The sequence below is a fragment of the Treponema denticola genome (assembly GCF_024181645.1).
Lineage (GTDB): Bacteria > Spirochaetota > Spirochaetia > Treponematales > Treponemataceae > Treponema_B > Treponema_B denticola_A.
In genome coordinates this window covers 1209987-2132732 of record NZ_CP058624.1, presented here as the reverse complement: position 1 = coordinate 2132732, position 922746 = coordinate 1209987, and the positions used below count along the sequence as shown (strand labels likewise).

The following is a 922746-nucleotide window of genomic DNA, read 5'->3' as shown; positions in this document are numbered from 1 at the left end:
AGCGGTGCAGCCCGTCCTACCGAGGAACTCGGCGGTGTAAACCCCAAAGAAGTCGGCTTGGGTATGATGGTCGCAAGCATTGATACAATCTTTACACAGGGAGCCTTGCAGACAACAGGTGTCAACACCGATCTTGCAATTCAAGGAAACGGCTTTTTTATTCTTAAAGACGGAGAAAAAACTTTTTACACAAGGGCCGGTGCCTTCGGTATCGATAAAGAAGGAACCTTGGTAAATCCCGCAAATGGAATGAGAGTCCAGGGCTGGATGGCTGAAGAAGCTGACGGTTTCAGGATAATCAACACATCGGGTCAAACGGAAGATTTAAATATTCCTATAGGTCAAAAACTTGACGCAAAGGCAACCACAAGTGTAAACTATGCTTGTAACCTTGATAAGAGACTGCCTGAATTGCCCGAAGGAGCAAACCGGGCTCAAATTTTGGAATCTACTTGGTCTACGGAATTTAAGGTATATGACAGTTTCGGTGAAGCCCACGAGCTTCAAATCGATTTTGCCAGAGTCCCCGGGGAAGTAAATGCTTGGCAGGCAACAGTAAATGTTGATCCGACAAATGCGGAAGCCACAGCTACCCGTGTAGGAATTGGAACAACCGACGGCGTTCAAAACAGCTTTATAGTCCGTTTTGACAATAACGGACATCTTGCTTCCGTTACCGACACTGCAGGAAACTTAACGGCTCCCGCAGGACAAGTTTTGGTTCAAATTTCGTACAATGTAGTAGGTGCAAACCCTGATGAGGCCGGAGCTCCCACAAGACATACATTTGACGTAAACTTAGGCGAAATCGGAACTTCCAAAAACACCATTACTCAGTTCTCCGATAAGAGCACAACAAAGGCCTATGAACAGGACGGATATACTCTAGGTTATCTTGAAAACTTTAGAATCGACCAAAGCGGTATTATCACCGGCGTTTATTCCAACGGTGTAAGGCAGGAAATAGGTCAGATAGCTATGGCCGGTTTTGCCAATCAGGGCGGTCTTGAAAAAGCGGGACAAAACACCTATGTTCAGTCCAATAACTCAGGCATTGCTAATGTTTCTACGTCGGGAACCGTAGGTAAGGGCTACTTTATCGGCGGAACTCTCGAAATGAGTAACGTAGATTTAACCGACCAATTTGTAGACATGATCGTAACTCAAAAAGGCTTTCAGGCAGGAGCTAAAACAATACAAACTTCAGATACAATGCTTGAAACAGTCTTGAACTTGAAACGATAGTATGGTATAATATAGGGTATTATTTATGATACAGGTAACGCGGCTAAATGGAACAAAGTATTGGATTAATCCTCATCAAATTGAAACCATTGAGTGTAATCCCGATGTTACTTTGCAGATGCTTTCAGGAAAGTATTATGTAATTAAGGAAAGGCCTGAAGAAATTTTGGAGTCCATAGTCGCGTACCGCCGTAAAATCGGCGTATTTAAAAATGAGTTGTAGTAGAAGTAAAAAGGGGTAGATATGGATATAGCGTCGTTTATAGGAATATTCGGAGGTATAGCAGTTGTTGCATTCGGTGCCATCCTCGGCGGTTCGGCCGGAGGACTTATTCACCCGGCTTCAATGTTCATTACAATTGGCGGCTCTTACATGTGTCTTTTTTTAACCTATCCTTTATCCTATACGATAGGAATCTTCAAGGTCGTTGCGAGAGTTTTTAAGGTAACCGATTACGGTGAAAAAGCTCTGGTTCAGCGTTTTGTTGCCTTATCCGAAAAAAGCCGCCGTGCAGGTCTTCTTGCCTTGGAAGAAGAAATTGAAGACTTTGAAGATCCCTTTATGCGCTCCGGTTTAAGGAACGTAGTTGACGGTATTGACGGAGAGGCTATCCGCTCCCTCATGGAAAACGAGCTTAATCAAATGGAAGAGCGCCATAACACATGGATATCCTTAGTAAACGCTTGGGCAACCCTCGCCCCCGGTTTCGGTATGTTGGGAACGGTTATAGGTCTTATCGGTATGTTGTTAAACTTGGATGATAAAAGTGCTCTTGGTCCTAACATGGCTACGGCTCTTGTTACAACCTTTTACGGTTCTCTTATGCAGAACTGGCTCTTGGTTCCTATAGCAACAAAGCTTATGTACCAAAACAATATGGAAGTTAAATCTAAAGAAATGATTATAGAAGGTGTACTTGGAATTCAAGCCGGAGATAACCCTCGAATCTTGGCTCAAAGGCTTATTACATATTTGACGCCTTCCGATAGAAAATCAATTGAGGCGGAAGTATTAAAGGATTAAAATGGCAAGGAAAAAGAAACACGGTGCAAGTGCCGCCGGAAGCGGTTGGCTTACCACTTATGCAGATATGGTTACTCTCATGCTTTGCTTTTTCGTAATGCTTTTTGAGCCGTCTGAGGTCGATGTAACTCAGCTTATGGCTCTTTCCGCATCAATAAGCGGTGACCCGACCGGAGGCGGCCTTTCTGTTTCTGCAGGCAGGCTTTCAGACCTCGGAAACACAATAAGCTCCATGCCCTCAATGGAAAAAGGGAAGATGCTTGCAAGTGCCTTAAAAAAAGCTGTTTCACTTTTTGCTCCCGAAATCAAAACAAACAAAATCGCAGTTACAAGCGATGAGAGGGGGATAGTAATAAGCTTGGCATCGGACGTTTTCTTTTATCCCGGAAGTGCGGAGCTTAATATTGCCGAATCCAGAGATACGCTTTTAAACCTTGCTCAGTTTTTATCTTCACAAGATTTGGCTTCTCATAGATTTAGGGTTGAAGGGCATACCGATTCCGGTGTGACGGATCCGGATGTATGGAAAAGTAATTGGGAGCTTTCATCTGCAAGGGCAATAAATATTTTGCACAGCCTTACAGACTTCGGAGCTCAAGAATCCAGATTTTCCGTAGCAGGTTATGCAGACACTCGCCCTATCTTTTCAAATGATACGGCAGAAGGAAGAGCCTACAATAGGCGGGTTGATATAATTATTCTTGATGATGCACACTTTTAGTAAAAATAAAAATGTGCCGATTATAATAGTAAGGAGAAAATTATGGCTGATAATGACATGATAGATGATGATGATATTCAGGAAAATATGACTTCATCTGTAGATACCAAAAAACGAGGCGGCGGTCTTATACCCATGCTGATAAAATGGGTTGCTATTGTATTGGTTGCTATAATATTCGTTGTTACCGTTGTAGTTATTACAATGAACATAAGGGATAAAAAAGGTAAAAATCAGTCAATAACTCCCGTTTCTGAAGAATATCGTGAAACAAGGGATGTTTTGCAGTGGTATCAGGCAATCGGTATTTTGAAGGTACATACGGCAGATAGAATTCCTGCAACCTTGATAGTAGATGTCGCCTTAGGCTATACTAACAACGATAAGTCAACACCTCAAGAGCTTTCTGCAAGAAAGGTCGAAATAATAGACTTTTTACGCTCTTATTTTAAAGGCAAGACTACTGCTGAATTAAGACAGGAAGAAAAAATAAAGATTGAAATAAAACACGAAATAAACGATAATGTACTTACAAAAAATAAAATAAAGGATGTTAAATTTACGCAATACGATATTGTTGAACAATAAAGGATAGGAGAGCCATGACAGAAGTTCTTTCGCAGGATGAAATAGATCAGCTTCTCACCGCAATAAGCTCAGGAGATACGGAGACAGAAGATTTTCGTGCCGTTAATGATACCCGTAAAATAAAAATTTACGACTTTAAACGTCCCGACAAATTTTCTAAGGAGCAGATGAGAACGGTACAGATGATGCATGAAACCTTTGCCCGTCTTACAACCACTTCTCTTTCCGCTCAGCTGCGAAGCATGGCTCATGTTCACGTAGCAACTGTAGAACAGCTTACGTATGAAGAATTTATAAGATCAATACCTACGCCGACAACCTTGGCGATTATAAACATGGATCCCTTAAGAGCAAGTGCCCTTTTGGAGATAGACCCCTCGGTTACCTTTTCGATTATAGACCGCTTATTCGGCGGTAAAGGACAGGGTTCAAAAGTTCAGAGGGAGTTGACCGAAATAGAAAGCTCTGTTATGGAAGGCGTTATAGTCCGTATCCTTGCAAATATGCGGGAAGCTTGGACTACCGTAGTAGATTTACGTCCCCGTTTGGGAAACATAGATACTAACCCTCAGTTTGTTCAGATTGTAACTCCCTCTGAAATGGTTCTTTTGGTAACCTTGGAAACTAAAGTCGGTGAAGAAGAAGGAATGATGAATATCTGTCTTCCTTATATTACTCTTGAACCGATTATTTCAAAGTTATCGACACAGTTTTGGTTTTCTTCGGTTAGAAGGGCTTCGACAGGACAATATGCGGCAGCTATTAAGGATAAACTTTCTTCGGTTGAGGTTGATATGGTTGCCGAGGTAGGATCCTTGGATGTTTCAATCAAAGATGTTCTTAACTTGAGAGCCGGAGATGTTGTACGCTTACCCAATGTGAGGATTGGAGATCCTTTTAAGCTTACAGTAGGAAGCAGGCCTAAATTCTCCTGCCAACCCGGTGTAAAGGGTAAGAAGTTAGCAGTTCAGATTTTGGAAAAAATAGAAGATATTAGCGGTGATGAATTCGAAGAATTAACATCGGAAGGAGATGAGTTGTATGAGTGATGGTTCAATTTCTCAAGATGAAATAGATGCTTTGTTATCGGGAGTAGGAGGAGGCGGAATTGCATCGGCTCCTGCTGCAGGTGCAGGCGATGATTTGGCTGCTTTTAAAAAAACGGCCATGCTTCAATTTACAAAAGAAAATATCCCGGGACTGTCTTCTAATTTGGAGTCTATGACGGGTAAAACTGTCAGCATTTCGGAGCCGGTTATCGAGCTTTCCGATAGAGAGACATTTTTAAGAAAAGTATCCGAAATGGCTGTTGCTACCCTCATTGATTTTTCCGGGGCTATGAGCGGTGATCATGCCTTTATGATGAGTCCTGAGCTTGCAAAGAAAATAGTCAGCTTGGTAAATCATGAAGACAATGTAGAAATAGACGATATGGCCCTTTCGGTTATAAGTGAGACAATCGCTCAATATGTGGGTACGGAACTTAGTTACCTTGAGCGTGCCGGACTTACCGGTGTTGCATCTTCTCCGGCAGAATCTTCACATGTTCCTAAGGCTATGATGAGATTACCTCAGCGTAACTTTGTAAGCATAACTTATAATGTGAAGCTTGATGATTCTGCATATCAACTGTGGGAGATTCTTTCTGAGGATGTTGTCGATAAAATAACCTCTACGATTGCGGGTCCTGATCCTTCAATGCAAGGAATGGGAGGCGATACCGGAATGCAGGGTATGGCTGCAATGGGAGGTATGCAAAATATGGGTGCAATGCAAAACAATGGAATGATGGGCGGTATGCAGATGGGTTCTATGCAAACAGGCGGCCCTGCACAGCAAATGTTCGGTTCAGGTATGCCCCAAGGTTCGCCTCAGCAAGGAGGAAATATGCAGGCTATGAATAATATGGGCATGATGCCCCAAATGGGAATGGGCGCCAGTGTTCAGCCAGTTCAATTTCCGCCCCTTCAGGGTTTTGTAAGTCAGGAGGAGCAGGGTAATATCGGTCTTATCATGGACGTTTACATGGAAATGACCGTAGAACTAGGACGAACAAAGCGCATGATTAAGGAAATTCTTGGAATGGGTGAGGGGCATATTATTGAGCTTGATAAACTTGCCGGTGAACCTGTAGACGTTCTTGTAAACCACAAGCCTATAGCCAAGGGAGAGGTTGTAGTTATAGAAGAAAGTTTCGGTGTCCGTATAACCGAAATTCTATCTCCGGCTGAGCGTATTTCGGATATATAAACTTAAAAATCGGGTGGGGGCCTTTAATGAGCTTGGGGAAAAAGCTGTTATTTATTCTTTTCTTTTTGTTTTCGGTTTTCTTGTTTGCAGAAAATGACGGAACTTCTTCGGATGAGGATTCCCTGCCTTCAGAGTCGGGTATTCTATTGGACGCAGGTACAAAAGGAAATATTGAAAGGAATGATGGGAATACCGCACCTGCCGGAAATGAAAATGCTTTTGATTTGAATGTTGCAGAAAGAGCTCAATCTCCTATTTCCAGACTGTTACAAGTTCTTGTATCTTTAATTATAGTATGTATTTTGGCCTATGTTGTGCTGAAATTTTTAAAAAAATCTTCACTATCTTTTTCTTCGGATAGTCCTTACCTAAAAAGCGTTGCTTCAATTAACATTGCTCAAGGAAAAAGTATTCATGTTATTACCTTGGGCGAAAAGGCGTACATTGTAGGCGTTACCGATGCTTCAATAAATATGATAGGGGAAGTTGAAGATAAAACCCTTGTCGATACCATGAATTTGGATGCTGAAAGACGCAGCTCTTCTCCCAAACAAGACTTTGCTTCTATGCTGTCCTCAGTTTTTAAAGGCTCAAAGAATAATGATATTGATGTAGATTTTTTTGAAGCACAACGTGAAAGGTTAAACAAGGCTGCTAAAGCTCAAGTGCCGGAGGAAGAATGATGAAAAGAAATCTTTTAATTCTAGTTTTTTTCGGTATGATTCTTTTTATTCCGGTTCAAGTTTTTTCTCAGTCGAGCTTTCCCGACGGCACTACGGCCGGAAGAACTGATGCCGATCCTAATAGGCAGGCTGGGAGAATTCCTTTTATCGATTTTTCGATAAGGGAACCTTCGACAAATAAAGATGTCGCCTTTTCGGTTCAGCTTTTAATTTTTATTACGCTTATCTCGATAGCTCCAAGTCTTTTGTTATTGATGACGAGCTTTTTGCGTTTAAGTATTGTTCTGGATTTTGTTAAAAGGGCCTTATCTCTTCAGCAAGTGCCGCCGACTCAGGTTTTAAACGGAATAGCCTTTTTTCTGACTCTGTTTATTATGCAGCCGACCTTTACCCAAATATACAATAACGCTTATAAACCTATGAGTGAGGGACAAATCGGAATAGAGGAAGCCTATAGAGAGGCGGAAAAACCCATGCGGTATTTTATGTACAAGCAAATGCAAAAAAATCCGACCCATATTCGCACCTTTATGGCTATGTCTAAACTTCCAAAACCCGATACTCTTGCAGATGTACCGACCCATATTTTAATAGCTGCCTTTATATTACATGAGCTTACAATAGCTTTTCAAATCGGAATATTTTTATATTTGCCCTTTATTATAATAGATATGATTGTCGCCAGTATTCTTATGTCTATGGGTATGATAATGCTTCCGCCCGTCCAAATATCCATGCCGTTTAAATTGATTCTTTTTGTTATGGTTGACGGCTGGGGACTCCTCTTCGGTAAATTATTTGAATCGTTTTTATAAAAAATCACTATATTTTACCGATAAGGCAATGTTTATTTTGCTAGTTTAATATCGGTATATAAAGTATTTTCTGATATTTGGTCTTTTATTGTATAATAAAGGCATAAATAATACATTGCTTTATTTTTATACAGTTCTATTCTTTCAGCACAATATTCACCAATATACACTTCTCTCCCTATTTTATTAAAATCAACATTTTCAGCTATTAATTTAAAATCTTGTTTTAGCGTTTCTTCCCATTTTTTTTGATTTTGTCTTATTTCCTCTTCAAACTCTGGAATAATTGAGATCAATCTTTCCATTTCCAAATACATTTGCTTTTCCCAAATAGATACATATTTTCCAATAATGCTCTGCCATTCATAATTAGTAACCCAACTCTGCATATCTATTTCATATTGCTTATCAATTTCATTATTTTTTGGAAAATAATCTTTATTTATCACTTTCGAGAAACATGGAATACTTATAATTAAAACTAATAATATTAAAAATAATTTTTTCATTCTTATACCTTTCCATTTCTATGGGTTATTTATCTAAAATTCACTTAACCTGAAACAAGGCTTGTCCGCAATGTCGGCTTTGAAGCGAGTGTATGTTTTTTATTTTGCAAAAGAAACCTGTAAATGTTTCTTGTTTTTCACACAATCAAGCAAATAGTAATTGATAATATTTTGATATGGCATTCCTGTTTCTTCGGACATATTCTTAAAATATTCAATCACAGTATCATCAAGTTTAATTGTTATTTGTTGTTTTGATAGTTTTCCAATATATGGATTTTTTGTTGCATTTGAAAAATCATATTCTTCTCTCATTTTTATCTCCTCCATATTGCTTCTTTTCATTGGTTGTTGCTTTTCTTGCAGAAATTATTCTTATAACTTCATCATTCACTCGGTAGCAATGACATACAACTAGTATTTTTGATTTATTACTTACTCCTAAAATAATAAATCTGTCCTCTTCATCCGAATGTTCCGGATCTGATATTAAAATTGCATTGGGATCGTAAAAAACACTTTCAGCTTCTTCAAAAGAAACTTTATGTTTTTTTAAATTTATTTCCGCTTTTTCAAAATCCCATTCAAATCTTATTTTCATAATTATATTATAACTATAATTTTTGTATTTTGTCAATAAAAAAAGCGAGTTTAATGTCAGATGTATGGTAACGTTTGCCCTGCCGAACCGTTACTGCGTTTCGTAGTTGCAAGAGCCGTCAGCGTGGCAGTGCCTCGAATTGAATTAAAATTATTAGCCCATGTCTAATAGTTTTTTCCTCATACATATTTTACCCTATCAAAATAGTTCAATTCTTACGCGCCTCATAAGCGGCGAAGCCATCAAGCTAACATTCGCCTAACCTGTATTTGCGGTTTGTCCATAATGTCAGGTTGAGGTGCGGGGTTAGATTATATCCTTATAATTTCAAAAATTCTTCTGGAATTATAGTGAAAAATTTACATAAGTTTAAAATTAATGCTTTTCTTTCTTCTACTGTCTTATCTTTTCGTAAGATGAAAAATAAATCGACCAATGAATGAGATGAAATATACCCTCTATTTTCTCCTGTAATGCAAGAATTAATTATTCTTGAAGCATTTTCAGAATAAGGTTCCCTGTCTTGTACAAGGTCAAGAATTATGTTCGTATAAATGAGAATACGCATATTTTTCATCCAGTGCTTCAGAAAGTTCTTTTGCCGTGTCTATTTCACGTTTTACACTGCCTTTTATACTATCAAAAAAAGACAATCCGCTTTCAATTGATGAAGCAGTAGTCTTTTTTTTATAAAAAATTAATGTATTTATCCTTTTAGAAAGTATTTCTAAGTCCGGTAATTCAAGAGTGTCCAACTGATTAAAATAGGAATAAGCAATATCAGACATATCAGCCTCCTAATCGATTCCATTATATCATACTTTCAATAAAAAAACACCTATCTAACATTGTTTTAAATCGCAATGCGGCTCGTCCGCAATGTCAGGTTGAAGCGGGTGTTAGGTTTTATTGATTTTACCAAATAGTTTTTACATCATATAACGGAATATTTTCGTCCGTAGTTATGATTGTTAAATCATTTTCAAGTGCTTGCGAGATTAAAATTCTATCAAATGGGTCATTATGTCTTACATTATCTTGAAACGGCAGATTTCGAATTCTGTTGAAATCATCAAGTGTAATCGGAAGTTTTCTAAATCCTGCTCGTCTACACATCTCATCTATTTCATATATAGTATGAGCAAATTCCAATTTTTTCTTACTTTGTTTTATTGAAATCTCCCAAAATGAGGCATAACTGTAAAAACAAATATTAGATTCAATGATATCTTTAGCATTTTTTGACAATCGATCATTTCCGAATAAATACCAAAGAATTGTATGAGTGTCGAGCAAATACTTCATTACATATACTCTAAAAAATCTTCGAGAGGTTCATCAAAATCCGGAGACATATAAAAAGGTTCATTTTTCCAAACGCCAAAAAGAGATTTTTTTTCAGAAACAGCATCCTCCTCAGGAAATTTCAATTTTATCAAGCGGATAAAATCAACAACTTCACTTATTGCAGCATGAGGAAGCGTTGCAATTTCTTTTTCTAAAACTGTGTAAGGCATATATGACCTCCTATACGATTCTATTATATAATAAATTCATAAAATTTTCTACTTATAGTAGTTAATAATACTGTAAATTTAGAAAAATGCTTCATAAAGTCATTATACAATTTTATCTTTGTCGTTCAATGAATAACTTTTGAAAATATATGTTGGAGGGCACCTCTATTTTCTCCTGTAATGCAAGAATTAATTATTCTTGAAGCATTTTCAGAATAAGGTTCCCTGTCTTGTACAAGGTCAAGAATTATGTTCGTATAAATGAGAATACGCATATTTTTCATCCAGTGCTTCAGAAAGTTCTTTTGCTGTGTCTATTTCACGTTTTACACTGCCTTTTATACTATCAAAAAAAGACAATCCGCTTTCAATTGATGAAGCATTAGTCTTTTTTTTATAAAAAATTAATGTACTTATCCTTTTAGAAAGTATTTCTAAGTCCGGTAATTCAAGAGTGTCCAACTGATTAAAATAGGAATAAGCAATATCAGACATATCAGCCTCCTAATCGATTCCATTATATCATGCTTTCAATAAGAAAACACCTATCTAACAAAAATTGAATGCAATCTTAAGTGTTTGAGTCGTATATATTAAAACTTATACACTTTATAATTTTGGATTGGTTTTGTCATTCCATTTTTTATACTCTTAATCTACACTAAACCCAAATCAGGCATAAAGTGAAAATCCTTGATATTCGTAGTATACAATGGCAATCCCAAACCTAATCCTTTGTCTTGCTGCAGTTTTTGCTGAACTTCAGTTTTTCCACGAAGGTAGTCTATAAGAACGCAAGTATCGCAAAGATAAATCATTAAGAACGCCCCCAAGCCTTGCGTCTTATTTCCTCAATAGAAAGAGGCCTGTCTTTCCACAAGCCAAAAGCCGCATTAAAGTCTGAGAATTCTCTTTTATGAGTTTTTATAGGTGTATGTAAAGTCCGTACTATTTTATCAAGTAATTTGATTCTCTCAGCATAAGAAAGCATATCAACTTGTGCTGAAAGTTGTTTAAAAGCTAATTCCGACATAAGCACCCCCTATCTATTTCTCACAGTATACAATATTTTATAAAAAAAATCATCTCCCTATAATAAAATATAACTTTATTCGTGCGGAGGGTTTAATACCCCGACGCTTGCGTCGTAACGAAGGGTATTAAAGCCGACTGCAACCACCTTATGAGAACACATACCCCGATGCTCTGCGTCGGGGTTGTTGATTCAAAACACCTTCAAATATAATCAGTATAAATTCTTTTTCCATAACAAATGAGCTTCCTAAAACAAAGTACATACCCACGCTAGTGCGGTGCAAATCGGAATATATATAATGTAATGCATAACATGTGTTTTCCAATTATATCCAAATAAATGCGGTCCTACGATATCCTTAACTTCCGGATAAAAATGAGGAAAGAAATTTGAATGACAGAGAAGAACCCAATCGAAAAACACAATATCGAAAGTTTCCATTCCGTAAAGCATAATTAAAAATCTTATGAAAAATTCAATAAAATTAAAATTATTATGAATTCCGTCCCATGCTCCAAGTATAAATGCACCAAAAAGGATAAGAAAAGCAATTGCAATTATAATCCAACCGATTATATGTGCACCGTGAAATCTTTCTTTTCGGTCAGGAACAGCATCATAAACCTCTTTGGGGGCTGAAGAAAAAAACTTCTTGTTTTGAACAAAAGCCACTCCTCCATACAACAAAAGAAAATAAAACACCATCAGCATAAGAGTTGTTATCATTGTTATTGCCATTTGTTATACACCTTATTTTTTATTTTGGATTACTTTGAAGTTAAACATATCTTTAAAGTCTTCAAAACATTTTTCGCAAATCCAGAGATAACGGTCTTTTGTCGCATATCCTCTTTCAAGTCCACCGCTATAACCGAACTTTGTCCGACAAAATTCACAATGATCATGTTTACCGCTTTTTTGGGAGTACATAGCCATTACAAGTCTTGCATTAAATTTATTTTTCATTTTTTCCATTACCAAAGTGCACCAATTAGGGCATCTACATAACTACCATTTAACCTGCAACAAAGATTGTACGCAATGTCATGTTGAAGCGGGTGTTAGATTAATAATTACCTGTAGTAATTGCTTCCCGTAAAATACTATTTATTCTTGTTTGATAGCCTTTACCTAAAGACTGAAGCACAGCAAGAATATCTGCATCTATTTTTATAGAAATTGTTTTTTTAATGGGTGTTACATTCCAATATGCTTCATGAGCCGGTCTTAATCTTGCAATTTGTTTCTTTGTCAGTTTTGGACTATCCTCATCATACGATATAGGATAATTTTTTATTTCTTCCAATCTTTCAGCTGTTAATTTTTTTGAAGTAATCATAATATTCCTCCCTCAATTCTTTTTCTGCTTGCCGTGCAGATATCAACCGTATTCTGTTCTTCTTCTCAGTAAAAAAGACCAGAACTATCAATATCCCATTCAAATTTCCAATACCATAATATCTATCTTCTTTTTCGGAATGCTCAAAATCATATCCTATTAAAAATGCAGGATCGTCAAATACTTCCAATATTTCTTCAAAAGCTATCCCATGCTTTTCAATATTAGCACTATTTTTCTCTTCATCCCATTCAAAACGATTATCTTTACTTATAATTGTTTTCCCCATAAGCATAATATACATTTATAAGAATATATTGTCAAGTATATATAATAAAATCATTTCTATATCATAGGTTATTTTATAAATTCCTATAAAATTAATTCTGCACAAGCCTTTCCCGCAAGAGGTTAGCTTGTCAATCTAACATTCGCCTAACCTGTATTTGCGGCTCGTCTGCAATGTCAGGTTGAAGCGGGTGTTATGGCAAAAATATTTCTTATTTAGGAAGCAAGCTCGACTTGCTTCTTAAAATCTTCCTTAATAATCTTTGAAAGATTTCTCTACTTTTTTTATATGTTTTTCTAATACTGGAATTTGTTGATATAATTCAAATTCTGCATCTGAACATATACCATATTTTTCAAATTTTTCCTTTATATCTAATGAAATATTGTATATTTTTTTTATAAAGTCTAAATACTTTCCCTTATAAAATAATTTCTTTTTATCAGATCTATTTTTCATTTCTATAAAATTATCATTAATTTTATTTATAAAATACTTCCATTGATAATAAATATAAATATCTTTCTTTTTTTTAAGAAGAATTAATACATATTCTCCATCAAATATTCTTACTTCTGTTTCTTTATTGTCTTTTAATAAGCGAACTGCAAACATTAGGTTTCTAATTGTACTATTTGGTAATCCAATAAAATCTTTATTTGGTATTTGTTTAATTGAATTTGTAAAATAATAATTCGCAGTAATTCCGTGAATATCTTTATATACTTTTCCAATATAAATATTGAAATTATTTTTTCTAAAAACATTTATAATTTTTCTTAGCATAATTCTTTTCTTCCTAAAAAGCAGTCAGTTGTCCATCGCCATAACCTACATTAGATCTATCTAAATAATACACCGGTAAATTATTTTTTTCAAGGTATCTTAAAAAATGCTATTGCCTGCTGGAAGAATTATTTAAAATTTGTTATATTGTCAGCCGAGGTTTATATATGAAAGGTAGAAAATTCTTTTTGTCGGCAGCACTGGTGCTGCTTTTTTTTGCCTGCAACAGCAATAAGAAAATTGGCGAGCCTAAAACCGTTACGGCTTCATTGGGTGCGGAACCGAGTATTTTGGATGCTGCAAAGGCTTCAGACAGGTACTCTTTTATAATATTGGACTATATAAACGAAAATTTGACCGATATTTTAACTGAAGATAATGGGGAGATAAAAATTCTTCCGGCCCTAGCCGAATCTTGGACTCATAATGCCGATTATACGGAGTGGACTTTTAACTTACGCGAAGCCTATTGGTCTGACGGCGTAAAGATAAGGGCTGAAGACTTTGTTTACAGTATTCGCCGTATCATCAATGCCGAATCTGCTTCACCTATGGCAATGTATTACGACTATATTAAAAATGCTCAAGATATTTTAAAGGGTAAGCTGGACTATTCCGAAATAGGAATAAAGGCTCTTGATGAAAAAACTCTTCAAATCGTAACCGAAAATCCCATAAAAAATCTTCATGAATTTGCCGCAAAAATTCCTCCGCAAAGGGAAGATATTATAAAAGAATTCGGGCTATCCTACGGCAGTGAGGCCGAAAAAATAATTTGCAGCGGAGCTTTTAAAGTAAAGACTTGGGTGCATAACAGCAAGATTGAGCTTGTTAAAAACGAAAAATTTTGGAATGCTAAAAATGTAAAAATAGATGCTCTTACATTTAAAATAATAAATGAAGAAAATGCCGCCCTCGGTGAGCTTTTAAACGGCAGCATCGATATTGCAAATGCTTATTCCATAAGCTGGATAAATAAGCTGAAAAAAGAAAACCGCTTTGGCGAAATAAACGGAGTTGACAGCCGCGTTCAATATATCTTTATGAACCAAAAAGACAAGCTGTTTTCAAACAAAAAAATTCGACAAGCTCTTTCGGCAAGTCTTGACCGCAAAGAAATTTGTACAGACCTCTTTGACGATATTTATAAACCGGCCTACGGTTTTGTTTCGATCGCTACCGAGCTTGAAGGTAAAAATTACCGCAACCTTGCGGGCGAGCCGATTCAGGAATTGATAAAAAAAGTTTCTAATCCTAAGGCTCATTTTATTGAGGGTTTAAAAGAATTGGGACTTGGAGATGACCCTTCAAAGATAACAATTTCGATAATGTTCCCTTCAAATGAAAGCTCTAAATTTAATGAATATTTACAAAACAGGCTTTCAAATGTTCTGGGAGTAAATGTAGAGCTTGATAAAATCGAGGGAACGGTCTTTAAAAAACGGAATAAGAGCTTGGACTATCAAGTCGGTTTTAAATCATGGGGCGGCGGTATTGATACACCCGCCAGATATTTGGACATTTTTTTACCCGGAAATAAAATTGTTCCGATAGGCTGGGAAAATAATGAGTACACCGATTTGGTTCTGCGGGCAAAAAAAAGCTCCGATTTTAACGAAAAGCTGGAACTTTTTAAAAAAGCGGAAATGATTTTATTGGCAGAAGAATCTTGTATTGCTCCTTACGCAAACCAAACCTATAATATCTTTATGCAAACAAAATTAAAAGGAGTTAAACAGTTTTATCCGGGAACCTATAATCTAAAATACGCCTTTATTGAGGATTGACGTCTACTACTGCTAAAAACAAGGTTAAAAGCTTATTTTTAAAATTCGGCATTTTTCAGCATATTTCAGCATTTTTTGGTGGACAAAAGCTATAAAATGCGTTAGCATAGTAGTATATAATCAACACATGGAGGTTTATGTTGAAAACGAAGTATATTGATTTGCCTACAATGGCAAAGTATCTTAAATCTGTCGGTGCCGAAACGGTTATCAAACGGCTTGTTCCTTATTTGGAAGAAGATTATAAAAGATGGAATGACTTTGACAAGGTTCCAAGGATGGCTCATCACAGTCCTGTCGGGGTTATTGAGCTCATGCCGATAGGAGACTCCAAAACCTATTCTTTTAAATACGTAAACGGTCATCCCGAAAACCCAAAGCACAATTTTTTAACTGTTATGGCTATCGGAGTTTTAGCTGAAGTTTGCACGGGATTTCCTCTTCTTTTGAGTGAATTGACTTTGACAACGGCGGTTAGAACTGCCGCAACTTCGGTAATGGCTGCAAAGTATCTTGCAAAACCTAATCCCAAAAAAATGGCCTTAATAGGAAACGGCTGCCAAAGCGAATTCCAAGCTCTCGGTTTTCATCATATTTTGGGGGTAGAAGAAATTTATTGCTATGATGTTGATCCTGCTGCAACAGACAAACTCATGGATAATCTTAAAGATGTAAAGGGCTTAAAGCTTATCAAATGCAGCAGCACAAAAGAGGCTTGTAAAGGGGTCGATATTATCACGACAATTACGGCCGATAAGAAAAATGCCATTATTATTACCCCCGATATGGTTGAGCCCGGTATGCACATAAACGGCGTAGGTGGCGACTGCCCCGGAAAAACCGAGCTTGATTCAAAGGTTCTTTTTATGGGAGACGTTTATGTAGAATTTGAACCTCAGAGCCGAATCGAGGGCGAAATTCAGCACATGGATGATAAGTTTAAAGTTACCGAAATTTGGAATGTAATCAAAACAGGTAAACCCATAAACCGCAAGCCGGATGAAATTACTATTTTTGATTCTGTAGGTTTTGCCCTTGAAGATTTTTCAATTCTTCGCTTGATGTACGATATAGCAAAGGATGAAAATGTCGGCATTCCTCAAGAACTTGTTCCCGTTTTGGAAAACCCAAAAAACTTGTACGGTATGTTGAGATAAGCTTTATCTCAGCATAGTTTTTAACAAAAGGCTTAAGACTTTTATAAGTTTTAAGCCTTTTCCTATTTAATTTAGCCTAAAACCATATTTTTTTATGCCGATATTCTGGATATGGATATCATAACTTATTCGGATGCAGTGCATCATAACAATGGATTGTATCATAGCAATAGATATAGAAAGCCGAATACTGTGAATAAGAGCAAGCTTAGCTCTAGGGATGAATCTTTGATTGTTTTCGGGCTCTTAGCCATGCTCACTGCAGGATTCCTATTTTTTTATTTTCCGATTTTAAAGTTGAATTGGGGGCTTTCATCAATAAGAGCTATCTCATTTTGGGAAGAGCCTTCTTCGATAAATGCAATGCGTCAATATACCATGCCTTCTTCCGAGATTGCGAAGGAAAATGATCTTCCTCATTCAGAAGCTGCAGAAGGTACCTCTTTTTCCCCTGCGGATGTACCGGATTTTATTACTGCCGTCGATTTTGAAGAATATATGGTTTCAAAAGGGGATACGGTAAGCGGTATTATTCAAAAATTCGGTCTTAAAAATTTAGGAACCCTTCTTTCAGTAAACGGAATAAGCAGTGCAAAGAAGTTAAGGATTGGGCAAAAGCTGATTATTCCTTCGATTGACGGGCTTATTTATACGGCCGTAAAGGGCGATTCCCTGAGCTCTATTGCCGGTAAATTTAACCTTTCTATCAATGCAATCTTGGATGCAAATGACCTTGAAAATCAGACGGTAACTGTAGGACAAAAACTTTTTATTCCGGGAGCAGCGATGAGCTCCTTCGAGCTTAAAAAGGCCTTGGGCGAGCTTTTTATTTATCCTGTGATTGGACGGCTTACTTCGCCGTTTGGGTACAGGAGGGATCCTTTTACCGGAAGAAAAAGTTTTCACACAGGCATCGATATTGCATCCCCTACGGGAACACCTATTAAGCTGACTCTCGATGGTACGGTTTCTTATACAGGCTATTCTGCCGTTTACGGTAATTATGTCATAGTTACTCATTCGGGCGGTTATCAGTCAATGTACGGGCACATGCATACAATAAAAGTAAAGCGCGGTCAAATTCTAAATCAGGGCAGTATTATCGGAACTGTAGGAAGTACGGGAAGGTCTACAGGCCCTCATGTTCATTTTTCCGTATATAAAGACGGAAAACTTATTAATCCCTTAACCGTATTAAAGTAATAATTTACATAAAAAAAGCAGGGCGTGTATTTACACGTCCTGCGAGATTGTATTTAGGATCAACCTAAATACCAATCGGCTTAAGATACCTGACTTAGAGCAAGAAGGTTGGTCAGCGCTAAGACCATTTTGATAGGTCTGCTTCTTCAATGTCGAATATAAACTTTTCGCCGTCTCCAACCATCAAGCATGGGATGCCGATCTTCCCCTCCTTTTTGAGCTGAGCAAATTCAGCTCTTTCGTCCCGATATTTTAACAAAAACTTTAGATAGCCTAAGTCTTCAGTAATGTCAAAATAGCGGAACTTTACTCCTTTTCTTTCTAAATATTCCTTTGCAGGCCCGCAATCGGGGCATAATTTACTACCAAATAAAAATAATTGTTTTTTCATAATCTAGTACCCATCCGACATCTGGCGGTTTAAGTCTCTTTGACAAAGCTCTTGATATACCAAGGCTCTGTCTTTAAGTTTTGCCTTAATCGAATCAGAAAAGGGCATGTACCGCCAAAATACTTCTCTAACTTCCTTGTCTAATTTTTGGATGCCTTCGCTTTCTTTTATCATCCAAGTTATATAATCCTGAATAAAATATTCCTTTATATCGCCTTTTAGTTTTTGGTTTTGGAACCATTGATAATAATTGCCGGTCAAGCCTTCTTCCATCCAATAGTAGGAAGCTTTTTCTTTTGCAACCTGCCAGCGTAAATCTGCAGTAGCCATTAAGAGGGAAACTTTAAGACTTTTAGGATACATCGGGATTACTATTCTGCCTCTACTTGTAACCCTATTATAGCGGTCAAAAGGCTCCCAGCAAAAGCCTATATCGCCGTACGTCGGAACCAATATGACAAATGGAGGAAGCCGGTTTAATTGATTTTTATATTGTCTGCAATAGGCTTGCACATCTATATCCTCAAGCCATTTCATTTCACGCAAGATATTCTCTCTGGTTCCCATCTCCTTTGATGAGCACCTAAAATATTCTCTTGACAAAATAGGAAAATGATTACCTTTGCGTCCGCAGGTCATCTTAGCCATCTGCTTAACGGTATCGAATTCTCCTTCGGCCCCCGACATATTGGTCGTGATTCCTCCTGAAGCATCAGCTTTTTCTCTCAAGCTGCGTACATCTGCATCGGCTTCTTTATAATCGGAAATACAGCTTTGTAATTCTTTGTCGAAATTGAGCAGTTTTTTCAGTCTGTCATTTATTTGCGTGATTTGCTGTTTTTGTGATTCGGAATAAGGCGATTTTACATTGGAAAAATTGGCCAGCATATCATGAGAGAACATGCTGTCAATTTGCTGTTTTATTGAGTCTTCATAGCGGCTGATTTCTTCCGATTTTGCTCTCAGCAAATTATCTGCAGTTTGGAGTTTTCCCTTTGCCTTTTCTAAAAGCTGATTAAATCTTGAATTATCGTCTCTTTTTGAAATTTTAACTTCATCTGTTGCAGAAGGGTTGATTTTTCCTATTCCGATCTCCCTAAACCACTCATCTAAATAATAGACTGCCTCACAATATTTATTTTCATCTATTACTTTTGCAAACATATCTTTTTGTTCTGTGGTTAAAAGCGTAGGAAGTACAAGGCCGAATCTTACTGCATATTGTTTTTCTTTTGAAGCTTTTCCTGAGGCTATTTTCATGACCATATCGGAAACAAGATTCCAATAGGCCGATTCGACTTGTTGCCTGAATACGGTTCGGTCTTTAGGGTCAGTAGTCGTCAAAAATTTGGTAAGGGAAGTATGAAGACGCTGAGCATTTTCGCCTTCGCCTTTTAGAACAGCCTTGTAAAACTCTGCAGTATCAAATAATGTATGGGGGGTATCGGAAAAAAACTTTTCAACTTTTTCAAAATGCGTTAAGGTAAGATCAGGTTCGCTCGGATCCCGCTTTGCTTCTCCTCTTGCTTCAGGAGCCATGGAAAACATCGTATCTTTGCTTAACCCGCCTGTTTTAATATCCGGAAATGGAGCTCTTTGACCTACATCAAAGTCAAAACCGGAAGAAACCGGAGGAGGCTGCACTGACGTATCACCTGAAGGCATTACTACATCTTTGAGAAGTTCATCAAGATCTATTTCAGTTGTCGAATCCACCGATTAAACCACCTTAATTAAACCAATAAGTCGGAAAAGACTAATAACTTTAAACATTGGAGATAAGGGGAATTGAACCCCTGACCTCTTGCATGCCATGCAAGCGCTCTACCAATTGAGCTATATCCCCATCAATATGTGCTGATTATATCAATAAAATGAATAGTATGTCAAGGGTATTTTAAGAATATCTTGTTATTTATCAAAAATAATTATATCGGCTATTTTTTCCTTTAAACCTTCAAGACCCTCGCCCGTCTTAACCGAAATTTCTACGGCTTCGGGGTATCGCTCTTTTAAGCTCAGTATTTGGGTCTCATCAAAAACTTCATCCATTTTGTTTATAGCAATTATAGAGGGCTTACCACTGCAAGAAAGCTCGTCTAAGACTTTTTTTGTTACTTCAAGACATTCCGGCATTGCAGGATGGGCTGCATCGCATACTATGATTAAAAAATCTGCAAGGGCTGCTTCTTCCAAGGTCGAGCGGAAGGCATTAATCAACTGGTGAGGCAGATTACTTACAAAGCCTACGGTGTCGGTCAATAGAATTTGAATATTTTTGTCGCCCTTTTGTAAAAAAACTTTTCTGGTTTCGGCATCAAGGGTTGCAAAAAGCTTGTCTTCGGTAAATACTTCCGCTCCCGAAAGTTTTTTTAAAAGGGAGGATTTTCCGGCATTTGTGTAGCCTACGATAGCTCCTATTTTTTTATCTCCGTTTAAGCGGGTTTTACGCTGTTCACTCCGTTGAAGTCTTACCCGCTCTACCTGTTTTTTGAGCTTGGCAATTTCGGTTTTTAAGCGCCTTCTGTCAAGCTCAAGTTTTTTTTCGCCCGCACCTCTGGAAGCGCCTCTAGTTCCTTTTGCCCCACCTCTTTGCTGGGCAAGGCTTGTCCATCTTCTGGTAAGGCGGGGCATAGAATATTCTAAACGGGCGAGTTCAGCCTGCAATACGGCCTCCCTTGTTTGAGCCCTGTCCGCAAATATTTGGATAATAACCTCGGAGCGGTCTATAACGCAGGTGTTAAGGGCTGCTTCAAGGTTTCGCTGAATACGGGGACTTACAGCACTGTTAAAGACAACAAGGTCGGCTCCTTCTTCTTCGATCGCTTGAGCAATTTTTTCAAGTTGCCCCGAACCTACAAGAGTTGCAGGGTTTTCTTTTGCTATTCTAAAACGGAGGGAGGATATGGGTTTTAAAAAGATAGTTTCAACGAGGCTTTGCAGCTCCTTTTCTTCTATTTCTTTTAGAGCATCTGCACTTTTTTCCTGTAAGGAGGAGCGGCTTATATAAGAGCTTGAAGCCGGCCCTGAAAATATATCGGTAAAAATAAGTAGGGCCTTTTTTGTTTCGTTATCGGTTATATACATGCGGTGAAGCTCCTTTGTAAATTATCAATCTGTTAGACTATCAGACAGTTGCATTTTTATAATTTTTGGATCATTATCAAACATGGATTCCACTCATCCCAAAGTGTGGGAAAAACTTCTAATTTTTTAAATCCTTGTTTTTTATAAAAGGCTATTGTTTGGTCATATTCTTTATAGTGTCCTTCATCCACCGTTTTTACCTGTATATAATCATATTTAGTTGAAGCAAATTTTTTCAGCTCATTAAATAATAATGTGCCGATTCCCTTATTGTGATATATTTTTTTTACTCCCATACAATGCACATCAGCACAATCAGGGCTTGATTCGGTTAATGTTATAAACCCGATAATTTTATCATTTTCTTTTGCTGCCCATAAATCCAATTCTTTTGAATCATTGATATACTCTTTTGTGCTTTCAGGCAAGCCGAACCATTCCGGTAAATCAGTCAAAACTTCTTCGACAATTTTTGCTTTTTCGTCTTTGTTTTCTATTTTTAGAATTTTTATCATAAACGGCTCCTATCTTCTACCGGTATATTACCTTAAAGTGCAGTTTAAGTCTAGCAAAGGATGATGAAAAAGTAACAAGCTTTTGAAACATCCCCGAAACTAAAAGACGCTGCGGCAATTCAGCGGCAGCCTTTTAACCATTATAAGGTACTATTAAAATAACTAAAATAGTGTTATAATTGTTCCTATAGTTTTGGGATATGAGAACATTAGGATATATTTATGACGGAATACAAGAACAATCATAATTTCAGATATGACAACCTATTGCCTGAGCAAAAAGCGCGTGTTTATATAGATGCATATCTTGAAGATGCCGGCTGGACGGTAGTCAACCGGGATGAGTTTGTTCCCGAAGCGATAAATGCGCAAGCCGTCCGTGAAAATATCTTAAAAGGCAATAAAGAAGCCGATTACATTCTTTATCTTGACGGAAAGGCTATAGGGGTTCTTGAAGCAAAAAGAAAAGAAAATCATTTAGGCCTTGAAGTTGCAGAACAAGCGCAAAATTACGGAAATATTCTGCCCGATTGGATACGGGCATGGAAAACTCCGCTTCCGTTTATTTTTCTTTCAAACGGCGAGACTTTGCTCTTTAAGGATATGCACGACGAAAAACCGAGTTATAAAGTTCTTAAAAAAATGCTCACTCCGAAAGATATTGTTAAATTGGCAGGCGGCGACATTGATTCGGAATATGCAAAACTTCCTTCCGTCCCGTCTGTAGGGGCAAAAGGTTTAAGGGAATGTCAATTTGAAGCAATCACGAAGCTGGAACTTTCATTTAAGCAGGGATTCAAAAAGGCACTTATCGTTTTAGCTACGGGTGCCGGAAAAACATTTACCGCCTGTACCGCTGCGTATCGTCTTTTGAATTATACATCCGCAAAGCGGGTCCTTTTCCTTGTGGATCGTAACAATCTTGGGAAGCAAGCCGAAGGCGAGTTCGGCACCTATAAACTTACGGAAACAGGTAATCCTTTTTCCGATGAATATATTGTTCATCGTCTTAAAAGCGTTGAAAAAATAGGAAATGCAAGTGTCGTCATTTCAACGATTCAACGGCTTTTTGCAGTGCTCACGGGGCAAGAAATAAACGATGCCGACGATGACGAAGAAATGGATAATGATGAAAACGCACCGGGAAAACGAATTCAGTTTACCGGAAACATACTTTTACCGCCGGATTTCTTTGACGTAATTATAATTGATGAATGTCATCGTTCGATTTACGGAGATTGGCGGCAGGTTCTTACTTATTTCAATAATGCAAAAATCATCGGACTGACGGCAACTCCGACACCTGAAGCTGAAGCGTTTTTTAATAAAAACCGGGTAGTAAATTACACTTTGGAAAAATCCATTGCCGACGGTGTTAATGTTCCTCCGCGTGTGTATAGAATTAAAACCGAAATCTCGGAAAGTGGCGGCACCATTAAAGACGGTGAAAAAATCAAAAAAGTTTCCAACTGGAGCGGTAAAAGAAGAATACAAAAACAACATGAAGACCGGCAATTCACCAAAACGGACATAGATAGAAGTGTCGTGATTCCGGCACAAATTGAAACGGTTGTTCAAGCATATAAAGATTCTATCTATGAGTCTCTGTATCCGGACAGAAAAAAAGATTGGACTATGATTCCAAAAACGCTTTTCTTTGCAAAAACAGAAAGCCATGCAGAAGACATATTGAAAGCAATCAAAAAAGTTTTCAAAAACGAATTTCCTAACGGAGAAATCCCCGAACATTATGCCCGGTTGATTACGTGTAAATCCGGAAATTCAAATCAACTGATAAGCGATTTTAGGAATAATAAAGATTTTCGGATTGCAATTACCGTTACGCTTGTTGCAACAGGCACCGATATCAGGCCTTTGGAAATTCTTGTTTTTATGCGCGATATACATTCCGAAGTTCTCTACACTCAGATGAAAGGACGCGGATGCAGAACGCTTGCCGATGATAAACTAAGAAATGTAACCACAAATGCGGCCTCAAAAGACTTTTATTATCTTGTGGATGCCGTCGGCGTAACGGAACACGAAAAATCAATGCCGACTCCGGGCGGAAGCGGCGATATAAAAAAAGTCTTACCGCTCAAAGACCTTCTTGAACATCTTGCACACGGAGAATTATCCGATAATAATTTGGAACTTTTAGCAGGTTATCTTTCACGCGTAAATAAAAAAGCCGAATCGGAAGATATTATCGAACTTAATGACTTACTCGGCGCTATTACCGTAAAACAATTGGCTGTAAATATTTTTGAATCAATCATGCCCGGATCTTGCAGTTTACCCCCCTACAAAGATATTAACGAGCCGAACACGAAAAGAAAGATGTTGATTTCCCCGCTCATAAACAAGGTAAAAGCCCGCAAAAAACTTTTGGAAATCAATGCCGGATTTATTAAAATTGCCCTTGAAAAACAGGATACGTTATTGTATGCAGGATTTTCAAAAGAACAGGCAAAAGAATATATCGTTACATTTGAAACCTATCTTGATGACAATAAAGATGAAATTGAAGCATTAAGAATTCTTTATAATCAGGAAAAAATCGCCATCACGTATACGATGCTTAAAGATTTGGAAAAGAAACTGATTGCGTATAATAACCTGTTCAAGGCGGAATTCTTATGGATGTGCTATCAAACACTGGACGGAGAAAGCGGAAAAGTAAAACCTTTAAACAGAGAAACGGAACTGGGCGTTTTTACCAATCTTATTCAACTGGTAAGATACGGATATAAGTTGGATGATGAACTTGTGTCCCTTAAAAGACGATTCGGCAGTTATTTCAACCTTTATTGCGGACAGGCTTGGCGCAAATTTACGCCGGAACAAATTGAAATTGTGCGGCAGATTGCGGAATACATTGTACAAAATGGCTGTATCACGAATATTGAATTAAACAATTCAAAACATGATTTGTTTGTAAAAGCCGTTCCAATCTTCGGAGCCGACAAACTAAATGCGGAAATGCAGACAATCTCAAAATACTTATTCTACGGAAAGGCAGCATAAAAATGGCAAAAAAAGAAGCAACACAAGCAAAACCGGAACAGGCGCTTACGAAAAAAGTTTGGAACATGGCAGACGTTCTTGCGGCAGCCGGTATCGGATTTACTGATTATATTATTCAGCTGACATATCTCTTATTTCTAAAAATGGATTTTGAAAAAGAATCATACGGTTTAGGCAGTGCACTTCCGGACGGAAGTAAATGGAAAGATATCGTTCAACTGGATGGGCCAGATCAGCTTGCAAAATATGAAAAGATTCTGGAAATTTTACAGGCAACAGACGGACTTATCGGCGCAATTTTTACGGAAGCGCAAAATAAAATTGCAAAACCGGCTCTTCTTAAAAAACTGATTGGAATGATTGATGAAGAAAACTGGTTCAGTATGGACGGAGACCTAAAAGGCGCAATTTACGAAAGTATTCTTGAAAAAAACGGACAGGATAAAAAATCAGGAGCAGGGCAGTACTTTACGCCGCGCCCCTTGATTAATGCTATGGTTGATGTTGTTCAGCCGAAGATTATGGAGACCGTTGCCGACCCGGCATGCGGAACCGGAGGGTTCTTGCTCGCTGCCTATGATTATATGCGCAAACAAAGCGACGAACAGAGTAAAGTGGATTTCTTACAAACGAAGGCCCTTAGGGGAAATGACATTACGCCTCTTGTCGTAACGTTGGCTTCTATGAACCTTTATCTTCATGACATTGGAGCGGACACCACGCCGATTAAATGTGAAGATAGTTTGGAACACGAACCCGAACATCTTGTAGATGTAATTCTTGCAAATCCGCCTTTCGGCGCTCGGCCTGCAGGAAGCGTCGATATTTCGACCATGCGTTCCGATTTGATTGTAACAACAAGCAACAACCAGTTAAATTTTTTACAGCACATGATGGTCATGTTAAAGGACGGCGGAAGAGCCGGAATCGTTCTTCCCGATAATGTGCTTTTTGCAGACGGTGCCGGAGAAATTCTCCGCAAAAAACTGCTAAAAGATTTTAATCTTCATACGATTCTTCGTTTGCCGACCGGTATTTTCTACGCAAACGGCGTAAAAGCAAATGTACTGTTCTTTGAAAAAGGTAGCCCGACACAAGAGACATGGTATTACGATTACCGGACAGGGATTAAACACACACTTGCAACGAAACCGCTTAAACGTTCCGACCTTGAAGACTTTGTAAACTGCTACTGTGCAGGACATTTTGAAGACCGCAAAGAAACGTGGTCGCCCGAAAATCCGAACGGCAGATGGCGTAAATATCACGTCAATGAACTGCTTGCGCGGGATAAAACAGGTCTGGATATTTCTTGGATAAAAGATGGTTCCGATACAGTAGACTGTTCCCTTGCCGAGCTTATGCAAACTATTCAAGTCAAAAGTGCAAATATTGCCGCTGCCGTTACTGAACTTTCAAAACTGATTGAAGGAATTGAAGAATGATAAATCGGAACGAAGAACAAAACTTTAATAAACTCTCAGAAGTTATAACGGAATACAACAAGCTGCAAATTTCTCAGCAGCTTGATTATGATAAATTCTATTTATATTCGATTATCACGCATTCAACGGCAATAGAAGGCTCTACCGTAACGGAAATTGAAAATCAGCTTCTCTTTGACGAAGGGATAAGTGCAAGTAAACCGATTCACGAACAGCTTATGAATCTTGACCTAAAAGCTGCATACGAAAAAAGTTTTGAACTTGCAAAACAGCATACGCAACTCACACCGGAAATCCTTTGTGAACTTTCAGCTATCGTAATGAAAAACACCGGCACTGTATACAATACAATCGGCGGAACATTTTCTTCCTCAAAAGGAGAACTCAGACTGGTAAATGTCAGTGCAGGGCGAGGCGGAAAAAGCTATATGGCGTGGCAGAAGCTTCCGCAAAAACTGGAAGAATTTTGTAGTTGGCTCAATGCGGAACGAAAAAGCATTGCAGAAAAAGATATAGAAGCTCAATACGCTTTTAGCTTTCGCGCTCATTATAAACTTGTTCACATTCATCCTTGGGCCGACGGGAATGGACGAATGAGCCGGCTTTTAATGAATTTTATCCAATATGAGGCTGGAATAATTCCTTTGATTATAAAAAAGGAAAATAGGGCAGAATATATTCAAAGTCTTTCTTCTTCACAAGACAAAGATGATCCTGCGGAGTTCTTACATTTTATGTTTTCGCATCATATACGGAATTTGAGCGAGCAGATAGAAGAATATAAAACCTCGCTTGAAATGAGCGGCAGCTGATAATGGCTGTTACAGGGAGATTATAACGTGAACACAAATGCATTACGTCAAAAAATATTAGACCTCGCAATTCACGGAAAGCTGGTAAAGCAAGATCCGGCCGATGAGAGTGCAGCCATACTCCTTGAAAAAATCCGTGCAGAAAAAGAGAAAAAAATCGCTTCCGGTGAACTGAAACGCGGTAAAAATGATTCGTATATTTTTTTCGGTGATGATAACAGACACTATGAGAAGTTCGCAGACGGCCGGATAAAGGATATCGAAGACGAAATCCCGTTTGCCGTGCCGGAGGGCTGGGCGTGGTGTAGACTGCCCGAAGTATGCAGAAAACCAATTACTGATGGTACGCATAATTCACCATCGAATAGCGCTTCAGGGGACTTTCTTTATATCACAGCAAAGAATATAAAAAATCTAGACATTTGTTTAGATGATGCAACGTATATTTCTAAAGAAATACATGAGTCTATTTATAGTAGATGTTCACCTGAGTTGAATGATATCTTATTAACTAAAGACGGAACTATTGGAGAAGTTGCTGTTAATAAGTTAAATTACCCTTTTAGTATGTTATCGAGTGTTGCTCTTATCAAACCTTCAAATGAAATTTTTTCTTGGTTTCTAGCATATATTTTAATATCTGATTTATTACAAAACAAAATGAAAAAGGATGCAAAAGGTTCTGCGTTAAAACGTATTATTCTTGCTCAAATAAATGATTTTCTCATTCCTCTCCCCCCGCTTGCTGAGCAACAAAGAATTGTTACCAAAATTGAAGAGCTATTTGCTCAGTTTGATTTTATCACGACTGCGCTTTGACACATACACATAATACGGTTATAATACCAATACGATAAAGAGTGTTGCGGATAAAGAAACAGAACTTGTTTATAAGGATAATAGACAATACAAAATAAAAACTTGCACCGCAGTTTGAAGAAATAAAGACTTATTCTTATGCATAAGAATAGAATATATAGGAGGATAAGCAAATGACTGATATCTTAGATTTCCCTGACTTTCCATTTGAATTTGAACAAAATAATGAGCAAAAAGCTCAAGATATCGTTTATGATGCATGGGACTGTGATTCATCCGCACAAAGAAAACGATTAGCAGAAAAAGCACTTGAACTTGATCCAAACTGTGCAGATGCATATTGCATTCTGGCAGCAGAGTATACATCATATAAAAAGAAAAATGAGTATTACAAAAAAGGAATAGAAGTATTCAGAAAAAAATATGGGGAGAAGTTCTTTTCAGAAAATAGAGGAGATTTCTGGGAAATATTTGAAACAAGACCCTTTATGCGGCTTTCTGCAGGATACGGGCAATTATTATGGAATAATGAGAAAAAGGATGAAGCGATACAAATATATGAAGAGTTATTACAATTAAATCCGAATGATAATCAGGGCCTACGATACACTTTGATCAATTGGTTTATAGATCAAAATCAGTTGGACAAAGTAACGGAATTACTAAAAGAGTATCAAGAAGGAACTGCTTTTATGCTGTTTAGCGATCTATTACTTTCTATAAAAAAGCGAGAAAGCGACACAAAAATCTTAAAAAAATACATAAAAGCCAAAAATGCAAATCCGTATGTAGTGAAATATTTACTCAAGGAAAATGAATTGCCTGAATATTTACCGGACTATTATGGATTTGGCGATGAAAATGAAGCTGTAACATATTGTTTTGGTTCTATGGATGTATGGCTAAAAGATCAAGATACTATTAAAAAACTAAAAGAGATAAGCGATGAATAACATTCGCTTCAAGCTTACAACAGAGGCAAATTCAGTTGCAGTAAGGTGTTTGCTATAAGAATTATTACTTGGAATTGCCGATATGGTTTTTCAAAATATGGGCCGTTTAAAGTAAGAAGACTGTCCAAAAACTGAAGTTTCTGGACAGTTTCAATTTTTACCACGTTACAATGCTATCAACCAGCTCCCGTTGTTCGCTTGCGGTGCGGCGTAAGTAAATACGCGTTGTTTCGATACTTTCATGCCCCATTAAATCAGCAAGAAGAGAAATATCATTGAACTTTTCAAGAAAATTCTTTGCATAACGATGCCGGAATGAATGCGGATAGACAACTTTTTCATTTATTCCGTATTTTTTGGCATAATTCTTTAGCTGTTGCGCAATACCGCGAGTGGTGATATGCTTTTCAAAACGATTTAGGAACAGATAGCCGGATTCACGCCTGATTGATTCCAGCCATTGTAAGGCTTCTTCTTTCAAAATTTTTGGAATATAGAGCCGCCTGAGCTTTCCGCCCTTTGAATATAGATCAAAATATCCCAACTTAACATGCTCAACTTTTATCTGAATAAGCTCGCTGACTCGCGCCCCTGTAGCTGCGAGGAACCACACGACAAAATACCATTCTCGATTTCCGTCTCTTTTAAGGCTTGATTTCAAAAATTGATAGTCGGCGTTACTGATAACATTTTCAAGGAAGTTCTTCTGCTGAACTTTTACAAATTTTAACTGCAGCTGATCTTTATGTATAAACTGTAAATACTTGTTAATTCCCTGAATCCTTAAATTCACCGTTTTCGGTTTAAAGAACTCAATCAGATAGCCTTTGTATGCAAGCAGATTTTCCTTACTGACAGAATCATAATGTTCTGTGTAGTATTTAACTGTCCATAAATACGATGTAAGAGTATTCTGAGAAAGATTGCTTTTCTTCAAATACTCTTCAAAACTTGTGCCGTTTTCCATAACGACCTCCCAATAAACAAGATTAGCGATCTCTCGCTTACTTAAAGTATACTTGTAATGTGCTTTCTTGTTATTATGAGAAGTTTGGTGATGGAATCGAAAAAGTTGTAGAAATGTTATCTGCTATTCCTGAATCGTGGACATGGTGCCATTTTGGCGATGTTGCTGATGTAATAAACGGAAAAAATCAATCACAGGTAGAAGATGACACTGGTGAATATCCAATTTATGGAAGCGGCGGTATTATGGGATACGCTAATGACTATATTTGCCCGGAAAATTGCACAATAATCGGACGCAAAGGTTCAATAAACAATCCTATATTTGTAGAAGAAAAGCTCTGGAATGTCGACACTGCTTTTGGTCTTGCACCATCATCAATTGTTCTGCCTCGATATCTATTTTATTTCTGTAAATCATTTGACTTTACATCATTGGACAGCAGTACAACATTACCAAGTTTAACCAAAACACATATTCAGCGGATTTTATTTCCATTGCCGCCATTAGCTGCACAACAACGGATTTTAGATAAAGTCGATGACCTTTTTATTCAATTAGACAAGATTACTTTGAGTATCGTCTAAAGCATTAAATATTTCTTCAATTTTAGCAACGATTCTTTTTTGCTCTGAAATGGGAGGAATAGGGATGAATATTTTTTTTGCATCATCTCTTCCTAAGCGAGGCATCTTTACGCCGTAGACCAGCATATTTACCGTTGACAAAAAAAAGAATGACATCAGAAGTCTCTGTGCAAATTCATTTAATAGAACCCCGTTGAAGTTTAATGGCAGAATTTCAGAAGTACAAAAGCCGTCTTTTGGCGCAATTACAACTTTATTTAGATATGGTCGTAATTTACTGTATAAAAGGTCTCCTTTACGGAATATATGTTTTGTACTTTCTGATCTTCGTTCTGCAAAACTATGAAAAGTGATTATTTTTCCAGAATCTTTTTCAATATCTTCCAAATCGAGAATCCAATCATCTGGTTTCAGTTCAGAGACTTCAATATTTTCGCATTTACCATAATCACACACTTCCCCCAACCTGCACCATTGCCAGTTTGCCGGTAATTCAAAAGGAATTTCATTATCAATACAAAGATCTTTTTTTTCAAAGAACTTCTCATAATAACAATTATCAGTAGAATTTTTATAAATATATGACTCATTCTTACCGCGTTTTATCTCGCCGGCTGCGATTTTAACTTCTTTCTCAGCGCGGAGTTTTTCCAGCATAACCGATGCAGGCTCATCGACAGGGTCTTGCGGGACAAGTTTCCCGCGGATTGCAAGATCGAGGATTTTTGACTTTGCCTGTTTGACGGCTGTTTGTAGATCGGCTTTGTTTTGTTCCAATAGATCTATCTGTGCAAGGATTGCTTCGATTGCTGTAACGATGCGTTTTTGCTCGGCGAGAGGGGGGAGGGGGATAAAACAGCTAGATATAATTTCTAACGTTAAATTTGGAATAGAAGTTACTTTTGTTTGTTTTAAAAGTAACTCTTTAATTGTTGAAGATTCAATTATAATCCTTAAAAATTGGAGATTAAGAATATCAAAATGTTCTAATCTAACAAATGCTACGGCTTGGTTTGTATTAAGCGGCAAATCTTGTTTTCTAACAATTGCAGTTTTTCCTAATGTTCCAGCTATTGAAACAATAAAATCATTTTCTTGTAAAATTGAACGCTTCAAATATCCAAAATGTTCTTCTTCCGTTATATGAGAAATGTTCTTTAAATCAATTGTTCCATAATCATTAATATTTTCTATCCGAAGATAATTAACTCCAATTACCGTATATGCATTCTTTCCTCCTCTGGGAGTAGTTCCTTTTGAAATTAATTTTGAGAGTTCCCCCAGTCTACACCACGCCCATCCCTCCGGCACGGCAAACGGGATTTCGTCTTCGATATCCTTCACCCTGCCGTCTGCGAACTTCTCATAGTGTCTGTTATGTCATATTCTTTTCGGTACAGGGCTCGTCTTACAAAACCACTAATTTATCGATAGGAACGGTTTTGGATGCTTCGCCGCATTTAATGTCTTATCATCAAATGCGGCGAAAGGCTGGGGCTTCATTTGTACTGCTACAGTTTTGAATCGTCTATAGAATTAAGCCATTTTTCACATTCGGGGGTAACCGAAGCGATGCAGACTTCTTCAAAGGGATTTTTTAGGTTTGCAAGTTTTAAAAGCTCCAAGAAGGGAAGGCTTCCGCCGGCCTTGCAAAGGCGTAAATAATCTTCCCAAGCCGTTTTGCGGTCGGCATTGGCTTTTACCCAGAACTGTAGGGCACAAACTTGGGCCAAGGTATAGTCTATGTAATAGAAGGGAGAAGCAAAAATGTGCCCCTGCTTTACCCAAAAGCCGCCTCGGTTAAGGTAGGCATTATCGGCATAATCAATTGAAGGATTATACTTTAATTCGATTTTATGCCATTCGGCCTTTCTTTCGGCAGGACTTGCTTCGGGGTTTTCATAGACCCAGTGCTGGAACTCATCGACTGTCGCTCCATAGGGGAGGAATTCGAAAGCTCCGGAAAGATGGGTAAACTTAAATTTTTCGGTTTGGTGTTTAAAGAAGAGCTCCATCCATGGCCATGTAAAAAACTCCATACTCATCGAGTGAATTTCGCAAGCTTCAAGCGTCGGCCATCCGTATTCGAGAAGGCGTGCATTTCTGCTCTGATAAGCTTGGAAGGCATGGCCCGCTTCGTGGGTCATAACCTCGACATCGTGCTGGGTTTTGTTAAAGTTTGCAAAGATAAAGGGAACCTTGTACAAGGGGAAGCCCGTACAATAGCCGCCGCCTGCCTTTCCTTTGGTTGAAAGTAAGTCCATGAGTCCGTAATCGGTCATCATCTTAAAGAATTCGCTTGTTTCGGGCGAAAGCTCATTGTACATCTTCTTTGCCTGTTCAACAATCCAATCAGGCTCGCCTTGTGGAACTGCATTTCCCGTAAGGTATTTAAGCCCCGTGTCGTAATAATAAACCTTATCGAGCTTTAACCTCTTGCTTTGGCGTTTTTTTAAACTTTGGGCAATGGGAACAACAAGCTCGTAAATCTGCTTGCGGTATTTTGCAACCATTTCGGCATTGTACTCGGTTCTGCCAAGGCGGTCATAGGCAAGCTGAACAAAGTTTTTGTAGCCCAGCTTTTTTGCTATCTTTGTACGAACCTTTACAAGCTCATCATAGATAGAATCGAATTCGGCTTCATTTTCTTCAAAGAAACCGTAGAAGGCCTTTGCTGCCGCCTTTCTTACCTCCCTGTCCATGTCCTGCATAAAGGGACTTAATTGGGAAAGGGTGCGCTTTTCGCCTTGGAATTCGATTTGGGCAGAAGCTATGAGTTTACTGTATTTGCTGGTCAGTTTGTTTTCGGCCATGAGGTCGTCCATAATTTCGGGGCTGAATACCTTTAAGGATAGATCGGTTAAATCAAAGACCTGATGACCGAATTCTTTTTCGAGTTCGGCTCTGAATTTGGACTTTACGATTTCTGCGCCGAATTCGTTTGAAAGCTTACTAAAAAGAGGACCTGCTTCATCATAAAAGTCGTTCTCTTTATCGTAGAATTCATCCCTTGTGTCTATGGTATGCCTGACCGAGGCCAAAGAAGACATTGTGCTGTACTCACGGTTGATAGCCTGCACTATATCGATAGCTTCAATCTGTTCTTTTACCGAAGCGGCTGCCTTAAATTTAGATAGGGCATCGGCAAAGCCCTTTTCAATAGCCTTCATATCCGGTCTTGTATAAGGCATTTCCTTAAACGGAACCAAAGGAAGTGTTTTTACTGTAGATGTGTTTGACATAAGTTCTCCAAATTTTTTTCTTACATAAAGAAGTATATAAAATAAAACCGCTTATGTCAATTGAAAATAATTTTGAATTATAGCTTTATACTCCGCTATTGTTGAGGCTTGTACCAATTCTTGGCGGAGGCGGGAGCCGTCGGGTATGCCCTTGGTGTAGGAGGCAAAGCGTTTACGCATTTCGCGGCAGCCTTTTTCTTCTCCCTTTTCATCGCATAAAAAGACGAGCTCTTTAAAGCCGGTACGGATTTTTTGTTCCGTGCTTATTTCGCCGTATGTTCCATTTATCAAAAGCTCCCTTGTTTGGGTAAAAATAAAGGGATTCCCCATAGCACCGCGGGCAAACATTATGCCGGCACAGCCTGTTTCTTCAAGCATTTTTTTGGCATCCTCAGGTGAAAACAAATCTCCCGATCCGAAAATAGGAATTTGATAAGGCTTTGCGAATTGAACCAGCTCAGCAAGGATGTTCCAATCGGCTTTGCCTGAATACACCTGCGAGCGGGTACGGGGATGGAGGGTAAGCATTTTAACCCCGGCATCTATGGCGGCTGAGGCTGCTTCCTTCCAGTTAAGTTTGTCGGCGGTAAAGCCTGAGCGTATTTTAAGGGTTACGGGTATCTTATAAGGGGCCATAGCATCGTTTACGGCCTTTACAATCCTGTACAAAAGAGGAATGTCCGTCATCAAGGCTGATCCGGCGCCGTTTTTGGTAATCTTTGCCATGGGGCAGCCCGAATTTATGTCGATACATTCGGGAGAATATTTTTCGGCGATTATGACGGCTGTTTTTGCCATATATTCTGGGTTTGAGCCGAAAATCTGTACGGCATAAGCTTTTTCGTTAGGTGCCCTTCCTATTAGGCTTTCGGTTTTATCGGAATCCCTCACGAGGGCTTCGGAGGATACCATTTCGGTGTATGTAAAATCCGCACCGCAGTCCACGCAGATGGAGCGGAATGCCTTGTCGGAGTAGCCTGCAACAGGGGCTAAAAAGATGTTCCCCGATAAAAGAAGCCCGCCTATTGAGACGGGCTTGTAAAGCGATTCTTCCATGTTTTATTCGGGCAGCCGGAAGAGCTTACAGCTGTTTTTCCAAAGTTGATCGGCAAGTTCTTCAATATCCATCGAAAGCATCTCAGCCATAAACTTTACGGTTTCGATTGTGTTGGCCGGCATATTCCTTTGGCCTCGGTATACCGAAGGCGGCATAAAGGGGCTTTCGGATTCGACAACAATGCGGTCAAGAGGAAGGGCCAAGACAGTATCATGCAAATTTCTTGCATTGCGGTAAGTCAAATTTCCCGCAAAAGAGAAGTATAAAGGAAGGTTTAAAGCTTCTTTTGCATAAATATCGTCTTCGGAGTAGCAGTGTAAAACGCCTCCTTCTTTGGGAATCCTTTCCTTTAAGATATCAAGAAGATCCTTTCCTGCCTCTCTATTGTGAATAATTACCGGAAAACCGGCCTTTGAGGCAATGTCGAGTTGAGCGATAAAAAGCTCAATCTGAGAGCGTTTATCTCCGTATTTTTTGCAGTAATCAAGGCCTATTTCACCTACAGCCACTACATTGGGTAATTTTAAGCTTTCTTCTATTGTTTTTTGCCAGTCTTTTCCGGGAGATGTAACTTCGGACGGAGATACGCCTACGGCATGGTATACCGCCGGCGAAAACCTAAGAGTTTCATACACCTTGGAAAAGTCGTGGAGACTGTTACATATACTTACTATTCTCGTTACGGAGCCTTGGCGGGCTTCCTGTACAACGCGTAATTGCTCAATCGGATCGGAATATATCAAGCCGACATGAGCATGAGTATCAAAAATCTGCATATTATTCTTCCATGTAAACTAAATTCTTACCCATTAATTAAGGGTAACATTACTGTCTTGTACAGAATAGCATAGAAATGCTTAATCGTCAACTTAAATTTTAAAAATATCTTGCTTTTTTGATGATTTCGGTATATGATTATTATATAGGTATATTTTTGGAGGTATATATGTATAATGAATGTTTAGATCCTTTGTGTATCGCAGCTCTTGCCTTGTTTTTAGTTATTTCGATTATTCATTTAATCAAGTGCTTTCAACAAAGACAAAAATGGGCGGATATGACAAAATTTATGCTGATGCCGGTTCTTCTTTTATTCTTTTTGGCCTTCAGCTTTGTAAGTATTAAAACATTTTCGGTATTAAATGTTTTAATAATAATTGCTTTGATTTTCAGCTTTTTGGGAGATGCTGCTCTTCTCTTTGATTGGGAAAAACAGAACTTTGCTCTTGGAATCTTATTTTTTGCAATTACGCAAATATCTTATATAGTTTTTGCAATACTCAGTGCTAATGTTGAATATATCCCCCTTATCCCCGGAATTGTAACAGCGGCGATTTTTTTAATTTCAATTGTTTATGCCGTACTGAGAACAAAAAAATACTTAAAAGGGTTTAAACCTGTTGTAATAGTTTACGCCCTTATAATATCATCGATGAGCTGGCTTTTTATAGTTTTTGCCTTTGCAAACCAATCTTTAGGGTTTATATTGGCTGCTATAGGAAGTGTTTTCTTTCTCATATCGGATACCATGGTTGCAACCAAATACTTTTTGGGCGGCAAGGCCGGAATGCGATTTCTTATTATGAAAACCTATATTCTTGCCCAACTTTTAATCGTATTAGGAGCTATAGGAATTATAGGAGCTTAAGAGTTTAAAACTCTCAGCATGAGAAGCGGCAGCGGGTATTTATCCGTTGCCGCTTATTTTTTGCAGTTACAACAGTAGGACCTTTATTGAGCGAATTGGTATTGCTATTTGTAAGAATATGTGGCATAATTCTATTTTAGAAAAATGCGGAAAGACGCAAAAATCTAAAATGAGGTAAGATGCTTATGAAAATAGCCTTGATGTTTGAAAGAGTTGCTTTATGAATAAGTTTTTTTGATTTCTTCCCCTGTTTTTTTTACTATGCACTTTTCTTTTGCTGAAAATATGCTATAATGCTCTTAGGTGGTGTGCATGATTACTGATAAACAGAAGATAGAGGCTTTAAGCAAAACTCCTCTTTTTGCAGGATGGGATGAGGTTTACTTAAAAGACATAGCCGATAAGGCAGGGATAGACAGCTATCAAAAAGGCGATATTATCTTTCAGCAGGACACAAAAGGTGACCGCTTTTACATTCTTGTAGAAGGAAATGTTATAATTTTATCTCCTGAAGATAATTCCGTTCTAGCCGAATTTGTAAGCGGTGAAATGTTCGGTGAAACGGCTATGCTTACCCAAGATGAGCAAAAGGCCATAGCTTCTGCCAATGAAGACACTATCATCCTCTCTTTTCCTAAAGACGGCACACCTATGGAAGATGTTTTTAAGGATAATCCCGTAACTTACGCTCAACTGCTAAAATCTTTCTTGGTAATGGTTTCGAGGAGAACTCGAAAGGCCAACTCTTTAATAAAAGAAAATTCCCCCATTATGCAGGAACTGCAAAAGCAGGTTTATGGCGATAAGCTTACAGGACTTTTAAACAAGGCCTATCTTGAAGAAAATATTGCGGATTTTATGAAAAGCTCTTTTTCTCTTATTATGATGAAGCCCGATAATTTTAAGGCTATAAACGACACATACGGCCACGAAAAGGGCGATGCCTGTCTTACCTTTATAGGTAATCACCTGAGCCATTTTTTAGATACGGATTCGGTTTTAATCCGTTATCAGGGAAACGAATTTGCCGTTTTAACGCCTGAGTTAGAGCGGGATGGGGCCGCAAGTTTAGCCGAAAAGATAAAGGCAGAGCTTGAAAACTTAGATATTTCTCCGGTCTTAAACAGTCCTTTTAAGTTGAGCATGAGTTTAGGCATTTTATTATATCCGGATACAAAGATTGAAAAGACGGAATTTATCAAACAATGTGCCGAAATGCCTCTTATCGGACGAGCCCGCGGCGGTTCGCAGATTCTCTTTGAGGAGGATATAAATGAATAGCTCAAAACAAAAATGGCTTGAAATTTTACAGAAGGCACGGCTTTTTGCTCATCTTTCGATAAAAGAAATAGAAGTCTTGGCTGAAGCTATGTTTTATTCCGAATTTGAAGCGGGTCAAGCCTTAGTCTATGAAGGTGAATCGGGCAATGAGCTTTTTATCATCGTAGAAGGTACTATTTCCGTTTCGGTAAAATCCGAAGGGAAAGAAATTGAACTTGTCCGTCTTGGAGCGGGAGATTTTTTCGGTGAGATGGCTATGCTGGAACAAGAGCACCGCTCGGCAACCTGCAAGGCTGTAGAATCCACCTCCTGCCTTGTTTTAAAATCTCAAGATTTTTCTTCCCTTATCATAGACCAGCCGAAAATCGCTTCAACTGTTTTGTACAATATGCTTAAAATTACCGGCGGACGTTTAAGTAAGACGGACGGTCTTTTATCGCAGATAATCCGATGGGGTGATGATGCAAAAAAAAGAGCCATTACAGATGAGTTTACAGGGCTATACAATAGAAGATATTTAGATGAATCATTTGAAAGTCTCCTTAAACGCTGTGTCCGCCAGCATATCGGGGTAAGTTTTGCTATGGTGGATATTGATCACTTTGGTCAGCTTAACAGAGACTACGGAGCCGTCTTTTGCGACAAGGTTCTATTAGCCATTGTCGAAGTTTTTAAGAGCAATTTTGATACTGACGATATTTTAATCCGGTACGGCGGCGATGAGTTTTCTTTTATTATCAGAGGAATATTGGAAAGAGCCGAATATCAGTGCAAAAGAGTATGTACCGAAGTTAATGCTTTAACATTTCAAGAGCATCCCGAATTACGAGTTTCATGTTCTATAGGTCTTGCCGTATATGACGAAAAGATGACTACGCCTGAACTATTAAAATTTTCAGATACAGCCCTTTATTCCGCTAAAGAGGGCGGCAGAAACAGGGTCTCTGTTTATCAAAAATAGATATGGCTGAAGATTATTGTTAAAATAGCTGCATCTTCCCCTATTGTAATTTTCTTCAACAAGTGATAAAGTAAATCAAGTAACATTTTTTATATTCTTTTTGGAGGCAAAATGAATTATCTTGAATCGAATAACCTCGCAATTATTGCTTGTCCTGGAGGCGAAGAGTTTGCAAATTTAACGATTAAGAATTTGAAGCATATCTATGCCCGTAAGTTATACCAGCAAAGCGAAAAGTTAGCAAAAAGGTACAATACCTCCGCTGAGGATATGATTCAAAAATTTAACTTTTACAGCGATTTGTTTGCAGGCAGAATGTCAGTAAACAAGGACACAAATAAAATCCACGTACCCAAATTCAAGGTAGATGCCCGTTTTACATATTTTATGAATGGGGAATTTAAAACCGAGCTCCTCGAAACGGTCCGCGGAAAAGATGTCTATATTTTTCAGGATGTTGAAAACAAGCAGGAAATTACCATCAATGAGGGAAAAAACAAGGAGGTCTTTTCCGTAAATGATCATCTTATGTCCCTCATCGTAACCATAGATGCTGTCCGTCATGCAGGAGCAGGGAGAATATCCTTAGTTCTTCCGGTTTATCCTTACAGCCGCCAGCACAAAAAGAAGGGAAGAGAGGGATTGACTGCCAGCTTGCTTGGGCATATTTACGAAGACCTCGATGTAGAGCAAATTATAACCCTCGATATTCACTCCCGCGAAATTGAAAATTCCTTCCATTCTGCACGCTTACAAAACCTTCATGCAAGTTATCAGATTATACGTGAGCTTACAAGAATACTCGATTTAAGTGCCGATTCGGAAGAACAATTTGTAGTTGTTTCTCCCGACTCCGGGGCAGTAGACCGAAATAAATTCTATTCGTCGGGTTTGCAAAAACCCCTCGCCATGATTTATAAAGAAAGAGATTATTCCGTTGTTACCCAAAATGCAAAGCAGTCGAATATCATAAGCATTAAACTTTTGGGTGATGTAGAAGGAAAAAATACCTTCCTCGCAGACGATATGCTGGGAACCGGCGGTACTCTTTTAAAGGCTATGGAATTTTTGAAGAGCAAGGGTGCAAAAAAGGTTATAGCTGCCGTAAGTCTTCCTTTCTTTACGGGCGATGCCATTCAGCAATTTGACGAGGCTTATTCCAAGGGGCTTTTTTACCGCATTATAGGTACGAATGCCGTTTATCACACCGAACTAAAGCAAAAAGAGTGGTATATTGAAACCGATGTATCGGGACTCTTTGCTCAAGTTATCACGCGCCTTCACGAAAACCTCTCCCTTTCGAGCCTCCTCGATAACAGGGATATTATCGAAAAATTGCTAAAAAACGCTGCAACGCCTAAAAAATGATTTTTTGTGCTGCCGTCTTTGACATAGGTACGTCTTCCCTAAAGGGTGCTCTTATAGCCGAAGACGGAAAGGTTTATACACAAGGCCGTTTATTTTTTCCTCAAAACCTTGAAGCCGAAACATGGCTTGTTTCCTTTGAAAATCTTTTTAAGCTGTTTTCCGACTTTGCAGAACAAAAAAGCATTAAGATTTGCGGTATCTGCATTTCGGGAAACGGCCCCAGCTTGGTTGCCGTATCCGAAGCTTCTGCAGAAAGAGATTTTTTGCTTTTATGGAACAAGGCTTCTTCCGAAACCTTGAATGAAAGCTCTAGCGAGAACACGAATGAAAACTCCATGAAAAAAAATCCTTTTTACGGTAAATCCATCTTTTTGCCCCGCTTGGATTTTTTCCGAAATTCTTACCCCGAAATATTTCAATCTGCAAAATATATTTTATCGGGCCCCGAGTATTTAATTTATAAACTCACAAAAACGAAGGTAACGGTTTTGCCCGAAAAACGCTATGTGCCCGCTTATTGGACTGATGAAGAACTAAAAGCCTTATCCATACCTAAAAACAAACTTGCCCCCTTTGTTCCTCTGGGAGAACACTGCGGTCTTTACCGGAACATTCCCGTTTTTGCAGGGCCTCCAGATTTTATAGCTGCCCTCATCGGCACAAACACATTGAAGCCGGGAACTGCCTGCGATAGGGCCGGCTCAAGCGAGGGAATAAATATCTGTCTTGAAGCTCCTCCTGAAAGCTCCAAGTTGAAGAGCTTACGCCTTCTTCCGTCTCCGATTCCGAACCTTTGGAACATATCCTATCTAATAGAAAATTCGGGGAATGTTTTTTATGAGTATATAAAAAAGCACGGAGGCAATTTTATGGACTTTGATGCTTTTGTGCATAATATAAATACTCAATCCTCCCATAAACAAAATGAAGCGGAAGGAAGGGCTATAATGGAAGCCCTTGCTTTTAAGGTAAAAGAGGGTATGGATTTACTTGAAAAGGCCGCAGGCTTCCGTCCCATATATACAATCTCCGGAGGGCAGGCTAATAATAAGCTTTGGCAGGACCTAAAAGCCGAAATCACCGGCAGAGAATTTAAGGTGCTGCAGATAGCCGATGCCGAGCTTTTGGGCAATGCCGCAATAACTTTTACCTCTCTTAAAACCTATAGCTCGATAAGCGAGGCAGCTTCTGTAATTGTTTGGTAATATCATGGCAACCGCATCACAAAAGTTGAAGAACAGAGAATAGAAACTCATCGTTAATCATACAAAGGCCTAGCTTTTGTTTCATTGAGGCTTTTTTCTTTGTTGGCCGTTGACGTACCGGCTCAGGAGCAAGTTTAATTAAATTCATAGTTATTTTTCTATCCCCAATGTGCTCTTCAATCGCTTTACCTGCCTTTTGCACATCTTTAAGAGAATTAACAAAATACCTTTTAAATCCATAAGTTCAATTTACAATTACCCATTGCTAATTCCCCCTATACCATCCCCGCTTTTTCAAAATGCTTTTTTAATATCCGTATAGAAATCCACGCTCCTGCGAAACTTGTTATAACCGTCAATGCAATCATTGAACCGTACATCTGCCATGAACCCACAACCTGCAAATACTGTTGTAAAGCTTCATCCGTTAAATGTAAAATCTCCTTTCTTTGCACAAAGTATTCTCCATGCGAAAGATACATGGGCAGGGTGAACAAGGCTGTCTGCAACGTGGAGCCCAGCACATAGGACAGAATAATTGTTTTTTTATCCTTGTACTTCATCGTTGACGCAAGAGTCTCCGCAATAAACCAGCCGATGATTGAAAGGCCGACGCCTATTCCGTTTGCCGCCATAAATCCCGGTAAAACGATAATTATCCCCATAATAAAAAAGACGCCCGTTTTTCTTACCTTTGATGCCGCCAGCATAAATGCTATCGATACAAAAAACAGCGTAATCGGGATATTGGCTATCGTTCCAAAAAGCGTTAATGCAGCGAGCGCTCCCGTAATAAAGAAAATTAATAGTGCAACCGCAGCGAAGATTCCGATAAAAATAAAATCCCGCGCATTCAATTTGTTTGTCTTTGTTTCCATGACATTCTCCTTAAAAAATATTACTAAACTGTAAGTACGATACCGCACCCACAGCAATAGCCGTACATAATCCGTATACAAAATCCGTTTTTGTAAATTTGAGCGGATAGATATTTGTTCTGTTTTTATAATTTTCAATTCCTCTCAGCAAAACCGATGTGGAAAGTTCCTCAGCTATGCGAAGACTTCTAAATAAAATCGGAACAATTATAAGTTCCAAAGAACGAATGGGATGCATTAAAAAGCGTAAGCCCGAAATAGAAATTCCCCTTATTTTTAAACTGTCTTTTAAACAGCCGTAATCTTCTTTTAAGGACGGGAGATACCTAAATACAACGATTAAGGGAATTGCTATTATGTTTGGAAATTTCATCGTCTGCATAGCCGATATAATAGAGGACATGGAAGTTTTCTTTTTCAAGAATATAATCATCATAACCGCAATAACGAATTTTTGAATAAAATAACTTAAAGATACAATCATGAGAGCAATTGTCGAATTCGGAATATAATGAATATAAAACATCGACACGGCAATGATACTATACATTCCGCTATATAAAACGGATTCACGGTAAGCGCGTACATCCCATAAATAGAAATTACAAATAATAAGTAAAACATGTGAGGGGATGGGCTTATTGACAGCAAGACCAAACGAGATAAAAATAAATACAATGCCGAGTACCGTTCTCGGATCCGCTTTTCTTTTTGTATTCACTTCACATTTCCTCTTTTTTACTTAAAAGCTCCCAGAGCATTTTCTTGGTATCATTATTTAAATTGAAATCAACGTGAACCATTCCGCTTTTTAAATAAATAATTCTGTTACAGACAGACAGTAAAAATTCATAATCATGCGATATTACAAATATAAGTCTACCTGCATTTGCCGCAGTGAGAATACTTTCAGAAACCAAATCCATAGAATGTTTATCCAAGCCGCTTGTCGGTTCATCCAAAAAAAGTATCTTACAGTTATTGCAAAAAGCTACTGTAATGGTAAGCCGTTGCTTTTGACCTCTTGAGAGGGCAAGCGGATGCCGTTCTTTTAAATCAAGAATTTCAAAGTCCGATAAAACGGTTTCTTTTTCCGTATCGCTCAAACCGCCGCCTTTTTTTCCTATATTCAATTCATCCTCTACGGTATTACCGAAAAGTTGATAGTCGGAGTCCTGCATGACAAAATATATACTCCCCGCCCTTTTCTTATAGCTCCGCTTTTCTCCTTTAATCAAAACGCTTCCACTTTTTTCTTTTAATAAGCCTGTACACAATTTAGCGAGAGTTGTTTTACCCGCTCCGTTTTCACCGATAATGCCGATAACTTCTTTTTCATAAGCTCTTATCGATATGTCTTTAAGCACATCCGTTTTTTCCTGTTTTGAATGTGAATATGAAATGTTTTTTATTTCAAACAACGGGGTGGTTTTATCGACAATACTTTTAGAATGAACCGTATCAAGATTTTCCAAATATATGGGTCGAATATTTTTATTGTTTTTTTGCAGCTCAAAAAATTCGTCTTTTGAGTATTCGCCCGTAATTCTTCCCTTATCCATAACGAGCATACGGCTGCATAAGGCCGAAAGATAAAATAATCGATGCTCCAAGACGATAATGGTTTTCCCTTCTTCTTTTAAGCTCCGTAATATGTTTTTCAAATCAAAGATGGAATGAATATCCAGATTAGCCGTAGGTTCATCGAACAAAAAAATGTCAGGCGACATCGCATAACATGACGCGATAGCCAGTTTTTGTTTTTCACCGCTTGAAAGTTTAAAGATACTCTTCTCTTTTAGATGATTTATTCCAAGCAGCTTCAAACTGTTGTCTACCCTTTTCAGTATTTCTTCCCTGTTCAAAAGCATATTGCTGCAACCGAATGCCGCTTCACTAAAAGGATCGGTCATAAAAAACTGACTTCGCGGGTCTTGGAATACACAGCCTACCATGCAGCCTATTTGTGAAAGATCCATAGTGCGTATATCTTTTCCGTTTAGACAAGCTTCGCCCGTTAAAACTCCGTCATAGAAATGCGAGATAAGGCCGTTGATAACAGAGCCGAGTGTGCTCTTCCCGCTTCCGCTTTTTCCGGTAATGACAACAAATTCTCCTTTTTTTATTTCGAGGTTTATATTGTCGAGAATGAGAAGACCTGTCCTTGTTTTATACGAAATATCTTTTAGCGAGAGCACATTCCGCTCCCGTATTGTGCTTTCCAAAGCCGCGCATAGTAAGCGTCCTTTTCCAAAAGTTCATCGTGTTTTCCTTTTTCGATAAGATTGCCTTTTTGAAACACAAGGATTTGATCTGCCTTTTGAATAGTCCTTAAATGATGAGCGATCACTATGACCGTTCTGTTTTTTGCAAGTTCTGTAATGGCATCCTGTATTAAAGACTCATTTACGGGATCGACATTACTGGTCATCTCATCGAGAATTAAAATCGGAGCGTCTTTTAAAAAGGCTCGTGCAATCGAAATACGCTGTCTTTGTCCGCCGGATAAGAGACCTCCGTTTTCGCCTATATCCGTTTCATAGCCTTTCGGCAAGCTCATAATAAAATCATGAATCCTTGCCTTTTTTGCGGCCTCGATAATTTCTTCTTTGGAAGCGCCCTTTTTCCCGACGCGGATATTTTCTTCAATGGTGTTATCAAATAACTGAACATTTTGCATAACAATGCTGATGCGATCCAAAAGCTCATCGTAGGGAATATCCCGAATATCGGTACCGCCGAGCGTAATACTTCCACTTTGCACATCGTAAAAGCGCAACAGCAAATTCGTAACCGTCGTCTTACCGCTTCCCGATTCACCTACAAGTGCGGTCATCGTTTTTTCCGGAACGGAAAAATTTACTCCATTCATTTTGAACTCATCTTCTTCATAAGAAAATGCTACATCTTTAAAAACAATATCGTTTTGTGCAGGAGTAACTCCGTCCGTTTTATCGGCTATTACATCAGCATGAAGAATTTTGCCCAAGCGGTGATAGCTGTCTACGGCAGACACATAATACATATAGTGTGTTTCCATCGCTGCAAAAGGTTTATAAAATTCTTTTGAAATGACTGCGATAATCATAAAACTGAGCACATCAATGCTTCCGCGTAATGCGGCAAGACCGGAATAAATAAAAAGAACAAAATACCCTGCATCGATTAAAAACGAAAAGACCGAAAGCTGTCTTGCCTTAAAACGGGACGCAGCCTTACTTGTTTCTCCGAATTTTTTTGTCTTTTCAAAAAGTTCATTATCCAGACTTTTATTATGCGAAAAACTTTTGAGCACCGGAATACCGCGTACATATTCGACAAATAAACTCACCATATCGGCAAGGGCGGAATTATTGTTATGCTCCGTTTTTTGTGCTCCCTTAATTGTGTAAAAAAGGTAAGCAAGCGAAAGCGGAATCGACGCGGCCATAACAAGGGCTGCTTTAAGGTTGATAAAGCAAAGACCTATAAATACCGCAAGAGCAATGAGAAAATCACCGAACATCCGTGGCCACATATGACCGACTACCATGGACATATTGTCCACATCTTTATGAAGAATTGTATTTAATTCCCCCAGCCGTTCATTCGTATAAAATCCCAAACTAAACAGCTTTAATTTTACAATCATCCGCTCCCGTATTTGCTGCACCACATCAAAGCCGGCTCCGTGCTTTTTTAAGTCGGCAATCATATTGCAAAGCCCTTTAAAAACGACCAAGCCTATCAGTGTTGCAAAAGCCCCGTAGAGTCCCTGCACATCAGTCCCGGCTGCAATCTTAAACAACATCGAAAACACCGTAAGCAACATCCCCACGGAGCTCAATCCGTACAAGGTAAAAAACAGAGAAGAAATACATACATCGATTTTTCCCCTCTTACTCAAAAATGCAAATAATTCTTTATACATACATTCTCCTTTGGGGAGGAGAGACAACCCGACAGAACAGGTTTGCCTTGAAGCTGCGCTGGCTGTACCTTTCCTCCCCAAACCCCTCCTATCTTTTCCGTCTGCCAAAGGCTTCGCCAGCCTTTGGAAACCGGCATCATCAGCAAAGTGGTGGAATTACATTTTTACAAGCCGGTTATCCTATGCTTGTAGTTTGCATAATGCATACGCCGCTCCTACTTGTTTATCCGCCATAGTTTCTCCTCAATTCGGCAGTGAGTAAATTATCAAATTTAGGAACTGTCGAATTCTCGCGCTTTCGTAATGCAATGAGAAAGCGCATATAATACAGCGATGTTTCGATGAAAAATATACATCCGTGTACATTTTTCATCTTCGAGTATTTTTGCTTACGCAAAAACTCGATAGAGCTTTAATCATCGCCATCCGTGGCAGAAGTACGAAACTCGACGTTGAAACACCGAGCACCATTTCTGTGAGGTGTTTCAACATTTCTCCAATTCCTAATTATGAGTCTCAATACCGAATAGATATTCAGTATTATCAGTATAACTGTAATGCAGAGTTTGTGCAAGGTATTAGATGAAAATATCAGTGTTTAATTGTAACTATTCAGCACCTGTGCCGAAAAACGGCTATTTTCAGCTTTTTTAATAAAATCAACCACTATATGTAGCGTATATAGAATATTTAACGCTATATATAGCGGTTCTGAATAGTTATGTTTAATTTTTACTGAAAAGTACTATTGGCCTGATGAAAAAAAAATCATTATATGTTATAATGCCGTATTGATATCATGGATCACTTAACAGCTGAAAAACGTTCATGGAATATGGGTAGAATACGGTCTGAAAATACTAAACCGGAAATACTTTTCCGTAGGGCAATACATAAAAAAGGCTACCGGTATAGACTTTATGCTAAAAACTTACCGGGAAAACCTGATATTGTACTTAAAAAATACAAAACGGTTATTTTTATAAACGGTTGTTTCTGGCATAAACACGAAAATTGTAAGCGGGGAAATAAACCCAAAAGCCGTAATGAATATTGGGATGAAAAATTAGAGAAAAATGTTTTGCGTGATAAAAAAAATTATGCAGAATTGAAAGAGCAAGGTTGGAATGTTCTAGTTATTTGGGAATGTGAAATAAAGGATATAAGTAAGGCGGTTTTAAAATTTGAAATATTTTTAGAAGAATTGGAGAATTGAATGGTTAAAAATGATAAAACTGTAAATGTAATCTCTCTTTTTTCGGGCTGCGGAGGTCTAGATTACGGTTTCCATAAAGAGGGATATAAAACAGTTTGGGCAAATGACATTAATAAATGGGCAGCAGCGACTTTTAGAAAAAACTTCGGCAATGTAATTACAGAAAAAAATATAGAAGAAATAGACCCTGCACATGATAAATCCATTCCAGAATGCGATTTAATTTTAGGAGGGTTCCCTTGCCAGGATTTTTCGATTATATGGAAGCAGCCGGGATTAGATGGTGATAGAGGAAATTTATATAAGAACTATTTACGTTTTATAGCTGCAAAAAAACCTAAGGCTTTTGTTGCAGAAAATGTCAAAGGACTGCTTACAGCAAATAGAGGAAAAGCAATTAAACAAATAGTAGAAGATTTTAGCAATATCTCACCTGGATATATGATTAAAATTCAATTATATAATTTTGCTGAATATGGAGTACCTCAGTTCCGTGAACGGGTAATCATTGTAGGGATACGGCTGGATCAGGAATTTAATTTTATTCATCCTGGGCCTACTCACGGTCCCCGCGGCCAAAAACCGTATATTACAGCAGGACAAGCACTGGAAGGTGTTGAAAATGTTGAATACAATAATGAGCACATGAATATTGCTGAAAAGACTAGAAAATTACTTAATCTTATACCAGAGGGCGGAAATTTCACGGATGTTCCGGAAGATAATCCTTTATATGTAAAAGGCATGATAAGTCATGTATACCGGAGGATAAATAGAAATGAGCCGGCAAAAACGATTATAGCAGCCGGAGGAGGCGGTACTTGGGGGTATCACTATCCTGAGCCGCGCCCTCTTACAAATAGAGAACGGGCAAGATTACAGTCGTTTGATGACAGCTTTATTTTTGAAGGTTCTGTTACCGAAGTAAGAAGACAAATTGGAAATGCTGTCCCGCCTCAAGGAGTCCGGCTGCTTGCAAAAACGCTATATCCATTATTTACAGAAAATTACATTAGGACTGATATAAAAGAAGTAGGTCAAATTTTAAAAAGCCTAACAATTAAGGAGCAGCTTGAATTTGATGAAAATTGCCGTAATAGAGGAAAAGATAAAAAATGCTCGAACTTTTAAATTCAAACTATCAGCCGGTAAAAACACCATGCAAAAAATTTGAAGATACATTTTATACATTATTAGAAAAATCCAGCAGATTAAAAGCTGCAAGCGGATATATTTCTGAAGATGCTATAGCTGACTTATTGGCATTATATAAATCAGGTCTTAAATTAGAGCTTACTCTAATTGTAGGAATGCATCTATTTGAAGGTTTTTCATACGGGCAATATGAGGCTTTGTGCAGCCTTGCCGATATCCTTCAAGAAAAACAATTGGGAAATATTTATTTAGCAGCAGCTGTAAAATATCATGGAAAAGTATACTTATTTAAAAACTCTAAAGGAAAAGAAACTTCTATTCTGGGATCAAGTAATTTAACAAAAATATGTACTGCAGAGCATACTTATGATACTGATATAGTTACTGATGATGAAAATATAAATTTTCAAATTAATAGTTTTCTTGATATGCTTCAAGAAAAAAATTGTCAACCGATAGATAAAATTGATAAAAATCGAATTAAAATAATTCCTCCGTCTGACTTGTTTGAGAACTATTCATCTGTGGAAAATGTATCGTCTGAGGAATTAGCAAATATACAAAGCCGAAAAATAAATATATCTTTTCAAATTGAAATAAAACCAGAAGAAAAAAGTCACTTAAACTGTTACTTTGGGAAAGGAAGAAAAAATTTCTCTAATGGTTCTATTTTGCCCCGCCCTTGGTATGAAGCAGAAATTATTGTTTCAAGTAAAATTACTAAACTTAGCGGGTATCCTAAAAAAGGGCAAAGTTTTTATGTAATAACTGATGACGGTTATAAATTTAAATGCAGCACTATGGGGGACTATTCAAAAAATTTTAGGAGTGCAGATGATTTGTGTATTTTAGGCAGATGGCTTAAAGGACGTATGGAAAATAGTAAAGCATTGAATATCGGAGAGAAAGTGACGGAAAATACACTAAAAAAATACGGAAGAAATAATATAACCCTAACAAAAACAACAATCCCTAATTTATGGTATCTTGATTTTGGAGTACACTAATGAAATTTCTTGAAAATTATATTAATTCAATAAAATATGAAGAAACAAAACAAACAATCCTTAATGTAACTGGTGAAATATTTGAAAAACATTTAGCAGATTATAATTATCAAAGCAATGTCAACGGTTTATTATTAGGAGAAGTACAAAGCGGTAAAACAGGACAAATGTTTGGAGTTGTTGCAGCTGCTGCCGATAGAGATTTTGAAATTTTTATTGTGCTTACTACTGATAATAAAAGACTTCAAGAACAAACTTTTAAACGGGCCTTGGATGTATTTTCTGAATTTTGTATATGCGGTGAAAATGATGAACTACGTTTTAAAATGAATAAAATGCGTAAACCAGTTATTATTGTACTCAAAAAAAATACTTCGATTTTAAAAAAGTGGCGTAATATTATAATAAACAGTAAATTCCTTGATGGGCGCTCTTTATTCATCATTGATGATGAAGCAGATGCAGCAAGTTTAAATACAAAAATAAATAAAAATGAAGTCAGTACAATTAATAGAAATATTGCTGATATTAGAAATACAGCTGTATCATGCATTTATTTACAAGTTACAGCAACTCCGCAAGCAGTACTTCTTCAAACAGAAGGCTCAGAATTTAAGCCCGAATTTATAATTTATTTCCCTCCCGGAAAAGCATATTTAGGAGGAGATTTTTTCTTTTCAAAACCCGAATCATATTGTATCAGATATGTAAATGATGAAGAAATAAAAGATATAAAAAAAGTTGATACTGAAATATCAGAAGGCCTGGCATCTGCTGTATTAAATTTTCTTATAGTATGTGCTCATATTAAATTATCAGAAACCGGAGAAGTTTGTAATTTTTTAATTCATCCCAGTGTACGGGTACATGAACATAAAATTATAGCTGAAAAAATAGGCGAGTTTTTAAATGATTTGCTTCAAAATACTGATGATACCGAGCTTAAAAATAATTTTGAATATGAATGGAAAAATTTATATACAACGAAACCGGAAATAAAAAAATTCCCTGAAATATACGCCTGCATAAAAGATTTATTATTTAATACAGAAATAGATATTATAACGCTAAATTCAAAATCAGATGCAGAAAGAACATTTGATACAGGTTTTAATATCGTTGTAGGAGGAAATACTCTTGGAAGGGGTGTTACTTTTCCCAATTTACAAACAGTATATTATTCAAGAACGGCAAAAGTACCGCAAGCTGATACTTTTTGGCAGCATTGCCGTATGTTCGGTTATGACAGAGACCGAGCTTTAATACGCTTATTTATGCCTCCGTTTATTCATAAATTATTTCAAGAGCTGAATAACTCTCAAGCAGTGTTAATAAAACATCTTACAGAACATGGTTTAGAGAATAATCAGCTTATGTATATTGACGGAATACATCCTACGCGTAAGAATGTCATAAAGTCATCATGTCTATGTTTAATAACAGGCGGAGTAAATTATTTTTCTGCATTTCCTATTAATCCCGATTTGGAAAAATTAGATAATCTTCTATCTGCTTATACTGAGAAATCGGTTATAGATGTTCCGCTTCATTTTATTGAACAACTCTTAAGTAATATATCAAGTGAAGATAACAATGACTGGAATTCAATAAATTTTATTAATGCAATCCGTATGATTTCAAAATCAGAAAATAATAACGGACGAGGTAAGTTATTAGTAAGACGGGATCGCAATATTTCTAAAGGTACAGGTACTATGCTTTCTCCAGATGATAGGAACACTGTTTCAGATTACAGCAATGATGTATTTTTGGTTATGTATAGACTTACAGGAGAAGCTAGGCAAGGTTGGTCTGGAAAACCATTTTGGATGCCGAATATAAGGCTGCCTGACGGTTTTGTGTTTTATAAAATGGAGTAGAATTATATTACCATGTAACAAAGATGCCGGTACATCCGTCAAAGCTGAACCGGTATCTTTGTTATAACTGCTGTATAGTGACAGTTTTAGAATCTTTGTTCCGTATTATTGCTTTTGCTGTTGTTATCTCCAAAGAAATAATATAAAAGACAGCTAGTAAGTAAAAAACCTGCACTAATACATATACCTGTTTTTCCAAGTTTGTGCAGTTCTGCATTAGATTTACTTGCTAAAATGACCGGATTAAAAACTTCATTCATAATTTTCTCCTTTATGTCCCGCTGAATGGCAGCCTATAAAAATATGGGACATTATATTTTCATAGACTATTGACATTTCCATTTATAGAAGTTACAATGTAAATATATACCGAAAATGAAATTATGTCAATACCTAATTTGAATATTTTATCAAATCATATTTCCGTATTCGGTATTACAGGATATAATTTATGGATACAATTAATTATTTAGAAGTTTATCACCGTATTAGCATATTAGCAAAAGAGAAAGGTATAAACTTAAGTGATTTAAAGGGAATAGGCATAAATCCTCAAATATTTACCCGGATGAAAGCAGAACCGCCATCGATTCCGAGTGCTGATAAAATATACCAGATAGCACATTATTTTAACACTTCTGTAGAATATTTATTGACGGGAAAAGGATGTACCAATGAAGAACTAACACCTGAGGAGTATAGCCTACTTATTAATTATAGAAAATTATCATCATTAGATATTGAAACCGCAAAAGCTATACGGAAAACGGTACAGCAGCTTGCTGAAAATCCTAAAAAAGATGCTGCTAATTCAGCTGCGGGTATAGGGGCTGGTTTTGCGCTGGCTGGGATAGGGGCAGCTATAGGTATTATAGCCGCTTTGCTTGCTGCAAATAAAGATAAATAGTTTTTCCTTTTTAGGGGAGGAAAGACACTTTTTCGGATAAAAGATTTCTTCACCTCGAAACTTCGTTGGTTGTACCTCCCCTAGAACCCCTCCTATCTTCAAAAGAACCGCTTAGGGCTGCTGCCCTAAGAACCCGCTGACGGCAAAGCTTTGAGGTTATACTTTAATAAGCCGGTTATTCTATGCTTGTAGTTTGTAAAATGCATACGCCGCTCCTACTTGTTTATCTGCCATAATTTCTCCTCAATTCGGCAGTGAGTAAATTATCAAATTTAGGAACTGTCGAATTCTCACGCTTTCGTAATGCAATGAGAAAGCGCATATAATACAGCGATGTTTCGATGAAAAATATACATCCGTGTACATTTTTCATCTTCGAGTATTTTTGCTTACGCAAAAACTCGATAGAGCTTTAATCATCGCCATCCGTGGCAGAAGTACGAAACTCGACGTTGAAACACCGAGCACCATTTCTGTGAGGTGTTTCAACATTTCTCCTCAATCTAATTGTTAATTAGGAATTAATTCCCCGCGACTTCCCATCCGGCGGCTTTTTGTTGTTCTTGTATCATCTCAAAGTAGGTGCCGCGCTTTTGCATAAGTTCCGTATGAGTCCCTTTTTCTTCGATACGGCCGTTTTTCAACACGAGGATTTGATTCGCATTGCGAATAGTGTTCAGCCTATGAGCTATGACAAAGACAGTTTTACCCTGCATCAGCGTATCCAAGGCGGTGTTGATTTTCCATTCGTTGTCGGCATCGAGTGAGGCGGTAGATTCGTCTAAAAGCACGATGGGCGCATTTTTTAAAAGAGCACGGGCAATAGCAATGCGCTGTCTTTCGCCGCCTGAAAGAGCAGCCCCGCCTTCCGCAAGCAGGGTGTTATATCCGTCAGGCAGCTCGCTGATAAACTCATGACATTGAGCCGCCTGTGCTGCATCGATAACCTCCGATTCCGAAGCATCGGGCTTTCCGATTTTAATATTATTGTAAATGGTGTCCGATAGTAAAATGCTGTCTTGAAACACCGCGCTGACGGACTGCAAAAGCGTATCGGGTTCTGTTTCTTTTATATCCTTTCCGCCGATTTTAACCGTACCTTTTTGCGGATCCCAAAAGCGGGCTATTAAATTGGCAATCGTGGTTTTGCCTGAACCTGACGGGCCGATAAGAGCAGTTACCGTTCCCTGCTTTGCCTCAAAAGAAATAGAATGCAGTACCGCTGTTTGTTTTGCACCGTCTATTTCCCGTTCGGCATTAGCTTCACCGCTTTGGCTTTGAAACGTATGGAACGTTTCTCGATAAGAAAATGAAACATCGTCAAAAGAAACGTCAAAAGGCTGACTTTGTTCCTGCCTTGTTTCTCCCACCGTTGTGCCGGTATGTATCTTTGAAGTTCCGGCAGTTTGTGCGCACGGTAGGGGCTGAGCCGTATACGCTTTCTGCACATGTTCCGCCGCAGGCTTTAAACCTTTTAGTAAACCGTATGCGTGTTCAAATGAAATTAATACCCCCGAAAGCGCAAGGCTCATCAACATAAAAGCGGTGAGTTTTTCGGGGCTGACCGATCCGCTCTTCAGAATATATACGGAAGATAAAAGAGCAAGCGGCAGTAAAAAATGAGCTGCTATAAAATAGACGGCAGCAGGCAGCGAAAGCTTTATTTCCGCTTTGATATTGGTTTTTCTTACCGTTTCCAACGACTGCAGCATTCTGTCAAATTTTTCTCCGGTTAGATTATACGCCTTAAACACTTTTATTCCTTTAATGTATTCCAGCACAATGGAAATCATACGAGCGGTGAGTCGATGCTTTTCATTTCCGAAATGCTCCGCCAAGCTGTTTCCCCAGTGCAAAAACGGAACAAGCACAAGGAGCGTTATTGTTTGCGCTATTGCCAAGGGAACATCGATACAATACATACCGATTAAAATCAGCGCTGCCGTTATCGCGGTTTTTACCAGTGCGGGAAGCGTATGCGTAATGATCAGTTCAAAATTGGTAATATCTTTTACAAGGGTTTCCAAAAGAGCACCTGAACTGTGCCGGTTAAAATAGCCGAGGCTTAACGCGCGATAGTGATTTGCCAAATCGAGCCGCATTTGCGCACATACTTCCGCCCCGCGAGCAAAGCAGAGATAGTAACCCGTGCGGTAAATAATTAAACGGAATACCACCGCTCCTAAACAAATCAGCGAATAGGTAATGATAATTTCTCCGGTCAATGTATTACGTACTAATCCGACCACCGTAAAATAGAGCATAATGTATAAGAGCATACCGCCCACAGAATCAAGCGACATTAAAATAATCGGCAGCCCTAATGCTTTCCGTTTTTCTTTTAATATATGTGCAATTAGTTTTAACATATCAATTTCCCTCCTTTACATTTATACTACCGTGGTTGAGAGCGGATAGGTACGTGCGCTGCATCTGTGCATACAAACCGTTTTTATTCATCAGTTCAGTATGGCTACCTTGTTCAGCGATGCTGCCTTTTTCAAAGACAAAAATAGTATCCGCATTTTTTATCGTGTGCAGACGGTGCGCAATCATAATGACCGTTTTTCCTTTGAGCAAATTTTGCAATGCGACTTGAATCTTATGTTCATTTTGAATGTCCGAATATGAAGTTGCTTCATCAAAAATGAGGATAGGCGCATTTTTAACTAACGCACGCGCAATAGAAATCCGCTGCCGCTCTCCGCCTGAAACCTTTACACCCTCTGTGCCGATTTTCGTTTCATAACCGTCGGGTAAACTCATAATAAAATCGTCAATTTGAGCTGCCTGTGCTGCCTTGCGTACTTCCTCCAAAGAAGTGTCACTTCCCATGCGAATATTTTCGATCAGCGTATCTTCCAATAAAAACACATCTTGAAACACAAACGAGGTAAGCGCCATAAGGTTCTCCGTTTGCAGTTCCGTAACGGGAATACCGCCGATAGAAATAGTGCCTGCAGAGCTATCCCAATATCGCCCGATAAGCTGGGCGGCGGTGGTTTTGCCTGCACCGGAAGCTCCGACAAAGGCGTTGACGGTTCCCGCCTTTACACATAGCGAAACATCATTTAAAGCGTTCCGTCCGTCTTCTCCATACGAAAATGAAACACCGTCAAACCGGACATCATAACGGCCGTTTAGCGGAAGCGTTTTTGATCCGCTTTTCATCTGAGGCTCTTCCAAAATTTTTTTAACCGCTGCAAGTCCGCCGCCGAGTTCCATCGACTGCATAGCAATCGTAACCGAATTTAAAAACGATGTATAAAAGCACACCGTCAAAATAATAAAAATCAAAAAAGAAGAAACGGACAGCGAGCCTCTTACATAAAGGAACCCTCCTGTAGGCAGAGTGAATAAGATTGCCGAATCCAAGATAACCGATGCTGCCGAAAGCGGATTACACGAAGCGGTGCACATCTTTTTCCAGCAAACGGTATACGTCTGTAAAGCGGTTTTATACTGTTGAAATTTTTCGGCTGTTACGCGGTACATCTTCATCACCGGCATTGCAGAAATATATTCCGTAGCCGATGCATTCAAGGCTTCCATATCCTTTGCAAAATCGTTCGCCAATCCCGAAAAATTACTTGCCGCTATCATCATCATCGGAACGGCAATACCGAGCACCATAGGAACAAGCATAACCAATGCCATAAGCCAATGGAGATGCAGCATAAATACAAACATCGCAAGGGGAACAACCGCCGCCTGCGTGAGTTCCAAAGTGCTGTGCGCTAAAAAAGCTTCTACTCTATCGATGTCATCAAACAGGGTTGTCTTGATTTTACCCGCTGCATTTTTTTGAAAAAAGCCTGCATTCAGATACGAGATATGTTGCAAGACTTTTATCTTTACCGTATGCATCGTATTAAATGCCGCTGTGTGCGAACAAATTCCCGCAATCGACATCAACACTGCCTGTACCGCTGCTGCTGCAACACACATAACAGCCCAATGTAAAAGCGCTTCCGCACTCATCGACCGAGCAATAATCATTTCCAAAATCCGGTACACAGCAATGTACGGAACCAACGACAACACCGAGCCGATCGCTGCAAGTACCATACCCGCAGCCAATTTTCCCCGCTCCGCCTTAGCCAGCGTAAAAACATACGCCGTTCCTATTTGTTTATCCGCCATAATTTCTCCTCAATTCGGCAGTGAGTAAATTATCAAATTTAGGAACTGTCGAATTCTCGCTCTTTCGAACATTTCTGTTCTTATTTAATTGCTAATTGATACCGGCCTAATTACCCATTACAAATTACCCCACCCGCCAGTTGTCTACTTTGTTTTGGGCTTCGACCATTTCTTTATAAAAGGTGCATCGCAAAATCAATTCTTCATGTGTGCCGGAATCCAGTATGCGGCCTTTATCCATAACGATTATTTTGTCCGCGTTTTGTACAGTGTTCAGGTGATGCGCAATCGTGATAACCGTTTTGTTTTTTCTTAATTCTTCGATCGCCTCGTTTATGAGTTTTTCGTTTTCGCTGTCAACCGCCGCCATCGCTTCATCTAAAATAAGAATTGGGGCATTTTTAAGAATCATCCGGGCAATGGATATTCTTTGCTTTTCTCCTCCCGAAAGTTTTACCCCCATCTCTCCGACCCTTGTGTTGTAGCCGTGAGGCAGGGCGGAAATAAAATCATGACATCGTGCTTTTTGAGCGGCTTCTATCACTTCCGATTCGGAAGCATCCGCCTTGCCGATCGCGATATTTTCAAAGATGCTCATATTAAAAAGAATTATTTCCTGCTGAACACTTCCGATAAGAGCGGAAATGCTGTCCGTATCATAGCGTGAAATATCTTTACCCGAAATTGTGAGCACACCTGAATCAACATCCCAAAAACCCATGATAAGATTCGCAAGCGTGCTTTTACCGCAGCCGCTCGGCCCGACAAGCGCATTTAAAGTGTTTTCTTTACATTGTACAGTAATATTTTTTAACGCAAAGCTGTCTTTTTCATACTTAAAATGTACATTCTTACATTCTATATCTCCCGTTTTCAGTTTTTCGCTGATCTTTTCTTTTGCAAGAGGTGCACAGAGAATCACCGCTATGCTTTTGAGCTTTTCAGTAAACACGATGGAAAAATGATGGAGCGTTGCGGTTTTACTTATTGCCGACACAAATACCGAAGATAAGATAACGGACAGTATAAACTGAGCGGTAGAAATATTCTTATGTAAGAGCAGTATACTTCCTAACATCATAACCGATACCGCTCCGGCTTCCATAAAAATATCTATAAGCACCATCGGACCCGTAACGGCACCCATACTCTTTTTTACATCTTGCACATAAGAGCGTGCGGAATCCAAAGTTCTGCTGCTAAAACACTCTTCTTTTGCAAATGCCTTTATCACGGCAATGTTTTTTACATATTCCATCATGTCTTCCCTCATCTGCATTTCTCTTTCAAAATATATTTGAAATCTTTTTTGCATGGTCTTTGCAGATAATTGTTGTACAAGGAACATGAGCGGTACCCCTGTAATCATTATTAATGCGAGCCGGTAATCTATAAAAAGCATTGCAATAAAAACCAGAACAGGAAGAAGAGTTGCCGCCATAATTTCCGGAAGACCGTGCGCCAGATATATTTCAACCTGCTCTACATCGTGTTCAACGATGCTTGTAAGCTCACCGGTAGTATGCTTTTTAAAAAATCCTAAATTCAATTTTTTAAGGTGTTCAATTATGGTAAGCCGTAATTCCGTCAATGTACTAAAAGCCCTGTCATGAGCTGTCTTTACGGCAAGATAATTACAACACGCCTTCAGCATAAACGAGATGAAAATACCTACGGCAATCATTTTAAAATATTCTCTTTCCGCTTTTCCCGAAAATAAGCTGCTTATCACCAGTACCAATAAAACCTGCGGTAGTAAGTCAAACACTATTTTAAGCGCAAGCAGCACATTGGACAAAAAGGTTTTACCCGTTACCTGTTTTTTCAATTCCTTTTCAGTCATTATAATCTCCTTCACTGTGTATGCGTTTTGTTTACACCATCGATGTCACCCATGGTCAAAATATCGCTATTCCGTTGAACCATTGTCATATCTTCAAAACTAAATAATATTGAATATTTATTCAATATTGATAGATAAAATAAGGAGCGGTTGAACGCTCCTAAAATAAATTCTCTTCTATATTACTGTAATTACAGCCTACAATGATTCAACTCCATTAAAATAACACTTATTAAGAACAAAGAGCATATCTTCTGCCCATCTGTCATTTTTATAGTGCCGTGCAATTTCCATAAGTCCCTCAACATAATTATTTGCCAAAATATGAGCAAGCATTGGATCGTGCTTGGTTTTTGAATATCTTTTTAAACCGTCTTTTATATGCTGTTCCAACCGCTTGACCCACATATCTTTTGCATTCTCATGTTTCGTTCCCGAGCTCTTGTCTATCAAAACGATGAGTTTTATTCTACTCTTTAACAGTTTGGGAAGTTGAGACGCTCCGCCCCGATTAAATCTTTCATAGGGACTTCCGGCTTCCATCTTTTCCTCATCTTCCATCATCTTAATGATGTTATCTAACACACCTGCGACTACTTCATCAAATAATCCTTCTTTGTTTTTGAAGTAGGTATAAATAAGCGCAACAGGAATATCAGCCTGTTCTGCAATATCCGTCAGCTTTGCACTTCTGTAATCTTGTTCATAAAATACTTTTTCCGCAGCCGTCAGAATTCTATCCTTGACCTCTTCTTTTAATACCTGCATACCGCCCGCACGCTCAAAACGTTCTCCTTTCTATTCTACCAATACTGAATTAGAATTTAATAATAAATCTTTATTCAATATTTGTCAATAGGGGTAAACAAATTTATCAATGATAGATAATGATGTTGCTCATAACTATGCAGTATATATGATGAATAAAATTAGGGATAAAGAGCGTTACTGATCAAATTTTAATTAAAAAGTTTATAAAAAAACTATCTTAAAACATGTTATTGCATAACAAACGATTAACGATGAGTTCTTATTCTCTGTTCTCCAACTTTTGTGATGCGGTTGCCTTGAAACTCGCTTTCCCCTAACTTGAACTGCCCCCTCTAAAAGTGTATAATGTCAGGCTATGCAAGAATCTAAACCGCTTATAATTCAAGGAGACCGCTCCATTCTTTTGGATATTCATGACCCGGAAGCTAACGAGGCTCGTTTTGCCCTTATTCCTTTTGCGGAGCTTGAAAAGTCGCCTGAACATCTCCATACTTACAGGTTGACCCCCCTCTCGCTTTGGAATGCGGCAGGTGTCGGGCTTTCAGCCGATTCCATTATGAAAACCCTCACGGGCTTTTCCCGCTTTAAGGTTCCCGACTCTATCTTGGTTTGGATGAAAGAAACGATGGGCCGTTACGGTAAAATAAAGCTCCTCCCCCTTGAAGAGCCCCAAGAAGAGGCGGCTTCCGAAACCATTGAAAAAGCAGAATTTTTACGCCTTAAACCTGAAAACGCTCTTATCTTTAAGGAATTAAAAAGCAGCAAGATTCTTTTAAAATATTTAATAGAAGACCCCGATGAGGAAAACTCCTTTTTGATTTCCCTTTTAAACAGGGGAACCGTAAAGCAGGCTCTTTTAAAACAAGGCTGGCCCGTGCAGGATGAAGTCCCCCTCCGTGACGGCGAGCCCTTGGATATTTCCTTAAAAGAAAAAACTTCAAGCGGTACCGAATTTGAAATCAGGGATTATCAACGGGATGCGGCCTCTTCCTTTGTTGGCGATAAATCGGCAGGAACCGGCTTCGGTACGATTGTTCTGCCCTGCGGCTCGGGAAAAACCATAGTCGGAATGCTTACGATGAGCCTTCTTAAAACAAGCACCCTTATTCTAACCCCCAATGTAGCTGCCGTTTATCAGTGGCGGCGGGAGCTTTTGGATAAGACAAACATAAGAGATGAGGATATAGGTTTATATACGGGCGAGGTAAAGGAAATAAGGCCTGTTACGATAGCGACTTATCAGGTGCTCACTTGGAGGCCCAATACCGAGGCGGCCTTCCCTCATTTTAAGATTTTTAGAGAAAGAGCATGGGGGCTTATCATCTATGATGAGGTTCACCTATTACCGGCTCCGGTTTTTAGAATTACGGCAGAGCTTCAAGTTATAAGAAGGCTCGGGCTTACTGCGACCCTTGTGAGAGAGGACGGCTGTGAGGGCGATGTGTTCAGCCTTGTCGGCCCTAAGAGATTCGATGTGCCGTGGAAGGACCTTGAGCAAAAGGGCTGGATAGCAAAAGCTTATTGTACCGAAATCCGGGTAAACATTGCTCCTTCAAAAGAGATAGAGTACGCAGTGGGTACCACTCGCGAAAAGCACCGCATCGCAAGCGAAAACCCTGCAAAGCTCGAAATAGTAAAAAAACTTTTGACCAAGCACAAGGAAAATCAAATCCTTATAATCGGGCAGTACTTGTCCCAGCTCGAAACGATTGCAAAAGAAATAAATGCTCCTCTGATCACGGGAAAAAATACAAATTCCGAGCGGGAGCTTTTGTATGACTCATTTAGAAAGGGAGAGATAAATGTTTTGGTGGTTTCTAAGGTTGCAAACTTTGCGATTGATCTGCCTGATGCTTCCGTGGCTATTCAGGTCTCGGGCGTTTTCGGAAGCCGGCAAGAAGAGGCTCAGCGTTTGGGCCGAATCTTGAGGCCTAAAGAATGTGATTCCCATTTTTACAGCATTGTAACCCGCCAAACTATAGAAGAAGGCTTTGCCGAAAAGCGTCAAAAGTTTTTAGCCGAACAGGGTTATGACTACTCGATTCTTACCGAAGCCGAATTGGATAAATAAATGAATATTGTTTTGTTTTCAGATGACGATTGTGTAAATCCCGATTGCATAAATGATGATTGTGTTTTTTACAAAAATGATGAACGCATAAACGGCGGCTTTGTCTTTTATAAAAAAGATGAACGCTATCTTCACATAAAAAAGGTTTTGCACTTAAAAGAAGGCGATGTTTTTAAGGCCGGAATCATAAACGGAAAAATAGGTGCGGCTCTTATCTCTCACCTTTCAGAAGAAAAAATAGTTTTTTCTTTTTGCCCGAATACGCCCGATAAACTTGAGACGAGACCGCTGCCTCTTCCGCCCATAAAAATAATTCTGGGCTTTCCCCGCCCCATTCAGTTGAGGCGTATCCTGCGGAGCGCTGCGAGTTTGGGCTTTGCTGAAATTGTACTATGCGGTACGGAATTGGGGGAGCGTTCCTATTTAAAATCAAACCTTTCAAGCCCCGAAGAAATAAAAAAATATCTTTTAGACGGTATCTCGCAAGCCGGCCAGACCCTGCTGCCTGATTTTTCTTTTTGTAATTCGGTAAAAGAAGCCTTAAAAGATTTAAAGACCGCCTCGTTCAAAGGCTGTAAGGTGCTCCTCGACATAGGAGGTTTTCCTTCTCTTTCAACATTTAAGATGAAAAAAGGAGAAGAACTGACTATAGCAATCGGAAGCGAGAGGGGTTGGACTCAAAATGAAAGGGAAGCCTTTTTGGCTGAAGGCTTTATTTCTTATTCTATGGGAAAACGCATTTTACGCACCGAAACCGCCCTTACTTCCGCTCTGTCCGTTCTTCTTGCAAACAACGGCTTTTGGGAATAGATGGTAATCTTTATAGAGCTTCTACTTCTTTAATGCTTAAACCTGTGACTTTTGCGATATTTTCTATAGGGAAATTCATTGCAAGCAGGTTTTTTGCCGTTTCAAGTTTGGTTTGGTATGCACCATCAACAAAACCTTCTTGTCTGCCTTTTATCTCTCCTTGCAATATTCCCTGTCGATAACCCTCGCTTATACATGAAGCCCTATCATTCTCATATTTCATACGGGAATCGTAAAGCCATTTATCCCTAGGACTCATTTCCATTACAGAAACAGCGGCATTTGCTTTTTTCATCATAGGGGATTCTTGTTCCAGCATACTACGTACCTCCTCATCATCAATTAGGGGAGGAAAGACAACCCGACAGAACAGGTTTTCTTTCCTCCCCTATAACCCCTCCTATCTTTTCCGTCTGCCAAAGGGAGTCCCCTTTGGAAACCCCTTCTTAACTTTTGATATATTAAAGTTTACTATCATTATTATAATAACATTCGTCTAAAGATTTTACAATAGTCTTGACCTTGTTTTATGTTTTCGTTGTACATTTTAGACCAATAATACAGGGTTCTTTCAGGAAAATCAAAATGCCAGTTGTTTTGAATTTCTATATCTATAAAAGTTCCATCTTTTAGCTTTAGCTTGATGTCCAAAACACCGAGCTTTTCACTTAAAAGTTCCTTATGAAACTCCTTATCCAGAAGTTCTAAACCTGCGATATCCTCAGGCGGAATGTCTAAGATACATTCCAATAAATCTTGTAGTACATCTTTGTTTTCCTCAACTCCTAAAACACGCTTAAATGCGTAGTCGTTGCGGAGGGTGATTTTAAATAGTTGCTTCATTTTTCAACTCCTATAATTTTTTTAAAAGAGAAAAACTTTTCCCCTTTCATAATTATTATAGAAATTGTTTGCAATAAATAGTAAAATTTAGTAGATTCAACTTCACTTAAGGTCATCTTCCGCCCCTATATTTTTTCCTAAAAATATGATATACTCCCTAAAATATCGTTCGGAGGGTATCATATGGAATTGAAAGAAAACAAGTTTAAACAAATAAAATATTTATTATCCGAAAAACGGTATATTGAAGTGCAAAGGCTTTTGGCCGAGTTAAACGAGGTCGATATAGCCGAATTCCTTGAGACCGAATCTGCACAAAATGCCATTCTTATGTTCAGAATGCTGCCTAAAAGCATGGCGGCCGAAGTGTTTACTCTTTTACCCACAGAACAGCAAAGCCGTTTTATAGCCGCTGCTACCGATAAGGAGCTGGTTTCAATATTGGACGAAATCTTCTTGGACGATATGGTAGACATTGTTGAAGAAATGCCCGCAAACGTTGTTAAAAAAATCCTAAAAAATACCGGCAGTGAAGAGCGGATGCTAATCAATCAGTTCCTAAAATATCCCAAGGACTCGGCCGGAAGCCTTATGACTATCGAGTATGTAGACTTAAAAAAAGGGATGACCGTAAAACAAGCCCTTGACTATATCCGCAAGATAGGTTTGGAAAGTGAAACCATTTACACCTGTTATGTTACCGATAAAAATAGAGTCCTTGAAGGTTTTATTTCTCTTAAAGAATTGGTGCTTGCCGATGAAGATAAAAAGATTGAACAGATTTTTAATAGAGAGTATATATGTGTAAACACCCATGATGATCAGGAAAAGGTTGCCTTCACTTTTAAGAAATACGGTTTTTTGGCTCTCCCCGTTGTCGATAACGAAAACCGCCTCATCGGTATTATTACCGTCGACGACATAATGGATGTTATGGAGCAGGAGGCTACCGAAGACTTTCAGAGGATGGCCGCTATGCAGCCTAACGAAGAAACCTACCTTGAAACGGGAATCTTTAAACTTGCAAAGCACCGAATAGGCTGGCTTCTTTTGCTCATGGTATCCGAAACATTTACCGGAACTATAATCGAACGCTACACCCATTTGCTTGCCTCAATGACTATTTTGACTGCCTTTATTCCCATGTTGATGGACACAGGCGGTAATTCTGGCAGTCAATCTTCAACCTTGATTATCCGAGGTTTGGCTACCGGAGAAATCGACTTAAAGGATTGGAAAAAGGTTTTTTTTAAGGAGTTGGGCATTGCCGTGTTGGTGGGCTTTACCTTAGGCCTTTTCAGTTTTTTAAAATCGGTCTTCCTTGGGGGGAGAAATCCTATGATAGCCCTTACTGTGGGTGCAACCCTCGTTGCAACCGTAACTGTAGCAAAGATTACCGGCGGCCTTCTCCCCATTATGGCAAAAAAATTAAAACTCGATCCTGCGATTATGGCCGGTCCCCTGATTACAACCATTGTAGATACCGTAAGTTTGATTCTTTACTTTAAGATAGCTACGGTTTTGTGTGCAGGAATGTTTTAAGCCTATGAGTTTTTTAAGGAATCTGCGGTATAAAAAACTTTCTCAAAATGCAAGGGTAGAAGATTTGATAAAGGAAACCTTCCGTAAAACGATTCATCTTTGTGCTGCCCTTGTTCCACTCTTTGCAAGATACTTTTTTTATCCAACAGTTATAGCCTTGTCTGCCATAACCTTTTTTTATGTTATCTTTGAAATTTTACGATTAAAGGGCTATCAGATTTTTATGGTTTCAAGCATTACCGGCTTTGCTGCACGGGAACGGGATAAGGGAAAATTTGTGCTGGGCCCCGTAACTCTTTCTATAGGCGTTATAAGCACCCTTCTTATCTTTCCATTTGAAGATGCAAGTATAGGGATTATGGCTTTGGCTCTCGGAGACGGTCTTGCAAGCCTTGTCGGAAAATTTTGGGGAAGACAGCACCTAAATATTTCCAAGGATAAAACAATAGCAGGAAGTATAGCCTGTTTTACGGCAGTTTTTATTTCTACCATTGCGATAAGCAGGAGTTTTATAAAAAGCTTTTTTATTGCAGCCATTGCAGCAGGAACGGAAGCTCTTCCCTTAAAAGACTTTGACAATATACTGATACCGCTTGTCTGTGCAGGGGCTGCCTTAGTATTGGGTGTCTAAGGTAGAGGCTATATAAATGTTAGCTTAAGGCTATTTTTAAGATTTCTTCAGGGCTTGAAATTATTGCATCGGCTCCGGCTTGTTCCAATTCCGGGCGCTTTCTAAAACCCCATAAAACACCGATTGTAAAAAGGCCAGCATTTTTTCCGGTTTGAACATCCGTTGCCGTGTCTCCTATATAAAGGCAATCTTTTTTTTCGAGCTTGAGCATTTTTAAAATTTCATAGACACCTGCAGGGTCAGGTTTTAGAGCGACCGAATCCCGGGCTCCTAGGATACACGAAAAAGTATTTTCACCGAAGATTGTTTTAACAACCTTTTCTGTTGTGGAATGGGGCTTGTTTGAAAGCACATTTACGGAAATCCCGTTTTTGATTAAATCCGCTAAAAGCTCTTTAATTCCTTTATAGGCCTCGCATAGATATACGGGATCGGCATCATAGGCTGCATTATATTCTGTAAGAATTTTTTCTTCTAAGGCCTTATCGTTTTTTCCTGTGCGTTCAAGAACTCTTTGTACAAGTTTTCTTGCGCCGTTGCCTGTTAAAATTTTAAATTCTTCCGCATCTACAGGCGGTATACCGTATTTTGCCGTTTCAGCATTTAAAAAATGAGATATCGAATAAAGGGAGTTGGTTAGGGTCCCGTCCAAATCAAAAATACATGCTTTTTTCATAAGGCCTCTATTCTAACAAAAATAAAAAAACTATTCAAGCTAAAGTTGAGAGTCTACTTCCATAGACCCTGCTTTTTGTGTATGATAAGCCCATGGGTAAAAAATTTGAAAAAGAATTGCCGGTTTGCGGCTTTGAAAGCTGTCTTGCTTTGGCAAAATATCATCCCGAAAAAATCTCCCGTCTGTTTTTTTCGGAAAAAAGAGCAAAGCAGTTCGGCGAGGTTTGTAAGTATTTGGCTTCCAATAAAAGGTTATATAGAATAGTTTCCGATGATGAATTGGAAAAGCTTTCGGAATCGGTGCATCATCAGGGCGTAACAGCGATGATCTTTGAGCCTGAAATTCCTGTTTTAGAACATGAAGAAATAAACCTGTGGGCTCAAAATAAGGAGCATGTTTTAATGCTCGATGAAATAGGAAATGCAAACAATTTGGGAGCAATAATAAGAAGTGCCGCTTTTTTCGGTATAGAAAATATAGTTTTAACAAAGGAAGATAAACAGGCTTCGATTACGACCTCGGCTTACAGGGTCGCACAGGGCGGAATGGAATTTGTAAAAATCTTTAAGGTTTCATCAACGGCTTGGTTTTTAAGGCAGTGCCGAGGAAGGCTTACCTGTATAGGCACGGACTTAAGAGCCCACCACGAAATAGCTGACCTTGGAAGATTAGTCGAAAAAGATGAGGCTTGTGTTATTGTCTTAGGAAATGAAGAAAGGGGAATCAGCGAGGAGGCTAAAAAGCTTTGCGCCCACCTTGTAAAAATAAAGGGAAGCGGCAATGTGGAAAGCTTAAATGTCGCTCAAGCCGCAACCCTTTTTTGCCATAGTCTTAGTGCAACAAACCCTCAATCTTTTTAATTACATATTCTTTTAAGGGGAGACCCGCAATCTTAATATCTTTCGGATCTTCATAATTCGGAATAAGTTTAAAAAAGTTGATATAAATTTTATTACCCTTTATGTAGAATTCTTCTGCATGGGCAGGAATGAAGATGAGCTCAATCTCATCGAATTTTGTCGAGGCCTTGTACTTTTCCGTAAGCTCTGCAAGGTTTAGTGTTTTAATCGGAGCCATCATATTGTGCATGGTTTGTAAGTCTTCCAGAATCCACATATTGTTATTCCAAAAGCGGCTTTCGCTCAAGGTGCGGTTGTTCAGTTTTTCCCTATTGGAAATTGCAGACATAACCCTGCGGACAGAATCTTTCGAAAAGTCCTCATTGTAAACGACTTCCATCTGAGGCTTTTCGGCAATGCTCATAAAGTAATCGTCTCCCATCTTATCCTTTGAGGCTACGCTTTCCCAAAAGAAAATCATCATTTCCAAAACATCAAAATCAATCTTTATATTTTTCATAAAGAAACCTCCATATTTTTTAACCGCTTAGAGTTTACACCTATTGCCGTTTTTTTTCAATGAGTAACAGTTAAAAGCCGGCACAAAAGTTATGACCTATAATTTTCCGACTTCTTCTTTAGAAAGCCCTGTGATTGTAAAAATATCTTCAAGCGGATAATTCATGTTTTTCATGATTTTTGCCATTTCAAGGGCTTTTTGACGCGAGCCGGCTATTTTGCCTTCAGCCAAACCTTCTGCTAATCCTATACTTCTTCCTTTCTCCCGCCCTTCGGCTAAACCCTCTCTTCTAGCTGCACTGCGTTCATCTTCTACATACATCCGGTATTTTTCGTCAGAGAGTTCTATTGCCATTCGCCTCTCTTCATCCGTTACCCTAAAGAGTGTTGCTTCTGCCATTTTTATACCCTCCTCTAATTTACACAATTCTTCCAACATTCCGCTTTTTTTGTCTTCTTCATAGTTGGCCAAAAATCTTATCCAAAAATCTTTTAAGCTATACTCTTCCAAGCTCTTTTTCATAGTATAAACTATTAACTCGTTTAATTCAACATAAAGATATTGAATTATCGAGCTCTCAGACATTCTTACAAGCTCTGCGTTTTTAGGAACATCGCAGCCGAAAACGGAAAGACTTATAGCGTACAAAAAATCGTCTTCTTTGGGTTCCGTTTTTAAAAAGCGGGAAGCGAGACGCATAAGGTACATTTGACTTCTGCGAGGGTAATTTGTTTTCCAAAACTGCTGCATCTCAAGGTCTACGATAAGACCGTTGTCTGTTCTAATCAACAACCCCGACGCAAAGCATCGGGGTATGTTGTTCTCATAAGGTGGTTGCAGTCGGCTTTAATACCCTTTGTTACGACGCAGAGCGTCGGGGTATTAAACCCTCCGCACGAATCAAAAAATCGAGGCGGTAAGTTTCTCCCGAAGGCCTGTCCCGGATAAGCTCCGTGTTTATGATTTCGGCCTTTGTTATTTTACCGTAGGAATCTTCCAAAAAAGCGTTTAGAAAACTTATCAGAGCCTTATTTCCTTCTTCGCCTTTGGAAAACATCAGCTTAAAAACCCAATCTGTTTTGGGGTTTAAAATAGTTTTTTCATTTGACATAGCTTTTCTCCTTAATAATAATTTGCATACCAAATCAATGGTTAGGATAAAGCAAAAAATTCTTTTATGCCTTATCATTATTATTGTAGGATTTTATTTCATTTAAGAGTAAAATTTTGAAAAAAAATTATTTTTTAATTCCCGAAACCCACTTGGTGTTCAATATCAAGATAATTGCAACAAGGCCGGCAGTGAGGTTTGAAAAAAGGTTGCCCCAATATATCGAATAGTAGGAGAGATATCTTTCGGTTGTAAGAATGAAAATATAGCGTAAAAGCCAGATGCGCAAAATACCCAGCATTAACGGAATCTTCGTTTTGCCTAGGCCTATAAAGGCTCCTTGAATTGTCATACAGATGCCGAAGCCTATGACCGAGTAGGTATAAATATGCAGTGCTTTAACGGCAATATCGCCGATTTCGGGCATTTCCGGCTTAAACATCGATACGAGATAGGCGGAAGAAGGCACAATAACGGCAATCAGCACTGCTCCGCTTATAGCACTTGTAATACAGCCTAAAAGACAGGCTCTTTTTGCCTTTTTCGGATTTTCGGAGCCTATGTTCATGCTGACCATAGTTGTAACGGCAGCACTAAAACAGCCGGGAATATTAAAACAAATTGTAGAAATATTGCTTGCAATACTTTGTCCGTTTAAAATAACAGCTCCGTAAGGTTCCATTTCTCTGTTTATTAAAAAAAAGCCGAGATAAACAAAGGCGTAATTTATCATTGCAGGGAAACCTACATGTAAGAGCTCTTTGAGAGTAGGAGAAGAAAACTTAAAATTTTTTAAACTAAGTTTATCGGGGTTCTTTTTTAAAAAAAGATCATAGAACATCCATGCTGCTACTACCATATTGGCTAAAAGGGAAGCTAGGACGCAGCCGTCTATTTTCATTCTAAAAATATATAGAAATATAAAATTGCCTATTATTTTGATTATAAGCATTATAATCATTCTAAAAAAAGGAGCTTCAGGCTTGCCGTTTGCATTTTTTATACCATTGTAGATAGCTTCCATAAAGCTGAGAGGCATTACAAAACAATAAAGCGAAATGTATCTAAAAACCAAGGGGGCTATTTCGCTTTTGAGGGTATAACTTATTATTGTTCCTATTATAAATAAAAGAGGAATTGAGGCTATTCCCAATAAAAAAGAAAATATAAAAATTTGGGTTGCTACCTTTTTACTTTCATCAATATCGCCTCGTCCGTTAAGCTGTCCGATAATTGCCGTAGCTCCGACACTTAAGCCTTGACCGAGAGCCAAAACAATGAAGATTATAGGCTGGGAAAAACTGACTGCACTGGCTGTTACATGGTCAGTAAGCCTATTTATAAAAAGGCCATCCGTAAAAGGCATCATAGCCTGCAGCATGGCCATCATTAGAGCCGGTAAAGAAAGAATGATTAGGGTTTTGAGAGGAGAAGCCGTTAAAATAAGCTCGCGCCTTTGTGCTGTGGTTTGTCCTATAAATTTAAGCTTCATATTCTTTATATTCTACCCTATTATTAAAAAATAGGGAAGATGTATAATTATAAATATTAAAAAAAGTAAAAACTACTTGATATTATTGATATTTTGTATGTATATTGTATTGTAGATATATCCATTTTTATCATTTTTTTTATTTTGAGTTAGATATATTAAAGATTTAGACTTATTTAGCCGATAAATTATCGGTTAAATTCTTGAATTAGTTTAGGAGTATTTTATGAAGAAAATAACAATTTATTTGTTGATTATATTGAGCTCTTTGAGTCTGCTATACGCAAGAGGGTCAAAAGATATAGACAGTGTACAAATGACCAATAAAGAAAGCTGGCAGCAATCGATAGATATATCAGGAAAGAAGAAAGGAAAATACAATGTATTGATAAAGGCTGTAGATATAGCCGGCAATGAGGGCTATGTAGGACCTTTTAATATGTATATAGACCCTAATTCCGACTTACCGATAGTAAACATAAGTAATCCTAAAACTGAAGCCGTAGTATCAGGAAATATAAACATAATAGGAACCTGTGTAGATGATGATGCTGTAGACTATGTAGAGCTACGCATAGACGGCGGAGAAAGTATCTACCGAGCCAAAGGCAAAGAATTTTGGTCGTATTACATAAACACGGAAAATTTTGAAGAAGGAACACACACAATAGAAGCTTGGGGTGTAGACGTTAACGGGGTAAAAGGAAAACCCGTAAAAAACAGCTTTTACATAAACCGCTTATCGCCAATAACTACAATAGAAAATAAGAGTTTAGGAGAACTTGTTTCAGGTAAGATAACAATTGACGGAACAGTAGAAGACGGAAACGGTATAGAAAGGCTGCTATACTCATTGAACAATGGAGAAAACTTTGAAGAACTAAAACTATCCCATAATAAAAGGACAAAACAGTCAAAGTTTTCATTAAAACTAAACACAAAAACAATAGAAGACGGGCCTAAAGTAATCTGGTTTAAGGCAATAGATAAGCAAGGAAAGATAGGTATACACACATTTTTATTGTTTGTAGATAATACGTCCCCTTTAGTAGAGTTTATCTATCCGGAAGGAGAAAATCCGACTGAGCCTGTATTTTCTGTAGCAGGAAAGGCTATGGATTCGGTAGGTTTATCAAGTTTATCTTGGAAGTGTAACAACGAGAGCGGCGAATTTGAACTTACCCCCGGAAATAATTATTGGATAAAAGAATTCGATGTAAGCAAAAGCGGCGCTAAGACTGCAGTTGTCGAAATAACTGCAACGGACATCGCCGGAAACGTAGTAAAGATAAAAAAAAGCATCGCAATAGATCAAAATAAAGGAAAGCCTGTAATAGAAATGCTAAAACCTGTTATGGATACGGAGGTTTTTGAAGATCTTTATATAGCAGGTGTAGTGCATGACCTATATGGAGCTAGTGAAATACGATACAAAATAGATAAGGGTGAAGAAAAAATTATACCTGCATTTGCTGCCGGTTTTGGAGCCGTAGAAAAAGGAATAAGTGCAGGAAACCATACATTAACAATATATGCAGTGAACAAAAAAGGAATATCCGGTACTCCTGTAAGTATAAATTTCAAAGCAGAGGGTAAGGAACCTGTTATATCATTTGATAATGGTGAGACCGTAATACCTATATATAATGCCCAATCTAAGGCTTCTACGTCGGTACATGTAAAAGCTCCTTCAGGTTTAAAATATATAAGTGCAGGTTTTAACGGAGAAGAAGAAGCCTCATTGCCCGTAAAGACCGGACAGACGGAATATGTAATAAAAACAAATGTAAATACCAAATCCGAACCGGGATTGTATACTGTTTCCGTTACGGCAACCGACATAAATGACAGAATTACCAAACAAACCTTAGTTATTTGTGTTGTAAATATATCCGGATCAGGTGCGGAAGAAAATCTGGTCTGGGCTAAAACCAATTTGAATGAGAATAATCAGGTTGTTTTAACTGAAGGAAAATCCTTATTCGGTGTTTACCAGCCAAGAGAAGGAATGGTTATAGAATCTTTGGCCGTTATAGGCGGTAAAAACATTGAGGCTGAATATGAAGGCAGCTTGATAAAATTAACCGTAAACGGAGACGGCTTATATAAAGGTGTAGGTGTAAAAATTACCGACAGTGAAGGAACAGTATATACGAGTCCCCTTGTCGACATTCTTTCAGATATGGCTCCGCCTGCGATAAACCTTGATATAAGCGAAGCTGCAGCTTTTGTAAATAAGTCTATAAATTTAAAGGGTACGGCCTCGGACGGAGCCGGCATTAAAACCGTAGAATACAGTCTGGGCAGCGATTCTCCTTATGTAAAGTTGTCTGCCGCTTTTAATGAAACTATAAATATAAGCGGACAACCTGACGGCCCGATACTGCTTACCATAAAAGCCGTCGATTTAGCCGGAAAAGAGAGCTTTGAAAATAGAGTATTTTATAAGGACAGCGAAGCCCCTGAGGCCGTTATGGTATTACCTGAGACTGATGGAAAGGTAAACGGTTCAATATACGCGGCTTTTAAGATAACTGATAGATTTCCCGACGTAAAAGCAGAATATAAGGGTGCAAGTAAAGGTGCTGAATGGCAAAGTTTTGAAAATAGCTCCTTACCTAACCTTATAATAGGCAGTGCAAAAGAGCCTTTAAGTAAGAACATGCAGTTTAGGTTTACCGACCTTGCAGGGAATACGAGGAATTTCAATAGCTATAGTTTTGATATAGACAATAGTGAAGATGCCCCAAGGGTAGATTTACATTTGCCGGATGAAAATGAAATTATAACGAGCGACTTTGAGATATCAGGTATGGTTTATGATGACGATGAAGCTGCAAAGATCTATTACAAAATAGATAAGGGCTCTTATAAGTCGATGGATATAAAAAACAGCTTTTCGATACCCATATTGTTAAGCGAGCTTACTGATAATGAGCATGAAATAACCATGTATGCTGAAGATATTTACGGAGTAACAAGCCAACCTGTAACTAGAAAGATAAGAGTGTCTTTAGAAGTACCTCAGGTTGGGGTGTCTTATCCTCTTATAACGGACACAGTACAAGGGATAAGCGTAATATCGGGTAGTTCCTTGGATAAAAACGGAATCAAAAAGGTTGAAGTATCTTTTGATAACGGTTTGACATATAACCTTGCAGAAGGCGGGGAAAAATGGCAGTACCGTATAAATACCCATATAATAAATGACGGAACCCATGTAGTTTTTGTAAAGGCTACGGATAATTATGAGCAAGTATGTTTATATTCTACATTAATTAACATAGACAATACGCCTCCTTCATTACAACTGGAATATCCGCTGACGGGTTCCAAATTGGATAACAATCTTTTTGTGTCGGGACATGTATATGATAACATTTCTCTTGAAGGAGTAATGCTAAAAATAAAGAGCCTTGATGGAAAGGCTGTGCCTCAAAAATTATCCGAGATAAAACTTGAAACGGATATAATCCTTTCAAAAGATATAGATATAAGCTCATTGCCTGAAGGAAGGTATAATCTTGAAATAAGCGGTGTAGATAAGGCAAATAATACTAATGAGGTCTCTGTAAATTTTGATGTTTATAGAAGGAAGGATAGAAACAAATTAGAGCTGCTATATCCTTTAAACGGCGAGACGGTAAGGGGGGAGTTCAATATATATGGAAGGCTGATAGTAGATAATGCTGTAGAAGAAGCCGCTTTATATATAGACGGAAAAGAAGTTGAAAGGGCCTCTGTATCTAAAACAGGCTATGTTTGTTTTAAGATAAACAGTGAAAAGCTTGTAAATGGAGAACATAGTCTTGAGTTAAGGGCAAATCGTGCAGGTGTCGGACCGCTTAATTCTGAGGTACATAAGATAAATTATACGGCAGAAGGGCCTTGGATTACCATAGACAACTTTGCGATGGGAGACTTTGCGATAGAAAGACCTTACCTTAGAGGAAGAGCCGGCTATACGGTATCCGAAGAAGAAAAGACTCTGGTATCCTCAAAAGAGGCTACATCTGAGGATAAAAGAGCATTTAAGGCAAAGCGCATTAAGTATGTAGAAATCAGTTTTGATAACGGAAAAACCTTTGCTCCTGTTAAGTCGGCTGCTAATTGGAAGTATAGACTTGAGACAGATGATATGGCGGAGGGAAATCACTTTTTATTGTTAAGAGCCGTTATGGAAAATAAAGAAACAGCGGTTTGCAGGACAATAATAAAGATTGATAAGACGGCTCCGAAAGTAACATTGATATCGCCCGGAGAAGGAGGCAGGTACAACGGAGCGATAGAGTTTAGCGGCTTATCTTCTGATGACATAGAGCTATCGAGTGTAGAAGCTCTTTTGAGGAAGGGAGATAAGAACAGCTATGGAGTGCCTAAGTTTATTCAAGGCTTACATGTAGAAGGCGCTTTTTGGGGTGCTTCGTTGTGGAACATAGGCATCGGGTTGAGCTTTTTTGATGATAATGTAAAGCTGCAGCTTCATTACGGACAGTTTTTACAAAGTCAGTTTACAGTATTATATGGTAATCACCAAATTAGATACGGAGGGCATATAATATCGTTAAAACTTTTAGCTAACGTATATGAGCTGCCTTTCGGTTACTATTTTGGACCTGATTGGAAATGGTTATATTTGGATGTGGCCTTGGGTGCACAGTTTTCGCTTTTTACAAATACCCAAAGCGGCCGCCCTCAAATATTGTCGGCTTTGCTTACACAAATTGAATTTCCGCGTGTGAAATTCCATAAGCAAAAATATTTTAGTTCTTTCTCGTTATTTACGGAAGGACAGTTATGGTTTATTCCTACTGATGTAGATTCAAAGAGTAAAAAATCTGCAATCAAATCGGTTATTCCGCATATATCCGTAGGTATAAGGGTTGATATATTCTAATAAAACTTTTTAGAGGTATTTATGAAGAAGAACAGAATTTTTTTAAATTTTTTGATTTTAATTTTATTTACGGTATTTTTAAGTGTTACCTGTAAACAAAACATAGGTTTGGGCGGCACTATCGATATTGAACGCCCGGACGGACAAATTATTTATCCTGATGCAGGAGGTGCACCTATCAGGGGTAGTTTTGTGATGAAAGGAACGGCAAAGGACGATGAGGGTGTTAAAGATGTTTCTGTTGTATTTAAAAATACTGAAACAGGCTGGGTATCTAAACAATATTCGGCCGGCTTATCAGATGTTAATAATGGCTCTGTAATATGGACTCTGTCTGTTAATAATGAATTTACCGGAAGGACAAGAGATGGTCATCCCTTGGTAAAAGAGTATCCGATACCTGACGGTAAATACATTGCTACTGTTACTGTTACCGATATTACAGGTAGAACAACAAGTTTTAGCCGTGAGTACGATATTGACAATACTCCTCCTGTGTTTATTGTGTCCCGTCCGTCGACAATTATCATAAACGATGATAGTACCGCACAGGCCGACCCTTACGGTTCGGTTTTTACAGTTATAGGACAAGCGGAAGATCGAAGCAAAATAGAGGATCTTACTTTAACAGTTGACGGTACCGATATAAGCATATCGAAAAAATTTGTCGGAAAAAATATAAACGAAGAAATAGCTACTGCTGCGAAAAATGATACCGAGTTTACAGATCCTTTGTATAAATATAATGATATAAATGGAAGTCCTAAAATTAAAGCGCATGTATTTTTAACCGATAATGCGCGCTTTTTTAAAGGCGACGGAAATGAAGGTGAGGGAAACACTTCGGAATGGTATTATTTGCGGGATAGAGATATCCGATCGGTTTTGGAAAAAGGGTATACCGCCGATGTTATAAACGATTATTTTGCGGGGAAAAGAGGATCGGCTTCTTCATCGAATAAAACGCTGAAGCTTTTGGCAAAATTATATGACGACAGTGATCCTGAAGGACAGTCTGTAAAACAGATATTGGAAAATGCCCGCATCATGACCAATGGCGTTACCAATGAAAAATTTTCCTTTTTTACGCTGGATCCGAATAAATCGCCCGGTTTTAAAGTAACAAATGGAACCCATTTTCCTCAATCCTATCCCGCGACGACTCCCGATGCGGATTTGCCTCATCCCGGTGTAGAGTTTTTCAGCGGTTCGGTACGGCCTAAAGTTTCTCTTAAGCTTATTCCGAATAGAAACAGCACTCCGTTGGTTGACCCTTTCAATTACAACGGATACAGAGCGAGCGGTATTGTAATCAATATGTATAAATGCAACGATGATGTTTCGTATGTTGCTTCCGGCGATAAAAAAATATTGAATTTGGTGCAGTCCGCTACCCCTGCTTATTCTTTAAAATTTGCGGATTTATCGACACAAGACGAACTTAATCAGGTTGTTACCGGCACAAGTGAATTGACCGTACAATGGCAGCTGCCGAATCCTGCTACTTTTTCTGCCGGATATTATGTAATAGAAGTAGAAGGAAAAGATACCGAAAATAATGATTTTGTTGCTTATGATAGAAATAATTCGCCCGGAGGCTCTTTCGTTATCAAGTTTGAACCGGCAGGTAACCACCTCATGATACTTCCCGGTGCTCCTTCCGGGTTTGTAAAAGAAGCTTTTCATGTCATTGCAAATGTTTCTTCCGGGCAGCCGGTTACCGAGGTACGTTATAAACTGGATGGGGCGGCGGGGCCAAGCGATACGGAACTTCCGCACTCTTCCGGAACCGAATGGAAAACCGCTGCGCCTGTTTCACTTGCTTCATTATCGGAGGGAGAACACAAAGTTCATTTTTGGGCTAAGAGTGCAGGTCAGACTGCTAATGCCGAAATAACGTTTATTAAAGATACAACAGCTCCCGTGCCGGCTTTAGAATATCCTCCGGCCAATGCCGAGCAGGCGGGAATCGTAAGGATTATGGGAAGCGTTACCGATGGTCATGCCGGAGTAAATAAGGATGGTACAAAGTACATCATAGGAAAACAGGCTTCCATACCGACCCCCGCTACTATCGGTTGGCGGGTTATGGATAAAACCACTCCGGTTTCATGGGAGTTTACGTATGACTTGGATGATTTTTCGTCAAATCCCGCCTCTCACGGTGATTTGGTTAGCGCGGGTGTGTACGATATCCCCGTCTATATTTTGACCGAAGATACCATAGGAAACAAAGCTGTTAAAGACTTCACTATACGTTATGATTCGAACGGCGACAAACCGGTTGTTAAGGTACTTTCTCCGCAGCAAAATCAAACTTTGGGCGGTACCGTCCAAATATTCGGTACGGCTGCTGCCCGACTGGGGCTCCCGACAGACATCGGTGAAGTATATATTCAGTTTTCAAAAAACGGCGACTTTAACGATACTGCAAACGGGAATATGACCTTCGGAACATCCGGCGGCGGTTATGATGCCGATTGGCATAAGGGCGGCAACGGACAGCTTGTGCCGGGTACTGACAGTACTAATGGAGGATCGAATTGGCAAATTTCGATAAATGAAAACGGAGAATTTAATAACCCGAACGGGTCGAACTGGGCGGTTTATTTCAGAGTCCGTGCAAAAAATAAAACTACCGGTAACTGGGGGCCATGGTCAGAGCCTGTAAAAATCTTCATAGATGAAAATTATCCGACTATCGGCAGCCCGGATCCCTTAAAGCTGGTAAATAAATCGGACGGTTCAAACCCGATAAATTATACATCGGGTATGTGGATCGCTGACGGAAAAAAACTCATCGGTTCTTTATACGACGACTCCGGAATAAAAACCGTCGAGATTTCATCTTCGGAACTGTTGGGCAATCAAAAATATAATTTGTCACAAGCTTTGTCAAACCATTGGATTGCCGAAGACACTGCGCATGCGCCTGCTTCTCCCGGTGCAAAAAATTATACGCTTCAAATTCCGCTGGATTTAAGTACGCTCAGCGAAGCGTCGAAACGCAAAGGCGAGATATCGATAAAAATCAAAATAGTTGATGTGGGACAAAACTTGTCGAGAGAAGAAACAGTAAAGCTGAACTTCGATATTACAGATCCGGCAGGTGATGTAGGAGAATTTATCTACAGATACAGCGGAAACGTCAGAGTATCTTCTATAGAGGACTCCAATCTTGCACAAAAAGTAAAAGAGTATGCGCCCGGACCGACTCCCGATTACAGCAAGCTGCACCTTTTAATTAACGATAAGATCCGCACGGTAACAAACGTAAGCGGAACTACGGTGTCTTTTGCCCCCAATCTTGATAAAGCGGGAACTTATAATTGTCTTTTATATAAAGAGCCGTATATTATACGGAACGACGGCGGAAACTGGATTGTGCGCGGTGTTGCAAACGACGACGGCTCGGGTATAAAAAAGATCGAAGCGACGGTTACCGTTGACGGGGTGTCCGAATCAAGCGGTGAAATTACAGGAAATAAAATAACCAAACATCTCGGCGGGCAAGTCAGCTGGGAAGGAGAAATCAATTTAAGCACCCTAAAGGACGGTAAAGGAAAACTGAGCTGTAAGATTTACGATGAGCAGGATAACGTATATACAGTTCCCGATGTCAATGTTGTTGTAAAAAACAAGCCGATTGTTGTTTCTAAAGTTACGTTGAAAACCAAAATAGGTGCACTGGAAGTCGAAACCGATAAAGCCGGTGCTCCGGAAACCGATCCGAAAACAACAGTAACTAAAAAGACGGATGATAAATTGAATCAAACCATAACCGTTGAAAGCAGCAACTTTGCCTTTAAGAGCAAAACGGATTCAAAGATCAAAGTTGAATTTAGCGGCGGTCAGGGTACCGTAAAATACCGGCTGAAAAAGAGTGACGGAACGATAATAGGTGTTAATTTACGGGATGTCCCTGGTGATAAAGAAATTGTGTTAACTGCTGCAGATTTGACCGAAATCGCTAACTCAAACGGTACGCCTACAAAAATAACGCTTGAGTTCTGGGATGAGGCACTCGGTTTTACACAGGGAACGGACAGTTCTTGTGCTACGGTAGACATTACTACGCTCTTCGATGCGCTTGATACCGAAGCGCCGAAGGTTGTTATTCTTCCGTTCCATTGGAACAGCGAAAACGATAACTCGCTATACGAAAACAAACGAGCCAACGGGCATGTGGAAATCGATTCCTCTTCCGTTTCGGGTAAGGTAACAATCCGCGGTTTTGCCTATGATAATGTTAAAATCGATTCAATTAAGGCAGTAGTACCGTTCAGCTCGGACTTGACAGTTACAGCATCCGGAAACAATGATACGTGGACTTCCGGTCAGACGATGGCAGCAAATAGTGCGGAGCTGAAAGTTAGCCGTCTGGATGTGGATTATTCGGGCTTCTATGCTAAGTGGGAATTGAGTTTTGACAGCTCAAAAATTGCTATGGGAGCAGCTAAAAATATTAAAGTGATTGCAAATGACGGCGACCGAGACTCTGTAGAAAGTACAGGAACAGATTTACCTACAGCATTCACTGTGGACCGCGGCAGTGGAAATTCGGCTACGGTTTCCAATACCGATTTTGATTCGGCAAAGGTTGGTCAGTTTGTCGTATTCCAGACGGGAGAAAAGCAATACTTTACCCGTATTGTTAGAAAAAACAAGAACGGCTCTAAGACAACGATAACGCTTGCGGATTCCGTACCGACTGATATGAAACAAGCTGCTGTGTATAAAGATACAGCAAATAAGACAAAGGTATCTGTAAACAGCGTACCGTATATTACAGAGATAAAGACTACCCTAACCGGTTCTGCAGGTGTTGACTTTGACCGCTCCGCACTCGGTTTTTATCCGGTATGTGCGGGAGAAAAAATAACGCTTAAAGGTTTTAATATTACGTCATCACCGACTGTCAAGCTCGGTACCAAGGATTTGACTTCGAAAGTATCCGCATACAATCAGGCGGCCGGTACATTTGACGTCGAAATTATAGACGCAACGGACGTTAAAACCGGTGAACTTACGGTAACGGTCGGCAGTACAAATGCGATCAACAACAGCAATAAGAATCCTGTGATCGGTACGGACGGAACGGTGACAGAGGCTGTATACAATTCGTGGCAGAATAAGGCAAACAAACGGCTTGCTGACGATCTCAAGCTTTCGGTATGGAAAGTTGATGCTTTCCATTCGAGTATTCAAAAAGATATCACGAGTCCGATGCTTAAAATAGCTCCGGATAGTCAGTGGTATATGAGTTATGGAAAAGGTGTCCCTGAGATGGTTGTAAATAAGAACGGTACCGAAAAAGTTATCGATTACAGCTATAATAAGTTCCATAATACGGCTGTAGCCTTTGATTCTGCCGATAATGTGTATGCAGTAGGAACAAATACGGACCGTATAGGCGAATCTTCGGCAAAGTTTTCATTTTATTCGCGTGCTACGCCCTATGCTTTCTTCTCGAATTCGAGTCATGCATATCAGCATCAATGGACGGGAAAATCACGGCTTGAAACCGTATCCAATGGCACTGTTTATAATATAAACAGAGTACCTCGTCCGAAATTAATCACTACGGGAAATACGTCGTCGACAAAAGTGTACATTTCTTACTTCGATGCAAATCATCCCAAGAAGCCGGTAAAATTCCGTTACGGTACTATTGATGGTGCTAATACCTTTACCGACGGCATTATTGACGGTGCAACTAATCCGAACAGCAACTACGGTTCTGCACCAGGCTATCATACCATTGCGGACGATGACTCTGCCGAATATAAAGGCGGTCCGTATGTTGCACACGGCGTTACTTCTACCGGTGTTGCCGTTGTCGCGTGGTATGATGCGTCAAAGAAACGCTTGGTGTATTCGTACAATACAACACCGCAAACTCCTGTTACCGGCGGTGCATGGCAAACGAATGCAAAGGTCATCGACAGCGATTTTGCCGGCTGGTATGTAGACCTTGCAGTAGACGAAAAGAACGGTATCCATATTGCCTATTACACAAGCTCGAAAGGCGATCTTAAATATGCCTACCTTCCGTCATATAACGGTACGGCCACTGTTGTAACGGTTGACAGCTATTTGTCGGTCGGAACGCAGATATCGATTTCTACCCGGAACGAAGGCACGGCTACAAATCCAAAGATTGTGCCGTATATTTCGTACTTCCAGTCAGCATTTACGCAAACATCCAGTTCCGTGCGTACTGCATGGCTGCCTAATGGAGTTGACGGAGGCGTCAAAGACGGTGCAAAAGACGAGTTGTTTACCGGTGATTGGGAAGTAATGACTATTCCTATGTCCGGAATCGTCCCTAAAGATGAAACCATCTGTAACGGCGTTCCCACAAGCAATGCAACCGGTGCTCCGCAGTGGGCAGGTACCGTCGTTCTCGGCTTTATGAGCGATGACGGTTATAAAAAGGCGGTATTGAGAAAGTAAGCATTCCGCTTAATAATTAATCTTCCCCCATTCGGTTTTAGACGGATGGGGGATTTTTTATGTGATGGGGGAAACTGCGGAAAGACAGCTGGTTTGGTAAGAGATCCTGGTATGAAGTGTCGGATGGAACGGCCACTATGCGGAAAATAAAAAAGAAAAATCGAAATATAAAATTAGATATATTTGGAGGCTTTTCATGTATTTACTATATGCTGATGATTCAGGAGTAACTTCAGACCTAAATGTAAAATATAGTGTTTTGGCAGGTTTTGCAACTTTTGAAATTTTGAATATAATGATAATGCATATTATTCAATAATTAAAGATTGCTTTGATAAAGAAAAAAATATACAACATGGATTATATCTTTTGGAAAAAAATAACATATAACATCAGAAAGGAACGTCATTCAGTACACGATTTGTCAGCGTGTGCCTACGAGCGGTAATTATGCAAATAAGGTTATCGCCGCATACTTTACAACAAAAAATTACGAGATGGCGGTGCTGACGAAGTAACTGTTCCGCTTAGCGAGTTATCCCCCGTCGGTAATCCGATGGGGGAGTCTTTGTATCTCATTTTTACAAGTTCTCGATTTCTTCAAGGCTTAAGCCGGTAGCTTTTGCAATTGCTTCTACGGCAAAACCCATTTCAGTTAAGTTTTTAGCCGTTTCAATGGCTTTTTGGTAAGAGCCGTCGGCAAAACCTTGTTGGATACCTTCTTGTCTTCCTTTTATTTTGCCTTGCTCAATTCCCTGCCGATACCCCTCGCTTATACATGAAGCCCTGTCATGCTCGTATTTCATACGGGAATCATATAGCCATTTATCTCTAGGACTCATTTCCATTAATTCTATCGTTGTATTTGCCTTTCTCATCATCGTCGATTCTTGTGCCAGCATACTACGTATCTCCCTGTCATCAGTTTCGATAAATTTTAGCCAGTTTAATAAGCGTTTTGTTTTATTATCTTTGTGTTGAGCTTCCTTTAAGAGCCTCACTTTTTCAAGATTTAATATATGAATCTCAAGTTTTGAAACTAAGGGCTCTTTTGTATCTTGTTCAAGAACAAGATACTTGTTGTGCAAACGCTTATTTTTATTAAAGCCTTTTCCTACCAAGTTTATTGTAATACACTTTGGCAGTTTTGTATAATCTTGACCTTGTTTTATGTTTTCATTATACATCTTAGACCAATAATACAAGGTTCTTTCAGGAAAATCAAAATGCCAACTGTTTTGAATTTCAATATCGACAAAAGTTTGCACGGAGGCGTTGTACAATTTAAAAAAAAATAGTATAATTCTTAACTATAATTTTTTATTTTGGAGTTTTTTAATGTATAAACCCGTAGACCCTAAGGTCGATTTTGCAAAACAAGAAGAAGATGTCTTAAAATTTTGGGAAAAAAACGATGTATTTAAAAAGTCCGTTTTATCACGTGACGGATGGGATAATTATATTTTCTTTGACGGCCCGCCCTTTGCCACAGGCCTGCCTCATTTCGGCCACTTTGTTCCCGGAACAATTAAGGACATTATTCCGCGATATAAGACAATGAAGGGCTTTAGGGTTGAACGCCGCTTCGGATGGGACTGCCACGGGCTTCCCGTTGAAAATTTAATCGAAAAAGAACTTGGGCTTAATTCAAAAACCGATATAGAAAAATACGGTATAGATAAATTTAACGAAGCCTGCCGTGCAAGCGTTTTGCGTTATGTAAAAGAATGGAAACAAACGATTACCCGCTTAGGCCGCTGGGTTGACTTTGAAAACGATTATAAGACCATGGAACCCGCCTTTATGGAATCTATTTGGTGGGTAATGAAAAGTTTGTGGGAAAAAGGTCTCTTATATGAGGGCTACTATATTCTTCCATATTGTCCGAGGTGTTCTACGGTTCTTTCAAACCATGAGCTTAACTTAGGCGGCTACAAGGATGTTCACGACCCTGCAATAACCGTACGCTTTAAAGCTCTTTCGCCTGTAAAGACTTCTCCTGCAGGCAAGGCCTTTGAGGGAAAAAATGCTCTTCCTTCCGATACCTATCTTTTGGCATGGACAACCACTCCTTGGACTTTGCCGAGTAACCTCGGTCTTGCTGTGGGGGCGGATATCGACTATGCCTTAATAGAATATGACGGAGCTCACTATATAATGGCCGTGCCTCGGCTTGAAGCCTATTTTGCAAAAAGCGGAAAAGAAGAAGCAAAAGAGTATAAGCTGATTTGGACAAAGAAGGGTGCAGAGCTTGAAGGCTTGCGGTATGAGCCCCTCTTTCCTTATTTTAAAAACCTCGCCGCAGATGAGAATGGAAAAAACGCTGAAGCAGGGCAGGGTGCCTTTAGGGTTTTGATAGGCGACTTTGTTACAACCGAGGACGGAACGGGAATTGTTCACACGGCTCCCGGCTTCGGTGAAGACGATAACAGGATCTTTAAAGATACCGGAGTTCCGACTATTTGTCCGGTTGATGCCGAATGTAAATTCACTAATGAAGTTCCCGAGTACCAAGGCCTTTTTGTAAAGGATGCAGACAAGCAAATTATGGAAAGGTTAAAAGCCGAAGGTAAGCTCTTTAAGAGGGCTCAGATTTTACACTCCTATCCGCATTGCTGGAGATGCTCAAGCCCATTGATATACAGGGCAGTTGCAAGCTGGTTTGTTTCGGTTACAAAGATAAAGGATAAGCTCCTTAATGCTAACTCAAAAATAAATTGGCAGCCCGATCATATAAAAACAGGCCGCTTCGGAAAATGGCTTGAAGGAGCCCGAGACTGGGCTATCAGCCGAAACCGGTATTGGGGAAACCCTATTCCTATTTGGAAGTGCGAAGAATGCGGCGAAACACTCTGTGTAGGAAGCAGAGAGGAATTAAAAGAGCTTTCAGGCGTATTTCCTGAAGATATGCACAAGCACTTTGTCGATAAGATAAATATTCCGTGTAAAAAATGCGGCGGAACGATGAAGCGTGTTCCGGAAGTTTTGGACTGCTGGTTTGAGTCGGGTTCGATGCCCTATGCTCAGCAGCACTATCCTTTTGAAAACAAAGAACACTTTGAAAAAAACTTCCCTGCCGATTTTATTTCCGAAGGTTTGGATCAGACCCGCGGATGGTTTTACACCCTAACGATTTTAGCGGCAGCTCTTTTTGATGAGCCGGCCTTTAAAAACTGTATAGTAAACGGGCTTGTGCTTGCAGAGGACGGTAAGAAGATGTCAAAGTCCTTACGTAACTACACAGATCCCAACGAGGTCATAAAACAATTCGGTGCTGATGCCCTCCGGCTCTTTTTGATGAACTCGAATGTTGTAAAGGCTGACGACTTAAAATATTCGGATGAAGGAGTGCGGGATGTTCTTAAGGGAATTTTAATTCCTTTTTGGAACAGCTACAGTTTCTATATAACCTATGCCAATATCGACGGAGTAAAACCTCCTCATAATGCAAAGGTTGACGGAAAGGATGAGGGTGTAGAAGAATTTTTAGCTAAATTAAATAATCTATTAGACCTGTGGATCTTATCGGTAACCGAAAAACTTGTTGCCGATGTAACGGAAGCTCTCGACAAGTATGACCTTGCTCAAGCTATTCCGCCGATGGTTGAATATATTGACCTTTTAAACAACTGGTATATCCGCCGTTCCCGCCGCCGCTTTTGGAAAAGCGAAAATGACGGGGACAAGGCTCAAGCCTACGAGACCCTCTACCGTGCCTTAAAGAAATTTTCTCTTGTTGCAGCTCCGGTAGTGCCGTTTATTACGGAAAGCATTTGGCAGAATTTGCGGACCGAAAAAGATGCTCTTTCTATCCATCTTGCAGACTACCCCGAGTACAACGAAAAGATAAGAAACAGTGAACTTGAATTTAAGATGAAGACGGTTCAAAAAGCTGTTTCAATGGGAAGGTCCCTGCGTTATCAGTTTAACTTAAAGATAAGGCAGCCCTTAAAGGCCGTAGAGATAGTAACCCTCAATCCCGAAGAGAAAAGAGTTCTTCTGGAAATGGAAGAAAGTATAATCGAGGAGCTCAATGTTAAAGAGGTTATCTTCCACGAAAAAGAGGATGAGCTTGTAGAATATTCGGCTAAGGCTAATTTTAAAATTCTCGGAAAAGAATTGGGTCCACTTATGAAAAAGGCTGCTGCCATAATTGAACAGATGAATTCAAGTGAAATTCAAAATATAATGGAGGGTGCTACTTTAAGTATCGACATCGAAGGAAAATCGGTAGAAATAACCGCCGATAAAATTGTGATAAATAGAATCGAAAAGGCCTCCTTAAAAATAGTAAATGAAGGAACCCTAACCGTAGGTCTTAATACCGAGCTGACTGAAGAACTTTTAATGGAAGGTTATATCAGGGACTTGGTAAGAGGTATTCAAACCCTGCGTAAGGAATGCGGGCTTGATGTTACCGATAGAATTAAACTTTATCTTTCAGCCTCTCAAAAAAATGCCGATAATAAAGAGCTGGAAAAAGCTTTTGAGCTTTTTAAGGACTATGTTTGTGATGAAACCTTGACTGTGCAATCTTCTTGGCTTAAAACCGGAGAATTGACAAAGCTAGGTTCCATTAAAACAAGCCTTGTTGAAGCCGGCGATTATGAATGGGAGATTGGAATTGAAAAGAATAATTAGAAATACTTTTGCTGCACTCATTTTTATTTTGGTTTTTGCTTCATGTAAGACTGCACCGCCTCTTCCCGGAGTAGTAAGTCCCTTCGGTATGATAGGTGATGGTGCAGATATGTATATTTATATGCCTATCGAGAAAAATAAAAAAATAGCGGAGCCTATTTTGACTTCTGTCGGCGGAGACTCCATGAAGCAGGCTTTGAGCCGGACTACAGCCGTATATTCAGGGGTATTTGTAAAAGACAGGCTTACGGAAATTAGGATTTGTTCTACCGGTAAATATCCTTACGGAATGACTGACAGTATTTTTAAGAAGAAGAACGGATGGGAGCCTAAAAAAACAAAGGAAAAGTATAAGTATTATAAATCGTCCTATGTTGATGTTTCAATTCCATCTCCTCAAATAGCCTGTCTGGTTATGGGACCTAATGACAGACAAAATATGGAAGTTTTTTTAGGCAAATTGAGTAATCCTGAGGAAGCCGTGTTTTCTCAACGCTTTTATGACCTCGTTAATTCCGGTTCTCAGGATATAGGTATCTTTGTAAAAAACGGAGACTTTTTTTTAGGACAGATAATAGGAGTTCAGCTTGGGCTTCCTGTTGGTGTAATAGAAATGTACTTAAAAAAGAATTCGGAAGTTGAAAATGAATATCTATACGATTTAAGTATCGAAACACAAAACATGATGACGGCTTCCTTATTGAAATTATTTTTTAAAAAGCAGCTTAAGGCTGATGTAAGACTTGAAGAAAATAAGCTGATTATAGAAAACAGACCCGTTACTGAATCTAGAATTATCGAAATAATAAAGTCTTTATATAATTATTAAATGGGAGTTTAAAGATGCCAACGTATGAGTATGTCTGCGATTCTTGCGGTCATGATTTTGAGGTTTTTCAGAGAATGAGCGATGAACCCGTATCTGTATGTCCTGAGTGCGGTAAGCCTGTAAGAAGAGTTATTTCGGGAGGCTTAGGGATTAATTTTAGAGGATCCGGTTTTTATGTAAACGATTCTTCTTCCGCTTCAAAGGCTGCTTCAGGCGGTTGTTCAGGTTGTTCTTCATCTTCATGCTCAACATGTAAGCACTAGGATTTTATGGGCAAGGTACAAAAAGGGTATTCGCCTAAGTTTTTTTGTGAAAACTGCGGGCAAGAGGTAAAACGGAATACAAAAGTATGTCCCCATTGCGGGCGTTTTTTTGCTTCGGTAAGATGCCCTTCTTGTAATTATATGGGGCACACGGATGAATTTATAAACGGATGCCCCTCTTGCGGTTTTGCTGTAAGCTCCGACTCTAATAAAAACACAAAAAAATATCATAGGAATAAACTAAAAGAATACCGCGCAAAATACAAATCCAATAGGTACGATGATCCTCTTCCTTGGTGGGTTTACAGTCTTGTCATAGGTTCTTTGGGTTTATTGATTATCTATATATTTTATTTTAAGACTTAAAAACTACTCATCTGCAAGATGGGCTTTAATTGCTTGGATTCTGTCAAGCACTTCAAAAAAGGCTTTTGCTATTTCCGGATCGAATTTCTTTCCGCTCATTTTTTTTAATTCTTCAAGTATGTCTTCTTCGGTCCATGAGTCTTTGTAGGAGCGCTTTGAAGAAAGGGCATCGTAGACATCAGCCATTGCGACAATTCTCGCTCCTAGAGGTATTTCTTCTCCTTTAAGTCCTTGTGCACATCCTGTTTTTTTATCCGTTTTTAACGGGACTCCCGTTTCTATATCAATATGTCCCGGGTAGCCTGTTCCGTCCCAGTTTTCATGATGACGCAGAGCTATTTCCATTGAGAGCTTATCGAGAGGGGAGTCATTCCCAATGAACAAACGGGCTCCAAGCCATGTATGAGTTTTCATAACCGAGAATTCTTCATCAGTTAACTTTCCGGCTTTTTTTAAAATCAGATCCGAAATTGCAACTTTTCCAATGTCATGAAGCATTGATGCAATTTTTAGAGAGTCACGGTATTTTGTTTGCTCGGCCATAGGAATGCCGTTATTAAATGCCCACCTATCATAAATTTCAACGGAATAATTTGCAACTCTGTTTACATGCATTCCCGTTTCTCGCGGATCGCGTAGTTCAGCTGTTTTGATCATACGCATAACCATTGCCCTTGTTACAAAAGCATGCTCAAGAGCTATTCCCGCGTTTGAAGCAAAATGACTGAGATAAATTTCATCATCATGGGAAAAGGTTTCCGGTTTGCCGTATTTATCAATAGCATTTAAGACTTGAAGAACCCCCAAGAGCATTCCCGACATAGAAAGAATAGGGATAGTTAAATTTGAAACGGTCTTATAGCCTGTTTTTTCATCCGTAGCTTTGCCGAACTTAAAAGGTTTATCGTCATCAATATTGTAAACATCCGGAATATTTATAAGTGTTTTTGTATTTGCTGCGTATCCGGCTATTGTATGATTATCTATAGGAAAATCAAAAAAGATATAAGGAAGCTTTGTTCCTGCCGGAAGTTTTTTTTGCAGGGTGTTATTCTGTGCATATCTTATGGCAAGCCTGTCCCCTTCAGCTATATATATTGAACCGGCGTCGGCATTTACAACACTCCGTGCTTCGGTAAGTATTTGTTCTAAAAGAACATCAACGTCTTGAACACTGTGTATCAAAGATTCCGTTTCAAGTATTTTGACGAGAATTTGTTCCTTTGACAGCTCTTCATATTTATTTTTTCCTGTCATAACTTATATTATATTATATTCTAAAGAAAAAGTCTATATTTTTTGCAAAAAATAAAATTTACCGTCTAAATTTGTATCAAATTATAAAAATTTTCAATATTATATATAAAATGGATGTTTTGAAAAAGACCTAAACAGTTTTTATATATATAAGCATCTTTAAAACTCAAAGTTGAACAAGGTTTTTTAACTGTGAAAATAGGAGGAATTTCAGTTGATGCTTTTGATTTATGATATTCAGCCGCATTTAAGATTGTGCCTTTTTTTCCCAAAATGCAGTCCTGCATAAATTCAAGCTGTTTATATCCGAAATTTTGCAGGGTGCTTGTGCTTTCAACCGAACCTTGAAAAATTCCGCACATTTTAAAACCGTCCAGGTCTTTAAAAAGGTATGAAAGGGCTTCCCCTTCGGCTAAAATTTTTCCGCCGTCTTCGGCGAATTTTTTGATTGCAGTTTTTATTTTAATATTTTGAGAAAGAGCATCCTTGTATTTATTTATTTGGCCGCTTCCGAAATATAAAAAGTTACAGTCCGGCAGTTTCGTATCTTTAAGGGGCGAAAAATAATTTACCTCAGTGCTGTTTTCAAGTAAAAAGATATTTTCGGAATAATATAAATTAAAGGCCTCATCCATTGCGATTGCAGTGCGTGTATTCGTTTTTTTTATTTCTATCTTGTTCCCTGTTTTAAGAGGCTGAAATAAGTTTAAAAGTTTTTGAATGTCTATATTTTCTTTTACGATTTTATATAGAACATCTAAAAATTTTTTATCCTTTAGCCGTTCGTCTATGTCGAGGCCGAGGCCTGATTCTTCAATTTCGAATTCGGAGATTTTAGGAAAAAAGCCTAAGACTTGCAGTTCAAGATTATCCTCAATCATCTTCTTGTAAAGAGGAAAAAGTTTAGGGTTGAGTTTATTGAATATGATTCCCTTTATTCTGTTTTTTGAAAATTCGATCATGCCTTTAAGTTTTGGAATAAGTGTAAACATTTCACCCTGCGGTGCGTAAACCAAAACAATATCGCTTCCGATTTTTTCTGCCGTATCAAAAGAAGAATTTTTCGAGGTAGTCCCCATTCCGTCGAAGCAGCCCATCACTCCCTCAATAAGGGCATATTCCGAGTTTGAAATATTGAGAGAAAACTCCATTCCATTTTGACCCATCATAAAGGGGTCAAGATTTCCGGCTCTTTTGCCTGAGATGATTTCCAATATTTTACGGTCAACTTGATCGGGGCCTGTTTTAAAAGCGGAAATATCAAAGCCTTCTTTTTTTAAAGAATAAAGAAGGGCTGAAGATATGATAGTTTTTCCCGAATTGCTGTTCGGGGCGGAAATCATTATGCCTTTCATCTTCTAATTTCCTTTTTGTTTGCGGGCGATGATTAAGGATATATAATCTTCATCTTCTAAAATTTTTTCTTTTTTATCTTTGGGGAGGATTGATTCATGTTCCATTGTTGCTCTTTTTATATAAACATAGTCAAATCCGTTTTTTTCAAATTCTTTTAGTATAAAATTTTTTTGTTTAGATGTTTTTAAAAGAGCTATAGATGAAGATGAATTTAAAATTTCTTCATTTAAATGATCGGTAATTGTAAGCACCTCAGCTTTTTCGGCAAGAGGAATTTGTGCTCTTCCTGCAGCAGCCACTGCAGAAGGAATTCCTGAAATAATTTGCAAATTGATTTCCGGTATTTTAAAATAGGGCATCATGTAAATAAATGTGCTGTATATCATAGGATCGCCTATAGTTAAAATAACGGTATTCGAATTTTCTTTTGTTTTTTTAAGTATTTTTTCGGCTTGAATTTTATAATCTTCTTCAGATACAAAGCCCATAGGAAAATCAAGAAACAAAACTTCTTTGTTCTTTATAAAATCTTTTACCGTATCTAGGGCCATATTTTTTCCCTTATTGTTGGGAGCAAAAATAAGGTTTGCATTTTCAAGAGCTTTTACTGCCTGTAATGTAAGATACTCCGGAGAGCCTGGACCTGTTCCTACTGCGAAAATATTTTTCATTTTAACCTCTACGGCAATTGATTGTATTTTCTAGAGACTTGTAAAGTATTTCGCGGATCATAGGATATTCACCCAAGCCTTTTAGATTGGCATTAACCTCGTAACCCTCATTTTTTAAAATGGTGTACCAGCTGTCTTCTTCATCTCCTGCCATATCATTGTGGGCATGGTCGCCTGCAACCATCATAAAAGGATAAAGCTCAATTTTTTTTATTTTGCGTTCGGCAAGAATAGGTAAGATATCCTTTAGCTCTACGGAGCCTTCAACTGTTCCTATCAAGACATTTTCAAGGCCTTGCGAATTGAGTTTATTTTGCATGATCTCGTAAAATTTATCTGCCTCATGTGAAGAACCGTGTCCCATAAAAACTATTGCCGTATCATCTTCGGGCTTTTTTAATTCGAGAGCTTTTATAATTTCATCCAAGTCTGCATTTTCATGTAAGAGGGGTTGACCCAAAACTGTATTTTCAAATTGCAGCTTTTCATATTCTTCTCCCGGAATTATGTGGGTCGGCTGTATGTAAATTTCGGAGAAGCCTTTTTCTTTTAGTTCTTGGATAATTTCTTTGGGAGATGCAACATTGATAGAGTCTCTTTTTTTAAGAATGGCTCTAACCATGTTTGAAGTATAGGCTTTAAAAATTTCATAATCTTTAAACCTGCCGGCTGCTTCTTTTTCGATAGTATCAATAGTTTTTTCTCTTGTTTCGGCATAGCTTGTACCGAAACTTGCAATTACGATGGCTTTTTTCATTTTGTTTCCTTTAGGTGTTTTGAATAAATTATCTGATAAGTATAATGAGAATGGACTCAAAAATCAAGACCGATAAGAATTTTAACTCTTTAACCGGTCTTGATTTTCAATTTTGAATTAAGGTTTTTGGATTACCTTAAAGTTTTTATTTTTTTACATTACCGGTAAATTTCATAAACTTGGATTTATCCAGTTTTGACAAGGTAGCGGAATCCGCAACGACCATCCAGCTTACTTTTCCGTTTACTATATAATCATTTGTAACCCTTATAATATCTTCAGAAGTAATTGCATTTATCTTGTCTATCATTTTTAAATACTCATAAGGATTTCCGTAATAGGCTTGGCTGTACATAATTTGAGCTGCTGCATCCGAATTGGTAAGTTGGTTTCCGAAAAAGCCGTTGATAAATTTGGATTTATAGGCTTCAAGGTTTTCGGGAATGGGGGCATAAGTGTTTCCGCTTGATTTTGTTACGCTTCCTTCGCCGGATTTTATTCCCTGTCCTTTTAGGTTAATTGTTTGTCCTGAAGCTAATACTGCAATCGCTTCATCAAAGGCTGTCTTTGCTTTTGTGGGTTTATCCGATTTAAAGACAACAAGGGAGCCGTAGGTTGAATTAAATCCGTGAGCGTTTGTCCATACCGAATAACAAGCCGCATTTTGAGTTCTTACAATTTCAAAAAGAAGTTCGTTTAAGATTGTATAGGTAAATCTTAATGTTGTAAAATCTTTTGATTGTACGGGCGGAATGATATAGTCTCCTCTTATGTAAGCAATTCCCTTGGACTCTTCAAAGGCTTCCGTAAAAAGATTTTGTTTTATGTCAAGCTTTTTTACTTCAGGTATCTTATTTTGTTTTACAGGAATTTTACCGATGGTTTTGTTTAGTTGGGAAATGAGGCTTGAGGGGTTAAAGTTTCCGACTGCAACGATGAACATTCTATCGGCTGTAAGTTTTTCGGCATACCATTGTTTTAACTCTTCAATTTTCATAGCTGAAACTGAGCTTTCCGTTCCGTCTTTTTCGATAGAATAAGGATGCCCCTTAAAAATTTTTTCGTGAAGCTTTGTTACGGTAAAATCATAAGGATCGCTCATTCTTTTTTTGATGTCCATTAAAGCCGCTTTTTTTACAAGCTCCAATTCTTTTTCATCAAAGACAGGATTTATGATCGAATCGGTAAAAACATCGAGCATTTGATTCCAGTATTTGTCGATGGTAGTCAAATTGAGCCACGAAAGATCTATTCCGGTATTTGCACTCATAGCACTTGAGTTTTCTGAAGAGATTCTTTTTATGTCTTCATAGGAATATTTTTTTGAACCTCTCAGCATCATACTTAGGGTTAAAGATTCCAAACCGTCTTTTCTTTGGGGCATAAGGGCGAGACCGCCTGAATACACGACACTCATTGTGAAGATTCTATTGGTATCTTGTTTTTTTACAATTACCTTAATGCCGTTATCCAAGCTATATTCACTGATCAAGGGAACATTGGACTTCATAAAGCTGCTTGCATTTTCAAGCCCGTCAATTTTCGGGGCGGGCGGAGTTGTTTTACATGAAAACAACAGTGCAATTATACATAGTGTAATAAATATCTTTTTTTTCATTTTTTATCTCCCCACCAAAAACAATTTTCTCTGGTTATAAGATTAAAGTTTTCTTTTTTAAATGCTTCAATTTCATTTTTGTAGTCTTCGGCATTCATTCTTACAATGACAATCGGATAGTTTTCCAAAATATATTTTTGTAAAAATGAATCGATATCGGCCTTTGTTACTTTATTCATATTTTTAAGATAATTGAAAAAGTAATCGGCAGAAGCTGATGACCACCAAAAGGATAGAGTTTCAACAAAGTCGTCCGGTTTTTCTAAGCCTAAAATTTCAGCATCTTCTAATTGGCGTTTTACAACTTCAAATTCTTTTTTTTCAAAATATGAGCTGTTGTTTTTTGTTTTTTCTATTTCATTATAGATTGCTTTTTGAAAATCTTTAGCCCGTTTTCCCGTAGGATTTGAAGGGTCAACAAAGGCTACTGTGCCGAAGCTGATTTGGCCTCCATCCCTTTGGGTATAATAATTTGCCCAAGTCTGATCTTTTTCATAAAGATTGGGAACGGCTTCAAAGATATTTTTTTTAAATTGACCTGAGGGCAGATCGTAAAGCGAGCCCCAGATATCGGCTGAGTATGTAGGCTTGGGTTCCCTTACTACATCAGGGCCCCTCATGTACATATAAAAAACGGCCATACCTTTATAGAAACTGGGATCCGGATATACGAGATAAAGAGGTTCTTGTACGGCAGGGAAAGCTTGAGGATCCGGCATGGGGTTCCAAGGATCTTTTCCTTTTTCCCAGTCTCCGTAGTATTTTTTTACTTCATTGTAAACCTCTTTAGGATTTACATCACCTGCAACAAAGATTGCCGCATTATTGGGAATATAATAAGTCTTTTGCATTTCTTTAAGCATTTCAGGAGTCGCAGCTCTGATAACCTCATCATATCCTCCGACATCACGTCTCCACGGATATTTTGAAAACATCCTTTTTGTTACAGTTGCACTGATAGGAGCTCCGGGGTTAGCTCGGTTTCCGTTGATTTCGTTACATACTACATCTTTTTCGATTTCGAGTTCTTCTTTATCGAAAAGAGGATAGCGCATTGCATGAGACCAGAACTCCAAGCCCTTATCGGTTTTGTCGGAAGGCAAGGTTATGTAGTAGGTTACATATTCTGTGGAAGTTCCTCCATTCCAGCCTGCTACACCCAGCTCCGTCATCGCTGCAGCAAATTGTGTTTCGGTTTGATACTTTTTATTTCCTTTAAAGAGCATGTGCTCATATAAATGGAAAATTCCGCAAGTTTCCGGCGTTTGGGTAAGGGCTCCGCACCTAAATGTTACCTGAATGCGGGTAAGGGGTACTGCATGGTTTTCGAGTACAAAGAGCTCCAAACCGTTATCAAGCTTAAAAAAGCTCAATCCCGGAACAGGTGTGGATTCGGCAAACACAGGGCTGATCAGCATTAAAATGACAAGCATTGCCGAAAAAACTTTGATACGTTTCATTTAATTTCCTCCATAAAAATATTAGATCTAAACATTATCACTTAGATCATAAAATAATTGTAACACAGGTATTAAAATTTTTCCAGCTAAAAATTATTTTTTTCTTAAATATTGGAATTTCTTATTGATTGTCTATATAATCAGGCCGTCTTTTTTCGACGTGTTCCCCCTAAAACCCTGTTCCTTCATATTTTTTTATACTTTTTATAAATAATAGATATCCGATTATAAATATAATTATGGAATATATCGGCAAAAGAATAAATTTAATATTAAATGAATATTTAGATAAACTAAAAGCTGCAGGATAAAATGCTATCATTGAAACAGGAAAGATATATGTTAAAATAAACCTGATAAACGCACTATAAATAGATATGGGATATTGAGCAAAATCAAGCATATCCATTAAGGGCGAAAAAGCTTCTTCTATTTTAGGATATTTTATAGAAAAAGATGAAACTATCAAAAATATGCCGATAATGCCGAGAGTTCCTGCACTTAAAAATAAGAATAAAGATAAGATAGTTACTATACCTAAATTTAGGGTATAAGCCGAGTATATAAAGATTAATAAACCGGTAATAATTCCAAAGACTTCGGATAGAGCAAAATTATCAAAGGTAATATATAAAAAAGGATTAACCGGAAGTTTTAATACTAAACTTAATTTACCTTGCAGTATATAAGTATTTGAATACCAAAGTGTCCAAGCAAAGAAACAATAAAAAACACCGACTGAAATTGTGTACAAAGAGTAAATCAGCAAACATTCTTCTCTATTAAATCCTTTTATTTCAAGAGTTTTGTTAAAAATAAAAACAAGAACCAATATTCCCATTATGGAATTTAAGACTCTAACAATTAACCATAAAATAGAATCATTTTTAAAAGAAAGCTGTTCTTTTATTTTTAAAACCAAAAGCTTATAACAATAATTCATTTATCCGCCCATTATCTCTATTTTTTTTATTGCCGTTCTATGAAAAATATAGGTAAACACCAAAAGAAAGAATATCCAATATAATTGTTTTGATATTAAATTAAATGATTTTAAATTACTGTTATTTAAAACCTCAATAGGAATTTGATACAGCACTCGAAACGGTAAATAATTTAAGATTTTTTGTAAAACTTCAGGAAAAAAATCAAAAGGAATCAATGCACCTGAAAAAAATAAAAATAAAATATTTTTAATTTGAATAAAGCCTTCATTGTTACCGTAAAAGAAAACGCATAAACCGATAATATAAGCCGTAAACCAATTAAATAAATATGCACAAAAAATCGAAAAAATAAACAAACATAAGTTTATGATGCCGTGATAGATATTTATATCAAAAAATAAAATTAAAACTATAAGCAAGGGCAGGGATTTTAATATAAATCTTGTAAGAGCTGCCGCAAAATCTTGTAAAAAGATATTAAGGCCGAAATTAATCGGTCTTAATAAAAGAAAGGAAATAGAACCGGTTTGATAAATCGTTTGAAAATATCTATCCGTATTTACGCTGATAAAAGAACTGACTATAGTTATAATTGCAAAATAAGAAATATAGTCCGCATTTCCTATTTGAGACCAAACCGAAGATTTTATTAAAAATAAAAACAATAAGGAAAATATAGAAAAAACGGCCGATATTTTAAAATATAAGTGCTGTTTAATATTTAAAGAAATAATTCCCAGTAAATATTTCATTCCGTTTTTTTATCCTTATAATAATTTAATAAAATTTTAGAAAAATCTTCATTTTCAATTTTTATATCATAAATATTTTCTTTATCATCTAAAGAATTAAAAATTTCTTCCATTGTAATCTGTTTTTCAACTTCAAACGAAATACTGTTCTTTTGAAGATCTTTATCTATAATGTTAAAATTGTTTTGTAGTTTTTTGGTTAAATCAATATGCTTTTTATACAAAAGTGTAACAATTTTAGACTTATTGTAAGATTCTATAAATTCATGAGTTCTTATATCTTCTTGTAATTTTCCGTTGTTTAAAACCAATAATCTTTCCGATAAATTGATTATGTCATCGGAATTATGAGAAATTAAAATTAAAATAATATCATTAGATTGTTTATAAGTTTTTATCAGATTATAAAATTGCTCTTTTACTTCAAGATCCAAGCCTATTGTCGGCTCATCTAAAAGAAGGATTTTAGGATTATGAAATAAAACCAAAGCGATTTCACACTTCATTTTTTGTCCTAAAGACATTTCTCTAATAGGCTTTTTTAAAAGATTTTCAAGCTTAAATAAATCAATAAGAGTGTTAAGTCTTTTATTTGCTTCATCTTTTTCGATTTTATAAATAAGCCTAAAAGGCTCTAAGGATTCTCTAAAAATCATATTCTGATAGAGCTGACTTCTTTGACCGAAGATGACGCCGATATTCCGTTTGTATTCTTTTTGATTTTCATAGATGTTTTTGTGATTGAATAAGATTTCTCCGCTCGTAGGCCGTAAAATACCGGAAATAATTTTTATTAAAGTCGATTTCCCCGAACCGTTTTTTCCGACTATCGCAACATTTTCATTATTTTCAATCTTGAAGGAAATATCCGTTAAAGCCTTAACTTCAGAATAATCGGGTTTAAACATATCTTTTATGATACCTAAAAGGCCGAATCTTCTTTCCTGCGTTTTATATGTTTTGTTAATATTTTTAAGTTCTATCATACTTTAAGGTAGATTATGACAAACATTATTAAAAATGTCAAGATTTTTGTCTTTAAGTAACTTTAAATTTTTGTATTAAAATGTATCTTTTTTCAATTTTCCTCTTGACAAAGATTGTTATTCTGTATATATTTAATATATACAGAATAACAGGAGACGGAGTAAGAGTGAATATTTTTTTAAATAATTCTTCAGGGGTTCCTCTTTATGAGCAGCTTTCAGAACAGATAAAAAATCAAATTTTATCAGGCTCTTTAAAAAAAGAGGAGCCGATGCCTTCGATGAGGGCCTTGGCGGCATCTTTGCGTGTGAGCGTCATCACTACAAAGCGGTCTTATGAAGACTTGGCCCGCGAGGGCTTTTTGTATTCGGTTCCTGCGAAGGGGTATTTTGTTGCCGATGTAAATTTTAAAAAGATTGAAAAATCAATAAAAAAAAGCATTGAAGAAAAATTAAAAGAAGTTTGCGGTCAAGCAAAAAAAATTAATCTAAATGCTGAGGATTTATATGAAGTCCTTAGACGTATTTATTAGACTTATAGGGGGTGTTTATGATATCTGATGATGTATTAAAAATCGAAAAACTTAAATTCTCGATAGGACGAGGGAAAAAAGCTTTTTCGTTAAACGATATTTCTTTTTCGGTTCCGAGGGGCTGCGTTGCGGGTTTGATAGGAGAAAACGGTGCAGGGAAAACAACTCTTATCCGCCTCCTACTTGATATGTTCTTCCCTGAAAGCGGAAAAATCTTTCTCTTTGGTGAAGAGCTTAAAAGAGAGAATATAGAAATAAAGGAAAAGATAGGCTTTGTTATAAACGATAATTTTTTGCCTATATTGTATACACCTAAAAAACTTGGAAGATTTTTTTCGGGTGTTTATAAAAATTGGAATCAGGACCTTTACAAAAAATATCTAAATGATTTTAAAATTCCTACTACAAGACTTTTGACTGCCTTGTCTTCGGGAACTATGCAAAAACTTCAAATTGCTATAGCCCTCTCCCACGGGGCAGAGCTTTTGATTTTAGATGAGCCTCTTAATTTTTTAGATCCTGTTTCCAAAAAAGAATTTTTGGATCTTTTAAGAAACTTTATGCTCGATGAAAATCATTCGATTTTAATTTCGAGCCATCAAACAAATGAACTTGAAAAAATTTGCGATGAGATTGTTTTTATAAGCGAGGGTAAAAAAGTTTTTGATTCTTCTTTAGAAAATATAAATAAAAATTACGGGCTTTTAAAAATAGATGAAAAAACTTTTAAGTCATTGTATAGTAATGATTATATCGGTTATAGAAAAACCGATTATGCTTATGAAGTTTTGGTTTCTGATAAGGAAAATCAAAGATTTACCGGAATGGTTTGCGAAGATGCAAGTCTTGAAGATATTATGTATTTTTATACGAGGAGAAAAATTTAAAATGAAAAAAATAAGGGCTATAATATTTAATTCTATGCATAGTGTAAATTTTGTGTTGGGCGGAATTTTTTGTTTAATAGGTTTTATCGAAATGATTATCGGTATGCTGATTCCAATACCATTGGCAATGAAGATATTGTTTTTTCAAGGTTTAATATTTTTTTGTTATGGCCTTATTACAAATCAGTTTAGTCTATATGATCAAACTTTGGTTTTTATCTTAACGCCGGTAAGGGGAAAAGAATTTTTTAAAGCTAAACTTATTTATTCGATTTTTACTTCCTTTTTTGCGCTTATGTTTTTAGGTCTTATCTTATTTTTAATAAATATTTTTATTCCGATATGGGATCTTAAATTTATGATTTTTATAGGGCCTATTTTGTTTCCGTTTATAATTGCTTTTAGTATGATCTTATCAGCCTTGTCCATTAAAGGCGGCCTTCTCAGATTTATTATTATTATGATTGTAGGATACGGTTTATTTCCTTCATTATCTATGATGATGATTTCAGATTTGCCTAAATTGGAATTGATAAAATCTTTTTTTGAAAGAGTATCGTATCCTCTGTTTCTTCTTGCGGTTTATATTATTTCTTTGCTTATTATTTTAGTTTCTTATTTTATAGGTATAAGGAATTTTAACAAATTCAGGTTTAAAAGTTTTATGATTATGAATCAACGGAACAGGCAGGGGTAGGGAGAGGTATTTTTGAATAGAGATAAAATAATCGGATCAGGTGCTCATATTGAATAAAAATTTATTTTATTGTATAGTGATTTTATGAAATACTTAGAAACTTATTCAAATGATCCTGAATATAATTTGGCTTTTGAGGAATATTGTTTTAGGCATCTGCCGCTTGAAAACGATGAATACTTTTTTTTATGGCAGAATGGACCTGCCGTAATTATAGGTAAAAATCAAAATGCTTATCAGGAAGTAAATGATGACTATGTGAGCGAGCATAATCTTAAGGTTGTCCGCCGCATAACCGGAGGCGGGGCCGTATATCACGACCTCGGCAATCTAAATTTTTCTTTTGTTGCAAAAACAAAGGAAAATCAAATGATTGATTTTAAACGCTACTATATTCCAATTATAAATGCTTTGGAAAAAATCGGCGTTAAAGCAGAGCTTTCCGGCAGAAACGATGTTACTATCGACGGACAAAAATGTATCGGTGCTTCACAGTCTGTTTGGCAGGGCAGGGTTTTGAGTAACGGCTGTATTCTTTTTGATGTCCGCTTGGAAGAACTTTCAAAAGCTCTTAATGTGCGTAAAGAAAAGCTTGAATCAAAGGGGGTAAAAAGCGTTCGTGCCAGGGTTACAAATATAAAGCCACATTTAAAGCGGGATATTTCGGTTTTGGATTTTAAGGCCGAATTATTAAAAGCCATCTTTGAGCTTGAAGGTCAAGAACCTGTAGAATACAAACTTTCCGCCTCGGAGCTTGATGGTGTAAAAAAAATATATGCCGAAAGGTTTTCTCTTAAAGAATGGAACTATGGAGCTTCTCCCAAGGCCGAATACTCCCACTATGAAAGGTTCCCCATAGGAAGTATTGAGGTGTTTTTTAACATTAAAAATGCAAAGATTTCCGATTTAAAAATTCACGGAGACTTTTTCGGTACAAAGGATGTTGCCGAAATTGAAAAACTCTTGGAAGGTTGCGAATATGAAAAAAATGCCGTAAGCAAAAAACTCGCGGAAACCGATTTAAAAGCCTATTTCGGTGCAATCGAAAAAGACGAATTTATTGGAATGTTTTTTAGGTAAGGCTTATATCTCAATTATCTTGTCGGCGATTTTTTTTGCAAAGGGTGCATCGTGGGTTACGCAGACTGCGGTGCGCTTTTCTTTTTTGACAATCGATAAAAAAAGATCGGCAACCTTGTACTTATTTTTTTCGTCGAGGGAATCGAATGCTTCATCGAGAAGAAGAAGCGGAGCGGGATAGCTTAGCGCTCTGGCAAGCCCTGTTCTCCTTTGCATTCCTCCTGAAAGCTCGGCGGGTAAAAAGTTTTCAAAGCCGGAAAGGCCTAAAGCTTCTAAATAAAAAAAAGCCTTTTTTTTATTTTCAAGTTTTGAAGAATTTTTTGAATTCAAAACATATTCTATATTTTCTACGGCAGTTAGATGAGGAATAAGGCGCATGTCTTGATAGGCCATTGCATAGTTTCCGCGAGCCGGCCGGTTTTCTATTCTTCCCGATTTTAATTCAAGATTCCCTGAAATAATTTTTAAGAGGGTGCTTTTTCCGGCCCCCGATTCGCCTAAAATACAGGTAACTTTTTGTGCAGGGATTTCAATATTGAGGTTTTGAAAAACCTTATGCTTTGAGTAATAAAAAGTTCCCTCATGTATTTTAATCGGCCTTTCCATTTTTAATCCTTACTGAGCGGCTTGCGACTATATCTATTCCTGTGTTCAGCACATTTTCAATTATTACATCACCCATCTTTTTAGGAGCTTGAGTTTTGACTGTGTTTATTTCTTTCATTACATCGAAGATTAAGGCCTTAGGAATTGGACTTGAGGTTTTTACTGGAAGGGAGGAAAGAACTCCGCCCTCGATTATTACGGTAGAGCTGATGTTTCTTCTAGGGTCCTTAATTTCCTGCATCGCGTAAAGTTCGCCGCCCTTGCATAAATTTCCTGCAACGGTAATTTCTCCCGACTCTTCTTTAAATACCGAAAGTTTACAGCCCCGCGGACAGGACACACATGTAAATTTTTCTTTTATCAATTCTCTACTCATCTAAAATTACCTCCGCAGTTATGTCTTGGGTTAGGGTCTTTAAAGTAATAAAGTTTAGGGGAATGTTTATCATCTCGGACGGAACCATCTGACTTGTTTTCTTTTGTGCAAGAATTTGTTCACCAGATTTGATTATTAGGCGGGCATTTTTATAAACCGAGTCAACTCTCATAAAGAGGGAAGCTCCGTCGATGTTTCCCGTATTTATTTTATTCGGAACAATGTAACGGATTCCTTTTTTAGCCGTTGTTTTAATAAAAGCAGAACCGGAGGAGTTTGTGGCGAATTTATTTTCCGCGGCTTCACCCTTTTTATTTTTTTGGACAAAGAGGGCTGCGTTTTTTCCGGCAGTTCTGCTTTCTTTTGTAACAAAGTCTACAATGTCATGAACATGTAGAACATTTCCGCAGGCAAAGATTCCGCTTGTTTCGGTTTCCATTCCGTTATCGACAAATGCTCCGTTTGTTATCGGATTGATAGCTATGCCTGCCTTTTGGGTAAGCTCGTTTTCGGGGATTAGACCTACGGAAAGAAGCACCGTATCGCAGGAAAATTCTTTTTCGGTTCCGGGGATTTCCTTAAAGGAAGAATCTATTTGGGCTATTGTAACTCCCGTAACCCTGTCCTTTCCGTGGACGCAGGATATGCTGTGGCTTAAAAAAAGAGGAATACCGTAGTCTTCAAGGCATTGGGCTATGTTCCGGTTTAGGCCGCTTGAGTAGGGCATGATTTCGACAACCGCCTTTACCTTGGCTCCTTCTAATGTCATGCGGCGGGCCATAATTAAACCGATGTCCCCTGAGCCGTAGATTACTACTTCTTTTCCGACAGAAAGGCCTTCGATGTTCATAAGGCGTTGAGCCATGCCTGCATTAAAAACTCCGGATGGGCGGTAACCTTTTAGTGCGATAGCTCCTGCCGTGCGCTCTCGGCAGCCCATAGCAAGCACTACGGCTCCTGCTTTTATTTTTTTTAATCCTTGTGCACCGATGAGGGTAATTTCTCTTTCCTTTGTTAAGTCTATTACCATTGTATTGAGGAGGATATCTATGTCTTCTTTTTTTACCATGTTTATAAAGCGTTCTGCATATTCGGGGCCGGTTAATTCTTCTTTAAATTCGTGAAGGCCGAAGCCTGCATGAATACATTGATTTAAGATTCCGCCGAGTTCAAAATCCCTTTCTATTATGAGAACGGAAGATGCTCCGTTTTTTTTGGCTTCGAGGGCTGCCGCCAAACCTGCAGGGCCTCCGCCTATAACGGCGACCTCGTATTCGTTCTTGCAATTGCTGCAATCTTTTTTATCGTTTATGTTTATCATTCCGCACCGCCCTTTAGTTTTCCGTAAACAATCGGAGAATTTCTTCTGTCCTTTTGAATTTTTTCAATCGGAATTTTTAATTCTCTTGAAAGGATTTGGAGGACATGGGGCTCGCAAAAGCCTCCCTGACATCTTCCCGAACCGGGGCGTACCCGCCTTTTTATGCCGTCAACCGTGCGGGCTCCCGCAGGGCGGTGAATGGCCTCGACGATTTCTGCTTCGGTTACGGTTTCGCAGCGGCAGATAACATGTCCGTAGAGCGGATTTTCTTTTATAAGAGAATCCTGTTCTTCTGCACTAAGGCCGGCAAAATGTCCGATTGCTCTTCGATTTTCGTTAAAGTTTTTCTTTTTATTGAAGGGAATTTTTAAGTCATCGGCTTCTTTTTTTACGAGCTCTGCAACATATTCTCCGATGGCGGGAGCCGAGCTCAACCCCGGTGATTCGATTCCGCCTGCGTGTATAATTCCCTTGGAATTTTTTGAAGCATATATCATAAAGTCTCCCGTATCGGGCCTTGCTCTGATCCCTGCAAAAATACGGATGGTGTTTTTAAAATTGAGGGAGGGTACGGTTTTTAGAGCCTTCTCTTCTACCTGAGCCAAACCTTGGGCTGAAACGGAGGTGTCTTCGGCATCGTCGATATTTTCTGCTGAAGGACCGACTAAAAAATTCCCGTGATAGGAGGGAAGAACTAAGATGCCCTTTCCCATCTTTGAGGGGGCCTGAAAACAGATGTGATTTACAAGATTGGTATAGCTTTTATCAAAGAGGCGGTATTCCCCGCGACGGGGGAGAATTTTAAAATCTTCATCTCCTGCCATCTTTGCAATCTTATCGGAGTAAAGTCCCGCTGCATTTATCACCAGCTTGGTTTTAAAACTTTTTTCTTCCGTTTTGTTTGATTTGGTTTTAATTGTATAGGCTTCGTTTTCTTTTTCAATTGCGGTAACTTCGTTTTCAGGAAGAAAGTCAACTCCGTTTATTACGGCATTTTCCATAAAGGCAGCCGTCATATCGAAGGGACAGATTACCCCTGCTGTTCCGCAGTAGAGGGCTCCCAAGGCTTCTTTTGAAAGATTGGGTTCTTCCTTTAAAAGCCTTTCCCTGTTCCAGATTTCCAAGCCTTCAACTCCGTTTTTTAAACCCCTTTCGTAGAGGGTGGAAAGTTCTTTTTGATCTTCTTCGTTAAAGGCGATTACAAGAGAGCCTAATTGTTTAAAGCGCAGATCCAATTTTTCTTTTAAGCTGCGCACTAAAAAATTACCTCTTACATTTAGCTTTGCCTTTAAAGAGCCTTCTTTTGCATCATAGCCCCCGTGAATAATTCCGCTATTGGCTTTGCTTGTACCGCAGCCGAATTCCAATTCTTTTTCGAGGACGGCTATTTTTAATTCGTACTTGGAAAGTTCCCGTGCAATGCAGGCGCCTACGACTCCTGCCCCAATGATGATTATGTCGTACATATCCTTTGATAATATCACTATTTTGAGGCTTAGTCTATATGAAAAAAAACGATTTTTCTTCGGTATAGCATTGACTTTTTTTTTAGATTTTTATATAATCAAGACTCGTTTTACGGGCCATTAGCTCAGCTGGTAGAGCAACAGACTCTTAATCTGTGGGTCGCAGGTTCGAAGCCTGCATGGCTCAATTTTTGACTATTTTTTATCTACGATTTGCCAATAGCCGTTTTTGTCGGCACCGATGCGTTTGATTATACCTGCTTTTTTTAGCTCCGAAATTTTTCGGCTTATGGTTACCCTCGATTTTCCCATTTTTTCGGCAAGCTGTTCATATGATATTTCAGGATTTTCTTTTAAGTATTTTATTATCGGATTTACAGTCTCATTTACAGTCTCATTTACAGTCTCATTTACAGTACTTTTTTTGCGGCTGTTTTTCATTGTTTTGACTATTATTTCAAGCATAAAATCTATAAAAATACCTGAATCGTTTTCATCCGTGCTTTGTTCAAGTGCCTTATAATATGCCGCTTGATTTTTTAAAATCATATTTTCGATGGGGAGGTGAATAAATATAGGATTCCAATCTGCAAGAATTCTGGAGTGCCATAAGCGTCCCATTCTTCCGTTTCCGTCTTCAAACGGATGAATAAACTCAAACTCATAATGGAAAACGCAGCTTTTGATAAGGGGATGGTAATCGCTATTTTTAAGCCAATCGAATAAATCGCTCATTAAAAATGGAACTCGGTCAGCAGGGGGGGCTATGTGACTTATGCCGTTTTTTCCGGCTATACAGACTCCTCCTTTTCTAAAGTGTCCCGGATTATCGAGAAGACCCATAGTTAAAATTCCATGGGCTTTTAATAAGTCTTTTTCTTTATAAGGATTGAAGGACATACATTTTTCATAAACCTTAATTGCATTCTTTACTTCTTGAACTTCTCGCATGGGAGCTATAACATGTTTCCCCTCAATTAAGGCAGTAACCTGTTCTTCGGTTAATGTATTACCCTCAATTGCAAGAGACCCCTGTATCGTTTTCATTCGGTTTATTTTACGCAGCCTTACACCGTCTTCTTGTTCAAGTCTTATTTTGAAGCGTTCCATGTCTGCGGATATTTGAGAAATCAAATTTATAGCTTTTGACGTAATTTTAAATGGAGGTTCGTAACTCATACCCCTCTATTATAGAAGATTTTTAAGATATAGTTAAGGGGTTTTAAATTTTAGAGGTAATTCTCTGCCAAGGCTGTAAGATATTTTTCGGTGAGGGTAAAGGCTTCGCTATTAAGAGTTTCAATCTTGTCATCAGCGGTATGCATTAACTGCCATGTAAATGGAATTATTTTTTCGAAGGGGGAACCTTGGGGCGGTTTTTTATTTTTTATTACCATGTCCGTGAGCTCGCCCATGGCAGTTTTGTTTTGGCCGGTGAGTTTTTCTTTCGGGAGGCAGTGTAAAAGAGTCTCGGCTTCTTTTCTTGGAAGAACGGTTATGACTTGCGCAAAAAGGCCGGCGGCGATAAAGCCTGCATTGTCGCTATAAGCCGTCAGCATTGAAAGCCATTGATTGGGACAAGCTCTTTGAGCTAGAAGACCGGCCCTCTTATGCAGCTCGTCTAGCCTTTTTGTCTTTGCTTTATCCCGTCCGAAAATTCCCGAACGTGAAAGGATTAGAGTGTCGCCTCTTCCGCACATGTCGAATACAAAGATATCGTCCCCATCCATTTTAAGCTTTTTTAATCCTGTTCCGAGAGTGTAAGCTCCTTGTTCTTTAAGGCCTGCGGCTCCTGCTTCTTCCCCGTCCGTAAAGATGATTTTTATGTTGTGAGGTCTTGTGTAAGAGCATAGTTTTTTTGCAAAGTTCATGAGGATAAAACAAGAGGCTGAATTGTCGTTAGCTCCCTGGGTATCGGGAGCCCTGTCATAGTGGGCTGTAAGGGTCTTCATTTTAAAGTTCTTATCGTAAAATTGTGCAGGGTATTTTATGATGATATGTTTTTTTTGTGCAAGGCTTACTATGCTGTGCGGAACACTGTGAGCACTTAACCACTGCGATATAAAATCACAGCGGTTAAGGTCTTTTTTTAAAAAGGCTTTAAACAAATCGGAATTAGGCAGCTTATCTTCATTTTCCTTAATCATCTTTGTTAAAGCCCCTTGGGTTTTATTTTTTTAATTCTTCAAGAGCTTTTTCGAGTTCGTCTACAATCTTTGCAAAGTTATCGCATGCTGCCTGTACTGGAGCCGGGCTTGCCATATCGACACCTGCAAGTTTTAAGGATTCAATCGGATAGCGTGATCCTCCCGATTTTAAGAACTTAAAGTAGTCTTCTCTTTCTTTGTCGCTGCCTGAGCAAACTCTTTCGGCAAGAGCCATCGAGGCTGAAATACCTGTTGAATATTTGTAAACATAGAAGGCTCTGTAAAAGTGCGGAATCCTCATTCCTTCCAAATCGCTTACATCTTCAAATACCATTTCGGGACCGAAGTAGAGCTCCAAAAGTTTTCTATATTCGCTTCTTAAATTTTCGACCGTAAGAGGCGTGCCGCTTTCGACGAGGGCGTGAGTAATTTTTTCGTATTCTGCAAACATGGTTTGTCTGTAGAGGGTTGCAAGAATATCGGAAGCTCTAACGCTCAAAAGATAGGCTCTCATTTTTGGGTCGGTACTTGTTTTAAGCATGTGCCTGAATAAAAGCTCTTCGTTAAAGGTAGAGGCAACTTCGGCTTCAAAGATTGTGTAGTGATAGCAGGGGTAGGGGTTGTTTCTTACCGAATACCATGAATGCATGGAGTGGCCGCCTTCGTGCACAAGGGTGAATACATCACGGATAACATCTTCTTTATAGTTCATAAGAATGTAGGGATCGCTGTCATATCCGCCTGCCGAAAAGGCACCTGAGCGTTTGCCCTCATTTTCGTACTTATCTACCCAGCCGTTTAAAAGACCGTTTCGGATTGTTTTAACATATTCTTCTCCGAGAGGTTTGAGGGCCTCGGTGATGATGTCGACGGCTTCGTTATAGGGGGTAACTTTTTTTACCTCGCTGACTAAGGGCATGTAAACATCATAGTGGCGGAGTTCTTTTAGGCCTAAATGTTTTTTTAACATGCTGTAGAATTTATGTAAGGGTTTTAAATTCTTATGAATGGTATCTACGAGGTTATCATAAACGGCTGTAGGAACCTTATCTACATAGAGGGATTTTTCTCTGGCAGAAGCATAGCCCCGTATTTTTGCAAGGGCGACATTTTGCTGAACCTGTCCCGTGTACAGGCTTGCAATTGTATTTTTATGTGCGCCGTATACGCCGTAAAGCTGCTTATAGGCCTTTTCGCGCAAAGCTCTGTCGGGGTTTTGCATAAACTTTGAATAAGAAGATTGGGTTAGTTTTATATCCCCTTCTTTTGTGGTGATTGTACCGAAATCAAAGTCTACATTGGTTAAAACCGAAAAGGCTTGGCTAGGTGTGCCGTGAGGCTCGCTTAAAAGGCTTAAAATCTTTTCTTCCTTGTCGGAAAGGGTATGGGGTTTTAGGTACAAGGTCTTTTCTAAGGAAACCTTAAAATCTGCAAAGTCTTTTCCTGTGGGGCTTGAAGGGTCAATCCATGAGCGGATTTTTTCTTCAGGGATTTCCATGATGGCGGGCATGAGCCAGCTGGTGGCAGCCGAAAGCTCTGTAACGGTCATCATGTATTTACTTATTCGTTTGATGTTTTCGGGATCTCCCTCATTTGAAGATTTTTGTAAAAAGGCATAGTTTCCGACCTTTTCCGCAATTCTATCAACTCCCGTTGAAGCCTTTAGGCAGGCAAGCAGGGTTGCCGCATCGATTGTTTCAGGCTTGGAAAAAGCTTCTTTATATTTTAAGATTTCTTTTCCGCCTTCCGGAATAGAAGCAAGGGCTGCTTCCCATTCTTCTTCATTCTTAAAAAGTAATTCGATATTCCATTTGTCGCTTTTGGCGATCTCGGAACGTTTAGGTGTAGTTGAGTTTTTCATATCATTACTATACAACAATGCCGATAAATAGGCAAGAGTCTTAATTTTTTTTAATCTAAGCTATAAAATCTTATGGATATCTACTTATCGCTTTTAATAAAATTTTCTCCGTCCCATAAATATTGTGTAACGGTAATTTTCGGTTCTAAAGGTTTCTCATTTTCCCATTTTGTAACAGTTCTGATGAGCTTTACTCTATTTCCGTTAAATTCAAATTCTTCTTCGGTTTCTGACTCCATGTACTCAAACTCGTTGTCAAGTCCGGCAAAATACTCTAATGAACCATTCGAAAAATAATAATAACCCTTGCTGCTCCAGCCGATACCGCCATCGCTGAAACCGCTTTTCGTAATAAGAAAGCTTACTTTCGGTATCAAGTTTTCACACACTTTTATCGAATAGGAGGTATCTTGTGATACTTCATATTTAGAAAAATTCTCCAGAGGAATAGGTTTACTACTCGATTTTTTTATAAGTATATGATTTTTATCTACATTATAAAAACTCTCCTTATACTCGGAAACTCCCACACCCTTTTGTTCAGTAATACACAGACATGCAAAAATCTCATCTTCTCCGTCATTATCGATATCTCCTACAGCCTCTTTGCAGGAAATGTATCTTCCGCATATATAACCTCTTCCTTTTTCACAAACGATTCTGTACCATGGTGCATAATACCCTCCCTCTAAAATCCAGCCCCATTCCTCCCTACACCCAATAATCTCGACCGCATCACCCAAATTCAGTTGAAAAAGTTTTTCTCCGGAAAGGCTCGGCTCGGCTCGAACATTCACTTTGTTATCAATAACATAATGGACGGAATTGTCATCATCATCTGTGATTATGGCTATGTATTTTTGTGCACATAAACCTATCGTGCTTGCAAGAAACAGAAAATAAAAGATTAAGTTTTTCATTTTATACTACCTCAAATGTATCGTTTTTATAAGTGTAATATATTATACTTGTTATAAAAAATCAACCTTTGAAATAGATAGAACGATTTGCATATTCTATGCTATAATCACAAGCATGAAGCAAAACAATATTTCGCAGCAAACGCATTTTATCGGTGTCTTATTGCCGGAGGATATAAGTCTCAGCCTTGAAGATTGCCGGCGATATATGAACAGGGCTTACGGGTGTAAGTCAGGCCATGGTACACCAATCCATGTTACTCTTGTACCTCCGTTCAGATTGCAAAAAGACTATTCAACGGATGATTTAATAAGAGCGATTGAAAAAGGAGTCTTGCCTAAGGGCTTAGGTTTTACCGCTCATATAGATAATTTTGATGCGTTTGGAGATAGAACTCTTTTTGCAAAAATAGTTGCAGATGAAAATTGGACAAGGCTCCGTGATGAAACCGTAAAAGCAATTTTGAACGCCTGTCCGGGCTGTACCAAAAAAGACCGGAGGCCTTTTCAGCCTCATGCCACTGTTTCAAATCGGGATATTCCACCGGGGGTAACGGCAAAGGCCCTTCAGGTTATGAATGAACTGAATATTGTGGAAGACTTTCCGGTTGATAATATCACGATTTTTGAACGGAAAGCCAACAGGTGGGAAGCGGCGGTTAGTATGGAGATGTCCATGCATATCCAAATATAAAGTTATAGAATAACTTCCTCCAAGTACCTTGACAATAAAACGGATTAGTTGTATATTTACATGTGTTAGCTAACACTGTATACAAAAAGAGGAGACTTATGCCGAGGGACAAAACTGCAAATCATATAAAAATTATGGCCGCAGCAAAAGCCGAATTTATGGAGAAGGGCTTTGATAAGTCCTCCATGCGAAGTATCAGCAAACGCTGCGGTATGACGGCTGCGGGAATATATCGGCATTGTGTAGATAAAGAAGATCTCTTTGATCAAATTGTCGCTCCTGCAGTGGACCGCATAAATGCGTGGCTGGATGCACATGTTGCGCGATATGTGGGTGCGGTGAATCACAAGGAACACATTCAGTGGCGCGATTCCGAAATCGATATGATGCGCGAGATAATCTATCCGAATATGGAGGAATATCATCTATTACTGGCAAAATCACAGGGCAGCAAATACGAGCATTTCCTCCACGATCTTACAGAGGGGCAGCAAGCGCAGCTTTTACAATATCTGCCGATGTTGAAAGCGCAAGGATACGCCGTAAAAGACATAGATTCAAAGGAGCTGCATCTTCTGCTTTCGGCATATACGACCGCGCTCTTTGAACCGGTTATCCATAATTACAGTTTGGAAGAAGCATTACATTGTCTGAAAGCGGTGGAGGCATTCTTTGTTCCGGGTTGGAAACAGTTATTCGGGTTTTAAAGATTTTTAATAGATAGGACTTCTAAAAAAATAACCGCCAAGACGCAAAGAGCGCAAAGGGAAATTAAGGGGAAGCTGAACAGGTAATCCTTTAAAAACTTTGCGTCCTTTGCGCCTCTGCGGTGAGTAATTGAAAGTTACAGTTTTTTAGAAGTTCCCGTAAGGAGAATTGCTTATGAAGGAAAAAGAAAAAAGTCCTTCGCCTATCGCGTGGGCATTGGGACAAACAGGGGAACACAAAGGACAATATGTTCTAAGTGTTATCCTCGCAGTTATCGGCGTGGCCTTTTCCATCGCACCGTATTTTGTTGTTGCCGGCATCGTACATGGTTTGATGGGCGGAAACAAAGACCTTTCATATTATATGATACGCTGTCTGATTATTGCAGCGTTTTGGTTTTGCCGTGTACTGTTTCATGCGCTTAGCACATCGACAAGTCATAGGGCAACGTTTGCAGTGCTCGGGGAAATCCGAAAACGCTGCACGGAAAAACTGACAAGAATGCCGCTGGGTGCGGTGTTGGAGCAAAGTTCCGGGGCGCTCAAAAATATACTCATCGAACGTATCGACAGCATTGAAACGACACTGGCGCATATCGTTCCGGAGTTCACCGCAAATTTACTGATCCCCGTCATCATTTTGATCTATATTTTTACCATTGACTGGCGTATGGGGCTGGCTTCTCTTGCAACGATACCGGTTGGCTTTTTCTGTTACGGTCTTATGATGAAGGGCAGTCCTCAATTTTATCAACGCACGGTTACAGCCACAAAGGCGCTCAATGATACGGCGGTTGAATATATCGGCGGTATTCAAGTCATTAAGGTTTTCGGAAATACAAAAAGTTCCTACGACCGCTTTGTGCATGACGCGTATGAAGCCGCTCACAGCTATATCGATTGGATGCGCTCCTGCATTCTCACCTTTACATTTGCCACGGTAATCATGCCCGCCACAATGGTTTCCGTGCTCCCCATCGGCGGTCTTTTGGTAAAGGGAGGATATCTTTCTCCGCAGAATCTGGTAACAATCATTATTCTGTCCGTCGGCATCATCACACCGCTTATAACCTTGATGAGTTATTCGGACGACTTTCGAACCATGGGAACCATCTTCGGTGAAGTTCAAAGTATTCTGTACGCGCCGGAAATGGAGCGCCCTGTAGACGGAGCAGTTCCAAAGAGAAATACGCTGAAGCTGCAGGATGTTCGTTTTTCGTATAAGGAAAAGGAAGTGCTTCACGGCATTTCGATGGAAATCCCGGAGGGCAGTTTTATTGCGCTGGTCGGTCCTTCCGGCAGCGGAAAGAGTACCATTGCGCGCCTCATCGCTTCGCTCTGGGATGTGAGCAGCGGGAAAATTTTGCTGGAGGATACGGACATTTGTGAAATTCCGCAAGAAGCATATTCGGATAAGATTGCCTTTGTCTCGCAGGATAATTATCTATTCAACATGACGGTTAGGGAAAATATCCGCATCGGACGGGCGGACGCAACGGATGCGGAAGTGGAGGACGCGGCAAGACAAAGCGGTTGCCATGAATTTATTTTGGAACTGGAGCACGGTTACGATACCGTGGTAGGCACTTCCGGCGGGCATCTTTCCGGCGGCGAGCGGCAGCGTATTTCCATTGCCAGAGCAATGCTGAAAGCGGCGCCCATTATCATTTTGGATGAGGCAACCGCCTACACCGATCCTGAAAACGAGGCGGTTATTCAGCGCTCTATCTCTAAGCTTACGGAGGGGAAGACGCTCATCGTGATTGCGCACCGGCTTTCTACTATTACCGCTGCCGATTGTATCTATGTAATCAAAGACGGCGCCGTTGAAGACAGCGGAACCCATGATGAGCTTCTTTCTCGTCACGGGTTATATGAAACGATGTGGAATGCACATATTGAGGTAAAAGATCATGCTTAAAGTTATTAGAAAGTTTTTTGCGTTTTGCGGTGAAGAAAACCGCCGGAAATTCATCACTTCCATTAGGCTCAATGTTATTCAGGCTCTATTTGAGGCGCTAAAGATTCCGGCGATTGCGGTGATGATTCGGGCGCTGATGAACGGAATGGTAGAAACAAAGGATATCCTGCTCTCGTTAGGGATTATGCTGATCAGCATTGCCGGATCGGGATTGCTAAAATCAAAAGCCGTTATGTTGCAGACCGAAGGGGGCTATGACACCTGTGCGAAAAAACGGGTGGAGATTGCAGAGCACATGCGGTATCTTCCGATGGGATACTTTAATGCCAACAGCCTCGGGCAGATTACGTCTATCACAACCAATATAATGGAAAGCCTTGAAAATATTGCTACCCGTGTGGTAATGCTTGTCTGCGATGGCTTGCTTACAACCTCGCTTATTGTCGTCATGTTGTTTTTCTTCGACTGGAGAATCGCCTGTGTGCTGCTCTGCGGTTTTTCGTTGTTTCTTTTTGCAAACAGCCGTCTCCGGATTGCTTCCGAAAAGGTGTCGGGAAAAAAGATACGCGCAGATGAAAGGCTCGTAGAAAAGGTTCTGGAATACCTGCAAGGGATGACCGAGGTTAAGGCTTACCGGTTGACGGGAGTTAAGAGCAAGGAATTAAATGAGGCAATCTCGGAAAACAGTAAGATCAATATTGATATGGAAATGACACTGGTGCCGCGCATAGCATTGCAGAGTTTTATCGCCAAGCTTACCGGTGTGGCAATGGTAGCTTTTTCATGCGTATTTTATTGTGCCGGAAGCATGGACGCCTTGACTGCCGTTGTCATGGTAATCTCCGCATTTATCATCTATACCAGTCTGGAAACGGCAGGACAATATTCGTCACTACTGCGCGTGGTTGATATGAGCGTTGACCGGGCGCAGGAAATTCTGAACACTCCGCAGATGGATATATCCGGAGAAAGGATTGAACCGGCAGTGCGTGATATTACTGCGCAGGATATCGCATTTTCGTATGAGAAGCGAAAGATCATCGACGGCATTTCATTGCATATCCCTGAAAAGACCACGACGGCGATTGTCGGTCCTTCCGGCGGAGGAAAAACCACCTTGGTAAATCTGCTTGCACGGTTCTGGGATGTAGACGGGGGAACCGTTATGCTGGGCGGCCGGAATGTGAAGGATTACGATATGGATTCCTTGATGGCGAATTTCAGCTTTGTGTTCCAATCGGTTTATTTATTTCACGACACCATCGCCAACAATATCCGCTTTGGCCAGCCAGGCGCTCCGATGGAGGATGTGATCGCTGCGGCAAAAAAGGCCTGCTGCCATGACTTTATCTCAAGCCTTCCCCAAGGATACGACACTGTAGTCGGCGAAGGCGGCGCAAGTCTTTCCGGCGGCGAAAAGCAGCGCATCTCCATTGCCCGCGCTATGATGAAAAATGCGCCGGTCATCTTTTTGGATGAGGCAACCGCCAACGTCGATCCCGAAAATGAAAACGAACTGATGCACGCCATCCACGCGCTCACCGCCGAAAAGACCGTCATCATGATTGCTCATCGGCTGAAAACCGTAGAGAGAGCCGATCAGATTATTGTAGTAGACCGCGGTAAGATTGTGCAGCAGGGCACACATATCCAACTCTTGGAGCAGGACGGCATTTACCGAAACTTTATCGGCGAGAGGCGCGAAGCTGCAAGTTGGAAGGTACATAAATAATTATATGGAGGTTCCCCTCACTGCGTTCGGGGCGCTACGTCCGCTGTTCCGCTACCGCTCCATTCCTCCACTGCGTTCCGGAACGCCTACGGCGCAGCTACCATCGCTAACCTGGGTGGATCTGACAGTGGAGAAAAGCTTAAAAAATGGTATAATATTAGCAAATATGTAGAGAGAAAACTTTGAAGAAAAAGGTGGTGAGTTCGTTTGAAAGAGTATATTGCGAGTTTAGAAAAAGAATTTTCTTTGGTAGAGCCTGGTTTCAAAGAGGAAGAAAAAAGAGCCTTAACCGATTATAAATCTAATGATAATGAACATATCAAGAAGTTGGCATTTTTAGCCTATAAATCCGATACCTATCAAGTAAGAATGTACGGTGTATTTCTTTTTGGACATTTATCAGAACAAGATGATATTTTAGCATTTATGCGAGATGAAGTTTCTAAAGATGATAATTGGAGAGTTCAGGAAGTATTGGCAAAAGCCTTTGATGAATTTTGCAAGAAAAAAGGATATGAAAAAGCACTTCCAATCATTGATGATTGGTTAAGAAATAATAATCCTAATACAAGGAGAGCAGTTACAGAAGGATTAAGAATATGGACAAGTAGACCATATTTCAAAGATAATCCGAATGAAGCTATTAGACGAATTGCTTCCTTAAAAAAAGATACGAGTGAATATGTTAGGAAATCAGTAGGCAATGCTTTAAGAGATATTAGCAAAAAATTTCCAGAATTAATTGAAGCTGAACTCAATAATTGGAACTTAGAAAGCAAAGAAATCAACAACCCCGACGCGAGCGTCGGGGTATGTTGTTCTCATATGGAAATACAAACACTTTTTTAATTAAAGGAGATACCGGTAATCTACTTTTTGATACTGATTATGCGGGCACAATGCGGGCTTTTTATAAGGAAATAAAGAGGCATAAAATTAGTCTTAGTGATATCACGAATTACAGACTTTTTTAACTTCCTAGTTTATCTTGGACAGATGTGATATCAAATAAATGTTAGGGGTGGGCGTTTGAATAAACAGCCGAATACTAAATAAAGAAGTGAGAATATACAAAGAATGGGTTTATAAGCATTATTCTGAGATGACTGAAGATACTGATAATGGAGAATTTCTAGGTCCTTCTTTTGATAGAATGAGAGAATCTGCAATCTCATTTGTAAAGAATGTAGAAGTAAAAGATGTTACCGAAACTGATTTAGAATCTATACTTTATTGTGTAGCCAGGGACAATGAATGCGAATATTTGGCTGACTTTATTTCGTCATATAAAGAATGGTTTAAATATTTGATTGAAAGATGTATAGATTCAATTTATACAACTGCGAAGTGGCAGCTAGTAAAAAGATTGCCAGTTTATAAAGATGATAGTTCAGTTACTGATTGGGTATTCAAGTATATAAATGTAGATGATGAATATACACAGAGAATGTCTTTAAGTGCTTTAAGTGAGATAGATTATAAAAAAGCAGAACAGTATGCGATTGAATTTTGGGAAAGAGACAAATATAAGGGTGATACCTATGCTGAAGAGTATCAAAAAATAATGGCACTCAGTGTTCTTTATAAAATAAAATCAGATAAATTAAGCGAATATATTGAAGCGGCGAGACAATTAGACTTTGTTTATTTGAAAGAGAATGCAGATGAGATTGCAAATTCTGATTAATTTTCTAATTTTCTCACTAGGAGGTAGATTGAAAAGTAGCTAACTTAATGCAGCATTCAATCTGTGAACTTGTCGAGGCATAACAGGTGCATAAAGATTTTTCAAACGAATCTTTTAAACCAAGTATCCAAAAAATCCATTTGTTCTTCAGTATGAAACCAATGTTCTCCCTCATCAAAAATCGTTAAGTCTGCATGTATTTTATTCGCAAAATTCGTTATTGTTTCTAAAGAAGTCATATCATCTTTTTTACCGTAAAGAATACCGGTAGGAATGTTCCATGCTATAGGATTTTTTCTGACAAAAGAAAGATATTCCCACGATAAGGGTTCGCCGAACTGAATGTTGATGACTTTTTTTAGTCTAAGTTCTTCTTCGGATATCTTTGCCCGTTTCATCATGTGTAAAATGATATTTTCCATATCGACAATGGGGGAAACAAACAGAGCTTTTTTGATCGGTTTTTCCGATAAGGACAACATAGAAAAGTAAGCCCCTATACTGTTTGCAATTAATAAGATTTCATTATAATTTGGAATAATGGAATCAAAATAGTTTTGAAATTCTTCACATGCCTGCCAAGGTAATTCCGATTTATAATCAAACCCTAAAACCTCATAATCGTCATTAAAAAACTTTTTATAGTAAAGCGCTTCGTCGGCAGAACCGCCTTTTCCGTGTATATATACAACTGCATTTTTCATTCAAAGTACCTCTATAAATTCAAAAATCAATATACAAAATAATCCGAAGTCTTTCCGCTCAAACGGTAATTTCTATCTGATTTTGCTCGATCGCCAAAATACAGCTTTCATAATAGCCGTCGCCGGTTGTCCTCGGAACGCCGATAACTTCATAACCAGCCGCTTTCAGTTCGGCAGTCAGCGCGTCCACTTTTTCCTTGCTTCCTACGCTGAACGCAATATGCGCATAGCCGGTGCGGGCAAGCGCTTTCGGCACATCCGTCATTCCCGGCTTATTCATAAGCTCAAGCCGCGCACCGCCGTCGAACGAAAGAAAATACGAGCGAAAATCCGTCCGCGGGTTGTGATACCCGTCGTTTGATTTTGCGCCCAAATATTTCATGAAAAAGGTTCGGGCTCCCTCTAAATCATGTACATACAGCGCAACATGTTCGATTTTCATATACAACCCCCTCTATATTATAAATGAAATTATACATTACATCCGATAATTTTTTGCGGCTTATAGCAGCATAATCGGTTATCTCCGTCTTTCCTAAAAATACCCAGTGTTTCAATGTGGTGAGTTTGAGGATAAAAATCTAATAGAAAATGTTTTTCTAATTTGTAGCCGGATACAAGAAGACTTGCCGTGTCGCGGGCGAAGGTTACGGGGTCGCAGGAAATATAAAAAATCTGACGGGTCCCGCTTGTGCAAAGCCAAGACAGGGCTTCCTTATCTATGCCGCTCCTCGGAGGGTCTACAAATACCGTATCGAATTTCAATTTTGATTCTTTTGTTTTTGTCCAATTTTTTCCGTCCAAGGCATGATAAAAAATTTTAGGGAAACCGTTTTCTTTTTTTTCTTTGACAATTCCGTTTGATGAGCTATTCCAGTTTATCGAAAAATTTTCTTGAGCATAGGCGAGAGCGTGTTTATTATGTTCTACAAGGTGAATCTCTTTTGCCTGATCATAAGCAAAGAGAGAAAATGTTCCCACACCTGAATAAAAATCCAAAACAGAACTTGAAATTTCTGCGTATTCAAAAATCGTGTTTATCAGTTTTTCGGTCATTTCCAAATTAGATTGAAAAAAGCCCAAGGGATTAAATTTAATCCTTTTTCCTGTAAGCCTTACCTCGCACTCTTTTGCATTATCTTGAGTAAAATTTTTTTCTCCGTCCGAAAAAATGTGGATTCTCGAATTCGGAGTATATTCTTTTAAATTCGATCTTAAAAGATTTCTTATTGCGGGTACTGCAATAGGGCAATCCTTTATCTTTACCGAACCGGAACTTTTATTTTCTTTTAAAGAAAGAGAGCCGTCCTCGTCAATGTAAAACTGAAAGCGGGCTCTATAATCCCAGTCCGGGCCGCTTACAAAAATACTTTTTTCAAAAAAGCTCTTTTCAAGAGCTTGCTTTTCAAAAACAGCTTTTTCCTTATTTAAACTCAAGGCTCTATCAAGGGCTTCAAGGGCCATGCTTTTTCTTAAAAAATGCTGGTATTTGTCATCGGCTGTTTGAAGGTTACAGCCCCCGCAAACATAAAAGTAAGGGCACCTAGGTTCTACCCTGTGGGGAGAGGCTTCTAAGATTTTTTCGATTTTTCCCTCGGTATAATTTTTATGTTCTTTTACGATGGAAATTTCCAAAACCTCATCGGGAAGAGAATAGGGAACAAAAACGGTTTTGCCGTCTTTTAAGGAAGCTATACATGAAGCACCGAAAACCATCTTTTTTGTTTTTACGATTTCTTTTTGCATAATTTTTATCTTTTAATCAGCCTAACTATTTTGCAAAGGCGGAAGGTCGGGATGGAGGGCTCGTAAATTTTCGTAAAACCTGTCTTCAATCTTTATACCGTTTTTTGAAGTTTCTCCGAGTTTTCTGTCCTTTCGGATTGAACCGTGAAAATCGCTTCCGGCAGTTATGGGCATATCGAGGGATGCAGCCAGTTTTTCGAGCCTTTTACAATCATTGTATTTTGTCGAAGAATTCCAAGCTTCAAGCCCGACAAGACCCTGCCTTTTAAAATCGGCTATAATATCGGGAAGGGAAGACCAAGACAAATAAAGGGACATAGGATGAGCCAAAACGGGAATCCCTCCTGCGGATTTTACGGCAGAAATTGCGGCTGCAAGGTCTGCATTTTCTTTTTCTTCAAAAAAAGGTCTTCCCTTTGCAAAATACTTATCGAAGGCTTCCTGATTTTTTTTGACCATTTTATGGGCTGCCATGTAGGCTGCAAAATGAGGCCGCCCCAAGCCCTTATCGCCGCCCGCAAAATCTCTCACCTTTTCATAAGAAATATCAAAGCCGGCTTTTTTTAACTTTTCGGCCATCCTTTGATTTCTGTTTATCCTTTCATCTTGCAGATCCTGTAAGAGCGCGTTAAGCTCATGAGAATCTTTACGCAAATCAAGGCCCAATAAGTGGAGTTCTCCGGGGCTCCATTTAACGCTTATTTCAACCCCGCGTATAAAAATAATACCCTGCCTTTTAGCTTCTGCAGCAGCTTCGTCGAGTCCGCTTAAAATATCATGATCGGTTAAGGCAAAGGCTGAAATACCCGCCTTTTTAACGGCGGCGGCAAGTTCCGCAGGGGTAAAGGTGCCGTCCGATGCCGTTGAATGAGTGTGTAAGTCCACCATATAAAAAGATTATATCAAAAAAAACAAAGAAGGGCTAGGTTTTTCTTAAAAAATATGCTAGAATGATAGAACGCAAGTTTTGTATTGGGAGGCCGTAATGCCTAAGGCTATTAATTACAAGGCAAATTCAGTAGTTTATTTCTCCGGCGATTTTGATGAACGTGTTTTCCTTTTAAATACGGGCAGCATAGCTCTTACATCTATAGATATTGAAACAGGAGAACAGGTTACCGACTATATAAAGACCGGAGAATTTTTTGGAGTAAAATCGGCATTGGGCAATTATCCAAGAGAGGAAAGCGCAATGGTTTTAACCGATTCTATAGTTTATTCTTTTACAAGCAAGGAATTTGAAGCCTTTGCACAGACGAATACCCGCATTATTTTACAGATGATAAAGGTGTTTTCCCGCCAGCTTAGGAGTATCCATAAGCAGCTAGCCTCTCTTTTGGACAGTGAAGAAGAAACAAACCCTGAAGAGGGTCTTTTTAATGTTATGAATGCCTTTTATTCCTCCCAACACTATAAGGCTGCAGGACAGGTAGGGGCAAGATATAAGTCTATCTATCCTAACGGAAAATACAGCTCAGAAGTAGATCAGATAGTTAGAAGTACGGCGGAGGCTGCAGGCCGCTCTTTCGGAAACGCAGAAGGGCATAGTAATGAGGCAGCTTTTGTTCAGCCTGAAAAGCCGGCACCGGTTGCCGACGGAACTGTTCATCTTGCATATAATAAGGCTGACGATTTTTTTGAAAAGGGAGAATTTGAAGCTGCCTATGATCAATATCATACCGTAATAGAGGCAGGGGCTGGTGATGAAATTACCGACAAGGCATATATAGGTGCGGGAAAAGCTCTCCATGCCCAAAAAGAATATGTGCGCTGTTTACAGCTTTTAACAGGTTTTATTTCCCAGCATCCCAAGTCTTTAAAGATAGGAGATGCCCTTATGTATTTGGGTATGTGTTATATGGATATGGAAAGGCCTGATAAGGCGATTGCCTTTTTTGATAAGGCTGCTCTCTTGTCAGGTGCCGATATAATCGGAAAAATTAGGGAACTTCAAAAAGAATGCAGCACTAGGCTGCAAGGAGCATAAACTATGTCGGATCTTTTTTCTTCATTTTCAAGATTTGCAAAAAGCTTTCCTAAAGGCTCTCTTATATTTGCGGAATTTGAACCCGGTTCATCATTCTATTTGATACAGTCGGGCCGTGTTCAGCTTATAAAAATTATCAATGGATTTGAAAAAAACCTTGATATCTTACAGCCCGGGGAAATCTTCGGCGAGATGGCTATTTTGGATAATTCTCCCCGTTCAGCCTCGGCCATAGCCTATGACGATGTGATGGCCCTCGAATTCAATAAGGAAAACTTTGAAATTTTGATGAAGGGAAATCCGGCTATTGCTATGCGGCTTTTAAAGACCTTTGTAAGACGTATCTATGCCCAAAGACGCAGGTTTATGATTTTAACTATTGAAGACAGGCCGGCAAGAATAGCTGACGTTTTTTTGATGCTGGATGAAACCCAGCCCAATCTTGACCGCACTACGGAAATGCGCTCCTTTGATACGACAATTGAAGAGGTTGCACGCTGGGCGGGTCTTTCAAAAGAAGAAACCGAAGACAATATGCGGAAATTTATAGATCAGGGCAGAATTTCCGTTTATGATGATAGAATTATAGTACAAAACATGACCGACTTAACCCGTTATGTTAATACTCGCCGCTCAAAAGAGCAAAATCTATATGTATTATAAAGCAGGAACCTTATGAATAATAAAAAAGATTATTATCTTCCTTTTTTGCTTACTGCAATAGTTATTATTGTAGACCAAGTTACTAAAATTTTAGTTGTAAAATATATGTCCGTGAATGAGGTAATTCCGGTGATAGGAGACCTTGTAAATTTGAGGCTTGTATACAATACCGGGGCGGCCTTTAGTCTTGGAGCCGGTTTTGGAGAAATTGCAAGAAAGATAATGTTGGTTTTTTTACCGTTTTTACTCTTGATAGCTCTTACCGGAGCATATCTAAAGTCTGCTGAACTGACAAGGGCTCAAAGATGGTTTATATGCGGAATACTGGGCGGAGGCTTCGGAAACCTTATAGACCGTTTTTTTAGATCTGAAGGTGTTGTAGACTTTATAGATGTAAAATTTTTCGGTATTTTGGGGATGGATCGTTGGCCGACTTTTAATGCTGCCGATTCTTTTATCGTTTGTTGCGGAATAGGGCTTGGTATAAATTTAATTTTGAGCGGAACAAAACAAAAAAACGCGCAAGACAAATAAACCGGAGCCATTATGTTTAAAAAATATATCTTTCTCTTATTTTTAGCTTTTTACATGCTTTTAGCTGTTTCGTGCCGGCCGGCAATAAAAGAATATTCTAAAACATGGTTATCTCTTGGGACCGTTTGCAGGGTGCGTATCCTGACATCCGAGCCTAAAAAAAAGACGGAAGAGGTTTTGGAAAAGGTATATGCCGAGCTGACAAAACTTGATTCAATTTTTAATGCAAACACCGATAAGATTTCCGCAGAAAATAATAATCTAAAAGGGCTGACTACTACAAGGGAGTCTGAACTTGAGCGCTTAAACAAAGAGGCTGGGCTTTCTCCTTTGGAAGTTTCTCACGAATTGTACGAGCTTTTGCAAATTTCTCTTATGATGGCGGAGCTTACCGATGGAGCTTTTAATCCGGCTATCGGCCCCTTGGTAAAACTTTGGAATATAGGCTTTGAAAATGAGACTGTGCCGTCTCAAAAAGAAATCGATGAGATATTACCGCTTTTAGACTATAAAAATATAGAATTAAAAGCCGGTAATCAGGTCTTTTTGCAAAAAAAAGGTATGAGGCTGGATCTTGGTGGGATTGCAAAAGGCTATGCTGCCGATAAAATTGCAAAAATACTTTTAGAGCATGGTATAAAAGATTTTCTAATAGACCTTGGCGGAAATATCCTAGCCTCAGGTAAAAACCCGTCGGGAAAAACTTGGAAGACCGCCCTAAGGAATCCCATAATAGGAAAACAAAATCCTGTTATAAGTATGAATCTTCAAGATGCTTCACTTGTAACATCGGGCAACTATGAAAGATTTATAGAAAAAGACGGGATAATTTATCATCATATCTTCGATTCAAAGACGGGGAATCCTGTACACAACAACTTAAATGCTTCTTCCATCATAAGTGAAAGCTCTACCCTTGCCGATGCTCTTTCTACATCAAGCTATGTTTTAGGGGAAGAAAAGACAAGGGCTCTTTTACAAAAGTTAGTAACGGTGGATTTTCCCCTTATAGGTAAGCCTAAAATGCCTGCCTGTATTTTATTTTATAAAGATAATTCCATTTCTGTTTTTGGAAATGATGATATTTCTGTTGAAATTATCGATCAGGATTTTTTTATAAAAAAGTAGATTAAATTTTGCGCAAAAAAGAAAAGAACCCCCGAAAGGAGGATACGGGGGTTCTTTTGAAGTAGTATGTGTATCTTTTCTGTGTGTGCTCATAATTTATCAAATTAAATAAAAATTGTCAAGTGTTTTTAAGAAAAAAATGTATTTTTATTACTTTTATTACCATTTTGTGCGGTTTATTCTAAAATCTCTATTTATTGCTAAAATCTACCCTATATTCTATATATTTTATTTTCTTTTTTTCGATAGCATCTTTTAAAGCTTTTTCAACAGGACTCAAAGCTGATGAGCCTGTTTTTATTTCTATAAAGCTAATATCGGTAATAGTCCCTTGGGAAGAACCGTTAAAGGCAATGTAGTCTACAGGCTGACCTATAAAGCGTATTTCTGTGGGATTTGCGGGAAAATCGGGGAAAAAAGGAGCCAGTTGCTCTGAAAGCTGCCCATTTAATACTGCCCGGGATCGTTTTACGGCATCTTTTCTTGCTTCATTTAACTTTTTGAGATTTAAACTTCTTTCTTTGTATTTTCCGATAACCAAACCGAGTAAAAAGAATATTAGAATTATAAATATCCCTAAAGCAATCTTAATCAATCATTTCCTCCAAATATTCAGGTTCCTGCGGTTCTTCTATATTTTCTTCTTTTTCAAAATAATCCTCTTCCGTTGTGCCGCCGATACCGTAAAAAGATAATATATTACGGGAAAAGGATGAGGTAAATTTTATCAATTCTGCCATTTTAAGAATAGCGGCAAGCCGTTGTGGTATTTTTTTATCCGCTTGCCTTGTTTCAATTTGAGGCGTTTGATATAGACTTTGTGTATTCTGCGCTATAAATTCATTAAATTCCGCCTTTAGAACAAAATCTCGAATATATAGAAGTTCGGGGCGGTATTCAAAGTGCATATTATCCCAGAGCGTCCATTTACCGCCCCAGATAAAACCTTCACTTTCAAAGGCCTCGATTATGGTCTTAGGAGGTATCCATCTTCTGTAAGGCATTATTTTCATCCAAAAATCATTACGGGCAGCTTCCCAAAACCAATAGATTTTTTTATTCTTGTAGTTTGCCGGTAAAAGGTCGATAGCCGATCCCCAGCTGTGGTTGCTCAATTTACCGGAATCTGCTATAACTCTCCAATTAAAACTCCAACACTGGTTTAGTTCTTTTAAAAATTTTTTAACTTCTGTGTTTGTTTTTTGAGCTTGGTATATTTTTGTTTGAACACGCCTTAAAGGCTCTACAACGCGTTGATGTACCCAGACATCGTAACCCAAGAAACGGGAGCGGCGTATTTGCTTTATAATCTCGTTGCGGTTTCTTCCATTAAATAAAAGCATAAAAAAAGTGTAATTTGGTGGAGGGGAAGCTTTTCTGTTCTTGATTAGACTTTCAGGTTTTAATGCCGATATAAGTTCTTCAGAAAAGTCTTTAGGGTTTTGTACCTCATCGGAATAAAAGTAAGAAATTATAGGAGCCCATTTTTGCCGATTTTGAATATCTTTTTTTGGTAAAAGTCTTCCATCGGACCAATACAAATTTTGATTTCTTATCGTTATAAACCAATCGTTTAATTCCGAATCAAAGGAAATATTCTTTACAAGATCAGGATAGGCCGTCTGAATGGCTTTTAAACTAAGCCATGGATTATCAAGGTTAAAATTAAAGGCATCAAGTTTGTCTCTATTTTCGCATAGAACAACGTTTAAATTACCCATAAAAAATAAAATAAAAAGAAGTCGTTTAAAATTGTTTAAAATTGTTTGCATTTTGGTGCTATCTAAGGACTGAGTCAACAAGAGCCTTAAAATCTTTATTTTCAGGTTTTACAGGTTCTGTTTTACGGATAATAAAGACTCCGTCCTCGTTTACTATTGTTTGCTCTTCGTTTATATCAAGCAAAGGCACAGGATCACTTTCCCCTACTACATCCAGAGTACCCAAGATTGGGCTTTCATCATATTTTCCCCACATTGAACGTATCGGGCTATAATCTTCAGTAATGTATTCAACCTTTTTAGCTTCCGTTTTTTCAAGTTCTGAAATAGGAATATCCAGTCCGGAAAAATCCAAACCTGAAATAGTATATCCTAAATCATTAAAAAGAAGCATCGGATCATCAGTACTTTCCGTTGCGGTAATTTCTTCCTCTGTATCAAGAGGCGTTGTAGTTTCGGAGTGTTCTATTTTATCAAATACTTTAGATTCGGCGATTTCCTCTTCAGCAAGTTCCTCTACAGCTTCAGCTTCTTCTGCTTCACCGAGCTCCTCGACAGCCTCAGGTTCTTCTGCTTCACTGAGTTCTTCGACAGCCTCGGCTTCTTTTATTTCATCAAGTTCTTCAACAGCCTCAGGTTCTTCTGCTTCGCTGAGTTCTTCGACAGCATCGGCTTCTTTTATTTCATCAAGTTCTTCTACAGCCTCAGGTTCTTCTGCTTCAGCAAGTTCTTCGACGGCTTCAGCTTCTTCTGCTTCACCGAGCTCCTCGACGGCTTCAGCTTCTTCTATTTCGCCGAGTTCTTCGACAGCATCGGCTTCTTTTATTTCATCAAGTTCTTCTACAGCCTCAGGTTCTTCTGCTTCAGCAAGTTCTTCGACGGCTTCAGCTTCTTCTATTTCGCCGAGTTCTTCGACAGCCTCAGCTTCTTCTGCTTCACCAAGTTCTTCGACAGCATCGGCTTCTTTTATTTCATCAAGTTCTTCGACAGCATCGGTTTCTTCTGCTTCATCGAGTTCTTCAACAGCATCGGCTTCTTCTGCTTCGCCGAGTTCTTCAACAGCCTCAGCATCTTCTATCTTATCAAGTTCTTCGACCTCAGGGACCGGTTTTGGTTTATCGGAAACATCCTTTTGAGCCTTGACTGCCTCCATCAAAAGATTGATAAGGTTTTCAGATTTTACATTTTTTAGGTCTTGGGAGAGAGCTTTGTTTCTTGAGGACTTGTTTATAATGTCAAATATTTCCTGCCAACTATTTTGTAAGAGATCATCTATTTCTTTTCCCTTAGTTTCAAGAAGTTTTTTTCCTAATCCCTTTTTTATTTCTGCATTTACTTCATGCCGATGATATTCAAGTTCTTTTTGCAGTTCTGCCCAATTTTCGTTTTGAGATGTTTTTAAATAGTTTTTTAGAATTGACCAATGCAGCGCCTGAATTTTATTTTGAGCAATAAATAAGCGGTTTCTTTTTATATTCAATAATAGAAAGGACATTAAAAATATTGTCACAAAAACCGTAAATATCAAAAAATACTTAACGGTCATGGGGAACATAAAGACATCTTTTTCGGTTATCCGGCCTACATAACCGAAATCGGATTTTTTTGTAATAAGAACCCAGCTATTCTCCCCATCAAGGCCTATTATACGTACATTTTGAGGAACCCTTTCCCAGTCATTGAGGACGGCTTCCTTTAATTCCGGAGAAACAACATTATGGTTACCTGTCAAAAGACCGATTATGGTATGAGATTCGTCGGAGAGGAGGGCTAAACCGTCGCTGATTGAAAGGATATTTTGTGAAACCAAATGATATAAAAAGCTGTTCCCTGAGATATAAAAAACGGCCGTTCCCCTATATACATCATATGTATCGTAAAAAGGCAAAGAATATAGAATCACATCAAAAGCTGTTGAAGCCGTAATTTTTACTTCCGGCTTGTCTGCAGATGCTATATGTTGGTATGGAATTAAATTGCCTGCATCGTTGTACTTTTTATAGGAAAGCATTGAGTTTGTCTTACTTAGAATGTCTTCCGGAAAGGTACTAAAGTGAGTTTTTTGATATTGTGAATCGATTATCCGCAATCCTGCAAAGCCGGGGACTGTCGATATTATTTTTGAAATGGTATTATTTCGCGCTTCTATGTCGGATTGGTCTTGATCCTGCTTTACCGCTGACATTAATGCTTCTTCACGAAGGAAATTTTTAAATAACTCGGTGTTTTCTTCATTCCAAGCTATAAAAGTTTTTTCAATCTCTTTTAGGTTTTCATTGATATGCCGTAATATGGACGGCTTATATATTTTCGTTTCTGTAAAAGATTCATAATCTGAGGCCGTTAAATATAAAAGACCCGAAAATACGGCTAGAGAGATAACTAAACTTATAAAAACTTTTAAACTCGTACGCAACTTAAATCTCCAATACCTATTTTATCATATTTATAAAGGATTAGTAAACCCTCTGCAATATGCTAAATTTTAAGGCGGAATTAATTATACCTCATTACAGTATCGGCGTATTTTTATAAGTCTTTATACATTATGGAGGTTTTTATCGACAAGTTTTAAACGGCTACGGCTTCTAAATCAAAACCGTTTCGGGCTGCGATTCTTGCCTTTACAATGGATCCGGGAGCAATCGGATTCCCATCGATGTCTTTTTTGTTTAAATTAAAGTTTAAAACAACGGCTCCGTCAACTTCCGGCGCTTGAAACCAAGCCCGTCCAAGGGCTAAAAATGTTTTATCCTCTGCCTGAATAAGCTCTTCTACTAAGACCTCTATTTCTTTTCCTATAAAGGAATCCAGTTTTTTTTCTGTTATTGAGGTTTGAGTATTTTGTATTTCGGCGAGGCGGGCTTCTGCCGTTTTTTTGGGAACTCTGCCCTTAAAGGAATATGAAGGGGTATCCTCCTCTCTTGAATATGTAAAGCCTCCCGACCAAAGAGGCCTTAATTCCTTTAAGAACTTGATAGTTTCATTGAAATCTTCGTCCGTTTCGCCCGGAAAGCCTACCAAAAAAGTTGTCCGTATTTGCGGCTCTCCGTAAGGACTTTTTGCTTTTTCAAAAGCATCCCGTATATTCTTTACGATATCAAGGTAAACCTCGGCAGAGCCATTTCGGTTCATAGCCCTTATTATTTTTTGTGCCCCCGATTGAAATGGAATATCGAAATAAGGCAAAAATCTTTTATCTGCCGTCATTATAGACAGAATATCAAGTGGAAAGTGGTCGGGATGAATGTAAAGTAATCTGATTTTAAAATTACCTTTTATTTCCGAAATGCTCTTTAAAAGAAGGGCTAAGCCTGAGCTCTTTTCTTTATGCAGTTTATCTTCTTTTAAATCATTTTTTCCGGTTTGATAGGCGGCTAGATCCTGTCCTATCAGGTTAAATTCATAAAAGCCTTTTTTTAAAAAGATTTTTATCTCATCGCAGATGTCTTTAATAGGCCGGCTTCTTAAGCGTCCCCTGATAATGGGGATAGCACAAAAACTGCAAAAATTATCACAGCCTTCGGTTATTTTGATATAGGTAGAACGCGGAAAGTTAAGTATTTTAGGCCTTTCTCCCCCGCAGATGCCTATTTGCGGAGGAATAAGAGTTTTTTCAATGATTTTTTTGTCCAAAGTCTTTTTAGGAAACATGGAGTCTATTAATTGAGGTAATAAAGAAAGGTCTCCGTTTCCAAAAATACCGTCTGCTTCAGATAAATCGTTTTTGAGTATATCGGCATAACGTTCTGCCAAACAGCCGGCCAAGAGAATTTTAGCCTTAGGGTGGGCCGCCTTAGCCTGTAAAACGGCATTTATCGATTCTTCTTTTGCAGAATTAATAAAGCCGCATGAATTGACTATTATCAAATCCGCTTCATCGGGATCGGAAGTGTTTTTCCATGATAAATTTTCCATTATCCCGATTATAAGTTCGGCATCAACCTGATTTTTTGCACAACCGTGCAAATCAATAAAAAATTTCTTTTGAAGCATTTGTTTTAATCGACATCTACAACTATGAATTTAAAGCGCTTGGTTTCATCATCCCGTATCCATTTGAGGTCTTTTACGATAACTTCTCCCGGCCGGCTGACTTCCAAATCAACGGTTTTGCCTCCTGCAACTACTTGAAGTTTTACGGCATTTCCGTTGGATGCCCAAATTCTTAAACCGTTATTGGCTTGAACGGTAAGCTGTTCGGCTTTTTGATAGTATCTTTCTTCACGATTAGTTTTGTCTGCCTCATGTCTGAATAAGCAGTAGCCCCTAAATGTGGCATTTAAGGTTACGGGGTAGGCTGAACCGCTTTCAAACAGCACCTTGTAAGTTGCAGCGGCTTGAGAATCTTCTTCGGAAACGATTAAGTCTGTTTCTGTAGAAGGTTTTCCCTCTGAAATACTATTTCCGGTCAATACAGATACTAGAGCTCCGGACTCAGGGTTATTTTTATCTATGTCTTCTAAAGTAATTTCGACATCCGGTGTTAAATCGTTGTTAAGATCTATTTTAACGGTTTGTCCTAGGCTTATTATTTGATTTCCTGTTTCTGTCTTTAAATTTAATTTAGGACTTACTTTTTCTACTTCAATCTTGTATTCGTTATCTTCTATAGTTAATTTTAAGACATCGCCTTCAAATATTCTTTGCTCATATTTTTGTTGATTTATTTCATATGTTTTTGCTTCCCTTGTTTCCCGAACTTCGGTTCCTACACTTGCTTGACTGCGTTTTTGCTGTATGGCCGGTATCCAGCTTTTAAATGCAAAAAATACTACTGTAATTATGACGGCAATAATCGCCAATACACCAAAGCCTATAATAAGGGGCTTAGACAAAGCAAATCCTCTTTTTTCTAATAGGGCATCCGGCGGCAGGGAAGTTTCTTGTATTTTAATCTGTTTATAAAGATTGGTTATTTCTTCGGGATCAAGGTCTAAATATTCGCAATAATTTCTCAAAAAACCCACGATATACGGTTCTGCAGGGAAAACACTGTAATCATCGCTTTCCAATGCTTCCAAATACCTTTTGGCTATATTTGTTTCTCTTGCAACCTGATCAAGCTCAAGATCTTTTCCTATTCTTGTTTCGGTGAGTAATTTTCCGATTTCGTTCATTATTTATCTCCCATACCAAATTAATCGACAAAAAGAAAATCATTAAAGGTTTTTGCCGTAGAAGGAGCATCAAAAACAAAGTTTCTGCTGCCTACTCCTGCGTTTATCCTGTAATTATAAAAATCGAATGTAATTTTACCGCCCGAAACAGGAATTGCCTCAATTCGGCGTATTAGTTTACCGTCAGGATAAATCATAACCCGCAGAGTTTTAAAGGTCTCGGTTGCAGATTTTCTATTCATCAATAAGATTATAACATTTTCAGAGGAGCCTTCTTCCAAGGGCTGCGGAGCCGATGTTGTATCGTATTGAATTGTATACCCTCTTTTCATAAGGGAAAGGCCCTGAGGAGTTGCCAGCGAAGAACCTCCTGCATTGCTTTGTTCAACATCCTGAGTCAAAATGGTTCTGTATTGAGGCAAGTAAATTGAAAGAGTATTTCCGTTAAAAACAATACATTGTTCTGCGGGAGATTTAAAGTCTAAGCGAAGTTTATCCGGTCTTTTAAACATGGCTGCTGCCTGTTGTGTTGACGATCCGACGGTTATATTCATGTCGACAATGTAGTCCTGTATTTGAGCGTATCTATCCGATACTGAAGAAAAAAAGTCCCCTGCAGTAGTAATATTTTGAGAAAAACAAAAAGAACTTATAAAAATAAATAAGATAATAGTTATATTTTTTTTCATGAGGCATATAGTAAAGCAAAAAAAAGCTATAAAGTCAAGTAGAGGGCGTTTTGAGATTCCGGCTAAAGACTCCAGGCAGCTTTAACTGCCCGGAGTCTTTTGGTATCAGCCGTTTTATTTTTTATATTTTTGCTCGACCAGTTTTTTTACGAACTCGTCTTTAGCAACATAAGGAATAGTGATGTGGCCTTTTGAATAGTTTTTGTTGTATTCGATACTGGTGGTAATGGAGTTTTCGTTGCGGGCCCAGTTTCGGCGGGCTACGCCTCCCATTACGTCCCACATAATGGCCGATTTGATTATTTCGTCGACACGCTCGCTTCCGTCAAGCACGAGGCCGAAACCTCCGTTAATGGATTTTCCGATACCTACACCGCCGCCGTTGTGGAGAGCTACAAGGCTCATTCCTCTGGCTGCATTTCCGGCATAGCACTGTACGGCCATGTCTGCCATTACATTACTTCCGTCCTTGATATTGGAAGTTTCGCGGAAAGGCGAATCGGTGCCGCTTACGTCGTGGTGGTCTCGTCCCATCATAACGGGGCCGATTTCGCCCTTGCGAACCATTTCGTTAAACTTTAAGGCAATATCGCGTCTTCCTTCAGCATCCTGATAAAGAATTCTGGCCTGAGTTCCTACAACGAGCTTATTCTTTTTGGCATCGCGTACCCAGTAGTAGTTGTCCCTGTCCTGTCCGCGGCGGTCGGGGTTAATGCAGCTCATTGCGGCGGCATCCGTCTTGTCCAAGTCTTCAGGTTTTCCTGATAAGCATACCCAGCGGAAGGGGCCGTAACCGTAGTCAAAGAGTTCGGGTCCCATAAGGTCTTCTACATAAGAGGGGAAGATAAAGCCGTCTTTTTCATCGATTCCGTTTTTAGAAACATCCTTTGCGCCTGCATCAAATACGGCTTTGAGGAAGGAGTTTCCGTAGTCGAAAAAGTATGTTCCTCTCGAAGAAAGAATTTTGATAAGCTCAAAGTGGTGCTTTAATGTAGAATCTACCCTCTTGCAGAATTCTTCGCGGTTTTCATAGAGGAGCTTAGTTCTTTCTTCAAAGGTCATCTTTTCGGGACAATAGCCTCCCTCATAGGGTGCATGGCAGGAGGTTTGATCCGAAAGGAGGTCGATGTGAACATTTTTGTCTACACAATATTGAAGAAGGTCTACAATGTTGCCGTGATAAGCGATTGAGATAGGCTCCTTCTTTTTTAGGTACTCGTCTACCTTTTTAAAGATTTCATCCAAGTTATCTGACATTTCGTGAACCCAGCCTTGTTCAAGACGGGTATTGATTCTCGATTTATCGACTTCGGCAAAAACACCGACGGCATTTGCTATTTCGCAGGCCTTGGGTTGGGCTCCCGACATTCCGCCCAAGCCGGAAGAAATAAATAGCTTTCCCTTTAAGTCACCGTCGCTTGCGACTCCCAGTTCCTTACGGCCTGCTGTGAGGATTGTATTAAATGTTCCGTGAACGATACCCTGAGGGCCGATATACATCCAGCCGCCTGCCGTCATCTGACCGTAGTTGGCAACGCCCATTTCTTCTGCAACTTCCCAGTCCTTGTAATTGTCAAACATACCTATCATAAGGCCGTTTGTAATTATAACCCTCGGAGCTTCAGGCTTTGAAGGGAAGAGGCCTAACGGATGCCCCGATTCCATAACGAGGGTTTGATCTTCGGTTAATTCTTCCAAGTATTTTTTTATGAGGCGGTACTGGAGCCAGTCATGGCAGACAGAACCTGTTTCACCGTAGGTTACAAGCTCATAGGGGTAGAGGGCGACATCGAAGTCAAGGTTATTGTCTATCATAACCTGCATAGCCTTTGCTGCAAGGCACTTGCCCTTGTACTCATTTATGGGTTTTCCGTAGATGTTCCCTGCCGGACGATAGCGGTAAGCATAAATTCGGCCGTAGGTAAAAAGCTCATCCAAAAACTCAGGAGCGAGCTTTTCGTGAAGTTCTTCCGGCACATAGCGGAGGGCGTTTTTTAAGGCCGTTTCCGTTTGAGCCTTTGTCAAGTTAAAGCCCCTGCTCGGTGCCCGCCTGATTCCCTTTTCAAAAACAGGGTCGGGAGGAAGCGTTGCATCAAGTTTGATTGTCATCGCAGATGCGATTTCTTTGTTTGTAATCATAATAGTTTTCTCCTTTAAATATTAAAACTGATAAAAGTTAAATAATTGCCTTTTATAGAGCTTAAGTATAACATGAAGACTTAAAATATGCAAGATTTATTTTAATTTTATAATTCAAATTCAAGAAGCTGGCAGTTTTTGATTTCTATCTTTTCCAGTTCTTCTTTTGAATAAGATTTAAAATATGTGCAAATCATAGTGCTTATCATTCCATGACAAACAAAAAGCACGTTTTCATTTTTGTGTTTTGCTTTGACCTCTTCAATCATACCGTAGGCACGGTGTGCAATTTGCACCAAGGATTCTCCTTGCGGAAATCTAAAAAAAGGACTGTCGGTTATTTTTAAAAATTCAGGTTTTCTCCAATCATCACCTTCAAAAGTTCCAAAATTTATTTCTTTTAAGCGTTCATCTATTTTTGCTTTTATACCCAAAGCTTTTTCGATATAAGCTGCCGTTGCTATGGCTCTTTTAAGCGGGGACACATAGATAAAGCTGATCTTATTTTTATCCTGTTCGGCAGCAAGGCGTTCGGCGAGTTCTTTTGCTTGGGCTTTTCCTTTTTCGGTAAGAGAGGCTTCGGAAACACCGCAAGCCATCATCTTAGAATTCCAGTCAGTTTCACCGTGACGTACAACAAAAAGTTTCATGCAAAAATTATATGGTTTTTAAGCTTAAAGAACAAGTAGGAACCGTTCAATTTGCTATCCTTCTCACTGAAGAAAAATGACAAAAACAGCATTTTTCTTCAGTGAGATATGATGTCGGCACATCTTTCAGTTTTAGCACTTATTTTGCAATTATATATGTAAACAAATATACAAAGGGTGCCGTCAACAGAATCGAAAGGATAACCCTTTCAACCCAGATGATAAGATAGTCCTTCATCTTTAATGGAATCTCCGTGCTCATCATACAGGGGATAGATGCCGAGAAAAATAAGATTTCCGAAACGCAGGCTACAGCTACTACAAGCCTTGTACCTGCCGAAGCATTTGCAACTAATGGAGCAGGCAAAAACATTTCCGCAATGCTTGTGGCAAGAGCTTTTGCCGCAAGAACGGGCTCAGGCAGTTGTATCAGCCACGTAAATGGCACAAAGATATATCCGATTATGTCAAAGACAGGCGTATATTTTGCAATGATAAGCCCCAAACTTCCGATCGCCATTAAAGACGGAGCCAAACCTATTGCAAGTTTTATACCGTCAAGCAAATTTATTTTTACGTTTTGCGGCAGGGAAGGGGCTGCAGAACAAACCTTTACGGCTTCTCCCAAGGCAATTTTAAATTTATTCCCCTTTACATCGGTTTCAATATCGCCCTTTTGATTTTCATAATAGGAGTCGGCTTTTTTGGATAGAGGATATATTCTTGCAGTAATTGCCGTTACGATAAAGGTGACTATAACTGTTGTCCAAAAATAGAAGTTCCAGTGTTCCATAAAGCCGAGTGTTTTTGCAACTATTATCATAAATGTTGCGGACACGGTCGAAAAGCCCGTAGCGATAATTGCAGCTTCTTTATTTGTGTATTTTCCTTCTTTGTAAACACGGTTTGTAATGAGCAAGGCTATAGAATAGCTTCCTACAAAAGAAGCTACGGCATCAATAGCACTGCGGCCGGGCGTTTTCCAAACAGGTTTCATTATGGGTCGCATAAAGACTCCTACAAATTCCATGAGGCCGTAGCCGACGATAAAGGCCAAAAATACCGAGCCTATAGGAACGATGGTTGTGACCGGAACTACAATTTTACCGTAAATAAAAGGCAACATTCCTTTGGCTAAAAGAGCTTCAGGCCCTACATTGAATACCGTCATAATTGCAAAGGGGATTGCAAGAATGTTGATAATGGAAAACACCATTTTTACCTTGGTCTTTTTCCATGAACCTGTTATAAATGGAAAAACTACGCCCACGCAGCAAAGCAAAAGCCCCCAGTACTTTGCATAATATGGAATCTTTTGAATCAATCCCACAATATGATCCAATGGAATCGTCTTTTTTCCGCCGATTGCAATCGGAATAAAAAACATAAAAATACCGATCAAACTATAAACCACAAACCGGATTATAGTTTTCGGTTCCGTCTTTCCTTCGGAAACAGCTGTTCCGTTTCTTTTTTCGTCACTCATAAAAATTCTCCCATAAAAACTTTTTGCAAGGATTATCAAATCCTGAAAAAAGTTTTTTCACGCAGTTTGTTTACAAACTGCATACAATAATGCGACGTTTGCCGAAAGGCAAACTCGGCAGATAAACAGTGAGGCTGAATTCCTGCCGAACTGTTTATCATATCTCCTTATCATAATCATATTATGCCGGCAACATATTGATTACCTCACATTTTAAAGCTTTTCGATTTCTTCACGGCTTAAGCCTGTTCCTTCGGCTATTTTAACAATATCAACCCCAAGCCGTTTAAATGCTGCAGCCGTTTCAAGAGCTTTTTGGTATGAGCCTTGCTGTATTCCAATCATTAGGCTTTCCTCACGCTGCACCGCTATATCAGTATCATAGTCATATTCTGCCAGTAACATATTTATCACCTCCCGTGATTTTCTTTGTAGATATTCTTTTAAAATGCCGTTTTGGATGCATTCTTTTATAGCACTTTCAAAGCCTTTTTCTTTATCAAGCGCGGTATGGCGGCGTACGGCTTCTACAAACAGGCTGTATTCTTCCAATGGTTTACAGGTCATTAAAATCTTATTCGCTTTGTCTGTGTTAATATTAAGCACTTGAACCGTTAGTTCCAGCGGAACTTGTTCCGATTTTGCGATGTAGGCCTCTGAAAGTTTGAGCGTTTTCTGAGCCGGATATTTTGCCTTGCCGTTATAGAAGACGTAAAATTCAGGTATGGGAATTTTTTGCAAGGTTCTGTAATATTTTGCTTTCGGGTCTTGAATTTGTTCGTACAGACGTGCTACATATTGTAAGCAGCGCAAAGGCATATTTTCATTTATAGTCGATTGGTGTTCTGCCAGCACAATGATTTTATTATCAATCAGACACGATACATCATTGGACAATTTTGTATACATCGCCTGTTCAAGTTTAAGCGGCTTCAATTCCGCCGAAGAATCAAGGTGTGTGCCGTGCAGTGCATTGTAGAGCGATAAAAAGTTGGCTTTGGCGGTTTTATCTTCGCTGAATAAATCTACGAATACCGAGTCTTTGTACCGGCGATTGTGTTTTGCCATAAAGTATCCCCCTTATCTATTAGTATATCACAGTCTTTACACTTTTGTAAGGCATATTCCTTATATCTATTTTGTCAATATTAAAAACAAGCTTGATTTATCTATCTCTTTTATCTCATACCGAAAACCCGATTGAATGCCGAGTTTTTTAAGTTCTTCTTCGGTAAAGGTTACCGCCTTAAAACCGTCTTTGCAGATAATGATACCGTCCTTTGTTTTTTCTTCATCGATTTCGCCTAAAAGCTTTTTATCCGCCTGTTCCCGAAACCATTCAAGCCGATCTTTCCAGAATTTTCCGCTATAGGTGCTGAAAAAGGCTTTTCCGCCTTTCTTGAGACTTTGGACACATACGGTAATAAGGCGTTCTGCAGAACCTTTAATTGCGGAAAGTCCGTTTTGCAAACAGAGTACCATGTCAAATTCACCATTAAACGCAAGGTTATAAGCATCCGCCGCCTGCACTGTTGCGTTGGAACTATCTTTTAAAAATTCTTTTGCAAAAGCGACAGAATCTTCGGAAATGTCGATACCGATAAGACGCTTTGCATACGGAGATAATTCTTTTAATATTCTCCCATACCCGCAGCCGACTTCCAAAACCGATTCGGTTCCGGTTAAATTCCGTTTGATAAAATTTATTTCTTCATTGAGGTATTGCCGCACACGGGGAAGTGCCGTGTCGTATACTCGGAATAATTTTTGTGCATTTAAATTCTGTGCATAATAATTGTCTTCATTTTTCATATCGGCCTCCTAATTTTTATTATTTGTTATTAATTCTATAATATTATTCTACCCCCCCCCCCCCCCCGTTTTGTCAAGATTTTATTTAATTTTATTTAAAAAAAATTAAAATTTTGTTGATGAGCTAAGGCCGAGTACGAGAGGTTACGGTCTTTTATTCACTACAATTTCGCTAAAATGTTTTCCTCAGTGATATAATAGCATGCTGCGGGAGATAATGCAAGGATAGGGACCGTTCAATTTTAAAGGAATCTCCAAGCACAGGTTCCGGCAGTTGTATCAGCCACATAAATGGCACAAAGATATATCCGATTATGTCAAAGACAGGCGTATATTTTGACATTTAATAATCATCTTTTCCGATTGACTTTTTTTTAAATTATTGAGATATTTAAAGAATGAGTGATAAAAAAGAAATTGTTCCGATAGAAAGCTTGCTGCCTCAAAAGTTGAATATTGTCCCTTTGAGCGGCAGGCCGATTTTTCCCGGCATTTTTACGCCGCTTTTAATTAATGCCCCCGAAGACATAAAGTCAATTGAAGATGCCTATGCCGGCGACGGTTTTATAGGGCTTACCCTTCTTAAAAACAATATAGAAAACCCTCAAGCCAAGGACTTATACAAGGTAGGCTGTGCCGCAAAAATCGTGCGTAAGATAAATCTGCCAGACGGCGGACTCAACGTTTTTATAGCCACTCAAAAACGCTTTAAGATACGCAAAACCGTAAACGATACAAATCCGATAGTCGTAGCCGTTCAATATCTGGATGATGAAGAAGAAAAAAACCATGAGGTGGAAGCCCTTACCAGAGCTCTAATAAGCGAGATGAAGCAGCTTTCTGAAAACAATCCCTTATTTTCCGAAGAGATGAGGCTCAATATGATCAATATTGATCATCCCGGAAAAATAGCCGACTTTATCGCAAGTATCTTAAACATTCAAAAAGAAGATCAGCAAAAGATTCTTGAAACTCTAAACGTAAAAAAGAGAATGGAAGAGGTCTTTGTTCATATCAAAAAAGAACAAGAACTTTTACAGGTTCAGCGCAAGATACAGGATGACCTTAACATGCGCGTCGAAAAAAATCAGCGCGATTATTTTTTAAGGGAAGAACTTAAATCCATCAAAGAAGAATTGGGGCTGACCACAGATCCTAAGACCAATGAAGAAGAAAATTTTGCAAAGAGGATAGAAGAGTTTCAGTTTACCGGAGAGGTAAAAGAGGCTGTGGACTCCGAGTTTGAAAAATTTAAGATGCTCGACCCATATTCTTCCGAATACATAGTTACCCGCAATTATTTGGAAACCATTCTTTCCCTTCCGTGGAAAAATTCAGAGCCCGAAGAATACGATATTGCAAAAGCTCAAAAGATTTTAAACAAGGATCACTACGGACTTGAAGACGTAAAGACCCGAATAATAGAATATCTTTCAGTGCGTAAATTAAAGAAGGACACCAAGGGTTCGATTATTCTTTTGTTGGGCCCGCCCGGTGTAGGTAAAACGAGCGTCGGCATGTCCATAGCCAGAGCTATGTCCAAGCCCTTCTTTAGGTTTTCGGTCGGAGGCATGAGGGATGAGGCCGAAATAAAGGGGCACCGAAGAACCTACATAGGAGCCATGCCCGGTAAAATCCTCCAGGGCTTAAAGATAGTAAAAACCAATTCTCCCGTTTTTATGATAGACGAGGTCGATAAGATGGGACAAAGCTATCAGGGTGACCCTTCAAGTGCTCTCCTTGAAGTTTTGGATCCGGAGCAAAATATAAACTTTAGAGACCACTATTTGGATTTGCCCTTTGACCTTTCCAACATAGTTTTTATTCTCACGGCAAACACCCTCGATTCCATTCCCCGTCCTCTTTTGGACAGGGCCGAGGTAATAAAGCTTTCGGGCTACATCGATTCCGAAAAGGTGCAGATAGCAAAAAAACACCTTATTCCGAAAAGTCTTGAAAAGCACGGCCTTAAAAAGAATCAGGTAGTCTACAGTCAGGATATGCTCCTTTACATTGCCAACTCTTATGCAAGGGAAGCCGGAGTGCGCAACTTTGAAAAGAAGCTGGATAAAATTCACCGCAAGGTTGCAACCGAAATTGTAAACGGTAAAAGAAAAGAAGACGAAAAGCTGATCGTAACAAAGGCCGACATTGAAAAGATGCTGGGCAAGGTTATCTTCCGCGATGACGATATTAAAAAGGCCGATGTCCCCGGTACCTCGATAGGTCTTGCATGGACATCTATGGGCGGAGACACTCTTTTGATAGAAACTGCATCGATGGCTGGAAAGGGCGGCTTTAAGCTCACAGGTCAAGCCGGAAATGTTATGAAAGAATCCGCAGGCATAGCCCTTTCATGGACTCGAATGTTTGCCGTAAACCAAAAAATAAAAAAAACGGAATGGTTCGAAAAAAATATAATTCACCTTCACCTGCCCGAGGGAGCGACTCCCAAGGACGGCCCGTCCGCAGGTATCACTATGGCCACAGCTCTTTTATCTCTCTTTTCAGGGAAAACTATCAAGCCTAAACTTGCAATGACCGGAGAGCTTTCGCTTACAGGACAGGTTCTTGCCATAGGCGGCCTAAAAGAAAAAACAATCGCCGCCCGCCGCAACGGTATAAGGGAAGTCATCATTCCTCAGACTAACACAAGGGACTTGGACGAAATCCCCGAATACATTAAAAAGGGCATTAAGTTCTACCCCGTAAGCCATGTTGAAGAAGTTTTGGATATAGCCTTTAGGGGCGCGTTGACGAAGAAAAAAAGATAGGCGACCGGATTTTAAGTATAATCAAAAACTAAAATAGCTTCGGTTTAGGAAACATAGTTGATATTATTAGGTTAAGTACTTGAAGAGTAAATGATTATGGTTTAACATTAGGTTGAACACGCTTTCGTGAGGATTAATTAATGAAGATAATAATATGGAATTGTTGTGAGAATATTGCTAATAAATATAAATATATATCACAATTTGATTCAGATATTTTGGTTATTCCTGAGTCTGGTAAGAATCAAAAGCTTGAAGAGTATAAATACGATTATTGGGAAGGTTTATCAGATTCAAAAGAAATAGGTATTTATAGTAAGTATGAAATAAAAATAATTCCTGATAATAAAATAAATAAATATAATAATATTAGACTTGATGAATTTATTCCGTTTATATCGAATGATCAATTTTTTATTGCTGTGTGGACAAAAGGTGATCGTAATAGTGTTTTGGATTATATTGGACAACTTTATTTTTATCTCGAAATGAATAGGAGTTTTTTGGATAAAAACCCTATAATACTTGGAGATTTTAATAGTAATACTAAATGGGATGATAACAAATATGATGCATGGTGGAAACATTCAGATTTAGTAGAAATGCTTAATAAAAAAGGGATATGTAGCGTTTATCATCGTAAAAATAAAATCGAACATGGAAAAGAAACGGAATATACAAGCTATCATCTATATAATAAATTAAAACCAAACCATATCGACTATATTTTTGCTCCAATCGAATATATAGATAAAACAAAAACATTTACAATTATTCCTTGGAATATGATTAAAGATTTAAAAACAGATAAGTATATAAGTGATCATTGTCCAATATTTTGGGAATATAAAGATTACCTAACAACTGGTTCGAGCTGATAAAAACTACATTTTTGCAGGTTAAGCGTTAGGTATATGGACTCCCTCTCTTGGGCACATGTAGCAGGAAAAAATGTTAGAAAAAAAAGTAATTACAATAAATAAAAATAAAATAAATATTGATTTCTCTGAATTAGAAAAAGAAATTAATAATTCAAAAATATCGCCAAAAGAATTAGTTGAAGTTGTTAATGTGAAAACAGCAATGGAACTAGTAAGTAATGAATTAATAATTTTTAAAGATAATAAATGTATAGCAAATTATATAATTGAATCCCGAAATAAAAGTAATTTTTCAAGTCTGAAATTTCTTCATTTATGCATCCGGATCTTAAATAATTTTGGTCTGATGATCGATGGCGAAATTGATGATAGTCCATTTAAAACAGAAAAGAAAATCAATCAGATAAACGGAATAAGATTTCAGCCGGTTTTATTAAATGCATATAATAATGATAATCAGGAAAATAAGGGAATGGGATTATTCAGCAGAGGCTTACATTTTTCGGGATTTATAACTCCTTCAAATTTCAGATTATGCTGTATTTGCGACGAATGCAAAAAAAGTTTTAATATTCATAGTTACCATGCAGGAAATGGTTATTTCCAGTATTTTTATTCAGATGATGGCAGCGAAACTTTAATGGTACCCTATGATGCAATTGAAGATATGCCTGGTCAGTTATGTAAAAATATTTCAGAAGAATCGGTAAAAAGAATTGATTCTCAATTAGAAAAAAAAGGATATGGAAGATTTAAATTTTACAATCCTTTTAGATGTCCCTATTGTAAAGCTCCATATATTGATTTTCAAAAATATCCGGAACTAAGAGAATATGAATATTATGCAAATGTATTTTTGAATAAAGAAATGATAGAATATAAGGAGAAAAAATGAAATCAACTGAAGTATATAAAACTATAAATGTAACAATTAAGGAAGATTTTAAAGCATTAGGATATAAAAAGACTAAAGGCGGAATGCTTGGTTTTTATAAGCAAATAAACGAATTATATGTAATATTTTGGTTTCAATGTGCTCAAAGCGCTTTTAATTTTTATACAGGATCAAAATTTGTCATCGAATTTCAGTTAAGTGAAACAGATGGAATAGGCGCTAAGGCTATTGAGAGGAATAGAATAAGTCATTATTTAACACAAGAAGAATTAAAATACATTACAAAAAAAGAGAATGAAATAAGAAAAAAAATGAAAAAGCCGCCTTCAAATTATCCATTGCTAAATATGTCTGATGATATTAAAAAATGGTTTTTGAAAAATTACGAACCCGTAAAAGATGTATATAATAATGATATGGACATTTGGCTTAGATATATTGAAGAAAAAGATATAAAAGAATGGGCTGAATATTTTAAAAATATAATCAAAAGAATAGTAGGAATCTTGGAGCAAAAAGCAATGAGTCAGGAACATTCAACAACCGGTTTAAACTGACAAAAACTGTGTTTTTGAAGCTTAATTAAATGTATAACACTTGCATTGAGGCGTTGGAGTAATGAATATAAACGAAGTTTTTTCTAGTGGATTATATGACTGTAAGGAATTCTATAAATATTTTTCTAAAGATGAAATCCTCAATATACCGTTTGATTTATATAAGTTGATCGATATAGATCAAAAAACTGAAAATGACTTTATTTTTTCAAATATCATAGTATTTTTAATTGATTTATATGTTACTTTAAATGTCAATGACAAAGATTTTGAATATATAGATTCAAAATTGAAGGAAATTGATTTTTGTGAAAAATTTTCAGTATATTTATACTCTGATTTTCTATTTAAAAAGGAAGGTGCAATTTTAGCATTTGCAAAAATGCAAAACAAAAGTAATTGCAAATATTTAGAAAGAGCTTTTATTGATGAGTATTACAAAAAAAATCCTATATTAACTTCCAGATGTCTTAGAGAATTATTCTATTTAAAAAGTGAAAAAGCCGATGAATATAAAAAATTACTTTTTGAAAATATTGATTTAATAAATTTCATCTCCATACTTCTGCTTTATGATAAAGAACTTATTGAGAAAGCATTAGGATTATATAAAAACGGAAAATACTTAAAAAAAATAAAAACTGACGATATTAAAGATTTTGCCATGGGGTTTGAAATATTTATAACAAATGTGCAAGGTGCAAACAAAATAAAAGATTTTACAAGAGATGAATATATTAAAAGTTTTAATTATTTTGAAAAAATTTACGGTTCCTATAAGGTAGAAAATTTTAATATTTTTTATAAAAAAGTTTTACAGGAAATAATAACATAACAAAGGGTTGCAATCGGCAGGCAGTCAAGCTGTGTGCCTTTTATGTGTATTAATGTACGTATAGTGAGGCTTATTTTAAAATATAATATTTAGAAAATAGAGCGGATTTTACGCAATTAGTAGTTTTTTGCATAAAAATCATGTTAAATTTCGATTTTTTTTCATAAAAAATCAGAAGTTCTATTGACATTACAAGCGATTTGTTGTATATTATAGATGTAAGTTAATTAGAACAACGATTCGAATAACTTACACAGATACCTGGCATTTTTAATGAGGTTGTAATGGAAAGGAAACTAAGTATAAACGATATCGCAGCATATCTTGATGAAATAGGCTTACAGTATATGGCTACAATCGGGCTTGACGGAAAGCCGAAAGTACGTCCGGTTCAGTATATGATTTTGCGTGATGATAAATTATGGTTCTGTACAAACAGCGAAAAGGCGATGTATGCGGAATTACAAAAATCGCCGTTTATAGATTTGTGCGGAAGCCGTCTGCAGAAAGATGAAATTACAACAGCGTTGATTCGGTTCAGTGCAGAAGTTGTATTTCCGGTAGAAAGCGAAGAAATCCGCGGGATTAAAAAGGCAATAATGCAAAAAAGCAAGCTTGTTCGAGAACTTTACAATAACAATCAAGAACATCCGTTGTTCAAAGTTTTTTATTTGAAGAATATCTGCGGTTCAGTGAATAATCTTGGTCATGTAAAAGGTTTGGAAGAGCGAAATGATTTTTCAAGGCCGATAGAGTTTTCTTTTAAGGAATGTTTGTTTTAAGCGGTACAAATGGTGCCGCTTAAAACAAAACGAGTTTGCCTTTCGGCAAACATCGCTTTATTGTATGCCGTTTTTTTACTTCGTTACAAAACGGCAGAATTGAACAGCTTCCAAAATTGATATTTTGTTTAGCTGTTCAATTTTAAAGAAGGTGAATTATGACACAAACAGAGAGGCGGCGTTTTTTAATTGAATATCTTCTCGCAGAAAATTCACAATACAGAGGAGTGCAGATTCCTGAAAGTGAAACAGAGCAAAAACATCTTCTTCGTTCACTTGTAAATGTGCGTCATGCAGTTCCTGCGAGTGAAAAGTTTTTGCATATTGAAGATGAGTATTTGCAGGAAGAAATTAAATTGAGCGGAATTACCGACATAACGGATTTAGTTCCGGCTTGTGATGATCTTTACATTTGGCGAGGCGACATCACTACACTCAAAGTTGATGCAATCGTAAATGCAGCGAACAGCGGAATGACAGGCTGCTGGCAGCCCTGCCACTCCTGTATCGACAACTGCATACACACATTTGCAGGAATAAGGCTCCGTGCCGCCTGCGATTCGATTATAAAAAAGCAAGGGCATGAAGAGCCGACAGGACAAGCAAAAATCACTCCGGCATTTAATCTGCCGTGTAAGTTTGTGCTTCATACTGTCGGCCCGATTGTGGACGGACATCCTACTCAAACTGATTGCGATTTGCTTTCTTCATGCTATAAATCTTGTTGGAGCCGTTATATTATGATAAACCGCTATATGGATCCGCCGAAACCGGTCTATAAAGATCTGTTTGCGCTTGTGAAGGATAAGGACTATTTTGTGATTACGACAAATGTAGACCATTGCTTTCAAAAAGCGGGTTTTGACAAGAACCGGCTATTTTACACGCAGGGTGACTTCGGATTGTTTCAATGCAGCGAGCCGTGTCATGAGGAAACTTATGACAACGAAAAACAAATCCGAGCAATGTGGGAATTTCGCAATGAAATGAAAGTTCCGACAGAACTTATTCCCCACTGTCCTGTCTGCGGAAAACCGATGAGTATGAATCTTCGGGCAGACCACACTTTTGTAGCGGACAAAGGCTGGCACAAGGCATCAAAACAATATGAAAAGTTTTTGCAAACTCGGAATATAATAAAAAACGGTGAACAGGAAGGCGACGGAAAAGTCTTATTCCTTGAACTCGGCGTCGGCGGAAACACACCCAGAATCATAAAGTATCCGTTTTGGCAGATGACCGAAAAAAATCCGAATGCGGCTTATGCCTGTATCAATTTTGGAGAAGCTGTTGTACCTCTCAAAATAGAAAAGCAATCTATCTGTATCAATGATGATATTGGCGAAGTATTAAAGAAAATGGTATAATTGAAAACATGAAAATAAGTGTTCGGTTTACTGCAGCAGTACATACGCTTTTATGTATCATGTATTTTGAAAAGGACATGCGTGTTACTTCTGATTTTATTTCGGCAAGCACGGGTGTAAATGCCGTTATCATAAGAAAAATTTTGCTTCAGTTACAAAAAGCGGGGCTTGTAGAAACTGCTGCAGGTGTCGGCGGGTCGCACTTGGCTCAAGCCGCAGATAAAATAACGCTTCTCGATGTTTATAATGCAATCAATGAGGGTGAGGAAGAGAGGGATATTTTTAATTTTCATCCTAAGCCCAATCCTAAATGTCTTGTGGGAAGAAAAATTCATCTTGTGCTTGATGTTAAATTAGATGATGCCCAAAATGCAATGAAGGATTCGCTTAACAAAACAACTATTGCCGATTTAAGCAAAGATATTTAATATAAGCAAAACAATATTAAAATAATTCTCATCATTGACTAATTATAAGCATTTATGATAATATATCTAAAAATTTAATATATTGTGAGGTTTTTATGATAGAAGTAAATGCTATGGGACAGGCTTGTCCTATTCCCGTTATTATGGCAAAAAAGGCTGTCAGGGAAAATACGGGTAAAGAAAATATCTCGGTCAAGGTTGATAATGAGGTTGCAACTCAAAACCTTTCAAAGATGGCGGCTCAGCTCGGTATAGGGGTTGAAGTAAACAAGATTTCTGAAAAAGAGTTTACAGTTCTTTTAAAGGCAAAAGACGGCGTAAATTTAAATCCTGTTGCCGTTCCTCAAACTTCAAGCGGTGAATATGCCGTTGTGATAAACTCGGATCAGATGGGTTCGGGAGATGAAGGCTTCGGCAAAAAGCTTTTAGAAGGCTTTATCTATGCCCTCACGGAACAGGATGTACTTCCTAAGTTCGTTGTCTGCTATAATTCGGGTGTAAAGCTTACAACCGAAAACGAAAAAACCATAAACGACCTAAAAGCTCTTGCCTCTCAAGGCTGCGAAGTTCTGTCTTGCGGCTTGTGTCTGGACTTTTACGGGCTTAAAGAAAAGCTCAAGGTAGGAAGTCCTACAAATATGTACCGCATTACCGAAATAATGCGCACCCACTTTGTAGTGCGTCCATAGTTTACCAAAGTTAAACGGGCAAAGCGTAACGGAATAGAAATTTGAAAACCTACGGAGTTTTTTCGTTTTCGTCTTCTCATCATGCGATAGCGGCTGAAGCTGTAACTGCTGACGCAGTTACAGCTTCAGCTGAAGTTTCCAATGGTGCAGCATTGGAAACTTCGAGCGGGAGGCTGACTGAGGCGAGACTTATTCCTCTTCCGCCTGAAATTTCTGCGGGCTGCGGGCTTGTGTTACGGGTAAATGAAGAAGGCATAAAAATGGCTTCAAGCCTTTTAACCGAGGCCGAAATTCCTTATACGGGAACTTATCTTTTAAAAATAGAAACAAATAAGAGGTTTGTGGAAAAATATGATCTATCTTGACAATAGCGCAACCACCCTTCAAAAGCCTGAAAGCGTGGCCCAAGAGGTATTTAAGGGGATTGCTTCACATCAATTCGGGAATCCGGGGAGAGGAGCTCATAGTACGGCCCATGCAGCGCTCACAGAGCTTTTTAAAACAAGGCAAACTTTGGCAAAGCTTTTTAATATAAAAAATCTCTTAAATGTTGCTCTTTGTCAAAATGCTACATCTGCCTTAAACCTTGTTATAAAAAGCCTTTTTTCAGGCAAAGAAAATACTCACATCATAACCACCGTTCTTGAACATAACTCGGTCTTGCGCCCCCTTTATCAGCTCGAAAAAGAAGGAGCCGAACTTTCAATTATTCCTATCCAAGACGGCTTTTTGTGTTATGAGCTCATCGAAAAAGAGGTCAAATCAAACACCAAAGCCATTATTGTCAACCACTGCTCAAACGTGATAGGTTCAATCTGTGATTTGGACTATGTTCATTCCATATGCAAAAAACACGGTCTAATCTTAATTGTCGATGCTTCGCAAAGTGCGGGTACAATTCCTATAGACGTATCAAAATACGGACAAAGCATTTTTTGTTTTACCGGCCACAAGGGGCTCTACGGGCCTCAGGGTACGGGCGGTATTATTGTGAGCGGAAATTTCGAGTTTGCTCCCGTCTTTTCGGGAGGAAGCGGAGTTCACTCTTTTGATAAGACTCATCCCTCAGAGATGCCCGACATCTTTGAAGCAGGCACCATGAATGTTCCGTCCTTTATGGGCTTAAATGCCGGGGCTTCCTATATTTTAGAAACAGGAGTTGCCTCCATTCAAAAGAAATTGGCCGATTTAAAATTGTGTTTTATCGCGGAAATTAAAACTATTCCTAATCTTAAAATATACGGAAATCCTTGGAGCGAAAAAACAGGGGCGGTCGTAGGTATAAACATAGGAGACATTCCCTCGGGAGAAATAAGCCGCCTCCTCGATGAAGAGTTCGGCATCGCAAGCCGGCCGGGTGCCCACTGCGCTCCCTTGGTACACAAAGCCCTCGGAACCGAAGAACAGGGCATAGTCCGCTTTAGCTTTTCTTCTTTTAATACCTTTGAAGAAGTTAAACAAGCTGCCGAGGCCTTAAAACAAATAGCTCAAAATACATAAAAAAAGCAGCCGATTTTTAACCGGCCACTTGACTTAAAATCAACAACCCCGACGCAAGCGTCGGGGTATTAAACCCTCCACACGAATAAATTCTATACTGAGATTTATTCTATCTTGTTAGATAACCGCTCCTGAAAGTTCTCCGGGGGCTTTTTTGCCTCTGGTAATCATCTCTCCGGCTTTTTTACCCTTGGAGGTAAGAGCAATAAAATAAGATGCGATATAGATTGATGAATAGGTTCCGCTTATAAGACCTACAATTAAGGCTAATGCAAAATCCTTCATCGAATCGGTGGTAAACAAATACAGTGCTACAACCGCAACCATCGTTGTAAGGGTTGTAATAATTGTTCGGGTAAATACCTCAGACAGGGCTTTGTCTAAAATTTCCTTGCATTCCAGCTTAGGTTCAAGATGAATCTTTTCGCGGATACGGTCAAAGATAACGATTGTGTCGTTTATAGAATAACCTATAATCGTAAGAATGGCCGCTATTGTCGTAGAATTAAATTCCATCTGTGTCCATGAGATAAACATAATCATTACGATCGTATCGTGGAGCAAAGCAATAATTGCCGCAAGCGAAAAATTCCACTGAAAACGGAACATTGCATAAACAAAGATTAAAACCAAGGCGCCGCCTACCAGCAATATTGCCTGTTGTGCCAATGAAGAAGAAAAACGGGAACCTACAAAGTCCGTACTTATAACTGCAATGTTTTCCGGGCCGTAGGCTGCATTTAAGGCAGTGTTTATAATCGAGCGTAATTCTTTGTTTGCATCTTCATATTTTCCGTCATCGGCAAGTCTTATCTGAAAATACCTGTCTTCAGGCGTTCCCAGCTGTTGAACCGAAACTGAGGGTATTGAAGAAAGCGCATGGCGAACCTCATCGGTATTTATCGGTTTAAGACCTTTTTCCAAATGGTGAAGTCTAAACACATTAGCCGAAAGACGGGAAGAAGATTCCGAATTGGAAAACAAGTTTTTAAGAAGCACATTTCCCGAAGCGGTAACTTTTACCTTTAAACCATCAATAGAGGCAAGTCCGTCAGCGAAGTCTTTAAGAGTCGGATTATCGGCAAACTTAAAGACATAAGATTTGTTTTCTCCATCCAGAGAGGTGGTAGTAATCGAAATGTCGGATATACCTTGCGAAAAAGAAACCGTTAAAGGTCCTTCATAGGAAAGCTCTACTGCTGTGGGGGCGATTTTTACCTTTTCGATAAAACCGGCCTGAAAGTCAATACCGAAATTTATTCCTTTGGTAAAATACCCTATAATTCCGAAGGCTATAAGCCCTATACTGAAAATAATGCCCGGAACGAACAATTTCGAAAAACTGATTATTTTTTTCATTTTATAACTTCCTCCAGCTGATATGAATCTTCTCCAATTTTAATGTCTGAGTTCCAAAGTCAAAAATTAATCTTGAAACAAACAAAGCGGTAAATACTGAAGAAACAACACCTATGGCTAAGCTGTATGCAAAGCCCTTTATCGGTCCGGTTCCGAGAATTGACAAAAAGAAGGCCGCAATGAAGGTTGTAATGTTTGAGTCCATAATTGCAGAAAAGGCATGTTCAAAGCCTGCGTTTATGGAGGCTTCTCTTGTTTTACCAATCCTTAGTTCTTCTTTTATTCTTTCAAAAACCACAACGTTAGCATCGACTGCCATACCTATAGTTAAAATCATACCTGCAATACTGGGCAAGGTAAGAGTTAAATTGAAGGCTGAAAGAATACTGAACATGATATAAAGGTTTAAAATTTGAGCAATACAGGCATTGATTCCGGCTTCTTTATAGAATACAAGCATAAAAATCAAGACGGCAATTAAGCCCCACTGCAATGCCTTAATACCTTCATTAATCTTTTCGTCGCCTAAGCTGGCTCCTACAACCTGCTGAGTTTCAAGCTGGAGCGGAACATTTAGCCATGCAGTTCTTAAAACGGTTTTAAGGTTATTTGCCTCTGTTGCAGACATTCCGCTTATGCTTCCCGAACCTCCGGTGATAGGTTCCTTGAGGTTTGGGGCTGATTTTATCTTATTGTCCGAAACTATGGCAAGCCTTTTTCCGACATTGCTTGTAGTTAATTCTGCAAAGATTTTTGCTCCTTCAGCATCGAGAGAAAAGTTTACAAGTGGGTTATTGGATCTTTGATCTGTTGAAGTGTCGACACTTACGAGGTGTTTTCCTTCAAGACCTGCATGTTTTTTTACGACAAGGAAGGGTTCTCTATCGTCTCTTTCATCTATACCGTAGGCATCTTTGTGATATACACCAAGTACCATACAGTCTTCAGGAATAATTTCGGGGTTTAAAAGATTGTAATCGGCATCAAAGGTTTTTCCCGGATTGTTTCGGTAATATTCTCTAAATGCCTGAGTAGCTTCATCATCCACTATATGGAAGGCTAAAATACCTCGGCCCATGATAATGGAGTTTATCTTATCTGCATCGGCTGCTCCCGGCATTTCAATGTAGATTCTGTCTTCACCTTGACGGCGGATAACGGGATCCGTAAGACCGAATTTATCTATTCGGCTTCGGAGGGTGTCCATGGCCAAAGTCATGGCTGCCTTCTTTGAGTCGGCTATTGTATCGCTGCTTGCTCCATCTGCAGAAATTGCAGCATCCAAGTCGGCTTTGATAATAACCAACATACCGCCCGATAAGTCAAGTCCCAGTTTAACGGCATTTGTTTGATAGTTTTTTATGCCTAAAATAGAATCCCTATACGCAGTTTCTAAGATAGACTGGGCTATGGGTATAAACTTTTCTTTTGAGGAAAGCTTAAAGCTTGCAGCAACTTCTTGAGCCGTCCATTGAGAAGGAATCTCCATATCCAAGGCCTTTCTACGGGTCTTAGCTTCTTTAATAATAGGGGCATATTTTTCCGAAAGAGGCTCTGTTGAGTTTGAAGCAGCCATTTCTATAAGCTTATCAACATCAGCTCGTGCCATGTTTTCGGAATAATCTTTAATCTTTTCTCTTGATGCCAAGGCTAATGCCTTATCTTCTTGATTTGTCCAAAAATACCATTTAAGGGTAGGGTGTAAGAAAACAAAGCACAAGGCGATGACAAGAAGAACAACAATAAACCTAAATCTTTTGCTCATTATTTATCTCCCTTTGAGGTTTTAATAATAAAACCGCAAATTGTTTTATTTTGACTCGTTTTGTGAAACTGTGCCGCCGTTTTCGGAATCGTCGGATTTTTTTCCGAATAAAGGTTTCTTTTTTTCGCCTTCACCGCCGAAATCGGGCTTAGGAGGCTCATCTTTTAAAACGGCTCCTACTGCAGAACGGTTAATTTCAATTTTGCAGTTGTCATCAACTTTTATGATAATTGTCTTTTCTTTTGTTGAGCTCACAACACCATGAATACCGCCTATGGTGATGATCTTATCTCCCTTTTGAAGCTGAGAAATCATCTTTTCGGTTTTTTGCTGTTCCTTTTTCTGCGGTCGAATAAGCAAAAAATAAAAAATAACGAACACCAAGAGCATTGGTATTAAAAAACCGAAGGAGGCAAAGCCGCCCTGAGCGGTTCCTTCCAATAAAGGCATAAAATTCATAAAACCCATCCTTATTTAAAGTAATTTAAAATATAAATATAGGGAGATACAATATCATATTTTTACACATTCAGTCAATAAGAGGTCAGCTTTTAAAAAAACTTTTTTTTTTAAATTTTATAAACTTTTTTTTAAAAATTTTACTAAAAATTGCGTTTATAAGCCTATAATTAGATGAAGGCAAGGGAGCGGCGCCGCCCAATCTTTCGAAATATTATTGAACAAGTGTTCAAATTGAAGTTATTTTTGTGATTTTTGGAGGTATAAAATGAAATCATTAAATTCACTCATTATTGAAGGAAACATGGTTAGGGAACCTGTTTTAAAAACTACGGCAAACGGAACAGACATCTGTACTTTTTCTATTGCTTCAAATAGAAACTACAAAAAAGACGATGCTTTTGTGCAGGAAACTTCTTATTTTGATGTAGAATCGTGGGCAAGTCTTGCAAAATTATGCGAACAAAACGGAGCTAAGGGCAGGGGAGTCCGCGTTGTAGGCAGAATTAAGCAAGATAGGTGGGTAGGTACCGATGGTAAAAACTACAGCAAAGTAAAAGTTGTTGCAGAACATGTAGAGTTTAAGCCCATCTTTAAAAATGCAGGCGAAAAAACAAAGGCAAAGGAGGAGGTGCTTATTGAAGAAAAAGTAATGGCATTTTAAATAATTATGCTGTCAAGGTCTAAGATGATTTCTTTATCTAAACCTTTACAGGTGATTCACTCATCGGGCCTTGATAGCATCTTTATTCGGCATATAGTTTTTTTACGATAAAAAGAGCGATGCCGCGGGGTAAAATTCTATATAAAAGCAGCAAAAAGGAGTAAGTCCAATTGTAAGGATAAAAAAATCCGGCTTTCCGCTTTTCGGCGAGAGAGGCGACGAATTTTCCTAAGCTTTCAGGGCTCATTCCCTTTTGCTCGTCTTTTTCCATTTTGGAAACGCTTTTTGAAATTCTCCCATTATAAACATCATCCCCAAGATTTGACTTATTTCTTGCGGCCGTGAAGGGGGTGGCAACATCTCCGGGCATGATTAGGGCACAGTCAACACCGAAGGGCTGAAGTTCCGCTCTAAAAGCTTCTAAGAGCTTGCCAAGGGCAGCCTTTGATGCCGAATAAAAGCCCTGAAAGGGAATGGCGATTTCTCCGGCTATAGAACTGATCACAAATATCTTTCCAAAAGATTGGGGTCTCATATATGAAGCGGCAGTCTTTATAAATAAAAAAGCTCCAAAAAAGTTTACATCCATTTGTTTTTTTGCTTCTGCAAGGCTTGTAAATTCCACAGCGCCTGAAATACCGAACCCCGATGCACAGACGGCTAAGTCAATCCGCCCTTCTTTTTCCCAAATATCGGAAAAGGCTTTTGTAAGATTTTCTTCATCCGTAATATCAAGGCTGATATGCTTACTTTTTTCTTGAGGTAAACTTAAAAATTCTCTGCGGCTCATGGTGTAAACAAAATAATCTTTTAGAACCAAGGCCTTTGTAATTTCAAGACCTATACCGCTTGAGCCTCCCGCTACTACCGCTATTTTTTTCATAATTATACCCTGTTTCAGCTAAATTAAAGTCTTCATCATTATAGATAAAATTCTTTTTTTCTTCTATCGGAAAATTTAGAAATATATATGATACTTGAAAATTTATAAATCTTCATATATACTTGGCGATGTAAATTAACCTAAGGAGTTTAAAATGATTTCACGAAATGCAGCTTTTAGAGAATCTAATTTGTCTCTCCCTTCAAAACAAACCGGAAAGGTAAGGGATTGGTACTCGCCCGAAGAGGGGAAACGCTTGATTGTAACTACCGATAGAATTTCTGCCTTTGACAGAGTCCTTACAGCCCTTCCATACAAGGGACAGGTTTTAAACCAGCTTTCTCTTTGGTGGTTTGAAAATACCAAGGATATAATCAAAAATCACATAATATCTTGTCCGGATCCTAACTGCATTATCGTAACTGAAGTAAAACCTCTCCCGATAGAGGTTATTGTACGGGGCTATATTACAGGTGTAACATCTACAGCCCTTTGGTACAGATATTCTTTAGGTGAAAGAAATATATACGGATATGATTTTCCTGAAGGCTTGAAAAAAAATCAGGCACTTCCTACGCCGATTATAACCCCTACTACAAAGGGCGGCCCTACAGGCCATGATGAAAGACTTACCTGCGATGAGGTTGTTTCGCAAGGTTATCTGTCAAAAGAAGAATGGGACTTTGTTCAAAAAGCGGCCCTTGCTCTTTTTGAAAGGGGGCAAAAAAGTGCAAAAGAAGCAGGCTTGATTTTAGTAGATACAAAATACGAATTCGGTGTGGACAAAAATAATGATATTCTTTTAATAGATGAGGTTCATACCCCCGATTCTTCACGCTATTGGAAACTCGATACTTACGAACAAAGATTAAAGGAAGGGAAGGAGCCCGAAAACTTCGATAAAGAATTTGTAAGAATGGCCTATGCAGCAAAAGGGTACCGAGGCGACGGAGAAATCCCCGAACTCGATGAAAATATCTGGAATGAGGCTATTCAGCTTTATATCACGGCCTACGAAAAATTGACAAAATCAAAATTTGTTCCGGGCGAATATCCGGCTGAAGAACGCATAGTAAAAAACTTAAAAAAGGCAGGCTTAATGTGAAACCTCTTGTAATAATACTTATGGGTTCATCTTCGGATATGGGCCATGCAGAAAAAATAGCTTCGGAGTTAAAGAGCTTTGGAATCGAGTACGCTATAAGAATAGGCTCGGCTCATAAAACGGCGGAGCATGTTGTTTCTATGCTAAAAGAATATGAAGCCCTTGATAGGCCGAAACTTTATATTACTATTGCAGGAAGAAGTAATGCTCTTTCCGGCTTTGTGGATGGTTTTGTAAAGGGGGCTACAATAGCCTGTCCTCCTACATCCGATAGTTTTGCAGGAGCAGACATTTATTCTTCTCTTAGAATGCCCTCGGGAATTTCTCCGGCCTTGGTGTTGGAGCCTAAAAATGCAGCCCTCCTTGCCGCAAGAATCTTTTCTCTTTATGATAAGGAAATAGCGGCTTCAGTTAAATCTTATATGGAATCAAATGCCCAAAAAATAATTGAAGACGATTCCAAATTAAAAAATAAATTTATGGCGGAATAAAATGCACAAACGATTTTTTTTAACGGTCTTATTATGCTGTTTTTTTGTACTTGGTCTTTACGCACAAAACACTGATGAAAAATCTGAAGCTGAAAAGCAGATGGATGCTCCCGCTTATAAGATTGAAAGTGTTGAATACAGCATAAAAGGCCTTACTAAGGCCGGCCCTTTATCGGCTAAAGTACCTATAGATAAAAATAGAATATTTTCTTCACGTGAAGAATTCGACGCATATATTGCAGAGCTTAATACTGAATTCCATAACATGAGAACAATTGAGAGCTATGAAATTACTTTCGATTTTTTGGAGCCTCAAAATAATATTATTCCTGTAAAGCTTAAAATACATATTAAAGATACATGGAATATCATAGCACTTCCTTATCCCAGTTTTGATTCAAACAGCGGTCTTCAGTTTAAGCTTAAATTAAAAGATTTTAATTTTTTAGGAACTCTTGAACCGCTTACAATGGATTTAATATATAACAGAAATAATGCCGGCAAATCTTCTTTCGAGTTTGGTGCCGGATTTGCATTACCTTTCTATATTAATCCGGTTAAACTTCTTTGGAGTACTAATGCGGGAATTAGCATAGATCAAGATAAAAAATTCGGCTTTGATTTCGGCACAGGCTTAAGTGCTTCATATAAATTGGGTGTTGATTGGCTCACTTTAGCGGCGGGAATAACTCAAGATATAAAGGTCTCTGCTTCTCCGTCGGAAAAAGATTATTATCTTAAAAACGGATTTTATACATCGCTGACATTTGATATATATAAAAATCAAACATTGGGCACAATTACATGGACTCCTTCTTTTGGCATAAACGGTAATTGGAAGTTCACAAAAATTACCAAGGAAAATAAAAAAGGTTTAAACATTAATTGGGCTCATAGTTTTGGAATGGGAAAAGTAAACTGGATAAATAATTTTAGACAGGGCTTTACGGTAAGTTTTGATAATAGCTATGGATATAACACTTATAAAAAAGGTAATGTAGATGTTTCTTTTGGATTGGAAACGAAGGGCTTTTATTCTTTTTTAGACCGAGTAGGTTTATACGGCAGGTGCGATTTTTATTATAACTTGTTTAATAAAACTTCGGAAAAAAGCGGAAAAATTTTGCGGGGTATTTTAAATAATAGAATTGAAACAGATACGGCCTTTAGTTTTAATTTTGATGTACCTATAAAAATAGGCGTTTTTAAATGGGAAGAAATTACCGGAGTTGAATGGACCCGTTTTTTCGGCTTTGAGCTTCACATAACACCGTTTTTGGATGTGGCCTTGGTTCATGATACTGAATCAAATACTTATTACAACCTAAAACACGGCTGGTATTCAGGCGGCTTTGAAATAATAATGTATCCAATCAAAATGAGAAGTATTTATGCACGCATAAGTTACGGACATGATTTAAGAGAAATAAAAAATAAAGACGGTTATGCAAAGCGTGACGGCAAGCCTGTTTCCGAAATTTTTATCGGTATAGGTTTACATTATTAAAACGGAGGCAGGATGCGGTTTAGTTCCCATTACAAGATGGAAGGCGATGATATAATCGATTTCGTTTTTGAGCACAGTAATTTTTTTGATTCAAATGAAAATTTAGTTTGCGAAGAAATAGGGGACGGTAATATAAATTATGTTTACCGCATTTTTGACAAGAGCACAAAAAAATCCCTTATTTTAAAACAAGCTGATGTTCAAACGAGGGTGCGTCCCGACGGATATTTAAATCCGGATAGGAGCATCCGTGAAGCTGAAGTTTTAAAACTGTATAATAAATGTGCTCCCGATTTTTCTCCGAAAATAATTTATGCCGATCCGGTTATGGCTGCAATCATAATGGAAGATATCGGTTCTTATTCTAATTTAAGAATGGAATTAATGGCCGGAAAAATATTTTACGGAATTGAAAAACTTATTGCTAGGTTTATCGTGGACACAAGCCTGCCTTCCACAGATTTGGTTTTAGCTTATCAAAAAAAATTTAAAGCAGCATCCAAATTTTATAATCCTGATCTTTGTAAGATTACTGAAGACTTGGTTTTTACTCATCCTTATAAGGATGTAAGGCAAAGAAATATCTTGCTCCCCGAAAATGCAGACTGGCTTAAAAAAAAGTTTTATGAAGATTCAAACCTCATTGCAAGGGTTGCAGTCTTAAAAGAAAAATTCAATAACTATCCTCAAGGGCTTATTCACGGGGATTTTCATTCGGGTTCTATTTTTGTAAAAAATGAAAATGAAGAAACGAAGATAAAAATAATCGATCCCGAATTTGCCTTTTACGGCCCAATAGCCTATGACCTTGGAAATGTCCTTGCTCATTTTGTTTTTGCTCAAGGCTATGCAAAATATTCGCCTCTTTTTGTTGATGAAGAAAAGCAAAGGACGGACTTTTTATCTTGGCTTGAAGACGCAAAAAACAATCTATTTAAATTCTTCCATGTGTTTGCAAAAGATTTTCTTGTTAAGAATATAAAAGATCCGATTTATCAAAACGAAATTTTTATTGACAACTACATCGAAAAAATAAAAATTGATGCCGTTTCTTTTTGCGGTACCGAGTTAAACAGAAGGATAATAGGTTCTGCAAAAACAGCCGAAATTACAAACATAAAAAAAATCGAAAACCGTATTGCCCTTGAAAGGGATTTAGCCGAACTGGGATGTGCCATGATTTTAAACCCCGAAGAAATTTTAAGAGGATTTTAAGCTTGATGAAGGTGCTTGTGGGTTTGAGCGGAGGCGTCGATTCCGCTGTTGCGGCAAAACTATTGATAGATCAAGGCTATGATGTTACAGGCCTTACGATGCAGCTTTTACCGAAACTTTCAGGTATTTATAAAGAGCAGACCGATGATATTGAAGATGCAAAAAAAGTTGCAGCCAAGCTCGGTATAAAGCACATCGTATACGATATGAGGGAAACTTTTAAGGCTGAAATCATCGACTACTTTGTAGAAGAGTACAAACAAGGAAGAACGCCGAATCCCTGCTTTATATGTAACAGCAAAATAAAATTCGGTCTTTTTTTGGAACAAGCCTTAAAGGACGGCTTCGATAAAATTGCAACAGGCCATTATGCAAAAATAGAAAAAACCGAAATTGAAGGCGAGGAAAGATTTTTATTAAGACAGGCTGATGATGTTCAAAAAGACCAAAGCTATTTTTTAGCCCTTCTTACTCAAAAACAGCTTTCCCGTTCTATTTTTCCTTTAGGTGATTTTACCAAAGAAAAAGTGAGAAGCATAGCCGAAGATGCCGGTCTTATAAATGCTCATCGCCCCGACAGCCAAGACATCTGTTTTGTTCCCGATGACGATTACACGAGGGTAATAAATGCCCTTGCTGCGGATTCTTTTAAAGAGGGAAAATTTGTTGATACAATGGGAAATGAAATAGGCCGCCATAAAGGGCTTCAATATTATACCATAGGTCAAAGGCGGGGCCTTGCAATCGCGATGGGTTATCCCGTCTATGTTGTAAAAAAAGATGCAAAGGCGAACACGGTTACTGTAGGCAAGGACGAAGAACTCTTTGCCGAAAGTCTCATCGCCTCAAATGTAAATATAATCTCAAAAAAAACAATAGATAAAGAAATCGATATTGAGGTAAAAACACGATACCGCCAACAAAAGAAAAAGGCAAAATTGATTCCGCTTAAAAATGAGGAGTTTAAACCTACGGGAAAATTTAAGGTAGAATTTATAGAGCCTGAAAAAGCCGTAGCCGAAGGACAAGCCGCAGTTTTTTATTCCGATGATTATATCATCGGCGGCGGTATAATAGAATCGGTTGAGAGGGTGGAAATACCGTTTTGATACAAATAAAAAATATATCGATATTACTCTAATTAAAAAAAACTTTTTTTAATTTACTATTTTTTTCAAATAATTCCTATAAATATAATGAGGAGGGGAAATATTAAAAAATAATAGGAGAAAAAATGGTAAAAAAGTTTGAAGATTTAACATTTACGGACGATTTTATGTTCTGTAAAACTATGCAAAATCCGAAACTATGCAAAAAACTTATTGAGATGATATTGTCCGATACAATAGGCAAAATTGCATATATCTCGATACAGCATAATATTAACACTTACGAACAGGCAAAATCCGTACGATTTGATGTTTTGGTACAGGCAGAAAACGGTAAATTATACGATGTAGAAATGCAGGTGAGTAACGAACGCAATATCCCCAAACGGATGCGGTTTTACCAAGCTGCCATAGATATTTCTTTTTTAGACAAAGGCAATTCCTATAATAGCTTAAACGACAGTTTTATAATTTTTATCTGTACCTTTGATGCCATAGGCAAAAATAGGCCTGTTTATACCTTTGAAAATCTTTGTATAGAAGACAAAAACACCCCTTTACAAGACGGTACACGAAAGGTTATAATAAATGCAGAGGCCTTTAATAATACTGAGGACAAAGAATTAAAAGGATTTTTAGAATACCTTAAAACAGGAAAAGCAACAAATGAATTTACAAGGGAGATAGAAACTATGATACAAGCAGTAAAAAATAATGAACAAGCAAGGCAAGAATACAGGTTAATGTCTACTTTTGAAATGGATGCTATGGATAGAGGGTCTTATAAAACCAAGCGAGAAACAGCAAAAATCTTAAAACAGCTGGGGGACTCGTTGCAAAAAATTATGCAGGTTACAGGACTTTCTGAATCTGAAATAGAAAAGTTGTAATTCAATGGGATAATGTGTAATTTAGCTTGTGTACCGGATATTAGATAAGTTTCACGTGCCCAGCCTCAAGACAAACTTCAAAAAAAATGTTATAATCCCCCTCACTAGGAGATATGATAAACAGTTCGGCAGAAATTCAGCCTCACTGTTTATCTATCGAGTTTTGTGCATTGCACAAAACATCGTATTATTGTATGCGGTTTGTAAACAAACCGCTTGAAAAAACTTTTTTTGCAAATTGATATTTGCTGCAAAAAGTTTTTATAGGAGTTTACTATGATAAAACTTGCGACAATTGCCGGATCGGATGCATCCGGAGGAGCCGGCTTGGAAGCCGACTTAAAAACATTTCAGGAGTACGGTGTATACGGAATGGCTGCCGTTACGGTAATTGCAACGATGAATCCCGATAAAGAGTGGGGACATGAAGTTTTCCCTCTTGATGAGCAAACCATAAGAGCTCAGCTTGAAACAATTTTTAAGGGCATCGGCGTTAACGCTGCAAAAACGGGAATGCTTGCAACAAACTACGCAGTTGAACTTTCTGCCGAATACTTAAAAAAATATAATGTAGAAAATTATGTACTGGATCCTGTAATGGTTTGTAAGGGCGGAGACCTTGCTTTAAACCCCGAGCTCAATAATCTCATTATAAAAAAACTTTTGCCTTTGGCAAAGCTTATTACGCCGAACCTTTTTGAAGCTGGGCAGATTGCAAAAATGCCGACACCTTCTACAATCGAAGAAATAAAAGAAGCCTGCAAGATTATTAACGGAATGGGTGTTCCTTATGTCTTTATAAAGGGCGGAGCCAAGTTGAATGGGGAACAATCGGCTATAGATATTTTTTATGACGGCGAACAATTTTTAAAAGTGGAAGGCGGGCTTATCGATACAAGATGGACACATGGAGCAGGCTGCACAACAGCCGCAGCCATCGCCGCAGGCTTAGGCATAGGCCTTGAACCTTATGAAGCCGTAAGAAGAGCAAAAAAGTTTATCACTTTAAGCCTTCAAAACGGATTCCAACTTAATAAATGGGTCGGCCCCGGCAACCCTGCAGCATGGCGGAAGAGCTTTAATTAATTTGTAATTCCTGATGGGTAATGAGTAAGCCGCTTATTCGTGCGGAGGCTTTAATACCCCGACGCTTGCGTCGGGGGTGTTGATTACCCATTTTAATTTTTCCCCTTCTTTAAAAATTATAAAAAGTTTAAACTTTTCCTTATGACAAATGTCATATTTAAACTCACAAAAATATGACAATTTTCAGTTTTAAAATTCCAAAAAAAATGTATAATTATCTATAAAAGATTCGCTTATGGAGGTTTGATAAACAGTTCGGCAGAAATTCAGCCTCACTGTTTATCTACCGAGTTTTGTGCAAAGCACAAAACATCGCTTATTGTATGTAGTTTTGCAAAGCAAAACTACTTGAAAAACTTTTTTCGCAAATTGATATTTGCTGCAAAAAATTTTTATGGAGGAAGTTATGATTTTAACGGTAAAAAATCTTGTAAAACGGTACAATGAAAAAACGGCACTTGATCACTTTAATATGGAAGTTAAAGAAGGCGAGATTCTGGGTCTTTTGGGGCCGAACGGATGCGGAAAAACTACAGCCATAAACTGTATGCTTTCCCTTTTAAAACACGGTAAGGGCGAAATCATCATTTTCGGCGAAGAAATGAAGCCTAACGCCCTGCATATAAAAAAAAGGATAGGCTTTGTTCCTCAAGAGGTTTCGGTTTTCTATGATTTTACCGTAAGACAAAACATAGACTATTTTTGCGGCCTCTATGTAAACAATACTCAAGAAAGAAAAAAGCTGGTAGATGAAGCAATCGATTTTGTAGGTTTAAACAATTATGCTTCATTCCGTGCAAAAAAACTTTCGGGAGGTCTTCTCCGTCGACTCAATATTGCATGCGGCATAGCTCATAAACCTGAGCTGATTTTTTTGGATGAGCCCACAGTTGCCGTCGATGCCCAAAGCCGAAACTTTATTCTTTCAGGAATAAAGGAACTGGCAAAAAGAGGAAGCACCATCGTGTATACTACCCATTATCTTGAAGAAGTTGAAGAGCTTTGCGATAGAATCATTATCATGGATGAGGGAAGAGATATAGCAAACGGCACCTTAGAAGAATTACACAAACTGATCCGCACAAGCGAAAAAATGGTTGTTGAATTTGTCGAAACTAAGGATAACCTGCAAGAAGAATTAAAAAAAATTCCTCATGTTTTGGAAGTTATCAAAAACGGAAACGAGTTTTTAATCAGTTTTGAAAATTCGATTAACAACTTAAACGAACTTATTTTATTTATCAATAATAATAGTTTGGCTTATACCAAATTATATTCGGAGTTACCCAGCTTAAACGACATTTTCTTGGAGCTTACGGGAAAGGAGTTAAGAGACTGATGAAATTCTTTTTACGCGAAATAAAATATTATAGTATCGGCATGTTTTATTCTTTAGACGGAATGTTTTGGACTCTTTTATATCCCATTCTTATGGCTGGACTTTTCTTTACGATATTTTCGGCCGTAGGTAATTCCGATACCGGCAAAATAGAAATCGGAATTGAAAAAGACAATCCTGTTTATTATCCGCTTAAATTTACAGGGATGTTCAATACAAAAATAATAGATGAGGCATCGGCAAATGAGATGCTCCGTACAAAAAAAATAAAGGCCTTTGTTGAAGCCGATCAATCTTTGAGGCTCAGCGAAGACGGATTATCTCAGACAATAACAAAAACCGTGCTGGATCAAATAAAGCAAATTGAAGCCCTTAATATTCCAATGAGTTCTTTTGAATACGGTAAAAACTATGTCGAAAGTAAAAACGAAAAAATGAGTTTGAGCATTATATTGTTCTATTCTCTTTTGGCAATGGTTTCGATTTATACAATGTTCGGCTCAATAGATATAGCTGTAAAAATACAGGGTAATATTTCAAAAATCGGAGCAAGAATTTGTACAACTCCCATTAAACGCTTTTATTCTTATCTTGCAGGAATTATATTTTATATTATCTTTAATCTTACAGCCAATCTTATATATATTTCCTTTGTGCTCTTTGTTTTAAAGATACCCTTTATTGCGGATTTTAAAATTACTCTTTTGCTCTTGATCTATGCGAATTTTTTTGGAGCGGCTCTCGGCTTATTTATAGGCTCAACGCCTATTGGAGATGTCCGGTCAAAAACTCTGATATGTACTTTTACAAGTCTTTTTTTAGCCTTTCTATCCGGTATGATGGGACCTGAGGTAAAAATGTCTATTGAAAAAACAATACCGATTTTAGGAACAATAAATCCTATAGCTATTTTTACTACCAATCTTTACAACATAAATATTTTGGGAGAATATAATGCAGTACCGGTATTTTTTATTGTCTACACAATAGGTATCGTAATTCTTTTAACTCTTTCATTTATTAACTCAAGGAAGGTGCAATATGATAGTTTATAAAAATTTTTTAAGATTAATTTGGACAAAGATAATAAGCACTATTATTTATGTTGTTATTTTTTTGTTTATCAGTTTTATGACATTAAAGTCTGGAAATTCTCAGGTAGGCGAATTTGCAGAAACACCTTTAACCGTAAATATAATCGATAGGGACGGCTCCGAATTATCGAAGCATTTAATTTCTTATTTGAAGTCAAAACATGATGTTATTATCGTAGACGAAAAAGGCAAGACCGATGAAGAAATTTTACGCGAGTTAAAAAAAGATATTTCTCTGCAAAGAATACATGCTGGGATTATTATAAATAAAAATATGGAAGAAAATGTAATGAGCGGTAAAAAGGCCCTTATAACTTTTAAAGATGACAGAAAAAAGTCGGGCTTTTATATGGATTTACAGCTTAATACATATTTAACCTTTGCTTCAAGTGTAAAAAGGGCTCAAGGATATTTCGATTTTCAAAGAATAGAAAAAGCTCTTCAAGTAAATACAAAGGTTAATAAGATTAGTTTTCAGAAGAATACTTCGGTAAATATTTGGTTTAAAATATTTTTTAACTTTTTAGGCTGGGTAGTTTTTTCCGTTGTTCTTAATTCTGTAGGCTGGGCGATGTTCGAGTTAAATAACGAACGCTTAAAAATGCGGAATAATGTTTCTCCGGTATCGACCTTCCGCTTTGTTTGTGAAAACTTTTTGGCCCAATTAACGATAGTAGTTTTTATCCTTTCAATATTGATAGGCTTTGCTATTATTACAAATATAACGAGATTAGAAAACATCCCTCTTTTATTCTATACGTTTAATGCCTTAATGTACACGGCCGTTATTTTAAGCTTAACTTTTATGCTTAATTCTTTTTTAAAAAAAGGCTCTGTTATGGGTATAGTCGGCACTGTTCTTCCTCTTTCATTAGCCTTTATTTCGGGTATTTTTGTGGAACAAGAATTACTTCCGGATTTTATTGTAAATCTCTCCCGCCTTTTCCCGACCTATTATTACATAAGGGCAAACGAATTTACTCAAGTTAATTTATCGATTGATTGGAAAAATATCGGAATGCTCTTTTTATTCCTATTTCTTTACTTTACTGTGGGAACTTACTTTTCAAAATTAGGCAGGTCGCAAAGCAAGATAGAATTTGCTCAGCAATAAAAAAAGCCGGTAAGATTTTTATCTTATCGGCTTTCTTGTTTAAATCATCCCTTCAACCGTCAGCTTTTCAAACCATAAAAAGGTTCCGACTGTAATCGTTAAGGTTCCATTAACGGAGGGGGTTCCCTTTTTAACGTAAACGGTAATTCCGTTATTTTCGAATTTATTGAAGTGATCGATATTTCGCGGCATTCCGACATACACGGCCGGATCTAAAGTTGTCCCTCCTCACGAAGCACACATATTAAGCATACAGTGAACCGTATCCGCGTTTTTCGCTCTAATTTTGTCTCTAGCAGAATCTTCGACTATGATATTCATTTTTGGCCTCCAAAAAATAATTGTAATCTGCCTTTACCAATATCTTTATGAATTGTTTTAAGGCTCTTACAAACCTAAGATAAAAACTTTTTGAATGAAAGTCAAGAAGTTTAAGAAAAATTTACAGCCTTTTTTTTACTCTTTCTACTCTTAAGCCGAACAATCACAGTCATCTACAAAGAGCAAAAACCAATTATCGGCAATATCGAAAAAGTAAAAGGTCTTTTTGATAAAGCCTCCGTCTAAGACAACTATTTTTAAGATTGCCTTATAGTTTTTTGGTAAGTCTATTTTTAAGTTCTTTATTTCATCGCTTTCAAAACTTGCAGGATCGACGGCCTCGGGGATTTCTTTGACAATGGCACAATATACTCCGTCTTTATCTTTAGATTCTTCACAGAATCCTCCGTCGGGCATTCGATTATAAAAGGGGATGGAGCCTCCGAATTTATTGGCCGAGGGTTTGGTAGAAAAATCGGTGCTTTCATCAAAGCCGAAACTATCCTCTGCCGAAAAAAGAAGGGAAGCCGCACCGGGATTATAAAAACGCCTTATGCCGTAATCAGGATGTACAAAATCGGCTAACTTTGGGCTTGAATTTTTTAAAAGAAGATTAAAGTTGTTTTCCCAATACACATTCGATAAAAAAGAAAAAGCAAAGGAAATGAGCTTTCCTTCATCATAAGATTTTTCACCTTCACTTCCTTCTTGAGAAACAGATGCCGAAGTCAGTTCAAAAGAATCTACTATATGAGTTAAAATATCCCTATATGTATCATATTCTTTTTTGTTATATTCAAATCTGATTGTATAGAACTTTTCATTTGTAGCAAGTGCCTGACAAAAAAACATCTTGTCCTTTGAATAGCCTTTTAAAATAAAACCGTCACGGCCCATATTTTTATCGCTTACAGTAAATTTTTCCGCTTCTTTTTTTTCGTAAATGTCAGCGGTTTTAAAAATAAACTCGGGACCGGAATCTTTTAAATCCGAAACTGAAACCGATAAACTCACTTCTCCGTCATTGCTCGTAAATACTTTTTCTAAAGGAGAACTATCTATAGGTTTTAAAATTTCTGAAGGGTAATCAATTTCATAACCTTCTTCCGTATTTGTGTAGGTTAAATATTTTCCTGTAAATTCGGGATTTTGTTTTGAACAAGAAGATATAAAAATTAATGTAAAAATAATAAAACAAGCTTTTCTTAGGTTAAACATATTTTCCTTTTGGATAATCCATCTTTAAAGTACGATTTGTATGACTTATAATATAAATATAAGATAATTTACTTTTCATGTCAATAAACTATTTTATACTTTCTCACCGTTCATTTTACGTTGAAAGACAATAATAGCAAGAACGAAGATGACTATTGTATAGCTCATTACAACAGCCAAATGAGAAAGGACATGACCGAAATTACCGCTTAAGGTTGACCTTATTGCTTCCACACTATGATAAAATGGCAGAATATTTGTTATTTTTTTAAAAGCGCCGCCTATTAAATCAATCGGAATAAATACTCCGGATAACCACCCGGCGACATTTGTTAACAAGGCTCCGCAAACTCCTCCGACCGCTTTATCATTCATAAGACTGCCGAAGAGCAGTCCTGTCCCCACGAACATTAGAGAGGTTAAAGCTGTTACAATCACCGCAAAAAGTAAGTGGATAGTTATTTCAAGGCCAAAAGCTCTCGCCGCCAATAAGGTTATCGCCGCCTGCACTATTGTCATAGCTAGCATAGGCAAAGTGTAGCCCAAAATAAAATCTACGGAAGTCATAGGAGAAGTAAACAGGCGCATTAAAAAAGATGAAGTACGGTCTTTTGATAGCAGCATACCGGAAAACAATGCCATAAATACACTCCCAAACATAGCTAAGCCGGGAGCAAGATTCCTTATTTCAAACATAGGGTTTTCGGCTTCAGGCGGAATGGCATTATTAATAATGGATAGAAGAATCAACAATATGATAGGAAATCCCAAACCGAAAAAGAAATTTATGGGGTCTCGCAAAACTTCTTTTGTATTTCTTCTTGCAAATAAAAGTATCCTCATAACACACCTCCAGAAAGTGTAACAAAAGCGTCCTCCAGCTTGACAGTATCTGTTTGCGTAGTTAATTCCTGTACCGTACCCATTGCTTTTAACTTGCCTTTTGACATTATTCCGACACGGTCGGACAGCGTTTCAACTTCATCCATATAATGAGTTGTGAGTATAATTGTCACTTTTCCTTTTAATTCTTTAATGGATGCCCATAACTCACGGCGAGCCAATACATCAAGCCCCAGGGTCGGTTCATCGAGAAATAAAATCTGCGGATCTGAAATCAGTGCCATTGCAATAGAAAGGCGTCTCTGCATACCTCCCGATAAGTGTTTTGCTTTTTTGTTCAATTCATTTTCCAATTTGAATTTTTGAGCTATCTCGTAAGCATTTTTCTTTGCTGTTTTACTGTCTTGTCCGTAGATTCCCGCAATAAGTTCCAAGTTCTCTAAAACCGACAGATTAGCGGCTACCGCCGTTTCCTGAGGAGAAATATTGATACTTTTCTTTATTGCATGGGGAGCTGAAATAATACTGTTACCAAGTAACAAGGCATCACCGCTCGTGGGCTTTATTAGACAAGAAAGCATTTTAATTGTTGTTGTTTTTCCGGCTCCGTTTACACCGAGTAAGGCAAATAATTCTCCCTGCTCAACAGTTAAATTAAGATTATCTACAGCAGTTATACCGCCATATTTTTTTGTAAGCTGTGCAGTTACAATGGCACTCATTCTTCGTCCTCCTTTGGTACATTACCTCCGAAAATATTGTCGATAATACTTGCGAACATATTTTTAGGCGGAATGGCAATGCCTTGATTTATATCTCCCAAAACAATCAAGGTATCACCGGGATTAATATTGAAAACATCACGTGCTTCTTTAGGTATAACGAACTGCCCTTTCTCTCCAACCTTAACCGTCCAAGCATATTTTCCTTTTGGATAACCCATTTTCATGCCTCCAATCATAAAGTATGATTTGTATGATTTATGGTATAAATATAACATAATTTACTTTTCATGTCAAGAAACTATCGGCATAAATTTAATGAAGAACTTGACTATGAACTCCTAATGATGTATTCTCTTTTGATGATAAATATCAAACTTGATATTACTTCTAAGGATGGGGAAAGATGAGACTATGGCATGAAGACATGATCGGCAAACTGCCGCGGCAACAGCTTTTGGGGCAACATAGAGAGTGCTGTGCCTTGCGAGGAAACGGCTGGGGCAGGCGGCATGCGACAGTCGACTATGTTTTTCGCTGCTCGCCCTATATGCTATATCGGTATCATCGGCTTGTTATGGAAGAGATGCAGCAGCGAGGTTATAGAGTGAGCCTTGAATGGATGGACAAGAACTACCGCGGCAAGACCTGTCCGGGCTATGATAATTTGAAGGCTGTTAAAGTAGGGAAACCCATCTATGCCGAACACGATGATAACTATTACCTTGAGTGTGTCGAGAATTTAAAAGGCAAGGGAATTAAGCCGGAATAAAAAAATGCACTGCAAAAGTTTTGCAGTGCATAAAAATTATTTGATTATTTCTTCGGCCATGTCGATGGTCATTTTCTTTATGTCCGTAAAATCTGCGGACATAATTATCTTTGTTTTTTCATCTATAGAGCTTAAAGCATTTATCCATTCTTGAGAAACGGTGAGCTTTGCGGCTTCCATACCGCCCTGAATTTGGGTAGAAGCGGCAATTTTTTTAATACCGTCGGCAGTGGCTTCGGCAACGGCAACAATTTCGCGGGCCTGACCTTCAGCCTCATTTATCATTCTTTCTTTTTCACCTTCGCTTATGTTTACGGCCTCTTCATAAGCAGCTCTTGAAAGGTTGATAACCGTTTCCATCTCTCCGACCGAACGGGCTATTTCTGCACGCTTTTCTCTTTCGGCCTTCATCTGGTTTTCCATGGCATCCATGATAGAATCGGAAACTCTTATGTTTTGAATTTCATAGCGGGTAACTTTTACGCCCCAAGGATCTGAAGCTTCATCTACGGCTTTTACAACCTGAGCGTTTATCTGTTCCCGTGCTTCAAAGGTGTCATCCAAATCCAGCTGTCCTACTACAGAGCGCATGGTCGTCTGTGCAAGCAAAATAGTTGCATAGCGGTAATCGCGTATACCGTAGCTTGCCTTAATCGGATCAAAGACTTGAAGATAGAGGATTCCGTCAATGCGCACCTGAACGTTGTCCTTGGTAAAACAGTCTTGGGCGGGAACATCTATGGCTTGCTCTTTGAGATTCTGCTTGTACTTTACTCTATCCAAAAACGGAAATAGAATATGAAAACCTGCATCCAAGGTTGTGTGATACTTACCTAAGCGTTCTACAATCAGAGCAACCTTATGGGGAACGATTCGGATGCTTCTAAAAAGAGCAACAATAAAAACTATTGCTATGACTGCCGCAATGACAATCGGGATTATAAAATTAAGCATTTTGACCTCCCTGTATTACCTTCACTTCTTTTCCTGCATTTTTAATAATATCGGTAAAGGCTGCAAGGCCTGCAATGTTTTCGGGGTAAACCGAAACATTTGATTTTTTAATAATATGCTCGAACCTTTGAATATAGTTTTCAGCAAGACGGATGCCCATAGCCGTTCTTCCTCCCGGCTGAGAAAGCGCATCTGCAATTAGACGCAAACCTTCGGCTGTCGCATTACTCGTTATCTCGATAGCCTTTGAGCGGCCTTCGGCAAGATTGATTCTTCGCTGCTTTTCGCCCATAGCCTTGTTTATGGCTTCTTTCTTTTTACCCAAAGAAATATTTATTCGGGACTGCTGTTTTCCTTCACTCGAAAGAATATTAGCCCGCTTTTCGCGTTCGGCTCTCATCTGTCTTTCCATGGCTTCAAGGATTGTGCGGGTAGGTGTAATATCCCGTATTTCGTAGCGGGTAACCTTTATGCCCCAGTTGTCGGAAGCTTCATCGAGAGCCTTTACTATATTGTCGTTTAAGCCTTCTCTTCCGCAAAAAGTTTTATCAAGCTCCATCTTTCCTATTTCGCTTCGCATAGTTGTTTTTGCAAGCTGGGCAACGGCATAGCGGTAATTATCGATTCCATAACTTGCCTTAACCGGATCAAAGATTTTTAGATAAAGAATTCCGTCAACCTGTACCTGAACGTTATCGGCTGTGATACAAACTTGAGGATCTACGTCCAAGGCTTCTTCCTTTAGGTTTTGCTTATAAGCAATCCTGTCGATAAATGGGGTTAAGATATGGAAACCCGCAGTAAGAGTCCGCGAATATTTTCCAAGCCTTTCAATAACATAACTTTCCTGTTCCGGAACTACAACGGCTATCGAAAACAAAATAATAACCGTTATGACCAGAGCAATGTATAAAGCTATCATCAGAGCAACCTCCTAATTTGATTCTTGGATTATTAAAATTGATATTTTAATAACCTATAATTGATTGTAACTTGTTTTGTAAGATTTGTCTATAGTTTTAACATGATGAATTTACTTATATTGAGTTTTTTATCTTCTTGTAAATTTCTTATCTTTATAGTAGTATAAGTCTTCTTTAGTTTAAGGAAGCATTAAATCTATGAAAGAAGAGCAAGAAGAAAATAAGGACTTTCTTACCACACAGATAATTACATACCTCGGAAATAAAAGATCTTTGATAGATAAAATAGAAGATGAGGTAAAATCAGTTCAAAAAAACTTAAATAAAGAAAAACTTATCTGTGCGGATCTTTTTTCGGGTTCAGGCATAGTTGCACGCATGTTAAAAAAGTATGCTTCAAAAATAATCGTTAATGATTTGGAAAATTATTCTTATATAATAAACTCCTGTTATCTTACAAACAAAGAAGAATATCCTAAAAAACTTTGTAATGAATTAAGAGATGAAATTATATCTTCTTCTTTAAATAAAAAAATCCCCGGCATAATTACCGAAAACTATGCTCCTAAGGATGATAATAAAATCCAAAAAGGTGAAAGGGTTTTTTATACACATAAGAATGCTCTTTTAATCGACACATACAGAAATCTTATCGATAAAATTGTTAGAGCGGAAAATTTAAAAAAGTTTTTTCTAGCTCCATTAATTACCGAAGCTTCAATTCACGTAAATACGAGCGGTGTATTTAAAGGTTTTTATAAGGATAAGAACACGGGAATAGGCTGTTTCGGTGCCGGCGGAAAAAATGCCTTAACAAGAATATTAGGCGAGGTAGAATTAAAAGAGCCTGTCTTTAGTAATTTTAATTCAGAGCTTGAATTTTTTACAAAAGATGCAGTTCTTCTTTCAAAAGAAATAAAGAATGTTGATATGGTTTATATCGACCCTCCTTATAATCAACACCCCTACGGCTCAAATTATTTTATGCTTAATTTGATTCTTAAAAATAAGCTTGATGTTCCTATAAGCCCCATCAGCGGAATTACCCAAGGATGGAAGCGTTCAGCTTTTAATAAACCCTATCTTGCTCTAAAATCAATGGAAGAAATTATCTCTTCTCTTGATGCAAAGTATGCTGTCATCTCCTATAACTCGGAAGGTTTTATTTCTTTTGAAGAGATGACAAATATGTTACAAAAATACGGAGAATTAAAAACCGTCGAAATAAAATATAATACTTTTCGTGGGAGCCGAAATCTTAAAAATAGAAATATCCATGTTTCTGAATACTTGTTTGTTTTAAAAAAATAGATTAAAATAATGTTAATGGAAGAACAATTATCGAATTTTAGAATCAAACAGGGCCGCAGCGTTTTTAATGCATACAATGGAATTAATTCATTTTCGTTTGCACTTGTTACCGGAAATACAATTACTCTTTATGCTCTTGCCTTAAAAGCCAACAGCACCGTCATAGGCTTGCTTACAGCCTTTATGTACATGTGCTATTTTACCATCCCTTTAGGAAAGCTTATGGCACGGCGTTTTACTATTGTAAAGACATTTGCCTACACTTGGTTTTTGCGCAACGCTTCTCTTTTACCTATCTTGTTTATTCCATTCTTTTATTTTAGGGGCGAAAATGAAGCTGCTATCTTTATGCTTTTACTTGCGGTAGCTCTTTTTAATTTTTTTAGAGGAGCCGGCATAGTTGCAAACAATCCTGTCATAAGTCTTTTGGCCCCCGGCAAGGATCGGAATTCTTATATAGTTAAAATATCATTGACAAACAATACGGCCGCGCTCGCAGCCATAATATTTTTAACCGTCTTTTTATGGTTTTCTCCAAGGCTTGGAATCGGTATAGTTTCTACATACAACATAACTGCAGTCATAGGAATTATTACCGGTTTTGCAGCATCTGCTCTTTTGCTTAAACTTCCGGATCCCGATTTTGAAAGAAGAATGGAAGCAGTGAAAGAGGCTAGGGCAGAAGGAAAAAGCCGAAAGAAAATAAAGAAGCTAAAGAGTGGAAATCAAAATCTTCAAAAGGGTTCTTTTTTTTCGGCTTCAAAAGAAGCCTTTGGCGACAAAAATTTTAAGCTCTATATTTTTTCGTTTTTTATAATTCAATTCGGAATAAGTTTAGCCCGCCCCTTTATAATTGTTTACGGTAAGGCTGTTTATTCTATCCCCGATAATTTGGTGATAATCTTTTCTCTTGCTTCAACTATGGGCTCCCTTTTGGTTGGACTTTTAATGCGCCTCTTGATAGACAGGATGGGAGCAAAGCCGATGTATGTTATTTTTACGGCCCTTAGTGCGGCAGCCTTGATCCCTGCAATTATAGCACCTGCCAGAGAAATGTACTTGATTGCCTTTATCTTTTTGATTTTATTTTCGATGATAACAAATATGGGCTTTTCCGCGCAAATGGATGCATCGCAAGCTTATTTCTTCGGGATAGTGCCGTCAAAATCCTTGATGGATTTAAGTATGCTCAATTTTTTTGTGATGGGTATTACGGGAGCTTTGGGTTCAATCTTGGGAGGCCGTATTTTGGATATGCTGCAAAATTCAGGGCTTTCCAACTTAAGTATGTATCGTTTGTTTTTTTCGGGCGTTATAATCTGTATTCTCTTCGGAATGATTTTTCAGATTAGGCTTTTGAATCTTGGAGGCAGGCTTGTTAAAGATGCTCTTGCTGTTATCTTTTCTCCGCGTGATATGAAGGCCTTAAACCTTTTATATAAACTTGATTCAAGTGAAAGCCTTCAGACTGAAGAAAAAATTTTGCATGAGCTTACAGCGACGGCTTCTCAAGAATCGGCCGATAAGTTAAATCAGTATATGATGTCCCCGCGTTTTTCTATCAGGTGTTCTGCAATGGAGGCTTTGAATTCTTTAGAAAAACTTTCTGCAAAAAATAGGGAAACTCTTTTAGAAGAATTGAATAAAGGGGAATTTACTACGGCCGCTCTTGCTGCAAAAACTCTTGCTCATTTTAATGTGTATCAAGCTGTTGAACCTTTGCGGAAAGTTCTTGAAAGTAAAGATTATCTTTTGTCGGGGGAGGCGATGATTGCCCTTGCTCATCTTAAAGATGAGGCTTCGCAATTTAAAATTTCACAAATTTTATCCGAAACAAAAAATCCTAAAATATTGCTTTCGGGAATTAAGGCCATGGAAACTTATAGATCGGTAAATTCCATTCCGTTTATAATAGACTTACTCCGCAGGGAGGGGCTTCCTTCCTTGGTAGAAGATGAGGCTTATTTAAGTTTGGCTTCAATGATGAAGGTTGAAGGAGGTTTTTATTTTGCTTATGATAGATTTAAAAACGAGGCGAGGGACACAGGAGCGATTTTTACGGACATGCTTGATGAAGCATTTGCAAAAAGAAAAAAATCGGATCTTGAATTTAAAAAGATAATTTTAACCTTTATAAGTGAGGCTTCAAATGATACCGAATTTATAAAATGGTTTTTGGATTTAGCAGAAAAATTTTTAGGAGTAAACTCAGCTTTGCTTTTAAGTGTTATAATGGATGTCGATATGGTTACAAACAAGTCCTTTAGATTTTTCTTATGCTATTGGGCTGTGTCTATTTTTATGGAACCTAAGTTGGCTGCAATTTAAAAGATATTTTTATGAGATAAATTCTTATGGAGGTAGGATATGAATGAGGTTATTAAGAACATGCTCACGCGTGTGAGTGTCCGTAAGTTTACGGCGGAGAGGGTCGAAGACGAAAAGCTTAAAACAATTGTAGAATGTGCCAAGGCTTCTCCGACAGGAAAAAACAGACAGATGAGGAAATTTACCGTTGTGCATAATCGGGAAAAGATACAGGAACTTGCAAGGGCTGTTTCTTCCGTACTCGATATTCCGAATTATAGAATCTATGATTGCGATGCTTTGATACTCATCAGCTTTGAAGAAGATGACCGCTTCGGTTATTGTGATTCTTCGGTTGCAATCGAGAACATCTATCTTGCGGCTCATGCTCTGGGATTGGGATCCGTTTGGATAAATCAGTTGAGGGAAAAATGCAATTCGCCTGAGATAAGACGGGTTTTAGATTCTTTTAATATTCCTAAAAATCATGTGGTCTGCGGAATATCGGCTATCGGTTATCCTGCAGAACATCCCGAACCTAAAACCCGTACCGAGCCTGTGGAGTTTATAAATTAAGTTTTATAGGCGATGTTAAAAATTCCCCGCAGGTTTTACATAGGGAAGGTAATCGCCGTAACCTTCTTCTTCCATTTTATCGTAGGGGATAAAACGTAAGGCTGCACCGTTAATGCAATAGCGTAGACCGCCTGCATCTGCAGGGCCGTCATCAAAGACGTGACCTAGATGGGCTCCGCCTGTTTTTGATATGACTTCAGTTCTTGTCATACCGTGGCTTTTGTCCTCCAAATATTGAAGGGCCTGTGTTGTAATAGCCTTTGTAAATGATGGCCATCCGCAGCCTGCATCATATTTATTTAATGAAGAAAAAAGAGGCTTTCCTGTGGTGATATCAACATAAATTCCTTCAGCATCGAATTTATCATATTCGCTTGTAAAGGGCCGTTCCGTTGCCTTTTCTTGTGTAACCGAAAACTGTATCGGTTTTAAGGATTTTTTTAATTCTTCTTTTGACGGTACTTTAAATTTACTTTCATCATAAAGAGGTTTTAAAGCAAGGGTTAGGTCTATGTGGCAATATCCTCCCGGATTTTTTTGAAGATAGTCTTGATGATAGTCTTCTGCAAGAATAAAATGCTTAAGTTTTTCAACCTCAACAACAATGGGCCGCGAATATTTTTTTTGCATAAACTTTACAAAACTCTGTATTTCTTTAATCATAGAATCATCTACATAATAAATACCTGTTCTGTATTGGCGGCCTGCATCGTTTCCCTGTTTGTTTAAAGATGTAGGATCGATTATTCTAAAATAATGGGCCAACAATTCTTGTAAACTTACTTTGGAAGCGTCATAAACTACTTTTACGGTTTCGGCGTGATCGCTATGATGCAATCCCTTGTAGTTTGCAGAATCACCTTTTCCGTTTGCATAGCCCGTATCCGTTTCTTTTACGCCGGGAATCTGTCTAAAATATCCTTCAACGCCCCAAAAGCAGCCGCCTGCAAGATATATTTCTTTAATCATTCCGTTTCCTCCAATGGGTAATTTTTGTTCTGCCTGAGCCTTTGTACATGATAGAAATAAAACTGCCATCAGTAAAAAACTCAAGTATACTAAAATGCTTTTATTTTTCATATCTAATTCCTCTCGAAAAAAATGTACTTCTTTTTTTTATAAAAAACAAGGGATTTGATAAAATTTATTTATTTTTTTTCTTTTGCATCATACTCTCTAATTGCTTCCATGCACGCCTGCATAGGAACCTGTCCATCTTTGACATGAATGTCAGGTGCCGTACCAAATTCTGTATTTGACATTCCTTCCGTATTAAGCGCATAAGTGGAATCAAATAAAATTAAAGCACCGCTTTTTGGAAGCGGTATCGGTAGTGGACCAATTACAGACATTCCTGCGCCTGCGGTGTTTTCTCCTACCACCGTTGCAAAACCGGTTTGACGGCAAAAGCCTGCAAATTGATCTGCACCAGAATGAGATTTATTACTAATTAGCAGCCAGATTTTTCTGTCCTCCCGTGGTTTATAGGTTACATCCAATTTATAAATTGTTATTGTTAGTTTAGCAGCATTTTTATGTTTGCTGTTTGCATTTTCGATATTAGGAATAGTGCCTTTTTCTATTTTTTTTATTTTATAAGCTTCAAATATAATATCTATAAATTCTTTTGTATATTTATTTTCAGTATATAAGCCATATTTATGAAATTTTATATCTTTTCGCAAATGAATACCGACAATATATTCCCAAAATTTTGTATATCCGCCGCCGTTTCGCGTAATGTCAATAATTAAATGCTTATAATCTTTTGTTTTTTCTAAAAAAGCTGCAATCTCATCATAATACTTTTTTTCTTTATCCAGGTCCGTAATTAGAAATGAATCAATTCTAAGACAGGCTATTTTACCTTCCTCGATTATGTTTGTTATTATCCCATCAATAACTTGGACATCTTGCCAAATGTAAGGAACCCATGCTCCAGTTGGTCTTGCCATATAAAAATTTTTAATGAGTTCATTTTCCGTACCGTCTTTGTTCACACAGGGATAGTAAGTTTTGTACACTTTGTTATAGTATCGATAGTCAATGGGATGCAAATGCCCTACGGGTTTATTTTGAGTTATTTCGGCACAGAGTTCACCGTAAAATGTTAAGTATTGGGATTTAGTTTCTATGTCTTTTAATTTTGGATACCACTCTTCTTTTATTTTTTCTAAATCAACCCCATTGCGTTCCAAGACTTCAGTAAATGGAAAGCCTTCTTTTATAAAACCCCAAAAGAATTCGTAATCTTCATCTTTTTCTTTTTGGCTTAAATTTAATTTCTGAAGGTCATGAATGGTTTTAGGCTTTTCTTCTTTTTTGCAGGTCAAAAAAGTAAAAAGACAATACAAACATAATACACAAAAAACAATTCTTTTTCTCGTCATAAAAATACCTCAGTGTTGACTATAGCCTATTACATATTAGAGTTATTGTCAACCGTCGGGAAAATTATAGGGAATATAAAAATATTGTTTTTTAAAAGATACTCTTATTTTATCCTTTTTTACTGGTTGCCTTTTTTTTAAGGGCTCTGATAAGGCGGGTTACCGATGTAGAAATAATTAAGCCTACCGATATGGCTATTGCAATAAAGGCAGCTTGAACACCCTCACTTACCCCTTTTTCCAATTTGTCGGTAACAAAAAAAAGCATGGTCTTATAAACCTTAAATCCGGGAACTAAAGGAATCGTGCCTATAACGATAAAACATGTAACCGGTGTTTTTTGGAGTACCGCAAATAAATCTGCCAGGAGGCCTACGGCCAATGCTCCTGCCAAGGTCGCAAATATATAATTTATGCCGATGCTCTGAAAAAATATGAGGATTGTCCAAGAGACACTTCCGCATAGAGCACTTAAATAGGTATTTCTTTTCGGAACCGAAAACAAAAAACAAAAACAAAAACTTGCGATAAATGATGCGATCGTATGTATGTAAAGCGGCATTATATTCCTCCCAAAAGAGAATAACCGAAAAGAACAGAACCTATACCGAAGGCTATTGCAACGGCGATGAGTACGGCCTCACTGGTACGGGCAATTCCGGAAACCAAATCTCCCAAAATAAAATCCCGTATACCTGAAGTAAAGGCAACTCCCGGCACAAGGGATAGAACGGCTCCGACTATTATCATGTCAAGATTTTTTACAAAGCCTATATGATAAAAAAGAATTGTTATTATACCGACAAAAAAGCCCGCTATAAAATTTCCTAAAAATACCGTTTTGGAAAACTGCGTGATTCTATCATTTAAAAAAACGGCTGCAAAGGTGGCAATAAAAGTAACTATAAAATCATTTAATGTTCCGCCAAGCAAAACAGAAAAAAGTCCGCAGCCTATTCCGGAGGTGGTTAGTACAAGCCAATACGGATAACCTTTTTCTGCATCAATATTTTTTAAAATCTCAAGGGCTTCATTTTCAGAAATTTTACCTTGAGTAAAGTTTCTTGAAAATTCGTTGACCAATGAAATTTTGTGTATATTGCTGCCTCTGACTTTTATGTTTTTAATATAAGTTGAGCCTTCCTTCTTATCGTTTCCGATCAATATTACTGTCGGTGTTATAAAAACGGCAAGACCGGTAATACCGTGTGAAGAGCATATTCTTAAAATGGTTTCTTCCGTCCTATGCATCTCTGCTCCGTTTTTTATTAGAAGCTCTCCTGCCGTCAGGGCTATTCTAAAAATTACTGCTTCGTTCTTTTCTTCTTCCATTAATTTCCTCATTTAAGAATGATTTTAAATTCTAAAAAAGAATATAGCACAGGAGATTTAAAAAAACAAGTAATCCTTTTAATGGTTTTATTTTAGGGCAAAATGTAAATTAAAGGCGAGTACTTTATTCGTGCGGAGGATTTAATACCCCGACGCTCTGCGTCGTAACAAAGGGTATTAAAGCCGACTGCAACCACCTTATGAGAACATACAGTGCGAAACATTGAGCACTGTACCCCGACGCTTGCGTCTGGGTAAGTTGATTCAATGAAGGTTTTATGATATACTTGTTTAGATATGGATTATTATGTAGTTCAGGTAAGTACAGGCAAAGAAAAGAATTTTATTGAAGATGCGGAATTTAAAAATAAATTTGATGAGCTTTCTTATTCTATAGTTTTTCCTCAAAGGATTTTAAAGATAAGAAAGGCAGGTAAGGTAACGGAAAAACAGCTGCCTGTTTTTGCAGGATATTTGTTTATAGGTACCGATAAAATTTCTAAAGAGCTTTATCAACATCTTAAAAGATGTAAGGGCTTTTATAGATTTTTACCCAATAATCAAGAACCGAGATTTTTAGAAGGAAGGGATTTGGAAATCCTTAATCAATTTATTTCCTTCGGCGGTCTTGCAAAAATTTCGCAGGTTGTATTTGATGAAAATGATAGAATAAAAGTTATCGAAGGACCTTTAAGCGGTCTTGAAGGTTATATTGTAAGAGTAAACAAAAGGAAGGGAAGAGCTACCGTTTGTCTGGATATGTGTCAAACGGCTTTTTCTATCGACTTAGGATTTGAAATACTAAATAAGGAAGAGAAAAAATGAATCGTCCTATTAAACAAAAGGCTTCTATATATATAGTAGGTGCAGGTCTTGCCGGAACTATGATTGCTCATGAAATTTCGGCAAAAAAAATATTCGGTAAGGTTGCCGCTTTTTTAGACGATGATCCTAAAAAAATCGGAACTAAGATTGACGGAATTCCGGTATTCGGGCCTATAAGCGAAACCGTTCATCTGATAAGGATAGATGCAGGTGATGAGGCTCTGATTGCAATTCCAAGTATACGTTCCGAGCGCTTGCGTGAAATATATGAGCTTTTAAAATCGGCAGGTTTTTCAAAGATAAAACTTCTGCCCGCAATTTCGCAAATCATTGACGGTTCAGCCCATTTGGTACAAGCCCGCGAAATAGATCCGCAGGATTTGCTTACCCGCACCCCCGTTACAATTTCTTTAAAAAAGAGTTTGGCATATCTGCGAGGAAAGCGCGTTTTAATTACGGGCGCCGGAGGTTCTATCGGAAGCGAGCTTTGCCGGCAGCTTTTATCGGGCGGTGCTGAGCGCCTCTATCTTTTCGGACACGGAGAGAATTCAATTTATCAAATTTATAAGGAGCTTAAGATATTACAGGCAGGAGGTGTCGGCGACAAGGCGACAATTGTTCCGGTTATAGGTGAATTAAAAGACCGCGAGTACATGCGCTACATCATTAAGCAATTAAAATGTGATGCGGTTTTTCATACGGCGGCTTATAAACATGTTCCTTTGATGGAAGAAAATCCTGTTGCGGTTATCGAAAACAATGTTTTCGGAACAAAGAATCTTTTGGATGCCTGCATCGAATTCGGAGTAAAACGATTTGTTTTAATTTCGACGGATAAGGCTGTTGAGCCTGTTTCGGTTTACGGCGTTTCAAAACTATTAAGCGAAAAATTGGTATTGCAGGCTGCCGAAACCGTAAAAGAAAAAAAAGATTCAGCCTACATGTTTGTCCGCTTCGGAAATGTTTTGGGCTCGCGTGGTTCTATCTTTCCGCTTTTTGTAGAGCAGATACAAAACGGAGGGCCCGTAACCGTAACCGATAAAAAGATGATCCGCTTTTTTATGACAATTCCGGAAGCTTGTTCATTGGTATTGCAGACAGGCGGTGTCGGAAAATCGGGTGAGTCCTATCTTCTCGACATGGGAGAACCTGTAAATATTTATGAGACGGCAAAGCAGTTGATAAGTTACATGGGTTTTGAACCTGAGAAGGATATTAAGATAGAAATAATCGGCCCCAGAGAGGGGGAGCGTTTGGAAGAACCTCTTTGGTCATCAACCGAATATCTTGAAAAAACTGATTATGAAAAAATCATGCGTCTCTGCGATAAAAAAGAATTCGATTCTAAAAACTTAAATGAAATTTTAAATACCCTTTATCCGTTTTGTTTTTATAGTGAAGAACACAAAGACGATTTCCGCAACAAAGAAAAGATGCGCAATTTTTTGGAAGAAAATAAATTATTAATTTATAAAAAGGAGTAATAAAAATTGAATAATTTATTGTTCATCTATGAGATAATAAAAATAAAATTTCGTCGAATGATTAAAAAAATTAATATGAAAAAATTAATAATCAGCCTTATAATATTTATTTTTGTTTCCGTGTTTGTTGTAATAGCTCTTAATGTATCGAAAAAAAATGATATAATATCAGGTTTTATTTCTGCCGAAAAAATGAAGGCCGACTATGAATATTTTTGGGATTTTATTTATAAGGGCTATCCTTTTACCGAAGTATGTGAACGCAAGGGAGCGGATTTAGAACAAATAAAACAGTCAGGATATAGATATTTAACGGACCCTATGATGCAATACGGGCATTATTTTTTTTATAAAGACTTATGTCGAAAAATTACGGGAAATAGATATATAGGTCATCTTTATCCTTCCGATTATTTTGATTATTATTTTAATTATGAAAAGATATTTAAAAATGATTCCGCTGATACTTCATTAATTAAGAAGCGGGCTTTGATAGATAACTTTTATTTTCATATATATCAAGTAGAGGTTCTTAGTGATAAAAATATCGGCAGTTTTAGTAATAGAAATTCTTCATTAATAGGAACTCGTAAATATTCAAAGCCGTTTATACAGATTATTGAGACCGATCATATTGCATATATAGAAATCAAATCTTTTCTTACAACGAAAGCAGAAGAAAAACAAGAGTATCTAAAAGCCTTGGAAGATTTTTTTATTGAGACTGCAAATTATAAACACATAATAATAGATATACAAAATAACGGAGGCGGACATTCTGAAAATTACGAACAAATAATATCTCCCAATATAAATAAAGAGATAAATATAATTTCTTACGGACTTTATAACGAAAATAAATATACGAATACTTATTTGGATATGTTTTTTAAAAATTATAAATCAGAAAAAATAAATCGGCATGAAGTTCCTTATATAGAAAATTGCAGTACTGTAAAAAACGATAAGGCCTATAGATTGGAAGAAATAATTGCAGCCCGTTCTATTAACGGATACAAGCCTTGTGAAGATAAAAAATTTTGGCTTCTTGTAGATAGCGGCGTATATTCGGAAGCGGACCGGTTTGCTTATGTCTGTAAAAAGATCGGCTTTGCAACAGTTGTCGGCACTAATACGGGCGGTGCCGGAACAAACGGTAAATCGCCTATGTACATCGTTCTTCCCAACAGCGGCTTACTAATAAAGTTTGATTTTATGTACGGCTTAACCGAAGACGGTTATTGCACGGATGAAACAGGTACTGCTCCAGATATTTATAATCTCCCCGGCAAAAGCGCCCTTGGAACTTGCTTGGAAATTATAAGAAAATTAGGGGAAAAGACGAATTAGGGGAGAGGACAAACTTTTGATGGAGCAAAAGTTTTTCTTCTCCCCTATAACCCCTCATCTTTTCAAAACGCCATTTAAGAGGGGAACATTTTTTAGCCCCCCTCTTAAAAATCTCCCCTAATATAGCGGTATGGATTGTCATTAAGACAAACCTGCGGTTTTTCTTAATAATCTTTTCCCGTTGCGTTCGCTGCGGTTTATTCGTGCGGAGGGTTTAATACCCCGACGCTTTGCGTCGTAACAAAGGGTATTAAAGCCGATTGCAACCACCTTATAGAACATACAATGCGAAACATTGAGCATTGTACACCGATGCTCTGTGTCGGGGTTGTTGATTAAAAATAAAAAAAATAAATAAAAATATAAAAAATATTATAAATATTTGTAAAAAGTACTTGACAAATAAATAAAGTATACTATACTTAACATAATACTAAATGTAAGTTTAGGTGTAGGAGCCTAAACAAAGGAGTTTTTATGAATAATTTATTGAACAATGGGTTTCAACCTGTGTCTGAAACGTAGATGGTAATGGTTGATGGAGGACGTAACTGGGGCATAGATTTGTCTGATAACGTAAAAGAAGGATTTGGTTATAGACCTCCTCTTGGTTTTTCATACAAAAGAAAATCTGTAGAATGCTATGCTGATCTCGGTGTGTCTTTTGATTTTAATGAACGAGGTTCAAAAAAAGGCAGTATCTATACTCAAGATTTTGGTTTTGGTCGTGGTAATCTTGATAGAGTAACATTTGGAGTTAGAATAAAGCTCTAAATATTTGTACTCATTCCCCCATGGATAAGTAAATAGGTGTTTATTTTATCATGGGGGCTTGGATTAAGTAGTTTGAAATGAGATGATGAAATGTATAAGAAATATTTATTACTTATTTTTTTTATTTTTGTAAATATTTTAGGCTTTGCTTCGGAAATAACCGTAATTCCTTTTTACTATGATACTGAAAGACAGGCTATTTTTATTTATGCGGAACTTGGGAAGAAAAAAGGTTATTTTACTTTTGATACTGGTTCGGATATGTCGATGATCTTTGACAATGAGGTTAACTATAGTGGTTTTACAGTTTCTCAAAAAAATAGAAATATCTGGATAGGAAATATGGATTTGACTATGAATATGTATTCATCGTCAAATATAACGCTTGCAGGTAATTTATTGTCGGGTAGGTATAATTTTACTGTTACTAATAATCCGCTTATAATAGACAATTTTTCTGCGGGTATAGCAGGTATTTTGGGGATGGATATATTTCATGGAAAAATATTTGAAATTTCAATGACCGACTCAGTTATACGTATTTATGATAAAATACCTAATTATTATGAAAATAAGTTACCGATTCTATCTGAAACTTATGAAGATTTAAGACTGTATATTCCTGTAAAAATTAATGGAAATACATACAAAGCCTTGATCGATACAGGAGCTTCTTTTTCATTCGGTTTATCTCAAAATATTGTGTTGGATAAGGGAGAAAATTCTGTTAAGGTATATATCTCAAAAGCTTATTCGGCCCCTTACAATAGAGATTTTAAGCTAGTGCGTAAAAATAGTGTTGAGATTATGGGGATAGCTTTAAATGATAAGATATTTAAAACGCATACTCATGATGAAGTAAAAAATGAAGGTATTATTGGAACTCAATTTTTGGCACGATTTGATATGCTGATTGATTTACGAAATGAACATAAATTTATGCTATATTATAAGCAAAACTTGCCTAGTGAATATTTTAGTTTATTTATAAATGGAGATATGGAAGTAAATGGTATTATTAATGCAAATATTAATGGTGTAAATTTAGAAATACTTGAAATACTTGAAAATTCTCCTGCATGGATTGCAGGCCTTAGAGCAGGGACATTGATAACTCATCTAAATTCAAAACCCGTATTATCATATACGATAGATTCTATCAGAACTTTGCTGCTTGGGAAAAACTTATTGAAGGTTACTTTCATCGATTCCAATGGTAAAGAGAAGACGGTTAAAATAAAGCCTAGAAAGATGTTGTAAAATCTTAGGGGAGAGGACAAACTTTTGATGGAGCAAAAGTTTTTACCGTTTAATTTAACTGCGAAAATCCGTCTTATTGCATAATTCTTAAAATTTTAGTATGGTTTTGGAAAATACTTGTAAATAGGAAGTATGATAAACAGTTCGGCAGGAATTCAGCCTTAATGTTTATCTTCAAATTTTATTCTTGTGGAGAAACTATGAAAAAATATTTTTTATATCTAAAAAAAAGCTTAAAATGGTCGATACCAACTCTTGTTCTAATTCCGTTCATACATTATTTATTTGTAAATTCTTGGTATGACTGGATTTGGTTTGCTTTTGCAATTCCCATATTTATACTACTCGGCGGTCCGTTGTATGTAGTTGCAAGAGAAAGACTGTTTTAGTTTTTCTTCAAGTGGAACATCTACAGATATCACTTATAAAACTGGAAATACAACTTTATCTTAAAAACTTGATTTTAGAAATATTTTAAAAATTATAATTTTATGTAAAAAATTTATGTAAAAAATACTTGACATATTGCAAAAGTATGGTACACTTAAAGTAAGGTCTTTTTAAAAGATTTGAGGTAATTCGTATTCCAATCAGTAAGGTAATATGATTCAATGAAAGGACTGCACGGCCTTCTAGGCTGTGTAGTCTTTCTATAGGTATAATAAAATGAAAAAGAAAAAACTAATACTTAAAGCCTTTGGAGCTTTTCTTATATTATTATTTATTGTAATGTCTATTTTTATCTCAAAAAAACGTGATACAATATCAGGTTTTATTTCTGCCGAAGAAATGAAAGCTGATTATGAATATTTTTGGGATTTTATTTATAACGGGTACCCTTTTACTGAAGTATGTGAACGCAAAGGAATTGATTTAGAACAAATAAGACAGACAGGATATAGGTATTTATCGGATCCCATGATGCAGCATGGATATTATTCTTTCTATGGTGATTTATGCAGAAAAATTACAGGAAACAGATATATAGGCCATCTTTATCCTTCAGATTATTTTGATTATAAGAAAATATTTAAGCAGACTATAGCTCAGTTTCCATTGCGTGAACAAAAAACTTTGATAGATAATTTTTATGCTTCAATGCCTAAAACAGGTGCTTTTGCCGGTAAAAAAGATATGCTATATGCAGATGATTTTAAAAATATAAATCCTCCGTTGATGAGTGATCGTAAGTACTCAAAACCATACACAAAAATAATAGATACTGATTATATTGCATACATAAAAATCAATTCTTTTCTTATAACTGAGGTAGAGGATCGTCAAGAATATCTAAAAGTCTTGGAAGATTTTTTTATTGAAACGGCAAATTATAAACACATAATAATAGACATACAAAATAATGGAGGCGGGTATACCTGTAACTATGAAGCAATAATATCTCCTAATATAAAGAAAGATATGAATATAGTTTCTTACGGACTTTATAGCGAAAATAAATATACGAATCCTTATTTGGAAATGTTTTTTAAAGATTATAGGGATATAACAAAAATAGAAAAGCATGAAATTACGAATATAGAAAACTGCGGTACCGTAAAAAATGATAAGGCTTATAAATTGGAAGATGTAATTGAACCTCAGTCTATTAACGGATACAAGCCTTGTGAAGATAAAAAATTTTGGCTGCTTATAAGCAGTGATGTATATTCAGGAGCTGACCGTTTTGCTTATGTCTGTAAAAAAATCGGCTTTGCAACAGTTGTCGGGACTAATACGGGAGGTTCCGGAACAAACGGTAAATCGCCTATGTACATCGTTCTTCCCAACAGCGGCTTACTGATAAAGTTTGATTTTATGTACGGCCTAACCGAAGACGGATACTGTACTGATGAAACAGGTACTGCTCCTGATATTTATAATCTTCCCGGCAAAAGTGCCCTTGGAACCTGCTTGGAAATTATAAAAAATTTAGGGGAAAAGACAAATTAGGGGAGAGGACAAACTTTTGATGGAGCAAAAGTTTTTCTTCTCCCCTGATTTAGAGGTATGGATTGTCATTAAGACAAACCTACGGTTTTTCTTAATAATCTTTTCCCTTGGTGTTCCTTGCGGTTATTAAAAATAAATAAAATTGTAAATTTATGTAAAGAAAATACTATAAATTTTCCTTGACAAATAAGCAGGGCTGCTCTATACTTATAAGTGAAGCCGTAACAGTGTCATCACTTGTTAGGAGTACTATTTTATGCCATATAACAAAAAGAAGGTTTTAGCTGTTTTTTATTGGTTTATATCGATTATAATTGAAGCCTTTATTGCATTTTTTATTCTTGATCTTATATATGTATATGTTTTTATGTATAAAGAAGAATACTGGTATATAATTCTGGCTATTGGGTATACGGTACTGGGCATTGCAATCATAACATTTAAACGGTTTAAAGAAAACAAAAATCTTTTACAATTTAAACCTTTTAAGTTTTTTACGGTTATAAAGATATACTTTATTGATATCATTATAACTACACTTATAGCATGGATTTTTCGTGGTTTCGGTAATTTTAAAAATATGATAGAAAGTTCGGTTATTTATTTTTTAAACAGATTTACGGGAAAAGAAAGCTTTACCGTCCGTACCATATTTAATACTAATTTTATATACAAGCCATTAATTATTTATGAATTTGTAACGGCTCTTATCATAGCACCGATATATGAAGAACTTATATTTAGGGGAGTAATCTATGATGATACAAAAAAATTATTTAATGCAAAAATTGCCGCTCTTGTTTCTTCAATACTATTCGGCTTAATACATTTATATGGAGGCTATGCACAAGTGATTGGAACCATTGTAAGCGGTTTACTATCAGCTTATTGTTATGAAAAAACAAAATCGCTTTATGCATGTATCTTTCTCCATTCTTTACACAATTTTATAGCCGTTGTTATGCGTAGATTATTAAATTGGCAAACATATGTTATACTTATCCTTATTTTTACGCCTGCCTGTGTAATTATGCTTATTGCCGAAGGGATTAGGTATTTCGGCAGAAGAAAGGCACTCATTATAAAGGAATGATTTTATGCCATATAACAAAAAGAAGATTTTAACCGTTTTTTATTGGTTTATATCGATTATAATTGAAGCTTTTACCGCATATTTTATTATTGAGATTATATATGTAGATGTACTTATGTATAAGGAAGAATATTGGTATATACTCAAGACTCTTGTATATACGGTACTTGGTATTGCAATCATAACCTTTAAACGGTATAAAGAAAATAAAAATCTTTTACAATTTAAGCCTTTTAAGTTTTCTACGGTTATAAAAGTATACTTGATTGATATCATTATAACTACACTTATAGCATGGGTTTTATTCAGCGGTTTTAATTATTTTAAGAACACTATACAAAGCTCGGTTATTTATTTTTTAAATAGATTTACGGGAAAAGAGAGTTTTACCGTCCGTACTATATTTAATACCTATTTTATATACAAGCCATTTGTTATTCAGAGATTTATAATGACTCTTACCATAGTACCTATATATGAAGAACTTATATTTAGGAGAGTAATCTATTATGATACAAAAAAATTATTTAATGCAAAAATAGCCGCTCTTGTTTCTGCGGTATTATTCGGCTTGATACATTTACATGGAAGCTATATACAGATTACTGTAACAATGGTGGGAGGTTTACTATCAGCCTATTGTTATGAAAAGACACAATCTCTTTATGCATGTATCTTACTCCATTCTATACATAATTTGATGAGTGGTGTTATATATATATTATTAGACTGGCGCGCATATGTTATGCTTACTCTTATTTGTATGCTTGCCGGTGTAATTATGCTTATTGCCGAAGGGATTAGGTATTTCGGCAGAAGAAAGGCACTCATTATAAGGGAATGATTTTATGCCGTATAACAAAAATAGGAAAATAACGAAAGTTGTTCAATCTAAAAAAATTATCACAAAAAAAATATTAGCTATGAGTGTATTGATTTATATTTTTTGCTGTGCTGATTTGCTTTTTGCTTTCGATTTTGCTCCCTCGTGGGATTTTGGACACATCAACATTGCAGGAAGTTTTTCAAAAGATTCACAAATCCTATATGGTTCTGGAACTTTATTTGATATAAACCTATCAGATGCTGACACAGGGTTAGCATTTTTTTTCTCGCCTTTAGAAGTAGAATCAAATCAACAATTAGGGAAAACCAATCTGTTTTTTATAAATGCTGAATTTTCATATAACATATTTAATAATCTATATAAAATATTTCGCTTAGCACTGTTTGCTAGAATAAATTGGCTTACAGAATCTAATACTTATAAATTACGAAAAATCCGTCTTATTGCATAATTCTTAAAATTTTAGTATACTTTGTTGTTGATTTTATGCGGCAAAGGACTAAGATGTATGCAAGATGTTCAGGCTAAAAAAATAATTCCTTTTTTTACTCCTTCCTTTTCTGAAGAAGAAGAAAAAGCCTTGATGAGGGTGCTCCGCTCCGGATGGCTTACTACGGGGAAGGAAACCCTTGAGTTTGAAAAAGAATTTGCTTCCTTTACGGGAAGTAAGACAGCCCTTGCCGTCAACTCGGCTTCAAGCGGACTCATGCTTGCAATGGATGCCTGCGGTATAAAGAGTGGAACTAAAATCTTGACAAGTCCCTATACCTTTATTTCTACGGCAACTTCTGCCATGCACTTAGGCGGCGATGTGGTTTATGCCGATATCGAGAAAGATTCTTACAGTATAGACCCTGAAAAAATCGAAACTATATTAAAAAAAGATAAGAACGTAAAGGCCATTGTTCCGATTCATATTGCGGGAAATGTTTGTAATATGAAGGCGATAAATGACCTTGCAAAAAAATATTCCGTTGCCGTGATAGAAGATGCGGCTCATGCTTTTCCTTCAAAGACTAAAGAAGGTTATGCCGGAACTCTCGGCACCTGCGGCGTTTTTTCTTTTTATGCGACAAAGACGATTACGACAGGCGAGGGCGGAATGATTTGTACCAACGATGAGAAAATTGCAGAGCGTATAAAACTTATGCGTTCTCACGGTATAAACCGCACAATCTGGGACAGGTACACCGACACAAAGGCTTCATGGAAGTACGATGTTACGGCTGAGGGCTGGAAGTGTAACCTGCCCGATATTCTTTCTGCAATAGGAAGGGTGCAGCTTAAAAAGGCTCAAACTTTTTTTGAGCAGCGTAAAAAAATTGCAGAAAAATATAATACCGCATTTGCAGGTAACGATTCTTTTATTCTTCCTCCCGATGGAGAAGGAAATGCCTGGCATCTTTATATTTTACGGTTGAACCTTGAAGCTTTAAAAATAGGAAGAGATGAGTTCGGTCAAGCCTTACAAGAAAGAGGCTTGGGTATTTCGATGCACTTTATACCTCATTTTAAAATGTCTTATATAAAAGAAAGATACGGTTTAAATAGTTCCGATTTTCCGGAATCGAATAAAAAATATTTGCAAAGTTTAAGTTTGCCCTTCTATCCTTCAATGAGCGAAGGTGATGCCGATTATGTCATCGAAACGGTAATTAAACTTGCGAAATTGAATAGGCGTTAATTTATGGATAAAACTTTTGTTTCAGATTTGGAATTTGAAAATCAGGAATGGGCATGTCTTATACGTTCTTCTGATGCAGATGCTAAAATTATAGATATAGAAATTCCCGATTTGCCTGAAGGCTTTTCTTTTTTTTCTGCAAAGGATATTGTCGGGAAAAATTCAATCAGCTTTTTAAAAACAGAAATCCCTGTTTTTGCCGATGAAAAAATAGAATATGCAGGCCAAGCTGTAGGGATTTTGACAGGCCCCGATAAAAAAAAGCTTTTAGAGCTTTCAAATCTTTTTCAAATTAAAACCCAGTATCTTTCACGTCCTAAGGCTCAATTTACTTTTGAAGAAGAAGAAAAAAATTATTTTGACTATCCTATAGTTTCTAGGGAAAGTTTAAGTTCGGGAAATGCTGAAGAGGTTTTTGAAAAAAGTTCACAAGTAGTTTATTCTACTTTTTCTTTTAAGCAAAGATATCATTATCATGCGGAAACAGCTTGCGTTAAAACAAACTGGGTTGATGACAGGCTTGAAATTCATCTTGCAACTCAATGGCCTTATCAGGTTTTAACTTCCGTTTGTAATGTTTTAGATGTACCTAAAGAAAAGATAAATGTAGTTTCACATGCAGAAGCCGAATCTCTTGACGGAAGAATTTGGTTTCCTGCTTTACTTGCTGCACAAGTTTCTATAGCATCGTTTTTAACAAAAAAAAATATAGTAATTGAATTTTCACGGCAAGAAGATTTTTTATATACGGCAAAGGCTCCTATCGTTATAATTCAGCATAAAACTTCCGTTTCAGAATTGGGAAAAATTACGGCTATGGATGTTTCGATAATTGTGGATGCAGGTTCATTTAATCCTTTTATAACTCAAATGCTTAAACAAATGACCGTAACTGCTGCCGGTATTTATCATTTGCCCGTTTATATGATTAGTGCTGTTGCAATAAAGACTGAAAAAGGTTTGACGGGTTTATTTTCAGGTTGGGGGGATTCTTATGTAAGCTCTGCATTGGAAAAACATATCAGTGAAATAGTAGAACAGCTGGATTTATGTCCGATTCAATTTAGACTTCAAAATAATTTAAAAGTAGGTCAAAAAACAATTACTGGAATAAAAAAAGAAGAAGATTTTGTTTTTGAAAATATCTTAAAGGCTGTTTGTAACACCAGCGATTTTTATAGAAAATTTTATGCTTATAGATTGATGAATAAGAGCCGTAAAGACCGTTATGACGGAAATTGGAGGGGCATAGGAGTTGCCGTAGGCTGCCAATATAACGGTTTACATATTCTTGTAAAATCCGGTATGAATTATAGTGCAGAAATAACTTTAACAAAAGACGATAAGGTGTTGGTCAAGGCAGACCCCACCTCGGAGGGCTTAAAGCGTATTTTAAAAAAACAGATTGCAAAAGAATTGGAAGTTGAAGACAGCCAAATTGTTTTTTTAGGCGCTTCAACCGATGAGATGATCCCTACAGGAGCTGCAACAGCCTCTTGCGGTATCAGTATTTTGCCAGGCCTTATTGAAAAATGTTGTACGGGAATAAAAAACCAAAGGTTTAGAAAGCCTCTTCCAATTACAGTAAGTAAAACCTACAAACTGCCGCGTTCTAAAGATTGGGATAACGAAACTTTAACGGGTAATCCTTTTATTTCGGAAACTCCCGGGGCTTGTGTTATTGAGCTTGAACTTGATCCTAGTACCTATCAAATTATTGTAAGAGGTATTTGGTTTGCATGTGATCCCGGAAAAATATATTCAAAAAAAATGGTGCATAGAAATATTCATAAGACAATTGCAAATGCAGTTTCAAGTATTTCCGTAGAAGACATTAGAGAAAATAATTTGCTTCCTTCCAATTATAAAATAATTACAACAGGAGCGATTCCTCCTATAAGAGATTTTATTTTAGACAGCGAATTAAAAACTCGAGGCTTGGGAGAGTTAGCAGAAAGCCTTGTTCCTGCAGCGTATATTTCTGCACTTAACCAAATTATGATTAACCACAAGCGAATCGATTTTTTACCTGTTTTTACTGAAGATATTTTTAATGCCGTTACAAAAAGTGAGACTATAGATGAAGATTAGTTTTAATTTAAATAAAACCGCAGTTCAGATTGATGCTCCTGCAAATGAAAGACTTTTATCGGTGCTAAGAAGAGAGTTTAATCTTCTAAGCTTAAAAAGTTCATGCTTAAGCGGTCAGTGCGGAGCTTGTACCGTTTTAATGGACGATAAACCCGTGCCTGCATGTTTTATTCCAGTTTTTAATGTTGAAGGGAAAAACATAATAACCTTGGAATATTTTAAAACAACAGAAGAATATAAAATAATTGCGACAGGCTTTGATCAAGCCGGCGTTGAAATGTGCGGCTTTTGCGATGCAGGGAAAATATTTTTTACATATGCAATTTTAAATTCCAATATAGATATTGATGCTCCCGATGCTGAAGACAATATAAGAAAATATTATTCGAGTACAATGTGCCGGTGTACAAGCTTTGAAGATTTATTTTCGGCTATTGAAAAAATAAGTAAAAATCAACGGAGAAAATAGAACTTATGACTGAATTAACTAAAAATAGCATTGTCTATAGAGCCCGCCATATGCAGGAAATGCAGACTATCTTAAAAAATATTTCAAATATAAAACCTATTGCCGGTGCAACAGGTTTTTTAAACCATCAGACCGATGAAATGATCTATTTACCTGAACATATTTTGGATTTAAATTTTTTACCTGAATTAAAAGTTATTTCAAAAACCGAGCGCTATTTCGAATTCGGTGCTGCCGTTACATTAAATGAAATTTTGGATTTGGGTAAAAAAAATATTCCGCCTTCCTTATATTATGCTGTAGAAAAAATAGCGAACAATGCCATACGCTCTCTTGCAACGATAGGCGGCAACATAGCAACGGCAAATCCTCTTTCAGGAACCTTTTTGCCTATGCTAGCTCTTGATGCAAAATTGGAAATCAGAACAGCTGAAAATATTGAATGGGTACCATTTGCAAAATACATTGATAAAAGCTATGCCGAAAAGAGAGAAGAAAAATATATTATCAGCCGAATTAGAATTCCCAATGAAACATGGACAAAAAGTTTTTATACAAGGATTGGTACTCCGGGATATATAGGAAGTGATACGGCTTCATTTTTATTTTTAATTCTCATTCAAAAAAATATATTATCCGATATGAGGTTGTTTTTTGCATCGGATAAACTTATAAGAAATAAGGAATTCGATAACTTGCTTTTAGGAAGGTCTTTGCCTCTTTCTCAATCTGAAGTTCCTGTGATTATGCAAAAAGCAAAACAGATTTTTACTCCTGAACAATTTTCTTCGGAGTTTCACAATTCTTGTTTTTATAATTTACTTGAAGATAATTTATACAATCTGACTTAAAGCGTTTTAAATATTATCTGCGGTATATTTTTCTATTTTATTTCCGGACTTGCAAGCTATTTCATATAAGCACATATCCATAACTATGTTTTGAAGACTTGTGCCTAAAGACCGTAACTCTAAATCCGTTTCCGATAAAAGAGCGATTATTTTTACGCACTGGACCTCATTCCAAAGCTTTGCAGCTCTTTTGTATTGTGCTAATGCTGTTTTTCCCGAAAACCCGAAACGCTTCAAAGCAAAATCATCCAGGTATTCATTATCTCTATGTATTTTGTGCCAGTCTTGTAAGCGTCTAAAACAATAGCTTAATCCTGCAATAATTTGAACCGGTGAAGAATTTTTTGAAAGTATTATCTTTTGGCTTATGGACAAGGCTGTTTCAAGGCTTCCCATTGTTAAGGCATTAAAAAGGCTGAATGGAGTTTCTTCTTTATTGTGTGCAAAAAGTTTTTCGATATTCTCTTGATCGATATGTGAGCCTTTTTGAAAATAGAGCACCAAATGAGAGCAGGCCGTTTTTAAAGCATCGGTATTGTTTTCAACTAATTCCAAAAGCTCATCAACTGCTTCATCTTCAATCTCAATGCCCTCTCTAAAAAGAAATGAACGCACCCATTCTTGTTTTTTGTTTTCAAAAAGCTCCCAAAATATTTTTTGCTGAGTTTTAGGAACGGTATCGCTTATTTTTTTTGCAACGGATGTTTCATCGGAAATTAAAATTAAAAAAGAATCGCTTGTGTTTTCTTTCTTTGAAACCGATTGAATCCAGTCGGTAAGTAAATCAATGTCCTCTTTCTTTTTGATAAGCTCTGCGGATTTTAATATAATGAGTTTTGCAGAAGAAAAAAGAGATGCATTTTGTAAAAGAGAAATTACATCTCCCATGCCGGTATCTCCTGCATAGACAGTATGCGTTTCAATATCACCGTATTGTTTTGAAAGAGTTTTTGATACCGTATCAACAGCTGTATTTCTTTCTCCGATTTCAGGCCCCATAAAAAGCCAAACAGGATTTGCCAATTGTTTCTCCTTAAAAAAACATGTTTACAAATATCAGGGAACCTCTAAAAACTTCAGTTTTTAGAGATGCCCATCAGTATACAATAAATATAGAACTTTGTCAGCTGCTATATTATTCGTCGACGATTTTGCTAAAGGCTAAGGCTATTGCCTTTGCTATAGCAATTGAGGCCGATCTCTGTGCTTCTTTTTCGGTAAAACCGGCGCCCCTTTTGCTTATATTTTTTTTATAAAAAATTTCTTGTGTGTTCGGATTTTTTATTTCTATATCTGCATTAAGCCTTACCAAAAATCCGTCGGCAGCTTTTGAGACTTCATCGGTTTCTATCCTTGCATAAATAATAAAATCTGCGGACTGGTTTTCGTTTTTTGCGGATATGGTTTTAAAATTCATATCTTTTAAAATATCCAAAATTTTTTCTTCAGTGATTGCGTTTTTACTGTCAGTTTGTTCAATAAAAAGTGAAACTGTCCCTTTTTGTTCTTTTTCCTTTTTTATTTTATTTTCCGGCTTTTTAAATTCAAAATTTATTATTTGCTTAAAAACTGTTTGCTGAAGCTCCTTAAGGGCTTCTTGATATTCATCAAAATCTTTTGATCCGAGTATTTGCTTGATTTCGGAAATATCCAACTCTATTCTTATGCGGGCTTTGGGTTCAATTTTTTCATCATGCAAAATAAAATTTGCAGTTCCGTTTTGATCCGTTTCAATGCCTTCAATTATGATGGAGGTAGTATTTCTTATCTTTGTTTTATAGCTGACTAATAAGGGAACTCTCTCCTCAAAGGTTCCTATATTGATAGGAATTAAAAATTCGTTTGATGTATTTTCAAGGCTGTCTTTTTGCAAATTAAGCTTAATCTTTTTTAAACTTTCTTTTGCATTTGAAATATTTTGCCTAAATTTTATATCCCCGTTTTCTATGCCGGAGCTCAATGCGGCAGAGGCTGCCTTAGCGTAATAAAGGGCAGCAGAATAATATTTTTTACTTTCAAAAAAATCATTCGCCTTTTTTTGAGGCTCACTCACCGATAAAATTTTTTCTTCTGCAATTTTTAATAAGCGGTCTCTTTCTTTGCGGAGTTCATTTTTATCGTATTCGGCCAAAAGATAGACGGTAAGGCTGTCTTTGTTTTTTTTGGTATAGCGGTTTTTGATTTTTAATTTTTTTATATTAGCCGCAGAAGACTGAGAAATTTCCGATTTTAATATTTTTTCAAGGTTTTCGACGGAACCTAAGGCTGTCGTTGTCGTTTCGGTTTTTATTGAAACTCCTAAATACTGTATGATTTCGTTTATAAGATTATTTTTTGCGTCCGCCTCTGCAAGGGTAAAATTTTTATTTGTTCCTGAGGCTGTAAAGTATTCGTAATTTGCATCGCTTGCCGGCACCTTTTCTATCCAAGCAGGCACCTGTTCCTCAGGTTTGTTTTTATAACTTGCACATGAGAATAAAGCTAAAGTTAAAATCAGTAAAAGTAATTTTTTTAATGGTTGTTTTTTTTTCTGCATAGTCTTTGTGTTTATTATAGATGATTTTTAAGCGATAAACGGAAGAAAGAAATTTTATAGCTTTTAATAAAGGCCTTTCTTTCTTCCGTATTTTTAAAAGATTTACAGACCTTCTGAAAGAGCTTCTTTTACTCTTTGACGTACAGTTCTCTCTTCTTCGGTCTTAGGTTTATCTTCATCTGCTCCGTTGATTGCATTCTGGATGAGTTTATCCAAGGTTTTTTTGGAGATGCTGTATAAAACTAAATAGGTATAGTCATCTCCATCAGGATTTCCATCGGCATCAAAGTATCTCATCTGAACCCAATAATCGGTTTCTTTTTTAAAGCCGGAAAGTTTTGTCGAGGTAATCGTTTTGACTATATCTTCAAGATAACCTTCAATCTTATCCTTATCGCCTGCAGCAGCAGCGGCTGCCTTGCTTTCTACTCTTACCTTAACCATTCTGGCCATTTCGGAAGGGACCGAAAAATCTCTTGTCCACAGCTCGGCTCCCTCCAAGCTCTTTGATCTGGGCGACTCAAATTTAAAAAGATAAACATCCTTACCCTTATAGTCATCAGTTTTTTCGATGACATTGGGTTCTTCTGCAACCCAGCCGGGAACAGGCTTATCCCATTTAAGGTTTTTGTGGTCGAGCATTTCAGGCTTTTTAACCTTGCTCGAAACTGTTCCAAGCGGTTTTAATTTGTTTGCACAGCCTGCTAAGGCTATAACTGCAACTGCTGCAAGGAACATAATCTTAATTGCTTTTTTCATATCTTGCCTCCTAAAATAATGCAAATATATTTTTAAAATTAGGCGTAATGTACGTCCAATTTAAAAGCCCGATTTAAATGTTAAGGTCTTACCCCTTAGCATTACCAATTTTATATTTTCAAAACCCGCAACTGAATCTGCCGTATTGTAGATGACGGCTTCAAGGTCATCAATAGTTCCGAAAAATGAAACTGCATATTTTGTTTGTGCCGAGGATTGATATAAAGTTTTTATATCGTTTACATTTCCGCTTAAAGCTTTTCTAAAACGTGCCATGCTCTTACTGTCAGGTGTTTCGTTTATGATAATTTCATAGCGTATTCCGCGGGAATAGGCCTTGGCTAAAAGAATCTTTGCCTGATCGACAGCCATGGGCAGAGCCTTGTTTACTGCGGATTGAATTGCGTTAGACTGAGCATCATAGCTGCTTACTCGGCTAAAAGTTTTTTGGCTTGTGTACGGAACGGAACCGAGTAACTCTCCTGTAGACGGATTGAATATCTTTAAGGTTATCTTTGCTGAACCGTAATAGCCGCTTGTTTCATAACCGCCTTCTGTTACAGCATCAATTTCCATATATACATCGGCGTTTAACTTTTGGGCTATCAACTGAATAGCCGACATTCCTTCATCGGTGCTTTCTTGGTAAATGAGGGCATTATCTTTTTTTAGCTTTTCGACCTCTTTTGAGTCTATTGCTCTATATCCCTGTTTTAAAAGAAAGGCATTTCCCGTTTCTACTGCGGCTTTAAGTAAAAATCTATCGGCATCCGATTCTTCGGCATCAAAAACCATGTAGGTCATGTTTTCGATATAATTATTTAAAAATTGAAGATTTTTTTTGCCTTCGGCAGAAGCTTGGGCTTCTTTTAAAATAAGGTCTGCATCCTTAGGTTTTTGTGCGGCATTAAAACTTTCTTGAGTCTTGCCGTTTCCGAAAACTATATCATCCATTGAAGCTCCGTTTGAGGGACTACCGGAGCTTATACCTGCCGATAAAAGAGCTGCTGAAACCTCATTCATTTTTACGGGGATTTTAATTTTAATTATGTATACTTCTCCGTTTTTGGATTTTTGCAGTACGTCCATTTTTTCGTTTACTACATATTTATTCGGATATTCGGTATCATATATGATACTTTTAATTTTTTGGTAATTAGCCTGCTCAGTTTGAAGGCCTATAATGTCGATAACTCCTTGCCTTATTGCTCCCACTTTTGCATTATTTATAGCCCGTAAAAGGGAAGAATCCTCTCCCATTGAAGTATACTCTTTTGTTTCCTTATAAGTCGGTTTTTTTACGTCTAAGGCATCTTCAATACTTGCACATGAAAAAAAGAAAATAGGTGCAGTTAAAAACAAAAAAAGTAAAATCTTTTTCATCATAAATCTCCTAAAATTATAATTTAATTGTAAAGCCGATTCCGGCGGTAAATCTTAAGATTCCTCCTATCCCGTTATAAAAGGTTGCTCCCGTTTTTACGCCCACGTCGCCTCCTATCTTAAAATTCTTTGTTACAAGAAAACTTGTATGTACAAAGGCTTTAAGTCCGGCTCCTGCAGGAATCGGAAAACTTTTTTTAGAATCGGTTACAATCATTGTATAATAAAATTGAATTGTAGGCAAGATTTGTAAACGCCTAAGATATGTATTTCCTATTTCGGTACCGCCGAATATGGTTATAGGTGCTCCTATAGAAAGAATTTTAGGACTTTGAGAGTCAAATGTCATCTCGGCTCCGAAGCATGGTCTAAAGCGGTAAAAGCCTCTCGTTCCCGAAAGATTAATGCCGAAGGTCCCGCCTCCGTCATATAAACCTTTTTCGGTAAAGAAAAAGCCGAATTCTCCCAGAGCGTAAACCCTGTATTCAAAGGGGCCGTGAGGAACCTCTTTAATAGAATCCCCTAAATTTAAGGGCTTTTTTGAAAAAAGGATTAAGCCTTTAGAAAAGTCATTTTCGGTTTTTGTAACGACAATTAAGCCAATCTCTTTTTTGCCGTCCTCACTCAAAACAACATATTCGTCTCCAAGTTTGACACCCATTTTTTTTCCGAGTTCAAAGTGAACGCTTCCTTTTTCTGTCTTGATTATGCCTGTTTTTATGGTAAAGGCTTCTATCTTACGCAGCTCAAGATCCAATTTTTCCGATAGATTTTTAAGTGCCGTGCTGTATGCTTTCTCATAGGTTCTGTCTATGGAACTTACGTTTATATCAATTTTTTCTCTTAAATCTTCTTTTGAAGAATATATGTAGAATTCCAAAGCAATTTCTACCCTATATCCGTCCGTTTCTCCCAAAAACAAATCATCATATCGTTCCATCGAAATTGAATAATCTGTAATTATAGGCATCACCACATAATAAGAATTGACTGTTTTTTCCCAGTCTTCTTTTGTAAAGGCTTCTAAGCCCATTAAAACGGATTCGGGCAGTTCTGTGTTTTCTTCTCTTGAGCGGTTTATAAGCTCAATAAATATGTCTACGTCTGTTGAGGCAAGCCTATATTCCAAGCCTATTATATTAAAACGTTCAAGGTTAAAAAAAACATTCATAACCGCTTCATCAATCATTTCAATAAATTCGCTTGGAATATGCCGGCCGTAATAGGAAGTTGCAAAGACGGCAATATCCTTTTTTTCGCTGACTTTTTGAGCATAAAAAGAACTTGAGAAAAAAAATATGATTAAAATGGCAAAAAAAAGTTTTTTATTCATTTCTTTTAAGGGGATTTTTGCCTTTCTCCTTAGCTTATTATTAGTATCTTATTGCTAATATATACGATTTACCGACTCTTTTCAAGTGAAAGGAATTTGAAACTTATGGAAATCGCTCTTCCGCTTCCGTCCGCTTTGTTAGGGAAAGCGGTTATACCGAACAGCGCTATAAGCGCCAAAAGTGCGGCTCTTGCGTGCTCAGCCCCTTTTTTTTGTGTTTTATAAAAAAAGCCCCTCTTTTTAAGAGGGGCTGTCTTAAGTCTATACTGCACTTTCAGTTTGACTATGGTTATTTTCTTCTTCTGCGTAATTTTCTATATTTTCAAAGGTTTCGGAATCTTCAAAATTTTCATCCTCCGGTCTTCTTGAATGACTAACCGTTAAATTCTTTCCTCGGTAATAGCTGTTGTTAAGTTTTTCGATGATATTTTCAGCTTCATCCTGCATAACTTGAACAAAGCAGTAATTATCTAAAATTCTTATGTCGCCGATGTGTTCACGTGAAATACCGGCTCCCTGAATCAACAAAGTTATAATATCTTTTGGAAAAATTCCTCTTTTTCGGCCTACACCGATAAAAAGACTTGTTGACTCTTCTTCTGCCAATATGACTTTAGGTCTTGACGGTCTTGCAGAGTTTTGTTTAAAAGTACCTTTTCCTAAGCCGTTTCGGTTGTCTTTTTTATAAATGCGGCTGCCCCCGATTCCCGCTTGTTTAATAAGGTAGGCGGCAACATAAGACCGCATCGTGAGCGGGACTGCTTTTTTAAAGATTCGGCGATATAGGTTTAATTCTTCAGGATTTTCCTGTGTTTTGATCGCCTCGATAAGATCTTTTAAGGAAGAAATTAATTGTTCTTCATCTTCAATTCTAATTTTGTTTGACACGATATATCTCCTAAAGGGTTATATTGCCATATAATCGCTTTTTAGGCAAGCCCTTTTATCGAGTTTTTTATAAAATCAAAGATTACATACAGTGGTTTATTTTTCCAATTTGTAGTTGTATTTGCTTACGCCGTCTGCATCAAATATTTTCTTGAATCCGTGTTTTACTAAAATTTCGGCTGCTGTTCGGCTTCTTCTGCCGCTGCGGCATATGACAATTACATTTTTTTCTTTCCAATCGGAAATTTCTGAAATTCGGCTTTCTATTTCTTGTACGCTTATATTTATTGAGTAAGGCACATGGCCTGCCTTATATTCATAGTCTTCACGGACATCGATTATAAGATACTTTCCCCGTTCCGTTTCATCGTTCAAAATTGTTTCCAGCCGGGAACCGTCCATTCTGATAATATTTTCTGTAGATTTTGTGTTACATGAAGCGGAAAAAATTACCATAAGTAAAAAGATTAAAAATATACATGTTTTTTTCATCATCAAACTCCTTGATTTGTATAAATCTACATAAATTTTTATAATATGTCAAGATTTATTATTTTTGCATCATAAAAATATAATACAAAAATCTCCCTGCTTTTCTAAAATTCAAAAAAGGTATATACTAAAACGGTATAAAAACCGTAAATTACGGTAAAAATCAAAGAGGTGCGTTATGGATTTATCTTATAAGCAGAAATCTGCGTGGGAAAACTTGACAAAGGCTGAACTTTCCGAATTAGGAAAACTTTCAGATAGTTATTTGGATTTTTTGAACAATGGAAAAACCGAAAGAGAATGTACTGTAGAGATTATAAAGCAGGCTAAAAAGCACGGCTTTAAGTCTCTTGAAGAAGTTGTAAAAAGCGGTTCGGCAAAAAAAGGAACAAAGGTTTATCTAAACAATAAGGAAAAATCCGTTGTTTTGATGGTTTTGGGTGATGATATTACTCAGGGTATGAATATTATCGGAGCTCATATAGACAGCCCCCGCCTCGACTTAAAGCAAATGCCTCTTTTTGAAGAGTCAAATATGGCTTTTTTAAAGACTCACTATTACGGCGGTGTAAAAAAGTACCAGTGGACTACAATTCCTCTGGCTATTCACGGGGTTATCTTTACAAAAGAAGGAAAAAAAGTTGATATTTGCATAGGTGAAGACGAAAAAGACCCTGTTCTTTTTATAAATGACCTTTTGATACACCTGTCAAAAAAGCAGCTTCAGGAAACAATGTCTGAAGGAATAACCGGCGAGCAGCTTAATATCCTTGTAGGAAATCAAAAGCCTGCTTCAAAAGAAAAAAAAGACGATAAAAAAGAAGAGTCAAAGGATCCTATAAAGGAAAATATCTTAAAAATCCTTAATGAAAAATACGGCATAGTGGAAGAAGATTTTAGGGTTGCAGAGCTGGAAGTTGTTCCGGCAGGAAAGGCCCGAAATGTAGGTTTTGACAGCTCCCTCATTGCCGGTCACGGCCACGATGACAGGGTTTGTGCTTATACAACCTTAAAAGCTATTTTGGAAGTGGAATCTCCAAAAAGAACGGCAGCGGCTCTTTTTGCCGATAAGGAAGAAATCGGTTCCGTAGGAAATACGGGTATGCAGGCTCTCTATTTTGAAAATATGGTTGCAGAAATAGCTGCCTTAAACAAAAACTATAGGGATATTGATGTTAGAAGGGCATTTGCCAACTCATATATGCTTTCGGCCGATGTTTCTGCAGGTTTTGACCCTGCCTTCCCCTCCGTTTTTGAAAAGATGAATTCTGCCTATGTCGGCAACGGTATCTGTATCAATAAATATACGGGTTCGGGCGGCAAGGGCGGCTCAAACGATGCCAATGCAGAATTCTTACAAAAGGTAAGAAAAATCTTTGATGATAACAAGGTTGTCTGGCAAACGGCTGAACTCGGAAAAATAGATGCCGGCGGCGGCGGAACAATTGCCTATATTATCGCAAAATACGGCGCTGAAGTTGTAGACTGCGGTGTTCCCGTTCTTTCGATGCATGCTCCATTTGAAATTTTGAGTAAGGCCGACCTTTATATGGCCTATAAAGCTTATAGAGCCTTTTATAAATAATAATGCACATTTAACAATAGTATGTAACTTATGATTACCAGCTTTGTTGGATATGTGTAGTTTGATTCCGTAATCCTCCTTCGTACGGAATCGGGCTTGCCCGCGTAAGCGGGCTTTTTTTATAAACAGCCTTTTTATAGTTTATAAACCCAATATTCGCTTTAAAAAAGCCTTAAAAAAATAGCCTTAAAAAAAGGGCTTTACAAAGTTTTATTTTTATGATAGAATGAGCTTTCAATGAGCCGGCGTGGTGAAATGGTATACACGATAGACTCAAAATCTATTGGGGGTGACTCCGTAAGGGTTCAAGTCCCTTCGCCGGTATTTGGTTAACCGTTCATTATATAAATGAACGGTTTTTTATTGCCTTTTGAGAATTATGCCTATAGGTAAATGATCGGAATAGCCCTTTCCTGAATAAACGGAATATTTATCGGGTTTTCCGGAAGTATCGGTCAGCGGTTTTAAGTTAATTACGCAAAAGAAGTTTAGATCGAAGTTCTTTCCATCGCTTAAATTATCCGAATAGAAAAAATGATCGATTCCTTCCCAGCTTTCCTTGTAAAAATAGCTTCCTGTAGGTTGACTTCCTTCTTGAGCTGCGGCCTGATAGGCTTCAATATTCCAGCAGTTGTCAAATTCGGACAAAAGAGAAAATTCGTCCAGAGTCTGATTAAAGTCGCCGCATATGATAAAGGGCGTTTGAGGCTCTGATGCTTTTAATTCTTTTAGTCTTTTATAGGCCTGTTCTTCCTGTTGCCTCCGAATAGAGTCTGTATCGGAGTTTCCTACCTTGGATTTCCAATGAACATTTAAGAGCACCAGTTCGTTATCCCCCGTAGAATTGCCTATCTGAATTCTGGTTTCAATCAGGGGCCGCAATGACCTTTTGCCTGAATATACATTAAAAATCTTTGTTTCGGTTATAGGAAATTTTGAAAGCAGGGCAGTGCTGAAGGCTCCGCCGTTTTGGGGAGGAATAAATACTGCGTATTTGTATGAGTTATTCATCGGGAGAATTTTACAAAAATCATCTATAACGGCACGGCTTTCTATTTCTTGTAAAACGAGGATATCCGGTATGGCCTTTTCCCCCAAGCCGAGGGTAAGGCATGAAAGATTAACAGCCTCTTTTAGCCTGAAAAGCCTTTCGGTATACTTCTCCTTAGACCATTTTGTCTTTGAACCCTTGAATTCCTTAAATTCCCGGCCGTCCTCTACGGCATCAAAAAAGGTCTGTGCATTATAGCTTACAATCGAAATCTCATCTTTTCCGATGTTTTGTAAGCGGAATACATTTGTACATCCCGTGCAGGCGCACAAAATGAAACAAAAACATATAAAAATAGATAAAGTCAAAATTTTTCTTAAATTTTTCATAACTATCACCTCTACTATCATTGTATGTTTTTTTGTAAAAGAATATCAAAATATTAAAAGAAAATATATTTTTTTTCAAGTAAGATCTAATAGAAAATTGAACGGGTTGCCTAGTTTAATTTTGAATGAATTTATGCTATACTTCCGAATATGGAATATCAAGTAACAGCGACACGGAGGAGGCCTCAGCGTTTTGAAGATTTGCTGGGTCAGGAATTCGTAGCCGCAACATTGCAAAAATCAATTGAAGCAGGTAAGATAGCCCATGCCTATCTTTTTTCGGGGCCGAGAGGCTGCGGAAAGACAAGTTCGGCCAGAATTTTAGCCAAGGTGCTTAACTGTGCCGAGGGGCCTAGGTCTACTCCTTGCGGCCATTGTACTGCCTGCGAAGAAATTACGGCCGGCTCGTGTTTGGATGTAATCGAAATTGACGGCGCTTCAAATACGAGTGTAAATGATGTAAGACAGATAAAAGATGAGATTTTATTTCCTCCGAATTCGAACAGGTATAAAATTTATATAATTGACGAAGTTCACATGCTTTCGACAAGTGCCTTTAATGCCCTATTAAAAACGATAGAGGAGCCCCCCCCTTATGTTGTGTTTATTTTTGCGACTACCGAAATTCATAAGGTTCCGGCGACAATTAAAAGCCGCTGCCAGCAGTTTAATTTTAAGCTCGTATCGATAGAGATACTGAAGCAGGCCTTGGCAGATGCCGCTGCAGAGCTGGGGATAAGTGCCGATGATGAAGCTCTTTATTGGATTGCCCGCGAGGCAACCGGAAGTGTAAGAGATGCTTACACTCTTTTTGACCAAGTTGCGGCTTTTTCGGACGGGCATATAACCTTCGAAAAAATACACGAAAAGCTCGGTCTTACGGGTGTTGATTCAATCAATAAGCTTGTGTCGGCCTGTGCTGCAAAAAACGGTCAAGAAGCTCTGTCTGTCTTGGACGGAATTTTGCAGGGCGGAATCTCGGTTGAACAGGTAGTTTCGGATTGTGCGGATTATTTTAGAAGCCTTTTATTGGTAAAGCACGGTATTACAAAGGAAGCTCTTATCGGGCAAAGAGCAGACCGCTTTCCGCAGGATATTTTACAGGGATGGGAGGCTGTGCAAATAGAAAGAGCCCTAAGTATAATGCTTCAGCTTTTTAAGGACCTAAGGTTTTCTATTGATCAGCGTTATGAATTGGAGCTTGCAGTTTCGCGTCTTTCTTGGCTTAGCGATTATGTATCACCTGCCGATTTAAAAACGGCCTTTGACGCAGCCCAAAATCTCATTTCCGGCCGGGGGGCAAATATTGAAGCAGCAAGACCTCTTCCGCATCGCGAGGAAAGTCAGCCTAAGGAGTCCCCGCGCCCTTTTGACAATGCGGGCAGTTTGACCGAACAATTTAAGGCCGTTTTAAGACGGGACAATAAATTGGATGGGTTTACCGAAAAAAAAAATGAAGAGAAACAGCCGGTTTCAAATAATGTACCTTCAGATAATGTATCTTTTGAAAAAAAAGATGAAGCACAAGAAACCGTACTTCAGACTGTCCGCAGTGTAGAGAATGCTTTTAATACTGTAGAGGAGTTAAAAGAACCTTTAATTGAAGCCCTTTTAGAAAAGGGCGGTATCCTGTCTTCTGCTGTAGGCCAAAGTAAGGATTGGATTTTAAAAGAAGACAGCCTTACGCTTTTTGCCCGCAGCTCGTTTGATTATACGCTGATTCAAAAACAAAAGGATACGGTTATCGACTCTATTTTTGAAATTACAGGAAAAAAATTTAAACTAATTTTAAAAGAATATATTCCGCCTCAACCGGAAAATAAAATTGAGGAGACGGTTAAGGAACCGGAAAAAATACGTACCATAACTGATGTGTTTATGGGAAAAATAGTTGAATGTAAAAATTTGATATCGGAAACTGAAGAAGGGGAAGAAAATGAAGTTCAAAATGTGCAAAATCCTGCCTCAATGCAGGAGCAAAACTCTTAGAGATTTAAAAAATAAAGAAAAAAAGCCGATAAAATTTTTTGCGGCTCTATGCTTTTTTTTATCGATAGGCTTATCGGGTTTTTCTGAAGAAATAAAACGAGGTATTTTAGACTTACGAAATGCCGATTTTAGATCTTCACCGGTTTTAACATTAAGCGGTGAGACCGGCTTTTATAATAATAAGCTTGTTTTTTCAAAAGAGGATATCGAAAAAGCCGAGGTATTTATTCAATGTCCTATGGATTGGAACAAAGCTATTCTTTCAGACGGAACAAAGCTTTCAAATTTGGGAAGCGGAACCTATACATTTAAAATTTTATTGCCGCAAAAGGCTCCTAAGCTTACCTTAAAAACTACGTCTCCCGTTTCGGCCTGGGCATTTTTTGTTGACGGAGAGGAAGTTATGAGGGCCGGTAATCCTGCTTCTTCAAAAGAAAATTCAAAAGCCGGCACGGAAGATATTATCTATGAGATTCCTCAGGGCCGTACCGAAATTTATATCGCAATTCAAGTTTCAAACTTCGCCCATTCACGCGGAGGAATTTATCATCCGATTAGTATAGGCACTAAAGAAGCTATGCAGAAATTGATTTTAGACAAACGCTTTGTGGACATCTTTGTTTTCGGTTTCTGTATTGCAATAATCTTTTATCACTTGGCTCTTTTTATTTTTCATCCTAAAAATAAAAGTCTTTTATTTTTTATATTTTTTACTTTAGTTGTTGTCCTTAGAAATCTTGTGATGGGATATGTGTTCAAGTATATCTTTCCTTCAGCCTCGTGGGAACTCATCACAAAGTTGGACTATTTTACCTTTGCATCTGTAGGATTTTTTATATTCGCATATTTTAGATCTCTTTATAAAGAGGATGTAAACGGTATTATCTATAAAATCATATCGATAGAAGCTCTTGCCTATGTTCTGTTTATCTTAGTTACGCCTGCATACATTTATGGAAAATTGATTACATATCACCAAATAGTTATTCTTGCAGAGGTTTGTTATGCTTTTTATTTTGTGATAAGGCTTTTAATCAAGAAGAGGGTAGGAAGTGTTCCGATTTTTGTAGGTGTTATATTTTTAATCATTTCATCGATAAATGATGTTCTTTACAGTATGATGCTCTCTAATGTAGGAAACCTTTTACCTTTTGGATTTTCAGGATTTTTGTTCGCCCAAGCTTTTTGTCTTGCTTGGAGAAATTATCTTGAAACTAAAAAAGCTGAAGAAGTCAGCTCTATGCTTATTGCTTCGGATAAGCAAAAAGGTTTGTTATTTGATGAGATAAAGAATACAAGCGGAGAACTAAAACAGCATGAAATTACCTTAGCGCAAAATATGGACATAGCCGAAGATGCAATGAAAAAACTTTCCGGATATGCCGAGTCTGTAAGACAAGAAATTACAGTACAAGATGGAGAATTAAGAGGAACTCAAACCGCTACAGACAGTCTTAATTTATTTTTGGAGAATATTTCGCAAGGAATTGAAAATCAATCGATGGCTGTAGAAAATACGGTTTTACAAATAAAAGAGCTTAATAATTTAACGAATGACTTATCCGATAAATTTAAGACGATAAATGAAGGTTTTGCTTTGCTTTCAGATGCCAGCAAAACAGGCAAGGATAATTTGGCAAAAGTTACTGCAATTATAGGGAACATCTACCAAAGCTCCGAGGTTCTTCTTGAAGCTAACCAGCTCATTACCGCCTTGGCAGAACAAACCAACCTTTTAGCAATGAATGCCGCTATAGAAGCGGCTCATGCAGGCGATGCGGGTAAGGGCTTTGCGGTTGTTGCCGATGAGATAAGAAAACTTGCAGAAGGCTCCGCAACGGAGGCGGATTCTACCGGCAAGATATTAAGCCGAATAAATAATACAATCCGGCAGTCGGCAGAGGCTTCAAGTGTACTTCAAAAAAGTTTTGACGATATAAATCAAAAAGTTTTTGATTTTCAAAATATTCTGGCTAATATTTCAGGTTTTATTTCAGATGTAAGCTCTCAAACGGAAAAGATGGATTCGATTATGAACACTCTTTTAGAAGAGTTTACCAATGTACAAAAAGAAAGGGATAATATCAGCCTAACGCGTTCGGATATTTCAAACAGCTTTAAGAACCTTTTAAATGCAACGGAGCAAGTTAATTCTGAAATTTCAGAGATGCTTAACAGTATTAAAACCTTGGATCAGGCTATAAACAATACCAGAGAAGTTGAGTCTCAAACAGGTTCTTCAATATCCAAGTTAAATATTCTAATTACCGAAAATAAGTCAAAATAACAAAAGCCCCAAGAAAATTCTTGGGGCTTTAATTTTACGGCGTGTCATCCTTTAAAGGTTTTTATCCATTGTAAATGAAAGTTTTGAATACTTAAACGATTCCAACATCAAATCGGAAAGATATTCTTTTGTTCTTTTTAATATATGCTCTGCCGTTTTGCGGTTTTCTTCAGTTAAAAATTCGCTTAAAGATTTTGCAGGTATTTTAGCTGCTGCGTCAGTAATTTCTTTTACTCTGGCTCTTCCGTAACTTTGCATTTCGGTAAGATAGGCATTGTTATCATGCTTAAATGCGGAGTAATGAGCTTCAACAAAATGGCCGATTAGCTTAAATAACCAGTAAGCATTATCGGTAGAAACCATACGGGTCATTCTTTTATAGGCCGTCGGAGTATCCAAAACATTTGTAAAAAACGGAATATACGGAACAAATGCTGTTGTTCCGAGTGCCAGCCACTGTATTCCTTCAAGCCCTTTTGGAGATTTGGGTCTTAATTGTAAAATATGGGATTCGGCCGTACGTGAAAGCGAAATACCTCTAAAGCGTGTTTTATTAAACTCACTATTGCCTATGCCGATAGGATCAAATTCCGTTTCATTATAGTGAGAGCTTAGTATGTATTCGATATCTTCAACCGAGATAAGTCGGTTTGCTTTTTGAATAAAAGGAATATCGTTGGATACCGGAGATTGCTCTATTTCGGGATTGAGATATTTTTGAGCAAACCAAGCTCTGGGAGTGTTGTAAACTCTGTCTTTTTCGCTTGATGTTCCAAAAATGTGTCTAAAGTTAAAACCGTCCCTGTCAGGATTCAAGTTATGCTCATTTACAAATTCCTTGATACTCTTTGACCACATATAATAATCAGGCTTTTTAAAATCGATTTTTTCGATTGAAACCTGATTTGGAGCTACGGCATAGCAGTCATCGGGAATTCTTACGGCAACCCAATGATGGCCGCAGGGAATTTCCATATACCAAATCTCATCGAGGTCGGCAAACAAAATACCGTTACCCTCGGCAGAACCGTATTTTTCGATGAGTTTTCCCAAATAGCTTACACCCTCCTTTGCAGAGTTTATAAAGGGGAGAACGATGTCGTTTATTGCATCTTCTGCAATTCCGTTTTTTACCAGCGGGTCATATGCAAGCACCTTAGCGTTTCCGTAGACGCTTTCGGTAGAGCTCAAGGCTACGTTTTTTTCGTTGATTCCCGCTTCGCCGTAAACGCCTTGGTTTTCCTTATCGTTCGGATAAGCTTGCGGAACGGAGGTGTAACGGTATGCCTTTGTAGGGAGGGGAATCTCCACGCCTGTGTTTTTAGATTTATAAATGCGGTTTGCTTCGTTTACCGCCTTTTCTAAAACAAATATTTTTGGGCTTATCGCCAAGTGAAAATCCTCATTTCTTGCAATAAGAATTGAGCCGTCGATGCTGGCTTTTTTGCCTACCAGCACTGTTGTACAGTCGGTATGTGCCGAAAAAGATTTTACATTATTCATATTTTTCCTCATATGTTAAATTATATTTACAAATAAAACTATACCCTAAAAACGATATTTTTGCAAGATTTTTCTTAAAAACTATTGACATTTTTTTTTATTTTTGATAGAATGGCCAAATCTTATGGGGGCGTAGCGAAGCTGGTTATCGCGCTGGCCTGTCACGCCGGAGATCGCGGGTTCGAGCCCCGTCGCTCCCGAAAAAGCTCACCGCCTTAGTGGTGAGCTTTTTGTTTTTAAGGCTACCTATTTACGGGCAGTAGCGCAGGGGTAGCGCGCTTGGTTCGGGACCAAGAAGTCGGGGGTTCAAATCCCCCCTGCCCGATTTTAAAAAAATGGAGCGATTAGATCTGCGAGTAGGTTTACCAAGTTAAGATCTTCAATTCCAAATTCTTTTTTTCTGATTTCCACTACAAGATAAATTACGGCTTTTATCTTTCCTTTTAGGATAATAGGGAGAAGAATGACAGAATTCCAGTTGGGAATTCCTGTTATGTTGCTTTTTCCCGAAATATTTTCCCAGTCGATTTTGCACAGTTCTTTTTTTTCGGATATGACTTCCGCTATGAGATTTTTATTTACGGGAAATTCCGGTTTTGGAGTAGTCTTATATTTAAATACATTTTTGGATGTTTTTTCCTTAGTAGGGTAGACAAAAATTCCTGAGTCCGCACCGGCAGCATCGATTATCTTTTCAAGGCAAATTTCAAGCTTTTTTGTTTTTGGTATAGAATGCCGTATTAGAGAAACGGTATCTATAAAACTTAGAATGTTTTTTGTGTCGTTTAGAGTGTTCCCGGTTAATATTCCGGCCAGCTTGTCGGCCTTTTTTTTACCGGGTGCAAGGCCTTCTTTCCATAAAACAGTTTGGTTTCTGCCTCTGTTTTTTGCAGCATATAGGGCTTGGTCTACTTTTAACAATAGGTCTTTTTCCGTACTGCCGTGTTTTGGGAAGAGAGCTATACCTATACTGATGGTTATCCCAATAGCCGGATTATCAAAATGTAAAGCTTCTACTTGTTTTCTGATTTTTTCTGTGATTACCAATGCTTGTTCTTTTTCGGTATTGGGAAGTAGGACAATAAATTCCTCTCCGCCTACTCGTCCTAATATCTGTCCCTTTTTTAATATGTTCAATACGGTATTCGCTACAGCTCTTAAGACCGTATCGCCTGTTTGGTGTCCGAAAGTATCATTTATTTTTTTAAATTTATCCAGATCATACATTAGTAAAGCAAAACTGCTATTCTTTACTTTGGAAGCTGTTAAAAGATCGCTTAATGCATCTTCAGTGTATTTTTTGGTTAATGCCGATGTTAGTTTATCTGTAGCAGCTTCTTGTTGAGCTTTATAACTTTCTATCAAAAATGCAAATATATTCTCGATGCTAAGGCAAAAACTGACTCCAAAATTACCGAAGTTATTTATTTCTTTATTTGATACAAAAACCAAATAGCCTGTTACGGTATTTTCTGTTTGTTTATTACAATGATAATTTATTGGAATAACAAGGTGTGATGAAATTTCGTCATCGGTTTTGATATTTGCCATTTTGTATGTAGATGATTCTATCAATTGTGCAATTTTTTCTATGGCTTTATTTTTACCAAAATTAAATAAAGATTTTATTTTACCGTCATTTGTAGTTATAAATACATCAGCTGAATTTGCAAGAAGATTTAAAGTTGTAAAATTTAAAAGAATTTTTATGTTTTGTAGAAAATCATCTGTAAATTTTTCTATTATATTATCAATCGATTTATTTTTAAATATGCTGGATTGTTTTGTTTGTGCTATAATATTTAAGATAAATGCCGAATTGTTTTTTAGTTTTTCAATGTTATTTTTTGATAAAAGCCGTTTTGTTTGTTCATATGATAATGCATCAATAAATTTCTTATAATCGGGCTTCATATCTTTATTGATATAGTCACATATGATTAATGGAGGTAATCCATAATGGTGGGCATTAAAATAACTTTTTCTGAATTTTAGAGGTATCTTCTTTATAAAAATATCTATTAGTTTTTGGGCTTCAGCAAAGTTAATCATTGCCATGTTAATATTATTATTAAGATAGATTAATCCGAGTTTTATGTTTATATCTATACTTAGATCCAAGATATATTTGTTTTCAATTAAAGATGCTGCTTCTATAAGTTTTTTTTCCGCATTTTCAGGGTCCATATATGCTTCTAAAAATAATAGAGGTGCTTTTATTAATGGATAATCACTGTGACACTTTATCCCGAGTACCATGTTGATTATTTTTCTAAAATCAATGTCATATCGGAAGATGATAATTTTTCTTAAATAATAAATCAGCTCGTAAAACACGAGATATATATTATTCAATAATTCCGGATTGGAAATTATTTTGTTGAGGTTATCTTCCAGTTGTTTTGTTGAATTTATTTTACCTTGTGCAATTTTATTCAGGTTAATACATAATGATGAGAAAACGGATTCAACGCTTTTGTTTTCATCTTTATTGTTTGTATTTTTATCTTGAATTTTATTTGCAGTTTCGAAACTTCCTATTGCATAATAAAACATAGCTTTTGTTTGATTAAAAATATTTATTTCGTAAGAATTTTTTAATATATTTTTATTTTTTAGTGTTTTTTCTATTTGAATTTCAATTTCTGATGTTTTATCGTACATGCACATGGACAAGTAGATATAATGCATAAAGCTATAAGCAAAAAATATTTTATCGTTATAAGAATTTTGTATTATTTTTTTTATTGCCTGATTACAAATCCCATAGGCTGTTTCATAATCATAAAAATGTGAATAGGTAATACCTAGATTAAGTAGAGCTATTGTTTGTGAAAGTGAATTCCCCGATATACTATTATTTTTTAAAATTTTTGTATAATATGTTATTGCTGCATCAAAGTTTCTATATCTTTGTTCTTGGATGATAGCTAAGTTATTAAAGAGTATGTCTTCAATATTGATATCACCTATTTCTTTTGCAGTTTTAAGAGTTTCCAAATAAGCTTTTTCTGCCTCTTTATATTGGCCCAAATAAAACTGATTATTTGCCAGATCCAATAGTACTTTTGTTTTTATTAATTTAAATTCTTTTAAATTACCGCATTTTAATATAGTTTTTTTCGCTTCATCTATGGCTTCGGCATGTTTTTTTTTGTACTGTAAAAATACTATCCGTGCCTTATCAAAAAATAATTGTATATAAGTATTATTTGCTTCAGCGGTAGACTTTTCAGCTAGGGCTAACGATTTGGCAATTTTTTCGGGACTAGATCTGAATTGAATTTCTTGAATCGTTTTTATTATGTGGACTTTGGCTACAAATATTTTATTCGCATTCGATTTTGTTATTAATTTTTCGGCTGATTTTATTTTTCTTTTACATTCTATTAAATTATCATTTTCCAGATATGATTCGGCAAGGATAAGGAGTATATTCAGTTTTTTATTGTTGTCATCGTTTGGGATAAATGTATATATTTTTTCAAAAATATCTATATAGGCTATGTGAGTACATTGTTTCTTTATTTTATCTTTATATTGTATACAATAATTTACCGCCTCTTCAAATAGTTTTGCATTTTCTGCATGCCATAGAAATTCATAAATATCGAATTTTTTTAGTCCCTTCATTTTTTGTATTATTTTTTTATGTATTTCCATTCGATATTGATAATCGAGTTCATCATATAAAGTTTTTTGTAAAATTTTATTGACAATTCCATATTCATCTGTATACGGCTTTGTGGTTTTTTTTATGATGTTTTGATCTAAAAACTTCGGTATATATTTTTTAACGGCTGTGTCTGTTATATTTAAAATTTCCGGTAAAATTTGTATTTTAAAACTGAATTTGAAGATACATAAGCCTTTTAAAAAAAGTAATTCATGTTTATTAAGGTTCTTTATTTGTTTTTTTACGGCTTGCTGTATGTTTGCAGATATAGGTATAGGGGTGGAAGGACTAGATAAATTTGCAGAGAGCTTACATAGTTCGGTTTGCGTATCCTTTTTTAATTCACCGGATATCGTAAGCTCTTTTAAAGCTTCATTAGTAAGCAGGGGATTACCTGATGTATTTAAATATATTTTTTTTAATAATATTTCAGGGACGTTTTTTATATTTATCGTGTTTCGTATTAAACTTTCAGTTTCTATTTCAGATAGGTTTTGAAGATTTACTTTTTTTATAGATGCTTGATTCGATAATGTTTTAATAAGTTTTTTTGCGTGATGATTATTATTAACTAAACTTTCATTTAGAGATTGTATCAGTACTATGTTTCTTTTATCTGAATTTTCTATTGTTATGTATAATATCGTTTTTGTTATAAATTCGCTTATCAAGTGTATATCATCAATAATAAAAACTATCGGTTGCGATGATGCGTTTTCTATTATTAATTTTGTTATTAGGTTTATAAGTTTGTATTTAAGTACGCTTATTTTTGTTATATCTTCGTTGGCCTCTATTTCAGATTTTAAAACATCAAGAATTGAATTTAATTCTTTTTCATAATTTTTTTGAATTAATGCATTCTTTAAAAATAAGCTTTTCATGAGATGAAGAATAAATTTGATATCATCCATATCACCAAGACTTGGAATATAATAAACATCGTTTTTTTCAAGCAATAGCAAAAAATATAACTCATATAAGAAAACTGTTTTACCTACACCGAATGCGCCTGTTATCAATATATTTCTGTTTTCTAGCTTAGACGGCTTTATTTGTTTAAATATGGAAAATATTTCTTTTCTTTCCTTTTCACGATCGATAGAAAACTGATAATTTTTTTCAATACTTATCGGAGTCGAAACACTATAATTTGTATTGATATTGCAATTAATGTCCGATATTATTTCATAAAATGGATAAGCTTCTTTTTTTGCTTTTCGTGCATTAATTTCGTTATATATATTAAGAAAATATGAATAAAGCTGTTTTTCATTTTCATTGTCTAATTGATGTTTTTTTATCTGTTGCAGTTCCTGAAAATATCTTTCATGATTCTTTGTTATATTTTTTTTTAAAAGCAAAGATAGAATAATTGTTTTTAAAATATCATAATTATAGGTAAATGTACGAATTTCCGAATCCGTTAAAAAACTTATTTGATGTGAATATTGATTTTTTTCTGTAACAATATCTTTTGCTTTTAAAAAAACTCGGCCGTTGTTTCTTACCACATAAATATTACTTAGATCAAAATTATTATATACTATTCCGTATGTTATTAAATAGTTTAACTCCTTCAATATTGCAACAAATAGTTCAAAAATTTCTTCTGTTTTAGCATCAAGCAAGAAGTCCAACATAGGTTCTTTTTTTTCTATATATTCAATTGTATATAAGTATATGTCTCCATTTACTGTTTTATCATCTATGCTTATTAAACGTGTAAAATCATAATTTTTTATATGAACTGTTTCTTTTAACTGCTTTATCAGGATAAATTTTTCTTTGATAAATTGCATAAAATCTTCATCCATATTTGAAGCATATATTAGTCTTAGCTCAAACACTCCGCCTTTATCGGAAGTTAAATTTTTAACAATAAAACCGGTGTTGTTTTTTAATTCTAACGGGAGTTCTTTAATAATTCTATATCTGTTATTTAATATTTTCATTTAATTCTCCCCTATATATTTGCAGATATCATATCCGCTAAAAATTTTAAAAAATTGAATTTGCTTAAGTTGAATTTAGCATGTTTTTCGGGAGCCGCCAGGTAAATTACTCCTATGATTTTTTCGTTTTTTATCATGGGAACAACCATCACTGAATTCCATTCCGGCATATTGGTTATGCTGTTCCTTTTTACGATTGAGTCCCAATCCACTTGGAAAATATCCGATCCGTCTTCAGCGACTGTATGAACCAGTGATTCATTAATCGGATAAGATTCAAATCCTATTTTGGTATTAATCTTAAAGATAGATTTATCCGATTTCTTGTTTACAGATCTAAGAATAATTGCTCCGCTCTCAGCTTCAAAGAATTTAACTATTTTTGCCAGAAGCGCTTTTGTCAACTCTTGTTTAGGTATATTCAGCTTTAATATATCACACAGTTCTATTGTAGTGGTTACATTTTCACTAAAAGAAGCTTCATCTGCTATAACAACACCTGTTTGATTTATTTTATTTCCTTTCTTATTAATTATAGATGGATTCCATATGGTAGTTTTGTTCCTGCCGGTACTCTTGGAGTGATATAAGGCTTGATCTGCACTTGTAAGCAGCTCTGAGGCCGATTTTCCATGCTCAGGAAACGCCCCAATCCCAAGGCTTATTGTAATGGTTTTCTCAAACTCGGTAAAAATTAATTTTTCTATTTTTTTTCTAAAATGTTCGGCTATTTTAAAGGCTTTTTGTGAGTCGGCATCGGGTAAGATTACGGTAAATTCTTCACCGCCGTATCTCCCCAATATCTGTCCTTGATTTAAGGAATCCAAAATTGTTTGCGATACTCTTTTGAGGACTATATCGCCTACAAGATGTCCATAGGTGTCATTTATATTTTTAAATTTATCCAAGTCATATAAAATAAGAGAAAATTTTGAATTAGAGTTATATGCATTTTTGATAATATTTTTAAAAAAAATATCAAAGGCTTTTCTTGTATAAGCACCGGTTAGTACATCATAAGCAGAGGATTGCTGAAAGTTTTTGTTTTCGACAATCATTGTAAAAAGGTTAGAATGTTTTTTACAAAAAATTCTTCCCTCATGTGAAAAATTATTTATGACTTTTTCGGATATAAAGATCATAAGGCCTAAAACTTTATAATCATTAGCGCTAAAATTCTGTTTAGTGACAGGGATTACCATACACGGCTTGTGTAAAACTTTTTCTATTGTAGTTATATTTTGGTGTCCGAATTTTATTATAGCGTCAAATATCTTCTGAAAATCACCGCTGTCATCTTTATGATGTAAAACAAAATGCGGTTCATCAGATTTACTTATGTCTAAAAACTCGTAAGATGAGGCAATTACATTTAAAGCTAAAAATTTCATTACGCAAGCTATATTTTGCTCATAATTGTCAGTAAAATTATTAACAAGTTCAACTGATGTTGTATGTTCATAACCTTCATTTTTGAGATAGGTCTCTATCAATTCCTTTTTAAATTTTTTATCTTTTTTTATTATATTTATATGTTCCAGCTTTAATATTTCCTTTAGCTCGGATGTTTCTATATTTCTGTTATATTTTTTTTCTTTTACTATTGTTTTTCCTTTTATAAAATCGGAAACTATATCGAAAGAGCGGCTTAAGTTCCAATTATTAAATAGTTTTGTTTTATATTTTTCGGGTGTGTTTTTAATTATATCTGCTATTTTATTCTGAGTTTTTAAATAATGTACGATAGCTAAACTTTGCATTCCGGTTGCATAATAATAATCGGCTAATGCCTTATTAATAAATAAAGTTATATTTATAATATTTTTATGGTTTATAATATGAAGACTTTTTTGTAAAATCTGTTCAAATTCGGTTTTATTTAAATAAGTTTTTAAATAATTCATAGCCGAAATTTGAAAATCATATAATCCCGGCATATCGAATTTGATTATCTGTATTATTAAGGGCATAAAATCAATATCCGAACGCTTTATAATCATTGTAATAACGGTATCAAATAAATTTCTAGTCAATTTTCTTTTACTTGATTCTCTATTTTGTTTGGAGCGTATATATGAATTAAAAATTTTTATCAAATTATTAATATCGCTTTTATCTTTTTTAATGATTTTTAAGGCTTCAAGCATAAAATATACCATAAATACTTTTCCGCTAGGTTGGTATTTTTTTATTTTTATGCTTTTTTTTAAATATACTATTGCTTTACTATTACAACCGAACTCCTGATACATTCTTGCAATTAAGGTATAAAATATAAAGTTAGTCTCATACACAGATTTTATTTTGTTTTCTCGAGCTATTTTTATATACATTTTTTGATATTCACAAAAATCTTTATATCTGTTTAGATTTTGTGCAATTTCCATAAGTGTTATTATACATGGAAGTTTTAATATTGACATATTGTAAGTAAATATTTTACCTTCCGCATTTTTTGCATATTCATAAGCCTCATAATTATTTTGAATTTCAGCAAGGATTTTTGCATAGTTAATTGTTGCAATAACTTCGGTCGATAAAAAACCGTGTTTTTTTGCCAAATTTATAACATTTTTTATGTATGACATATTTTTTTCGATATCCGGATGTATCTCCCAATATATTAAGGAAATATTGTACATTGCAAGAATTCCTGTTTTGATGTTGCCGGATAAAAATGCAAGTTTTTTCGATTTTTGAAAGTATTTTATAGCCATCCTTCTATCCGACTTTCTTTGATAAATATAGCCTAAGAATATATAAGATTCAGCCTTATAAGCCGGATATTTGGGATTGTTTTTTGTGATCTCCAGTATTTTCTGTGTGGATTCTTTAAAGTCACTATTCTGTTGTGTTATGTGATAATACAAGCATTTTGCGTGCTGTAACCTGAGATTTATGATATCTTTGGGGGATTTTTCATAAATGGCTGTCAATTTTTTTATATATACAAGAATTTCACTATCATTTAAATAAGGATATTCATATCTTACCATTAGATTGTAATAATAAGATAAGAGATCCGTATTCTTTACTTTTGGCAAATTTTCATCAAGGCTTAATTTTATTTCAGCTTCTTTATCTTTTAATCCCATCTGATTATACAGTTCAAATATTTTTAAAAGTATCTTAAATCTATTTATAACATTTTGGCTGATTATAGCAGACGGAATTTTTTCATATATCTTTACTACAGCATCTATATTTTTGGTTTTCATTTTTTGTTTTATTACATCAAGGTAACAATCCAAAACAGCTTTGTTATTGCCGGATTCTTCCAAGTGCCAAATGAGTTCATTTATATCAGCGCCTGATTCTTTTTTTAAAATGTCGGCTATTTTTTTATGTTGCAGCATTTTATGTTTAGGATCTAAAAGTCCATATAAAATATCACGCATGATTTTATTTGTAATCGTGTAGCTTCTTATGTCTCCTGATTGGATAAGAGTAATCAAGCCTTTGTTTATAAGATTTTTTATAGTTTTATCTATTTGTTTTGGCGGCAGGGGTGAAAGTTTGTACAGATAGTTTATTTTGAATACATTTTGAAATAAGGATGTTTCAAAGTATAGTTTTTTTTCGGTCGATGAAAGAGCATTTAATTGATTTGTTAATGTTTCTTCAATTGATTTCGGAATTCTTTTTTGAAATTCATCAGTATATAGTTTTTTAGAAATAAGCCAAGAGCCTGTAAGTATATTCTTATATATCGTTCCCGAATTTACGAATTCCTTTATTATTTCTACTATAAAAGATGGGCATCCTGCAGTATATTTATATAAAACAGGGCCAAAGTATACGGGAGTATATTTTAAAACTAAAACATTTTTCAGCATCTCTATAGTTTCTTCTTCAGAAAAATAATTCAGCTCAAAAGTTTGACATTTTTCATTACTATTTAATATGTTTAAAAAGTTCTTAAACTTATGTGAAACAGGAGCAACAGTTTCGTCGTATGATAGAATTACGCCAAGACGTTCGGTTTCTGTAACTTCGGTTACTAAATATAGAATCATATCAAGCATAAAATCGTCTGCAAATTCCAAATCATCTAAGATAATAAAGGCAGGAAGCGGGCCGATGGTTTTAAAAAATACATTTTTGGCTTCATTGAAAACTTTAAACTTTATATTTTCATATTCTTTTTTTCCATTATCAATGGGCTGCTGATCTTTGATTTGCTTTATGTTTCTTATAAGCTTTTCTCTTTCTGCTATATCTTGAAGGGAATAGAAATCTAAAAAAATCTTTTCTAAAAAATCTTCCCAGAAATGATCCGGACCGGAATTCTTAAGATTATAATTAGAGTATATATTTGTTCCTTCTAATGCTAACCTGTATTCAGCTTCTTTTAAAAACCTTGTTTTCCCTGTTCCCTGATTACCCTTAATGAGAAAGCTCGTTTTTTTTGCCTTTCTTAAACTTATTTCGTTTTTTGCTTGGGATACCAGATTTATTTCCTTTTGCATTCCTACTAATTTAGGCTTGAAGGTTATACAATTAATAGGAGGAATAACATCTACAGGGTAGTTCCGGTCTAGTCCTTTATTTATATCTTGAATAATGGTGTGTATTTTAACTTTATCATTTTTATTTTTATGCTGAATTTGTTTTTTTGTTATTTCATACAATATATTAAAAATATCGGCATCATTTTTATTTAAATTTTTATTTTTATAAACAGTTTTTAGTTTTGTAAGAGCAAATGAAATACTCATTTTAATTTCTTGGCCTGCAAGCAGTGCCGCTATAAAAGAAATTAACGTATCTATATTTTCGCTGGTTCCCGTATAGTCTTCAGCTTGCTTAAAACATACTGATGAATTGTTTTCAAGTTTTGTTGACACAATATCTTTTATTCTTACTTGAAACCCATCTTTTCCTTTGACTATTATTACATTATCGTGAGTGAACTCCTCATACTCAAATCCAATGTTACTCGCATGAACAAGACTTTGGCAAACCGATATTATTATCTTAAGAATATCTTCCATTGAACACTGTTTTACGAATTCCAGAACAGGTATTCCGTTTTCAATATATTCGGTAGTAAAAATATATAAAATTTCATCAGGGCTTAAAGGCGGTAAAGAAGGATAAGCCAGATATAGACTGGAAAATCCGTAATTTTTAAGATGAAAATGGTTATCGATAGCGTTTATTGTAATGAAATTATCTTTAAAAAAATCAAGAACTTCTTTTTTTAGCTCTAGGGATGATATAATTTTTAAGTTAATTTTTGTGCTTTCCGACCATAAGTCTGAGGCCAGAAATTCCTGCACATAAGGAATCGAGTTGCTTATTTTGTTAATAATCTTGTATCGGCTATTGATTATCTCCATAGACTAAACCAAGGCCTGTGATTCAGCAAAAATGTAATCACAGAAACTTGATGATTATATCATATTTCATCAAAAAAGTCTAGCCCTTTTAATATTTTAAAACTTATGGTAAAATGGCTTATGCTGATTTCCGAAATACAGGGTCCTCTTACAAATATTGCCGGAGTAGGTGCTGCCGCAGTCTCACAGCTAAAAAGGCTTGGTGTAGAAAATGCCGGAGACCTTTTAAGGCTTTTCCCGCGGGATTGGGAAGACCGCTCGAAAATAAACGTCTTTTTGGATTGGAACAGGGTGCAAAAAATACACGTAGAAATTACAGTTGCAGGCCATGAATGGTTCGGCTTCGGAAAAATGAGAACCTTAAAGCTGATAGTTGCCGACAAAAACGGAATGACTGCCTCCCTTATATGTTTTAACCGTCCATTTTTAGAAAAAAGCTTCCCTGTAGGGGCTCGTGCCTTTGTATATGGCTCTTTTTATCGAAAATACGGCGAAATTCAGTCATCCGCATTCGATCTTGAAAGACCTGAAAATATGCAGGCAAAGATTCTTCCGGTTTATCCCCTGACTTCAGGGCTTGGACAGGCAAAACTGCGGAAAATAATTGCTTCCGCCCTAAAAATGTATGCCCACGGCATAGATTCCGAGCTTCCCGAGTCTATTTTACAAAAATACGGCCTTCCGCCTAAGCAGGAAGTGCTTTTTATGCTCCATACTCCAAAATCTATGGCTGAGGTAGAAAAAGGCCGCTATGCCCTCATCTTTGAAGAGTTTTTTTTGTTTCAATATGCCATAGGGATGCGCTCTATTGAAAGGCGAGGAAGGCTTCCCAATCTTGAAGATGAAAGAAATATAGATAAAACCGTCAAAAAAGAACCTGTTTTAAGGCCTCTTCAAAGTTCTCTTTTGGCAAGGCTCAACTTTAAGCTTACTCAAGACCAGCTTTCTGTCTGTGCCGAAATAAACGAAGATTTGGACGGCCCTAATCCCATGGCCCGCCTTATGCAGGGAGATGTCGGTTCGGGAAAGACCCTTGTTGCCTTTTTAGCCTGCTTAAAGGTAATAGAACAGGGAGAGCAAACGGCATTTTTAGCTCCTACGGAGCTTTTAGCCCGCCAACATGCCGAAAATGCGGCCCGTCTCTTGGAGCCCCTCGGCATCCGCCTTGCCTTTTTAACCGGAAATACCAAGGCCAAAGGAAGGAGCAGGCTTTTACAGGAATTGCAAAAGGGAAATATCGATTTGATAATCGGCACCCATTCTCTTTTTTCTCAAGGGGTGCAGTATAAAAATTTGCGGCTTGCCGTAATCGATGAGCAGCACCGTTTCGGCGTTCTCCAGCGCTCGGCCATAATCCAAAAGGGAGCTGAGAGCAATGAAGAAAAGAGGAGTCCCCACCTTCTTATGATGAGTGCGACCCCCATTCCCCGCACCCTCGCTCTTTCTATCTTCGGAGATTTGGATATTTCGACCATTAAAACCATGCCGCCCGGAAGAAAGCCGATTATCACCTATGTTGCAGGGGAGGATAAGGCTGAAAGGGTTTATAACTTTATCGGACAAGAGATTCTACAGGGCAGACAGGCTTATTTTGTATACCCTTTAATAGAAGAAAATGAAGACCTTTCCTTAAAATCGGCCGAAAGGATGTTTGAAGAATTAAAGACGGGCTTTCCCAATCATAGTTTGGCCCTGATTCACTCCAAGGTTGCGGAAGAAGAACAAAAAAGAATAATGGAAGAATTTAGGTCGGGAAAACTTAATATTTTGGTTGCAACCTCTGTTGTGGAAGTCGGTATGGATGTTCCCAATGCGACCTGTATGGTAATAGAACATGCCGACAGGTTCGGTCTTTCCGCTCTTCATCAGCTTCGCGGAAGGGTCGGGCGTGGAGACCTGCAAGCCTATTGTTTTTTAATTTACGGAAAAAAAATTACCGAGGACGGAAGGGCTCGGCTAACCGTAATGAAGGAAACAAATGACGGCTTTATAATTGCCGAAGAAGATTTAAGACTCCGCGGCCCGGGAGATATAGGAGGGGTTGAGCAGTCGGGCTATCACCTAGGCTTTACAATTGCCGATCCTGCCCGCGATTTTAAAATCTTGCAGGAAGCCCGCTCTGCTGCCTTTGAACTCCTCGAGCAGATTAAATTTTAGAAAGCTGGTTTATAAGGCTCGCCATATCTTTGGGATAGCTTGCACTTATTTCGATTTTTTCCTTGCTTATAGGATGAAAGAATTTTAAGGAATAGGCGTGGAGGGCAAGACGCGAGATTATAGGACGCTCCTCATATTTGTCGCCTCTCCAATTCTTTTTTAAGGCCGATATGTAGACGGGCTCTCCGTTTCCGTAAAGATTATCGCATAGGATAGGAAGCCCAAGGTGTTTTAGGTGAGCCCTTATTTGATGGGTTCTGCCCGTTATGGGACGGGCTTCTAAAAGGGAAAAGCGGCTGAATTTTTTAAGAAGGCTGAATTCGGTTAAAGACTCTTTTCCTTTTTTTTCGTCTATGACGGTGCGGTGCATCTTATCCCCGTCTATTCTAAGTTTTGCCTCAGTCTTAAAATTTTCTTCTTGAGGAATGCCGGCCGATACCGCATGATAGATTTTTTCGATTTTGCGGTTTTGAAAATCATCGCTTAAAATTTTATGGGCTTCCGCATTTAGGGCATAGATGATGAGGCCTGAAGTTTCCTTATCAAGCCTGTGCACAGGATAAATTTTCCTCTCGCCCTTATCCTTGTAAAGTTCTTCAAGTATCTTATCAAGGCGGGGAGCTTCGCTGTCCCAGCGGTCGGCCCCTACAAGGAGGCCGGCACTTTTATTTACAATGAGAATATCCTTATCTTCATATAAGATTTCATAAAGTTTTTTTTTCATTATAATTCCAAGTTTGTGATTTTTAGCCTTGATTACCGTTTAAAAAGCAGTCGGTACCTTTCCGTAAAAAAGGCTCAAGGCTCCATCGGCCGAGATTAAAACTTCTTCTTTTGTATCGCCGTTTGTATCATCGTCTGCCTCAAAAATAATCAAGTCCAATTTGTCAAGATTAAAATCTTTTTTTTCGTTGACTGTTTCGGCTCTAAGCAAGGCTTTGGTATTGTACAAAAAAATCCAGCCGATTTCTCCATTCAATACCGAAAACTTTAAAACCGAATTTTTGTTTAGAGCAAAGTTTTTTACTTCCGTTTCTACACCGTCTTTTACCATGAGGTTAAAATCCCTTACCCTTCCCATGCTGACCGTTTTTGCTCCGCCGTCAAAGGCATAGACTTCGTAGGGCTTAAGTTTGGTAAAGTTTTTTTCGTCATGGCTTATTTTTAAGTCCCCATTTAAGGGAGAAATAAAACGGAAAAATCCCGGAAGAGGGGTAAAGTCGGATCTATCCAAATCGACGGTAGCTGAGCTTAATCGGAATAAAAAATCCCTTTTTTTGTAATCGGCTTCACGCGGATAAATAAAAAGCTCCGTTGTAGTGCCTCCGCTCCAGTTTGAAGTTTTAAAATCTTTTTCTCTGTAATGTGTAATTTTCATAAGTTAAATCCTTTTTGCGATTAACGATAAAATATTATCCCGCCCCGTTTTTTTTGCAGCAGAGCTTACTATAATAAGCTCTTCGTCAAAGTTAAAAAAAGAGACCCAAGCATTTTTTGCCTTTATCTGATCATTTTTGCCTATCTTATCGGCCTTGGTTCCGACTATTACAACCTCAATATTTAAGCCGTGAAAAAAGCCGATACTTTCTTTTTCGATTTCGGTTGGCTCCCTCCTCATGTCCATTAAAAAAAAGATGGTTTTTAAGAGGGGTCGGTTTGTACAATATTCGTAGAGCATCTTGTCGATTTGCAAGGTCATTCCGCCTGAAAGTTTTGCATAGCCGTAGCCCGGAAGGTCTGTAAGCACAAACATGTCTTTTGGAGCCGGCCCTGAAAATTTTTTTGTCTTGGGGTTAAAATTTAAAGAAGCCGGACGGTTTACCAAGAAGAAATTTACTTCCCGCGTCATTCCGGGGCGGGAGCCTGTCTTGACCAAATTTTTTCTGTTGACAAGCATGTTTATAAGGCTCGACTTTCCTGCATTGGAGCGCCCGAAAAAAGCAAATTCTGAAACACCGATTTCCGGAAACTGTTCCGCCTTAACGGCACCCTTTATAAATTCCGCATTTATAATTTTCATAAAAGGAATTCCGAAAATGCTTTGAGAGCAGGGGGCATATCTTTTGAAAGCACCTTCTTTGCAAGGGTTTTTCCGAGCTGAACACCCTCTTGGTCAAAGCTGTTTAAGTTCCAGATAAAACCTTGGAACATCACCTTGTTTTCATAATGAGCAAGGAGGGCACCGAGGTTTTCGGGGTTTAGCTCTTCCCCATAGATTAAACTTGCGGGGCGGTTGCCTGCAAAGTCCTTGTTTTTGTTTGTATCGGTTTTTCCTGCTGCAAAGGCCATAATTTGGGCTGCCAAATTTGCATTCAGTTTTTGCATATTGGTTGAGCCCTCGCTTTCGATATCAAGACCGATTTGGCTTTTTTTAAAGCCTATAAACTGCAAGGGGATTATATCGCTTCCCTGATGAAGGAGCTGATAAAAAGAATGTTGTCCGTTTGTGCCGGGCTCTCCGAAAATTACAGGGCCCGTTTTATAAGAAACTTTTTCGCCGAATCGGTTTACCGTTTTTCCGTTTGATTCCATGTCCAACTGCTGGAGATGGGCAGGAAAGCGGGAAAGGGCCTGACTGTATGGAAGAATGGCCGTTGCCGAGCAGCCTAAAATGTTTCTTTCATAAACACCGAGAAGAGCGTCCAAGAGGCTTGCATTTTCTTTTATGTTTTTGTTTAGTGAAAGCTTATCTCCTTCGGCTGCTCCTTTTAAAAAGGCATCCACCGTTTCCATGCCGAAGGCGAGGGCGAGTACTGCCGCTCCGCAAACCGAAGTTGAAGAATATCTTCCGCCTATAAAATCGTCCATATAAAAGGAAGTAAGATAGTCGGGGTTATTTGCTAGGGGGCTTGTTTCGCTTGTAACTGCAAGCATTTGTTTTTTGCAGTCAAGGCCGTTTTTTTCGAGAACGGATTTTACAAATCTTTCGTTTGCCAGAGTTTCCTGGGTTGTGCCGCTTTTTGAAACGAGGATAAAAAGGGTGCTTGCAAGATTTATGGAGTTTAAAACTTCGGCCGCATCGTCGGGGTCTACATTGGAAATAAAATGAGCCCTCATCTTTTTCTTTGCCCGATTTTTTAAGGCTATGTACATGGCTCTGGGACCTAAGTCCGAGCCGCCTATTCCGATCTGAACCACATCGGTAAAGACTTTTCCTTGAGAGGTTTTAATCTTGCCGGAATGAACAGCCTCGGAAAATTCTTTTATTTTTTTTAGCTCGTTGAGGTAAAAGCTCCTCATGTTTACACCCTTATAAACTACATCATTTTTTAATTGCCCGCGGGTGAGCTGATGGAGTGCCATACGGTTTTCGCCCGTATTTATAAAATCTCCGTTGAGTAAGAGCTCATATTTTTCGATCAGCCTTTGCTCATCGGCGAGGGACTGCAAAACCTTAAGAATCTCATCATTTACAGGCTTGGCCGCATAATTATATTTGAGGTTTCCGCCCATTTTAACCGAATAATTTTTTACTCTTTTAACCGAATTTTCAGTATTGAAAATATCTGCGAGCTTTAAATTCTCCGCTTGTTCTTTATGAACTTTTTGTAATTGTGTAAAAGATGTACACTTATCTAAATTTTTCCATTCCATAAATTCTATTCTAACCCTTTTTGAGAAAAAAAACAACTTGTTTAGCAAAGCTTCTCAAAGCTTTAATTGGAGCAGTCTATAAGCCAGTCTTTAATCGTACGTTTTTCTTCATCAAAACTTGAACCGATTGCTATAATTTTTTTACCGCTTCCTGAGTACTTGTCTGCATAATTTTTCTCTTTGATTTGTTTTACGGCATTTTCCGCTGTTTCATTTGAGGTAAGCTTAAATTCAAAGATATAAACCTTATCGTTAAATTCAACAACACAATCAGCCCTGCCTGTTGCGCAATGAACTTCCGTATGCACAAACTGGTTCATCAATGCAAAGACAAGATAAACCGCTGTCTGATAATTTTGTTCACGCAAGGCCAAATCCTTTTCGGTTAAGGTATCGTATGGTATACCAGAAATTATCCCCTTCATCTTTTGCATAAAGCCGTCTACATCTCCGGCTTCAATTTGCTCGTAGAATTCCCAAATCGAAAGCCCCGTTTTATCGGTTCTTATTGAAGTGTAAGCCGGAAGCAAATTATCCAAAAAGCCGTAACGCACCTCATCATTCGGAAAACCCAAACGGTAAAGCCTCGAAAAATCGTTATAATCTTTAATCGTTAAATACCCCGATTGAAAAAGAATGGGCAAGGGATTTATTGTATCTGCTCGGTAGGCTTCCAGACCGGACTCATTCATCTTTACGTTTCCGTCAATGTCGGGAATATTATAATAAGCTTTTTTTAAGTATTCTACCAAAAATGTCGGCGTGCCGGTTGCGAACCAATAGTCACGCATCCTTCCATCGGCAAAAACATTTAACAAGCTAAATGGATTATACATATTTTTTCCGTCTTCGGAAAATTTATAGCCGTCATATCTTTGCTTTAATTTTGCAAGAGCTTCCTCATGAGTCAAGCTATTATTTTCGGCAAGGGCTGCAATCTCAGGCTTAAAATCGGCTTCAAGCTCTTCTTGCGAAATACCGCAGACAGCAGAGTAATCCGACAATAGGCTTAAATCCCGTAAGTTGTTTAAATCACTGAAGATACTCACCTTACTGAATTTTGTAACTCCGGTTAAAAATGCAAAGCGGAGGTATTGGTCTGCACTTTTAATAACTCCGAAAAAATCTTTGAGAATTGTGCGGTAGGTTTCGTTTAAGGCTTCATCCTTCCACATCGTTTGAAGAAGGGGTTTATCATATTCGTCAATGAGGACGACAGCCTGCCTGCCGGTTTTTTCATAGGCAGCCTTTATTAAACTTTGAAAACGGTCGGGCAGGTCAAGGCCTGTACTTCCATATATTTTTTCATATTCGCACAAAAAAGAAGTCAGCCTATTTAAAAGACCTTCCTTCGTATCATAAATACCCGTATTAAAATCCAAATAGAGTACCGGATATTCCTGCCAGATTTCACGTTTTCCTTTTTCGGCTTCTTCAAATTTCTCAATCGCTAAACCTTTGAAGAGTTCTTTTTGCCCTAGGAAGTAGGCTTTTAGAGTAGAAAGCAAAAGGCTTTTCCCGAAGCGGCGCGGACGGCTTAAAAAGTGGACCTTACTGCTGTCAACCAGTTTCCATATAAATTCCGTTTTATCAATATATAGGAATCCTTTTGACCGTAAATCTTCAAAACTTTGAATGCCTATGGGCATTTTTCTAATCGTACTCATGATTGTATTATATCAGAAAAATACGTGGTTTGCAATCGAAAAATAAAAACCTATTTCTGCTATTGACAAAAACGGATTAAAGCTACATCATATAAGGTATGAAGCTATCTAATATTTTTACATCATCGCGGCTGGTGCTGGCGCCCATCATCTATGTTTTGTATTTTTTACCGGATTGGGTTCCGTTTATAAATCCTAAAATTACCATTCTTATTATAATTCCGATTTTTATCTTTATGGAATTTACCGATTTTTTGGACGGCTATTATGCGAGGCTGCATAATCAGGTGGATGATTTCGGAAAAATATTTGATCCCTTTGCGGATGTAGTCGCAAACGTAACGGTTTTATTTTGTTTTTTGATGGACGGCTTTTTGTTTGCCCCTTTCTTTTTGATTATAGTTTATCGTGAATTCGGTATCATGTTTTTGAGGATGAAGGCACGCGGTGAAGGCATAACTATAGGGGCCAAGATGGGCGGAAAAACGAAAACCGTGCTTTATATTATAGCGGCAAGCGTTTCGATGTTTTTAAAACTTGAAAAGATTTACGCATTTTTACCGCCGGCCATTAGCCAATACATTCTTTATTTTAACTGGCTTCTTTATTTTGCGGCGGTCATTTTGTCACTTGCTTCATTTACCGATTATATTACTTCATATTTAAATACAAGGAGAACTGTTGATGAATAATCAGGACGAATTCAAATTTGAAATTACAAAAAGCTACGGAATTATCTCCGAGGGGAAGGGCGGTTGGAACACCGAACTTAACGAGGTATCATGGAACGGCCGAGATCCTAAATTCGATATAAGGCCTTGGTCTCCCGATCACCAAAAAATGGGAAAGGGAATTACCCTTACAAGGGATGAGCTTATAGCTTTAAAGAAGCTTTTGGACGAGGCCAGAATCTAGTTTGAGAGCTCAAATTACATCATTTTTTGGCAGGCTTCAACCGCAAGGCGATCGCAGGCCTCGTTTAAGGGATTGCCTGCGTGACCTTTTACCCAAATCCATTCAGGCTTAATCAAGGCTGAAAGGGCATCCAGCTCCTGCCAAAGGTCTTGGTTTTTTACTGGCTGTTTGGAGGCTGTCTTCCAATTATTTTTTTTCCAGTTAAAGATCCACGAGCTTATACCCTGTTGCACATATTGAGAATCGGTGTGTACCGAAATGCTTTTATAGTCCAAGGTTCCGCCGGACTTGCCGATTAAAAATGCAGGCCCCTCTTTTATCTTTTTTAAGGCCCTTATAACTGCCATGAGTTCCATGCGGTTATTGGTGGTAGATTTTTCGCCCCCATTTTCTCTGCATATTTCCTCTTTTGAATCTTTATTTACCATTATATAGGCCCAGCCTCCGGGGCCGGGGTTTTTGGAGCAGGCTCCGTCCGTGTATATTTCAATATTCATTTTTGCTTCCTCGCTTTGTATCTTTCATAGATTCTTAGTATTTCTTTTTGAGTTTCTTCCCAGCCGAGGCAGGGGTCGGTTATGGATTTACCGTATTCGCTGCCTTCTTTTGCTTTTTCTATCGAGGTGCTTCCCTCTTGGATAAAGCTTTCAATCATACAGCCCCTTATGTAGTCAAGAGGTTCATTTTTATCGAAGCGGAGCTTTAAGCTTTCTTCAAAGATGCTTATCTGTTTTTTCGGATCCTTTCCCGAATTTCCATGGGAGCAGTCTATTACTACGCTCGGTTCAAGCATTTTTTCTTTCATAAGAGAGGCCGCTTTTTTAACTTCTTCTCTATTATAATTGGGCTTTGAAATTCCGCCTCTTAAAACCAAGTGCGTGTCCGGATTTCCGGTTGTGTGGATTATTGCCGAAAGTCCGTTTCGGGCAATGCCTACAAAGGCATGGGGCAGGCGGGAAGCAATTACTCCGTTTATAGCGGCCGTTATGTCTCCGTAGGTTGTATTTTTAAAGCCCACCGGCATTGAAAGTCCTGAGGCGATTTCTCTGTGGATTTGACTTTCGGCAGAGCGTGCTCCTATCGAAGCCCAGCTGACAAGGTCGGCAATGTATTGGGGAATCATAGGGTCTACCGTTTCGGAGGCGGCAGGAATTCCTATTTCGGCAAGTTTAATCAAAAATTTTCTTGCCTTTTGAATGCCTCCTTCAATATTGATAAAGCCGTCAAGTTCCGGTTCTACGATAAGACCTCTCCAACCTAAAACGGTTCTGGGTTTTTCAAAGTAGGTGCGCATTACAATATAGAAAGAATCGGCACATTTCTTTTTTAGCTCTAATAGGCGCATAGCATAATCCTCGGCTGCCTCCGTGTCATGAATCGAACAGGGGCCGACTATGAGTAAAAAACGCTCATCCTTTCCGTTTATTATATCGCTGATAGTTTTGCGGGACTCGGCTATAAAAGAATAAAGAGAATCCGATGCGGGTATTTTTTCTACCATTTCGGCAGGAGAACTTATGCAATGAATCCTCTCGATTCTGAGGTCTACAAGGTTTTTTATCATCTTTAAAAACTCATCTTTTTTACTTCTCTTTGAGAGTATGCCTCTTCTAAAAGGGCGTCTATTTCCATTCTTTCGAAAATTTCGGCCGCATCTTTGAGGTTTGAGTGTAAAATAGGGTGCTTGGGTGAAAACATCACACAGCAATCTTCGTACGGCAAGATTGAGGTTTCGTAGGTGCCGATTGACTTGGCTTCTATCGTAATTTCTTCCTTATCAAGGCCGATTAGGGGCCTAAAAACAGGAAATTCCGCATAAGAATTGGTTACGGTCAAGTTTTCTACCGTTTGACTTGCAACCTGAGCAAGGCTTTCTCCCGTGATAAGGCATTTGGAATTTATACCCCTTGCCGTCATATTTGCTATTTTCATCATGCAGATTCTCATCATTAAAGTTAGATAGGCCTCGGGGCTTTTTTCTCTGATTTGCTGCTGCACCTTTGTAAAAGGAATTATATTGAGGTATCCGCCGAGGCCGTAAGCGGCTAAGATTTCAGCCAGTTTTTCAACCTTAGCTTGGGCTTCGGGTGAGGTATAAGGATGAGAGTGAAAATAAATATAGTCCAGCTTCATCCCGCGGGTAAGCATTTTAAAGCCCGCAACGGGGGAGTCGATTCCTCCCGATAGGAGCAAAAGCCCCCTTCCCGAACAGCCGCAGGGAAGACCCCTCCGTCCCTTGTGCTCAAGGCCGTAGATAAAGGCTTTTTCTCTTACTTCGATGGAGATTACAATGTCGGGATTATGAACGTCTACTTTTAAAATCCCTTCAGTATGGATTACCCCTCCTACTTCCCGTGAAATTTCGTAGGAGGTCAGGGGGAATGTTTTTTCGCCTCGGCGGGATTCTATTTTAAATGTCTTAGCCCCTGCATCTCGGGCTTTTATGGCTTCGGCTTTGGCAGTCTCGGTAATGGCTTCAATAGTTTTTTCGGCAGGAAGGGCTTCTGCCCAGCCTGTAATGCCTATGAGTTTATTTAGGGCTTCTTCGGTTTTTTCTTTAAATTCGGGCTTGACACTTACATACATTCTTCCGGCTCGAACGCGTATATTGGGTTTAGCCTCCGGTAAATAGCTGCGTAAATTCTGCGAAAGCCGCATTTCAAAGTCTTTTAAATTTCCTTTTTTTAGGTTAATTTCGCCTATTTTTGCAAGATAGAAAAGTTCTTCCATAAGTTCATATTCTAGCCAAAAAATGTAAAAAAGTCCATCAGGGGGAATTTATTGACATATAATAATTCCCATCTTGACCATTCGGCAAAAAAGCTGTATCATCTAAGGATTGAGGTATGTATGAAACAGATTAAAAAAATTATTTTTCTGGTTATGTTTGTGTTTGTAAGTTTTTCTGCCTTTGCTTTTGAAAAAGGCTTTACTCTGGGCCTTAGAGCTAATTTCTCCGGTTCTTACACTAATCCCTATATAAATGAGGCAGATAAAAAATATCTTGGTGCCGATTTTATGAGAGGGATGGTAGGTTTTATTATGAATGGCGAAGCCGAACTTACCTATATTTTTGATTCTGTCAGATATTTTAATTATACGAATAATAATATGTTCGGAGGGCTTGGTCTCGCTTTTAATCTAGGTATAGGGCAGGGTTTTTCGGGACAGATTTCAGGAACAAAGAATATGAGTTTTAATATTCCTGGTGTAGGCAGCTATACAAAAGATATTGAAGTTTATTGCCGTGTCTATATGACACCCGTTATAACCTTCGGAACAAGTCTTAAAACGATGCTTTTAAAAAACAGGCTCGTTTTAGGCTTCGGGATAGGAGGAAAGATGCTGGCAGATCCGCAGCCTACTTATGAGCTTTATACAAATTTAAATGAAGAAGAACTAAAGGAATTAAAAAAAGAAAATATAGATTTTTATCCTGAGACAGGTACATTACTTATACCCGAACCGATGATGAAAAAAATGAACCCTTTAGGCCTTCTTTTAAAGTTATCGATTGATTACAATCAACCAATAATTTCTACAATGGGCCTTACATTGGGAGGTTATGTGTCTTATTCCATTTATAAGCCCGGTTATGTAGCTCTTCCTAAAAAGATAGAGGATGCTGCAATTATTAATGGCGAAAAAAATGGTGTTGGTGTAAATTTTGCACGGGATCCTATAAAATCGTTTTTTATGAATAACCTGGACTTCGGAATAAGTCTGGGACTTTTATTTAAGGTGTGAGGTGAAATATGAAAAACATAAGTGTTGTAAAAACTAAATTAACAAAAAGGTTTGCAGGTCTTATATTTGCAGGCTTTGTTTTGACATTGTTCAGCGCGTGTAAACCTGCTTTGGGATCTTCTTGGTATCCTCGTGTAAATGATGATATAGGGATGACAATGTATATAACCGAAATATCTGTTGCAGATAATCCTGTTGTCCCCGTCCTTTCCGAAACACCCATTGATGAAGCCGATAGATTAAATAAATTTTCAAAAGCTAAGACCTATATTGTTACGGTTCCTTCTTCGGTTGAAGAGGTTTCTATCGATAATATCAAGGTTAAGGCTGTAAATTCCTTATCAAAGATGGAACCTGTTTTAGTAGATGTAAAAATAAACGGAGAGGGGGCTCCTCTTGTTTCAGGTCAAACGGTACCTATTACAATAAAGGTTGCGGATAATGAGGGGAAATATGCTTCTATTGAGAAAATTATAAAGATTACACAAAGCGAACCCTATGATTTGGAATTGAAGAGCCTTAAAATTTGCGGTATAGATGCTATGCAGGGGGATGTTAGTATCCCATATAAATATAGTACCATTGATCCTTCTAATATTGAGGCAAAATTTAAATATGGGGAAAATGAAACGGTTATACCTGTAGATGTGGAAAACTCGCCTGTCGAATTAAAAGAAAATGATACCGTAAATATAAAAATAATGGTTAAAGGGCAAAAGGGGCAGTATAAGGACTTTGAAAAAGTTATTGCTGTAACAAGAGAAGCAAAATCCGAAGACGAAGATGAGGCCTTGCAGCTTTTAGAAATGTATGTTCTAGGTATAAAGGCTGAGATAGGAAAAACCGCTCTTGTTCCGGAAAATACTCAAAATCTTAATCCCGAAGATGTGGTCTTATCCTTTAAGAAATTCGGTTATATTCCTGCAGAAATAAGTCCTAAACCCGCAGTGTTTGGAAGTGAAGACATAATATCCTTAAAGCTTTCGGTAGCGGCAAAGGAAGGTAAATATCAAGCATGGGAAATGAACATTACCGTAAAGAAAAGTGCAGGAGTTTTATACAATCCTATAGATAAAAATGGGAATAAAAAATATGTAGTAAAAATAAATAACATAATAGAAAATGTTGACCCCTTCGATTATTATAATGAGAATTATGAATTTCCTGCTTCAAAATTTGATGAGTGGGTATTACATATGCCCAGTATGTCGGGTATTATTGCCTCGTATAAATTCCGCGCTGGCAGCTGGAGCGGAAGTCCAGAAATGGTTGAAAACATTCCTTCAGGAATCGGTTCGGGGTTTAAAGCAATTTCCAATGTAAAAATTTACCGGTATAAAACTAGAAAAGACCGAGGAAGTGCACACGGTACTGATGAGGAACTTGCACCAAATCCTCATGATAACCGATTCTATTTTTACCGCTTTACCGCAGATGCTTCAATGGGGATAAAAGCCGACAATTCAATGTTCTGTGTGGATAGATATTCCAAGTTCCTTTTTTACTACAGTGATCCGGCTAAGATAAAAAATATGGCCGGCAACAAGCTCCCTACGGAATGGACTGACTATGCCGCTGCTTCTACAGGTGATCATATCCAATTTAAAAAACCGTTTTATATGACCGACCCCGTCGGCTATGTAAAAGAAGATGGTAGTGTTGTAATGTACCAGTGGATTAAAGACAATATAAATGCAAGTAATTATCACGCCCAAGAAAATCCGGCTTTTACAAAGCCTGCCGAAAAAAAAGCAAATGGTGCGGGGTTTTCACCTTATAGAAATCCTATTGAGATAAAAAAGACTGAAGTTTCTACTGAAATAAATCCTAAATACACCGTTGCAGAACCTATGATAATGGGGCAGCCGGCCTCCGTATATGCTCATGTAGGGGATAATGTTTCCTTTGAGGTTAGAGTTCTTCCGTCACCCGAAGGAGAGAATCTTTCATATCAGTGGTATAAGAGACTGAATGCAGACGGTTCTACTGATGAAAAGATTGATGGAGCTGTAGGAGCTATATATGTACCGGATACTTCTGCCGAGATAGATGCTTATTGTTACTGCATAATAAAGAATAAAAATAAGGCTAATGGAAAAGCTACCGAGGTTAAATCGGAAGAGGCTAAATTCCGTTTAGTTCCCGGCAGCGGAGAAATTATAATTGATGCCGAATCTCCTAAGATATTGAAGCAGCCCGAAAGTATTAGTATAGCTATCGGTTCTTCTGAAGAAATAAGTCTATCCGTTCTTGCAGAATCCGTTGATGGAGGGAGCCTAACATATCAGTGGTTTAAGGCTGATAATGAAGTTGATGCCGGTTCACCGATAAGTGATGCCGTCACTGCAACTTATACATTTACCCCTGAAACATCTGCCGAGCATAACGACTTTTATTATTGTGAGGTTACAAATACAAATACAGGAGTAAACGGAAATAAGACAGCAATTAAAAAGAGCTCCATAGTAAAGGTTTCCGTTGAAGCTTTATACCGTTTAAGTTTTTCGGTATCAGGCGATGAAGGCGGTTTCCTTACAGCCCTGCATAACGGAAAATCTATCGAATCGGGTACATACATAAAAAAAGGCGAAAAGATTAGATTTATTGCAACACCCAAACCTAGGTATATCATAAATGATTGGGAATGTGCGGGTGCTGCTTTCGAAGTTCCCTATGCTGATAAAACCGTTGCCGTATTAACGGTTGGAGCGGCAAATGCTGCCGTTTCGGTCTCTTTTGAGCCGAAGATGCGCCTTACCATAAGACCCAAAATTGAAAATGAAAGTTTACAGTCGTGGTCAACGGCAGGTGCTACTGATCATGCTAATCATAAATATATTGACGGTGCCCATTTTGCTCATGATCTTGCTGTTACTGTAAATGCAAACGGCGGTACGGACAACATACAATGGAAATACGAATTTCCCTTTGAGGGAAGCGGTTCAGGCGGTCCGTTTGGAGGCGGATACGGTGAATATGTGAAGGAGAACGATTACATAAAACTAGGGGAGCATAAGGAAGACAATAATGTTGTGCTAGCTAAGAATTTCTCTGATTTTTCAGAAATGGATATTGTATTTAAAACTTATCTGATAAAATCAAACCGCCTTGATTATTGGCGATCGGAATGGACAACATGGGGCGGCGGACCGGTATACCCCAAGCAGCCCTTAGACAATAACAGCATCATTAAACTTGTCTACAACGAAACTACCGGAACATGGACTTTAGATGCTGCTGCACTACAACTTAATCAGCCGGAGCGTGTAACGATCTCCTATGACGAAAACTTTACCCTTGCCGACGGCGAAGAAAAAGACTTTGTTATTACATATACGGTTAATAACAACGGCTATAAACATGACGAGAGTAATAAATATAAAAAAATGGACGATGGGGGAGAGAATGAAGCCAGTACAAGATCAAAGGGTACGGTAAAAGTAATTTATACAATCAGCTGGAAGTAAATTTTAAAAGCCGAAGACTCCCCGTGAGCCTCCGGCTTTTTTCAAGTTTAGGAATCTTATGAAAAAATTCGTTTTAAAGTTTTTCAATTTATTTTTGTTTATCTTTTGTTTTGTGAATTTTCTAATAGCCGGGGACTTAGAGGACAATAGTATAAAAGCTAATCCTGAAAATCCCGACTGTATTTACGAAAAAGCAAGGCTGGGTGATTGCCTCATCCACATGGCAAAAATTACCTCGCCCTCAAAGGGATCGGCACCGGCAGTTGAAATCCTTTTTACCTCCGATTTTAAATGGGAGTCTTGTTCTCCTCATGAAGGCTGGGGGAAAGAAGGGAAAACTTATCAATATCGGGAAACCGAGGTGCCGGGTTCTTCCGTGTTTTTAGGCATAACAAATAAGATAAGCGATGTAGTTTATTTCAAGGTAGAAGGGGTTCATCCATTTGATTTACCTATTTATGATGACCCGGCTGAAGCTAAAATCCTTGAACGTTTTATCTTTTTTAAATTTACCGCTTATGCGGCTAAAGGCGGTATTTTTGAAAATGCTCTCAATAACTTAATGTGTGCACTTGATACCCATACTAAACTTCTTTACACTTACGGAATGCCTAGCGAGTACAAAAAAATAATCGGAAACAATTATATTCCGCAAAAATGGCTTCCTTATGAAATACATCCGAATACGGCTGATTCGAAATTAAAGTTTTATGAGTATGATCCAATCGGCTTTGTTTCTCTCGAAAAAACTCACAACTTTTTGGGCGTAAAGACAAATGTTCACTTATATGATTGGTGGAATGAATCTGTAGGAGCCGGCTCTTCGATGAAGACCGTAAAAGAAAAACGCTTTATGCCGCGTCTTTCCGGCGAAGCTCTTGCGGACTGGACTATCCGAGATGCCTCTAAGCCTGTGCGTTCCCCGTATAGAAAATTTTAAATAAGGTTGGTAAGCTGTTTTTATGGATCTATTCTTTTAGCACATAATCGATTTCTTGTTCAATCTGTAAAAGTATGTGCTTGGATACTTTTCCAAACGGTTTCCAGACTTGATTCTCTAATTTTTTTTAAGGCTTCTCCTTCTGCCAAGATAGAAGTTTGTTTATTAACATTATTTGCAATAAAGGTAAGAAGACGAATCTGTTCTGCTAAAGAAAAAGAAAGAACTTGATTTTCAACTTGTGTAAGTGCATCAGACATAATCTACCTCCATAACTATAAATTATATACTAAATTACCTTTTTCCGCAACTTGTTGCTTACTTGTGGTTTATTTTCTACCTTTGTTATGCAGACAGCTTATTCTGTTTTAAAAAGGAATTTATCCCTATCGTTATTATTAAGACGATGACCGACACGAGGGCTGTAAAGCCGCCGGGGGCGACATTTAGGTGATATGACAAAACCAAGCCGAGCATTATGTCTGCAACGCTTATCAAAATAGAAAAAATCAATGTCTTTTTAAAGCTCATTTTTAATTGAAGGGCTGTTGCGACCGGTAGAGCTATCATCGAGCTTAAGACCAACATTCCCACTATTTTTAATGAAACTGCTATCGTTGCTGCTGTTAGACCTGAAAATAAGTAGTTGATAAGTCTGACCTTAACTCCCATTATTTTTGCAATGTCTTCATCGAGGGCTATGTAGACCATCTTGTGATACATGAGACCGAGAGTAACCAATGACAAGATACTTAAAGCAATCACGGTAATCAAATCCGAAGAAGAAACGGTTAAGACGCTTCCGAATAAATAGGTTTCGGCATTTGCCCTAACGGTTCCTGAGCTTATGAGGGTAATGGCGATTCCGACACTCAGGGACAAAACTATCGAAAGGATTAAATCTTGGTATTCTTTAAAAGCATTCCGCAGGGCTTCTATCAGGGCTCCTGCTGCTGTCGTAAAAATAAAGGCACCGAGTATGGGGTTTATTCCTGAAGCGAGGGCAAGGGTAACGCCTGCAAGGGAACTGTGGGAAAGGGTGTCCCCTATGAGGGAGTATCTTCTGAGTACTAAAAATAAGCCGATTGAAGGACAAAGTATTCCTATAAAAAAAGAAACGATAAAGGCATTTTGCATAAAGCCATATTGAAGCATTTTATTTTTCCCCCTTTGGTTTAAATTGAACAAAGTTCGGATTAAAAAATTCCGAAGTATATTGTTGAGGATTACACAAATGACCTTCTCCGTTTTTTATGTGAAATATTTTTGTAGAATTAAACATAGCGGCATCCAGATTATGGTCAACCGAAATGACGGTCAGCCCCTTTTTAACATTTAAATCTTTTACAAAAGAATAGATTTCTTTTTGTCCCTGAACATCTATTCCGGTAGAAGGTTCATCTAAGATTAAAAGGTCGGGATCCCCGATAAGGGCACGAGCTATGTAGAGCTTTTGAAGCTGGCCCCCCGAAAGTTCTCCTACAAGGCTGTTTTTGTATTCGGTTAAATTCACTCTTTCCAGGGCTTTTAGAGCACAATCGTTTTCCCGTATCTTTAATATTTTTCTATAGGAATTTAAAAGTTCAAAAAGCGTAATCGGGAAATCGTTTAGGTTTTCTTTTTTTTGCGGAAGGTAGCCGATTCTTTTTGCATCGATAATAATTTCACCTTTTTGTATTTTCAGCAATTTTAAAATCAGCTTTAGGAGGGTGCTTTTTCCGCAGCCGTTTTCTCCCACAATCGAAATATAATCGCCTTGGTTTACTTCTAAATTTATATTTTTTAAAACTTCTTTTTTTGAATTCGGATATTTAAACTTGAGAGAATTTATTTTTACCATAGGAAATGCATTTTACTTCTTTTCTTTAAAGATTGCAAGTCCGTGAGAATTAATTACAACAGCTTAAAAGTTAGTCTATTGCTATTTTTATTTCTTTCCTATAAAATACGAATATATTTTCTTAGAGGTTAGTTATGATTCATAAACGCCTGACAAGGTCGGTGCCGAAAAGTAAAAAATGGATATTGCTTTCGGCTCTTTCTTCATGGATTTCTCTATTGTGCAATGTAGTTATAACTTTTGTAACTGTGCGCTTTATTTTTAGCTTATATAATTCTTCGCTTGATAAAAAAACGGTTTTTGTGTTGTTATGTGCAGCTTCGGCTGCCTTGATAATAAGAGTTATTGCCGTCCGTAAGCGTTCTTACTTTTCGTATAGGGCAGGAACCGAGGTTAAAAGAACATTGCGCTCGATGCTCTATGATAAATTTATTTCGTTAAAGCTTAATTATTCTCAATATATAAGCATGGCCGAGGTTACTCAAATAGGCACTGACGGAATCGAGCAGCTCGATTCTTATTTTGGGGCCTATCTGCCTCAGTTTTTTTTCAGTATGGCAGCTCCGGTAACTCTTTTTATAATTCTTGCACCGATAAACTTTTTTGCCGCCCTTGTGCTTTTTGTCTGTGTGCCCCTAATTCCCCTTTCGATTGCAGCTATTCAAACGGTTGCAAAGCGTATTTTAAAAAAATACCTTGACGTTTATACGGGGCTCGGAGATTCCTTTTTGGATAACCTCCGCGGCCTTATCACCTTGAAGGCCTATTCCGATGATGAAGCTCAGCATAGGGAACTAAATGCCGAGGCGGAAAATTTTAGGCGGGTAACGATGAGAGTTTTAACCATGCAGCTTAATTCCATCTTTGTGATGGATACCGTTGCATACGGCGGGACTGCCCTCGGAACAATCGTCAGTCTTTATCAGTTAAGAGCCGGAAATCTTTCAATAGAAGGGGCATTGCTTTTTATTTTGCTCTGTGCCGAATTCTTTTTACCTCTGCGGGCACTGGGCTCGTTCTTTCATATAGCGATGAACGGCATAACCGCAGCGAACCGCCTCTTTGAATTGATGGATGTAAAAAGCGATTCGGCTTCAGTTTTAAGCGAAGCCGAACTTGAAGAAACAGCAAAAAAAATTAAAAGGGCTCAGCCCGGCAGTCAGCCTGATTCTCTACAGGGCAATTTGCCTTCGCTCGAAGTAAAAAATTTAAACTTTAATTATAACGAATCAAAGCAGGTTCTAAAAAATATCTCTCTTGAATTTTTAAAACCGGGCTTTTACGGCATCGCAGGAGAAAGCGGTTCGGGCAAATCCACTGCGGCTGCCTTACTTATGGGCTTACAAAAAAACTATTCCGGCGAAATTCTCTTATCGGGCATAGAAGCAAAAAAACTCCCCGACGAATTTAGAGCTAAGTATATGAACCTTGTTTCTACCGAAAGCTTTTTGTTCGGCGCTTCGGTTAGAGAAAATCTTTTAATAGCGAAGCCTTCTGCAAGCGATGAAGAATTGATGAGCGTATTAAAAAAAGTTCTCTTAGACGAGTTTATTTTAAACAGAAACTCTTCGGAAGCCGGTAATTCGGGCCTGAACTTTTATATTGAATCGGGCGGAAAAAATTTATCGGGCGGACAGGTTCAGCGGTTTGCTCTTGCACGGGCACTTCTCCATGATGCAGACATTTATATTTTTGATGAGGCTGTAAGCAATATCGATGTCGAAAGTGAAGAGCTTATTTTAAGCACCCTTTATGAATTAAGTAAAACCAAAATAATTATCTTTATTTCGCACAGGCTTGCAAACATTGAAAACGCAGACCATATCTATGTATTTGAAAAAGGCGAAATAAAAGAAGAAGGAACTCATTCAAACCTTATTGAAAAAAACGGCATCTATGCAAGGATGTATTTACAGCAAAAAGATCTTGAAAAAATACGGATGGGTGTAAAATGAAAAAAAGCGAACTTATAAAAAAATTGATAGTATTTGTAAAACCCCTTAGCGGCGTTATGACCATAACGGTCATCTTACGGGTCGCTGGGTTCATCATTGCAGCGGCCATTCCTGTTTTGGGCGGAGTCGGCATTGTCTCTCTTTTAGACTTAAAGATTTTTAATGTTTCGGTTTCCTTGGATTTTGTAATCATAGGTCTCATAATCTGTGCCGTAAGCCGAGGTATCTTTAGATACGGCGAGCAGCTTTCGGGGCACTACATAGCCTTTACCCTCTTGGCTTTGATACGGGATAAAATTTTTACGGCTATGAGAAAACTCGCCTTTGTTAAATTACAAAAAAAGGATTCAGGCAGCCTTCTGTCTATTATAACTGCCGACATAGAATTGCTCGAAGTTTTTTATGCCCACACAATAGCCCCTGCAGCTTCTGCCGTTCTCTACTTTATTTTTGCCTTAATTATCTTTGCTAAAATACACATTGTCTTAAGCCTTACGGTTGCCCTTATCTATATAGTCATCGGCTTCTTCCTTCCTCTTCTTTTTGCTAAGATGGATGACGGGGCCGGTGTAGAATACCGAAAAAAAATGAGCTCCCTTAATTCTTTCTTTTTGGATTCCCTCCTCGGAATAAAGGAGATTATCTTTTTCGATAAGATAAAAGAAAGAAAAGATAATATTGAAAAAAGAGGCGAGGCCATAAGCGGAACCTTTAAGCTTTTAAAAAACTTTGAGGGTAAAACATTTGCAATTACGGAAGCAGCTCTTACTCTTTGTAATTTTTTAATGCTGGGCATTTCTGCCTTCCTTTTGGTAAACGGAAAAATCGACTTTGCATCTTTTTTGATTTCCAATCTAATGCTTCTTTCAGGCTACGGCCCGATAATTGCGGTTTCAGGTTTGGCTGTAAACTTGCAGCAAACATTTGCTTCAGCAGAAAGAGTTTTTTCTCTGCTTGAAGAAAAACCGGAACTTGATGAAGTTACAGACGGCCAAAACCTAAGCTTTGAAAAAGCCGATGCCGATAATATCAACTTTAGATATGACGATATGGAAGTTTTAAAGGATGTAAGTATCTCCGTTAAAAAAGATGAGATAGTCGGACTTTGCGGCAAAAGCGGAAGCGGTAAGAGTACATTGCTCCGCCTAATCATGCGCTTTTTCGATCCCCTGTCGGGTGAGGTAAAGATGAACGGTATCGATATTAAAAAGATAAACACGGCAAGTTTACGGGAGGCTGTTTCTTATATTACCCAGCAGACCTATATTTTCAAAAAATCTATTTATGAAAATATTCTTCTTGCAAACAGGAATGCTTCAAAAGAGGATGTTATCGAAGCCGCCAAAAAAGCCGCAATCCACGATTTTATTATGAGCTTACCTGAAGGCTATGATACGAAGATGACTGAGCTTGGAGGAAATCTTTCGAGCGGCGAAAAGCAGCGCCTCGGCCTTGCCCGAGCCTTTTTGCACAAGGCTCCGCTTTTGTTACTCGACGAGCCGACTGGAAACTTGGACAGCTTAAACGAAGCCCTCATTTTAAATTCGATATACCAAGAAAAAAAAGACAAGGGCGTTTTAATCGTAAGCCACCGCAAATCCACCGTGAACGCCGCCGACAAAATTGTCTACATTGAAAAGGGAAGGGTAAGGTAGAAAAAAATCCCCATCGGAAGGGCGGAGTCTTCCGATGAGTGGCTAACCAAAAAACCGGCCTGAGTCTAGACTTACTCCCTTTCTACCATCATATAAAGCAGGGCGTTTATAATAGAGGCGGCGACATTGCTTCCGCCCTTGGTGCCTACGGTCGAGATTTGGGGAAGGGGGCTTGAACGCAGGGCTTCTTTCGATTCGGCGGCTCCTACAAAGCCGACGGGAACACCGATTATAAATTCGGGGGAAACTTTTTTTTCTTCGCAAAGCTCCAAGAGTCTAAAAAGAGCCGTCGGGGCATTGCCTATGACAAAGGCTTTGGCTCCTTCTTGGACTGCAAGGTCTACGGCTGCCGAAGAGCGCGTAATTCCGTTCTCCTTGGACATCTTAAAAACCCTCTCGTCATCAATCAAGCATAAAAGTTTATTTTCGGTTTTTGAGAGAGCGGGTTTATTGATGCCTGTCAGCACCATCTTGGTATCTGTAAAAATAGTTATGCCCTTTTGAAGAGCCCTTTTAGCCGATTCTATAAAGTTATTTTGAAAGATGATTATCTTTCGGTACTCGACATCACCAGTAGTGTGAATCATCCTCTTGGCTATAATTTTTTCTTCTTCCGTAAAAGCAACATCAGCCATGCTTTCTTCAATTATATCCATGCTCTTGTTTTCTATTTCCATAGGTTTTTTAATGTACATTGATTTTTTCCTTTAAGATGCTTTTGGGATATTTATAAACTGAACCGCAGTTATGACAATAAAGCTCTATTTCCTCAGGGCCGTTTTCGTACATGTCTGCGATTTCTTTTTCAGGTAGGGTAAAAAGTTTATCGCGGAAATTTTCTTCCGAGCAGGGACAATAAAAGTCTATCTTTCTTTCGATTAAAACTTGAGGATTACAGTCACGGAAAAGGCCGAAGATAACATCTTCCCTGTCTCCTCCTTCTGCAAACCATTGGCCTATCGAGGGGCAGGCTGCAAAAGCTTTTTCCGCTTTTTCTATCAATGCTTCTTCGGCTCCCGGCATTAGCTGAATATACATTCCGCCCGCCCCGATGATTCTTCCTTCCTTGTCGAATTGGATGCCTGTATTAAAGCCCGTTACCGTCTGCTCGGATTGTAAAAAATATTCGGATAGGTCAAGGGCTATGTTTTTGTGTTTTATTTCTACGATTCCGGTTAGGGGTTCCCTGGCGCCTTCAGGGAAGCGGATAACCGAGATTTTCCCTTCTCCGAAAAGAGGTTTTAGGTCCCATGTTTCTAAGGGAGTATCCGGCCTTATTGGGTCTTCCAAAAGATAGCCCCTTACAAAGCCTTCGCTAAAGGCTTCGACACTAAAACCTACAAGAGGGCCTTGGGTGTCGCATCTAAATATGATTCGGTCTCTTCCTTTCATTGTCGGAATTAAGAGTGCCCCGCAGAGGGAAGCGTGGCCGAGGGCCAGGCTTTCTAAAATACCTAAATTGTGCTGCACCCTCATCTTATTTACAAAACGGGTTCCGTGAAAAAAAGCTCCGCGTATTTGGCCTTCGCCTAGCATAAAGACCGTCATTCCGTCTTCGTGCATGGTTTTAAATTTTTCGATTAAGACGGGATCGGTTATCGGTTTATCTATCATAGGCGGATTATATCAGAGTTTGGTCTTTTGTACAAGGATTGACACCTTCTCTTTTTTTGGATAAAATATCCTGCTTTTGTCTATTTTAAATGTTTTTAAGGAAGAAATTATGTCAAACGAAAAGAAATTATTACATTGGGCAGATCAGACTGCCGAAAAAATCATAAGAGAGAGGGGAGACCTCGATGTTTATACCTGCGCGTCCGGTATTACGCCTTCGGGAACCGTTCACGTAGGAAATTTCCGCGAAATTATTTCCGTCGATTTGGTTGTGAGGGCCTTGCGCTCCCGCGGAAAAAATGTGCGCTTTATTTATTCTTGGGACGACTATGATGTATTCCGAAAGGTTCCCGCAAATATGCCCAAGCCCGAAGTTTTGGAAAAATACCTCCGCTATCCGATTACTATGGTTCCCGATACATTTGAGAGGGATGAAAATTATGCCCGCCACCACGAGCATGATGTAGAAGCCGTATTGCCCCGCGTCGGGATTCATCCCGAATATCTTTATCAAGCCGAACGCTATCAAAAGGGGATGTATGCCGAAGGAATGAAAAAAGCCCTGGATAACAGGGAAGAGCTTAAAGACATTTTAAATACTTACCGAGATGAGGCACATAAAATTACCGAAGAATACTGGCCCGTTTCCGTTTTTTGTACGGCCTGTAATAAGGACACAACAAAGATAGAATCATGGGACAATGATTGGACGCTTAAGTATTCTTGTGAATGCGAGCATTGCGAAGCCGTGGATCTGCGGAAGGCAAAATCTGCAAAGCTGGGATGGAGGGTTGACTGGCCCATGCGCTGGGCTTTTGAAAAAACCGTTTTTGAGCCGGCCGGAAAGGATCACCATTCACAAGGAGGTTCCTTCGATACGGCAAGCTTGGTTTCCGACCGTATTTATAACTGGCCTGCTCCCGTAAGTTTCCGCTATGATTTTATCGGTTTAAAGGGAGTGCCCGGAAAGATGGCCTCTTCTAAGGGAAAGGTTGTAAGCCTTGCAGAAGTACTCGAAGTTTATCAGCCCGAAGTTGCCCGCTATCTTTTTGCGGGTACAAGGCCCAACACCGAATTCGTTATCAGCTTTGACCTTGATGTAATTAAGATTTACGAGGACTATGACAAAACCGAGCGCATTGCGTGGAAGGCCGAAAAAGCTAAAAACGATGAGACATTCGAAAAAGAATATAGAATCTATGAGCTCTCTCAAATAGACGGAATGCCTGAGTGTATTTCCTATCAAATTCCTTTTAGGCATTTATGCAATCTTTTACAGATAAATTCGGGCGATATTGAAGCCGTAATAAAGGGGCTTCCCGATGTAAAGCCTGCCCAAGCCGATAGACTGAGATCCCGTGCCGAATGTGCCTGGAATTGGATCACGGACGGGGGAGCTCCCGAAGAGTTTAAGTTTGCTTTAAGAGCTGACGGCTCAAAGGCTGAACTTTCCGAGCCGGAAACAAAGGCGATTAAAACGATAAGGGATTCCCTTTTACCTAAAATGGACGAGATGGACGAAAAGACATTTTCGACAGCCCTTTACGATGCGGCAAAAGAATGCGGCTTGGAGTCCAAGCAAATGTTTGTCGCCGTTTATCAAGCCCTTGTTTCAAAGGATCAGGGCCCGCGCCTTGCAGGCTTTATGAAAACCATAGGCAAAGAAAGACTGGAGAAAATATTTAAAGATTATTAAAGAGCGAAGGCTTTTATTTTTTTGCAAATTGTGCTAACATTCTTTCTATGGCTAATGATAACTTGTACACACGCAAGATAGAACCTGCACCCGATAAGCCTGTCCAAAACGGAAAATCGAATTTCGGCACTTTTTCAGGCTGCTTTAAAAAATTCGATATAAAAGGACTTTATCGGGTATTCGGAAATCTTCCGCTTCCCAGAATAATTACCAACGGAAGGATTTCGGGGACGATGAGGTTTTTGTTTTGCGATGATGAGATAATAGGCGAAATAGCATTTTTTTCGTGCTATATTTTTTCTTTTATGGAAACAACCTTTTGGGTTCGTAAGACTCAGCAAAAATATGCCTATCGGCAATATCTTCCCGGCGGCTTTATTCATATTCCGAAGCACATAAAATACAGCATTACAGCCTGCCGTAAATCATATAGATATGCACGTATTTTTTCCCGTCTGTCGCACGGAAAACTTCATGCCGACTTTGATTTTTCGGCCCGTGATTCCCGTCCCTCATGCGAAGGCCGTTTGGATCTGGATATTCGGGATAAAGAAGCCTTGGATTTTTCGTGCGTAATTCCCAACTATGTAAGCCGGCGATGTATGGCTATGTACATGCAGACAGGAACGGTAAAGGGCTGGATAAGTTTGGGTTATAACGAAGATATTCAGCTAAAAAAAGAAACGGCCGTGGGCGTTTTTGATGTGAGAAAGTCCTACACAGGTTTTAGGTCAAAGCGCACCCTTGTAAACGGACTAGGCAAGCTGGATGACAAGGCTTTGGTTTTTTATCTTGCAAATTCGATAGCTGCTGACAGCAATAGGTATAATGATAATATGATACTCTATGACGGAAAACGCACCCCTCTTCCTCCGGTAAAAATAACCCGTCCCTTCGGCATCATGGGAAAATGGATAATACAGGACACCGAAAGCATGGTCGACCTTGTGTTTCTTCCTGTTTCAAAAAATTACAAAAGGGTAAATGCCGCAGTTTTTAGGACGGAATACAGTACCGTTTACGGTCATTTTGAAGGTACCCTGCTGACAGCTGACGGAGAAGAATTAAAGCTAAAATCTTTTCCCGGCATAGCTAAAAAATACAATCTTAGAATATGATGATTAAAATAGAAGGGGTTGAAATCGAATGGTCCGAATCAAAGGGCCGGAAACTCAGACTTACCATATCGCCTAAGACGGCTATTCCCTGTATCCATGTTCCGAAAAACTATTCTCAAAGCAAGGCCTTAGACTTTGTAAAAGAAAATATTGCGTGGATAAAAAAACATCAGGCACGGATAGAAGAAAAGATTTTTAAGAAGAATATAAAAGCTTCATTAAAGGACGGCTCCACGGTAAGTTTATGGGGAGCCGACTATAAAATTAAAATACTGCGTGCCAAAAAAAATGCAAGCGTCGCAGTCGATGATGATTTTATCTATTTAAAAGAGCCTCTCGGAGCGGATCCTAAAAAACGGCCTTCAATTTTGAACCGTCTTTATAAAAAAGAATTGGAACTTTATGTAGAAGAAATCTTGCCCTTTTGGGAAGCTAAGATAAAGGAAACCGCCTCCGAGATAAAATACAGGGATATGAAAAGCAAGTGGGGTTCATGTAATTCTTATACGGGCATAATTACCTTAAACACAAAACTTGCTGCCCTTCCTTGCGAATGTGCCGAAATGGTGCTGGTGCACGAGTTTGTTCATTTTAAAGAAAGGCTCCACAATGAGCGCTTTAAGCGATACATGACTAAATACCTTCCCGACTGGAAAGAAAGAGTGAAGTTGTTGAATTCGGAAGATTATTAGGGGAATCGATAAGAGTTAATGTGTAATGAGTAATTAAGTTATCAGCTATAGATTACCGATTATTCATTACACATTAACAATTAGTTTAAACTTTAAACTTTCCGACTTCTTTAGAAAGATTTTCAATGCTCTCTTTATTCTTTTGACTTATTGTGTGTACTTCCTGTACGGCATTGCTAATCTGTACGGCACCGGAGGCCATCTCGTTCATACTGTCGGTGATGACGCGGGTAAGTTCATCGAGTTTTTGCATCTCCTGAGCAACATTCTCACCGCCGCGGAGCATTTCGGCTGAGCCGTCATTTACTTGGTTTGTTACCATGTTTATGTCGCGGATAGCAGTGAGTACTTCCTTGCTTCCGTTTTCTTGTTCACGCATAGCGTTCATTAGATTTTGGCTCATCGTTTTGACATGCTCTGAAAGGGAGAAAATGGCATTAAATTTTTCTTCTGCTGTTTTTGCAGAGTATGAAAGAGTTTCAATTTCTCCTGAAAGCACTTTAAGCGTTTCGGTAATGGTTTTACCTTGACTGGAAGACTCTTCAGCGAGTTTACGGATTTCGTCTGCAACGACTGCAAAACCTTTGCCGGCTTCGCCTGCGTGGGCGGCTTCAATTGCAGCATTCATCGCCAAAAGGTTGGTCTGGCTTGCAATGTGTTGGATAACGCTTGAGGCTTCCAATAGACCTCCTGACTCTTCGGCAATACGCTGGGTAACAGTGTTTGCTCCTGTAACTGTTTCCTTGCCATCAGCCGTAGCGTTTGCAAGGGTTTTTATAACATCATCGGTTTTACCGAGAGTCTGTGTGATAGAAGCTATGTTTCCCACCATTTGCTCGATAGCCGAAGAAGACTCTGCAACGCTGGCAGCTTGATTTTCAATACTGTTGTTAAGCTGTCTAATAGTGCGGATAATTTCTTCGACTGTAGCTGCCGTTTCGGTAACGCTTGCGGCTTGGGTAAGAGCTTGCTGTTTTACGCCGTCGATATTCGCACTTATTTGGTGTACAGCACTTGCCGTTTCAGTCATATTGCTTGCAAGTTCGTTACCGATATTTGTCATGTCTATAGTATTTTTGCCGACGGTTTTAATCGACGAGCCGATTTTTTCTATTGTTTCATTGAAGTATTCAGATAAATCGGTAACTTCATCGTTGCCGTGTACGGGCAGGCGGACGGTTAAATCCCCTTCACCTTGGGCTATATCTTTAAGGGCCTCAACGACAACCTTTATAGGTTTTATCATTACACGGGCAACAAAAAAGACAACAATTAGAGCGGCTGCTAAAGTTATCGCTCCAATAACCAGCATTTTAATCCGCAGTTCATTGACGGTTCCCATAAATTCGTTTACGGGGGCATTAATTATGATTGTCCAGTCAGTTGTTTTCATTGTGGCATACGAGGCAATAAAATTTTCTCCTTTGTATTCGTAATATCCTACAGAAGGTTCGTCAATCTCTACTGCCATTTTTTCAAAAGCGGCACACGACGCAAGAGATGGATCCGTTTTAGCTTCCTCGCAGGCATTTGAACGAGTCTTAACTAGGTCGAAATCTTTGTCCGCAATGGTAGTTCCTGAGTTATCGAGAATATAACATTCACCTGTTTTGCCGACTACAATATCCTTAATTTGATCGCTAAGCCATAAGCCGTCAACATCAGCACCCAATACTCCGATAATATTTCTATTGTCATCATATACCGGTAAAGCAAATGTTATGAATATGTTATTTTCCACATCGCTATAGGGTTCCGTCGTATTTTTTTTCCCGCTGATACCTGCCTGAAACCATTCTATATCATTAAATTCTATTTCAGATCCGTCTAAGTTATATAAAATTCCTTCTTTATCGGTAATATATAGTTCACTGATAATGGGATTGAATTTTGCTTCTTCGGCAAGTATGGCCATTTTTTCTATAAACTTAATAGTATTATCGCGTAATACCGGCATCCGTGCAATACCTTCTAAAAATTGAAACATTGTATTCACACGCCCGTCAAGAATCTCCGCCGTATCTGTTGCTTTGTCAATCAGATGCGTTTCGACTTTTTCCGTTACAGCTTTTCGGGCAGTACGCAATGCTATAAGGGTAAGAATAGTCCCGACTACAAAAATCAATGCACCGAACACAATCATCAATTTGTTCCGCAATAAAAAACGATGTTTCTCTTTCATTTTAATCTCCTCTTTTAGGTTTTACTCTATTTTTTATTGGATTGACGAGTCCCAATCCGTAGGACATCCGCTGAAAAATGTATATCCTTGTACATTTTTTAGCTAATAGTTTTAGACTTGCGTCTAAAACTCTTGGAAGTTTGGAACCACCGCCGTCCATGGCGGTTGGGGAATGTACATCCTTGTACATTTTTTAGCTAATAGTTTTAGACTTGCGTCTAAAACTATTAGAAGTTTGGAACCACCGGCATCCGTGCCTGTTAATGAAATACCTCCTTGTATATTTATTAATTGCAAGTTTGTTGTTTTAATTTGTTGTACAAACTTGTTATTGTTTAAAAGCTCCGACTCTCTGTCGGAAATTATTTTTGAGAATAGTTTTTTTGTTTGCTCTTTGAAATAGTTTTTTTGAAAATAGGTAATCGGCAGCACAGATATCCGTTTGTTTGCAAAAAATTCGGGGGGGGGGTAGTATAACCATTTTTTTTATTTTGTCTAGTAGTTTTCGAGAAAAAGTTTAATTTTTTTTCTAACAAAATACCGTGTTGCAGCATGGGCTGTATTATAGGCTAAAGGGATGGAACTGTCAACCATGCATGTTATCTTACCGTTTATTTAAAACGAGGAATTGTATATTGTTATCTGTGTTTTTGCTCAAATCTTGACAAATACTTCCGTTTTGCGTTAGTATATATACCTAGAAGAAGAAAATAAACATTTTAGGGAATTTGAAACGATAAGAATGTATTCGTATGCGAAATCGGTTTAATATTTTTTAAATACTGGGAGGATTTTCAATATGTTTAGGTTTAAAAATTTTAGATTCATAACAGCTGTGTTATTTTTATTTTCAGCTCTTAGGCTATATGGGGCTGATTTGGAAATAAAAGCTGAGGGGACTGTTCTTGCGGGGACTTTGCTTTTTCCTAAGGCTTTGATAAACTCTTCCAAACAGATTATAGAAAAACTAAAAGGCGGTAAAATGGAAGAAAATGTTCCGCTTGTTTTAAACAGCTTATTTAGAAAATCGGTTCAGCCCTATTTGATTTCTTGGTTTAAGTATGAACCCAAAAAAGAAATTGCTCAATTGAAAATACCTGTTTTGGTTATTCAGGGCGGAAATGACATTCAGGTAGGAGTTGAAGATTCAAAGCTTTTAAGCTCTGCAAAAGAGGGTATTGAATTAAAAATTATCGAAAAGATGACTCACACCTTAAAAGAAATTAATTCTCCTCAGGAACAAATGAAAACTTATATAGATCCGTCTTATCCGATTTCAAAGGATTTAGTTTTAGCCATTACGGAGTTTGTCAATAAAAATTAAGCCGATTTAAAAAATCATATTGAGCTAAGTAAATATTTAATGCCGAATTATTAAGCAGCCTCCTTGATTTTTACTAAAAAAGAGTTTACAATTGATGTGGAGGTTACAATGATAAACGAGTTGATGTAACCTTTAAAAAAGGCAGGTGAATATGATGAATATGAAAAAAATAATATTTTTTGTTATTGTTTTTCTCCCGATTACTATGGGATGTGCTACAAATATGAATGGAAGACAAACTTCTGTTCCTCATAGGATAGATTTTCAAAAGATAAAAAATATTTCGATATTTACGCAATTTTGTGATATTGAACTTATAGCCGATAATACCCCTTCTGAAAATAATAACAATATTTCTCTTGAATATACAATCAGCAATGTAAAAGAAAGATATGTGAGTGTTACTGTTGAAGATGGTACCCTTATTTTTAAGGAAGAACCCTTTTTGACTTTTTTACCTCGTACAAGATGGAATCCTCCGCTTATCAGTATTCGCATACCTAAGAATCATATACTGCAAATGCTTACTATTGAGACGGAAAATACAAGCATGATCAAAAATATGACGGCTGCAATATGTTTCTTTCATGTAAAGAATGGAAAATTTCAAATTGAAGACAGTACTATAACAGAAAAGGTTAAAATTCAAATGGAAAGCGGTTCTGTTACAGTGCATAATTCTCATTTTGAAAACATTGATTTAAAAACTGATACTGGAAATCTTTATTTTCAAGGTGAAATATATGGAAACAATATTATTCAAAGTAAGTCAGGAAACATATCTATGAATCTTAATGCAGAAGCTTATTTGTACGCTCTACATTTTTTCCAAAATATGAATAAAACACAAGAAATAAAAGAAAATCGCAGCCAAGTAAAACATAATCTGGTTATAAAAGGAAATGCTAATAAGATTGATTTATCTTTTGCAAAAAAGAATCAAAGCATTGATATAAATAATGGTAAATTTGTTATCTGTAATAATATTGAATGTAAAGATTTAGGCATTCAGGGTGAGTACGGAAACATTACTATGAGAAACTGTATTTTTGATAGTCCGGTTATTATTACCGATGGAAATATTTTGTTTGATGGTATCTTAAAAAATACATGTACAATCGCCTCCGATTTGGGATGGATAAAAATTAAAACTTCGGTGTCGGAAAAACTTTTAAACCCTTCAGTTACAAGTAGTGTGGGGAAAGTAATAATTACCGGTTTTAATTCAAAAAATGCTTCGATTAAAAGCGGTATAGATTCTGTTTCAATTACCGATTCTATAATTGAATAATAGACACTCTAGCTTTATCGTGTTTTGTGGTTAAAACTTGCAAAAACATAAAATCAACTTGACACCTCAAATTATTTCATTTAAAATATAAGTATGCACGATATAAAGTTAAAATCAATCACTAAAAGCTATTCTGTAGGAAATGAAAAGCAGATTGTATTGGAAGACCTTTCTTATAATTTTGCTTCGGGAAAAATAAGTTTTATTTTGGGGCCATCAGGCTGCGGAAAATCGAGTCTTTTAAATATAATTGCAGGCATAGATAAAAACTATTCCGGTGAGGTTTTGTATAAGGGTGAAACGATTAAGAATTACGATAAATTTAGACGGGAAAATATCAGCTTTATTTTTCAAGACAGTAATTTAATTCAGCATCAAAATCTATTAAAAAATATCGTAATTGCCCTTCATAACGGGATAGAAAATAAAGAAGAGCTTGCAATTAACTTACTTAAAAAGGCCGGCTTATCCGAACATATTTATAAAAAGCCTTATATGCTTTCTACGGGTGAAAGACAGCGTGCGAGTATTGCAAGAGCTTTGGCAAGGGATACGGATATCTTACTTTGTGATGAGCCTACAGGAAGTTTGGATGAAACAACAAAGATTGAAATTTGCGATTTAATTTTAGAAGTTTTTAAAGGCAAAACAATTATCTTTGTAAGCCATGATGAAGAATTGGCAGAAAAATATGCCGATGAAATTTTAACTATCGACAATAAAAAATTAAAACCTATAAAACAAAAGCCTCAACTTGAACCTGATTCAAATATTGAATATAAACCTGAAACTAGAATAAAGGATTCAAGTTTTAAAAATGGATTTTATATAAATATTCTATCCGAAAAATTAAAACTTTTTAATTCGCTCCAGCTTTTAGTTATTATTTTAGGAATTTTTATATTTTCTATCGGCTCCTTTAAGGCCGTAAGTTATGGAATAGATCAATATCTTTACGGTAAGTACAAGGCCGATAAAATCACTTTAAGCAGTGCGGGTATGAGTTTAGAAGCCTTGCTTCAAAACATTGAAGATTATAACGGACAATTTAAAGAAAAAATTTACGGTCTTACCCTAGGCTTGCCTTCAAACATTAATATCCAAAAACAAAAATTCCCTGTTTTTATAAATATGATGCAGGAAAAAAATAAGGCAAACTTTTCGGAAGATATAATTGCAGGCCGCTTCCCTGAAAATCCTAAAGAGATTTTATTTAGCAAAGCTTATGCAATTAAGCTTCTTTCTAATTTTGATAAACTTATTGATATTGAAAATATTTCTGCCGACGATTTATTTAAGCACTTAAAAGAACTTCCTATTTCGTATAAAACCGTTTGTAAATTTGCAGGAAAAAATCCAAATGATTCCGAGTTTTATGATGAAGATTTAAAGATTGTAGGTATAATCGATGATTTAAGATACATCCCTGATTTTGATGAAGGCCTTTTTTTTGAAATGAAAAAATTTAATGAAGATATGGATGTGCCCGGGTTTATTGCCTTTATGCATAATATCGGAATAAACTTAAATTATCCTCTTTATATAGAGGAAGAAGAAATGTCTGATTCAATCTATGTAAATGAAAATATTTATCTTTTGGAAGAAGAGTTTACTAAATATTTAACTAAAATTTATCTTTCTGCTAAATTTACGTATTTTGATATATTTATAGACGAAGATTTAGATACCAGAAAAAAGGTGCACACTAATTATCTTTTGTTTAAATCTATTTTTAAGGGCAGCGATAATATTTCTCTGGAGAGACAATCATACCTAAATGATATTTACGGTTATAAATTAAGTATGATCTTTACATTGACTGTGCTGGGTGTCATTGCAATTCTTTCGGCATATAATGGTTTAAAAAATTTAATTACGGCTAAGCGTAAGGATATAGGTATTTACCGCTCATTGGGTTATACAACAAAGGAATTAAAAAAAATGTTTATAAACGAAGGTCTTATTATTTCGTTTTTTGTCTGCCTTGCTTCGATTTTATTTTTTATGATAATCAGCTTGTTTATGAGTAAATATTTTATTAATCTATTGGATTGCAGCAGAATAGTAAATTTAAAGAGCTTTTTTAATTTTGATATTTTTTCGATTTTGATTGCGGCTGTTATAATCATGTTAATAATTATCATTTCGATAAGCTTTGAACTTAAAAAAACTAACATAGATGAGCTGATAAGGTAAGGCTTGGAGGAGATATGCTTGAATTAAAAAATATAAATAAGTCATATAAGATTAGGGCCGGTTTGGAGCAAAAAGTTCTTAAAGATTTAAATATTATGTTCGGCGATAAGGGCTTGGTCAGTATTTTAGGCAGAAGCGGAGGCGGAAAGTCTACAATTTTAAATATAATCGGCGGTTTATGCAATTTTGATTCCGGAGAAGTGTTTTATAATAATAAAAAGATTGAAGACTATAACGAATTCAGAAAAAATAAAATAGCCTTTGTGTTTCAAGACTTTAATTTAATAAACCATTTATCAAGTGAAGATAATATTATTGCCGGCATGACTGATAGTATTACCGGCAGTATAAAAGAAAGGAAAGAGCATTCCGTATTTATATTAAAAAGTTTAAACATAGGGGAGTATACAAAAAAAAAGCCTGCACAATTATCGGGTGGGCAAAGACAAAGGCTCGCAATTGCAAGAATGCTCGCAAAAGAGGTCGATATTGTTTTGGCCGATGAGGCGACGTCCAGCTTGGATAAAAAGAATGCACACCATATCATGCAGGTTCTAAAAGATATTTCAAAAGAAAAACTTGTGATCTTTGTAACCCATGATAAGGAACTCGCTTATGAGTACAGTGATCGTATTTTAAATTTAGTAGACGGACAGATTACAAAGGATGAAAATATAACTAAGGACATGGAAGAATTTGATAGCACAATCAAAACAGAAAAATCGGAAGATTGTTCTTCTTATCAAACAGAAAGAAATGGATTGAAAAAGGCTCAACAAAATAACTCGTATAAAAAAAATACAAGATATTTACCCTTAAGAAATTTAAAAGGAAGGGCTAAGGCAAGTATCAGAAACATAATAATCATAAGTCTTATTTTTCTTTCTATATTATTTTCAATTTTTATGGAATCGGATTATTTTAAGGAGTATATGCATGATATCTATCTTCAAGAAGGCATTAAAACAAGTGTTTTGGATGTAGTAAAAGAAAAGGTGAGTGATGAAGCTCTTGTCGAAGAATTAAATATGCTCTACAAAGAACTTCCCAATATCGAGCATTGTTCTTATACATATAATACCAGAATAAAAATTGCAGGTTCAAATTATATTGAAGGCCTTCAAGCAGGGAAACCGATTTTTTCATATACCAATTTGGAAGATATAAGCTCTAACGATTATTTTAAGAAAATAATTAGGACAGGCCGTTTTCCCGAAAAAGCTGATGAGGTGCTTATGAGTTCTGCAGGTGCAATAGCCTTGCTTAAAGAACTTAAAATCGGCGGGGAAAGATTGGAAGATCAATTTAATACAGGCAAGCTTGATGATAAATATGTTTTTAGTCTGGTTGAAAATACTTTTTTCTTTGTCGCAGAATACCGTTTACCTAAGATTAAAATAACCGGTCTTATCGACAGTACAAAAGTAAGCGAAAAAACTCACACCGTTTATTTTATAAATGGCTTTACGAATCTTTTTGAAATAAAAAAAGGCGGCTTATACAAGCACGGCCTTAAACTATATAAAAAAGATCTAAGTGCAGAAAAGCATACGGAACTTTTAAATACCGTTAAAGAAAATAAAAAAATAAGAGTCAATGAGGTTCATCAAAAAAGAGTAAACATAGCTTATAATAAGATAGCCTCCTTCTTTGATTTTTCAAGAATTTTACTTATACTGATATGCTCGGTTTCAATCTTGTCCTTAGCTTCTATTTTTTATACTACTATCTTGGAAAGAAAAAACGAGATTAGAATTTACCGCTCATTGGCCTACACCAAAAAAGAAGTCGTAAAAATCTTCTCTTTAGAAATTTTTTATACAAGCTTGGTTTCTGCCGCCTTTGCCGTAATAATTTTGGCGGCAGTTTATTATCGGTTAGGCTAGGAAAAATAGATAAAAACTAAAAAAGCATTTCAAGTTTTATTGCAGGGAAAATTGAGGTTATTTTTTTTATCATTTGTAAAGACGGATTTGATTTTTTTTCCAAACGCTGATAGCTGTATACATTTTTCATTCCGAGTTTTTCAGATGCTTGTTTTTGTGTTAGATTTAGTATTGAGCGGTTATGGCGTAATAAGACGGCAAGAGCTATTTCGGGCTCTACGGGAATTTCCAGTATGTTCTTACTGCAGGTAGTTATGTCCTGCGGCAAAGGGAAAACAATGTGTGAGGATTGAGGTTCTTCGAGATATAGATTAAGAGCCTCAAAACAGGCTGATTTTAGTTCTTCGGCTGTTTCTGCTTGAGTAAGGCAGCCTGAAAGCTCAATACATTCTGCCCAAAAACCGTTTTCTTCTTTGTGTACCAGAAAATGATATTTCATTGTGTTCCTCCCTGTTTTTTAATATTGTTCAAGCCGTTTTAGCAAGGCTTGTTCTATGCCTTTTTTTAACTCTTTATGCATGGGGATTATTTCCCGTCTGCTATCTTTTGCAACTTTGACATGAGAACCTTTTTGTGAAATCACTCTCCATCCGGCTTTTTTATAAAGGCGGAGCATATCTTTTCCGCTTAACGGCATAGATTATAATACCAAATATATTTGGTATTGTCAAGTATTTTTTTGCCCGATGATTACTTGATTTTACACAATAATATGTGTAAAATCCTCAAGAAAAAACAGATAAATTTATTATGGATATACGAGAGAGACCTTTATGAATATTTTAGAAAACACATTGAATTCGATTAAATCCGTTTCGGAAGAAGAAGGAAAAAAGGCCAAGCTTTTTTGGGACAGCCTTGCTCATCCGCCGGGTTCTTTGGGGGCTCTTGAAGAGATGACGGTAAGGCTTGCAAAAATCAAGGGCTTTGACAATTTAAAAATCGATAAAAAAATAACGGCTGTTTTTTGTGCGGATAACGGAGTTTATGCGGAAAAAATTACCTCCCAACCCCAGATTACCACCTTCTTGCTTGCCGAGATTATGCACACGGGAAAAACAGGTTTAGGAACAATTTCAAAATGGGCAGGAAGCGGTATTAGGGTTTACGATGTCGGAATGATAAAAACGAGCGAAAGGAAAGATGTTGTCAATAAAAAGATAAAATTCGGTACGGAAAACATAGCCCAAGGCCCTGCGATGAGCAGGGAAGACTGTATCCGCATGATTGAAACCGGAATAGAGGCGGCCTTTGAAATAGCCGATGAGGGGTTTGATATTGCAGGAATAGGGGAGCTTGGTATCTGTAATACTACCACAACAGCGGCTGTGCTTTCAGGGCTTTGCGGGGTAGAGCCTAAGCTGACCGTAGGGCGCGGAGCTTCTACGACAGAGGCTATGTATGAGCTCAAGATTAAGAGCGTAAAAAAAGCTATCGAAATAAACGCCCCCAAAAAAGGCGATTCAATCGACTGTATTTCGAAAGTCGGGGGCTTTGATATTGCGGCAATGTGCGGCTGCTACATAGGCCTTGCTGCCCGCGGAATTCCTGCCGTAATCGACGGCTATATTTCGAGCCTTGCAGCCCTCTGTGCCGTAAACTTAAATCCTCTTGTAAGGGATTATCTTTTTGCTTCTCATAAGTCGGAAGAAAGAGGAGCTAAGATATGCACTGCTGAGCTTGAAATCGAGCCCGTCTTAAATATGAAAATGCGTTTGGGAGAAGGAAGCGGCTGCCCTCTTTTATTTAAGATGCTTGAAGGGGCGGTCTTCACCATGCAAAATATGGGAAAATTTACCGAAACCATGATAGACGGAGCCGATTTAGTGGATATCAGGAAGCAGACAAATCCTTAAAATTCCCTATTGACTAATTCTTTTCTTTATAGTATTATGCTTTCTTACTCGTATTTTCATTAAAACACGGGTTTTATATTGAAATTTTGGGTTAATCCCGGGAGGTTTACGTGGTAAAAATCAGACTAAAAAGACTCGGAACTAAAAAACGCCCTTATTATCGAATTGTTGTTCAGGATGTAAGAGAACCCCGAAACGGCAAAACCATCGATGAAGTCGGCATTTATCATCCGATCGAAACGGCAGAAAAACAGATTTCTTTTGATGCCGATAAGGTTAGAAACTGGTTGGGAAAAGGCGCACAGCCCACCGACACGGTTAGACGTTTACTTAACAAAAAAGAATTCACGCTATAAGTGTAAAATCACTTGACAGGTGAAAAGGAAAACAAAATGCAAAAAGATTTAATAGAATACATTGCCAAATCCCTTGTTGACGATCCTTCCGCCGTAACGGTATCGGAAAGTGAAAACGAAAAGGGAACGGTCATAGAGCTTAAAGTAGCCTCAGGCGACATCGGCAAAGTAATCGGAAAGCAGGGAAGAATCGCAAAGTCGATCAGAACCTTGCTGAGCGCAAGTGCAGGAAAGTCGGGAAAGCGTTATTCGCTTGAAATTGTAGACTAATAATGGATTTGCTTGCAACAGGACGAATCCGCGGCACCTTCGGGGTCGAAGGATTTGTAAAAGTTGAAAGTTTTTCCGGGGAATACGAGCATTTTTTAGGTTTTGACAGAGTTTTTTTAAGTATTCTTAAGGAAAAATTAAGAGAGCAAAAATATAAAGACGGCTGGTTTGAAATTGAAGAAGTTAATTTAAGAAAGGCCGATGCTCTTGTAAAATTTAAGGGGATAGACAACCCCGAAGCCGCCAAGTGTTTGACGGGTTCGGAATTGTTTATTCCTAGGGACAAGGCCGCCCCCCTTGATGAGGGCGAAGTTTATGTCCATGATCTTTGTAATTGTAATCTTGTATGCGAAGGAACTCTTGTTGGAAAAATAACAAGTGTAGCAGAAGGCGGAGGCGGTTACCTCTTAGAAATAGCCGGCAAAACCTCCGAGGCTGCTGCGGAATCGAGCTTTTATGTTCCCTTTAATGAGGAATTTATCGGAAAAATCGATTTAAAAGCCAAAACCGTGGAGCTCATGCACCGCTGGATTCTTGAATGAGATTCGATGTGCTGACCTTATTCCCCGAAATACCCGAAGCTTTTTTTAAAACTTCGATTATGGCCAAGGCTGTAGAAAAGGGAATTATTAGCTGCAACTTGGTAAACATCAGAGACTTTGCTTTCGACAAGCACCGCTCATGCGATGACATCGTTTACGGCGGAGGGGCCGGAATGTTACTCTTACCGGAACCTTTGAGCCTCGCATTGGACTCGGTTAATGCTTCTTCAAAACGGGTAATATATGTTACCCCTTCAGGGAAGCCTTTTAACCAAGAGCTGGCAAAAGAGCTTTCCTCAGAAGAAGAGCTTGTCTTTGTCTGCGGAAGATATGAAGGAATCGATCAGAGAATTATCGACGAGTATGTTGATGATGAGATCTCGGTCGGCGACTATGTTATGTCCTCAGGCGAGCTTGCAGCCCTAGTGATAATCGATGCGGTTTACCGCCTGATAAACGGAGTTATTTCCGGCGAGTCGCTTGAAGAAGAAAGTTTTTCAGGATTTTTGCTTGAGTACCCGCAATATACAAGACCAAGAAATTTTAAGGGAAGAGAGGTTCCCGAAGTGCTCCTTTCAGGACACCATCTAAATATTCATAAGTGGAGGCTAAAAAAGCGTATCGAAAAAACGCTTAAAACGAGGCCCGATCTTATCGAAAAGGCAAGAAATTGCGGGATGTGGACAAAGGAAGCAGAAAAAATACTTAAGGAGTTTGAAAATGAGTGATCTGATTATGAAAATTGAAGCTCAGCAAAAGGCTGAAAACCCTCCCGTTTTTCGTGTAGGAGATACGGTTAAAGTTCACTTTAAAATCGTTGAAGGAAAGACCGAGCGAATTCAGGTTTATGAGGGCTTGGTAATCTGTTTTAAAAATTCCGGAATCGGAAGAACATTTACCGTACGAAAAAATTCTTACGGTGTAGGGGTTGAACGAGTTTTCCCCCTTCATTCACCTCGAATTGCTAAGGTTGAAGTTGTACGCCCCGGAAAGGTACGCCGAGCTAAACTTTACTATATAAGGGATAAGGTAGGTAAGGCCGCTAAGATTAAGACCCTTATCACTAAAAAGAACTCATAGATTTTGAGTTTAAACTTTTAAATCGGCAAAAAATTTGTGATTTATACGGACGGTACAAAAGTTTTTTTTACCGCCTCAAGACGGGCTGCCTCAGGTTCGATGAGCTTAAAAAACGGCGATATTGTAAACGCTAAAATTTTAAGCTTAAAGACGGATGGGGCAGCCCGTGTTTTTTTTAACGGAAATATTTTTGAGGGGAATGTTTCAGGAAGCCTAAAGGAAGGCGACAGTCTAAAAATGAGAGTCGTCATCGACTCTGACAGAGTTCTTCTCATTCCCGAAAAAGGAGATGACGCCTCTTCTGCGAAGGACATCTTTTCTAAACTTGGACTTCCGCAAAACGAATTGACTTCAAGTATTCTTGCTTTTTTTACTGCGATAGAAAGCCGCCTTGATGAAAAATTGATAAACCGCATTTTTAACTTTTTGCACAAAAAAACGGCAGCTAAGGCATCAGGCCGAGCCTCTTTAAAAGAAAAGGAAAAAAGTGCCTTTGCCGCCTCTCTTATCGAAAGCAAGGGCATTGAGCTTTCTGATGAGCTTTTTTCGCAAATCTATGAAGCCATTTTCGGCGGCGGCAGAGAAAAAAATGATGATGAAGTTTTGGAGATGATAAATCACTTAAAAGGTGAGGGGCTTCATTGGATAATCCTTCCCTTTGACAGAGAATTTGATTCTTCCAAGGCCTCAGGCTCGTTGGCTCTTCTATTGGATATAAGTTTAAAAGAACTTAAGGCTCTGGTACTTCGCTGCAATTTTAAAAATTCCGGCGAAGACGAATCTTGGATTTTTTCTTTGAAGGATAAAGAGTTTACATTTATGCGTGAAGATACCGAGCTTTCACAAAAAGAAAAAACGAATTTGGAAAAGCTGTTTATCTTCTGCTTAACGGAAGCAGGATTTTTCGATTCGGATACCGCCTCCGTTTTTGTCCGCTATGGAGAGCCGTCAAAATACGAACATCCTCTTTCAGTCGATTTAAGAGTTTGATTCTTTTATAAAAAATTGTTCCGGCGTAAAGACTTGAACTCTTGCCGATTTAAAATCGCCTAGATTTCTCGAAATTATGTAGTCAATACTATTTTTTACGGAACTTACTTCAATTACAGCATCTTCATAATCCTTAACCGGAGAAAATAAAGCTTCTCTTAAAATTTTTTCATCAATAGGGATTATATTAAACATGTCAAGAAGAGCAGAAATAATATCAGCTGCCTTGTTTTTATCTTTTTTTTCTTTTAATAAAAAATAAGATAGAGTCGTTATTTCGTGAGCAGCAATGAAACCGGATAGCTTTTTTTCGACACACATATTTATAATGTTTGCCGCTTCCTCGTGAAAATTACGTTTGTTAAGAAAATCCAAAATTATATTTAAATCAATTAGAACCTTTTTCATAAAATTCTTTCCGCAATTCTTTTTTATCCGGTATAGGACGTTTTTCAAAGATTCCATACAAGGCGGCTGTTTTGGGGTTAAGCTTGTGTTGCTTATCGGCGTTTCGTAAATTCATAAGATATTGTTCAAATAACCTTGAAATAGATATTCCACTTTTTAGGGAGTAAAGATGGGCAAAATCTATCAGTTCATTATCGATACTTAGAGTAAGTTTTTTTGACATATTTACCTCCATACGTATTAAGTATATATTATTACGTATTAAAAGTCAATATAAAATTATTCTAGGGATAACTTTTTTGATTGTATTTTTGTCAGATTTATTTTCGTAGACTTGACAAAATCTTAGGGTTGGCTTAGAATTATACTATAACCGGAGGTAAAGTTATGAAAAAGATGTTTATGTTTACAGTGCTTTTGCTTATAGGTTTTTCTTTGTATTCCGAAGAGACTGTGAAACAAACTAAGGAAGATGATGAAAGTTTTTCTTATTATTTAACTGTGAATCAACTTATAAGTAAAAACCTTTTTAAAAACAAAGATTTAATCTCTGAATATTCTCAAAAATTAAATAATGAGCAAATTTTATTGATTCAAAAAAAATACCAAAAAGACTTGGCTGTGCCTCTTTTGTTAAATGGATTTGTAGGGTTTGGCAGCGGTAATTTTGCTTGCGGAGATATGCTGGGCGGAGGCATTCATACCGCTATTGATGGTTTATCGGTATTATCGATACTTACTATGCAATTTATCAATTTGGCAGATCTATTTCCCACTACTAGTTCAGACCATCGGGCATATATAGCCAATCTTGATAGGAAAATGAAGATATTCAGCTATGTGGCCTATGCAGCCGGAAGTATTATGCTTGTTAACCGTATTGCTTCATTAATTACAGCGAGCTTATATGTAAAAAGGTACAACCAAACCTTAAATGATGTGTTAATAAAAAAGACACCTAAGGTTTCATTTACTCCTGTTCCTGTCATTAGTCCTGAGGGAGTAGGGCTTGCTTTGAATATAAGATTTTAGATTATTTTGGCATAGAGAATTGTTCCGGTGTAAAGACTTGAACTCTTGCCGATTTAAAATCTCCCGAATTTCTTGATGGTGCTTTCATACTTGTTTTTTTTCTTTTTTTCCTATATTATTAGGCTATGATTTTTGACTAAAATCGGCGGCTTTTTATGGAAATAACTGAACTTGAAAAACAAGTCTTAAAACAAGAATATCCGCAAGTGAGCCTCTCGGATGATCTTGATATTGAAAGATATTTTGAACTGAGAAAAACAGGGCATTTAAACGAAGCCCTTTTATTATACAATGGAAAATTAAAGCGGAAATACCCCGATGACTCTATGCGGTATGAACTGATGTCTTCATATAGACTGCGGTCGCATAGGTTTCAGGAATTGCTGACTGCAAATTTAATCAGCCTTGCTCAAAAGACGATAATGCAGATTAAGCAGGTTATAGGCTTTATTACCGAAAGAACAGCCAATCTTGATACAAATGATGTTTACAATGTTATTCAAGAATGCGAAAAAATAGTATCGGCTGTTTCTTCCGATAGATTTGCTTCTATTTCATTTACCGAAAAATATGCACGCTATGCCGACATCATAGGGTTTAAACAGGCTGCAATGAAAAAATCGGCAGAGCTTATCCGCCTCTATGTTACCGACACTCTTTCATCTGTTAAGGCTTATAGAGATGAACAGGATGAAATATTATCCCGCCAAAAAAGAGAACGGGCTGCTTACAGGCCACCCAAGACCTTTGACTTTTCTAAGATTGTTTTTACAAAAGAGCAAGTAAATGCAATAATTATTTCTCCCGATATTAAACGGGTTGAAGATCAAGTTATTGCTTACACATTAAAGTATTGGCCGGTTTATGCTGACGGCGGATTTGAAAATATCGTTTTATTGTACAGCCGGAAATACAGGACCAATAACTTTAATATTTTTCAGGCTGTAAAAATCGGAAGATTTAGAAGCTGGAGGGATGAAGAAATTTTACAGGCCGTCCTATTGAATTTGGTAAACGGCTATTATTACAGCATAAGCGGAGACCTTTATCTTCAAAGAGAATGGGCGAGGGTAAAAGTTTCTATAGAACCTGTAAAAAAGAAAGAAGAACTTATTGATAAAACTTCAGATGCAGAGGCTGTTTTAGAAAAAAAAGTAAACCAGAAAAAAGAAAAAAAGACTACAGATAAGAAAACCGAAAAGGTAGATCTTATAAAAGCTGAAAAGGTAAGAAGAAAAAAATCAACAGATACCAAAACAGAATCTCTTCAAAAAGATGCTGTTTTTGAAATAAAGAAAGCTAAAACGGAAGAATCAAATTTAGAAAATACATTGCAAAATAAAAAATCTTTACCAGAGAAAAAAAATGATAAACTTAAAAAGCCGGAACTTGAAAAAAATAAACTTAAAAAAGAAGAACTTAAAAACGATAGTGTAAAAGAAGAAAATCTTGTAGAACTTCAAAAAGAAGAATCAAAATCGGAAGCTTATTTTGAAAGGCCTAAACTTGAGATGAATCCTTCAGGTTCAATTTCGGAAATGATTAAGACTATGAGGGGCGATAAATATCAAATTCACAAAGGACTATTTTTTGAAGGGATAAGGCCTTCAATCAGGAAGGTACTCGAAAAATCCGCTGTTCAAAAGATTTCCATGTTCGGCAATGAGCAAAACGATGCCGAGAACTATATTTACGATTTCTTTGATCAAAACTACGATAACCCCTATCAAAATTGGGGTATCTCAGAACAGAGGGTTCAAGTATTGAAACTAGGCTTTGATATAAAAACCGTGGAACCGATTATAGCAGATTGGATTAAGGGACTTAAGTTTTAGCAAAGATAGATAAAACTGTTTAATTTCGCTTCTGTTAATTTCGCTTCTTGCTAAATTTCCCGTTTTTTGGTATACTCACCCTTCCTATGAATGAATTTACTGAAGGTCTTAATCCCGAACAGTTTAAAGCCGTTACTACGATTAACGGGCCCGTGCTTATAATAGCGGGAGCCGGTTCGGGGAAAACACGCGTTATCACTTTTAGAATTGCACACATGCTCGACAAGGGAATTCCTCAGTCTCAGATTTTGGCTCTTACCTTTACCAACAAGGCTGCCAAGGAAATGGCCGATCGGGTAAAAGAGCTTACCGGTAAAAAACTTCAAAATCTGACTGTCAGTACCTTTCACGCTTTTGGAGTTAAGGTTCTGCGTTCCCATATCGATAAAATAGGCTGGAGAATTAATTTCAGTATTTATGACGAAACCGACCGAAATCAGCTGATTAAAGAATGTGGAAGAGAACTTAAATTCTCGGCAGATGCTTTGGATGTTTATAAGGTAGGCATTCTTTTTTCCAATATCAAAATGGGAAGAAAGGATTGGACAAACGAACATGATTCGTACAAGGCTCTTTATAAAGAATATCAGGAAGGGCTTAAACTTTATAATGCAGTAGACTTTGACGACCTTATAATGCTTCCAATAAAAATATTTAAAGAACATCCCGAAGTCTTGGCGGAGTACCGCGAAAGATACCGATATATAATGGTTGATGAATTTCAGGATACAAGCACACAGCAATATAATTTTATGAAGCTCATTGCCGACAAAAATATCTGCGTAGTAGGCGATGACGATCAATCTATTTATTCTTGGCGCGGTGCCAGTTTTGAAAATATCCGCAACTTTGAAAAAAACTTTCCCGAAATGATTGAAATAAAACTTGAACAAAACTACCGTTCTACAGGGACAATTCTGGCTGCCGCAAACGGTGTAATTTCTCATAACGTAAACCGCAAGGTAAAAGCTCTTTGGTCAGAAAAAGATTCGGGCCGCCCCATCGAAATTTTTATTCCCGAAAACGAGGCGGCGGAAGCCGATTTTATTTCGGACATGATTTTAAGCTTAAAGCAAAGAGAAGGCTTTAAGTATTCCGACTTCGGAGTTTTAATCCGTGCCAACAGTTTAAGTCGCCCATTGGAAGAATCTTTTTTGGAAGTAAACATTCCATATAGAATGTCGGGGGGTACAAGTTTTTTTCAGCGTAAAGAAATAAAAGATCTTATAAGCTATCTGCGTGTTGTTGCAAACCCCGACGATGATGTAAACCTCTTGCGCATTATTAACACACCGAGGCGGGGCATAGGCAAAAAAACTCTTGAAACCCTTTCCGCTCTTGCAACGGAAAATTCCTGTTCAATGCGGACAGCAATCCGCCTTCTTCTTGAAAACCCGCCTGAGGATATGAGGGGAAAGAGCATCGAGGATTTAAAAGAATTTGCCGAGCTTATAAGTGCACACCGCACTCAGCTTCTTTCAGGGAAGGGGCTTGCTCAAAAGGTTAGAAAACTTTTGGACGACATCGCCTATAACGAATACCTTATCGCCGAATACCAAAAAAGCGAAAAGGCAGCTCAATTCAAAATGATGAATATCGAAAGTTTTTTGCACTCGATGGACGATTGGGAAAACAATCCCGACAATTGGGACGGAAGCCTCTACGATTATCTTAACCGCATTACCCTTTTAACCCGCGATGATACTGAAGAAGAAAAAGGCGAAGTAAACATTATGACCATTCACTCTTCAAAAGGCTTGGAGTTTCCTGTGGTTTTTATTGCGGGAGCGGAAGACGGCCTTATTCCACATGCAAGGAGCGTTGAAGAAAATGACGGAGATGTTGAAGAAGAACGCCGCCTTTTCTATGTGGCCATCACCAGAGCTCAACAAAAACTTTTTATCACAAGCTGCAGGCAAAGACGGAAACAGGGCGGCATAACCGAATGTGCTCCGTCTCCCTTTTTGGATGAGATTCCTGCCGACCTCGTTCAGTACCACGAGCCCGATGCTCAAGCCGAAGAAGAACGCATCGCCGACATCTTCAGCCAAATGAAAAAAAAGTTTTCGATATAGGGGAGAAAAATCTACGCGGCTCCGGTCTGCGATATAATCACAACATATTTTTTCGGTAAGGCGGAAATGTTTTTATAAGCAGAAACTTTTGTATGAGAAAAGATGAAAATTAAAGCCAAAAGCCGTCAATCTTAGCCAATCTTTTAGCTGTTTTTAAGACAAAAACCTATCGATGTTGTAAAATCTTCACACAAATAAGGGAAAGTTTTACTATATGCAAAAGATTAAAACCGCTCTATTCGATGTTAGAACGCTTCTTTTTTTAGACATAGTGATTATGGTTTTTATGCTGATTTCCGGAAAGGCGGAGGTAACGCTCTGCTCTTTTATCGTTGCGGCGGCGGTGCCGGTCATAACAGGATTATACGGTGTCTTAGTGTGCTACACTGTTTTGTTTGCAGTGCTTTTTTCCTATTATCAACTGATTTTGCATGTGCATTTTCCGATGTTTCAATCTGCGGTTTTTTCCGTTATAGGAATACTCGCTTTTATCGTGCAGCGGATTATTCCCTTTATGCTGTTGGGAACGGTAATTCAAAAGCAAAAAAATATTTCGGAAATTACAATGGCGCTCGACCGTATGCGGCTGCCGCGAGGCGTTATCCTCAGCATAGCGGTAATGTTCCGTTATTTTCCTGCAATAAAAGATGATTTTCTGGTTATTATCGATTCGATGAAACTGAAAGGTCTATACACTTCAAAATGTGCGGCTATTCTCCATCCGATAAGGACGATGGAATTTGTGCTTGTGCCGATGTTGTTTAAAAGCCTAAAGACTGCGGAAGAACTTTCCTGTGCAGCCTTGGTTAAGGGTATTGAAAACACCGGTAAAAAAACATCGTACTTTGATGTCAAACTCCGGCCGGTAGATGCCGTGTTTTCGCTCGCTGCAATCACAGTGTTGACGGCAAGTATGTACGCAAAATTATTTTGAATGAGAGCCTCGCGTATGATCAACTTGAATGATGTAAGCTATCAGTATAACGGTGCCGCGGCGCAGGCAATTCAGAACTTATCCATGTCTATCAAAAAAGGAGAATTGGTTGTTATTACCGGAAAAAGCGGCTGCGGAAAAACAACAGTATTCCGCTGTGTGAACGGGCTGTGTCCCCGTTTTTATGAAGGAGAAATAAACGGAAGTCTTACATTAAACGGCAAAGTTCTTTCGTCGATGCGTATATGCGATATATCAAACATTGCAGCCTCCGTTTTTCAAAATCCCGAAAGCCAGTTTTTTACCACCGATGTGCTTTCCGACCTTGTATATCAGTGCGAAAATTGCGGTATAGAAAAAGAAGAAATACAAGAGCGGCTGTACCGTGTTACAAAACTGTTATCGCTGGAACCGCTTTTAAACAGAAAGCTTTCGGAACTCTCCGGAGGTGAAAAACAAAAAATTGCAATCGCTTCGGTTTTAATGTTGGACACGCGCGTTGTACTGATGGACGAGCCGTCTTCCAATCTCGATTATCAATCCGTCGAATTGCTTACACAAATACTTGCACAGCTAAAATCAAAAGGCTACACGATACTCATCATCGAGCACCGGCTGCATTATTTGGCGGAACTCTGCGACCGGCTCATCGTAATGGAAAACGGGTCTATAGTACGGGAATATGAAAAAGATTTGTTACGCACTATCGGTAATGATGAGTTCCACAAACAGGGACTTCGAGACTTGCATGTATTTCAAAATCACCGCAATACACTGATTACTCCGCAGCGGCAGCATAAAGACGAACCCTTGGTTGTACTGCACGATATTCATTTTGGCTATCGGAAAAACGCTGAGGTTTTAAGAGGAATACATCTTTCAATATATCCCGGAGACAAGATCGCTTTAATCGGTAAAAACGGATGCGGAAAAACAACGCTGGGGAAAATCCTGTGCGGATTAAAAAAGGAACAGAGCGGTACCGTTTTGTTGGACGGAAGAGCATTCCCTGCAAGGGTGCGCAGTAAGACCGCCGGGTATGTGATGCAAAATGTAGACTTTCAACTTTTCGGGTGCAGCGTCTATGACGATTTACTGCTCGGTAACGAAGCGCTTCCCGACAAAGAAAAGCGAATACAGACAGTGCTTGAAAAGCTCGATCTGTCGGACTTGCTAGAACAACACCCGACAACACTGTCGATGGGACAAAAACAGCGCTTGGTAGTCGCCGCATCATTTTTACAAAATAAGCGGCTCACTATTTTTGACGAACCGACAAGCGGTTTGGATTACGGCAGTATGCAAAATGTCTGTGCGTTAATCGATTCAATAACGGGCAAGACAAACGCCTCCGTTATTATCACGCATGATTATGAGTTCATTTTAAACACCTGCAATAGAGCGGTTCTTTTGGAAGACGGACGGATAACCGAAGATTTTCAATTTAACGGCACGATGCAGTTGGAATATATTTTTAAAGAGAGGTTATAAAGGTATGGAAACAAAAACCAATCACTGGAAAATCAGTTATTTTGTTTTAATTGGTTTAATGGCGGCGATTTATGCAGCTGTTATTTATGGGGTCGGGATATTGACATCCGTTACTATTCCCGTTATGCACGTGTTTGCTCCCGGTATGACGGGACTTTTGATGGGGCCTATTGTTCTTTTTGTTGTAAAGACTGTGCGGAGATTCGGCGTGTTGACGCTGCTTGCAGGTTTAGGCGTTGCGCTTTTTACGCTGACCGGAATGGGAAGTATTAACTGTCTGATTTTTGTTGTCATTGCAGGTTTGATAGCCGATGTGATTATTACAAAAACAGGATTCAAAACGCTTTCGGTCGGTATCGGTCACGGACTAACGCAGGCTGCATATTTTACCGGAGGCGTGTTCCCTTTCCTTTTCTTTTTGGAACGGGAATTGGCGAAGTGGCAGGAAATGGGAATGAGCCGAGAAGAGATACTTGAATATGTGAAATATTTTACCGGAACCTTCGCCGTTATCGGCATAGTATCCGCTATCGTTTTCGGTATTGCAGGCGTCTATATCGGAAAGCTCATCTTAAAACGGCATTTTAAGGATATGGAGTAGAGAATTGCCAACCATGAGATTTAAAGATTTTATTCGTGCGTATACGCCTGCGTATACGGCGTCCGTAAGTCTTGCGGTGCTGGGTGTCGGCTGTGGCATGGTACCGTATATCACGGTGCACCGTCTTCTTATGCGTTTGGCAAAAGGCGGAACTTCCGTTGCCGAAGTGTCGGCTTATGTAGGCGTTATCATTGCAGCCTTTGCTTTTCAACTGGTGCTGCACAGCATATCGACGGCGATTTCGCACAAGACAGCCTTTTCCGTTTTGGAAAAAATAAGGCTTGCTCTTACTGAAAAGATGATAAAGATGCCGCTGGGTTTTACGCGGAACAAGGGTGCAGGCTATTTTCACGGAATGCTCATCGACAGTATTGAACGGCTTGAATTTCCGCTTGCACACGCACTGCCTGAAACCACATCGAATATCCTCATTCCTTTAAGCATTACAGCGATACTTTTTGCAGCGGATTGGCGGCTTGCCCTTGCCGTTTTGGTACCTGCTGCAGCAACCTTGATTTTTTATCTTCCGATGTATATCGGCATTATGAACGATTTTGCAAACACCTATTATGCCGCCCTCGAAAATATGAACGGCAGGGTTATCGAATATATCCGCGGGAATAAGGAAATCAAAATATTCGGCACCGAAGCAAAGGCCTATTCTCAGTTTGAAGATTCCATCGACAATTATGAAAGGTCAACCTTAAAGCTGTACAATAAAATGTATTTTGTAAGCGCTCCTGCCTTTGTACTTTTGTCGTCGATTACGGCGAGCGTACTTTCAGTCGGCGGACTGCTTTTTACTTCCGGTTTGATTGAAGCGCCGCTCTACCTTTTTGCCGTCATCATTGCAGAGGGCTTGGGAGTTTCGCTTTTAAAGTTCACCGAATTTATGGACAACTTTTATCACATAAGAAACAGTAAAAAGCTGATTGAAGAAGTGCTGTCCGCTCCCGAATTGGAAGAAGCTGCTGCAGCCGCTCAGCATATTCCGAATAACGAAATTGTGTTTCATAATGTGTGCTTTTCATACAATGAAATTACAGCTGCCGATAAAACCGGCAATGCGGACAAGATTCCTGAGGGGAATGTGCTGCACGATGTATCGCTCACTTTTAAAGAGGGGAAAAAGACGGCGATTGTCGGGCACTCCGGTTCGGGTAAGTCAACAATAGCCAATTTGATTGCCCGCTTTTGGGATGTTTCAAAGGGTTCTATCACAATTGGCGGAATCGATTACAAAGATATGTCTCTTGCTCAATTAATGGAACATGTCAACTATGTTACGCAGGACACTTTTTTATTCAATATGAGTATTTTGGAAAATATTCGAATTGGGAAGCCCGCCGCCTCCGATGAAGAGGTAAAAGAAGCTGCCCGTCTTGCACAGTGTTCGGATTTTATCGAACAGCTTGAAAAGGGCTGGAACACTTATGCGGGCAATGAAGGAACAAAACTGTCCGGCGGGCAGCGGCAGCGCATTATTATTGCCCGTGCAATTTTGCGGAATGCACCGGTGCTTATTTTAGATGAAGCGACTACTCACACCGATGCGGAAAACCGCCGGCAGCTTCAGCTTTCATTACAGGAACTGTGTAAAAATAAAACCGTCATCACGATAGACCACAACCTGTCCACTGTCAAAGAAAGCGATTCAATCATCGTTATGGAAAATGGACGGGTAGAGGCTCAAGGGACACATACGGAACTGTTAAAAAATTCGGCAGTGTATAAGAGGCTTTATCAAGGACAGGGAGGAAATTTATGCTAAAAACGGTGCGGGCTTTTTTGGCCCTTATGCAAAATCAAAAAAAGGAAATTGTTTTTTCCGTTGTATTAAGTTTTATCGACGGCTTTTTTATAATGATACCTTTTATCATCGCCTTTAAAATCGTAAACGCCGTACCGCTTTTTAATCCCGCCGCTTCGGGAACGCTTGATGTCCGTACTATGTATCGATACATCGGTATTATGGCGGCAGCGGTTTTTATCAGAATTGTATTGCGTTACTTTACGCTCTATTTCCGCGGCGGGGCAGGTTATAAGGCAATGTGCCGCGAGCGTAAAAACTTAGGGACACGATTACGCAAGGTATCGCTCGGCTTTCTCAATGAAAAAAACACGGGCGACTTGGTTTCGACCATTACTTCCGACGTGGCGTTTTTGGAAATTGAAGGCATGGTCGTTATCGAAAAAATCGCCGTGGGTATTCCTGTTTTTGCTATCGGACTTACTGTCTTGCTTGTCTTCGATTACCGCATCTTTTTGCTTACCGCTTTTTTGTTTATTCCGGTATGGTACATGTACAAAAAATTATCTACATTGCAGGACAGATTAAAAATAAACCGGCAGGACTTTATCGGAAAAGTTACCGCCGATATTGTTGAATTTATCAACGGGATCCATGTGCTTAAAATATACAACATGGCGGAAAAGCGGTTTTCAAAAACGGCTGAAGCGGTAAAGAATTTACGGGATTTTTCCGTCAGCGCGGAACTCGCTCATATTCCTGTCGTCTCTCTTTTTCAGTTTTGCTTACGGCTTGTTACGGCGGGAATAGTTTTTTCTTCCGCCCTGCTTTTTTTACGGGGAACGCTTTCTTTTGCGCACATCTTTTTGTTGATGACCGCCTCTTTCGGCTTATTCAGCGGTATTGAAGCGATGGGGATTTTCAGTATCTTTTCTAAAATGACTCAGCAGTCAATCGACCGTATGAATGCCATCAAAGCGGTTCCGGAAATGCAAAACCTTTCAGGGAACCTGCTGCTCGATCCTCAAAATCCGCACGCCTTCGATATTCAATTTGAAGATGTTTCTTTTGCCTACGCCGAAAAAGAGGTGCTGCACAATATCAGCTTTTCAGTTCCCGAAAAAACGGTAACCGCTCTCGCAGGTCTTTCGGGAAGCGGCAAGACGACTATTGTGAATCTGCTTGCCCGTTTTTGGGATATAAAAAAGGGACGCATCAGTATCGGCGGCACCGATATTAAAGAACTCAATTACGAAAACCTTTTGCACAATATCAGCTTTGTGTTTCAGGATGTGTTTTTGTTTAACGACACGATATTGAATAATATCAGACTCGGCCGGGAAGGCGCTTCTTTGGAGGAAGTGTATCAGGCGGCTGAGCGTGCCGGCTGCACCGATTTTATTATGCAAAGTGAAAAGGGCTACGATACGGTTATCGGAGAGGCGGGCTTGAGGCTTTCGGGCGGAGAAAAACAGCGCATTTCGATTGCCCGTGCCTTTCTTAAAAACGCCCCGATTGTGCTCTTGGACGAGGTTACCGCCAATGTCGATGCCGAAAACGAAGCCAAAATACAAGCAGCCTTACAGGAACTGCTCAAAGATAAAACCGTCATCATGATTGCCCACAAGCTGACAAGTCTCCGCAACGCCGGCCAAATTTTGGTTATCGAAAACGGGCACATCGCCCAGTGCGGCAGGCATGAGGAACTGATAAAAGAAGAAGGTTTATATAGAAAATTGTGGGAAGATTCCAATAACTAATGGACGTTTCTTGTTTGTAAGGAGTCCGGGAAAACCGGTATTTCTTTCTATAAATTAATTACTATCAAAATCGCACATCTGCACATCATGCCCTCTTTGTTTTTTTGCATAAAACGGGTATAATAAAACCGTTGGGTATTTTAAGAGAATTTAGGGCATAGGCAGATGATAACAAAAACAAACTTTCGGCACGTATTAAAGAAACTAAGGTTTATTCAATCGGATGTAATATTTTCAAAGCATTTTGAACAACATAATTGTGATATTCAAGTCGATTTTTCCAAAGAAATCATCATCTATCCTCCTGAAATAGACACCGGTGCAAATACAACGACAAATTTCAGCCAAAATGAGAATTTTGTCGTGCTTGAATGTGTATGCCGTCTGCTTGAAAAAGGGTATAAACCTTGCGATATGGAGCTTGAACCGCTTTGGAAGCTCGGACATTCGGGCAAAAGCGGAAGGGCGGATATCTGGGTTAGGACAATAGATCAGAATGGAGAAAAAAAATCTCTTTTAATTATTGAATGTAAAACGCAAGGGGACGAATTTAATCATGCGTGGGAAACTACTTTAAAAGATGGTGCTCAGCTTTTCAGTTACTTTCAGCAAGAGCGGGCAACAAGTTTTCTCTGTCTTTATACAAGCGGTTTTGCAGACGGTAAAATACAAACCGAATATCATCTGATAAAGGTAAAAGATAATGAAAAACTTTTAGAAACTTTGGAAAATCCCAAAAGCTATGCAAAGGCCGGAAACAACAAAGAGCTTTTTGATGTATGGAAAGAAACATATAAAAAAGACTTTTCTTCCGTAGGGCTTTTTGAAGATTATATGCAAGCGTACAACATAGGTAAAAAGAATTATACCGTTCGAGATTTAAAAGAAATTGATTACGCTTCAATGCAGAAAAAATATCACGAATTTGCAAAAATTTTACGGCAGCATAATGTATCGGGCAGAGAAAATGCTTTTGACAAATTAGTCAATTTATTTTTAGCAAAGGTAGTTGATGAAAAAGAAAATTCCAAACAACTCGCTTTTCATTGGAAAGGCGCTGCCTATGATGATTATTTTAGCTTACAAGACCGCCTGCAAAAATTATATAAGATAGGTATGGAGCAGTTTTTATCGGAAGATGTTATCTACATTGACAATGATGACATATACAATGCGTTTTATCTTTTTAAAAATGATCCCGATGCTACCCGCGATACCGTTTTAAAATATTTTAAGCAATTAAAGTTTTTTACAAACAGCGACTTTTCTTTTATCGAAGTACATAATGAAAACCTCTTCCGCCAAAATGCGGTTATTCTATTAAAAGTAGTGCAAATGCTTGAAAATATTAAATTAAAAACGGAGGAGCAAAATCAGTTTTTAGGCGATTTATTTGAAGGTTTTTTAAATCAGGGAGTAAAGCAAAGTGAAGGACAGTTTTTTACTCCTCAGCCGCTTGTGCGCTTTATCGTTTCGTCTCTGCCCTTACAAACGATGATAAGCGGAACGGAACAAGCGCCCCGTGTTATTGATTATGCCTGCGGAGCGGGGCATTTTTTAAATGAATATGCACAGCAGATTAAAAGTTTTGTCGAAAAGAAACATTTAAAGAAATATTATTCGGCAATTACCGGTATCGAAAAAGAATACCGTCTTTCTAAGGTTTCTAAAGTTGCTGCGTTTATGTACGGGCAGGATGATATAAATATTATCTATGCCGATGCTCTTTCACGTATAACCGGCAAAAAGAGCGTCAAAGATAACAGTTATTCCATTTTAGTTTCTAATCCGCCGTACAGCGTAAAAGGATTTTTAGAAACCTTAAACGCTGCCGATAAAAAACGCTTTCGTTTAACGGAATTCGTAAACGATACGGTTAAAAATAATGCCATAGAAACGTTTTTCATAGAACGTGCGGCACAGCTTTTGTGTGATGAAGGCATTGCAGCTCTTATTCTTCCCTCTAGTATTTTAAGTAACGGCGGTATGTATATTAAATGCCGTGAAATTATTTTGTGTACGTTTGATATTATCGCTATTGCGGAATTCGGTTCGGGAACATTCGGTCAAACAGGTACAAATACGGTAACACTTTTTTTGCGTAAAAAGAAAACACATCCGGTACTTGATGACCATTATAAAAACCGCATACACAGCTGGTTTCATAATGATACACGTAAAGATATTGTCTTTGAAGATTATCATCTATTTGAATCCTATTGTACGCATATAGGCGTAAAGCCGGAAGATTATAAGGCTCTTTTTACCTATACCGCTGATTGGAAAAAAGCATTAGATTCTTATGAAATATTTAAGGAGTATATTACAGAATTTTCAAATGATACCAAAGCAAAAGCTATTCAAAAAAAGAAGATAAGCGGTAAATATACAAAAGAAATGCAAAGCGATGAACTTGAACGGCATATTTATTATTCGGTTTGCGAAATTGAACAGGAAAAGCTTTTGTTTTTTTGTTTGGCTATGACGAACGGGCAAGAGGTGGTGGTGATACGATCGCCTGCCGCAACGAAAGAAATGAAAGCTTTCTTAGGTTACGAATGGAGCGGTGCAAAGGGCAATGAGGGGATAAAATATCTCGGCGTTACTAATGAAAGAGAAGATGACGAGCTTGCACATAATAAGGGCATACAGCATATTAGAACACCGCTTTTTAATCCTGCCGATTTTGAAGACACCGCAAAACTGAATACGCTTATCCATACCGCTTTTGAAAAAAAGCCTGTAATAATCCCGGATAATCTAAAAGAATTTGCTTCGCTCATCCCTTTACACTTTATGCTTGATTTTAACCGAGTAAAGTTTGATAAAGCTCTTAAACTCACCGCAGATAAAAAAATTGAAATAAAGAGTAGATATCCGCTGGTAAAGTTGGGAGAGATAGCGGAAGTAATAAAAGGGCAATCTATCACAGCTGCGCAAACAAAAACAGGAAACATTAAAGTAGTTGCAGGCGGTATTGACTTTGCCTATTTTCATAATGAAGCAAATAGAAAAGCTAATACAATAACTATTAGTGCAAGTGGTGCAAATGCCGGATTTGTTAATATATGGCGAGAACCGATTTTCGCCTCAGATTGTACGACTGTAAGAGGAAAAGATGACGTACATACATTTTTTCTATATAATTTTTTAATATCCATTCAAGATCAAATTTTCAGTTTACAAAAAGGTACAAGTCAACCTCATGTTTACCCTAGTGATATAAAATTATTGCAAGTTCCGGATATTGATATATCTATCCAACAACAAATTGTTGCGGAGTGTGAAAAAGTCGATGAAGAGTACAGTACTGCTCAATATGCTATTGAAGAAAATAAACGGAATATTGAAAAACTAATGAGCGAAGTAAAAGGGGAGATAGCGCGGTTAAAAATAATCGCCCCATATACAACCAAAAGGATACAATTCTCAGCAATCAATTTAGAAGATTATATTAGTACAGATAATATACTACAAAATTGTGACGGTATTTGTGTGTACAATGGTGAACCTAATATAGATAGCGTAATTGAATATACAGAAAATGATATTTTAGTTTCTAATATTCGGCCATATCTTAAAAAAATTTGGTTTTCGAACAAAAAAGGAGGATGCTCCCCAGATGTACTGGTTTTCCGCCCAATTTCAGGAATAAATGCACGTTATATATATTATGCTATGAAGCAGAACACATTTTTTGAATATATTATGAAAAATGTACGAGGAGTAAAAATGCCCAGAGGAGATAAAAATCATATTTTAAATTTTTCAATCCCTGTGCCTTCTCTTGAGGAGCAGCAGTGCATTGTACAAGAAATAGAAGCTTATGAAGCCGATATTGCTGCTGCAAAATCGGTACTGTCCGCTTGTGCTGATAAGAAAAAAAAGATATTGGAGAAGTGGTTGTGAGGGGGGGGGGCTGATATAACTATGAAAAGAAGGAGAAGTCGATACCATGATATATATTAGTAAGTTGCATATTGAAAATTATAAATGTTTTGAAACTCTTACTATTGAGTTTCAAAAAAATGTAAATATTATTGTCGGAAATAATGAAGCCGGTAAATCTACAATTTTAGAGGCAATAAATCTTTGTTTGTCAGGCTTATTACATGGCAGGTATTTAAAAAATGAATTGACAGAACATCTCTTTAATTATAATGCTGTTAATAAATATTTACAGGCATTCAAAACAGGTACACCTATAGAACCTCCGCATATATTATTAGAAGTCTATCTTGATAAAGATGAAAAAGATAATGCTGATTTTAGCAAATTAAAAGGAACTGGTCATTCCGAAGGTGGCGAAAAAGTCGGTGTAAAATTGAAGATTGCATTTGATAAAAAATTTCAAGCTGAATATGAAACATTAATAAAAGAAGGTATTTCAAACTTACCTATCGAATACTATGAAATAGCTTGGTCGGGTTTTAACCGAGATACTATTACAGCTCGTTCTATCCCTCTGAAACCGAATATGATAAATTCTTCTAGTGCTAAGTACCGCAATGGTTCTGATTTCTATATTTCACGGATAATTACAGAACAGTTAGAAGAAAATGAAAAAATAGCAATAACACAGGCTTATAGAAAATTAAAAAATGAATTCAAAGATAAAGAAGCATTGCGGTCAATAAATACAAAAATAAATAGTATGGCAAAGATATCAGATAAAGAGATAGCTATATCTGTAAACACGGCAGACATCAATGCTTGGGAAAATATTCTTACAACTTATTTTAATGAGATACCTTTTCATCAAATCGGACAAGGGGAACAGTGTATTGTAAAAACAAATTTAGCCTTAGCAAATGTCCGCAATGATATTTCTAACCTTCTTTTACTTGAAGAACCTGAAAACCATCTATCACATATAAATCTGAATGTATTATTAAAAAATATTGCAGAAAAGCATTTTAAAAAACAACTTATAATTACAACTCACAGTAGCTTTGTTGCAAATAAATTGGGATTGAAAAATCTTTTATTTATTCATGATAAAAAGATACTTAAATTTGAAGAATTGACTGATGAAACACAAAGCTATTTTTCAAGATTGCCCGGTTATAATACACTTCGGTTATTATTAGCTCAGAAATGTATTTTAATGGAAGGTCCATCAGATGAGTTAATTGTGCAAAAATGTTTTTTTGATAAATATGAAAGGCTACCTATAGAATCTGGAATTGATGTCATATCGGTCGGATTGTCTGCTCCAAGATTTTTGGAATTAGCAGAAAAATTAAATATAAAAGTTGCTGTTGTAACTGATAATGATGGTGATTATCAAAAAAACATAGCTGAGAGATATAAGAAATATGAAAATTGCTCCACTATTAAAATTTTTTCAAATCGCGATAATAATCAAAATACTCTGGAACCTAGTTTTATTCAATGTAACTTAGAAAATGAACAGAAATTAGGCAAATTATTTCCAAATATAACGATACAAGATTTATCCGAATATTTACAAAAAAATAAAACTTATTGGGCGTTGAAAGTTTTTGAATCTAATGAAAATTTCTGTTATCCTGATTATATCAATGAATGTATTGAATGGATATGTCATGAGTAAAAATATTGCTTATATAGCTGCTGCAGGTTCCGGTAAGACGACAAAGCTGGTAGAAACAGCATTGGAAAAAGCAAAAACAGAACGGGTTTTGTTATTAACCTATACAACTGCTAATGAAGAGGAAATAAAAAAGAAATTTTATCAAAGAAATGCGTGCATTCCTAAGAATGTAACGGTACAAACATGGTTCACATTTCTTATACAGCATGGAGTAAAACCGTATCAAGATTGCCTTTCTCCTGTATTTAGGGATATTGATATTAATGGTTTGATTCTTGTAAATTCTATGTCTGCAAAATATGTAAGTGAAAAAATGGCGTTGCAACATTATTTAACAGATTCGCAAAAGATATATTCTGATAAACTTTCTAAATTTGTTGTTAAATGCAACGAAGCTGCTCATGGAAACGTAATTAATAGAATAACAGAACTTTTCCCCAATATTTACATTGATGAATTACAAGACTTAGCCGGATATGATTTAGACATAATCGAGCTATTATTTAACTCAAAGTCAAACATTATCCTTGCTGGAGATCCAAGGCAGGCAATTTATTTAACTCATCATGAGAAAAAAAATGCAAAGTATCAATTTGATAAAATTATTAATTTTCTCAATGACCATAGAGATATTGTAAAGATTGATGAGACAACATTAAATGTTTCGTTTCGGTGCAATAAAGAAATATGTGGATATGCTTCTAAACTAAATAAAGCTCTCCCAAAAACTATATCAAGATGTGATGAGAAAAATACAAAGCAAGGTGTATTTCTGATAAAAATATCTGATATTGATAAATACTTAAAAGATTTTAATGCCGTACAACTAAGATATAACCGTAAAGTTACTTGCAATGATAACTATCCAGTCTATAATTTTGGTGATTCTAAAGGACTTACATTCGATAATGTTTTGATTTATCCAACGAAAGATATGATTCAGTGGATAGAAGACCATTCATGTTCATTAAAAGCAACAACTCGTTCGCGTTTCTATGTTGCACTAACACGAGCAAGACATAATGTATGTATACTATGGGAAAAGAAGGATTGTAAAGAACAAGATATTAAATTTTGGAATGCATAAAACTAATTATTAACAAAGATGAAACAGGCATTTCAATAGATGATAACTTTCCTGTTTCCGAAGCAGCGCGTAAAAAGCAGCAGAGAGCATTTAAGAGAGTCATTCAACTGGATAAAAAAATAAAAATCGTTATCGATGGCAACAGTCAAAACATCGAACAAGGAACAGACAAAAAAGGTAAGTTCTACAAACTGTATTACACCGAAGAAAACTAACCTTTCACCTCTTTCTATATTCATTCGGAAGCATACCTGTGTACTTTTCAAAGCAGGCGGAAAAATATCCGGTGCTGCGGTAGCCGAGGCTTTGGGCGATGTTTGCAACATACATATTAGTATTTAAAAGCAGGGAGCTGGCCTTTTCCATCTTTTTATTAACAAGATAATCGGTAAGCGGAAAACCGGTAACGGCTTTAAAAACATATTTAAATTTTGAAGGGCTCATATACGACATTTTTGCAAGCGTTTCAAGCGGAAGTTTTTTGTGTAAGTTTTTATTTATGAACTCAATCGTTTGCATAATAGCTGCATGGTCGGCTGAAAAAACGGAGTGTTCCGCTTTTTGTATGTTTTCGGTTCTTCGTAAAAGAAGGGCGGAGATTTCGTCAACTTTGCTTTTGAAAAAAAGTTTTGCACTCGCTTCGGTTCCCGAGAATTTCCGTATCTGATTCAATATAAAAGAAATTTCAGGAATATAGTTTTCTTTCGGCAAGAGAGAAATTTTTGTACAAAAATTTTCTTCCGTAATGCCGAAGGTATTTTTTAAATATGCACCGTAATATTCGGGGTTTAATTGAAGCCCGATAATACATGCAGGAGTTTCCTTTTTTATAACATACTGAACCGTTTTAACCTTAGTGTAATACTGAATGTATTGCATTCCGGTATACACCCTCCCTGCAGGATATTTTTTGTCGGAAGCAATAGAATCATATTGTTGAAGATAAATACCTTCATCCGATGGTACCGTATATTTAAAATCCTCATAGTAAAGATGATCTGCAATACAAATGTGTGCATAAGAGCCTACATCATAAATAGCCGAATATCCTCTTCCTATTTCGGAAGAAAATGCATAGGTTTTAAAATGCGGATACGGATTATCTTTTTTTACGATATCCGAATTGGTATGATTTAAAAAAGCGTAATAACTTTTTTGCATAATTTAATACTCCAATTATTAGTATACAATAAAAATAAATTTTAAGCTATAGCTTATATTTTGCGTATTTTATATTTACCTCAGAATTCTCCAAGACATACACATTGTTCTACTTCTCCCCACTTTACATAAGCCCATAAAAGTGCTAGGCTATTCATCTTAAACTACAACATTTTTACAGGAGATATTATGGATTATCTTAAAAGATTTCAAAAATACATTTCGATGGACACTAAGTCCAACGAAGAAAATGAATGTTGTCCCAGTACTCCCGGGCAGCTTGAGCTGGGTAAATACCTTGTAAAAGAATTGACCGATATGGGCTTAAAGGCCGAGCAGGATAAGCACGGTTATGTTTATTCGGCCATTCCTGCAAACACCGATAAAAAGGTTCCCGCAATCGGTTTTATAGCCCACATGGACACGGCTCCCGATTTGGACGGTAAGTGCGTAAATCCGAAAGTTTTTATGTACAAGGGCGGGGATATTAAACTCAACGATGAGTACACCATGACCGTCAAAGATTTTCCCTTCTTAAAAGAGCTTGAAGGTCAGGAGATTATTACAACCGATGGAACGACCCTTTTGGGTGCAGACGATAAGGCCGGTATTACAATCATCATGGGCGCTATAGAATATCTTTTGGCTCATCCCGAAATTAAACACGGCGAAATAAAAATCGGTTTTACTCCCGATGAAGAAATCGGAAGAGGTGCCGATCTTTTTGATGTAAAAAAATTCGGAGCAGATTTTGCCTATACCGTAGACGGCGGCCCCTTGGGTGAACTCGAATACGAAAACTTTAATGCCGCAAGCGTTAAGATAGAAATTCAAGGAAAGAATGTGCACCCGGGTTCTGCAAAAAATATGATGGTTAATTCTCTTTCTGCGGCAAGAGAATTGGAAAACATGCTTCCCGAAGAACAAAAGCCGGAATACACTGAAGGCTATGAGGGCTTTATTCATTTAACCTCGATTGAAGGAAGCGTTGATTTTACAAAGATGTCTTACATTATCCGCGATCACTTTATGGAAAGCTTCCTTCACAAAAAAGAACTTATGAGGGCTGCGGTCGATTTTTTAAATAAAAAATACGGCAACATAATCAAGATGGAAATAAAAGATTCCTATTACAACATGAAAGAAAAAATCGAGCCGCACATGGAAATAATTGAACTTGCAAAAAAATCTATGACTGATGTCGGTATTGAACCACATATAGTTCCGGTCAGGGGAGGAACTGACGGAGCCCGCCTTTCTTTTATGGGGCTTCCCTGTCCGAACCTTTTTGCAGGCGGTTATAATTTTCACGGCCGCTTCGAGCTCATCCCCACAAAATCAATCGAAAAGGGAATTGAACTTGTAGTAAAAATTGCAGAGAACAACGCCAAGTAGTTCTTTTGTTTAAAAGTTTTAACGGAATGTTTAGCGTGGCAGGAGAAAAAAACTCTTTTGATTTTTCCTGCCTCGTTAAACTCAAAGGTCTAATGTCTAATCCTGTTTCTTATCCTTGTCGAAGATATTTCCAAAATAATAGCCGTTCCTAAAATAAGATAGGATATAAAGCCGACTTCACTCATATTAAAGTTTAAGGAGCCTGCCATAAAAAGCTCGTAACCTATTCCGCCGGCCCCTGCCGCAGCTCCTACGGCAACAGCATTTCCGAAGTTAATTTCAAATCTAAAAAAGCTCCACGAGATTAGATTGTTTATCGAAGCGGGGAGAACTGCCTGACTTATAATTTCGATGTAGCTTGCCCCGCAGGCTTTTAAGGCTTCAATCGTTTTTTTGTCTATGCCGTCAAAGCTTTCCGAAAAGCCCTTTACGAGATAGGCTGTGCTGTGAAAGCTCATACCGAGGACGGCAGCCTCTGCTCCTATGTTTGCAACTACCGAAAATATTAAAACCCAAATAATTGTCGGCACTGAGCGGATAAAGGACATTGCCGTTCTTATGATTTTTACAAGATACTTGTTTGAAAGATTTTCCGAAGCGGCGATTCCTAAAAAGAGAGCAAGCACCACTCCGAACACGGTAGTTAAAAGGGCAAGGCTTAAACTTACCAAAAGAGAAAAAAATATTTCCGCATAAGAATATTTTTGCGAGAGCTTTGGGCAAAAAAATAAATCCTTTGAATATTCCGTAAATTGTAAAAAAGCTTTTTGAATTCCGTAGTCGGGCTTTTCCATTTGAAATAAACTTATAATTGTAAGGCCGGATAAAAAAACAAGAACAAATAAAATTAATACTCTTTGCTTTGAGAATCTTCTTATTTTTATTTTTTTAATTTTGTTTGCTTGCTCAATCATAAAAGAATCCGCCTTATTTTGTTTGAAAGAATATCGATGAGTAAAACTATGATTACAAGGCATAAAATAATTAAGCCCGCACTATTATAACGGAAACTTTTAAAATAAAGATTAAATAAAAAACCAATTCCCGTTCCGGTTAGAATTCCTATGAGGGCCGAGTCCCTTACATTTGTTTCGACCGTGTATAAGAGCCACGAAACAAGGCCGGGTGCTATGCTTGGGAATACGGCATTAAACAGAGCCGGAAAATACGGAACGCCTGCAGCCCGTAAAGCCGTAAAAGATTCTTCGCTTGTTTCTTCTATCATTTCCTTAAAAACCCTTACCAGATGACCCAAGGTAATTATAAAGAGGGCTAAAAAACCGGTAAAATTATTTTGTTTAAACGAAAATAATAAAAGCATTGCCCATGCTACCAGCGGAATGTTTCTTAAAAACGATGCTGTCATGGTAAGGATTATTTTAAAGGGCTTATTTATTCCTGTGGTTTGAGAGCCGAGGAGGGCTAAGATAAGGGCAAAAAAAGCCGCTGCGGTAGTTGCCGAGGCCGCTATCACACAGGTTTCGCCTAAGGTTTTTATTATAATCGGGATATGTTTTAAACTTTCATTGTCGGGTATAAAGTTTTTTATAAGCCATGCTATTGCAAGGGGGAATTTAAAAATTGCTTTAAGGTCTTTAAAGCCGGTTATATTTGATGCAAAATAATATATTAAAATAAGACTTAAAAGAATAATAATTGCCTTTAGTTTTTTCTTCGCAAAAAAGATTTGTCTTTTTTCCCAAGAGTATGAAGTTTCTTTTTTATGATAATGTCTTTTCTTTTTGTTGTCCTCAGAGTAAATTTTTAAATCGAACTTCATAGAATTTTTTCTCCGCTGTCCATAGAAACGCTTGTAAAAATTTCTTTGTGCAAGACTTCATCGTTTAAGGAATCGGGTTTTCCGTCAAAAACTATTTTCCCGTTATTGAGAGCGATGATTCTGTCGGCATATTTTTTTGCAGCTTCCATTTGATGTAAACTTATAAGGCAGGCGATGTTTTTATTTACTGCGAATTCTTTGATATAATTTAAAACCGTTTCTGCCGACTGCGGGTCAAGGGAGGCTATAGGCTCATCGCATAATAAAAGCTTCGGGTTTTGCATTAAGGCTCTTGCAATGCCTATTCTTTGTTTTTGACCGCCGCTTAATTCGCTGCATCTTTGAAAGGCAAATTCTTCCATGCCTACGGTTTGTAAAAGAGCAAAAGCTTTTTCTTTTTCTTCTTCGGTATAAAGGCCTAGTGCCCCGCGGTAAGAAGGGATTGAGCCGAGGCAGCCGTGCAAAACATTTTCAACTGCATTAAGACGCTCGACCAGATTATAATTTTGAAAAATCATTCCTATCTTTGAGCGGTATTGTCTTAATTTTTTTCCTTTAAGCTTGTTTATTTTTTCTCCTAAAAAAATAACTTCTCCTTCATCCGGCTCAACCAAGCGGTTTATACATCTAAGCATTGTAGATTTTCCGGCTCCCGATAGGCCTATTATTGCAAGGATTTCTCCTTCTTCTATTTTAAAAGAAATGCTTTGTAAGGCCCTTCGTCCCGAAGGATAAGTTTTTGAAATATTTTTAAGTTCAAGAATCACAAGGCTTCCCTCCAAAAAATTAAAGACTCTTCCTAAAGTTTTTAGAAAGAGTCTCAGGTTAGCAAATATAAAAAAGATTAGCACATTGTGGCATACATAACAGCCTTGATTGTATGCATGCGGTTTTCGGCTTCATCAAAAACAACGGATTTATGAGATTCAAAAACTTCGTTTGTAACTTCCATTTCGGGAAGACCGAACTTTTTGTGAATCTCCTGACCCTTAGTTGTCTTTAGGTCATGGAAGGAGGGGAGGCAGTGCAAGAAGATTGCATCCTTGTCTGCATTGTCCATAGCGGCCTTGTTTACCTGATAGGGCTTTAAGAGTTTAATGCGTTCTTCCCATACGCTGTCGGGTTCTCCCATAGATACCCAAATGTCGGTATAAAGAACATGAGCACCCTTTGTGCCTTCGTTTACATTTTCGGTAAGGGTTACGCTTCCGCCTGTTTGGGCAGCAATTTTCTTTGCTTCGGCTACCAAGTCTTCAGTGGGGAAGAGGTGCTTGGGCGAACATGCTGTAAAGTGCATTCCCATTTTTACGCAGGCTATCATGAGGGAGTTTGCTACATTGTTTCGGGCATCTCCCATGTATGTAAATTTAAGTCCCTTCAAATAGCCGAAGTTTTCTTCGATTGTAAGAAGGTCTGCAAGCATTTGAGTCGGGTGGAAAAGGTCGGTTAATCCGTTCCATACGGGAACACCGGAATATTCGGCCAATGTTTCTACAAGCTCTTGGCTAAAGCCTCGGTACTCGATACCGTCATACATTCTGCCTAAAACACGGGCTGTGTCTTCGATAGATTCTTTATGTCCCATCTGTGAAGAATTGGGATCAAGGTAGGTAACGCCCATTCCAAGGTCATAACCTGCAACTTCAAAAGAGCATCGTGTTCTTGTAGAGGTTTTTTCAAAAAGAAGAACGATGTTTTTTCCTTCTAGGTATCTGTGAGGAATTCCGGCCCTTTTCATGTCTTTAAAATTTTTTGAAAGGTCAAGTAAATAGCGGATTTCGTCTGTAGTAAAATCCAACAATTTTAGAAAGCTTCTTCCGCGCAAGTTTTTTGCGCTCTTTCCGCGAATTTCTTTAAGCATAGTTTTAACTCCTTAAGATGCTATTGATGAATGGGAACAATATATCAGCTTTTGTAAAAATAATCCAGTACCTTTGTGAGTACCCTGTGCCGGGGGGGTGAGTTGAAGGCTAAAAGAGCTCTATAGCTTTCAACTCAAGTTTCTTTTAATTCCCGATTAGAAATTACCAAATTAACAATCGCCCATTCAATTAAGGTGTCTCGTCTATTTTGCCGGCGGCTACGCCTGAGCCGGTGAGCAGTTCTTTTATGCCTGTGCCCGTTTTAACCTTAAAGCGGCCGTTTGTACCGTAAAAGGCATCGGAGCCGATTGCCGTAAGGGGCGGGCTGCTGCACAAATAAAAGTCAAAGCATTCTACCTTATTGCAGTTCCAAAACGCTCCTTCGCCCAAAGAGGCAAGGCTTGCAGGAAACTGCACTGTTCCCGTTATTTTGCAGCCTTCAAAAGCAAAATTGCCGATTGTAAGCGGCTTTGTGCATTCGGAAAAATCGAGGGCGCTTAGTTTAAAGCAGCCAGAAAAAGCGGATGCACCTATTTCTGCAAGATCGGGGGGAAATTTGAGATTTCCTTCAAGGTTTTTGCAGCCGGCAAAAGCACCGTATCCGATATGGGTAAGGTTTTTGCCCAAGACCAGCTTCCTCATACCTTCGCAATCCTTAAAAGCATACATGCCGATTTTGGTAAGGCTTTCGGGAAGATGCACCTCCGTTATGCCGGTACACTCGAAAAAAGCACGTTTGTCAATTTCGGTAATGCTTCCAGGTACATTCAAGATGCCTGAGGGTTTTTCGCCCGTATAACCTTTAAGTACGGTGCCTTCGATTTTTAATTTTTCAAGCGGTATAGAGTTAGACTCAGGTGTAGGCGTAGGCTTAGACTCAGGCTTTTGAGGACAGCCGGTAAATAATGATGCAGCAAGTAGTATCAATGCTGCCCAAAGAGTGAAGAGTTTTACTCTTCTTTTTTCGTTTGACTTTTTCATATCAAACCTCCTTAGAATTATGTTTATTTAATTTAACCGTCAAGCGCGCAAAAGACGCCGAGAATTTGAAAGAGTCTTCGTAAGATATCCTTTTATAATCCTTTGCGGTTTGATTAAACGGTGTGAGAAGATTATGCTGTGTGTGTGATTTATTTAAAGAGTGTCGAGTGTCGAGTGTCGAGTGTCGAGTGTCGAGTGTCGAGTGTCGAGTGTCGAGTGTCGAGTAATTATGCTGGCACTCTCGTCTTTGTCAAGTAGTTTGACTGTTTTTTGTAAACTTTTTTGAGGAATTTTATCTTTTGCACTGTATTTATGCTTTATTTTCATGTCTACATTATATAACGCTTTTTGCGGAATAACAAGGTTTTAACAAAATAATTTTGTTTAATTTAACCTCCGAAAAGGTTAAATTAAACAAGTAAAATTCTTTTATTCTCCTATCCTTCTCCAATGCCAGCCGAATACGGAGTGGGCATTTGTTACAACCATAAAGGCTTCCGGATCTTTTGCGGCAAGATAGCTTTTTAACTTTACAAAGTCCCTGCGGCTCATGACGGTTTGAATGACGGATCGTTCGGCTCTTGTGTAAGCCCCCGTTGCCTTATATACGTTTGCAGAACGGCCGAGCTCCACCATAAAGCGGCAAAGTTCATCGGGCTTATCCGTATTTATAACGCAGTATTTACTCATGTTAAGGCCGTCGATTGTGGAGTCGATTACGAGCCCGTTTATGATTACACCCACCAACGAAAATAGAGCAATTTCCGGGCCGTAAGCAAAGCCTGCAAAAACTGTAATGGTAAAGTCCGTAATTAAGCAGCCCTTTCCCAAGTCAAGGCCGAAATATTTTTGCAGAATCATTGCAAAGATATCGCTTCCTCCGGTTGATGCATATTGATTTAAAACTATGCCTACGCCTCCCCCGTAAAGGATGACGGCAATTACCAGCTGTAAGAATTTGTCGTTTACAATCGGTCCCTGCAATGGAACAAAGATTTCCAAAAGCCATACAGCTCCTGAAAGCCCAAGGCTTGCACAAACCGTTTTAAGACCGAATTTGTTTCCGATGATTAAAAAGCCGAGAGCAAACAGAAAAATGTTTACTACAACAAGTAAGGCTCCTGTGGAAAGCGGAAGGTATTTTGATAATACCAAGGCCATTCCGGTAGCCCCGCCCAAGGATAATTTTGAAGGCAGCAAGAAAAAATGAATACCTGATGCTATCATCAAAACTCCGCAAACAATGTAAAAAAAACTTAATAATTTTCCTTTCATTTTTTTTCCTTATAAAAAATAGAATTTATTGACTTAGAATCTTTTAAAACTAAAGAGATTTATTTACTTGTCATGTTTACAATATCGCTGTGTGTTGCCGCCGTTTCAGCATCTGCAAGAAGCATCTTCATTCTTTCAACATACATTTTTGAAGGCTCATCATCGGGAGAGACTTCCAAACACTTGTTAAAAAGATTAAGGGCTTTTTGATATTCTCTTTGGCGGTAAAAATCTATTGCGTTTTCAAATATGCCCACGAGTTGTACCATTTCCGCAGGGGCTTCGGATCTGACTGCCATAACATTGTAAAGCTGAACAGGGGTATTGATACCCACAACCCTTACGCGGTCGAGGCGGCGGCCAAGGAAGGCATCATTTGTTTCGCTCCATGTAGATTCGGAAGCTAAAATCCATGTGCCGTATTTTTTGTTTACGCCTTCAAGACGGGCTGCAAGGTTTACGTCATTTCCCATAATTGTGTAGTTCATTTTTTTTTCGGTGCCCATGTTTCCGACAACCATTTCACCGGTATTTATTCCTATGCGTGTAAAGATGGGCATGGGAATGTCGCCTGCATCATAAAGCTGTTTATTGAGTTCGGCTTCAGCCTGTTTCATTCTGATGGCCGCAAGACATGCCCTGTAAGCATGGTCGGGCAAATCCGTCGGTGCTCCAAAAAAAGAAACGATAGCGTCTCCTATGTATTTATCTATTGTTCCTTTTTCTTGTAGAATTAAATCGCTCATTTGTGTGAGGTAAACGTTTAAAACCGAAACCAAGTGTTCGGGCGTAATTTTTTCCGAAAGGGTAGAAAAAGATTTTATATCGGTAAACAGAGCCGTAATTCTTTTTTGTTCTCCTCCGAGAGTGAGCTTGTCGGGATCGGCAATAATTTCATTTACAACATCGTCCGAAAGATAAACACCGAAGGCCTTTCTTAAAAAGCCCTTTTCTTTTTCGCTGAAAATAAAGTTTAGTAAAAGGATAACTATAAAGCTTATGACCACCGTTATAACCGGAAGAAATAGCTGTAAGTATATTTTTCCGAATACGAATAAAAGAATTCCTATAGAAAGAGTTAAGCTCAATAAAACGATTCCAAGAAAAACCTTTATAAATCCTCTTTCTATCTTTTTCATCATAAAGGCTGTAAATATTGCTATTACAAAGGCAAGTATTATTGAAACCCATTTTGGAAGAGGTCTTATAAAGTCCTCATTCATAATAGTGTTATAAATATTGGCATGGGTACCTACATTGGGATAAGATTTCCAAAAAGGGTTTACACCTAAATCGGAGGTTCCTACGCCGCTGTATCCTATTATCGCAAAGGCGTTCTTGCAAAAGCCGTTTATATAGTTAATGTGTTCCGAATAGTTTTTATATTCTTCTTTTGCATTTTTAAAAAGTTCGGTAACATAGGTATCTATATCGTCATATTGGTTTGAGCCGCTCTGTTCTTTTATTTTTTCAAACAAGCTGTGTATTTCTTTATCGAAGTTCCCGCTTAAAAATTTGCTGTAATTATCAAAAAAGGAATTACGGGCTGCAAAGTATTCTTTAAAGTCCTGCTTGTTCTTATTCAGAAGCTCTTTTTTCCATTGGTCAAGCCTTGAGTATTCACTTTCTAAAGAACTAACCGCATTGTGATAAGAAAGGTAGCCTTCTGCAGTTCTTATTTGTAGATCTTTTATGGCTTCTAAAATGGAAATTAAATTCTTTTCCATTATGTCGGCGTAGGTGAGGGCATAAACCGATAAGCTTTTAAAGCTTCCGTTTTCGGGATTTTCCGTGTCGGCAAAGCGTTTTTTTAGCCAGTTTATTAAAAGGTTTCCTTCTTCATCCAGAGGAATTATAAGGTCCTTTCTTTTTTCCAAATCGGACGGGTTCTTGGCATTTTTTAAAATCAGTTTCCTTCCCGACCGGATAATTTTTTCGGGTTCAAGGATGTGAAGAATGGGAGTAAAGACCAGCTGGCCTATGTACCTTCCTTCGTATTCGGTTAAAAGAGAAATGCGGCGGCGTACCCCGTCCTCATCTATAACCACATTCGGAAAACCTGCTCCTCTTGCGTACTGTAGTATGGGCATAATCGCCGGAGCCATTCCGTATTCTTCATTTGCGGCTTTGCGGTTTGCTAAGGTTTCCTTTTTAAAAAGACCTGTTTTATCTTCTACATTGGTAAACAAAAAATTATTATAGGCAAAGTCTTTTAGTTCCTTTGTTTCGCCGCCTATGTTTATATTTACTGCGTTTATAGTTAAAAAAGCATTTTCAAAAAAGCCTACCGCTTCTCCCATGTAGGCATCATTGTCACGGAACACATTTTGTTTAATTGAATCGGAAAGTTCATCAATCCGTGATTTAAAATACTCGGACATATCCTGTCCTATTGTTTTTACCTCCGAAAGCGGAATGTTTTTGCCGGCAACTGCATCCGAAAACTCTTTTATATATTCTCCGAATTCCTGCCTCACGGCTGCATATTCTTTGGGCAGATCATGTTCTACATAGGCATTATTTGCACCCGCCCTTCCTGCAGACAAGTACTCAATATCGAAAACCGCCGCCTTACCGCCTGATTCTTTTAAGCGGATTAACACATCGGCTAAGACATCCCTTGACCATGGCCAAGAGCCGACTTGTTCTATCGAAAAGTCATCGACGTTTAAAAGAAGAATTTCGCTTTTTTCTTTGATTTCGGGTTTAAGTTTTAGCATGGCATCGTAGACTTGGTTTTCTATATTTCTTCCCAATTTAATAAAACTAAAGGCGGTAAAAATTAAAAATACGGCTATTGCTATTATAAAATTAAGATTTTTTTGTAAAAATCCTACAAATGCAGATTTATTTTTTTCTTTTTCGACCATAAATTTCTCCAGAGCTGTTTATCATATTTCCTTTGTTTACATAAAACCGCAAGTTCAATTATAATCTAAAAATTATTAAAAAACAAGCCTTTATATCGATAGACTTTTCTTATATTTTAGGGTATTATACCAAGTAAGATTACTTCACATTTTTAAGGAGATATATAATGAAGATATTGGTTATCAACTGCGGAAGCTCTTCTTTAAAGTATCAGCTCATTGATATGACTAATGAAGATGTTTTGGTAAAAGGCCTTGTCGAAAGAATCGGTATTGAAGGTTCACGCATTAAGCATGAAAAAAAAGGAATGGATGCCGTTTTAATTGAAGAAAAAATGAATGACCACAAAAAAGCCATTCAGCTTGTTTTGGAAGCCCTCATCGATAAAAATCACGGTGTTGTAAAATCCATGGATGAGATTACGGCTGTAGGTCACAGGGTAGTTCACGGCGGAGAAGAATTCAATAAGTCCGTTCTTTTGGACGACAGGGTAATGGCCGGTATCAAAGAATGTATCGACCTTGCTCCCTTACACAACCCCGCAAATATTATGGGAATCGAGGCTTGTAAGGCTCTTATGCCGAAAACTCCGATGGTTGCGGTTTTTGATACGGCCTTCCATCAAACAATGCCGGCAGAAAACTATATCTATGCTCTTCCCTACGAGTATTATGAAAAATATAAGATACGCCGCTACGGTTTCCACGGAACATCGCACCGCTTTGTTTCTGAAAAAGCCTCCGAAACCCTCAAAAATAATTCGGCCGATTTTAAGGTTATTACCTGCCACTTAGGAAACGGTTCCAGCTTGGCCGCTATCAAGGGCGGAAAATGTGTAGATACCTCGATGGGACTTACCCCCCTTGAAGGTTTAGTTATGGGAACCCGCTCAGGAGACCTAGACCCTGCAATTCTTCCCTTTATTATGAATAAGGAAAAACTTTCCGCAGATGATATGAGCAATGTTTTAAACAAAAAATCCGGCGTTTTGGGTATTTCCGGTGTAAGCAGCGACTTCCGTGATATTGAAACCGCTGCAAAAGAAGGAAATAAGAGGGCTCAGCTTGCCTTGGATGTATTCTGCAACAGAGTTAGAAAGTACATAGCTTCTTATGCAGCCCAGCTCGGCGGAGTGGATGCTCTGGTATTTACAGCCGGTATAGGGGAAAACTCTATCGAGCTTAGAGAAAAAATCTGTCATGGTTTGGAATTCCTCGGTGTTGAACTCGATTCCGAGAAAAACAAGGTAAGGGGAAAACTTACCGATGCAAGCAAGGCCTCATCAAAGGTCAAGGTTCTTATTATTCCGACTAATGAAGAGCTTATGATTGCTAAGGATACGATGGCATTGGTAAAATAAAGCTTAAGCAAAAATAGACTATAGGGCTTATCCTGTAGTCTATTTTATTTTGGAGGTTCAGATGAAAAATAAAATTATAAGCATCTTCTTTTTTTTATTTTGTTTAACTATTTTTGCAGATATAAGAGATGCGGTATGTGTTGTGAGACCCAACTATGAGGAAAAAATTTTACAATTTATGGATGATGCTGCTGATGAAATTTCAAAGGCCGGTTATAGCGATATTGCCGAACTTTTTGAAAAGGCTAAAGATGGTGTTTTCGGTTCAGGATTTTTTATTCGTGGACAAAATAAGAAAGTCTATGTACTTACAAACTATCATGTTGCCGCTTATGCTTCATCTCTTTCTCTTGAAATTGAAAATATTGACGGTGCAAAGATTAAAATTGAAAATTGCCCTGTTGTAGCGATAGATGAAGAATTGGATCTTGCTATAGCTGAAGTAAACGACAAAAGTGTAAAATCTTTTTTAAATTTTGCAGCTAAACTTCCCGCCGATGGAGCTGATGTTTGGTCGGCAGGTTATCCGGGGCTTGGCGGAAAACCTCTTTGGCAACTTGGAAAAGGAACAGTTACCAATTCAAAGACAAGGCTTAGTAATATTGTTGATCCTAAAAAATCCTTTTTTATTCAACATTCTGCCCCGATAGATTCGGGAAATTCGGGAGGCCCTCTTTTAGTTAAATCGCCGAATTCTCCCGAAGGATATGAAGTTATAGGTATAAATTCGGCTAAGGCCGTTTTTAGGCAGTCTACAAATTTTGCAATTCCTGCTACATCAATTAAAAATTTTATTGATAGAAGAGTTTTTGGAGGCAGTGAAAAGTCCGAAAATAATTTAAAACTCGCATTAGATGAATTTGCAGAAGCCTGTAAGAATTTTAAGATTGATAAAGAAGAACAAAAAAATGAAGAAATTCTAAAAAGACTTCGAAAAATTGTGATGTATGTTTCCGAAGATTATGCCATAAATGAAGGCTTGGATGCTTACAAGGCAGCTTTACGAAAGGCTCCCAGGCTTTTTAGGGCTGAGATTCTGGCTGCTTCAATCCTTGGAAACCCTATAAACGGAATCAGAACAGCTCTTGCTTATCAAATATATACCTCTATAAAGCCCGAAGAAAATTCATACATGCCTGAAACAAGCATAGATATTACTGCTTTAAAAAATACCGGCAAAAATTATGAATTTGTGCTTTATGATGAAGCTGAAAAATCTAAGTTTTTTACCGTTTGGAAAAATACTCATAATTTTTGGCAGATTGAAGCTTCCAATTTGAACGGTTCGCCCGAAAAAAAATCTTCCGAAAAAACGGCAAAAAAACAAAAGCGAAATACGGGAGCGCCTTTTATTTCTATCGAAGAGATTCCGGTAAAAATGAGAATATATGCATCCTACACCGGTTTAAAAAAGGATACGGGGTGGGCATCAGGTTTCTCTTTCGGTTATCTTTATAGTTTTAAATATGTAGAAATAGGTTTTTCAGCAATCATCGATAAACCTAGGACGCTGCCAAAAGCTTCCTTTATGAAGCAGCCGAAAATCGGTATCGGAATAGGACCGGAATTGCGGTTTCAGCTGCCTCTTAATATTAAAGATGTTGTATATCTTGCTCCTCAAGCCTTTGTAGGAGGAGGTGTGTTTATACCTCCATTTGATCCATTTGTCCAATACGGCGGCGGAATAGAGATTGTTCCGGTAAATTTTACATCAATATCATTCGGGATTGAGTGTCTTGCCAGGTCATATTTTAAAGAAATAAAAGAAACGAATATAGGAATCCGTGCAAGTATTTCATTGCGTCTATAAGTAAGAAGATATTAATGATGGAATTAAAAAAAATATAGAAGGAGAAGATGCAGAGCTTGAAAGATTTCCGTTAATTCCGATCGAGAATAAATAAAGCTCTTTCAAGTAAAAAAAACGGCAGGTTTTGTTTAAAACCCGCCGTTTTTTAATCAGCTTTTATCTGTAAGATAAAAACGCTAAACCTTATTCTACAACAGCAACCAAATCATTTGATTTTAAAATCAAATGATCTACGCCGTCAATTTGAATTTGAGTTCCGGCATATTTGTCGTGAATAACTTTTTGACCGACTGAAACCTTAATCTTTTCTTTGTCGTCACCTACAGCTACAACAACACCTCTTTGTGTTTTTTCTTGAGCTGTGTCGGGAATGATGATTCCGCCGGCAGTTTTTGTTTCTACGGCATCCGGTTTTACTAAAACTCTGTCTCCTAAGGGTTTAACTTTCATCAAAAGACCTCCTGAAAAATTAAAAGAAAGCAAAAAGCTTTTTTGTGCCTTTTTGGCACTCTTTTTTGTGTTTTATTTCGGGTTGTGTCATTTCAATACATAAATCCCGAATACCATAAAATATAAGAAAAAAGAGCTAAAAAGGCAATAGGTTTTGCTCATTTTCGGTACAAGATGTTGAATTTTATAAGTCTATATTGAATATAGACTTATAGTTTTAACTTTCTTTTTTTTGATGGTTTAAAAATATTTTTTTGAATATTCGGCTTTTAGCATAGTTTTTGCTTGTATATTCCGGAGGTCAAAAAGACTTCCCAATTTTATACAAGGAGTTAGGTTATGTATAACAGGACAAAAAATAATTATGACGCAGAAATGAACTCGTTGGCTACTTATTTAAAAGAAATCAATCAGATACCGCTTTTAACAGCTGAAGAAGAAATAAAATATGCTAAACTCGCCGAAAAAGGAGATGAAGATGCCAAAAATATGTTGGTAAATTCTAACCTCCGATTTGTTGTAAATGTAGCAAAAAAATATCAAAACCAAGGGCTTCCCCTTATGGATCTTATCAGCGAAGGAAACATAGGTTTGATGAATGCCGCCGAAAGATTCGATGTTTCAAAGGGCTATAAATTTATTTCTTATGCTGTTTGGTGGATTAAACAATCTATCTTAAAAGCTATTTGCGAAAAATCAAGGATGATACGCCTTCCCTTAAACAGGGCAAACGAGCTTGTTCAAATTGAAAAGGCTAAAAAAGAAATCGACTTTTCGGGCAACGAAACTAAGGAACTCAATGAGATTGCAGGTATCTTAAATATGGACAATTCTATGGTTCACACAATTATGAATGCTGCCAGAGAGCCTGTTTCCATAGATGCTCCCGTTTTTGATGAGCCCGGAAGCTCCAGTGTAAACGATTTTTTACAGGACGAAACTCACCAAATGCCTGAAGACTACGCAATGGATATGAGCCTTAGGGATGAGGTAAACGAGCTTCTTAAAAATCTTGACGATAGGGAAGCTGAGATAATCCGTTATCGTTTCGGGCTTGGAGGTTATGCTCCTCTTTCATTAAAAGAGGTGGGGCTTATCTTTAATCTTACAAAAGAAAGAATACGTCAGATTGAAAAAAAGGCCTTGCAGCAGCTGAAAAAGCCTGCCGAAAAACAAAAACTTGCCGTTTACGTTGCGTAAACGCGCTTTATATAAAAATTAGTTCCATGCGATTAAATTAGGGCTGCTGAAAAGCAGCCCTTTTTTTGTAAGCTAAACCGGATTTTTACTCCATAATGTACAAGACGGTTTCCATGTTGCCGCCGCGCAGGCTGTGTTTTTTTAAGACGGCATCCTTATTTTGCTTGCAGAATATTTTTTCGAATTCTTTTTTGCTTGTGATAAAGCCCAGCTTCCAGTCCGGGAAGTGTTGAGGGATTTCGGCCATCCGCTTATAAAGCTCAAAGGCTTCTTCCTCGCTTCCGAGCCTTTCGCCGTAGGGCGGATTCGATAAAAGGATGCCGCTATCGTATGGGGCTTCCAGTTCCGAAAAGTCCGATTGAATAAAGTCGGGACGCTCGATGTGATGGGTAATGCCTGCTGTATGAAGTTCCCTTCCTGCGATAATGCAGGCCCTTTCGGCATTGGCCTTTGAAAGAGAGACTGCTTCTTCCGAAATATCCGAGCCCGTTATCCTTGCAAGGCAGTCGGTGCGTACCTCCGAGGCGGCTCTTTCTTTTTCTTCCTTTAAGACGGCTTCTATTTTTTCTTTTTCAAAGCAAATGAAGTTTTCAAAGGCAAAGTGACGGGCAATCCCGGGCGGAATATTATAGGCATACCAAGCGGCTTCAATCGGAATAGTTCCTGAGCCGCAAAAAGCATCGTGGAGGGGAATTTTTCTTTTCCACTGCATGAGCTGAATTAAGACGGCTGCCAAGGTTTCCCTCATGGGGGCGGCTCCTCCGCTTAAACGGTAACCCCTTCTATAAAGAGGTTCCCCCGATAAGTCCAGACAGACATAGACATTGTTGTTTTCGATATAAATGCGGATCATAAAACGGGTGCCGGTTTCGGGCAGGGAATGCATATTCCATTTTTTGCACAGCTTGTCGCAAACTGCCTTGTGGACGATGGATTGAACGGCATGTTCCGAAGAAAGCTTGGACTTATAGGTACGTACCTTGTCGATTGTAATGCGGGCATCACGCGGAAAATAGTTATGCCAGTCTATCGAAAAGACCAAATCAAAAAGGTCATCAAAATTTTCGGCCTTTGCGGTATTTATAAGCATAAAAACCCTGTCGGTTGTGCGTAAAAAATAGTTTGCCTTAAAAAAAGCTAAAAGAGGTTCGGCTTCGGTTGAAGTAAAAAATACCCTTCCGGGTAACCTATTGTAAGGCTTAAAACCTAAAAGTTTTAGTTCTCTTGTAAGTACGGGTTCTGCACCTACGGCGCATAGTGCAATAAAATCATTCATAAGTGTTTTGCAGTATAGCATTTTTTAAAATTTTTTTATATACTGTAAATTATGAAATCATCGTTATAAAATAATCTAATTAAATTCGGAGAATATATGAAAAACCTTAAAAAAATCTTGACGGCCGTTTTGGCTTTTTTGCTTATTTTTTCTTTTTTAGTCTCTTGTAAAACAAAGGATTCAAATTCGCAGGCTGACGGCGAACCGAAAGCCGTTTTAATAAAACATCCTGAAAGAATGTTTTGGGAAATAAAAAAAGAAGATGCTTCAATCTATGTTTTGGGTACAATCCATGTTGCCGACAAGGATTTTTATCCCTTGGAAGATAAGATACTGGAAGCCTTTGATAAGGCCGATAGGATGGTCAGCGAATTGGGCGGCAAAAAAGAAATGGAAACCTTGCAGGAAAAATTACAAATTAGAATGATTCAACATTTTAATCCGAAAAAAGATTTGTCTAATTTTTTATCCGAAGATAAAATAAACATTATTAAACAAGAATTGGGAGAAAACATTGCTGTTCCTTTATTAAAATTTAATCCATGGGTTCTTACAATCGCTTTAAATCAAGTACTGTATACAAAGGCCGGATTAGATCCTCAAAAGGGTATAGATATGCATCTTTTAAACCGTGCCGGTAAGAAAAACATTGAAGCCCTTGAAAGCATTGATGAACAGCTGGATCTTTTATCTTCAGGAACTTTTGAAGAACAGCTAAAGGCTCTTAAAGAAACTATAAACGAATTACAAAATACGGATAAAACCATTGACTGGCTTACAAAGTTAAAAAAGCTTTATTTGGAAAACAATACCGAGGAATTAAAAGATTTTATAGGTTCTCTTTTGGATATGACTGATGGTATATCTCAAGATGCTCTTTTAAAAGATAGAAATATTGTTTGGGCTGACAAATTTGAAGAATATCTTAATAAGGGCGGAACAACCTTTGTATTTGCCGGCCTTGCTCACTTTTTAGGAGAGGACAGCGTATTTGAACAAATGAGAATAAAAGGAATTTTAGAATAAAAGGCGGATAAAATGAAAAAAGGGCTTATTTTTGTGTGTTTTATGTTTTGCTTTTTATCATGCAAGACAAAACAAATTCAGCCTAAAATTGAAGGAGCTTATATACAGCTTACGGACAAGGCTCAAATATCTTTTAAAGACCTCCCCTGTACCGTCTTTTTTTCGGACGGCACTCAAGAAAAACATCTTACTAATGAAGACGGTAAGGTTGTAGTTCAAGTTATTGAAGGCCGTATAATAACAAAGGTTGTCTATGATTTTTCGGATTATAAAAAAAGGCCCGAGGGGAAACTTTTGGCAAAGGAGGAGTTTTCAATAATAAGAAAACTTAAAATAAAGCCCAAATCCTTGATACAGGAATTCAATATTGACCTTGAGCCCCGAAAGGGAATGCAGCTGATAATAATCTTAAATGTTTTTAATATCGAATTATAGGTCTTTATTCGTGCGGAGGGCTTAATACCCCGACGCTTGCGTCGGGCTTGTTGATTTTTGAACCTTATTCGTTAAAAATATCTTCTTCTTCTAAAAACCTGCCTGCAAAACGGTATGTATTTTTCCAATATTTTTCATCAAGGGAAGAAATTATTACGCCTGTATGTTTACCCTGCGAAGCGGCATGGATGAATTCCCCGTTCCCTATGTAAATTCCTACATGCGATACTTTGTTTCCCACGGTATAAAAAAATAAAAGATCGCCGGGTTGAACTTCTTTATCCGAAATCCGTTTGGCAAAGTCGGCCAGCCCCTTTGTGCTTCTGGGAATAGTCATTTCAAGACCGTCAAGAGCAGCTCTATATACAAAACCTGAACAATCCATTCCGGCCTTAGTGGTCCCTGCATATTTATATGGGGTTTTTAAGTATTTATATGCGGCATTTATAAAATCGAGCCGAGGAGATTCGGGCGGTTGAGCTCCAAAAATCATGTATCCGTTTAAAAAAAAGCTAAAGACAATAAAAATAAATATTTTTTTCATAAATTATGCAACCTCTTATCTTTTATCGGGTCTAACTATAAGAGAATTTAGCTAAATTTATTTATAAAAGGAAGATCTTATGGCAAATCTTAATAAAAAGCCCTGGGCATTTTTAGATGAATGGAGAGGCTCAAAGTTTAAAGGCGAATGGCCGACCCTCCCCGAAATGTTTGAAATTACTGCTGAACGGTATCCTAACAGGAACTGTTTTACGGTCTTTGAACCGGATCGTATAACCCTTTCTTATTCGGAAAGTTTGAAGGTAATAAAAGACTTGGCTTATTGGATGACTGAAAACGGTGTTACAAAGGGAACTCATGTTGCCGTTTCAGGAAAAAACTCCCCGGAATGGGCTGTCGTATATTTGGCAGCTCTTTTTGCAGGAGGAACAATAATCCCCATAGACTACGGTCTTCATAATGAAGAAATTGAAACTCTTTTAAAAACGGCAAAGCCTAAAATGTTCTTTGTTGATGAGGAAAAGTTTGACTTTTTTGCAGAAAAAGCAAAAACCGAAAGCTACATAGGTTCTCTTTATTCTTTAAGTAAAAAACACCCTGAAATTTATGTTTATAATATAAAGCCGTCGGGTACACCTGAACTTGCAAAGGCCCAAGAAAATGATACGGCTGCAATTCTTTTTACCTCAGGTACAACGGGAAATCCCAAAGGCGTTGTTTTAACACATAAAAACTTCGTTTCGGACTGCTATATAGCCCAGTCCAACCTTAACATTTACCATACGGACGTATTCTATGCTCTTTTACCGCTTCATCACTCTTATACGATGCTTGCGGTATTTATCGAAGCCCTATCGGTAGGTGCCGAATTGGTATTCGGTAAGACTCTTGCCGTATCGAAGATGCTTGCCGAGCTTAAAGCCGGAAAAATCACGATGCTTTTGGGCGTTCCGCTCTTGTTCAATAAACTCCTTGCAGGTATTTTTAGGGGCATTAGGGCGAAGGGTATTGTAGTTTTCGGTATTATCAAGGCATTAATGGGCTTTTCGTACTTTGTTAAAAAGGTCTTTAAGGCCAATATAGGAAGTAAGCTCTTCCACGGCATTTTGGATAAGGCCAGTTTAGGAAATGTGCGTATCGCTATATGCGGAGGCGGCCCCCTTGCTCCCAAAGTTTTTAGAGCCTATAACGAATTCGGTATTGATTTTATTCAAGGCTATGGCCTAACCGAAACATCTCCTATTATTGCTCTTAATCCGAAAGAACACTTTAAAATCGCCAGTGTCGGACAGTACTTTATTTCTTATATGGAAATGAAGATTCTCGATCCTGATGAAAAGGGAATAGGCGAGGTTGCCGTAAAGGGGCCGATGGTTATGCAGGGCTATTATAATATGCCCGAAGAAACAGCCGAAGTTCTTTCTCCCGACGGCTGGTTAAAGACAGGAGACCTTGGCTGGCTTGACGATGAGGGTTATCTCTACCTTTGCGGAAGGGCTAAAAACCTCATAGTTACTGCCGGAGGAAAAAACGTCTTCCCCGAAGAAATCGAAAATATGTTTCAGCTTTATTATAATGAAATTGAACAGATTACCGCTGCAGGCTATCAGGCTGAAGAAGGTGAGGAAGTTGAAGCCCTTGTTTATCCCGCCGATGAACTTTATAAAAAGCTCAATATGACACGAGGCACAAGCGAAGGCGATGCAGCTATTCAAAAAGAAATCGATGCCATTATCGAAACAGTAAATAAAAAGCTTTTACCTTATCAGCGGATTACAAAGACAACTTATCTATCCGAACCGCTTGAAATGACTACAACCAAAAAAGTAAAGCGTTTTAAGAAGTAGGGTATTGATAAAAAACCTCCGAGTTTATCGGAGGTTTTTTATTACAGTTTTTAAATTTATCTAAAAAGATAATAGATTGTATCGGTTGAGAGTCTATATGCTAAACATTTATGTGGGCGTGATGCATCAGTTGAAGCGGTTAAAAAATGGTTAATCGCTTTTTTTGCTATTTCTTCTGAAAAGCCTTCATTAACCAAATAAGTTTCCATTTCAGTTTGAGTCCACACCATAGTATGTACACCTGTAAGTTCAGTTTTTAGACCATTAAAAGAATTTTTGTTCATTCTCCATAAGATATGCTCATCTTTGTTGATGGTCTCTCCATTACCAAATATTTCTTTATATTTTTCTAGTGTGCTTTTTCCAGTATAAACTGTATAAGTGTTATAAGCTTTTGGCCTATCCCTACAACTCATTGTGTTAATACAAAATACTGTTAAAAATAACACAAAAACGGCGAAAATATTTTTCCTATTCATAAAAACTCCTTCGACTTTGTACTCATAAATTAAGTTTAAACTTATTCCGGACAAAAGTCATTTTTTTATTTATCCCCTAGGTTTATCCTTGCTAGGGGAATTTTCTCCTTATTCTTCTTGTTCTTCCATAAAGGCCTTGGCTTCGGCTATTATCTCATCGGCAATCTTACCGGATATCGGATCATAGTGATCAAAGGACATTTCAAAAGAACCCGTACCGCTTGTCATCGAGCGGAGGTCTATTGCATAGCGCAAAAGCTCTTTGTGGGGAACCTGTGCCCTGATTTCTTCAATGCCGCTTGCAGGAGATGACTGGCCTAGGATTCTTCCTCGGCGTGAAGAAAGGTCGCTCATTATATCTCCGAGATAGGAATTTTCAACGAAGACGGTCAGGTTCATAATGGGCTCAAGAAGGATGGGGCCTGCATTTCTCATTGCATCCTTAAAGGCATTTCGGGCTGCAATCTTAAAGGCCATTTCCGATGAGTCTACGGGGTGTTCCTTTCCGTCGAGAACGGTTACGGCAACATCTACTACGGGGTAGCCTGCAGAAACGCCTTTTTCCATAGCCTCAATAACGCCCTTTTCAACGCCGGGTATGTAGCCCTTGGAGATAGCTCCTCCGAAAACCGCATTGGTAAACTTGTATTTTTCGCCTCTGGGGAGGGGCTCGATTGCCAAAACAACCCTGCCGAACTGTCCGTGTCCGCCCGACTGCTTTTTATGCGTGTATTCGGCTTGAGATTTGCGCTGAATTGTTTCTCTATAGGCAATTCGGGGAATGGATGTTTGAATTTCTATCTTGGATTGATTTTTAACCTTATCCAAAACTATGCTTGTATGTAAATCTCCCATGCCCGATAGAACATTTTGCTTTGTTTCGGCATTAAAAGCAAAGGAGAGGGTCATGTCTTCTTCGCAGGCCTTAAACAGCTGCTCGCTGACCTTATCGTCATTCTTTTTGTCGATTGCCGAAACCGCCAACGAATAGATGGGTTCGGGAGTTCTAAGTCTTACAAAAGGAACGGCATCTGATAGGGCCGCCAATGTATCGTTCGTCTTTGTGCTCGTAAGTTTTACCAAAACGCCTATATCACCGGCTTGAAGCTCTTTTATTTCGGTAAGTTTTTTACCCATTATCCTATAAATTTTACCGCCCCTTTCTTTTTTTTCTTCTCTAAGATTGTAGACCTCGGAATCGGCTGAGAGAGTTCCCGTAATAACCTTTACATAGGAAAGTCTGCCTGAGAATTGGTCGTTGGAGGTTTTTACTACAATGGCCGAAAGAGGAGCTGAAGGATCCAGTTTAACTGAGATTTCTTCCCCTTCCTTTGTAACTCCTCTTTCCAGTGCACCCTCAGGGGACGGCAGGATTTCGCTTATAAAGCGTAAAAGAGAATTAAGACCCGAATTATTTATTGCCGAACCTGCAAAAAGAGGAACAATTCTATTATCGGCCATAGCGAGGGTGAGGCCTCGGCTTATTTCTTCAGGAGAAAGCTCTCCTTCATCTATAAATTTTACGAGTAATTCTTCATCGCCTTCGGCGGCAGCTCCGGCCAAAACCTCCAGAGCGTCCTTGTATTTATCCTGATATTCGGCAGGGATTTCCGTTTCTACTTCTTTTCCGTCCTCGATTTTATAGGCTTTGCCGTGAAGAACGTCTACAACGCCCTTAAAATTATCTCCCGTTCCCATGGGAAAGCTTACAGGGAAGACATCTACCTGAAACTGCTTTTTAACATCGGCTATACAGTTATCGAAGTCGGCTCTGGCTTCGTCCATCTTGTTTGCAAAAACCAAGCGGGGCTTGTTTCTTCTGTCAAGGTCGCGCCAGTACTTGATTGTTTCAATTTGTACGCCCGATCTTCCGTCTAAAACTATGAGGGCTGCTTCGGATGAGCGGAAAGCAGCTATTACCTCACCGATAAAATCAGAAGCTCCGGGAGTGTCCCAAATGTTTATGAGCTTATCGTCTTTTTGTAAATTAACTAAGGTTGAGTAAATAGATATTTTTCGATCGATTTCTTCCTGACTGTAGTCCGTCACGGTTTTTCCCGACTCTACAGATTCTGCCTTATCGATGAGGCCCGAAACATAGAGCAAGTGTTCCACAAGACTGGTTTTGCCCGATTGTCCGTGTCCGGCAACGGCGATGGTTCTGATTTTATCCGTTGTAAATCCCATAAAAACTCCTTTTATATAAAGCATAAAAGCTTAAATTTGATCACAGAATAAGTTTGATCACAAAATAAGGATACACTATATTTTCAAAAATTGCAAGGTTAAGAATGTAAAAAAATTATTCTTATTTTTAAACGAGCAAATTAAATTCCTTAAGAAACTACGTTTTTTTCGGCCTTGATTTTATTTTAGAATAAGAGTAGAATTAAATATCGGCTTATCTTAAGGAGGTTAATATGTCTGATATTATTTATATTGAAGGCCGCGAGATTTTGGATTCGCGGGGAAATCCTACTGTAGAGGTTGAGGTTCAGTTAAGCGATTTTAGCTACGGCCGGGCCTGTGTTCCTTCGGGTGCTTCTACGGGAGAATATGAAGCTTTGGAAATGAGGGACGGCGATAAGAGCCGCTATTTGGGAAAGGGTGTTTTAAAGGCTGTTGACCAAGTTAATACGGTTATTGCCGAAGAACTTGACGGGGCCGATGCTTTGGATCAGGCCGAAATAGATAATATGCTTATAAATCTTGACGGCACCGAAAATAAATCCAAGCTCGGAGCGAATGCTATGCTCGGTGTTTCGATGGCTGTAGCCCGTGCCGCTGCCGACAGTTTAGGTTTACCGCTTTACCGCTATTTGGGAGGCGTTCATGCTATGCAGATGCCCGTTCCCATGGCTAATATCATAAACGGCGGCCGCCACTCCGACAACAAGATAGATTTTCAGGAGTATATGATTATGCCCGTCGGTGCTCCGTCAATCCGTGAAGGTATAAGAATGACAGCCGAGGTTTTCCATGCCTTAAAGGATATTCTAAAGAAAGAAGGTCATGTTACGGCTGTAGGCGATGAGGGCGGTTTTGCTCCCAATATCGAAAATGTTCAAGCCTTGGATTATATAATGAAGGCTATCGAAAAGGCCGGCTACAAACCCGGAAAGGATGTGGTGATAGCTTTGGACTGCGCTTCTTCGGAGCTCTTTGATGCTGGAGACAGAAAGGGTTACAAGTTCTGGAAGTCGGAACCTTCTAAAATTTTAAATGCCGATGAGATGGTAGACCTTTTTAAGGATTGGATAAGTAAATATCCGATTGTTTCTATTGAAGACCCGCTCGATCAAAACGATTGGGAAGGCTATGCAAAGATGACAAAGGAATTGGGAAATCAGATTCAGATTGTGGGTGACGACTTTTTTGTAACAAACACAAAACGGCTTGCCCGCGGTATTGAAGAAGGAGCCTGCAATTCTATTTTGATAAAGCTCAACCAAATCGGAACCGTTACCGAAACAATCGATGCCGTAAGAATGGCTCAAAAGGCCGGCTACACTGCGGTTATTTCGCACCGCTCAGGCGAGACCGAAGATGCCTTTATTGCAGACTTGGCCGTTGCCCTTGAAACCGGACAAATTAAAACCGGTTCAATGAGCCGAAGCGACCGCATCGCAAAATATAACCAGCTTATGAGGATTGAAGATGAGCTAGGCTACAACGCCCGCTATGCAGGTATGGCAACCTTTGCAAACCTGATAAAAAAATAAAAGGGTACAAACTTTTAACCGGCATGGTTTATCAAAGCCTTGCCGGATTTTTATTATATGGGGATTGTATGCGTTTGAAAAAATATATGAAAACAAAGATTTATCATCAAAGAAAAAAGAATATTGTTGGATTGCTGATATACTTGATTATTGTAGCTCTCTTTTTTTCGGCTTGTAGTAAAAGAGAAATTATATGGAGAAATTACAGTTCTTCACAGAATTTTGATAAAATAAAATTGCTGTTTGTAGATAATAATCATTCCGATATAAAAGAATTCAATCTAACGCCTCAAAAGAATAATCATATTTATATTCCTCATAATTATAGTTATGTAGGTTATGAATATGAAATGCCTTTGTGTTTACAGATTTATGAACCTGTTACTGAAGGGCGAAAAGATAAGATAGAAGTGTTTATTTTTGATGTAAAGAACTTTACTGAGTATGATGATAAATTTATTGTTGATGCAAAAGATGATGTTGCATCTTATTTGATGACATATTTTGATTCGGACTTAAAGAAAGACTGTACTATTTTTTCAAAAGATAATATCTTATATTATAAACAAAAAACTATATACGGCAGTAATGAAACTCTCGATAAAATATTAAATAAAATTGAGGAAAAAGATTATTTGGATTATACTGATTCTTTAGTAAATTTGGGAACTAAAAATAAGCATAATGGTTATATTGTGCAAAGTAAAATCGATAACAAATATATTTGGCTTTGGACTAGTCAATTTTAATAAGAGGGAAAAATAATGAGTACCGGATATTATGATTTATTTATTGTTGGATGTATTATATCTGTATTTCTTGTTCTTTTTATTAGAAAACGAAAAAAGATGTGTAGTATTGTAAAAGTATTAATTTATATTTTCATTATATGTTTTATTGTTATTTCAATGTTTTCTTTTTTTGAGGGCAATAATATTATTGAACTAGGATATGGTTTTCATTATAATGAAGAATTACTTGCTATTATGAGTGATTATTTGAATGTATCTGATATCCCTCCCGAAGTTCTTATGTATCAGTATGATGATAATTTTATAGTTGCAAAACAAAAACCTAGACGGTATAAGGAGTTCAATTATACTTATAATGAGGGCTATAAATATTCTAAAGGCTTGGATTCGGAGTATTATTGGATTATTAAAAAAAAAGAGAAAAAAGTTTTCGGCCCATTGGAATATAGTCAGTTTATTAGGCTGTGTGATGAGTTTTATGTACCGGAAAATTTAAGATTAAACTAAATTTGTTGAGATGTAATTTTGAGTTTTTATTATGGTTACAGGTATAAATAATATGGGAGATAAAAAAGTGAAAAAGAAATTTAGTTTGCTATTAATTGTTGTGTTAGGATTTATGATGGTTTCATGTTCTACATTTTCGCAAGGGAAAAAATATGAAAATTTTAAAAAATATATGAAGTCGCACGGATGGTCAGAAGTTAATTATAATCCTGACTTTTCTGATATTATTGAAACTGTATATTATCTTGTATATCAAGAGCCTTTAAAACGTGGAGTAACAGCTAGAAATGAGTGTAGAATTGCTGGTATCACTCTGCGTATAATAAATGATGCAAGTAGACCTGATGACCCCAACTTTATGGTATGGTTTTATATAATGTATGAAGGTAAAAGACATTATTTTATGAAAATAAATTATATGTTGGATGTTGTCGGTACATATACTTATGATTTATATGATATCAATGATAATTTTATAAGGGAAGAGACACGTAAAATATTTTATTAAATTGTTGTATAAAATCGAATATACAATTTGATAATATTTTTACAAAAAATTATTGAGTTGAGATAAATGATAAAATGAAAACAAAACTTTGCATTTATTCACAGTTCAACTATCTCTTTCGAACAGCGATTGAAGCAGAAATCCTTTTTGCGGTGTGTTTAAGCAAAAAGCAAGCTCTGACCGGAGGGAAGATCATTGCCTGTGAAGACAAATGCAGTAGGAAGTAAAAAAAAGAGGTGGTAGAACAATGAAAAAAAAATTATTTATTTTCATTAGCATATTTCTATTTTTTGTATATTCAAACGTAGTAACAGAAGATGATAAAATTTTACAATACGAAAATTTTGATCTATCAACAGAAGCTTTGATTAACTTAATAAAAAATGGTTTAGCAGGAGATGTATTTGATGGTATATATGTATTTAATTATTATGCATACTCAGTATGTGATATTTATAAAAGAAATGAATGGGCTGAATTTTTAGCTGAAGAAGATTTCGAGTTTTTTCAATGGGAGTTATCACGTGTACTAATAAATTTAAAGGAAAACCAATATAGTAAAACACGTTCTTTGTATTGGATTTTTCTTGCTGCAAAAAATGGAGATTGTAACGCAAAAATTACTATTGAAAAAGAAAATCTCAAATTAGAAAGCTCATATTCCATATTGGTAGAAGATATTTGTAATAAAGAAGACAGTATGCTGTCAGATTATGAGATAAAAATTTTAACAGATTATGCTTTGAGAGGGGGAGGAAAAGAAGCTTACCGTTTGTATGAATATTACCAAAATTATAAGCATAATGAAACTGAGGCTGTGTACTGGCTAAGGATAGGTGCTCAAAATTTTAATGATTTGAGTCAATATGAATATGGTAAATATCTTCTTGCTGCTGAAGATGAAAATAATAATATACGCGGTAGCTTTTGGATAAAAAAAGCTGCAAAAAATGGGAATGCACGAGCGAAAGATCTATTAAAAAAATTAGGAGAGGATGAAGATAGTGTTATTTTAATTTCTCAAGTAAAAACTTTTAACTTAGAAACTAAAGAACTAATTGATTTAACAAAAAAAGCTTTAGAAGGCAATATAGAAGCTGGAATACGAGTAAATGATTATTATGCACTTTCAGTATTTGATCATGATGAAGAGTTAAAGTGGGTTGAGTTTTTGGCGGAAGCAAATTTATCGAATAGTCAATATGCTATGTGGTATTATTTAAATTATGAGAATAAAGGAAGTGAATGTGAAAAAGCTCGTGGTCTTTATTGGCTTTTTCTTGCTGCAAAAAATGGACATGAACGTTCACAAACTATCATCAAAGATGAAAAATTAAAACTTGAAAGTTCATACCCCGCACTGAAAGAATATATCTACAAAAAAGAAAATGATAAAATTTCTGATTATGAAATCAGAGTATTAATCGACTATGCATTGCGAGGAGGAAAAAAAGAAGCTTATCACTTATATGAATATTACAAAAACTACAAAAAAGATGAAAATGAAGCCGTTTATTGGCTTAGGATAGGAGCACAAAACAAGAATTTGGATTGTCAATATGAATACGGTAAATATTTATTATCAAAAAATGATGAATACAGTAAAATAAGAGGCCGTTTTTGGATAAGGAAAGCCCTTAAAAAATACGACAAAGAAACAAAAACATTGGGAGAAAAAAACGAGTAGTTATTTATTAGAACAAGAAATATATCCTCTCTTTCGAACAGCGATTGAAACCTTACGGAGAACTATGGACATGCGAGTCAAAAACTGTTATGCTGTTTATTATAAAATGAGGAATTGTGAATGACGAAAAAGTCAAGATTAGTATTATTTGTAGTTGTAGTTTTTGCTGTTATCATTGCTATCATAATTAGATACCAACTTGATAAATATATCATTGCAGAATGTAAAACAGAATATCTCAAAATGAAAGATCAATTCGTATATGCTAGATATCGAAATAATGAATATGAGTTATGGACTAGTGATGAGTATTTTGTTCTTTCTGAAAAAGAATTCATTGAAAAAAATAAATCTTTAGAAAAACTACATCCGCTTGAGTTTGGAACTTATGGATATCATACATTTATACTGCTTGATGATAATACCATTGTTGCAGGCGGATCCGGAAATATTTTCTATATTGATATACGTACAAAAAAACTTTTAAGGCATTTACGGATGCCTGATAGGAAAGGTGTGTATTTTGATATTTACAATGATAAAGATCTTATATTTATATTTGAGGGCGTAGGTAAACGGATTATAAAAATAATCTTCCCATCTTGAATTCTCCTCTTTTTTTTGCTATATTGTTAACCATGAGAAAGATTATTAATTTTATTTTATTTGTTTCTTTTCTTTTAGCTGTTTTTTCATGTGCAAAAACTGAAAATCTGCAAAAAGAAAAAGAAATCGCTATTGCGGTTTTTGTTCCCGGTGTCAGGGCTGAAAGTCCTGTCTATGATATGTTGTCTTCCGGCGTAGAAGAAGCCGTTGCTTCTGCAATCGGAAACGGCAAAAAAGTAAGTTTAAAGATTTTGGAAGCCGGAACCAATCAGGCGGAATGGGGAACAAAACTTACTTCTCTGGCCGTGGACGGAAAATATGATTTGATTGTTTCTTCCAATCCCGCTATGCCCGGCATCGCAGCGCCTATTTCCAAACAATTCCCCAATCAAAAATTTTTACTCTTGGATGCATACTCTGAAGGAAATCCTATGATTACTACCTTTAGATACAATCAAAGGGAGCAGGCTTATATAGCGGGACATATTTCTGCCTTGGTAAGTTTAAGCAAGATGGAATTTGCAAATCCCGAAAAGAAAATCGGACTCATAGCAGGACAAGAATATCCTGCAATGATGAATATAATTTTGCCTGCCTTTATTGAAGGAGCTAAGGCCGTCGATCCCGAATTTACAGTCGATTTTAAAATTGTAGGAAACTGGTATGATGCAGCAAAGGGAGCCGAGCTTGCCCGTGCAATGTATAAAAACGGAGCGGATGTAATTATGCCTATTTCGGGCGGTGCAAATCAAGGTGTTCTTGCGGCTGCCAAGGAGTTGGGTTTTTATGTTTCATGGTTTGACGATAACGGTTATGCAAAAGCGAAAGGCTATGTAATTTCAAGTTCCGAAATGAAACAAAAAAAACTTGCACGCGAACAAATTTTAAATTTCATCGACGGAAAATTACAGGAAGGAACAGCTTCTACCCTAGGTATCAAAGAAGGTTATGTAAATTTTGTTTCGGATGATGAGATTTATATTCAAACAGTTCCCGAAGAAATCAGAAAACAACAAGATGAAATGTTAAAGAAAATAGTTGACGGTTCTTTGGATTTGTCGGTAAAATAAATTTTAAAATCGGATTTTGTGAAGTGAAAAAGACTACGGCCGAGTTAAGCGGCATTTATAAGATTTATGAAACGGAAAATAATCAAACCGGCGAGGTCTATAAAAATGCCGCTTTAACTAATGTGAACATAGAATTTTACACTTCCGAAATTCATGCCCTTCTCGGAGAAAACGGAGCCGGAAAATCTACCTTGGTAAATATTTTTTCGGGGCTTCTTTCTCCGACGCAGGGTTCAATAAAAATAGCTAATAAGGTTTTTAATTTTAATTCCCCGAATGATGCTTTAAATGCCGGTGTTGCGATTGTTCATCAGCGTCCCCGCCTTGCCGCAAATGCAAGCGTTTTTGAAAACATAATGATAGGAACAAAACACAGAAGCTTCTTATCGCTTATAAATCTTTATTCCGAAAAACAAAAAATAGAAAATTTAAAATCCAAATGGAATTTAGATTTGGATTTAAATGCCAAAATAAAAAATCTATCTGCAGATAAAAGATTTTATACTGCAATGTTTTCGGCTCTTTATACTAATCCGCAATTTTTAATTTTAGATGAACCTGCTTCCGTTTTTACGGATAAAGAGCGGCAGACTTTTTTTTCGGTATTAAAAAAAACATGTGCGGAAGAAAAAATAGGCGTTATTTTAATTACTCATAAGGTCGAAGAAGCCCTAAACTTTGCAGATAGGATTTCGGTTTTAAAAAACGGAAAAATGCAGGGCTCCTTTTTAACTGAAGATTTGGGAACCGATGATGAAGCCGAGCTTTTTATAAAAAAACAAATATTTTCAGGCGATAAATTTTTAAAGAGCGAAAAAGAAAAGCCCCATGATAAAAATACGGAAGAAAAAAAATCGGATTCCGGTTGCAGTTTTGAATTTTGTATTTCTTTTAATTCCGGATTCGGATCCGAAATAAAAAATTTTCAGGTTAAAGCCAAACGTGGAAACATTACCGGACTTGTAGGCTTTCCTAACAACGGTATCGAATACTTGGAGGATATTCTTTCAGGAATGGCTATGGGTAAGAAGACCGGTATGAGTAATAGGTACCATACCGGAAGTATAGTAATTGAAAATCCTAAAACGGAAAAAAAAGTTTTTAGCTGCGAAAAAATTACTCCATCCCTTCTTTTAAAAAATAAAATTGGCTTTATTCCCTCGGATAGAAATTTACGCGGTGCTGATGTAAATCTTTCAATCGAAGAAGTTTTAAATTGTTACCGCTTTAAAAATAATTTTTTCGATAAAAAAAATTCCGATGAATTTATTTTATCGTTATTGAAAGCTGAAAATATAACTGCCGATAAAAACCGTTTGGCGGGTACGCTTTCAGGCGGACAGCTCCAGCGTCTGATATTGTCCCGCTGTCTTGCTGAAAATCCTGAAATCATAATAGCAGCAGAACCTGCATGGGGTTTGGACCTTTTGAGCACGGAACTTCTTATGAATAAGTTTAGGGCTCTTGCCGAGCAGGGTAGAATCATTATAATATTAACAAAAGAATTTGATACGGCTTCTTATAAAAACGCTTTTGATGCCGTTTATTTTTTAGGAAAAGAAAATTGAAAAGGTATAAATTTTTAAGTTCGGGAGCAGCGTTTTTTCTCGGCACTCTGGTAATAATTATCTTTATTTCTCTGGGTTCTCAAAATCCTACGGAAGCCTTATCCGAATTTTTTTTTAAACCTTTTTCTTCCGTTTGGTATTTTGGAAACATGCTTAACAAAACTTCTCTTTTGTTGTTTGCAGCTTCAGGTTCTTTATTTGCTTTTAAATGCGGTTGCTTTAATTTGGGCGGAGAGGGGCAAATATATTTTGCAGGGCTTTTGACCGGAATACTTTTACAAAATACTTGGACGGAGCCAGTAATACAACTTGTTCTTACAGGCTTAATTGTTTTTTTTGCTTCGGGCTTAATCGGTCTTGTTTCAGGATTTTTAAAAATTAAATTTAATGCCGATGAGCTTTTAACTTCTTTTTTAATTTCTGCAGCTATATTGCCTGTCGTAAACTATCTTATCGGCAATCCTCTGCGGGATACATCGGGGAATTTACTTGCCTTGCCTCCCATAGCAGAAACTTTTGAGCTTAAAAGTTTTTTACCTCCGTCATCGTTAAATATTTCTTTTCTGTTTTCGATTATTTTGGTTTTGTTTTTTATTCTTTTTTTTACTAAAACAAAGTGGGGCTACCGCTTGCGGCTTTCGGGAACTGCTCCTGAGTTTTCCAAGTTTGCAGGTTTTTCGGTTTATGCTCCGCCTCTTGCAGGAATGGGTATTTCTGCAGGGCTTCACGGCTTAACAGGTTTTTTTGCAATTACAGGAACTTGGTATATTTGTCATCTTTCTTTTTCTTCGGGAATGGGATGGTCGGCTCTTGCGATAGCCTTAATTGCAAAAAATAGTTTCTTTGCAATTATTCCTGCCGCCTTCTTATACTCATGGATACAAAGTGCTTCCGATGCCGCAGTAATGTCCGGCTCCTTGGTTTTTGATACGGCTGTATTTTTACAGGCCGTAGTTTTTCTTTTTATTTCTGCAAACCTGTTGAGCTTAAACTTGAGCCTGCGCTTGAGTAAAAATATTTCACGGATAAAGACGATTCTTTTAAAAAGGAAGGAAATATGATTGAAGCCGCATTAGTCATCTTAAAAATGTCGGCTCCTCTTTTGTTCTTAGTTTTGGGAGCTCTCCTTACCGAATATTCAGGCTCCCTTGCGGTTTTTATGGAAGGCGCCGTTATCTTATCTGCATTTTTTTGTGCTCTTATAACCATAATAAGCGGCAATCCCTTTTTGGGTTTTATAGTTTCCGTGCTTTTAACTTCTTTTATTCTTTATTTGCTTGCATTGTTTACCGTTAAAACAAGGGCAAATTATTTCTTAACCGGCCTTTCTTTAAACCTATTTGCAGCCGGCTTTGTGCCTTGGGCATCGGAACTCTTTTTAAAAAAAGGCGGAGTGCTTTCCTTTGAAGACTTTGAAGCCTCCTCCCATCTTGTTCCCGTAAATAACCTTAATCCGTTTTTTGCCGGCTTAATTTTGGCCATTGTAATCTTTGTGCTGTTAAAATACAGCTCCAAGGGAATCAGCTTAAAATATTCAGGTGAGGCACCCGACGTACTAATTGCTCACGGAATAAATCCCAATAATTATAAAATATTTTCATGGACCATCGCAGGTTTTTTTGCAGCTTGTGCAGGATCGACTCTTGTGTTCCGTCTTGCCGCCTATACTCCGAATATAAGTGCGGGAAGAGGATGGACTGCCTTAGCTGCAATCTTTTTGGGAAATAAAAATCCTCTTTTATGCACCCTCGCTGTCTTGCTTTTTTCTTCAGCTGAATATGCTGTAAATATCATGCAGGGTGCAGTTAAAATCCCATCAGGAATTTTATTGGCTGTTCCTTACATTACGGCTCTTATATTTTTTATTGCAGCGCCTTCCGTTAGAAAAAGGTAAACTGAAAAACTGAAGCTCTTGTTTTTTTATCTATAATTTGTTAAATTAAATATAACTTATTTTAACATTTATGGAGGCGTTATGAGTAAGGGTTTAAAAATCGGATTGATTATTTTGGCTGTTGTTCTTGTTTTGGTTTTCAGCTTATATAATTTTTTTGTAGGAACATATAATTCTATTGTTAAAGCAGAAGAAGGTGTAAAGTCTGCATGGAGTCAGGTAGAAAATGTTTATCAAAGACGTTTTGATTTAATTCCCAATTTGGTAAATACTGTAAAGGGATATGCGAGCCATGAAGCTAAGGTATTTACGGATATCGCAGAAGCAAGGTCAAAGGCCGGCGGGGTTATGCAGGTTTCCGATGAGGTTTTAAATAATCAGGAATCATTTGAAAAATTTCAACAGGCCCAAAGTGAACTTGGATCAGCCTTACAGCGTTTGTTGGTTATCACCGAAAACTATCCTGAGCTCAAGGCAAATCAAAACTTTATGGATTTACAAACTCAGCTTGAAGGAACGGAAAACCGTATTGCCGTTGAACGCAAAAGATATAACGAAGCCGTTCAATCATACAATGTTTATATAAGACAATTCCCGCGTTCCATTATTGCAAACATGAACGGCTTTAGAGAAAAGGCTTATTTTAAGGCCGATGATCAAGCCTCGACCGCTCCTAAGGTCAACTTTTAAAAATTATGCAAAAAGATAAAATCTTAAAAAAGATAATTGTTTTATGTTTTTTTATCTTTTATAATTTTAATTCTTTCGGCTTAGCCGTTCCTTCGCTTTCCGGCCCTGTAGTCGATAAGGCCGGAATTCTTTCGAGGAATGAATTTAATAAAATAGAAAATTTTCTTTTGGATTTGAACAATAGGTCTCAAATTCAAATAGCGGTTTTGATTGTTCCGTCCTTAGAAGGCGAATCTATTGAAGATTATTCTATGCAGGTTGCCGAAAAATGGAAGTTGGGTGATAAAGAAAAAGACAGTGGAGCTCTTTTGCTCGTTGCAGTTAAGGATAAAAAGCTTCGTATTGAAGTAGGTTACGGTCTTGAACAAAACTTGACCGATTCCAGAAGCGGTCAAATCATCCGAAACTTTATCGCTCCTCAATTCCGTTCCGGTAATTACGGTGAAGGAATCTATGACGGGATTAAAGCTATGGCGGCTTATGCCTCAGAAGATGAAAGCCTCTTAAAAGAAATCGCTGTCTCAGATGAAGATGATGAAGGCGGATTTCCGCACATTTTATTATTTTTAATTTTTGCCTATCTTATGATTTCAAAATTTCTTCCGGGCGGGCTTTTTTGGATATTCTACTTGCTTTCCCGAAGAGGCAGAGCGTCTTCAACAGGTTCCTTTTTCGGCGGCTCGATAGGAAGATCGTCAGGCCGTGGTTTTTCGGGCGGAGGATTTTCAGGAGGCGGCGGCAGCTTCGGCGGAGGCGGTGCTTCAGGAGGTTGGTAGCATGAGTAAGGTTCTTAATTTTGCCCATAGAGGTTTCCGAAGTAAGTATCCTGAAAACACGATGCTTGCTTTTTCTAAAGCAGCTGACCTAGGTGTTGACGGCATAGAGTTTGATGTTCATCTTTCTTTCGACGGTGTACCCGTTATTATTCATGATGAAGCATTGGATAGAACCTGTAATGCTTCAGGTCTTGTAAAAGATTTTTCCTTTGCCGACTTAAAAAAAATAAATGCCGCAGCAAATTTTAAAAGTTCGGAAGCTGCAAGCGGAATAAAACATTTGGATGAAAAGATTCCTTCTCTTGAAGAATATTTTGATTTTATAAAGAATAAAGATATTATTTCCAACATTGAATTAAAGACAGGTGTCTTTGAATATCCGGAAATAGAAGAAAGAGTATATGCTCTTTTAAAAAAATATAATCTGCAAGATAAATGTATAATTTCTTCTTTTAATCATGAAAGTGTTTTGAGGATGAAAAAGATAAACTCTTCTCTTGTATGCGGCTTTTTGGTTGACTCTTGGGATTTGCATCCGACCGCTTATTTAAAGAAGTACGGTGTAGAATGTTATCATCCCCCTGCATATAGGCTTACAAAAGAATTCGTAGATGAGCTCCATAATGAAAGTCTTAGGGTCAATGCTTGGTTCGGGGCAATCCAGACAGATTATTCAAAAATTTTAAGCACAGGTTTGGATTCAATTATAACGGACTATCCCGATAAAATTGCCGCTTTATTGTGAAGGTTAGTCTAGTATAAATTTAAAAATATAGATATAATTATATTATGAAATGGGCATTGGTTTTATCGGGCGGAGGCGCAAAGGGTCTTGCCTACATAGGAATGTTTAAAGCTCTGGAAGAATTGGAATATCCGCTTCCTGATTGTATTGTCGGATGTTCTATGGGCGCAATTATCGGCGGGCTCTATGCTTCAGGCATGACCGTAGATGAAATGATTTCTTTCTTCTTAAAAGATTTTAATCTAACCGACTACTTGGATGTATCGCATTTGGGTTTTGGCCTGACTAAGCTGACAAAGCTTTTACAAATAGGAGCAAGTTTAAATAATTTAATTTCTCATCAGGGGGCAGACTCGGGCGAAAAAAGTTTAACTCTTTTTAAAAAACTTTCCTGTTATCAAACCTTTGATCAGCTTAAGATTCCTTTCTATTGTAATGCAACAGATTTATGCGAAGGGAACGAAGTGGTTTTTGATAAGGGCTTTTTAGCTGATGCGATGAGAGCTTCGTACTCCTATCCCGGTTTTTTTGCTCCGTTTAATTATAACGGGAAACTTTTTGTAGACGGTTGTGTAAAAAACAATACGCCTGTTTGGATTGCCAAGGAGAAAGGTTTTAAAAATATTTTGGCTGTAACGCTTGGGACTTTTAAGACGATAAATAATGATGCTCTGGATTCTTCAATTTCAGTTTTAACAAGATGTCTGGAAGTAGCTGCGATAAGATCCGATTATAGTGTACGCAATACTCCAACCCATATTCTTGATATTGATACGGATATGGTTTCTCATGACTTTTCAGATCCGCTCTCCCAAATTCAAATGGGATATTCTATAACTATGAATAATAAAAAAGAGCTCCTTGAATTCTTTCAAAAAGGATTTTCCGGTTTTTTGAACCGGAGGCGTATGACCAAAAAAACTATTAAAAGGTTAAAGAATGAAAAAGTTTTTTAAAAAAATTAGATTTTTTGATGTTATAATCCTTGCTGTAATTATTTCATTTATAACTTTGACGGCTCTTTTTATATATTCTTCAGATAATTCGGCTCTCTATTTATCGGTGCGGACACCGAAAGGAGATTGGATCTATCCTATGAATACGGATATATCTTTTGTTGTTGAAGGTGAAACCGGGCCTGTAAGTATAAAAATCGAAAACAATGAAGCCTTTGTTGTCAGCTCAACTTGTTCGAATAAAACCTGTATAAGGGCTCCGAAATTAAAAAATTACGGCGACTGGAATGCCTGTCTTCCAAATAAGGTCTTTTTATCCGTAGAAAAAAAATAAAACTTTTTTAATATGCCGGTATTTTAATATATCCGCTCCCTTGTTTTTTTTTAAGATTTGATGTAATATTTTCTATAATATGTGCACAAAATATGGAACCTTTAAACTCGGTTCGGAAATTTTTTCAGTAGAAAATCCTCTTACGATTGCCGAAATAGGAACAAGCCATAACGGCTCTATTGAAAGGGCTATAAAATTGATAGATGCGGCTCAAGAAGCCGGAGCAAGGGCCGTAAAATTTCAAATTATTTATGCCGATGAAATTCTTCATCCGAATACGGGCTATGTGGATTTGCCTACGGGAAAGATTCCTCTTTATGAGCGTTTTAAAAGTTTGGAACTTCCCGTAAGCTTTTACAAAGAGCTTGCCGAATACAGCCGATCAAAAAAACTTTTGTTTTCGGCCAGCCCATTCGGATTTAGATCTGCTGAGGAACTTGCCGCATTAAAACCCGATTTTATAAAAATAGCTTCACCTGAACTTAATTATGTACAGCTTTTAAAATATTGCGCTAATTTTAATATTCCTATGATTTTATCGAGCGGGGTTTCCCTTTTAAAAGATATTGAAAAGGCTGTCAGTTTTTTACGTTCTGAAAATAAGGATTTGCCTCTGGCTCTGCTTCACTGTATTACATCTTATCCCGCGCCTGAAAAAGAATACAATGTTTCGGTGATAAAAAACTTGAGCCGTATCTTCGGTATTGCATGCGGTGTCAGCGATCATTCTTTAGATCCGATTTTAGTTCCGGCCTTAACGCTTGCATCAGGAGGCTTTATAATAGAAAAACATATCTGTCTTTCCCGTAAAGAAGAAGGCTTGGATGATCCTGTTGCCTTAGAGCCTGATATGTTTAAAAAAATGTGTTCCGCCGTAAATTCCTTTTCTAAAAAAACTTATGATAAAATTATAGAAGGCTTAACAAAATTAAACTATTCCCTTGAGCTTATAAACGAAGTTATCGGATCAGGAGAAAAAAAATTGAGTCCGGCTGAAAGTAAAAACTACGGACGCACAAATAGGTCTATTCATTATCTTCACGATTTAAAAAAAGGAGATGTAATAACCGATAAGGATATTGCCGTTTTAAGAACGGAAAAAATTTTATCTCCGGGAGAGGCTCCTGAGATGTTCGATAGTTTTATCGGAGCCGTTTTACAAAGAGCCGTTAAGTCCGGTGAAGGCCTATTGATACAAGATTTTCTTACAAGGAAATAAAATATGAGTAAAAACTATTATAATGACATGGGAAATATTTTACGGGATGCTCTTACTTCCGATGAAGATCCTTTTGAAGCGGCGGCTCAAAGATCAAACGGACGCTACCGTACTATGGGAGGACGGATGGAGAGGCGGCCGCCGCCTAAAGTAGATAAAGAGGCTATAAGGGTTCCCGTTCCTCCTGAACTTGTAGAAGATTTTGCCGTTTTAAATGTTTTATCGGGTGTGCCTCTTGATGAATGTAAAAGATCATGGAAGCGTTTAATAAAAAAGCATCATCCCGATGTTCAAAGCTCGCCTTCAAAGCAGACCGAAGCGAATATGATAATAAGGCGCATAAATAATTCTTATCGTAAAATAGAAACTTGGTTTAAGACAGGAAAGATTTTATCTGAAAAAGACTTAAACTCATAAGGGATTATAAATTGAAAAGGACTTTTTTTTTAATTTTATTATTTTTTTTCTTGCAGACTGCATATTCCGAAAGTACAATTTATGAGCTGGGACCTAAAAGTGAAGACATAATTGTTTTTACTGCTGCAAGGAATCAAAATAACGAGTCAACCTTTTCTACGGAACTTTTAGAAAATTTTGCAAAAGAGCTAAAGGAGTTTCCTCTTCAAATACGTGTTATAATTGCAATTACCGATAATGATTTTCCGGATCTGCCTGAAAGTATCAATATAATAGAATCTCAAAATACAAAAAAACTTATTTCAAAAATAAATGAAAGTAAATCAAGTCTTGTGTTTGTTTTATCGGATGGCCCTTCCGATAGAGCCGTATTGAGTGCCGGAGCTGTAAAAAAAACTTCGCCTCCATGGATGTTAAAAGATTTACAGGAGATTTTACAAAAGCAGAATATTTCTGTCGATTTTAAATATAATAATATTATCCTGTATCGTCTTGGTATTATCAGTGATAATATGCTGACTGAGTATTTAAAAGAAGGTATTCCTGCGATAAGAATATCTTATGGAGCCGATATACGCCCTGTTTTAATCTCTTTAATAAATACTTACACACAAGGAATTTCATCGGAATGGGATAAACATTATAATATAAAAAATTTTTTCGGTCTTAGAATTATAAGTGAAAAAATATTGGTAATTTTAATAATAGTTGTTGCCCTATTAGGTCTTTTTTATATCTTTATATTCAGTTTTTTATTTGACAGAAGAAGAGAAAAAAATATAAGAGATCTTCTGCTTTTATGGCGGGTTCCTGTTTTCTTTTTTATAATTAATTTATTTGCCCTATATATGGGAGAATATCTTACAACTCTTTTATTTTCTATTAAATTCGGTTTTCAAGATTCTATTAAATTTCTGCCTGTAACGGCTATTTTATTAAAATTATTATTTTCCATTATAATAGTTTCTTTATTTGCGTATGTAAGCAGATATTTAAAACTGCCTAATAATATTTTTATCTACGGATACTTGGTTAGTATCGTTTGCTTTTTAAATATATTTATTTTTTCGAGAGTAAATTTATCATTAGCAATTATAGTATTGGAAATTTATATTTTATCTTTTTTTTCTTATCACTTTCAAAAAATATACACTCAAATACTTTTTCTTATTTTAAATATCTTATTGTTGGTTTATTATTTTGGGGATGTGCTGTTCATTAAAGACAATCTTATTGATATTTTATTTTATGCAAATAATACGTTAGCTTCAATGTTTATCCTCCCATATATGTTAATGTTTATACGGTTATTTATGCAGTTAAAAAAAGAACGGCCGGGGATAAAATATATGCATCTCAAGATTATAGGATCTATAACATTGCTTACCTGCGTTTTTATTGGTTTGATTTTAATTTATCCGTCATTTTTGCATCCAAAAAATAAAAAGGAATTTATTTTATATAATATTGAAAATGGAAATAAATATATATCTGTTATTTCTGATATTAAAAACGATCCTGAAAAAATTGATGAAGATAAAGAGTTTTATCGATTATCAAATATTAAGGAAGATGATTTTATAAAAGTGCAGTCTGGAACGCAAAATTATCTTGAGCGTATTATAGGTGAAGTGAATATAAATCCTCTTGTTAAAGCTGCCGTTATACAGGTTATTATAAGCCGCAGTGACGGATTTCCTGTTTATGAAGCAAATATGGATTTTAAAAAATCGAATGAAGGAAAAAATGCGGAATTTATTTCGCCTATTAACTTAACGGAGCCTTTTTCTATAAAATTTTCAGGAGAAAAAAATGCTGTCTTGCATGTAAAAATTCTTGCATGGTTTTATGATAATCCGTTAAATTCTGATTTTGAATTTTTAAGCGATAATTTAAAGAATAAAAAAATCATTTTTCATGTTATAAAAGAATTTGATTTGATACCTAAAGCGGAGTCTTAAGATGACGGCGGAAAAAGTTTTTTTTCATGTTGATATAGATGCTTTTTTTGCTTCCGTTGAGCAGCTTGATAATCCCGAGTATAAGGGTAAGCCTGTAATTGTCGGCGGTCAATCGGAAAGAGGTGTTGTTTCCACTTGTTCCTATGAAGCCCGAAAATTTGGAGTTCATTCCGCCATGCCGATTTTACAGGCTAAAAAGCTTTGTCCGAGCGGTATATTTTTAAGATGCCGCATGGATCGATATCATGAAAAATCAAAAGAAGTCATGGCTATTTTTAAAGATTTTACTCCCGAAATAAAACAAATTTCCGTGGATGAAGCATTTTTAAATATGACGGGAATGGAAAAAATATTCGGTACTCCTAAAAATTCAGCACTTCTATTAAAAAAAACTATAAAAGAAAAAACGGGCTTAACCGTTTCTGTGGGCTGTGCTCAAAATAAATATATTGCAAAGATAGCATCCGGCCGCTCAAAGCCTGACGGACTTTTTATTGTAAAGGCCGGTGAAGAAATTGATTTTATGAAAAGCCTTCCCTTAAAGGATGTATGGGGAGTAGGAGGAAAAACGCGAGAAAGACTTATTGCTGCAGGTTTGACTACCGTGCCCCAAATTTTTAATTCAAGCGAACATCTTTTACAAAGTATTTTAGGAAATGCATCCGGCAGTTTTTTATTTCAGGCTGTACGAGGAGAGCTTTATGATGTTTTTAGTGATGATGTTAAATCTCATTCGATAAGTACGGAACGCACTTTTGAGCATGATTTATTTTCTCATGCTGAGATAGATGATGTTATGTTTTATCTTGCATCTGAGCTTATGTATAGAATATTTGATGAGAAGATAAAAGGGAAAACCGTTTCAGTGAAAATACGCTATAATGATTTTACTACTGTTTCAGTTCAATCGACGGGAGCGGTTGTTAATGATACTCAAGACTTATTTGAGCGGGCTAAAGAACTTTTTTATAAAAAATTCGATAATAAAACTCCCATAAGACTGCTTGGTTTGTGTATTATGAATATTGAATCAGCCATTCCCGAAGTGCAAACAGAATTATTTTACAGTGAAAAGAATGTAAAAAAAAGAAAGATTGAAGAAACTATGTATGCTCTCACAAAAAAAGAGGGAAAGAATATTTTAAAACCTGCGCGCCTTTTAAAAAAAGATAAGGATGGCCGTGAATGAAAAAAATACTTTCAATTGTGTTCTGTATTTTTTTGTTAAGCTTTGTACATGGTTTTGAAAATGATGAAAACCCGAATGTAGATTTCGGTATTGATTTAATTAAAAATAGAACAGGAGAAAATAAGGCCGGTCAATATTTTAAAAAATTTGATAAAGATAATACCGTTCTTTTTTTAGACGGGTTTTGGGATATTGAATTTTTAGGACTTTCAAGTTTTGAATTTTTTAACGGTTATGCAAAGGTAAATTCTTTTCAAGGCGTATTTAAACAAAAAGCTAATTTATCGTTATTGCTTTTATTGAATAATTCATTTTATTTTGAAACGCTTTATAAAGATGATTATAAAAAAAGTACTTTAGCCTTCGGTTATTTTGGAAAAGAAGATTCTCCTATTAAACATATTCGTGCAGCAAACAATAATATAAAATTTCCTCTCAACTATGGGTATATAAATACCGGAGGCGGTAAATTCATAAGTCCGGGTATCATGGGAGCCTTTGCAGGGGATAAATGGAATGCCGATGTTATGCTTCGATATGAAAGCTCCGAGTACAATTCAAAAACATATTACGGTAATACGGAAATTATAGAAAATAAAATTTCTATTAATACATGGCAAAAAGCGAGACATTTTTATATTCCTGCAGATAATTTATATGGAAAACCTGTCGTAATTTTTGTCAAAGATTTTGCAGGGGGTCAATGGCGTCCCTTAAGTTCTGATGAATTTTCAGTCGATCCACGGTTAAAAGTTTTATCCTTAAAAAAATCTTATCCCGAAGGGGTTGCTGTAAATTATTTTGATTTAGAGAACGATCCTTTCAATCCGATTAATCCGGCAAATAAGCATTTAGATAATGTTAAAAATTATTTTTCAACTTTAAGTGCTATTCCGGGGGTAAATGAAATAATTACTTCTATACCTGCTAATATTAACGGATATAAAAAAAATATTTTTGGTAAAGATTGTTTAATTTTAAAAGAGAAAAAATTTTCACCTTTTGAAATTGCATCACGATATAATGCTACTCAGGTCAAAGCTGATTCCTCCTTATCGGTTGTTGATACGCATAATCAAAACGTGAATAATGATTTTACGGCAAATATAGAAACGACCGATAATTTTTTGAGCGGTTTTCAAAAGTTACAATTCATTCAGGTTTTGGATTCAAGTAAGAATTATGATTTTATTAATCCTGAGCAAATGTTTCCATTTTTTAAAACTGATTATAAGATATATCTTCCTGACAATTCCGATGCGTCCGATCTAAGTTTGCAAATATTATGTAAAAATTATACGCCAACGGCAGGTTTTACTTTGCCTGATACGGCTATCCCGGGAAGTATTCGTGTTTTAAAAAATAAAATAAGAATATTTAACTTTTCTTATAATGAATCTAATCATACATTGACAATAAATGAACCTGTTTTTTCAAATGATATTATAGAAATTCAATGGAAGGAAGGTTTGACATATTCGGATTCCGGTATTACAAGGTTTGCAGCAGGAGCGCATTGGAAGCCGATTAAAGGTTTTGATATCTTTTTTGCAGGTTCCGGCGATTGGGAAAATACGAAGAAAACTAATCCTATTGATACATATAAACTTTCAAGCGGTATCGATTATCAAAATCAAAAAATAAAAACGGGAACAGCCGTAGGCTTTGAAGCCGATGTTGATCGTAATAAAAAGACAAGAGAACAATTTTATTCTTTTCAAAATAAAGCATATTTTAATTATAGTTTTGCAGGCCCTTTATATTCTAAAAATAATGTGCCTATTTTTTCTAATCCTCTTTTTAATTTTGAAGAAAATTTTATAAGCAGTAAAAAATCTTTAAATCTTCATACAAAAACTAATTCAGCTCTTGATATTTGGAAGATAAAATTGGCAGGCTTGTTATCTTTAAAAACTGATTTTTCGCCGAAAAATTCAGGCTTGAATATTATTGAAAGTTACGGTCATTCTGTAATAATACCGATTTATTTTTTTAGTGCTTCAGAAGATTTTTTTGTCAACATATATGATTCTATATTAAGGCGTGAATGTAAAATCGATTTTCAAAAATATATAGATATAAATTATATTACCGCTATTGACTACAATAAAGATTATACTTCCCAAAAAATATTTACATCAATTGCACCTATTATTCCTCAGGCAAAATTCGGAACAATATATACTCAGATAAGTTTTTCCGTGGGGCAAAAATATAAAACTATTTTTAATCCTTCATCTTTATTTTATGATGAGGCATGGAAAAAAAGCTTAATCGATATGTATTCGCCGGGTGAAAAAAATGCCGAAAACAGAGCCGCAGATATAAAGTTTTTATTCAATTATTTTACAAATGAAGAAGATAAAACGGGTATTAGGTTATCGGGTTTAAATTTTGAAGCTTTTTCGAAAACAAATTTTCAAAATAAAAAGCAAAAAGAATCCGGTGATGAAACGGGTATTGAAATTTCCATACCATTTAATACTGGTAAAATATTTTTTTCACCGATTATAAAAAGGAAAGTTACAAAAGAGAAAAGAGCTATAGAAGCTGAAAAACTTGAATCCTATGCTTTAGATTTGAATTCTTTATTTACAGGTTTAGGCGAACAATATTGGCTTTTTTCAAAACCTTTTTTTTATGACATGTTTGATCAAAAAATAAACAGTCAGATTCAAACCAAAAATAAAAACTTATTTTACAGCTTCTTTAATTCTTACGGGTTTAACCTTTCAAGGTTGATAAGCGGAACCATCAAAGATTTATACACTCCCTTGGAATTCGGTACAGCTGTATCCAGATTGGTACAATCCTCTCAATTAAATTCGGGGCAAAGCAATATATACGGACTTGATTTTTCCTTTAGGTATACGGCTTTAAATATTTCAGGTAAATACGGTTATTTCAATTGGTTTAAGTTTTATGAGCAAGATGAATTAAACCGGCTTTATAAATTCGCTTTTTCGTTTGGAAAAAACTTTTTTAAATTTAACTTTAATTCAAATCATAGTCTTTATTTTTTCTTTGACTCAAATAATAAATTGAGTTTTGAAAACGAATTTTTATATACGGCTTCAAAAATAGGTATGCAAAAACTTTTAACTGATGAATGGAAAGAAAAATTCAGTGCGGCATTTTCTTATAGGGGAGGCAAATCTCTTCCCCGTTTGATAATAGAAACTTTTTCAAAAATACCTCTGTCGGACAGCAGAGAAGAAAAACTTTCTGTGGAGTTCTCACAAAATAAGAGTTTACCAAAACTTAACTATAAGGTTTCTTTTAAACATTCACAATCAACAAAGATAGGCTCTCATGGAGAGATAAAGATATTTGCAGAATTTGAAGGAGCATCTACAACGGCGAATTCTTTTTTGCTCAATATAAATGCAGGAATTTCAGGAAAGGTGGATTTTTAAAGAGTTAAGAAGTTGTTAGGTCTATGAGCTGATTTGAATTCTTTTTACCGAAACGGCTTTTTTTGTTTCGGTGTCTATCTCTGCAACTAAACCGCAAAATATTGCAACTCCGTCTTCAAGCACTTCGACACGCTGAGGTACCTGACTCTTTGTTCTTGTAATAGCGGTAAAAGGACTTCCGCCGATTACGGACTCCTTAGCTCCTATCATTCCAATATCGGTAATATAGGCTGTGCCGTTCGGCAAAATTCTTTCATCTGCCGTTTGAGTATGGGTATGAGTTCCTGCAAAAACAGAAACACGTCCGTCAACATAGAAGGCTAGAGCTTCTTTTTCCATTGTGGATTCCGCATGAAAATCTATGATATTAATCGACTCGGATAAATTATTTTCATTTTGCGAAGAGAAAAGAAAATCAATGGACTGGAATGGGCAGTCGATAGCCCTCATGTTTTCTCTTCCTTGAAGATTTATTACGCTGTATTTGATTCCGTTTTTTTCGATAAGGGCGAGACCTGAACCTTGAGCAAATGGAAAATTGTGCGGACGCAAAACTCTTCTGTCCTTACCGAAATTCATACGGATTTCAAACCTCTCCAGAGTATGATTTCCGCCGGTTATAACATCAACGCCTGCATTAAAAAAGGCTTCCGTTTGATCGTCTTTTATCCCTACACCGTGAGCCGTGTTTTCTCCGTTTACCACACAAAAATCTATTTTTTCTTTTTTTATTATCAAGGGTAAATGTTTTTGTAATGTTTCAAGACCTAAGTTGCCGCAAACATCTCCGCCCATAAAAATTCTTATAAATTGTTTCATAAGGTTTATTTTAGAATAAGATTAAAAAAAAATCAATTGCCGTCAAAACGGATATTATATGCTTTTTTAAAATTTTCAAAGATTGAATCTTTTAATTCTTCCATATAATTTTTATAAGTTTTTTCATCATAGTTTGAAAGTCCCTCGGATTGCGCCCTTAATTCTGCAAGAAGCGAAAATACTTTTTTTATATCTGTGGGAAGTGAAAAATTTTCTTCTTTTAGACTCATGTATGGGGCATCGGTTTCGGTTAAGATTCTATCCTTTTCTAAAGTTGCTGCCGTTTCAAGTTGAGCTTTTTGTCCTCGGAGCAGGCCCTTGCCGATACAAAAATAGGCATTTACTCCTTTTTTTAGAAATGACCTTGCTTCGGTTACGGAGCCCGCCCATCCGTGAAAGATAACCGCATTTATTTTTTTTAGAGTTTTTACATCATCAAATATGAGGTGTAAGCCTTTTCGGCAGTGTACAACTATGGGGAAATTCGATTTTTGGGCAAGATTTAATTGGACCTCCCATACTTTTTTTTGAGCTTCTAATGTGCTTTTATAATGTTCGTCAAAGAGGTCAAAACCGCATTCCCCAATGGCAGCTATTCTTTTTTCGGTTAAAAGTTTTTCTAAATATGGTATTTCGTCTTCTATCGGGCATTGAGGATGTATGCCGAAAGAAAGGATAAAATGCTCGGAATTTTCTCTGCATATTTTTTCTTGAATTTCAAAACGGCCGGCCTCATTTGAAGAAGCACAAAAAAATATCTCCTTATCAAAGGTTTTTAAAATCGGGCTTTCTATGTTTTGAGAATTTATTTCTTCTATCGTATCTAAAATATGAACGTGGGCATCGGTATACATGGGTGTCATTATATACTAAAGGTATTATTTTGTATACCGAAAATAGTACTATACGGAGGGAAAGTATGAAATTATATTCGATAAAAACTACTCAAGGCGATGCCTCATATTGCACAATTTTGCAAGAAACCGATGCCGGATACATCCTGCGTATTTGTATGGATAAAGAGGGGTATCAAAAGGTAAGTGAAGATTTTATAGAAAAAGATCTTTTTGATATGTGCATCCGCACAGGCTACATTCACGAGCTTTCGGAAGCCGCTTCCATAGTAGCCTAAGCTTCATTTAATAAGACGGTAATTATGGCTTAGCCTCGTAATTACCGTCCTTTTCCGTAAAGGTTAGTTATTAACTCTTTCCTGATATTCGTTAGTTTCGGTATTTACGAGAATTTTTTCGCCCTGTTTAATAAATAGGGGAACACGAACTACAAGACCTGTTTCGGTAACTATAGGTTTTGTTGCTCCCGAAACTGTATCTCCCTTTATATAGTTTTCACTTTGCTCTACAATAAAAATCATCTTTGTGGGAATCCTTACATCGATAGGTTCATTTTCCCAGATGAGAATATCGTATTCATCGCCTTCTCGTAGATAATGTTCCTTATCGCCTACAGTTTCGGCAGGTACGGAAATGGATTCAAAACTCTCCGTATCCATGAACATAAACTGATCGCCGTCCTTGTATTGATACTGACTCTTATGTGTATCTACTACCGCATCTTCAACGGTGTCTGCCGTTTTGATTGTCTGCATCAAAACAGAACCATCTCTTAGATTCTTCATTTTAACACGGGCAAAGGCCGCTCCCTTTCCGGGGTTGACAAATTCCCTTTCAACAACTAAATAGGGAGTTCCCTTATTGAGCAAAACCGTGCCCTTAGCTATATCTCCGCCTCTAATCATTTTTCACCTCATTTAAAATTGTGCGATATTTTAGCATTTTTGATGTTTTTATGCAAGCAGAGCCCGATTGAAAACTTTCAAAAAATCTGCTATAATCCGCCTATTATGGAAGATATTAAAACTACGTGGCAAAAAATTATTGCCGACACCTTAAACGGGATAGCTCCCGAAACATGCGATAAGATTTTACCTGAACTCATAAATATAGAAACTCCTCCTAATCCCGAAATGGGGGACGTAGCCTTTCCTCTTTTTACCTTTGCAAAGAGCTTTAAATCCTCTCCTGCAAAGATTGCTTCCGATGTTTGTGCACGTCTTTTAGAAAACGAGGATATAAAAAAATACGGAATGCCTAAGGCGATCGGGCCTTATTTAAATGTCTTTCTTGCCAAAGGGGATTTAGCCTCGAATGTTTTGGATAAGGTTCTAAAGGAAAAAGAAAACTACGGGAAAACTTCTTCTCTTTCCGGTAAAAGAATTATGATTGAGTTTTCGAGCCCGAATACAAATAAGCCCCTCCACCTCGGCCATCTGCGTAACGATGCCTTGGGTGAAAGTATTTCGCGTATTTTAAAATTTTGCGGGGCCGATGTTTTTAAGGTAAACATTATAAACGATCGAGGCGTTCATATCTGTAAGTCCATGATAGCCTATCAAAAATTCGGCAAAGGAAAAACTCCCGAAAGCGAAAATATAAAGTCTGACCGCTTTGTCGGGGACATGTATGTTGCTTTCCATAAATACAGTCAGGAAAATCCCGAAAAGGCAGAAGCCGAAGCAAAGCAGATGCTTTTGGATTGGGAAGCCGGAGAAAACAAGGAGCTAATCGGGCTTTGGAAAAAGATGAACGGTTGGGCGATAAACGGTATTAAGGAAACCTATAAGAGAACAGGCATTTCTTTCGATAAGCTTTATTTTGAAAGCGAAACCTATTTAAAAGGAAAGGATCAGATCTTAAAAGGTTTGGAGGCCGGAGTTTTTTATAAGGAAGAGGACGGTTCCGTGTGGGTTGACCTCGCTCCCATCAAGCTCGACAAAAAAGTATTGCTGCGAAGCGACGGTACTTCTCTTTATATGACTCAGGACATAGGCACGGCAATTTCCCGCCACAAGGATTGGCCCTTTAATCAGATGATCTATGTTGTAGGAAACGAACAGGAATATCACTTTAAGGTTCTTTTTTATGTTTTAAAACAGCTCGGCTTTGAATGGGCCGACGACCTCTATCATCTTTCGTACGGAATGGTAAACCTGCCTGAAGGAAAAATGAAAAGCCGCGAAGGTACGGTTGTTGATGCCGATGACCTTATCAATTCTCTTCAAGATGAGGCCTTAAAAAAGATTGAAGAAAACGGAAGAGAAAAGGAAGTAGGCGATGCCGCAGTTGCTGCCGAGAACATCGCCGTAGGAGCTTTACATTATTTTCTTTTACAGGTAAGCCCCAAAAAAGATATGCTTTTTAATCCTAAAGAATCCCTTTCCTTTACCGGAAATACAGGCCCCTATCTTCAATACATGGGAGCCAGAATTTCTTCTATTTTAAGAAAGGCCGAAACAGCCGAAGGCAAAGAAAACTTAAAGAACGGAAAACTCAATGCTTCCCTTTTGACAAATGAATCCGAATGGGAACTGTTAAAGACCTTAGAGGACTTCCACGAACAAGTTGAACGCTCTGCTTTGCGTAAAGACCCGAGCGCCCTTACGGCCTATCTTTATGAGCTTTCAAAAGCATTCAGCCGCTTCTACCGCGATTGCCCCATTCTTTCGGGAGAAGATGCCGACCTTTCTTATACAAGAATGGAATTGGCAAGGGCTACAAAGATAGTGCTTCAAAATGCAATGAATTTGGTACTTATTCCGTTTATGGAAGTAATGTAAACTTTTTATAAATTATTTTTTAAAAATTACTAAACGATTTATAAAATTATGATAATACTAATGGAGAAGTGATAAACATTTCAGCAGAAATTCTGCTTCAATGTTTATCGTATTTTATGCGGTTTATAAATAAACCGCTTTGAAAAAACTTTTTTCGGGATTTAATAATCCCTGCAAAAAGTTTTTATAGAGGGAGTATTATCATGATAAAAAGAATTAAACTAAGAGCTTTGACTTATCTGCGGAATATTTATGCCCGTATAATTTGTCCGCAAGTTTGTTTCTTTTGCGGGGACGAAACGGGAACGGGTATTCCGCTGTGCAGCAAATGTTTACAAAAAGAAATTACTGAGCCTGTTTTATTTCGGCTAAAAAATCCTGAAAAGTTTTGTTCATCTTGCGGAAAAATTTTAATTTCCGAAAAAGAGTTTTGCACGGATTGCAGGGCTAAATTGAGGGAAAAGGAAAAGCTGAGAATAGAAGAAAAAGAAAAGATCAAAAAGGAAGATTGTGCAAAACCGCTTCCCGTTCAATCCGATTTTGTGAAAAAGGTTTACACCATCTATCCTTACAAGGGCAGGGGAGGAGAGCTTTTACGCTTATGGAAAAATCAAAACATGAGGGGCTTTGCGGAAATTTATGCTTCTGCTATTGCTTCCTTTATCGAAGGGCTGACTGAACTTCAAAACGTTCCGATGGTGCCGGTTCCGCCCCGTCCTAAAAAGATTAAAACCAAGGGATGGGATCAAATAGAAGATTTGTCCCTTTATTTGGAGCATATTTATAATCTTCCAATCTTGCGTTGTTTAAAACGAATGGACGGGGCTTCCCAAAAAAGTCTTTCCAAAGAAAAACGGGCAAGCAATCTAAAAGGAAAGATTTTTTTAAAAAGGCAAAAATCCTTTTCAAAATCGGAAGATTTAAAAACCGCCTTACCCGAAAAGCTCATAATCTTAGACGATGTTATGACTACGGGAGCAACCCTTAACTTTTGTGCGGCGGCATTAAAAGAGGGAGGCTGCAAAGAAGTGATCGGCCTCTGCCTCTTTTTTGATTAGCTTCTGGGCATCTCTAAAAACCTTGTTGGATTTTTAGAGATGCCCGTCGAGTTTTTCATAAGTCTTTATATATCAATGACTTATGAAAAACATCGCAAGTTAAATTTAAAGAGAACTTCTAAAAAGCTGAAGTTTTTAGAAGTTCTCCTTTTAAATATCGAACCTTGTTCCGCTTTGGACAAAACTGAAAAAATTTCCGTTAGGGACTAAGATTATGTGATCCAAAAGTTTGACACCTAAAATTTTTCCGGCCTCGTAAAGGCGTCTTGTCAATTCCATATCTTCGCTCGAGGGCTCCAGATTTCCTGAAGGATGATTATGAGCCGCAATTATTGCAGCTGCCCTGTCCTTTAAGGGGTCTGAATAAACCTCACGAGGATGCACTATTGTTCTATTGATAGTGCCGACGCTTACAACACGGGTTGCAATAATTTCGTTTGCTCCGTTTAACGAAACGCAGATAAAATGCTCCCTATCTCTATCTGCATAGTGCTGTAAAAGCGGAACTACATCGGTCGGGTGCGAAATCGTCCGGTTCTTGTTGTCGTAATACCTCCTTCCCAATTCCAGAGCAGCAAGAACCGTTGAAATCTTTGAGTCTCCCATTCCTCGGATAGAACGCAGATAGCCCTCAATTTTTTCAGGCCTTGCTCTATCGATGTGCAGAATAATATCATCGGCCAATTCTTTTACAGGCTTGTCCTTAATGCCTGTCCGTAAAAGAATAGCCACCAAATCAGAGTCGCTTAAGTTCTGAGGCCCGTACTCTAAAAGCCTTTCCCTCATATCGGGTTTATCCGTATTGGACGAATTTTTATAACCTATCATCAATTATATTGTATGTATTATTTGAAAGATTTACTACTTTTTATAAAATTATCGATAAAAGCCGTCTATAAATTTTCTAAAAGATGAACCTTCTTTTATATCGAGCGGGCAGATAAGCGGAATGGTTTTTAGTACAATGTCCGAATCTTTAATTCTATATTCTATACAGCCGATTTGCTGACCTGCAAAAAGCGGTGCCATTATTACATCAGGTAAAATTATAACTTGTTCTATATGCCTCTCATCGTTTTTAAATACCGTAAGATAGTCTTGCGAAAAGTCCTCATCGGCGAGGAGAGGTATAAAGGCGGAAGTTTTTACATTCAGGTTTGAGCCTAGGACTCTTACACTTTTTTTAATTTTGTTGTGCTCCCTTATATCAAAACTTTTAAAATTGTCAAATGCAAAATTCATAAGCTTGATGGAATTTTGCTCCCGCTTAAAAATTCCTTCGGTAAAGTTTTTGCCATGACCGCCGAGGATAACCGCAATAAAACGCTCATCATTTTTTTGAGCCGTAAGCGAAATATTAAAACCGGACTCGTAAATAAAACCTGTTTTTAAACCGTCACAGCCTTCTATTTTTTTTAGAAGGGTATTGGTGGCAGGCTTAATTTGAAACTCCTTTAAACCTGCGGATTTTTTTTTGATAAGAATATTATGTTTTTGCGGATAGCTTATCTCATTTACCGAATGAAATTTTTTTAAGTTTTCAGGATATTGTTTTAAATAATGGAGGGAAAACAAGGCAAAGTCCCTTGCCGTGGTTTGATTTTTTTCGCTTAAGCCCGAAGAATCCTCAAAGCGGGTGGATTTTAAGCCCATCGTTTTAACGGCCTCATTCATTTTAAGCGTAAACTTTTTAAGGCTTCCTTCCGTAAGCAGGGCAGCTGCAAGGGCTGCATCATTCCCCGAGCAAACTGCCATTCCCCTTATCAGCTCTTCTATACTTAAACTTTGATTTTCTCCCAAGCCCATCCATGCCGCTCCTTTGGGCAGAAAAATTGCCCAAGCCTCCTTAGGCGGAAAAACAACCTTTTCCAAATCTTTAAACTCAGGCTTTTGAAGCATGGTATAAATTGTTACCAGCTTTGTAAGGGAGGCCGGAGGGATTATTTTATCGGCATTGTATTCGGCTAAAATTGTGCCGGTGTTTGCGTGAATAAGAATGTAGGACTCGGCATCGATTTTAGGTAATTCTATTTTTTTGGCTGAGGGGTCAATGTTAGAAGACGATGATTTTACGGGCAAAAAATTTTCTATGGAATTAAGGGGCGGAAAGTCGGAGTTAATCTTATGCCGGCTGTAAAAGGTTTTAAGAGCTGCCGTTTTTTCTTCTTGTGAAATCTCAAAAGGCTGTGCTTTTTTTAATTCCGAAACATGGAAAAAAATAAAGCCTGCAAAAGCCAATACACAAAAAAGCACAGCCCCAAGGAGAACAAAAATAAATTTTACAATTCCGTTTGTGCTGTGCTTCATTTTTTTAAGGTCTTAAATTTTTTTATTAAAAAATTAGAACTCGGCTAATTTCGGTGCTCTGGGGAAGGGGATAACGTCCCTTATGTTTCCCATACCCGTAACATAGAGGAGGAGGCGCTCAAAACCGAGCCCGAATCCCGAATGAGGAACCGTACCGTATCGGCGGAGGTCAAGGTACCACCAATAGTCTTCTTCTCTTAAACCTAATTCTTTAATTCGCCCTTGTAAAATATCGAGGTTTTCTTCCCTTTCCGAGCCCCCGATTATTTCGCCCAAGCCCGGTACAAGCACATCCATCGCCCGCACCGTTTTTCCGTCCTTATTCACCTTCATATAGAAGGACTTAATCTCCTTGGGATAGTTTGTAACTATTACCGGCCCCTTATACACTTCCTCGGTTAAAAACCTTTCATGTTCGCTCTGGAGGTCGCAGCCCCAATAGGGTTTAAACTCAAAGCGGTCAATGTGCTTTTCAAGTTCGGCTATAGCTTCCGTGTAAGTAAGACGAGTAAAGGGCGTGTTTACAACATTTTTGAGCATTTCGATAAGCCCTTTTTTGATTCTTGAATCAAAAAATTCCAAATCCTCCCTGCATTTTTCCAAGGCCCATTTTAAAAGATAGACGATAAAGTCTTCTGCCAGCTCCATGTTTTCTTTTATGGTAAAAAAGGACATTTCGGGCTCTACCATCCAAAATTCTGCAAGGTGGCGGCTTGTGTTCGAGTTTTCTGCTCTAAAAGTCGGGCCGAATGTGTAAATGCGCGAAAGGGCAGTCGCATAGGTTTCTCCTTCAAGCTGGCCTGAAACGGTCAAGTTAGCCTGCTTGCCGAAAAAATCTTGAGAATAATCTATTTTAAAAGAATTGGGGTCCTTTTTTTCTTTTAAAGCTTTTTTTACGGTTTCTTCTATATCGAAGGTTGTAACATGGAACATTTCGCCTGCACCTTCGCAATCCGAGCCGGTAATAATCGGCGTATGCACATATTGAAAACCTCTTTCCTGAAAAAATGTGTGGATTGCATAGGCCATCTGGCTTCTCATACGGGCAACAGCCCCGAAAGTATTGGTACGAGCCCTCAAGTGAGCTATGTCCCTTAAAAATTCCATGCTATGACGCTTTTTTTGTAAAGGATATTTTTCCTGATCAGCCTCACCGAAGATATGGATATTATTGGCCTGAAGCTCAACTCTTTGCCCTGCCGCAGGGGAGGGAACGAGATTGCCCGATACCTTTACCGAAACTCCGGTACCGGCCTTTTTTAAAAGAGCCTCAGTATTATTATCGAGACCGGTATCTCTGTCAAAGGTTGCCTGAATGGAGGCAAAACAAGAGCCGTCATTGATCTCGATAAAAACCAAATTCTTGGTTTCCCGCTTTGTACGAACCCAGCCGTAAACATCGATTGCCTGGCCTTTCGGTTCGGAGGTTAAAATATCTTTAATTAAATGTATCATAATAAGTATATTATATGGTAAATTCCGATTCTGTCAAGCAAGTCTTTAAAAATGGATTGACAAGACTTTGTAAAATACCTTGACCCGATACTTGCTATATGATAAAATTATAGAACTTAATTTTAAGACTAAACAAACTAAAATAGGAGTTACATTTAATGAAAAAACTTTTTATCTGTATCGCTTTATGCTCGCTTTTCTTTTTACCTTTGATTGCCCACGAAGAAGAACATAAAAGCCATTCTTCAGAGCATCATAATAATAAAAAAGTTGCCTATACTACAACGATAAATGCTATTGTTACATGGCCGCCTCAAGCCTTGGTAGGCGTAACTCAAAGTTTTAAAGTTCCGCTTATGCAGTTTGATAATCCTTTAATGAAAGATAATAATATCAACTTTAAAATCGGAGCGGAAATTACACCGGTTACAACTGAAGGCAAATTCGGTATTACTTGGACTCCTATCGCCTTTTTAGAATTATATACGGAATCAAAAATAGGTTCAGGCTGGAAACTTTCAAAGGATTTACTCGGAATAGCCATTAATGAGAATAATGGCGGAAAGTCAAATTATATTCCATTAAATTTTAGCAAGGCTGTATATTCTTTTGCATTGGGAGGGGCTTTTCAGTTTGACCTCGGTGCTGTAATTCCAAATGACTGGTCTCATGTGGTCTTCCGCACAGATCAATCAGCTCTTTATAAAGCAATGACAGGCACCGATTCCGAAACTTCATGGGTTTATCAAGCCGATTCAGGGGAAAACCGTAACGGATGGAAATATCAGGCTTCATATCTTATAGGATACAAGATGCCTCTATTTTTAGATTTAATTGCAATGAAAATAGATGTAGAAAAAAAACTGTTTGCTTCTCCCAAAGGGCTCGATAATAAAGTATGGGGTGAAGACCTTATCTATACCACCTTCGGCCCCATAATCAACTTTAACATAAAAAAAGATTATAACATTCTTCTTTTGGCTCAGTGGTATACACATCCGGTTTATAAAAATGATGTTAAGGATGATTTTTATCAAACAAAGAAGCTTGATACCGATAAAAAAACTAAAGTTAAATTTTATCAGGCCGGTATCGTTTTTTATATGAATATCAATAGATAGAAAAATCAACAAGGAAGGGGAAATGAAAGCTAAGGCAGAAATTATACAAAAAATTAAAAATGCAGGGCTTGCAGCGAGGGAAGGAAGGGCAGAACCTGTTCTTGCAACCGTTTCGGGTGTTCTTTCTACAAAGCCTAATTTGATAAGGTACTGTGCCGATGAGCTTGGCTTCGGTCTTGTAACCACAAAGAGCTTTCAGGTGCTGCCCAATCCGGGAAACCGAGAACCCATCCTTTGCGAGCCCGAATTAGGCTGTTTCGGTAATTCCGTCGGGCTTCGCAACTGCGGAATGGAACAGGCCGTAAAAGAGCTTAAAGAGCTCCGTTCTTCATGGAAAACCGATTCTATTTTAAACGTTTCCCTCTCGGCCTCAAATCCGGAAGATTTTATCAGCCTTTTGAAGGACTTTGAAGAATTAGCCGACTGCTTTGAGCTTAATTTTTCATGCCCCCATGCCTCGGCTGGCTTCGGTGCCTCCATAGGATGCGACCCTGCGATTGCCTCGGAGTATGTAAAGACGATAAAAAAAGCCCTCCCCGATTGTGCCGTGCCGATTTTTATAAAACTTACCCCCAATGTAGAAGATATAGGAGCCATAGCTTCCGCCGTAATCGAAGCCGGTGCAGACGGTATAACGGCTATCAACACTGTGGGCCCCAAGGTTTATATTGAGCCCCATTCGGGAAAGCCTATCTTACAAAATAAACTCGGCGGAAAGGGCGGAATGAGCGGGTCATGGGTATTCCCAAGGGCTTTGGAATGTATCGGGCAAATACGGAAGGCTGTAGGAGAAGAAATTCCTATAATCGGAATGGGAGGCGTTATGACTGGCGCCCAAGCTGCCGAACTCGTTAGGGCCGGTGCCGATATAATAGGCATAGGTTCTGCCTGCGGTATGCTTGAACAAGACGATTTAAAGCCTTTCTTTCAAAACCTTGCCTCTGATGCTCTAAACTGTATACGCGGCAAAGAAACCGATAAAACTTCTTCCTTTTTGCGCAAAAAAAGGGCCTTGGAATACGAAGCAAAGACCATAGTAAAAATCGAAAAAGAAAGCGAAGATATCATTATAATTACCCTAAACGGAAAGTGTAAATTCGAAGCAGGGCAGTTTGTCTTCTTATGGATTCCCGGAGCCGGCGAAAAGCCCTTTTCCCTTGCTGAAGCCGATCCTATAAGCCTTATCATAAAAAAACGCGGCCCCTTTACGGAAGCCCTTTTTGAGCTAAAAAAAGGGGATACAATCTACATGCGGGGACTTTACGGCAAGGGAATAAAGCCTCCTAAAACCGAAAATGCCCTTTTAATTGCCGGCGGAACGGGTATTGCAGTCCTTCCTGCCCTTGCAAAACGCTTAAAAAAGCAAGGAGCCTTAATTTCTACCTATGTGGGAACTTCCGAAGAAATTAAAAAGAAGGAGCCCAACGGTATCGAAAAAATTCTTATTGAATGCGGTGCCTATAAAAAGGTTGCCGACAAGGGCGTTATCGGAAGGGTGCTAAACCAATTCCAAAAAGACAATATTGAAGGAAATACCGGTCTCCCTATTCAAGGAAAAGCTGAAGATATGGGCAAGCCGGACTTTTTTACAGCCTATCTGGTAGGCCCCATGATTTTTATGCGCCGAGCTTCCGAAATCCTTTTAAAAATGGGTGTGCGCAAAAATCAGATTTTTATGTCATTGGAAATGAATACGATGTGCGGGGTCGGTATTTGCGGCGAATGTTCTTGCGGAAATATCTTGACCTGCAAAAAAGGAACCTTTGTCGGTCTGGATAAAATTGATGATTTTTATTAGTTTTATCAAAATTATCCGTTATGGGGCTATTGACTTATTGAACAATAGTATGTTACTCTGATATAGTTACATGGTTGAGTTATTTTTTAATAAACTCAGTAAAAAAATATGGAGGAAAGTAATGAATCAAAAATTTTTTAAACTCTTTGCTGTATTGCTGACTACAGCGATGGTTCTTGGTATTTTGACCGGATGCGGCGGTACTAAGAAGTCAAAAAAGGATCTTGAGAAAGTTGAGTATACTTATCGGGATGTATGGAGTACGGGCCCCCTTAACTGGAACCCCCATGCTTGGGAAGTGAACAGCGATAGTCAGTTTATGGGCTATCTGACAACGCCTATTGCCGATTCAACTGTAGGAGATAAGCCCGGAGAATGGAAGTGGGAATTTGATGCCGCTAATGATGTAAAAGACATCACAGCATCCTTTGCAAACAAGGAAAAATACAATATCCCTGCCGATGCTACAAGCGGCCGCGTATTTCAGGTCGATTTGAACCCCGCAATGAAGTGGGAAACCGGAGAACCTATCAAAGCTGATGACTACGTTTATTCAATGCAGATGTGCTTAAGCCCCGAAATGAAAAACTACCGATCTAACGATTATTGTACGGGAACTGCTGCTCTTTACAAAGCTAAAGAGTATCAGGCAAACGATTTGGCAGGTAAGCCCATCTATAAGGCTTGGGGTGATGATGCTCCGGCAGATGCAAAACTTGAGTTTACCCTTACCGATTCGATTATGTTTTTTGGAGGTGCTGCAGAATCTTACTATAAAAATGCCAAGCACAAAGATAAGTTCATGTTAGGCGGCACCGATATTTTTGAAAAATATAAGGATTCCCAATATTTTGAAGTAAACGATAAATCTAAAGCTGAAATGCTTGCTATTGCAAAAGCTTTTGGAGATGATAATCCCGATGCTTGGAAAGAATTTTGTGTTTACAACACCGGAGAGCTATATCCCGAAACTCCTTGGGAGGATGTCGGTCTTGTAAAAACAGGCGAATATCAGTTCCTTTTCATTACGGCTGATCCTATTCAAATGTTTTATATGTTGAATGCCTTTGGAAGCACATGGCTTGTTCATAAAGAAACTTACGAAAAGAACTTTAAAACGGTCGAAAAACTTAAGGCAACCTCTTACGGAACCGATATGAGTAATACCGTTTCATACGGTCCCTATAAGATTGAAAGCTATGAAAAAGACAAGCAGATTCGATTGGTAAGAAACCCCTATTGGGGCGGTTACCATGACGGCAGACATGAAGGTCAATATCAGGCAGATGCCGTAATAATTGATATTATCGAAGACCATGCTACAAAGCTTCAGCGTTTCGGTCAGGGCTTACTTGATGAGTTTGCTTTGAACTCTGATGATCTTGAAAAATACAAGAAAAGCGACAGGCTGTATTATACGGATGAAACCTATACCGACCGCTATATTTTTGCTACAAGTGACGAAGCTTTAAATGCAAGGGATAAAGAAAAGGGCAGCGGAAAACGAATTGTTATGCGCTATAAAGACTTTAGAAAAGCTATCTCTCTATGTATTGACAGAGAAAAATATTGTAGAGAAGCTACTTCGGGATTTAAGCCTGCCTACTTCTTGTTAAATAGATTGTACTATTACGATATGGCAAATGATCCCAATTCAATTTATCGTGATACCTTCTATGCAAAAAGAGCAATATGTAACTTATATGACATTGAAGTTACTAAGGAAACTGCGGATGCTCAGTATGCAAAAATTACAGGACGTGACGTTGAAACCGCCCGCAAACTGTTTACGGCTGCCTATGAACAGGCTGTTGCAGATAAGGTTTACAAACCCGGTGAAATTGTGCCTATCGAAGTGATGGCAAGTCCCAGCGATCTTACCCCCCAGCATATCAAACAGCAGGATTTAATGCAGGAATTCATTAATGAAGGAACAAAGGGAACTCCTTTTGAGGGAAAAGTTCAAATTAAGTATGAATCCGGCGATCCTAAACGCTACGACAATGTTGCTGCAGGAAAAAATATGGCTATCCGAGGAGCATGGGGAGGTGCAGCCTTCTACCCATTTAAGACTATTCAAGTTTATGCTAATCCTACCTACATGGGCGGTTTGGCTAAGATTCATGAATCAAACGGTTGGAACCCCTCTGTTGAAAAACTTAAGATTAAGATTGACAAGGCGGACGGTACTACCGTAGAAGAAGAAAGAACATTTGAACAATGGTCGGCCTCTATGAACGGAAACGGCGATTATGCAGAGGCTGCTGCAACTGAAAAACTGCAAATACTTGCAGCCCTGGAAAACGGTATTCTCAGTGCATATCAGTGTATTCCTTTAGGAACATATACTGCTGCAGTCTTGGTTTCACATAAAATAGATTATTACACAGACGTCTACAATATCATGTATGGTTACGGCGGTATGAAATTATTGAAGTTTAACTATACTGATACTGAATGGGACGAATATGTTAAAAAGAACCAAGGACAGCTCAATTACGAGTAAACCGGTTATAGCTAAATTTATTTAGCTTAATTTACATCAAATACACCGCAAGCGGGTTTGTATAAACCTATTGCGGTGTATTTCTTGGATTTTAAAACGGTGTAGATTTTGCAGTGTATTAGTTTTCGACTAGAGGAGATTATTTATGAAAACATTTAGGTATGTGCTAAAAAGGTTATGGTTAGGTCTCATAACCTTTTTTATCATTATGACCATAGATTTTGTGCTTATAAAACTGCTGCAGCCTGAATTACCTATGATGGGAGCTGAAGCTGAGCTGGAAAAAGCCAGAAGAAGTGCATTAGGCTATGATAAACCTATAATGCAGCAGTATGGGATTTTTTTAAAAAATATTGTAACAACAGGAGATTGGGGAACTTCTTGGAAGGTGGATTATCTTAAACCTGCACAAGAAGTTATTGTAAGTAAATTACCCCCTACCATCATATTAAACTTATATTCGACAATTCTTTCAATTCCGCTTGGAATATTATTCGGTATTATTGCCGCTATTTATAAAAATAAGTGGATTGACCATTTTATATCTATAATTGTAATGTTATTTATATCCGTTCCGTCCTTTGTTTACGCATTTCTTTTGCAATACGGTTTAGGATATAAGCTAGGTCTTTTTCCCGTAATTGTTTCATCGTTATACGATGCAGGAGGTTCATGGTGGACATTTAAGATGTTCCACTCGATGGTTTTACCGATTCTTTCCCTTTCATTCGGAGCTATTGCAGGTTTTACCCGTTCGGTTCGTGCGGAACTTACAGAAGCTCTTACCAGTGAATATATGCTTTTGGCAAGAACAAAGGGACTTACACGGGGACAGGCTATCAGACGCCATGCATTAAAAAATGCTATGGTTCCGGTTCTTCCCGGTATTATTGCCTTTGTTCTCAGTATAATGAGCGGAGCGATAATTACGGAAAAGATTTTTGCTATTAACGGTATCGGTAAATTATATATTACGTCGATTAATTTATTGGATTATGACCTTTTTGTTGCGACGGGTATGTTTTATACGGCCATAGGATTGGTAGTAAGTATAGTTACGGATCTCAGCTACGGTTTATTGGATCCTAGAATCAGGATAGGGGAGAGATAAATTATGGAAAATATGAAACATATCCCTAAAGAAAAATTTAGATTGGTACAGAGGGATGAACAAATTTTTGATGCAAAATTTGAAACAAAGCCGATAGGTTATTTTAAGGATGCATGGCTGCGTTTTAAAAGAAATAGTGCTTCCGTAGCCGCTGCATATATTATTGGTGCAATTATTATATTCGCAATAGTAGTCCCCTTCTTTTCGAAGTATGATTTGGCTTATTCCGATGCCGTTTATGCAAAGGTTCGGCCTAAGCTGCAAATTTTTGATAAAACAGGTTTTTGGGACGGCTCAAAACCGATGAAGTATAACGATAAATATTTGTTTTATACTCTCGGTATCGGGTATGGAACAGTAAATGGAGACGGATCAAAAAAAGTAAGCTGGGATGAAGCTTTGTCTTCTTCTCCTATTGTTTCGATCGGAGAAGAATTTACGGACGGTAAAAACAGATATAGATATGTAAGAGTGGATTCATACCGAGGTATAGGTTTTATTTTTTTGAATGTAACAAAAGAAACTTATGATAACATTGTAAGTTGGCAGGAAAAAACGGGAAAACAGATACTATTCCCAATGATTGATTATGCCGATGAATTTGCTGCACGTGATCAAGCTGATGCAAATATTTGGTATAAAGTGGACGGACGTGAGTATCCTGTGGACTCAACCGGTAAGAGGCTGTCACTGGAACAGGTTCAGAAACAAGGTTTGACCGATAATTATCTGCGGGACGAAAGCGGTAATGTGCTTTACTCCATACCTAGGGATAAAACTATGATCGGGATCAGGGTTTTGTATTATAATTACTATCAGTATTTGAACGGTCATGAGCCGGCAAATGCTTTCGGTACTGACGGCCAAGGTTTTGATATTATGGTCAGATTGGCTCATGGTGTAAGATTGTCATTAATGTTGTCAGTTCTTGTTTCGATAATTAACTTTATTCTGGGTTCAATTTACGGCTCAATTACAGGCTTTTACGGGGGCTGGGTTGATCTTATCTTGGAGCGCCTTACGGATATTTTGGCAGGTATGCCTTTCCTTATCGTTGCAACTTTGTTTCAGCTTCACCTTGTTCAAACGGGAAAAGTTTCGGTCTTTACCGGTGTTCTATTTGCCTTTATTCTAACCGGCTGGATAGGCATCGGTGTTCGGGTTAGAACACAGTTTTATCGTTTTAAAAATCAGGAATATATCTTGGCAGCAAGAACGCTTGGAGCTAATGATAAGAGGCTTATGTTTAAGCATATTTATCCCAACGCAATAGGAACGATTATTACGAGTGCCGCTTTAATTATTCCTTATGTTATTTTATCCGAATCGACACTTTCGTTTTTGGGAATAGTCAGTTTTCACGGAAAAACAATGGCTTCGTTAGGAACAATGCTCGGTTCAGGACAGCAATATTTGTCTACTGATCCTCATATCTTGTTCTTCCCCGCAGGTATCATATCGTTAATGATGATTTCTTTTAACTTATTTGGAAACGGTCTGCGAGATGCATTTAATCCGTCGTTGAGAGGAGTAGAAGATTAATATGGCAAATAAAACAAAATTAGAAGTACGAAATGCAAAAATATCGTTTTGGACAAATAACGGCTATGTTCGTGCTGTCAGGGACGTTTCATTCAATCTTGAAGAAGGCAAAACATTAGCTATAGTAGGAGAATCCGGTTCCGGAAAGTCCGTAACTGCAAGAGCTATTCTGGGTATTCTAGCCGGAAATGCAACCGTTGAAGACGGAGAAATTTACTATGATGGAAAGGACTTGTTGCAGATACCCGAAGAAGTTTTCCATAATATCCGCGGAAACAATATAGCTATGATATTTCAGGACCCTCTGTCAAGTTTAAACCCTATTGTCCGTGTCGGAAAACAACTTACAGAGGCAATACTTGCAAACAATGTTGCTCAAAGAAAGCAATCGAAAAAGAATTATAAAGAACTTGCAAAGGTTTTGCAAGATAATATGATTCTGGCAGGTGAAGATGGCGCTAAGGTCAAAGAATCGATGAGTAAGTTTACCGGCTATATTTCTGAAGGATGTAGGCTTGAACGTGCATATAATATTGCCCATGATACGGCCGAAACTACAATTTCATACATTGACGGTGCTAAGATTCAATTAATTGATAAACCGGTTGCTGAGGTTGCTCAAGAACTAAAAAGGATTGTACAATATTCAAAAAACTGCGGAAATGTTTTTTTGATACCATCAGATAATCCTGCTTTTGTGTCTGCCGTTGAAGACCTTTCAGTCGTCGCAAGCAAGTACAAGATGAGTAAAGGCTCTGAAACTGATAAGGCTGAAGTGGAAGCCGCTTTGGGGGCTTTAAAAGTCATTTTGCAAAACGGTCTTGAAAGACATAAGCCTGACTTTGTTGCTTTAGGGTATTATTCACTCCAGAAAGGTAAAGAGGAATTTGCCGGTAAAGATATCAAGCTGCTCAATGATGCGGCAAAAAAATTATTTGACGAAGAATTCCTTGATAATTTTTTACTTATGGTATGCAAAGCTGTAGAATATTCTAATAATAAATCTGCCGATAATAAAAAAACGGCAATTTCAAAAATACAAGAAACTTTGAACATTCTACAGGGCAAAATTGATGTAAATTCCGTTTCGGATACATGCAATAAATTAAAGCCTATTGTTAAAGAGGCTATAGATAAATTGGACTTACACAAAAACGGCTTTGCCTATACATTTGAAGGTTCAATTGATAATGCTATCTTTATATACAAAATGTCTTTAAAGGCTGAGAATATGACAGGTAAGTCTAAAGCTAATTTAATTAAAAAATTTAGGCTGCCTACGGGAGTAACGCTTGACCGGCTTGAGGGCAAAATAAGGGATATTTTAATCAAGCTTCAGGCTTCCTTTGAAGATAAGCTTGAAAAAAATGCTAACCTCGATGTAAAAGACCGTGCCGAAAAAGTATTGGAGTCTATGATTTGGGAATCCTCTAAAATGAATTATAAGATGGAGTATAGTTTAGCAAAAACAAGATCTATCGATTTAATGAATGAAGTAGGAATTCCGCAAGCCCGCCAAAGGTTTATGCAATATCCCTTCCAATTTTCAGGCGGTATGAGGCAGAGGATAGTTATAGCAATAGCTCTTGCTTCAAACCCGGATATTTTGATTTGTGACGAACCTACAACGGCATTGGATGTTACCATTCAAGCCCAGATTCTTGAGTTAATCAACGAGTTAAAGCGTGAAAGAAATCTTTCAATTATATTTATTACTCATGACCTTGGTGTTGTTGCAAACATGGCAGATGAAATCGCTGTTATGTATGCAGGAAAAATCATTGAGTACGGATCTGTTGATGAAGTATTCTATGAACCCGCTCATCCTTATACGTGGGCTCTTTTGTCTTCTATGCCTGATTTGGATACCAAGGAAAAACTTGAAGCGATTCCGGGTGTACCGCCTAATATGATTTTCCCGCCTAAAGGCGATGCTTTTGCTCAACGCAATAAATATGCAATGGAAATTGATTTTGAAGAGGAACCGCCGATGTTTGAAATAACTCCTACTCACAAAGCTGCGACGTGGTTATTGCATCCTGATGCACCTAAAGACATTGAGCCTCCGCTTATTGTTACCGATCGAATTCGCCGAATGAAAGAGAAAATGGGAGGACAAAATGAATAATAATGAATTGATTTTGAGAGTAAATAATTTAAAGCAATACTTTAAACTTGAGGGTAAGTATCTTAAAGCTGTCGATGATGTAAGCTTTGATGTTCGTAAAGGTGAAGTTTTCGGCATTGTAGGTGAATCCGGCTGCGGTAAAACTACAATAGGCCGTTCAATTATAGGCCTTTACGAAATTACCGGCGGGGATATTTACTACAAAGACCATCATATTAATTCCGGCCTTCCTTTTCTAAAGGAAAGAATTAAGGAGGCGAGATCATCAGGCAACAAACAATTGGCTGAAGAGTTAGAGGCTAAATTGCGTGTCGATAAAAAAATGATGAAAAAGATGCGCTACAATGAAGCTCTGTCCGATATTCAAATGATATTCCAAGATCCTATTTCTTCATTGGACCCCCGTATGACGGTTCGTGAGATTATAGGCGAAGGAATGATTATTCGAGGCGAACGGGATATGAAAAAAATTGACAAAAAAGTCAAAGAAACTTTAAATCTCGTAGGCCTTGTTGCAGAACATGCCGAAAGGTACCCTCACGAATTTTCGGGCGGGCAAAGACAGCGTATCGGTATAGCAAGGGCTATTGTTATGAATCCCGAAATCATCATTGCCGATGAACCTATAAGTGCATTGGACGTTTCGGTACAGGCTCAGGTTATAAACCTTTTAAATGATTTACGCCGTGAGATGAATTTGACTATTCTTTTTATAGCCCATGACCTCGCAGTTGTAAAATATTTTTCAGACCGAATTGCAGTTATGTATTACGGCAAAATGGTAGAGCTTGCAGATTCCGATGAGCTTTTTGCTCATCCTTTTCATCCTTATACTCGTGCTTTGCTTTCTGCTATTCCCGTACCGGATCCCAATACCGAGCGGAACAGGAAAAGGGAAGTGTATGTACCGGCTTTGGCACACGATTATTCCGTAGATAAGCCTACGTTTAGAGAAGTTCGTGAAAAACATTGGGTTTTATGCAATAATGCCGAATATGAAAAGTTTGCAAAATAGTAAAATAATCTAATCCTTAAGTACGGCAGGTTTTAAATCTGCCGTACTTTTTTTAAAGGTGTATCTATGGAAAATGAATCCGATAGCAGCAATAATTTTTTTGATAATGTAGTTGAAGAGCTTTCGCCTCAAAAAAAGACGGAATCAAGATTTAATTTTTTTTATCCGTTTATTCTCGGTGCAGTTATTACGGCTGCTGTTATTGCTCTTTTTTCACGGGGTAGTTCCCGTTCTTTTTTTCACCACCTATGTGACGGCCTTTTTATTGCTTCCGTTTTTTTAACCGGAATAGGAGGTTTATCTATAGTAAATAAGTCGGGACTTTTTGATGTTATTTTGTTCGGTTTTTTACAATTAGGAGAAAATATTAAATACGGAATTACAATGAAAAAAGATGCCCGCGTAACTACGGATTTTGCAAAGTTTAAAAAGAAAAAAGATTCAAAGCGCAAAAGCAGATGGAGCTGGGTAATAACGGGTCTTATATACTTTATTCTTGCATTGATAATTTTAATGTACGTATAATAAAAAAAATCGAGTCCGCTTTTCGGCAGACTCGAAATTAAATAAAAAGGAGTAAATTAAGAAAAAACTAAACTTTCTTTGTAACGTAATCGCTTTTTAAGCATCGAGAACACATTTTAATGGTTAGAGTCCTGCCGCCGATTTCTGTTTTTACATTTACCAAATTGGGCTTCCAAACTCTTTTTGTGTGAATTTTGGACTTACTTACAGAGTTACCTGACATTGAGCCTTTTCCGCAAATTTCACATACTCTTGACATATCGCACCTGCCTTTAAAAAATCAGCTGACCTCGGAAAGGCCAGCCGTCATTTGAATAGCTCCCCCGCGCGGGTTCGAACCACGGACCCAGTGGTTAACAGCCACTTGCTCTGCCTACTGAGCTACAGGGGAATGTTTCCAATCAGGAAGTTTTAGGATATTACACTATTTTTTATAAAATGTCAATAGAAAATTCGTATTTTTTATGATTTTATCAAATTTTATTTTAAGCACTGATATTTACCCTCCGCACGAATAAATCTCCGCTTCCGTTACGACAAGGTCTACAGGACGGTCAAATTCTCCCATGGGGATTGTGTCTAAAATTTGTCCCGAAAAACAAAGACCTGCAAGGCAGATATCTTCTTTTTTTATGCTTTTAAAAAGTTTTTCAAAGAACCTGTCATAAAAACCTCCGCCTCGGCCCATTCTTTCTCCCTTTTTTGAAAAGGCTCTTCCGGGAACCAAAATCAAAAGGGGAAGCTCCAAAGGAGCAGTCTTTTTTTCTTCTTGTGTTTGAGGGAAGATGTTTAAGGCATCTTCGGCAGGCTCCATAATACCGAAGCTTCCGATTTGAACGGGCTCTATCTTACCGTTTCTAAATTCCATTTTTTTGAATACCAAATCCTTATCTAAAACGAGGGGGAGGCCTATAGTCTTTTTGTCTTCTGCTGCCTGTCTTAAAAGCCCCAATGTAGGGAATTCCTCGTTTATGGGATAATAGGCAAAAACCGTTTTAGCTTCGCCGTATTTAGGTATTTTATTTAAAAAGTCCTTGCAATACTCTTCGGTATTTTGAAGCTCTTCGGTTTTTTGTATCAGGCTTTTAACTTTAGGACTTTTAAAATATTCCTTTATGAGTTTTCGTACCTTGGCTTTTTCTTCTTTAAGCATTTTTAGCCTATTTCCCGGTGGTTGAGTTAAATTCATCCATAGCTTTTTTTGCAAAACGGTATTCAAAAAAGGCAGGATTTTCTATCGACATTACTTGAACATAGCACTTTTCTGCAAGAGTGTATTTTTTGGTCAGATTGTAAAATTCTCCGAGATAAAAAAACAGTCTTCCTTTTTTTACCATGTCGGTTTCTGCTGTTGCCCTGTTTATCAGCTCACTGTCGCCTGCAAAATCTATAAAAAGACGGCATAAAAAGTATTCGTTTTCTTTTTCGGTACGATTGATGGATTTTAGATAGTTTTGCATAAATTTTTTTGCATCCGGCTTTTTATTTTGTTTATAGAGGCTTATTGCGTACAAAAGCGCATATTGATAAGAGGCCGGAGCCTTGTTTAAGGCTTTTAAAAATGCCGTGCCGGCGTTTAGCCAGTCTCCTTTTTCCCAAAGCAAGATACCGGCTCCTTCCAATGCAAAATAATAAGGCGGATAAAGGTTGCATACGTTTATGTAATCATTGAGGGCTTCGTCCTTATAACCTAGCTCATCGTTTATGCCGGCACGGTATATATAGGCTATGTAAGAATCGGGAGTAAGCTCTATAACTTTATCATAAGCTTTTTTTGCTTCTTCTTTTCTGCCTATTGTAAGATTGTAAGAGCCTATGTCATTCCAATGGCTGGGATTATTCGGTTCAAGCTCCGCTGCCCTATTTATATCCTGAAGGGCTTGATACATTCTGTTTGTTTCTGATTTTATGCGGGCAAGTTCTGCAAGGGCTGTGCTGTTATTGGGTTCCTGCTCCAATACTGTAGTTAAATTCGATTCTGCTTGGTCAAGTTTTCCTTCAAGATAGTTTATGCGTCCCAGGCCTATGAGGGCTTCCGTGCATTGCGGGTCAGCCTTGTAGGCTTCAATAAATTTTCTTCTGGCATCATTGTATCTTTTGGCCGAGTAAAAATCCAAGCCCTGCTCTGTTAAGGCTTGTGAATCTTTTGGGTTTATGGCCAATATTTTTTTCAAATATTGATCTTTTTTTTGTAGATTGTTTTCGGCTTGGGCCAGCATAACTTGGGCATAAAGAATATCTGTATTATCCGGATAGTCCTTGGAAAGTTCATTTGCAAAGGATTCCGCTTCCTGTGTTTTTCTCATAGAAATGAGGATGGAAAGTTTTAGATATTGTATCTTAAAATCTTTGGTCAGTTCAGGATCCGATTCATCTATCAATTTTAAGATACCTTCCAAATCTCTCTTTTGAGAAAGTTGGGTAAGCTTATCGGTAAATTCTTCTCTTGGATTTTTTTTTGCAGCTTTTTCGATTGTCTTACACGAAAAAATGATGGATATGACCATCAAAAAACTAAAACATACCAAAATTTGCTTGGTTATTTTCATAATAACTCCTTATAAGTATTGCAATTATTCCTTAGTTTATATAAACTATAACATTATGAAGCACAAATCAAGTAGGATGATTGCATTAACTATATTGTATATACTAATTATTTTCGGCATTTTTGTCATTCAGTTTACCATAGGGAAGACTTTTTATTATACAATAGGAGCCATGTCCGTTTCCGGACGGGATGAGGTTGATGAAACCGGAAATAGGACTCCTCTTTTACCTCTCCATATAGTTGCAAACGGTTTGGATTTTTACATTACGGATCAGACTCCCATTACTGCAAAAACGAGCAATAACGAAGAGCTTAGCCTAAAGGTTTTAGAGTACAAAAAAACCGAAGATTCCTTTAGTGTTATTTGTTCTAACGATGTTTTGATAGACTTTACCTCATACATTTCGGAAACAGTTGAAACGGTGAGAATTTCCGTTTCTATGCCGTCAGAGATAGAAACCGTTTATTTTCCTTGGAAATTGACTCAATCTGCCCGTCTTGAAAGACAGGATGAGCAAATATTTTTAAGATATGGAAAAGATAGGTTTATTTTTAGAGGCGGTTACGGATTTGGAAATTCCGATGATACATCGGAGCTTCCTCATCTTATTCTTTCAAGTTCAAAAAAAACAGCCTTGTATGAAACCTATATTCAATCTGAAACTTTGGACTTTGATTCTATCTGCCGTATTCCGATTGCAAGTGAGGAAGAATACAATAAAACAAAACAATTATTTAGAGAAAAGGCTTTGGATTATTTTTCAAGTGTGATTTCGTCAAGAAATTATAACGAAGAGCTTTTGACTGCATATATAGCCGAAAAAGCCTTTAAGGGAGAATATGAAAAGGCTCTTGTCACTGCTCCGTCTTCTCTTTTGCCTAAAGAAAAACGCACCTATATATCGACTACGTTTTATGGTAATCTTGCACAAAACGATAAAAGCCTTGCTGCTTACCAAAAAAAGCTGTTATCCGGTATTGAATCGAGCATAGCAAGGGCTGAAATTTCCGTATTTGATAGTGAGTCTGTTATTCCCTTTTTGATAAACAACTCAAGGGCAAATTTGATTTCCGCCTTGGAAAAGATAGCTTCCAATGCAAAGCAAGAGGATTTAAACTCTTGTTATGCCGCGGGCCTATTGGAAGCTGCAATGGATTACGCTTTTTATTTTCCTAATAAACAAAATCTTTTTATGGAAAATTCCGAGAAATATGAGACGGTTTTAAAAGATTCTTTGATTTCTATTGATGATGGACTGTATATTTCTTCCGATAAAAAGACCATAGATACCGAAAAAACTTTAAGAGCAGCTTCTATTTTAATCCGCTATGGAAGTTCATATCCCGATAAAGGTACATGGAAGGCTGTAGGGCAGGCCCTGTATTCTTCTATATTTTCTCTTGGAGGAAATTCTTCAAGTTTACCGGCATCTTTCGATATTCAAGGCGATAAGGCAAAGAAGTTAGGGCTTATGGCCAATGATGCCCTAATTCTCCATGCCGAAAAACTGTATGCTGCTGCTATTAAGGATAATCCATATTATCCGCATGAAGAGTCTTTGGCTTTAAAGGCTGAGCCCGGTATTTGGGCTTGGACATCTGCACGCGATATAAATGTGCTTAAAAACGATGCAAAAACATTCAGTTTTAGAATTTCGGCTAAGACGGGAGATACTCATTACATGATTATAAGGGGTATCCGTCCTTTTTATAGGATACAAATCCATGAAATCGATTTTAGAACGGATCCCAGATTTGAGATTTATAATTCTTCAGGCTATGTTTATGATGAAAGAACCCGTACTCTTTTGTTAAAAATGAAGCATAAAAAGGATAATGAAGATATTGTTCTCTTTTTGGGCCGCCCGCCTGAACCTGTCCCCGTGGTGCCTGTTGTCCAAGAGGGTGCTGAAAGCGGAACCGACACTGAGGATGGTACTTCAGCCGAAAATTCAGGTTCTGCCGAGGAAAAAGAAGAAACTTCCGGTGCCGATAATTAATAAAACGAAAGCCTTTTTTCAGATTCAAAACTTTTTTTATAAATATTGCTAAAAAACTACCATTTTTTGCAAAAATATGGTATACTATATATTGTCTTGCACAAAAAATAAGGAGTTAAGGTGAATAAAAGAGATTTTCCGCGTGTTCATTTTTACGATCAAGATTTCGTGGACATTTACGATAGAACATGGGCTTGGGTTCATGATTTTTGGCATTCGGCGGGCGACGGCAAACAGGGTACCGAGGGCTTTTTTATTTATCCCGAATCGGACGGCAATTTTTTGAATCAATATGAAACTATATTTTCTTCTTTTTTCTTTGTTTATTCTAATAAGAATTATACACCGAATTCTGCTCTTGACTTTTTTTATGACAGGCAGGAAGAAAACGGAGCCATACGCAATAGATATGATTTTGATACAAAGGAACCTGTTTTAAAAAGGGATAATCCGGAAGGGCTGGGTATGCCCCTATTTGCATGGGCTGAGTACAATATTTATCATAAGACGGGAAACAAAAAACGTGTAAAGGATATTATGCCTGTTTTGATTAAATACATGGACTGGATTGACAAAATGTTTAAGTCGGATAACGGTCTCTATAAAAGTCCTCTTGAAACAGTAAATATGCCTAATACGCCCCGAAAAGAGTCCGTTTTTTTGACCGATTTTAATTCGGCTCTTGCCGTAAATGCCCTTTATATGTCTGCCTTGGGCGATATACTAAACGACAAAGAAATAGACTTTCAGTATAAGAGGTTGTATTTTACTGTAAAAACCAGAATTAATTCTATGATGTGGAATGAAGAAGACGGTTTTTATTATGATCTCGATGCTGAGGGTAAGCAGATAAAGAAGAAAACCCTTGCCGGTTTTTGGCCGATGCTTGCCGAGATTCCAAATGAGGATAAGGCCGCCCTTCTGGTAGAACACCTATCCAATCCTAAGACTTTCGGGGTTGATCATCCTTTTCCCAGTCTTGCAGCCGATGAGCCTGAATATGACGAAAACGGAAACGGTGCCTGCGGCAGCGTTTTCCCTATTTTGAACTTTGTTGTCGTAAAGGGTTTGGAAAAATATAACCGCTGGGAGATAGCAAGAGAGTGCGTTATAAGGCACCTTTACTATGTGCTTGAAACCCTTTCGCCCGCAGGCAATTCAAAAAAACAGGGCTTCTTATGGGAGGCTTATTCTCCTGTCAAAGAAGGCCCCGCCCAATGGAAGGGAAAACCTGCCTTTCCGCGTAAACAATACCTTTTGGGTGTAGGTCTTTCTACAATCAGCCTGATGATAGAAAACGTTATAGGGCTTTCGATAAGTCTTCCGCGTAAGACTGTCAACTGGACTGTTCCCAACCTTGAAGTCATGGGTATCGAAAACTTAAGCCTTAAACGAAACCTTATAACCATTCTTTCGTCCAAGAGCCAGAGGGGCTGGGAAATTCACATGGAAAGCGAAAAGCTCTATTATTTTACCATAAATATCCTAAACGAAAAGAAGAAGACCTTGCCGATCCCGTCGGGTAAGTGCTCAATGCTGATAGACAAACTTTAAAAGGGCGATTTAGTTAATTCCCTTAGCTTTTTGAGTTTCTACAAGTTCTTTTAAGGCCTTAATATAGGCTGCCTTTCTCATGCTGACCTTATAGGCTTCTTTTACGTCCCATACCAGTTTGAAGGCTTCAATCATCTTATCTTCAAGGCTCTTGTTGACTTCTTCTTCCGTCCAATAAAAACCTTGCAGGTTTTGTACCCATTCAAAGTATGAAACAATTACACCTCCCGAGTTGGCAAGAACATCGGGCACAGTTATAATATTCTTTTTTTCGAGGATTTTATCGGCTTCGGGAGTGATGGGGCCGTTTGCTGCTTCGATGATTATAGAGGCCTTAATATTTGATGCATTTTTTTCGGTAATTTGATTTTCGAGGGCCGCCGGAATTAAAATATCGGTTTTAAGCTCCAATAGCTCTTCATTGGTTAGCCTTTTAAAATCGCCTTCACAAGAATTGAGTTTTTTCCCTTCTTTTTTATGTTTGAGTATTTGAGGAATATTTAAGCCTTTTTCATTGTATATTGCACTGCTTGTATCGCTTATTGCAATTATCTTGGCTCCGTCTTTATAAAAAAGATCTGCAGTAACGCCGCCGACATTTCCAAGCCCTTGAATAACTACACTTTGGTCTTTTAAGGTTTTATTGAGTTTCTTTAAAATTTCCCTTGTTGCAAAAAGAACTCCGCGGCCTGTGGCCTCTACTCGTCCTTTAGATCCGCCGAGAGGAAGAGGTTTTCCCGTAACAACCGCGGGGCTAAATTCTCCGGCATATTCACTGTAGCTGTCCGCTATCCAAGCCATCACCTTTGCATTTGTTCCGACATCCGGGGCAGGTATATCTATCTTAGGGCCTATAAAAGATGCAATCCGCCTTGTGTAGCCTCTTGTCAGCTTCTCAAGCTCCGTTTGGGAAAGCTTTGAAGGATGTACGCAAATGCCTCCTTTTCCGCCTCCATAGGGAATGTCGGCAACAGCACACTTAAAGGTCATCCATGCAGAAAGGGATCGTACTTCATCGATGTTTACATCTTGGTGAAATCTTATTCCCCCCTTTGCCGGGCCTCTTAATGTAGAATGTTGAACCCTGTATCCGCTAAAGACCTTGATTTTTCCGTTATCCATTTTTACGGGTATTGAAACATGCATCTCTCGTTCAGGGCTTAAAAGGGATATGTAATCGTCTTCTGACAGATTAGCCGTATGTGCAGCTTCCGTTATTGTACTTAAAAGTTTTTCGTATGTACTCGCCATAAAATCCTTCTTAAAAATAATTTATGATGATTATACATTAAAAGCCTTATTTTTGAAAGTTATCAGGGGGAAAATTTGAATTTTGATTTAAATAAAGAAAAACGATTTCGGTCCGCAAAGGGATTTAGGTTTCCTCAAAATGTACACCCAAGGGTATCAATCGGATGTACTCAAGGCTAAACGAAGAAAACTTGACAAAATCTTCAAACAGCCCAAGGAGCAATAGAGGAAATAAATATGATTAACACGATAAATTTTGCTGCATCTCATGAGTCCAAGCAGAGTGCGGCACGGGTAAAACTTGTATTCTACCCTCATAGTCATTGGCAGGTCTTACGGCTCGGAGGTCATCATTGATTTTCGCCTTCCCGGAATAAACCAGTGGCATTTTGAAAACCAACTCTCTCACTTACGTCAGCCGGACTGCTCAGGACTTTCACCTGATTCCCTTTTCACTCCTTAGCTAAAAGGAGCACCAAGACCGAAACCGTTATTTAATTGTAATTCTATACTTTTATAAAAAATATGTCAAGACCAAAATCGATACTCCAATCCAATCGAGATTCAACACTCTGACAATTGAAAAATACTCTATTCTATGATATACTTGATTTGTAAGGGGGATTGAGAGTTAATTGGTAGTGGATAATTTGTAATTTCATTACCAATTAAAAAGAGGTGTGATATGAGTACTTCAAACAGAAAATACAAGGATTCGGTTTTTGTTGATTTGTTCAGTGAAGATGAAAAGGCGAAAGAGAATTTTTTGTCTCTTTATAATGCATTACACGGCACCAAACTTACGGCTACAGCACAGCTGAAAAATGTAAGGCTTGATCAGGTACTTTATATGACATTCTATAATGATGTGTCATATCTTATTGATAACAAAATCATAGTGCTGGTAGAGCATCAATCCACTATAAACCCAAATATGCCTTTACGTTGCCTTGAATACATAAGCCGCCTTTATGAAACTCTATTTGAATCAAAAGAAAAATACAGCCGTAAACTCTTAAACATTCCGGCGCCCGAATTTTATGTATTTTATAATGGGGATGAAACCTATCCTTCCGATAAAACATTAAAACTATCAGATTCTTTTATAGAAAAGGCGGTAAAACCTAATCTTGAGTTGACCGTTAAGATAATAAACATAAATCAGCAAAATCGCCATCCCTTGCTTAAAAACTGCAAAACGATGTATGAGTACACAATATTTGTAGAAACGGTACGAAGATGGACAAAAACAGATCTTCAAAACGGTTTTCAAAAAGCGATTGAAGAATGTATAGCAAATGATATATTGCGTGATTATTTAAAACGCAAGACTAAGGAGGTATTGAATATGTTACTAGCCGAATATGATTATGAAACAGATATAGCTGTGCAGCGTGCTGAAGAACGGGAAATAGCCTTTGCTGAGGGAATATCTCAGGGAGTTCACCAAAATAAACTGGAAACTGCTAAAAATTTAGCTGAAATGGGGTTTGCCGTAGAAGCAATCGCAAAAGCTACAGGTTTAAGCTGTGAAGAAATCGAAAAACTATAAATTAATAATAAAATCTGCATAGTGGTATTAAGGAGACGTGTATGTCTGAAAAAATGTATTGTGATCCGGCCGAGATTTTGGAAGTTACGGTGCAAAAGGGTATTGCAAAGGCTTCGACTCCGGTGTGGAAGCTGCTTTGCCTAGGATTTTTGGCAGGGGTTTTTATTGCCTTTGCTTCGGAAGGCTCCAATATGGCTGCTTTCGGACTTTTTGCCAAGCCTGAAACTTACGGGCTTGGAAAATTCGTTGCAGGGCTTATCTTTCCTGTGGGGCTTATCTTGGTGCTCCTTGCCGGAGCCGAACTTTTTACGGGAAATAATTTAATCATTGCAGCTGCTTTAGAAAAAAAGGTGAGCCTTACTGCAATGCTTAAAAACTGGCTTGCCGTTTATATCGGGAACCTTATAGGTTCTATTTTTATTGCTTTTTTAATCGTAAAAAGCGGACAGCTTTCAAGCGGTGCAAGTCTTTTGGGCGGGATTACGATAAAAATTGCTTACGGCAAGGTTTCGCTTTCTTTTGTGCAGGCTGTTTTTTTAGGAATTATGTGTAATTGGCTGGTCTGCCTTGCGGTTTGGCTCTGCTATGGTGCTAAGGATATGACCGGAAAAATGCTTGCCGCCTTTTTCCCGATTTGGCTTTTTATAACTTCCGGTTTTGAGCACAGTGTTGCAAACATGTACTATATCCCTGCGGGGATTTTCTCGAAAAGCGTTCCGGCCTATGCTGCCGCTTCCGGTCTTTCCGCCGAGGCTCTTTCAAATATAAATTGGGCTGCATTTTTTATAAAGAATTTAATGCCTGTTACTCTCGGAAACATAATAGGCGGAGCCTTTTTTGTCGGAATGTTTTATTGGATTTGTTATAAGAAAAAATAACTTTTTTCGGAAGCAGCCGCTTCCTGCAAAAAATTTTTATAAGGAGAATTTAAATCATGAAGGTTGAAAATTGTGATGTAGGCTTTATAGGCCTTGGAGTTATGGGAAAAAGTATGGCTGAAAGATTAAGAGCGGCCGGTGCTAAGATGCACGTTTTTACGCGCACAAAAAAATCCGCCGAAGAGATTCTTTCAAAGGGTGCTGTTTGGTATGATGACCCGGCAAGCCTTGCTCCCAACTGTAAAATCATTTTTACCATTGTCGGTTATCCGCAAGATGTTGAAGAAACATATTTCGGAGAAAAGGGCTTATTAAAAACCGCAAAGCCCGGAACGATTTTTGCCGATATGACGACCTCAAGTCCGATTTTGGCAAAAAAGATTTATGATGAGGCAAAGAAAAAAGAATGCTTTTCTGTAGATGCTCCCGTTTCAGGCGGAGATATAGGGGCTAAAAACGGCACCCTTTCGATTATGGCAGGCGGAGATGAAAAAACCTTTAAAGAGTTGGAACCTTTTTTTGCCTGTATGGGAAAAACTTGGGCTCTTCAAGGCGATGCAGGGGCAGGGCAGCACACTAAGATGGCAAACCAAATAGCCGTAGCCGCGAATCTTTTCGGTACTGTTGAAGCTGTCTGTTATGCCGAGGCCGCAGGCCTTGACCCTCAAAAAATGCTTTCGGCTATCGGGGGCGGTGCTGCAGGAAGTTGGCAGATTTTAAACAACGGGCCTAAGATGCTTCAAAAAGATTTTGCTCCCGGTTTTTATATTAAACACTTTTTAAAGGATTTAAACATAACCTTAAATGTTGCAAAAGAACTCAAACTGCACATTCCAGTTTTGGAGCTTGCACAAAATTTCTTTAACAAGATGAATGAAGAAGGTTATGCCGAAAAAGGAACTCAGGCCATCTATGAATACTATAAAGGACTCTCTAAAAACTGAAGTTTTTAGAGAGGTTCCTTAAATCTAATTTGCGAGTTTTCCATAAGTCTTTATATTATGATGACTTATGGAAAACTCGTCGGCTGCCTGTAAAAATCTAACAAAGTTTTTACAGGCAGCCATAAGACTATCTAAAGGGAAATTTTATGCACAAAGATGAAAAGAAAATTGCAGAGGTTCAAAAAGAATATGGGCCGCTTTTGGCTAAAACGGCTTTTGAGCTGGGAGCCTTAAAGCTTTCTCCCAATGAACCCTTTACTTGGGCATCAGGCTACCGTATGCCTATTTATAACGATAACCGCCGTTTTTTAGCCCTCCCTGAGATGCGCCGTGCTATAGCCGAAGTCTTCGCAGAGCTTTTAAAAGCTGTTGACTTTGACCCCGAATGGCTTGCAGGAACAGCAACGGCAGGAATTCCTCATTCCGTAAGTTTGGGAGACCTTTTGCAAAAAAGCGTTTCCTATGTACGCTCAGGCGGAAAAGATCACGGCCTAAAAAATCAGATTGAAGGTTTGGGTGCTAATGCAGATTATAAAGGTGCCGATGTACTTGTTGTTGAAGATTTAATTTCGACGGGGGGAAGCTCCATTAAGGCTGTTGAGGCTGTGCGTAATGCAAACGGAAAGGTTCCTTTTTGTTTTGCTATCTTTTCTTACGGATTTGCAGAAGCCGAAAAAGCTTTTGCAGAACTTAATCCTCCATGTATTCCGGTTACTATTTTAAATTACGATATTATGTTGGATGAGGCCGTAAGGCAAAACTATATAAGCGAAGAAAATAAAAAGAGCCTTGCCGAATGGAGGCTCGATCCTTTCGGTTGGGGCGAAAAACACGGTTTTCCCAAGGTCTGATATTTTTTTAGATGTTTTTAATAGCCGTAAGAAACTTAGCTTTTTTTACGGCTATTTAGTTTGTTAAAAATCAAAACTCCTGCAAAGGCAGCGATGCTTCCTATCAAAAATACGGCAAGAGCAAGTCCCGTATTTTTTTGTGCTAAACTTGTCCCTGCTATTGTTGATGCCAATATAGCCGGAAAACGAGCCAATGTGCTTAGTATGAGCCATTCGCTTAAACGTATAGGTGTAAGGCCTGCCATATAGGTTAATAGGTCTTTAGGTGTTCCCGGAATTAAAAAAACTATAAAAACTATGAGGTGGAGTCTTTTTTTGTTTTTAAATATTTTTACGGATTCTATTTTTTCCGGAGAAAAGAAAATTTCTATTGCCGCTTTGCCGAATTTTTTTACAAATAAAAAAATTAAAATACTTGCGGCTGCTATTCCTGCCAATGATACTAAGGCTCCCTCTACAGCTCCAAAAGCATAGCCTGCTCCTATTTCGAAGGGGCCTCCCGGTATTACCGCAACTACTACTTGCAAAAAAACGGCAGCCATAAAAAATATTCGGCTCGAAAAAGGATGAGATTCAACATAGGCATGTACTTTTTCTGCATCCATAAGAAATTTTATAAGAGGCTGTCCCCAAAAAAAATATAGAAAGATGCTTAAACACAAAAGAAAAATTATTAAGCCTATAGTAATGATTTTCCGCCATTTATCGGTTAGTTTTCTTTTTTTCATTTTAAAATTTTTATAAACTCAGCTTGAATTTTATGTCTTACTATACTAAAAATTACTATACTAAAAATAAAAAAAATAAGCAAGAAATAAAAAAAAGCGGTTCTTTTTAGAACCGCTTTTCCGTCAAACTGTTTACAGCTTACCTTAACAAGGTCATGACACTCTGAGTTGCCTGATTTGCTTGTGCAAGCATTGCTGTACCGGACTGTGTGAGAATCTGGTTTTTGGTATAATCTACCATCTCCTTAGCCATATCTACGTCACGGATTCGTGATTCGGAGGCTTGGAGGTTTTCTGCTGCGATATTGATACCTACAACGGTAAGTTCGAGTCTGTTCTGGTATGCACCAAGGTCGGCTCTTTGCTTGTTGATCTTCTTGATGGCTTCATCAAGGGTACCGATAGCGCGGTTAGCTGTTTCGGGTGTATCGATAGTCATAATCGATTCATCTCCGACATTGCGAACGCCGAGAGCCTTAGCTGTCATTGTTCCAATGTAAGCTCTTGTTCTCTGATCCATGTTGGCACCGATGTGGAACCACATAGAAGCAGTTACGGTATTTTCTCCGGTTTCTTGAGCAAATCTTCCAGTAAGCATATTCATACCGTTGAACTGTGCGTGACTTGCAATTCGGTCTACTTCAGCGATGAGCTGAGATACTTCAACCTGAATGTACAATCTGTCTTCTGCCGAGTAAATACCGTTGGAAGACTGAACGCTGAGTTCGCGGATTCTCTGGATAACATCTGTAGTTTCCTGAAGGAAAGCTTCTGCAACTTGAATAAAAGAAATGCCGTTTTGTGCGTTGGCACTTGCTTGGTTCAAACCGCGGATCTGGCTTCTCATTTTTTCTGATACGGCCAAACCGGATGCATCATCGCCCGCTCGGTTAATACGTAAACCTGAAGAAAGTTTTTCTATGTTTTTTTGGTTCATCAAATTGGTGTGACCCAATGTCCTCTGTGAAAACATAGCGCTCATGTTGTGATTAATGATCATATTCCTACTCCTTTGGTGATTTTCGGCAATTTTAAAATTCCCGCGGCATCCCTGCCGATATGTCATTTCCGGATCCTCTGTCATTCCGCAGAAGACGGAAGCACATTAAAATTTAAGCTGTGCTTAATTCATTTATCGGAGAACTAAAAAAAGACTTAAGAAAAAAGTTCAAAATTTTATATTAAGAAAAATTGTTTTCTTATTTTCTAAAAGAAAATTTTACAATGCCGAAAATCATATAAGAGCTATGATAAACAGTTCGGCAGAAATTCAGCCTCACTGTTTATCTGCGAGTTTTGTGCAAAGCACAAAACATCGTTTATTGTATGTAGTTTTGCAAAATGCAAAACTACTTGAAAAAACTTTTTTCGGAAGCTGCTGCTTCCTGCAAAAAGTTTTTATATAAGAGGTAGTTATATGGTAAGAGGTTGGTATACGGCGGCGAGCGGAATGCTTGCTCAACAGCGTCAGTTGGATGTTATTTCAAACAATTTGGCTAACTTGGATACGACCAGTTTTAAAAGAGATGTTTCAGTTCAAAAGTCTTTTCCAGAATTACTTTTAAGAAGACTGAATGATGATGGCGTAATAAAAAATCCCTTCGGTTCATCAGACATAGCTCCCATCATAGGAAAACTTGGGCTCGGCGTTGAAACTAACGAGATTTTTACCGAGTTTGAACAAGGCTCTTTAAAACAGACAAGCTCTCCGGCCGATTTAGCTTTGGAAGGGCAGGGCTTTTTTGCAATTGAAACTCCTTATGGAGAAAAGTATACCCGAAACGGAAATTTTATGGTTGGAGTTGAAGGCTATCTTATGACCAAGGAAGGCTATCCGGTTATGGGAGAAAACGGCCGCATATTTTTACAGGACATGGAATATAAGATCAACCAAGACGGACAAGTTTATGTACGCCCGATCACCGATCCGGAAAGCGATTCCGTTTATCTTGACCGCTTAAAAATAGTGGAATTTGAAAACGACAGATATTTAAGCAAAAACGGAACAAGTTTTTATTTGGATACACCTCTTTCAGGAAAAGCCATTGCTGCCGAGGGACCGTCCCGTCCTGTTGTAGTACAGGGCTTTATCGAAGCTTCCAATGTAAATGTCGTAAACGAAATGGTTAGAATGATAGAAGTAAACAGGGCCTATGAGGCCAATCAAAAATCCATTCAGGCCGAAGATACTATGATGGCCAAACTATGGAACGAAGCAGTTAAAAAATAAAGGTTAAAAGGTAGGAGTTAGGATAAACAGCTCAGTGTAAATAACACTTCGCTGTTTATCTGCGAGTTTTGTGCAAAGCACAAAACATCGTGTATTATATGTAGTTTTGCAAAAGCAAAACTACTTGAAAAAATATTTTTCGGGATTTGAAAATCCCTGCAAAATATTTTTATAGGAGTTAAGTTATGGTTAGAAGTTTATGGACGGCCGCAACAGGCATGAACACTCAACAGGCAAACATCGACACGGTTGCTAACAATTTGGCAAACGTAAATACAAGCGGTTTTAAAAAGCAGCGAGCGGAATTTGAAGACCTCATCTATCAGACGGTAAAAACTGCCGGTACGCCTGCTACAGAGGATACTATTACTCCGGTAGGAGTCCAGATGGGGCACGGTGCAAGGCTTGCCGCTACCCAAAGAATATTTGAACAAGGTTCATTGCAAAATACGGGAGTCACAAGCGATATAGCCATTCAGGGCGAAGGTTTTTTTAGGGTTCTTCAATATGACGGAACCTATGCTTATACAAGGGACGGTTCTTTTAAGATTGATAGAGATCGCCAGCTTGTAACCTCAAACGGTTTACGTGTTTTGCCCGAAATCATTTTCCCGGAAGGCTATCGTGAAAATACGATTGCTATCAGCAGGGATGGCCGTGTTACCGTTAAGGTAGGTGATATAGACGATCCTATAGAAGTAGGCCAGATAGAGCTTTACCGCTTTCAGAACAATGCAGGTCTTTCAGCCGAGGGTTCTAACCTCTTTAGGCAAACCCCTGCCTCAGGTACGGCTATTCCGGGGCGTCCCGGGTTTACCGGCTTCGGAAGAACCGAACACAAGTTTTTGGAAATGTCAAACGTTTCAACCGTAAGCGAAATGGTAAACATGATTGTGGCTCAAAGAGCTTACGAGTTTAATTCGAAGGCTATCCAGACAAGCGACAATATGCTTGGCACTGCGGTAAGTTTAAAGCGATAGTTTTTAGTTAATTCTTAAAGATAATTTTAGTTAAGGCTTGGGAGGGAAGAAATGGAAGTAAACAGAATAGGAACAAATCAAGCGGGTAGGGAAGAGGTAAAAAGTTCTTTGATAAATAAAAGGGAAGTCCCTGCATCGGCAAAATCTCAGCAAAATTTTACTCAAATGCTTGAAGCTCTGCGAGGTTCTGAAAGAGCGTCTTCCATTATTTCCAATATTCAGGGCGAAAGCTCTGCTTCCGTCTCAGGCTTAAAGACGGGCAATTCAGAAGTCCTCTTTGATACCCGCCTTCCGGGCGATATTTTAAAATCCATGAAGATAGAAAATCCCGTTCCGGCCGACACCCACAGGGAGGTTCATGGCATGGCCTCCTCTTTCGGAAAATCCGGCGAAACGGTTCATTCAAAATATTCCATTGATAGGACGAGTAAGCTTTACGAACAAGCCCTTGAGTTTGAATCCTATTTTGTAAAAATAATGCTCGACTCTATGCGGAATACCTTGACGGGAAAAACTCTTGCAGGAGACGAATCTTTTGCAGGCAAGATGTACCAAGATATGATGTATGATGAGCTCGGCCGCAGCATGACCAAAAACGCAGGCTTCGGCCTCGCCGATCAAATCTATCTGGAACTTTCAAGTGTAGGGGAGGAAAGACACTTTTTCGGATAAAAGATTTCTTGACCTCGAAACTTCGTTGGTTGTGGCCTCCCCTATAACCCCTCCTATCTTCAAAAGAACCGCTTAGGGCTTGGATTGCTACGCCAGCTTGCAATCACTAAGAACCCGTATTGTTACAGAATTTCTAGCTTGCTTTTTAGTCAAGATGACAATAAAAGTTTTGGGTTAAATTTAAAAGTTAAGCTAGTCAGAAGTAATGCGTTATTACGAAAGCATTAAAAAATTCTTTGCGTCCTTTGTGCTCCTTGCGGTTCAATTGGTTTTACACTTTAAACTTTCCTACTTCTGTAGATAGGCTGTCTATGTTACGTTTGTTCTTTTGGGTAATATCGCTTACGTCCTGTACTGCATTGTTTATCTGAACTGCGCCTGCAGCCATTTCGTTCATGCTGTCCGTTATAACGCGTGTTAGAGTATCAAGCTTTTGCATTTCAATTGCAACATTTTCGCCGCCTTTTAGCATCTCGGCAGATCCGTCATTTACTTGGTTTGTTACTATGTTTATGTCACGGATTGCGGTAAGTACTTCACGGCTGCCGTTTTCCTGCTCCCGCATGGCATTCATTACATTTTGGCTCATTGTTTTTACCTGCTCGGACAAGTTGAAGATAGTGTTGAACTTATCTTCTGTTGTCTTTGCAGCATTCGAAAGCATTTCAATTTCTCCCGAAACTATTTTAAGGGTTGAGGTGATGTTTTTTCCCTGAGTACTCGATTCTTCTGCGAGTTTCCGTATTTCATCGGCTACGACGGCAAAGCCCTTTCCTGCCTCACCTGCATGGGCGGCTTCAATAGCTGCATTCATAGCCAATAGGTTGGTCTGACTTGCAATATGCTGAATAACATTGCTGGCTTCCAAAAGACCGCCCGATTCTTCAGCTATGCGTTGTGTTACAGTGTTTGCTCCGGCAACAGTTTCTTTTCCGTCGGCAGTGGCAGCTGCAAGGGTTTTTATAACATCGTTTGTTTTATCCAGAGTTTGTGTAATTGAAGCGATATTGCTTACCATTTGTTCGACCGCCGAAGAAGACTCTGCAACGCTTGCTGCTTGATTTTCAATACTTCCGTTAAGATTTTTGATTGTCCGGATAATCTCTCCTACGGTAGCAGCCGTTTCACTGACACTGGCAGCTTGTGTAAGAGCTTGTTTTTTTACTCCATCGATATTTGCACTTATCTCATGTACTGCACTGGCTGTTTCCGTCATATTGCTTACAAGTTCCGAACCTGTGTTTGTCATCTCATCGCTGTTTTCTCCGACTATTTTAATTGATGTGCCGATTTTTTCGATTGTCTGATTAAAGTATTCCGATAAGTTAGTTACCTCATTATTTCCGACCAAGGGCAGACGGACTGTTAGATCGCCTTCTCCTTGGGCAATATCCTTGAGTGCGGACACCACAACATTTATGGGCTTTAGCATATTATAGCAAACAATGAAGAGTATAGCCAAACTTATTGCTAAAATACTAAGGCCTATAAACAGCATTTTGTTGCGCAGAGTATCAATACTTCCCATAAATTGATTTATAGGTGCCCTTATAATGACAGTCCAATCCGTGTTGCCAATCTTTGCGTAAGAGGCTATATAGGATTCTCCCTTGTACTCATAAAATCCTACTTCACTTTTTGTACCGTTTAAAGCTTGTTGCGTAAATTTTGCCAAAGAGGCAAAGTCTTTGTTTGATCTTGCATTATTTAAAATATTATCCTGAGAATTGACCAAATCAAACTTTTTGTGTGCTATTGTTGTTCCGGTAATACCTAAAATATAGCAATATCCTGTTTCTCCGACTATAATATCATCAATATCGTTGGATAGATGCTCTGCTCCAATTGTACAGTTTAATACGGCAACAACATTCTTATCTTTGCCGTACACAGGAACCGCAAAGACGAAAACAAGTTTATTAAGCGAATGGGATAAAATCGGCTCTGACGCAAACCGTTTTCCGCTTGCAGCGGATTTAAACCAGGTACTATTATTTATCGATATAAATTGGTCGTCATTTGCAGTGCTTATTTCTGAAATATCATACAGATTAAGCTCCTCCAATCTTTCATTAAAAACAACTTCTTTGTCCAATATAGCTGCTTTTTCAGTATATGAAAGACTTTTATCGGTTAAGATAGGCATACGGGCTATTCCTTCCAAAAATTGGAAAAAAGCCGTAACTCTTCCATTAATAATTTCTGCCGTGTCGGTTGCCTTATCTTTAAGGTGAATTACCACCTTTTCGGATACGGTTTTTCGTGCTGTGCGTACTCCCAAAACCCCCAGCGTAAAGCCTGCCGTAAAAATCAAAGCACCGACTATAATCAATAGCTTATTCCTTATTGAACCTCTTTTTTTCATATAGGTTTCTCCCTCAATTAAAATAATTTTGAATGTGTGAGTTGTAAAATATGTATGAAGTATCAACATAAATACTTAAAAGTTTCAATAGTTACACGGTACTTAGTATAAATTTTTAGAAATTCTAAGTATGTGATACTTATTCCCAAAACCTTATTTTTTGTGTATAATGCTTTCCTTATGAAAAACCAAAATCAAGGCGGACACTTAAATAAACTCATTGTAAAGGGTGCCCGTGAACATAATTTAAAGAACATTGATGTAGAGCTTCCACGCGATAGGCTCATCGTTATATCCGGCCTTTCGGGATCGGGAAAAAGCTCCCTCGCCTTTGATACCATTTTTGCCGAGGGGCAGCGCCGTTATGTAGAGTCTCTTTCGGCTTATGCACGCCAGTTTTTAGGCAGAATGGATAAGCCCGATGTGGATTACATCGAGGGGCTTTCCCCCGCTATTTCTATAGAACAAAAAACGACGCACCGTAACCCCCGCTCTACGGTCGGGACGGTAACCGAAATTTATGACTACTACCGCCTTCTTTTTGCCCGTACCGGCCATGCCCACTGTCCTTCTTGCGGAAAAGAGATTAAGGAGCAGACGGTTGACCAGATTATAGATACGATTATGAGCTGGCAGGAAGGAACCCTCGTTCAGATTCTTGCTCCCATTATAAAGGGGAAAAAGGGAGAACACCAAAAGATAGTGAGCGATGCTATCGCTGCCGGTTTTGTGCGTGCCCGCATAGACGGCCTTCTTGTAAACCTCGAAGACGGGGTAAAGCTCGATAAACAAAAAAAACACACAATCGAAATAATAGTAGACCGAATCCGGCTGTCGAAGGATGTGCGGAAACGTCTTTCCGAGTCCGTAGAAACAGCCTTGGAAAGCTCGGGCGGAACCCTGCTTGCTACAAGGCAGGACGATAAGGATTCTCCCGTAACCGAGGTTTTCTTTTCGCAAAAAAATGCCTGTTCGGATTGCGGTATTTCGATGCCCGAATTGCAGCCCCGCCTTTTTTCTTTTAATAACCCGATAGGGGCCTGCCCCGAATGTACGGGACTCGGAATGACCCAGCACTTTGACCAAGACCTGATAGCCCCCGATAAAAGCCTTTCGTTTAATGAGGGCGTTTTCGTTCCATATAATCCCGAATCCGATTGGAACAGGGTACGGTTTGAGGCCCTCGCCGCCCAATTCGATTTTTCTCTTGATACGCCCTTGAATAAGCTCCCTAAAAAAATACAGACCATCATTTGGGAAGGTTCGGGCGATACGAAGATTCAGTTTTCTTATACATCCAAAAGCGGATCGGGGAAATATTCTTATAACCGCCCTTGGCCGGGAATAATGGCCGACATGAATCGGAAATATAACGAATCCTACTCGGCTTCTATCAGAGAATATTACGAAAAGTTTATGTCGATAAAGCCCTGCAAAACCTGCGGAGGAATGAGGCTTAAACCCGAAGTGCTGGCCGTAACGGTGGGCAATAAAAACATTCATGACCTTACCTGTCTTTCCGTCGGGGATTCTATCGAGTTTTTTGAAAAATTGAAGCTGACTGAAACGGAAGAACACATAGCCTTTCAGATTTTAAAAGAAATTAAGGCCCGCTTGGAATTTATGAAAAATGTCGGCCTTGACTACCTAACCTTAGAAAGAAAGGCTGCAACCCTTTCAGGCGGCGAGGCTCAACGTATCAGGCTTGCGACCCAGATAGGTTCAAGCTTGATAGGTGTTCTTTATATTTTGGACGAGCCTTCGATAGGGCTTCATCAAAGGGATAATCAGAGACTGATTGATACCCTTTTGTACTTGCGTAATTTGGGGAATACCCTCATAGTTGTAGAACATGACGAGCAAACCCTCCGCACAGCCGACTACATTGTAGACCTCGGTCCGGGTGCAGGAGTTCACGGGGGAAACATAACGGCTCAAGGTACGCCTGATGAAGTTGCAAAAGTAAAAAACAGTTTAACGGGTCAATATCTTGCAGGTACGCTTAAAATGGATATCCCTAAAGAAAGGCGGAAGGGGAACGGAAATGTCTTGGAGCTTTCAGGGGTGAGCGAGCATAATCTAAAAGATGTTTCGATAAAAATTCCGTTAGGAGCCTTTACCTGTATTACCGGAGTTTCGGGCTCCGGAAAATCCACCCTTTTAACCGATGTTCTGTATCCGGCAGTTTCAAATAAGATTATGCGCTCCTCTATTCCCGAAGGGGCCTATAAAAAGCTAAGCGGCCTTGAGCACATAGACAAGGTTATCAATATCGATCAAAGCCCCATCGGGAGAACCCCCCGCTCAAACCCTGCAACCTATGTAGGTGTTTTTACGGGGATAAGGGACTTGTTTGCAAGCCTTCCCGAATCGAAGGCGAGAGGTTATAAGCCGGGACGATTTTCATTTAATGTAAGGGGCGGAAGGTGCGAGCATTGTCAGGGCGACGGAACCCTCACAATCGAGATGAACTTTTTGCCCGATGTTTATATAGCCTGCGATGTTTGCCGAGGGAAACGGTTTAACAAAGAAACCCTGGATGTCCGCTATAAGGGAAAAAACATTGCCGATGTTTTGGATATGACCATCGAGGAAGCTTCGGAATTTTTTGCTCCCATTCCTCACATTGCCCGAAAACTTCAAACCCTCTTATCGGTCGGTCTGGGTTATATAAAGTTAGGCCAGTCGGCTCTTACCCTTTCGGGAGGAGAAGCCCAGCGGGTAAAACTTGCAAACGAACTTGCCAAACGCTCTACAGGCAAGACTCTCTACATTTTGGATGAGCCTACAACGGGCTTACACTTTGCGGATGTCAAGCAGCTCATGCAGGTTATTCACCGCCTCATCGATCAGGGAAACACCGTCATTATGATTGAACACAATCTTGATGTTATCTTACAGGCCGATAAGATTATCGACCTTGGCCCCGAAGGCGGAACCAACGGAGGGCAAATCATAGCCGAGGGAACACCTGAAGAAGTAGCAAAGATAAAAAAGTCCTATACGGGATATTATATAAAGGAAATGCTTGAAAGAGTCAGGTAAGACGGAATAATGAAAAAAGCTTTGCAGGGTTTTATCTTTTTTGTATTTCTCTTTTCGGTAAATGTTTTACAGGCTGATGAAAATCCTGAAAAAACAATAAAGGTTACGATTAACTCCGCAGAGCTTACCGAGTACATAAAAGTTCCATCTGCTCCCATAAGCGAGCCGATTGATAAGGCTTCTAAACCTAAAAGTGATGAGGCTAAACCCGAAACAGATTCCTCAAAAGAAAAAAATATAAAAAAAGATGAATTGATTATTTTTACCGGCTTTGTTTCAATTTCCGTTTCGGATGAAAATTCGGTTTCGACAATTACTGCCGATAAAATCATTCATAATAAAACCCGCGAAACCTTGACAGCAATCGGAAACGTTGTTTATACACGCAAGATCGGATCCGATGAAGGAGAAAGTTTTAAAGGGGATGCTTTGATTTTTAATATTCAAAAACTTGAAGGAGTTTTTGTTGATGGAATTATATCGCAGGCTCCTGCAAAAAAAAATCAAGACCCTTTTAGAATTCATACCGGCCTTGCCGGAAGAAATGAAAGCGGTGCCATAACTTTTAAGGATGCTTTGCTTACGACGAGTAAAGAAGAATACCCCTTGTGGTCGATTCGGGCTAGCCGCCTTTGGATTTTACCCGGAAACGAAATGGCTTTTTTTAACGGTTTTTTGTCGGTCGGAGTTGTACCCATCATGTACTTTCCCTTTTTTTATTACCCCTCAGATGAGATGCTCTTTCATCCTGTTTTCGGGTTTAAAAACAGGGAAGGTGCCTTTGTGCAAACTACTACCTATATTCTAGGACGTAAGCCTGCACCTAAAAGCGATGAAGCTACTTCGTTTTCTAATTTTATGCAAAGCGACACGGTAAAAAAACAAAAGCTGGAAGGTTTGTTTTTTAAAAAATTGGATGAGCCGGCTTCCGATACCGGAGGTTCGTATTTAAAACTGATAGCGGACGCGTATTCGGGACTCGGTTATTTGACCGGTCTTGAAGGGAAATTTACTCCCAAGAAAGGATATGTAAAACAAATTGATTTTCACGGTCTTTTAGGTTTTTCTTATACCCTGTATCCTAGAACCGGCCTTTTGTTTACCCAATATGGAGACCCCGGTAAAGAAAAAACTATAAATAAGGCAAACCTTTTCGGTAAGATAGTGCCTTTCAGATACAGTTTCAGCTTTAATATGAGTATGACAAAAAGTCCGTTCAATGTTTCGGTTTTATTTCCGTTTATTTCGGATCCTTTTTTTAAAAAAGATTTTATGGGCAGAAGCGAAGATATGAACTGGTTTAAATATTTTTTAAACAAGGATAAGCTGGCAGCTGCCGAAGATACTACATTGGAAAATTTTTATTCATGGAAGATAGACGGTTCAATCAATCCGAGCTTTCCTGTATTAAAACCTTGGATAAGTTATATGTCTCTTGAGGCTTTTTCAGGGAAGCTTAATTTTGAATCAAAGAAAAATGAAAGCCTTAGCGGAAACGATGCTTTATATGCTCCCGACAGATTATTTTATTACCCTAAAAATATTTTGCCCGAATTAAGAGCCGGGCTTGGCGGTACTATTTTTTCAACATCTATGCTGTCGCAAAAAAAAGAAAGAACACAAACACAAAACATAACAGGTATTAAAAATCCTTTTGAAGAAGAGGCTGGTAATGGTAAAAAAGATAAAGCAACGAATAAAGACGAAGCTCCGGCTTTTTCCGTTGACCTGTTTCCTGCATATAAAATTGACGGTGTAAAAACAAATCGTTTTTCAAATTTAATAAACTATGATTTAACCTATAAACTAAACGGCTTTGCATCTCAAGATATAGTTTTTAATCATAAAGATTGGAAAAAGCCTTTTGATATTAACTGGTCCGATTTTTATTCATCCTATTATAAATTAAGCGGGCAGGCTAAAATTGACAGCCGCCTTTCGTATAATCAAGGCTTTTTGAATCTGTCAAATTCAATTGAATTAAACGGCAATAATCAAAAACATATATGGCACAAGGACAAGATAGAGCACGATAAACTCCAATTAAATAATTATAAATTAAATGTTTATAGCATAAATAATTCGAACAGCTTAAAACTTAGTCCGTTTATTTCCAACGATTTATTTAAACCAACCTTTGTTGAATGGTCTATTTCGGAAACTCTTCTTCAAAATAAATTTATCGGAACCGTTGACAATCCTGAATGGGAAACTATTCCGGTAAAGTGGGATAAGAAATATATTAAGACTCATGCTGCATCTGCGGGGTTTGGAATCAATTTAAATAATTATCCCCAATTGATTACTACATCAATGAATTTAAATCCGCTTTTGGAAGCCTATTCCTTTGCAGGAAACTTTGCTTTTCCCTACGGCAAACTTAACATTTCGACAAAATTATTTGAAAGAGAAAAAGCTGCAAAAAAATGGTATTGGGATCCTTTTACTACCAACTTAACTTTTTCTTTTCCTTATAATATTTCGTTAAGTCAATCCTATGTTTATAATATTGAAGAAAAAAGAAGTGAGAAGTATGCAGCTTCTTTTTCATGGAAATATATGTCGGCAGTTTATTCAATGAGTTATGACAATCCTTATGAATTAATTCCTAATTTGGGATGGAAAGCGCTGCCTTATAAAAAATTTATTCCGAGATCTTTGGATATAAATTTTTCCAACTCATCACAGCCCATTGAAATTTATGCTTGGAAAAACAGAATTAAATTACAGTTTCTATTTAATTCGTCGCTTAATTTTAATTTGATAAGGGTAACGGATTCTTCATTTTCATTTTCTCCTAAACTCGTTTTTAAAATACACGAATTTTTGGATATAAGTTTTAGCGCCGTTTCCCGCAATGATGTTATTGCAAGATACTTTCAAGACGCTCTTAATCTTCCGATTGTTATCCCCGGTGAAAAAAATGTGTTTAAAGATTTAGCTTCCTCTTTTTATTTTTGGGATAAAAATGCAAGATTACAGTCAGGATTTAAATTAAAATCTCTTAGCCTTGATTTGACCCACTATTTAAAAGATTGGCTAATGAAATTTTCATATTCCGTAAAACCTGTGCTGCGTACGGGTGCGTCAAGAAAATATTATGAACTTGTACCTATTATAACATTTTTTGTTCAGTGGAATCCGATAGGAGATATAAAGGTTCAGACAAAAAAAGAAGACAATGTTTTTTCTGTAACAAGCGGAGAAATAAAGTAAAAGGCTTAAATCCGATACCTGATTTTAAGCCCTTGATTTTCTTTTTTTTATGGTATATACTCACAGCATTATGGAATTTACAAATGAATTTATTGAAGGCCTCAGTGTAAACGAGGTAGATATTATGAAAAAGATTGCAGAGGAGCTGAATATAAAGCTTGCTCAAGTCTCTGCAGTTATAAGTTTGGTCAATGAGGGATGCACCATTCCCTTTATTTCCCGTTATCGAAAAGAAATGCACGGTTCTCTTGATGAAGTTCAAGTCAGAGATTCAGACCGCCTGTTTAAATCTTATACAAATTTGGAAACCCGTCGCCTCGAAATTGTGCGGGGCATTTTTGCTGCCGGAAAGTTGACCGATTCTCTTTATGAAAATATAATGAAGGCCGGTACTCTCACCGAGCTTGAAGATATTTGGCTTCCCTTTAAAAAGAAAAAGAAGACCCGCGGTATGCTTGCCGTTGAAAGAGGTTTGCAGGCTTTAGCCGATTTGATGAAAGAGCTTGAAGCCTCTCCACTTGAAGAAAAGGCTAAAGAATTTATTGTAACCGATGCCGAAACGGAAGAGCTTAATGTTCCCACAGCCGAAGATGCCCTTCAAGGTGCGGCCGATATAATTGCCGAAGAAATTTCTCAAGATACCGAAAACCGCAAATCCGTTCATGATTATTTTATAAAAACAGGAAAGTTTGAAGTTAAGGGACTCGGCGATGAAGATGCTGCAAAGACTTCAGTTTATCAGATGTACTGGGATTATTCCGAAAACTTAAACGAAATAAAACCCCACCGCGTGCTTGCGATTAACCGCGGAGAAAGGGAAGGAGTTTTGGAAGTAAAAATAGATGTAAGCATCGAAGATGCAATTTCTCTTTTACAAAATAAGTATACCCTAAATAACGATTACCATAAGGAAGCAATAGCCGACGGGCTTGTGCGCTTGCTGGCTCCTGCCGTTTTGCGTGAAATCAGAAGCGACCTTGCCGATACGGCTGACGAGCACGGTATAAATATTTTCAGTGAAAATTTAAAGCATCTTTTGATGACCCAGCCCATAAAGGGTACAAGGGTTTTAGGAGTTGACCCCGGTATAAGGACAGGAACTAAATGTGCCGCTCTCGATGAAACCGGAAAATACCTAGGCTCCTTTGTGATTTATCAACATAAGGCTGAAGAAGCAAAATTCTTGGTATTGGAAGCCGTTAAAAAATATAATGTTCAGCTAATCGCTGTCGGGAACGGTACGGGCTCTCACGATGTTCAGGAAATAGTTTCTGCCGTTATAAAAGAATCTTGTCCCGATGTTTTATTCACTGTAGTCGATGAAGACGGAGCTTCAGTTTATTCTGCAGGCGATGTCGCCCGTGAAGAATTTCCCGATTTGGATTTAACGATAAGAGGGGCTATTTCTATCGGAAGAAGGTTGCAGGATCCCCTTGCAGAGCTTGTAAAGATTGATCCTAAGTCCATAGGTGTCGGTTTATACCAGCACGACTTAAACCAAAAAAAATTAAGCGAAGAGCTTGATGCTGTTGTAGGCTCCGTAGTAAATAATGTAGGCGTAAATTTAAACACTGCAAGTGCTTCTTTGTTAAAATATGTTTCGGGTGTAAGCTCATCTCTTGCAAAAAAAATTGTTGCCCGCCGTGAAGCCGAAGGGATTTTTACCGACAGGGAACAATTAAAAAATGTGAGCGGAATGGGGCCTAAATCCTTTGAGCAGTGTGCCGGTTTTTTAAAAATCCCCGAAAGCTCGAACCCCTTGGATAATTCTTGGGTACACCCCGAAAACTACGAAACAGGAAAAATCATCTACGATGTAATTCATAAAAATGAAGAAGTTTCGGGAGAGCTCCGAAGCGAAATAAAAACCAAGTACAATATCGGAGACCAGACTATAAACGATATTATCGAAGAATTAAAAAAGCCTAACCGTGATCCGCGTGAAGATTGTCCTAAGCCCATAATGCAGCAAGGCGTTCTTCAATTTGAAGACTTAAAAGTCGGGATGACGGTAAAGGGGAAAATTAAAAACGTAGTCGACTTCGGCGCCTTTGTCGATTTGGGAATTAAGGAAACGGCTCTTTTACATATCTCAGAGATGAGCGATTCTTTTATTTCCGATCCGCTTGAAGCCGTAAAGGTCGGCGACATTGTAGAGTGTAAAATTATTTCACTTGACGAAGACCGCCGCCGAATTTCTTTAAGCCGAAAAACGGGGGAGGGTACATCCCGCCTTACCGCAAAGCAAAAGGCTGAGGTTAAAAAACTTGTAGTCAAAACCAAGGACGGCAAAACGCTTACGGTTAAAACCGCTGCAGGATCTCCGGCGGTACAGAGCGGCAAGGCTCTTTCCGAAAGAGGTGAAAGAAGTCCTGCTGCAAGGGGAGAAAGGTCTCCTGCGCATCGAGGTGAAAGAAAGGTAGGCGAACCCCGCTCCCGCAAAGATGATGACGGAACAAAGTACAATCCCTTTGCAATATTATTACAGGGTAAGAAATAAATTTAAAAAAATGCCTAAGCAAAATTTGCTTAGGCGTTTTTTTGATTCCTGCGGAGGGGTTGATACCCCGACGCTCTGCAACGGGGTTGTTGATTTAACCGCAAAAGCTTCAAAGAAAGATTAAAACGGTTTATTTTTTATTTGCAAAGTAGAATCTTGCCCATTCTTTATCCGAAATTAAGATATGATTAAAAAGCCAATCTCGCAAAAATCTCACAAATGTATTTGGAACAAATTGTTTTCCGCTGCGATAATCATTGACGGATTGTAAAATTTTTTTTACAAAATTCTCATGATGCTGTTTATGTTCTTTAATGTTCGGATAGTTGATTTCTTCCATTATCTTTTCTTCATCTTTAAAATGAATCATTACATATTCGACAAGTTCTTTCATCACCTGTTTAAATTTTTCTTCTAATTCCCCTTTTTCGCCGAGACATGCATGATACAACTCGTTAATCAGCTCAACCAATCTTCTGTGCTGCTTATCTACATATTCTATTCCTAAATCATAGCTGGTATCCCAGACAACAAAATCATTCATAAAAATTCACCTCAAACATTATTATCGGCATTATACTTTTATAAGTAAAATTTAAATTACTTTATTGTACGGCTTGCCCTTAAGTTTAACCATTTTTCAAAGGTTTTTATCGTGTTGATTCGGTCTTGCCTGCCTAGATCTCTTGAAGATCCGAGTAAGATGCTTGCAAGAATATCGTTTCCCCTTATATCTCCAAAACCGGTTAAACTTTCTTTTGATTGAATAAAAAAACAAATAGGAAAAAGCGCGATATTTTCCGAAAACTTTAAATCTTTTTCGTTTAAAACAGTGTATGTTCCTTCCTTTAAGCCGTCAGGAAGAGGACTGCCTTCGGAAATTATAAAAAAAGCTCCCGAAAAGGCATTCGGATTTTTATTGTAATAGTCTAAAAGGCCTTGAACTTGATCTCCTTCTCCTATTAAAAAGAGTTCAGTATCCCCAAAAAATCGAATAAAAGGGGATAGACTTATACCTAAGTTTTCATTGCCGGCGTTTTTTGACGCTTGTTCTGTCTTTGTGTTAAACATGGAATCAACAACGGCAAAAAAGATTTCGGAATTTTTTAGCTTGTATTTATATCCCGTCTTTTTAGGCAGGGATAGGCTTGCAAGCTTATATCCTTCGTTTAAAAGATAGCGGTCAAAAGTTCCGGCAACTTCATTTGGAAAGGGCGGAACTATTATAATTGCTGCATTTTCTTTATTGCAGGGTTCCGGTTTATAGTAAACTCCGGCTGTTTTTTCTTTTTCATCGACAATAAAAGAAATCCTCTCTTTTTCGGCAATAGATGTAAAAACGGGATATTCCCTTTCAGGCGAAAAATAAAAAGCTGCATAAAAAGCTCCGCTCAGCAGGATAAGGACGAAAATTCTTAACAAAATCGACGGAATTGTGTAAAAATTATTAGGAACTTGCCTTAAAAACATTACAAATCTTGCGAATTCTGTTATAATACAGATTATAACTATCAGTGCTGTGGGAATTAATGAGAAGATTAAACCTTGGCCGATAATCGAAAGAATTAAGACGATTAAAGATGCAAGGGGTAAAAGCGGAATTGCGTCAGCTGTTTTAAGAGCTTTTGAGAACGGACGAATTAAAGGTAAAATCAACAAAATTAAAACAAGTATTTCGCTGACAAAAAAATCAGACATAGAATCCTCACAAGTACGATTTTAAGGAGCTTACATGACAGACGGTGCTGCAGAAAAATTAAACCTTGATGAACTGGAATTTTACTTTCCCGAATCTAAGATAAGGGAATTAAAAAATAACGGAGCCGACTCGACTATAGTCGGGCAAGACCGTGCTCTTAAGGCTATTGAACTGGGGCTCGGTATCGAGGGTGAAGGCTATAACATTTTTGTTATGGGTGCACCCGGAACAGGCCGAAGAACCGTTCTCTCATCTCTCTTGCGGAATTATAAACCAAATTTTGCAAAACTTCAAGATATAGCCTATGCTTACAACTTTAGCCGCCCGATTGAGCCCATCGCTCTTTTTTTTCCTGCCGGAGAAGGAAGGTTTTTCCGCAAAAAGATAAAAAAAGCCGTAGGGCATATTCATACGCAGACTCTGGCACTCTTAAAATCGGAGGGCTTTTTAGCCGAGCAGAAAAAAATCGTTACTAAAACCGATAATGAAGAAAATATTCTTTTGATGGAATTTGAGTCCAAGATGCTGCATGCAGGGTTTAAGGTATTGCAGATAAAAGATGAAAACAACCAATCATTGGATTTAATTCCTATAATAAAGGGAAAAGAAATATCCTTTAGCGAGCTTCAATCCAAGGCTGCCCGAAAAAAATTCAGCGAACAAGAACTCGCTGCCTTACGAGAAAAATACTATGCTTCTCTCGATGAAATGTCCGAGCTTTTTTCTATTTTGCGGGATAAAAGAATTGAAATGGACGAAAAGCTGATAAAGCATCAAAAAGATTCCGTTATGCCGATAATTAAAGAAGCCCTCGATCCTTTAAGGAAGCTGGTAGATTCCTATACAACAAAATCCGATAACCCGAAACAAATTGAAGATAATAAAAAGATTCTTCTATTTTTAAAAAAGGCCGAAGAAGATCTAATCAGCAGAATGAATATCTACAGTTCGGAATTTAAATCTTCGAGAATAAAGAAAAACTTTTTCGGACGCTATCTTATCAATCTTATTTGCGAAAACAATAAAGATAAAAATTATGTAATAAATGAAAACCTGCCGAGTTTTACAAATTTGTTCGGAACGATTGAATCTCATTCCGATTCGGATGCTCCCGAAATTAACGGACACTTACGCATAAGAGAGGGCGCCGTCCACAGAGCCTTCGGCGGTTATCTTATCGTGCGTTTACACGATTTACTTGAAGAGGACGATTCGTGGTCTTATTTAAAAAGAGTTTTGCAGTCGGGAAAAATCGAAGTGCAGATACCTCCTTCCGGGAACCATAGTCCGAGCGTTTTTAAACCCGAAGCTCTTCCTGCAAATTTTAAGATAATCATAATCGGAGGAGAATACACCTACGATATTCTTTATCAAGAAGATCCTGACTTTTATAAACTCTTTAAAGTTTGTGCGGAGTTCGATTCGGTGATGCAAAAAAACGATAAAAATATAGCTTCCCTAATTCATTTGACCGAGTATCTTTGTAAAGAAAAAAAAGCTCTTAACTTTGATGATTCGGGATACAGCCGCTTAATTTCCTATGCTTCGGAGCTTGCAGGTTCCCGCCATTTACTTACAGCTCAATTTACTAAAATTTCCGACCTTATAATCGAAGCAGATTTTAATGCAAAGCAGCAAAAAAAGGAGGCTATTTGTGCAGGCGTTTTAAACGACACAATCGAAAAGCGGCATTATCTTCATGCTCTGCCCGAAGAAAAATTTGCTGAGATGGTTCAGCTGGGGGAAATTCTAATAGATGTTTCCGGCAGAAAACTTGCAAAAATAAACGGCCTCGCCGTGGAGGAACGGGGTTATCACTCATTCGGTGTGCCCGTTTCGGTTACAGCTCAAGCTTCGCCCGGTACAGGCGGAATTATAAATATAGAAAGAGAAGCCGGCCTTTCGGGAGAAATCTATGATAAGGCACACCTTATAATAACCTCTCTTTTACGGGAAAAATTTTCAAAGGATATTCCTCTTTCAATTTCTGCAAGTATTTGTTTTGAGCAGTCCTACAGCTACATTGACGGCGACTCCGCTTCCTGTGCAGAATTTTTGGCTCTTATTTCTGCGATAGGCGGTTTTGAGATGAGGCAGGATATAGCCGTTACGGGAAGCTTAAACCAGCACGGAATGGTGCAGCCTGTCGGTGGCATAACCGAAAAGATAGAAGGCTTTTTTAATACGTGTAAAATATTGGGCTTTACGGGAACTCAGGGCGTTATGATTCCGGTCAGCAATAAAAATAATTTGTTTTTATCTAAGGAGGTTAAGGAAGCCGTAAAAGAAGGCAAGTTTAATATTTGGACAATCAAGACAATAGACGAAGGAATAAAACTTTTATCGGGTCTTCAAGAAGAAGTTTACACATGGATGATTTCTCAAAGACTTGAAGAGTTTTATAAAAAGGTCAACGAAATTTCTTTGAGGAAAGATTAAGATGGCACAAACTTATTCCGTTTATGAAATTACTTTACAGATAAAAGAGCTTTTGGAATCCGGCTTCGGATATGTTTCGATTGAAGGAGAAATCTCCAACTTCCGTCCATCGGCTGCGGGGCATCTTTATTTTACGCTAAAAGATGAAAAGGCCTCGATTCAAGCCGTGATGTTTAAGGGAAAGACCCGCTCTTTGAGCTTTGTTCCCAAGGACGGTATGACCGTAAAAGCTGAAGGGGCAATTTCGGTATATGAGCAGCGCGGTTCATATCAGATTATAATAGAAGAGATGAGCCTCGCAGGCGAGGGGAATATTTTAAAAATGCTGGAAGAACGTAAAAAAAAGCTTGCCGCAGAGGGCATTTTTGATTCTGAAAGAAAGAAACCTTTGCCTTATTTCCCGAAACGAATTGCCGTAATTACAAGTCCCACAGGAGCCGCCGTTCGGGATATTATAAATGTAGTAAAAAGACGGAACGAAAAAATAGGCATAGTTGTTCTTCCTGCAATCGTACAGGGAGAAGATGCCGCTCCTGTCTTAATCAGGCAGCTAAAAATTGCCGACGAAAAAAACTTGGGCGACCTTATCATAATAGGAAGGGGCGGCGGCTCTTTGGAAGACCTCCTTCCATTTTCGGATGAAGAACTTGTCAGGGCAATCGCTGCCTGCAAAACCCCTGTGATCTCGGCTGTAGGCCACGAAATAGATTGGGCCCTCTCCGATTTTGCAGCCGACATGAGGGCTCCCACCCCATCTGCCGCCGCAGAACTGGCCGCTCCAATCTTAAACGATATTATGTACTCCATAGCCGTAAATCGGGAAGACCTTACGCAAAATATTGAAAACCGCATCGAAAGGATAAGACTTATGTTAAATAATTTTAAGCCCGATTCCTTGGAACTGCGCTTTAGAAACATTCAGCAGCCCCTTCTTGCAAGATTTGACAATGCAAAGGAAGAAATCTTATCCGCTATGCAGGAGCGGTGTAAGGAGTTTCGGCAACGGCTTTTAGTTTTGAATAAGATTTTGGAAGGGGCAAACCCTCAAGGTATCTTGGACAGGGGCTACTCCATTGTCCGTAATGCCGAAACGGGAAAAACTATCCGCTCCTTTTCCCAAGTTAAAGAAGGCGAAAATCTTTTAATTCAGCCCTCAAAAGGAAAAATTGAGGCCGAGGTAAAAAAAGCAATGAGCTAAAACTCAATTTATCTCTACAGCAAGAGCCTTCTTATTCCGATACAATAAAAAGAACTGTTTTACAGAATCTATTTTTAATTATGGAGGTTCTTATGAAAAGAACTGTAGGGCTTGTTGTGCTTCAGATTGCATTAGCTTTCTTTTTGATTGTTGCGGGAATATTGGGGCTTATCCGCTCCTCTGCAGGAGAATTGGGTCAGGCTGTTTCTCTTTTGGATGCTGTCTTTAAAAGCCGAACAATAACAACGGTTATTATAATAACTTTGGCTGTATCTGAACTTATTGCCGGTGTATTTTTGATTGTAGAATTTTTTTCGGGCGAAATTCGTTTGACCGGTATAATTCTGGTTATTTTTATGATTTTATGGATTGTAAATATTGTACTAATAGATATTATCGGCCCCATTAACGGTAATACTTTTACAAGCACAATGTCCGTATTAAATTATCTTTCACAACTTTCAAGGCACCTAATGATTCTGGGTGCTATTATTGCAGTAAAGGATAAAAGCCGAGTTTAAACCATCTCGATTGGATGAATGACAAATGCCGATTGTCATTTGTCATTCATCACAATTTACAAATTCAATTCTTATTTGATAAAAGCCATGCTGAACCACGGAATGTATGTGATTAAAAGCAGGATAATAAATTGAACAGCCAGATAGGGCAGTATGCTCTTTACTATTTTTATTACGGGCTTTTTAAATGTGTAACTTGCTATAAAAAGGTTCATTCCTATGGGGGGCGTTAAAAAGCCGAGTGCGAGGTTAGTTAAAAATATTACTCCGGTATGTACAGGGTGTATACCGAAGCTTTCTGCAACGGGAATTACAAGAGGTGAAACCACTAAGATAGCCGAATATAAGTCCATAATACAGCCTACTACCAACAGCAAAATGTTTAATAGCAGCAGGAATAAAACTTTTGAACCGACAAAGGTAATTGCAAAATCCGAAAGCATTTCGGGGATTCCTGCATATACTAAGAAGAGGGCAAGCCCCTTTGCGGCTCCTATTATTACGAGCACCCCTCCTGCGACGGGAATACTTTGTAAAATAACGTCGATAGCTTTTTTTATGCTCAAGTCCTTTCTTATAAAAACTTCCAGCACAAACGAATATAAAACCGTAAAGGCTGCGGTTTCAAAAAGGGTAAAATATCCTCCAAAATATACAATTGCTATCAATATGGGAAGAAGAAGCTCAAAAAATCCTGCCTTAAAACTTTGGAAAAGAGCCTCCCTTGAAAACCTGATTCTTTTTGAGTTTTTATCCTTTATGATTCCTATGACCATCATCGACAGGGCTAAAAGTACTCCCGGAAGAACAGCCCCCTTAAAAAGGTCAAATATGTTTACGGTCATAAAATTAGTTGCCCCATAGACTATAACGGCCAAACTTGGAGGCAATAAGAGTCCTATGGAACCGGATGCCGTTATAAGGGCTTCCGAGTCATCTTCGGAATAACCTGAGCCTGTCAAAATTACGCTTAAAATCCCTCCAAGGGCTAAGATTGTTACTCCCGATGCTCCCGTGAAGGTTGTAAAAAATGTTGCAACCAATACTGCTGAAATTACAACGCCGCCCCTTATACAGCCGACAGAACTTTTAACAAAATCCAAGAGCCTTTTTCCAGCACTTCCTCCTGCCAAAAGATAGCCTGCAACCGTAAATAGAGGAATTGCAGCTATGGATGTATCCGTTAAGATGTTATAGGTTTCCATGGGGATACTCTCTACGTAGCCTCCTGTGGTCATAAAGGCAAAATATGCCAGACCTGAAAGCACAATATAAAGAGGCATACCGAAAAGACTGAATACGGTAAAAATTAAAACAATCAGCCAAATAGCATTTTCAGAAAAAATTTGCACGGACTCGGAAATACCGGTTAAAAGATTTGCAAGACCTGAATCGTTTATTTCAGGGTACCACGAACCGAATACTAAATTTAAAAGGCCCAAAATAGAGCCCGTACTTATTAAAAGTCCTATTAAAAGCCCTGCTATGCTTGAAACTATGCACTTGTTTCTCTTTATTTCCAATGCAAGCATTATCAAGTACATCGGAGGGAGGGCAGAGAAGAAAATTTTTATCGGAATATATAAAACATGGTCTTCAGAAGAAAGCATATTGTAGTTTGGAAATACCGAGAAAAATACCGCTGTAAGAATTGCTATATTTATACAGGATAAAAATGCGTTTATTATTAATTGGATTTTGTTATCAAATTTGGAGGTAAAAACTTCTATATTCAGTTGTTTTTTTTGTATTGTTGTGATAAGACCTGCAAGACAGGCAAAAACAAAGACTAATTGAACAATCAGCCGTTCAAACTCTAAACTATTTTTATCAAAGCTTGATGCTATATGGCTTACAAAAGGCAGTACAATAAGTACTGCCGTAAGAGCTAAAATAAAACCATTAATTACCTTTTTCATTTCAACATAATATACTTATTTTCGATATGCTTCAAGCTGTTCTGTTATTTTTTCATATATTTCTGCATTTATAAGGTTAGGCATTTTTCTTTGAACCTTTTTCATATCTTCATAGAATTCCTTTGTCCATTCTTTTTTTTGTTGAGGATTAAGACTTATTATATTTAAACCGTCCTGCCGCATTTTTTTTAAATAGTCCATTTCCATATCTTCAAGGGCGGCATTTAGTTTTTTTGTCGTTTTATTCATTGCTTCCAGCATTGCAGGTTTATACTCGTCTGGGATAAGAGCCCAAGATTCGTCTGCTATAACAAAGCCAGCCATTATAGGACATAGGCGGGCATCTAGCATGTAGGATACATCCTTGTACAGTCTTAGCGTATAGGTAAGAATTGAAATTGATGTAAAACTTCTTGCTCCGCCTGTGGCTTTTATTTCTTGATTAAATTTTGCAGGATCTACAGGTAGTATATTAAAACCGGAAATGTTTAGAACATCAATAAAGTCCTTTGTATCGTTTACACATATCATCTTAATTTTTTTAAGCTCATCAAGGCTTGAATATGAATCCTTTGTATAAAATGAAAGCCACCCTACATTGGACCATGTTATAAGTTTGCATCCGTTTTTTTGTATTTCATTTTCAAAAGCATATCCATATTTGCTTAAAACCAAGTCAAGTTCTTTTTGATTTTGTATTAAGAAAGGGAGCGAAAGGGTGAAAATTTTAGCATTAGGTGCAAGCTCATTTAAACCTACCGGACTTAATATAGCTCCGTCTATTTGCGGCCTTTGTCCGGGGCGGGAAGGCTTCATCTTTACAATCCCTGCCTTTTCTCCTCCAAGCACAGTCATATCCATAAATCTGGCGCTTACAAGACCCTTTGTTATCTTGTTCCACTCTTGGGCTAACTTTTTTAATTCAATATCCCAAGGAGTCCTCGCAGGGGCACTGCTTGCAATCTTTAAAACAATCTTCTGTTGAGCAAAGATACCTGAAACCATCATAAGTACAAAAAAAGCAAACAATAATTTTTTCTTCATTTTATATCTCCCAATATAAACATTTCTTTATTTTCTTTTAGCCATTCCGCATATCTTTGTGAAATGCTGATGACCAGTTTATTATCCGGATCCGATTCGGGATTAATTGCTAAGGCTTTTTCTATAGCTTCATCAAATCCTTTACTGTCCTGCTTAGGTACACAAAAAGAGAGGGCATAGGTTACATATATTGAAGGACTTTTTCCTTGAGAAAGCTCAAGAGCTTTTTTATAGGCATTTTCGGCCTTTTCAATATCACCGCCTAGGCTGTCCGGTGCGGAGGCATAGAATTTGGTTAAAATTTCCCATGTTGCACCACTGGAATAATCGGGATCAAGGCTGCAAACCTTTTCAAGCATAAGCCTTGCTCCTTGAACTGTTTGTAAACATTGAATATCCAGGGGATCAAGGGAAAAGGCGGCCAAAATACCGGCACCTGCCCAATGCAGGGCTTCCGTGTCATAGGGTTTACAGTTTTTTAGCATTGCTTCTATTTTTTCCGTATTGTCGGAGTTTATAGCTTCGGTAAATCCGGGATAGGCCATATCCAAAGCTGAAAGAATTTTATTATAGCCTCTTTTATAAAATTTTTTTGCTCTATTAAAGGCCTTGTCTTTTTTATCGTACTCGTCATCCGAAAGATAGGCCGCAGGACCTTCTACAAATACATTCGAATACATTATATAGAGCTCACCTGTCATTATGGCAAGCCCCCTATGTGAAGGATTTGCAATGTGCATTCCCTCGTAGAGTTTTAAAATGATGGGAAAAACCTCTCCGACCAGCTCTACATCATCTTCTCCGGTTAAAGCCGTAATGGGATTTGGAGCATCGGGAGCCGGCTTTGCTTTTTTTTCGGGAAGGGGAGCCATTGCATTGGCTGCCGAATTATAGGCCATTTTTTTTATCGAACAAGAAGAAAAAATCAAGCCGATAACAAAGATGAGGGTAAATATAATCTTATTTTTCATTTTTCCAGTCCTCTATAAATTTTTCGTAAGCTGCAATTGAAGCGGAAAGAGCTATTTCTTGTACCTTACTGCGTCCGGTAATATTGTTCCCTTCAAGAATATAAAGGGCGTTTAAGGTGCCTTTAAGGTCTTCGATGGAGCAGTCATTGGAATTTGCCCTTCTTCTCGTTAAAACTCTTATTTCATCATCAAAGAGTTCGTTAAATTTTTTTGTTTCCCAGTCTGTAATTTCCGACGTGTTTTCTGACATAAAGACAATATACTCAATTTTGATACTTTTTACAAGAAGTACTCTTTGTCTTTTTCATGTACTTGACACATCTTTATTTTAAGAATAGACTGCATTTCAACACGATAAATTTTTTAGGAGGCGGAATATGGCAAGAAAAATAAAACTTGTATTGGGCGTAATAGGCTCTGATTGTCATGCTGTCGGTAATAAAATTTTGGATTACTCTTTGACCGAGGCCGGTTTTGAAGTAACCAATATAGGCGTTTTAAGCCCTCAAGAGGACTTTATAAATGCTGCTCTTGAGACAAATGCGGATGCGATTTTGGTATCCTCTCTTTACGGTCAAGGAGAGCTGGATTGCAAGGGTTTACGCGAAAAATGCGATGAAGCCGGCTTAAAAGGGATTAAGCTTTTTGTCGGCGGAAACATAGTTGTAGGTAAACAGGATTTCAACGAGGTTCACAAGCGTTTTACCGCAATGGGTTTTGATCACGTTTATCCGCCGGGAACACCGGTCGAAACGACTATTAAAGATTTACATGCTGATTTTCCGGATCATGCATAGGACTCAAGAGCCGGTTTTAAGATTTACTCAAAATGAACTGCTATTTATTTGTTGACTTTGGAAGTACAAATACAAAAATAACTCTTGTAGATATCGAAAAAGAAGACATAATCGGTACGGCAAAGTCTTATACTACTGTTGAAACCGATGTTATGACAGGCTATAATAATGCCCTTGAGCTTCTGCACAAAAAAACCGGAACGGATTATACGGTGGTAAAAAGCCTTGCCTGCTCCTCGGCGGCAGGGGGATTAAAGATAATTGCCATCGGCCTTGTGCCGGAACTTACAAGCGAGGCGGCAAAAAGGGCCGCCCTCGGTGCCGGAGCCAAGGTAATTCATACTTACAGCCACAATCTCAACAAGAGCGAAGCTGAGGCTATCGTAAACTCAAATGCGGATATAATTCTTTTGGCGGGAGGCACAAACGGCGGCGATTCACGCTGTATAATCCACAATGCAAAGATGCTTGCAGATTACGGAGTACGGGTTCCTGTCGTTGTTGCAGGCAACAAGAGTGCCGAAGACGAAATAATCGAAATCTTTAAAGACAAGGTAGAGTTTCACTTGGCCGAAAACGTAATGCCGAAGATAAACAAGCTCAATGTTGAAAGTGCCCGAGAAACAATCCGCAGCATCTTTATGAATAATATTGTGCACGCAAAGGGTATGACCCATGTCGAAAGTAATATAGATAATATCCTGATGCCGACCCCTGCTGCCGTCCTAAAGGCAGCTCAAACCCTGTCTGAGGGTACTGAAAATGAAGCCGGTTTAGGAGATCTCATTGTCTTGGATATAGGCGGGGCTACAACCGATGTTCATTCCGCTGCGGAAGGAGATCCGACCCAAGGCTCTGTCTTTTTGTACGGTCTCCCTGAAGCCTTTTTAAAACGCACTGTAGAAGGCGACCTCGGTATGCGTTACTCACTTCCGACCGTAGCCTCGGTGCAAGGGCCTCACGGGCTTAGACACTATCTTCCAAAAGAATATAAGTACAATATTGAAGAAGAAGTCAAAAAACGGAATGAGCACACCGATTTTATTTCTGAAAATGAAAAAGACTTGGCCTTTGATTGTGCTGTTGCCAAGGTTTGTGCCGATGTTTCTATGGGCCGCCATGTCGGGGTTTTGACTCCGGTTTATACCGGTTGCGGTGCCAGCTTTCAGCAAGAGGGAAAGGATTTAACTCAGCTGCGTTATATAATAGGAACGGGCGGAATTTTGGTTTATAACTCCCATTACAAGGAAATTATGGAGGCTTGCAAATTCCGTGAGGATGATCCTTTTAGCTTAAAACCTAAAAATCCCCAGTTTCTTCTTGATAAGGAGTATATACTATCTGCTATGGGGCTTTTGGCTACCGAAGATCCCGATCTGGCTATAAGGATAATGAAAAAACATTTAGTATAAAGTTGAATTTTGTGAAATATTTCGGATTTTATACTATTTTATCATCTTTTCAATTTTGTATTGACTTTTTACCGGTTTTAGTGTAGAATAAACACTTAATTATGTGAACGGCCGCATAATGGTGCGGCAGATACGCTTTTTTAATTTTAGATATTTTGTAGTGGAGGATTGAGTATGGCTGTACCAAGAGCGAATACATCAAAAGCTAGAACAAGACGCCGACGCGGTGTTAATATGCGTTTACAAGCGCCAAATCTTGTTGAGTGTTCCGGATGCGGTAACCTGATTATGCCTCATCATGTATGCCCCAAATGCGGGTTTTATAAAGGCAAGCAGGTTATTAACCCCGATAAATTAGACTAAAGGAGATAGTTTATGGATGATTTATTCAAAAAGATTCAGCAATTAATTGCAGCAAAGTTGGAAATCGATGAAGACAAGGTTACATTGGATTCTTCATTCCGACAGGATTTAGGTGCCGATAGTCTTGACACCTATGAACTTGTTTATGCTCTCGAAGAGGATATGGGTATTAAGATCCCGGACGAAAAGGCAAATGAGTTTGAAACTGTACGTGACGCCTATGAATTTATCAAATCTCAGCAAAAATAAGTTTTGTTTTAAGGAGCAGCTCTTTGTTTCCGATAAAAAGCGGTCTTGAACCCAAGAGGAAGCAGGAGCTCCTTGAGTTCCAAAAGCAAGCGGGATTGAAATTTAAAGATCTACGCTTGCTTGATCTAGCCTTCCATCACAGGTCTTTTTCCAACGAACATAATAATTTTCACGCTAATAATGAACGGCTTGAGTTTTTAGGCGACTCCATCCTGGGACTGGTAGCGGCTTCCTACCTTTATAATTCTTTTGAAGATAAGCCGGAGGGGGAGCTCGCAAAGATAAAGGCTTCCGCTGTTTCCGAAGATGCTCTTTCAAAGACTGCTTCTAAACTGAATATAAGCAATTACTTGGTTTTAGGAAGAGGCGAAGAAATGTCCGGCGGAAGAGAAAAAAAGGCCATCCTTGCAGATGCCCTTGAAGCCCTTATCGGAGCCTACTATATTGATTCGGGTTTTAAAGCAGCTCAAAAATTTGTTCTAAGGCTTTTGGCAGCTACAATCACTTCGGTCTTAGAAAAGAAGTTTATAAGCGACTATAAATCCCTCCTTCAGGAATTGGTACAAAAGAAATTTAAAACGGTTCCCAAGTATGAACTTAAAAAGGCGAGCGGCCCCGACCATGACCGTACTTTTTGGTTCTCGGTTTCAATAAACGGTAAGGTTTATGGACCTCTTTCAGGTAAAACAAAAAAAGAAGCTGAACAGTCTGTAGCAAAAGTGGCCTATGAAGGCCTGTGTTCAGAGCTTACTGTGTCAAAATAACTCTATTTAAAATGAAATTTTGGCACACTAGTGCTTTTTGTCACGATTTTACTTATATATTTCTGTGTTTAAAAATCAAAAATCTGTTTATTTTAATCGGTTTAATTTTATAATTCTATATTCAATATGAAGTTATAAAATTGTGTCAAAAACTGTTCCTTTTCTTATAACTTGGCATAAAAATTGCTTGTATATAAGTGACAGCTTAAAAAGCCGGCTCACAGAGCCGCTCACAGAGCCGCTCATTGAGCTTAAAAGAACAACTTATAAGCAGGAGGTGCTTTATGAATAGTTTAAGTCTTTTTAGTCCGTCGTTTACGGACAGCGTATTTGATGCCCTTGATAGGAGCTTGGGTCCCAATTTTGGAGTTTTTGCTCCGATCAAGAATGCAAGCTGCGGAATGCCGAGTGTCGATATCCGCGAAACCGAAAAAGCCTATGTTATGGAAGTAGATCTTCCGGGTTACAGCGAAAAAGATGTTGAAATCAGCTTAAAAGATAGGCTTATGACAATCTCATCTTCCAAAAAAGAAGAAAAGGAAGATAAGGGAGCAGAGTACATTATAAAGGAGCGAAGTTCAAGGCATTTTATGAGGCGTTTTACCTTGCCTGAGGATATAAACTCCGATGAAGTTTCTGCAAAATTTGAAAACGGAGTTTTGGTTGTAAATATTCCGAGAAAACCTGATACCCAGCCAAAACAAATTGAAATCAAAACTGAATAAAAAAACTACCTCTTTTCACTAGCTTATCTGCGTCTTGCCTTAGGGCAGGGCGCAGTTTTTTTATAATGCTTTGTGTAAAAACTGCCGATAAAATTATCGATGGTTTCCGTATATAGACAATATGAAAATTCCAACTCCTCGGTTTTAACCAATTCGCTTTTGCGCAGGGAATTTCTTTACGGCCTAAAATTTTTTGCCGTACAAGAGAATTTTATGAGCGAGCAAGGAGCGGTATTGCGCATGAGGATTTCTTTGGCCTGCGTAGAAGCCAGAGCTGTAGTGATCGATGCCTATATTCAAACCGATGGGAACCTGTCATACCTCTTTGTTTTATGCTCATCGATTCTGCCTCCTCAAGTTTTTTCTGAAACCGTAAAAAATATTCTCCCTAATGCGGTTATTGAAGAATTTTATAAGACTCAGGCTGAAGGCTATTTGGAATCGGCCTCTCAAGAGGCGCTGAAAAAAAAGCCGATCCCGTTTTTTTCACCCGCAGGAGTAAATTCAGAAGCAAACCATCTTTTAGCTTCTCTTTTTATTGAGCATAGGGCTGTCCTTTTGGAGAACAAAAAAGGCGGTCTTTTGGAGCAGTGCTTAAAACATAATTCTAAAAGTCTTTTAAATGAGGCTTCCGAAATACGTAAATATTCTGCTGCAAATTTGGATGTAAACATTTTGTTGTTTCAAAAAGAAAATCTAATCCTTTCGATTCCGGTTTTTCAGATCAAAAAAATCGATAAGGATGTTTTTCAAAAAAAGTTTATTCAAATTTTTCCCGAATACGGAGGAAAAAAAATCTATGTAGATGATGTCTTTTGTATAAAAAACATAGATCTTTCCAAAGTAAATTTTACCAAAAGGTTGAAAAGGGGTATATATAGAATCACAATACCCGGTGCTAAGACGATCATGGAATTTAACCTTTTAGTTCCTTCGATGTATGAGTGAATCCCTATGCGCTATCCTGTTTCAAAAAAAATGAGTGAAATCGCTTCCGTTTTTTTTAATGCCGGTTTTTCGGCCTACCTTGTGGGCGGAGCTGTGCGGGATTGGTTTTTAGGAAAACCGTGCAAGGATTACGATATAGCTACCGATGCCGAACCCAAGGAAGTTCAAGCCCTTTTCCGTAAGACGATTCCTACGGGGATAGCCCACGGTACGGTTACTATTCTTTACAAGGGCGAAAAAATAGAATGTACAACCTTCCGCTGTGAGGCCGATTATTCCGACGGACGACGGCCTCAGAAGATTAACTATGTCCGTTCAATCGAAGAAGATCTAAGCCGCAGAGACTTCACTATGAATGCAATAGCAGTTTCTTTAAAGGACGGCTCCATTGTTGACCCTTTTGAGGGTGTAAAATCAATAAAATCAAAAACCGTTAAAACCGTCGGCTCTCCCCTTGACCGCTTTGGAGAAGACGGCTTGAGGCCTATCAGGGCAATCCGCTTTGCTTCACAGCTGGGCTTTAAGATAGAAGAAGAAACCTTAAAGGCAATTCCTTTAAGTATTGAAGTTTGCAAAAAAGTTTCGATAGAGAGGTTTCGGGACGAATTCGTTAAAATGCTTTTAAGTGAGCATCCTATAATTTCTTTAAGGCTTTTGGAAGATACGGGGCTTTTAAAAGTCTTTTTGCCCGAGCTTTCGGATTGCCGCGGGGTCGAGCAAAAAGGAATGCACTCCTTCGATGTGCTTGACCACAGCTTTTTAAGCTGCGATGCCGCTCCGCAAGATAATCCGATTGTGCGATTGGCTGCCCTTTTCCACGATATAGGAAAGGTAAGCACTAGGGAAAAAAATGAATACGGCGATTACACCTTTTATAAGCATGAGGCGGTTTCGGAAAAACTTACCAAAAAGATAATGCAGCGTTTAAAATTCCCGAATAGGGAAATTGAAGAGGTCTCTCATCTGGTGGGACTTCACATGTTTCATTATACGGAAGATTGGAGCGATGCTGCCGTCCGCCGCTTTATAGTCAGAGCCGGAGTAGAAAATATTCCGAATCTCTTCGATTTAAGAATGGCCGATGGTTTCGGCATGACAGGAAAGGCTCCCGATTTAAGCAATTTGGTTTCCTTTAAAAAAAGGCTTGAAAAAGTCATAGCCGAAGATTCTGCCCTGAGCTTAAAAGATCTGGCTGTAGGCGGCAGAGAGCTGATGGAAATCGGAATTCCTGCAGGACCTAAACTCGGCATAATTTTACAAAAGCTATTTGAAGCTGTTCTTGAAGACCCTTCACAAAATACCAAGCCTCAACTTTTAAAAATTGCGGAAGCAATAAATTCCAATTTGAGCTAATATATCATCTTCTTAACAAATCGACTGTATTTAAAAGTTATTATATAATGCCCATAGTAAAATTTAGGAGGGCTTTTTATGGGCAAAAGACCATCGGCAATCGTATTGACTGATGAAGAAACAGAGTATTTGGAAACGCAAACACGTATCAGAACGCTTCAAGCTCAAATCGTTACAAGAGCACGAATTTTATTGTTAAGAGCACAGGCTGCATCAATCGAGGCAATCGCAGATAAAGTAGGGCTTAACCGTTGTAGTGTGATGCTGTGCCTAAAAAAATTTCATGAAGGGGCGGTATTGACAACGCTCTTTACGCTGCCCCAGGTCGCGGCAGAAATACCGAAATTACTGATGAAGAAATTAATATCGCCTGTCAGAAACCTGTTGAGTTTGGGTATGCTGCTGAAACGTGGACATATTCCAAACTGGCTGCACATATTCATAAAACGGCGGAAGCTGCCGGATATACAAGGCTTTCTACCATATCATAAAAGCACTGTACATACGATTCTTTCCAATGCACAGATTAAACCGCATAAGATGCGGTATTATTGCGAAAATCGTGATCCTAACTTTGATCAGAGGAACTGGTCGTTCATTTGCTTTCCTATGATGAGAAGCCGGGCATACAAGTGCTAGCCAATACAACGGCTGACCTTCCACAACACATGGTTCTTGTCTGAACCTTGTGGAGAGCTTTTTCAGTAAATTAACGCGTCAATTTCTCAAAGGGGTTCAAGTAAAAACAAAGGATGAGCTGGTTGAGCGTATATATCAGTACTTCGAAGAAGTTAATGCAGAACCTGTCGTTTATCACTGGAAATATAAACTTGATGAAATACATTCTACTGAACAGCTGCTTGTCGAAACATTGCCTTTCGAATAGGTTGGTTAATTAAAAACTGTGTACTAGTGATAAATGGCTATATGACTCCTGTATGAAATATGAACATGGCAGGGCTTCATGTATAAGCGAAGGTTATCGAAAAGGCATTGAAGAAGGAATATTGCAGACAAATAAAAGGCAGACAAGAAGGCTTCTCCGATGGTGCTTACAAAAAGCTCTTGAAACGGCAAAGATATTAAAACAGCTCGGCGATTCTGCAAAAAAGATAATGCAAGTCACAGGTCTCACAAAAGAAGAAGTAGAAGCGATTAATTAATTGGTAATCGATAAAAACCGTATTTCCTCCTCTTGAAGCTATATAATCCTTGTGATACAATGGGGCACTATACTTTAGGAGCAAGAGTATGAGATGGAAAAATAAAAAAATACCCGAAGGGGAGTTTATGGAGATGCGAGAAGAAATTCTCCAAACATGGCCCACGGGAAAGGATGTTGACTTAAAAGAGTCTATCGATTATTTAAAGAAGATCCCGCCTGAAAAAAACTTTGCAATCAAACTTGAACAAGCGGACAAAGAAGGTATCACTACGGCCCAGCCTCGTGCCGGTGTTCCCCTTTTGGATGAACACATTAATCTATTGCAGTTTTTACAGGATGAAGGCGGTGCCGACTTTTTACCGAGCACCATTGATGCTTATACGCGTCAAAACCGATATGAAGAAGGCGAGGCCGGTATTGAAGCTTCAAAGAAGGCCGGCCGCTCTCTTATGAACGGTTTCCCTGCCGTAAACTGGGGTGTAGGCCCCTGCCGTCAGGTTTTGGAAGCCGTAAATCTTCCCTTACAGGCAAGACACGGAACCCCCGATGCCCGTCTTCTTTCAGAGATTATTCACGCCGGAGGTTATACATCCAATGAAGGCGGAGGAATAAGCTACAATGTTCCCTATGCAAAGGCCGTTTCAATCGAACACAGTATCATGTGTTGGCAATATGCCGACCGCCTTGTAGGATTCTATGAAGAAAACGGAGTTCACCTTAATAGAGAACCTTTCGGCCCTCTTACGGGAACTCTCGTTCCGCCTTCGGTTGCTATTGCAGTAGGCGTTATCGAAGCCCTATTGGCCGCTGAGCAGGGTGTAAAGAGCATTACCGTAGGTTACGGTATGTGCGGAAACATGACGCAAGACGTTGCAGCCGTTATTTCTTTAAGAGAAATTACAAAGGACTACATGAAAAAATTCGGCTACAAGGATATGTGCATCACCACGGTTTTCCATCAATGGATGGGAGGCTTCCCTGCCGATGAATCCAGAGCCTATGGTCTTATTTCCCTAGGAAGTACCACTGCCGCTCTTTCCGGAGCTACAAAGGTAATCGTTAAAACCCCGCATGAAGCTTTCGGTATTCCTACCAAAGAAGCAAATGCAGGAGGTATCAAGGCTACCAAAATGGTTCTAAACCTTTTGAAGGGACAGCGTTATCCCGATTCGAGAATACTCGCCCAAGAGATTGAGCTTATCAAGGCAGAAACAAAGTGTATTATGGACAGAGTCTATGAGATAGGAGGCGGCGACTTGGTTGAAGGCACTATCAAGGCCTTTGAAGCCGGAGTAATCGACATTCCATTTGCCCCTTCCCAGTACAATGCCGGAAAGGTAATGCCTGCCAGAGACAATGACGGATGTATCCGCTATCTAATGCCGGGAAATCTGCCCTTTACAAAGGACATTCTCGACTTTAACAGGGGAAAACTTGAAGAGAGAGCCAAGGCCGATAAGAGGGAGGTTGACTTCCAAATGTCGGTTGACGATGTTTATGCAGTAAGTTCCGGCGTTCTTGTAGGAAGACCGGCTAAACACTAAAATTATAGGAGATTCGATAAACATTCCGGCTTGAGATACAAGCCTCCATGTTTATCTAAGGAGTATTAAATATGAAAATTATTGATGTTGTTTGCGCAGAAGGCAAAACAGGTTTTTATTTTGATGACCAAAAGGCTATCAAAATGGGTGCAGGTCATGACGGATTTTTTTATACGGGGAAACCCGTAACCGAGGGCTTTACCTCAATTAGACAGGCAGGCGAAGCTATTTCCGTTATGTTTATTCTCGAAGACGGACAGGTCGCTTATGGAGACTGTGCTGCCGTACAGTATTCCGGAGCCGGCGGACGCGATCCTCTCTTTTTGGCAAAGGACTTTATTCCCGTAATTGAAAAGGATATAAAGCCCCTCTTTGTAGGAAAAGAAATTACAAACTTTAGAGAAATGGCTAAGACTTTTGAAGAACACAAGGTAAACGGAAAAAGAATGCACACTGCTTTACGCTACGGCATATCTCAAGCTATTCTTGATGCCGTTGCAAAGTCCCAGCATATAACGATGGCCGAAGTTGTTGTAAAAGAATACAAAACAGGCTGCCAAATAAAGAGAATCCCGATCTTTACCCAGTCAGGTGATGACCGCTACTTAAATGCCGATAAGATGATTATCAAACAGGCAGAAGTTCTCCCCCACGGTCTTTTTAACAATGTTGAAGAAAAAACCGGTAAAAATGGCGAAAAGCTCTTGGAATATGTTAAATGGCTTAAAAACAGGGTCGAAACTATGAGAACTTGCAAGAACTATAATCCTATTTTCCACATTGACGTATACGGCACAATCGGAGACTTTACCAATAACGATGTTCCCAAGATGACGGCCTATCTTAAAACACTGGAAGCTGCTGCGGCTCCTTTTAAACTTAGAATCGAAGGCCCCATGGATATGGGCGACAGAGAAAGGCAAATGCAGGTACTCGCAGCCCTCACAAAGAGCCTTGACGATAACGGCGTAAAGGTAGAGCTTGTTGCCGATGAATGGTGCAACACTCTCGAAGATATTCAGTACTTTGCCGATAACCGTGCAGGCCACATGATTCAGATTAAGACCCCCGACCTTGGCGGAATCAACAACACGATTGAAGCTATCCTTTACTGCAAAGAAAAGGGAGTAGGTGCCTATTGCGGAGGAACATGTAACGAAACCAACCGCTCGGCTGAAGTTATCGTAAACTGTTCTGTTGCAGCCGGAGCCGCCCAGCAGCTTGCAAAACCCGGTATGGGCGTTGACGAAGGCTACATGATCATCAATAACGAGATGAACAGAATCGTTGCCCTAGCCAATAGGAAGTAAGTTTTATTAGGAATTTCGATAAACAGTTCGGTAGAAATTTTGCCTGACTGTTTATCTATGATTATTTATTAGGAGTTTCGATAAACATTTCGGCTTGAAATACAAGCCTCCATGTTTATCTTCGAGTTTGCCTTGCAGGCAAACATCGTGTTATTGTATGTAGTTTTGCATTCTGCAAAACTACTCGAAAAAACTTTTTTCAGGATTTGATAATCTTTCAACAACTTTTTTAAGGAGGAAGTTATGAAGAATTTTAAGAAAATTTTCTTTGTGCTGGCCATGCTTTTGGCTGCCGGCACCATGGTTTTTGCAGGAGGAGCAAAAGAAGCAAGCCTTCCCTCGATTGATTTAACTATGGACAGGGCAGGTGCTCCGATTACCTTACCTGCAAAGGTAGAAAGAATCGTTTCGATGGCTCCGTCCACCACGGAAGTTCTAATCGATTTAGGTCTTGCCGACAAGATTATTGCTGCCGACACCAATACCCAAAAGGATGGGCTTTTAAAACAGGATATTCCGTATTTCGATATGATGAAGCCCGATGCAGAAAAACTTATCGCCCTAAAACCGGATGTAGTTTTTATCTCGGGGATGTCGAATGCAAAGGGAAATACGCCATTTTCTCCTTTAATTGATGCCGGTATCTGTGTTGTCAACATTCCTTCATCTTCGAGTATCGAGGCCGTTTATCTTGATATTGCATACATAGCTGCCGTCGTAAAACAGGAAGAAAAGGGTGCAAAAATTATTGCAAACATGAAAAAGGAAATTGAAGCTGTCCGAAAAAAAGGAGCCGCTATTGCTCAAGATAAAAAGAAAACCGTTTACTTTGAAATAGGGGCCGCTCCTTATATGTACAGTTTGGGAACAGGAACCTTTATCAATGAGATGATCGAAATTATCGGAGCTCAAAATATTCTTGCCGATCAAAAAAGTTGGATAGCCGTTTCGGATGAAATGGTTTTGGCAAAGAATCCCGATGTAATTTTGACCAATGTAAGCTATATTCCTAATCCGATTGATGAAATAATGGCCAGATCAGGCTGGGCTTCTCTTAAAGCCGTAAAGGGCAAAAAGGTTTTCGGTATTGATACAAATTCTTCTTCAAGACCTAACCATAACATTATAAAGGCCTTAAAAGAAATGGCTAAAGCCGTCTATCCCGAAATTTATAAATAATGAAACTTCAATTCAAGCTTGCAGGTTCGATTGCAGCCTGCATCCTTGTTCTAATCTTGGGGATAGGAATAGGCTCGGTCTTTGTTCCGCCCCAAGATATTATCAAAATCATATTTTCAAAAATAGCCCAAAAAGAAATTTACGGTATCGAATCGACCTTTGTTGCAATAGTTTGGAATGTGAGGCTGCCTAGGGTGCTGGTCGCTTTTTTGGCAGGCGGTTCCCTTGCCGTAAGCGGGGCCGTAATGCAAAGCATCCTAAAGAACCCATTGGCTTCTTCTTATACCATGGGCGTTTCATCGGGGGCTGCCTTGGGAGCTGCTCTGGTAATTTTGACAGGATTCACTCTTCCTTTAATCCCCGCTTTTACCCTTCCGTTTGCAGGCACTATTGCAGGTCTTCTTACAGTCTACGCCTCGGTTAAAGTTGCGTCCTTGGTTGATAGGAATTTTGAAAACTCGACGATTATTTTAACAGGAATAGTTTTTTCTCTTTTTATAAACGGAATTATAACCATAATAATCGCCCTTAATCGGGACGGAATGGCCCGACTGATATTTTGGCAGATGGGGAGCTTTGCAAGCCAAAATATAAAAAACTTTAACGTGTTATTGCCTATCTGTGCTGCCGGAACCTTGATTCTTACAGGGCTTTCACACGAGATGGATTTGCTTACCTTCGGCGAGGAACAGGCTAAGACTATAGGCGTCGATACAAAAAAAGTTAAATGGATTCTTTTGTTTTTAGCCTCAGCCCTTACGGGAACCGTAATTTCATTTGTAGGCATAATCGGTTTTATCGATTTGGTTTCTCCTCACATTGTGCGTAAGCTCGTTGGTGCAAGGCATAAGATAGTGATTCCTGTGTCCTTTTGTATAGGAGGTACTGCGATGGTTCTCTGCGACATGACGGCAAGAACTATTTTGTCCCCACAAGAGCTTCCGGTGGGTGCAATCACCGCCCTCGCAGGTGCTCCGTTTTTTTGCTATGTCTATTTTAAGGGACGGAGGAGGGCTTAACTTTTATGGACTGTCCTTTAATAAATGTAAAGTCGCTTTACGCGGGATATTCAAAGACTCCCGTTTTAAAAGATATTTCCTTTTCGGTTTTAAAAGGAGAAAGCCTTTGTGTTTTGGGCCCTAACGGCTGCGGAAAAACGACCCTCTTAAAAACTCTTGCCGGTCTTATCGGCTATTCGGGCGAAATTCTTTTAAAGGGTCAAAACTTAAAAAATATCAAACGTAAAGACATAGCAAAAAAAATAGCCGTTTTAAGTCAAGTTTCTTCTATATATTTTTCATATTCCGTTTATGATACCGTTATGATGGGAAGATATGTCCATAGAGAAGGCAGCTCTTTTCTTTCCGTTTCAAAAAAAGACAGGGAATACGTAGAAAAATGTTTAAGGGCTGTAGACATTTGGAATTTGCGTGAAAAGAAAATAGATGAACTTTCAGGCGGTCAGCTTCAGCGCGTTTATCTGGCCCGCACTCTTGCCCAAGAACCCGAACTTATCCTGCTCGATGAACCTACAAATCATCTGGACTTAAAGGCCCAAACCGAGCTTATTCTTTTTTTAAAAGAGATTTGCAAAAAAGAAGCTAAAGCCGTCATCGGTGTCTTCCACGATATAAACCTAGCCCTTCAATTTGCAGATAAACTTATTTTTTTAAAAGACGGCACCATACAAGCTTCAGGAAAAAAAGAAGAGGTTTTAACCGGAGAAATTTTACAATCCGTTTACGGAATGGATGTAGCCGAATGGATGAAAGATTCTTTTAATTTATGGCTTAGAGTTTTTTAGCTTAGAGGAATCTTTCTGTCAACCGTTTTTTATCGGCTTATTTCTTTGCAGCTATCTGTTCTGTTGCTCTGTTACCGTGTGTATTTCCTCACGTAAAAATCTAACCCAAATGGTTTGCTTTACTCACGTTCAAATCGGTTTATTCCCCTCGCGGCAAAAATTAAACCCTTTAAGGCGGCACCGCTCTCAAGTTGGACAAAGTTCCGGCTTGGGGCGGTTTTTGTGTGGATGCCGCAGGATAATCTTAAATTAACCGTTAAAAATTGATTTCCGCTGCTTGGATACTGTAAAAGTTTTTAATTATTTAAGATAATTTATCCGATAATATTATATGAGGTTTTGTTTTAAATTCATTGGCGTTTCAAATTTATTCGTGCGGAGGGTTTAATACCCCGACGCTTGCGTCGGGGTTGTTGATTGACAAGAACCTCTTTTACGGTTAAAATAGATATAATGCTATGAGCAATTATGAAACTTGGAAATTTTGCAGGAGGATATTATGGCTTCAAAAATAGGAATAAAACTTGCAGACGGGACATTTTTCCCAATTTTAGATGAAGATGCCCTGTTAGAGCAGTCTTTGGAATTGACTACGGTTAGGGATGATCAAGAAAGTGTTCAAATAAATTTATTTAAACAAGTTGACGGAACAGAGCCCGAATATATAGGCTCACTTATTGTAGAAGATGTTTCAACAGGAGCTGCAGGGGATCCTACCATAAACCTCAAAATAAAGCTTGATGAAGAAAAAAATCTTTCAGCAGAAGCAGTAGATGAGGGCTCAGGCTCACATCAATCTCTAAAAGTTTCCTTAAAAAACCTTGATGAGGCAAGTCTTGAAGGTCTGGATTTCGATTTCGCCTCGTTTGATGATTCTTTAACTTCCGATGATGGGCTTATAAATACCGATGATTTTATGATGCCTGATGAGTCTTCTTCGATGGAGGAAATGTATCAGGAAGAATCTAGCTCCGATTCTCAGCTTTACGTTCAGAATGAAGAAAAATCCGAAAAGAAAAAGACGCCTCTTTGGCTTATAATTATAATAATAATTCTTTGTATAACGGCCTTGGTCTTTGCCATTCTTCTTTTGACAAAAAAGATGCCCTTTGCCGATAAGGATAAAATAGCTTCCGCTCCTGAAAAGGTTGAACAGGTGCAAGAGCCTAAAAAAGATGTAAATGCGACAACCTCTAATGCTCCTAAAGAAAATGCAGAAGAAAAAGCCGCTGCAGAAGCCAAGCGAAAAGCTGAAGAGGAAGCTAAACAAAAGGCTGAAGCTGAAGCTAAAAAGAAAGCCGAAGAAGAAGCCAAGCAAAAGGCTGAAGCTGAAGCTAAAAAGAAAGCTGAAGAAGAAGCTAAACAAAAAGCTGATGCCAAGAAAAAGGCTGATGCTCAAAAAAAGACAAATGTAAATTCTAAGGGCGTAGTAAGGTACAAGATCAAATGGGGTGATACCCTTTGGGATCTATCAGAAACCTATTATAAAACACCTTGGCTCTATAAAAAAATAGCGGATTACAACAAAATCAAAAATCCGAACCTGATTATAGCAGGAACTTATATAGATATTCCGCCTAAGTAATTTTAATAAATAATTTTTACGAGGATAGCTTTATAACTTCCAAATTTATCCGCATTGCTTTAATATGGTTCTTTTTGTGCGTTTGTCTTTGCAGTGTTTCCTGTGCGGGCTCTTACGATAAAACGGAAGAAGCCCGCCTGATTGAGGACCTTTATTCGGAAAATTTTTACCGCTTTTTAAAACCTCAGCCCTTGGAATTAAAGAAGCTGTATAATACAGACCCTTCGTCCTTGTACTATATAGGTTTTGCCCTCCAAAAGGCAAGGGTAAGGGCTTCGGATAAAAAAATCTATGATGAATCGGCTAGGGCCTATTTTGAGTACGCAATAAAAAATGCTCCAATGCCATATAAAAAACTGGCCGATGATGCACTTTATTCTCTTTTATCCAATGAAGAAAAACTTACGCGTCTTGAAAAAAAACTTGCTTTACCCGAAGCTATCCAATTAGACAATAAATTAGACAATCAAGCAATAAAAGAAGAAATTCAAAAGCTCCTATTCCTATCGGGGAATTTTAAAAAAATGGAGCAGTCTTTACCTGATTATCTTAACGCACAAAAATTTGATGCAGAACTTATTGAAGGCCTAAAAAATATCGAAAAAAACAAAAATGAATTAAAAGGCTGCGGAGACGATTTTTTTAATATTCTAAAAGCAAGAAAGCTGACTTTTGAATCTCGGTTTAAAGATGCGTGGATTATTTTTAAAAGCTTAATGGAAGCCGAGGATAATCCATGCTTTGAATATAGGATGGTATTATCGGATGCAGGAAAAGCTGCCTTATCCGGTTCAACGGATTATGCTTCGGATACCCTCCTTTTTGAAAATAGGCTTGACTTTTATGAAAAAAAATCCGCAAAAAATTCCGACTATGCCGTACAAAAATACATGTATGCTTTTTATGCTGCCCGCCTGCGTCTAAAGATGGGCGGAAGGGAAAATACCGAAAAGGCTCTTTTACTTTTTAAAAAGGCTAAAACCTATCCGCCCCAACCTTACGATTATGACGTTGCCCTCTGGTACATCCTCGATATAGAAAAAAATAGGTCATTTAAGGTATTTTTGGAAGAACTTTGCTCATCGGCTCCTTCATGGAAAAACCCTGCGGTTTATGAAGAGCTGACAGCTCATGCCTGTATGAAGCTGGTTCTTTCCAGGGATTGGAAAGGCCTTGAAAAACTTCAAAAAGCCGTTCAAAAAACAAATCTTCTGACGGCACGAGCTCGGCTTTCTTATATTCTTGCACGTTCTAAAAAATCATCGGATGCAGAGTCTCAAAAGCTTTACCGTGAAGCCTATGAAAAAGATCATAATTCCTTTTATTACAGGCTTATGGCTGCTTACCAGCTTGGGCTTCCTATTTCCTCTTCCCCATACGGTAAAAATTATAAAAGAAAAAGCGGCAGCGGCTTTTCGGATGAAGAGACTGTTCAGGTTTTAAAAGGTTTTGTAAAATATAAACTTTATTCCCAACTGTACAATAAAATTACCGTTTTATATCCTCAGATCAGTACGGAAGAAGCGGTTTTCTTTTCGCAAGTTTTATCGGAAAACGGCTATTATGCCGACTCCATGAGAATTATGACCTTTGCGGTCAACTCCGAAGGTGCCGAATTTGGAGATGAACACTTAAAGTTGATTTATCCCCGGCCTTGGCTTGAGTCGGTTAAAAGATATGCGGCAGAATACAATTTACCTGAATATCTTTTATACGCCCTGCTTAGAAGCGAAAGTTATTTTAAGCCTGAGGTTGTTTCCCATGCGGGTGCGATAGGGCTTGCCCAGCTTATGAAGCCTACAGCTGCCGATATTGCCCGCCGTCTGAAGCTGGAAACTTATGACCTTAACAATCCCGATACAAATATCCGTTTCGGAGCCTTCTATCTTTCGGATATGGTAAACCGTAACGGCGGAAAAATTATGCATGCCCTTTTTTCTTATAATGCAGGTCCCAATGCAGTCAAACGCTGGGTAAGGCAGGCCGGTAATTTACCGACCGACTTATTTTTAGAAAGTCTTGCTTATGCGGAAACAAGGGGCTACGGCAGAAATGTGCTTGCCGCCGCTATTATCTACGGGCATCTATATTACAATAAAACCTACCGCGAAATTATAAAAGAGCTTTTTCCTGATATTTAACACTGGTATTCTTGTAATTCTTATTTTGAAAAAGCAAATTCAAAGCGTTCACACAGTTTTTTAAGCTGTTCTTCCGACTTTATTTTGAATCTTTTTAGCAAGGATTCAGGGATTTGATAGTAATCTACTTTTCCTTGTGAAAAATTAAGCATAAAGTCTGCAAAGCAAACGCTTTCAACTAAGTCCTTATGTTCTTCGGGTGCATTTTCAAAATTATCCTGATACCTTATTGTTACTACTATCGGCTCAGGGAAGTTCCATTTTTCTGCAAGAGTGGCGCCTATTTCGGCTTGAGCCATTCCGCTCATAATCATGTCCATAACTTGCGGAGGTATGTTCCTTTCGGCTTGAATTTCTGCAAGCTTTACGACTAATTCAGGATACATTGAGCCAAGGATAATCTTTCCAAGGTCATGGAGAAGACCGCAAATATAGGCATCGTCAACTACAGTCCGTTTTCCTGTAAGTTTTGCAACATTTAGGGAGAAAAAAGCCAGCCTATAAGCATTTTCCCAAATTTCCTTTTGCTCTTTTTCTGTTGTTTCCAATATTTTGATAGTTCCCATGGAGTAAAGCAGGTTTTGTATACCTCTCAAGCCAACGAACTTAACGGCTTCAACAATGTTCATACAGGGTTTTGAAAGACCGAAAGCCACGGAGTTTACGTGTTTTAGAAGGTCTGTTGCCAATCCGATATCGCTGCTTATAAGCTGTGCAATTTTTTGCATCTTTGATTCAGGATCATTAATAGCTCTCTGTATCTGCATAATATTTTCAGGAAATTGCGGTATTTCGTTGATATATTCTACAATAGCCTTTGTAAGAGGTTCCGCCTCTTTTTTTAACTCCAATCTTAGGGGTATTGTAACTCTGTTTATGGTAACGCCGTCTACAACATCTATTTGATAGGCCTTTTCATCCAGCCCCATTTTTTTGAGCATTAGAACCATTATTACAAGGCCCAAGCCGGCACCTTCCGTACTGTCCAAAACTTGAGTAAAGGCCTCATCCAATGATGAAAATTGTCTTGCTCTGACTATTTTATCAAAAATTCTCTTAAATTCTTGGCGGGTTAGGGCCGAGTTATTGCTTACTTCAAGGACTATATTGTCATTTTTAAGTTGAAGGGACAGCTTTATATAAAGACCGGCTTTTTTTTGAAGTTCCAGATAATGATCCATGTTTGAGATTGTATCTTCTTTAAAATCCTTCATTCCCTGTTCATAGTCTTCGGTATCGGAAATATTTAAGCCTCTTTCTTTAAAATAGACTCTCTTTGTATTGGCTTTTTTTGCATTTGTTGTGAGCTCATTTGTGTAATATACGATATAATCTGTAATATCGGTACAATGCAGCTGCTTTAAAAATTCCGATATAACATCCGTGATATAAACTTCAGTTTCTTTAGGCAAAGTATACGAAGTTATAGCGATAGGAACACCCAAACGTATGGCTGTTTCAATTTTTTCCGAATCAACGATTATTCTTTTATCTTTTTCCATAAGATACATCCTATCACATAAATAAAAAAAAATAAATACCTTTTTGGTTATTTATGATAAATTTATCATATTTTAACTATCGGCTTCAAGGTTTTAAATCTTAAATGTTTGTTTTATTTATAGATATAAAAAAAATCGCCCCGGGAGTATGCGGACCGGGGCGATTAAAATAGAGTATAAACCATTCACATATAAATACTTTTATGAACGCTTTACGCGGGTAATTTAGGATAATTACCCGCAATCTGTGCCTAAATATAAGTTACCATATTCTTACTTTTTTGTCAAGTGAATTTAGAAAAAAAATTATAAATTTTTTAATTTTTTGTCTATTTCTTCGAAAGTTTCTTCCAAATCTTCAAATAAAAGGTCTGTATATGTGTCAAATTGGGTAGGCTGATTGTTTACTATCGCTATTTTACCTCCGTTTCTTAAAGTATAGGCCGGAAGAGCCGCTGCAGGATAGACCAAAAGGCTTGTACCTAGAACCAGCATAAAATCCGACTTAGAAGCTTCCGTTTCTGCCTGCATCAGGGCTTTTTGAGGCAGGGCTTCTCCAAAAAAAGTTATGGCCGGTTTTATCGGGCTTCCGCACTTAGGGCATAACGGCACGGCTCCGGTTTTAGCTGTTTTTGCGGTTTCTTCAAATGTTTCAGTGTAGGAGCAGCTTATACAATAGTGAACCGATGGAGAGCCGTGTACCTCAATTACATTTTTGCTTCCCGCCTTTTGGTGGAGTAAATCAATGTTTTGGGTTATTACGGCTTTTAGAATGCCCCTTTTTTCAAGGTCTGCAAGGACGGTATGCACGATTGCCGGCTGCTTTTCTTCCAATCCGTAGATAAATTCTTTTGCCATTCCGTAATAAACCGAAGGATCCCTATAAAAGACGTCTATATCGAACATTTTTTCGGTATTCGGCTGTTTATAAAGGCCGTCCTTTCCCCTAAAGTCCTTGATTCCGGCCAAGGTGCTTATTCCGGCCCCCGTAAAGGCGACGAGGTGTTTTGCTTTTGTAATTTCCAAAAAAAGTTTGTCATAATCATTTTTTTCTTTATCCATAGTTTTAACCCCATATAAATATTATAAGGCATTTTTCTCTCAAAATAAAGACCTTGCCGATAAACCCCTTGAATTTAATTCTTTTTCAATGTATGCTTACAAATATGCAGATTGCAGCACTCATGTTTCTTTCTTTTGCACTTTCAATTATTTGGGCTTTTATTATTATAAGAAAAGAAAATTTATCGCTTAAACCATTATTATATATTTTTTTGTTTTCATTTTTTGCAGTCCTTATTTCAATTTTAATGCAGACTATCGTATATTTTTTGTCTCAGAATTTTTTAAAAACTACAGGATATGCTTACGGTATTCTTTTTGACTGTTTTATTCATTCTTCTCTGCCGGAAGAAACCGTTAAGGCCCTGCTTTTTTCTATTTTTGTAAAATTGCTTTGGGCGGATAAGATGAAAAATATGGATGAGATTACTCCGGCCCAAACAAGGGCGAACATAAGGATTCTGATGCTTTTATCGGTTTTTTACGGCTTAATTTTTGCCTCTTTTGAAAATCTTGCTTATGCAATACGCTATCCTGAAGCAATTTGGCTTAGGACATTTACTTCAAATATCTTACATGCATGTTTGGGTGTATATTATCTTGAAATAAGTATGGTTAAAAAGACGGGGAAGATTATAAAGCCTTTTCTTTTTACTTGGGGTATACATGGCCTTTATAATATGTTTTTCTCCATAGGCTCTTATTTTGTAATCTTCGGGATAGTTATTGTGTTTTTTGTTATTTCTAATGCGGTAAGCAGATATGACCGCTTTAAGAGTAATTAGCTTTATTCGTGCGGAGGGTTGTTGATTTTCTATTAAAAACTGTCCGGCGGTGTTTTGAGCAGGTCTTTAGGATATTCTATAGACCATAAAAAAAGGCCTTGGGGAGGCGCTGTGGGGCCTGCTTTTTCCCTCATCTTTGATTCTAAGATATCTTTAAAATCTTTTTTGGAAGCTCCGATTTCGTCTAAATGCAAAAGAGTTCCCACTATTGAGCGTACCATCTTCCACAAAAAGGCATTTGCACAAATTTCAAAAATAAGATAATCGTTTTCGATAAAAAAGACTGCCTTTTTGATATAGCGGGATTTACTTATACTTTGATCTCCGGCTGCAGAAAAAGCGGTACAATCCAATTCTCCTGAAAGGCAGGAGGCCATTTCGTTTAAGGCGGCTATGTCGGGGTATCTTCTTATGTGCCAAGTATAGGGCTGCTCGTGGGCAAATATTATTTTGCCGCATTTGATTTTATAACGGTAGGTCCTGGAAAGAGCATTAAAGCGTGCATGCAGGAGGGGGGACACTTCGGCGGCATCCATCACCCTTATATCCTTAGGCAGGATTGAGTTAAGGGCAGGTAAAAAATTTGAAGCCCTCATGCTTTTTATATCGCTAAAAAAGTTTACGGCTTGGCGGGCTGCATGAACCCCTGAATCCGTGCGGCCTGAGCCGTTTGTTTCGATAGGATGTTTATGAATTTTGGCTAAGGCTTTTTCCAATTCTCCTTGAACTGTCCGGAAGGTTTCAGCTCCTTTATTGGTTTGTTTTTGCCATCCGCAAAAATTTGTACCGTCATAAGAAAGGGTAAGGAGGATATTTTTTTGATTTTGGAAGATTTCCATTAATCTTCTACATCCTTCAGCTCTACCTTGAGAGTGTCATAAAGATTTCTTGCCGCTTCCAAAATCGGTCCCGGCTTATTTTTACTTGATTTACCTAGACCGAACATTTTTGCAAGGGCAAATTTGTGATAATCCAAGCGTTTTAAACGCATTTCCATGTCGAGCTTTTGGCCGTACTTATATTCAAGAAGGGCTGAAAGATAGATGATTCCGTCATAGCCGTAGTTTTTATCCACATCAGGGCCGAAAGATTTTAAGCCTGCTATTATTTCTTTTCCTGTCGATTCCAATTCAAGGGCTCGGCGGTAAAGGAAGGTCGCTTTTTGATAAAAAAGGTCTGAAACATATTTATAATTTTCTTCAGGGTATTTTTTGCCTAGCTCGTCAAAAAGCCATGCCGCTCTTATGGCACAGATGGCTTGCTTTATTGTGGGTGAAAATTTTTCTTCAAAGAGTTCATAGCATAAAATGGCAAGATAATAGGAAGCCGCTCCTTCGTTTAAGCCTCTGGATTTTGTAAAATCAACATTATGGAAAAGACCTTTTACTGCGTCATATCTTACTTCGGTATTTTCAAAAAGCTTTTCGATAACCGGACGGGAGGGAATTGAAAAATCTTGAGGAAAGGCCGTATAAAGACATTTGTGACAGACCGTTAAATTATATACGGTCGGAAATATTTCGCCGTATTTTGCTGAAGGTTCATAAAGCCTGCGTAACTCATCGGTAAGGTCTCCGGCGATTAAGCGTCCGCCGCCTGAGTGCAGCTCTTCTCTTTTAAATTTTGTACTGCACACCGGACACTGTATTTGTTCTTTTGAGTAAAAAGTTATACTTCCTGTACGGGATTCCTTTTCTGCTTGTTTTCTTATCATAATTTTCTTCTCCGCTTTTGATTATCGGCATTTTTTGTGTTTTGAAGACCGATAAACTCAGTCTTTTTATGGAAAATCTCATTTTTTTATTGATAATTTTTTGAGCTCTTATAAAAAAATTGAAAAACTCATTTTTCAAGGTTATAAAAACTAAAAAATATCCAAATCAATAAGCTTTTTCAAGCCGATGTTTTGCACTCTTTTTGCTTCTATAAAACATATAATTAAAGTTAAAGGAGATAAAAAAGTGAATTTCAGTTTAGAAAAAGGAGAGGAATTTGTCAAGTCCTACAATACCGATAAGGAAAATCCGGCAAGGAGACAAAAAGTTTTAATGTCTATCTTTGAGATGATTTATGTAAATTTGGAAAGTTTCGGTGTGTATTTTGCGGACGAAGATTTACGCAGTGATTTTTTACTTAAGTTTTATTATAAACTTCCTAGGGTTTTGGAAAACTATAATTCTTCACTGTCAAGTTTTTATACTTATTTAACAAATCATATTCGTTTTTATTATTTAACTTTTAAATGTAAAACCGTAAGGCACGAGATAAATGATACCGTTCTTGCAGACCAAGAAGGAGCAAGGTGGGAGTATCTTATGGGAGAATATGATTTAAATGAAAATTTTAATTTTTATGTGGCCGAGCCTGAACCGGCATATTGCGGTGTAAAAACAAAAGATGTAGGTTTGAAGAATCAAAAAAATCCTTCAAAAGAATCAATACATATGCGAGAACTTTATTTTAGTATGCCTTGTAAACATAGAAGAATTTTCTTGCTTGCGTGCAAAGCTTGTTTTTTTCTTGATGATGATTTGATCGATAAAATAGCTGCCGAAATTAAAATGGATTCATGGTTTCTATGTTCTATTCTTCATGATTTAAAGGCTGCTTGTTTTAACCGTTACGAAAAAATAAATTATTGTGTCGGTAATAGAAACAGGTATTACATAAAGGCTCAGCTTTTTAAATACCTTTTACTTAATACTTATAATACAAGAAGTCAGCTTAAAAAGATTTGTTTTTCATTAAAACATAACCGCCATTTATGGGACAAAACAAAAAGATTAAATAGAAGGCAGCTAAAGGCTCCAAGCAGTACAGATATAGGAAAATATATAAATGTATATAAAGGTACAATCGACAAAAATATTGCCAAGAGTTTAAAAATTTGGTATACTCAGCAGCATGAAAATATATCTGGCGTCCGGAAATGTAAACAAAAAAAGGGAAGTGCAGGAGCTTCTTCCATCTCATACGATTGTTTTGCCTAAAGATGAAGGCATAGAATTTGATCCTGAAGAAACGGGAAGTACTTTTTTTGAAAATGCTATGATAAAGGCAAAGGCCCTTTACGATATTGTAAAAGCTCCGGTTCTTGCAGATGATTCCGGTCTTTGTGTCGACTTTTTAAACGGAGCTCCCGGTATTCATTCCGCCCGATACGGTTCCCTTGAAGGAGAGCATGTTTCGGCTGAGGCCGGTATTAACAAGGTTCTTTTAGAATTAAAAGGGGTAAAAGAACGAAGTGCCCGTTTTGCTTGCTGTATGGTTTTTCTTTTGGACGAAAACCGTTTTTATTCGGTGCAGGAAACTTGTGAAGGCCGTATAACCGAAGCTTCATCAGGTTCGGGCGGCTTCGGCTACGATCCCATATTCTTTGTAGAGAAGTTCGGCAAAACCTTTGCAGAACTGACTTCTGAGCAAAAAAATTCTATTTCGCATAGAGGCAGGGCTCTTTTTTCGATTTCAAGATTTATAGAAAGTTCTTAACAACTATTTTTTATAGGGAATATTGGACATATTGATATATTTTATATTTTTGTATATATTTAAAGCATTAAAATATTGAATAGGATATAGAGGTAATATGAAAAATAAAAAGCATTTCTCAATACGAAAAAAATTATTGATTGTTTTCGGATTATTGATTGTATTGGGCGGAGTTATACAGGGTTCCGTATCGTGGTATACATTTAGAAAGACAATGATTAAAGATGTCGAAGAACGCTTAACGGATAAGGCTGCCGATATTGCTATCCTTGTGGAAAGCATAATAGATGTCGATTTTGAGTATTTAAGAGGCGTTGCCCGTATTCCCGATTTAAATGACGACAGTTTGTCATATCCTCAAAAATCTGCACGGCTGCAGCAGGAGCTCTCCTCAGACAATGACGGTGCTTTTTTAAATATATGCGACTTAAACGGCAATACATATTATATGGACGGAAGAGTAGTTTCGGTTGCAGACAGATATTGGTATAAGACGGCTCTTGAAGGAAACTATTTTATTTCGGAGCCCTATCTTTCTCCTGACACGGGCAAAATTCACGTCGTTTTTTCTTTGCCGATTTACAACAAAGACGGTGAAATTTCGGGTGTTATGTGCGCAGGGCTTCAAGGGCTTATTTTGTCGGAAGATATTAAAGATCTTGTTATAGGTAAAACCGGTTACTGCTACATGATGAGTAAAGACGGTACCATTATTGCGCATAAGGACAATAAGCTTGTTTCCGGTTTTGTCAATTATCAAAAACTTGCTGAAACTGATTCCAAATTGAAATCGATAGCGGAGTTTCAAAAAAAAGCCTTGCAGGACCAAGATCCGGGAGTAGGTTATTACACTCTTGACGGAGAAAAAAATATCGGCGCTTATGCAAAAATGGAAAGGAGCGGATGGACGATCGTTATACGGGCTCCTGTAAACGAATTCTTAATTTCGCTTAATACGCTGACACGCGCAATCATAATTTCAGTTATTATAATACTGCTTGTAACAATAATTATTTCGTTTATTATTTCTACAAAAATGGTAGGTCCCGTTAAGACTGCCGTAAATGTTCTTAGGGATATTGCCCAAGGCGAAGGCGACTTAACCGTTCAGCTTCCTCTTATCGGAAACGATGAGGTTACTCAGCTGTCGGAATATTTTAACGAAACAATCGAAAAAATACGTCTTTCCATTAAATCTGTAGATGTAAATGCCGGAACAATGCAGAATATCGGTGACGAGCTTGCAGGCAATATGACGGAGACTGCAAGCGCAGTAAACCAAATAAGTGCAAACGTTGAAGGTATTAAACAGCAGGCTATTAGGCAGGCGGCAAGTGTCGGTCAGACATCGGCAACCGTAGAAGAAATTATCAATACGATAAAAAAACTTGATGAGAGAATAGAACTTCAGGCATCCAGCGTTGCCCGTTCCTCTGCTTCGGTGGAAGAGATGGTTGCAAACATCGGCTCAATTACTCAAACTCTTGAAAAAAGCGATGATGCCATTAAAAACCTTGCAACGGCAACCGCCGACGGAAAAGATACCGTTTTAAACTCGAATACGATTACTCAAAAAATAGCTGAAGAATCGGGCAGCCTTTTAGAAGCTTCAAGTGTTATTCAGCACATTGCAAGCCAGACAAACCTCCTTGCGATGAATGCCGCAATTGAGGCCGCTCATGCAGGAGAAGCCGGAAAAGGGTTTGCGGTCGTTGCCGATGAAATAAGAAAACTCGCTGAGGACTCCGCTGCTCAAGGTAAGACCATTACCGCCGTCTTAAAAACCTTCAGCAACGAAATTGAAGTATTGTCGGCTTCTTCCAAAACCGTTGAAGAAAAGTTTAATACCATCTTCTCGCTTTCCGAAGAAGTAAAGACGATGAGTAATAGTTTAACCGAAGCGATGAGGGAACAGGAAAACGGAAGTAAAGAAGTGCTTGCCGCTATCCGCGACATCAATGCTGTAACGGTAGAAGTAAAAGAAGGTTCCGCCGAAATGTTAAGAGGCGGAGAGCAAACTGCCGAAGAAATGCAAAAGCTGGACGGTCTTACACGGGTTATTACCGACGGAATGAACGAAATGGCTGCGGGCGTTATCGAGATAAACAATGCTGTACAGGAAGTAAACGAAATTACTCAAAAAAATAAGATAAGCATTGAAAACCTTGCAGATGAGGTTAAAAAGTTTAAGATTTAAAAGGAAGCAGACTTAAAGGTGCCTTTTAAAATGCCTATTTACTTTTTTTTGATTATCATATATTATCAAAAATATGCATAAAAAAAGCACCTTTTTAAAATTTGCGGCTTATTATAAGCCTTATAAATTCTTGTTTTTCTTTGATCTTTTTTGCGCTCTCATCGTTTCAGCAGTGGACTTGGTTTTTCCTCAGGTGATAAGATACCTAACAAGGGTAATCCCAAAAATAAGAAGCGGCGAGCTTTTGCTCTTTTCGGATAAGACAATTTTCGGCTTTGATGTTCAAGCCTCGGCCATTATATATCTTGGACTTATAATTGCCGTCATTCTATTGGGACTTTATATAATAAGATACTTCACCCAATATTTTATAACCTCATGGGGCCATATAATGGGTGCCCGCATGGAAAGGGATATGAGAAATGACCTTTTTAACCACATGCAGCGTCTTTCCTTTTCATATTACGATAAAAACAAAACGGGAGACATGATTTCGCGGATTGTTTCAGACCTTTTCGATATATCGGAACTGGCACATCACGGCCCCGAAAACATTTTTATTTCCTTTTTAAAAATAATAGGTTCTTTTGCACTCCTTTGTTTTATCAATGTAAGGCTTACTCTTATTTTAGCTTCGGTTACCTCCCTTATGTTCATCTTTACTTTTTTTCAAAACAAAAAGATGCGTAAAATCTTTATGCTCAACCGAAAAACCATAGCCGGAATAAATTCCCAAGTGCAGGACACTCTTTCGGGAATAAGGGTGGTGCAGTCCTTTGCAAACGAAGAATTGGAAAGCAAAAAATTCGATGTAGCAAACGAGGCCTTTGTTCATTCTAAATATTTAAATTACAGGCAGATGGGGCAGTTTGTCGGCGTAAACGGTCTTTTGCAGGGCTTGTTTTTTATCGTAACGGTTTTAGCGGGAAGCTTTTTTGTTGCAAGAAATGAGCTGACAATTCCAGATTTGACCATCTATGTTTTGTACATAAATATCTATATCGCTCCTATAAATCTCCTAATCAATTTTACCGAGATGTTTCAAAAAGGAGCTGCCGGTTTTAAACGTTTTTTACAGGTTGTAGAAACGGCTCCGGACATTACCGAAAAAGAAGATGCCGTCGAGCTAAAGGATGTAAAAGGAAATATAAAATACGAAAATGTCGATTTCAGCTATAATGAAACTACAACAATCTTAAAAAATATTTCCATCGATATTCCTGCAGGAAAAACCCTTGCTCTCGTAGGCCCTTCAGGCGGAGGAAAGACGACTATATGCTCCCTTCTTCCCCGTTTTTATGATGTAATAAACGGAAAGATAAGCATAGACGGTAAAGATGTTCGGGACTTGACATTAAAGTCATTGAGGGAAAATATCGGAATTGTGCAGCAGGATGTTTATCTTTTCGGCGGAACCATAAAAGAAAATATAGCTTACGGTAAGCCTGAGGCTTCCGATGAGGAAATTATTGAAGCCGCTAAAAATGCTCACATTCATGATTTTATTATGAGCTTGGAAGCAGGCTATGATTCCTATGTGGGAGAGCGGGGCGTTATGCTTTCAGGCGGTCAAAAGCAAAGAATTTCCATTGCCAGAGTCTTTTTAAAAAATCCTCCGATTTTGATTTTGGACGAAGCGACTTCAGCCCTTGATACCGAAAACGAAATTTTAATTCAAAAGGCAATTGAGGAGCTTTCTGAGGAGAGGACTACAATAGTTATAGCCCATCGTCTTTCTACAATAAGAAATGCCGATAGGATTTTGGTGGTTACCGATGAAGGAATTATGGAAAGCGGCACTCACGAGGAGCTTTTAAGTTTAAACGGCATCTATGCAAATTTACGCAAGCTAGATGAGTTTTAATCGATGCCTCAAAGCCGATTAATCGAAAACTATTAGACGGAGACATTTAGGTGCAAAACGAATTGAAGGATTTACGCGAATTAAAAAAGAGATTTAAAAAGGCTGTTCTTTCTCGAAAACATACAATAGACGAGTTAAGACTTGCCTATGACGATATTCTTTATTCTCCCTATGTGCCGAACAATGTAGACTTATCCGAAGTCAAATTGCGGGGTGTCGATACGGATGTATTAAAGCCTGAGATGGCTGTTTCCGGCAGGGTGATCCTATATGCTCATGGCGGCTCTTTTATCAGCGGAACAAAAAAAGCTTACCGCTCTTTTTGTGCGGGTCTTGCTCATGAAGCTTCTGCCGATCTTTACTTACCAGAATACAAGACAGCCCCCGAACATCCATTTCCTGCCGCCCTTGAAGATGTTTACAAGGTCTATGCAAAACTTATAGAATCGCATACGGTTGAACCTGCAAATTTAATTCTTGCAGGAGACGGGGCAGGGGGCGGCTTAATTTTGTCCCTTATCCATTATTTAAAGAATAAGCATCTTCCCCTGCCTGCCTTGCTGATTTTATTTTCGCCTTGGGCGGATTTAAGCTGCTCAAGCGAGGGCTTAAACGTAAACCGCAAAAAAGATTTTGTTTTTTCTCAAGCTGCTTTATTGGGGGCTGCTCATTTATACACGGAAGAAAAAAATCTTACCAACGAACTTGTTTCTCCTATTTTTGGAAACTTTGAAAACTTTCCGCCTGTTTTTATTCAATGCGGAAGTAATGAGATTCTTTTGGATGACTCAATCAGGCTTTGCGGAAAAATAGAAAAAGCCGGAGGAAGGGCCGTGCTCGATAAAATGGAGAACATGCCTCATTTGTTTCAAGCCGTCCCCGATTATTTTTCCAATGCCCACCTTGCAGTTGAAGCTGTCGGGAAAAAAATAAGTGAGTTTATTTTAAGCGGAGATACAAAATAATGGAGCTTCTTTCGCCTGCGGGCAATTTTGAAAAATTGGATTATGCATGGGAGTACGGAGCCGATGCAGCCTATATAGGATTAAAAAACTTTTCGCTTAGAGCTAAGGCCGATAATTTTTCGGGAGAAGAATATAAAAATATTTCCCTTTTAAAAGAAGAATACAAAAAACGCGGCTTAACAAAAAAACTTTATTGTGCAATAAATATTTCGTTTCATAATGAGGATCTAAAAAACTTTTTAGACGAGGTAAAATATTTTAAGCAATATCCCTTCGATGCCTTTATAGTCCAAGATTTGGGAGCCGCCCGAATTTTAAAAGAAAGCTTTCCCGATATTCCGCTTCATTTAAGCACGCAGGCAAACTGCATAAACTATGAGGCAGTAAGAGTGTACAAGGACTTAGGTTTTTCCCGCGTGGTTTTGGGAAGGGAAGCAAGCCTTGAGGATGTGCGCGAAATAAAACAAAGGGTTCCCGAAATGGAGCTTGAATGTTTTGTGCACGGGGCAATGTGTATTTCTTATTCGGGGCGCTGCCTGATAAGCGCCTATCTTACCGACCGAAGCGCAAACGCAGGTGCCTGTACCCACTCTTGCCGCTGGAATTATAAGATGTATTCCGAAAAAGGCGGCCACTTCTTTGTAGAAGAATCCGAACGGAAGGGAGAGCTTTTCCCCGTAGAAGAAGGCGAAAACTATACGGCTCTTTTTTCTTCAAAAGATTTGTGTATGATAGACTACCTCGACAAGATGAAAGAAGCCGGGGTTGATTCTTTAAAAATAGAAGGCCGCATGAAAAGCATTTACTATACGGCCTTAACCGCAAGGGCCTACCGCAAAAAAATAGATTTTTTAAACGGAAAAATAAGCGCAGATGAAGCGGCTCCCTTTGTAGAAGAATTATACAATACGGCCCACAGGGAGTTTTCTACGGGCTTTTATTTTTCGAGTGCTGAAGCAAATAAGACCACCGCAGGCGAGTCAAAGTCTCCCTACATGCTCGCAGGCAAAATCGGTAAAAGGCTTTCGGAAAATGAATATGAATTTATTTCGATGAACAAGATAGATTCCGGTATTCCTCTCGAATATGTAGGCCCCGATATTTGTTCTATCGAGGACAGGGACTATACCCTTCTTAAACCCGACACAAAAGAAAAAATGGATTGGGTCTGCCATGGTCATCCCTGTATCATCAAAACCGATAAACCCATAGCCGAAAAATTCTTGGTAAGGTGTAAAGAGTAATAGCATCACAAGATTTAAAATCAACTTGTAAGCAGAGGCAAAGCCCGTCTTTACAAGATGGAACAAAAAAGATTATAATAAATGCGGAAGCTTTTAAGGACACTAAAGGCAAAGATTTAAAAGATTTTTTAGAATACCTCAAAACAGGTAAGGCAAAAAGTGAATTTACAAGGAGGATAGAAGAAATGATATAAACAGTAAAAAATAACGAACAAGCAAGACAAGAATACAGGTTAACGTCTACTTTTGAGATGGATATTAAAGACAAAGCCAAGAGGGAAACAGCAAAAATCTTAAAACAATTAGGTGATTCGATACAGAAAATTATGCAAGTTACAGGGCTTCCCGAAGAAGAAATCGAAAAACCGTAAATTAGGGGAGGAAAGATACACCGCAAGTTTTCCCGCACCTACCAGCCCAAAAAAAATGAGAATCAACACACTTAGCTTCCGATAATTTTTCTCCATAAAGTATATTATAGCACATAAATGAAAAATTTGTCAAATCTCAAAATTATCATTTCGGCATAATTACAAATTACCAATTAATTAATCGCTTCTACTTCTTCTTTGGAAAGACCCGATATTGTACAAATTTCGGCAATCGGGTAATTATGCATACGCATCAGCTTTGCCGTTTCAAGTTTGGTTTGGTAAGAACCTCTTTCAATTCCTTGTTCGATTCCTTCTTGATAACCCACATGTTTCCAAGAGGCCTTGTCGTGTTCGTATTTCATTCGGTTTTCATAAAGCCACTTCTCTTTTGGGCTCATTTCCATTACTTCTATTGTTGCATTGGCTTTTGCCATCATAGGGGATTCTTGTGCTAACATCTCTCTCACCTCCGGATTATCAGTTTCGATAAATTTCAGCCAGTTGTAAAGTTTCTTTTTCTTTTCATCGGATTCTGTATTTTCATCCTGTTCTTTAACCTTGGCTAAGTTTAAAAAGTGGATCTCAAGCTCATCGGAAAGTCTGTCGTTTATGTGCTTTTCGACTACATTGTACTCACTATGGATAAGTGAATTCAAATCAAATCCTTCACCCACTATGTTTATTGTAATACATTTAGGCAATTTTGTATATACTTCGCCTGTTTTTAAGTTTTCAGTGTACATTTTAGCCCAATAAAAGATGGTTCGTTGGATAAACTCGCTGTTCCACCTGTTTTGAATTTCGATGTCGATAATTGTGTTGTTTTTTAGGCGTAATTTTACATTTTTTTGATTATTTAACCGCAGGGGACGCAAAGCGTTGAGCTCACGCTCAACTTCGCAAAGAAATTTTTAAAAACTGCATAGATTATAAAAATCTTTTTATATTTTACTATTTTTTTCAAAAATTTACTGCACCACACCACACATTTTGCTTGTTCGGTTTCACCGCTTTACCGCCAAGGACGGCGGTGGTTCCATTCTTGCGATGTTTTGCCTTGAGGCAAAACTCGAAACTCAAAATCGGACACTGATGTCCGATTTTGAGTACCTCTCCGGCAAAATGTGTGAACTCTAAGGCCGGCAAGCCAGGCGAAAGCCAAAATTGTAGTCCCTGCGGTCAGGACTGTAGTGGTACCGAAGACCTACAGTGCAGTTCTTCGCGTAACTGCCCCAGCTGCCGCCGCGTAGAACACGGCCAGAGCCTGATGCGGCACCTTGAGGATCGGTAACAATACCGCCTTGCACATAAGCAGCATCGTTTGATGCAGGGTTATTATCATGCCCATCAAAACACCCTTCCCAGACATTCCCGCTCATATCGTGTAAGCCAAGTGCATTCGCTCTCCTTTTTCCAACAGGATGAGTTTTGCGGCCTGAATTACCCCAATACCACGCAACCTCTCCTGTTTCAGCCGTATCCCATTTATCTTTGGCTCCGCTTACACTGTTTAGTTTGGTCAGCCATACCTCACTACCACCTGCGCCGTAGTTTGTCGCATTTGTGCCGTCATTTTGCCGGCGGGCCGCATATTCCCACTCGGCTTCAGTCGGAAGTCTAAAGCCTTTTTTACTCATATCGGCATAGGCTTTATCGCAAATAAATTCTTCCCCATCTTTCGCCGTCGCATCTTTTAATACGGTAGAATCACTATCGCTTTTGCGGTATACGCATTGCTCATCGGAGCCTTTCGTCTTTTCCGTATACGCATTACACCACACTATGCAGTCCCGCCAGCTTACCATTGTTACAGGATGATTTTTGTTTGCTGTAGGGGGCTTACCGATATTCGCATAATTAGGATAATAACCACCGCCGCCTGTGCCGTCCCAACCTTCAAGCCCTTTGTTTGCAAAGACGTATCCCTTACCATTATCAGTATTCCATTTGAGTACACTATACCACAGCTCATACGTTACCTCTGTTTTGCCGATCTTATAGGGACTCAGTTTTACCGTGCGCCCTGCACGGAATACACCTTTCAACCATTCGTCAGTATAGGGTAAGGTGTAGTCAGGGTCAATGCCTATAATACCGTTTACAGGAGGTATTATTTTTACAAAGTCCCCTGCGTCTTCAAAAGAACCTACATCGGAACTTTGAGAATTCCAATCTCCGGTCCCTTCACTCCCCGAATCCTTGTCCAGCATGTTTTTAAAAAACGGGTTTTTACAAGCCGAAACCGATACAAAAAGTATCGCCAAAAATAAAACAAAAATTTTTTTCATATTCTAAATCCTCCGCTGATTCCTATTGCCCAGATTACGGGATAGCCGCCTCTTAGATAGGGTTCGATAAAAAAGTTATTTATTGTAAAGCGGTAACCGAATGCGGCTTCGCCGAGGGCATACATAAAAAGTTTTGAAGGCTCTCTTTCTTTTAGGCCGAAAACGGCACCGCCTTCCAATTGGATAAAAAAGCCCGAATCCCGTTCTTTTATCTTTGAAAAATCATAAAAGTTCCAACGGAATAAGAGGGCTGCATCAAAAATATGATGTTTTTTAAAGTCATTTGAATAAAGGGCCTTTGCTCCCAAGGATAAGTGCCCTATTTTGAGTTTTAAAGGAAGCATAAAAAGGGTGTAAAGTCCCGTGCCCATTGCACAAGCTTCAGGCGAATTCATATTTGCCTCGGCCAAGAGCCCTAATGACCAGTTAAAAATTTTTTTATCCCTATCGGCAAGGGAGATTCCTATTGAGGGTTTTTCAGGCTCGGTGTTCAAAGGAGAGTCTTCTGTTTTAGGCTCTTCCTTTTTAAGTTCTTTTTTAGGTTCCGTGTTTTCAGTCTCTTGTTTAGGCTTTTCAAGCTCGGCAGTTTCCGTTTTAGAAAGCTCCGCCTGTACTTTAGCAGGCTGTCCCAAAGGGACTTTTATTTTTTGATACACCGCAAGCGTTCCCGTACCTACCAGCCCCAAAAAAATGAGAATCAACACACCTAGCTTCCGATAATTTTTCTCCATAAAGTATATTATAGCACATAAATGAAAAAATTGTCAAAGGACAAGTGTCAAACAGTGAAATCATTCCATTCTTAATTATAAATTCCCCACTAATCTTCTTTTACCATACGGCACGCCGAAAGCGTGCCGCGTAAAGTAAAGTACATCTGAAAGATTAATTAGTCCCATGTATAATGAGCAGCTGTCGGTGGAGCACTAGAAGCTGGATTGTATATCAATTCGTGTGAGAATACCCCGCCAGAATCCTTTTCATCCGGTGAATCCAAATTCCCGTATAAGTTATATTCAAAAACTTTATTATTGTTGGCTTCACTGTGAGATCCATAAAATCCATTCTTACCCCAGGCGCCGTCAGAAGCAATCACGAGCTTTTTCGGCTTAACCGCGATAAAGCGGTAAAAATTATAACCAGTTCCCGGCTCCGGCGAATCTACAACATTCTTTTCATTTAGTTTTTCTGCATTACCGGAAAATCCTCCCATCGTCTTACCTACTTTATACAGTACACTGCTACTTCTAAAGTTATCAATCCCATATATTGGTTGATAATTAGCCTTTTTCTTCATCTTTTGTTCGATCTTTGATGTAATGGCATACAGTACACCATCGACTATCTGTAAGCTGTTGATATTGCTTTCCAATTTGGTGTAGTCGGGATACGGCAACGACGGTTCTGTCGCCACCGGCGGCTGCTCTGTTCCCACTGTAATCTCTCCGACAAAAGTTCCGTCCTCTTTTTTATACTTCTTTACCGATAAGGTATATCCAGTAGTCGATACAGTTCGCGAATTGACAAAGACCCCGTCCTTATTTGCCGCAAGAGCGGTAATTTCTCCATTTGTCGAGACTGAGATGCTGCATCCCGTATCCGGCTCGGCGTTATCGAAGGTTTCATGGCCTAAGTGTCCCCATTTAAACCTTTTTATGGCGTGCGGTGAACTATAAGTCTCAACATAATACAAATAATTTTCCCCATCGGAAATATCGACTGCAATGGCATTCACACTACTTGACATATCCAAATCTTGAGCCGAAGACTTATCGTAAGAACCGTCTTCTTTCAAGGCAAAACGCCTGAACCCTCCATCAATACCGTCAGCATATATATATAGATTACCGCCTTGGTCATAACAGAAAACATCGGTAGGTAATACTTGCTGAGCATTAGAAACCCAGAGTGCATCGTCATCATTTGATGGGCAAGGTGTTCCTGCCGTATCGCCTATCCAATATTTCATTCCGAAATACGTAGGTGCATTGCCCTCCTCCCACAACAGAATCTTTGTCTTTACGCCCTCCCACTCTTTCCATTCGTTGTACCACTTTGCGGTGTACTCTTCGGTAAAGCTGACGGTATTTGTTGCAATATTAAGGGCCGCTATGCGGTTGCGGTTTTCAACGATACGGGGGCTTTCAGCTTGAGCAATATAGGCGGCAGCAAAGCCGTCGTCGGCTATGTAGAGGTTTTCGTCGTCAAAACCGATTACCTTTACCGCCCCGTAAAAGTTTTTGGAGTAGTCATAGTTTTTTACTACCTGATTTTCAAAACCGACGCTGTTTGCAAAACCGATTTTTACAGGAGGTTCAGCCAAATTGTTTATATTATAACGGACAACCCCGCCCAAAGAATAAAGGTTAGGACCACTTGAACCCACGCTTGCATTAACTGTAGTAAAAAGCACATATACATAATCGCCGCGGATAAAAATATCTTTTACTTCTGATGGCTTGCAATGGTGAATATCAATATGATTCTTGATTTCGATTGATATCGGATTTTCTCCACTCTCCAAGTCTTTTTTGATGCGCACCTTTAAAGGGTCGTGGCCTTCTTTTACTACCCATGCAATTCTGCCGTTATCTACGGCAAAAAAATTCTTCACAGACGAAGTGAAACTGGGAACAGAACCTAAACTTAAATCATCCCGTATTTCCCAAAAGTTGGTTCCATCCGTCCCGTACATCTTTCCCGTTGTATAATCGTTTGCGAGAAATTTGATCGTCGTTGTTGCCGGATGGACATCAAGTTCACCCTCACTCGTATATCGGACAAGCCTAACATGGGTGTCTCTATATCTGACATAAAGCCGCCCCTTACTGTCGCGAGCAAAGCTGTACGGTTTTTCCTGAGCAGATGGATTCGAACCGGGAGCCATAATTCCTTTTCCGTCCATGTAGAAGGTTAAGTTGTAGCCGTGCTGGCCATCTCCAGTCTGTGTAAACAAAAGATTTTTTAAACCTGAAACGTTTTTGTTTAAGAGGACTCTTACATGATTTTGGCCTGAGGTTACAGCATGGACTGTTTTTCCGGACCATTGGGAAGAAGCATTATAAGCCGTAACTATTATCTCTATCTTTTCTCCGACAGGAATAAGCTCAACCAAAGATTTGGGTTCTTCGGCACCTAGTTCTCTTGTTACCGTGTAGCCGTCCTCTCGGATTATATCGATTTTCATACTAGTAGTCGAAAGAATTGGAAGACCGTCGGGACCCAAGGCTCTGGCACCGTCAGGCAGTGTTCCGTCAAAACTCAAAATAAGCTCGCCGTATTCTTCTTTTAAAAACAAATTACAGGATGACACCATCAAAACAAGTATCATCAAAACAAAAAATACTGTCTTTTTCATAAAAAACCTCCTAAAATAAAGGTCAAATATAACTGTTCTTCCATTATTATACATCAAAAAATTCAAAATACCAAGCAAAATTGAGAAAAAATTGTTAAATTTTTTCTATCACTAATCAAAGTTTTTCTATCTCTTCTTTGGTAAGGCCGGTAACTTGCATAATTTTTTGGATTGAATCGCCTAACTGCTTTAATAATTTGGCCGTTTCAAGGGCTTTTTTGTAAGCCCCTTTATCAATACCTTCTTGTATTCCAGCTTCAATACCCTCTTGATAACCTACATGTTTCCAAGAGGCCTTGTCGTGTTCATATTTCATTCGGTTTTCATAAAGCCACTTCTCTTTTGGGCTCATTTCCATTATTGTAATGGTGGAATTTGCCTTTCTCATCATTTCAGAGCTTTCTGCTAACATCTCCCTCACCTCCTGATTATCAATTAGGAGAGGAAAGACAACCCGACAGAACAGGTTTTCTTTCCTCCCCTATAACCCCTCCTATCTTTTCCGTCTGCCAAAGGGAGAACCCTTTGGAAACCCCTTCTTAACTTTTGATATATTAAAGTATATTACCAGTATTATAATAACATTCGGCTAAAAATTTTACAATAGTCTTGACCTTGTTTTATGTTTTCATTATACATCTTAGACCAATAATATAGGGTTCTTTCAGGAAAATCAAAATGCCAACTGTTTTGAATTTCTATATCTATAAAAGTTCCATCTTTTAGTCTTAATTTAATATCCAAAATACCTAGTTTTTCACTTAAAAGTGACTTATGAAATTCCTTATCCATAAGTTCCAAACCTGCGATTGTTTCAGGAGGAATGTCTAAGATACATTCCAGCAAGTCCTGTAGTACGTCCTTGTTTTCTTCCACTCCGAATACACGCTTAAAGGCATAGTCGTTGCGGAGGGTTATTTTAAATAATTTTTCCATGATTAAACCTCGTTAATAATTTTTAAAGAAGAAAATTTTTTCCCCTTTCATAATTATTGTAGAGATTATTTGAAGTTAATAGCAAAAATTTAAAAAAGAATTTTATTGATTATTTAACCGCAAGGGACGCAAAGCGTTGAGCACACGCTCAACTTCGCAAAGATTTTTTTATTAATTTACTATTTTTTTCAAATATTTTCTATAAATATAATGTGGATGGTATTTTAACACAATCATCCTATAACTTATCTTTGCGTATACAACCTTTAAATTTCCACTGAACCTTTGTTTCCTAACTCAACCAACGAATTGGCCATAAACTTTGTAACAATGCGGGATTCCAAAGGGCTGCAAGTCCTTTGGCAGCACGAGGAAAAGGGATGGGGTCAAAGGGGAAGGGAAAAACCACCGCTCTGAACGGGGGTTGTCCCTTCCCCTTTTAGAGGTTATAATAAACGCAGAGGCTTTTAAGGACACTAAAGACAAAGAATTAAAGGAATTTTTAAAATACCTTAAAACAGGTAAAGCAAAAAGTGAATTTACAAGGAGGATAGAAGAAATGATACAAACAGTAAAACAAAATGAACAGGCAAGGCAAGAATATAGGTTAATGTCTACTTTTGAAATGGACGCTAGGTATAAGGGATTTTCTGAAGGCTTAAAGCAAAAATCAATAGAAACAGCCAAACTTATGAAAAACAGAGGTTACCCTATTTCTGAAATTTTGTTAATGACCGGACTTCCCGAATCCGAAATAGAAAAACTGTAACTTCAGAAAAAACTCAAAATATCAAAGAACGAGTTTTAAACGCCGAATGGCAACAATTTGCTCTTTGTACTTCGCACCTTGCCATTCGGCATTTACACATTACAAGCTTTTTATGACCTTTGTCATCTCGTCAAGACCGGCAACCTCGATACTGTCTTCAGGCGGATAGAGGGCACCTCCATAGTAGATTGAAGGATTTGCCTTGGTAGACGGCTCTTCCCTGCGTTTTAGAGCCGCAAAGTGAATCTGATCAACACCTGTGAGTTTGATTATTTTTGAAGCGTTTTTTTCGGTAATGCCGCCGCCGGGTAAAATTTCGATTCGGCCTTTTGCACGCTTTACCATTTTGGCAATTAACTCGGCACCCTCGTAGGCTGTAGGCTCTTGCCCGCTCGTTAAAACTCTGGTAAATCCTAAAGAAATAAGCTCATCCAGGGCCTTTAAGGGATCGGGCACCACATCAATGGCTCTGTGAAAAACCTTATCCGCTCCACCTGCAATTTTTATCAAAGCTTCACACCGTTTTGAATCGATGGTTCCGTCCTTTTTTAAAAAACCGAAAACAATACCGTCAGCCCCGTTATCTATAAAAAGCTTTGCGTCTTCAAGCATAGTCTTATACTCATAAGAAGAATAAAAGAAACCGGCAGCTCTGGGTCTTACCATGGTCATAACCTCAAGATGGGTTTCCTTTTTAACCAGCTTTAAGGTTCCAAGAGAAGGAGTCAGGCCTCCCAAAAAAAGAGAAGAATTAAGCTCAATCCTTGAAGCTCCTGCTTTCTCCGCCAAAACAGCATCCTCAAAGGATCCCGCACAAATTTCTATTTTAATATTTTTCATCTAAACACCTCTATAAAAACTTTTTGCAGGAAGCCTCAGCTTCCGAAAAAAGTTTTTTCAAGCGGTTTTTTAAAAACCGCATACAATAATGCGATGTTTGCCTGAAAGGCAAACTCGTCAGATAAACAGTGAGGCTGAATTTCTGCCGAACTGTTTATCATAACCTCATGGCCATTAACGGCCTTTTTCATTTTAAAAAATGAAGACGAAAATGTCAACATCAGAGACCAGCTATTGTCAAGAAACAAATAAAAGGTTACAATAGAAGAATGAATAAGAGTAATAAAACAATACCTGTTCTTTTAAAGGAATTAAAAGACCTTGAATCAAAACTGACGGAAGCCTATAAACAGCTTGGAAACAAACTCATCAAAGATACCGCAGATCCGGTTGCAGAGGCAAACGGGGTTTCTCAAGAAAATTTTCTTCAATGGCAAAGGCTGCATGATGAAAGAAAATTTTGTACTGAAAGCATTTTAGACATAAAAAACAACAGCACCCGCCTTTCCGAATTGGACAGCTTTAAAAAACAAATAAAGGACAGACTCTCGGATACAAAAAAACAAACAGAAAAACTAAAGGGTGATTTTTTACTCAAACTTTACAAGGATTTTTTACCTCAGTGTGCAGCTCTTTTTGATTCTCTATCTGCCGAAATACACGCAGAAGAAGCAAAAATACATGAGGCCCAAGAAAAAATAGAAACCTTAAACACCGAAAGAAAGGAAGCGAACTTTTTTGCTAAGCTCGGTCTTTCAGGCAAGATTTCCTCCCATGGATTAAAGATAAAAAATTCCGAAAAAAAGATTAAAAATATTTTAACAAAATCGGATATAGATATTTACAATTCTCAAGAAGTAAAAGCTCTTTATGATGCCGGTAAACTTTCATCCGAACTTAAAAAAACTTACGAAGAAATTTTAAAGCTCGGTACCGATTTAAGCGATTCGGAAAACCGCCTCAAAATGATAGATGAGGAAACAGGCTTTGTTACTCAAAAATTAGCCGATGCCGGTGCAGATAAAAATTCCAAAAAACGCATCGATAATTTTACAAGCAGGATAAAAGAAATAGATGAAAAAATAGACCGTATTTTGGAATCTGCCGGAATAAAATATACAGACAAGTTTTATTCGGCCGAAGGAGATTCGGCTCTTGGGGAAAATCCTTCGGATGACGAATTGGGAAAATATGCCGGCTATCTAAAAAAAGCGGGTAAATACCGAAAAGAAATAAGCAAAACAAAATACAATATAGAATTCTGCGAAACAATGCAAAAAATTAAGGCGGAAGAAAATCAAATTCAAAATCTTAACCGCATAATCAAGAATTGCGAAAATGCCATAAAGGAAGCCGAAAAGAAAATCAGCAATTCTGAAACGGCCATCAAAAACTCGGAAGCTAAAATAGCCGATTTAAAAGACCTCGCAGCCGAACTTGAAGAAAAATTTTCGGATAAAAACTCAGAACAGGGTACGGGGGAAGAATAATGGCAACAAAAAAAGCAGTTTATGATGAGTCCAAAATAAAAACTTTGAGCTCTCTTGAACATATCCGTTTGAGGACAGGTATGTACATAGGCCGCTTAGGTGACGGCTCAAATCCCGATGACGGTATCTATATCCTCGTAAAAGAGGTCATAGACAATTCAATAGACGAGTTTATAATGGGAAACGGTTCCCGCATCGATATTCAACAAGACGGAAACAAGGTAATAGTCCGCGACTTCGGGCGGGGTATTCCTTTAGGGAAATTGGTAGAATGTGTTTCGGTTATAAACACCGGCGCAAAATATAATGATGATGTCTTTCAGTTTTCGGTCGGCTTAAACGGAGTCGGAACAAAGGCTGTAAATGCCCTTTCGGAACATTTCAGGGTTGTTGCAGTGCGGGACGGCAAATATGCTGAAGCAATCTTTGAAAGAGGAAAACTTGTAAGCGAAAAAAAAGGAAACACAAAGCCCGGAATCAAAAACGGAACCCTTGTCGAATTCATTCCCGATACAAAAATTTTCGGGGACTATAAATTCAATTTGGACTTTATCGAAAAACGGATTTGGAACTATGCCTATTTAAACTCCGGCCTTACCTTGAGTTTTAACGGAAAACTTTTTAAATCCGAAAACGGTCTTTTGGACTTGCTTGAATCCAATGTAGGAACTTCAACAATTTATGAAGTCTGCCGATTCAAAGAAAAACAGCTTGAGTTTGCTTTTTCGCATACAAACAATTACGGCGAAACCTACTACTCCTTTGTAAACGGACAATACACTTCCGACGGCGGAACCCACCTTTCGGCTTTTAAGGAAGGCTTATTAAAAGGCATTAACGAGTATTTTAGAAAGAACTATAAGAGCGAAGATGTAAGAGAGGGAACCTGTGCTGCCGTTTCTGTGAAGATTCAAGCTCCCGTCTTCGAAAGCCAGACAAAAAACAAGCTTGGCAACACCGAGGTGCGCTCTTGGATAGTCAACGATACAAAGTCGGCAGTTGTAGAATGGCTGCAAAAAAATGCGGACTCTGCCGCAAAACTTGAAAGCAAGATAATTGCCAACGAAAAACTCCGCACCGAGCTTAACACGGTAAAAAAAGAAGCAAAGGCAGCAGCAAAAAAAATTGCCATAAAGATTCCGAAATTAAAGGACTGCAAATTCCATTTAGGAGACGGAAAATTCGGTGAAGACACCATGATTTTTATCACCGAAGGAGACTCGGCTACGGGAGCCATGGTTTCAAGCAGGGATGTCTTAACGCAGGCAATTTTTTCTCTTCGCGGAAAGCCTGAAAACATGTATGGCAAAAAACGGGCTCAGATATACAAAAACGCCGAGCTTTATAATATGATGATGGCCCTGGGTATCGAAAACGATATTGAAGGCTTGCGCTACTCAAAGATTGTAATCGCAACGGATGCGGATAACGACGGCTTTCATATCCGAAACCTGCTTTTAACCTTCTTCTTAAGCTATTTTGAAGAGCTGGTTACCTCAGGACGGGTTCATATCTTGGAAACTCCCCTATTCAGGGTACGCACCAAAAAAGAGACAAACTATTGTTATTCCGAAAAGGAAAGAGATGAGGCCGTAAGCCGCCTTGGGGCTTCTTCCGAAATTACCCGCTTTAAGGGCTTGGGAGAAATCAGCCCAAAGGAATTCGGGCAATTTATCGGGCAGGATATAAAACTCCTCCCCGTAACGGTTCAAACCCTAAAAAAAGTTCCTTCAATTTTGGAATTCTACATGGGCAAGAACACCCCGGAGCGCCGCAAATTTATCATGAAAAATCTTCTGGCCGAGATAGATGCTTAATTACCTCTTCGGCGATTAAAAGGCCGGCGATTGAGGGTACCCATGCAGCCGAGGCCGGAGGGTTTTGTTTTACGGTACATTCGGTTTTAGAATAAAGCACCTTCAAGTGCTTAACATTCCTTTTTTTAAGCTCGGTGCGCATTACCTTACAAAGGGGACAGACGCTTGTTTTGTAAATATCTGCAAATTCAAAATCGGCGTTTAGGCGGTTTCCGCAGCCCATTGCCGAAATAAGGGGGATATCATTTTTTTCGGCTTCGGCTGCAAGAAAAAGTTTTAGAGCTACAGTATCGACGGCATCAACTATAAAATCTACCCCTTTAAAAAAATCTTCGCCTAAGATTTTATAAAAATTATCGGACAGGATAAAAGAATTTACAGTTTTTATTTTACATGCCGGATTTATATCGGCAATACGTTCCCTTGCAATTTCAGTCTTAGCTTTTCCGATGGTAGAATAAAGGGCATAAAGCTGGCGGTTGATGTTGCTTTCTTCTATCGTGTCGCCGTCAATTAAAATAAGCCGTCCTGCCCCGTTTTGGGCAACCCCGCTTCGGGCAAGAGCCTCTGCCGTATAGCTTCCTACGCCACCCAAACCGAAAACCGCAATCCGTGCATCTTCAATCTTCCTTAAATTTTCAGAACCCAAAAGAGGCTCAAACCTCGATAAAAAACTCATCGTCCTAAAAATTATAAGCCTATCTAATCTTAAATAGAATTCCTAAAATCACAATCGTAATTAAGATTTGGACAATCACAAATCGGATTAAAACCTGAGTCGGCGACCACTGCAAATTCTTTTTCATGTGGTCATGAAGGGGAAACCTGATATTTTTAAAAATACGGATTTTAAAAAAGCGGAGCATAACCACTTTTAAAATACCCGTTCCTCCGTTTATGAGGATAACCCCGCTCGTCATCAAAAGGATAAAAGGGTTCCGTGAAATAATTACCAGAACGCCGATAAAAAATCCCAAGGCTCTGGAACCGGCATCTCCCATAAGGACCTTACTCGGATAAGCATTATGCCAAAGATAGCCCGTAAGAACTCCGCAGAGGGTAAAAATCATAACTGCCCATTTTGCTCCAGTGTTGATATTGGGAATCAAAAGATAGGCTGCAACCTTGACATGTCCCAAAACAAAATAAAAAACTACGCCGAGGGAAACAAGGGCTAAGAGAATAAGAGTTCCCGAAAGGCCGTCAACTCCGTCAGTACAGTTTGTTGTGTTAATTGAAATCCACAAAATAATTATGGAAACGGCAAAGAAGACGATAGGATGCACTTCGACAAGGCTCGATGTAAAGGGCAGCCAAAAGGAAACCTTTCCTTCAAAATAGATATAAAAAATAACAAGGGCAGTCGCGACCGATAAAATAAAATCCAAACCGCCCTTTAAATATTCTCCCCATGACTTTTCGGATCTGTCATCTAAAAATCCCGTCAACATAACGGCAAAGGTTATAACCAAAACAAGACTCTGCGTAATGGTAGGTGTAATCAATAAAAAAACACAGAGCACAAAGATGGAAATAAATACCACGCCGCCCCCCGTAGGTTTTCCTACGGCAGCTTCGGGATTTACGGTAAACTCCCGACCTCTGTCTTTCGGCAATTTGGAATAAAATTTAGGCAAGAGTAAAACCGTGATTAAAAAGCCTAAAAACAAGCCTAAAGAAATTAAAACGGCATAGGATTGTAAAAGTCTCATCGGCCCGAAGTAGGGACCAAGCAGTTCTGCAATATGGTATAACATTTTCGTATTATACCAAATTTTTATAGATTGTGTCTATTGTATTGTTTATATTGTAAAATTTATGTATATTTAAGCAATGTTAAACTATATAAAGAAGATAATCGCAGGCATTGCCGTAGGAATCGCAAATGTTATACCCGGAGTTTCAGGCGGAACGATAGCCGTCGTTTTCGGGGTTTATTCCGACCTTATAGGGGCTGCAAGCCTTGACATCAAGACTATAAAAGCCAATTTTAAAATTTATCTTTGCCTTTTCGGAGGCATGGGCCTAGGAGTTCTCCTATTTGCACGCCTTTTTAAACTTGTTTATGAAAGATTTCCCATACAGACCAATTTCTTTTTTGTAGGCCTCATTGTGGGAAGCATCTTTATAATCTTTGACCTTGTACGCGAAAAAGAAAAAGAGAAAGAGAGCTCTTTTACAAAGGCCTTTAAAATTCTTTGGTTTTTTATAGGTTTAAGCATAATGCTTGCCCTATACTTTTTTAAGGGTGCGGCGGCTTCATCGACTGCGGCCATAGAAACATTGAGTCTCGTCAATTTTATACTTTTATTCCTTATAGGTTTTGCAGGAGCGGCGGCAATGGTAATTCCGGGTATATCCGGTTCCTTTATCCTTTTGATACTGGGAGCTTATTATACCGTAATCAAAGCCATTACCGACTTTAACATTCCGGTACTGATTCCTATAGGTTTAGGCGTTCTAACCGGTTTCATTCTTTCTGCCCGTTTAATCGGTTTTTTAATGGAGAAATTTCCCAAGATAACCTACGCCTTTATTTTAGGGCTGGTTGCCGGTTCAATCCGTCACATGCTCCCCGATGGCTGACTGCTGCCTTCAATGAGGCTGGCTGCAGTCCTCTGTATGCTTGCAGGCTGGGGCCTGATAACGGTATTTGAAAAGATAAAAAAAGACTAAACCGATTGACTTATTAATAAATTAACGGTATCATACAGCCCCGATGGAGATTATCATGTCACATAAAAGAATTTATCAAGTTGACGAAAAAGTTCCGGCGGGGCTTTTCTTGCCTTTAAGTATTCAACATACATTTGCAATGTTCGGCGCCTCGGTTTTAGTTCCGATTATATTTGGAATTGATGCAGGCATCGTATTATTTATGAACGGAGTGGGAACCCTTTTATTTATAGCCATAACAAAGGGAAAAGCACCCGCCTACTTGGGTTCAAGCTTTGCTTTTTTAGGACCTGCCGGCCTGATTATTTCTTCCATAGGATTTCAGTATGCCCAAGGGGCCTTTATAGTAACCGGACTTTTAGGCTGCCTCATAGCCTTTATAATTTATAAGTTCGGAACCTCATGGATCAATGTCATTCTTCCGCCTGCAGCCATGGGTGCCGTCGTTTCCCTGATCGGTTTTGAGCTTACGGGACTCACCGTTCGAGGCGGAACTATCGGAGCAAACATCATGACGGAATCGGCCTCACGGGGCGACATAATAGTTTTTTTTATTACGATAGGAGCTGCCGTTTTAGGTTCGGTTCTTTTTAAGGGCTTTTTATCTACCATTTCTATTTTAATTGCAAGCATTGCAGGCTACATAGCAGCAATCTTTTTCGGTATGGTAGATTTTTCGATAATAAGAGAAGCAGGGCTTTTTACTCTTCCCCATTTTCAGCTTCCTAAATTCGATCTCATGGCAGTTATCACAATGCTTCCGGTATTACTCGTTATCACAAGCGAACACATAAGTCATCAGGTAGTAACTTCCAACATCATCGGAAAAGACCTGTTAAAAAATCCCGGCCTTCACAGAAGTATCTTTGCCGATAATTTTTCGACAGCTCTTTCAGGCCTTGTCGGCGGAGTGCCCACTACAACCTACGGCGAAAACATAGGCGTTATGGCAGTTACCGGTATTTACAGCGTTTATGTAATTGCAGGAGCTGCAATAATTTCAATCTGTATGGCCTTTATAAGCCCGCTTGCAGCCCTAATCCGTACCGTGCCCGGGAACGTAATCGGCGGCATAACATTCTTGCTGTATGGAATGATAGGAGCTTCGGGAATACGCCTTTTAGTAGATTCAAAGGTCGATTATTCAAAATCAAAAAACTTAATCCTAACCTCGATAGTATTTACCACAGGATTGAGCGGCCTCAGCATAAAATTCGGAGAAATCGAATTTAAGGGAATGGTTTTAGCCTCCCTCGTTGCCGTAGCTTTAAGCCTTATCTTTTTTATTTTTGAAAAACTTGGCGTACTGGAAGAATAGGGTGTTGACATATTGACAGCATTCTCAAAAAAATATTGGATAAGTATTTGACAATGGAATCTTTGATGCAGATACAAAAAAGATTTTTGTTTTTCTTTTTAGCACTCATTCCGCTTGCCGTTTTAATCGCAAGTCTAGGCAGAGTTTTTCCGTCTATCGGGCTAAACACAAAAGATAACCATAGACAAAAGAATATCTTAGCCATGAGCGAAATTTATTACCGCCAAACTTTTAATAACTGTGCACCATATTCTGCGATGGCTGCGATAAATATAATAACAAAAAAAGAAATAGACCCGGAACTTTTGGTAAGGGAAACAGGATGGCGGATAAAAAATAACTTAACCATGCCGCAAGGCCTTATCCAAGTATTACACAAACACGGAATAAAAACAAAAGAAAAAGTTTTATCCTGCTGCTCCGATGCCGAAAAAATTAATTGGATAAAAAACACAGTCGACGAAGGAAAGCCGATTATTCTTTTAATAAAAATAAAAAAAGTTTTACATTATGTAACGGTAATAGGTTACGACGAAAAAGGTTTTATTCTTTACGACTCTCTGCAAGAAAAGACAAAATCAAATCCGCGAAAAACAATAAAAGACAAGCCTCAATATTACGGAAACCGTTATTACGAATATTCCGACCTTATAAAACTTTGGGATAAGGGAGGCTATAAAATATTTTTTAAAAATTGGGCATTGGTTTGCGGATAAAAGTAGTTTCTTTTTCAAATAAAAGATTCCGTACCTCAGACTAAAAACCTTTTTTAGTTCTTTCTAAAAATATTTACTAAGTTGACGGTTATGGGAATCGTGCAGATTAAACCTATACTTCCTGAGACGGCACGCAATATCTCGGCCGATAAAATTTCCAAATTTATGATTTCGGTAAACCCGTGCGAAAAAATGATAAAGAGTAAAAGCACGGGAATTGATGTACTCACATAGGCTAAAATAAGCGTATTGGACATTGAGCCTATAATATCCCGTCCTATATTCATCCCAGATTTGATCAGCTGCTTATTCGGTATCTTAGGACTTACAGCTACAATCTCCCACATCGAAGAAGAAATAGACATAGCTACATCCATAACGGCTCCGAGGGAGCCTATCATAATGCCGGCAAATAAAAGTCCCTGATAATCTATTTTACGGTACTGGGGAACAAAGGCTAACATTTGAGCATCCTCATTTCCCAAACCTGAAAGTCTTAGAATTTTTCCTGCAACAAAGGCAAAAAGGCCTGCGATAATAACACCGCCTATAGTTCCAAAAATTGCCGTATAGGTTTTGTTATTCCTTCCCGAAATAATAAAAAGAGTAATAACGGAGGCAAGACTGCAAATTATAATAGCCCAAAAGATAGGATTATAACCTTGAAGGATAAGGGGAAGAAAAATGCCGAATATCAGGCCTATGGTAAGCCCTAGGGAGATAAGAGCCTTTAGACCGTTTTTTTTACCTACAAAAATTAAAACCGCTGCAAAAATAAAAATAAGAGCATAGACCTTATAGTCCCTTGCCCTCTCATAAATGCGCAAGTTGTTTACCTTCCCTGTTTCATCTTCATCCAGCTGTAAGATGAGCTTTTCGTTTACCTTAAAAATAAGTTTATAAGGAATGGCGAGCTCTATCGTGTTTCGGATTGTATAAACCTCATCCCTATGCTTGCCGGTTAAGATTTTTATCTTTAAATGCTGATAACGGAAGTCCGATTCTATAGGAATATCGGGGCGGTTTTCCCTTGTATCGTCATAAACGATTTCGATAACTTTAGCCTTAACGACCTGATTTTCGGGAGCATTTATATAGGCATTATAATAACTGCTTAAGCCATCATACTTCTTTTCCATATCTTGAGATAAATTTTCAGAGGAAATTTGCCCTGTGTCTTCTGCATATAAATTAAAAAATAAGAGGCTTACAATAAAAAGGAAAATACGCTTCATGTCCGGTTCCGTTCATCTTTACTTAGAAGCCTCTAAAAACATCAGTTTTTAGAGGCTCCCTTTAATAAAAAGCGGCGAGAAAGTTTTCTACACCGCTTTTATAATCGAATCCTGTTATTTGCTTATATCTTTAATATAATCGACAGGTATGGGTTTGATTGTTTTAGCCTTTTTAATGGCGTCAATGAGAGCATCTCTTATAGATACGCTTTCGGCAGAATTTGTTGCCTTGCTAAAATCATAGGAATCTCCTCCCGTAAACATAAAGCTGTTTACCACAACCTTATATTTTTTATTCATATCAAGAGGCGTTCCGTCCATAAGCGTAATCTTTGTGATTCTGTTTTCAAAAGGCTTTCTACCGTCATATTCTACCCGTAGACCTGCAAACTGACCGTCGGTAATATTAGGATTCATTATACCGTGATCAATTGCCTTTTTAATCTCAGAGCCGGGAAGATCGAAAACAACGAGGTAATTATCAAAGGGCATAATCTCATAAAGGTCGCCTACGGTGATATTACCTGCTGCAAGGGTTCGGCGTAAGCCTCCTCCGTTTTGAATGGCTATATCGGCCTTTCCCAATTGGCGCTGAACTTCAGCTGCCCATGCGCCCAAAAGGGTATTGCTTCCCTTTTCGCTTCTTTCATGGGTAAACTCTCCCTCAGCAACACCGATTACTTCACCCATAATAGGTTTCAGTTCCGTGTCATATTTTGTAAAGAGTGCCTTGCCTTTTTCATCCTCGATAAGAGAATCTTTGTGCTTGTAGATTTCATCGACTACCGATTCAATCTTTGCAATCTTGTTTTCGTTTCCGAAGGTGATGCTGAGTTTACCTACAGCCCTGCCGTAACAATAGGCTTGAAGTATGGGAATACCGTTTACCTTTCCTGAAACGGTTTGATGGCTGTGAGCCGAAAGAACAGCATCCAAGCCCTTAATTTCGGCAAGGTTAACTGCATTTCCGCTGATTTCTCCGTCTTTTTGGAATGAATCGATGTGGGTTAAGGCAATAATTGCATCGGGCTTGCCTTCTTTAGCCTTTCCGGCTAATAGATAGTCCACCCATTCTTGGCCTGTTTTTACCGGATCGGTAAATTCCAAACCGCTTACATGTTCAGCACTTGTCAATACGGCCGTATCGGGGTGAGCCAAACCGATAAAAGCAATCTTGTAGTTTCCTTTTTTGATGATTGCATAGGGTTTTGCCCAGGACACAGGCTTTCCCGTATTCTTTTCGACAATGTTTGCAGCCAAGAAGGTAAAGTTTCCGTCCTTTTGCCACTTTGTCATGCGGTTTGAACCCCAGTCAAATTCATGGTTACCTACGGCACAGACTTTTACATCCATAGCCCTCATCATAGCCGAAACGGGAGCTCCATAGGTAAGATTGGATATGGCTGTTCCCTGATAGTTATCGCCTCCTGCAACCGCAATGGTGTTAGGATTTTCCATTCCGGCAGTGCGGACATAGCCTATCATTTTAGCCATACCGGCATTCTTTCCCTTTCCGGGACGGGTATCTTCTGCAACATTTCCGTGAAAGTCGTTAAAAAGAAGAATATCGACCCGGTTTGCAGGCGCCTTTGCCTCAATTCCCGCATACTGACCGCTTACATCATGGGATTCGGTTTCACATCCTGTAAAGGCGGCACTCAGGATGAGAACGATTACAACAAAGCCGGCGGCTTTAAAAAATTTGCTGTTCTTCATAAGCATACTCCTATAAAAACTTCTAATATTTTGATAGTAAGATTATACACCGATACAAGAAAAATTACAAGTTTTTTAGACAAACAGGTATAATGTTATCCAAAATAAAACTAAAACAGCCGCTCCAATATAGAAAATAACGGCCCTATTCTCGAATTGTGCAAAAAAAACTGCCATTCCCCTTATCTTGGGAAACGGCAGTAAAGTTTAAAACCTATGTATCTATCAATTAATTTTTCTTCCAGAATTTATCAGCATAAGTTTCGCGTAAATACTCGGCAGCAGTTGCGTGATTTTTTAAATCGGTTGGAGATATGTAGGTATGTGGACCTGTGTAGTCCAAATTATCATACACAGTCCAGCCGGTTGTGTTTGCAAAGATTACACTTGTTAAGCCTGTACAGCCTTTAAAAGAACCTCGATCTATTTCCTTCAAATTTTTACAACCGGATAGATCTACACTTGTTAAGCTCGTACAATTTATAAAAGCCCCATATCCGTCATCAGTAGCACCTCCTGAAACAATATCTCCTATTTGAGTAAGACTTTGGGGCAGACTTAAGTATTTTAAGCCTGTACAATCTCCAAAAGCCCCTTTTTCTATAGTGTGAAGCTTTGTATACGGTGAGAGGTCTAATTTAGTTAAACCTTTACATTTTTTAAAAGAATTCATAGAAATGTAGGTAATGTCTTCAGGTAACTTTATTTGCTTTAAAGATGTACATCCTTCAAAAGCTGCATAGCCTATTGATCCAAGCTCTTTACAGAATGATAGATCTATGCCTGTTAAGGCCGTGCAACCGAAAAAAGTTTTCGATCCTATATAGGTAAGTTTTGTACAGCTTGAAAGATCTACAGCAGAAAGTTTTTTACAATTCCTAAAAGCTCCCCAATTATCGTTTCCTGCAATTGCTTCAAGATTTGGAGGGAAATTTATCTCGACTAATTCTCCACAATTACAAAAAGTATCAAAACCTATTGAAGTAAGACTTTCCGGAAGTTTAACCTTCTTTAACTTATTTCCAATGTCAAATATTGGATTACCCCCCCATGTAGTATGAGAGCCAATTTCCTTTATACCTTCTCCAATAATAAGTGTTGTCATATTATTTGTTACAGAATTTGTATGTGTAAGATTCGCTATGATTGAGCTTGTAATATTACAGTTTATAACTAAGGTCTCGATTGGACAACGGTCAAATGCCGATCGGCCTATTTCTGTCAGAGTGTTGGGCAGTTCAAGTTCTTTTAAGTTTGTACAACCCGAAAAAGCATTATTACCGATTTTAGTAATGACTTCGCTTCCTATTTTAGATGGAATTACAAGTTTTGCCGGAAGAGTGATGCCTGAATTGCATCCTGTTATCGTACCTCCTCCGTCAGTTTTGAAAATAGAAGCCCTACTAAGAACAAATATGGTTTTATTTGTATTAAAGGAGTAACTGTCTTCTAAGTCCGGCCCGCTTTCACTATCCAGCTTAAAGCCTGCCGCCTCATAACCGGGCGTATAGCTTACCTTTACCTTTAGTTTTACCTCGCTCCATTTTGTACCCTTTGCAACTTCAATAGTTTTTGGCTCATTTACGGTTACATTCGTATCTCCTTCTACCGTGATAGTTACCGTTGTAGGCTGGGACGATTCATTAGATCCATTCGGGCCTACGGCAGGAGGCCGATTTTGCTGACATCCCGTAAATAATCCCATCAGCAGTCCTGCTGCCAATACCAATGCAGTAAGATTTACTGCCCGTCTTAAATTTTGTTTCATTCTATAATCTCCTTAGCGTTTAAGCCCGCCGGCTTTTTTAATGGTTAATGGATAACTACCCCTATACAGTAGATAGCCGTATCTATTATTTATAGATGCCCGTATCTATCAATCATAGATAGCCGTATCTGCACTTGTAGATGTCTGTATCTAAGACTTGCAGATACGGCGTATCGTATAGATACGGCGTATCGTCCGGCTTATTTTTTTGCGGTGCAAGGCAGTTTAAATAAGATTTCGCGGACCGTTTTTAAGGGTGCCGTACTGCCGGAATATTTGGTACGCACCATAACCGAAACCTCACCCTCAGGTACTTCTTTGGGCACACGGGCGATGATTTGGCCCGGTTTATTGACCGAAAGGCGGCGGTTGGCTTTATATTCGGTGCCGTTTGCTGCCTTAAAGAATACGCCTTGTGCCGCATCCGTTTCATCTATTTTAAGCTTGTCGCCTTCGATGATGATGTCATCTCCTATCGTTAGCGTACCGTCTTTTAAGCCTGTCGCCGTGTCGGTTATCTCGGTAATGCGGGCACTTTCTTCTTTTGCACCCAGCACTTTTACGCCGATTGCTTCAAGAACGGTTCTCAGGTCGGCGGTGGGGATAAGGTCAACCGTACGTTTGTGCACTTTTTCGTCGTAAGGCGAATTTTCAGTTTCCCATACACCCGATACACGCGGGCTTATCTGCACCAAACCGTCCATAAAGCTTAAACCCTGTTCAATAAGGTCTTTTACAGCCTTATCTCTCATATTGAGAATGTTCATAATGGTTTCCTTGCGGAATTCGGAGCGTTCTTTGGTAATGATTTCCGCAATGTCTTCGTTCCTCTGCGTAGCGGCATGTGCATGAACATCAGCTATGCAGTCCCTGTCGTTGTCTTTGGTTAAGGTATTCGGTCTTAAATACACTTCCCAAATTGATTTCTTTTTACTCATAAAAAGCCTCCTTTTTAAGGGGAAGGTTCCCCTTAGACCCCTCGTCTGTTTTGGAGAGGAAGGACACCCCGGCAGAACGGGTTTTCCTTCCTCCCCAAGCCCCTCCATCCTTTTCCGTCTGCCAAAGGGGACACCCCTTTGGAAACCCCGTCGAATTCAAGGCTTCGGGGGATGATGTTTTTTGGGATTGACGGGTCTCAATCCTTAGGACATGCCGATTATTCCTTTGCGAAGTTGAGCGAAGCTCAACGCTTTGCGGGCGTTGCGGTTTTATTGAATGTGTAATGTAAAAAACGCACAAGGATGGGGATTTGCTCTTGTGCGTACGGTTTACTGTGAGAAAATCTGTATTTAGCTGTGAATTTGTTTGAGTGCGGAGCGGGAGCTTATGCCGCTTTATTGCTTGTTGCTTGTTGCTTGTTGCTTGTTGCTTGTTGCTTGTTGCTTGTTGCTAAAAATTGTGTCAGGCACACTGTTGCGTGTCAAGTGCTTTACTTCACTTTTCGCATTTTTTTGGTGAGAATATTTGTATTTGCTGTTATCAGTGCGTTTGCAGCGTTTTTCTATCATTACGATACATTATAACATGATCTTTTAGATATTTCAATCTTTTTAAGATTTTTTTTATTTAACCTTTTTTTATTTAACCGCAGGGGGCGCTAAGAGCGCAAAGGAGTTTTTATGATGTTTTGATAACATATTCTTTAATTTACCCTTGGCGTTCCTTGCGGTTTTTTGAATCTGCTCCGCCTATTTGCAAAAAGGCTATTCAAAATAGCCTCAGGATAGCAGGCGTTTCAAACATTTTCGACTTCTTCTTTGCTGAGACCGGTCATCTTCTGAATAAAGGAAATCTCACAATTTTCCTCTTTCATCAACTTTGCTGTTTCAAGTTTTGTTTGGTATGAGCCGTCGGCAAAAGCTATTTGTCTTTCTTCAGCTCTCTGTACTGCGATGTCCGTATCATAATCATATTCGGCTACTAGCATATTTATTACCTCTCTTTAGCAAATATGCGGGCATCTGCTGCGTCACACGGCAAAAAAGTGTCCTCGACGTATACCCGATACGCCTGCGGTACTTTTTTGCCTAACTCCTTGCATCTGCTCCGCCTATTTGCAAAAGTGCTCATACTATATAACCGCCACGGATGGCGGTGGTTCCAGCATTACGATGTTTTGAGCTTTGCTCAAAACTCGAAGTCAACGACTGTACACGGATGTACAGTCGTTGACGGTCGACAAAAACGGAGTCTTTGTATTTTCTGTTTGAAGTACTCATAGCCGCCCCCTCATTGATTGTATTATACCATAATTACTTTAATTTTGTAAGAGTTGTTTTTTTTATTTAACCGCGGAGCACGCTAAGCGTTGCGATTTTTTATGTGAGTAAATTTGTCTGTGTTTGATTGTTTTGGGCGCAGGAAAGCCTCTGCTGCAGTTTCATTTTAAATCTTGTGAAAAAGTCAATAACAGTGCAGACCCTAAATTCCCTAAAATGTAGTTTAAGCTGCCGGTTTTAATAAACCGGTTTCAAATAGTTCCCGATAAATCGCAGGAGTATAACCTTTTGTGAACCGTCTTGTAAAGGGGTATTTTTATCCTCTATACAAAGATTTTCAAAGGTATAAATTGGCCTATTTTTGCCTATAGCATCAAAAGTACAGATAAAAATTATAAAACTGTCATTTAAATTGTTATAGAAATTCCCCTTATCCAAGAATGAAATGTCTATAGCTGCTTGGTAAAACCTCATTCTTTTAGGTATATTCTTCTCGTTGCTCACCTGCATTTCAATGTCGTAGAATTTACCGTTTTCTGTCTGTACCAGAACATCAAATCTTACGGATTTAACTTGTTCGTAGGCGTTAATATTATGATGTACCGAAATATAAGAAATTTGACCTATCGTGTCTGATAGAATCATTTCGATGAGTCTTTTACACAAATCCGGATTTTGCATAACTTTACAGAACATGAAGTCATCCTGTAGTGTTAAATCTTCAAACCTTTTTACCATTTTTTTCTCCTAATTTTTTTATTTTTCTCCTCCCCATTATATTTATAGGAATTATTTGAAAAAAATAGTAAATTAGTAAAAAAAATCCTTTGCGTCCTTTATATCTTTGCGGTTAAATAAAAGAATATAAACCACAATGGTACGAAAAAGGGGTTTAGCCTCGAAGCTTCGCTGGCTGTACGCCTTGAAGCTCCGCTGGCTGTACGCCTTGAAGCTCCGCTGGCTGTACTTACCCCTGACTCCTTTTGACAAAGATTTATAATGCGGGTATAATCGCATTGTATGAACAAGGCTATATCTGTTTTAAATAAAACCAATCCCATCTCGGCCGAGCAGGCATTGGAGCTTATTCTTGAGGCTTTAAGAGAGCTGGTCGATTATGAGCTTGCCGTTGTGATGGGCTTTGAAAATAAAAATGTTTTAAAGGTAAGAAAGGCCATAGGCCCGCTTTCTTCAAAATTGCTGGACGATTTTACGATTAACTTAAACAACCGGAAAGACATTGCCCGAATTTTAGATGAAAGAAAGGCTTTTTTGTTTGATGAAAATATTCCCCACGTCGATACCTATGACGAAATAATGAAGTTGCCCGAAAATCATTCTTGTTTGGTGGCCCCCCTTTACATAGGGGATAAGGCTATCGGAATGATGACCTTGGATCACAGTATGTGTTCCCGCTTTACGCCCGAAATCGTCCGTTTTATATCTACAATTTCAAAACTTATTTCGGTTGCTATGGTCCAAACGGATGCTTCTCAATCCCTTATTCAAAGAACCGAAAGCCTCCTTCTCGAAAGAAATGTTTTGCTCAACGCTTCGACAAATGTTTTTAAGGATATGGTCGGTTCTTCCCGGGCTTGGACTACGGTTTTAGATTCGATAAAGCTGGTTGCGGCCTCTGATGTGCCGGTTTTAATTTCGGGAGAAACGGGAACGGGAAAAGAGCAGGCAGCCCGCACCATTCACAGACTTTCCAACAGGGCCGAAAAACCTTTTGTGCCCGTAAACTGTTCTGCCCTTGTGCAGAGCCTTGCCGAAAGTGAAATCTTCGGGCATGAGAAAGGCGCCTTTTCGGGGGCTGCGGCCTTGCGGAAGGGGCGGTTTGAACTTGCCGACGGCGGAACCCTCTTTTTGGACGAGGTGGGGGACTTGCCCTTTGATTTACAGCCCAAACTTTTGCGTGTTCTTCAAGACGGAAAATTCGAGCGTGTCGGCGGTGAAAAGCCCGTTTCTGTGGATGTGCGCATAATAGCCGCAACCAATGTCGATTTAGCCGAGGCTGTTTCGATGGGGCGCTTCCGTGAAGACCTGCTTTACAGGCTGGATGTTTTCCCGCTAAGGCTTCCGCCTTTGAGAGAACGCGATGACGATACGGCTCTTTTAGCCGAACACTTTATTTCGGATATACGCAAAAGGAAGGGCTTTGAAAACACGAGCCTTTCGATGGCTGCAATCGAAAAACTTATGTCTATGCCTTGGCATGGAAATGTCCGCGAGCTTAAAAACGTTGTAGAGCGGGCTGCAATTCTTTCGCAGGGCGGAGAAATCCCTGCCGAACACTTGGTGCCGGGAACAAGAGAATTCTACATTTCAAACGCTGCCAAAAAAAAGCCCCTAAAGCCTGCCGTAAATAAAGATGCCGAAAAAGATAAGGTTTTGCCTGAAGATGTTAAACCTTTTGATGAAGCTCAAACCGAGATTATTCAAAAAGCCCTTTCAGCCTCACACGGAAAAATTTACGGCAAAGATGGTGCCGCGGCTCTTTTAAACCTAAAACCGGGAACCCTTCAAAGTAAAATGAAAAAACTGGGAATTAAGTATTAGGGCATTAAAAAAGCCGATTAAGTTATCTTGTTAATACACAATACTACTTAATCGGCTTTTAGCGGGACCGGAGGGACTCGAACCCCCTACCTACTGCTTAGAAGGCAGTTGCTCTATCCTGATGAGCTACGATCCCAAGGTTTTAAGGATCGGGATGGAGGGATTTGAACCCCCGATCTTCTGGTCCCAAACCAGACGCCTTAGCCCCTAGGCTACATCCCGATGCGAGTGAACATAATACGCAAAACAGGAATGAATGTCAAGACCTTGGGGCAAAGGTTTTTATAATTTGATTTTTACACCGAGTTTAGCACCTATCGATTTTGCCAAATTAGGTAGTTTTCCTTTGCGCGAATAGGAATTTCCATTAGTATCTTTTTTTACCCAATTTCCATATACGGGTCTATAGTATATTACTGAAGCTCCGGCATACATTCCGAATTTTCTTGTAATCATAAAAGAAGCCGTAAAATTTATTCCTCCGCCTACATTAAAGTAACTATCTGTTACTGTAAGGCTTCCTTCCGGATAGTTAAAAACGGAACCGCCGAATGCAAAGGCTCCGCCTAATAAAAGCTCAAATCCCTTTCCGGGTTTAAATATATATCCTGCACCGAGCATTATATCGTTTACAAATGTATGGTTAAATGTAAAGGTAGTGTTTGCAAAAACAGCCCAGTTTTTTGGAAGAGGGTAGGAGATACCTATATTGAAGCCTCCTAAGCTTTTTGACTTTATTCCATGATGTTTAAAGCCGTCATAAGCATAATTTTTTCCAATATCGTGCAGCTGGTGGTTGTTATAAGCCGCTCCGACTTCCAAATTTATACCGGTCGATTTTGCTGTCAGCATACCTGTAAAAACCAACGCAAAAACAAGACAAACAAAAAATAGTTTTTTGTTCATAAAATTCCTCCAAATGATTAAAATTGTATTATAAAATACTTATGTTGTATTTGAGTATCCGATAATTCTCAAAAATTGTCAAGCTGTCCATTAAATGTATCGTTAAATTTTAGTCCTTGACAGAATTCAAAATAAAAAGTACAATTTTGCCATGTTAGATTATAAATTTATTAAAGAAAATGTTGAAGCCGTAAAACAAAATATAAAAAACCGGCATATGAATGCGGATGCCGATAAGGCAGTAGAACTATATGATAAGCGCACTGCCCTTGTTACTTCGTTGCAGAACCTGCAAAAAGATCGAAACGATAATTCCCAGTCAATGAAGCAAAAATTAAGTCCCGAAGAAAGACAAAAATTGGTCGACCAAGGAAAGGCTATAAAAGAAAAAATCGCCCAAGTTGAAGCCGACCTGGCTGAGGCCGAAAAAGCCCTGCATGAGGCCGTAAGTAAAATTCCGAATATGGCTCATCCCGAAGCCCCTGTCGGCAAAGAAGATTCGGACAATTTGGAAGTCAAGCGCTGCGGAACCGTGCCCAAGTTTGATTTTGAGCCCAAGGATCATGTTCAGTTGGGCCAAGATTTGGATCTTATCGACTTTGAAGCCGGCACAAAGGTTTCAGGCGTTAAATTCTATTTTTTAAAAAACGAAGCTGTATTTTTGGAGCAGGCTTTGACGATGTACGGTCTTAACATATTGCGGAAACATGGGTTTAAGCCCTTTATCACTCCGGACGTTGCGAAAGAAGAAATCTTATACGGTATCGGCTTTAATCCCCGAGGCGAAGAATCAAATGTATATTCTCTTGAAGGTGAGGGAACTTGTCTGGTTGCAACTGCCGAGATTACTCTGGGCGGCTATCACTCGGATGAGATTATCAAAAAAGAAAGCTTGCCGTTAAAATACTGCGGTATTTCCCATTGCTTTAGGCGTGAAGCGGGAGCCGCCGGACAGTTTTCAAAGGGCCTTTATCGGGTTCATCAGTTTTCAAAACTCGAAATGTTTGTTTATTGTACGCCGGAAGAATCCGATGCCCTTCATGAAGAGCTCCGCTTAATTGAAGAAGAAATCTTCAACGGTTTGGGAATCCCCTTTAGGGTTGTCGATACCTGCACAGGCGACTTAGGAGCTCCTGCCTACCGAAAGTGGGACTTGGAAGCATGGATGCCCGGAAGAAACGGAGGAGAATGGGGCGAGGTTACTTCTACTTCAAACTGTACCGATTATCAAGCCCGCCGCTTAAATATACGCTACAAGGACGATGACGGTAAAAACAAATTTCTTCATACCTTAAACGGAACTGCTTTAGCAATGTCGAGGGCTATGATAGCCGTCTTGGAAAATTATCAGCAAGCTGACGGCTCCATTAAGATACCGGAAGTACTTGTTCCCTATTGCGGGTTTGATAGAATCGGTTAAATCGATTGATAAACTTTCTGATAGTTTTAGATATCAGGTTTGTGTAGAAAAAAAAGGCCGGAGCATTGTCCGGCTTTTTTTATGTTTTTGATGTAAGCTCCGAAATATCTTTTTTCCATTGGTAGAGCTTATTTTTATCTTCCCATTCAATTAGTTTTATAATTTTAAAATTTTTACGAATTTTAGGACTTTCAAAATAGGCAACGGCAAAGTTTCCATTTCCTATGTAAATGATTTCTTCGCCTTCTTTTAATTCTTCCGCTTTTTTTAAAAATTCAATAACGCAGTCAAAGTGTACAGGCTGACCGCTTTCTTTATCGGCAATAGCCGAGCTTAAGTCCTGTATTACTTCTCCGCATTTTGTGCATTTGTATTCGGGATATTCTATTTTTTTAAAAACCGGTTCTTTGTTTTGACCGTGAAAAGTTTTAGTTTTTTTTATTTGTCCGTCAAGGGGGCGTTTTTGCGGGGTATCATTCTCCCGTTTTTCCGTCCTTTGACTTCTCATAGGTTTAAACCTTCTTTTACTCATACTCTTATCCTCTTTTTGCAATTCATATTTTCGTAATCGAGTCCGCCGTTCAGCACTCTTTCCGTTATAATTGAAGCCAGTCTATAAATAGCGGCATTTATGTACTCGGGGTCTTCAAGTTTTAATTCCATTGCATGAATTTCCTCATCCGTTAATACGGCATTATGGGTAGAGGTGTTTTTTTTATGTGGAAATAAATTCACACTAGTCATAGCAATCTCCAAAGGCGTCTTTTAAATGTAATATCTCAAGCGGCTGTTCCAAAAAAGGGTTTGATCGTAATACAATCACATCAAATCTTATATACATCTTATTATATTTTCGATTGTTTGCGAGAAAATGTTTAGCGGTTTTTATAATCCTATCTCGTTTTTTTTTGTTGATAATAAGATCTAAATCGGATAGTTCCGTTTTTAATAGGGTTTTTACTTCGACAAAAACCAGAACCCCACAGGATGAGGTTTGCTCCGTTTTATCTAAAGCAATTATGTCTATTTCTCCGGTGCGGGTTCTCCAGTTGCGTTCTAAAATGAGGTAGTCTTTATTTGTAAGCCATTCGGCTATTCGTTGTTCTCCTTTTGAGCCGAGAGAATCCATTATTTATTTCTGTAAGCCCTCGGATCTATAGCCCGAACTATAAAAAGATTTTTATTTTTCTTTAAATCGAGCGGTTCGGAATCTCCGGTTAAGACTTCGCCTGTTGCATCGATTAGTACCCGGACAAAGGGCCGCATGGGTGCTTCAGGTGAGCTTTTTACTACTCGTGCAAGCGAAGCGTCATTCATTAAAACGATGGAGCCTATGGGGTAGATACCTATGCTTCTTATCATAACTTTTATTATTTCAGGATCGAAAATTCGGGCATTATCGGCCAGAAGATTTTTCATGGCTTGATAACCCAACATAAGATCCCTGTAGGGTTTAGGTGTTATCATTGCAACAAAAGCATCTGCAGCTGTTATGATTCTTGCACCGATATCTATATCCTTTCCCGAAAGGCCGTTAGGATACCCCTTGCCGTCCCATCTTTCATGATGCTGCATAATACTCAAGGCAATTTCGCGAGTGTACATGAGCTCACTCATAGCTGTCTTGTAGCCATAGGCAGTGTGAGCCGCAATAGCCTGCCTTTCAATATCAGTCAGGGTTTCTGTTTTATTGAGGATTTTTTGAGGTATTTTTATCATACCTACATCGTGTAAGAGGGCGGCTATTGTTATTTCATTAATTCTATTTTTGGGAAGCTCAAGAGCTTCGCTTAGAATGATGGTCAAGATGGCCGTATTTACGGATGAGCGAGCTAGGCTGTCTTCTTCAAGTTCCGTTCCCAATATAAAGCCCACACAAAGAGGCGGGTTTTTTCTTACCAGTTCCATCAACTCTTCTGCATGATAGGTTACCGGCATATTATCTACCGGTCTTCTTGCTTTGAAATTTTCAAATAATTTTTCAATATTTTTTATAATCGCCAAGTACTCCGTGTAGAGCTGCATGGATCGGGCATCTTGTGTAAGTTTTAAAATACAGTCGGCGGAAATTTCTTCAATTTCGGCTCTTTTAATTTTGGTACCGTTGATGGGATAGTCTTCTTCAACTTCCTCTATTTCCTCCGGATCTTCAAGCTCTTCAATCTCATCGATTTCATCAAGTTCTGCTATTTCATCATCCAGAGTTTCGCCCTCAGGTACAGGATCACCGGCAGTAACAACGTATTGAACTTTCCACCTTTTTAAGGTATCTAACTCATTTTCGCTTAATGCCATACCTCTTAAAAGAAACATGTTTTTCCCGTCATCAAAAAATACGGGAGCCGAAAAACGCACTCCAATCTTTAAATCAGCCGTTTTAATTTTTTTTAACATTTTAAATCTCCTTTTTTAACATCACTACAATTATTTTTTCAGCAAAAAGGCAAAAATAGATGCTACGGCTTTATAAGTGTATTCCGGAATACAGGCGCCTATTTCTTGGTGGACAAGAATATTTGCCAAGGTTTCGTCTTCCACGATTTTAACTCCATTGCGTTCTGCCGTTTCTTTTATTTTTTTTGCTGTAAGGCCCTTTCCTTTTGCCGTAATTATAGGTGCTTTTGATTGTAAAACATAGGAAAGAGCAACTGCACAATCAAGTTTTTCTTTATGCATGTCTCCATTTTATCACAAATATAAAAAAAAACAAGGTAATAAACAAATTTTCGACAATTTTTTTATGTAACTTGACTTAAAAGCTCTTGTTTTAGTATTATAATTATGTAGTGAGGTTATATATGCGTAAATTAAAAAATCCGATTTCAACAATGGCCGGAATTTTATTGATTATGCTTGTTTCGGTTGTTTTTCTTTCAGCTCGATGTTCAAGTAATCCCGAAAATGCAGCAACAGTATATGCCGATTCCGGTTTAAGAACGGAGTTGAGCAAAGAGTCTGTTTCGGCTCTTGAATCTCTTCAAAAAGCAAATCGAGAGCTTACTTCCATGATTTTACCCTCGGTAGTTACCCTTGATGTTGTAGAAACAAGAAAGGTTCAAAACAATATAGACGGCTTTCCTTGGTTTTTCTTTAACCGCCCTCAGGACCAAAAAGACGGTCAGGGCGAAAGAGAATATGAAGCCGAAGGTATGGGCTCCGGCGTTATCGTAAGAAAAACCGGAAAGACCTATTATGTTTTGACAAACCAGCATGTTACGGGCAATGCCAAGACAATTTCCGTTATGCTTTATAACGGGGATAAGGTTCAAGGTAAGTTAATCGGTTCTGATCAGAGGAAGGACGTTGCCCTTGTTTCCTTCGATTATGATAAGGATTTAAGGGTTGCCGTGTTGGGGGACTCAAACACCGTACAGGTAGGAGATCTTACGTACGCAATCGGTGCTCCTATGGGTTATGTATCTACTGTTACAAGCGGTATTGTAAGTGCGGTAGGCCGTTCAGGCGGACCGAACAGAAATAATATAAACGATTTTATCCAAACGGATGCAGCGATAAATCAAGGCAATTCGGGCGGTCCCTTGGTCAATATCTATGGTGAGGTTATAGGTATAAATAACTGGATTGTTTCATCAAGCGGAGGGTCTCAAGGTCTTGCATTTTCGATTCCTATAAACAACCTTAAAAAAGCTATCGATGATTTTATTACTTCGGGTGAAATCAAATACGGTTGGCTCGGCGTTCAGCTTCTTGAAATAAACGATAAGTTTAGAGAAAACTTAAACTTAAAGGATATTGAAGGCGCTTTTGCAGGACAGGTATTTTTAGGTTCTCCTGCGGACAAGGGCGGTATAAAGCCCGGCGATTATATTACCGAGGTAAATTCGACAAAAGTTAAAAATGTTGACGATATTCTGCGTATTATCGCCGACTTAAAGCCCGGAGAAGCCGCATCTTTTAAGGTTTTACGAAAAGGGAAAGAAATCTCCGCAACCGTAAAAATCGAAGAAAGAGATGAAAAAAACGTAGCCGATTCTTCCAAACTTTGGCCCGGTTTTGTTCCGTCTCCTTTAACTGAAGAAATTATAAAACAACTGGAGCTTAAAAAAGGTCAAACCGGTGTTTTGGTAACAAGTTTACAGGCTAAAAGCCCTGCTGCCGTTATGAGCTTACAGCCCGGCGATCTTATAGTAAAGGTCAACGGAAAAGATGTAAAAGATGTTTTGAGCTTTTATGATGAGCTTTTAAACGCAAAGGGCGAAATTTGGTTTGACTTTATAAGAGAAGGTCACAATTTGGTTACCCCAAAGATTAAAAGATAACACACATTCTTAAATAATTTTACCTCCTTTTTGGGCTAAGGCGGCATACTTAAAACTGTGCTGTTTTAGCCCTCTTTATTTATCATAGGACTTAATTTAAACCTCTTTTTTTCCAAAAAGATATTAAAAATCAATATTAAAAACATCATAAGAGGGAACCAATCCTTATATAAGGCATAAAATGTTTTTTTGTGCTCATAAACAGGGACTTCCGTATAAAGGGATTCTGCCTCAAAGAGGGGCAGGCTTGCGATAACTCTTCCTTTTGGGTCTACAACTACAGAGTAGCCTGAGTTGGTGGAACGCACCAAGGTTGTTCTAAGCTCTATGGCTCTAAAATGGGCTACTACAAAATGCTGATACTCGGCACTTTTTGTTTTAGACCAAGAGTCATTTGTTATGTTTATAAGCAACTCACTTCCCGCATTGTGTAAATTAAGGCAGACTGCAGGAAAGGCATCTTCAAAGCATATGGGAACCGTAAAGTTGACCGTCTTTCCTTCCGAATTTTTGATATTAAATACCTTATATTCGGTTCCCGGATTCCAGCCTGAAGAAAAGCCGACCAGCTTATCAAAAAAACGGACAACGAGGGGATTGTCTATAAAGGGAATGTACTCGGCAAAGGGTACGAGTTGGATTTTTGAATAAATATCTAAAATTTCTCCCTTTGGAGATAAAAGATAAGCAGAATTATATTGCTTATCTTCATTTACATAAGGGGAACCGATTATGATGGGGGTATCCGTATCGGCTAAAAACCGGCTAAATGGGTAATCGTAAGGAATAAATCCGTAAACATCCTCGTTGTCCTTGTAAGGAATCGGCATTGAAGATTCGCTCCAAACTATAAGATCCGGCTTTTTGTTTGCGGAGAAGATTGCTTTACGGCTTAAAAGTTGGGAAGTTTTTATGTTTTCTTCAAATTGGAAGTTATCCCATGGGTCGGTGTTTTGCTGGACAATTACGGTATTTAAAAAAGTTGCAGGCTTCATCTCCACCGACAGAATTGTTATTCCGTAAATGTTTATGATTAAAACCAAAAAGGCTGTAAAAATCAGGGGGCTTTTAATTTCGGTTAAACTTTTAAAAAAAGCCTTTGAATTTGCCGAGTACGCATACCTTTGCAAGGCTTCGCCTAAGCAGGCTGCAATAAGGGGTACAATAAAAGAAAGCCCCCAAACTCCCGTTATATCTACAAATTGAATAAACGGCTTTAAATTAAAGCAGATCATCGGGGCTGTTCCCCAAGGATAGGCCAAAAAGCCTGTAGATTTGGAAATTTCCCAAAGCATCCAAACCGAGGCAAAGAAAAACGGGCGTAAATTTTTGTTTTTTTGAAGACCGTGATACATCAAAAAGCCGAATGGCATAGCCATAAAAAAATATGCAAGAGTGCTGGCTCCAAGCGTAAATATTGCAAAATCTTCAAAAAATGCAAGCCAAAAACTTGACATCAAATGAACAAAAGAAACAAAAAAACCGTACAAAAATGCCGCTCTTTTATGTGAGCCGCAGTTAAGAAGTGCATAGTATACTAAAACTAATCCTGAAAAACCTGCAATAGCCGAGCCGAAATTTAGGAATTCATTTGGAATTCCGAGAGAAAATAGGGCTGAGGACATAAAAATACTCAAAAAAGACAAAAAAAATCGCATATTTACACATCTATTTAATCATTTTTATTGAAAAATTTCAATATAACGAGTATTATATATTTATGCAAAAAATAGTTACATTTCATATTGACGAATATGGAGATGAACCTGAAGTATGTGCTGCCGCTCCGGGGCGCTTTCATCTTCTAGGTGAACATACATGGTTTGCACAAGGAAATACTCTTTCCATGAGCATTAATCACTATTTGTATGCTTGTGCATCTAGGCGCAGTGATAATAACTTTAGGCTGTTTTCAATTTCGCTTAATGAGCGGAAAAAAATATCTTATTCCGGTCTCAGGTATAAGAGGGAAGACCGATGGGCTAATGCTGTTAAAGCCGTTATTTCGGCGTTTAACGACTTTGGTCATCATGTTTCAGGCTTAAATTTTACGATTTTGTCGGAAATACCTGCGGATGCGGGCTTGGGAACTCCCAACGCTCTTAAAACGGCAACAGCCCTCATATTGAGGAAGATGTTTGCCCCAAAACTTACCAAAAGCGATTTGGTAGATATTCTTGAACATGCGAACGTTCAACATTTAAATACTTATGCACATAGGGCGGATATTCTATGCGCTCTCTTTGCAAAATCCAATCACTGTGTGCGTACCGACCATCGAAAAAAAACTGCGGATATTTATCCTTTCCCAATCGAAGGACATTCCATTATATTGACGGATTCCCGTGTACCGCGCATAATTGCCCGAGAAGAGTTGACGGCCAGATTGGATGAATGTGTTGAAGCCTATGAGTTGGTAAAAAAACAGCCGGATATGCCTAAAAATATGATGCATTTGACCGAAAAAATGCTTGAAGAAATCGATATCCCCGAATCGGTGAGGCGGAGGGTTACCTATATTATCAGAGAATCTTTAAGTGTTGATGAAGCTGTGGACGCCCTAAAGCGTAAAGATAATATAATGCTTTCGCGGATTTTAAACCGCTCGCATGAAGGGCTTAGAGACCGCTTTGAAATTTCCTGTCCCGAATTGGATTGGCTGGTAAAGCGCTCCCTTGAATTTATGGAGCCTTCGGTAACCAACCTTGTGTGTTCACGAATGACAGGGAAAGGCTTCGGCGGTTGTACTTATACTATTCTTAGAGATGAAGATGCAAAAGCTTATATAGAAAAAGTCGGAGATTACGAAAGAATTTTCGGATTTAAACCTTTGGTATACAGGGCTAAGCCTACAGGTTCTGCAAGAACATTTTAATAAGGGCTTTAAGAGTAGTGAATTTTTAAGTGTCTTTCTCTGCTATTGTGTAAAAAGTTTTTTTTCTGTATAATTTGAAAAAGGGAGGGGTTCATGCATTCCGAATTAAAAGAGGGTATAAACCTATATAACAAAAAAGACTATCAAGAAGCTTTAGTTTTCTTTTTAAGCGTAAGTACTGAAGATGTTCTTATGAAAATCGAAATAAACTATTATATAGGACTAATATATTCCCGCTTGTCGGAGTATGAGCAGGCTCTTGAATATCTTGAGCAGGTAGTAACTGCGAGCAAGGATATTGCAAAGGTTTATCAATGCAGATTGATTTTAGCCTTTATCTATGCAAATACGGGCCGAACCAGACTTGCAGAGTTTGAGCTTTCAAAACTTATTGAAGCCGGTTATGAGTCGGTACAGGTTTTTTCTTCATTGGCTTATGTTTATTATGAGCATCAGGAAACCGAAAAGGCCATCGACTATTACGAAAAAGCCTTAAAAACCGCTCCCGAAAACAGCACGGCCCTAAACGGTCTGGCCTATATCTTGGCCGAAACGGATAGAGATTTGACACGCTCATTGCTCCTCTGCAAAAAAGCCGTAGAAAAACAGCCCGAAAATCCGGCTTATTTGGATTCGATGGCTTTAATCTATCATAAGATGAACCTCCCTTCGGAAGCTAAATCCTATATTACTCGAGCTAAAGAAAAATTACCCGATAATAAGATTATACTCAAACACTTTGAAATGATAAGTTCTGATGCACGGGAGGCTTAAGATGAAGTCCGGTAGAAAATGTCGTATAATTGTTTTTATAAGCTTAGTCTTATTTACTCTTCCTGTTTTTTCACAAGATAAGAATTTTACCGATAAGCCGTCCTCGTCGGATAAGAGGGTTGCTTCCGAAGAATTTAGGCGGGGTGTTCAAGCCTATTATCGAGGAACCTTTAACGAGGCCATCCTTTTATTCGAAAAAGCTCTTTCTTATCTGCCTGATGAGTCCTTAATTTTAGATTGGCTTGGAAAGGCCTATTACAGCTCCGGTGTTGAAGGTGCAGCTCTGACTCAGTGGGAGTTGGCCGAGGCAGCAGGTTACGGCGGAATGCTTTTAAAAAACAAGATAGAAATTCTAAAAGAATCGAGGAGCCTTACTCCCTATTCTTCAGATAATATAAAGTATGTGGAAAACTCTTCTTTTAGCTCAAAGAACGGCACTGTAGAGCTTTTCCGCCAGCCTCTTTCGATAGCAGCTGTTTCCGACGGTTCATTTTGGATGACGGCTTACGGCTCAAACGAGCTTTTGCACTTTAATGTAAACGGTATTATCTTGGACAGAACAAAGGGGCCTATTCAAGGCTTTGACAGGCCCTTCGATGTTATAGCCCTATCGGACGGAAATCTCTTGGTTTCGGAATTTGCCGCCGACAGACTTTCTCTCCTCGATAAAAACGGTTCTTTTATAAAATCATTCGGAACGAGGGGCCGCGGAAACGGAGAGTTCATAGGACCTCAGTTTTTAGCTGAAGACGAGTACGGCAATATCTATGTTTGCGATTTTGGGAATGCAAGAATCGTTGTTTTTTCTTCTGCCGGAGAGCCTCTTTTTACCTTTGGAAAAAAAAGCGGTCTTTTCGGGGGCTTTACGGCTCCTTCGGGGATAGCTGTAGTTGACGGACTTGTCTATGTTGCCGATGCAATAAAGGGAGCCGTTTATACCTTCGATACGGCGGGTAACTTTGTTCAATCCCTCTTACCTGAAGGCTCCTTAAAGCAAATAGAATCCCTTAGGGAATGGAACGGCAATTTGGTTGCCTCTGCCGGTAATAAGGCCTACCTTATCGATATTGCTTTTTCTACTGTAAGCGAGTTGACGAGTTTGGGAAATGCCCCTACAAAGATTACGGCTGCGGTTCCCGATGTAAACGGAAGTCTTCTTTTAATCGACCATAAAAATCAAACGGTAGAAATAACTTCAAGAATAAATGAATTGGCCGGCGGCCTTTTTGTATTGATAAAAAAAGTTTATTCAGATAAATTCCCCGAAGTCTTGGTTGAAGTAAGCGTACAAAACCGCGACGGCAAACAGATTGTAGGTTTGACTCAGGATAACTTTATAATCACTGAGGGAAACAGGCCTGTTGCCGATTATTCTTTGACCGGTTCTTCCTATCTTAATAAAACTTGCGACATAGCCGTCATTGTTGAAAGGTCTCCCAATTCCTTAAAGGAAAAGGCTTTAATAGAGGCTGCCTTAAAGGAAATTGCGGAAGCAATGCAGGGCAGGGGAAAGATAAGTCTTATTTCCGCATCATCTATTCCCGCTCTTGAGGGAAAATTTTGGCCTGCCGATTTGATAACCCTGCCTAACCGCATAAAGGCTCCGGCCTCGCCCGACTGGAAATTCGATCTAGCCTTGAGGCTTGCCGTAGGGGATCTGATAAATGCCGAACAAAAAAGAGCCGTTCTTTTTTTGAATTTCAGCGATCCTAATTCGGATAATTTTAAGCAGTATAATTTAAACGACCTTGCTTCATACATGAAAAATAACAATATACGTTTTTATCCGATTAGTTTAAAAAAGGGAGCTCCTGCTTCCGAAATGAGCTATCTTGCAAAAAAGACGGGCGGCAAAACCTCATACATCTATGCAGAAAGGGGCTTAAAACCTCTTATTGACGATATTATCGAAAAGCCCTTGGGAATGTACCAGCTGAAATACACTTCTACTATGTCCACCGACTTCGGAAGATCATTTTTACCCGTAGAAGTAGAGGTTCAGCTTTTGGAAAGATCCGGACGAGATGAAATAGGATACTTCGCTCCCTTGGAGTAGAAATCAATAGGGCTGTTTCTTTGTTCTTTCCGGATTGATATAAACGTCCATCTGAGGGAAGGGAATATTTATTTCGGCTTCTTCGAAGAGTTCAGCTATAAGTTTAAAAATAGAATTTTTTATAACAAGAAAATCTTCATTTTTTCCCCAAGCATAAAAAGCAACTTCAATACCGGAATCTGCATAAGCCGACCAGAAAACAAAGGGTTCCGGGCTTTTTAGAATTTGAGGCACTCGGTTTGGGATTTCCATTAAAACGGATTCCACTTTTTCCATATCGCTTCCATATGCAACGCTTATCTTTGTTTCAATTCTCCTTATCGGGAGGCTTGAGTAGTTTATCAGGTTTCCTTTTATGACTACCTCATTCGGAATACGCACTATGTTTCCGTCAAGGGTTTTTACCCTGATAGCCATAAAGTCAATCGATTCTACATTTCCCGTTATGTCTCCAAGCTGGATACGGTCGCCTACCTTAAAGGCTTTTTCGGCAAGGACAAAGAAGCCTGAAATTATATTAGACACCGAGGTTTGGGCTGCAAAACCTATGGCAACACCGGCAATACCTGCGGCTCCTACAAAGGCATTTATGTTTATACCTAGCTTTTTAAATATCGTCATCAAGATAACGGCCAGACAGGTGTATTGTAGAATTTTTGTTATCAGGTTTTGAATTGCAGGGCTTACCTTGTTCTCCGTAAATTTTTTAAGCGATTTAATTATAATTTTAAAAAAGATGTATGTTATTAAAATTATCCCCAAGAAAGACAATATGGATATAAAAGAGGGCAGGGTAAAGTTTTCTTTAACAAAAGTTTGTATTTGTTCTAAGTTTATGTTCATTTTTTTAATCTATCAAATTTTTTGTAAACTTCCAAGAGGTAGACAAAGCCTTACATTTATAGTATAAAATCATATGAAGTACGGTATTTCTGCTATAGCATTTGACATTGACGGTACGCTTTATCCTTCATGGCGCTTTAATTTACGTATAATTCCATTTCTTTTAAAGCACTTTAATTTTATGTCTGCTTTTAACAAGACCCGAAAAGATATAAGGCTTTGGCAGGAAAAGAATCCCGATAAAGTTTTAAGCAACTTTTTTGATTTTCAAGCCGAAATTTTGGCAAAGTACGCAGGAAAAAATAAGGAAGATGTTAAAAACTTTTTGGAGACTGAAATTTATGAGGGTTGGAAAAAGCGTTTTGCAAGGATAAAACCTTACTTTTTTGCAAGGGAATCTATAGAGGAATTTAAAAGATGCGGGCTAAAAATAGCCCTTCTTTCGGACTTTTTACCGGAACAAAAAAATGATGTATGGGGAATTTTACCCCTTTGCGATGCCGTTTTCGGGACAGAGACCATAGGGGCATTAAAACCTTCTCCTCTCCCATTTAAACGGTTGGCGGAAGCCCTTGATCTGCCTTGTGATAAAATTCTCTATGTCGGAAATAACCTCAGATACGATGTTGCAGGGGCCAAGGCAGCAGGAATGCATACTGCCTGCATAAAGAGCAGGTTATTTATCTTACTTAAAAAAGTTTTTGTTCAAAAAGATAATGAAAAACCGGATATTTATTTTTCAAACTATCGCCAATTATTGAAATTTATGATATAATCTGATATTATAAGCGTAAAAAAGGGTGGGAATTTTTAATGATTTATATTTTATTCAATCTTATAACACTGGTAATTTGTGTGGGTATTATTATTGCTTTTAGACAAAGCGATAAAAATAACCGATCCATCGAAAAAGCAAAAAGATACGGGGATAAAATAAAAGAAGACCTTGAAGCTTTTGTAAACGAAAAAAATTCTACTTTAAGCGATCTTTCCACGGAATTGGGGGTGCAGCAAAGTAAGGCTATTGCTACGGTAAAGCGGCTTGATGAACTTCGAGCCGATTTTTTAGTGCAAAGTCAAACAGTAGAAGAGCGCTCCGCCGCCATTCAGGATATTGACAGATATATTACCGAATCCGGGCAAACCATTCAAAAACTTATGGATATGACAGCCTTGGCAGAAAAAAATTTAATGGAAATTACAAGGGAAGCGGATTTTGTCGATTCTCTTGCAAAATCGATTAACGCTGCAAGGGCTCAGCTGAATAATCTCACCGAAAGTATTCCTGAATTAAAACAAAATTTTGCGGCCGAAGCCGATGCAAAATTAAGCGAATATAAAAGCAAAATATTGGATGAAATGGGCCTTGTAATCAACGATGTTGAAAACCGCCTTGCTTCAGCCCAAAGAGATACGGGCGAACTCTTGGAAGTAACATCAATTAAACTTCAAGACTTATATAAAGAGGCCTATAATTCTGCTGCAGACAAGGCGGGTGCCCTTCAGGAAGCTGCCTTTGCTAAGTTAAAGGAAGAAACGGCAGAAAGGGTTCAAAGCTACAGCAAAGAATTTGAAGAGACCGCTGCAGAGATTGAAACCCAAATGGATGACAATTTAAGCCGGACAAGGCAGATGGCTTCCGAATTTAAAACGGAGTGGGAAACTCAGGCAAAAGACTACCTTGCTCAAATGCAGTCGGATTTTTCCCGGACCGAAGAAAATATTTCTTTACGAATAAATTCCATATCCGAAAGATTGAAGGAAGCTGAGGATGCCGTTTCAGTACGCTCGGATGCTCTTTCTTCCGATTTAAGTCAAACGGAAGCTACAATGAGGTCTCAGTTTAACTCCCTTGCTTCTAACTTCCAAGATAACGTAAACTCTCTTTCTAAATTTACGGATAAAAAGTTAAATGAGTTTAAGATTCAGACTGAAGAAAGATTTACCAAATTTGAAAAGGCTATTGAAAATGTTGACAGCTTAAAAGAAGAAATCGAAAAATCTCAAGACCTTATTAAAAATCAGATGATAGCCGACTTCTCTTCTTACGTAAATGCGGCCAAACAAAGTCAGCAAAACTTTTTTAACGAGTTTACGAATAATTCGGAAAAAATCCGTGAACGCATGAAGGCCATAGATGCAGGTATCGATGATCTAAAAGCTAAGGCCTATACAAATGTTTCGGAAAAACTAAAAATGTTTGAGGACGACTTCTTTGCAGACCTTGCAAAGAGGAGCGAAGCTATTAATCTCAGCTTCGACCAGTGGAAAGATGATGTTTCTGCCAACATGACTCTTCTTGCTTCTGAAAACGAATCGGCAAGGAAGGATTTGGAAGAAAAATATAAGGCAGAGCTGCGTGTAAGGCTCGGTCAGGCAGCCGAAGAATATAAGGCTCTTTTTGCCAAACTTGATGAAAAGGTTAAAGATGTTGAAGCCGGTTTAAATTCACGGGTTTCTGCAATGGACGGCACTGTCGAGCAATACATAGAATCTTTCCGTGCAGATGTAGATCAGATAAAAGCAAAGGCTTCTCAGCAGCTTGAAACTGAGCTTGCTTCATATAAGGAGCAGGTTCGAGAGGCTATATCCAATCAAAATGCAGAGCTTGAAAACACTTCAAAGGGCCTGCAAGAAAAACTCCTTTCTATCAGGGAAGAATCGGAAGCCAAGTTTGAAACAATTAAAAAGGATTTTGAAACTTGGAAGAACCGCACGGATCAGCAGTTCACGGATGCCCGCTCCTTCTTTGACGAGAAGATTACAAACTTTGCCGGCTTAACGGAAAATGCAATTAAAAATCTTGATGCCAAGTACAATGCTCAGTATAAGGATTTTATTGCAAAGAGCGGAGATGCCTTTAACGGTATTCAGGCTAAGCTTAATTCCGTTGATACTAAGGTTGCATCTGCAAACAAGGCTATTGATGAACACGCTTCCGAAGTTACAAACCGATTTAATATTGAGGCAGAAAAACTCAATGAGGTAATCAATAAAAAAATTAAGGAGGCCGCTTCTGAGGCAGAGTTGTCCGTACAGGGCATCAATGATATGATTCTTGAAGTCCGTAACCGCCTTGATGAAACCCAAGAAAAGGTTCGCGAAAAGATTCAAGCCGATGCAGACCGCCTAAATTCGCTTATAGAAGAAATAGATAAAAAACAAAATGACTTTATTACACAAACCAAGGTCTTTGAAAGGGCTGATGAATTAAAAGAAGGTTTGGAAAAAGATATTGCTTCTCTTAAAAGTGAGGTTACTAAATTTGAAGTTTATAAAAATGCAATGGATGACCTCACTCTTCAATATGATAAGGTTACACATTTGGAAGAGGAAGCTAAACAAAAGGTCAGCCGCTTTATGAATGAGCGCAAAAACATTGAGCTTCTTGAAGGCGAGTTTATAAAGCTTAATACTCTTTCCGATTCGATGGACAAAAAAATCATCGAGCTTACTGCCGTAAATGATGACTTACAGCAATACCAAGTCCAAATTAGAAGATTGGAAGAAGGTATCGGTGATGTAAACACCCGCTATGAAAGGCTTGAGAAAAAAGAAGCCGTATTAAATCAAACTCTTGAAAGCATTGATTCCGCTTTTGAAAATTTAAAAACTCTTGAGTCGGATATTAAACAATTTAAGACTGAGGTAAGTGTAATCCCTCCTGAGATGGAAAAGATAAAGGTAACGCTTGAAACCCTTTTATCAAATCAGGGCAGGGCAGAAGCTGTTTGCGAAAAGATTGAAAGCGTCGATTCTACATTGGACGATTTGAATTCCAAGATGGATAACCTAAAGCAGGCCAGAAGCTGGCTTGCTGCTACTGAAACCAGATTAAAAGAAATTTCGAGCGAATCGGAAGCTCAGCTAAAGCTGATGGCAGATCTCTTTAAGAGCGAAAAACCCGAAAGGAACGAAAGCGGAAGTCCGTCGTTAAATGTGCAAGAAAACGTACTAAAACTGTCCCGCCAAGGCTGGAAAAACAACGAGATTGCAAAAGCTTTAAACTTATCCCTTGGGGAAGTAGATCTTATTCTTGAGTATGCCGACAAAATATAAGGCATGAGGCAAGGGCGGCAACGGCCTTGCCTTTTCCTATTATTCCTATACCCTCGCCGGTTTTTGCCTTTATAAAAATTTGCTCTTTTTCTATTTTTAAAATACTTGCTATTGATTTTCTTATTTCTTCTCTGAAGGGGAGAATTTTTGGTTCTTCGATTATTATTACGCAGTCAATGTTTTGGATTTTCCATCCTGCTTTGCTTATTCTTTCCCATACTGTTGATAAGAGCTCTGACGAATTTGCGTCCTTCCATTTTTTATCGCTTGGCGGAAAAAACTCTCCTATGTCTCCCATTCCGCAGGCTCCAAGGAGGGCATCTGTAATAGCATGAAGGAGGACATCTCCATCCGAGTGGGCTTTTTCACCTTTTTTAAAAGGAATATGAACGCCTCCCATCATAAGCTTTTTTCCTCTAACTAAGCGGTGTAGATCGTAGCCGAGGCCTGTCCTCATTTTATATCTTCCTTAAAGGTTATTTTTTTGTTGGATACTTCTCCGGTACAGATAAAAACGTCTCCGGCAAATTCTCCGTAAATCTCGCTGTCATCCGTATACTCTTTTTCGTTACCGGCGGCATTTTTATGAGCTTCCAGAACTTTTTCAAAGTTAAAGCCTTGAGGGGTTTGTACCGAGTATACGGAGCTTCTTTTAAGGTGTTGGGTTATTTTACCGGATTTGTCGGCGATTTTTTGCGTATCAACGGCTTGATAACCTGGAATTACCGCTTCATGTTTTTTTACTGAAGAACAAACATTTTTTATAAGTTCTGGGCTGACCCACGGGCGGGCGCCGTCATGGATTAAAACATATTTAAAATCTTCTTGATATTTTTCTTTAATCTCTTCCAGTTTTATAAGTGCGTTGAAGACTGAAGCCTGTCTTGTATCGGCTCCGGAAGTGAGGATTATTTTTGTTTGTTTGCCTGCCAATTCTTCTTCAATTCTTTTATCGTTAAAAATTAAATTATTTATGGTAGAAATATCTTTTTCAGGTACGGTAATTACCAATACATTAAATAATTTGGTTTGTAAAAACTTTAAAAGACACTCTGAGATTACCGTTACTCCATTACCGTGATCCGGCAGACTTAAATATTCTTTTTTAATTCCAAGTTTCATTCTTTTGGATTGTCCGGCAGCCGTGATGACTGCTGCAAATCCTAAACGTTTAATCGTCATCATAGTCCGAATCTTCTATGTCATCTTCATCCATATCGTCATCGTCAAGTCTTTCATCATCATTTGCGATTAAATCGTCGTCGTCATCATATTCATCCTTGAATTTTTCGATTGGGCCGCCGAGCGGTTCAAGGTGTAAGTGTATAGCTGCCTCTACTTCGGTTTTTGTCATTTTTAATGCTGCTGCTATTTCATCTTGAAAAATTCTATAGGCTGAGTCGTAGAGCTTTCTTTCCTGAATGGGAAGCTCTTTTGTTTTGCTGCGCTGGTAGAGGGAACGTACAACCGAGGCTGTGTCCAAGATTTTTCCGCTTTTAAATAAATCCATATTCATTTGATAGCGGGCCTTCCAATCTATCGGGATAGGCTCAAAATCTTCGGATAGGAATTTGAGAGCGGCCTCAGCTTCTGCCTTTGTTACTATACGCCTTATTCCGAGGTTATCAATTCCGGTAATAGGAACTAAGACCGTCATATCCGAATCGGCCAGATAAATAACGTAATAGTCGATAACTTCTCCGGCTATCTCTTTTTTGGTAATATCCGTGATAGTACCGACACCCTGACCCGGGTAAACGACAACTTCTTTTGCTGAAAAAACAAATTTCTTACTCATATGTTCGGGCATTATAGCATAAATATCTTTTTTAGTCTACGAGGCGAATTTAGCTGAGTTTAGCTGTACGAGAAATCGCTGTCTCCGATAAATTCGCGCAATATGGATTGTCCGTGTACAAAACTGGCCGGAAGAGGTAAAAAGTTTCCTAAAAAGGTTAACAGTCTCGATGCTTCGTTGTATTCCTTTTGGTTCGGTTTTACCGCTTTTAAAAGAGGTTCTGCATAAACCTTTAAGACTGAAAGCTCATAGTCCAGGGCTGTGTTAAAGACCGCATCGGCATTTCCTTGGAAGGGGAAAATATATTTTGATTCTCCGCTTCTTACATCGCCCCACATTCCAATTGTTCTTGAAGCAGGGCTTCCTCTAAACTGGGCATCTCGGACTATACGTCTTATAAGTCTGTTATCCGATGTAGGAATACGGTTATGGTCATCCAAATTAAGCTGGGTTAGAGCCGAAAGGTAGACCTTAAATTTTAATGACTCGTCTATTTTTGCCGTAAGCTTATCGTTTAGAGCATGGATTCCTTCAAGTATAAAGATTGTGTTTTTTTCCGGAGTGAACATCTTGCCTTCAGGGCGGCGGCCGCTGACCTTAAAATCGTAGGAAGGCATTTCAACCGTTTCACCTTTAAATAGCCGGAGAAGGACATCGTTTAAAAGCTCAATGTCCAGAGCCTCAACACATTCAAAGTCGGGTCTTCCGTCTTCTTTTTTCGGTGTTTTGGCTATGCCGAGGTAAAAATCGTCAAGGCTTATAACCTTAGGTATGTACCCAAGAACTTTAAGCTGCATTGAAAGTTTTTTAGCCGAGGTTGTCTTTCCGGAACTTGAAGGGCCTGCTATGAGGATTACCCTTGCGGTTTTTTTAGCCGTTATTTTTTTTGCGATTTCGGCAAGTTTATTGTTTTGAAGTATCTCGGTAATTTCTACATAGTCTTTTATTTTTCTTGAGGTAATTAAGTCGTTTAACTGTCCGACAGAAGAAACACCGACCAGTTTTCCCCATTGTTTATATTCTTTATAAATTTCAAAAAGATGGGGGATGTCTTTAAATTCCGAAAGCTTTGTAGGAGATGATGTCCTTGGAAAACGGAGTAAAAAGCCGTCTTCATAGGGCATTACATCAAAGACTTTGACTTCACCTATTCTATCCATGAGGGGCTGAAAATATAGGTCTTCATAGCTGCCTAAACGGTTTATTAAAATTCGGGGTTTACTCGTGTAGTTTAAAAGTCTATGGGTCTCAGGCTGATTTGAGTGTTCGAATTTTTCCAAGGCTTCTTCGTAGGAAAGCCAACGGGTATCGATAGGCATGTCTTGCGCTACCATTTCATCCATTTTTGCTTTTATAGCCTTAAAGTCCACCTTACCTGAATTTTTTCCTTCAAGGGTGTAATAATAGCCGTAATCCAAGCTGTGTCCCATTAAGAGCCTTAAATCAGGGTAGAGCTCCTTTGCTGCAGCAGCTAAAATCAGACAGAGAGTCCTTCGGTAAAAATTAGAGCCTTCACGGTCGGCTAATGTTACCGGTTCTATATTGGATTGTACGTCGATGGTTTTGTTTAAGGGTACTACCAAATTGTTTACCTTTATGCCTACTATAGGAGCAGGGCAAGCAGGAAAATATTGTACCAGCTCACGTGCCGATACCGGATTAACAAATTCTTTTTGAGTTCCGTCAGGAAAAGTTATTTTAAATGAAGCCATAAGACTCTCCTCGAAATTAAATTACAGCTTTAATTATACCATATTTTTTATAAAAGTCCAGCTATTGACTGTTTTTTAAAAGACTGATATTCTTACGCCTTCTATATATTTTATATTTATAAGGATTTATTCTATGAAATTTATTAAAAATTTTACTCTTGTTTTATGTTGTGCCTGCTTGTTTTTTGCATTTACAGCCTGTAAGGACAAAAAAGCGGAAACTGAAGTTTCTTCCGAGAACAATGCAGCCGATGAAAAAGAAAAAAATTCGGTAACCGAGGAAGAGGTGGGCTATGCCTTCGGCGTTATCATCGCACAAAGTGCAAAGCAAGACGGTATAAAACTCAACCCTAAGCATATTTTAAAGGGCTATAATGCAGCAATGGCCAAAGACTTTAAGGAAACCGGTCTTTCTGATGCTCAGATGGTTTTAAATAAGGCCTTCCAAATGGCTCAAGAGGAAAAGGCTGCAAAGGCTCTTGAAGAAGCCAATGCCTTTTTGGAAAAAAACAAGGCTAAAGAGGGTGTTGTTGTTACCGAATCGGGTTTGCAGTATGAGGTTCTTTCTAAAGGTAAAGATGATATTCATCCTAATGAAGACGATGAGGTTGAAGTTAACTATATCGGAAAACTTATAGACGAAACTGTTTTTGACGATTCATATAAAAGCGGTTCCAGCGTAAAAATCCAATTATCAAGGGTGATTCCCGGCTGGAAAGAAGGCTTACAGTTGATGAGTGCCGGTGCAAAATTCAGACTTTATGTTCCGCCGGCATTGGCTTATGGAGAACAGGGAATTGCTCAGGGCGGTACGGTTATAATTCCCGGCAATGCTGTTTTGATCTTTGACATTGAGCTTGTCGGTATTTCAGCCAAAAACTAAAAAAAAAGAGTTTTGCATTTAAGCAAAACTCTTTTTTTATGCCCGCTAATTTTTAGCCTTTTCTTTAAGTTTTGCCTCATTCCAGAATTCTTCCATCTTTTCCCAATTTTCAGCTAAAAGCTCAAGGCCGTTTTTTTTCATTTCGGCCTCAACAAACCGGAACCGTCTTTCAAATTTTTTGTTTGCATGCATCAAAGCCATTTCGGGATCTATCTTTAAAAAACGGGCGGCATTGACAGCAACAAGGAATACATCTCCTATCTCGTCTTCCATAGCTGCTTCAGAGCCGGATTTAACGGCTTCGGCAAATTCGGCCGTTTCTTCTTCCATCTTTTTGATAAGGCCGCCGATTTCAGTCCATTCAAAACCTGCCTTTGCTGCCTTTTTTGAAATCTTTAAGGCCCTCAGCATCGGCGGAAAATTTTTAGGAATTGAATCCAAAATTGATTCGGCCTTAGGTCTTTCTATTTTTTCTTTTATGTTTTCCCATTGGTTTAAAACGGATTCCGGAGTCGAAGCCTTTTTATCGCTTTCAGGCCCTTCATAGCCTTCCGTTTCCCCGAAAACATGAGGATGCCTTCTTATCAGTTTTTCGGTAAGATTTTTCATAATATCGGCAGTTGAAAAAAGACCTTCTTGTTCGTACATATACGAAATCATAAGTACGTTTAAAAGAATATCGCCGAGTTCTTCTTTTACATGCTCGGCGTTTTGTCCGGTACTATGGTGTTCTTCTATTGCGTCAGCTGCCTCATAGGCTTCTTCCAAAAGGGACTTGCGCATACTCATAGGGGTTTGAGCTATATCCCATGGACAGCCTCCCGGCCCCCTTAATCTTTTAATTACATTAAAAAGAGCTTCAAAGCTCTCAATCAGTTGCGAATTTTCCATGTGTTGTATTATAGCAAAAAGCTTCGATAATTGACAATCGGGGGAACTAAGTTAAAGCATTTTAGGCCTTATTAAATATTATGTAGAGTGTCATATTTGTAAGAATTATTTAAAAAAATCTTCGCGAAGTTGAGCGTGTGCTCAACGCTTTGCATCCTCTGCGGTTAAATTATCTGCCTTTGACACTTCCCTTTATTTATGTTATCATCTTCCCTTATGGAAAAAGAGGAAAAAAAAGAAGAACCTATAAAATACGGCATTTTAAGCAATGTTTGGTTTATGCTTAAAACATCTTTTAGGACTTATAAGTCGGTGCCTGTTTTGATTTTACTGGAATCTCTTTTATATGTTGGAGATAATTTAATTTCGATATTTTTTGCGCCTGCGGTTTTGAGCCTTATTCAAAGCAATGCTCCCATTAAAAATCTTTTAATAACTATTTTTGCCTTTGCTTTTTCTTTAATGCTTTTACGCGGACTCCTCTCTTATCTGCGAACGAACCATCTATTCGGGCGGATTGGAGTTAGGAGTGAACTTATTTTTATGATAGGCAGTAAGGCGATGAACACTTCCTATAATAACTTGGATAATAAGGATTTTGAAGCAAAGAAAAATAAGGCGATGGATGTTACCGATGCTAACTGGGAATCAACCGAAGCTATTTGGACTACCTTGCAGGAACTTCTCCAATATCTTCTTTGCTTTATCATCTATCTTGTTATCCTTGCTTCCTTAAACCTTAATATAATTTTAATTACCCTTTTGACAACTTGTGTGAGCTTTTTTATCACCAACAGTGTAAGCTCTTGGATGTATAAGAGGCGTGATGAAGAAAATAAGCATGTAAATCATTTACGCTACATAACCCAAACAGGAAAAAATAAGCAGCTTGCAAAGGATATCCGCCTTTTCGGAATGGAGGCTTGGCTTAAAGAATTATATGAAAAGCATTTAAGGCTTTACAGCAATTTTCACCTCAAAGGAGAAAAGCGTTATTTTTTTGCCGACCTTGCAGACCTTGTTTTAACATTTTTGCGGAACGGTCTTATTTATTATTGGCTGATAAGTCTTGTCTTACAAAAAAATATAAGCGTTCCCCAATTTATTCTTTATTTTGCCGCAGCGGGAACTTTTACTCAATGGGTAAGCGGTATTTTAAATCGGTTTTCCGTTTTGCATAAGCAAAGTCTGGATATTTCACGCCTTAGAGAATTTTTTGAATTTAAAGAAGATTATCTATTTGAAAAAGGGGAAAAAGTTCCTCTACAAAAAGAAAACCTCATCGAGCTAAAAGATGTAAGCCTTTTATATTCGGAAGGCGGAACTCCTGTTTTGGATAGGTTCAATTTGACTTTGAAGCCCAAAGAAAAGCTTGCCATTGTCGGCTTAAACGGAGCAGGAAAAACAAGCCTTGTAAAATTGATTACCGGGCTTTATGATCCTACTCAAGGAGAGGTTTTGTTTAACGGAAAAAATATAAAAGAATTTAACCGAAGCGAATACTATAAGTGCTTTAGTGCGGTCTTTCAGGAGTTTTCTATTTTGCCTACCAGTATTGCTGTAAACATTGCACAAGCCCGCGAGGGTATTAACAAGGAGAGGATTGAAGAGGTGCTAAAGCTTTCGGGCCTTTACGATAAGGTTCAAACTCTTCCCCAAAAAGAAGAAACCCGTCTTTGTAAGGATATCTTCTTTGATGCCGTAGAATTTTCGGGCGGCGAAACTCAAAAGCTCTTACTTGCAAGGGCTCTTTACAATGACAGGCCCTTTTTAATATTGGATGAACCGACGGCAGCCTTGGACCCTATCGCTGAACATGAGCTTTATACTAAGTATAACGATTTATCGAAAGACAAAACTTCTATTTTTATTTCGCACAGGCTTGCTTCCACCCGCTTTTGTGACAGGATTATTTTTATAAAAGACGGAAAAATAATCGAAGAAGGCACTCATGATTCTCTTTTAAAAAAGGGCGGTGAGTACGCTCATCTTTTTGAAGTACAAAGCAAGTATTATAAGGAAGAACAGGATAAAGAATTGCCTGAAGGTTTAGGGGAAATCTGATGAGAACTGAAAAAGGATATAATCAAAAAAGACATAACAAGGGTTTGAATCGGCGGGCTTTTTTGCTTCTCTTTAAAAAGGCTCCTTTGTTTTTTATTTCCGTGTTTGGAGAAAAAGTTTTTACAAGCCTTTTGCCCTTTATAGGTATTTTCTTTTCGGCAAGGATTATAAACGAGCTTGTTTTAATTTATTCGGGGAAAGGAGATTTATCAAAAATCAAAACTTTGGTTTTACTCTCTCTTATTTTAACGGCTGTCTGCATGTTCGTTTCTTCCTTATTTAAAAGATGGGCAAACTATGAAGGTTGGAGCGTTGATTATAAACTGCAAGATATCTATGTTCAAAAATTTTTAAGCATGGACTTTCAAGATGTGGAATCCGCAAAAACAAATGAGATTTATACAAGGATGTGGCAAAATACAAATTACGGAGGCTGGGGCTTGGAAAAAATCCTATGGATATATCCAAAGTGTTCTACTCATCTTACCTCCGTTATTACTTCGCTCGCCTTGAGTATAAGCCTTTTTAGCTTTAAGGTTCAAAGTCCTGAATTGGCCTTTTTAAACAATCCTTTGTTTATCTTTGTAATTCTTTTTAGTATTATACTTTTAATCCTCATTCCTGCAAAGCTTCAAACAATGTCCGATTCCTACTGGGCAATTGTTTCGGAGGATGCCACAGAAGGAAACAGGGTGTTTAGTTTTTTCTTTAGACTCTTTAACGAAAAAAACCGAGCAATGGATGTGCGTATGTACGGCCAGCAAAGACAGGGTAATATAATAAGAGCTTCCAGTAATATTTTTGTACCGGGCGGAAAGATGTCACAGTATGCAAAAAAGGAGATGGGCTTTTTTGCCTTTTTATCGGCCTTTATTTCTACCTCTCTTTTAATAATCATTTACGGCTTTGTGGGACTAAAGGCTTTAGGAGGAGCTTTCCCCGCCGGAAACCTCATGCAATATGCGGCAAGCATCACAGCCCTTTCTTCTGCCCTCACCGAAATATTTACGGTTGCAGGGGAGGCAAAAAACAATAGGGAATTTTTAAAGGATGTGTTTGACTTCTTGGATATAAAAAACGGAATGTGTATGAACAATGCTCCGGTCAATTATCAACCGCTTGATAAGCCTCTTATAGAATTTAAAAACGTTTCCTTTGCTTATCCCGATTCCGAAAAGACCGTTTTAAAGAATTTAAACCTTACTTTAAGGCAGGGCGAGCGGCTTGCCGTAGTCGGTAAAAACGGGAGCGGTAAGACTACATTTGTAAAACTCCTCTGCCGCCTCTATGACCCGGTAGAAGGCGAAATTCTTTTTAACGGAAAAAATATAAAAGAATATGACTATAAAGAATACCTAAATCTTTTTTCCGTAGTCTTTCAAGATTTTAAACTACTTGCTCTCCCCCTTGCCCAAAACATTTCGGGCGGAGAGGCTTACGATAAACTCAAGGTCTTGGAAGTTTTAAAAAATACCGGCCTCGATCTTTCTAAGTTTAAAAATGCGGAGGAAACTTATCTTTATAAAAACTTCGATGATGAAGGCGTAAACATTTCAGGCGGGGAGGGGCAAAAGATTGCAATAGCCCGAGCCCTTTATAAAGATGCTCCCCTCATAATCTTGGACGAACCTACCGCCGCCCTCGACCCCATTGCAGAAGCCGAAATCTATTCCAAATTCGACGGCCTTGTAAAAAACAAAACCTCCCTGTATATTTCGCACCGCCTTTCTTCCTGTAAGTTTTGTTCCCATATTTTGGTCTTTGACGAAGGCTGCATAGTTCAAGAAGGCAGCCACGAAGAACTTTTAGCGGAAGACGGCCTTTACAGTAAATTGTGGAACGCCCAAGCACAGTATTATCAAGAGGAATCTTGACAATATTCACTTAAGTGAATATAATTAAATTATGTGGGAAGTAGGTATGTCTCCGGAATATGAAACTTGGTTTGATACTTTGGATGATGAAAGTAAAGAAGCTGTGTTGGAAAGAGTAATTCTGTTGAGAGAATTTGGACCGAATCTACCGCGTCCCTATTCTGATACTTTACATGGATCAAAAAAATACAAAAATCTTAAAGAATTACGAAATAAGACGGAAGCTCATATTTTAAGAGTAGCTTATTATTTTGATAAAAAAAGAAATGCTTATCTTCTTATGGGAGGAGATAAAAAAGGAAAAAATCAAAATAAATTTTATAAGGATTTAATTGCGGAATCCGAAAAAATTATTGAAACACATGAGAGGGAAATTTGAAAATGAAAGATGCTATTAAAATAATGGAAAGTAAAATGAATCCTGAATCAGTAAAAAGAGCTTATATAAAAGCTGAACAAGATATTATGGCAATAAGACTTGCGCAGCTTCGAGAAGGGCAAAATATAAAACAATCCGAGATGGCTAATTTTTCTCAATCTTCGGTATCAAAAATTGAAAAAAGAAAAGATTTGAAGATTTCTACATTAATCGATTATTTAGATTCCCTTGGAATGGGGCTGGAAATTATAACCTATCCAAAATATTCGGATGCAGAAGGTACCGTTTTACTGAGAATTTAGTATAAGTGCGGTTTATTATAATCAAAACCACCCCTAGACAAAAGCTCCGATTTTGTGTATAGTCCTTGCGGAAGCAGATGGGGTCTGGTGGCTCCCGCGGTCTTCAAAACCGTAGGTTGCATAATTCGCAATGGCAGGTTCGATTCCTGCCTCTTCCGTTTTTCCGCAGACTAACTAACCGCAAGCTAATGCGGGTAGTTGATTTTTTTTTGATAATAATCCATAATCATTTCCATGAAACGAAAATTAGTAACCTCGGCTTTGCCCTATGTAAATAACTTTCCCCATTTGGGAAATTTAATTCAAGTATTATCCGCTGATGTATTTGCGCGCTTTTGCCGCTTAAAAGAATATGAAACCCTTTATATTTGCGGCACCGACGAATACGGTACCGCTACCGAAACAAAGGCTCTCGAAGAAAATAAGACACCTCAAGATCTATGTGCCTTTTATCATGCAATTCATGCTGAAATATACAATTGGTTTAATATTGCTTTCGACTATTTTGGAAGAACTTCTACACCGCAGCAGACCGAAATAACTCAGGGTATTTTTAATGACCTCGATAAAAACGGTTATATTACCGAGCACACTATAGAACAGCTTTACTGCCCATCCTGTAAGCGCTTTTTGGCCGACCGCTATGTATTGGGTACCTGTCCTTCATGTTCCTATGACGGAGCAAGGGGCGACCAGTGCGAGCATTGCGGAAAACTTTTAGATCCTACCGATTTAAAAGAACCCCGTTGTTCCTCTTGCGGGGCATCTCCCGAAGTTCGCTCTACAACCCATCTTTATATAAACCTTCCCAAAATCGTACCGGAATACGAAAACTGGATGCCTAAAACGGCAGAGGTGGGAAGGTGGTCAAACAATGCCCTTCAAATGTCAAAAAGCTGGCTTAGGGACGGCCTTCAAGAAAGGGCTATAACAAGGGACCTTAAATGGGGAATCCCCGTGCCCAAAGAAGGCTTTGAAGACAAGGTTTTTTATGTATGGTTTGACGCTCCAATCGGCTATATTTCGATAACAAAGTGCTGGGCAGACCTTGCCGGAAAGGATTGGAAGGCATGGTGGCTTGATCAAAATGATGTAGAGCTTTTTCAGTTTATCGGAAAAGATAATATTCCCTTCCATACGGTAATCTTCCCCTGTTCTCTCATAGGTTCCGGAAAAAACTGGACAAAACTCTTTCACATGTCCGGCACCGAGTACCTTAATTACGAGAACGGAAAATTCTCAAAGTCGAAAGGAGTGGGCGTTTTCGGGAATGATGCCAAAGAATCCGGTATCCCTGCCGATATGTGGAGGTTCTACATCTTTTATAACCGCCCCGAAAAGAACGACACCCAGTTTACATGGAAGGATTTTCAGGAGAGGGTCAACAGCGAGCTTATCGGAAACCTCTGCAATCTTGTAAACAGGACTGCCACTTTTGTTCACCGCTATTATGAGGGTAAAATACCTCAAGTTGACGGAGCAAAATCCGGTCGGGAGGATATAAAGAGCATGGTAAAATCTTTAAGGGAGGCCGCCTCTGCGAGCTTCAAAAAAATAACGGAGCTTTCCGACTGGGCCGAGCTTAGGGATTCCTTCCATGAAGCCTTTGCCCTCTCCTCAGTTGCAAACAAGGCCTTTCAAGATGGAGAGCCTTGGAAGAGGCGCGAAACCGATCCTGAATATGCCGAAGCCCTTATGGCTGAGCTTTGCTATCTTATAAAGGATATTTTAATTTTAATTCATCCTTACATGCCCCAATACGCCGATCAGGCCGCAGGCTTTTTCGGACAAAAGATTTGGTCGGGAAATATCTTTGACGGTAAGGCCCCTCAATTTAATAAACCGGAAGGTTCATTCCTTTCATGGAAAAATTTAGGTGAAAGGGAAGGGCTTAAAACGGTAGAAAACCCCGTAATCATCTTTAAGACCCTCGACAACAAGGTCATTGATGCCTATCGCGAACGCTATTCGGGAAGTCAAAAGGACAGAAAAAAATCGGGAGAGTCTTGTGCAGCTTGTAAGGACGGCGGTTCTTCAAAGTCCGATGCTTCTTCTGCAAAGCCGGAAGCTAAACTCCCTCCGGCCGAGCTTTTTTCAAAAAAGATTGCCTTAAAAACCGCCAAGATTATATCTGTCGAAAGGCATCCCGATGCCGATAAGCTCTATATCGAAAAGCTTGATGACGGCTCCGGCGAAGAAAGAACAATCCTTTCAGGTCTTGTACCCTTTTTGAAAGAAGACGAAATATTGGGAAAAACCGTCATAATTGCAGACAACCTAAAACCTCGGAAAATGCGCGGCATCGAATCGAAGGGTATGCTTTTGGCGGCAAGCTGGTACGATGAGGAAGAAAAAGAACATGTCGAGCTTCTTCAAGCCCCGTGGGCCGCTCCCGGAACGCCCGTAATCCTTGAAGGCGATGCCGATCCTTCCGACCATGAGGCCGTAAAAGCTTTTTACGCACAAAAACCGGCAGCGATAGACGCAGATACCTTCTTTGCCGCTCCCATATTGATAGACGATTATATTCCTAAAATTGAGGGCAAAAAGCTCTTGGCTGCCGGAAAAGAAATGAAGCTTGAAAAGGTAAAAACCGGAGAAGCGGGCTAGGCCGCTCTTTCAATAGTAAATTTGATTATTTTGTATAAAGTTCGGATGAGAAAAAAGGGATGCTCCTTAAAGGAACATCCCTTTTGTTTAAGTGTCTAGCCGAAGACGAACATTGATATCAGATAATAGGCTAATACAATTATAGCTGCGATAGGCAGCAAGGTTGTAAGGGCTGCTATTATCAAGGCAGGCACATCTCCTTTTTCAAGGTTTGCTTCTTCCCGCAGATGATTCAATTCTTCCTTTTCTTCCATAGCTTGACGCCTTTTTGACTTTAAACTATGCTCATGGTCTCTAAAAAACATTACAGCTCCGCTCCGCTAAAGTGGCAGGCAACAAAATGTCCCGGTTTTTCTTCCTTAAATTGAGGAACTTCGCGTTTGCATATATCCTTTGCAATGGGGCATCTTGTATGAAATTTACAGCCTGTGGGCGTGATGATGTTGGACGGAATGTCTCCTTCCAATAAGATTCGCCTCTTTGTTCTCATCTTCTGTAAGTCCGTTTCAGGAATGGCTGAAAGAAGGACTTTTGTATAAGGATGAAGAGGATTGGCATACATTTCGCGTTTATCGGTAAATTCGACCATATTTCCCAAATACATAACACCGATTCTATCGCTTATGTGCTTTACAACCGAAAGGTCATGCGAAATAAACAAATAGGATAGGTGGAATTCTTTTTGTAAGTCATTGAGGAGGTTTATGATCTGGGACTGAATCGATACGTCCAAGGCTGAAACGGCTTCATCGCATACTATGAATTTGGGTTTTAATGCGAGGGCACGTGCTATACCTATGCGCTGCCTTTGACCGCCTGAAAATTCATGAGGATATCTGTAAATCATATAGTCTGCCAAGCCGCAAGTGTTCATTATCTCCTTTACATACTTTTCATACTCGGGGTCTTTTTTATTGAACATTCCATGTTCAAGCAAGGCCTCGCCTATGATTTGTCCTACAGTCATCTTAGGATTAAGAGAGGAGTAGGGGTCTTGGAAGATAATCTGCATCTTTTTTCTTAAGGGCATCATCTGAGGTACAGTGTAATTCGTTATGTTTTCACCTTCAAAAAAGATTTCGCCTGCTGTGGGCTTATAAAGTTTTAGGATTGTGCGTCCTAAGGTTGACTTTCCGCAGCCGGATTCTCCTACAAGGCCTACGGTTTCTCCTTCATGGATAACGAGGTCGATACCGTCGTTGGCGATTACGCACAAGTTTTGACCATGCATGGCAGAATAGGTTTCATAGTCCAAAATTAGGTCGGTCAGCTCCTTGCCGAGGTCCTTACCGCTTTTATGCATATCAATAAGCTGATTTATGCCGGCTTCGGCATTGAATGTTTTTTTGTAAAGATCTATTGCTTCGTTTGCTGTTCTTTTGAGGTTCTTTCTCTCATTCCGCGTTTTGCCGGTAGGAAAATACTGTTTAAGACCCCGAGTTTCCAACAATATATTACTCATGTCTACCTCCTGATTTCGGATAAAAGCATCTGATTAAGTGTCCTTCTTCTACTTCAACCAATTCGGGCTTTTCGTTTCGGCATTTGTCGGTTGCATACTCGCACCTTGTCGAAAATCTACAGCCCTTGGGAAGTTTAAGAGGATGAGGTACACTTCCTTGAATTTGAGCGAGATATTCTACTTCTTCATCCAAGAGAGGGATTGATTCAAGCAAGCCTTCCTTATAAGGATGAGAAAATTGAGTCTGGCGGTCAAAGATAACATCTACGGGAGCTCTTTCAACGATTTCTCCCGTGTACATTACGGCAACGTCATCGGCCAATTCTGCAATGGCGCCCAAGTCGTGGGTGATAAACATGATTGCCGTGTTGTGCTTTTTCTTTAAATCGTTCATCAACTTAAAGATTTGTGCCTGTATTGTAACGTCAAGGGCTGTTGTAGGCTCATCGGCTATCAAAAGACGGGGCTCGCAAGCCAAGGCCATCGCTATCATTACACGCTGCCTCATTCCTCCCGAAAGCTGGAAGGGGTAGTTATAAACTACGTTCTCCGGATTGGGGATTTTTACTTCCCGCAAAAGGTCGATAGCGGCAGCCCATGCTTCTTTTTTTGACATGTGCTGATGAAGAATTAAAGGCTCGCTCAGCTGTCTTCCTACCCTGTGAACGGGGTTAAGAGAGGTCATAGGCTCTTGGAATATCATTGATATATCGTTACCCCTGATCTTTCTTATTTCATGTTTGTCTAAGTTTACAAGGTTTACTCCGCCGAAATTTATTTCTCCTTGAACAATTCTACCCGGATATTCAAGAAGGTTGAGAATACTAAAGGCTGTAATGGACTTACCTGAGCCTGATTCTCCTACTATTCCCAAAGTTTTACCGGCTTCGATTGTAAAATCTACACCTTGGACGGCTTTTACCGTACCCTTGTTCGTAAAAAAGTATGTATGTAAATTTTTAACTTCAAGTAGAGGATTTTTCATACAGCCGCCTCCTTTGCTGCTTGCTTAGCCTGTTTTGCAAGGATTTTTTCTTCTTTTCGCCTTGCCCTTGCTTCTTTTCTTTGTTTTTTGGTGGTATATTCGGCTTTCGGATCGATAGAATCCCTAAGCCCTTCACCGATGAGGTTTATACTCATTATAAATAAAAAGAGCATTGTTCCGGGAAATACCCAAATCCACCAAAAGGTTCTAAGGCTGGTGCTGTTTTCGGCCGCCTTCGATAAAAGAGCTCCCCATGTCGGGATAGGTTCCGTTACTGATAGGTTTAAGAATGATAAAAATGCTTCATTCAAAATTGAGTATGCAAAAGTGAGGGTTGCAGATACTACAACGGTAGGCAACACATTGGGTACCAGATGGCGTAAAATTTGGTTCCGTCTTTTTATACCCAAAGCCCTTGTAGCTACAATAAATTCCTGTTCTCTTAAACCCAAGATTTGTCCCCTTATCAATCGGGCTAAACCTGTCCAGCTTAAAAATCCTAGGATTATAACTATTACATAGAGCCTAAATTCAGGCGCTTCTTCCCTAAATATAGCAGAAATTGTATAGGCAATCGCTAAGAAGGGGAATGAGGAAAGTATTTCAATAATCCTCATAATGATATTATCCACCATTCCGCTGAAGAAACCAGCAATTGCACCCATAGTTAAGCCTATGGTTATTGCCATAAATGTAGATAAAAAGCCTACCTGTAAAGAAATCCAACCTCCTTCGAGAACCCTCATAAAGGTGTCCCGTCCGTATTTGTCCGTTCCGAAGGGGTGTGCCCAAGAAGGCGGATTATTTCTTATTGTAGGATCGGTTTTTGCAAAATCATAGCCTGTGAATTTGGTATAGAAATGAGTTACTACAACAAGGAGGACTATTGTAACAAACATATAAAAGCCTATCATAGCCAGTCTGTTATTTTTGAATTTAATTCTTATCTGCTGTGTAGGGGATAGAATAACTTCGTCTTTTTCACTGAAATTTTTGTCTTCTTCTTTAGCCATTTAAACCTTTCCTTCCCGAATTCTCGGATCTACGACCATATATCCTACATCTATAAAGATGTTTCCCAACAATGTAAGAAAGCCAAAAAACAAAAGTACTGTCTGTAAGACCGCCCTGTCTTTAAAACTATATGAATAATTCATCAATAATCCCATTCCCGGATAAGCAAATATTTTCTCTACTATTATGGAACCGCCGAATAGAGCCGGTATTGATAAACCGATGAGGGTAACAACCGGTATTAAAGCGTTTTGGAAGGCGTGGCGGTATATAACTACCTTTTCTGCAAGACCTTTTGCCCTTGCCGTTCTTATATAATCGGATTTTAAGATGTCTATCATAGCGGACCTTATATACCTGATTAGGCCTACAAGAGAGGTAAGAACAACTACCGTAACCGGTAATATGATATAATGCCAGCTGGGCAGGATTCCTCTCGGATCCGACATTCCGGAAAACGGCAGAATTTTCATAAAGATAACAAATATCATTATTAAAAGTAATGCCAAGAAAAACGAAGGCAGTGATATTCCTATTATTGTCAAAACCGTTACGGTTTTATCAAAAAGGCTGTTCTTTTTTACCGCTGCCGTAATTCCCAAAGGAATTGAAATTAAAAAGGCTAAAAGGAAGCCCCAAATATTTATTTTAAAAGACCGTTTTATATATGTCCCTATAAACTCGTTTACGGGTTTATTGTATTTTATCGAATACCCGAATTCTCCTCGAAAAGTATCGCCCATCCATAAAAAATATCTTTCTACAGGGCCCTTATCGTATCCTAAAAATTTTCTCATATTTTCAATATATAGGGCTCTTTCTTCCGGCGTCATAGCCTTGGTCTTTTCTGGATCAAGCATTGCCAGTATCGGGTCTCCCGGCATCATGTTAATAAGTATATATATAGCAACCGACATGATTATTAATACCGGAATTATTGATACTAAACGTTTGAAAATATACCGAATATATGGAAAAAGGATTTCAAACAGCGATTTTGAACCGCTGACATTATTATCTGCCATAAAATCTCCTTTAGGTAAAAAATAAGACCTCCGCTTAAATTAAACAAGAGGTCTTATGATTGAGTTAAACAATCAGTAATGGACTAATTATTTTTTCCAATTTGCTTCAGGTAAAGCTCTTGCCCAGTTCCACAAAGCTGTGGTATGGAAGTTTTCCAATTTATCTGTAAAGAGGTCAAAATAATTATTTGAGTAAACAGGGATAACGGGAACTTCTTTATTTATAACGGTTACGAATTTTCTCCAGTTTTTCCTGTATTCTTCTCTTCCGGTTACGGGATGAACATTTTCGATGTCGTCAAGCAACTGGTCCCATTCTGCAGGAGTGTATGAAGAACCTCCTGTGAACATTACGTTGTTGCTAGAGGGCTGTCCCCAAGGCATAATAAGATTTGTTGCATAGTCGGCTTTGGGATTGGCTTTAAGTACATAACCTACACCGCCTACAAAAGCATGATAAGTTCTTTCTTCTTTTGTGTCTCCTGTCCAATGGCTGTACATTACGGGCCAATCAAGACCTGTTAAACTAATCTTAAAGCCGAGCTTTGAAACATAAGTATCATTAAATATGAGGTTATATGTATCGGACCAGAAAGGCGTGTAAGTAATCTTGATTTCAAGGGGTTTTCCTTCCCAAAGATAACCTGATTTTGCATTACCTGTAAGTTTTGCATAATCTCCGTCTGTTCTTGCAGCTGCTTTATCAAGGAGTTCTTGAGCTTTTGCAATATTTGCAGCTTCATCGAATTTTCCGTCTTTATCCAAGATATCATAGCTTGTTAAGGTACTTTCGAATTTACCTACGGCAGCAGTACCGATAAGGTTTTCTTCATCATCATCCCACAAGGGCCAGTCGTTTTTGGAGTAGGGACCGTTAGAAGAAATACCGTATTGACCTAAGAAAAGCTCGATGATTTTCGGTCTGTTAAGAACATAGGCAAAGGCCTGGCGTACTTCCGTAAGGGAAGTGGGGCCGAAGTTACAGTGGAGGGCGATTGTTCCTCCTCCGTGTCTGTAGTAATTGGTATAAGCAAAACCGGGCTTATCTTTAACGGGATCGATTTTTTCGGCTTGACCTTGACCTGTCAGCATGTCTACTTCACCCTGAAGGAGCTGGTCAAGTTCTGTTTCGCTGGGAACAACTTTAACGATTACCTCTTTGATGGCAGGTACTTTGCCGAGATAATCTTTGTAAGCTTCCAACTTAACATATTCGCCTTCCTTGTACTCGGCCATCTTGTAGGGGCCGTAGCCGATTGGGTTTGAAATATGCTTTTTTACATACTGCTGTACTGTAAGACCTTCTTCCTTTGCACCCTTTGTGAAGGTTTCTTCGGGGAAGAGGTAATAAGTACTGAATACGGCTGTGTCAATGGTATAGCTGACTTTTTTAAGATGGAAAGTTACGGTATTTGCAGCTTCATCAATTTCAATACTTTCAACATAGTCGTTGAGTGTTGACGATCCTCCCGTATCGCTTAAAGCTTTTGTGTCCATGTAAAAGTCATAGGTAAACTTTACGTCCTTTGCAGTAAGGGCTTCGCCGTTGTGGAATTTTGCACCTTTTACAAGCTTAAATGTCCATGTTTTGAGGTCATCGCTTACCTTTTTTTCTGCAACGAGAAGCGAATCTTCAACTTGACCCTTGGCATTTTCGTTCATAAGACCGAATGCCCAAATCAACTTCCGGATATCGTTGTCATAGGTCGAATTTGTCCAGCCTGAGTAAAAGTCGCCGTTAAATTCGGCAGAAGCTACAACGAAGGGCCTTTCGTTTGTTTTAGTTGTTGCTGCACTGTTTCCTCCACATGCGATCAAGGAAAAAGCCAGCACCAGTGTTACAATCAGCACCACAATTTTTTTCATAGTGTCCTCCAAGTATTTTTGTCGGTAATATACATTACCAGGGGAAAGTATATCATAAAACAATAAATATGTAAAGATTAAGATAAAAAAATTATGATTTTTTGTGGAATATACCCTAATCTTGTTAATATCTTTTACGTAAAAAAAAAAGTTAATTCTCTTGAGCAAATACATTTCTTATGATAATATTTAAGCTGCGGGTTAGTTTTTAATCCGCAGCTTTTATCTTATGGAGGTATCAATTTTATGGAAGCAAAAAAACTTACAGAATCCGTTTATTGTATTCATGCAGATATACATGACAGAACTGCACGCTTTGAGGGTATATGGTTATTGCCCCACGGCGTTTCTATAAATTCTTATGTTGTAAAGGGAGAAAAAACAGCCCTTATAGATATAGTAAAAGACTGGGACGGCTCGGTAGATTCTTACAGAAAGCAGCTTGAATCCATAGGACTTTTATTTTCTTCTTTTGACTATGTAATTTTAAACCATCTTGAACCGGATCATGCAGACCTTATAAGCCTTGTGCGGCAAGAAAATCCAAAAGCTGAGATCTTGGCTTCTGCAAAAGGTGTTGCCCTTGTCAAAAACTTTTTTAAGATAAACGAGGGGGTAAGGGCAGTAAAAGACGGAGAGGTTTTGGACCTAGGCGGAGGTAAAAAACTTATTTTTTATGAAACTCCCAATATCCACTGGCCTGAAACTATGATGACCTATGACCCTGACGATAAAATTTTATTCTCTTGCGATGCTTTCGGCTCATACGGCTGTATAGGCGAAAAAATCTTCGATGATCAGCACACGGAAGATGAGCTTAAATTTTTTGAAAATGAAGCCCTTAGGTACTATGCAAACATCGTTGCAAGTTTCAGTACCTTTGTAAACAAGGGAATCGAAAAACTTGCCGCCCTTGAGCTTAAATTTATTTGTCCGAGTCACGGTCTTGTTTGGAGGGGAAATCCTTCACGAATCGTAAATCTTTATAAAAAATTTGCAGATTATAATACCGGAACCGGAAGCGGGTTGGAAAAGACCATCTGTATTATTTGGGGCTCAATGTATGGCTATACCAAGGCCGGCCTTGATGCGGTTATTGAAGGCATAGATGAAGAAGGCGTCCCTTATTCTATCTATAGAATTCCCGACACGGATGCTACCTTTATTTTGGGCGAGGCCTACCGCTCAGCAGGTCTTTTATTGGCAATGCCTACCTATGAGTACAAGATGTTCCCGCCCATGGCCCATATCCTTGACCTCTTTGAAAGAAAACACTTTATCAATAAAAAGGTGTTCCGCATAGGAAGTTGGGGCTGGGTAGGGGGAGCCAAAAAAGAATACGAGGAAAAAATAGAAAAATTTAAGTGGACCAATATCGAATCCCATGAATGGCAGGGTAAGCTCAGCGATGAAGATAAGCGGATATTAAAAGAAAGAGGCCGTGAATTGGCAAGGGCCGTAAAAAACGGATAAAAAACTTTGCTATATCTTGACATATTCTTACATTTTATGCAGAATACTTGAGCTCATTTTTTGTTTGTATGTTTAGTCGAGCAAGCTTAAATGTTTAGTGAGGTAAGTTATTGGCAAGCGAAATTTTAACTATTGAAGAAGTTGCCCGTTATTTGCGTGTTTCCGAGAGAACCGTCTACGAGTGGGCTCAAAAAGGTGAAATACCTGCCGGAAAGATTGGGACGGTCTGGCGTTTTAAAAAAGATGATATTGAGAGCTGGGTTGATGAAAGGTTAGCTTCTTCAAAAACTTCAGCTCCTAAGCAGCATAAAATAGTAACCGAAAGTTTTTTGTCGCCCGACAGGGTTGTCCTTTTGGATTATGCTTCAAAGCATGATGTTTTGGTTATGATGTCCGAGGTGCTGGCCAAGGCACCGCAGGTAAAGAATTCGACAGAGCTTTTAGATTCCATACTAAAAAGGGAGGCCCTTATGTCTACCGCTGTAGGAAGAGGAATTGCTATTCCTCATGTAAGGCTTTCTTCCGTTACCGATCTTGTCATGGCTGTAGGTATTTCTAAAAGGGATATTTTAGACTTTGACGCTGTTGACGGAAACCCCGTGCGATTGGTTTTTATGATTGCCGCTGCAAACAATCAGCATGATTATTATTTGCAGACGATCTCCCATTTTAGTGCAAAACTGCGTAATGATGAACTTAAAAGTAAGCTCCTAAATTCTACCGACCCCATGGAGATTTACGCCCTTTTGTGCGAATAGGCTGCGGTAGTGATGGACTCCGGGGCTTTTTTAGGTCTTCCGAATTATGACTCTCCGGCGGAACTCAAGGCTCTTTTAGAGACTCTGGGTTTTGCCATGCAAAAAAAATTCGGCCAAAATTTTTTGATAGATAAAAAGACCCGCGAGAACTTGATTTCCTTTTTAAATCTTGATAAGGGAACAAGGGTTTGGGAAGTAGGCCCCGGACTTGGGGCTATGACCTATCTTCTTTTAGAAAAGGGAGTTAAGCTTACCGCTTTTGAAATTGACAAGGGCTTTATATCTCTTTTAAAAAAATTCTTTTTAGAAAGCTCAAAACAAAACTTTACCTTAATTGAAGGGGATGTTCAAAAAAACTGGCTTCCGTACTTAAATGAGCATGGAAAACCGGATGTTTTTTTCGGTAATCTTCCGTATAACATCGCCTCTGAGCTGATTGCTTCCACGGTAGAAGCCGGTATTGTTTTTGATACAATGCTTTTTACCGTGCAAAAAGAAGCTGCCGAAAGAATTACTGCAAGGCCTGACAATAAAAACTATACGGCATTTTCGGTACTTTGCTCCTTGTTTTATGAGTGTAAGATAGTAAAGACTATTCCGGCCTCAGCTTTTTGGCCCCAGCCCAATGTAGAATCCGCTGCCGTCTTGTTTAAGGCGAAAAAAGAATTTGCAGAATATAAAAACTTTAAGCTTTTTATCAAAATAGTCAAAGCCCTTTTTTCTTCTCGTCGAAAAAATATAAAGAATAATTTAGGTTCGTGGATGAAATCAAACGGATACGGCGATAAGATCGATTTTGTTTTAGAAAGGTCAGGCTTAAGCGGAAATTTAAGAGCAGAGTCCCTTGCCCTATATGATTTTTTACTTCTTTCTGATATAATTTCTTCTTTGGATAAAAATAAATGAAGCATACAAAAAAAATTGCCTTTTTGATTTTCTTTGTTTCTCTTTTTTCCGTTTTTCCGGTTTATGCTGAAGATTCCAATGTTTCAAGAACTCCCGATCCTTATGGGGCAGAGGAATTTAAGCAATGGCAAAAGGATTTACGCCGCTTTGAGATTATAACTTTCGGTGCTCTGCCCTTTGTTTCTCTTTTATCGTTTTGGGCCTATGACATAGGCCGTTCAATAGCTCATAAGGGGGATCCGGCCTATAATCCATGGCCTATTAAAGATGCCAAGATTGCAGTAAGTCTTACCGAAAAGGAACAGCTGGGAATTTTTTTAACGGCTGTAGGTATTTCTTTGGGGGTTGCAATAATAGATTTAACCTACCGTTCAATTAAAAGGGCTAACGCAAAAAAACTTGAGGAAAAAAATGAAGATGAAGCGATTTTGTTGATTCCCATTGAAGAAAATAAAAGTGAAGAAAACGAAACTTCAAAAACAGGGCAATCTGATGACGCTCAATAAGAGTGTTTCTTTTAGATCTATATCCGAAAAGTTTAAGGTTGAAGGCCTTGTATCTCCTTGCAGGATTGATGTTTATTGTACCGAAAAGCTGAAACGCTTAAGCCGCTCGCAATTAAAGACGGGCTTACAGTCTCTTTATGTAAATTCGCAAAAAGCCAAGCTTTCGCGCAATGTTCAAAACGGAGACCTTATTGAGCTTGTTTGGGATAATCCGATCCCCGAATACGCTCATCCTCAAAAATTTCCGCTTAATATAATTTATGAAGACGAGAATATAATTGTTGTAAACAAGAAAAGGGGCATGGTAACGCATCCGGCAGGCGGAAATTGGGATGGCACTCTTGTAAATGCCTTAAATTATTACAGGCTTTATGATTCTAAAATTAGGGATGAGTTTGCCGTAGAACTTAATAAGTTTTTAAGTGAAGAAAGGGACTTAAAAAATATTGAGAATTTTTTCTTAGAGCCCTACCGCATGGGTATTGTTCACCGTCTGGATAAGGAAACTTCGGGGCTTATTATTACTGCAAGGAATTTAAAAACCGAAAAGCTTTTAAAATCTTTTTTTAAAAAGAGGGCGGTAAAAAAATATTATCTTGCAGTTCTTGACGGTGTTCCGCCTAAAATGGGCAGGATAAAAACTTCTGTTTTTCGATCAAGTTCCGACAGAAAAAAATTTAGCGTTTCTGCCGATTTGTCAAAGGGAAAAAAGGCTCTTTCAGCCTATAAGGTTCTGAAATCCAACGGAAAAATGTCCTTGGTTCTTTTTAGAATTTATACCGGAAGAACTCATCAAATCCGCTTACATGCCAAGTTTATGGGATGTCCCGTTGCAGGCGATAAGGTTTACGGCAAAAAAAAGACAGGCCTTCATAAAAAGACCGGGCTTGAGAAAAAGGCCGATCTTCCTTTGATGCTTCATGCTTATAAGCTGATAATTCCTGACGGCTCAAATTCAAAAAAAGAATTTAAGGCATCTCTACCTGAAGATTTTAAACAAATACTGATACGGGAGGCTCTATGTTAATTGATTGTAAATTTTCTTCTCAAGCTGAAGTGATTTTTGAAAATGAGGCTTATGCCGTTCTATATAAGCCTCGCGGAATGCCTACAGCTCCTCTTTCAGAAGATGAAGAAGGGACTCTGGTTTCTTGGTTTTTAAAAAGCTGCCCCAAAGCAGCGTCAGTAAAAGGAAAAAAGGATATTGAAGCAGGCCTTGTTCACAGGCTTGATACGGCAACAAGCGGTTTGGTTTTAATAGCAAAAAATCAGGAAAGCTATGATGCCTTAAATTTAATGCAGGCAAACAATTTGATAAAGAAAACTTATGTTGCCTTTACGGATATTGATAACGAATCGGATTTAAATGCCGATTTTTCACGCTTGAACCTTCCATACAGAATTTCAAGTCAGTTTAGAAGCTTCGGGCCCAAGGGTAAAAAAGTTCTTCCCGTTTTTTACGGTATGCGAGATTTTTCTTCTACAGCTAAAATTTATACAACCAATATTATCGATATAAATGATGCAGATGATTCGGCGCCGAGGGTAACCTGCACCTTGACTCAAGGCTTTAGGCATCAGGTAAGGGCTCATCTGGCTTCTATCGGTTTGCCTATTTATGGCGATCCTTTATACAACGGAAAATTCAAAGATTTTCCGCAAGAAAAAATAGAAGATCATTCTTATCCCTTGCAGCTTTATGCCGTAGGTCTTTCCTTTCCGGAACCTAAAAGAGACTTTAAGCTTGAGGACTCAAAAGACTATGTATCCTTTTTGCTTCAGCCGCCAGATAAAATGATCCTGTAATCAAAAGTGGCTGCTTTTTTTCTCTGCATGCAATAATTTCGTTTTTTATTACGGCTTCGTAGTCCGCATTTTTTTCTACCATACAGGAAGAACCTTTAAGCCCTTCTTGGAAAATTTTATAGCTTAAATCGGGATTACTCTTTTTTGAAGAACCCGGAATTGTAACGATTATTTTTGTAAAATTATCCTTAAAAAAAGGAACCATGTCCTTTACGTTTTTGTCTTCGGCACATGCAAAGATGAGAGTTCCTTTTTCTTTTACAAGCTCGGTATAGGTGCTCATGCACAGGGCAATGCTGTTTTTTGTATGGGCCCCGTCTATTATAATTTCGGGATTATCCGAGAGAAGCCCAAAGCGGGCGGGCAGCCATGCCGATGCAAGCCCTCTTTCTATAACCGCCTCATCCATTTCAGGAAAAAGATATTTTACCGTACAGGCTGCGAGGGCTGCGTTTTCCGCCTGAATCAGGTCAAGGAGTTTTAGGTTTGAGCTTATAGGTCTTTTAAAGAGACTGCCCAAGTAATGCGACTTTTCGAATTCCATATCTATTTTTAAGCCCGCTTTTGAAAGGCTGTAATTTACAGGTTCTTTTAGGATTTCGGGGATATAGAAAAAATCCGCATTTAGCTCAGCCGCTCTTTTTTTAAAGACCGCCAGCACTTCATCAGGCTGCTTACAGCAAAAGACCGGAGTGTTTTGTTTTATGATGCCGGCTTTTTCAAAAGCTATTTTTTCGAGGGTATTTCCCAAGTATTGGGTGTGCTCAAGCTCAATGGGTGTTAGAACGCAGGCCACCGGTTTGAGGATATTTGTCATATCAAGCCTTCCGCCCATCCCCGTTTCGATAACCGCCCAATCCGTTTTTTGCATACTAAAGAGCAAGAAGGCTGTAACGGTAACTATTTCAAACCAACCGGGATCTATTTCGGGTTCCTTTTTGAGTATAGCCCCAAAGCCTTCAACTATTTTTTTATAAGAGGCAGAGTAGGCCTCATCATCAAAAAAGTTTCCTGCTTGGGTCATCCTCTCTCTAAAGTCCGATACATGGGGAGATGTATAAAGGCCTGTTTTTTTTCCGGCTTCTTTTAAAATTGATGCAATCATGGTAGAAACGGAGCCCTTTCCCTTTGAGCCTGCAATATGGATCGATAAAAAATCGTCTTGAGGATTTCCGAAAAAATGAGCAAATTTCCGCATTTTTTTAAGATTGTTTTCGTCTTTGTGCGCATTTCTTTCATAATTTATAAAGGCATCAAGCCATTTACTGAATTCTTCGGTATTCATATAAGACCTCCGGGCCTTGGGTTTCGCATCAAGTTCCAAGCTGCGCCCTATTGCTAAAAAACAGAATATAGAATATTATATATACATGTGTCAAGTTATTCTACCCGATAATTTAAAAGGTTTTAAGATTTATATGATAGGTATTAAGGGTACGGGAATGACGGCTTTGGCGGAAATTTTGGTTTCGCGTGGAGCCGTGGTTTCAGGAAGCGATGTACCCGAAAATTTTTATACTGATGATGCTTTAAAAAAACTTAATATAGATATTTTTTCTCCTTTTTCTCCCGATAATATTCCTGATGATACAGGGCTTGTTATCTATTCGGCAGCCTATTCTCCTGAAAATAATGAAGAAATGTATGCTATAGAACAAAAAGACCTCCCTAAGATGTCTTATCCCGAGGCTATAGGCGCCTTGTCCCGTCATTCCTATTCTTGCGGCATTGCAGGTGTCCAAGGAAAGACCAGCACAACGGGCATTACGGGTTCTATCTTAAAAGAATTAAAACTTCCCGTTTCGGTATTAGCCGGAAGCGTAATAAAGAGCTTCGGCGATTCATGCACAATGCTCGGCGGTTCAAAATACTTTGTTGCCGAAACTTGCGAATATAAAAGGCATTTTTTAAACTTTCACCCTAAAAAGATAATTTTAACCGGTATTGAATCGGATCATCAAGATTATTATCCGACCTATGAGTCTATTTTGACAGCTTTTTTGCAGTATATAGACAGGCTTCCCCAATTCAGCGAGCTTTTTTATTGTGCCGATGATGATGGGGCTTGCGAGGCTGCCCGTTTAAGTTTTTCGAGCAGGCCTGATCTTATCTTTATTCCCTATGGGGAAAAGGCTTCGGGAGATTATAAGCTGACTGTTTCAGGCGTAAGGGACGAAAAACTTTATTTTTCTCTTGCCGGTTTTTCGGGAGAGTTTTATCTGCAAATTCCGGGGAAACATAATGCTTTAAATGCCGCTGCTGCAATAGCCCTTTCGGTGAGCCTTTTAAAAGAAGAATACGGCGAAATCTCTATGGCCAATGTTTCTGCCATCAAAAAGGCCGTGTCTTCCTATGCCGGAGCAAAGAGGCGTACAGAGTTAATAGGTAAGGTAGAATCTAAGGATATTTTGGTTTATGATGACTATGCTCACCATCCTACGGCTATCAAGTCTCTTTTAAGCGGCTTACGCCAATTTTATCCGAAAAGAAGAATAATTGCAGATTTTATGTCCCATACATATACGCGGACTGAGGCGCTTTTGGAAGAATTCGCTTCTTGTTTTGGAGATGCCGATATGGTAATTTTGCACAAGATTTTTAGTTCGGCACGTGAGAAATATCAGGGACAGGTAGATGCAGAGCTCCTTTTTAACCGCACAAAAAAATATCATAAAAACGTCTTTTTCTTTAATGAAGTATTGGACGCAAAAAACTTTGTTTTAGAAAAATTAAAGCCGGGGGATATTTTTATTACGATTGGTGCGGGGGATAATTATGTTCTGGGTACCGAGATTTTAAAGGAGCTGAATGTTTAAATATGAAAAGTATGACGGGCTATGCCCTTACCGAAAAGACCGAACCTAATTCCTTTATAAGTTTGGAACTAAAAAGCTATAATTCAAGATATTTGGATTTAAATTTAAATTTTCCCTTTTGGCTTTCTGCCCTTGAGCCTGTTTTTAGAGCTTACTTTTCTGAAAAAATAGCCCGCGGAAAGGTTGAAGTTTCCCTCCATGTAAAGGATGCGGATATAGATGTAGATATCCTAACCAACACTAAGGTTGCTAAGGCCTATGCAAAAGCTATGAGGGAGGTGGCTGAGGCTGCCGGGATAAACCCCGAAATAGATATAAACCGCTTTTCCGAAAAGGACGGCGTAATCATTATAGAAAGAAATATAGATATTCCCGCTTGGGAAAACACCTTGCTTCCCATATTTGAAGAAACCTTTACAAAATACGATAAGACGAGGCTTGATGAAGGAGATGTCTTAAAAAAAGATATTTTGGCAAATCTGGATAGGATTTACGCCTCATTGAAGGTGATAAAAAAATATGCTCCTCAAATGGAAGAAATTTTTTGCCAAAATATTAAAGAAAGATTTACCGAACTTTTAGGCAGCGAAATAAATGAACAGCGCATTATGCAGGAAGTTGCCGTAATGCTCGTTAAGTATACAATCAACGAAGAAATTGTCAGGCTTGAAGCCCATTGTAATTCTTTATCCCATGAGCTTAAAAAAAATGAACCCATAGGTAAAAAACTCGACTTTATCTGTCAGGAAATAAACAGGGAGATAAACACTATAGGTTCAAAAAATCAGATGATTGAAATGGCTCAGTCTATTATCGAAGTAAAAGATGCTCTTGAAAATATAAGAGAACAAAGCAGAAATGTAGAGTAGGGGTAAAGAATGAAAGAGCGAAATTATAAAATCCCTAAAGGAAAGGAATTGAGAATTGCAATTTCCGGCCCCTCCGGCTGCGGAAATACTACGGTTTCTACCTTAACTGCAAAGACCTTAAATTTACCATGTATCAATTATACTTTTAAAAATATAGCTAAGGAGCTTAATATCTCTTTTGAAGAGGTTTTACGAAGAGCCCAAGAAGATTTTTCTTTTGATAAAACGGTAGATAAAAAACAAATTGAGCTTGCAGAAGCGGGCTCCTGTGTCTTGGGTTCAAGATTGGCTATTTGGCTTTTAAAGCAGGCTGATTTGAAGGTTTATCTAAGGGCCTCAATAGATGTCCGCTCAAAAAGAATTCAAAAAAGAGAGGGCGGCGATATAGAAAAAATAAAGGCCGATACCGATTTGCGGGATATGGAAGACACACGAAGATACAAAGAGCTATACGGTATAGATAACACCAAATACGAAAAGGCCGATCTTATTATAGACACAGACAATCTTGCGCCTGAAAAAATTGTGGAAAAGATATTAGACGAACTTTATGCTCGAGGCCTTTTAATTTAAGAAATTTCTAATAGTTTTTTTATCTTCATCGGATAAATCCACAAATTTTAAATTTAAAATACCGTCATTTGAAACTATTTTACAAGTTGGAACTATAAAGTTATGCTCTATTTTTAAGGAGCATTGATCAAGAACCATGTCTGCATTTAAATTACCTACATTAGCAGGCATATCCGGTAAGAATGTTATATCGTTCTCGGTTAAGTTTTTTACCGTTCCAGTTATTATGGTTTCGTCTATAGGGTTTGTAAATAAAAACTGAACACTCTTTTCAATATTTTTGATATGCTTATAATTATACCGGTTAAAAATCATACGCAATTCTTTAAGAACGTCATTAAAATTATAGTTTTCTTTTAAGTTTATAATGCCCTGGACTCCTAAAAACATTGCTTTGTCTGCTTCATCTGCCGAAAAATCAGACGGAGTCAAAAGTATTACCGGTATTTCTTCCCTTGAAGTATCCCATCGGATATGCTGTGTAATGGGCTTCCAATGACGCGGAAAGTCTCTGGTATTGATAAGTACAATATTGGGACTAATTTCTTCAATATTATCCAAAGCTTTTAGCGGAGAGCGGTAATGTATAAGGTCAAATTTATACTCCGAAAAAAGGGGCTGCAAATCATCAGTTGAACGCGGTAAATCCGAAATCAATAATGCTTTCATTAAAACTCATCCTTATTCTGTTCCTAAGTTCTCGACTATATAATCATATACTGTCCATATCCCATCTTTTGAGGCTAAAAAATATGTAAAGCGTTTCTTTTCTCTAAAATTGGAGTATTCAAACCATTCTATTACCTTAACCTCTGCCTTGGTGTCTGTGTAGCCGGTATGTTCTATTTTAAATTCTACCGGAATAACGGCAATATCTTTGTCGACTCTTTCTTGGCTTAATTCGTGTTTATACACTTCAACCATTTCCATTCTGCCGGCTTCAGATTCGGCCTTAAATCTTCGGTTGCGGGAAGGATCTCTGGATATCATTTTTTCCAAATCCATATAGAGAAAAAATTGCTCCCATAGAGATTTTTGGCGGGCAGTTAAAAGATAACTTATTACCTGATCCGGCGGAATGGGCTTTGCTTGCAAGATCTCGCCTGAAAGCGGAGAAACAGGTAATGAACCCAAGGCTGCGGCTGAAGGTGCCGGTTTTATTTCAAGGCTTAACTTATTTGAAATTACATGTGTTTCCGAATTGTCAGAATACCGTTTTAATTCGGGAAAAAACAAAGAATTTACAAGGAAGATTCCGGGCTCGCTAATTTCGATATAATCTTTTATGTTCTCGATAAAAGAATATGTTTCGCCGGGTTCCAAGGTTATTTCGCGGAAATAAATTTGGCGGTTAGTATTTCTTTTTCTCATCCATTCTGCTGTGTGCTGTAATTGTCTGTTTTTGCTGTTTATAATTCCAAAATCTATACTAAAGGAACGGTCATCTGCAAGTTTAAATCGAAGGGTTTCGGGATTATTGTTTGTAATTGAAATTTGTACAAAAATAGGTTCGGAAGCTCCCGATCCGGGATAATAAACACGCCTGTCATAAAATCTTATAGAAACATCGGCCTTTGAAACAGGCTCGGTCATGTTTTGAGCAAATATAAATAAAGACTGAATAATGCAAAAAATACTTATTAAAACTTTTTTCACCTTAGATTCCTCCGTTTTAGATTAAGAAAGCCTCAACCTATTATCGGCATTTTTTTTCTTTTCCATTAGTTTATGCATTATACTCTATTGACTCAAGACTAATCAATAGAGTATACTAACACAGATGTGCTAATGTTTCTTTTAAGCTATAACAGTATATAGCTTTTTTTTAAAATTAACAATACATGTCAGCATAAGATAGGGGAAAATATGTCAACTTTACAAGAAAAATCAAAAAAATTAAGTACTCTGAGGCATAGTACTGCCCATGTTATGGCTGAAGCCGTAGTCAAGCTGTTTCCGGGAACAAAGGTTGCGATCGGGCCGGCTATCGATTACGGATTTTATTATGATTTTGAACTGCCTCGTCCCATAAACAATGATGATTTACCCGCAATCGAAAAAGAAATGCGTAAAATTTTAACTACCCGTTCAAATTTTGAAAAAGAAGTGATAAGCCGAGAGAAAGCTCTTGAAATGTTTAAAGATCAGCCTTTTAAGATTGAACTTATAAAGGGTTTACCCGCAGAGGAAGAAATAAGTATTTATAAATCGGGAGAGTTTACCGACCTTTGCAGAGGTCCCCACGTATGCTCGATGGCCGACATAAATGCTCAAAGTTTTAAACTTATGAAAGTAGCCGGAGCATATTGGCGCGGCGATGAAACAAGACCCATGCTTACCCGAATTTACGGTACGGCTTGGGAAAAACCCAACGATTTAAAAGAATATTTGGCTATGCTTGAAGAAGCCGAAAAGAGGGATCATCGAAAGATCGGAAAGGCTATGAATCTATTTCATATAGATGAAGAAAATCCCGGGCAAATATTTTGGCATCCCAAGGGCTGGACTCTTTATTTGACCGTGCAAAATTATGTAAGACAACGCATAAAGGAAGACGGCTACCTTGAGGTGCATACACCCTTTGTTATGCCCCGCTCCTTGTGGGAAAGGTCGGGCCATTGGGCTAAGTATAAAGAAAATATGTTTATAACCGAAAGCGAAAAGCGCCTCTTTGCTTTAAAGCCGATGAACTGTCCTGGCCATGTGGAAATATTTAAGCAGGGAATTAAAAGCTACAAGGATTTACCCTTGCGCTTAGCCGAATTCGGTTCTTGTACCCGAAATGAGCCCTCGGGTTCTTTACACGGTATTATGCGTGTCCGAGGTTTTGTTCAAGATGATGCCCATATTTTTTGTACCGAAGAGCAAATTTCTTCCGAAGTTTCAAAATTCTGTGCCTTGTTAAAGCGCATGTATGCAGATTTCGGCTTTGCTGAAGATAAAATTCTTGTTAAATTTTCTACGCGCCCCGAACAGAGGGTAGGGGACGATGCTACATGGGACAGGGCGGAAAAGGCCTTGGCTGATGCCTGTGTAGATGCCGGGCTCGAATATGAAATTGCAGAAGGCGAGGGCGCTTTTTATGGGCCTAAGCTGGAGTTTACTTTGATCGATGCACTCGGCCGTGAATGGCAGTGCGGAACCATACAGGTAGATTATCAGCTTCCGTCTGCAGAAAGACTCAATGCCGAGTACATAGGCGATGACAACAATAAGCATCATCCTGTAATGCTTCATAGGGCAGTTTTAGGCTCACTGGAAAGGTTTATAGGAATCTTGATAGAAAATTGTGCAGGTATTTTGCCTCCTTGGCTGGCCCCTGTGCAGGCGGTTATCGTTCCCGTAGCTCCCGCCTTTAACGAGTACGCTCAAAAGGTTCAAAAAACCTTGGACGAAAAAGGCTTTAGGGTTATAGCCGACATCGGAACCGATAGAATGAATGCCAAAATCCGAAAACACCAAGAAGAAAAGGTCATCTATCAGCTTATTGTAGGCCAAAACGAAATGGACAATAATTCCGTTGCGGTCAGAATGAGAAAGGGCGGTCAAAAGGTTATGACCTTAGATGAATTTATCTCATTCTTAAAAGACAAGGTAGATTCTTTTGCTATTGATGCGGAATAGAAAGAAATTAAAAAATTTTAGGGCATCTCTAAAAAACTTGTTGGATTTTTAGAGGTGCCCTTTAACTTGTTTCTTTTTGCGAATAACTATTTTTTGACCGCAGGGTGTAAGACAATACCTGCCTGCACTATTAAGCCGTCCGAACCCTTGTTGACTAGTTTATCCCAAAGGTTTGAGAAGGGCAGGTAAGTTTTTAGCTGTACTCCTGCCTTCCAGCCTGAGGTTAGGGTATATTCGGCTTTAATGCGCAGTGAGGGGTAAATAAAGCGTCCGTTTTGCCAAAAATACCGGTTTATTTCCCGCACTTCTTTTGCTGCACTTAAGCCCTCAGCTCCTGTTTCCTCGGGTTTTATTCCGGGCTCAAGCAATCCGAATCGAAGAAAAAAAGCAAGGCCTCCGCCCACGCTGATCGTCCATCTTTTTAAGTCAAACCGTGCTAAAAAAGGAACATCAAGTAAAACGCTCATTGTAAGTGCCGTTCTATTTTCGATTTCGCAAATATAGGCCTTTTTTTTGTAAAAGCTATAGTGAAAAAGAGAAAAATCCAAGGAGGGAACTATACTTAACATTTTTATTCCCTTGTATTCATATTCGGCCCCTAGATTTAAGGCAGCGCCCAAGGGCGGAGCAGGATGTTTTTTCAGACTGGAAAATACCATTTCCGTACCGAAATAAAACCCGAAGTCTGATGGGACCTTAGCTAGAACTTTTGTTTGATCTGCCTCATTTGTTTCTTCGGTTTTTTGTTCAATTTCTTGTTTGGATGCCGCTTCTTGAGTATAGATATTAAAACTTAAAAAAATCAAAAGTAATGTGGAAAAAAATAATCTTGTTTTTTTGATCATAATTTCTCTCCGTTTTATTTTCGGGCCCGTCTATCTGTCTTCTGTTTGTTGTAGAATCTTTTCGTTTTCAAGGGTCTTAGGTATATCGCTGTAGATTTCCGGTACAAATGCTGAACGCGGTTTTACCATGTTTTGAATATTTGCATAAGCAAGGTTTATCGTTTTTGCCCTAATCATAGTTTCCGGATTTCTGTTTAGAGCGTCCCAAGCCCTTGTCGATTCCCCAAACAAGGATAGGGCTCTTCCGTTTTTGTTGGAATCTCCGTTTTGAACGGCTATCCTGTTAAGCACTACTGCAAGATTATTTGAAGTGTGCATATAGTCTTCAACAAATTCCGCATGGTCAACACGGGTTTGCGGAAAAATAATTCCCTTTCTTATTTTTTCGGCTTCCAGCAATTCCATCAGTCTTTCATAGTAAGCTTGGGCCGCAAAATAATTGGTATATTTAAATAGGACATTTCCAAAGCCGTATAAAAGGTTTCTATCGTTGGGCTTTTCGCTGTAAGCCATTGTCATAGCCTTCATCGCATCCGAATAATTTTCTTTTTGATAATGGATGTATCCCATCTTGTATTGAATTGAGGGACTGTTATTTAATTCACGGACTGCATGTTCGTAAGCATCCAAGGCTTCATCATAATCTCCGGCTATAAAATAGGAAATATCCCCATAGTTTGCATAAAGTTTTCCGACAACAGGGGACGGATATATACCTTTTTGAGCAGTGTAAGCTTCGTATTTGGCTAAGGCATTTGCATATATTTCTTGGGCTTCATTATAAAGCTTATCGCCTGCTATGAGCTCTCCGTAAAGGCGCATTGCATCTATCTGTCTGATGGTGCGTTTGGGAGTCATTTTTATGCTGTCTTCGTAGAGGTTTATTGCGTTTACAAGATAATCCTTGGCTGCTTCATTTTTTTGATTGTGTAAAAAGAAGCGTCCCATATTATAATTGGCTTCAGGGCTTTCAGGCCGTTTTTTTATGGATTTTTCCAATAGTTCCCGCAAGTCGTCTATTTTGCCTATCAGATTTTCAGAATCGGTAGGTTTGGGCTCATACCGTTTTTCAAGAAGATAGCCGCTGAGTTCGATTAGGTCTTCATCGGGCAGTTTTTTGTTTAAAAAATAGTTTTTTAAGGGTAAAACTTCGGCTAAATTATCGGTACGGATAAAATAACGCATCATTCTTTCTGAAAATACGTCCTTAGATCCGTAAAGGTTTATAAGGTTTGCATAGGTTTTTCTAGCTTCTTCATACTTTGTAGAATCTTCATCTGCCCAGTCCAAATAAACGTCTCCTAAGGCTAAAAGACTATCTTGGTCATTTATGTGATAGTCTAGGACTCCTCTTTTAAGAACCTTTTCGGCCTTTTCATAGTTGCGCAAATCGGTACTGAGCATATCTGCATATTCGATACCGCCTTGACGGTCATGGTTAAAGTCAGATAAAAGCCTTTCATAAATTGTTTCTGCGGATAGAAACTGCTTTTTTTTACGGAATGCATTTGCAAATTTAAAATACCATTTTCGTTTTTTCTTATAAGTGCCTGCCTCATCGAAGCGTTTGATAGCTTTTTCATATTGACCCGATTCTATACCGGTCATTCCTTCTTTATATAAGCCTTCGGCTACAACCGGTTTGTATATAAATTGCCATACAAGGACAAAAATAGAAAAGATAAAGCCTAAAGCTACTGTAGTTAAAATCGCAGCAGGTAATATTTTATTTACAAAGCGGTACTTAAAGCTGCGTTTTTCTTTTTCGTATTCTTCATAGGATTTTTTATCAAAGCCTCTTGGAATAGGGATGGATTTATCTAAGATACCTTCTAATTTGCTTACTATCTTTTTTAAAGAAACATCGCTTACAATTAAATGAACGATTTCCATCTTGTTTAATTCGGAATCGTCCACATTTACAAGATAGTCTTCAAGTTCTATTCGTAAATTGAGAGGAAATGAAGAAACTCTTTCTATCAGGTAGTCATAATCTTCTTCAGAAATTGAAAGGGGAATTTTTCCCTCATATTCTTCTTCATCTATGGGCTTTTTTGATTCAAAGAATTTAAAATTCTTATCGGGAGAAAATTGGATAAAACTTTCAGGAACCGAAAAATCATCCATTCCTCCGCCCATTTCCGTATTTAAAACATTGTCGTCTATAGCAAAGGCTGTGTGCTCGTCTATTTCGGGGATATCTATGTCGGTAAAGCCGGCTCCTTGAGATGAAGAGTCTTCTTGTGAAAAGCCCGGATCTTCCGAAGTTTGTAAGCTTTCTCCGGATAGAGAATCTTCAAAACTTGTTTCCAATGGTTCTGATGGCGTTGAAAAGCTTGAAAAGTCTCCTTCATCAGATTGTTGCGAAGACAGGTCTATACTGTCGGGGGTATCTGTGATGGGCGAAATATCTATACTTTCAAGGCCGCCGTCTTCGGGGGATAGGTCAAGACTTTCAAGGTCATCAGCTTCGGGCTCATCAGTCGCAGGCGATATATCAAGGTCTTCGAGCTCATCAGTCTCAGGCGATAGGTCAAGGTCTTCAAGCTCCTCAGTCTCAGGCGATAGGTCAAGGTCTTCAAGTTCATCATCTTTAGACGACATATCTAAACTTTCCGGAGAGTCCTTCTCAGGTGATAGGTCTAGGCCCTCAAGTTCATCTATTTCCGGCGACATATCTATGCTGTCGGGATTATTGGACAGAGGAGCAAAATCCATGCTCGTAAAACCTTCATTTTTGGGTGAAAAATCTATACTTTCAAGTTCGTCTACGTCATTATCGGTATCGCTCGATGCGGTTATGCCTAAATCGGCAGGTTCGAAAGATGTGCCGGCATCTTCTATGGGTTCTATTTTATCATTAAAAGCATCTAAACCGGCTATATTTTCTATGCCGGGTTTGTTTGTTTCATCTAAATCGGGTTCTTGTACTGCAAAGTCCGTATCAAAATCCGGGAAAATATCATCTGTCCCGCCATCCGCATTTACGGCATCTTTACTTCGGGCATCTTCAACCATATCCCCCAGTCCGGAGAGCAGAGCTTCGGGCACATCAAAGCCGTCATCATCTAAGCCGCCTATGTTATCCAATGAATCAGGCCCTTCAAGGTCCAAACCGGAAAGCATGTTGTCAAAGTCTTGGGAAGCGCCATCGTTTTCATCTTTTTCTGCAGGAAAGATATCTGCCGCATCAAATTCTGAAAGATCATCCTGTTCTTGTTTAGGAGGAATTTTATCTTCTTCTTTAAAACCTAATAAGTCATCCAGATTTACATCAGGAACAGGTATTTCTTTGGGTAACGGAAGATCTTCACGCCTTTCCCCCCATTTAGCCGTAATTTCGGGTTCGTTTGCTATTGTGAGAAGTTGATTTTTAAATTTTTCAAGCTCTTTTATACTGGGCATTTGAGCGGGCCTCCCCCCTTATTTTCGGCTTATTTTGGTTCAACTTGATATATTATTTTATACCATAAAATGAGTTTTTTTTCAATGAGTTCTAACATATTCAGAAACCAAGTATAAATGCCGATAATTTCAATATGATGCCGCTAAAAAGCTGTTTTATAGTTTACTTCTCTTGACATAACGGCTTTTTTTTTGCATTATTATGGACTAGTTTAATAGTGTAGTTGGCGGAGAAATCCGCTGATTTAGGGGAAATGTGTGAATTTATCAAAAAGTTATTTACAATCCGTTTCTACGGATGAGCTTTTACAAATTGCCGATGATTGCGGTATATTTGTGGCTAAGGGGCTGTGCAGAAATTTAATAATTGAAGAGCTGCTGGAAATAGAAGAAGATTCTAATGTATCCGATAACAAGTTTTTAAAAATCAGTACTGATGACTTGTTTTTAGATGATGAAATGGATGGTAAAGATAATTCAGTTTTGGCTCTTTCCTACAACAAGACTGAAATTCATGTGCTGCTTAGAGATCCTATGTGGGCCTTTGCTTTTTGGGATTTTTATAAGCCCGAATTTCTAAATTTAGTGAATGATCCTGATTTTGACTCTTTCTTTTTAAGAGTTCTTTTGCTTTCTGAAAATAATATATCCGAATCATATGATTATTTTGATATTGATATTACGGATTCCGATAGGAGCAGATATTTTTATCTTTCTTTTAATGATTCGGTAACAAGGGTCGAATTATGTTCCCGTAAAATTGAAGGAGAGATTTCCGTTTTAGCAAAGTCTAATCTTATAAGGCTTAGACGGGAAAATATTCCTAATAATTTATGCGTCCTTGACAATGATGTAAGCGCTTCTGTTTATTTTTCAGGAATTTCCGCATTAAAAAAACAGCATTTTAAAAATTATCGTCAGGCCTTTAGGGTAAAAGAGGAGCCGAAAATTGAAAGATTATAAATTGATTTTTATTTTGGATGCTCATTTGCCTTATGTGCGGAATGAAGTTGAGCAGGGGCTTATAGAAGAGGATTGGCTTTTTGATGCTTTATCTTATCTTTATCTGCCTGTTTTGAAAATGTGTTCTAATTTACAAAAAGATGATATTCCGTTTAAAATCGGAGTTGTTTTTGAGCCCGCACTATGCGATATGCTTGCCGACAAGATTTTGCAGGATAGATACCGTCAAAATATTCAGCGTAAAATCGAGTTTGCAAAAAAAGAACTTGAACGTTTTGCAGAATGTACAGAAACAAAAAAACTTATTCAGTACAACTTAAAGCGTTTTAATGATGATAAGCGTATATTTGAAGATTGCGGAGGAAATGTTTTAAAACAGTTTGATTATCTTGCCCGTCAAGGTTATGTAGAGTTATTGGCAACGACTGCAACCAATTCTTTTTTGCCGTTTTTTTTGAGTATGCCGGAAGCTATTGCTGCACAGATAGAAATGGGGCAGATAAATTACCGCAAACATTTCAGCTCTGTTCCCTCCGGTTTTTGGATTCCTTCAATGGCTTATTTTGACGGTTTGGATGATATTATAAGAAGTTACGGCTATGATTATACGGTTGTTTCTTCGGAAGGTTTTTTGCTTTCGGATAAGGTTCCGCCTGCCGGTGTTTTTTCGGCAGCAGCTTCAAAAAACGGATTAAAATTTTTGGCTTGTGATCTTTCCGCTTGTAATTCTATTTATAATGAGTCCAACGGGTTTCCTCAAAATAAGCTTTATATCGACGTAGAAAATGATGTCGGTTTTAAACAATCCGAAAAATATTTAGCTCCGGTATTTGATACTTCAAAGGGCCGGCGGGCAATAGGGTTTCGGTATTGGTCACAGGATGAAGAAGAAACTCTTTATGATATACAAAAAGCTCATGCTCAAATTTTGGCAGATGCCGAATCCTATGTGAAATCGCGTGCAGAGGCTCTAAGAGCTGTTAAAGAAATGGGGGTTTGTGAATCGCCTTTTTCTCTTTTGATTATCTCATCCGATTTTTTCGGTAAAAAATGGTGTGAAGGTCTTATCTGGCTTGAGCAGGTTTTTAGTCTGATAAATAATAATGAAGAGTTGGAAACTATGTTACCTTCAGGTGCCGCTAATTTGTCTAAGCAGCTGTATACCGTTAAGCCGTTTTTTTCTTCTTTTTTGCAATCAGGTTATGCGGATGAACTTTTAACAAAAGAAAACGACTGGATGTATAGATATATCATTAAGATTACCGAAAGGATGATAGATCTTGTCGAAATGTTTCCTGCAGACGGCAGCTTAAAAGAACGCGTTTTAAATGCTGCAGCGAGAGAGGTACTTCTTTTACAGTCCATTTATTGGCCCCTTTATATAAATGATCCGCAGCTTAAAGATTTTGCAGAAAGGCGTTTTGTAGAGCATGTCAATTCTTTTACGGCAGCCTATGAGGCTCTTGGAGCCGATTCACCTGATGCAAAATGGCTTTCAGAACGTGAAAGTAAATATCCGATTTTTAAAGATATAAATTACCGTATTTTTAGCCGCAAAAAATAATATACAAGGATGTACATTCATAAACGGACACGGATGTCCGTGGTTCTACGCTCGCAAGTTTTAGCCGCAGGCTAAAACTTGAAGATGAAAAATATACAAGGACGTATATTTTTCATCGGTCTTGCATAAAATCTTATAAATGTATAAAATATTCTTATGAGAGCGACAAAGGCGATTATCCATTTGGATAACTTACAATATAACATTAAAGAAATAAAAAAGCGGCTAAACAAGGATGTAAAGATTTGTCTTCCGGTCAAGGCCGATGCTTACGGACATGGGGCTGTGAGGGTTGCGGTTGCAGCAATAAGGGCAGGCGTTTCTTATTTGGCTGTTGCCTCTATTCAAGAAGCTGTCGAATTAAGAGAGGCCGGTATTGTAGCCCCGATTATTTCTTTAAGTCTTCCCGTGCTTGAAGAAATTCCTGAGCTTTTAAAATACGATATTGAGCCCTTGGTTATAGATGAGGAGTTTATAAACGATTTAAACCGTTTTGCAAAAAAACTAAACAAGAAGGCGGGGGTTCATCTTAAAATAGATACCGGAATGCGCAGGATAGGCTGCTCCCCTATGGAAGCCGTTAAACTTGCGGTACAGATAGACCGTGCCGAAAATCTTGAACTTAAAGGTGTATGTACACATTTTGCCGTTTCGGATTCTACCGATGAAAAAAATATTAAATTTACAAAAAAACAGATTTCTATTTTTAAGGACTCAATAACAGAAATAAAAAAAGCGGGGATTAATCCCGGATTAATTCATGCTGCAAACTCAGGAGCTGTTCTTCAATATCCCGAAGCCCAATTCGATATGGTGCGTCCGGGAATCTTGGTTTACGGTTATGCACCCTCTCCATCGCTAAATAACTTAATAGATTTAAAGCCCGTAATGGAGCTTGTTACACAGGTAGTGCTTATCAAAAAAATTGAAAAGGATACAAGCGTTTCTTATGATAGATGTTGGACAGCCGAAAAAGAAACATTTGTTGCAACTCTTCCGATAGGCTATGCGGACGGGCTCATGCGTTCCCTTAGCGGATTAAAAGTGAGAATAGGAAAAGATTTTTTTCCGATCATCGGACGCATTTGTATGGATCAATGTATGATAGATATAGGTGCTTCTCCATGGGTTCAAAGATGGGATGAGGTTTGTATCTTCGGCCCTGTTTCAAAAGAAAATCCTAAAAATAATACGGCTCAAGATCTTGCAAAAATTGCCGGAACTATTCCTTATGAACTGACATGCGATATAAACAAAAGAGTTCCGCGCATTTTTATTGATGAAACCATACAATAATTTTGTGCAGGCGGTTTTTATGGTTGTAAAACGTGCGGAAGTTTTAGGTTATTGTTCCGGAGTACGCAGAGCCGTTGATACGGTTCTTAAAATAGCAAAAGAAAATACTGAAAATAAATCCGGCCTTTATACCTTCGGCCCCTTGATTCATAATCCTTCTACAATGTTACGGCTAAAGCAAATGGGTGTAAAAACTATTGACACTGAAAATTTTACCGGAGATGAAGACTATAAAGATTCCGTTATCGTAATAAGGGCTCACGGTATTCCTCCGTCAAAAAAAAGCGAGCTGGAAAAATGCGGGGCTAAGGTGATAGATGCAACATGCTCCAGAGTAAAGGCAAGTCAGGCTCTTGCAAAAAAACATTCTGAAGAAGCCTTTGTTATTTTAGCCGGAGATAAAAACCACGGAGAGCTTATAAGCATTGCAGGTTATGCGGAAGGAAAATGTTTAATCGTTCAAAACGCCGAAGAAGCCGCTTTAATAGATTTACCTTCTTCTTTGCGTGCAAACGGGAGTGCCGTTTTAATTGCTCAAACGACAATTAAGGACTCGGAATATGAAGCAATAGCTTCGGCTTTGAAGAAAAGGATTTCCGATTTAAAGGTATTCAATACGATTTGTCCTGCAACCTACGATAGGCAGGCAGCCTTAAAAAAATTAGCTTATGAAGTTGATGCACTTTTAGTAATTGGTGGAAAAAATTCGGCAAACACAAAAAGACTTTTTCAAACCGCTGTTGACACAAAAAAGCCTTCATGGTTGATTGAAGATGCCTCTGAAATACCGAAAGAGATTTTTTCTTATTCAGTGATAGGTTTAACTGCCGGAGCTTCAACTCCCGATTTTATAATCGATGAGGTAGAAAAAAAATTACTTGAGGGATAAATCTTAATCAAGGATATAAGTATTATACGATTCTTTACAGTTAATTTGTAAGGCCGTCATTAGTGGAAAAGCATAATAATCAGTATCATCTATTTCAAAATAAATTTGCTCATAAGCGTTTAATAGATTATTGATTATAACTTGAAAATAATTTAGATAGGTTTCGATTTCTTCTATTGTCTTTCCGCCAAGATAGCCGATTTCGGGAAAATTTTCCATATAAACTATTACATAGGCTGATACTTCGTTATTAGAAATTAAACATGAGGACCTTTCTTCATCGCAATCGGCTAAAATTTCATTTGAAAATTCTTTTATACATATATCCTTATTGAGAGGGTTTATGCTTTTGTGTGTGTCGGCATAATTAAAGTAAAATATTTTTTGAAATTCCTCTTTTTCTTTTGAATTTAAATTTATAAGAGGTTTCATCTGTATATTTTTAAATTCATCAGAAACTTCTTTTGACAAAAAAATATTTTGAGCTTCTTTTTTTAGATCAAAACTATATGACCTGCGGGCTAAAACAAAACCTTCTTTAAGTAAAAATTGAATTAATTCCTCTTTGCCGGAAGAACACATAACTTGAAATCTTTTTTTAGCCGAGTTTTCTTTTAAGGCTTTTAGAAGCCGGCTCCCCAATCCTTTGTTTCTGTAATCTTTCTCGATATAGATATTTATATAATCCCTGTATGGATGAAAAGAATTTGTGTAAAGGCTGCCTGCTCCGATTATCTTTTTTTTATCGAATAAGCCGATAAGACTTCCTCTTTGGTTGAGATCAGCTTTTTGAAGAAAGTCTTTTACTTCCTTTTGAGAAATAATTTTATCGGTAAGGCTAATTGATTTTATGTTCATGATTTTTTAGTTTTTGAATTATTTAATTTTTTTTGTATGGATTTGATTGTATTCAAATATGCTTCTTCTACAGGCGAGAGAGTTTTTGTCTGGTATTTTCTATATTCATCTTCAGCTTTTTTAATTGCATTTTTATGACTTATTTTACCGGCATCCTTTAAAACACCTTTTCCATATGTTTCTGTAAATTTATCAAGTTCATTAATCCAATCCTTCATTTTCATAGGATTATGTTCAATTGCTTTTATTTCAGCAAGATCAAAAAATGCTGAAACCATTCTATTTAGTCTAAAAAGTTCTTCTTTATTCAGATAGTTTTTTGCGATAGAAATATCCTTTTTTGTGGGAATAGCTCCATGAAAATTTGTAAGGCCCATAAATTCTTTTTCTGCATCAGCACGTGAAAAAATCAATTCTGCCGCTGTTTGTTCATTTACCGCAAAATGTAATTTATTTTGTACTGTTTTAAAAAAAATTATGGAATCTTCACTTTGAGGATCATAATCAATACTTGTTGCATAAAGGTCTAACACTTGCCGATATATCAATTTTTCGCTGCTTCTAATATCTCTTATTCTATCTAATAATTCTTTCCAATAATTACCTCCACCAAGTTCTTTTAGTCTTTCGTCATCCATGGTAAAACCTTTGACTATATATTCTTTTAGTCTCTCTATTGCCCACTGTCTAAATTGTGTTCCTCGCAAAGATTTTACTCTGTAACCGACAGCAATAATTACGTCAAGATTGTAATATTTTACTGAGATATTTTGAGTTTTTCCCGGAATTGCTCCATGAGGAGTGGTATGTCGGAATTTCCGACATACCACTTTTTCATCAACTTCTCCTTCTTTAAAGGCGTTTTGTATATGTTCTGCTATAGTAGATCTGCCTTTTTCAAATAATGAGGCTATTTGTTCTTGTGTTAACCAAACATTTGAGTCTTCCAGTCTAACATCTATTTTTACTTTTTTATCATCTGTTTTAAATATAATAATTTCGGTTTGTTCTGTTTTTTTATCCATATAAATGCTTCCTTACTGTAAACAAAAGTATACATATTTATAATTTCTTTTCTAGTGTCTTTTACTGATTCTAATTAACTATATTAAAAAATCTTCAACCCCACAGTTTAATATTATATCAAAAATTCTATCTTTTTCGGAATAGTCTATTTTTTGTTTTTGCCAAACTTGAAAATAAAGCTCTCTTAAAAAGTTTAAAACAGCAAAGGCTTTTATTTGTAAAAAAGCTTTGTTTTTACTTTCACCTATTTCGGAAAAATATGCATTTAAAACTTCTTTTGCTTCATCGGTAATATTATACCATTCTTTTTTATTTAAGCCTAAAATATTTATATGTTCAAATTGATATAAGTTTAAACCGGAAGTAAGATGTTCGGCATCAATTATTTTTAAGCGGCCCTTTTCTGTTTTAAGCATATTTCCCGTATTCATATCTTCAAGGATAATACAGCCTAGGCCTAGGTTTAAATTTTCAATGTTTTTTTTAATAGTTTTTTTATCATGTTTGCCCCTGTATATTTCAAGATAGGGGATGGCTTCCGCATTTATCATCTCTTCAATTGAAGGATAGCTTTTACCGTCCAAATACATTGAAGAAAAAGAGTTTGAAGATATGTTATTTAAATTTAGATGTGCAAGTTTTTTAAAAAAATCTTTTATCAGATGTCTATCGGTTTTGGTAGGCTGACAACCTTCAAGCCATTCACTTATAAAAATATAGTAATTTTCAGTTTCAATGAGGTTTTTATATTTTAAAATAAAGTCTTCACTGTCATTTAAAGCATTTAAATATTTAATTGAATTTTTAATACTCTCCGTTTTCTGCCGTAATTTTACCTCAAAAGTTTCATTGCCGCCGGTTATTCCCTTAAATAAATCCGTGTAAGTATGATCTTCCAATTGAACCGGTTCAAGGGTTTTAAACTTATCGTTTTTAAGGTGTGAATCGAGAAGGCTTTTAATTGTATTGGGTTTAATGTTTTCTTTCATAATTAAAAATACTATTTATGTTTTTTATTTTAATATTCCATAACAAGATATGTTATAATCTTGAATATTCTTTAAGCCGTTTTTCTTGTAAAAATCTATAAGCTTTTTATCATTATCACAAAGTAAAATAGTTTGCCGTACCGATTTGTAATCTTTTAAAATTGCTTTTATAAGAGCCGTGCCTATTCCTCTATTTTGATATTTTTGTTTTACAATTATGTCTTGAATTAAAATGGTTGTTATTCCATCACCTAAAACTCGTGCGATTGCTGCAAATTCGTTGTCAACAAAAATAGAATATATTTTTAGTGATGAAGTTATACTTTGCCATAATTTATCTTTGTTTTTTGTATATGCCGTCCAGCCGGCTTCTTCATAAAGATTAATAACCTCTTCTTTTGAAAATTCAATACCTGTTTTTATTTGCATGTCATTATCCTTTTTATCATTATAACTTCCCATTTTGCCGGCGGAATATATTCGGTTATAAACGGCAGCTCGTCTTCTTTTTCATTAAGGATTGTAAAGCCGTTTTTTTTATAAAACTCTATTGGCCATTTAAACATTTTAAGAGCTTTCAATATAAGATATTCCAAACCTATATGTTTTGCTTCTTGTTCAATAAAATTTAAAATGTATTTACCGTATCCTTTTTTTTGTATTTTATGTTTGATGTATATGGCTGAAATAAGTCCATGAGTATTTTTATCTTTAAGTGATATAAATCCGATTGCCCGATTATCTTCATATAGAATATATGTATTTTCGGTTTTTATCATATTTGCAAAGGTTTCAATTATGTCCTGTTCCGGGACAACTTTGAAAACCTTGTTACTGTCGTTATAGATATCTAAAATAGTTTTTGCATCTTCTATTTCGGCTTTTTCGATTTTGAGCATTTTTGTTTCTCCCATAAAAAGTCAACAAACTATTCTAATTATATTTTGACAGGAATTCAAGGGTTTAGATACCGTGTAATCGGTATTCTTTGTCTAGTACCAACTACACGGTTGTTTTGTAAAAACTATTTGGTTGATTTTTTTAGCTCTGAAAGTTTTTGGTCTGCCATATCTTGAACTTGCTTGTTGGGATTCTTCTTTATTTGGAGATAACATTCCTTTGCCTTGTCATATTGCTTTAATGTTTCATAACATGAAGCCATGTTAAAGAGAATTGTGTAGTCTTCTTTTGCAAGTTTATCGGCTTTTAACAGCACATTTAAAGCTTCTTGAATCTTACCTTGACCGATATATGCTAATGCCAAGTAGTTATGAACTTCCACATCTTTAGGGTATAGCTTTAATTGAGCAACACATGCTTTTTCAACAGCAAGGAAAGTTTTAGGCTCGCTTTTTTGGAGCAATGCTTTATAATAATCATTTATTGAAACTAAAAAAATGCGTTCACTTTCTGATGATGGAATTACCTCATTCATGCTCCAAAGCCATTTATGATTTATCTCTTTTCCAAGTTTTAGAACCTCGATAATTTTCTGTGATTGCTTTTCATATTCTCCTATTTCGCCTAAAATATGAATTCTTCCAAAATACATATCCAAGCGGTTTTTACCGAATTTTAATCCTTTTTCCAAATATGACAAGGCTTTATCGACATCTTCTTTTTCGTACCAGATATTATTGTTTAAATACCCCGCTATTTGATTTGTCTTTTGATCCACCAAGGCCAATGAATTACTATTATCCTTCTTATAGGTATCCAATGAATGTGTAGACCTTTGACCTTTAAGCAGGTAATAATTAAAATAGGCAATGTAGAGTTCAGGATTTTTGGGCTCTGCCTTTTCCCATTTGGGCAGGAGGGCTGCAATCCCTTCTAAATTTCTTGCCGAAAGCAGATTGTCATATTCGGATTTGTAATCGGCAAAAATCCGGAATGACACCAACAAAATGAAAAATAACACAATACTTTTTTTCATATACTTTTTCTCCTTATAAAAATTATATCTATATTATAACAGCGATGTGCCTATTATTCAATAATGCCTTTTATACTTTAAATTTCTTCACTTCCCCTGCAAGTCCTTCTATGCTCTGTTTATTTTTTTGTGTTATTTCATTTACATCTTTAACAGCATTGGTTATTTGTACTGCACCTGAAGCCATTTCATTCATATTACCTGTAATAATTCTTGTAAGATCGTCAAGTTTTGTCATTTCGTGAGCAACTTCTTCTCCTCCTCTTAGCATTTCAGCTGCTCCTTCATTTACTTCAACGGTGATATTATTAATATCTCGTATTGCCATAAGCACTTCATGACTTCCGTTTTCCTGTTCACGCATTGCCTCTGTTAGTTTATTACTCATATTTTTTACTTGTTCTGCAAGATTAAATATGATATTGAACTTATCTTCAACGGTTTTAGCAGATGTTGAAAGCGTTTCGATTTCCATACTTAAATTTTTAAGTGTAGCAGTTATACTTTTACCTTGAGCACTTGATTCTTCAGCTAATTTTCTTATCTCGTCGGCAACAACGGCAAATCCTTTACCGGCTTCTCCTGCATGGGCGGCTTCTATTGCCGCATTCATTGCAAGAAGGTTTGTTTGACTTGCGATATGTTGAATAACACTGCTGGCTTCCATAAGGCTGCCGGATTCTTCTGCAATTGTTTGGGTTATTCCGCTGGAGCTTACAAGTGTTTCTTTACCGTCTGAAGTTGCAGAAGCAAGATTTTTAATTACATCATCTGTTTTTTCGAGGGTTTGAGTGATGGAACCTATATTTGCAACCATTTCTTCAATTGCTGAAGAAGATTGTGCAACGCTGCTAGCCTGTGATTCAATATTGCCGTTGAGCTTTTTGATTGTTGAGATAATTTCGTTAATTGTAGAGGCTGTCTCGGTTACACTTGCTGCCTGCGTTATGGCTTTGTCCTTTACATTTTCTACATTTTGACCTATCTGATAAATGGAAGCAGCCGTTTCAGTCATATTGGAAGCAAGGGAGCTTCCTATATCTTGCATAATTACAGCATTATTCCATACAGAGCGTATTGAATCTCCGATTTTTTCGATTGTGTGATTAAAGTACCTTGCCAATAATGTAAGTTCATCATTATTATTAATAGGTAATTTTATGGTTAAATCACCTTCTCCATGGGAAATATCTTTTAGAGCATCTACTACAGTTTCAAGCGGTTTTACCATTTTTCTTGCAATAAGATATACTATAACACTAACAACCAGTAACAAGATAATTGCCAGGCCAATCATAAAATTTCCAAGGGTTTCTACCGTACCTAAAAATTCTTTTAAAGGAGCTCTTACAACTACTTTCCAGCCTGTAGTTTTCATTGTAGCATGAGAAGCAATATTATCAAGGCCTCTAAGATTATAATATCCTACTGAAGATGTTGCTTCATTTACTACGGTTTTTGCATAGTTTGCTAAAGATTTAAAAGAAGGATCCGTTTTTGCATTTTCTTGAAAATTGTCTTGATTTATAACAAGTTCAACATTTTGATGGGCTATAGTCGTTCCGTTTAAACCTAAAATAAAAGGAAAACCTGTTTCTCCTACTTTTATGCTGCCTATATCTTCAGATAGTTTTGTCCCCAATGTATCGGCGGATAAAACCCATTTTACTTTATAGTTCTCATCATAAATAGGAACAGCAAGTGTATTTATAAGGGTTCCATCGGTACGGGAAACATAAGGCTCGGAAACATATGGCTTTCCGGATTTTGCAGTCAGAAACCATTCACGGTCGGAAACTTTAATAACCCTGCCGTCAAAAACATAACAGTTACCATCCATATCCGTAATATTAAATTCCGTTATACGGGGATTAAATTTAGCTTCTTTTTTAAGTCTTTCAATTTTTTCTGCATAAGATATATCAGGGTCGCGTAATAAGGATGAACGGGAGACTCCTTCAATAAATCCCAAAAAGGCGGTTACCTTCGCGTCAACAATTTCGGCAACATCGGCTGCTTTATCAAGCATATGGGTCTCTACTTTTTCGATAACGGCCTTTTGAGCAATAATTCCTGCAATTATTCCTTGGATTATTACTACAACAATCATTAGCATACCAAAAACAAGTGTTAATTTTGTGCGGATGGAGAAGATTTTACCTGTTTGGTTGTCTGTAGAATCCTTCATTGCGGATTGTGCAATTTCACTTTTTTTCATTTACTAAGCCTCCTTTTAGACCTAAAACAATATTAATTTTACCTATATATAATATTATATCCATTTTATTTAATAACGCAAGTATAAAAATTATTTTGTTATTCGTACGTGGGTTTTAATACCCCGATGCTCGGCGTCGGAGTATGTTGATTAAATATATTTTAAATTTATAAATTTTTAAGCCGGTATTTATATGCTATTGACTATGTTTTTAAAATTAGCTAAATTCTTCCTGGTATAAAGTAGAAACCTTGTAGATGTACCTAAATACCATAATATATTTTTAATGTAAGGCTGTTATAATGCCGAAAATAAGATAAATACAACAAATTCAGGAGTTATTTTTATGAAATGTAAATATTGCGGAAAAGATGTCAGGCCTGTAGGCCCTAACTTGGAAAGTGACGATAACGGATATAATTGTCCTGCAAGCGTATCAAAAAAACATGCTATTATACCCGATGGTTCGCATTGTATTCATTGCGGCCGTGAGACAAAGATTTTGGGAGACAGGGTTGTAACCAGCTACGGTATACGTTGTTCGGCTTCTCCTTCAGGAAGACATGCAATACAGTAAGTTGAAGTACCAATAGCAAAACTCAAGTTAAAATGGGCGTCTAAAATATCGCCGCTCATTTTAACTTAAACCTTTAATTTTTTATCACCGTTTTATATTTCAGACAGTTTTTGTTTAGTCCTATAATACCTATCCACAAGTTATCGCAAAAGACGCATATTTTTTTATTTTCCAAGTTGGAAGCTGTGATATTTTCTAAGACTTCGTCGGCATTTAAAAACCAACTAAATTTAATTTTTTTTCCATTATAAAAATCGTTTAGATATTTTCCATCTAAAAAGAGGTAAGGTAATTTTAAGTTTTCTGCCGCCTTAGGAGAAAAAGAAAATGCCTTTGCCCTTATTTCCAAAGGCGCAATTTCTTTTTGTTCATAGAATTTTTTGCCGGCCGCCGCATCTAAAGTTTTTGTTTCTTTTAGGAATAAATTTTCCGGTGCTGCAGAAAAATCATTTAAAAGAGAAAAACCTGCCGCATCTTCAAGTTTAAAGTTTCCAACTGCCGTCCTTCTTAAAGCCCTAACATAGGCACAAGAAGAGGCCTTCCTTGCAAGGTCTCTTACAAGGGAGCGGATGTAGGTTCCCTTTGAACATTCCACTCTGATATGGGCATACTTGATTTTTAGCTCAGTGTTTGTATTTAAAAAATCCTTTTTGGTAAATTCCAAACCGCCATCTGTAATTATCTTTTTAAGGTCTATTTTAAAAATTTCTATTTCCCTCTCTGCAATTTCTATCTTTTCACCGCGACGTATTCTGTCTGAGGCCCGCTTTCCGTTTATTTTTATTGCAGAAAATTCGGGCGGTCTTTGGAGTATTTTCCCTAAAAAAGAGGGAATAGATTCCGTTAAATTTTTATACGAGGGGAGGGGGGCTATCAAAACAGGCTCGCCTTCGGGGTCGAGGGTATCCGTTTCCGTTCCGAACTCTACCCAAGCTTCATAGGTCTTTTTTTCGGCTGAAATTATATCGGCGAGGCGGGTTAATTGTCCTGTAAGAAGAACCAAAAGGCCGTCGGCAAAAAGATCTAAGGTTCCTGTGTGGCCTACCTTTTTTGTCGGAAGAGCTTTTTTTACCGCCGACATTGAAGCAAAGCTGGTAAGTCCCGCCTGTTTTGCAAACGGGACGATAAGGTTGTTATTTAATTCCATTTTTAAGACAGGGCTTAATCGGCTTCCGAATTACCGGCGCTTTTTTCATCTTCATCGGGTTCGGTAAAATACTCAAGGCTTTCAAGTTTATTTACCATGTCTATTCCTTCCTTTATACTCTTATCGAATATAAAGGTGAGCTCAGGACACTGCCTTATATGAAGCTTTTTTGCAAGGCTTGTTCTTATAAAGCCTGAAGCATTTTCCAAGCCTCTTACTCCCTGCTTTGTCTTATGCTCATCTAAAAAGCTTGAAACATAAACCTTAGCATAGGCAAGGTCTCCTGAAACGATTACTCGGTTTATTGAAAGAAGAGAAGAAACTCTCGGATCCTTTATTTTGCCCGAGCAAATAAGGGCCGAAATTTCTTCCCTTATCTGCTCGCCCAATCTTGCAAGCCTAAACTCACTCATTGGCTTCGGTTCCTTCTTCTTTGATCTCGGGAGCTTTGTATTTTTCGCTGTCGCTTAGTTTTCGGGCAACCTGAATCATCTCGATAATTTCTAACTGGTCATCAACCTGTATATCGTTAAAGTCTTCTATACCGATACCGCATTCAAAACCTGCTGCAACTTCTTTTGCATCGTCTTTGAATCTCTTTAACGAGGAAAGTTTACCGGAGTGAACGACTATGCCTTCACGGATAACGTGTACTGCACAGTTTCTCTTTACGACGCCTTCAAGAACATAACAACCGGCAATTTTTCCGATTTTGGGAACCTTAAAGGTATTTCTGACTTCGACCATACCGATAACCTGTTCCTTAATATCGGGGGAAAGCATTCCTTCCATGGCGAGCTGAATTTCTTCAACAGCCTTGTAGATAACCGTGTATTTTCGTATATCGACCTTTTCCTGATCGGCCAAAAGTTTGGCTTGAGGAGTGGGGCGTACGTTAAAGCCTATGATTAAGGCATTTGAGTCTGCGGCTGCAAGCATAACATCGGAATCATTGATGGCTCCTGCCGAAGCATGTATTACGTTAAGCCTTATTTCGGGCGTGGAAAGTTTTTCCAGTGACTGCTTTAAGGCTTCTACGGAACCTTGAACGTCTCCCTTTATGATAACTTTAAGCTCCAATATTTCTCCGTCATGGATGGTTTCATAGAGGTTATCGAGGGTAACCTTCTTAACATTCCTTGAATCTTCAAATCGTTTGAGTTCCTGTCTTTTGTCCGAAATCTGGCGGGCTATACGTTCCGAATCGGTAACTTGGAAGGGGTCGCCTGCATTCGGCATACCTTCAAGACCTAGGATTTCGACGGGCATACTCGGAGTAGCTTCATCGATTTTTTCGCCCCTGTCATTGAAGATGGCTCTTACGCGGCCGGAATAAATACCTGCAACATAAGGGTCTCCGGTTCTCAATGTTCCGCGCTGAACGATAATGGTTGCAACAACACCTCTTCCGTGGTCAATACGGGATTCTATAACCTTTCCTTCCGCATTGCATATATAATTGGCCTTTAGCTCAAGTACTTCGGCTTGAAGAAGAATTGTATCCAAGAGGTTGTCCAGACCTAATTTTTTTAGAGCCGAGATTTCGACAAACATGGTGTCTCCGCCCCATTCTTCAGGCATGAGGCCTAATTCCGAAAGGCGTGTCTTTACCTTGTCTACATTTGCTTCGGGCTTATCGACCTTGTTTACTGCAACTATTATGGGAACCTTGGCATCCCGTGCATGGTTGATAGCTTCAATGGTTTGAGGCATAACGCCGTCATCGGCTGCGACTACCAAAACAACGATGTCCGTAATTTCGGCTCCTCGTGCACGCATCATGGTAAAGGCTTCGTGTCCGGGAGTATCGAGGAAGGTGATCTTGCCTCCGTGGGTGTTTACCGTATAAGCACCTATGTGCTGAGTAATTCCTCCGAATTCTCCTGCTATAACATTAGAGCTTCTAATTGCATCAAGGGTCTTGGTTTTACCGTGGTCAACGTGTCCCATTATGGTTACAACGGGAGGTCTCGGCTGCAATTCGGATAAATCGTCTTCCTTGCTTTCGATAACCGTTTCATCGTAGAGGCTTACAATTTTGACATCGCATTCATATTCGGATGCAAGAATCGTTGCCGTATCGGCATCGATGGACTGGTTCATCGTAACCATCATTCCCATGCCCATAAGTTTTCCGATGAGCTCCGAGGCTTTTAAGTTCATCTTCTTGGCCAATTCGGAAACCGAAATTGATTCCATTATCTCGATTTGTTTGGGAATATTGTGAATTTTTTCTTTTTGCTTTTTCTTTTGATTTAAGAGGCGTTCTTCAAAAAATTCGTCTTCCTTGTTTTTCTTGTTGTATATTTCTTTTTTGGCCTTGTGAGCTTTTTTATTTGTTTGGGCCTTGTTTTTTTCGATAGGAATCGGTGCCGGAGCTGCTCCCGGTCTTGGACCGCCGAAGCCTGTTTTGTTTTGAGGTCTGTCGCCGTTTCGTCCCTGCTGTCCGCCTTGTCCTGTTCTAAAGCCCTGTTTTTTTCCATCGGAATAGGCTCGTGCTTGGGCTCCCGAAAAATTGCTTTCTCGCCGTCTTCCTTGTCCGGTTTGGCCTTGTCCCTGACCTCCCGATCTTTGCGGGCGGTTGCCTTGTCCGCGGTTATTTCTTCGGCCTGAGTCCGCTAAGTTACCGGCCTTGACATTGGGCCGCTTACTTGCAAAATCTATTGAAGCCATAGAATAAGGCTCTGTTTTTTTTCTTTCAGGCTGTTTTTCTTCTTTTTTTGCAGAATCGAAGCCCCGCTTTTCATTTTGCGCGGAAAGAGCATCGCCCTTTTTATCTGCAACGCGAGGTGCGGTCTTCTTTGTTTCTTCAAGCCTTTCATTCGAATTTTTTTCTTTTACAGAGGCTTCTGCAGGTTTTGAGCTTTGGGACGAAGCTTTTTTAACGGAAATAACCTGTTTTCCGGATGTTTTTCCGCCGGAAGTTTCTTCCGAAGATGATTCAGGCTTCTTGGATTTTCCTGCCGAAGCTTTTGAAACCTTTACAACGACTTTCCTTTTAGAGTCAGTTTTGCCGGATTCAGACTTAGAATCTGCAGCTTTACTGCTTTTTTTGTTGAGAATTACATCCGGCTTATTTGTGTTTTCTATATCCATATTACTCCTACTCTTCGTCCTCATATTCAAAAGCAAGATCTACTCCGCAATTGGGGCATTTTGTCATATCTATTGTTATTTTATGACCGCATTCAGGGCACTCAAATTCTTCAACTTCACCCTCAGCATTTGAAACAGGCTCGCTTTCTTCATTGCTTTCATCTTCATCATCTTCTACAACTTCAACGGCATTAGCTATAATGTCAAGAAGAGTATCAGCCATCTCTGTAGTAAGACCTTCCAAGGCCTTGATTTCATCATCTTCCATATTAATCAAGTCTTGTATATCTTCAATTTCGTTATTACGTAATACTGTAAGAATGTCTTCGGTAATTCCCGGAAGTTCGGAAACATTGGAAATTTCCTCATATTCTTCATCTTCATCACTTGTTTCATCAGTGAATAAGTTTTCGACAGCCTTTCTGGCATCTGTGTAAATATCCATTTGTTTAAACTGCTCTTCGGTTTTTACATCTATGTTCCAGTCTACAAGGCGGTTTGCAAGGCGTACGTTTAAACCGTGTTTTCCTATAGCCAACGATAATTGGGAGTCGGAAACGATTGCAAGGGCCTTTCTTTTTTCCGCATCCAATATCATAACATCCATAACTTCTGCAGGTGAAAGGGCGCTTTTTATATAGGCCTTAGGATCGTCGGAGTAGGGTAGAATATCTATCTTTTCATCATCCAATTCTGCGATAACTGCTTGGATTCTTGCTCCCTTTGCTCCGACACAGGCTCCTACAGGATCTATGTCATCTCTGTCCGTTGAAACCGCTATCTTTGTTCTATAACCGGGTTCACGTACAATATTATGAATCTTTACTATTCCGCTTTCAATTTCCGGCACTTCCACTTCCAGTATTTGTTTTACAAATTCCGCATCGGTTCTTGAAAGGATTAGCTGTACTACGTTTGATTGGCGGTGTTTTTTTACTTCCCGTACAAGGGCCTTTATTCTTGATTCTTCTCCGGCTGCTGCATTTCTTCCAAAGTGATCTCCCGGACACTGATATTTTTTAGGTAATAAGCCTTCGACTTTTCCTAAGTCGACATAGATGTTTCCGTTGCGTTCCCGATGGTAGTAACCGATTATAATTTCTCCTACCTTTGTACTGTATTCCGCATAAAGAGTATCTTTTTGCATTTCTCTGATACATTGGATTGCTCTTTGCATTCCGACCTTGACAGAATTAATGCCTAAGCTTTTCGGATCGACTTCAACTAGAAGTTCATCACCTGCCTCGCAAGAGGGGGCCAATTTTTTTGCTTCTTCTAAACTTATATCAAAAACCGGATTTTTTGCATTTTCCGTTATTATTTTCTTTGAGTATATTTTTCCTGTTTCTTCATTGAATACGGCATTTGCATCCGTTCCGAATTGTTTTTTATAAGAGGCTTTTAAAGCCTGCTCTACAATGTGTAAAACAAAATCGTCATCAATTCCTTTTTCCTGTGCAAATTCCCGAATTGCCTCAATTATTCCTTCAGACATTTCATTAAATCTCCTTAACAAAGCTAAAATTATTCTTAAAGATTACATCTGGCTTTTTTTATATCCTGATACGGAATTTGAATGTCTTGATTATCAGAATTTAAAACAAGGCCTTCGGAATTTACTTCCTTTATAATTCCGTGCCGCCAATCAGTAATGCTGTTATCCCAAATTTGGGCTTCTTCTCCTACAAAGGCATAAAACTCAACCGCCCGCTTTACAAGCCGGTTTATTCCCGGAGAGCTTACTTCCATAGTTACATCTTGCGAGCCTATGAGGGCTTCAATACGGGGCTGAAGAGTCCTATGTACGGAGGTACAGTCTTTGATACCGACCCCTTTTTCCGATTTTATTACCGCCTTAACCTGCCAAACATCTTTTTTGTGAAGGACATTAAGGTCAACCAGTTTAAAGCCTAGTCCTTCGACAAGAGGTTCACATTCGGTAAAGTACGGAATATCTTTTTTTTGAATAAATTCCACTTCAGCCTCCTCTCAAGATACCTTTTGCATACAAAAAAGGAGCCGTTTGAACGACTCCGAATACGCAAGGATAATATATGTTCTAGCGGTTATAGTACCATAAAATTGAAATATATTCAATACATACATATAGAAAAATATTAAGTTTTTTGTTTTTGGATTGAAAATATTGAAAAAAAAGCCCTTTTTATGCCTTAATACTATTGACAGTTATGCAAAATAGCTTTATAAGGTAATCTACTATTATTATTTTTGGGAGGTCGGCCTAATGGATAGAAAAGATTACATTAGCGATTCTGAGTGGAAGCACTTTATGAGTTTTTCAGAAAATCTGGAAACGCCCTGTGTTGTTGTCAACCTAAAAACAATCAAAAAAAATTATCAAAAGTTAAGAGAAAATTTTCCCTATGCGGATATTTTTTATGCGATTAAGGCTAACCCGCATGAAGAAATTATTTCAATGTTAAACGAGATGGGCTCATGTTTCGACATAGCTTCACGTTATGAACTTGACAAGGTTCTAAAATTAGGCGTAAGCCCTGAAAGACTCAGCTACGGAAACACCATAAAAAAAGCAAAGGACATTGCTTATTTTTATGAAAAGGGTGTTAGAATGTTTGCCACAGACAGTAAGGACGACCTTAAAAATATAGCTCAATTTGCTCCCGGTTCGAGAGTTTATGTGAGAATCCTTGTTGAAAACACAACCAGCGCCGACTGGCCTTTGTCAAGAAAATTCGGCTGCCATCCCGATATGGCTTATGACCTTTGTATCCAAGCCAGAGATTCGGGCCTAATTCCTTACGGTATTTCTTTCCACGTAGGAAGCCAGCAGCGGGATATCGGTCAGTGGAACGATGCCATTGCAAAGACAAAATACCTGATGGACTCTTTGGAAGAAGAAGAAGAAATTAAGCTTGAAATGGTCAACATGGGCGGAGGTTTCCCTGCTTCTTATGTTACACCTGCAAACGATCTAAGCGAGTATGCCTCCGAAATTAGCCGCTACTTGGAAGATGATTTCGGTGAAGAGCGTCCGCGCATTATTTTGGAGCCGGGCCGCTCCCTTGTAGGCGACAGCGGTATCTTGGTAACCGAGGTTGTTATGATTTCGCGCAAAAACAACACGGCCCTTTTTAGATGGGTATATCTTGATACGGGGCTTTTTAACGGTCTTATCGAAACTCTAAACGAATCCTTAAAATACCCGATCATTACCGATAAGGATGAAGGCTGCAAAAAATGGGGTGAAGTCGTTTTGGCCGGTCCTACATGCGACAGTATGGATATTATGTATGAAGATTATAAATACAGTCTTCCTACCAACCTTAAGCCCGGAGACAGGGTATATTTCCTTACAACCGGTGCCTATACATCCAGTTATGCTTCTGTAGAATTTAACGGCTTCCCGCCGATTAAAACCTACATAATGAAGTAAACATTATTGAAAAGAGTCCGGCTATGTTAAAGACCTTTTGTAAATTTGCTGCTTTGGTTATTTTTAGTTTTTTTGTTTTTTCGTGTTCCGCAAAGGAAGAAAAAATAGGGGCTGAAAATAAGGAAGAACAATCTGAGGTCGGCTCTCAGGCCGGACTTAATTCCGAAAAAAAAGATAAGGGGCTTCAAGCGGAGCAGGTTAAGGAAAAAACGGCTGATGCCCAATATCAAAAAGCCTTAAATGAGGCTTCCATTATTTTTGAATTTGATGCTGTAAATAAAAAAATCAATTTAAGCCTTAAAGCCGATGAAAATATCAAAATTGAAGGAGCCGTTCCTTCGGAAATTCCTGCCGACGGTTCCATAAACGAAATATTTATAGCAAAAAATTCTCTTGCCCTTTTGGGAGATGTAAAAGAACTTACAATTCATAATGCCGAAATTTTAAACGGTGTTAAAATAATCAAAGTTCCCGTTTTGCGGTCCTTGGATATTTCTTTTTCGGGCTTAAAGAATATCGAATTTTTAGATTGTCCTGCTCTTGAAACTCTGATTCTTGAAGGGAATAAGAAAATGAATAAGCCTGACTTTTCTTCATTAAAAGGCTTAAAAAAACTTAACTTGGCCAAAACAACAATTCAAGAGATGGATTTTTCTGTTTTTCGTCATCTTGAATGTCTTGATATAAGTTCGGTAAGCCTAAAAGCTCTTGACCTTACAAAAAACATTGAGCTTAAAGAGCTTTATTGCGAAAATGCCGGTTTAAGTAATCTTGATTTAACTAAAAATATAAAATTAACTCATCTTAATTGCAGGGCTAACAAGCTTACCGACTTGGCGCTTTTTCAAAACAAGGAGCTCAATTTTTTGGATTGCGGCAAAAATGAGCTTGATAAACTTTTAATAGCTCTTAACATAAAACTTCAAAAACTTTATTGTGATTCCAATGAAATAAATGATTTGGATTTTTCTTCATTAAAGGAACTTGAAGAGCTTTATTGCTACCGCAACAAAATAGAAAATCTTATCGTAGGTTCAAATCCTAAGTTAAAAACTCTTTTTTGTTTTGAAAATAAGATTGATGAAGAGTCAATGAAACAGCTCTTTGATTCTTTAATCGCAGGTGACGGATATAATTTTAAAACCCTTGTAGTTTATGCCGAAAAAAATCCCGATCTAATATACAAGTCATATAAATACTTTGACCATAATTTTGAGCCTACTGAAGAAATGCTTAATTCTTCCTCCTTTAAATTCTGGAAAGTTTATTTTACCCTTTACGGTCTTGAAGATATGGGTAGTATAATCGACTCCCTTGTTCAAAAAACGGGAGAAGCTTTTTAGTCTATTGACTGAATCTTTTTCTTTTTGTAAAATGAATCATGAAAATTTGGATAAAATATCTTATAGGTTCTGTTCTAGGTATTATAATTGCAGCTCTTTCTTCTTTCGATAGTGCATTTTTTAATGCAGCTGTTGATTTTGCCGCTAATATTGCTATTCAATTCGGCCGTTATTCCTTATATCCCGTTTTATTTTTCGGTTTTACTGTAAGTATATCTAAATTACGTGAAAGCCGTTCCTTACTAAAACTTTCGATATATATTGCCGTTTTTATTATTCTTTCATCCCTTCTGGCAGCCCTTTTAGGTTTGATTTCTATCTCTATCAGCTCTCCGCCGAGAATTCCTATCTTCGTTGAAGAGACAAGTGCTGTCGAAAATTTGGGCGTTATGGAGTCTTTTTTACGGCTCTTACCTTCAAGTGCATTTGAAGCCTTTATGGATGGCCTTTATATTCTTCCGCTTTGTATCTTTGCCGGCTTTGCAGGAGCCGCCTGTGCTGTCGATAAAAATATTTCGAAGCCTGCTTTAACCCTCTTTGATTCGCTTTCGCGAATTTCTTATGCTATTATGGCCTTTTTTGTAGACATGTTTTCAATAGGGCTTATCGCAGTATCCGTGAACTGGTGTATCAAGTTTCAAGCTATGCTTTCTACCAAATTTTTTACCGGCTTGGTTGTGCTTTTATTGGTAGATTTTTTTATAATAGCCTTAATCATATACCCTATAATCTTAAAAATACTATGCAGGGATATAAATCCTTACAAGGTGCTCTATGCTTCAATCTCTCCTGTTTGTGCAGCCTTTTTTTCGGGCGATACCAATTTAACCTTACCTGTCTTATTGCGCCATTCAAACGAGAGCTTGGGCGTCAGAAGGAGAATTTCTTCGGTTTCCTTGCCTGTTTTTTCGGTTTTCGGCAGGGCAGGGAGTGCGATGGTTGTTACTATAAGTTTTATCGTAATTTTAAACTCTTATTCCAGTCTGGGTATAAGCTTTGAGGATAGATTTTGGCTTGTCGGTATTTCTACCCTTTTTTCGTTTTTTTTAGGCCGTTTCCCCATAACAGGAACCTATGTTTCCCTTGTTGCCGTTTGTGCGATATACGGACGGGGCTTTGAATCGGGCTTTTTAATTTTGCGGCCTGCGGCCTTTTTTATAGGTTCGGTAGCTGCCGCCATTGATGCCTTAACCGCCATGGTGGGAACATATATAATCGGCCATTTGTCTAAGATGACTAATACACGCACTTTAAGGTTCTTTATATAAGAGCTTTTCTTTATGTAAGAACTTTGATTGAATATTGTTAAAAAAGGAAGAGAAAAATGAACTGTATTTTTTTGGGCCCGCCGGGCGCAGGAAAGGGAACCCTCGCTTTTGAGGTTTCAAAATCGTATAAGATCCCGCATATTTCGACCGGAGATCTTTTTAGAGCTGCAATCAAGAATCAAACGGAATTGGGAAAAAAGGTTAAGGCTGTCATTGATTCCGGGGCATTGGTAAGCGATGACCTTACAATCGCCCTTGTAAAGGAAAGGTTGGAAAAGGATGACACCAAAGAAGGTTTTATCCTCGACGGTTTTCCGCGCACAATCGCTCAGGCCGACGCCTTAGAGAACATCGTAAAAATAGATTCCGTTATCAACTTCGATATAAGCGATGATGAGGTTATCAAACGTCTTTCCGGAAGAAGGGTTTGTTCCTCATGCGGTCAAAGTTTTCATATCGAATTCGTAAAACCTAAAAAAGAAGGCGTTTGCGATTCATGTTCGGGAGATCTGATGATCCGTCCGGATGATAAAATTGAAGCAATCCAAAAACGCCTTGAAACTTACAGAAGTCAAACCGCTCCTTTAATCGATTATTATACTAAAAAGAATTTAATCGTAGATATAGATGCCCGCCCGGCATCGGAGAAGGTATTGGCTTCTTTTAAAGTAAAATTTCCGCATTAGAGGGAAATTTTTAGAATAAGCGCCGTTACTGCCTATAACCAATACTTGCATATATCCTCCGATATAAAAAGTATGGCCGAAAGGAGAAAAAACTGCAATGTTTTATCGGCAAGGCAATTCGCTTTATTTAATTCCGGCTTTTAAACGTTCAACGGGAATGCGTTCCGGATACTTGCCTTCGGTAAGGATTTCGGTCAGGTATTTATTGTCCAAAATCATATCGTCGCGAATGAGTTGCCAGTTGCATTTTTTACGGAAGATGATTTTGAACAGCAAAAAGTTCATAATCGGCCCGATGACGGGCGTAGTTATACCGAACGATTCCGTGTGTGAAAAACGGCAGCCGTCTTTTGTCCGCGTTCCTTCAAATGTGATAAAAGCGGTTCCCTTGTCGCTTTTAAATACGAACCGAAAATGATCGTTGTCGCGTTCGCTCGTTACTATGGTGCCGGTTACGTCGTAGTCGAGCCCCATAACGATTTCGTAAAAGCGGACTTTGCTGCCCGTATTTACGTTTCCGTCGTACAGTTCGCATTCCAAATGATACGGGCTCCACTTGACGAATTCCTCTTCGAAATTGTCTGCCCATGCGCACAGTTTTTCGAACGGTGCGCTAATGTCAACCTGTTCATGCAAGGTTATCATACACAATCCTCCTGTATTTTTCTTTTTGTGCAGCCGGAGCGTTCAAAACGCCGGCACAAAAGTCAATCATGCAGTCCATCAATCGTCGGGCGCTGCCTTCTTTTTTTTCGTGAACATAGCCGAAATCGTACATCATTTCTCCGATGCCGCCGGCGATAAAAACGGCCGTTTTATGAACCGTTTCAGCGTCCGCTTTGTACCAATCCAGTGAGCGGATAAACAGTTCCCAAACTTCAACAAATTTTTGCGTCAGCTCTTCTTTGAGTTTTAATGAGTACAAAAGATTATCAGGCGAAGCGGCCGCTTCTTTTCCGTGCGCGTCGTCTTGTACCGTTTTTAAAAACAGGCTTGTTACTTGAGCCATAAGCGATTGCGCGTCGTCTTTGTGAGTGTCGATTGCATCCTGTACGGATTTTACATAGCGTTCGGAGTACCGGCGCAAAACGGCGCGGTAAATTGCTTCCTTCGATTCAAAATAATAATAAAAAACGCTCGGTGAAGACGTCTTATCGTTTGCCTCATCCAAAATATCCCGAACAGACGTATTCGTATAGCCTTTTGAAAAAAACAGCGTTGTCGCCGCATCGATCAATTGATTTTGCCGGCTTTCTCTGTCTTCTTGCCGACTTTCTCTGTTTTCGTTTTTTTCAGGCATAGGCACTTCCTTCTTTTATAGAATAATATTCTATAGACATTATAGAACATTGTTCTACAAAATGCAAGGGGGCCGTATTGCCTCACGTTAAATCTAACCTAAAAAAATTGTTTGGACTTACCGGAATAAGCCTTTATCCCTGCAGCACACTTTCCACATATTGAGGATTAGCCGAAACAATTTTAAGTAGAGACAAGGCTGCCCCGTCAGGTTTACGCCTGCCTTGCTCCCAGTTTCGCAAGGTGCCGATACTGATATTAAGCATAGATGCAAATTCTTCTTGTGTTTTATTTGTCTTACTGCGTATTTTGGCAATATCCAAAGGCTCTATTTCAAAAACTCTGGAGGGGGGAATTTCTCCTTTTTCAATTAAAACAGCTTCCTTTACGCTTTGGAGTAATTCGGCAAACATCTCATCACTCATTTTTTTCCTTTTAAACATAAAAACTCCTTATAAACCTTTAATAAAACTTGCCAACATATTTATTTGTTTTTTTGTAATGCTCTCTGCATCACTTTTTGAATAAGCAAACAACAAATATATCTTTGTTTCAGTTTTTATAAAATAAATAATCCTAATACCGCCGCTTTTTCCAGTATTCTTTTTGCTCCATCTTATTTTTCGTATTCCGCCGCCACCCTTAATCAATTTACCTTTCAATGGATTACATACTAGATATTCTTTAAATTGTTTATATGTATCTTCGTCCAGTAGCCTATTTATTTGTTTTGTGAAAACAGGCGTTTCTATAATTCTCATATCTTATTATATGCCATTGGCGTAAATATGTCAATTATAATTAATAAGTTTTCTCAAAAACGTTGTATTAATTTTCAAAATGTTAATTATTATAATTTAGTCAGACCTGCCGCAGTAAATATAAAAAAACTAGGCTGTGAATACCTTTCTTGCGGAAAGGCAGGATGGACAGCCTAGTTTTTGTCAAAGTAAAACCGTGATTCGTTTACCTTGAGAGTTTAGATATGCTCAAAGCGTGCCGTAAAGAAGCGGAGCTGTTTAGGTTCATAAACGAACTTTAATCCTTTTATAACTTCCTTGTGGTTGTACAGCTTAATAACTGCATCTGCTACAATGTCCATGTGTTTATAGGTATAAACACGGCGCGGAATGGTTAAGCGGACTGTTTCAAGCTTAGGTACATGGTTTTCCCTTGTCTTAGGATCGCGTCCTGCAGAAACGATACCCCGTTCCATACTTCTAACTCCCGATTCGATATAAAGCTCTGCAGCTAGGGCCTGTGCAGGGAATTCGGTTTGCTTAAGATGAGGACAGAAACGTCTTGCATCGAGGAATACTGCGTGTCCTCCTACGGGTTCGATAATAGGAACTCCGGCTTCCAAGAGCTTGTCGCCTAAATAGCGGACCTGTTTGATTCGGTGTTCGATGTATTCAAACTGGAGGGCTTCTTTTAGACCGATAGCCATAGCTTCCATATCGCGTCCTGCCATACCGCCGTATGAAGGCATACCTTCAAAGACAACAACGAATTCTTTTGCAGCTTGGAAAAGCTCTTCATCGTTCATACAGAGGAAGCCTCCGATGTTTACGATACAGTCTTTTTTACCGCTCATAGTACATCCGTCTGCATAGCTGAACATTTCTCTTACGATTTCTTTGATAGACTTGTCGGCATAACCGGCTTCTTGCTCTTTGATAAAGTAGGCGTTTTCTACGCAGCGGGTTGCATCGTAGAATACCTTGATGCCGTGTTTTTTTGTAAGCTCACGGACAGCCTTCATGTTCTTCATAGAAACGGGCTGACCGCCTGCAAGGTTTACCGTAACAGCCAAACAAACGTATGCAATATTTTCTGCACCCTTTTCTTTTATAAGCTTTTCAAGTTTGTTTAAGTCGATGTCTCCTTTAAAAGGAACTCTTTTGCCTGCATCATGGGCATCATCGTTTATGATATCCACGAAGATACCGCCGTTTGCTTCTTGATGGTATCTGGTAGTGGTAAAATACATGTTTCCGGGTACATATTGACCGGGTTTAATGGCTATTCTTGAAAGAAGGTTTTCGGCACCGCGGCCTTGATGGGTCGGTACAAGATGCTTAAAGCCGAAAATATCTTGAACGGTTTCTTCCAAATGATGAAAGTTGCGGCTTCCGGCATAGGCTTCATCTCCTATCATCATACCGCCCCATTGCTTATCGCTCATGGCGTTTGTTCCCGAGTCGGTAAGAAGGTCGATATAAACATCTTCCGAATTAATAAGGAAGGTGTTATACCCGGCTTCTTTGGCAACCTTTGCTCTTTGATCCTTATCGATCATCTTAACAGTCTCTACAACCTTAATTCTAAAAGGTTCTGCAGGATAATTTTTAATATCCATAAAAGTCCTCCATCTGTTAGTTATACAGAAAATGATATTAGGGAAAATTTCCCTACGTACTATAACACAAAGGCTAGGTATTGTCTAGCTAGTATGATATGTGATATAAATATTATATGAAGTTAAAAAAATACCGGATTATCTTTAGTTTTGTATTTCTTTTTAGTCTTTATAACGAAAGCGGAGCGGAAGAAACATCCTTTTCTACAGTATTGGAAGAGGCTAAAAAATATTTTTCGGATATCGACTGGACAGTATCCGAAACAATCTCAGCTTCTCCCATGGCCGAGCCCTTTACCGTAGACGAGGTAACAACGCAGAATTTGAGCTCCTATGGCGATACAAATTTAGAAGAAGGCTTATTTCCTTCTTTAGAAGGGCTTGGAATCTTGGACTATACCGGTATTGAAAAATCCGTGTTGAATTTTTTGGATAAATTAAGTTTACAATTTAAAGAAAACAAGGTGGATATAAGTCTTTGCTCAACAGAAAAACCTTTTTTACCTTATCTTATAAATTATAGGCTGGATTCTTTTAAGCCCATAGTTTCAGCCTTTTACGGCAGGCCTGAAAATAAGGCAGATCAAAAGGTAAAGACCCCGTTTAAATGCAATATTAGGGGAGAAGATAAAATATTTTATATTATCATTGAGGTCTACATCATTTTTAGTGAAGGAAAATGGTACTTGGACTCTTTTGACATTATTGGAGACACAAATGAACAAAGCTCTCAATAGAATCGAATATGAATATATTGTCGATACCTTTGTCAGAGAAAAGCCTCCTTTAAGCATCTTATGCAAAAATAACTTTGTAAAAATAGACTCTTCCTCTTATAAACTTATAGACGGTTATATTTTCTTTAAAGCGGATGAGGTTGAAGTAAACGATGATATAAAGGTTTTTTTTAATCATAAAAAACGCCCTCTTTATTTTTTTAGCCGAGTCGAACAAAAAGAGGGGATTACTGTTTTTAAGCTTTCAGATAAATTTTATAAACATGATGATGAGCTTAAAACCTGTCAAATTTCATTGTGGAATTCCGGAGGTTTTAAACTAAAAGCCGGTATTTCAAGCGATTTTCCTCTTAGCTTTCCCTATCCTCCGGTTGTAGACGATGAAGATAGTGAAGTCTTTTTTGGCCTTTGCTCCAAGATTTCCGGCTTAATGAAGCTAGATGCGGATAAAATCCCCGATGCTTTTTTCTATCGCCTTTACGATATAGCAATAAAACATAGGGCTCCGGATTTTAGCCCCTGCCTCTTATATATTGATGCAGAATTTATACTTATTTTTTGTATTGAGGAAAAGGCTAAAGAAATTGCAGCTCAAATTTCGGCTCAAATGGAAGTAGGATTAGGCCGCCGAAAAGTTAAATGCTCGTCAATATTTTCTTTTTTTCTTCCCAATCTTAATGTAAATTCTACAGGGGAAAGCTGCGGAGCTCTTTGCCTTACAATAAAAAACATCCACGAAGAAGATAAACGTTTTTTACACGAAAAAGCTCACGCCGGCAAATATGGATATCCGAATAATTGAGTCTTAATCCAATCTTATAGCGAAATACCGTGTTTCTTTTGAGGATATTTTTTTAACATCGCAACGCCGTTTTTTTTCTTGTTAAAAATAAAACCTCCGTCCCAATATTCAAGGGCTGCAAAGAGGGCGTTTCCTCCGTCATATTCATCGCTTTGGGATGTCCTAAAAGAAACATAGGCTCCAAGGTTTGCAAAGTCCTGCTTATGCAGACACTCCAAGCGTTTTTTATTGAATTCGTTCCACTTGTCGATTTCTTTAAAGCCTTCTCCTTCATCCTCGACTATTAAATGTGCGTGGGTAGAGCTGAATTCGTACCATACCTTGACTTTTTTGGACGGATTACATCTGTTTCCGTGTTTTACCGCATTTTTAATAATCTCGCTTATTTGCTGCTCCAATAGGTTGATTCCCTTTATTTCTAAGGGGGCTGATTGCACGATTAAGAGTGTAAAATATCTGATTTGCCTGAAATCAGAAGGAAATTCTTTATATAACATCCCTGTTTTATCGAATAAGGGGCTTTTTTCATCAACTTTAAGTTCTTTTATAGCTGTCATATTTCTGTCCTCCGCTTTAGCTTTCCATTTTTTGTAATGCTTCTTCCAAGCTGTTCGTTATGGGAAAATAGCCCATCAGCTTTGTCAGTTCTATAACCTTTTTCACGGAACCGTGAATATTGGTTATAAACAACCGCAGATTCATCTTTTTTACGGTAGAGCAGATATAAATCAATGCTCCTATTCCTGAAGAATCTATGTAGTCCACATCTTCAAGATTTATAATCATACATTTTATTTGACGCTCGATCATCTTCATAACAAGTTCTTTTAGTCTGTATGAATTGTATAGGTCCATTTCACCGCTTACATCAATAATGTAAACCTCTTTGTTTTTTCGGATTTTTAGTTCCATAACAATCTCCTTAGCAACCTCTTTATTACCTAGCCTTAATAATCAGCAAAGTGCGATCATCATGAGTCTGGGCCTTTCCTATAAACGAAGTCATGTCATTTTTTATTTTATTTACTATATCCTTTGAATTTTGGGAATAATTATCGGCTATTAATTGTGCGAGTCTGGTAGTTCCATACTGCTCGCCTGCGGCATTAAGCGTTTCGATAATACCGTCCGTATAAAGTGCTGCTACATCACCTTTTTTCAAAGGAACCTTTATACTTTTATATGTTGAACGGACGTCTATTCCTATGGGGTCCGTTTTTTGCTGGAATAATTCGATTTTATTTTTTTCATTGTTCCATATCATCATTGCCTGATTACCTGCCCCTATGAATTCTATTGTATTTGTTTTCTGCTCATAGGATAAAAGAGAAATACTCGCAAAGTGGTCTATATCTATCTTGCCGGTAATACCCTTATTGAGCCAGTCTAAAATAGATTCCATGTTTTGATCGGTGTTTGTTATAAGGTAGAGAATTGCCCTAATCATAATCATAATAATTGCAGATTGAATACTTTTACCTGCAACATCTGCAAGAACGATAAATACTCTTTTTTGTTGAACAATTACGTCATAATAGTCGCTGCAGATACCTCTCTCCTGTAAAAAATATTCTCCTATTTCAAGGCCGGGAACTTTTTTAAAGTTTTTAGGTAAAAGAATCTTTTGAATTTTTGCAACCGTATCGGTTATATTTTCAATTTCAGCATGTTCGGAAGCTTCGGATATACTTAAAGTAAGGTTAATCATTTCTGCCGCAAAATCCGATAAGTATTCTCCTATTTTGACTTCATTTTCTGAAAAAGAAACCTTATCCGGGCTACGGGATACGGCCGCCACTCCAACTACAACAGAGCTGACCATTAGGGGGAAGAATATTAGGCTTCCGTGCTGTAAAAATTTTTCGTTTCCATTGTTAGGAAGTAAGGGGCTGCCTTTACAATCTTTAATAAAGAGGGTTTTGCCTTTGGAGGCAACTTCCGTAAATATCGACTCACCCATCTCAAACCGCGCATATTTAAAGTTGGAAAATACGTGATCTTCTTTGCGTGCAAGGTCATCAGGTAATTTATAAGGCGGAGGAAAGGTTCCGGCCAAGGCCTTTACAGCCAAGACCTCTTCAAAACTTTGTACTGCAAGGACTACGGCTCCGTCAGCCGATAACTCCGTTAAAAAAGACTCTGTGATATATGGAAACATTTCGGATGAGATATCTTTTTTTCCTGCGATTAATCCATTAGTTTTTTGGAGTAAAAGGCGGGTTGTGTTTATAAGTTTACGTGCACGTAAAGATTCTTCAGAGGGGAGATTTTGTAATTTTTTAATATAATCTGCATTTGCCTTGTCTCTTTTTACTTTTTCTACTTGATCTTTCAGGTATATCTTTTCGGATAAGACCATACAGACAGTAAAAACAACGAGGACAACCGATAATCCTATATTTAACATCATATAGCTTTTAAAAAATACCGAGGCTGCAGCACTTATGCTTATTATAAACGCAGAGGCTAAGGTCGAATATGTCAACAAAACAAAGGGCCTTGATACCTCTCTAGCTTTCTTTTTGTTTATAGCCGTAATTCTTATGAGAAATAATAATAATAAAATAGTCAATACCGAAAGAGTAATCAATGCATAAAAATCAAGAGAATCAATTTCTTTCATTGTAGTAATTCTATCATCTAAAGGGAATATCGTCAAGATTTATTTTGAAAATAATGGTAACAATTTGTAAATTTTAGTGTAACTCCAAAATATGTCTGCTGTATGCGTTAATTATCTCGGTTTCTCCATACCTTGTGCTGCGGGATTGTTGAGGGTCATATATGTGAACCTGTCCATGTATAAGATATTTAGGTTTAAAAAAATTTATAAATTTGGTAAAACACTCAAAAGATTCTTGTTTGTTTTCTTCTTTTTCACCTTCAATCAATGGAGGACAGTGGGTTACTAAGATATCCAAATAGCGCCCGTATTTTATCTTATTAAAAAATAATGCCGGAATCATTTTTGAAAGCTTTCGCTTCATTTGTTTTTCCGTAAATTGATTTTTACCGTCGTTGTGCTTTTTAGCACCCGAAACGCCGGCGATTATCATGTTTTCATACTTAAGGCTTTTAAAACCTATATAGATTCCCTGATTGCTTTTTTTTGTATTTCCCTTTTTAAATATATTTACCTCTCCATCCTTTGTCTTTTCTGCCATTTCGGGATGATAGTGAGTGAGGGCTTTTAAGTGATGGCTTCCAAAAACAAAATAAAGCGGTTTATTTAAGGATGTTTGTACAAAGTCGAGGTAGTCGATCGGTAAATCTCCTGCCGATATTATAAAATCTACATCTCCGTATTTTTCTTTTATGTCTTTGCTGTAAATCATAGGGTCTATCTGGTCCGAAATACATAGAATTTTTTTCATTGTACGTTTCCTAAAATGTAAATTTTACTTTTTCAACTATTCTTTCAAGCTTTTGTCTGTCAATAAGGTTAAAGGGTCTGTTTTCTGCAAACTTTACCGCATCAGGCGAAAAAGTGCCGGATGTTATAATGTGAGAGGTTACAACGGCTTGTTTTTTCATCTCTTCATGTACGGATCGTAAAAAAGATTCCGTTATTGTGTGCCCATCCCTCGAAAAAATCAAAAGCTGAGGTTTTTTTCTTGTATTAAGCCATTGTTCCGAACCTTTTTCGACTGCAAGTATTGTACAGCCCATTTTTGTCTCTTTTAAGGCTTGAACCGGATAATCGAAGTACTGCTCGGTAATATCCCTGCACATTTTGAAAAAATCTTCCTTGATGAGGGTTAAATATTCTTTCATATGATCGTTGGTACGAAGGTCTGAATATTCGGCAAGTTTTTGAGCCGTGTTCCTGAATTTAGGATTGACTGTGCTTATGGCTTCCCATTGCTCTATTGCCTTATCTATGTCTCTTTGTTTTTCGTAACATTCCGCTAAAAGATATCTAGAATAAAGAACTTCAGGAGCCGAGGGCTGCTTTGAAGATTTTATCGCCCTAGTGAATTCGAATTCGGCCTTTTCAAGGCTGTTTGTTTCCAAGTAGCAGCATCCTCTTTCAAAAAAGCATTTTGTTCTTATCTCCTGCTTTCTTGCCGCTTTTTCAAGGGCTGAAAGAGCTTGGGCGTAGTTTTTTTTGCTTTTTAAGATTCTTCCGTGATAATAAAGGGTTTCACTATTATCAGGGGCTAATTTTAAGGCTGTGGCAATCGCCTTTTCGGCCTCAGGAATCTGATTTGCTTTAAAAAGTAAAAGGCCTAATGAAGCATAGGCTTCTGCAAAGCGTGAGTCAACTTCTATAGCTTTTTGAAAATAAGCTATTGCCTGATCCGACATGTTTTTATTTTCGTAAATTTGACCGGCCTGAAAATAAGGCTTGGGATTTTTCGGATCTTTTTTATTTAAAAGCATAAATTCCTTTAAAGCCTCGTCCGGTTGCTGGAATTTTAAATATAAATCTGCTATAATGGTTCTGAATTCGATTTCGGTTGCCGGATTGTTAAATACCGCTGTCTTGTTTAGAGTTTTAAACTCTATAAAGGCTAGATCTGCTTTTTTGTCTGCAAGGTAGGCCTTGCCCAAAAGGTATCGGGCTTCCGAATCTCTGGGATTTTTTGAGAGTATTGATTTTGCATCCTTGATTGCGGCTCCGTATTTTCCGGATTTTAAGTTCTTTTCGATTCTTGCTCTTTTTTTTGGAAAAAGAACCGATTTTAACAAAAAAATAATGAGAAAAATGAGGACCGCACTTATCGCTGCAATCAAAATAATCGTTAATGAAGACATATCTATATGGTATAGTTTTTGGGAGGGAATGTCAAATATGAAAACGCATTTTTATCGATTAAAATTAAAAAAAAGCATTTTTTTTGCTGCTTTTTTATCTTTTTTTTCATTGCTTTTTGCAGTAGATTATTTTGAAGAAGGTAAAAAACTTTTGTATTCTGATAAGCCTCAAGAGGCTGTTTCGGCTCTTTTTAAGGCTAGTCAGGAAGCGGGAACCCCTAAATCGGTTTATCTTTATCTTGGCGTTGCTTATTTTCGAATAGGGAAGTACAGTGAGGCCTTAACCTATCTTTCTCAAGGTAAGGATAAGGATATCCTCAACGGACATTTATATTATTACAATATAGGTAATGTTTATTTTTTACAAAATCAGTTTGAAGCCTCAGAGCTAGCTTATAATGAGGCTATTTCTTCAAACGGCCTCTATGCTCCGGCTTTTTTAAACAGGGCCAATACACGGATAAAACTGGAAAAACTTGAGGGTGCTTTACAAGATTATAAAATTTATTTAAACTTAAAACCTGATACGCTTCAAAGATCTTCAATAGAAAAAATGATATCGCTTTTGGAAGGCCTTGCCGAGGAAGCGGAAAGAGCGAGGGCCTTGGCTGAAGCAAAAAAGGCTGCCGAAGAGGCCGAGCGTTTGGCTGCTGAGGCGAGGTATAAAAAACTTATAGAAAATGTAAACGCCAACCTTTCTTCGGTTGACAATGCAGATGCCGTATCGGCAGGAGCTGACGATACAATAGATTATTCGGAGGAAAACGAACTTGACTGATTTTCAAAAATTCTTAATAGGTATTTTAGCGGGTATTTTTATAGCCGTTTTAGTTGTTGTAGGCATCTTATTTTTTACAAAGAGCAAGACTTCTGATTCCGCTGCTGCCGATACGCAGATCCTTGCTAAAATTGAGGCTGAAAAAGAAGAGCTTGCCCGTCTTCAAGAAAAAATAGCTAAAAAAGAAGCTGAGCTTGAACAGGCCAAAAAAGAAGCCGAAAAAGAAAGAGAGCTTTTAGAGGCGGAAAGCATTAAAAAAGCCGAGGAGATTAACAAGAATCTTGCCGCTGCATCTGAAAAAGAAAAAAAGGCTGCCGAAGAAGAAAAGAAAAGAAAGGCTGAAGAGGCTTTAAAAAGGGCGGAAGAAGCAAGAAAACGGCAAGAAGAGTTGATCAAGCAGCAACAGGTCTTAAAAGAAGCTGAAGCAAAGAAAAAAGCATCGATAGATGAAGCAAAAAAAATCGCTGCTGCCAAGGCTGAAGCAGACCGCAAAGCAAAGGCCGAACAAGAGCGTAAAGCCAAAGAAGAAGCAGAACGAAAGGCGAAGGCTGAACAGGAGCGCAAGGCAAAATTAGCAGCCGAACAAAAGGCAAAAGATGAAGCTGCAAAAAAGACAGCCGATGCAGAAAAAGAAAAAAAGAGGCTCGAAGAAGAAGCCAAAAAGAAGGCTGCTTTAGATGCGCAAAAAGCTCAAGAAGCTGAAAGACTTGCAAAGCAAAATGCCGATGCAAAGACCAGAGCTCAAATGGAAGAGGTTGAACGCTTGGTTTCCGAGGGAATAAATTTTTTAAAAAACGGAAATCTAAATTCGGCTCTTAGTACCTTTTCAAAGGCTTCATCTAAAATGCCCGATTCTGAAGCTTCATTTACTGCAAAAAAATATTTGGATATGGCTTCTGCTTTAAACGACTATGCTTCGGCACGTGAAGGAACCGGAGATGCAGAGAAAGCTCTTTCGGATGCCGATTCATACATAAAAAAATCCGTAAATGCCGACGGACAAAATGCAAGAGCTCATTATGTTTATTCTCAGATTGCAGACGCACAAAAACAGCCTCAGGTTGCCTTTGTAGAGTTGGAAAAGGCTCAAAGTTTGGACCCCGATAATTATTTATACAATTATGAACTCGGTAAAAAATATTACGCAAGAGGTCATTATCAAAAGGCAAAAACTTCCTTTGAAAGAAGCGTAAAATCCAATCCCAAATTCGATAGTGCTTTTTTTAATTTGGGAATGTCTTGCAGAAAATTAGGTTTGGAAAATGAAGCTTTTTCCGCTTTTTTGTCAGCCGTAAAAATAAAGCCCGACTACGTAAAAGCCTTTTTGGAAATGGCCCGTATACGCAAAGCCCAACGGAAATTTGATCAAGCTATAGAAAACTATAAAAATGCTGTTTCTTATGAGCCGGCTAATCTTCCGGCATTACGGGAAATGGCCCAAGTTTATGCGGATTTGGGACAAAATAATTTGGCCGAGCGTCACTTTAAAGAAGCTATCACTCTGGGTGAAGATGATGCCATAACCTATTATAATTTGGCAACGGTACAGGTTGATTTAGAAAAATATGGAGAAGCTCTGTCTAATGCGGAAAAAGCTTATAAGCTCAAACCTGCTGATGCAAGAGTTTTATATACATATGGTTTAACTTTAGAAAAAAACGGACGAAAATCTGAAGCCTATGATTATTACACACAGGCTGCATCTACAAATAAAAACTATGCTAAGCCTAGAATAAATCTGGGCCGTATGTATTTGGATGAGGGAAAATTCGGTGAAGCTGAAGAAAACCTTTTGGCAGCCTATAGGCTTGAACCCAATAATTTTGAAGTAAACACAAATTTGGGTAAGTTATACGGCTTAAAAGGAGACTACACCAAGTCGGTTAATCATTACTCCAATGCAGTAAAAAATCAGCCTCGTAATATTACGGCAAAGCAGAATTTGGCTGCTGCCTATATTTCTGCGGATCTAAAAGAAAATGCCGTAAGCGTTTATGAACAGATTATAAAGGTCGATACTAAAAACTGGGATGCTTATTATGAACTTGGTAAACTTTACATAAGTTTGGATAAAAAAGCCGATGCAAAGCTTATTTTGGAAGGCGTATTGAATAAAAATCCGAATTATTCAAAAGCATCGGAGATTCGCTCGATACTTTCATCCCTTTAATTAACCTATAGAATTTTTCATAAAATTATATTAGAATTAAAGATGTAGTTGATCGTAGTATAGGGAGAGAAGATTTTATGGCTGCAAGTGAAAAAAAAAGAATTTTGGACCTTCCATTAAAACTTATTTTGACTCAGGAAGGTTCTACATTCTTTATAAAAAGAAATAAAAAACTCCTTAAATTTAAGCTTGCCGGAAATATCGAAGAATACGGCATTTCTCTCGAAAAATTTATGCCTGAAACTATTCAACGTCTTCTTTTGGCGGATTATATCTCAAAGATTGAAATCTCAAAACCTGAGTTCGTTTCTTCACGGCAGGAGGTTATGGATCTTTCGAAACTTATAGTATATTCGGTTTTGTATAAGCAATATGATGATTTTATTTTTAAACAAATCTTAAACTCTCCCGTTATAAAAAAATGGAACAGGCAAAACCCTGCAAGTATAATTGACGAAAAAACCCACATAAACGAAAAGTATTTGGCAAATGTATTGCAGCAAAACGAAGAAATGATTTATGAAGCAAAACAGGAAATAGTAAAACCTCTTTTTTCTTTTATAACAAAGAATAATGCTCTATCTCCTGAAGAAAAAAATATTCAGCTTTTTTTGGCCGAAAAATTTTTAAATATGATGCGTCCGTTTACTTGGTTTATTATAACTAAATTTAGGATGCACAAGGATTTCGACCTGATTCTAAAAACAATACGGACTTCCCTTACTGAATACATGGATAAAACGAAGATTGCCGAGTACATAGCCTTGATGCTTATGGAACTTATTTTAAGTGCTGAAAACATGAATTTGCGTAAAGAAGCTTTAATTCTTTTTCCTGAATTGGATGACCCTCAAGAAGCTCTCTTTGATCCGGAAATACGCCGGCGGCTTGTTGCCGAACTTGAAAAAAAACAAGAGCTGGTATTTGTTTCATGGAAACTTGGAAGCGGAGGTGTTGCCTCGATAGGTACACAGGGCAAGCTTCAGGTTACCCTTTACAGTAAAAATGAACAGTCGGATGCCGTCAGGGCAAACTTAAATGACTTAAAGATGGCAGATGTCGACAAAAATTCTTTAATTGACTTTTATCGAGCCCTTCCTGAAGGTTCCGAAGATTTAAATTTGGGAATGTATTATATTTCTTATTTAAATGATGCTTGCGAAAAGGTAAATGTCCGCTTTGAATCGAGTGCAAACCGTTTTGAGGATACGGATCTTACCGTAATGAATATGTCCTTTATGTTTTAATATAAAGAAGTTGCGGATGATTTAATGAAAAAAAGCGTAAAAAAAGAATGGCTAAAAAAAACTTTGTTTTTTTTAATTGCCGCTCTTTTACTTTCATGTTCTTTTGATAAGCCCGAGATACCAGAACTTTCCGTAAAAATTTTAAAGATAGAAACAAATGCCGGAACAATTGAAGAAAGGCTTTCCGTATTTTTAAAGTACAGGGATGAAAACGGACGGAACGATTATTCTTCCATACAGCTGGTACATTTGGAATCGGGACTTACATGGGTTTTGAACAGAGAAAATACTTCCTTTTTTTCTTCCTCGCAGCTTAGAGCTTCGGATTCAGAAAAAACTCTATGGGCAGGCTCCAACAAGATAGCGTCGCCGTTTGGACAAATTCCTCTCGGAGAATACTCCGTTATATTGGAAGATTTATCTGGAAATAGGACTATAAAAAAACTTACCCTAAAAGAGCCTAAAATGCTTTCATCGATTCCCTTTGTCTTTCTGATTCAGGACGGAAGATGGCGGATTGAAACTTCCGACAATTCTACATTTAAAACTTTTTTTCTTATTCTTTTGGGAGCCGATAAGCAGCCTCTTTTTGTTCAAGATTTGCCGGAAGGTTCTAAACTTGAGGACTCTATTGCTTCCCTGATTGAAAAATATCCCGATGCCCGTTATATTCAATGCATGGCCCAAAATGCTCAAGGCGATACAGCCTATTTGACAAAGTACCATAGTTTGTACTAATATCAAAAAATGAATGAAGATATAATCGACGGCACGGATTCCTATAAAAATAAGGAAGTCATCGTGTGCTCTAATCTTAATCCTCATTTTCGATCTATAAAAACATTTGTTCTTAGGACAGGGCGAATGACTGAGGGACAAAAAAGAAATTATGAAGCTTTTTATGAAAAATGGTGTATTCCGTATACTGAAAAAAAAGTTGATTTTACGGTCCTTTTTCAAAATAATAATCCTGTAATCATAGAAATCGGGTTCGGCATGGGGACTGCAACTGCCCAAATTGCCGAGGATAATCCCGATAAAAACTATCTCGGTATAGAAGTTTTTAAGGCCGGAGTAGGAAAACTTTTAGGCGAAATAGAAGAAAAAAAATTGAATAATTTACGGATTATCGAACATGATGCAATTGAAGTTTTAGAAAATATGATAGATGATGAAAGTGTTGACGGCTTTCATATTTTTTTTCCTGATCCGTGGCAAAAAAAACGGAATCATAAAAGACGGCTTGTAAGAAGGCCTCGAACCGATTTGCTTTCAAAAAAATTAAAAAAGGGTGCCTATATTTATATGGTAACCGATTGGGAAAATTATGCAGAGGATGCCTTTGAGCAATTGAGCGAAACTCCAAATCTAAAATCCAAATACGAAAAATTCGCTCCAAGCCAAAGCTGGCGGCCTACAACAAAGTTTGAAAAAAAGGGCTTAAAAAAAGATCATGTGATAAATGAGCTCATATTTGAAAAAAATTAGGCAGTTTTGAAACTTGGAGGTGTGATATGGGGGCAAATTCTTTTGGGCGTTTTTTTACGGTAACAACTTTTGGAGAAAGCAGGAGTAGCGGGGTAGGGGCTGTAATAGACGGCTGCCCTGCCGGTATTCCTCTTTGTGCCGAGGATATTCAAAAAGAGCTTAACCGCAGAAAACCCGGCTCCTTAAGTCCTTTTTCTACAAAACGGAATGAAGATGACATTTGCGAAATTCTATCCGGTGTTTTTGAAGGCAAGACTCTGGGAAGCCCTATCGCCGTTCTGGTTAGAAACAAAGAAACCTCCTCCAAGGATTATGAAAACTTAAAAGATGTTTACCGTCCAGGGCATGCCGATTATGCTTATGATGTAAAATACGGGCATCGGGATTACCGAGGCGGAGGCCGCTCTTCCGGACGGGAAACGATAGGCCGGCTTATCGGCGGAGCTGCTGCAAAAAAAATGCTCGAAACCTTTGCTATAAAGGATGGTAAAAAGCCCATTGCTGTGCATGTAAGAGCCGAAGAAATTGCAGGTCTTAAAACAGGCCTTCCTCTTAAAGAAGATGATGCTCTGCCTGAGCCTATTTTTGAGAAACTGTCATCTCTAGCTTCTAAGGGAGATTCGGCCGGTTGTATTTTATCCTGTTCTGTTTTAAATGTTTCCGAAGGGCTCGGCTCTCCTGTTTTCGGCAAACTTGATGCGGTCTTGTCTCAAGCTTTAATGTCGATAGGTGCTGTCAAAGGCATAGAAATCGGAGGAGGTTTTTTCTCGGCTTCTATTACAGGCAGCGAGAATAATGACATTTCAAAAAATTATTCGGGCGGTATTTTGGGCGGTATTTCCTGCAATATGAGTTATCCTTTAAATTTAAACCATGAGGGTGCAAGAAAAGATGAAAACAGATGTCAGATAGATTTTAGGCTTGCCGTAAAGCCTGTTCCGTCAATCAAAATGAGCCAAGCCTCCTTTAACAAAAGAGGGGAGAAATGTACGCTTTCTGTTGGAGGAAATCACGACATCTGCCTTTTTCCTCGCATTGTGCCTGTGGTTGAAGCAATGTGTTATTTAGTTCTTGCAGATGCCTTTCTGGTTTCTAAGATAGAAAGATTTTAGCGTTTTTAAAAATTAGAAAACAACAAAAAAAGGCACTCATTTGAGTGCCTTTAAATTTAGCTAGCGGCAATAGGGCTTGAACCTATGACCTAACGGATATGAGCCGTTTGCTCTGCCAACTGAGCTATACCGCCGTAAGAGTTTTGAGTATATAAAAAATATACATTTATGTCAAGCCCTAATTTAGAAATCTAAGCTTAAAACTTTAAATATCGAAATAATTTTAGGATTTATATCCTTATACAAAAAGATAGCTTCCCTGTCTTCAGGTTTGACTCCTTTAAGGGCTCTGAGTTTTTTCATTACTTCAGGGTCCGTATTTTTTGTCGCATATATTGCACCGATATCAACCAGTTTTTTACTTACGATAAGTTCTCCGCCCGCTGCAAGGTTTTGAAGGCGGCACGCAAGATTTATACCGTAACCTACGTAATCTCTATATTTTAATTGGGATGCTTCTGCCGAAATTTCATATTTGTATACTTTATCAAGTACTAAAGCGCCGCCTATTGACAGATTTCCGAAAGGTTTAAATAGTTCTTCTCTTGCAAATTCTATATATGTAGTAAAAACCGTGACGGCTTCTTTTATTGCAACCCCATCCAACTTATCCCATATAACTAGTGCCCCGTCTCCAAGCAGTTTATAATACGAACAATTATAGCCGAATTGATTAAGGCAGGAAAGGAAATTAGCCGTAAAAGATTTAATTAAACCGAAAACAACTGTTTCATCATTATTACACATAAAGTCACTAAAGCCGCGTACATCTATACAGAGGATAAGAGAATGTGGTCTTGTTTCACCGAGGTATACATTATCAAATATATCTATCGGCCCTTTTTTTAAGGCTTCCAACGTAAGCGAATCAAGTTCGACCGTGTCATTGCCTGATGCATTTATCCCTAATTCTGAAATTATATCATCACTCATAGAAGCATTGTAATATATATTTAAAAAAATAGCAAGGTAATTTTATGATTTTAGAAGAATAAAAATTTTAAAAGGAAATAAAAAAAGACCGTTATGTTAAACATCATAACGGTCTTCATTTTATATTACGGGTTAGTACATGCCCGCACAGGGAAATCTAAAGATTTAGTACATTCCCGCATACGGTTTACTTAAGCTTTTAATACATGCCCGCACAGGGAAATCTAAAGATTTAGTACATGCCCGCATAGAGTAGGCTTAAGCCTTTTAATACATGCCCATGCCGCCCATGTCGGGTGAAGGCATTGCAGGTCCGGCTGATTTTTCGGGGATGTCCGTAATTGCACATTCGGTTGTCAGTAACAGACTTGCGATTGAAGCTGCGTTTTGCAATGCGGAACGGGTAACTTTGGCAGGGTCGATGATACCGGCTTTTACCATATCCGCCCATTCCATCTTAGCGGCATCGAAGCCTACGCCCTTCTTTTCTTTAGCCTTTTCTGCAATAACTGCTCCGTCCAAACCTGCATTTTCTGCAATTTGGCGGATAGGTTCTTCGAGGGCTCGTTTTACAATCTTAAAGCCTACTTTTTCGTCCTCTGTAAGAGAGCTCATATCGGCTTTTTCTAGGGCTGAGATAGCCTGAATCATTGCAAGACCGCCTCCTGCAACAATACCTTCTTCGATAGCGGCTCTTGTTGCCGAAAGAGCGTCTTCAACTCTGTGCTTTTTCTCTTTCATTTCAACTTCGGTTACGGCACCGATCTTGATAACGGCAACGCCGCCTGAAAGCTTAGCCAATCTTTCTCTTAGCTTTTCACTGTCATATTCCGAATCGGTTGCATCAAGCTGAGCCTTGATCTGGGTAACTCTGTCTTTAATATCCTTGGATTTGCCGGCTCCGTCGATAATCATAGTGTTGTCTTTATCGATTTTTATACTTTTTGCCTGACCCAACATTGAAATTTGAGCTGCTTCAAGTTTAAAGCCCAATTCTTCCGAAACAACTTGTCCGCCCGTTAAAACGGCTATGTCTTCAAGCATTTCCTTTCTTCTGTCGCCGAAACCGGGGGCCTTAACTGCACAGGTCTTTAATGCACCTCTGAGGCTGTTTACAACCAAGGTTGCGAGAGCTTCGCCTTCAACATCTTCTGCGATGATTAAAAGAGGGCGGCCTGATTGGGCTACCTGTTCCAAGAGGGGAAGAAGATCCTTCATTGTTGAAATTGATTTATCGTAGATGAGGATGTAGGGATTTTCAAAAACGGTTTCCATTCTGTCTCTGTCGGTTACAAAGTAAGAAGAAATATATCCCCTATCGAACTGCATACCTTCTACATAGTCTGTAACGGTTTCCATTGTCTGGGCTTCGCCTACATCGATAACGCCGTCCTTTCCTACCTTGGCGATGGCATCGGCAATGATTTTTCCGATTTCCGCATCATTGTTTGCAGAAACAGAGGCAACATGGGCAACTTCTTCCGAGCCCTTAATTTCTTTTGAATTTTTTTGAATATCTTCAACGGCGATAGCTACAGCCTTGTCGATACCGCGTTTTAATTCAAGCGGAGTCATTCCGGCTGCTACGGCTTTTAAGCCTTCTTTTACCATGGAGTATGCAAGAACAGTTGCTGTTGTGGTTCCGTCTCCTGCAACATCATTTGTCTTTGTTGCAACTTCTTTTAAAAGCTGGGCACCCATATTTTCAAATTTGTTTTCAAGTTCAACTTCGCGTGCTACGGATACACCGTCTTTTGTAACTGTAGGGGCACCGAAACTCTTGTCGATAAGAACATTCCGTCCCTTGGGGCCGAGTGTAACTTTTACTGCATTTGAAATTTGTTCAACACCGGCGAGAAGGCTTTTTCGAGCCTCTTCATTAAACAATAATTGTTTAGCCATTTTAGTTCTCCTTAAGAATCTATATTAATTTAGTAATTATCGTGGGTATAAGATACAAAAAAAACGGCAAAACGGCAAGAGGGTGGGGGAATTGCCTTTATGCCGCTTTCTTCTTTAATTCTTTTTGTTATTAAAAAATGCTTTTTCCAAGTTCGGCTGCAAGACTATTGCCCCAAAAAAAGCCCTTGTCGGTAAATTTATAATTTTTAGAGCCTTCATCTTTTTTGATCAAAGCCTCTTTTTCCAATCCGGTAAGCATATCATAGATTTTATCCGACTCTTCTTTTGTCAAAAAACTTAAATCCAACAATCCTTCTTGAAGCTGTCCTGAAAATCTTTTTATTCTGCGGTAATCTTCGCTTATCCACATACCCGAAGTTTTATCAAAGCCGCTAATTTGATCCGCAAATTTTTCTTTGTCGAGGGGATTCATTACGGCCGTATTATTTACGAAGCCTCCGGCTCCGGCTCCTACAGGAAAAATATCGCCGCCTAGGTGCCCGCTTCTGATATATTCGTAGTTGTCTCTGCCGGGTTTTACAAGTTTTGTTATCTCTAAAAAATCGTAACCTGCTTTTCGGCTTTCTTCCAAAATGGTCAAAAAGAACTCTGCATCCTGATGAAGCGTTTTTTCGGCATATTCTTCTTTATCGACACTGCGGCCTATCTTGGAAGTATCCATTACGATGAGAGAGTAAAAAGAAAAACCTGCAATATCTAAGGCAAAGGCCTTATGCAAGTCCTCCTTTAATATTTCCTTTGTTTCACCGGGATAATTATAAATAATATCGATGTTGACATTTTTAAAGCCGGTTTTAAAAGCTCGTCTCAAAAAATTTTCCGCATTTTCGCCGTTTCCGATTCTGCCCAATGTTTTTCGCCCTTCATCATTAAAGGTTTGAATACCGGCACTTATTCTGTTTAAACCGTTTTCAAAAAGAATTTTAAGCTTTTCGTCATCCAATTCAGAAACAGTAGTCTCCATCGAAATTTCGGCATCTTTTGCTATGTTAAAATTTTTTTGAAGAGCTTTAAGTATTTCGGCAAGCTGTTTTGCAGGCAGGGTTGTAGGTGTTCCGCCTCCGAAATAAACCGAATTTATGTTTGAGGTTTTTACATATTCCGTCTTACCGTAATTTTCAATCTGCCTTATCACAAGGGCGGCGTAGTCATCCGGTACCGGGTTTATTGTCCGCCTCATGCTGCAAAAGTTGCAAATTTTTTTACAATAGGGTACGTGGATGTAAATGGATTTTTTCCCGTTTTGTGTATTGGGTTCTGAAAGGGCTTTTTCCAAAGACCTCATTCCTTTTGAATATTTCATGGAACCCATTCCTGTATCGTGATGAGATTTTTTGCGGTCTTTAAATGAACAATTTAAAATATCTTCTGCAGTCATTTATAGAATGCTCCTTATGTTAATTTTAACCGGCAGATTTTAATTATCTTCCGAAATTTTCAAATGCTTTTTTTGCATTTTCAAAATCTTTTTTATCAGGATGTTTTGCCGCCTCTTCATGGCGTTTTCTTCTTTCTTCATTCATGTAGTGCGGATGATCTTTAGGTAAGGATTTAAACATTTCGGTAAGAGCCGGATCTATTTTTCCTTGACAGCCGAATCCTGCAAGCACTTCATTTCCGTTTTTTGTTAAAAGATCTTTTGCGCTTTTATGGCAATCTTCCGCATGGGGAGAATCGGGATAAGCTCCCAATGTAAAGAAATAGCCCGTTTTTTTGTTTTTAATCGTTTCCATAAAATTTAATGCTTCTTCATTTGGAAGGCCCTTATCGATCCAAAAACCTACAATGACCGCATCATAATTGTTTAAGTCTTTAACTTCGCTCACTGCAAAAAAATCGGTTCCCTGAGGAAGAGTTTTTAATACGGCTTCTGCTACAGCCTTGGTGTTTCCAGTTTTACTTGAATAAGTCAATAAAATTTTCATAAATAATTCTCCTAATTGATTTTTGATTTAGATTTTGCCTTTTCTTTTAGGCAATACGATCGGAAAATGTTCCTCTTCGTCATAAATAACTTTACAGTCTATACCGTAAATTTGTTTTATAAGTTCTGAAGTAAAAATTTCTTGCGGTGTCCCTTTTTTGTAGAGTTTGCCGTCTTTTAATACGATAATTTCATCGCTATATTGTGCTGCCTGATTTAAATCGTGCAATACCATAATAATCGAAAGGTTAGTGTTTCGATTTAAATCGTAAACAAGATCCAAAAGTTCCAGCTGATAACCTATATCCAAATAGGTGGTAGGCTCATCCAGCAGTAGCACCTGAGGCTGCTGTGCTAATGCCATTGCAAGCCAGACACGCTGTCTTTCGCCGCCTGAAAGCATGCAAACTTTTTTTTCGGCAAAGTCGACTAAGTCCGTTTGGATAAGGACTTGTTGTAAAATGTCTTCATCTCTTTTTTCAAATTGCTGATACCATTTTTTATGCGGACATCTGCCGAAGTATATCAGATTTTTTACCGTAATATCTTCAGGCGAGATATTGTGCTGCAATAAAATTGCCAATCGTTTTGCAAATTCCTTTTTTGATACTGTTGCGATATCGGTATCGAAAAGGGATATTTGGCCGCATGCAGTATTTAAAAGACGTGCAAAACTGCGTAAAATGGTTGATTTTCCGGAGCCGTTAGGTCCTATTATCGAAATAATTTTTCCTTGTGTAAAATCCGCAGAAAAACTTTTTACTACATCTTTTTTATCGTATCTTAACGAAATATCTTTTGCAGAAACAGCTGTCATAACAAAAGTACCTCCTTATCTCCTTTTACCGGAACTTCTCAGTAGGTATAGGAAAAACGGTGCTCCGAATATCGACATTACAATTCCTACAGGCAATTCAATCGGTGAAGCAATAGTGCGAGCAAAAGTATCCGCCCCGAGTAGCAAAACCGCTCCGCCGAACATTGAAAACGGTAATAGGCTCTTATAATCCGAGCCGACCAGCATCCTCATGATATGGGGGATAACTAAACCTATAAAACCGATGATTCCGACAGTCGAAGTCGATATCCCTGCCAAAAAAGCCCCGATAATCGAAAGAAATACACGGCAGCGGTTGACACTTACCCCAAGACTTTTTGCTTTTTCATCTCCCAGCAATAAGACATTCGCTGCCCTAATACAAAGAAGAGCAAGTATCAGGGCAGGAATACTGTATACAATAAGCACTTGAAAATGCCGCCATGTTTTTCCGGACAAGCTTCCGTTAAGCCACATCAAAGCACCCTGAAGCCTATCGCTATACAAAATAGAAATAAGACCGGTAAGGCTGCCCAAAAGAGCATTAATTGCAACACCCGACAGAATAATCCGCACGGGAGTAAACCCGTCTTTCCACGCCAAAATGTATATTAAAAAAGCGGCAAACATCGCCCCGACAAAAGCTGCAGGCGGAACCAAGTATGCATACTGAGGAATGGCAAGCATCAATATAACTCCGGCAACACTGGCACCGGCAGAAACACCGATAATACCGGGATCCGCCAAGGGATTTTGCATAACCGCCTGCATCAAGGCACCGGCTGATGCGAGATTCATGCCGATAATAAGAGCAACAAGTACCCGCGGTAATCGCAAACCGAAGATAACATCAGTAACTAACTGTTCTCCTCTGCCGAGCAGAGCCACCCAAATTTGTGCAAACGAAAATTTGAGCGACCCTAATGCAACAGATGAAAAAAACAACAAAACAAGTAATAGCGACAAGATAATAAAAACACTTGCTTTTTTCATCCGTGTTTCCTACTTATTTACTTCCATAAAAATAAGAACCCAAAGTTTCCAGAGCTTCCGGTACATAGGGAGAACCAAAGACAAAAAATACTCGGGTATCCAAACTATAATATCTCTTATTTTTAACGGCATCAATCTTTTGCCATAAATCACTTTGAAATTCTTTTTCATACATTTTTGCAGTAGCTTCCTTATCAGCATGATTGGTAATCAAAATAACATCCGGATTAGCAGCCTTTACCAGTTCCAAATTCATCGGAACAGTTGTATTTTCGATAGTATTATCAGTCCATATATTTTCCGCGCCTAAGACTTTTACCAAACTGCCTACAAAAGACCCCTCCGTATGTATGCTCATGCTATTGGGGAAGCCTGCAATAACCAAAACTTTAAGCGGTTTTTTATTTTTATTGGCAGCTTTAGCTTTTGCAATCGCATCTTCGACTTCTTTTACATAAGCAGCGGCTTCTTTTTGTTTGTTGTACACCTCTCCTAGGTACTTCATCGAATTTAAAATGTCCGTATAGGTTGTCGTCTGCAAAAATTCTGCGGGAATGTTTAAAACCTTTAACTGTTCTTCAAGGGGAGAGCCTTTAGCGCCACTTGCCAAATAGAAGTCGGGATTTACCTCTTTAAGTTTTTCAAGATCAGGACGCATCGGTGTACCAATTTCCGTTTTATCTTTATACTTCTCACCAATGTCCCGCTTTGTCGACGGTCTTGCAACTATATCGACACCCAGTATATCAAGCATCTGTAATACGACAATCTGCCCTACGGCAGTCCTCTGCGGAACGGACTCCGGCACCATGTAGCCGTACATTTCACGGCCTTTTTCCTGTTTCGTACTGCCTTCCTTGCTTCCTCCTGCAAACAGCAGGGTACTCATACAAAGGAAACCAAAAATAATAAATAATTTGTTTTTCATAAAAACCTCCAAAACAAAAGTTTTAACCATATTTCTTATAAAAGAAAGATGTTAGCCATAGCTAAGTTTGCACAGGATAACATTATTTATTTTTTCTGTCAATAGGAAATGAAAAAAAAGTGCTCGGTTTTTATCTAGAAAAAGTTCCGAATATTTAAGGAGGATGAAATCCTTGCCGTTAGGAACTCGATATAGCCTTCTTAAAAAATCGTTTTTGTAATGAAATAAGCGGAGGAGAATTACAACTTGCCTACATTGCAAAGACTCTTGTTATACGTATGGATTTTTTGGAATAGCCCAACCGGTAAAATATGGCATGCGGATCTTCGCAAAAAAAATGTGTAATCGGTTTAATTACCGACTACACACTTTAATGACAGGGTACTATCAATTCCCGGACTTTATCTTCCCTTCTTTAAAAAGGCATCTTTAAAGCCCAGCTGCTTAAAGCGCTCAAGAACAGCACCGGTTTCATCAGGCTTTAAAGGTCCTACAAATATGGTATATCTTGTGTTGTTTTTTACAAGCCTTTCTTCCACTACCATAGGATATTTTTTCCCGTATTTTTTTAAGACCTCATTCCGATTGTATTTATCGTCATAGATTACTATCTGAACATAGGTTTTGCCTTTTTCCAGTTTGCTTGAAACAGGCTTAATCTCATTTACAGGAACTGCGGATTCTTCTTCGGGCTTTTCTTCGGCTGCGGTATATATATCCGAATCGGTTTCTTCATACGTGCCTGAATCTTCGGGTTCTTCGGCCGGTGTCTCTTCAACCGGCGTTTCCTCAACAGGAGCCGGTGTTTCTTCAATAGGAGCAGGAGCCTCTTCTTTTTTATCTGCAACAGTCTCATTTTTGGGCGTAACGGAAGCAACTGTTTCAACCTTTTTTTCTTCAACCGGAGCTTCATCAACAGGTTCTACTACAGGATCTACAACTTCAACGTCTTCTATCTCTTCTTTAGGCTGTTCGGGCCCTTGCGGTTCCGATACCTCGGTTACAGGAGACGGGGCGGCTTCCGGTTTTGCTGCAGGTTCATTTATAGGATCCACCGTTATAGGGGGATTTTCATTTGCCGGCTCCATATAGGTTTCAGTTATGGGTTCAACGGTTTCAGGTGCATACGTCAAAGATGAATCTTCGGCAGGTTTCTCTTCAACCTCTTTAATCGGTTCTACTTTAGGTTCAGGCTCCTTTACCTCTTCCACAGGTTCTATAGATACCGGTTTTATTGGTTCTATCGGTTCTTCAACTACAGGATCAATTATAGCATCTACATCAGGAACTTCTTCTACTACAGGAATATCTTCAGCCGTTTCCGCGGGTGTATCTTCAATAGGACTTTTAAGATCATCGTAGAGAATTGTATCTGAGCCTGTATTTTCGGATACGGGTTCGGCTTCTTCTTTTTTAACATTTGCACTCGGTAAATCCGAATGAGATGCTACAAAGAGGGCCGGGTTGTTATCTAAGTCTTGAGATTCAGGGCCGGCGGCCGAAATGCTTTTACCGTCATCCCCTTCTTCATTTACCGGACTAGGCGTAAGGACTCTTATTCTGATAACCTTTCCCCTCGGAACTCCGAGCTTTTCTCCCAATTCGGGTGACAGGCTGGCCAGAAGACCTGGAATTCCTGACGGACCTATAACAACGGCTCTTGCCTTAACGTTCTTTTCAAGGTTTGTTATTTCCAAAAGGGTGTGTTTAGGAAACATATCGCTTCTGACAAACAAGCCTTCAGCCGGAAAATCGGTAGAAGAGCCGATGCCTCCGTTTCCTTCCCAAACCGCCCATATACATGAAAACGATATAATGAATATCAATGAAAATAAAACTTTTTTGTTCATAATCCCTCTCCTTATCTCCTGCTGATTGCCTCGAATATTTCTTTTGATATTTGATCAGCCATTTTTTCGGCCTTTTTTTCTACGTCTTTTTCTTTTAGTTTAGTGATATCGATGTTTTTTTTGTATATTTCTTTTTCGCTCGCAAAATCTAACATACGGACAGTCATTTTTTGCCAATCCGCTTCTTTTAATTGGTTTTTTTTGTTAAATAGGAGTTCGGTACCATATTGCATATAAAAGATAATCAGGTAGTTCGGGCTTTCCTCAAAAAAAGCCTTTATTGATGTAAGCGAAATTTCTTCTTCCGATTTTACTTCGCTGATAGGAATGCTGGTAGCAATAAAACCCTCATCAAAAAACTTGTCAAAAAGGTTGTCTTCAAAAATTTCGGTAATATTTCTACATTTTTCGTGTGCATCTTTGTTTTGGAAACAGGCAAAGGCTGCCGTATCCGCAAAAGCTAACCCGAAAAAAATAAAAAATAATATACAGTTTATGTATTTTTTTAACATAATAGTCCTCGTGATAGATTATCGGTATTCCCAAAAAAAGATTAAGAGAATTTAAAAAGGGGCTTTTAAAAGCCCCTTAAAATTCGTTATAGATTTTCCAATATCTTGTTTAAACTATCCTTTGCATCGCCTAAGAGCATCATAGTGTTGGGATTAGGCTCGTACAAGGGATTTGGAACTCCCGCATAGCCTGGCTGTAAGTCAAAGTTACAGATGATTAGCTTTTTAGCCTTTTCTGCGGCTAAGACAGGCATTCCATAGATTGGCGTGCCTTCTGCCGTGTTTGCGGCCGGGTTTACGACATCGCTTGCTCCTATGATTATGGCCAAATCCGTCTTATCGAAGTCGGGATTTATAGCTTCCATTTCGTAGAGCTTGTCGTAGGGAATGTCAACTTCGCACAAGAGTACGTTCATGTGGCCGGGCATTCTTCCTGCGACGGGGTGAATGGCAAAACGCACATTTTTTCCCATAGATTCAAGTTTATCTGCCAGTTGTTTTACCAAGCCCTGTGCCTGAGAAAGAGCCATGCCGTAGCCGGGGATAACGATGATTTCCTTTGCTTCTTTAAACCAATGGCCTATTTGAGCTTCCGTTCCGGCTTGTTCTTGACTTGCTTCCGCTCCTGTGCTGCCGGATATTCCGCCTGAAGCACTTCCTGCAGTGCTTCCCTTAGTTCTGAGGGAGTCGAGCATGGTGTTTATGCTTTCCTTTGCATCACCTAAGAGCATCATAGTGTTGGGATTAGGCTCGTACAAGGGGTTGGGAACTCCCGCATAGCCGGGCTGTAGGTCGAAGTTGCAGATGATGAGCTTTTTAGCTTTTTCTGCAGCCAAGACAGGCATTCCGTATATGGGCGTTCCTTCTGCCGTGTTTGCGGCGGGGTTTACGACATCGCTTGCTCCGATGATTATGGCCAAATCCGTCTTATCAAAGTCCGGATTTATAGCTTCCATTTCGTAGAGCTTGTCGTATGGAATATCGACCTCGCAAAGAAGTACGTTCATATGGCCCGGCATTCTTCCTGCGACGGGGTGAATTGCAAAACGCACATTTTTTCCCATAGATTCAAGTTTATCTGCCAGCTGTTTTACCAAGCCTTGTGCCTGTGAAAGGGCCATGCCGTAGCCGGGGATAAAAATTACTTCTTTAGCATCGCTAAACCATGAGGGGAGCTGCGACTTATCGGCATGTCCTGTTGCCGTAAGCTCCTGTTGAGCTGGTTTTGCTTCTCCCATTTGCTGAGGTTTTGCTTCTGACGCTTCTTTTGGTGCAGATGCTGAAGAACTTGCCGACTGTACAGGCTTTGCAGGCTGTGCCGGTTTAGCCGCCTTGCTAAAAAGAATTGAAGCGAGGCTTCTATTCATTGCCCTGCACATAATCTGGGTAAGCAGGAGGCCCGAAGCTCCGACTATACCTCCAACAGATACCAAGAGAATATCTCCTATCGCCATACCTGCAATTGAGGCTGCAACACCCGATGTTGAGTTTAAAAGAGAAATCGTAATCGGCATGTCCGCGCCGCCTACGCGTATAGCAAAGAAGATACCGAAAAGAAGGCTTATTACAAGCCCTGCAACCGAAATGATTATCATTAGTTCAGGTTTAATAGGAAGAAGAACGATGAAGGCTATCATTCCTAAAAAGCTGATTGTGGTCAAAGCCTGATGAGCAGGCAGAACCGTAGGTTTTTGAGGGAGAAGCTTGTGAAGTTTTCCTGCGGCTATTAAGCTGCCTGAAAAGGTTAAAGCTCCTACTGCTAAGGCTATTCCTCCCGTAACGATAGCAAAGATTCCTGCTTGAGAATTAACCGCTGCGAGAGTTAAGAGGGCTGCAACAGCCGAAGCTGCTCCGCCTAAACCGTTGAGTAAGGCAACCGTTTGGGGCATGGTAATCATTTCTACCTTTATTGTGAGGTAAATACCGATTGCCGCTCCTATGGCAAGCCCTGCCCACATCATTCCTGCAGAAAAAATTTGATATTTATACAGGGTTACGCATACGGCTGCGAGCATACAAATGGCACTTAAACGGTTTCCCTTAACTGCCGATTTAACCTTACTCATCATATTGATTCCTAAAAGAACCCCAATGCTGAGTACTCCGCAAATAATATAATAAACCGTATCCGTCATTTTGTACCCTCTTTGGACTCATTGCCCGTTTTAAACATTTTAAGCATTCTGTCCGTAAGACCGAAGCCGGCAACTACGTTTATTGTTGCACAAATGATGCCTATACAGCCGAAAACCTTGCTGCCTGTTGTAATTGCAGCGGCCGTAGCGGTCATTGTAGCCAAGATGGTAATGCCGGATAGGGCATTCATACCCGACATAAGAGGGGTATGCAAAAGACTTGGTACATTCTTGATCAGTTTGTAGCCTATAAGGGTCGTTACAACAAAGACAAGAACCAGTATCAATTCCAAACTCATATGCCCATTGCCTCCCTGGCTCCTTTATGAACGATTTCACCGTCAATAGTGGTAAGAATACCTTTGACAATGTCATCGTTTCGGTCAAGCTCGATTTTTCCGTCCTTGATAAGATAGCGGGTGAGGTTGCAAATATTTTGAGCAAACATCCATGTAGAGCTTGAAGGAAGAAGTCCGGGTATGTTTTTAATACCTACAAGGTGAACATTGTGCTTTTTGACAACTTCGCCCGGAGGTGTTAACTCACAGTTTCCGCCTTGGTCGATTGAAATATCAACGATTACCGAGCCGGGTTTCATGGTTTTTACCATTTCTTCTGTGATGATAACCGGAGCGAGTTTTCCCGGAACAAGGGCCGAAAGGAAGATTATGTCCATGTCCTTAATATGAGGAGCGAGCATCTTTCTTTCGTTTTCGAGGGTTTCTTTTTTAAGATGAAGGGCATAGCCGCCTTCTCCGATGGCCTCATTTTCGGGAACGCCTAAATCGATAATCTTTGCACCGAGGGACTGAGCCTGTTCACGGGCTGCAGGCCGGATATCTGCTGCATAAGTTACGGCTCCAAGTCTTTTGGCTGTTGCGAGTGCCTGTAAGCCGCCTACACCCGTTCCGACTATTAAAACGTTCATAGGTTTAATCATACCGACAGCACAGAAAATTTGAGGGATAAATCTGGGCAATAAATTTGCGGCAATTAAGATTCCTTTATAACCTGCACAGGTACTCATCGAAGTAAGAGCATCCATGTTTTGTGCTCTTGAAATTCGAGGAACCCCGTCGAGGGTTAAAGAAATAACGCCTTTTTTTGCCATGTTTTTAACCATTTCGTGGTTAACCGGAGCTGCAGGGTGAATAAATGTGATAAGATACTGTCCTTGGTGCATCATATCGATTTCGTGACAGCCCATTGCATCATTATAAAGGGGCTCTTTTACCTTTAAAATGATTTCCGAATCGGAAAAAAGTTTTTTAACATCGGAAACTATTTCGGCTCCGGCCTTTTCATATTCCGGATCATGGAAATAGGCGCCCTCTCCGGCCCCTTTTTCCACTAAAACCTTGTGTCCGTCCTTAACCAAAAGCTCGCATGTTTCCGGGGTAGCGGCAACACGGTCTTCTCCATGCATGATTTCCTTAGGAATACCAATAATCATAAAATCCTCCTATAGAGTACAGTTTTTATATAGCTATACTGAACTCTTAATTTCAATCGATTATATCATAGTAATACATTGCCGTCAAGGTTCGGTTTTAGTGTTGTGGTTTCCGAAAATTTGTTTACATCTAATTTATTTTAAGCTCTTATATATTTTTTTTAATTGTGATAAGATGACTTTCATAGGATATTTAAGATGAAAGTAACCAAAAAATTAAGTATTTTAACGGCAATAATGGTTTGTTTTTTATTTTTTTCTGCTTGTACCAAAGAGAATGGAAAGAGTGAATTCAAAAAGTACAAAAGTATGGCAGAAGCCCTGAATAAACAGTGCCCTACAAAGATAGGGGATGATATTCAGCTTGATGCAGTAGAATATATTGAAAACATTCATACTCTTCAATATGTGTATTCTTTTACCAAAAGGGTTAAAGAAAATAATACACCTGAGGTGTGGAATATGATTGAAGCCGGTACCAGAGAAGCTCTTATCACGGAATTTAAGTCCCAAACTTATGTTGAACAATTTAGAAATGATAAGCTTAATATGAGCTTTGTTTACAATGACAAAAATAAAGAACACCTTTTTACTGTTGTGCTCAATAGCGGGGAGTACTAAAAAGAGTTAAGCATTGTTTTAATATAGCAATCTTAAAAAATCTAAAAAAAAATATTTTTTAGCAAAAACCTTACCAAAAGTACTTGACAAAAGTTTGAGAAAGGGGTATATTCGCTCACACCGTCAGCTAAGACGGTGTGCCTAGAAAAGCAAAGAAAACACTAGAAAAGTTTTGCAAGTCTTGCTTTTTCAATGAAGGCAAGGCTTCTTAAGTTTGGCAGCTTAAACGTTGCAAAAAAGGTTAAAAAAAATAAAAAAACTTTTAAAAAGCTCTTGACAAAAAGTGAGAAAATAGTATATACTCCTTTTTGCTCGCTATATAACTTTTACAAGTTTTTAGCGGATGATATTTGAAATTAAGAGGGAAGGGAAAGAACAAAAATAGCCAAAGCGTAAAGCTTTTGGTAAGGAAAGTATCAAAAACCGGTAAGGGTTAAGCTGATTAACCTTTACCAAATTCCTTAAAAATATAAGTAAGGGACAAACTAAAATTAGAAATCAACCGCTCTTTAAGGGCGGCTTGAAATAATAATGATGGAGAGTTTGATCCTGGCTCAGAACGAACGCTGGCGGCGCGTCTTAAGCATGCAAGTCGAACGGTAAGGGAGAGCTTGCTCTCCCCTAGAGTGGCGGACTGGTGAGTAACGCGTGGGTGACCTGCCCTGAAGATGGGGATAGCTAGTAGAAATATTAGATAATACCGAATGTGCTCATTTACATAAAGGTAAATGAGGAAAGGAGCTACGGCTCCGCTTCAGGATGGGCCCGCGTCCCATTAGCTGGTTGGTGAGGTAAAGGCCCACCAAGGCAACGATGGGTATCCGGCCTGAGAGGGTGAACGGACACATTGGGACTGAGATACGGCCCAAACTCCTACGGGAGGCAGCAGCTAAGAATCTTCCGCAATGGACGAAAGTCTGACGGAGCGACGCCGTGTGAATGAAGAAGGCCGAAAGGTTGTAAAATTCTTTTGCAGATGAAGAATAAGAAGAAGAGGGAATGCTTCTTTGATGACGGTAATCATGCGAATAAGCCCCGGCTAATTACGTGCCAGCAGCCGCGGTAACACGTAAGGGGCGAGCGTTGTTCGGAATTATTGGGCGTAAAGGGTATGTAGGCGGTTAGGTAAGCCTGGTGTGAAATCTACGAGCTCAACTCGTAAACTGCATTGGGTACTGCTTGACTTGAATCACGGAGGGGAAACCGGAATTCCAAGTGTAGGGGTGGAATCTGTAGATATTTGGAAGAACACCGGTGGCGAAGGCGGGTTTCTGGCCGATGATTGACGCTGATATACGAAGGTGCGGGGAGCAAACAGGATTAGATACCCTGGTAGTCCGCACAGTAAACGATGTACACTAGGTGTCGGGGCAAGAGCTTCGGTGCCGACGCAAACGCATTAAGTGTACCGCCTGGGAAGTATGCCCGCAAGGGTGAAACTCAAAGGAATTGACGGGGGCCCACACAAGCGGTGGAGCATGTGGTTTAATTCGATGATACGCGAGAAACCTTACCTGGGTTTGACATCAAGAGCAATGACATAGAGATATGGCAGCGTAGCAATACGGCTCTTGACAGGTGCTGCATGGCTGTCGTCAGCTCGTGCCGTGAGGTGTTGGGTTAAGTCCCGCAACGAGCGCAACCCCTACTGCCAGTTACTAACAGGTAAAGCTGAGGACTCTGGCGGAACTGCCGATGACAAATCGGAGGAAGGTGGGGATGACGTCAAGTCATCATGGCCCTTACGTCCAGGGCTACACACGTGCTACAATGGTTGCTACAAATCGAAGCGACACCGCGAGGTCAAGCAAAACGCAAAAAAGCAATCGTAGTCCGGATTGAAGTCTGAAACTCGACTTCATGAAGTTGGAATCGCTAGTAATCGCACATCAGCACGGTGCGGTGAATACGTTCCTGGGCCTTGTACACACCGCCCGTCACACCATCCGAGTCGAGGGTACCCGAAGTCGCTAGTCTAACCCGTAAGGGAGGACGGTGCCGAAGGTACGTTTGGTAAGGAGGGTGAAGTCGTAACAAGGTAGCCGTACCGGAAGGTGCGGCTGGATCACCTCCTTTCTAAGAGAAAGGGTAATTTGAAGGTTGTTTTAACCTTCAAAAAATATACAATGTATATTAGTCTTGAAGTACACAAGACAAATCGATACTTCCTTTTCGTTCTTTCCTGAAACTCTTTTTTTATAAAACAACTGAGGGGATATAGCTCAGCTGGCTAGAGCGGCGGCTTTGCAAGCCGTAGGTCAGGGGTTCGAATCCCCTTATCTCCATAAAGCCTTGTTTAACGACAAGGTTTTTATTCGCCCAATCGATAAGAAAAGGTGAACAGATATTTGACATAACTAGGGAAGGGAATGAAGACGCTGTAGTGATTAAAACATTACAGTGTAAAAGAAAAGTAAAAAAATACAAAACTTCTTTTTTAAGCGAAAAGTGTAAAGAAAGAAGGGACAATAATATGGTCAAGCGAGAATAGGTTTATGGCGAATGCCTATGGAGCTAAGAGGCGAAGAAGGCCGTGGTAAGCTGCGAAAAGTTCCGTGTAGGAGCACACATCCTGTGATACGGAAATAGCCGAATGGGGTAACCCGTTAGTAGTGATACTGACATTACGCTCTTGAATAAAATAGAGAGGTAAAGCGATACTGAGTGAACTGAACCATCTAAGTAACTCAAGGAAAAGAAATCAAGTGAGATTCCGAAAGTAGCGGCGAGCGAAATTGGAGGAGCCTAAACCCTTTAAGGGAGTTGAAGGGCTGCATCGGCGTAGGACCGACAAGTTACAAATTCGATTTATAGCAGAAAGGTTTTGGGAAAGCCTGGCGTAGAGGGTGAAACCCCCGTAAGCGAAATAAATCGGACTTGTTGATGCAGCTTCTTAAGTACGGCGGGGCACGAGAAACCCTGTCGGAAGCCGGGTCGACCACGATCCAAGGCTAAATACTACTTAGCTACCGATAGTGAACAAGTACCGTGAGGGAAAGGTGAAAAGAACCCCAGTAAGGGGAGTGAAATAGAACCTGAAACCGTAAACCGACAAGATGTTACAGCCCTTTTAAAGGGTGGTAGCGTGCCTTTTGTAGAATGAGCCTGCGAGTTACGATATGCAGCGAGGTTAAGGAATAGAAGTTCCGGAGCCTAAGGGAAACCGAGTCTTAATAGGGCGAATAGTTGCATGTCGTAGACCCGAAGCCGGAGTGATCTAGTCATGAGCAGGTTGAAGCAAGGGTAAAACCTTGTGGAGGACCGAACTATAATCTGTTAAAAAAGGTATGGATGACTTGTGACTAGGAGTGAAAGGCTAATCAAACCCGGAAATAGCTGGTTCTCCCCGAAATGCCTTTAGGGACAGCCTCATACAAAATTATCGGAGGTAAAGCACTAGTTGGACTAGGGGGCGTCAAAGCCTACCAAACCCAGTTAAACTCTGAATGCCGATAATCAACGTATGGGAGTGAGACTGCGTGCGCTAAGGTTCGCAAGTCAAAAGGGAAACAGCCCAGACCGTCAGCTAAGGTCCCCAAATACTGCTTGAGTGTGAAATGAAGTGTGGATACAAAGACAGCCAGGAGGTTGGCTTAGAAGCAGCAATTCCTTTAAAGAGTGCGTAACAGCTCACTGGTCGAGTGTCCATGCGCAGATAATGTAACGGGGCTAAGCAGTATACCGAAGCTACGGGTCTTACGCGATTTTATGTGTAAGGCGGTAGGGGAGCATTCCATTAACTGATGAAGGCATACTCGCGAGAGGTGCTGGAGGAGATGGAAGAGAGAATGCAGGTATAAGTAACGAAAAGGGAGGTGAGATCCCTCCCCGCCGAAAATCTAAGGTTTCCTGGGTAAAGGTAATCTTCCCAGGGTAAGTCGGCCCCTAAGGCGAGGACGAAGGTCGTAGTCGATGGGAAATCGGTTCATATTCCGATACCTTTTATAATTTCGATGGCAGGACGCATGAGGTGAAACCCGGCCGGCTAACGGATGCCGGTCAAAGTAAGCGAGCCGTTATAAAGGATGATAGGCAAATCCGTCGTCCAAGGTAAGCTGCGACAGCGAGTGAAACTACGGTGGAGCGAAGCGGGCGTAATCAAGGTGCCGGGAAATACTGTCTAAGGTTAAGGTTATAAAAGACCGTACCGTAAACCGACACAGGTAGATGGGATGAGAAATCTAAGGCGCTCGAGAGAACTCGCGTTAAGGAATTCGGCAAAATGCACACGTAACTTCGGAAAAAGTGTGACCTCCTTTTTTTTAAAGATGAGGGGGTGGCAGAAAGCAGGCCCAGGCGACTGTTTATCAAAAACACAGCCATCTGCGAACCAGCAATGGGACGTATAGGTGGTGACACCTGCCCGGTGCCGGAAGGTTAAGAGGAGAGGTTAACAGCAATGTGAAGCTTTGAATTGAAGCCCCGGTAAACGGCGGCCGTAACTATAACGGTCCTAAGGTAGCGAAATTCCTTGTCGGGTAAGTTCCGACCCGCACGAATGGTGTAACGATTCTGGGCACTGTCTCAACGCGAGACTCGGTGAAATTTATATACCGGTAAAGAAGCCGGTTACCCATAGTTAGACGGAAAGACCCCGTGAACCTTCACCGCAACTTATTATTGGGACTTGGTTTATCATGTGTAGAATAGGTGGGAGGCTATGAAGCTTGACCGTTAGGTTGGGTGGAGCCGAAAAGTGAAATACCACCCTTGATAAATCAGGTTTCTAACCTGTCCCGTGAAACCGGGATAGGGACAGTGATAGGCAGGCGGTTTGACTGGGGCGGTCGCCTCCTAAAGAGTAACGGAGGTGCGCGAAGGTCTCCTCACGCCGGTTGGAAATCGGCGCAGCGAGTGTAAAGGCACAAGGAGGCTTAACTGCGAGAGTGACAGCTCAAGCAGATACGAAAGTAGGTCTTAATGATCTGGCGGTAGCGAGTGGAAGCGCCGTCACTTAACGGATAAAAGGTACTCCGGGGATAACAGGCTGATATTCCCCAAGAGTTCACATCGACGGGAATGTTTGGCACCTCGATGTCGGCTCATCGCATCCTGGGGCTGAAGCAGGTCCCAAGGGTTTGGCTGTTCGCCAATTAAAGCGGTACGTGAGCTGGGTTCAGAACGTCGCGAGACAGTTCGGTCCCTATCTGCTATGGGCGTTGGATACGTGAGAGGAGCTGTTTTTAGTACGAGAGGACCGAAATGGACGAACCTCTGGTGTACCGGTTATCCTGCCAAGGGTAAGTGCCGGGTAGCTAAGTTCGGAAGGGATAACCGCTGAAGGCATCTAAGTGGGAAGCCCGCCTCAAGACTACGTATCCCTGAGGGTTTAACCCTCCTAAAGACTCCTTGCACACTACAAGGTTGATAGGTTGGAGGTCTAAGCACAGTAATGTGTTCAGCCGACCAATACTAATAAGTCGTGAGGCTTGACCATATTATTGTTTCTTTTTTCTATACATAAATAAAGATAACTTTCTTTTTCATTCTCTTTTTTAGTACACTTAAAACTTGAAATAGAGTTTTAAGTCCTTAATTTGTTTTTTATTGCCAGGTGGCCATAGTGGAGAGGTAATACCCGTTCCCATCCCGAACACGGAAGTCAAGCTCTCTTACGCCGATGATACTGCTGATCAAGTGGGAAAGTAGGATGCTGCCTGGCTTTTTTTTATTCGTGCGGAGGGTTGCTGATTCCTTGCATTATTTTTCAAAAAATGATAATATCTAGCTCTTATGTCTTTAAGACAGGAGTTAGCTTATGGTATTAGTTGTTGTAATTGTAATTGCTCTTATATTGTACATTCTTATATTTCCTATAAAAAATGCTGTCGAAATAAAAAAACAGAAAGAAGAAATTATTCGTTTAAAAAGTAAGCTTTCGGATTTGGAATTTAAATTTCAGGGTAATTCTAATGTTTCTTCTGAAACTGAGGCTCAAGTATGGATTAAGGCCGGAGAAGATTCTACGAATGAAGATAATACAACTAATTCGTTTGTTAAGGAATCTTCTAATGATGAGGCTCTTTCAAAAGATGAGGTAAAAGAAAACTTAAAACAAAAAGGAATTAAAGAAAAACATGCGGCTATTTCTCCGTATTTTAAGAAATTATTTTCAATAGAATCCATTATCAGTAAGCTGGGGATTATCCTTCTTTTGATAGGGGTGGGCTTTATCTTCAAACTAAGCTATGACAAGGGATATATAACGCAAGAGGTTGCCTTGATTATCGGCGGCTTGATAGGAGTTGCTCTCTGCTTTTTCGGCTTTAGGAGCTCGGCTAAATCGAGGCTTGTGTTAAGTCAGGTTTTATTTGGGGGAGGTATAGCCGTTTTTTATCTTACTGCTTACGCTGCCTATTTAAGGTACGGTCTTTTAGGGGATTTTTCCGCTTTTATATTTTTAAGCTTGATTACGGCTCTTTCTTACACTCTTTCAATTATGACCGTGTCTTCATCAATATCCATAATAGGCTTGCTTGGTTCCCTTATAATACCCTTTGCTGTAGATTTAGGCTTTTTAGGTTTGACAGGTTTTGGGCTCTATGTATTTGCTGTTTCGACCCTTTCATCAGCGGTTTATTTTTTTAAGCGATGGAGGCTTTTGCAGTTTATCTCGCTGATTTCCTTTTTAGGAATTTTAACCCGTCTTTTACTTACTACGGCTTTGAATGTCGATGATGCGGTTCTGTTTTTCGGCCTTGTGCTTTTATTGATGGCCGTTCATATCATTCCGGATCTTTATTTTTATTTAAAAGATGATGAAAAGAAAAGGGATAAAATTCTCTCTCCTGCTTTTGGCGTTTTAAATTTAGGCTTTTCCTTATTTTTAACATATAAACTTTCTATTTATAAATTTGCGCCTCAAAGCAGCGTCTATCTTATTTTTTCATTTTTTTACATAGTTTTAGCCTATCTTGCTTTCCGAAAAAAAAGAATGGATAATTTGGGGCTTATTTATCTTGCGGGGGCTTTGCTTTCTATTTATGTAACGGTAGTGGACAGGTTTACATACGATATTCAGCCCGTCCTTATATTAAGTATGGCCTTTTTAGGATTTTGGCTTTTCCGCAAAAAAGAAGAATTAAAAGTTTTTGTTTTGCTTCACCTTCTTTTTGCTGCAGCTTATATAATGGCGATAATTTCACTTGGGCGAGATTTTGACAATCTTACGCCGCTGTTCTTTTTCCTTCAAGGAGCTTTTTACCTTGTTCCGATGGGCTTATCGGTTTTTGTACAAAAAGAAAAATTTAAAAAGGCTTATCAAGGATTTGTTTTTCAAGCCTATATTTTTATATTTTTGATCTTAAGCTTGTATAAATTTGATATAAAGAGGACGGAAATTTTTGCTCAAGGCCTTGTGCTCGTCCTCATAGTTGTTTATAACCTTATGCATCATAAACTTAAAAAAGAATGGTTCTATGAGCGGGCTGTAGATGCGGGAATTTTTATTTTATTTTTATTTTCGTTTGCAGACACTTTAAATTGTTTTTTTAAATGGAACCGCTCTTATGTATATCTTTTTCTTGGAATTGAAGCGGCTCTAAGTTTTGCAGTTTACAGTCTTTCTCTAATAAAAGAAAAAACTGAAAATGCCCGATTTTTTTACAGACTTTGCTTTTTTATTTTAATGTTGAAAATTATGCTTTTCGATTTTTCTATTGCAGCAGATCAATTTAGATATGGAATTTTACTTTCGGGACTTTTTATTTTAGCCTTGGATAAATTTTATAAAAATAAGTTTAATAAAGATAAGGCAAGTTTAAATGTCGGCCGTATATTTTTGATTACCGTTGCATTTTTTTATTACATATTTATTTACAGCCATATGCCGTATCAGGATGCAATCCTCATTAAAATTTGGAATATAGATATTCTTTCGGTTGTAATAAATATTTTAAATGCCCTTATATTGATTGCTTTTTTTAAGATACTAAACATGCCGCAAATTCTTTACTTTGCAGTTATCAGTCTTATCTTTGTTTTTTTGAGCTTTGTGGATATTTATCTCCCCGTAAAAAACGGAGGTATTTTAACCCTTCTTTGGGCTTTTTATTCTATAGCTTCCTTTGTTTATTATTTGCGGAAGGGAAGGGCTAGGATGGTTTATATTTCGCTTGGGCTGATAATCTTTGTTGCGGCAAAGCTGATTATTCTTGACTTAAATACCTTGAATATTTTATCGAAGGTTATTACATCCTTGGTGTTTGGCGTTGCCCTTCTTTTATTGAGTTATGCAATTCAGCCCATGTTAAAAAAGTTTGGGAAAACCTGAAATTGAAAAAACCGAAGAAAGTTAGAGAGCCTTTTAAAAAATTTTAAAGGCTCTCTTGATCGGTTTAGATTTTATGACCGGTTTGCTTAAAGATAAAGGCGTAGATATCCGCCGTTTCTTCTATTATTTTTGCTGTAGGTTTGCCGGCTCCGTGGCCTGCTTTTTCGGTTATACGGATAAGGATCGGGTTTTCTCCCTTGTAAGTGTCATGTAGAGCTTGGGCATACTTAAAGGAGTGTGCAGGAACAACCCTGTCATCATGGTCTCCCGTACATACCATAATGGAAGGATAATTTATCCCTTCTTTTACGTTATGGAGGGGAGAGTAAGCATAAAGATATTCAAACATCTCCTTACTGTCCTCGCTGCTTCCGTATTCATCGACCCAAGCCCAGCCTATGGTAAAATGCTGGTAGCGGAGCATATCCAAGACTCCAACCTGAGGGATTGCAACGGCAAAAAGATCGGGGCGTTGGTTTGTTACGGCTCCTATTAAAAGGCCTCCGTTCGAGCCTCCTTGAATTGCAAGTTTTTTGCTTGAAGTATATTTGTGTTCTATCAAATATTCTCCTGCTGCAATAAAATCGTCGAAGACGTTTTGTTTTTTCATCTTTTTTCCGGCTGAGTGCCATGCTTCTCCGTATTCAAGACCGCCGCGTAAATTTACGCAGGCAAAAATGCCTCCTTTTTCCAAAAAGGCCATTCTGGCTGCAGAGAAGACGGGCGGAAGGGAAATAGCAAAGCCTCCGTACCCATACATAATCGTCGGATTATTTCCGTCGAGTTTAATATCTTTTTTTGAAACAATGTGCATAGGAATCTTTGTTCCGTCCTTGCTCTTAAAAAAGACCTGTTCGCATTTAAAATCTCCTGTGTTGATTGGAATGGCAGGAACAAAAAAGTCGGTTAAACTGTTTGTTTTTATATCATAGCGTATGATTTTGTTGGGAGTTGTATAAGAGGTAAAATTGAAAAATAAAGAGCCTTCATTTTTTCGTGTTCCTGAAAAAGAGATGCTTCCATTTGCAGGCAGATTTATTTTTGTACTGTTTTTTCCGTCGAGACCGCAGATAAAGGCCTCATCCTGAACATCCCGCAAGTAAACCGTAAGGAGTTTTCCTCCGCAAAGGGCTGCGCTTGATAAAAGGCAGTCTTTTTGAGGGATTACTTCATCGATGGACTCTTCACTTATATTGTTTAAAGATGTCTTTACAACTCGGTAAAATGGAGCTTGTTTATTTGTTAATAAATATAAAAAGCCGTTTTCCGTTTCAAGAGGCCAGACACTGTCATTAAAATGAGTGTTGTATTGTTTAAAGCAGTTTGAACATTTAGGAAGGCCTTCGCTTAGATCCGCAACAAAGATCATATTGCCCTCACTTCCGGCTTCAAGAGCTGTAAGAAGGAGGGTTTTCTCGTCTTCAGTTGTACTTGCGGAAAAAGAGCGCAAGGGATGCTCCTTGTCCTCAAAAATGAGAAGGTCATCGCTTTCTTTTGTTCCAAGTTTATGGTATTTTAACTTTTGGAATTCGTTTTTTTCGGTTAAAGATTTTCCTTTATCGGGAGCATCGTATGAGCTGTAAAAAAAACCGTCCTTATACCATGCAATGTTGGAGAATTTTACCCAGTGTATGTGTTCTCCCGTATCGGCTTTTTTTTCGGCATCAAAGACAAAGATTTCTTCCCAATCGGAGCCGCTTCCCGATACGGAGTAGGCCATATATTTTCCATTCTTGGAAAAGGCAAGATTTTTTAAGGCCGTAGTTCCGTCCGAGCTTAGCTTATTCGGATCGAAAAAAACTTCAGGAGAGCTTTCCGCCCTTGTGTTTCCGCTTTGGCGGTACATAATGCTTTGATTTTGTAAGCCTTCCGTTCTAAAAAAATAATAAAAGTCTCCTGCCTTAAAAAGACCTGAGCGTTTTTCATAATCCCAAATTTCCTCGAGCCGTTTTTTTAGCTCGCCTCTGAAAGAGATTTTGGATAAAAAATCTTCGGTTTTTTTATTTTCTTCTTTTACCCAAGCTATGACTTCGGGTGCATTATCGTCTTCAAGCCATCGATACGGGTCAGGCACGACGGTTCCAAAATAATTGTCGGAAACATCCGATTTTTTATATTGCATAATCTTCTCCTTTAAAATCTTGATAGATAATAGAAGAAAGTATGTTTTTTTTCAAGTAGTTTAAAAAAATCTAAAAAAAATGCACTTTTTTTATGTAAACCGCTTGACATTCTAAATTTTTGTGATAAAATGGGTGTAAGTGGGAGAAAGTAGTAAAAAGTGGGTAGTTTTGCAATGACCGGAGAATATAAGAATACTCTTGACGAAAAAGGAAGAATTATGTTTCCGGCTAGAATTCGTGCAGAATTACCCGATTCAAATTTGGTTATTACAAGAGGTGTAGGTAACTGTCTTTGGATTTTTACTGCGGATAAGTGGAAAAAGGTTTCTGATGAGATTATGAAGAAAACTTCTTTGTTTAAAGCACAATCTTTGTTGGTTATGAGGCGTTTAATTGCCCCTGCCCAAGAAATTGAGGTTGATAAAAACGGCCGTATATCTATTCCCCAGAGCCTCCGCGAGTGTGCAGGGCTCGAAAAAGACTGCATTATTTTAGGTCTCGGTAAATTTTGTGAATTGTGGGATCTAAAACAATATGAAAAATATTTAAAGGAGAGTGAGCCGGATTTTTCTGAAGCTGCTGAAGCTTTGGGTGAAATAGGTTTTTAGGTCTTATGCAGCCAGTCCATACATCGGTATTGCTTGAAGAATGTCTCGAATTCTTAAAACCCGATGTTTCCGATAATCTTTTTGTAGACGGAACATTGGGAGAAGGCGGACATACTGAAGCTTTTTTAAAAAGATATCCTCAACTGAATGCAATAGGCCTTGATGCCGATGTTTCTATTCAAGAACGGGCAAAAGAAAGGCTAAAACCCTTCGGTGAACGCATCCGATTTCACTTAGGCTGGTCCGATGAGTTTTTTAAAAATTACCCTAAAGATTCTGTTCCTCCAAATTTAGTTCTTTTGGATTTGGGGATATCCATGTTTCACTATGTAAAATCGGGGAGGGGGTTTTCTTTTTTTTCTGACGAACCCTTGGATATGAGGCTGAATCCTGAGCTTAGGCTGAGTGCCGCCGATATTGTCAATTCTTATAATGAAAAAGATTTGGCGGATTTAATTTTTAATTACGGTGAAGAACGCTATTCAAGAAAGATAGCTTCCCATATAGTTGAACAAAGAGCTGCGGCGGCTTTTAGTAATGCAAAAGAATTGGCTGATTGTATTTACAAGGCTGTTCCTCAAAATTACAGGCATGGAAAAATTCATCCTGCAACAAAAACGTTTCAAGCTCTTAGAATTGCAGTGAACGGAGAGCTTGATAGGCTGCCCCGTCTTTTGGAGGCTGCTTTTTCGGTTTTGGCTCCTAACGGACGGCTTGGAGTTATTACTTTTCATTCTCTTGAGGATAGAATTGTAAAGTTCTATTTTAAAGAATTAGGGAAAAGCTGTACCTGTCCCGAAAATATGCCGATATGTAAGTGCGGGGGCAGACCTAAGGCTGAGGTTTTAACAAAAAAAGCCGTTAAGGCTTCTGATGAGGAAATAAGGCTTAATCCTCCGTCGAGGAGTGCACGCCTTAGGGTTGTGCGTAAAATTGATTATCGGGAGAGTTAAAATGAAAAAAATACTTGCTGTGCTTTTCACATTGTTTATTCCTCTTTTTTTATTTGCGGTGGTTTTGCAGTCTTCGCGTTATACAAGTGTTGAAAGGGATTTGGCTGATTATAATAAAGAACAGTCTAAAATTATTGATGAAAATAAAAAGAAAATTTCCGGTATTTCTATTTTATCGAAGCCTGAGCGTATTGAAAGAATTGCCGTTGAAGAATTAAAAATGAGAAAAGCTTTGTCGGCCGAGATTTTGAGGGTTTCAATTTCAAAGGAGAATAAGGATGGTTAGAGAAAACTTAAGCAAGAATTTAGACTATTCTCTTATGACTCTTGATGAATTGCTTACAAGTACCGGTGCATGGCTTGTTTATGAATCGAATTCCTCTAAAGCTTTTTCTTCTGTAGCAATAGACAGCCGTAATGTAAAAAATAATTCTCTCTTTATTCCTTTACGAGGTGAAAATCAGGACGGGCATATTTACATAGAGTCTGCTTTAAAGAAGGGTGCTAAATTTTTTATTGTTGACTTTGATCATCTTGATGAAAATGAAACTACATTATTGTCATTGTGTAAAAACTATGATGCTTCATGCGTTGCCGTAAAAAATAATTTAAAAGCTTTGCAGGATGCTGCAAGATATTATTTATCGAAGTTTCCCAATCTTTATAAGATAGGTATTACAGGATCAAGCGGTAAAACAACTACAAAAGAAATTTTGGCTTCTATATATTCTAAAAAATATAATACCGTATCGACAAAGGGGAATTTAAATTCCGAAACGGGTTTACCTCTTTCCGTTTTTGAAGTGCGCCCCGAACATGAAGCCGGAATATTTGAGCTTGGTATGAACCGTAAGGGGGAGATAGCCGAAATAGCAAGCGTTCTTTTACCAAACGCCGCTATAATTACAAATATAGGAACTGCCCATATCGGAATTCTCGGTACAAAGCAGGCGATTGCTGAGGAAAAAAAAGAAATTTTTTCTTTTTTTAAAGATGATTCTTTAGGTTTTATTCCTGACTGTGAGTTTACGGATTTTTTAAAAGATGTTTCTCATGGTTCGATTTTTACGGTTTCAAATAATGATTCTTCATTGGTGCAAAATGTTGAAGATGCCGGTGTATCAGGTTCTAAAATTTTTTATAGAGGAGAAGAAATTTCATTTCCATTACCCGGAGTATATAATGTAAAAAATGCTCTTTTATGTATAGCCTTGGCGGAAAAGAAGGGCTTTTCGGCTAAGGAAATTAAATCGGGTTTAGAAGCCGTGCGGCCTCTGTTTGGTAGATCGCAGGTTTTGCACGGCTTTGTAACCTATTTTTTGGATTGTTATAATGCAAATCCTGATTCAATGAAAAGTGCAATAGAGTTTTGTGACTCTATAAATACCGAATGTGCAAAACATTATGTTTTGGCATCTATGCTTGAGCTGGGTGTTGAGTCAGATTATGAGCATAAAAAAATAATTGAAGATTCAATAAACTCTAATGCCGATAATTTATATTTTTTTGGAGATGATATTTGTTCCGCTTTTGAAGGTTTAAAAGTTTCTTCTTCAAAAAAAATATATAAGTTTAAAACGAATCAATTCGATGCGTTAAAAGAACAGCTTAAAGAAAATTTGTCTAAAGATGATTTTGTTTTATTAAAAGGTTCAAGATCAATGGAGCTTGAAAGATTGGAATCCGTTTTAAAAGAAGGGGAGATTTAAATGGTGAAGCATATTATTGCAAAGAAAAATATTCACTCTGAAAAATATGACTTTGTTTTTGCAATGTCGGTTCTTCTCCTTTTCGGTGTCGGCTTTGCGACCTTGTATTCGGGTTCTATTCACTATGCTCAACGTTTTTTTGACAATCACCTTTATTTTGTCGGTAAGCAAATAAAACATTTTATTGCAGGTATCATTGCAATGACGTTTTTTCTCTTTGTAGATTTTTCTACAATAAGAAAAATGCTGCCTTTTATTATGCTTGTGACTTTTATTTTTTGCCTGCTTCCGTTTATTCCCGGAATCGGAGAAGAAAGAAACGGTGCTTCCCGATGGATAAATATTGCAGGTTTTATGTTTCAGCCTTCGGAGCTTTTAAAACTTTCTTTAATTTTATTTTTAGCTAATTTTTTCGATAAAAAAAACGGTAACTATGATCAGCCTTTGGTTTCGATTATTACGCCTTTTGTTATAATATCTTTGTTTGCTTTTTTGGTGTACTTGGAAAATGACTTTTCTTCTTCGATGTTTATCTTTTTTATAGCCGGTTTGATGTTCTTTATAGCAGGAGTGCCGATATTATGGTTTATTAAAGGATTTGTAAGTTTTGCACCAATCTTTATTTTAATGATTATAACAAAAGAATATAGAATGGAGCGCGTTTTATCTTTTTTGGATCCTTCAAGGAGTCCTTTAGATTCAAGTTTTCAAATACAGGCTGCTCTTAATGCATTGACAAGCGGTGGAGTTTGGGGACAAGGATTAGGAAACGGTTTACGTAAAATAGCAAGTGTGCCTGAAATATATTCCGATTTTATATTTGTTGTATGGGCTGAAGAAATGGGATTTATCGGTGTTGTGTTTTATATTGCATTACTTGCCTTCTTTGCATTTTTCGGCTATAGAATAGCTTTTGGCTGTAAGAGCAGATTTGGTGCTTATGTAGCTTTTGGGGCTGTCAGTTGTATTGTATCCCAGTCACTGGTAAATTGCGCTGTTGTTTCAAAAATGATTCCTGCCACAGGAATACCTCTTCCTTTTTTTTCATCGGGAGGTTCATCATTGGTAGTTACGTTTTCTTTATGCGGTCTAATTTTAAATGCATCAGGATATGTGAATAAAAAGGAGAAATAGATGGCTGATATTTTGTATACTTGGAAAAAAGATGAATATTTGAATGATGCATATGTTAAAGAGAATGTTATTAATGATAATAAATCATCAAAGCTTAAGTCGGCTGTAATTAGATTTTTTATTATTAGTTTTGTCTTGCTTTTATTGGGAGAGGTCATCTATTATGCAATAATTTTACCCTATAGTTCTATAGCAGCAGTAAATATTTCGGGTTGTTCCGATTTAAGTTCTATAGAAGTAAAAAAACTTGCAGGAATCGAAAGTAATACTAAGTGGCTTTCAATAGATTCTTCTGAGATTTCTAAAAGGCTTGTATCATATTCCGGAATTGCATCAGCTACTGTAGAAAAAAAATTCCCCGATAAGGTTTTAATTAAGATAGTTGAAAGAAAGGCTGTTGCTTTGGCTTTTACGGAAGTTGAAGGAAGAACCGTTCCGATGGAAATTGACGGCTACGGTGTGATTTTTAGGATAGGTTCTCCTATTATTCAATCAAATTTGCCTATTATTACAGGGCTTACATTTAAAAATCCTCGTGAAGGTATGCGGGTTAACGAAAAAATTTCTCAGCTTTTTGTTCAGTTGGATATTTTGCAAAAAAAACATCCCGTTTTATTAAATGAAATATCGGAGATAAAAATTCAGCCTAAAAAATACGGAGGTTATGATTTGATTCTCTATTCTGTAAAGAGCAGGTTATCGGTTATAACCAATAAATTTTTGACGGAAGAATCTTTACAATATATGATTCTTATTCTGGATGTAGTTAAGGATATAAATTTAGAAAAAAATATTATTGGAATTGATCTACGTGGTGCTAATGCCGTTTATATAAAAAGAGAGGCTAAAGATGAGTGATGATATAATCGTAGGTTTGGATATAGGAAGTAAAAATATTCGAGTTGTTGTTGCCGAAAAAAACGATGAAGGGCATTTACAGATTACGGGTATCGGTATGAGTGAATCGACGGGCATACATCGGGGTATTGTCACTAATATTGAAAATACCGTTCAGGGTATAAATAAGGCTGTTGATGAGGCTGAGGTTATGTCCGGTGTAGATATTTCACATTGTACTGTCGGCTTGGGCGGAGTTCATATAGAGGGAGTCAACTCTAAGGGCGTTTTTCCTATAAGAGACAAGGGTAAAAATAATAAGGAAATAGACCGTTCCGATATAGATGCCGTAATTAATTCTGCACAGGCTGTTGAGTTTACAGGAGATAGAGAAATAATTCATGTGGTGCCTCAATCTTATACAGTAGATAAGCAGCGAGGAATCAAAGATCCGTTAAATATGATAGGTACAAGACTTGAAGCAGAGGTTCATTTAATAACAGGTGTAGCGACATCTATGAAAAATATTCCCAACTGTGTTCAAAGAGCCGATTTAAATATAGACGGCTTAATGCATAACGGTTTGGCGGATGTAAGAGCCGTTATGACAAATGATGAACAAGAGCTTGGTTCAATTTTAATAGATATTGGAGCGGGGACTACCGATATAGTTGTTATGCAAAACGGAGGACCTATAATTACAGCCTCCTTACCTGTAGGCGGAATACAGGTTACCAATGATCTTGCAATAGTAAAAAGTATTCCGTTTGATACGGCAGAAAAAATAAAAATATCAAGCGGATGCTGCTGGCTTCCCTTTGTTGAAAGAGATGAACAGATTTTAATTCCGGCTTTTGGAGGAAGGGGACCTGAAGAAGTTTATAGAAGTAAGATTTGCGAAATATTGCAAGCCCGCATGGCTGAAATTTTTGTAATGGTAAAAAATAAGGTGGATGGTCTTACGCAAGCTTCCTGCCTTGGCGGTTCCGTTATAATATGCGGAGGCGGAGCCTTGCTAAACGGTACAACGGAATTAGCTGATGAAATATTCGGTATGCAATCTGCCCGACTGGGAATTCCTTCAACTATAGGAGGCGTTGTAGGGCGATATCGAAGCCCGGAGTTCGCTGCGGTGTTGGGATTAATATTGCATAGATTGGATGATCAAAATAAGATAGGTAAGGTTTCAAGTTCCGGAAAAGAAAATTCGGGGCTTGTTGTTTCAAAAATAAAAAATTTTATAAAAGAATTATTTTAAAATTGCATACGGGAGGGTTATTGGTATGTTATATGAAGTAATGGAAGACAAGGTAAATGATGAAGTTGTCGATGCAGGTACTCCGGCTATAATAAAAGTTATAGGTGCCGGAGGAGGCGGTTCAAATGCCGTAAACAGAATGATGTCCAGCAGTATGAGGTATGTTGACTTTATAGTTGCAAATACCGATTTACAGGCATTACGTCATTCAAATGCTCCTTTAAAATTACCTATAGGAACAAAGATTACCAAAGGTTTGGGTTCAGGAGGAGATCCTGAGATAGGAGAGCAGGCTGCTATCGAAGATCGCGAAGTAATTGCAAATGCAATAAAAGATGCGGATATGCTTTTTATAACGGCAGGCATGGGCGGAGGCACCGGTACAGGTTCGGCTCCAATTATTGCCGAAATTGCCAAGGAGCAGGGTATATTAACCGTTGCAGTAGTTACAAAGCCGTTTGCATTTGAAGGCCGTAAAAGAATGGTTCTTGCAGAAGAAGGTATAAAGAAATTAAGAGAATCCGTAGACACCGTAATTACTATTCCGAATCAGCACTTATTGAATATGGTAGATCCTTCAACGCCTGTTGTGGAAGCATTTAAAAAGGCTGATGATGTTTTACGTCAGGCTGTTCAAGGTATCTCGGATTTAATTTATCAACATGGAGAAATTAATGTTGATTTAGCTGATGTTAAAGCTGTAATGAAATCACAGGGTAATGCTCATATGGGTGTAGGTGTAGGTGAAGGACAAAATAGAGCCGTGGATGCTGCAACAAATGCGCTTAACAATCCTTTACTTGAAGAAGCCAGAGTTGAAGGAGCTAAAAATCTTTTGGTAAATATTTGCGGAAGTGAAAAACTAACCATGCATGAGCTTTCTGAGATTATGGATATTATCAATGCCGGGGCAGATCCTGATGTGGCCACTTTTTTCGGTGCAACCATAGATCCTTCCGTAGAAAACAAAATTGTTGTTACGCTTATTGCAACAGGTTTTAGATCAAACGATAAGTTTCCTATTGATGATGCAGCATCTAACAGGAAGCCTGTTCGTGACAAAGCAGAAAACTTGGTATTTACAGATGATTCTTTTATGACTTCAAGAGAGTGGTCTACGGTTAATAAAACAAATCCTCCTAATCTTTTAGGCCTTGGATTAAGAAATAGGAGCGAGACTTCTTCTGAAAAACATTATGAAGAGAGTTATGTTGCAGAAAGGAAACCTTCTTTTAGCTCTATAGTTCCGCCTATGGAAAGTGATTTGGATACTCCTGCATATTACAGAAATCAAAATGTTTTAAGATAGGAGGAAAATAAACTGACAAAGATACAGCTTCGGGCTTTTTACGGATTTTTAATTTCAGCAGAATCTCATTCCAAAGCAACAGCTCAAACCTATATTAATACCTTGCAATTATTTCAAGAGCATATGTCAGATAGTTTAATTGAAAATGCAACGGAAGCCGACTGTATTGATTTTATTTTGCATAGATCCGAATCAGGAATTATGGCTAAAACCATAGCCAAGGATATTGCAGCTCTTAATTCCTTTTTTAGATTTTTAATTATCGAAGGAGTTAGAAAAGATAATCCGAGTGAGAGTATTGAAAGACCTAAAAGGGAAAAGACCTTGCCCAGAGTTTTATCTCCGGATGAAGTTGACAGCCTTTTTGCTGCAATTCCTTTGGATTCTCCTAATAATATTAGAGACCGTGCTTTGTTTGAGCTTATTTATTCGGCCGGTCTTAGAGTCAGTGAGATTGTTAATTTAAAACTGGAAGATATTTTTTATGATGAAGATTTAATAAAGGTTACGGGGAAAGGCAATAAAGAGCGGATTGTTCCTTTCGGCAGTGCCGCCAAGTATTGGCTTAAGCAATATATACTTGAAGCCCGTACCGAACTATTAAAACCTAAACATCCTGAAAATACATTGACTTCAGGTTCCGTATTTTTAAATAATAGAGGAGCTGTTTTAACCAGAAAGGGAATTTGGAAAAGAATAAATGAGCTTTCAAATTTTTCCGGTATTGAAACAAAGGTTCATACTTTAAGACATTCTTATGCTACGCATTTACTTGCCGGAGGAGCGGATTTGAGATCCGTTCAATGTCTTTTAGGACACTCCGATATTTCTACAACTCAAGTTTATACGCATATCGAGGATAAATCTTTGCAAATGTATCATAATAAATTTTTTGATACTAAAAAGTTAGAGCGAGGTATAAAATGAAAAAAAGATTTTGTTTTGTAATAATTACTTTGTTGTTAATCTTTATATTGGAAAGCTGTAATAAGGTTACAAGTATTAGAAGACTTCAGGAATTGGAAGAAGGAGTCAGTAATCCGAATACGGAGGCCGAATTAAAGGATGCCATAAGAAAATATGAAAAAAGAGTTGACGATATAATTATTGCAGAAGAAAGGATCGGCATTTGGTATAAAATACTCGGATCAAGATATATGGATCAAAAAATGTATAAAAAAGCATTAAAAGCTTTTCAATCTGCATTGGAGTATTATCCTGAAAATCCGAATTTATTTTATCAAGCAGGCCTTGCTGCAAGTTTAACGGCAAAAAATTCTTTAGATTTTGAATTGACAGGAACCGACATCGAGAAAAAAAGATATTTTTCTCTTGCCGTTTCCGCTTATACGCGTGCACTTGAAATAGATCCTAAACATTCAAAGGCTGTTTATGCTTTGTCGGTATTGTATATATTCGAATTAAATCGTCCTGCTGAAGCAATTCCTATTTTAGAAAAAATTACCGAATGGGAAAAGAAACCTATAGATCATTTATTTTTACTTGGGACGGCTTATTATATGACGGGTGAAAATGAAAAAGCTATTGCCGTTTATGAGCGCATTATCGAGATTTCAAGCAGCGCAGAAAAAAAAGCAAAAGCGGAAAGTAATATTAGGGAGATTAAGAGTTCGGGAGGAAGATAAAAAGTGAAGATATCCGAAAAAGAAAGTTTGTATATAGGATTATCTCATTGCTATTTTCTCAAAGGAAGGGAAAAGCTTGTTCTGTCAGAAAAGCTTGATTCCTTATCTTCTCTTGTATCGCTTTCTATAAAAGATATTTCGGAAATTATCGGCCGGCAAGTAAGACCAAAAAAATGGGATAAAGATTTACTTAAATCCCTTACGGATTCAAGTATAAAACTTATGAGCTCATACGATATAAAAATGCTTTATTTTTATGATCCGGATTTTCCTCCGCAGCTTAGAGAGATTCCCGATCATCCATTTACCGTCTTTTATCGAGGAGCTCTTTCTTCTGCTGAACAGCCTATGCTTGCAATGGTAGGAACAAGGCGGCCTACAGGGGATGGAATTGAACAAGCCTTGAATTTGGGAAAAGAATGTGCCGAAAAAAATATTCCTGTTGTGTCGGGATTGGCTTTCGGTATAGATTGTTTTTCTCATAGGGGCTGTCTTGAAGGTGAAGGTAAAACCTTGGCCGTATTGGCCTGCGGGCCTGAAATGATTTATCCCCGTTCAAATAAAAAACTTGCTGCAAATATTTTGGAATCGGGCGGATGTATTTTAAGTGAATATGCTCCGGGAACGGAACCATTGTCCTACCGCTTTCCCGAACGAAATAGAATTATTTCGGGGCTTTCGCGTTCCGTTTTAATTGTAGAAGCTCCCAAAAAATCGGGCGCCCTTATTACTGCGGATTTTGCCTTGGAGCAAGGCAGAGATGTTTATGTATGCAGCCTTCTTCTTAATTCTTTACAAAATGAAGGTAGTAAAGCTCTTTACGAACAAGGTGCATTTGCGATAAAATCCATAGATGATATTTTACATGACTGGAAATATCCTACGGAAAATAATTTAAAAAACAATCAGCAAAATATGCTGTTTACTAATTTATAGATTATGAGGTATTGATTTATGGAAAACACGATGAATGAAACAAAAAAAACTAAACGTACTGCAAAAAAAACAAAACAGCATTGCTTGGTTATAGTTGAGTCTCCTGCAAAGGCTAAGACAATCGAAAAATATTTAGGAAACAATTATATCGTAAGAGCTTCGATGGGGCATCTGATAGATTTGCCTAAATCCAGATTGGCAATAGATATAGAACATAATTTTACTCCCGAATATATAACGGTTAGAGGCCGTGCTAAAATTTTAAAAGAATTAAAAAAGGAAGCGAAAAAATCTTCAGGCGTATTTCTTGCAAGTGATAATGATAGAGAAGGGGAGGCTATCGCCTTTCATTTACACGAAGCCTTGCTTCCGGAATGTTCTTCTCCGATAAAAAGAATAGTTTTTAACGAAATTACTCCCAATGCAATTCAAGAAGCCGTAAAAAATCCCATGGATATAGATATGGGAAAAGTTAATGCTCAAAAATCCAGAAGAGTTTTGGATAGACTGGTCGGTTATAACCTATCTCCTCTTCTTTGGCAAAAAGTAAAAAACGGATTGTCGGCAGGCCGTGTTCAATCAGTTGCATTGCGTTTAATATGTGAGCGGGAAGAAGAAGTTGAAAATTTTATTCCTGATGAATACTGGACTCTTGACGGAGATTTTAAATACAATAAAACTTCTTTTGAGGCTCAGCTTGTAAAATACAAGGATAATAAACCGGAATTAAAAAATCAAAAAGAGGTTGATGCTATTATAAAAGAATTAAGCTCTTTGCCTGCGTCGGTTTCGGATATTAAAACAACGGAGAAAAGTATTAAGCCTCGCCCTCCGTTTACGACTTCTACATTACAGCAGGTTGCGGCAAACAGAATAGGCTTTACATCAAAAAAGACGATGCAGGTAGCCCAGCAGCTGTATGAAGGTGTAGCTGTCGGTTCTACCAGAGTCGGTTTGATTACCTATATGCGTACCGATTCGGTAAGAATTTCCGATACGGCAATAGATGCTGTCCGTAAATGGATAAATGAAAATCATCCTAAAGAATTACCTGATGGGCCTAATGTATATGCAGCAGGAAAAAAAGCACAGGATGCACACGAGGCAATTCGTCCTACATACATTGAATATACTCCTTCTTATTTAAAAGAATTCTTAACCCGTGATCAGTTAAGACTTTATTCTTTGATTTGGGAGCGCTTTGTTTCAAGTCAAATGAAAAATGCAAAAACAAAAACATCTAGTTACGAAATAAAAGTAGGAGATGCTGTTTTCCGTGCAGCTTCTACAAAGATAACCGAAAAAGGTTTTTACACGGTTACAAAAACTTTGATTTCAAAAGATGAAAAAGGTTCTTCGCTTCCTCCCATGAAGGTAGGAGATGAAATAAATATTGAAGGTTTAAGACCGGAGCAGCATTTTACTCAAGGCCCTGCCCGTTATACTGATGCAAGTATCGTAAAGATGCTTGAAGAAAAAGGAATCGGAAGACCTTCAACCTATGCGCCTATTATTTCCGTTTTGCTTGAACGCTATTATGTAACAAGATCTAATAAGCAGCTTGTTCCGACCCAGCTGGGAAGGATTATCAACAATCTTTTGGTAAAAAATTTTTCCGAAATAATAGATGTGAACTTTACTGCTGGAATGGAAAACCGCTTGGACGAAGTCGCTGAAAATAAAGTAGAATGGCCTAAACTGATGGAAAGTTTTTACGGTTCATTTAAAGAAAAAGTAGATACCGCCTTGGAAAATGTAGAAAGCATTAAAGGCTCATTGGATGAAGTTACTGATATAGTCTGCGAAAAATGCGGAAACAAAATGGTAAAAAAACTTGGCCGCTTCGGAGTGTTTTTAGCTTGCAGTGCTTTCCCTGAATGTAAAAATACAAAATCGATTCCTTTGGCAAAATGTCCGCGTGAAGGCTGCGGCGGAGACATAATCGCACGTAAATCTAAAAAGAGAGGAAAAGAATTTTACGGATGTACACATTTTCCCGAATGTGATTTTATTTCGCACTTTAAACCTATAAATGCTTCTTGTCCTAAATGCGGTTGGTTTATGGTAGAAAAGTATGATAAGAAAAACGGAAACTATAAGGCTTGTATTAATCCTAATTGCGATTATTTACACAGTGTAGTTGAAGGTGTAGAAGATGTGGAGGTAGACAGAAGCAATGAATGAAGTATTTGAAAACTACCTCACTTACAGTGCGGGAGTTCGGCAATTTACAAAAGCAACAATAGATTCTTATAAAAACGATTTGATTATTTTTGAAGAATGGCTAAAAGAACTTGACTTAAATGTTTTTGAATTAAAGGCTTCGGACATTAGGATTTTTATTGCAGAACTTGCAGATAAAAAAATTGCTCCGGCTTCAATTAACAGAATGATGTCTACCTTAAGAGGTTTTTATAAATATGCTTTAAGGTTCAATTTGACAAAAATAAATCCTATATCGTCTGTAAGGAATTTAAAACTTGCTCAAAAACTTCCTGTTTTTATGTTTCCAAAACAGGCACAAGAGTTTTGTAGGCTGCCTTCAAATGCCGATATTCTTTGGGAAACAAGAGATGCCGCCTTATTTGCTTCTCTTTATTCTACAGGCTGCCGTGTCTCGGAATTAGCCGGGCTCGATATAAAAGATTTGGATAAAACTCTTTCTTATGCCATCGTTTTCGGAAAAGGCAAAAAAGAAAGAAAGGTGTTTTTTGCGGAATTTGCAAAAGAGTATTTGCGGGAGTATTTAAAAGAAAGAGCTGACTTGGTTGAAAAGTTTAAAGGCCAAGTTCAAAAAGACCATAAGGGAAAAATTAGAGATGCTCTTTTTATAAATCAAAAGGCTCAAGCCTTAACAAGCAGGGGAATTCGGTATATAATAAACAGATATGTTGAGTTATCTCCCGAATTAAAACATCTTTCACCCCACGCTTTTAGACATAGTTTTGCATCGACATTAATTACCCGCGGTGCGGACATAAGGGTTGTACAGGAATTGCTTGGTCACGAAAGCGTTTCGACCACGCAAAGATATACGCATATTACGGCTGAGCAGCTTCAAAATTTATATAAGACTGCTCATCCTCATTCATAGATAGGAGTATGATAAACAGTTCGGCAGAAATTCAGCCTCACTGTTTATCGGAATAGGAGTTTTAGATGAGTCAAAAAATAAGAAGCACTACGGTGATTGCCGTAAGAAAAGACGGGAAAATTGTTATGGCCGGAGACGGGCAGGTAACCATGGGCGAAACAGTTATGAAGGGAAATGCCCGAAAGGTAAGAAAAATTTATGACGGAAAAATTATAACGGGCTTTGCCGGAGCAACGGCCGATGCCTTTACTCTTTTGGAAAAATTTGAAATTAGGGTAAAAGAATTTTCAGGAGATCTTACCAGAGCTGCGGTAGAGCTTGCAAAAGATTGGCGCACCGATAAGATGCTTAAAAATTTAGAAGCCCTCTTACTTGTGGCCGATGCAAAGACTACTCTTTTAATTTCAGGAAACGGAGATGTTATCGAGCCGGAAGAAGATGTACTTGCTATAGGTTCCGGAGGAAACTATGCTTATGCTTCGGCTTTGGCTTTGATGCAAAACACAAACCTTTCCGCCCATGAAATTGCAGAAAAGAGTTTACAGATTGCAGGAAAAATATGTATTTACACAAACGGAAAGATAGTTATGGAGGAAATATAATGAACGAAGAATTAAAAGATTTGACGCCTAAACAAACGGTTGCAGAATTGGATAAATATATCATAGGACAAAACAAGGCGAAGAGGGCTGTTGCTATTGCTCTTCGTAATAGAATGCGCCGGCTTAAACTTCCCGAAGAAATCAGAGATGAAATAGCTCCTAAAAATATTTTGATGATAGGTCCTACTGGTGTAGGTAAAACCGAAATTGCAAGACGGCTTGCAAAGTTGTCGGGCGCTCCATTTTTAAAAGTAGAGGCTACAAAGTATACTGAAGTGGGCTATGTAGGCCGTGATGTAGAATCTATGATCAGGGATTTAATGGCTGTGGGCTACACAATGGTGAAAAGTGAGATGCAGGAAAAATTAAGAGAACAGGCAGAAAAAAATACCGAAGAATCTTTATTGGATTTGCTTTTGCCCGGTTCAAATAAAAAGAAAACTGCTGCAACTTCTGCTCAGCCGCAAAATGTTTCTCAAGCCTCTAGCGGAACAACGATAATCCTTCCAAGCATGAGTTCTACGGCTCCAGCTGAAGAGCATAAGGCTCAAAATGAAAACGATATGAGCGGCACACGGGAAAAATTCCGCGTAATGCTCCGCGAAAATAAGCTTGAAGATAAAATGGTTGAGGTTACTATTTCTCCCTCCATTGGAACACCCACATTCGAATTTTTTGCAGGCGGTTCAAACATGGAAGATATTGAATCTGCAATGTCAAACTTTTCCAATATGCTTATGGGCGGCGCAAAACCGAAACGTAAAAATGTAAGCGTAAAAGAAGCCCGCGAAATTATAATGGCCGAACAGCTTGACCGTATGGTAGATCATGATAAGGTAACGGATGAAGCAAAACAAAGGGTCGAGCAGATGGGAATTATATTTATTGACGAAATCGATAAGGTGGCTTCCCGTTCGGATCGCGGCGGCGGGCCCGATGTTTCAAGAGAAGGTGTTCAGCGCGATATCCTTCCCATAGTTGAAGGCTCTAAGGTTTCCACTAAATACGGCGTTGTCGATACTCGTCACATTCTTTTTATAGCAGCAGGAGCGTTTAGCGTATCAAAGCCTAGCGATTTAATACCTGAATTTCAAGGACGCTTTCCCTTGCGGGTGGAGCTTGAAGCCTTGCATGCAGAAGATTTTAAACGTATTCTCCTTGAACCTAAAAATGCTTTGACCAAACAGTATGCAGAGCTTTTGGAAACCGAAGGCGTAAAAATAGAATTTTTAGATGAAGCCATTGATAGAATGAGCTTTTTGGCTGCCGATGTAAACAGCAAAAACGAAAACATTGGGGCAAGAAGGCTCCATACGATTATGGAAATGCTTTTAGAAGATATTTCGTTTAATGCAAGCGAAATGGGAGGCGAAACGGTAAAAATCGATGTAGCCTATGTGGATGAAAGGTTAAAAGATATAGTACAGGATCAGGATTTATCCCGATATATTCTATAATATGGTTAAGGGGTATTTAAAATTTGCCGAAAATATCCTTAGGAGTGAATTATGGGTTTTAATAGTTTTTTAAGAACAACGGATATACTGCACAGAGCCTTGGATGTAAACTCTTTACGCTATACCGTTACATCAAATAACCTTGCAAATTCTGATGTTCCTAATTTTAAGAGGACTGAGGTAAATTTTGAATCGGAGTTAAAAAGAGCCTTTGATTCTGAAAAAAATGCAAAAGGAGCTTTTCAGCTTGCAACGACTCATCCCTTGCACATAAAATCAAATGAGCCTATAGATTATAAAACGGTTGAGCCTGTGCGTGTTTTGGATTATTTGACTACTGAAGACACAAATGGAAATAATGTAAATCCTGAAGATGAAGCTATGAAGGTATTGAAGATTCAAATGCAATATCAGCTTTTAAGTATGATGGCAGGTTTTCAGTACAATCAGGTACAATCGGTTTTAAAGTAGAATAAGGAATCGGAGGAAAAAATATGGGATTGTTTACGAGTATAAATATTGCAGCTACGGGAATGGGTGTAGAGCGTCTTAGAACCGATGTAATATCAAACAATATTGCAAACGCTTCAAGCTTGGAAACCCAAGAAGGCGGTCCTTTTAAAAGAAGCCGCGTAATAGTCGGCCAAAGGAAAAGCGGTATCGACTGGCAAACTCCTTTTACTCCTCAAAATGTAGAAAGAGGAGTAGGTGAGGGCGTTAAGGTTCTTTCGATAGAAAAAGATACTTCCGATAGCCGTTGGGTTTATGATCCGACCCATCCTAAGGCCTTAAAATACGGCCCTAATGAAGGATGTGTAGAGTATCCGAATGTAGACATAGTTACTGAAATGGTAGATTTAATTTCGGCTTCAAGGGCTTATGAGGCAAACCTTGCCGTTGTAAACGGTGCAAAGGATATGTTCCAAAGAGCCTTGGATATTGCAAGATAAAATAAACGATAAAATATTTTAGTGGGAGGAAAAAATGGTAAACGCTGTAAATGTTGCAAATGTAAATTCGGTACCGGGACTTTTAGATGTTCCGAAAATTAATGCTGTTGTTACCGATAATTTTAGAGCCAAAATGGTCTCAAATACCGACATGATTGAGCTTGCTGCAAATAAAGAAGCTGCAAGTTTTGAACAGACAATTTTAAAAGCATTTGACAGCATGAATGCAAAGCAAACAAACATGGACAAATTGGGAGAACAAATGATTGTCGATCCCGAATCGGTCGATGTTCATGATATAACGCTGGGAATGGCCGAAGCAAGTTTGTCGCTTAAATTAGCGCAAACCATAATCGACCGTTTAGTAAAAACTTGGAATGATATTACTACAACGAGATAAAAATAGACTGCAAGACTTTTAAGTTAAAGCCTTGCAAAGCTCGTTCAGTACATGGGGGGAAACATGAACGAAAAGTTTAACAATCTAAAAACAAAGTTTGGGACGCTTTGGGGAAAATGGACAAAGCTCCAAAAAGGAATCATCATCGGGGTAATTGTACTTGCTCTGGTATTGATTGTCGTTCTCGGTAGATGGTCTTCAAAACCGACATCGGTACCCGTAATAGACATGGCGATAACCGATGTTGATCTGCGGGATAGAATTATCTTGCGCATTAATGAAGAAAATGTAAAAACTGAAATCTCTTCCGATGGGATAATCTCGGTTGCCGATGAAGCAACAGCCAGAAGGATGAGGGCTATTTTAATCCGTGAAGATTTAATACCTAACAATACAAGTCCTTGGGCATTCTTTGATGTTGAGCGCTATTCGCGTACAGAATTTGACCGTGAGGTCGATTTACGCCGTGCAATTACCGAGGAAGTAAAGAGACACTTAAAAGCCTTGGACGATATTGATGATGCTAATGTTATTGTCCGGATACCGGAGAAAGCCTTATTTGAATCGGAACAGCTTCCTGCAACTGCAACTGTAGTTATTTATCCTGCACCGGGAAGCGATATTTCGGCCAATCGAAAAAAAATAGAAGGTATCCAAAAGATGCTCAGGCTTGCGGTTCCCGGATTAAAAAATGAAGATATTACTATAAGTGATGCTTCAGGAATTCCCTTAAACGATTTTGAAATTATGAAAGATGCTGACCGCTTAACTCTAATTGAAAAGCAGCAAAAATTTATTGCTAAACTTGAAAGGCAATATGGGGCCAACATACTTACTCCTTTACAAAAAATATACGGTGAAGACAGAGTTAGAGATATAAACGTTAAAATTGATATGGATATGTCTGAACGTTCTGCCGATACGACCGAAATACGCCCTACAGTTATCAAAGAAGATAATCCTGAGACTTCTTATGATGATTCTCAAGTAGTTCAATCGGTTACGGTAAGCTCTGAAAATGCAACAACTATCTGGGAAGGAAGCGGAATAAATCCTCAAGGACCTACGGGAACCGAGGGACAAACTCCTCCTTCTTATCAGGATACAAGAAATTTAGTGGGACGCTCGACTCAGACCATCACAAAGGAAAACCATCTTGTAAGTTCAAGCCAGATAAAAGAAGTCTTCCTTCCCAAAATGGGAAGAAGAACCGTATCGGTAAACATTGACGGTGTTTGGGAAAAGAAAAAAGACGTAAACGGAAAATATATTATTAAAAACGGTATGATCGAAAGAGAATATAAACCTCTTTCAGCTGAAGAAATAAAGCAGGCCGAAAAAATAATTAAAGATGCCATAGGATTTGATGCAAGCCGAAAAGATTCCGTAAGTGTTGTAAATGTTAAGGTTGATAGAACATCTCAGTTTGAACTGGAAGATAGGGAATATTTTAAAGCTCTGCAAAGGCAAACCATATTCTTGCTTTCACTGGCGGGAATAGCATTAATATTACTCTTCTTTATATTGTATAGAATTATAAGCCGTGAGATTGAAAGAAGAAAAAGACTCCGCGAAGAAGAACTTCTGCGTCAGGCACAGTTGGAGCGTGAAAGAATGTTGTATGATCAGCAAATGGCTGATGCCGATGTCTCAATGACGGTTGAAGAGCGAAGACGTCAGGAGCTTCAAGAAAATGCTATCAATATGGCTCGGGAACATCCTGAAGATGTTGCTCTTTTAATTAGAACTTGGCTCATGGAGGAATAATATGGCTGTAGCACCTGCAAAAGAAAGAGGCAGTTCAAAAAAAAGTAAGGATATTAATTCTCTTACCGGAAGACAGAAGGCTGCAATATTTTTAGTATCTCTCGGAGGTGAAATCTCCGCTAAAATAATGGAAAGACTTCGTGAAGATGAAGTCGAAAAAATAGTTTTTGAGATTGCAAGAACCGAAACGGTGGAAGCGGAATTAAAAGATGCCGTTCTCCAAGAGTTTCAGGATTTGATGACTGCTCAAAACTTTATAACAACAGGCGGTATAGACTATGCAAGGGATGTTCTGGAAAAAACTTTCGGCAGTCAAAAAGCTATCGAAATAATAAACAGGCTTACAAGTTCTTTGCAAGTTCGTCCATTTGATTTTATTCGAAGAACCGATCCTGCGCACTTATTGAACTTTATTCAGCAAGAGCATCCGCAGACAATTGCTTTGATTCTTGCCTACCTTGAGCCGCAAAAGGCATCGGTGATTTTGCAAAATCTTCCCGATGAAATTCAAAGTGATGTTGCAAGACGTGTCGCAACCATGGATACAACTTCCCCCGATGTTCTCCGTGAAGTTGAACGCGTCTTGGAAAAGAAACTTTCAACCGTTTCAAGTGAAGATTACACGGCAGCGGGCGGTGTAGACAGCATCGTTGAGATTCTTAACCTTGTTGACCGTTCTTCTGAAAAATCAATTATCGAATCTCTTGAAGACGAAGATCCCGACTTGGCAGAAGAAATCAAGAAGAAGATGTTCGTATTCGAAGATATTGTTATGCTTGACGATAGGTCCATCAGTAAGGTTCTGCGTGAAGTTAATAACGATGAAATGGCTAAGGCTCTTAAACAGGTTGATACCGAAGTTCAAGATAAGATATTTAGGAATATGTCTAAACGTGCAGGTGCCATGCTCCGTGATGAAATGGAATACATGGGACCGATACGTGTTAAAGATGTTGAAGAAGCTCAGCAGAAAATTGTTTCGATTATCAGACACTTGGAGGATAAGGGTGAAATTGTTATCGCCAGATCCGAAGAGGATGAATTGGTATAAAATAAAACGGAGAATTGCTTATGGCTAAGACTATTTTTAGAGGCTTTGAGGTAAACAAAAACAATAGCGATGTAGTATTTTTGCAGCTTAATAAAACTTTTCAAGAAGAACCTGAAGAAATTATTGAAGAAGAAGTTCCGGTTTATGAAGGTCCTACTGTTGAAGATTTAAAAAAAGAAGCTGAAGATTTTAAACTTGAATGGGAAAAGCAAAAAGAAAAAATGCTTTCCGATGCTAAAACTGAAGCCGATAAAATTATTGAAGGTGCGCAAAACGCTGCCTTTGATGAAGTAAAAAGACAGACAGATGAAGCTCAAGTTATTGCTCAAAATGCAAAAAAAGATGCTGAGGATATTATAGCCGAAGCCGAGCAAAAAGCCAGAGATATAATAGCCGATTCCGAAAAAAACAAAGATGCTGTAAATCAAGGTGCATATAAGGAAGGTTTTAACCGCGGCCGTGAAGAAGGTTTCAAGGAAGGAAATCTTGAAGTGCAGCGCCTAACTGATCGTCTTCACACAATAATAAATAAGGCTATGGATAGGCGTCAAGAAATTCTTTCGGAAACTGAGCAGCAAATAGTGGATCTTGTTCTTCTGATGACAAGAAAGGTTGTCAAGGTTATTTCCGAAAATCAGAGAAATGTTGTAGTGTCCAACGTTGTTCATGCTTTGCGTAAAGTAAAGGGCAGGGGAGACGTGGTTATACGCGTTAATCTTGCTGATGTTAAAATGACTACAGAGCACATCCAAAACTTTATATCTGCTGCAGAAAATATTAAAAATATTACGGTAGTTGAAGATTCTACTGTTGATCAAGGCGGATGTATAATTGAAACCGATTTTGGAGCAGTGGATGCACGCATAGCAAGTCAGCTTAACGAACTTGAACAAAAGATTTTGGAAATATCTCCCATTAAGACAAAGATAAAAACCGGAAATATTTAAGGTGCCGATATGGTAGATCTGTTTGATAAATATACCGATGCTGTCTCAGAAACCGATCCGATAAAATTTACGGGACGTGTTGTCCGTGTTCATGATAAATTAATTGAAAGTGAAGGACCTGTTGCTTCCGTAGGAGAGCTTTGCCAAATTATTACGGATGATAATCCTGATGGATTAAAGGCTGAGGTTGTAGGTTTAAACGGAACTATCGTTCAGCTGATGAGCTATACCGATGTTCAAGGTGTAAAAATAGGCGACCTCGTTATTGCAAGCGGAGAAATTCTATCCGTTCCGGTTGGAAATGTTTTACTGGGTCGTGTTGTAGATGCCTTATGTAAATCTGCTGACGGTAAACCTGAACCTTATTCGGCTAAAAGATATCCTGTCGTAGCTCCTCCTCCCGATGCTATGACCCGTAAACCTATAAGACAAAGAATTGTTACCGGCATCCGTGCTATCGATAGTCTTTTGGCTGTGGGACGCGGACAACGTCTTGGTATTTTCGCCGGTACGGGAATCGGAAAATCTACCTTGCTTGGAATGATAGCCAGAAACACAAATGCCGATGTAAATGTTATAGCTCTTATAGGAGAGCGCGGACGTGAAGTTTTAGATTTTATTGAGCATGATCTGGGGCCTGAAGGTTTAAAACATTCGGTAATTGTAAGTGCAACCTCAGATCAAAGTGCTCTTGCAAGAATAAGAGGGGCATATACTGCTACGGCAATTGCAGAATATTTTAGAGATCAAGGAAAAGATGTTATGCTTCTTTTTGATTCCGTAACACGCTTTGCTATGGCACAAAGAGAAATAGGACTTGCCATAGGAGAGCCTCCTGCAACTCGCGGATATACTCCAAGTGTTTTTAGTTCCCTTCCTAAATTGCTTGAAAGAAGCGGTACCTCCGAAAAAGGTTCCATTACAGGATTTTATACCGTACTAGTAGAAGGCGATGATATGAATGAGCCGATTTCGGATGCCGTTCGAGGTATTTTAGACGGTCATATTGTATTGGATAGAAATCTTGCTGAGAGAGGACAATATCCAGCCGTTAATGTTTTAAAAAGTATTTCCAGATTATCCAACAGAGTATCGGGACCGAACACAAAGAATGCATCAAAACGAATGCGTACATTATTAAAAGATTATACCGAATCCGAAGATATGATAAATCTCGGAGCTTATCAAAAAGGAAGCAGTGCAGCAATCGATGATGCTATAGAACATTATCCGCGTATTTATGATTTTTTAACTCAAGAGGTAGATGATCCTGCAAAACTGAAAGATACATTACAAAAACTTTCGGATATTACGGGTATTGATATTCCTCCGGAGGAATTTGATGAAGCAGGATTAGGTGTTGGGGCTATAAAAAAATATGCTCAAAGTTCTGAAGCCTCTGCATTATATAAACCTGAGCGAGAGGTTGAGTAATGAAAAGGTTTGAGTTTCGGCTTGAAAAACTTTTGAACTTACGCGAATTTTATGAACATCAGTCGGAAATTGAGTTAGCACAGGCTATTGCTCATAAAGATTACATTGATATTCAATTACAACAAATTGCTAAGTTAAAAGTAAAAACAGGTACCGAATTTAATCCTGAGTCCGATAAAATTGATATAACCGATCTTCATAATGCCCAAAATTATATTATACTTTTAGATAAAAAAAAGGATGACTTATTAGAAAAATTGGTTATTGCAGAACAAATTATTGAAGAAAAAAGAAAAATTTACATTGAGGCTGCATCAAAACGCAAAGTAATTTCAAAACTAAAAGAAAAAAAACGAAAAGTATGGGAAAAAGAAAATATAAAAGCAGAAGAAAACTATATCGATGATATTGTTACTTATAAATTCGGTCAAAATAAAATAATTTTAGCTGAGTGCTATAATTAATCAAGGATGAGAACATGTTAAGTGTTTTTTTAGAAATAATATATGAAAGACAATTACGTAAAATTAATTTAAAAATCCTTACCGATTTTATTAACTTAATAAAAGAAGAAGCTTTATCAAACGGAGCGGAAATTATACAGGAACAAGGTAGCTTTTATTTTTTATTTAAAAAAAAATCGATTGCTTATGCTTTTTCTACTGCCAGATTTTTATATAATGTAAATAAAATATTAATTTCATATAAAAATAAAATTTCCGAAGTAAGATGTATTGCTGACTATTATGAAAAAGAAGTTTCAAATGATGTTTTATTTGAATTTTTATCCTTGTATAAAAAAAGATTAATACCTGAGATGGGCATTTTTGCTTCAAAAGAGGCTTCCGATAAACTTTCAAAATATATTGATTTTAATGAAACGGATGCTTCCGTTTTATTATGTAATGCATTTAATTTTTTTGAAAATATTAATTTAACTTCTAATAAAAATGCTGAGGAGAATGCTTCTATAATATTGCATCGGAATGATAATTATTTTTGGGCTATATATAATTTTATTTTGGCTAATCCTTTGGATAATGATTGTTTAAAAGCCATGAGTGCTGAAGATAGAGTTTCTTTTTTAGCTACAAAGAATGTTTACATTTATCTAAAAAAACATAGATTTTCTAAAGATATGCCGCAATATTTTGTTGATGCTTTTTTGACAAATGCTGCAATCTTCTTTAAATATTACATAAAAAAACAAAATGCCGGGATATCTATAAAAGTTTTAATAGATAATCTTGATGATAAAAAGAATTTGGAAGAAGCAGAAAAAATATATGCAGTTTCTAAATATATGGAAATAGAGGCATTAGATTCTTCCTTGCCTTCAATATATAATATTCCTGATGATTTATTACAGTTGATATATATTATTCTTGTTTCAAGTAAATATTTTTTCTACGATGAGATTAGTGATTTTTTAGTTTCATTGAATAAAAGCAAAGCTTTTTTTGATGATGTTTATGCTTGGATGTATTCAATGGGTATTATTTTAGTCGAGAATAATATCTATGCCGTGCCTTATGGTTTACCTGAAATTATTGAAAGACGTATCAATCTTAGCAAGAATATGGCAGATTCAAATATAACTGAATATTTATGGGCTAAATATAAAAAGGGAATTTTAAATGCAAATTCCGATACCGAAAAAATATTTGATTCTTTAAATTTTAAATGTAAGCCCGACTTTTTACTTGCTTCAATATTTCATAATTATTCCGACTCTTCTATTGAAGGTTTAGACCTAAAAAAATATAAAAACGAAATTTTTTATAATGCATTAAAATATTATCAAAATTCTATTATTGCAAACATAGATGATAGTACTACAAAATCCTATGCATATCTAAAAACTGCAATCGGCTTTTTTCAAGAAAATAAATTGGAATCAGGAGAGTATAGAGCTTTTTCTTTGCTTGCTTTCTTTAATTTAATGCAAAATAAAATATCCGATGCTATTACTTATTTTTCTTATGCTCTTGATAATGCCGAGCATTCTCATGATACATCTTTTATCTGTGATGCATTATTTAATATTAGTGTTGTTTATTTTTTGCAAAATAACTTAAAACAATCTATAACCTTTTTAGACCGTTTAGCAGCTGCCGTTAATGAATATTTTGAACTGGATTGGAAAATTCCATATCTTTTTATGAAAGGACGTGTTTATTTACAAATAGGAGAATTCAATAAGGCTGTAGAAAATTTCAAGACAGCATCGGATTTTGCTGATTTATATTTTGATAAAATAGAACCGTTATGCAAATCTTGGTATGGCCGTTCTTTAATTTATATGGGGCAAATAAAAAACGGTCAAGAACTTTTAATGAAATGTATAGATTATACTGATGATGCTTTATTGTTTTTGCTTGAGTCTTTTTTATTCTATCCTGTTTTAAATAATGACTTTGAAAAAATGGATTTGGATATATCTTCTATTTATAGTGCATATAATAATTCCGGCTTAACGGATTTTATAAACTTAAAATCAGGTTTCAGTATTGCTGAAGATCTGATCTGGTCAAACATATATAACATGTCTATTGGGAAAAAGATGTTTGATGCTTTTTATAATTATTATAATTGTAAAATTAACTTTTCAAAGATGTATGATATCGAAGAATGCAAGATTTTTTTATCAAATCTGGAAGCATCGGCTGTTGAGTCCCTGTATCAAAATGATCCTTATTCATCTTTATATATGTATCTGTGTTATGATTTATCCGTTAAGTTATATGGAGAAAGTTCTTCTCAAACTATTGCCTATCTAAGCAAGGCTTTTAAGTCAATGCAAAAAAATGTATTGGCGATAGGTGAAAACGATATACGTGACAAGTATATGCAAAATAATTTATGGAACTCAAAACTTTTTAGGATTGCAAAAAATCAAAAACTTATTTAATCTTGGAATATTTATGAAACGTTTTATATCCGCTTTTTTTTATTGTTTTTTTATTTATACGGCTCTTTTTAGTGATGATGAAAGTATCAAAGCTTATATTTCGGAAATGAGTATAGAAGACAAGGCTTCTCAAGTTTTGATGATGAGTATTGAAGGGAAAAAAGCTTTTCCTTCTTATTTAAGCTCTTATTTTGATTCTTATACACCCGGTGCTTTTATTTTATTCGGATATAATTTTTCGGATACTCCTGAAGCTTGCGCTTTTTATATAAAATCTATTAAGCAATCTATACAAAATTTGTCTAAATCAAAAACATTTGTACCGCCTTTTTTTGCATCCGACTTTGAAGGCGGGCGTGTTTATCGAATCAGAAAAATAGGATCGCCCCTGCCTTCACCTAGAGAGGTAGCAGAAACATTAACGGAAGAAGAAGCTGTAGCTCTATATACTCATACAGCAGAGCAAATACACCTATTGGGTATACATTTAAACTTAGCTCCGATTGTTGAAAAAGAAAGATCCAAAGATTCCGGTTTTTTAGATGATCGTATTTTTTCTAATGATGAAGATATTTTAGTAAAATATGCCGATGCTTTTATCTCCGGAATGAAAAGAGGCGGGGTGTTTCCTACCGTTAAACACTTTCCCGGAAATGCGGAAACAGATCCGCATCTTTCAAAGAGCATTATCAATGTTAATGAAGATATTTTTTATAAGGATTTTATTGCTCCCTTTAGTCGAATTCTTTATGGTACTGATGAAGCCGTGTTAATTTCACATGCTGAATTTTCTTTTATAGATAAAAAACCTTTTTGTTTTTCAAAAAAGGGAATAGAAAAATTTTTGCGTACTGAATTAAAATTTACAGGTTTAATTATTACCGATGATATGGCAATGAAGGCTCTCAAAATGGATGGACGCACTACAGTAGATAATGTGCTTTTAGCTCTTGAGGCCGGTTGTGATATGGTTATGTGTTCCGAACCTAAGTTTAAAGAGCTTGTAGAAGCAATTTCAAAAAAAATGAAAAACGAGTCCGATTTTCTTACAAGAATTGATGATGCGGTATTTAATATTTTAAAAACAAAAATAAAAATGGGTATTATTGATGAATCATTTAAGCCTATCGAAAAATATAAATTCAATAAAGAAAAGTTTTATAAGTCGAAAAAAGCTGCGCAAGATATTTTAAAAAAATCAAATGAACTTAAATAATAATTTTTTCGACAAATATATTTTTTAAAATCATCGTAGAACAGGATATTTTATTCCCGTCTATTATTATCTCGGCTAACCCGCTTTCTTCATTTTTGTTTTGAAGTATAATCTTTGAATTTAATTTTAAATTTATTTTTTTATAATATTCAAATTGAGCATCCGAGCCTATGAGTCTTGATATCGAATATTCTATTCCGTATTTTACTTTATCTAAACTTGAATCTATACATGTATATTCTTTTTGATTTTTTCTAGGTATTATTGCCCCATGTGGATCTCTTTTAGGATGTTCTAAATATTTGTCTATTTTATCTATTAAAAGATCTGAGACTGCATGTTCTAAATTCTCTGCCTCATTATGAATATTTTTTCCGTCCATTTTAAGTGTCTGAAATAAAAAGGTTTCAATTAATCTGTGTCTCCTTAAAATATTCAGGCCATGCTTTTTACCTTTTTCGGTTAAGCTGCATCCTATCCGGTTTTGATATTCTATGTATCCTTCTTTTTCAAGTTTCTTTGCCATTGATGTTGCCGTACCGGGAGTAACATGTAATAGTTTTGCAAGTTCACCGGTGGTAATTTTTTCTTTATCAGTTTCCGATAAAAATTTGACGATAGCTTTTAAATAATTTTCGGTTGTAATTTGCGAGATTTTCACTCTTCCTCCTAAAAATTTATTTCACTTAAATATTTGTTATTGATTTTTCTGCCTCATTTCTTCCTAATGGAGATAAAAGAAGTAAACCGTTTTCTTTTTTTATATATCCCAGCCGTTTTGCTGCAATTACTACTGCATGGGCCTTTTTTTCCGTCCAGTTAATATGTTCACATAAATGTTCTTCTCTACACTCACTGATCATATTTTCTTCACCTTGATGGTGCAGAAGATGAACAATGAGCATTTTGACGGCAAAATCTATTTTTAGATTTTTTTGTTCGGCCCTTCGTTTTACCAATCCGTCTTTTGGTGAGAATAGGTAAGCAAGTAAAAAAAAGATGCCTGTCATTGCAGCCATTGAGCCCGATATACTTCCATCTATTTTTACTGCAAGATAAAAGCCGCTTATCGATGATGCCGAAGCAATAAAAACTGAAAGTATTATCATATAAAAAAGACTGTTTGTTAATAATAGGGCTGCAGCGGCAGGTGCAATCATCAAGGCTGTAACTAAAACAGCTCCAACCGAATCAAATGCTCCCACGCAGGTAAGGCTTACTGCAAACATTAGACTATAATGCATAATTGAGGGTGAAAAGCCCAATGATTTTGCTAAGTTAGGATCAAATGTTGTCAGTTTTAATTCTTTAAAAAACAATATGATAAAAACTAAATCGAATAAAAGAATACAGATCATTTGAATCAAGCTTTTTGGTAGCGAAATCGCAAAAAAACTTATACGGTCAAATGGTGCAAAGGCTAATTCACCCAATAAAACCGAATCCGTATCCAAATGAACATTTCCTGCATAGAGTGAAACCAAGATAACCCCAAGGCTGAATAAAAATGGAAAAACAAGCCCTATGGCTGCATCGCTTTTTATAAGTTTTGTCTTTTGCAAGACTTCGGTAAAGATAACCGAGACCATTCCGGCTATAACGGCTCCTATCAATGGTATGCTTGAAGATAAGGTTTTACTTATAAAAAATCCTAATACGATTCCTATTATGATAGAATGGCTTATTGCATCACCCATCAAAGACATTCTTCTTAAGACTAGAAATACTCCGCAGAGAGCACATGATGCAGAGACAATAATTGCAATTAATATTATTTCCATATTCATAAAACTATCTCCTTTTTATATTTATTCGTGCGGAGGGTTTAATACCCCGACTCTCTGCGTCGGGGTTGTTGATTTCTTTTCGTAATTTAGTTTTTGTATAAAACTTTTTTATATTTGATTGAATAATTCCTCTGTGAGGGCTAAATAAAATGGAAATCAATGTAAAACATGTTAAAAAACAAACTATTACAGGGCCTGTAGGCATTTTTGAAACCTGAGAAGAAATTGCAGCTCCGCCCATTCCGGATGCTGCTCCAAAAAAAGCAGATAGGAGACACATTATGTTCAGTCTATCCGTCCATTGTCTTGCTGCGGCAGCAGGTGCAAGCAAAAGAGCGCTCATTAAAATTACACCTACCGACTGTATTCCTATAACTATTGTAATTACGATTAAAGCCGTTAAAATTAATTCCGGTATTCTAGGTGAAAAACCTATTGATTGCGAAAATCCCGGATCAAATGTAGATAGTTTTAGTTCTTTCCATAATAGCGCAATGATTATAAGGACAAATGCTTCGACTATAAAAATGATTATCACATCTTGTTGTGTTATGGTTGCCGCTTGCCCAAAGATAAATTTGTCAAGACCGCTTTTTCCGGCTCCCGGTAATTTTTGAACATAGGTTAAAAGTAAAAAGCCTAGGCCTAAAAATACGCCCAACACAATACCTTGAGCTGCATCTGTGTCTACTTTTGAGTTATGTACGATGTTGTTTATAAAAAATGTTCCTATAAGCCCCGTAAGACCTGCACCAAGTAAAAGAGGCAGTGTCATTTTAGAACCTGTAAGCAAAAATGCTATTACGACTCCGGGGAGGGCAGCGTGTGCAACCGCATCTCCAAGCAAACTTTGTTTTCGTAAGACGGCAAAGCTTCCTACCACACCTGAGCCTATGCCTAAAAGCATCGTTCCCAAAAAAACATTTCTCAAAGTATAATCGGCAAAAAAATTTATTATTCCACTCATTTTTTTTCAGAATTATAGGCTATTCTGCCTCCATAAGTTTTGCGTAAGTTTTCTTCTGTAAAAACTTCTTCAATACTTCCCTCAGCTATTAATCTTATATTCAATAAGAGTACCCGATCAAAGTAATCCTTTACGGTTTGAAGATCGTGATGGACTACCAAAAGAGTCTTTCCATTTTCCTTTAGTTCTTTTAAAAGTTTTACAATAGCCTGTTCGGTAGCTGCATCAACTCCTTGAAATGGTTCATCCATAAAATAAAGATCCGCATTTTGAACGAGTGCCCTTGCCAAAAAAACTCTTTGCTGTTGGCCGCCTGAAAGTTCGCTTATCTGACGTTTTGCAAATTCAAGCATTCCTACCTTTTCCAAGGCTGACATAGCTTCTTTTTTTTCATTTTGCCCCGGTCTTTTTATCCATCCTAAATTTCCGTATGAACCCATTAAAACAACATCAAAGACCGTTGTAGGAAAATCCCAATCTACCGAACTTCTTTGCGGTACGTAGGCTATTCTTTTTCTTTGAGATTTATATGATTTTCCAAATATTTTTATTTCTCCCGATGCTATAGGAAGAATACCCATCATTGCTTTAAGAAGGGTGGATTTTCCGGCTCCATTGGGGCCGACTACAGCCTCCATTGCTCCTTGGGGTACGCATACATCTATGTCCCATAGCACAGGCTTTTCGCGGTAAGCCAATGTAAGGTCTTCAACACAAAAAGCCGGAATTAAGTTTTCTTTTGAATGTTCTGAACCTGTATTCATAAAATCATCCTTTTAGAATAAATCTTTTATTTTTTTAAGGCATCTATTATCGTGTTTATATTATGAGTGAGCATTCCTATATATGTTCCTTCGAAGCTTCCCTCATCCCCCATAGCATCCGAAAAAAGTTCTCCGCCTATCGAAACATCATAGCCTCTTGCTTTTACGGCCTCCTGCAAGGCCTTTACATTTTTTTCGGGAACCGAGCTTTCAACGAAGATGGCCGGAAGTTTTCTTTTTGTAATAAAGTCTGCAAGCTCCTGCACGTCCTTTGCTCCTGCTTCGCTTACAGTACTTATGCCTTGCAGCCCCCTGACTTCAAAGCCGTAGGCTTTGCTGAAATAATTGAAGGCATCATGGGCCGTAACTAAAACCCTTTTTTCTTGCGGAATTTCGGAAGCTCTCTTTTTAATAAACTCATCAAGCTCGTTAAGTCTTGCAAGATAGAATTCATAATTTTCTTTAAAGATTTCTTTTTTTTGCGGAGCAAATTCCGCTAAGGTTTTATATACCGATTCTGTTGCATATTTCCATAGCTTTACATCAAACCAAACATGGGGATCGAATTCGGATTCCTCAAAGGGTAATAAATATTCATTGGGAATGTTTTCAGCAACTGCTACAGTTTTGCGGGTAGAAGATATTTTTTGCAAAACTTCTCCCATCTTTGCTTCAAGATGAAGCCCGCTGTAAAAAATAATATCGGCTTTTTGAAGCTTTTCCATGTCTCCTGCACTCGCCCTGTAAAGGTGTGGATCTACTCCCGCACCCATAAGAGCTTGCACATTAACTTCATTTCCGCCGACAACCTTTGCTATGTCGGCAACCATGCCTATTGTTGCAGTAACCTTTATCTTACCTGAATCCTTGGCTTCATTCGTTGTTTCTGTTTTAGAACATGAAAAAAATACCGAACTTAATATGGTAAGCCCTGTTAAATATAAGGCTGTTAATTTTTTTGTCATTTTAAATCTCCTATTTTGATGTATCAAAATTATGATTATAATGTATCAAAATATAAAAAAAATGTCAAGCTGAATCCCATTGACAAAGTTTTATAAAACAAGCAAAATAAGGTTTATGAGACTTTATATTTATTCTTCATTTTTTATGAAAAAGAAATTACTTGTATTTTTGTTTATTATTTCTGTTCTATCACTTTTTGCCGATTTTACGTTTGATCTTAATCTTCAGCCGTATAAAAATGCGGAATTTTTTGCTGACGGACTTAAAGTTGAATCTAAACTTATATCTTCCGATAAGACCTTGGGGCATTTGAGTTTTACTTTAAAAGATAGGACAACTTCCCTTGTGATAAAAAAAGAAGGCTTCCGTACTCATACTTTGAATTTAACATCGATAGAAAATAAAAAAGCCTTTGTTGTTCTATCTCCAATAAATTCAAAATACGATGTTATTAAAGTTTTTCCCACAGGAAAAAAACCTAAGAGCGTTACCTTCGTAAACGATAAAGCTGTTGCTGTAGATCTTCTTGACGGCTCAGGATTTGATTTGATAGATATAGAAACCGGAGAGACGAAGCGAATTTCTCCTCCAAAAGAATATGCCGAAAAATTCGGTTTTGTAGAATCTCTTGTTCTAAAACATAAAAACGAATTATGGGTCAGCCAAATGCCTACGGCCTCAATTCATATATTTGATCTTACATCTTTTGAGTATAAAAGAACTATACAATCTACAGGTACATGGAGCAAGGTAATGGCTTATAATGCCGGCCTTGATAAGGTCTATTTGAGTAACTGGACCTCACAGGACATAAGCGTTATCGATCCTTCTTCTTATAAAGAAGAAAAAAAGATAAAAACTAAGGCTGTTCCTAGAGGTATGGCATTTTCTCAAGACGGAAAATTTATCTACTGCGCACAATTTGAAGACTCGGCCGGTAATTCTCAATGTAAACTTATAAAAAAATCTTTAGCCGATTATAAAACCGTTTACGAGGGCGGGATAAAGGGTGCAAAGAGGCACATCGTTACCGACTATGAGCGTAAGCTAATCTATGTTTCGGATATGAAAAATGATATTGTTGAAGTTTATTCTACGGATAAGGATGAGCTTGTTGCAAGTATCAATGTATTTTTTAATCCGAATACTATTCAGCTTTCACCTGATAAAAGACTTCTCTATGTTTCATGCAGAGGCCCGAATAACCCCGATAAAGGATATTTGTACAAAGGTTATGTTTTCGGCCGTCTTGATATAATCGACACAAAAACATTTACCCGTATTGAAAGCATTGAAGCCGGAAATCAGCCTACAGGCTTGGATGTTTCTCCCGACGGGGAAAAAATAGTCCTATCAGATTTTTTGGATAATAGAATACGGGTGTATGAAGTTAAGCCTTAAACTACTTGAAACATATCTTTTTTAAGTTTAGAATACGATAATAAGAAGGAGCTGATGTTTAATTTTGATAAAAAAACTGAATATGAAAATTTTCTCGAACTTTTAAAAAAATCTGATTCTTTGAACTGTTTAAATTTATCCGGTTTGGAATTTGAAGGTTTAGACTTTTCAAAAAAATCTTTTACCGGATGTAGTTTTTCAAACAGCAAATTTAAAAACTGTAATTGCAGTAATCTGCGTCTTAGAATGTGTTTTTTTGATTTTTGTGAAATAGAGTCTTGTAATTTTCAAAATTCCGATATTCAGTTTTCTTCATTCGGCGGAGCAAAAATTATCCGCACGGATTTTAAAAATTCCGAGCTTCTGCAAAATAATTTTAACGGGATCAGGGCGGAAGAAGTATTTTTTAACGATTCGGATTTGTATAGTTCTCGTTTTATGTTTTCGTTTTTAAAAAACGTTTATTTTCAAAACTGCAATCTTAAAAAGACCTTGTTTTTACATTCGAAAGAAGATGCTGTTTCTTATAAGTCATCCAATACCCGTGAAGCTGTTTTTACGGAAGGAGATGAATTTGTATGAAAGTTTATCTTCATTTTTCGTCTCAGCTTTTTGCAAACACCTATCTTATCGGAAATGAAATTACAAAAGAAGCTGTTATCATTGACCCTGCAAAGATAACGGAAAAGATGATACATCAAATTGAAAAAAACGAATTTAATCTTAAAGCCGTTTTATTGACTCATAATCTTGAGCATCCGTATGAAGCGGGACTCAATACGATTTTAAAAATCTACAATCCAAAGGTTTATGCCGGAAGTTGTTTTTCTGAAAATATAATAATAAATACACTGCGAGGAGACGGGACTATAGATTTAGCCGGTTATCCTGTAAAATATTTTGCAATTCCTGCACACTCGTCATACTCCTACATGTTTCAAATTGAAAATGTGGTGTTTACCGGAACCTCATTATCTGCAGGAATGATCGGTAAAACTTCAAATATGTATGCAGAGCGGACACTGCGCAATATTTTAAAAACAAAGCTTATGGGGTTTGGGGATAATCTTATTATTATGCCTTTTTACGGTCCTCCTTCTTCCATAGGGGTAGAGCGTAAATTCAATGCTTCGTTTTTTCAAGATTTTGAAAGTAAACCTTTTTAACTATGACGGAAACTTATCTTTTTTTACCAAATAATTTAATGGCTGTTCTCTATGAGGAGCAAAAGTTGATTCAAAGTCTTGTGTCTTTTCCTTTTCGTAAGACAATTCCTCTTTTTAAAACAAAGAAAAAATTTGATTCCATTACAATTTATCCGCCGATTTTGTCAGGCTCTCTAATTATACGGCCTTGTAATTCTCCCGATTCTTTTGAGACTAACGGAGGCTTTATCTTGGGTGATGCAGGTGCAAAGGCAAAAACAGTATTTTTACAACTTGAAAACTTAAAGCAAAAAACAAACCTGCCTGTTTTTTCAATTTTGAGGTGCCGCAGCTGGTACTACGCCGATGTCGAATTTAAAGAAGAAAAAAGCGGCCTATGCACATGGAAAATTAAAAATAAACTCTGGCAAAAGACCGCTAAATGATTATTAATAGGAGATTTTTACGCCTATGTTAAAGTAATGATTAAACTCTTTTCCTCTGGCTGCTTCTCTCCAAGCTTTTAATTGTTTATCAGCTGCTTCCAATACTTGCTGTGGACTTGAGCCATCATGGATTGATGGATCCTTTTCGTAAATATTTTTATTAACTCCCGGATTTATATTTGTTTCAAAGGTATAGCCAAATTTAAACTGCATTAAACCTCCGGATTTTAAGATTGGGAGATTAACAACTCCCTCTAATCCAAGCTGATTGACATATTGAATTGTCTGCTGAGTTAAGAATGGGGTGGAGTAAAGGAAAGAGTGTGTTCTTTCTGAATTTTTATCTACTACAGCTGAATGATTGAAAACCGAGCCGTCAGTCGAATAATTTCCTTCTTTAAGATACTCTTTTAGTATTACAGGATCATATACACTTTCCGTAACGTTAGCATGGCGGATAAAGGCATTTGATACATTTATTGCAAGACCTTCTAAAGGCCTAAATTGAGCTTTAACTTTTATTCGGTCGGAGTTTGGAGGCAGGTTGCTGCCTAAAGGTTCTCCATTATGTGTATAATTTTCATAGTTAGGCTTTTTTCTATCGTTATTGTGAATGCTGGTATAGCAGTAGGGTGTTACCAGAGTATAGTTTATATCTGCAAAGCTGAACCAATGATCTTTAGGCATTGCATAAGAAACTTCGAATTGACCTGCCATCCTCCATTTTGCATCTTTTTTGAATTTTACTATCTCATTAAAGCCTATGTCATCAGCCAAGAGTACGGCATCGATTTTTAAGCCTTTGATAGGTTTGACTGTTAATGTTAAGCCCAACATACTGGCATCAGCAAAGTTGTATATGCTCTGACCTACAAAAAATACTGAAAGCGGAAGAAGATAAATAGGGTCGAATCTGCCTCCGTATGTAATTATATCAACGAGTCCAATAGATATCCATGGAAGGGGCCTGTATGTTATGGAGTGTGATGCCGTAAATTTCTTAGGAAAATAAGATTCTCCTCGGTCATTTGATGCGGATATAGCCAGTAAAGCCTGATTATATGTAAACTTTTCTTTATTGACAACAAATATAAACTGTCCCGAATGGAAAGCTTGTTCTCCTATCAGAATATTATTTTCATCAAAAGGGCCGAAGGATGTTCTTGCCATTCCTGCCGTAAAATAGTATTCCGGCGTACCTACCGCAACTCCTGAATTAAACATAGGTAATAAAGAAAAAGAACCGATAGAAGTGCTGTCTTTCATAATATCTCTTTTAGAAAATTGAAATGCAGGCAGTCCTTCTTGTTTGGGTAATTTATTTAATAAACTAAAATTGGCATGAGCCGAAGCCGTAAGTAATCTATGTATGGAAATATTCATGTCTAGTAATGGAGCAAGTAATATATCCCTTTGTTTTTTAGGAACCTTGATTCCTAATTCAGCCATTCCTCCATAATGAAATACACTTCCAAATAAACGTTTTTTATATTCTTGAGCTTTTTTTATTTGTTTTTCGGTTCCTTTTTCAATGACAATGTTTAAAATTCTTTCTATTTCTTGTAAGGGGTAAGGCCGTAGTGAGGACAAGTCATTAAGTAAACCTCTCTTTTCCCATATTCTTATATCCTCATACAAGGGATCAAAGATGTCCACTGCAGCTTGAGAAAAAACACAAAGTCCCATAATGATAAAAATAGCGATAAAAATTTTATTTTTCATAATTTATTTCCTTAATTGCTAAAATAGATAGTCTACTCAGCGGATAGAATATATTATAGCACATAAAAAGTCAACCGAATGACCATTGATTTTTCCATGTGCTATGGTCCATGATAGCCCTCCATTAATATGAAGATTTTGTAAAACACTGTACTCGCCCATCAATTGTAAGGTGTGAAAATATGTAGGATCCCCTGATGGAGTTTTATATTTAGCAGGGCTTGGATTGTCTTTAGAAGGATAGTATTCTTTTTCCGCTGCAAAAAACTTTTTTTCATTTTCGCCCTTAGATACAAATCGATATGTAATATCAGCCTTATATTTATGCGGAAAAATTAAAGAGGTTTTTAAAAATGCCGTAATACTGTCAGGGCCATAAGGGTTTGCAAGCCAATATTCTATCAATGATTTATCAAAATTCTCGGCCGCATGAACATTTTCTTTTCGGTAGCTGTAAAAACTTATACCTTTTGACATACCTATATATAGCCATGGGTCGGCATACATAAATTCTCCCGTAAGTACAAGATAACCTATAGGCAGGGAAAAAGCGTATTCTGCTCCGGCTATACCTCCCATGCTGTTAGGAATATAATTGTATCCGCTCTTTAATTCCGATGGAGTCTGGAATTGATTCATACCGAATTGTCCATAAAGCCTTAAACCTTTAATTGGTACGATGTTAATATCAAACCCGAATTGACAGCCAATGGATTTTTCATCATTATGGTTTACGTAAGGTTCTTTCCATGCCGCGTAATTATGAAAAATCATCATAGGGTTTAAAAACTTAGGATCAAAAACCGAATCAAGAAGTATTCCCTCATGTAAGGTAATTGAAAATTGCTTTACAGGTTTAAAACTTAGAGCATGTGTTATAAAAAAACTCGTAGGTTTTAATTCTGCAATGGTAGTATCCATCTTTATATACTTCGAAAAAAGAGAGGCTGTTATATAGTCATGTCTGTCAGGTATGTCAGAAATAAGCATGCTTCCGCTTAAGGTTTTTCCTACATTCAGCCGGCCTCTGCCTATGTGCACATTAAAAAAACTATTTCCTACGGCTAGACCTGCTTTTTTGGGGAAATGATAGTCTAAAGCATTCTGGCTTAACGGCAGGTTGGTATAGGGATAAGAGAGGCGGAATCCGCTAAAATTCTTTCCAATTATTAAGTCTATGTAAGAATAAACGTATTTAGAAAATCCAAATTCTATAGGAATGGTAATAGGGGCAGGCATTCGGTTGTACTTTATAAATTTGTCTACCTCCGGTGCTTTATCAGGATTATAAAAGTATTGCCCCTGCAGAGCTAAGATTAGGTTTGCGTTAAATCTAAAATTGTCATGGGAAAAAAGCATATTATCTTTTAAAAAGAGGGTGTTAAGGTTCCCGTATAATATTTCTCCGTTTGTAGATAAATGTGCCGGATCTATTTCTTTATGGAATATTGAAATTTCTGCAAGCGACAGGGGCTTTTTATAAGAAAGCAGTACTGATCCGTTTTCAAGTGACATAAGATATAAATCATCATAATAAGGAGAATCATGATCGTAAACTATTTTAGAATATGAAGTTATTTCCTGTGCTTGAAGATTAAAAAAATTCAAACATATTAAAAAGTAAAAAAGAGACCTAAAGCGTATCATTGTTCCAGTATATATTTTAAGCCTCTTTTTTTCAAGAGATGCCAAAATTGTATATAAAGCTTGCTATATCTTTTAGACCGTTTTTTATATTCATATGTTTTATTCGGCTTTGTATTTCTTCAAAATTTTTATCATCGGAAAGTATTTCTGACACTTTTTGAACAACATCGTCAGGTTTAGGAATGTACCATCCAAGCTTATTTTGTGTAATATACAGCATATTTCCAAGTTCTTGACCTCTTATATATGTAGAAATGATAACCGGTTTTCCTATGGAAAGAGCTTCCATGAGTGTTGCCGGTCCTCCCTTTGTGATGATACAGTCTGCTATATTCATGAGGTCAGGCATAAATGAAACAAAGCCGAATATTTTAATATTTTTAAAATTTGAAAATTGAATCAAATATTCAAGGCTGTGCTTAAGAGGCCGATTTTTTCCACATACTACAATTAAAAATGCATCTGTAGATTTTTTCATGAAAGAAAACACGATAGGAGTTGCCTGCTTTAAACCTTCTCCGCCTCCTGCAATAAGTACAATTTTTTTGTTTTGAGGAATCCCAAGCCGTTTTTTTACTGCAATTATTTGTTCTTGGGAATAAGGTTGATCAAACTGCTCTGACAGCATCAAAGGAAATTGATGGATTCTTTTAGGATCCAGACCGTATTTTTCTGTTGCTTCTTTTCGTACTTTTTGCGAAAAAACGACAAGTTCCGTATTTTTTTCAAAAAACCATAAGGGATGAACCGTGAAAGGATCCATGACAATACTTATCAGAGGAATATCTTTATTAATTCTGTTTATTGCATCACGGCAAAGGGTTATAAGGATTTGATGTACGCATACAACCTTTGTTATTTTATTTGACCTTAAAAATTCTACTAATTTTCCAACAGTATATGGGGCTACAATTTTTTTAGCTCCTCTCATAACGGATTCCGAACCGGTAAATTGATAAAAAGCAACATATCCCGATTCAAAATAATTTGTAGTGCCAAGATAGCCCTTTTCAAAAAAGAGCTTAAAAACAGGAACCCCCTTATCAAAGCCGTCTTTTAGGCTGCATTCGACTTCATCAGGATATAAATCCATTAGTTTAGTCGATAAAGCTTTTGCACCGGCTAGGTGTCCGGCTCCTGTTTTTAAATATACAAATCCAATTCTCTGTTTCATAACTCTATTATAGGCGAAAATCAATAAAAATGCACTACTCCTGCCATACTAAGCGGAAGCCTCTGATAGGATCGGCTCCGCTGGAACCTTTCCATTTCCGCTTACCGGTCATGCAATCGTACACGGCTTGTTCGGTATTTTCAGACCAGTTGCCGCCGCGTACCACCCGTTTTGTTTCGTAGTCAGGGAAAGGACCGGTAGGATAGGCATTCGTACTTGCATTTACGGTTGCAGTATATAAGTCCCAGCACCACTCTGCAACATTACCGCTCATGTCGCAGAGCCCAAGTTTGTTTGCAGGTTTGCTTCCGACATTTTCTCTACCGATTACGGGCGGAGTTTGTGTTGCAAATGCCGTGCCGTTCCACCATTTATTGAAAACTGCAACTCGTGCCGTCTCTGCGCGTAAATCGTCAAAGTTCGGCGAGCCAGTCATGCCTTCAAAACCGATGGGTTTTGTTGCACCGCTTGCTGAATTCAAATTGGTTAAATAGACGCTGCCGTACTGTTCTGCATTGGTAGCATTATCTTGATATCGGGCGGCAAACTCCCATTCGGCTTCGGTCGGTAAACGGTAGCCTTTTTTTGAAAAGTCGCAATACGCTTTATCACCGTGGAAAGCATGTTTTATGACAGCCCCCGATGGCGATCCGTCGCGGTATACGCAGTGTTCCGTGTTTCCGAATGTCATCTCGGTATATGCATTACACCACGCTATGCAGTCAGTCCAGCTTATATTTGCCATCGGTTGATTGGGTTGGGTGGGAGTATCGTCACTTTTAGGGTCAAATTCAAACAAATAACCGTTCCTTTGAGCCCATTCGCACACTTCATTCCATAGTTTTACGGTAACTTCGTATTTACCTATAGTGTAATCAGTTAAATTAACCGTACGCCCGTTGATAAATACACCTTTCCATGAAGCGTCGGCAGTTGGCAAGGTATACGAAACGGCATGTCCGGTAATACCGCCTGTAGGAGGCGTTACCTTTACGCCGTCGGGAACGGGAACTTGTTGTGTTATCGCATAGACTTCGGTGTCTTCTTCAAAATCATCAATATCAAACAACTCTTTTCCGGTTGTGCCGCCTTTTTTCCATGCGGCAAACACATAGCCTGGGTTACAGGTTATCTTAGTTTTCGCCTCGTCTTTTATTTCTCTCCATTTTACGCCATACGGTTTTGTAATGATGGGAGACGCACCAACTTGAACATGAGAGTCGCCTTTTATCGTGATGGTAACATTTATAGGTCTTGTTTCGACATATATCTTCGTTTTGCCTCTAAATGGAAAGTCATCATAAAATTCGATACCGGTTTTACGGTCTTTTTTCCATGCAGTTATAACAAAATTCGGTTTAGGACTAACCTTATTCATAACTTCGGTTTTTATTTCGCTCCATTTTGTTCCTCTGGCTACATACATTTCGGCAGGAGAAGTTATATCGACATGGTCCCCTACAATAGAAAGCTTTATATCTACCGGTTTTGTTTCAATAAAAACGGTTGCATTAGCATTAAACACTGTGATATAGCTGTCATCTAAGACTGCACCCGAAGCGTTGTTAAGGCGCCAGTTTTTAAGCTTATAATGGGGCTTATAGTTTTGTATTTTCTTCTTTGCAAGCGCTTCGATTTGGTCCCAGTGTTTACCCGGATCCATTTCAAATGAAGAAGCCTCTTTTAATACAACCCCTGTGTCTCCCGCAACCGTTATCGTAATCTTTGCCGGAGGAGAAACTACCGTTGTCTTTGTTACAATAAAGACCGTTGCATTTGTATTAAAAGTATAATCATCGGTTAACTCCTGACCGGCGGCATCGGTAAGCGTCCATTTGTCGACTCCGTGTCCGGCCTCGTAGTGGTCGATTCTATCTTCCGCTACGGCTTTCAATTGATGCCAGGTTTTTCCCTTGTTCTCCGTAAACGTTTTTTCCGCTTTAAGCGTGACATGTTCATCCCCTGCAACCGTTATCGTTATTTGTGCGGGTGTTGAGCCGCCGCTTCCCCCGCCTTGCTGTGGTGAAGAAGGCACGGAGCTATTTCCTACAGGATTTTTGCAGCTTGCAACTAACAACACTGCCAACAATATTAGTTTAGTTATATGCTTCATTTTTTTATTATCTCCACAATTTTAAGGTTAATTCACACAGATTAGTTACAATGAATATAGTGAATTTTTTCTAAAATGTCAAGCAAAAGAAAAGCAGCCTTCTTGACAACTCCGACATAAAAGGATAATCTGTTTAATATGAATGAGGCCTTTTGGCCTAAATTCTATCCATAAGAAAGGAGGAAAAGTGAAAAAGTTTTACATTGCAGCAAATTGGAAGATGAATATGAATAGGGCTGAGGCCAAGCACCTTGCAGAAGAAATGAAGGCCGGCTTAAAAGACGGCAAGAACAAGTACATGATAGCGCCTTCATTTACTCTTTTGCAGGATGTTGCGGCCGTCCTTAAGGGCTCCAATATTTTGCTTGGTGCTCAAAATATGGGATTGGAAGAAAAGGGTGCTCATACGGGGGAGGTTTCCGTTCTTCAGCTTTTGGATGCAGGTGTTCAAACCGTTATCTTAGGACATTCCGAAAGACGCCACATATATAAAGAAACCGATGATTTTATCAATAAAAAGGTAAAACTTGCCTTAAAACACGGCCTTGAGGTCATCCTATGTGTAGGGGAGCTTCTCGAAGAACGTGAAGCCGGACATGCCGAAGCCGTATGCGAAAGGCAGATTAAAAAAGGACTTGCAGAGGTTTCTGCACAAGATTTGCATAAGGTAACGATTGCTTATGAGCCTGTTTGGGCAATAGGAACGGGAAAAAATGCAAGCCCGGAAGATGCTGATGCTATTCACTCTTCAATAAGAAAGACCTTAGCTGCTCTTTACGGTGAAAAGGCTGCTAAAGAGATGATAATCCAGTACGGCGGTTCTATGAAGCCTGACAATGCCGCGGGGCTTTTAAAAAAGCCCAATATTGACGGGGGCTTAATAGGCGGAGCCGGTCTTAAAACGGAAACATTTTTGCCCATAGCCTTGTTTTCAGAGTAAAATAGGCAAAACTGAAAATGATTGATTAACATGTTGGTTCTCTACTTGAAAAAATGAGAATAAAATGCTAGTATCTTAAGAGCTGTGATAGTTGTTTAGCTTTACAGTATAATAAAATAACTTAGAGTTGGAGGGTTATTAACATGAAAAAGAAATTTTTTGCAATTAGTATTATGGCTTTATTGGCTTTGGCTATTTTTGCCGAAAATGCGGCAAATGTAACGACCAAAACACAGAAAATTGAGGTTAAAGACAGGCCGTCTGCCGTAATGTATTGGACAAAGATGGATGTTCCCGGATTGGAAAATCAGGTTGAGTTTTACCTTACATATGAAGAAAATAACGATACCTATGATGAAGCTGTCTGCGAAAAAATTATTATGGAATTTATCGCCGAGTATAAAAGAACTAACGTTTTTTCAAAATTTGAAGTTGAAGATTTAAAAGCCGCTTCAATAGGAAAAACAAAGACAACCGTAGTAAAACGCGTTATTTTTAGAAAAGTCCGCTAAAAATTTAATAAGAGCTATTGAAACTTTTCCGTTTTTAGTGTACTCTGTAGGGTATATTTTTATAATTGGAGTTAGATTATGGGTGGTTTAGGTATTGCTTTGTTAGTACTTTTTGTCATAATTTGTGCGATTATTATCTTTTTGGTTTTATTACAAAACGAAGAAGGCGATAGTTTGGGCGGCCTTTTTTCGGGCGGAAGCAACTCAGCCTTCGGCTCAAAATCGAGCAATGTATTAACAAGGGCTACTTATGTTGTTGTTGCCCTGTTTTTTGTAACGACCTTTTTATTGGCCCTTATTACAAAAAGCCCATCGGATTCAGGTTTATCCGAAGAGGCAATGAAAAAACAGACCGAAACATCAACCGAATGGTGGAAAAACGACGGCAGTACGGATGATGCCGGCGGCGAAACCCAAAAAGACGGTGAGTAGTTTAAAAGAGATACCGATAAATCCGGTATCTCTTTTTTTTGCGTGAATTTATGTATTTTATACCTAATATTGAAAGAAATAAGGTCTAAAGGTCTTGACGGAACTGCTTTTTTCCATTTACAATAGACTACTAGAGGTTTATATTTGGAAGACGCATATACAATAGTGTTAAAAGATGAACAAGTGCTTTCCGCTTTTTGCGGTGCCAATGACAGAAATTTGGATTTTCTTGAACAATATCTTGGAGTTCCTGTCGTGTGCCGAGGTAATGAGGTAAGTGTTTTAAATGCCGATGATGAGGTTTGCAAGAAATTTCAACATGTGGTTGATAAGGCTGTAAATTCATCGGAAATCAAGTCCGAAAATTCATCGGAATATATCGAATCTCTGATTTCTACCATAAATGTTTCCGATAAGCAGGACCTTTCCTCAGGCTGTATCCATATTCCGAGAGGAATGCGTTCCGTATACCCTAAAAATCCTCATCAGCTCGAATTCATCAGTTCTATCCGTAATAACGATATAAGCTTCGGCCTTGGAGCTGCCGGTACGGGAAAAACATATCTGGCTGTTGCCTGTGCCCTTCAAATGCTTATGTCGCGTCAAATGCGTAAAATTGTTTTTACAAGACCTGTTGTAGAGGCCGGCGAGAGTTTGGGCTTTTTACCGGGAGACCTTGTTCAAAAAATTACGCCCTACTTGAGACCTCTTTATGATTCTATAGAGCTCTTAATGCCTTTTGAGCTTATACGTCAAATGGAGGAGTCCAATATGGTTGAGGTGGCTCCTTTGGCTTATATGAGGGGCAGAACCCTGCATAATGCCGTTGTAATTTTAGACGAAGCTCAAAATACTACCAAAGAGCAAATGAAGATGTTTTTAACGAGAATGGGTGAGGGTTCCAAGCTCATTATAACAGGCGACCCTTCACAATCCGATATTTCATCGTCAAAAAATTCCGGTCTGGTGCATGCTGCAAATCTTTTATCGAAAATTCGAGGGATCGGTATCGTTCGGTTTTCTCCGGAAGATGTTGTACGTCATTCCCTTGTTCAAAAAATAATTAAAGCCTATGATAAAGAATAAAAAAGACAGTAAATTTAAAGAAAAAATGTCTTCTCTTGGTCTGATACTTAAAAGAAATAAGGCCTTTGTGATTGCGGTTGCTGCCAGCTTTTTGGTTTTGGCTGCAATGATTTTTTTTAATGCTTATGAAAATTCGGGCCTTTCAAACTTGACAATTTCGGATTTTGAGGTCGGAATGGTTGCCGATAGAGATATAATCTCAAACCGAAGTATTGAAGCTGTTGATGAAAAAGCAACAGAAATAAGAAAACTTGCCGCTAAACATTCAGTTAAAGCTGTTTTTTATAAAGATAACTCGGTTTCTGAGCAAATGATAAGAGAATATTCTGAATTTGCCGGTTATGTAATCGGGCTAAAAGATACATCAAAGAGTTTTACAGCTTTTAAATTTATGTTTATGGAAAAATATCCCGTTCTTATTTCGGAATATGTTTTGGAGCGTATATATAAATCTAAGAATTTTGATGAAGTCAGCTCTCTTGCATTGACTGTGCTAAAACAACTTTTTGATATGGGTATTGTCGAGCTTCCTCTTACAGGTATTGAAGATTTAAATGATACAGAGATAAGTTTGGGCATAAATGTAAATCAAAAACTGTCTTATACAAATGTATTTTTGGCTGATATTGTTTTACCGGAGCGGCTTCAGGAGCAAGTTAAAACTTTTCTTTTCGATGTTAAGCAAGCCGGTTTTGAAATAGATGTGTTTAACATTATACAGCCCTTTGCCCAGCCTAATATTTTGTTTGATACGGAAGAAACAGAAAAAAGAGTAGATGAAGCCTTAAAAAAGGTTGTTCCGGTAAAAATAAATATAGAAAAAAATCAAAAGATTATAAGACGTGGTTTTATAATATCTGAAGATGCCTATACACGCCTTAAAGTTTATGCATCTGACGGCATACATATAGATTTTAGCCGGATTGCAGCTGCCTTAGTTTTTTTAAGTTTATCTCTTATAACAAGTCTTTTTTTGTTTTCTAAAAAAATTATCGGGGAAAGTTTGGATTTTAAATTCAATTTACTTATTTTAATCTCTTTTGATTTGATCTATATTTTAATTCTTTTCCTTTCAAGGCTTTCGATATTTGCATATCCCCTTGATATTGTTCCCATATTGCCTGTTACCTTTTTGACTATGCTGATTGCGGCTTTAATTTCAAGAAAAATTTCGGTATTTGCCGTTTTTGTTTTTTCTCTTGCTGTTTTCGGTGCAACCGGTTTTAAAATTCAGCCTGCTCTGTTTGCTATCCTTTCAGGTCTTGCCGGAGCCGGTATGGTAAATATTAAGGGCCGAAGGATGGATCTGATTAAAACTTCTTTAGGTTTAATCTTGGTGCAGCCGGTAATTTTACTCTGTATGTTTGCTATTTTTCCGGACTCTGCAAGCGATAAATCGGTGCTTTTATTGAGCACTGCAGGGAGCGGTTTTATAAGCGGTATTTTGGTTTTAGGCTTTTTGCCTATTTTAGAAACCTTGATGAATGTTCCTACAAGTTTTAGACTGATGGAACTGTCCGACCTTAATTCGCCAATTATGAAAAAAATGCTTATAAGTGTTGCGGGAACTTATAACCACTCGATGATGGTCGCCTCCTTGGCTGAAAGTGCCTGCCGTGAAATAGGAGCAAATTCGATTTTAGCCCGTGTAGGAGCTTATTATCACGATATAGGAAAGATGGAGCAGGGCGAATACTTTGTAGAAAATCAGACAAATTATAATAAGCATATGGATATAAATCCCCGCCTTTCGGCTACGGTAATAAGAAGTCATGTAAAAATAGGTATTGAAAAAGCAAAGCAATTACGGCTTCCACAGCCCGTTATAGATATAATCTCCGAGCATCACGGAAACAGCTGTATATCCTATTTTTATGCAAAGGCGAAGGAACTTGATCCCAATGTAGATATCGAAGATTTTTGTTATCCCGGAATACCTCCGCGCTCAAAGGAGTCGGCTGTTGTCATGCTGGCCGATATAGTTGAGGCTGCATGCCGTACCTTGGAAAAACCCTCGGTTCCACGTTTGGAAAAATTTATAGATGAGCTTGTTTCCGGAAAGATAAAATCAGGTCAGCTTGATAATTCTGAATTGACTTTCCGAGAAGTCAGAATAATCAAGGCAGCCTTTGTAAAAATTTTAGCAGGTTACTATCATTCCAGAATAGAATATCCGAATCAAAAGAATGTTGATGATGATGAGGGGACAAAGCCCCAGAAGGAAAATAATAATGTCTAATTCGATTAGTGTATCATTTAATGATGAACCTCCGGGGTCTATAGACCCTGTAAGAGTTGAAAATTTTATATCTGAAGTTCTAAACGATCTAAACTTGAAAAATTGGGATATTTCTTTGTTGTTTTGTGATGATGCTTTTATTCAAAACCTTAACAAACAATATAGGGATATTGATTCGCCGACAGATGTGCTTTCCTTTGAGCAGGGGGACGAATATTTTGACGATGCCGGTGAAACAAGGTTTATGGCCGGAGACATAGTTATAAGCCTTGACAGTCTCCGTTTTAATGCCGAAGAATTTAATGTAGACATAAATGAAGAGTTAAAAAGACTGATTGTGCATGGTATTTTGCATTTGAACGGAATGGATCATTCGGATAATTCTCCGGAACAAGAAATGCTTAAATTTCAAGAAGAATTACTTGTGCAATATAAAAATATGGAAATTTATCGGGTATAGTTATGGGTATAATAGACTTATTTAAAAAGAAGGGTAATGTAAACAATATTCTAAAAGAAGGATTAAACGACGAAAAAAGGGATATGATACGCGGTGTTGTCGACTTATCCGATACGGCGGTAAAAGAGGTTATGATTCCGCGTATTGATGTTGATTTTTTAGCCCTTGATACGCCTAGCGATGAAATTTTAGACAGAATATCGGAAAGCGGTCACTCCCGTTTTCCCGTATATGATGAGTCAATCGATAATGTTATAGGTATTCTTTATGTTAAGGATATTATTAAACTTTTAACAAAAAATCAAAAAATTGAGCTTGATAAGATAGTACGCCGAGCCTTTTTTGTTCCTGAATCAAAAAGAATTGACGCTCTTTTAGCCGAATTTAAAAGACGCCATATTCATATTGCCGTTGCTGTTGATGAATACGGCGGTGTTTCAGGCATCGTATGTATGGAAGACATCATAGAAGAGATTGTAGGCGATATACAGGATGAATTTGACAATGAGGGTGAGGATATTACCGAAATAGCCCCGGGGGTTTGGCTTTGCGATGCCCGTGTCGATTTGGACGACCTCGCCGAAACCATTAAAAGCGATGCCTTACCTGTAGACGAGTTTGAAACATTGGGAGGTTTTGTGTTCGATCTTTTCGGAAAAATACCTGCCAAATATGAAAAAACAGCTTGGAATGATTTTGACTTTATTGTTCAAGATATGGACGGCCACAAGGTTAAGACCGTTAAAATTGTTCACAACAAGAATTCTATGCAAAATTAAGGAGGGGAATGTATGAAAAAGCTTTTTTTCGGATTTATATTTATTGCTTTATTGTCGGCCTATTTATTCTGCAACCCTGCAGATTTGTATCAAAAGGGTGCAGAATATCAGGCTAATGAAGATTGGTACGGAGCTATTGAAATGTACCAATCAGCCTTAAAGGAAAACCCCTCCTATAATTTGGTATATCAGGGATTAGCCGAATGTTTTTATGCCCTCGACGAATATGACCAAGCCTTATCCTTTGTAGAGTCAGCCCGAAAATATAAAAAAGATGATCCCGATTTACAAAACCTCCACGGCTTTATTTTGGTAGGTCTTGGAAAGATAGATGCGGCTAAGACCCTTTTTAATGGGGTCTTAAAAAAATATCCCAACAATCCCGAAGCCCGTTTCGGCTTGGCAGAAATAGAGGTTTCCCAAGGCAAGCTCTATCTTGCTTCCGAGATGTATAAGCAAAACCTTCAGCGTCAAGGCGAAAACAGAAAGGCTCTTCTTTCTTTAGCCCTCGTAAGTTATGAGGCCGGAAATGTTAAGCAGGCCGAAGATTACATAAACCGAGCCTTAAAATACCATGGCGATAATCCTCAGGTTCATTATTTTGCAGCCTATTTACATTCCCTTGACGGAAAACTTGAAGAGGCCGAAGGACGTATTTATTCGGCTCTTAAATTAAAAGAAGATTATGATGAGGCTTATGCCCTGCTTGCTTCCGTCTTATATGCTCAAAAGCGTTACGAAGAAGTTATAAAGATTTCCGATATGAGGATTTCAAAAAAAAGAGACAGGGCTGATGCATGGTACTTAAAAACTTTGAGTTTAAGGCGGCTTGCACGATACGGTGAGGCCATAAACGCCGCTAAGGTGGGGCTTTCCTTGGATGCCGACGATGAAATAATGCGCTGTCTTTTAGAAGAGCTTGCAATAGAAAATTTGAATTTTGAAGATTCTTTCCGTATGGAGCTTTCAAAATACCACGCAGAAAAAGCTCTCGGATTTTTCCGCCGAAATATGACTGAGCAAGCCCTCTATGAGTACAGGCGGACCTTGAAGATATATCCTTATGATGTTGAAAGCAGGGAAGCCTATGCCGGTATTTTGCTCCGTCTCGGTTATCCCGAAAGATATTTGGAACAAATGCTCTTTATTCAGTCCATAGTAAAGAGCAATACAAAGGTAAATGATGCAGTTGAAGCTTACGAAAAACATCTTTTAAGTTCCATTCAATCAAAGTGGCGTATAGATCCCCTTTATTTGGATAAGGCACACATATCCATAGGTTTATTTTATGCTATGGAAAGCTCAAATGTTTTACATCCTGAAGCCGAGCGTATAACTCAAATTCTTACCTCGGATATTTTTTCTTATAATCCCAGAATCAAAATAACTTCTTATTCGGATAAGCCTGTAACTTACAGGGAGGCTTCAAAAAAATCGCGTACGGCAAATGAGGACTATTTCGGCATTATAAGGCTTAAAGAGAACAGAAGGGATATTCAAATAATATTGGAGCTTTATGTTTCGCGTACCGGTTCTCCCGCAAAAACATTTACCGTTTACCGTTCAGGCAATGACCGTTTTTCAAACGGCATAAGGCGGCTTTCTTCAATGCTCAATGAGGCAATGCCCATCGTAGGCAAGCTCATAAACCGCTATCAAAATGAAGCCGTTATCGACATAGGAAAACATGATTCGGATTTTAAGGATTTAAAAATTGCCGTTATACGCAAGGACCGCTTGGTTATCGAAAAAGAAGGCCTTGGCATGGTCTTTGACCCATCCGATCTTTTAGGTTATTTTGAGCCTTCAAAGTCGGAGGAAAATTTATCCGAAGGAATTTTAAAGAGAAACGGTTACTATGATAGAATGAATGCAGGTGATTCGGTCATCCTTGTTAGCGAAAACGCAAAAGAAAAAGCTGCGGAAGATTATACGAATTCCTATCAAAAAAATTCTTTATTGCTTTTACTTCTTAGGAGAATTCGCTAGCGAAAATTCGCCGGCGAAGAATTAATTCAGTTCGCCGGCGAAGAATTAATTCAATTCGCCAGCTCTACAAGACAATAATGTGCCCATTCTTTTGCCTGAGACGGATACAGGTCTTGGGCTGTTAAAAATTCCAATAGGGCCTTGTCATAGAGGTTTTGGAAAAATAGGGTCTGTCCTATATAAAAATGCGTTCTCGCGGAAACTCTGGATGTTCTGCGTATTCTTAAAAAATTGGTCAGCTCAACATTACATTTTTGCCAGTTTTTTGTATAAAAATATTCTTTTAGAATTCTTTGTAATTCCATGCTCTCACCGCCGTCAGGCGTTCTTTTGTCATCAGGAAAGACGTAGGGCTCAAGTCTTTGAGAAGAAATAATAAACTCTCTAAAATCCCTTTTTTCTGCCGTAAGAGCATTTATAAGGGTTTCGGTTTGAGAAGAAAAGAATTCCGTTCTTTTTTTTATTTGCTTTTCAGGGTTTAAAAAAGGCAGAGGAATAGGGCGGTTTTGCAGCGCAATACTTTTTTTCTCTTGTTCTTCAGGAGAAGCGAAGACTTCGACAGGGCTGTTGATTGTATTTATTCCGTTTATAAATTGAATTTTGCCTGAAGCGATTTCGTTTTCTTCGGCAATGGCATAGTAATAGGGAATTCCGGGAATAGGGTAGTCAAAAAATGGAAGTCCGTCATCGGTTATATTTGCAATAGGTATGGCTTCGGCGAGAGAGCTTATTGATGAAAAGCCCGTTGTTGACCTGTAAAGAATTAGATTTTTTCCTTCCGGTTTTGCTTTCCAGCTGATCATTACGGATTTTTCTCTTGTAAGAATCGAAAATGAAAGAAAGGCAAAGTCCTCATTTTTTTGCAGCTCTTGAGGATTTTCCGCAAATTCTATCTTTTCCGAACCCGTTTTATCGGGTTTTACCTCCGGCAAAATTTGCGATAGTTCATTTTCGCCGATAAGACCTTCCTCGGCAAAAGCGGCTTTTTCTGCAAAGTAAAAAGATGCAACAAATAAAAATATAATAAACCCTTTCTTCATATCTTATATTTTCGGCCTTTTTTTAAAAAAAATCAAGAGCCCGATACGGTTTCTCTTAGCCGTTTAAGCAGGTGTTTTTACATATCTTGAATAAAACTCGTTTTAATACTAAAATAAAGCCTTATGAAAACTGGTTTTATCGCAGAAAGGGCAAAACAGCTTAAAATCTCTTCTCTTTCGATTTCCGAAGGCCTACGTTCAGGCGGCTTCAGTTCGGCTTTTCGCGGGCAAGGTATAGAATTTGACTCGGTACGGGAATATGAAACGGGAGATGATGTGCGCTCTATAGATTGGAACCTTACGGCGCGGAGCGGTAAGACCTATGTTAAGATGTACCGTGAAGAAAGAGATTTAAGCATTTTTATCTGTGTGGATTTTTCTCTTTCGATGGAGCCGGGGCTCGATAAAATCAGTCCTAAGGAAAAAGCTATCGAAACGGCAGCCCTTTTGGCCTTTGCGGGGAGGCATATGTTTTCTCCGGTAGGAGCTCTTTTTTTTGATGGAGAAAAAGGCCCTTTGTTTATTCCTAGAACGGGAGAAGATCATATTTTGACCATATTAAAATCTATGGAAGATTTTGCCTTTTGCAAAAATCGAAAACCTGTGAGGGGAACACAGATTGCGTCTGCGATGACAGCCGCCTCTAAGATTTTACGTTCACGTTCCTTGGTAATAATTATTTCTGATTTTAAGGTTGAGGGTTATGAAAAGGAGCTTGGCCTTTTGGCGGCAAAACATGATGTTGTTTGCCTTAAGATAAGCGGATCTATGGATTCTTTTTTGCCGGAAGCCGGATCTATAAGATTTAAAGACCCTGAAACCGATTTTAGAATGCTTTTGCCTACGGGTTCTAAGACTTTTCAGATGGAATATAAAAAGAATTTTAGTGAAGAAATATCAAGGTGGGAAAATACCTGTAAGCACTCCCTTGCAAATCCTGTTTTACTCGATGTAAATGACGATACCGTAAAAGTATTGGGTGACTTCTTTTTGTCGAAACAAAGCAATCAGCGAGTTTTAAAAAATAATTTAGCTAAGTTTGGAGCGGATGGATGGAAGGCATTTTAATTCCTCAACAGGTTTTTGTAGGAGACTCTGCAGAATTTTTATTACCTATAGATGCTTTGCAATCTTTTGATCCTTCTATTTTAATGTCCGGCTCTTTTAAGGTTGATAAGATAAAACAAAATACTATGATGGATATAACTTCCATTCAAATTAAAAAACAGAAAACAAAAGAATATATATCCATAAATTTTACTCCATGGGAAACAGGATCCGTATTTTTTCCTTCATTGGCTGAGGCCGGTATTTATGATTCAATACCCCAAGTTTTTATTTCTTCAATATTGGAAACGGCAAAGGTTGAGGTCATACAACCTCCGCGTCCTCCTCTTTTACTTCCGGGTACAAGTTATTTGCTTTATCTTATAGCCTCCGTAAGTGCCGTATTTATTTTTACCTCCATAATGATTTTTTCTGCGATAAGAAAATATTTTTTTGTTTATTCTTTTTCGAGGGCTCAACGAATAAGAATTAAAGCTCTAAATAAGTCTTTAAGGAAGTTAAAGCGGCAAGTGTATTCCATTTCTTCTTCCGACAGTCTTGAAGCAATTACAAAAAGAAAGGATTGGTTAAAAAAATTCGAATTTGTTTTTCGGAGGTATTGTTTCAGTTTGACTGCATCGGAAGCGGTTTTAAAATCGGGTGAGGGCGAGAGTCTTACATACTCGGAAATATTGGAAAGCCTTAAGCGGAAGTTTGAAAGCGCCTACGGAGTTTACTTTGAATTTGAAAAAATCTTTTTTAAGCTTCAATCTCTTCGTTTCGGGGCTGCGGATCTAAAAGAAATAAACTTTGAAATGGAAAGTATTTATTTTTTAAACCAAACATTTAAACTTATGAAAATAGCAGAATCCGAAATTCAAAAAATTACAAATGCCGCTCAAAAAGAAAAATTAAAATACAAGGCGGATACAAATGATTAGCTTTAACCATCCCCTTATGCTTTTATTGATTTTATTTTTTTTCTTGTTTCTTATATTAAAAAAAAGCGGCCTTGTTGCAATCCCAGAATTAAAATTAAATTTGGTCAATTGGAAGGGCTTTTTTCCTAAAAAAAATAAGCTTATGGAATTTGGAAATCTCTTATGTTACCTTCTTTGGTATTGCGGTATTATTTTTTTAATAATAGCCTTATCGGAACCTGTTATTTTTAAAAACAAACAGGTTTATACCGATGCAGGAAGTTCCATTATGTTTTTGTTGGACATAAGCCCTTCTATGGCAGCAAAGGATATGAGTGGAGAAACGAGGATCGCAACTGCAAAAAAAATTATAAGAAAATTTGTTGCAAAGTATCCCGGGGATTCTTTCGGCTTGACGGCTCTTTCAAGTTCTGCAGCTCTAATTCTTCCGCCTACGATCGACCATAAGGTGTTTTTATCCCGCCTCGATTCTTTGAGTATAGGAGAATTAGGAGATGGAACTGCAATCGGCATGGGGCTTGCGGTTTCTTCCGCCTATATGACAAGGACTAAGCTGAACTCTTCATACGTTGTTTTACTTACAGATGGTGAAAATAATACCGGCGAAATCAATCCGAAAACTGCGGCGGAAGTTTTAGTAAATAAAAACATCGGCTTTTATGTTATAGGGATAGGAAGTTCCGGATATACTACCTTGGAGTACACCGATCGAAAAACGGGGAAAACTTACTCAGGTTCTATTTTTTCCAAGTTCGATGAGGTTGAGCTAAAAAAAATAGCTCAATATGGAAACGGAAAATATGCCTCCGCTTCTTCACCCGAAATACTTGAAGATATATTTAACACAATATCCAAACAGGTGCCTGCTGCACAGTCTAATTTTACCCGGATTATCGAAGAAAATTTATATGTGTACTTTTTATCTGCTTCAATTTTTTCTTTTATGCTTGTGTGGCTTTTGCGCCGAATTTTTATGAGGGTATATCTATGATAAGTTTTGAAAATTCGGTATACCTGTTTTTTATACTGTTTTTACTTCCTGTTTGGTTTATTTTTTATATAAACCTAAAAAAAATACAAAAAGCATATTCAGGCTTGGAAAATACAAAAAAGATAATCAAAAAAGCTAAAATAAGAGCCTTGTTTTTTTCTGTTGCATGGATTTTTTTGATTTTGGGCTTGGCCTGTCCTCTTTGGGGTTCCAAACCGGTTTCCGTCAGGAGAAGGGGAGTATCGGTTATGTTTGTCTCCGATATTTCAAAAAGTATGAGCCTTCAAGATATTCAGCCCAGCCGTATTGCCGTACAAAGACAGTTTTTAAAAATCTTGCTCGAAAAGATGCATAAAACTTCACCTGAGTCTGCAGTAGGGCTTGTAATTACAAAGGGTGAGGGCGTTTTATCGGTGCCTTTAAGCTTTGAAAAAAATGCCCTATCCTCTGCAATAAATGCCTTATCTCCCTTAATTCTTTCTTCTACAGGCACGAACCTTGAAGCGGGCGTTTTACGGGCATTGGATTCTTTTGGAGAAAACAGGGGAAACTCAAAAATAATAGTTTTATGCACGGACGGCGGGGAAACCTCAGGTTCTCTTTTACATGCTGCAGAAAAAATAAAAAAGACGGATGCAATCCTAATTATTGTGGGCTTCGGTACTCTTGAAGAAACTAAAATAAAAGTTCTTGATGAAAAGGGAAATACCCAATTAAAGGATGCAAGATTGGAAGAAGCCTTTTTAAAAAAGGCTGCAAGTATAGCCGGAGGTGAAAGTACGTATATCTCGGCTTTAAGTTCGGGGTCTATAGAAACTATTTTAAAAATAATAGACGCCGGTGTAGAGGGAGTTGAAAAAATGGTTTATATACAGGAGCCTGTAAAAAGAAATTTTGAAATGCTTTTACTTGCTTTTATTTTTTTATGTTTAGGTGGAGTATCCTTTTATGGTAAAAATAAATAAAATAATCTGTATAAGTATCCTTATTTTTTTGATATCCTCGTGTAGTAAAGTTGATAGGGCTAGGCTTAATTTTCTTTCGGGATATATTGCATGGAAACAAAATGATTGGAATAAGGCTGCATCAAACTTTTTTAAATCGATAGATTTAAGTGAAGAACTTAAAGATGAAAGAATAAAAGACTATTCGGACTTTGCAATCGGCTCCATCTACCTTATGCAAAATGAAGATGCTTCGGCTCTTTCCCGTTTTGAAAAGATAAATGAAAATACGGATAAAAATTTGAATTCCTATATTTATTATCAAAAAGGAATAATAGCATTTAAAAATCATGAATATGAAAAGGCTGTAAGGCTTTTTAAAAAATCTCTGGAACTTAAACCGGATAGTGTTGATGCTAAGATTAATTTCGAGCTTAGTATGCGTTATCAAAAAAAACAAAAGGAAAAACTTCCTAATTCTAAAAGTGCTGCCGTTATAGAAGATAAGGAAGCCGATTTATCGGAAAAAACGATTTTGAATTTAATACGAAAAAAGGAGAAAGAACAATGGCAAAAGAAAGAGCAAGAAAACAAACAGCCTCAGGCATTCGATTATTAATTCTTTTTTTTCTTTTTTCTTTTTACTCAGGTTATATCTATGCCGAGGTAGAAGAGGATATGGAATTATCTTTTTCTTCAAGCCCTCTATTTATAGATTCCGTTTTTGAAGTAAAAATCAAATTGGACGAATATTCTTATAAATCCTCGGATGAACCTAAGCTGATTATTTTAGATGAAGATGAAGCTCTTGAATTTTTAGATTCGGGTATAAATTCATTATACGGCGGTATTTTAATTACAAACAAGTATAGATTAAAAAAAATAGGAAACTTTGAACTTATTCCGTATTTGTCTTTGGGAAAGAATCAGACTAAACTTAAAAATTTTTCTATTCAGGTGGAACCTCCGGCCTTATCAAAGGATACAATGTTTAAATGGAAAATATTGGACGCAGTTTCATATTCCCCTGTGGAAAATATTGTACAGGGGAAAAAATATCTCATCGTTTTAATGGGCTTTTTCTATGATCATTTTCAAGGCGAGGGCAGGGCTTCCGGTTTGGATATAAACTGTCAGGCTCCTGAATATTCTCTTTTGGAAAATGCCGTCAGCATTACAAAATTCAGTACTGTAAAAATAGAGCCTATAACTTTCGATGAAACAGGCTGGAAGGCTGTTGCTTGTTTTTTATGGACTCCTCTTAAAGCGGGCGATATAGGTCTTCCTGTGCCTCAAATAAATATTGCTTCCGGATCAAAAGATTCCCGCAAAATTTATATTAGAGAGCAAAGAGTAAGTGTACTAGAGGGAAGTATTGAACAAGAAAAAATAAGCGATGACGAAAAAAAAGCTTATGAAAGTTTAAGTCTTGCCTTAAACACTAAAAAAAATGAACTTGGTCAAACTAAGCTAAAAAATCATAAAGAGAATTTTGAAGAGAAAAAAGAAAAGGCCTCACTAATTGCAGAGCTGCGTACAAAAGAATCCGATAGTCTTTTTCCGAGAAAGATAAAAAATCAAAGACTTGAATATGAAAAAGACCTTAATTTAAAGGAAAGCTTTGCCGTCAGGTCTGCAATCCTAAAAAAAATATTATGGTTTTTATTTTTTATTTTGTTACTGTTATCAAGCTATTTTTTCTTGTATAAAAAGAAAAATATCGGGTTTAAGATTTTTTTAATTTTAAGTCTTGGCTTGATTTCCGCTCTTATCTTTTTGTATTCACGGCAATATGAAAGAGCCGTTTATAGGCCGCTAAACTATGATGAGTCTTATTTACTCTATCATATACCCGAAACAAGCGGAACCATTGTAAGCTCCCTAGAGATAGGGGAAACCGTTATCATAAAACAAAAAACTTCAGAATGGTTTTTTATAGAAAAAAAAGACGGTACCGGCGGCTGGCAAAAAAAAAGCGGCTTTATTATAACGGATTAGGAGGACGGGAGATTTACATGACTAAAAATTTCGGCGACATATTGGACGAGTGGGACAAAATAACGGGAAAGCCCTACGGAAAAAAGCAAATAAAAAAAGATGAACATTCAAATAAAAAGAACCATAAAATTCTTATAAAAGAAGATAATTCGAAAAAGATAAATCCTATGGAAATGTGGTTAAGACGTTATGGTGTAGAAGATAAGGATGCTCAAGAAGATTTTACCTCAGTTGATTATGCAAGGCAGCGTAAGACATTAAGAGACATGCACTGCGAAGATGAGATCGACTTACACGGTATGACTTGTGATGAAGCCGAAGCCGCTTTAAATGTTTTTTTTGAAAATTCCATACGCCGCGGCCTAAAAAAGATTCTAATTATTCACGGTAAGGGAAACCACTCCGGCGGAGGTGCCGTCTTGGCTCCCTTTGTCCGTTCATATCTTGAAAAACATAAAAGAGCAGGCGAAACCGGTCATCCTAAAAATGCAGACGGCGGCACCGGTTCCACTTGGGTTATATTAAAATAGAAATTATTTTAAAGATGCCAAGGCTTTATAAAAGGCGTCTTTTTTTTCTTTAATTTGAGCTGCCGTAAAATATTTTTCCATTTTCCTTAATATTTCATTCATTTTTGCTTCTTCCTCTTTAATATCTATGATAGGCATCGGCTTTGCGTTAAGACTTATACTAAAATTCAATGCTTCCTTTTTTTCTGATTCATCGAATTCAAAAAATATGCCGTCTTTTATATTTCTAGGTGTTTCATTTATTTCATAAAGAGTCATTTCGGTATTTTTACATTTTTCACCGCTGCATACCGTTATATTTAATTTTTTCCCTATTTTGAAAAAATTCCAATGACCCGTTATTTTGACGGCCGGTTCTATTTGATAATTTGCAGCAGCTGCTAATTTCCCGTTATCTTCTTGTAGTTCAAAGCATCTTGTATAATATACCTTGTTTTCTTTTATGTTTTTTACCTTTAAATAAATATTTTTCTGTTCGGTAAAAAAAGAATTTTCGGAACCCTTTACCTTTTCTTCCCTGATTTCTGTTTTACCGTCATGACAAAAGCCTGAAGTTTTTGAATATCTTATTCGCATAAGAACGGTTTCATAGTCTTCTAAAAGTTTCGATCCTTCATTTCCCCAAAGGCTAAATACTGCAATAAATACCAAAAATATGGAATACAAAATCTTATTTTTTTTCATTTACTTACCTCTCTTTTTCAGATTATAAACTAAATTTACTTTTTTATACAGTATTTCGATCAATACTTTTTAACTCTTCTTTTGATAACTGTCTTTTTACGGTAACTTCGTTTGCCTTTGTTTGTACAATAACCGGGTCTCCGGTAGGAGTTGTTTTTCCGTAGATTTGTACAATAGGAAATCTGGGGTCATCAGGATTGACATCTATTACCTTTGCAATTTTTCCGTTGGAAAGATGAACATACATTCCGACAGGATAAAAGGATAGAGAATAAAGCAGGGCTTTTAAAATGGTTTCATCATATTGTCCGTTAGTATTTTTTATCATTTCCACAATACCCGATGAAGCATCTTGGGCTTCCTTGTAAGGGCGGGGAGCTGTAACGGCCTCGTAAGAACATGCAACTGCTATTATTTTGCCGTACATTGAAATTTTTTCTTTTGTAAGGTTTCTCGGATATCCAAGCCCGTTTTCTCTTTCATGATGCTCTAAAACTCCCAAGCATATGGGTAAAGAAAAAGAGGAGTTTTTTAAAATATTATATGATAGGACGGGATGGGTAAATAAGGCCTTTTTTCCTTCTTCGCTCAAGGGGGCATCATACATATAGTATTGAGGCGGAAGTCTGAACATTCCTATTTCGTGCAAAAGGCAGGCTGCTCCAAGCTCTATTAACCTATGGGGAGGCATTTTAAGCTGAAGTCCTATAATTATGGCAAAAATTGAAGATCGCAGCGAATGCATGACCAAGTAGTTTGTCGGTGAGCTGTATTTTTGCATTTCTATTAAAAGTATATTTTTTTTATCGTTTTTTACAAAATCGCATAGTTCTTTTACTTTATCAAAAACTAAACGAGGATCCAAAATCTTTTTCATAGTATAATCGGTAAAAATTTTATCCGTAAATCTTAAAAAATCCCAGAATTTATTTTCCGTTTCTTCCATAATTTCCTTTTGTTTTTTTAGTTTTTCGGAAATTATTTCGTTTTCCTTGCTTGAGTCCAGAACGTCCTTGCTTGCGGAAGTATCGGTCCTTACACTCATAAAACTTGAAGGTTCTCCGTCAGAATAAAGGAGAGAAAAATCCCATTCGTTTAAAATAGCCTTTAGCTCTGCAGTAAGAGGCGTTTCCGGGATTAAAAGTAAAAATTTTTTATCCAAATAGACATTTTTATTAAAAAACGATAAATCTTTTGTATGTTCTGCATTGTAGGTATTCACTTATTTTCTCTCCTGTGATACAATATATGTATCATTATAAAGGATTTTATATGAAATTAAAAGTACTATTTGTTATATTTAATATCGTCCTAATTTTGTTATTGTTTACCTGTTTTTTTCTCCCCTTATTTTATGCTGACGGTTCTTTTATGCGGGAATTTTGGAAGACTAACTGGTTTTTTGGACCTGTATTTTTAATTCTTATTTTATTTGTAAATATAATGTTCTTAAAAAATAGACTCTTGATCAACTACATTGAATCTGAAGATTGGTCTTCTTTAGCATCCTTGCTGGAAAAAAGAATCTATACAAAAAAACGGATTACCTATAAGAATTCGCTTCTTTTAGCGGAATCTCTCCTTCTTTTAGGTGATTTTACTTCCATGAATAAATTTTGTGACTTTTTAAAGGATAATAAGCCAAAATATGTATCAAAGTTAGGACCGAAATTTGCCGCAGCTAAGATGATTTCGGGGAATTATCAAGATGTTTTTGAATTTAGTTCGTCTTTACCTGTTTTAAAAACAACTGCGAGTGAATGGATTGTGTTTTATTCGGCTCTTTCCCTTCAAATGATGAAAAATTATGAAAAAAGTGCAGCTTTATTCACTAAAGTATCGGACTCGGCAAAAAATCCTCTGATTAAGTGTCTTAGTACATATTTTGTTGTTAACGTTTTACAGACCTATTCACAGTTGACTGAAGAGGGAATAAAAGAAAAAGCTCTTCTATTGCGTTCAAGAATAAATAAAAACTATACTTATGAGTCATGGAAGGCTTATACTGAGTCTGAAAAACAGGAAATACATGTAATGATTTTAACAAAAATAATAGATGATGTCACTTCGTGGCTCTTCTTCTAAACTCGCAACATTGTCTTCGCATATAAATTTAGAAGATTTTTTAAAATTTTACCGAACCTGAAAACAAGTTATAGTCTAACTCTTGGAAATCTTCCAAGACATCATCGGGGTAGGGCGGTGTTTTGCCTCTTTTAACCCTTTCCATTGCCGATTCCCAAAGAATAAGAGAATTTGTGTCAAGATTTTCTTGCTGTTCCAAGGCCATGCTTCTATACGGGTGTTTATGCAGCGGAATATTTCCTGCCATGGCATGGTTTAAGAGCTTCCAGTTGGAATGGATTAAATCCCTTACCGCCTTGAAAATTTCATCTCGGGAATCTAAAAATTTAAGCTCATAGCGGTTTTTTATGCCCGTTCTATCTTCTTCATAGAAGGTTTTAACCTTAGGGTTATTTGTGATAATAAGTCTTTTGTTAGTTTGTGAATCTTTTTGCATATTTTGTGTTTTAGAAAATAAAAAAATAAAAGTAAAGATAAAGGGCAGCTTAAGCTGCCCTTTTTAGTGCTTATTTATACTGACTTGCGTCGTAGGGGAGACCCTTGTTATAATCTTTTAAGATCTTAGCAACGGTTCCGCTTAAGAATAGCAAGGCTATGAGGTTCGGTATAACCATGATTCCGTTAAAGAAGTCGGTCAATTCCCAAACCAAGTCAATCTTAAGCAAGCTTCCTACAAAGATGAAGATAACTACCAGGAGCTGATAGGGAATAAGTCCCTTTGTTCCGAATAAGTATCTGATGTTTGTTTCTCCGAAGTAGTACCAACCGATGATTGTTGAGAAAGCGAAGAAAAGAAGACAGACGGCAATGAAAAGATAGCCGAATGTAGAGCCGAACAAGTGCTGTGAGAAAGCCTCTTGAACGAGCTTAATTCCCTTCATTGTGGGCTCGCTTCCTTCAAATTGTACAACTCCTGAGCTCAAAACGGTAAATACTGTAACGTTTAAAACGATGAATGTATCGATAAATACGGCAACAATACCTAAAACGCCTTGTTCTACAGGGTGTTTTACATCTGCAACGGCGTGGGCATGAGGTGTAGAACCCATACCAGCTTCGTTAGAGAAAAGGCCTCGGGCAACACCGTATCGTACGGCTCGTCCCATTCCGAAACCGAGAGCTCCGCCCCAAACAGCCTTGGGATTAAATGCTCCCTTAAAGATCATAGCAAACATTTCGGGGATCTGAGCCGCATTGATAATAACAACAACAAGACCTACTACAATGTAAACGATAGCCATGATGGGAACTACTTTTTCCGTAACCGAAGCAATTCGCTTAACTCCACCCATGAAGATAATACCTGCGATTACCGCAAGAACTGCACCTGTTACCCATGTAGGAATATGGAAAGCATTTTGGAAGGCATCTGAAATTGAGTTAGCCTGAACCATATTGCCCATAAATCCGAGGGCAAGAATAATTGCTATGGCAAAGAAACCTGCAAGGAATTTTGCAAAGCCGTCTCCTACCTTATTTTTTAAACCTTCGGAAATGTAGTATGCGGGACCTCCTACTGTCTGGCCCGAATCATCCTTTGTCTTATAAATTTGAGCAATAGAGGCTTCAGCAAAGTTTGTTGCCATACCGGCAAGAGCTGCAAGCCACATCCAGAAGATAGCTCCGGGGCCTCCCATGATGAGGGCTGTCATGGCACCGACAAGGTTTCCCGTTCCTACCTGTGCTGCAATAGCTGTAGCAACAGCTTGGAAAGAGCTCATACCGTGCTTTCCGGCTTCTTTTCCGCTTAATGAAAAGTTACCGAAAAGGCGTTTCCAGCCGGCTCCGAATTTTGTAAACTGTACTCCTCCTAACCGGATTGTAAAGAACAAACCGGTACCGCATAGAAGCGGAATAAGGAAGTAAACTCCCCAAATAAATCCGTTAGCCGAAGAAACAAGGCTAGTAAGATTTTGTAAAAATTGTTCCATAGTGCGATTAAACTCCTTTTACGCATATAGCGATATTATTACTGATTTAAACAAGTGAGCCGTCAAATCAGCTTGTGTAACTATACAATCAAAACTATTAGATTGTCAAGATATTGATACGTAAAAATAAAATACTTTTATAATTATGTTCACTTTTTTATATGAAACAGCTTGACTTTGAACGTTGTTTTTGTATAATGTATGCCTATGAAGAGAAGATACTTTCAGATTATAAAACTTATGCAAAAAGATAAGGATATTCCGCAAAGAGATATAGCAAAACAGTTAAAAATATCCTTGGCTTACGTAAATAAAATTTTATTCGATATGGAGCATGACGGCTTTTTGTATACCGAAGGTGTTCCTCCTTTTGGGAAAAAGCGGCTTACCAAAAAAGCTTTAAGTGCTTTTGAAGAGTGCAGGGTGGATAATGCAATTATTATGGCTGCCGGTTTCGGCTCGCGTTTTGTTCCTTTAACCTATGCAACACCTAAGGGATTGTTGGAAGTTTTTGGGGAAAGGATGATTGAAAGGCAAATTGAACAGCTGAAAGCGGCCGGTATTAACGATATAACTATAGTTGTAGGCTATTTAAAGGAAACTTTTGAATATCTGATAGATAAGTATGGTGTAAAATTTGTATATAATCCCGACTTTAAAAATAAAAATAACCTTTCCACACTTTACCATGTAAGGGATGAGCTTAAAAGCACCTATATTCTTTCGAGCGATAATTGGCTTAGGGAAAATATGTATCATTCCCATGAGTATGATTCATGGTATTCGGCCGTGAAGGTAACCGGTAAAACAAAGGAGTGGATATTAAAGTTAGGTTTGCACGATAAAATTATGAGCGTAAAAGTGGGAGGCCGAAACGGCTGGGTTATGTACGGCCCTGTTTATTTTTCAAAAGAATTTTCCGATAAGATCCGCCCCATGATTGAAGAAGCCTATAAAAGAGATGATACGGACGATTGGTACTGGGAAGATGTCTATATGAGGAATATAAAAGAGCTAACCATGTTTGCAAACAAGCAGGGTGAGCATCAGGTATATGAATTCGAATCCCTTGACGAAATTCGTCTCTTTGATTCATCCTATCTTATTTCATCCCATGATAAATGGCTTGAGCTTATATCGGATGTATTTAAACGTCCTGAACATAGTATTACAAATCTAAAGCCTCTTAAATTCGGAATGACAAACAAATCTTTTTTGTTTGAATTTGAGGGAGAAGAATATATTTTTAGAATACCGGGAGAGGGAACCCAAGCTCTCATAAACAGAAAAGAAGAATATGAGGTCTACAAGGCTGTTTCTCCTTTACATTTGAGCGATTCTATTATTTACTTTGACCCTGAAAACGGGGTGAAGATTAGCAAGTTTATTCCCAACTCCCATACTGCGGATGCCCGCAATCCTGAAGACTTAAAAAAATGTATTAAGGTTGCCCGCCGTCTGCATGAGTCCGGCCTAAAGGTTGATCACTCTTTTAATCTTCGTGAACGTATGGATTATTACGAAAAAATTGCAAACGAAAAAAACGGTATCTTCTATAATGATTACCGCGAGGTTAGGCTGTTGATGAATGAGCTTTTGGAAATAATCGAAAAGATGGAAAAGCCCGGTGTTTTATGTCATATAGACCTTGTTCCCGACAATTTTATAATTAGTGGTGATGATGTGCATTTAATTGACTGGGAGTATGCCGCTATGTGTGATCCCCTTATAGATATAGCAATGTTTGCCATATATGCTTACTATGACAATACAGAACTCGAAAATTTGATGGAGCTTTATTTTGAAAGAAAGCCTGAAAAAGATGAAAGGCTGCGTATCTATTGTTATGTTGCTCTTTCCGGTTTTTTATGGGCTATTTGGACTTGTTATAAAGAGGCCTTGGGGGTAAGCTTTGGAGATTACGGTTTAAAGATGTATCGGTATGCAAAGGATTATTATAAAAGGGTAAAGGAACTAGGAGGTAATTAATGATGAATACTGAAGATGAATTGGGCGTAAAGTCTCTTGACTTAAAAGATAAAAATGAAATTGATTGGCTTATAACCGTATTACCCCTTGCAGTGATAATCTGCTTGACGGGATTGGTTCTCTTTTTTCCGGTAGAATCGATGAAGGTGGTTGATGCCCTTTGGTCTGTTTTTGTAAACAAGTTGGGCTTCTTTTATATTTTGTTAGGCTTGGGCCTTGTTTTTACCGCCATAGGTTTGGCCTTTTCCCGCTTCGGCACTGTAAAGCTGGGTAATCTTGAAAAACCGCGTTACGGGAATTTTACATGGGGTTCTATGATTTTTACCTCGACTATGGCAGCCGATATTCTTTACTGGTCTCTGATAGAGTGGGCTTATTATTTTGGGGAAAGCCCCTTCGGACTGTCTTCCCTTTCATTGGCGGAAAGGCAGGATTGGGCCGCTGCCTATCCTCTATTCCATTGGGGAATAACACCGTGGGCTTTTCATATAGTGCCTGCCGTAGCCTTTGCTTATATGCTTCATGTCAAAGGAAGAACAAAGCAAAAGCTGTCCGAAAGCTGCCGTCCTATTTTTGGAGACAAGATTGACGGTCCTGTAGGAAAGATGATAGATGTTTTTTCCGTAATAGGCTTATTGGCCGGAACTGCTACAACATTCTCTCTTGCAACTCCTCTTTTGTCTTTGGCTGTTTCTACTATTTTTGGAATCCCTCAAGGAAAGATTTTGACCCTTTCTATTCTTCTGATAATAGCTGCCGTCTACACGGCTGCCGTTTTATTGGGCTTAAAGGGGATTTCTCAGCTTGCAAAGATTTCGGTTGTTTCTTTCTGTGTTCTTTTAGGCCTTGTATTTATAGCCTCGCCTAAAATCTACATAATTGAAACCAGCATAACCGGTATCGGCAAGGTTATTCAAAACTTTTTCGGCATGTCAACTTGGATGGACCCCTTGCGTATTTCGGGAGAAGGAGGGGCCGGCTTCCCTCAAAACTGGACAATATTTTATTGGGCTTATTGGATAGCATGGTTTGTTGCAACCCCTTTCTTTATAGGAAAAATTTCTGAAGGCCGTACAATAAAAAATACCATAATTGGCGGTCTTATTTGCGGTATAGCGGGGACTTATTGTTCTTTTATAATCCTTGGAAATTACGGACTCCATTTACAGGCTCACGGAATTCTAGATTCGGCTTCCGCCTTAAAGGAAACGGATGCTTCTCAAGTTATCTTGCAAATTCTTAACACCCTTCCTTACGCAAAAATTGTTTTGGGTATTTTAATAATTACTATGATAGCCTTTTATTCCAGTACCTTTGATGCAATTACTTTGGTAATAGCTTCCTATTCTCAAAAGAATTTGGAAAAGCATAGCGAGCCTAAAAAAGGTTTAAGGGCATTTTGGGCTGTAGTCTTCGTAATGCTTCCTGCAGCTTTAATCCTTGTGGGAACGAATTTAAATCAGCTTCAAAGTCTTTCGATTATAGCCGCCTTTCCTTTAGGAATTATAATAATACTGATAGTTATAAGTCTTTTTAAGGAACTAAAACACAACGGAGAGTATAGGTAGCCTTATGCCTGATTTTTATGCACATTATATACATGGACAAAGAGTTTTTGCTCTATTGTCTTCTGAAATTGCTGCAGGAATTTCGAATAAGAATTTATATAATCAAGGTTTACAGGGGCCCGATTTTTTATATTTTCATAAACCTTTTAAAAAGGATAATAATCCTGTTTTACAGCTTGCAACGGATATTCATAACACAAATTGTACCGATGTTTTTAATGCCGTATTAACTAAGATAAAAATCGAACCGAATACCGATGAATTTTCATATATCATGGGCTTTATAGGTCACTTCGGTTTGGATAGCTCTTGCCATCCTTATGTAAATGCTATGGTGGAGGAAATGAAAAGAGACCATGCCGAGATCGAAATGGAATTTGAAAAATTTTTATTAAAGCAGGACGGACTCCATCCTCTTAGGTACAAGGCTCATGATTATATCGATATAAATGAAAAAGAAGCTGAAGCCGTTGCCAATATCTACAGATGTCTTCTTCCTTCTATAACAAAAGAAGATATTTTGTGTTCTTTTCGTAGTTTTAAAATGGGGAAAAAATTTTTCTATGCACCTACAAGATTATCTCAAATTCTAAAACTTTCTTTAATTAGAATCTTAGGTCTTTATGATTTTTTGCAGGGACACATCATTAGGACTTCCGATCATCCTAAGAGCAAAATAACAAACGAAAAACTTTTTTCTCTTTATAATAATTCCGTGGAAATAACGGCTGAGCTTATGGATAACTTTTATAAGAATCTTACGGAAAATAAACCGATCTTAGACAGGTTCGGCTATAATTTTGCATAAAGATCTTATCAGCAATTAAAAGTGCAGGTAATTTTATTTATTTTTTACCATTTGCTCTTTTTTATATATAGCTTCTTGGGCATATTTAATCGAAGGAATTGATTCTGCCAGTTTTGAATAGAGATAAGAAGCTTGTTCCGTATTACCGTTATTTGAAAGGCAATCTGCAAGATTCATAAAAGCTCGCCAAAAGTTTTGTTTTTCGGCCCACAATATAACTTCTTGTTTTCTATTAAGCCTATGGAGCAGGTCGGAAAGGTTGGTGTATTTATAAGTGTAATTGTCTTTTGAGATAAGGTCATCAAGGTTCGTTATAGTTATTATGGAAGCTAAAACAGCGGTTGCAAGAGCTCTTCTGTTTTTGCCTGCTTCCATATATATGTCCGTTAAATCCATGTAGGCTTTTAAGGCTATCGGATTACGGTTTCGGTACAGCAAAAAGAATTTTTCGGTTGTCTTTTCGGAGCTTATTGTTTTAATCATAGCCTGAAGAGCATCACTTTCCAAATTTGTAGTTCCGTATATGGGGTCTTCGGTTAAAACAAGCAAGAGGTATTTTTCCTGTTCATCATATTTGCGCAAAAGTTTTGATGTGTCGGCAAGTGCGTAAATTATATTGAACCTTTCATCGGGAATTTCCAAAAAATTGTGAAAATTCCATGCTTCCTTATAATAGTGCATGGCTTGCTCATAGTCTCCTTCTGCAAAATAAATTCGGCCTGTCAAATAATCCGTTTCAGGGAAGGCCTTGCGTTTTTCGAGCCATGACATTAATTTTGAAATAGACTTATCAAAAAATACGGGCGGATGAGTTAAAAAGATTTCATCTAAAATTTTACAGGCATCGTGGTCTTCTCTTTTATTTAAAATTGCATAGACTTCTGAAATATTGTCTCCCTCTAATTTTACCCTTTTCGGTTTTAAGGCATTGAACATATAAGAATATTTTGCTTCCATTTGTTCTTTATGAATATCTCTTGCCTTATTTGTTAAGTGGAGGGCCAGGCCGAACTCGCCTTTTTCCATTTGAATTTTTGCTTGTTCTAAAAGATGCCAAGGCCTTTCTTTTTCATCAATAGATTCCAAACAAAAAAGGTTTGAGTAAAAATAAAAAATAGATAGTACGATAAAAATAATTTTTAATTGTTTTTTCATAGACTTTGAAGCTCCTCTATAAAGGCTTTATCCACTGCCTCAATTTTTTCTTTTTCGGTTAATTTTTTTAAATCCAAGCGTTTGGTAATTGCTCCGTGTTTAAATATTATAACGGAGTCTCCGGCTCCGGTAATTCCAAGATCTGCATGTTTGCCTTCTCCGGGGCCGTTTACTACGCAGCCCATAACGGCAATGCTTATGTCCTTCTTTTCGGATAAGAGTTTTGTCTGCCATCGTTTTACAAAGGCTTGAACATCAAAGCCCTTTCTTCCGCAACGAGGGCAGGATATGAGCCTTATTCCGCCTTGCCTTTTACCGCATTCGGTTAATATTTCTCTTCCGGCTATAACTTCATTTTCGCAAGAATCGGAGAGGCTTACTCTTATGGTGCTTCCTATGTTTTGTTCCAAAAGCCTGTAAAAGGCTATTGTACTTTTTACAATACCTTGAATAAGGGGGCCTGCTTCAGTAACTCCTAAATGAAGAGGATTGTCGAATTTTTTAGCAAATATTTCGTTTGCCATAACCGTTTCCCGCACATTGGAAGCCTTCATAGAAACTACGGCATCTTTAAAATCGGCTTTTTCGAAAATTTCCAGTTCTCTTGCTGCCGCCTCGGTTAAGGCATCAGCTCTCGAAATGGAAATCTCATCATCTAAAGCCTTTTTGTCGCTGCTTAAGTTTCTTTTTGCATTTGCCTCTTCTATTTTCTTTTTTAGATCGGAAGGCAGAGAGCCCGAGTTGACCCCTATTCGGATAGCAGTTCCCGTATCCTTTGCCTTGCGTATAACTTCTTCCGTTTTTTCTTTTGAACCGATATTTCCGGGATTTATGCGTATTTTTGACGTATCCCCGTCCATGCACCGCAGGGCAAGTTTATAGTCGAAATGGATATCGGCTACGAGGGGCATCTCCGTTAATCGGGTGAGCTTGACAAATTGCTCCGCAGAATCCATGTCGGGAACTGCAAACCTCACGATATCGCAGCCCAATTGTTCCAATTCATTTAGGCTTTTTACAATAGAAAGGAGATCAGCCCCCAATAGGCTTTCTTTCCACATAGTTTGAAGCAAAATCGCTGAAGTTCCTCCGAGAGTAAGTTTTTTAACCTGTCCTTTGCCGCCTATCTGAATTGTCCGCGGTAGTTTTATCGAGTTCATATCAGTTCATTATCGGCAGAAATTATTCAAAATACAAGTTTTATTATAAAATCACTCTAATATTGTTACAGGCTTTTGAGTTTGAGTATCGGCTTTTTCCAGTTTGCCGATTATCCATGATTCTTCTCCGACAAGTTCACGGTATTTTTCGGCCATGTCGGGGGAAACTACTGCTATCATTCCGATACCCATATTGAAGACCCTGTACATTTCGTCCCCGCTTGCACCGGTTAATTTTTGGATCAGGGGGTAAAGAGGCGGTACGGGCCACGAGCCTTTTTTTACCTTGATGACGAGGCCGGCAGGAATAACGCGCGGAATGTTTTCGATAAAACCTCCGCCTGTGATGTGGGCTAGGGCTTTTACGATTTCGGGATGCTCCTGCAAAATAGGATAGATTGCATTAAGATAGGAGCGGTGCGGTTTTAATAGAACCTCATGTAATGGTGCTTTTAATTCGGGGTAGACGGTATTAAGGTCTACGCCTTTAAAGGCTGTTCTAATCAATGAGTATCCGTTTGTATGGGGACTGTTCGAGGCAAGGCCTATCAGGAGGTCTCCCTCTTTTATGTTTTTCTTGGGAAGAATTTTTTCTTCATCGACGGCCCCGACAATGGTTCCGGCTATGTCGAATTCTCCTTCCATATAAACTCCCGGCATTTCCGCCGTTTCGCCTCCGATTAAGGCACAGCCCGATTCTTTACAAGCCTTTGCCATGCCTCCTACTATGTCGGCAATCATTTGCGGATCCAACTTTGAGCTTGCAACATAGTCCAAAAAGAAAAGGGGTTTTGCTCCTTGAACGAGGATGTCGTCAATGCAGTGATTTACTATGTCTTGGCCTATTGTTGTGTATATACCGGCTTCGGCTGCTATTTTTACCTTTGTTCCGACCCCGTCCGTAGAACCTACAAGAACGGGCTTTTTCATTTTAAAAAGCTCTTCAGTGCCGAAAAGACCTCCGAAGGTGCCTACATCCGAAAGAACGGATTTATTAAATGTTGATTTAACCGCTGCACTCATTAAGCGGACGGCCTCATTTCCTGCATCAATGTTCACGCCTGATGCGCTGTATACCGAGCTTTTATCTTTGGTCTGCTCTTGACTCTTATCTTTTGATAGTTCTTCTCTCTTGCCCTTTGGCTGCTCTTGGTTTTTATTTTTCATTTCGTTCATTTTATTTATTCCTTTTTATTTTATATTTAAATAAATGTTTATTTAAGTTTGTTTAGATGTTCCAGTCCGCGTTTTGCAATGTCCTTTCTGTACTGCACTCCGGGAAAATGTATGGTTTTTATTTTTGCATAGATAGTATCCATAGCTTTTTGTAAGCTCTTATCATTTGAGCTTATACAAAGAACCCTTCCGCCCGATGCGAATATTTTGGAGTCTTTAAGGGATGTGCCTGCATGTATTACGCTTACCTCAGGGGAACCTTCCAATTCCGAAGCGGACAATTCTACCGGTTTTGATGAAGAAAGAGGATAGCCTTCACTTGCAAGCACTACGGTTGCCGCATAGCCTTTTTTCCATTTAGGCATAGCTTTGTCGAGACTTCTTTCTGCGCAAGAGCTCATGGTTAGAGCTAGGTCTCCGTCAAAAAGCTGCATTAAGACTTGGGTTTCGGGATCTCCGAAGCGGCAGTTATATTCAAGCACCTTGGGTGTAAAGCCCTTGCCGTCCTTTGTGAGCATTAGGCCTGCATAGAGAACCCCAATGTAGGGCGTACCTCTTTTTTTCATTTCTTTTACAATGGGAAGAATCGTAAGAGCGGCATATTTTTCGGCTTCTTCATATGAGCAAATTGGAGTGGGGGCATAGGCTCCCATGCCGCCGGTGTTTGGGCCCTCATCATTGTCTTTAAGCCGTTTATGATCCTGCGAGGGCGGCATTACGGCTATTTTTTCTCCGTCCGAAAAAGCAAGGATGGAAACCTCTTCTCCTTCAAGGCGTTCTTCTATAACTACCTTGTCGCCTGAGGCTCCGAATTGTTTTTCGATCATTATATTTTTAAGTTTGGCTATGCCCTCTTCTTTTGAGTCGGGCAGGATAACTCCTTTTCCCGCCGCAAGGCCGTCAGCCTTTATTACAAAGGGGTAGTCCAAGCCTTCAATATATTTTTTTGCTTTTTGAAAATCAGTAAAAGAAGAATATCTTGCCGTTGGAATGGAAAGAAGACTCATCATCTCTTTGGAAAAATCTTTGGAGGCTTCCAATCGGGCACAAGCCTTTGAGGGCCCGAAAAATGCTATTTTTTTGTTTTGAGCTTTTGCTTTTTCTTTAATCAGGTCGTCGAGGCCTAAACACAGAGGAATTTCGGGGCCTGCAATTACAAGATCTATTGAGGCAGAAAGAGCAAAATCGGCAAGTCCTTCGATATTGTCGGCCTTTATGGGGACATTTTCACCCAAAAGAGCCGTGCCTCCGTTTCCGGGTGCTATAAAAAGTTTACCGAGAGAAGGAGATTCTTTTAGCTTTAAAGCTATTGCATGTTCCCTTCCGCCTGATCCGACAAGCAGTATATTCATCTTTTCCTCCAAAATAAGGTGCTGATGTTTTGAGTGTTAAGTATATCAAAATAAGGGCGGAGGAGCAAGGGGAGGGAGAAAGCAAAAAACGCATCCTTTGCGGCATAGCACAAAAGATGCGTTTTTTAAATAATTTAGGTTTTAATTTAAAATGTTATTTCTTTTTTCCTGCGAAGTCGCCTTTAGCTCCTTCATCTGTGCTCCATTTGCCGGTAACGGCCGGTCCGACTATTTGAGCTTTAAATTCTATTTTGGTGTAAAGTGCTCCTGCTCTGGTTGCAGTACAGGTAAGTTGTCCTGTCTTAGATACTTTCCCCGACATTGTAAACTCTTTGAGTTTGGGGCCATCTCCTTCGTCTAGTGTAACCTTACAGGTTCCGGAAAATTTTCCTTTTTTATTTATTGTTCCGGACCATTGTCCTAGTAAATCACCTAATATTCCCCCTTCGTAGTCTCCTTTATATGCTTTGTAAATTTGATCACATCCTGTCAGGCTGAGCACAAGAGTAAATAAAACCAATAATCCGAGAATTAAACCTAATCTTTTTTTGTTCATATTAAACTCCTTTCTGCAAAATCTTGCAGCTATTATTATATATATAGTATCATAATACGGATATTTATACAAGGGTTAATGTTAATGTTAATGTTAAAGGGGCATGTCTGCAAACCAGAGAAGATACCCCCTAGCCACAGCGTGAAAGCTATGTCAAAATGGAATCACGACAAACCAAAAAAAAAGGTACCGAAACACATACACAATTTGTAAAAATTGTAAAGCTAAGAGTATTTACCGAAAACAACTTGTACAATACACATAAAATATAGCAAGAAAAATAAAACCTCTTTTATTAAAAAAATATTACAAAATTGATTTCCGTGGAAACTTATAACTTTTTATATTTTCCTCTTTCTAAAAATTTTACAAAACCTTTGTCTCTTAAATATTGGAGTTGTTGTCTTATCTTGTCTTTGATAAAATTATTTTCAGGATGTTTTAATTTTAACTCATTTTCAAAGGCGTACATTTGGCTTAAAGAAAACTCTTCTGTGTTTATTTTTTCTATACAAGTTATTATATCAAGCAGCCAGCCTCGAGATTCAATATTTGTTTTTTTTAGGGATTTTATTTTTGCATATTTGTTTATTATTTCTTTCGAGTCTGTTTCGATTTGATCTTTTATTATAAATATTTTTCCTGCATCGGGAATTTTCGAAATATCTATATTGCATCCTATCCATCCGGCTCGTCTTGCCGTATTTGATAGAGGCTTTCTTTTTAAAATAATAGATGGAGTAAAAAAATGATTTGGTATCAAAATGAAATTTGATACTTCATAGTTCTTATAAGTCAGGAAAAGAAAGTTCGGATTCCTATAAGATGTAATTCTTTCAATCATTGTTTTATAGGCTCCGTCCGTAATGATATTCGGTAATTTTCCGGAAATGCTTTTTTTACTTTTTAACTCAAAATCCGATTTACAGTTTTTACAGAAGAAATCTCCTGCCGGATAGTTATTTGGATATGCCTCGATTTTAAGTTTACCGCAAATCGGGCAATTAAAATTTCTTAGTACCCAATCCTCTGTTAGCACCCTTACTATCTGAGATTTGCTGTGATATTTTTTAATTAAAGAAATATCAAATCGGTATATCATAATCGTCCCAAATAATTTTCTACCAATCAACTAATCTTAAATTTAATCCTTATCAAAAATATCCTTTACGGTTTCTTTTTCTGCCTTTTCTTTTGCTTTTTCGTAGTCGCCTTTAAAAATAAATAAAATAGCACCTAAGTCAAAACCAATATCGCAAAAGAAGAAGGGTTTATTGCCAGTGTATCTAAATCCTGTCCTTGCACTTAAAAGTTTTGATTTTAAAGGATATTTTCTTCCGGCAAAGGGATATATTTCTTTTGTAATTGCAAACTCCAAGCCTGCATTTATTTGAAACCTTGAGATTATGACAGGATCGACAGCATGAATACCTGTAAAAAGATTTAGTTCAAAGGTGTCTGATATAAAATTTAAGGTATTGAAGCTTAATTCTGCATTTATAAAAGACATAATAAAGATGCCGTGTTTAAAAAAAGCCGATCTTTGATTGGATTCTCCGCTGATTTTTTCTATTTCTTTATTGTCTCCTTTTATATCCATATAAAAAGGACTCAAGGATAAATTAAATCCCGAATCCAAGTCTTTAAAATAAAACTTAAATGCAGAAATATTTATGTCCCATGCGGCCTTAGGTTTTTGTGCTTGGAATATACCTCCAAATTTTACATCTCCCAAGGACCAATAAGAATTGAGGTCAAATCCGTAAGCGGAGAGGGCTAGGCTTAAAAATAAAACAAAGCTTATTTTTTTTATATAATTTTTAAATAGAATCATTTTTATGCCTCCTTTTACATTCTATATATTAGAAACAATTTACCTACATTACAAGTTTAGCTGTTTTACAATTTTTGTCAAGTTCTTTTTTGATTGTTTATTATCGGCTATTTTCTCTAGCTGCTTCCTCCCTCTTGACTTCATAAATATTTTTTTATATACATTTAATGTGCCGTTTTTTAGGGGAGAGTATGCTTAATATAAATAATAACACATCTAATATTAAAAGAGAAATTCTTGTGCGCATTGCGAAGCTCCAGTTTGAAGGAAAGCTTGAAGAAGGAGTTCACTATATTCCGAGAGAGATGGTTCCGCGAAACAGTACGCCTATAAGGTGTTGTATTTTTCATGACAGAGAGATAATGAGGCATCGGGTAATTGCAAGGCTAGGCTGTTCTTTAGAAAATTATGATGAAGAAAAGACCTTGGCTCAATTTGCAAAAGAAGCTTTAGAAAGAGAAAAACCGACATGGCCCATGCTCACCGTTTTGGATGAGGCCTGTAATGCCTGCGTAAAAAGTAAATATATGATTACAAATGCTTGTCAAGCCTGTGTTGCCCGTCCCTGCATGATGAACTGCCCTAAAACCGCTATAGCGATTTCGGGAGGAAGAGCCCGTATTGATGAAGAAAAATGTATAAACTGCGGTATCTGTTTAAAAAACTGCCCCTACCATGCCGTTATAAAAATTCCCGTTCCCTGTGAAGAGTCCTGTCCGGTGGGCGCTATCTCAAAAGACGAAAACGGAAAAGAAAGAATCGATTACCATAAATGTATCTTTTGCGGAAACTGCATGAGGGAATGTCCTTTCGGTGCCATGATGGATAAGGGGCAGATTGTGGATGTCATAAAACATTTAATGAGCGGGAAAAAGGTTTCCGCCCTCTATGCCCCTGCGGTTGCAGCCCAGTTTAAGGCCGTTCCGGGACAGCTTGAGTCTGCCTTAAAAAAAGCCGGTTTTAATAAGGTCTGGGAGGTAGCTATAGGTGCGGACATAACGGCTGACCGTGAAGCTTCCGAGTTTGAAGAGAGAATGGAACACGGACATATCTTAATGACTACATCCTGCTGTCCTGCCTATGTTAGGGCAGTAAGAAAGCATGTTCCTGCCCTTGTTCCCTGTATTTCTGATACAAGAAGTCCGATGCACTATACGGCCGAATTGGCAAAAAAAGAAGATCCGGACTGTGTTACCGTATTTATAGGCCCCTGTCTTGCAAAAAGGAGGGAGGGCTTGGAAGATGAGTTTGTAGACTATGTTTTGTCGATAGAAGAATTGGGAGCCTTGCTGACTGCCAAAGAAATAGATATTTCCAAGGAAGAAGCCTTGCCCGGAAAAATTACGCCGACCTCTTCGGGAAGGGGCTTTGCAGCCTCAGGCGGTGTTGCCGAAGCTGTAAGAGTTCGTCTCAAAAAACCTGAAAACCTCCGCTCCGTGCTTATAAACGGCCTTAATAAAGAAGGAATGAAGCAGCTTGCCTCCTATGGTAAAATTCAAAGCGGAGAGCTTCCTCATGATTCGTCTACACCCAACCTTGTAGAAGTTATGTCATGTGAAGGCGGCTGCATAGGCGGGCCTTCGGTTATCACAAACCAAAAACTTGCCGCAAGCCAACTAAAAAAATACGCAGACGAAGGACTTTCTTATTCGAGAGAAAAAGACTTAACATAGATTTTCCCCGCAGCTTTTGATTGCAGGTTTTATATTTTTTTGATATAATATGACCATGAGTACGATTAGAAAAATGCCCATAGGCGTCCAAAGTTTTGAAGTTATACGAAAAGAAAGTTTTGTCTATGTAGATAAAACGGAGCTTATTTGGAGATTAGTAAACGAAAGCCGAGTCCACTTTTTAAGCCGTCCGCGCCGCTTTGGGAAAAGCCTTTTGCTCTCCACGTTAAAAGCCTACTTCCTAGGGCAAAAAGAGCTTTTCAAGGGCTTAGCGATTGAGAAATTTGAAGAAGCCGAAAAAGGAAAACGTGAAATCTGGCAGGAGTATCCGGTACTCTATTTGGATTTTAATACGGGTATTTATGATACTAAGGAAGGTCTTTTAAATAGACTGACTTCTTTTTTGTGCGAATATGAAAAAATATATGGAAGTACAGGCCTTGACCTGCCCGACCGTTTTCAAAATTTAATAAAGGCTGCCTACGAAAAAACCGGTAAGCAGGCTGTTATTCTTATCGATGAATATGATAAGCCTCTCCTTCAAACAATGTGGAAGGATGAAGCCTTAAACGAAACCTACCGCACAATCCTTAAAGGTTTTTTCGGCGTTATAAAAAGTGCAGACCAGTACCTCCGCTTCGCCTTTTTGACCGGAGTCACAAAATTCAGTAAGGTCAGCATATTCAGCGATTTAAATAATTTACGGGATTTAAGCTTATTGTCGGATTATTCTGCTATCTGCGGAATTTCGCAAGATGAACTTGAAACCTGTTTTAAGCCTGAGATTGCAGCCCTTGCAGAAAATAATAGCTTGACTTATGAGGAAACTCTTGAAAAATTAAAGCAAAGATATGACGGCTATAAATTTTCCGAAGACGGAAAAAATATGTACAATCCATTTAGCTTGTTAAATGTTTTTGCCGATGGAAGGATGCGTGACTATTGGTTTGCAACCGGCACGCCGACCTTTTTGGTAGAATACTTAAAAAAAGCTTATTATAATATTCCCGACCTTGACGGAAATGTAAAGATGAACGAGTCCGGATTGGAAACCTACCGAGCAGATGCAATAAATCCTTTGCCCATTCTTTTTCAATCGGGGTATTTAACGATTAAAGATTATAACGATTTTTCTAGGCTTTACCGCTTGGGCTTTCCGAATGATGAAGTGCGTTACGGTTTTTTGGATAATTTGCTTCCGGCTTACACCCCGATAAGAACCGACAAAACGGGACTTTCAATTTGGGAATTTTACGAGCAAATTGAAGCCGGAGATGTAGACGGCTTTATGCAAAAGATGAAGGGGATAATCTCAGGAATACCTTACGATAACTTAACCGAAAAGGATTTGGCCTTGCGTGAACAAAACTATCAGACAGCCGTATATCTTGTGTTCGCTCTTATGAATCAGTTTGTGCATACGGAAATTCATTGTGCAACCGGACGGGCTGATTGTGTTGTTGAATTTGAAGATAAGGTTTACATCTTTGAATTTAAACTTACTTCAAACGAAACGGCGGAAAATGCCGTAAAACAAATCAAAGAGAAAAATTATGCGGACAAGTATTCCGGAAGCGGCAAAAAAATTATAGCAATCGGTTCAAGTTTTGATGAAGAAAAAAGGACTATTGCAGACTGGCGGGTTGAATCTTGGTAAATTTTGTATAGGTCGTTTATTTGTCAGCTCTGCCTATAATACTTTTTCATATAGTTCATAATTGCCTATATGAGTAAAGCCTAAATCCTGTAAAATACAATGCTCATTTTTATCGGCAAAAAAATATAAGTGTGAAATCTTTATTTCCTTTGCTTTGTTTAATGCTTTGATTGTTAAGTTTTTAAAAATAACCGGATTAAATTTTTTATCTATATAATCTATGCCGAATATTCCCATAAAATCATTTATGCAGATAAAATAAATATTTCCGGTAAGTTTTTGATTTTGATAATAAAGATAAATATACCACCTGTGTTTTTCATTTGGATTTATAATTGCATCATATAACCTGTCGGAATTCCAGTACATATTCTCACAAGTATCATGAAGTTTTTTTAAACTCATTAAAATTATCTTTGCTTACAGGAATAATGCACTCATCTTCTTCTTTTGTTGTATAGTCTTTAAGTTTTAAAATATTTACATAGCTTTTTTCGATACAATCAAATTCGCATTTTTTTAAATGAGAGATTGCAGAGTAATTTATTTCAGGAAATCCGAAATGAATCGTATACCCCTTATATTTAGGAATTATATACTTTATAAACTCATCAAAAGCAATTTCAAAATGATGTTGAATATTAAAAGCTTCAAAGGCTATGAGTTTATCGTTTTCTAAAACATAATAATGAATCCAGCCGGCAATTTCTTTTTCATATTTAAAAAGTAAGATTTGATGAGTCTTATCGTTTATTCCGCGTTTTGCATGTAAGATAAAATCTTTTTTTGTTTTTATCCCGTCGGTGTAAGTTGGGTATGAAGAAGTTTTTTGATCCAAGGCCAGAGAATAAGCAAAGTCAGAATATTTATCAAAATCTTTTTTATCGAGATGTTCTAGCATTTTTCATACACGGCTCTTTCGCCGCCTATCAATTTGGGGCGGCTTTTGAGAGCTGTGAGCCTCGCCGAGCCTATGTACTTGGTTTTAAGCCTTACGGGTACTTGCACAAATTTTACATGCATTCCGATTTCGGTGTCTCCTATGTCAATGCCGGCATGGGCCCTTACATGTTCTATCATAACAGGAGACTTAAAAAGATTGTAGGCGGCGAGGGAAGCGGCTCCTCCTGCGTGGAGGGCGGGAACTACGGACACCTCTTCAAAGCCGTATTTTTCTTGAGATTCCTTTTCGATAACGAGGGCTCGGTTTATGTGTTCGCAGCCTTGAACCGCCAAAAAGATTCCCTTAGGTTCAAGGACTGAAAGCAGGGCGGAAACTATTGTTCTTCCGGCTTCTTCATTTGAGGCCTTACCGATTACTCCTCCCGAAACCTCGCTGGTGCTGCAGCCTAGAACAAGTATGTCTCCGGCTTTTAAAGAAGCCGCTTCAAGAAGCTCATTTAAGGCGGCTATAGTTTCTTCTTTTATTTTTTCTAAATCGATCCCGCTCATATTTTCTCGCCTTTAAATTAACTTCGTTAAAGTTTTAATCCTGCCTTTCCGCAGGTTTTTCCTATCTCGTAAATTGAAGCACCTTCCATTTCCTTTTCAAAGGCAGAACGGTTTTCTTCTTTTACTTCTACAAGAAGGCAGCCTGTGGTTTCTCCAAAGAGGCTTGCAATCTTTGAAGCTCCCAGCTTTGTGTGGAAGTCTTCTTTTAATTCGGCTCCTATGCCGCTTAAACACATTTCGTATAGGGCGGCAGCAAGGCCTCCCTCGCTTAGGTCATGGCATGAAAGCACCAAGCCCTTCATTATATTGGAGTGAAGTTTTTTATAAAGCTCAGCCGCTTCTTTTTTAAAGGGAGGAACGGCATCGCTTTCTCCTGAAGGAATGCCGAAAAGTTCTGCAAAGACCGAGCCGCCGAAAGAAAATTGAGGTTTACCTACAAGGTAAATAGCCGAGCCTTCTTTTTTAAAGTCCGAGCCCGGAACCTTTCCGATGTCGGGAACTATTCCCATCGCCGATATTAAAAGTGACGGCGGAATGGAAACTCTTTTTCCCTCCGAGCTTAGGTATTCGTTATTAAAGGAGTCCTTTCCTGAAATAAAGGGGGTTTTAAAGACGAGGGCAGTGTCATAGCAAGAGCGTGCCATCTCTATCAGTGCCCACATGGTTTCGGGACGGTTGGGATCTCCTAAGCAAAAGTTATCGAGGATGGCTGTTTTTTCGGGGTCTGCTCCGGCTGCAACGGCATTTCGGACAGCTTCGTCTATCGCACTTGCTGCGGCTGCGTAAGGATCCAAAAGCCCCTGCCTCGGGTTTAAGGCATTTGAGATAGCAACGGCTTTTTTTCCTTCCGTTTCCATAGGCTTTATAACGGCTGCATCTTGAGGTACATTCCCTTCAGGGCCGTCATAGGGGCGTAGAATTGTTCCGCCCTGAACTTCATGGTCGTAAAGCCTTACTATGTCTTCTTTTGAATTTACGGCATGATGATTTATCACTGCCTTTAGAGCCTCATTCAGATCGGGTTCCTTATATTCCGGGTATTTTATAAAAGGTTTTCCATCTTTTGGAGGAGCGGCTTTTAGCTTTCTCTGCGGCGGACCCGAATGTAAAAAGCCGCATGAAAGATTTATTATTTCCTTTTCGCCGAAGCGTACCCTTAAAACGGCATCTCCGGTAAAACGGCCGAGGTTTGTCAATTCCACATCATTGGCATCGCAGAGCTTTTGTAAGGCATCGAGTTTATCATTTGGAACGGCGATAACCATTCTTTCTTGTGCCTCCGAAAGCCAGAGCTCCCATGGGGCAAGGCCCTGATATTTTACGGGGATTTTTGCGAGGTCTACATCGCAGCCGAGCACCGAAGCCATTTCGCCTACTGCAGAAGAATAACCTCCCGCTCCGCAGTCGGTAATTGCAGAATAAAGACCTTGATCGCGGGCATCTATAAGAACTTCCGCTACTTTTTTTTGAATTATAGGTTCTCCAATTTGAACCGATGAGCCTGCAACATCGCCGGTGCTTGCATCCATTACCATCGAAGAAAATGTAGCTCCCCTAAGACCGTCCCGTCCCGTTTTTCCGCCTAAAGAAATAATGTGATCTCCGGCCGAGGGCTTTGTGCGGTGCTTGCCTCTGGGAGCAATACCTGCACATCCGCAGTAGACTAAAGGATTTGAAGCATAAGCTTCGTGGTAGTGAACTCCTCCGTTTACGGTCGGAATGCCCATTTTGTTTCCGTAGTCCTTAACTCCTTCTATAACGCCTGAGATTATGCGTTTAGGATGAAGTGTTCCCTTGGGAACATTTTCTGCCGGAGTGTCGGGATGGCCGAAGCAAAGAACATCGGTTACGGCAAAGGGACGGGCTGAAACGCCCATAACATCTCTGATAACACCGCCGACTCCCGTATTGGCTCCTCCGAAGGGCTCAATGGCGGAAGGATGATTATGAGTTTCCGCCTTAAATGAAACTTCGTATTTTTCGTCAAATTCTATAATACCTGCATTGTCCACAAAGGAGGAAAGCACCCAAGGAGCATTGATGTCGTCAGTGGCCTTTTTGATATAGGTTTTAATTATGCTGTTTACGCAAAGACCGGGATAGGCTTTTTTTTGTTCCTCTGTTAGAGAGGTGCCGTCAATATCTATTTTTGCCTTAAAGGTTTTATGAACGCAGTGCTCGCTCCAAGTTTGGGCTATAGTTTCAAATTCCGCATCGGTACAAGGCCGTTTTTCTGTCTTGTAGAATTCTCTGATAGCCCTCATCTCGTAAATATCCAAGGCAGCCCGTCTTTCATTTGAAAGGGCTAAAAGCTCCTCATCGTTCATGGGGGCTATGTCTATGAGTTCAACTTTTGTGTTAGGTTCATTTTTTCCGTCATGTTCATGAGCCCATGCAGGTTCTACAAAACCTATTTTATACTGTTCTATAATGTCATTGCATAAAAGGCTTTTTGCAATCTTTTCTATTTCGGATTGGCTCAGTTCGCCCTGAATATCGTAGGCTTTTCCGCTGGTAATTTCTTCAACGCCGCGAATACCGAGCTCTTTGACCGCTCTCAAGGCCTCGCGTGAAGATGAGTCCGTAACTCCCGGCTTTAAGGCTGTTTCGATATGGAAAATATTTTTTTTACCTTCTATTGTAAAGCCTTCGGTTTGGCTGTACTCATAAAGCTCATCGCAAAACAAAAAGTCGGCCAGTACCTTTTTTTCTTCATTTGAAAGATTTCCGCGTACAAAATAAAGGGCTTCGGTATTTATTTCTTTAACGGCTTTAAAACCGAGAACATGGGCCTGCTTTAAAAGCTCTTCATTTTTGGGTATTTGAAAGTGTAAGCCTTCCTTACTTTTAACACAAAATCGGTAAATATTCATAGACAACCTCTTAACTTCCGATGGATTTTGGATAATTATATATGGTTAAGTATACTTGAAGTGAGGGAAAAATTCAAGGTAGGGGCGGTTAACCCTTCACCTTCATCGCTCTTAAAAGCTCTTTTACTTTCTTCGGAATGCGGTAGCTTTCGATGGCTTTTTGGATAGCCTTGTTGTGGGTGAATGTATCAAGCTTTTTGTTTTTGATGTAGGGGAGGGCTGTTTTATATTGCTTGATGAGGGCAAAGCTAAAATACCAAGCTATCATCATGTTTACATAGTACTCATCGGATCTGATTTTTGAAACAAGCTCCAACATTTCAGGTCTAAAATGCTCGTCAAGATAATTCGATAATAAAAGTCCGATGGCGTACCTAATGGTATAGGTATGCTTCGATTTTAGCCATACCAAAATTTTTTTGTAAATTTCTTCATGGTGCTTTTTGAATATCTTAGGAGAAAAGCTGTCGCAGGTTGCCCAGTTGTCGATGTAGGGCAAAAATTTTTCGGTCTCTTTTAGCACTTCATTAAAATCTTTTATGTTTTCGATAAAAAAGCCGTGCAGGTTGTTTTCTTCAAAATATTTGTGCGGCACATCCTTCATAAAGTCCGAAACTTGTTCCGGCTCGGTCTTAAAAAACTCTTTTGCAAATTTACGCAGGACGGGAGTTCTGATGCCTATCATCGTATTTTCATCAATATTGGGAATCAGCTTTTTATTGAAGTCTTTGTACTCTTTATCTTCAAAGGAGAAAAGTTTAGTTTGGATTAGGGTTTGTTTTGTTTTCATTAAAAGTATTATACCGCTTTTCTTAATTTTTGTCGAGGAGAAAAAGAGGGCCTTGACAAAATACTATTTTGTATATACAATAAAGCATGGTTCGAGATTGTTTTGAATGGGATACTACTAAAAATGATAATAATAAAAGGAAACATGGTGTTTCTTTTGAAGATGCTATCTTAATTTTTGATGATCCCTATTTGCTTGAAAAATATGATTCAAAACATTCCGAATATGAAGATAGATTTTTAGCAATTGGTTCTATATGTGGTCTGGTGCTTATAGCTGTAGCATATACGGATAGGGCCGGTATAACAAGGATTATATCTGCAAGATCTGCAACTAAGGCAGAAAAGGAATTATACTATGATAAAATCAATGAATATTACGGAAGCTAAGAAAAACTTAACAAAAGAAAAAATTGAAGAATTAAAAGCTTTAAATGACAGACCTATAGATACTTCAGACATTCCTGAACTAACAAAAGCTGATTTTTTGGAAATGTACCGCCCTATTAAAAAGCCCTTATCAATAAGACTTGATTCCGATATTATTGCTTGGCTTAAATCATACGGAAAAGGTTACCAAAGCCGTATAAATACTATTTTAAGACAAGCTATGAATACCGATAAAAAAGCAAATGTTTTTTAATAATTAATATTATACCGGGAGGTTTTATATGAAACTTTTAAAAAAGAAATCTTTATGTATTTGTTTTGTGGTGTTGTTTTTTGCATTACAAGTTTTTGCAGGCGGTTATGGGAGTAATGATTTTATAATTGTGGATTCTGTAAGCAATATTGCATATTATTCCGTATCGGAAGGTACAAAGAAAAATTATTTTTCTGATCTTTCTATAGTTAATATACAGGTCAATGATATAAAGAAAAAACAAACTGTCTATATTTTTCCAAAAAACAATACCGATATAATCGATTTTTTTCTATTTGAAGAAAAATTAAATAATGCACAAAATCGAATTGAATATTCTTCAAATCATTCATCGTCCTATTATAAGGTAAAAAATAATGTTGATATAACAGACGGAAAAATTTCCGAAAATATCATAATAAAAACAAAGAGCAAAAACGGCGAGATAAAATTTTGGATTTGCGATAAAAGAGGTGCTAACTTAACAAATATCTATAAATACTCTGAAAAAGAATTTGTAAGATATTATCTTGATGCAAAACTAAAAAAAAATCATTTTTATAAAACAGGTCGGACTTGAGAACATAATAACCGAAATTGATTATTAGGGAAAAAATATATGAAAAAATCTTTTGCAGTGAAAATTTTATATTTGTGTATGTCTTTTTTAATTCTTGCAGGATGTACAAACAAAGGAAGAAAGCAGGTTACTGCCGAAATCGAATTTTGGAGCTTTCCCAATTTTACATCTGAAACAGGAGAAGGCGGCGGTTTTGAAAAAAGTCTTATAGAGGCATTTCAAAAAGAATATCCCGGCATTAAGGTTAATTTTACGCTTATAAGCTTTGCAGATGGTGAGGCAAAAATCGAAGCTGCCATAGCTGAAGGCAAGGCTCCGGATGTCATTTATGATGCACCCGGCCGTATTCTTGCTTGGGCGGACAGAGGTTTATTGGAACCATTGGATGATGTTCTTGCAACCGAAAAGCCCTATATTACCACAGGTCTTTTGGAAATTTCAGCCGGTAAAGACAGGCGTTCGTACATGTATCCCATGCACGGAGGTCCTTTTTCTATGGCGTTTAATAAAGAGATGCTTGAAGATTTGGGGCTCATAGATCTTTTACCCTACAAACGCTTAGATCGGTGCTGGACCGTAGCCGAATATGAAACTCTTCTTAAATCTTTAAAAGAAAAACTGCCTAAAGGAAAAACTCCGGGTGTCTTCTATTATAAGACTATGGGCGGTGATCAAGGAACAAGAGCTTTTTTGGTAAACCTTTTCGGAGATGCCAATCTTTTAAATGAAGACTATTCAAAATATATTTTTAATTCTCCTCAAGCCGTAAAGAATTTGAAGTGGACTATTGATGCAATGAAAGAAGGTCTTTTGCTTGATGGTGCAGAGCTTACTTCCAATGATGCAATTTCCATGTTTGCAGAGTCAAAGGCAGCTCACACTATTTTATATTCACCGCAGCTTAATAAAATGTATGACGGAAAACGAAAGTATAAGGGTAAAGATTTTACTCCGATTTATATGCCTTTCCCAAATGATTCTTCTGCACCTTTACTGGAATTTTTAGCAGGCGGAGCTTGTGTGTTTAAAAGTTCCGATAAACAAAAAATAGAAGCGGCAAAACTGTTTTTAAAATTTGCCGCAACTGATGAAGTCTGGGCTGCTAAACTTGTAAAGGCTACAGGAGGATTTCCGGCTACATCTAAAATTCAAATTGAAACTTCAGATGACGAAATATTATATAATTCCGTTCTTCAAAAATTTTTCGGCCAATATTATAATAATATAACAGGATTTTCTAAAATGCGTGAGTATTGGAATAAGGCATTAAAAGAAGCGTCATCGGGTAAAGATATTCAAAATGTTCTAAACTCTTTTGTAAAAGATGCAGACCGTACATTGGGAGAATAAAAAATTATGAAACAAGAAAACAAAAATATCGATAAACGATTTAAATTATTTTCAATAAAAAATAAGATGGTATCGGTTTTTATATTTTTTGCCGTATCTCTTTTGACGGTAATATGTATAATCTCGGTATATCTTGCTTCTTTTTTTCTTATGCGTAATACCGAATATTTTATTAAAGAATTGGCTGAAGGTTCTTCTAAAGTTTTAAATGAGAGGGCTGATTCAATATTTAAAAAACTGGATACATTTTCAAATATGCCGATTATTCAAGATGACTCTGTTCCTTATTCTGAGAAAATTAATTTATTTAAAAATGAAATTCAAATGCTAAAACAAAGCGGATGGATTAGTTTCGGAATAAGCGGTCTTGACGGTGTCTTGTATAATACGGACGGTAAAACTGAAAAAATAAACAATACTGAGTGGTTTAAATCTGTTATAAAGGGAAAATATGTAATTACAGAACCTGAAATGTCTTTAACAAAAAGAAAATACGTTTCCATACTTGCAATTCCCTTACGCGATTTACAGGGAAAAATTGTAGGAACTATTACTGCTTCAATTTTAGGCGATTCCTTATCAAATTTAATCAGTGATATAATTGTCGGCGAAACGGGACAGGCTTATCTTATCAGCCCTTCAGGAATTATTTTGGGAAGCCGCAGACCGGAAATTTTATATAAAAATTTTTTTTCCGAAATATTAAATTCGGAGAAAACTGATTTTTCAATATTTTTAAAAGATGCCCTCGAATCAAAAAAATCGGCTGTACAAGTTTCTAAAATAAACGGAGTAAAACATATTTCAGCTCTGTCTACAATGAGATATTCGGGATGGAAATTATTGATAACGGCTCCGGCTTCGGAATTTATTTCAGAGAATGTATCTAACCTGCTAAATATTTTTCTCGTTGTTGTTTTGTGCGGTATTGTTATTGCGGTACTTATAGGATTTTTTACTGCAAACAATATTGTTAAACCGATTAATAAAGTAATTGAAGTTCTTAAAAATATTTCGCAAGGCGAGGGCGATTTAACTGTAAGACTGCCTTTAATCGGTAATAATGAAATTACCGAGCTGTCTGAATATTTTAATAGAACAATTGAAAAAATAGGAAATTCAATGCAGTCCGTAGGAGTTAACAGCCGCTCAATGGCTGAAATCGGATCTGACCTAGCGTCAAATATGAACCGGACAGCAGATTCCGTTCATGAAATTACTGAAAATATTAACGGCGTAAAACAGCAGGCTTTAACGCAGGCTACAAGTGTTACGGAAACGGCTGCAACAATTGAACAGATAATCAAAAATATTAAACAGCTAAATGCTTCAATTGAAAATCAAGCTGAAAGCGTTTCACGCTCATCGGCTTCAATAGAACAGATGACTGCCAATATTGCTTCTATAACTCAAACCTTGGAAAAGACCGATGAGCTTATTAAAACTCTTGCCGAATCGACTGAGGACGGAAAAGAAATTGTTTCTAAATCAAATAGAGTAACTCAAAAAATTGCGGAAGAATCTGGCGGTCTTTTAGAGGCAAGCAGTGTTATTGAGCATATTGCAAGTCAAACAAATCTTTTGGCTATGAATGCGGCTATTGAAGCAGCTCATGCAGGAGAAGCCGGAAAAGGATTTGCCGTAGTTGCCGACGAAATCAGAAAATTAGCTGAAGAGTCAAGTGCACAGGGAAAAACAATTACAGCAACGCTTAAAGCCTTAAGCGGCGAAATCGATTCCTTGTCAGTATCTTCTAAAACGGCTGAAGAAAAATTCAGTTTAATTTTTAGTTTTTCCGAACAAGTAAAATCTATGAGTGAATTTTTAACCCAGTCCATGCGTGAGCAGGAAAATGCCGGCGTAGAAATTTTAAATGCTATAAAAAATATTAATTCCGTAACTTTTGAAGTAAGTAACGGTTCGGCTGAAATGTTAAGGGGCGGAGAACAGGTTGCTGAAGAGATGACTAAATTAGACGGCTTAACCCGAAAAATTACGCTAAGCATGAATGAGATGGCTTGCAGTGCCGTTCAGATAAGTAATGCCATGAAGGAAGTCAATGAAATTACACAAAAAAATAAAATAAGCATTGAAAATCTGGCATTTGAGGTTAATAAATTTAAAGTATAGGCCTGCTTGAAAAATTTACATCGTTCTTTTACTCTTGCCTTTTTAGGCTAATCCGTGCTATAATAGCCCTTGAGGTTTTTATGAGTGATATTGAAAGTCAAATGTTAAAAAAGGGGCTTATAAAGGTTCCTATCGATGAAAAAAGTGCCGGAAAAGAGAGTCCTTATAAGAGAGTTGCCAAATTCCTTTTTATAATCGGGGCGGAGCAGGCTGCCAATGTTTTAAGGCAGCTAACCAAGGAGCAGATAGACAAGGTTGTAGCAGAGCTTGTTACGGTTCAATCGATAGATAAAAAAGAAGCCTATGATATTCTAAATGAATTTAACGATATCTATAATAAAAACAAAAACCTTTTAGGCGGTGTCGATACGGCTAAGACTATTTTAACCGAAGCCTTCGGCGAGGCCAGGGCAGAAGAGATTCTTGAAACTGCCGTGCCTCCTAAAATGCCTAAACCTTTTGAGTATCTTGAAGGGATGGATAAGGATCGCCTGACGCGGATATTACAAGGTGAGCTTCCGGCTACAAAGGCCATAGTTCTTTCTCAATTGGAACCTAAGCAGGCCGCAGCCTATATAAGTTCCATCGAAGATGAAGACGAAAAAAAAGACATCATCTTACGCCTTGCAAAACTTAAAAAAATAGATGCTGAAGTTCTTACTCAGGTAAGTGAGGCCTTAAAAAAGAAACTTGCCGACGTAAATTTAAACCGCACAAGCTCGGTTGACGGTGTTTCCGTATTGGCCGATATCTTGCGTAAACTGGATTATGAGACCGGCTCGAGTATTTTGGATTCTCTTGATCTTGAAGATGAAAATTTAACCGAAACTATAAAACGAAAACTTGTTACCCTTGATGATGTTATAAATATGAATCCAAAACACATTCAATATCTAATCTCTCCTATGACCGATAAAGAATTGGCTCTTTTGATACATAATCAAAGTGAAGAATTTAGAAAGGTAATCTTGGCGAATATGTCTAAAAGCCGTGCTGCCTTAGTTCTCGATGAAGAGCAATACATGGGACCTGTTCTAAAGCGTGACCTAAATAATGCCGTTGACCGTTTTTTAGCCCGAGTGAAAAATGAAGCAGAGCGGGGAAGGGTTATTATAGAAAAAGATGAAGACGATAAGTTTGTGTATTAGGTTCCGTTCGATTCCCCCGATTGAATAAAATAAGAATTTATGTAAAATAATGAATGGAGAAAATTATGATAACCGGAAAACGTTTTAAATTTATTCTATTGACTTTTATTTTTGCTGCAGGTCTTTTTGCACAAGATAAACCTGATGCTCTAAAGCTTTACAGGCAGGGACGAAGCCTTGATTCCATAGGAAGGCGTGAAGATGCCAGAACCGCTTATCTATCCGCTATAGAAATTTGCCGTAACGAATTAAAGGTAAATTCTAAGAATATGGATTCTTATGCCGTATATACATGGTGCCTTTTTAGATTGGGCCGATACAAGGACACCGAGCTGGTATGTAGTGATGCCTTAAAAATAGGGAGGGATGCCAGAATTATCGAAACCTTGGCAGAGGCTCAGTTTTTCCTCGGGAATTATAAAGACGCGTTGCGGAATATGGAAATGTATATCGAGATGGCTCCTAACGGAGAACGTATAAGCGTTGCCCATTTTTTTGTCGGAGAGATTTACCGAAATACAAAAAAATATCACAAGGCCGATATTGCTTATTCCATTTCAGTGCACTTGGAGCCTTCCAATTCTCTTTGGTGGTATAGGCTGGGAATTGTCCGTGAAGCGGCCGGAGAAAAAGAAGATGCGATTGCAGCCTATCAAACGGCAGTAAAACTCCGCCCCGAGTTTAAGGAAGCAGCCGAAGCCCTCAAACGGGTAAAGATTTAAATGCCTCAGCCTCTAATAGATTCCTTACAAAATTCTATCCGCTCATGGAAGGACATGAAAGATGCCTTTGATGAGATAGATGAGAATTCTTATCCCTACAACATTACAGGAATTTCCGGAGGTCTTTTCGGATTTTTTTTAACGGAATATTTGTACAAAACCCGTAAACCTGTCCTAGTGGTAGTTCCGACCGAAAAGGAAGCGGAGGCCGTAAGAGCCGACTTGGATTTTTCCGGAATAGAAAATTTTGTATTGCCTTGGTGGGGCTCTCTTGCCTATAGGCCTATTTCGCCGACGGCACCTGTGTTTTCCGAACGAGCCGAAGTGCTGATCCGCCTGCTTGAATCCGGGAATGAATCCTATACAAAAAACAAACCTCCGGTTTTTATCACCTGCCAGCGTTCCTTTTTAACTCCGGTTCCTCCGGCTGATTATTTAAAACAAAATAATGTAGAAATTACGGCAGGTTCAAGTCTTGATATTTTAAGCCTTGCGGAGCTTTTAAGTCTTTGGGGTTATATAAGAGTTCCGCGTGTAAGCGTGAGAGGCGAGTTTGCTCTGCGGGGAGAGGTCTTGGATATCTGCCTTGCTTCCAATTCGGGTTCGGAAAAAACGGCTTACCGAATTCAATTTGATTTTGATAAGGTAGAAAAAATAAAAAGCTTTGATATAGCAAGCCAAGGTTCTTTAGAGGAATATAAAAAAATTAACTTCTATCCCGTAAAGGAAGTAATTTGGAATGATGAGCGTATTGACTGCTTGGAAAAAAATTTAAAAACCTATTCGGAATTTTCTGAAAACAGTTTAAAAATTATTGATGCCTTAAAAGAATATAAAACATTTGAGGGAGAAGAAATTTTTTATCCTCTTGCGTTTCAAAAATCTTCTTCCGTTTTAGAATATGCGGAATTAAATAAGATTCCTGTTTTTTATTCGGACTATGACAGGCAAAAAAATTCTTCTGAAATTTTACTTAGAGAATATATGGGGCTTTATAAAAAAACAAAAACTCAATTTGACGAAAACGAAAAACGAAAAGCCCTTATTTCGGAATATCCCGAACCTCAACGCATCTTACTTCAATTTGAAAGCAATGTACAAAAATATAATAAGTCGATTTATTTTAGAACCTTAGCCGAGCAAGAAGATAAAAATAAAACTCTTAAATTTAAAACAGATCCGCCCCGCAGTTTTTTCGGGAACATAGTTTATTTACGCGAAGAATTAAATAATCTTTTAAATGATGATTGGTCTATCTTCGTATTTGCCGAAAGCGATAATCAAGCTCTCCGTATCGAAGAGATTCTGCACGAAGACAGAATAAAAATTTTACCTTATAACCTTTCAGGCGGCTTCGGTATTCCTGATCTAAAAATTTTGGTAATCCACGAAAACGAGATTTTCGGCCGCCGCCGAAGAATTCCAAAATCGGTAAAGACTGCAAAGAGTTCGGTTATAGATACCTTTATCGAATTAAATCCGGGAGACTATGTTGTTCATGTAAATTACGGCATAGGAAAATTCCGCGGTATCGAACGCGTTAAAATTTTGGATACGGAAAGGGATTATATAAATCTTTTATATGCAAATGATGAAACCGTTTTTATTCCGATTGAGCAGGCCGACCTTGTTCAGCGTTATATAGGAAACGAAGGAGAGGCTCCTCATCTCGATATCCTCGGCTCAAAGTCTTGGGAGAACAGAAAGAACAAGGTAAAAAAATCGGTTGAAGATATAGCCGCAAAACTCATCGATCTTTATTCTAAAAGAAAGGCGAGCACGGGCTTTGCTTTTCAAAAAGATGATGAATGGCAGACAGCCTTTGAAGCGGCTTTTCCTTATGAAGAAACCGATGACCAGCTTACCTGTATCGCCGAGGTAAAGGAAGATATGGAAAAGCCCGTTCCCATGGATAGACTTATCTGCGGAGATGTAGGTTACGGTAAAACCGAAGTTGCAATGCGGGCCGCCTTTAAGGCCGTTATGAGCGGCAAGCAGGTTGCCTTTTTATCGCCTACGACTATTTTGACCGAGCAGCATTTTGAAACCTTGGACAAGAGGTTTAAAAACTTCCCCGTAAAGTTAGCCCGCCTTTCCCGCTTTGTTCCAAAGGGGGAACAAAAAAAAGTTTTGGAAAAATTAAAAAAAGGCGAAGTGGATATTTTAATCGGAACTCACCGCATAATTCAAAAAGATGTTGTCTTTAAGGATTTGGGTTTGATGATTGTCGATGAAGAACAACGCTTCGGTGTTAAGGATAAGGAAAGATTAAAACAGATGAAGCACAATGTGGACTGTCTTTCTCTTTCTGCAACTCCCATTCCGCGAACCCTTCACATGTCGCTTTTAAAAATAAGAGACATGAGCGTAATCGCAACTCCTCCTCAAAACAGAAAACCTGTCGAGACGGTTATCGCCGAGTTCAATGCGGAAAAAGTTGCCGAAGTTATAAGACGGGAATCGGAGAGAGGCGGGCAGGTTTTTTATCTTCATAACAGGGTTGAAAGTTTGGATGAAACTCTTTTTATGCTTCAATCCCTTTTGCCCGAGATTATGATTGAAACGGCACACGGCCAAATGTCTCCTAACCAACTGGAAGAAATTTTTGAACGCTTTAGTTTGGGCGGTTTTCAGGTTTTAATTGCGACCACCATTATCGAAAACGGCATCGACATTCCGAATGCCAATACCATCATCATAGACCGAGCCGACATGTACGGCGTTTCCCAGCTTTATCAGTTGAGGGGAAGGGTAGGCCGTTCCGACAAAAAAGCCTATGCCTATCTGTTGTATCCCGACGATAAGGCTCTTTCCGAAATTGCTATGAAGAGATTGCAAGTTATTTCAGACTTTACCGAGCTCGGTTCCGGTTTTAAGATTGCGATGAAGGATATGGAAATAAGAGGAGCCGGAAATCTTTTGGGCAGGGAACAATCGGGCGATATTTATTCAGTCGGCTTTGATTTATATTTGCGTCTTTTGGACGAGGCTGTTCAAAAACTTCAAAACCAAGATTATGAACCTGTTCAAGAATCCGTTATCGAGCTTGAGTATTCGGGTTTTATTCCCGATTCCTATATTTCAAGCCCCGAAACCAAAATGGAAGTTTATAAAAAAATTGCAGCCGTTAAGGTGCAGGGAGACCTCGACAGGGTTTACTCCGAAATTCTTGACCGCTTCGGCCCGGCCCCCTCCGAGGTGGAAAGTCTTTTGGCTCTTTCCGAAATAAAAATTATCTGTAATCATCTTTCGATTGCAAGCCTAAAAGAAAGAAAGGCTGCCGTCCGCATCGAGTTTGCCCGTGTATCAAAAATCTCGGTGGATAAACTTTTGCGTATGATAAAAGAATCCGCAGGCCGTGTAAGCCTTGACCCAAAAGCCCCGAATGTCCTCATCCTCCAAACCGGCAAAATCGGCTTAAAAGAAAAAAGCGAATTCATCCGCGAAAAACTCGGCAACTTGATGTAGGAAAATTAGCCGCGGAACAATCTCTACAGTTTAATCCCTAGCTCATCTATATCCAAGCCGGATTTTTGTTCAAAGTATTTTTTTAGTTCGATATGTTTGTTCCATTTGTCTTGGGGATAATAACCATGGCGTTTTTTTACGTCGCTCATTCTCTCTTCGATTTTTGCAGAGCCTTGAGGGAGAGCAATGCTGTCGCATAGCTGAATGAGCCTGTCGTAATCGTCATATTCGTATTCGTCGATAAGCTTTTTTATTTTTTTATAAGCTTCAGGGCTGACATCGTTTTTGCCGATGTAGGTTTCTATTTTTTTTATAGAAAAAGAATGAGTTATACATACTCGGGCAGCCTCATCATAGCCTAATTTCATAAGATACTCATAACCGTCTATTACATGAGCAAGGGCTGTTACGCCTTCCCTCCGTCCTATATCGTGGAGGAGTCCCAAAATATAAGCCTTGCCGGGGTTCAAGTTCATGCACGCAGAGGCGATTTTTTGCGCACACTTGGCTGCAACAATGGAGTGTTCCCTCCAATGGCCGGGATTTTTTAAATAGGCTTCTTCAAGTAATCTTTCAGCTTCTTCTTTAGAAGGTAACATTTTTCCTCAAAAAAACCGCCCGGTGCTCAAGCCCTAGCTTTTTATAGAACTTGTAAGCTCGGCACATTAAGGCGGTTTTATAAGAACTTAACCGGTTATTTTCCGGAAATTGTAATGCCTGTAGAATGCATCCACGGAACTATTGCGTTTCCGTAGTCTACTTTTTCTTTTGAAACCGAAATTATATCGCTGAACATCTTTATGATGTTTCCTGCTATCATCGTTTCGGAAAGAGGTTTTGTAATTTCGCCGTTTTCGATGAGGTAGGAATTTTTTGCAACGCCCGAAAAGTCTCCGTTTGCGGCAGGGTTTCCGCCTGAAAAACGGCCGAGTAAAATTCCTTTTTTGACATTCTTAATCATATCGGCCTTTGCCGTATTTCCGCTTTCTATTATTAAGCCCTCTCCTCCCGAAACACAGCGCGGGAGTCCTGTTTTTTTAGAACCGTAAAGCCCTAAAACAAAGTCTTTTAAAACGCCTTTTTCGATGAGGGTTTTGTTTTCGGCCTTAAAACCGTCTCCGGTGTAAAGGCTTTCAAGTTCAGTGCCCGCCGGCTTTCGCGGAAACGAATGGAGGGTAAATAAATCCGATAATACTTTTTGGTTTAATTTATCCTTCCAAATAGAGGTGCCTGTAATGAGGGGCATATCTCCCATAAAAAGCCCCAGCATAGTACCTGCAAAATCTATCATACTCATAGGAGTTATAACTATGTCCCCTGTAAAGGAACCTGAAAGAGGGGCGGTAACCGTTTGCCCGCAGTTTTCCCTCATAATCTCATCTAGGTTTCCCCAGTCCTTTAAGGGCTTATCCAAGTTAAGGTGAGCGGCTCCGCTATAGTTAAAGCTGCTAGTACCCTTGCCGTCTTTTGCAAAAAACATTGCCGTAAAATTGTATATGCCTGAGCTTTGTGTAAAGCGCACTCCGTTTGAGTTTGCAAAGTTTTGTTCGCTTCGTGTAAAGTCTAAAACACATTGATTTAATTGTAAGGTAGGGTAGGCTGATTTTGTATAATCTAAAAATTCTTTTAGCCTTTCATACATTTTTTCGTTATTGGGTTCCGTATCGCCGTAGGAAAGAGTTTCTCCCTTTTGCATAGGTGAAATATCGTTTCCATCATCTTTTTCGGAAGAACGAGAAAGGGAAACGGCCTTTGCTGCATTTTCTTTTAAGGCCTTTTCGCTTAAATCGTTTCCTGCAATATATCCCTTTTTAGTTTCTACAAGGGAGGTCATCGAAACTGAAATATCCGTTGTGCTCCTGTAAAGGCTTAAACGGCCTGCATCAATATTCATTTCGCTTTTTACGCTTTTTGAAACCCTTGCTGCAGCCTTATCGGCTCCCTCTTTTTTAAGGGCATCCAAGATAAATTCCGCATGTTTTATTCCGTCAAATCCGCTCATTATTCCCGTCCTCCTACTCCGATTTTACACTTGATTGCGGGGCCGCCCATTCCTACATTGATGAGCTGCTTTTTTCCGCACATGCCGGCATTGCTCCAACTCATATCGTCGCTTACCATTGTTACGGTTTTAAGCATGTCGAAGGCTACTCCCGCTATAGTGCAGTCCTTTACGGCCCTGCCGATTTTTCCGTTTTTAATTTCATAACCGAGCACTACACCGAACATAAATTCGCTTGTAGAGTCGGCCTGCCCGTTCGATGAGCGTACAAAATAGTAGCCGTCATCAATGCTTGCTATCATATCCTTTAGCTTATCTTTTCCGGGGAGAATGGCGGTGTTCCGCATACGCACCAAAGGCTCATCCGAAAACTCGTTTGCACGGGCGTTTCCTGTAGGATCTACCTTGAAGATGGCTGCCGACTGTTTGTTATGCATATAGGATCGTAAGATTCCGTCCTTTATTATAACGGCATCCTTTGCAGCAACTCCCTCATCGTCTATCCAAATCGGAACGGGGCATATTTTGCCCTTACACTCGTAGGCAAAGTCTACGAGTGTTACCAATGGAGTCGCAACTTCCTTATTCATAAAGTCTGCTGCAATGGAACCGGACATTACGAAGTCCGATTCTGTGGTATGTCCTATTGCTTCATGGGCAAGGATACCTGCAAGGTCGGGTCCGAGTACAACATCGTGAATACCGGGCTTGGCATAGACTCCGGCCGCCTTTTGTTTTAGGTTTTCAACCATTTCATCTATTTTAGAATAGTAAAGATTAGGCTTATCGAAGAGGTTTTTAAATTGGCCGTAGCCTCCGAATACATCGTAGAGGCCTATGGGTTGGCCTTCCGAAAGGAGCTTAAAGCTCACCATTAAATTTGCCCTTGAGATATAGGTGTGGGCATCAGCCTTGTCTGAGGTAATAAGATGCCTTTCGGTTCCATTGGCCGAGATTCTAAAAATTCTTGATTGAAGTTCAGGATATTTTTTTGCCGTGTAGTTTTCAAGGTCTTTTATAAAGTCTATAGCTTCCTTTTGATCGGCATCCTTGGAAGGATCGTATTTTCCGTAGGAGCCTTGTCCCGTAAAGGCCGGAAGTTCTGCTTGACCGCTTCCCGTTTTTTTAGCTAAAAACTTAACGTTTTCGCTTGCCGATTTTATAGATGAGGCTATGGCCTCGTCCGTTTGTTCGGGTGATGAGGCAAAACCCCATACCCCGTCCTTAAAAGAACGGGCACAAACTCCGGCTTTTCGGGCTTGAACATTGTTTACAAGATCACCGTTTAGGGCTGCAACCGACATAGCCGTATTTTCTTGAACCCTAAGTTCGGTGTACTCCGAAAAAAGCCTCGCATGGCTCTTTAAATCATCATACTTCATATTCATACCTCCATAAAACTAAAAAAAATTATTCTTCTTCAAATTTATTGTTAAAAATAGTTTCGATTGCCTCGCAGGCTTCCTTTTCATCAGGCCCATCGCAGGTAAGAGTGAGTTCTGTGCCGTAGGCTGCTGCCATAGTTATAATTCCTATTACCGATTTGGCATTGATTTTTGCATCTTCTCTGCATAAAAAAATCTCCGAAGAAAAATTGTTCGATTTTTGTGCAATAAGAGCTGCCGGGCGGGCATGTATTCCGGCCCGATTTTGAACCTTAATAATTTTTGAAATCATAATTTATTCCTTTTACAGGTAGCCGCTAAAAACATCAGTTTTTAGCGGGTCTCCTTAGATTTATTTGCGATGTTTTTCATAAGTCATGTAATTTATAAAGACTTATGAAAAACTCGTCAGGCAATTTTAAAAACCAACAAGGTTTTTAAAATTGCCTTAATAGGTGTCGTCATCAGTGTAGTAGGGTGTTCTTGCAGAATCGGTTTCGATCCATCTAAGAACATTTCTGCTGAATTCTCTTGCAGAAAAATACCCCATACTCTTTAGTCTTTCATTTTTAGCTGCCGTTTCTAAAATAATCGGCACATTCCTTCCGGGTTTAACCGGTATTTCCAAGAGAGGAATTTTGACATCAAGAATTTCAGTTGTAAGTTCCTCAGTTCCCAATCTATCATAAACCTTTTCGGCATCCCATTCTTCAAGCTTCGCAACCAGCTGAATCTGCTTAACTTCCCGTATAGCTCCTATGCCGTAAAGCTGTCGTATGTTTATTATACCCAAACCTCTGATTTCCATGTGATGGCCTATAATCTTATTGGCTCCTCGTCCTACAAGGGTATTTCCGTTTATGCAGGAGATTTCGACCACATCGTCGGCCACGAGGCGGTGCCCCCTTTCGATGAGCTCAAGGGCTGTTTCGCTTTTTCCAACTCCTGAGCTGCCCATTATGAGAATGCCTAGGCCGAAAACTTCAACCAAGACTCCATGGATTGAAATTTTAGGTGCAAAGGTATTCGATAGGATTCGTAATAGGCGTAAGGCCAGTTCATTTGAAGAAAGGGTTGAAGTCAAAATAGGGCAATTATGCTTATCGCTTATTTCTAAAAATTCCTTTGGAGGTTTTAAATCGTTTGAAAATAAACAGCAGGGAATCTTAAAAGAAAACATTTTTTCGATTGTGGACAGGTCTTTTTTTTCCGTAAGGGTGGCAAGATAGGCATATTCTCCTCGGCCGAAAAGCTGCACTCTTTCATTTGCAAATGAATCGAAAAAGCCTGAAAGGGCAAGTCCCGGACGGTTGATATTGGGTTCCAGAATCTTATTGGAAAGCCCCATTCTCCCCGATATACAGGTTAATTCAAGGGAGTCATGTTTTTTAAGGTCTAATTCCAAAAGGTTGAGTACCGAAAAGCTTATGTTAGCCATGTTTTTACTATACACATTTAAGGCCTTTTTGTAAACAGACCTTGCCTGATTTTAGGTTGTTTTAATAGTTTAAAATTTACCGGTTTAAAATGAAAAAAGGGAGCCCTTTTAGCGCTCCCTTAAAATTAAAAACTTAAATCAAGTTTATTTCTTTTCTTGAACCTTGTCCTTTTCTTTTTTGACTTTTTGGTCGGCTATATCCATCATTTTATTGACGCCGGCCTCAAACTCATAGTTTTCGGTTGAAACATGAGCCGTGCCCCCCCACCTAAAGTTAATTGTTGTGTCGTAGATAAACTTTTTATCCAGTTTGATAAAGCACTGAATATCGGTAATAAGATTATCCGCATATTCAATTCTTTTAAACTTTTGATCAAGATATTTTTTCTGATCCTCGTCCATCGTAAATTTTACTGCTTGAATGTTAATGTTCATAATTTCCTCCACACAATTTCATTGTACTTATAGCATACTACACTTTTACCGAAAAGTCGAGCGTAAAATACAAATAAATGGTAAAAAAATGAAATTGAGAAGAAAATAGGCTTTTAGTAAAAACTATAGGCCTCTCGGAGCCTTTGCGGGATCAATGGGTTTATTTTTATCGTAGACCATAAAGTAAAGCCTTGCTTTGCCTGTGAGTAATTCTACTCCCAGCTCTCCCAGCTTTTGGCCTACGGCGATTGTATCGCCTTTTTTTACGGCGATTTTTTCCATTCCTCCGTAAACATAGATATGTTTTGTCTTAGATTGAACAAAGACGACCTGCCCGAAGCCTCGGTGCGGGCCTGTAGATACTACCTTCCCCGAGCTTACAGCCTTTACGGCCTGTCCTTTTACCGAGTCTATAACGACTCCGGTTATTTTCCCTGAAAGATAGGAAACTTTTGAGGCCGGAACGGGCCAAAGGAGCTTGGAATCGGCTTGCTTTGTAGAAGTGCTCGGCTTTACGGCCTGAGGTTCCTTATCGGAGCCTGCCTTTGTAATTGAGGTCTTGTCTTGCTTATTGGTTTGGGCTGAATTGCTCTTCTGCTCTTGTACTGTACCTTGGGATTTACCTTGAGGGATTTTTAAAATTTGTCCTATTTTTAAGGGTGTTTTTTCATTAAGGCCGTTTAGTTTAAGGATATCGGAAAATTTAACGCCGAATTTTTTGGCCAAGGCATAGAGGGTATCCCCTTTTTGTACTATGTGGGTAAGATCCTCCGAATTGGTCTTGGCATTAGTTTTTTTATCGCTTTTTGCAGAACTTCCTACCGGAATTATCAGTTTTTGTCCTATTTTTATTTTTGAAGGATCGCTTAAATTATTTTTTTTGAGAATAGAATCTACAGGCGTGTTATATTTTTTACTGATAGAATAGAGGGTGTCTCCTTTTTCGATTATATGCACGATATCTTCTGCAAAGCAGAAAAATGAGAAAAATATAAAAAATAAAAGACGTAAAATATTTTTTTTATACATTAATCCTCTTTATTAAACTACCGTTATCATGATTCCGTATTTTGAGGGCTAAACATATCGACCATAGAAGCCAAATCTTCAGGCGAGAATTCAATGTTCTTTTCCTGTACCCTTTCTTCATTTGTGGTATTGAGTTTTTGCAATAGACTAAAAACTATATAGGTTAAGATAACGTTTCCGGCCTTTGGGTGAGCGTTTATATATGCTGTAAATTGCTCTTTGGAAATGAGCAGGATTGTCGAAGGGGCTAAGGCGTTTACGGTGGCTGTTGCAGGCTGATCTTTAAAGAGGGATGTTTCACCGAAACTTGCATTGTTTTGTAAGATACCTATTTTTACATCTCCCCATTTTCCGTTTTTTACTATTTCAAGTTTTCCGCTTAATAATACAAAAAAGCCATTATTTTCGGTGCCTTCGGTAATAATGCTTTCGCCTCGTTCATAGGAAAGAATTTCAGAAAAATCTATTATCTGCATTAAATCCGCATCTTCAATGCACGAAAAAATAGCTGTTTGTTTTACTTCTTGAAAAAAAATGTTTCTATCCATTTCTACCTTGTTCATATTTACTCCCATACAATAATACGATGTTTTGTGCAAAGCACAAAACTCGAAGATAAACAGCGAGGCATTATTTGTGCCGAACTGTTTATCGATACTCCCAATTATCGGTATGCATTAAAAAATACATCCGTGCTTAAATTATTTATCTTTGTTCCTACGGGATAAGCTCCCAGTATGTTTTTACGGCCTTCTTCCAAATGCTTGGAGGTAATTCCGTATTTGATTGAGCTTTCAGCCTCAACAAAGGCTGCTATCTGGTCGGCAACCCTTACCAAGCGTCCATCCGTAGCCTTAAATTCCTTATCGGCATATTTTTGCGATAACTCTTCAAAACTTACAATTTTTACCTGTTTGTTTACAATAACCCTGTTTTCAAATTCATCGGATATATAATACATAACCTCATCTATAAAAGATTCGTCCATCAAGGGTAAAAGCTCGTCCTTTACTATGCGCTCTTCAATTTCTTTTACTACGGCGGGCAAGTGATCCGTTGCCTGTTTTACGGGCGAAATAATATCCCTTGTAACCGCTTCAGGAAGATCATGAAATAGGGCCGAAAAAAAATTGTTATATCTTCTTTCCTTATTAATGTTTAAATCGTAACACATTAAAAGGGTTAGGGCTGCAACATAAAAGGAGTGCCCCAATACCGTTGTCGGAGGAACACGCGGCGTCTGGTTCCATCTGACTTGAAATCTCAATTTTTCTATTTCGGTTATAAGTTTATGAGGATTTTGGTTTGCAAGGAGAAGCTGAATTCCGGTTAAATCCATAAACTCGCAGATTTCTTCCTTTAGAAAGCCGTCAATTTCGGTTAAACGGAAAGCCTCATTAACCGGTTTAAGCATTTCAAATTCTCTTATTGTAGAATATTTATGTGCGGCCCGTGAAACCTTCCATGTTATATCATCTTTATCGGGTTCTTCAAATAGATATGAATGAAATTTAGCCTTAAATTCTCCGTCGGGAAAAATATCATTATATTTTTCGAATATCCATTCGTTAATTTTTTTATATTCCTCAGGGTATTCTTTTCGGATTCTTCTTTGCACCGGTGCCTTTATATCGCAAAGGGCTATTTTTCTTAAAATATCAAAAACGGAACCGTCGATTATCCTATCCCAATCGATTTTTTTACCTTTTTTTTCTTCATATTTTCCGATTATATAGGCTAAAAAAGTTTTTTCGGCAGTTTTATCCATTTCGACTATTTCAAAGGGCCGGATAAGATCGTTCCAGCGCTGGATTGAGAAAGCCTCAAATAATTTTAAAACGGTTTTTGTCGTAAAAATCATTTTTTAGGTTTATCCTTTTGCTTTAGATCTTTTTCCATTTTATCTTTCCAGATTTCGATTTTACGTTTAATTTCTTCAACTTCCCTGTGCTCATTTAAAACCATGTGCACCCTTCTTAAGCCCTCCAAAAAAAGGATTGCAGTGCGGAAGTCGCTTATGTTGTTTGTAACAATTTCGTATTTTTCGCGGTATTTATCGGCTGCCTTTGTAAAAAGCTTTTTTACAAGGCGGAGGTGATAGATGACCGTATCATAATCTTCAGCATGAGGGTTTAAGCCTGTTTGGCTTATTTCTTTTAGGTCCATTATGTTTTTTGCAACTACTGCAAAACGGGCTTCTATGTCGATAAAGGACCAACGCCATTTGGTATTTTCCCCGTATGCATCTATTACCAAGTTTATCACCAGGCCCAGTTTTCGTATAAGATAATATCTTTGTTTTTCGGTAATCTTTGAAATCCGGCCGACGCTTTCTTCATATTCCGAAAAAGGAGCATCTATAAGGTCGGTTACAATTTCCTCAAGGTATATTATGGGCTTATACAGGGTTTTTCGCGCTTCATTTAGAATGTTTTCGTTTTTTCCGCCGAGGAGGGCTACAGATAGCCTGAATTTTGCCAGATAAAGGGTTGCCAAGTAAATCATCTCATCGGCAAGTACCAGCCTTTTATAAGCGGCACCGAATGTGTCTTTTTTTATAAGCGAAAGAATATTTTCTTCATGTTTTAAAACTTGGTTTATTACCTGATCATATTCATAAACCCGTTTTGTATAAAGTTCTCTGTTTCCGCTTTTTTCCCCGTCCACAATAATCTCCTCTATCGGACATATTTTAATAGAAGCTCTTCAGCATGTCTGAGAGATGCCTCACTTAATTCGTCTCCGGCCAGCATTCTTGCTATTTCTTCAAGCCTTGTCTTACCTGAAACAGCTGCTGCCGAGGTTTTGGTAGTTTGCCCTATCGTATTCTTTTCTATCTTAATGTGATTATCGGCATGAGATGCGATTACCGCAAGGTGAGTGATACAAAGAATTTGCTTTTTTTTCGACAACTTTTTCATATGGGAAGCTACATTTACCGCAACTTCTCCGCCGATGCCGGTATCGATTTCATCAAATATTAGGGTGTCCGCTTCATCTCCTTCCGCAAGTACCGTTTTTAAGGCAAGCATAACGCGAGAAAGCTCTCCCCCTGATGCAATTTTGGCAAGAGGCCGCAATGGTTCCCCGGCATTGGGGCTTATCATAAACTCGATATCGTCAAAACCGTAAGGATTTGCCGAGAGCCTGTTTCCTTCAGGGAGCCGAGTGTCCACTCTAACTTGAAATTTAGTTTTGGGCATGCCTAAATTGGAAAGAACTTCTTCAACCTCCTTTTGGAGTTTTGAAGATGCCTCTTTGCGTTTTTCGGATAGGATTCTTCCCAGTTTTAAAAGCTTTGACTGCAAAATTCCTATTTTCTGTTCAAGCTCCGATTTTCCGGCCTCCCGTTTGGAAAGTCCTTCAAGCTGTTCTTCGGCATTTTGCGCATAGTTTAAGACATCGTGTATCGTTGCCCCGTATTTTTTTGTCAACTTATATATTAAAGAAAGCCTTTCTTGTACTTGTTCCACCCTTTCAGGATTAAAGGTCAGCTTTGAAAGATAGGAATCTATAGAAGAACTTATATCGTCCAATTCGTAGTAGCCGGTTTCAAGCCTTTTTGAAAGGTCTTCAAGCTCTTCATCGCAATTTTTTGCAGTTTCAAGGTTATGCATTGCTTTTTTTGTAAGGCTGATGATACCCGACTCATCGGAAAAAAGCTGAGAAGCCGTGTTTAAGGCTTCAAAGAGTTTTTCGAATTGGTTTAATCTTTTTTCTTCAGCTTCAAGTTCTTCTTTTTCGTCTTCTTTCAATTTTGCCTTTGTTATTTCATCGATGGCAAACTGCAAAAGCTCTTGTTTTTCGGCAAGTTCTTTTTCGGAAAGGTTTAAGTTTTCAAGCTCTGTTCTTTTTTCAGCAAGTTCGGCATAAAGAGAGGTAAACATTTTCACTCCGTTGTTTATGCCTGCAAAGCTGTCCAAAAAACGGCGGTGTTCTGCAATTCTAAAAAGAGACTGATGATCGTGCTGGCCGTGGATATCCACCAAAAGAGAGGTGAAGTCTTCAAGTTCGTTCCTTGTTACCGGTGTACTCTGTATCCAAGCATTGGATCGGCCGTTTTGTTTTAAATTGCGGCGGAGAAGAATGCGGTTATCTTCAGGTTCGATTCCATGTTCTGCAAGCCATTTTAAGGCCTCGCTGTGTTCAGTTCCGATAAAAAAGCTTCCCGATACTACGGCTTCATCAGTACCTGAGCGTATAAGGTCAGTAGATGTTTTTCCTCCAAGTAAAAGAGTTAAGGAGCCGATTAATATCGACTTTCCGGCGCCTGTTTCACCGCTTAAAACATTTAAACCGTTTTCGAATTCTACAAAGAGGTTGTCTATTAAAGCTATGTTTTTTACCGATATATTTTCAAGCATTTACTTTCCTTAAATTCCAACATCTTAAAGTATAAACCAAAATGCAGCAAATTTCAAGTAGGCGTAAAAAAGTACAAATGACGAAGTGTAAATGCTTAAAATTGGGCTTTGGGATGTTCTTTATGGATATATTCCGACCATTCGTGATCGGCGCCGGCTATATGTTCAACAAGCCACCTGCCCAAAAAATCGTAAAATTTAAGACCCGTTTCGATATTTCCGGAAGCTAAAGGAATAATTGCTTCTCTTATCTTTTTTATAAACGATTTATGTATTTCTGCATGTTTTTTTAAATCGGGATAACCGTATTCATTCATTATTTTTTCTTCTTCTTCAAAATGATAATAGGTGTAATCGGATAAACTTTTTAGTATTTTACCTATTTTTAGTTTGTATTCTTCTTGAGGTAAGTCAAATAAATTTTTAAACTGTCCCATGATGGTTAAAAGTTTTTTATGATGTAAATCTATTGTATTATACCCTACGCTTAATGAGTCTTCCCATTCAAAATATCTAATTTCACTCATAAGACTATTTTAGCTAATTATCAAAAAAAGTCAAGGGAGGGAGCGTGTTATAGGATATCCTATTTCTAATTTATTCATCAATCTTATAAACCATATCGCCGGTATTCCAAATATACATAGAGGCTGACACAGGCTCTTTTCCTTCTTCCCAAAGCCATCCTGTATATGTTGTGTTATATCCGAAGTATCCTTCCGTTAAAATTTCAAACTCCATGCCGGAAAATTTTTCAATATACTCTTTTAACCCGATGGCTTTCCCTGAAAAATCTCCCTCATAAACAATTTTGTCAAATATCCAAACACTACATTCATCTAAGTCACTGCCATAAAATACGACATCTCCGGAATATTTTTTTTCTCCATTTTCGGTATACCGAAATAATTTATCTATCTTTAATGTCAATATGTCGTCATTAAAGATGATTTTCTTTATTTTGCTGTCATGAAGGCTAAAAGGAATATTATTGCTTCTATCATGTATAAAATCCATTTCCATCTCCCATAATGCTAATTTGCCTTACTCAATATCCATAGTATTGTACTATATTTCTGCTTTGTTTTATAGCCCTAGCTCTTGCTTTGTATCTTCGCTATTGCGAGTTTCCCGTATTTTGTCATTCAATCAAGTTTCAACACCTTTTTTCCTCGATCTTGAAAAAAAACGATTAATATGTTAAAATGCCGGACAATGTTTGACCGATTAGAACCCTTATTGCCTAAAATTAACTTATTTTTAAAAAATGTTGGAGAGGCCTTTATTCTTGAAGATCTTAAAAATTTTATCGGTCTAAAAAATTTTGATGATTATACTTTGGGCGTTTTTTTAATTTCTTTGTCGCTCGCGTATTTTTTTCCTGATCCCGATTCGGATGACGGTGTATGGATTAGCAAGCACGGATTTTTTACCGGCAAAAAAATTTGTGTGCAAATTTCGGATACGGAAAATAAAATGAAAATTTTTATCCCCGGCTCGCGGTTTTTACCCTTTTTGCCGGCAGATAAATATGCTCATGAGTCAAAGCTTTTTTATGAAGGAAAAGAAATCCCTAAACGCAAGGTATATTTGAGCTTTGATAGAATTTTTTCCTTTTATTTTTTATATACCGAAAGCGATCTTTCCAATATTTTATGTGAAGACTATGAAGAAAATGTAGAGACCTTTTCCCGTTTACATGATAGTTTTAATCCCGAATCCCGTTTTGCCGTAACTGCTTGGGATTTTTCGGCCGTTTTTGATGAATGTAATTTCGATTATCCTATGCGTTTTTTTGTGCATATCAAGGACTGGGCAAATGCGGAATTTGAAATTTTAAAAGAAAGTCATGAGCTTTTGGAAGATGATATTTCGAATTGGTTTAGTCTCTTTGAAACGGCCGTCCGCTCCTCCTTAAAGATATTACCTATGGACTCGACAACTCAAGAGGTTCTTTCTTTTGCCTACTTTTTGGCTGAAGATGCTCTTTTTAATGAAAATGCAGCACCGATGGAATTGTTTTTTGAACGTAAGGATGTATTCGGTGTTATGCCTTACGGTATCGAAGAAAAATTTGGAGTTTTAGATGAACCGATAGCCTGTCCCGACAGCTGGTTTTATTATCCTTATGATGAAAGTAAGGAGGGGCATTTTTTTAATTCTATAAATAGGCCTGTTACGGAAGCCGTTATAGACTGCTTTGTTTTGGATTTTTTATCTTCACATTATGCGGCCCGCTTTGATGATGAGGTAAAAGAGCTTTTTATAAAAGAATCTTTAGACTTCTTTATTCCGGAGTTTATAAATAACTATAAAACCGCGTCTTCAAAGTGTAAAACTTATTTAGGGATGCATTACGATTATTGGGTTAACCTATATAATCCATTTAAGGACGACGGTTCAAAAGATTTACGCTCAGACTTGGTAGACTTTTATAAAAATCTTGTTCTGTTTTTTAATGAGCTTGATGAACGTAAATTAAAAACATCGGACTTTGATGGTCAATCAGCCTTAATGATTTATCAAATTTTTGACAAGATTTTTCAATGGAGCGAATTTGTTGCTTCTATGTCTCCGGAAGATTCTAATTTTATTGAAGTAATGTCTATGTCTCTTGACAATTTATACTATGTATATACGGATTTGAAGGTCGAAATTAGAAATAAAATATCGGCCCTCACAAAAAAATAACAACCTTGGAGGTTTTTTATGAAAAACGAACTGGAAGCTATTGCTCTTTCAATCAGAAGTCTTTCGATGGACGCAATCGAAAAAGCCAATTCAGGGCATCCGGGGCTCCCTTTGGGAGCAGCCGAATTGGGTGCTGCCCTGTATGCTAAAATCTTAAAACACAATCCTAAAAATCCGGATTGGAAAGACAGGGACCGCTTTGTGCTTTCTGCAGGCCATGGTTCGATGCTTTTGTATTCCGCCTTGCATATTTCAGGCTACGATGTTTCAATAGAAGATATAAAAAGTTTTAGGCAGCTCGGCTCCAAATGTCCGGGGCATCCCGAATACGGCGATACTCCCGGTGTTGAAACCACCACAGGGCCCTTGGGTCAAGGAATTTCTACAGCTGTAGGTATGGCTATTGCCGAAAAAATGCTTGCCGCCCGCTTTAACACAGCCGAGCATAAAATAGTAGACCATTATACTTATGCCCTTGTAGGGGAGGGCTGTTTGATGGAGGGCGTTTCCTCCGAAAGTTCCAGTTTGGCAGGCCACTTAAAATTAGGAAAGCTCATCGTTTATTATGATGAAAATAAGATTACTATCGACGGTTCGACCGACTTAACCTTTACCGAAAATATCGAAGAAAGGTACAAGGCATACGGCTGGCAGGTATTGCGGGGTTCGATGTACTCCTTTGAAGATATTGAACGCCTGACTCTTGAAGCCAAAAAAGATGAAAGGCCGACTCTTATTATCTTAAAGTCCGTTATAGGTCAGGGGGCTCCGACGGTTGCAGGCAAAAACAAGGCACACGGCGCTCCCTTAGGAAAAGACGGCATTGCCAAAGCCAAGAAAAATCTTTTACTCGAAGGAAAAGGCGACTTTTATGTTGCAGAAGAAGCTTATGCTTTCTTTAAAAAGAGAAATGAAGAGCTGGCTCTTGCTGAAGCCGAATGGAATAAAACCTTTGAAGTCTGGTCAAAGGCCAATCCAGAAAAAAGAAAAGAATGGGATCTTTCCTTTGCCAAAGGCGGAGCTGATGAAACCCTTGTAAAATCTGTAAAGCTCCCAGAATTCAAAAAAGATGAAAGCATTGCAACCCGTGCTGCCTCAAAAAAGGCCTTAAACGAGTTTGCAAAAGTTCTTCCCAATCTTGTAGGCGGTTCTGCCGACTTGGAAGGCCCCAATGCCGTAGGCTTGGACGGAATCTCAGCATTTTCTCATCAAAATCCTTCGGGAAGATACATTTATTTCGGCATCAGGGAATTTGCAATGGGGACTATCACAAACGGCATTCAGCTTCACGGAGGTTTTAGGGCATTTTGTGCGACCTTCTTGGTCTTTGCCGATTATTTACGCCCGGCTCTCCGCCTTGCTGCCCTTATGAAGCTTCCTTCAATCTATGTTTTTACCCATGATTCAATCTTTGTAGGGGAGGACGGCCCCACCCATCAGCCCATAGAACTTTTAGCCTCATTGCGGGCTATTCCGAATCTGCTTGTTTTACGCCCTGCCGATGCGGAGGAAACAGGGGAGGCGTGGAAGCAGGCTCTCTTACACAAGGACGGCCCCGTCTGCTTAATCTTAAGCCGCCAGAATTTACCTGTCTTGGAAAAGAGCGATCTTTTTTGGAGGGAATTGATTAAAAACGGTGCATACATTGTAAAGGATGTAGAAGCTTCGGCTTGCGGCTGTACGCTAGGCAAGCCGGATAGAACTCCTGACGTAACTGTTTTGGCTACGGGTTCCGAGGTAAGTATGGCAGTAAAGGCTGCAAGTCTTGTAAAGGATAAAAAGGTCAGAGTTGTCTCCGTTATGTCGAAAGAAAGATTTGAAAACTCGCCAAAGGATTTTAAACATGGAGTTTTAGGCGGATGTAAAAAGAATATCCGTGTTATTACCGCCGAGGCGGGAGTCGCCCAAGGCTGGGAAGGCTGGACAGGCTGCAAGTGCGATAATTTTTCGATTGAGAGTTTCGGCACCTCAGCTCCCGGAGCCAAGGCCGCAGAACACCTAGGCTTTACGTCAGAAAACTTGGCAAAGCTGATAGAGAAGGGGTAGAAGATTCCTAATTATCAAAATACGAGGAGCCGAGTTTTTTCTTTAAGCGGGTAAAAAGCAAAAAGAGAAACAAGGCTGTTATAGGAAAGATGATGAAAATGGGCGGCAGCGGGTCGGCAAAGAGGTTTTTACAAAGCCAATAAATATGAAAAAATAAGGCAACGATAAAAAACTTTAGGCTTATTATGCCTATCATTATGTTGACCTTAGAAACCGAAAAAGAACCTGCAGCGGTCGAAAAGAGTTTTTTATCTATAGGGCCGCCGTGGCGATTTTGAAGATGCCCGAATAGGTATTCGGTGTATCTTCCGGTTCTTTTGTTGCAAAAGATTTTATCGAGCTCAGATTCGCCTTCAGCTTCATCTTTCCAAAATCGTGGGTTATCGCTCATCTTTGCTAGATTGCTTTCGTAGAGTTCATACCAAGCCTTTGAGCCCTTGCCCATTATAATCCAAAGCACCGAAAAGATTATACCTAAAAGACAGATAAGTATGGGAACTGCACCCGGCGTAAAAAGTGCCGAAAACGGCTTATCTTTTTTAATTGAAGCCTCAATTTCGAGGTTACTGTTTGGATCTATGATTAGTGTATACTTCGTTGAGCCGTCTACCTCTGTTTTGCCTGCATTAAGTGTTGCAGTAATTTGATTTTGGCTTAAGTGGGGAATAAAGATGTCTTTTATATAAAGGGCATAGGCGCTTGCAATGCCCAATAAAAAAACTGCAAGAAAGACAGACCTCTGCCAAAGATGTTCAAGCTCAAAATCTCTGCCTCGCCAAAGATAATCGTAAATATCCTTTGCGGTGGGTCTATCCTTTGTTGTATCAGCCATAAAAAAGCTCCTTATTTTGAAGTGATGTTTTGACAATAAGTTTCGAATATTTTGGTGATGGCTTTTTTGTAATACCTATTCATAGTAATAGTTTCTTCGGCAGGCTTAGAATGTTGGGTTACTTTTGAGTCCATATCTTTTTTAGGAGGTTCTATATGTTTATTTCTATCTTCTTCTAATTTTTTAATGGCTTCGTCATAAGCGTAGGTTAATAGTGCTTGTTTACAGGAATTTCGATATAGCAAGAATATAAAAACAAAGAATAAAATAGCTATTACTGAAATAACTACTACAGTCAACATGAAAAATAATTTTAAAACAAATATTATTGAAAAAAAATATGGATTATTTTTTTCTTCATTTTCTTTTGTTATAATTTTATTCTCATATCTTTTTGAATCATCAGTTGATTTACTGCTATACATTCCATTCTTTTTTATATCTTTTAAGATGTTATCAATTTTGTTTGTTTTTTCTGTTGAAATTTCTTTTACCGATTTTTGAGTTTCTGTTTCATAAAAAAATGACGAATAATAAGCTGTAAAAATGAATATTGCAGTTGTAATACACAAAAAAAATATACAAGCCAATGCATAGTAAATAATAAACCTAAAAATACTTTTTAGTTTATTATTTTTTATATCTGTATTAACTATAGTTCCTTTATGACACATCCTTTTTCTCCTTTTATTTAATTGTTAAGGTGTAATGGGCAATTTGTAATTTAATTACCCATTACCCACTACAAATTATCAATTCCTTCTAGTTTTTCTTCCACCATTTATTGCAATAACCGCCGTTATCGGATTCTTCGCGTAAATACTTGGCAGCAGTTTGTTCATTTTCCAAATCGCTTGGACTTATAGGCGTCGGTGTGCCGCTATAATCATAATTATCATACACTTTCCAGCCTTCTTTGTCTGCAAAGACTGCACTTGTTAAGCCCGTACAGCCGGAAAAAACACCATAGTCTATTTCTGTAAGGTTTGCAGGCAGTTTTATCTCGGTTAAGCCCTTACACTCGGAAAAAGCCCAGTCGCCTATTGTAGTAAGGCTTGTGTAGCCGGATAGGTCTAAACTTGTTAAGCCCGTACAGCCGGAAAAAGCACGGTTACCTATTGTAGTAACAGTGTCGGGAATGTTTGCGGAAGTTAAACCTCCTGCTGCAAAAATAAGAGTTGTCCCATTTTTACTGTACAGTATGTTACCTTCAGTTTTATATTTAGTATTGGCAGAATCTATTGTAAGACTTGTTAAGCCCGTACAGCCGGAAAAAGCATCCTCGTCTATTGTAGTAAGGTTTGCAGGCAAACGTACACTTGTTAAGCCTCTACAGTAGTAAAAAGCACCGTCACCTATTGTAGTAAGGTTTGCAGACAAACGTACACTTGTTAAGCCTCTACAGTCGTAAAAAGCCTCCCCGCCTATTGTAGTAAGATTTGTAGGCAGGCTTATACTTATTAAGCCCGTACAGCTGTAAAAAGCCCATATGCCTATTTTGGTAATGTTTTCAGGCAAACTTATACTTATTAAGCCCGTACAATATTTAAAAGCATCAGTGTCTATCTCTTTAATTTCCTCATCCCCGATTTTTGCCGGTATCACCAGATGTGCGGGCAATTCCTCTTTTGCACACTTGTAGCCTGTTATTTTGCCGTTCCCGTCGGTTCTCAAAATAGCAGCCGGATCTACAGCAGGAGGCTGATCCGGTTCATTAGGTCTATTCGGACCTGAACCGTTTGGACATCCCGTCAAAAGTCCTATAAATAATAACGATGCGGCAAGTGCACTAACTGCCGCCCAAGATGTTAAGAGTCTTGCTCTTGATTTTGAAACTGAGCTTACTCTTGATTTTGTGTTTGCATTTTTCATGTCAAACCTCTTTAAAAATTTATTTTGCTTACCCTATGCGGTAAGCCGGTGTTACCCTACAGGGTTCACTTCAAATCAAAGCCTTCACCCACTATGTTTATTGTAATACATTTCGGCAGTTTTGTATATACTTCGCTTGTTTTTAAGTTTTCAGTATACATTTTGGCCCAATAAAAGATGGTACGCTGGACAAACTCGCTGTTCCACCTGTTTTGAATTTCGATGTCAACAATTGTGTTGTTCTTTAAACGTAATTTTACGTCTAAAACACCGGTTTTATCGTTTATTGAATCCTTATGGAGCTCCTTATCCATAAGTTCCAAACCTGCGATGTTTTCAGACGGAATGTCTAAGATACACTCCAGCAAGTCCTGTAAGACATCTTTGTTTTCTTCAACTCCGAATACTCTTTTAAAAGCGTAGTCGTTGCGGAGGGTTATTTTAAATAATTTTTGCATAATTAAGCCTCGTTAATAATTTTTTTAAAAGGAGAAAAATTTTCCCCCTTTCATAATTATTGTATGAAAAGTTTGCAATAGATAGTAAAATTTAAATCAAAGAATATAATTTTATTAAAAATTAGACTTTATTTTCTTGATTTAGATTCTACAATTGACACTGCCTCTTCTTTTCTTTACAATAAATATTTATCGGAGGTATTATAAAGATGAAGCAAAAGATGAGTAAGTTTTTAACGGACAGTAAACCTGTCTTAAAAAAACTGATAGAAGAGCTTTCTAAAGAATTTGAATATGTTTCGATTTTGGGGACTGACTCAAAGGGCAAATCTTATTCGGTACGCAAAACGGCTGTTTCGGTTGGAGATTCTTTTTCGACTGAAAGGGGTTTTGTCTTGCGGGTTTATAACGGTCTGGGATATTCGGAATATTCTTTCGATGTAATTGATGGCGAAAATATCAAAAAAGAAATCAGGCGTATTGCAAAAACCGATATTGAGTTTTTAAAATCGAAAAACCTTGAAAGAATTAAGTATCCCGTAATCGAGGAAGAGGCTTTAACAAAAAGCTTTTATGCCGAAGTAAAAGAAAGTTTTGATTCGATGAATGACGAGCAAAAAATAAAAAGGCTTGAATCCGTAATGAAAAAGGGATTTGACTATTGCCCAGAAATGATAGATTTTCAGGTCAGGTATGAAGAGGTTTCCGTTTGTAAAATCTTCCTTTCGCAAAAAAAAGATTTGGAACAGGCCTATGCTTATGCAATTTCTTATCTTATTCCCTATTTAAAAAAGGGCGAGGCTGTAAAGTACAGTTACCAAGCCTTTTCGGGAAACTGCGGCATGGAAATTTTACACAAGGTTGAAGACAATATCAAAAAAAGCATTGATGCAACAAAGGAGCTTTTGGATGCCGAAAGGATTAAGCCGGGAGTTTACGATATTATCTGTAAGCAAAATGTTACGGGCCTTATAGCCCATGAAGCCTTCGGCCATGGTGTTGAGATGGATATGTTCGTTAAAAACCGTGCAAAGGCTAAGGAGTTTATCGGCAAAAAGGTTGCTTCCGAAATTACCGATATGCACGACGGGGCTGCCGCTGCCGAGCAGGTTTCTTCCTATCTTTTTGATGATGAAGGAGTCTTGGCTCAAGATACGCAGATTATCGAAAAAGGAATTTTAAAGCGCGGAATCTGCGACACCCTTTCGGCCTTGAGTTTAGGTATAAAGCCCACAGGCAACGGAAAAAGGGAATCCTTTGAACGCAAGGCCTACACCCGAATGACCAACACCTTTTTCAGCACAAAAAATTCTTCCCTCGATGAGATGATAAGGTCCGTCGATTTTGGCTATCTTTTGGACGGCTATTTTAGCGGAATGGAAGATCCTAAAAACTGGGGCATTCAATGTGCCGTCGAAAAGGGATACGAAATAAAGGACGGAAAACTTACAGGTAAAATAGTCGGTCCGATTTTTTTGACCGGTTATGTTCCCGAACTTCTTTCCTCTATTTCTATGATTTCAGGCGATGAAGACTTTGAGCTCGGCGGTTCCGGTTTTTGCGGAAAGGGTTATAAAGAATATGTAAGAACCTCTGCAGGAGGCGGATATATTAAAGCACGGGGGAGACTTGGATAATGAAAGATAAGATAATTTCTATTTTAAAGAATAAAAAAAACATAGACGGATACAGGCTTGTTCTTACAAAGATAAGATCGGGCGAGATGTTTTTGGTAAGGGATAAGATGGATATGAACCGTGCAAAAAATGTTCTTCATACCTCGCTCACGGTTTATAAAGATTTTGAAGAGGCCGGAAAAAAATACAGAGGTTCTGCCGATGTAAGCCTTTCGCCCACAATGGACGAGGAGGAAATAAATAAAAAAATTGAAGAGGCTGCTTTTGCCGCCCAATTTGTTAAAAACGAATGGTATCCTCTCAGCCGTCCTTCTTCCGAAAAGCCCTTTAGTATTTCTTCTTCATTCGATACCGAAAACTTAAATGAAGAATTGGTCAAGATTCAAAAAGCAATTTATAAAAAGCGGGATACGAAGGCCGAAATCAATTCTACCGAAATCTTTATCGACAACATGGAAGTCCAAATAGTAAACTCCGAAGGCGTGGATGTTCGGTTTAAAAAATACAAGGGCTATATCGAAGTTATAACCGATTGTTCTATCGGTAAAGAAGAAGTTGAAATTTACGGGGATAATTCTTTTTCGACTGAAAGTGAAAAGCTCATAGACAATATGGTTTCGGAGCAATTAAAGGAAACGGAAGAAAGGGCTCTTGCCGAAAAGGCCAAGCATCTTAAATCGGTCAATGTAATAATCACAAATACGGCAGCCGCTTCTTTTTTTGACTTTTATATTTCGCAAGCCTCCGCTTCGATGGTTTATACAAAGTCATCTGCTGCTAAGTTGGGAGAAAACTTTCAAGGAAGCGGGGTAAAAGGAGACAAGGTTAACATCAAGCTCGTTCCCAATATGGCGGGTTCTCCTTATTCTGCTCCCTATGACGGGGACGGTCTTCTTTTAAAAGAGCACGAGCTTTATAAGGACGGCATCGTAAAAACTTACCACGGCTCTATAAAGTTTGCCCATTACTTAAATGTGGAACCCACGGGCAATATAATAAATTTTGAAGTCGGTGCAGGAGCTAAAACGGAAGCTGAACTAAAAAAAGAACCCTATGTCGAAATATTAACATTTTCCGACTTTTTTCAAGATGAGGTAACCGGAGACTTCGGCGGCGAGTTTAGGCTTGCCCGCTATTTTGACGGGAAGGCTCTGCACATAATAAATAACGGCTCAATTTCGGGAAACATGTTTGATGCTCAAAAAGAATTTTATTTTTCAAAGGAAAGGGTGCAGCATTCAAACTATCTCGGCCCTAAAAGCATTATGATTCCGAATATGGAAGTCTTGGGGGATTAGGAGGCTTATAATGGAAAAAGGAATTTTTATCGGAGTAGGAGAGAGCAGGGTGGAACTTCTGCCTAATCGTGCAAATAGGCATGGCCTCATTGCGGGGGCTACGGGAACGGGGAAGACTATTACCTTAAAGGTAATTGCAGAAGCCTTTAGCGACATGGGTGTCCCCGTTTTTTTGCCCGATGTAAAGGGAGACTTATGCAGCTTTGCCGAAAAGGGCGAGGCTAATCAAAAAATAAACGAAAGACTGGGTCTTTTAGGGCTTTCCGAATTCGAGTTTAAATCCTATCCTATACGCCTTTGGAGTATCTTAAAAGAAACAGGCCATCCGATACGTACTACCATATCTGAGATGGGGCCCCTTCTTTTATCCAAACTTTTAAATTTAAACGAGGTTCAAGCAGGTGTTCTAAACATTGCCTTTAGAGTAGCAGACGAGGATGGATTACTCCTTTTGGATATAAAAGACCTAAAGTCGATCTTGGTTTATATAGGCGAAAACAGCAAAAACTTAAAGCTTAAATACGGTAATATTTCCGATTCTTCTATAGGAGCAATTCAACGGGCTCTCCTCATTTTGGAAGGAGAGGGTGCCGAGAATTTTTTTACAGAGCCTGCCTTGGAAATTGCCGATTTTTTTAAGCTTACCTCGGACGGGAGGGGCTATATAAACATTTTAAATTCTACAAGCCTTTATCAAAGGCCAAATCTTTACTCGACATTTTTGCTTTGGTTTTTGTCCGAGCTTTATGAAAACCTCCCTGAAGCCGGAGACACGGAAAAACCGAAAATCGTTTTCTTTTTTGATGAAGCTCATCTTCTTTTTAATAATTTATCTTCAGTCCTCATCGAAAAGATAGAGACCATGATCAGGCTTATCCGCTCAAAGGGTGTTGCAGTTTTTTTTGTTACGCAAAATCCTGCCGATTTGCCTGAAAGTATTTTAAGCCAGTTGGGGAATAAATTTCAACATGCTCTTAGGGCATTTACCCCCAAAGACCAAAAGGCCATAAAGCTTTCGGCCGAAACCTTTAGGTCTAATCCTAAATTCGATACGGCTAAGGTCCTTACCGAGCTTAAAACTGGTGAAGCCCTTGTTTCCCTCTTACAGGAAGACGGAAGTCCATCTGTAAGTCAAAGGGTTCTGATAGCTCCCCCTAAGAGTAAGATAGGAACCGTAGGGGAGGCAAAACTTAAAGCTATTGTTGAAGAGTCTCCCCTTCTTTATAAGTACAAGGATATAATCGACAGGGAATCCGCCTATGAAATTCTTATGGGCCGGTTTGAAGAAAAGAAGCTTGTTGCCGAAAGAGAACTTGAAGAAAAACGCCTTACTAAGGAGGCCGCTGCAAAGGCAAAAGAAGAGGCTGCCTTAATCAGGGCCGAGAATGCCAGAATACGGGCAGAAAATGCAAGGCGCAGTTTGGAAGAGAGTCAAAATAAAAAACAAAGAAGCGAAGCCGGGAGGCTGGGCCGTGTCTTGGTTGACAGTATGACCCGTACGGTAGGCAGAGAAATTACCCGCGGAGTTTTCGGCTCGATAAAAAAGATGTTTAAGTAGGTTAAGGCTCAAGGTGTTAAAAAAACATAAAAGAAAACTCTTTTATTTTTTTTGCTTTATATTTTTTTTCGCTTTTACCAAGGCTTGTGTCTTTGACATAAAGAAGGTTTCAGGGCCTTCTATGGAGCCTTCTTTAAAGGACGGGGACTGTGTATTTATTTTTAAGCTTGCCTACGGTATAAAACATCCTTTAAAGAATAAGTATATTTTCCGTTGGGCAAGACCTAAAAGCGGCGATATAATCGTGTACCGAAAAGACGGGCATTTTACCGTAAAAAGATGTTTAGGTATTTCGGAAGAACCTATAGAATTTTCTAAAAAATTAGGGTACAATTACGATTATTCGATGAAGGTTTCCGGAAAAAATATACCCTTGACGGCTGTACAATTCCGTAATTTAGGCGGTATGTCCGATGAAGAACAAGTGCGGGTTCCGGCAGGCTATGTTTTAGCCTTGGGAGATAATCTAAAAGAGTCTTATGATTCCCGCGATTACGGCTTTGTCCTCGTTGACGGTATTTACGGTAAGGTTTTTATATGGAAGAAGTAGATAGTTTTATTTCAAAGCCCCGGTTTTGGTTTTTTATAAGTCTTGTAATTATTTTTGTTGTTTTGCTTATACTCCAATTTGCAAAGTACATGATAATGAAAGAACCTATAGTGATTACGCCTAAGGTTTCGACCGAAAGGGGAACTATATATGACAGAAATAAAAAAATCCTTGCAGTTCAGACAACTATTTATAATCTTTATGCAGATAAAACCCTTATGAAAAATCCTGCCGAGGCGGCGAAGGTCTTGGCCCCTGTTTTAATGCAAAACGAATCCGATCTCTTAGAAAAGATTCAAGATTCCAAATCTAATTTTTTATATTTAAAAAAAAGAATGAGCGAAAGTGAAAGGGATTTGGTTAAAAACGTTATAGATGAAAATAAATTAAGCGGTATTAGGTTTGAGTCTGTGTTTAACCGCACCTATCCCGAAAATACCTTGGCCTCTACAGTCGTTGGTTTTTTAGGCGATGACGGCAGAGGAAAAACAGGCGTAGAATACTCCCTTCAAAATATTCTTTCTCCCCCTCCTGAAACAAAGGGGTATACTGGCAAGGGCTACGACGTTTATTTAAGCATAGACGGAAACATTCAGTACATGCTCGAAAAAATTATATCGAAAACGATGGAAGAAACAAAGGCTCAATCTGCCGTTTTTCTTGCAGTTGATGCAAAGACCGGAGAAGTCCTTGCCTATGTAAACTCTCCTTCTGCCTCCCTTGCAAACTTTATAGAAAGTACGCCTGAACAGCGTTTTGACCGTCCTGCAAACTATGTTTATGAGCCGGGGTCGGTTTTTAAGATATTTTCTATGGCAGCCTTTTTGGAGTTGGGCTCTACTAAAGATGGGCAAGTCTATGACTGCAATGCTCTTTTTGAATTTGACAGACCCAATGTAAAACCCATCACCTGTTTAAAGACTCATGGCAGGGTAAGCCCGCGGGATGTAATCCGCCTTTCGTGTAATGATGCAACTGCCCAGATTGCCGATATTACCGAAAAAAATGCTTTTTATGAAAAGATTAAACTTTTCGGTTTCGGCTCCAAAACCAATATAGAGCTTCCGGGGGAGTCGGCAGGGCTTCTTGCTCCTCCTCAAAACTGGTCTATACGTACAAAGCACACAATTGCTATAGGACAGGAAATAGGAGTTTCAGCATTGCAGCTGGTTGAGGCTGCAACGGCCTTTACCAATAAGGGATCAACCCTGCGCCTTTCTCTTATTTCAAAGGTTGCCGACAAGGAAGGAAACATCGTCTATCTTCATAAGCCCTCGGTTTTAAACAAGGTTATATCCGAAAAAAATGCCGAGCTGCTTTTAAGCTATATGAGAACGGGCTCCATAGAAGGTATAGCTTGGAGGGCCTCTATCAACGGAGTTCCCATTGCAGTAAAAACCGGAACAGCTCAGATGGCAAATGAGAAAGGCGGGGGCTACAGTAAGACCGATTTTATTTCAAGCTGTATAGGAATTTTTCCGGCAGATGATCCTAAGATTATTTTATATACGGCTGTTATGAAACCTGTCGGACAAATATACGGCTCCATTGTTGCCGCTCCCGCAATTTCAGAGGCCTCAAATGAAATTATAGATTATCTCGGACTTGCAAGAGAAAACGCTCCAACCGTTGAACACACCGGCCGGATTCCCATAAGCGATAATAAACCTGTCGTCTTAAAAGATAAGATGCCCGACTTAACGGGAGTTCCCAAAAAACTTTTGCTTGAGCTTCTTTTACAAAAAGATTTCTCGGTAAAAATTACAGGTGACGGATATGTTGTCTCTCAAACTCCTCCGCCCGGAACACCGCTTAAAAAAGGAATGAAAATTGAGCTCAATCTCGAATAAAGAAAGCGCCGGCAATCGTGAAATTTTGTACAAGAACCTTTTTTATAATGCGGAACTTTTTTCTCGCCGGTTTCCTGAGCTCTCTGCTGCCTTGGGACTTGACTCCGAAAACGGTATTAAACAATTTGCCGAAAGAATTCCTGAAAGCTATTATCTTGAAGAAGCAAAATTAAAAGAAAAAGATAAAAATATTTTTACTGCACGCATAAACGGAAAATACCTTCATTCAAAATATAATCCTATAAGCGAGGCCGAAAAAAATATCTCCCTTGATTTTTTTGAAGATAAAAAGGCAAAAAGCTCTTGTATTTTTTGCGGTCTTGGTTTGGGCTATACTCAAGAGCTTTATGCAAAGAAATATCCTAAATCTTCGCTGATTATAATTGAGCCCGACCTCTTTGTTTTTTTTCTTTTTTTACAAAGCCGTCCTTTGGATGATTTTTTTATGCACGAAAATCTGATTCTTCTTTTAGGCCTTTATCCGAAAGATGTGTTGGATTTTTTTGAAAGCAAATCTTTTTTTGATATTCCGATTTTTAAAATTCAGTCCTTGATTGATGTAAGTTCTTCTTGGTTTTCAGAATTTGAGGCCTTAAAAAAACGAAGGAATGAAAAAACAAATTTAAACAAAAATACCTTAAAAAAATTCGGAAAACTTTGGCTTAAAAATTTTTTAAAAAATATGGAACAAACCGAAGGTCTTTTTGGCATCAATAAAATAGAAAATATTTTTGCTTCTTGTCCTGCTTTGATAATTGCTGCCGGCCCCGGCTTAGATGACACGATAAATCTTGTAAAAGAAAATGAAGATAAGTTTATAATCATTGCGGCAGATACGGCTGTAAGGGCTTGTCATAGACATGGCTTAAAACCAGACTTTATTCTTTTAATGGATGCTCAATATTGGAACTATTTTCATCTTGCAGACCTCGATATTTCGGATTCTATTCTTATTACCGAATCTTCCGTATATCCGGCCGTTTTCCGTCTTAAAACAAAAGCCAAGTTTTTATGCACCTCCATGTTTCCCCTTGCTCAATATATAGAAAAACTTATAGGCGAAAAGGGGAAACTTGTTACAGGCGGTTCCGTTGCAACAGCTTGCTGGGATTTTGCAAGAATTTTAGGCTGTCATGAAATTATTTTTGCAGGCCTCGATTTAGCCTTTCCCGATTTTCAAACCCACTTTAAGGGGAGCCGCTTTGAAGAAGATGTAAATGCTTTTTCAAACCGTTTTTTTTCTTCGGAAACAGCTTCTCATCTAAGCCTTTATTCCGCCTCGCCCCAATTAAAAGAAGGCTATGAGGGAAAGGTTTTAAGCGACAAGAGAATGCAGATGTATGCTTGGTGGTTTGAAAGTAAGATTGCCGAGTTCCCCGATATTAAAACCTATAACCTTTTACCGCGGGGATTAAAGATTCCGAATATGCCGGCTCTAAGTATGGAAGAGTTTTTAATTAAAGCAAAAGCTTCGCCTCTTTCAAAAAAAATAAAAATCGAGAAGATGAGTGCTTTACCTAACTTGTCTTCTAAAAAAGAAGATAGTCTTGGACAAGCTTCTCCAAACCTTTCCTCTGCCTTAAAAGAATTAAGCGGCGATTTGGAAAAAACAATGAAGCTTGCAAAAGAGGGTATGGATATATGCCTGAACCTTTTAGACTCTTTAAAAACAGGAAAGCCTCTTGAAGATTCTATCATAAACAAAAGTATGGAAAACTTAAACCTTATCGACGAAAAAATAAAAACCGATAAGACCAACACCATAATAGGCTTTGACCTCTTGCTTGATGAAGATGAAAACAAGCCTCTTAAGAGCGAATCTTTTACCTCCGTTTACGAAGAAAACTTTTTAATATACAAAAAGATATACGAAACCTGTGCCTTAATTTATCCTTTAAAAATCAAAAGATAGATGATGCCGTTATGGACAGAGTGAAGCACTATAATGCAAAGAGCCGCTTTTATACTTGCCGTTGTCATGCTGCATTTGGCAGAGGATTTTTTTTGTATAAGAACATATAGGCTTCTAAAAATTATTCCTGCGGCTGCAGCATAAAGCACATTAAGGAACCCTAAATAACGATGAGCCAGAGCAAAAAAAATGACCGGAAGAATTTCATAGACGGCAAAGGCCGATTTAAAACTTTCAGGATTTTCTCCGTAAAAGCTTTTTATTCTATACGGTAAATATATTCGGTATAGAATTTCTTCATAGGCTGCAAAAAAAACTATTTTTGATATAAAGACTAAAACATAAAAAAAGCCTTCCGGCTGAGGCGGAGGGGTAAAATCTCTCTTATTTAACATCGGCGGGAGAACAAAAATGATAAAAATAAAGATAAATTCAAATAAAAACCTTAGACTCTTCTTATCAAAATACATAATTTATGGTATTATACCACAAAGAGATAAATATGTATATTCTTATAGTTTTTATTATTGTGTTTCTTTTATTCGCTGCTTTCTCGTTTACTTTTCCGGGGAGACGGTTTTTGGATTTAATCCGTTTTTTTACCGAAGGGAAAGACAAGGGATTTTTATTTTCTAATCTTGTATTGTTGTGGCGGACTGCAAATTATGTAGGTCTTGAAGATAAAACACGTCTTTTTTGGTCGGTTCCGGCCTTAGATGAATGTATACGCTTTATTGCCCGTCAGGTTGAAAATAAGCTGGATGCCGATGTTTCACAAAAAATGCAGATTTTACTTAACAAACTCTATGATTACCGCACAAAAATTGAATTGGAAGAGGTTCAAAAAAAACGAAGAATTGAATCGACGCATGAGATTTATATCGGCCAAATTTGTATTATCTTTGTGCCGCGAGAAACAACCGTTTACGGCAAACTTATAGCAAACACGAAGAATGAGCTTGTGTTTGTCCTCTTTGATGCGTCTGCAGAAAGAGCCGAAAAAGTTAATTGGCAAAATAAGGCTGTAAGAGTTTATTTTTGGAAACAAAATGATGCAGGATATGTCTTTAGTTCTGAAGCCGTCAAGGCAAAAAAAATAGAGGACCGTCTAGAAGTTTATGTTAAGCATTCAAAAAAAATTGTGCGTACACAAAAAAGAAAATCGGTTAGAGCTTCATGCGATATTGAAGGCTTGATGTTTCCTCTCCGTACAGGAGATCCTTATAATTCCGTTTATGAAACTCAGGGCGGAGTAAAATCAAACGTAAAAGACATATCGGAAGACGGAGCCATGTTTTTTGTAAGAGGCAAGGCTGCAAAGGGAATCAGAATGAAGCTGCAATTTAAACTAAAAAATACCGAGATTGTAATGTGCGGTAAGATTGTCCGTTTTATTTATGATCAGCCTTTGAATAAATCACGAGTACATTTTCAATGTGAATTTTTAGATCAAAAAATGAAAAATGTTATTTTGTCCTACATATATAATATAGCAACGACTGATGATAATACCGAATTTATAAATAATATTTTAGAAGAAGAAAATAATGCTCATTTAGGAACCGGCCAAGAAATAAAAGACGGCGATTTTTTGGAAGACGGCTTACCTGACGGTCAAATGCTCTATGATTTTGCAGAAAGTAAGGGGGCTGTATGAAAAGAATAGTTTTTGCTTTAGTTTTTATCTTTTGTGTTTTTTCTATTTTTGCTGTAGACCAAGATGAGCTTTTAAATTTACGTAAAGATTTTATTTCTGCAGGAATAGATGTAAAAGCCGTTATTTTGCGTTCACTTTCACAGTCAGACGATAAAAGCCTAATTCCCGTATATCAAGATGCGGTGGAATATGTTAAATCCTCTTATGCAATATTGCAAAATGATGACCGATTATTAAGCATAGGTATAATTGCCGTAACAAAACTTGGAGAGCTAAACGAATTAAAGGCTTCCGCAAGTATCCGCTACTTGTTTTCTACTGTTGAAAATGAAGATTTTCAAATTGCTTGCTTAAAAAGTTTAAGTAAATTGGTTCAAAAAGATTCCGCCTTTACGGATTATTTGAATTCTCTTTATGATTCAGGTTTATCCGATTTACTTTCAGGCAAGGCCTCTAATATTAATCTTCTAAGAGTCTACGCTGAAGCTCTCGGGAATTTTGCCGATCCTTCTTCTTTTGATGTCTTGATTAAAACCTTATTTTATCCTGTAAACGATACTTTAAAGGATACGGTAAAAACTGCATTAAATAATATTTCTTTTAATTATTTTGATGAAATTCTTGCTAAAACAATGCAAAAAAACATACAATATATATGGACACTGTATTTATTGGCAAAAGAAAATAAGCGTATTGAAGGTCCTGAGCTTGGCCGGATTAGTGAGCTTGTAATTGATTACGGTCTTAAAAATCTAAAAGGAGCGGATCTTGAGAGTTCTGAAAATTTGATTGAGGAGACTTTACCTGTTTTATCTGCATTAAAGTGGAGTAAAGCTTCTTCTCAGGTAAACAAATTTTTTTACTATGCTCAGGGCTTGCGTAAAACAAGCCCGCGGGGCGATGAATTGCTTATTAAGATAATCGATTGTATGGGAAATTTAGGTACAATCGAATGTTCTCAAAATTTGTCGATATTTTTAGGTGTGTTAAATTCGGAAACCGAAAAAACAAAGCAATACAGTGAGCCTTTAGTGCTCAGTGTGATTACGGCTTTGAGAAAGCTTGGGGATAAAACCGCATTTGACTATCTATTGTATGTTGAATACTTAAATTATTCTGAAACGGTTAAACAAGCTTCTCGAAATGCCATAGAGGAGTTAAAGTGGTAAATGAAAACAAATTAACACGTAATAAGTTTTTTGTATTAAAACCGATTGTAATTTCAGCCTGTGCGGCTGTTATATCTTTTTATTTTTTTTGCGCAATAGAAAATTATTTTAATAAATTTTTGATAATTTCTATTTTTATTTTAAGTTTTATAATCGGTTTTATATTTAGAAAAAAGAAATATTCTTTTATCTTTGCAGGGCTTTTTATAGGAAGCCTTGCCGTGTTGCGTCTATTTTTTATCTATGCGGAGCCTTTTTCCCTTGCCGAATTAAATAAGGTTAAAAGCATTCAGGCCGAGCTTACGGGCGAAGCCTATCCTGCCGGTGAAAAATACTATGCTGCAAATGCTAAACTTATTTCTTTTTCGTATAATAATGGGGCTAAATTTTCTGCAAAGGGAAATATAAAAATATTTTTTCCTTCGGAGCTGGTTTTACAAAATAATGCTTACGGAATTTCGGTCTGCAAGACGGCCTACAAGACCGGTTCAAGAAAAGAAGCTTTAGCCAATTTTTCCAAGGGCGTAATATTTGAAGCTTCGGGCCGTTTCGGAGCAAAGAAAAACGCTATAAGCCCCTTGGCCTTTTTTGGAGATAAATCCGTCCCCGAATTTTTAGGCTGGAGATCGGCTATTTTAAGATTAAGGGCTTTTTTGAGGTTTTATCTTATGCGTCTATTGTCAGGGTGGGGGAGTGCCGGTGCCTTGCTTTTAGCCCTCCTTTCTGCAAACAGGGATTTTTTGATTCTTCCTGTTTCGGAAGCTTTTAGAAATGCAGGGCTTGCCCATGTTTTGGCCCTTTCAGGAATGCATGTTTCTTTGGTAAGTCTAGCTGCCTTGCAGATGGGTTCTGTATTCGGGAAAAAAAGCCTCGCGATAAAGTTTTCTCTAGTTTCTATTATCTTCTTTGTTTGGTTTGCAGGAGCTGCTCCCTCTCTTAATCGTGCCCTCGGCATGATGATTCTAATTATTATAGGCAAGTCCTTGGGGCTTCAGCCTCCGATGATTTCGGTTTTATGTACAATGCTTATTTTTCATATTGCAGTAAAGCCTGATGATGCCCTAAGTCTCGGCTTCATGCTTTCTTACGGTGCCTTGGCAGGTATACTCGTTTTTGGAAGTGCAGTACATGATATCTTGAACGGGAAAATACCTCCTAAAATACTGGGAAGTTTTTCGGCTTCAATAGGTGCTCAAACCTTTACCGCCCCCATTGTAATAAGCAAAATAGGAGTCCTAGCTCCTATAGGTATAATTGCTTCTATTGTTGTAAGCCCTCTGATATCGGCTTTTTTAATTTTAGGCCTTGGGGCAATTTTTATTTCTCTTTTATTTCCGTTTGCCGGCTTTATTTTTTCTTACTTTTTAAATGCTTTTTATGCTTTGATACTTTTTATTATTCGAACTTTTGCCCTTTTTCCTCTGATGACGGCAGACTCTTTTTTTGATAGCTTGACTTTTGCGATACTTCCCTTTACGGCCGGCCTAATGTGTGTGTTTTATGCCGATAGGAAATTAAAAAAGAGGGAGAGCCTTTTAAAATGAAAGTTTTAATGCAATATGCTTTAAGTGAGCTCACCGTAAAAAACTCAAGATTTTTAGCGGAAATTTTTCCTATAAAGTCTGCCGCCGAAGCTAGGGAGCTTTTAAAAAACCAAAAGGGAAAATACGAAGATGCCCGCCATGTAGTCCATGCCTTTGTTGCGGGCGAAAACGGAGAAGTCTTAGGCTGCTCCGATGACGGCGAGCCTTCGGGAACGGCCGGCCGGCCGGCTCTTGCAGTACTCAAGGGTTCAGGAATCACAAACATAATGCTTACAATTACACGCTGGTTCGGCGGCACCCTTTTGGGAACGGGCGGTTTGGTAAAAGCCTATTCGGATTCTGCAAGACTTGTTCTTCAAGAAGCTTCAACCGAAGAGCTTATCAAAAAAGAGACCTTTCAATTTGAATGTTCTTATTCCGAATGGGAAAATTTAAAACGCAGTCTTGATGAATTTTCGGTTGAAATGTTACAAACCGATTACGGCGAAAAGGTAAGGGTAAACGGTAAAATACCGGCAGATAAAAAAACACCCTTTGAAGCTTTTATTGAGAATGCTTCAAAGGGCGGTGTAAAGTTAGTCTTTCCAGCCTATACTCAAAGAGATTGTTGAAACCGAAGAAGCCGTATTTATTGCTCCTTCAATGCTGGGTGATTGGTTAGTAAGCGTAGGAGAATTGGCTTCCGCTTCGGCAAGAGTTTTTAACGATGCCGGTAAAACTTCGTTAGCTTTAATGTTTTGAGCCGGAGTTACCATACCTGTATCGCTTATAATAACAGAGTCGCCGATATTTACCCTTGTTTCAATCCCATCATTGTTGACATATGCCCATATTCCGCTTGTTCCGATTAAAAGGCCGTCAGAACCGATCTCTCCCGATGTCCCTCGGACGGAAGCTGTTGCAACAGGTGTTTTTACCTTAAACTCAACTTTTTTTGTTGAAGCCGGTTTTACATCGGCTTTTACGGAACCGACATTTAAGTAAACTTCCGAAGAAACGGTTTCATTCTTTGCGGCAATTTCTTCAATCGTAAGCCTTGTCATAGGTTTAACCGTAATAACGGAACCGTCAATCTTTAAAGTCAGTTCGGATTTAAATCCCGTCGAAATCATAAGTCCCGATGTTATTTTGTTTCCTGCCTTTGCAGGAATCCATTTTCCGCCTTGCTTTATTTCAGCCTTTCCCTTGACTGCAACAACCTCACCGCTAATTGCCAAAAGCGGAGCTAACATAAAGCAAACCAAACTAATAATAAGAAATATCTTTTTCATCTTTTTCTCCTATAAAAACTTTTTGCAGGAAATATCAATTTCCGAAAAAAGTTTTTTCAAGCGGTTTGTAAACAAACCGCATACAACCACATGATGTTTTGTGCTTTGCACAAAACTCGAAGATAAACAGAGAGGCAGAATTCCTGCCGAGCTGTTTATCATATCTCCTATAAAAATTTTAGAACGAAATGATGCCCTTTAATTTGAACACTGCATCAAACTTACCGTTTTTTCCCACAAACATACCCAGATCGGTACTAATGGATATGTCTTGAAGTATTGTATAATTGGCAGATACATCCCACTCAAACCCGGCAAAATTGCTTCTACCCTTAGGTTGTGTTGCTGCATGAGTCATAACAGCTGCTTCCGTGCTTAAAAATAAATCTTTTACAGGCTTTATGCTGCCATCTAAACTTATTTTGAATAAATCCGTCGATTCCATAAAGGTAACCTTTGACACATTTGAAAGTGTAAAAGATTTAAAACCCGTTTTTCCGCCTGAGAATAATTGCATTTTTAAACCTAGTTTTGAACTGTATTTTTCAAAATAATAGTCCAGTCCTCCTGCTAAAAAAAAGCCTATTTCCGATTTTCTTTTATCCCTTGTCAATATGGAGGTTGATATTGAAGTAAGATAAAAAAGATTCTTTACTATAGGTCCGTTTACCGATATGGAAATGTAATTGTTCGTTGTCTTCGGATTTCCTGTTGCGATAAACGAGTTCAAATCAAAGTCAGCCGCATGACGAAGTGATTGAAAAGGAACATGAAATAAAGCAGACATATGCACAAAAGACGGTGCAAGATTATAAATTTTTGTTTGCTTCTTTAATATTGATGCTATACCTGCTGCATTGATAGGATTTACATAGGAGTTTAAAAGCCCTGTGTATCCTAAGTTAAAATATGTTGAAAAATTAGTTTTTTTGTATGCTATATATACGCCATCAATATTTTGATTTAAAATTACAGCTGTTATATCGGAAATATTGTACCTTCCGGCATCAATGGTCAAACTGTCATTACCTATAGGAACTAGGAATGAGAATTTCAACATATCCAAATTAACAATATGATCTAAATCCAACTTTCCATCAGGTTTTATAGGCTTTTTTAAATTGAACAAATATGAAGACTGAATAGCAAAATTATAATTGCCTTCTTTATCGAGATTCTGTTTAGCCCAAAGAGACAGACTATCGAAATGAGATAGATTTGTTTTGTTTTTACCAAGGTCAATACCGAGGCCCGTTTTAAGCATTCCTCCTCCTTCAAAAGCTGAAAGGTTTAATGCAATAATTAAAAACAAAAATATAAACAATTTTACTTTTTTCATTGTCTATCCTCCTTACTTGTCCTCTTTAGGCATTATTTTGGTCAATAGATTAATTGCGGTAAACGGCGTAATATGTGAAGACGGAACCGTTTTATGGGGAATCAGCTTCATTGTCTTAAGCTGTCTAAAAGCATAGTGCGGATTTTTTGCAATTCCATACCATAAGCCATGTTCTGTAGAAGAATACTGCAAAGCCAAATTAGAAAATTCGTCAAATCTAATGGGCTCATCATGTTTTTTGTTCTTAAACATTTTAAGACCTTTAAATTTATTAAAGGCCGTTTCATAGGAGTCATTATCGCCGACTTCTCCAATGGATGTACCTACAAGATAGCATGCCTGTCCTATTGTTAAGGTTTTTGATGCTAAAATCTCATCCATCTTTTCTGCCGATTGAGCAAAAAGAATTGCTCCAATACCTAAATATATAAGAATTGTTGATATTCTTTTCATACCGCCTCCCTATATTTCTAACAGTTTTACTTATGTATAAGTATATCACAAAAAATAGAAAACAACAATAAAAATACAAAAAAAATGAAATTATTTTCTTCTTGAAATTTTATTTTTTTTGTTGTATGGTGAATATAAGGCGGGAGGGATTATGGCAGCGGGAAAACAGCTGATTAAAGAAAATAGTGCCTATATAGATATTTTGCCGGAATGGGCACAGGAGCTTTCCAGAAAATATTGCTCAAAAACGGCAAACCTTTACTTTGTACATGGAAACATAAGGGATTTTTTACCCCATCAAATAACCGAATACGGGCATAATTTTTTGTTCGTAAAAATAAGGGACTATATTTCCGAAGTTTTGTTTGGAAATCAGGACATAATAGTGTACTACGATAAGTCCGGAGGCGTTTCTTTTTGTACTTCCGATATGGAAAGAGCTTATCTTGAGACAATGCATATGACTTATCCTGATGTACCTCCCGAAAACTTTTTATCCCGCGACCCTGAAGAGGCTTTTTCTTACCTTGAAAGGTATTTTGTTCTAAATTTCGGCAAGAATTTGAGGATTGTTCTCATCGTAGATTATGCCGAAACCATAATTCCTGCCGATGAGATCGGAAATTTGGATGAAACAGATAGGTACTGCCTTGTTACCCTAAACAGATGGTCACATGAGCCATCATTTACTCGGGAAGATATCTCGATAATAATGCTTACCGAAAACCTGACAGACCTAAATCCCCGTCTTACTGCTTCTCCTTCTACAATAAAGGTGCGTATTCCCCTGCCTGATGCTGCCGTAAGGGTTAATTTTTTAGAACATTTAAGACGTACCGAGGAAATCCTTTTGGCCGAGAGGGGCTTGAGCCCTGAAAGAATGGGCGCTTTAACCTCCGGCTTAAACCTGTTAAACCTCTATCAGCTTGTAGGAGAGTCTTATCAGGACGACAAGCCTATAAGTTTGGATTATTTGGCAACCAAAAAAAGGGAAATTATTGAAAATGAAGCCGGAGGGCTTTTGGAATTTATAGATACGGATTATGACCTCTCCCTTGTTTCAGGCCATGACTTTGTAAAAAAGCGCTTTAAAATTGCGGCAAAGGCTTTAAAGGCTGCCCGAACCGATGTTCTTCCTATGGGCTATCTTATTTCCGGCCCAATAGGAACGGGAAAAACCTTTATAGTGTCGGCCTTTGCCGGCGAAATAGGCATTCCCATGGTACGTTTACGCAATTTCCGCTCCCAATGGCAGGGAGCTACCGAATCTAATCTTGAAAAGGTGCTGAATATTTTGAGGGCTATGTCGCCTGTCGCAGTTATGATAGATGAGGCCGATGTTGTGCTCGGAAACCGCACTGCGAACGATGTATCCGGTACTTCGGGACGGGTTTTTGCACAGATAGCAAATTTTATGGGAAACACGGCTTACAGGGGAAAGATAATCTGGTTTTTGATCACCTGCCGCCCCGACCTGATTCCCGTCGACTTAAAAAGGCAGGGCAGGGCCGAAGAGCATCTGGCTCTTTTTTATCCCGAAACCGATGCCGAAAGACTTGACCTTTTTGAAACCCTTCAAAGAAAGCTCCGCATCAAGCTCCATGATGTAAATTTAAATTCGATAATAAAAAAGATTAAATTCGATGTATCCGGTGCGGATATAGAAGCTATTTTAGTGCGTGCTAAGATGAATGCAACAGTAGAAGGCAGGGCAATGGTTATACAAAAAGACTTGGAAGAAACTATAGCCGATTTTATTCCGCCTTCTTATCCTTATGAGATAGAGCTGCAAAATTTGGTTGCAGCAATCGAGTGCACAAGCAAGGAGATGGTTCCGAAAAGATACCAATCCATGCAGCGCTCAGCGATGTCTGCTGAAATTTTCGAGATAAAGCAGCTTTTAGGCGAAAAATAATTTATAAAGTGAAAAATAATTTAATATCGGCTTGACACGCTATATATAGTGTGTTATCCTGTACTGTATATTCAGATACGCTATTTTTGGGAGGGAAGGATGCCGGCTTGAAGGTGTCCTGTAAGTAAAATATGAGATGTCCGCATTGCGGAAGCTGCGATGATAAGGTTATGGAATCAAGAACTCTGGCTCAAGGGGATTGTATCCGAAGGAGACGGGAGTGTCTTGCCTGCGGTTACCGCTTTACAAGTTATGAGCATATTGAAGAAAAACCTTTTATGGTTATCAAAAAAGACGGCCGCAGGGAGCCCTTTGACCGAAAAAAGCTTGAAAAGGGTATCGAGCGGGCACTTGAAAAACGGCCTGTTTCCTTAAACAGTATAGAAAATATTGTTACTGAAATTGAAGATCAAGCTGTTTTAAATTCCGGTCTTAACAAAGAAATAGAAACTACTGTTTTAGGCGAAATGGTTCTATCTCATTTGTATTCAATAGATAAGGTGGCATATATCCGCTTTGCCTCCGTTTATAAGCAATTCAGCAACTTGGATGAATTTGTAAACGAGGTAAAAAAAGTAAGAAAATAAATGATGTAAATAAATTGGGAGGTATTAAAAGTTATGGAGGAAAAAACTACAAATCAAACGGTTTTTCCTGAATGGAAGTCCTTTTTAGGGACTATGGAGAAGGCAAAGCCTGAAATATTGCGCTCGGTAGTAAAACGTTCAGGAGAAATTGAGGCTTATAATCGTAAAAAAATAGAAAAAGCTATCAATAAGGCTATAAGTGCAGTTGAAGGCAGCCCAAATGATGAAAAGGCTGCGTTTCTAACGGACAAGGTAGAAGAAAAACTTAAAAATATTATGGCATCCCGCTATGCTCATTCTATTCCGGCAATAGAAGAAATTCAAGATGTTGTAGAGCTTGTTTTAATTGAACAAAAGGAAGCCAGTCTTGCAAAAGCCTATATCCTTTACAGGGCCAAGAGAGAGGCTGTGCGCGATGCGGAAAGCCTCATGCTGAATATAAACAGCACCATGGACGGCTATTTAAGCCAATCCGACTGGCGCGTAAAAGAAAATGCCAACGTAAACTTTTCTTTAGGCGGTCTTATTCTTCATAACTCCGGTACTATTACGGCAAACTATTGGCTTAAAAATATTTATACACCTGCTATTGCCGAAGCCCATATAACGGCAGCCTTTCATATTCATGACCTTTCAATGTTTTCAGGCTATTGTGCAGGCTGGTCCCTTAGGCAGCTTATCCATGAGGGGCTGGGCGGGGTTCCCGATAAGATTACCTCAAAGCCTCCCAAGCATTTATCGACACTTATTCAGCAGATAGTCAACTTTTTAGGCATTATGCAGAACGAGTGGGCCGGAGCTCAAGCCTTCAGCTCCTTTGACACATATTTGGCTCCCTTTGTAAAAAAGGATAATATGAGTGAAGCAAGCGTAAAACAGTGCCTTCAAAGCTTCGTTTACGGCGTAAACACTCCCAGCCGCTGGGGGTCTCAGGCTCCCTTTACAAATATAACCTTGGACTGGGTATGCCCGCCCGACCTTGCAAACCAAAAGGCTGTTGTCGGCGGAGAAACACAGGATTTTACATACGGTGACTGTCAAAAAGAAATGGATATGATAAATAAGCTCTTTATTGAGCTTATGCTTGAAGGAGATGCCGCAGGACGCGGTTTCCAATATCCAATTCCCACTTACAATATAACCTCGGATTTTGATTGGACAAGTCCGAATGCAAAACTGCTTTTTGAGATGACTGCCCGATACGGTACGCCTTATTTTCAAAACTTTATAAATTCCGACCTAAATCCGGGGGATGTGCGCTCTATGTGCTGCCGTCTTCAACTCGATAAAAGAGAATTGCGTAAAAGGGGAGGCGGCCTTTTCGGCTCCGATGAGTTTACAGGCTCCATAGGGGTCGTTACAATAAACATGCCTCAAATCGGCTACCTATCAAAAACTGAAAAAGACTATTTTGACCGTTTGGACTACCTAATGGACATAGCAAAACAAAGCCTTGAGATAAAGCGGAAGGTAATCGAAAAGCTCTTGGAGGGCGGCCTTTTTCCCTATACAAAGAGGTATTTACATCATTTAAACAATCACTTTTCCACTATAGGAATTTGCGGTATGAACGAGTCCTGCCTAAACTTTTTAGGTGAGGATATTGTAAGCCCGAGGGGAAAGGCCTTTGCCGAAAAGGTCTTAACCTATATGAGAAACCGTCTTGCCGACTTCCAAGAAGAAACCGGCAGCTTATTCAATCTTGAAGCAACTCCGGCTGAAAGTACTTCTTACAGACTGGCTCGCCACGATAAAAATCAGTTCCCCGATATAATAAGTTCGGGAGATGCCGAGCCCTATTACACCAACTCAAGTCAGCTTCCCGTTGCCTATACTACCGATGTTTTTGAAGCCTTGGATCATCAAGAAAGTTTACAGCGTAAGTATACGGGAGGTACGGTTTTTCATATATTCTTGGGTGAATCTATCAAGGATTGGGAATCTTGCAGGGATTTGGTTAAGGCTGTTGCAAACAATTACCGTATTCCCTATTTTTCGATTTCGCCGACATTTTCGATATGCCCGATTCACGGCTATCTTGAGGGAGAGCATTTTGAGTGCCCTTATTGCAAGCGTGAAAAACAGGCAAAACTTGAACTGAAACTGGCCGAGCTTGAAAAAGAAAGGGCCGAGGTTTTGAGTGTTTCTTCTAAAATTTAAATTTTTTAGAAGAACGTAAAAAAATAGATTTTTCATGGAGGAAAAGATGAAGCAAAAAAAGGTTGATCCTTCAAAGATGTTAGGAGCTTTACGCACTGTAATAATACTTATCGTAATTGCTCTTATAGCTTTTTCGGGAATAAAGGTTATTCCTACAACGGATAACGGAATTGTCACCCGTTTCGGTAAATATACAAAGACCCTTTCACCGGGACTTAACTTTGTAATTCCCTTTGTGGATCAGGTTTATAAGGTTCCGGTTAAGACCGTTCAAAAGGAAGAATTCGGCTTCCGAACTGCAAGATCGAGTGAAAGAAGCGAGTACCAAAATTCCATTTTAAGTGAATCTTCAATGCTTACAGGAGACCTGAACATCATAAATGTTGAATGGGTTATTCAGTATAAAATAGTGGATCCTAAGGCTTGGCTTTTTAATGTTGAAGAAGATCAAAGAAATAAAACCGTCAGAGATATTTCAAAATCCGTTGTCAACAGTCTGGTAGGCGACAGGGCTATCATGGATATAATCAGCTTGGATCGTGACAGCATTGCAGTTTTAGCACAAGAAAAAATGAACGAAAAATATAAGCAGATCGGCCTTGGAATTTCCGTTTCATCGGTGCAATTACAAAACATTGTTCCGCCTCATGAAGTTCAAGCTGCCTTTGAGGACGTCAATATAGCGATTCAGGATATGAATAGGCTCATAAACGAGGGAAAGGAAGCCTACAATAAAGAGATTCCTAAGGCAAAGGGTGAGGCTCAAAAAATGATTGAAGAAGCTAGGGGCTATGCTTCCGAAAGAATAAACAAGGCAAACGGAGATGTTGCCCGTTTTAACGCCGTTTATTCAGAATATGTAAAGGCTCCCGATATTACGAGGAGAAGACTCTACCTTGAAACTCTTGATTCTATTTTTAAAAATAATGAAAATATTACCCTAATAGACAAAAACTTAAAAAACTTTTTACCTTTAAAAGAATTAAATAAGGGAGGCAACTGATTTTATGGAAAACTATGAAAATACCGAAAACACCGAAAATGTAAAATTTGAAAATCCTTCTTCCAAAAATAAGATAAAACCTGAAAAAGCAAAAAAAGACAAAAAAGGTTTCGGATGGATTTCCTTTGTGGTTATACTCATTATTTTGTTCTTTTTCCTAAAACCTTTTTATATTTTAAATGAAGGCAATGTTGCCATTATAACGAAATTCGGAGCTGTAGTAAAAACGGAAAAAGAGGCCGGGCTTCATTTTAAAATGCCCTTGATTCATACGGTAAACAAATACACGGCAAAGCTCTTGCGGTTGGACGGTGATCCCCAAAAGATTCTTACCCTGGAAAAGCAGTATCTTAGAGTAGATACCACCAGCCGATGGCGTATAGTCGACGTAAAAAAGTTTTACGAATCCCTAACAACCTATGATAGCGCTTATTCCCGCCTTTCGGATATTGTAGATTCGTCGGTTAGAGATATTATTTCGGTAAACAGTCTTGCCGATGTTGTACGAAGCTCAAATATTATAAACGAAAGTAAAACCACGGAAGAGTTTAACCTTGAGAATGCCGAAGTTGACCTCGGCTCCTTAAAGACGGAAAAAGTAAACTTCCCTGTGATAAAAAAGGGCAGGGAAACTCTGGCTGATGAAATTTTGGCCAAGGCCAATAGCCAGCTGGGTGAATTCGGCTTGGAGGTGGTTGACCTGATTTTTAAAGGAATTAAGTATTCGGATGAGCTTGAAAATTCCGTATTCAGCCGCATGATAAAAGAAAGGAATCAGATCGCAGGAACCTTTAGGTCTACAGGCGACGGAGAAAAACTTAAAATCTTAGGCGAATTGGAAAACGAAAAGCGGACTATCTTGTCGCAAGCTTATGCCGAGTCGGAAAGGATAAAGGGAGATGCCGATGCAAAGGCTGTTGCAATCTATGCCGAAAGCTACGGCAAGTCCCCCGAATTTTACAGCTTTTGGAAGAGCATGGAAATTTATAAAAATTCCTTACCCGAGACTGAAAAAGTCCTTTCAACTGATATGGAATATTTTCAGTACTTGTATAAGCATTAACCTTAGAAAAAGTTTTTCCGATATTGTATAGGAATAGGGGGTATGATAAACAGTTCGGCACAAATGGTGCCTCACTGTTTATCTTCGAGTTTTGTGCAAAGCACAAAACATCGCATTATTTTATGTAGTTTTGCGTAAAGCAAAACTACTTGAAAAAACTTTTTTCGCAAATTGATATTTGCTCCAAAAAGTTTTTATGAGAGGTAGAAATTTTGAGAAGAAGAGGAACACTGGGACGTATTATTGTTCTTTTGATATTGATTATTTTACTTGTTTTCGGAGGCTTGTTGTGGTTTGATTATTTAGGCCTGATCAGCTCAAGGAGCTTGTTTTCTCCTATTTACTCCTTTTTCGGTTTAAAAACGCCTGAGGGTATTGCCCCCTTAGATGCCGATGAAATGGCCAATTTGGAAAATGACCGCTATGAAAAACGCTTGATGGCTTTAGAGCTGCGTTCTCAGGAATTGGATAAGCGGGAAGAAGATGTTCAAACTCAGGAAAATGAAAATAAACAGGTTGCCGAAGAGCTTGATGACCGCAGGCTGGCTATAGAAGAAAAAGAAAAGAACTATAATCTTTTGGTTGTAGAGCGGGATGCCCGTGAGGCGAACATAATTCAAATCGCAAAATATATAAACGGTATGCCTCCTGAAAAAGCCGTTTCAAATCTTATAGCCATGGATGATCAGGATATAATTGATGTACTTAGGGCTGTAGAAAAAATAGCTGCCGAAGAAGGTAAAAACTCTTCGGTTGCCTATTGGTTTTCTTTGATGCCGGCCTCCAGGGCTGCGGAGATTCAGCGTAAGATGGCAAATAAGCCTGTTACCTTCCCGTAATGGGTAATTTAAAATTTAAGCATGTTTTTTCCGACGATTTCTTTTGCCGTATTTTTTCTCTCAGTCTTTTTTTTATATTGGTATATTTTTAGGCAGGAAAAAGAACGAAAAATCCTTTTAACGGCCGCATCTTATTTTTTCTATGCGATGTGGGATTGGCGTTTTTGTATTCTGCTTTTTGTTTTTACTCTTATAAATTATTTTTACGGCTTTCTTCTCGATAAAGAAAAAAATTATGCTCCGCGAAAGGCTATTGTAATCATTATCTGTATTATCGATATTTTATATCTGGGATTTTTTAAATACCTTTACAGCCTGCTTTCATATTTAAACCAATTTTTTCCGGATATGTTTGTTAATTCTACTCTTTTAACTCTGCGTTCTTGGTCTCTTTTAGTTCCTGTAGGGATTTCTTATTATACTTTCCGATGTATGAGTTATGTCTTCGATATTTATCTTTGTAAGATAAGGCATGTAAAATCTTTTTGGGATTTTTTACTCTATGTATCGTTTTTTCCTCAGCTGTCCTCAGGCCCGATTGTTCAAGCCGAATATTTTTTAAAGGACCTTCCCCGTGCCCTTAACTGCGATAATGAAAAAGGAGCAAAACCCATAGCCTTTGACCGAGCTATCGTGTTTTTAATTTCAGGCTTGTATAAAAAAATGATAATTTCAAATTTTTTAACCATACTCGTTACCGATAAAATTTTTGCAAATCCTTCGTTTTATAATACATGGGAGCTTATTTTTGGGGTAATATCTTATACGATAATTATCTACGCAGATTTTTCGGGATACAGCGACATGGCAATAGGTATAGGAATCCTTTTAGGGTTTAATACGCCTGCAAACTTTAACCGTCCCTATATTTCAAAATCCGTTACCGAATTTTGGAGAAGGTGGCATATAAGTTTTTCTTCTTGGCTTAGAGATTATCTTTATTTCGGTTTAGGCGGTTCCCGCTTCGGTCTTGCCAGAGCTTTGTTTGCTCTTTTTTTTACGATGCTTATTGCGGGTCTTTGGCACGGTGCTTCATGGACATTTTTGATATGGGGAGCTATGCAGGGCGCAATGCTGTGTATCGAAAGAATTTTTTCGGAAATAAAAGAACGTAAAGCTATAGGAGAAGAAATTTTAGGTAAAGAAAAAAACGAAAAAAAAAGTTTTGATTTTTTAAGAATTATACCGGTCTTTATATTTGTAAACATCAGTTGGCTTGTGTTTTTTTCGTCGTCACTATCGGAATTGGGTTTATATTTAAAGTCCCTTGGCAATGTTTTTCAGCCCTTTCAAATTATAAGCCCTTTTATTCTTTTAATCTTTTTTGCAGGTCTTTTTTTGCAGCTTCCTTCGGAAAGTTTAAGAAAAAAAGCTTTTACAATATATAGCCGTCTTCCGATGATTGTTAAGGTTGTTATCACCGTAAGTTTTGTAGCCGCTCTTTATGCGGTTTCAACTTCTGGTATACCGCCGTTTATTTATTTTGCGTTTTAGGTGAAAGTTGACATATGAAACTAAAGGAAAAAATAAAAAAAATAAATGCCGGTCTTTCTTTTAAAATAAAACTTAAAGATAAAAAATCCATCTTTTATTCTGCAAACAAAGCTCTTTCGTTTTTTTTACTCTGTATTTTTTTATTTATGCTGCTCTTAGGTAAATCTTTAGACGATTTTTCATCTAAAATAAAAAATCCTTATGCCGCAGATGTATTTAAGACTGCCGTTAAACCCGTTTCGGAACTGTCTCAAAAATTAAAACTTGATAATCTGATTCCTTCTGCAAGGAGCTTCTTTTTACGCTATGCAGGGCTTGAAGGTTTAAGCGATTGGGATTCTTTTTATTATATGAATTCTGCAGAATTAACTCATAGGGAAAGACTTTTAGCTTTGGAAAATTTAGGGAATGTTATAGACAAATCTCAAGATGAAAAGTCGTCCATAGATAATCTTGAAAAAGACTTAGAAACAGCACGAGACGGTTTACCGACAGAATCAAAACCGGAAGATGTTGCTGCCGTTAAAAAAATGATAGATGAGCTTGAGGCAAAACTTGAAAATGTAAATACGGTTTTGGATAGGTTAAAAGACATTGAGCAGGCTAGAATTGCAGAGCTTGAAAAAATAAGACTCACACAAAAAATGTTGGAATTAAGAAAAGAAGATATATTTAAAACTGCCGTTAAGGAAGGAGAATCAAATGTAGAGCAGGCTGAGGAGCCTAAAAAGGTTTATACCTATAATACGGAAAGACCCTTGCGTATTCTAATGATCGGGGATTCTCAGATGCACAGTATTGCTGCAGGTTTTTTAAGGCTTACAGGTCAAAACTCTTCCATAAGTGTAAAAGAAATTTCGGTTCACTCTTCAGGTTTTATAAGAAGCGATTATTACAACTGGCCTAAAAAGTTAAAGAATGTATTTGAAGAAAGTCAAAACGAACCCTATGATATTGCCGTCATTTTTTTAGGAATGAATGATTATCAAAATTTTTATGCAGATAACGGCAAAGTCCTTGTAAAAGAAACTGAAGACTGGGAATCGGCTTATAGGGATAAGATAAAAAATCACTTGGACGTTTTATTTGCAAATACAAAAAAGGTGTATTGGCTGGGCATGCCTGTTGTACGGGATAAAATATACAATGCCCAATTACTCTATATTGAAGACTTACAGAAAAAAATAGCATCGGAGTATTCGAGTATAATCCTTAATAAATTTTCTTTAAGCAGCATCGCTCCCGGAGAAGGGGTTCCTTATACCGATACCCTTAAAACCGCCGAAGGTAAAAAAATAAGGCTTATGAAAGATGACGGGCATCATTATACTATTTCCGGCGGTGAATATATTATGCAGCCCTTTTTAGAGCTGCTTTACAAGGATTGGGATCTGGAACCCTGTACGCCTTAATTATACGCTAAAACCGATTAAAATGCTCTTATAAATTACGTAAATTTCCATTATTTTGTATTGACAAAACTTTATAATTGGATATAATGCTTAAGACATGATTAAAAGTGCGATTAGCCTTAAAGCTCATGCAAAAATTAATCTGCATTTGGAAGTTTTAGGAAAGAGAAGCGACGGATTTCATGACATTGTAAGTGTTTTTGCTCCGATTTCTCTTGCCGATGAGCTTTTAATGCAAAGAATACCGGATAGAAAAGAGTGTAGGGTGCTTTCTCCTTTGGCTGAATTGCCGGCAGAAAATACAATTACAAGAGCTTATGAAGAGTTTAAAAACTTTACCGGTATTTCTGAAGGCGTTTCCGTTAGGATTTTAAAAAGAATCCCTGAAGGTGCCGGATTGGGAGGCGGATCTTCCGATGCCGCTTCGGTTTTGCGGGGGCTTAACGATATTTTTTCTGCAGGTTTACCGGAAGAAGACTTAAGGGCTATAGCTTTAAAAATAGGAAGCGATGTTCCGTTTTTTTTGGGAAATGGAGCTGCGGTTGTACAGGGCCGCGGAGAAGAAATAAAGAGAGTTTCCGTTTCTTCAGATTATTTTGGGATTTTGATTTATCCCGAAATAAAAAGTGCGACACCTAGGGCTTACAGCCTTTTAGGCCGTAAAGAATCGGAGATACTGAATCCTGCTTTTAATCCTGAGCTTTTTTGCGGTAAAGATTGCCGTGAATGGCCTTTTTTTAACAGTTTTGAAGATGTTCTTTTTAATGAATATCCTGCAATAAAAAAGGCAAAACTAGACCTTTTAACTTACGGAGCTGATTTTGCTCTTATGAGCGGTGCAGGTTCTTCGGTTTTCGGGCTTTTTAAAGATGAAAAAACAGCCAAAAATGCTTATTCCAAGCTTTTTGCAAAATATCCTCAATGTTTTTTCTTCTTGTTACTTGCGTTCTGATAGAAAGCGTAGTAAAATATTGGTAGGTAAGGTATTACCAATATTATTATGCAAGGAGGACAGTATGGAAATTACAGAAGTCCGTGTTCAGAGGGTGAGTCCGGGGAATAGTTTAAAGGCTTATGCTAATATTACGTTTGATGATTGCTTTGTCCTTCATAATGTAAGAGTGATCGAGGGTAATGACGGTTTGTACATCGGAATGCCCAGCCGGAAGTTGAGTAACGGTGAGTTTAAAAATATAGCTCATCCTATCACTGCCGAGTTTAGAGAAAAGATGACAAAGGCTGTTTTGGAGGTTTACAAAAAAACACCTGTTATGCCGGGGCAAGAGGCTGAAGTGTAACTTTAGCAATCAATTTGTGACGTAATATTTATTTTTCTGTTTTTGGATACAATTTAGCTTTCGGCTTTTTGTATATATTTTGGGACGTCGGCAAGTGGTAAGCCAACGGCTTTTGGTGCCGTCATTCCGTAGGTTCGAATCCTACCGTCCCAGTTTTGAGGCTGCTTTTATCGGCGGCCCTTGTTGCAAACTAAATAATTGGTATTAGAGGAGTTCTGGGATTATGGAACAGAGACTGTTAAACGCAAATGAAAGATCAACATACGGTAAAAATGCCGCTGTAAAAATGAGAAAAGCTGGAAGAATTCCTGCAGTAATGTATGATAGACACGGCAAATCCGTTCCTATTGATGTTGATGAAAGAGAATTTATGAAACTTTTTAAACTTGTTACCGAAAGTACTATTGTAACATTAAATGCAGCGGGAAAGGATTACGAAGTTTTTATTAAAGATTTTCAGCATGATATTGTTAGAGATAAGATTAAACATATCGACTTTTATGAAGTAGAAAGAGGAAAGACCTTACGTACAAAGGTTAAGATTAAACTTGAAGGTTCTCCCGAAGGCGTACGCCATGGCGGAATTCTTGAGACAGGTATTACCGAACTTGAACTTGAGTGTCTGCCCAAGGATCTTCCTGCCAGAATTATCGTTGATGTTTCTGCTCTTGACGTAAATCAATCGCTTCATGTCAAGGATATTAAGCTTCCTGAGACCGTTACCGTTTTAACAAGCGATGATATAACGGTTGCTGCTATTAAGTTTGCTGCTGCTGAAAGCACAACACCGGTTGCAACTGAAGGAGAAGAAACCGAAGCTGCCGCACCCGAACCTGCTGCAGAGGGTAAATAAGCTTTAATCTGAATATTTTAGAACTTCCGTTCAATTTAAAGGGCGGAAGTTTTTTTATGTATTCCCAACTTTTTCCGCATTTTTTTGACTGTTGACCATTTTTATAAATTATGTAAAATCTATTTTATGGCAAAATCGTTTTTAAAAGATGTGCTTTTAGGCTTTTCCTCCTTATGTGATAGAACGGCCGGCCAAAACTCCGATAAAAAGGCCGGCCAATCGGCCGCACCTTTGAAACTTCTGCTTGCCGTTTCAGGAGGAGCCGATTCTATGGCCATGCTTTCTGCCTTTTTGGAATTGAAGAGCGATATAAATGCCGAAATTTTTGTGCTGACCGTAAACCACAATATAAGACCCGAAAAAGAAACCTTAGGCGATGCCCAATTTGTTTTAGACTTTTGTAAAGATAAATGTCCATGTATCTTAGCCGAAATTCCTAAAAATACGGTATTCGATGAGGCTAAGAATAGAAAAACCGGAATTGAAGATGCTGCCCGCTTTTTAAGGTACAATGAGTTTGAAAAGGCAGCCGACGCCTTAAACGCCGATTATATTTTAACGGCCCATAATAAAAACGATAATTATGAAACGGTTTTGATGAGGCTCTTTCAAGGTTCCGAGCCTGAAGCCCTTATGGGGATTTCTCCAAGACGGGGAAGATTTGTTCGGCCCATGCTTAATATCAGCCGCTCTGAAATAGAAGAATATTTAAAAGAAAAAAATATCCCGTGGAGAGAAGATGCTACTAATCTTGAAACCTCATATCTTAGAAACAAGGTTAGGCATAATCTTCTTCCTGCTTTGACCGTCTGCTTTGACGGCTGGCAAAGGGGCTTGGATAAAAGTTTGGCGAAGATAAGGGCTCAAAACGATTTTGTTATCGCCTCTTATAAGGCAAAAAAAGAAACATGGGTATTGGATAAAAAGGAAGAGTGCTGCCGATGTAAATTTCTTTTTTTTCTAAGCCTTGAAGAAGCCTTAAAACTTAAATTTCTTCAAGAAGGCCTTATTCTTTTAAAGGGAAAAAGAAGAATTCCTTACTCGGTCTTTGACAATTTAATGAAGCTTTCCGATACTAAAACGAAAATTTTTTCGGGCGGCTTTTGTATAAAAAAAGAAGGAGATGAGGTGTTTCTTTTTAAGGCCGTAACTGAAGAAAAGACAGGCGAAGTCTTTTATTCTATCTGGATTGATAAGCCTTGCTCCTTTGATACCCCTGCCGGAACTTTTAAGGCCTTAGAAAATGAAGACGGCTTTTTTATAGTGCATAAAAGCGATAAAACTTGCGGTATAGGGCCTTTTAAGCCTCCCTTTTGTGTTCGCTCACGCCTCTTTGGAGATGAAATTGAGACCTCTTCGGGTTTAAAAAAATCAGTAAAAAAAATTATAAATGAGTGGAATATAGACTATGAAGATAGAAATATTTTGCCGATAATCGAAGAGGGCGGGGTAGTTAAAGCTATATACGGAGCCGTTTTCGGCAAAAAAAATTGGTATGTTTTAGGGAGTTACGATAAACAGCTCGGCAGAAATTCAGCCTCACTGTTTATCTGACGAGTTTTGTACCAAAGGTACAAAACATCGCATTATTGTATGTAGTTTTGCTTTATGCAAAACTACTTGAAAAAACTTTTTTCGCAAATTGATATTTGCTGCAAAAAGTTTTTATGGGAGTAAAGAGATGAAATATTCCTGTAGATTTAAGTGTTTTAAACTCAAGCATAGATTATGTGCTTTTTTTATTTTAATTTGTATAGGTATTTATGCAAATCAAAGTGAGGGGGTAAATTTATCTGCGGCCCTATCATATTTGCAGAATTCCGCTAAGCTTTTTACCGAAGAAAAATGGAAGGAAGCCTTGTTTGAAGCCCAGCTCGGCGAAGTCTATGATTCGAAAACCGCCGATTTTTTATATATTCAGGCAGTATGCAGCTTAAAATTAAATTATCCTAATGAAGATATATTGCAAAAAGCCGATGCTGCCTGTACCGATGGAATGATCTGGCGATTATACGATATAAATGCCGGCCGCTTATTGGCGGCTCAAGTTAATGCAAGAATGTTAAAATATAAGGAAGCTCTGGAGCTTGTCAAGCTTTTACCCTTTGAATCGGCCGAATCGGACTATGTAAGGGCTGATGCCCTCTACGGGTTAGGCCGGCATGAAGAGGCAAAACAGCTTATTTCCGAAGCTCTTGACCGATGGGCCTTTAATTCCTCTTTTGCAAAATTATTCTTTTTACGTGAACGAGGAAAAAAGGTAAGCTTTTTCGGTAAAAAGCTAGCCGGACATATAATTTCCCGCCTTTACGCGTGGCAGGATGAGGATCCGTCTCTCCTCTTGCTTGCAAGTCCCTTTGAAACAAAATCGGAAGAAAATATCAGACGGTTGAAACTATATCGAGGTATGTATTTGCCTTTTACAGAATCGCATGATCTTAACGACTTATATAACCGCTCTTATTCTACCTTGCTTTGTCTAAGGTACGGTATAATAGATGAACAAACGGCTGTAAACGAATTTTTATCGGCTAAGGTTTATTATTTTAACCCGATTTTGAAAGAGTATGTTCTTACTCAGGCCATGTATGAATCCCATTTGGTCGAGCTTTTACGCTTGGTTGCAAATTCCAAATTGAGAAATGAGCTTAAAAACTTTTTATCGGTCTATGAAGGGTTGATTGTAGATGATGAAAACGGGGATCTGATTATAGATTCTAAAATTTATTATAAAAACGGCAGACCTTGGTGTGCCGAATTTGACAGCTTCCAAACAGGATATCCCGAATACACTGTAGAATGTAATTTCGGTATTCCATCCGTAATTCACGGCAAAAAAAATGAATATTCGGTGTCCTATGATTCATATCCGGCCGTTAAAAATTGTATCAAAGACGGTAAAAACTACACTATGCGGCCGCTTGATCTTAATTGGGCTCCGATAGAGTTAAAAGAACTAAATCTAAAACTGTACGGAATGCACCAAAAACAACAGGCCTTTTTTTCTTTAAAAGTAGGCAAAAATGTAAGAAGTCTGCATGAAGGCACATTAACTTATTCCGCTGCATTTTCTGAAGAAAATACTCCATACATAAACGGAGGCGTAAAAAAAGTATTCTTTGATAAGGGTATCCCGATAAAGGCTGAAGTAAGCGTTTCAGGAGAGTTGTATTCTCAAACAAATTATAGAAACGGCTTACCTGTTTTTGAAAACATAGATAAAGACGGAGACGGCTATTTTGAAACAAGGGTTGAGTATGATCCAAAGGGTGCATTAAAAAGGATAGATATCGATTTAAATAAAAATAAACTCTATGAATATTCCGAATACTATCAAAAAGACGGCTCCGTTACAAAGGTTTGGGACAGCGATGAGGACGGTTCCTTTGAAATTACATATACGCAATATGAAAATGGAGACTCTAAAACCGAATGGATTCACCCAAAGCTTAATAAAAAAATCCGTGTCAGTTATAAAAACGGCAAGCCCGTCCAATTATTTGACGGAAAAGAAAACCTTATTCTTATTCCTTCGGATAAGGGGAACTTGTTTTGGCTTAATCGAAGTCCTATAAATATTGAAAAAGTAAACGAAAAAATTATAGAAATATTTAACCAAACGAGCCTTCCGGTTGTTTCTTATGTGTTTAGTATAAATAATGTCGAGGTTTTTGCCGTGCGTTCGGGAGGATTTGTTTTTGCTGAAATCATCAACGACTAAAATAAGTTTTTTTCTTCTCTTTTTGCTGATTTTTTCTTGTACTTCAACCAAAGAAGTTTCTTATGTGGACTATTCGGATCGATCCAGCGTGTTGTATCAGGTTGATTATACGGAAAAGCTCCTTAAATCCGGTAAGATAACGGATGCTCTAATCCGCTCTCAGATTCTTCATCTTAACACAAAAGATTTTGAAGAGGTTGACAAGATTAAATCGGAATCAATAGAAAAAACGGAAGCTGCATTTTTAAAAAGCATAGAAGAAAAAAATTGGGATGAGGCTGTCAGGTATTTTAGGTCTCTTACCTCGATCGGAAAACGTCCTGCCGGATGGACTGAAGAACGCCTCTTTGAAGAAAGGAATATCTTATGGAAAAAGAAGACCGATCTTCCCTTATTAAATTTACAAAATAAAAAAAATCCTTCAGCCGGTTCAGCTTCTTTTCCTCAAAATATAGATGAAATGATAAAGGGCTCTCTTACCGTTTGGGTGGATAGGGGAACCCGCATACAAAGAGGTTATGCTTCGCCTGACATTGTTATAGGTTCGGGCTTTTTTATAGATCCCCGCGGTTATTTTATTACGAATTATCATGTTATTCAAAGTGAGGTTGATAAAAAATATAACGGCTATTCAAGGCTTTATATTAAGTCACCGGATAATCCAAATATAAAAATCCCTGCAAGGGTTGTAGGCTGGGATCCTCTTTTTGATCTGGCCTTGGTAAAGACCGAGTACACGCCTCAGTTTATTTTTAATCTGGGATCTTCAAAGGATTTAGGAGTCGGAAGCCGTATTTATGCAATAGGTTCTCCGGCAGGTTTGGAAAAAACCCTTACCTCAGGTATAGTATCGGCAAAATACCGCAGGCTTTTTTCTATGGTAGATATAATGCAGATAGATGCTGCCGTCAATCATGGGAATTCGGGCGGACCGATAGTGGATGATAAGGGTCTTGTTCAAGCCGTAGTATTCGCCGGTCTTGAAAGAAACGAGGGCCTTAATTTTGCAATCCCTGTTGAGCTTTTAAAGGCTGTTCTTCCAGATTTATATAAGGGCGGAGAAGTTAAACATTCTTGGTTTGGCTGTCACGGTCAAAACCGAAAGGGCGGTTCGAGTAATGCCGGCGGAGTTCCGAGCGGGGTTTTTGTAAACTATGTCCTTCCTGACGGCCCCTTTTCAATTTCAGGTATAAATGAGGGTACCGTAATAAAAGAAGTTAACGGTATTCCTGTAAATTCGGTTGAAGAAATACAAGCAAATTTATTGTCTATAGCTCCTGAAACTATTGTCCTTATTAAAGGCTATCAAAAAAATGAAGCAGGTATTTATGAAGAAAAAACTTGGCCTGTTTTATGTGCCGAACGGCCTCTCTATCCGGGAAATTCCGTTTTTAGAAAGGACAGTATAGCAAGAGCCATGCTTCCCGTTTTCGGGTTTAAACTTGAATCGGTGGGAAAAAAGAATTCTTATAGGGTTGCAGAGGTTATCCCCGGCAGCTTTGCATCTGAAAATGCCTTTGGTGTAAATGACTATATTGAGATTAACGGAAAAAGATGGGATAATGAAAACGAAGAGGTTATTCATGTAAATATTTATACAAAAAAGGTTAGGGCCGGTTATATGGACAGCTTTATGGTTTTAAGTGCCTATCTTGATAATCCCCTTTTCTTTTAAAAACTGTGTACTAAGCTAATTTTTTTTGGATTTTTCTATTATTTCAAGACAAGCTTCTAAGGCATGTTTTTGTTTTACGGGGTAATCGGGTTTGGTCCCTGTTTCTGCATTGTTTGAGCCGTCAGGGTTTAAAGTATAGAACATGTCGTATTTAATAATCATCCCGCTTTTGGGCAGTTTTAAATAGACAGGATGAAGGGCTAACAATCCCGACCCTCCTGTGTTTTCGCCTACTAGATTTGCAAAACCTGTTTGTTTACAAAAAGCTGCAAAGGCATCTGAGGCGGAATAGCATTTTCTATTTATAAGAACCCATATTTTCCCGTCAAATTTAAAATTTGAAGGTTCAGGCGGTATCGTGTATTCCATATCGTAATATTTTTTAAAAAAAGCTGCATCGTTTTTATTTAAATTTTCCAAAGGAGGCAGATTTTTTAGTTTTGAAATTTTTACAGGAAAGAGACCTCGATCTCCCTTTAAGAAAAACGGAAGGTAGCGATCCGAAAATTCGGAAGAATTATAAAGAGCAATAGTTTTAAAAGTTTTTTCTTCTTTTAGCAGTGGTGCAACTAGAAATCTTCTCCATAAAAAAGTATACCCCCCTGCGTTATCCCTTAAATCTATTATTAAATGTTTATATTTATTTTTTGTTATTTCTATTTGATAGTTTTTAAAATCATTCCAATCAAAATTTTTTGTAGATGAAAATCTCGGTATTTTTATATAAAAAATATCATCTTTTATTTCTTTAAATATGAATTTCTCCATATCCTCCCGTTGCTTCTCATATCTTTGTATCGTTTCCATATATTCCGTATTAGAGCCGAAACCTTTTTCATAAAAAGCTTCGACCCTTTTATCCTGCTTTATATAGTGAAAATCCTCATCTCTTTTATCGTCCAATGAAATTGTTGCAATGTTGCTTTTATACGAGGTATAGTCTATAGCTCCCAGATGTCCGAAAAAATGGTTATTTGTAATTCTAGAACATATTATATTATAAAATTTCATATATTCTATTTCGTTTTTCAAGTTTTTTAATTTTTCGGCATAATATGTTTTGATTGATTTTAAATCTGCTCCGTTTGTTATACATGTATTTTTATTGGGATAGCCCTTATCGATAAAATCCCAAAAATATTCATAATCAGTCTTCATTTCTTCTAGCGTGATAAAACGTTCTTCATCGCCCTCTGAATAATTTAAACAAGAAAATACCGAAATACTAAATACAAAAAAAACACAAAATATTTTTTTATCATAGTGATTATTATGAAAGATAATTGATTGATTGTCAAGGTTATTTTGTCATCATACTCGGTCTTGATTTTTAAGCCTCTTTATAGTAAAATCACTTTGCGGTCTTTGCGTCCGCTGCGGTTAAATTATCAATCAACAACTTTTTAAAATTTTTGCTATTAACTTCAAATAATCTCTACAATAATTATGAAGGGAAAAAATTCTTCTTCTTTAAAAAAATTATTAACGAGGCTTAATTATGCAAAAACTATTTAAAGTAACCCTCCGCAACGATTACGCTTTTAAGCGTGTATTCGGAGTGGAGGAAAACAAGGATGTTCTTCAGGATTTATTGGAATGTATTTTAGACATTCCGCCTGAAACAATCGCAGGTTTGGAGCTCTTGGATAAGGAGTTTCATAAGGAGCTTTTAAGTGAAAAGCTCGGTATCTTGGATATCAAGTTAAGGCTAAAAGACGGAACTTTTATAGATATAGAAATTCAAAACAACTGGCATTTTGATTTTCCTGAAAGAACCCTATATTATTGGTCTAAGATGTACAACGAAAACATAAAACAAGGTCAAGACTATACAAAACTGTCAAAGTGTATTACAATAAATTTGATAGGAAAAGGCTTTAATAAAAATAAGCGTTTGCACAACAAGTATTTTGTTCTTGAACAAGATACAAAAGAGCCTTTAGTTTCAAAACTTGAGATTCATATATTAAACCTTGAAAAAGCAAGGCTCTTAAAGGAAGGTCAATATAAAAATAATAAAACAAAACGCTTATTAAACTGGCTTAAATTTATCGAAACTGATAATCCGGAGGTGAGAGAAGTGTTAGCAGAAAATTCAGAGATAATGAAAAAAGCAAATACCGCTATTTCTGTAATGGAAATGAGTCCTAGAGATAAATGGCTATATGATTCCCGTATGAAATATGAACACGATAGAGCATCATGTATAAACGAAGGCTATCGACAAGGACTTGAACAGGGAATTGATCGAGGAATATCCCAAGGAACCTACCAAGCCAAACTTGAAACGGCAAAGTTAATGAAAGATATGAATTATCCGATTAGTGATATTTGCACAATATCAGGTCTAAAGAAAGAGGAAATCGAAAAGCTATGATTAGGGGAGCGCCTCCACTTTTACGGAGAAAGACTCTTAAAAATTCCTTTGCGGTCTTTGCGTGCACCGCGGTTAAATTCCTCTCTTACAATTTATAAAACGTCAGTCCTTGATTTTTAAGCCTCTTTATAGTAAAATCACTTACTTATAAGACCGAGGAGGGGTAAATGCCTAAGATAAGTTCAAAAACAATCGATGCAGTAACCGAAATGACAGATATTGTATCCCTTGTCGAGAACTATACCCGCTTGGAAAAACGGGGAGCAAATTGGTGGGGCTGCTGTCCCTTCCATAACGAAAAAACTCCTTCTTTTAATGTTGTTCCAGATAAAAAAATGTATTATTGTTTCGGCTGCCACAAGGGCGGCGGAATAATTAACTTTTTGATGGAAATGGAAAAGCTCTCCTTTATGGAAGCCGTGGAACGGCTTGCAAAAAATGCAGGTATCGAGGTTATCTATGAAGGCGGCTCCTATGTTCCGGACGAAGGAGCAAAACTTAAGGATGATATTTTAGAACTTTATGACAAAGTAGCAGGGAGCTTTCATTTTCTTTTAACTCAAAATCCTACAGGAAAAAAGGCCCTTGACTACCTCCTTTCCCGTAACGTTTCTCCCGAAATAATCGAAAAATTTAATCTGGGCTATTCTCCAAAGGATAGAAAATGGCTCCATAGTTTTTTACTGTCAAAAAACTATTCTCAAGACTTTTTAGAAAAGACAGGGCTTTTTTCTAAAAACTATAAAAAGATGGCTTTTTTTTCCGATAGACTTATGTTTCCTATTTGCGACCGTCACGGTAAAACGATAGCTTTCGGAGGCCGCATTCTGGAAGGTGAGGGGGCAAAATACCTCAATTCTTCGGATATGCCTCAATACAAGAAGGGAGAAACGGTTTTTGCCTTTCACCACGCCTTAGCCGAAATCCGAAAATCAAAATCGGTAATCTTATGTGAAGGCTACATGGACGTTTTAGCCTTTTTTCAGGCCGGAATCGAAAATGCCGTTGCCCCCTTAGGGACAGCCCTTACTGAAGATCAGGTAAAACTTTTAAAATCCTTTGCCGAAACCTTTTATCTTGCTTTTGACTCGGATTCGGCGGGGCAGGAGGCTTCCTACAAAGCTATAAAAATTTGCCGCAGTATGGGCGTAAATGTTCGTGTTTTATATATGAAGGACGGAAAGGACCCTTCCGAAATTCTACAAAAAAAAGGTCAAGAAGGCTTGAAATTTCTTTTGGAATGTGCTATAGTAGACGATGATTATCTTATACAAATTGCGTCCATGAGATTTGATATAAGCAGTCCGGAAGGAAAGGCCGCAGCTATAGCCTTTTTGTTTCCGTATATTGAGGTCCTGGAATCCGATATTCAAAGGGAGTCTGCTATTTCTAAACTTTCATCGGCTTTTGGTGTCAGTCAACAAGCAATTTTCAGCGATTATATGAACCGCGAAAAAAAGGCTCTAAGGCATATAGTTGACGAAGTAAAACAAAAGCCGGTAGATATAAGGATGAATGCCGAGTTACGATTGGTTCTTGCCGTTACGGCAAATACTGATCTGTTTTCTCGTTTGCGTTCACAATTGAGCCCCGATGATTTTGAGGATTTTTATGCCAGACATTTGTTTATTGTTTTAGAAGAATGTTATAGAGATGGTGCCTATACTTATGCGAATCTGATGCACAGATGCGGGGAAGAAAAATTAAAGGATATTGTTTCTCAAACAATTTCTAAAGGTGAATTCGCCGAGAACTCTGAAAAGATAGTCGATGACGGCATAAATTTTATAAAACAAAACGTTCTACAAAAACAAAAAGACAAAATCATAGGCAGACTGAGATTATTACATGGAGAAAAGAATATCGATACCGTAAACTTGACAAAAGAATTAATGGAAGAAAAAAAAAGTATCGATATTCAATTAAACAAATTAAAGGGAAAGGTGTATGACTGATCTCGAAAAGAATCCTGCGGTTATTAAACTTTTGGAATATGCCAAAAGGAAGCACACAATAGGATTGAGTGATCTTGATGATCTACTGCCCGAAGACTTAATGTCTCCGGAAACTATACCTGATATTCTGGATATTTTGGAAGGTGCCGGCGTTCAAATAAGAAATGAAGGAATATCCGAATCTAATTCAGAAACCGACTCCGATTTTCAGAGCGGCAACGATGAAGACTATCGATTATTGGATGATGCGTACGAAGAAGATGAGGATGATGTAAAAAGTCCTTATTCTGATGACATCGAAACTCCATATATCGAAAAAGAAAAACCTAGGCATGAAACGGCAAAAAAACTGGTTAGAACTTCTCACGAAGCCGGAGTTGACGATCCGATTAAGCTTTATCTTCAAGAGATAGGCAAGGAAGACCTTTTAACTGCCGATGAAGAAGTATCTCTTTCAAAAAGTATGGAAGACGGAGAAGCTATAATAAAAAAGGTTATAAAAAATTCCGGTATATTGATTCCCGAATTTTTTGTAATCGGACAAAAGGCTTTTTCAAAACTGGATCCTGCCGAGTCTAATAAGCCTCGTAAAGAGTTAAGTGAAGAAATGGCCGAAAAAAAGCGTCTCAAGCAGGTTTACGGTGATAGTCTACGGAACATATATTCCGAAATTAAACAATATATGTCCTTAAAAAAGCACTGTTATGATAGAGAAACCCTGGAAAGTTTTTTGGATAGCCCTGAGCTTCAAGCTTTGCGGAAGAAGGTCTTTAACAGTCTTAAACGTATTCACATTGAATCGGAAGAAATAGAAAAAATTTCAGACCGCTTTATTGAAGCTACCGAAAAGGTGCAGGACTATCAACACAAAAAAGAAAGAAAAGAAAAACAGCTGGGCATTAAAAGCTATGCCGATTTAAGAAAGCTGGGTAAAAGGCTTGCAATTCCTCGGGAAAGAGAAAAACTGGAAAAAGAGCTTAATATTTCGGCCAATGAAGTAAAGGATATATACACTCAAATTCAGGTATTGACCCGAAAAATCCGCAAGGTTGAGTATGATTTTGAAGCTACTGTAGATGAAGTTATTGATCTTACTTCAGAGATAAAGAACGGCCAGAGAATGCTTAAAAATGCAAAAGATAAACTGATAAATGCAAACTTGCGCCTTGTTGTTTCTATTGCTAAGAAGTACATCAACAGGGGCTTACAGTTCTTTGATCTTGTACAAGAGGGAAATATCGGGCTTATAAAAGCTGTTGAAAAGTTTGAGTACAGGAAGGGATATAAATTTTCTACCTATGCTACTTGGTGGATAAGGCAGGCCATTACGCGTTCAATATCGGATCAGGCACGTACGATAAGGGTTCCTGTCCACATGATAGAACAAATCAATAAGGTAAACAGGGAATCCCGCCAGCTTATGCAAAAACTCGGCCGTGAACCCAATGATGATGAGATAGCCTTGCAGTTAGGCTGGTCGATCGAAAAGGTTAAGCAGGTTAAAAATGTTGCAAGGGAGCCTATCTCTCTTGAAACACCCATAGGTGAAGAAGAAGATACCCTCTTGGGAGATTTAATCGAAGATAAGGGTGTTGAAAATCCTTCAAACAGAACGGAGCTTACTCTTTTGCAGGAGCAGCTTGAAATGGTGCTTTCGAGTCTGCCTGAGCGTGAGCAGGAAGTTTTAAAAATGCGCTTCGGTATTGAGGGAGGCTATCCTCTTACCCTTGAAGAAGTAGGCTTATATTTCGACGTAACGCGTGAAAGAATAAGGCAAATAGAAGCAAAGGGATTAAGGCGGTTGCGCCATCCTAAACGTAGTAGAAAATTAAAAGATTATCTTGATAATTGATTATGGTTATAATCTTGTATCTTGATAATTAAAGGGGTTGTAATTTATGGATAATGATGTATTGGAAAAATTGAGAGCTTTACAGGATATTCTTGCTCGAAAAAATGAACTTGAAACGGAGATTTTGGATGCCCCAAAGGCTCTTACACAGCAGGAAGAGCTTTTGGAAAAGTTAAAGTCCGGTTATATCCAAATGAACAGCGAGTATGAAGAGCTGCGTAAAGGTATTGCCGTTTTTAAGGCTGATCTTTTTGAAGCTGAACAAAAGAGAGAAAAGGCCGAAAAAGCAATGGATAATATCGAAACTCAGCGCGAGTATGAAATCTTGCAAAAGGAAATCGATGATTCTACTACAAAGGCCGAAACTATAAGAAAGGATCTTCTGAGGCTTGAAAGTCAGTTTAAGATTTTGGATGCAAATATTAAGCAGGAAGAGGCCCTTATTACACAAACCGAGAAAGAACTTGAAGAGCACAAACATCTCTTGGACTCGGAGATTTCCGAAAAACAAAATAAGGTCGAAGAGTTAAAGCTGGAAGAAAAAAAACTGTCTCCGGGTTTGAGTGATGAAACAATGTTTAAATTCGACAGGATTATTAAGAATAAACATGGTGTCGGTATCGTTTCCGTTCAGGGAAATGTTTGTATGGGCTGCCACATGATTCTTCCCGCTCAGTTTGTAAATGAAGTCAGGTCGGATCAGGATATAAAATTCTGCCCTTATTGCAGCCGTATTCTATTCTATGAAGAATCCGAATTAACGGCCGAGCAGGAAGCATATTTTAATGATTCCGATATGGAAGGCTTACTTGATATTGGAGATTCCGCAAATGAGGATTTCCTTGCAAGTTTTGAAGATAAAGACGAAGATTAAAAAGAATAAATAATTTTGGGATTAAGGGAACCGCTGCATTTGCAGAGGAAAGTCCGGACTCCTTCGGAAACGATGCCGGCTAACGGCCGGGGAACGGAAATTAAAGTTTCCGTTTACAGACAGTGCAACAGAAAGTAAACCGCCGCATTTTGCGGTAAGGGTGAAAGGGCGGGGTAAGAGCCCACCGCGTTTTCGGTAACGGAAACGGCAATGTAAACCTCATCGGGAGCAAGGTTAAGCAGTAAAGAATATCCGATTCTTAATTTACGGGTTAACCGCGATAAAAACTTGCTGTAAAGCAGGTTTAAGAAAGATGGTTCCGTCTGTTTTACAGAAACAGAATCCGGCTTATTAATCCCTTTTTTAAGGTATTATAAAAAATGGAATTTTTAAAAAGAAGATCACATAAAAATTTCTCAAACAAAAAAAAAGGCACAAAAAGGTTCTTTATACTTTTGCTTTTCATTTTGTGTGCGGTTTCTTCCGTCTATTTTTTATATATCCATAATAAAAACTATGCAGGCATACCTTCTATTAAGGAGGTGTATGCCGATTGGGATGAAAAAAACTACGAGAGCGTGTATGAAAAAACCGCGAGTATTTTAAAAAGAAGGGCATATGACGGTGAGGCTTTGGCTATGAGGGGCTTTGCCGCCTATTATATCTTTGCCGAACAGACGGATTTTTCGGTAAGCTATTCTTATCTAAATGATTCTATTTTGAATTTAAGACAAGCGATGTACTGTGTTTCAAAATCTCAACAGCCGAAAATTGCCTATGTATTGGGAAAGGCTTATTATCAAAAGGGATATTACTATGCAGACCTTGCTTTAAAATACTTGGATATTGCATATAGTTCCGGAGAAAAATTTGCAGATTTGTCGGAATTCAGGGGTATGTCGGCATCTCTTTTGGGCGAGCCGGAAAGAGCTATTGATGCTTTTTCGGATGCCCTCTCCCATAACCCTTCGGATTTATTGTTTTTTGCTCTTGCCGAAAATTATATTAAGATTTCCGATAAACAAAATGCAAAGTTGTATTTATTTGAAACAATAGATAAAACGAAGGATACACTTTTAGAATTAAAATGCCGATATTTATTGGGTAGTTTATTTCTTGAAGAAAATAAGATAGATGATGCTGTAAAGGAATTTAATACCATTCTTGAAAAGGATATGACCTCTGCCGATGCTCATTACGGCTTGGGTGTTGTATACGAACTTCAAGGAGATATGATAAAGGCCCGTGCAGAATGGCGGAAGGCTCTTAAATTTGATCCGCTCCATGTAAAAACACGGGCTAAACTAAATTTATAAAAATTTTGGGGGATGATATGGGCTTTTTTAAAAGATTTTCAACAGATATAGGAATAGATTTGGGAACCTGCAATACCATTATCTATGTGAACGGAAAGGGCATAGTAGTAAACGAACCTTCTGTTGTTGCCGTTGAAAGGGGTACAAAGAGAGTGGTTGCAGTCGGCTCCGAGGCTAAAAGAATGCTTTGGAAAACTCCGGGAAATATTGTGGCTATCAGGCCCTTAAAAGACGGAGTTATTGCAGATATGGATACTACCGAAAAGATGATCCGTTATTTTGTTTCTAAGATTTTGCCCAAGCACCGTTTTGTAAAACCGAGAATGGTTATAGGTATTCCAAGCTGTATTACGGATGTTGAAAGTAATGCGGTTTATGAAAGTGCTATGAAGGCCGGAGCCGGAGATGTTAAAGTTTTAGAAGAATCTTTAGTTGCGGCTATCGGTGCAAATATTCCTATTCATGAGCCTGCCGGAAATATGGTTTGCGATATCGGAGGCGGTACAACCGAGGTTTCGGTTATATCTCTTTGCGGTATGGTTGTAACAAATGCAATCCGCGTAGGAGGCGACGAGTTCGATCAAGCCATCATTAAGCATGTCCGTTCCGTTGATAACCTCATCATTGGAGAACAAACAGCCGAAAGAGTTAAGATCAGCATAGGCAATGCCTCGCCCGAAAAAACAATAGAAAAGGTCGAAATTAAGGGAACCGATGCTATAACCGGACTTCCCCGCCGATTGGAAATAGACTCTGTCGAAGTCAGAGAAGCTTTAAAAGAACCTGTTACACAGATTGTCGAAGAAATTAAACGGACCTTAGCCCAGACACCTCCTGAGCTTACTGCCGATATTGTTGAAAGGGGTATTGTAATGACCGGAGGAGGTTCCTTGTTAAAGGGCCTTCCTAAACTTATCGCAAAAGAAGCCCGTGTTCCCGTAATCTTGGCCGAAAACCCGATGGACTGTGTTGCAATAGGCGCCGGAAGATATTACGAAGTGTTTAGGGATATGACTGTTGACCGCAGTCTCTATGACAGTTTAAATAATTAAGACCCTATGAAGAAAAAACTTTCGCTTAAACTAAATCTAGAAGTTTTTCTTTTAATTTTATTTCTTCTCATATCATCTGTTTTTATGGCCTTTTCCGGAGGTTCTTTTATTTTGGATTTTAAGAGTATGGCCTTTTCGGTAAGCGCCGGAACGGAGAAGGCTGTTTACAATGTTTCTTCCTTTGTGGGAGAAAGCGTTTCTTCCGTAAGGGAGTTATGGGATCTAAAAGCAAAGTATAATGAACTTACAAAACAGCTTGAAAAGTACGAACTTTTGGAGCGTTCCAACGCCGATATAAAAAGAGAGAATAATGAACTTCGTACCCTTCTTAAATTTACCGATAGTATTCAGATTGCAAATATCCCTGCAGAAATAATAGGCTATGATCCTAATGCTCTTTATTCGGGAATGATTATTAACAGGGGCGTAAAGCACGGCGTCAGAAAAGACATGCCCGTTATTGCTTTTCAAAATGGGAATATGGCTCTTGTAGGGAAAATTTTGCAGGTAGGAAGGGGGTCATCTATGATTATTCCTATCTATGATTATCAGTGCCATGTTGCTGCAAAGGTAGACCTTGTAAACCACCGCGGTGTTGTAAGCGGACAAGGCTCTGAGGACTCTCCATTAATTATGAAGTACATAAAGAAGAGGGCAGGGGATGACATTAAGATTGGGGATAAAATAATTACCTCCGGCTTTGATGATTCCTCGATTTTTCCAAAAAATATTCCCATAGGTTTTGTTTCTAAAATTAAGACACATGATTATGAAACTTCGCTTGAGCTATCTGTAAATCCTATAATAGATTTTTCTTGTTTGGAATATGTTTTTGTACTTGATACTTCAAAGATAGAAAAGGAGTTTTAATAAATTGAAAAAAGTTATTTTGTGGACTTCTTTAAGCGTTTTTTTTATAACCTTACTTCAAACAGCTATTTTTTCTCATATATCTTTTTTTACCGTATTGCCCGATTTGGTTTTGCTTACCGTTATTTATATTGCAATTTCAAACGGTTCTCTTACAGGTTTGATTTGTGGTTTTATTGCAGGCCTTTTAGCCGATTTTTTGTCGGCGGCTCCCATAGGGTTACATTCCTTTATTTTTACTTTAATAGGTTACCTTGTAGGAAAATTTTACGGTATTTATAATTTAAACAAGGTAATTTTCCCTTGTATTTTAGGCGGTTTAGGCTTTGTATTTAAGGTATTACTTTTGTTTGTTTTAAAAATACTTTTTGGGCAAAATATTCATACCTATAACATTTTTTCGATAAACTTTGCCATAGAGGCTGCGGTAAATATTTTTTTTACTCCCTTTGTATTTTTATTTTTTAATCTTTTTCCTCAAGCCTTTATATCGAGGAGTATAGTACAATATGAAAAATACTGAAGAGAGTTTAAATTCACGGCTTAGGTTATTTTCGATCTTCGTTTTTTTTATTTTGATAGCTTATACTTATAAACTGTTTTCAATGCAGATCATTCACGGAGATCAGTTTAAGCAAAAGTCCCAAAATATTTCAAAGCGGACAACTCTTATACCGGCTCAAAGAGGCGAGATATTTGATAGAGAAGCAAATACGCCGATGGTTTTAAACATCGACTCCTTCGCTGTTGATATTGTTCCGGGCGAAGTTCCTCGTCAAGAATTCGATACCGTAATAAACAGATTAAGTTCAATCTTAAAAATTCCTGTTTCACAGATAGAAAAAAAATTGCCGGTAAGTGTTAGAAGGGATTTTAGATCGATACAAATCAAATCCAACGTCGATTATTCTACGATTGTGCAAGTGGCAGAAAGCATCGATTCTCTTCCGGGGGTTTCGTGGCACTCAAAACCTGTCAGAAACTATGTAGATACCCGCTCTTTTTCTCACATAATAGGCTATGTAGGCGATATAACTACGGACGAATTGACCCGCTTTTATAATAAGGGATATACATCAAACAGCATAATAGGTAAGGCCGGAATCGAAAAACAATATGACGAAATTTTACGCGGAACCGATGGGGTGGAATACCGGACTGTAGATGCCAAGGGCAGATACATAGAAAACACCACAGTTGTAACACCGCCTAAGATGGGAAATAACCTTGTTCTTACTATCGACAAACGAATTCAAAAACTGGCCGAAGATGCTTTGGGCCCCAGAATAGGAGCTGCCATCGTATTAAAACCTACAACAGGCGAGGTCCTGGCAATGGTTTCCTATCCTTTTTTTGATCAAAATATTTTCGGTAAGGAAATTTCAAGCTCTCTTGCAAAAGAATTGTTTGAAAATCCCAATAATCCTCTTTTGAACAGGGCGATAGGGGCTAATTATCCGCCTGCTTCTACTTTTAAAGTTATAATGAATACTGCAATTTTAAACGAAAAAGCCTTTCCGCCTGAAACAACGGTTCCTTGTTTGGGAGAAATTGAATACGGAAACCGTGTATTCCGTTGTCATATAAGAAAGCCGGGCCACGGAAAATTGGCCTTAAACGAGGCTCTGGCAAAATCATGCGACGTTTATTATTGGACTGTTTGCCGCGATTATTTGGGTATCGAAAAAATTGTAGACTATGCAAAGCGTTTCGGCTTAGGTCAATCGACTGAGATAGATTTACCTAATGAAATTAATGGAGTGCTTCCATCGCCTAAATGGAAAGAGCGCCGATACCATGAAAAATGGCTTAACGGAGATACAATGAATATGTCTATAGGTCAAGGATTTACTCTTGCTTCTCCGCTTCAGGTAGCCAATATGGCTTGTATGGTTATAAACAATGGTGTAATCTATAAGCCTCATCTTTTAAAAGAAATAAGGGATCCTTCAAGCGGAGAGGTTATAAAAACCGTTCAACCTGAAATTCTGCATAAAGAAAATATCGGACAAGAGATTTTTCAACAAGTCAGGCAGGCTATGAATCTTGTTACGATACAGGGAGAAGCCCGATATCCTATGAAAAATCCCATGTTCCGTTTTGCAGGTAAAACGGGAACGGCTGAAGTCGGTTTACAGGATAGGTGGCATTCATGGATGGTAGCTTACGGTCCCTATGATGCACCTACTAAAGATATGGTTGTTGTCTGCATCATTGTAGAGGCTGTAAACGAGTGGGAATGGTGGGCTCCTTATGCTGCCAATATAATATTGCACGGAACACTTGCAAATCAAACCTATGATGAAACTATAGACTATCTCGGCTTTAGGCAGCTTCCTGCGGTTATAAGGAGAAGCGAATGAACATACGCAAAATTACAAACTTTGATTATCTATTATTTTTGGCCGTTGTTCTTTTGTCGTTTATCGGAATACTTTTTATTTATTCTTCAGGAATAAATTCTGCCGGGGAGCTTGTTTCTAAGGAGTATGTTAAGCAGATTTTATGGGTTTGTACCGGTATCGTTTTGCTCTTGCTTTCCTGCATTTACGATTACAGGCGGATAAAGGATAGAACATTTTTAATTTATTTGGTAGGAATGATTTTGCTGCTATATACCGGCATTTTTGGAACTGTCAGGCATAATGCAAGGAGCTGGATAGGCGTAAATAATCTAGGTATTCAGCCTTCGGAATTTATAAAACTTATTTTTATTCTTTTTTTAGCCTATTATTTGGATAAATCACAAAAGGAAGAATCTCTAAAGCGATTTATAAAGGCGATGGCGATAATGATTGTTCCTGTTGCCCTTATTTTAAAACAGCCCGACCTTGGAACAGCAAGCGTATATATTCCGATTTTTTTGATAATGTGTTTTATTGCCGGTATTCCGCTTCGCTTTATCCTCTATGTATTTTTCTTAGGGGTTTTAACTATTGTTTTTACTTTGATGCCTCTTTGGGAAGAAGTTATTTTAAAGACAAGTCATATAATGACAAATATTTTAAAAAATTCTCAAGTTTCCATTATTATCCTGTTTGCGATGGGTATTTCAACTGTCATTGCAATGATAGGTAATGTTTTACTAAAAAGAAGATATTATTATTGGATTGCCTATGTTCTTTCGCTGGTTACTGTAGCATTTGCAGGTTCTATAGTCGGGGTGAGGGCTTTAAAAGAATATCAGATGATGCGTTTAATTATCTTTTTGGATCCTGAAGTAGACCCCTTAAAACACGGCTGGAATATAATTCAGTCAATTACAGCTATCGGTTCAGGCGGCTTAACGGGACGCGGTTATCTTATGGGAACTCAAAGCCATTACCGATACTTACCTGAACAAAGCACGGATTTTATTTTCAGTATTTTATCTGAAGAATGGGGTTTTTTAGGCGGCATTTTTGTTTTTTTTCTTTACAGCATAGTTTTTTTTAGATTTTTCCTTTCAATTAAGCGATGTGATGATCTTTTTGGCAAGCTCATTGTTTCCGGTATTTTGGCAATGTTCTTTTTCCATTTTTTTGTAAATGTAGGTATGGTAATGGGGATAATGCCCATCACAGGCATCCCTCTCTTGTTTTTATCTTACGGCGGTTCTTCCCTTTGGACGGCTATGATTTCCGTCGGTGTTGTTATAGGAATAAATTTGCGGCAGTTGTAAAAGTGCTAAGTTCTCTATCTTTTAGTAAATTTAAAAAAAGGCACTCGTTTGAGTGCCTTTAAAAAAGATTAGCAGGGAGAGGACTCGAACCTCCGACCTCCGGGTTATGAGCCCGACGAGCTGCCAACTGCTCTACCCTGCGATGTGGGGAAGAGTATAGCATATAAGCAGCATTATGTCAAGCCTTTCTACAAACTTTCTCAAACTTATTTTGTTAAATTTCTGATTTTATCGTACCAAGCATCTGTGGTTTTAACTAGTTTTGTTTTTTCCGTGTATTTGGGATACATCCCTTTTTTCTCGGAGTCTTTTATTTTAAAAATACCGGGATTATTTGCCGTTTTTTCGGAGGTAAGGGCTTCCTGTATTTTTTCCTGTTCTTCGGGGGTCAGGGTCTTTGTATTCATTACTATTGGAGCGTTTAAAACCGGAATCGATTGGATTATGGTAATTTCGCTTCCGGGAAATTTGTCAAAGGGTTCTATAGCTCCTTCTACAACCTTGTAAGCGGCTCCTGTCTGATAGGCTTCTCCTTCAATTAAATCATAGACGCCTATTGTTTGAGGAATTGCAAAGGCTGCGGCATCTGCATCCTTTCTAAATAGATTAACCTGAGAGCCTTGATGGGAACCTGCAAATAGCACCTTAGAAAAAACGGAATTTCCTTGAATAAGTTCATCGGTACTGTTTGTGCCGAATTTTTTTACGAGCAGGGTCGCAGGAATTACAAAGCCCGATGTAGAGCTTGTAGAAACAAATGAAATGCTTTTTCCTTTTAAGCGGTTCAAGTCATAGCCGGCTCCATCTTTATATTGAGCTGCATCTTCCGTTCTTACTGCTATAAAACTATAATACAAAGCGTCTTCCAATGTACCGCTGGGCCCTGAATTGGTTACTACCGGTACAATGGCCGGATTTCTTTTATGGGCATTTATATAACCCTCGGCTCCGATATAAGCCATGTCTGCATTTCCGGATATAATTGCTTCTAAGGCTATGTTATAATCCGTTGTCGTTTTGATTTCAACGGGACGGCCTACAGCTTCGCTTATTATTTCCATAAAAGCTTGCCGGGCATCTTTCATGGCATCGCTTGATTCATTCGGTAAAAATACCATGGTAACCGGTTTTTTTGTTTCGTTTTTAGTGCAACCGAAAAGGAGGCAGATAGCTGCCAAAAATAATATAATTTTGTGTTTCATAAAATTCTCCGGGCCGCATTCTATCATATAATGCAATAATATGCTATACTTAATTATAAATATTGGGAGGAATTGATTTTGAAGATAACAACGACCGAATTCGGAACTTTTTCAAACGGAAATAAGGCCTTACTATTTACGATTTTTAACGGTAAGATGATACTCTGTTGTACTAATTACGGATGCTGTATTACGGGAATTCTTTTACCTTCAAAAAACGGCGGCTTTGACGATGTTGTTTTAGGATATTCGAGCTTTATCGGCTATATAAATAATTTTCCGCATTTCGGCTCTTTTATAGGCAGATATGCAGGCAGAATTTCAAATGCGGAATTTACTTTAGGGAATCAGCAATATCTTTTAACGCCCAATGACGGCGGGAAACACTGTCTTCATGGAGGTTATCCTTTTTACGATAAAGTCTTGTATGAGGCAAAGACCTTTAAAAACAGGCAAGAGGCGGGTGTCGTTTTTTCGCGTACTTCTCCCGATGGAGAGCAGGGCTTCCCCGGAAATTTAAAAATTGAAGTAAGCTATTCTCTTACGCCGGATAATGAGATTATTATAAGATATAAGGCCGTGTCCGATAAAACGACACCGGTTAATTTTACAAATCACAGCTATTTTAATTTAAATCCGGCCGGAATGCAGTCTAACGGTTCCTATGTTTCGGTATTAAATCATGAAGTTCAAATATTTTCCGAGCAATATCTTGAAACTAATCAAGAGCTTATTCCGACGGGTAAATTTTTAAAGGTAGAAAATACGGGCTATGATTTTAGAAAACCGCGGCTTTTGAGCGAGGGCGTACAAGAAATAGGCGGAAGTTTTGATAACAGCTGGGTTATAAAAAAAGAAGTCAGCGACCATAAAACCTTGGCTGCAATAGTAAAAGAGCCCGTTACCAAGAGGATATTAACAGTCTACTCAACCCAACCTGCTCTTATAATGTATACGGGCGGTTTTCTTAACAACGAATTAGGCAAAAACGGAGATGTCTACAATAAATTTGCAGGCCTTTGTCTTGAAAGTCAAGCCTTCCCGGATTCGTTACATCAGCCCCATTTCCCCAATACCGTAATTAAGCCGGGTGAAGTTTATGAACGCGAGACTCTTTGGCACTTTGCATTTTAAAAACTTATTTTATATGCAAGGCTTCCTTTTATAAAAGGCTTGGCGGTTTCCAATATTATTTCTCCCTTAAAAGAATTTGATGTCAGCTTTGTCTTTTTTATAAATTCTGCCTGAGCGGAAAAGTTAAAAACTCCTTTTTCCCAAACTATATATGGGGTTTTATTTATTTTTACCGTTTTATTTTTTTGCATAAAAGAAGCTGAAAGATTTAGATTGAAACTCTTATTAAATTTTATTTTAATATCCGATAAAAAAGAATAGTTTTTTACTATAAAGGGATTTTTGGATTTTTCTTCCAATTTTGTATTTCCTTTTATTGAAAATAGGGTATTGGTAAAAAGTTTGGTTGGAATTTTTATTTGTCCTTTAAGATCCCATGAAGCGTCATTATAATAAACTTCTCCGGTAAATTTACATTTTGTGAAGCTAAGACCTAAGCCCATTCCTCCCGAATGAAAATTTTTGGAGAGTTTTTTCTTTTTAAGATTAATATGTTTTCGTAAAAAATTATACGAGAAGCCCAGATCGAAAGCATCAACTGAAATTTTAGGTTGAAAAAAAGCTTTTAAAGTTCCGTTATTTTCAAACATAGTTCCGGCATTAGCCTCAAAATACTCGCTCTGAAAATTGTACTCGGCCTTACCTAAAAAGTTCAAATCGGATTTACCGGTTACCGATGTTTTTTCATAAGGAATTTTTATTCCGCCTGAGAGTAAAAATACGGAAGATACCGTTCCCTTTTCGGCCAATATAAATTCTCCCGAATAAAATTGATCATAAGCAGGTGCTTTTAGATTAAATTGCGAGTAGGCGGAATTTGTTAAAGAAGAAAGAAAGCTCATATTGAACAATGCGGTTTCATTTTCTTTTTTATAAACAGTACAAAAAGAAATGTCCGGCCATAGTTCTTTCGGCCTTTGCTCGGAAAAAAAGACCAAATTAAAATTTTTTATTGCAAATTCGGCTCCTAAGTCAGCATCGAATTTTGATTTTGAGATACCTATTAAATACTTAGGTGCAAAGCCGATCCCTTTATAAAAGGGCTTTTTTTCAAAATTTTCCTTAAAAAACATCAGGTTTAAAAAGCTTGATTTTGTAATTCCCCCATAAAAAAATGAGAGGGCAGGATAAAGCTGTTTCTTCTCCTTGTATAGGAGGGGACTGAATTTTAAGCTAAAACCTTGCGGTATAAGAGCAAATCTAGGCCGGTGTTCCCGTATTTTTGCTTCCGCATAAAGCTCAAAAAAAGGATTTTTTGCTTCCGCGTTCAGGTTATAGTTAAGGTTAAGATCAATACTCTGTGTAAGAGAAAAATTTGCTTTTTCTACAGGTATTTCCGCATTTAAAAAGATGCTGCATAGCACCATCATTGAGCAAATCCTAAGGGATTTAATAAAAATATTTTGTGTCTTCATACTTATATATAGTTTTTTTTTGTATTAAATACTAATTTTTTAAGTGGAAATTTGATTTTTATTTAAAATTATCTAAAAATTATCTATTGCTGTAAATAAAAAATTATGTTAAAATGCGGCAAGGAGAATTTCTTGGTTATGGAAAGATTTTTTAAAATTAAAGAGCACAATACTACTGTGCGCACCGAAGTTATTGCGGGTATTACTACCTTTTTGGCAATGGCTTATATTTTGGCTGTAAATCCCGGCATTTTAAGTGAGGCCGGAATGGATAGAGGTGCCGTTTTTACTGCAACCGCTCTGTCCGCCGCTATTGCAACCCTCGCTATGGGCCTTTTGGCTAACCTTCCTGTTGCCCTTGCGTCAGGAATGGGATTAAATGCTTTTTTTACGTATAGCGTTGTTATAGGTTTAGGTTATTCCCCGTCTACGGCATTAACGGCCGTATTTTTAGAAGGCGTTCTTTTTATTTTGCTTTCAGCTGTAAATGTCCGTGAAGCTATCGTAAAATCCATACCTCTTAATCTTAAAAAAGCTGTAGCCGCAGGTATCGGTATCTTTATTACCTTTATCGCTTTTCAGAATTCGGGCATAATTGTCGATAATCCTGCGACCCTCGTAGGACTCGGAGAATTCACTTGGGGTTCTCCTGCCGTTTTAGCCCTTATCGGTTTAATTATAACCTGTGCTCTTTTTATTTTAAGGGTACCGGGAGCAATCTTAATAGGTATTTTAATTACAACCATCATAGGTATTCCCTTAAAGATTACGGTTCCATTCGGAGGCTGGGAAGGCTGGTCTCCTATAAGTCTCCCCTCGGCACCTGCCGTACTTAATTTTGACTTTTCAAATGTTCTTTCTTTTAAGTTTTTTATTGTATTTGTTTCATTCCTCTTTGTCGATATTTTTGATACGGTCGGAACCCTCGTAGGTGTTGCAACTCAGGCAAACCTTGTAGATAAAGATGGAAATATTCCCAAGATTAAGCAGGCCTTTTTATCGGACGCTATCGGAACAGTGGTTGGTGCCGCCCTCGGAACCTCAACGGTAACAAGTTATGTAGAAAGTACAGCCGGTGTTGCAGCCGGAGGAAGAACCGGTTTAACATCTGTGGTTACAGCCGGTATGTTTATCATTGCCTTGCTGTTTTCTCCGATTTTCTTATTGATTCCTGCAGCGGCCACTGCTCCTGCCTTAATAATAGTAGGCTTTTTGATGATGACCCAAGCCGGCGAAATAAACTATAAGGATCCTACAGAGGGTATCCCCGCATTCTTGACAATGATTATGATGCCCTTTACCTACAGTGTTGCCGAAGGTATCGTATACGGTGTTTTGGCCTATGTTATCTTAAAATGTATTAAAGGAAAATTCAAGGAAATCCCTGTTGTCACATGGATACTTTTTGTGATTTTTATGTTAAGATTTTTTGTTAAATTTTAACAATACCTGATATGTTTTTTAAGGGCCGCTCATTAATTTTTGGTAGAGCTGCCCTTTGTTATTGGTTATAACCTTTTCTCCTAATTATAAAAAGTGTATATTATCGTCAAAGTCTTTTCTTGTCTTTTCCCTCAAAGGGTAACCTTCTTTAGGATAACCCAGAGCTATGACGAGGCGGATTCTCTTTTTTCGCTCTATGAGCTTTTGGATTCGTTTTTCGTCAAAGACACCGAGGATGCAGGTTTCCAAATTTAGGGCTGATGCTGCATTTACAATGTTGGCCGTTAAGATGCCTATATCTATGGCCTTAAAGTCGACCTTCTTTATCAGTGAACCTATCTTTGCAGGCAGGCTGTAATTGTCTTCGGCTATTATCAAAAAAGTATTACAGTCATCAATGAAATTGTTAAAGGAACCCATCTTAGCATCTGCAATTATCTTGGCCTTTTCGCCTTGAGCAACGAAAACCTCGTAGGGTTGAGAATTACAGGCCGAGGGTGAAAGCCGTCCTGCCTCCAAAATAGAAATCAAGTCCTCTTTTGAAACAGGTTTAGAATAATCAAAGCTCCTGCAGCTTTGCCTTTTTTTCATAAGCGATAAAAAAACATTAAAATTCATATTGCTATTATGTAATAATCGTAAAATAAAGTCAATCGTCGGGATTATTAAATTTTTTCAATATACAGACCTGACTTAAGGGCTTGATAATTGTATTATATTATAGGTTGCGTTAATTTTAATGAATTTCCCAAACTTTGATTTAAACCTCTTCCTTTGTTTTTATCTCAACTAAAGAGTTTATTGTAAATTTGCCATAACTTACGGGTTCTTAGGGCAGAGCCCTAAGCAGCGCGAGTACAACCAGCGGAGCTTCGAGGTAAAGAGGGATGGGGTCATAGGGGAAGGGAGGTAACCCCTGCTCTGACTTGAAAAGCCCGTAAGGGAACGGGGGTTCCTCCCTTCCCCTAATCTGTCCCACTTGAAAACTTGGCCTTTTCATATTATAATCTTTCCTCGTATTTTAAAACGATTGGAGAAAACAATGAGCGAAAAATTGCAGGCGATTGAATTGGAAAAATCTTATAATCCCAAAGAATTTGAAGAGCGTATTTATTCCTTTTGGGAAGCCAATAGGTGCTTTAGCCCGATAAAAAAGAAAAACACAAAAAATACCTTTACTGTCGTTATTCCTCCGCCCAATGTTACGGGTGTTCTCCATGTAGGCCATGCCCTCGATGAAACTTTGCAGGATGTAATTGTCCGCTATCACCGTATGAAAGGGGACGAAACCCTCTGGATTCCCGGAACCGATCATGCAGGTATTGCCACTCAATCCGTTGTAGAAAAAAAACTGAAGGCAGAAGGCAAAAACCGCCGCGATCTCGGACGGGAAGCTTTTATCGAAAAGGTATGGGAAGTTAAAAATGAACATCACTCGATTATAACAAAGCAGCTCCGCAAAATGGGAGTTTCGGTCGATTGGGATAGGGAACGCTTTACCTTAGATGAGGGGCTTTCTCAAGCTGTAAGGGAGGTCTTTGTTTCTTTATATGAACAGGGTCTAATTTATCAGGGAAATTATCTTGTAAACTGGTGCCCTTCATGCGGTACGGCAATTTCGGATGATGAGGTTGAACATGAAGACCGAAAGGGCGGCATGTACCATATTTATTATAAATTGGCAGACGGGGCAGTTTTACAAAATGAAGCCGGCGAAAAAATACAAGAAATAGAAATTGCAACCACCCGCCCTGAAACCCTTTTGGGAGATACCGCCATAGCCGTTCATCCCGAAGATCCACGCTATGCTTCCATCATAGGGAAAGAAGTAATTCTGCCTCTCGCAAATAGGAAGATTCCTGTAATTGCCGATTCCTATGTCGATAAAGAATTTGGAACAGGTGTTGTAAAGATAACTCCTGCCCATGACCCCAATGACTGGGAGGTAGGTAAAAGGCATAATCTTCCCGTTCTAAATATCTTAAACCCTGACGGAACCTTAAACGATGCCGTTCCCGAAAAGTACCGAGGCCTTTCGACAGAAAAAGCACGCAAGGCCGTTATCGAAGATTTGGAAGCTCTGGGACTTTTTAAAAATGAAGAAAAAATAAAGCACGCAGTAGGCTGCTGTTACCGCTGTCATACAAGTATAGAGCCCTATGTTTCAAAACAATGGTTTGTAAAAATGCAGCCATTGGCTCAAAAAGCCTTAGATGCATGGAAAAAAGGCGATGTTGTTTTTTATCCTCAAAAATGGGAGAACACCTATGCTCACTGGATGAACAATATCCGCGACTGGTGTATTTCCCGTCAGCTTTGGTGGGGGCATCGTATTCCTGTTTGGTATTGTGCCGATTGCGGAAAAACTAATGTAAGCCGCACGGATATTACGGAATGTCCTTACTGTAAGTCAAAAAACATAAAGCAGGATGAGGATGTTTTAGACACTTGGTTTTCAAGCTGGCTTTGGCCTTTTTCAACCCTCGGCTGGCCCGAAAAGACCGAAGACCTCGCACACTTTTTTCCGACATCGGCCCTTGTTACAGGACACGATATAATTTTCTTTTGGGTAGCAAGAATGATAATGGCCTCCTTGCAGTTTACGGGCAAGGCTCCTTTTAAAGATATTTTTATTCACGGTTTGGTTCGGGATAAACAAGGCCGCAAGATGAGTAAGAGCTTGGGAAACGGTATTGACCCCCTTGTAGCCATCGAAGAATTTGGGGCTGACGCTATGAAGTTCACTCTTACATTTATGTGCGGTTCTCAAAGTCAAGACTTTTTAATCGACATGGAAAGTTTTAAGCTCGGCTCAAAATTTGCAAACAAGGTTTGGAACGCTTCCCGATATATTTTAGGAAATCTTGCAGGCAGAACAATTGTGCCTGTTGGACGGGACGGCAGCCAAAACAGCTTAAAAGAACTTGACCGCTGGATTTATCATGAACTAAACGAAGCGGCTCAAACGGTTCGCTCAAGCCTCGATTCTTACCGTTATAATGAAGCCGCTCAAAAGGTTTACGAATTCTTTTGGAATAATTTTTGTGATTGGTATGTTGAAGGTACTAAGCTTTCTTTTAAGTACGGGGACGAAAATGAGAAGGATAGGGCGGCTTCGGTTCTCCTTGCCGTCTTGGAAGAATCCTTACGCCTGCTTCATCCGTTTTTAGCCTTTGTTACCGAAGAGATTTATTCAAAGCTGCCCGACAATTGTGCTGAAGGCGCCTTGCCCCGTGCCAAGATTTTAATGACTTCCGATTACCCCGAAGAAAAAAAAGAACGCATAGATGAGGCTGCTTCTATCCGGTTTAGAACATTGCAGGAAATTGTCCGCAACATTAGAGCCTTACGGGCCGAATGCGGCATAGACCCTCAGTTAAAGCTTAAGGTTTCTCTTTATATCGAGAAAAACTCTCCTGCGGAAGCTGCCCGTGAAAATTCCGAAATAATAGAAATGCTTTCAGGCCTTTCCGGTTTAGACTTTATCGATTCTCTTAAAGAAAAACCGGCCTCTTCAATCGGTGTAGTAGGAGCGGGCTTTGAGGCTTTTTTGATAACGGGAGATTCAATAGATATAGATCAATTAAAAAAGCGTTTTGAAAAAGAGCTTGAAAAAAATGAACAAAATGCTTCAAAGATAGATTCTAAACTCAAAAACGAAAACTTCGTTAAAAACGCTCCTCTCGAAGTCATCGAAGGAGAAAAAGAAAAACACGCCGAGTTTTTAAGGCGTATCGAAAAACTAAAAGGTTATTTGGAAGGAATGAGGTAGATAGCCGTTTGATTTTTTGAAAGGGTCGTTTGCATATTTAGAAAATGAAACTTGAACGGATTCTCGAAATAATTATATACTTATTAAACCATGAAAAGGTTTCCGCAAAATATTTGGCAGAGTATTTTGATGTGTCGGTCAGGACTATTCAGCGTGATATGGTAAGCATAGCCGAAGCCGGTATACCCGTATATACCTTGGGCGGAAGGTATGGCGGCTATGCCGTTTTGGAAAATTATAAAATAAAAAACATCAACATCAAAAACAGCGAACAGCAAATTATTATAAGTGCTTTGGAAAGTCTTGCAACTTCATATACAAATGACAAACTCAATTCCTTAATCGAAAAATATAATGCCATTATCGAAAAAGAGGGCGGGCAAAAAGTCTTTTGGGATTTTAGCGTTACAAAAGAAAATAAAAAGGTGCAAGATTCCAATATGCTTTTGGAAAAAGCTATCGGCGGTAAGAACTATATGGTTTTCGATTACCGCAATTCCGAAGGAAAAAATTCGCATGTTTGTGCGGAGCCCCTTGCAATTCATTATAAATGGTATGCATGGTATTTGTTTGCATATGTTAAAGAAACAAAAGAGTATCGAACCTTTAAGGTTGCTCGGATGCAAAACCTAGTCCTCTCAAAAGAAAGATCATTTATAAAACACGGCGATATACAACAAAAGATGAAAGAAGCCGAGCTGGCGTATTATAAAACCTGCATCGATATAGAAATCATTTTTTCCGAAAAAGAAATTCCGCTCATCGGAGAGTACTTTCCAGACTCCGTTATCGAAAAACTTTCTTCTAAAAAATGTAAAACCCATATTCATGTTCCTGCAAAAGAACGGCTGTGGAAGGCCTTACTCCTTAGCTTCGGAGATGCTGTAACCGTCGTATCTCCAAAAGATTATAAAGAAGAGCTTATAAAAACCGCTGGAACTTTTTTATCTAATTACGACATATAGCTGTCGCCGTCCTGTGATAATGTATTAGGTATAGATTATTTTTGGACGGATACAGTGCGATGAAAAAATATCTTTTAATATTAAAAGCCTATTTTAAAGGTTCTCTTATGAACTTGATGGAATATAAGTTCAATTTTATAAGCGGCGGAACTTTTGAACTCGTATGGCTATTTATGTATCTCATTTTTATAGATACGATTTTTATTCATACCGAAACGGTAAACGGCTGGGATAAGTACCGAATGTTGATGCTGACCTTTCAAGGGGGACTTATGGATTCCGTTTTTACTTTTTTGATAGTGCCTGGATTAAAAAGATTGCCCGAAATGATTAATACCGGCACCTTGGATTTTATATTATTAAAACCATTGAATCAGCGTTTTACTATTTCATTTAATGAGTTTGATATTCCGCAGATAAAAAATATTATCATAAATATTACCGGTTTGATGTATTGTTTTATAAAACTGAATATACGGATGACTCCTTTAAAATTATTACTGTATATTTTACTTTCATTGAACGGCTTTTTTTTGATTTATTCGATTATGTTTATATTGATGAGTTTGGCTTTTTGGTTTATGCGGATGGATATTGTTATGGGCATAGGTTCCGAGCTGATTACCATTGGAAATAAACCTATGCAGATATATCCGCGGCTGCTTCAAAAAATTCTTATCTTTGTCATACCTCTGTTTGTATGCTTTAATTTTCCTATTTTGTTTGCCGTTAAAGACCTATCTGTGAGTTATATTCTATATTCTTTTGCGGCAAGTTTTATATTTTTTTTATTATCGAATTTTATTTTTAAAAAAGGAGTAAGGCGTTATGTCGGATCGGGCAGTTAGTAACAAAAAAATTATTGTTGCAGAAAATATCTGCAAAAGCTATGCATATTATCAAAAAGATGCGGGACTTAAAGGCAGTATTAAAAATTTGTTTAAACGTAAAAAACTATATAAACCTGCGGTTAAAAATCTTTCCTTTGAAATTGCTCAAGGTTCGATAACGGGCTTAATCGGTTTAAATGGTGCAGGGAAAACGACAACACTTAAAATGTTATCCGGTTTGATATTGCCGACGGAAGGAAGCCTTACCGTTTTACAGCATAATCCTTTTGAAAAGAAAAAAGAGTACCTCCGGCAAATTTCGATGGTGATGGGAAACAAGAGTCAGCTCTGGTGGGATTTGCCTGCCGTTGATTCTTTTGAGCTTAATAAAACTATTTATGAAGTTGAAGATGCCGATTATAAAAAAACGTTTTACACAATGATTGAAATACTCGGTGTAGAAAAACAGATAAATGTTCAGGTGAGGCGGCTGTCTTTGGGAGAGAGGATGAAGATGGAATTGATAGCGGCTTTAATTCACAAACCGAAACTTATTTTTCTTGATGAACCGACGATAGGGCTTGATATAATTACGCAATATAATATAAGGGATTTTCTAAAACATTATTGCAATAAATATCATGCAAGCCTCATACTGACAAGTCATAATTTTAACGATATTGTTTCCCTTTGTACGGAATTGATTTTAATAAATAAGGGAGAAAAAATATATTCCGATTCTTTTATTAACTTTAAAAATGAATTTTTAAATAAAAAATATTTTATATTAAAATTAAAATTATTGAAAGCGGATAAAATTATAAAAACCTTGCAAGAAAAAGGTAATTTTTTTGCAGAAAAAACTGCAGAAGATACGGTTAAAATTTCTGCTGACTCAACTGTGAGTTTGGATATATTAAAAAATATTTCCAATGATTTTATTGAAGAGTTAAGCGATATTACCATTGAAAATATTTCGATGGAAGATGTTATCAGAAGATTGTATACATCGAGTGAGTCCATACTATGAGCTCCTATTACAAAGTTTTTAAAATAAGTTTGGCAAATCAATTGGAATATAGAGTTAATTTTATTTCCGGATTTTTATTTTCACTGTTTCCTTTTACAGTTAATGTATTGTTATGGGTTGCCGTCAGTTATCAAAGTAAAGATATGCCTTTTAAAGCAGACGGTATAGTATCGTATTACTTTTTGACTTTGATAACCTACAATATTACTTCAACGGTTTCCGTATTTAAAATTTCCGATGATATAAGGCTCGGCACACTCAATCAGTATCTTATAAAACCGTATAATTATGCACTGTATCAACTTGCTTCCGATTTACCTCATCGTTTTATTTTCATTGTTATGAATGCGGTTCCAATTACGGTTTTATATTTTTTGCTGCAAAGATATTTTGTGTTTACACTATCATTATGGAAGGCTTTATTTTTTGTGCTCTTTTTGATCGCAGGTTATCTCATCAATTTTTTAATCGATTTTTTGATAGCACTCTATAGTTTTTATTTTTCGCGTGTTTCTTCACTCTATACATCGATACGGGTACTTAAAAATATTTCCGCCGGTATTATTTTCCCGCTTGTCCTTTTACCCGAATCGGTGTTTACCTTTTTAAAGAACTTACCCTTTGCCTTTATTTCTCATATTCCGGTAAGTCTTTTACTCGATGATGTTCCGCTATGTACCGCTTTTATTTCCTTATGTAAAAGTTTAGGCTGGATAACGCTGCTTGCTATTTTCTGTACAATAGTATGGAAAAGAGGAATGAAAATCTATTCCGCCTATGGAGGATAGTATGTATGGGCACCTCTAAAAACCTTGTTGGATTTTTAGAGGTGCCCGACGAGTAATTCCATAAGTCTTTATAAAATCGATACTTATGGAATTACATCGCAAATGAAAATCAAGGAAAACCTCGAAAAACTGAAGTTTTTCGAGGTTCCCGTATAAAAATCAAATTACAAATCCTTCCGCATGCGGCTGGGCGTAATGCCGTAGGTTTCCTTAAAGGCTTTTTGAAAATAGCCGTCTCCGTAATAGCCGACCGCTTGTGCTATTTCTATAATGGATAAGCTATCATCATAAAGGAGTTCGAGGGCCTTTGTCATTCTTATTTTTTGAGTGTATCCGTTTATTGTCGCGTTAAAACAATCTTTAAAACCGGTTACCAGTTTTTGCTGATTGATGGCAAACTTTTTGGCAAGTTCGGCAATCGTAACATGATCTGCAAAGTGTTCTTCGATAAAAGCTTTTACTTCTTTAAGGACGGCCTTGTCTTTTTGAGAAAGGTGCACATTTATTGCCGGTTTTGCTTTATAAATATAATCATATAGAAGAGAAAAAACTTCCAAACATTTACCTTGAATATAGAGCTTTAAAGCTCCTCCTTCCAATGTACATTCTTTAAGACTGTTGCAAATTGCGGTTATTTTCGGAATGACAATCGGTTCGGGATTAAGTACGCATGCTGCTCTTTCAAAAAAATCCTCTTCCAATGTGATAGGCAAAGAAGAAAAAAACTTTTCCCGAAAGCCGAAACCTATATTGATAAACCGTACATGAGGTTCAATCCTCTTATATCCGTAAAAACTAAAAGTATTGACATAGGCGTTAAGCCCGTATTCAAATTCGCAAGACTTTTCTTTTTTTTCATAATAAGAGGCGAGCCCGGTGTAATATTGCCCAAGTTCGATAATTCTTTCATTTACATTATCCGCCTTGATAACAAGAGGCCGGTAAAGTGTGCAATCGGAAATAGTCGCCACAGCCGTTTCGGTATCTCCCAAGATGGAAAAACCGCCTGAGCCTTTTTCTTCATCCAATATATAATCCCTTCTTCCATCTTTTAAATGCTTGATAAAGCCGAAATGTTCAAAGTCCTCCCAATAATCTTCAACCGTACGCATGTTTACCTCTTCTCTTTTTAAAGTTTTTCTGTTCTATTTGAAGATTATAATAGTATATTTGACTTAAAAAGTCAAGTATTTTTATATTTTCTTTCTTATTTGAAGAAATTCTTGTTGACAAAAATTCTTATAACGGCTAGAATAAGGTAGTAAAATAAGTTAGCGATGACTAACCGAGTTTTTTGAAATGGAGCATTTTGTGAATAAAAAATCAAAAGGAATATTCGACAGTGTTTTTTATTATTCAAATAAAGGAAAACCGTTTCTTATTGCAAGCATTTTTTTATCTACGGTAGGAATGTTATGCAATGCCGTTCCCTATATATCGGTATATTTTATAGGCAAAATATTTTTAACCGGCGGAGAAAGGGACGGCGTTTTCTTTTGGATAATGGTTGCAGGTGCTGCCGTTTTATGTAATTTAATTTTTTCATTTTTAGGCAGTTTGGGCTGCCATAGAGTGGCATTTAAAATTTTATATGGGTATCGAATTAAGCTGATGGAACATTTAGGAAAATTACCGCTCGGCTTTTTTTCCAAAAACACAAGCGGCTCCATTCAAAAAATAATGGATGAAAATATCGAAAAATTAGAAGGGGTTATCGCTCACATGCTGCCTGATTTGACGGGTTCCTTTGTTGTGCTGGTGTTACTCTTATTAGGAATTGCCTATCTTAATTGGCTTATGGCAATTACGGTGCTCATTTCGGTGGTGCTTGCCTTTTTCTTTCAGGCTTTGATTTTTGGCGGAGAAAAAGCAAAAGAAAGATATGCAAACTATATGAAACTTTCGGCAGATATTACCGGTCATTTTTCAGAGTATGTAAAAGGAATGGCGGAAGTAAAACTGTTTGGACGGGCAGGCGGCATATCAAAAAATTTGGAGCACAGCCTTGACGGATGTCTTGACTGGGAAATAACCAATTATAAAAGATCCGCTTTTTTTATGAGCATGTATAAAAGTATTATCCTATCTCTTCTTAGCTTTGTCGTTCCGGTCGGCGGTTTTTTGATTTTTAAAAATCCTGCAGGAGATACGGTTTTATCGGTTATTATGGCATTGATTATCGTGCCTGCACTGTACGACCCGCTTTTAACCTGTATAGATTATGCAAATCAAATCAACTTTGCAAAAGCAGGTCTTGTGCAGATAGACGGTATTTTAAATGAGCCCGTTTTTAAAGCAAAAAACAATGAGGAAAAAGAAGAGGGAGCAGCAGTGCATTTTGATTCGGTTTCATTTTCGTATCAAAGTGAGGCAGACCCCTTACGGAAGCAAGCTCTTGATACCGTTTCATTTACTTGTAATGAAAATGAGATGACTGCTTTGGTCGGAGAATCGGGAAGCGGAAAATCCACCATAGGGCAGCTGCTTTTACGGTTTTGGGATGTGCATGAAGGAAGTATAAAGATCGGAGGAAAGGATATAAAAAGCTTTGATACGGAAGACTTAATGGAAAAAATCGCCTTTGTTTTCCAAGACACTCATATCTTTTCGGATACGGTACGAAACAATATTTCGATGAATAAAAACTGCTCCGCTGAAACGATAATCGAAGCGGCGAAAAAGGCGAGATGCCACGATTTTATTATGAACCTTCCCGATAAATATGACACCCTAATTGGTTCGGGGAATATAAAGCTGTCAGGCGGAGAAGCTCAACGGATTTCGATAGCACGGGCTTTTTTAAAAGATTCTAAAATAGTTATTTTGGACGAAGCCTTGGCCTATACCGATGCGGAAAATGAAAACTTGATACAGGAAGCAATTAGAAATCTTATTAAAGATAAAACGGTCATTGTCATTGCGCACCGGCTGAAAAGCATTATGGATGCGGATAAGATTATTGTTTTAAAAGAAGGAAAAATTATAGAAGAAGGCACGCACAAAAGCCTTATGGAAAAAGACGGAGCATATAAAACGCTGTGGAATTTACAGTTTGAAGCGGAAACATGGGAAATAGCAAGCAAGGGAGGTGAACTGTAATGAAAGAACTTATAAGAAAATTTACAATGGGGCATCCCAAACAAATGACGGAACCGGTGATATGGTATTTTTTGGAAGGCTTTACCGTCGGTTTTCCGGCAGTAGCGGTTTATTTTGCAATTAATCTTTTTATTACATATTTTAATAATCCTGCAATCATCTTTGATAAGGGATATTGGAATATAGCCCTCTGGCTTGCAGGGTTTTTCCTTTTGCAGTTGACGGTCAGTACGGTTACCTTTTTAAAAACCTTTCTTCCCGGTGCCCGTAACTCTGCACAGAACAAAAAAGACTTTATTCAAAAAATAAAAAGATTACCGCTCGGTTTTTTTTCTAAAACCCGTTCCGGAGAACTTATCAATACATTTACCGGAGATTTTTTAGCGATTGAGCAGGGTATGGTCGGCACTTTTACGGGATTGTTCGGTGTTGTTTTTTCCTGCATCTTAACATCGGTTTTTATGTTTTGGTTTAATTGGAAAATGGCGCTTGCCTTTTATATTGCACTCCCGATTTCCGCAATTATTATTTTGATTTCTTTTAAGGTATTGGGAAACTTAATTGTAAGCTCAAGAACGGCAAAAGATAATACTGCAGAAGCGCTCAATGAATATCTTTCCGGTATGAAAATTCTTAGGAGCTACAATCAAATAGGAAAGGGTTTTTCCAAACTTGAAGATGCCTACAAAAACCTAAAAGATATCAGCATAAGGGGAGAAACATTGGGCGGCTCCTTTTTAGGTTTTGCCTTAACATTTGCACGGGCAGGTCTTCCGCTTATGTGTTTTGCCGGAACCTATCTTATTGTCGGCGGCGAAATAGGCTTAACCGAATTTTTAAGTATCATTATTATCGGCACCAAAATTATAAGTCCGCTTCTTACATGGATTCGGTACACCGCCGTTCTTAGAATGCAGTATGTCAGTGCAACAAGAATCGACAATGTTATGAAGAAAAAAGAATTAAGCGGTGAAAAGTCAATACAAGTAAAAGATTTGGGCGATATTGAGTTTGCACATACGAGTTTTTCATATTTACAAGGGAAAAATGTTATTGATGATATATCCTGCATTTTTAAGAAAAACTCTCTTACCGCCATTGTGGGGCCGAGCGGCGGAGGAAAATCCACCATATTAAAACTTATCGCACGGTTTTGGGATGTAAACTCAGGAAGTATAAAAATCGGCGGTGTTTCACTCAATGAAATAAATCCCGATCAGTGGCTTAAACATATTTCAATGGTACTGCAAGAGGTCTATCTTTTCCATGACACCATAAGAGAAAACATTATGTTCGGAAACAAAAACGCAACGGAAGAAGATATGATTCGCGCTTCCAAGCTGGCAGGCTGTCATGAGTTTATAGAAAAACTGCCTGAAGGATATAACACCATTGTAGGTGAAGGCGGTTCCACCTTATCGGGCGGTGAAAAGCAAAGGATTTCAATTGCCAGAGCAATTCTTAAAAACGCACCGATTTTATTACTTGATGAGCCTACTTCGAGCTTAGACTCAAAAAATGAAGTATTGGTTCAAAAGGCCATATCAAACCTGGTTAAAGATAAAACTGTCATCATGATTGCCCATCGCTTAAAAACCATAAAGAACGCCGACAAGATTATCGTATTGGATAAGGGCTGCATTGTGGAAGAAGGCAGGCACTCCGAACTGTTGGAAAAGCAAGGCCTGTACACACGGCTGTGGTATCTACAAAATAAATCAAAAGAATGGAAAATTTCATTATAGAGCTTCTGGAGGAATACAAATGAATAAGAAAATCGGATTAAAGGATATTGTCCTTATTACATTGCTTACCGCCATTATGATCGGCATACAAACGGTAGTATTAATGCCGTTTATAACAAATCTAAAATTTGTTATTTGGTTTGTAGGCGGAATCGATGGGGTATTATGCGGCATCATTTATTGTTTGATGATAGCAAAGGCTCCTAAATTGGGAACGGCTTTTATATTCTCGTTTATTTTTGCCGTGTACTATTTTTTTGTAAACAGTATGATTATCATCAGTGCAATGATAGCCGGTGCAGGCTTGGTTATGGAACTTATCCTGTGGAACAACGGCTATAAGAATAAAATAAAAGCAACTATTGCGTATACACTGTTCGGTTTGATGATAATGCTGGCTCCCAATGTGCTTATTTTTTTGCAAAAAGATGCGATGATTGCAGGATTACAGGCAAATGGATTGACACAAGAATATATTGATTCGATATTCGCAGTTTATAGTGCTGAAAATATAGGCATCGGTATGCTTCTTACTGCTATCGGCTCCATTGCGGGTACGCAAATCGGGTATCGAGCATTGAATAGATATTTTATTTCCGGCGGAATGGTAGAAAAATAAGGTATGCCGGCAGAAAACAAAAAATATATTCCCGATATAAGAGTAAACCTCTTTCTTGCCGTTGCCGGCAGTATAGCCGTTTTGACATATAAAAATGAAATTACTTTTATAGCAGCGTTTGCTGTTTCCATAGTTTTTATTTTAGTTCAAAGAGAATACAAAAAGGCATTCACCTTTGTTTTAATTTTTTTGCTGCTCTTTTTGTTTTCTCACCTTACGGTCGGAATAACAAAACTTCAAACCTTATGGCTATTCGCAGCCGTTACAAGGCATCTTTTAATCCCGCTTTCTTTTGTGTCGGGAATTTCGGATAGACCTCCGGGAATGCTTCTCGAAGTTTTTCATCGGCTGCATTTACCGAAAGGGTTCGGTATTTCAGTTATTGTGTTATTACGATTTTTACCCACGATTAAGTATGAATTAAAAGCGATACGGGGTGCCTTAAAGTTTAGAGGAATAGGAATATCGCTATTAAACACGGTTTTTCACTTACCAAAAAATTTTTATTTAACATTGATACCGCTGCTTATCAGAACCGTGCGTATTTCGGATGAAATAACAGCGGCAGCACTTACTCGCGGAATTGAGGTGAACAATGCTATTGTCAGTTTTTCGGAAGTTCAGTGGACAAAAGAGGATAGCGTTGCATTGGTAATGTTATTAGCCGGTTGTATCTGCCTAAAAATTATAGAAATCAACAACCCCGACGCAAGCGTCGGGGTATGTTGTTCTCATAAGGTGGTTGCAGTCGGCTTTAATACCCTTTGTTACGACGCAAGCGTCGGGGTATTAAACCCTCCGCACGAATAAAATGGGGTTGGAAATGGCGGTAGAACTGCAAAATTATTCTTTTTCCTATGACGGTAGAACACAGATTTTGAATAATATAAATATAAAAGTCAATCAAGGTGAGTTTGTTGTCATTACCGGTCTTTCAGGCGGCGGAAAAACGACCCTTATACGTGTATTAAACGGACTGTGCCCGCATTTTTATTCCGGTACGGTACAGGGAAGATATGAGTTATATGGTAAAGATGCCAAGAATATGAGCATTGGTGAGCTTTCAAAATATTGGGGCTCTGTGTTTCAAGATCCGCGAAGTCAATTTTTAGCAAGAAAAGTGAAAGATGAATTAGTCATTGCTATGGAAAACGCTTGTGAAGATAGGGTTTTGATGAAAAAGAAGCTTGAAGAAACCATAAGGGAGCTCAAAATAGAAAAGATTTTAGATACTGATATGATGTATCTTTCAAGCGGAGAAAAGCAAAAAGTTGCAATAGGCTCCGTATTTTGTACACAACCTAAAGGCTTTGTGTTAGATGAACCCTCTGCGAATTTAGATAGTGCGGCGACAAGCGGATTAGCCGAATTTTTAAAAAGAGTCAAAGAAAAAGGCTGTACGGTTGTTATTTCCGAACACCGTTTACATTATTTAAAAAAATTAATAGATCGCTTAATTATAATGAAAGACGGGCAGATTATAAAAGACATTTCAAAGCATGAAATACATTCTTTAAATAATTTTGATTTGAGAAACCTTGGATTGAGGCAATTTAATTTACCTAAAATAAATGTAGATAAAAAGGTTAATGGGGATAATTCTTTCGCTGCTTGCAAAGGGATTGCTTATATAAAAAATTGTTATCGCATATTAGAAACTGTTGACCTCAATTTAGAAAGCGGAAAGGTTCATGTTATTGTAGGAGAAAACGGAGCGGGGAAAAGCAGTCTTTGCAAAATCATTACCGGTTTATACAAGCAAACGGAAGGCGGTATGTATATCGATACGGCACCGGTAAAGAAAAAAGAGCGATTACAAAGAACCTTTTTTGTAGGACAGGACATAGATTATCAGCTATACGGTTACTCCATAAGAAACGAATTTCAAATCGGAAATAAAAGGCTTACCGATGAAAAAATAAAAGCCTGCCTTGATGAACTACATTTAAAAATTTCCCTTGATACAAATCCTCAGGTTCTTTCAGGAGGGCAAAAACAAAGATTGCTTATTGGAATAGCTTATCTGAGCGGACGGGATATTATTGTCTTTGATGAGCCTACCAGCGGGCTTGATGGGTTCCACATGAAAATCATTGCTGATTTGTTCCGGTATCTTGCAGAAAAAGGAAAAACTATTATTGTCATCACACATGACATCGAGTTTACCGCAGAAGCCGCTGATACCATTATATACATGAGTAAGGGGAAAATACAGTATCATAAATATATTACGAATGAAAATCGATGATATAAGTATGTTCAACTTGCGAAGTGCTTTAAGTTTTCATGCGGACGATAAAACCTCGTCTTGACAGATACATGTTTTGAATATATAGTAAGATTCAATGATTAACTTAAGAACAATTGATGAGAATAATTTTCAAGCATGTATAAATTATAATGATTTACGGTATATTTTATTTAGTATATTTATAAAAAAATGATTAAGCTTTTTTAAGATGTTCTAATAGTTTTACTTTCATATCATATAATTCTTCTGATGTAGGATAGATAAAAATATTTACTACAATCCAAAAGTTTTGGGCGCTATGTCAAGGTCAAGCATTTTACAAAATTGAAGACCAAACTTTACAAAATTAAATGCAATAGAAGTAACTATTTTATCTGTTATAATATATCCATCTTCTACAGGATTTTTTATACAATCGTCCCATCCTTTCATTTTGTCAAGCTCTTCGGCTGTAAATCCTTCTTCAAATAAGTCTTCTTTATTCACTCCTGCCATAAATGGTTTTCCGTTAAGTAAGTCGGCCTTTACGAGTAAGATAGGTGCAATTGATATTGCTCCAATTATTTTATTTTTAAATTTTTTTATGAAGTTTAAAATATCTTTATCTTCTATTGCAGATCTGATATCAGTTGCACCTGGTAATAGAAGACTGTCATATTCATCAATAATTATTTCATCAATTGATTTATCCGGGGATACAGTTAAACCTTCTTCGCTTTTAAATAAATCTTTCCGCTTGGCGAATACTACTATTTCTTTATTTTTTAAAGCTAAACCTTCAAGAGCAACACTAATTTCAAAGTTGCAATATGATTCATAAATCAATACAGCCGTTTTTTTCATTTATTTTCTCCCATAATGCGATGTTTGCCGAAAGGCAAACTCGGCAGATAAACAGAGGGGCACCATTTTTGTCGAACTATTTATCATAACTTATCTAATTGCAGTTCCTATTTTCATATCAAGTCTCCATTGAGGAGGCTTGCCGTCATCTCCCCAATATTCATCCATTGAAACAATCTTATCATCTTCAATTTTTATAAAGGATGTTGCGTGAACAGATGTATCGTTGCCGAATACTTTTACGGCAGTAATGATTAGATTCTCTATTTTTTGGATCCTCTCAACTTCCGCTTCCCATTTGCCGGGATATTCGCAATTAGCTTTGATAAATTCTTCTAAAGTAAATTGCTCATTTGTATTATGCCATCTGATAGTTGCAGTTTTATTAAAATAAGAACGTATTTTTTCGGCATCTTGTTCCGCAATTGCTTTCCAAAATTTTTTTATATCCAAATGTGTTTTCTCCTTAATTAAATTCGTTAAAAATTTCTAATCCTTTATAGATTCCATTTATAATCCAAAGCATGATTATTCCTGTCAGTTTAATATTAATGATACTGAGCCAAATAATCATCGCTGCCGGTATAATTAGATTTGCCGTCATTTCCGGTAATAAATGTGCCGGTGTTTTTTCAACATCTTCTATGCGGTCTGTCATTATTGTTTTTAATTTCCCGCTGGAGTTTTTATCAAAATATCCCATGGGTACTCTAATAAATTTATCGCAAACTGCACATCTTATATCTTTTAGTGTTAAATATGCTGCCTTGTGTGATATGAGCGTGGTTTTATAAACTCTTTTATCTCTTTAAAAAAGCTGTAATTTTTTTCAGATTTCATTTTTCACTCTTTACTAATCAATGGATTTTTCTAAAATATGTTTTTTTACTATTTTTTGTCCTATATAAGCTCCGATTATTGCAGAAAAAACTACTAGAATTAATAAAATCAATGCACCCCATGAAGAAATTAATTTTCCTGCTTTTGTAATATTTCCTATCAGTTCTTGTTCGCTCATCTTCTCCAGAGTCTTATTTAATGCAATTGTATAAGGATAAATTACGCTTCCTATAGATGCAAGTGCTTGTTGAATTACATAGCTTATTCCGATATACTTTAAATTTCCATATCCTTTTTTATAGAGTAATAATTCGGCTATTAAACCGGAGAGGATAAACATTAAAATATAAGGCGGATAAAATGAAATAATGCCTTGAATAAAAGAATAGATTATAAATGCTCCTCTTTTTTTCACCTTTACTCCAATAACATAAAAAACTACTCCTTGTAATAGGGAGTATAGTACGGGCGTTAAAAGAATGGTGATTGGTGTTGCATACATAAATGTACCCAATGAAAATATCAAAATATTGCATAATGATAATAATGTAACTGTGATAACATCCTTCACTTTTAATTTGTCGTTGTTCATCTTGAATCTCCTTTTTATTTTAAAAATATATTTATAACTGAAACTGAAGCTAAGACTATCATCACAAAATAATCTTGTACTCCGAATTTCAATCCAATATATGAAGTTTTTTTATTTTTCATGCTTATGCCCCTTGTTTCTGCAGAAGCGGATAATGTTTCTGCTATTCTTATTACTCTAAATATAATTGAGGTAATAAGAGCTTCGCAATGCAGAAAAGCTTTTTTTAATATGTTTTTTTCTTCGTAATTTTTTCTGTTTTTTATTGATTGTTTTAGTAATTTAAAATCATTGTTGAGTACCGGAAAAAATCGAAACGAAACGGAAAGAATCAGTATCAACCTTTCCGGTACTCTGATTTTTCTTAAACCTGCCAGCATATTGGTTGCTCCTCTTCCTCCAAGAAGAACAGGGAAGATCATAAATATTAAAATATATCTCGGCAATAGATTTGCCATAAATATGGTGGCTGTATTGGGAAATAGTATTTCAAGTCCGTAAATAAGACATAAAATAATTAAATATATAAAAAAAGTTTTATGCCTTTTGTTGATAAGCGAAAATATTAATAAAACTAAGCTGTATGTTTGAATTAGGATCTTATTATCTATTCCGATTGAAAACATACAAAGACCTAAAAAGAACAAGCTGACTCGCGGATCTAATAGTTTGTCCTTTTTTAATTTGATTTCACTGTGTTGGGAAGAGCTGTTGTCTAATATTGTTATAAGAGTTTTTATATCTTTTAGCTTGCATGTTTGTTGTATTATGCCGTCTTCTATTTTTAAATATTGTTCGGCAACGGCTGCAACGAATTCCAAATCATGGCTTATCAATAAAACAATTTTTTCTTTTTTCATTTTATTGATGAGCTTTACACATAAATCCATACTCCATTTATCAAGTCCTGAGGTAGGTTCATCTAAAATAATCAGTTTTTTGCTTGATAAATATGCTGTCATCAATGTAAGTTTTTGCATTTGTCCGCCTGAAAGCGAAAAAGGATGTCTGTTTCTAAGGCCCCACATGTCAAATTCTTTTAATAAGGGTTCTATCTCATCGTATTTGGAACTGTCTATACCGTATTTAAGTTCTCCGATTACCGAATTTGTAAAAAATTGGAATTCCGACTCCTGCATTATAAAAAGACTGTTTCGATATAAATCATCATATTTCATAGCCTTTCCATTAAGGTATATTTTTCCTTGTGTAGGTTTTAATAAACCGCACAAGCATTTTCCTAATGTTGTTTTTCCTGCACCGTTTTGTCCTATAATACAGGTAATTTCATTAGAATTAAGTTTAAAAGATATATCATTAAGGATTCTTTTTTTGCCGTATTTAAAAGAAATGTTTTTAACTTCCAATACATTTTCTTGATTATAAAATTCCTCTTTTTTTGGATGCATTTCTATTTGATTTATGTCATTAACTCTTAAGCCGATATTTTTTAAATCGTTTTGTGAGAGTTTTAAAAATATATCTTTATCATATTTTTCAAAAATATAACCGTTTTTTATAAGCCAGTATTCATCAGCTAAATCATGCAGATAATATAGCCTGTGTTCACTTATGATAAGAGTCTTGCCTTCTTTCTTTAAGAGTAATAAAAGTTCCGTTAATTTTTTTATTGCCGTATAGTCCAAATTTGCAGTGGGTTCGTCCAGTAAAATAATATCGGAGTTCATAGCCCATGCTGCCATTATTGCAATAAGTTGGCGTTCTCCGCTTGAGAGTTTAAACACCTCTCTATTTCTTAAATATTCTAATCCGAATTTTAAAAAAGCATTATCGACTCTTTTTTTTATCTCGTTTGAATTTATGCCCTTGTTTTCTAAGCCGAAAGCAATTTCAATATCACTTTCTAAAGAAAAAAACTGACTTCTGGGGTCTTGAAAAACCGATGAAATTTTATTTCCTACTTCTCCGATTGTTTTGTTTACACTGTCTTCCCCGTCTATCTTAATAAACCCTTCAAATATTCCTTCATAAAATTCCGGGATTAAATGATTTAAACATCTTAAAATTGTTGATTTACCGCAGCCGCTTTCTCCGCAAAGTACAATACACTTTCCTTTTGGTATAATTCCCCGTATATCCTTTATTGCTTTTCCGTTTTTTGCATTATAAGAAAAACTGATTTTAAAATCTAAAATAGATTTAAGTCCCTCATTTATATCGTCCATACCTATGATTCCTTATTTTAAAAGATTTTTGAAAATCTTTTTCCAGCCTGCAGCAATAAATTCTCCCATTGTTTTTATATACTCAATAGTTTCTTCTTTATCATATCCTTTTTTTATGATCATCGAGTATGCATTAAGGTGCTGCTGCATCACTAATTCTACAAAATCTAATTGCACATCACTGATATTTGAAGATGTATTTTTTTTGATAAATTGTTTTGTTTCAGTTATTTTATTGTTTATTATCTTATGAAGTTTTTTTTCTATAGAGCTGCCGTTACTGCAGCATAATAATAGTTTACATTCGTCATAATAATTAAACAAAATATCTATATAGTCGGCTGTTTCTTTTAATATACTCTTAATAAAATTATTAAAATTTTTATCCGTATAATAGTTCATATATAATGATTTGTTTTTTAATCTTGTGTCATTTATCGATTTAAAAAAATCTTCCATAAGACTGCAAAAAAGTTCATCTTTGCCTTTATAACGAGTATATATTGCTCCTGTTGTAACTCCCGCTTTTTGGGCAATTATATTGATAGAGGTTTCTTGAAATCCGTTCTTTAAGAATTCTTGTTTTGCCGCTTCAATTATCGGCTTATCCAATTCATGATTTTTATTAGCCATATATCTCCGGATGCTACAATCAATAATTCTGTTATCGATTATAGCATTATTGATTGTTTTTGACAAGCCCCTAATCGTGTTTTATATTATAAATTTTAGATTTTATTTCTCCTTAACTTCCTATTCTTCTTACTTCTTCTATTTTGTCTCTTATGACTGCTGCTTCTTCAAACATGAGCATGTCGGCATATTCGGCCATTTGAGCTTCTAGTTTTTTGATAAGTTTTTTTCTGTCGGCAGGGTTTAAAATATTTAGGCTGTTGATGAGGGGGCCGGCTTCTGCAAGGGCTGCTTCTTTTTTAATTTCATTTTCCCGCGTTAAAATATCTTCAATCGCTTTTTTGATTGTCTTGGGTGTTATACCGTGTTCCTTGTTATAGGCTTCCTGAATAGCACGGCGACGGTTTGTTTCTTCTATGGTTTCTTTCATGGCATCGCTTATCCTGTCGGCATACATAACTACCTTACCGTTTTCGTTTCTGGCTGCCCGTCCTACAATCTGAATAAGACTTGTAGTAGAACGCAAAAAGCCTATCTTATCTGCATCGAGAATTCCGATAAAAGAAACTTCGGGTAAGTCGATGCCCTCTCTTAAAAGGTTGATTCCTATAAGCACATCAAATTCCCCTGCACGCAAGCCCTTTAGAATTTCGACACGTTCAATCGTTTCAACTTCGCTGTGGATATATTTTACTTTGAGACCGAGCCCTGTAAGATAATCGGTTAAGTCTTCCGCCATTTTTTTTGTAAGAGTTAAAATGAGACTGCGTTCGTTTAGGGCAATACGTTTTTTTACCTCCCCGTAAATATGCTCCATCTGCCCTTCGCTTTTATGAATCTCGATTATCGGATCCAAAAGGCCTGTAGGGCGTATTACCTGCTCAACAATGCGGGTAGAGTATTTTATTTCTTTAGGGCCGGGGGTTGCGGAAACAAAAACGGCCTGATTCAGCATCTTTTCAAACTCGGCAATTTTTAAGGGGCGGTTATCTAAAGCACACGGAAGACGGAAACCGAAGTCTACAAGATTTTGTTTGCGGCTGCGGTCGCCTTCGTACATTGCTCCCACTTGAGGAAATGTTACATGGCTTTCATCCATGAACAATAGAAAGTCATCGGGAAAATAATGAAAGAGGGTAGCGGGAGGCTCTCCTGGTTTCCGGTTTGCGATTGGGGCCGAGTAGTTTTCGATGCCGGGGCAATAACCCATTTCGGAAAGCATTTCGATATCGTATTCGGTGCGGGTTTTTAGCCTTTCTGCTTCAAGGAGTTTTTCTTCTTTATTTAAAACATTCAGTCTTTCTTCCAATTCATTTTTTATTCTTTCAAGAGCATTGGGGATTGCATCTTCGGGCATTACAAAGTGTTTTGCAGGATAAATGGAAAGCTCTTCGTATTCCTGTATTACCTCACCCGAAATCGGATTGAATTTTCTGATACGCACAATTTCTTCCCAATCGAATTCAAGGCGGTAGGCATCTTCCATGTAGGCCGGAAAAATTTCCATAACGTCGCCTTTTACGCGGAATCGGCCTCTTTCAAGGACTGCATCGTTTCTTTCGTATTGCAAACTTATCAACTGTTTTTTTAATTTTTCGATTTCGATGTTTGCACCCTTTTCTATGGTTATGCGCAAGTCCCGCCATGATTCGGGAAGCCCCAAACCGTAAATACAGGAAACGGTGGAAACGACGATTACATCTCGGCGTTCCATAAGGCTGAATGTTGCCGATAGGCGGAGGCGGTCGATCTCGTCATTTATTGAAGCGTCTTTTTCTATATAAAGGTCGCGTGCGGGAACATAGGCTTCAGGTTGATAGTAGTCGTAATAAGATACGAAGTATTCGACGGCATTTTCCGGAAAAAAGGTTTTAAATTCCCTGTAAAGCTGGGCGGCAAGGGTTTTGTTGTGGCTTATGATTAGGGTCGGCTTTTGTACGGCTTGAATAATATTTGCCATTGTAAAAGTTTTTCCCGATCCCGTAACACCTTTGAGCGTTTGGAATTTGTCGCCTGCAATTATTCCGTCTGAAAGAGCCTTGATAGCTTCTCCCTGATCTCCTGAAGGTTTATAATCCGAAATAAGTTTAAACTGCTTCATATTATTTTACCTGCCGTGCCGCTTCTAATTTTTCCAAATTTTTAATGAGCTTGCTTGCCGTTAAGCTATAGCTTGCTCCTGCATTTTGAGAAGCAAGGCTGTGGGCGAGGCTCCCCGTAATTGCAGCATCAAGAGGCTTATAGCCTTGGGCCAATAGGGAGCATATAAGGCCTGTAAGCACATCGCCTGAGCCTGCCTTTGAAAGAGAGGGAGAGCCCAGAGTGTTGATAAATATTTTTCCGTTATGGGCTATTAAGGTATTAGCTCCCTTTAGTACAAGTACAAGCTTAGGAAATTTTTTTGAAAAACTTAAGGCCAATGGAAATCGTTTTTTTTGTATTTCTTCAATGCTTAAATTTTCCAAACCGGCGATATTTAAAAGCGAAGAAAATTCTTTTGGGTGAGGAGTTAAAACGGCAGAGCTTAATTTGGGTAATATTTTTTTTAGTTCGGCATAATAAAAGATATCCGCATCTAAGACCATTGGCATTGATTGTGCAACCTTTGTTTTCAGGATAGAAAAAAGTTCATCATTTTTTCTTCCAAGGCCTTGACCTATGGCTAGGCTTGTAAATTTTTTAACATTGAATTTGCCGGCTTCAAATTTGCCGTCATACATAAAATCGGCTTTTAGGTTTTTAGGCCTTTCCCGATTTTCTCCTATCAATGTTACAAGACCTGCACCGAATTCCAAGGAGGCAGAAGCTGCCAAAAGTGCTGCTCCGTTTTTTTCTCCTATAATTATTCCTGCATGACCGAAACTTCCCTTATGGGTGTTTTGTTTTTTTCTTGAAGGGAGAAGCATATCTTCTTTTTCGAGTAAAAAAACATTGGACTTTTCGTTTTGTTCGTATGAGGAGCGGGGGAGGCCTAGGTCTATCACCTCGATTTTTCCCGTAATATCCTTTGCCTCATCCGAATAAAAGGCCTGCTTTAATGCTCCCATCGAAAAGGTCCTGTTACATACAACTGCATTGGGGCTTGCTTCTCCGTCAAGGTTTAAGCCGCTCGGTATATCGCAGGCTATCTTAAAGGCCTTGACCTTATTTATCTTCTCTATTGTTTTTTTATCTTCGGCTTTTAAAAGCCCTTTTAAGCCGGTGCCTAAAAATGCATCAAAAAGAATATCAGATTCGGGCAAGATGTTTTTAGCTGTCCTTATATTTAAGGCTTTTAATCTTTCGTATTGTAGTTTACATAGTTCCGATTTCGGCTCTTTTAAAATTATGACATGAATATTAAAATCATCGGCTAAGATTCTTGCAAGGGCGAGCCCGTCTCCGCCGTTGTCGCCTGAACCGCAGACAATCTGTATAGTTTTTTTTGCATCTTCTTTTTTTAACGGAAAAAGATTTTTAATTTTTTCCGCGGAACCGCGGGCTGCGTTTTCCATTAAAATTCCGTTTTTTAAATTAAAATCTTCTTCGGCTCTTTTATCCAATTCCCTTAAAGAATAAAAAACATTTTGCATAAGTTCTTTTCCTTTACACCTGCACAAATCTTACAGTCAGATTCGGAATATCTATATCCTCGGCTTTTACATTTATGCGTTCGTTAATCGATAATTCTTTTTTTAACCTCATCTCGGTTTCATAGCCGATAGACGGAATGGAAATGCGTGCAGTGTTTTTTATTGTTTCCAAAATTACGGCTTCTCCTTGCCAGTCAGGGTTTTGTAATAGATAGATCAGAGTCCAATGTTGACGCGAGGCTCTTTCAGCATAGGAACAATTTTTGCCTGCAATGTCTCCCGCCGCTATTCTCATAAGAAGGTCATCGGTTTTCATTACCTCGTTTCCGTCGATAAATTTTAAAAGCTGTTGATGGGCAACCAAGTCTCCATAGCGGCGGAGGGGGCTTGTAATTTGACTGTACATTGCAATTCCTAGGGCTGAATGCATTGCAGGAATTGTACCCACATTTCTCGGCCTCATAGCTTTTCTTTTTCGGTATTCGCCCGCAAGGCCTTCGGGAAGTTTTTTCGGTAATTCGGGAGCTTCCTGACTTACATACTGAAACGGAATATTATTTTTAAAAGCAAAGCGGGCGGCGGCCTCTCCTGCAAGGAGCATCATTTCCTTTATCATCAAAAAAGATTCCGTAAAATTATACGGGCTTATAAAAACTTTTTGGTTGTCATTTTCGGTTTCTACCTTGATTTGAACTTCCGGCATGTCTATCGAAACAGCTCCTGCAGCTTCCCGTTTCTTTCTGTTTTTTTCGGCTATTTCAAAAAGAGGTTTTAGGTTTGTATTCATCTTTTCTTCATCGGCCGTTTCAAAACTTATACAGCTTACTTTTATTTTGGTACGCAAAATATCTACATCGAGAATTTCAGCCGAGTCATTTAGCTTAAGTTTAAACGACAGGGCATAAGAGTCATCATGTAGGCCGAGGGCAAAGGCATCGACTGCCGATTCTCCCAACATTCGGGATACGCCTTCAGGAATGTAAAGGGTCGCTCCCCGCTTTCTTGCGTCCATATCGCTTTTGGAATCGGGTGTAATTATGTCAGCAGGGTTTGCAATGTGAATCCATAAGTTTTCTCCGTCAAAGCATACGGCATCGTCCGGATCGGTGCTGCCTTCGTTGTCGATTGCATAGGAGGTAAGATGAGTCAGATCTTCGTATTTTTTGTTGTGTTCAATAGGAGGTAATTCCAGCCTAGGCGAATTTAACGGATGCTTAAAGCGGGTGGGGTAGGGATTTTTTTCTATCTTCCAATAGCCCGTACTAATTAAAATTTTATGAGCAGATTCCGGAGTTTCTTTTAAGTGAGCCTCATTTAAAAGTTTTGACTTATCGGTTTTTTCTAAGGCAAGGGCTTCTATTTCCTGCAAAAAATGAGAGTATTTTTTTAAGTCGAAATTTTCTTCCTTTTTTTCTTTTATAAATTTTGATAGGCTGCTTATAAATTCTTTCCGCTCTTGTTCTTCCGCTTGTTTTTCGGTTTCTTTTTTTAGTGCTGCAGCAGCTATGGCCTCAGCTTCTTCTTTTGTTCTTATCTTAATCGGAAGGTCAGGGCTTTCTGCAATAAAAAGAGGAGATGCCGAAACTAAAAGCCAAGCTGCCCACATTTGTTCCGGATTTAAATTTTCCCAAACCAATTCGCTTATTTCAGAGAAGAGGGCTGTTCCTTCTTCAAAAAAGTCGGCAGCTGCATTAAAGTCAGGTTCGGGACAAGCTGCGGTCAAAATGTTTTTTAGCGATGAGGAATTATTTGGAGCCAAAACGGAAAAATCTTTTTCGCGCACCTTTTTGATGCCCGTTTCCGTTTCTATTTCAAATTTTCCGTCAGCCTGTCCTTTTATAAGAGCCGGACGGTTTTTATATAAGACGATTGCATTTGTATTCATTTTTCTTCCTCAAAATAAGCGGTTTACAATAATTTTAGAATTCAAGTTTTGTTATGGATATTTGTCTTATAAATCCGTTTAAATATAAAACTTGAATCTTGTTCGACTTATAAAAATAGTTTTCACAATCTCCTGCCGTATAAATCGGTTTACCGAAAAAACTTTCAAAAGACTTTTTTGTTTCTCCTACCCGTAAATCATTGGGCAACGATAAATTGGAATCTGCAAAAATCGAAATCTTTTCTATGTTATTGTTTGTTGCAGTTGAAATTGAAACCTCGGCATTTAAAAAATCGTAATACCACTTTTCAGAAAAATAATTATATTTTATTCCTGAAGGTTTACCCCAATATTCGATTAAATCATCTGTGGTATCTTCAAGCTTAATCTTTTTTAAAATTATAGGACTGTATTTTTCCATAGAGAAAATTAAACTGCGTAATTGCTCCCGAACCTTTAATGCCTTTTCCGATTCACCTAAACCAAAAAGCATTCTTGCATAATTAAAGATAATAATTCTTTTATCTATTATGCTTCCTGTAATTAAAAAAAGACTGTCAGTGCTTGCAGTTGTATTTTTTATCATCGACTCTAAAATGAGTTTTGCTTTTGTAAAATCTTTTTGAGAAAGGTAGAGGAGGGAAGCATAGTTCGATGCGGCAATTAGGCTTCCTGTTCCGTTTTCACTTAAGTAGGCTTTTTCGGCAAGAGAAAGAGCCTGCGTTTTATCGTTTATGTTGGGAGAATAAAAAAGAAGCATTGAATATGAAGATTCCATTCCTGATTCTTCAATTGAATTTAGGTAGCTTTTATATGCTCTTACTGCTTCATCATAATCGTTTATATTTCCCGGAATCGATTCCGTTTCTTCGTTTTTTTGATCTATCAAAAGACTTTTGGGATCGAAATTTAAAATCTCATAATTTTGTTTCGCCGTTTTTGAATCTTGTGCAGCTACAGGATAGGCGGTTAAAAGTCCTTTATTTGAAATACCTGATGCCCATTTTTTATGTGCTGTTACGGCTGCCAATCTTTTAAAATACATATTGTTAGGAAAGGCTGTCCGCAGGGCCGAAACTCTTTGCTTTGCATCTTCGATAGCATTTTCATCATCACTTCTGACTGCATCAAGCACATAGAAAATTTCATCGGCAACGGCTTCTGCCTCATCCTTGTGTTTAAGTAAATTGCTTATACGCTGTTGCGGTGAAAAGTTATCGGTAAAAAAGCTTTCAAATTTTTTTGCGTAATTAGGATCGGCTTGGATTCTTTTTAGGTCTTCAAGATGGTTATAAAAAATGTTTGAATCGTAACCTGCGAGTTTTAAAAGAATCAAGGTAAAGCTGTCGGCGGTCAAATTGTATGATTTTAAAAGTTCGCTGTTTTTTTCTCCGCTTCTCCTTGGGTCCGAAAAATAGACGAGCTTATTGTCAAGGGCAAAAGATGCCGCTGCATGGGCTAAAAAGGCTGAAAGCATTTTTTCTCTTTCAATGTTTAAGTTTTTTATTCGGCGGGGAGAAACTGTTAGATTTTCGGCAATTCGAGCTTCTATGTAATCGAAAAGTCCCGTACTTATCAAAATTGTTCCATCAGGATAAATTCCGCATTTGATTATTTGACTTTCTTCAATTATAAGGCGCATTCTGCCTCGATAAAGCTCGTTATTTCTTATGAGCATAAAAAGCGAGGCATTAAGCACATCCTGCCAAACTCCTAAATTTTCGCCGGATATTTCGTTTATTGAGGCCGCCGAGATTTCGTTTCGATAAAAATCCATGGCCTCGGTTCGTATTTCTTTAATTGACTTGTCATTTTCTTGGGCAAAACCTTGAGTATAGCCTTGAAAAATCGTTAAAATGAGAGTAAAACAACAAAGTTTCCGTATAAATTTTCTTTTCATCATTTGCATATAATAGCACAATATCGGATTTTTAGCAAGATTTTCGCATTGGGTTTTGTATCAATGGCAATACATATCGATTAAAACACATCCTCGCTTATTTTTAATTGCTCTTTTAGTTTTTCGTAAAACTCAATATAAAATACGAGCCTCTCTTTCCATAGTTCTTGTGCAGATTTTGTTCCCAGTTCCATGTTTAACAATTTGTAAAGCTCATTGAGTCTCTTTTCAACATAATCTTTTTTGAGCGAAATATTCATATCTTTAAAATTGTTGTTATGCAGAGTTTCATAAATCCTATACACATCGAATCTGTCAATATTATCCGCATCTCCTACCGTTAGAGCAAATGGGGTGCGCTCTCCGTCAAAATCGGCTTTATCATCTACATGGATCGCTATTCCGTAGCATATATCGTTAATCCTATCTTCAGGTAATCCCAATTCTTTAAGAAAAGGCCGGGCAATTTTTGCCGCATTACGTCCATGGTTAAGCCAACCCTCTTTGCCGCAGAATTCTTCGCAGTAAGAAACATCATGGAGAAGACAGGCAATTATCATTTCCGTAACGGAAAAATCTTCTTTTTCGGCTATCGCTTTGCCGATATTTGCAACGCGGTAAGAATGTTCAAGCCGGTATGCTTTTTCTTCGGGATGTCCGCTTAAATATTTACTCTCATCGAATTTTCTTTTTAGAAAGGTCTTTGTTTTTTCAATCAATATATTATTTATTTCGCACTTCATGGCGGAAGTATAATTAAATACTCGGAAAAATTCAAGAGAACTGATGATGCCCTTATCTTTGACGGCATTCGGCAGTTATTCTGTTATGGAAATAAAACCTAAGGCTCGCTTCAACCCGGCAAGTTAAATTATACCTTGGAAAATTCAACAATCAACATCAATAAATACACCTTGATTTTTTCTCATAACTACGATTAAAATATTCTTTGTCTGCTTGATTAAATATGCTATAATATGTTAAAGTAGGCCAATAGAGTTGAAATTATATTCAAAATAAATGGAGGTTTATAAATGCCTGAATTAAAACGTTTTGATGGCATTGTAATATATCTAATGTTCAATGATATAAAATACCATAATAAACCTCATGTTCATGTTTTCTATGGAGAATTTAGAGCTTCTGTTGCTATTGATGGAACAATTTTGGCCGGCGAAATGCCTGCAAAGCAGTTAAAATCAGTTCAGAATTGGCTTAAAAGAAATGAAGAAAAAGCATACGCAGCATGGAATCTTGCTGTTCAAAATAAGCATTTTGATAAAATAGATTCCTAAATAAGGAGGTTTTGCAATGCACGAAGAAAATGGAATTGTATATTCAGATAATCCGGAGCCGATGCTTACTGTACTCGAGATAAAACACATGTACAGCGGAGTTTATATGATAAAATTCTCTAATAATCAAATCCGCCTTTTTGATTCAACTATTTTGAAAGGAGAAGTTTTTGAACCTTTAAGTAGACCTGAAATTTATGAAAATCCTGTGTTAAAATATGGAATTGTTACTTGGAATGATGGACAAATTGATTGTTCTCCTGAATATATGTATGAAAATAGCTATGAGTATAATACATCAGAGATTGTTGTAGCCTAATTTCTATCTTTTTCCTGTCTGCTTGATTAAAGGTGCTATAATATGTTAGAGTCGACCAATGGTAAAAGCTGTTTTTGCAGGGTCCTTTGATCCGCCCACCTTTGGGCATTTAAACGTAATTGAACGAGCTCAAAAGATATTCACCGAAGTACATGTAGTAATCGCAGTAAATAACAATAAAAACTATTTGTTTTCGGGTGAAGAGCGTAAACATATGATGGAAGAACTGACCCAAAAATGGGATAATGTTTTTGTAAATACTTGGAATTCTCTGATAGTAAACTATGCCGAAAAAATCGGCGCCAATGTTTTAATCCGCGGTGTTCGGAATGTTTCCGATTTTTCCTATGAATTCGATCTAGCCGTTATGAATAAGGGTTTAAACCAAAAGATAGAAACCGTTTTTATGGTTCCCGACACAAAGTACTTTGTATTGCGTTCAAGCTCCATAAAAGAATTGGCAGCCTTTGGCGGAAATCTTTCAGGTATGGTTCCTCCCATAGTCGAAAAGGCCTTAAAGGAAAAAATAGAGGAAATATAAAGCCGTTTATGTTGATAAGTCCTTTTGCTCAAAAGGGTGGTTTTGGACTTCTTATAATACCGGAAAATCAAACGGATTTAAGATTATTTAAGAGACTAAAAAATACTCATATTTATTTGACAAAACATGGAAAAATAGTAAGATTTTTGTTATAATAAAATATATAGTTCCAATAGGGAGGCAAGTATGATCTATGAAACAATATTTGAACAGATAAAATCTGTTCCTAATGAATGTCTTGCAGATATTGAGGAGTATATTGGTTATTTGCTATACCGTCACAAAAAAAATATGTATGAGACTAAACATAATGATTTATCTAAATATTTTGGAAGTATAAAAATAAATAAAGATGCACTTGAAATACAGAAGGAAATGCGTAATGAATGGAATTGATTACATAGCAGATACAAATGCTATTATTTATCTGCTTTCAGGTAATCTATGCATGAAGCCGTATATTTCAAAAAGGCTGGGTATCTCAATTATTTCGGAAATGGAAATACTTTCTTTTTCCGGCATGACGGATGCTGATGAAAAATGTATAAGGTCTTTTATAAATGATTGTATTGTTTTAGAATTATCGGAAAAAATAAAAAATCATGCGATTATGTTACGCCGCATTTGTAAAATAAAACTTCCTGATGCTATTATTGCAGCTACAGCAATAGCTTATGACCTTCCCCTAATTACTGCAGATAAAAGTTTTAGACAGATTTCCGGCCTTAATTTGGTACTCATTGAACCGGTTTTGTTATAGAGATATTTTTATTTCCCTTTTTCCTCATCATAAAATAGTAAAGACCCGCAATAAGATAAAGACAGGCCGAAACTATAAAAAATGAGCTGATTTTGATGAGGCCTGCTATAATTCCTCCGGCTAAGAAAAAAAGAATATTGAGGCTGTAAAACAAAAAAAATCGGAATTTGTCTTTTTTGCCCCTAAGGCACATAGCTAGGGCAAAGGCTGCGTCTGTAAGGTAGCCTGTTATGTGGGTGGTTCTTACAAGGATGTCTCCATAGAAGATAAACATGGCGTTTTGAACTCCTGCTGCGAAGCTTAGGGCAGATACTTTGAGGATTTGGGGTGTTTTAAGCAATGCCAAACTTAAAAATATCATAGCCAGGCCCATCAGCAAAATGCCGTATCTTTTCTTTAATCCGAATTTTCTTTGGTGGAATAAAAGTCCCGAAAAAAAAGCTCCCGCAAAAAAAGCAAGAATCGCCGAACAGATTATAAAAACTTCCGCTATGTTTTTGTGTGCAATTGAAATGGCAAGATGACTTACATTCCCCGTATGATGACTTACAGGCAAAGAAAAACTGCGGATTGCTCCTACATTTATAAAACCCGACAAGAAAGTTAAAAAGGCTATCCAGATTTTAAATCGCCGGTCTTTTAAGGTGTCGGACATAACTAACCTATCTGCCTAAAATCCGCTTATTTTTCTTCATCGAGGATAGTATTGTATATTGAAGAATATTCTTCTTTTCCTTTTTCCATTTCGAATCTGGAGGCTCTTTCCCTCAAAAGGAGCTTAACAGCGTAGGCAAAAATTCCGTCGGAAGAGAAATTTTCGGCTCCTCTTACCGTATCGGCTGCCTGAAACCTAGCATTATCCAAAAAAGTTTCGGCCTCAAGAGGACTTTGAATTGAAGCTGCTGTTCTTGCAATTTGTACAGGTGTAAAAGCCGAAGAAAGCAAAACTCTTTCGTCATAGGAAATAGGAGCTTCCCATTTTAGCTTTGCCGAGCGTACCTGCTCGAGGGCTATTCTAAGAGAACGCTCAAACTCATACCACTTATCCAAATAGTCGGAGCCCGTGCTTTTTTCTTCTCTTGGAGGCTCAAGGGATAGATTTTCCAAAATTTGAGCATCTTTTTTTGAAAGAGAACGCAAAGCCAGTTCTTTAAAGGCTTTAAAGCTCATAGGAGGCTGTAGATTAGGAAAAATTGAAGGCAGTTGAGCCGTCAAATAATAGTAGGAGGCCACCTTTTAAAGCTCCTTTGCCGCATTCTTTAAAATTTCGGCCGTTTTGGGGCTTAGATATGACGAGAACAAATCTGCAACGGCTTCTGCCGAGAAGTCGTAATAAGCCGCTCCGTCCTTAGTACCGATTCTAAATCCTCCTGATATCTTGCTGTCGGCTTTAAGTTCCATGCCCTTAGCAATATGATCTTTTAAGGCTGCACTTAAAGAGGATTCAAGCTCTTTAAGGTCCTTGTCTGCAAGAATTACGGATAAATTCTCGGTATTGCCGGTTTTTACCCAGCCCTTGACTGCTTCGGGAATAAGATTTTTTAGAACTGCGGAATCGTAATTTTTGGCTGTTTCAGCTTTTATAATAGCATTAAGTTCATTTAAAAGACCCTGTCTGAATGAAATTAGTGTATTTCTGCCGGCTTGGTCTATTGAAGATTCGGCAGCTTTTTGGAATCTGAGAGCTTCAGCTTCTGCCTTTTTTACGCTTTCCTGAGCTTCGGCTTCGGCTTTTTCGATAATATTTTTTGCTTTTTCCTCTGCTGCTCTGATAATTTCAGCTGCTTTTTCATCGGCAGCGGCAACTCCGTCTTTTTTTATCTTATCAACAAGCTCTTGTAACTGAACTTCCATATATGTCTCCTTAACAAAGTTATGCTTTCAACATTGTAACAGAAAATTTAATTCTTAGCAAGATAGGACTTGACAATTTTTTTAAATTTATTATAATGATAGATGAATATATGAGCATATGTTCATATGAATAGGTGATGAAATATGATAGAAGATGATGAAATAGGTGTTTCGAATGAAGAAACTGTGGCTCATGCAAGGGCTAAGATGCCCGATGAGCAGACAATGAGCGACTTGGGAGATTTTTTTAAAAATTTCGGAGATTCTACGAGGATTAAGATTGTTTCCGCTCTTATTTCAGGGGAACTCTGTGTAGCCGATCTTGCAGAAGTTTTGGAAATGTCGGCTTCGGCCGTTTCTCACCAGCTTAGAATTTTAAGGCAGGCTAAAATAGTAAAAAGCCGCCGAAACGGAAAACAGGTTTATTATACAATAGATGACAACCATGTCGGAATTCTATATTCCGTCGGTTTGGAACACATTAGGGAGGGCAGGTAAATGGATTTAAAAAAAGAAAACGAACACAAGCATGAGCACAGTCATGAAGAACACCATGGGCACCACGGACACGGCCATCATGACCACGATGAGCACTGCTCCTGTGGGCATGACCATGAAGAAAAAGATTGCCATATGCGTGGACATGACCGCCATGAACATGAACACGACCATCACGAGCATAAGCACGATGAACATTGCAGTTGTGGACATGAACACCACGGCCATCATGACCACCATGGCCACCATGATCACAGCCACGATGAACATTGCGGCTGTGGGCATAAAGAAGAAAAAGATTGCAGTATGCGTGGACACGATCATCACGAACATGACCACCACGAACATGATCTCGATCATCACAAACATGACCACCATGAGCATGAACATCATGAGCATAAACACGATGAACATTGCGCTTGCGGGCACAATCATGATGGACATCATAAGCAGGAACATTGCAGCTGTGGACATAACTACCACGAGCATAAGCATGATGACCACTGCAATTGCGGACATGATCATCACGGACACGATCATTCAGGCTGCGGCTGCGAACATCATCACGGCTCCTCAAAAGAGATGGTAGTGCAATTCGGTATTTCGGCCTTGTTTTTTGCCGGAGGTATTTTTGCTCGGATTTTTTTTGATGAAGCCGGAATACAAATTAAGAATTTTTATGCAGCTTTTTCGACGGTTTTATTTGTCATAGCTTGGCTGACAGCAGGCTACAAGGTCTTGTTGACTTCGGTAAAAAATATTTTAAAGGGTCAAGTTTTTGATGAAAATTTTTTGATGTCTGTTGCAACAATCGGAGCTTTTATTTTAGGCGACTGGACCGAGGGTGCAGCTGTTATGCTCTTTTACAATTTAGGCGAGGTGGTACAGCACTCGGCCGTCGAAAAATCTAGGCGTTCAATCATAGATCTTATGGACCTCCGCCCCGACTTTGCCCGCCTTTATGATTCCGATTCTAAAGAAAAACTTGTAGATCCTGCAAGCGTAAAAATCGGCTCCTTGGTTATTGTAAAAGCAGGTGAAAAAATCCCCTTGGACGGCGTCATTTATGAAGGAAGTGCCGAACTTGATACCTCATCTATGACGGGAGAAAGCCTTCCGCGTACTGCAGAAAAAGGCAGCCCCGTACTTGCAGGTTTTGTAAACTTAACGGGGGTTATAACGGTAAAGACAACCGCTTCCTTAGAAAATACCGCTGCCTCAAAGATGCTTGAGCTGATTGAATCTGCACAAAACAGGAAGGCTAGGGTAGAACGCTTTATTACATCCTTTGCAAAGGTTTACACTCCGATAGTTACGATAGGAGCGGTTCTTCTTTCGGTTTTACCGCCTCTTTTAAGTGCGCTTATTTTTTCATCGCCTATTAACGGCTGGGAAAGTTTTGCTCCGTGGATTTCACGCGGTCTTGTATTTTTGGTAATTTCCTGTCCTTGTGCCTTTGTTATTTCGGTTCCGTTGGGGTATTTCGGCGGAATAGGAGGAGCTGCAAAACGGGGTATACTGATTAAAGGTGCCGATTACATAGACGCTCTTTCAAAGGCCGATGCCGTCGTCTTCGACAAAACGGGAACTCTTACCAAGGGAGTTCTAAAGGTTATGACCTTAATGCCTGCGGAAAATGTAGAAAAATATGAGCTTTTAAAATTGGCTGCTCTTGCCGAATTTAATTCTCATCATCCTATAGCTAAAGCCGTTCAAGATTGTGCCCTAGTTAATTTGTCCGACGAGGTAACAAAGACTTTTCCAAATGCCGAGCTTACAGACTATTACGAAAAGGCAGGAAAAGGTATCTCGGTAAATTACAAGGGAAAGAATCTTTTAGCCGGAAAAAATTCCTTTATAAGCGAAAACATAGGAAAGGAAATTCCTTTATATGGAGATGAGATAGGCGGAACTCAAGTTTATGCCGCTTATGACGGAGAGTACATAGGCTGCTTGATTTTAACCGATACACTTAAAAATGAAGCTAGGGAAGCTATATCCGATTTAAATAAATTGGGGCTTTCGAGGGTAGAAATACTTACCGGCGATAATGAAAAATCGGCCAAAAAGATTGCAGAAGATTTGGGCATAAAAAATTACACCTCAATGCTTTTACCCCATGAAAAGGTTTCAAGGTTCGAGGAAATTTCCGATGAAGTAAAAGCAAAGAATAAAAAAGCTTCTGTTATCTTTGTAGGAGACGGTATAAACGATGCTCCCGTATTGGCCCGCTCGGATGCAGGTATAGCTATGGGAGGCATAGGAAGCGATGCTGCCATTGAAGCGGCTGATGTTGTTCTTATGAACGATAATCCCCGTCTTGTTGCTGCGGCCGTAAAACATGCAAGGTTTACCCGAAAAATAGTTTGGCAAAATATAGCCTTGGCCTTCGGTATAAAAATCGGTTTTTTAACCTTGGGAGCTCTCGGCCTTGCAAACCTTTGGGCTGCTGTTTTTGCAGATGTCGGAGTTGCCTTATTGGCCGTCTTTAATTCTTTAAGAGCAAAAAGATAGGTTAATATTAATAAATTACAAAATTAAGATAAACCGGCTCAGCTTTTAACTTGGCTCAGGGCCGGTTTATCTTAATAGCCCTTTGTTTTCCTCATTTTACTTATTTATATTCATAATAAATCAAATTGTTATCTTGCAGAATTTAAAGAAAAGGTTTAAAATTGATATAATAAACAAAGGAGAAAGTTTTATGGAAAAAGTTAATGTTCCCCATCCGCCAAAAACGATTTTGGTTTTTGATCTATTTACCAATCTTGGTTGGATTGCCGGTAATTTTTTTACCTCTATTTTTGTCGGAAGTTCATCCAATTTGAAGGCTGTTGTGAGCTCAAAGGCCTTTATAATAGGTATTCTGATTGCCGTTTTAAGTCCTATCATAAAGCAAAAACTTTTTTTCCCTGCAATTATAAACTGGGAAGAAAATCCCGAAAAAGCAAAGAAAAATATATTAAGGTATGAAACCTTTTTATTGGTTGTACCATTACTGTTTACCGTTGCCGTTCCTCTTATATCTTTGGAAGTTGGGATTATTGGGGAAACCGGTTTGTTCCTATCCTCTCTTTTTAGTACTATAGGTAATATATTCTTACTGGGTACTATATTTTCTTCAAGTACTATTAGAGCTTTCGAAAAATGGGTTTCATTTATTCCTGTCGAAGAAAAATACCTATCTTTTTCGATGATAAAAAAAGTTACTATTGCAAGTATTACTTGTATTATAGCCGTTATTCTTCTTGTACTTGCTCCTATTGTCCGTTTTGAAAATCAAAATATTTATAAAAGACTTGTAAATTCCGTTTTACCTTTGTTCATTTACGGTTTGATTTTATCGGTGCTAAGTTTAGGGATTATTGTCAAATCTATTGAAGTTAGAATTTTTTTGATTCAAAGAATAATAAAGGATTTGGCCGATGGAAATTATAAGAGGGAACCTGTTGCAAGCTGGAACAGGGATGAGATAGCTCTTTTACTGGTGGATATCGGTAAGCTTTTGACTTTTAACAAAACTTTTATAAAGGAGCTTAATGAAAGTGTAGGCCTTTCAGGAGATACGGCCGAATTTCTTTTGTCAAATATGGATAAAACATCCGAGTCGGTCAGAAAAATAACCGATAATATTTCTTCAGCCAGAAATCATATCCAAGATCAATCTTCAGGTGTTGTAAAGATGCAGGGGACCTTAAATCAAATGGCCTCAGGTATAGAAAAATTAGGAAAGAATATTGAAAGTCAGTCTGCCGCCGTTACGGAATCCGTTGCAACGATAGAAGAAATGGTTTCCAATATTCAGTCTGTAACAAAAACCGTAAAAGAAAATGTAGAGTCCATCGAAAAACTAAACGCTTCTGCCGAATCAGGCAATCAAGCCGTTTCGACCGCACACACTATAGCAAAAAATATTACCGATGATTCAGACGGCCTTTTGGAGGCTTCTAATGTTATTCAGCATATTGCAAGTCAAACAAACCTTCTCGCAATGAATGCAGCTATTGAGGCTGCTCATGCGGGAGAGTCCGGAAAGGGTTTTGCCGTAGTTGCTGACGAAATCAGAAAGCTTGCTGAAGAATCGAGTACTCAAGGAAAAACGATTACAGCCGTATTAAATAATCTCAAAACTAAGATTGAAGAGCTTAATTCTGCCGCCGAGACTACGGAAGTCCAATTTGCCGAAATAATGAAAATTCTTTCGACGGTAAATGACGGAAGCAGCTCTATAATGCATGCTATGACAGAGCAAAGTTCCGGAAGCAGTCAAGTTTTGGATGCCATAAAAGAAATAAGCGATATAACTTATGATGTAAAAAGCGGTTCCTTGGAAATACTTAAAGGAAATACTGAGGTCAGTAAAGAAATTTCAAAACTGGTAGAAATTTCAAAATTGATAGACCAAGGCATGGACGGTATAGGAAACGATACCGGACAAATAAATGAAATTATAACTCAGGTAAGCGGGATAAGCGAAAAGAACGAAGAGGCTGTCTCTAAGGTTATGAAGTACCTGTCTCAACTAAGTTTTTAAGTTTATCAAATCTAAAAATCCAACAAGGTTTTTAGAGGTACCCTTAAATAAACTTTTAACCGCCCTCTTAAAGTTTTCGGGAAGGGGGGCGGTAATCTCCTTTGGTAAATCATCTAAAAACGGTTCCGAAAATATTAACTTATAGGCGTGTAAAAAATATGCAGTTTTTTTTGATAAATCTTTAGAAAATACTTTTTTTTGTTTTGAGCCGTATTTTTTATCGTTTAAAAGGGGAGTGCCGAACTGCGAGCATTGTATTCTTATTTGGTGCTTCCTTCCGGTTATAAGGTTAAAAAGCACAAGGCTTAAATTTTCTTCTTTTGAAAAATCAAGGATTTTTATAAGACAAAGACATTCTTTTCCATCGATTTTGCTTTTAAATTCGTTTAAAAAAGGACGCCCCTCAGTTATTCCTATGTAGAATTTACCTATCTTTCCTTCCTGTAGGGCCTTTGAAAATTCTTGGGCTCCTTTTAAACTTTGAGAAAAGGCTAGAATTCCGCTTGTATCCTTATCCAGTCTATGCAGGGCTCCTACTTTAAAGGAAAGACTTTTTTCTTTGGGCGGAAAATATTTTAAAACAGCCTCACAAAGACTTTTTTCTCCGTGTACAAGCTCTCCGAGTCTTTTGTTTATAAAGAGTAAATCATCGGTTTTTAATAGAACATCAGGTTTTGAAATTGCAGAATTTGTTTGATCTTCGGAGAAGGGGGCAGTTAAGCCGAATAGGCTCAAATCCATTGTAATTTCATCGCCTTTTTGAGTCAGGTAGGCCCCATTTTCCTTTTTGCCGTTTACTTTTATCTTCCCTCTGCGTATTGCCGAATATACGCCCGAAAGAGGCATCTTTCCTAAAAATTTCCGTATTACACGGTCCAGTCTCCTGCCTGAATCATCTTCGCCTATATAAAAAAACTTATTTTCTTTACTCATTTATACATTATATACCATTTACAGACTTGACAAAAGAGCTATTTTGTAGAGAATTAAAGATATGTTGGAAACGATGTATAAAACGCAGTGGATTATGTTTTTTTCCAGTCCGATTTTTTTGTCCGCCATAACAAGCTGGATGATGAGTCAGGTTATAAAGACTATTTTTGCATTGTTTAATGCCTCAATAAAGACCCCTATAGATTTTTTTGAGCTGGTTTTTTGGCGTACCGGCGGAATGCCTTCAAGTCACTCCGCTCTTGTAGCATCTTTAACCGTCAGCATAGGTATAAGGCAGGGGTTTGACTCGGATCTTTTTATTTTTGCGTGTTTTATGGCCCTTATAGTTATAAGGGATGCTGTAGGAGTAAGAAGGTCCAGCGGTTTGCAGGCTAAGGCTCTAAATGACCTCGGTGCAAAATTTGCCGAAAAAAATGAAGGTTATCATTTTAGGGCTGTAAGGGAAATCCAAGGACACAAGCCCGTTGAAGCTGTTGCCGGAATTATTCTTGGTATAATTACATCAATATTGTTTGCTTATTTTGGATAATAGCTATGAATCAGCCTAAAAAATACATCTTCTGTTTTGATATTATTGCAGGTTTTTTATTGATTTTCTCTTTTTTCTTATTGATATTTATTCCGATGAGCTCAATGTCTACATTGTGGAAGGACTACCGTATTCTTTTTTTACCTATGGAAGTAGATGAGCCTGCTGTTTTGCAGGCAGCCGAAGAACATGGTATTACGGGGATAATTTCTTCTCAAACCATAGAAAACCGTTTTTCGGATTTGGAAGAACAAGGTTATACCGGCTATCCTTTTACCGATAAAGAGCGATATGCCCAGTGGTTTATAAATGATCAGGAAAATATAAGATATATGTATATTCCTTCCGACAGGCATATAACTAAGGATTTTTTTAAATTTTTAAAGAAAAATACGGGATATTTTTTTATAGAAAACGATTCTTCTTTTTCGGTGTTTCAGTTTTTTATTGCTTTAATATTTTTTGCAGTATCTTTTTTTTATACAAGCCGTAAAAAAAATTATTTTTCTGCCGCCTTTCCCTTTGTTATTTACGCAGCCTTTCAGAGGGGAATTTTAGCTCTTTCTTCCTCAATTCTAATAATGTATACTCTTGCATTTTGGATGGAAGCCATAGGTTCTTCGTTAAAATTTACGAGGGAACAGCTTGTGGCCAGAATCAAAAAAAATCCTCTTTTAGTTTTTTTCCCCTTTGTTGCTTTGATAATTGCGAAATTTAACAGTAATATTTCGCTTGTTCTTTTTGCCTTTGCAATATCGGCTTCAGCTTCTTTTACATACATCATTGAAAGGTTTAGTTTTTTTGCTGAAGAGAGGATTGATACACAAAAAATTCATAAAACAATACGGGCCTATGTGATGAACCCGGAATCGGTTGCAAAATTTTGGCATACAAAGCATTTGTTCGCCGTCTCTTCTTGTGCCCTTTTTTTTATTGTATTTTCAGCCTTGTTTTTATATTTCGGTTTTAATAAAACCATAAAGGCATATCAAAACACCCTATATCTGCCTATGCCTGAGGCCTCGGTTGGAATTTCCGGTTTTTCAAAAAAGGCCTTTGATGAATTAAAAAAAATAAGGACAGGAGATGACCTTCCTGATCTTGGAAACCTTATTTCGGATACATGGAATGCAAAGGTTATTCCCTTTACCCGCCTAGGTCTTTCTCCTCAAGAAAATGACAGGGTCAGTTTTAACGATTTTTCCGTAGATGAAAACGGCATAGTTACGGAACAAGACGGCCTTGTATTTAATTTTGATAATGAGTTTATAAAAAGCGTTATTTCTTTTAGGACCAGCCCCTCTATCGAAGACCTGCTTTACAGTCAGGGAAGGTTTATTACGGCTTCTTATGCACCTAAGAAATTTCCGCTTAACCGTTATAATAGTGCAGCATTGCTTGTTGCCCTTGTTTCGGCTATAATGCCGTTAATGATTATATTATTGAGAGTGTTTGAAAAATGACGGAATTTTTAAGATTTAAACGGGGTAAAGAGGTTTTAGAATACCCTAAGCTTCCTGCCTCGTTTGAGGGCAATGCTTTTTTACCTCAGAAGGCTTTTATACCTATAGCTTTTGATTCTAAAAAGCGTCCGGAAATCCTTGTTATGAAAGGAGAGACCGTAAAAGAAGGTCAAATTATAGCCCGTACTGAGGAGCCTTTTTCGGTCGGCATATACTCTTCTATTCCCGGAATTGTATATGATTTTATTGACTTTACCCTTCCGGACGGAAAACATATTCATGCTGCAGCCGTAAAACTTGAAGGGTCTTTTGATATTCTAGGCCGGCCCTCTGCCGATTATCCGTGGAGGACTTCTTCTAATTCCGAAATCGTTAGAGCAATAGGTTATTCCGGAATTTTAAATACGGCAGATCTTTCAACAGAGCCACTTATTTATCAGGTAAGAAACGCCTTAAAAAAAGGAGAAGCCGATATCTATATAAACCTCTTTGATAAGGACCCTTCTTCAGGTATTGATTCAATCTTGTTTGATCATTTTTTTGAAGATGTTGCAGAGGGCTTAGGTATAATGGCAAAAATCCTCAATGCATCTTCGCTGACCTGCATTCATAAATTAAATAAAAAAGATCTTTACAAGTTAGAAAAAATTTCAGAAACTTGTGAGCCTTTTTGTAAGGTAAAATTTATAAATGCCTCAAATGATTATCCCTTTGTTCAAAAAAATTATTTTGTGAATAAAGAAAATTCTCTTTTAATAGATATTCCTACAGCTATGTATACATATGAAGTTGTAAGAACAAATAATCCTATTACTTCCGTTTATGTTCTTGTAACCGGTAAGGCTATCAATGAACCCAAGGTCTTAAAGGTTAAGATCGGGACGCCTATAGGAAATCTTATAGAAGAGTGCGGAGGCTTTAAAACCGTGCCGGCTCAAATTATACTGAATGGGCTTATCGGCGGTTTATCTGCCGACACTTTGGATATACCTGTAACGAGTACCTTAAAATCGATTCACATTCCGGGGAAAGATAGTATAAAAAAACACTCTATAGAAGAGTGTATAAACTGCGGTTTATGTTTTAATTCTTGTCCTCTCTATTTGGAGCCTAAAAAAATAGTTGAATCCATTGAAGCTGACGACTTAAACGAGGATATTTTAAAACAAATAAATATTTGCAGCGGTTGTGCTTGTTGTTCCGCCTGCTGCCCTTCAAGGATCCCACTGTGTTCCATTATTTTAGAGATGTCAAAAAAAATTAAAAAAGGAAATCTTTTATGAAATCTTATTCTAATCTGTCTTTGACGGCTGCTCCATTTGTGTATACACGCCTTCCCGTTTTTAAAATTAATATTGCCGTTTTATCTCTTTTAGGTATCCAAATTTTGATTTTGGCGCTGAGTGCCGACTTTTATGCTCTTTTAAATATTACAGCTGCCGTTATGGGCGTATTATTTGTAGAAAATTTACTTAGATATTTAGCTTCCTCAAAATTCGGCTTATCCCTCGAAATGATAATTTCAGGTTTGCTGATAGGTTTCTTTATGCCGACCGATATAGGCTTTATTTTTGTTTTTATTTTAAGTGCTTTTTCGGTATTTATTGTAAAAACCGTGTTCGGCGGAACAGGACGGAATTGGCTGAACCCTGTTGCTTTTGCAGTATGTGCTGCGTATATTTCTCGTCCCGAGGCCTTCCCGCCGCTGATTTCAGACTTTTCACTTTTAAGAGAAAAAGGCAGCGTTTTTGCACTGATGGAGGCAAATGGCCTTTTAAAGCTTAAAACGGATTTTACCGTTACCTCTGCTCTTAATTCCCTTTTATTACACGGTGTAGGCGTAACCCTTCCTGAAGGCTATATAAGCCTCTTTTTAAATTCTACATCATCAATACCTGCTTTCCGTTATAATATAGTTACATTGATGTCGTCGATAATACTGTTTTCTATCAGGGCTGTAGATTATATTCTTCCGGCATTTTTTTTGGCAACCTATGCTGTTTTAGTTTGGATTTTCGGAATGGTCCCTGTTTCAAATATTTATTTTACGGGAGATATACTGTCGGCTGTTTTAACGGGCGGCGTTTTATTTGCAGCTTTCTTTGTTATGACGGAGCCAGCATCTTCTCCCAAAACCAAATACGGAAAGGCTATGATCGGTTTTTTTACAGGAGTTTTTGCCTTTTTTATATGTGCTCATGGAGCATCGCCTGCAGGAATCTTCTTTGCTATAATTCTTAGTAATGTTATTTCGCCTCTTATCGAAAGACTTGAGATAAAAATACAGGCTAAAAAAAGGAGCCGTTATGAATAATTCGAGTGTAGAAAAAATAAAAAAATATCTCATCCTTTTTGCTTTCTTTATTGCAGCCGGGCTTATATTATGGGGAAGCGGTTATATAATTTCGGGACTTAAAAACGATGCTTATTTACAGGATGCAGATTATATTTTAAAAAACTCTTCGCTTTGTTCAAAATATCAAGGCATAGAATTTATAAAAGCCTTAAATCCTTCCTCATTGAATATGAATTTTTGTAATGCAGTTTTTGAAGTGAAGATGAAGGAGAAAAAAGGCTATGCTGCCTTTATAAATATGAGCGGAAAATACGGAATGTATCAAGGAATGTTTCTTTACTTTAAAGAGGAAAGACAATGCTTTTTTTGCGGTTTGGGAGGAGGGATTGCCGATAAACCGGCTATATATTACGGCATAATTCCTTTGACAATAAACATCTCCGAGCAAAAATTGCAATCTGCTTTTGAAGGTCTTGAGATAAACCGTAAGGAGGAAAAATAAATGGCTGCAAATAAAAAGTTGATCGTCTTTCTTTTCGGATTGTGCCCCATAATTCCTGCTGCTTCAAATTTTGCATACGGAATTGTTTTAACCGTTTCATTGTGGGTTATCTTTTTTTTGGGGCTTTTAGGAAATTATGCAGGAAAACTGATGGATATTAACCGTTTTAACTATGTATTTGTAAGTATATTTATGATTACAGGTACTGCTTTGGTTAATGCCTTGCTGGAAGGCATATTACCTATAATACACGGCCCTCTTCAAGTATACACGTATATATTAACCTTTTCGTACATTATCTTTTTGGGGCTAAAACAATATTATGAAGACTCGGAATCATTGGATGTGCCTATATGGTATTCGGTCTTGATTTTGAGTTTATCTGCTTTAAGGGAGTTTTTTGCTTTCGGCTCGCTTTCTTTTCCTGTTTCATCCGGTTTTTTATCGCTTCGGCTGCCTTATTTTTCAAATCACCCTCTATTCCGTTTTTTAGGAACAACCGCCGGAGCCTTTATTATCCTCGGGCTTATAATATGGATTTATTTTTCCGTTACAAAAGAATTGCCGACTGTTAGGATGGGAGAGGAAGAATGAGTCTGATTATATTTTATACCTTTGTATCTTCGATTGTTTTTGTATATGGAATAGGCTTGGAATGCCTTTATATCTATCTTGAAAGCCCAAAAAAAGTATACTCATTTTTTATTAAAAATGTCATAGTCGTTTTGATATCGGTCAGTCTGGTTTGGAGTTTAGGTCTTTATATTTTAAACCCGCTTGGAGCCGGCTTTTTGCTTCCTGTTTTGACTATAAGTTTTTTAGAGGCTTTGAATTTGATTTTTAAGCTTGTATGGCCTAAGTTTAGCGGTTTAAAACCTGAAGAAAAGATTTTTAGCTGGGGACTTGTATTTTTTTGCCTTTATCAGGCCTCTACATATCGAGAATGTCTTGCTTTGATTTTTTCGGGTTTTTTTAGTCTTTTTGTATTTTTGTTTATTCTAAATGCAATTAAGCGAAAAACAGCGGATAAAGAGGCTTTTACCGAATGGAAAAAAGCGTCTTTATTTTTGATAAGCATGGGGCTGGTGTTGTCGGCTTTTTATCTTACCGATTTATCGCCTTTTTTTTAATTTTTAACCGTTTTTGAAAAGCTTTGACAAAAAGCTTTGCAGGATTGACAAGGCTTTACTTATAATTTATAATTGAAACATTGTAAAAATGTAAAGGGGTTTTTGTGGAAAAAAACAGTAAAAAAAAACTGGAGATATGTTTTGCCGTTCACGCAGATTATAACGTAATTGATGAGTTTTCAAAAGAAGATTATACTCAAGACTACAAAGATTTTTTTTCAAACTTATATGCTTCTCCTTCTATTCCCTTTACTCTTGTTTTTAGCGGTAGATTTTTAGAATGGATACAACGTAAAAACACCTCTTTTTTCGATGTTATTTATGAGATGCAAAATAGAAAACAGGTAGAAATTCTTGGAAATGCCTTTTATGAACCATTTATTTCGATGATTCCCTCATCTGACCTCATAGGGCAGATAGAGTATATGACGGATACTTTGCGCAAACATTCTTATAAGAGGCCCCGCGGAATGTATCTCCCATATTTTGCATGGAATCCCAATGTTCTTTCCAATTTACAAAAATGCGGAATGGAGTATTGCCTTCTTGACTCCCGTTTTTTTATTAAGGCCGGCTTAAATGCATTTGCTCCGGTTTGTATGGAAGACAGCGGAAAAATATTATTCGGTATTCCTTCTACTTATGAATTTGAAAATACAGATTTACATCCGGCAGCCTTTTATGATTTTTTATGCAATTATGCAAGTGTGGTTACCGAAACAAGCGTTGTCGTCTTCTTATCCAGAGAAACGGCAGTCCGATTTTTAGATAAATCAAAGGGCAAAAGATCGTGGATGGAGGAATTCCTTGAACGTATTTCATCTCCCGACTCCGTTATTTCGCTCACTCATACCGGACAAATAATTAAAAATAAAAGGATATATCAAAAAGGCTTTATAGCCTCAAACGCAATATTTTCAAATCAGCTTGTAAACAGTTCTGTAAAGCAGCTTTTAGCCAATAAACCCAATGTCTATGCCATGTATGCAAAGATGATCTATGTTCATAGTCTTGTAAATCAGGTCCGAGGCGATAAGGCCCGCAAAAATAATTCCTCATTGGATTTGTGGAAGGCTGAAAGCGGAATACTTTTTAATTTGGATTGTAAAAATAAAAAATATAACAGAGATTTAAGACAGTACTGCTACAGAAATCTGCTTTTAGCCGAAAAGCAGACCAGAATCCCCGGTGTTTTTGCAGATTCTTTAACCAGTTTGGATTTTGATTTGGATGGTATTAAGGAGTTTATATCTCAGCGGGAACATCTTAATATGTATATTCACGCTCTGGGCGGAAAGATTTTTGAGATGGATGTATTTTCCGCCTATAAAAACTATGCAGATATCTGTTCCGAAGAGACAGGCTTATTTGTAGACCATCTTATATCTTCGGATGAGCTTGAAACAATTAGAAAGGGGGATTTTAAGTCTGCTGTTGCCAAGCCGGTTTTTTGTGAAAATCTTTATCAGGATGTAAAATTCGACAGGGTTAAATTTGAGCTTTTAATGAAAACCGAAGGAAGCTTCCGCAGTTTTAATCAATTAGTATCTTTGCGCAAACAATACAGCTTCAATGATCAGGGCGTTCAAGTTCAATATATTTTAAAAAATGAAAGTCCCTTTAATCTTTCTGCTTATTTTATGGTGGAAATAGACCTATCCGTAAGCCCTATTGAAAAAAAACTTGCAAGCGTTTCAGTTTATGCAGATGATCAAAAATATGAAGCTTCTCAAGAAAAAAATACCTTTTCAAATGTGTCTTGGGCTCAAATAACGGAACCTGAAGGAAAGTCAATCTTTACCATAGAATCTAATGAGGCTGCAGAGTGTATTATTCTTCCCATATACGAAAAAATCCCTGAGGCAAAAAATCCTATTATGGGAATAAGAAATCTGTTTTTTTGGAAGGTAGATTTAAATTCGGGTTTTGAAACGGAAAAGCTTCTTTTCTTTAAAGTAGATGCAAAAAAATCGGGAAAAGAAAAATAAAGCCCTCTATCCCTCTTGACCGCAAGGCTTTACTTACGTAAACTGTAAGTATGGGACACGTTTTGTCTTATATGCTTTATATATTAGCATTGGCAATAGAAATACTCAGAGTTCTCTTGTTTACTTATATCGAAAAGGCTCAGCCTTGGCCCTTAAGTATTGTTGACTGGTTTGCATTTGTTTTTTTATGTATGCCGGCCGTGTTTTTCTTTTTATTACTTCATGATGAAAAAGATTTTCACCAGCTTTTAAGGATTATTGCCGTCATTAAACTTTTGTCCATTATTGCGGCTTGGTTTTTTTTGATAAAAACCGCACGTTTTGTAAGCCTTACGGAGTGGACTGCCGATGCATTTATTTTACAGACACGGGTAGCAAGGTTGTTTTTGTATATTGATACCTTGATATTAATTTTATGCTTAAAAAGGGAGAGGTCTTTATGCAAATAATTCCTATTGCCAGCGGAAAAGGCGGTGTAGGCAAAAGTCTTATAGCTGCAAATCTTGCAATTGCATTGGGACAGGCAGGTAAAAGGGTAGTCTTGGCCGACCTTGATTTGGGAGCTTCAAACCTGCACTTGGTTTTAGGCGTTCAAGGACGCAAAAACGGCATAGGTACTTTTTTAACAAAGGCCGCCGAATTTAAAGACATAATAATCGACACGGATTATGAAAATGTAAGATTTGTCCCAGGGGATTCCGAAATTCCCGGCTTTGCAGCTTTAAAAATATATCAGCGTAACTCTTTGGTAAAAGAACTTTTAAAGATGGATGCCGATTTTTTGATTTTGGATTTAGGTGCCGGAACTCATTTAGGTATCTTAGACTTTTTTTTACTGTCCCCGCAAGGAATAATAATTACATCCCCTTCGGTAACTTCTACTCTTGATGCCTATGTGTTTTTAAAGAATATTGTGTTTAGGATGATGTGCTCTTCATTTCCTGCAAAGTCTAAGGGCGGATCTTTTTTTGAAAAACTAAAAAATGATGTTCCCGGAATGCAGCGTCTTTATATCCCGACAATAACGCAAGAGTTGATGACTCTTGACCCTGACAATACCAAAAAGTTTTTAAGCAAATTTTCACATTTTAAACCCCGCATTATAATGAACATGATGGATGATCCAAAGGATGCGGAGAAGGCTATGAAGATACGCCGTTCTGCAAAGCAGTACCTAAATATTGATCTTGAACATCTGGGTGTAATATACACGGATGCCGTTCAGGATAAGGCTCTTGCCTCAAGGCTTCCGGTAATCAGGTATAAACCCCAGTCTATGATTTCTCAGGCTATATACCGCATAGCCGATAAACTTATTCAATCTGAAGCCGAAAATTATAGTGGAGAAGATTTTCAAGAATTTTCCGATTATTCTTTTATGTCGGCTGAAGCTGAAGCTGAAACGGACTTTAAGTCTAAGATGGAATATTTGGATGATTTGATAGGAGGAGAGGTCTTGTCTTCGGGCGAAATGAGCGAAATTATAAAATCCCAGCAATTTGAGATAAATGTGCTTAGGAATGAAAATTTACTGTTAAAAACAAAAATAGCAAAGGCTCTTAAGCAGGGCTTTAAAGTATAGGAAAAAAGTTTATGGAAAAGTTGTGGACATTAAAGAAAAATAACAGTGGAAAGTGTTTTTTAACCTTTACAGCCTTACTTGAGCCTGAAAATTGCCCCTCAGCCGATGAGATTCTTCTTGAGGCAAAAAGAAAGGGAATAAAAAGTTCATCTCTGGTAAGTAAAAAAACTATTGAGGACTATTTAAAAAAACATACCGGCTCCGGTATAGAACCCGTTTCATTGCCGCTTGAGCTTGATCCCAACTTTGATGCAAGAATTACAACAAATAACGACAAAACAGCGGCCTATCTCTATGTAAGAAAGGCTGCCGATTCCGCTAACGAAGTGGACATGTCTACTATAAACAGACTTCTCCAAAGAAGTAATATTGCAAATATCGATACTGAGAAGATAAAAGAGGGTTTAAACGATTTTATAAATTCTTCCGATATGGAATTCTCGATGCTGATTGCTGAAGGTTCTCCTCCAAAAAGAGGGCCCGATAAAAAACTTATCACTCATTTTGAACAAATACCTGACCATGAGGTACAGCGTTTGGCAGACCGTTTAAAGAGGCCCGATTTACGCACTGCAGATGTAGAAAATCCTACAACAGATCAAGATTATCCTCTTTCTGAAGCTGAAACCCTTACAATTGTAGAAAAGGGAGACCTTATCTATGAGGTTGAAGATGCCGGATTGGGAGAGGCCGGTGTTGATGTATACGGTCAATCTATTCCCGGGCTTCCGGGCAATGATCCTTTTTTCTTGGATTTACGAAATATAGTACAAAACCATTCCGAACTGCGTGCGGGAGAAACCGGTCTTCTTTTAATTGCAAATACCGAACGGGGGTTAAAGATCCGTATAGTTCCATATAGGGATGCAAAGGTAAGAGCCGTAGTAAGCCGTGATAAGATGGAGGTTTCTCTTATTTTGCAGTCAGGGCTGGGTGCCGGAGAAAGGCTTTCGGTAATAGGCGTAAAAACTGCATTAAATGAAGTCAATCTTCTCAACTCAATTTCGGACACAAAAATAAACGAAATTATAGAATCTGCAAGAAAGGTAAACGACGAATGCGAGTTTGTAATATTAAGCGGAACTCCTCCTGTCGCTCCCGAATCCTATAAACTTGAATGGTCGGTTAAATTTAATGAAGAACTTAGTACTGCAACTGTCGAGAAAGATGCCCTAATTTTAACTGCCCGTCTTTTACCTAAGGGAGAAAAGGGTAAAAATGTTTTTGGTGAGCCGATTGACCCTAAAAATGCCGAACCAACGGATTTGCCTGCTAATGATGAAACGATAAAAGTTACCGAAGAAAAGCATGTTATTAAATTTTTTGCTGCAGAATCCGGAGAGCTTTCTTTTTTTAATAATGCTCTTGTAATCTCTTCACTTAAAACCATCCAAAATGATATAGATACCAAATTCGGCGATATAAGTTTTCCGGGAAACCTGATTATTACCGGAGATATTAAAGATGACGTAAAGGTAAAATCAAAGGGTAAATTGACAATTACCGGTACTGTAGAAAAGGCCCTGATTTATTCTGAAGACTCTCTTATCTTAAACGGGGGTATTAACGGAAAGGGCAGGGGGACTGTTTGGGCTAAAGATAAAACCAATCTCCAATATGCGGAAAATGCAAGAGTATTTTCGGGCGGCGATATAGACATATCCTCGTATTGCTTTAAGTGTCTGGTAAAAACAAATGGTACCGTGCATTTGACAGGCAACCCCGGTGTATTGCTAGGCGGAAGCATCCATGCTGCGAAGGGTGTTTCGGTACATGACTTGGGTGCCGAAAAAACCATAAGAACAATTATCTCGTTCGGACAGGATTACTTGATAAAAGATGAAATTGAAGTCCGTGAAAAAGAAATAGAGGATAATAATGCCGAACTTGCAAAGATCGAAAAAGAATTACAGGCAAATCCTCCTGATGTCGATGCTTTAAGACAGAAAAAAGTTAAGCTTTTAAAAAGAAACAGTGCTCTTACGGTCCGCATATTTAATCTAAAAGAAAATTTTGAATTTCACATTCCTTCAAAAATAAAGGTGAAGGGTTCGGTTTATCCGGGCGTTGTTCTTGAAAGCCACGGCCGCTATTTTGAAGTTATGGAAACTCATCATAACGTATTTTTTGAGTTCGATGAAAAAAACGGACAAATTATATGTTCACCTATTAAAGAAGTAGAAGTTGAATTAGAATAATTAAGAGGTTTAAAATGCTTTTAGCTATACAATATCCTTCATGGCTTCATCCCGAAATTATTCCGGGGCTGCCATTTTTACGTTGGTACGGTCTTATGTATCTTGTTGCCTTTGGAATAGCCTATTTTTTGTTTTCTTATCAGGTAAACAAGGGCGAATTTGAACGATATTCAGGCTGTCAAAAGGCTATGACGCAAGATGATATTGCAGACCTTTTTATCTGGGGAATTTTAGGGCTTATTTTGGGTGCGCGAATTTTCGGAACCCTCGTCTATAATCCTGAAACCTACTTAAAAGCGCCTTGGCTTATTTTTTGGCCCTTTGCAAGGGACGGAGCCGGAAATCTAACCTTTACAGGTTTTCAAGGTATGTCCTATCACGGAGGCTTTATAGGAGGTTTTTTAGGGGTCATCCTCTGGACAAAAAAATCTAAATTTAAATTTGCAGCAGTTGCAGACCTTATGGCTGTTTCAATTCCTCTAGGCTATACCTTCGGCCGTCTCGGTAACTTTGCAAACGGAGAGCTTTACGGCCGCATAACGGCGAGCAAGATAGGAATGATTTTTCCTCAAACTCCTATTTCGGATCGATTTTATCTGGCCGAAAGCTGGGTCAGGGATTTTGCAGAACAAGCAGGTATGGTTGTACAGGAAGGAGCTTTAATGATAAATCTGCCCCGCCATCCGAGCCAGCTCTATGAGGCCTTTTTTGAAGGAATTATGCTTTGGCTTATTTTATGGCTCCTCCGCAAAAAAAAGCCCTTTGACGGCTTTTTGGTTTGTATTTATACATTGGGTTACGGCTTTTTTAGGTTTTTTATCGAATATTTCCGCCAGCCGGATGCAAACAAGGGCTATCCAATATCCTTTGGAACAGGGGCCTCCAATATTTATGTTTATGAATCGTGGACAAATATATCTACGGGACAAATTTTATGTGCTTTAATGATTCTCGGCTCTCTTGCGGCGATGTTAATTCTTTATTTAAAAGACAAAAATTTGCAAGATAAAAAAGGGAAAATCGATGGATAAAAAAAAAGACTTTAATTTTTGTATTGAAGAACTCGGCTTTTACCGCATTGCGGTTTCATCTCCTAAAATTTCTCTTGCAGACATAGAAGAAAATGTAAATCTTCATCTTCAAGAGATTAAAAAAGCTGAAAAAGACGGTGCAAACCTTATCCTTTTTCCTCAAGCTTCGATTACCGGAGCTTCCTTAGGTTCCGTTTTTAAACAGTCTCTTTTAATCCAAAAAGCCCTTGATGCCGTAAAGATATTAGCCGAAAAAACTAAGCAATTTTCTATCGTGTCTGTTGTAGGCCTTCCTTTTTTATATAGGCACAATCTTTATACCTCCTCGGCAGTAATAAGCAGCGGAAAACTTATGGCCATTGTACCCCATCTTCCTTCCAAGTTTTTATGTTCTATTTTTTCAGATTTTGAAGAAGAACCATGCCTGATTCCATTCTGCGGAGAAAATATTCCCTTTGGGAAGGGTTTTAAATTTATTGTAAACCATAAGAATTCCTCCGGCCCTAACACAGTTTTTTCATTTTCTTTTGATTCGTCTTCTTGTGCGGATCTTATTTTAACTCCTCTTGCAGAGCCTTCAAAACCTCTCGGAGCTTCTGCTATGCGGCAAGGGTATAAGGCTCTTTCGGCCGAGAAAAAATCGGCCATAGCTTTTGCAAACTGCGGAATGGGGGAGTCGGTTTCGGATTATATTTTTGCAGGTGAATGCGGTATATTTGAAAACGGAAAAGAACTTAAGTTTAAATCATTTTTAAAAGAGGTGCTTTTAGAAAAGCTGTCTGTTTCTTCAAAAGCAGAGTTTTACATATCTTCCGACATTGATACGGAATTTTTAAAAGGACAAAAATTAAGCTCAAAACTTTCGAAAACTTCTGATTCCGATTGGGAGATTTTAATCGAAAAAGAACGCTCCAATACCAAGAAGGCCTTAAACTATCATGTACAAAAAAATCCTTTTTTACCTGATTGCGATGAACTTCATAAAAAGTTTATCTATAAGAATTTCTTTTCGGAGCTTATTTTTTTCCAAAGCTCTGCCCTTGCAAGGCGTCTTCAGTTTATAGGCTGTTCAAAATGCCTTGTAGGTATTTCCGGAGGCTTGGATTCTTCTTTGGCCCTCCTTGCAAGTGCCTATGCCCTTAAACTTTTAAATATTGATTTTAAAAATCTCTATGCCGTTACCATGCCCGGTTTCGGCACAACCGAAAAAACAAAAAACAATGCTTCGGCTCTTGCAAAAACTTTAGGCTGTACACTTTTGGAAATCCCCATTGAAAAGGCTATGGTGCAGCACTTTTCAGACATAGGGCAAGATATTGATAATCATGATATTGCTTATGAAAATGCCCAAGCCCGTGAAAGGACTCAGATTTTGATGGATAAGGCAAACCAAATCGACGGTATAATGGTGGGATCGGGAGACCTCTCTGAGTCGGCCTTGGGATGGATGACCTACGGAGGGGATCAAATGTCGATGTACGAGGTCAACTCTTCAATTCCAAAGACCCTTCTAAAGGACTGTATACTTGCCTTTGCCGATAATAAAATTTTTTTTGAAGATGAAAAGAAAAATTCCGCATTTTTTGAGCTTCTATCAAATATAATAAATACGCCTGTAAGTCCGGAACTTCTTCCGCCTGAAAACGGAGAAATTTCTCAAAAAACCGAGGATATACTAGGTCCCTATGAACTTCACGATTTTTTTATTTATCATGTAATAGGAAACGGTTTTTCGCCTAAAAAGGTTTATTTTCTTGCCCTTGAGGCTTTTAAGGATTCCTCTTATTCCAAGGCCGAGATTTTAAAATGGCTGAATCTTTTTTATAAAAGATTTTTCTCCCAGCAGTTTAAAAGATCATGCAGCCCCGAAGGGGCTTCGGTTACGGGATTTTCCCTTTCTCCTCGAGGTGAATGGCTTATGCCTTCCGAAATATCTGCAAAAATATGGCTGACAGAGCTTGAATTTTTACCTAAAATAATGTAACATAACCTGCATGTTGACAGCGTTTTTGAACTGGATAGGTAACTATATAACTTATTTCCCACTTGTGGTTTTTATCGGCCTACTCCTCGGAGGCTTTAATATACCTATTTCAGAAGATATTCTTGTTGCAATGTCGGCTATTTTTTCTCAAGGCGAAAAGGCTTCCATTCCTCATTTTTTGGCAGCTCTTTATGTGGGCGCATTTGTAAGCGACTGTATGGTATATGGTTGGGGGAGGCTGATTTCTAAGGGATCAATATCTATTGGGCTTTTTTCAAAAATTATAACAAAGGAAAATACTTACCGTCTTTTAAAGGCCCTTCAAAAGCACGGCATTTTTACATTTATAATTTGCCGCTTTATCCCCTTCGGAGTCCGCAATGCAGTATCGATGACGAGCGGCTTTGTAAAATATCCGTTTTATAAGTTTTTTATCTATGATTTAGTAGCTGCAATATGTAATATTACCGTCTTGTACAGCCTGGTTTACTTTTTCGGCAGGAAAGGCGGCGATTTTATGAAGATATTCGGAATTGTAATGTTTGTCCTTTTCTTGGCTGCCGGTGCCTATCTTGTAACTTCCGGAAAGCTTTTTAAATTTGCCGATAAAAAACTCGACCAAGAGAAAAAATAAGGCTTATTTCGATTTATATACTCGTTTCCAATTTGGAAGCTGCCTCTGCCCAGCTTTCCGAAAGTTCTTCAGCTCTTGCCCTTAGTTCCTCTATTTTTTTCTGAACGGATCTGCTTTTTTCGCCGTTGGAGTAGACTTCGGGCTCGGCGAGGAGGGCTTCATTTTCAGCTATTTCCGCTTCGCATTTTTCTATTTCGTTTAAAAGCCTTTCTTCTTCTTTTTCTAATTTTCTTCTTTCCGAGCGGAGCCGTTTTTGTTCCTCGTAAGATAGGTTGGCAGAGACCTTTGAAGCATCGGTCTTATCGGTTTTTCTTATAGCCCCGTTTTTATCTTCGGCCTCCTCTTGTTCGATCCGATAAAGATAATAATCATAGCTTCCCGGAAAATTCCTTATCTTTGAGGGTTTTAAGCCTTCTTCGTCAGCCTTGAGTTCCAATACCCTTGTAGCAAGTTCCTGTATAAAGCCCTTATCGTGAGATACAAAAACTACAGTTCCGTCAAAGCGTTTTAGGGCATCCAAGAGCACATCCTTTGAATGTAAATCCAAATGGTTTGTGGGCTCATCCAAGATTAAAAGGTTCAAGGGCTTTAAAAGAAGAAGGAGGAGGGCAAGCCTCGATTTTTCACCTCCCGATAGGACCGAAAGGCTTTTATAAATATCGTCTCCTCGGAATAAAAAGGCTGCAAGCATATCATAAAGCTTAGGAACAAGTTCGGTAGGAGCCGAGCGTTCAAGGAGTTCTATTATGCTTTCGCTCCCTGTAATAGTCTCAGATTCATCTTGAGAAAAATAGCCCATTTTAACTCCGACCCCTTCTTTTAAGCTCCCTGTAAAGTTTTTATCCTCCCCTGCAAGGATACGCAGGAGGGTTGATTTTCCTGCTCCGTTTTTTCCTGCCAAAACAAGGCGTTCGCCCTTTTCGACTGTTAAATCCAAATTTTCGAGTACCCTGTGAAGGCCGCCGGTTTGGCCGTAGGTCGGGCTTCCAGCCGGGCTATAAGCCCTGCTATACGCCTTGCTTATTCCTTCTGCCTGTAGGACTATTTTACCCGAATGAGGGGCCGGAGGAAAGCTGAAGCGGATTTTTTTTAGATGTTCGGGAAGCTCTATTCTTTCCATTTTTTCGAGCCGCCTTATTCTGTCCTGCACCAAGGCTGCACGGCTTTCCGTATATCTGAATTTACGGATAAAGTCTTCGGTTTTGGCTATTTCTTCCTGCTGCTGCTCATAAGCCTTTATAAGGCCTTCAACTTCGATAGTTCTTATCCTTTCGTAGTCGCTGTAGGTTCCCTTATATTTTTTTAAGGTTCCCTTAAAAAGCTCGTAAGTTTCGGTTACCGTTTGATCCAAAAAGTAGCGGTCATGGCTTACAAGCAAAAACCCTCCCTTAAATTTTTTAAGCCAAAGCTCAAGCCAAGATCGGGCTTCGATATCGAGGTAGTTTGTGGGTTCGTCAAGAACAATTATGTCGGCATTTTGTAAAAGAACCTTTGCAAGAGCTATACGCATTTGCCAGCCGCCTGAAAATTCTTCCGTGTTTTTATTAAAATCCGCTGAAGAAAAGCCCAAGCCCCGTAAGGTTTCGTCAATAAGGCCTTTTTTTGAATTCCAGCCGGAATTTTCAAGCCTTGTCTGCAAGGCATGATAATCGTTTGCTAAGGCGATAAGTTTTTGCTCATCTTTTTCGGTTTTCATTTTTTCGCCGACCTCGTCCATGGCTTTGATAATATCGTAGCCGTAGGCAAAGGCTGTTTCGGCCTCTTCCGCCAAGGTTTTGCCCTTGTGGACGATTCCCGATTGGGGAAGGTAGGCTATTGACGTATCTTTTTCTGAGGCTATATCGCCTGAATCTGCCTTTATTTGGCCTGCAACAATCTTCATTAAGGTAGACTTGCCGCAGCCGTTTGCTCCGGTAAGGGCGGCCTTTGTTCCGGCTGTTAATATGAGGGTTATATCCTTTAAAATATCTCTGTCCCCAAAGGCAAGAGAAATCTTTGAAAGCTGTATAAAGGGCATGGCTCTATTTTGCTGCAAAGAATAAGATTACCGGATCTAAACTACGGCGTGTTACAAGATTATCCTGTATGCTTGAAGCTTCTACTGCTTCAAGGCGGAGTCCTTTGGACGAAATACTGTACATAAATACAACCGGCTCAGATGTTTTTTCAAATTTAAAACTTAAAACACCTTCATAGTCCCCTGAAAGTTTTTTGTCTAAGAAATGTTTTAAACTAACCTTGCCCGAAGAACCTGCTCCCGAAGGTATAATTGAAGGGGTTATAAGGCTATATCCGCTCCAAATAAATTGCCCGTCAGGCAGTATTTTCAAAGAGCCGAAATTTTCCGATGTAAATTCGGATGAAGTTTTGGCTATTTTATCTATTACAGCTTCTCTTCTTTTTATTTCGTTATTGATAATATTTTCAGGCGAGGCATTTAGGGTAATAAAGTTTTCCTGTCTGAGTTTTCCATTAGTATCGGAAAATTCGAGAGTGATGATATCTTGACCTCTTATCTGCAGAGAAAGGTTGGAACCTTCAAAAAGGTATTTGTTTCCGATTTTTGTAATCTTTGTGTATGGAAAAGAAAGCCTTGTGTTTTGAAGCTCGACTCTTGCAATACCTGACCGTAAACCGGGGAAGAAGCCCCAAGTAAGGCTCATTTTATCGAGATCAACCTGCCTGTTGTTTATCATTTTTCGGTAATTTTCGGGATACCAAAATTCGTTTAGAACCGCTTCAAGCTCTGCATCTTTTTCTTGGGCTAAATTCGTGTTTTCGGAGGATTCGCTTTCTCTTTCATCATAGATGGTTAGATTATATGAAAAGCACCAGCCCCTTACTCCGTCCTCGGTTATAACCTCATACCATTGGCCGTCCATCGGTTTTCCGCCCTTTAAAACAGGAACGCCTTCTCCGAACCAAAGAATTTTTACAAGTTGTCCTAATTTTAAGCGGTAAACCTGATTTGAGGTATTGTCAGGGTTTGAGCGCATAGGAAGACCATCCAACTTTACCCTTGCATAAGCGTGTTTATGCTCGCTTAATCTTGCCTGAAACCTAACCGCATCTTTTTTTGATTCAAAAAAGGTAATCTGCCAAAGAGGAATCTCGACTCTGACTGCCGTTTTTTCGTTGAGGCCTACGATGTAAACCTTTTCAATATTAGATTTTACATAAACCGGAATTATATCTCCTGCAGTAAGGTTATATTCTGGAATTGACCAGTTTACTACACCGTACCCCAGCTTTTTTGAACATGAGCTAAAAAAAAGAGCTAATGGCACAGCAAACACTACGATAAAAATAAACAGTTTCCATTTTTGAAAAAAATTATTCATGGCAAATACCTCAAAATATTTCTTAAAATATTTTTTTATAGAACGTAATTGACTCCGGCCCTCCACATATCGAGACAGAGTTTTGTGCGTGCTTTTTCTTCTTCCGAATCCCTTTCTCTTATAACTACATTATTTTCGGGATGGGGCATGAGGCCAAGCACATTTCCCTTAGTATTGCATATGCCGGCTATATCTGCAAGCGATCCGTTAGGATTAAAGGGGTATTCTCCGTTTGCAGGGATCCCCTTATCGGCTTCCCTTCCTCCGTAAACCAGAGCAATCTGTCCTTTTTCTAACAAGTTATCAAGTGTTTTTTGAGAGTCGGTCAAAAAACGTCCTTCACCGTGGGCTATCGGACAGTGTATATTGCCCTTTAGATCCTTTGTCCAGATACAGTTTGATTTTTTAGGAATCATAGTTGTAAAGCGGCACTCAAATCTGCCTTGTTTATTATAGGTTAGGGTAGCCTGTCTGTTTTTATAGCCGTCCTTATCTAAAATTACCTTTCCGTCTTTTTCTTTTCCGGGGAGGATGCCTGATTTTACCAAAACCTGAAAACCGTTACAAATGCCTATGACCGGCTTTCCTGACGATACGAATTCGCTTACCTCGTCAAAAAAGTAATTGCTTAAATCGAGTGCAAAAAGTTTGCCTGCTCCCAGAGCATCTGCATAAGAAAAACCGCCCGGAATTACAAGAATTGAATAATCCTTCCAATTTTTTTCTTTTGCTTTAAGTTTGTTTATATGTACAATTTCAGGTGCGGCTCCTGCAAGTTCTAAGGCTCTTGCCGCATCTCCGTCTCTATTGGTACCTGTTGCGTGTAATACTAGGGCTCTGGGTTTCATTATTATTCTTCCTCACTGTGTTCGCATAAGAACAAATTCTTGATTTGATAGAAATTTGAAGAGTCCAATGGAGATTTTACCATGTCTTCTGCCGTTAATTCAATATCGAATGAAAAATTAGTCGGATCAAAGCCTTCTTTTTCTGCCCTGAGGACAAAAATAAATTTTTCCGTATCTCCAGCCTTTTTCGCAGGAAGCGCTTTTGGACAAAAGGTATAAGCTCCGGGTGTCTTTTCCGATATTGTATAAGGATTGTCCCAAAGAATGCTCATCTGGGGTACTATTTCTCCGTTCATTTTAAGGCTTATTGTAACATCTTCCATCGGTCTAAAATTGCTTCCATTTAAGATATTGCCTGTTATAGCCGGAAAGTTAAAAACGGGACTATTTTCTGCTTCGATTATAGGGTCATTGTCATGAGGCCTTTTTGTAGAAAGAACCTTGTGCATACCCTCAATTACCAAACTTGTAATATCGGCCATAATCTGTACTTTTTCCGTTTTTTCGAATTTTAAAAAGTGAGCGAGGCCTCTACCCGATTTTATATAGCGGGGTTTAACCCGGTTGAGTACATAGCACATGGTGTCAACTCTGCATTGCATACAACTGCATGTAAGCCAGCTTTCTTTTTTTTCTTCGGCTTCATCAAATAGTTTGTTGACTTCGGTATATACCAAGTCTTCCATAACGTTATGAATGATCATAAATACTCTCCTTAGGTTAATCGGCATATCGGTGCCAACCTATTTTACCCTATATTTAAAAAATCGGCAAGGTTGTTTGCTTAAGATTTATGACTTTTTTATAAATTTTATCCGAAACGGCTATCCTTATTTTTCTTAAAGAAGGTACAAGAGTTTTTATAAATTCTTTTGAGAAAACGGTGGAGCTTTCGCTGAATATCTTTTTTTCATCTTCTATAAAAAGATCGGATTCAAAAGAAATACGTTCAGGGATATCTATAATAATGTCTTCACTGCCTATTTTGCTTCCTGTTTTATTTGAAAAATATTCAGCCAAGCCCTCTTCAGCTTTTAGGCGTTTATGCAGATCCTCCAAGTTGTGGTGCTTGGGATTATCGCTTTGAAAGGCTTCCTCGGCTATTATGCGATATATTTTACCAAGTCTTAAGTCTTCTGCTAATTTTTTTTCGGGGTAATTGCTTTTTTCTAAAAGCCTGAAAATGCCCTTATCATCTTGGTGGTATAGGTCTTGAGGTGAGAATTCGGCTCTTTCCAGCCCTGTAAATATGGCTTTTTTCATCATAGCCGTTGCTATACGCACATCTTTGTGCCAGTAAACCGACTTATACATAAGATATTTTGAAAATAAAATGCTTTCAACGCTTAAGATTGCCTTAGATTCTATCTTTATTCCGTTTTTTTTATCCGGAAGAAGCTGCGAAAGGATAAAATCCGTATCCTGAATCCCGTAAGGAACCCCGCAATAAAAAGCATCTCTGTTTAGGTAGTCTAATTTATCGGGGTCTAAGACTCCTGAAAGAAGTTTTTGAAAAAAAACGGTTTCCGGATCCTCCATACCTTTGCCTGTTATTATAGCGGCCGTCTGTTCAGGGGCAGCACCTGTTTTGGCTGCTGCAGAACGCAAAGGCTCTTTTAAGATAAGCTCTCCCGTAAGTTCTTCATGCTCTTTTAGCTTTAATTCTTTAAGGGAGTGAGTAAAAGGAAAGTGCCCAAGGTCATGGAGTAAGGCTGCCGCTAAAAAGGACATAGCACCTTCTTTTGAAACCCAAGAGTCTGCCCCCTTTTTTAACAAAATATTGAGCATTTTTAGGGCTATGTTGTAAACTCCTATGCTGTGTCCTGCTCTCGTATGACTTGCACCGGGATAAACAAGTTCTGCAGGGCCCAGCTGCTTTATATTATATAGGCGCATAAAGGGCTCTTCTTTGGTTATTTCGTATAATTCATCGCTCATCCATATGTGCTTCCATATGGGATCGCGGAGAGGTTTGGAAAAATTGGTTAATTCTGTCATAAGGTAATTGATATTCTAACATAAATTTGGTATAATGTCGATAACAGGGATTTTATATTTGAATACCCCTGTAGAAACGGATTGAATTTGCCGATACTCACTATGTGTACTTATTTTTTGCAGAAAATGTTGTTTTTTTGTTTGACAAATAATGTTTTTTACAATATAATACAACACAGAGTTTGAAACGAAACAAAAGGAGTTATAAATGAAACATGGCGGTTTAGTTTTTGCGGGCATTGCTTTAATGTTGTTGTTCGCATTTGCACCTTTAACGGCGCAGCAAGGTTCGATTAATTATCAAACTTATATGGTCGATACATTTGATGATCCTGAGGGTCAGGATTGGGCATATCACGCAGTCGGCAGTAAATTTGTTACTGATGGATATCCTGTTTTAAAGTATATTGACGGAATGCCTCATTCGCTTAGAGTAATGCAGGAAGATCCCGAAAAGGCTAAATTTCTTGGAATGCAAGTGAAATTTAACCGTAAAGGTGATAATTGGGTCGATATTATTCCGACAAAAAAAGGAGAAAAAGGCTTAGAAGCCTATGAAATTCCTTTTAAAGGACGTATTCAACGATTGGATATGTGGGTTTGGGGGGCAGGATACTACTATAACATAGAAATCCTCGTACGAGACTGTGAAGGAAGAATACATACATTGCCTTTAGGTTATGTTAACTTTAAGGGTTGGCAAAATATGCATGTTACGGTACCGACTAATATTCCTCAAGCCTCCAGATATCTTGGAAATAAAAATAAATTGACTTTTGTCGCTTTTAGAATTAGGACTGCACCTTTTGAAAGAGTAGATGACTTTAAGATTTATTTTGATCAATTTAAAGCTTTAACCGATGCATTTGTTGACTCGTTTGACGGCTATGAATTGGGTGAAGTCGATTTTGAAAAAAAGGCTGAATAAAACGGAGGTTAAGGTATGAAAAAGAGTATAGCTGTAATTTTGTTTTTAGTAGGTTTGGTTGCATTTTCTTTTGCCCAGCAAAATAGTAATGATTTTTCTACAATAGATGCTGCCGATCCGAATAAAGTCGGAATTGATACTGCAGAGCAGAGAATTAAAGAAGTTTCTATTGACAAATTTGAAACTGAAGGTACTTGGTATGCAAAAATGTCTGCCGATGAGGGTGTAATACGTGCCAGACTTTTTAATGGTAATCCTCTGAATAAGAAACCTATTCCTGCAGAAGAAGGTCTTGAGCTTGCAGATGATAAGGTTCTCGGAGTAAAAGTTTCTTTTTATCGACGCGGATATAACTCGTTTGAGGTTCACGCAACGAAAGCCCTGCCTGTAGAAGGAATCGCAAAAACTGCAAGTGTTTGGGTTGTAGGCCGAAGTTATCCCCATACGATGAAATTGATAGTAGAAGACTTTTGGGGTAAGAGATTTGAACTCTATGTTGGAAAATTAAATCATTCCGGTTGGAAACTTATGACCGTTGCTATTCCCCCGCAGAACTCTGCCGGAAAGACAGGTATTATACAAAAGGATTATCACTACGGCACAAGTATGGGCCTTAAGATTGTAGGTTTCAGAATTGAATGTGATCCTGAAGAAGCCTATGGTCATTATTACATCTACTTTGATGATCTTCGCGTTGTAAGCGACTTGTATGAAGTTGATATGCGAGATAAGGACGATATGTCTGATAACTGGTAAAATAGCTTTTATGATAAGCTTATTTTATCTATAAAAATTTAATTATCCTAAAAAGGTTAAAAACTCCCATGGATGTTTTTAACCTTTTTTATTTTTACTCAAGATTGTAAGCCGCTAAACGAGTTTTAATCTAAATCTTCTTGTAAAGTTTAAACCTTCCTCTTTTGCCTTCAGACCTTGTCAGTCCTGCCTTGCTTAAAAACCAGCCTGTATAAGAGGCATAGCTTTTTGCTCCAATATTTTTTATGTCTTGATTTGTAAATTCTTCAGGAAGAAGATCTAAGGTCTTTTTGCATATATCTTTCATATTCTTATAGTCTTCGGTGCTGTGGATTTCGATTAGCTTTTTATTTATGATTCCGGGGCGGTAAGTCTTTCTTTTTTTAGGTCCTGTATCGGCTTTTATAACCTCGCAGTTTATATATACAAGTTTAAAACTTAAGTTTTTATTATCTATAAGATGATAAAGGCTGGAAAGCTCCCTAAAAATTTGAAAAAAGGAGCCGTGTTTAGGGCTTTTTCTCCTATGTCTTGTTGAACCGTCTTGATTTATGACATGTATGTACGCATCGACAGCTATAGGGTAAATTATTAAAACCTTGTGAGAGGGTAAAAATTTTTCTAGCTTTATTCTTAGGGCACTTAGATTTGAGGTTTGTATTTCGATTACTTTTCCTGTATCGCAAAGAATATCGCAGATGCTTCCTAAAAGCGGCTGTTCTGTTTTTCCGTTTTTTGGGCAAAAGTGTTCTTTTAGACTTTTGTGTAAATCGCTTTCGTTATAGGTATTTATCATTTATTACATATAGTTTTCGGTTTTTAAACATAGTCTAGAAGTTCTTCGGCATCAAACTGTTCAACAACATAAATAATTTGGACTATTCCGCGGTTTTCGATAGTACGTTTACTTTGTACCTGATATACTATCATCTTATTCGTAGGAAGTCTTTGAGGCAGTTCATTTCCATTGATGTCTAAAAAGGCTCCTATGGATACAGGGCCTCCTATTTCTTGCTTTTCTCCGTCAGGGTAAACGATATAATATTCATACAGGGTCATAGGAGGAGTTTACACTCTTTTTAAGTCCTTGTCAATTTACTTAAAAATTTTACTTTTTCTTCCGTTATCTTATTTACATTTTTTTTTGAAAGGGGTAGTATTTACGGATATGAATAAATTGGCTGAATTCCTTCCCGCTTTTATGCACTTTTCACGGATTGAAAATACAAATCTTATTTTACTTTTAGGCATAATATTGCTTTTAGGTGCCTTTGGAGGAACCGTTTTTAAAAAACTAAAGATTCCTCAGGTTGTAGGTTATATTGTAATCGGCATAATAATAGGGCAGTCCGGTTTTCAGATTTTATCGGCTCAAATAATTACAGCGTTAGATCCCTTATCGAGTATAGCTTTAGCTCTTATCGGTTTTTTAATCGGAGGGGAGTTAAAAACAAAGGTAATTAAAAAGTACGGAACCCAGTTTGTAGGTATCTTGATTTTTGAGTCCATAGTTCCGTTTATAACGGTTTCTATCGTAGTTTCCCTTGTTGCATACTTTGTTACAAAGGACTTTGCTTCTTCTATTTCTTTGGGCTTGATTTTAGGCTCAATCTCTTCTGCAACGGCTCCTGCGGCAACTACCGATGTTCTACGCGAAAACAGAACCAGAGGCCCATTAACAACGACGGTTCTAGGTATTGTTGCTATGGATGATGCCGTTGCCCTTGTGTTATATGCCCTTGCTTCTTCAATAGCTGCTTCTCTTTTGGGTGCCCAAACGGCGAGCTTCGGAAAACAGATTCTTTTACTTCTTTATAATATTTTCGGCTCTATCTGTTTGGGAAGTATAATAGGCTTTTTGTTAAGTTTGATTATAAGAAATATGATGACTGATTCAGGCAGAATTTTAGGCTTTTCATTGGGCTGCCTTCTTCTTTCTACAGGTATTGCTTATCTTCTTGATCTGGATACCATCTTAGCGGCAATGGCCTTAGGCTTTTTTATGGTTAATTTTGCTCCTGCAAAAACCCGTTCCACTTTTACTTTAGTAGAAAATTTTACCCCTCCCATCTATGTGCTTTTTTTCGTTTTGGTCGGGGCAAAATTGAACATTTGGAATGTAACGCCCTTTGTAGGCCTTTTGGCTCTTTTATATGTTATTTTACGCACATGCGGAAAGACAATAGGTGCTATTTTAGGTTCCATTCTTACAAAGGCGCCTGAAACCGTAAAGAAATACTTGCCGTTTTGCCTGTTAAGTCAGGCCGGTGTAGCTATCGGCCTTTCAATTTCGGCTGGTCATGATTTTTCCGATACAATCGGGCCTACAGTCCTGCTTATAGTTACGGCAACGACCTTTATAGTTCAGTTGGCAGGGCCTATATGTGTAAAATACGGGGTAAAAAAATCCGGGGAGTGCGGGCTTGATGTTACCGAAGAAGATTTAATGGAAACTTTATCGGTTGGAGATGTTATGTTAAACGGAAAAACAATTTGTTCTCCAGATTCTCCTGCCGTTATTTCTGAAAATGTTCCCCTAAGTGCTATAATAGATTCCTTTAGCCGCAGTCCTAACTTAAATTATGCCGTTAAAAGCAGTGACGGCAGTCTTGCCGGCATGATAAGTCTGGATCACTTAAAGGAAGCCTTAACCATGACTGCTATCTATGACTGTGTTTTTGCCATGGACATAATTCAGCCTGCTGATATTGTCTGCTCTCAAAAAACAGGTCTAAAAGATCTATATGAACTTTATACCGAAAAAGATACCTACGCTATTCCTATAACCGGAGATAATGGCGAGCCCTTAGGTATGGCTGAAAAAGATGCCGTAGATCATTTTTTACACAGAAAAATAATAGAACTGCATAAAAATACCTATGGTTTGGACTAAATGTAGGCATTTTGTTTTAAATAGCTTGTAACCTATTGAAAATCTTTGTTTTTTGTTGTATTATCACGAAGTATTGAAGTTTTTCCGGCATTGGAATCTGTTTCGGCGATCTTTTGCAGGCAGCTGGTCATTTATTTTAAGATGAGCTTTTTTTATAAAAAATATAAAAAAGCAAAGGTTTCTTATGCTCTTTTGAAAAAAAGAGCTTTTTTTATGTGCAGACCCCTTTCAAGCTGACTGTAAAGGATATTTTTTAAGTAAATAGTATAGGGCCGTTATGCGTTTAGATGAAAGGTCGAAAGATATTATAGTAAATACAATTTGTAATAATTTTTCTGAAGTTTTTAAGATAATTCTTTTCGGTTCCCGTGCTGATGACGGTAAAAAAGGCGGAGATATAGATCTATTGGTTGAAACTCCTTCCGCCGTTTCTTTGGCATTTACTGAAAAGATTAATGCATTAGCCGAAATTCAAGCCAAGCTAGGAGAGCAGAGGATTGATCTTATCACTTCATGCGGGGTAGAGGATAAAAGGCTTATCGTAAAAAACGCCTATCGGGATGGAATTATTTTATGGGAGAAGTAGAGAGATTAAAGCTTATTTCTGCAAAAGACGAGTGTGAAAAACACGAAGCGAGAATTTTAAAAGCTTTAGAAATTTTAAAACCTTCTTTTCCCCTTACCGAAAACAGTATAAATTCTTTTGATGATGATAGGGTTGCCGTTTTAGATCAATTTTTATACAGGTTTGCAAAATTACAGGATTGTATCGGACTGAGATTAATTCCTGCTCTCTACGAGGCCTTAGAAAACGATGATAGAGCCCTAGCATTTATTGATATACTTAATAGACTTGAAAAATTAGGCTTATTGTCTTCCGTAAATGATTGGCAGTTTTTTAGGGCCCTTAGGAATAATCTTGCCCACGAGTATCCTGAACGAGAAGAAGATGTTGTTGAAGCTATAAACCTCCTTTTTTTTTCTTGGGAACGTTTTTATACCTTGTATCAGCCTCTTATAAAAGCAGCCGGCGATTTTATTGGAAGTTGAATTTGTAAGGAAGATATAATAATATATAATGACCAATACCGAAAATATACGCTGGAAACAGCGTTTTCAAAATTTTGAAAAAGCTTTTACCGTATTTAAGGATAGGTGTTCGGATGTTAAGGTGCATCCAAAAGGCTCAAAATATTATGATGCTTTTCAGATGGCCTTGGTACAGGCTTTTGAAATTCTCATAGAACTTTCATGGAAGGTTTTAAAAGACTATCTTGAAAATGAAGGGTATACGGAAGTCCAAACGGGAAAGAGAGCATTCCGTCAAGCCTTTCAAGATGGAATGATTGAAAATGGCGAGGTTTGGCTAAAGGCTCTTGAAATTAGAAATCATACAAGTCATATCTATGATGTTTCTATTCTTGAAGATCTTAATGTTTTTGTAATTGAAAGTTTTTTACCTGAAGTTAAAAAGCTGCATAATACACTGCAAGCGGAGCTTTAACTTATGCAGTACGGCTTGCCTGAAGAACATATCAAAATCATTTTAGACTATATTGCAAGGTATAGCGAAATCGAAGAAGCTGTTTTATTCGGTTCCCGTGCCTTAGGGACATATAAGCCGGGTTCGGATGTAGATATTGCCTTAAAAGGAAATGGAGTAGATTCTTTTTTGGCTGCACATTTAAAGTCGGAAATTGAGGAAGAAACATGCTTGCCTTATTTTTTTGATTTTGTTGCTTATTCTAAATTGAATCATAAAGATTTAATCAAGCATATTGATAAGTACGGTGTGGTGTTAAAGTAAAGAAAATTAAGTTTATGAAATTGATTGATATTAAACTTGGTAAATTCCTTATTGTAGGGGTGGTAAACACCCTTGTATTGGTGTTGATACTTTTACAGCCAAATAAATGATATGTAAATTTTTAGGAGAAGAAAAAAATGATTAAACAAGCTGTAATTAATCGAGGTGTTATTATATGTATTATTTAGTTTCTTTTTTGATTTTACTATCGATTTCGTTTGGTTGCTATTATATTTTAAATCGTAACAGAATGGCTTTTTCAAATGTGCTTCGGCTATCGTTTATATTTACGGCTATATCTCAAATCATAACATGTATGGCGATAGGGATAATACGAAAGATAACTATTATCCACATAAGTTTTAAATTATTTTCTTTAAATTTTAGATTTATTTTAAAATTTACTGTTGCTGCTGCCGCTTGTGAAATCCTACTTATTTTTTTGATTCATATTTTGAATTTGAAAAAAGAAAAGATTTCATGTACTTTTTCAACAGATAGAAACGTGTTTTCGGCTGTGCTTGTATATTTATATACCGGTTTTATAATGATTTCCATATATCTTTATTTATTTTTCCCTGCCCTAAACCTTGAACAGATGTTGTTTACGTTAAGTATGCCTATAATCGGAACAAGCTCACTGATTTTAATGAATTTTATCTTCCTTGTATTAGGTGTACCTATTATTGTTTTGTTGTTAAATTGTTTTTTTATTTGGAAAAAGGTTCAGTTTACTGTTAGGTTGGGAGATGGCAGGGGGCGGGCAAGAAGGATTTTTCCTATTTATATTAAGCACTGTAAAATTATGTTATCGATATTTGTTCTTCTTTCTGTTTGGTCATTTATTTATAAATTCGAACTTATTGATTTTATCAGGGTAGCATTAAAAGAAAATTCCTCATTTTATGAAAAACATTATATTGACCCCAAAACGTTAACTTTTAATTTTCCTGAACAAAAGAAGAATCTTATTTTAATTTATTTGGAATCCATGGAAGCTGAGGCTTCAAGTACTGCAAATCCGGGTGTAAATTTAATACCGGAGCTTTCTCAGCTTGCTGAAGAAAATATTTCTTTTAGTCATAATGATGGTTTAGGCGGCCAATTGCAGCTTGCCGGAACGGGATGGTCAATGGCATCTCTTTGTTGTACACATTTAGGCATTCCGCTTACTCTTCCTATAGGCGAAAATAGTTATGAATATACTGAGCATTTTTTTAATGGTGCGTATGGATTAGGAGATTTATTAAAAGATAACGGTTATGTATTGTCTTTTGTTATGGGGGCTGATGCAGAATTTGGCGGCTTGCGTGCTTTGTTGAAAACGCATGGTAATTTTGAAATAAAAGATTTAAAATATTATCAAAAAAACGGCTATGTTCCAAAAGATTATCATGTATGGTGGGGAATTGAAGATAAAAAAATAATTGAATATTCAAAAGAAGAGTTAATAGAGCTTAGTAATGATGATAGACCGTTTATGTTTTCTGTATTCTTAGAAGATACTCATTCTACAGGAGGATATATGGATGAGGATTGTGAAAAAAAGTATATAAATCAGATTCATAATGTGTTTGCATGTACCTCAAAAAGAGTAGCGAATTTTCTAGACTGGATTAAAGAGCAAAAATTTTATGATGATACTGTTATAATTATTTTAGGCGATCATCTTTATATGGGCGGTGATTTATATACTCAGAACAAATCCCATTATGAGAGACATGCTTATAATGTATTCATAAATACCGAAAAAGAAGCTGCTTTTAGCAAAAATAGAGCTTTTGCAACTTTTGATTTTTTTCCCACAATAGTTGAATCTTTGGGAATTGAATATAATGGGGGCGGTTTAGGAATTGGAAGGTCTTTGTTTTCAAATAAACCTACCTTACTTGAACAATATGGTGAAAAACAGTTAAATGAATTTATTAATTCTAAATCCTATTTTTATAGGAATGAGTTATTAAATAAGAAAAATACTCCATTGAAGTAAAAATAAGTATAGTTATATGCCATTTGTAATGACATAAATATGTCGATGGTATCAACTTATTTATGTCAGTGGTATTGACATATAATACGGAATAGAAATCATGCCTGCGTGGGAATATTTTGAATAATTTTTAAGGAACAGTTTATGACTCTAACAAAAACAGAAGAACCTTGGGATTTAATTATAGAACCAAAGCGTAAGCTTTTGGATATACCCATCCGCGAAGTAATAAGATATAGGGATCTGATTGCTCTTTTTATAAAGAGGGATTTTGTTACGCAGTACAAACAAACAATTTTGGGACCGTTGTGGTTTATTATAAACCCGCTTATTTCGACGGTAATGTATGCTTTCGTATTCGGAAATCTGGCAAAATTAAGCACTGATGGGGTTCCTCATATTTTATTTTATTATGCCGGAACAATGCTATGGTCTTTTTTTGCAGGCTGTTTTACCGATGCGACAAATATCTTTGTCGATAATGCTGGATTATTTGGAAAAGTATATTTTCCACGCTTAACAGTATCAGTTAGTAGTATAGCAGGAAAACTTATAAAAATATTTATTCAATTTTTGTGTTTAATGGGCTTTTTTGTTTATTATTTAGTAACTTCCGTCATTTTAAAACCTTCTTTGTTAGCTCTTCTTTTTCCTCTTATTTTGATTTGGATTGCAGCTGTTGCAACGGGTATGGGGATGGTTATATCGGCTTTAACAACTAAGTATAAGGATTTAAGACTCCTCGTAAATTTTGCCTTAAATCTTGCAATGTATGCCACGGCTGTAGTTTATCCGGTATCTCAAATTCCTCAAAGGTTTCATTGGGTTTTATATGCTAATCCCATGAATGCTCCTATTGAACTTTTTAGGTTTTGGTTTTATGGATCTGGAGGGATTCCCTTGCAAGCAATTATTTCGAGTATTTTGCTGACTTTTTTCTTTTTGTTTATAGGGCTTATTATGTTTAATCAAAATGAGCGTAACTTTATTGATGTGGTGTAGATTAAAATGTCAAATACTGTAATAAAGATAGAACATCTTTCTAAGATGTATAAACTTGGAGTAATAAACAATGGTGCTCTTTTTAGAGACATTCAGAGCTGGTGGGCTTTAAAAAAAGGAAAAGAAGACCCTCATGGAAAAATAGGGGCTGATAAGTATGAAGTCTCCAATACCGAATTTTGGGCATTAAAAGATTTAACTTTTGATATTAAGCAAGGGGACAGGGTCGGTATAATCGGCAAAAACGGAGCCGGTAAATCAACTCTTTTAAAAGTTCTTTCCCGTATTACGACACCTACTGAAGGGACTGTAAAAATAAGAGGAAAGGTTTCAAGCTTACTGGAAGTAGGTACGGGGTTTCATGGTGAACTTACCGGACGGGAAAATATTTATTTAAACGGAGCAATCCTTGGCATGAAAAAACGGGAGATTGACCGTAAACTTGATGAGATTATAGATTTTTCAGGTATTGAAAAGCACATAGATACGCCGGTAAAACGGTATTCAAGCGGGATGTATGTCCGCCTTGCTTTTGCGGTTGCTGCTCATTTGGATAGCGATATTTTGATAGCTGATGAAGTGCTGGCAGTCGGAGATGCAGAGTTTCAAAAGAAGGCTATTGGGAAGATGAGTGATTTATCTACTTCACGTGGGCGTACAGTATTGTTTGTAAGCCATAATATGGCAGCGGTAAAAGCGCTTTGTAATAAGGGAGTCATTCTTGAGAAGGGGAGATTGAAGTTTCAAGGGAATAGTATTGATAAAGTTTTGGATATATATAGTGGCAGAGCTGAAAGCCAAGTACCTATATTAAAGTGGGAGAATGCTGGATCTATAGAAAATATATATTTTACCCCTAATAGTATTAGTATTGTAGATAATACAGGTAAAGTAATTAATGATTCACTTGATTATGAATCGTCATATAAAGTTTTGCTTGAAGCGGATATAAAAGAGATTCTGCCAAACATAGATTTTTGGATATTGGTTTATAGAGATAATGTTTGTCTTTTTGCATTGAAAGGTGAAAATTATGATTTGCATACTGGTGTGAATGTCTTTGAATTTTATATCTATCCTAGAATGTTGCCTCCTGGTACTTATGATATAAGCTTAAGTTTATCTATTAAGAATACTATGTGGATTGTTAATCCTGATGAGCATGGTGTTGCTATATATTTTTCTGTTGCTTCAAGAAATTCAGATATATGGAAGAGTAAACAAATAAAATGAAAACAATAATTTTAGCGGGCGGACTGGGTACACGCCTTTCGGAAGAAACCGATTTAAAGCCTAAGCCTATGGTAGAGATAGGAGGAAAACCTATTCTTTGGCATATAATGAAGATATATTCTCATTATGGATATAATGATTTTATAATTTGTTGCGGATATAAGTCTTATTATATAAAGGATTATTTTTATCACTACTATATGCACTCAAGCGATATTACAGTAGATTTGGTTTCTAATGATGTTACCTATCACGATTCAGACTCGGAACCATGGAAAATTACATTGGTTGATACAGGTCTTAATACTATGACCGGAGGAAGAATCAAACGAGTTCAAAAATATATCGGTAATGAACCCTTTCTGCTGACATACGGGGATGGTGTAGGAAATATAAATATACCTGAATTGTTGGACTTTCATAAAAGAAATAAAAAGTTGGTAACCCTTACTGCTGTATTGCCTGACGGTAAGTTTGGTGCTTTAAGTTTAAATAGTACTGACGATATAACCGAATTTAGGGAAAAACCTGCAGGTGACGGCAGTTGGATAAACGGAGGATTTTTTGTTTGCCAACCTGAAGTCTTTGACTATATTAAAAAAGGAGATTCGACCATTTTTGAGAGAGAACCATTGGAGGGGCTTGCTCGGGATAACCAATTAAAGGCTTATAAGCATACAGGTTTTTGGAAACCTATGGATACGTTAAAACAAAAAATGGAATTAAATGCTTTGTGGGATTCCGATAATCCGCCTTGGAAGGTTTGGAAGTAGAGATGCTTAATTTTTATAAAAATAAATGTATTTTTATTACAGGCCATACAGGTTTTAAGGGAACATGGTTTTGCCGAATCTTAATTAATGCAGGAGCCAAAGTTACAGGTTACTCTCTTGCGCCTCCAACTACACCTTCTTTATATGAACTAACAGAAACGAATAGGAATATAGTTTCTATTTTAGGAGATATACGTGATGGTGTAAAGTTAGTTGAATCTGTAAAGGCTGCTAAACCGGATGTTATATTTCATCTTGCAGCGCAGCCTTTGGTTCGTCTTTCTTATAAAGAACCTGTTGAAACCTATAGTACGAATGTTATGGGTACCGTAAATATTTTGGAAGCGGTTAGGCAATGTAATTCCGTAAAATCTTTTGTAAATGTTACTACCGATAAGGTATACGAAAATAAAGAATGGTGCTGGGGTTACCGCGAAGATGAAAATCTTTGCGGCTTTGATCCCTATTCAAACAGTAAAAGCTGTAGTGAACTTGTTACCTACAGTTATAAAAATTCTTTCTTTACTGAGCCTGATAAATGTGCAATAAGTACAGCCAGAAGCGGAAATGTTATAGGCGGCGGAGATTATGCCGAAGACAGAATAATACCTGATTGTATCAGAGCTATTAAAAATGGTGAAACAATAGTATTAAGGAATCCGAATTCAACTCGTCCTTATCAGCATGTTCTTGAATGTTTATACGGATACCTGCTTTTAGCAAAAGCACAATATGGAAACAAAAAGCAGGAAGGAGCTTACAATTTTGGTCCTGATGAAGAAAGCAATGTTACAACGGGTGAGCTTTCGGATATTTTTTGTAAAGCTTGGGGAAACGGAGCCGCATGGAAAACTAATGCAGAAACTGATGCTCCGCACGAGGCAAACTTTTTAAAACTTGATAATACAAAAGCAAAAAACATATTAAGTTGGAGACCTCATTGGAATATACGAATGGCTATTGAAAAAGTTGTAGAATGGGAAAAAGCTGTAATAAATGGTGTATCTCCTAGAGAGATAACTGATAGGCAGATAGTGGAATACTTTAAAGGATTAACCAATGTTTGAAAACATGACAAAGGATGAGGCTAATAATTTTATACTCAATACTGTAAAAGATTACTACGGCAAGTATATGCAAAAACCTGAATACAAAGATGGCGATCGTATTCCTTATGCAAGCCGTGTCTTTGATGAAAAAGAAATGATTAATCTTGTTGATAGTGCTTTGGAATTTTGGCTTACATCTGGAAGATATACGGAAATATTTGAAAAAAAATTGGCCGAGTATTTAAATGTTAAACATTGCTCTTTGGTTAATTCCGGATCTTCTGCGAATCTGCTTGCCTTTATGGCCTTAACCTCTCCTTTGCTAGGTAAGAGGCAAATAAAACGAGGTGATGAAGTTATTACCGTAGCTTGCGGTTTTCCGACAACAGTTACTCCAGTCCTGCAATACGGAGCTGTTCCTGTTTTTGTAGATGTTACAATACCGCAATATAATATTGATGTAAGTGCGTTGGAAGCAGCTCTTTTGCCCAAGACAAAGGCTGTTATGATTGCCCACACTCTTGGTAATCCTTTTGATTTAAAGGCTGTCAAAGAATTTTGTACGAAAAATAATCTTTGGCTCATTGAAGACAACTGCGATGCATTAGGTTCTACTTATACAATAGACGGGTCAACTCAATTTACCGGAACATGGGGAGATATAGGAACCAGCAGTTTTTATCCGCCTCATCACATGACGATGGGAGAGGGCGGGGCTGTTTATACCTCAAACCCTTTGCTTCATAAGATAATTCGTTCAATGCGGGATTGGGGAAGAGATTGTGTATGTGCTTCGGGGCAGGATAATCGTTGCGGCCATCGTTTTGATAAACAATATGGACAGCTTCCTTTAGGATATGATCATAAATATGTATACAGCCATTTAGGTTATAATTTAAAAGCAACCGATATGCAGGCTGCAATAGGTTGTGCTCAGCTTGAAAAATTTCCGTCTTTTGTAAAAAAACGCCGTCATAATTGGCAGTATTTAAAAGATAATTTATTAGACTTAAAAGATAAACTGATTTTACCCGAGCCGATAGAATCTTCAAATCCAAGTTGGTTCGGTTTTATGATAACATGTAAAACAAATGAAGAGCGGAATAAGATTGTTGAAAAATTAGAAACCGAAAAAATACAAACGCGTGCACTGTTTGCCGGAAACTTGATAAGGCATCCATGTTTTGATCAGATACGTAACACCGATGAATACCGTGTCGTAGGTAGCCTTGAAAATACGGATAAGATTATGAACAACAGCTTTTGGATTGGTGTATATCCGGGTATGACAAAAGACATGCTTGATAAGATGGTGCAGGTGATAAAGTCGATTATATAATGATAGAAAAAAAAGAAACTCCCATTGAAGGGCTTTTTATACTTACAAATAATATATTTTCAGATTGTAGAGGCTCTTTTAAGAAACTTTTCACGCAAGAAGAATTTAAAACTCTGAATCTTGACTTTGATTTTAAAGAAATATATTATTCAATAAATAAAAAAAATGTAATACGAGGTATGCATTTCCAAATTCCTCCTCATGATCATATTAAGATGGTATATGTAATACAGGGAGAAATTACTGACGTCTGTTTGGATATAAGAGAGAATTCAAAAACATATGGGAAATGGTTTTCAGTAGAACTATCAGGAAAAGATGATTGTTATCTTTATATTCCAAAAGGAATAGCTCACGGTTTTGCTTCAAGGGAAGATATGTCTATTGTTCATTATGTACAGACAAGTTGTTACTCAAAGGAACATGACTGCGGTATACATTATAAATCCTTTGGTTTTGATTGGAATATAGCTGAACCTATTATTTCTGAAAGAGATGCTTCTTTCCCTGATATACATTATTATAAAGGTGTATTTTAGTATGAAAATATTGTGTACGGGTGCAACAGGTTTTATCGGTTCAAATCTTGTCCCTGCTCTTTTAACTCAAAGACATACTGTTGCTGTTTTAAAAAGAAAGACATCAGGTTTAAAACATCTTGAAAATTATAAAGGGAGTATTACTACTTATGATTATTCAACCTATTCCGATATATATGAAGTTTTACAAGAAAGTAAACCTGATTTGCTAATTCATTTGGCAACTTTATACATAAACAAACATACTGAAGACGATGTACAGCTTATTTTGGATTCAAATATATGTTTTGGAATGCATATTTTGGAAGCTATGAAAAGAAGCGGAGTATCTAAGATACTAAATTTCGGTACACGTTGGCAGCATATTAATAACGAATTATATAATCCTGCTAATTTGTATGCAGCAACAAAGCAGGCTTTTTACGATATTCTTCGTTGGTATAATAAAGACGGTATTATGTCAAAAACACTTGAGTTATGTGATACGTTTGGTCCGAATGATATACGTAAGAAAATAGTTAATTTACTTGTTGAAGCATGTAAAAATAAAAAAATGATAGATCTTTCTCCTGGTGAACAAATTTTGGATATTACCTATGTTGATAGCTTGGTAGAATATATTATCGCCAATATAGAAAATGATATTTTTTTTGATAATGCAGTAATCCAGATTGCGGGCTCAGAAATTAAATTAAAAGATTTAGGTAATATTATTGAAGATGCTTGCGGGGTAAGAGGTTTTTTTAATTGGGGTAAAATATGTTACCGTGAAAATGAAATAATGAAACCGCCTTTATGTAACAGCATCAAAAAAAAATACTTGACGGCAGATGCCGATATAAAGAATAGTATTATACATACATTTTTAGAATAAAAGTATATGGAAGCATATAAAAATGTTATTTTAGGTGCCGGTTTTGCAGGAATCGGAGCCGCATATGCCGCATTTTTAAACAATGATTTTGATACGGTTGTATTTGAACAGGATAAAACATGGGGCGGGTTATGTGGTTCATTTGAAAAATATGATTTTATCTTTGATAAAGCTGTTCATCTATCTTTTTCAGAGATAAAAATGGTACAGGATATTTTTTATAAAATACCGCATATAGAACATAAACCCGAGGCAAAAAATTATACCGACGGTTTTTGGGTTCGTCACCCTATTCAAAATAATTGCTTCGCCCTTCCTGTAGAGGAACGAATAAAAATTATAAAGAGTTTTATAAACCGATCTGAAAAAAAACGAAATCCCAAAAACTATCGTGATTATCTTGTTGCGCAATTTGGGGAATATTTTGCACAAAAATATCCTGAACAATATACAAAAAAATACTGGGCAGCAAAGCCTGAACAGTTAAACTGTGCATGGTGTGGGAATCGACTTTATATTCCGACTCTGGATGAGGTATTACGAGGGGCATTTACGGATAAGACTCCAAACACATATTATGCAAAGGAAATGCGTTATCCCGAGAAGGGTGCTTATAAAACTTTTTTGGCGAATATCGTTGACAGTCTGGATATACAATACAGAAAAAAAGCAATAAAAATAAATACGGACTTAAAACACATTGAATTCAGTGATGGTTCACTATGCGCATATCAAAATTTGATCAGTACTATTCCACTGCCTGAATTATGTTTTATGTGTGATTCAGTATCCGACTCAATAAAGAAAACTGCCTCAAATTTACAGGCAAGTTCTATCTGTTTGGTTTCAATAGGCTTTAATAAAATAGTAGATATTCCTGCATTGTGGTTTTATGTATATGATGAAGATATTCCTTTTGCAAGAGCTCATTCTCCAAGTATAAAGTCTCTGGCAAATGTTCCGAATGGAGCAAGTTCCTTGCAATGTGAGATTTACTACAGTAAAAATATGCCTCTTAGGTATTCCGACAAAGAACTCATAAATAAAACCGTGCAGTCACTTGCAAATATGAAAATTGCAAAAGAGCGGGATATTCTTTTTACGGATTTAAGACACATAAAATATGCAAATGTAATTTTTTATCATAATATTGAAAAATATAGAAAATTGTGTTATGAGTATATCTTATCAAAAGGCATTCGTACTGCAGGTAGATTTGGAAATTGGGATTACTTATGGAGTGATCAAAGTTTTATGAGTGGATATAATATTTCTAAGGAGTTATATGTACAATGCATTTCCAGCTAGAAAAACAATAAGCTAAATTGGTACGCTGTGTTACTGAAGTATGTTTGATATTGTTGCTGATGTAAGAAAGGACGTAAACCTTTTGGATACATGGATAAGTTTAGAATGATCTCAGAAAATTCAGTGTGAAATTTTAATTTAAAAAGGTCGCGTATACGGTTTATTGAGTTTTAGGAGATGCTATTATATTATATAAATGTGCTGAAGTGTTTAGAATACGATGATGATATTATATGGAGTTATCCTAATTTGAATATAAGGAAGTCATTGATTTAATAGGCAGAAGTAAAAAATAATTATATTTGAAAAAGACATAAAATGATTTTTTGTGAAAAAATAAAGGATAGTATTTATGAAAAATGAAATTGTACCAAGGTATTCAATTATATTACCGGTAAAAAATGTAAGGCCTTATATTGAGTCAGCCGTTAGTTCTGTTTTATCACAAAATTATTCAGATTATGAATTAATTATAAGTGATAATCAATCCGATGATGGTACTACTGAATATGTAGATACAATCAACCATAAAAATGTAAAAATATTTCACGTGCCTCGCCCTTTTACTATCGCCGAACATTTTGATTGGGCTCAATCTCATGCTGTAGGAACATGGCAGATGTATTTAGGGGGAGACGATGCCATTCAACCATATTTTTTTACTTTAGCTGATAAACTCACTGCAATTGCTGAATCAAAGAAAATATATGCTATTTCAAGTAGGCGTGGATATTATTTTTGGAATGGTTGTCAAGAACAACATGGAGATGTATGTGTGTCTTATTTTGCAGAGGATAAATATAAAATATTATCTGCAAAAAAAGAGATGTATAAGGCATTATGTGGAAAGTTACCCTGTGGATATTTTGATTTACCTCAAATGTATACCACATCCCTTTTTCATAAATCAATGATAGATGAGATAAGACAAAAACGGAAAGGTTTCTTTCTACATTCATATACAATTCAAGATGCTACCCTTGCTGCTATATCTATCTTATTTTCAGAAAAGATTCTACGTTCAGAAATTCCTTTAGGTTGGGTTGGTACCTCACCTAAGACAGCTTTCAGAGAGGAAACATGGAGTAATAATTTTAAATTGCGGCCTGAATCAGGAGATTTTACTATAAAGTCTCTGGAATTGTATTTATTGGATTCCTTATTGACTATTATGGAAGCTATTCCAAGCTTAAAGGTAGAAAAACTTTTTTCTTCTTTTTTTAAAGTTAAAATGTTTTCATCTATACTTGCAAATATTAAATATGCAAAAGAACCAAATAAATATGATGCTTTGTTAAAAGTAATAAAAGTAAATAATTGTAATATAACAGTTGTTAAATTATATAGTAAAATTTCTGTTATTTATATAAAAATTTTGAATTTCATAAGATGTATACTTTTTTTTCCTTGGCGTTGTGCCAGATATATTTTAAAACGCATTCCTTTTACTAAAAAATACTTTATAACTAAAGCTTCAATAAAAAGCGATATTAACCTATGTGTTTCTTGGAATGATGATCCCAATATGACAATGCAAAAAGCATCAAGAATGGTTATGGATTTGATAAATAAAAACATAAATTTTGAGGATCTTAAAATGTAATAAACCTATTTATAATTGATTAGCTAATTTTAATAAAAATTACCAAAATAAAGTTAAGACTAAATGTTACTATTATTGAGTTAAAAAATATAATGATTGATGCCATATGAACAAAATAACCATATTAATGCCTTCTTATAATAGAGGAGCATATATTAATGAAGCAGTTGCATCCGTATTAAACCAAAAAACTGATTTTGGTGTTAAACTTATTATAACGGACGATTGTTCGACAGACGGATCTATTGAAATAATAAAAAAACTGCAAGAAAAACATCCCGAAAAAATTGAAATATTGTTATCTGAAAAAAACGAACGGCTTCTTGCTAACATTCTTAAAGCTCAGGTTAAGGTTGAAACCGAATACTTTTCTGTGCTCGATCCGGACGATTATTATACTGATGAGTTTTTTTTACAAAAAGCAGTTGACTATCTTGAAAAACATGAAGATTTTACTATTTATAGTTCAAACTGTATGATGGTGTATGAAAACAAAACCGAAAAACCGTTTATTGAAAATAATGTAAAAGAAGCTATATTTGATTTTAATGATTTACTCCAAGATAAACCTATTATAACCCAAACTGCCGGAAGTATATTTAGAAATGCTGTGTATAATAATGGTATACCTCAGATAATAAAAGAATCTATAGGTACGCCAAGTGAAACATCATTTAGAGATGATACATGTAGGTATATAATTCATTTATATAAAGGAAAAGCCTTTTTTAGAAATGAGGTTGTTGCCGTATATAGAATACATAAAGATGGGATATGGACGAAAGCTAATCAATTTCAACGCAATTTATTTTCAGTACAGGCTTATTATGATTTTTTCCGATACTTCAATTATACTCATGCAGATTATTTTATACATCGTTCTTTATTTTATGTAAAAGAATGTTTTACAGAATTAGAAAAGGCAATCGATAAAAGAAAATTTACACAAACAATCGAACAATCAGATATGGTGCGATTATTTAATATAATAGTTGAAGATGAAAAATACTTTAAAAAAGCTACTGATGATAATAGCAGACTGCATATAAAAAAATCTTCAACATTAAGAAAAATAATAAAGTATATTTTACCTTACGGTTTTGTGCGTCTGATTCAAAAAATAAGGAGATAATAATATGACTCTTTCCCCCCCCCCAATAATTATAGGTACATCCAGTTTTGCGGCAAGCGGTGGTTCAGCTCTTACGAATATTTTAGAGGAATTTTCTGCCTTTTCGGTTCTTAAGGGCGGAGCACAATTTGAATGTAAATTTTTTACCGAAAATATATTTGCTTTGGAAATGGCTTTAAGGATTGGTGCTGGTATAGATAAAGCCGCAAAGACGTTTTTACACCACGCACTACAAACTTCAAAAGATATTGATTATAAAAATAATTTCGGACCTGAATTTTTAAATTATACATTCGAATATATCGATTCTGTTACGGAAAATTATCTAGGTGCTGTTCATAAAGATTATGACTATGTCTTTCTTGATCCGGCTGAACGTGCGATATTCTCGAAAGCACAAAAGCTTTATAATTATAAATACGGTAAACGCTCTTACGAAGCCTATGAACCGTACCATTGGGAGCCTTCTTATATTCCATTTGGAAAAGTATATTACGGTAATTTCCCGAACGATTTTTATGATAAAACACAAAAATATATAGAAAAAATATTTTCGCCTCTTTATGTTGAAAATAAAAGATATATTTTAGTTGATGCTCTTTATACTGCTACTTCTACAACCTCAAATGAGATCAAATATTACAAGAATTCGAAGGCTTTAATTGCCAACAGAGATCCACGTGATTTATATGTTATAAACAAGGAAATATACGGAGAATGGTATATGCCAACATGGAATGTAGAAGCTTGGATTAAATATTATAAAAACAGACGGCAAAGTATTAAACCCCAAAAGGAAAACAATAAAGATAATATCTTGCATCTTCAATTTGAAGAGCTTATTTACAATTATGAAGAAAGTTTAGCAAAAATTAAAGAGTTTTTAAACTTAAAAGATTCGGAGCATACAAAAAAAGGACAAATCTTTATTCCGGAAAAATCACAAACTAATACACAAGTTTTTAGAAAGTATCCGCAGTATTTAAAAGATATTGAAAAAATAGAGAAGGAATTGCCAGAATTCTGTTATCCTTACTCCGAAACACAAATACGCCATTTTCTTCCCGAAGAAATAAAAGGTGAACACCGAGAAACTCTGGAAGATATACGTAAAACCGTTTGTATTTTTCAAAAAACCGGAAAATTGCCGTTTCCAAATAAAAAAGGAGCTTTTTTATTCTCTAAATTAGGGAATAGAATGGAAAATTTTAAATATAGAAAAACGTTATTTTCAAAGATAAAAGGCATAATAAAGTTGCTACTGTTTTTTCCATATTACCTGGCAGATTTTTATAAGCAACTTAAGTTTCTTAATGAATATCAAGCCAAAAACAAAGATAAGGTTGTGGAATTTAAATAAGGTTTATTAAATAAATATGCAAAAGTACAATATTGCAGTGGCCGGAACTGGCTATGTCGGATTAAGTATTGCCGTACTCCTTTCGCAGCATAATGAAGTTTATGCGGTAGATATAGTACCTGACAGGGTTAATCTTATAAATAATAAAAAATCTCCTATTCAGGATAAGGAGATCGAAGATTATCTTTTAACAAAGCCGCTTAATCTTAAAGCTACACTTGATGCAGTTTCTGCGTATTCTAATGCGGATTTTGTTGTAATTGCGACACCTACTAATTATGATCCGCAAAAAAATTTTTTTGATACAAGTGCTGTTGAAGCCGTAATAAAACTTGTTATGCATTATAATCCTAATGCTGTTATGGTTATCAAATCTACTATTCCGGTCGGTTTTACAAAAACAATACGGGAAAAAACCGGAAGCAAAAATATTTTATTTAGTCCGGAGTTTTTACGTGAAAGTAACGCTCTTTTTGATAACCTTCATCCAAGCAGAATTATTGTAGGTACCGATTTAGAAGATAAAAGACTCACTGAGGCAGCTAAAGAATTTGCCCGATTATTGCAAGATGGGGCTCTCAAAGAAAATATTGATACATTATTTATGGATTTTACTGAGGCGGAAGCTGTAAAGCTATTTGCAAATACCTATCTGGCTCTGCGAGTGAGCTTTTTTAATGAGCTTGATACTTATGCAGAACTGAAGGGACTGAATACTCAGTCTATAATAAACGGTGTTTGTCTTGATCCGAGGATAGGTCTTTTTTATAATAATCCCTCGTTTGGATACGGCGGTTATTGCCTTCCAAAAGATACAAAGCAGCTTTTAGCTAACTATCAGGATGTCCCACAAAATCTTATTCAAGCGATTGTGGAGTCCAATAGAACGCGAAAAGATTTTATTGCCGATAGAATTTTGCAAAAAGCCGGATATTATGATTATTCTGCTTCGGTTTCTTTTGATTCTTTCTCCGAAAAGAAGATAACTATAGGCGTCTATCGTCTTATTATGAAATCAAATAGCGATAACTTTCGCCAAAGTTCAATTCAGGGTATTATGAAACGTATTAAAGCAAAAGGTGCTGATGTTATCATATATGAACCTAATTTAAATGACGGCGAAACATTTTTCGGTAGTCTTGTTGTAAATGATTTGGAAAAATTTAAAAAAATGAGTGCAGTTATAATTGCAAACCGTTATGATTCTTTACTTGCCGATGTTCAAGAGAAAATATATACACGGGATTTATTTGGAAGAGACTGATATTATTATGAATAACGATGTGAATGATACGATAACGATAATAATTCCGACATATAATAAAGTTGATTTTATTTCTCAAACAATTGAAAGTGCTTTAAATCAAACTTATTCTGACTATAAGATTCTGGTTGTTGATGATTGCTCCTCTGATGGGACAGATTTAATAGTAAAAAAATATATATCAGATAAACTTAGATATATTAGACATGAAAAAAATTTAGGGCCAAGTGTAACATATAATGATGGAATTCTTATGTCTGATTCCAAATATGTTACTATCCTTGACAATGATGATGTTTTATTACCCAATCATTTAGAGCTGATAATGCAAGAATTTAAGAAAGATGAACATTTAGATGTCGTATTTTCAAGATTGGCTGTAATTGATGAAAACAATAATATCACGAATGAAAGAAGGATTAATACAAACAAAGATAAATACAGCTTAATAAGACAAGCCTTTTATGTTAGTAATATTTTTCCTTCTCCAGGAGTTGCTTTTAATAAAACGTTTTTTAAACAAATTGGGCTATTTAATACTGGTTTAATTTTAATGCATGATTATGCACTAAATATAAAAACGGTTGTATATGGGCGATTTACAATTTTACCTCAAATAACTGTTTATTATAGGCGTTTCTCTGATAATAAAAAAAATCTTAGTGCTCTCGGTGAGTGGCAGCATAATTGTGAAGTTTTTGAGCGCAACATCGTTAGAGATATTATTTTTGATTCTATACCTAAAGATGAGTTTACCTCCTTTTTTCCTCAGTTTACTAATGTCGGTAATACTGAGTATACCGATTTTCTTTTGATAAAAGAGTCTTGTCTTTCGCAGTCTCACGATCTAAATGAATGGGGGTTTTCCAGGATCCAAAAATATTTAGATGATAACCGTGATTTTTTTACTAACAATGTTTTTAATTTTCAATACACTGATTATATAGACTTATATAAGAAAAGGATAAAGCTTAACTATACCCAGCTTACACGTAAGCAAAAGCTAATAAAAATGCTGAAAAAAATAATTAGAAGCATGATCGGTAGATTGTACAAGATGCTATAAAGAGTACTATATATAAAAAATCATTGGAAGGTTTTGATGAATTGTCCTGTTTTTTCGATTCTAATTCCCGTATATAATACGGAATGTTATTTAACTCGTGCCTTAGATTCAATTGTAAATCAGAGTTTTGATTTAGACAAAGTGGAGGTAATTGTTGTCAATGATGGTTCTCCTAATACCGATCTTTGTGATAAAATCGTAACTAATTATTCAAATACTCTTCATATTACCTACATAAAAAAAACTAAAAATGAAGGATTATATTTAGCAAGGAAGACAGGTGTTGAAAATGCACGTGGGAAATATTATTTAAATCTTGATGCTGACGATGAGCATACTCCTGAGGCTTATGAAACACTTTTTAATGTGTTAAAAAAACATAAAGAGCAGGATTTGGACTATATTGAATTTCAAATTTATGAAATTGGAAGTAGAAAAGAACCTTACACATATCCTATATGTGATAATAGAAACCTTGATATATTGTTACAACAAGAAATATGGACATCAATGTGTTATCGGTGTTTTAATACTGACTTTTTAAAAAAAGTATATTCAAATATGAATAATTTTTATGCTGTGACAATTGAAGATTTTTATCAAAGTGTTATATGCGAATATTATTCAAAAAGTAAAATTTCTATTCCGGAATTTTTATATAATCGTTATTTAGATATAGGAGTTTCTTCACGACGCCACTATGATGATATTGAAATATTTCTTAAAATGCAAGTAAGTGTTGAAAATGTTTTTCATAATATTTATGAGTTTTTTCATTCTAAAAATATTTATAACTATGATATTTATCTAAATAAGTTCTATAATAAATTTTATATAGATGCCTTAGATATAACTTCAAATACAATGGTGATTGATATAGCTTTAGATAAAATTGATGATAAGTATCTTCATAAATATTTAATCGAACAATATAAAAACTTGTCTCATAATATGACAAGATATAGAGCCTTGTTACCAATAGCAAGTCGGTTAACTAAGCCTATGAAGTTTTTAAGCTCTATTAAAAGTTATTTTAAATTACACAACAATTTCTAGACAATATATGCGAAGAGCAAAGATAATACAATTATTTACAATTACAGATTCTCGAGGAAGTTTATCTTTCTTTGAAGAAAATAATCCTATTCCATTTAAAATTCAATCCTCATATTGGATATTTAATGGATGTCAAAGACAAGATTATGCACATAAAGAGAGTGAAGAATTTATAGTTGCGTTATCAGGTCATTGTGACATTATTATTGATGATGGAAAAATAAAAAAAAAATATATGCTTACTAAACCTTCTTATGGATTATATATACCTGATTTACATTGGAGTAAAATAGAAAATTTTTCCAAAGACTTTATATTGCTGGTTATTACTTCTTCTGAAATTGATAAAATAGATTGCATTTATGATTATGATGAGTTTTTAAATTTGCTAAATAAATGAAAAAATATAATGTGTACAGTTGTTCTGTTATTGAACTGAGAAAAGAATATTTATTGGGCGGCTATATGCTTGGCATCGGAAATAATAAAAATATTCCCTTTCAGGTTAAGAGGTGTTATTATTTGTATGATGTTCCAAACAATGAAAAAAGAGGAGCGCATGCTCATAAAAATTTAATACAGTTAATGATTGCAGTTTCAGGTTCTTTTGATATATGCCTGGATGATGGATTGAATAAACAAAGATTTACTTTAAATTCTCCATATCAGGGTTTGCTAATTGTTCCCGGTATTTGGCGAGATTTGAAAAATTTTTCATCGGAAGCTATTTGCTTAGTACTTACATCTGAACTTTATGATGAAGCCGATTATATTAGAAACTATGATGATTTTTTACAATACCGAAAAATGAATGTACATTAGGGATATAGCAAAAATGTCCATATCCCTGATAATATTTCTCTTTTCGGAGGGTATATTCAAGATGATTTAGTTGCAGGTTCCGTAGTTTTTTATTTTCCAAAAACAAAAACGATACATACTCAATATTTATGTGCTAAATAGGAATTTGCAAAATTAGGCCCAATGAGTTTTATGTATTATTCTATGATACTTGAAGCAAAAAAAATAAATTATCAAAAAATATCATGGGGTGTTTCAACCGAAGATTTTAGCCATTATCTTAATCAAGGTTTATTAAAAAATAAAGAGGCTTACGGTAGTACTTATTCAATAAATAAAACTCTTTATAAAGAGTTGTAAACATAGAAGTTTTTATGAAAATTCCTTTTTTATCCTTACAAAAAATAACTGAAAGCTTTGAACCGTCTCTCTCGCAAAAAATAAGTGAGGTTATAAAAAAAGGCTGGTATATTCACGGCGAAGAATGTAAAGTATTTGAAAAAAACTTTGCACAATTTTGCGGAGTTAAGCATTGTATTGGCGTAGGAAACGGTCTTGAAGCTTTAAAATTGATTCTCCGTGCATACAAGCTGCTTGGTGTTTTTGAAGAAGGTGATGAAGTTATTGTCCCTTCAAACACTTTTATAGCCACTATTCTTGCAGTGAGTGCCGAAAATCTAATGCCTGTTTTTGTAGAGCCGAATATGGATGATTATTTAATTGACATAAAAAAAATAGAAGATAAGATAAGTTCAAAAACGAAGGCTATTATGCCGGTGCATTTATACGGCAGACTTTGCAATATGGAAGCGATTATCGCAATTGCAAAACATCATAATTTAAAAGTGATTGAAGATGCAGCGCAGGCACACGGTGCAAGCCAAGACGGAAAACGAAGCGGCTCCTTCAGCGATGCGGCCGGTTTTAGTTTTTATCCGGGTAAAAATTTGGGCTGCTTGGGAGACGGCGGCTGTGTTACAACTGATGACGACGAACTTGCAGATGTCATACGAAAGTTGGCAAATTACGGCTCAAGCGTAAAATATGTTCATGAATATAAGGGAGAGAATTCCCGTCTTGATGAAATACAGGCTGCCGTGCTTTCGGCAAAGCTGCGAAGACTTGATGAGGACAATGATCGCCGCCGTCAAATCGCAGCGATGTATAATGCCGGAATAAAAAATAAAGCTGTTATTTTACCCAAATTACACCAAAGAGAAGAACATGTGTGGCATATTTATTGTGTTCGGGTTCAAAACAGAAAAGCGTTTATTGACTATTTAGAAGATTGTGGGATAGAGACGATTATTCATTATCCGACTCCGCCCCATAAACAAAAAGCATATAAAGAGTTTTCTTATCTTCACTTACCGATAAGTGAAAAAATACATGCGGAAGTGGTTAGTCTTCCTATGAGTCCGTTATTAACCGATGCGGAAGTTAATTACGTAATTGAAAAAGTAAACGAATGGAAAAACTAAAACTACTTTTTATTACTTATACCTATTCAAATGGAGGCGGAGCTGAAAAGGTTTTAACAACGCTTCTTAATAATTTGGATGCGGAAAGGTACGATATTTCTATTTTTGAAATAGTAAAGTATGATGTCAAATGTGAGCCTGTAAATTCAAATATTAAATTATTCCCGCCGCTTTACCATTGTAATGATCGGGATTATAAAGTTAAAGTATTAGACTATATCCTTGAACAGAAACCGGAAATTATCAGGTCTCTCTTAAATCTTGATGTATTTGATATTATAATCTCATGGAATTATCAATTACCATCATTTATGCTTCCCGCTTTTCCCGATAAAAAAACGATCGCCTGGTTTCACGGAGCTATTGATGATTTAGATATTTCGGATAATTCAACTGCTGTCAAAAGTAGATACGATCTGCAGAAAAAAGCTTGGAGCTTTGCCGATAAAGTCGTTACGATTTCACATAAATCGCTGCAGTCGTTGGGAACCGTTTTTCCAGAATATATGCACAAAGCGCAAATAATTCATAATGCGTTTGATGTAAAAATTTCAAAAATAAAAGCAAGCGAAAAAATTGAAGATATTTATGAAAACTGTTATTTACCGATTATAGTTTGCGCAGGACGATTGGATAAAAATAAAAACTTTTCACTTGTTGTAAAAGCTGTTGCAAAATTAAAAACTGAGAATATTCAATGTGTTTTGTTTATTGTCGGTGATGGAGAGGAGAAAGAATCGCTTGTATGCTTAGCAGCTGAATCAGGTATAACTGATTCAGTCTTTTTTTTAGGCTATAAACAAAATTCCTTGCCCTATATTAGCCGTGCGCAACTGTTGTGTGTGTCATCAATGGCGGAAGGCTTTCCTACTGTTGTTTGTGAAGCGATGGCTTTAGGAAAACCGTTTGTAACGACACACGTTGCAGGCGCTTCCGAAGAGTTGGCTGACGGCGGAAACTGTGGTTTGGTTGCCGACTGGGATGTTGACGATTATGCCGAAAAAATAAAAATCTTACTAACTGATAAAAAGCTTTATGATAGAATGTCAAAAAACTGTATAGAAAAAATAAAAGAATTTTCCGTAGAAAACACCGTGCTACAGTTTGATAAACTTATTGCTTCTTTACCCGAGAAACGACACACAGAAGTCGGTATTCTCGCCAAAAATGAAGCCTTCAGACAACTTCGGGGTATTTATGTTTGGTACCCCGATAATATGCTTAATAACATAAAATTTTCGGTAAATAGGTTTAAGACTACAAAAAGATTATATCATTTTATGCTGCTCGGTTATCACATATTACGTTTTCTAGGCTATATGCTGACAGCACCTTGTAGAATTTTTACGATAAAAAGCATGTTAGAGTGTAGTAAATAAATTATGCATAAAACACCTTTACCCATTATTTTAACCTCCACAGGCTATGGAGGAAGCGGAAGTTCCGCAGGAACAAATATCTTGGAAGAGTTCTCTTCCGTAACAAGCTTTGGTAATAAATTCGAGTGCACTTTTATTCACGAAGTGGACGGAATTTATGATCTGGAAAACGCTATTAATGAAGGACATCGTCTAAAAACAGATTTAGCCGTTAAGCGATTTCTATCTCTTGCGAAAACTTTAAGTGAAGACGCCGATTATCGAAAGTATTTTAACGGGCAATTTTATAAGCAAGCCGAAAAATATATCGATTCGATTACAACATGTAAATGGAATGGTTCATGGCATCGTGCTTTTGAAACAAAAAAAATAGCCTTTGCAGAGAAACAGAGGATGCGGTTCTCCGAAGTGCTTTTTAATACTTTATATAAAGAAAGGCAATTAAACAGCTATGAACCTGACGGTTGGCAACCTTCATATACCCCTGTAACCGATTATTACTGCATCGGTAGCCAATCGGATTTTTACGAAAAAACAAAAACATACATATCTGACTTGTTTTCCAATGGTTTGCATAAAAATAAATATATTTTAGTCGATCAGCTTTTATCACCCTATGATTTTAAGCGATATTCAAACTATTTTCATGATATAAAAGCGTTAGTTATCGATAAAGATCCAAGAGATTTATATGCGGTGCAGATGGTAGACTGGGGAGTCGGATATATTCCATGTGATAATGTAGATATATTTATAGACTGGTATAAGGCAACACGAGCACAACGATATAGAATTAATACGGAATGGAAGAGTACAGCTCTTTTTATTCCGTTTGAAAGTTTAGTATATGAATATGAAAATTCATTAGAAAAAATAAAAGAGTTTACCGGCCTTAATACCGATGAGCATATATATAAAAAACAATTTTTTATTCCTGAAAAATCAATAGTAAACACACAGGTTTATAAACGCTACCCGCAGTTAAAAAAAGATATTGATAAAATAGAAAAAGAGCTGGAAGAATATTGTTTTCACTTTGAAAAATATCCCACGATACATATTGATACCGTAAAAAGTGATTATATTTTTATAAATGACATCTATAAAGATGCGGAAGAACTGCAATTGACCGGAAAATTACCTAAAAATAGCAGAGTAAATCCTATTATGTTGATTTTTAATGTATGCAAATTACCTCTTTATATTAAAAGCTTTAGTGACAGAAAAACATTAAAATCGAAATTAAAGGGAATGGTAAAAATTAGCTTGTTCTTTGTATTGTTCCCGATTGAATTTTGTGTGAATCTGATATTATTTTTGTTTGCAACAAAGGAAGTTTAGTATCTTAAGGAAAGTTATAGACTAAGCGTAAAAAAAATCATACTTAAATATTGCTGAGGCTTTTAAATGAAAATAGCGATTCTTATTTTACTTCATGAATATTCGGAACAACAGAAAAAGTTGGTAAATTATTTGTCTACATACTTTGATATATATATACATATCGACAAAAAAACTGCTATAAGTGTTGATAGTTTTTTTGGTAATAATATTTTTGTATTTAAGAAATATAAAGTGTATTGGGGAAGTTATAATCAGATTTTGGCGACATTATTTTTGTTTAAAGAGGCTAATAAAAAACAATATGATAGATATGTATTGATTTCCGGTGCCGATATTCCATTGAAAACCGGCAAAGAAATAAATAACTTTTTTATGAATGATAGTAAAGAATACTTTGCAAGTTTTGACTTGCCTGCTGATTGGTATGATAGAATAGATTTTTATTATCCTAATATCTTGAGCTTTGATAGAGCGACACCTTTGGAAAAACTTAATAAAAAGATATTTGATAAAATTAATAACTATATTATTCCTTTTGTCAAAAAAAATAAACCGCATAGAAGCCGTATGAATATAAGATTCTATGCTGGAGCAAATTGGATGAATTTGACGAATAATTGTGTTAATCAAATTATTGTATTTATAAAAAATAATAAAAATTTCTTAAAATGGTTTAAATTTACAAGGTGTGCAGATGAAATATTCTTTCAGACGATTATTCATAATTATGTAAATAATGTTGAAATTGTAAATGATTGTTTAAGGTATATTGAATGGGAAGGCGGTTCAGATCATCCAAAAATATTAAAATTGGAAGATTATGATAAAATAAAGAACTCTCGTTGTTTGTTTGCAAGAAAATTTGATTATACTGTTGATAACTTTGTTATAGACAAATTGTATAACGATATTAGAAATAACTAATGCTGTTTTTATGTTATTAGTTATTTAAAGAGAAACTTTAAAATTAATAGGAAGTTTGACGGATGAAATTTTCAATCATCATGCCCGTTTACAATACAGAAAAATATTTGGAAAAATCTATTTTGTCCGTCGTAAATCAGTCTTATGCTGACTATGAACTTATTTGTATCGATGACGGTTCAACTGACGGTTCGCCGCAAATCTTGTCCGCATTTGTGGATAATGCAAGAATAAAAATATTGAAACATGGATGCAATAAAGGCCTTTTTTCTGCCAGAAAAACAGGTGTACAAAATGCTTTAGGTGATTATATTTTATTTCTAGACTCGGATGATTGGCTGGAATCTGATGCATTAAAAATATTGGCAAAAGAGTTAACTAACAGCAGTCCTGATTATATAGAATTTACTTATTATAAGGTTTTTGCTAACGGGGAAAAAAAAACATGGCGTTTTTCAAAGGCGGATAAGGCAAAAAAACTTACAGATATATTATCAGCAAAAGCAAATTTTACTATTTGGAATAAATGTTATAATGCAAATACCATAAAATCGGTTTATAATAACTTACCGGATTTCTATGCCGTATTTGCTGAAGATTATTATCAAATGGTGATACTTGAATACTTTATAAAAGCCCGGAAAATTATAAATACTCCGCTTTATAACTATAGAGTTACAACCGGTATAAGCAATACACCGTATTTTGATAACATTGAAAAAATAAAAAATATAGATATAAGTTTGAATAATATAGCTCAAAATCTTTTTTGCTTTTTTGAAAAAGAAAACCTGCCGGAATACGCGCAACTTATGCAATGTTTTATTAATATAAGATATTTAGCTATATTAAAAAATACTAGTTCTTACGAGGTTATTCGTATCATAAAAGAAAGATTTGGTGAAGATGGGTTTATATTACTTTTAATGCAAGAACTGAAAATTATGGATGAAAAAATAAATAAGATAAATGAAAAATACGCTCCATTGTCTATTTTTGCAAAAATTTTAAGAAAACCGGTTACATATATAAAAAAAATCATTAAAAATTAAATATGCTGATAACTATGAAAGTTTTTATAGTCAATCTAAAAGAATCTACAGATCGCCGTCAATATATGATTGAAGAAATGAAAAAAACAAATCTTCAATATGAGTTTTTTGATGCTGTAAGTGGTAAGGATATAAAAAATATAGATAAGATCTATGATAAAGAAACTGCGATAAAGGTTTATGGCCGAGAATTAAAATTAGGTGAAATCGGCTGTGCGATGAGTCATCTTTTAATTTATAAAAAAATGGTTGAGGAAAATATTGATCAAGCATTAATTTTTGAAGATGATATTATTATTGCAAATGATTTTAACAAAGTTCTTTCTAAAATATTAAAACTTGAAAACAATGGAATCATTCTTCTTGGGCAGTCAGATAAGAAATTAAAAACTAAAATATGTTTTCAAAACATTTCTTATCATCATAAATTAAAAAAAATATTTAATTCCGGTTATGGTACATATGGATATATAATTTGTAAAAAAGCAGCTGAGAAAATATATACTGAAAGCTTTCCTATTGTAAGACCTATTGATCAATGGGGTAAATGGTGGAAAAGTATAAATATTTCAGTTGTTATTCCGAATATTATAAGTTATCAAAATGATATGGAATCAATAATAGATAAAACTGAGAGTCGAATGAGTTACCATCATCCTGAGACTCGTTGTGTTCTCTTTGTTTTTTTTAGAAAAGCATATAGCCTATTTAAAATAATACTTTGGTGCCTTAGAGATTTCTTTTATAGATTTTTACCTTGAGTTTGATAATCAATATTTCTATATAAACTTAAAAAAATGAAATTCAGTATAATAATTCCGATATATAATCGAAGTTTTTTTATTGATGAAACTTTATCAAGTCTTTTAAATCAAACCTATGCAGATATTGAGATAATTTGTGTTGATGATTATTCTACGGATAATAGTCTTGAGAAATTGGAAGCTTATGCTTTAAAAGATGACCGCATAAAGATAGTGAGGCATCAAAAAAATCTTGGACCGCATTGCGCAAGAAAAACCGGTGTAGAAAATGCTTCGGGAGATTATATTTTATTTTTAGATTGTGATGATACGCTTGCTTCTGACGCGTGCAAAGTTTTGTATAATATACTGCATACACAGTCATACGATGTCTTAGAATTTGCTTATAAAAACGAAAAAGAAGTTTTGTGCCCTGTGCCTTTTATTACAATAGATAATTTATTTGATAGTTTAGTATATTTCACTAATCCGCGAGCGGGGACTATGTGGAATAAGGCCTATAGAAAAGAACTGTTACATAAAGCATTTTCGAATATGGAAGATTTTTATTCGATTATGGGAGAGGATCTTTACGAATCAGTTATTGTTGCCTATTATGCAAAAAGCTATGATTTTATAAATAATATTTTACTGCACTATAATGCAGATACAGGAATTTCAAATAAAAAGAATGATTTTAATGGCGTAAAACGAGTGTTAGAATCGATTAAAAATACATTGACTGCTTTTACTATTTTTTTTAACCGGTGTGCGCCTGAGCAAAAAAATGCCGTTGTGAATATTGAAAGACAATATGTGAAATATGTGTTTTATTATCAAATTTTGATGCATACTGATAAATCCGATTGGAAAAAATCACTTGGTTTATTACCTGAATATTTTACAGCGGATGGACTGCTTCCGTATGCAAAGAAGATGGAGCAGTCAATAGCCGGTCTCCAGTATGAAATTTTCAAATATCAATGTAACATGGAATTACGAAAAAGATTTTCACCTCGATTAAAAATGATAATAAAAAAGATACTAGGGCGCTCCTAAAAACCGAAGTTATTAGAGGTGCTGAATATGGTTATAAGGAACTAAGAAGCAAATGACCCCGAATGAAATAATAACAATTTTTACTCCGACATTTAACAGAGAACAAACGTTAGAACGCTGTTATCAAAGTTTACTAAAGCAAAAGAATTATAATTTTGGTTGGTTGGTCATTGATGACGGTTCAACAGATAATACGGCATCGCTTATTGCAAATTTTAGTAAAACGGCTCCGTTTACTATTAATTATATCTATCAGGAAAATTCAGGGAAACAGGCTGCTTGGAATAAAGCTTTGGATGTCTGCACAACGGAATATTTTATATGTTTGGATTCTGATGATGCGCTTATCGATAATGCTTTAGAAAATGTAATGCCGTATTTAACTGATATAAAAAACGATACGAAAATTGTAGGTATACGGTGTAATGCAATAAATTCTCTCAAAAATACAATTGATAGCGCTTATTTGTCATCAGAACCTATTAAAGAATCTTGGTTTGAGGAAGTTGTAAATAATAAATTTGTCGGAGAAAAATTGGATGTGTTTAAAACTGCCGTATTACGGCAATTTTATTTCCCTGTAGCCGAAAATGTAAAATTCATTCCTGAAAATTGGTTGTACAGTTCTATTGCAAAAGCCGGATTTCTGTTTTTGTATTTACCTATTGCTTTAAGAATATTTTATGACTATGATGATAAGAGCCGTTTAACGTTGACTCCGGTATTGAAGCATGCAGAGGGGCATTATATATGCCGGAGTCATTTATTAAAAATCATGCCGAAATCTATTTGGTTTAGGAATCCTCTTTTTTATTTAAAAACACTGGTTCGGTTTTCTCAAGCTGCAAGAATAACCAAAAAAACATTTAAAATGCGTATGCGTGATTCTGCTTCTTTTATAACAGCTGTATTAAGTTACATATTACAGTATGTAAAGATAGGTGTTGCTGCTACTACTAAGGTGATACAAGATAACATGCCGGTATATGTACTTAATCTTGAACATAATCCTGAAAGAAAACAATATATGCAAAATATATTGCAGGGTATTCCTATAACGTATGAGTTTTTTCCTGCCGTTTATGGCAAAGAAATTAAGAATATCGACGAAGTATATGATGAAAAAGAATCTTTAAGGATATTAAAACGAAAGTTAAATATGGGTGAAATAGGATGTGCTCTTAGTCATCGTCTTATTTATAAAAAAATGATTGATGAAAATATTCCTCAAGCCTTAATTCTGGAAGATGATGTATCGCTATTACCTGATTTTTATCCGGTTTATAGGGCTTTATCGGGAAAACGTATTGGAAATAAAGTCATTCTATTAGGAACGACCGTTACCAAACGAATAAAAAAAATATGGAAAGAAAGACTGACTGACACTTATTCGATGTATTTGGTGTTGAATAATTATCCGGGGACATATGGTTATGTTATCGGCTTGGATGCTGCAAAAAAAATATATTATCATAATGAAAAAGTTTTTATCGAGGCAGATCGCTGGAAATATTATAGAAGATTTTCTCAGATATGGCTTGTCGCCCCTTCTGTTGTAACTGTTAATGAAGTGTTTCCGTCTGAAATCGGAAGTTATCTTAGACATACGCCGAGGTAATCCCAATGCAAATTGTTCTTTATACCTTATTCATTTATCCCCTCGAATCGATTATCGAGTTTATTTTTTTAGTAGCATTTAAGATATTCAATGAAAATACCGGAGGCGCTATAGTTATAGTCAGTTTATTTGTAAATATTGTTACCTTGCCCTTGTATACTGCAGCGGAATCATGGCAAAACAAAGAAAGAGAATTGCAAAAAAAGTTAAAACATAAAATTGATGATATAAAAGCTGTCTTTTCCGGTGATGAACGATATATGATATTGTCAACCTATTATCGTCAAAATAATTATCATCCGATATATTCATTACGCGGTATGCTTGGCCTTATGCTGCAGATTCCTTTCTTTATCGCAGCGTATCATTTTCTATCCGGACTCGTTTTATTACAAGGCTCATCATTTCTTTTTCTTGATAATTTAGGCATGCCGGATGCTTTAATAAAAATCGGTGTATATTCGATAAATCTTTTGCCTATTCTTATGACAGTAATAAACATTATGTCCGCAGCAATTTATACTAAAGGACTTCCTATTAAAGAGAAAATACAACTATATGTTATGGCTGTCCTTTTTTTAGTTTTGCTTTACGGATCGCCTTCCGGTCTTGTTCTTTATTGGACGTTAAACAACTTGTTTTCATTAGGAAAAAATATTTTAATAAAAATTCGCTATGATAGGAGACTATGGTATTATATAGGCCTTATTGGTATTATAGTAGGTGGAGTGGTTGTAATAACCACTGCTCGGAAACCGGTTGTTATTATACTTATGGCTGGTGTAATGGGACTATATATTTTGCTTCCATGGCTTATTAAAATTCTATGTGCATTTATATATTCAACAGCTTTTTTTAAAAGCAATAAAAATATAAATACACTTTTTATTTGTTCTGTCCTTTCCATAGCTGTTCTCTTAGGTTTTCTTATTCCTTCTGCGCTCATTGCTTCCTCTGTACAAGAATTTTCGTATACAATGCAGTATCGAAATCCTTTCTTTTTATTGTGGATTACTTTCCTACAAAGTATCGGTTTTGTTCTTATATGGCCGACAATTATATACCGCCTGACGAGCACTCGAGTAAAACCCATTTTTTCTTTTATCGCTTTTACCTTTCTCATTTGCTTTGTTATTAATGTGTTTATTTTTCAGGGGAACTATGGAACGCTGACAGGGTTTCTTTCTTTTATTTCCGATGAAGCCTTAGTTCATACATTAAAAGAACAGGTAGCTAATATACTTCTGCTTTGCGTTGCCGTAGTTTGTATCGGTTTTCTGTTGAAGGGAAAATTTTCGCGAGGTGCTATTATTATCGCTGCGATTTTACTTACATCGGTTTTGACGCTGTCAACGATTAATGCATTTAAAATATCGACGGGGTATAAAAATGTAACAAAGCTCATACAAATCGATAAAAAAAATAAATCAATCGGTCATCTTGAAAAGGTCTATGGCTTTAGCAAAACACATAAGAATGTTTTAATTTTTATGCTTGATAGAATGCCCGGTATATTTATTCCGTCTATTTTTGAAGACTTTCCTGCATTATATGAAAAATTTACCGGTTTTACATTGTACCCGAATACCATTTCATTCGGCGGACATACTTATATCGGTGCGCCTTTATTATACGGCGGCTATGAATATACACCGGAAGCCTTTAGAAAAAACGCTGATCCTCATCGGGATATGTATAATGAATCGTTATGTGTTATGCCGCGTCTTTTTTCTGAGGCTGGCTGGAACACCGTTATTACTGATGCGTCGCTTGCAAACCACAGCTGGATACCTGATAATTCAATTTTTGAGCCATATAGCGGAGTAAAGGCATTGAACCTTGAAGGTAAATACGTTGGAGAATGGATTCGGAAACATAATATTGAACTACAAAAGAATATATTGCCTTTTTCTGAGACACTGCGTAACATGATACGATTTTCTTTTATTAAGGCATCGCCATATATTCTGAGGCGTTATCTTTATAATAATGGACGGTATTTACATAGTAAAACCTCTGCGCATGGATTGTTTGATTTTATTACAAAAGCAGCCCCAATTGAGTTTATCAAGCATGATATTTATACTCATTGTAACCGCAATTGTTTTAACTTGATTGTGAATAATCTTCCACACACGCCGATTTCCGCGCAGCAAGCTCGTTTATTTTGTTCCGAGTCCTTTGTAAAAAAATGTGAAGAGAGATGCAAAAATGAGGTTACGCTTAATCATTATATTTCCGACGTCTATCTGTTTACCATATTTGGTGATATGATTGATCTATTAAAAGAAAACGGTGTTTATGATAATACCAGAATTATTTTTGTTGCCGATCATGCTTGCGAAAACTTGATATTAAATAATTCTCAATTCAATACGGATTTTAAGGACAAAACCTTTCAGCAAACTTACTATATGCCTATTTTAATGGTAAAAGATTTTAATGCGGAAGGGGCTTTGAAAATCGATATGACGTTTATGACAAATGCCGATGCGCCGATTTTGGCAACGTCAGGATTTGAAAATGTTACCTCTCCCCTTACAAACAATCCTTTTACAGGAAAATCATTTGTTGAAACAAGAAATAAAGACAATATCGTAATTGCTAATATTTTGGAAGATGATGTATTAAATATTTATCTTAAAGAAAAGGATATTTTTGTAGAATCTAATTGGAGAAAATTAAAAAAATAAGTTTTATTGAATTGTGATGAGAAGGCCGATATGTTAAATGTTTTATATATGATTTTTATATACCCTGTATATATGTTTGTTGAGTTTGCGTTTTTTCTTGCAAACAATGTTACAGATGATTATATAGGTTTTTCTATTATTTTGTTAAGCATCACGGTAAATGTAATTTGCTTACCGATATATAACGTTGCCGAAAAATGGCAGGAAAAAGAGCGAGATATCCAAAAAAGATTAAAGCCGAAAATTCGTGATATAAAAGCTGTTTTTAAAGGCGATGAACGGTATATGATGCTTTCTGCTTATTATAGGCAAAATCGGTATCATCCGCTATATGCAATGCGTGGTATGTTTGCACTGCTTATTCAAATACCTTTTTTTATTGCTGCATATAAGCTTTTATCGGGTTTGCCGATGCTCAATAACGCATCGTTTTGGTTTTTAAAAGATTTAGGGAATCCGGATGGTTTATTGAATATAGCCGGTAGCAATGTGAATGCCTTGCCGATAGTTATGACAGTCATAAATATTTCTGCATCTGCTGTGTATTCAAAAGGCTTAGACATAAAAGAGAAATTGCAGCTGTATATTACTGCTGCCGTTTTTCTTGTTTTATTGTACAATTCGCCTTCAGGATTAGTATTCTACTGGACATTAAACAATATTTTTTCGCTTTTTAAAAATATCTTTTATAGGATAAAATTGAGCAAAAAAATGTGGTACATCATTGCTGTACTATTTTTTGTTTCTCTTACAGTTATAACTAAAAATAGCACTTCAAAATTACGGCCATTAGTTATTATGGAGTTTTTTACTGCTCTTATATTATTTGTGCCTGTAATATGGATAGTTGTGTCCAAATTTTTACTTAAAAATATCAGATCCGTTTTTAATGATGACAAAGAACGCTTCTCTCTTTTCTTCCAAAGCGCTATCGCTCTGTTTATGTTTTTAGGTTTAGTAATTCCTACAGCGACTATTGCGAGTTCTCCGCAAGAATTTGTTAATTTTGAAAATATTTCCAATCCTTTCATTATCCTTTTCTATACCACTGTGCAAAGTATCGGCTGTTTATTTTGGTTGGTGTGTCTCTATAAGTTATTTCAAAAAAAAGTACAAATTTCTTTTACATTCGGTTCGATTATAGTGCTTACGGTTGCAATACTCAATGCTTATCTTTTTCAAGATAAATACGTCAGCATCAATAATCTGCTTATGTTTTCTGATTCAGGAAAGTTGCGGCATACGCAGTATGAGCTTATAATAAATTTATTTGCGATGGGAATAACTAGCATTATTGTATTTTTTATACTTTATTCTGGTATTATAAAAAAATATATCGGTACGGTATTAAAAATACTGCTTATTTCCTTTGTTGCCGTTACGACGGTCTCCTCAACCACAATTTATAAAGAGTTTCGTTCTATGCGCTCTACTGTCAATGCAGCACCTGTATCCGATAAGGCGTATCGAATAAGTAAAACAGGGAAAAATATCTTTATATTCATGTTAGATCGATCTATGAATTTTTTTATTGATCCTATATTTGAATCTTCCGAACTGGTAAAAAAAGAATATACCGGATTTACAGTTTTTGAAAATAGTGTTGCCTTCGGTCTAAGTACCAATTTTAGTACTCCGTCATTATTCGGCGGTTATGAATACACCCCAGAAAAGATTGATGCCCGTAAAGATGAGTTGTTAGTTGATAAACATAATGAAGCATTAAGTGTGTTACCGCGCCTTTTTAGCGAACATAATTGGTGTGTTAGCTTTACTGATCCGTCATGGCTGAATTATTCTTGGATTCCCGATCTTTCGGTATTTAAGAAATATAATATGAGAGCAAAAAATATTGATGGGGATGGAATATATACGCATGACCTTCTTAAACAGACTGTCCACGGTTCGGTTCCTCAGTCAAAAATATATGGAATTCGCCGTAATATGCTGTATTTTTCTCTATTTAAAATTTTACCGCTTGAAGTACGGCGGATATTTTATGCAAATGGAATGTACGGTGGTGTGGGCGTCCCTATTTATTCCGCTGCGTTTATGAATGCCTATTCTGCTCTAGAGAATATTACGGAAGAAGTTGAATTTGTGGAAAATACAAATTGTATAAATATAATCGTCAATAATGTGACACATGAACCTCCTCGAAGAGAAATTTTGCAGATGATCGGAAAGAATTTTTTAATTCCGATAGCAGAAAGTTATTGTCTTAATGAAACAACAGAAAGTCATTTTTATTCTAATTATCTGGCACACGAATCGTGTGCACACTTTTTTAGTTTTTTGAAAAAACATGGGTGTTGGCATAATTCCCGTATAATTCTTGTAGGAGATCATGGAGGTGGCGGTATACGTACGAATGGCATGAAATTTATTGACGATTTCTCGGCTTCGGATTCTTATTTTTCACCTGAAGCTTTGATACCGTTAATTATGATGAAAGATTTCGATTCAGATGGGGCATTAAAAAAAGATTATACATTTATGACATTAGCTGATATTCCGGCATTAACTACCAAAGATTTCCCGCCCGAATTACAAAAGAATCCGTTTACAGGGAAAAAATTTCTGGATACCCAAGATAAAGCGGTTATAAAAGCGGTAAGTTTGGGAAACTGGCATGCTAATCATCAATTAAAATCTACGCAGTTTGAGGTTGATAGTTGGACTTTTATAAAAGATAATGTCTACGATCCTGCAAATTGGAGTAGAACAAATTTTAATGAGGAATAAGGAGAATTTATTTTATGCTTCCATTGTTATATATTGATCCTGGTACGGGCAGTATTCTTTTTTCTATTGTAATCGGGTTAATTACAACTCTATATTTTTTGACAAAAACGGCTATAATAAGATTAAAAGTTTTAATCTACAAGGATAAAACAAAGGTTAATGAAAGTAAAACCGATTTTGTTTTTTATTCTGAGGGCAAACAGTACTGGAATGTATTTGCTCCTATATGTAATGAATTTGAAAAGAATAAGGTAAAAGTTCTTTTTTATACATCTTCCGAAGACGATCCTGTGTTTTTACAAAATTATACATATGTGAAGCCTGAATATATCGGTAAGGGAAATCGAGCTTTTGCTCGGCTGAATATGCTTGAAGCTAATATCTGTTTAATGACTACGCCAGGTCTGGATGTATATCAATTAAAGAGATCTAAAAAAGTAAAGCATTACAGCCATATTCTTCATGCTCTCGATGATGCTACAAGTTATAGGCTTTTCGGTCTTGATTACTTTGATTCGGTTCTTTTATCAGGTGAGTATCAGATGAATGGAATAAGAGAGCTTGAAGATTTGCGCGGAATAAAGAGAAAAGAATTATGCGTGGTGGGCTGTCCTTATTTGGATGTACTTAAGGAAAAAGTAAAGGACTTACCGCAGAAAAATGAGGCTTTTACCGTTTTGGTAGCTCCTTCATGGGGTACGAATGGTATTCTTTCCAAATATGGAGAAAAACTCCTTACTCCTCTTGTAGAAGCAGGATGGAATATTATTGTTCGTCCCCATCCTCAAAGTAAGACGGTCGAGTCCGATATGCTAAAAAAATTAAAAGAAAAGTACAAGACAAACGATAACCTTTCGTGGGATTATGAGCCTGAAAATATTACCTCTCTTTCAAAAGCCGATATAATGATTTCCGATTTTTCGAGTGTTATCTTTGACTATTGCTTTTTATTTGACAAGCCGTTTTTATACTGTAATAACGAATTTGATCATCGGCCTTATGATTCAGGAGATCTAAAAGAGTTGCCATGGAAGTTTTCCATATTAAAAGAAATAGGAAGAGAGTTAAAATCTACAGATTTTACTGACATAAGAAAAATTATTCAAGAAACTTGTGAAAGTTCGGCTTTAAAAGAAAATAGATTAAAAGCTAAAGATACTGCATGGCAAAATAGAGGGAAGGCCGGAGAAAAGGTATATGAATTTTTAATGGAGATTAAAAGAACATGCTAGATTTTTTGTATACTATTTTTATTTATCCCGTATACATGTTTGTAGAGTTTATATTGTTTATAGCAAACAATATAAGTATGGAGCTTCCTCAGGGAGAAAATAAAAAATGATTCCAAAGGTAATTCATTATTGTTGGTTCGGGGAAAATCCTTTACCTGAAACAGCCCTTAGGTGTATTGAATCATGGAAAAAATATTGTCCCGGCTATGAAATAAAAGAATGGAACGAAAAAAACTATGATGTAAATAAAATTACTTATATTTCTGAAGCCTATCGTTCAAAAAAGTATGCCTTTGTAAGTGATTATGTCAGGTTTGATATTTTGTATCAATACGGCGGCGTGTATTTTGATACTGATGTTGAAGTAATTAAGCCCATTGATGAAATTATTGAAAAAGGCGCTTTTTTCGGTATGGAAATCATTGGAACTGTAAATCCGGGCTTAGGTATTGCAGCCGCTGCAGGAAATACCCTTTATGCCTACGTTTTAGAGTCATATAAAAAGAGTAATTTTATAAAATCCAATGGCAGGATGGACCTTACAACAGTAGTTGAGCGTGTTACTTCTATATTTAGGAAATATGGATTAACTAAAGATAATGCTGTTCAGACTGTTATGGATATTACAATCTATCCGGTTGATTATTTTAATCCTAAGGACCCAAGGACAGGTATAATCAGTATAACTCCTAATACATATACTATTCACCACTTTGATGCCAGTTGGACCATCCCTTTAAGAAAGAAATATATAAAATATTCTAAATTTTTGATTCCCAAGATAGGCTGCATTCTAACTAATATTATTCTATCACCAATGCGTATTATATGTATTATTAAAGAAGTAGGTTTTTGTGGGTTTGTGAAAAAATTCACTAATCATTATTTAAAACCGAACTAGAGTATAAATATGAAAATTTTATACATATACTTTATTTAAGCTTTTAAAATAATTGAATATTAAGTATTAATACGCACCTTTTCTAGTAACAACAACGATGAAGGTTTGTAAAATAATCCAAATATCCAGCCAGATTGACCAATTTTGAATATAAAAAGTATCCAGAAAAATTCTCTCATCATATCCTGTTGATGATCGGCCGGATATTTGCCACATGCCTGATAATCCGGGGGTGACGGAAAATATATATTTAAATGTATCACCGTATTTTTCTTTTTCAGGTTCGGTAACAGGGCGTGGACCGACAAAACTCATTTGACCAAGTAGAATATTAAAAAGCTGAGGCAATTCATCAAGGCTTGTTTTGCGTAAAAATTTTCCAATGGAGGTAATACGCGGATCATGCTCAAGCTTTTGATGTTCCTCCCATTCACGTTTCATTTCCGGGTTATTCTCCAGTAATTCTTTTAAACGTTTATCCGCATCAGTTACCATTGATCGAAATTTCCACACCTTAATTTGCTTACCGTTTTTGCCGATACGCTTATGTCCATAGAATATCTTTCCTTTTGAAGTACATTTTACAAGAATCGCTATGATGACTATAATCGGGAGTATTAACGGCGAAAACAAAAGTAATATGCCTAAATCGATACATCGTTTGATAAATAAATTGATGGGACGAGTCAAACGATTCGATGCGGAAAAACCTAAAATATCGCCGAAGTTTCTCACTGAAAGCGATACGAATTTTATATTTTGATAGTACGGTATTGCAATGATGTAGCGGTAATCGGAAAGAATTGAGTCCAATGGGGTATTTGCCGTATTACCTTCCGGCAATTCCATAACGATTGCTGTTGTAATATTACAGGCGTGAACACAATCTTCAATTTCTTGTGAATAAGGGAATACAGGGATTCCTTTGTATTCCTCGTAGTCTGTTGCATCGATATTGATGATTGCTGCCGGGCGGTAACTTAATGAAGGTTTATTTAATAGCCTGTCTGCTATTGTGTACTTATTTTCATTGCTTACGTATATAACTACCGGAACGCCCCACCAGCTAAAGGAACTAAATGCAGTCCGTATTCCTTCCCTTAATAAGGGTAGAAACAGAGTTGCAAAAGGAGTTGCTAAAAGGAGGGCAACACTTAACATCTCTCTATCATCCGTTTCAACTGCTATGGAAAGAGCAATTCCCGTAAAACAAAAAAAAGAAGTAAGAGAGAATTTACGTACTTCGTCAGCCGGCTGAAGCATGATACCGGGATAAAGACGAGCTGCAAAAAATGCTGCAGCAAAGGCCGGAAGGTATATCCAGTAGTTTATAAAATCACGGAATACAATCAATGAACGATCTACTGCATTAATAGCAAAAAAACTTCCTCCAAAGCATAGCATTATCCCGATACAGTCGAAGATCATAAATGTTAGACCGGTCGCAAAAGAACTTGTATGATTAAAATGGGTTTTAAACCAACTAGTAAATTCCGATGGCTGCATAGCATTACCCTATCATATTTTTTAAAAAGAATCAAGGAGGTTTTCGTACCAAAGGCATAAATCTTCCGCTGCGAGGTGTATTTCGAAACCGGAATTCCGCAATAAATCCGGGTAAGGCTTTTTTTGTACATGTTCGTAGCTGAGAAGCTTTTTTGCCCATTCTTTTATGTCGGCGTGTAACGGAAAAAACTCCACTAAGGGCGTAATAGCAGTGTCCTTAGTAACAGTATCGCTCATTAGGCATGGCAAACCTACCGATTGAGCTTCTATACCCACTACCGGCAAACCTTCATAGCGGCTCGGTAAAAGAAAAACATCAAAGGCATTCAAAAAATTGGGAATGTCCCGCCGGATGCCGGTAAAAAAAACCGCTTTTTCTATATCAAGCTCTTTAACGAGAGTACGAATCTCAGCTTCCAATTCTCCCGTTCCGATTAATATCAGAGCTGCATTCTGGTTTTGCCGGTAAGCTTCGGCAAATATCCGTACAAGTAATTCATGATTCTTTTGGAATGCAAAACGGCCGATATGACCGACAATAAAACGATTCTCCAAATTAAATTCTTTACGTATTCGGTTCCGAGCCTCTTCATTGGGTGAAAAGCATGCGGTATCGATTGCATTTTTTATGAGGCGTACTTTTCCCTTTTGTACCGTTTGCGAACCGAAAAGCCAGCGGGCAGTGTAATCGGCACATGCCGCATAGTGAGTTGCAAAAGTTTTTGAAAACGGCCGTAATACCTGCTTCATAAGGTTGCGCTTCCATTCTCCGCGGCTCATTGTACTATGACTGTGTGCAATTCGTATCGGAACTTTTGCACGGAATGCTGCATAGAGGGGAAAACAACTGAGTGTGTTTAAGTGTGAATGGACAATTGTATATCCGCCTTCTGCAAAAGCTGCACGGCATTGCCGCATATTGGCTAGCATAGAGTTTTCATAAGGTTCAAGTTTGATGATACGGCCGCCCAAATCAAGGATTTCTTCATCGATGAGAGTTTTATTATAACCGTCCATAAAAAAATCGAATTGTACGCGGTTTCTGTCTATGTTACGGTAATAGTTCATTACCACTGAATCTACACCGCTGATAACGGCTTTTCCTATAACTTGCGCAACTCTAATAGGGGCTTTATGGTGAATGTTTTGTTGAATTGTTTTCTTATTTAATGGTTCCATAAAAATATTCCCGTTTTATAAAGATTGATAATATCTATATCGGTTATCGGAGATAATCGGCAAAGACTTTAAAAATAACGAGATTGCTTCTTGTATGGATATAAGTAGTTTTATTATTGCAATCTATAAATTCAGAGGCTTATTTTTATTGATTGTTTTTATTTTTTTTGATATTATGCTTAGACTTGAGTGTTTTTTGATGATGTAAATATCTTTCGGCTATAATAAGATTCAAGATCAATTTTTGATAGAGGTTTTTATGAAGGCAATAATTTTAGCAGGAGGGGCGGGAACCCGTTTATATCCGCTTACAAAGGCTGTTTCAAAACAAATTTTACCAATGTATGATAAACCCATGATTTATTATCCCTTGTCGGTTATGATGCTTGCCGGTATACGTGAAGTTTTAATTATATCTACACCGCGGGATATAGGCCTTTTTAAAGAGCTCTTCGGTGATGGAAATTGGCTGGGGATGAAGTTTGAGTATGCCGTTCAAGATAAACCTCGGGGTCTTGCTGATGCCTTCATAGTGGGTGAAAACTTCATCGGTGTTGATTCTTGTGCTTTGGTATTGGGTGATAATATCTTTTATGGAAGAGGTTTCAGCAGCACTTTGACAGATGCGGTTTCCTTCATAAAAAATAATGGAGGAGCTTTAATTTTCGGTTATTATGTTAAGGACCCAAGAGCTTACGGAGTAGTTGATTTTGATGATGAAGGAAATGTTTTGAATATTGAGGAAAAACCTCAAAATCCAAAGTCAAATTATGCAATCCCAGGTTTGTATTTTTATGATAATGAAGTAATCCAAATTGCAAAATCTGTTAAACCTTCGGCCAGAGGCGAGATTGAAATTACATCCGTAAATAATGCTTACCTGACTATGGGAAAATTAAAAGTTGAAAAGCTGGGCCGCGGCATGGCATGGCTTGATACGGGAACTTATGACGGCCTTTTGGAAGCCTCAAATTTTATAGCAACGATTCAAAAAAGACAGGGAATGTATGTTTCCTGTATAGAAGAAATAGCTTATTTACAAAAATGGATTTCAAAGACTCAGCTTTTAAATTTATCTTCTTCATATAATAATGAATATGGCGATTATCTAAAATATATTGCGGAAAATTGTTAAGTTAAGGAGTTAATCTAAATGCGAAGTTTACAAAATATACTTGTAACCGGCGGTGCAGGTTTTATCGGTTCCAATTTTATTAGAACCTTATTAAAAAAAGAAGACGCATTTACGGGACGTATTATAAACCTTGATGCTCTTACCTATGCAGGCAATGCCGCAAGCCTTGCCGATATGGAATCCGAATTCGGTGGAAGCCGATACTTTTTTATTCATGGAAATATCTGCGATAAAGAAATTATAAATACCATTTTTACGGAATATAATATTGACACGGTTGTTCATTTTGCAGCTGAAAGTCATGTTGACCGCTCTATTTTGGGACCTGAGGTTTTTTTGCAGACAAATGTTTTGGGCTCCTTTAACCTTTTGGAAACTGCAAAGCAATTTTGGAAAAAACCTGACGGAACAATGCGTGATGATGTTCTTTTTCACCATATCAGTACGGATGAGGTTTACGGTTCTTTGGGCACTGAAGGCTATTTTGAAGAAACTACAGCCTATGACCCTCGTTCCCCTTATTCTGCGAGTAAGGCCTCAAGCGATCACTTGGTAAAAGCTTACTTTCATACCTATGGGCTGCCTGTTACTATTTCAAACTGTTCCAATAATTACGGACCGTTTCAATTCCCTGAAAAATTGATTCCCCTTATGATTTTAAATATGCTTGAAGGTAAAAATCTTCCCGTTTACGGTGACGGTAAGCAAATTAGAGACTGGATACATGTTGAAGACCATAATGAAGCTGTAAGGCTTATACTAAAAAATGGGAGAGCAGGGGAGACCTATAATATCGGCGGTGAAAATGAATGGGAAAATATAAAACTTTTAAATAAGCTCATTCAAATTGTTTGTAAAAAGACAGGTCTTAACGAAGAAAATGTAAGAAAAACTATTACACATGTAACCGATAGGCTTGGACATGACCGCCGCTATGCTATTGACTGTACCAAGATAAAAAATGAACTTAATTGGAAGCGTAACTTTGATTTTGAAACCGGACTTGAAAATACTGTTGACTGGTATTTAAATAATAAGAAATGGATAGAAAATGTCCGCTCCGGTGAGTACCGAAATTGGATAGAAAAAAATTATAAAGAGAGATAGGTATTGACGTAGTCAACATGACTTCGTCAATTTGACCCTTGCCCAATCTAAAAAAATATTGTAAAATAAAAACTATGAGTGATTTAATACAACCGAAAGTTTTAAAAGGATTTAGAGATTTCCTTCCGGCAGATGAGATTGAAAGAGCTCTTCTTATGGAAAGACTGGTAAATGTTTTTAGGGATTACGGCTTTGTGCCTATCGACACCCCTGCCTTGGAATATTCCGAAATTCTATTGAGAAAAAGCGGAGGGGAGACCGAAAAACAGGTTTTCCGATTTAATGACAACGGCGGACGGGATGTTGCGATGCGCTTTGACTTAACCGTTCCCTTAGCCCGATTTGTCGCAGAACATAAAAGCGAAATATATTTTCCGTTTAAACGCTATCATCTGGGAAAAGTTTGGCGCGGTGAAAAGCCTCAGGCAGGCCGTTATCGGGAATTTTTACAATGCGATTTTGATACATTGGGTTCCGATTCGGCTGCTGTCGATTTTGAAATTTTGCGTCTTATTAAAAAAGCTTTAAACGAGTTAGGTGTTTTTAACTTTAAAATACACGTTTCCCATAGAGGTATATTTAACCGTTTTTTAAAGTCTTTAAACCTATCCGAAGACAGCGAAGAGGTTTTGCGTATTGTAGATAAACTTGCTAAGATAGGGGAGGCCGAGGTTTTAAAGCTCCTTACCGAAATAAGCTCCGAAGAAAGTGCAAAAAAAATATTGGCTTATATTTCCGGTGTGAGTAAGGATTTAAAGAGTGAAGACTTTGAAAAAACTCTTTCTCACTTGGAAAACCTCGCAGGCGGCTCCGGCGAGGATACAAAACGCATGAGGGATATCTATGCCTTGGTAAAGGCTGTAGGTATTGAAGATTCAGTCGTCTTTGATCCTTCAATTACGCGAGGCTTGGATTATTATACCGGTGTTGTATTTGAGACCTTCTTAACCGATTTACCATCGATAGGCTCTGTTTGTTCAGGCGGAAGGTACGATAACCTTACAGCTCTTTATATGAAGGAATCTATTACCGGAGTAGGCGCTTCCATAGGGCTTGATAGGCTTTTAGCTGCTCTTGAACAGTTAGGTCATCAAAAAACAAAATCAAGCTTTACCGACCTCCTTATTTTTTCTTTACCTGAAGATGATCAAGTTCTTTCATATAAAATAGTAAACTTTTTTGAAGCCGAAAAAATAAATGCTGAAGTATATCCTGAACCTAAAAAGATGAATCATCAGTATACCTATGCCGAAAAAAAAGACATAAGGTGGGGGCTTTTCTTAGGTAAAGATTCTTGTGTAGAAGAATTTGACAAGAACCCTCAAGGGTTTAAGATAAAATTAAAGGATATGACTAATAGAACTGAAGATGAAATGCCTCTTAGCGAAGCCGTAAAAAAGATTATGGCCTCAAAAAATTAGACCTTTTTTTTCCGGCTTATCTCATATAATAAAATACCTGCTGCGACGGAAACGTTTAGGCTGTCAAGTTTTCCCTTGGTTGGGATTGACACTATTTCGTCGCAGGTTTCTTCTACAAGGCGGCTCATTCCCCTGCCTTCGCTTCCCATAATAAGGGCTGTCTTTTTTGGGAACTTGAGGTCGGGAAGAGCCTTGCCTCCTGCATCCGCACCGTAAATCCAAAAACCTTCCTTTTTTAGCCTTTCTACGGTTCTTACCAAATTGGTTACTTCCACGAATGGAACCCATGCTAAAGCTCCTGCACTTACCTTGCTTATAATCTCAAAGCCTCCGGCACTTTTGTTTTCCGGGACTATTATTCCGTCTATTCCAAACTGATCTGCACTTCGTATAATGGAACCTGTATTGTGAGGATCTGTAACGGAATCAAGGATTACCACAAAGGCCGATCCTTTTTCTGCAAGTTTTGCAAAAAACTCATCGATACTCATTCCTTTTTTTTGATTTTCAGCCTCCGTTACAAGAACAATACCCCTGTGATCCCTTAACTGTTCCGGCAAGGTTTTGGTAAGGGAATCAAGAAATTGATTCTCTTTTTTTTCAATTTTTAGGTTCAATTTACGAGCCGCTTCCAAAATTTTTTTTACCCTTGGGCCTTCTTTAGAGTAAAAAATTTCAAGGCTCGGCTTCCGGTTCTTTTCTTTTTCTATTTTAAGTTTTTCCGCTCTTAAAATCTCGTCTATAGCATGAAAACCCGTAATTATTTTTTTCATAAATTTTAGTCCAAATTGTATTTTTTTCCATATTTTACCGTTTTTACATCATTATAACCGTTTTCGTTTAAGTATTGGGTAAAATAAGTTTGAGCCTTAGGTTCTCCGTGAACCAAGAATATAGTTTTAAGTTTAGGATTCTTCAAGGAGTCCAGCCATTCTCTGGACTCAAAATAGTCGGCATGAGCACTGAAGGCGTTTATCTGCAAAATTTCAGCCCGTACCTGATGCCATTCACCGAAAATTTTTACTTCTTGTTCTTTGTTTTGGAGTCTACGGCCGAGAGTATCTTCTGCCATAAAACCTACCAGCAGTACCTTTGTCGATGGCTTTTCGATATTGTTTGCAAGATGGTGGGTAATTCGTCCGAATTCGCACATTCCGTCCGCACTTATTATAACCATGGGACCGTCAATATTGTTCAATTCCTTGGACTCGGCTACGCTGGTTATAAATTTGAGCGAGTTAAAACCGAAAGGATTTTTATGATGAATTAAAAAGGCCTCATGTGTTTGTGCATCATAGCATTCGGGATGTACCTGAAATATACTCGTTGCGTTTACGGCCATGGGAGAATCTACATAAATCGGAATATCGGGAATTATTTTTTTATCGACTAAGAGGTGAAAATAATAGACAATTTCCTGAGTCCTTTCAACGGCAAAGGCGGGAATAATCATCTTTCCCTTATTTTGTACAATTTCCTGTGTTTTTTCGGCAAGAAGTTTTAAAGCATTGTCGGTTTCCTCATGGCGCCGGTTTCCGTATGTGCTTTCAATAACTATATAATCTACAGGCGGAATAATGTCAGGATCGCGGATAATAGCCTTATTTTTTCGGCCTAGGTCTCCTGTAAAGGCTATTTTTACCTCTTTCCCATCCGAGTCTTTGGCGGTAATTACAGCCATCGCTGAACCTAAAATATGCCCTGCATCATAGAATTCCAGTTGAACATTGGGGCCTATCCATGCAGGCCTATGATATGAAATTGTTACAAACTGATTGACTGTTTGAATTACATCGGCTTCATCAAAAAGAGGCACCCATTTAAAGGTTTCTCCTTTTTTTGCAGCTTGTTTGGATAGATACTCCCTATCTCTGGCTTGAATTCGTGCAGAATCCATCATAACAAGGTTTGCTATATCTCTGGTGGCAGGGGTTGCATATATGTTGCCTGTAAATCCATGCTTTCCCAGCAAGGGTAATAAGCCGCAATGATCATAATGACCATGGGTTAAAATGACGGCTTCCAGCTCAGGAGCCGGAACATTAAAATCCCTGTTTTTCTTGTCCGCTTCTGCTCTTTTTCCTTGAAAAGCTCCGCAGTCTATCAAATATTTATGTCCGTCAACTTCAAGAATGTGTTTAGATCCGGTAACTTCTTCTGCAGCACCTAGCGAGTAAAATTTAATTGCCATAGCTTAAGCATACATCATAATCGGCGAAAAATCAAGTCCTATTTTTTAGCTATTGTTATAGATGGTCTAGAGGTTTATTGCCATATGTGGTAGCTGTGTATGTACTTTATAAAACTGAGATTTCCTAAAATAAACAAGGCAAGGCCTATACCCAGGAGGGTATAAGATGATGTATATAAGAGAATCGCATAACCTATTAAGGCCCCTGTCAGCGAAATGGCTGCAAATAAATACTCTTTTATGTTTTTTGTGATATAGACAAAAAAGTAATTTACACAGGCTAGAAGTGCAGCTATTAAAAACAGGTATATATATGAATGGCCTGCCTTAATATCCGAAAGAAAGTATCTGCTTATATAAAAATTATTTATAGGCATTGATAGGCATATTAAAAAAGATATAAAAAAAAGAAAAAAGAAGACTGACGATATCTTTCTAGTTATTATTTTGTTGGCAAAGATGCCTGCCATAAAGATGGACATAATTCCGGCTAATCTGAAAAAATATACCAATCGGGATAGATTTGCTATACTATCCAGCACTATATTGGAAAAGTTATATAGAGGAAAAACAAGCCTTATACTTTCAAAGCTGATGCATAAGGTAAACATAGCAAAAAAGGATATTTCGATTGCATGAGTCTTTTTAAATGTAAAATAGACGAAGATTAAAAAGCCAAGCGATAAAAACGGAAAGGCCAAGATACTTATTAATACCGCATAGCCGTTATAATTATTTCTTAAAAGGCTGAGTATAAATTCAGTAATTCCCGAGCTTTCTGCAGATTTTGTGCCCGTTACCAAGGAATTATCAAGGTTTCCGTTAAGTACAATACCTACAAAGGATATTAAGGATAATATAAGAATTAAAGCTGCAATACATATGGCGGTTAGGCGCGCTCTGTTTCTTCCTGCAATTGTCATATTAAAGCAGTATACCAATAAAAAAAATATTTGTAAAGGCAATTATTCAAAAATACTTGATATATTGGTATTTTTATGGTAGAATGAGCCCTATGAATTTTGTTTTTATTTTAGTTTTGCCCTTAGTTTTTTTACTCTACGCTTCATTTTCAAAGGAACAAAGCGGTAAGTTTGCAGCCTTTTTATTCGGTATTTTGGGCGGAATAGTGTCATTGATAGTTGTTTCTTTTTTCCCGTTTTCGGGTTTGCAAATTTCATCTTCACTTGCCGCTCATTTATGGCGCTTTTTCTTTCAGTATTTTTTCTTAAACGCTTTTTTCGGATTGGCTTTTTTCTTTTTGATTTCATTTTCTCTTTCTGAAGAAACCTTAAGCAATAGTTTGTCGGCTCTTTTCGGTATTTTTAGTGCCGTCTTTGCCTATCTATTTTACAGGAATATCAATACGCCCGACTCAACCGAGCTTATTTTATTTCTTCTTATAATAGCAGGAGCAATCCTTATTTTTGATTTTGTTTACTATATTTTGTCGGCGAATTTAACTATTTCCATGGATTTTATGGTTTATGCGATAGCCTTTATTTCTTTTGTCGGCTTCAGTCTTTTAGGCTCATATGCTCTTGCAAATTGGTATTTATCCGAGTCTTCAAATATGCATATTTTTGTTTCTTGCGGTATGTTTTTGCTGGGAGTTATTTTAAATATTGTCCGGAATAGACTGTAAGTTTTTGATTTTATGAATCTCGGGTATTTGTCTTTATCGGATAAACATAATTCGGTTGTTGTGCTGGGCGCTACGGCTACGGGAAAAACCTCCTATGCCGTAGGCCTTGCAAAAGAGCTTGGAGGAGAAATCATTTCTGCGGATTCAAGGCAGGTTTATAAGGGCCTTGACCTAGGTACCGGAAAAGACTTAGACGAGTACGGCGATGTGCTCCATCACCTAATCGATATTTGTACCTTGGAAAGGGAGTACAATGTCTTTGATTTTCAAAATGATGCTTACAAGGCTTTTGAAGATATAAAGAGAAGAAAAAAGCTGCCCATTTTTGCAGGAGGAACGGGGCTTTATCTTGATGCTCTTATAAGGGAATACGAGCTTATTCCTGTTCCAAAAAATGAAGAACTGAGGGCTTCCTTGGCCGGTAAGAATTTGGCTGACTTGCAAAAAGTTTTTTTTGAGTATAAAGTTCCGATGCATAATAAGACCGACCTTGAAAATATGGATAGGCTTATGAGGGCTATTGAAATTGCGGAATATAAAAAGACCCATCCTGATGCAGCCAAAATCTTAAACGCCAACCGTCCCGATATCCGCCCTCTTATAATAGGCCTTAAATACCCGCGGGAAATTTTAAGGGAAAGAATAAGGCTTAGACTCTTAGAGCGCATAAAAGACGGAATGATAGAAGAAACCGAGAGCCTTCACAAGGAGGGCTTTTCTTGGGAAAGGCTTGAAAGTTTGGGACTTGAATATAAATTTACGGCCCAATATCTTCAAGGCAAAATAAAATCTAGGGAAGAGTACATTGATTCTCTTTACCGTGCTATTTGTCAGTTTGCAAAAAGGCAGGAAACTTGGTTTCGCCGTATGGAAAAAAACGGGGTAAAAATAAACTGGATATTGAAGTGAGTTTTTAATTAGTGTTGGAGGGAAAATTGACTTTAAAACAAAACGTTCAATATGTTTTTATAGACTCAGGCATAGGAGGACTGCCTTATTTAAGGCATTTAAAAGAATTGGAGCCTCAAAGTTCCTGTGCCTATGTTGCAGACACAAAACATTTTCCCTATGGAGAAAAAACACTCGAAGAGGTAATAGAATATACCGAAGACCTTGTAAAAAAAATAATCGAAAAACTTAAACCCTCCGTTATAATAATAGCCTGTAATACGATGACGGTTTCGGCTCTTTCACATTTGCGTAAAAAATTCGAGATACCCTTTGTGGGCACTGTTCCTGCTATAAAACCTGCGGCCTTAACAAGTAAAAATAAAAAAATTGCCGTCCTTGCAACCGAAAGAACGGTAAACGATATCTATGTGCAAAATCTCATTGAGGAATTCGGAGCCGATTGTAAATTTTTTATGCGTGCAGATTCCGTTTTGGTTTCTAAAATAGAGAACACATTATTGTCCGGCTCTGAGGAGGATAAAAAGGCCGGAATCCGTCCTGCGGTTGAGTTTTTTAAGTCGGCAGGAACTGATACTGCTGTCCTAGGCTGTACTCATTTTCTCCACCTAAGAGATGAGTTTAAATCCGAATGTGAGCCGGATATAAAGATTGTGGACTCTTTGGATGGGGTTGTAAATCAGGCCTTAAAAATATCTCCTCCTAAAAAATCAAAGACGGATGAGAAATTAAAAAATATTCAAAAAGATATTTTTTATATCACCTCGGAAAAAACTGAAGAGAGTACAAAAAAATATTCCGCCTATGCGGAACTCTTTAATATGACTTTAGTTTACTTCTAAAAACTTGTTGTTTTTAGAAGTAAACGACGAGTTTTTCATAAGTTTTTATATATCAATGACTTATGAAAAACATCGCAAATAAATCTAAGGAAAACATCGAAAAGCTGAAGTTTTTCGATGTTCGTTTTAAGGTACTTCTAAAATGAAAGGATTGGTTTTAAAAGGATCTAATAATATTTTTTATGTAGAATGTGAAGACGGAAAATTCAGAAGCTGCTCCATTAAGGGGAAGGTTCTAAAAGATTCTGCTCTTTACTATAATCCTCTTGCTGCCGGAGATTTTGTAAATCTTGAGCCCGATACTCACTCTGATGATGAAGGCTTAATAACGGGTTTAATAGAAAGAAAAAATTCTTTTTTACGCTTAAATCAAAAACTGAATATGCCCCAGCTTTTAGCTGCAAATATCGATCTGCTTGTTTGTGTTGTTTCTGCTGCTAATCCTCCCTTCCGCCCTCGATTTGTGGACAGGGTTTTAGTGCAAGCCGAGATTCAAAAGATTCCGGTTTTAATTGTTATAAATAAGTGTGATTTAAAAATCTCGGCTGATGTAAAAGAGAGAATAGAGGACTGGAAAAGATTGGGCTATAAAAACCTTGAAGTGTCGGCAAAGGAGGGCAGGGGAATGGATAACTTGATTGAAAGCCTCTCAGCTAAAACGTCTGCCCTCGTAGGACAGTCAGGAGTTGGTAAAAGCACTCTCTTAAATTTTATCGCCCCCGATTTAAATTTGAAAACTTCTGCAATTTCGGATAAGTATGACCGAGGTACCCACACGACAACGCAAGGGGAGTATTTTAAAATAAAGGCTCTTACTTCAGAGGGTAAAGAACATTCGATAAACATAATTGATACGCCGGGTGTGAGGCATTTTGCCATTTACGGCATCGAGCCTGAGGATACTGCCCTATATTTTCCGGAAATGGAAAAGCTCATAGGCTCATGTAAATTCGGCCTTTCCTGCACCCATACCCATGAACCCGGCTGTGCCCTTTTGGAAGCCCTTAAAAAAGGGGATATTTATAAGGACAGGTATACGAGTTTTGAACTTATACATAAAGAATTACAAGAAACGGTAAAGAAGTATTAATCTACATAGGAGTAAGATATGACTGAACATACGCTGGAAGTTTTACAGTTTTCGAGGATAAGAGAAATTATTGCCTCCTATTGTGTAACTGATGAAGGAAAAGAATTTTGCTTAAAAAAGAATCCCGATACGGATATAAAAAAAATAGAAGAAGAAAAAAAATTGGGGATTGATTTTTTAAGTCTTTTAAGAGCATATAAGGCTCCTCCAATAAAGTACAGACCTCCTGTTCTTCCCTTTCTTGAAGGAATAGAAGTTGAAGGTGCTGCCCTTGATATTGAAGGCGTTTATTCGGTCGGGCTTTTAGCCTTGTCCGTTTTTTCTTTACACGAATGGTTAAGTTCCTTTTTAGAAAATGAAGACCTAAATGAAAACTCGATTGTTTCCTTTGTAAAAAAAATACCCGATATGCTCCATCTAAAAAAACTTGTATTTTCTTTTATAGATGAAAACGGAGAATTGCAAGACCTTCCTTCTTTGAGGGCAATAAAAAATAAGATACGCTCTATCGAGGACGACATAGATAAAACTATGCGGAATTATTTTACAAACGATGCAACCCGTCAAATGCTTCAATCCAATCTTCCTACGGTCAAAGACGGAAGACAGGTTATAGCCGTAAGATCAAATTTTAAAGGAAGGATTCCGGGTATCATTCATGAGTATTCTCAATCGGGACAAACATTTTATCTTGAACCGGAAGAAATAGTTTTAAAGAATAATGATCTTATCGCCGCTCATGCCGAATATGAGCGTGAGCTCTTAAGGCTATTGCAGGACTTGACTTCCCAAATTGCAGAGCATACCGAAAACATAAAAGAGGCATGTGAGGCAATCACAAAATTGGATTGTGTTGCAGCCGCTTCCCGATGGGCTCATTCCAATAACTGTGTCTTTGCAGGCAGTATAGATTTAGGCTTAAGCCATTCAATAGGCAAGGACGGCAGCCATGATTCAAAAGGAACCCCTCTTGCTTTTTATCTTCATCAAGCCCGCCATCCTCTGCTTGGAAAATCGGCAGTTCCTATAGACCTAAAATTATCTAAAGATGATAGGGTACTTATCATAACGGGCCCGAATACCGGAGGAAAAACCGTAAGCTTAAAAACGGCAGCTCTCTTTGCTTTGATAAACCAAACAGGCTGGCCCGTTCCTGCAGGCCACTTGACCCGTCTTCCTTACTTTGATTTTATAGCCTGCGACATAGGCGATGAACAGTCTATGGATCAATCCCTTTCTACTTTCTCGGCTCACATGAAAAATGTTTCCGAAATTATAAGGAGGGCAGGGGATAAAAGTCTTATAATTCTTGATGAGCTTGGAAGCGGTACGGATCCTCAAGAAGGCTGTGCAATAGCGATGGCCGTTCTCGATGATCTTTTAGAAAAAAAAGCCTTTGTCTTTGTTACAACCCATCATGGTGCCTTAAAAAATTACGGCTATAGTAAGGACTCCTGTGTAAATGCCTCGGTCGAATTTAATCAAAACACATTGAGCCCTACCTATCGGATACTGATGGGTGTTCCCGGAGAAAGTCATGCCGTTGACATAGCCAAGCGGAACGGTCTTCCTGAACATATAATCGAAAAGGCTCACACCTATTTGGGAAATAACAGGGCCGATGTTTCCGATCTTATCAAGGGACTTATTCAAAAGCATGAAGACCTAAACGAATTTGAACTTCAAAAAAAAGAAGAAGAATTAAAACTTAAAGAAGATAGGCGGCGTTCCGATTTAAAAGAACTTCAATTAAAACAAAAAGAATTGGAGCTGAAGAAAGACGGAATAAAAAGGCTCGATCTCTTTTTTGAAGAAAAAAGAAAATTTCTTGAAAATCTTGTGCGGGAACTGAGAGAGGGAGAGCTGAGCCGAGAAAAAACTTTAAGCGTCAAAAAATGGATTGACGATTTTGAAAAAGACTTGGGCAAAGAACATGAGGCCCTAAAACTTGAACAAACAAAAATAGACGAAAGACTTCATTCTTCAAAAGAAAAAAACAAGGCCCCTCAAAATCCTGAGCTCCGCGAAGGCACAAGGGTTATAATAAAAAGCCTCAACCGTAATGGAGAGCTTATCCGTGAAGAAAAAAAAGGAAAGTGGCTTGTTGCCGTCGATAACTTAAAACTTACTATTGCAGAGGATGACATGGAGGCTTGCGAAAATCAGGAAAAGCTTAAACTTTCCAAACCCCTTGTCAGCATTATAAGCGATACAAGTGCTCCTTCTTCCCGTCCTTCTTTTGAGCTCCGCCTCTTAGGAATGAGGGCTGAGGAAGCTCAAAAGGCCTTGCAGGATCAGATGGATCTTGCCTTGGTACACGGTATTACCGAATTCGCTATCATTCACGGAAAGGGGCATGGAATTCTTCAAGAATTGTCTCACGATTTTTTAAAGAGAAGTCCCTATGTAAAGGCTTTCCGTTTTGCAAAGCCGGAAGAAGGCGGTTCGGGAAAGACGATAGTAAGCCTCGGTTAAGTCCATGCTGGGGCTAGAGAAGTCTAACGTAAGCTAATTTGATTCAAAATTTTCTATTACGTAAAAATCTACGGGGAACCAATTTTCTGGAGCCGCTATTTCATCGGCTATTTCTCCTATAGGTACATGGGCCGTAGTTTCACAGCCAAGGTAATCTCTGCCGTTGTGAGTAAAACAGGTTCCGCTTCCCGGACAGTCTACTGCGGCTATGGCATGGGACTTATTCGGAGAAACCAAAAGGACTGCATCTATGTTCATCTGTTTTAGCATTAGTACCATAAGAAGAGCCCTGCTGTCGCAGTCCCCTCTTTTTTCTGTAAGAGCTTGAGGCAAGTTTATAAAATCGCTTCCTTTTCTGTCTCTTTCATAGTTAAAATTTTGAACTAAAAAAAGCAGTTCTTTTGCCGCTTTTTCGGCAAATCCGTTTTGATTGTTTTCATCAAAGAGCGAAGTATATACGGCAAAGGAAGCTGGAGCTATGCGGTTCCATGCGTCCCTAAAAATTACCTTATAAAAACGCTGCCAAGCTGCAATTAAATTATCATGATTTAAATACATAGTCAAAACAGAAAATTCCCTGTCAATTACCGACTTGTTTGCTTCCGCATCGGATTCATCTATCGTAAAGGATATGTTTTTATTGTTAAAAGTATACTCGATAGTTTTTTCTTTTGTTTTAGGATATAGGGCTGTTGTAACCGGCCCGGGCTCAAAATAAGACATTGTATCCGTATAAACCGTGTCAAGGGAAGAAATCATGAGGTTTTCGCATTCCTTTGCCTTATCCTTGTCGGTATAGGTAAGAAGAACCAGCCAGCCTGTTTTATTTGGCAGCTCAAGGCTTAAAACCCAGCCTGAAAGCTCCTTAGGTTTATATTTTTCGGAAGGCGAATATAAAAACGATACCGACGATAAAAGAGCTTCCTTATTTCTCCATATAAAAGGAACATCCTTATGAGTTATTTTTAGCTGTTTAAAAACATGTTCGGCTGCTTCTTTTGCAGTCTTAAATTGGGGCTCTTCATACAAGGCAATTTGCAAATCAACCGGCAAAATAGCATGCTGAAAAAGGTACCTTTCATTTCCTTCTCTATTGGCTAAAACAAAATCCTCAGGCAGGTCAAGTGCATAGCCCCATGAAGGGGAATACATTTGTTCCGCCGAAAGAGAAACACTTAAAAAAATGAAACAGCTTAGAAACAAAAAAAATAATAAAACGTTTTTCTTCTTCATTTTTTCCCTCATCTTACCTTATAATTATAACTTATTTTTAATAATAATACTATAGTTTTAATATTAAATTTACTTTGCATATCCTTAAAAATTATGCTATACTGTTTAAGATATGATTCAATTTGAAGATGATGTTTTCTATCTGGAAGCCGAGAACTCAAGTTATTGGTTCCGTATAAGTCCTTACGGACACTTGGAAACCGTGCATTACGGTAAAAAGATGGAAAGAGGCGATATACAGGGGCTCATTGTAAAAAGAACGGCACAAACAGGTTCTTCCGTTTGCTATGACGAAAAAGACCCCCTCTATGTGCTTGATAATATCCCCTTGCAATGGTCGGGGAACGGCAGGGGGGACTACCGTTATTCTCCTTGCGAAATAAGGATGCCCGATTCTTCTTTTACTCACGACTTTGTTTATCAATCCCATAAGATAGAAAAGGGCTTAAAACCTATGCAGTCTCTTCCTTCTGCCATTGACGGAAATGAAGACGCCGAAACCCTTATCATAAATTTAAAAGATATAAACGATGTTAATCTTGCACTCTACTATACGGTGTTTCCGTCCTTTAATATTATAACAAGGCGTGCCGTCTTGACAAATAATAATGAAAAAGCCTTGGAAATACGCCGCCTTATGAGTATGATGATCGATCTTCCGGACAGGGGCTTCGATATGTTCACCCTTGACGGGAGCTGGATTAAAGAAGCTCATCTCCACAAAAAAGAAATTTCCTATGGGATGTGGGTAAACGAGTCTACAACCGGAGCAAGCTCTAACCGTCACAATCCGGGCTTTCTTGTTGCAGCTCACGGAGCAGAGGAGGATAGGGGAGAGGTCTACGGGTTCAACATTATCTACAGCGGCAATCATTTCGGCTTTGTTCAAAAAAGTCATTTGGACTTAATCCGCATCGGTATCGGGATAAGTCCTCATTGTTTTTCTTGGGATTTAAAAAAAGGTGAAAGCTTTGAAACTCCCGAGGCTCTTCTTTCTTTTTCCGATATGGGATTTAACGGGCTTCGTTCAAATATGCACGGCTTTATAAATAAGTGCATTGTAAGGGGTGAATGGAAAGAAAAAGAAAGGCCTGTTTTAATAAACAATTGGGAAGCCGATTTTTTTAAGTTTAACCGCCGAAGCCTTTTACGCTCTGCCCGTCAGGCAAAAAAGCTGGGGCTTGAGCTTTTTGTGCTTGATGACGGCTGGTTCGGAGACCGGAATAACGATAGTGCAGGTCTCGGCGACTATCGGGTAAATACAAAAAAACTTCCCGGAGGAATTAAAAAACTTGCCGATAAGGTGCGTAAAATCGGGCTTGACTTCGGGCTTTGGTTTGAGCCTGAAATGGTAAACGAGGACAGCGATCTATTCCGTTCACATCCCGAATGGGCCTTAAAAGAGCCTTTCAGGGAGCCGGTTAGAGGAAGGCACCAGCTCGTCCTTGACCTGTGTCTTAAAGAAGTTAGAGATTATATAGTTGAAAATGTTTCACGGATTTTGGATGAGGCGGATGTCTCTTATGTAAAATGGGATATGAACCGCCACATATCGGCAGCTTTTTCTCCTTCTTTAAACAATCAAGGAGAGTTTTATCACCGTTATATTTTAGGCCTTTATGAAGTCCTAACGAGGATTTTTTCTCCCCGTCCTCATATCCTGCTTGAAAGCTGTTCCTCAGGGGGAAACCGCTTTGATCTTGGAATGCTTTGCTTTTCTCCCCAGATATGGACTTCGGACAATACAGACCCTGTGGAAAGGCAGGAAATACAAAGCGCTTTAAGTCTCCTATATCCGCTTTCTGCAATGGGAGCCCATGTTTCGGCCTCGCCTCATCAGCAGACCCTAAGGCAAACTCCTTTAAGCACCCGCTTTAATACCGCCTGTTTCGGGGTATTAGGTTATGAATTGGATTTAAAATTTTTAACCCATGCCGAAAAAAAAGAAATAAAAGAACAAATTTCTTTTTATAAAAAATACAGAAAAATTTTTCAGTTCGGTTCTTTTTCGGTTATAGGTACTCATAAAGATAATCAGAGGCATTGGCAATGTTCTGACGGCAGGACTGCCGTATCAGGCCTTTTTCAGATGAAGGCACGGACTGCCGACGGGCACAGTATTTTAAAAGTTAAGGGAATGAAGGAAAAAGCCTTATATGAGGTTGAAACAAAACCTCAAAACCTCTATATAAAGCGTTTCGGAGGCTTGATTAAGCATGTGCTGCCTATTTCTTTAAACCCTGAGGGGCTTGTTTTAAGAACGGTAAACAAGTATTATGCTCTTTTAGATTGTTTAGAAAAATATCGAGCCTCAGGAAAGCTATTGGACTACGGTATTCTTTTAAATAATCAGTTTATGGGTACTTATTATAATGATAAGACTCATCTTTGGGGAGATTTCGGTTCCTGTTTATTTGTAACAAAGGAGGTCATTTAAAATGAAACAAAACAGATGGACTTTCGGCCTTGGAACTATAGGCCGGGATATGGTGTACTCATTGATAAGCATGTACCTTATTTTTTACATGACCGATGTAATTTATGTTCCTACAAATGTATTGTGGAGTATTACGGTTATTGTTCTTGCAGCCCGCATCTTTGATGCCTGTAACGATCCGATTATGGGTCTGATAGTCGATAATACCAAAACCAAATACGGAAAATTTAAGCCTTGGATAGCCTTTGGAGCCTTGACCTCAGGAATTTTTACAATCCTTCTTTTTACGGATTTCGGGATTAAGGGAGGTGCCTATGCAGCCTTCTTCGGCATTATCTATCTTTTATGGGGTGTCGCTTTTACCACAAACGATATAAGCTATTGGTCAATGCTTCCTTCTTTAAGTGTGGATCAAAAAGAAAGAGAAAAAATAGGATCTATTGCCCGTATTTGCGCAAATGTGGGGCTTTTCTTCGTTGTTGCCGGCATAGTTCCCATTACAACCGCATGGGGTAATAAGACGGGAAGCCTTGCAAAGGGATATTTTTTCTTTGCAATTATGGTTACCCTAATTATGTGGCTCGGTCAAATTATAACCTTAATCGGCGTAAAAGAACCTAAAATAACAAAGCCACAAAAACATACATCCCTTAAAGAGCTTTTGAGCGTTATAGTAAAAAATGACCAACTCCTTTTAACTGCTATAGCCATGACTCTTTTTATGATAGGCTATATGACTACGACGAGCTTTGGCCTTTACTTTTTTAAGTATGCCTACGGCGATGAAGGCATGTATTCCGTCTTTGCAATTATCCTAGGTCTTTCCCAAATTTCGGCCCTGATTATTTTTCCGGTTTTAAGTAAATTTTTTGTAAGACAAAAAATTTATACGGCTTCGATAATAATGGTTTTAGCCGGCTACACCATCTTCTTTTTTGCTCCTACAAATACCATGCTTTTTATCGGTATTTCGGGAGTTCTTATCTTTGTGGGACAGGCCTTTATTCAGCTTATGATGCTCATGTTCCTTGCCGACTGTGTTGACTACGGCCATTGGAAATTGGGCAAACGGAATGACAGCATTTCGTTTTCGATTCAGCCCTTTATCAATAAACTTTCAGGAGCTATCGGAAACGGCATCGTAAGCGCAGTCGTCATCATTTCAGGAATCAAAGAAGCTTCATCCGCTGCCGAGGTTACAAAGGAAGGCCTTTTGATGATGAAGACAGCAATGCTCGTCTTCCCTCTTTTTTGTATAGTCGGCAGCTACATCCTCTACCGCCTCCGCTATAAAATCGACGAAAAAACCTATGCTAACATTTTAACGGAACTTGAAGAGAGGAGCGAGCTGGTTAAAAAGGAGTAAGGAAAGACGCAGTTATTGTTTCCGACTTAATTATCCGAAATAAATTCCCTATATTTTTCAGGATTTACCCTAAAAGCGACTATTGGATCTTCATTATTATTTATGGCACGGTTTACCGCTGCTTGTGCTTCTTCAATCATTCTTCCGGAAGAAATAAGACGGGAGGTTCTTGTTGTGATACCTATCGAAACCGGTTCAGAGATATCATATTCATTTAATATACTCTTAGTTCCTTTGTATATTTCCTCCGCTTTTTTCATAGCTTCATCTAAGTTGGTGTCTTGAAGAATAGCTGCGAATCCGTTTTCATCGAATTCAAAAATCATATCCCTAAATTTTATAAAATCGATCAAAAGGGCTGCAATCTTTTTTCCTATTAGACTTTCGAGAGTAAAATCCTTAAGCTTCATAATAACTAAGGCTATGTCCTGTTCGGATGATGCAGCTCTTCGGAGTTCCGATTCCAGATATTCAGGCAGATATTCCTGCCAGCTTATTCCTGTAATAGGGGAATAAAGGCCTCGAACTTTTTCTATGGCTTCTGCATTTACAGTGCCGAAAGACGATGTTTTAACATTATTATACTCTTCCGAATCAGAACTTACATAGGCAATGCCTTTTTCTTCCTTTAGAGCGGTCTCTTTGCCTGCCTCATAAGGAAATTGCTGTGTAATTTTTAAATTATCCAGATCTTCAAGGCCATAGATGTCCTCATCTTTGCCGGCCTTAATATCTTCGACTGGTTTTAAACGGGATTCATCTTCTTCCCTTGCTTCGGTATAGTCATGAGGATAGACTTCCTCTTCAGGCTCATAATATTTATTTTCTTTAGCGTATGTTTTGGGGGAGAAGCCTCCATCGTCTTTAAAATCGGCCTCAAAGTCTCTTTTATTTATATCTGCATATACTCTGTCTTGAGTATGAGTAAGACTTGTAGAAAGAATTATGATTACGGTTAAAATTGTTACAGCTAATGTTATAAAAAATGCACTTCTGATTCTTAAATAGATTGCAGCCCCCTTTAATGTCGGGATAGAGGCTGTCAATATAAGCTCGGTATCATAGCTTTTCATTGTTTTTACATTTATTTTTCCGCTATGATTTTTTATAAATAAGGATGCCGGTTTTATAAAAAAACTTCCGCCTTCATCATAGCTTATTAGGTTGGAATCCTTGGGCCAAGAAATTACAATACTTTTAGAAGGTTTGGAAATAACAAAGGCTTTAATTTCCAGCTCTTCTGCAAGCGAATATAATCTTTGATTATATTCGTTTTGGGCAAAGTTTTCCTTTTCAGATGAGATTATAATCTGTTTTGCAAAATAAGCAAATGTGGATTTTGCTTCCTCCGCACCGGTATCGGAATCCTTTATAATCCCATATACAAACCATGAAAATGTTCCTACTATAATCAATAAAGCTATTGCGGCATATATGCCAATATACATCTTTTTCATTAACTTACAGTATACTCCAGAATTTGAGATAGTACAAGTTCTACATCGGCAAAATTCGAGATATTTTTAGATAATCTTTTACTTAAATATGCAAAATAAGGCAAAAGAGCCGTTGTCAGCATCTTCTTATCCTTACAAGCCGGCGTTTTTAGATGACTTATAAATTCCTCATATGGAAAGATTGAAAAGTCTTCTTTTTTCCATACAGGAGAAGAGGCGTTAAGGCCGATTGCGGTTTTAAAAAAAGCTTTATACCCGTCTAAAAGAGCTGTAGTATAAGTTATTTTTCCGTTTTTTTCCGTTTTTTTTACTTCTGTTCTAAACATAAGGTCACAAAATTTTGTTTCCAAAGGAGAAGTTTTGAAAGACGTTTTTTCAAATTGTTTTGAAAGATATGTTCCGGCTGCGTATGCCTTACCGTCGGTATAAGCAAAGTCAAGACCTAAAAATTCCAAATCTTTAAATCCAAGGGAAAGGGCTGCCGATCTTGCCGCAAGGGCGACAGTCCCGCTTCCTGTTTCCATATAAGGAAAGGGGGAAAAAAAGGAAGCATATTGAGCAAAGGGATGGGCACTTTTTGTAAAGAAAAAAGAGTTGCCGTTTTTTAAGAATTCCCTCGCAAGAATAGGGTTTGAGCAAAGGTCAAATATACCTACGGTGTTTTTTGTAAACGGTTTAAAACAATGAGCATAAGAAATATTTTGCGGGTCCATCGTAACAAAAAAATCGGCTTCGATGCCGGCAGATATTAAAACCGGAAAGGCCGTATCTGAAGCAAAAAGAACAATGGAGTCCCTGTTTTTTTTTATATTTTCCAAGGCGGATTCAAGGCTTGGCCCGGCTCCTAAAATATAGGCTTTTTTACTTGTATCCGTTTTAGGAATAAACGGTCTTATTAGAGAAGCTGTTTTTAAATTCTGCATAATATTCCTCATCCAGATTTTACCGAAGGCTGCCTGAGTTGAAACATCTGCCTGTATTTTTTCTAATGAGGCTTGAATTTTTTTTTCGAATGTCGGGATTTTCTCCTTGTAAAAGTCTTCCCAAGGTCTTAAAATTTTTATCTCAAAATTGCCGTGTATGGCCGGAATATAGCTATTGATAAATTCTTTTTCAAAGTTTTCCGATTCAAATGGCGGTAAAAAAGATAGGTTCTTATTTAGAATAAGATGTGAAAAATCTATTATTTTAAATAAGCTTTTAAAGTTGGAAAAACTTGCTTCGGTTAGGGCACAGTATTTTGAGTTAAAATTATTCAAAAAAAAGTCTATTTGAATACCTGCTCCTAATCCGCAAAAGAGAATAAAATTTTCGTTCCCTGTAAAAAATCTTGATGCTTCTTTTAAGGGATCATATTTTGAGTGAAGGAGTTTGCCGTTTTTTAGTAAAGGAAGGTCAAGTCCTGTTTTAGAGCTTTCCTTATCGGAAGAGTAATCCGACTTATCATCGGAATTTATAATATCTTCGGCAAGTTTTAAATTTATTTTTTTTAATGCTTCTATATTTTTGTCAAAAAAATTCATGGTTTAAGCCTTATAATTTGATTTTCTAAAAAGGAACTTATTTCATCTTCAAGTTTTAGTTTAATTTCCGCTTCATTGGGAGTATCTTTTTCTTTTAAAAAGGTCATATAATTTTGAAAAGAAATAAATTCACATAATTCTTTTTCAGGACTGCTTAATTCTTTTTCTTTTGCACTTATTTTTATTTTATCAAAAAAAGTCTTGTTTTTTATTTCCTCTTTTATATTTCGGTAAATTTCTGAGAGCAGGCCTTTTTTTTCTTTTAGAGTTTTGTGTTCTAGTTGTCTTACCTGAATGTTCTTTTTATTTGTGTTTTCTTGAGCTATTACTTGAGCTTTAAAATCTTCTCCGTCTATTGATTTTATATTCCCTAAAGGCGGAAGGCCTTTTCCTATCCTAAAAAGCCTCTCAGCCCGCGGCACGGGTATTCGGCTAAACCATTTTTCGTAAGTCTTTAAGGAGCGCAGATCAAAATTCGATATAGCTGCAAAATTGGATAGCGTATCTAAACGGTTTGCTTTAATTTCTTTTTGTATTTGACTTTCATGTGGAGAACAATGGGAAAAACCCTTTGATTCCTTTAAATCCAAGCCTGCAATAAAGATTTTTCCTCCGGTCTTGTCTAAGAGAAGGTCTATTGCCGTGCCGGACACCGTGCCGTTTCTTTTTGCCGGAATTGGAGTAATACCTAAACTTGTAAAAAAAAGAGTTTCAAGGCTTGAGCCGTAGCTTAAAAAAAGACAATTATTGTTTTTTAGAATATGATAAGGAATTTTTGCTTCCAATGGGAAGGCTAGGGCAGTCTCTTTAAATTTTTCATCCTTTAAGTACTTTAAATGATTTGCCGCCCAAAATCCCCCGTCAGTCGATATACATAGATCAAGCTTTATATTTCGGTTTAAGACTGCCGGCAGGGCTGAAGCAGCAGCCATGTTAAACATTTCGTTTATATTGTTAGAATAATTATCCAAGACCTCATCTAAACTAGGGCCTGCCCCTGCAAAAAAAGAAGGCTTTTTATTTTCAATATTTTTTTCACCCAAAAAATAGAGCTTGACGGGATTTTCGGTAAAGATAAAATTATCGCCCATATTTTTAAGCCATCTTTTTCCAAAAAAACTTCTTGTCGCTATCAGGCTCTGTATTATTTTTACGGCTTCGGATATTTCTTTCCATACCCAAGAAGCCGAATCAGGCCAAACATTTTCCGCCGGCTTCCAAGGCAAAAACAAGGTAGACGATAAAAATTCATCCGGAATATTATTGACCAAAAAAAAAGACGGATTTCCTGAAGCCGGTCTCCAAACCTTGTCCCAGAATTTATCCGACTCCAAAAAATAATTGTCCGTATACCTCATGGCCATCAATTTAGTTTTAGGAAATTTTTTATGTAAAGCTGACGCAAGATAGGATTCTCCGGGTTCCGTAATAACGATAATTTTAGGATTTCCCTGTAGTGTATCGGAAAACCTTTCGGCTTCTTTTTGAGGGTTATATGAAGAGTGTAATTTAACTTGTTTTATCATTTATCACGGCCTTAAAAAAAATTTTTATCTCGTTTATATCTTTTGAGGTTCCTGTGTAGTCCATCAAGATTTTAGAACAGATGTCTTCTCCATAAATCTTGGATAAGCTTGCCGTTATTTTTTGTGTATAAATATCCATAGGCATGGTTTCCGATGAGAATATTGACGCATAAAGGCAATTGTCCATACCTAACATTGCCATATTGGATTTTCCTATTAGGTTAAGAATTTTATTTATTATCGAATAATAAAATTCTAGAGTATTTAAATCGCTTTGCAGTTTTACCCTATCGGTAAAAACATGTAAAAATTTGATTGTCAGTAAATGGGCCGTATTATGAAGGTTTAGAGCCGATTTTATTTTAAGCATTATTGTGTCCGTACCATATTGAAAAGGGTACACGGGTCTTGCCGTTTCTATAATCTGTTTATATTGATCATAGCAGAGTAAAAATTCTTTTACAAGCTTATCTGCTTTTTCAAAATCAAAGGCTTCTCTATAAACATCTTTTTGTGATTTTATTAAAAATAAAAAAGTTTTAGCTTCTTCAACAGGATATAAAATAAGATCCGTAATGCTTATATACTCCTGAGAAGAAAAGAAATTCTTTATCGAGCTTAAATCCTTATTTGTAAGAGAATACCGGTTATTTTGTTTAACTTCAAACCCTTTTATAATGTTTGAAGGTATCATGCACCTATGAAAAGTAGTTATATCCACACCTGCAGCAAAACAGAGGTTATAAAAATCTTCATTAGTTTTTATCAAAAAACCGCCCTTTTCAATGTGTAGATTTTTAAGCAGGGCTTGAAAATTGTCTTTTGCATCAAAAAAAGGTGAATGAGGCCTTTCAGTCGGTGCTTGTGAAGGCTGATAAGCTTTTATGCTTACAGCCTCCGCCTTCTGCCTCAATCCCATTAGGATATCCCCAGCTCATCAAAAAGCCGTTTATAAGTATCAAAGTATTCCGACTTTGCAAACTCTTCAATTTTTTCTTCAGGTAAACTTTCTAAGAGCTGATCCATATATGTTAAAACAGACTTGATTTCGTCTTTTAAATGAATCGGCAAGGTTTCGGTCTGTACTTTTTGTTCTTCTGCCGCACTCTCATCAAGTTCAAGCCTTGGAATATCTTTAGCGGCTTGATCAAGTTCTTCCGGTGAAAAAACTGCATCTTCATGGTTTTCACTTATTATTTCAGGAATATCTTCCGACTTTGAAATAATATCCGTTTCATAGGTTGCAGTAGATAAGGAATTGTCCTCCCAACTAATGTCATCAGATTTTTTAATATCTTGTTTTACCGTTTCTTCAGATTCCGGTTCAAAGTCCGCAGCTTCGTCATGGCCTTCTTCAATATTTTCCGTAATAGCTTCAAAGCCGCTGTATTCATCGCCCAGCGGAATACTTTGTCCATCAGGCAGCTCAAGCTCTGTTATAGTCATATCAAAGTCATCAAGAATTCCGCCATCATCGGCAGCGGATTCATCCAAGTTATGATCTTCCAAGTTATGATCTTCTAAAGCTGGTTCTTCCGGTATATCATCGGAAAGGAAATCTTCTATTTCAATCTCCTCGATTTTTTCATCCGGTTCATCTTTAACGTTGAGCTCTACATCTTCGTCAAGATAGCTTATGTCCTCAGTTAGGTCATTGATATGCTCAGGCTCTAAAGCGTTTAATAGGTCATTATCGGCAAAAACTTCGGGTTCATCCTTAGTATCTTTCTCAAGGTTATCATCATCGAGGAAAGCCCCATCGATTTCATCCAATGTTTCAGGAATTTCGTAATCTTTTTCCGTGTTTTCTTCCGTGAAATCGGCCGTTATCAATATATTATTAAGCTCATCACCTGTAAGGGCGATTGTTTCATCTCCGTCATCATCATTAAAGAATCCTGTTTTATCGCTCTCAGCTACATCATTTAAAATGCTGTCTGTTATAGTATTTTCTTGAGGTGTTGAGATGTTTGAGTCTTCCAATTTTTGTTGTGTTTGGGCCATTTCAAATTTCATATTTGCAAGTTCATTTTTGATGCTTACTAATTCGCTTGCAATTTGAGTTAAGATTTCGGTAGCCTTATCGTTTGCAAGAACATTGGATTGTGGTGCTGCCGTTTCTACCCCGTCATTTTTTTTGTGTGACTGAATCACTGAAATGTCTTCCCTAAATTCTTCCGGTATTTCTTGGCTTCCGGAGTCTAAAAGATCGTTTTCAAGGGCTTCAATATCGTCAAAAAACATATTGCCGTTTTCTTCAACTATATTTTCCGTCTCCGTCGATTCTCCCATAACGCTGTCCAACATTGAGTCAAAATCATCTATTGTTTCAGCTTCTTCTGTTTTTTCTTCATCTGCCGTAGAAGAGTCAGCCATAATTTTTTGATTTTCTTTTCGGATTTCGTCTATATTACCTGCTTCTATTATGGTGCTCTCTATAACCAAACCGTCATCTTCTTTTTTTTCTTCTTCAGTATTTTCAACATTTTCCGCTTCTTCAAATTCGGAAATGTCGCTGAATATTTCGACATCTTCTAAGTCATCATCGCCGCCCATAGTTTTACCTGCGATAGAGCTTATATCCGAGTATTCATCTATGGTAATATTAAGAGGAATTTCATCCGATAGTTCTTCTACGTCTTCTGCATTACTTTCATCATTAACTTCGAGCTCGTCGAAAATTTCATCAAAGTCGGAAATATCGTCGATTTTCCTTTCAGGTAAATTTTCAATATCTGAAGTTTTGTTTTCTGCTGTGCTTTCACTTGCCTCAGGTTCATCTGAGGTTATTTCAAAGCTTTCGTTTCCTTCAAAATCTATAGCATCGCTTTCCTTTGTTTCCAAATAGTCTTCGTCAAAAGAAAGATCCAGTTTTATATTGTTATCCGGCTCAAGGCTTCCGTCTTCGTTTTTATCCTCATTTTTGTCGGTTGATTCAATGGCTTCAGAATCGCTTAGGAAGTCATCCAAATCAAGAGTTTCAAATTCATTTGTATCGGATGTTGTTTCTTTTTCAGCTTTAGGCATTACATCAAGATCAATATCGAAATCATCCTTTTCTTCTTCATCAATTACTACGGCATCAGCTTCATCAAAAATATCGAATTCATCTCCATAAATATCATCCTCAGAAGTGATACTTACATTTTCAAGATGTTCTTCAGTTTTATTGCTATCTTCATTTTTTATAGTTTCAAAATTATTCAATGTTGTTAATTCTTCAAACTCTAATGGCTCATCCGGATTATCTAAATTTATAATATCATGGTCGTCGAATTCCAATATATCATTTTCAAAAGGAGCCTCAGCATTTTCATTTTCTACAGGCGACACACTTTCATAACTGTCCTTATGTTCGGGTCTTTTTTTGACCCATACACCATACATATCGAGATTTGAATCATCTTCAAGTTTTACCGGAAAAACCGAATCATCCGGTTCTTCAATTTTGTTAAAATCTAATGCCATGCTATTCTCCCGTATAACTTATATCTATAATTATACTATATATCGACAGAATTTGTAAATAACCTAAATTATTTAGTCTAAATAAATTGTCAAAAAATTCAAGAAAAAAACATAAAATGCCGTTATATATTTAGACTATGAAAATCTATTTTAAAGTGCTTATTCCCATTTTTATTACTGTTTTTGCTTACACTGTTTTGACCGTGTTTTTAGGTCCTAAGGGAATATATGCGCAGCATTTTATAGAAGGTCAGAGGGATATTCTTGTAAACCATGTCCGTTCTCTTAGGCAAACCGGAGAAGATTTAGACAGTCTGATAAGAAATTTAACCTATGATCCTGAAACAATTGCTATTTATGCCCATGAACTGGGTTATATATATGATAATGAGGGAATAATTAAACTTGTGAACTTTAATTCCGGATTTGGAAAGAGCTTAAATCCGGGAACAATCTTAAAAATTGAAACTCCGTATTTTCTTTCAGATTACATATGCAAAACAATAGCTGCATCTTTAGGTATAATTGTTATCATTTTTCAGATGTTGGCGGTAAGAAAAGATGGTTATTTTAAAAAAAGATCCTAAATCTTTAGAAATAGCAGCTTCTGTCTTAAAAAAAGGCGAAATTATAATAGTTCCTACCGATACCGTTTACGGTTTTTCGGGTATAATGCCTTTTACAAAAGAAAAAATCATTAAAATCAAAAAAAGAGGGGCTGAAAAGAGTTTTATCAGTCTCATTGAAAAACCTCAAGATATTTATAAATATACGGATACTCCTATTCCTGAAATCTTATTAAAGCTATGGCCGGCTCCTTTGAGCATAATAGTAAGGGATAAGGAGGGCAGGGGAACCTCGGCTTTTAGATGCCCTGATGATATCTGGCTTAGAAATTTAATAGGAAAGACCGGTTTTCCGATTTATTCTACAAGTGTAAACTATTCGGGAGAGCCTGTTTTAAGTGATATTAGGGATATAATAAGCGAGTTTGAAGATAAGGTTTCGTTGATAGTTGACGGAGGAGAGCAAAAAGGCTTATCGTCCACGATTGTAAGCTTAACCGATAAGGAGCCTTGTATAATCAGGCAGGGTGCCTTAAAAATAAGTTTTTAGTTTTTTATCCAGCGTACTTTTTTTATAACTTCATTTACCGAAACAAGGGTATTTCCGTGATAGACTATTTCGATATCTGTTTTTTCTCCGACTAAAATCTTATTGTCGGTAGAAACCAGAAACTTCCATGAGGGGGTTTTTCCCATCTCTGCAGCTTTTTTGGCTATTTCATCAGGTAAATTGATAAATTGTCTTGGCATGGGCTTTCCCGACTGACTTATTGTTAAATAACCTTCATGTACTCTTACTTGAAGTAAAATAGTTATTCCGCTCGAAAGGAGGGCTATTCCCCTTCCTCCTCTCATAAGTTCAACTCTTTCAAGCCCTTCTTCTCCATGCCATGAGCCTGAAAGTATGTCGATATTTTTTACCTCTTCTACATCTGAATCATTCCTAGGATCTGAGTCCTCCAAATTATAGGTAACCGATAAATTAACCGACTTATCAAAAATATCCGATACAAGGACCCGCGAATCCAATAGGATTAAATTAACGCTTTGATAAATTTTAGATATCCGCCTTGTGATCTTATCCGACGAATTTTTCAACATGAGTTCAAGCTGTATACCGTTTTCCAGTCCTGTGATTTTACCTGCAAAAACATAATCGAAGCGCTGTTGAGCATCGGTTTCGGTAACAGGAGTAGAGCGCATATCTACAATATCGTATTTTTTTAATTCTTTTACAAAGCTGAAAATAGCATTACTGATTGTTGCTGTTGTTTGTTCAGTTATATTTTTAGATTCAAGTTTAAAAACACCTACAGTAGGAGATGCATACAACATGCTTCCGGATCTGACAATCGGTATAGACATCATTAAAAGCAAAAATATTACAAATCCGTAAGACTTTTTTATCTTCATTATTTACCCCTTACTTTTATTTCCCTTTGCATATCTCTTTTTATGTCTCTATCTTTTATGTCTGCACGTTTATCAAAGGTCTTTTTACCCTTACAAACACCTAAGAGTACCTTAACGATACCGTTTTTAAAGTAAAATTCCAAGGGGACAAGGGTATAACCTTTTTCCTCAACCTTTCGTTTTAATCTTTTTATTTCATCCTTTTTTAAAAGGAGTTTTTTAGGTCTTTCCGGATCATGATTAAAGACGGAAGAGTAAATATACTCCGAAATATGAAAATTTTTAACCCATACTTCATTATCTTTAATTTCGGCAAAGGCATCGGGAAAAGATATCCTTCCTTCTCTGAGAGATTTGACTTCCGTACCCTTTAAGACTAGGCCGCATTCTATTTTTTCTTCAACGGTATAATTAAAAAAAGCCTTTTTGTTTTTTGCTATGATTTTTACAGGTGTTTTCTCCATATGCACATTATATTCATAGATTAGACACTTGTCAACGACAGCGGAAAATGATATTATGCCTTGAGGACTAATAATGACTGCAAAATATCGAAATTTTTCATATACGGCAAAGAAGGAATACCGAAACAAGGTTTTGTTTATTATTTTTTTAGTGCTTTTTGCCTTTTTTTCATATATACTCATAACATCATATTTGTTAAAAACTTATAGATTACAGACCGACACTATGCTTCCTGAAATTTCTATAGGAGATATGATTTTAGTGACTCCTATCTATACTCCGGTTTCAGCTAAACGCGGTGACTTGGTTGTCATAGATGATACATTATCGCAAAATAAGTCTTTTTTTAAATCGGCTGTAAATACCCTTGCGGGCTTTTTTACATTTCAGCTTGTAAGGCCCTTTGATTTGCAGAGTGAAGACTCTTATTCCATACGAAGAATTGTAGGCTTGCCCGGAGATACCCTGTATATGGAAAATTTTGTATTGCATATAAAAACCAAGAATTCAAGTCATTTTTTGACCGAATTTGAATTGGCTCAAAAAAATTATGATATTGAAATTAAGGATCTGCCGGCTCATTGGGATTCATCCTTACCTTTTTCGGGATCATATCCGGAGACGGTTCTAAAAGAAGGCGAATATTTTGTATTATGCGATAATAGGATAATCACTGATGATTCCCGTCTTTGGGGAGCTGTTGAAGGGGATAAAAAAATATGCGGCAAAATTATCCTAAAGTATTGGCCGTTTAAAGAATTTAAATCCTATTAATGAAAAAGGCCGGCCTTTATATACACATACCTTTTTGTCTCCAAAAATGTAATTATTGCGATTTTTTTTCGGTTCGTGCCGGCCGGTTTAAGAACATCTTATCAGGTCATTTAAGTCCATTCATTTTAAGATTGGCTGAAGATATAAAAATACAAGCGGATAAGTATTCCATAAACGAATGGGATACCGTCTATATAGGAGGCGGAACACCGTCTCTTCTATCCCCCGAAGACATCTACTTTCTTTCATCTCAAATACCTGCTGCTCAAAAAAATCCTCATAGAGAATTTACCGTCGAAATTAATCCCGAAGATTTAACTAAAGAATTTTTATCCGCTGCAGTTAGCGGAGGAATTAATAGGTTTTCTGTAGGAATTCAATCTCTTAATGATGAGGTTTTAAGTGCCTGTAAGAGGAGGGGATGTAGAAAAATGAGCCTTTCGGCCCTTGAGCTTTTACGCAGCCAAAAAGGTCTAAACCTTTCTTGTGATCTAATTGCAGGACTAAATAAGCAGACCTTAAGCATTTTAAAAGATGATATCCAAACCTTATTACATTTTAGACCGGAGCATTTTTCACTATACGCCCTCTGTTCAAATACAAATTTAACGCCTGAAAAAGATGATGACATAGCCGACTTATGGAGCTATGGTAAGGATATTTTGGAGAAAAATAGCTATAATAAGTATGAAGTGTCTAATTTTTCATACAAAAACTTATACAAAAGTATACATAATGAGAAATATTGGAGATTGCAAGACTATATAGGGGTAGGTCCGGGAGCTTTCGGTTCAATTTTTTTTGATAAAGAAGTTTTACCTGCTCAGGCAAATGCTTGTGGTGTACATGCTAAAGCATTGAGATTTTCAGCAATTAAAAATATAGAAAAATGGATGACCTTGAACAATAGGGATGAGGTGTATGAGTACGAAACCATAGGAGAAAAAGAATTTATTGAAGAAGCTTTTATGATGGGCTTAAGACTTACCGAGGGAATTGACAGGTCTTTTTTTAAATCGAGGTTTGGTAAGGATATTTCGGTATTTGCAGGAAAAACCATTTCAAAATGGCTGGATAGAAACGAGGCCGTTTTGACGGAAAAAAGATTTTATTTAACAGAAAGAGGATTTCTTTACTTGAATTTATTTTTACAGGAACTATTTCAAGAAATTGATATGCTGTTTTAAAATTTATACGGCCTGATTTTGGTCCTTATTTTGTTCCCATATATAACTAAATTCTTTATCTATGGTTTTGAAGACTTCAATTATGGTAGGGTCAAAATGGGATCCTGCTCCATTTATAATATGCTCGATACTTTCTTTATGAGATATTTCTTCTTTATAGGATCTTCTCATTCTAAGCGCATCGTAAACATCGGCTATAGCCACTATACGTGCCGATAAGGGAATCATTTCACCTGCAAGCTTATAAGGATAGCCTTTTCCGTCCCAGCGCTCATGATGGCTAAGAGTAATTTCTTTTGCCATATGAATAGGATAGTTTGCAAGGATAAGAGTTCCGTTAATAGTATGTTCTCTCATAACTGCCCATTCTACATCATTAAGCGCCCCTTTTTTTTGTAGAATATAATCGGGAGTTCCTATTTTTCCTATATCGTGGATGGCTGCAAGAGAAGAAATATTATCTATAAAATCTGCATCTATTTGAGGAAATAAATTCTCCTTAAACAAGGCTTCTGCAAGAGTTTTTGAATAATAATTAAGTCTTTCATTATGAAAGCCCGTATCGTTATCTTTTAATTTTGATGCATTTAAGAGACTTTCCATCATACCCTTATACTGACTTAAATAAGAATTGCTTATATCTTCAAACATAACCCAGTATCCGTTGAGAGTATTATTATCAAATAAAGGGAATATGTTTGTTTTTGTATACATAGTTTTACGGTATCTTGTCTTATGCCTTAAAACTCCTGACCATGAGTAGCCTCTATTAGGGCTTTTTAATTTTGCTAAAAGGTCGTCGAGGGCGGATTTTTCAAGAGTGCTGCCGAATATATTAAAAAACGGTTTTTTTTCTATATTGTGATAACCTTCAAAAAGATGGTTTACAGCATCGCTTATGTATAATATCAAAAAATTTTTATCCAAAAGCATTGAGCAAACAGTAGGTGTAGCAAGTAAGTCTACAGCTGTTTTTAAAACCTCAGTTTTAATTTCAGTATTTTTAAAATTTATAGGACTGTCTTGATCGTCTTGATAAAGGTTTTCCTGCATTTCTTCTAATTCCTCTTCTATTTCATCAAGCATTTCTATTTCATCGAGGGTTAGAAAGTCTTTTTCATTAATCTTTATTTTAGATTTATTTTTGTTTTTTCTTTTTTTCATAGGCTAAAATCCTTATAATTTCAAATACCTAATGCTCTGCATCGCTCTTCCTTATATATACAGGGCCCTCATGATCTTCAACTTTTTTACAATTTTTGTTTGTAAGAAAACAATCAAGTAAAGTTTTTGAAAATGTGTCTTTGTCTGCTTCTATCAAGGTAATATTATGTGACTCAATAGCTGCTCCGGCTTCTTTACTAAATTTGTCAGTCCCATAGCCGCAAATAATAGTTTTTTTGTTTTTATCAATCAGTTTAAGTGCATCTTCAGCACTTATATCAAGAGCTTCCGAGATCGGCTTTTTGTTTTCAAATGCCTGTACATAAAAGCAGTCTCTTTTTGCATCAATAACCGATAAAAATTGATTTTTATTGCCATATTTAGAACAAAAAGCCTCCAAAATAGAAACACAAAAAAACCGAGCATTAGTTTGCAGCTGAATCGCTTTTGCTGTTGAGTAAGCAAGCCTTAAACCGGTAAAACCTCCAGGTCCCTGAGGACATACTAAAACATCTGTTTCGTTTATAGAAAAACCTGCCTGTTTTAGGGCGGCTTCTATTGCAGGAATCAGGATGGCAGAATGTCTGGCTTTAGCCGGCGTAAAAACGGATGTAACCGTACCGTTATTTCCTTGAGCCGTTATTGCAACAGAGGAAAAACTTGTATCGATACAAATTATGTTCATAAAGCCTCACAAAAGTCTTCGTTATTGATGATAATTTTTCTGGAATTATCATCATTTACCATTATGTCGATATAAATAGTGTTTTTGGGTAATGCTTGTTTTACCTTTTTACTCCATTCAATCACGCAAACTCCATCTCCATATAACATTTCTTCAGTACCAAGGTCCAAAAAATCCTCAACTCCTTCAAGTCTGTATACATCCATATGATATAGATGTAAACGGCCTGAGTATTCCGATATTAGGGTAAAAGTAGGGCTTGTAATATCTTCTTCAATATCCAAGCCTTGGGCAATACCCTTTGTCAGATAGGTTTTTCCTGCTGCTAAAGAACCGTCAAGGGCTAGTACATCTCCTTTTTTTAATTTTTCTCCTATTTTTTTTCCGAAATTAATAGTATCTTCTTCGGTTTTTACTGTAAATTCCATTACGGTAATTTCCTTGTTTCGATTAAACGGCGGACGCAGGCTTTTAATTCCATCATGATCTGTAAAACAGGATAGTCTATTTTGTCTATCATCTGTACCTGTATTTCGGTTTCGCCCGTCGGTTTATGTTCTACAAAAAATTCTACCTTTCCGTTTTGTTCTTTACCCAATATTGTATATATTGCTGTTCCGATATATTTTTGTCTGTAATATATATGTGTATCTTCTTTTTCGATATTTTTTATTTCAGAAACAATCATTTTTTTATTCTCCGCCTGTTTTTATTGATAATAAACCATTTCCCAGCTTTTTTACAAGCGGTGCCAATTCGTATTCTGCAATATCCGAAATTTCTACCGTATCGGTATCTTCGATTGCATTAATAATAGCATCCAAATTAGAAGATATTTCTCTTTGGTATTCGCTGATGGTCATCTCTCCTAACTTTAGATCTTCATTAATCTCTGCAATATCAAACAGTTTAGCTGTTTCATAGAGTTTTGCCAGATTAATAGAGAATGTTTCAATCGTTTTTATAATTTCGACATCGCTTCCTGTTTGAACCTTAATAGGAATTTTTTCAATTTCTTCCGAATTTTTTATAAATTCATCACCAAGTCCTTTTAAGAGTATCCTTATATCCTCTCCGCTTGTTGTAAACAGCTCAATATTTATTTCCATTTGATGAGGATCCTGAAAAAGCTCATCAAGTTCCTTTAAAGTTAATTCTTTTCCGTTCACTATGACTTGAGTTATAGTGCTTTTATGATTTCGGCATTCTTGTTCTATATTCCCAAGAACATCACCTATTGTGATTTCGTTTTCCAATTTTAATTTAATTTCTTGTCCGTTTAATTTTATATTCATTATTCATCCTTATTACTTTTTTTAAGAGAATCCGTAAAATTCTTCATCGTCTGGGATTGTTTTTGTAAACTTTTTAAAGTTCCGTCCATTATTCCGTATTTCTTTTTAAGCGCCAGTTCTTTTTCGGCAAGTTTTTTGTCATAGTTTTCTATTCTTTTTTTGGAAGAATCCATCTTTATTTTTAAAGAGTCGGTTTTTACGCCGAAAATGCCGCCCCTTTGTGTGTAAGGGTTAATGTATTCATACATTGCATGGGCAAGGCCTGAATCTATTAAAATATCTCCGTCAGAATCAAAACCGAAAAAAAGTTTTACCTCTTCCATATTGTTTTTTAAGGCTTCATCAAGTTTTTTTTCGTCGATTTCAAGATATCCGCGAAGGCGCGACATGTCTATGCCGCCCGAAGAATCGGATTTTGTGGAAATACCAAGTTGAGCGAGCATAAAGATTTTGGAATCATTTGCAGGCTTATAGGCGGTATTTATTGTTTGTCTTAAATTGGATTTTAATGTTATTAGAGTAGAATCAGCATACATAAGCCCCAATTTTTTTTGAGCATCTTCAATTTCGGATTCTGAAAGATATGTCAGCTCTTCTATGATTTCGGGCTTATTTTGTGTTAGTATGTTTATTTGAGCAAAAACACGATTATATTTGGCTACCAATTCAATAATCGCATTTTTGACGGCTTCTACATCCGGTTTTATGGTAAGTTTTTCCTGCTTTTCCGAAGACTCATGAGCATGAATGGTTACGTTAGGCACTAAATCGTCAATATCGTTTTTTTCTCTTTTAATTTGAATGCCCTCAAAATTGATTATGGCATCCTGTGCTGTTGAAACAGGGTTTACAGGAACATAGTCTCCGGCCGCCTTAGGATCAAATATTTTAATATTTTCGATAAAAACAGCCTTTTCGGAATTATTATTGTTTATTGTAAGAGCCTTTACGTCTCCGTATTCGGCCAAGGGAATCGTAATTGTCTGGGTTTCGGCATTTTCCGAAAGAGGGGGCAGGGGAATAAGTACTCCTCTTGTTGATTCTAAGGCTAAAATATTCATATCAACCTTTGGACCTGATACTTTATTAGGTTCTATTTTAGTTTTTTCAAGGCCGTCATTTGAAGGTTCATTTTGTACCACAATACCTCTGTATGCTATTGAGCCGATTTGCTCATAAATTTTTTCGCCCGGTTCTTCTTTTTTTACGGCTTCTTTTGACGGTTCCTTAATTGAAACTGTAAGCTCCATGACATATTGCCCCTTGGCTCTTACAGCTTCGGAAAAATCTATTTTTTGAGAGGTTTCAGGTTTAGTTTCGATGGAGGAAACTGAAGTTTTTATGGCAGATGTATCATTTTTTTTGATAAGCCCCATTTCAATGGCAAGGGGCAGGGCATCATCTGCAAACTCCAATCTGTTTTTTGCTCCTGTTATATTGGATGAAAAGAGTAAGGACTTTGTGTCCGGGGTTATTTTTATTTCGCTTATATTTAAAATTTCTTTTGCTTTGGAGTTTACAAGGTCTATAAAACCCTTATATTTTCCGCCCTTCCAGTTTACGGATATGGTTTTTTCTCCTATTTTAAATGTATACTTTCCTTTTTTTATTTGAAGGTCGTTATTGATTTCAGTGCTTAAAAATTTATCGGCTTCTGCAACTTGAACTATATTAAGCTTTACGTTTTGATCCTTGGCTCCTCTGGAAGCTGTTGCGGTAAAGGATCTTTCATTTGAGGATTCTGCTATTTTTTCTACAAAGGGATTATTAAAAGAATATAGATCTCTTGCAGCATTCCGTACTTCAAGAGAAAATTTATTAACTTGTCTCCAGGAATCATCCTGCAATTTTAGACGCTCGAGTTTTTCGGCTTCTCTGTCGCGAGGAATTCTTTCCTTTTTCATCAAAGCTTCAACAAGCTTTTCGTATGTACTATTGACTCCCGGTATACTTAAATCGGACATTTAAACCCCTAATTTTTTTTAATACCTAAAAAAGGGAAATTTCCGATTAGATTGATTCATCGAATAAAAGGCCGACTGTTTCAAGTATCCTTGCTTGCAGTCTTTGTATTGCTTCGGATGGTATTTCCCTTATTACCTTGTCGGTATTTGCATCTATTACCTTAACAACGATGCGGTTTGTTTCTTTATTTACTCTAAATTGTAATTTTCGATCACACATGTCGCATAACTTTTGGATTTGTGCAACCGCTTTTGAGATTTCATTCGGGTCCACCAGCGTTTTTTGATTTTCGGCTTGTTCGGCAGCTTCCTTTTGTACTATTACATCCGATGCAGCTCTCATTGAGCCGTTAATCACTGTATCACGTTTTTGTTGTAATGCTGCTTGGTGCCCTATGCCGTTTATTTCTATACTCATAAAAAACCTCCTTGGCTTAAAAAATAGACATCATCCGTGACATCTAAATATAGTTTAACGTTTTAAGCATCAACTCTTAGCAGTAAAAAAAAGGAAGAAGAAGGGCGCATCTTCTTTCTTCCTAAAGATTCTAAAGGCTTTTAATTTTAAGAGATGACATCCGGTTATCTCTTTCCGTATCAGCCTTTACAAGATCTGCTTTGTTATTGAAGAAGCCTAACAACAGCTTGAGGCTGAGCATTGGCTTGTGCCAACATAGCAGTTCCTGATTGGATCAAGATTTGGTTCTTTGTATAGTCTACAATCTCTTTAGCCATGTCTGCATCTCGGATTCTTGATTCGGCAGCCTGCATATTTTCGGAAGCAATTGCTATACCGTTATATGCCATTTCAAACCTATTCTGATATGCACCTAGGTCTGCGCGCTGCTTGTTAATCTGCTTAAGAGCATTATCAAGGGCTCCCAATGCCATATTTGCACCGTCTACTGAAGACATTGAAATCATTTTGTCTTCTCCGCCTTGTTGTGCTCCTATAATACCGAGTGCTGTAGCTGTCATTGTTCCTATATAGATCTTTTCTCTTTGATCCATATTTGCACCGACATGGAGCTGCATAGGTCCCGATACGGAATCTTGAGCGAAACGGCCTGTTAGGATATTCATTCCGTTAAACTGAGCATGGCTTGCGATTCTGTCTACTTCATCAACAAGCTGTGAAACTTCAACTTGAATCTGCATCCTGTCTTCGGCGGAATAAATACCGTTTGAGGCTTGTATAGCCAACTCTCTTAATCTCTGTATTATATCTGTCGTTTCACCTAAGTAACCTTCCGTTGCTTGAATGAAAGAAACACCGTTTTGAATATTCTGTCCGGCTTGGTTTAAACCTCTGATTTGGCTGCGCATCTTTTCGGATACGGCTAAACCTGAAGCATCGTCACCTGCGCGGTTGATTCTTTGCGCGCTGGAAAGTTTTTCGATGTTTTTTGCGAGATGAAGTTCGTTGACTCCTCCCTGTCTCTGTGCAAACATTGCACTCATATTGTGATTAATAATCATATGACCCTCCCTGAAGTCCTATAGTTCAGCATCCTTTGCTGAAAAATACTCCTGTATTTTATAATTGCATAAAATTTTGCGCCTTTTATACAAATTATAAAGACAGTATTATTAACAATTTTATTCAAACTGCTAATAATACTGTAATACAGGGCTTCATAAGGGCCGCCCATCAAGGGCATTTTTTCAAAGATCATTAAGCGTGCAGGGGAATTTCCCCTGACGCCTAACACATTATACTCTTATAATCAAAAAAATACAAGAGTATTTTACAAATTTGTTACCTTAAAAGAGACATTACAAGCTGGCTGTTGTTATTAGCCTGAGCGAGCATTGCAATACCGGTATTCGACAAGATTTGGTTCTTGGTATATTCTACCATCTGTTTTGCCATATCTGCGTCACGGATTCTGGACTCGGCAGCTTGGAGGTTTTCCGAGGCTATATCGAGACCGACAACCGTCAACTCCATTCTGTTCTGGTAACCGCCAAGGTCAGCTCTTTGCTTGTTGATCTTTTTAAGACCCTCATCGATTGTTCCAATGCTCCTGTTTGCAGCATCGGCTGTTTCGATTGTCATGATTTTTTCGTCACCGATATCTCGGATACCGAGAGCTGCAGCTGACATTGTTCCAATGTAAACGCGCATTCTCTGATCCATGTTGGCACCGATGTGGAACCACATAGAACCGGTAACAACATTTTCACCGGTTTCGCGTGCAAATCGGCCTGTAAGCATGTTCATACCGTTAAATTGGGCTGAACTTGCAATGCGGTCAACTTCGGCAACGAGCTGCGAAACTTCGACCTGTATCTGCATTCTGTCTTCGGCAGAATAGATACCGTTTGAAGCCTGAACAGCGAGTTCGCGAATTCTCTGCATGATGTCGGTTGTTTCCTGCAAGAAAGCTTCGGCTACTTGGATAAAGTTGATGCCGTTTGAAGCGTTTGCAGAAGCTTGGTTTAAACCTCGAATCTGGCTTCTCATTTTCTCGGAAACTGCAAGACCGGAAGCGTCATCGCCTGCACGGTTAATGCGTAAACCGGATGAAAGTTTTTCGATGTCTTTACCAATGTGTACATTAGTAACACCCTGCGTTCTCTGTGCGAACATCGCACTCATGTTGTGATTAATAATCATAAGATATTCCTCCCTGGAATAATGTTTTTACAAAGCATCCTTGCTTTGTTTTGAGGATAGAGAATCCTCATTATCTATCTTCGGTTTTCTGTTTCTAAAACTTTAGGCTTTTTTTAAAAAAAAATTAAAAAAAATGAGGTTTTATGCTTCATCGTCTATATCTGCCGGGTCTTTTAATATATTTGAATCAAAAAGACGGGAAAGCTCTCTTTCAGAATATCGTTTTGATATTGAAAAATTATCTCTTACAATTTCAATAGTTTCTTTATCAAGGATGAGTTTTTTTTCATCCCTAAGATATACCGCAAAATCTTCAAAAACCGAAAGGGGCAGCCAAGGGAAGGCTATATCAAAAATATTAAACCATTGGCAATAGGGAAGGGTTGTCTCTCTATTTATAAGAATACCCTGATCTTTTAGTTTATCGCGTTCTTCAGGTTTCAGGGTGAACATTTTTTGATTTAGCAGTTCACAATACTCCTGAGTAGAAAAAAGGGCTCCTACCTTCCTTATCAAATCCATTTTATAAACTGAGGGTATATCTGCTAAAATAGATGCCGTCACTATGTTCATGCCTTCAGATACGATTTCAAAAGGTTTTTTGTTATCATTAGAGGCAAACTCCATTGTAGATTTGATATCACCTTTTTCTAATAGCGGAAACAAAATTTCATCATTATTCAAGACTATTCTCCCATAAAAACTTTAATTATAAAAAGTATTCTATCACATTATTTAAAAAAAAACAATATAAAATTTACATTTGAGCTCCAAAGGCTTCAACAAACCTTGGGATTAAATCATCAAATTTCCCTTCTATGTACAGGCCTGAAGCCTGTTTATGCCCTCCGCCTCCAAATGATGAGGCAATCTTACTTACATCAATCTTATCCAATGACCTAAAACCTACCGAACAGTGGCTTGGAGAGTCTTGGCGTACAATACAGATTGCTTCAACTCCTTCTATCGACTGAATCAATTGATACAATATATCGGAATCCCTGCTTTCAAGTCCGAATTCCTGTAAATCATCATAAGTTTCATACGAAATAACAAGCCTTCCGTCATAGTAAGTCTTCATTCTGTTTAGAATTCTGGAAATAAGGAGGCGTGATTCAAATTTTTTACCCCCGTTTATTTTCATAAAGGTTTGTTTTGGATTGGCTCCTGCTTCAATAAGACGGGATACATGGGCAAAAACTTCAGCGCTTCTTTCATCCAAATGTCTAAAAAATCCCGTATCCGTACAAAGACCAAAAAACAGGGCATCGGCTTCTTCTTTTGTAAGTTTTTCTCCCATTTCTTCAATTATTGACTGAATTAAATAGGTTGTAGAAGGGGCTTCCGGCATTATAAGAGAAGTGTCGGATTTTTCGGTATTGGTAGTATGATGGTCGATTATGATGTATTTAAAACCGCTGAGGAGTTCTGCTATTTCCCCCACACGGTCAAAACCTGAACAGTCAAGGATTATCAGTCCTGTGGTTTTAGGATTTATCTTATCGGAAATTTCCAGCTTGTCCGTAAAAAGATGTTCATATTCCTTTATTTCGGTACGCTTAAAAGGCCCTGCCGACATTAAAATACAGTTTTTATTTTTTCTTTTCAAAAAGAAAGACATTGCAAGGCAGCTCCCAATACAGTCCCCATCGGGTTCTTTATGACCTGCAATTATAAAATTTTCATACGCATTTAAAAATCCCGATAATTTTTGGGGAATTAAAGGTTTCCCGATTGTTGAGCTGCTATTGTTATGCATGTATTCCTCATAAAATTCCTCTAAGGTTTTACCTTAGAGGATATAAATAACTTAGATTGTTTTAGATGTTAAAATTTTAGTTCAAGACTTTCTATGCCGTCAAATTTGCCGTTATATTTATTCGGATCTTTTAATACACCCCATATGGGGCTTTTTAAATCTTTTGGACCTGCTATTTTTATACGATCAAATTTTCCGTCTTTAAGATAAAAAGACAAATACGGATTAACTCTGGTGTTTACCAATTCCAGCCTAGCTCGTCCGTCTTTAGGGTCAAGCCAAGATTTTGGAATAAAAACTTCTGCATGTTTTAATCCCGCTCTTCGGTAAATAATATAATAACCATCTGAATGTGTAAATATTTTCAAAATTTGCACATTTACATAATAAACATCCGCCTCATCGATCTTTTGTGAAAAAGCCGGGGCAATCGTAAAAAGGGAAAAAATTAGAACTAAAAAGACCAAGCTTAATATTGATTTCTTCATATATTCCTCCAGTTACCACATTATACACATAAATTATGAATTTTGCAAGCGCAAACTTGTAAAATTCTTACAATATTGACAAAGACTTATAAAAAATGCTATTTTGTTCCACCTAGGAATATAAAAATGGATAAAATTATTTTACTTGAAGTTAATAATTCAAAATTATTAAATGAATTTGCTCTTCTACCTTTTGAGCTTTATAAAAATGATAGTTCATGGGTCCCGCCTATTATAAGCGAATACAAAAAGTACGTGTCAGGAGCCGATAATTCTTTATGTGATGTAGGGCCTCACGTAAAACTGATTGCTCGGATTGAGGGAAAAACGGTTGGACGTATTTTGTACGGTATTGATGAAAAATTAAATGACTATAAAAAAATTAAAGCCGGTTATATTTCTCAATTTGAATGTATTGAAGACTATGCCGTTGCCGAAAAAATGCTTAATGCGGCAAAAGAATGGTTTTTACAAAATGGTATGGATAGAATTAAAGGTCCTCTTTCTCTTCCGGGAGGAGAAGATAACCGCGGCTTTATTACCGATAATTTTGAAAACCGTACCTACATAATGAATACCTATAACAAAAAATATTATAACGATTTTTTTATCAAGTTCGGATTTGAAAAATATTGGGATTGCTATGCCTATCATGCCCGCTTTGATGATGTCGATGCAAGCCGTTATGTCCGCTTAGCCCCCTTGGTAGAAAAACGCTACGGTTTCCATGTAGATCATATCGACTTAAAAAAGAATGTTGAAAGGGATGCCGGCGATATTCATTCAATCCTCCTTAATTCCGAGCCGGAAGAATGGGAAGATTTTATGCCTATGACACGCAAAGAAATAGATATGGTCTTAAAACAGCTTATTTCGTTTGCAGATGAGGAATTAATTTTTATTGCAAGGAGCGATGAAGGCAAGCCCATCGGATTTAATGTTACTCTTCCGGACTATAACGATGTATTAAAACACCTTAAGGGAAAACTTTTCCCATTCGGTATCTTTAAATTCCTTTATTACAAGCGTAAAATGAAGCGGCTTAGAACCTTTGTTCTATTTGTTGATCCTAAATATCACAATAAAGGTGTTTCGGCAGCTATTTATTCCCGTCTTTATCAGGCAGCTATAAAAAAAGGCTATCTGGAAGGTGAAGGTTCCACTATTTGGGAGTACAATATTCCTATGATTACCGATATAGAAAAAACAGGGGCAAAAAGGGATATAGTTTATAGAATTTATCAATATCATTTAAACAGATAATGTGTTATTGATATTGTTTACTCTTTCTAACTGTAAACGGCTTTACATAAAATATAAATAGTATTATACTCAATAATAAAATAAATTTTTAGGATGGTTTTATATGACTGTAAATGATAGAATTGCCGCTTTAAGGCAAAAAATGAAAGAGCATTCTTTAAGTGCTTATTTAATCCCGTCCTCTGATCCCCATCAGAGTGAATATTTACCTGAAAACTATAAAACACGGGAGTTTATCTCCGGTTTTACAGGGTCGGCAGGAACCGTCCTTGTTACAAAGGATAAGGCTATTTTATGGACTGACGGCCGATATTTTCTTCAGGCTGAAAAACAGCTTAAAGGTTCGGTTGTTGAGCTTTATAAAATGCTTGAACCCGGTGTTCCGACAATCAACGAGTTTTTAAAATCCAACTTAAAATCGGGTGAAAAGTTCGGAATGGACGGTAAGGTTGTTTCCGTTTTCGGTTTCGATTCCATGGAAAAGGAACTTGAAGGTATAGAACTTGTTACTAATCTTGACCTAATAGGCGAAATATGGGAAAATCGTCCTCAGGCGGTTTTAAGCAAGGCTTTTATACTCGATGAAAAATATACCGGAAAATCGGCAAAAGAAAAGATTGAAGAAGTCCGTTCAATGCTTGCCGAAAAAAAGGCAGATTCTACGGTTATCGGTGCCCTGGAGGACGTCTGTTACCTTTTTAATGTCCGAGGAAGAGATATAAGATGCAATCCCGTAGTTACTGCGTATGCGCTGGTAGATAAAACAAGAGCCGTTATTTTTATTTCCGAGAAACAATTAACGGATGATGTTAAGACCTACTTTGCTTCACAAGGTATTACGGTGATGGGATATGAAGATGTATTTACAGAAGCCGCAAAACTTACAGGAAAAGTTTACATAGATCCTGCAAGAACAAATGTTTATCTATACAACCAAATAAAAGCTAAAACCGAAAAAGGCTTAAACTTAACTTCAACTCTTAAAGCAATAAAAAATGAAGTTGAACTTAAAAACTTCGATTATACTATGGAAAAAGACGGTGCTGCAATGGTAAAAATCCTAAAATGGGTAGAAGAAAATGCCGGAAATGGTATCACTGAATGGGATGTAAGCGAACAGCTCTTAAAATTCCGTGCCGAAGGCAAGGATTTTTTGGAAGAAAGTTTTGAAACTATTTCGGGTTACGGCCCTAACGGTGCTATAATTCACTATGCTCCTTCCCCTGAAAATTCTGCCAAACTTGAAGCTAAAAGTTTCTTGCTTTTGGACAGCGGCGGTCAGTACTTAGGCGGTACAACAGATATTACTCGAACCATTAAGCTTGGAGAACTTACAGAGCAGGAAAAAACGGATTATACCCTTGTTTTAAAAGCCCATATTTCTCTTGCCAGAGCTAAATTTAAGGCCGGAACCACAGGTCATGCCATAGATACTATCCCCAGAGAGCACCTTTGGGCAAAAGGAAGGGACTACAAACATGGAACCGGACACGGTGTAGGCTATGTACTTTCAGTTCATGAGGGGCCCCAATCGATTTCAAGCAAATTTTTAGATGTCCCGATGAGAGTCGGTATGGTAACATCCAATGAACCCGGCCTTTATGTTGCCGGAAGCCACGGAATCCGCATTGAAAGCCTTGTTGTTACTACCGAATTTACAAAAACCGAAGACGGAGAATTCTATCAATTTAAAACGATAACTCTTTGTCCCATTGATACAAGACCCATTGTCCCCGGAATTCTTTCAAATGATGATATTAAATGGCTCAATGATTATCACAAAGAAGTTTGTGAAAGACTTATGCCTTATTTGGATGAAGAGCACAAAGCTTTCTTAAAAGAAAGAACAAAGGCAATTTAAGTGATAAAAAATGCTTTAAAATTGAAAAAAATCGTTTTTTTACTCGACAAAGTATGAAAAATGAGTTACAATGATATATATTGATATAAACAAAGTAAGGAGTATTATTATGAAGACATTAAACTGTGATATTTGTAGAAAAGAGCTGGTAAATCCTGTTACAGGTATGAATTACTGGCATATCCGCGAATATGACGTCTGCGAAGCTTGCAAAGATGCTATCGAATTTAAATTAAAACCCGTTATCCGAAAGCATTTTCCTTATTCTCAAGATTGGTATGAACATGAGTTTATAGCACTTATTGAAAAAGGTGTTGCTGCAAGGCGCCCATAAGAGACTATGGTTAAAAAAAGACCCGATATTTAATCGGGTCTTTTTTTTCATGGCTCCATTGACATATTTTGTCTTTTTGTGTAATATTATAGGGCATTTCTAAAAACCTTGTTGGATTTGCTTCGCGTCCTTCGGAATAGAAATGCCCAGCGAGTTTTTCATAAGTCTTTATTTATAAATGACGTATGAAAAACTCGCAAGTTAAATCTAAGGTAAACCTCTAAAAAACTGAAGTTTTTAGAGGTTCCCAATAATCTATTTTTTTTAGAAAGAGAGTAAGGAGTTTTCATGTCAGGACATAGTAAATGGGCGACAATTAAACATGCCAAGGGCGCAGCTGATGCTAAAAGAGGTCAGCTGTTTACTAAATTTATCAAAGAAATTTCAATTGCTGCAAAAATGGGAGGCGGAGATCCGGCTACTAACCCAAGACTTAGAACAGCTGTTTTAAAAGCTCGTGCTGCAAACATGCCTAAAGACAACATAGAAAGAGCAATTAAGAAGGGTACAGGAGAGCTTGGAGCTGTAAACTATGAGGAGCTTTTGTATGAAGGCTACGGCCCCGGCGGAGTTGCCGTTTTGGTTGAAGTTTTAACGGACAACAAAAACAGAACAGCAGCCAGTGTTCGAAATATTTTTACAAAGAGCGGCGGAAACTTGGGTGCAACAGGTTCCGTAGCTTATATGTTTAACCGAAAAGGCGTTATCGAATATGATGCCGAAGTTGTAAGTGAAGAAGCAATTATGGAAGCCGCTCTTGAAGCAGGAGCCGAAGATATTGCAACTGAAGACGGTGTTATTACCGTAACAACCGATCCCAACGACTTTGCTTCGGTTCTTGAAGCTTTACAGGAAAAAGGCTTTGAATCCGTATCTGCTGCCGTATCGATGGTTCCGGATACCTATGTAGCCTTAGATGCCGATACAACTCAAAAAGCCTTAAAGATGATCGATAAGTTGGAAGAAGATGATGATGTTCAGACCGTTTCCTCAAATATCGAAATTCCTGAAGGCTTTGAGATGCCGGAATAAGGTTTAAAAACTTTTTATAAGAAAAGCCCTTGCAGCTTAAGCAAAAACTGCAAGGGCTTTTTTCTTTTACTTAAATTCTTAATGTAATTCTACTTTGTTATAAATTTAAGCAGATCGATTACTCTGTTGGAATAACCCCACTCATTATCATACCATGAAACAAGTTTAAAGAATCTCTTTTCGCCGGGAAGGTTGTTTTGTAAAGTTGCCTTGCTGTCATAGATTGAAGAATGAGGATCGTGAATAATATCGGTAGAAACTATTTCTTCATCACAATAGGCTAAAACACCCTTTAGATAGCTTTCCGAGGCTTTTTTAATTGCCTTATCGATTTCCTCAATGGAGGTATCTTTTTCGGTGCGGATTGTTAAGTCTACAACGGAGCCCGTGGGGGTAGGAACCCTAAAGGACATACCTGTCAGTTTTCCTTTTGTAGTGGGAAGAACTTCTCCTACAGCCTTTGCAGCGCCTGTGGTTGAGGGGATAATGTTTACGGCTGCGGCCCTTCCGCCTCTCCAGTCTTTTAGAGAAACACCGTCTACAGTTTTTTGAGTTGCCGTGTAGGCATGAATGGTTGTCATAAGTCCTGTTTCAATGCCGAAGCCCTCCTTTAAAAGAACGTGCACAACAGGAGCCAAGCAGTTTGTAGTACAGCTTGCATTTGAAACTACATGATGCTCTGCTGCCTTATACTCGTTTTCGTTTACGCCCATAACAAATGTTTTAATGGGTTTTGAAGGATCCTTACTTTTTCCGGGAGCTGAGATGATAACCTTTTTTGCTCCGGCTTCGATATGCTCGTAGGCCTTTTCATTTGTATAAATACCGGTGCTTTCAATTACAACCTCGATTCCGAGTTCTTTCCACGGTAATTGTGCAGGAGTTAATCCCTTTCCCGATATACACTTAATTTTATGACCGTTTACTACAAGGACATCATCTCCATCAGTGCCTATTTCGGCATTCATCTTGCCTTGAACCGAATCGTATTTCAATTGATAGGCAAAATACTTTGCATCCGTTGAAAGGTCAACAACTGCAACAACATCGAATTTGTCTTTTCCAAGCAAGTTTTGATTTACCAAGGCTTGAAAAACAAGTCTTCCGATTCTTCCGAATCCGTTGATAGCTACTTTCATAAAAACTCCTTATTTTTATTGTTTTTATATTAACCTATATTAGGTCATATGTCAACTTTATTTAAGCTCATTTTGTTTAGGTGCTTTAGTTAAAGTTTAACACAATACCGGCTTCAGCATTGAAAAAAAACTTTTTAACCCGTTTGCCGGCATTTGTTAAAGAAAAAGAAAATACCGAAGCTCCGAAATTAACAAACCACTCAATATCGCTCGAAACAGCATGATTTATCCCTGTTTCCAATACGATATCGGCTATTTTTTCATTTAGTGATCCTGTTTTTTGAAAATGGTTTACTCTATAAATTATATTTAAGGGGATTCTTATTCCCGACGGTTTTGAATATGATACCGTATAAAATCCTATATCGGATATTGAAATATGTGTTTCGTCCGGATTTTCAACAATACTTTTGTTTTTTTGGCTCAACTTTATAGATGCAATTATGTTAGGAAATCTCCAGCCCAACTCAAAGTGCCCGTTTTGAAGATATACGTTTTTAGTTTTTACCGATGCTAATGGAATCGAAAAATTTGTATCCAATGACGTAAAAAATCCTATCGGTAATTTAAAGGATAAGGATGTTCCTAAACCGGGTTGAAAGATTGTACTTACATTTTTATTGTCAAGTCCTGCATTAAATACACTTAAAGTCGGTCCTATCGAGATATCTATCATTTCGGTTGCATAAGCTATTCTTCCCCAAATTATGTTTCCTATCCCTATATGTCTTTGAACAGCTAATTTTCCGTTTACATTTTTACCCAAATCTTCATTTAAAATCAATTTAAAGCCGAAATCAGGTATTTTTCCTGTATAACCCTTTGAGTCAAAGGGTGTGTTTCCTACGTTTATAGATGCCGTAACGTCAAGAGAAAACAAAATACTCACGCATGTAAAAAAAACTAAAATACTTAGTATCTTTTTCATTAGTACACCGCCTTTATTGATATTTGTGCCGTTATCATTTTTGATATATCGTTGTAAAGCAGGGGGTTTACAGGTAAACGAAAATCGAGTGTAAAGCCGTCTGCTCTTATGGTATAAAAAGGACTGATTAAAAACGAGAATGGGGTTATCATTGTAGGTTTTAAGGGATTTATCGTTCCCATCAGATGGATTCCGCCTTCCATGTTTTTTGTTTCAAGATTTCCAATTCCTACATCAGCGCTTAAACCGGTAAAAAAAGAATCTTTCAATAATGGATTATTGATGCTTTTGGGAAGTAAAAAGATAGGAGATACAAAACAGGCTATGCTTGACCTTATCAAATCTTTTTTTATTCTTGCTTCAAATGATGCATAGAAATTGGAAGTAAAGTCTTTAACATCAATATTTTCGATTTTTATTTCTGCTATACCTATCTCGGTAAAAAAGTCATAGCTGTCATCTGCCTGAAAAAGCATTGCAAGACCTGTCCTGAATTTTGTTTTTATCACATTTTTTGGAAAGGAGGCTCCGGCAAAAAAATCAAAGGCAAAAAAGTCAAAGGCTCCGCCCATTCTAAAATCCGATTTTATTTGAAGATTATCTCCCAATTTTTCATTCCAAGTCAGGTATGTTCCAAGGTAAAAACCCGAAAAAAAGGCTCCATAAATTCCGAACCCTGTACCTTGTACAAAATTGCGCGGACGGAAGGCCGAAGCAGGATGATAACGCCTAAATTCAGGATCCGGCATCTTTACTTTAAGGTGTTCCTGTAAAATGGAGCCTGAGCCTAAGGTATCATATATGCCGGTAAATATTGCAAGAGAAAGAGGCAGATTTTGTATTTTAGGAAAATTAAAGGAGGCTCCTAAAAAGCGGAAATTTCCATCGAACTTAGGATCTTGAGACTGATAAAAAAAATCTATAAGCCTGTCAATGCTTGCATCGATATTCATATCAAAGTAAAACTTATTAGACGGTTCCATCCTGAGTTTGAGCTGTATTAGAGAGTCGGCAGTTATGTATGGTTTGCCGGTTAAGCCGTAAAAAGTATTGGTGTTTTCAAAGTGAGGAACCGAAAATCCTTGGGAAAAAACAAGGGTAGTTTTTATAAAAAGGAAGAATAATAAAAATTTTATTTTTTTGCTTTTGATACTCATACCTGCATATTCTACAATAAATTCAAAAAAAAATCTAGTTAAGTTTAAAAAAAAGCTCTTATAAATAAAAAAACTAAAAAAAAGCAGTTTTCTTCTTGACTAATATTGCAAATAGTATAGAATATATGTATGAGTGATTATCTTGATATCAATAACGAAGAACTTTTAAAAGATTTTTTCAGTGAAGCTGAACAACAGGTCGAAATACTTGAAAGCAATGTTTTGGTTATAGAGCAAAATCCCGAGGATCGTAACGCAGTCGATGAGATATTCAGAGCTGCTCATACTTTAAAGGGCGGTTCTGCTACTGTAGAGATGCTGGAGTTGTCTCAATTTACTCACGCAATGGAAGATCTTCTTGATGAGATTAGAAGCGGTTCTGTTAAAGTAACCGGAGAAACTGTAGATTTGCTGTTAAAATCCATCGATGTAATTAAACTTATGTTGGATGCCAGAGCCTCAGGTTCAGTATACTCGGATGATGTGTCCGGTATTGTAAATCAATTAAGATCATTTATCCCTGCAAAGCCCGATAAAAAGAGCAGCAAGGCTTCAGCACCTAAGGTTTCTGTTACTGCAGCTGCCCCTCCTGTTTCTGCACCGAAAGTTCAGGCTGCGGCTTCAAGTTTGGATGTCAAAGATTATTTTTCAGAGTATGAAATTCTTGAGTTGGCTGAGACTATTCAAAAAGGTGAAGACTTATATGCTGTTGTTGTAAAGTTTGATGAATCAAATTTGATGAATTCCGTAGGTGGTATTCAGGTTTTTGCTGCCTTAAAAGACTACGGCAGTGTTTTAAAAACATTTCCGGATTTTGATGCCTTATATGAAGACGAATTCCATGAAACGGTAATTTACTTTTTGTCTTCAGCATCGGACAGCAAAATATTGGAAAAGGCTGCCTTTATAGGCGATGTTACTCTTTCTGCAAGTGCCGAAAAACTTGATATTAAAGAGGCAACTATTGAAAGCTCTAAGCCTGTACAGCCTTCTCCGGCAAAGGCTCCCGAAGCCGGTGTTCCTGAGGTAAAAGTTTCCGAAAAAGCGGAAGAAAAAACAGTTGAAGAATCTAAAGAACAGCCTTCTAAACCTGAGAAAAAACAGGCTCAAACAAATCCGCAGGGAAGCGGTCACTCATCATCAGGTTCCATATTGCGTGTAGATGCAAACAGAATAGATTATCTTTTGAACTTGGTAAGTGAGACCGTTATAACTAAGGCTTCTTTAAACCAGAGCACTATTGAATTTGCAGAACTCTATGATAAGTTTCAAAACTCCAGTACAACTTATAAAGATAAAACAAGAAAACTTTTGGATAAGATGCCCGAATATCTTGAGAAAATTCAGCAGGGTTATGATATAAATTCCATAAAACAGGATGTCTTAAACGAATATTCAAGCCTTTTGGAAGTTTTCGGCGATTTTGATTCTTCAATGAAGGCTGCCGTTACAAAGTTTAAGTCTTCATCTCAAAACTTAGGCCGTATTTCGGGCGAGCTTCAAGAAGGGGTTATGAAAATACGAATGGTTCCTATCAGTCAGATTTTCAGCCGCTTCCCCCGTGTTGTTCGAGACCTTTCAAGAGACTTAAATAAAAATGTTCAACTTGTAATTGAAGGTGAAGATACTGAACTCGACAAGTCTGTTGTTGAAGACTTGCTTGATCCTATAATGCACTGTGTAAGAAATTCCCTTGATCATGGTGTTGAATCTCCTGATGTACGCAAAAAGCTTGGAAAACCGGAACAAGGAACGCTTCTTCTTAAAGCCAGCAACGAAGGCAATATGATTGTTATCGAAGTTGCCGATGACGGTCACGGAATCGATGTTGAAGCCGTAAAGCAAAAGGCCGTTGAAAGAGGAATTTTACACCCGAATAAAAGCCTTACCGATGTTGAGGCCTTCCAGTTGGTTTTTGCTCCCGGTTTTTCGACAAGTAAAACGATTTCGAGCGTATCAGGCCGAGGTGTAGGTCTTGATGTAGTTAAGACTCATATCGAAAAATTAAACGGAACCGTTATGGTAGAATCCGAACCCAATGTCGGAACCCGCTTTATAATAAAACTACCCTTGACTTTGGCTATTATAGCGGGGCTTTTGATCAGGGTAGGGGATGAGGTTTACTCGATTCCGATTACTTCGGTTATAGAGAGCCATAGGGTAAAGCCGGATGAAATTAACCGCATAGATAACTATGAAGTTTTTAATGTCCGTGATGAGGTATATAGCCTTTTAAGGCTTAATCGCCTATTCGGTATTACATCTGCAGAAACCGATGATGACGGATATAATTATATAGTCGTTGTAGGAACCGAAGAGAAAAAAGTAGGTCTTATGGTAGACAGTCTTATCGGTGAAGAATCGGTTGTAATAAAGCCTTTAAAGGATCAGTTTACCAATTCTCCGGGAATTGCCGGTGCCTCAATTTTAGGTGACGGCTCCGTTTCATTGATTATAGATGTTGCACAGCTGCTTGAGCTTGGTTTAAAGCAGGAAATGCAGGCTAGGGAGCGCCGTGAGGCTTCAATTTGGTAGGTGGAGTAGGATTTATGGAAGAAACAAATGAATTAAAATTAAATACAAATACGGATCTAAGCAGCGGTGAAGCCGATTCTCTTCATGAACAGGTTGTTGTCGTTGATTTTAAGATGGTAACATTTTCCCTTGCCGGTAAGGATTATGCTATAGATATTATGCGCGTTAAGGAAATAGCAAAGGCTGGAAACTTTACCTATGTACCCAATACTTCTCCATTTGTGTTGGGAGTATACAACCTCCGCGGTGATATTATTCCGATAATTGATTTGCGTATTTTCTTTAATATTCCGGTACCGACTCGCAAAAAAAACCAGCCTGAAAGTATGGTTATCATAAATGTTCAAGATCAGACCTTCGGTGTTGTAGTTGACTTTATTGATAAGGTTGTGGGTGTATCCAGCAGTACAATTCAGCCCCCGCATCCTATCTTCGGTGATATAAATATTAAATATATTCACGGTGTTGTAGAAAACGGAGGTCATCTGTATATTCTTCTTGATGTCGATAAGATATTTGCTTCGCGTCAAAAAGATAAAGTTGAAGAAAATTTACCTCCTGTTACAGCCGCTGCAGTAAAAGAGCCTGTAAAAGTACAAGTAAATCAATCTTCAGAAAATTTGGATATAAAATTTATAGGCGATACATTATCGGCTATGGGTAAATTCTATATTTCTGCCGTTAATGAAGATTGGGTCAAGGAGAGGTATGTAGAGTGGAAGGATATGCGTCCTTCAGGAAGCTTGCAAATTCAATCCGAAAAAGATGCCGGAGAATTTTTATCCTCTTTCTTGTCACCTTTTACAAAAAACTTTTGGAGTGAGGCCTATATAAATGCCTATTATAAAATGCTTCCGGAGAATACTTCTTCCGTAATTAATGTTTGGTGTATAGGATGCGGCCAAGGATATGAAGCATACAGTCTTGCTGTTCTATTAAAAATGCGTTATCCTCGTGCTCATGTAAAGATTTATGCAAATGATTCGGATTTGTTGGCTATTTCGAATGCTCCTATGCTTTCGGTTCCCGATGATATTGCTTCAGGTATTTATGAGACATATATTACAAAGACTGCTTCAGGAAGTTTGACATTTTCAAAAGAGATAAAGGATATGATTCTTTTTGAGTACCATGATTGTACTCATCAAAATGCCGTTCCCGATGTAGATATAATTGTTGCAAGGGATGTTTTGTCTTTTATGAATCCAAATGTTCAAAGAACCCTAATAGAAGAATTTAGGGAAAAGCTTAAAGATTCCGGACTTATAATTCTGGGTCATAATGAGGCAATGCCCAAGCAAGACGGCTGGCTGAGAAACAGCTCAGGTGATATTGTAATTTTTACAAAAGAATAAATATAAAAGGATAAGGAGAAATAAATGCGTGTAGAGTATATTAATCCGTTTAGCGAAGCTGCTTACAATATCCTGTCACAAGTTTTAAGTGAGGATATAAAACGCGGCGACTTGTACCTAAAATCGACTTGTATGCCGGTTATGGGTGTTGCAGCTATTGTAGGTCTTGCCGGGGATGTTGAGGGCCGGGTTATATTCGATATGACCTTGGACACAGCTTTAAAGATTGCCTCTGCAATGAATAACGAGGAATTGTCGGAATTTGATGAGCTTGCTCGTGCAACGATTACGGAATTGGCTAATCTTATTACGGCTCAGGCTGTAACAAAGCTTCATGATTTAGGATTTAAGTTTGACTTAACTCCTCCGGCTCTGTTTACAGGCGAAAATATGAAGATATCCAATAACGATATCGAAGCTTTAATTGTGCCGATGACTGCTCCTCAGGGTAAAGTAGAAATCAACGTCGCAATTCGTGACCGAGTATAAGAAAATTAAAGGAGTTTTATTATGATATCGAAACAAGATTTTCCGAATATTAACGAGAGAGCCCCTGAAGGCAAAAAACCGGATGGAACACCTTATAAGATTTTGGTTGTTGATGATTCCATATTTGTTACAAAGCAAATAGGACAGATATTGAATAGTGAAGGTTATGAGGTTATTGCTACCGCTGTTGACGGATTTGAGGGCGTTGAAAAATATAAAGAATTATGTCCCAATGTTGACCTTGTAACAATGGATATTACGATGCCTAAAATGGACGGTCTAACCGCCTTGGAGCAGATAATGGCATTCGATAAAAATGCCAAGGTAGTTATGATAAGTGCTCTGGGAAAAGAGGAACTTGTAAAAAAAGCTCTTTTGCTTGGAGCCAAGAACTATATTGTAAAGCCGCTTGACCGCAAAAAAGTTTTGGAGCGTGTCGCCGGTGTCCTAGGCATTTCCTAGTCTTTATAAAAGAGGCTTAAATCATGAAGTTTAAGCCTCTTTTTTTAGTTTTATAAGCCTGTAACGTTTGTTTGCTTTTAAAATAGTATATCTATTGCTAAAACTTTTTTTGAGAGATTTTTTTAGGTTGTAAACATGATTATAGATGCTGTTTTGTTTTGAAGGAATTTTTTCTCCCCAAAAAATTGTGCTTATCTCTTCATCACTTAATCCTTTTTGTCTGTTTATAATTAAGTGCTTTAGCAAGATTCCGGACTTTTTAGGCAGGCTGTAAATATAGTCTTTATTAAGATCCGGTCTTCTTTTACATTTTGAAAGAATTATTTTGAGGATTTTTTCATTTCTTTTTATGCTTTCTGGTATTCCTGAAGAGCTTACTATATTGACCTTTTTTATATTATAGCAATCTTCGTGAAAATAAGTACAAATTGTAATGTCTTTGTATATCTTTTTTATCAATCGAGCTTCATTTAAGCTATAATGGACTAATTCTTTTGTTGCTACAATGATGGCATCCAATTCGGGATCCAAGTAATTACATATAAATTTGCTGCCGTTTTCTGCAGCAATAGTTATAATTCCATGATTTTCCAGCTTTTCACACAAAAAGGCAAGCGTTTCTATTTTTCTATCAAAAACCAATACTTTCATAATACCATTTTATCGGAAAAACTATTCTATCCCTTAAAAACTTTTCAATTCCTAATGACAAACAAGCAAATAAATTGTATAATCTCTATATGTACATGTTAAAAGGATGTTCGGGCTATGTTTCTTAAAAATCTTGAAATTTTCGGATTTAAGTCCTTTCCCGATAGAGTAAAAATTGAATTTGCAGATGGTATAACAGCTCTCCTAGGTCCCAACGGCTGCGGAAAAAGTAACGTAGTAGATGCAGTAAAGTGGGTATTGGGTGAGCAATCGTCCCGTACTTTACGGGCCGACAAAATGGAAGACGTTATTTTTAACGGTACCGAAAAGAGAAATCAACTTAATATTGCAGAAGTAACTTTGACTATAAGCAATGAAAAGGGCCTTTTGAGTTTAGATTTAAGCGAAATAGCTATAAAGAGGCGGCTTTACCGTTCAGGGGAAAGTGAATATTTTATCAACAACCAGCCGGCAAAGCTGCGTGAAATTAGAGAGCTTTTTTGGGACACAGGTGTCGGAAAGGCTGCATATTCCGTTATGGAACAGGGAAAAATCGACCAGATTCTTTCGAGCAAGCCTGAAGAAAGGCGTTATCTTTTTGAAGAAGCGGCCGGTATAACGAAATTTAAGGTAAAAAGGCAGGATGCTGAACGAAAGCTCGAAAAAACTCAAGAAAATATGAAACAGATTGAAGCTGCTTTGGCCGAGGTCCGCAGATCTTATGATACCTTAAAAATTCAGTCTGAACAAACGATTAAGTATCGTGAGCTAAAAGATGCCGTTTTTGAACATGAAAGGGATATTCAGCTTTTACGCTTAAAAAGTTTTGTAGACGGCCTTGCCGCAAAAAAACAAAGCTTAAAAGAAGCTTCCGAAAAAAGAGATTCCATACAGGAGCAAATTGACGGTATTCACGGACTCCTTTCCGAAAATATGGATATTGTAAATGGAATGGAAGAGAAGCTTAATGCTTACCGGACAAAGGTATTAAACCTAGCTATAGAACAAAAAGGTAAGCAGGAGCAGGTTCAAATTTACAATAAACGCCGTTCCGAGCTTAAGCTAAAGCTTAACCAGCTGGAGGCTAAGACCTCTTCAATCAAGGAAAATATTGAAAGCCTTGAGGACGATATTTCCGAAAAAAATGCCGATGTTTTTGAGTTTAAAAAACAGGTTTCTGCAATAGAAAAAAATGCCGAAGACTTTGAAAAAAACATAGACTTGGCAAGCCATAAGATTACTTCAAATAAGGAAGAAGTAAAAAGACTTGAAGACGATATAAAAAGGCTTGACGATATGAGAGGAGATATGGAGCTTGAATTAAAGTCCATAACCGAAGATATCGTTACCGAGCTTGATAAAAATTTAAGATCGGCAGGTTATTCCTCGGCAAATCGCTTGGAAGCCGAAAAAGACTTGGACGGTGCTTTAAACCGGTTAAAGGTTTTAATTACGGGAAAAAAAGCTATATTTTCCGACTTTGCTGCGATAGAAAATCACTCTGCAGATGATGTAAAAAAATTTGCAGAAGACTCCGTTCAAAGTTTTTCTTCACTTTTATCCATAAGCGATGAAATTCAAAATGCTCTTGAAAAATATAAAAAATCTTCGGCAGGCTTTATTGATGACTTTTTGGCTCCTGAAGGTATTATTACCAAAAAAAGAGCCGTCGATGCCGCTATCTTGGAAAACAGGCAATCTATCGAAAATAACCGTACTAAAATTGCCGCTTTGATAGAAGAAAACAACGAGCTTTCCGTTAAGATAAACGACTATCGCAAAACCCTTGAAGACTTGCGTGTAAACAGGGCCAAGGTAGATGCTCAGGCAAAAAATGCCGAAGATCAGGTTAAACTTTTAGAACGTCAGCTTTCTTCAGAGAAAAAAATACTTCATGACCTTGAAAACGAATTTTTTACCGAGGAAAAACAATTAAAGCAAACGGAAGAAGATATTTCGGAACTTGAAGGCGAGATAAATTCTTTGGAATATGAGGGAAGAAAGATAAGTGCCGAGCTTGAAAAACTTGAAAATGAAATCTCGATAAAAAACTCCGACCTTGCCAGTAAGAGGGGAAAGGTTGACAAACTTACTGCAGAGCTTTCAAAGGCCAACTCTCTTTTGGAAAAATTCCATTTGGATCTTGCAGGGATTGAAGCCGATATTCGTAACACAAAAGAAAATTTTAGAGAAAAGCATTCCAGAGAGCTTATGGAATTTGAAGAGAGGATGTTTACTCTGACCTCGTCCGTAAGTGAACTTAGGGACAGTCTTTCTTCGATTAAGCAAAAGCTTGATTCTTTGGGACGGGTAAACTTTATGGCTCCCGAAGAATTTGAAAGCGTTAAAGAACGCTATGAATTTTTAACTAAACATATAAGCGATCTTGATAAGGCCCGTGCAGACTTGCAGAGGATTACGGACGAGATTACGGCCGAATCCACCGAGCTTTTTTTGGACACCTATAATAAAATTAAAAAGAATTTTCATAATATGTTTAGGAGACTTTTTGGAGGAGGAAGGGCAGAAATACGCTTAACAGATCCGAAAAATGTGCTTGAATCGGGAATTGAAATTTTTGCACAGCCCCCCGGAAAAAAACTTGAAAACATAAGTCTATTATCGGGTGGAGAAAAATCCATGACGGCGGTAGCTCTTTTATTTGCAACCTATATGGTAAAGCCTTCTCCGTTCTGTCTTCTCGACGAAATTGACGCAGCCCTTGATGAGCAAAATGTTACCCGCTTTGTTACTACGCTTCGTGAATTTGCAAATGTAAGCCAGTACATTGTTATCACTCATAATAAAAAGACCGTTTTGGGTGCAAACGCCATGCTGGGCGTTACCATGGAAGAATCGGGTGTTTCAAAGGTTATAGCCATAAGACTGGATAATGAATCAGACCTTGAATCAAAAACTATAGATTTGGTTAATGAGCCCTTTGTAGAAGAAGATGTTGAGCCTGAGGAGGGAGTTTATATTCCGCCTCATCCGCCTAAAAGAATAAAAACCGTAAACGATGAGGAGGAAATTTCAGAAGATGATAGACCTCAAGAGTAAAATAAGCGGTATTTTAAAAAACATGCAGGATTCCTTTTCTCATAACAGGAAGGCTGTTATTATAATTGTATGTGCTTTGATTTTTATCCTAATTTTAAGCCTCCTTTTGATTATTTTTTCACAAAAAAAAGATGATGCATCACATTCCGAAACAAAAAAAGCTGTTCTATCATCTAAAAATTCCGATTTTAAATCCGGTAAGGTAGATACCGATAAAATTCAGATTATAGACGAACCGCTTTATCTGCCTCCTATACAGTTTTCGCGGGAACAGCGTAAAATATGGGAAAAAGAAGAGGTTGACTATTGGTATGAGCCTCCTACGGAAGAGGATATGGAGGAACTGCATAAACAGAATAAAAAAATTGCCGATAAAATATTGGAGGCGGCTCCATGAAATTGTCAATACGTTTTATATTAATATTATTTTTGATTTTTATCTTTTTTAATTCCTGTGCAAGTACCAAAAAAAATACAGGCGAAGCTTTAATTGAAGATAAAAAAACTGAAGATATTGCGGTTAATGAACCCAAAACTGAAACCGATGAGGAATCCGATACTGAAGCTCCCAAGGATTCTGAAAATGTTAAGAATTCCGAAAAGATTATAATCATGAAAGTACCTGAAGCCGAATCGGTAGAATCCGTTTCCGATCCTAAACCTGTTGCCGATAAACCGGCATTGGAGATGATAGTTGATACGGAGGATGAAAATGAGACCTCCCCATCGAATGATGAAGCAGTCTCATCTAATGAGGCAAAACCCGATTTACCTTCTGTAATTAAACCTGCTCCTTTAGAACCGCCTGAAGAAAAAAAACCTCAGGATTCGGCTCCTTTAACATCTAATCAGTCCGTTACAAACAAGTCTGATAAAAAACAAGAAAAACCCGTAATAAATTCCGATAAAGCTCCTGCAGCAGCAGAAACAAAACCTTCTATACCTGAAGGTCCCGGCATATCCAATGAAGATAATTCCAATACGGATAATTTAGATAAGAATCTTGTGAACGAAGAAAAAATTAAGGATAGTGAACCTGCCCGCGTTTTTTCGGAATTTCCAAGTACCGAACCTGATGAGTCAAAAGAAGAAAAAGCCTCCCGTTCGGTAAAGCTCTATACGGGACAGAGGCTTGAAGTTGTATACCCCGGAGAGGGGTGGGTGTACTTAGGTGAGTCCTCTGCACAAAAAGGTATAAAGTATCAGCAAAGAAAACTTCAAAGCGGTACCTCTATCTTCCATTTTGGAGCTGGAGATGAAGGTTCATATATTCTTAACTTTTCGTACTTTGATGTTTTTTCGGATAACTTTATTTCGGATTCTATTGCCGTTCATGTTGAAAAAGCGAAAACAAAGCTTAATAATACGGTTAAAGCACCTGACTATAAGGGGCCTATAAACACTCAGAAGGAAAATAAGCCGGATTTAAAAAAGGAAAATAAATATGATGAAGTTTTAGCCGGAACACCGTTAAAGGCTGAGTCTTCATCTTCAGCTAAAAAAAACGAAAATAAGAAAGTTTATGATGCTCCCGATCTTATAACCGTAACCGAAAAATCAGAGTCTAAAACGTCCGGACAGGATTTTAAATCGGCTGCAGAGATGCTGGACATGATAAGGGGCTATATTTCGGAAGGAAATGCAGTAAGTGCTCTAAATTCGACAGAAGATTTTTTTAAAAATTATTCTGTAAATTTGGATGAAGCCTTATTTTTACGGGGGCAAGCTTACGAATTAAACGGCCCCAATAAAAATGTAAAAAAAGCTTTGGAAGCCTATCAAACCCTGACTAAGGCCTATCCCGAAAGCAAATTTTGGGATAAAGCAGACGCAAGAATAAGGTACATCAAAAAATTCTATATCGATATAAAATAAGAAGTTAGCATGTCTATGAACTTTTGGGAGTATTTACAATGAAGGAAGCAAAGAAAAAAGGATTCGTTCTTATAAAAGTTTTTATGATGACGGCTGTATGTATGCTGCCGCTGTTATTTGTAAGCCCTCTTCATGCAGAGGAAACTGATGAAATACGGATACTGCAGAAAGAGGCTGAAAAAGGACTTGCCGAATCACAAAACAAGCTAGCCGGTTTATATTATGAGGGCAAGGGCGTAACGCAAAATTACGAAACAGCGGCATACTGGTATCGTAAAGCTGCCAAACAAGGACATATATTAGCTCAGAACAATCTTGCAGACATGTTTGCAGAAGGGAAAGGTGTAGAGCAAAGTTATAAGCAAGCCGTTTACTGGTACAAAAAATCAGCCGAACAGGGTCATGCCTGGGCACAAAACAACCTTGGCTTTATGTATAAGGAAGGATTGGGTGTAGAGCAAAATTATAAACAAGCCGTTTACTGGTATAGTAAAGCAGCGGAACAAGGGCTTTACGAGGCACAGAATAATCTTGGCTTTATGTATAAAACAGGACGGGGCATAGAGCAAAGCTATGAGTCAGCAGTTTACTGGTATCGTAAGGCCGCTGAAAAAGACCTTGCTGAGGCACAGTTTAATCTTGGAAATATGTACTTTGATGGTTTAGGCCTTGCAAAAAACCATGAACAGGCCGCAGAATGGTACTTCAAAGCAGCGGAACAAGGGCTGGCTAAGGCTCAGAATAAGCTCGGCTGGATGTATCACAATGGGATTGGAGTTGAGCAAAATGATGAAAAAGCCGTCTACTGGCATCGAAAAGCAGCGGAACAGGGTGATGCCGAAGGCCAGTTTAGTCTCGGCTGGCTGTATTATCAGGGAATAGGAGTAAAAAAGGATTATAAAAAAGCTTCCGAATGGTTTGGTAAAGCTGCGGATCAGGGGCTGACTGAGGCACAAGCAAAGCTTAAGGAATTAGAAGAACAGTTACAGAAAAACACAAAGCCCTTACTAATCATTGATAAAGACGGCACACTCACCGGACTTACCGATAAAACAAAACTGCAAGGAAAACTTATACTTCCTGCAGAGGTTAAAAAAATAGGTGAGAATGCTTTTTACGACTGTAAGGGGTTAACTGAAATCGACTTTTCTGCCTGTACAAATCTTGTCGACATAGGCAGATGGGCTTTTTTTGGCTGTACCGGCTTAACTGAAGTCCGCTTACCTGCAAGTCTTACCAAAATCGGTTACTGGGCTTTTGACGAGTGTACAGGTTTAACTGAAGTCCGTTTACCTGCAAGGCTTACCGAAATCGGTAAAGGAGCTTTTGCAGCCTGCAGAAATTTACATAGGCTGATAGTCGCCCCGGAAAACACAAGCTATTACAGTAAGGATAATGTGATATACACAAAGAATATGAAAAAACTTATATGTGCAGCCGGAGGTATTACACAAATTTCCATACCTGATACTGTTACCCAAATCGAGGGATGGGCTTTTGACGGGTGTACAGGCTTAACTGAAGTCCGTCTGCCTGCTAGTCTTACCGAAATCGGTGAATGGGCTTTTTCAGGCTGTACCGGTTTAACAAAGTTGGATATTTCCGCTTGTAAAAATCTTACCAAAATCGGTGAACAGGCTTTCTATGGATGTAAAAACTTAGAAGATGATTGAAAAACTGCTCAAAGACAGTACCGGTACTCCCTAGTTCTTATGATGAATAAAACTTGTATAAGCCGATATTAAACCGCTTGACTAAACATCTTCTTTAGGTCATTATATTGGACATGGAAACAAGAAGTATTTTTAAAAATATATCGCCGATAGATCATCGTTATTCCCTTCCGCAAGGAGGTCTTTATGACGAACTGTCGGTTTTTTTATCGGAAGAAGCGGGCATTGTTTATTGTGCCATGGCCGAAATGGCCCTTGTAAAGGCCCATCTTAAAATAGCAGAAGAAAAAAAAGGCTCTTTACTTCCAAAACTGAGCAGCGAGCTTGAAAGAACCTTGGACGATATTGCCTTAAATATCGATCCTTCCGAAGTGTATGAAGAAGAACATAAGACCCAGCACAATATAAGAGCCTTGGTAAATGTCTTAAAGAAAAAAGTTCCCGAAAATACAGCTCCCTTGGTTCACCTTGGGGCTACCAGTGCCGACATCCTCGACACGGCCTTTTCTATGAGGATAAGGGATGCTGTCATAAAGGTAATAATTCCTCTTTTAAAGAAAACCGAACTTTTACTTTGCGATATAGCTGAAAGAGAGGCTGAAACGCCTCAGGTCGGGCGTACTCACGGTCAGCATGCGGTTCCGATTACCTTCGGCTATGCCGTTTCCGAATATGTAGCCCGTCTGGGTAAGTCGATTTTAAAAATGGAAGAGCTTGTAAAAGATTTACGCGGAAAATTTGCCGGAGCCGTAGGGGCTTATAATGCGGCATCCTTAATAGTTTCCGAGCCTATGAGGTTTGAAAAAATCTACCTTGATTACCTCGGTTTAAAGCCTTCCGAATATTCTCATCAGCTTGTGGAGCCTGAATACATGCTCCGCCTCCTTCTTGAAGCAAATATTGCCTTCGGCATAATTGCAAACCTTGCAGACGATTTACGTAATTTGCAAAGAACCGAGATAGGGGAGGTTTTTGAATATTTTAGTGCAACACAGGTAGGATCTTCTACCATGCCTCAAAAGCGTAACCCATGGAACTCCGAGCATGTAAAAAGCTTGTGGAAGACATTTTCTCCCCGCGTAATGAGTTTTTATATGGATCAAATCTCGGAACACCAAAGGGATTTATCCAACTCTGCAAGCCAGAGGTTTATAGCCGATTATCTGACAGGCCTTGCTTTGGCCTTTAACCGTATGAATTCAATCTTAAAAGGCTTACAGGCCGATAGGGAAAACATGCTCAAAAACCTTTTACAGGGCGGAGGAAAGGTTAGGGGAGGCGTTATGGCCGAGCCCGCTTATATTCTTTTGGCGGAATGCGGTGTTTCCGATGCCCATGAGGTAATACGTAAGATTACCCTTGCTGCCGAAAATCAAAAGATAAGTTTTTATGAGGCCTTAAAAGCCGAAGAAAAGGTCTTTGCCCTTGTTACGGAAAGATTAAAAGAGCTTAACTTTGATAAGCCCGAAGAATTTTTTGCAAACCCTGAACGCTACCGAGGCCTTGCAAACGTAAAAGCAAAAGCTTTAGCCGAAAAGTATAAGGCCTTAATGTAAGTTTTTATTTTAGCTTAGGCAAGTAAGCCCTCATAAGCTCAAGCCTTTTAAGATAGTAGGCCCTTTCTTTTTCGGGAAGGGTCTCAATCCATTCTTGGGTAAACCGTTTTATTACGGGGGCATCTTTTTCATTATAGTTTGTAATTAAAACAGGGGCTGCCTCTATTTCAGGCTGCAAAATACCGTCTATTTTTTTTAAGCGTAACTGCATTATTATTGAGTCTCCCGTATATTCCCTGTAATAGGCCGGATCGGCATAGTTCACCTTCCACCTTTGACCCGAAATAAAATTTCCCATAGAGTACATAAAAAAAGCATTTTTTTTATGTGTGAGCAAAGAGTCAAGAGGTTCATTATTCTCTCCTTTATTGATTTGAATAATATCTTTTTTGGAATCATCGGTTAAGATTTCCACCTCTGAAAGCTCCCAATCCTGTAAAACATGGGGATGATTAGCCCAGACTACATCTATTCCTGCTTGGGCTAAGGCCTTAAACCATGCCTTTTTACTATCTAAAACTTTAAGGCCGTATTCTGCTTCGTTTAGATGAAGAGACAGAATAAAAATATCGCAAGGATTTTCTTCCCTCATTTTTTTTATGGATAAAAGAAGTTTTTCCCTTCCTGCCTTTGAGGGTTCCGAGTAATAAAGCCTGTGTTTTGATTTACCGTGAGAGTTGATAAGTTCCGTTACCGATAAAAATAAAATCTTCCAGCCTTTTTTTTCGATTAGGACAGGTTTAAAGTCTTCATCTTCTTTGTTTTTTAAACCGGAAGAAAAAAGCTCTTTATTTTTATACTCTTCTTTTAAAGCATTAAAGCTTTTAATTGTGCCGTCAATTCCCTGAATGCCTTGATCGTTGGTGTGATTATTGGCAAAGGAAAAGACATCGAATCCCCCATCTATTGCAGCTTTAAGATAATCTTTATGTATATTAAAACATGGAAAAGTTGAAAGCGGTCTTTCCTCACAGACCGGTGTTTCCACATTTCCAAAACTCAAATCATCGTTTAAAAGAATATCCCTAATATCATCATAAATTCGATTGTAGTCTTTCATTTTAAAATTGACATCATGAGCCATAATGTCGCCTGAGAAGCTTAAAACAAGTTCGCTTATATCATCTTTTTTTTCGGATAATTTTGATTCGGAAATTTCGGTTGAATTACAGGAATTTAAAACAAAAACCGCCGCTGTGATAAATAAAAATAAATAAGACTTAAGATTTTTTTTCATAATTATTATAATTATACATTGACAATTGATATTATACAAGATACAATATATAAATATATTGTAATAATTGTTCAATGTTCAAGGAGGACAATGCAATGGCAAAGTCAAAATATGTATATTTTTTTGGCGGAGGTAGCGCTGAAGGTAATGGTACGATGAAGGAAGTATTGGGAGGTAAGGGTGCCGGTCTGGCCGAAATGACGGCTATAGGGCTTCCTGTTCCTGCCGGATTTACTATTACAACCGAGGTTTGCGAAGAGTATTATAAAAATAACAGAAAGTATCCTGTCGAACTAAAAGCTCAAGTCGAATCTTATCTTTCAAAATTGGAAAAAATTACCGGAAAAAAACTTGGGGACAAAAAAGATCCTCTTTTGGTTTCCGTTCGATCGGGGGCTCCCGTTTCGATGCCCGGAATGATGGAGACAATTTTGAACCTAGGCCTAAATGACCAATCCGTTCAAGGCTTGGCCGAAAAGACCGGAAATTTAAGGTTTGCCCTGGATGCTTACCGTAGGTTTATTTTGATGTACGGTTCTACGGCAATGAATATTGAACGTGAAAAATTCGATAAAATTTTTGATGATGTAAAAGAAAAAAGAACAAAAAAGCGTCTTAATCTTGCTCAATCTGCAAAAGTGTCTGATACCGATGTAAACGAACCTGAATTACAGGAAGTTATCGATAGATCTAAAAAACTTTATGAAAAAGAAATAAAAGCTCCCTTCCCGCAAGATCCTATAAAACAGCTTTGGGGTTCTATAGGAGCCGTATTCGGTTCTTGGATGTCCGATAAGGCCGTTACTTACAGAAGGGTTGAGAACATTGTAGGAATCCGCGGTACGGCTGTAAACGTTATGCAGATGGTATTCGGAAACAAAGGAGATAATTCGGGTACAGGAGTCTGCTTTACGCGCGATCCGAATTCCGGTAAAAACGACTTTTACGGTGAATACCTCTTTAATGCCCAAGGCGAGGACGTTGTTGCAGGAATCAGAACTCCTATTAAGCTCGATGTTTTTGCAAAAAAAGATCCTGCCGCTTATAAAAAACTTTGCGATGCACGCAAAATCCTTGAAAAGCATTATAAGGATATGCAGGATATGGAATTTACCGTTGAAGAAGGTGAATTATACATGCTCCAATGCCGAACCGGTAAGAGGCTTCCTGCAGCCGCCTTCCAGATGGCTGTAGATATGGTGGAAGAAAAACTTATAACTAAGGAAGAAGCAGTCAGCCGTATTAAGGCTTCGGATATTGAAGGCGTATTCTACAAGGCCTTGGATTATTCGAAGGCTGCCGATTTAAAATCCGCCCATCTTGTTGATGGTATTCCTGCCGTTCCGGGAGCTGCCTGCGGTATAATCTGTCTTTCGGCAGAAGCTGCGGAAGCTGCTGCAAAGGACGGTAAAAAAGCAGTTCTAGTCCGCCATGAAACAAGCCCCGAAGATGTAGGCGGTATGCACGCTGCCGAGGGTATTTTAACCGCAACCGGCGGAAAAACCAGCCATGCAGCCGTAGTTGCCAGAGGCTGGGGAAAATGCTGTATAGTAGGCTGTGAAAATTTAAGAATTGATTACGAGAAAAAAGAAGTTTCGGCCAAGGGCATTGTCTTAAAAGAAGGTGATTATATAACCTTGGACGGCTCAAAGGGTGCTGTTTATAAGGGCGAGTTACCCTTAATTACTCCCAAGCCTCCTGCAGCCTATAAAAAAATCATGGAATGGGTTGATCAGATACGAAAAATAAAAGTAAGAACAAATGCCGATACGCCCGAAGATGCTAAGATAGCCGTAGGCCATGGAGCCCAAGGTATCGGTCTTTGCCGAACCGAGCATATGTTCTTTAGCGATGAGAGCAGGATACAGGCAATCCGTGAAATGATTATTGCAGAAAACAAGGAAGCTAGAGAAAAGGCTCTAAAAAAACTTCTTCCTTATCAGACAAAGGATTTTGAGGGTATCTTTAAGGCTATGAACGGTTATCCCGTAACAATCCGCTTGATAGACCCGCCCTTACACGAATTTGTTCCTCATGATAAAGAAGGTCAGCAAAAGTTGGCCGAAAAGCTTAATATAAGTTTTGCAAGCGTAAAAAACCGTGTAGACCAGCTGACCGAAGCAAACCCGATGTTGGGACACAGGGGCTGCCGCTTGAGCATTACCTATCCTGAAATTCTTGAAATGCAGGTTACTGCCATTATAAATGCAGCCTGCACGGTTCAAAAGAAAGGAATTGCCGTTTTACCCGAAATAATGATTCCTCTTACAATCGATGCAAAAGAATTTAAAATTTTGGAAAAGAGGGTTCGAGCTGTTGCAGACGATATCATCGAGAAAAAGGCTAAGGATAAAAAGCTTAAGTACATGGTCGGTACTATGATTGAAACTCCGAGGGCTGCTCTCCTTGCAGACAAAATAGCGGAACATGCTGAATTTTTCTCTTTCGGTACAAACGATCTTACGCAGATGACCATAGGTATAAGCCGAGATGATGCAGGTAAATTCCTTCCTGAATATGTAGATGAAAACAAGGCCGGCGTATTTAAGGCTGACCCCTTCCAATCATTGGATCAAGAAGGTGTCGGTATCTTGGTAGCTTTCGCTATTCAAAAGGGAAGAGGAGTCAAAAAGAACTTGGAAATAGGTGTGTGCGGTGAACACGGAGGAGACTTAAATTCGGTTAAGTTTTTCTGCAGGGCAGGAATGGACTATGTTTCCGCTTCACCCTTACGGGTTCCTATAGCAAGACTTGCCGCAGCTCAGGCTGAAGTTGAAGCTTCAAAAGCTAAGGCCGGTGTAAAAAATCCTGCCAAGGCTGCCGCTAAGAATTCAAAGTCTTCCGAAAAAGCAAAGGCAAAAACCGGTAAGAAGCCGGCTAAAAAGCCTGCCAAATAAAAATTAATTTTAAAGCACTGCACCATTGTGAATAAGCCAAGGTGCAGCGCTTTAATTTAAAGATTTTAAGTAAAAAAAATGAGCTTGATAAAAAAATTAAGAGCCTTGCGCGGGGCCGTATGCTGTGAAGACAATGAAGCCGGCATCTCTTCGGCAGTTGTAAACCTTTACAGCCGAATCTTAATGGAAAATTCCCTGTCTGAAAAGGACATAGTTTCAATACAATTTACGGTTACCTCAGATATAAAGGCTTTAAATCCTGCATCAGCTTTAAGAAAAAACGGCTTTGCAAAAAATACGGCTCTTTTTTGTGCTTTAGAGCCCTGTATGGAAGGCAGTTTACCTAAAACTATTAGAATCTTAATTTATTATTATTCCAGGAAGAAGCCGAGTCATATTTATATGGGCGGAGCTGAGGTTTTACGACCTGATTTGATAAGAAAGACGGATAAATAAAAGAATTTTTGTAATTTTGCTTGACATAATTATAAAAATATGATATATTCCTTTCTTGTCAACGCAATGCGTTTCAACGCGATGTGTTTTACCATGTCTCCTTCGTCTAGTGGTTAGGACATCGGGTTTTCATCCCGACAACAGGGGTTCAATTCCCCTAGGAGATGGATACCCTCGATTAAATCGAGGGTATTTTTTTAGTAATCTTAAAGCTAAAAAAAAGCTTTACTTGACAAAATAAAATAAATTTGTTAGACTAAAAATCTATTCAACAGTAACAATTCATTTTACATGTCTTTTTCGGTTCCTCAAGCCGAATACTGAATTTTGGAATGATATATTTAAGTTACGAACGTAGGAGAAAAATCCGATGACAATAAGAAAAAGGAAAACTTTGCCGCAAACCTCTGAGGATACCTTGTTTGATGAGGGTATTAACTCTGATGGAGACTTGAGTCTTAGTCCGGCCGGCTCACAGGCTGAAGATAGATCTGTCTCATCAAGTGAGATTCAAGCTGTTGCAGAGCAGATTGAACAGGATGCAGTTGATGAAAATTTTGAAAAAAAAGTTGTTGTCCGTTCTCGAGGACGCAAAAAAACAGAAAGTTCTTCTGATGAAGCTGAAACTAAATCGTCAAAAAGAACTAATATAACTGCAAAAAAACGCATGCCTAAAGATGTTCAAGAAGAAAAAGAAGAAGTCCCGCCCGTATCGGATCCTTCTTTTAAAATCATTATAAATGATCTTACAAAGATGCGTATGCATGATTTAAGGGATATGGCCATAAAATACGGCGTACCGGAGGATGAACTTTCCTTAATGAAAAAACAGGATGTGATTTACCACATTCTTAAAAACCATACCAATCAGGGCGGTACTATTTTTGCCTCCGGTTCTTTAGAGACTCTTCCTGACGGATACGGTTTTTTACGCTCGCCTCAAAACAGCTATTTAACCGGAACTGATGACGTTTATGTTTCTCCCAGTCAGATAAGACTTTTTAATCTTAAAACGGGAGATACGGTTTACGGTCAAATCCGCTCCCCAAAAGAGGGTGAAAGATATTTTGCTCTTTTAAGAGTAGAAACCGTCAACTTTGATGAGCCTGCAAAATCACAGCGCCGTATTCCGTTTGATAACCTCACCCCCCTTTATCCTAAAGAAAAATTAAACCTTGAAACAACTACTCAAGAAATTTCTACCCGAATTATGAATCTTTTTTGTCCGATAGGAAAAGGACAGAGAGGATTGATTGTAGCTCCTCCTCGTACGGGAAAAACGATAATGCTTCAAAAGATTGCAAATGCAATTACGGCCAATCATCCTGAAGTTTATCTTATAGTTCTTTTGATAGATGAGCGTCCCGAAGAAGTTACCGATATGGAGCGCACGGTAAATGCGGAAGTTATTTCTTCTACCTTTGATGAGCAGGCAACCCGTCACGTTCAGGTTGCTGAAATGGTGCTTGAAAAGGCAAAACGCCTTGTTGAGCACAAGAGGGATGTAGTTATTCTTTTGGATTCAATTACCCGTTTGGCAAGGGCATATAACCAGACGATGCCTACTTCGGGTAAGGTTCTATCCGGAGGTGTGGATTCAAACTCTCTCCATAAACCCAAACGCTTTTTCGGTGCCGCAAGAAATATCGAAGAAGGCGGAAGTTTAACGATAATAGCTACGGCTCTTATTGAAACCGGCAGCAAGATGGACGAGGTTATTTTTGAAGAATTTAAGGGAACGGGCAATATGGAAGTAAACCTAGACAGAAAACTTTCAGACCGCCGTTTATTCCCTGCTATCAATATAAAACGCTCGGGAACTCGAAAAGAAGAGCTTTTATTAACGGAAGCAGAAATGCAGCTTATGTGGATATTGCGTAAATTCATCAGCTCGATGGATGATGCCGATATTATCGAATTTTTAATAGATAAAATGAATAAGAGCAAGAATAATGAAGCTTTCTTAAAATCAATGAATGCCGGTCTTGCACAAAAAGAGTAAATATTGTATATTATAACACTACCTTGGGAGGTTTGTATGAAAAAAGATATTCATCCGAAATATGAAGAAACAACCGTTACTTGCGCTTGCGGAAATGTAATAAATACGCGTTCCACAGCCAAAGATATCAAGGTTGAAATCTGCTCGCAGTGTCATCCTTTTTTTACGGGAAAACAAAAGCTTGTTGACACTGCAGGACGAATTGATCGCTTTAAGAAACGATACAATATTAAAGACTAATTGTCTTTGTAAGCTAAGCACGGGGTTTCTCGTGCTTATGCTTTTTTTGCAAATTTAATATTTGCTGTAAAAAGTTTTTATAGGGGGAGTTTATGGGATGGTGGTCTATCTGGCTTTTGGTTGGTGTTGTTTGCATAGGCTTGGAGCTTATAATTCCCGGCCTTGTTATTATCTTCTTCGGCTTCGGAGCTGTTTTTACTTCTGTTTTTAGTTTAATTCCTTTTATTAATCAAGCTCTTTGGCTTCAAATAATAATCTTTATTATTTTTTCGGTTCTTTCTTTGATCTTTTTGCGTAAAAAATTCACTCCTGTTTTTAAGGGTACTATTTTTTATCCCGATAAAAAAAGCGGTAAAGAAGCGGAAGAGTTTGCCGATGTTATTGAAACGGTTTTTCATAACAAGGAAGGCAGAATAAAGTATCAGGGTACAACATGGAGTGCACGTTCCCTTTCGGAAGAAATTCCTGAAGGCTCAATGGTGAGGGTCCTAAGGCGGGAAGGGCTTACCTACATTGTTGAAAAGGCTGAAAAATAACTTTTAAGGTCCTTTAAAAATTCGGTTTTTAAAGGATACCTTTTTATAAAGTTTTTCCGAATATTTCTTTTTGAAGTCTTTTGCCCGTGGCTGTACAGGCGAGGCCCCCTTCGGCCGTTTCTCTCAAGGCTGAAGGTATAGAATCTCCGACTTTTTTCATGGCTATTATAACCTCGTCTACGGGGATAGCACTTTTGATTCCTGCTAAGGCAAGCTCTGCCGCCGTAAAAGCAAGGCTTACGCCGGAAGCATTCCGTTTTACGCAAGGAACTTCAACCAAGCCTGCTACAGGGTCGCAAACAAGACCTAAGATACATTTAAGGGCAATAGCCGTTGCATGGCCTACCATTTCAGGGGTTCCTCCGCACATTTCTACTATGGCTCCTGCTGCCATGGCTGAGGCCGAGCCGCATTCGGCTTGACATCCGCCCTCAGCTCCCGAAATTGAAGCAGTGTTGGCTATAACCATCCCGATAGCTCCGGCAGTAAACAAGGACATAACTGCATCTTCTTTTTTTACATCCTTTGTTTTTAGAACGGCTCCGATTGCACCCGGGAGAATACCGCAGGAACCGGCAGTGGGGGCTGCAACTATTTTTCCCATTGAAGCGTTTAATTCGGAAACGGCCATAGCCATTCTTATGCCGTTAGCAAGGAGGGGGCCGCAGAGAGCTTTTCCGTTTTCAGATCTTTCGTATATTTTATAAGCATCTCCGCCCGTAAGCCCGCTTGTCGAGCGTATATCAGGGTTTGTTCCTTTGTCAATCGCTTCAAGCATTACGTTTAAATGCTCCTGCATTCTTTCAAAGCACTGTTCTTTAGTTTCTTCAAGGGCGGAGCTTTGATCTTCTAAAATAATATCCGAAATTCTTAAAGACTTTTCGGCTGCCTTTTGTATCAGGTCTTCTATTTTTTTATACTCTATTGTTTTCATAGTTTATACCCTTAAAATTATACTGGCTGAATCAGGATAACATTGTAGATGTGGTCTATTTGCAAAATGTCCTCCTTTAATTCCGGGCCGACGCTTAAACCGTCCATTTGAAGGCACATTGTGGCGGTTCCGCCGCGGTAATCTCTTCCAATATGAATTTGCGAAATATTTATCTTGTGTTTTGCCGTTACGCTTGTTATGGCAGCTATTCTTCCGGGGATATCTTGATATTCTACTACGAGTGTGGGGTTTTTACCGCTTAACTCTACAGGTTTTCCGTTTATTTTGGTAATTATGATATTCCCGCCCCCTATGGAGGAGCCTTGCACGGAAATCTCTTTTCCGTCAATACCCGTCAGTTCAATCAATGCCGTGTTGGGGTGGGTATTAGGTATATCTATAGACTCAAAGGTGATGTCCAAACCTTGCTCTTTTGCAAGGGTCAGGCTGTTTCTTATACGTTCGTTTTCAGGTTTCATTCCCATAATACCTGCCGCAATAGCCCTGTCGGTACCGTGCCCCTTATAGGTGTAGGCAAAAGAACCGTGCAAATAAACTCTTGCTTTTATAGCAGGTTCTGCAAGAAGAACCCTTGTTAAATATCCGATTCTGACGGCTCCTGCCGTATGCGAACTGGACGGCCCTATCATAATCGGGCCTATAATATCGAAAACATCCATATTAATCGATATTATATAAAAAAAAATTGCTGAGGTCAATATGAGGGCTATCTTAAAAAACTGATCGGATTTTTAGAAAAAACATATTATTTAAAATTTATGTAATATAGGGTTGACATTTTTTTTTGATGTGTCTATACTCAAAATTGTATTTTAAATTTTATAAATTATTAGGAAGGGAAAATATGAAAAGATACATATTCAGTGCACTCATTATTATAATCGGTCTATTGGTTTTATTTGCTCCGTTCGGCTTTGCCCATGTATGTTCTCCTAAGGCTGACGGCAGTTTTATGAAATGTCATTGGATGGGAGAAGCTGTGAGGTTGTTAGGGGGGCTGATTACCTTATCAGGACTTGCTTTTTTTATTTGTAAAAAATCACGTTTCGGAATATCTGTATACAATATCGGAACCGGGGTAAGTCTTATTTTGTTAGAAACCCTTGTTATAGGTACCTGTAAGCACTCAAATATGAGCTGTAATGTTTATACAAAGCCTATAGTTATTCTATTGGCTATTGCTTTGATTGCGGTAAGCCTTGTTTATGTTTTTCTTTCACGTAAAGAAAAAGTTGAGTAATTTATCGAATAAGTAATCTATAAAAGGGCGGCTTATGCTTTTAAAAACGAAATCGCTTTCCAAATCCTTTGCCAGAGGCAGAAATTCTTTTTTTGCAGTAAAAAATGTAGACATTTCCATTTCGGCTTCCGATTTTGTATTCATTGTAGGACGTTCCGGTTCGGGAAAAACAACCTTTCTTAATTTAATATCAGGTATTTTAGATCCTACGCAGGGGCAGGTCTTTTTTGAAGATGAGGATATTTCATCTATGAGCGATACCGCTAAGAGCTTTTACCGAAATGAGTCGATAGGCTTTGTTCCTCAGTTTTTAGCTTATTTGCCGAATCTTTCGGTCTTTGATAACGTAAGGGTTCCGTTTTTTTTATTTAACAGGGACGGCGACAGTGAGGGCAGGGCTTTAAGCCTTCTGGAACTGATGGATATAGCTCATTTAAAGAACGAGATGCCCCAAAATTTATCCGGCGGAGAAGTAAAGCGGATGTTGATTGCAAGGGCTCTTATGAATTCTCCCAAATTACTCATTGCAGACGAACCTACGGCAAATCTTGACAAGGAAACTTCTGAAACGGTTATGAATCTTATAAAAAGTGTTAATAAACTAGGTACCGCCGTTTTGATTGTAACCCATGATTCTGAAATTTTAAATGAGGATAGTACCATATATAGAATGGATGACGGAGAATTAAAAAGGGAATAGGTTTAAAATGAGCGTCTAAAATATAGCCGCTCATTTATCAATTCTTAAAATCGGCTTTTTCCCATTTAATTTATTCGTGCGGAGGGTTGTTGATTTTTTCAGCATCGTTTTCATAAAAATTTTTAAACAGGGAGTTTTTATTTTCCAGCAAGGCTGAAAAATTCCCATGTTCTGCAATTTTGCCGTCCTGCATAAAAAGAATCTCATCACACTTTTTTAAGGTTTCGGGATTTAATCTGTGTGTGATAAAAATAACGAGCTTATCTTTTTGTGCCGTAACAATGTCTTCGATAAGTTTAATGCTGTAATTATCCAAACCTGAATTAAATTCATCGAGTAAAAAAACGGAAGCATCTTTTACCAATGCACGAGCCATCGCTATTTTTTGTTTTTCGCCGCCCGAAACTGTCGCATCGATTTTATTGCCGTCAGCTTTCCGTTTTTCCGCCAATTCGGTTAAAGCCAGTTTTTCTATAATACTGCCTGAACAATCTTTTTTATTGAGGCAAATATTTTTTTCAAGCGTGTCTTCTAAAATTGTGATGTTTTGCGGAATGTAGCAGATGTTATCAAAAATTTCGGAAGTGTTTAAAATTTTTCCATTGTATGTAATGTGCGAATTGGAATCTAAAATACCTGCAATCAGTTTTAGAAGTGTACTTTTACCGGAACCGGCTTGACCTACAACCGCATATTTTTTTCCGCCTTCAAAATTAAAATCGATATTTTTTAAGATATGTTTTTCTTCAACCGAAAAATCCAAATTCGATACGCTAATGCGTTCAATATTGATTTTATCTAAGGTGTCCGTGCTGTCAAAATTCACTTCCTCATCGCTTAAATGAAATTTATTCTTAATTTTATTATTTAATTCTTTTCCCGCTTTGTAATCGGCATAAATACGCCCTAACTCTCCGATAGGCGCTGAAATCGTACCGATTAAACTACCGGCAGCAAGTACCGCTCCGATAGAAACTATTTTGTAAATTGCTAAAATAGATGCAGCCCCCATAACAACAAGCGTCGCAAGGAGACCAATCGTTATTGTCGTTATTTGCGTTTTTGTCATTGCTTGTTTTTGCTTTCGGTGAGATGATAGAGCCGTATCGGTACTTTGAAAAATCAGCCGCTGCGACCAAGCCAATAAGTGTTCCATTCGTAAAAGTAAATTGGCTTCCAAGTGAGACTTAAGATTTTGTGCATAAGCTTCATTATTCTTTGATAAAATTTCAGTAGCGTGTACCATCGCCTTGCTTCTTGCTTTCATAAATGCCGCCTCTATGCAGCCGAAAACGAAGATTAAAACAAACAAGAGCGGGTGAATCGTAATAGCGACAACCGTACCGCATATAAAAGAAAATATTTCCTGTAAAGCGGTTAAACAGGAAGTAACATAGAGCGTCTCGATTTGCATTGCATCATTTGTTAAGGCATTTATATATTCACCGGAATCTACATTTTCTCCGTATTTTGTAAGGAGAGCCGATGAATAAACCGCATTTTTATATCTAAGCATATAGCGGTACACAATTTTATGAAAGTAATTTTTAACTATGTAGCTAATTATAATCCCAAATATTATAAAAACAAAACAAAAAGCTAAAAATTTGAGAACGGTTTCAACCGTACCGGTATTTGCAATATCGGCTAAGCGGGCAATAATCAGCGAAATGGACGCATTGAATGCTGTTAGAGTAAATACAAGCAAACAAAATAAAACCGTTTCGCCCCAATTTTTAAAGATTTTCATTTTTTCCTCCAAAGGCCTTAAGGATTAGCTTAATTGCCTATGAGTATAGTATGGTTTAAGTGGATTGTCAACATATCGCATTGCCTTAAAAATATCTTAAAAACGCCTTTTTTTGTATTATTTTTTTGAAATTTATTTTTTAAATATGTATGCAATACTTGACATTTTTTATTTGAGTAAGTATACTTAATATAAGTAAGTTATCTATTACAATTTTGGAGTTATTATGGAAGTGATAGAAAAAGCCTCTAAAAGGCTTTTGATGTTTTTTTTATTGTTTTCTCTTTGTTTATCTCTCTTTGCAACAGAAAAAGAAGACTTGAGTTCATGGACTAAAATAGTCGAAAAAATGGAAATTCACCTGAATAATGCCTACGAATTGTATACACAGGGGAAAACCCGCGAAGCCTATGACGAAGTAAATGCCGCTTATTTTAGATATTACGAATCCAAGGGAATGGAAAAGATAACGATGAGCTATCTTTCCGGTGCTCGCAAAACGGCTGTCGAAAACGCTTTTTATGAGTACAGAAAAAACGTAAAAAGCGATAAGGACAGCGAAATGATAAGAGCTCATAAGGACGCTCTTATAGCGATGCTCTACCATGATGCAGCCGAACTTGACGGTACTTCCAATGACAAGGGCGGAAGCGGAAAATCGGCGGCTGTTGCTACCTTTATTTCCTGCTTTGTGCTTATACTGCGTGAAGGCTTGGAAGCTATTTTGGTTATAGCGGCTATTATCGCTTATCTTGTAAAAACCGGAAAAAAGAAGTACATATCTTCCGTTTATATCGGAGCTCTTGCCGGTATTCTTGTAAGTATAGTTTTAGCATTTTTATTCGGTTTATTGGCAGGTGCGCAAAGCGGTATAGCTCAAGAGATTTTTGAAGGTATCGGAATGTTTGTTGCCGTAATAGTTTTATTCTATGTAAGCAACTGGATGATTTCAAAATCGGAAACGGAAGCATGGGAAAGATACATTCAAAAGAAGGTTGAATCTTCGGTATCGACCGGTAATAAGTGGGTCTTGGTTTTTGCAGCCTTTATTGCCGTTGCAAGAGAAGGAGCCGAGCTTATTTTGTTCTTCCAAGGTGTTCCCGTTCAAGGTGCAAGCGGTCAAAGAGCTATGATTTTAGCTATTGTATTATCGGTTATTATTTTAGCCGGTGTTTTCCTTGCCTTTAGATTTTTAAGCGTAAAACTGCCCCTAAAGCCGTTTTTTACAGTAACAAGTATTTTAATGTACATACTTTGTTTTTCGTTTACGGGAAAGGGAGTTTCGGAATTGCAGGCTGCAGGTGTGGTCGGAAAGACTATAATCCCGTGGATGCAAAGTTTTGAGTTGGATTTTTTAGGCATATATGCAACCTATGAAAGTTTGATACCTCAAATAATAGTTTTAATTACGATTATAGTCTTTTCAAGTTTATATGTCAAAAAAAATAAAAAGATTCTTGCCGAATTAAAAAAGAAAGAAGGTAAAGAATAATTAATTTAGGCCAAAAAAAATAAATATAAAGGAGAGTTTTAAATGAAAAAAACTTTATCTTGTATTTTTGCATTGCTTGCAATTGCTTTTGTAATTACATCATGCGAAAAAAATGAAGCAGGACAGGCTGCAAAACCTGCTCCTACTGAAGAGAAAACGGCCGCCCCTAAACCCGAAGAGGAAGGCGCTGCCGGTTTTGACGAGTTCCCCATCGGTGATGAGCAAGATGCCGGAATCTTAACGGTTGCAGGTGTTTATTTTCAGCCTGTAGATATGGAACCTGCCGGTAACAGTTTGTCAAAGAACGAAGCTGATTGCCACATGGAAGCCGATATTTCTGCCAATGAAAAAGGCGCAACATTGGGTTACGGTGCTGGCGACTTTGTTCCTTACTTACATGTTAAGGCTTACATCCAAAAAGTAGGTTCTTCAAAGGTACAGGAAGTTGCATTTATGCCGATGAATGCCAGTGACGGACCTCACTATGGTGCTAACGTAAAATTTGAAGAAGGCTTAGGTAAGTACAATATCAAGTTTGAAATTAAGGCACCGGGAAATGATTATCTTCTTCATGTCGACAAAGAAACAGGCGTTACCGGACGTTTCTGGACGGAACCCATCGTTGTTGAATGGAAAGATTTTGAATGGACAGGACCTCAGTGGTAAACTTGTCCAATCGGTAGTAGTATAATTTAATACTAATTACTCATTCAATTTGTAACCGCCGAGGCTTTAGCTTGGGCGGTTACTTTTGATGTTTTGGAGGTACACCATTTTAAAATTTTATATAAGGGTTATTGAAGCAGGTATAGGCTTTGCCTTAGTCCTTGCAGTTGTTTTTGCTTCATTTAGAACTCAAAAACCTGAAAAAAAACGGTATATTGTTTTTTTAGGTATACTCACAGGATTTATCGGCAGTATTGTTTCTGCAATATTAAGATCTATTCCTAATTATATAAATAGAACCAATTTTGCCTTTTGGTCGATGATTCCCGTCAGTATATTTTTCTTAATTTTAATTGTTCTTTTACTGTTTAAAACAAAAGCGAAAAAATCTTTATTGTACGAAAATATTTTCGGTACAAGCGTTTTTTTATATACGGCTGCAACGATATTTTATTATCTTCCCGTTATAATAACTCTTTCTACAACATTGGTTAATTACGGCGAAAGTGCGGTAAGCACCCTCGTTTTATATAGACTTATAGGCTACTTGCTCGGAATAGTTTTTATTATTCTTGCAAGTCTTTCAATCTATAAAACTTTGATAAAGTTATCAGATATTGAATTAAATATTACCGTAATAGCTTCTCTTTGTATTTTAGGGATAACTCAAGTTGTGGTAATAATTCAGCGTTTATATTCTTTAAGAATAATTCCGCGCAATGATTTTATTTTTTTGTTTATTGCAACTGTGGTAAATAACGGAAACTTTTTTATATTTGCCGTCATTGTGTTTATAATGTTTGCTCCGATTCTTTTATGGAAAAAAAATATTAAAATTACCGAAGCATATAATAATAATGCCGAATTAAGAAAAATAAAAGCAAAGAAGCGTAATGCAAAAAGATGGGCTCGATTTTCTTTAAGCCTTTTATTGATTTCTGTTTTTTCTTTATCTTTTTTGCGTTTTTATGTAGACAGAGAAGTTCCTTTGTCACCGCCTGAAAATTATACGATTGCAGACGGTATGGCTGTTATTTCTTTAGAACAGTTGGAAGATGATAAACTTCACCGCTATGAATATATAACGGAACAAGGAATCAGTATGCGTTTTATTGCCATAAAAAAAAGTGAAGGCGCTTACGGTGTAGGCCTTGATGCCTGCGATATATGCGGTCCCAGCGGTTATTTTGAACGGAATAATGAAGTAATCTGTAAACTTTGCGATGTAGTTATGAATAAGGCTACCATAGGTTTTCCCGGAGGATGTAATCCGGTTCCAATTCCTTATATTGTACATGACGGGAATATTAAAATAAAGATATCAGACCTTGAGTCCGAAGCTCATCGTTTTAAATAGCAAAAAGTTTTTATAGGGGAAGTTATGTTTTGGAGAATGATAGCGGGTGCTCTTTTTAGGCAAAAAGGAAAAATGGTGATGATAGCTTTTACCATTGCCCTAGGTGCAAGTCTTTCAACTTCTATGCTTAACACAATGCTCGGTGTAGGAGATAAGGTAAACCAAGAGCTTAAAACTTATGGAGCCAATATCAATGTTGCTCATAAAGAATCTTCTCTTTTAGATGATATTTACGGAGAAGAATCCGGAAACACAAAAAAATTCTTAAAAGAAGATGAATTGTATAAAATTAAGACCATATTTTGGGCATACAATATTGTCGACTATGCACCTTTTTTAAATGTGCAGGTAGACTGTGATGGAGCAGATAAGCCTGTCCGCCTGTCGGGTACATGGTTCGATTTTAGAATAGACTTACATACGGGGCAGGAAGTTATAACCGGAATAAGAAGAATGCGTACATGGTGGGAAGTAAACGGAAACTGGGTTTCGGATGATGATAATTCTTCCTGTATGGTAGGAAGTCTTTTTGCAGGAAGGAATAACTTAAAAGTAGGGGACGAGATAAAACTTACAGGTGCTGCAGCCTCTAAAATATTAAAGATCTCTGCAATTTTTAATTCGGGAAGCAATGAAGATGATGTAATTTTTACTACATTGCATACAGCCCAAGAATTTTTAGGAAAGACAAATGTTTGTGAAAGCATCGAGGTAAGCGCTTTGACGACTCCCGACAATGATTTGGCAAGAAAGGCCGCAAGAAACCCTTTAAGTTTAACTATAAAAGAAATGGAAATATGGTATTGTACCGCCTATGTAAGCAGTATATGTTATCAGATTCAGGAAGTTATGACGGATGCGGTTGCAAAGCCGATAAGACAGGTGGCTGAATCAGAAGGTGCTATCTTAAATAAGACAACTTTGTTAATGCTTTTAATTACCGTTTTAAGTTTGATTGCTTCGGCCCTCGGTATTTCAAACTTAGTAACGGCGAGCGTTATGGATAGAAGGGCTGAAATCGGTTTAAAAAAAGCAATCGGGGCAAGTAATACGGCCGTTACCGTTTCGGTTTTAACTGAGGTTATGGTGATAGGAATTATCGGCGGTGCCGTCGGATATTTTATAGGATTGGGTTTAACGCAGATAATAGGCCGAAGCGTTTTCGGTTCTGCAATTCCGCCGGCTCCCATGGTTATTCCCATTGTGGTTCTTATTATTTTTTTGATTACCCTTTTGGGAAGTTTTCCGTCGGTGAAATATTTATTAAAGCTAAACCCTACGGAAGTTTTGCACGGAAAATAAACGTTCCCGTTTAAGGTGTTAAGGATGTAAGATATGACTAAAAATAAGATGTATTTTAAAATGATAATGAGTTCTTTATTGCGGCGCCGTTCAAGAATGTTGGTAGCTTTACTGGCTATTGCAATCGGTTCAACCGTTTTATCGGGCTTATTGACTATTTACTACGACATTCCGCGGCAGATGGGAACGGTATTTCGCTCTTATGGGGCAAATATGATATTTCTTCCTTCCGAAAGCGATGCAAAAATAAAAAAAGAGCAAATCGATAAAATTAAAAAAGAAATCGATTCAGGCAAACTTGTAGGTTTTGCTCCTTATATTTATAAACCTGCAAAGGTAAACGAGCAGCCCTATATGATAGCTGCTACCGATCTTATAAGTGCAAAGAACAATAGTCCCTATTGGCTTGTACGTGGACAATGGCCTAAAGAAAAAAAGGAAGTTTTAATCGGCCATGAAATAAGTAAGGCTATAGGTTTATCTATAGGAGATAATTTTATTGTAAACACTCCGAAACCTGACGGAGATGTAACCGTAAATGAGTTTAAGGTTTCAGGCATAGTTACAACAGGTGGTGTCGAAGAAGAGTTTATCTTTATGAGCCTTGATGATATAAAAAACATTGTCGGCTATAATGATGCCTTCGATGTAATTGAGTGCAGTATTGACGGAAATAGGGACTATCTTAATTTAATTGCCGAAAAAGTTTCAAACGATGTAAAAGGTATTACCCCCCGTCTTGTAAAGCGCGTTACCGAATCTCAGGATACGGTTTTAAGTAAACTTCAAGCCCTTGTTTGGATTGTTACCATTATTGTTTTGTTTTTGACTATGATATGTGTTACTACTACCATGATGGCCGTAGTGGTGGAACGCCGAAAAGAAATAGGCTTAAAAAAAGCTTTAGGTGCTTCCAATAAAAGTGTTGTTATAGATTTTTTGGGAGAAGCGGTTATGCTTGGGCTCATGGGCGGTATTTTGGGAATAGGGCTCGGTTACTTGTTTGCAAATAATGTAAGTATAAGTGTCTTTGCAAGAGAGGTTTCCTTTCCTATAAGGCTGGCGCCTTTTACCGTAATTTCTTCTATTGTTATAACTATTGTTGCCTCCCTCTTTCCCGTAAGGGCAACTGTGGATGTTGACCCTGCTCTTGTTTTGCGCGGAGAGTAATCTTAAATTTTAAGGAGAATTTTAATTTATGAATATTTTAACATTAACCGAAATTTCAAAAATATATGGAGATTTAAAAGCCCTCGATAAAATAAATTTGACGGTTGAAGAGGGCGAGTGGCTTTCTATAATGGGGCCTTCGGGTTCAGGTAAAACCACATTGATGAACATAATCGGCTGTATGGATAAACCTTCTTTAGGAAAAATTGATTTGGCTGGTCAGGACATTTCAAAGCTTTCTTCTAAAGAATTGACGATAGTCAGGCGGGATATGATAGGTTTGGTTTTTCAACAATTTCACCTTGTAAACTATCTTACAGCCCTTGAAAATGTTATGATGGCCCAGTACTATCACAGCCTACCGGATGAAAGGGAAGCTCTTGAGGCCCTTGAAAGTGTGGGTTTAAAAGAAAGAGCCAAGCATCTGCCCAATCAATTATCGGGAGGAGAACAGCAGCGTGTCTGTATTGCCCGTGCTCTGATAAATCATCCCAAGCTCCTGCTTGCCGATGAGCCTACGGGAAACCTTGATGAAAAGAATGAAAAACTTGTAATGGAAATTTTTGAAAAACTCCATAATGCGGGAAGTACCATCATAGTTGTAACCCACGATCCTGAAGTTGCAGATCAGGCTGAACGGATGGTAGTTCTTGAGCACGGTAAAATAGCAAGAATTGAAAAAATGAGCAGGGTAAGGCCCTCAAGAGGAGAGAATGTATGAAAACTTATAAAATTATTTTGGCTGCACTGTGTTTTATCTGTATTTTTTCTTGTTCAAAAACGGAAACAAAGAAAAGTATAAAATATAAAGACGGCGTTTATAAGTCTTTTGCCAATATTAAAGACGATTGGGGCGGAACAGCCGAGGTTGAAATAAAAATTAAAGAAGGTAAGATTGTTGAGTGTACATTTTTGTCTTACGAAAAAAACGGCAACCTAAAAGGGCCTGAATACGGAAAGGTTGACGGAGTTATAAAAAATATGGGCCTTTATAAAATTGCTCAAGCTTCTGTTTTAAGAGCTGCGGAGTACGGTCAAAAATTAGTTGAAACTCAAAATATTGATGATGTCGATGTAATAGCCGGTGCTTCAATTTCTTATAAACTGTTTAAAGATGCGGTTGAAAATGCATTGCAGGGTGCAAAAGAAAATTAAGGAACCTTCTAAAAAACTATGGAGAATTTACAAATAAAAAAACTGACCGTATTTGAGCTTGCAAAATTAAATATCAAAAGAAAACCTTTTAGAACTGTAAGCTTAATTATTCTTACGGCTGTTTTAGCCTTTAGTCTTTTTGCAGGAAGTTTTTTGGTAAAAAGTTTAAGGGGCGGAATGTTGTCGCTTTCAAATCGTCTGGGTGCGGATATTATTGTCGTCCCCCAAGGTTATGACTCAAAGATTGAAAGTGCCTTATTGAGAGGGGAACCTAATAGTTTTTATTTTGATACGGAAGTCGTAGACCGTATAAAAAAAATTGAAGGGGTTGAACTCGCATCTCCCCAGCTTTTTATTGCAACCCTCTCCGCGGGCTGCTGCTCTTTTCCTCTACAGATTATAGGTATAGATTTTGATTCCGATTTTAATGTAAAACCTTGGCTTAAAAAACAGATAAAACTTCCTCTTTTGGATAATCAAATTGTAGCCGGAAGTAATGTGTCCGGTGATTATAATTCTCAAGTAAAATTTTTTAATCAGCCCTTTGTAATTGCAGGCCGTTTGACTAAAACGGGAATGGGGTTTGATAATTCCATTTTTATGACAATAGAAAATGCGCGGAAGCTTGCAAAAGAGTATGAAAGAATTATGCAGCATCCTGTTGCAAAAAATGAAAATTTGATTTCAAGTGTTATGGTAAGGATTAATCCGAGATACGACGCAGGTGAGGTAGCTAAAAAGATAAGAGAAGAATTTAAGGGTGAAGAAATTTATCCTTTAATATCGAAGAGGATGATGACAAATATATCTTCAAGTATTTCAAGCTTAAATATCTATGTTTATATCCTTATTGCGATCCTATGGGTTCTTTCGTTTATCGTATTGGCCGTTTCTTTTTCTTCGATTTTTAATGAGCGTAAAGAAGAATTCGGAATGTTGAGGATAATAGGAAGTACCAAAAAGAAATTATTTGAACTTGCGGTTTTAGAATCTCTTATGATAAGTATGTCCGGAGCAATTATAGGAACGGTTCTTTCATGTTTGATTATGTTTTTATTTAATCAGGCAATTGTTGCAGGAATGAAGATGCCTTTTTTAAATCCTTCTTTTCTTTGGACCTTTGTTTGCTTTCTTTTGACTTTTGCCCTTATTTCGGTAATCGGTCCCCTTGCAGCCCTTAAAACTATGTATAATTTTACAAAAAAAGAGCCGGCTTTATCAAAATCTTAAAAGCGACTTTATTGCAGGGGTAAAAGTCTGCTTTATCTCAATTTTAAAAAGGCTTTAGTTATTTTTTAAAAAACCGATATTTTAAGCAGATGAGAGGTGTATTATGCGTAAAGCTATGATTTCTTTTTGTTTTATTTTTTGTTCTTTTTTTCTGTTTGCAGGCGATATTGCGACCTTTGTTAATTTAGGTTTTTCGGCTGACGGAAGTAAATTTGCTTTCGGACAATATGGATTAACCGACCAAACCTATCGTGCCTATGCGGAAATTTATGGGGTAGATGTAGCAGAAAATAAGTTTTTACCTTCAGGACGCTTTATAACAAGTCCGACATCTGAAACGGCCGATAAAGATAGTAAAAATATATTTTTAAGCCTTTTGGATAGGGCAAACCCTTCTCTTTTAAAATGGAAGATAAAAGATAAAAATGAGGGAAGAGCTATTTATGCAGCTACGGATTATACAATAAACGAAACCACCTTAATTTTTAAGGACTTTGAAACCAATGACGAGTATAAGGTAATGCTGTACAAGGATAAAAAATCCAATTTAGAAGCTTCTTTCTATATTGAAGTTGAAATCATCAAACCTAACGGCAATAAGATAAAAAAAGCAGCCGGTCAAAAAGGAAAAACCAGATCAGGTGTACGGGACTACGCAATAAAAAAAGTAATTATCGATAACACAAATACAAGCCTCATCTTTGTAATCGAAAAACATCAATATGATAAACTGGGAAACTCCATCCGCTACATGGTAGAAACTATTAAGCTGTAACGGTAAATTAAAAAAGCCGGTCAGTAATTGGACTGATCGGCTTTTTTATTCGTACGGAGGGTTGTTGATTTTCAAAAATAACCTTGACTGATTATACTTCTTCCGTAATCCACTCCCCGACGGTTTTTTCTTCTGCGTCAAAGCTGACACCGATGAGCATTATCTTTTTGTTTTCGGCCTTGAATCTTTCGGCATAGTTTTTTTCTTTGATTTGCTTTAAGGCAGCTTCCGCACTTTCTTTTAACTTAAACTCAAAAATATAAATAGCCGTTTCGGTTTTTATAACGGCATCGGTTCTTCCGTTAGCGACAGGTATTTCAAGCTCGATAAACTGTCCCAAGAGGGCAAAAACCAAATAAATGCAGACTTGAAAATTATGCTCTCTCAATGCGAGGCTTTCATCGCTATCTTTTTTTATATTGTCGTAGGGAAGGCTTGCCATTATTGACTTTAACCTTTGCATAAACTCTTCTAATCTTCCCGCAATTATGTCCCGATAAAACTGAGCAATACAAAAAGGCCCATCCGCATAAACCACATTGCAATAACTCGGAAAAAGATTATACAAAAAGCCGTACCTAACTTCATCGTTTGGAAAGCCTAATCTATAAAGGTGTAAGAGTTTATCATAGCCCTTAATCGTTAAATATCCTGCTTGAAACAATACGGGTATTTCGGAACCTGCTTCAGTCCTGTAATCCGACAAACCTGCAGAGGTCATCTCTACATTTCCGTCTAAGTCGGGAATATGGTAGTCCCCTTTTTTTAAGGCTTTTACCAAAAAGGTAGGCGTTCCAGTTGCAAACCAATAATAGTCAAACTGATTTCCATCAAAAACATTGAGCAAGCTGAATGGATTGTACATTCTTTCCGTTTCGGGCGAAAAACAATATCCGTCATATTTTTGCTGTAAGGTTTTGATGCACTCTTCATAGCTTAATTCGTTAGCTTGGGCTAAGGCCCTTATTTCCGGTTCAAAGGTGTTTAATAATTCCGTATGAGTTATTCCGCAGATACCTGCAAATTGAGGTTTTAAACTTATATCGTTTAAGTTGTTTAAGTCGCTGAAAATACTTACCTTACTGAATTTAGTAACTCCGGTTAAAAATGCCAAGCGTATATATTGGTCGGCTGTTTTTAGAACCGAATAAAATGATTTTAGGACGGCTCTGTATTCTTCATTTAAGGCTTCATTATCCATAGAATATAAAAGAGGCTTATCATACTCGTCAATTAAAACGACAACCTGTTTTCCGGTTTTTTCATAAGCAGTTTTTAATAAAACGGAAAATCTTTTTGCATAGGACATATCTTCAGGTTGTAAATTATATTCGTCTTCCTTTTCTTTTAAAAAAAAGTGGAGGTTTTCATTCAAAGCTTCAATGCAGTCATATTTTCCGACATTAAAGTCCAAGTAAAAAACGGGATATTCCTGCCAAATTTCTCTTTTTCCCTTTTCGGCTTCTTCAAGTTTTTCGATTGCCAAACCTTTAAACAATTCTTTTTGTCCCAAAAAGTATGCTTCTAATGTAGAAAGGAAAAGGCTTTTTCCAAATCTGCGGGGGCGGCTTAAAAAGTAAACCTTGCTTGCGCCGGCAAGCCGGAAAACATATTCGCTTTTATCCACATAAAGAAATTCTTTTTCACGCAAATCCTTAAAACTCTGTAGTCCTATAGGCAGTTTCCTGCTAAAATCCATATTCATAATTTACCTCAATTTTTTATTACCTTATAACCTTAAATTAAAAGTATAACATAATTTTTAAATAAATGCTAGATTTGAAATTTGGCGGTTTTTTCTCATCAATTGACAGTAATCTTTTAATGTTCTATAATTACCCCCAAGAATAACTTTTGGGGGTATTTTTGAGTATGCACATTGTAGAAGCAAAAAAAATTACGGAAGAAGTTAAGAGGATGGCTATTGAAGCCGCTTATTATCTTCCGCAAGATGTATTGACAAGTTTAAAGATGTCGCGGGAAGCGGAGAAATGGAGCTTAGCCCGTGATACTCTCGATCAGATTATAGAAAACGCCGATATTGCAAAAAATACGAATTCGCCCATGTGCCAAGATACGGGAATGGCCGTAGTTTTTGTTACGATTGGGCAAGACGTTCACATTGAAGGCGGCTATATTGAAGATGCTATAAATGAGGGCGTAAGACAGGGTTACACGGAAGGTTATTTAAGAAAATCCGTTGTTGCCGATCCCGTTTACAACAGGGTAAACACAAAGGATAATACTCCTGCCGTAATCCATTATAATATTGTACCCGGCGATAAACTTCATATTATGTTTGCAGGAAAGGGCTTCGGCTCCGAAAACATGTCCCGCCTTGGAATGTTAAAACCCTCCGACGGTCTTGAGGGGGTAAAAAAATTCATATTGGAAACTGTAGAACTTGCAGGGCCCAACCCCTGTCCTCCCATAGTTGTAGGTGTCGGAATAGGCGGTACCGTAGATAAGGTAACCTTAATAGCAAAAAAAGCCTTGATGAGACCGATGGATAGTTATAATCCCGATCCTTTCTATGCTAACCTCGAAAAAGAAATGCTTGAGAAGGTAAACGCCTTAGGGATAGGCCCCCAAGGTTACGGAGGCAAGACTACGGCTTTAAGGGTTTTAATCGAAACCTATCCCACACATATTGCAGGTCTTCCTATTTGTGTAAATATAAACTGTCATGCAACACGCCATAAGGAAGTTACTTTATAAGGGAGAAAGGAAAAATGTCTGAGATGAAAAAACTTACAACACCCTTTACAAGGGAAGATTTAAAAGATGTTAAGGCCGGAGATATTGTTTTATTAAACGGCTATATTTATACGGGAAGAGATGCAGCTCACAAACGCCTATGCGAACTTTTAGAAAAGGGAGAAAAACTCCCCATAGATGTAAAGGGAGCTGTCATGTACTATGTAGGGCCTAGCCCTGCAAAGCCCGGAGAGCCCATAGGTTCTGCAGGGCCTACAACCAGTTACCGAATGGATGCCTACACACCTCAGCTTTTAGATGAGGGGCTTATGGCTATGGTCGGAAAAGGAAAAAGAAACGATGAGGTAGTTGCAAAAATAATAGAACATGGAGCTTGTTATTTTGCCGCCATCGGAGGAGCCGCTGCTTTGATTAAAAGCCGAATTAAATCTGCCGAGGTTATCTGCTATGAAGATTTGGGAGCTGAAGCTGTCCGTAAGCTCTATGTTGAAGATTTTCCCGTAACCTGCATAATCGATTCCAAGGGGAACAACCTTTATAAACTGGGACGCGAAGAATACCTAAAAAGCCTAAATTAAGGTAGATGACTAATTTACAAAAAATTAACCTAGAGCTTAAAAGTCAAAAAGAAAAATTTACAGCTCTTTTAAAAGAAAATGGCCTTATTGCGGACTCTCTTGAAAGTGTTTACGGCATTTTTGATGAAGCCGACAATTTGGCCGCTTGCGGAGGGCGGGAAAAAAATATCTTAAAATGCTTTGCCGTAAAAGATGAATTTAAAGGCCTCGGTCTTACCGACGAGATTTTATCGGCCCTCTTAAAAGATGCTTACGGAGAAGGTTATAAGTTCTTTTTTATATTTACAAAAAGATCAAGCGTTTCCTTTTTTACGGGGGCAGGATTTATAAACTTAGCCTCATCGGATGATTCTTCCTTATTATACAGGGGAGAAAAAACCGTAGAGGAGGTTTTAAAGAATGAGCTTTTTCCTTATTGCCCTGACGGTATACTTGACAGTATAAGCGATGAGGAAAATGCAGCCATAGTTATGAATGCAAATCCCTTTACCCTCGGCCACAGATATTTAATAGAAAAAGCCTTAGACTATTGCGGAAGCAAGAGCCTCCTTTTTGTTTTTGCCGTTGAGACAGACAAAAGTTTTTTTTCTTTTAATGACCGTTTTATGCTTATCAAAAAAAATACGGAAGACCTAAAAAATGTAGTAGTGCTTCCCTCATCTCAATTTTTAATAAGCGGAGCAACCTTTCCGTCCTATTTTTTAAAAGAAAAAAGTTTGATAAGCAAAAATCAAACCCAGCTTGACGCAAGGATATTTTTAAAATACTTTGTACCTCTTTTTAATATTAAAATCCGCTTTTTGGGAGAAGAACCCTTAGACCCGAGTACCGAAATATATAATCAAACTCTATTGAATGAACTCCCTCCTCAATGTGAGGTAAAAATAATTAAGCGTAAAAAAACTCAAAATCAGCAAATCATTTCCGCAACGCAGGTTAGAAAAGCATTTCAAAATAATAGTCTTGAAGAAGTGCGTTCCTTTTTACCGGAAACGACTTATAATTTTTTAAGGTCTTTAAAACAAAAAAACTAATTGATACCGGAGAAAAGATGAGTTTATCTTTATTGGAAAAAAGAGAAAAAACCGATTTTTTTGAAAAAGAACTTTTAAGCCGTTTTCCTTTTAAAACACTTGTAGTAATCAGAGCCAATATTCCGGGCGGAAAGAAGGGCTCAATCGAATCGAATTGGATTGTATACCGCATTTTTTTGGAATGTAAAAAAAAGATGGCTCCGCTAAAAATTTTTCATTCCTACACCGATGAAGAAGGCTTAATCTTTTTTTTGATTGTAAATGCACCTCCCTTGGAAGTGAAAGCTTTGAGCATAAAAATTGAAGATAATGAATCCCTTGGCCGTCTTGCCGATATCGATGTTTTAACTGAGGAAAAACTTTTTTCGCGTAATGATTTTCCCCAAAATAATGAGAGGCGGAAATGTTTTTTATGCGAAAAAGATGCCGTGATCTGTGCTAGGAGCCGTACCCATTCCCAAAAAGAAATAATGGATTTTATCTTAAAAAAAGTTCATGAAGATTGGTCTTTAAAAAAACAGGAAGATGACCGGCCTAATGGCCTGTCTAACGACCCGTCTTATGACGGGGCTATTTTTGAACTTTTAGGCAATTTAACAGAAAGCTCCCTCCTTGCAGAGCTTTGCCGTCCATTGGGCTTCGGCTGTGTTACGGCTAATTCCCAAGGCTCCCACAAGGATATGGATCTTTTACTCATGCTAAAATGTATTCCTCTAATAGGGAATGCAATTAAAAATTTAAGCGGAAAAGATTGCGAATCCTTTGAAGCCCTGCGTGAATACGGAAAAAAACAAGAAAAAAAACTTTTCGATTTAACGGGCGGGGTAAACACCTATAAGGGTGCTTTATTTTTGCTTCTTATATTAAATGCCTGCACATTCCGTATAATAAAAGAAAAAAAAGCTTTCGCCGATTTAAGCAAAGAAATTGCAGATTTTTCTCTTCCCCTAAAAAAAGATTTTGAACTTAAAGCCTGCTCCCCGTCTTCTTTACAAGCCTTTAATAATTTGGGGAGCGGGGGAGTGAGGGGCTTAGCTCTTTCAGGCTTTGCAGAACACTTTCAAAATTGGCTTCCCCTCTACAAAAAAACTTTTTCGGAAGGCGGGGACTTTGTAAAAATTATTGTTAAGATGATTGAAACTACCTGCGACACTACAATTATAAAACGCAAGGGCGAAAAAGCCTTACTTGAGGTACAAAAAAAAGCTCAAGAATTGCTTTGCATAAAGGATAAATCAATTCAAGAAATCGCTATAGCGGAATTCTCGGCATGGTGCGAAAAAAACAATATCTCAACAGGAGGAACGGCAGATAAAATTATCATTTTGTACAATATAGATATTATTTTGAATATATGTTATAATTTTAGGGCTTATAGGGGGAAATATGAAAACGGAATTGATCTTAAAAATAGATAAAAATATTGCCGAATCTATGAGAGAATATGCAGTGAAAAATAAAAAAAGTATTTCTAAACTTGTTGAAGATTTTTTTAAAAATTCGATAACGACTAAAACCGTCAAAATGCCGGAAATTTCTCCTCTTGTTAAAGAATTAACCGGTATTATAAATGAAAGTGATTTAGAAAGTATAAGCTATATGAGTTATTTGGAAAAAAAATATGAATAAAAAAATATTTATAGATTCAGATATCATTTTGGATATTATATGCTGTCGTGAACCTTATTACCAATATGCAGCCTATGTTTTTTCATTAAGTGATACAAAAAAAATTGTTTTATATACAACTTCTCTGGTATTCGCAAATGTGTATTATATATTAAGAAAGGTTTTAGGGATACAAAAGGCAAAGGAATCATTAAGAAAATTGAGACTGTTAGTTAGAGTGATATCTGTAGAAGAAAAAGAAGTAGATTTAGCTTTAAATTCAAAATTTTCAGATTTTGAAGATGCCTTACAGTATTATACTGCGCTCAAACATAATATAGGAATCTTACTAACAAGGAATGTAAAAGATTATAAAGAGAAAGACATAATAGTACAGACTCCTGAAGAATTTATAAAAAATATGAAGTATTGACAAATCCCACAATCGCAAGATTCTTCCTTGACAAAACTTAGCAAACTATATAATATTACAAAAAGTTTTTTTATATATGCATAACAGAAGTTCTTGTTCTGCAAATCTATGTTTGTTTGCGGTTAAAATTACCGCAAAAAGGAGTTTTTAGATGAAAAAATATTTTTTTGGTTTGGCTGTATTTACAATTATTATAGGTACTTTGTTTACAGGATGTGAGACACTTGAAAGCGGAAAGGGAGAAAAACAACCTTATTTTAGCGAAAAAAATGAGCAAAAGTTTCTTAGACAGGATCAACAAATAAGGTTTACAACCGAGGGGCTTTCAGAGAAAATACAATTTACAAAAGACGGTAAAAGGCTTATGCTTCCCGTGTCTTATCAAGAAGCCGAACAAATATTTGGCTTTGATGAAGAAGAAATTGAATGGTTAAATTCAAATTCAGGTGATAAACTCTGGACAAGAATGAATAAGGTCTTAAACACAAATAAAAAACAATGGCCTCTTCAGGCTGCTGAGACTAATGATTGGGGCGGTAATGTTCTTTATATTTTATACCTTGCAGATTTTATCAATGTTTATGAAGATAAGGCTCCCACAATGGTAGACATGACAAATGCTCCGGACTGGTTTAAAGAAGTATTGGCATACCGCAAAACCGTTCCTAATTACGGTAAAACCGAAAAAGATTTTAGCATTAATACATTAAATGCAAAGATAAAAGCCGGAAACAAGGAAGTCGTTGTTTCATGGACTACAAATAAATATTTAAAAGGTGTTATTATTGAATGGTATCATGATGAGTATATGAATCGTAAAAAAATAACAATTACTGACGGAAGTACTAAATATGTATTTAAGGATTTGCAAAATCTTAGACCTTATAAGTTTAAAGTTAGTTTTGCAGATAATTCCGGAGAGATAATAAAAAAAACATATTGGATGAGGGCTACTCCTAGAAGCGGAGATATAAATAAGGACTATATTAAAGGAACTTCCGACTTTGTAAATGCAAAATATGAACTTTTACTTACTGAAGATTATAATATAAGTTGTTATGACTGGGGTAGGGATGTTAATAAAATTGCCTTTTCTAAAGACGGAAAAATGATATTGGTTCCCAACAAGTTTTTAAAACCTGAAAATATTTTTGACTACACCAAGGAAGAGATGGGATATAAAGATATTTTTTGGACCAGAATGGAAAAAGTGTTAAAGACTGAAGACAAACAGACTAGTTACTTTGCTGTATCAGCCGGCGAAAACGGTAACGTTCTATGGCTCCTTTACTGTGCCGATTTTTTAAATATCTATCAAAAAAAGCTCCCCGGCATGGTCGATTTATCGAATGCCCCCGACTGGTTTAAAACTTTAATGGAACAAAGAAAAAACTCGCCCGATTCTTATGTAAAGGATGAGTATAAATAGATTTTAAAAATGCGTCCTTCCGCCTGTCAATACAGGCGGGAGGGGATGTTTCCATATCCCTTCAAGTAAGTTAAGTTCCCTATCAATTTAGCCGATACTATGGACATGGGCAGGTGTGACATAAACTTTAAAAAATATATTTTTATTTTGTTTTTTTCTCTTTCGTTTTTTTCCGTTTATTCTGATGATGAGATTAAGGAGTCTTATGACAGCGAATTTTTAAAGGCCGATGAGGGGCTGATTCCTCTGGTTCCTTTAGATAGAGTGCCCGATTCCGCCTTGGTTAGAAGAGATATTGCAAGATCATGGCTTTTAGATGCCCCTGAAGAAATTGCCTCCCGGCATTTACACATTGACGCGGATTCGGCCGGAAACCTTTTTAAAATAAGATCGGTATATCTAAAAGAAAAAAAGCTTCTTGCCGTAGTTATAAGCCCGATTGATACCGAGTTTTCAAACCTCGAAAAGGTTCCGCAAGGGACATGGATTTTATACCGGAATTATGAAACCGGAGCTCCTGAATGTATTAAAATTTATCCGCGTGAAAATCCTGAACTTTATTTAAGCATAAGGCCTTCATCATCAAAAGATAAATCGCTTATAAGTATTTGTCTTTTTAATACTTATGTCAGAAAAGATATTTCCGTAGGTATTCCTTTTGAGAATTTATATTATTTGCCTCTTTTAAAACTAAGGGATATTACAAAGGATATGCTCCCTTGGGATATCTTCAATCCGCCTATTTTTTATAACGGTGTTGAAGCGGCATCAGATACAATTCGGGAAAGGTTAAAGACCTTGGTTTATATTCAAGACGGAGCCTTTGACGAATTCGGTAAGCCTGTCCATTTAATGGACGGAAGGCCTCAGACTGAAGATGATATTGTAAAAGCCATTCGGCCCGATCAAAGGCTTAAAGATATAAAAGGCGGTGTAAACTGTTCAGGTTTTGCCAAATGGATAGTCGACGGAATGATTCGGCCCATAGCAGGGCAGGGTATCTTTATTAAAAGCCTTAAAACCGAAACCGATGTGCCTGACACTTATTTTACCAAGCCTTACAAGGAAAGAGACCTTTATTTCGGCCTTGAGTGGATACGCAATCTTGCGGCTGCAGCTTTAAGTTTAAACGTAAAACGTACTATAAAGCCCATCGGTTCCGGCGTCGATGTTACGATTGAACCCTTTGCTCTTGTGCCTCCCATAAAGCAAAAGAATGTAAAAGAAGATTTTGCTTCGTTTAAGGGATATGAAAAAACAGCGGGTTATCAGACTTCTTATTTGCAAGCTCTCCTTTATTACCTTGCAATAAGCGAGCCGGGGCATTTTTATTTAGGAGCGGTAAGCCGGACAGTAAGCCAGGCTGTAAGCCGGGCTGCAAGCCCGGAAAAAGGAAGTACTCCTCTTAGACAATATCATCATGTTGCCGCCTTTTTCCCTTATTTTGACGTTTTCGGTAATTTTCATATTGATGTTTACGAAAGCGGAGAGGAAACTTCAATAGAGCAATTTATGAGTTTAAACTCTGATGCCTTTACAGCCTTGGTCAGAATCAGGGCTCCACAACCCGGAGTATTCAATCCGTAAAATCTGTTGTAGGGCCTAGGCCGCCGACAGGCTGTCATAGGCTGCTTATTACTTGAGGCAGAGCCCTATCTCCCATTTTATTTTTTAATAAAAAGGCTAGGGCAGTTCCCGTTAAAAGGCCTAAAAAAAGCCCTCCTACAACGGCTTTTTCGGTGTAAAAAATAAGGTAGGAGCTCAAACTGAAAACAAAGGCTAGAAGTACGGGAAGAATAACAGAAGAAAGGGTTTGAATCCTTGTTTGGTTTTCCTTAATTTCTACAATAACGAAGTCTCCTTTTTTTAAATTTTTTCCGCTATTGTTTAAGGCCGTAATTTTATTTCCGCTGACAGCTAAAAGTCCCTTTTCCTTATTTTTACCGGCAAAACCGCATCCTCCGCAAGTTGCACAGCTTTTTACCGCAGAGCAATCCTTTTGTTTTATGGAGCAGGCGTTTTCGGTCTTTGAATTATCCAAATCTATGTTTATCTTTTCTACATTGTTTTTATCGGTCCACACTGACGTAACTATTCCGTATCTTTGCAAAGTTCCGACTCCTCAAAAATTCTTTTTATTTCTATTGCGTTCCCCTCATCATCGGTTTTGATAAAAAGGCCTTGAAGGACGGGGCGTGCCCAAGCGTCTTTTCCAAAATCGGGAAGGCAGGTGCGGTATTCCCTTATTTTATCTTCAATCGCATATCCGCCGACCGAATTAAGACTTCCTGTTCTGCCTGCATCCGTTATGTAGGCGGTTTTATTTTCTAAAATACACTCATCGGCTGTCTGCACCCTTGTTCCCGATCCGATCAGGGCTGAAACCTTGCCTGAAAGCAAAAAGCCTAGGGCTTGTTTTTCGGCAGTTGCAAAAGAGGAAAAATCTACAAAGATGATATCCGCTTCTTCTTTTAATCGTGAAACAAGTTTTTCGGTTTCAGTAAAGGGGTTTTCAGCCATTATTTTATGATGTCCTATTCTACCGATGACTGAAACGACGGCTATTTTTTTGTTCTGGTTTAAATTAAAAATCTTCCATCCGTTGCCGGGAGATTCCGACGGCAAATTAAAGGGGCGTAGTACATGGGGCGTTTTAGGAAGGTCATCTACCAAGTCTTTTTTTTGAAAGATTAAATCTCCTGAAGTAATACAGTCGATGCCTAGTTTTTTTAAGTAGACGGCATGCTGTTTTCCAAGCCCACCCGAGCCCGTAGCCGAATTTGCATTAGCAATAACAAAATCGGCCTTATATTTTTCTTTTAAATTTGAAAGTTGTGTTTTTACGAGCCATACACCGGCCTTGCCTGTAATTTCGGCAATATATAAAATATTCATTATTTATTCTTGATAATCCATTTCTTTTAAAATTTTATTGCATCTTTCAGCCAAATCATTCATTCCCAATTCAAGATAGGTATCACGCAAGTTAAAAACCGCATCCCCCATTTCAGGGTCAAGTGTAACGGCCGATTCAAAGGCTCTCCGTGCAGCCCTATAGTTTTCCTTATTAAACAAAACCGTTCCGTAATTATTCCAAACCCTTCCATTTTCGGGCTCCAGTTTTATAGCGCTTTCAAAAGCTCTTTCTGCCTGATCGATGTCTCCCGTTTCAAATAAAACAAGCCCTAATGAATCCCAAGCGTCAGCCTCATAGGGATTGTATTTTAAGGATTGAAAAAGGGCAAACTTACTGTCGTTTTGCCTTTTAGCGGCATAGTAGCTCAAACCTAGGTTGAGCCACATCAGGCTGTTATCGGGTTCAAGGGCAAGCCCTTTTTTTAAGCAGGCTATAGCTTCATTATGAAAGCCCTGCATAGACATGCTTACTCCCGTATCATTAAAAAATTGAGCCGATTCTTGCATTTTCTACCTCAATATCGTGTTAAACAAATCGAAGATAAGTTCTTTTGCTTCGTTTTGTTTGTAATCATTTTGAAGCTTTATCAATGAAGCTTCTACAATCTTTTTGCCGTAATCTTCTGCCCTTTTTACAGCCTTTGAAGAACAAATAGCCGAAATCGAGGCTTCGACTGCTGGAGATTCTATGCCTTCCTTTGCAGCCTGTTTAAATAAAAGCTTTATTTTTTCGGCACCTTCAGGATTTTCTTCCGTATAAAAAATTAGAGGAAGGCTTTTTTTGCCTTCAACTATGTCATCGCCCCGCCTTTTACCGGCATTGCCTTCGGTAATATTTTTTACATCGTCCAAGATCTGAAAACCTATACCCATATCGGTCATAAGTTTTCCGTATTCCAGAACTTCATTTATAGGTTTACCGGCAGCTATAAAGCCTAATTCTCCTGCCAACTTTGCAAGAGAGCCCGTTTTTAGGCTTATCATAGTTATGTATTCGTCGACTGACGGAATTATATCGGGATTTGAATGCCAGCCTATATCCATAGACTGCCCTAAATGGAGCCTCCTTAAATTTTGCGAGTAAAGCGAGTATATTTCGGCCCTTACGGATTCGGAAACTTCATAATTTATCAAGGGGTTAAGGGCTTCAAAATAAAGCCATGAGGCGGAATTTAAAGCCGTATCAAGCCCATATTTTATGTGAGCCGCAGGAGCCCCTCTGCGGGTATCGGATTTATCCTCTATATCGTCATGGACAAGGCTTGCCGTATGACAAAACTCGATGAGGGGGGTAAGGGGGTAGGCCTTTTCGGGATCGCCTTCTGCAAGTTCGCATGAAAGAACGCATAGAAGGGGTCTCCACCTTTTTCCTCCGCATTTTACCAAATCCCTTACAGGATTGATGATATTCAAAAAAAAGCCGTCCGGCAAGCCGTAAGCTAATTCGCCGAAACTTTGAGAAATCCACGAAGAAGTTATTTTTTCAGGCAAAAAACAATCGAGAGTTTTTTCGATATGTTCAAGCCGATTTTTTAATTCCATCATCTTTTCACAATATATCACAAAAATGGAAAATTGGCAATCTATATTAAATTATACTTTATTTTTATATATCGCCTATTATTGCGTTGTTGTAAAATACTTAAATTTATGCTATAATACAAAAAGTAGGGGGCATTATGAGTACGGCAAACAGAAAATATAAAGACTCGGTATTTGTCGACCTTTTTAGTGAAGACGAAAAGGCTAAGGAAAATTTTTTGTCGCTTTATAATGCTTTGCATAATACTAATTTACAACTTTCTTGTCCTGTAGAAAATATAAGGCTTGATAATGTTATGTACATGAACATAATCAATGATGTTTCCTGCCTTGTAGACAATAAGATTATTATTCTTGCAGAACACCAATCCACAATAAACGAGAATATGCCTCTACGATTTTTAGAATACATAGCAAGGCTCTATGAAAAGCTGCAAGCTCCGACAGACAGATATTTAAGAAAGCTGTCAAAAATACCTACACCTGAATTTTATGTTTTTTATAACGGTAAGGAAGATTATCCAGAAACTACAACATTAAAGCTATCCGATGCATTTATTACAAAACATGAACAAGTGCCGCTGGAATTGACAGTGCAGGTTTTAAACATCAATACAGATAAAGCAAACAAAATCCTAACAGTCTGTAAGCCGCTTGAAGAATACAGCCTCTTTGTTGAAGAGGTAAGAAAGCAAACACAACTGGACTCAGAAAACGGTTTTACAAATGCCATAAAAATATGTATAGAAAAAGGAATCTTAAAAGAATATTTACAGAGAAAATCACGGGAGGTAATAAATATGTTAGTTGCAGAATACGATTATGATACAGACATTGCAGTACAAAGATCTGAAGAAAGACGAATAGCTTTTGCAGAAGGTATTGAACAAGGTATTTCTGACGGCTCATACCAAAAAGCCATTGAAACGGCAAGGTTGTTAAAACAGATGGGGGATTCAATTCAAAAAATTACACAAGTTACAGGTCTTTCCGCAATGGAAATAGAAAAACTTTAGAAAAATGAGCCATAATATGTTATCAGCAAAAGAAAAAAGAATTTTAGACCTTGAAAAGATTATAAAAAAACATCAAGACCTTTATTATAATGCCCAGCCTGAAATTTCGGATGCGGAATTCGATGCTCTTTGGGATGAATTAAAAGCACTGGATCCTCAAAATAAACTTTTTTTTACGGTTCCGCTGGAATCTACCGATGGTTTTGCAAAGTCGGAACACATTATTCCTATGGGAAGTCAGGAAAAGGCTGCCGATCCGCCTTCATTTGAAGCTTGGGCCTTAAAGATGCCCTTTAAAGAATATATTGTGCAATATAAAATGGACGGAGCAAGCCTTGAGCTTCAATACGAAGAAGGGCATTTTGTGCGTGCCGTTACCAGAGGTGACGGAAAAATCGGGGACGATATAACCGAGAATGTGCTTAAAATGAAAGGGCTGATAAAAGACATTACTGTAAATGCGGGGCCTGCCGATGGGGCTAAACCCTTTTCCGGCGGAATAAGGTGCGAGGTTATAATGCTTCGTTCCATTCATCAAAAATACTTTAAGGATAAGGCTAATTGCCGAAATGCCGCAAACGGGCTTATGAAAAAAAAGAACGGGGAATTGTGCGAGCACTTAAACCTTTTTGCCTATGATGCCGTTCAAGGGAGTATAGGCAGTCCATTTACGGGAGATGCCCCCTTTAAAACCGAGTCCGAAAAACTCGTCTGGCTTAAAGAAGCGGGCTTTAATTGTGTTGAAGTAAAATACTGTAAAAGCATTGATGAAGTAATAGAATATAGGGCTCATGTTATGGATATCCGCCCTTCCTTGGACTATGACATAGACGGCCTCGTAATAAAAAACGATACAATCGATCCTGAAGACATGAAAAGAGCCCGCCCCGAAAAGCAGATAGCTTTTAAGTTCAGCTTGGAAGAAGCGGTTACCGTCCTAAAAGAAATTGAATGGAGCGAGTCGGGGGCTACCTATACCCCCATAGCCCTTATCGAGCCTGTACGCCTTGCCGGTACTACGGTAAAAAGAGCAAGCCTTGCAAACCCGAACATAATAAAGGCCCTAAACTTAAAAATCGGAAGCAGGGTAGTGGTAACCAAGAGGGGTGAGATAATCCCTAAGATAGAAGCTCTTGCAGAAAATCCTCCTAATGTTAAAGAAATAGAATATCCCGATACATGTTCCGTATGCGGCAGCCCTCTTACCAATGAGGGTACAAGGCTTTATTGCCCCAACATGAGCTGTCCTAAACTTATTCATCACCGAATCGAAAAATGGATAAGCGTTCTCGATATAAGGGATTTCGGTATAACCCTCATAAAGAGGCTTTTTGATATGGGGCGTGTTAATTCAATCACCGACTTATATACCCTCACTGTTGAAGAATTAGCAGACTTAGACCGTATGGGAAAGCTATCTGCAGAAAAGGTCTATAAGGCCCTCCATTCCAAAAAAGAAATAAGCTTAACTAAATTTATTGCCGGCTTCGATATTGAAGGAATCGGTGAAACAATGGTCGAAAAGCTTGAAGAAGCGGGTTTTGATGATTTGGATAAAATCCTTGCAGCCTCAGAAGCCGACTTTGCAAATGTTTATCAGTTCGGGCAGGTACTATCCCGTACCTTAGTAACAAACCTTTCGGTCTTAAAAGATGAGATGACAGGATTGATAGATAAGGGTTATATAAAAATTAAACCTCCCCTCACATCGGAAGAGGGGGCTGTTTTAAAGGGCTTAAGTTTTTGTTTTACTGGGGAGCTTAACACGATGAAGAGGGCTAAGGCTGAGGCTTTGGTAAAAGAAAAAGGCGGAACTGTAAAATCTTCCGTTGTAAAGGGCTTAAGTTATCTTGTAACCAATACGCCCGATTCGGGTTCATCTAAAAACAAAAAAGCCCAAGAATTGGGAACAGCAATCATAACCGAAGAGGCTTTTTTAAATCTTATTGGGAAGGTATAGCCTTGTTAAAGAGAAAAAAAAGAGTTTTAATTATTTTTTTATCCGTTTCTCTTTTATTTTTTTTAATCTTTGGGGCAGTGGAGTTTTATAATTATAAATTAGGTTCTATCAAACAAAAACTGTCTAAAACAAATTTAAGTATTTATAATACGGGAACAGTAATAAAAACATTCGGACAAAATACCGAAACGGTAAGTGCCGTTATTTCTTTTTTTACACCGAGAGGAGACCTTATAAATAGTTACGAAAGGGCTTGGCAGGGCTGGGAGCTTAATCTTGAATGTATAGTTTTTACTTTTGAATCCGGCTCAATAGTATTTCCTTACCGCCTTTTTTCGAATGAGTCAAAGTACGGTACCGGCGTAAAACTTTTTGATTATTATAACCTAAATGACTATCCTGCAATTTATGATTACTCTTTTTTTTCAAAAGAAGAAAGAGAGCTTATAAAGGGCCTTTATGAATATGCAGTTTTTTCTCCCTATCTTCTAAAAGTTTTTTCTTATGCAAGGATAAAAACCGTAAGTTTACATAATTTTAAACCCGATACCGAATATCTTTTGTATGCCGGTTCTGATGGAGAAATAAGATTTATAAAAAATTAAGATAAAAATTATCTGAAATTTCGGTTAAAACCTCTTGACAAAATCCGGCATATCGAGTAAACTCGCTTTTGTTGTCTATGCCAACTTAGCTCAGCTGGTCCAGAGCACGTGATTTGTAATCTCGGGGTCTAGGGTTCGAATCCCTAAGTTGGCTTTTTATGGGGAGTTTCCCGAGCGGTCAAAGGGGGCAGACTGTAAATCTGTTGGCTATGCCTTCCAAGGTCCGAATCCTTGACTCCCCATTTTTAGGGATTGTTTTAAGTCTTTTGATAAAAAGAGCTTGAAACAATCCCTTTTTTGTTTTATACTATTGACTATGGATAAGCAATTCTGGAAAAGCGGTTTAAATTTTTCATGCACAAGATGTTCGGCCTGCTGCCGGTTTGATCCGGGATTTGTGTTTTTATCCGAACATGATCTTTCGAGATTATTGGAATGGGCAACTATGCCGAAAGATGAATTTATAAAAGTGTATTGTCGCTGGGTTCCTAAGGATGACGGTTTTGAGTACCTATCCTTAAAAGAAAAACTCAATTATGACTGTATACTTTGGGATGACGGATGTAAGGCCTATACTGCGAGACCCCGTCAATGCTCGGATTTTCCGTTTTGGAATTCGATTTTAAGTTCAAAGGATATGTGGGATATAAATGCCCAATATTGTCCCGGTATGGGAAAGGGCGAATTTTATTCTGCCGAAAAAATTGAAAAGATTCTTACAAGGAGAAAAGCTGAACCTTGTATTAAACGGAGAGTAGATTAAAATCTTAAGGAAGAATTTTTGGAGTATTTATGCTTGTAAAATTTTGGGGTGTTAGGGGGTCGCTTCCGGCTCCGCTTACACCGGCACAAGTTCAAAGTAAGATTGCTGCTGTAGTTCAAAGGATA

The 922746-nt window shown here is 37.7% G+C and carries 801 protein-coding genes, 16 tRNA genes, 3 rRNA genes, 1 other RNA gene, 16 pseudogenes and 1 riboswitch (2 of these 838 running past the window's edge); of the genes and pseudogenes, 494 read left to right on the top strand and 343 right to left on the bottom strand.

Features of this window, described 5'->3' with window-relative positions:
* The 9 genes in view from flgE to fliP are tightly spaced (at most 42 nt apart) and all read left to right on the top strand, a layout consistent with a single transcriptional unit that may run on beyond the window.
* On the top strand, positions 1 to 1245 hold the 3' portion of the coding sequence (gene flgE / locus HO345_RS09950; RefSeq protein WP_253682774.1) for a flagellar hook protein FlgE. It extends 147 nt beyond the left edge of the window; only the last 1245 of its 1392 coding nucleotides appear in the window; its start codon lies off the left edge, out of view; its stop codon occupies positions 1243 to 1245.
* Between the two features lie 25 nt (positions 1246 to 1270).
* Positions 1271 to 1468: a flagellar FlbD family protein gene (locus tag HO345_RS09945; RefSeq protein WP_253682773.1), complete on the top strand. Its 198-nt coding sequence runs from the start codon at positions 1271 to 1273 to the stop codon at positions 1466 to 1468.
* 21 nt (positions 1469 to 1489) lie between these two features.
* The gene (locus tag HO345_RS09940) at positions 1490 to 2269 is read left to right on the top strand and encodes a motility protein A (RefSeq protein WP_253682772.1); all 780 of its coding nucleotides are present in this window, start codon (positions 1490 to 1492) and stop codon (positions 2267 to 2269) included.
* Position 2270: 1 nt separating this feature from the next.
* Positions 2271 to 2990 carry a flagellar motor protein MotB gene (gene motB / locus HO345_RS09935; RefSeq protein WP_010693151.1) on the top strand — a complete coding sequence of 240 codons (720 nt, stop codon included), beginning with the start codon at positions 2271 to 2273 and terminating at the stop codon, positions 2988 to 2990.
* Positions 2991 to 3032: 42 nt separating this feature from the next.
* Positions 3033 to 3578 carry a flagellar basal body-associated FliL family protein gene (locus HO345_RS09930; protein ID WP_253682771.1) on the top strand — a complete coding sequence of 182 codons (546 nt, stop codon included), beginning with the start codon at positions 3033 to 3035 and terminating at the stop codon, positions 3576 to 3578.
* 14 nt (positions 3579 to 3592) lie between these two features.
* Positions 3593 to 4627: a flagellar motor switch protein FliM gene (gene fliM / locus HO345_RS09925; RefSeq protein WP_253682770.1), complete on the top strand. Its 1035-nt coding sequence runs from the start codon at positions 3593 to 3595 to the stop codon at positions 4625 to 4627.
* A complete protein-coding gene (fliN, locus tag HO345_RS09920; protein ID WP_010693146.1) occupies positions 4620 to 5828 on the top strand; it encodes a flagellar motor switch protein FliN in 1209 nt (402 codons plus the stop codon). The genes fliM and fliN overlap by 8 nt, the downstream gene beginning before the upstream one ends.
* Before the next feature lie 26 nt (positions 5829 to 5854).
* Positions 5855 to 6511 carry a flagellar biosynthetic protein FliO gene (gene fliO / locus HO345_RS09915; protein WP_253682769.1) on the top strand — a complete coding sequence of 219 codons (657 nt, stop codon included), beginning with the start codon at positions 5855 to 5857 and terminating at the stop codon, positions 6509 to 6511.
* A complete protein-coding gene (gene fliP / locus HO345_RS09910; protein ID WP_253682137.1) occupies positions 6511 to 7326 on the top strand; it encodes a flagellar type III secretion system pore protein FliP in 816 nt (271 codons plus the stop codon). Before fliO ends, fliP begins: the two co-directional genes overlap by 1 nt.
* Before the next feature lie 32 nt (positions 7327 to 7358).
* On the opposite strand, the gene HO345_RS09905 is transcribed toward fliP, so the two are convergent.
* The 14 genes from HO345_RS09905 to HO345_RS09845 form a co-directional block, all read right to left on the bottom strand.
* Positions 7359 to 7835, bottom strand: coding sequence for a hypothetical protein (locus tag HO345_RS09905; RefSeq protein WP_253682768.1), 477 nt, complete (start codon positions 7833 to 7835; stop codon positions 7359 to 7361).
* A 99-nt stretch (positions 7836 to 7934) separates the two neighbouring features.
* Positions 7935 to 8150 carry a BrnA antitoxin family protein gene (locus tag HO345_RS09900; RefSeq protein ID WP_010693108.1) on the bottom strand — a complete coding sequence of 72 codons (216 nt, stop codon included), beginning with the start codon at positions 8148 to 8150 and terminating at the stop codon, positions 7935 to 7937.
* Positions 8134 to 8436 (bottom strand): BrnT family toxin, encoded by a 303-nt coding sequence (locus HO345_RS09895; RefSeq protein ID WP_010693105.1) that lies wholly within the window; start codon positions 8434 to 8436, stop codon positions 8134 to 8136. The genes HO345_RS09900 and HO345_RS09895 overlap by 17 nt, the downstream gene beginning before the upstream one ends.
* Before the next feature lie 319 nt (positions 8437 to 8755).
* Positions 8756 to 9004, bottom strand: coding sequence for a type II toxin-antitoxin system VapC family toxin (locus HO345_RS13150; RefSeq protein ID WP_366796672.1), 249 nt, complete (start codon positions 9002 to 9004; stop codon positions 8756 to 8758).
* Entirely contained in the window at positions 8970 to 9224 is a 255-nt protein-coding gene (locus tag HO345_RS09890; protein WP_253682767.1) for a hypothetical protein, read from the bottom strand. The genes HO345_RS13150 and HO345_RS09890 overlap by 35 nt, the downstream gene beginning before the upstream one ends.
* A 127-nt stretch (positions 9225 to 9351) precedes the next feature.
* Positions 9352 to 9741 carry a type II toxin-antitoxin system VapC family toxin gene (locus HO345_RS09885; protein ID WP_016512100.1) on the bottom strand — a complete coding sequence of 130 codons (390 nt, stop codon included), beginning with the start codon at positions 9739 to 9741 and terminating at the stop codon, positions 9352 to 9354.
* Complete coding sequence (locus tag HO345_RS09880) at positions 9741 to 9953, bottom strand: DUF2281 domain-containing protein (protein WP_010698210.1); 213 nt, start codon at positions 9951 to 9953, stop codon at positions 9741 to 9743. The genes HO345_RS09885 and HO345_RS09880 overlap by 1 nt, the downstream gene beginning before the upstream one ends.
* 240 nt (positions 9954 to 10193) lie before the next feature.
* Positions 10194 to 10448 carry a hypothetical protein gene (locus tag HO345_RS09875; RefSeq protein ID WP_253682766.1) on the bottom strand — a complete coding sequence of 85 codons (255 nt, stop codon included), beginning with the start codon at positions 10446 to 10448 and terminating at the stop codon, positions 10194 to 10196.
* Positions 10449 to 10770: 322 nt separating this feature from the next.
* Positions 10771 to 10986 (bottom strand): hypothetical protein, encoded by a 216-nt coding sequence (locus HO345_RS09870; RefSeq protein ID WP_253682765.1) that lies wholly within the window; start codon positions 10984 to 10986, stop codon positions 10771 to 10773.
* Positions 10987 to 11235: 249 nt separating this feature from the next.
* Positions 11236 to 11727: a hypothetical protein gene (locus tag HO345_RS09865; RefSeq protein ID WP_253682764.1), complete on the bottom strand. Its 492-nt coding sequence runs from the start codon at positions 11725 to 11727 to the stop codon at positions 11236 to 11238.
* Positions 11728 to 11739: 12 nt separating this feature from the next.
* A complete protein-coding gene (locus HO345_RS09860; RefSeq protein ID WP_253682763.1) occupies positions 11740 to 11964 on the bottom strand; it encodes a hypothetical protein in 225 nt (74 codons plus the stop codon).
* 91 nt (positions 11965 to 12055) lie between these two features.
* Positions 12056 to 12328: a BrnA antitoxin family protein gene (locus HO345_RS09855; RefSeq protein WP_249689221.1), complete on the bottom strand. Its 273-nt coding sequence runs from the start codon at positions 12326 to 12328 to the stop codon at positions 12056 to 12058.
* Positions 12300 to 12632 (bottom strand): BrnT family toxin, encoded by a 333-nt coding sequence (locus HO345_RS09850; protein WP_253682762.1) that lies wholly within the window; start codon positions 12630 to 12632, stop codon positions 12300 to 12302. The genes HO345_RS09855 and HO345_RS09850 overlap by 29 nt, the downstream gene beginning before the upstream one ends.
* 237 nt (positions 12633 to 12869) lie before the next feature.
* Positions 12870 to 13403 (bottom strand): hypothetical protein, encoded by a 534-nt coding sequence (locus HO345_RS09845; RefSeq protein ID WP_253681365.1) that lies wholly within the window; start codon positions 13401 to 13403, stop codon positions 12870 to 12872.
* A 167-nt stretch (positions 13404 to 13570) separates the two neighbouring features.
* Here HO345_RS09845 and HO345_RS09840 point away from each other — a divergent pair, with 167 nt between their 5' ends.
* The 3 genes from HO345_RS09840 to HO345_RS09830 all read left to right on the top strand — a co-directional run bounded on the left by HO345_RS09840 (position 13571) and on the right by HO345_RS09830 (position 17550).
* The gene (locus HO345_RS09840) at positions 13571 to 15190 is read left to right on the top strand and encodes a peptide ABC transporter substrate-binding protein (RefSeq protein ID WP_253682761.1); all 1620 of its coding nucleotides are present in this window, start codon (positions 13571 to 13573) and stop codon (positions 15188 to 15190) included.
* 137 nt (positions 15191 to 15327) lie between these two features.
* Positions 15328 to 16347: an ornithine cyclodeaminase gene (ocd, locus tag HO345_RS09835; RefSeq protein ID WP_253682760.1), complete on the top strand. Its 1020-nt coding sequence runs from the start codon at positions 15328 to 15330 to the stop codon at positions 16345 to 16347.
* Between the two features lie 111 nt (positions 16348 to 16458).
* Positions 16459 to 17550 (top strand): peptidoglycan DD-metalloendopeptidase family protein, encoded by a 1092-nt coding sequence (locus HO345_RS09830; RefSeq protein ID WP_253682759.1) that lies wholly within the window; start codon positions 16459 to 16461, stop codon positions 17548 to 17550.
* A 118-nt stretch (positions 17551 to 17668) separates the two neighbouring features.
* Here the strand turns inward: HO345_RS09830 and HO345_RS09825 are convergent, their stop codons facing one another.
* The 5 genes from HO345_RS09825 to HO345_RS09805 form a co-directional block, all read right to left on the bottom strand.
* Entirely contained in the window at positions 17669 to 17941 is a 273-nt protein-coding gene (locus tag HO345_RS09825; protein WP_253682758.1) for a glutaredoxin domain-containing protein, read from the bottom strand.
* 3 nt (positions 17942 to 17944) lie between these two features.
* Complete coding sequence (locus tag HO345_RS09820; protein ID WP_253682757.1) at positions 17945 to 19657, bottom strand: DUF8510 domain-containing protein; 1713 nt, start codon at positions 19655 to 19657, stop codon at positions 17945 to 17947.
* A 57-nt stretch (positions 19658 to 19714) separates the two neighbouring features.
* Positions 19715 to 19787 (bottom strand) — tRNA-Ala (locus HO345_RS09815).
* A gap of 65 nt (positions 19788 to 19852) precedes the next feature.
* Positions 19853 to 21028 (bottom strand): GTPase HflX, encoded by a 1176-nt coding sequence (gene hflX, locus HO345_RS09810; RefSeq protein ID WP_253682756.1) that lies wholly within the window; start codon positions 21026 to 21028, stop codon positions 19853 to 19855.
* 56 nt (positions 21029 to 21084) lie between these two features.
* On the bottom strand, positions 21085 to 21543 hold the full coding sequence (locus HO345_RS09805; RefSeq protein ID WP_253682755.1) for a GNAT family N-acetyltransferase: 459 nt from the start codon (positions 21541 to 21543) through the stop codon (positions 21085 to 21087).
* 222 nt (positions 21544 to 21765) lie between these two features.
* On the opposite strand from HO345_RS09805, the gene HO345_RS09800 reads away from it, so the two are divergent.
* The 5 genes from HO345_RS09800 (at position 21766) to HO345_RS09780 (ending at position 28599) form a co-directional block, all read left to right on the top strand.
* Positions 21766 to 24570 carry a type I restriction endonuclease subunit R gene (locus HO345_RS09800; RefSeq protein ID WP_253682754.1) on the top strand — a complete coding sequence of 935 codons (2805 nt, stop codon included), beginning with the start codon at positions 21766 to 21768 and terminating at the stop codon, positions 24568 to 24570.
* Positions 24571 to 24572: 2 nt separating this feature from the next.
* Positions 24573 to 26015 (top strand): type I restriction-modification system subunit M, encoded by a 1443-nt coding sequence (locus HO345_RS09795; protein ID WP_253682753.1) that lies wholly within the window; start codon positions 24573 to 24575, stop codon positions 26013 to 26015.
* Positions 26012 to 26827, top strand: coding sequence for a Fic family protein (locus HO345_RS09790; protein ID WP_253682752.1), 816 nt, complete (start codon positions 26012 to 26014; stop codon positions 26825 to 26827). Before HO345_RS09795 ends, HO345_RS09790 begins: the two co-directional genes overlap by 4 nt.
* 27 nt (positions 26828 to 26854) lie before the next feature.
* Positions 26855 to 27646, top strand: coding sequence for a restriction endonuclease subunit S (locus tag HO345_RS09785; protein ID WP_253682751.1), 792 nt, complete (start codon positions 26855 to 26857; stop codon positions 27644 to 27646).
* A gap of 173 nt (positions 27647 to 27819) precedes the next feature.
* The gene (locus tag HO345_RS09780; protein ID WP_253682750.1) at positions 27820 to 28599 is read left to right on the top strand and encodes a tetratricopeptide repeat protein; all 780 of its coding nucleotides are present in this window, start codon (positions 27820 to 27822) and stop codon (positions 28597 to 28599) included.
* A gap of 157 nt (positions 28600 to 28756) precedes the next feature.
* On the opposite strand, the gene HO345_RS09775 is transcribed toward HO345_RS09780, so the two are convergent.
* Complete coding sequence (locus tag HO345_RS09775; RefSeq protein ID WP_044978669.1) at positions 28757 to 29566, bottom strand: tyrosine-type recombinase/integrase; 810 nt, start codon at positions 29564 to 29566, stop codon at positions 28757 to 28759.
* A gap of 59 nt (positions 29567 to 29625) precedes the next feature.
* Here HO345_RS09775 and HO345_RS09770 point away from each other — a divergent pair, with 59 nt between their 5' ends.
* The gene (locus HO345_RS09770; RefSeq protein WP_253682749.1) at positions 29626 to 30153 is read left to right on the top strand and encodes a restriction endonuclease subunit S; all 528 of its coding nucleotides are present in this window, start codon (positions 29626 to 29628) and stop codon (positions 30151 to 30153) included.
* On the opposite strand, the gene HO345_RS09765 is transcribed toward HO345_RS09770, so the two are convergent.
* The 4 genes from HO345_RS09765 to HO345_RS09750 all read right to left on the bottom strand — a co-directional run bounded on the left by HO345_RS09765 (position 30124) and on the right by HO345_RS09750 (position 35228).
* On the bottom strand, positions 30124 to 31497 hold the full coding sequence (locus HO345_RS09765) for a restriction endonuclease subunit S (RefSeq protein WP_253682748.1): 1374 nt from the start codon (positions 31495 to 31497) through the stop codon (positions 30124 to 30126). The two genes, HO345_RS09770 and HO345_RS09765, sit on opposite strands and share 30 nt — an antisense overlap.
* A gap of 167 nt (positions 31498 to 31664) precedes the next feature.
* Positions 31665 to 33395 (bottom strand): M3 family oligoendopeptidase, encoded by a 1731-nt coding sequence (locus HO345_RS09760; RefSeq protein WP_253682747.1) that lies wholly within the window; start codon positions 33393 to 33395, stop codon positions 31665 to 31667.
* Positions 33396 to 33446: 51 nt separating this feature from the next.
* A complete protein-coding gene (gene dusB, locus HO345_RS09755) occupies positions 33447 to 34451 on the bottom strand; it encodes a tRNA dihydrouridine synthase DusB (RefSeq protein WP_253682746.1) in 1005 nt (334 codons plus the stop codon).
* 3 nt (positions 34452 to 34454) lie between these two features.
* Positions 34455 to 35228 (bottom strand): TatD family hydrolase, encoded by a 774-nt coding sequence (locus HO345_RS09750; RefSeq protein ID WP_002667034.1) that lies wholly within the window; start codon positions 35226 to 35228, stop codon positions 34455 to 34457.
* Positions 35229 to 35398: 170 nt separating this feature from the next.
* Here HO345_RS09750 and HO345_RS09745 point away from each other — a divergent pair, with 170 nt between their 5' ends.
* The 5 genes from HO345_RS09745 to HO345_RS09725 all read left to right on the top strand — a co-directional run bounded on the left by HO345_RS09745 (position 35399) and on the right by HO345_RS09725 (position 40915).
* Positions 35399 to 36100 (top strand): lysoplasmalogenase, encoded by a 702-nt coding sequence (locus HO345_RS09745; RefSeq protein WP_253682745.1) that lies wholly within the window; start codon positions 35399 to 35401, stop codon positions 36098 to 36100.
* A gap of 312 nt (positions 36101 to 36412) precedes the next feature.
* A complete protein-coding gene (locus HO345_RS09740) occupies positions 36413 to 37381 on the top strand; it encodes a GGDEF domain-containing protein (RefSeq protein ID WP_253682744.1) in 969 nt (322 codons plus the stop codon).
* A complete protein-coding gene (locus HO345_RS09735; RefSeq protein ID WP_253682743.1) occupies positions 37374 to 38342 on the top strand; it encodes a GGDEF domain-containing protein in 969 nt (322 codons plus the stop codon). The genes HO345_RS09740 and HO345_RS09735 overlap by 8 nt, the downstream gene beginning before the upstream one ends.
* 111 nt (positions 38343 to 38453) lie before the next feature.
* Entirely contained in the window at positions 38454 to 39710 is a 1257-nt protein-coding gene (locus tag HO345_RS09730; RefSeq protein WP_253682742.1) for a ribose-phosphate pyrophosphokinase, read from the top strand.
* Complete coding sequence (locus HO345_RS09725; protein WP_253682741.1) at positions 39707 to 40915, top strand: FGGY-family carbohydrate kinase; 1209 nt, start codon at positions 39707 to 39709, stop codon at positions 40913 to 40915. Before HO345_RS09730 ends, HO345_RS09725 begins: the two co-directional genes overlap by 4 nt.
* A gap of 275 nt (positions 40916 to 41190) precedes the next feature.
* On the opposite strand, the gene HO345_RS09720 is transcribed toward HO345_RS09725, so the two are convergent.
* Genes HO345_RS09720 through HO345_RS09705 form a run of 4 tightly spaced genes read right to left on the bottom strand, consistent with a single transcriptional unit; the run spans position 41191 to position 45703 of the window.
* Positions 41191 to 41793, bottom strand: a complete 603-nt coding sequence (locus HO345_RS09720) for an MptD family putative ECF transporter S component (protein WP_253682740.1) — start codon at positions 41791 to 41793, stop codon at positions 41191 to 41193.
* Between the two features lie 10 nt (positions 41794 to 41803).
* Positions 41804 to 42514 (bottom strand): energy-coupling factor transporter transmembrane component T family protein, encoded by a 711-nt coding sequence (locus HO345_RS09715; protein WP_253682739.1) that lies wholly within the window; start codon positions 42512 to 42514, stop codon positions 41804 to 41806.
* 1 nt (position 42515) lies between these two features.
* Entirely contained in the window at positions 42516 to 43991 is a 1476-nt protein-coding gene (locus HO345_RS09710) for an ABC transporter ATP-binding protein (protein ID WP_253682738.1), read from the bottom strand.
* Positions 43979 to 45703, bottom strand: coding sequence for an ABC transporter ATP-binding protein (locus HO345_RS09705; protein ID WP_253682737.1), 1725 nt, complete (start codon positions 45701 to 45703; stop codon positions 43979 to 43981). The genes HO345_RS09710 and HO345_RS09705 overlap by 13 nt, the downstream gene beginning before the upstream one ends.
* A 799-nt stretch (positions 45704 to 46502) precedes the next feature.
* On the opposite strand from HO345_RS09705, the gene HO345_RS09700 reads away from it, so the two are divergent.
* Genes HO345_RS09700 through HO345_RS09685 form a run of 4 tightly spaced genes read left to right on the top strand, consistent with a single transcriptional unit; the run spans position 46503 to position 50961 of the window.
* Positions 46503 to 46919, top strand: coding sequence for a very short patch repair endonuclease (locus HO345_RS09700; protein WP_044978040.1), 417 nt, complete (start codon positions 46503 to 46505; stop codon positions 46917 to 46919).
* Entirely contained in the window at positions 46920 to 48050 is a 1131-nt protein-coding gene (locus HO345_RS09695) for a DNA cytosine methyltransferase (protein ID WP_253682735.1), read from the top strand.
* Positions 48035 to 49081, top strand: coding sequence for a restriction endonuclease PLD domain-containing protein (locus HO345_RS09690; protein WP_253682733.1), 1047 nt, complete (start codon positions 48035 to 48037; stop codon positions 49079 to 49081). Before HO345_RS09695 ends, HO345_RS09690 begins: the two co-directional genes overlap by 16 nt.
* A complete protein-coding gene (locus tag HO345_RS09685) occupies positions 49081 to 50961 on the top strand; it encodes a Z1 domain-containing protein (RefSeq protein ID WP_253682731.1) in 1881 nt (626 codons plus the stop codon). The genes HO345_RS09690 and HO345_RS09685 overlap by 1 nt, the downstream gene beginning before the upstream one ends.
* Positions 50962 to 51047: 86 nt before the next feature.
* Here HO345_RS09685 and HO345_RS09680 read toward each other — a convergent pair whose 3' ends face one another.
* On the bottom strand, positions 51048 to 51221 hold the full coding sequence (locus HO345_RS09680; RefSeq protein WP_253682729.1) for a hypothetical protein: 174 nt from the start codon (positions 51219 to 51221) through the stop codon (positions 51048 to 51050).
* 191 nt (positions 51222 to 51412) lie between these two features.
* On the opposite strand from HO345_RS09680, the gene HO345_RS09675 reads away from it, so the two are divergent.
* A complete protein-coding gene (locus HO345_RS09675; protein ID WP_253682727.1) occupies positions 51413 to 51868 on the top strand; it encodes a helix-turn-helix domain-containing protein in 456 nt (151 codons plus the stop codon).
* Between the two features lie 521 nt (positions 51869 to 52389).
* On the opposite strand, the gene HO345_RS09670 is transcribed toward HO345_RS09675, so the two are convergent.
* From HO345_RS09670 to HO345_RS09655, 4 genes are all read right to left on the bottom strand, one after another.
* The gene (locus HO345_RS09670) at positions 52390 to 54237 is read right to left on the bottom strand and encodes an ABC transporter ATP-binding protein (RefSeq protein ID WP_253682726.1); all 1848 of its coding nucleotides are present in this window, start codon (positions 54235 to 54237) and stop codon (positions 52390 to 52392) included.
* Position 54238: 1 nt separating this feature from the next.
* On the bottom strand, positions 54239 to 56011 hold the full coding sequence (locus tag HO345_RS09665) for an ABC transporter ATP-binding protein (protein ID WP_253682725.1): 1773 nt from the start codon (positions 56009 to 56011) through the stop codon (positions 54239 to 54241).
* 124 nt (positions 56012 to 56135) lie between these two features.
* Positions 56136 to 57854, bottom strand: a complete 1719-nt coding sequence (locus HO345_RS09660; RefSeq protein WP_253682724.1) for an ABC transporter ATP-binding protein — start codon at positions 57852 to 57854, stop codon at positions 56136 to 56138.
* A gap of 198 nt (positions 57855 to 58052) precedes the next feature.
* Positions 58053 to 58622: a TetR/AcrR family transcriptional regulator gene (locus tag HO345_RS09655; RefSeq protein WP_253682722.1), complete on the bottom strand. Its 570-nt coding sequence runs from the start codon at positions 58620 to 58622 to the stop codon at positions 58053 to 58055.
* 358 nt (positions 58623 to 58980) lie between these two features.
* Here HO345_RS09655 and HO345_RS09650 point away from each other — a divergent pair, with 358 nt between their 5' ends.
* Together HO345_RS09650 and HO345_RS09645 are read left to right on the top strand one after the other, a co-directional pair.
* A complete protein-coding gene (locus HO345_RS09650; protein ID WP_253682721.1) occupies positions 58981 to 60696 on the top strand; it encodes a DNA repair helicase XPB in 1716 nt (571 codons plus the stop codon).
* On the top strand, positions 60697 to 61506 hold the full coding sequence (locus HO345_RS09645; RefSeq protein ID WP_253682720.1) for a 16S rRNA (uracil(1498)-N(3))-methyltransferase: 810 nt from the start codon (positions 60697 to 60699) through the stop codon (positions 61504 to 61506).
* A 10-nt stretch (positions 61507 to 61516) separates the two neighbouring features.
* Here the strand turns inward: HO345_RS09645 and HO345_RS13220 are convergent.
* Positions 61517 to 62349, bottom strand: a pseudogene (locus HO345_RS13220) (Rpn family recombination-promoting nuclease/putative transposase).
* Positions 62350 to 62532: 183 nt separating this feature from the next.
* Here HO345_RS13220 and mgtE point away from each other — a divergent pair.
* Positions 62533 to 63891, top strand: a complete 1359-nt coding sequence (gene mgtE, locus HO345_RS09630) for a magnesium transporter (RefSeq protein WP_253682718.1) — start codon at positions 62533 to 62535, stop codon at positions 63889 to 63891.
* Positions 63892 to 63895: 4 nt separating this feature from the next.
* Positions 63896 to 64522, top strand: a complete 627-nt coding sequence (locus HO345_RS09625) for a diacylglycerol/polyprenol kinase family protein (RefSeq protein ID WP_253682717.1) — start codon at positions 63896 to 63898, stop codon at positions 64520 to 64522.
* Between the two features lie 19 nt (positions 64523 to 64541).
* Here HO345_RS09625 and HO345_RS09620 read toward each other — a convergent pair whose 3' ends face one another.
* Positions 64542 to 65198: an HAD family hydrolase gene (locus HO345_RS09620; RefSeq protein WP_253682715.1), complete on the bottom strand. Its 657-nt coding sequence runs from the start codon at positions 65196 to 65198 to the stop codon at positions 64542 to 64544.
* 92 nt (positions 65199 to 65290) lie between these two features.
* On the opposite strand from HO345_RS09620, the gene HO345_RS09615 reads away from it, so the two are divergent.
* A complete protein-coding gene (locus HO345_RS09615) occupies positions 65291 to 66058 on the top strand; it encodes a TrmH family RNA methyltransferase (protein WP_253682714.1) in 768 nt (255 codons plus the stop codon).
* Here HO345_RS09615 and HO345_RS09610 read toward each other — a convergent pair.
* From HO345_RS09610 to HO345_RS09595, 4 genes and pseudogenes are all read right to left on the bottom strand, one after another.
* A complete protein-coding gene (locus tag HO345_RS09610) occupies positions 66030 to 66557 on the bottom strand; it encodes a TDE2712 family protein (protein WP_002667070.1) in 528 nt (175 codons plus the stop codon). The genes HO345_RS09615 and HO345_RS09610 overlap by 29 nt on opposite strands.
* Before the next feature lie 96 nt (positions 66558 to 66653).
* A pseudogene (locus tag HO345_RS09605) lies at positions 66654 to 67346 on the bottom strand (PD-(D/E)XK nuclease family transposase); the annotation flags it as partial.
* A 113-nt stretch (positions 67347 to 67459) separates the two neighbouring features.
* A pseudogene (locus HO345_RS09600) lies at positions 67460 to 67668 on the bottom strand (hypothetical protein); the annotation flags it as partial.
* Positions 67669 to 67795: 127 nt separating this feature from the next.
* Positions 67796 to 69160, bottom strand: coding sequence for an MATE family efflux transporter (locus HO345_RS09595; RefSeq protein ID WP_253682712.1), 1365 nt, complete (start codon positions 69158 to 69160; stop codon positions 67796 to 67798).
* 226 nt (positions 69161 to 69386) lie between these two features.
* Here HO345_RS09595 and HO345_RS09590 point away from each other — a divergent pair, with 226 nt between their 5' ends.
* Positions 69387 to 74057 carry an Ig-like domain-containing protein gene (locus tag HO345_RS09590; protein ID WP_253682711.1) on the top strand — a complete coding sequence of 1557 codons (4671 nt, stop codon included), beginning with the start codon at positions 69387 to 69389 and terminating at the stop codon, positions 74055 to 74057.
* A gap of 21 nt (positions 74058 to 74078) precedes the next feature.
* The gene (locus HO345_RS09585; protein ID WP_253682709.1) at positions 74079 to 80513 is read left to right on the top strand and encodes an immunoglobulin domain-containing protein; all 6435 of its coding nucleotides are present in this window, start codon (positions 74079 to 74081) and stop codon (positions 80511 to 80513) included.
* A gap of 581 nt (positions 80514 to 81094) precedes the next feature.
* Here HO345_RS09585 and HO345_RS09580 read toward each other — a convergent pair.
* Positions 81095 to 81775 (bottom strand): annotated as a pseudogene (locus HO345_RS09580) (Rpn family recombination-promoting nuclease/putative transposase); the annotation flags it as partial.
* A gap of 76 nt (positions 81776 to 81851) precedes the next feature.
* Here HO345_RS09580 and ileS point away from each other — a divergent pair.
* The 4 genes from ileS to HO345_RS09560 are packed head-to-tail and all read left to right on the top strand — an operon-like array spanning position 81852 to position 86612.
* Positions 81852 to 85154 (top strand): isoleucine--tRNA ligase, encoded by a 3303-nt coding sequence (gene ileS, locus HO345_RS09575; RefSeq protein ID WP_253682708.1) that lies wholly within the window; start codon positions 81852 to 81854, stop codon positions 85152 to 85154.
* On the top strand, positions 85138 to 85983 hold the full coding sequence (locus HO345_RS09570) for a TP0453 family lipoprotein (protein WP_253682706.1): 846 nt from the start codon (positions 85138 to 85140) through the stop codon (positions 85981 to 85983). The genes ileS and HO345_RS09570 overlap by 17 nt, the downstream gene beginning before the upstream one ends.
* Before the next feature lie 14 nt (positions 85984 to 85997).
* On the top strand, positions 85998 to 86246 hold the full coding sequence (locus tag HO345_RS09565) for an FmdB family zinc ribbon protein (RefSeq protein ID WP_253682705.1): 249 nt from the start codon (positions 85998 to 86000) through the stop codon (positions 86244 to 86246).
* A gap of 6 nt (positions 86247 to 86252) precedes the next feature.
* Positions 86253 to 86612: a zinc ribbon domain-containing protein gene (locus HO345_RS09560; RefSeq protein ID WP_253682703.1), complete on the top strand. Its 360-nt coding sequence runs from the start codon at positions 86253 to 86255 to the stop codon at positions 86610 to 86612.
* 3 nt (positions 86613 to 86615) lie between these two features.
* Here HO345_RS09560 and HO345_RS09555 read toward each other — a convergent pair whose 3' ends face one another.
* From HO345_RS09555 to HO345_RS09515, 9 genes are all read right to left on the bottom strand, one after another.
* Positions 86616 to 87869: an HD domain-containing phosphohydrolase gene (locus tag HO345_RS09555; protein WP_253682702.1), complete on the bottom strand. Its 1254-nt coding sequence runs from the start codon at positions 87867 to 87869 to the stop codon at positions 86616 to 86618.
* A gap of 65 nt (positions 87870 to 87934) precedes the next feature.
* A complete protein-coding gene (locus HO345_RS09550; RefSeq protein ID WP_253682701.1) occupies positions 87935 to 89224 on the bottom strand; it encodes a cobyrinic acid a,c-diamide synthase CobB in 1290 nt (429 codons plus the stop codon).
* 3 nt (positions 89225 to 89227) lie between these two features.
* Positions 89228 to 89896: a precorrin-2 C(20)-methyltransferase gene (locus tag HO345_RS09545; protein ID WP_253682700.1), complete on the bottom strand. Its 669-nt coding sequence runs from the start codon at positions 89894 to 89896 to the stop codon at positions 89228 to 89230.
* A 1-nt stretch (position 89897) separates the two neighbouring features.
* Positions 89898 to 90653 (bottom strand): sirohydrochlorin cobaltochelatase, encoded by a 756-nt coding sequence (locus HO345_RS09540; protein ID WP_253682699.1) that lies wholly within the window; start codon positions 90651 to 90653, stop codon positions 89898 to 89900.
* A 145-nt stretch (positions 90654 to 90798) separates the two neighbouring features.
* Positions 90799 to 92271, bottom strand: coding sequence for a M16 family metallopeptidase (locus HO345_RS09535; protein WP_253682697.1), 1473 nt, complete (start codon positions 92269 to 92271; stop codon positions 90799 to 90801).
* On the bottom strand, positions 92268 to 93731 hold the full coding sequence (locus tag HO345_RS09530; protein WP_253682695.1) for a M16 family metallopeptidase: 1464 nt from the start codon (positions 93729 to 93731) through the stop codon (positions 92268 to 92270). The genes HO345_RS09535 and HO345_RS09530 overlap by 4 nt, the downstream gene beginning before the upstream one ends.
* 169 nt (positions 93732 to 93900) lie before the next feature.
* A complete protein-coding gene (locus HO345_RS09525) occupies positions 93901 to 94674 on the bottom strand; it encodes an ABC-2 family transporter protein (protein WP_253682694.1) in 774 nt (257 codons plus the stop codon).
* Positions 94675 to 95430, bottom strand: coding sequence for an ABC transporter permease (locus HO345_RS09520; protein ID WP_253682693.1), 756 nt, complete (start codon positions 95428 to 95430; stop codon positions 94675 to 94677).
* Positions 95427 to 96416, bottom strand: a complete 990-nt coding sequence (locus HO345_RS09515) for an ABC transporter ATP-binding protein (protein ID WP_253682692.1) — start codon at positions 96414 to 96416, stop codon at positions 95427 to 95429. Before HO345_RS09515 ends, HO345_RS09520 begins: the two co-directional genes overlap by 4 nt.
* 80 nt (positions 96417 to 96496) lie before the next feature.
* Here HO345_RS09515 and HO345_RS09510 point away from each other — a divergent pair, with 80 nt between their 5' ends.
* The 4 genes from HO345_RS09510 to lplA all read left to right on the top strand — a co-directional run bounded on the left by HO345_RS09510 (position 96497) and on the right by lplA (position 99613).
* Positions 96497 to 96949 (top strand): GntR family transcriptional regulator, encoded by a 453-nt coding sequence (locus HO345_RS09510; RefSeq protein WP_366796383.1) that lies wholly within the window; start codon positions 96497 to 96499, stop codon positions 96947 to 96949.
* Between the two features lie 17 nt (positions 96950 to 96966).
* On the top strand, positions 96967 to 97836 hold the full coding sequence (locus tag HO345_RS09505; protein ID WP_253682689.1) for an ABC transporter ATP-binding protein: 870 nt from the start codon (positions 96967 to 96969) through the stop codon (positions 97834 to 97836).
* Between the two features lies 1 nt (position 97837).
* Positions 97838 to 98533 carry a hypothetical protein gene (locus HO345_RS09500; protein WP_253682688.1) on the top strand — a complete coding sequence of 232 codons (696 nt, stop codon included), beginning with the start codon at positions 97838 to 97840 and terminating at the stop codon, positions 98531 to 98533.
* A gap of 84 nt (positions 98534 to 98617) precedes the next feature.
* On the top strand, positions 98618 to 99613 hold the full coding sequence (lplA, locus tag HO345_RS09495) for a lipoate--protein ligase (protein WP_253682686.1): 996 nt from the start codon (positions 98618 to 98620) through the stop codon (positions 99611 to 99613).
* 3 nt (positions 99614 to 99616) lie between these two features.
* On the opposite strand, the gene HO345_RS09490 is transcribed toward lplA, so the two are convergent.
* Genes HO345_RS09490 through HO345_RS09475 form a run of 4 tightly spaced genes read right to left on the bottom strand, consistent with a single transcriptional unit; the run spans position 99617 to position 103382 of the window.
* The gene (locus tag HO345_RS09490) at positions 99617 to 100219 is read right to left on the bottom strand and encodes an ATP-binding cassette domain-containing protein (RefSeq protein WP_253682684.1); all 603 of its coding nucleotides are present in this window, start codon (positions 100217 to 100219) and stop codon (positions 99617 to 99619) included.
* The gene (locus HO345_RS09485) at positions 100203 to 100595 is read right to left on the bottom strand and encodes a DUF1667 domain-containing protein (protein WP_253682682.1); all 393 of its coding nucleotides are present in this window, start codon (positions 100593 to 100595) and stop codon (positions 100203 to 100205) included. The genes HO345_RS09490 and HO345_RS09485 overlap by 17 nt, the downstream gene beginning before the upstream one ends.
* Complete coding sequence (locus HO345_RS09480; RefSeq protein ID WP_253682681.1) at positions 100588 to 101916, bottom strand: NAD(P)/FAD-dependent oxidoreductase; 1329 nt, start codon at positions 101914 to 101916, stop codon at positions 100588 to 100590. The genes HO345_RS09485 and HO345_RS09480 overlap by 8 nt, the downstream gene beginning before the upstream one ends.
* Positions 101913 to 103382, bottom strand: coding sequence for an NAD(P)/FAD-dependent oxidoreductase (locus tag HO345_RS09475; RefSeq protein WP_253682680.1), 1470 nt, complete (start codon positions 103380 to 103382; stop codon positions 101913 to 101915). The genes HO345_RS09480 and HO345_RS09475 overlap by 4 nt, the downstream gene beginning before the upstream one ends.
* Positions 103383 to 103496: 114 nt before the next feature.
* On the opposite strand from HO345_RS09475, the gene HO345_RS09470 reads away from it, so the two are divergent.
* Positions 103497 to 103569 (top strand) — tRNA-Lys (locus tag HO345_RS09470).
* Between the two features lie 8 nt (positions 103570 to 103577).
* Here HO345_RS09470 and HO345_RS09465 read toward each other — a convergent pair.
* From HO345_RS09465 to HO345_RS09450, 4 genes are all read right to left on the bottom strand, one after another.
* Positions 103578 to 104561, bottom strand: a complete 984-nt coding sequence (locus tag HO345_RS09465) for a Fic family protein (protein WP_253682679.1) — start codon at positions 104559 to 104561, stop codon at positions 103578 to 103580.
* A gap of 50 nt (positions 104562 to 104611) precedes the next feature.
* Complete coding sequence (locus tag HO345_RS09460) at positions 104612 to 105529, bottom strand: M28 family peptidase (protein ID WP_253682678.1); 918 nt, start codon at positions 105527 to 105529, stop codon at positions 104612 to 104614.
* A 22-nt stretch (positions 105530 to 105551) separates the two neighbouring features.
* Entirely contained in the window at positions 105552 to 107390 is a 1839-nt protein-coding gene (gene pepF / locus HO345_RS09455; protein ID WP_253682677.1) for an oligoendopeptidase F, read from the bottom strand.
* Positions 107391 to 107470: 80 nt separating this feature from the next.
* The gene (locus tag HO345_RS09450; RefSeq protein WP_253682676.1) at positions 107471 to 108310 is read right to left on the bottom strand and encodes an SH3 domain-containing protein; all 840 of its coding nucleotides are present in this window, start codon (positions 108308 to 108310) and stop codon (positions 107471 to 107473) included.
* A gap of 115 nt (positions 108311 to 108425) precedes the next feature.
* Here HO345_RS09450 and HO345_RS09445 point away from each other — a divergent pair, with 115 nt between their 5' ends.
* The 6 genes from HO345_RS09445 (at position 108426) to HO345_RS09420 (ending at position 115051) form a co-directional block, all read left to right on the top strand.
* Entirely contained in the window at positions 108426 to 109004 is a 579-nt protein-coding gene (locus tag HO345_RS09445; protein WP_253682675.1) for a 2'-5' RNA ligase family protein, read from the top strand.
* Between the two features lie 98 nt (positions 109005 to 109102).
* Positions 109103 to 109711 carry a TetR/AcrR family transcriptional regulator gene (locus HO345_RS09440; RefSeq protein WP_253682674.1) on the top strand — a complete coding sequence of 203 codons (609 nt, stop codon included), beginning with the start codon at positions 109103 to 109105 and terminating at the stop codon, positions 109709 to 109711.
* Positions 109712 to 109886: 175 nt separating this feature from the next.
* Positions 109887 to 111632, top strand: coding sequence for an ABC transporter ATP-binding protein (locus HO345_RS09435; protein ID WP_253682673.1), 1746 nt, complete (start codon positions 109887 to 109889; stop codon positions 111630 to 111632).
* Positions 111625 to 113364: an ABC transporter ATP-binding protein gene (locus tag HO345_RS09430; RefSeq protein WP_253682672.1), complete on the top strand. Its 1740-nt coding sequence runs from the start codon at positions 111625 to 111627 to the stop codon at positions 113362 to 113364. Before HO345_RS09435 ends, HO345_RS09430 begins: the two co-directional genes overlap by 8 nt.
* A 207-nt stretch (positions 113365 to 113571) precedes the next feature.
* Positions 113572 to 114213, top strand: a complete 642-nt coding sequence (locus tag HO345_RS09425) for a DNA alkylation repair protein (RefSeq protein WP_253682671.1) — start codon at positions 113572 to 113574, stop codon at positions 114211 to 114213.
* A 253-nt stretch (positions 114214 to 114466) separates the two neighbouring features.
* Positions 114467 to 115051 (top strand): hypothetical protein, encoded by a 585-nt coding sequence (locus HO345_RS09420; RefSeq protein ID WP_253682670.1) that lies wholly within the window; start codon positions 114467 to 114469, stop codon positions 115049 to 115051.
* A gap of 101 nt (positions 115052 to 115152) precedes the next feature.
* On the opposite strand, the gene HO345_RS09415 is transcribed toward HO345_RS09420, so the two are convergent.
* From HO345_RS09415 to HO345_RS09400, 4 genes are read right to left on the bottom strand one after another with little or no spacing between them, the layout of a single operon-like run.
* Positions 115153 to 115755: an alpha/beta hydrolase gene (locus tag HO345_RS09415; protein ID WP_253682669.1), complete on the bottom strand. Its 603-nt coding sequence runs from the start codon at positions 115753 to 115755 to the stop codon at positions 115153 to 115155.
* A 58-nt stretch (positions 115756 to 115813) separates the two neighbouring features.
* Positions 115814 to 116197, bottom strand: a complete 384-nt coding sequence (locus HO345_RS09410; RefSeq protein ID WP_253682668.1) for a VOC family protein — start codon at positions 116195 to 116197, stop codon at positions 115814 to 115816.
* Between the two features lie 29 nt (positions 116198 to 116226).
* Positions 116227 to 117501: a class I SAM-dependent RNA methyltransferase gene (locus tag HO345_RS09405; protein WP_253682667.1), complete on the bottom strand. Its 1275-nt coding sequence runs from the start codon at positions 117499 to 117501 to the stop codon at positions 116227 to 116229.
* A 21-nt stretch (positions 117502 to 117522) separates the two neighbouring features.
* Entirely contained in the window at positions 117523 to 118389 is an 867-nt protein-coding gene (locus tag HO345_RS09400) for a PHP domain-containing protein (protein WP_253682666.1), read from the bottom strand.
* Between the two features lie 97 nt (positions 118390 to 118486).
* Here HO345_RS09400 and HO345_RS09395 point away from each other — a divergent pair, with 97 nt between their 5' ends.
* The 4 genes from HO345_RS09395 to HO345_RS09380 are packed head-to-tail and all read left to right on the top strand — an operon-like array spanning position 118487 to position 121813.
* Positions 118487 to 119488, top strand: coding sequence for a cyclic nucleotide-binding domain-containing protein (locus HO345_RS09395; RefSeq protein ID WP_253682665.1), 1002 nt, complete (start codon positions 118487 to 118489; stop codon positions 119486 to 119488).
* A gap of 3 nt (positions 119489 to 119491) precedes the next feature.
* Entirely contained in the window at positions 119492 to 120151 is a 660-nt protein-coding gene (locus tag HO345_RS09390; protein ID WP_002691527.1) for a Crp/Fnr family transcriptional regulator, read from the top strand.
* A 12-nt stretch (positions 120152 to 120163) separates the two neighbouring features.
* Positions 120164 to 120685 carry a signal peptidase II gene (gene lspA, locus HO345_RS09385; RefSeq protein WP_253682664.1) on the top strand — a complete coding sequence of 174 codons (522 nt, stop codon included), beginning with the start codon at positions 120164 to 120166 and terminating at the stop codon, positions 120683 to 120685.
* A gap of 12 nt (positions 120686 to 120697) precedes the next feature.
* Entirely contained in the window at positions 120698 to 121813 is a 1116-nt protein-coding gene (locus HO345_RS09380) for an FAD:protein FMN transferase (RefSeq protein WP_253682663.1), read from the top strand.
* A gap of 190 nt (positions 121814 to 122003) precedes the next feature.
* Here the strand turns inward: HO345_RS09380 and HO345_RS09375 are convergent, their stop codons facing one another.
* From HO345_RS09375 to HO345_RS09325, 11 genes are all read right to left on the bottom strand, one after another.
* A complete protein-coding gene (locus tag HO345_RS09375; RefSeq protein ID WP_253682662.1) occupies positions 122004 to 122408 on the bottom strand; it encodes a Holliday junction resolvase-like protein in 405 nt (134 codons plus the stop codon).
* Positions 122401 to 123612: a M15 family metallopeptidase gene (locus HO345_RS09370; protein WP_366796382.1), complete on the bottom strand. Its 1212-nt coding sequence runs from the start codon at positions 123610 to 123612 to the stop codon at positions 122401 to 122403. Before HO345_RS09370 ends, HO345_RS09375 begins: the two co-directional genes overlap by 8 nt.
* Positions 123593 to 125950 carry a hypothetical protein gene (locus HO345_RS09365; RefSeq protein ID WP_253682660.1) on the bottom strand — a complete coding sequence of 786 codons (2358 nt, stop codon included), beginning with the start codon at positions 125948 to 125950 and terminating at the stop codon, positions 123593 to 123595. Before HO345_RS09365 ends, HO345_RS09370 begins: the two co-directional genes overlap by 20 nt.
* Before the next feature lie 155 nt (positions 125951 to 126105).
* The gene (rimO, locus tag HO345_RS09360) at positions 126106 to 127509 is read right to left on the bottom strand and encodes a 30S ribosomal protein S12 methylthiotransferase RimO (protein WP_253684599.1); all 1404 of its coding nucleotides are present in this window, start codon (positions 127507 to 127509) and stop codon (positions 126106 to 126108) included.
* A 26-nt stretch (positions 127510 to 127535) separates the two neighbouring features.
* A complete protein-coding gene (locus HO345_RS09355) occupies positions 127536 to 128654 on the bottom strand; it encodes a helix-turn-helix domain-containing protein (protein WP_253682659.1) in 1119 nt (372 codons plus the stop codon).
* A gap of 20 nt (positions 128655 to 128674) precedes the next feature.
* Positions 128675 to 129343, bottom strand: coding sequence for a LolA family protein (locus HO345_RS09350; protein ID WP_002691512.1), 669 nt, complete (start codon positions 129341 to 129343; stop codon positions 128675 to 128677).
* A 114-nt stretch (positions 129344 to 129457) separates the two neighbouring features.
* Positions 129458 to 131482, bottom strand: coding sequence for a urocanate hydratase (hutU, locus tag HO345_RS09345; RefSeq protein WP_253682658.1), 2025 nt, complete (start codon positions 131480 to 131482; stop codon positions 129458 to 129460).
* 107 nt (positions 131483 to 131589) lie between these two features.
* Complete coding sequence (locus HO345_RS09340; RefSeq protein ID WP_010692496.1) at positions 131590 to 132132, bottom strand: histidine phosphatase family protein; 543 nt, start codon at positions 132130 to 132132, stop codon at positions 131590 to 131592.
* A 139-nt stretch (positions 132133 to 132271) separates the two neighbouring features.
* Complete coding sequence (locus tag HO345_RS09335; protein WP_253682657.1) at positions 132272 to 133618, bottom strand: YjiH family protein; 1347 nt, start codon at positions 133616 to 133618, stop codon at positions 132272 to 132274.
* 213 nt (positions 133619 to 133831) lie between these two features.
* Complete coding sequence (locus HO345_RS09330; protein WP_253682656.1) at positions 133832 to 134686, bottom strand: Rpn family recombination-promoting nuclease/putative transposase; 855 nt, start codon at positions 134684 to 134686, stop codon at positions 133832 to 133834.
* 66 nt (positions 134687 to 134752) lie between these two features.
* Positions 134753 to 135430: a class I SAM-dependent methyltransferase gene (locus HO345_RS09325; protein WP_253682655.1), complete on the bottom strand. Its 678-nt coding sequence runs from the start codon at positions 135428 to 135430 to the stop codon at positions 134753 to 134755.
* 398 nt (positions 135431 to 135828) lie between these two features.
* On the opposite strand from HO345_RS09325, the gene lon reads away from it, so the two are divergent.
* The 12 genes and pseudogenes from lon to HO345_RS09265 all read left to right on the top strand — a co-directional run bounded on the left by lon (position 135829) and on the right by HO345_RS09265 (position 146138).
* Positions 135829 to 138204, top strand: a complete 2376-nt coding sequence (gene lon / locus HO345_RS09320; RefSeq protein ID WP_253682654.1) for an endopeptidase La — start codon at positions 135829 to 135831, stop codon at positions 138202 to 138204.
* A gap of 140 nt (positions 138205 to 138344) precedes the next feature.
* The gene (locus HO345_RS09315) at positions 138345 to 139082 is read left to right on the top strand and encodes an endonuclease/exonuclease/phosphatase family protein (RefSeq protein ID WP_253682653.1); all 738 of its coding nucleotides are present in this window, start codon (positions 138345 to 138347) and stop codon (positions 139080 to 139082) included.
* Between the two features lie 73 nt (positions 139083 to 139155).
* Positions 139156 to 139980 carry a hypothetical protein gene (locus tag HO345_RS09310; protein ID WP_253682652.1) on the top strand — a complete coding sequence of 275 codons (825 nt, stop codon included), beginning with the start codon at positions 139156 to 139158 and terminating at the stop codon, positions 139978 to 139980.
* Entirely contained in the window at positions 139977 to 140537 is a 561-nt protein-coding gene (locus HO345_RS09305; RefSeq protein WP_253682651.1) for a hypothetical protein, read from the top strand. Before HO345_RS09310 ends, HO345_RS09305 begins: the two co-directional genes overlap by 4 nt.
* A 61-nt stretch (positions 140538 to 140598) precedes the next feature.
* Entirely contained in the window at positions 140599 to 141372 is a 774-nt protein-coding gene (locus tag HO345_RS09300) for a hypothetical protein (protein WP_253682650.1), read from the top strand.
* Positions 141373 to 141656: 284 nt separating this feature from the next.
* Positions 141657 to 142154, top strand: coding sequence for a pyridoxamine 5'-phosphate oxidase family protein (locus HO345_RS09295; protein WP_253682649.1), 498 nt, complete (start codon positions 141657 to 141659; stop codon positions 142152 to 142154).
* Between the two features lie 158 nt (positions 142155 to 142312).
* Positions 142313 to 142879: pseudogene (locus tag HO345_RS13145) on the top strand (protein-ADP-ribose hydrolase); the annotation flags it as partial.
* Positions 142880 to 143521, top strand: a pseudogene (locus HO345_RS13140) (SIR2 family NAD-dependent protein deacylase); the annotation flags it as partial.
* Positions 143522 to 143529: 8 nt separating this feature from the next.
* Complete coding sequence (locus tag HO345_RS09280; protein WP_253682648.1) at positions 143530 to 143949, top strand: Rrf2 family transcriptional regulator; 420 nt, start codon at positions 143530 to 143532, stop codon at positions 143947 to 143949.
* Between the two features lie 95 nt (positions 143950 to 144044).
* Positions 144045 to 144638, top strand: a complete 594-nt coding sequence (gene yedF, locus HO345_RS09275; RefSeq protein ID WP_253682647.1) for a sulfurtransferase-like selenium metabolism protein YedF — start codon at positions 144045 to 144047, stop codon at positions 144636 to 144638.
* Between the two features lie 41 nt (positions 144639 to 144679).
* Positions 144680 to 145003 carry a putative Se/S carrier protein gene (locus HO345_RS09270; RefSeq protein WP_253682646.1) on the top strand — a complete coding sequence of 108 codons (324 nt, stop codon included), beginning with the start codon at positions 144680 to 144682 and terminating at the stop codon, positions 145001 to 145003.
* Positions 144990 to 146138, top strand: coding sequence for an aminotransferase class V-fold PLP-dependent enzyme (locus HO345_RS09265; protein ID WP_253682645.1), 1149 nt, complete (start codon positions 144990 to 144992; stop codon positions 146136 to 146138). Before HO345_RS09270 ends, HO345_RS09265 begins: the two co-directional genes overlap by 14 nt.
* A 117-nt stretch (positions 146139 to 146255) precedes the next feature.
* Here HO345_RS09265 and secF read toward each other — a convergent pair whose 3' ends face one another.
* Genes secF through yajC form a run of 3 tightly spaced genes read right to left on the bottom strand, consistent with a single transcriptional unit; the run spans position 146256 to position 149721 of the window.
* Entirely contained in the window at positions 146256 to 147497 is a 1242-nt protein-coding gene (gene secF / locus HO345_RS09260; protein ID WP_253682644.1) for a protein translocase subunit SecF, read from the bottom strand.
* Between the two features lies 1 nt (position 147498).
* Positions 147499 to 149262: a protein translocase subunit SecD gene (gene secD / locus HO345_RS09255; protein WP_253682643.1), complete on the bottom strand. Its 1764-nt coding sequence runs from the start codon at positions 149260 to 149262 to the stop codon at positions 147499 to 147501.
* A 45-nt stretch (positions 149263 to 149307) separates the two neighbouring features.
* A complete protein-coding gene (gene yajC, locus HO345_RS09250) occupies positions 149308 to 149721 on the bottom strand; it encodes a preprotein translocase subunit YajC (protein ID WP_253682642.1) in 414 nt (137 codons plus the stop codon).
* Positions 149722 to 149989: 268 nt separating this feature from the next.
* Between yajC and HO345_RS09245 the strand changes: the two genes are divergently transcribed.
* Complete coding sequence (locus HO345_RS09245) at positions 149990 to 150385, top strand: single-stranded DNA-binding protein (protein ID WP_253682641.1); 396 nt, start codon at positions 149990 to 149992, stop codon at positions 150383 to 150385.
* Between the two features lie 82 nt (positions 150386 to 150467).
* Here HO345_RS09245 and HO345_RS09240 read toward each other — a convergent pair whose 3' ends face one another.
* Entirely contained in the window at positions 150468 to 151268 is an 801-nt protein-coding gene (locus HO345_RS09240) for an SDR family NAD(P)-dependent oxidoreductase (protein WP_253682640.1), read from the bottom strand.
* A 154-nt stretch (positions 151269 to 151422) separates the two neighbouring features.
* Between HO345_RS09240 and HO345_RS09235 the strand changes: the two genes are divergently transcribed.
* The 10 genes from HO345_RS09235 to HO345_RS09190 all read left to right on the top strand — a co-directional run bounded on the left by HO345_RS09235 (position 151423) and on the right by HO345_RS09190 (position 162218).
* Positions 151423 to 152373: a phosphoribosylaminoimidazolesuccinocarboxamide synthase gene (locus HO345_RS09235; RefSeq protein WP_253682639.1), complete on the top strand. Its 951-nt coding sequence runs from the start codon at positions 151423 to 151425 to the stop codon at positions 152371 to 152373.
* Positions 152370 to 152864: a phosphoribosylaminoimidazole carboxylase gene (purE, locus tag HO345_RS09230; protein ID WP_253682638.1), complete on the top strand. Its 495-nt coding sequence runs from the start codon at positions 152370 to 152372 to the stop codon at positions 152862 to 152864. The genes HO345_RS09235 and purE overlap by 4 nt, the downstream gene beginning before the upstream one ends.
* 1 nt (position 152865) lies before the next feature.
* Entirely contained in the window at positions 152866 to 154371 is a 1506-nt protein-coding gene (locus tag HO345_RS09225; RefSeq protein ID WP_253682637.1) for a BamA/TamA family outer membrane protein, read from the top strand.
* A 12-nt stretch (positions 154372 to 154383) separates the two neighbouring features.
* Positions 154384 to 155586 carry an S-methyl-5-thioribose kinase gene (gene mtnK, locus HO345_RS09220; RefSeq protein ID WP_253682636.1) on the top strand — a complete coding sequence of 401 codons (1203 nt, stop codon included), beginning with the start codon at positions 154384 to 154386 and terminating at the stop codon, positions 155584 to 155586.
* A 5-nt stretch (positions 155587 to 155591) separates the two neighbouring features.
* Positions 155592 to 156695 carry a tRNA 2-thiouridine(34) synthase MnmA gene (gene mnmA, locus HO345_RS09215; RefSeq protein ID WP_253682635.1) on the top strand — a complete coding sequence of 368 codons (1104 nt, stop codon included), beginning with the start codon at positions 155592 to 155594 and terminating at the stop codon, positions 156693 to 156695.
* A gap of 125 nt (positions 156696 to 156820) precedes the next feature.
* A complete protein-coding gene (locus tag HO345_RS09210; RefSeq protein WP_253682634.1) occupies positions 156821 to 157585 on the top strand; it encodes an Rpn family recombination-promoting nuclease/putative transposase in 765 nt (254 codons plus the stop codon).
* 276 nt (positions 157586 to 157861) lie between these two features.
* Positions 157862 to 158671, top strand: coding sequence for a bifunctional hydroxymethylpyrimidine kinase/phosphomethylpyrimidine kinase (thiD, locus tag HO345_RS09205; RefSeq protein ID WP_253682633.1), 810 nt, complete (start codon positions 157862 to 157864; stop codon positions 158669 to 158671).
* 406 nt (positions 158672 to 159077) lie between these two features.
* Positions 159078 to 160010: an ABC transporter ATP-binding protein gene (locus HO345_RS09200; RefSeq protein WP_253682632.1), complete on the top strand. Its 933-nt coding sequence runs from the start codon at positions 159078 to 159080 to the stop codon at positions 160008 to 160010.
* A complete protein-coding gene (locus tag HO345_RS09195; RefSeq protein ID WP_253682631.1) occupies positions 160010 to 161065 on the top strand; it encodes an ABC transporter permease in 1056 nt (351 codons plus the stop codon). The genes HO345_RS09200 and HO345_RS09195 overlap by 1 nt, the downstream gene beginning before the upstream one ends.
* Positions 161052 to 162218 (top strand): ABC transporter permease, encoded by a 1167-nt coding sequence (locus tag HO345_RS09190; RefSeq protein WP_253682630.1) that lies wholly within the window; start codon positions 161052 to 161054, stop codon positions 162216 to 162218. The genes HO345_RS09195 and HO345_RS09190 overlap by 14 nt, the downstream gene beginning before the upstream one ends.
* A gap of 39 nt (positions 162219 to 162257) precedes the next feature.
* Here HO345_RS09190 and HO345_RS13065 read toward each other — a convergent pair whose 3' ends face one another.
* The 5 genes from HO345_RS13065 to HO345_RS09165 all read right to left on the bottom strand — a co-directional run bounded on the left by HO345_RS13065 (position 162258) and on the right by HO345_RS09165 (position 165543).
* Positions 162258 to 162539: a CC/Se motif family (seleno)protein gene (locus HO345_RS13065; RefSeq protein ID WP_289779882.1), complete on the bottom strand. Its 282-nt coding sequence runs from the start codon at positions 162537 to 162539 to the stop codon at positions 162258 to 162260.
* A 150-nt stretch (positions 162540 to 162689) separates the two neighbouring features.
* Positions 162690 to 163757, bottom strand: coding sequence for a hypothetical protein (locus HO345_RS09180; RefSeq protein ID WP_253682629.1), 1068 nt, complete (start codon positions 163755 to 163757; stop codon positions 162690 to 162692).
* Positions 163758 to 163850: 93 nt separating this feature from the next.
* The gene (locus HO345_RS09175) at positions 163851 to 164600 is read right to left on the bottom strand and encodes an ABC transporter permease (RefSeq protein ID WP_253682628.1); all 750 of its coding nucleotides are present in this window, start codon (positions 164598 to 164600) and stop codon (positions 163851 to 163853) included.
* A complete protein-coding gene (locus HO345_RS09170) occupies positions 164597 to 165322 on the bottom strand; it encodes an ABC transporter ATP-binding protein (protein WP_253682627.1) in 726 nt (241 codons plus the stop codon). Before HO345_RS09170 ends, HO345_RS09175 begins: the two co-directional genes overlap by 4 nt.
* Positions 165319 to 165543, bottom strand: a complete 225-nt coding sequence (locus HO345_RS09165; protein ID WP_002669948.1) for an AbrB/MazE/SpoVT family DNA-binding domain-containing protein — start codon at positions 165541 to 165543, stop codon at positions 165319 to 165321. Before HO345_RS09165 ends, HO345_RS09170 begins: the two co-directional genes overlap by 4 nt.
* A 185-nt stretch (positions 165544 to 165728) precedes the next feature.
* Between HO345_RS09165 and HO345_RS09160 the strand changes: the two genes are divergently transcribed.
* Positions 165729 to 166094, top strand: coding sequence for a TIGR02328 family protein (locus HO345_RS09160; RefSeq protein WP_253682626.1), 366 nt, complete (start codon positions 165729 to 165731; stop codon positions 166092 to 166094).
* Positions 166095 to 166130: 36 nt separating this feature from the next.
* Here the strand turns inward: HO345_RS09160 and HO345_RS09155 are convergent, their stop codons facing one another.
* Positions 166131 to 167048: an SPFH domain-containing protein gene (locus tag HO345_RS09155; RefSeq protein ID WP_253682625.1), complete on the bottom strand. Its 918-nt coding sequence runs from the start codon at positions 167046 to 167048 to the stop codon at positions 166131 to 166133.
* Positions 167041 to 167970 carry an SPFH domain-containing protein gene (locus HO345_RS09150; protein WP_010692425.1) on the bottom strand — a complete coding sequence of 310 codons (930 nt, stop codon included), beginning with the start codon at positions 167968 to 167970 and terminating at the stop codon, positions 167041 to 167043. The genes HO345_RS09155 and HO345_RS09150 overlap by 8 nt, the downstream gene beginning before the upstream one ends.
* A 199-nt stretch (positions 167971 to 168169) precedes the next feature.
* On the opposite strand from HO345_RS09150, the gene HO345_RS09145 reads away from it, so the two are divergent.
* Genes HO345_RS09145 through HO345_RS09135 form a run of 3 tightly spaced genes read left to right on the top strand, consistent with a single transcriptional unit; the run spans position 168170 to position 172165 of the window.
* The gene (locus HO345_RS09145; RefSeq protein ID WP_253682624.1) at positions 168170 to 169282 is read left to right on the top strand and encodes a DNA adenine methylase; all 1113 of its coding nucleotides are present in this window, start codon (positions 168170 to 168172) and stop codon (positions 169280 to 169282) included.
* Positions 169283 to 169297: 15 nt separating this feature from the next.
* Positions 169298 to 171610, top strand: coding sequence for an MFS transporter (locus tag HO345_RS09140; RefSeq protein ID WP_366796670.1), 2313 nt, complete (start codon positions 169298 to 169300; stop codon positions 171608 to 171610).
* A gap of 39 nt (positions 171611 to 171649) precedes the next feature.
* Positions 171650 to 172165: a nitroreductase family protein gene (locus tag HO345_RS09135; protein WP_002672272.1), complete on the top strand. Its 516-nt coding sequence runs from the start codon at positions 171650 to 171652 to the stop codon at positions 172163 to 172165.
* Positions 172166 to 172180: 15 nt separating this feature from the next.
* Here the strand turns inward: HO345_RS09135 and msrB are convergent, their stop codons facing one another.
* The 4 genes from msrB to HO345_RS09115 all read right to left on the bottom strand — a co-directional run bounded on the left by msrB (position 172181) and on the right by HO345_RS09115 (position 175887).
* The gene (gene msrB / locus HO345_RS09130) at positions 172181 to 173245 is read right to left on the bottom strand and encodes a peptide-methionine (R)-S-oxide reductase MsrB (RefSeq protein ID WP_253682622.1); all 1065 of its coding nucleotides are present in this window, start codon (positions 173243 to 173245) and stop codon (positions 172181 to 172183) included.
* Between the two features lie 68 nt (positions 173246 to 173313).
* Positions 173314 to 174498 (bottom strand): S41 family peptidase, encoded by a 1185-nt coding sequence (locus HO345_RS09125; RefSeq protein WP_253682621.1) that lies wholly within the window; start codon positions 174496 to 174498, stop codon positions 173314 to 173316.
* 166 nt (positions 174499 to 174664) lie between these two features.
* Positions 174665 to 175117: a threonine/serine exporter family protein gene (locus HO345_RS09120; RefSeq protein ID WP_253682620.1), complete on the bottom strand. Its 453-nt coding sequence runs from the start codon at positions 175115 to 175117 to the stop codon at positions 174665 to 174667.
* Positions 175117 to 175887, bottom strand: coding sequence for a threonine/serine exporter family protein (locus HO345_RS09115; RefSeq protein WP_253682619.1), 771 nt, complete (start codon positions 175885 to 175887; stop codon positions 175117 to 175119). The genes HO345_RS09120 and HO345_RS09115 overlap by 1 nt, the downstream gene beginning before the upstream one ends.
* 297 nt (positions 175888 to 176184) lie before the next feature.
* On the opposite strand from HO345_RS09115, the gene loaP reads away from it, so the two are divergent.
* The 14 genes from loaP to HO345_RS09045 all read left to right on the top strand — a co-directional run bounded on the left by loaP (position 176185) and on the right by HO345_RS09045 (position 190565).
* Complete coding sequence (gene loaP / locus HO345_RS09110; protein WP_010692412.1) at positions 176185 to 176712, top strand: antiterminator LoaP; 528 nt, start codon at positions 176185 to 176187, stop codon at positions 176710 to 176712.
* Positions 176709 to 178196 carry a polysaccharide biosynthesis protein gene (locus HO345_RS09105; protein ID WP_253682618.1) on the top strand — a complete coding sequence of 496 codons (1488 nt, stop codon included), beginning with the start codon at positions 176709 to 176711 and terminating at the stop codon, positions 178194 to 178196. The genes loaP and HO345_RS09105 overlap by 4 nt, the downstream gene beginning before the upstream one ends.
* A 6-nt stretch (positions 178197 to 178202) precedes the next feature.
* The gene (locus tag HO345_RS09100) at positions 178203 to 179546 is read left to right on the top strand and encodes a S41 family peptidase (RefSeq protein ID WP_253682617.1); all 1344 of its coding nucleotides are present in this window, start codon (positions 178203 to 178205) and stop codon (positions 179544 to 179546) included.
* 531 nt (positions 179547 to 180077) lie between these two features.
* Positions 180078 to 180320 (top strand): hypothetical protein, encoded by a 243-nt coding sequence (locus tag HO345_RS09095; protein WP_253682616.1) that lies wholly within the window; start codon positions 180078 to 180080, stop codon positions 180318 to 180320.
* 90 nt (positions 180321 to 180410) lie between these two features.
* Complete coding sequence (locus tag HO345_RS09090; protein ID WP_253682615.1) at positions 180411 to 181580, top strand: PDZ domain-containing protein; 1170 nt, start codon at positions 180411 to 180413, stop codon at positions 181578 to 181580.
* Positions 181581 to 181780: 200 nt separating this feature from the next.
* Positions 181781 to 181969 carry a hypothetical protein gene (locus HO345_RS09085; RefSeq protein WP_253682614.1) on the top strand — a complete coding sequence of 63 codons (189 nt, stop codon included), beginning with the start codon at positions 181781 to 181783 and terminating at the stop codon, positions 181967 to 181969.
* Between the two features lie 277 nt (positions 181970 to 182246).
* Positions 182247 to 183530, top strand: a complete 1284-nt coding sequence (locus HO345_RS09080) for a S41 family peptidase (RefSeq protein ID WP_253682613.1) — start codon at positions 182247 to 182249, stop codon at positions 183528 to 183530.
* A 256-nt stretch (positions 183531 to 183786) separates the two neighbouring features.
* The gene (locus tag HO345_RS09075; protein ID WP_253682612.1) at positions 183787 to 184623 is read left to right on the top strand and encodes a CPBP family intramembrane glutamic endopeptidase; all 837 of its coding nucleotides are present in this window, start codon (positions 183787 to 183789) and stop codon (positions 184621 to 184623) included.
* Between the two features lie 4 nt (positions 184624 to 184627).
* The gene (locus tag HO345_RS09070; RefSeq protein ID WP_253682611.1) at positions 184628 to 185467 is read left to right on the top strand and encodes a CPBP family intramembrane glutamic endopeptidase; all 840 of its coding nucleotides are present in this window, start codon (positions 184628 to 184630) and stop codon (positions 185465 to 185467) included.
* A gap of 4 nt (positions 185468 to 185471) precedes the next feature.
* Positions 185472 to 185921, top strand: a complete 450-nt coding sequence (locus HO345_RS09065) for a hypothetical protein (RefSeq protein WP_253682610.1) — start codon at positions 185472 to 185474, stop codon at positions 185919 to 185921.
* A gap of 57 nt (positions 185922 to 185978) precedes the next feature.
* Positions 185979 to 187154: a DegT/DnrJ/EryC1/StrS family aminotransferase gene (locus HO345_RS09060; protein WP_253682609.1), complete on the top strand. Its 1176-nt coding sequence runs from the start codon at positions 185979 to 185981 to the stop codon at positions 187152 to 187154.
* A 3-nt stretch (positions 187155 to 187157) separates the two neighbouring features.
* On the top strand, positions 187158 to 189245 hold the full coding sequence (locus HO345_RS09055; protein ID WP_253682608.1) for a xanthine dehydrogenase family protein molybdopterin-binding subunit: 2088 nt from the start codon (positions 187158 to 187160) through the stop codon (positions 189243 to 189245).
* Positions 189235 to 189714 carry a (2Fe-2S)-binding protein gene (locus HO345_RS09050; RefSeq protein ID WP_253682607.1) on the top strand — a complete coding sequence of 160 codons (480 nt, stop codon included), beginning with the start codon at positions 189235 to 189237 and terminating at the stop codon, positions 189712 to 189714. The genes HO345_RS09055 and HO345_RS09050 overlap by 11 nt, the downstream gene beginning before the upstream one ends.
* Before the next feature lie 5 nt (positions 189715 to 189719).
* Positions 189720 to 190565, top strand: coding sequence for an FAD binding domain-containing protein (locus HO345_RS09045; protein WP_253682606.1), 846 nt, complete (start codon positions 189720 to 189722; stop codon positions 190563 to 190565).
* Between the two features lie 6 nt (positions 190566 to 190571).
* Here HO345_RS09045 and holA read toward each other — a convergent pair whose 3' ends face one another.
* The 7 genes from holA to HO345_RS09010 all read right to left on the bottom strand — a co-directional run bounded on the left by holA (position 190572) and on the right by HO345_RS09010 (position 197956).
* Positions 190572 to 191588, bottom strand: a complete 1017-nt coding sequence (gene holA, locus HO345_RS09040; RefSeq protein ID WP_253682605.1) for a DNA polymerase III subunit delta — start codon at positions 191586 to 191588, stop codon at positions 190572 to 190574.
* Positions 191589 to 191700: 112 nt separating this feature from the next.
* A complete protein-coding gene (locus HO345_RS09035) occupies positions 191701 to 193101 on the bottom strand; it encodes an LPP20 family lipoprotein (RefSeq protein ID WP_253682604.1) in 1401 nt (466 codons plus the stop codon).
* Positions 193102 to 193203: 102 nt separating this feature from the next.
* A complete protein-coding gene (locus HO345_RS09030) occupies positions 193204 to 193860 on the bottom strand; it encodes a hypothetical protein (protein WP_010698761.1) in 657 nt (218 codons plus the stop codon).
* A gap of 60 nt (positions 193861 to 193920) precedes the next feature.
* On the bottom strand, positions 193921 to 195243 hold the full coding sequence (locus HO345_RS09025; protein WP_253682603.1) for a hypothetical protein: 1323 nt from the start codon (positions 195241 to 195243) through the stop codon (positions 193921 to 193923).
* Between the two features lie 16 nt (positions 195244 to 195259).
* Positions 195260 to 196576, bottom strand: coding sequence for a hypothetical protein (locus tag HO345_RS09020; RefSeq protein WP_253682602.1), 1317 nt, complete (start codon positions 196574 to 196576; stop codon positions 195260 to 195262).
* Positions 196577 to 196837: 261 nt separating this feature from the next.
* Positions 196838 to 197464 (bottom strand): DbpA RNA binding domain-containing protein, encoded by a 627-nt coding sequence (locus HO345_RS09015; protein WP_253682601.1) that lies wholly within the window; start codon positions 197462 to 197464, stop codon positions 196838 to 196840.
* Positions 197465 to 197560: 96 nt separating this feature from the next.
* The gene (locus HO345_RS09010; protein ID WP_253682600.1) at positions 197561 to 197956 is read right to left on the bottom strand and encodes a rhodanese-like domain-containing protein; all 396 of its coding nucleotides are present in this window, start codon (positions 197954 to 197956) and stop codon (positions 197561 to 197563) included.
* Between the two features lie 178 nt (positions 197957 to 198134).
* Here HO345_RS09010 and HO345_RS09005 point away from each other — a divergent pair, with 178 nt between their 5' ends.
* Both HO345_RS09005 and HO345_RS09000 read left to right on the top strand, forming a co-directional pair.
* A complete protein-coding gene (locus tag HO345_RS09005; protein ID WP_010692394.1) occupies positions 198135 to 199541 on the top strand; it encodes an aminopeptidase in 1407 nt (468 codons plus the stop codon).
* 241 nt (positions 199542 to 199782) lie between these two features.
* Positions 199783 to 199865 (top strand) — tRNA-Leu (locus tag HO345_RS09000).
* A 36-nt stretch (positions 199866 to 199901) separates the two neighbouring features.
* Here HO345_RS09000 and HO345_RS08995 read toward each other — a convergent pair.
* The gene (locus tag HO345_RS08995) at positions 199902 to 200921 is read right to left on the bottom strand and encodes an endonuclease/exonuclease/phosphatase family protein (protein ID WP_253682599.1); all 1020 of its coding nucleotides are present in this window, start codon (positions 200919 to 200921) and stop codon (positions 199902 to 199904) included.
* 150 nt (positions 200922 to 201071) lie between these two features.
* On the opposite strand from HO345_RS08995, the gene dnaX reads away from it, so the two are divergent.
* Complete coding sequence (dnaX, locus tag HO345_RS08990) at positions 201072 to 202910, top strand: DNA polymerase III subunit gamma/tau (protein WP_253682598.1); 1839 nt, start codon at positions 201072 to 201074, stop codon at positions 202908 to 202910.
* Positions 202858 to 205197: a methyl-accepting chemotaxis protein gene (locus HO345_RS08985; RefSeq protein WP_253682597.1), complete on the top strand. Its 2340-nt coding sequence runs from the start codon at positions 202858 to 202860 to the stop codon at positions 205195 to 205197. Before dnaX ends, HO345_RS08985 begins: the two co-directional genes overlap by 53 nt.
* Positions 205198 to 205248: 51 nt before the next feature.
* Here the strand turns inward: HO345_RS08985 and HO345_RS08980 are convergent, their stop codons facing one another.
* A complete protein-coding gene (locus HO345_RS08980) occupies positions 205249 to 206700 on the bottom strand; it encodes a C69 family dipeptidase (RefSeq protein ID WP_253682596.1) in 1452 nt (483 codons plus the stop codon).
* Positions 206701 to 206826: 126 nt separating this feature from the next.
* Here HO345_RS08980 and HO345_RS08975 point away from each other — a divergent pair.
* Together HO345_RS08975 and HO345_RS08970 are read left to right on the top strand one after the other, a co-directional pair.
* Positions 206827 to 206900, top strand: a tRNA-Asp gene (locus tag HO345_RS08975).
* A 53-nt stretch (positions 206901 to 206953) separates the two neighbouring features.
* Positions 206954 to 207025 (top strand) — tRNA-Pro (locus HO345_RS08970).
* A 2-nt stretch (positions 207026 to 207027) separates the two neighbouring features.
* Here HO345_RS08970 and HO345_RS08965 read toward each other — a convergent pair.
* Together HO345_RS08965 and HO345_RS08960 are read right to left on the bottom strand one after the other, a co-directional pair.
* Positions 207028 to 212331 carry a diguanylate cyclase gene (locus tag HO345_RS08965; protein WP_253682595.1) on the bottom strand — a complete coding sequence of 1768 codons (5304 nt, stop codon included), beginning with the start codon at positions 212329 to 212331 and terminating at the stop codon, positions 207028 to 207030.
* 11 nt (positions 212332 to 212342) lie between these two features.
* Complete coding sequence (locus HO345_RS08960; protein ID WP_253682594.1) at positions 212343 to 217673, bottom strand: diguanylate cyclase; 5331 nt, start codon at positions 217671 to 217673, stop codon at positions 212343 to 212345.
* 120 nt (positions 217674 to 217793) lie between these two features.
* Between HO345_RS08960 and recG the strand changes: the two genes are divergently transcribed.
* The gene (recG, locus tag HO345_RS08955; RefSeq protein ID WP_253684598.1) at positions 217794 to 219830 is read left to right on the top strand and encodes an ATP-dependent DNA helicase RecG; all 2037 of its coding nucleotides are present in this window, start codon (positions 217794 to 217796) and stop codon (positions 219828 to 219830) included.
* Here the strand turns inward: recG and HO345_RS08950 are convergent.
* The 5 genes from HO345_RS08950 to HO345_RS08930 form a co-directional block, all read right to left on the bottom strand.
* The gene (locus HO345_RS08950) at positions 219820 to 220587 is read right to left on the bottom strand and encodes an RluA family pseudouridine synthase (RefSeq protein WP_301338719.1); all 768 of its coding nucleotides are present in this window, start codon (positions 220585 to 220587) and stop codon (positions 219820 to 219822) included. The two genes, recG and HO345_RS08950, sit on opposite strands and share 11 nt — an antisense overlap.
* 6 nt (positions 220588 to 220593) lie before the next feature.
* Positions 220594 to 221208 carry a HutD family protein gene (locus HO345_RS08945; protein WP_253682592.1) on the bottom strand — a complete coding sequence of 205 codons (615 nt, stop codon included), beginning with the start codon at positions 221206 to 221208 and terminating at the stop codon, positions 220594 to 220596.
* A 3-nt stretch (positions 221209 to 221211) separates the two neighbouring features.
* Positions 221212 to 221850: a ribosome biogenesis GTP-binding protein YihA/YsxC gene (yihA, locus tag HO345_RS08940; protein ID WP_253682591.1), complete on the bottom strand. Its 639-nt coding sequence runs from the start codon at positions 221848 to 221850 to the stop codon at positions 221212 to 221214.
* Positions 221847 to 223424, bottom strand: coding sequence for a glucose-6-phosphate isomerase (locus HO345_RS08935; protein ID WP_253682590.1), 1578 nt, complete (start codon positions 223422 to 223424; stop codon positions 221847 to 221849). Before HO345_RS08935 ends, yihA begins: the two co-directional genes overlap by 4 nt.
* Positions 223425 to 223486: 62 nt before the next feature.
* Positions 223487 to 225091 carry an ATP-binding protein gene (locus HO345_RS08930; RefSeq protein ID WP_253682589.1) on the bottom strand — a complete coding sequence of 535 codons (1605 nt, stop codon included), beginning with the start codon at positions 225089 to 225091 and terminating at the stop codon, positions 223487 to 223489.
* Between the two features lie 98 nt (positions 225092 to 225189).
* Between HO345_RS08930 and pgsA the strand changes: the two genes are divergently transcribed.
* Entirely contained in the window at positions 225190 to 225783 is a 594-nt protein-coding gene (gene pgsA, locus HO345_RS08925) for a CDP-diacylglycerol--glycerol-3-phosphate 3-phosphatidyltransferase (RefSeq protein ID WP_253682588.1), read from the top strand.
* The gene (locus HO345_RS08920) at positions 225776 to 226006 is read left to right on the top strand and encodes a YdbC family protein (protein WP_253682587.1); all 231 of its coding nucleotides are present in this window, start codon (positions 225776 to 225778) and stop codon (positions 226004 to 226006) included. The genes pgsA and HO345_RS08920 overlap by 8 nt, the downstream gene beginning before the upstream one ends.
* A 14-nt stretch (positions 226007 to 226020) precedes the next feature.
* Here the strand turns inward: HO345_RS08920 and rnhA are convergent, their stop codons facing one another.
* From rnhA to thiI, 3 genes are read right to left on the bottom strand one after another with little or no spacing between them, the layout of a single operon-like run.
* A complete protein-coding gene (gene rnhA / locus HO345_RS08915; RefSeq protein ID WP_253682586.1) occupies positions 226021 to 226503 on the bottom strand; it encodes a ribonuclease HI in 483 nt (160 codons plus the stop codon).
* Positions 226500 to 227570 (bottom strand): 3-deoxy-7-phosphoheptulonate synthase, encoded by a 1071-nt coding sequence (locus tag HO345_RS08910; RefSeq protein WP_253682585.1) that lies wholly within the window; start codon positions 227568 to 227570, stop codon positions 226500 to 226502. The genes rnhA and HO345_RS08910 overlap by 4 nt, the downstream gene beginning before the upstream one ends.
* Positions 227571 to 227572: 2 nt before the next feature.
* Positions 227573 to 228736: a tRNA uracil 4-sulfurtransferase ThiI gene (gene thiI, locus HO345_RS08905; RefSeq protein WP_253682584.1), complete on the bottom strand. Its 1164-nt coding sequence runs from the start codon at positions 228734 to 228736 to the stop codon at positions 227573 to 227575.
* Positions 228737 to 228856: 120 nt separating this feature from the next.
* Here thiI and HO345_RS08900 point away from each other — a divergent pair, with 120 nt between their 5' ends.
* The 3 genes from HO345_RS08900 to HO345_RS08890 are packed head-to-tail and all read left to right on the top strand — an operon-like array spanning position 228857 to position 234160.
* Complete coding sequence (locus HO345_RS08900) at positions 228857 to 229753, top strand: hypothetical protein (RefSeq protein ID WP_253682583.1); 897 nt, start codon at positions 228857 to 228859, stop codon at positions 229751 to 229753.
* Between the two features lie 8 nt (positions 229754 to 229761).
* Positions 229762 to 233220, top strand: a complete 3459-nt coding sequence (locus HO345_RS08895) for an immunoglobulin domain-containing protein (RefSeq protein WP_253682582.1) — start codon at positions 229762 to 229764, stop codon at positions 233218 to 233220.
* A 58-nt stretch (positions 233221 to 233278) separates the two neighbouring features.
* The gene (locus HO345_RS08890; RefSeq protein ID WP_253682581.1) at positions 233279 to 234160 is read left to right on the top strand and encodes a hypothetical protein; all 882 of its coding nucleotides are present in this window, start codon (positions 233279 to 233281) and stop codon (positions 234158 to 234160) included.
* A gap of 59 nt (positions 234161 to 234219) precedes the next feature.
* On the opposite strand, the gene HO345_RS08885 is transcribed toward HO345_RS08890, so the two are convergent.
* From HO345_RS08885 to HO345_RS08875, 3 genes are all read right to left on the bottom strand, one after another.
* The gene (locus HO345_RS08885) at positions 234220 to 234420 is read right to left on the bottom strand and encodes a hypothetical protein (protein ID WP_253682580.1); all 201 of its coding nucleotides are present in this window, start codon (positions 234418 to 234420) and stop codon (positions 234220 to 234222) included.
* Positions 234421 to 234505: 85 nt separating this feature from the next.
* Positions 234506 to 235315, bottom strand: a complete 810-nt coding sequence (locus HO345_RS08880) for a metal ABC transporter permease (RefSeq protein WP_253682579.1) — start codon at positions 235313 to 235315, stop codon at positions 234506 to 234508.
* 1 nt (position 235316) lies between these two features.
* A complete protein-coding gene (locus HO345_RS08875) occupies positions 235317 to 236000 on the bottom strand; it encodes a metal ABC transporter ATP-binding protein (protein WP_253682578.1) in 684 nt (227 codons plus the stop codon).
* Positions 236001 to 236134: 134 nt separating this feature from the next.
* Between HO345_RS08875 and HO345_RS08870 the strand changes: the two genes are divergently transcribed.
* Together HO345_RS08870 and HO345_RS08865 are read left to right on the top strand one after the other, a co-directional pair.
* Complete coding sequence (locus HO345_RS08870; RefSeq protein ID WP_253682577.1) at positions 236135 to 237955, top strand: ABC transporter ATP-binding protein/permease; 1821 nt, start codon at positions 236135 to 236137, stop codon at positions 237953 to 237955.
* Positions 237952 to 239610: an ABC transporter ATP-binding protein gene (locus HO345_RS08865; RefSeq protein ID WP_253682576.1), complete on the top strand. Its 1659-nt coding sequence runs from the start codon at positions 237952 to 237954 to the stop codon at positions 239608 to 239610. Before HO345_RS08870 ends, HO345_RS08865 begins: the two co-directional genes overlap by 4 nt.
* A 71-nt stretch (positions 239611 to 239681) precedes the next feature.
* Here the strand turns inward: HO345_RS08865 and HO345_RS08860 are convergent, their stop codons facing one another.
* Both HO345_RS08860 and HO345_RS08855 read right to left on the bottom strand, forming a co-directional pair.
* Positions 239682 to 240305, bottom strand: coding sequence for a precorrin-8X methylmutase (locus HO345_RS08860; RefSeq protein WP_253682575.1), 624 nt, complete (start codon positions 240303 to 240305; stop codon positions 239682 to 239684).
* On the bottom strand, positions 240295 to 241224 hold the full coding sequence (locus HO345_RS08855; RefSeq protein ID WP_253682574.1) for an Hsp33 family molecular chaperone HslO: 930 nt from the start codon (positions 241222 to 241224) through the stop codon (positions 240295 to 240297). The genes HO345_RS08860 and HO345_RS08855 overlap by 11 nt, the downstream gene beginning before the upstream one ends.
* Positions 241225 to 241333: 109 nt before the next feature.
* Here HO345_RS08855 and lysS point away from each other — a divergent pair, with 109 nt between their 5' ends.
* Genes lysS through HO345_RS08840 form a run of 3 tightly spaced genes read left to right on the top strand, consistent with a single transcriptional unit; the run spans position 241334 to position 244730 of the window.
* Positions 241334 to 242920: a lysine--tRNA ligase gene (gene lysS / locus HO345_RS08850; protein ID WP_253682573.1), complete on the top strand. Its 1587-nt coding sequence runs from the start codon at positions 241334 to 241336 to the stop codon at positions 242918 to 242920.
* Between the two features lie 47 nt (positions 242921 to 242967).
* Positions 242968 to 244038 (top strand): DUF2804 domain-containing protein, encoded by a 1071-nt coding sequence (locus HO345_RS08845; protein WP_253682572.1) that lies wholly within the window; start codon positions 242968 to 242970, stop codon positions 244036 to 244038.
* Positions 244035 to 244730, top strand: a complete 696-nt coding sequence (locus HO345_RS08840) for a YgjP family zinc-dependent metalloprotease (RefSeq protein WP_253682571.1) — start codon at positions 244035 to 244037, stop codon at positions 244728 to 244730. The genes HO345_RS08845 and HO345_RS08840 overlap by 4 nt, the downstream gene beginning before the upstream one ends.
* An 85-nt stretch (positions 244731 to 244815) precedes the next feature.
* On the opposite strand, the gene HO345_RS08835 is transcribed toward HO345_RS08840, so the two are convergent.
* Complete coding sequence (locus HO345_RS08835; RefSeq protein WP_253682570.1) at positions 244816 to 246912, bottom strand: methyl-accepting chemotaxis protein; 2097 nt, start codon at positions 246910 to 246912, stop codon at positions 244816 to 244818.
* Positions 246913 to 247711: 799 nt separating this feature from the next.
* Here HO345_RS08835 and HO345_RS08830 point away from each other — a divergent pair.
* The 4 genes from HO345_RS08830 to HO345_RS08815 all read left to right on the top strand — a co-directional run bounded on the left by HO345_RS08830 (position 247712) and on the right by HO345_RS08815 (position 253609).
* Positions 247712 to 248236 (top strand): alpha/beta fold hydrolase, encoded by a 525-nt coding sequence (locus HO345_RS08830; RefSeq protein WP_253682569.1) that lies wholly within the window; start codon positions 247712 to 247714, stop codon positions 248234 to 248236.
* A 151-nt stretch (positions 248237 to 248387) separates the two neighbouring features.
* Complete coding sequence (locus HO345_RS08825; protein WP_253682568.1) at positions 248388 to 249527, top strand: DUF4097 family beta strand repeat-containing protein; 1140 nt, start codon at positions 248388 to 248390, stop codon at positions 249525 to 249527.
* A gap of 93 nt (positions 249528 to 249620) precedes the next feature.
* Positions 249621 to 251723 (top strand): ATP-binding cassette domain-containing protein, encoded by a 2103-nt coding sequence (locus HO345_RS08820; protein WP_253682567.1) that lies wholly within the window; start codon positions 249621 to 249623, stop codon positions 251721 to 251723.
* 14 nt (positions 251724 to 251737) lie between these two features.
* Complete coding sequence (locus HO345_RS08815) at positions 251738 to 253609, top strand: ABC transporter ATP-binding protein/permease (RefSeq protein ID WP_253682566.1); 1872 nt, start codon at positions 251738 to 251740, stop codon at positions 253607 to 253609.
* Between the two features lie 16 nt (positions 253610 to 253625).
* On the opposite strand, the gene HO345_RS08810 is transcribed toward HO345_RS08815, so the two are convergent.
* Together HO345_RS08810 and HO345_RS08805 are read right to left on the bottom strand one after the other, a co-directional pair.
* Positions 253626 to 254048, bottom strand: a complete 423-nt coding sequence (locus tag HO345_RS08810; protein WP_010692357.1) for a type II toxin-antitoxin system HicB family antitoxin — start codon at positions 254046 to 254048, stop codon at positions 253626 to 253628.
* An 18-nt stretch (positions 254049 to 254066) separates the two neighbouring features.
* Positions 254067 to 254246 (bottom strand): type II toxin-antitoxin system HicA family toxin, encoded by a 180-nt coding sequence (locus HO345_RS08805; protein WP_044957559.1) that lies wholly within the window; start codon positions 254244 to 254246, stop codon positions 254067 to 254069.
* A 136-nt stretch (positions 254247 to 254382) separates the two neighbouring features.
* Here HO345_RS08805 and cobT point away from each other — a divergent pair, with 136 nt between their 5' ends.
* The 7 genes from cobT (at position 254383) to HO345_RS08770 (ending at position 258703) form a co-directional block, all read left to right on the top strand.
* Positions 254383 to 255465: a nicotinate-nucleotide--dimethylbenzimidazole phosphoribosyltransferase gene (gene cobT, locus HO345_RS08800; RefSeq protein ID WP_253682565.1), complete on the top strand. Its 1083-nt coding sequence runs from the start codon at positions 254383 to 254385 to the stop codon at positions 255463 to 255465.
* A 110-nt stretch (positions 255466 to 255575) separates the two neighbouring features.
* On the top strand, positions 255576 to 255821 hold the full coding sequence (gene rpsP / locus HO345_RS08795) for a 30S ribosomal protein S16 (RefSeq protein WP_002670213.1): 246 nt from the start codon (positions 255576 to 255578) through the stop codon (positions 255819 to 255821).
* A gap of 36 nt (positions 255822 to 255857) precedes the next feature.
* Complete coding sequence (locus HO345_RS08790) at positions 255858 to 256091, top strand: KH domain-containing protein (protein WP_002670215.1); 234 nt, start codon at positions 255858 to 255860, stop codon at positions 256089 to 256091.
* 2 nt (positions 256092 to 256093) lie between these two features.
* Positions 256094 to 256633: a ribosome maturation factor RimM gene (rimM, locus tag HO345_RS08785; protein ID WP_253682564.1), complete on the top strand. Its 540-nt coding sequence runs from the start codon at positions 256094 to 256096 to the stop codon at positions 256631 to 256633.
* A complete protein-coding gene (gene trmD, locus HO345_RS08780; RefSeq protein WP_253682563.1) occupies positions 256630 to 257361 on the top strand; it encodes a tRNA (guanosine(37)-N1)-methyltransferase TrmD in 732 nt (243 codons plus the stop codon). The genes rimM and trmD overlap by 4 nt, the downstream gene beginning before the upstream one ends.
* On the top strand, positions 257354 to 257713 hold the full coding sequence (gene rplS / locus HO345_RS08775) for a 50S ribosomal protein L19 (protein ID WP_002670222.1): 360 nt from the start codon (positions 257354 to 257356) through the stop codon (positions 257711 to 257713). Before trmD ends, rplS begins: the two co-directional genes overlap by 8 nt.
* A 36-nt stretch (positions 257714 to 257749) precedes the next feature.
* Complete coding sequence (locus tag HO345_RS08770; RefSeq protein WP_253682562.1) at positions 257750 to 258703, top strand: TP0910 N-terminal domain-containing protein; 954 nt, start codon at positions 257750 to 257752, stop codon at positions 258701 to 258703.
* Here HO345_RS08770 and HO345_RS08765 read toward each other — a convergent pair.
* On the bottom strand, positions 258692 to 259111 hold the full coding sequence (locus HO345_RS08765; protein ID WP_253682561.1) for a PIN domain-containing protein: 420 nt from the start codon (positions 259109 to 259111) through the stop codon (positions 258692 to 258694). The two genes, HO345_RS08770 and HO345_RS08765, sit on opposite strands and share 12 nt — an antisense overlap.
* Positions 259092 to 259334 carry a DUF6364 family protein gene (locus HO345_RS08760; RefSeq protein WP_002670228.1) on the bottom strand — a complete coding sequence of 81 codons (243 nt, stop codon included), beginning with the start codon at positions 259332 to 259334 and terminating at the stop codon, positions 259092 to 259094. Before HO345_RS08760 ends, HO345_RS08765 begins: the two co-directional genes overlap by 20 nt.
* Before the next feature lie 164 nt (positions 259335 to 259498).
* Between HO345_RS08760 and HO345_RS08755 the strand changes: the two genes are divergently transcribed.
* The 12 genes from HO345_RS08755 to HO345_RS08700 all read left to right on the top strand — a co-directional run bounded on the left by HO345_RS08755 (position 259499) and on the right by HO345_RS08700 (position 277466).
* Positions 259499 to 260143: a P13 family porin gene (locus HO345_RS08755; protein ID WP_253682560.1), complete on the top strand. Its 645-nt coding sequence runs from the start codon at positions 259499 to 259501 to the stop codon at positions 260141 to 260143.
* Between the two features lie 155 nt (positions 260144 to 260298).
* Entirely contained in the window at positions 260299 to 261978 is a 1680-nt protein-coding gene (locus HO345_RS08750; RefSeq protein WP_010692347.1) for a hypothetical protein, read from the top strand.
* A gap of 86 nt (positions 261979 to 262064) precedes the next feature.
* Entirely contained in the window at positions 262065 to 264053 is a 1989-nt protein-coding gene (locus HO345_RS08745; protein ID WP_253682559.1) for an ATP-dependent helicase, read from the top strand.
* Between the two features lie 214 nt (positions 264054 to 264267).
* Positions 264268 to 264987 carry an energy-coupling factor transporter transmembrane component T gene (locus HO345_RS08740; protein ID WP_253682558.1) on the top strand — a complete coding sequence of 240 codons (720 nt, stop codon included), beginning with the start codon at positions 264268 to 264270 and terminating at the stop codon, positions 264985 to 264987.
* A gap of 15 nt (positions 264988 to 265002) precedes the next feature.
* On the top strand, positions 265003 to 266478 hold the full coding sequence (locus HO345_RS08735) for an ABC transporter ATP-binding protein (protein ID WP_253682557.1): 1476 nt from the start codon (positions 265003 to 265005) through the stop codon (positions 266476 to 266478).
* A gap of 4 nt (positions 266479 to 266482) precedes the next feature.
* Positions 266483 to 267079 carry an MptD family putative ECF transporter S component gene (locus HO345_RS08730; protein WP_253682556.1) on the top strand — a complete coding sequence of 199 codons (597 nt, stop codon included), beginning with the start codon at positions 266483 to 266485 and terminating at the stop codon, positions 267077 to 267079.
* A 13-nt stretch (positions 267080 to 267092) separates the two neighbouring features.
* Entirely contained in the window at positions 267093 to 268850 is a 1758-nt protein-coding gene (locus HO345_RS08725) for an ABC transporter ATP-binding protein (RefSeq protein ID WP_253682555.1), read from the top strand.
* Positions 268844 to 270589, top strand: coding sequence for an ABC transporter ATP-binding protein (locus tag HO345_RS08720; protein WP_253682554.1), 1746 nt, complete (start codon positions 268844 to 268846; stop codon positions 270587 to 270589). Before HO345_RS08725 ends, HO345_RS08720 begins: the two co-directional genes overlap by 7 nt.
* A gap of 165 nt (positions 270590 to 270754) precedes the next feature.
* On the top strand, positions 270755 to 274498 hold the full coding sequence (locus HO345_RS08715) for an N-6 DNA methylase (protein ID WP_253682553.1): 3744 nt from the start codon (positions 270755 to 270757) through the stop codon (positions 274496 to 274498).
* A 46-nt stretch (positions 274499 to 274544) separates the two neighbouring features.
* Positions 274545 to 276164, top strand: a complete 1620-nt coding sequence (locus HO345_RS08710; RefSeq protein ID WP_253682552.1) for an ATP-dependent nuclease — start codon at positions 274545 to 274547, stop codon at positions 276162 to 276164.
* Positions 276157 to 277251, top strand: a complete 1095-nt coding sequence (locus tag HO345_RS08705) for a UvrD-helicase domain-containing protein (RefSeq protein WP_253682551.1) — start codon at positions 276157 to 276159, stop codon at positions 277249 to 277251. The genes HO345_RS08710 and HO345_RS08705 overlap by 8 nt, the downstream gene beginning before the upstream one ends.
* Entirely contained in the window at positions 277239 to 277466 is a 228-nt protein-coding gene (locus HO345_RS08700) for a hypothetical protein (RefSeq protein ID WP_253682550.1), read from the top strand. The genes HO345_RS08705 and HO345_RS08700 overlap by 13 nt, the downstream gene beginning before the upstream one ends.
* A gap of 4 nt (positions 277467 to 277470) precedes the next feature.
* Here the strand turns inward: HO345_RS08700 and HO345_RS08695 are convergent, their stop codons facing one another.
* Positions 277471 to 278412, bottom strand: a complete 942-nt coding sequence (locus tag HO345_RS08695) for a helix-turn-helix domain-containing protein (RefSeq protein ID WP_253682549.1) — start codon at positions 278410 to 278412, stop codon at positions 277471 to 277473.
* A gap of 189 nt (positions 278413 to 278601) precedes the next feature.
* On the opposite strand from HO345_RS08695, the gene pepT reads away from it, so the two are divergent.
* Complete coding sequence (gene pepT, locus HO345_RS08690; protein ID WP_253682548.1) at positions 278602 to 279807, top strand: peptidase T; 1206 nt, start codon at positions 278602 to 278604, stop codon at positions 279805 to 279807.
* Positions 279808 to 279896: 89 nt separating this feature from the next.
* On the opposite strand, the gene HO345_RS08685 is transcribed toward pepT, so the two are convergent.
* The 7 genes from HO345_RS08685 to HO345_RS08655 form a co-directional block, all read right to left on the bottom strand.
* Positions 279897 to 280721, bottom strand: coding sequence for a PhnE/PtxC family ABC transporter permease (locus HO345_RS08685; RefSeq protein WP_253682547.1), 825 nt, complete (start codon positions 280719 to 280721; stop codon positions 279897 to 279899).
* The gene (locus HO345_RS08680) at positions 280718 to 281587 is read right to left on the bottom strand and encodes an ABC transporter permease subunit (protein WP_253682546.1); all 870 of its coding nucleotides are present in this window, start codon (positions 281585 to 281587) and stop codon (positions 280718 to 280720) included. The genes HO345_RS08685 and HO345_RS08680 overlap by 4 nt, the downstream gene beginning before the upstream one ends.
* Complete coding sequence (phnC, locus tag HO345_RS08675) at positions 281584 to 282354, bottom strand: phosphonate ABC transporter ATP-binding protein (protein WP_253682545.1); 771 nt, start codon at positions 282352 to 282354, stop codon at positions 281584 to 281586. The genes HO345_RS08680 and phnC overlap by 4 nt, the downstream gene beginning before the upstream one ends.
* Before the next feature lie 77 nt (positions 282355 to 282431).
* Positions 282432 to 283448, bottom strand: coding sequence for an ornithine carbamoyltransferase (argF, locus tag HO345_RS08670; RefSeq protein WP_002677353.1), 1017 nt, complete (start codon positions 283446 to 283448; stop codon positions 282432 to 282434).
* A gap of 190 nt (positions 283449 to 283638) precedes the next feature.
* Complete coding sequence (locus tag HO345_RS08665; RefSeq protein ID WP_253682544.1) at positions 283639 to 284430, bottom strand: leucine-rich repeat domain-containing protein; 792 nt, start codon at positions 284428 to 284430, stop codon at positions 283639 to 283641.
* Between the two features lie 429 nt (positions 284431 to 284859).
* On the bottom strand, positions 284860 to 285705 hold the full coding sequence (locus HO345_RS08660; protein WP_253682543.1) for a YitT family protein: 846 nt from the start codon (positions 285703 to 285705) through the stop codon (positions 284860 to 284862).
* Positions 285706 to 285764: 59 nt separating this feature from the next.
* Positions 285765 to 288575 (bottom strand): CHASE2 domain-containing protein, encoded by a 2811-nt coding sequence (locus HO345_RS08655; RefSeq protein ID WP_253682542.1) that lies wholly within the window; start codon positions 288573 to 288575, stop codon positions 285765 to 285767.
* 167 nt (positions 288576 to 288742) lie between these two features.
* Between HO345_RS08655 and HO345_RS08650 the strand changes: the two genes are divergently transcribed.
* Together HO345_RS08650 and HO345_RS08645 are read left to right on the top strand one after the other, a co-directional pair.
* Positions 288743 to 289936, top strand: a complete 1194-nt coding sequence (locus HO345_RS08650; RefSeq protein WP_010692319.1) for an acetate/propionate family kinase — start codon at positions 288743 to 288745, stop codon at positions 289934 to 289936.
* Positions 289937 to 289997: 61 nt separating this feature from the next.
* The gene (locus HO345_RS08645) at positions 289998 to 291746 is read left to right on the top strand and encodes a S1C family serine protease (protein ID WP_253682541.1); all 1749 of its coding nucleotides are present in this window, start codon (positions 289998 to 290000) and stop codon (positions 291744 to 291746) included.
* Positions 291747 to 291929: 183 nt separating this feature from the next.
* Here HO345_RS08645 and HO345_RS08640 read toward each other — a convergent pair whose 3' ends face one another.
* Positions 291930 to 292196, bottom strand: coding sequence for a co-chaperone GroES (locus HO345_RS08640; protein ID WP_002670325.1), 267 nt, complete (start codon positions 292194 to 292196; stop codon positions 291930 to 291932).
* 339 nt (positions 292197 to 292535) lie between these two features.
* Between HO345_RS08640 and HO345_RS08635 the strand changes: the two genes are divergently transcribed.
* Entirely contained in the window at positions 292536 to 293396 is an 861-nt protein-coding gene (locus tag HO345_RS08635) for a sigma-70 family RNA polymerase sigma factor (protein WP_010698909.1), read from the top strand.
* A gap of 85 nt (positions 293397 to 293481) precedes the next feature.
* Here HO345_RS08635 and HO345_RS08630 read toward each other — a convergent pair whose 3' ends face one another.
* A complete protein-coding gene (locus tag HO345_RS08630) occupies positions 293482 to 294672 on the bottom strand; it encodes a THUMP domain-containing class I SAM-dependent RNA methyltransferase (RefSeq protein ID WP_253682540.1) in 1191 nt (396 codons plus the stop codon).
* A gap of 96 nt (positions 294673 to 294768) precedes the next feature.
* On the opposite strand from HO345_RS08630, the gene HO345_RS08625 reads away from it, so the two are divergent.
* Positions 294769 to 295698 carry a TraB/GumN family protein gene (locus tag HO345_RS08625; RefSeq protein WP_253682539.1) on the top strand — a complete coding sequence of 310 codons (930 nt, stop codon included), beginning with the start codon at positions 294769 to 294771 and terminating at the stop codon, positions 295696 to 295698.
* 12 nt (positions 295699 to 295710) lie between these two features.
* Positions 295711 to 296133 carry a hypothetical protein gene (locus HO345_RS08620; RefSeq protein ID WP_253682538.1) on the top strand — a complete coding sequence of 141 codons (423 nt, stop codon included), beginning with the start codon at positions 295711 to 295713 and terminating at the stop codon, positions 296131 to 296133.
* 64 nt (positions 296134 to 296197) lie between these two features.
* Here the strand turns inward: HO345_RS08620 and HO345_RS08615 are convergent, their stop codons facing one another.
* Entirely contained in the window at positions 296198 to 296677 is a 480-nt protein-coding gene (locus HO345_RS08615; RefSeq protein ID WP_253682537.1) for a C40 family peptidase, read from the bottom strand.
* Positions 296678 to 296756: 79 nt separating this feature from the next.
* On the opposite strand from HO345_RS08615, the gene HO345_RS08610 reads away from it, so the two are divergent.
* The gene (locus tag HO345_RS08610) at positions 296757 to 298484 is read left to right on the top strand and encodes an AMP-binding protein (protein ID WP_253682536.1); all 1728 of its coding nucleotides are present in this window, start codon (positions 296757 to 296759) and stop codon (positions 298482 to 298484) included.
* Positions 298485 to 298540: 56 nt separating this feature from the next.
* On the opposite strand, the gene HO345_RS08605 is transcribed toward HO345_RS08610, so the two are convergent.
* Positions 298541 to 298963 carry a hypothetical protein gene (locus HO345_RS08605; RefSeq protein WP_253682535.1) on the bottom strand — a complete coding sequence of 141 codons (423 nt, stop codon included), beginning with the start codon at positions 298961 to 298963 and terminating at the stop codon, positions 298541 to 298543.
* Positions 298964 to 299071: 108 nt separating this feature from the next.
* A complete protein-coding gene (gene fusA, locus HO345_RS08600) occupies positions 299072 to 301150 on the bottom strand; it encodes an elongation factor G (protein WP_253682534.1) in 2079 nt (692 codons plus the stop codon).
* Positions 301151 to 301383: 233 nt separating this feature from the next.
* Here fusA and eno point away from each other — a divergent pair, with 233 nt between their 5' ends.
* From eno to HO345_RS08500, 20 genes are all read left to right on the top strand, one after another.
* Positions 301384 to 302685, top strand: coding sequence for a phosphopyruvate hydratase (gene eno, locus HO345_RS08595; RefSeq protein WP_002689690.1), 1302 nt, complete (start codon positions 301384 to 301386; stop codon positions 302683 to 302685).
* A 68-nt stretch (positions 302686 to 302753) separates the two neighbouring features.
* Positions 302754 to 303434, top strand: coding sequence for a hypothetical protein (locus HO345_RS08590; RefSeq protein WP_253682533.1), 681 nt, complete (start codon positions 302754 to 302756; stop codon positions 303432 to 303434).
* Between the two features lie 15 nt (positions 303435 to 303449).
* Positions 303450 to 303944, top strand: coding sequence for a DUF3997 domain-containing protein (locus tag HO345_RS08585; RefSeq protein WP_253682532.1), 495 nt, complete (start codon positions 303450 to 303452; stop codon positions 303942 to 303944).
* A gap of 31 nt (positions 303945 to 303975) precedes the next feature.
* The gene (locus HO345_RS08580) at positions 303976 to 304452 is read left to right on the top strand and encodes a hypothetical protein (protein ID WP_253682531.1); all 477 of its coding nucleotides are present in this window, start codon (positions 303976 to 303978) and stop codon (positions 304450 to 304452) included.
* A gap of 247 nt (positions 304453 to 304699) precedes the next feature.
* Complete coding sequence (locus HO345_RS08575; protein WP_253682530.1) at positions 304700 to 306139, top strand: SEL1-like repeat protein; 1440 nt, start codon at positions 304700 to 304702, stop codon at positions 306137 to 306139.
* 120 nt (positions 306140 to 306259) lie between these two features.
* On the top strand, positions 306260 to 306745 hold the full coding sequence (locus HO345_RS08570) for a hypothetical protein (RefSeq protein WP_253682529.1): 486 nt from the start codon (positions 306260 to 306262) through the stop codon (positions 306743 to 306745).
* A 32-nt stretch (positions 306746 to 306777) separates the two neighbouring features.
* Positions 306778 to 307815, top strand: coding sequence for a BMP family ABC transporter substrate-binding protein (locus HO345_RS08565; protein ID WP_253682528.1), 1038 nt, complete (start codon positions 306778 to 306780; stop codon positions 307813 to 307815).
* 23 nt (positions 307816 to 307838) lie between these two features.
* Entirely contained in the window at positions 307839 to 309383 is a 1545-nt protein-coding gene (locus HO345_RS08560; protein WP_253682527.1) for an ATP-binding cassette domain-containing protein, read from the top strand.
* Entirely contained in the window at positions 309380 to 310444 is a 1065-nt protein-coding gene (locus HO345_RS08555; RefSeq protein WP_253682526.1) for an ABC transporter permease, read from the top strand. Before HO345_RS08560 ends, HO345_RS08555 begins: the two co-directional genes overlap by 4 nt.
* The gene (locus HO345_RS08550) at positions 310441 to 311277 is read left to right on the top strand and encodes an ABC transporter permease (protein WP_253682525.1); all 837 of its coding nucleotides are present in this window, start codon (positions 310441 to 310443) and stop codon (positions 311275 to 311277) included. The genes HO345_RS08555 and HO345_RS08550 overlap by 4 nt, the downstream gene beginning before the upstream one ends.
* An 81-nt stretch (positions 311278 to 311358) precedes the next feature.
* Complete coding sequence (locus tag HO345_RS08545) at positions 311359 to 311967, top strand: LemA family protein (RefSeq protein ID WP_253682524.1); 609 nt, start codon at positions 311359 to 311361, stop codon at positions 311965 to 311967.
* A 5-nt stretch (positions 311968 to 311972) separates the two neighbouring features.
* Positions 311973 to 312743 carry a TPM domain-containing protein gene (locus tag HO345_RS08540; protein WP_010692302.1) on the top strand — a complete coding sequence of 257 codons (771 nt, stop codon included), beginning with the start codon at positions 311973 to 311975 and terminating at the stop codon, positions 312741 to 312743.
* 1 nt (position 312744) lies between these two features.
* Positions 312745 to 313488 carry a glycerophosphodiester phosphodiesterase gene (locus HO345_RS08535; RefSeq protein WP_253682523.1) on the top strand — a complete coding sequence of 248 codons (744 nt, stop codon included), beginning with the start codon at positions 312745 to 312747 and terminating at the stop codon, positions 313486 to 313488.
* A 44-nt stretch (positions 313489 to 313532) separates the two neighbouring features.
* A complete protein-coding gene (locus HO345_RS08530) occupies positions 313533 to 314444 on the top strand; it encodes a patatin-like phospholipase family protein (RefSeq protein WP_253682522.1) in 912 nt (303 codons plus the stop codon).
* Positions 314428 to 314778, top strand: a complete 351-nt coding sequence (locus tag HO345_RS08525; RefSeq protein ID WP_253682521.1) for a NusG domain II-containing protein — start codon at positions 314428 to 314430, stop codon at positions 314776 to 314778. The genes HO345_RS08530 and HO345_RS08525 overlap by 17 nt, the downstream gene beginning before the upstream one ends.
* A gap of 79 nt (positions 314779 to 314857) precedes the next feature.
* Positions 314858 to 315997: an N-acetylneuraminate synthase family protein gene (locus HO345_RS08520; RefSeq protein WP_253682520.1), complete on the top strand. Its 1140-nt coding sequence runs from the start codon at positions 314858 to 314860 to the stop codon at positions 315995 to 315997.
* Between the two features lie 3 nt (positions 315998 to 316000).
* Complete coding sequence (locus tag HO345_RS08515) at positions 316001 to 316414, top strand: J domain-containing protein (RefSeq protein ID WP_253682519.1); 414 nt, start codon at positions 316001 to 316003, stop codon at positions 316412 to 316414.
* A gap of 11 nt (positions 316415 to 316425) precedes the next feature.
* Positions 316426 to 318375, top strand: coding sequence for a cation-translocating P-type ATPase (locus tag HO345_RS08510; protein WP_253682518.1), 1950 nt, complete (start codon positions 316426 to 316428; stop codon positions 318373 to 318375).
* A 1-nt stretch (position 318376) separates the two neighbouring features.
* Positions 318377 to 319564: a DNA polymerase IV gene (dinB, locus tag HO345_RS08505; RefSeq protein WP_253682517.1), complete on the top strand. Its 1188-nt coding sequence runs from the start codon at positions 318377 to 318379 to the stop codon at positions 319562 to 319564.
* Positions 319561 to 322980, top strand: a complete 3420-nt coding sequence (locus HO345_RS08500) for a hypothetical protein (RefSeq protein ID WP_253682516.1) — start codon at positions 319561 to 319563, stop codon at positions 322978 to 322980. The genes dinB and HO345_RS08500 overlap by 4 nt, the downstream gene beginning before the upstream one ends.
* Positions 322981 to 323001: 21 nt before the next feature.
* Here the strand turns inward: HO345_RS08500 and HO345_RS08495 are convergent, their stop codons facing one another.
* Both HO345_RS08495 and HO345_RS08490 read right to left on the bottom strand, forming a co-directional pair.
* A complete protein-coding gene (locus HO345_RS08495; RefSeq protein ID WP_253682515.1) occupies positions 323002 to 323799 on the bottom strand; it encodes a TIGR00282 family metallophosphoesterase in 798 nt (265 codons plus the stop codon).
* A gap of 32 nt (positions 323800 to 323831) precedes the next feature.
* Entirely contained in the window at positions 323832 to 324653 is an 822-nt protein-coding gene (locus HO345_RS08490; protein WP_436411230.1) for a TatD family hydrolase, read from the bottom strand.
* Between the two features lie 29 nt (positions 324654 to 324682).
* Between HO345_RS08490 and HO345_RS08485 the strand changes: the two genes are divergently transcribed.
* Positions 324683 to 324931 (top strand): hypothetical protein, encoded by a 249-nt coding sequence (locus tag HO345_RS08485; RefSeq protein WP_495574026.1) that lies wholly within the window; start codon positions 324683 to 324685, stop codon positions 324929 to 324931.
* 63 nt (positions 324932 to 324994) lie between these two features.
* Here HO345_RS08485 and efp read toward each other — a convergent pair whose 3' ends face one another.
* Positions 324995 to 325558 carry an elongation factor P gene (gene efp / locus HO345_RS08480; protein WP_253682512.1) on the bottom strand — a complete coding sequence of 188 codons (564 nt, stop codon included), beginning with the start codon at positions 325556 to 325558 and terminating at the stop codon, positions 324995 to 324997.
* 105 nt (positions 325559 to 325663) lie between these two features.
* On the opposite strand from efp, the gene argS reads away from it, so the two are divergent.
* Both argS and HO345_RS08470 read left to right on the top strand, forming a co-directional pair.
* The gene (gene argS / locus HO345_RS08475) at positions 325664 to 327436 is read left to right on the top strand and encodes an arginine--tRNA ligase (protein ID WP_253682511.1); all 1773 of its coding nucleotides are present in this window, start codon (positions 325664 to 325666) and stop codon (positions 327434 to 327436) included.
* Between the two features lie 203 nt (positions 327437 to 327639).
* Entirely contained in the window at positions 327640 to 328494 is an 855-nt protein-coding gene (locus HO345_RS08470) for a ComFC family protein (RefSeq protein ID WP_253682510.1), read from the top strand.
* Positions 328495 to 328644: 150 nt separating this feature from the next.
* On the opposite strand, the gene radC is transcribed toward HO345_RS08470, so the two are convergent.
* From radC to asnS, 3 genes are read right to left on the bottom strand one after another with little or no spacing between them, the layout of a single operon-like run.
* Entirely contained in the window at positions 328645 to 329322 is a 678-nt protein-coding gene (gene radC, locus HO345_RS08465) for a RadC family protein (RefSeq protein ID WP_253682509.1), read from the bottom strand.
* Positions 329323 to 329370: 48 nt separating this feature from the next.
* Positions 329371 to 330801, bottom strand: a complete 1431-nt coding sequence (locus HO345_RS08460) for a D-alanyl-D-alanine carboxypeptidase family protein (RefSeq protein WP_253682508.1) — start codon at positions 330799 to 330801, stop codon at positions 329371 to 329373.
* 33 nt (positions 330802 to 330834) lie between these two features.
* On the bottom strand, positions 330835 to 332256 hold the full coding sequence (gene asnS, locus HO345_RS08455; protein ID WP_253682507.1) for an asparagine--tRNA ligase: 1422 nt from the start codon (positions 332254 to 332256) through the stop codon (positions 330835 to 330837).
* Between the two features lie 158 nt (positions 332257 to 332414).
* Here asnS and HO345_RS08450 point away from each other — a divergent pair, with 158 nt between their 5' ends.
* The 8 genes from HO345_RS08450 to HO345_RS08410 all read left to right on the top strand — a co-directional run bounded on the left by HO345_RS08450 (position 332415) and on the right by HO345_RS08410 (position 344002).
* Positions 332415 to 333377: a hypothetical protein gene (locus tag HO345_RS08450; RefSeq protein ID WP_253682506.1), complete on the top strand. Its 963-nt coding sequence runs from the start codon at positions 332415 to 332417 to the stop codon at positions 333375 to 333377.
* Between the two features lie 22 nt (positions 333378 to 333399).
* Complete coding sequence (locus HO345_RS08445) at positions 333400 to 335175, top strand: dihydroorotate dehydrogenase (protein WP_253682505.1); 1776 nt, start codon at positions 333400 to 333402, stop codon at positions 335173 to 335175.
* A 121-nt stretch (positions 335176 to 335296) separates the two neighbouring features.
* A complete protein-coding gene (locus tag HO345_RS08440) occupies positions 335297 to 337681 on the top strand; it encodes an ABC transporter substrate-binding protein (RefSeq protein WP_253682504.1) in 2385 nt (794 codons plus the stop codon).
* 145 nt (positions 337682 to 337826) lie between these two features.
* Positions 337827 to 338792, top strand: a complete 966-nt coding sequence (locus tag HO345_RS08435; RefSeq protein WP_253682503.1) for an ABC transporter permease — start codon at positions 337827 to 337829, stop codon at positions 338790 to 338792.
* 3 nt (positions 338793 to 338795) lie between these two features.
* Entirely contained in the window at positions 338796 to 340334 is a 1539-nt protein-coding gene (locus tag HO345_RS08430; protein WP_253682502.1) for an ABC transporter permease, read from the top strand.
* Between the two features lies 1 nt (position 340335).
* On the top strand, positions 340336 to 342462 hold the full coding sequence (locus HO345_RS13060; RefSeq protein ID WP_301338706.1) for an oligopeptide/dipeptide ABC transporter ATP-binding protein: 2127 nt from the start codon (positions 340336 to 340338) through the stop codon (positions 342460 to 342462).
* Positions 342455 to 343477, top strand: coding sequence for an ABC transporter ATP-binding protein (locus HO345_RS08415; RefSeq protein WP_253682501.1), 1023 nt, complete (start codon positions 342455 to 342457; stop codon positions 343475 to 343477). The genes HO345_RS13060 and HO345_RS08415 overlap by 8 nt, the downstream gene beginning before the upstream one ends.
* Before the next feature lie 66 nt (positions 343478 to 343543).
* A complete protein-coding gene (locus HO345_RS08410; protein WP_253682500.1) occupies positions 343544 to 344002 on the top strand; it encodes a DUF3899 domain-containing protein in 459 nt (152 codons plus the stop codon).
* 67 nt (positions 344003 to 344069) lie between these two features.
* On the opposite strand, the gene rpmB is transcribed toward HO345_RS08410, so the two are convergent.
* The 4 genes from rpmB to HO345_RS08390 form a co-directional block, all read right to left on the bottom strand.
* Positions 344070 to 344261, bottom strand: coding sequence for a 50S ribosomal protein L28 (gene rpmB, locus HO345_RS08405; protein WP_002677448.1), 192 nt, complete (start codon positions 344259 to 344261; stop codon positions 344070 to 344072).
* 59 nt (positions 344262 to 344320) lie between these two features.
* A tRNA-Asn gene (locus HO345_RS08400) sits at positions 344321 to 344393 on the bottom strand.
* A gap of 108 nt (positions 344394 to 344501) precedes the next feature.
* The gene (locus HO345_RS08395) at positions 344502 to 345155 is read right to left on the bottom strand and encodes a 5-formyltetrahydrofolate cyclo-ligase (protein ID WP_253682499.1); all 654 of its coding nucleotides are present in this window, start codon (positions 345153 to 345155) and stop codon (positions 344502 to 344504) included.
* Between the two features lie 7 nt (positions 345156 to 345162).
* Positions 345163 to 346551: a tetratricopeptide repeat protein gene (locus HO345_RS08390; protein ID WP_253682498.1), complete on the bottom strand. Its 1389-nt coding sequence runs from the start codon at positions 346549 to 346551 to the stop codon at positions 345163 to 345165.
* A 55-nt stretch (positions 346552 to 346606) separates the two neighbouring features.
* On the opposite strand from HO345_RS08390, the gene HO345_RS08385 reads away from it, so the two are divergent.
* Complete coding sequence (locus HO345_RS08385) at positions 346607 to 348553, top strand: hypothetical protein (RefSeq protein ID WP_366796381.1); 1947 nt, start codon at positions 346607 to 346609, stop codon at positions 348551 to 348553.
* Between the two features lie 120 nt (positions 348554 to 348673).
* Positions 348674 to 350107, top strand: a complete 1434-nt coding sequence (locus tag HO345_RS08380) for an MGH1-like glycoside hydrolase domain-containing protein (RefSeq protein WP_002677454.1) — start codon at positions 348674 to 348676, stop codon at positions 350105 to 350107.
* A 9-nt stretch (positions 350108 to 350116) separates the two neighbouring features.
* On the opposite strand, the gene HO345_RS08375 is transcribed toward HO345_RS08380, so the two are convergent.
* Positions 350117 to 351358, bottom strand: coding sequence for a Glu/Leu/Phe/Val family dehydrogenase (locus tag HO345_RS08375; protein WP_253682496.1), 1242 nt, complete (start codon positions 351356 to 351358; stop codon positions 350117 to 350119).
* Between the two features lie 308 nt (positions 351359 to 351666).
* Positions 351667 to 351853, bottom strand: a riboswitch (cobalamin riboswitch).
* A 190-nt stretch (positions 351854 to 352043) separates the two neighbouring features.
* On the opposite strand from HO345_RS08375, the gene HO345_RS08370 reads away from it, so the two are divergent.
* The 4 genes from HO345_RS08370 to HO345_RS08355 all read left to right on the top strand — a co-directional run bounded on the left by HO345_RS08370 (position 352044) and on the right by HO345_RS08355 (position 355583).
* On the top strand, positions 352044 to 352910 hold the full coding sequence (locus HO345_RS08370) for an Rpn family recombination-promoting nuclease/putative transposase (protein ID WP_253682495.1): 867 nt from the start codon (positions 352044 to 352046) through the stop codon (positions 352908 to 352910).
* Between the two features lie 41 nt (positions 352911 to 352951).
* Entirely contained in the window at positions 352952 to 353788 is an 837-nt protein-coding gene (locus HO345_RS08365) for a formate/nitrite transporter family protein (RefSeq protein WP_253682494.1), read from the top strand.
* Positions 353789 to 353844: 56 nt separating this feature from the next.
* Positions 353845 to 354732: an NAD(P)-dependent oxidoreductase gene (locus HO345_RS08360; protein WP_253682493.1), complete on the top strand. Its 888-nt coding sequence runs from the start codon at positions 353845 to 353847 to the stop codon at positions 354730 to 354732.
* 146 nt (positions 354733 to 354878) lie between these two features.
* Positions 354879 to 355583 carry an orotate phosphoribosyltransferase gene (locus HO345_RS08355; RefSeq protein ID WP_253682492.1) on the top strand — a complete coding sequence of 235 codons (705 nt, stop codon included), beginning with the start codon at positions 354879 to 354881 and terminating at the stop codon, positions 355581 to 355583.
* A 35-nt stretch (positions 355584 to 355618) separates the two neighbouring features.
* Here the strand turns inward: HO345_RS08355 and HO345_RS08350 are convergent, their stop codons facing one another.
* Both HO345_RS08350 and HO345_RS08345 read right to left on the bottom strand, forming a co-directional pair.
* Positions 355619 to 356311, bottom strand: a complete 693-nt coding sequence (locus HO345_RS08350; RefSeq protein WP_253682491.1) for a TVP38/TMEM64 family protein — start codon at positions 356309 to 356311, stop codon at positions 355619 to 355621.
* Between the two features lie 139 nt (positions 356312 to 356450).
* Positions 356451 to 357311, bottom strand: a complete 861-nt coding sequence (locus tag HO345_RS08345) for a flagellin N-terminal helical domain-containing protein (protein WP_002677466.1) — start codon at positions 357309 to 357311, stop codon at positions 356451 to 356453.
* Between the two features lie 417 nt (positions 357312 to 357728).
* On the opposite strand from HO345_RS08345, the gene flgF reads away from it, so the two are divergent.
* The 3 genes from flgF to HO345_RS08330 all read left to right on the top strand — a co-directional run bounded on the left by flgF (position 357729) and on the right by HO345_RS08330 (position 360193).
* On the top strand, positions 357729 to 358541 hold the full coding sequence (gene flgF, locus HO345_RS08340) for a flagellar basal-body rod protein FlgF (protein ID WP_010696449.1): 813 nt from the start codon (positions 357729 to 357731) through the stop codon (positions 358539 to 358541).
* Positions 358542 to 358726: 185 nt separating this feature from the next.
* Complete coding sequence (flgG, locus tag HO345_RS08335; protein ID WP_253682490.1) at positions 358727 to 359521, top strand: flagellar basal-body rod protein FlgG; 795 nt, start codon at positions 358727 to 358729, stop codon at positions 359519 to 359521.
* Between the two features lie 51 nt (positions 359522 to 359572).
* A complete protein-coding gene (locus tag HO345_RS08330; protein ID WP_253682489.1) occupies positions 359573 to 360193 on the top strand; it encodes a rod-binding protein in 621 nt (206 codons plus the stop codon).
* Positions 360194 to 360464: 271 nt separating this feature from the next.
* On the opposite strand, the gene HO345_RS08325 is transcribed toward HO345_RS08330, so the two are convergent.
* A complete protein-coding gene (locus HO345_RS08325; protein WP_253682488.1) occupies positions 360465 to 362558 on the bottom strand; it encodes a methyl-accepting chemotaxis protein in 2094 nt (697 codons plus the stop codon).
* 180 nt (positions 362559 to 362738) lie between these two features.
* On the opposite strand from HO345_RS08325, the gene uvrA reads away from it, so the two are divergent.
* The 3 genes from uvrA to HO345_RS08310 are packed head-to-tail and all read left to right on the top strand — an operon-like array spanning position 362739 to position 371319.
* Entirely contained in the window at positions 362739 to 365603 is a 2865-nt protein-coding gene (gene uvrA, locus HO345_RS08320) for an excinuclease ABC subunit UvrA (RefSeq protein ID WP_253682487.1), read from the top strand.
* Positions 365604 to 365612: 9 nt separating this feature from the next.
* The gene (locus HO345_RS08315) at positions 365613 to 368819 is read left to right on the top strand and encodes an LPS-assembly protein LptD (protein WP_253682486.1); all 3207 of its coding nucleotides are present in this window, start codon (positions 365613 to 365615) and stop codon (positions 368817 to 368819) included.
* A gap of 49 nt (positions 368820 to 368868) precedes the next feature.
* Positions 368869 to 371319 (top strand): helix-hairpin-helix domain-containing protein, encoded by a 2451-nt coding sequence (locus HO345_RS08310; RefSeq protein ID WP_253682485.1) that lies wholly within the window; start codon positions 368869 to 368871, stop codon positions 371317 to 371319.
* A gap of 130 nt (positions 371320 to 371449) precedes the next feature.
* Here the strand turns inward: HO345_RS08310 and HO345_RS08305 are convergent, their stop codons facing one another.
* Positions 371450 to 371863 carry a bacteriohemerythrin gene (locus tag HO345_RS08305; RefSeq protein ID WP_010696464.1) on the bottom strand — a complete coding sequence of 138 codons (414 nt, stop codon included), beginning with the start codon at positions 371861 to 371863 and terminating at the stop codon, positions 371450 to 371452.
* A gap of 56 nt (positions 371864 to 371919) precedes the next feature.
* Positions 371920 to 373017, bottom strand: coding sequence for a hypothetical protein (locus HO345_RS08300; protein WP_253682484.1), 1098 nt, complete (start codon positions 373015 to 373017; stop codon positions 371920 to 371922).
* A gap of 34 nt (positions 373018 to 373051) precedes the next feature.
* Between HO345_RS08300 and HO345_RS08295 the strand changes: the two genes are divergently transcribed.
* The 3 genes from HO345_RS08295 to HO345_RS08285 all read left to right on the top strand — a co-directional run bounded on the left by HO345_RS08295 (position 373052) and on the right by HO345_RS08285 (position 377176).
* Positions 373052 to 375457 carry a Lon protease family protein gene (locus HO345_RS08295; protein WP_253682483.1) on the top strand — a complete coding sequence of 802 codons (2406 nt, stop codon included), beginning with the start codon at positions 373052 to 373054 and terminating at the stop codon, positions 375455 to 375457.
* Between the two features lies 1 nt (position 375458).
* Positions 375459 to 376655 (top strand): exodeoxyribonuclease VII large subunit, encoded by a 1197-nt coding sequence (gene xseA, locus HO345_RS08290; RefSeq protein WP_253682482.1) that lies wholly within the window; start codon positions 375459 to 375461, stop codon positions 376653 to 376655.
* Positions 376656 to 376747: 92 nt separating this feature from the next.
* Positions 376748 to 377176 carry a hypothetical protein gene (locus HO345_RS08285; RefSeq protein ID WP_010696472.1) on the top strand — a complete coding sequence of 143 codons (429 nt, stop codon included), beginning with the start codon at positions 376748 to 376750 and terminating at the stop codon, positions 377174 to 377176.
* Between the two features lie 71 nt (positions 377177 to 377247).
* On the opposite strand, the gene HO345_RS08280 is transcribed toward HO345_RS08285, so the two are convergent.
* Genes HO345_RS08280 through HO345_RS08265 form a run of 4 tightly spaced genes read right to left on the bottom strand, consistent with a single transcriptional unit; the run spans position 377248 to position 381360 of the window.
* Positions 377248 to 379095: a TRAP transporter large permease subunit gene (locus HO345_RS08280; RefSeq protein WP_253682481.1), complete on the bottom strand. Its 1848-nt coding sequence runs from the start codon at positions 379093 to 379095 to the stop codon at positions 377248 to 377250.
* Between the two features lie 15 nt (positions 379096 to 379110).
* Complete coding sequence (gene dctP, locus HO345_RS08275) at positions 379111 to 380139, bottom strand: TRAP transporter substrate-binding protein DctP (protein ID WP_253682480.1); 1029 nt, start codon at positions 380137 to 380139, stop codon at positions 379111 to 379113.
* Positions 380136 to 381110 (bottom strand): TRAP transporter TatT component family protein, encoded by a 975-nt coding sequence (locus tag HO345_RS08270; protein ID WP_253682479.1) that lies wholly within the window; start codon positions 381108 to 381110, stop codon positions 380136 to 380138. The genes dctP and HO345_RS08270 overlap by 4 nt, the downstream gene beginning before the upstream one ends.
* Positions 381100 to 381360 (bottom strand): hypothetical protein, encoded by a 261-nt coding sequence (locus HO345_RS08265; protein WP_253682478.1) that lies wholly within the window; start codon positions 381358 to 381360, stop codon positions 381100 to 381102. The genes HO345_RS08270 and HO345_RS08265 overlap by 11 nt, the downstream gene beginning before the upstream one ends.
* Before the next feature lie 127 nt (positions 381361 to 381487).
* Between HO345_RS08265 and glmS the strand changes: the two genes are divergently transcribed.
* The 17 genes from glmS (at position 381488) to HO345_RS08180 (ending at position 398449) form a co-directional block, all read left to right on the top strand.
* Positions 381488 to 381907, top strand: coding sequence for a methylaspartate mutase subunit S (glmS, locus tag HO345_RS08260; RefSeq protein ID WP_010696482.1), 420 nt, complete (start codon positions 381488 to 381490; stop codon positions 381905 to 381907).
* Positions 381908 to 381939: 32 nt separating this feature from the next.
* The gene (gene glmL / locus HO345_RS08255) at positions 381940 to 383319 is read left to right on the top strand and encodes a methylaspartate mutase accessory protein GlmL (protein ID WP_253682477.1); all 1380 of its coding nucleotides are present in this window, start codon (positions 381940 to 381942) and stop codon (positions 383317 to 383319) included.
* Positions 383320 to 383493: 174 nt separating this feature from the next.
* Positions 383494 to 383682, top strand: coding sequence for a 50S ribosomal protein L32 (gene rpmF / locus HO345_RS08250; protein WP_002670496.1), 189 nt, complete (start codon positions 383494 to 383496; stop codon positions 383680 to 383682).
* Positions 383683 to 383694: 12 nt separating this feature from the next.
* The gene (gene acpP, locus HO345_RS08245) at positions 383695 to 383931 is read left to right on the top strand and encodes an acyl carrier protein (protein WP_002670497.1); all 237 of its coding nucleotides are present in this window, start codon (positions 383695 to 383697) and stop codon (positions 383929 to 383931) included.
* Between the two features lie 23 nt (positions 383932 to 383954).
* Positions 383955 to 384695 (top strand): ribonuclease III, encoded by a 741-nt coding sequence (gene rnc / locus HO345_RS08240; RefSeq protein ID WP_253682476.1) that lies wholly within the window; start codon positions 383955 to 383957, stop codon positions 384693 to 384695.
* 284 nt (positions 384696 to 384979) lie between these two features.
* Positions 384980 to 385420 carry an Hsp20/alpha crystallin family protein gene (locus HO345_RS08235; RefSeq protein WP_010696488.1) on the top strand — a complete coding sequence of 147 codons (441 nt, stop codon included), beginning with the start codon at positions 384980 to 384982 and terminating at the stop codon, positions 385418 to 385420.
* A gap of 99 nt (positions 385421 to 385519) precedes the next feature.
* Positions 385520 to 386368 (top strand): hypothetical protein, encoded by an 849-nt coding sequence (locus HO345_RS08230; protein WP_366796379.1) that lies wholly within the window; start codon positions 385520 to 385522, stop codon positions 386366 to 386368.
* A 6-nt stretch (positions 386369 to 386374) separates the two neighbouring features.
* Entirely contained in the window at positions 386375 to 387721 is a 1347-nt protein-coding gene (locus tag HO345_RS08225) for a CCA tRNA nucleotidyltransferase (RefSeq protein ID WP_010696492.1), read from the top strand.
* Between the two features lie 78 nt (positions 387722 to 387799).
* A complete protein-coding gene (locus HO345_RS08220) occupies positions 387800 to 388360 on the top strand; it encodes a helix-turn-helix domain-containing protein (RefSeq protein ID WP_010696494.1) in 561 nt (186 codons plus the stop codon).
* 299 nt (positions 388361 to 388659) lie between these two features.
* Entirely contained in the window at positions 388660 to 388884 is a 225-nt protein-coding gene (locus HO345_RS08215) for a hypothetical protein (protein WP_253682474.1), read from the top strand.
* An 88-nt stretch (positions 388885 to 388972) separates the two neighbouring features.
* Complete coding sequence (locus tag HO345_RS08210) at positions 388973 to 390430, top strand: methylaspartate mutase subunit E (RefSeq protein WP_253682473.1); 1458 nt, start codon at positions 388973 to 388975, stop codon at positions 390428 to 390430.
* Between the two features lie 71 nt (positions 390431 to 390501).
* Entirely contained in the window at positions 390502 to 391740 is a 1239-nt protein-coding gene (locus HO345_RS08205) for a methylaspartate ammonia-lyase (protein ID WP_253682472.1), read from the top strand.
* Positions 391741 to 391983: 243 nt separating this feature from the next.
* Positions 391984 to 392919, top strand: coding sequence for an ABC transporter substrate-binding protein (locus tag HO345_RS08200; protein WP_253682471.1), 936 nt, complete (start codon positions 391984 to 391986; stop codon positions 392917 to 392919).
* Complete coding sequence (locus tag HO345_RS08195; protein WP_253682470.1) at positions 392919 to 393938, top strand: FecCD family ABC transporter permease; 1020 nt, start codon at positions 392919 to 392921, stop codon at positions 393936 to 393938. The genes HO345_RS08200 and HO345_RS08195 overlap by 1 nt, the downstream gene beginning before the upstream one ends.
* 5 nt (positions 393939 to 393943) lie before the next feature.
* On the top strand, positions 393944 to 394723 hold the full coding sequence (locus HO345_RS08190; RefSeq protein WP_253682469.1) for an ABC transporter ATP-binding protein: 780 nt from the start codon (positions 393944 to 393946) through the stop codon (positions 394721 to 394723).
* Between the two features lie 499 nt (positions 394724 to 395222).
* Positions 395223 to 396308, top strand: a complete 1086-nt coding sequence (locus HO345_RS08185; RefSeq protein WP_253682468.1) for a LysM peptidoglycan-binding domain-containing protein — start codon at positions 395223 to 395225, stop codon at positions 396306 to 396308.
* Between the two features lie 74 nt (positions 396309 to 396382).
* Positions 396383 to 398449 (top strand): flagellar assembly lytic transglycosylase, encoded by a 2067-nt coding sequence (locus HO345_RS08180; protein WP_253682467.1) that lies wholly within the window; start codon positions 396383 to 396385, stop codon positions 398447 to 398449.
* A gap of 20 nt (positions 398450 to 398469) precedes the next feature.
* On the opposite strand, the gene HO345_RS08175 is transcribed toward HO345_RS08180, so the two are convergent.
* Positions 398470 to 399951: an ATP-binding protein gene (locus tag HO345_RS08175; protein WP_253682466.1), complete on the bottom strand. Its 1482-nt coding sequence runs from the start codon at positions 399949 to 399951 to the stop codon at positions 398470 to 398472.
* A 306-nt stretch (positions 399952 to 400257) separates the two neighbouring features.
* Positions 400258 to 401013: an SIR2 family NAD-dependent protein deacylase gene (locus HO345_RS08170; RefSeq protein ID WP_253682465.1), complete on the bottom strand. Its 756-nt coding sequence runs from the start codon at positions 401011 to 401013 to the stop codon at positions 400258 to 400260.
* A gap of 92 nt (positions 401014 to 401105) precedes the next feature.
* Here HO345_RS08170 and HO345_RS08165 point away from each other — a divergent pair, with 92 nt between their 5' ends.
* Complete coding sequence (locus HO345_RS08165) at positions 401106 to 401798, top strand: PrsW family intramembrane metalloprotease (protein WP_253698681.1); 693 nt, start codon at positions 401106 to 401108, stop codon at positions 401796 to 401798.
* Positions 401799 to 401830: 32 nt separating this feature from the next.
* Here HO345_RS08165 and truA read toward each other — a convergent pair whose 3' ends face one another.
* Both truA and HO345_RS08155 read right to left on the bottom strand, forming a co-directional pair.
* On the bottom strand, positions 401831 to 402637 hold the full coding sequence (truA, locus tag HO345_RS08160; RefSeq protein ID WP_253682463.1) for a tRNA pseudouridine(38-40) synthase TruA: 807 nt from the start codon (positions 402635 to 402637) through the stop codon (positions 401831 to 401833).
* A complete protein-coding gene (locus tag HO345_RS08155) occupies positions 402637 to 403512 on the bottom strand; it encodes a DUF2225 domain-containing protein (RefSeq protein ID WP_253682462.1) in 876 nt (291 codons plus the stop codon). Before HO345_RS08155 ends, truA begins: the two co-directional genes overlap by 1 nt.
* Positions 403513 to 403759: 247 nt before the next feature.
* On the opposite strand from HO345_RS08155, the gene HO345_RS08150 reads away from it, so the two are divergent.
* From HO345_RS08150 to HO345_RS08120, 7 genes and pseudogenes are all read left to right on the top strand, one after another.
* Positions 403760 to 404788, top strand: coding sequence for a nucleoside-triphosphatase (locus HO345_RS08150; protein ID WP_253682461.1), 1029 nt, complete (start codon positions 403760 to 403762; stop codon positions 404786 to 404788).
* Entirely contained in the window at positions 404703 to 405287 is a 585-nt protein-coding gene (gene rdgB / locus HO345_RS08145; protein WP_253682460.1) for an RdgB/HAM1 family non-canonical purine NTP pyrophosphatase, read from the top strand. Before HO345_RS08150 ends, rdgB begins: the two co-directional genes overlap by 86 nt.
* A gap of 97 nt (positions 405288 to 405384) precedes the next feature.
* On the top strand, positions 405385 to 407484 hold the full coding sequence (locus HO345_RS08140; protein ID WP_253682459.1) for a methyl-accepting chemotaxis protein: 2100 nt from the start codon (positions 405385 to 405387) through the stop codon (positions 407482 to 407484).
* A gap of 73 nt (positions 407485 to 407557) precedes the next feature.
* The gene (locus tag HO345_RS08135; RefSeq protein WP_253682457.1) at positions 407558 to 409348 is read left to right on the top strand and encodes an ABC transporter ATP-binding protein; all 1791 of its coding nucleotides are present in this window, start codon (positions 407558 to 407560) and stop codon (positions 409346 to 409348) included.
* A 50-nt stretch (positions 409349 to 409398) separates the two neighbouring features.
* Positions 409399 to 410313, top strand: a complete 915-nt coding sequence (locus tag HO345_RS08130; RefSeq protein WP_253682456.1) for an alpha/beta hydrolase fold domain-containing protein — start codon at positions 409399 to 409401, stop codon at positions 410311 to 410313.
* Positions 410313 to 411557 (top strand): peptidase U32 family protein, encoded by a 1245-nt coding sequence (locus tag HO345_RS08125; protein ID WP_253682454.1) that lies wholly within the window; start codon positions 410313 to 410315, stop codon positions 411555 to 411557. The genes HO345_RS08130 and HO345_RS08125 overlap by 1 nt, the downstream gene beginning before the upstream one ends.
* Positions 411558 to 411601: 44 nt before the next feature.
* Positions 411602 to 411928: pseudogene (locus HO345_RS08120) on the top strand (nuclease/transposase family protein); the annotation flags it as partial.
* A 173-nt stretch (positions 411929 to 412101) separates the two neighbouring features.
* Here HO345_RS08120 and HO345_RS08115 read toward each other — a convergent pair.
* The 5 genes and pseudogenes from HO345_RS08115 to HO345_RS13215 form a co-directional block, all read right to left on the bottom strand.
* Positions 412102 to 412806: an Rpn family recombination-promoting nuclease/putative transposase gene (locus tag HO345_RS08115; RefSeq protein WP_253682452.1), complete on the bottom strand. Its 705-nt coding sequence runs from the start codon at positions 412804 to 412806 to the stop codon at positions 412102 to 412104.
* Between the two features lie 258 nt (positions 412807 to 413064).
* Positions 413065 to 414219 carry a formylglycine-generating enzyme family protein gene (locus HO345_RS08110; protein WP_253682451.1) on the bottom strand — a complete coding sequence of 385 codons (1155 nt, stop codon included), beginning with the start codon at positions 414217 to 414219 and terminating at the stop codon, positions 413065 to 413067.
* The gene (locus tag HO345_RS08105; protein WP_253682449.1) at positions 414216 to 414950 is read right to left on the bottom strand and encodes a hypothetical protein; all 735 of its coding nucleotides are present in this window, start codon (positions 414948 to 414950) and stop codon (positions 414216 to 414218) included. Before HO345_RS08105 ends, HO345_RS08110 begins: the two co-directional genes overlap by 4 nt.
* 158 nt (positions 414951 to 415108) lie before the next feature.
* The gene (locus HO345_RS08100) at positions 415109 to 417577 is read right to left on the bottom strand and encodes a hypothetical protein (RefSeq protein ID WP_253682447.1); all 2469 of its coding nucleotides are present in this window, start codon (positions 417575 to 417577) and stop codon (positions 415109 to 415111) included.
* Positions 417578 to 417692: 115 nt separating this feature from the next.
* Positions 417693 to 418513: pseudogene (locus HO345_RS13215) on the bottom strand (Rpn family recombination-promoting nuclease/putative transposase).
* Between the two features lie 380 nt (positions 418514 to 418893).
* Here HO345_RS13215 and HO345_RS08085 point away from each other — a divergent pair.
* A pseudogene (locus HO345_RS08085) lies at positions 418894 to 419282 on the top strand (nuclease/transposase family protein).
* Between the two features lie 99 nt (positions 419283 to 419381).
* Here the strand turns inward: HO345_RS08085 and HO345_RS08080 are convergent.
* Both HO345_RS08080 and HO345_RS08075 read right to left on the bottom strand, forming a co-directional pair.
* Positions 419382 to 420122: a copper homeostasis protein CutC gene (locus HO345_RS08080; protein WP_253682443.1), complete on the bottom strand. Its 741-nt coding sequence runs from the start codon at positions 420120 to 420122 to the stop codon at positions 419382 to 419384.
* 35 nt (positions 420123 to 420157) lie between these two features.
* A complete protein-coding gene (locus tag HO345_RS08075; protein ID WP_253682442.1) occupies positions 420158 to 420343 on the bottom strand; it encodes a hypothetical protein in 186 nt (61 codons plus the stop codon).
* A 48-nt stretch (positions 420344 to 420391) separates the two neighbouring features.
* Between HO345_RS08075 and HO345_RS08070 the strand changes: the two genes are divergently transcribed.
* A complete protein-coding gene (locus tag HO345_RS08070; protein WP_253682440.1) occupies positions 420392 to 421612 on the top strand; it encodes a hypothetical protein in 1221 nt (406 codons plus the stop codon).
* Positions 421612 to 423429, top strand: a complete 1818-nt coding sequence (locus HO345_RS08065) for a DNA topoisomerase IV subunit B (RefSeq protein ID WP_253682438.1) — start codon at positions 421612 to 421614, stop codon at positions 423427 to 423429. The genes HO345_RS08070 and HO345_RS08065 overlap by 1 nt, the downstream gene beginning before the upstream one ends.
* On the opposite strand, the gene HO345_RS08060 is transcribed toward HO345_RS08065, so the two are convergent.
* Both HO345_RS08060 and HO345_RS08055 read right to left on the bottom strand, forming a co-directional pair.
* Positions 423395 to 424108 (bottom strand): tRNA threonylcarbamoyladenosine dehydratase, encoded by a 714-nt coding sequence (locus tag HO345_RS08060; protein WP_253682436.1) that lies wholly within the window; start codon positions 424106 to 424108, stop codon positions 423395 to 423397. The genes HO345_RS08065 and HO345_RS08060 overlap by 35 nt on opposite strands.
* Before the next feature lie 19 nt (positions 424109 to 424127).
* The gene (locus HO345_RS08055) at positions 424128 to 425186 is read right to left on the bottom strand and encodes a phospho-N-acetylmuramoyl-pentapeptide-transferase (RefSeq protein WP_253682434.1); all 1059 of its coding nucleotides are present in this window, start codon (positions 425184 to 425186) and stop codon (positions 424128 to 424130) included.
* A 76-nt stretch (positions 425187 to 425262) separates the two neighbouring features.
* Here HO345_RS08055 and HO345_RS08050 point away from each other — a divergent pair, with 76 nt between their 5' ends.
* From HO345_RS08050 to HO345_RS08040, 3 genes are all read left to right on the top strand, one after another.
* Positions 425263 to 426015: a DUF368 domain-containing protein gene (locus HO345_RS08050; RefSeq protein WP_253682432.1), complete on the top strand. Its 753-nt coding sequence runs from the start codon at positions 425263 to 425265 to the stop codon at positions 426013 to 426015.
* Positions 426016 to 426160: 145 nt separating this feature from the next.
* Positions 426161 to 427423, top strand: coding sequence for a uracil permease (gene uraA, locus HO345_RS08045; RefSeq protein ID WP_253682430.1), 1263 nt, complete (start codon positions 426161 to 426163; stop codon positions 427421 to 427423).
* 53 nt (positions 427424 to 427476) lie between these two features.
* Entirely contained in the window at positions 427477 to 428139 is a 663-nt protein-coding gene (locus tag HO345_RS08040; protein ID WP_253682429.1) for a C39 family peptidase, read from the top strand.
* 53 nt (positions 428140 to 428192) lie between these two features.
* On the opposite strand, the gene HO345_RS08035 is transcribed toward HO345_RS08040, so the two are convergent.
* The 6 genes and pseudogenes from HO345_RS08035 to HO345_RS08010 all read right to left on the bottom strand — a co-directional run.
* On the bottom strand, positions 428193 to 429374 hold the full coding sequence (locus tag HO345_RS08035; protein ID WP_253682427.1) for a YibE/F family protein: 1182 nt from the start codon (positions 429372 to 429374) through the stop codon (positions 428193 to 428195).
* A gap of 114 nt (positions 429375 to 429488) precedes the next feature.
* The gene (locus HO345_RS08030; RefSeq protein WP_253682425.1) at positions 429489 to 431090 is read right to left on the bottom strand and encodes a 5'-nucleotidase C-terminal domain-containing protein; all 1602 of its coding nucleotides are present in this window, start codon (positions 431088 to 431090) and stop codon (positions 429489 to 429491) included.
* Between the two features lie 229 nt (positions 431091 to 431319).
* Positions 431320 to 432858 carry a leucine-rich repeat domain-containing protein gene (locus tag HO345_RS08025; RefSeq protein ID WP_253682423.1) on the bottom strand — a complete coding sequence of 513 codons (1539 nt, stop codon included), beginning with the start codon at positions 432856 to 432858 and terminating at the stop codon, positions 431320 to 431322.
* A 200-nt stretch (positions 432859 to 433058) separates the two neighbouring features.
* Complete coding sequence (locus HO345_RS08020; protein ID WP_253682421.1) at positions 433059 to 433796, bottom strand: DUF4469 domain-containing protein; 738 nt, start codon at positions 433794 to 433796, stop codon at positions 433059 to 433061.
* Positions 433797 to 434593: 797 nt separating this feature from the next.
* A pseudogene (locus tag HO345_RS08015) lies at positions 434594 to 434800 on the bottom strand (hypothetical protein); the annotation flags it as partial.
* 553 nt (positions 434801 to 435353) lie between these two features.
* Positions 435354 to 435815, bottom strand: a pseudogene (locus HO345_RS08010) (Rpn family recombination-promoting nuclease/putative transposase); the annotation flags it as partial.
* Positions 435816 to 436097: 282 nt separating this feature from the next.
* Here HO345_RS08010 and HO345_RS08005 point away from each other — a divergent pair.
* Positions 436098 to 437639, top strand: a complete 1542-nt coding sequence (locus tag HO345_RS08005) for a sigma-54-dependent Fis family transcriptional regulator (protein WP_253682419.1) — start codon at positions 436098 to 436100, stop codon at positions 437637 to 437639.
* A 62-nt stretch (positions 437640 to 437701) separates the two neighbouring features.
* Here HO345_RS08005 and HO345_RS08000 read toward each other — a convergent pair.
* From HO345_RS08000 to HO345_RS07990, 3 genes are all read right to left on the bottom strand, one after another.
* Positions 437702 to 437775: transfer RNA gene (locus HO345_RS08000), tRNA-Arg, on the bottom strand.
* Between the two features lie 13 nt (positions 437776 to 437788).
* Positions 437789 to 437861, bottom strand: a tRNA-Pro gene (locus tag HO345_RS07995).
* A gap of 60 nt (positions 437862 to 437921) precedes the next feature.
* Positions 437922 to 438545: a hypothetical protein gene (locus HO345_RS07990; RefSeq protein WP_253682418.1), complete on the bottom strand. Its 624-nt coding sequence runs from the start codon at positions 438543 to 438545 to the stop codon at positions 437922 to 437924.
* Between the two features lie 151 nt (positions 438546 to 438696).
* Here HO345_RS07990 and serS point away from each other — a divergent pair, with 151 nt between their 5' ends.
* On the top strand, positions 438697 to 439965 hold the full coding sequence (serS, locus tag HO345_RS07985; RefSeq protein ID WP_253682416.1) for a serine--tRNA ligase: 1269 nt from the start codon (positions 438697 to 438699) through the stop codon (positions 439963 to 439965).
* Positions 439966 to 440044: 79 nt separating this feature from the next.
* Here the strand turns inward: serS and HO345_RS07980 are convergent, their stop codons facing one another.
* Genes HO345_RS07980 through HO345_RS07960 form a run of 5 tightly spaced genes read right to left on the bottom strand, consistent with a single transcriptional unit; the run spans position 440045 to position 442641 of the window.
* Positions 440045 to 440497 (bottom strand): hypothetical protein, encoded by a 453-nt coding sequence (locus HO345_RS07980; RefSeq protein ID WP_253682414.1) that lies wholly within the window; start codon positions 440495 to 440497, stop codon positions 440045 to 440047.
* On the bottom strand, positions 440494 to 440709 hold the full coding sequence (locus HO345_RS07975) for a hypothetical protein (RefSeq protein WP_010696591.1): 216 nt from the start codon (positions 440707 to 440709) through the stop codon (positions 440494 to 440496). The genes HO345_RS07980 and HO345_RS07975 overlap by 4 nt, the downstream gene beginning before the upstream one ends.
* Positions 440702 to 441094, bottom strand: a complete 393-nt coding sequence (locus HO345_RS07970) for a YraN family protein (protein WP_253682412.1) — start codon at positions 441092 to 441094, stop codon at positions 440702 to 440704. Before HO345_RS07970 ends, HO345_RS07975 begins: the two co-directional genes overlap by 8 nt.
* On the bottom strand, positions 441094 to 442359 hold the full coding sequence (locus HO345_RS07965; protein ID WP_253682410.1) for a cyclic di-GMP phosphodiesterase: 1266 nt from the start codon (positions 442357 to 442359) through the stop codon (positions 441094 to 441096). Before HO345_RS07965 ends, HO345_RS07970 begins: the two co-directional genes overlap by 1 nt.
* 30 nt (positions 442360 to 442389) lie before the next feature.
* On the bottom strand, positions 442390 to 442641 hold the full coding sequence (locus tag HO345_RS07960; RefSeq protein WP_010696594.1) for an EscU/YscU/HrcU family type III secretion system export apparatus switch protein: 252 nt from the start codon (positions 442639 to 442641) through the stop codon (positions 442390 to 442392).
* Positions 442642 to 442763: 122 nt separating this feature from the next.
* On the opposite strand from HO345_RS07960, the gene HO345_RS07955 reads away from it, so the two are divergent.
* The gene (locus tag HO345_RS07955) at positions 442764 to 444245 is read left to right on the top strand and encodes a Do family serine endopeptidase (protein ID WP_253682408.1); all 1482 of its coding nucleotides are present in this window, start codon (positions 442764 to 442766) and stop codon (positions 444243 to 444245) included.
* 65 nt (positions 444246 to 444310) lie between these two features.
* Here HO345_RS07955 and lnt read toward each other — a convergent pair whose 3' ends face one another.
* Positions 444311 to 445903 carry an apolipoprotein N-acyltransferase gene (gene lnt, locus HO345_RS07950; protein WP_253682406.1) on the bottom strand — a complete coding sequence of 531 codons (1593 nt, stop codon included), beginning with the start codon at positions 445901 to 445903 and terminating at the stop codon, positions 444311 to 444313.
* 62 nt (positions 445904 to 445965) lie between these two features.
* Between lnt and HO345_RS07945 the strand changes: the two genes are divergently transcribed.
* The 3 genes from HO345_RS07945 (at position 445966) to HO345_RS07935 (ending at position 449950) form a co-directional block, all read left to right on the top strand.
* On the top strand, positions 445966 to 447120 hold the full coding sequence (locus HO345_RS07945; RefSeq protein WP_253682405.1) for a galactokinase: 1155 nt from the start codon (positions 445966 to 445968) through the stop codon (positions 447118 to 447120).
* 93 nt (positions 447121 to 447213) lie between these two features.
* A complete protein-coding gene (locus HO345_RS07940; protein ID WP_253682403.1) occupies positions 447214 to 447894 on the top strand; it encodes a tetratricopeptide repeat protein in 681 nt (226 codons plus the stop codon).
* A gap of 1 nt (position 447895) precedes the next feature.
* A complete protein-coding gene (locus HO345_RS07935; protein ID WP_253682402.1) occupies positions 447896 to 449950 on the top strand; it encodes a hypothetical protein in 2055 nt (684 codons plus the stop codon).
* 3 nt (positions 449951 to 449953) lie between these two features.
* Here HO345_RS07935 and HO345_RS07930 read toward each other — a convergent pair whose 3' ends face one another.
* Positions 449954 to 450793: a mechanosensitive ion channel family protein gene (locus HO345_RS07930; RefSeq protein ID WP_253682400.1), complete on the bottom strand. Its 840-nt coding sequence runs from the start codon at positions 450791 to 450793 to the stop codon at positions 449954 to 449956.
* Positions 450794 to 450866: 73 nt separating this feature from the next.
* Between HO345_RS07930 and HO345_RS07925 the strand changes: the two genes are divergently transcribed.
* Together HO345_RS07925 and HO345_RS07920 are read left to right on the top strand one after the other, a co-directional pair.
* Entirely contained in the window at positions 450867 to 451568 is a 702-nt protein-coding gene (locus HO345_RS07925) for an HAD family hydrolase (protein WP_253682398.1), read from the top strand.
* 38 nt (positions 451569 to 451606) lie between these two features.
* A complete protein-coding gene (locus tag HO345_RS07920) occupies positions 451607 to 454852 on the top strand; it encodes a SpiroCoCo family coiled-coil protein (protein WP_253682397.1) in 3246 nt (1081 codons plus the stop codon).
* Here HO345_RS07920 and ispF read toward each other — a convergent pair.
* The 4 genes from ispF to HO345_RS07900 are packed head-to-tail and all read right to left on the bottom strand — an operon-like array spanning position 454824 to position 458362.
* On the bottom strand, positions 454824 to 455309 hold the full coding sequence (ispF, locus tag HO345_RS07915) for a 2-C-methyl-D-erythritol 2,4-cyclodiphosphate synthase (protein WP_253682396.1): 486 nt from the start codon (positions 455307 to 455309) through the stop codon (positions 454824 to 454826). The genes HO345_RS07920 and ispF overlap by 29 nt on opposite strands.
* Complete coding sequence (locus HO345_RS07910; protein WP_253682394.1) at positions 455306 to 456037, bottom strand: IspD/TarI family cytidylyltransferase; 732 nt, start codon at positions 456035 to 456037, stop codon at positions 455306 to 455308. The genes ispF and HO345_RS07910 overlap by 4 nt, the downstream gene beginning before the upstream one ends.
* Positions 456024 to 456650 (bottom strand): CarD family transcriptional regulator, encoded by a 627-nt coding sequence (locus HO345_RS07905; protein ID WP_253682392.1) that lies wholly within the window; start codon positions 456648 to 456650, stop codon positions 456024 to 456026. Before HO345_RS07905 ends, HO345_RS07910 begins: the two co-directional genes overlap by 14 nt.
* Before the next feature lie 59 nt (positions 456651 to 456709).
* Positions 456710 to 458362, bottom strand: a complete 1653-nt coding sequence (locus HO345_RS07900; protein WP_253682391.1) for a nucleoside kinase — start codon at positions 458360 to 458362, stop codon at positions 456710 to 456712.
* A 133-nt stretch (positions 458363 to 458495) separates the two neighbouring features.
* Between HO345_RS07900 and HO345_RS07895 the strand changes: the two genes are divergently transcribed.
* Positions 458496 to 459245 carry an FKBP-type peptidyl-prolyl cis-trans isomerase gene (locus tag HO345_RS07895; RefSeq protein WP_253682389.1) on the top strand — a complete coding sequence of 250 codons (750 nt, stop codon included), beginning with the start codon at positions 458496 to 458498 and terminating at the stop codon, positions 459243 to 459245.
* 45 nt (positions 459246 to 459290) lie between these two features.
* Here the strand turns inward: HO345_RS07895 and mazG are convergent, their stop codons facing one another.
* Positions 459291 to 460136, bottom strand: a complete 846-nt coding sequence (mazG, locus tag HO345_RS07890; protein WP_010696621.1) for a nucleoside triphosphate pyrophosphohydrolase — start codon at positions 460134 to 460136, stop codon at positions 459291 to 459293.
* 216 nt (positions 460137 to 460352) lie between these two features.
* On the opposite strand from mazG, the gene HO345_RS07885 reads away from it, so the two are divergent.
* The 6 genes from HO345_RS07885 (at position 460353) to metG (ending at position 467365) form a co-directional block, all read left to right on the top strand.
* The gene (locus tag HO345_RS07885; protein WP_253682387.1) at positions 460353 to 462200 is read left to right on the top strand and encodes an ABC transporter ATP-binding protein; all 1848 of its coding nucleotides are present in this window, start codon (positions 460353 to 460355) and stop codon (positions 462198 to 462200) included.
* Positions 462200 to 464074, top strand: a complete 1875-nt coding sequence (locus tag HO345_RS07880; RefSeq protein ID WP_253682385.1) for an ABC transporter ATP-binding protein — start codon at positions 462200 to 462202, stop codon at positions 464072 to 464074. The genes HO345_RS07885 and HO345_RS07880 overlap by 1 nt, the downstream gene beginning before the upstream one ends.
* A 46-nt stretch (positions 464075 to 464120) precedes the next feature.
* Positions 464121 to 464453: a type II toxin-antitoxin system RelE/ParE family toxin gene (locus tag HO345_RS07875; RefSeq protein WP_002677537.1), complete on the top strand. Its 333-nt coding sequence runs from the start codon at positions 464121 to 464123 to the stop codon at positions 464451 to 464453.
* A 2-nt stretch (positions 464454 to 464455) separates the two neighbouring features.
* Entirely contained in the window at positions 464456 to 464755 is a 300-nt protein-coding gene (locus tag HO345_RS07870) for a helix-turn-helix domain-containing protein (RefSeq protein WP_002693248.1), read from the top strand.
* Positions 464756 to 464824: 69 nt separating this feature from the next.
* Positions 464825 to 464913: transfer RNA gene (locus tag HO345_RS07865), tRNA-Sec, on the top strand.
* Positions 464914 to 464989: 76 nt separating this feature from the next.
* The gene (gene metG / locus HO345_RS07860; protein ID WP_253682384.1) at positions 464990 to 467365 is read left to right on the top strand and encodes a methionine--tRNA ligase; all 2376 of its coding nucleotides are present in this window, start codon (positions 464990 to 464992) and stop codon (positions 467363 to 467365) included.
* Between the two features lie 95 nt (positions 467366 to 467460).
* Here metG and HO345_RS07855 read toward each other — a convergent pair whose 3' ends face one another.
* The 6 genes from HO345_RS07855 to HO345_RS07830 form a co-directional block, all read right to left on the bottom strand.
* On the bottom strand, positions 467461 to 467670 hold the full coding sequence (locus HO345_RS07855) for a hypothetical protein (protein WP_253682382.1): 210 nt from the start codon (positions 467668 to 467670) through the stop codon (positions 467461 to 467463).
* Positions 467670 to 468827, bottom strand: a complete 1158-nt coding sequence (locus tag HO345_RS07850) for an ABC transporter ATP-binding protein (RefSeq protein ID WP_253682381.1) — start codon at positions 468825 to 468827, stop codon at positions 467670 to 467672. The genes HO345_RS07855 and HO345_RS07850 overlap by 1 nt, the downstream gene beginning before the upstream one ends.
* On the bottom strand, positions 468820 to 469812 hold the full coding sequence (locus HO345_RS07845) for an ABC transporter ATP-binding protein (protein WP_253682379.1): 993 nt from the start codon (positions 469810 to 469812) through the stop codon (positions 468820 to 468822). The genes HO345_RS07850 and HO345_RS07845 overlap by 8 nt, the downstream gene beginning before the upstream one ends.
* The gene (locus HO345_RS07840) at positions 469809 to 470825 is read right to left on the bottom strand and encodes an ABC transporter permease (protein ID WP_002677544.1); all 1017 of its coding nucleotides are present in this window, start codon (positions 470823 to 470825) and stop codon (positions 469809 to 469811) included. Before HO345_RS07840 ends, HO345_RS07845 begins: the two co-directional genes overlap by 4 nt.
* Positions 470826 to 471851: an ABC transporter permease gene (locus HO345_RS07835; protein WP_010696638.1), complete on the bottom strand. Its 1026-nt coding sequence runs from the start codon at positions 471849 to 471851 to the stop codon at positions 470826 to 470828.
* 87 nt (positions 471852 to 471938) lie between these two features.
* Positions 471939 to 473717: an ABC transporter substrate-binding protein gene (locus tag HO345_RS07830; RefSeq protein ID WP_010696640.1), complete on the bottom strand. Its 1779-nt coding sequence runs from the start codon at positions 473715 to 473717 to the stop codon at positions 471939 to 471941.
* A 246-nt stretch (positions 473718 to 473963) separates the two neighbouring features.
* Here HO345_RS07830 and HO345_RS07825 point away from each other — a divergent pair, with 246 nt between their 5' ends.
* From HO345_RS07825 to HO345_RS07800, 6 genes are all read left to right on the top strand, one after another.
* Positions 473964 to 475190, top strand: coding sequence for an FprA family A-type flavoprotein (locus tag HO345_RS07825; protein ID WP_253682377.1), 1227 nt, complete (start codon positions 473964 to 473966; stop codon positions 475188 to 475190).
* Between the two features lie 110 nt (positions 475191 to 475300).
* The gene (locus HO345_RS07820) at positions 475301 to 475948 is read left to right on the top strand and encodes a PTS sugar transporter subunit IIA (RefSeq protein ID WP_253682376.1); all 648 of its coding nucleotides are present in this window, start codon (positions 475301 to 475303) and stop codon (positions 475946 to 475948) included.
* 12 nt (positions 475949 to 475960) lie between these two features.
* Positions 475961 to 476854, top strand: a complete 894-nt coding sequence (rsmA, locus tag HO345_RS07815; protein WP_253684597.1) for a 16S rRNA (adenine(1518)-N(6)/adenine(1519)-N(6))-dimethyltransferase RsmA — start codon at positions 475961 to 475963, stop codon at positions 476852 to 476854.
* A complete protein-coding gene (locus tag HO345_RS07810) occupies positions 476851 to 477360 on the top strand; it encodes a DUF8521 domain-containing protein (protein WP_253682375.1) in 510 nt (169 codons plus the stop codon). Before rsmA ends, HO345_RS07810 begins: the two co-directional genes overlap by 4 nt.
* The gene (locus tag HO345_RS07805; RefSeq protein ID WP_253684596.1) at positions 477347 to 478387 is read left to right on the top strand and encodes an RluA family pseudouridine synthase; all 1041 of its coding nucleotides are present in this window, start codon (positions 477347 to 477349) and stop codon (positions 478385 to 478387) included. Before HO345_RS07810 ends, HO345_RS07805 begins: the two co-directional genes overlap by 14 nt.
* On the top strand, positions 478381 to 479166 hold the full coding sequence (locus HO345_RS07800; protein WP_253682373.1) for a pseudouridine synthase family protein: 786 nt from the start codon (positions 478381 to 478383) through the stop codon (positions 479164 to 479166). The genes HO345_RS07805 and HO345_RS07800 overlap by 7 nt, the downstream gene beginning before the upstream one ends.
* On the opposite strand, the gene HO345_RS07795 is transcribed toward HO345_RS07800, so the two are convergent.
* A complete protein-coding gene (locus tag HO345_RS07795; RefSeq protein WP_253682371.1) occupies positions 479099 to 480451 on the bottom strand; it encodes a bifunctional folylpolyglutamate synthase/dihydrofolate synthase in 1353 nt (450 codons plus the stop codon). The two genes, HO345_RS07800 and HO345_RS07795, sit on opposite strands and share 68 nt — an antisense overlap.
* Positions 480452 to 480536: 85 nt before the next feature.
* Between HO345_RS07795 and murC the strand changes: the two genes are divergently transcribed.
* The 3 genes from murC to cmk are packed head-to-tail and all read left to right on the top strand — an operon-like array spanning position 480537 to position 483424.
* On the top strand, positions 480537 to 481982 hold the full coding sequence (gene murC / locus HO345_RS07790) for a UDP-N-acetylmuramate--L-alanine ligase (RefSeq protein ID WP_253682369.1): 1446 nt from the start codon (positions 480537 to 480539) through the stop codon (positions 481980 to 481982).
* A 2-nt stretch (positions 481983 to 481984) separates the two neighbouring features.
* Positions 481985 to 482851, top strand: a complete 867-nt coding sequence (locus tag HO345_RS07785; protein WP_253682368.1) for a YicC/YloC family endoribonuclease — start codon at positions 481985 to 481987, stop codon at positions 482849 to 482851.
* Positions 482852 to 482860: 9 nt separating this feature from the next.
* Positions 482861 to 483424: a (d)CMP kinase gene (gene cmk / locus HO345_RS07780; protein WP_253682366.1), complete on the top strand. Its 564-nt coding sequence runs from the start codon at positions 482861 to 482863 to the stop codon at positions 483422 to 483424.
* Here the strand turns inward: cmk and HO345_RS07775 are convergent.
* Positions 483416 to 484093 (bottom strand): response regulator, encoded by a 678-nt coding sequence (locus tag HO345_RS07775; RefSeq protein ID WP_253682364.1) that lies wholly within the window; start codon positions 484091 to 484093, stop codon positions 483416 to 483418. The genes cmk and HO345_RS07775 overlap by 9 nt on opposite strands.
* A 12-nt stretch (positions 484094 to 484105) precedes the next feature.
* The gene (locus tag HO345_RS07770; RefSeq protein ID WP_253682363.1) at positions 484106 to 485080 is read right to left on the bottom strand and encodes a hypothetical protein; all 975 of its coding nucleotides are present in this window, start codon (positions 485078 to 485080) and stop codon (positions 484106 to 484108) included.
* 210 nt (positions 485081 to 485290) lie between these two features.
* Here HO345_RS07770 and thrS point away from each other — a divergent pair, with 210 nt between their 5' ends.
* Positions 485291 to 487048: a threonine--tRNA ligase gene (gene thrS / locus HO345_RS07765; protein WP_253682361.1), complete on the top strand. Its 1758-nt coding sequence runs from the start codon at positions 485291 to 485293 to the stop codon at positions 487046 to 487048.
* A gap of 86 nt (positions 487049 to 487134) precedes the next feature.
* On the opposite strand, the gene HO345_RS07760 is transcribed toward thrS, so the two are convergent.
* Both HO345_RS07760 and flcA read right to left on the bottom strand, forming a co-directional pair.
* On the bottom strand, positions 487135 to 487893 hold the full coding sequence (locus HO345_RS07760; protein WP_253682359.1) for a hypothetical protein: 759 nt from the start codon (positions 487891 to 487893) through the stop codon (positions 487135 to 487137).
* A gap of 30 nt (positions 487894 to 487923) precedes the next feature.
* On the bottom strand, positions 487924 to 491298 hold the full coding sequence (gene flcA / locus HO345_RS07755) for a periplasmic flagellar collar protein FlcA (RefSeq protein ID WP_253682357.1): 3375 nt from the start codon (positions 491296 to 491298) through the stop codon (positions 487924 to 487926).
* Positions 491299 to 491556: 258 nt separating this feature from the next.
* Between flcA and HO345_RS07750 the strand changes: the two genes are divergently transcribed.
* From HO345_RS07750 to ispH, 4 genes are all read left to right on the top strand, one after another.
* Positions 491557 to 492261 (top strand): DUF4912 domain-containing protein, encoded by a 705-nt coding sequence (locus HO345_RS07750; RefSeq protein WP_253682355.1) that lies wholly within the window; start codon positions 491557 to 491559, stop codon positions 492259 to 492261.
* Entirely contained in the window at positions 492248 to 493825 is a 1578-nt protein-coding gene (locus HO345_RS07745; RefSeq protein WP_253682354.1) for a glycoside hydrolase family 57 protein, read from the top strand. The genes HO345_RS07750 and HO345_RS07745 overlap by 14 nt, the downstream gene beginning before the upstream one ends.
* Before the next feature lie 156 nt (positions 493826 to 493981).
* Positions 493982 to 495121 carry an alanine racemase gene (alr, locus tag HO345_RS07740; protein ID WP_253682353.1) on the top strand — a complete coding sequence of 380 codons (1140 nt, stop codon included), beginning with the start codon at positions 493982 to 493984 and terminating at the stop codon, positions 495119 to 495121.
* Positions 495122 to 495140: 19 nt separating this feature from the next.
* Positions 495141 to 496010 carry a 4-hydroxy-3-methylbut-2-enyl diphosphate reductase gene (gene ispH / locus HO345_RS07735; protein WP_253682352.1) on the top strand — a complete coding sequence of 290 codons (870 nt, stop codon included), beginning with the start codon at positions 495141 to 495143 and terminating at the stop codon, positions 496008 to 496010.
* Positions 496011 to 496013: 3 nt separating this feature from the next.
* Here ispH and HO345_RS07730 read toward each other — a convergent pair whose 3' ends face one another.
* The 7 genes from HO345_RS07730 to HO345_RS07700 all read right to left on the bottom strand — a co-directional run bounded on the left by HO345_RS07730 (position 496014) and on the right by HO345_RS07700 (position 503037).
* Entirely contained in the window at positions 496014 to 496868 is an 855-nt protein-coding gene (locus HO345_RS07730; RefSeq protein ID WP_253682350.1) for a GNAT family N-acetyltransferase, read from the bottom strand.
* Positions 496865 to 497893, bottom strand: a complete 1029-nt coding sequence (locus HO345_RS07725; RefSeq protein ID WP_253682349.1) for a virulence RhuM family protein — start codon at positions 497891 to 497893, stop codon at positions 496865 to 496867. The genes HO345_RS07730 and HO345_RS07725 overlap by 4 nt, the downstream gene beginning before the upstream one ends.
* A gap of 78 nt (positions 497894 to 497971) precedes the next feature.
* Entirely contained in the window at positions 497972 to 498883 is a 912-nt protein-coding gene (locus HO345_RS07720; RefSeq protein ID WP_253682347.1) for a hypothetical protein, read from the bottom strand.
* Between the two features lie 24 nt (positions 498884 to 498907).
* Positions 498908 to 499312 (bottom strand): GNAT family N-acetyltransferase, encoded by a 405-nt coding sequence (locus tag HO345_RS07715; RefSeq protein ID WP_010696691.1) that lies wholly within the window; start codon positions 499310 to 499312, stop codon positions 498908 to 498910.
* Positions 499303 to 499782, bottom strand: coding sequence for a GNAT family N-acetyltransferase (locus HO345_RS07710; protein ID WP_253682345.1), 480 nt, complete (start codon positions 499780 to 499782; stop codon positions 499303 to 499305). Before HO345_RS07710 ends, HO345_RS07715 begins: the two co-directional genes overlap by 10 nt.
* A gap of 125 nt (positions 499783 to 499907) precedes the next feature.
* A complete protein-coding gene (locus HO345_RS07705; protein ID WP_253682343.1) occupies positions 499908 to 500819 on the bottom strand; it encodes a tetratricopeptide repeat protein in 912 nt (303 codons plus the stop codon).
* 70 nt (positions 500820 to 500889) lie between these two features.
* Positions 500890 to 503037, bottom strand: coding sequence for a methyl-accepting chemotaxis protein (locus tag HO345_RS07700; protein WP_253682341.1), 2148 nt, complete (start codon positions 503035 to 503037; stop codon positions 500890 to 500892).
* A gap of 346 nt (positions 503038 to 503383) precedes the next feature.
* Here HO345_RS07700 and HO345_RS07695 point away from each other — a divergent pair, with 346 nt between their 5' ends.
* Positions 503384 to 503614, top strand: coding sequence for a hypothetical protein (locus HO345_RS07695; protein WP_002670653.1), 231 nt, complete (start codon positions 503384 to 503386; stop codon positions 503612 to 503614).
* 73 nt (positions 503615 to 503687) lie between these two features.
* Here the strand turns inward: HO345_RS07695 and truB are convergent, their stop codons facing one another.
* The 5 genes from truB to rimP are packed head-to-tail and all read right to left on the bottom strand — an operon-like array spanning position 503688 to position 509834.
* Positions 503688 to 504761 (bottom strand): tRNA pseudouridine(55) synthase TruB, encoded by a 1074-nt coding sequence (truB, locus tag HO345_RS07690; protein ID WP_253682339.1) that lies wholly within the window; start codon positions 504759 to 504761, stop codon positions 503688 to 503690.
* 14 nt (positions 504762 to 504775) lie between these two features.
* Positions 504776 to 505174, bottom strand: coding sequence for a 30S ribosome-binding factor RbfA (gene rbfA / locus HO345_RS07685; RefSeq protein ID WP_002671750.1), 399 nt, complete (start codon positions 505172 to 505174; stop codon positions 504776 to 504778).
* Entirely contained in the window at positions 505167 to 507857 is a 2691-nt protein-coding gene (infB, locus tag HO345_RS07680) for a translation initiation factor IF-2 (protein WP_253682337.1), read from the bottom strand. Before infB ends, rbfA begins: the two co-directional genes overlap by 8 nt.
* Positions 507858 to 507864: 7 nt before the next feature.
* On the bottom strand, positions 507865 to 509352 hold the full coding sequence (nusA, locus tag HO345_RS07675; protein WP_253682335.1) for a transcription termination factor NusA: 1488 nt from the start codon (positions 509350 to 509352) through the stop codon (positions 507865 to 507867).
* A gap of 35 nt (positions 509353 to 509387) precedes the next feature.
* The gene (gene rimP, locus HO345_RS07670) at positions 509388 to 509834 is read right to left on the bottom strand and encodes a ribosome maturation factor RimP (RefSeq protein ID WP_002689590.1); all 447 of its coding nucleotides are present in this window, start codon (positions 509832 to 509834) and stop codon (positions 509388 to 509390) included.
* A 268-nt stretch (positions 509835 to 510102) separates the two neighbouring features.
* Between rimP and HO345_RS07665 the strand changes: the two genes are divergently transcribed.
* Genes HO345_RS07665 through HO345_RS07650 form a run of 4 tightly spaced genes read left to right on the top strand, consistent with a single transcriptional unit; the run spans position 510103 to position 514569 of the window.
* Entirely contained in the window at positions 510103 to 511272 is a 1170-nt protein-coding gene (locus tag HO345_RS07665; RefSeq protein WP_253682334.1) for a type III PLP-dependent enzyme, read from the top strand.
* 23 nt (positions 511273 to 511295) lie between these two features.
* Positions 511296 to 512615, top strand: coding sequence for a leucine-rich repeat domain-containing protein (locus tag HO345_RS07660; RefSeq protein ID WP_253682332.1), 1320 nt, complete (start codon positions 511296 to 511298; stop codon positions 512613 to 512615).
* Positions 512616 to 512653: 38 nt separating this feature from the next.
* A complete protein-coding gene (locus tag HO345_RS07655) occupies positions 512654 to 513883 on the top strand; it encodes a dicarboxylate/amino acid:cation symporter (protein WP_253682330.1) in 1230 nt (409 codons plus the stop codon).
* A gap of 56 nt (positions 513884 to 513939) precedes the next feature.
* Complete coding sequence (locus HO345_RS07650; protein WP_253682328.1) at positions 513940 to 514569, top strand: adenylate kinase; 630 nt, start codon at positions 513940 to 513942, stop codon at positions 514567 to 514569.
* Between the two features lie 123 nt (positions 514570 to 514692).
* On the opposite strand, the gene HO345_RS07645 is transcribed toward HO345_RS07650, so the two are convergent.
* The 4 genes from HO345_RS07645 to HO345_RS07630 all read right to left on the bottom strand — a co-directional run bounded on the left by HO345_RS07645 (position 514693) and on the right by HO345_RS07630 (position 516629).
* Positions 514693 to 515214 (bottom strand): SRPBCC family protein, encoded by a 522-nt coding sequence (locus tag HO345_RS07645; protein WP_010696715.1) that lies wholly within the window; start codon positions 515212 to 515214, stop codon positions 514693 to 514695.
* A complete protein-coding gene (locus tag HO345_RS07640; RefSeq protein ID WP_253682326.1) occupies positions 515198 to 515869 on the bottom strand; it encodes a TetR/AcrR family transcriptional regulator in 672 nt (223 codons plus the stop codon). The genes HO345_RS07645 and HO345_RS07640 overlap by 17 nt, the downstream gene beginning before the upstream one ends.
* A 133-nt stretch (positions 515870 to 516002) precedes the next feature.
* Positions 516003 to 516311, bottom strand: coding sequence for a NadS family protein (nadS, locus tag HO345_RS07635; RefSeq protein WP_253682324.1), 309 nt, complete (start codon positions 516309 to 516311; stop codon positions 516003 to 516005).
* Between the two features lie 9 nt (positions 516312 to 516320).
* Complete coding sequence (locus HO345_RS07630) at positions 516321 to 516629, bottom strand: type II toxin-antitoxin system RelE/ParE family toxin (protein WP_002677634.1); 309 nt, start codon at positions 516627 to 516629, stop codon at positions 516321 to 516323.
* Positions 516630 to 516656: 27 nt separating this feature from the next.
* On the opposite strand from HO345_RS07630, the gene HO345_RS07625 reads away from it, so the two are divergent.
* Entirely contained in the window at positions 516657 to 516806 is a 150-nt protein-coding gene (locus tag HO345_RS07625; RefSeq protein WP_253682322.1) for a hypothetical protein, read from the top strand.
* Between the two features lie 41 nt (positions 516807 to 516847).
* On the opposite strand, the gene HO345_RS07620 is transcribed toward HO345_RS07625, so the two are convergent.
* Positions 516848 to 518227, bottom strand: coding sequence for a tyrosine phenol-lyase (locus HO345_RS07620; protein ID WP_253682321.1), 1380 nt, complete (start codon positions 518225 to 518227; stop codon positions 516848 to 516850).
* 116 nt (positions 518228 to 518343) lie between these two features.
* Between HO345_RS07620 and HO345_RS07615 the strand changes: the two genes are divergently transcribed.
* Together HO345_RS07615 and HO345_RS07610 are read left to right on the top strand one after the other, a co-directional pair.
* A complete protein-coding gene (locus HO345_RS07615) occupies positions 518344 to 518964 on the top strand; it encodes a hypothetical protein (RefSeq protein ID WP_253682320.1) in 621 nt (206 codons plus the stop codon).
* A complete protein-coding gene (locus HO345_RS07610; RefSeq protein ID WP_253682319.1) occupies positions 518945 to 519766 on the top strand; it encodes a hypothetical protein in 822 nt (273 codons plus the stop codon). The genes HO345_RS07615 and HO345_RS07610 overlap by 20 nt, the downstream gene beginning before the upstream one ends.
* 14 nt (positions 519767 to 519780) lie before the next feature.
* Here HO345_RS07610 and HO345_RS07605 read toward each other — a convergent pair whose 3' ends face one another.
* The 5 genes from HO345_RS07605 to HO345_RS07585 all read right to left on the bottom strand — a co-directional run bounded on the left by HO345_RS07605 (position 519781) and on the right by HO345_RS07585 (position 524524).
* Positions 519781 to 520323 (bottom strand): ATP-binding protein, encoded by a 543-nt coding sequence (locus HO345_RS07605; protein WP_253682318.1) that lies wholly within the window; start codon positions 520321 to 520323, stop codon positions 519781 to 519783.
* 16 nt (positions 520324 to 520339) lie between these two features.
* Positions 520340 to 520678 (bottom strand): anti-sigma factor antagonist, encoded by a 339-nt coding sequence (locus HO345_RS07600; protein WP_010696721.1) that lies wholly within the window; start codon positions 520676 to 520678, stop codon positions 520340 to 520342.
* A 25-nt stretch (positions 520679 to 520703) separates the two neighbouring features.
* Positions 520704 to 522389, bottom strand: a complete 1686-nt coding sequence (locus HO345_RS07595; RefSeq protein WP_253682317.1) for a PP2C family protein-serine/threonine phosphatase — start codon at positions 522387 to 522389, stop codon at positions 520704 to 520706.
* A gap of 73 nt (positions 522390 to 522462) precedes the next feature.
* Positions 522463 to 523140, bottom strand: a complete 678-nt coding sequence (locus HO345_RS07590) for a metallophosphoesterase (RefSeq protein ID WP_253682316.1) — start codon at positions 523138 to 523140, stop codon at positions 522463 to 522465.
* A 10-nt stretch (positions 523141 to 523150) separates the two neighbouring features.
* Positions 523151 to 524524, bottom strand: coding sequence for a tetratricopeptide repeat protein (locus tag HO345_RS07585; protein ID WP_253682315.1), 1374 nt, complete (start codon positions 524522 to 524524; stop codon positions 523151 to 523153).
* Between the two features lie 37 nt (positions 524525 to 524561).
* Between HO345_RS07585 and HO345_RS07580 the strand changes: the two genes are divergently transcribed.
* The 6 genes from HO345_RS07580 to aroC all read left to right on the top strand — a co-directional run bounded on the left by HO345_RS07580 (position 524562) and on the right by aroC (position 531319).
* Entirely contained in the window at positions 524562 to 525302 is a 741-nt protein-coding gene (locus HO345_RS07580) for a tetratricopeptide repeat protein (RefSeq protein WP_253682314.1), read from the top strand.
* Positions 525295 to 527472: a tetratricopeptide repeat protein gene (locus tag HO345_RS07575; RefSeq protein WP_253682313.1), complete on the top strand. Its 2178-nt coding sequence runs from the start codon at positions 525295 to 525297 to the stop codon at positions 527470 to 527472. Before HO345_RS07580 ends, HO345_RS07575 begins: the two co-directional genes overlap by 8 nt.
* A 77-nt stretch (positions 527473 to 527549) precedes the next feature.
* Complete coding sequence (locus HO345_RS07570; RefSeq protein ID WP_010696731.1) at positions 527550 to 528719, top strand: DUF8084 family protein; 1170 nt, start codon at positions 527550 to 527552, stop codon at positions 528717 to 528719.
* Between the two features lie 24 nt (positions 528720 to 528743).
* Positions 528744 to 529457 carry a hypothetical protein gene (locus HO345_RS07565; RefSeq protein WP_253682312.1) on the top strand — a complete coding sequence of 238 codons (714 nt, stop codon included), beginning with the start codon at positions 528744 to 528746 and terminating at the stop codon, positions 529455 to 529457.
* A gap of 126 nt (positions 529458 to 529583) precedes the next feature.
* The gene (trmB, locus tag HO345_RS07560) at positions 529584 to 530207 is read left to right on the top strand and encodes a tRNA (guanosine(46)-N7)-methyltransferase TrmB (RefSeq protein WP_253684595.1); all 624 of its coding nucleotides are present in this window, start codon (positions 529584 to 529586) and stop codon (positions 530205 to 530207) included.
* A gap of 26 nt (positions 530208 to 530233) precedes the next feature.
* On the top strand, positions 530234 to 531319 hold the full coding sequence (gene aroC / locus HO345_RS07555; protein WP_253682311.1) for a chorismate synthase: 1086 nt from the start codon (positions 530234 to 530236) through the stop codon (positions 531317 to 531319).
* Between the two features lie 61 nt (positions 531320 to 531380).
* Here the strand turns inward: aroC and HO345_RS07550 are convergent.
* The 13 genes from HO345_RS07550 to HO345_RS07490 form a co-directional block, all read right to left on the bottom strand.
* A tRNA-Met gene (locus HO345_RS07550) sits at positions 531381 to 531453 on the bottom strand.
* Positions 531454 to 531502: 49 nt separating this feature from the next.
* Entirely contained in the window at positions 531503 to 532252 is a 750-nt protein-coding gene (locus HO345_RS07545) for a hypothetical protein (RefSeq protein WP_253682310.1), read from the bottom strand.
* 267 nt (positions 532253 to 532519) lie between these two features.
* Complete coding sequence (gene groL / locus HO345_RS07540; RefSeq protein WP_253682309.1) at positions 532520 to 534154, bottom strand: chaperonin GroEL; 1635 nt, start codon at positions 534152 to 534154, stop codon at positions 532520 to 532522.
* A 130-nt stretch (positions 534155 to 534284) separates the two neighbouring features.
* Positions 534285 to 535553, bottom strand: coding sequence for a coproporphyrinogen-III oxidase family protein (locus tag HO345_RS07535; protein ID WP_253682308.1), 1269 nt, complete (start codon positions 535551 to 535553; stop codon positions 534285 to 534287).
* 43 nt (positions 535554 to 535596) lie between these two features.
* Positions 535597 to 536100 (bottom strand): flavodoxin family protein, encoded by a 504-nt coding sequence (locus HO345_RS07530; RefSeq protein ID WP_253682307.1) that lies wholly within the window; start codon positions 536098 to 536100, stop codon positions 535597 to 535599.
* Between the two features lie 27 nt (positions 536101 to 536127).
* On the bottom strand, positions 536128 to 536916 hold the full coding sequence (locus HO345_RS07525; protein ID WP_002670725.1) for an ABC transporter ATP-binding protein: 789 nt from the start codon (positions 536914 to 536916) through the stop codon (positions 536128 to 536130).
* Between the two features lie 15 nt (positions 536917 to 536931).
* Positions 536932 to 537909: a FecCD family ABC transporter permease gene (locus HO345_RS07520; RefSeq protein WP_253682306.1), complete on the bottom strand. Its 978-nt coding sequence runs from the start codon at positions 537907 to 537909 to the stop codon at positions 536932 to 536934.
* Between the two features lie 13 nt (positions 537910 to 537922).
* On the bottom strand, positions 537923 to 538837 hold the full coding sequence (locus HO345_RS07515) for an ABC transporter substrate-binding protein (protein ID WP_253682305.1): 915 nt from the start codon (positions 538835 to 538837) through the stop codon (positions 537923 to 537925).
* Positions 538838 to 539238: 401 nt separating this feature from the next.
* Positions 539239 to 540687, bottom strand: coding sequence for an SPOR domain-containing protein (locus tag HO345_RS07510; protein WP_253682304.1), 1449 nt, complete (start codon positions 540685 to 540687; stop codon positions 539239 to 539241).
* Positions 540688 to 540698: 11 nt separating this feature from the next.
* Positions 540699 to 541199: a hypothetical protein gene (locus HO345_RS07505; protein ID WP_253682303.1), complete on the bottom strand. Its 501-nt coding sequence runs from the start codon at positions 541197 to 541199 to the stop codon at positions 540699 to 540701.
* Between the two features lie 86 nt (positions 541200 to 541285).
* Positions 541286 to 543334 (bottom strand): NAD(P)(+) transhydrogenase (Re/Si-specific) subunit beta, encoded by a 2049-nt coding sequence (locus HO345_RS07500; RefSeq protein ID WP_253682302.1) that lies wholly within the window; start codon positions 543332 to 543334, stop codon positions 541286 to 541288.
* Complete coding sequence (locus tag HO345_RS07495) at positions 543331 to 543633, bottom strand: NAD(P) transhydrogenase subunit alpha part 2 (RefSeq protein WP_253682301.1); 303 nt, start codon at positions 543631 to 543633, stop codon at positions 543331 to 543333. Before HO345_RS07495 ends, HO345_RS07500 begins: the two co-directional genes overlap by 4 nt.
* Positions 543630 to 544787 carry an NAD(P) transhydrogenase subunit alpha gene (locus tag HO345_RS07490; RefSeq protein WP_010696750.1) on the bottom strand — a complete coding sequence of 386 codons (1158 nt, stop codon included), beginning with the start codon at positions 544785 to 544787 and terminating at the stop codon, positions 543630 to 543632. Before HO345_RS07490 ends, HO345_RS07495 begins: the two co-directional genes overlap by 4 nt.
* A 198-nt stretch (positions 544788 to 544985) precedes the next feature.
* On the opposite strand from HO345_RS07490, the gene HO345_RS07485 reads away from it, so the two are divergent.
* From HO345_RS07485 to HO345_RS07460, 6 genes and pseudogenes are all read left to right on the top strand, one after another.
* On the top strand, positions 544986 to 545408 hold the full coding sequence (locus HO345_RS07485; protein ID WP_253682300.1) for a DUF8479 domain-containing protein: 423 nt from the start codon (positions 544986 to 544988) through the stop codon (positions 545406 to 545408).
* A 531-nt stretch (positions 545409 to 545939) separates the two neighbouring features.
* A 16S ribosomal RNA gene (locus HO345_RS07480) occupies positions 545940 to 547484 on the top strand.
* Positions 547485 to 547619: 135 nt separating this feature from the next.
* Positions 547620 to 547693 (top strand) — tRNA-Ala (locus HO345_RS07475).
* Between the two features lie 190 nt (positions 547694 to 547883).
* A 23S ribosomal RNA gene (locus tag HO345_RS07470) occupies positions 547884 to 550845 on the top strand.
* Positions 550846 to 550958: 113 nt separating this feature from the next.
* Positions 550959 to 551070 (top strand): 5S ribosomal RNA (rrf, locus tag HO345_RS07465).
* Together the 16S, 23S and 5S rRNA genes with 1 tRNA gene alongside form the textbook arrangement of a ribosomal RNA operon.
* A gap of 96 nt (positions 551071 to 551166) precedes the next feature.
* Positions 551167 to 553705, top strand: a pseudogene (locus tag HO345_RS07460) (DUF2339 domain-containing protein).
* Between the two features lie 39 nt (positions 553706 to 553744).
* Here the strand turns inward: HO345_RS07460 and HO345_RS07455 are convergent.
* The gene (locus HO345_RS07455) at positions 553745 to 555802 is read right to left on the bottom strand and encodes a prolyl oligopeptidase family serine peptidase (protein WP_253682298.1); all 2058 of its coding nucleotides are present in this window, start codon (positions 555800 to 555802) and stop codon (positions 553745 to 553747) included.
* Positions 555803 to 555976: 174 nt separating this feature from the next.
* Here HO345_RS07455 and mraZ point away from each other — a divergent pair, with 174 nt between their 5' ends.
* From mraZ to HO345_RS07330, 25 genes are all read left to right on the top strand, one after another.
* Positions 555977 to 556411, top strand: coding sequence for a division/cell wall cluster transcriptional repressor MraZ (gene mraZ / locus HO345_RS07450; RefSeq protein ID WP_253684594.1), 435 nt, complete (start codon positions 555977 to 555979; stop codon positions 556409 to 556411).
* A gap of 5 nt (positions 556412 to 556416) precedes the next feature.
* On the top strand, positions 556417 to 557364 hold the full coding sequence (gene rsmH, locus HO345_RS07445; RefSeq protein WP_253682297.1) for a 16S rRNA (cytosine(1402)-N(4))-methyltransferase RsmH: 948 nt from the start codon (positions 556417 to 556419) through the stop codon (positions 557362 to 557364).
* A 1-nt stretch (position 557365) separates the two neighbouring features.
* Entirely contained in the window at positions 557366 to 557650 is a 285-nt protein-coding gene (locus tag HO345_RS07440; protein WP_002668438.1) for an FtsB/FtsL family cell division protein, read from the top strand.
* Complete coding sequence (locus HO345_RS07435; RefSeq protein WP_253682296.1) at positions 557643 to 559073, top strand: UDP-N-acetylmuramoyl-tripeptide--D-alanyl-D-alanine ligase; 1431 nt, start codon at positions 557643 to 557645, stop codon at positions 559071 to 559073. Before HO345_RS07440 ends, HO345_RS07435 begins: the two co-directional genes overlap by 8 nt.
* Positions 559074 to 560207 carry a putative lipid II flippase FtsW gene (gene ftsW, locus HO345_RS07430; RefSeq protein WP_253682295.1) on the top strand — a complete coding sequence of 378 codons (1134 nt, stop codon included), beginning with the start codon at positions 559074 to 559076 and terminating at the stop codon, positions 560205 to 560207. It abuts the gene before it with no gap.
* On the top strand, positions 560208 to 561065 hold the full coding sequence (locus tag HO345_RS07425) for a cell division protein FtsQ/DivIB (protein WP_253682294.1): 858 nt from the start codon (positions 560208 to 560210) through the stop codon (positions 561063 to 561065).
* Positions 561058 to 562302, top strand: coding sequence for a cell division protein FtsA (ftsA, locus tag HO345_RS07420; protein ID WP_253682293.1), 1245 nt, complete (start codon positions 561058 to 561060; stop codon positions 562300 to 562302). Before HO345_RS07425 ends, ftsA begins: the two co-directional genes overlap by 8 nt.
* Positions 562303 to 562327: 25 nt before the next feature.
* Positions 562328 to 563611 (top strand): cell division protein FtsZ, encoded by a 1284-nt coding sequence (gene ftsZ, locus HO345_RS07415; protein ID WP_253682292.1) that lies wholly within the window; start codon positions 562328 to 562330, stop codon positions 563609 to 563611.
* A gap of 12 nt (positions 563612 to 563623) precedes the next feature.
* On the top strand, positions 563624 to 564538 hold the full coding sequence (locus tag HO345_RS07410; protein ID WP_044957981.1) for a site-specific tyrosine recombinase: 915 nt from the start codon (positions 563624 to 563626) through the stop codon (positions 564536 to 564538).
* Positions 564535 to 565257, top strand: a complete 723-nt coding sequence (locus HO345_RS07405) for a tetratricopeptide repeat protein (RefSeq protein WP_253682291.1) — start codon at positions 564535 to 564537, stop codon at positions 565255 to 565257. Before HO345_RS07410 ends, HO345_RS07405 begins: the two co-directional genes overlap by 4 nt.
* 3 nt (positions 565258 to 565260) lie before the next feature.
* Entirely contained in the window at positions 565261 to 566193 is a 933-nt protein-coding gene (gene dprA, locus HO345_RS07400) for a DNA-processing protein DprA (RefSeq protein ID WP_010696772.1), read from the top strand.
* A gap of 18 nt (positions 566194 to 566211) precedes the next feature.
* Entirely contained in the window at positions 566212 to 568377 is a 2166-nt protein-coding gene (gene topA, locus HO345_RS07395) for a type I DNA topoisomerase (RefSeq protein WP_010696774.1), read from the top strand.
* Positions 568370 to 569287 carry a tyrosine recombinase XerC gene (locus HO345_RS07390; protein WP_253682290.1) on the top strand — a complete coding sequence of 306 codons (918 nt, stop codon included), beginning with the start codon at positions 568370 to 568372 and terminating at the stop codon, positions 569285 to 569287. Before topA ends, HO345_RS07390 begins: the two co-directional genes overlap by 8 nt.
* Before the next feature lie 65 nt (positions 569288 to 569352).
* On the top strand, positions 569353 to 569889 hold the full coding sequence (gene hslV, locus HO345_RS07385) for an ATP-dependent protease subunit HslV (protein ID WP_253682289.1): 537 nt from the start codon (positions 569353 to 569355) through the stop codon (positions 569887 to 569889).
* Positions 569889 to 571346 (top strand): ATP-dependent protease ATPase subunit HslU, encoded by a 1458-nt coding sequence (hslU, locus tag HO345_RS07380; protein WP_253682288.1) that lies wholly within the window; start codon positions 569889 to 569891, stop codon positions 571344 to 571346. Before hslV ends, hslU begins: the two co-directional genes overlap by 1 nt.
* Positions 571347 to 571397: 51 nt before the next feature.
* Positions 571398 to 571817 carry a flagellar basal body rod protein FlgB gene (flgB, locus tag HO345_RS07375; RefSeq protein ID WP_002693381.1) on the top strand — a complete coding sequence of 140 codons (420 nt, stop codon included), beginning with the start codon at positions 571398 to 571400 and terminating at the stop codon, positions 571815 to 571817.
* A 23-nt stretch (positions 571818 to 571840) separates the two neighbouring features.
* On the top strand, positions 571841 to 572296 hold the full coding sequence (gene flgC / locus HO345_RS07370) for a flagellar basal body rod protein FlgC (RefSeq protein ID WP_253682287.1): 456 nt from the start codon (positions 571841 to 571843) through the stop codon (positions 572294 to 572296).
* 34 nt (positions 572297 to 572330) lie between these two features.
* Positions 572331 to 572696, top strand: coding sequence for a flagellar hook-basal body complex protein FliE (gene fliE / locus HO345_RS07365; RefSeq protein ID WP_253682286.1), 366 nt, complete (start codon positions 572331 to 572333; stop codon positions 572694 to 572696).
* Between the two features lie 63 nt (positions 572697 to 572759).
* Complete coding sequence (gene fliF / locus HO345_RS07360) at positions 572760 to 574463, top strand: flagellar basal-body MS-ring/collar protein FliF (RefSeq protein ID WP_253682285.1); 1704 nt, start codon at positions 572760 to 572762, stop codon at positions 574461 to 574463.
* Between the two features lies 1 nt (position 574464).
* Entirely contained in the window at positions 574465 to 575514 is a 1050-nt protein-coding gene (gene fliG / locus HO345_RS07355; RefSeq protein WP_253682284.1) for a flagellar motor switch protein FliG, read from the top strand.
* 20 nt (positions 575515 to 575534) lie between these two features.
* Entirely contained in the window at positions 575535 to 576461 is a 927-nt protein-coding gene (fliH, locus tag HO345_RS07350) for a flagellar assembly protein FliH (RefSeq protein WP_253682283.1), read from the top strand.
* 9 nt (positions 576462 to 576470) lie between these two features.
* Complete coding sequence (fliI, locus tag HO345_RS07345) at positions 576471 to 577895, top strand: flagellar protein export ATPase FliI (RefSeq protein WP_010696786.1); 1425 nt, start codon at positions 576471 to 576473, stop codon at positions 577893 to 577895.
* The gene (gene fliJ, locus HO345_RS07340) at positions 577895 to 578359 is read left to right on the top strand and encodes a flagellar export protein FliJ (protein WP_010696788.1); all 465 of its coding nucleotides are present in this window, start codon (positions 577895 to 577897) and stop codon (positions 578357 to 578359) included. Before fliI ends, fliJ begins: the two co-directional genes overlap by 1 nt.
* 14 nt (positions 578360 to 578373) lie before the next feature.
* Positions 578374 to 580806, top strand: coding sequence for a tetratricopeptide repeat protein (locus HO345_RS07335; protein ID WP_253682282.1), 2433 nt, complete (start codon positions 578374 to 578376; stop codon positions 580804 to 580806).
* A gap of 13 nt (positions 580807 to 580819) precedes the next feature.
* Positions 580820 to 582022: a glycoside hydrolase family 3 N-terminal domain-containing protein gene (locus HO345_RS07330; RefSeq protein ID WP_253682281.1), complete on the top strand. Its 1203-nt coding sequence runs from the start codon at positions 580820 to 580822 to the stop codon at positions 582020 to 582022.
* Here HO345_RS07330 and HO345_RS07325 read toward each other — a convergent pair.
* Genes HO345_RS07325 through HO345_RS07305 form a run of 5 tightly spaced genes read right to left on the bottom strand, consistent with a single transcriptional unit; the run spans position 582015 to position 586505 of the window.
* Positions 582015 to 582683 (bottom strand): metal-dependent transcriptional regulator, encoded by a 669-nt coding sequence (locus HO345_RS07325; protein ID WP_253682280.1) that lies wholly within the window; start codon positions 582681 to 582683, stop codon positions 582015 to 582017. The genes HO345_RS07330 and HO345_RS07325 overlap by 8 nt on opposite strands.
* A gap of 25 nt (positions 582684 to 582708) precedes the next feature.
* Entirely contained in the window at positions 582709 to 583809 is a 1101-nt protein-coding gene (locus tag HO345_RS07320) for a metal ABC transporter permease (RefSeq protein WP_253682279.1), read from the bottom strand.
* Between the two features lie 4 nt (positions 583810 to 583813).
* Positions 583814 to 584776, bottom strand: a complete 963-nt coding sequence (locus tag HO345_RS07315) for an iron chelate uptake ABC transporter family permease subunit (protein WP_253682278.1) — start codon at positions 584774 to 584776, stop codon at positions 583814 to 583816.
* The gene (locus tag HO345_RS07310) at positions 584773 to 585540 is read right to left on the bottom strand and encodes a metal ABC transporter ATP-binding protein (RefSeq protein WP_253682277.1); all 768 of its coding nucleotides are present in this window, start codon (positions 585538 to 585540) and stop codon (positions 584773 to 584775) included. Before HO345_RS07310 ends, HO345_RS07315 begins: the two co-directional genes overlap by 4 nt.
* A gap of 26 nt (positions 585541 to 585566) precedes the next feature.
* A complete protein-coding gene (locus HO345_RS07305; RefSeq protein WP_253682276.1) occupies positions 585567 to 586505 on the bottom strand; it encodes a metal ABC transporter solute-binding protein, Zn/Mn family in 939 nt (312 codons plus the stop codon).
* A 145-nt stretch (positions 586506 to 586650) separates the two neighbouring features.
* Between HO345_RS07305 and HO345_RS07300 the strand changes: the two genes are divergently transcribed.
* The 4 genes from HO345_RS07300 to HO345_RS07285 are packed head-to-tail and all read left to right on the top strand — an operon-like array spanning position 586651 to position 589498.
* Entirely contained in the window at positions 586651 to 587907 is a 1257-nt protein-coding gene (locus HO345_RS07300) for a beta-propeller fold lactonase family protein (RefSeq protein ID WP_253682275.1), read from the top strand.
* Between the two features lie 54 nt (positions 587908 to 587961).
* On the top strand, positions 587962 to 588489 hold the full coding sequence (locus HO345_RS07295; RefSeq protein ID WP_253682274.1) for a pentapeptide repeat-containing protein: 528 nt from the start codon (positions 587962 to 587964) through the stop codon (positions 588487 to 588489).
* The gene (locus tag HO345_RS07290) at positions 588486 to 589073 is read left to right on the top strand and encodes an MBL fold metallo-hydrolase (RefSeq protein WP_253682273.1); all 588 of its coding nucleotides are present in this window, start codon (positions 588486 to 588488) and stop codon (positions 589071 to 589073) included. The genes HO345_RS07295 and HO345_RS07290 overlap by 4 nt, the downstream gene beginning before the upstream one ends.
* Before the next feature lie 2 nt (positions 589074 to 589075).
* Entirely contained in the window at positions 589076 to 589498 is a 423-nt protein-coding gene (locus HO345_RS07285; protein ID WP_253682272.1) for a hypothetical protein, read from the top strand.
* A 3-nt stretch (positions 589499 to 589501) separates the two neighbouring features.
* Here the strand turns inward: HO345_RS07285 and HO345_RS07280 are convergent, their stop codons facing one another.
* From HO345_RS07280 to HO345_RS07265, 4 genes are read right to left on the bottom strand one after another with little or no spacing between them, the layout of a single operon-like run.
* On the bottom strand, positions 589502 to 591220 hold the full coding sequence (locus tag HO345_RS07280) for a hypothetical protein (protein WP_010696802.1): 1719 nt from the start codon (positions 591218 to 591220) through the stop codon (positions 589502 to 589504).
* Between the two features lie 36 nt (positions 591221 to 591256).
* A complete protein-coding gene (locus HO345_RS07275) occupies positions 591257 to 592912 on the bottom strand; it encodes a hypothetical protein (RefSeq protein ID WP_253682271.1) in 1656 nt (551 codons plus the stop codon).
* A complete protein-coding gene (locus HO345_RS07270) occupies positions 592899 to 594041 on the bottom strand; it encodes a glycosyltransferase (RefSeq protein ID WP_253682270.1) in 1143 nt (380 codons plus the stop codon). Before HO345_RS07270 ends, HO345_RS07275 begins: the two co-directional genes overlap by 14 nt.
* A gap of 34 nt (positions 594042 to 594075) precedes the next feature.
* Positions 594076 to 596154, bottom strand: a complete 2079-nt coding sequence (locus HO345_RS07265) for a formylglycine-generating enzyme family protein (RefSeq protein WP_253682269.1) — start codon at positions 596152 to 596154, stop codon at positions 594076 to 594078.
* 187 nt (positions 596155 to 596341) lie between these two features.
* On the opposite strand from HO345_RS07265, the gene tpiA reads away from it, so the two are divergent.
* From tpiA to HO345_RS07225, 8 genes are all read left to right on the top strand, one after another.
* Positions 596342 to 597094: a triose-phosphate isomerase gene (gene tpiA, locus HO345_RS07260; protein WP_253682268.1), complete on the top strand. Its 753-nt coding sequence runs from the start codon at positions 596342 to 596344 to the stop codon at positions 597092 to 597094.
* A 143-nt stretch (positions 597095 to 597237) separates the two neighbouring features.
* Positions 597238 to 597606, top strand: coding sequence for a hypothetical protein (locus HO345_RS07255; protein WP_253682267.1), 369 nt, complete (start codon positions 597238 to 597240; stop codon positions 597604 to 597606).
* A gap of 78 nt (positions 597607 to 597684) precedes the next feature.
* Entirely contained in the window at positions 597685 to 598038 is a 354-nt protein-coding gene (gene secG / locus HO345_RS07250) for a preprotein translocase subunit SecG (protein WP_010696812.1), read from the top strand.
* A gap of 144 nt (positions 598039 to 598182) precedes the next feature.
* A complete protein-coding gene (locus HO345_RS07245; protein ID WP_253682266.1) occupies positions 598183 to 599124 on the top strand; it encodes a PhoH family protein in 942 nt (313 codons plus the stop codon).
* On the top strand, positions 599111 to 601363 hold the full coding sequence (locus HO345_RS07240) for an HD family phosphohydrolase (protein ID WP_253682265.1): 2253 nt from the start codon (positions 599111 to 599113) through the stop codon (positions 601361 to 601363). Before HO345_RS07245 ends, HO345_RS07240 begins: the two co-directional genes overlap by 14 nt.
* Positions 601356 to 601823, top strand: a complete 468-nt coding sequence (gene ybeY, locus HO345_RS07235) for an rRNA maturation RNase YbeY (RefSeq protein WP_253682264.1) — start codon at positions 601356 to 601358, stop codon at positions 601821 to 601823. Before HO345_RS07240 ends, ybeY begins: the two co-directional genes overlap by 8 nt.
* Before the next feature lie 2 nt (positions 601824 to 601825).
* Positions 601826 to 602602 carry a hemolysin family protein gene (locus tag HO345_RS07230; RefSeq protein ID WP_253682263.1) on the top strand — a complete coding sequence of 259 codons (777 nt, stop codon included), beginning with the start codon at positions 601826 to 601828 and terminating at the stop codon, positions 602600 to 602602.
* Between the two features lie 12 nt (positions 602603 to 602614).
* Positions 602615 to 604591 carry a tetratricopeptide repeat protein gene (locus HO345_RS07225; RefSeq protein WP_253682262.1) on the top strand — a complete coding sequence of 659 codons (1977 nt, stop codon included), beginning with the start codon at positions 602615 to 602617 and terminating at the stop codon, positions 604589 to 604591.
* 50 nt (positions 604592 to 604641) lie between these two features.
* Here HO345_RS07225 and HO345_RS07220 read toward each other — a convergent pair whose 3' ends face one another.
* A complete protein-coding gene (locus HO345_RS07220; protein WP_253682261.1) occupies positions 604642 to 605631 on the bottom strand; it encodes a tetratricopeptide repeat protein in 990 nt (329 codons plus the stop codon).
* Positions 605632 to 605754: 123 nt separating this feature from the next.
* Here HO345_RS07220 and HO345_RS07215 point away from each other — a divergent pair, with 123 nt between their 5' ends.
* From HO345_RS07215 to HO345_RS07185, 7 genes are read left to right on the top strand one after another with little or no spacing between them, the layout of a single operon-like run.
* A complete protein-coding gene (locus tag HO345_RS07215) occupies positions 605755 to 606699 on the top strand; it encodes a DUF58 domain-containing protein (RefSeq protein WP_253682260.1) in 945 nt (314 codons plus the stop codon).
* On the top strand, positions 606684 to 607619 hold the full coding sequence (locus tag HO345_RS07210) for a hypothetical protein (protein ID WP_253682259.1): 936 nt from the start codon (positions 606684 to 606686) through the stop codon (positions 607617 to 607619). Before HO345_RS07215 ends, HO345_RS07210 begins: the two co-directional genes overlap by 16 nt.
* Complete coding sequence (locus tag HO345_RS07205) at positions 607612 to 608610, top strand: VWA domain-containing protein (RefSeq protein WP_253682258.1); 999 nt, start codon at positions 607612 to 607614, stop codon at positions 608608 to 608610. The genes HO345_RS07210 and HO345_RS07205 overlap by 8 nt, the downstream gene beginning before the upstream one ends.
* Positions 608607 to 609575 carry a vWA domain-containing protein gene (locus HO345_RS07200; protein ID WP_002693434.1) on the top strand — a complete coding sequence of 323 codons (969 nt, stop codon included), beginning with the start codon at positions 608607 to 608609 and terminating at the stop codon, positions 609573 to 609575. The genes HO345_RS07205 and HO345_RS07200 overlap by 4 nt, the downstream gene beginning before the upstream one ends.
* On the top strand, positions 609559 to 610173 hold the full coding sequence (locus tag HO345_RS07195) for a tetratricopeptide repeat protein (protein WP_253682257.1): 615 nt from the start codon (positions 609559 to 609561) through the stop codon (positions 610171 to 610173). The genes HO345_RS07200 and HO345_RS07195 overlap by 17 nt, the downstream gene beginning before the upstream one ends.
* Positions 610122 to 611552 carry an SH3 domain-containing protein gene (locus tag HO345_RS07190; protein ID WP_253682256.1) on the top strand — a complete coding sequence of 477 codons (1431 nt, stop codon included), beginning with the start codon at positions 610122 to 610124 and terminating at the stop codon, positions 611550 to 611552. The genes HO345_RS07195 and HO345_RS07190 overlap by 52 nt, the downstream gene beginning before the upstream one ends.
* A gap of 17 nt (positions 611553 to 611569) precedes the next feature.
* Entirely contained in the window at positions 611570 to 612082 is a 513-nt protein-coding gene (locus HO345_RS07185; protein ID WP_253682255.1) for a Smr/MutS family protein, read from the top strand.
* 3 nt (positions 612083 to 612085) lie between these two features.
* Here the strand turns inward: HO345_RS07185 and HO345_RS07180 are convergent, their stop codons facing one another.
* Both HO345_RS07180 and HO345_RS07175 read right to left on the bottom strand, forming a co-directional pair.
* Positions 612086 to 612766 (bottom strand): hypothetical protein, encoded by a 681-nt coding sequence (locus HO345_RS07180; RefSeq protein WP_253682254.1) that lies wholly within the window; start codon positions 612764 to 612766, stop codon positions 612086 to 612088.
* 43 nt (positions 612767 to 612809) lie between these two features.
* Positions 612810 to 613988, bottom strand: coding sequence for an HD-GYP domain-containing protein (locus tag HO345_RS07175; RefSeq protein ID WP_253682253.1), 1179 nt, complete (start codon positions 613986 to 613988; stop codon positions 612810 to 612812).
* Between the two features lie 50 nt (positions 613989 to 614038).
* Between HO345_RS07175 and HO345_RS07170 the strand changes: the two genes are divergently transcribed.
* Positions 614039 to 614851: a hypothetical protein gene (locus HO345_RS07170; protein ID WP_253682252.1), complete on the top strand. Its 813-nt coding sequence runs from the start codon at positions 614039 to 614041 to the stop codon at positions 614849 to 614851.
* A gap of 40 nt (positions 614852 to 614891) precedes the next feature.
* Here HO345_RS07170 and HO345_RS07165 read toward each other — a convergent pair whose 3' ends face one another.
* Both HO345_RS07165 and HO345_RS07160 read right to left on the bottom strand, forming a co-directional pair.
* A complete protein-coding gene (locus tag HO345_RS07165) occupies positions 614892 to 615287 on the bottom strand; it encodes a GrdX family protein (protein WP_253682251.1) in 396 nt (131 codons plus the stop codon).
* Between the two features lie 70 nt (positions 615288 to 615357).
* Positions 615358 to 616782, bottom strand: coding sequence for an alanine/glycine:cation symporter family protein (locus HO345_RS07160; protein WP_253682250.1), 1425 nt, complete (start codon positions 616780 to 616782; stop codon positions 615358 to 615360).
* A 207-nt stretch (positions 616783 to 616989) separates the two neighbouring features.
* Here HO345_RS07160 and HO345_RS07155 point away from each other — a divergent pair, with 207 nt between their 5' ends.
* The 3 genes from HO345_RS07155 to HO345_RS07145 are packed head-to-tail and all read left to right on the top strand — an operon-like array spanning position 616990 to position 621147.
* Positions 616990 to 618771, top strand: a complete 1782-nt coding sequence (locus tag HO345_RS07155) for a phosphotransferase (RefSeq protein ID WP_253682249.1) — start codon at positions 616990 to 616992, stop codon at positions 618769 to 618771.
* The gene (locus tag HO345_RS07150; RefSeq protein WP_253682248.1) at positions 618771 to 620339 is read left to right on the top strand and encodes a BCCT family transporter; all 1569 of its coding nucleotides are present in this window, start codon (positions 618771 to 618773) and stop codon (positions 620337 to 620339) included. Before HO345_RS07155 ends, HO345_RS07150 begins: the two co-directional genes overlap by 1 nt.
* 4 nt (positions 620340 to 620343) lie before the next feature.
* Positions 620344 to 621147, top strand: a complete 804-nt coding sequence (locus HO345_RS07145) for a zinc dependent phospholipase C family protein (RefSeq protein ID WP_253682247.1) — start codon at positions 620344 to 620346, stop codon at positions 621145 to 621147.
* Positions 621148 to 621180: 33 nt separating this feature from the next.
* On the opposite strand, the gene HO345_RS07140 is transcribed toward HO345_RS07145, so the two are convergent.
* From HO345_RS07140 to HO345_RS07110, 7 genes are all read right to left on the bottom strand, one after another.
* The gene (locus HO345_RS07140; protein ID WP_253682246.1) at positions 621181 to 622302 is read right to left on the bottom strand and encodes a tetratricopeptide repeat protein; all 1122 of its coding nucleotides are present in this window, start codon (positions 622300 to 622302) and stop codon (positions 621181 to 621183) included.
* A complete protein-coding gene (gene ispG, locus HO345_RS07135) occupies positions 622299 to 623462 on the bottom strand; it encodes a (E)-4-hydroxy-3-methylbut-2-enyl-diphosphate synthase (protein WP_253682245.1) in 1164 nt (387 codons plus the stop codon). Before ispG ends, HO345_RS07140 begins: the two co-directional genes overlap by 4 nt.
* 51 nt (positions 623463 to 623513) lie before the next feature.
* Positions 623514 to 624638 (bottom strand): phosphoribosylformylglycinamidine cyclo-ligase, encoded by a 1125-nt coding sequence (gene purM / locus HO345_RS07130; RefSeq protein ID WP_253682244.1) that lies wholly within the window; start codon positions 624636 to 624638, stop codon positions 623514 to 623516.
* A gap of 38 nt (positions 624639 to 624676) precedes the next feature.
* Positions 624677 to 625990 carry a phosphoribosylamine--glycine ligase gene (gene purD / locus HO345_RS07125; RefSeq protein ID WP_253682243.1) on the bottom strand — a complete coding sequence of 438 codons (1314 nt, stop codon included), beginning with the start codon at positions 625988 to 625990 and terminating at the stop codon, positions 624677 to 624679.
* Positions 625991 to 626144: 154 nt separating this feature from the next.
* Positions 626145 to 626546, bottom strand: coding sequence for a hypothetical protein (locus HO345_RS07120; protein WP_253682242.1), 402 nt, complete (start codon positions 626544 to 626546; stop codon positions 626145 to 626147).
* Positions 626547 to 626877: 331 nt separating this feature from the next.
* Positions 626878 to 627648, bottom strand: coding sequence for a DpnI domain-containing protein (locus HO345_RS07115; RefSeq protein ID WP_253682241.1), 771 nt, complete (start codon positions 627646 to 627648; stop codon positions 626878 to 626880).
* Positions 627649 to 627690: 42 nt separating this feature from the next.
* Complete coding sequence (locus HO345_RS07110) at positions 627691 to 628380, bottom strand: hypothetical protein (RefSeq protein ID WP_253682240.1); 690 nt, start codon at positions 628378 to 628380, stop codon at positions 627691 to 627693.
* A 191-nt stretch (positions 628381 to 628571) separates the two neighbouring features.
* Here HO345_RS07110 and HO345_RS07105 point away from each other — a divergent pair, with 191 nt between their 5' ends.
* Positions 628572 to 630053: a 4Fe-4S dicluster domain-containing protein gene (locus tag HO345_RS07105; RefSeq protein WP_253682239.1), complete on the top strand. Its 1482-nt coding sequence runs from the start codon at positions 628572 to 628574 to the stop codon at positions 630051 to 630053.
* Between the two features lie 55 nt (positions 630054 to 630108).
* Positions 630109 to 631710 carry an ATP-binding protein gene (locus tag HO345_RS07100; protein WP_253682238.1) on the top strand — a complete coding sequence of 534 codons (1602 nt, stop codon included), beginning with the start codon at positions 630109 to 630111 and terminating at the stop codon, positions 631708 to 631710.
* Between the two features lie 33 nt (positions 631711 to 631743).
* Here the strand turns inward: HO345_RS07100 and HO345_RS07095 are convergent, their stop codons facing one another.
* The 5 genes from HO345_RS07095 to HO345_RS07075 form a co-directional block, all read right to left on the bottom strand.
* The gene (locus tag HO345_RS07095; RefSeq protein ID WP_253682237.1) at positions 631744 to 632115 is read right to left on the bottom strand and encodes a hypothetical protein; all 372 of its coding nucleotides are present in this window, start codon (positions 632113 to 632115) and stop codon (positions 631744 to 631746) included.
* On the bottom strand, positions 632093 to 632611 hold the full coding sequence (locus tag HO345_RS07090) for a hypothetical protein (protein WP_253682236.1): 519 nt from the start codon (positions 632609 to 632611) through the stop codon (positions 632093 to 632095). Before HO345_RS07090 ends, HO345_RS07095 begins: the two co-directional genes overlap by 23 nt.
* Positions 632605 to 633162, bottom strand: coding sequence for a TIGR01440 family protein (locus tag HO345_RS07085; RefSeq protein WP_010696883.1), 558 nt, complete (start codon positions 633160 to 633162; stop codon positions 632605 to 632607). The genes HO345_RS07090 and HO345_RS07085 overlap by 7 nt, the downstream gene beginning before the upstream one ends.
* 26 nt (positions 633163 to 633188) lie before the next feature.
* A complete protein-coding gene (gene purL / locus HO345_RS07080) occupies positions 633189 to 636035 on the bottom strand; it encodes a phosphoribosylformylglycinamidine synthase subunit PurL (protein WP_253682235.1) in 2847 nt (948 codons plus the stop codon).
* Positions 636036 to 636123: 88 nt separating this feature from the next.
* Entirely contained in the window at positions 636124 to 636825 is a 702-nt protein-coding gene (locus HO345_RS07075) for a DNA alkylation repair protein (RefSeq protein WP_253682233.1), read from the bottom strand.
* Positions 636826 to 636911: 86 nt separating this feature from the next.
* Here HO345_RS07075 and HO345_RS07070 point away from each other — a divergent pair, with 86 nt between their 5' ends.
* From HO345_RS07070 to mfd, 8 genes and pseudogenes are all read left to right on the top strand, one after another.
* Entirely contained in the window at positions 636912 to 637214 is a 303-nt protein-coding gene (locus HO345_RS07070) for a BrnT family toxin (RefSeq protein WP_253676776.1), read from the top strand.
* A complete protein-coding gene (locus tag HO345_RS07065; RefSeq protein ID WP_253684593.1) occupies positions 637195 to 637467 on the top strand; it encodes a BrnA antitoxin family protein in 273 nt (90 codons plus the stop codon). Before HO345_RS07070 ends, HO345_RS07065 begins: the two co-directional genes overlap by 20 nt.
* Positions 637468 to 637495: 28 nt before the next feature.
* Positions 637496 to 638075 (top strand): annotated as a pseudogene (locus HO345_RS07060) (hypothetical protein).
* 11 nt (positions 638076 to 638086) lie between these two features.
* Positions 638087 to 639397 (top strand): ABC transporter substrate-binding protein, encoded by a 1311-nt coding sequence (locus HO345_RS07055; RefSeq protein WP_253682228.1) that lies wholly within the window; start codon positions 638087 to 638089, stop codon positions 639395 to 639397.
* 6 nt (positions 639398 to 639403) lie between these two features.
* Complete coding sequence (locus HO345_RS07050; protein WP_253682227.1) at positions 639404 to 641527, top strand: methyl-accepting chemotaxis protein; 2124 nt, start codon at positions 639404 to 639406, stop codon at positions 641525 to 641527.
* Positions 641528 to 641607: 80 nt separating this feature from the next.
* Positions 641608 to 642675: a flagellar motor switch protein FliG gene (locus tag HO345_RS07045; protein ID WP_253682225.1), complete on the top strand. Its 1068-nt coding sequence runs from the start codon at positions 641608 to 641610 to the stop codon at positions 642673 to 642675.
* Between the two features lie 65 nt (positions 642676 to 642740).
* Positions 642741 to 643397 carry a tetratricopeptide repeat protein gene (locus HO345_RS07040; protein ID WP_253682224.1) on the top strand — a complete coding sequence of 219 codons (657 nt, stop codon included), beginning with the start codon at positions 642741 to 642743 and terminating at the stop codon, positions 643395 to 643397.
* Positions 643398 to 646865 (top strand): transcription-repair coupling factor, encoded by a 3468-nt coding sequence (mfd, locus tag HO345_RS07035; RefSeq protein ID WP_253682222.1) that lies wholly within the window; start codon positions 643398 to 643400, stop codon positions 646863 to 646865.
* 23 nt (positions 646866 to 646888) lie between these two features.
* Here mfd and HO345_RS07030 read toward each other — a convergent pair whose 3' ends face one another.
* The 13 genes from HO345_RS07030 to HO345_RS06970 all read right to left on the bottom strand — a co-directional run bounded on the left by HO345_RS07030 (position 646889) and on the right by HO345_RS06970 (position 658535).
* Positions 646889 to 647464, bottom strand: coding sequence for an HDOD domain-containing protein (locus HO345_RS07030; protein ID WP_253682221.1), 576 nt, complete (start codon positions 647462 to 647464; stop codon positions 646889 to 646891).
* Positions 647465 to 647559: 95 nt separating this feature from the next.
* Positions 647560 to 648867, bottom strand: a complete 1308-nt coding sequence (locus tag HO345_RS07025) for a TldD/PmbA family protein (protein ID WP_253682220.1) — start codon at positions 648865 to 648867, stop codon at positions 647560 to 647562.
* The gene (locus HO345_RS07020) at positions 648867 to 650249 is read right to left on the bottom strand and encodes a TldD/PmbA family protein (protein ID WP_253682219.1); all 1383 of its coding nucleotides are present in this window, start codon (positions 650247 to 650249) and stop codon (positions 648867 to 648869) included. The genes HO345_RS07025 and HO345_RS07020 overlap by 1 nt, the downstream gene beginning before the upstream one ends.
* Positions 650250 to 650277: 28 nt before the next feature.
* The gene (locus HO345_RS07015; protein WP_253682218.1) at positions 650278 to 650544 is read right to left on the bottom strand and encodes an HPr family phosphocarrier protein; all 267 of its coding nucleotides are present in this window, start codon (positions 650542 to 650544) and stop codon (positions 650278 to 650280) included.
* 156 nt (positions 650545 to 650700) lie between these two features.
* Complete coding sequence (hprK, locus tag HO345_RS07010; RefSeq protein ID WP_253682217.1) at positions 650701 to 651690, bottom strand: HPr(Ser) kinase/phosphatase; 990 nt, start codon at positions 651688 to 651690, stop codon at positions 650701 to 650703.
* 144 nt (positions 651691 to 651834) lie between these two features.
* Positions 651835 to 652125 (bottom strand): HPF/RaiA family ribosome-associated protein, encoded by a 291-nt coding sequence (locus HO345_RS07005; RefSeq protein ID WP_002671537.1) that lies wholly within the window; start codon positions 652123 to 652125, stop codon positions 651835 to 651837.
* Positions 652126 to 652248: 123 nt separating this feature from the next.
* Positions 652249 to 653154, bottom strand: coding sequence for a M23 family metallopeptidase (locus HO345_RS07000; RefSeq protein WP_253682216.1), 906 nt, complete (start codon positions 653152 to 653154; stop codon positions 652249 to 652251).
* A gap of 26 nt (positions 653155 to 653180) precedes the next feature.
* Complete coding sequence (locus HO345_RS06995; RefSeq protein ID WP_253682215.1) at positions 653181 to 653717, bottom strand: cyclic nucleotide-binding domain-containing protein; 537 nt, start codon at positions 653715 to 653717, stop codon at positions 653181 to 653183.
* Positions 653718 to 653818: 101 nt separating this feature from the next.
* A complete protein-coding gene (locus HO345_RS06990; RefSeq protein WP_253682214.1) occupies positions 653819 to 655015 on the bottom strand; it encodes an HD domain-containing protein in 1197 nt (398 codons plus the stop codon).
* Positions 655012 to 655821 (bottom strand): TP0443 family flagellar-associated protein, encoded by an 810-nt coding sequence (locus HO345_RS06985; protein ID WP_010691039.1) that lies wholly within the window; start codon positions 655819 to 655821, stop codon positions 655012 to 655014. The genes HO345_RS06990 and HO345_RS06985 overlap by 4 nt, the downstream gene beginning before the upstream one ends.
* A gap of 11 nt (positions 655822 to 655832) precedes the next feature.
* Positions 655833 to 657518 carry a DNA repair protein RecN gene (recN, locus tag HO345_RS06980; RefSeq protein ID WP_253682213.1) on the bottom strand — a complete coding sequence of 562 codons (1686 nt, stop codon included), beginning with the start codon at positions 657516 to 657518 and terminating at the stop codon, positions 655833 to 655835.
* A gap of 95 nt (positions 657519 to 657613) precedes the next feature.
* Positions 657614 to 658045 carry a bacteriohemerythrin gene (locus HO345_RS06975; protein WP_253682212.1) on the bottom strand — a complete coding sequence of 144 codons (432 nt, stop codon included), beginning with the start codon at positions 658043 to 658045 and terminating at the stop codon, positions 657614 to 657616.
* Positions 658046 to 658115: 70 nt separating this feature from the next.
* Positions 658116 to 658535, bottom strand: a complete 420-nt coding sequence (locus HO345_RS06970) for a hypothetical protein (protein ID WP_253682211.1) — start codon at positions 658533 to 658535, stop codon at positions 658116 to 658118.
* Between the two features lie 180 nt (positions 658536 to 658715).
* On the opposite strand from HO345_RS06970, the gene HO345_RS06965 reads away from it, so the two are divergent.
* Together HO345_RS06965 and tkt are read left to right on the top strand one after the other, a co-directional pair.
* Positions 658716 to 660209: a hypothetical protein gene (locus HO345_RS06965; protein ID WP_366796377.1), complete on the top strand. Its 1494-nt coding sequence runs from the start codon at positions 658716 to 658718 to the stop codon at positions 660207 to 660209.
* Between the two features lie 18 nt (positions 660210 to 660227).
* A complete protein-coding gene (gene tkt, locus HO345_RS06960; protein ID WP_253682209.1) occupies positions 660228 to 662255 on the top strand; it encodes a transketolase in 2028 nt (675 codons plus the stop codon).
* Positions 662256 to 662262: 7 nt separating this feature from the next.
* On the opposite strand, the gene HO345_RS06955 is transcribed toward tkt, so the two are convergent.
* From HO345_RS06955 to HO345_RS06940, 4 genes and pseudogenes are all read right to left on the bottom strand, one after another.
* Positions 662263 to 663087, bottom strand: coding sequence for a RipA family octameric membrane protein (locus HO345_RS06955; RefSeq protein WP_253682208.1), 825 nt, complete (start codon positions 663085 to 663087; stop codon positions 662263 to 662265).
* A gap of 11 nt (positions 663088 to 663098) precedes the next feature.
* Positions 663099 to 663761, bottom strand: coding sequence for a hypothetical protein (locus HO345_RS06950; protein WP_253682207.1), 663 nt, complete (start codon positions 663759 to 663761; stop codon positions 663099 to 663101).
* A gap of 88 nt (positions 663762 to 663849) precedes the next feature.
* Positions 663850 to 664959 carry a leucine-rich repeat domain-containing protein gene (locus HO345_RS06945; RefSeq protein WP_253682206.1) on the bottom strand — a complete coding sequence of 370 codons (1110 nt, stop codon included), beginning with the start codon at positions 664957 to 664959 and terminating at the stop codon, positions 663850 to 663852.
* Between the two features lie 71 nt (positions 664960 to 665030).
* A pseudogene (locus HO345_RS06940) lies at positions 665031 to 665417 on the bottom strand (Rpn family recombination-promoting nuclease/putative transposase); the annotation flags it as partial.
* Between the two features lie 209 nt (positions 665418 to 665626).
* Between HO345_RS06940 and HO345_RS06935 the strand changes: the two are divergent.
* From HO345_RS06935 to HO345_RS06910, 6 genes are read left to right on the top strand one after another with little or no spacing between them, the layout of a single operon-like run.
* Positions 665627 to 667054: a TldD/PmbA family protein gene (locus HO345_RS06935; protein ID WP_253682205.1), complete on the top strand. Its 1428-nt coding sequence runs from the start codon at positions 665627 to 665629 to the stop codon at positions 667052 to 667054.
* On the top strand, positions 667054 to 668352 hold the full coding sequence (locus HO345_RS06930) for a metallopeptidase TldD-related protein (RefSeq protein WP_253682204.1): 1299 nt from the start codon (positions 667054 to 667056) through the stop codon (positions 668350 to 668352). Before HO345_RS06935 ends, HO345_RS06930 begins: the two co-directional genes overlap by 1 nt.
* A gap of 10 nt (positions 668353 to 668362) precedes the next feature.
* Positions 668363 to 669910 carry a helicase HerA-like domain-containing protein gene (locus HO345_RS06925; protein ID WP_253682203.1) on the top strand — a complete coding sequence of 516 codons (1548 nt, stop codon included), beginning with the start codon at positions 668363 to 668365 and terminating at the stop codon, positions 669908 to 669910.
* Between the two features lie 13 nt (positions 669911 to 669923).
* Positions 669924 to 670460 carry a signal peptidase I gene (gene lepB / locus HO345_RS06920; RefSeq protein WP_253682202.1) on the top strand — a complete coding sequence of 179 codons (537 nt, stop codon included), beginning with the start codon at positions 669924 to 669926 and terminating at the stop codon, positions 670458 to 670460.
* Positions 670448 to 672310, top strand: coding sequence for a penicillin-binding protein (locus HO345_RS06915; protein ID WP_253682201.1), 1863 nt, complete (start codon positions 670448 to 670450; stop codon positions 672308 to 672310). Before lepB (HO345_RS06920) ends, HO345_RS06915 begins: the two co-directional genes overlap by 13 nt.
* Positions 672291 to 674222 (top strand): motility associated factor glycosyltransferase family protein, encoded by a 1932-nt coding sequence (locus HO345_RS06910; RefSeq protein WP_253682200.1) that lies wholly within the window; start codon positions 672291 to 672293, stop codon positions 674220 to 674222. The genes HO345_RS06915 and HO345_RS06910 overlap by 20 nt, the downstream gene beginning before the upstream one ends.
* Here HO345_RS06910 and HO345_RS06905 read toward each other — a convergent pair.
* Positions 674198 to 674692, bottom strand: a complete 495-nt coding sequence (locus HO345_RS06905) for a CPBP family intramembrane glutamic endopeptidase (protein ID WP_366796376.1) — start codon at positions 674690 to 674692, stop codon at positions 674198 to 674200. The genes HO345_RS06910 and HO345_RS06905 overlap by 25 nt on opposite strands.
* A 32-nt stretch (positions 674693 to 674724) precedes the next feature.
* Here HO345_RS06905 and HO345_RS06900 point away from each other — a divergent pair, with 32 nt between their 5' ends.
* The 4 genes from HO345_RS06900 to HO345_RS06885 are packed head-to-tail and all read left to right on the top strand — an operon-like array spanning position 674725 to position 679203.
* Entirely contained in the window at positions 674725 to 675879 is a 1155-nt protein-coding gene (locus HO345_RS06900) for a PilZ domain-containing protein (RefSeq protein ID WP_253682198.1), read from the top strand.
* The gene (locus HO345_RS06895; RefSeq protein ID WP_253682197.1) at positions 675876 to 677048 is read left to right on the top strand and encodes a hypothetical protein; all 1173 of its coding nucleotides are present in this window, start codon (positions 675876 to 675878) and stop codon (positions 677046 to 677048) included. The genes HO345_RS06900 and HO345_RS06895 overlap by 4 nt, the downstream gene beginning before the upstream one ends.
* A complete protein-coding gene (locus HO345_RS06890; protein ID WP_253682196.1) occupies positions 677042 to 678592 on the top strand; it encodes a ComEC/Rec2 family competence protein in 1551 nt (516 codons plus the stop codon). The genes HO345_RS06895 and HO345_RS06890 overlap by 7 nt, the downstream gene beginning before the upstream one ends.
* Positions 678589 to 679203, top strand: coding sequence for a YigZ family protein (locus tag HO345_RS06885; protein WP_253682195.1), 615 nt, complete (start codon positions 678589 to 678591; stop codon positions 679201 to 679203). The genes HO345_RS06890 and HO345_RS06885 overlap by 4 nt, the downstream gene beginning before the upstream one ends.
* Here the strand turns inward: HO345_RS06885 and HO345_RS06880 are convergent.
* The 3 genes from HO345_RS06880 to HO345_RS06870 all read right to left on the bottom strand — a co-directional run bounded on the left by HO345_RS06880 (position 679168) and on the right by HO345_RS06870 (position 681655).
* Positions 679168 to 679863: a FecR family protein gene (locus HO345_RS06880; protein ID WP_253682194.1), complete on the bottom strand. Its 696-nt coding sequence runs from the start codon at positions 679861 to 679863 to the stop codon at positions 679168 to 679170. The genes HO345_RS06885 and HO345_RS06880 overlap by 36 nt on opposite strands.
* A gap of 178 nt (positions 679864 to 680041) precedes the next feature.
* On the bottom strand, positions 680042 to 681202 hold the full coding sequence (locus tag HO345_RS06875) for a hypothetical protein (protein ID WP_253682193.1): 1161 nt from the start codon (positions 681200 to 681202) through the stop codon (positions 680042 to 680044).
* A 12-nt stretch (positions 681203 to 681214) separates the two neighbouring features.
* On the bottom strand, positions 681215 to 681655 hold the full coding sequence (locus HO345_RS06870; protein WP_253682192.1) for a hypothetical protein: 441 nt from the start codon (positions 681653 to 681655) through the stop codon (positions 681215 to 681217).
* Positions 681656 to 681806: 151 nt separating this feature from the next.
* Between HO345_RS06870 and HO345_RS06865 the strand changes: the two genes are divergently transcribed.
* The 15 genes from HO345_RS06865 (at position 681807) to HO345_RS06795 (ending at position 699675) form a co-directional block, all read left to right on the top strand.
* Positions 681807 to 683570, top strand: coding sequence for an ATP-binding protein (locus HO345_RS06865; RefSeq protein WP_253682191.1), 1764 nt, complete (start codon positions 681807 to 681809; stop codon positions 683568 to 683570).
* A 131-nt stretch (positions 683571 to 683701) separates the two neighbouring features.
* Positions 683702 to 684157: a transcriptional regulator NrdR gene (nrdR, locus tag HO345_RS06860; protein WP_010697012.1), complete on the top strand. Its 456-nt coding sequence runs from the start codon at positions 683702 to 683704 to the stop codon at positions 684155 to 684157.
* A gap of 33 nt (positions 684158 to 684190) precedes the next feature.
* Entirely contained in the window at positions 684191 to 686317 is a 2127-nt protein-coding gene (locus HO345_RS06855) for a ribonucleoside triphosphate reductase (protein ID WP_253682190.1), read from the top strand.
* 46 nt (positions 686318 to 686363) lie between these two features.
* A complete protein-coding gene (gene hflK, locus HO345_RS06850; RefSeq protein ID WP_253682189.1) occupies positions 686364 to 687320 on the top strand; it encodes an FtsH protease activity modulator HflK in 957 nt (318 codons plus the stop codon).
* A gap of 4 nt (positions 687321 to 687324) precedes the next feature.
* Positions 687325 to 688383: a protease modulator HflC gene (hflC, locus tag HO345_RS06845; protein ID WP_253682188.1), complete on the top strand. Its 1059-nt coding sequence runs from the start codon at positions 687325 to 687327 to the stop codon at positions 688381 to 688383.
* 212 nt (positions 688384 to 688595) lie between these two features.
* Complete coding sequence (locus HO345_RS06840) at positions 688596 to 689222, top strand: periplasmic-type flagellar collar protein FlbB (RefSeq protein ID WP_253682187.1); 627 nt, start codon at positions 688596 to 688598, stop codon at positions 689220 to 689222.
* Positions 689223 to 689243: 21 nt separating this feature from the next.
* On the top strand, positions 689244 to 690716 hold the full coding sequence (locus tag HO345_RS06835) for an MBOAT family O-acyltransferase (protein WP_253682186.1): 1473 nt from the start codon (positions 689244 to 689246) through the stop codon (positions 690714 to 690716).
* Between the two features lie 14 nt (positions 690717 to 690730).
* Complete coding sequence (locus HO345_RS06830) at positions 690731 to 692128, top strand: SGNH/GDSL hydrolase family protein (RefSeq protein ID WP_253682185.1); 1398 nt, start codon at positions 690731 to 690733, stop codon at positions 692126 to 692128.
* Positions 692129 to 692225: 97 nt separating this feature from the next.
* Entirely contained in the window at positions 692226 to 693080 is an 855-nt protein-coding gene (ispE, locus tag HO345_RS06825; RefSeq protein ID WP_253682184.1) for a 4-(cytidine 5'-diphospho)-2-C-methyl-D-erythritol kinase, read from the top strand.
* 64 nt (positions 693081 to 693144) lie between these two features.
* Complete coding sequence (gene spoVG, locus HO345_RS06820; protein WP_010697027.1) at positions 693145 to 693426, top strand: septation regulator SpoVG; 282 nt, start codon at positions 693145 to 693147, stop codon at positions 693424 to 693426.
* An 80-nt stretch (positions 693427 to 693506) separates the two neighbouring features.
* Positions 693507 to 693579, top strand: a tRNA-Gln gene (locus HO345_RS06815).
* Positions 693580 to 693649: 70 nt separating this feature from the next.
* The gene (locus HO345_RS06810) at positions 693650 to 694279 is read left to right on the top strand and encodes a 50S ribosomal protein L25 (RefSeq protein ID WP_253682183.1); all 630 of its coding nucleotides are present in this window, start codon (positions 693650 to 693652) and stop codon (positions 694277 to 694279) included.
* A 126-nt stretch (positions 694280 to 694405) separates the two neighbouring features.
* Complete coding sequence (tilS, locus tag HO345_RS06805) at positions 694406 to 695833, top strand: tRNA lysidine(34) synthetase TilS (protein ID WP_253682182.1); 1428 nt, start codon at positions 694406 to 694408, stop codon at positions 695831 to 695833.
* A gap of 127 nt (positions 695834 to 695960) precedes the next feature.
* Positions 695961 to 698000 (top strand): tetratricopeptide repeat protein, encoded by a 2040-nt coding sequence (locus HO345_RS06800; RefSeq protein WP_253682181.1) that lies wholly within the window; start codon positions 695961 to 695963, stop codon positions 697998 to 698000.
* 64 nt (positions 698001 to 698064) lie between these two features.
* On the top strand, positions 698065 to 699675 hold the full coding sequence (locus HO345_RS06795) for a S1C family serine protease (protein ID WP_366796666.1): 1611 nt from the start codon (positions 698065 to 698067) through the stop codon (positions 699673 to 699675).
* A gap of 15 nt (positions 699676 to 699690) precedes the next feature.
* Here the strand turns inward: HO345_RS06795 and HO345_RS06790 are convergent, their stop codons facing one another.
* Entirely contained in the window at positions 699691 to 700833 is a 1143-nt protein-coding gene (locus tag HO345_RS06790; protein WP_253682179.1) for a S41 family peptidase, read from the bottom strand.
* Between the two features lie 340 nt (positions 700834 to 701173).
* Here HO345_RS06790 and HO345_RS06785 point away from each other — a divergent pair, with 340 nt between their 5' ends.
* The 11 genes from HO345_RS06785 to rodA all read left to right on the top strand — a co-directional run bounded on the left by HO345_RS06785 (position 701174) and on the right by rodA (position 713632).
* Positions 701174 to 702052 carry an Rpn family recombination-promoting nuclease/putative transposase gene (locus HO345_RS06785; protein WP_253682178.1) on the top strand — a complete coding sequence of 293 codons (879 nt, stop codon included), beginning with the start codon at positions 701174 to 701176 and terminating at the stop codon, positions 702050 to 702052.
* Positions 702053 to 702219: 167 nt separating this feature from the next.
* Positions 702220 to 704007: a DNA primase gene (gene dnaG / locus HO345_RS06780; protein WP_253682177.1), complete on the top strand. Its 1788-nt coding sequence runs from the start codon at positions 702220 to 702222 to the stop codon at positions 704005 to 704007.
* Positions 704000 to 705859 carry an RNA polymerase sigma factor RpoD gene (gene rpoD, locus HO345_RS06775; RefSeq protein ID WP_253682176.1) on the top strand — a complete coding sequence of 620 codons (1860 nt, stop codon included), beginning with the start codon at positions 704000 to 704002 and terminating at the stop codon, positions 705857 to 705859. Before dnaG ends, rpoD begins: the two co-directional genes overlap by 8 nt.
* A gap of 46 nt (positions 705860 to 705905) precedes the next feature.
* The gene (locus HO345_RS06770; protein ID WP_253682175.1) at positions 705906 to 706733 is read left to right on the top strand and encodes a zinc ribbon domain-containing protein; all 828 of its coding nucleotides are present in this window, start codon (positions 705906 to 705908) and stop codon (positions 706731 to 706733) included.
* 17 nt (positions 706734 to 706750) lie between these two features.
* Positions 706751 to 707096, top strand: an RNA gene (gene rnpB / locus HO345_RS06765) — RNase P RNA component class A.
* Between the two features lie 17 nt (positions 707097 to 707113).
* The gene (locus tag HO345_RS06760) at positions 707114 to 708049 is read left to right on the top strand and encodes a tetratricopeptide repeat protein (protein ID WP_366796375.1); all 936 of its coding nucleotides are present in this window, start codon (positions 707114 to 707116) and stop codon (positions 708047 to 708049) included.
* Between the two features lie 17 nt (positions 708050 to 708066).
* Positions 708067 to 709101: a rod shape-determining protein gene (locus HO345_RS06755; protein ID WP_002668696.1), complete on the top strand. Its 1035-nt coding sequence runs from the start codon at positions 708067 to 708069 to the stop codon at positions 709099 to 709101.
* Between the two features lie 6 nt (positions 709102 to 709107).
* Positions 709108 to 709971 carry a rod shape-determining protein MreC gene (gene mreC / locus HO345_RS06750; protein WP_002668697.1) on the top strand — a complete coding sequence of 288 codons (864 nt, stop codon included), beginning with the start codon at positions 709108 to 709110 and terminating at the stop codon, positions 709969 to 709971.
* Positions 709972 to 709975: 4 nt separating this feature from the next.
* Positions 709976 to 710494: a rod shape-determining protein MreD gene (mreD, locus tag HO345_RS06745; protein WP_253682173.1), complete on the top strand. Its 519-nt coding sequence runs from the start codon at positions 709976 to 709978 to the stop codon at positions 710492 to 710494.
* The gene (mrdA, locus tag HO345_RS06740; RefSeq protein WP_253682172.1) at positions 710481 to 712334 is read left to right on the top strand and encodes a penicillin-binding protein 2; all 1854 of its coding nucleotides are present in this window, start codon (positions 710481 to 710483) and stop codon (positions 712332 to 712334) included. The genes mreD and mrdA overlap by 14 nt, the downstream gene beginning before the upstream one ends.
* Entirely contained in the window at positions 712331 to 713632 is a 1302-nt protein-coding gene (rodA, locus tag HO345_RS06735; protein WP_253682171.1) for a rod shape-determining protein RodA, read from the top strand. The genes mrdA and rodA overlap by 4 nt, the downstream gene beginning before the upstream one ends.
* A 69-nt stretch (positions 713633 to 713701) precedes the next feature.
* Here the strand turns inward: rodA and HO345_RS06730 are convergent.
* Positions 713702 to 713774: transfer RNA gene (locus HO345_RS06730), tRNA-Met, on the bottom strand.
* A gap of 64 nt (positions 713775 to 713838) precedes the next feature.
* On the bottom strand, positions 713839 to 714834 hold the full coding sequence (locus tag HO345_RS06725) for a phosphate/phosphite/phosphonate ABC transporter substrate-binding protein (protein ID WP_253682170.1): 996 nt from the start codon (positions 714832 to 714834) through the stop codon (positions 713839 to 713841).
* 78 nt (positions 714835 to 714912) lie between these two features.
* Here HO345_RS06725 and HO345_RS06720 point away from each other — a divergent pair, with 78 nt between their 5' ends.
* Positions 714913 to 715968, top strand: a complete 1056-nt coding sequence (locus tag HO345_RS06720) for an aldose epimerase family protein (RefSeq protein WP_253682169.1) — start codon at positions 714913 to 714915, stop codon at positions 715966 to 715968.
* Here HO345_RS06720 and HO345_RS06715 read toward each other — a convergent pair.
* Complete coding sequence (locus HO345_RS06715) at positions 715965 to 717338, bottom strand: hypothetical protein (RefSeq protein WP_366796665.1); 1374 nt, start codon at positions 717336 to 717338, stop codon at positions 715965 to 715967. The genes HO345_RS06720 and HO345_RS06715 overlap by 4 nt on opposite strands.
* A gap of 183 nt (positions 717339 to 717521) precedes the next feature.
* Between HO345_RS06715 and HO345_RS06710 the strand changes: the two genes are divergently transcribed.
* Entirely contained in the window at positions 717522 to 718826 is a 1305-nt protein-coding gene (locus HO345_RS06710) for an NCS2 family permease (RefSeq protein WP_253682167.1), read from the top strand.
* A gap of 84 nt (positions 718827 to 718910) precedes the next feature.
* On the opposite strand, the gene HO345_RS06705 is transcribed toward HO345_RS06710, so the two are convergent.
* Complete coding sequence (locus HO345_RS06705) at positions 718911 to 719444, bottom strand: nitroreductase family protein (protein ID WP_253682166.1); 534 nt, start codon at positions 719442 to 719444, stop codon at positions 718911 to 718913.
* A 424-nt stretch (positions 719445 to 719868) separates the two neighbouring features.
* Between HO345_RS06705 and HO345_RS06700 the strand changes: the two genes are divergently transcribed.
* Genes HO345_RS06700 through HO345_RS06680 form a run of 5 tightly spaced genes read left to right on the top strand, consistent with a single transcriptional unit; the run spans position 719869 to position 726211 of the window.
* Positions 719869 to 722598 (top strand): valine--tRNA ligase, encoded by a 2730-nt coding sequence (locus tag HO345_RS06700; RefSeq protein ID WP_253682165.1) that lies wholly within the window; start codon positions 719869 to 719871, stop codon positions 722596 to 722598.
* Between the two features lie 44 nt (positions 722599 to 722642).
* Positions 722643 to 723563, top strand: coding sequence for a helix-turn-helix transcriptional regulator (locus tag HO345_RS06695; protein WP_253682164.1), 921 nt, complete (start codon positions 722643 to 722645; stop codon positions 723561 to 723563).
* A 59-nt stretch (positions 723564 to 723622) separates the two neighbouring features.
* Positions 723623 to 724411 (top strand): ABC transporter permease, encoded by a 789-nt coding sequence (locus HO345_RS06690; protein ID WP_253682163.1) that lies wholly within the window; start codon positions 723623 to 723625, stop codon positions 724409 to 724411.
* Positions 724392 to 725423, top strand: a complete 1032-nt coding sequence (locus HO345_RS06685; protein ID WP_253682162.1) for an ABC transporter ATP-binding protein — start codon at positions 724392 to 724394, stop codon at positions 725421 to 725423. Before HO345_RS06690 ends, HO345_RS06685 begins: the two co-directional genes overlap by 20 nt.
* Positions 725420 to 726211, top strand: coding sequence for an ABC transporter permease (locus HO345_RS06680; protein ID WP_253682161.1), 792 nt, complete (start codon positions 725420 to 725422; stop codon positions 726209 to 726211). Before HO345_RS06685 ends, HO345_RS06680 begins: the two co-directional genes overlap by 4 nt.
* A gap of 164 nt (positions 726212 to 726375) precedes the next feature.
* Here the strand turns inward: HO345_RS06680 and HO345_RS06675 are convergent, their stop codons facing one another.
* On the bottom strand, positions 726376 to 727323 hold the full coding sequence (locus HO345_RS06675) for a helix-turn-helix domain-containing protein (protein WP_253682160.1): 948 nt from the start codon (positions 727321 to 727323) through the stop codon (positions 726376 to 726378).
* 199 nt (positions 727324 to 727522) lie between these two features.
* Here HO345_RS06675 and HO345_RS06670 point away from each other — a divergent pair, with 199 nt between their 5' ends.
* The 5 genes from HO345_RS06670 to HO345_RS06650 are packed head-to-tail and all read left to right on the top strand — an operon-like array spanning position 727523 to position 733922.
* On the top strand, positions 727523 to 729310 hold the full coding sequence (locus HO345_RS06670) for an ABC transporter ATP-binding protein (RefSeq protein ID WP_253682159.1): 1788 nt from the start codon (positions 727523 to 727525) through the stop codon (positions 729308 to 729310).
* Complete coding sequence (locus HO345_RS06665; RefSeq protein ID WP_253682158.1) at positions 729310 to 731055, top strand: ABC transporter ATP-binding protein; 1746 nt, start codon at positions 729310 to 729312, stop codon at positions 731053 to 731055. Before HO345_RS06670 ends, HO345_RS06665 begins: the two co-directional genes overlap by 1 nt.
* Before the next feature lie 19 nt (positions 731056 to 731074).
* On the top strand, positions 731075 to 731674 hold the full coding sequence (locus HO345_RS06660; RefSeq protein WP_253682157.1) for an MptD family putative ECF transporter S component: 600 nt from the start codon (positions 731075 to 731077) through the stop codon (positions 731672 to 731674).
* A gap of 3 nt (positions 731675 to 731677) precedes the next feature.
* On the top strand, positions 731678 to 732484 hold the full coding sequence (locus HO345_RS06655) for an energy-coupling factor transporter transmembrane component T family protein (RefSeq protein WP_253682156.1): 807 nt from the start codon (positions 731678 to 731680) through the stop codon (positions 732482 to 732484).
* Positions 732485 to 732497: 13 nt separating this feature from the next.
* Positions 732498 to 733922, top strand: coding sequence for an ABC transporter ATP-binding protein (locus HO345_RS06650; protein WP_253682155.1), 1425 nt, complete (start codon positions 732498 to 732500; stop codon positions 733920 to 733922).
* Positions 733923 to 734198: 276 nt separating this feature from the next.
* On the opposite strand, the gene HO345_RS06645 is transcribed toward HO345_RS06650, so the two are convergent.
* The 11 genes from HO345_RS06645 to HO345_RS06595 all read right to left on the bottom strand — a co-directional run bounded on the left by HO345_RS06645 (position 734199) and on the right by HO345_RS06595 (position 747119).
* On the bottom strand, positions 734199 to 734768 hold the full coding sequence (locus HO345_RS06645) for a DJ-1/PfpI family protein (RefSeq protein ID WP_253682154.1): 570 nt from the start codon (positions 734766 to 734768) through the stop codon (positions 734199 to 734201).
* 90 nt (positions 734769 to 734858) lie between these two features.
* Entirely contained in the window at positions 734859 to 735221 is a 363-nt protein-coding gene (locus HO345_RS06640; protein ID WP_253682153.1) for a nuclear transport factor 2 family protein, read from the bottom strand.
* A gap of 13 nt (positions 735222 to 735234) precedes the next feature.
* Positions 735235 to 735546, bottom strand: a complete 312-nt coding sequence (locus tag HO345_RS06635; protein ID WP_301338718.1) for an ABC transporter transmembrane domain-containing protein — start codon at positions 735544 to 735546, stop codon at positions 735235 to 735237.
* Positions 735547 to 735621: 75 nt separating this feature from the next.
* Positions 735622 to 736200, bottom strand: coding sequence for an MptD family putative ECF transporter S component (locus HO345_RS06630; protein WP_253682152.1), 579 nt, complete (start codon positions 736198 to 736200; stop codon positions 735622 to 735624).
* Between the two features lie 14 nt (positions 736201 to 736214).
* The gene (locus tag HO345_RS06625) at positions 736215 to 738386 is read right to left on the bottom strand and encodes an ATP-binding cassette domain-containing protein (RefSeq protein WP_253682151.1); all 2172 of its coding nucleotides are present in this window, start codon (positions 738384 to 738386) and stop codon (positions 736215 to 736217) included.
* Positions 738387 to 738398: 12 nt separating this feature from the next.
* The gene (locus HO345_RS06620) at positions 738399 to 739019 is read right to left on the bottom strand and encodes a TetR/AcrR family transcriptional regulator (protein WP_253682150.1); all 621 of its coding nucleotides are present in this window, start codon (positions 739017 to 739019) and stop codon (positions 738399 to 738401) included.
* A 112-nt stretch (positions 739020 to 739131) separates the two neighbouring features.
* Positions 739132 to 741120: an excinuclease ABC subunit UvrB gene (gene uvrB / locus HO345_RS06615; RefSeq protein ID WP_253682149.1), complete on the bottom strand. Its 1989-nt coding sequence runs from the start codon at positions 741118 to 741120 to the stop codon at positions 739132 to 739134.
* Position 741121: 1 nt separating this feature from the next.
* Positions 741122 to 742591, bottom strand: a complete 1470-nt coding sequence (locus HO345_RS06610) for an NAD(P)H-hydrate dehydratase (protein ID WP_253684573.1) — start codon at positions 742589 to 742591, stop codon at positions 741122 to 741124.
* Between the two features lie 13 nt (positions 742592 to 742604).
* Positions 742605 to 744476: a ribonuclease catalytic domain-containing protein gene (locus HO345_RS06605; protein ID WP_253684572.1), complete on the bottom strand. Its 1872-nt coding sequence runs from the start codon at positions 744474 to 744476 to the stop codon at positions 742605 to 742607.
* A 34-nt stretch (positions 744477 to 744510) separates the two neighbouring features.
* Positions 744511 to 746379 (bottom strand): hypothetical protein, encoded by a 1869-nt coding sequence (locus HO345_RS06600; protein ID WP_253684571.1) that lies wholly within the window; start codon positions 746377 to 746379, stop codon positions 744511 to 744513.
* A gap of 77 nt (positions 746380 to 746456) precedes the next feature.
* The gene (locus HO345_RS06595) at positions 746457 to 747119 is read right to left on the bottom strand and encodes an HD domain-containing protein (protein ID WP_253684570.1); all 663 of its coding nucleotides are present in this window, start codon (positions 747117 to 747119) and stop codon (positions 746457 to 746459) included.
* 291 nt (positions 747120 to 747410) lie between these two features.
* Here HO345_RS06595 and HO345_RS06590 point away from each other — a divergent pair, with 291 nt between their 5' ends.
* From HO345_RS06590 to HO345_RS06570, 5 genes are all read left to right on the top strand, one after another.
* Positions 747411 to 747671 carry a DUF4160 domain-containing protein gene (locus tag HO345_RS06590; RefSeq protein ID WP_253684569.1) on the top strand — a complete coding sequence of 87 codons (261 nt, stop codon included), beginning with the start codon at positions 747411 to 747413 and terminating at the stop codon, positions 747669 to 747671.
* 16 nt (positions 747672 to 747687) lie between these two features.
* Complete coding sequence (locus HO345_RS06585) at positions 747688 to 747990, top strand: DUF2442 domain-containing protein (protein ID WP_253684568.1); 303 nt, start codon at positions 747688 to 747690, stop codon at positions 747988 to 747990.
* Positions 747991 to 748048: 58 nt separating this feature from the next.
* A complete protein-coding gene (gene coaD / locus HO345_RS06580) occupies positions 748049 to 748531 on the top strand; it encodes a pantetheine-phosphate adenylyltransferase (RefSeq protein WP_002668745.1) in 483 nt (160 codons plus the stop codon).
* A 186-nt stretch (positions 748532 to 748717) separates the two neighbouring features.
* Positions 748718 to 748927 (top strand): hypothetical protein, encoded by a 210-nt coding sequence (locus HO345_RS06575; RefSeq protein WP_253684567.1) that lies wholly within the window; start codon positions 748718 to 748720, stop codon positions 748925 to 748927.
* Positions 748914 to 749291 carry a PIN domain-containing protein gene (locus HO345_RS06570; RefSeq protein ID WP_253684566.1) on the top strand — a complete coding sequence of 126 codons (378 nt, stop codon included), beginning with the start codon at positions 748914 to 748916 and terminating at the stop codon, positions 749289 to 749291. Before HO345_RS06575 ends, HO345_RS06570 begins: the two co-directional genes overlap by 14 nt.
* Here HO345_RS06570 and HO345_RS06565 read toward each other — a convergent pair.
* Genes HO345_RS06565 through HO345_RS06555 form a run of 3 tightly spaced genes read right to left on the bottom strand, consistent with a single transcriptional unit; the run spans position 749269 to position 751145 of the window.
* Positions 749269 to 749946 carry a YoaK family protein gene (locus HO345_RS06565; protein ID WP_253684565.1) on the bottom strand — a complete coding sequence of 226 codons (678 nt, stop codon included), beginning with the start codon at positions 749944 to 749946 and terminating at the stop codon, positions 749269 to 749271. The genes HO345_RS06570 and HO345_RS06565 overlap by 23 nt on opposite strands.
* 26 nt (positions 749947 to 749972) lie before the next feature.
* Positions 749973 to 750524 (bottom strand): DUF2764 domain-containing protein, encoded by a 552-nt coding sequence (locus HO345_RS06560; protein ID WP_253684564.1) that lies wholly within the window; start codon positions 750522 to 750524, stop codon positions 749973 to 749975.
* Positions 750525 to 750527: 3 nt separating this feature from the next.
* On the bottom strand, positions 750528 to 751145 hold the full coding sequence (locus HO345_RS06555) for a V-type ATP synthase subunit E (RefSeq protein ID WP_002677944.1): 618 nt from the start codon (positions 751143 to 751145) through the stop codon (positions 750528 to 750530).
* A 144-nt stretch (positions 751146 to 751289) separates the two neighbouring features.
* Here HO345_RS06555 and HO345_RS06550 point away from each other — a divergent pair, with 144 nt between their 5' ends.
* The 3 genes from HO345_RS06550 (at position 751290) to HO345_RS06540 (ending at position 756177) form a co-directional block, all read left to right on the top strand.
* The gene (locus tag HO345_RS06550; protein WP_002668756.1) at positions 751290 to 751643 is read left to right on the top strand and encodes an ArsR/SmtB family transcription factor; all 354 of its coding nucleotides are present in this window, start codon (positions 751290 to 751292) and stop codon (positions 751641 to 751643) included.
* Complete coding sequence (locus HO345_RS06545; RefSeq protein ID WP_253684563.1) at positions 751644 to 754157, top strand: heavy metal translocating P-type ATPase; 2514 nt, start codon at positions 751644 to 751646, stop codon at positions 754155 to 754157.
* A 190-nt stretch (positions 754158 to 754347) separates the two neighbouring features.
* The gene (locus HO345_RS06540; protein ID WP_253684562.1) at positions 754348 to 756177 is read left to right on the top strand and encodes a methyl-accepting chemotaxis protein; all 1830 of its coding nucleotides are present in this window, start codon (positions 754348 to 754350) and stop codon (positions 756175 to 756177) included.
* Here the strand turns inward: HO345_RS06540 and HO345_RS06535 are convergent.
* Positions 756166 to 757110, bottom strand: coding sequence for a pseudouridine synthase (locus HO345_RS06535; protein WP_253684561.1), 945 nt, complete (start codon positions 757108 to 757110; stop codon positions 756166 to 756168). The two genes, HO345_RS06540 and HO345_RS06535, sit on opposite strands and share 12 nt — an antisense overlap.
* Positions 757111 to 757171: 61 nt before the next feature.
* On the opposite strand from HO345_RS06535, the gene HO345_RS06530 reads away from it, so the two are divergent.
* The 14 genes from HO345_RS06530 (at position 757172) to HO345_RS06465 (ending at position 772468) form a co-directional block, all read left to right on the top strand.
* Positions 757172 to 757660 carry a divergent PAP2 family protein gene (locus tag HO345_RS06530; RefSeq protein ID WP_010697151.1) on the top strand — a complete coding sequence of 163 codons (489 nt, stop codon included), beginning with the start codon at positions 757172 to 757174 and terminating at the stop codon, positions 757658 to 757660.
* Between the two features lie 5 nt (positions 757661 to 757665).
* A complete protein-coding gene (locus HO345_RS06525; RefSeq protein ID WP_253684560.1) occupies positions 757666 to 759123 on the top strand; it encodes a hypothetical protein in 1458 nt (485 codons plus the stop codon).
* Positions 759120 to 760406, top strand: a complete 1287-nt coding sequence (locus HO345_RS06520; protein ID WP_253684559.1) for an SLBB domain-containing protein — start codon at positions 759120 to 759122, stop codon at positions 760404 to 760406. The genes HO345_RS06525 and HO345_RS06520 overlap by 4 nt, the downstream gene beginning before the upstream one ends.
* Complete coding sequence (locus HO345_RS06515; RefSeq protein ID WP_253684558.1) at positions 760403 to 761437, top strand: RnfABCDGE type electron transport complex subunit D; 1035 nt, start codon at positions 760403 to 760405, stop codon at positions 761435 to 761437. The genes HO345_RS06520 and HO345_RS06515 overlap by 4 nt, the downstream gene beginning before the upstream one ends.
* The gene (locus HO345_RS06510) at positions 761430 to 761921 is read left to right on the top strand and encodes a hypothetical protein (RefSeq protein ID WP_253684557.1); all 492 of its coding nucleotides are present in this window, start codon (positions 761430 to 761432) and stop codon (positions 761919 to 761921) included. The genes HO345_RS06515 and HO345_RS06510 overlap by 8 nt, the downstream gene beginning before the upstream one ends.
* Positions 761922 to 762515 carry a hypothetical protein gene (locus HO345_RS06505; RefSeq protein WP_253684556.1) on the top strand — a complete coding sequence of 198 codons (594 nt, stop codon included), beginning with the start codon at positions 761922 to 761924 and terminating at the stop codon, positions 762513 to 762515. It abuts the gene before it with no gap.
* A complete protein-coding gene (locus tag HO345_RS06500) occupies positions 762512 to 763051 on the top strand; it encodes a hypothetical protein (RefSeq protein WP_010697159.1) in 540 nt (179 codons plus the stop codon). Before HO345_RS06505 ends, HO345_RS06500 begins: the two co-directional genes overlap by 4 nt.
* Before the next feature lie 104 nt (positions 763052 to 763155).
* Complete coding sequence (locus HO345_RS06495; RefSeq protein WP_253684555.1) at positions 763156 to 765039, top strand: alpha-amylase/4-alpha-glucanotransferase domain-containing protein; 1884 nt, start codon at positions 763156 to 763158, stop codon at positions 765037 to 765039.
* A 50-nt stretch (positions 765040 to 765089) separates the two neighbouring features.
* On the top strand, positions 765090 to 765488 hold the full coding sequence (locus tag HO345_RS06490) for a hypothetical protein (RefSeq protein WP_366796639.1): 399 nt from the start codon (positions 765090 to 765092) through the stop codon (positions 765486 to 765488).
* Complete coding sequence (locus tag HO345_RS06485) at positions 765479 to 766621, top strand: nucleotide-binding protein (RefSeq protein WP_253684553.1); 1143 nt, start codon at positions 765479 to 765481, stop codon at positions 766619 to 766621. Before HO345_RS06490 ends, HO345_RS06485 begins: the two co-directional genes overlap by 10 nt.
* A gap of 11 nt (positions 766622 to 766632) precedes the next feature.
* Positions 766633 to 768819: a FapA family protein gene (locus HO345_RS06480; RefSeq protein WP_253684552.1), complete on the top strand. Its 2187-nt coding sequence runs from the start codon at positions 766633 to 766635 to the stop codon at positions 768817 to 768819.
* Positions 768820 to 768833: 14 nt separating this feature from the next.
* Positions 768834 to 769850: a prolipoprotein diacylglyceryl transferase gene (gene lgt / locus HO345_RS06475; protein WP_253684551.1), complete on the top strand. Its 1017-nt coding sequence runs from the start codon at positions 768834 to 768836 to the stop codon at positions 769848 to 769850.
* On the top strand, positions 769843 to 771834 hold the full coding sequence (locus tag HO345_RS06470; protein WP_253684550.1) for an NAD(+) synthase: 1992 nt from the start codon (positions 769843 to 769845) through the stop codon (positions 771832 to 771834). Before lgt ends, HO345_RS06470 begins: the two co-directional genes overlap by 8 nt.
* 10 nt (positions 771835 to 771844) lie before the next feature.
* Positions 771845 to 772468 carry a DedA family protein gene (locus HO345_RS06465; protein WP_366796637.1) on the top strand — a complete coding sequence of 208 codons (624 nt, stop codon included), beginning with the start codon at positions 771845 to 771847 and terminating at the stop codon, positions 772466 to 772468.
* 13 nt (positions 772469 to 772481) lie between these two features.
* Here HO345_RS06465 and HO345_RS06460 read toward each other — a convergent pair whose 3' ends face one another.
* Genes HO345_RS06460 through HO345_RS06440 form a run of 5 tightly spaced genes read right to left on the bottom strand, consistent with a single transcriptional unit; the run spans position 772482 to position 778655 of the window.
* A complete protein-coding gene (locus HO345_RS06460) occupies positions 772482 to 774485 on the bottom strand; it encodes an ABC-F family ATP-binding cassette domain-containing protein (RefSeq protein ID WP_253684591.1) in 2004 nt (667 codons plus the stop codon).
* A gap of 4 nt (positions 774486 to 774489) precedes the next feature.
* Entirely contained in the window at positions 774490 to 775809 is a 1320-nt protein-coding gene (locus tag HO345_RS06455) for an SH3 domain-containing protein (protein WP_253684548.1), read from the bottom strand.
* A gap of 35 nt (positions 775810 to 775844) precedes the next feature.
* Positions 775845 to 776660: a phosphoribosylformylglycinamidine synthase I gene (gene purQ / locus HO345_RS06450; protein ID WP_366796663.1), complete on the bottom strand. Its 816-nt coding sequence runs from the start codon at positions 776658 to 776660 to the stop codon at positions 775845 to 775847.
* Entirely contained in the window at positions 776660 to 777361 is a 702-nt protein-coding gene (locus HO345_RS06445) for a late competence development ComFB family protein (protein WP_253684546.1), read from the bottom strand. Before HO345_RS06445 ends, purQ begins: the two co-directional genes overlap by 1 nt.
* A gap of 55 nt (positions 777362 to 777416) precedes the next feature.
* Positions 777417 to 778655, bottom strand: a complete 1239-nt coding sequence (locus HO345_RS06440; protein WP_366796635.1) for an HD domain-containing protein — start codon at positions 778653 to 778655, stop codon at positions 777417 to 777419.
* Between the two features lie 208 nt (positions 778656 to 778863).
* Between HO345_RS06440 and HO345_RS06435 the strand changes: the two genes are divergently transcribed.
* Together HO345_RS06435 and HO345_RS06430 are read left to right on the top strand one after the other, a co-directional pair.
* A complete protein-coding gene (locus HO345_RS06435) occupies positions 778864 to 779583 on the top strand; it encodes a flagellar filament outer layer protein FlaA (RefSeq protein WP_010697190.1) in 720 nt (239 codons plus the stop codon).
* Positions 779584 to 779598: 15 nt separating this feature from the next.
* A complete protein-coding gene (locus HO345_RS06430) occupies positions 779599 to 780339 on the top strand; it encodes a flagellar filament outer layer protein FlaA (RefSeq protein ID WP_253684544.1) in 741 nt (246 codons plus the stop codon).
* Positions 780340 to 780469: 130 nt separating this feature from the next.
* On the opposite strand, the gene HO345_RS06425 is transcribed toward HO345_RS06430, so the two are convergent.
* On the bottom strand, positions 780470 to 781135 hold the full coding sequence (locus tag HO345_RS06425) for a DUF8091 domain-containing protein (protein ID WP_253684543.1): 666 nt from the start codon (positions 781133 to 781135) through the stop codon (positions 780470 to 780472).
* A 23-nt stretch (positions 781136 to 781158) separates the two neighbouring features.
* Positions 781159 to 781398 carry a hypothetical protein gene (locus tag HO345_RS06420; protein WP_253684542.1) on the bottom strand — a complete coding sequence of 80 codons (240 nt, stop codon included), beginning with the start codon at positions 781396 to 781398 and terminating at the stop codon, positions 781159 to 781161.
* Between the two features lie 109 nt (positions 781399 to 781507).
* Between HO345_RS06420 and HO345_RS06415 the strand changes: the two genes are divergently transcribed.
* The 35 genes and pseudogenes from HO345_RS06415 (at position 781508) to HO345_RS06245 (ending at position 820599) form a co-directional block, all read left to right on the top strand.
* Positions 781508 to 783232, top strand: coding sequence for a cation:proton antiporter domain-containing protein (locus HO345_RS06415; protein ID WP_253684541.1), 1725 nt, complete (start codon positions 781508 to 781510; stop codon positions 783230 to 783232).
* Between the two features lie 277 nt (positions 783233 to 783509).
* The gene (locus HO345_RS06410; RefSeq protein ID WP_010697195.1) at positions 783510 to 783818 is read left to right on the top strand and encodes a nucleotidyltransferase domain-containing protein; all 309 of its coding nucleotides are present in this window, start codon (positions 783510 to 783512) and stop codon (positions 783816 to 783818) included.
* Positions 783806 to 784282, top strand: coding sequence for a hypothetical protein (locus HO345_RS06405; RefSeq protein WP_253684540.1), 477 nt, complete (start codon positions 783806 to 783808; stop codon positions 784280 to 784282). The genes HO345_RS06410 and HO345_RS06405 overlap by 13 nt, the downstream gene beginning before the upstream one ends.
* A gap of 28 nt (positions 784283 to 784310) precedes the next feature.
* On the top strand, positions 784311 to 784736 hold the full coding sequence (locus HO345_RS06400; RefSeq protein ID WP_253684539.1) for an HI0074 family nucleotidyltransferase substrate-binding subunit: 426 nt from the start codon (positions 784311 to 784313) through the stop codon (positions 784734 to 784736).
* Between the two features lie 3 nt (positions 784737 to 784739).
* Entirely contained in the window at positions 784740 to 785039 is a 300-nt protein-coding gene (locus HO345_RS06395; RefSeq protein WP_010697199.1) for a nucleotidyltransferase family protein, read from the top strand.
* Positions 785040 to 785214: 175 nt separating this feature from the next.
* Positions 785215 to 787029 carry a sulfatase-like hydrolase/transferase gene (locus HO345_RS06390; RefSeq protein ID WP_253684538.1) on the top strand — a complete coding sequence of 605 codons (1815 nt, stop codon included), beginning with the start codon at positions 785215 to 785217 and terminating at the stop codon, positions 787027 to 787029.
* A gap of 144 nt (positions 787030 to 787173) precedes the next feature.
* Entirely contained in the window at positions 787174 to 788031 is an 858-nt protein-coding gene (locus HO345_RS06385; protein WP_253684537.1) for an ABC transporter permease, read from the top strand.
* A 6-nt stretch (positions 788032 to 788037) separates the two neighbouring features.
* Positions 788038 to 789264 carry an ABC transporter ATP-binding protein gene (locus HO345_RS06380; RefSeq protein ID WP_010697209.1) on the top strand — a complete coding sequence of 409 codons (1227 nt, stop codon included), beginning with the start codon at positions 788038 to 788040 and terminating at the stop codon, positions 789262 to 789264.
* Positions 789261 to 790037, top strand: a complete 777-nt coding sequence (gene rfbF / locus HO345_RS06375) for a glucose-1-phosphate cytidylyltransferase (protein ID WP_010697210.1) — start codon at positions 789261 to 789263, stop codon at positions 790035 to 790037. The genes HO345_RS06380 and rfbF overlap by 4 nt, the downstream gene beginning before the upstream one ends.
* 2 nt (positions 790038 to 790039) lie before the next feature.
* Complete coding sequence (gene rfbG, locus HO345_RS06370) at positions 790040 to 791104, top strand: CDP-glucose 4,6-dehydratase (RefSeq protein WP_010697212.1); 1065 nt, start codon at positions 790040 to 790042, stop codon at positions 791102 to 791104.
* Complete coding sequence (rfbH, locus tag HO345_RS06365) at positions 791097 to 792425, top strand: lipopolysaccharide biosynthesis protein RfbH (protein WP_010697214.1); 1329 nt, start codon at positions 791097 to 791099, stop codon at positions 792423 to 792425. The genes rfbG and rfbH overlap by 8 nt, the downstream gene beginning before the upstream one ends.
* The gene (locus HO345_RS06360; protein WP_010697215.1) at positions 792425 to 792964 is read left to right on the top strand and encodes a dTDP-4-dehydrorhamnose 3,5-epimerase family protein; all 540 of its coding nucleotides are present in this window, start codon (positions 792425 to 792427) and stop codon (positions 792962 to 792964) included. Before rfbH ends, HO345_RS06360 begins: the two co-directional genes overlap by 1 nt.
* A gap of 1 nt (position 792965) precedes the next feature.
* Positions 792966 to 793838 carry an NAD-dependent epimerase/dehydratase family protein gene (locus HO345_RS06355; protein WP_155237480.1) on the top strand — a complete coding sequence of 291 codons (873 nt, stop codon included), beginning with the start codon at positions 792966 to 792968 and terminating at the stop codon, positions 793836 to 793838.
* A 6-nt stretch (positions 793839 to 793844) separates the two neighbouring features.
* Positions 793845 to 795146 (top strand): protoporphyrinogen/coproporphyrinogen oxidase, encoded by a 1302-nt coding sequence (locus HO345_RS06350; protein ID WP_010697217.1) that lies wholly within the window; start codon positions 793845 to 793847, stop codon positions 795144 to 795146.
* 352 nt (positions 795147 to 795498) lie between these two features.
* Positions 795499 to 796749, top strand: a complete 1251-nt coding sequence (locus HO345_RS06345) for a glycosyltransferase family 2 protein (RefSeq protein WP_010697218.1) — start codon at positions 795499 to 795501, stop codon at positions 796747 to 796749.
* A gap of 106 nt (positions 796750 to 796855) precedes the next feature.
* Positions 796856 to 797881 (top strand): glycosyltransferase, encoded by a 1026-nt coding sequence (locus HO345_RS06340; protein WP_010697219.1) that lies wholly within the window; start codon positions 796856 to 796858, stop codon positions 797879 to 797881.
* A gap of 4 nt (positions 797882 to 797885) precedes the next feature.
* Positions 797886 to 799241: a sulfotransferase family protein gene (locus HO345_RS06335; protein ID WP_366796630.1), complete on the top strand. Its 1356-nt coding sequence runs from the start codon at positions 797886 to 797888 to the stop codon at positions 799239 to 799241.
* Between the two features lie 16 nt (positions 799242 to 799257).
* Positions 799258 to 800505, top strand: a complete 1248-nt coding sequence (locus HO345_RS06330) for a nucleotide sugar dehydrogenase (RefSeq protein WP_253684536.1) — start codon at positions 799258 to 799260, stop codon at positions 800503 to 800505.
* A 7-nt stretch (positions 800506 to 800512) separates the two neighbouring features.
* On the top strand, positions 800513 to 801571 hold the full coding sequence (locus HO345_RS06325) for a glycosyltransferase (protein WP_253684535.1): 1059 nt from the start codon (positions 800513 to 800515) through the stop codon (positions 801569 to 801571).
* A 36-nt stretch (positions 801572 to 801607) separates the two neighbouring features.
* Positions 801608 to 802627 carry a glycosyltransferase family 2 protein gene (locus HO345_RS06320; protein WP_253684534.1) on the top strand — a complete coding sequence of 340 codons (1020 nt, stop codon included), beginning with the start codon at positions 801608 to 801610 and terminating at the stop codon, positions 802625 to 802627.
* A gap of 7 nt (positions 802628 to 802634) precedes the next feature.
* Positions 802635 to 803027: a sugar 3,4-ketoisomerase gene (locus HO345_RS06315; RefSeq protein ID WP_002678015.1), complete on the top strand. Its 393-nt coding sequence runs from the start codon at positions 802635 to 802637 to the stop codon at positions 803025 to 803027.
* Entirely contained in the window at positions 803024 to 803449 is a 426-nt protein-coding gene (locus tag HO345_RS06310) for a sugar 3,4-ketoisomerase (protein WP_253684533.1), read from the top strand. The genes HO345_RS06315 and HO345_RS06310 overlap by 4 nt, the downstream gene beginning before the upstream one ends.
* A 9-nt stretch (positions 803450 to 803458) precedes the next feature.
* Positions 803459 to 803788, top strand: a pseudogene (locus HO345_RS13135) (GNAT family N-acetyltransferase); the annotation flags it as partial.
* Positions 803789 to 803802: 14 nt separating this feature from the next.
* Positions 803803 to 804909 (top strand): DegT/DnrJ/EryC1/StrS family aminotransferase, encoded by a 1107-nt coding sequence (locus HO345_RS06300; RefSeq protein ID WP_253684531.1) that lies wholly within the window; start codon positions 803803 to 803805, stop codon positions 804907 to 804909.
* Positions 804897 to 806288, top strand: coding sequence for a glycosyltransferase (locus HO345_RS06295; protein WP_253684530.1), 1392 nt, complete (start codon positions 804897 to 804899; stop codon positions 806286 to 806288). The genes HO345_RS06300 and HO345_RS06295 overlap by 13 nt, the downstream gene beginning before the upstream one ends.
* A gap of 3 nt (positions 806289 to 806291) precedes the next feature.
* Positions 806292 to 807629, top strand: coding sequence for a hypothetical protein (locus HO345_RS06290; protein WP_253684529.1), 1338 nt, complete (start codon positions 806292 to 806294; stop codon positions 807627 to 807629).
* A 66-nt stretch (positions 807630 to 807695) separates the two neighbouring features.
* Positions 807696 to 808556 (top strand): beta-1,6-N-acetylglucosaminyltransferase, encoded by an 861-nt coding sequence (locus HO345_RS06285; RefSeq protein WP_253684528.1) that lies wholly within the window; start codon positions 807696 to 807698, stop codon positions 808554 to 808556.
* A 62-nt stretch (positions 808557 to 808618) separates the two neighbouring features.
* Positions 808619 to 809608 (top strand): glycosyltransferase family 2 protein, encoded by a 990-nt coding sequence (locus tag HO345_RS06280; RefSeq protein WP_301338714.1) that lies wholly within the window; start codon positions 808619 to 808621, stop codon positions 809606 to 809608.
* Positions 809609 to 809622: 14 nt separating this feature from the next.
* Complete coding sequence (locus HO345_RS06275; protein WP_044958007.1) at positions 809623 to 810369, top strand: glycosyltransferase family 25 protein; 747 nt, start codon at positions 809623 to 809625, stop codon at positions 810367 to 810369.
* A 36-nt stretch (positions 810370 to 810405) separates the two neighbouring features.
* The gene (locus HO345_RS06270; RefSeq protein WP_253684526.1) at positions 810406 to 811410 is read left to right on the top strand and encodes a glycosyltransferase family 2 protein; all 1005 of its coding nucleotides are present in this window, start codon (positions 810406 to 810408) and stop codon (positions 811408 to 811410) included.
* Between the two features lie 52 nt (positions 811411 to 811462).
* Complete coding sequence (locus HO345_RS06265; RefSeq protein ID WP_010697236.1) at positions 811463 to 813028, top strand: glycosyltransferase family 25 protein; 1566 nt, start codon at positions 811463 to 811465, stop codon at positions 813026 to 813028.
* Between the two features lie 5 nt (positions 813029 to 813033).
* Positions 813034 to 815721: a membrane protein insertase YidC gene (locus HO345_RS06260; RefSeq protein ID WP_253684525.1), complete on the top strand. Its 2688-nt coding sequence runs from the start codon at positions 813034 to 813036 to the stop codon at positions 815719 to 815721.
* Between the two features lie 30 nt (positions 815722 to 815751).
* Positions 815752 to 818466: a YidC/Oxa1 family membrane protein insertase gene (locus HO345_RS06255; protein WP_253684524.1), complete on the top strand. Its 2715-nt coding sequence runs from the start codon at positions 815752 to 815754 to the stop codon at positions 818464 to 818466.
* Between the two features lie 14 nt (positions 818467 to 818480).
* The gene (locus tag HO345_RS06250; RefSeq protein ID WP_010697239.1) at positions 818481 to 819698 is read left to right on the top strand and encodes a CDP-glycerol glycerophosphotransferase family protein; all 1218 of its coding nucleotides are present in this window, start codon (positions 818481 to 818483) and stop codon (positions 819696 to 819698) included.
* Positions 819699 to 819804: 106 nt separating this feature from the next.
* Positions 819805 to 820599 (top strand): glycosyltransferase family 32 protein, encoded by a 795-nt coding sequence (locus HO345_RS06245; protein WP_253684523.1) that lies wholly within the window; start codon positions 819805 to 819807, stop codon positions 820597 to 820599.
* Positions 820600 to 820665: 66 nt separating this feature from the next.
* Here HO345_RS06245 and wbaP read toward each other — a convergent pair whose 3' ends face one another.
* On the bottom strand, positions 820666 to 822105 hold the full coding sequence (gene wbaP, locus HO345_RS06240; protein ID WP_253684522.1) for an undecaprenyl-phosphate galactose phosphotransferase WbaP: 1440 nt from the start codon (positions 822103 to 822105) through the stop codon (positions 820666 to 820668).
* A 21-nt stretch (positions 822106 to 822126) separates the two neighbouring features.
* Positions 822127 to 823284 carry a glycosyltransferase family 1 protein gene (locus HO345_RS06235; RefSeq protein ID WP_253684521.1) on the bottom strand — a complete coding sequence of 386 codons (1158 nt, stop codon included), beginning with the start codon at positions 823282 to 823284 and terminating at the stop codon, positions 822127 to 822129.
* Positions 823285 to 823543: 259 nt separating this feature from the next.
* On the opposite strand from HO345_RS06235, the gene rfbA reads away from it, so the two are divergent.
* The 3 genes from rfbA to hisS all read left to right on the top strand — a co-directional run bounded on the left by rfbA (position 823544) and on the right by hisS (position 826947).
* Positions 823544 to 824419 (top strand): glucose-1-phosphate thymidylyltransferase RfbA, encoded by an 876-nt coding sequence (rfbA, locus tag HO345_RS06230; RefSeq protein WP_253684520.1) that lies wholly within the window; start codon positions 823544 to 823546, stop codon positions 824417 to 824419.
* Positions 824420 to 824437: 18 nt separating this feature from the next.
* Complete coding sequence (gene rfbB, locus HO345_RS06225; protein ID WP_253684519.1) at positions 824438 to 825526, top strand: dTDP-glucose 4,6-dehydratase; 1089 nt, start codon at positions 824438 to 824440, stop codon at positions 825524 to 825526.
* A 74-nt stretch (positions 825527 to 825600) separates the two neighbouring features.
* A complete protein-coding gene (gene hisS / locus HO345_RS06220; RefSeq protein WP_253684518.1) occupies positions 825601 to 826947 on the top strand; it encodes a histidine--tRNA ligase in 1347 nt (448 codons plus the stop codon).
* Here the strand turns inward: hisS and rlmB are convergent.
* The 3 genes from rlmB to HO345_RS06205 all read right to left on the bottom strand — a co-directional run bounded on the left by rlmB (position 826944) and on the right by HO345_RS06205 (position 830061).
* Complete coding sequence (rlmB, locus tag HO345_RS06215) at positions 826944 to 827720, bottom strand: 23S rRNA (guanosine(2251)-2'-O)-methyltransferase RlmB (protein WP_253684517.1); 777 nt, start codon at positions 827718 to 827720, stop codon at positions 826944 to 826946. The genes hisS and rlmB overlap by 4 nt on opposite strands.
* A gap of 5 nt (positions 827721 to 827725) precedes the next feature.
* Positions 827726 to 829138: an MBL fold metallo-hydrolase RNA specificity domain-containing protein gene (locus HO345_RS06210; protein ID WP_147624281.1), complete on the bottom strand. Its 1413-nt coding sequence runs from the start codon at positions 829136 to 829138 to the stop codon at positions 827726 to 827728.
* A 74-nt stretch (positions 829139 to 829212) separates the two neighbouring features.
* Positions 829213 to 830061, bottom strand: coding sequence for a hypothetical protein (locus HO345_RS06205; protein ID WP_253684516.1), 849 nt, complete (start codon positions 830059 to 830061; stop codon positions 829213 to 829215).
* 92 nt (positions 830062 to 830153) lie between these two features.
* Here HO345_RS06205 and HO345_RS06200 point away from each other — a divergent pair, with 92 nt between their 5' ends.
* The 5 genes from HO345_RS06200 (at position 830154) to HO345_RS06180 (ending at position 836099) form a co-directional block, all read left to right on the top strand.
* Positions 830154 to 830783 (top strand): hypothetical protein, encoded by a 630-nt coding sequence (locus tag HO345_RS06200; protein WP_253684515.1) that lies wholly within the window; start codon positions 830154 to 830156, stop codon positions 830781 to 830783.
* A 12-nt stretch (positions 830784 to 830795) separates the two neighbouring features.
* A complete protein-coding gene (gene miaA, locus HO345_RS06195) occupies positions 830796 to 831692 on the top strand; it encodes a tRNA (adenosine(37)-N6)-dimethylallyltransferase MiaA (protein WP_253684514.1) in 897 nt (298 codons plus the stop codon).
* 26 nt (positions 831693 to 831718) lie between these two features.
* Positions 831719 to 832534, top strand: coding sequence for a glutamate racemase (gene murI, locus HO345_RS06190; RefSeq protein WP_253684513.1), 816 nt, complete (start codon positions 831719 to 831721; stop codon positions 832532 to 832534).
* A gap of 142 nt (positions 832535 to 832676) precedes the next feature.
* The gene (gene rsgA, locus HO345_RS06185; protein WP_253684512.1) at positions 832677 to 833624 is read left to right on the top strand and encodes a ribosome small subunit-dependent GTPase A; all 948 of its coding nucleotides are present in this window, start codon (positions 832677 to 832679) and stop codon (positions 833622 to 833624) included.
* Between the two features lie 18 nt (positions 833625 to 833642).
* Positions 833643 to 836099: an endonuclease MutS2 gene (locus tag HO345_RS06180; RefSeq protein WP_253684511.1), complete on the top strand. Its 2457-nt coding sequence runs from the start codon at positions 833643 to 833645 to the stop codon at positions 836097 to 836099.
* 33 nt (positions 836100 to 836132) lie between these two features.
* On the opposite strand, the gene HO345_RS06175 is transcribed toward HO345_RS06180, so the two are convergent.
* Positions 836133 to 837332: a transglutaminase-like domain-containing protein gene (locus HO345_RS06175; RefSeq protein WP_253684510.1), complete on the bottom strand. Its 1200-nt coding sequence runs from the start codon at positions 837330 to 837332 to the stop codon at positions 836133 to 836135.
* A gap of 112 nt (positions 837333 to 837444) precedes the next feature.
* Between HO345_RS06175 and HO345_RS06170 the strand changes: the two genes are divergently transcribed.
* Both HO345_RS06170 and HO345_RS06165 read left to right on the top strand, forming a co-directional pair.
* A complete protein-coding gene (locus HO345_RS06170) occupies positions 837445 to 839769 on the top strand; it encodes an alpha-galactosidase (RefSeq protein WP_253684509.1) in 2325 nt (774 codons plus the stop codon).
* Position 839770: 1 nt separating this feature from the next.
* Positions 839771 to 841135 (top strand): glycoside-pentoside-hexuronide (GPH):cation symporter, encoded by a 1365-nt coding sequence (locus HO345_RS06165; protein ID WP_253684508.1) that lies wholly within the window; start codon positions 839771 to 839773, stop codon positions 841133 to 841135.
* 26 nt (positions 841136 to 841161) lie between these two features.
* Here HO345_RS06165 and HO345_RS06160 read toward each other — a convergent pair whose 3' ends face one another.
* The 5 genes from HO345_RS06160 to HO345_RS06140 are packed head-to-tail and all read right to left on the bottom strand — an operon-like array spanning position 841162 to position 849109.
* The gene (locus HO345_RS06160; protein ID WP_253684507.1) at positions 841162 to 842592 is read right to left on the bottom strand and encodes a diguanylate cyclase domain-containing protein; all 1431 of its coding nucleotides are present in this window, start codon (positions 842590 to 842592) and stop codon (positions 841162 to 841164) included.
* The gene (locus HO345_RS06155) at positions 842592 to 844115 is read right to left on the bottom strand and encodes a motility associated factor glycosyltransferase family protein (RefSeq protein ID WP_253684506.1); all 1524 of its coding nucleotides are present in this window, start codon (positions 844113 to 844115) and stop codon (positions 842592 to 842594) included. Before HO345_RS06155 ends, HO345_RS06160 begins: the two co-directional genes overlap by 1 nt.
* Positions 844112 to 845641 carry a 6-hydroxymethylpterin diphosphokinase MptE-like protein gene (locus tag HO345_RS06150; RefSeq protein WP_253684505.1) on the bottom strand — a complete coding sequence of 510 codons (1530 nt, stop codon included), beginning with the start codon at positions 845639 to 845641 and terminating at the stop codon, positions 844112 to 844114. Before HO345_RS06150 ends, HO345_RS06155 begins: the two co-directional genes overlap by 4 nt.
* Positions 845625 to 846560: a hypothetical protein gene (locus HO345_RS06145; protein WP_253684504.1), complete on the bottom strand. Its 936-nt coding sequence runs from the start codon at positions 846558 to 846560 to the stop codon at positions 845625 to 845627. Before HO345_RS06145 ends, HO345_RS06150 begins: the two co-directional genes overlap by 17 nt.
* A complete protein-coding gene (locus tag HO345_RS06140; protein ID WP_253684503.1) occupies positions 846560 to 849109 on the bottom strand; it encodes a midas domain-containing protein in 2550 nt (849 codons plus the stop codon). Before HO345_RS06140 ends, HO345_RS06145 begins: the two co-directional genes overlap by 1 nt.
* Positions 849110 to 849246: 137 nt before the next feature.
* Between HO345_RS06140 and HO345_RS06135 the strand changes: the two genes are divergently transcribed.
* Together HO345_RS06135 and HO345_RS06130 are read left to right on the top strand one after the other, a co-directional pair.
* Positions 849247 to 849696, top strand: coding sequence for a septum formation initiator family protein (locus HO345_RS06135; RefSeq protein WP_010697263.1), 450 nt, complete (start codon positions 849247 to 849249; stop codon positions 849694 to 849696).
* The gene (locus tag HO345_RS06130; protein WP_010697264.1) at positions 849671 to 850225 is read left to right on the top strand and encodes an L-threonylcarbamoyladenylate synthase; all 555 of its coding nucleotides are present in this window, start codon (positions 849671 to 849673) and stop codon (positions 850223 to 850225) included. The genes HO345_RS06135 and HO345_RS06130 overlap by 26 nt, the downstream gene beginning before the upstream one ends.
* On the opposite strand, the gene HO345_RS06125 is transcribed toward HO345_RS06130, so the two are convergent.
* The gene (locus HO345_RS06125) at positions 850222 to 851088 is read right to left on the bottom strand and encodes a TP0183 family DNA metabolism protein (protein WP_253684502.1); all 867 of its coding nucleotides are present in this window, start codon (positions 851086 to 851088) and stop codon (positions 850222 to 850224) included. The two genes, HO345_RS06130 and HO345_RS06125, sit on opposite strands and share 4 nt — an antisense overlap.
* Positions 851088 to 851552, bottom strand: a complete 465-nt coding sequence (gene smpB / locus HO345_RS06120; protein WP_253684501.1) for an SsrA-binding protein SmpB — start codon at positions 851550 to 851552, stop codon at positions 851088 to 851090. The genes HO345_RS06125 and smpB overlap by 1 nt, the downstream gene beginning before the upstream one ends.
* A 73-nt stretch (positions 851553 to 851625) precedes the next feature.
* On the opposite strand from smpB, the gene lepB (HO345_RS06115) reads away from it, so the two are divergent.
* Complete coding sequence (gene lepB, locus HO345_RS06115; protein ID WP_253684500.1) at positions 851626 to 852327, top strand: signal peptidase I; 702 nt, start codon at positions 851626 to 851628, stop codon at positions 852325 to 852327.
* Positions 852327 to 853514 carry a radical SAM family heme chaperone HemW gene (gene hemW / locus HO345_RS06110; protein WP_253684499.1) on the top strand — a complete coding sequence of 396 codons (1188 nt, stop codon included), beginning with the start codon at positions 852327 to 852329 and terminating at the stop codon, positions 853512 to 853514. Before lepB (HO345_RS06115) ends, hemW begins: the two co-directional genes overlap by 1 nt.
* Positions 853515 to 853517: 3 nt before the next feature.
* On the opposite strand, the gene HO345_RS06105 is transcribed toward hemW, so the two are convergent.
* The 12 genes from HO345_RS06105 to HO345_RS06050 all read right to left on the bottom strand — a co-directional run bounded on the left by HO345_RS06105 (position 853518) and on the right by HO345_RS06050 (position 863489).
* Positions 853518 to 854678 (bottom strand): HD-GYP domain-containing protein, encoded by a 1161-nt coding sequence (locus tag HO345_RS06105; RefSeq protein WP_010697269.1) that lies wholly within the window; start codon positions 854676 to 854678, stop codon positions 853518 to 853520.
* A gap of 28 nt (positions 854679 to 854706) precedes the next feature.
* Positions 854707 to 855363: a tRNA (adenosine(37)-N6)-threonylcarbamoyltransferase complex dimerization subunit type 1 TsaB gene (gene tsaB / locus HO345_RS06100; RefSeq protein WP_253684498.1), complete on the bottom strand. Its 657-nt coding sequence runs from the start codon at positions 855361 to 855363 to the stop codon at positions 854707 to 854709.
* Entirely contained in the window at positions 855360 to 855791 is a 432-nt protein-coding gene (gene tsaE, locus HO345_RS06095) for a tRNA (adenosine(37)-N6)-threonylcarbamoyltransferase complex ATPase subunit type 1 TsaE (protein WP_010697271.1), read from the bottom strand. Before tsaE ends, tsaB begins: the two co-directional genes overlap by 4 nt.
* Positions 855791 to 856051, bottom strand: coding sequence for a hypothetical protein (locus HO345_RS06090; protein WP_010697272.1), 261 nt, complete (start codon positions 856049 to 856051; stop codon positions 855791 to 855793). Before HO345_RS06090 ends, tsaE begins: the two co-directional genes overlap by 1 nt.
* A gap of 4 nt (positions 856052 to 856055) precedes the next feature.
* Complete coding sequence (locus HO345_RS06085) at positions 856056 to 856658, bottom strand: DUF8042 domain-containing protein (protein WP_010697273.1); 603 nt, start codon at positions 856656 to 856658, stop codon at positions 856056 to 856058.
* On the bottom strand, positions 856658 to 858622 hold the full coding sequence (gene fliD, locus HO345_RS06080) for a flagellar filament capping protein FliD (RefSeq protein WP_253684497.1): 1965 nt from the start codon (positions 858620 to 858622) through the stop codon (positions 856658 to 856660). The genes HO345_RS06085 and fliD overlap by 1 nt, the downstream gene beginning before the upstream one ends.
* Before the next feature lie 46 nt (positions 858623 to 858668).
* On the bottom strand, positions 858669 to 859040 hold the full coding sequence (locus tag HO345_RS06075; protein ID WP_002668949.1) for a flagellar protein FlaG: 372 nt from the start codon (positions 859038 to 859040) through the stop codon (positions 858669 to 858671).
* 203 nt (positions 859041 to 859243) lie between these two features.
* A complete protein-coding gene (locus tag HO345_RS06070; RefSeq protein ID WP_253684496.1) occupies positions 859244 to 860101 on the bottom strand; it encodes a flagellin N-terminal helical domain-containing protein in 858 nt (285 codons plus the stop codon).
* Positions 860102 to 860381: 280 nt separating this feature from the next.
* On the bottom strand, positions 860382 to 861242 hold the full coding sequence (locus tag HO345_RS06065; protein WP_253684495.1) for a flagellin N-terminal helical domain-containing protein: 861 nt from the start codon (positions 861240 to 861242) through the stop codon (positions 860382 to 860384).
* A gap of 141 nt (positions 861243 to 861383) precedes the next feature.
* Positions 861384 to 861926, bottom strand: coding sequence for a hypothetical protein (locus HO345_RS06060; protein ID WP_253684494.1), 543 nt, complete (start codon positions 861924 to 861926; stop codon positions 861384 to 861386).
* A gap of 73 nt (positions 861927 to 861999) precedes the next feature.
* The gene (locus tag HO345_RS06055; RefSeq protein ID WP_253684493.1) at positions 862000 to 863001 is read right to left on the bottom strand and encodes a DHH family phosphoesterase; all 1002 of its coding nucleotides are present in this window, start codon (positions 862999 to 863001) and stop codon (positions 862000 to 862002) included.
* A gap of 68 nt (positions 863002 to 863069) precedes the next feature.
* Positions 863070 to 863489: a hypothetical protein gene (locus HO345_RS06050; protein ID WP_253684492.1), complete on the bottom strand. Its 420-nt coding sequence runs from the start codon at positions 863487 to 863489 to the stop codon at positions 863070 to 863072.
* Between the two features lie 126 nt (positions 863490 to 863615).
* Here HO345_RS06050 and HO345_RS06045 point away from each other — a divergent pair, with 126 nt between their 5' ends.
* The 4 genes from HO345_RS06045 (at position 863616) to HO345_RS06030 (ending at position 867979) form a co-directional block, all read left to right on the top strand.
* Complete coding sequence (locus tag HO345_RS06045; RefSeq protein WP_253684491.1) at positions 863616 to 864752, top strand: GNAT family N-acetyltransferase; 1137 nt, start codon at positions 863616 to 863618, stop codon at positions 864750 to 864752.
* Positions 864753 to 864855: 103 nt separating this feature from the next.
* Positions 864856 to 866613: an aminopeptidase P family protein gene (locus tag HO345_RS06040; protein ID WP_253684490.1), complete on the top strand. Its 1758-nt coding sequence runs from the start codon at positions 864856 to 864858 to the stop codon at positions 866611 to 866613.
* 109 nt (positions 866614 to 866722) lie between these two features.
* Positions 866723 to 866947: a hypothetical protein gene (locus HO345_RS06035; protein ID WP_253684489.1), complete on the top strand. Its 225-nt coding sequence runs from the start codon at positions 866723 to 866725 to the stop codon at positions 866945 to 866947.
* A 288-nt stretch (positions 866948 to 867235) separates the two neighbouring features.
* On the top strand, positions 867236 to 867979 hold the full coding sequence (locus HO345_RS06030) for a YebC/PmpR family DNA-binding transcriptional regulator (RefSeq protein WP_002668967.1): 744 nt from the start codon (positions 867236 to 867238) through the stop codon (positions 867977 to 867979).
* Positions 867980 to 868068: 89 nt separating this feature from the next.
* On the opposite strand, the gene gap is transcribed toward HO345_RS06030, so the two are convergent.
* The 3 genes from gap to HO345_RS06015 all read right to left on the bottom strand — a co-directional run bounded on the left by gap (position 868069) and on the right by HO345_RS06015 (position 871203).
* Complete coding sequence (gene gap / locus HO345_RS06025) at positions 868069 to 869118, bottom strand: type I glyceraldehyde-3-phosphate dehydrogenase (RefSeq protein WP_253684488.1); 1050 nt, start codon at positions 869116 to 869118, stop codon at positions 868069 to 868071.
* Positions 869119 to 869203: 85 nt separating this feature from the next.
* Complete coding sequence (locus HO345_RS06020) at positions 869204 to 870046, bottom strand: hypothetical protein (protein ID WP_253684487.1); 843 nt, start codon at positions 870044 to 870046, stop codon at positions 869204 to 869206.
* Positions 870046 to 871203: a hypothetical protein gene (locus HO345_RS06015; protein ID WP_253684486.1), complete on the bottom strand. Its 1158-nt coding sequence runs from the start codon at positions 871201 to 871203 to the stop codon at positions 870046 to 870048. Before HO345_RS06015 ends, HO345_RS06020 begins: the two co-directional genes overlap by 1 nt.
* A gap of 129 nt (positions 871204 to 871332) precedes the next feature.
* Between HO345_RS06015 and HO345_RS06010 the strand changes: the two genes are divergently transcribed.
* The 4 genes from HO345_RS06010 to HO345_RS05995 are packed head-to-tail and all read left to right on the top strand — an operon-like array spanning position 871333 to position 876044.
* Positions 871333 to 873738: a chemotaxis protein CheA gene (locus tag HO345_RS06010; RefSeq protein ID WP_253684485.1), complete on the top strand. Its 2406-nt coding sequence runs from the start codon at positions 871333 to 871335 to the stop codon at positions 873736 to 873738.
* 14 nt (positions 873739 to 873752) lie between these two features.
* Positions 873753 to 875093 carry a CheR family methyltransferase gene (locus HO345_RS06005; protein WP_010697288.1) on the top strand — a complete coding sequence of 447 codons (1341 nt, stop codon included), beginning with the start codon at positions 873753 to 873755 and terminating at the stop codon, positions 875091 to 875093.
* 24 nt (positions 875094 to 875117) lie between these two features.
* Entirely contained in the window at positions 875118 to 875582 is a 465-nt protein-coding gene (locus tag HO345_RS06000) for a chemotaxis protein CheX (protein ID WP_010697289.1), read from the top strand.
* A gap of 21 nt (positions 875583 to 875603) precedes the next feature.
* Positions 875604 to 876044 (top strand): response regulator, encoded by a 441-nt coding sequence (locus tag HO345_RS05995; protein WP_002693807.1) that lies wholly within the window; start codon positions 875604 to 875606, stop codon positions 876042 to 876044.
* Between the two features lie 30 nt (positions 876045 to 876074).
* On the opposite strand, the gene HO345_RS05990 is transcribed toward HO345_RS05995, so the two are convergent.
* Positions 876075 to 876695, bottom strand: coding sequence for a helix-turn-helix domain-containing protein (locus tag HO345_RS05990; RefSeq protein WP_253684484.1), 621 nt, complete (start codon positions 876693 to 876695; stop codon positions 876075 to 876077).
* 117 nt (positions 876696 to 876812) lie between these two features.
* Here HO345_RS05990 and HO345_RS05985 point away from each other — a divergent pair, with 117 nt between their 5' ends.
* From HO345_RS05985 to HO345_RS05965, 5 genes are all read left to right on the top strand, one after another.
* The gene (locus HO345_RS05985) at positions 876813 to 879755 is read left to right on the top strand and encodes an AAA family ATPase (protein ID WP_253684483.1); all 2943 of its coding nucleotides are present in this window, start codon (positions 876813 to 876815) and stop codon (positions 879753 to 879755) included.
* Positions 879736 to 880152 (top strand): hypothetical protein, encoded by a 417-nt coding sequence (locus HO345_RS05980; RefSeq protein WP_253684482.1) that lies wholly within the window; start codon positions 879736 to 879738, stop codon positions 880150 to 880152. The genes HO345_RS05985 and HO345_RS05980 overlap by 20 nt, the downstream gene beginning before the upstream one ends.
* A complete protein-coding gene (locus tag HO345_RS05975) occupies positions 880149 to 881630 on the top strand; it encodes a DUF8523 domain-containing protein (protein ID WP_253684481.1) in 1482 nt (493 codons plus the stop codon). The genes HO345_RS05980 and HO345_RS05975 overlap by 4 nt, the downstream gene beginning before the upstream one ends.
* Positions 881631 to 881668: 38 nt before the next feature.
* Positions 881669 to 883303 (top strand): leucine-rich repeat protein, encoded by a 1635-nt coding sequence (locus tag HO345_RS05970; protein ID WP_253684480.1) that lies wholly within the window; start codon positions 881669 to 881671, stop codon positions 883301 to 883303.
* Positions 883304 to 883416: 113 nt separating this feature from the next.
* Positions 883417 to 884859: a lyase family protein gene (locus HO345_RS05965; RefSeq protein ID WP_253684479.1), complete on the top strand. Its 1443-nt coding sequence runs from the start codon at positions 883417 to 883419 to the stop codon at positions 884857 to 884859.
* Between the two features lie 4 nt (positions 884860 to 884863).
* On the opposite strand, the gene HO345_RS05960 is transcribed toward HO345_RS05965, so the two are convergent.
* The gene (locus tag HO345_RS05960; RefSeq protein WP_253684478.1) at positions 884864 to 886096 is read right to left on the bottom strand and encodes a CapA family protein; all 1233 of its coding nucleotides are present in this window, start codon (positions 886094 to 886096) and stop codon (positions 884864 to 884866) included.
* A 95-nt stretch (positions 886097 to 886191) separates the two neighbouring features.
* Between HO345_RS05960 and ppdK the strand changes: the two genes are divergently transcribed.
* The 6 genes and pseudogenes from ppdK (at position 886192) to HO345_RS05930 (ending at position 892227) form a co-directional block, all read left to right on the top strand.
* On the top strand, positions 886192 to 888993 hold the full coding sequence (ppdK, locus tag HO345_RS05955) for a pyruvate, phosphate dikinase (protein ID WP_253684477.1): 2802 nt from the start codon (positions 886192 to 886194) through the stop codon (positions 888991 to 888993).
* A 78-nt stretch (positions 888994 to 889071) separates the two neighbouring features.
* Complete coding sequence (gene aroH, locus HO345_RS05950; protein ID WP_253684476.1) at positions 889072 to 889449, top strand: chorismate mutase; 378 nt, start codon at positions 889072 to 889074, stop codon at positions 889447 to 889449.
* Positions 889450 to 889544: 95 nt separating this feature from the next.
* A tRNA-Glu gene (locus HO345_RS05945) sits at positions 889545 to 889616 on the top strand.
* A 569-nt stretch (positions 889617 to 890185) separates the two neighbouring features.
* Positions 890186 to 891451: pseudogene (gene rho / locus HO345_RS05940) on the top strand (transcription termination factor Rho); the annotation flags it as partial.
* Positions 891452 to 891487: 36 nt separating this feature from the next.
* A complete protein-coding gene (rpmE, locus tag HO345_RS05935) occupies positions 891488 to 891691 on the top strand; it encodes a 50S ribosomal protein L31 (protein WP_002682894.1) in 204 nt (67 codons plus the stop codon).
* A gap of 92 nt (positions 891692 to 891783) precedes the next feature.
* Entirely contained in the window at positions 891784 to 892227 is a 444-nt protein-coding gene (locus HO345_RS05930; protein ID WP_253684474.1) for an NfeD family protein, read from the top strand.
* 43 nt (positions 892228 to 892270) lie between these two features.
* Here the strand turns inward: HO345_RS05930 and sdaAA are convergent, their stop codons facing one another.
* Entirely contained in the window at positions 892271 to 893161 is an 891-nt protein-coding gene (gene sdaAA / locus HO345_RS05925) for an L-serine ammonia-lyase, iron-sulfur-dependent, subunit alpha (RefSeq protein ID WP_253684473.1), read from the bottom strand.
* Positions 893162 to 893178: 17 nt separating this feature from the next.
* Positions 893179 to 893841, bottom strand: a complete 663-nt coding sequence (gene sdaAB / locus HO345_RS05920; protein ID WP_253684472.1) for an L-serine ammonia-lyase, iron-sulfur-dependent subunit beta — start codon at positions 893839 to 893841, stop codon at positions 893179 to 893181.
* A gap of 185 nt (positions 893842 to 894026) precedes the next feature.
* Here sdaAB and HO345_RS05915 point away from each other — a divergent pair, with 185 nt between their 5' ends.
* On the top strand, positions 894027 to 894422 hold the full coding sequence (locus HO345_RS05915; protein WP_253684471.1) for a DUF4418 family protein: 396 nt from the start codon (positions 894027 to 894029) through the stop codon (positions 894420 to 894422).
* A gap of 34 nt (positions 894423 to 894456) precedes the next feature.
* Positions 894457 to 895122 (top strand): ABC transporter ATP-binding protein, encoded by a 666-nt coding sequence (locus HO345_RS05910; RefSeq protein WP_253684470.1) that lies wholly within the window; start codon positions 894457 to 894459, stop codon positions 895120 to 895122.
* A gap of 70 nt (positions 895123 to 895192) precedes the next feature.
* On the opposite strand, the gene HO345_RS05905 is transcribed toward HO345_RS05910, so the two are convergent.
* A complete protein-coding gene (locus HO345_RS05905; RefSeq protein WP_253684469.1) occupies positions 895193 to 896872 on the bottom strand; it encodes an ATP-binding cassette domain-containing protein in 1680 nt (559 codons plus the stop codon).
* Between the two features lie 226 nt (positions 896873 to 897098).
* Between HO345_RS05905 and HO345_RS05900 the strand changes: the two genes are divergently transcribed.
* The 9 genes from HO345_RS05900 to HO345_RS05860 all read left to right on the top strand — a co-directional run bounded on the left by HO345_RS05900 (position 897099) and on the right by HO345_RS05860 (position 906019).
* Positions 897099 to 898364, top strand: a complete 1266-nt coding sequence (locus tag HO345_RS05900) for an FTR1 family iron permease (RefSeq protein WP_253684468.1) — start codon at positions 897099 to 897101, stop codon at positions 898362 to 898364.
* A gap of 42 nt (positions 898365 to 898406) precedes the next feature.
* Positions 898407 to 899030, top strand: coding sequence for an iron transporter (locus tag HO345_RS05895; protein ID WP_253684467.1), 624 nt, complete (start codon positions 898407 to 898409; stop codon positions 899028 to 899030).
* 88 nt (positions 899031 to 899118) lie between these two features.
* Positions 899119 to 900387 carry a Fe-S-containing protein gene (locus HO345_RS05890; RefSeq protein ID WP_253684590.1) on the top strand — a complete coding sequence of 423 codons (1269 nt, stop codon included), beginning with the start codon at positions 899119 to 899121 and terminating at the stop codon, positions 900385 to 900387.
* Positions 900388 to 900411: 24 nt separating this feature from the next.
* Positions 900412 to 901689 (top strand): ABC transporter permease, encoded by a 1278-nt coding sequence (locus HO345_RS05885; RefSeq protein ID WP_253684466.1) that lies wholly within the window; start codon positions 900412 to 900414, stop codon positions 901687 to 901689.
* A 33-nt stretch (positions 901690 to 901722) separates the two neighbouring features.
* Positions 901723 to 902859, top strand: coding sequence for an ABC transporter permease (locus HO345_RS05880; protein WP_253684465.1), 1137 nt, complete (start codon positions 901723 to 901725; stop codon positions 902857 to 902859).
* Positions 902860 to 902887: 28 nt separating this feature from the next.
* Positions 902888 to 903580 (top strand): ABC transporter ATP-binding protein, encoded by a 693-nt coding sequence (locus HO345_RS05875; protein ID WP_253684464.1) that lies wholly within the window; start codon positions 902888 to 902890, stop codon positions 903578 to 903580.
* Entirely contained in the window at positions 903577 to 904014 is a 438-nt protein-coding gene (locus tag HO345_RS05870; protein WP_253684463.1) for an FMN-binding protein, read from the top strand. The genes HO345_RS05875 and HO345_RS05870 overlap by 4 nt, the downstream gene beginning before the upstream one ends.
* An 18-nt stretch (positions 904015 to 904032) precedes the next feature.
* On the top strand, positions 904033 to 905244 hold the full coding sequence (locus tag HO345_RS05865) for an ABC transporter permease (protein ID WP_253684462.1): 1212 nt from the start codon (positions 904033 to 904035) through the stop codon (positions 905242 to 905244).
* Positions 905245 to 905347: 103 nt separating this feature from the next.
* On the top strand, positions 905348 to 906019 hold the full coding sequence (locus HO345_RS05860; protein ID WP_253684461.1) for a DUF2259 domain-containing protein: 672 nt from the start codon (positions 905348 to 905350) through the stop codon (positions 906017 to 906019).
* A 91-nt stretch (positions 906020 to 906110) separates the two neighbouring features.
* Here HO345_RS05860 and HO345_RS05855 read toward each other — a convergent pair whose 3' ends face one another.
* A complete protein-coding gene (locus HO345_RS05855) occupies positions 906111 to 907724 on the bottom strand; it encodes an ATP-binding protein (protein WP_253684460.1) in 1614 nt (537 codons plus the stop codon).
* Positions 907725 to 907891: 167 nt separating this feature from the next.
* Between HO345_RS05855 and HO345_RS05850 the strand changes: the two genes are divergently transcribed.
* The 8 genes from HO345_RS05850 to HO345_RS05815 all read left to right on the top strand — a co-directional run bounded on the left by HO345_RS05850 (position 907892) and on the right by HO345_RS05815 (position 915406).
* Entirely contained in the window at positions 907892 to 908737 is an 846-nt protein-coding gene (locus HO345_RS05850; RefSeq protein WP_002671202.1) for a fumarate hydratase, read from the top strand.
* A gap of 14 nt (positions 908738 to 908751) precedes the next feature.
* Complete coding sequence (locus HO345_RS05845) at positions 908752 to 909315, top strand: Fe-S-containing hydro-lyase (RefSeq protein WP_002669045.1); 564 nt, start codon at positions 908752 to 908754, stop codon at positions 909313 to 909315.
* A 5-nt stretch (positions 909316 to 909320) separates the two neighbouring features.
* Positions 909321 to 910349, top strand: a complete 1029-nt coding sequence (locus HO345_RS05840; RefSeq protein WP_253684459.1) for a nucleotidyl transferase family protein — start codon at positions 909321 to 909323, stop codon at positions 910347 to 910349.
* Between the two features lie 17 nt (positions 910350 to 910366).
* Positions 910367 to 911767 carry a citrate lyase holo-[acyl-carrier protein] synthase gene (citX, locus tag HO345_RS05835; protein ID WP_253684458.1) on the top strand — a complete coding sequence of 467 codons (1401 nt, stop codon included), beginning with the start codon at positions 910367 to 910369 and terminating at the stop codon, positions 911765 to 911767.
* The gene (locus tag HO345_RS05830; protein WP_253684457.1) at positions 911736 to 911978 is read left to right on the top strand and encodes a DUF6364 family protein; all 243 of its coding nucleotides are present in this window, start codon (positions 911736 to 911738) and stop codon (positions 911976 to 911978) included. Before citX ends, HO345_RS05830 begins: the two co-directional genes overlap by 32 nt.
* Entirely contained in the window at positions 911971 to 912390 is a 420-nt protein-coding gene (locus HO345_RS05825; protein ID WP_253684456.1) for a type II toxin-antitoxin system VapC family toxin, read from the top strand. The genes HO345_RS05830 and HO345_RS05825 overlap by 8 nt, the downstream gene beginning before the upstream one ends.
* A 151-nt stretch (positions 912391 to 912541) precedes the next feature.
* Positions 912542 to 913819 (top strand): fibronectin type III domain-containing protein, encoded by a 1278-nt coding sequence (locus tag HO345_RS05820; protein ID WP_253684455.1) that lies wholly within the window; start codon positions 912542 to 912544, stop codon positions 913817 to 913819.
* A gap of 99 nt (positions 913820 to 913918) precedes the next feature.
* Positions 913919 to 915406, top strand: coding sequence for a DUF8515 domain-containing protein (locus HO345_RS05815; protein WP_253684454.1), 1488 nt, complete (start codon positions 913919 to 913921; stop codon positions 915404 to 915406).
* A 34-nt stretch (positions 915407 to 915440) separates the two neighbouring features.
* On the opposite strand, the gene HO345_RS05810 is transcribed toward HO345_RS05815, so the two are convergent.
* From HO345_RS05810 to HO345_RS05795, 4 genes are read right to left on the bottom strand one after another with little or no spacing between them, the layout of a single operon-like run.
* The gene (locus HO345_RS05810) at positions 915441 to 915929 is read right to left on the bottom strand and encodes a SoxR reducing system RseC family protein (RefSeq protein ID WP_253684453.1); all 489 of its coding nucleotides are present in this window, start codon (positions 915927 to 915929) and stop codon (positions 915441 to 915443) included.
* Positions 915911 to 916714, bottom strand: a complete 804-nt coding sequence (locus HO345_RS05805; RefSeq protein ID WP_253684452.1) for a TIGR00282 family metallophosphoesterase — start codon at positions 916712 to 916714, stop codon at positions 915911 to 915913. The genes HO345_RS05810 and HO345_RS05805 overlap by 19 nt, the downstream gene beginning before the upstream one ends.
* Positions 916715 to 916717: 3 nt before the next feature.
* Positions 916718 to 917242: a tetratricopeptide repeat protein gene (locus tag HO345_RS05800; protein ID WP_002671188.1), complete on the bottom strand. Its 525-nt coding sequence runs from the start codon at positions 917240 to 917242 to the stop codon at positions 916718 to 916720.
* Between the two features lie 3 nt (positions 917243 to 917245).
* Positions 917246 to 918280, bottom strand: a complete 1035-nt coding sequence (locus HO345_RS05795) for a polyprenyl synthetase family protein (RefSeq protein WP_253684451.1) — start codon at positions 918278 to 918280, stop codon at positions 917246 to 917248.
* A gap of 134 nt (positions 918281 to 918414) precedes the next feature.
* Here HO345_RS05795 and HO345_RS05790 point away from each other — a divergent pair, with 134 nt between their 5' ends.
* The 7 genes from HO345_RS05790 to HO345_RS05760 form a co-directional block, all read left to right on the top strand.
* A complete protein-coding gene (locus HO345_RS05790; RefSeq protein WP_253684450.1) occupies positions 918415 to 919293 on the top strand; it encodes an Rpn family recombination-promoting nuclease/putative transposase in 879 nt (292 codons plus the stop codon).
* Positions 919294 to 919309: 16 nt separating this feature from the next.
* Entirely contained in the window at positions 919310 to 921253 is a 1944-nt protein-coding gene (ligA, locus tag HO345_RS05785; RefSeq protein ID WP_253684449.1) for an NAD-dependent DNA ligase LigA, read from the top strand.
* 2 nt (positions 921254 to 921255) lie between these two features.
* Positions 921256 to 921858 (top strand): hypothetical protein, encoded by a 603-nt coding sequence (locus HO345_RS05780; protein ID WP_253684448.1) that lies wholly within the window; start codon positions 921256 to 921258, stop codon positions 921856 to 921858.
* A gap of 79 nt (positions 921859 to 921937) precedes the next feature.
* Positions 921938 to 922012, top strand: a tRNA-Thr gene (locus HO345_RS05775).
* Between the two features lie 6 nt (positions 922013 to 922018).
* Positions 922019 to 922100: transfer RNA gene (locus HO345_RS05770), tRNA-Tyr, on the top strand.
* A gap of 74 nt (positions 922101 to 922174) precedes the next feature.
* Positions 922175 to 922621, top strand: coding sequence for a YkgJ family cysteine cluster protein (locus tag HO345_RS05765; RefSeq protein WP_253684447.1), 447 nt, complete (start codon positions 922175 to 922177; stop codon positions 922619 to 922621).
* 29 nt (positions 922622 to 922650) lie between these two features.
* Positions 922651 to 922746, top strand: the 5' end (the start) of a protein-coding gene (locus HO345_RS05760) for an MBL fold metallo-hydrolase (protein WP_010697327.1). Its footprint extends 867 nt past the window's final position; only the first 96 of its 963 coding nucleotides appear in the window; the start codon lies at positions 922651 to 922653; its stop codon lies beyond the right edge, outside the window.

What these genes read in the sequence shown, in the direction of transcription:
- HO345_RS09945 (WP_253682773.1), top strand. Translation starts at nt 1,271, where the DNA reads ATGATACAGGTAACGCGGCTAAATGGAACAAAGTATTGGATTAATCCT.
- HO345_RS09940 (WP_253682772.1), top strand. Translation starts at nt 1,490, where the DNA reads ATGGATATAGCGTCGTTTATAGGAATATTCGGAGGTATAGCAGTTGTT.
- motB (WP_010693151.1), top strand. Translation starts at nt 2,271, where the DNA reads ATGGCAAGGAAAAAGAAACACGGTGCAAGTGCCGCCGGAAGCGGTTGG.
- HO345_RS09930 (WP_253682771.1), top strand. Translation starts at nt 3,033, where the DNA reads ATGGCTGATAATGACATGATAGATGATGATGATATTCAGGAAAATATG.
- fliM (WP_253682770.1), top strand. Translation starts at nt 3,593, where the DNA reads ATGACAGAAGTTCTTTCGCAGGATGAAATAGATCAGCTTCTCACCGCA.
- fliN (WP_010693146.1), top strand. Translation starts at nt 4,620, where the DNA reads ATGAGTGATGGTTCAATTTCTCAAGATGAAATAGATGCTTTGTTATCG.
- fliO (WP_253682769.1), top strand. Translation starts at nt 5,855, where the DNA reads ATGAGCTTGGGGAAAAAGCTGTTATTTATTCTTTTCTTTTTGTTTTCG.
- fliP (WP_253682137.1), top strand. Translation starts at nt 6,511, where the DNA reads ATGAAAAGAAATCTTTTAATTCTAGTTTTTTTCGGTATGATTCTTTTT.
- HO345_RS09905 (WP_253682768.1), bottom strand. Translation starts at nt 7,835, where the DNA reads ATGAAAAAATTATTTTTAATATTATTAGTTTTAATTATAAGTATTCCA.
- HO345_RS09900 (WP_010693108.1), bottom strand. Translation starts at nt 8,150, where the DNA reads ATGAGAGAAGAATATGATTTTTCAAATGCAACAAAAAATCCATATATT.
- HO345_RS09895 (WP_010693105.1), bottom strand. Translation starts at nt 8,436, where the DNA reads ATGAAAATAAGATTTGAATGGGATTTTGAAAAAGCGGAAATAAATTTA.
- HO345_RS13150 (WP_366796672.1), bottom strand. Translation starts at nt 9,004, where the DNA reads ATGCGTATTCTCATTTATACGAACATAATTCTTGACCTTGTACAAGAC.
- HO345_RS09890 (WP_253682767.1), bottom strand. Translation starts at nt 9,224, where the DNA reads ATGTCTGATATTGCTTATTCCTATTTTAATCAGTTGGACACTCTTGAA.
- HO345_RS09885 (WP_016512100.1), bottom strand. Translation starts at nt 9,741, where the DNA reads ATGAAGTATTTGCTCGACACTCATACAATTCTTTGGTATTTATTCGGA.
- HO345_RS09880 (WP_010698210.1), bottom strand. Translation starts at nt 9,953, where the DNA reads ATGCCTTACACAGTTTTAGAAAAAGAAATTGCAACGCTTCCTCATGCT.
- HO345_RS09875 (WP_253682766.1), bottom strand. Translation starts at nt 10,448, where the DNA reads ATGTCTGATATTGCTTATTCCTATTTTAATCAGTTGGACACTCTTGAA.
- HO345_RS09870 (WP_253682765.1), bottom strand. Translation starts at nt 10,986, where the DNA reads ATGTCGGAATTAGCTTTTAAACAACTTTCAGCACAAGTTGATATGCTT.
- HO345_RS09865 (WP_253682764.1), bottom strand. Translation starts at nt 11,727, where the DNA reads ATGGCAATAACAATGATAACAACTCTTATGCTGATGGTGTTTTATTTT.
- HO345_RS09860 (WP_253682763.1), bottom strand. Translation starts at nt 11,964, where the DNA reads ATGGAAAAAATGAAAAATAAATTTAATGCAAGACTTGTAATGGCTATG.
- HO345_RS09855 (WP_249689221.1), bottom strand. Translation starts at nt 12,328, where the DNA reads ATGATTACTTCAAAAAAATTAACAGCTGAAAGATTGGAAGAAATAAAA.
- HO345_RS09850 (WP_253682762.1), bottom strand. Translation starts at nt 12,632, where the DNA reads ATGTATATTATGCTTATGGGGAAAACAATTATAAGTAAAGATAATCGT.
- HO345_RS09845 (WP_253681365.1), bottom strand. Translation starts at nt 13,403, where the DNA reads ATGCTAAGAAAAATTATAAATGTTTTTAGAAAAAATAATTTCAATATT.
- HO345_RS09840 (WP_253682761.1), top strand. Translation starts at nt 13,571, where the DNA reads ATGAAAGGTAGAAAATTCTTTTTGTCGGCAGCACTGGTGCTGCTTTTT.
- ocd (WP_253682760.1), top strand. Translation starts at nt 15,328, where the DNA reads ATGTTGAAAACGAAGTATATTGATTTGCCTACAATGGCAAAGTATCTT.
- HO345_RS09830 (WP_253682759.1), top strand. Translation starts at nt 16,459, where the DNA reads ATGGATATCATAACTTATTCGGATGCAGTGCATCATAACAATGGATTG.
- HO345_RS09825 (WP_253682758.1), bottom strand. Translation starts at nt 17,941, where the DNA reads ATGAAAAAACAATTATTTTTATTTGGTAGTAAATTATGCCCCGATTGC.
- hflX (WP_253682756.1), bottom strand. Translation starts at nt 21,028, where the DNA reads ATGTATATAACCGATAACGAAACAAAAAAGGCCCTACTTATTTTTACC.
- HO345_RS09805 (WP_253682755.1), bottom strand. Translation starts at nt 21,543, where the DNA reads ATGATAAAAATTCTAAAAATAGAAAACAAAGACGAAAAAGCAAAAATT.
- HO345_RS09800 (WP_253682754.1), top strand. Translation starts at nt 21,766, where the DNA reads ATGACGGAATACAAGAACAATCATAATTTCAGATATGACAACCTATTG.
- HO345_RS09795 (WP_253682753.1), top strand. Translation starts at nt 24,573, where the DNA reads ATGGCAAAAAAAGAAGCAACACAAGCAAAACCGGAACAGGCGCTTACG.
- HO345_RS09790 (WP_253682752.1), top strand. Translation starts at nt 26,012, where the DNA reads ATGATAAATCGGAACGAAGAACAAAACTTTAATAAACTCTCAGAAGTT.
- HO345_RS09780 (WP_253682750.1), top strand. Translation starts at nt 27,820, where the DNA reads ATGACTGATATCTTAGATTTCCCTGACTTTCCATTTGAATTTGAACAA.
- HO345_RS09775 (WP_044978669.1), bottom strand. Translation starts at nt 29,566, where the DNA reads ATGGAAAACGGCACAAGTTTTGAAGAGTATTTGAAGAAAAGCAATCTT.
- HO345_RS09760 (WP_253682747.1), bottom strand. Translation starts at nt 33,395, where the DNA reads ATGTCAAACACATCTACAGTAAAAACACTTCCTTTGGTTCCGTTTAAG.
- dusB (WP_253682746.1), bottom strand. Translation starts at nt 34,451, where the DNA reads ATGGAAGAATCGCTTTACAAGCCCGTCTCAATAGGCGGGCTTCTTTTA.
- HO345_RS09750 (WP_002667034.1), bottom strand. Translation starts at nt 35,228, where the DNA reads ATGCAGATTTTTGATACTCATGCTCATGTCGGCTTGATATATTCCGAT.
- HO345_RS09745 (WP_253682745.1), top strand. Translation starts at nt 35,399, where the DNA reads ATGTATAATGAATGTTTAGATCCTTTGTGTATCGCAGCTCTTGCCTTG.
- HO345_RS09740 (WP_253682744.1), top strand. Translation starts at nt 36,413, where the DNA reads ATGATTACTGATAAACAGAAGATAGAGGCTTTAAGCAAAACTCCTCTT.
- HO345_RS09735 (WP_253682743.1), top strand. Translation starts at nt 37,374, where the DNA reads ATGAATAGCTCAAAACAAAAATGGCTTGAAATTTTACAGAAGGCACGG.
- HO345_RS09730 (WP_253682742.1), top strand. Translation starts at nt 38,454, where the DNA reads ATGAATTATCTTGAATCGAATAACCTCGCAATTATTGCTTGTCCTGGA.
- HO345_RS09725 (WP_253682741.1), top strand. Translation starts at nt 39,707, where the DNA reads ATGATTTTTTGTGCTGCCGTCTTTGACATAGGTACGTCTTCCCTAAAG.
- HO345_RS09720 (WP_253682740.1), bottom strand. Translation starts at nt 41,793, where the DNA reads ATGGAAACAAAGACAAACAAATTGAATGCGCGGGATTTTATTTTTATC.
- HO345_RS09705 (WP_253682737.1), bottom strand. Translation starts at nt 45,703, where the DNA reads ATGTATAAAGAATTATTTGCATTTTTGAGTAAGAGGGGAAAAATCGAT.
- HO345_RS09700 (WP_044978040.1), top strand. Translation starts at nt 46,503, where the DNA reads ATGGATCACTTAACAGCTGAAAAACGTTCATGGAATATGGGTAGAATA.
- HO345_RS09695 (WP_253682735.1), top strand. Translation starts at nt 46,920, where the DNA reads ATGGTTAAAAATGATAAAACTGTAAATGTAATCTCTCTTTTTTCGGGC.
- HO345_RS09690 (WP_253682733.1), top strand. Translation starts at nt 48,035, where the DNA reads ATGCTCGAACTTTTAAATTCAAACTATCAGCCGGTAAAAACACCATGC.
- HO345_RS09685 (WP_253682731.1), top strand. Translation starts at nt 49,081, where the DNA reads ATGAAATTTCTTGAAAATTATATTAATTCAATAAAATATGAAGAAACA.
- HO345_RS09680 (WP_253682729.1), bottom strand. Translation starts at nt 51,221, where the DNA reads ATGAATGAAGTTTTTAATCCGGTCATTTTAGCAAGTAAATCTAATGCA.
- HO345_RS09675 (WP_253682727.1), top strand. Translation starts at nt 51,413, where the DNA reads ATGGATACAATTAATTATTTAGAAGTTTATCACCGTATTAGCATATTA.
- HO345_RS09670 (WP_253682726.1), bottom strand. Translation starts at nt 54,237, where the DNA reads ATGTTAAAACTAATTGCACATATATTAAAAGAAAAACGGAAAGCATTA.
- HO345_RS09665 (WP_253682725.1), bottom strand. Translation starts at nt 56,011, where the DNA reads ATGGCGGATAAACAAATAGGAACGGCGTATGTTTTTACGCTGGCTAAG.
- HO345_RS09660 (WP_253682724.1), bottom strand. Translation starts at nt 57,854, where the DNA reads ATGACTGAAAAGGAATTGAAAAAACAGGTAACGGGTAAAACCTTTTTG.
- HO345_RS09655 (WP_253682722.1), bottom strand. Translation starts at nt 58,622, where the DNA reads ATGCAGGTATTAAAAGAAGAGGTCAAGGATAGAATTCTGACGGCTGCG.
- HO345_RS09650 (WP_253682721.1), top strand. Translation starts at nt 58,981, where the DNA reads ATGCAAGAATCTAAACCGCTTATAATTCAAGGAGACCGCTCCATTCTT.
- HO345_RS09645 (WP_253682720.1), top strand. Translation starts at nt 60,697, where the DNA reads ATGAATATTGTTTTGTTTTCAGATGACGATTGTGTAAATCCCGATTGC.
- mgtE (WP_253682718.1), top strand. Translation starts at nt 62,533, where the DNA reads ATGGAATTGAAAGAAAACAAGTTTAAACAAATAAAATATTTATTATCC.
- HO345_RS09625 (WP_253682717.1), top strand. Translation starts at nt 63,896, where the DNA reads ATGAGTTTTTTAAGGAATCTGCGGTATAAAAAACTTTCTCAAAATGCA.
- HO345_RS09620 (WP_253682715.1), bottom strand. Translation starts at nt 65,198, where the DNA reads ATGAAAAAAGCATGTATTTTTGATTTGGACGGGACCCTAACCAACTCC.
- HO345_RS09615 (WP_253682714.1), top strand. Translation starts at nt 65,291, where the DNA reads ATGGGTAAAAAATTTGAAAAAGAATTGCCGGTTTGCGGCTTTGAAAGC.
- HO345_RS09610 (WP_002667070.1), bottom strand. Translation starts at nt 66,557, where the DNA reads ATGAAAAATATAAAGATTGATTTTGATGTTTTGGAAATGATGATTTTC.
- HO345_RS09595 (WP_253682712.1), bottom strand. Translation starts at nt 69,160, where the DNA reads ATGAAGCTTAAATTTATAGGACAAACCACAGCACAAAGGCGCGAGCTT.
- HO345_RS09590 (WP_253682711.1), top strand. Translation starts at nt 69,387, where the DNA reads ATGAAGAAAATAACAATTTATTTGTTGATTATATTGAGCTCTTTGAGT.
- HO345_RS09585 (WP_253682709.1), top strand. Translation starts at nt 74,079, where the DNA reads ATGAAGAAGAACAGAATTTTTTTAAATTTTTTGATTTTAATTTTATTT.
- ileS (WP_253682708.1), top strand. Translation starts at nt 81,852, where the DNA reads ATGTATAAACCCGTAGACCCTAAGGTCGATTTTGCAAAACAAGAAGAA.
- HO345_RS09565 (WP_253682705.1), top strand. Translation starts at nt 85,998, where the DNA reads ATGCCAACGTATGAGTATGTCTGCGATTCTTGCGGTCATGATTTTGAG.
- HO345_RS09560 (WP_253682703.1), top strand. Translation starts at nt 86,253, where the DNA reads ATGGGCAAGGTACAAAAAGGGTATTCGCCTAAGTTTTTTTGTGAAAAC.
- HO345_RS09555 (WP_253682702.1), bottom strand. Translation starts at nt 87,869, where the DNA reads ATGACAGGAAAAAATAAATATGAAGAGCTGTCAAAGGAACAAATTCTC.
- HO345_RS09550 (WP_253682701.1), bottom strand. Translation starts at nt 89,224, where the DNA reads ATGAAAGGCATAATGATTTCCGCCCCGAACAGCAATTCGGGAAAAACT.
- HO345_RS09545 (WP_253682700.1), bottom strand. Translation starts at nt 89,896, where the DNA reads ATGAAAAATATTTTCGCAGTAGGAACAGGTCCAGGCTCTCCGGAGTAT.
- HO345_RS09540 (WP_253682699.1), bottom strand. Translation starts at nt 90,653, where the DNA reads ATGAAAAAAGCCATCGTAATTGCAAGTTTCGGTACAAGCTATGCCGAA.
- HO345_RS09535 (WP_253682697.1), bottom strand. Translation starts at nt 92,271, where the DNA reads ATGAAAAAAAAGATATTTATTACACTATGTATAATTGCACTGTTGTTT.
- HO345_RS09530 (WP_253682695.1), bottom strand. Translation starts at nt 93,731, where the DNA reads ATGAAACGTATCAAAGTTTTTTCGGCAATGCTTGTCATTTTAATGCTG.
- HO345_RS09525 (WP_253682694.1), bottom strand. Translation starts at nt 94,674, where the DNA reads ATGAATTATTGTTATAAGCTTTTGGTTTTAAAAATAAAAGAACAGCTT.
- HO345_RS09520 (WP_253682693.1), bottom strand. Translation starts at nt 95,430, where the DNA reads ATGAAATATTTACTGGGAATTATTTCTTTAAATATTAAACAGCACTTA.
- HO345_RS09515 (WP_253682692.1), bottom strand. Translation starts at nt 96,416, where the DNA reads ATGATAGAACTTAAAAATATTAACAAAACATATAAAACGCAGGAAAGA.
- HO345_RS09510 (WP_366796383.1), top strand. Translation starts at nt 96,497, where the DNA reads ATGTATCTTTTTTCAATTTTCCTCTTGACAAAGATTGTTATTCTGTAT.
- HO345_RS09505 (WP_253682689.1), top strand. Translation starts at nt 96,967, where the DNA reads ATGATATCTGATGATGTATTAAAAATCGAAAAACTTAAATTCTCGATA.
- HO345_RS09500 (WP_253682688.1), top strand. Translation starts at nt 97,838, where the DNA reads ATGAAAAAAATAAGGGCTATAATATTTAATTCTATGCATAGTGTAAAT.
- lplA (WP_253682686.1), top strand. Translation starts at nt 98,618, where the DNA reads ATGAAATACTTAGAAACTTATTCAAATGATCCTGAATATAATTTGGCT.
- HO345_RS09490 (WP_253682684.1), bottom strand. Translation starts at nt 100,219, where the DNA reads ATGGAAAGGCCGATTAAAATACATGAGGGAACTTTTTATTACTCAAAG.
- HO345_RS09485 (WP_253682682.1), bottom strand. Translation starts at nt 100,595, where the DNA reads ATGAGTAGAGAATTGATAAAAGAAAAATTTACATGTGTGTCCTGTCCG.
- HO345_RS09480 (WP_253682681.1), bottom strand. Translation starts at nt 101,916, where the DNA reads ATGATAAACATAAACGATAAAAAAGATTGCAGCAATTGCAAGAACGAA.
- HO345_RS09475 (WP_253682680.1), bottom strand. Translation starts at nt 103,382, where the DNA reads ATGTACGACATAATCATCATTGGGGCAGGAGTCGTAGGCGCCTGCATT.
- HO345_RS09465 (WP_253682679.1), bottom strand. Translation starts at nt 104,561, where the DNA reads ATGAGTTACGAACCTCCATTTAAAATTACGTCAAAAGCTATAAATTTG.
- HO345_RS09460 (WP_253682678.1), bottom strand. Translation starts at nt 105,529, where the DNA reads ATGATTAAGGAAAATGAAGATAAGCTGCCTAATTCCGATTTGTTTAAA.
- pepF (WP_253682677.1), bottom strand. Translation starts at nt 107,390, where the DNA reads ATGAAAAACTCAACTACACCTAAACGTTCCGAGATCGCCAAAAGCGAC.
- HO345_RS09450 (WP_253682676.1), bottom strand. Translation starts at nt 108,310, where the DNA reads ATGAAAAACTTAATCTTTTATTTTCTGTTTCTTGCAAGCACGATAGGT.
- HO345_RS09445 (WP_253682675.1), top strand. Translation starts at nt 108,426, where the DNA reads ATGAAGCAAAACAATATTTCGCAGCAAACGCATTTTATCGGTGTCTTA.
- HO345_RS09440 (WP_253682674.1), top strand. Translation starts at nt 109,103, where the DNA reads ATGCCGAGGGACAAAACTGCAAATCATATAAAAATTATGGCCGCAGCA.
- HO345_RS09435 (WP_253682673.1), top strand. Translation starts at nt 109,887, where the DNA reads ATGAAGGAAAAAGAAAAAAGTCCTTCGCCTATCGCGTGGGCATTGGGA.
- HO345_RS09430 (WP_253682672.1), top strand. Translation starts at nt 111,625, where the DNA reads ATGCTTAAAGTTATTAGAAAGTTTTTTGCGTTTTGCGGTGAAGAAAAC.
- HO345_RS09420 (WP_253682670.1), top strand. Translation starts at nt 114,467, where the DNA reads ATGACTGAAGATACTGATAATGGAGAATTTCTAGGTCCTTCTTTTGAT.
- HO345_RS09415 (WP_253682669.1), bottom strand. Translation starts at nt 115,755, where the DNA reads ATGAAAAATGCAGTTGTATATATACACGGAAAAGGCGGTTCTGCCGAC.
- HO345_RS09410 (WP_253682668.1), bottom strand. Translation starts at nt 116,197, where the DNA reads ATGAAAATCGAACATGTTGCGCTGTATGTACATGATTTAGAGGGAGCC.
- HO345_RS09405 (WP_253682667.1), bottom strand. Translation starts at nt 117,501, where the DNA reads ATGCAAAAAGAAATCGTAAAAACAAAAAAGATGGTTTTCGGTGCTTCA.
- HO345_RS09400 (WP_253682666.1), bottom strand. Translation starts at nt 118,389, where the DNA reads ATGGTGGACTTACACACTCATTCAACGGCATCGGACGGCACCTTTACC.
- HO345_RS09395 (WP_253682665.1), top strand. Translation starts at nt 118,487, where the DNA reads ATGCCTAAGGCTATTAATTACAAGGCAAATTCAGTAGTTTATTTCTCC.
- HO345_RS09390 (WP_002691527.1), top strand. Translation starts at nt 119,492, where the DNA reads ATGTCGGATCTTTTTTCTTCATTTTCAAGATTTGCAAAAAGCTTTCCT.
- lspA (WP_253682664.1), top strand. Translation starts at nt 120,164, where the DNA reads ATGAATAATAAAAAAGATTATTATCTTCCTTTTTTGCTTACTGCAATA.
- HO345_RS09380 (WP_253682663.1), top strand. Translation starts at nt 120,698, where the DNA reads ATGTTTAAAAAATATATCTTTCTCTTATTTTTAGCTTTTTACATGCTT.
- HO345_RS09355 (WP_253682659.1), bottom strand. Translation starts at nt 128,654, where the DNA reads ATGAACGAAATCGGAAAATTACTCACCGAAACAAGAATAGGAAAAGAT.
- HO345_RS09350 (WP_002691512.1), bottom strand. Translation starts at nt 129,343, where the DNA reads ATGAAAAAAAATATAACTATTATCTTATTTATTTTTATAAGTTCTTTT.
- hutU (WP_253682658.1), bottom strand. Translation starts at nt 131,482, where the DNA reads ATGATTACAAACAAAGAAATCGCATCTGCGATGACAATCAAACTTGAT.
- HO345_RS09340 (WP_010692496.1), bottom strand. Translation starts at nt 132,132, where the DNA reads ATGAAACTTTTTGTTGTACGTCACGGTGAAACTGACTGGAATTCTAAG.
- HO345_RS09335 (WP_253682657.1), bottom strand. Translation starts at nt 133,618, where the DNA reads ATGAGTGACGAAAAAAGAAACGGAACAGCTGTTTCCGAAGGAAAGACG.
- HO345_RS09330 (WP_253682656.1), bottom strand. Translation starts at nt 134,686, where the DNA reads ATGGCAAAACACAATCGCCGGTACAAAGACTCGGTATTCGTAGATTTA.
- HO345_RS09325 (WP_253682655.1), bottom strand. Translation starts at nt 135,430, where the DNA reads ATGAAAAATGAAGACAATTATTATGCACAGAATTTAAATGCACAAAAA.
- lon (WP_253682654.1), top strand. Translation starts at nt 135,829, where the DNA reads ATGAGTGATAAAAAAGAAATTGTTCCGATAGAAAGCTTGCTGCCTCAA.
- HO345_RS09315 (WP_253682653.1), top strand. Translation starts at nt 138,345, where the DNA reads ATGAAGATAATAATATGGAATTGTTGTGAGAATATTGCTAATAAATAT.
- HO345_RS09310 (WP_253682652.1), top strand. Translation starts at nt 139,156, where the DNA reads ATGTTAGAAAAAAAAGTAATTACAATAAATAAAAATAAAATAAATATT.
- HO345_RS09305 (WP_253682651.1), top strand. Translation starts at nt 139,977, where the DNA reads ATGAAATCAACTGAAGTATATAAAACTATAAATGTAACAATTAAGGAA.
- HO345_RS09300 (WP_253682650.1), top strand. Translation starts at nt 140,599, where the DNA reads ATGAATATAAACGAAGTTTTTTCTAGTGGATTATATGACTGTAAGGAA.
- HO345_RS09295 (WP_253682649.1), top strand. Translation starts at nt 141,657, where the DNA reads ATGGAAAGGAAACTAAGTATAAACGATATCGCAGCATATCTTGATGAA.
- HO345_RS09280 (WP_253682648.1), top strand. Translation starts at nt 143,530, where the DNA reads ATGAAAATAAGTGTTCGGTTTACTGCAGCAGTACATACGCTTTTATGT.
- yedF (WP_253682647.1), top strand. Translation starts at nt 144,045, where the DNA reads ATGATAGAAGTAAATGCTATGGGACAGGCTTGTCCTATTCCCGTTATT.
- HO345_RS09265 (WP_253682645.1), top strand. Translation starts at nt 144,990, where the DNA reads ATGATCTATCTTGACAATAGCGCAACCACCCTTCAAAAGCCTGAAAGC.
- secF (WP_253682644.1), bottom strand. Translation starts at nt 147,497, where the DNA reads ATGAAAAAAATAATCAGTTTTTCGAAATTGTTCGTTCCGGGCATTATT.
- secD (WP_253682643.1), bottom strand. Translation starts at nt 149,262, where the DNA reads ATGAGCAAAAGATTTAGGTTTATTGTTGTTCTTCTTGTCATCGCCTTG.
- yajC (WP_253682642.1), bottom strand. Translation starts at nt 149,721, where the DNA reads ATGAATTTTATGCCTTTATTGGAAGGAACCGCTCAGGGCGGCTTTGCC.
- HO345_RS09245 (WP_253682641.1), top strand. Translation starts at nt 149,990, where the DNA reads ATGAAATCATTAAATTCACTCATTATTGAAGGAAACATGGTTAGGGAA.
- HO345_RS09240 (WP_253682640.1), bottom strand. Translation starts at nt 151,268, where the DNA reads ATGAAAAAAATAGCGGTAGTAGCGGGAGGCTCAAGCGGTATAGGTCTT.
- HO345_RS09235 (WP_253682639.1), top strand. Translation starts at nt 151,423, where the DNA reads ATGATTTCACGAAATGCAGCTTTTAGAGAATCTAATTTGTCTCTCCCT.
- HO345_RS09225 (WP_253682637.1), top strand. Translation starts at nt 152,866, where the DNA reads ATGCACAAACGATTTTTTTTAACGGTCTTATTATGCTGTTTTTTTGTA.
- mtnK (WP_253682636.1), top strand. Translation starts at nt 154,384, where the DNA reads ATGCGGTTTAGTTCCCATTACAAGATGGAAGGCGATGATATAATCGAT.
- mnmA (WP_253682635.1), top strand. Translation starts at nt 155,592, where the DNA reads ATGAAGGTGCTTGTGGGTTTGAGCGGAGGCGTCGATTCCGCTGTTGCG.
- HO345_RS09210 (WP_253682634.1), top strand. Translation starts at nt 156,821, where the DNA reads ATGGTAAAAAAGTTTGAAGATTTAACATTTACGGACGATTTTATGTTC.
- thiD (WP_253682633.1), top strand. Translation starts at nt 157,862, where the DNA reads ATGATAAAACTTGCGACAATTGCCGGATCGGATGCATCCGGAGGAGCC.
- HO345_RS09200 (WP_253682632.1), top strand. Translation starts at nt 159,078, where the DNA reads ATGATTTTAACGGTAAAAAATCTTGTAAAACGGTACAATGAAAAAACG.
- HO345_RS09195 (WP_253682631.1), top strand. Translation starts at nt 160,010, where the DNA reads ATGAAATTCTTTTTACGCGAAATAAAATATTATAGTATCGGCATGTTT.
- HO345_RS09190 (WP_253682630.1), top strand. Translation starts at nt 161,052, where the DNA reads ATGATAGTTTATAAAAATTTTTTAAGATTAATTTGGACAAAGATAATA.
- HO345_RS09180 (WP_253682629.1), bottom strand. Translation starts at nt 163,757, where the DNA reads ATGTTTAACCTAAGAAAAGCTTGTTTTATTATTTTTACATTAATTTTT.
- HO345_RS09175 (WP_253682628.1), bottom strand. Translation starts at nt 164,600, where the DNA reads ATGAGGATACTTTTATTTGCAAGAAGAAATACAAAAGAAGTTTTGCGA.
- HO345_RS09170 (WP_253682627.1), bottom strand. Translation starts at nt 165,322, where the DNA reads ATGAGTGCCATTGTAACTGCACAGCTTACAAAAAAATATGGCGGTATA.
- HO345_RS09165 (WP_002669948.1), bottom strand. Translation starts at nt 165,543, where the DNA reads ATGGGTTATCCAAAAGGAAAATATGCTTGGACGGTTAAGGTTGGAGAG.
- HO345_RS09160 (WP_253682626.1), top strand. Translation starts at nt 165,729, where the DNA reads ATGAGACTATGGCATGAAGACATGATCGGCAAACTGCCGCGGCAACAG.
- HO345_RS09155 (WP_253682625.1), bottom strand. Translation starts at nt 167,048, where the DNA reads ATGCTTAATTTTATAATCCCGATTGTCATTGCGGCAGTCATAGCAATA.
- HO345_RS09150 (WP_010692425.1), bottom strand. Translation starts at nt 167,970, where the DNA reads ATGATAGCTTTATACATTGCTCTGGTCATAACGGTTATTATTTTGTTT.
- HO345_RS09145 (WP_253682624.1), top strand. Translation starts at nt 168,170, where the DNA reads ATGAAAGAAGAGCAAGAAGAAAATAAGGACTTTCTTACCACACAGATA.
- HO345_RS09140 (WP_366796670.1), top strand. Translation starts at nt 169,298, where the DNA reads ATGGAAGAACAATTATCGAATTTTAGAATCAAACAGGGCCGCAGCGTT.
- HO345_RS09135 (WP_002672272.1), top strand. Translation starts at nt 171,650, where the DNA reads ATGAATGAGGTTATTAAGAACATGCTCACGCGTGTGAGTGTCCGTAAG.
- msrB (WP_253682622.1), bottom strand. Translation starts at nt 173,245, where the DNA reads ATGAAAAATAAAAGCATTTTAGTATACTTGAGTTTTTTACTGATGGCA.
- HO345_RS09120 (WP_253682620.1), bottom strand. Translation starts at nt 175,117, where the DNA reads ATGCCGCTTTACATACATACGATCGCATCATTTATCGCAAGTTTTTGT.
- HO345_RS09115 (WP_253682619.1), bottom strand. Translation starts at nt 175,887, where the DNA reads ATGGAAGAAGAAAAGAACGAAGCAGTAATTTTTAGAATAGCCCTGACG.
- loaP (WP_010692412.1), top strand. Translation starts at nt 176,185, where the DNA reads ATGGATTATTATGTAGTTCAGGTAAGTACAGGCAAAGAAAAGAATTTT.
- HO345_RS09105 (WP_253682618.1), top strand. Translation starts at nt 176,709, where the DNA reads ATGAATCGTCCTATTAAACAAAAGGCTTCTATATATATAGTAGGTGCA.
- HO345_RS09095 (WP_253682616.1), top strand. Translation starts at nt 180,078, where the DNA reads ATGGTTGATGGAGGACGTAACTGGGGCATAGATTTGTCTGATAACGTA.
- HO345_RS09090 (WP_253682615.1), top strand. Translation starts at nt 180,411, where the DNA reads ATGTATAAGAAATATTTATTACTTATTTTTTTTATTTTTGTAAATATT.
- HO345_RS09085 (WP_253682614.1), top strand. Translation starts at nt 181,781, where the DNA reads ATGAAAAAATATTTTTTATATCTAAAAAAAAGCTTAAAATGGTCGATA.
- HO345_RS09080 (WP_253682613.1), top strand. Translation starts at nt 182,247, where the DNA reads ATGAAAAAGAAAAAACTAATACTTAAAGCCTTTGGAGCTTTTCTTATA.
- HO345_RS09075 (WP_253682612.1), top strand. Translation starts at nt 183,787, where the DNA reads ATGCCATATAACAAAAAGAAGGTTTTAGCTGTTTTTTATTGGTTTATA.
- HO345_RS09070 (WP_253682611.1), top strand. Translation starts at nt 184,628, where the DNA reads ATGCCATATAACAAAAAGAAGATTTTAACCGTTTTTTATTGGTTTATA.
- HO345_RS09065 (WP_253682610.1), top strand. Translation starts at nt 185,472, where the DNA reads ATGCCGTATAACAAAAATAGGAAAATAACGAAAGTTGTTCAATCTAAA.
- HO345_RS09060 (WP_253682609.1), top strand. Translation starts at nt 185,979, where the DNA reads ATGCAAGATGTTCAGGCTAAAAAAATAATTCCTTTTTTTACTCCTTCC.
- HO345_RS09055 (WP_253682608.1), top strand. Translation starts at nt 187,158, where the DNA reads ATGGATAAAACTTTTGTTTCAGATTTGGAATTTGAAAATCAGGAATGG.
- HO345_RS09050 (WP_253682607.1), top strand. Translation starts at nt 189,235, where the DNA reads ATGAAGATTAGTTTTAATTTAAATAAAACCGCAGTTCAGATTGATGCT.
- HO345_RS09045 (WP_253682606.1), top strand. Translation starts at nt 189,720, where the DNA reads ATGACTGAATTAACTAAAAATAGCATTGTCTATAGAGCCCGCCATATG.
- HO345_RS09035 (WP_253682604.1), bottom strand. Translation starts at nt 193,101, where the DNA reads ATGCAGAAAAAAAAACAACCATTAAAAAAATTACTTTTACTGATTTTA.
- HO345_RS09030 (WP_010698761.1), bottom strand. Translation starts at nt 193,860, where the DNA reads ATGAAAAAAGCAATTAAGATTATGTTCCTTGCAGCAGTTGCAGTTATA.
- HO345_RS09025 (WP_253682603.1), bottom strand. Translation starts at nt 195,243, where the DNA reads ATGAAAAAGATTTTACTTTTTTTGTTTTTAACTGCACCTATTTTCTTT.
- HO345_RS09020 (WP_253682602.1), bottom strand. Translation starts at nt 196,576, where the DNA reads ATGAATAAAAAACTTTTTTTTGCCATTTTAATCATATTTTTTTTCTCA.
- HO345_RS09010 (WP_253682600.1), bottom strand. Translation starts at nt 197,956, where the DNA reads ATGAAAAAAACATGTATATTTTTAATCTTTTTACTTATGGTAATTTTT.
- HO345_RS09005 (WP_010692394.1), top strand. Translation starts at nt 198,135, where the DNA reads ATGGATTTATCTTATAAGCAGAAATCTGCGTGGGAAAACTTGACAAAG.
- HO345_RS08995 (WP_253682599.1), bottom strand. Translation starts at nt 200,921, where the DNA reads ATGAAAAATTTAAGAAAAATTTTGACTTTATCTATTTTTATATGTTTT.
- dnaX (WP_253682598.1), top strand. Translation starts at nt 201,072, where the DNA reads ATGGAATATCAAGTAACAGCGACACGGAGGAGGCCTCAGCGTTTTGAA.
- HO345_RS08985 (WP_253682597.1), top strand. Translation starts at nt 202,858, where the DNA reads ATGAAGTTCAAAATGTGCAAAATCCTGCCTCAATGCAGGAGCAAAACT.
- HO345_RS08980 (WP_253682596.1), bottom strand. Translation starts at nt 206,700, where the DNA reads ATGAATAATGTAAAATCTTTTTCGGCACATACCGACTGTACAACAGTG.
- HO345_RS08965 (WP_253682595.1), bottom strand. Translation starts at nt 212,331, where the DNA reads ATGAAAATATTAAATAACAGATATAGAATTATTAAAGAACTCCCGTTA.
- HO345_RS08960 (WP_253682594.1), bottom strand. Translation starts at nt 217,673, where the DNA reads ATGGAGATAATCAATAGCCGATACAAGATTATTAACAAAATAAGCAAC.
- recG (WP_253684598.1), top strand. Translation starts at nt 217,794, where the DNA reads ATGCTGATTTCCGAAATACAGGGTCCTCTTACAAATATTGCCGGAGTA.
- HO345_RS08945 (WP_253682592.1), bottom strand. Translation starts at nt 221,208, where the DNA reads ATGAAAATTACACATTACAGAGAAAAAGATTTTAAAACTTCAAACTGG.
- yihA (WP_253682591.1), bottom strand. Translation starts at nt 221,850, where the DNA reads ATGAAAATTATAAATGCGGAATTTATAAAGGGTGCCGTTAAGGCGGAA.
- HO345_RS08935 (WP_253682590.1), bottom strand. Translation starts at nt 223,424, where the DNA reads ATGGAATGGAAAAATTTAGATAAGTGTACATCTTTTACACAATTACAA.
- HO345_RS08930 (WP_253682589.1), bottom strand. Translation starts at nt 225,091, where the DNA reads ATGAGTACGATTAGAAAAATGCCCATAGGCATTCAAAGTTTTGAAGAT.
- pgsA (WP_253682588.1), top strand. Translation starts at nt 225,190, where the DNA reads ATGAAGCTATCTAATATTTTTACATCATCGCGGCTGGTGCTGGCGCCC.
- HO345_RS08920 (WP_253682587.1), top strand. Translation starts at nt 225,776, where the DNA reads ATGAATAATCAGGACGAATTCAAATTTGAAATTACAAAAAGCTACGGA.
- rnhA (WP_253682586.1), bottom strand. Translation starts at nt 226,503, where the DNA reads ATGAATATTGAAATATACACGGACGGAGCCTGCTCCAAAAACCCCGGC.
- HO345_RS08910 (WP_253682585.1), bottom strand. Translation starts at nt 227,570, where the DNA reads ATGATAAAAAACCTTGTAGACCTCAGAATCGAGAGGATTCATTGCATA.
- thiI (WP_253682584.1), bottom strand. Translation starts at nt 228,736, where the DNA reads ATGGAAGAACTTTTCTATCTTGCAAAAATAGGCGAAATTAACCTAAAA.
- HO345_RS08900 (WP_253682583.1), top strand. Translation starts at nt 228,857, where the DNA reads ATGAAACAGATTAAAAAAATTATTTTTCTGGTTATGTTTGTGTTTGTA.
- HO345_RS08895 (WP_253682582.1), top strand. Translation starts at nt 229,762, where the DNA reads ATGAAAAACATAAGTGTTGTAAAAACTAAATTAACAAAAAGGTTTGCA.
- HO345_RS08890 (WP_253682581.1), top strand. Translation starts at nt 233,279, where the DNA reads ATGAAAAAATTCGTTTTAAAGTTTTTCAATTTATTTTTGTTTATCTTT.
- HO345_RS08885 (WP_253682580.1), bottom strand. Translation starts at nt 234,420, where the DNA reads ATGTCTGATGCACTTACACAAGTTGAAAATCAAGTTCTTTCTTTTTCT.
- HO345_RS08880 (WP_253682579.1), bottom strand. Translation starts at nt 235,315, where the DNA reads ATGCTTCAATATGGCTTTATGCAAAATGCCTTTATCGTTTCTTTTTTT.
- HO345_RS08875 (WP_253682578.1), bottom strand. Translation starts at nt 236,000, where the DNA reads ATGGTAAAAATAAATTCTCTCAAGTTTAAATATCCGAATTCAAAAAAA.
- HO345_RS08870 (WP_253682577.1), top strand. Translation starts at nt 236,135, where the DNA reads ATGATTCATAAACGCCTGACAAGGTCGGTGCCGAAAAGTAAAAAATGG.
- HO345_RS08865 (WP_253682576.1), top strand. Translation starts at nt 237,952, where the DNA reads ATGAAAAAAAGCGAACTTATAAAAAAATTGATAGTATTTGTAAAACCC.
- HO345_RS08860 (WP_253682575.1), bottom strand. Translation starts at nt 240,305, where the DNA reads ATGTACATTAAAAAACCTATGGAAATAGAAAACAAGAGCATGGATATA.
- HO345_RS08855 (WP_253682574.1), bottom strand. Translation starts at nt 241,224, where the DNA reads ATGATAGATAAACCGATAACCGATCCCGTCTTAATCGAAAAATTTAAA.
- lysS (WP_253682573.1), top strand. Translation starts at nt 241,334, where the DNA reads ATGTCAAACGAAAAGAAATTATTACATTGGGCAGATCAGACTGCCGAA.
- HO345_RS08845 (WP_253682572.1), top strand. Translation starts at nt 242,968, where the DNA reads ATGGCTAATGATAACTTGTACACACGCAAGATAGAACCTGCACCCGAT.
- HO345_RS08840 (WP_253682571.1), top strand. Translation starts at nt 244,035, where the DNA reads ATGATGATTAAAATAGAAGGGGTTGAAATCGAATGGTCCGAATCAAAG.
- HO345_RS08835 (WP_253682570.1), bottom strand. Translation starts at nt 246,912, where the DNA reads ATGAAAGAGAAACATCGTTTTTTATTGCGGAACAAATTGATGATTGTG.
- HO345_RS08830 (WP_253682569.1), top strand. Translation starts at nt 247,712, where the DNA reads ATGTTTAGGTTTAAAAATTTTAGATTCATAACAGCTGTGTTATTTTTA.
- HO345_RS08825 (WP_253682568.1), top strand. Translation starts at nt 248,388, where the DNA reads ATGATGAATATGAAAAAAATAATATTTTTTGTTATTGTTTTTCTCCCG.
- HO345_RS08820 (WP_253682567.1), top strand. Translation starts at nt 249,621, where the DNA reads ATGCACGATATAAAGTTAAAATCAATCACTAAAAGCTATTCTGTAGGA.
- HO345_RS08815 (WP_253682566.1), top strand. Translation starts at nt 251,738, where the DNA reads ATGCTTGAATTAAAAAATATAAATAAGTCATATAAGATTAGGGCCGGT.
- HO345_RS08810 (WP_010692357.1), bottom strand. Translation starts at nt 254,048, where the DNA reads ATGAAATATCATTTTCTGGTACACAAAGAAGAAAACGGTTTTTGGGCA.
- HO345_RS08805 (WP_044957559.1), bottom strand. Translation starts at nt 254,246, where the DNA reads ATGCCGTTAAGCGGAAAAGATATGCTCCGCCTTTATAAAAAAGCCGGA.
- cobT (WP_253682565.1), top strand. Translation starts at nt 254,383, where the DNA reads ATGAATATTTTAGAAAACACATTGAATTCGATTAAATCCGTTTCGGAA.
- HO345_RS08790 (WP_002670215.1), top strand. Translation starts at nt 255,858, where the DNA reads ATGCAAAAAGATTTAATAGAATACATTGCCAAATCCCTTGTTGACGAT.
- rimM (WP_253682564.1), top strand. Translation starts at nt 256,094, where the DNA reads ATGGATTTGCTTGCAACAGGACGAATCCGCGGCACCTTCGGGGTCGAA.
- trmD (WP_253682563.1), top strand. Translation starts at nt 256,630, where the DNA reads ATGAGATTCGATGTGCTGACCTTATTCCCCGAAATACCCGAAGCTTTT.
- rplS (WP_002670222.1), top strand. Translation starts at nt 257,354, where the DNA reads ATGAGTGATCTGATTATGAAAATTGAAGCTCAGCAAAAGGCTGAAAAC.
- HO345_RS08765 (WP_253682561.1), bottom strand. Translation starts at nt 259,111, where the DNA reads ATGAAAAAGGTTCTAATTGATTTAAATATAATTTTGGATTTTCTTAAC.
- HO345_RS08760 (WP_002670228.1), bottom strand. Translation starts at nt 259,334, where the DNA reads ATGTCAAAAAAACTTACTCTAAGTATCGATAATGAACTGATAGATTTT.
- HO345_RS08755 (WP_253682560.1), top strand. Translation starts at nt 259,499, where the DNA reads ATGAAAAAGATGTTTATGTTTACAGTGCTTTTGCTTATAGGTTTTTCT.
- HO345_RS08750 (WP_010692347.1), top strand. Translation starts at nt 260,299, where the DNA reads ATGGAAATAACTGAACTTGAAAAACAAGTCTTAAAACAAGAATATCCG.
- HO345_RS08745 (WP_253682559.1), top strand. Translation starts at nt 262,065, where the DNA reads ATGAATGAATTTACTGAAGGTCTTAATCCCGAACAGTTTAAAGCCGTT.
- HO345_RS08740 (WP_253682558.1), top strand. Translation starts at nt 264,268, where the DNA reads ATGCAAAAGATTAAAACCGCTCTATTCGATGTTAGAACGCTTCTTTTT.
- HO345_RS08735 (WP_253682557.1), top strand. Translation starts at nt 265,003, where the DNA reads ATGATCAACTTGAATGATGTAAGCTATCAGTATAACGGTGCCGCGGCG.
- HO345_RS08730 (WP_253682556.1), top strand. Translation starts at nt 266,483, where the DNA reads ATGGAAACAAAAACCAATCACTGGAAAATCAGTTATTTTGTTTTAATT.
- HO345_RS08725 (WP_253682555.1), top strand. Translation starts at nt 267,093, where the DNA reads ATGAGATTTAAAGATTTTATTCGTGCGTATACGCCTGCGTATACGGCG.
- HO345_RS08720 (WP_253682554.1), top strand. Translation starts at nt 268,844, where the DNA reads ATGCTAAAAACGGTGCGGGCTTTTTTGGCCCTTATGCAAAATCAAAAA.
- HO345_RS08715 (WP_253682553.1), top strand. Translation starts at nt 270,755, where the DNA reads ATGATAACAAAAACAAACTTTCGGCACGTATTAAAGAAACTAAGGTTT.
- HO345_RS08710 (WP_253682552.1), top strand. Translation starts at nt 274,545, where the DNA reads ATGATATATATTAGTAAGTTGCATATTGAAAATTATAAATGTTTTGAA.
- HO345_RS08705 (WP_253682551.1), top strand. Translation starts at nt 276,157, where the DNA reads ATGAGTAAAAATATTGCTTATATAGCTGCTGCAGGTTCCGGTAAGACG.
- HO345_RS08695 (WP_253682549.1), bottom strand. Translation starts at nt 278,412, where the DNA reads ATGCAAAAAAGTTATTACGCTTTTTTAAATCATACCAATTCGGATATC.
- pepT (WP_253682548.1), top strand. Translation starts at nt 278,602, where the DNA reads ATGGATTATCTTAAAAGATTTCAAAAATACATTTCGATGGACACTAAG.
- HO345_RS08685 (WP_253682547.1), bottom strand. Translation starts at nt 280,721, where the DNA reads ATGATTGAGCAAGCAAACAAAATTAAAAAAATAAAAATAAGAAGATTC.
- HO345_RS08680 (WP_253682546.1), bottom strand. Translation starts at nt 281,587, where the DNA reads ATGAAGTTCGATTTAAAAATTTACTCTGAGGACAACAAAAAGAAAAGA.
- argF (WP_002677353.1), bottom strand. Translation starts at nt 283,448, where the DNA reads ATGCTTAAAGAAATTCGCGGAAAGAGCGCAAAAAACTTGCGCGGAAGA.
- HO345_RS08665 (WP_253682544.1), bottom strand. Translation starts at nt 284,430, where the DNA reads ATGAAAAAGTCAAACGAAAAAAGAAGAGTAAAACTCTTCACTCTTTGG.
- HO345_RS08660 (WP_253682543.1), bottom strand. Translation starts at nt 285,705, where the DNA reads ATGAAAGGAAAATTATTAAGTTTTTTTTACATTGTTTGCGGAGTTTTG.
- HO345_RS08655 (WP_253682542.1), bottom strand. Translation starts at nt 288,575, where the DNA reads ATGGTCGAAAAAGAAAAAAATAAATCTGCATTTGTAGGATTTTTACAA.
- HO345_RS08650 (WP_010692319.1), top strand. Translation starts at nt 288,743, where the DNA reads ATGAAGATATTGGTTATCAACTGCGGAAGCTCTTCTTTAAAGTATCAG.
- HO345_RS08645 (WP_253682541.1), top strand. Translation starts at nt 289,998, where the DNA reads ATGAAAAATAAAATTATAAGCATCTTCTTTTTTTTATTTTGTTTAACT.
- HO345_RS08640 (WP_002670325.1), bottom strand. Translation starts at nt 292,196, where the DNA reads ATGAAAGTTAAACCCTTAGGAGACAGAGTTTTAGTAAAACCGGATGCC.
- HO345_RS08635 (WP_010698909.1), top strand. Translation starts at nt 292,536, where the DNA reads ATGTATAACAGGACAAAAAATAATTATGACGCAGAAATGAACTCGTTG.
- HO345_RS08630 (WP_253682540.1), bottom strand. Translation starts at nt 294,672, where the DNA reads ATGAATGATTTTATTGCACTATGCGCCGTAGGTGCAGAACCCGTACTT.
- HO345_RS08625 (WP_253682539.1), top strand. Translation starts at nt 294,769, where the DNA reads ATGAAAAACCTTAAAAAAATCTTGACGGCCGTTTTGGCTTTTTTGCTT.
- HO345_RS08620 (WP_253682538.1), top strand. Translation starts at nt 295,711, where the DNA reads ATGAAAAAAGGGCTTATTTTTGTGTGTTTTATGTTTTGCTTTTTATCA.
- HO345_RS08615 (WP_253682537.1), bottom strand. Translation starts at nt 296,677, where the DNA reads ATGAAAAAAATATTTATTTTTATTGTCTTTAGCTTTTTTTTAAACGGA.
- HO345_RS08610 (WP_253682536.1), top strand. Translation starts at nt 296,757, where the DNA reads ATGGCAAATCTTAATAAAAAGCCCTGGGCATTTTTAGATGAATGGAGA.
- HO345_RS08605 (WP_253682535.1), bottom strand. Translation starts at nt 298,963, where the DNA reads ATGAATAGGAAAAATATTTTCGCCGTTTTTGTGTTATTTTTAACAGTA.
- fusA (WP_253682534.1), bottom strand. Translation starts at nt 301,150, where the DNA reads ATGGGATTTACAACGGATAAAATCAGAACCATCGCCGTTGCCGGACAC.
- eno (WP_002689690.1), top strand. Translation starts at nt 301,384, where the DNA reads ATGTCTGATATTATTTATATTGAAGGCCGCGAGATTTTGGATTCGCGG.
- HO345_RS08590 (WP_253682533.1), top strand. Translation starts at nt 302,754, where the DNA reads ATGCGTTTGAAAAAATATATGAAAACAAAGATTTATCATCAAAGAAAA.
- HO345_RS08585 (WP_253682532.1), top strand. Translation starts at nt 303,450, where the DNA reads ATGAGTACCGGATATTATGATTTATTTATTGTTGGATGTATTATATCT.
- HO345_RS08580 (WP_253682531.1), top strand. Translation starts at nt 303,976, where the DNA reads ATGGTTACAGGTATAAATAATATGGGAGATAAAAAAGTGAAAAAGAAA.
- HO345_RS08575 (WP_253682530.1), top strand. Translation starts at nt 304,700, where the DNA reads ATGAAAAAAAAATTATTTATTTTCATTAGCATATTTCTATTTTTTGTA.
- HO345_RS08570 (WP_253682529.1), top strand. Translation starts at nt 306,260, where the DNA reads ATGACGAAAAAGTCAAGATTAGTATTATTTGTAGTTGTAGTTTTTGCT.
- HO345_RS08565 (WP_253682528.1), top strand. Translation starts at nt 306,778, where the DNA reads ATGAGAAAGATTATTAATTTTATTTTATTTGTTTCTTTTCTTTTAGCT.
- HO345_RS08550 (WP_253682525.1), top strand. Translation starts at nt 310,441, where the DNA reads ATGATTGAAGCCGCATTAGTCATCTTAAAAATGTCGGCTCCTCTTTTG.
- HO345_RS08545 (WP_253682524.1), top strand. Translation starts at nt 311,359, where the DNA reads ATGAGTAAGGGTTTAAAAATCGGATTGATTATTTTGGCTGTTGTTCTT.
- HO345_RS08540 (WP_010692302.1), top strand. Translation starts at nt 311,973, where the DNA reads ATGCAAAAAGATAAAATCTTAAAAAAGATAATTGTTTTATGTTTTTTT.
- HO345_RS08535 (WP_253682523.1), top strand. Translation starts at nt 312,745, where the DNA reads ATGAGTAAGGTTCTTAATTTTGCCCATAGAGGTTTCCGAAGTAAGTAT.
- HO345_RS08530 (WP_253682522.1), top strand. Translation starts at nt 313,533, where the DNA reads ATGAAATGGGCATTGGTTTTATCGGGCGGAGGCGCAAAGGGTCTTGCC.
- HO345_RS08525 (WP_253682521.1), top strand. Translation starts at nt 314,428, where the DNA reads ATGAAAAAGTTTTTTAAAAAAATTAGATTTTTTGATGTTATAATCCTT.
- HO345_RS08520 (WP_253682520.1), top strand. Translation starts at nt 314,858, where the DNA reads ATGTGCACAAAATATGGAACCTTTAAACTCGGTTCGGAAATTTTTTCA.
- HO345_RS08515 (WP_253682519.1), top strand. Translation starts at nt 316,001, where the DNA reads ATGAGTAAAAACTATTATAATGACATGGGAAATATTTTACGGGATGCT.
- dinB (WP_253682517.1), top strand. Translation starts at nt 318,377, where the DNA reads ATGACGGCGGAAAAAGTTTTTTTTCATGTTGATATAGATGCTTTTTTT.
- HO345_RS08500 (WP_253682516.1), top strand. Translation starts at nt 319,561, where the DNA reads ATGAAAAAAATACTTTCAATTGTGTTCTGTATTTTTTTGTTAAGCTTT.
- HO345_RS08495 (WP_253682515.1), bottom strand. Translation starts at nt 323,799, where the DNA reads ATGAAACAATTTATAAGAATTTTTATGGGCGGAGATGTTTGCGGCAAC.
- HO345_RS08490 (WP_436411230.1), bottom strand. Translation starts at nt 324,653, where the DNA reads ATGTATACCGATGCCCACGTTCATATTTTAGATACGATAGAAGAAATA.
- efp (WP_253682512.1), bottom strand. Translation starts at nt 325,558, where the DNA reads ATGATTAGAGGCGGAGATATAGCTAAGGGCACGGTTTTGCTCAATAAG.
- argS (WP_253682511.1), top strand. Translation starts at nt 325,664, where the DNA reads ATGGAAGATATTAAAACTACGTGGCAAAAAATTATTGCCGACACCTTA.
- HO345_RS08470 (WP_253682510.1), top strand. Translation starts at nt 327,640, where the DNA reads ATGATAAAAAGAATTAAACTAAGAGCTTTGACTTATCTGCGGAATATT.
- radC (WP_253682509.1), bottom strand. Translation starts at nt 329,322, where the DNA reads ATGATAGGTTATAAAAATTCGTCCAATACGGATAAACCCGATATGAGG.
- HO345_RS08460 (WP_253682508.1), bottom strand. Translation starts at nt 330,801, where the DNA reads ATGAAGCACAGCACAAACGGAATTGTAAAATTTATTTTTGTTCTCCTT.
- asnS (WP_253682507.1), bottom strand. Translation starts at nt 332,256, where the DNA reads ATGATACATTTAATTAAAGATATTTTAACCTCCGAACCGAAAGGCCAG.
- HO345_RS08450 (WP_253682506.1), top strand. Translation starts at nt 332,415, where the DNA reads ATGAAAAAACTTTTTATCTGTATCGCTTTATGCTCGCTTTTCTTTTTA.
- HO345_RS08445 (WP_253682505.1), top strand. Translation starts at nt 333,400, where the DNA reads ATGAAAGCTAAGGCAGAAATTATACAAAAAATTAAAAATGCAGGGCTT.
- HO345_RS08440 (WP_253682504.1), top strand. Translation starts at nt 335,297, where the DNA reads ATGAATCAAAAATTTTTTAAACTCTTTGCTGTATTGCTGACTACAGCG.
- HO345_RS08435 (WP_253682503.1), top strand. Translation starts at nt 337,827, where the DNA reads ATGAAAACATTTAGGTATGTGCTAAAAAGGTTATGGTTAGGTCTCATA.
- HO345_RS08430 (WP_253682502.1), top strand. Translation starts at nt 338,796, where the DNA reads ATGGAAAATATGAAACATATCCCTAAAGAAAAATTTAGATTGGTACAG.
- HO345_RS13060 (WP_301338706.1), top strand. Translation starts at nt 340,336, where the DNA reads ATGGCAAATAAAACAAAATTAGAAGTACGAAATGCAAAAATATCGTTT.
- HO345_RS08415 (WP_253682501.1), top strand. Translation starts at nt 342,455, where the DNA reads ATGAATAATAATGAATTGATTTTGAGAGTAAATAATTTAAAGCAATAC.
- HO345_RS08410 (WP_253682500.1), top strand. Translation starts at nt 343,544, where the DNA reads ATGGAAAATGAATCCGATAGCAGCAATAATTTTTTTGATAATGTAGTT.
- rpmB (WP_002677448.1), bottom strand. Translation starts at nt 344,261, where the DNA reads ATGTCAAGAGTATGTGAAATTTGCGGAAAAGGCTCAATGTCAGGTAAC.
- HO345_RS08395 (WP_253682499.1), bottom strand. Translation starts at nt 345,155, where the DNA reads ATGCTTAAAGAAGAAAAAGCCAAGGTACGAAAACTCATAAAGGAATAT.
- HO345_RS08390 (WP_253682498.1), bottom strand. Translation starts at nt 346,551, where the DNA reads ATGAAAATAACCAAGCAAATTTTGGTATGTTTTAGTTTTTTGATGGTC.
- HO345_RS08385 (WP_366796381.1), top strand. Translation starts at nt 346,607, where the DNA reads ATGAAGCACAAATCAAGTAGGATGATTGCATTAACTATATTGTATATA.
- HO345_RS08375 (WP_253682496.1), bottom strand. Translation starts at nt 351,358, where the DNA reads ATGGCGAGTACATACGAAAAACTTTTAAGTACAATAACGGAAGCTGCA.
- HO345_RS08370 (WP_253682495.1), top strand. Translation starts at nt 352,044, where the DNA reads ATGAGTACTTCAAACAGAAAATACAAGGATTCGGTTTTTGTTGATTTG.
- HO345_RS08365 (WP_253682494.1), top strand. Translation starts at nt 352,952, where the DNA reads ATGTCTGAAAAAATGTATTGTGATCCGGCCGAGATTTTGGAAGTTACG.
- HO345_RS08360 (WP_253682493.1), top strand. Translation starts at nt 353,845, where the DNA reads ATGAAGGTTGAAAATTGTGATGTAGGCTTTATAGGCCTTGGAGTTATG.
- HO345_RS08355 (WP_253682492.1), top strand. Translation starts at nt 354,879, where the DNA reads ATGCACAAAGATGAAAAGAAAATTGCAGAGGTTCAAAAAGAATATGGG.
- HO345_RS08350 (WP_253682491.1), bottom strand. Translation starts at nt 356,311, where the DNA reads ATGAAAAAAAGAAAACTAACCGATAAATGGCGGAAAATCATTACTATA.
- HO345_RS08345 (WP_002677466.1), bottom strand. Translation starts at nt 357,311, where the DNA reads ATGATCATTAATCACAACATGAGCGCTATGTTTTCACAGAGGACATTG.
- flgF (WP_010696449.1), top strand. Translation starts at nt 357,729, where the DNA reads ATGGTAAGAGGTTGGTATACGGCGGCGAGCGGAATGCTTGCTCAACAG.
- flgG (WP_253682490.1), top strand. Translation starts at nt 358,727, where the DNA reads ATGGTTAGAAGTTTATGGACGGCCGCAACAGGCATGAACACTCAACAG.
- HO345_RS08330 (WP_253682489.1), top strand. Translation starts at nt 359,573, where the DNA reads ATGGAAGTAAACAGAATAGGAACAAATCAAGCGGGTAGGGAAGAGGTA.
- HO345_RS08325 (WP_253682488.1), bottom strand. Translation starts at nt 362,558, where the DNA reads ATGAAAAAAAGAGGTTCAATAAGGAATAAGCTATTGATTATAGTCGGT.
- uvrA (WP_253682487.1), top strand. Translation starts at nt 362,739, where the DNA reads ATGAAAAACCAAAATCAAGGCGGACACTTAAATAAACTCATTGTAAAG.
- HO345_RS08315 (WP_253682486.1), top strand. Translation starts at nt 365,613, where the DNA reads ATGAAAAAAGCTTTGCAGGGTTTTATCTTTTTTGTATTTCTCTTTTCG.
- HO345_RS08310 (WP_253682485.1), top strand. Translation starts at nt 368,869, where the DNA reads ATGGTATATACTCACAGCATTATGGAATTTACAAATGAATTTATTGAA.
- HO345_RS08305 (WP_010696464.1), bottom strand. Translation starts at nt 371,863, where the DNA reads ATGAATGATTTTGTTGTCTGGGATACCAGCTATGATTTAGGAATAGAA.
- HO345_RS08300 (WP_253682484.1), bottom strand. Translation starts at nt 373,017, where the DNA reads ATGTCTGATTTTTTTGTCAGCGAAATACTTGTTTTAATTTTGTTGATT.
- HO345_RS08295 (WP_253682483.1), top strand. Translation starts at nt 373,052, where the DNA reads ATGACAGACGGTGCTGCAGAAAAATTAAACCTTGATGAACTGGAATTT.
- xseA (WP_253682482.1), top strand. Translation starts at nt 375,459, where the DNA reads ATGGCACAAACTTATTCCGTTTATGAAATTACTTTACAGATAAAAGAG.
- HO345_RS08285 (WP_010696472.1), top strand. Translation starts at nt 376,748, where the DNA reads ATGAAAAGAACTGTAGGGCTTGTTGTGCTTCAGATTGCATTAGCTTTC.
- HO345_RS08280 (WP_253682481.1), bottom strand. Translation starts at nt 379,095, where the DNA reads ATGAAAAAGGTAATTAATGGTTTTATTTTAGCTCTTACGGCAGTACTT.
- dctP (WP_253682480.1), bottom strand. Translation starts at nt 380,139, where the DNA reads ATGAAGAAAAAATTATTGTTTGCTTTTTTTGTACTTATGATGGTTTCA.
- HO345_RS08270 (WP_253682479.1), bottom strand. Translation starts at nt 381,110, where the DNA reads ATGAAAAATAAGATTATATTTACCCTCATCTTTGTTATCGGCTTGATT.
- HO345_RS08265 (WP_253682478.1), bottom strand. Translation starts at nt 381,360, where the DNA reads ATGTCAGAAAACACGTCGGAAATTACAGACTGGGAAACAAAAAAATTT.
- glmS (WP_010696482.1), top strand. Translation starts at nt 381,488, where the DNA reads ATGGCAAGAAAAATAAAACTTGTATTGGGCGTAATAGGCTCTGATTGT.
- glmL (WP_253682477.1), top strand. Translation starts at nt 381,940, where the DNA reads ATGAACTGCTATTTATTTGTTGACTTTGGAAGTACAAATACAAAAATA.
- rpmF (WP_002670496.1), top strand. Translation starts at nt 383,494, where the DNA reads ATGGCTGTACCAAGAGCGAATACATCAAAAGCTAGAACAAGACGCCGA.
- acpP (WP_002670497.1), top strand. Translation starts at nt 383,695, where the DNA reads ATGGATGATTTATTCAAAAAGATTCAGCAATTAATTGCAGCAAAGTTG.
- HO345_RS08235 (WP_010696488.1), top strand. Translation starts at nt 384,980, where the DNA reads ATGAATAGTTTAAGTCTTTTTAGTCCGTCGTTTACGGACAGCGTATTT.
- HO345_RS08230 (WP_366796379.1), top strand. Translation starts at nt 385,520, where the DNA reads ATGGTTTCCGTATATAGACAATATGAAAATTCCAACTCCTCGGTTTTA.
- HO345_RS08225 (WP_010696492.1), top strand. Translation starts at nt 386,375, where the DNA reads ATGCGCTATCCTGTTTCAAAAAAAATGAGTGAAATCGCTTCCGTTTTT.
- HO345_RS08220 (WP_010696494.1), top strand. Translation starts at nt 387,800, where the DNA reads ATGGGCAAAAGACCATCGGCAATCGTATTGACTGATGAAGAAACAGAG.
- HO345_RS08215 (WP_253682474.1), top strand. Translation starts at nt 388,660, where the DNA reads ATGAAATATGAACATGGCAGGGCTTCATGTATAAGCGAAGGTTATCGA.
- HO345_RS08210 (WP_253682473.1), top strand. Translation starts at nt 388,973, where the DNA reads ATGAGATGGAAAAATAAAAAAATACCCGAAGGGGAGTTTATGGAGATG.
- HO345_RS08205 (WP_253682472.1), top strand. Translation starts at nt 390,502, where the DNA reads ATGAAAATTATTGATGTTGTTTGCGCAGAAGGCAAAACAGGTTTTTAT.
- HO345_RS08200 (WP_253682471.1), top strand. Translation starts at nt 391,984, where the DNA reads ATGAAGAATTTTAAGAAAATTTTCTTTGTGCTGGCCATGCTTTTGGCT.
- HO345_RS08195 (WP_253682470.1), top strand. Translation starts at nt 392,919, where the DNA reads ATGAAACTTCAATTCAAGCTTGCAGGTTCGATTGCAGCCTGCATCCTT.
- HO345_RS08190 (WP_253682469.1), top strand. Translation starts at nt 393,944, where the DNA reads ATGGACTGTCCTTTAATAAATGTAAAGTCGCTTTACGCGGGATATTCA.
- HO345_RS08185 (WP_253682468.1), top strand. Translation starts at nt 395,223, where the DNA reads ATGGCTTCAAAAATAGGAATAAAACTTGCAGACGGGACATTTTTCCCA.
- HO345_RS08175 (WP_253682466.1), bottom strand. Translation starts at nt 399,951, where the DNA reads ATGGAAAAAGATAAAAGAATAATCGTTGATTCGGAAAAAATTGAAACA.
- HO345_RS08170 (WP_253682465.1), bottom strand. Translation starts at nt 401,013, where the DNA reads ATGGATAAAGAAAAAAATGATTATGACAAACTTTTTTTGGAAATTACA.
- HO345_RS08165 (WP_253698681.1), top strand. Translation starts at nt 401,106, where the DNA reads ATGCTTACAAATATGCAGATTGCAGCACTCATGTTTCTTTCTTTTGCA.
- truA (WP_253682463.1), bottom strand. Translation starts at nt 402,637, where the DNA reads ATGGAAATCTTCCAAAATCAAAAAAATATCCTCCTTACCCTTTCTTAT.
- HO345_RS08155 (WP_253682462.1), bottom strand. Translation starts at nt 403,512, where the DNA reads ATGATAAGAAAACAAGCAGAAAAGGAATCCCGTACAGGAAGTATAACT.
- rdgB (WP_253682460.1), top strand. Translation starts at nt 404,703, where the DNA reads ATGAAAATATATCTGGCGTCCGGAAATGTAAACAAAAAAAGGGAAGTG.
- HO345_RS08140 (WP_253682459.1), top strand. Translation starts at nt 405,385, where the DNA reads ATGAAAAATAAAAAGCATTTCTCAATACGAAAAAAATTATTGATTGTT.
- HO345_RS08135 (WP_253682457.1), top strand. Translation starts at nt 407,558, where the DNA reads ATGCATAAAAAAAGCACCTTTTTAAAATTTGCGGCTTATTATAAGCCT.
- HO345_RS08125 (WP_253682454.1), top strand. Translation starts at nt 410,313, where the DNA reads ATGGAGCTTCTTTCGCCTGCGGGCAATTTTGAAAAATTGGATTATGCA.
- HO345_RS08110 (WP_253682451.1), bottom strand. Translation starts at nt 414,219, where the DNA reads ATGAAAAAAATTTTTGTTTTATTTTTGGCGATACTTTTTGTATCGGTT.
- HO345_RS08105 (WP_253682449.1), bottom strand. Translation starts at nt 414,950, where the DNA reads ATGGAGAAAAATTATCGGAAGCTAGGTGTGTTGATTCTCATTTTTTTG.
- HO345_RS08100 (WP_253682447.1), bottom strand. Translation starts at nt 417,577, where the DNA reads ATGAAAAAGACAGTATTTTTTGTTTTGATGATACTTGTTTTGATGGTG.
- HO345_RS08080 (WP_253682443.1), bottom strand. Translation starts at nt 420,122, where the DNA reads ATGAAAAATATTAAAATAGAAATTTGTGCGGGATCCTTTGAGGATGCT.
- HO345_RS08075 (WP_253682442.1), bottom strand. Translation starts at nt 420,343, where the DNA reads ATGTTGACATTTTCGTCTTCATTTTTTAAAATGAAAAAGGCCGTTAAT.
- HO345_RS08070 (WP_253682440.1), top strand. Translation starts at nt 420,392, where the DNA reads ATGAATAAGAGTAATAAAACAATACCTGTTCTTTTAAAGGAATTAAAA.
- HO345_RS08065 (WP_253682438.1), top strand. Translation starts at nt 421,612, where the DNA reads ATGGCAACAAAAAAAGCAGTTTATGATGAGTCCAAAATAAAAACTTTG.
- HO345_RS08060 (WP_253682436.1), bottom strand. Translation starts at nt 424,108, where the DNA reads ATGAGTTTTTTATCGAGGTTTGAGCCTCTTTTGGGTTCTGAAAATTTA.
- HO345_RS08055 (WP_253682434.1), bottom strand. Translation starts at nt 425,186, where the DNA reads ATGTTATACCATATTGCAGAACTGCTTGGTCCCTACTTCGGGCCGATG.
- HO345_RS08050 (WP_253682432.1), top strand. Translation starts at nt 425,263, where the DNA reads ATGTTAAACTATATAAAGAAGATAATCGCAGGCATTGCCGTAGGAATC.
- uraA (WP_253682430.1), top strand. Translation starts at nt 426,161, where the DNA reads ATGTCACATAAAAGAATTTATCAAGTTGACGAAAAAGTTCCGGCGGGG.
- HO345_RS08040 (WP_253682429.1), top strand. Translation starts at nt 427,477, where the DNA reads ATGGAATCTTTGATGCAGATACAAAAAAGATTTTTGTTTTTCTTTTTA.
- HO345_RS08035 (WP_253682427.1), bottom strand. Translation starts at nt 429,374, where the DNA reads ATGAAGCGTATTTTCCTTTTTATTGTAAGCCTCTTATTTTTTAATTTA.
- HO345_RS08030 (WP_253682425.1), bottom strand. Translation starts at nt 431,090, where the DNA reads ATGAAGAACAGCAAATTTTTTAAAGCCGCCGGCTTTGTTGTAATCGTT.
- HO345_RS08025 (WP_253682423.1), bottom strand. Translation starts at nt 432,858, where the DNA reads ATGAAACAAAATTTAAGACGGGCAGTAAATCTTACTGCATTGGTATTG.
- HO345_RS08020 (WP_253682421.1), bottom strand. Translation starts at nt 433,796, where the DNA reads ATGAGTAAAAAGAAATCAATTTGGGAAGTGTATTTAAGACCGAATACC.
- HO345_RS08005 (WP_253682419.1), top strand. Translation starts at nt 436,098, where the DNA reads ATGAACAAGGCTATATCTGTTTTAAATAAAACCAATCCCATCTCGGCC.
- HO345_RS07990 (WP_253682418.1), bottom strand. Translation starts at nt 438,545, where the DNA reads ATGAACAAAAAACTATTTTTTGTTTGTCTTGTTTTTGCGTTGGTTTTT.
- serS (WP_253682416.1), top strand. Translation starts at nt 438,697, where the DNA reads ATGTTAGATTATAAATTTATTAAAGAAAATGTTGAAGCCGTAAAACAA.
- HO345_RS07980 (WP_253682414.1), bottom strand. Translation starts at nt 440,497, where the DNA reads ATGAGTAAAAGAAGGTTTAAACCTATGAGAAGTCAAAGGACGGAAAAA.
- HO345_RS07975 (WP_010696591.1), bottom strand. Translation starts at nt 440,709, where the DNA reads ATGACTAGTGTGAATTTATTTCCACATAAAAAAAACACCTCTACCCAT.
- HO345_RS07970 (WP_253682412.1), bottom strand. Translation starts at nt 441,094, where the DNA reads ATGGATTCTCTCGGCTCAAAAGGAGAACAACGAATAGCCGAATGGCTT.
- HO345_RS07965 (WP_253682410.1), bottom strand. Translation starts at nt 442,359, where the DNA reads ATGTTAAAAAAAATTAAAACGGCTGATTTAAAGATTGGAGTGCGTTTT.
- HO345_RS07960 (WP_010696594.1), bottom strand. Translation starts at nt 442,641, where the DNA reads ATGCATAAAGAAAAACTTGATTGTGCAGTTGCTCTTTCCTATGTTTTA.
- HO345_RS07955 (WP_253682408.1), top strand. Translation starts at nt 442,764, where the DNA reads ATGCGTAAATTAAAAAATCCGATTTCAACAATGGCCGGAATTTTATTG.
- lnt (WP_253682406.1), bottom strand. Translation starts at nt 445,903, where the DNA reads ATGCGATTTTTTTTGTCTTTTTTGAGTATTTTTATGTCCTCAGCCCTA.
- HO345_RS07945 (WP_253682405.1), top strand. Translation starts at nt 445,966, where the DNA reads ATGCAAAAAATAGTTACATTTCATATTGACGAATATGGAGATGAACCT.
- HO345_RS07940 (WP_253682403.1), top strand. Translation starts at nt 447,214, where the DNA reads ATGCATTCCGAATTAAAAGAGGGTATAAACCTATATAACAAAAAAGAC.
- HO345_RS07935 (WP_253682402.1), top strand. Translation starts at nt 447,896, where the DNA reads ATGAAGTCCGGTAGAAAATGTCGTATAATTGTTTTTATAAGCTTAGTC.
- HO345_RS07930 (WP_253682400.1), bottom strand. Translation starts at nt 450,793, where the DNA reads ATGAACATAAACTTAGAACAAATACAAACTTTTGTTAAAGAAAACTTT.
- HO345_RS07925 (WP_253682398.1), top strand. Translation starts at nt 450,867, where the DNA reads ATGAAGTACGGTATTTCTGCTATAGCATTTGACATTGACGGTACGCTT.
- HO345_RS07920 (WP_253682397.1), top strand. Translation starts at nt 451,607, where the DNA reads ATGATTTATATTTTATTCAATCTTATAACACTGGTAATTTGTGTGGGT.
- ispF (WP_253682396.1), bottom strand. Translation starts at nt 455,309, where the DNA reads ATGAGGACAGGCCTCGGCTACGATCTACACCGCTTAGTTAGAGGAAAA.
- HO345_RS07910 (WP_253682394.1), bottom strand. Translation starts at nt 456,037, where the DNA reads ATGATGACGATTAAACGTTTAGGATTTGCAGCAGTCATCACGGCTGCC.
- HO345_RS07905 (WP_253682392.1), bottom strand. Translation starts at nt 456,650, where the DNA reads ATGAGTAAGAAATTTGTTTTTTCAGCAAAAGAAGTTGTCGTTTACCCG.
- HO345_RS07900 (WP_253682391.1), bottom strand. Translation starts at nt 458,362, where the DNA reads ATGGCTTCATTTAAAATAACTTTTCCTGACGGAACTCAAAAAGAATTT.
- HO345_RS07895 (WP_253682389.1), top strand. Translation starts at nt 458,496, where the DNA reads ATGAAATTTATTAAAAATTTTACTCTTGTTTTATGTTGTGCCTGCTTG.
- mazG (WP_010696621.1), bottom strand. Translation starts at nt 460,136, where the DNA reads ATGGAAAATTCGCAACTGATTGAGAGCTTTGAAGCTCTTTTTAATGTA.
- HO345_RS07885 (WP_253682387.1), top strand. Translation starts at nt 460,353, where the DNA reads ATGGAAAAAGAGGAAAAAAAAGAAGAACCTATAAAATACGGCATTTTA.
- HO345_RS07880 (WP_253682385.1), top strand. Translation starts at nt 462,200, where the DNA reads ATGAGAACTGAAAAAGGATATAATCAAAAAAGACATAACAAGGGTTTG.
- HO345_RS07875 (WP_002677537.1), top strand. Translation starts at nt 464,121, where the DNA reads ATGTCTCCGGAATATGAAACTTGGTTTGATACTTTGGATGATGAAAGT.
- HO345_RS07870 (WP_002693248.1), top strand. Translation starts at nt 464,456, where the DNA reads ATGAAAGATGCTATTAAAATAATGGAAAGTAAAATGAATCCTGAATCA.
- metG (WP_253682384.1), top strand. Translation starts at nt 464,990, where the DNA reads ATGAAACGAAAATTAGTAACCTCGGCTTTGCCCTATGTAAATAACTTT.
- HO345_RS07855 (WP_253682382.1), bottom strand. Translation starts at nt 467,670, where the DNA reads ATGTTTTTTAGAGACCATGAGCATAGTTTAAAGTCAAAAAGGCGTCAA.
- HO345_RS07850 (WP_253682381.1), bottom strand. Translation starts at nt 468,827, where the DNA reads ATGAGTAATATATTGTTGGAAACTCGGGGTCTTAAACAGTATTTTCCT.
- HO345_RS07845 (WP_253682379.1), bottom strand. Translation starts at nt 469,812, where the DNA reads ATGAAAAATCCTCTACTTGAAGTTAAAAATTTACATACATACTTTTTT.
- HO345_RS07840 (WP_002677544.1), bottom strand. Translation starts at nt 470,825, where the DNA reads ATGGCTAAAGAAGAAGACAAAAATTTCAGTGAAAAAGACGAAGTTATT.
- HO345_RS07835 (WP_010696638.1), bottom strand. Translation starts at nt 471,851, where the DNA reads ATGGCAGATAATAATGTCAGCGGTTCAAAATCGCTGTTTGAAATCCTT.
- HO345_RS07830 (WP_010696640.1), bottom strand. Translation starts at nt 473,717, where the DNA reads ATGAAAAAAATTGTGGTGCTGATTGTAACACTGGTGCTGGCTTTTTCC.
- HO345_RS07825 (WP_253682377.1), top strand. Translation starts at nt 473,964, where the DNA reads ATGGAAGCAAAAAAACTTACAGAATCCGTTTATTGTATTCATGCAGAT.
- rsmA (WP_253684597.1), top strand. Translation starts at nt 475,961, where the DNA reads ATGGACTCCGGGGCTTTTTTAGGTCTTCCGAATTATGACTCTCCGGCG.
- HO345_RS07810 (WP_253682375.1), top strand. Translation starts at nt 476,851, where the DNA reads ATGAAGCATACAAAAAAAATTGCCTTTTTGATTTTCTTTGTTTCTCTT.
- HO345_RS07805 (WP_253684596.1), top strand. Translation starts at nt 477,347, where the DNA reads ATGACGCTCAATAAGAGTGTTTCTTTTAGATCTATATCCGAAAAGTTT.
- HO345_RS07800 (WP_253682373.1), top strand. Translation starts at nt 478,381, where the DNA reads ATGTTAATTGATTGTAAATTTTCTTCTCAAGCTGAAGTGATTTTTGAA.
- HO345_RS07795 (WP_253682371.1), bottom strand. Translation starts at nt 480,451, where the DNA reads ATGAATACCGAAGAATTCAGTAAATGGCTTGATGCCTTTATAAATTAT.
- murC (WP_253682369.1), top strand. Translation starts at nt 480,537, where the DNA reads ATGTGTCAAGTTATTCTACCCGATAATTTAAAAGGTTTTAAGATTTAT.
- HO345_RS07785 (WP_253682368.1), top strand. Translation starts at nt 481,985, where the DNA reads ATGAAAAGTATGACGGGCTATGCCCTTACCGAAAAGACCGAACCTAAT.
- cmk (WP_253682366.1), top strand. Translation starts at nt 482,861, where the DNA reads ATGAAAGAGCGAAATTATAAAATCCCTAAAGGAAAGGAATTGAGAATT.
- HO345_RS07775 (WP_253682364.1), bottom strand. Translation starts at nt 484,093, where the DNA reads ATGAAAGCATTATTGATTTCGGATTTACCGCGTTCAACTGATGATTTG.
- thrS (WP_253682361.1), top strand. Translation starts at nt 485,291, where the DNA reads ATGTCAACTTTACAAGAAAAATCAAAAAAATTAAGTACTCTGAGGCAT.
- HO345_RS07760 (WP_253682359.1), bottom strand. Translation starts at nt 487,893, where the DNA reads ATGATCAAAAAAACAAGATTATTTTTTTCCACATTACTTTTGATTTTT.
- flcA (WP_253682357.1), bottom strand. Translation starts at nt 491,298, where the DNA reads ATGCCCAGTATAAAAGAGCTTGAAAAATTTAAAAATCAACTTCTCACA.
- alr (WP_253682353.1), top strand. Translation starts at nt 493,982, where the DNA reads ATGAGAGCGACAAAGGCGATTATCCATTTGGATAACTTACAATATAAC.
- ispH (WP_253682352.1), top strand. Translation starts at nt 495,141, where the DNA reads ATGGTTGTAAAACGTGCGGAAGTTTTAGGTTATTGTTCCGGAGTACGC.
- HO345_RS07730 (WP_253682350.1), bottom strand. Translation starts at nt 496,868, where the DNA reads ATGAACATAAAATCAATTAGCCTTACCGATAAAATTATTTCTCAAAAG.
- HO345_RS07725 (WP_253682349.1), bottom strand. Translation starts at nt 497,893, where the DNA reads ATGGATAAAAAAACAGAACAAACCGAAATTATTATATTTAAAACAGAT.
- HO345_RS07720 (WP_253682347.1), bottom strand. Translation starts at nt 498,883, where the DNA reads ATGAAAGAAAACATTAAACCCAATACAATTAAAAGCCTTCTCGATTCA.
- HO345_RS07715 (WP_010696691.1), bottom strand. Translation starts at nt 499,312, where the DNA reads ATGCAAATAAAAACAGGTATTGAATTTTCAAAAGAAGAGGTTATTAAT.
- HO345_RS07710 (WP_253682345.1), bottom strand. Translation starts at nt 499,782, where the DNA reads ATGCTCAAAATCGAAAAAGCCGAAATAGAAGATGCAAAAACTATTTTA.
- HO345_RS07705 (WP_253682343.1), bottom strand. Translation starts at nt 500,819, where the DNA reads ATGAAAAAAAGTATTGTGTTATTTTTCATTTTGTTGGTGTCATTCCGG.
- HO345_RS07700 (WP_253682341.1), bottom strand. Translation starts at nt 503,037, where the DNA reads ATGAAAAAAAGTGAAATTGCACAATCCGCAATGAAGGATTCTACAGAC.
- HO345_RS07695 (WP_002670653.1), top strand. Translation starts at nt 503,384, where the DNA reads ATGAAATGTAAATATTGCGGAAAAGATGTCAGGCCTGTAGGCCCTAAC.
- truB (WP_253682339.1), bottom strand. Translation starts at nt 504,761, where the DNA reads ATGGAATTAAATAACAACCTTATCGTCCCGTTTGCAAAACAGGCGGGA.
- rbfA (WP_002671750.1), bottom strand. Translation starts at nt 505,174, where the DNA reads ATGAGTGAGTTTAGGCTTGCAAGATTGGGCGAGCAGATAAGGGAAGAA.
- infB (WP_253682337.1), bottom strand. Translation starts at nt 507,857, where the DNA reads ATGGATATAGAAAACACAAATAAGCCGGATGTAATTCTCAACAAAAAA.
- nusA (WP_253682335.1), bottom strand. Translation starts at nt 509,352, where the DNA reads ATGTCTGAAGGAATAATTGAGGCAATTCGGGAATTTGCACAGGAAAAA.
- HO345_RS07665 (WP_253682334.1), top strand. Translation starts at nt 510,103, where the DNA reads ATGGATAGAAAAGATTACATTAGCGATTCTGAGTGGAAGCACTTTATG.
- HO345_RS07660 (WP_253682332.1), top strand. Translation starts at nt 511,296, where the DNA reads ATGTTAAAGACCTTTTGTAAATTTGCTGCTTTGGTTATTTTTAGTTTT.
- HO345_RS07655 (WP_253682330.1), top strand. Translation starts at nt 512,654, where the DNA reads ATGAAAATTTGGATAAAATATCTTATAGGTTCTGTTCTAGGTATTATA.
- HO345_RS07650 (WP_253682328.1), top strand. Translation starts at nt 513,940, where the DNA reads ATGAACTGTATTTTTTTGGGCCCGCCGGGCGCAGGAAAGGGAACCCTC.
- HO345_RS07645 (WP_010696715.1), bottom strand. Translation starts at nt 515,214, where the DNA reads ATGATAACCTTGCATGAACAGGTTGACATTAGCGCACCGTTCGAAAAA.
- HO345_RS07640 (WP_253682326.1), bottom strand. Translation starts at nt 515,869, where the DNA reads ATGCCTGAAAAAAACGAAAACAGAGAAAGTCGGCAAGAAGACAGAGAA.
- nadS (WP_253682324.1), bottom strand. Translation starts at nt 516,311, where the DNA reads ATGTTTAAAAGGAAAAAAATGAGTGATGAGATGTTTGCCGAATTACTC.
- HO345_RS07630 (WP_002677634.1), bottom strand. Translation starts at nt 516,629, where the DNA reads ATGAGAATTATAGAAACGCCTGTTTTCACAAAACAAATAAATAGGCTA.
- HO345_RS07625 (WP_253682322.1), top strand. Translation starts at nt 516,657, where the DNA reads ATGTCAATTATAATTAATAAGTTTTCTCAAAAACGTTGTATTAATTTT.
- HO345_RS07620 (WP_253682321.1), bottom strand. Translation starts at nt 518,227, where the DNA reads ATGGATATTAAAAATTATCCTGCAGAACCTTTTAGAATTAAGGTTGTA.
- HO345_RS07615 (WP_253682320.1), top strand. Translation starts at nt 518,344, where the DNA reads ATGAAGTTAAAAAAATACCGGATTATCTTTAGTTTTGTATTTCTTTTT.
- HO345_RS07610 (WP_253682319.1), top strand. Translation starts at nt 518,945, where the DNA reads ATGAACAAAGCTCTCAATAGAATCGAATATGAATATATTGTCGATACC.
- HO345_RS07605 (WP_253682318.1), bottom strand. Translation starts at nt 520,323, where the DNA reads ATGACAGCTATAAAAGAACTTAAAGTTGATGAAAAAAGCCCCTTATTC.
- HO345_RS07600 (WP_010696721.1), bottom strand. Translation starts at nt 520,678, where the DNA reads ATGGAACTAAAAATCCGAAAAAACAAAGAGGTTTACATTATTGATGTA.
- HO345_RS07595 (WP_253682317.1), bottom strand. Translation starts at nt 522,389, where the DNA reads ATGAAAGAAATTGATTCTCTTGATTTTTATGCATTGATTACTCTTTCG.
- HO345_RS07590 (WP_253682316.1), bottom strand. Translation starts at nt 523,140, where the DNA reads ATGAAAAAAATTCTATGTATTTCGGACCAGATAGACCCTATGATTTAC.
- HO345_RS07585 (WP_253682315.1), bottom strand. Translation starts at nt 524,524, where the DNA reads ATGTCTTCATTAACGATTATTTTGATTGCAGCGATAAGTGCGGTCCTC.
- HO345_RS07580 (WP_253682314.1), top strand. Translation starts at nt 524,562, where the DNA reads ATGAAAACGCATTTTTATCGATTAAAATTAAAAAAAAGCATTTTTTTT.
- HO345_RS07570 (WP_010696731.1), top strand. Translation starts at nt 527,550, where the DNA reads ATGGCTGCAAGTGAAAAAAAAAGAATTTTGGACCTTCCATTAAAACTT.
- HO345_RS07565 (WP_253682312.1), top strand. Translation starts at nt 528,744, where the DNA reads ATGAAAAAAAGCGTAAAAAAAGAATGGCTAAAAAAAACTTTGTTTTTT.
- trmB (WP_253684595.1), top strand. Translation starts at nt 529,584, where the DNA reads ATGACTGAGGGACAAAAAAGAAATTATGAAGCTTTTTATGAAAAATGG.
- aroC (WP_253682311.1), top strand. Translation starts at nt 530,234, where the DNA reads ATGGGGGCAAATTCTTTTGGGCGTTTTTTTACGGTAACAACTTTTGGA.
- HO345_RS07545 (WP_253682310.1), bottom strand. Translation starts at nt 532,252, where the DNA reads ATGAGTGATGATATAATTTCAGAATTAGGGATAAATGCATCAGGCAAT.
- groL (WP_253682309.1), bottom strand. Translation starts at nt 534,154, where the DNA reads ATGGCTAAACAATTATTGTTTAATGAAGAGGCTCGAAAAAGCCTTCTC.
- HO345_RS07535 (WP_253682308.1), bottom strand. Translation starts at nt 535,553, where the DNA reads ATGACTGCAGAAGATATTTTAAATTGTTCATTTAAAGACCGCAAAAAA.
- HO345_RS07530 (WP_253682307.1), bottom strand. Translation starts at nt 536,100, where the DNA reads ATGAAAATTTTATTGACTTATTCAAGTAAAACTGGAAACACCAAGGCT.
- HO345_RS07525 (WP_002670725.1), bottom strand. Translation starts at nt 536,916, where the DNA reads ATGACAGCTGTTTCTGCAAAAGATATTTCGTTAAGATACGATAAAAAA.
- HO345_RS07520 (WP_253682306.1), bottom strand. Translation starts at nt 537,909, where the DNA reads ATGAAAAAAGCAAGTGTTTTTATTATCTTGTCGCTATTACTTGTTTTG.
- HO345_RS07515 (WP_253682305.1), bottom strand. Translation starts at nt 538,837, where the DNA reads ATGAAAAACAAATTATTTATTATTTTTGGTTTCCTTTGTATGAGTACC.
- HO345_RS07510 (WP_253682304.1), bottom strand. Translation starts at nt 540,687, where the DNA reads ATGAACAAAAAAGTTTTATTTTCATTGATATTCATTATATCGTTTTCA.
- HO345_RS07505 (WP_253682303.1), bottom strand. Translation starts at nt 541,199, where the DNA reads ATGTTAAAAAAATACATAAACTGTATATTATTTTTTATTTTTTTCGGG.
- HO345_RS07500 (WP_253682302.1), bottom strand. Translation starts at nt 543,334, where the DNA reads ATGACGGATACGGTTTATTATATTATTTGCGGAGTACTCAGCATTGGG.
- HO345_RS07495 (WP_253682301.1), bottom strand. Translation starts at nt 543,633, where the DNA reads ATGAGTTTGGAATTGATACTGGTTCTTGTCTTTGTTGTAACGACCCTT.
- HO345_RS07490 (WP_010696750.1), bottom strand. Translation starts at nt 544,787, where the DNA reads ATGATTATTGGTATTCCTAAGGAAATCATGCATGGAGAAGACCGTGTT.
- HO345_RS07485 (WP_253682300.1), top strand. Translation starts at nt 544,986, where the DNA reads ATGAAAGTAACCAAAAAATTAAGTATTTTAACGGCAATAATGGTTTGT.
- HO345_RS07455 (WP_253682298.1), bottom strand. Translation starts at nt 555,802, where the DNA reads ATGCAATATAAAAAATCGGATGTTTCCGACAATTATTTTGGAACCGTC.
- mraZ (WP_253684594.1), top strand. Translation starts at nt 555,977, where the DNA reads ATGACCGGAGAATATAAGAATACTCTTGACGAAAAAGGAAGAATTATG.
- rsmH (WP_253682297.1), top strand. Translation starts at nt 556,417, where the DNA reads ATGCAGCCAGTCCATACATCGGTATTGCTTGAAGAATGTCTCGAATTC.
- HO345_RS07440 (WP_002668438.1), top strand. Translation starts at nt 557,366, where the DNA reads ATGAAAAAAATACTTGCTGTGCTTTTCACATTGTTTATTCCTCTTTTT.
- HO345_RS07435 (WP_253682296.1), top strand. Translation starts at nt 557,643, where the DNA reads ATGGTTAGAGAAAACTTAAGCAAGAATTTAGACTATTCTCTTATGACT.
- ftsW (WP_253682295.1), top strand. Translation starts at nt 559,074, where the DNA reads ATGGTGAAGCATATTATTGCAAAGAAAAATATTCACTCTGAAAAATAT.
- HO345_RS07425 (WP_253682294.1), top strand. Translation starts at nt 560,208, where the DNA reads ATGGCTGATATTTTGTATACTTGGAAAAAAGATGAATATTTGAATGAT.
- ftsA (WP_253682293.1), top strand. Translation starts at nt 561,058, where the DNA reads ATGAGTGATGATATAATCGTAGGTTTGGATATAGGAAGTAAAAATATT.
- ftsZ (WP_253682292.1), top strand. Translation starts at nt 562,328, where the DNA reads ATGTTATATGAAGTAATGGAAGACAAGGTAAATGATGAAGTTGTCGAT.
- HO345_RS07405 (WP_253682291.1), top strand. Translation starts at nt 564,535, where the DNA reads ATGAAAAAAAGATTTTGTTTTGTAATAATTACTTTGTTGTTAATCTTT.
- topA (WP_010696774.1), top strand. Translation starts at nt 566,212, where the DNA reads ATGGAAAACACGATGAATGAAACAAAAAAAACTAAACGTACTGCAAAA.
- HO345_RS07390 (WP_253682290.1), top strand. Translation starts at nt 568,370, where the DNA reads ATGAATGAAGTATTTGAAAACTACCTCACTTACAGTGCGGGAGTTCGG.
- hslV (WP_253682289.1), top strand. Translation starts at nt 569,353, where the DNA reads ATGAGTCAAAAAATAAGAAGCACTACGGTGATTGCCGTAAGAAAAGAC.
- hslU (WP_253682288.1), top strand. Translation starts at nt 569,889, where the DNA reads ATGAACGAAGAATTAAAAGATTTGACGCCTAAACAAACGGTTGCAGAA.
- flgB (WP_002693381.1), top strand. Translation starts at nt 571,398, where the DNA reads ATGGGTTTTAATAGTTTTTTAAGAACAACGGATATACTGCACAGAGCC.
- flgC (WP_253682287.1), top strand. Translation starts at nt 571,841, where the DNA reads ATGGGATTGTTTACGAGTATAAATATTGCAGCTACGGGAATGGGTGTA.
- fliE (WP_253682286.1), top strand. Translation starts at nt 572,331, where the DNA reads ATGGTAAACGCTGTAAATGTTGCAAATGTAAATTCGGTACCGGGACTT.
- fliF (WP_253682285.1), top strand. Translation starts at nt 572,760, where the DNA reads ATGAACGAAAAGTTTAACAATCTAAAAACAAAGTTTGGGACGCTTTGG.
- fliG (WP_253682284.1), top strand. Translation starts at nt 574,465, where the DNA reads ATGGCTGTAGCACCTGCAAAAGAAAGAGGCAGTTCAAAAAAAAGTAAG.
- fliH (WP_253682283.1), top strand. Translation starts at nt 575,535, where the DNA reads ATGGCTAAGACTATTTTTAGAGGCTTTGAGGTAAACAAAAACAATAGC.
- fliI (WP_010696786.1), top strand. Translation starts at nt 576,471, where the DNA reads ATGGTAGATCTGTTTGATAAATATACCGATGCTGTCTCAGAAACCGAT.
- fliJ (WP_010696788.1), top strand. Translation starts at nt 577,895, where the DNA reads ATGAAAAGGTTTGAGTTTCGGCTTGAAAAACTTTTGAACTTACGCGAA.
- HO345_RS07335 (WP_253682282.1), top strand. Translation starts at nt 578,374, where the DNA reads ATGTTAAGTGTTTTTTTAGAAATAATATATGAAAGACAATTACGTAAA.
- HO345_RS07330 (WP_253682281.1), top strand. Translation starts at nt 580,820, where the DNA reads ATGAAACGTTTTATATCCGCTTTTTTTTATTGTTTTTTTATTTATACG.
- HO345_RS07320 (WP_253682279.1), bottom strand. Translation starts at nt 583,809, where the DNA reads ATGAATATGGAAATAATATTAATTGCAATTATTGTCTCTGCATCATGT.
- HO345_RS07315 (WP_253682278.1), bottom strand. Translation starts at nt 584,776, where the DNA reads ATGAGTGGAATAATAAATTTTTTTGCCGATTATACTTTGAGAAATGTT.
- HO345_RS07310 (WP_253682277.1), bottom strand. Translation starts at nt 585,540, where the DNA reads ATGAATACAGGTTCAGAACATTCAAAAGAAAACTTAATTCCGGCTTTT.
- HO345_RS07305 (WP_253682276.1), bottom strand. Translation starts at nt 586,505, where the DNA reads ATGACAAAAAAATTAACAGCCTTATATTTAACAGGGCTTACCATATTA.
- HO345_RS07300 (WP_253682275.1), top strand. Translation starts at nt 586,651, where the DNA reads ATGAAAAAGAAATTACTTGTATTTTTGTTTATTATTTCTGTTCTATCA.
- HO345_RS07295 (WP_253682274.1), top strand. Translation starts at nt 587,962, where the DNA reads ATGTTTAATTTTGATAAAAAAACTGAATATGAAAATTTTCTCGAACTT.
- HO345_RS07290 (WP_253682273.1), top strand. Translation starts at nt 588,486, where the DNA reads ATGAAAGTTTATCTTCATTTTTCGTCTCAGCTTTTTGCAAACACCTAT.
- HO345_RS07285 (WP_253682272.1), top strand. Translation starts at nt 589,076, where the DNA reads ATGACGGAAACTTATCTTTTTTTACCAAATAATTTAATGGCTGTTCTC.
- HO345_RS07280 (WP_010696802.1), bottom strand. Translation starts at nt 591,220, where the DNA reads ATGAAAAATAAAATTTTTATCGCTATTTTTATCATTATGGGACTTTGT.
- HO345_RS07270 (WP_253682270.1), bottom strand. Translation starts at nt 594,041, where the DNA reads ATGAAACAGAGAATTGGATTTGTATATTTAAAAACAGGAGCCGGACAC.
- HO345_RS07265 (WP_253682269.1), bottom strand. Translation starts at nt 596,154, where the DNA reads ATGAAGCATATAACTAAACTAATATTGTTGGCAGTGTTGTTAGTTGCA.
- HO345_RS07255 (WP_253682267.1), top strand. Translation starts at nt 597,238, where the DNA reads ATGAAAAAGAAATTTTTTGCAATTAGTATTATGGCTTTATTGGCTTTG.
- secG (WP_010696812.1), top strand. Translation starts at nt 597,685, where the DNA reads ATGGGTGGTTTAGGTATTGCTTTGTTAGTACTTTTTGTCATAATTTGT.
- HO345_RS07240 (WP_253682265.1), top strand. Translation starts at nt 599,111, where the DNA reads ATGATAAAGAATAAAAAAGACAGTAAATTTAAAGAAAAAATGTCTTCT.
- ybeY (WP_253682264.1), top strand. Translation starts at nt 601,356, where the DNA reads ATGTCTAATTCGATTAGTGTATCATTTAATGATGAACCTCCGGGGTCT.
- HO345_RS07230 (WP_253682263.1), top strand. Translation starts at nt 601,826, where the DNA reads ATGGGTATAATAGACTTATTTAAAAAGAAGGGTAATGTAAACAATATT.
- HO345_RS07225 (WP_253682262.1), top strand. Translation starts at nt 602,615, where the DNA reads ATGAAAAAGCTTTTTTTCGGATTTATATTTATTGCTTTATTGTCGGCC.
- HO345_RS07220 (WP_253682261.1), bottom strand. Translation starts at nt 605,631, where the DNA reads ATGAAGAAAGGGTTTATTATATTTTTATTTGTTGCATCTTTTTACTTT.
- HO345_RS07215 (WP_253682260.1), top strand. Translation starts at nt 605,755, where the DNA reads ATGAAAACTGGTTTTATCGCAGAAAGGGCAAAACAGCTTAAAATCTCT.
- HO345_RS07210 (WP_253682259.1), top strand. Translation starts at nt 606,684, where the DNA reads ATGGAAGGCATTTTAATTCCTCAACAGGTTTTTGTAGGAGACTCTGCA.
- HO345_RS07205 (WP_253682258.1), top strand. Translation starts at nt 607,612, where the DNA reads ATGATTAGCTTTAACCATCCCCTTATGCTTTTATTGATTTTATTTTTT.
- HO345_RS07200 (WP_002693434.1), top strand. Translation starts at nt 608,607, where the DNA reads ATGATAAGTTTTGAAAATTCGGTATACCTGTTTTTTATACTGTTTTTA.
- HO345_RS07195 (WP_253682257.1), top strand. Translation starts at nt 609,559, where the DNA reads ATGGTAAAAATAAATAAAATAATCTGTATAAGTATCCTTATTTTTTTG.
- HO345_RS07190 (WP_253682256.1), top strand. Translation starts at nt 610,122, where the DNA reads ATGGCAAAAGAAAGAGCAAGAAAACAAACAGCCTCAGGCATTCGATTA.
- HO345_RS07185 (WP_253682255.1), top strand. Translation starts at nt 611,570, where the DNA reads ATGACTAAAAATTTCGGCGACATATTGGACGAGTGGGACAAAATAACG.
- HO345_RS07180 (WP_253682254.1), bottom strand. Translation starts at nt 612,766, where the DNA reads ATGAAAAAAAATAAGATTTTGTATTCCATATTTTTGGTATTTATTGCA.
- HO345_RS07170 (WP_253682252.1), top strand. Translation starts at nt 614,039, where the DNA reads ATGAAATTAAAAGTACTATTTGTTATATTTAATATCGTCCTAATTTTG.
- HO345_RS07165 (WP_253682251.1), bottom strand. Translation starts at nt 615,287, where the DNA reads ATGCAAAAAGATTCACAAACTAACAAAAGACTTATTATCACAAATAAC.
- HO345_RS07160 (WP_253682250.1), bottom strand. Translation starts at nt 616,782, where the DNA reads ATGGAACAATTTTTACAAAATCTTACTAGCCTTGTTTCTTCGGCTAAC.
- HO345_RS07155 (WP_253682249.1), top strand. Translation starts at nt 616,990, where the DNA reads ATGAAGAGAAGATACTTTCAGATTATAAAACTTATGCAAAAAGATAAG.
- HO345_RS07150 (WP_253682248.1), top strand. Translation starts at nt 618,771, where the DNA reads ATGATGAATACTGAAGATGAATTGGGCGTAAAGTCTCTTGACTTAAAA.
- HO345_RS07145 (WP_253682247.1), top strand. Translation starts at nt 620,344, where the DNA reads ATGCCTGATTTTTATGCACATTATATACATGGACAAAGAGTTTTTGCT.
- HO345_RS07140 (WP_253682246.1), bottom strand. Translation starts at nt 622,302, where the DNA reads ATGAAAAAACAATTAAAAATTATTTTTATCGTACTATCTATTTTTTAT.
- ispG (WP_253682245.1), bottom strand. Translation starts at nt 623,462, where the DNA reads ATGAACTCGATAAAACTACCGCGGACAATTCAGATAGGCGGCAAAGGA.
- purM (WP_253682244.1), bottom strand. Translation starts at nt 624,638, where the DNA reads ATGAACGAAATGAAAAATAAAAACCAAGAGCAGCCAAAGGGCAAGAGA.
- purD (WP_253682243.1), bottom strand. Translation starts at nt 625,990, where the DNA reads ATGAATATACTGCTTGTCGGATCAGGCGGAAGGGAACATGCAATAGCT.
- HO345_RS07120 (WP_253682242.1), bottom strand. Translation starts at nt 626,546, where the DNA reads ATGAACAAAAAAAGATTAGGTTTAATTCTCGGATTATTGGTTTTATTT.
- HO345_RS07115 (WP_253682241.1), bottom strand. Translation starts at nt 627,648, where the DNA reads ATGATATACCGATTTGATATTTCTTTAATTAAAAAATATCACAGCAAA.
- HO345_RS07110 (WP_253682240.1), bottom strand. Translation starts at nt 628,380, where the DNA reads ATGATTCTATTTAAAAATTATATAAAAAAAATAAGCTTTGTTTTATTT.
- HO345_RS07105 (WP_253682239.1), top strand. Translation starts at nt 628,572, where the DNA reads ATGCTTAATATAAATAATAACACATCTAATATTAAAAGAGAAATTCTT.
- HO345_RS07100 (WP_253682238.1), top strand. Translation starts at nt 630,109, where the DNA reads ATGAGTACGATTAGAAAAATGCCCATAGGCGTCCAAAGTTTTGAAGTT.
- HO345_RS07095 (WP_253682237.1), bottom strand. Translation starts at nt 632,115, where the DNA reads ATGAGTTTAAAAAAACTTCATGATACTTGTGAGAATATGTACTGGAAT.
- HO345_RS07090 (WP_253682236.1), bottom strand. Translation starts at nt 632,611, where the DNA reads ATGCTAGAACATCTCGATAAAAAAGATTTTGATAAATATTCTGACTTT.
- HO345_RS07085 (WP_010696883.1), bottom strand. Translation starts at nt 633,162, where the DNA reads ATGAGCGGGATCGATTTAGAAAAAATAAAAGAAGAAACTATAGCCGCC.
- purL (WP_253682235.1), bottom strand. Translation starts at nt 636,035, where the DNA reads ATGAATATTTACCGATTTTGTGTTAAAAGTAAGGAAGGCTTACACTTT.
- HO345_RS07075 (WP_253682233.1), bottom strand. Translation starts at nt 636,825, where the DNA reads ATGAAAACAAAACAAACCCTAATCCAAACTAAACTTTTCTCCTTTGAA.
- HO345_RS07070 (WP_253676776.1), top strand. Translation starts at nt 636,912, where the DNA reads ATGGTTCGAGATTGTTTTGAATGGGATACTACTAAAAATGATAATAAT.
- HO345_RS07065 (WP_253684593.1), top strand. Translation starts at nt 637,195, where the DNA reads ATGAATATTACGGAAGCTAAGAAAAACTTAACAAAAGAAAAAATTGAA.
- HO345_RS07055 (WP_253682228.1), top strand. Translation starts at nt 638,087, where the DNA reads ATGAAAAAATCTTTTGCAGTGAAAATTTTATATTTGTGTATGTCTTTT.
- HO345_RS07050 (WP_253682227.1), top strand. Translation starts at nt 639,404, where the DNA reads ATGAAACAAGAAAACAAAAATATCGATAAACGATTTAAATTATTTTCA.
- HO345_RS07045 (WP_253682225.1), top strand. Translation starts at nt 641,608, where the DNA reads ATGAGTGATATTGAAAGTCAAATGTTAAAAAAGGGGCTTATAAAGGTT.
- HO345_RS07040 (WP_253682224.1), top strand. Translation starts at nt 642,741, where the DNA reads ATGATAACCGGAAAACGTTTTAAATTTATTCTATTGACTTTTATTTTT.
- mfd (WP_253682222.1), top strand. Translation starts at nt 643,398, where the DNA reads ATGCCTCAGCCTCTAATAGATTCCTTACAAAATTCTATCCGCTCATGG.
- HO345_RS07030 (WP_253682221.1), bottom strand. Translation starts at nt 647,464, where the DNA reads ATGTTACCTTCTAAAGAAGAAGCTGAAAGATTACTTGAAGAAGCCTAT.
- HO345_RS07025 (WP_253682220.1), bottom strand. Translation starts at nt 648,867, where the DNA reads ATGAGCGGATTTGACGGAATAAAACATGCGGAATTTATCTTGGATGCC.
- HO345_RS07020 (WP_253682219.1), bottom strand. Translation starts at nt 650,249, where the DNA reads ATGAAGTATGATGATTTAAAGAGCCATGCGAGGCTTTTTTCGGAGTAC.
- HO345_RS07015 (WP_253682218.1), bottom strand. Translation starts at nt 650,544, where the DNA reads ATGATTTCAAAAATTATTAAGGTTCAAAATCGGGCCGGAATACATGCC.
- hprK (WP_253682217.1), bottom strand. Translation starts at nt 651,690, where the DNA reads ATGGCTAACATAAGCTTTTCGGTACTCAACCTTTTGGAATTAGACCTT.
- HO345_RS07005 (WP_002671537.1), bottom strand. Translation starts at nt 652,125, where the DNA reads ATGAACATTAACATTCAAGCAGTAAAATTTACGATGGACGAGGATCAG.
- HO345_RS07000 (WP_253682216.1), bottom strand. Translation starts at nt 653,154, where the DNA reads ATGTATAAAAAAAATATTTTACGTCTTTTATTTTTTATATTTTTCTCA.
- HO345_RS06995 (WP_253682215.1), bottom strand. Translation starts at nt 653,717, where the DNA reads ATGAACAAGGTAGAAATGGATAGAAACATTTTTTTTCAAGAAGTAAAA.
- HO345_RS06990 (WP_253682214.1), bottom strand. Translation starts at nt 655,015, where the DNA reads ATGATTTTTACGACAAAAACCGTTTTAAAATTATTTGAGGCTTTCTCA.
- recN (WP_253682213.1), bottom strand. Translation starts at nt 657,518, where the DNA reads ATGCTTGAAAATATATCGGTAAAAAACATAGCTTTAATAGACAACCTC.
- HO345_RS06975 (WP_253682212.1), bottom strand. Translation starts at nt 658,045, where the DNA reads ATGAGTGAAATTAGATATTTTGAATGGGAAGACTCATTAAGCGTAGGG.
- HO345_RS06970 (WP_253682211.1), bottom strand. Translation starts at nt 658,535, where the DNA reads ATGGATTTTATACATGATAGAAGCAATAATATTCCTTTTAGCCTTCAT.
- HO345_RS06965 (WP_366796377.1), top strand. Translation starts at nt 658,716, where the DNA reads ATGTTAAAATGCCGGACAATGTTTGACCGATTAGAACCCTTATTGCCT.
- tkt (WP_253682209.1), top strand. Translation starts at nt 660,228, where the DNA reads ATGAAAAACGAACTGGAAGCTATTGCTCTTTCAATCAGAAGTCTTTCG.
- HO345_RS06955 (WP_253682208.1), bottom strand. Translation starts at nt 663,087, where the DNA reads ATGGCTGATACAACAAAGGATAGACCCACCGCAAAGGATATTTACGAT.
- HO345_RS06950 (WP_253682207.1), bottom strand. Translation starts at nt 663,761, where the DNA reads ATGTGTCATAAAGGAACTATAGTTAATACAGATATAAAAAATAATAAA.
- HO345_RS06945 (WP_253682206.1), bottom strand. Translation starts at nt 664,959, where the DNA reads ATGAAAAATGCAAACACAAAATCAAGAGTAAGCTCAGTTTCAAAATCA.
- HO345_RS06935 (WP_253682205.1), top strand. Translation starts at nt 665,627, where the DNA reads ATGAAGCAAAAGATGAGTAAGTTTTTAACGGACAGTAAACCTGTCTTA.
- HO345_RS06930 (WP_253682204.1), top strand. Translation starts at nt 667,054, where the DNA reads ATGAAAGATAAGATAATTTCTATTTTAAAGAATAAAAAAAACATAGAC.
- HO345_RS06925 (WP_253682203.1), top strand. Translation starts at nt 668,363, where the DNA reads ATGGAAAAAGGAATTTTTATCGGAGTAGGAGAGAGCAGGGTGGAACTT.
- HO345_RS06915 (WP_253682201.1), top strand. Translation starts at nt 670,448, where the DNA reads ATGGAAGAAGTAGATAGTTTTATTTCAAAGCCCCGGTTTTGGTTTTTT.
- HO345_RS06905 (WP_366796376.1), bottom strand. Translation starts at nt 674,692, where the DNA reads ATGTATTTTGATAAGAAGAGTCTAAGGTTTTTATTTGAATTTATCTTT.
- HO345_RS06900 (WP_253682198.1), top strand. Translation starts at nt 674,725, where the DNA reads ATGTATATTCTTATAGTTTTTATTATTGTGTTTCTTTTATTCGCTGCT.
- HO345_RS06895 (WP_253682197.1), top strand. Translation starts at nt 675,876, where the DNA reads ATGAAAAGAATAGTTTTTGCTTTAGTTTTTATCTTTTGTGTTTTTTCT.
- HO345_RS06885 (WP_253682195.1), top strand. Translation starts at nt 678,589, where the DNA reads ATGAAAGTTTTAATGCAATATGCTTTAAGTGAGCTCACCGTAAAAAAC.
- HO345_RS06880 (WP_253682194.1), bottom strand. Translation starts at nt 679,863, where the DNA reads ATGAAAAAGATATTTCTTATTATTAGTTTGGTTTGCTTTATGTTAGCT.
- HO345_RS06875 (WP_253682193.1), bottom strand. Translation starts at nt 681,202, where the DNA reads ATGAAAAAAGTAAAATTGTTTATATTTTTGTTTTTAATTATTGCATTA.
- HO345_RS06870 (WP_253682192.1), bottom strand. Translation starts at nt 681,655, where the DNA reads ATGAAAAGAATATCAACAATTCTTATATATTTAGGTATTGGAGCAATT.
- HO345_RS06865 (WP_253682191.1), top strand. Translation starts at nt 681,807, where the DNA reads ATGGCAGCGGGAAAACAGCTGATTAAAGAAAATAGTGCCTATATAGAT.
- nrdR (WP_010697012.1), top strand. Translation starts at nt 683,702, where the DNA reads ATGAGATGTCCGCATTGCGGAAGCTGCGATGATAAGGTTATGGAATCA.
- HO345_RS06855 (WP_253682190.1), top strand. Translation starts at nt 684,191, where the DNA reads ATGGAGGAAAAAACTACAAATCAAACGGTTTTTCCTGAATGGAAGTCC.
- hflK (WP_253682189.1), top strand. Translation starts at nt 686,364, where the DNA reads ATGAAGCAAAAAAAGGTTGATCCTTCAAAGATGTTAGGAGCTTTACGC.
- hflC (WP_253682188.1), top strand. Translation starts at nt 687,325, where the DNA reads ATGGAAAACTATGAAAATACCGAAAACACCGAAAATGTAAAATTTGAA.
- HO345_RS06835 (WP_253682186.1), top strand. Translation starts at nt 689,244, where the DNA reads ATGTTTTTTCCGACGATTTCTTTTGCCGTATTTTTTCTCTCAGTCTTT.
- HO345_RS06830 (WP_253682185.1), top strand. Translation starts at nt 690,731, where the DNA reads ATGAAACTAAAGGAAAAAATAAAAAAAATAAATGCCGGTCTTTCTTTT.
- ispE (WP_253682184.1), top strand. Translation starts at nt 692,226, where the DNA reads ATGATTAAAAGTGCGATTAGCCTTAAAGCTCATGCAAAAATTAATCTG.
- spoVG (WP_010697027.1), top strand. Translation starts at nt 693,145, where the DNA reads ATGGAAATTACAGAAGTCCGTGTTCAGAGGGTGAGTCCGGGGAATAGT.
- HO345_RS06810 (WP_253682183.1), top strand. Translation starts at nt 693,650, where the DNA reads ATGGAACAGAGACTGTTAAACGCAAATGAAAGATCAACATACGGTAAA.
- tilS (WP_253682182.1), top strand. Translation starts at nt 694,406, where the DNA reads ATGGCAAAATCGTTTTTAAAAGATGTGCTTTTAGGCTTTTCCTCCTTA.
- HO345_RS06800 (WP_253682181.1), top strand. Translation starts at nt 695,961, where the DNA reads ATGAAATATTCCTGTAGATTTAAGTGTTTTAAACTCAAGCATAGATTA.
- HO345_RS06790 (WP_253682179.1), bottom strand. Translation starts at nt 700,833, where the DNA reads ATGAAGACTGATTATGAATATTTTTGGGATTTTATCGATAAGGGCTAT.
- HO345_RS06785 (WP_253682178.1), top strand. Translation starts at nt 701,174, where the DNA reads ATGCAAAAACTATTTAAAGTAACCCTCCGCAACGATTACGCTTTTAAG.
- dnaG (WP_253682177.1), top strand. Translation starts at nt 702,220, where the DNA reads ATGCCTAAGATAAGTTCAAAAACAATCGATGCAGTAACCGAAATGACA.
- rpoD (WP_253682176.1), top strand. Translation starts at nt 704,000, where the DNA reads ATGACTGATCTCGAAAAGAATCCTGCGGTTATTAAACTTTTGGAATAT.
- HO345_RS06770 (WP_253682175.1), top strand. Translation starts at nt 705,906, where the DNA reads ATGGATAATGATGTATTGGAAAAATTGAGAGCTTTACAGGATATTCTT.
- HO345_RS06760 (WP_366796375.1), top strand. Translation starts at nt 707,114, where the DNA reads ATGGAATTTTTAAAAAGAAGATCACATAAAAATTTCTCAAACAAAAAA.
- HO345_RS06755 (WP_002668696.1), top strand. Translation starts at nt 708,067, where the DNA reads ATGGGCTTTTTTAAAAGATTTTCAACAGATATAGGAATAGATTTGGGA.
- mreC (WP_002668697.1), top strand. Translation starts at nt 709,108, where the DNA reads ATGAAGAAAAAACTTTCGCTTAAACTAAATCTAGAAGTTTTTCTTTTA.
- mrdA (WP_253682172.1), top strand. Translation starts at nt 710,481, where the DNA reads ATGAAAAATACTGAAGAGAGTTTAAATTCACGGCTTAGGTTATTTTCG.
- rodA (WP_253682171.1), top strand. Translation starts at nt 712,331, where the DNA reads ATGAACATACGCAAAATTACAAACTTTGATTATCTATTATTTTTGGCC.
- HO345_RS06725 (WP_253682170.1), bottom strand. Translation starts at nt 714,834, where the DNA reads ATGAAACACAAAATTATATTATTTTTGGCAGCTATCTGCCTCCTTTTC.
- HO345_RS06715 (WP_366796665.1), bottom strand. Translation starts at nt 717,338, where the DNA reads ATGATGGTGCTATGCAGCATCTTTTTAAATGCGGAAATACCTGTAGAA.
- HO345_RS06710 (WP_253682167.1), top strand. Translation starts at nt 717,522, where the DNA reads ATGGAAAGATTTTTTAAAATTAAAGAGCACAATACTACTGTGCGCACC.
- HO345_RS06705 (WP_253682166.1), bottom strand. Translation starts at nt 719,444, where the DNA reads ATGAATTTTAATGTTTTTTTATCGCTTATGAAAAAAAGGCAAAGCTGC.
- HO345_RS06700 (WP_253682165.1), top strand. Translation starts at nt 719,869, where the DNA reads ATGAGCGAAAAATTGCAGGCGATTGAATTGGAAAAATCTTATAATCCC.
- HO345_RS06695 (WP_253682164.1), top strand. Translation starts at nt 722,643, where the DNA reads ATGAAACTTGAACGGATTCTCGAAATAATTATATACTTATTAAACCAT.
- HO345_RS06690 (WP_253682163.1), top strand. Translation starts at nt 723,623, where the DNA reads ATGAAAAAATATCTTTTAATATTAAAAGCCTATTTTAAAGGTTCTCTT.
- HO345_RS06685 (WP_253682162.1), top strand. Translation starts at nt 724,392, where the DNA reads ATGTCGGATCGGGCAGTTAGTAACAAAAAAATTATTGTTGCAGAAAAT.
- HO345_RS06680 (WP_253682161.1), top strand. Translation starts at nt 725,420, where the DNA reads ATGAGCTCCTATTACAAAGTTTTTAAAATAAGTTTGGCAAATCAATTG.
- HO345_RS06675 (WP_253682160.1), bottom strand. Translation starts at nt 727,323, where the DNA reads ATGCGTACGGTTGAAGATTATTGGGAGGACTTTGAACATTTCGGCTTT.
- HO345_RS06665 (WP_253682158.1), top strand. Translation starts at nt 729,310, where the DNA reads ATGAAAGAACTTATAAGAAAATTTACAATGGGGCATCCCAAACAAATG.
- HO345_RS06660 (WP_253682157.1), top strand. Translation starts at nt 731,075, where the DNA reads ATGAATAAGAAAATCGGATTAAAGGATATTGTCCTTATTACATTGCTT.
- HO345_RS06655 (WP_253682156.1), top strand. Translation starts at nt 731,678, where the DNA reads ATGCCGGCAGAAAACAAAAAATATATTCCCGATATAAGAGTAAACCTC.
- HO345_RS06650 (WP_253682155.1), top strand. Translation starts at nt 732,498, where the DNA reads ATGGCGGTAGAACTGCAAAATTATTCTTTTTCCTATGACGGTAGAACA.
- HO345_RS06645 (WP_253682154.1), bottom strand. Translation starts at nt 734,768, where the DNA reads ATGAAAAAAACGGCTGTATTGATTTATGAATCATATTGCAACTTTGAA.
- HO345_RS06630 (WP_253682152.1), bottom strand. Translation starts at nt 736,200, where the DNA reads ATGAACAACGACAAATTAAAAGTGAAGGATGTTATCACAGTTACATTA.
- HO345_RS06625 (WP_253682151.1), bottom strand. Translation starts at nt 738,386, where the DNA reads ATGGACGATATAAATGAGGGACTTAAATCTATTTTAGATTTTAAAATC.
- HO345_RS06620 (WP_253682150.1), bottom strand. Translation starts at nt 739,019, where the DNA reads ATGGCTAATAAAAATCATGAATTGGATAAGCCGATAATTGAAGCGGCA.
- uvrB (WP_253682149.1), bottom strand. Translation starts at nt 741,120, where the DNA reads ATGAAGCAGTTTAAACTTATTTCGGATTATAAACCTTCAGGAGATCAG.
- HO345_RS06610 (WP_253684573.1), bottom strand. Translation starts at nt 742,591, where the DNA reads ATGCAAAATGTTTTTTATTCTTTAAGGGAATTGGATAAAAGAGCCGAA.
- HO345_RS06605 (WP_253684572.1), bottom strand. Translation starts at nt 744,476, where the DNA reads ATGAATACAAATGCAATCGTCTTATATAAAAACCGTCCGGCTCTTATA.
- HO345_RS06600 (WP_253684571.1), bottom strand. Translation starts at nt 746,379, where the DNA reads ATGATGAAAAGAAAATTTATACGGAAACTTTGTTGTTTTACTCTCATT.
- HO345_RS06595 (WP_253684570.1), bottom strand. Translation starts at nt 747,119, where the DNA reads ATGAAGTGCGAAATAAATAATATATTGATTGAAAAAACAAAGACCTTT.
- HO345_RS06590 (WP_253684569.1), top strand. Translation starts at nt 747,411, where the DNA reads ATGCCTGAATTAAAACGTTTTGATGGCATTGTAATATATCTAATGTTC.
- HO345_RS06585 (WP_253684568.1), top strand. Translation starts at nt 747,688, where the DNA reads ATGCACGAAGAAAATGGAATTGTATATTCAGATAATCCGGAGCCGATG.
- coaD (WP_002668745.1), top strand. Translation starts at nt 748,049, where the DNA reads ATGGTAAAAGCTGTTTTTGCAGGGTCCTTTGATCCGCCCACCTTTGGG.
- HO345_RS06575 (WP_253684567.1), top strand. Translation starts at nt 748,718, where the DNA reads ATGATCTATGAAACAATATTTGAACAGATAAAATCTGTTCCTAATGAA.
- HO345_RS06570 (WP_253684566.1), top strand. Translation starts at nt 748,914, where the DNA reads ATGAATGGAATTGATTACATAGCAGATACAAATGCTATTATTTATCTG.
- HO345_RS06565 (WP_253684565.1), bottom strand. Translation starts at nt 749,946, where the DNA reads ATGTCCGACACCTTAAAAGACCGGCGATTTAAAATCTGGATAGCCTTT.
- HO345_RS06555 (WP_002677944.1), bottom strand. Translation starts at nt 751,145, where the DNA reads ATGGAAGTTCAGTTACAAGAGCTTGTTGATAAGATAAAAAAAGACGGA.
- HO345_RS06550 (WP_002668756.1), top strand. Translation starts at nt 751,290, where the DNA reads ATGATAGAAGATGATGAAATAGGTGTTTCGAATGAAGAAACTGTGGCT.
- HO345_RS06545 (WP_253684563.1), top strand. Translation starts at nt 751,644, where the DNA reads ATGGATTTAAAAAAAGAAAACGAACACAAGCATGAGCACAGTCATGAA.
- HO345_RS06540 (WP_253684562.1), top strand. Translation starts at nt 754,348, where the DNA reads ATGGAAAAAGTTAATGTTCCCCATCCGCCAAAAACGATTTTGGTTTTT.
- HO345_RS06535 (WP_253684561.1), bottom strand. Translation starts at nt 757,110, where the DNA reads ATGAGTAAAGAAAATAAGTTTTTTTATATAGGCGAAGATGATTCAGGC.
- HO345_RS06530 (WP_010697151.1), top strand. Translation starts at nt 757,172, where the DNA reads ATGTTGGAAACGATGTATAAAACGCAGTGGATTATGTTTTTTTCCAGT.
- HO345_RS06525 (WP_253684560.1), top strand. Translation starts at nt 757,666, where the DNA reads ATGAATCAGCCTAAAAAATACATCTTCTGTTTTGATATTATTGCAGGT.
- HO345_RS06520 (WP_253684559.1), top strand. Translation starts at nt 759,120, where the DNA reads ATGACGGAATTTTTAAGATTTAAACGGGGTAAAGAGGTTTTAGAATAC.
- HO345_RS06515 (WP_253684558.1), top strand. Translation starts at nt 760,403, where the DNA reads ATGAAATCTTATTCTAATCTGTCTTTGACGGCTGCTCCATTTGTGTAT.
- HO345_RS06510 (WP_253684557.1), top strand. Translation starts at nt 761,430, where the DNA reads ATGAATAATTCGAGTGTAGAAAAAATAAAAAAATATCTCATCCTTTTT.
- HO345_RS06505 (WP_253684556.1), top strand. Translation starts at nt 761,922, where the DNA reads ATGGCTGCAAATAAAAAGTTGATCGTCTTTCTTTTCGGATTGTGCCCC.
- HO345_RS06500 (WP_010697159.1), top strand. Translation starts at nt 762,512, where the DNA reads ATGAGTCTGATTATATTTTATACCTTTGTATCTTCGATTGTTTTTGTA.
- HO345_RS06490 (WP_366796639.1), top strand. Translation starts at nt 765,090, where the DNA reads ATGGGACACGTTTTGTCTTATATGCTTTATATATTAGCATTGGCAATA.
- HO345_RS06485 (WP_253684553.1), top strand. Translation starts at nt 765,479, where the DNA reads ATGCAAATAATTCCTATTGCCAGCGGAAAAGGCGGTGTAGGCAAAAGT.
- HO345_RS06480 (WP_253684552.1), top strand. Translation starts at nt 766,633, where the DNA reads ATGGAAAAGTTGTGGACATTAAAGAAAAATAACAGTGGAAAGTGTTTT.
- lgt (WP_253684551.1), top strand. Translation starts at nt 768,834, where the DNA reads ATGCTTTTAGCTATACAATATCCTTCATGGCTTCATCCCGAAATTATT.
- HO345_RS06470 (WP_253684550.1), top strand. Translation starts at nt 769,843, where the DNA reads ATGGATAAAAAAAAAGACTTTAATTTTTGTATTGAAGAACTCGGCTTT.
- HO345_RS06465 (WP_366796637.1), top strand. Translation starts at nt 771,845, where the DNA reads ATGTTGACAGCGTTTTTGAACTGGATAGGTAACTATATAACTTATTTC.
- HO345_RS06460 (WP_253684591.1), bottom strand. Translation starts at nt 774,485, where the DNA reads ATGCCCTTTATACAGCTTTCAAAGATTTCTCTTGCCTTTGGGGACAGA.
- HO345_RS06455 (WP_253684548.1), bottom strand. Translation starts at nt 775,809, where the DNA reads ATGAATAATTTTTTTCAAAAATGGAAACTGTTTATTTTTATCGTAGTG.
- HO345_RS06445 (WP_253684546.1), bottom strand. Translation starts at nt 777,361, where the DNA reads ATGATCATTCATAACGTTATGGAAGACTTGGTATATACCGAAGTCAAC.
- HO345_RS06440 (WP_366796635.1), bottom strand. Translation starts at nt 778,655, where the DNA reads ATGACAGAATTAACCAATTTTTCCAAACCTCTCCGCGATCCCATATGG.
- HO345_RS06435 (WP_010697190.1), top strand. Translation starts at nt 778,864, where the DNA reads ATGAAACATGGCGGTTTAGTTTTTGCGGGCATTGCTTTAATGTTGTTG.
- HO345_RS06430 (WP_253684544.1), top strand. Translation starts at nt 779,599, where the DNA reads ATGAAAAAGAGTATAGCTGTAATTTTGTTTTTAGTAGGTTTGGTTGCA.
- HO345_RS06425 (WP_253684543.1), bottom strand. Translation starts at nt 781,135, where the DNA reads ATGATAAATACCTATAACGAAAGCGATTTACACAAAAGTCTAAAAGAA.
- HO345_RS06420 (WP_253684542.1), bottom strand. Translation starts at nt 781,398, where the DNA reads ATGACCCTGTATGAATATTATATCGTTTACCCTGACGGAGAAAAGCAA.
- HO345_RS06415 (WP_253684541.1), top strand. Translation starts at nt 781,508, where the DNA reads ATGAATAAATTGGCTGAATTCCTTCCCGCTTTTATGCACTTTTCACGG.
- HO345_RS06410 (WP_010697195.1), top strand. Translation starts at nt 783,510, where the DNA reads ATGCGTTTAGATGAAAGGTCGAAAGATATTATAGTAAATACAATTTGT.
- HO345_RS06405 (WP_253684540.1), top strand. Translation starts at nt 783,806, where the DNA reads ATGGGAGAAGTAGAGAGATTAAAGCTTATTTCTGCAAAAGACGAGTGT.
- HO345_RS06400 (WP_253684539.1), top strand. Translation starts at nt 784,311, where the DNA reads ATGACCAATACCGAAAATATACGCTGGAAACAGCGTTTTCAAAATTTT.
- HO345_RS06395 (WP_010697199.1), top strand. Translation starts at nt 784,740, where the DNA reads ATGCAGTACGGCTTGCCTGAAGAACATATCAAAATCATTTTAGACTAT.
- HO345_RS06390 (WP_253684538.1), top strand. Translation starts at nt 785,215, where the DNA reads ATGTATTATTTAGTTTCTTTTTTGATTTTACTATCGATTTCGTTTGGT.
- HO345_RS06385 (WP_253684537.1), top strand. Translation starts at nt 787,174, where the DNA reads ATGACTCTAACAAAAACAGAAGAACCTTGGGATTTAATTATAGAACCA.
- HO345_RS06380 (WP_010697209.1), top strand. Translation starts at nt 788,038, where the DNA reads ATGTCAAATACTGTAATAAAGATAGAACATCTTTCTAAGATGTATAAA.
- rfbF (WP_010697210.1), top strand. Translation starts at nt 789,261, where the DNA reads ATGAAAACAATAATTTTAGCGGGCGGACTGGGTACACGCCTTTCGGAA.
- rfbG (WP_010697212.1), top strand. Translation starts at nt 790,040, where the DNA reads ATGCTTAATTTTTATAAAAATAAATGTATTTTTATTACAGGCCATACA.
- rfbH (WP_010697214.1), top strand. Translation starts at nt 791,097, where the DNA reads ATGTTTGAAAACATGACAAAGGATGAGGCTAATAATTTTATACTCAAT.
- HO345_RS06360 (WP_010697215.1), top strand. Translation starts at nt 792,425, where the DNA reads ATGATAGAAAAAAAAGAAACTCCCATTGAAGGGCTTTTTATACTTACA.
- HO345_RS06355 (WP_155237480.1), top strand. Translation starts at nt 792,966, where the DNA reads ATGAAAATATTGTGTACGGGTGCAACAGGTTTTATCGGTTCAAATCTT.
- HO345_RS06350 (WP_010697217.1), top strand. Translation starts at nt 793,845, where the DNA reads ATGGAAGCATATAAAAATGTTATTTTAGGTGCCGGTTTTGCAGGAATC.
- HO345_RS06345 (WP_010697218.1), top strand. Translation starts at nt 795,499, where the DNA reads ATGAAAAATGAAATTGTACCAAGGTATTCAATTATATTACCGGTAAAA.
- HO345_RS06340 (WP_010697219.1), top strand. Translation starts at nt 796,856, where the DNA reads ATGAACAAAATAACCATATTAATGCCTTCTTATAATAGAGGAGCATAT.
- HO345_RS06335 (WP_366796630.1), top strand. Translation starts at nt 797,886, where the DNA reads ATGACTCTTTCCCCCCCCCCAATAATTATAGGTACATCCAGTTTTGCG.
- HO345_RS06330 (WP_253684536.1), top strand. Translation starts at nt 799,258, where the DNA reads ATGCAAAAGTACAATATTGCAGTGGCCGGAACTGGCTATGTCGGATTA.
- HO345_RS06325 (WP_253684535.1), top strand. Translation starts at nt 800,513, where the DNA reads ATGAATAACGATGTGAATGATACGATAACGATAATAATTCCGACATAT.
- HO345_RS06320 (WP_253684534.1), top strand. Translation starts at nt 801,608, where the DNA reads ATGAATTGTCCTGTTTTTTCGATTCTAATTCCCGTATATAATACGGAA.
- HO345_RS06315 (WP_002678015.1), top strand. Translation starts at nt 802,635, where the DNA reads ATGCGAAGAGCAAAGATAATACAATTATTTACAATTACAGATTCTCGA.
- HO345_RS06310 (WP_253684533.1), top strand. Translation starts at nt 803,024, where the DNA reads ATGAAAAAATATAATGTGTACAGTTGTTCTGTTATTGAACTGAGAAAA.
- HO345_RS06300 (WP_253684531.1), top strand. Translation starts at nt 803,803, where the DNA reads ATGAAAATTCCTTTTTTATCCTTACAAAAAATAACTGAAAGCTTTGAA.
- HO345_RS06295 (WP_253684530.1), top strand. Translation starts at nt 804,897, where the DNA reads ATGGAAAAACTAAAACTACTTTTTATTACTTATACCTATTCAAATGGA.
- HO345_RS06290 (WP_253684529.1), top strand. Translation starts at nt 806,292, where the DNA reads ATGCATAAAACACCTTTACCCATTATTTTAACCTCCACAGGCTATGGA.
- HO345_RS06285 (WP_253684528.1), top strand. Translation starts at nt 807,696, where the DNA reads ATGAAAATAGCGATTCTTATTTTACTTCATGAATATTCGGAACAACAG.
- HO345_RS06280 (WP_301338714.1), top strand. Translation starts at nt 808,619, where the DNA reads ATGAAATTTTCAATCATCATGCCCGTTTACAATACAGAAAAATATTTG.
- HO345_RS06275 (WP_044958007.1), top strand. Translation starts at nt 809,623, where the DNA reads ATGAAAGTTTTTATAGTCAATCTAAAAGAATCTACAGATCGCCGTCAA.
- HO345_RS06270 (WP_253684526.1), top strand. Translation starts at nt 810,406, where the DNA reads ATGAAATTCAGTATAATAATTCCGATATATAATCGAAGTTTTTTTATT.
- HO345_RS06265 (WP_010697236.1), top strand. Translation starts at nt 811,463, where the DNA reads ATGACCCCGAATGAAATAATAACAATTTTTACTCCGACATTTAACAGA.
- HO345_RS06260 (WP_253684525.1), top strand. Translation starts at nt 813,034, where the DNA reads ATGCAAATTGTTCTTTATACCTTATTCATTTATCCCCTCGAATCGATT.
- HO345_RS06255 (WP_253684524.1), top strand. Translation starts at nt 815,752, where the DNA reads ATGTTAAATGTTTTATATATGATTTTTATATACCCTGTATATATGTTT.
- HO345_RS06250 (WP_010697239.1), top strand. Translation starts at nt 818,481, where the DNA reads ATGCTTCCATTGTTATATATTGATCCTGGTACGGGCAGTATTCTTTTT.
- HO345_RS06245 (WP_253684523.1), top strand. Translation starts at nt 819,805, where the DNA reads ATGATTCCAAAGGTAATTCATTATTGTTGGTTCGGGGAAAATCCTTTA.
- wbaP (WP_253684522.1), bottom strand. Translation starts at nt 822,105, where the DNA reads ATGCAGCCATCGGAATTTACTAGTTGGTTTAAAACCCATTTTAATCAT.
- HO345_RS06235 (WP_253684521.1), bottom strand. Translation starts at nt 823,284, where the DNA reads ATGGAACCATTAAATAAGAAAACAATTCAACAAAACATTCACCATAAA.
- rfbA (WP_253684520.1), top strand. Translation starts at nt 823,544, where the DNA reads ATGAAGGCAATAATTTTAGCAGGAGGGGCGGGAACCCGTTTATATCCG.
- rfbB (WP_253684519.1), top strand. Translation starts at nt 824,438, where the DNA reads ATGCGAAGTTTACAAAATATACTTGTAACCGGCGGTGCAGGTTTTATC.
- hisS (WP_253684518.1), top strand. Translation starts at nt 825,601, where the DNA reads ATGAGTGATTTAATACAACCGAAAGTTTTAAAAGGATTTAGAGATTTC.
- rlmB (WP_253684517.1), bottom strand. Translation starts at nt 827,720, where the DNA reads ATGAAAAAAATAATTACGGGTTTTCATGCTATAGACGAGATTTTAAGA.
- HO345_RS06210 (WP_147624281.1), bottom strand. Translation starts at nt 829,138, where the DNA reads ATGGCAATTAAATTTTACTCGCTAGGTGCTGCAGAAGAAGTTACCGGA.
- HO345_RS06205 (WP_253684516.1), bottom strand. Translation starts at nt 830,061, where the DNA reads ATGACAATTGCAGGAAGAAACAGAGCGCGCCTAACCGCCATATGTATT.
- HO345_RS06200 (WP_253684515.1), top strand. Translation starts at nt 830,154, where the DNA reads ATGAATTTTGTTTTTATTTTAGTTTTGCCCTTAGTTTTTTTACTCTAC.
- miaA (WP_253684514.1), top strand. Translation starts at nt 830,796, where the DNA reads ATGAATCTCGGGTATTTGTCTTTATCGGATAAACATAATTCGGTTGTT.
- rsgA (WP_253684512.1), top strand. Translation starts at nt 832,677, where the DNA reads ATGAAAGGATTGGTTTTAAAAGGATCTAATAATATTTTTTATGTAGAA.
- HO345_RS06180 (WP_253684511.1), top strand. Translation starts at nt 833,643, where the DNA reads ATGACTGAACATACGCTGGAAGTTTTACAGTTTTCGAGGATAAGAGAA.
- HO345_RS06175 (WP_253684510.1), bottom strand. Translation starts at nt 837,332, where the DNA reads ATGAAGAAGAAAAACGTTTTATTATTTTTTTTGTTTCTAAGCTGTTTC.
- HO345_RS06170 (WP_253684509.1), top strand. Translation starts at nt 837,445, where the DNA reads ATGATTCAATTTGAAGATGATGTTTTCTATCTGGAAGCCGAGAACTCA.
- HO345_RS06165 (WP_253684508.1), top strand. Translation starts at nt 839,771, where the DNA reads ATGAAACAAAACAGATGGACTTTCGGCCTTGGAACTATAGGCCGGGAT.
- HO345_RS06160 (WP_253684507.1), bottom strand. Translation starts at nt 842,592, where the DNA reads ATGAAAAAGATGTATATTGGCATATATGCCGCAATAGCTTTATTGATT.
- HO345_RS06155 (WP_253684506.1), bottom strand. Translation starts at nt 844,115, where the DNA reads ATGAATTTTTTTGACAAAAATATAGAAGCATTAAAAAAAATAAATTTA.
- HO345_RS06150 (WP_253684505.1), bottom strand. Translation starts at nt 845,641, where the DNA reads ATGATAAAACAAGTTAAATTACACTCTTCATATAACCCTCAAAAAGAA.
- HO345_RS06145 (WP_253684504.1), bottom strand. Translation starts at nt 846,560, where the DNA reads ATGGGATTGAGGCAGAAGGCGGAGGCTGTAAGCATAAAAGCTTATCAG.
- HO345_RS06140 (WP_253684503.1), bottom strand. Translation starts at nt 849,109, where the DNA reads ATGGCATTAGATTTTAACAAAATTGAAGAACCGGATGATTCGGTTTTT.
- HO345_RS06135 (WP_010697263.1), top strand. Translation starts at nt 849,247, where the DNA reads ATGAAAATCTATTTTAAAGTGCTTATTCCCATTTTTATTACTGTTTTT.
- HO345_RS06130 (WP_010697264.1), top strand. Translation starts at nt 849,671, where the DNA reads ATGGTTATTTTAAAAAAAGATCCTAAATCTTTAGAAATAGCAGCTTCT.
- HO345_RS06125 (WP_253684502.1), bottom strand. Translation starts at nt 851,088, where the DNA reads ATGAAGATAAAAAAGTCTTACGGATTTGTAATATTTTTGCTTTTAATG.
- smpB (WP_253684501.1), bottom strand. Translation starts at nt 851,552, where the DNA reads ATGGAGAAAACACCTGTAAAAATCATAGCAAAAAACAAAAAGGCTTTT.
- lepB (WP_253684500.1), top strand. Translation starts at nt 851,626, where the DNA reads ATGACTGCAAAATATCGAAATTTTTCATATACGGCAAAGAAGGAATAC.
- hemW (WP_253684499.1), top strand. Translation starts at nt 852,327, where the DNA reads ATGAAAAAGGCCGGCCTTTATATACACATACCTTTTTGTCTCCAAAAA.
- HO345_RS06105 (WP_010697269.1), bottom strand. Translation starts at nt 854,678, where the DNA reads ATGAAAAAAAGAAAAAACAAAAATAAATCTAAAATAAAGATTAATGAA.
- tsaB (WP_253684498.1), bottom strand. Translation starts at nt 855,363, where the DNA reads ATGAACATAATTTGTATCGATACAAGTTTTTCCTCTGTTGCAATAACG.
- tsaE (WP_010697271.1), bottom strand. Translation starts at nt 855,791, where the DNA reads ATGGAATTTACAGTAAAAACCGAAGAAGATACTATTAATTTCGGAAAA.
- HO345_RS06090 (WP_010697272.1), bottom strand. Translation starts at nt 856,051, where the DNA reads ATGATTGTTTCTGAAATAAAAAATATCGAAAAAGAAGATACACATATA.
- HO345_RS06085 (WP_010697273.1), bottom strand. Translation starts at nt 856,658, where the DNA reads ATGAATATAAAATTAAACGGACAAGAAATTAAATTAAAATTGGAAAAC.
- fliD (WP_253684497.1), bottom strand. Translation starts at nt 858,622, where the DNA reads ATGTCCGATTTAAGTATACCGGGAGTCAATAGTACATACGAAAAGCTT.
- HO345_RS06075 (WP_002668949.1), bottom strand. Translation starts at nt 859,040, where the DNA reads ATGAGTATAGAAATAAACGGCATAGGGCACCAAGCAGCATTACAACAA.
- HO345_RS06070 (WP_253684496.1), bottom strand. Translation starts at nt 860,101, where the DNA reads ATGATTATTAATCACAATATGAGTGCAATGTTTGCACAGAGACAGGGA.
- HO345_RS06065 (WP_253684495.1), bottom strand. Translation starts at nt 861,242, where the DNA reads ATGATTATTAATCACAACATGAGTGCGATGTTCGCACAGAGAACGCAG.
- HO345_RS06055 (WP_253684493.1), bottom strand. Translation starts at nt 863,001, where the DNA reads ATGCATAACAATAGCAGCTCAACAATCGGGAAACCTTTAATTCCCCAA.
- HO345_RS06050 (WP_253684492.1), bottom strand. Translation starts at nt 863,489, where the DNA reads ATGAAGAAATCAATATTAAGCTTGGTCTTTTTAGTTCTAATTTTTTCC.
- HO345_RS06045 (WP_253684491.1), top strand. Translation starts at nt 863,616, where the DNA reads ATGGATAAAATTATTTTACTTGAAGTTAATAATTCAAAATTATTAAAT.
- HO345_RS06040 (WP_253684490.1), top strand. Translation starts at nt 864,856, where the DNA reads ATGACTGTAAATGATAGAATTGCCGCTTTAAGGCAAAAAATGAAAGAG.
- HO345_RS06035 (WP_253684489.1), top strand. Translation starts at nt 866,723, where the DNA reads ATGAAGACATTAAACTGTGATATTTGTAGAAAAGAGCTGGTAAATCCT.
- HO345_RS06030 (WP_002668967.1), top strand. Translation starts at nt 867,236, where the DNA reads ATGTCAGGACATAGTAAATGGGCGACAATTAAACATGCCAAGGGCGCA.
- gap (WP_253684488.1), bottom strand. Translation starts at nt 869,118, where the DNA reads ATGAAAGTAGCTATCAACGGATTCGGAAGAATCGGAAGACTTGTTTTT.
- HO345_RS06020 (WP_253684487.1), bottom strand. Translation starts at nt 870,046, where the DNA reads ATGAAAAAGATACTAAGTATTTTAGTTTTTTTTACATGCGTGAGTATT.
- HO345_RS06015 (WP_253684486.1), bottom strand. Translation starts at nt 871,203, where the DNA reads ATGAGTATCAAAAGCAAAAAAATAAAATTTTTATTATTCTTCCTTTTT.
- HO345_RS06010 (WP_253684485.1), top strand. Translation starts at nt 871,333, where the DNA reads ATGAGTGATTATCTTGATATCAATAACGAAGAACTTTTAAAAGATTTT.
- HO345_RS06005 (WP_010697288.1), top strand. Translation starts at nt 873,753, where the DNA reads ATGGAAGAAACAAATGAATTAAAATTAAATACAAATACGGATCTAAGC.
- HO345_RS06000 (WP_010697289.1), top strand. Translation starts at nt 875,118, where the DNA reads ATGCGTGTAGAGTATATTAATCCGTTTAGCGAAGCTGCTTACAATATC.
- HO345_RS05995 (WP_002693807.1), top strand. Translation starts at nt 875,604, where the DNA reads ATGATATCGAAACAAGATTTTCCGAATATTAACGAGAGAGCCCCTGAA.
- HO345_RS05990 (WP_253684484.1), bottom strand. Translation starts at nt 876,695, where the DNA reads ATGAAAGTATTGGTTTTTGATAGAAAAATAGAAACGCTTGCCTTTTTG.
- HO345_RS05985 (WP_253684483.1), top strand. Translation starts at nt 876,813, where the DNA reads ATGTTTCTTAAAAATCTTGAAATTTTCGGATTTAAGTCCTTTCCCGAT.
- HO345_RS05980 (WP_253684482.1), top strand. Translation starts at nt 879,736, where the DNA reads ATGATAGACCTCAAGAGTAAAATAAGCGGTATTTTAAAAAACATGCAG.
- HO345_RS05975 (WP_253684481.1), top strand. Translation starts at nt 880,149, where the DNA reads ATGAAATTGTCAATACGTTTTATATTAATATTATTTTTGATTTTTATC.
- HO345_RS05970 (WP_253684480.1), top strand. Translation starts at nt 881,669, where the DNA reads ATGAAGGAAGCAAAGAAAAAAGGATTCGTTCTTATAAAAGTTTTTATG.
- HO345_RS05965 (WP_253684479.1), top strand. Translation starts at nt 883,417, where the DNA reads ATGGAAACAAGAAGTATTTTTAAAAATATATCGCCGATAGATCATCGT.
- HO345_RS05960 (WP_253684478.1), bottom strand. Translation starts at nt 886,096, where the DNA reads ATGAAAAAAAATCTTAAGTCTTATTTATTTTTATTTATCACAGCGGCG.
- ppdK (WP_253684477.1), top strand. Translation starts at nt 886,192, where the DNA reads ATGGCAAAGTCAAAATATGTATATTTTTTTGGCGGAGGTAGCGCTGAA.
- aroH (WP_253684476.1), top strand. Translation starts at nt 889,072, where the DNA reads ATGAGCTTGATAAAAAAATTAAGAGCCTTGCGCGGGGCCGTATGCTGT.
- rpmE (WP_002682894.1), top strand. Translation starts at nt 891,488, where the DNA reads ATGAAAAAAGATATTCATCCGAAATATGAAGAAACAACCGTTACTTGC.
- HO345_RS05930 (WP_253684474.1), top strand. Translation starts at nt 891,784, where the DNA reads ATGGGATGGTGGTCTATCTGGCTTTTGGTTGGTGTTGTTTGCATAGGC.
- sdaAA (WP_253684473.1), bottom strand. Translation starts at nt 893,161, where the DNA reads ATGAAAACAATAGAGTATAAAAAAATAGAAGACCTGATACAAAAGGCA.
- sdaAB (WP_253684472.1), bottom strand. Translation starts at nt 893,841, where the DNA reads ATGGATGTTTTCGATATTATAGGCCCGATTATGATAGGGCCGTCCAGT.
- HO345_RS05915 (WP_253684471.1), top strand. Translation starts at nt 894,027, where the DNA reads ATGAAAAGATACATATTCAGTGCACTCATTATTATAATCGGTCTATTG.
- HO345_RS05910 (WP_253684470.1), top strand. Translation starts at nt 894,457, where the DNA reads ATGCTTTTAAAAACGAAATCGCTTTCCAAATCCTTTGCCAGAGGCAGA.
- HO345_RS05905 (WP_253684469.1), bottom strand. Translation starts at nt 896,872, where the DNA reads ATGAAAATCTTTAAAAATTGGGGCGAAACGGTTTTATTTTGTTTGCTT.
- HO345_RS05900 (WP_253684468.1), top strand. Translation starts at nt 897,099, where the DNA reads ATGGAAGTGATAGAAAAAGCCTCTAAAAGGCTTTTGATGTTTTTTTTA.
- HO345_RS05895 (WP_253684467.1), top strand. Translation starts at nt 898,407, where the DNA reads ATGAAAAAAACTTTATCTTGTATTTTTGCATTGCTTGCAATTGCTTTT.
- HO345_RS05890 (WP_253684590.1), top strand. Translation starts at nt 899,119, where the DNA reads ATGTTTTGGAGGTACACCATTTTAAAATTTTATATAAGGGTTATTGAA.
- HO345_RS05885 (WP_253684466.1), top strand. Translation starts at nt 900,412, where the DNA reads ATGTTTTGGAGAATGATAGCGGGTGCTCTTTTTAGGCAAAAAGGAAAA.
- HO345_RS05880 (WP_253684465.1), top strand. Translation starts at nt 901,723, where the DNA reads ATGACTAAAAATAAGATGTATTTTAAAATGATAATGAGTTCTTTATTG.
- HO345_RS05875 (WP_253684464.1), top strand. Translation starts at nt 902,888, where the DNA reads ATGAATATTTTAACATTAACCGAAATTTCAAAAATATATGGAGATTTA.
- HO345_RS05870 (WP_253684463.1), top strand. Translation starts at nt 903,577, where the DNA reads ATGAAAACTTATAAAATTATTTTGGCTGCACTGTGTTTTATCTGTATT.
- HO345_RS05865 (WP_253684462.1), top strand. Translation starts at nt 904,033, where the DNA reads ATGGAGAATTTACAAATAAAAAAACTGACCGTATTTGAGCTTGCAAAA.
- HO345_RS05860 (WP_253684461.1), top strand. Translation starts at nt 905,348, where the DNA reads ATGCGTAAAGCTATGATTTCTTTTTGTTTTATTTTTTGTTCTTTTTTT.
- HO345_RS05855 (WP_253684460.1), bottom strand. Translation starts at nt 907,724, where the DNA reads ATGAATATGGATTTTAGCAGGAAACTGCCTATAGGACTACAGAGTTTT.
- HO345_RS05850 (WP_002671202.1), top strand. Translation starts at nt 907,892, where the DNA reads ATGCACATTGTAGAAGCAAAAAAAATTACGGAAGAAGTTAAGAGGATG.
- HO345_RS05845 (WP_002669045.1), top strand. Translation starts at nt 908,752, where the DNA reads ATGTCTGAGATGAAAAAACTTACAACACCCTTTACAAGGGAAGATTTA.
- HO345_RS05840 (WP_253684459.1), top strand. Translation starts at nt 909,321, where the DNA reads ATGACTAATTTACAAAAAATTAACCTAGAGCTTAAAAGTCAAAAAGAA.
- citX (WP_253684458.1), top strand. Translation starts at nt 910,367, where the DNA reads ATGAGTTTATCTTTATTGGAAAAAAGAGAAAAAACCGATTTTTTTGAA.
- HO345_RS05830 (WP_253684457.1), top strand. Translation starts at nt 911,736, where the DNA reads ATGAAAACGGAATTGATCTTAAAAATAGATAAAAATATTGCCGAATCT.
- HO345_RS05825 (WP_253684456.1), top strand. Translation starts at nt 911,971, where the DNA reads ATGAATAAAAAAATATTTATAGATTCAGATATCATTTTGGATATTATA.
- HO345_RS05820 (WP_253684455.1), top strand. Translation starts at nt 912,542, where the DNA reads ATGAAAAAATATTTTTTTGGTTTGGCTGTATTTACAATTATTATAGGT.
- HO345_RS05815 (WP_253684454.1), top strand. Translation starts at nt 913,919, where the DNA reads ATGGACATGGGCAGGTGTGACATAAACTTTAAAAAATATATTTTTATT.
- HO345_RS05805 (WP_253684452.1), bottom strand. Translation starts at nt 916,714, where the DNA reads ATGAATATTTTATATATTGCCGAAATTACAGGCAAGGCCGGTGTATGG.
- HO345_RS05800 (WP_002671188.1), bottom strand. Translation starts at nt 917,242, where the DNA reads ATGCAAGAATCGGCTCAATTTTTTAATGATACGGGAGTAAGCATGTCT.
- HO345_RS05795 (WP_253684451.1), bottom strand. Translation starts at nt 918,280, where the DNA reads ATGATGGAATTAAAAAATCGGCTTGAACATATCGAAAAAACTCTCGAT.
- HO345_RS05790 (WP_253684450.1), top strand. Translation starts at nt 918,415, where the DNA reads ATGAGTACGGCAAACAGAAAATATAAAGACTCGGTATTTGTCGACCTT.
- ligA (WP_253684449.1), top strand. Translation starts at nt 919,310, where the DNA reads ATGTTATCAGCAAAAGAAAAAAGAATTTTAGACCTTGAAAAGATTATA.
- HO345_RS05765 (WP_253684447.1), top strand. Translation starts at nt 922,175, where the DNA reads ATGGATAAGCAATTCTGGAAAAGCGGTTTAAATTTTTCATGCACAAGA.